The organism is Streptomyces gobiensis, assembly GCF_021216675.1.
In the GTDB taxonomy this organism is placed as follows: domain Bacteria; phylum Actinomycetota; class Actinomycetes; order Streptomycetales; family Streptomycetaceae; genus Streptomyces; species Streptomyces gobiensis.
Genome location: NZ_CP086120.1, coordinates 508,305 through 1,431,050 on the forward strand (window position 1 = coordinate 508,305; position 922,746 = coordinate 1,431,050).

At 69.1% G+C, this 922,746-nt stretch carries 821 protein-coding genes, 8 tRNA genes, 1 other RNA gene, 22 pseudogenes and 4 riboswitches (2 of these 856 running past the window's edge); of the genes and pseudogenes, 404 read left to right on the top strand and 448 right to left on the bottom strand.

Features of this window, described 5'->3' with window-relative positions:
• Both test1122_RS02450 and test1122_RS02455 read right to left on the bottom strand, forming a co-directional pair.
• Positions 1–69 carry the 5' end (the start) of a carboxymuconolactone decarboxylase family protein gene (locus tag test1122_RS02450; RefSeq protein ID WP_232267498.1) on the bottom strand. 492 nt of this gene lie to the left of the window's left edge, so the window shows 69 of its 561 coding nt (coding positions 1–69); the start codon lies at positions 67–69; its stop codon lies off the left edge, out of view.
• A 116-nt stretch (positions 70–185) separates the two neighbouring features.
• The gene (locus test1122_RS02455; RefSeq protein WP_232267499.1) at positions 186–1,607 is read right to left on the bottom strand and encodes an NCS2 family permease; all 1,422 of its coding nucleotides are present in this window, start codon (positions 1,605–1,607) and stop codon (positions 186–188) included.
• A 339-nt stretch (positions 1,608–1,946) separates the two neighbouring features.
• Between test1122_RS02455 and test1122_RS02460 the strand changes: the two genes are divergently transcribed.
• The 4 genes from test1122_RS02460 to test1122_RS02475 all read left to right on the top strand — a co-directional run bounded on the left by test1122_RS02460 (position 1,947) and on the right by test1122_RS02475 (position 4,992).
• Positions 1,947–2,486, top strand: coding sequence for a hypothetical protein (locus tag test1122_RS02460; protein WP_232267500.1), 540 nt, complete (start codon positions 1,947–1,949; stop codon positions 2,484–2,486).
• 95 nt (positions 2,487–2,581) lie between these two features.
• Positions 2,582–3,235 (top strand): class F sortase, encoded by a 654-nt coding sequence (locus test1122_RS02465; protein ID WP_232267501.1) that lies wholly within the window; start codon positions 2,582–2,584, stop codon positions 3,233–3,235.
• A 270-nt stretch (positions 3,236–3,505) separates the two neighbouring features.
• Positions 3,506–3,772, top strand: coding sequence for a GlsB/YeaQ/YmgE family stress response membrane protein (locus test1122_RS02470; RefSeq protein WP_232267502.1), 267 nt, complete (start codon positions 3,506–3,508; stop codon positions 3,770–3,772).
• An 89-nt stretch (positions 3,773–3,861) separates the two neighbouring features.
• Entirely contained in the window at positions 3,862–4,992 is a 1,131-nt protein-coding gene (locus tag test1122_RS02475) for a TerD family protein (RefSeq protein WP_232267503.1), read from the top strand.
• Positions 4,993–5,002: 10 nt separating this feature from the next.
• Here the strand turns inward: test1122_RS02475 and test1122_RS02480 are convergent, their stop codons facing one another.
• Complete coding sequence (locus tag test1122_RS02480) at positions 5,003–6,430, bottom strand: alkaline phosphatase PhoX (RefSeq protein WP_232267504.1); 1,428 nt, start codon at positions 6,428–6,430, stop codon at positions 5,003–5,005.
• A 364-nt stretch (positions 6,431–6,794) separates the two neighbouring features.
• Positions 6,795–8,303: a hypothetical protein gene (locus tag test1122_RS02485; protein WP_232267505.1), complete on the bottom strand. Its 1,509-nt coding sequence runs from the start codon at positions 8,301–8,303 to the stop codon at positions 6,795–6,797.
• 233 nt (positions 8,304–8,536) lie between these two features.
• Between test1122_RS02485 and test1122_RS02490 the strand changes: the two genes are divergently transcribed.
• Positions 8,537–10,357 carry an endonuclease/exonuclease/phosphatase family protein gene (locus test1122_RS02490; RefSeq protein WP_232271721.1) on the top strand — a complete coding sequence of 607 codons (1,821 nt, stop codon included), beginning with the start codon at positions 8,537–8,539 and terminating at the stop codon, positions 10,355–10,357.
• A 78-nt stretch (positions 10,358–10,435) separates the two neighbouring features.
• On the opposite strand, the gene dapD is transcribed toward test1122_RS02490, so the two are convergent.
• From dapD to test1122_RS02515, 5 genes are all read right to left on the bottom strand, one after another.
• A complete protein-coding gene (gene dapD, locus test1122_RS02495) occupies positions 10,436–11,425 on the bottom strand; it encodes a 2,3,4,5-tetrahydropyridine-2,6-dicarboxylate N-succinyltransferase (protein WP_232267506.1) in 990 nt (329 codons plus the stop codon).
• A gap of 33 nt (positions 11,426–11,458) precedes the next feature.
• Positions 11,459–12,022, bottom strand: coding sequence for a TetR/AcrR family transcriptional regulator (locus test1122_RS02500; RefSeq protein WP_232267507.1), 564 nt, complete (start codon positions 12,020–12,022; stop codon positions 11,459–11,461).
• Positions 12,022–12,345, bottom strand: coding sequence for a DMT family transporter (locus test1122_RS02505; RefSeq protein WP_232267508.1), 324 nt, complete (start codon positions 12,343–12,345; stop codon positions 12,022–12,024). The genes test1122_RS02500 and test1122_RS02505 overlap by 1 nt, the downstream gene beginning before the upstream one ends.
• A 172-nt stretch (positions 12,346–12,517) precedes the next feature.
• Positions 12,518–14,086 carry a sensor histidine kinase gene (locus tag test1122_RS02510; protein ID WP_232267509.1) on the bottom strand — a complete coding sequence of 523 codons (1,569 nt, stop codon included), beginning with the start codon at positions 14,084–14,086 and terminating at the stop codon, positions 12,518–12,520.
• Entirely contained in the window at positions 14,073–14,738 is a 666-nt protein-coding gene (locus test1122_RS02515) for a response regulator transcription factor (RefSeq protein WP_232267510.1), read from the bottom strand. Before test1122_RS02515 ends, test1122_RS02510 begins: the two co-directional genes overlap by 14 nt.
• Before the next feature lie 109 nt (positions 14,739–14,847).
• On the opposite strand from test1122_RS02515, the gene test1122_RS02520 reads away from it, so the two are divergent.
• Positions 14,848–15,321: a PepSY domain-containing protein gene (locus test1122_RS02520; RefSeq protein WP_232267511.1), complete on the top strand. Its 474-nt coding sequence runs from the start codon at positions 14,848–14,850 to the stop codon at positions 15,319–15,321.
• A gap of 129 nt (positions 15,322–15,450) precedes the next feature.
• Here test1122_RS02520 and test1122_RS02525 read toward each other — a convergent pair whose 3' ends face one another.
• From test1122_RS02525 to test1122_RS02560, 8 genes are all read right to left on the bottom strand, one after another.
• Entirely contained in the window at positions 15,451–15,780 is a 330-nt protein-coding gene (locus tag test1122_RS02525) for a metal-sulfur cluster assembly factor (RefSeq protein ID WP_232267512.1), read from the bottom strand.
• Positions 15,777–16,244, bottom strand: coding sequence for a Fe-S cluster assembly sulfur transfer protein SufU (gene sufU / locus test1122_RS02530; RefSeq protein ID WP_232267513.1), 468 nt, complete (start codon positions 16,242–16,244; stop codon positions 15,777–15,779). Before sufU ends, test1122_RS02525 begins: the two co-directional genes overlap by 4 nt.
• A gap of 26 nt (positions 16,245–16,270) precedes the next feature.
• Entirely contained in the window at positions 16,271–17,527 is a 1,257-nt protein-coding gene (locus tag test1122_RS02535) for a cysteine desulfurase (RefSeq protein WP_232267514.1), read from the bottom strand.
• Positions 17,524–18,288, bottom strand: coding sequence for a Fe-S cluster assembly ATPase SufC (gene sufC / locus test1122_RS02540; RefSeq protein ID WP_232267515.1), 765 nt, complete (start codon positions 18,286–18,288; stop codon positions 17,524–17,526). Before sufC ends, test1122_RS02535 begins: the two co-directional genes overlap by 4 nt.
• A 7-nt stretch (positions 18,289–18,295) precedes the next feature.
• Positions 18,296–18,625, bottom strand: a complete 330-nt coding sequence (locus test1122_RS02545) for a non-heme iron oxygenase ferredoxin subunit (RefSeq protein WP_232267516.1) — start codon at positions 18,623–18,625, stop codon at positions 18,296–18,298.
• Positions 18,622–19,803 carry a Fe-S cluster assembly protein SufD gene (gene sufD, locus test1122_RS02550; RefSeq protein WP_232267517.1) on the bottom strand — a complete coding sequence of 394 codons (1,182 nt, stop codon included), beginning with the start codon at positions 19,801–19,803 and terminating at the stop codon, positions 18,622–18,624. The genes test1122_RS02545 and sufD overlap by 4 nt, the downstream gene beginning before the upstream one ends.
• Before the next feature lie 67 nt (positions 19,804–19,870).
• Positions 19,871–21,292, bottom strand: coding sequence for a Fe-S cluster assembly protein SufB (gene sufB / locus test1122_RS02555; protein ID WP_232267518.1), 1,422 nt, complete (start codon positions 21,290–21,292; stop codon positions 19,871–19,873).
• Positions 21,289–22,083 carry a helix-turn-helix transcriptional regulator gene (locus test1122_RS02560; RefSeq protein WP_422396906.1) on the bottom strand — a complete coding sequence of 265 codons (795 nt, stop codon included), beginning with the start codon at positions 22,081–22,083 and terminating at the stop codon, positions 21,289–21,291. Before test1122_RS02560 ends, sufB begins: the two co-directional genes overlap by 4 nt.
• A 159-nt stretch (positions 22,084–22,242) precedes the next feature.
• On the opposite strand from test1122_RS02560, the gene test1122_RS02565 reads away from it, so the two are divergent.
• Positions 22,243–23,169 carry an ABC transporter ATP-binding protein gene (locus test1122_RS02565; protein ID WP_232267520.1) on the top strand — a complete coding sequence of 309 codons (927 nt, stop codon included), beginning with the start codon at positions 22,243–22,245 and terminating at the stop codon, positions 23,167–23,169.
• A 65-nt stretch (positions 23,170–23,234) separates the two neighbouring features.
• Positions 23,235–23,960: an ABC transporter permease gene (locus test1122_RS02570; protein WP_232271722.1), complete on the top strand. Its 726-nt coding sequence runs from the start codon at positions 23,235–23,237 to the stop codon at positions 23,958–23,960.
• 531 nt (positions 23,961–24,491) lie between these two features.
• Here the strand turns inward: test1122_RS02570 and pgl are convergent.
• Genes pgl through tkt form a run of 5 tightly spaced genes read right to left on the bottom strand, consistent with a single transcriptional unit; the run spans position 24,492 to position 30,998 of the window.
• Positions 24,492–25,247, bottom strand: a complete 756-nt coding sequence (gene pgl, locus test1122_RS02575) for a 6-phosphogluconolactonase (protein WP_232267521.1) — start codon at positions 25,245–25,247, stop codon at positions 24,492–24,494.
• A 7-nt stretch (positions 25,248–25,254) separates the two neighbouring features.
• Positions 25,255–26,217 (bottom strand): glucose-6-phosphate dehydrogenase assembly protein OpcA, encoded by a 963-nt coding sequence (gene opcA, locus test1122_RS02580; RefSeq protein ID WP_232267522.1) that lies wholly within the window; start codon positions 26,215–26,217, stop codon positions 25,255–25,257.
• On the bottom strand, positions 26,214–27,740 hold the full coding sequence (gene zwf / locus test1122_RS02585; protein ID WP_232267523.1) for a glucose-6-phosphate dehydrogenase: 1,527 nt from the start codon (positions 27,738–27,740) through the stop codon (positions 26,214–26,216). Before zwf ends, opcA begins: the two co-directional genes overlap by 4 nt.
• A gap of 5 nt (positions 27,741–27,745) precedes the next feature.
• On the bottom strand, positions 27,746–28,867 hold the full coding sequence (gene tal, locus test1122_RS02590) for a transaldolase (protein ID WP_232267524.1): 1,122 nt from the start codon (positions 28,865–28,867) through the stop codon (positions 27,746–27,748).
• Positions 28,868–28,904: 37 nt separating this feature from the next.
• Complete coding sequence (gene tkt / locus test1122_RS02595) at positions 28,905–30,998, bottom strand: transketolase (RefSeq protein ID WP_232267525.1); 2,094 nt, start codon at positions 30,996–30,998, stop codon at positions 28,905–28,907.
• A gap of 354 nt (positions 30,999–31,352) precedes the next feature.
• Here tkt and test1122_RS02600 point away from each other — a divergent pair, with 354 nt between their 5' ends.
• The 3 genes from test1122_RS02600 (at position 31,353) to test1122_RS02610 (ending at position 33,884) form a co-directional block, all read left to right on the top strand.
• A complete protein-coding gene (locus test1122_RS02600; RefSeq protein WP_422396907.1) occupies positions 31,353–32,327 on the top strand; it encodes a heme o synthase in 975 nt (324 codons plus the stop codon).
• 175 nt (positions 32,328–32,502) lie between these two features.
• A complete protein-coding gene (locus test1122_RS02605) occupies positions 32,503–32,826 on the top strand; it encodes a hypothetical protein (RefSeq protein WP_232267527.1) in 324 nt (107 codons plus the stop codon).
• A 26-nt stretch (positions 32,827–32,852) separates the two neighbouring features.
• Positions 32,853–33,884, top strand: a complete 1,032-nt coding sequence (locus test1122_RS02610; protein ID WP_232267528.1) for an amidohydrolase — start codon at positions 32,853–32,855, stop codon at positions 33,882–33,884.
• Positions 33,885–34,176: 292 nt separating this feature from the next.
• On the opposite strand, the gene test1122_RS02615 is transcribed toward test1122_RS02610, so the two are convergent.
• From test1122_RS02615 to test1122_RS02675, 13 genes are all read right to left on the bottom strand, one after another.
• The gene (locus test1122_RS02615; protein ID WP_232267529.1) at positions 34,177–35,142 is read right to left on the bottom strand and encodes a COX15/CtaA family protein; all 966 of its coding nucleotides are present in this window, start codon (positions 35,140–35,142) and stop codon (positions 34,177–34,179) included.
• A 54-nt stretch (positions 35,143–35,196) separates the two neighbouring features.
• Positions 35,197–36,876 (bottom strand): glucose-6-phosphate isomerase, encoded by a 1,680-nt coding sequence (pgi, locus tag test1122_RS02620; protein ID WP_232267530.1) that lies wholly within the window; start codon positions 36,874–36,876, stop codon positions 35,197–35,199.
• Positions 36,877–37,001: 125 nt separating this feature from the next.
• Entirely contained in the window at positions 37,002–37,337 is a 336-nt protein-coding gene (locus test1122_RS02625; RefSeq protein ID WP_277879789.1) for an RNA polymerase-binding protein RbpA, read from the bottom strand.
• A 173-nt stretch (positions 37,338–37,510) separates the two neighbouring features.
• The gene (gene secG, locus test1122_RS02630; RefSeq protein WP_232271724.1) at positions 37,511–37,738 is read right to left on the bottom strand and encodes a preprotein translocase subunit SecG; all 228 of its coding nucleotides are present in this window, start codon (positions 37,736–37,738) and stop codon (positions 37,511–37,513) included.
• Positions 37,739–37,859: 121 nt separating this feature from the next.
• Positions 37,860–38,651, bottom strand: coding sequence for a triose-phosphate isomerase (gene tpiA, locus test1122_RS02635; RefSeq protein ID WP_232267531.1), 792 nt, complete (start codon positions 38,649–38,651; stop codon positions 37,860–37,862).
• 6 nt (positions 38,652–38,657) lie between these two features.
• Positions 38,658–39,869: a phosphoglycerate kinase gene (locus tag test1122_RS02640; protein WP_232267532.1), complete on the bottom strand. Its 1,212-nt coding sequence runs from the start codon at positions 39,867–39,869 to the stop codon at positions 38,658–38,660.
• Between the two features lie 115 nt (positions 39,870–39,984).
• Positions 39,985–40,989, bottom strand: coding sequence for a type I glyceraldehyde-3-phosphate dehydrogenase (gene gap / locus test1122_RS02645; RefSeq protein WP_232267533.1), 1,005 nt, complete (start codon positions 40,987–40,989; stop codon positions 39,985–39,987).
• A 155-nt stretch (positions 40,990–41,144) separates the two neighbouring features.
• Complete coding sequence (whiA, locus tag test1122_RS02650; RefSeq protein ID WP_232267534.1) at positions 41,145–42,122, bottom strand: DNA-binding protein WhiA; 978 nt, start codon at positions 42,120–42,122, stop codon at positions 41,145–41,147.
• The gene (locus test1122_RS02655) at positions 42,113–43,129 is read right to left on the bottom strand and encodes a gluconeogenesis factor YvcK family protein (protein WP_422397056.1); all 1,017 of its coding nucleotides are present in this window, start codon (positions 43,127–43,129) and stop codon (positions 42,113–42,115) included. The genes whiA and test1122_RS02655 overlap by 10 nt, the downstream gene beginning before the upstream one ends.
• A 5-nt stretch (positions 43,130–43,134) precedes the next feature.
• The gene (gene rapZ / locus test1122_RS02660; protein ID WP_232267535.1) at positions 43,135–44,070 is read right to left on the bottom strand and encodes an RNase adapter RapZ; all 936 of its coding nucleotides are present in this window, start codon (positions 44,068–44,070) and stop codon (positions 43,135–43,137) included.
• A gap of 165 nt (positions 44,071–44,235) precedes the next feature.
• Positions 44,236–46,251 (bottom strand): excinuclease ABC subunit UvrC, encoded by a 2,016-nt coding sequence (gene uvrC / locus test1122_RS02665; protein ID WP_232267536.1) that lies wholly within the window; start codon positions 46,249–46,251, stop codon positions 44,236–44,238.
• Positions 46,252–46,582: 331 nt separating this feature from the next.
• Entirely contained in the window at positions 46,583–47,239 is a 657-nt protein-coding gene (locus tag test1122_RS02670) for an MBL fold metallo-hydrolase (RefSeq protein ID WP_232267537.1), read from the bottom strand.
• A gap of 47 nt (positions 47,240–47,286) precedes the next feature.
• Positions 47,287–47,991, bottom strand: a complete 705-nt coding sequence (locus test1122_RS02675; RefSeq protein ID WP_232271726.1) for a maleylpyruvate isomerase family mycothiol-dependent enzyme — start codon at positions 47,989–47,991, stop codon at positions 47,287–47,289.
• Between the two features lie 203 nt (positions 47,992–48,194).
• Between test1122_RS02675 and uvrA the strand changes: the two genes are divergently transcribed.
• The 3 genes from uvrA (at position 48,195) to test1122_RS02690 (ending at position 53,724) form a co-directional block, all read left to right on the top strand.
• Entirely contained in the window at positions 48,195–51,128 is a 2,934-nt protein-coding gene (uvrA, locus tag test1122_RS02680) for an excinuclease ABC subunit UvrA (protein WP_232267538.1), read from the top strand.
• A 65-nt stretch (positions 51,129–51,193) separates the two neighbouring features.
• On the top strand, positions 51,194–51,640 hold the full coding sequence (locus test1122_RS02685; RefSeq protein WP_232267539.1) for a Rieske (2Fe-2S) protein: 447 nt from the start codon (positions 51,194–51,196) through the stop codon (positions 51,638–51,640).
• A 377-nt stretch (positions 51,641–52,017) separates the two neighbouring features.
• Positions 52,018–53,724 carry a glycine/sarcosine N-methyltransferase gene (locus test1122_RS02690; protein ID WP_232267540.1) on the top strand — a complete coding sequence of 569 codons (1,707 nt, stop codon included), beginning with the start codon at positions 52,018–52,020 and terminating at the stop codon, positions 53,722–53,724.
• 18 nt (positions 53,725–53,742) lie between these two features.
• On the opposite strand, the gene test1122_RS02695 is transcribed toward test1122_RS02690, so the two are convergent.
• Positions 53,743–54,666, bottom strand: a complete 924-nt coding sequence (locus test1122_RS02695) for a hypothetical protein (RefSeq protein ID WP_232267541.1) — start codon at positions 54,664–54,666, stop codon at positions 53,743–53,745.
• A gap of 219 nt (positions 54,667–54,885) precedes the next feature.
• Here test1122_RS02695 and test1122_RS02700 point away from each other — a divergent pair, with 219 nt between their 5' ends.
• From test1122_RS02700 to test1122_RS02710, 3 genes are all read left to right on the top strand, one after another.
• A complete protein-coding gene (locus tag test1122_RS02700; RefSeq protein ID WP_232267542.1) occupies positions 54,886–55,482 on the top strand; it encodes a papain-like cysteine protease family protein in 597 nt (198 codons plus the stop codon).
• Between the two features lie 4 nt (positions 55,483–55,486).
• Positions 55,487–56,356: a hypothetical protein gene (locus tag test1122_RS02705; protein ID WP_232267543.1), complete on the top strand. Its 870-nt coding sequence runs from the start codon at positions 55,487–55,489 to the stop codon at positions 56,354–56,356.
• Between the two features lie 132 nt (positions 56,357–56,488).
• Complete coding sequence (locus test1122_RS02710) at positions 56,489–59,887, top strand: phosphodiester glycosidase family protein (RefSeq protein WP_422396908.1); 3,399 nt, start codon at positions 56,489–56,491, stop codon at positions 59,885–59,887.
• Here test1122_RS02710 and test1122_RS02715 read toward each other — a convergent pair.
• The 4 genes from test1122_RS02715 to uvrB form a co-directional block, all read right to left on the bottom strand.
• On the bottom strand, positions 59,871–60,896 hold the full coding sequence (locus tag test1122_RS02715; protein WP_232267544.1) for a TerC family protein: 1,026 nt from the start codon (positions 60,894–60,896) through the stop codon (positions 59,871–59,873). The genes test1122_RS02710 and test1122_RS02715 overlap by 17 nt on opposite strands.
• Before the next feature lie 195 nt (positions 60,897–61,091).
• The gene (locus test1122_RS02720) at positions 61,092–62,978 is read right to left on the bottom strand and encodes a TerD family protein (protein ID WP_232267545.1); all 1,887 of its coding nucleotides are present in this window, start codon (positions 62,976–62,978) and stop codon (positions 61,092–61,094) included.
• Positions 62,979–63,304: 326 nt separating this feature from the next.
• Positions 63,305–63,883 (bottom strand): TerD family protein, encoded by a 579-nt coding sequence (locus test1122_RS02725; RefSeq protein ID WP_232267546.1) that lies wholly within the window; start codon positions 63,881–63,883, stop codon positions 63,305–63,307.
• 137 nt (positions 63,884–64,020) lie between these two features.
• The gene (gene uvrB, locus test1122_RS02730) at positions 64,021–66,177 is read right to left on the bottom strand and encodes an excinuclease ABC subunit UvrB (RefSeq protein WP_232267547.1); all 2,157 of its coding nucleotides are present in this window, start codon (positions 66,175–66,177) and stop codon (positions 64,021–64,023) included.
• A gap of 133 nt (positions 66,178–66,310) precedes the next feature.
• Here uvrB and test1122_RS02735 point away from each other — a divergent pair, with 133 nt between their 5' ends.
• From test1122_RS02735 to test1122_RS02755, 5 genes are all read left to right on the top strand, one after another.
• Positions 66,311–67,186: a glycerophosphodiester phosphodiesterase gene (locus tag test1122_RS02735; protein ID WP_232267548.1), complete on the top strand. Its 876-nt coding sequence runs from the start codon at positions 66,311–66,313 to the stop codon at positions 67,184–67,186.
• Between the two features lie 41 nt (positions 67,187–67,227).
• Positions 67,228–67,785, top strand: coding sequence for a methylated-DNA--[protein]-cysteine S-methyltransferase (locus tag test1122_RS02740; RefSeq protein WP_232267549.1), 558 nt, complete (start codon positions 67,228–67,230; stop codon positions 67,783–67,785).
• An 89-nt stretch (positions 67,786–67,874) separates the two neighbouring features.
• Entirely contained in the window at positions 67,875–68,486 is a 612-nt protein-coding gene (locus test1122_RS02745) for a hypothetical protein (protein WP_232267550.1), read from the top strand.
• A gap of 167 nt (positions 68,487–68,653) precedes the next feature.
• Positions 68,654–69,895: an MFS transporter gene (locus test1122_RS02750; protein ID WP_422397057.1), complete on the top strand. Its 1,242-nt coding sequence runs from the start codon at positions 68,654–68,656 to the stop codon at positions 69,893–69,895.
• A gap of 128 nt (positions 69,896–70,023) precedes the next feature.
• Positions 70,024–70,995, top strand: coding sequence for an SMP-30/gluconolactonase/LRE family protein (locus test1122_RS02755; protein ID WP_232267551.1), 972 nt, complete (start codon positions 70,024–70,026; stop codon positions 70,993–70,995).
• Here the strand turns inward: test1122_RS02755 and test1122_RS02760 are convergent.
• Positions 70,992–71,717: a PIG-L deacetylase family protein gene (locus test1122_RS02760; RefSeq protein ID WP_232271729.1), complete on the bottom strand. Its 726-nt coding sequence runs from the start codon at positions 71,715–71,717 to the stop codon at positions 70,992–70,994. The genes test1122_RS02755 and test1122_RS02760 overlap by 4 nt on opposite strands.
• 154 nt (positions 71,718–71,871) lie before the next feature.
• Here test1122_RS02760 and test1122_RS02765 point away from each other — a divergent pair, with 154 nt between their 5' ends.
• Both test1122_RS02765 and test1122_RS02770 read left to right on the top strand, forming a co-directional pair.
• Complete coding sequence (locus test1122_RS02765) at positions 71,872–72,648, top strand: class I SAM-dependent DNA methyltransferase (protein WP_232267552.1); 777 nt, start codon at positions 71,872–71,874, stop codon at positions 72,646–72,648.
• Between the two features lie 605 nt (positions 72,649–73,253).
• On the top strand, positions 73,254–74,432 hold the full coding sequence (locus test1122_RS02770) for a CapA family protein (protein WP_232267553.1): 1,179 nt from the start codon (positions 73,254–73,256) through the stop codon (positions 74,430–74,432).
• 66 nt (positions 74,433–74,498) lie between these two features.
• On the opposite strand, the gene test1122_RS02775 is transcribed toward test1122_RS02770, so the two are convergent.
• The 4 genes from test1122_RS02775 to test1122_RS02790 all read right to left on the bottom strand — a co-directional run bounded on the left by test1122_RS02775 (position 74,499) and on the right by test1122_RS02790 (position 78,329).
• On the bottom strand, positions 74,499–74,999 hold the full coding sequence (locus test1122_RS02775) for a type II toxin-antitoxin system PemK/MazF family toxin (protein ID WP_422396909.1): 501 nt from the start codon (positions 74,997–74,999) through the stop codon (positions 74,499–74,501).
• A 93-nt stretch (positions 75,000–75,092) separates the two neighbouring features.
• On the bottom strand, positions 75,093–75,911 hold the full coding sequence (locus test1122_RS02780; RefSeq protein WP_232267555.1) for a hypothetical protein: 819 nt from the start codon (positions 75,909–75,911) through the stop codon (positions 75,093–75,095).
• Positions 75,911–77,188, bottom strand: coding sequence for a VWA domain-containing protein (locus test1122_RS02785; RefSeq protein ID WP_232267556.1), 1,278 nt, complete (start codon positions 77,186–77,188; stop codon positions 75,911–75,913). Before test1122_RS02785 ends, test1122_RS02780 begins: the two co-directional genes overlap by 1 nt.
• 127 nt (positions 77,189–77,315) lie before the next feature.
• A complete protein-coding gene (locus test1122_RS02790; RefSeq protein WP_232267557.1) occupies positions 77,316–78,329 on the bottom strand; it encodes a hypothetical protein in 1,014 nt (337 codons plus the stop codon).
• A gap of 187 nt (positions 78,330–78,516) precedes the next feature.
• Between test1122_RS02790 and test1122_RS02795 the strand changes: the two genes are divergently transcribed.
• Positions 78,517–78,723 (top strand): hypothetical protein, encoded by a 207-nt coding sequence (locus test1122_RS02795; protein ID WP_232267558.1) that lies wholly within the window; start codon positions 78,517–78,519, stop codon positions 78,721–78,723.
• 70 nt (positions 78,724–78,793) lie between these two features.
• Positions 78,794–79,264, top strand: a complete 471-nt coding sequence (locus tag test1122_RS02800) for a hypothetical protein (protein ID WP_232267559.1) — start codon at positions 78,794–78,796, stop codon at positions 79,262–79,264.
• 715 nt (positions 79,265–79,979) lie between these two features.
• Here test1122_RS02800 and test1122_RS02805 read toward each other — a convergent pair.
• Entirely contained in the window at positions 79,980–80,297 is a 318-nt protein-coding gene (locus test1122_RS02805) for a hypothetical protein (RefSeq protein WP_232267560.1), read from the bottom strand.
• A gap of 192 nt (positions 80,298–80,489) precedes the next feature.
• Here test1122_RS02805 and test1122_RS02810 point away from each other — a divergent pair, with 192 nt between their 5' ends.
• Positions 80,490–83,066, top strand: a complete 2,577-nt coding sequence (locus tag test1122_RS02810; RefSeq protein WP_232267561.1) for a GmrSD restriction endonuclease domain-containing protein — start codon at positions 80,490–80,492, stop codon at positions 83,064–83,066.
• A gap of 118 nt (positions 83,067–83,184) precedes the next feature.
• Here the strand turns inward: test1122_RS02810 and test1122_RS02815 are convergent, their stop codons facing one another.
• The 6 genes from test1122_RS02815 to test1122_RS02840 form a co-directional block, all read right to left on the bottom strand.
• Complete coding sequence (locus tag test1122_RS02815; protein WP_232267562.1) at positions 83,185–83,436, bottom strand: type II toxin-antitoxin system RelE family toxin; 252 nt, start codon at positions 83,434–83,436, stop codon at positions 83,185–83,187.
• Positions 83,433–83,714, bottom strand: a complete 282-nt coding sequence (locus test1122_RS02820) for a type II toxin-antitoxin system Phd/YefM family antitoxin (RefSeq protein ID WP_232267563.1) — start codon at positions 83,712–83,714, stop codon at positions 83,433–83,435. Before test1122_RS02820 ends, test1122_RS02815 begins: the two co-directional genes overlap by 4 nt.
• A gap of 94 nt (positions 83,715–83,808) precedes the next feature.
• Positions 83,809–86,076 carry a UvrD-helicase domain-containing protein gene (locus test1122_RS02825; RefSeq protein ID WP_232267564.1) on the bottom strand — a complete coding sequence of 756 codons (2,268 nt, stop codon included), beginning with the start codon at positions 86,074–86,076 and terminating at the stop codon, positions 83,809–83,811.
• A 5-nt stretch (positions 86,077–86,081) separates the two neighbouring features.
• Positions 86,082–92,801, bottom strand: coding sequence for a DEAD/DEAH box helicase (locus tag test1122_RS02830; RefSeq protein WP_232267565.1), 6,720 nt, complete (start codon positions 92,799–92,801; stop codon positions 86,082–86,084).
• Between the two features lie 121 nt (positions 92,802–92,922).
• On the bottom strand, positions 92,923–93,840 hold the full coding sequence (locus test1122_RS02835; protein ID WP_232267566.1) for a hypothetical protein: 918 nt from the start codon (positions 93,838–93,840) through the stop codon (positions 92,923–92,925).
• A gap of 231 nt (positions 93,841–94,071) precedes the next feature.
• Positions 94,072–94,530, bottom strand: coding sequence for an ATP-binding protein (locus test1122_RS02840; RefSeq protein WP_232267567.1), 459 nt, complete (start codon positions 94,528–94,530; stop codon positions 94,072–94,074).
• A gap of 154 nt (positions 94,531–94,684) precedes the next feature.
• Here test1122_RS02840 and test1122_RS02845 point away from each other — a divergent pair, with 154 nt between their 5' ends.
• Positions 94,685–95,560, top strand: a complete 876-nt coding sequence (locus test1122_RS02845; protein ID WP_232267568.1) for a helix-turn-helix domain-containing protein — start codon at positions 94,685–94,687, stop codon at positions 95,558–95,560.
• Positions 95,557–95,802 (top strand): DUF397 domain-containing protein, encoded by a 246-nt coding sequence (locus tag test1122_RS02850; protein ID WP_232267569.1) that lies wholly within the window; start codon positions 95,557–95,559, stop codon positions 95,800–95,802. The genes test1122_RS02845 and test1122_RS02850 overlap by 4 nt, the downstream gene beginning before the upstream one ends.
• A gap of 50 nt (positions 95,803–95,852) precedes the next feature.
• On the opposite strand, the gene test1122_RS02855 is transcribed toward test1122_RS02850, so the two are convergent.
• From test1122_RS02855 to test1122_RS02905, 11 genes and pseudogenes are all read right to left on the bottom strand, one after another.
• Positions 95,853–101,207 (bottom strand): class I SAM-dependent DNA methyltransferase, encoded by a 5,355-nt coding sequence (locus tag test1122_RS02855; protein WP_232267570.1) that lies wholly within the window; start codon positions 101,205–101,207, stop codon positions 95,853–95,855.
• 63 nt (positions 101,208–101,270) lie between these two features.
• Complete coding sequence (locus tag test1122_RS02860; RefSeq protein WP_232267571.1) at positions 101,271–104,237, bottom strand: SNF2-related protein; 2,967 nt, start codon at positions 104,235–104,237, stop codon at positions 101,271–101,273.
• Between the two features lie 182 nt (positions 104,238–104,419).
• A complete protein-coding gene (locus test1122_RS02865; RefSeq protein ID WP_232267572.1) occupies positions 104,420–105,577 on the bottom strand; it encodes a serine/threonine-protein kinase in 1,158 nt (385 codons plus the stop codon).
• A gap of 215 nt (positions 105,578–105,792) precedes the next feature.
• Positions 105,793–106,637, bottom strand: a protein-coding gene (locus tag test1122_RS02870) for an IS5 family transposase (RefSeq protein ID WP_422396910.1) whose coding sequence is annotated in 2 segments (ribosomal slippage) — positions 105,793–106,307 and positions 106,307–106,637 — 846 coding nt in all. Because the reading frame shifts where the segments join, the coding sequence is not laid out codon by codon here.
• Positions 106,638–106,674: 37 nt separating this feature from the next.
• On the bottom strand, positions 106,675–108,000 hold the full coding sequence (locus test1122_RS02875; RefSeq protein WP_232267573.1) for a DNA methyltransferase family protein: 1,326 nt from the start codon (positions 107,998–108,000) through the stop codon (positions 106,675–106,677).
• Entirely contained in the window at positions 107,997–109,076 is a 1,080-nt protein-coding gene (locus test1122_RS02880; RefSeq protein WP_232267574.1) for a ComEC/Rec2 family competence protein, read from the bottom strand. The genes test1122_RS02875 and test1122_RS02880 overlap by 4 nt, the downstream gene beginning before the upstream one ends.
• Positions 109,073–109,789, bottom strand: a complete 717-nt coding sequence (locus test1122_RS02885; protein ID WP_232267575.1) for a DNA-binding transcriptional response regulator — start codon at positions 109,787–109,789, stop codon at positions 109,073–109,075. Before test1122_RS02885 ends, test1122_RS02880 begins: the two co-directional genes overlap by 4 nt.
• On the bottom strand, positions 109,786–111,969 hold the full coding sequence (locus test1122_RS02890) for a sensor histidine kinase (protein WP_232267576.1): 2,184 nt from the start codon (positions 111,967–111,969) through the stop codon (positions 109,786–109,788). The genes test1122_RS02885 and test1122_RS02890 overlap by 4 nt, the downstream gene beginning before the upstream one ends.
• A gap of 151 nt (positions 111,970–112,120) precedes the next feature.
• Positions 112,121–112,720, bottom strand: coding sequence for a hypothetical protein (locus test1122_RS02895; protein ID WP_232267577.1), 600 nt, complete (start codon positions 112,718–112,720; stop codon positions 112,121–112,123).
• Positions 112,721–112,852: 132 nt separating this feature from the next.
• Positions 112,853–113,215, bottom strand: coding sequence for a hypothetical protein (locus tag test1122_RS02900; protein ID WP_232267578.1), 363 nt, complete (start codon positions 113,213–113,215; stop codon positions 112,853–112,855).
• Positions 113,216–113,220: 5 nt separating this feature from the next.
• Positions 113,221–114,051, bottom strand: a pseudogene (locus test1122_RS02905) (NF041680 family putative transposase); the annotation flags it as partial.
• Between the two features lie 207 nt (positions 114,052–114,258).
• Here test1122_RS02905 and test1122_RS02910 point away from each other — a divergent pair.
• The gene (locus tag test1122_RS02910; RefSeq protein ID WP_232267579.1) at positions 114,259–115,023 is read left to right on the top strand and encodes an SDR family oxidoreductase; all 765 of its coding nucleotides are present in this window, start codon (positions 114,259–114,261) and stop codon (positions 115,021–115,023) included.
• Between the two features lie 18 nt (positions 115,024–115,041).
• On the opposite strand, the gene test1122_RS02915 is transcribed toward test1122_RS02910, so the two are convergent.
• Positions 115,042–115,917, bottom strand: a complete 876-nt coding sequence (locus test1122_RS02915) for a LysR family transcriptional regulator (RefSeq protein WP_232267580.1) — start codon at positions 115,915–115,917, stop codon at positions 115,042–115,044.
• A 192-nt stretch (positions 115,918–116,109) separates the two neighbouring features.
• Between test1122_RS02915 and test1122_RS02920 the strand changes: the two genes are divergently transcribed.
• Positions 116,110–116,466 (top strand): hypothetical protein, encoded by a 357-nt coding sequence (locus tag test1122_RS02920; protein ID WP_232267581.1) that lies wholly within the window; start codon positions 116,110–116,112, stop codon positions 116,464–116,466.
• A 36-nt stretch (positions 116,467–116,502) separates the two neighbouring features.
• On the opposite strand, the pseudogene test1122_RS02925 reads toward test1122_RS02920, so the two are convergent.
• The 3 genes and pseudogenes from test1122_RS02925 to test1122_RS02935 all read right to left on the bottom strand — a co-directional run.
• Positions 116,503–117,302, bottom strand: a pseudogene (locus test1122_RS02925) (IS5 family transposase); the annotation flags it as partial.
• A 71-nt stretch (positions 117,303–117,373) separates the two neighbouring features.
• Positions 117,374–117,793, bottom strand: coding sequence for a RacP protein (locus test1122_RS02930; RefSeq protein WP_232267582.1), 420 nt, complete (start codon positions 117,791–117,793; stop codon positions 117,374–117,376).
• Positions 117,794–117,795: 2 nt separating this feature from the next.
• A pseudogene (locus tag test1122_RS02935) lies at positions 117,796–118,796 on the bottom strand (DUF6192 family protein).
• A gap of 665 nt (positions 118,797–119,461) precedes the next feature.
• Between test1122_RS02935 and test1122_RS02940 the strand changes: the two are divergent.
• A pseudogene (locus test1122_RS02940) lies at positions 119,462–120,941 on the top strand (NF041680 family putative transposase).
• Between the two features lie 35 nt (positions 120,942–120,976).
• Here test1122_RS02940 and test1122_RS02945 read toward each other — a convergent pair.
• The 3 genes from test1122_RS02945 to test1122_RS02955 all read right to left on the bottom strand — a co-directional run bounded on the left by test1122_RS02945 (position 120,977) and on the right by test1122_RS02955 (position 125,084).
• Positions 120,977–121,477 (bottom strand): hypothetical protein, encoded by a 501-nt coding sequence (locus test1122_RS02945; protein ID WP_232271730.1) that lies wholly within the window; start codon positions 121,475–121,477, stop codon positions 120,977–120,979.
• 147 nt (positions 121,478–121,624) lie between these two features.
• The gene (locus test1122_RS02950) at positions 121,625–124,030 is read right to left on the bottom strand and encodes a DEAD/DEAH box helicase (protein ID WP_232267583.1); all 2,406 of its coding nucleotides are present in this window, start codon (positions 124,028–124,030) and stop codon (positions 121,625–121,627) included.
• Positions 124,031–124,166: 136 nt separating this feature from the next.
• Positions 124,167–125,084 carry a hypothetical protein gene (locus test1122_RS02955; RefSeq protein ID WP_232267584.1) on the bottom strand — a complete coding sequence of 306 codons (918 nt, stop codon included), beginning with the start codon at positions 125,082–125,084 and terminating at the stop codon, positions 124,167–124,169.
• A 160-nt stretch (positions 125,085–125,244) separates the two neighbouring features.
• On the opposite strand from test1122_RS02955, the gene test1122_RS02960 reads away from it, so the two are divergent.
• Both test1122_RS02960 and test1122_RS02965 read left to right on the top strand, forming a co-directional pair.
• Positions 125,245–126,201 carry a hypothetical protein gene (locus tag test1122_RS02960; RefSeq protein ID WP_232267585.1) on the top strand — a complete coding sequence of 319 codons (957 nt, stop codon included), beginning with the start codon at positions 125,245–125,247 and terminating at the stop codon, positions 126,199–126,201.
• Positions 126,202–126,907: 706 nt separating this feature from the next.
• On the top strand, positions 126,908–128,521 hold the full coding sequence (locus tag test1122_RS02965) for a translation initiation factor 2 (RefSeq protein ID WP_232267586.1): 1,614 nt from the start codon (positions 126,908–126,910) through the stop codon (positions 128,519–128,521).
• Between the two features lie 8 nt (positions 128,522–128,529).
• Here test1122_RS02965 and test1122_RS02970 read toward each other — a convergent pair whose 3' ends face one another.
• Both test1122_RS02970 and test1122_RS02975 read right to left on the bottom strand, forming a co-directional pair.
• Positions 128,530–130,635 (bottom strand): NB-ARC domain-containing protein, encoded by a 2,106-nt coding sequence (locus test1122_RS02970; RefSeq protein WP_232267587.1) that lies wholly within the window; start codon positions 130,633–130,635, stop codon positions 128,530–128,532.
• Positions 130,636–130,774: 139 nt separating this feature from the next.
• Entirely contained in the window at positions 130,775–131,203 is a 429-nt protein-coding gene (locus test1122_RS02975; protein ID WP_232267588.1) for a peptidase inhibitor family I36 protein, read from the bottom strand.
• Between the two features lie 229 nt (positions 131,204–131,432).
• Between test1122_RS02975 and test1122_RS02980 the strand changes: the two genes are divergently transcribed.
• A complete protein-coding gene (locus tag test1122_RS02980; protein ID WP_232267589.1) occupies positions 131,433–131,975 on the top strand; it encodes an RNA polymerase sigma factor in 543 nt (180 codons plus the stop codon).
• Positions 131,972–132,586 (top strand): hypothetical protein, encoded by a 615-nt coding sequence (locus tag test1122_RS02985; RefSeq protein WP_232267590.1) that lies wholly within the window; start codon positions 131,972–131,974, stop codon positions 132,584–132,586. Before test1122_RS02980 ends, test1122_RS02985 begins: the two co-directional genes overlap by 4 nt.
• Before the next feature lie 29 nt (positions 132,587–132,615).
• Here the strand turns inward: test1122_RS02985 and test1122_RS02990 are convergent, their stop codons facing one another.
• Positions 132,616–133,344: an HNH endonuclease family protein gene (locus test1122_RS02990; protein WP_422397058.1), complete on the bottom strand. Its 729-nt coding sequence runs from the start codon at positions 133,342–133,344 to the stop codon at positions 132,616–132,618.
• A gap of 193 nt (positions 133,345–133,537) precedes the next feature.
• Here test1122_RS02990 and test1122_RS02995 point away from each other — a divergent pair, with 193 nt between their 5' ends.
• Positions 133,538–134,926, top strand: a complete 1,389-nt coding sequence (locus tag test1122_RS02995; protein WP_232267591.1) for an alanine/glycine:cation symporter family protein — start codon at positions 133,538–133,540, stop codon at positions 134,924–134,926.
• Positions 134,927–134,951: 25 nt separating this feature from the next.
• Here test1122_RS02995 and test1122_RS03000 read toward each other — a convergent pair whose 3' ends face one another.
• The 3 genes from test1122_RS03000 to test1122_RS03010 form a co-directional block, all read right to left on the bottom strand.
• Positions 134,952–135,311, bottom strand: coding sequence for a tetratricopeptide repeat protein (locus tag test1122_RS03000; RefSeq protein ID WP_232267592.1), 360 nt, complete (start codon positions 135,309–135,311; stop codon positions 134,952–134,954).
• 64 nt (positions 135,312–135,375) lie between these two features.
• On the bottom strand, positions 135,376–135,969 hold the full coding sequence (gene coaE / locus test1122_RS03005; RefSeq protein WP_232267593.1) for a dephospho-CoA kinase: 594 nt from the start codon (positions 135,967–135,969) through the stop codon (positions 135,376–135,378).
• A gap of 23 nt (positions 135,970–135,992) precedes the next feature.
• On the bottom strand, positions 135,993–136,952 hold the full coding sequence (locus test1122_RS03010; protein WP_232267594.1) for a PAC2 family protein: 960 nt from the start codon (positions 136,950–136,952) through the stop codon (positions 135,993–135,995).
• Positions 136,953–137,134: 182 nt separating this feature from the next.
• On the opposite strand from test1122_RS03010, the gene test1122_RS03015 reads away from it, so the two are divergent.
• A protein-coding gene (locus test1122_RS03015) for an IS5 family transposase (RefSeq protein WP_422396910.1) occupies positions 137,135–137,979 on the top strand; the annotation gives its coding sequence in 2 pieces (ribosomal slippage) (positions 137,135–137,465 and positions 137,465–137,979; 846 coding nt in all).
• A 447-nt stretch (positions 137,980–138,426) separates the two neighbouring features.
• Here test1122_RS03015 and rpsA read toward each other — a convergent pair.
• Positions 138,427–139,947: a 30S ribosomal protein S1 gene (rpsA, locus tag test1122_RS03020; RefSeq protein ID WP_232267595.1), complete on the bottom strand. Its 1,521-nt coding sequence runs from the start codon at positions 139,945–139,947 to the stop codon at positions 138,427–138,429.
• Positions 139,948–140,297: 350 nt separating this feature from the next.
• On the opposite strand from rpsA, the gene test1122_RS03025 reads away from it, so the two are divergent.
• Both test1122_RS03025 and hrpB read left to right on the top strand, forming a co-directional pair.
• Positions 140,298–141,104: a class I SAM-dependent methyltransferase gene (locus test1122_RS03025; RefSeq protein ID WP_232267596.1), complete on the top strand. Its 807-nt coding sequence runs from the start codon at positions 140,298–140,300 to the stop codon at positions 141,102–141,104.
• Positions 141,105–141,118: 14 nt separating this feature from the next.
• Positions 141,119–143,644, top strand: a complete 2,526-nt coding sequence (gene hrpB, locus test1122_RS03030; protein WP_232267597.1) for an ATP-dependent helicase HrpB — start codon at positions 141,119–141,121, stop codon at positions 143,642–143,644.
• Here the strand turns inward: hrpB and pgfA (test1122_RS03035) are convergent, their stop codons facing one another.
• The 4 genes from pgfA (test1122_RS03035) to polA form a co-directional block, all read right to left on the bottom strand.
• Complete coding sequence (gene pgfA, locus test1122_RS03035; RefSeq protein ID WP_232267598.1) at positions 143,645–144,604, bottom strand: cell envelope lipid trafficking protein PgfA; 960 nt, start codon at positions 144,602–144,604, stop codon at positions 143,645–143,647.
• 16 nt (positions 144,605–144,620) lie between these two features.
• Entirely contained in the window at positions 144,621–144,764 is a 144-nt protein-coding gene (locus test1122_RS03040; protein WP_232267599.1) for an SPW_0924 family protein, read from the bottom strand.
• A 420-nt stretch (positions 144,765–145,184) separates the two neighbouring features.
• The gene (locus test1122_RS03045) at positions 145,185–146,531 is read right to left on the bottom strand and encodes a lytic transglycosylase domain-containing protein (RefSeq protein WP_232271732.1); all 1,347 of its coding nucleotides are present in this window, start codon (positions 146,529–146,531) and stop codon (positions 145,185–145,187) included.
• Positions 146,532–146,666: 135 nt separating this feature from the next.
• A complete protein-coding gene (gene polA / locus test1122_RS03050; protein ID WP_232271733.1) occupies positions 146,667–149,321 on the bottom strand; it encodes a DNA polymerase I in 2,655 nt (884 codons plus the stop codon).
• 151 nt (positions 149,322–149,472) lie between these two features.
• Between polA and test1122_RS03055 the strand changes: the two genes are divergently transcribed.
• From test1122_RS03055 to test1122_RS03085, 7 genes are all read left to right on the top strand, one after another.
• Positions 149,473–151,749: an FdhF/YdeP family oxidoreductase gene (locus test1122_RS03055; RefSeq protein WP_232267600.1), complete on the top strand. Its 2,277-nt coding sequence runs from the start codon at positions 149,473–149,475 to the stop codon at positions 151,747–151,749.
• 77 nt (positions 151,750–151,826) lie between these two features.
• Positions 151,827–152,300 carry a PaaI family thioesterase gene (locus tag test1122_RS03060; protein WP_232267601.1) on the top strand — a complete coding sequence of 158 codons (474 nt, stop codon included), beginning with the start codon at positions 151,827–151,829 and terminating at the stop codon, positions 152,298–152,300.
• An 813-nt stretch (positions 152,301–153,113) separates the two neighbouring features.
• A complete protein-coding gene (locus tag test1122_RS03065) occupies positions 153,114–154,352 on the top strand; it encodes a branched-chain amino acid ABC transporter substrate-binding protein (RefSeq protein WP_232267602.1) in 1,239 nt (412 codons plus the stop codon).
• Between the two features lie 105 nt (positions 154,353–154,457).
• On the top strand, positions 154,458–155,387 hold the full coding sequence (locus test1122_RS03070) for a branched-chain amino acid ABC transporter permease (protein ID WP_232267603.1): 930 nt from the start codon (positions 154,458–154,460) through the stop codon (positions 155,385–155,387).
• Between the two features lie 5 nt (positions 155,388–155,392).
• On the top strand, positions 155,393–157,174 hold the full coding sequence (locus test1122_RS03075; RefSeq protein WP_232271734.1) for a branched-chain amino acid ABC transporter permease: 1,782 nt from the start codon (positions 155,393–155,395) through the stop codon (positions 157,172–157,174).
• Between the two features lie 4 nt (positions 157,175–157,178).
• Positions 157,179–158,066, top strand: coding sequence for an ABC transporter ATP-binding protein (locus test1122_RS03080; protein WP_232267604.1), 888 nt, complete (start codon positions 157,179–157,181; stop codon positions 158,064–158,066).
• Positions 158,063–158,779, top strand: coding sequence for an ABC transporter ATP-binding protein (locus test1122_RS03085; RefSeq protein WP_232267605.1), 717 nt, complete (start codon positions 158,063–158,065; stop codon positions 158,777–158,779). Before test1122_RS03080 ends, test1122_RS03085 begins: the two co-directional genes overlap by 4 nt.
• Positions 158,780–158,826: 47 nt before the next feature.
• Here test1122_RS03085 and test1122_RS03090 read toward each other — a convergent pair whose 3' ends face one another.
• Entirely contained in the window at positions 158,827–159,489 is a 663-nt protein-coding gene (locus test1122_RS03090; RefSeq protein WP_232267606.1) for an ANTAR domain-containing response regulator, read from the bottom strand.
• A 99-nt stretch (positions 159,490–159,588) separates the two neighbouring features.
• Between test1122_RS03090 and test1122_RS03095 the strand changes: the two genes are divergently transcribed.
• Together test1122_RS03095 and test1122_RS03100 are read left to right on the top strand one after the other, a co-directional pair.
• Positions 159,589–159,661: transfer RNA gene (locus tag test1122_RS03095), tRNA-Leu, on the top strand.
• 109 nt (positions 159,662–159,770) lie between these two features.
• Positions 159,771–160,538, top strand: coding sequence for a transcriptional regulator (locus tag test1122_RS03100; protein WP_232267607.1), 768 nt, complete (start codon positions 159,771–159,773; stop codon positions 160,536–160,538).
• 413 nt (positions 160,539–160,951) lie between these two features.
• Here test1122_RS03100 and pyk read toward each other — a convergent pair whose 3' ends face one another.
• From pyk to test1122_RS03120, 4 genes are all read right to left on the bottom strand, one after another.
• The gene (gene pyk / locus test1122_RS03105) at positions 160,952–162,406 is read right to left on the bottom strand and encodes a pyruvate kinase (RefSeq protein WP_232267608.1); all 1,455 of its coding nucleotides are present in this window, start codon (positions 162,404–162,406) and stop codon (positions 160,952–160,954) included.
• Between the two features lie 143 nt (positions 162,407–162,549).
• Positions 162,550–163,215, bottom strand: coding sequence for an SIMPL domain-containing protein (locus tag test1122_RS03110; RefSeq protein WP_232267609.1), 666 nt, complete (start codon positions 163,213–163,215; stop codon positions 162,550–162,552).
• Positions 163,216–163,230: 15 nt separating this feature from the next.
• Positions 163,231–164,688, bottom strand: coding sequence for a lysine N(6)-hydroxylase/L-ornithine N(5)-oxygenase family protein (locus test1122_RS03115; protein WP_232267610.1), 1,458 nt, complete (start codon positions 164,686–164,688; stop codon positions 163,231–163,233).
• Positions 164,685–166,091: a pyridoxal phosphate-dependent decarboxylase family protein gene (locus test1122_RS03120; RefSeq protein ID WP_232267611.1), complete on the bottom strand. Its 1,407-nt coding sequence runs from the start codon at positions 166,089–166,091 to the stop codon at positions 164,685–164,687. The genes test1122_RS03115 and test1122_RS03120 overlap by 4 nt, the downstream gene beginning before the upstream one ends.
• A gap of 208 nt (positions 166,092–166,299) precedes the next feature.
• Between test1122_RS03120 and test1122_RS03125 the strand changes: the two genes are divergently transcribed.
• A complete protein-coding gene (locus tag test1122_RS03125) occupies positions 166,300–166,908 on the top strand; it encodes a hypothetical protein (RefSeq protein WP_232267612.1) in 609 nt (202 codons plus the stop codon).
• Positions 166,909–166,982: 74 nt separating this feature from the next.
• Here test1122_RS03125 and pepN (test1122_RS03130) read toward each other — a convergent pair whose 3' ends face one another.
• The 3 genes from pepN (test1122_RS03130) to test1122_RS03140 form a co-directional block, all read right to left on the bottom strand.
• A complete protein-coding gene (gene pepN, locus test1122_RS03130) occupies positions 166,983–169,502 on the bottom strand; it encodes an aminopeptidase N (protein ID WP_232267613.1) in 2,520 nt (839 codons plus the stop codon).
• A 425-nt stretch (positions 169,503–169,927) separates the two neighbouring features.
• On the bottom strand, positions 169,928–170,233 hold the full coding sequence (locus tag test1122_RS03135) for a chorismate mutase (RefSeq protein ID WP_232267614.1): 306 nt from the start codon (positions 170,231–170,233) through the stop codon (positions 169,928–169,930).
• A gap of 106 nt (positions 170,234–170,339) precedes the next feature.
• Positions 170,340–170,903 carry a GNAT family N-acetyltransferase gene (locus test1122_RS03140; protein WP_232267615.1) on the bottom strand — a complete coding sequence of 188 codons (564 nt, stop codon included), beginning with the start codon at positions 170,901–170,903 and terminating at the stop codon, positions 170,340–170,342.
• 74 nt (positions 170,904–170,977) lie between these two features.
• Here test1122_RS03140 and test1122_RS03145 point away from each other — a divergent pair, with 74 nt between their 5' ends.
• Positions 170,978–171,358 carry a VOC family protein gene (locus test1122_RS03145; protein WP_232267616.1) on the top strand — a complete coding sequence of 127 codons (381 nt, stop codon included), beginning with the start codon at positions 170,978–170,980 and terminating at the stop codon, positions 171,356–171,358.
• 179 nt (positions 171,359–171,537) lie between these two features.
• Entirely contained in the window at positions 171,538–172,434 is an 897-nt protein-coding gene (locus tag test1122_RS03150) for a hypothetical protein (protein ID WP_232267617.1), read from the top strand.
• Positions 172,435–172,600: 166 nt separating this feature from the next.
• Here the strand turns inward: test1122_RS03150 and test1122_RS03155 are convergent, their stop codons facing one another.
• The 3 genes from test1122_RS03155 to test1122_RS03165 form a co-directional block, all read right to left on the bottom strand.
• On the bottom strand, positions 172,601–173,407 hold the full coding sequence (locus tag test1122_RS03155) for a PPOX class F420-dependent oxidoreductase (protein WP_232267618.1): 807 nt from the start codon (positions 173,405–173,407) through the stop codon (positions 172,601–172,603).
• 130 nt (positions 173,408–173,537) lie between these two features.
• Positions 173,538–174,638, bottom strand: coding sequence for a hypothetical protein (locus tag test1122_RS03160; protein WP_232267619.1), 1,101 nt, complete (start codon positions 174,636–174,638; stop codon positions 173,538–173,540).
• A 6-nt stretch (positions 174,639–174,644) separates the two neighbouring features.
• Positions 174,645–174,869: a hypothetical protein gene (locus test1122_RS03165; RefSeq protein ID WP_232267620.1), complete on the bottom strand. Its 225-nt coding sequence runs from the start codon at positions 174,867–174,869 to the stop codon at positions 174,645–174,647.
• 113 nt (positions 174,870–174,982) lie between these two features.
• Here test1122_RS03165 and test1122_RS03170 point away from each other — a divergent pair, with 113 nt between their 5' ends.
• Positions 174,983–176,104: a serpin family protein gene (locus tag test1122_RS03170; protein ID WP_232267621.1), complete on the top strand. Its 1,122-nt coding sequence runs from the start codon at positions 174,983–174,985 to the stop codon at positions 176,102–176,104.
• Here the strand turns inward: test1122_RS03170 and test1122_RS03175 are convergent.
• From test1122_RS03175 to test1122_RS03215, 9 genes are all read right to left on the bottom strand, one after another.
• On the bottom strand, positions 176,094–176,918 hold the full coding sequence (locus test1122_RS03175; protein ID WP_232267622.1) for a carbohydrate ABC transporter permease: 825 nt from the start codon (positions 176,916–176,918) through the stop codon (positions 176,094–176,096). The two genes, test1122_RS03170 and test1122_RS03175, sit on opposite strands and share 11 nt — an antisense overlap.
• The gene (locus test1122_RS03180) at positions 176,915–177,886 is read right to left on the bottom strand and encodes a carbohydrate ABC transporter permease (protein ID WP_232267623.1); all 972 of its coding nucleotides are present in this window, start codon (positions 177,884–177,886) and stop codon (positions 176,915–176,917) included. Before test1122_RS03180 ends, test1122_RS03175 begins: the two co-directional genes overlap by 4 nt.
• Positions 177,876–179,144 carry a sugar ABC transporter substrate-binding protein gene (locus test1122_RS03185; RefSeq protein ID WP_232267624.1) on the bottom strand — a complete coding sequence of 423 codons (1,269 nt, stop codon included), beginning with the start codon at positions 179,142–179,144 and terminating at the stop codon, positions 177,876–177,878. Before test1122_RS03185 ends, test1122_RS03180 begins: the two co-directional genes overlap by 11 nt.
• Positions 179,145–179,466: 322 nt before the next feature.
• Complete coding sequence (locus tag test1122_RS03190) at positions 179,467–179,922, bottom strand: hypothetical protein (RefSeq protein ID WP_232267625.1); 456 nt, start codon at positions 179,920–179,922, stop codon at positions 179,467–179,469.
• A gap of 165 nt (positions 179,923–180,087) precedes the next feature.
• Positions 180,088–181,566, bottom strand: coding sequence for a glutamate synthase subunit beta (locus test1122_RS03195; protein ID WP_232267626.1), 1,479 nt, complete (start codon positions 181,564–181,566; stop codon positions 180,088–180,090).
• Positions 181,559–186,151, bottom strand: a complete 4,593-nt coding sequence (gene gltB, locus test1122_RS03200; RefSeq protein WP_232267627.1) for a glutamate synthase large subunit — start codon at positions 186,149–186,151, stop codon at positions 181,559–181,561. The genes test1122_RS03195 and gltB overlap by 8 nt, the downstream gene beginning before the upstream one ends.
• A 276-nt stretch (positions 186,152–186,427) precedes the next feature.
• Positions 186,428–187,147, bottom strand: a complete 720-nt coding sequence (locus tag test1122_RS03205) for a VIT1/CCC1 transporter family protein (protein WP_232271735.1) — start codon at positions 187,145–187,147, stop codon at positions 186,428–186,430.
• A gap of 332 nt (positions 187,148–187,479) precedes the next feature.
• On the bottom strand, positions 187,480–188,367 hold the full coding sequence (gene lgt, locus test1122_RS03210) for a prolipoprotein diacylglyceryl transferase (RefSeq protein WP_232267628.1): 888 nt from the start codon (positions 188,365–188,367) through the stop codon (positions 187,480–187,482).
• Positions 188,368–188,413: 46 nt separating this feature from the next.
• Positions 188,414–189,160 carry a DsbA family protein gene (locus test1122_RS03215; protein ID WP_232267629.1) on the bottom strand — a complete coding sequence of 249 codons (747 nt, stop codon included), beginning with the start codon at positions 189,158–189,160 and terminating at the stop codon, positions 188,414–188,416.
• Between the two features lie 299 nt (positions 189,161–189,459).
• Between test1122_RS03215 and test1122_RS03220 the strand changes: the two genes are divergently transcribed.
• The 6 genes from test1122_RS03220 (at position 189,460) to test1122_RS03245 (ending at position 195,456) form a co-directional block, all read left to right on the top strand.
• Positions 189,460–189,858 carry a DUF485 domain-containing protein gene (locus test1122_RS03220; protein ID WP_232267630.1) on the top strand — a complete coding sequence of 133 codons (399 nt, stop codon included), beginning with the start codon at positions 189,460–189,462 and terminating at the stop codon, positions 189,856–189,858.
• Positions 189,855–191,534: a solute symporter family protein gene (locus test1122_RS03225; RefSeq protein WP_232267631.1), complete on the top strand. Its 1,680-nt coding sequence runs from the start codon at positions 189,855–189,857 to the stop codon at positions 191,532–191,534. The genes test1122_RS03220 and test1122_RS03225 overlap by 4 nt, the downstream gene beginning before the upstream one ends.
• A 271-nt stretch (positions 191,535–191,805) precedes the next feature.
• On the top strand, positions 191,806–192,879 hold the full coding sequence (locus test1122_RS03230) for a sensor histidine kinase (protein ID WP_232267632.1): 1,074 nt from the start codon (positions 191,806–191,808) through the stop codon (positions 192,877–192,879).
• A complete protein-coding gene (locus test1122_RS03235; RefSeq protein ID WP_232267633.1) occupies positions 192,876–193,655 on the top strand; it encodes a LytR/AlgR family response regulator transcription factor in 780 nt (259 codons plus the stop codon). The genes test1122_RS03230 and test1122_RS03235 overlap by 4 nt, the downstream gene beginning before the upstream one ends.
• Complete coding sequence (locus test1122_RS03240) at positions 193,652–193,999, top strand: hypothetical protein (RefSeq protein WP_232267634.1); 348 nt, start codon at positions 193,652–193,654, stop codon at positions 193,997–193,999. The genes test1122_RS03235 and test1122_RS03240 overlap by 4 nt, the downstream gene beginning before the upstream one ends.
• The gene (locus tag test1122_RS03245) at positions 193,996–195,456 is read left to right on the top strand and encodes a sodium/solute symporter (protein ID WP_232267635.1); all 1,461 of its coding nucleotides are present in this window, start codon (positions 193,996–193,998) and stop codon (positions 195,454–195,456) included. The genes test1122_RS03240 and test1122_RS03245 overlap by 4 nt, the downstream gene beginning before the upstream one ends.
• Positions 195,457–195,459: 3 nt before the next feature.
• Here the strand turns inward: test1122_RS03245 and trpA are convergent, their stop codons facing one another.
• The 9 genes from trpA to hisI form a co-directional block, all read right to left on the bottom strand.
• A complete protein-coding gene (gene trpA, locus test1122_RS03250) occupies positions 195,460–196,272 on the bottom strand; it encodes a tryptophan synthase subunit alpha (protein ID WP_232267636.1) in 813 nt (270 codons plus the stop codon).
• The gene (gene trpB, locus test1122_RS03255; protein ID WP_232267637.1) at positions 196,272–197,510 is read right to left on the bottom strand and encodes a tryptophan synthase subunit beta; all 1,239 of its coding nucleotides are present in this window, start codon (positions 197,508–197,510) and stop codon (positions 196,272–196,274) included. The genes trpA and trpB overlap by 1 nt, the downstream gene beginning before the upstream one ends.
• 515 nt (positions 197,511–198,025) lie before the next feature.
• Complete coding sequence (trpM, locus tag test1122_RS26755; protein ID WP_422396913.1) at positions 198,026–198,175, bottom strand: tryptophan biosynthesis modulator TrpM; 150 nt, start codon at positions 198,173–198,175, stop codon at positions 198,026–198,028.
• Positions 198,176–198,177: 2 nt separating this feature from the next.
• Positions 198,178–198,990, bottom strand: a complete 813-nt coding sequence (trpC, locus tag test1122_RS03260; RefSeq protein ID WP_232267638.1) for an indole-3-glycerol phosphate synthase TrpC — start codon at positions 198,988–198,990, stop codon at positions 198,178–198,180.
• Between the two features lie 116 nt (positions 198,991–199,106).
• Complete coding sequence (locus test1122_RS03265) at positions 199,107–199,511, bottom strand: DUF2752 domain-containing protein (protein WP_232267639.1); 405 nt, start codon at positions 199,509–199,511, stop codon at positions 199,107–199,109.
• Positions 199,512–199,586: 75 nt separating this feature from the next.
• Positions 199,587–199,877 (bottom strand): HGxxPAAW family protein, encoded by a 291-nt coding sequence (locus tag test1122_RS03270; protein WP_232267640.1) that lies wholly within the window; start codon positions 199,875–199,877, stop codon positions 199,587–199,589.
• 51 nt (positions 199,878–199,928) lie between these two features.
• Positions 199,929–200,582, bottom strand: a complete 654-nt coding sequence (locus tag test1122_RS03275; protein ID WP_232267641.1) for a TIGR02234 family membrane protein — start codon at positions 200,580–200,582, stop codon at positions 199,929–199,931.
• Positions 200,579–202,078 carry an anthranilate synthase component I gene (locus test1122_RS03280; RefSeq protein ID WP_232267642.1) on the bottom strand — a complete coding sequence of 500 codons (1,500 nt, stop codon included), beginning with the start codon at positions 202,076–202,078 and terminating at the stop codon, positions 200,579–200,581. The genes test1122_RS03275 and test1122_RS03280 overlap by 4 nt, the downstream gene beginning before the upstream one ends.
• A gap of 10 nt (positions 202,079–202,088) precedes the next feature.
• A complete protein-coding gene (hisI, locus tag test1122_RS03285) occupies positions 202,089–202,442 on the bottom strand; it encodes a phosphoribosyl-AMP cyclohydrolase (RefSeq protein ID WP_232267643.1) in 354 nt (117 codons plus the stop codon).
• Positions 202,443–202,577: 135 nt separating this feature from the next.
• On the opposite strand from hisI, the gene test1122_RS03290 reads away from it, so the two are divergent.
• Complete coding sequence (locus tag test1122_RS03290) at positions 202,578–203,459, top strand: hypothetical protein (RefSeq protein WP_232267644.1); 882 nt, start codon at positions 202,578–202,580, stop codon at positions 203,457–203,459.
• 47 nt (positions 203,460–203,506) lie between these two features.
• A complete protein-coding gene (locus test1122_RS03295; RefSeq protein WP_232267645.1) occupies positions 203,507–204,139 on the top strand; it encodes a TIGR03085 family metal-binding protein in 633 nt (210 codons plus the stop codon).
• Positions 204,140–204,201: 62 nt separating this feature from the next.
• Here test1122_RS03295 and hisF read toward each other — a convergent pair whose 3' ends face one another.
• The 8 genes from hisF to hisD are packed head-to-tail and all read right to left on the bottom strand — an operon-like array spanning position 204,202 to position 209,985.
• Positions 204,202–204,957 carry an imidazole glycerol phosphate synthase subunit HisF gene (gene hisF, locus test1122_RS03300; RefSeq protein WP_232267646.1) on the bottom strand — a complete coding sequence of 252 codons (756 nt, stop codon included), beginning with the start codon at positions 204,955–204,957 and terminating at the stop codon, positions 204,202–204,204.
• Positions 204,954–205,385 carry a RidA family protein gene (locus test1122_RS03305; protein ID WP_232267647.1) on the bottom strand — a complete coding sequence of 144 codons (432 nt, stop codon included), beginning with the start codon at positions 205,383–205,385 and terminating at the stop codon, positions 204,954–204,956. Before test1122_RS03305 ends, hisF begins: the two co-directional genes overlap by 4 nt.
• Positions 205,382–206,128, bottom strand: coding sequence for a bifunctional 1-(5-phosphoribosyl)-5-((5-phosphoribosylamino)methylideneamino)imidazole-4-carboxamide isomerase/phosphoribosylanthranilate isomerase PriA (gene priA / locus test1122_RS03310; protein WP_422396914.1), 747 nt, complete (start codon positions 206,126–206,128; stop codon positions 205,382–205,384). The genes test1122_RS03305 and priA overlap by 4 nt, the downstream gene beginning before the upstream one ends.
• Positions 206,128–206,775, bottom strand: a complete 648-nt coding sequence (gene hisH / locus test1122_RS03315) for an imidazole glycerol phosphate synthase subunit HisH (protein ID WP_232267648.1) — start codon at positions 206,773–206,775, stop codon at positions 206,128–206,130. The genes priA and hisH overlap by 1 nt, the downstream gene beginning before the upstream one ends.
• On the bottom strand, positions 206,772–206,936 hold the full coding sequence (locus test1122_RS03320) for a hypothetical protein (protein WP_232267649.1): 165 nt from the start codon (positions 206,934–206,936) through the stop codon (positions 206,772–206,774). Before test1122_RS03320 ends, hisH begins: the two co-directional genes overlap by 4 nt.
• Positions 206,933–207,526 (bottom strand): imidazoleglycerol-phosphate dehydratase HisB, encoded by a 594-nt coding sequence (hisB, locus tag test1122_RS03325; protein ID WP_232267650.1) that lies wholly within the window; start codon positions 207,524–207,526, stop codon positions 206,933–206,935. The genes test1122_RS03320 and hisB overlap by 4 nt, the downstream gene beginning before the upstream one ends.
• The gene (locus tag test1122_RS03330) at positions 207,523–208,638 is read right to left on the bottom strand and encodes a histidinol-phosphate transaminase (protein ID WP_232267651.1); all 1,116 of its coding nucleotides are present in this window, start codon (positions 208,636–208,638) and stop codon (positions 207,523–207,525) included. The genes hisB and test1122_RS03330 overlap by 4 nt, the downstream gene beginning before the upstream one ends.
• On the bottom strand, positions 208,639–209,985 hold the full coding sequence (hisD, locus tag test1122_RS03335) for a histidinol dehydrogenase (protein WP_232267652.1): 1,347 nt from the start codon (positions 209,983–209,985) through the stop codon (positions 208,639–208,641). It abuts the gene before it with no gap.
• A gap of 150 nt (positions 209,986–210,135) precedes the next feature.
• On the opposite strand from hisD, the gene test1122_RS03340 reads away from it, so the two are divergent.
• The 4 genes from test1122_RS03340 (at position 210,136) to test1122_RS26915 (ending at position 213,254) form a co-directional block, all read left to right on the top strand.
• Positions 210,136–211,761, top strand: coding sequence for an oxidoreductase (locus tag test1122_RS03340; protein WP_232267653.1), 1,626 nt, complete (start codon positions 210,136–210,138; stop codon positions 211,759–211,761).
• Between the two features lie 30 nt (positions 211,762–211,791).
• Positions 211,792–212,553, top strand: a complete 762-nt coding sequence (locus test1122_RS03345) for an LON peptidase substrate-binding domain-containing protein (RefSeq protein ID WP_232267654.1) — start codon at positions 211,792–211,794, stop codon at positions 212,551–212,553.
• A 9-nt stretch (positions 212,554–212,562) separates the two neighbouring features.
• Complete coding sequence (gene ybaK / locus test1122_RS03350; protein WP_232267655.1) at positions 212,563–213,075, top strand: Cys-tRNA(Pro) deacylase; 513 nt, start codon at positions 212,563–212,565, stop codon at positions 213,073–213,075.
• 104 nt (positions 213,076–213,179) lie between these two features.
• Complete coding sequence (locus test1122_RS26915) at positions 213,180–213,254, top strand: hypothetical protein (RefSeq protein ID WP_479685734.1); 75 nt, start codon at positions 213,180–213,182, stop codon at positions 213,252–213,254.
• Between the two features lie 7 nt (positions 213,255–213,261).
• Here the strand turns inward: test1122_RS26915 and test1122_RS03355 are convergent, their stop codons facing one another.
• The 4 genes from test1122_RS03355 to test1122_RS03370 all read right to left on the bottom strand — a co-directional run bounded on the left by test1122_RS03355 (position 213,262) and on the right by test1122_RS03370 (position 217,179).
• Positions 213,262–213,930 carry a DUF2567 domain-containing protein gene (locus test1122_RS03355; protein ID WP_232267656.1) on the bottom strand — a complete coding sequence of 223 codons (669 nt, stop codon included), beginning with the start codon at positions 213,928–213,930 and terminating at the stop codon, positions 213,262–213,264.
• 68 nt (positions 213,931–213,998) lie between these two features.
• On the bottom strand, positions 213,999–214,784 hold the full coding sequence (locus test1122_RS03360; protein WP_232271737.1) for an ABC transporter permease: 786 nt from the start codon (positions 214,782–214,784) through the stop codon (positions 213,999–214,001).
• Between the two features lie 127 nt (positions 214,785–214,911).
• The gene (locus test1122_RS03365; RefSeq protein WP_232267657.1) at positions 214,912–215,925 is read right to left on the bottom strand and encodes an ABC transporter ATP-binding protein; all 1,014 of its coding nucleotides are present in this window, start codon (positions 215,923–215,925) and stop codon (positions 214,912–214,914) included.
• A gap of 27 nt (positions 215,926–215,952) precedes the next feature.
• Complete coding sequence (locus tag test1122_RS03370) at positions 215,953–217,179, bottom strand: NYN domain-containing protein (RefSeq protein ID WP_232271738.1); 1,227 nt, start codon at positions 217,177–217,179, stop codon at positions 215,953–215,955.
• A 237-nt stretch (positions 217,180–217,416) separates the two neighbouring features.
• Here test1122_RS03370 and test1122_RS03375 point away from each other — a divergent pair, with 237 nt between their 5' ends.
• Positions 217,417–217,581, top strand: a complete 165-nt coding sequence (locus tag test1122_RS03375) for a hypothetical protein (protein WP_232267658.1) — start codon at positions 217,417–217,419, stop codon at positions 217,579–217,581.
• A gap of 85 nt (positions 217,582–217,666) precedes the next feature.
• Here the strand turns inward: test1122_RS03375 and dnaE are convergent, their stop codons facing one another.
• Positions 217,667–221,209, bottom strand: coding sequence for a DNA polymerase III subunit alpha (gene dnaE, locus test1122_RS03380; RefSeq protein ID WP_232267659.1), 3,543 nt, complete (start codon positions 221,207–221,209; stop codon positions 217,667–217,669).
• 134 nt (positions 221,210–221,343) lie between these two features.
• On the opposite strand from dnaE, the gene test1122_RS03385 reads away from it, so the two are divergent.
• The 4 genes from test1122_RS03385 (at position 221,344) to test1122_RS03400 (ending at position 226,163) form a co-directional block, all read left to right on the top strand.
• Positions 221,344–222,021, top strand: coding sequence for a hypothetical protein (locus tag test1122_RS03385; RefSeq protein ID WP_232267660.1), 678 nt, complete (start codon positions 221,344–221,346; stop codon positions 222,019–222,021).
• A 39-nt stretch (positions 222,022–222,060) separates the two neighbouring features.
• Positions 222,061–222,921: a thioredoxin domain-containing protein gene (locus test1122_RS03390; protein WP_232267661.1), complete on the top strand. Its 861-nt coding sequence runs from the start codon at positions 222,061–222,063 to the stop codon at positions 222,919–222,921.
• Between the two features lie 90 nt (positions 222,922–223,011).
• Positions 223,012–224,673: an alkaline phosphatase D family protein gene (locus tag test1122_RS03395; RefSeq protein WP_232267662.1), complete on the top strand. Its 1,662-nt coding sequence runs from the start codon at positions 223,012–223,014 to the stop codon at positions 224,671–224,673.
• 5 nt (positions 224,674–224,678) lie between these two features.
• On the top strand, positions 224,679–226,163 hold the full coding sequence (locus test1122_RS03400) for a serine/threonine-protein kinase (protein WP_232267663.1): 1,485 nt from the start codon (positions 224,679–224,681) through the stop codon (positions 226,161–226,163).
• An 11-nt stretch (positions 226,164–226,174) separates the two neighbouring features.
• On the opposite strand, the gene test1122_RS03405 is transcribed toward test1122_RS03400, so the two are convergent.
• On the bottom strand, positions 226,175–226,750 hold the full coding sequence (locus test1122_RS03405) for a dienelactone hydrolase family protein (RefSeq protein WP_422396916.1): 576 nt from the start codon (positions 226,748–226,750) through the stop codon (positions 226,175–226,177).
• A 113-nt stretch (positions 226,751–226,863) separates the two neighbouring features.
• On the opposite strand from test1122_RS03405, the gene test1122_RS03410 reads away from it, so the two are divergent.
• A complete protein-coding gene (locus test1122_RS03410; protein ID WP_232267664.1) occupies positions 226,864–227,931 on the top strand; it encodes a mechanosensitive ion channel family protein in 1,068 nt (355 codons plus the stop codon).
• 1 nt (position 227,932) lies between these two features.
• Here test1122_RS03410 and test1122_RS03415 read toward each other — a convergent pair whose 3' ends face one another.
• Entirely contained in the window at positions 227,933–228,883 is a 951-nt protein-coding gene (locus test1122_RS03415) for an RluA family pseudouridine synthase (RefSeq protein WP_232271740.1), read from the bottom strand.
• A 110-nt stretch (positions 228,884–228,993) separates the two neighbouring features.
• Between test1122_RS03415 and test1122_RS03420 the strand changes: the two genes are divergently transcribed.
• Positions 228,994–230,196 carry a metallopeptidase domain-containing protein gene (locus test1122_RS03420; protein ID WP_232267665.1) on the top strand — a complete coding sequence of 401 codons (1,203 nt, stop codon included), beginning with the start codon at positions 228,994–228,996 and terminating at the stop codon, positions 230,194–230,196.
• Between the two features lie 339 nt (positions 230,197–230,535).
• On the opposite strand, the gene lspA is transcribed toward test1122_RS03420, so the two are convergent.
• Positions 230,536–231,087, bottom strand: coding sequence for a signal peptidase II (gene lspA, locus test1122_RS03425; protein WP_232271741.1), 552 nt, complete (start codon positions 231,085–231,087; stop codon positions 230,536–230,538).
• Positions 231,088–231,145: 58 nt separating this feature from the next.
• Positions 231,146–231,973 carry a TraR/DksA family transcriptional regulator gene (locus tag test1122_RS03430; RefSeq protein WP_232267666.1) on the bottom strand — a complete coding sequence of 276 codons (828 nt, stop codon included), beginning with the start codon at positions 231,971–231,973 and terminating at the stop codon, positions 231,146–231,148.
• A 442-nt stretch (positions 231,974–232,415) separates the two neighbouring features.
• Here test1122_RS03430 and ileS point away from each other — a divergent pair, with 442 nt between their 5' ends.
• A complete protein-coding gene (ileS, locus tag test1122_RS03435) occupies positions 232,416–235,559 on the top strand; it encodes an isoleucine--tRNA ligase (RefSeq protein ID WP_232267667.1) in 3,144 nt (1,047 codons plus the stop codon).
• 261 nt (positions 235,560–235,820) lie between these two features.
• Here the strand turns inward: ileS and test1122_RS03440 are convergent, their stop codons facing one another.
• From test1122_RS03440 to rsmH, 16 genes are all read right to left on the bottom strand, one after another.
• Positions 235,821–236,912, bottom strand: a complete 1,092-nt coding sequence (locus test1122_RS03440) for a DivIVA domain-containing protein (RefSeq protein ID WP_232267668.1) — start codon at positions 236,910–236,912, stop codon at positions 235,821–235,823.
• A gap of 49 nt (positions 236,913–236,961) precedes the next feature.
• The gene (locus test1122_RS03445; protein ID WP_232267669.1) at positions 236,962–237,246 is read right to left on the bottom strand and encodes a YggT family protein; all 285 of its coding nucleotides are present in this window, start codon (positions 237,244–237,246) and stop codon (positions 236,962–236,964) included.
• Positions 237,247–237,312: 66 nt separating this feature from the next.
• A complete protein-coding gene (locus test1122_RS03450) occupies positions 237,313–237,936 on the bottom strand; it encodes a cell division protein SepF (protein WP_232267670.1) in 624 nt (207 codons plus the stop codon).
• Between the two features lie 123 nt (positions 237,937–238,059).
• Positions 238,060–238,779, bottom strand: coding sequence for a YggS family pyridoxal phosphate-dependent enzyme (locus test1122_RS03455; protein WP_232267671.1), 720 nt, complete (start codon positions 238,777–238,779; stop codon positions 238,060–238,062).
• On the bottom strand, positions 238,776–239,489 hold the full coding sequence (gene pgeF / locus test1122_RS03460) for a peptidoglycan editing factor PgeF (RefSeq protein ID WP_422396917.1): 714 nt from the start codon (positions 239,487–239,489) through the stop codon (positions 238,776–238,778). The genes test1122_RS03455 and pgeF overlap by 4 nt, the downstream gene beginning before the upstream one ends.
• Positions 239,490–239,532: 43 nt before the next feature.
• Positions 239,533–240,780: a cell division protein FtsZ gene (ftsZ, locus tag test1122_RS03465; RefSeq protein WP_232267673.1), complete on the bottom strand. Its 1,248-nt coding sequence runs from the start codon at positions 240,778–240,780 to the stop codon at positions 239,533–239,535.
• A gap of 499 nt (positions 240,781–241,279) precedes the next feature.
• Positions 241,280–242,050 (bottom strand): cell division protein FtsQ/DivIB, encoded by a 771-nt coding sequence (locus test1122_RS03470; protein ID WP_232271742.1) that lies wholly within the window; start codon positions 242,048–242,050, stop codon positions 241,280–241,282.
• Between the two features lie 64 nt (positions 242,051–242,114).
• Complete coding sequence (gene murG / locus test1122_RS03475) at positions 242,115–243,209, bottom strand: undecaprenyldiphospho-muramoylpentapeptide beta-N-acetylglucosaminyltransferase (protein WP_232267674.1); 1,095 nt, start codon at positions 243,207–243,209, stop codon at positions 242,115–242,117.
• Positions 243,210–243,215: 6 nt separating this feature from the next.
• Positions 243,216–244,514, bottom strand: coding sequence for a putative lipid II flippase FtsW (ftsW, locus tag test1122_RS03480; protein WP_232267675.1), 1,299 nt, complete (start codon positions 244,512–244,514; stop codon positions 243,216–243,218).
• Between the two features lie 220 nt (positions 244,515–244,734).
• Positions 244,735–246,171, bottom strand: coding sequence for a UDP-N-acetylmuramoyl-L-alanine--D-glutamate ligase (gene murD / locus test1122_RS03485; protein ID WP_232267676.1), 1,437 nt, complete (start codon positions 246,169–246,171; stop codon positions 244,735–244,737).
• On the bottom strand, positions 246,168–247,226 hold the full coding sequence (gene mraY / locus test1122_RS03490) for a phospho-N-acetylmuramoyl-pentapeptide-transferase (protein WP_232267677.1): 1,059 nt from the start codon (positions 247,224–247,226) through the stop codon (positions 246,168–246,170). Before mraY ends, murD begins: the two co-directional genes overlap by 4 nt.
• Positions 247,223–248,647, bottom strand: a complete 1,425-nt coding sequence (locus test1122_RS03495) for a UDP-N-acetylmuramoyl-tripeptide--D-alanyl-D-alanine ligase (protein WP_232267678.1) — start codon at positions 248,645–248,647, stop codon at positions 247,223–247,225. Before test1122_RS03495 ends, mraY begins: the two co-directional genes overlap by 4 nt.
• On the bottom strand, positions 248,644–250,332 hold the full coding sequence (locus test1122_RS03500; RefSeq protein ID WP_422396918.1) for a UDP-N-acetylmuramoyl-L-alanyl-D-glutamate--2,6-diaminopimelate ligase: 1,689 nt from the start codon (positions 250,330–250,332) through the stop codon (positions 248,644–248,646). The genes test1122_RS03495 and test1122_RS03500 overlap by 4 nt, the downstream gene beginning before the upstream one ends.
• Positions 250,333–250,345: 13 nt before the next feature.
• Positions 250,346–252,307, bottom strand: coding sequence for a peptidoglycan D,D-transpeptidase FtsI family protein (locus test1122_RS03505; RefSeq protein WP_232267679.1), 1,962 nt, complete (start codon positions 252,305–252,307; stop codon positions 250,346–250,348).
• A gap of 121 nt (positions 252,308–252,428) precedes the next feature.
• Positions 252,429–252,797, bottom strand: coding sequence for a cell division protein FtsL (gene ftsL, locus test1122_RS03510; protein ID WP_232267680.1), 369 nt, complete (start codon positions 252,795–252,797; stop codon positions 252,429–252,431).
• Positions 252,794–253,759: a 16S rRNA (cytosine(1402)-N(4))-methyltransferase RsmH gene (rsmH, locus tag test1122_RS03515; protein ID WP_232267681.1), complete on the bottom strand. Its 966-nt coding sequence runs from the start codon at positions 253,757–253,759 to the stop codon at positions 252,794–252,796. Before rsmH ends, ftsL begins: the two co-directional genes overlap by 4 nt.
• A 443-nt stretch (positions 253,760–254,202) precedes the next feature.
• On the opposite strand from rsmH, the gene test1122_RS03520 reads away from it, so the two are divergent.
• From test1122_RS03520 to test1122_RS03535, 4 genes are all read left to right on the top strand, one after another.
• Complete coding sequence (locus test1122_RS03520) at positions 254,203–254,733, top strand: beta-class carbonic anhydrase (RefSeq protein ID WP_232267682.1); 531 nt, start codon at positions 254,203–254,205, stop codon at positions 254,731–254,733.
• Positions 254,734–254,886: 153 nt separating this feature from the next.
• The gene (locus test1122_RS03525) at positions 254,887–255,900 is read left to right on the top strand and encodes an AAA family ATPase (protein ID WP_232267683.1); all 1,014 of its coding nucleotides are present in this window, start codon (positions 254,887–254,889) and stop codon (positions 255,898–255,900) included.
• A complete protein-coding gene (locus test1122_RS03530) occupies positions 255,900–257,201 on the top strand; it encodes a DUF58 domain-containing protein (protein WP_232267684.1) in 1,302 nt (433 codons plus the stop codon). Before test1122_RS03525 ends, test1122_RS03530 begins: the two co-directional genes overlap by 1 nt.
• A complete protein-coding gene (locus tag test1122_RS03535; RefSeq protein ID WP_232267685.1) occupies positions 257,198–259,591 on the top strand; it encodes a transglutaminase TgpA family protein in 2,394 nt (797 codons plus the stop codon). The genes test1122_RS03530 and test1122_RS03535 overlap by 4 nt, the downstream gene beginning before the upstream one ends.
• A gap of 338 nt (positions 259,592–259,929) precedes the next feature.
• Here test1122_RS03535 and test1122_RS03540 read toward each other — a convergent pair whose 3' ends face one another.
• From test1122_RS03540 to test1122_RS03550, 3 genes are all read right to left on the bottom strand, one after another.
• The gene (locus test1122_RS03540; RefSeq protein WP_232267686.1) at positions 259,930–260,340 is read right to left on the bottom strand and encodes a DUF3040 domain-containing protein; all 411 of its coding nucleotides are present in this window, start codon (positions 260,338–260,340) and stop codon (positions 259,930–259,932) included.
• Positions 260,341–260,563: 223 nt separating this feature from the next.
• Positions 260,564–261,313: a methyltransferase gene (locus test1122_RS03545; protein WP_232267687.1), complete on the bottom strand. Its 750-nt coding sequence runs from the start codon at positions 261,311–261,313 to the stop codon at positions 260,564–260,566.
• A 41-nt stretch (positions 261,314–261,354) separates the two neighbouring features.
• Complete coding sequence (locus test1122_RS03550; protein ID WP_232267688.1) at positions 261,355–261,840, bottom strand: SAV_6107 family HEPN domain-containing protein; 486 nt, start codon at positions 261,838–261,840, stop codon at positions 261,355–261,357.
• A 141-nt stretch (positions 261,841–261,981) separates the two neighbouring features.
• On the opposite strand from test1122_RS03550, the gene test1122_RS03555 reads away from it, so the two are divergent.
• The 5 genes from test1122_RS03555 (at position 261,982) to test1122_RS03575 (ending at position 268,343) form a co-directional block, all read left to right on the top strand.
• Positions 261,982–262,755 carry an ATP-binding cassette domain-containing protein gene (locus test1122_RS03555; protein WP_232267689.1) on the top strand — a complete coding sequence of 258 codons (774 nt, stop codon included), beginning with the start codon at positions 261,982–261,984 and terminating at the stop codon, positions 262,753–262,755.
• On the top strand, positions 262,727–264,832 hold the full coding sequence (locus test1122_RS03560) for a YhgE/Pip domain-containing protein (RefSeq protein ID WP_232267690.1): 2,106 nt from the start codon (positions 262,727–262,729) through the stop codon (positions 264,830–264,832). Before test1122_RS03555 ends, test1122_RS03560 begins: the two co-directional genes overlap by 29 nt.
• 16 nt (positions 264,833–264,848) lie before the next feature.
• Positions 264,849–265,472, top strand: coding sequence for a TetR/AcrR family transcriptional regulator (locus tag test1122_RS03565; protein ID WP_232267691.1), 624 nt, complete (start codon positions 264,849–264,851; stop codon positions 265,470–265,472).
• A gap of 233 nt (positions 265,473–265,705) precedes the next feature.
• The gene (locus tag test1122_RS03570; RefSeq protein WP_232267692.1) at positions 265,706–266,305 is read left to right on the top strand and encodes a DUF4126 domain-containing protein; all 600 of its coding nucleotides are present in this window, start codon (positions 265,706–265,708) and stop codon (positions 266,303–266,305) included.
• A 640-nt stretch (positions 266,306–266,945) separates the two neighbouring features.
• Positions 266,946–268,343, top strand: coding sequence for a phytoene desaturase family protein (locus test1122_RS03575; RefSeq protein WP_232267693.1), 1,398 nt, complete (start codon positions 266,946–266,948; stop codon positions 268,341–268,343).
• A 12-nt stretch (positions 268,344–268,355) separates the two neighbouring features.
• Here the strand turns inward: test1122_RS03575 and test1122_RS03580 are convergent, their stop codons facing one another.
• The 5 genes from test1122_RS03580 to test1122_RS03600 all read right to left on the bottom strand — a co-directional run bounded on the left by test1122_RS03580 (position 268,356) and on the right by test1122_RS03600 (position 272,822).
• Positions 268,356–269,333: a hypothetical protein gene (locus test1122_RS03580; protein WP_232267694.1), complete on the bottom strand. Its 978-nt coding sequence runs from the start codon at positions 269,331–269,333 to the stop codon at positions 268,356–268,358.
• Between the two features lie 20 nt (positions 269,334–269,353).
• On the bottom strand, positions 269,354–270,271 hold the full coding sequence (gene metF / locus test1122_RS03585) for a methylenetetrahydrofolate reductase [NAD(P)H] (RefSeq protein WP_232267695.1): 918 nt from the start codon (positions 270,269–270,271) through the stop codon (positions 269,354–269,356).
• An 81-nt stretch (positions 270,272–270,352) separates the two neighbouring features.
• A complete protein-coding gene (gene thiE, locus test1122_RS03590; RefSeq protein ID WP_232267696.1) occupies positions 270,353–271,042 on the bottom strand; it encodes a thiamine phosphate synthase in 690 nt (229 codons plus the stop codon).
• 116 nt (positions 271,043–271,158) lie between these two features.
• A complete protein-coding gene (locus test1122_RS03595; protein ID WP_232267697.1) occupies positions 271,159–271,524 on the bottom strand; it encodes an Rv2175c family DNA-binding protein in 366 nt (121 codons plus the stop codon).
• A gap of 56 nt (positions 271,525–271,580) precedes the next feature.
• Positions 271,581–272,822: an NAD(P)/FAD-dependent oxidoreductase gene (locus tag test1122_RS03600; protein WP_422396919.1), complete on the bottom strand. Its 1,242-nt coding sequence runs from the start codon at positions 272,820–272,822 to the stop codon at positions 271,581–271,583.
• A gap of 62 nt (positions 272,823–272,884) precedes the next feature.
• Positions 272,885–272,997: riboswitch (TPP riboswitch) on the top strand.
• On the opposite strand from test1122_RS03600, the gene thiO reads away from it, so the two are divergent.
• From thiO to test1122_RS03630, 6 genes are all read left to right on the top strand, one after another.
• Positions 272,994–274,139, top strand: a complete 1,146-nt coding sequence (gene thiO, locus test1122_RS03605; protein ID WP_232267698.1) for a glycine oxidase ThiO — start codon at positions 272,994–272,996, stop codon at positions 274,137–274,139. (Overlaps the previous riboswitch by 4 nt.)
• Positions 274,136–274,336, top strand: coding sequence for a sulfur carrier protein ThiS (gene thiS, locus test1122_RS03610; RefSeq protein WP_232267699.1), 201 nt, complete (start codon positions 274,136–274,138; stop codon positions 274,334–274,336). Before thiO ends, thiS begins: the two co-directional genes overlap by 4 nt.
• Before the next feature lie 5 nt (positions 274,337–274,341).
• Positions 274,342–275,148 carry a thiazole synthase gene (locus test1122_RS03615; RefSeq protein ID WP_277879790.1) on the top strand — a complete coding sequence of 269 codons (807 nt, stop codon included), beginning with the start codon at positions 274,342–274,344 and terminating at the stop codon, positions 275,146–275,148.
• A 187-nt stretch (positions 275,149–275,335) separates the two neighbouring features.
• The gene (pknB, locus tag test1122_RS03620) at positions 275,336–277,243 is read left to right on the top strand and encodes a Stk1 family PASTA domain-containing Ser/Thr kinase (RefSeq protein ID WP_232267700.1); all 1,908 of its coding nucleotides are present in this window, start codon (positions 275,336–275,338) and stop codon (positions 277,241–277,243) included.
• A gap of 320 nt (positions 277,244–277,563) precedes the next feature.
• A complete protein-coding gene (locus test1122_RS03625) occupies positions 277,564–278,301 on the top strand; it encodes a transglycosylase SLT domain-containing protein (RefSeq protein ID WP_232267701.1) in 738 nt (245 codons plus the stop codon).
• Between the two features lie 35 nt (positions 278,302–278,336).
• On the top strand, positions 278,337–279,227 hold the full coding sequence (locus test1122_RS03630; protein ID WP_422396921.1) for a deoxyribonuclease IV: 891 nt from the start codon (positions 278,337–278,339) through the stop codon (positions 279,225–279,227).
• A gap of 28 nt (positions 279,228–279,255) precedes the next feature.
• Here the strand turns inward: test1122_RS03630 and test1122_RS03635 are convergent, their stop codons facing one another.
• Positions 279,256–279,879, bottom strand: coding sequence for a sulfite oxidase-like oxidoreductase (locus test1122_RS03635; RefSeq protein ID WP_232267702.1), 624 nt, complete (start codon positions 279,877–279,879; stop codon positions 279,256–279,258).
• Between the two features lie 164 nt (positions 279,880–280,043).
• Here test1122_RS03635 and bfr point away from each other — a divergent pair, with 164 nt between their 5' ends.
• Entirely contained in the window at positions 280,044–280,520 is a 477-nt protein-coding gene (bfr, locus tag test1122_RS03640) for a bacterioferritin (RefSeq protein ID WP_232267703.1), read from the top strand.
• Here the strand turns inward: bfr and test1122_RS03645 are convergent, their stop codons facing one another.
• Both test1122_RS03645 and test1122_RS03650 read right to left on the bottom strand, forming a co-directional pair.
• Complete coding sequence (locus test1122_RS03645) at positions 280,521–280,769, bottom strand: (2Fe-2S)-binding protein (protein ID WP_232267704.1); 249 nt, start codon at positions 280,767–280,769, stop codon at positions 280,521–280,523.
• A 269-nt stretch (positions 280,770–281,038) separates the two neighbouring features.
• The gene (locus test1122_RS03650) at positions 281,039–282,382 is read right to left on the bottom strand and encodes a class II 3-deoxy-7-phosphoheptulonate synthase (protein WP_338423572.1); all 1,344 of its coding nucleotides are present in this window, start codon (positions 282,380–282,382) and stop codon (positions 281,039–281,041) included.
• 106 nt (positions 282,383–282,488) lie between these two features.
• Between test1122_RS03650 and test1122_RS26760 the strand changes: the two genes are divergently transcribed.
• Positions 282,489–282,548 carry a trp operon leader peptide gene (locus test1122_RS26760; RefSeq protein ID WP_422397059.1) on the top strand — a complete coding sequence of 20 codons (60 nt, stop codon included), beginning with the start codon at positions 282,489–282,491 and terminating at the stop codon, positions 282,546–282,548.
• Between the two features lie 104 nt (positions 282,549–282,652).
• Positions 282,653–284,518, top strand: a complete 1,866-nt coding sequence (locus test1122_RS03655; RefSeq protein WP_232267706.1) for an anthranilate synthase family protein — start codon at positions 282,653–282,655, stop codon at positions 284,516–284,518.
• On the opposite strand, the gene test1122_RS03660 is transcribed toward test1122_RS03655, so the two are convergent.
• From test1122_RS03660 to test1122_RS03680, 5 genes are all read right to left on the bottom strand, one after another.
• A complete protein-coding gene (locus test1122_RS03660; protein WP_232267707.1) occupies positions 284,484–285,503 on the bottom strand; it encodes a 2-hydroxyacid dehydrogenase in 1,020 nt (339 codons plus the stop codon). The genes test1122_RS03655 and test1122_RS03660 overlap by 35 nt on opposite strands.
• The gene (locus test1122_RS03665; RefSeq protein WP_232267708.1) at positions 285,500–286,498 is read right to left on the bottom strand and encodes an ATP-dependent 6-phosphofructokinase; all 999 of its coding nucleotides are present in this window, start codon (positions 286,496–286,498) and stop codon (positions 285,500–285,502) included. The genes test1122_RS03660 and test1122_RS03665 overlap by 4 nt, the downstream gene beginning before the upstream one ends.
• 82 nt (positions 286,499–286,580) lie before the next feature.
• Positions 286,581–287,252, bottom strand: a complete 672-nt coding sequence (locus test1122_RS03670; protein WP_232267709.1) for a response regulator — start codon at positions 287,250–287,252, stop codon at positions 286,581–286,583.
• On the bottom strand, positions 287,245–288,402 hold the full coding sequence (macS, locus tag test1122_RS03675) for a MacS family sensor histidine kinase (RefSeq protein ID WP_422396922.1): 1,158 nt from the start codon (positions 288,400–288,402) through the stop codon (positions 287,245–287,247). The genes test1122_RS03670 and macS overlap by 8 nt, the downstream gene beginning before the upstream one ends.
• A 60-nt stretch (positions 288,403–288,462) precedes the next feature.
• Positions 288,463–289,206, bottom strand: coding sequence for a lysophospholipid acyltransferase family protein (locus test1122_RS03680; RefSeq protein WP_232267710.1), 744 nt, complete (start codon positions 289,204–289,206; stop codon positions 288,463–288,465).
• A gap of 201 nt (positions 289,207–289,407) precedes the next feature.
• On the opposite strand from test1122_RS03680, the gene test1122_RS03685 reads away from it, so the two are divergent.
• Positions 289,408–290,178: an alpha/beta hydrolase gene (locus tag test1122_RS03685; RefSeq protein WP_232267711.1), complete on the top strand. Its 771-nt coding sequence runs from the start codon at positions 289,408–289,410 to the stop codon at positions 290,176–290,178.
• Positions 290,165–290,833: a hypothetical protein gene (locus tag test1122_RS03690; protein ID WP_232267712.1), complete on the top strand. Its 669-nt coding sequence runs from the start codon at positions 290,165–290,167 to the stop codon at positions 290,831–290,833. The genes test1122_RS03685 and test1122_RS03690 overlap by 14 nt, the downstream gene beginning before the upstream one ends.
• A 175-nt stretch (positions 290,834–291,008) precedes the next feature.
• On the opposite strand, the gene test1122_RS03695 is transcribed toward test1122_RS03690, so the two are convergent.
• The 6 genes from test1122_RS03695 to test1122_RS03720 form a co-directional block, all read right to left on the bottom strand.
• Positions 291,009–291,773, bottom strand: a complete 765-nt coding sequence (locus tag test1122_RS03695; protein WP_232267713.1) for an endonuclease/exonuclease/phosphatase family protein — start codon at positions 291,771–291,773, stop codon at positions 291,009–291,011.
• Between the two features lie 17 nt (positions 291,774–291,790).
• Complete coding sequence (locus test1122_RS03700) at positions 291,791–292,732, bottom strand: ROK family glucokinase (RefSeq protein WP_232267714.1); 942 nt, start codon at positions 292,730–292,732, stop codon at positions 291,791–291,793.
• 85 nt (positions 292,733–292,817) lie between these two features.
• Positions 292,818–293,300 (bottom strand): DUF5304 family protein, encoded by a 483-nt coding sequence (locus tag test1122_RS03705; RefSeq protein WP_232267715.1) that lies wholly within the window; start codon positions 293,298–293,300, stop codon positions 292,818–292,820.
• A gap of 46 nt (positions 293,301–293,346) precedes the next feature.
• Entirely contained in the window at positions 293,347–294,537 is a 1,191-nt protein-coding gene (locus test1122_RS03710) for an ArsA family ATPase (protein WP_232267716.1), read from the bottom strand.
• A 16-nt stretch (positions 294,538–294,553) separates the two neighbouring features.
• Positions 294,554–295,012, bottom strand: a complete 459-nt coding sequence (locus test1122_RS03715) for an SRPBCC family protein (RefSeq protein ID WP_232267717.1) — start codon at positions 295,010–295,012, stop codon at positions 294,554–294,556.
• Positions 295,013–295,087: 75 nt separating this feature from the next.
• The gene (locus tag test1122_RS03720) at positions 295,088–295,858 is read right to left on the bottom strand and encodes a metallophosphoesterase family protein (RefSeq protein WP_232267718.1); all 771 of its coding nucleotides are present in this window, start codon (positions 295,856–295,858) and stop codon (positions 295,088–295,090) included.
• A 268-nt stretch (positions 295,859–296,126) separates the two neighbouring features.
• Here test1122_RS03720 and test1122_RS03725 point away from each other — a divergent pair, with 268 nt between their 5' ends.
• Complete coding sequence (locus test1122_RS03725; protein ID WP_232267719.1) at positions 296,127–297,926, top strand: AMP-dependent synthetase/ligase; 1,800 nt, start codon at positions 296,127–296,129, stop codon at positions 297,924–297,926.
• Positions 297,927–298,121: 195 nt separating this feature from the next.
• Here test1122_RS03725 and test1122_RS03730 read toward each other — a convergent pair whose 3' ends face one another.
• A complete protein-coding gene (locus tag test1122_RS03730; protein ID WP_232271748.1) occupies positions 298,122–299,270 on the bottom strand; it encodes a glycosyltransferase family 4 protein in 1,149 nt (382 codons plus the stop codon).
• Positions 299,271–299,333: 63 nt separating this feature from the next.
• Here test1122_RS03730 and test1122_RS03735 point away from each other — a divergent pair, with 63 nt between their 5' ends.
• Positions 299,334–300,578: a glycosyltransferase 87 family protein gene (locus test1122_RS03735; RefSeq protein WP_232267720.1), complete on the top strand. Its 1,245-nt coding sequence runs from the start codon at positions 299,334–299,336 to the stop codon at positions 300,576–300,578.
• 18 nt (positions 300,579–300,596) lie between these two features.
• Here test1122_RS03735 and test1122_RS03740 read toward each other — a convergent pair whose 3' ends face one another.
• The 5 genes from test1122_RS03740 to test1122_RS03760 form a co-directional block, all read right to left on the bottom strand.
• Positions 300,597–301,820, bottom strand: a complete 1,224-nt coding sequence (locus test1122_RS03740) for a hypothetical protein (RefSeq protein WP_232267721.1) — start codon at positions 301,818–301,820, stop codon at positions 300,597–300,599.
• 22 nt (positions 301,821–301,842) lie between these two features.
• Complete coding sequence (locus test1122_RS03745) at positions 301,843–302,880, bottom strand: C40 family peptidase (RefSeq protein ID WP_232267722.1); 1,038 nt, start codon at positions 302,878–302,880, stop codon at positions 301,843–301,845.
• A 384-nt stretch (positions 302,881–303,264) separates the two neighbouring features.
• Entirely contained in the window at positions 303,265–304,305 is a 1,041-nt protein-coding gene (locus tag test1122_RS03750; protein WP_232267723.1) for a C40 family peptidase, read from the bottom strand.
• Positions 304,306–304,583: 278 nt separating this feature from the next.
• On the bottom strand, positions 304,584–305,948 hold the full coding sequence (locus tag test1122_RS03755; RefSeq protein WP_232267724.1) for an NYN domain-containing protein: 1,365 nt from the start codon (positions 305,946–305,948) through the stop codon (positions 304,584–304,586).
• A 20-nt stretch (positions 305,949–305,968) separates the two neighbouring features.
• Positions 305,969–306,208 carry a hypothetical protein gene (locus test1122_RS03760; RefSeq protein WP_232267725.1) on the bottom strand — a complete coding sequence of 80 codons (240 nt, stop codon included), beginning with the start codon at positions 306,206–306,208 and terminating at the stop codon, positions 305,969–305,971.
• Positions 306,209–306,312: 104 nt separating this feature from the next.
• Between test1122_RS03760 and test1122_RS03765 the strand changes: the two genes are divergently transcribed.
• Positions 306,313–307,041, top strand: coding sequence for a rhomboid family intramembrane serine protease (locus tag test1122_RS03765; protein ID WP_232267726.1), 729 nt, complete (start codon positions 306,313–306,315; stop codon positions 307,039–307,041).
• Positions 307,038–307,319: an Lrp/AsnC family transcriptional regulator gene (locus tag test1122_RS03770; RefSeq protein ID WP_232267727.1), complete on the top strand. Its 282-nt coding sequence runs from the start codon at positions 307,038–307,040 to the stop codon at positions 307,317–307,319. The genes test1122_RS03765 and test1122_RS03770 overlap by 4 nt, the downstream gene beginning before the upstream one ends.
• A 30-nt stretch (positions 307,320–307,349) precedes the next feature.
• Here test1122_RS03770 and test1122_RS03775 read toward each other — a convergent pair whose 3' ends face one another.
• The 6 genes from test1122_RS03775 to ctaE form a co-directional block, all read right to left on the bottom strand.
• Positions 307,350–308,657, bottom strand: a complete 1,308-nt coding sequence (locus test1122_RS03775; RefSeq protein WP_232267728.1) for an aminotransferase class V-fold PLP-dependent enzyme — start codon at positions 308,655–308,657, stop codon at positions 307,350–307,352.
• Between the two features lie 94 nt (positions 308,658–308,751).
• Positions 308,752–308,870, bottom strand: a riboswitch (SAM riboswitch).
• A 117-nt stretch (positions 308,871–308,987) separates the two neighbouring features.
• The gene (gene trpD / locus test1122_RS03780; RefSeq protein ID WP_232267729.1) at positions 308,988–310,052 is read right to left on the bottom strand and encodes an anthranilate phosphoribosyltransferase; all 1,065 of its coding nucleotides are present in this window, start codon (positions 310,050–310,052) and stop codon (positions 308,988–308,990) included.
• Positions 310,053–310,298: 246 nt separating this feature from the next.
• Complete coding sequence (gene qcrB / locus test1122_RS03785) at positions 310,299–311,933, bottom strand: cytochrome bc1 complex cytochrome b subunit (protein WP_232267730.1); 1,635 nt, start codon at positions 311,931–311,933, stop codon at positions 310,299–310,301.
• Positions 311,930–312,997, bottom strand: a complete 1,068-nt coding sequence (gene qcrA / locus test1122_RS03790; protein ID WP_232267731.1) for a cytochrome bc1 complex Rieske iron-sulfur subunit — start codon at positions 312,995–312,997, stop codon at positions 311,930–311,932. Before qcrA ends, qcrB begins: the two co-directional genes overlap by 4 nt.
• Complete coding sequence (gene qcrC, locus test1122_RS03795) at positions 312,994–313,821, bottom strand: cytochrome bc1 complex diheme cytochrome c subunit (protein WP_232267732.1); 828 nt, start codon at positions 313,819–313,821, stop codon at positions 312,994–312,996. The genes qcrA and qcrC overlap by 4 nt, the downstream gene beginning before the upstream one ends.
• Before the next feature lie 93 nt (positions 313,822–313,914).
• Positions 313,915–314,535 carry an aa3-type cytochrome oxidase subunit III gene (ctaE, locus tag test1122_RS03800; RefSeq protein WP_232267733.1) on the bottom strand — a complete coding sequence of 207 codons (621 nt, stop codon included), beginning with the start codon at positions 314,533–314,535 and terminating at the stop codon, positions 313,915–313,917.
• Between the two features lie 208 nt (positions 314,536–314,743).
• Here ctaE and test1122_RS03805 point away from each other — a divergent pair, with 208 nt between their 5' ends.
• Positions 314,744–315,145 (top strand): DNA-binding transcriptional response regulator, encoded by a 402-nt coding sequence (locus test1122_RS03805; protein WP_232267734.1) that lies wholly within the window; start codon positions 314,744–314,746, stop codon positions 315,143–315,145.
• Positions 315,146–315,377: 232 nt separating this feature from the next.
• Here the strand turns inward: test1122_RS03805 and test1122_RS03810 are convergent, their stop codons facing one another.
• The 4 genes from test1122_RS03810 to ctaC form a co-directional block, all read right to left on the bottom strand.
• Positions 315,378–316,628 (bottom strand): L,D-transpeptidase, encoded by a 1,251-nt coding sequence (locus test1122_RS03810; protein WP_232267735.1) that lies wholly within the window; start codon positions 316,626–316,628, stop codon positions 315,378–315,380.
• 107 nt (positions 316,629–316,735) lie between these two features.
• Positions 316,736–317,134: a cytochrome c oxidase subunit 4 gene (locus test1122_RS03815; RefSeq protein ID WP_232267736.1), complete on the bottom strand. Its 399-nt coding sequence runs from the start codon at positions 317,132–317,134 to the stop codon at positions 316,736–316,738.
• Positions 317,131–318,864: an aa3-type cytochrome oxidase subunit I gene (ctaD, locus tag test1122_RS03820; RefSeq protein ID WP_232267737.1), complete on the bottom strand. Its 1,734-nt coding sequence runs from the start codon at positions 318,862–318,864 to the stop codon at positions 317,131–317,133. Before ctaD ends, test1122_RS03815 begins: the two co-directional genes overlap by 4 nt.
• Entirely contained in the window at positions 318,861–319,853 is a 993-nt protein-coding gene (gene ctaC, locus test1122_RS03825) for an aa3-type cytochrome oxidase subunit II (protein WP_232267738.1), read from the bottom strand. Before ctaC ends, ctaD begins: the two co-directional genes overlap by 4 nt.
• Positions 319,854–320,085: 232 nt before the next feature.
• Between ctaC and test1122_RS03830 the strand changes: the two genes are divergently transcribed.
• Positions 320,086–321,462 carry a cysteine desulfurase/sulfurtransferase TusA family protein gene (locus tag test1122_RS03830; protein ID WP_232267739.1) on the top strand — a complete coding sequence of 459 codons (1,377 nt, stop codon included), beginning with the start codon at positions 320,086–320,088 and terminating at the stop codon, positions 321,460–321,462.
• A 354-nt stretch (positions 321,463–321,816) separates the two neighbouring features.
• Here the strand turns inward: test1122_RS03830 and test1122_RS03835 are convergent, their stop codons facing one another.
• Positions 321,817–322,791: a carbohydrate kinase family protein gene (locus test1122_RS03835; protein WP_232267740.1), complete on the bottom strand. Its 975-nt coding sequence runs from the start codon at positions 322,789–322,791 to the stop codon at positions 321,817–321,819.
• Between the two features lie 132 nt (positions 322,792–322,923).
• On the opposite strand from test1122_RS03835, the gene test1122_RS03840 reads away from it, so the two are divergent.
• Both test1122_RS03840 and test1122_RS03845 read left to right on the top strand, forming a co-directional pair.
• Positions 322,924–323,142: a hypothetical protein gene (locus test1122_RS03840; protein ID WP_232267741.1), complete on the top strand. Its 219-nt coding sequence runs from the start codon at positions 322,924–322,926 to the stop codon at positions 323,140–323,142.
• A gap of 69 nt (positions 323,143–323,211) precedes the next feature.
• Positions 323,212–324,582 (top strand): hypothetical protein, encoded by a 1,371-nt coding sequence (locus test1122_RS03845; RefSeq protein WP_232267742.1) that lies wholly within the window; start codon positions 323,212–323,214, stop codon positions 324,580–324,582.
• A 66-nt stretch (positions 324,583–324,648) separates the two neighbouring features.
• Here the strand turns inward: test1122_RS03845 and test1122_RS03850 are convergent, their stop codons facing one another.
• Positions 324,649–325,005, bottom strand: coding sequence for a HesB/IscA family protein (locus test1122_RS03850; RefSeq protein ID WP_232267743.1), 357 nt, complete (start codon positions 325,003–325,005; stop codon positions 324,649–324,651).
• 282 nt (positions 325,006–325,287) lie between these two features.
• Here test1122_RS03850 and nadA point away from each other — a divergent pair, with 282 nt between their 5' ends.
• Positions 325,288–326,478 carry a quinolinate synthase NadA gene (nadA, locus tag test1122_RS03855; RefSeq protein WP_232267744.1) on the top strand — a complete coding sequence of 397 codons (1,191 nt, stop codon included), beginning with the start codon at positions 325,288–325,290 and terminating at the stop codon, positions 326,476–326,478.
• 100 nt (positions 326,479–326,578) lie between these two features.
• On the opposite strand, the gene test1122_RS03860 is transcribed toward nadA, so the two are convergent.
• A complete protein-coding gene (locus test1122_RS03860; RefSeq protein WP_232267745.1) occupies positions 326,579–327,964 on the bottom strand; it encodes a dihydrolipoyl dehydrogenase family protein in 1,386 nt (461 codons plus the stop codon).
• 200 nt (positions 327,965–328,164) lie between these two features.
• Positions 328,165–328,629 carry a DoxX family protein gene (locus test1122_RS03865; protein WP_338423509.1) on the bottom strand — a complete coding sequence of 155 codons (465 nt, stop codon included), beginning with the start codon at positions 328,627–328,629 and terminating at the stop codon, positions 328,165–328,167.
• A gap of 179 nt (positions 328,630–328,808) precedes the next feature.
• Between test1122_RS03865 and test1122_RS03870 the strand changes: the two genes are divergently transcribed.
• Both test1122_RS03870 and test1122_RS03875 read left to right on the top strand, forming a co-directional pair.
• Positions 328,809–329,363: an RNA polymerase sigma factor gene (locus test1122_RS03870; RefSeq protein ID WP_232267746.1), complete on the top strand. Its 555-nt coding sequence runs from the start codon at positions 328,809–328,811 to the stop codon at positions 329,361–329,363.
• 53 nt (positions 329,364–329,416) lie between these two features.
• Complete coding sequence (locus tag test1122_RS03875) at positions 329,417–329,671, top strand: zf-HC2 domain-containing protein (RefSeq protein WP_232267747.1); 255 nt, start codon at positions 329,417–329,419, stop codon at positions 329,669–329,671.
• A gap of 121 nt (positions 329,672–329,792) precedes the next feature.
• Here test1122_RS03875 and test1122_RS03880 read toward each other — a convergent pair whose 3' ends face one another.
• The 4 genes from test1122_RS03880 to test1122_RS03895 all read right to left on the bottom strand — a co-directional run bounded on the left by test1122_RS03880 (position 329,793) and on the right by test1122_RS03895 (position 333,873).
• Positions 329,793–331,079 (bottom strand): glycoside hydrolase family 5 protein, encoded by a 1,287-nt coding sequence (locus test1122_RS03880; RefSeq protein WP_232267748.1) that lies wholly within the window; start codon positions 331,077–331,079, stop codon positions 329,793–329,795.
• Positions 331,076–331,429 (bottom strand): response regulator transcription factor, encoded by a 354-nt coding sequence (locus tag test1122_RS03885; protein WP_232267749.1) that lies wholly within the window; start codon positions 331,427–331,429, stop codon positions 331,076–331,078. The genes test1122_RS03880 and test1122_RS03885 overlap by 4 nt, the downstream gene beginning before the upstream one ends.
• 204 nt (positions 331,430–331,633) lie before the next feature.
• On the bottom strand, positions 331,634–332,677 hold the full coding sequence (locus test1122_RS03890) for a glycoside hydrolase family 6 protein (protein ID WP_232267750.1): 1,044 nt from the start codon (positions 332,675–332,677) through the stop codon (positions 331,634–331,636).
• A 17-nt stretch (positions 332,678–332,694) separates the two neighbouring features.
• Positions 332,695–333,873 (bottom strand): S8 family serine peptidase, encoded by a 1,179-nt coding sequence (locus test1122_RS03895; protein WP_232267751.1) that lies wholly within the window; start codon positions 333,871–333,873, stop codon positions 332,695–332,697.
• A gap of 378 nt (positions 333,874–334,251) precedes the next feature.
• On the opposite strand from test1122_RS03895, the gene test1122_RS03900 reads away from it, so the two are divergent.
• The 7 genes from test1122_RS03900 (at position 334,252) to test1122_RS03930 (ending at position 342,255) form a co-directional block, all read left to right on the top strand.
• Positions 334,252–334,665 carry a GtrA family protein gene (locus test1122_RS03900; protein WP_232267752.1) on the top strand — a complete coding sequence of 138 codons (414 nt, stop codon included), beginning with the start codon at positions 334,252–334,254 and terminating at the stop codon, positions 334,663–334,665.
• The gene (locus test1122_RS03905) at positions 334,662–335,951 is read left to right on the top strand and encodes a glycosyltransferase (RefSeq protein ID WP_232267753.1); all 1,290 of its coding nucleotides are present in this window, start codon (positions 334,662–334,664) and stop codon (positions 335,949–335,951) included. The genes test1122_RS03900 and test1122_RS03905 overlap by 4 nt, the downstream gene beginning before the upstream one ends.
• Positions 335,941–337,605: a glycosyltransferase family 39 protein gene (locus test1122_RS03910; RefSeq protein WP_232267754.1), complete on the top strand. Its 1,665-nt coding sequence runs from the start codon at positions 335,941–335,943 to the stop codon at positions 337,603–337,605. The genes test1122_RS03905 and test1122_RS03910 overlap by 11 nt, the downstream gene beginning before the upstream one ends.
• A gap of 24 nt (positions 337,606–337,629) precedes the next feature.
• Positions 337,630–339,102, top strand: a complete 1,473-nt coding sequence (locus test1122_RS03915; RefSeq protein ID WP_232267755.1) for a hypothetical protein — start codon at positions 337,630–337,632, stop codon at positions 339,100–339,102.
• Positions 339,103–339,212: 110 nt separating this feature from the next.
• Positions 339,213–339,647, top strand: a complete 435-nt coding sequence (locus test1122_RS03920) for a hypothetical protein (protein ID WP_232267756.1) — start codon at positions 339,213–339,215, stop codon at positions 339,645–339,647.
• A complete protein-coding gene (locus test1122_RS03925; protein ID WP_232267757.1) occupies positions 339,644–341,563 on the top strand; it encodes a PAS domain S-box protein in 1,920 nt (639 codons plus the stop codon). The genes test1122_RS03920 and test1122_RS03925 overlap by 4 nt, the downstream gene beginning before the upstream one ends.
• Positions 341,560–342,255 (top strand): response regulator, encoded by a 696-nt coding sequence (locus test1122_RS03930; RefSeq protein ID WP_232267758.1) that lies wholly within the window; start codon positions 341,560–341,562, stop codon positions 342,253–342,255. Before test1122_RS03925 ends, test1122_RS03930 begins: the two co-directional genes overlap by 4 nt.
• Before the next feature lie 73 nt (positions 342,256–342,328).
• Here test1122_RS03930 and test1122_RS03935 read toward each other — a convergent pair whose 3' ends face one another.
• The 5 genes and pseudogenes from test1122_RS03935 to test1122_RS03955 all read right to left on the bottom strand — a co-directional run bounded on the left by test1122_RS03935 (position 342,329) and on the right by test1122_RS03955 (position 346,885).
• Positions 342,329–344,335, bottom strand: a complete 2,007-nt coding sequence (locus tag test1122_RS03935; RefSeq protein ID WP_232267759.1) for a GAF domain-containing protein — start codon at positions 344,333–344,335, stop codon at positions 342,329–342,331.
• Positions 344,323–345,009 carry a response regulator gene (locus test1122_RS03940; RefSeq protein ID WP_232267760.1) on the bottom strand — a complete coding sequence of 229 codons (687 nt, stop codon included), beginning with the start codon at positions 345,007–345,009 and terminating at the stop codon, positions 344,323–344,325. Before test1122_RS03940 ends, test1122_RS03935 begins: the two co-directional genes overlap by 13 nt.
• Positions 345,006–345,323 (bottom strand): annotated as a pseudogene (locus test1122_RS03945) (phosphatase PAP2 family protein); the annotation flags it as partial. The gene test1122_RS03940 and the pseudogene test1122_RS03945, both read right to left, overlap by 4 nt.
• 153 nt (positions 345,324–345,476) lie before the next feature.
• Positions 345,477–346,283 carry a methyltransferase domain-containing protein gene (locus test1122_RS03950; protein ID WP_232267761.1) on the bottom strand — a complete coding sequence of 269 codons (807 nt, stop codon included), beginning with the start codon at positions 346,281–346,283 and terminating at the stop codon, positions 345,477–345,479.
• Positions 346,283–346,885, bottom strand: a complete 603-nt coding sequence (locus test1122_RS03955) for a DUF3043 domain-containing protein (RefSeq protein WP_232267762.1) — start codon at positions 346,883–346,885, stop codon at positions 346,283–346,285. Before test1122_RS03955 ends, test1122_RS03950 begins: the two co-directional genes overlap by 1 nt.
• Before the next feature lie 273 nt (positions 346,886–347,158).
• Here test1122_RS03955 and test1122_RS03960 point away from each other — a divergent pair, with 273 nt between their 5' ends.
• The 5 genes from test1122_RS03960 (at position 347,159) to test1122_RS03980 (ending at position 351,594) form a co-directional block, all read left to right on the top strand.
• On the top strand, positions 347,159–347,956 hold the full coding sequence (locus test1122_RS03960) for a PspA/IM30 family protein (protein WP_232267763.1): 798 nt from the start codon (positions 347,159–347,161) through the stop codon (positions 347,954–347,956).
• Between the two features lie 64 nt (positions 347,957–348,020).
• Positions 348,021–348,311, top strand: a complete 291-nt coding sequence (pspAA, locus tag test1122_RS03965; protein ID WP_232267764.1) for a PspA-associated protein PspAA — start codon at positions 348,021–348,023, stop codon at positions 348,309–348,311.
• 88 nt (positions 348,312–348,399) lie between these two features.
• Positions 348,400–349,707, top strand: coding sequence for a sensor histidine kinase (locus tag test1122_RS03970; protein WP_422396923.1), 1,308 nt, complete (start codon positions 348,400–348,402; stop codon positions 349,705–349,707).
• On the top strand, positions 349,704–350,387 hold the full coding sequence (locus test1122_RS03975; protein ID WP_232267766.1) for a response regulator: 684 nt from the start codon (positions 349,704–349,706) through the stop codon (positions 350,385–350,387). The genes test1122_RS03970 and test1122_RS03975 overlap by 4 nt, the downstream gene beginning before the upstream one ends.
• A gap of 157 nt (positions 350,388–350,544) precedes the next feature.
• A complete protein-coding gene (locus test1122_RS03980) occupies positions 350,545–351,594 on the top strand; it encodes a S1C family serine protease (RefSeq protein ID WP_232267767.1) in 1,050 nt (349 codons plus the stop codon).
• Between the two features lie 39 nt (positions 351,595–351,633).
• On the opposite strand, the gene test1122_RS03985 is transcribed toward test1122_RS03980, so the two are convergent.
• Positions 351,634–351,843: a hypothetical protein gene (locus tag test1122_RS03985; RefSeq protein ID WP_232267768.1), complete on the bottom strand. Its 210-nt coding sequence runs from the start codon at positions 351,841–351,843 to the stop codon at positions 351,634–351,636.
• Positions 351,844–352,494: 651 nt separating this feature from the next.
• Here test1122_RS03985 and test1122_RS03990 point away from each other — a divergent pair.
• Genes test1122_RS03990 through test1122_RS04000 form a run of 3 tightly spaced genes read left to right on the top strand, consistent with a single transcriptional unit; the run spans position 352,495 to position 355,575 of the window.
• Positions 352,495–353,697, top strand: coding sequence for a bifunctional adenosylcobinamide kinase/adenosylcobinamide-phosphate guanylyltransferase (locus test1122_RS03990; protein ID WP_232267769.1), 1,203 nt, complete (start codon positions 352,495–352,497; stop codon positions 353,695–353,697).
• Between the two features lie 22 nt (positions 353,698–353,719).
• A complete protein-coding gene (locus test1122_RS03995) occupies positions 353,720–354,802 on the top strand; it encodes a nicotinate-nucleotide--dimethylbenzimidazole phosphoribosyltransferase (protein ID WP_232267770.1) in 1,083 nt (360 codons plus the stop codon).
• Between the two features lie 26 nt (positions 354,803–354,828).
• Positions 354,829–355,575, top strand: coding sequence for a hypothetical protein (locus test1122_RS04000; RefSeq protein WP_232267771.1), 747 nt, complete (start codon positions 354,829–354,831; stop codon positions 355,573–355,575).
• On the opposite strand, the gene test1122_RS04005 is transcribed toward test1122_RS04000, so the two are convergent.
• Entirely contained in the window at positions 355,539–356,279 is a 741-nt protein-coding gene (locus test1122_RS04005) for a hypothetical protein (protein ID WP_232267772.1), read from the bottom strand. The genes test1122_RS04000 and test1122_RS04005 overlap by 37 nt on opposite strands.
• Positions 356,280–356,322: 43 nt before the next feature.
• On the opposite strand from test1122_RS04005, the gene test1122_RS04010 reads away from it, so the two are divergent.
• From test1122_RS04010 to aceE (test1122_RS04040), 7 genes are all read left to right on the top strand, one after another.
• Entirely contained in the window at positions 356,323–357,111 is a 789-nt protein-coding gene (locus test1122_RS04010) for an adenosylcobinamide-GDP ribazoletransferase (protein WP_232267773.1), read from the top strand.
• Between the two features lie 234 nt (positions 357,112–357,345).
• Positions 357,346–358,932 carry a leucyl aminopeptidase gene (locus test1122_RS04015; RefSeq protein ID WP_232267774.1) on the top strand — a complete coding sequence of 529 codons (1,587 nt, stop codon included), beginning with the start codon at positions 357,346–357,348 and terminating at the stop codon, positions 358,930–358,932.
• 89 nt (positions 358,933–359,021) lie between these two features.
• Positions 359,022–359,249 (top strand): hypothetical protein, encoded by a 228-nt coding sequence (locus test1122_RS04020; RefSeq protein WP_232267775.1) that lies wholly within the window; start codon positions 359,022–359,024, stop codon positions 359,247–359,249.
• A gap of 269 nt (positions 359,250–359,518) precedes the next feature.
• The gene (lpdA, locus tag test1122_RS04025) at positions 359,519–360,907 is read left to right on the top strand and encodes a dihydrolipoyl dehydrogenase (RefSeq protein WP_232267776.1); all 1,389 of its coding nucleotides are present in this window, start codon (positions 359,519–359,521) and stop codon (positions 360,905–360,907) included.
• A gap of 59 nt (positions 360,908–360,966) precedes the next feature.
• A complete protein-coding gene (sucB, locus tag test1122_RS04030; protein WP_232267777.1) occupies positions 360,967–362,721 on the top strand; it encodes a 2-oxoglutarate dehydrogenase, E2 component, dihydrolipoamide succinyltransferase in 1,755 nt (584 codons plus the stop codon).
• A gap of 116 nt (positions 362,722–362,837) precedes the next feature.
• Positions 362,838–363,461, top strand: a complete 624-nt coding sequence (locus test1122_RS04035; RefSeq protein ID WP_232267778.1) for a GntR family transcriptional regulator — start codon at positions 362,838–362,840, stop codon at positions 363,459–363,461.
• Between the two features lie 480 nt (positions 363,462–363,941).
• Entirely contained in the window at positions 363,942–366,635 is a 2,694-nt protein-coding gene (aceE, locus tag test1122_RS04040) for a pyruvate dehydrogenase (acetyl-transferring), homodimeric type (protein WP_232267779.1), read from the top strand.
• 69 nt (positions 366,636–366,704) lie between these two features.
• On the opposite strand, the gene test1122_RS04045 is transcribed toward aceE (test1122_RS04040), so the two are convergent.
• Positions 366,705–367,217 (bottom strand): GNAT family N-acetyltransferase, encoded by a 513-nt coding sequence (locus tag test1122_RS04045; RefSeq protein WP_232267780.1) that lies wholly within the window; start codon positions 367,215–367,217, stop codon positions 366,705–366,707.
• Positions 367,218–367,718: 501 nt separating this feature from the next.
• On the opposite strand from test1122_RS04045, the gene test1122_RS04050 reads away from it, so the two are divergent.
• A complete protein-coding gene (locus test1122_RS04050) occupies positions 367,719–368,354 on the top strand; it encodes a hypothetical protein (RefSeq protein ID WP_232267781.1) in 636 nt (211 codons plus the stop codon).
• Positions 368,355–368,427: 73 nt separating this feature from the next.
• Here test1122_RS04050 and test1122_RS04055 read toward each other — a convergent pair whose 3' ends face one another.
• Positions 368,428–368,556: a methionine/alanine import family NSS transporter small subunit gene (locus test1122_RS04055; protein WP_232267782.1), complete on the bottom strand. Its 129-nt coding sequence runs from the start codon at positions 368,554–368,556 to the stop codon at positions 368,428–368,430.
• Positions 368,556–370,082, bottom strand: a complete 1,527-nt coding sequence (locus test1122_RS04060; RefSeq protein WP_232267783.1) for a sodium-dependent transporter — start codon at positions 370,080–370,082, stop codon at positions 368,556–368,558. The genes test1122_RS04055 and test1122_RS04060 overlap by 1 nt, the downstream gene beginning before the upstream one ends.
• A 74-nt stretch (positions 370,083–370,156) precedes the next feature.
• Here test1122_RS04060 and test1122_RS04065 point away from each other — a divergent pair, with 74 nt between their 5' ends.
• A complete protein-coding gene (locus test1122_RS04065; RefSeq protein WP_232267784.1) occupies positions 370,157–371,161 on the top strand; it encodes a helix-turn-helix transcriptional regulator in 1,005 nt (334 codons plus the stop codon).
• Here the strand turns inward: test1122_RS04065 and test1122_RS04070 are convergent.
• The gene (locus tag test1122_RS04070) at positions 371,152–372,072 is read right to left on the bottom strand and encodes an SDR family oxidoreductase (RefSeq protein ID WP_232271750.1); all 921 of its coding nucleotides are present in this window, start codon (positions 372,070–372,072) and stop codon (positions 371,152–371,154) included. The two genes, test1122_RS04065 and test1122_RS04070, sit on opposite strands and share 10 nt — an antisense overlap.
• 222 nt (positions 372,073–372,294) lie before the next feature.
• Between test1122_RS04070 and test1122_RS04075 the strand changes: the two genes are divergently transcribed.
• Positions 372,295–372,816, top strand: a complete 522-nt coding sequence (locus tag test1122_RS04075; RefSeq protein WP_232271751.1) for a DUF4240 domain-containing protein — start codon at positions 372,295–372,297, stop codon at positions 372,814–372,816.
• Here test1122_RS04075 and test1122_RS04080 read toward each other — a convergent pair.
• A complete protein-coding gene (locus tag test1122_RS04080) occupies positions 372,806–373,312 on the bottom strand; it encodes a GNAT family N-acetyltransferase (RefSeq protein ID WP_232267785.1) in 507 nt (168 codons plus the stop codon). The two genes, test1122_RS04075 and test1122_RS04080, sit on opposite strands and share 11 nt — an antisense overlap.
• A 42-nt stretch (positions 373,313–373,354) precedes the next feature.
• Between test1122_RS04080 and test1122_RS04085 the strand changes: the two genes are divergently transcribed.
• From test1122_RS04085 to test1122_RS04095, 3 genes are all read left to right on the top strand, one after another.
• On the top strand, positions 373,355–374,254 hold the full coding sequence (locus test1122_RS04085) for a TIGR01777 family oxidoreductase (protein WP_232271752.1): 900 nt from the start codon (positions 373,355–373,357) through the stop codon (positions 374,252–374,254).
• A gap of 266 nt (positions 374,255–374,520) precedes the next feature.
• Positions 374,521–375,846, top strand: a complete 1,326-nt coding sequence (locus test1122_RS04090; RefSeq protein WP_232267786.1) for an FAD-dependent oxidoreductase — start codon at positions 374,521–374,523, stop codon at positions 375,844–375,846.
• 127 nt (positions 375,847–375,973) lie between these two features.
• Positions 375,974–376,804: a polysaccharide deacetylase family protein gene (locus tag test1122_RS04095; RefSeq protein WP_232267787.1), complete on the top strand. Its 831-nt coding sequence runs from the start codon at positions 375,974–375,976 to the stop codon at positions 376,802–376,804.
• Between the two features lie 466 nt (positions 376,805–377,270).
• Here test1122_RS04095 and test1122_RS04100 read toward each other — a convergent pair whose 3' ends face one another.
• The 3 genes from test1122_RS04100 to test1122_RS04110 are packed head-to-tail and all read right to left on the bottom strand — an operon-like array spanning position 377,271 to position 381,060.
• The gene (locus test1122_RS04100; protein WP_232267788.1) at positions 377,271–379,523 is read right to left on the bottom strand and encodes a xanthine dehydrogenase family protein molybdopterin-binding subunit; all 2,253 of its coding nucleotides are present in this window, start codon (positions 379,521–379,523) and stop codon (positions 377,271–377,273) included.
• Positions 379,520–380,515, bottom strand: a complete 996-nt coding sequence (locus tag test1122_RS04105) for an FAD binding domain-containing protein (RefSeq protein WP_232267789.1) — start codon at positions 380,513–380,515, stop codon at positions 379,520–379,522. The genes test1122_RS04100 and test1122_RS04105 overlap by 4 nt, the downstream gene beginning before the upstream one ends.
• A 14-nt stretch (positions 380,516–380,529) precedes the next feature.
• Positions 380,530–381,060, bottom strand: coding sequence for a (2Fe-2S)-binding protein (locus test1122_RS04110; RefSeq protein ID WP_422396924.1), 531 nt, complete (start codon positions 381,058–381,060; stop codon positions 380,530–380,532).
• 117 nt (positions 381,061–381,177) lie between these two features.
• Here test1122_RS04110 and test1122_RS04115 point away from each other — a divergent pair, with 117 nt between their 5' ends.
• From test1122_RS04115 to test1122_RS04140, 6 genes are all read left to right on the top strand, one after another.
• Positions 381,178–381,738 carry an antibiotic biosynthesis monooxygenase gene (locus tag test1122_RS04115; RefSeq protein WP_232267790.1) on the top strand — a complete coding sequence of 187 codons (561 nt, stop codon included), beginning with the start codon at positions 381,178–381,180 and terminating at the stop codon, positions 381,736–381,738.
• A gap of 237 nt (positions 381,739–381,975) precedes the next feature.
• On the top strand, positions 381,976–383,307 hold the full coding sequence (locus test1122_RS04120; protein ID WP_232271754.1) for a ferredoxin reductase family protein: 1,332 nt from the start codon (positions 381,976–381,978) through the stop codon (positions 383,305–383,307).
• A gap of 13 nt (positions 383,308–383,320) precedes the next feature.
• Complete coding sequence (locus test1122_RS04125) at positions 383,321–383,821, top strand: FMN-binding protein (RefSeq protein WP_232267791.1); 501 nt, start codon at positions 383,321–383,323, stop codon at positions 383,819–383,821.
• A 28-nt stretch (positions 383,822–383,849) separates the two neighbouring features.
• Positions 383,850–384,611 (top strand): FAD:protein FMN transferase, encoded by a 762-nt coding sequence (locus test1122_RS04130; RefSeq protein WP_232271755.1) that lies wholly within the window; start codon positions 383,850–383,852, stop codon positions 384,609–384,611.
• Between the two features lie 148 nt (positions 384,612–384,759).
• Complete coding sequence (locus test1122_RS04135; RefSeq protein ID WP_232267792.1) at positions 384,760–385,197, top strand: SPW repeat protein; 438 nt, start codon at positions 384,760–384,762, stop codon at positions 385,195–385,197.
• Positions 385,198–385,293: 96 nt separating this feature from the next.
• Positions 385,294–386,085 (top strand): CPBP family intramembrane glutamic endopeptidase, encoded by a 792-nt coding sequence (locus test1122_RS04140; protein WP_232267793.1) that lies wholly within the window; start codon positions 385,294–385,296, stop codon positions 386,083–386,085.
• Here the strand turns inward: test1122_RS04140 and test1122_RS04145 are convergent.
• Positions 385,982–387,058 (bottom strand): sigma-70 family RNA polymerase sigma factor, encoded by a 1,077-nt coding sequence (locus test1122_RS04145; RefSeq protein ID WP_232267794.1) that lies wholly within the window; start codon positions 387,056–387,058, stop codon positions 385,982–385,984. The two genes, test1122_RS04140 and test1122_RS04145, sit on opposite strands and share 104 nt — an antisense overlap.
• 149 nt (positions 387,059–387,207) lie before the next feature.
• Between test1122_RS04145 and test1122_RS04150 the strand changes: the two genes are divergently transcribed.
• Positions 387,208–387,636, top strand: a complete 429-nt coding sequence (locus tag test1122_RS04150) for a DoxX family protein (RefSeq protein ID WP_232267795.1) — start codon at positions 387,208–387,210, stop codon at positions 387,634–387,636.
• 419 nt (positions 387,637–388,055) lie between these two features.
• On the opposite strand, the gene test1122_RS04155 is transcribed toward test1122_RS04150, so the two are convergent.
• Positions 388,056–390,275, bottom strand: a complete 2,220-nt coding sequence (locus test1122_RS04155; RefSeq protein ID WP_232267796.1) for an NADP-dependent isocitrate dehydrogenase — start codon at positions 390,273–390,275, stop codon at positions 388,056–388,058.
• A gap of 166 nt (positions 390,276–390,441) precedes the next feature.
• Between test1122_RS04155 and test1122_RS04160 the strand changes: the two genes are divergently transcribed.
• The 4 genes from test1122_RS04160 (at position 390,442) to test1122_RS04175 (ending at position 393,175) form a co-directional block, all read left to right on the top strand.
• On the top strand, positions 390,442–390,870 hold the full coding sequence (locus test1122_RS04160) for a hypothetical protein (RefSeq protein WP_232267797.1): 429 nt from the start codon (positions 390,442–390,444) through the stop codon (positions 390,868–390,870).
• 138 nt (positions 390,871–391,008) lie between these two features.
• Positions 391,009–391,728: a tRNA-dependent cyclodipeptide synthase gene (locus tag test1122_RS04165; protein WP_232267798.1), complete on the top strand. Its 720-nt coding sequence runs from the start codon at positions 391,009–391,011 to the stop codon at positions 391,726–391,728.
• A gap of 95 nt (positions 391,729–391,823) precedes the next feature.
• Positions 391,824–392,198: a BlaI/MecI/CopY family transcriptional regulator gene (locus test1122_RS04170; RefSeq protein ID WP_232267799.1), complete on the top strand. Its 375-nt coding sequence runs from the start codon at positions 391,824–391,826 to the stop codon at positions 392,196–392,198.
• On the top strand, positions 392,195–393,175 hold the full coding sequence (locus test1122_RS04175) for a M56 family metallopeptidase (RefSeq protein ID WP_232267800.1): 981 nt from the start codon (positions 392,195–392,197) through the stop codon (positions 393,173–393,175). Before test1122_RS04170 ends, test1122_RS04175 begins: the two co-directional genes overlap by 4 nt.
• A gap of 52 nt (positions 393,176–393,227) precedes the next feature.
• Here the strand turns inward: test1122_RS04175 and test1122_RS04180 are convergent, their stop codons facing one another.
• The 5 genes from test1122_RS04180 to test1122_RS04200 all read right to left on the bottom strand — a co-directional run bounded on the left by test1122_RS04180 (position 393,228) and on the right by test1122_RS04200 (position 395,446).
• Positions 393,228–393,785: a DUF2752 domain-containing protein gene (locus tag test1122_RS04180; protein WP_232267801.1), complete on the bottom strand. Its 558-nt coding sequence runs from the start codon at positions 393,783–393,785 to the stop codon at positions 393,228–393,230.
• Positions 393,786–393,949: 164 nt separating this feature from the next.
• A complete protein-coding gene (locus test1122_RS04185) occupies positions 393,950–394,516 on the bottom strand; it encodes a TlpA family protein disulfide reductase (RefSeq protein ID WP_232267802.1) in 567 nt (188 codons plus the stop codon).
• Between the two features lie 65 nt (positions 394,517–394,581).
• Positions 394,582–394,854: a hypothetical protein gene (locus test1122_RS04190; RefSeq protein ID WP_232267803.1), complete on the bottom strand. Its 273-nt coding sequence runs from the start codon at positions 394,852–394,854 to the stop codon at positions 394,582–394,584.
• Positions 394,851–395,108 (bottom strand): hypothetical protein, encoded by a 258-nt coding sequence (locus tag test1122_RS04195; protein ID WP_232267804.1) that lies wholly within the window; start codon positions 395,106–395,108, stop codon positions 394,851–394,853. The genes test1122_RS04190 and test1122_RS04195 overlap by 4 nt, the downstream gene beginning before the upstream one ends.
• On the bottom strand, positions 395,108–395,446 hold the full coding sequence (locus tag test1122_RS04200) for a glutaredoxin family protein (RefSeq protein WP_232267805.1): 339 nt from the start codon (positions 395,444–395,446) through the stop codon (positions 395,108–395,110). The genes test1122_RS04195 and test1122_RS04200 overlap by 1 nt, the downstream gene beginning before the upstream one ends.
• Before the next feature lie 112 nt (positions 395,447–395,558).
• Between test1122_RS04200 and test1122_RS04205 the strand changes: the two genes are divergently transcribed.
• A complete protein-coding gene (locus tag test1122_RS04205) occupies positions 395,559–396,359 on the top strand; it encodes a cytochrome c biogenesis CcdA family protein (RefSeq protein ID WP_232267806.1) in 801 nt (266 codons plus the stop codon).
• A 114-nt stretch (positions 396,360–396,473) separates the two neighbouring features.
• Complete coding sequence (locus test1122_RS04210) at positions 396,474–396,710, top strand: SHOCT domain-containing protein (protein ID WP_232267807.1); 237 nt, start codon at positions 396,474–396,476, stop codon at positions 396,708–396,710.
• A gap of 673 nt (positions 396,711–397,383) precedes the next feature.
• Here test1122_RS04210 and test1122_RS04215 read toward each other — a convergent pair.
• A complete protein-coding gene (locus test1122_RS04215) occupies positions 397,384–397,605 on the bottom strand; it encodes a hypothetical protein (protein ID WP_232267808.1) in 222 nt (73 codons plus the stop codon).
• Positions 397,606–398,086: 481 nt separating this feature from the next.
• On the opposite strand from test1122_RS04215, the pseudogene test1122_RS04220 reads away from it, so the two are divergent.
• A pseudogene (locus tag test1122_RS04220) lies at positions 398,087–398,242 on the top strand (helix-turn-helix domain-containing protein); the annotation flags it as partial.
• A gap of 18 nt (positions 398,243–398,260) precedes the next feature.
• Here test1122_RS04220 and test1122_RS04225 read toward each other — a convergent pair.
• Positions 398,261–398,476 (bottom strand): hypothetical protein, encoded by a 216-nt coding sequence (locus test1122_RS04225; RefSeq protein WP_232272083.1) that lies wholly within the window; start codon positions 398,474–398,476, stop codon positions 398,261–398,263.
• Between test1122_RS04225 and test1122_RS04230 the strand changes: the two genes are divergently transcribed.
• Positions 398,471–399,328: an NsdA family TPR-like regulatory protein gene (locus test1122_RS04230; protein ID WP_232271756.1), complete on the top strand. Its 858-nt coding sequence runs from the start codon at positions 398,471–398,473 to the stop codon at positions 399,326–399,328. The two genes, test1122_RS04225 and test1122_RS04230, sit on opposite strands and share 6 nt — an antisense overlap.
• Positions 399,329–399,378: 50 nt before the next feature.
• Here the strand turns inward: test1122_RS04230 and test1122_RS04235 are convergent, their stop codons facing one another.
• From test1122_RS04235 to test1122_RS04250, 4 genes are all read right to left on the bottom strand, one after another.
• The gene (locus test1122_RS04235; protein ID WP_232267809.1) at positions 399,379–399,645 is read right to left on the bottom strand and encodes a hypothetical protein; all 267 of its coding nucleotides are present in this window, start codon (positions 399,643–399,645) and stop codon (positions 399,379–399,381) included.
• A gap of 318 nt (positions 399,646–399,963) precedes the next feature.
• The gene (locus tag test1122_RS04240) at positions 399,964–401,412 is read right to left on the bottom strand and encodes a hypothetical protein (protein ID WP_232267810.1); all 1,449 of its coding nucleotides are present in this window, start codon (positions 401,410–401,412) and stop codon (positions 399,964–399,966) included.
• A gap of 92 nt (positions 401,413–401,504) precedes the next feature.
• Entirely contained in the window at positions 401,505–402,137 is a 633-nt protein-coding gene (locus tag test1122_RS04245) for an ABC transporter ATP-binding protein (RefSeq protein WP_232267811.1), read from the bottom strand.
• Positions 402,134–402,781 carry a class I SAM-dependent methyltransferase gene (locus tag test1122_RS04250; protein ID WP_232267812.1) on the bottom strand — a complete coding sequence of 216 codons (648 nt, stop codon included), beginning with the start codon at positions 402,779–402,781 and terminating at the stop codon, positions 402,134–402,136. Before test1122_RS04250 ends, test1122_RS04245 begins: the two co-directional genes overlap by 4 nt.
• Before the next feature lie 988 nt (positions 402,782–403,769).
• Between test1122_RS04250 and test1122_RS04255 the strand changes: the two genes are divergently transcribed.
• On the top strand, positions 403,770–406,031 hold the full coding sequence (locus test1122_RS04255; RefSeq protein ID WP_232267813.1) for an aldehyde dehydrogenase family protein: 2,262 nt from the start codon (positions 403,770–403,772) through the stop codon (positions 406,029–406,031).
• Between the two features lie 331 nt (positions 406,032–406,362).
• On the opposite strand, the gene glnA (test1122_RS04260) is transcribed toward test1122_RS04255, so the two are convergent.
• On the bottom strand, positions 406,363–407,778 hold the full coding sequence (gene glnA / locus test1122_RS04260; protein WP_232267814.1) for a type I glutamate--ammonia ligase: 1,416 nt from the start codon (positions 407,776–407,778) through the stop codon (positions 406,363–406,365).
• 213 nt (positions 407,779–407,991) lie between these two features.
• Between glnA (test1122_RS04260) and test1122_RS04265 the strand changes: the two genes are divergently transcribed.
• Positions 407,992–408,459, top strand: a complete 468-nt coding sequence (locus tag test1122_RS04265; RefSeq protein WP_232267815.1) for an RDD family protein — start codon at positions 407,992–407,994, stop codon at positions 408,457–408,459.
• An 85-nt stretch (positions 408,460–408,544) separates the two neighbouring features.
• On the opposite strand, the gene test1122_RS04270 is transcribed toward test1122_RS04265, so the two are convergent.
• The 4 genes and pseudogenes from test1122_RS04270 to lipB all read right to left on the bottom strand — a co-directional run bounded on the left by test1122_RS04270 (position 408,545) and on the right by lipB (position 411,612).
• Entirely contained in the window at positions 408,545–409,237 is a 693-nt protein-coding gene (locus test1122_RS04270) for a DUF4191 domain-containing protein (RefSeq protein WP_232267816.1), read from the bottom strand.
• A gap of 128 nt (positions 409,238–409,365) precedes the next feature.
• Positions 409,366–409,551: pseudogene (locus test1122_RS04275) on the bottom strand (SCO2195 family GlnR-regulated protein); the annotation flags it as partial.
• Between the two features lie 110 nt (positions 409,552–409,661).
• Positions 409,662–410,594, bottom strand: coding sequence for a lipoyl synthase (lipA, locus tag test1122_RS04280; protein WP_232271757.1), 933 nt, complete (start codon positions 410,592–410,594; stop codon positions 409,662–409,664).
• Positions 410,595–410,706: 112 nt separating this feature from the next.
• Complete coding sequence (gene lipB / locus test1122_RS04285; protein ID WP_232267817.1) at positions 410,707–411,612, bottom strand: lipoyl(octanoyl) transferase LipB; 906 nt, start codon at positions 411,610–411,612, stop codon at positions 410,707–410,709.
• A 220-nt stretch (positions 411,613–411,832) separates the two neighbouring features.
• On the opposite strand from lipB, the gene test1122_RS04290 reads away from it, so the two are divergent.
• Positions 411,833–413,305: an NsdA family TPR-like regulatory protein gene (locus test1122_RS04290; protein WP_232267818.1), complete on the top strand. Its 1,473-nt coding sequence runs from the start codon at positions 411,833–411,835 to the stop codon at positions 413,303–413,305.
• Positions 413,306–413,314: 9 nt separating this feature from the next.
• Here the strand turns inward: test1122_RS04290 and test1122_RS04295 are convergent, their stop codons facing one another.
• Entirely contained in the window at positions 413,315–414,190 is an 876-nt protein-coding gene (locus tag test1122_RS04295; protein ID WP_232267819.1) for a Gfo/Idh/MocA family protein, read from the bottom strand.
• A complete protein-coding gene (locus test1122_RS04300) occupies positions 414,187–414,603 on the bottom strand; it encodes a 5-carboxymethyl-2-hydroxymuconate Delta-isomerase (protein WP_232267820.1) in 417 nt (138 codons plus the stop codon). Before test1122_RS04300 ends, test1122_RS04295 begins: the two co-directional genes overlap by 4 nt.
• Positions 414,604–414,796: 193 nt before the next feature.
• On the opposite strand from test1122_RS04300, the gene glnII reads away from it, so the two are divergent.
• On the top strand, positions 414,797–415,816 hold the full coding sequence (gene glnII / locus test1122_RS04305) for a glutamine synthetase (protein WP_232267821.1): 1,020 nt from the start codon (positions 414,797–414,799) through the stop codon (positions 415,814–415,816).
• A gap of 80 nt (positions 415,817–415,896) precedes the next feature.
• On the opposite strand, the gene test1122_RS04310 is transcribed toward glnII, so the two are convergent.
• Complete coding sequence (locus test1122_RS04310) at positions 415,897–417,219, bottom strand: phosphoribosyltransferase (RefSeq protein ID WP_232267822.1); 1,323 nt, start codon at positions 417,217–417,219, stop codon at positions 415,897–415,899.
• Positions 417,220–417,570: 351 nt separating this feature from the next.
• On the opposite strand from test1122_RS04310, the gene test1122_RS04315 reads away from it, so the two are divergent.
• Genes test1122_RS04315 through test1122_RS04325 form a run of 3 tightly spaced genes read left to right on the top strand, consistent with a single transcriptional unit; the run spans position 417,571 to position 421,148 of the window.
• Entirely contained in the window at positions 417,571–418,920 is a 1,350-nt protein-coding gene (locus tag test1122_RS04315) for a uracil-xanthine permease family protein (RefSeq protein ID WP_422397060.1), read from the top strand.
• Positions 418,921–418,965: 45 nt separating this feature from the next.
• Positions 418,966–420,444, top strand: a complete 1,479-nt coding sequence (locus test1122_RS04320; protein WP_232267824.1) for an amidohydrolase family protein — start codon at positions 418,966–418,968, stop codon at positions 420,442–420,444.
• Positions 420,441–421,148, top strand: coding sequence for a sulfite exporter TauE/SafE family protein (locus test1122_RS04325; RefSeq protein ID WP_232267825.1), 708 nt, complete (start codon positions 420,441–420,443; stop codon positions 421,146–421,148). The genes test1122_RS04320 and test1122_RS04325 overlap by 4 nt, the downstream gene beginning before the upstream one ends.
• Here the strand turns inward: test1122_RS04325 and test1122_RS04330 are convergent.
• The gene (locus test1122_RS04330) at positions 421,135–422,187 is read right to left on the bottom strand and encodes a LacI family DNA-binding transcriptional regulator (RefSeq protein ID WP_232267826.1); all 1,053 of its coding nucleotides are present in this window, start codon (positions 422,185–422,187) and stop codon (positions 421,135–421,137) included. The genes test1122_RS04325 and test1122_RS04330 overlap by 14 nt on opposite strands.
• 94 nt (positions 422,188–422,281) lie before the next feature.
• Between test1122_RS04330 and test1122_RS04335 the strand changes: the two genes are divergently transcribed.
• Positions 422,282–423,040, top strand: coding sequence for a DUF72 domain-containing protein (locus tag test1122_RS04335; RefSeq protein ID WP_232267827.1), 759 nt, complete (start codon positions 422,282–422,284; stop codon positions 423,038–423,040).
• Positions 423,041–423,541: 501 nt separating this feature from the next.
• Here test1122_RS04335 and test1122_RS04340 read toward each other — a convergent pair.
• Both test1122_RS04340 and test1122_RS04345 read right to left on the bottom strand, forming a co-directional pair.
• Positions 423,542–424,873: a PepSY-associated TM helix domain-containing protein gene (locus test1122_RS04340; RefSeq protein ID WP_232267828.1), complete on the bottom strand. Its 1,332-nt coding sequence runs from the start codon at positions 424,871–424,873 to the stop codon at positions 423,542–423,544.
• Between the two features lie 36 nt (positions 424,874–424,909).
• On the bottom strand, positions 424,910–425,491 hold the full coding sequence (locus tag test1122_RS04345; RefSeq protein WP_232267829.1) for a hypothetical protein: 582 nt from the start codon (positions 425,489–425,491) through the stop codon (positions 424,910–424,912).
• A 192-nt stretch (positions 425,492–425,683) separates the two neighbouring features.
• Between test1122_RS04345 and test1122_RS04350 the strand changes: the two are divergent.
• The 5 genes and pseudogenes from test1122_RS04350 to test1122_RS04370 all read left to right on the top strand — a co-directional run.
• Positions 425,684–428,227 (top strand): annotated as a pseudogene (locus tag test1122_RS04350) (alpha-N-acetylglucosaminidase); the annotation flags it as partial.
• Positions 428,228–428,313: 86 nt separating this feature from the next.
• A complete protein-coding gene (locus test1122_RS04355) occupies positions 428,314–430,290 on the top strand; it encodes a hypothetical protein (protein WP_232267830.1) in 1,977 nt (658 codons plus the stop codon).
• A 58-nt stretch (positions 430,291–430,348) separates the two neighbouring features.
• Positions 430,349–431,212 (top strand): metal-dependent hydrolase, encoded by an 864-nt coding sequence (locus test1122_RS04360; RefSeq protein WP_232267831.1) that lies wholly within the window; start codon positions 430,349–430,351, stop codon positions 431,210–431,212.
• Position 431,213: 1 nt separating this feature from the next.
• Positions 431,214–432,311 carry a PDR/VanB family oxidoreductase gene (locus test1122_RS04365; RefSeq protein ID WP_232267832.1) on the top strand — a complete coding sequence of 366 codons (1,098 nt, stop codon included), beginning with the start codon at positions 431,214–431,216 and terminating at the stop codon, positions 432,309–432,311.
• 34 nt (positions 432,312–432,345) lie between these two features.
• Positions 432,346–433,044 carry a TetR/AcrR family transcriptional regulator gene (locus tag test1122_RS04370; protein WP_232267833.1) on the top strand — a complete coding sequence of 233 codons (699 nt, stop codon included), beginning with the start codon at positions 432,346–432,348 and terminating at the stop codon, positions 433,042–433,044.
• A gap of 43 nt (positions 433,045–433,087) precedes the next feature.
• Here test1122_RS04370 and test1122_RS26545 read toward each other — a convergent pair whose 3' ends face one another.
• From test1122_RS26545 to test1122_RS04385, 3 genes and pseudogenes are all read right to left on the bottom strand, one after another.
• A complete protein-coding gene (locus test1122_RS26545) occupies positions 433,088–434,002 on the bottom strand; it encodes a hypothetical protein (RefSeq protein ID WP_277879791.1) in 915 nt (304 codons plus the stop codon).
• Between the two features lie 198 nt (positions 434,003–434,200).
• Positions 434,201–434,344, bottom strand: a pseudogene (locus test1122_RS04380) (fumarylacetoacetate hydrolase family protein); the annotation flags it as partial.
• 87 nt (positions 434,345–434,431) lie between these two features.
• A complete protein-coding gene (locus test1122_RS04385; RefSeq protein ID WP_232267834.1) occupies positions 434,432–434,968 on the bottom strand; it encodes a flavoprotein in 537 nt (178 codons plus the stop codon).
• A gap of 279 nt (positions 434,969–435,247) precedes the next feature.
• Here test1122_RS04385 and test1122_RS04390 point away from each other — a divergent pair, with 279 nt between their 5' ends.
• From test1122_RS04390 to test1122_RS04420, 7 genes are all read left to right on the top strand, one after another.
• Complete coding sequence (locus test1122_RS04390; protein WP_232267835.1) at positions 435,248–435,886, top strand: HAD family hydrolase; 639 nt, start codon at positions 435,248–435,250, stop codon at positions 435,884–435,886.
• Positions 435,887–435,987: 101 nt separating this feature from the next.
• Positions 435,988–437,160 carry a helix-turn-helix domain-containing protein gene (locus test1122_RS04395; RefSeq protein ID WP_232267836.1) on the top strand — a complete coding sequence of 391 codons (1,173 nt, stop codon included), beginning with the start codon at positions 435,988–435,990 and terminating at the stop codon, positions 437,158–437,160.
• Positions 437,161–437,456: 296 nt separating this feature from the next.
• Complete coding sequence (locus test1122_RS04400) at positions 437,457–438,026, top strand: hypothetical protein (RefSeq protein WP_232267837.1); 570 nt, start codon at positions 437,457–437,459, stop codon at positions 438,024–438,026.
• Positions 438,023–438,208 (top strand): hypothetical protein, encoded by a 186-nt coding sequence (locus test1122_RS04405; protein ID WP_232267838.1) that lies wholly within the window; start codon positions 438,023–438,025, stop codon positions 438,206–438,208. The genes test1122_RS04400 and test1122_RS04405 overlap by 4 nt, the downstream gene beginning before the upstream one ends.
• A gap of 674 nt (positions 438,209–438,882) precedes the next feature.
• Positions 438,883–439,128 (top strand): hypothetical protein, encoded by a 246-nt coding sequence (locus test1122_RS04410; protein ID WP_232267839.1) that lies wholly within the window; start codon positions 438,883–438,885, stop codon positions 439,126–439,128.
• The gene (tgmB, locus tag test1122_RS04415; RefSeq protein ID WP_232267840.1) at positions 439,128–440,096 is read left to right on the top strand and encodes an ATP-grasp ribosomal peptide maturase; all 969 of its coding nucleotides are present in this window, start codon (positions 439,128–439,130) and stop codon (positions 440,094–440,096) included. Before test1122_RS04410 ends, tgmB (test1122_RS04415) begins: the two co-directional genes overlap by 1 nt.
• Complete coding sequence (locus test1122_RS04420; protein ID WP_232267841.1) at positions 440,093–441,265, top strand: methyltransferase domain-containing protein; 1,173 nt, start codon at positions 440,093–440,095, stop codon at positions 441,263–441,265. The genes tgmB (test1122_RS04415) and test1122_RS04420 overlap by 4 nt, the downstream gene beginning before the upstream one ends.
• 181 nt (positions 441,266–441,446) lie before the next feature.
• Here test1122_RS04420 and test1122_RS04425 read toward each other — a convergent pair whose 3' ends face one another.
• Positions 441,447–441,938: a beta-class carbonic anhydrase gene (locus test1122_RS04425; RefSeq protein WP_232267842.1), complete on the bottom strand. Its 492-nt coding sequence runs from the start codon at positions 441,936–441,938 to the stop codon at positions 441,447–441,449.
• A 247-nt stretch (positions 441,939–442,185) separates the two neighbouring features.
• Here test1122_RS04425 and test1122_RS04430 point away from each other — a divergent pair, with 247 nt between their 5' ends.
• Together test1122_RS04430 and test1122_RS04440 are read left to right on the top strand one after the other, a co-directional pair.
• A complete protein-coding gene (locus tag test1122_RS04430) occupies positions 442,186–442,377 on the top strand; it encodes a hypothetical protein (protein WP_232267843.1) in 192 nt (63 codons plus the stop codon).
• 474 nt (positions 442,378–442,851) lie between these two features.
• A pseudogene (locus test1122_RS04440) lies at positions 442,852–443,012 on the top strand (ASCH domain-containing protein); the annotation flags it as partial.
• Positions 443,013–443,185: 173 nt separating this feature from the next.
• On the opposite strand, the gene test1122_RS04445 reads toward test1122_RS04440, so the two are convergent.
• The 3 genes from test1122_RS04445 to test1122_RS04455 form a co-directional block, all read right to left on the bottom strand.
• Positions 443,186–443,896, bottom strand: a complete 711-nt coding sequence (locus test1122_RS04445; protein ID WP_232271758.1) for a cation efflux transmembrane domain-containing protein — start codon at positions 443,894–443,896, stop codon at positions 443,186–443,188.
• 2 nt (positions 443,897–443,898) lie between these two features.
• Positions 443,899–444,234, bottom strand: coding sequence for an ArsR/SmtB family transcription factor (locus tag test1122_RS04450; RefSeq protein WP_232267844.1), 336 nt, complete (start codon positions 444,232–444,234; stop codon positions 443,899–443,901).
• Between the two features lie 123 nt (positions 444,235–444,357).
• Entirely contained in the window at positions 444,358–444,735 is a 378-nt protein-coding gene (locus tag test1122_RS04455) for an ArsR/SmtB family transcription factor (protein ID WP_232267845.1), read from the bottom strand.
• Positions 444,736–444,941: 206 nt separating this feature from the next.
• Here test1122_RS04455 and test1122_RS04460 point away from each other — a divergent pair, with 206 nt between their 5' ends.
• Positions 444,942–446,306 carry an FAD-dependent oxidoreductase gene (locus test1122_RS04460; protein WP_232267846.1) on the top strand — a complete coding sequence of 455 codons (1,365 nt, stop codon included), beginning with the start codon at positions 444,942–444,944 and terminating at the stop codon, positions 446,304–446,306.
• Between the two features lie 125 nt (positions 446,307–446,431).
• Positions 446,432–447,466, top strand: a complete 1,035-nt coding sequence (locus tag test1122_RS04465; protein ID WP_232267847.1) for a glycoside hydrolase family 5 protein — start codon at positions 446,432–446,434, stop codon at positions 447,464–447,466.
• A 130-nt stretch (positions 447,467–447,596) separates the two neighbouring features.
• Here test1122_RS04465 and test1122_RS04470 read toward each other — a convergent pair whose 3' ends face one another.
• Positions 447,597–448,841 carry a S8 family peptidase gene (locus test1122_RS04470; protein ID WP_232267848.1) on the bottom strand — a complete coding sequence of 415 codons (1,245 nt, stop codon included), beginning with the start codon at positions 448,839–448,841 and terminating at the stop codon, positions 447,597–447,599.
• A gap of 266 nt (positions 448,842–449,107) precedes the next feature.
• Here test1122_RS04470 and test1122_RS04475 point away from each other — a divergent pair, with 266 nt between their 5' ends.
• Positions 449,108–449,671: an LppU/SCO3897 family protein gene (locus tag test1122_RS04475; RefSeq protein WP_232267849.1), complete on the top strand. Its 564-nt coding sequence runs from the start codon at positions 449,108–449,110 to the stop codon at positions 449,669–449,671.
• A 53-nt stretch (positions 449,672–449,724) separates the two neighbouring features.
• Here the strand turns inward: test1122_RS04475 and pulA are convergent, their stop codons facing one another.
• The 7 genes from pulA to test1122_RS04510 all read right to left on the bottom strand — a co-directional run bounded on the left by pulA (position 449,725) and on the right by test1122_RS04510 (position 463,552).
• Positions 449,725–455,130, bottom strand: coding sequence for a pullulanase-type alpha-1,6-glucosidase (pulA, locus tag test1122_RS04480; RefSeq protein ID WP_232267850.1), 5,406 nt, complete (start codon positions 455,128–455,130; stop codon positions 449,725–449,727).
• 38 nt (positions 455,131–455,168) lie between these two features.
• Complete coding sequence (locus test1122_RS04485) at positions 455,169–456,872, bottom strand: carbohydrate-binding module family 20 domain-containing protein (protein ID WP_232267851.1); 1,704 nt, start codon at positions 456,870–456,872, stop codon at positions 455,169–455,171.
• Positions 456,873–457,591: 719 nt separating this feature from the next.
• Positions 457,592–458,632 (bottom strand): LacI family DNA-binding transcriptional regulator, encoded by a 1,041-nt coding sequence (locus test1122_RS04490; protein WP_232271759.1) that lies wholly within the window; start codon positions 458,630–458,632, stop codon positions 457,592–457,594.
• Positions 458,617–460,251, bottom strand: coding sequence for a glycoside hydrolase family 13 protein (locus tag test1122_RS04495; protein ID WP_232267852.1), 1,635 nt, complete (start codon positions 460,249–460,251; stop codon positions 458,617–458,619). The genes test1122_RS04490 and test1122_RS04495 overlap by 16 nt, the downstream gene beginning before the upstream one ends.
• A 44-nt stretch (positions 460,252–460,295) precedes the next feature.
• On the bottom strand, positions 460,296–461,204 hold the full coding sequence (locus tag test1122_RS04500) for a sugar ABC transporter permease (protein ID WP_422396926.1): 909 nt from the start codon (positions 461,202–461,204) through the stop codon (positions 460,296–460,298).
• Between the two features lie 2 nt (positions 461,205–461,206).
• Positions 461,207–462,238: a carbohydrate ABC transporter permease gene (locus test1122_RS04505; protein WP_232267853.1), complete on the bottom strand. Its 1,032-nt coding sequence runs from the start codon at positions 462,236–462,238 to the stop codon at positions 461,207–461,209.
• 45 nt (positions 462,239–462,283) lie between these two features.
• The gene (locus test1122_RS04510) at positions 462,284–463,552 is read right to left on the bottom strand and encodes an extracellular solute-binding protein (protein ID WP_232267854.1); all 1,269 of its coding nucleotides are present in this window, start codon (positions 463,550–463,552) and stop codon (positions 462,284–462,286) included.
• Between the two features lie 324 nt (positions 463,553–463,876).
• On the opposite strand from test1122_RS04510, the gene test1122_RS04515 reads away from it, so the two are divergent.
• Both test1122_RS04515 and test1122_RS04520 read left to right on the top strand, forming a co-directional pair.
• The gene (locus test1122_RS04515) at positions 463,877–464,902 is read left to right on the top strand and encodes a LacI family DNA-binding transcriptional regulator (protein WP_232267855.1); all 1,026 of its coding nucleotides are present in this window, start codon (positions 463,877–463,879) and stop codon (positions 464,900–464,902) included.
• A gap of 517 nt (positions 464,903–465,419) precedes the next feature.
• The gene (locus test1122_RS04520; protein ID WP_232267856.1) at positions 465,420–466,277 is read left to right on the top strand and encodes a phosphatase PAP2 family protein; all 858 of its coding nucleotides are present in this window, start codon (positions 465,420–465,422) and stop codon (positions 466,275–466,277) included.
• Here test1122_RS04520 and test1122_RS04525 read toward each other — a convergent pair.
• Both test1122_RS04525 and glnA (test1122_RS04530) read right to left on the bottom strand, forming a co-directional pair.
• Complete coding sequence (locus tag test1122_RS04525) at positions 466,265–469,255, bottom strand: bifunctional [glutamine synthetase] adenylyltransferase/[glutamine synthetase]-adenylyl-L-tyrosine phosphorylase (protein ID WP_232267857.1); 2,991 nt, start codon at positions 469,253–469,255, stop codon at positions 466,265–466,267. The two genes, test1122_RS04520 and test1122_RS04525, sit on opposite strands and share 13 nt — an antisense overlap.
• A gap of 325 nt (positions 469,256–469,580) precedes the next feature.
• Positions 469,581–470,942: a type I glutamate--ammonia ligase gene (gene glnA / locus test1122_RS04530; protein WP_232267858.1), complete on the bottom strand. Its 1,362-nt coding sequence runs from the start codon at positions 470,940–470,942 to the stop codon at positions 469,581–469,583.
• A gap of 555 nt (positions 470,943–471,497) precedes the next feature.
• Here glnA (test1122_RS04530) and test1122_RS04535 point away from each other — a divergent pair.
• The 3 genes from test1122_RS04535 (at position 471,498) to test1122_RS04545 (ending at position 474,960) form a co-directional block, all read left to right on the top strand.
• A complete protein-coding gene (locus tag test1122_RS04535) occupies positions 471,498–472,487 on the top strand; it encodes an AraC family transcriptional regulator (protein ID WP_232267859.1) in 990 nt (329 codons plus the stop codon).
• Between the two features lie 88 nt (positions 472,488–472,575).
• Entirely contained in the window at positions 472,576–472,995 is a 420-nt protein-coding gene (locus tag test1122_RS04540) for a DoxX family protein (protein ID WP_232267860.1), read from the top strand.
• Between the two features lie 213 nt (positions 472,996–473,208).
• Positions 473,209–474,960 carry an NAD+ synthase gene (locus test1122_RS04545; RefSeq protein WP_232267861.1) on the top strand — a complete coding sequence of 584 codons (1,752 nt, stop codon included), beginning with the start codon at positions 473,209–473,211 and terminating at the stop codon, positions 474,958–474,960.
• A 507-nt stretch (positions 474,961–475,467) separates the two neighbouring features.
• On the opposite strand, the gene test1122_RS04550 is transcribed toward test1122_RS04545, so the two are convergent.
• Both test1122_RS04550 and test1122_RS04555 read right to left on the bottom strand, forming a co-directional pair.
• Positions 475,468–476,694 (bottom strand): MFS transporter, encoded by a 1,227-nt coding sequence (locus tag test1122_RS04550; protein ID WP_232267862.1) that lies wholly within the window; start codon positions 476,692–476,694, stop codon positions 475,468–475,470.
• 110 nt (positions 476,695–476,804) lie between these two features.
• The gene (locus test1122_RS04555; protein WP_232267863.1) at positions 476,805–477,833 is read right to left on the bottom strand and encodes an endonuclease/exonuclease/phosphatase family protein; all 1,029 of its coding nucleotides are present in this window, start codon (positions 477,831–477,833) and stop codon (positions 476,805–476,807) included.
• Positions 477,834–478,138: 305 nt separating this feature from the next.
• Between test1122_RS04555 and panB the strand changes: the two genes are divergently transcribed.
• The 3 genes from panB to test1122_RS04570 all read left to right on the top strand — a co-directional run bounded on the left by panB (position 478,139) and on the right by test1122_RS04570 (position 481,239).
• Entirely contained in the window at positions 478,139–478,996 is an 858-nt protein-coding gene (panB, locus tag test1122_RS04560) for a 3-methyl-2-oxobutanoate hydroxymethyltransferase (RefSeq protein WP_232267864.1), read from the top strand.
• A gap of 402 nt (positions 478,997–479,398) precedes the next feature.
• A complete protein-coding gene (locus tag test1122_RS04565) occupies positions 479,399–480,400 on the top strand; it encodes an ATP-binding cassette domain-containing protein (protein WP_232267865.1) in 1,002 nt (333 codons plus the stop codon).
• A complete protein-coding gene (locus tag test1122_RS04570) occupies positions 480,397–481,239 on the top strand; it encodes an ABC transporter permease (RefSeq protein ID WP_232267866.1) in 843 nt (280 codons plus the stop codon). Before test1122_RS04565 ends, test1122_RS04570 begins: the two co-directional genes overlap by 4 nt.
• A gap of 8 nt (positions 481,240–481,247) precedes the next feature.
• On the opposite strand, the gene test1122_RS04575 is transcribed toward test1122_RS04570, so the two are convergent.
• The gene (locus tag test1122_RS04575; protein ID WP_232267867.1) at positions 481,248–484,562 is read right to left on the bottom strand and encodes an ATP-binding protein; all 3,315 of its coding nucleotides are present in this window, start codon (positions 484,560–484,562) and stop codon (positions 481,248–481,250) included.
• A gap of 56 nt (positions 484,563–484,618) precedes the next feature.
• Here test1122_RS04575 and test1122_RS04580 point away from each other — a divergent pair, with 56 nt between their 5' ends.
• Positions 484,619–485,404: a site-2 protease family protein gene (locus tag test1122_RS04580; protein WP_232267868.1), complete on the top strand. Its 786-nt coding sequence runs from the start codon at positions 484,619–484,621 to the stop codon at positions 485,402–485,404.
• On the opposite strand, the gene test1122_RS04585 is transcribed toward test1122_RS04580, so the two are convergent.
• Positions 485,391–485,639, bottom strand: a complete 249-nt coding sequence (locus test1122_RS04585) for a hypothetical protein (RefSeq protein ID WP_232267869.1) — start codon at positions 485,637–485,639, stop codon at positions 485,391–485,393. The two genes, test1122_RS04580 and test1122_RS04585, sit on opposite strands and share 14 nt — an antisense overlap.
• 11 nt (positions 485,640–485,650) lie before the next feature.
• The gene (gene npdG / locus test1122_RS04590; RefSeq protein WP_232267870.1) at positions 485,651–486,388 is read right to left on the bottom strand and encodes an NADPH-dependent F420 reductase; all 738 of its coding nucleotides are present in this window, start codon (positions 486,386–486,388) and stop codon (positions 485,651–485,653) included.
• A gap of 182 nt (positions 486,389–486,570) precedes the next feature.
• Here npdG and test1122_RS04595 point away from each other — a divergent pair, with 182 nt between their 5' ends.
• Positions 486,571–487,185, top strand: coding sequence for a hypothetical protein (locus test1122_RS04595; RefSeq protein WP_232267871.1), 615 nt, complete (start codon positions 486,571–486,573; stop codon positions 487,183–487,185).
• Positions 487,186–487,312: 127 nt separating this feature from the next.
• Positions 487,313–488,518 (top strand): MFS transporter, encoded by a 1,206-nt coding sequence (locus test1122_RS04600; RefSeq protein ID WP_232271761.1) that lies wholly within the window; start codon positions 487,313–487,315, stop codon positions 488,516–488,518.
• Here test1122_RS04600 and test1122_RS04605 read toward each other — a convergent pair.
• A complete protein-coding gene (locus test1122_RS04605; RefSeq protein WP_232267872.1) occupies positions 488,509–488,763 on the bottom strand; it encodes a hypothetical protein in 255 nt (84 codons plus the stop codon). The genes test1122_RS04600 and test1122_RS04605 overlap by 10 nt on opposite strands.
• Before the next feature lie 52 nt (positions 488,764–488,815).
• Between test1122_RS04605 and map the strand changes: the two genes are divergently transcribed.
• The 3 genes from map (at position 488,816) to test1122_RS04620 (ending at position 492,022) form a co-directional block, all read left to right on the top strand.
• Positions 488,816–489,673: a type I methionyl aminopeptidase gene (gene map, locus test1122_RS04610; protein WP_232267873.1), complete on the top strand. Its 858-nt coding sequence runs from the start codon at positions 488,816–488,818 to the stop codon at positions 489,671–489,673.
• A gap of 175 nt (positions 489,674–489,848) precedes the next feature.
• Entirely contained in the window at positions 489,849–490,514 is a 666-nt protein-coding gene (locus test1122_RS04615; RefSeq protein WP_232267874.1) for a biliverdin-producing heme oxygenase, read from the top strand.
• A gap of 536 nt (positions 490,515–491,050) precedes the next feature.
• On the top strand, positions 491,051–492,022 hold the full coding sequence (locus test1122_RS04620; RefSeq protein WP_232267875.1) for an SCO2278 family lipoprotein: 972 nt from the start codon (positions 491,051–491,053) through the stop codon (positions 492,020–492,022).
• 369 nt (positions 492,023–492,391) lie between these two features.
• Here test1122_RS04620 and test1122_RS04625 read toward each other — a convergent pair whose 3' ends face one another.
• Positions 492,392–493,114: a bifunctional DNA primase/polymerase gene (locus test1122_RS04625; RefSeq protein ID WP_232267876.1), complete on the bottom strand. Its 723-nt coding sequence runs from the start codon at positions 493,112–493,114 to the stop codon at positions 492,392–492,394.
• A gap of 230 nt (positions 493,115–493,344) precedes the next feature.
• On the opposite strand from test1122_RS04625, the gene test1122_RS04630 reads away from it, so the two are divergent.
• Complete coding sequence (locus tag test1122_RS04630; RefSeq protein WP_232267877.1) at positions 493,345–494,166, top strand: glycerophosphodiester phosphodiesterase; 822 nt, start codon at positions 493,345–493,347, stop codon at positions 494,164–494,166.
• Here test1122_RS04630 and test1122_RS04635 read toward each other — a convergent pair.
• Positions 494,141–494,782 (bottom strand): TetR/AcrR family transcriptional regulator, encoded by a 642-nt coding sequence (locus test1122_RS04635; protein ID WP_232267878.1) that lies wholly within the window; start codon positions 494,780–494,782, stop codon positions 494,141–494,143. The genes test1122_RS04630 and test1122_RS04635 overlap by 26 nt on opposite strands.
• A gap of 116 nt (positions 494,783–494,898) precedes the next feature.
• Between test1122_RS04635 and test1122_RS04640 the strand changes: the two genes are divergently transcribed.
• Complete coding sequence (locus test1122_RS04640) at positions 494,899–495,096, top strand: DUF6243 family protein (RefSeq protein WP_232267879.1); 198 nt, start codon at positions 494,899–494,901, stop codon at positions 495,094–495,096.
• A 97-nt stretch (positions 495,097–495,193) separates the two neighbouring features.
• Positions 495,194–496,006 (top strand): dimethylargininase, encoded by an 813-nt coding sequence (gene ddaH / locus test1122_RS04645; protein WP_338423510.1) that lies wholly within the window; start codon positions 495,194–495,196, stop codon positions 496,004–496,006.
• Positions 496,007–496,276: 270 nt separating this feature from the next.
• On the opposite strand, the gene test1122_RS04650 is transcribed toward ddaH, so the two are convergent.
• The 4 genes from test1122_RS04650 to test1122_RS04665 form a co-directional block, all read right to left on the bottom strand.
• Positions 496,277–497,251: a small ribosomal subunit Rsm22 family protein gene (locus tag test1122_RS04650; protein WP_232267880.1), complete on the bottom strand. Its 975-nt coding sequence runs from the start codon at positions 497,249–497,251 to the stop codon at positions 496,277–496,279.
• Between the two features lie 34 nt (positions 497,252–497,285).
• Positions 497,286–498,368 (bottom strand): serine hydrolase domain-containing protein, encoded by a 1,083-nt coding sequence (locus tag test1122_RS04655; RefSeq protein WP_232267881.1) that lies wholly within the window; start codon positions 498,366–498,368, stop codon positions 497,286–497,288.
• Complete coding sequence (locus test1122_RS04660; protein WP_232267882.1) at positions 498,350–499,624, bottom strand: multidrug effflux MFS transporter; 1,275 nt, start codon at positions 499,622–499,624, stop codon at positions 498,350–498,352. Before test1122_RS04660 ends, test1122_RS04655 begins: the two co-directional genes overlap by 19 nt.
• A 104-nt stretch (positions 499,625–499,728) precedes the next feature.
• Positions 499,729–501,360: an alkaline phosphatase D family protein gene (locus test1122_RS04665; protein ID WP_232267883.1), complete on the bottom strand. Its 1,632-nt coding sequence runs from the start codon at positions 501,358–501,360 to the stop codon at positions 499,729–499,731.
• A gap of 109 nt (positions 501,361–501,469) precedes the next feature.
• Between test1122_RS04665 and test1122_RS04670 the strand changes: the two genes are divergently transcribed.
• From test1122_RS04670 to test1122_RS04680, 3 genes are all read left to right on the top strand, one after another.
• Positions 501,470–502,249, top strand: a complete 780-nt coding sequence (locus test1122_RS04670; RefSeq protein ID WP_232267884.1) for an SDR family oxidoreductase — start codon at positions 501,470–501,472, stop codon at positions 502,247–502,249.
• Between the two features lie 336 nt (positions 502,250–502,585).
• A complete protein-coding gene (locus tag test1122_RS04675) occupies positions 502,586–503,305 on the top strand; it encodes a tRNA-dependent cyclodipeptide synthase (RefSeq protein ID WP_232267885.1) in 720 nt (239 codons plus the stop codon).
• Positions 503,302–504,531: a cytochrome P450 gene (locus test1122_RS04680; RefSeq protein WP_232267886.1), complete on the top strand. Its 1,230-nt coding sequence runs from the start codon at positions 503,302–503,304 to the stop codon at positions 504,529–504,531. Before test1122_RS04675 ends, test1122_RS04680 begins: the two co-directional genes overlap by 4 nt.
• A 61-nt stretch (positions 504,532–504,592) precedes the next feature.
• Here test1122_RS04680 and test1122_RS04685 read toward each other — a convergent pair whose 3' ends face one another.
• Both test1122_RS04685 and test1122_RS04690 read right to left on the bottom strand, forming a co-directional pair.
• The gene (locus test1122_RS04685; RefSeq protein WP_232267887.1) at positions 504,593–505,501 is read right to left on the bottom strand and encodes a bile acid:sodium symporter family protein; all 909 of its coding nucleotides are present in this window, start codon (positions 505,499–505,501) and stop codon (positions 504,593–504,595) included.
• Between the two features lie 54 nt (positions 505,502–505,555).
• Complete coding sequence (locus test1122_RS04690; protein ID WP_232267888.1) at positions 505,556–505,792, bottom strand: hypothetical protein; 237 nt, start codon at positions 505,790–505,792, stop codon at positions 505,556–505,558.
• Positions 505,793–505,974: 182 nt separating this feature from the next.
• Between test1122_RS04690 and test1122_RS04695 the strand changes: the two genes are divergently transcribed.
• Complete coding sequence (locus test1122_RS04695) at positions 505,975–506,217, top strand: hypothetical protein (RefSeq protein WP_232267889.1); 243 nt, start codon at positions 505,975–505,977, stop codon at positions 506,215–506,217.
• Between the two features lie 449 nt (positions 506,218–506,666).
• On the opposite strand, the gene test1122_RS04700 is transcribed toward test1122_RS04695, so the two are convergent.
• Complete coding sequence (locus test1122_RS04700; RefSeq protein ID WP_232267890.1) at positions 506,667–506,990, bottom strand: hypothetical protein; 324 nt, start codon at positions 506,988–506,990, stop codon at positions 506,667–506,669.
• Positions 506,991–506,996: 6 nt separating this feature from the next.
• Between test1122_RS04700 and test1122_RS04705 the strand changes: the two genes are divergently transcribed.
• Entirely contained in the window at positions 506,997–507,875 is an 879-nt protein-coding gene (locus test1122_RS04705) for a Tn3 family transposase (protein WP_232267891.1), read from the top strand.
• On the opposite strand, the gene test1122_RS26765 is transcribed toward test1122_RS04705, so the two are convergent.
• The 7 genes from test1122_RS26765 to test1122_RS04740 all read right to left on the bottom strand — a co-directional run bounded on the left by test1122_RS26765 (position 507,790) and on the right by test1122_RS04740 (position 513,482).
• On the bottom strand, positions 507,790–508,035 hold the full coding sequence (locus tag test1122_RS26765) for a transposase (protein ID WP_422396927.1): 246 nt from the start codon (positions 508,033–508,035) through the stop codon (positions 507,790–507,792). The two genes, test1122_RS04705 and test1122_RS26765, sit on opposite strands and share 86 nt — an antisense overlap.
• 3 nt (positions 508,036–508,038) lie before the next feature.
• The gene (locus tag test1122_RS04715; protein ID WP_232267892.1) at positions 508,039–509,901 is read right to left on the bottom strand and encodes a PatA/PatG family cyanobactin maturation protease; all 1,863 of its coding nucleotides are present in this window, start codon (positions 509,899–509,901) and stop codon (positions 508,039–508,041) included.
• Positions 509,902–509,978: 77 nt separating this feature from the next.
• Complete coding sequence (locus test1122_RS04720; RefSeq protein WP_232267893.1) at positions 509,979–510,203, bottom strand: cyanobactin biosynthesis PatC/TenC/TruC family protein; 225 nt, start codon at positions 510,201–510,203, stop codon at positions 509,979–509,981.
• Complete coding sequence (locus tag test1122_RS04725) at positions 510,196–510,399, bottom strand: cyanobactin biosynthesis system PatB/AcyB/McaB family protein (protein WP_232267894.1); 204 nt, start codon at positions 510,397–510,399, stop codon at positions 510,196–510,198. Before test1122_RS04725 ends, test1122_RS04720 begins: the two co-directional genes overlap by 8 nt.
• Before the next feature lie 14 nt (positions 510,400–510,413).
• On the bottom strand, positions 510,414–512,333 hold the full coding sequence (locus tag test1122_RS04730; RefSeq protein WP_338423511.1) for a PatA/PatG family cyanobactin maturation protease: 1,920 nt from the start codon (positions 512,331–512,333) through the stop codon (positions 510,414–510,416).
• A gap of 96 nt (positions 512,334–512,429) precedes the next feature.
• Positions 512,430–512,645 (bottom strand): hypothetical protein, encoded by a 216-nt coding sequence (locus test1122_RS04735; RefSeq protein WP_232267895.1) that lies wholly within the window; start codon positions 512,643–512,645, stop codon positions 512,430–512,432.
• Between the two features lie 636 nt (positions 512,646–513,281).
• Complete coding sequence (locus tag test1122_RS04740) at positions 513,282–513,482, bottom strand: hypothetical protein (protein WP_232267896.1); 201 nt, start codon at positions 513,480–513,482, stop codon at positions 513,282–513,284.
• Between the two features lie 717 nt (positions 513,483–514,199).
• Here test1122_RS04740 and test1122_RS04745 point away from each other — a divergent pair.
• Positions 514,200–514,784 carry a hemopexin repeat-containing protein gene (locus test1122_RS04745; RefSeq protein WP_232267897.1) on the top strand — a complete coding sequence of 195 codons (585 nt, stop codon included), beginning with the start codon at positions 514,200–514,202 and terminating at the stop codon, positions 514,782–514,784.
• Between the two features lie 223 nt (positions 514,785–515,007).
• Here the strand turns inward: test1122_RS04745 and test1122_RS04750 are convergent.
• Positions 515,008–515,115: pseudogene (locus test1122_RS04750) on the bottom strand (IS5/IS1182 family transposase); the annotation flags it as partial.
• Positions 515,116–515,682: 567 nt separating this feature from the next.
• On the opposite strand from test1122_RS04750, the gene test1122_RS04755 reads away from it, so the two are divergent.
• Positions 515,683–516,339, top strand: coding sequence for a hypothetical protein (locus test1122_RS04755; protein WP_232267898.1), 657 nt, complete (start codon positions 515,683–515,685; stop codon positions 516,337–516,339).
• A gap of 688 nt (positions 516,340–517,027) precedes the next feature.
• Here test1122_RS04755 and test1122_RS04760 read toward each other — a convergent pair.
• The 3 genes from test1122_RS04760 to test1122_RS04770 form a co-directional block, all read right to left on the bottom strand.
• Complete coding sequence (locus test1122_RS04760) at positions 517,028–518,800, bottom strand: glycosyl hydrolase family 18 protein (RefSeq protein WP_232267899.1); 1,773 nt, start codon at positions 518,798–518,800, stop codon at positions 517,028–517,030.
• 130 nt (positions 518,801–518,930) lie between these two features.
• Positions 518,931–519,342, bottom strand: an RNA gene (gene rnpB / locus test1122_RS04765) — RNase P RNA component class A.
• A gap of 18 nt (positions 519,343–519,360) precedes the next feature.
• A complete protein-coding gene (locus test1122_RS04770; RefSeq protein ID WP_232267900.1) occupies positions 519,361–520,782 on the bottom strand; it encodes an RNB domain-containing ribonuclease in 1,422 nt (473 codons plus the stop codon).
• A gap of 75 nt (positions 520,783–520,857) precedes the next feature.
• Here test1122_RS04770 and yaaA point away from each other — a divergent pair, with 75 nt between their 5' ends.
• Both yaaA and eda read left to right on the top strand, forming a co-directional pair.
• Positions 520,858–521,658, top strand: a complete 801-nt coding sequence (yaaA, locus tag test1122_RS04775; RefSeq protein WP_232267901.1) for a peroxide stress protein YaaA — start codon at positions 520,858–520,860, stop codon at positions 521,656–521,658.
• A 78-nt stretch (positions 521,659–521,736) separates the two neighbouring features.
• Positions 521,737–522,393 carry a bifunctional 4-hydroxy-2-oxoglutarate aldolase/2-dehydro-3-deoxy-phosphogluconate aldolase gene (eda, locus tag test1122_RS04780; RefSeq protein WP_232267902.1) on the top strand — a complete coding sequence of 219 codons (657 nt, stop codon included), beginning with the start codon at positions 521,737–521,739 and terminating at the stop codon, positions 522,391–522,393.
• Positions 522,394–522,408: 15 nt separating this feature from the next.
• Here eda and test1122_RS04785 read toward each other — a convergent pair whose 3' ends face one another.
• The 4 genes from test1122_RS04785 to test1122_RS04800 form a co-directional block, all read right to left on the bottom strand.
• On the bottom strand, positions 522,409–523,659 hold the full coding sequence (locus tag test1122_RS04785; protein WP_232271764.1) for an aminotransferase-like domain-containing protein: 1,251 nt from the start codon (positions 523,657–523,659) through the stop codon (positions 522,409–522,411).
• Positions 523,660–524,586: 927 nt separating this feature from the next.
• Complete coding sequence (locus tag test1122_RS04790; RefSeq protein WP_232267903.1) at positions 524,587–525,774, bottom strand: bifunctional RNase H/acid phosphatase; 1,188 nt, start codon at positions 525,772–525,774, stop codon at positions 524,587–524,589.
• Entirely contained in the window at positions 525,774–526,469 is a 696-nt protein-coding gene (locus tag test1122_RS04795; protein WP_232271765.1) for a zinc ribbon domain-containing protein, read from the bottom strand. Before test1122_RS04795 ends, test1122_RS04790 begins: the two co-directional genes overlap by 1 nt.
• 44 nt (positions 526,470–526,513) lie before the next feature.
• The gene (locus test1122_RS04800) at positions 526,514–527,371 is read right to left on the bottom strand and encodes a Nif3-like dinuclear metal center hexameric protein (RefSeq protein WP_232267904.1); all 858 of its coding nucleotides are present in this window, start codon (positions 527,369–527,371) and stop codon (positions 526,514–526,516) included.
• A 275-nt stretch (positions 527,372–527,646) separates the two neighbouring features.
• Between test1122_RS04800 and test1122_RS04805 the strand changes: the two genes are divergently transcribed.
• The gene (locus tag test1122_RS04805; RefSeq protein ID WP_232267905.1) at positions 527,647–528,783 is read left to right on the top strand and encodes a hypothetical protein; all 1,137 of its coding nucleotides are present in this window, start codon (positions 527,647–527,649) and stop codon (positions 528,781–528,783) included.
• 59 nt (positions 528,784–528,842) lie between these two features.
• Positions 528,843–529,001 carry a hypothetical protein gene (locus test1122_RS04810; protein ID WP_232267906.1) on the top strand — a complete coding sequence of 53 codons (159 nt, stop codon included), beginning with the start codon at positions 528,843–528,845 and terminating at the stop codon, positions 528,999–529,001.
• Here test1122_RS04810 and test1122_RS04815 read toward each other — a convergent pair.
• The 7 genes from test1122_RS04815 to test1122_RS04845 form a co-directional block, all read right to left on the bottom strand.
• A complete protein-coding gene (locus test1122_RS04815; protein WP_422396928.1) occupies positions 528,988–529,896 on the bottom strand; it encodes a 3-oxoacyl-ACP reductase in 909 nt (302 codons plus the stop codon). The genes test1122_RS04810 and test1122_RS04815 overlap by 14 nt on opposite strands.
• 509 nt (positions 529,897–530,405) lie before the next feature.
• Positions 530,406–531,482 carry a Zn-dependent alcohol dehydrogenase gene (locus test1122_RS04820; protein ID WP_232267908.1) on the bottom strand — a complete coding sequence of 359 codons (1,077 nt, stop codon included), beginning with the start codon at positions 531,480–531,482 and terminating at the stop codon, positions 530,406–530,408.
• 54 nt (positions 531,483–531,536) lie between these two features.
• Complete coding sequence (locus tag test1122_RS04825) at positions 531,537–532,394, bottom strand: MaoC/PaaZ C-terminal domain-containing protein (protein ID WP_232267909.1); 858 nt, start codon at positions 532,392–532,394, stop codon at positions 531,537–531,539.
• Positions 532,395–532,619: 225 nt separating this feature from the next.
• Positions 532,620–533,390, bottom strand: a complete 771-nt coding sequence (locus tag test1122_RS04830; RefSeq protein ID WP_232267910.1) for an SDR family NAD(P)-dependent oxidoreductase — start codon at positions 533,388–533,390, stop codon at positions 532,620–532,622.
• Complete coding sequence (locus test1122_RS04835; protein ID WP_232267911.1) at positions 533,383–534,819, bottom strand: MFS transporter; 1,437 nt, start codon at positions 534,817–534,819, stop codon at positions 533,383–533,385. The genes test1122_RS04830 and test1122_RS04835 overlap by 8 nt, the downstream gene beginning before the upstream one ends.
• Positions 534,820–534,942: 123 nt before the next feature.
• Complete coding sequence (locus tag test1122_RS04840) at positions 534,943–535,965, bottom strand: M23 family metallopeptidase (RefSeq protein WP_232267912.1); 1,023 nt, start codon at positions 535,963–535,965, stop codon at positions 534,943–534,945.
• Between the two features lie 5 nt (positions 535,966–535,970).
• Entirely contained in the window at positions 535,971–537,113 is a 1,143-nt protein-coding gene (locus test1122_RS04845) for an SPFH domain-containing protein (protein ID WP_232267913.1), read from the bottom strand.
• 307 nt (positions 537,114–537,420) lie between these two features.
• Between test1122_RS04845 and test1122_RS04850 the strand changes: the two genes are divergently transcribed.
• The 3 genes from test1122_RS04850 to test1122_RS04860 all read left to right on the top strand — a co-directional run bounded on the left by test1122_RS04850 (position 537,421) and on the right by test1122_RS04860 (position 539,532).
• Positions 537,421–537,690: a type II toxin-antitoxin system Phd/YefM family antitoxin gene (locus test1122_RS04850; RefSeq protein ID WP_232267914.1), complete on the top strand. Its 270-nt coding sequence runs from the start codon at positions 537,421–537,423 to the stop codon at positions 537,688–537,690.
• Positions 537,687–537,941 carry a Txe/YoeB family addiction module toxin gene (locus test1122_RS04855; protein ID WP_232267915.1) on the top strand — a complete coding sequence of 85 codons (255 nt, stop codon included), beginning with the start codon at positions 537,687–537,689 and terminating at the stop codon, positions 537,939–537,941. Before test1122_RS04850 ends, test1122_RS04855 begins: the two co-directional genes overlap by 4 nt.
• 127 nt (positions 537,942–538,068) lie before the next feature.
• A complete protein-coding gene (locus test1122_RS04860; protein ID WP_232267916.1) occupies positions 538,069–539,532 on the top strand; it encodes an NAD(P)/FAD-dependent oxidoreductase in 1,464 nt (487 codons plus the stop codon).
• On the opposite strand, the gene test1122_RS04865 is transcribed toward test1122_RS04860, so the two are convergent.
• From test1122_RS04865 to test1122_RS04890, 6 genes are all read right to left on the bottom strand, one after another.
• Complete coding sequence (locus test1122_RS04865) at positions 539,521–540,843, bottom strand: cytochrome P450 (protein WP_277879794.1); 1,323 nt, start codon at positions 540,841–540,843, stop codon at positions 539,521–539,523. The genes test1122_RS04860 and test1122_RS04865 overlap by 12 nt on opposite strands.
• Positions 540,844–540,877: 34 nt before the next feature.
• Positions 540,878–541,666 (bottom strand): ferritin-like domain-containing protein, encoded by a 789-nt coding sequence (locus tag test1122_RS04870; protein ID WP_232267918.1) that lies wholly within the window; start codon positions 541,664–541,666, stop codon positions 540,878–540,880.
• A 428-nt stretch (positions 541,667–542,094) separates the two neighbouring features.
• Positions 542,095–543,114, bottom strand: coding sequence for an LLM class F420-dependent oxidoreductase (locus test1122_RS04875; protein WP_232267919.1), 1,020 nt, complete (start codon positions 543,112–543,114; stop codon positions 542,095–542,097).
• A 73-nt stretch (positions 543,115–543,187) separates the two neighbouring features.
• Entirely contained in the window at positions 543,188–544,090 is a 903-nt protein-coding gene (locus tag test1122_RS04880; protein WP_232267920.1) for a DUF5336 domain-containing protein, read from the bottom strand.
• 96 nt (positions 544,091–544,186) lie between these two features.
• On the bottom strand, positions 544,187–545,068 hold the full coding sequence (locus tag test1122_RS04885) for an N-acetylmuramoyl-L-alanine amidase (RefSeq protein WP_232267921.1): 882 nt from the start codon (positions 545,066–545,068) through the stop codon (positions 544,187–544,189).
• A 2-nt stretch (positions 545,069–545,070) separates the two neighbouring features.
• Positions 545,071–545,712, bottom strand: coding sequence for a class I SAM-dependent methyltransferase (locus test1122_RS04890; protein WP_232267922.1), 642 nt, complete (start codon positions 545,710–545,712; stop codon positions 545,071–545,073).
• A 90-nt stretch (positions 545,713–545,802) separates the two neighbouring features.
• Here test1122_RS04890 and test1122_RS04895 point away from each other — a divergent pair, with 90 nt between their 5' ends.
• Both test1122_RS04895 and test1122_RS04900 read left to right on the top strand, forming a co-directional pair.
• Positions 545,803–548,028 (top strand): acyl-CoA dehydrogenase family protein, encoded by a 2,226-nt coding sequence (locus test1122_RS04895; protein ID WP_232267923.1) that lies wholly within the window; start codon positions 545,803–545,805, stop codon positions 548,026–548,028.
• Positions 548,029–548,086: 58 nt separating this feature from the next.
• Positions 548,087–548,905 (top strand): alpha/beta fold hydrolase, encoded by an 819-nt coding sequence (locus tag test1122_RS04900; protein ID WP_232267924.1) that lies wholly within the window; start codon positions 548,087–548,089, stop codon positions 548,903–548,905.
• A 214-nt stretch (positions 548,906–549,119) separates the two neighbouring features.
• Here test1122_RS04900 and test1122_RS04905 read toward each other — a convergent pair whose 3' ends face one another.
• From test1122_RS04905 to test1122_RS04915, 3 genes are read right to left on the bottom strand one after another with little or no spacing between them, the layout of a single operon-like run.
• A complete protein-coding gene (locus test1122_RS04905) occupies positions 549,120–550,187 on the bottom strand; it encodes a glucosidase family protein (protein WP_232267925.1) in 1,068 nt (355 codons plus the stop codon).
• On the bottom strand, positions 550,184–550,933 hold the full coding sequence (locus tag test1122_RS04910; RefSeq protein ID WP_232267926.1) for a class I SAM-dependent methyltransferase: 750 nt from the start codon (positions 550,931–550,933) through the stop codon (positions 550,184–550,186). Before test1122_RS04910 ends, test1122_RS04905 begins: the two co-directional genes overlap by 4 nt.
• A gap of 53 nt (positions 550,934–550,986) precedes the next feature.
• Positions 550,987–552,306: a glycosyltransferase family 4 protein gene (locus test1122_RS04915; protein WP_232267927.1), complete on the bottom strand. Its 1,320-nt coding sequence runs from the start codon at positions 552,304–552,306 to the stop codon at positions 550,987–550,989.
• Between the two features lie 206 nt (positions 552,307–552,512).
• On the opposite strand from test1122_RS04915, the gene test1122_RS04920 reads away from it, so the two are divergent.
• Both test1122_RS04920 and test1122_RS04925 read left to right on the top strand, forming a co-directional pair.
• Positions 552,513–553,115, top strand: a complete 603-nt coding sequence (locus test1122_RS04920; protein ID WP_232267928.1) for a TetR family transcriptional regulator — start codon at positions 552,513–552,515, stop codon at positions 553,113–553,115.
• Positions 553,116–553,454: 339 nt separating this feature from the next.
• A pseudogene (locus test1122_RS04925) lies at positions 553,455–553,823 on the top strand (LuxR C-terminal-related transcriptional regulator); the annotation flags it as partial.
• Here the strand turns inward: test1122_RS04925 and test1122_RS04930 are convergent.
• From test1122_RS04930 to test1122_RS04955, 6 genes are all read right to left on the bottom strand, one after another.
• Complete coding sequence (locus test1122_RS04930) at positions 553,734–555,623, bottom strand: ATP-binding cassette domain-containing protein (protein WP_232267929.1); 1,890 nt, start codon at positions 555,621–555,623, stop codon at positions 553,734–553,736. The pseudogene test1122_RS04925 and the gene test1122_RS04930 sit on opposite strands and share 90 nt — an antisense overlap.
• A complete protein-coding gene (locus test1122_RS04935) occupies positions 555,616–557,361 on the bottom strand; it encodes an ABC transporter ATP-binding protein (protein WP_232267930.1) in 1,746 nt (581 codons plus the stop codon). Before test1122_RS04935 ends, test1122_RS04930 begins: the two co-directional genes overlap by 8 nt.
• Before the next feature lie 99 nt (positions 557,362–557,460).
• Positions 557,461–557,577, bottom strand: a complete 117-nt coding sequence (locus test1122_RS04940; protein WP_232267931.1) for a SapB/AmfS family lanthipeptide — start codon at positions 557,575–557,577, stop codon at positions 557,461–557,463.
• A 66-nt stretch (positions 557,578–557,643) separates the two neighbouring features.
• Entirely contained in the window at positions 557,644–560,568 is a 2,925-nt protein-coding gene (gene lanKC / locus test1122_RS04945; protein WP_232267932.1) for a class III lanthionine synthetase LanKC, read from the bottom strand.
• Positions 560,569–560,673: 105 nt separating this feature from the next.
• A complete protein-coding gene (locus tag test1122_RS04950; protein ID WP_232267933.1) occupies positions 560,674–560,907 on the bottom strand; it encodes a ferredoxin in 234 nt (77 codons plus the stop codon).
• Complete coding sequence (locus test1122_RS04955) at positions 560,907–562,370, bottom strand: aldehyde dehydrogenase (protein ID WP_232267934.1); 1,464 nt, start codon at positions 562,368–562,370, stop codon at positions 560,907–560,909. Before test1122_RS04955 ends, test1122_RS04950 begins: the two co-directional genes overlap by 1 nt.
• A gap of 123 nt (positions 562,371–562,493) precedes the next feature.
• Between test1122_RS04955 and test1122_RS04960 the strand changes: the two genes are divergently transcribed.
• From test1122_RS04960 to test1122_RS04990, 7 genes are all read left to right on the top strand, one after another.
• Entirely contained in the window at positions 562,494–563,531 is a 1,038-nt protein-coding gene (locus test1122_RS04960; RefSeq protein ID WP_232267935.1) for a Strvi_7410 family MBL fold metallo-hydrolase, read from the top strand.
• Positions 563,532–563,574: 43 nt separating this feature from the next.
• Positions 563,575–563,650: riboswitch (cobalamin riboswitch) on the top strand.
• 166 nt (positions 563,651–563,816) lie between these two features.
• Positions 563,817–565,118, top strand: a complete 1,302-nt coding sequence (locus test1122_RS04965) for an SCO2321 family membrane protein (RefSeq protein ID WP_232267936.1) — start codon at positions 563,817–563,819, stop codon at positions 565,116–565,118.
• Positions 565,118–565,783: an SCO2322 family protein gene (locus test1122_RS04970; protein WP_232267937.1), complete on the top strand. Its 666-nt coding sequence runs from the start codon at positions 565,118–565,120 to the stop codon at positions 565,781–565,783. Before test1122_RS04965 ends, test1122_RS04970 begins: the two co-directional genes overlap by 1 nt.
• Positions 565,780–566,913, top strand: coding sequence for a CbiQ family ECF transporter T component (locus tag test1122_RS04975; RefSeq protein WP_422396929.1), 1,134 nt, complete (start codon positions 565,780–565,782; stop codon positions 566,911–566,913). Before test1122_RS04970 ends, test1122_RS04975 begins: the two co-directional genes overlap by 4 nt.
• Positions 566,910–568,523 (top strand): ABC transporter ATP-binding protein, encoded by a 1,614-nt coding sequence (locus test1122_RS04980; RefSeq protein ID WP_232267938.1) that lies wholly within the window; start codon positions 566,910–566,912, stop codon positions 568,521–568,523. The genes test1122_RS04975 and test1122_RS04980 overlap by 4 nt, the downstream gene beginning before the upstream one ends.
• A complete protein-coding gene (locus test1122_RS04985) occupies positions 568,520–569,488 on the top strand; it encodes an ECF transporter S component (protein WP_232267939.1) in 969 nt (322 codons plus the stop codon). The genes test1122_RS04980 and test1122_RS04985 overlap by 4 nt, the downstream gene beginning before the upstream one ends.
• Before the next feature lie 185 nt (positions 569,489–569,673).
• Positions 569,674–571,653, top strand: coding sequence for a phosphatase PAP2 family protein (locus test1122_RS04990; protein ID WP_422396930.1), 1,980 nt, complete (start codon positions 569,674–569,676; stop codon positions 571,651–571,653).
• Here test1122_RS04990 and test1122_RS04995 read toward each other — a convergent pair.
• Positions 571,625–572,857 (bottom strand): cytochrome P450, encoded by a 1,233-nt coding sequence (locus test1122_RS04995; RefSeq protein ID WP_232267940.1) that lies wholly within the window; start codon positions 572,855–572,857, stop codon positions 571,625–571,627. The two genes, test1122_RS04990 and test1122_RS04995, sit on opposite strands and share 29 nt — an antisense overlap.
• A gap of 216 nt (positions 572,858–573,073) precedes the next feature.
• Between test1122_RS04995 and test1122_RS05000 the strand changes: the two genes are divergently transcribed.
• The 10 genes from test1122_RS05000 (at position 573,074) to test1122_RS26550 (ending at position 580,308) form a co-directional block, all read left to right on the top strand.
• Entirely contained in the window at positions 573,074–574,243 is a 1,170-nt protein-coding gene (locus tag test1122_RS05000) for a steroid 3-ketoacyl-CoA thiolase (RefSeq protein WP_232267941.1), read from the top strand.
• Positions 574,244–574,485: 242 nt separating this feature from the next.
• A complete protein-coding gene (locus test1122_RS05005) occupies positions 574,486–575,913 on the top strand; it encodes a glycosyltransferase family 39 protein (protein WP_232267942.1) in 1,428 nt (475 codons plus the stop codon).
• A gap of 105 nt (positions 575,914–576,018) precedes the next feature.
• Positions 576,019–576,348 (top strand): antibiotic biosynthesis monooxygenase family protein, encoded by a 330-nt coding sequence (locus test1122_RS05010; RefSeq protein WP_232267943.1) that lies wholly within the window; start codon positions 576,019–576,021, stop codon positions 576,346–576,348.
• Between the two features lie 146 nt (positions 576,349–576,494).
• Entirely contained in the window at positions 576,495–577,352 is an 858-nt protein-coding gene (locus test1122_RS05015; RefSeq protein WP_232267944.1) for a hypothetical protein, read from the top strand.
• Positions 577,353–577,387: 35 nt separating this feature from the next.
• On the top strand, positions 577,388–577,561 hold the full coding sequence (locus test1122_RS26675) for a hypothetical protein (protein WP_338423512.1): 174 nt from the start codon (positions 577,388–577,390) through the stop codon (positions 577,559–577,561).
• A 309-nt stretch (positions 577,562–577,870) separates the two neighbouring features.
• Positions 577,871–578,062 carry a hypothetical protein gene (locus test1122_RS05025; RefSeq protein ID WP_232267945.1) on the top strand — a complete coding sequence of 64 codons (192 nt, stop codon included), beginning with the start codon at positions 577,871–577,873 and terminating at the stop codon, positions 578,060–578,062.
• 6 nt (positions 578,063–578,068) lie between these two features.
• Positions 578,069–578,602 (top strand): DUF6879 family protein, encoded by a 534-nt coding sequence (locus test1122_RS05030; RefSeq protein WP_232267946.1) that lies wholly within the window; start codon positions 578,069–578,071, stop codon positions 578,600–578,602.
• The gene (locus tag test1122_RS05035; protein ID WP_232267947.1) at positions 578,599–579,441 is read left to right on the top strand and encodes a helix-turn-helix domain-containing protein; all 843 of its coding nucleotides are present in this window, start codon (positions 578,599–578,601) and stop codon (positions 579,439–579,441) included. Before test1122_RS05030 ends, test1122_RS05035 begins: the two co-directional genes overlap by 4 nt.
• A gap of 87 nt (positions 579,442–579,528) precedes the next feature.
• Positions 579,529–579,996, top strand: coding sequence for a hypothetical protein (locus test1122_RS05040; RefSeq protein WP_232267948.1), 468 nt, complete (start codon positions 579,529–579,531; stop codon positions 579,994–579,996).
• Between the two features lie 186 nt (positions 579,997–580,182).
• A complete protein-coding gene (locus test1122_RS26550; protein WP_277879795.1) occupies positions 580,183–580,308 on the top strand; it encodes a hypothetical protein in 126 nt (41 codons plus the stop codon).
• A 609-nt stretch (positions 580,309–580,917) separates the two neighbouring features.
• Here test1122_RS26550 and test1122_RS05045 read toward each other — a convergent pair.
• The 3 genes from test1122_RS05045 to test1122_RS05055 are packed head-to-tail and all read right to left on the bottom strand — an operon-like array spanning position 580,918 to position 582,196.
• The gene (locus test1122_RS05045; protein ID WP_277879796.1) at positions 580,918–581,124 is read right to left on the bottom strand and encodes a DUF397 domain-containing protein; all 207 of its coding nucleotides are present in this window, start codon (positions 581,122–581,124) and stop codon (positions 580,918–580,920) included.
• Entirely contained in the window at positions 581,121–581,345 is a 225-nt protein-coding gene (locus tag test1122_RS05050) for a DUF397 domain-containing protein (protein WP_232267949.1), read from the bottom strand. Before test1122_RS05050 ends, test1122_RS05045 begins: the two co-directional genes overlap by 4 nt.
• Complete coding sequence (locus test1122_RS05055; RefSeq protein WP_232267950.1) at positions 581,342–582,196, bottom strand: helix-turn-helix domain-containing protein; 855 nt, start codon at positions 582,194–582,196, stop codon at positions 581,342–581,344. The genes test1122_RS05050 and test1122_RS05055 overlap by 4 nt, the downstream gene beginning before the upstream one ends.
• 205 nt (positions 582,197–582,401) lie before the next feature.
• On the opposite strand from test1122_RS05055, the gene test1122_RS05060 reads away from it, so the two are divergent.
• The 3 genes from test1122_RS05060 to test1122_RS05070 are packed head-to-tail and all read left to right on the top strand — an operon-like array spanning position 582,402 to position 583,353.
• Positions 582,402–582,842 carry an ATP-binding protein gene (locus tag test1122_RS05060; protein ID WP_232267951.1) on the top strand — a complete coding sequence of 147 codons (441 nt, stop codon included), beginning with the start codon at positions 582,402–582,404 and terminating at the stop codon, positions 582,840–582,842.
• Positions 582,842–583,027 (top strand): hypothetical protein, encoded by a 186-nt coding sequence (locus tag test1122_RS05065; protein WP_232267952.1) that lies wholly within the window; start codon positions 582,842–582,844, stop codon positions 583,025–583,027. Before test1122_RS05060 ends, test1122_RS05065 begins: the two co-directional genes overlap by 1 nt.
• Positions 583,024–583,353: a hypothetical protein gene (locus tag test1122_RS05070; protein ID WP_232267953.1), complete on the top strand. Its 330-nt coding sequence runs from the start codon at positions 583,024–583,026 to the stop codon at positions 583,351–583,353. Before test1122_RS05065 ends, test1122_RS05070 begins: the two co-directional genes overlap by 4 nt.
• A 166-nt stretch (positions 583,354–583,519) precedes the next feature.
• On the opposite strand, the gene test1122_RS05075 is transcribed toward test1122_RS05070, so the two are convergent.
• Together test1122_RS05075 and test1122_RS05080 are read right to left on the bottom strand one after the other, a co-directional pair.
• Positions 583,520–584,047, bottom strand: coding sequence for a GNAT family N-acetyltransferase (locus test1122_RS05075; RefSeq protein ID WP_232267954.1), 528 nt, complete (start codon positions 584,045–584,047; stop codon positions 583,520–583,522).
• A 20-nt stretch (positions 584,048–584,067) separates the two neighbouring features.
• On the bottom strand, positions 584,068–584,709 hold the full coding sequence (locus tag test1122_RS05080) for a DedA family protein (protein WP_232267955.1): 642 nt from the start codon (positions 584,707–584,709) through the stop codon (positions 584,068–584,070).
• 157 nt (positions 584,710–584,866) lie between these two features.
• Between test1122_RS05080 and test1122_RS05085 the strand changes: the two genes are divergently transcribed.
• Positions 584,867–585,463: a superoxide dismutase family protein gene (locus test1122_RS05085; protein WP_232267956.1), complete on the top strand. Its 597-nt coding sequence runs from the start codon at positions 584,867–584,869 to the stop codon at positions 585,461–585,463.
• Positions 585,464–585,500: 37 nt separating this feature from the next.
• A protein-coding gene (locus test1122_RS05090) for an IS5 family transposase (RefSeq protein ID WP_422396910.1) occupies positions 585,501–586,345 on the top strand; the annotation gives its coding sequence in 2 pieces (ribosomal slippage) (positions 585,501–585,831 and positions 585,831–586,345; 846 coding nt in all).
• A 33-nt stretch (positions 586,346–586,378) separates the two neighbouring features.
• On the opposite strand, the gene test1122_RS05095 is transcribed toward test1122_RS05090, so the two are convergent.
• Both test1122_RS05095 and test1122_RS05100 read right to left on the bottom strand, forming a co-directional pair.
• Complete coding sequence (locus tag test1122_RS05095) at positions 586,379–588,355, bottom strand: FAD/NAD(P)-binding protein (RefSeq protein ID WP_232267957.1); 1,977 nt, start codon at positions 588,353–588,355, stop codon at positions 586,379–586,381.
• 142 nt (positions 588,356–588,497) lie between these two features.
• Entirely contained in the window at positions 588,498–589,154 is a 657-nt protein-coding gene (locus test1122_RS05100) for an HNH endonuclease family protein (protein WP_232267958.1), read from the bottom strand.
• A 206-nt stretch (positions 589,155–589,360) separates the two neighbouring features.
• Between test1122_RS05100 and test1122_RS05105 the strand changes: the two genes are divergently transcribed.
• Positions 589,361–590,152, top strand: coding sequence for an ABC transporter permease (locus test1122_RS05105; protein ID WP_232267959.1), 792 nt, complete (start codon positions 589,361–589,363; stop codon positions 590,150–590,152).
• A 201-nt stretch (positions 590,153–590,353) separates the two neighbouring features.
• A complete protein-coding gene (locus test1122_RS05110) occupies positions 590,354–590,932 on the top strand; it encodes a TMEM165/GDT1 family protein (RefSeq protein ID WP_232267960.1) in 579 nt (192 codons plus the stop codon).
• A 540-nt stretch (positions 590,933–591,472) separates the two neighbouring features.
• Here test1122_RS05110 and test1122_RS05115 read toward each other — a convergent pair.
• Entirely contained in the window at positions 591,473–592,138 is a 666-nt protein-coding gene (locus test1122_RS05115; RefSeq protein WP_232267961.1) for an HAD-IA family hydrolase, read from the bottom strand.
• A 154-nt stretch (positions 592,139–592,292) separates the two neighbouring features.
• Positions 592,293–593,093: a peptidoglycan-binding domain-containing protein gene (locus tag test1122_RS05120; protein WP_232267962.1), complete on the bottom strand. Its 801-nt coding sequence runs from the start codon at positions 593,091–593,093 to the stop codon at positions 592,293–592,295.
• Between the two features lie 182 nt (positions 593,094–593,275).
• Between test1122_RS05120 and test1122_RS05125 the strand changes: the two genes are divergently transcribed.
• Positions 593,276–595,297 (top strand): MFS transporter, encoded by a 2,022-nt coding sequence (locus test1122_RS05125; protein ID WP_232267963.1) that lies wholly within the window; start codon positions 593,276–593,278, stop codon positions 595,295–595,297.
• A 62-nt stretch (positions 595,298–595,359) separates the two neighbouring features.
• Here the strand turns inward: test1122_RS05125 and test1122_RS05130 are convergent, their stop codons facing one another.
• A complete protein-coding gene (locus test1122_RS05130; protein ID WP_232267964.1) occupies positions 595,360–596,886 on the bottom strand; it encodes a DHA2 family efflux MFS transporter permease subunit in 1,527 nt (508 codons plus the stop codon).
• 62 nt (positions 596,887–596,948) lie between these two features.
• Positions 596,949–597,521 (bottom strand): gamma carbonic anhydrase family protein, encoded by a 573-nt coding sequence (locus test1122_RS05135; protein WP_232267965.1) that lies wholly within the window; start codon positions 597,519–597,521, stop codon positions 596,949–596,951.
• 358 nt (positions 597,522–597,879) lie between these two features.
• On the opposite strand from test1122_RS05135, the gene test1122_RS05140 reads away from it, so the two are divergent.
• Positions 597,880–605,454 (top strand): type I polyketide synthase, encoded by a 7,575-nt coding sequence (locus test1122_RS05140; RefSeq protein ID WP_232267966.1) that lies wholly within the window; start codon positions 597,880–597,882, stop codon positions 605,452–605,454.
• Positions 605,455–605,520: 66 nt separating this feature from the next.
• Here test1122_RS05140 and test1122_RS05145 read toward each other — a convergent pair whose 3' ends face one another.
• Positions 605,521–606,744 (bottom strand): cytochrome P450, encoded by a 1,224-nt coding sequence (locus test1122_RS05145; RefSeq protein ID WP_232267967.1) that lies wholly within the window; start codon positions 606,742–606,744, stop codon positions 605,521–605,523.
• A 415-nt stretch (positions 606,745–607,159) separates the two neighbouring features.
• On the opposite strand from test1122_RS05145, the gene test1122_RS05150 reads away from it, so the two are divergent.
• Positions 607,160–608,221 (top strand): choice-of-anchor A family protein, encoded by a 1,062-nt coding sequence (locus tag test1122_RS05150; RefSeq protein ID WP_232267968.1) that lies wholly within the window; start codon positions 607,160–607,162, stop codon positions 608,219–608,221.
• Positions 608,222–608,277: 56 nt separating this feature from the next.
• Here test1122_RS05150 and test1122_RS05155 read toward each other — a convergent pair.
• Positions 608,278–608,349, bottom strand: a tRNA-Val gene (locus tag test1122_RS05155).
• A gap of 150 nt (positions 608,350–608,499) precedes the next feature.
• On the opposite strand from test1122_RS05155, the gene test1122_RS05160 reads away from it, so the two are divergent.
• The 3 genes and pseudogenes from test1122_RS05160 to test1122_RS05170 form a co-directional block, all read left to right on the top strand.
• Positions 608,500–609,762 carry a hypothetical protein gene (locus test1122_RS05160; protein WP_232271769.1) on the top strand — a complete coding sequence of 421 codons (1,263 nt, stop codon included), beginning with the start codon at positions 608,500–608,502 and terminating at the stop codon, positions 609,760–609,762.
• Between the two features lie 20 nt (positions 609,763–609,782).
• Entirely contained in the window at positions 609,783–609,998 is a 216-nt protein-coding gene (locus test1122_RS05165) for an FmdB family zinc ribbon protein (RefSeq protein WP_232267969.1), read from the top strand.
• A 70-nt stretch (positions 609,999–610,068) separates the two neighbouring features.
• Positions 610,069–610,590 (top strand): annotated as a pseudogene (locus test1122_RS05170) (DUF4383 domain-containing protein); the annotation flags it as partial.
• Here the strand turns inward: test1122_RS05170 and test1122_RS05175 are convergent.
• From test1122_RS05175 to test1122_RS05185, 3 genes are read right to left on the bottom strand one after another with little or no spacing between them, the layout of a single operon-like run.
• Entirely contained in the window at positions 610,508–611,446 is a 939-nt protein-coding gene (locus test1122_RS05175) for an HAD family hydrolase (RefSeq protein WP_422396931.1), read from the bottom strand. The pseudogene test1122_RS05170 and the gene test1122_RS05175 overlap by 83 nt on opposite strands.
• Positions 611,443–613,860, bottom strand: coding sequence for a phosphoribosyltransferase (locus tag test1122_RS05180; protein ID WP_232267970.1), 2,418 nt, complete (start codon positions 613,858–613,860; stop codon positions 611,443–611,445). Before test1122_RS05180 ends, test1122_RS05175 begins: the two co-directional genes overlap by 4 nt.
• A 44-nt stretch (positions 613,861–613,904) precedes the next feature.
• Positions 613,905–615,080, bottom strand: a complete 1,176-nt coding sequence (locus test1122_RS05185; RefSeq protein ID WP_232267971.1) for an HpcH/HpaI aldolase/citrate lyase family protein — start codon at positions 615,078–615,080, stop codon at positions 613,905–613,907.
• A gap of 252 nt (positions 615,081–615,332) precedes the next feature.
• Between test1122_RS05185 and test1122_RS05190 the strand changes: the two genes are divergently transcribed.
• Positions 615,333–616,394 carry a TerD family protein gene (locus test1122_RS05190; protein ID WP_232271771.1) on the top strand — a complete coding sequence of 354 codons (1,062 nt, stop codon included), beginning with the start codon at positions 615,333–615,335 and terminating at the stop codon, positions 616,392–616,394.
• 1 nt (position 616,395) lies between these two features.
• Here the strand turns inward: test1122_RS05190 and test1122_RS05195 are convergent, their stop codons facing one another.
• The 6 genes and pseudogenes from test1122_RS05195 to test1122_RS05220 form a co-directional block, all read right to left on the bottom strand.
• Positions 616,396–617,148, bottom strand: coding sequence for a TerD family protein (locus test1122_RS05195; protein WP_232271772.1), 753 nt, complete (start codon positions 617,146–617,148; stop codon positions 616,396–616,398).
• A 130-nt stretch (positions 617,149–617,278) separates the two neighbouring features.
• On the bottom strand, positions 617,279–618,430 hold the full coding sequence (locus test1122_RS05200) for a DUF475 domain-containing protein (RefSeq protein ID WP_232267972.1): 1,152 nt from the start codon (positions 618,428–618,430) through the stop codon (positions 617,279–617,281).
• Between the two features lie 77 nt (positions 618,431–618,507).
• A pseudogene (locus tag test1122_RS05205) lies at positions 618,508–618,681 on the bottom strand (TerD family protein); the annotation flags it as partial.
• Between the two features lie 300 nt (positions 618,682–618,981).
• Positions 618,982–619,560: a TerD family protein gene (locus tag test1122_RS05210; protein ID WP_232267973.1), complete on the bottom strand. Its 579-nt coding sequence runs from the start codon at positions 619,558–619,560 to the stop codon at positions 618,982–618,984.
• A gap of 122 nt (positions 619,561–619,682) precedes the next feature.
• On the bottom strand, positions 619,683–620,141 hold the full coding sequence (locus test1122_RS05215) for a peroxiredoxin (protein WP_232267974.1): 459 nt from the start codon (positions 620,139–620,141) through the stop codon (positions 619,683–619,685).
• Between the two features lie 137 nt (positions 620,142–620,278).
• Positions 620,279–620,719: a DUF3052 domain-containing protein gene (locus test1122_RS05220; protein ID WP_232267975.1), complete on the bottom strand. Its 441-nt coding sequence runs from the start codon at positions 620,717–620,719 to the stop codon at positions 620,279–620,281.
• Between the two features lie 431 nt (positions 620,720–621,150).
• On the opposite strand from test1122_RS05220, the gene aceE (test1122_RS05225) reads away from it, so the two are divergent.
• The gene (gene aceE / locus test1122_RS05225) at positions 621,151–623,883 is read left to right on the top strand and encodes a pyruvate dehydrogenase (acetyl-transferring), homodimeric type (RefSeq protein ID WP_232267976.1); all 2,733 of its coding nucleotides are present in this window, start codon (positions 621,151–621,153) and stop codon (positions 623,881–623,883) included.
• Between the two features lie 289 nt (positions 623,884–624,172).
• On the opposite strand, the gene test1122_RS05230 is transcribed toward aceE (test1122_RS05225), so the two are convergent.
• The 5 genes from test1122_RS05230 to test1122_RS05250 all read right to left on the bottom strand — a co-directional run bounded on the left by test1122_RS05230 (position 624,173) and on the right by test1122_RS05250 (position 629,127).
• Positions 624,173–624,850, bottom strand: a complete 678-nt coding sequence (locus test1122_RS05230) for a response regulator (protein ID WP_232267977.1) — start codon at positions 624,848–624,850, stop codon at positions 624,173–624,175.
• Positions 624,847–626,094, bottom strand: coding sequence for a sensor histidine kinase (locus test1122_RS05235; protein ID WP_232267978.1), 1,248 nt, complete (start codon positions 626,092–626,094; stop codon positions 624,847–624,849). The genes test1122_RS05230 and test1122_RS05235 overlap by 4 nt, the downstream gene beginning before the upstream one ends.
• Before the next feature lie 26 nt (positions 626,095–626,120).
• A complete protein-coding gene (locus test1122_RS05240) occupies positions 626,121–627,035 on the bottom strand; it encodes a DUF4429 domain-containing protein (protein ID WP_232267979.1) in 915 nt (304 codons plus the stop codon).
• A 56-nt stretch (positions 627,036–627,091) separates the two neighbouring features.
• The gene (locus test1122_RS05245) at positions 627,092–628,309 is read right to left on the bottom strand and encodes an alpha/beta hydrolase (protein WP_422396932.1); all 1,218 of its coding nucleotides are present in this window, start codon (positions 628,307–628,309) and stop codon (positions 627,092–627,094) included.
• Between the two features lie 107 nt (positions 628,310–628,416).
• On the bottom strand, positions 628,417–629,127 hold the full coding sequence (locus tag test1122_RS05250; protein ID WP_479685731.1) for a TetR/AcrR family transcriptional regulator: 711 nt from the start codon (positions 629,125–629,127) through the stop codon (positions 628,417–628,419).
• Between the two features lie 76 nt (positions 629,128–629,203).
• On the opposite strand from test1122_RS05250, the gene test1122_RS05255 reads away from it, so the two are divergent.
• Together test1122_RS05255 and test1122_RS05260 are read left to right on the top strand one after the other, a co-directional pair.
• On the top strand, positions 629,204–630,805 hold the full coding sequence (locus test1122_RS05255) for an MFS transporter (RefSeq protein WP_232267981.1): 1,602 nt from the start codon (positions 629,204–629,206) through the stop codon (positions 630,803–630,805).
• 146 nt (positions 630,806–630,951) lie between these two features.
• Positions 630,952–631,332 carry a peptidase inhibitor family I36 protein gene (locus test1122_RS05260; protein ID WP_232267982.1) on the top strand — a complete coding sequence of 127 codons (381 nt, stop codon included), beginning with the start codon at positions 630,952–630,954 and terminating at the stop codon, positions 631,330–631,332.
• On the opposite strand, the gene test1122_RS05265 is transcribed toward test1122_RS05260, so the two are convergent.
• The 3 genes from test1122_RS05265 to test1122_RS05280 all read right to left on the bottom strand — a co-directional run bounded on the left by test1122_RS05265 (position 631,263) and on the right by test1122_RS05280 (position 634,706).
• Positions 631,263–632,075 carry a potassium channel family protein gene (locus test1122_RS05265; RefSeq protein ID WP_232267983.1) on the bottom strand — a complete coding sequence of 271 codons (813 nt, stop codon included), beginning with the start codon at positions 632,073–632,075 and terminating at the stop codon, positions 631,263–631,265. The two genes, test1122_RS05260 and test1122_RS05265, sit on opposite strands and share 70 nt — an antisense overlap.
• Before the next feature lie 141 nt (positions 632,076–632,216).
• Positions 632,217–633,002 carry a hypothetical protein gene (locus tag test1122_RS05270; RefSeq protein ID WP_232271774.1) on the bottom strand — a complete coding sequence of 262 codons (786 nt, stop codon included), beginning with the start codon at positions 633,000–633,002 and terminating at the stop codon, positions 632,217–632,219.
• Between the two features lie 543 nt (positions 633,003–633,545).
• The gene (locus test1122_RS05280; RefSeq protein WP_232267984.1) at positions 633,546–634,706 is read right to left on the bottom strand and encodes a helix-turn-helix domain-containing protein; all 1,161 of its coding nucleotides are present in this window, start codon (positions 634,704–634,706) and stop codon (positions 633,546–633,548) included.
• A 635-nt stretch (positions 634,707–635,341) separates the two neighbouring features.
• Here test1122_RS05280 and test1122_RS05285 point away from each other — a divergent pair.
• Positions 635,342–635,803, top strand: coding sequence for a glycine-rich domain-containing protein (locus test1122_RS05285; protein ID WP_232267985.1), 462 nt, complete (start codon positions 635,342–635,344; stop codon positions 635,801–635,803).
• A gap of 444 nt (positions 635,804–636,247) precedes the next feature.
• Here test1122_RS05285 and test1122_RS05290 read toward each other — a convergent pair whose 3' ends face one another.
• Both test1122_RS05290 and test1122_RS05295 read right to left on the bottom strand, forming a co-directional pair.
• Positions 636,248–637,483, bottom strand: coding sequence for a glycosyltransferase (locus test1122_RS05290; RefSeq protein ID WP_232267986.1), 1,236 nt, complete (start codon positions 637,481–637,483; stop codon positions 636,248–636,250).
• 302 nt (positions 637,484–637,785) lie between these two features.
• Positions 637,786–638,610 carry a putative protein N(5)-glutamine methyltransferase gene (locus tag test1122_RS05295; RefSeq protein WP_232267987.1) on the bottom strand — a complete coding sequence of 275 codons (825 nt, stop codon included), beginning with the start codon at positions 638,608–638,610 and terminating at the stop codon, positions 637,786–637,788.
• Between the two features lie 230 nt (positions 638,611–638,840).
• On the opposite strand from test1122_RS05295, the gene test1122_RS05300 reads away from it, so the two are divergent.
• The 3 genes from test1122_RS05300 (at position 638,841) to test1122_RS05310 (ending at position 641,399) form a co-directional block, all read left to right on the top strand.
• Positions 638,841–639,308, top strand: coding sequence for a hypothetical protein (locus test1122_RS05300; protein WP_232267988.1), 468 nt, complete (start codon positions 638,841–638,843; stop codon positions 639,306–639,308).
• Positions 639,309–639,452: 144 nt separating this feature from the next.
• The gene (locus tag test1122_RS05305) at positions 639,453–640,484 is read left to right on the top strand and encodes an alpha/beta hydrolase (protein ID WP_232267989.1); all 1,032 of its coding nucleotides are present in this window, start codon (positions 639,453–639,455) and stop codon (positions 640,482–640,484) included.
• 99 nt (positions 640,485–640,583) lie between these two features.
• Entirely contained in the window at positions 640,584–641,399 is an 816-nt protein-coding gene (locus test1122_RS05310) for a serine hydrolase domain-containing protein (RefSeq protein WP_232267990.1), read from the top strand.
• Positions 641,400–641,550: 151 nt separating this feature from the next.
• Here test1122_RS05310 and test1122_RS05315 read toward each other — a convergent pair whose 3' ends face one another.
• Positions 641,551–642,228 (bottom strand): pirin family protein, encoded by a 678-nt coding sequence (locus test1122_RS05315; protein ID WP_232267991.1) that lies wholly within the window; start codon positions 642,226–642,228, stop codon positions 641,551–641,553.
• Between the two features lie 81 nt (positions 642,229–642,309).
• Between test1122_RS05315 and test1122_RS05320 the strand changes: the two genes are divergently transcribed.
• From test1122_RS05320 to fabF, 5 genes are all read left to right on the top strand, one after another.
• The gene (locus test1122_RS05320; RefSeq protein WP_232267992.1) at positions 642,310–643,509 is read left to right on the top strand and encodes a PucR family transcriptional regulator; all 1,200 of its coding nucleotides are present in this window, start codon (positions 642,310–642,312) and stop codon (positions 643,507–643,509) included.
• A gap of 100 nt (positions 643,510–643,609) precedes the next feature.
• Positions 643,610–644,539 (top strand): ACP S-malonyltransferase, encoded by a 930-nt coding sequence (locus test1122_RS05325; RefSeq protein ID WP_232267993.1) that lies wholly within the window; start codon positions 643,610–643,612, stop codon positions 644,537–644,539.
• 13 nt (positions 644,540–644,552) lie between these two features.
• Positions 644,553–645,569: a ketoacyl-ACP synthase III gene (locus test1122_RS05330; RefSeq protein WP_232267994.1), complete on the top strand. Its 1,017-nt coding sequence runs from the start codon at positions 644,553–644,555 to the stop codon at positions 645,567–645,569.
• 42 nt (positions 645,570–645,611) lie between these two features.
• Entirely contained in the window at positions 645,612–645,860 is a 249-nt protein-coding gene (locus test1122_RS05335) for an acyl carrier protein (protein ID WP_232267995.1), read from the top strand.
• Positions 645,861–646,116: 256 nt separating this feature from the next.
• Complete coding sequence (fabF, locus tag test1122_RS05340) at positions 646,117–647,406, top strand: beta-ketoacyl-ACP synthase II (RefSeq protein ID WP_232267996.1); 1,290 nt, start codon at positions 646,117–646,119, stop codon at positions 647,404–647,406.
• A gap of 162 nt (positions 647,407–647,568) precedes the next feature.
• Here the strand turns inward: fabF and test1122_RS05345 are convergent, their stop codons facing one another.
• Positions 647,569–648,063: a DUF3145 domain-containing protein gene (locus test1122_RS05345; RefSeq protein WP_232267997.1), complete on the bottom strand. Its 495-nt coding sequence runs from the start codon at positions 648,061–648,063 to the stop codon at positions 647,569–647,571.
• 414 nt (positions 648,064–648,477) lie between these two features.
• On the opposite strand from test1122_RS05345, the gene test1122_RS05350 reads away from it, so the two are divergent.
• The 3 genes and pseudogenes from test1122_RS05350 to test1122_RS05355 all read left to right on the top strand — a co-directional run bounded on the left by test1122_RS05350 (position 648,478) and on the right by test1122_RS05355 (position 650,493).
• Positions 648,478–649,323: an SGNH/GDSL hydrolase family protein gene (locus tag test1122_RS05350; protein WP_338423513.1), complete on the top strand. Its 846-nt coding sequence runs from the start codon at positions 648,478–648,480 to the stop codon at positions 649,321–649,323.
• A gap of 32 nt (positions 649,324–649,355) precedes the next feature.
• Positions 649,356–649,477: pseudogene (locus test1122_RS26770) on the top strand (mandelate racemase/muconate lactonizing enzyme family protein); the annotation flags it as partial.
• Positions 649,474–650,493: a zinc-dependent alcohol dehydrogenase gene (locus test1122_RS05355; RefSeq protein WP_232267998.1), complete on the top strand. Its 1,020-nt coding sequence runs from the start codon at positions 649,474–649,476 to the stop codon at positions 650,491–650,493. The pseudogene test1122_RS26770 and the gene test1122_RS05355, both read left to right, overlap by 4 nt.
• 133 nt (positions 650,494–650,626) lie before the next feature.
• Here test1122_RS05355 and test1122_RS05360 read toward each other — a convergent pair whose 3' ends face one another.
• On the bottom strand, positions 650,627–651,055 hold the full coding sequence (locus tag test1122_RS05360; RefSeq protein WP_232267999.1) for an organic hydroperoxide resistance protein: 429 nt from the start codon (positions 651,053–651,055) through the stop codon (positions 650,627–650,629).
• A 67-nt stretch (positions 651,056–651,122) separates the two neighbouring features.
• Positions 651,123–652,139, bottom strand: a complete 1,017-nt coding sequence (locus test1122_RS05365; RefSeq protein WP_232268000.1) for an NADP-dependent oxidoreductase — start codon at positions 652,137–652,139, stop codon at positions 651,123–651,125.
• Positions 652,140–652,225: 86 nt separating this feature from the next.
• Between test1122_RS05365 and test1122_RS05370 the strand changes: the two genes are divergently transcribed.
• Positions 652,226–652,657: a MarR family winged helix-turn-helix transcriptional regulator gene (locus tag test1122_RS05370; RefSeq protein ID WP_232268001.1), complete on the top strand. Its 432-nt coding sequence runs from the start codon at positions 652,226–652,228 to the stop codon at positions 652,655–652,657.
• A gap of 325 nt (positions 652,658–652,982) precedes the next feature.
• Here the strand turns inward: test1122_RS05370 and test1122_RS05375 are convergent, their stop codons facing one another.
• Both test1122_RS05375 and test1122_RS05380 read right to left on the bottom strand, forming a co-directional pair.
• Positions 652,983–654,188, bottom strand: coding sequence for a PucR family transcriptional regulator (locus test1122_RS05375; RefSeq protein WP_232268002.1), 1,206 nt, complete (start codon positions 654,186–654,188; stop codon positions 652,983–652,985).
• Between the two features lie 2 nt (positions 654,189–654,190).
• On the bottom strand, positions 654,191–654,376 hold the full coding sequence (locus tag test1122_RS05380) for a hypothetical protein (protein ID WP_232268003.1): 186 nt from the start codon (positions 654,374–654,376) through the stop codon (positions 654,191–654,193).
• Between the two features lie 190 nt (positions 654,377–654,566).
• Here test1122_RS05380 and pgfA (test1122_RS05385) point away from each other — a divergent pair, with 190 nt between their 5' ends.
• The 13 genes from pgfA (test1122_RS05385) (at position 654,567) to test1122_RS05445 (ending at position 671,017) form a co-directional block, all read left to right on the top strand.
• Positions 654,567–655,532, top strand: coding sequence for a cell envelope lipid trafficking protein PgfA (pgfA, locus tag test1122_RS05385; RefSeq protein ID WP_232268004.1), 966 nt, complete (start codon positions 654,567–654,569; stop codon positions 655,530–655,532).
• Between the two features lie 172 nt (positions 655,533–655,704).
• The gene (locus tag test1122_RS05390) at positions 655,705–656,913 is read left to right on the top strand and encodes a glycosyltransferase family 4 protein (RefSeq protein ID WP_232268005.1); all 1,209 of its coding nucleotides are present in this window, start codon (positions 655,705–655,707) and stop codon (positions 656,911–656,913) included.
• Between the two features lie 5 nt (positions 656,914–656,918).
• On the top strand, positions 656,919–657,647 hold the full coding sequence (locus test1122_RS05395; RefSeq protein WP_232268006.1) for a class I SAM-dependent methyltransferase: 729 nt from the start codon (positions 656,919–656,921) through the stop codon (positions 657,645–657,647).
• A gap of 270 nt (positions 657,648–657,917) precedes the next feature.
• Positions 657,918–662,177 (top strand): alpha-(1->3)-arabinofuranosyltransferase domain-containing protein, encoded by a 4,260-nt coding sequence (locus tag test1122_RS05400; protein ID WP_232271776.1) that lies wholly within the window; start codon positions 657,918–657,920, stop codon positions 662,175–662,177.
• The gene (locus tag test1122_RS05405) at positions 662,174–663,460 is read left to right on the top strand and encodes a condensation protein (protein WP_232268007.1); all 1,287 of its coding nucleotides are present in this window, start codon (positions 662,174–662,176) and stop codon (positions 663,458–663,460) included. The genes test1122_RS05400 and test1122_RS05405 overlap by 4 nt, the downstream gene beginning before the upstream one ends.
• Positions 663,457–664,206, top strand: a complete 750-nt coding sequence (locus tag test1122_RS05410) for a class I SAM-dependent methyltransferase (protein WP_232268008.1) — start codon at positions 663,457–663,459, stop codon at positions 664,204–664,206. Before test1122_RS05405 ends, test1122_RS05410 begins: the two co-directional genes overlap by 4 nt.
• A 2-nt stretch (positions 664,207–664,208) precedes the next feature.
• The gene (locus test1122_RS05415; RefSeq protein ID WP_232268009.1) at positions 664,209–665,150 is read left to right on the top strand and encodes a DMT family transporter; all 942 of its coding nucleotides are present in this window, start codon (positions 664,209–664,211) and stop codon (positions 665,148–665,150) included.
• Positions 665,140–665,352: a Trm112 family protein gene (locus test1122_RS05420; protein WP_232271777.1), complete on the top strand. Its 213-nt coding sequence runs from the start codon at positions 665,140–665,142 to the stop codon at positions 665,350–665,352. Before test1122_RS05415 ends, test1122_RS05420 begins: the two co-directional genes overlap by 11 nt.
• Positions 665,349–666,095 (top strand): FkbM family methyltransferase, encoded by a 747-nt coding sequence (locus tag test1122_RS05425; protein WP_232268010.1) that lies wholly within the window; start codon positions 665,349–665,351, stop codon positions 666,093–666,095. Before test1122_RS05420 ends, test1122_RS05425 begins: the two co-directional genes overlap by 4 nt.
• 736 nt (positions 666,096–666,831) lie before the next feature.
• Entirely contained in the window at positions 666,832–667,269 is a 438-nt protein-coding gene (locus test1122_RS05430) for a GNAT family N-acetyltransferase (protein WP_232268011.1), read from the top strand.
• 53 nt (positions 667,270–667,322) lie between these two features.
• On the top strand, positions 667,323–667,610 hold the full coding sequence (locus test1122_RS05435; RefSeq protein WP_232268012.1) for a GNAT family N-acetyltransferase: 288 nt from the start codon (positions 667,323–667,325) through the stop codon (positions 667,608–667,610).
• Positions 667,611–667,648: 38 nt separating this feature from the next.
• The gene (gene dnaG / locus test1122_RS05440) at positions 667,649–669,550 is read left to right on the top strand and encodes a DNA primase (protein WP_232268013.1); all 1,902 of its coding nucleotides are present in this window, start codon (positions 667,649–667,651) and stop codon (positions 669,548–669,550) included.
• 384 nt (positions 669,551–669,934) lie between these two features.
• Positions 669,935–671,017 (top strand): RNA polymerase sigma factor, encoded by a 1,083-nt coding sequence (locus tag test1122_RS05445; RefSeq protein WP_232271778.1) that lies wholly within the window; start codon positions 669,935–669,937, stop codon positions 671,015–671,017.
• Between the two features lie 15 nt (positions 671,018–671,032).
• Here the strand turns inward: test1122_RS05445 and test1122_RS05450 are convergent, their stop codons facing one another.
• Positions 671,033–673,033, bottom strand: a complete 2,001-nt coding sequence (locus test1122_RS05450) for a transposase (protein WP_232268014.1) — start codon at positions 673,031–673,033, stop codon at positions 671,033–671,035.
• Between the two features lie 123 nt (positions 673,034–673,156).
• Between test1122_RS05450 and test1122_RS05455 the strand changes: the two genes are divergently transcribed.
• The 4 genes and pseudogenes from test1122_RS05455 to test1122_RS26780 form a co-directional block, all read left to right on the top strand.
• Complete coding sequence (locus tag test1122_RS05455; RefSeq protein WP_232268015.1) at positions 673,157–673,294, top strand: hypothetical protein; 138 nt, start codon at positions 673,157–673,159, stop codon at positions 673,292–673,294.
• Between the two features lie 54 nt (positions 673,295–673,348).
• Positions 673,349–673,543: a hypothetical protein gene (locus test1122_RS05460; RefSeq protein WP_232268016.1), complete on the top strand. Its 195-nt coding sequence runs from the start codon at positions 673,349–673,351 to the stop codon at positions 673,541–673,543.
• Positions 673,528–673,587, top strand: a pseudogene (locus test1122_RS26775) (hypothetical protein); the annotation flags it as partial. The gene test1122_RS05460 and the pseudogene test1122_RS26775, both read left to right, overlap by 16 nt.
• Before the next feature lie 83 nt (positions 673,588–673,670).
• Positions 673,671–673,850 (top strand): annotated as a pseudogene (locus tag test1122_RS26780) (transposase); the annotation flags it as partial.
• Between the two features lie 374 nt (positions 673,851–674,224).
• Here the strand turns inward: test1122_RS26780 and test1122_RS05465 are convergent.
• The gene (locus tag test1122_RS05465; protein WP_232268017.1) at positions 674,225–674,662 is read right to left on the bottom strand and encodes a hypothetical protein; all 438 of its coding nucleotides are present in this window, start codon (positions 674,660–674,662) and stop codon (positions 674,225–674,227) included.
• Positions 674,663–674,763: 101 nt separating this feature from the next.
• Here test1122_RS05465 and test1122_RS05470 point away from each other — a divergent pair, with 101 nt between their 5' ends.
• Positions 674,764–675,294, top strand: a complete 531-nt coding sequence (locus tag test1122_RS05470; protein ID WP_232268018.1) for a zinc ribbon domain-containing protein — start codon at positions 674,764–674,766, stop codon at positions 675,292–675,294.
• Between the two features lie 16 nt (positions 675,295–675,310).
• Here test1122_RS05470 and test1122_RS05475 read toward each other — a convergent pair whose 3' ends face one another.
• The 6 genes and pseudogenes from test1122_RS05475 to test1122_RS05500 all read right to left on the bottom strand — a co-directional run bounded on the left by test1122_RS05475 (position 675,311) and on the right by test1122_RS05500 (position 681,394).
• The gene (locus tag test1122_RS05475; RefSeq protein WP_232268019.1) at positions 675,311–676,756 is read right to left on the bottom strand and encodes an FGGY family carbohydrate kinase; all 1,446 of its coding nucleotides are present in this window, start codon (positions 676,754–676,756) and stop codon (positions 675,311–675,313) included.
• A gap of 153 nt (positions 676,757–676,909) precedes the next feature.
• Positions 676,910–677,323 (bottom strand): rodlin, encoded by a 414-nt coding sequence (locus tag test1122_RS05480; RefSeq protein ID WP_232268020.1) that lies wholly within the window; start codon positions 677,321–677,323, stop codon positions 676,910–676,912.
• Between the two features lie 338 nt (positions 677,324–677,661).
• Positions 677,662–678,063, bottom strand: a pseudogene (locus test1122_RS05485) (rodlin); the annotation flags it as partial.
• A 585-nt stretch (positions 678,064–678,648) separates the two neighbouring features.
• On the bottom strand, positions 678,649–679,707 hold the full coding sequence (locus tag test1122_RS05490) for a methyltransferase domain-containing protein (RefSeq protein ID WP_232268021.1): 1,059 nt from the start codon (positions 679,705–679,707) through the stop codon (positions 678,649–678,651).
• A gap of 137 nt (positions 679,708–679,844) precedes the next feature.
• Positions 679,845–680,618 (bottom strand): TVP38/TMEM64 family protein, encoded by a 774-nt coding sequence (locus test1122_RS05495; protein ID WP_232268022.1) that lies wholly within the window; start codon positions 680,616–680,618, stop codon positions 679,845–679,847.
• The gene (locus test1122_RS05500; protein WP_232268023.1) at positions 680,615–681,394 is read right to left on the bottom strand and encodes a class I SAM-dependent methyltransferase; all 780 of its coding nucleotides are present in this window, start codon (positions 681,392–681,394) and stop codon (positions 680,615–680,617) included. Before test1122_RS05500 ends, test1122_RS05495 begins: the two co-directional genes overlap by 4 nt.
• A gap of 200 nt (positions 681,395–681,594) precedes the next feature.
• On the opposite strand from test1122_RS05500, the gene test1122_RS05505 reads away from it, so the two are divergent.
• The 9 genes from test1122_RS05505 to test1122_RS05545 all read left to right on the top strand — a co-directional run bounded on the left by test1122_RS05505 (position 681,595) and on the right by test1122_RS05545 (position 692,395).
• Positions 681,595–683,004: a dihydrolipoyl dehydrogenase family protein gene (locus tag test1122_RS05505; protein ID WP_232268024.1), complete on the top strand. Its 1,410-nt coding sequence runs from the start codon at positions 681,595–681,597 to the stop codon at positions 683,002–683,004.
• A gap of 95 nt (positions 683,005–683,099) precedes the next feature.
• Positions 683,100–684,515 carry a radical SAM family protein gene (locus test1122_RS05510; RefSeq protein WP_232268025.1) on the top strand — a complete coding sequence of 472 codons (1,416 nt, stop codon included), beginning with the start codon at positions 683,100–683,102 and terminating at the stop codon, positions 684,513–684,515.
• A 3-nt stretch (positions 684,516–684,518) separates the two neighbouring features.
• Complete coding sequence (locus test1122_RS05515) at positions 684,519–685,307, top strand: MTAP family purine nucleoside phosphorylase (RefSeq protein WP_232268026.1); 789 nt, start codon at positions 684,519–684,521, stop codon at positions 685,305–685,307.
• Positions 685,304–685,975, top strand: coding sequence for a TIGR04282 family arsenosugar biosynthesis glycosyltransferase (locus tag test1122_RS05520; RefSeq protein ID WP_232268027.1), 672 nt, complete (start codon positions 685,304–685,306; stop codon positions 685,973–685,975). The genes test1122_RS05515 and test1122_RS05520 overlap by 4 nt, the downstream gene beginning before the upstream one ends.
• Positions 685,972–686,739 carry a TIGR04283 family arsenosugar biosynthesis glycosyltransferase gene (locus test1122_RS05525; protein WP_232268028.1) on the top strand — a complete coding sequence of 256 codons (768 nt, stop codon included), beginning with the start codon at positions 685,972–685,974 and terminating at the stop codon, positions 686,737–686,739. Before test1122_RS05520 ends, test1122_RS05525 begins: the two co-directional genes overlap by 4 nt.
• A gap of 97 nt (positions 686,740–686,836) precedes the next feature.
• The gene (locus test1122_RS05530; RefSeq protein ID WP_232268029.1) at positions 686,837–688,513 is read left to right on the top strand and encodes a radical SAM protein; all 1,677 of its coding nucleotides are present in this window, start codon (positions 686,837–686,839) and stop codon (positions 688,511–688,513) included.
• A gap of 22 nt (positions 688,514–688,535) precedes the next feature.
• Positions 688,536–689,747, top strand: coding sequence for a Rossmann-fold NAD(P)-binding domain-containing protein (locus test1122_RS05535; protein WP_232268030.1), 1,212 nt, complete (start codon positions 688,536–688,538; stop codon positions 689,745–689,747).
• A gap of 123 nt (positions 689,748–689,870) precedes the next feature.
• A complete protein-coding gene (locus test1122_RS05540; RefSeq protein WP_232268031.1) occupies positions 689,871–691,130 on the top strand; it encodes a cation:proton antiporter in 1,260 nt (419 codons plus the stop codon).
• Positions 691,131–691,153: 23 nt separating this feature from the next.
• On the top strand, positions 691,154–692,395 hold the full coding sequence (locus tag test1122_RS05545) for a bifunctional alpha/beta hydrolase/OsmC family protein (RefSeq protein ID WP_232268032.1): 1,242 nt from the start codon (positions 691,154–691,156) through the stop codon (positions 692,393–692,395).
• A gap of 58 nt (positions 692,396–692,453) precedes the next feature.
• Here test1122_RS05545 and test1122_RS05550 read toward each other — a convergent pair whose 3' ends face one another.
• The 6 genes from test1122_RS05550 to test1122_RS05575 all read right to left on the bottom strand — a co-directional run bounded on the left by test1122_RS05550 (position 692,454) and on the right by test1122_RS05575 (position 695,584).
• Entirely contained in the window at positions 692,454–693,200 is a 747-nt protein-coding gene (locus test1122_RS05550) for a class I SAM-dependent methyltransferase (RefSeq protein ID WP_232268033.1), read from the bottom strand.
• Between the two features lie 261 nt (positions 693,201–693,461).
• The gene (locus tag test1122_RS05555) at positions 693,462–693,842 is read right to left on the bottom strand and encodes a hypothetical protein (RefSeq protein ID WP_232268034.1); all 381 of its coding nucleotides are present in this window, start codon (positions 693,840–693,842) and stop codon (positions 693,462–693,464) included.
• 88 nt (positions 693,843–693,930) lie between these two features.
• Positions 693,931–694,080 carry a hypothetical protein gene (locus tag test1122_RS05560; RefSeq protein ID WP_232268035.1) on the bottom strand — a complete coding sequence of 50 codons (150 nt, stop codon included), beginning with the start codon at positions 694,078–694,080 and terminating at the stop codon, positions 693,931–693,933.
• Between the two features lie 152 nt (positions 694,081–694,232).
• Entirely contained in the window at positions 694,233–694,460 is a 228-nt protein-coding gene (locus test1122_RS05565; RefSeq protein ID WP_232268036.1) for a DUF397 domain-containing protein, read from the bottom strand.
• Between the two features lie 18 nt (positions 694,461–694,478).
• Positions 694,479–694,718, bottom strand: coding sequence for a DUF397 domain-containing protein (locus test1122_RS05570; protein WP_232268037.1), 240 nt, complete (start codon positions 694,716–694,718; stop codon positions 694,479–694,481).
• A complete protein-coding gene (locus tag test1122_RS05575) occupies positions 694,715–695,584 on the bottom strand; it encodes a helix-turn-helix domain-containing protein (RefSeq protein WP_232268038.1) in 870 nt (289 codons plus the stop codon). Before test1122_RS05575 ends, test1122_RS05570 begins: the two co-directional genes overlap by 4 nt.
• Before the next feature lie 312 nt (positions 695,585–695,896).
• Between test1122_RS05575 and test1122_RS05580 the strand changes: the two genes are divergently transcribed.
• The 14 genes from test1122_RS05580 to test1122_RS05640 all read left to right on the top strand — a co-directional run bounded on the left by test1122_RS05580 (position 695,897) and on the right by test1122_RS05640 (position 707,050).
• Positions 695,897–696,358 (top strand): ATP-binding protein, encoded by a 462-nt coding sequence (locus test1122_RS05580; protein ID WP_232268039.1) that lies wholly within the window; start codon positions 695,897–695,899, stop codon positions 696,356–696,358.
• Entirely contained in the window at positions 696,355–696,573 is a 219-nt protein-coding gene (locus tag test1122_RS05585; protein WP_232268040.1) for a hypothetical protein, read from the top strand. Before test1122_RS05580 ends, test1122_RS05585 begins: the two co-directional genes overlap by 4 nt.
• A 465-nt stretch (positions 696,574–697,038) precedes the next feature.
• Positions 697,039–697,545: a hypothetical protein gene (locus test1122_RS05590; protein WP_232268041.1), complete on the top strand. Its 507-nt coding sequence runs from the start codon at positions 697,039–697,041 to the stop codon at positions 697,543–697,545.
• Between the two features lie 114 nt (positions 697,546–697,659).
• Positions 697,660–698,787, top strand: a complete 1,128-nt coding sequence (fxlM, locus tag test1122_RS05595) for a methyltransferase, FxLD system (RefSeq protein WP_232268042.1) — start codon at positions 697,660–697,662, stop codon at positions 698,785–698,787.
• A gap of 50 nt (positions 698,788–698,837) precedes the next feature.
• Positions 698,838–699,500: a lantibiotic dehydratase gene (locus tag test1122_RS26785; RefSeq protein WP_422397061.1), complete on the top strand. Its 663-nt coding sequence runs from the start codon at positions 698,838–698,840 to the stop codon at positions 699,498–699,500.
• Between the two features lie 20 nt (positions 699,501–699,520).
• Positions 699,521–700,732, top strand: a complete 1,212-nt coding sequence (locus test1122_RS05600; RefSeq protein WP_232271779.1) for a helix-turn-helix domain-containing protein — start codon at positions 699,521–699,523, stop codon at positions 700,730–700,732.
• A gap of 94 nt (positions 700,733–700,826) precedes the next feature.
• Complete coding sequence (locus test1122_RS05605; RefSeq protein WP_232268043.1) at positions 700,827–701,351, top strand: recombinase family protein; 525 nt, start codon at positions 700,827–700,829, stop codon at positions 701,349–701,351.
• On the top strand, positions 701,348–701,623 hold the full coding sequence (locus test1122_RS05610; protein ID WP_232268044.1) for a DUF7848 domain-containing protein: 276 nt from the start codon (positions 701,348–701,350) through the stop codon (positions 701,621–701,623). Before test1122_RS05605 ends, test1122_RS05610 begins: the two co-directional genes overlap by 4 nt.
• The gene (locus test1122_RS05615) at positions 701,623–702,021 is read left to right on the top strand and encodes a hypothetical protein (protein WP_232268045.1); all 399 of its coding nucleotides are present in this window, start codon (positions 701,623–701,625) and stop codon (positions 702,019–702,021) included. Before test1122_RS05610 ends, test1122_RS05615 begins: the two co-directional genes overlap by 1 nt.
• A 303-nt stretch (positions 702,022–702,324) precedes the next feature.
• Complete coding sequence (gene tgmA, locus test1122_RS05620; RefSeq protein WP_232268046.1) at positions 702,325–702,570, top strand: putative ATP-grasp-modified RiPP; 246 nt, start codon at positions 702,325–702,327, stop codon at positions 702,568–702,570.
• 12 nt (positions 702,571–702,582) lie between these two features.
• Positions 702,583–703,542, top strand: coding sequence for an ATP-grasp ribosomal peptide maturase (tgmB, locus tag test1122_RS05625; protein WP_232268047.1), 960 nt, complete (start codon positions 702,583–702,585; stop codon positions 703,540–703,542).
• Positions 703,535–704,656: an ATP-grasp peptide maturase system methyltransferase gene (tgmC, locus tag test1122_RS05630; RefSeq protein ID WP_232268048.1), complete on the top strand. Its 1,122-nt coding sequence runs from the start codon at positions 703,535–703,537 to the stop codon at positions 704,654–704,656. The genes tgmB (test1122_RS05625) and tgmC overlap by 8 nt, the downstream gene beginning before the upstream one ends.
• Positions 704,657–705,459: 803 nt before the next feature.
• Positions 705,460–706,437, top strand: coding sequence for a hypothetical protein (locus tag test1122_RS05635; protein ID WP_232268049.1), 978 nt, complete (start codon positions 705,460–705,462; stop codon positions 706,435–706,437).
• A gap of 271 nt (positions 706,438–706,708) precedes the next feature.
• Positions 706,709–707,050 carry a hypothetical protein gene (locus tag test1122_RS05640; protein WP_232268050.1) on the top strand — a complete coding sequence of 114 codons (342 nt, stop codon included), beginning with the start codon at positions 706,709–706,711 and terminating at the stop codon, positions 707,048–707,050.
• A 169-nt stretch (positions 707,051–707,219) separates the two neighbouring features.
• On the opposite strand, the gene test1122_RS05645 is transcribed toward test1122_RS05640, so the two are convergent.
• The 4 genes from test1122_RS05645 to test1122_RS05660 all read right to left on the bottom strand — a co-directional run bounded on the left by test1122_RS05645 (position 707,220) and on the right by test1122_RS05660 (position 711,640).
• Positions 707,220–707,921: a CBS domain-containing protein gene (locus tag test1122_RS05645; protein WP_232268051.1), complete on the bottom strand. Its 702-nt coding sequence runs from the start codon at positions 707,919–707,921 to the stop codon at positions 707,220–707,222.
• A 28-nt stretch (positions 707,922–707,949) separates the two neighbouring features.
• On the bottom strand, positions 707,950–708,414 hold the full coding sequence (locus tag test1122_RS05650) for a hypothetical protein (protein ID WP_232268052.1): 465 nt from the start codon (positions 708,412–708,414) through the stop codon (positions 707,950–707,952).
• Positions 708,415–708,476: 62 nt separating this feature from the next.
• Positions 708,477–709,091, bottom strand: a complete 615-nt coding sequence (locus tag test1122_RS05655; protein ID WP_232268053.1) for a DUF7482 domain-containing protein — start codon at positions 709,089–709,091, stop codon at positions 708,477–708,479.
• The gene (locus tag test1122_RS05660) at positions 709,091–711,640 is read right to left on the bottom strand and encodes a heavy metal translocating P-type ATPase (protein ID WP_232268054.1); all 2,550 of its coding nucleotides are present in this window, start codon (positions 711,638–711,640) and stop codon (positions 709,091–709,093) included. Before test1122_RS05660 ends, test1122_RS05655 begins: the two co-directional genes overlap by 1 nt.
• A 346-nt stretch (positions 711,641–711,986) precedes the next feature.
• Between test1122_RS05660 and test1122_RS05665 the strand changes: the two genes are divergently transcribed.
• Both test1122_RS05665 and test1122_RS05670 read left to right on the top strand, forming a co-directional pair.
• On the top strand, positions 711,987–712,325 hold the full coding sequence (locus tag test1122_RS05665; RefSeq protein WP_232268055.1) for a four-helix bundle copper-binding protein: 339 nt from the start codon (positions 711,987–711,989) through the stop codon (positions 712,323–712,325).
• Between the two features lie 471 nt (positions 712,326–712,796).
• On the top strand, positions 712,797–713,057 hold the full coding sequence (locus test1122_RS05670; protein WP_232268056.1) for a thioredoxin family protein: 261 nt from the start codon (positions 712,797–712,799) through the stop codon (positions 713,055–713,057).
• 328 nt (positions 713,058–713,385) lie between these two features.
• Here the strand turns inward: test1122_RS05670 and test1122_RS05675 are convergent, their stop codons facing one another.
• Positions 713,386–713,883, bottom strand: coding sequence for a heavy metal-responsive transcriptional regulator (locus test1122_RS05675; protein ID WP_232268057.1), 498 nt, complete (start codon positions 713,881–713,883; stop codon positions 713,386–713,388).
• A gap of 647 nt (positions 713,884–714,530) precedes the next feature.
• Between test1122_RS05675 and test1122_RS05680 the strand changes: the two genes are divergently transcribed.
• Positions 714,531–715,268 (top strand): TVP38/TMEM64 family protein, encoded by a 738-nt coding sequence (locus test1122_RS05680; RefSeq protein WP_232268058.1) that lies wholly within the window; start codon positions 714,531–714,533, stop codon positions 715,266–715,268.
• 12 nt (positions 715,269–715,280) lie between these two features.
• On the opposite strand, the pseudogene test1122_RS05685 reads toward test1122_RS05680, so the two are convergent.
• Positions 715,281–715,459: pseudogene (locus test1122_RS05685) on the bottom strand (trehalase-like domain-containing protein); the annotation flags it as partial.
• Between the two features lie 260 nt (positions 715,460–715,719).
• Here test1122_RS05685 and test1122_RS05690 point away from each other — a divergent pair.
• Together test1122_RS05690 and test1122_RS05695 are read left to right on the top strand one after the other, a co-directional pair.
• The gene (locus tag test1122_RS05690) at positions 715,720–716,115 is read left to right on the top strand and encodes a hypothetical protein (protein WP_232268059.1); all 396 of its coding nucleotides are present in this window, start codon (positions 715,720–715,722) and stop codon (positions 716,113–716,115) included.
• A complete protein-coding gene (locus tag test1122_RS05695) occupies positions 716,112–716,648 on the top strand; it encodes a hypothetical protein (RefSeq protein ID WP_232268060.1) in 537 nt (178 codons plus the stop codon). The genes test1122_RS05690 and test1122_RS05695 overlap by 4 nt, the downstream gene beginning before the upstream one ends.
• 44 nt (positions 716,649–716,692) lie before the next feature.
• Here the strand turns inward: test1122_RS05695 and test1122_RS05700 are convergent, their stop codons facing one another.
• The gene (locus tag test1122_RS05700) at positions 716,693–717,112 is read right to left on the bottom strand and encodes a MerR family DNA-binding protein (RefSeq protein ID WP_232268061.1); all 420 of its coding nucleotides are present in this window, start codon (positions 717,110–717,112) and stop codon (positions 716,693–716,695) included.
• Between the two features lie 124 nt (positions 717,113–717,236).
• Here test1122_RS05700 and test1122_RS05705 point away from each other — a divergent pair, with 124 nt between their 5' ends.
• Positions 717,237–717,479 (top strand): heavy-metal-associated domain-containing protein, encoded by a 243-nt coding sequence (locus tag test1122_RS05705; RefSeq protein WP_232268062.1) that lies wholly within the window; start codon positions 717,237–717,239, stop codon positions 717,477–717,479.
• A gap of 236 nt (positions 717,480–717,715) precedes the next feature.
• Here test1122_RS05705 and test1122_RS05710 read toward each other — a convergent pair whose 3' ends face one another.
• The 5 genes from test1122_RS05710 to test1122_RS05730 form a co-directional block, all read right to left on the bottom strand.
• Positions 717,716–719,068 (bottom strand): dihydrolipoyl dehydrogenase family protein, encoded by a 1,353-nt coding sequence (locus tag test1122_RS05710; protein ID WP_232268063.1) that lies wholly within the window; start codon positions 719,066–719,068, stop codon positions 717,716–717,718.
• A 250-nt stretch (positions 719,069–719,318) separates the two neighbouring features.
• Entirely contained in the window at positions 719,319–719,963 is a 645-nt protein-coding gene (gene merB, locus test1122_RS05715; RefSeq protein WP_232268064.1) for an organomercurial lyase MerB, read from the bottom strand.
• Positions 719,964–720,042: 79 nt separating this feature from the next.
• Positions 720,043–720,477, bottom strand: a complete 435-nt coding sequence (locus tag test1122_RS05720; protein ID WP_232271780.1) for a MerR family transcriptional regulator — start codon at positions 720,475–720,477, stop codon at positions 720,043–720,045.
• 26 nt (positions 720,478–720,503) lie between these two features.
• Positions 720,504–721,928 carry a mercury(II) reductase gene (merA, locus tag test1122_RS05725; RefSeq protein WP_232268065.1) on the bottom strand — a complete coding sequence of 475 codons (1,425 nt, stop codon included), beginning with the start codon at positions 721,926–721,928 and terminating at the stop codon, positions 720,504–720,506.
• 190 nt (positions 721,929–722,118) lie between these two features.
• Entirely contained in the window at positions 722,119–724,896 is a 2,778-nt protein-coding gene (locus test1122_RS05730) for a SpoIIE family protein phosphatase (protein WP_232268066.1), read from the bottom strand.
• Between the two features lie 384 nt (positions 724,897–725,280).
• Between test1122_RS05730 and test1122_RS05735 the strand changes: the two genes are divergently transcribed.
• The 9 genes from test1122_RS05735 (at position 725,281) to efeB (ending at position 733,530) form a co-directional block, all read left to right on the top strand.
• Positions 725,281–726,108: a sulfurtransferase gene (locus test1122_RS05735; RefSeq protein WP_232268067.1), complete on the top strand. Its 828-nt coding sequence runs from the start codon at positions 725,281–725,283 to the stop codon at positions 726,106–726,108.
• Between the two features lie 11 nt (positions 726,109–726,119).
• Positions 726,120–727,247, top strand: coding sequence for a DUF1416 domain-containing protein (locus test1122_RS05740; RefSeq protein WP_232268068.1), 1,128 nt, complete (start codon positions 726,120–726,122; stop codon positions 727,245–727,247).
• Between the two features lie 600 nt (positions 727,248–727,847).
• On the top strand, positions 727,848–728,567 hold the full coding sequence (locus test1122_RS05745; RefSeq protein WP_232268069.1) for a tRNA-dependent cyclodipeptide synthase: 720 nt from the start codon (positions 727,848–727,850) through the stop codon (positions 728,565–728,567).
• Positions 728,564–729,037 carry a BlaI/MecI/CopY family transcriptional regulator gene (locus test1122_RS05750; RefSeq protein ID WP_232268070.1) on the top strand — a complete coding sequence of 158 codons (474 nt, stop codon included), beginning with the start codon at positions 728,564–728,566 and terminating at the stop codon, positions 729,035–729,037. Before test1122_RS05745 ends, test1122_RS05750 begins: the two co-directional genes overlap by 4 nt.
• The gene (locus tag test1122_RS05755; RefSeq protein WP_232268071.1) at positions 729,034–730,014 is read left to right on the top strand and encodes a M56 family metallopeptidase; all 981 of its coding nucleotides are present in this window, start codon (positions 729,034–729,036) and stop codon (positions 730,012–730,014) included. The genes test1122_RS05750 and test1122_RS05755 overlap by 4 nt, the downstream gene beginning before the upstream one ends.
• A gap of 79 nt (positions 730,015–730,093) precedes the next feature.
• Entirely contained in the window at positions 730,094–730,309 is a 216-nt protein-coding gene (locus tag test1122_RS05760; protein ID WP_232268072.1) for a hypothetical protein, read from the top strand.
• 839 nt (positions 730,310–731,148) lie between these two features.
• The gene (locus tag test1122_RS05765) at positions 731,149–731,817 is read left to right on the top strand and encodes an SCO family protein (protein WP_232268073.1); all 669 of its coding nucleotides are present in this window, start codon (positions 731,149–731,151) and stop codon (positions 731,815–731,817) included.
• Entirely contained in the window at positions 731,814–732,314 is a 501-nt protein-coding gene (locus test1122_RS05770) for a copper chaperone PCu(A)C (RefSeq protein WP_232268074.1), read from the top strand. Before test1122_RS05765 ends, test1122_RS05770 begins: the two co-directional genes overlap by 4 nt.
• Positions 732,304–733,530, top strand: coding sequence for an iron uptake transporter deferrochelatase/peroxidase subunit (gene efeB, locus test1122_RS05775; RefSeq protein WP_232268075.1), 1,227 nt, complete (start codon positions 732,304–732,306; stop codon positions 733,528–733,530). The genes test1122_RS05770 and efeB overlap by 11 nt, the downstream gene beginning before the upstream one ends.
• A 309-nt stretch (positions 733,531–733,839) precedes the next feature.
• Here the strand turns inward: efeB and lgt (test1122_RS05780) are convergent, their stop codons facing one another.
• Complete coding sequence (gene lgt, locus test1122_RS05780) at positions 733,840–734,808, bottom strand: prolipoprotein diacylglyceryl transferase (RefSeq protein ID WP_232268076.1); 969 nt, start codon at positions 734,806–734,808, stop codon at positions 733,840–733,842.
• Positions 734,809–734,922: 114 nt separating this feature from the next.
• Complete coding sequence (locus test1122_RS05785; RefSeq protein ID WP_232268077.1) at positions 734,923–735,267, bottom strand: hypothetical protein; 345 nt, start codon at positions 735,265–735,267, stop codon at positions 734,923–734,925.
• A gap of 301 nt (positions 735,268–735,568) precedes the next feature.
• Here test1122_RS05785 and test1122_RS05790 point away from each other — a divergent pair, with 301 nt between their 5' ends.
• From test1122_RS05790 to test1122_RS05810, 5 genes are read left to right on the top strand one after another with little or no spacing between them, the layout of a single operon-like run.
• Positions 735,569–735,865 carry a metal-sensitive transcriptional regulator gene (locus tag test1122_RS05790; RefSeq protein WP_232268078.1) on the top strand — a complete coding sequence of 99 codons (297 nt, stop codon included), beginning with the start codon at positions 735,569–735,571 and terminating at the stop codon, positions 735,863–735,865.
• Between the two features lie 29 nt (positions 735,866–735,894).
• Positions 735,895–736,110 carry a hypothetical protein gene (locus test1122_RS05795; RefSeq protein WP_232268079.1) on the top strand — a complete coding sequence of 72 codons (216 nt, stop codon included), beginning with the start codon at positions 735,895–735,897 and terminating at the stop codon, positions 736,108–736,110.
• Positions 736,107–738,674 (top strand): heavy metal translocating P-type ATPase, encoded by a 2,568-nt coding sequence (locus test1122_RS05800; protein ID WP_232268080.1) that lies wholly within the window; start codon positions 736,107–736,109, stop codon positions 738,672–738,674. Before test1122_RS05795 ends, test1122_RS05800 begins: the two co-directional genes overlap by 4 nt.
• 28 nt (positions 738,675–738,702) lie before the next feature.
• Positions 738,703–739,413 carry a response regulator transcription factor gene (locus test1122_RS05805; protein WP_232268081.1) on the top strand — a complete coding sequence of 237 codons (711 nt, stop codon included), beginning with the start codon at positions 738,703–738,705 and terminating at the stop codon, positions 739,411–739,413.
• The gene (locus tag test1122_RS05810; RefSeq protein WP_232271781.1) at positions 739,394–740,779 is read left to right on the top strand and encodes a sensor histidine kinase; all 1,386 of its coding nucleotides are present in this window, start codon (positions 739,394–739,396) and stop codon (positions 740,777–740,779) included. The genes test1122_RS05805 and test1122_RS05810 overlap by 20 nt, the downstream gene beginning before the upstream one ends.
• A gap of 110 nt (positions 740,780–740,889) precedes the next feature.
• Here the strand turns inward: test1122_RS05810 and test1122_RS05815 are convergent, their stop codons facing one another.
• On the bottom strand, positions 740,890–741,423 hold the full coding sequence (locus tag test1122_RS05815; RefSeq protein ID WP_232268082.1) for a hypothetical protein: 534 nt from the start codon (positions 741,421–741,423) through the stop codon (positions 740,890–740,892).
• A complete protein-coding gene (locus tag test1122_RS05820; protein ID WP_232268083.1) occupies positions 741,423–741,608 on the bottom strand; it encodes a hypothetical protein in 186 nt (61 codons plus the stop codon). The genes test1122_RS05815 and test1122_RS05820 overlap by 1 nt, the downstream gene beginning before the upstream one ends.
• Positions 741,609–741,701: 93 nt before the next feature.
• Here test1122_RS05820 and test1122_RS05825 point away from each other — a divergent pair, with 93 nt between their 5' ends.
• The 3 genes from test1122_RS05825 to test1122_RS05835 all read left to right on the top strand — a co-directional run bounded on the left by test1122_RS05825 (position 741,702) and on the right by test1122_RS05835 (position 743,705).
• Entirely contained in the window at positions 741,702–742,052 is a 351-nt protein-coding gene (locus tag test1122_RS05825; RefSeq protein WP_232268084.1) for a BlaI/MecI/CopY family transcriptional regulator, read from the top strand.
• 235 nt (positions 742,053–742,287) lie between these two features.
• Entirely contained in the window at positions 742,288–742,944 is a 657-nt protein-coding gene (locus test1122_RS05830) for a M56 family metallopeptidase (protein ID WP_232268085.1), read from the top strand.
• 89 nt (positions 742,945–743,033) lie between these two features.
• The gene (locus test1122_RS05835; RefSeq protein WP_232268086.1) at positions 743,034–743,705 is read left to right on the top strand and encodes a class I SAM-dependent methyltransferase; all 672 of its coding nucleotides are present in this window, start codon (positions 743,034–743,036) and stop codon (positions 743,703–743,705) included.
• Positions 743,706–743,770: 65 nt separating this feature from the next.
• On the opposite strand, the gene test1122_RS05840 is transcribed toward test1122_RS05835, so the two are convergent.
• From test1122_RS05840 to test1122_RS05865, 6 genes are all read right to left on the bottom strand, one after another.
• Positions 743,771–744,334, bottom strand: coding sequence for a TlpA family protein disulfide reductase (locus test1122_RS05840; protein ID WP_232268087.1), 564 nt, complete (start codon positions 744,332–744,334; stop codon positions 743,771–743,773).
• Positions 744,335–744,399: 65 nt separating this feature from the next.
• Positions 744,400–744,696 (bottom strand): hypothetical protein, encoded by a 297-nt coding sequence (locus tag test1122_RS05845; RefSeq protein WP_232268088.1) that lies wholly within the window; start codon positions 744,694–744,696, stop codon positions 744,400–744,402.
• Positions 744,693–744,944: a hypothetical protein gene (locus test1122_RS05850; RefSeq protein ID WP_232268089.1), complete on the bottom strand. Its 252-nt coding sequence runs from the start codon at positions 744,942–744,944 to the stop codon at positions 744,693–744,695. The genes test1122_RS05845 and test1122_RS05850 overlap by 4 nt, the downstream gene beginning before the upstream one ends.
• Positions 744,945–744,958: 14 nt before the next feature.
• Positions 744,959–745,258, bottom strand: coding sequence for a glutaredoxin family protein (locus test1122_RS05855; protein ID WP_232268090.1), 300 nt, complete (start codon positions 745,256–745,258; stop codon positions 744,959–744,961).
• A complete protein-coding gene (locus tag test1122_RS05860) occupies positions 745,255–745,977 on the bottom strand; it encodes a peroxiredoxin family protein (protein WP_232268091.1) in 723 nt (240 codons plus the stop codon). The genes test1122_RS05855 and test1122_RS05860 overlap by 4 nt, the downstream gene beginning before the upstream one ends.
• The gene (locus test1122_RS05865) at positions 745,967–746,983 is read right to left on the bottom strand and encodes a cytochrome c biogenesis CcdA family protein (RefSeq protein WP_232268092.1); all 1,017 of its coding nucleotides are present in this window, start codon (positions 746,981–746,983) and stop codon (positions 745,967–745,969) included. The genes test1122_RS05860 and test1122_RS05865 overlap by 11 nt, the downstream gene beginning before the upstream one ends.
• A gap of 180 nt (positions 746,984–747,163) precedes the next feature.
• Between test1122_RS05865 and test1122_RS05870 the strand changes: the two genes are divergently transcribed.
• Positions 747,164–747,940, top strand: a complete 777-nt coding sequence (locus test1122_RS05870; protein WP_232268093.1) for a cytochrome c biogenesis CcdA family protein — start codon at positions 747,164–747,166, stop codon at positions 747,938–747,940.
• A gap of 311 nt (positions 747,941–748,251) precedes the next feature.
• On the opposite strand, the gene test1122_RS05875 is transcribed toward test1122_RS05870, so the two are convergent.
• Positions 748,252–748,707 carry a hypothetical protein gene (locus test1122_RS05875; RefSeq protein WP_232268094.1) on the bottom strand — a complete coding sequence of 152 codons (456 nt, stop codon included), beginning with the start codon at positions 748,705–748,707 and terminating at the stop codon, positions 748,252–748,254.
• A gap of 440 nt (positions 748,708–749,147) precedes the next feature.
• On the opposite strand from test1122_RS05875, the gene test1122_RS05880 reads away from it, so the two are divergent.
• Both test1122_RS05880 and test1122_RS05885 read left to right on the top strand, forming a co-directional pair.
• Positions 749,148–750,020, top strand: a complete 873-nt coding sequence (locus test1122_RS05880; protein WP_232268095.1) for a F510_1955 family glycosylhydrolase — start codon at positions 749,148–749,150, stop codon at positions 750,018–750,020.
• 189 nt (positions 750,021–750,209) lie between these two features.
• Positions 750,210–750,773, top strand: a complete 564-nt coding sequence (locus tag test1122_RS05885) for a class I SAM-dependent methyltransferase (RefSeq protein ID WP_232268096.1) — start codon at positions 750,210–750,212, stop codon at positions 750,771–750,773.
• Positions 750,774–750,880: 107 nt separating this feature from the next.
• Here test1122_RS05885 and test1122_RS05890 read toward each other — a convergent pair whose 3' ends face one another.
• Positions 750,881–752,122 carry a L,D-transpeptidase gene (locus tag test1122_RS05890; RefSeq protein WP_232268097.1) on the bottom strand — a complete coding sequence of 414 codons (1,242 nt, stop codon included), beginning with the start codon at positions 752,120–752,122 and terminating at the stop codon, positions 750,881–750,883.
• A 221-nt stretch (positions 752,123–752,343) separates the two neighbouring features.
• Here test1122_RS05890 and test1122_RS05895 point away from each other — a divergent pair, with 221 nt between their 5' ends.
• From test1122_RS05895 to test1122_RS05915, 5 genes and pseudogenes are all read left to right on the top strand, one after another.
• A complete protein-coding gene (locus tag test1122_RS05895) occupies positions 752,344–752,931 on the top strand; it encodes a TlpA disulfide reductase family protein (protein WP_232268098.1) in 588 nt (195 codons plus the stop codon).
• A 107-nt stretch (positions 752,932–753,038) separates the two neighbouring features.
• Entirely contained in the window at positions 753,039–754,676 is a 1,638-nt protein-coding gene (gene resB, locus test1122_RS05900; protein ID WP_232268099.1) for a cytochrome c biogenesis protein ResB, read from the top strand.
• Complete coding sequence (gene ccsB / locus test1122_RS05905; protein WP_232268100.1) at positions 754,673–755,776, top strand: c-type cytochrome biogenesis protein CcsB; 1,104 nt, start codon at positions 754,673–754,675, stop codon at positions 755,774–755,776. Before resB ends, ccsB begins: the two co-directional genes overlap by 4 nt.
• 174 nt (positions 755,777–755,950) lie before the next feature.
• Positions 755,951–756,856: pseudogene (locus test1122_RS05910) on the top strand (class E sortase); the annotation flags it as partial.
• Between the two features lie 455 nt (positions 756,857–757,311).
• The gene (locus test1122_RS05915) at positions 757,312–758,169 is read left to right on the top strand and encodes a tyrosine-type recombinase/integrase (RefSeq protein WP_232268101.1); all 858 of its coding nucleotides are present in this window, start codon (positions 757,312–757,314) and stop codon (positions 758,167–758,169) included.
• 151 nt (positions 758,170–758,320) lie between these two features.
• Here test1122_RS05915 and test1122_RS05920 read toward each other — a convergent pair.
• Together test1122_RS05920 and test1122_RS05925 are read right to left on the bottom strand one after the other, a co-directional pair.
• Positions 758,321–758,394, bottom strand: a tRNA-Ile gene (locus test1122_RS05920).
• A gap of 179 nt (positions 758,395–758,573) precedes the next feature.
• Positions 758,574–758,646, bottom strand: a tRNA-Asn gene (locus tag test1122_RS05925).
• Between the two features lie 167 nt (positions 758,647–758,813).
• On the opposite strand from test1122_RS05925, the gene test1122_RS05930 reads away from it, so the two are divergent.
• The gene (locus test1122_RS05930) at positions 758,814–759,125 is read left to right on the top strand and encodes a YtxH domain-containing protein (protein WP_232268102.1); all 312 of its coding nucleotides are present in this window, start codon (positions 758,814–758,816) and stop codon (positions 759,123–759,125) included.
• Positions 759,126–759,580: 455 nt separating this feature from the next.
• On the opposite strand, the gene test1122_RS05935 is transcribed toward test1122_RS05930, so the two are convergent.
• Entirely contained in the window at positions 759,581–760,840 is a 1,260-nt protein-coding gene (locus test1122_RS05935; protein WP_232268103.1) for an NAD(P)/FAD-dependent oxidoreductase, read from the bottom strand.
• Positions 760,841–761,127: 287 nt separating this feature from the next.
• Here test1122_RS05935 and test1122_RS05940 point away from each other — a divergent pair, with 287 nt between their 5' ends.
• Positions 761,128–762,168, top strand: coding sequence for an ArsR/SmtB family transcription factor (locus tag test1122_RS05940; protein WP_232268104.1), 1,041 nt, complete (start codon positions 761,128–761,130; stop codon positions 762,166–762,168).
• On the opposite strand, the gene test1122_RS05945 is transcribed toward test1122_RS05940, so the two are convergent.
• Positions 762,143–763,414, bottom strand: coding sequence for a deoxyguanosinetriphosphate triphosphohydrolase (locus tag test1122_RS05945; protein ID WP_232268105.1), 1,272 nt, complete (start codon positions 763,412–763,414; stop codon positions 762,143–762,145). The two genes, test1122_RS05940 and test1122_RS05945, sit on opposite strands and share 26 nt — an antisense overlap.
• An 86-nt stretch (positions 763,415–763,500) precedes the next feature.
• A complete protein-coding gene (locus tag test1122_RS05950) occupies positions 763,501–764,964 on the bottom strand; it encodes an MFS transporter (RefSeq protein ID WP_232268106.1) in 1,464 nt (487 codons plus the stop codon).
• A 261-nt stretch (positions 764,965–765,225) separates the two neighbouring features.
• Between test1122_RS05950 and test1122_RS05955 the strand changes: the two genes are divergently transcribed.
• Positions 765,226–765,975 carry a GntR family transcriptional regulator gene (locus tag test1122_RS05955; RefSeq protein WP_232268107.1) on the top strand — a complete coding sequence of 250 codons (750 nt, stop codon included), beginning with the start codon at positions 765,226–765,228 and terminating at the stop codon, positions 765,973–765,975.
• 19 nt (positions 765,976–765,994) lie between these two features.
• Positions 765,995–767,113: an adenosine deaminase gene (locus test1122_RS05960; protein ID WP_338423515.1), complete on the top strand. Its 1,119-nt coding sequence runs from the start codon at positions 765,995–765,997 to the stop codon at positions 767,111–767,113.
• On the opposite strand, the pseudogene test1122_RS05965 reads toward test1122_RS05960, so the two are convergent.
• Positions 767,059–767,922: pseudogene (locus test1122_RS05965) on the bottom strand (sirohydrochlorin chelatase); the annotation flags it as partial. The gene test1122_RS05960 and the pseudogene test1122_RS05965 sit on opposite strands and share 55 nt — an antisense overlap.
• A gap of 160 nt (positions 767,923–768,082) precedes the next feature.
• Here test1122_RS05965 and test1122_RS05970 point away from each other — a divergent pair.
• Positions 768,083–770,242 carry a molybdopterin oxidoreductase family protein gene (locus test1122_RS05970; RefSeq protein WP_277879797.1) on the top strand — a complete coding sequence of 720 codons (2,160 nt, stop codon included), beginning with the start codon at positions 768,083–768,085 and terminating at the stop codon, positions 770,240–770,242.
• A gap of 20 nt (positions 770,243–770,262) precedes the next feature.
• Here the strand turns inward: test1122_RS05970 and test1122_RS05975 are convergent, their stop codons facing one another.
• Positions 770,263–772,209 carry an AMP-dependent synthetase/ligase gene (locus test1122_RS05975; RefSeq protein WP_232268108.1) on the bottom strand — a complete coding sequence of 649 codons (1,947 nt, stop codon included), beginning with the start codon at positions 772,207–772,209 and terminating at the stop codon, positions 770,263–770,265.
• A 242-nt stretch (positions 772,210–772,451) separates the two neighbouring features.
• On the opposite strand from test1122_RS05975, the gene test1122_RS05980 reads away from it, so the two are divergent.
• On the top strand, positions 772,452–773,879 hold the full coding sequence (locus tag test1122_RS05980; protein WP_277879798.1) for an RtcB family protein: 1,428 nt from the start codon (positions 772,452–772,454) through the stop codon (positions 773,877–773,879).
• Positions 773,880–773,894: 15 nt separating this feature from the next.
• On the opposite strand, the gene test1122_RS05985 is transcribed toward test1122_RS05980, so the two are convergent.
• Positions 773,895–774,371: an archease gene (locus tag test1122_RS05985; RefSeq protein ID WP_232268109.1), complete on the bottom strand. Its 477-nt coding sequence runs from the start codon at positions 774,369–774,371 to the stop codon at positions 773,895–773,897.
• Between the two features lie 85 nt (positions 774,372–774,456).
• Between test1122_RS05985 and test1122_RS05990 the strand changes: the two genes are divergently transcribed.
• Positions 774,457–774,723 (top strand): Scr1 family TA system antitoxin-like transcriptional regulator, encoded by a 267-nt coding sequence (locus tag test1122_RS05990; RefSeq protein WP_232268110.1) that lies wholly within the window; start codon positions 774,457–774,459, stop codon positions 774,721–774,723.
• Positions 774,724–774,726: 3 nt separating this feature from the next.
• On the top strand, positions 774,727–774,921 hold the full coding sequence (locus tag test1122_RS05995; protein WP_232268111.1) for a DUF397 domain-containing protein: 195 nt from the start codon (positions 774,727–774,729) through the stop codon (positions 774,919–774,921).
• Between the two features lie 276 nt (positions 774,922–775,197).
• On the opposite strand, the gene test1122_RS06000 is transcribed toward test1122_RS05995, so the two are convergent.
• Entirely contained in the window at positions 775,198–776,001 is an 804-nt protein-coding gene (locus test1122_RS06000; protein ID WP_232268112.1) for a DUF2182 domain-containing protein, read from the bottom strand.
• Positions 776,002–776,122: 121 nt separating this feature from the next.
• On the opposite strand from test1122_RS06000, the gene test1122_RS06005 reads away from it, so the two are divergent.
• Positions 776,123–776,776, top strand: coding sequence for a DUF1326 domain-containing protein (locus tag test1122_RS06005; protein WP_232268113.1), 654 nt, complete (start codon positions 776,123–776,125; stop codon positions 776,774–776,776).
• A gap of 10 nt (positions 776,777–776,786) precedes the next feature.
• On the opposite strand, the gene test1122_RS06010 is transcribed toward test1122_RS06005, so the two are convergent.
• A complete protein-coding gene (locus test1122_RS06010; RefSeq protein WP_232268114.1) occupies positions 776,787–777,206 on the bottom strand; it encodes a gamma-glutamylcyclotransferase family protein in 420 nt (139 codons plus the stop codon).
• Complete coding sequence (gene cutA / locus test1122_RS06015) at positions 777,203–777,526, bottom strand: divalent-cation tolerance protein CutA (protein WP_232268115.1); 324 nt, start codon at positions 777,524–777,526, stop codon at positions 777,203–777,205. Before cutA ends, test1122_RS06010 begins: the two co-directional genes overlap by 4 nt.
• A gap of 148 nt (positions 777,527–777,674) precedes the next feature.
• Here cutA and test1122_RS06020 point away from each other — a divergent pair, with 148 nt between their 5' ends.
• On the top strand, positions 777,675–778,079 hold the full coding sequence (locus test1122_RS06020; protein ID WP_232268116.1) for a nitroreductase/quinone reductase family protein: 405 nt from the start codon (positions 777,675–777,677) through the stop codon (positions 778,077–778,079).
• Positions 778,080–778,096: 17 nt separating this feature from the next.
• On the opposite strand, the gene test1122_RS06025 is transcribed toward test1122_RS06020, so the two are convergent.
• Positions 778,097–779,107: a CPBP family intramembrane glutamic endopeptidase gene (locus test1122_RS06025; RefSeq protein ID WP_232268117.1), complete on the bottom strand. Its 1,011-nt coding sequence runs from the start codon at positions 779,105–779,107 to the stop codon at positions 778,097–778,099.
• 183 nt (positions 779,108–779,290) lie between these two features.
• Between test1122_RS06025 and test1122_RS06030 the strand changes: the two genes are divergently transcribed.
• The 7 genes from test1122_RS06030 to ppdK all read left to right on the top strand — a co-directional run bounded on the left by test1122_RS06030 (position 779,291) and on the right by ppdK (position 791,294).
• Positions 779,291–780,568 (top strand): NAD(P)/FAD-dependent oxidoreductase, encoded by a 1,278-nt coding sequence (locus test1122_RS06030; RefSeq protein WP_232268118.1) that lies wholly within the window; start codon positions 779,291–779,293, stop codon positions 780,566–780,568.
• Positions 780,568–783,174 (top strand): nitrite reductase large subunit NirB, encoded by a 2,607-nt coding sequence (nirB, locus tag test1122_RS06035; RefSeq protein WP_232268119.1) that lies wholly within the window; start codon positions 780,568–780,570, stop codon positions 783,172–783,174. Before test1122_RS06030 ends, nirB begins: the two co-directional genes overlap by 1 nt.
• Positions 783,171–783,578 carry a nitrite reductase small subunit NirD gene (gene nirD, locus test1122_RS06040; protein WP_232268120.1) on the top strand — a complete coding sequence of 136 codons (408 nt, stop codon included), beginning with the start codon at positions 783,171–783,173 and terminating at the stop codon, positions 783,576–783,578. Before nirB ends, nirD begins: the two co-directional genes overlap by 4 nt.
• A gap of 159 nt (positions 783,579–783,737) precedes the next feature.
• The gene (locus tag test1122_RS06045; protein WP_232268121.1) at positions 783,738–784,646 is read left to right on the top strand and encodes an oxidoreductase; all 909 of its coding nucleotides are present in this window, start codon (positions 783,738–783,740) and stop codon (positions 784,644–784,646) included.
• Between the two features lie 70 nt (positions 784,647–784,716).
• Entirely contained in the window at positions 784,717–785,382 is a 666-nt protein-coding gene (locus test1122_RS06050) for a universal stress protein (protein WP_232268122.1), read from the top strand.
• 9 nt (positions 785,383–785,391) lie between these two features.
• Positions 785,392–788,112, top strand: coding sequence for an HAD-IC family P-type ATPase (locus test1122_RS06055; RefSeq protein ID WP_232268123.1), 2,721 nt, complete (start codon positions 785,392–785,394; stop codon positions 788,110–788,112).
• Between the two features lie 425 nt (positions 788,113–788,537).
• Positions 788,538–791,294 (top strand): pyruvate, phosphate dikinase, encoded by a 2,757-nt coding sequence (gene ppdK, locus test1122_RS06060; RefSeq protein WP_422396933.1) that lies wholly within the window; start codon positions 788,538–788,540, stop codon positions 791,292–791,294.
• Between the two features lie 121 nt (positions 791,295–791,415).
• Here ppdK and test1122_RS06065 read toward each other — a convergent pair whose 3' ends face one another.
• The 3 genes from test1122_RS06065 to test1122_RS06075 form a co-directional block, all read right to left on the bottom strand.
• On the bottom strand, positions 791,416–792,564 hold the full coding sequence (locus test1122_RS06065) for an alkaline phosphatase PhoX (RefSeq protein ID WP_232268125.1): 1,149 nt from the start codon (positions 792,562–792,564) through the stop codon (positions 791,416–791,418).
• Positions 792,565–792,731: 167 nt separating this feature from the next.
• The gene (locus test1122_RS06070; protein ID WP_232268126.1) at positions 792,732–793,985 is read right to left on the bottom strand and encodes a peptidoglycan DD-metalloendopeptidase family protein; all 1,254 of its coding nucleotides are present in this window, start codon (positions 793,983–793,985) and stop codon (positions 792,732–792,734) included.
• 2 nt (positions 793,986–793,987) lie between these two features.
• Positions 793,988–794,168, bottom strand: a riboswitch (cyclic di-AMP (ydaO/yuaA leader).
• 920 nt (positions 794,169–795,088) lie between these two features.
• Positions 795,089–796,285, bottom strand: coding sequence for an ROK family transcriptional regulator (locus test1122_RS06075; RefSeq protein WP_232268127.1), 1,197 nt, complete (start codon positions 796,283–796,285; stop codon positions 795,089–795,091).
• A 127-nt stretch (positions 796,286–796,412) separates the two neighbouring features.
• On the opposite strand from test1122_RS06075, the gene test1122_RS06080 reads away from it, so the two are divergent.
• Complete coding sequence (locus tag test1122_RS06080) at positions 796,413–797,792, top strand: MGH1-like glycoside hydrolase domain-containing protein (protein ID WP_232268128.1); 1,380 nt, start codon at positions 796,413–796,415, stop codon at positions 797,790–797,792.
• On the top strand, positions 797,789–799,720 hold the full coding sequence (locus tag test1122_RS06085) for an amylo-alpha-1,6-glucosidase (RefSeq protein ID WP_232268129.1): 1,932 nt from the start codon (positions 797,789–797,791) through the stop codon (positions 799,718–799,720). The genes test1122_RS06080 and test1122_RS06085 overlap by 4 nt, the downstream gene beginning before the upstream one ends.
• A 28-nt stretch (positions 799,721–799,748) precedes the next feature.
• Here test1122_RS06085 and dusB read toward each other — a convergent pair whose 3' ends face one another.
• Entirely contained in the window at positions 799,749–800,933 is a 1,185-nt protein-coding gene (gene dusB, locus test1122_RS06090; RefSeq protein ID WP_232268130.1) for a tRNA dihydrouridine synthase DusB, read from the bottom strand.
• Between the two features lie 178 nt (positions 800,934–801,111).
• Here dusB and test1122_RS06095 point away from each other — a divergent pair, with 178 nt between their 5' ends.
• Positions 801,112–801,381 (top strand): hypothetical protein, encoded by a 270-nt coding sequence (locus test1122_RS06095; protein ID WP_232268131.1) that lies wholly within the window; start codon positions 801,112–801,114, stop codon positions 801,379–801,381.
• Positions 801,382–801,417: 36 nt separating this feature from the next.
• Here test1122_RS06095 and test1122_RS06100 read toward each other — a convergent pair whose 3' ends face one another.
• Both test1122_RS06100 and test1122_RS06105 read right to left on the bottom strand, forming a co-directional pair.
• The gene (locus test1122_RS06100; protein ID WP_232268132.1) at positions 801,418–802,887 is read right to left on the bottom strand and encodes a hypothetical protein; all 1,470 of its coding nucleotides are present in this window, start codon (positions 802,885–802,887) and stop codon (positions 801,418–801,420) included.
• A gap of 112 nt (positions 802,888–802,999) precedes the next feature.
• Positions 803,000–803,245 (bottom strand): hypothetical protein, encoded by a 246-nt coding sequence (locus tag test1122_RS06105; RefSeq protein ID WP_232268133.1) that lies wholly within the window; start codon positions 803,243–803,245, stop codon positions 803,000–803,002.
• A gap of 386 nt (positions 803,246–803,631) precedes the next feature.
• Between test1122_RS06105 and test1122_RS06110 the strand changes: the two genes are divergently transcribed.
• The 4 genes from test1122_RS06110 to test1122_RS06125 are packed head-to-tail and all read left to right on the top strand — an operon-like array spanning position 803,632 to position 805,711.
• On the top strand, positions 803,632–804,060 hold the full coding sequence (locus tag test1122_RS06110; RefSeq protein ID WP_232271785.1) for a DUF2243 domain-containing protein: 429 nt from the start codon (positions 803,632–803,634) through the stop codon (positions 804,058–804,060).
• Positions 804,057–804,866 (top strand): cytochrome c oxidase assembly protein, encoded by an 810-nt coding sequence (locus tag test1122_RS06115; protein ID WP_232268134.1) that lies wholly within the window; start codon positions 804,057–804,059, stop codon positions 804,864–804,866. The genes test1122_RS06110 and test1122_RS06115 overlap by 4 nt, the downstream gene beginning before the upstream one ends.
• 10 nt (positions 804,867–804,876) lie before the next feature.
• Complete coding sequence (locus tag test1122_RS06120; protein ID WP_232268135.1) at positions 804,877–805,251, top strand: hypothetical protein; 375 nt, start codon at positions 804,877–804,879, stop codon at positions 805,249–805,251.
• A complete protein-coding gene (locus tag test1122_RS06125) occupies positions 805,244–805,711 on the top strand; it encodes an NUDIX domain-containing protein (protein WP_232268136.1) in 468 nt (155 codons plus the stop codon). Before test1122_RS06120 ends, test1122_RS06125 begins: the two co-directional genes overlap by 8 nt.
• Before the next feature lie 66 nt (positions 805,712–805,777).
• On the opposite strand, the gene test1122_RS06130 is transcribed toward test1122_RS06125, so the two are convergent.
• The 3 genes from test1122_RS06130 to test1122_RS06140 form a co-directional block, all read right to left on the bottom strand.
• A complete protein-coding gene (locus test1122_RS06130; protein ID WP_232268137.1) occupies positions 805,778–806,038 on the bottom strand; it encodes a hypothetical protein in 261 nt (86 codons plus the stop codon).
• Between the two features lie 65 nt (positions 806,039–806,103).
• Positions 806,104–806,592 carry a GNAT family N-acetyltransferase gene (locus test1122_RS06135; RefSeq protein ID WP_232268138.1) on the bottom strand — a complete coding sequence of 163 codons (489 nt, stop codon included), beginning with the start codon at positions 806,590–806,592 and terminating at the stop codon, positions 806,104–806,106.
• On the bottom strand, positions 806,583–807,557 hold the full coding sequence (locus tag test1122_RS06140) for an NsdA family TPR-like regulatory protein (protein WP_232268139.1): 975 nt from the start codon (positions 807,555–807,557) through the stop codon (positions 806,583–806,585). Before test1122_RS06140 ends, test1122_RS06135 begins: the two co-directional genes overlap by 10 nt.
• A 505-nt stretch (positions 807,558–808,062) precedes the next feature.
• Between test1122_RS06140 and test1122_RS06145 the strand changes: the two genes are divergently transcribed.
• The 6 genes from test1122_RS06145 to test1122_RS06170 all read left to right on the top strand — a co-directional run bounded on the left by test1122_RS06145 (position 808,063) and on the right by test1122_RS06170 (position 811,829).
• Positions 808,063–808,476, top strand: coding sequence for a hypothetical protein (locus tag test1122_RS06145; protein WP_232268140.1), 414 nt, complete (start codon positions 808,063–808,065; stop codon positions 808,474–808,476).
• A gap of 151 nt (positions 808,477–808,627) precedes the next feature.
• Entirely contained in the window at positions 808,628–808,876 is a 249-nt protein-coding gene (locus tag test1122_RS06150) for a hypothetical protein (RefSeq protein ID WP_232268141.1), read from the top strand.
• A complete protein-coding gene (locus tag test1122_RS06155) occupies positions 808,873–809,211 on the top strand; it encodes a hypothetical protein (RefSeq protein ID WP_232268142.1) in 339 nt (112 codons plus the stop codon). Before test1122_RS06150 ends, test1122_RS06155 begins: the two co-directional genes overlap by 4 nt.
• Before the next feature lie 193 nt (positions 809,212–809,404).
• Positions 809,405–809,707 carry a hypothetical protein gene (locus test1122_RS06160; protein ID WP_232268143.1) on the top strand — a complete coding sequence of 101 codons (303 nt, stop codon included), beginning with the start codon at positions 809,405–809,407 and terminating at the stop codon, positions 809,705–809,707.
• The gene (gene tgmB / locus test1122_RS06165; protein WP_232268144.1) at positions 809,707–810,669 is read left to right on the top strand and encodes an ATP-grasp ribosomal peptide maturase; all 963 of its coding nucleotides are present in this window, start codon (positions 809,707–809,709) and stop codon (positions 810,667–810,669) included. The genes test1122_RS06160 and tgmB (test1122_RS06165) overlap by 1 nt, the downstream gene beginning before the upstream one ends.
• Positions 810,666–811,829 (top strand): methyltransferase domain-containing protein, encoded by a 1,164-nt coding sequence (locus test1122_RS06170; protein ID WP_232268145.1) that lies wholly within the window; start codon positions 810,666–810,668, stop codon positions 811,827–811,829. Before tgmB (test1122_RS06165) ends, test1122_RS06170 begins: the two co-directional genes overlap by 4 nt.
• Positions 811,830–811,920: 91 nt before the next feature.
• On the opposite strand, the gene test1122_RS06175 is transcribed toward test1122_RS06170, so the two are convergent.
• From test1122_RS06175 to test1122_RS06190, 4 genes are all read right to left on the bottom strand, one after another.
• Entirely contained in the window at positions 811,921–812,334 is a 414-nt protein-coding gene (locus tag test1122_RS06175) for a Fur family transcriptional regulator (RefSeq protein ID WP_277879895.1), read from the bottom strand.
• An 89-nt stretch (positions 812,335–812,423) separates the two neighbouring features.
• A complete protein-coding gene (locus test1122_RS06180) occupies positions 812,424–813,302 on the bottom strand; it encodes a metal ABC transporter permease (protein ID WP_232268147.1) in 879 nt (292 codons plus the stop codon).
• Positions 813,299–814,072: a metal ABC transporter ATP-binding protein gene (locus test1122_RS06185; RefSeq protein WP_232268148.1), complete on the bottom strand. Its 774-nt coding sequence runs from the start codon at positions 814,070–814,072 to the stop codon at positions 813,299–813,301. Before test1122_RS06185 ends, test1122_RS06180 begins: the two co-directional genes overlap by 4 nt.
• A 23-nt stretch (positions 814,073–814,095) precedes the next feature.
• Positions 814,096–815,091, bottom strand: coding sequence for a metal ABC transporter substrate-binding protein (locus test1122_RS06190; protein WP_232268149.1), 996 nt, complete (start codon positions 815,089–815,091; stop codon positions 814,096–814,098).
• Between the two features lie 135 nt (positions 815,092–815,226).
• Between test1122_RS06190 and test1122_RS06195 the strand changes: the two genes are divergently transcribed.
• Entirely contained in the window at positions 815,227–816,609 is a 1,383-nt protein-coding gene (locus tag test1122_RS06195) for a glycine--tRNA ligase (RefSeq protein WP_232268150.1), read from the top strand.
• A gap of 63 nt (positions 816,610–816,672) precedes the next feature.
• On the opposite strand, the gene test1122_RS06200 is transcribed toward test1122_RS06195, so the two are convergent.
• From test1122_RS06200 to test1122_RS06215, 4 genes are all read right to left on the bottom strand, one after another.
• Complete coding sequence (locus test1122_RS06200; RefSeq protein WP_232268151.1) at positions 816,673–817,317, bottom strand: Uma2 family endonuclease; 645 nt, start codon at positions 817,315–817,317, stop codon at positions 816,673–816,675.
• Between the two features lie 95 nt (positions 817,318–817,412).
• A complete protein-coding gene (locus test1122_RS06205; RefSeq protein WP_232268152.1) occupies positions 817,413–818,246 on the bottom strand; it encodes an isoprenyl transferase in 834 nt (277 codons plus the stop codon).
• Between the two features lie 48 nt (positions 818,247–818,294).
• Complete coding sequence (recO, locus tag test1122_RS06210) at positions 818,295–819,044, bottom strand: DNA repair protein RecO (protein ID WP_232268153.1); 750 nt, start codon at positions 819,042–819,044, stop codon at positions 818,295–818,297.
• A 14-nt stretch (positions 819,045–819,058) separates the two neighbouring features.
• Positions 819,059–819,313, bottom strand: coding sequence for a protealysin inhibitor emfourin (locus test1122_RS06215; protein WP_232268154.1), 255 nt, complete (start codon positions 819,311–819,313; stop codon positions 819,059–819,061).
• 279 nt (positions 819,314–819,592) lie between these two features.
• Between test1122_RS06215 and leuA the strand changes: the two genes are divergently transcribed.
• Both leuA and test1122_RS06225 read left to right on the top strand, forming a co-directional pair.
• A complete protein-coding gene (gene leuA, locus test1122_RS06220) occupies positions 819,593–821,365 on the top strand; it encodes a 2-isopropylmalate synthase (RefSeq protein WP_232268155.1) in 1,773 nt (590 codons plus the stop codon).
• A gap of 230 nt (positions 821,366–821,595) precedes the next feature.
• Positions 821,596–822,243, top strand: coding sequence for a TerB family tellurite resistance protein (locus tag test1122_RS06225; RefSeq protein ID WP_232268156.1), 648 nt, complete (start codon positions 821,596–821,598; stop codon positions 822,241–822,243).
• Positions 822,244–822,256: 13 nt separating this feature from the next.
• On the opposite strand, the gene test1122_RS06230 is transcribed toward test1122_RS06225, so the two are convergent.
• On the bottom strand, positions 822,257–823,570 hold the full coding sequence (locus tag test1122_RS06230; protein WP_232268157.1) for an LCP family protein: 1,314 nt from the start codon (positions 823,568–823,570) through the stop codon (positions 822,257–822,259).
• 243 nt (positions 823,571–823,813) lie between these two features.
• Here test1122_RS06230 and test1122_RS06235 point away from each other — a divergent pair, with 243 nt between their 5' ends.
• Entirely contained in the window at positions 823,814–824,233 is a 420-nt protein-coding gene (locus tag test1122_RS06235; protein ID WP_232268158.1) for a CBS domain-containing protein, read from the top strand.
• A 29-nt stretch (positions 824,234–824,262) separates the two neighbouring features.
• Here the strand turns inward: test1122_RS06235 and era are convergent, their stop codons facing one another.
• From era to test1122_RS06275, 8 genes are all read right to left on the bottom strand, one after another.
• On the bottom strand, positions 824,263–825,198 hold the full coding sequence (gene era / locus test1122_RS06240; RefSeq protein WP_232268159.1) for a GTPase Era: 936 nt from the start codon (positions 825,196–825,198) through the stop codon (positions 824,263–824,265).
• Positions 825,195–825,602, bottom strand: coding sequence for a hypothetical protein (locus test1122_RS06245; protein ID WP_232268160.1), 408 nt, complete (start codon positions 825,600–825,602; stop codon positions 825,195–825,197). Before test1122_RS06245 ends, era begins: the two co-directional genes overlap by 4 nt.
• 5 nt (positions 825,603–825,607) lie before the next feature.
• Positions 825,608–825,973, bottom strand: coding sequence for a cytidine deaminase (locus test1122_RS06250; protein WP_422396934.1), 366 nt, complete (start codon positions 825,971–825,973; stop codon positions 825,608–825,610).
• Complete coding sequence (locus test1122_RS06255) at positions 825,954–826,805, bottom strand: hypothetical protein (RefSeq protein ID WP_232268162.1); 852 nt, start codon at positions 826,803–826,805, stop codon at positions 825,954–825,956. Before test1122_RS06255 ends, test1122_RS06250 begins: the two co-directional genes overlap by 20 nt.
• A gap of 96 nt (positions 826,806–826,901) precedes the next feature.
• A complete protein-coding gene (locus test1122_RS06260; RefSeq protein WP_232268163.1) occupies positions 826,902–828,209 on the bottom strand; it encodes a hemolysin family protein in 1,308 nt (435 codons plus the stop codon).
• Positions 828,206–828,703, bottom strand: a complete 498-nt coding sequence (gene ybeY, locus test1122_RS06265) for an rRNA maturation RNase YbeY (RefSeq protein ID WP_232268164.1) — start codon at positions 828,701–828,703, stop codon at positions 828,206–828,208. Before ybeY ends, test1122_RS06260 begins: the two co-directional genes overlap by 4 nt.
• A 12-nt stretch (positions 828,704–828,715) precedes the next feature.
• On the bottom strand, positions 828,716–829,717 hold the full coding sequence (locus test1122_RS06270) for a PhoH family protein (protein WP_232268165.1): 1,002 nt from the start codon (positions 829,715–829,717) through the stop codon (positions 828,716–828,718).
• 114 nt (positions 829,718–829,831) lie between these two features.
• On the bottom strand, positions 829,832–830,956 hold the full coding sequence (locus tag test1122_RS06275) for a carbohydrate kinase family protein (protein WP_232268166.1): 1,125 nt from the start codon (positions 830,954–830,956) through the stop codon (positions 829,832–829,834).
• Between test1122_RS06275 and test1122_RS06280 the strand changes: the two are divergent.
• Positions 830,955–832,262 (top strand): annotated as a pseudogene (locus test1122_RS06280) (6-phospho-beta-glucosidase); the annotation flags it as partial. The gene test1122_RS06275 and the pseudogene test1122_RS06280 sit on opposite strands and share 2 nt — an antisense overlap.
• Positions 832,263–832,340: 78 nt before the next feature.
• Complete coding sequence (locus test1122_RS06285) at positions 832,341–832,967, top strand: class I SAM-dependent methyltransferase (RefSeq protein ID WP_232271786.1); 627 nt, start codon at positions 832,341–832,343, stop codon at positions 832,965–832,967.
• Here test1122_RS06285 and test1122_RS06290 read toward each other — a convergent pair.
• The 6 genes from test1122_RS06290 to hrcA form a co-directional block, all read right to left on the bottom strand.
• Positions 832,909–833,832 (bottom strand): ribonuclease Z, encoded by a 924-nt coding sequence (locus test1122_RS06290; RefSeq protein ID WP_232268167.1) that lies wholly within the window; start codon positions 833,830–833,832, stop codon positions 832,909–832,911. The genes test1122_RS06285 and test1122_RS06290 overlap by 59 nt on opposite strands.
• A gap of 4 nt (positions 833,833–833,836) precedes the next feature.
• Positions 833,837–834,190 (bottom strand): histidine triad nucleotide-binding protein, encoded by a 354-nt coding sequence (locus tag test1122_RS06295; RefSeq protein WP_232271787.1) that lies wholly within the window; start codon positions 834,188–834,190, stop codon positions 833,837–833,839.
• Between the two features lie 649 nt (positions 834,191–834,839).
• On the bottom strand, positions 834,840–835,577 hold the full coding sequence (locus test1122_RS06300; protein ID WP_232268168.1) for a 16S rRNA (uracil(1498)-N(3))-methyltransferase: 738 nt from the start codon (positions 835,575–835,577) through the stop codon (positions 834,840–834,842).
• Complete coding sequence (locus test1122_RS06305) at positions 835,574–836,674, bottom strand: nitronate monooxygenase (RefSeq protein ID WP_232268169.1); 1,101 nt, start codon at positions 836,672–836,674, stop codon at positions 835,574–835,576. Before test1122_RS06305 ends, test1122_RS06300 begins: the two co-directional genes overlap by 4 nt.
• 399 nt (positions 836,675–837,073) lie before the next feature.
• Complete coding sequence (gene dnaJ / locus test1122_RS06310) at positions 837,074–838,201, bottom strand: molecular chaperone DnaJ (protein WP_232268170.1); 1,128 nt, start codon at positions 838,199–838,201, stop codon at positions 837,074–837,076.
• A complete protein-coding gene (gene hrcA / locus test1122_RS06315; protein WP_232268171.1) occupies positions 838,202–839,218 on the bottom strand; it encodes a heat-inducible transcriptional repressor HrcA in 1,017 nt (338 codons plus the stop codon).
• A gap of 189 nt (positions 839,219–839,407) precedes the next feature.
• Here hrcA and test1122_RS06320 point away from each other — a divergent pair, with 189 nt between their 5' ends.
• Both test1122_RS06320 and test1122_RS06325 read left to right on the top strand, forming a co-directional pair.
• Positions 839,408–840,118: an MBL fold metallo-hydrolase gene (locus tag test1122_RS06320; protein WP_232268172.1), complete on the top strand. Its 711-nt coding sequence runs from the start codon at positions 839,408–839,410 to the stop codon at positions 840,116–840,118.
• Positions 840,119–840,131: 13 nt separating this feature from the next.
• The gene (locus test1122_RS06325) at positions 840,132–840,989 is read left to right on the top strand and encodes a DUF3097 domain-containing protein (RefSeq protein ID WP_232268173.1); all 858 of its coding nucleotides are present in this window, start codon (positions 840,132–840,134) and stop codon (positions 840,987–840,989) included.
• Here test1122_RS06325 and hemW read toward each other — a convergent pair.
• The 4 genes from hemW to lepA form a co-directional block, all read right to left on the bottom strand.
• Positions 840,986–842,218, bottom strand: coding sequence for a radical SAM family heme chaperone HemW (gene hemW / locus test1122_RS06330; RefSeq protein ID WP_232268174.1), 1,233 nt, complete (start codon positions 842,216–842,218; stop codon positions 840,986–840,988). The two genes, test1122_RS06325 and hemW, sit on opposite strands and share 4 nt — an antisense overlap.
• A gap of 464 nt (positions 842,219–842,682) precedes the next feature.
• Complete coding sequence (locus test1122_RS06335) at positions 842,683–844,575, bottom strand: AMP-dependent synthetase/ligase (protein WP_232268175.1); 1,893 nt, start codon at positions 844,573–844,575, stop codon at positions 842,683–842,685.
• Positions 844,576–844,739: 164 nt separating this feature from the next.
• Positions 844,740–845,060, bottom strand: coding sequence for a hypothetical protein (locus test1122_RS06340; RefSeq protein ID WP_232268176.1), 321 nt, complete (start codon positions 845,058–845,060; stop codon positions 844,740–844,742).
• 110 nt (positions 845,061–845,170) lie between these two features.
• Positions 845,171–847,045: a translation elongation factor 4 gene (gene lepA, locus test1122_RS06345; RefSeq protein WP_232268177.1), complete on the bottom strand. Its 1,875-nt coding sequence runs from the start codon at positions 847,043–847,045 to the stop codon at positions 845,171–845,173.
• Positions 847,046–847,233: 188 nt separating this feature from the next.
• On the opposite strand from lepA, the gene rpsT reads away from it, so the two are divergent.
• Both rpsT and test1122_RS06355 read left to right on the top strand, forming a co-directional pair.
• Complete coding sequence (gene rpsT, locus test1122_RS06350) at positions 847,234–847,500, top strand: 30S ribosomal protein S20 (protein ID WP_232268178.1); 267 nt, start codon at positions 847,234–847,236, stop codon at positions 847,498–847,500.
• A gap of 223 nt (positions 847,501–847,723) precedes the next feature.
• Positions 847,724–848,623 carry a hypothetical protein gene (locus test1122_RS06355; protein ID WP_232268179.1) on the top strand — a complete coding sequence of 300 codons (900 nt, stop codon included), beginning with the start codon at positions 847,724–847,726 and terminating at the stop codon, positions 848,621–848,623.
• 11 nt (positions 848,624–848,634) lie between these two features.
• Here the strand turns inward: test1122_RS06355 and holA are convergent, their stop codons facing one another.
• Positions 848,635–849,639, bottom strand: a complete 1,005-nt coding sequence (gene holA, locus test1122_RS06360; protein ID WP_232268180.1) for a DNA polymerase III subunit delta — start codon at positions 849,637–849,639, stop codon at positions 848,635–848,637.
• Positions 849,640–849,710: 71 nt separating this feature from the next.
• Between holA and test1122_RS06365 the strand changes: the two genes are divergently transcribed.
• From test1122_RS06365 to test1122_RS06380, 4 genes are all read left to right on the top strand, one after another.
• The gene (locus tag test1122_RS06365) at positions 849,711–849,956 is read left to right on the top strand and encodes a hypothetical protein (protein WP_232268181.1); all 246 of its coding nucleotides are present in this window, start codon (positions 849,711–849,713) and stop codon (positions 849,954–849,956) included.
• Positions 849,957–850,027: 71 nt separating this feature from the next.
• Positions 850,028–851,293 carry a glutamate-5-semialdehyde dehydrogenase gene (locus tag test1122_RS06370; protein WP_232268182.1) on the top strand — a complete coding sequence of 422 codons (1,266 nt, stop codon included), beginning with the start codon at positions 850,028–850,030 and terminating at the stop codon, positions 851,291–851,293.
• Positions 851,294–851,350: 57 nt separating this feature from the next.
• The gene (locus tag test1122_RS06375) at positions 851,351–851,974 is read left to right on the top strand and encodes an SCO2584 family spore wall biosynthesis protein (RefSeq protein ID WP_232268183.1); all 624 of its coding nucleotides are present in this window, start codon (positions 851,351–851,353) and stop codon (positions 851,972–851,974) included.
• A 70-nt stretch (positions 851,975–852,044) separates the two neighbouring features.
• Positions 852,045–853,139: an SCO2583 family membrane protein gene (locus test1122_RS06380; protein WP_232268184.1), complete on the top strand. Its 1,095-nt coding sequence runs from the start codon at positions 852,045–852,047 to the stop codon at positions 853,137–853,139.
• Here test1122_RS06380 and test1122_RS06385 read toward each other — a convergent pair whose 3' ends face one another.
• Entirely contained in the window at positions 853,140–854,279 is a 1,140-nt protein-coding gene (locus test1122_RS06385; protein WP_232268185.1) for a M48 family metallopeptidase, read from the bottom strand. It lies immediately after the preceding gene.
• Positions 854,280–854,436: 157 nt separating this feature from the next.
• Between test1122_RS06385 and test1122_RS06390 the strand changes: the two genes are divergently transcribed.
• The 13 genes from test1122_RS06390 to test1122_RS06450 all read left to right on the top strand — a co-directional run bounded on the left by test1122_RS06390 (position 854,437) and on the right by test1122_RS06450 (position 867,785).
• Positions 854,437–854,598, top strand: coding sequence for a hypothetical protein (locus test1122_RS06390; protein WP_232268186.1), 162 nt, complete (start codon positions 854,437–854,439; stop codon positions 854,596–854,598).
• An 11-nt stretch (positions 854,599–854,609) separates the two neighbouring features.
• Positions 854,610–855,239: a nicotinate-nucleotide adenylyltransferase gene (gene nadD, locus test1122_RS06395; RefSeq protein WP_232268187.1), complete on the top strand. Its 630-nt coding sequence runs from the start codon at positions 854,610–854,612 to the stop codon at positions 855,237–855,239.
• A gap of 13 nt (positions 855,240–855,252) precedes the next feature.
• A complete protein-coding gene (locus test1122_RS06400; RefSeq protein ID WP_232268188.1) occupies positions 855,253–856,866 on the top strand; it encodes an LCP family protein in 1,614 nt (537 codons plus the stop codon).
• Between the two features lie 64 nt (positions 856,867–856,930).
• Positions 856,931–857,395, top strand: a complete 465-nt coding sequence (rsfS, locus tag test1122_RS06405; RefSeq protein WP_232268189.1) for a ribosome silencing factor — start codon at positions 856,931–856,933, stop codon at positions 857,393–857,395.
• A gap of 2 nt (positions 857,396–857,397) precedes the next feature.
• Positions 857,398–858,033, top strand: a complete 636-nt coding sequence (locus test1122_RS06410) for a histidine phosphatase family protein (protein ID WP_232271788.1) — start codon at positions 857,398–857,400, stop codon at positions 858,031–858,033.
• 86 nt (positions 858,034–858,119) lie between these two features.
• A tRNA-Ala gene (locus test1122_RS06415) sits at positions 858,120–858,192 on the top strand.
• A 333-nt stretch (positions 858,193–858,525) separates the two neighbouring features.
• Positions 858,526–858,759, top strand: coding sequence for a hypothetical protein (locus tag test1122_RS06420; protein WP_232268190.1), 234 nt, complete (start codon positions 858,526–858,528; stop codon positions 858,757–858,759).
• A gap of 81 nt (positions 858,760–858,840) precedes the next feature.
• Positions 858,841–858,913: transfer RNA gene (locus test1122_RS06425), tRNA-Ala, on the top strand.
• A gap of 290 nt (positions 858,914–859,203) precedes the next feature.
• On the top strand, positions 859,204–862,071 hold the full coding sequence (leuS, locus tag test1122_RS06430) for a leucine--tRNA ligase (RefSeq protein WP_232268191.1): 2,868 nt from the start codon (positions 859,204–859,206) through the stop codon (positions 862,069–862,071).
• Between the two features lie 111 nt (positions 862,072–862,182).
• Complete coding sequence (locus test1122_RS06435; RefSeq protein WP_232268192.1) at positions 862,183–862,779, top strand: hypothetical protein; 597 nt, start codon at positions 862,183–862,185, stop codon at positions 862,777–862,779.
• 485 nt (positions 862,780–863,264) lie between these two features.
• Positions 863,265–864,110, top strand: a complete 846-nt coding sequence (locus tag test1122_RS06440) for a DegV family protein (RefSeq protein ID WP_232268193.1) — start codon at positions 863,265–863,267, stop codon at positions 864,108–864,110.
• A gap of 100 nt (positions 864,111–864,210) precedes the next feature.
• Positions 864,211–865,314, top strand: coding sequence for a ComEA family DNA-binding protein (locus test1122_RS06445; protein ID WP_232268194.1), 1,104 nt, complete (start codon positions 864,211–864,213; stop codon positions 865,312–865,314).
• Positions 865,311–867,785 carry a ComEC/Rec2 family competence protein gene (locus test1122_RS06450; RefSeq protein WP_232268195.1) on the top strand — a complete coding sequence of 825 codons (2,475 nt, stop codon included), beginning with the start codon at positions 865,311–865,313 and terminating at the stop codon, positions 867,783–867,785. The genes test1122_RS06445 and test1122_RS06450 overlap by 4 nt, the downstream gene beginning before the upstream one ends.
• A gap of 190 nt (positions 867,786–867,975) precedes the next feature.
• Here the strand turns inward: test1122_RS06450 and test1122_RS06455 are convergent, their stop codons facing one another.
• Together test1122_RS06455 and proB are read right to left on the bottom strand one after the other, a co-directional pair.
• Complete coding sequence (locus tag test1122_RS06455) at positions 867,976–868,383, bottom strand: hypothetical protein (RefSeq protein WP_232271789.1); 408 nt, start codon at positions 868,381–868,383, stop codon at positions 867,976–867,978.
• Between the two features lie 172 nt (positions 868,384–868,555).
• Positions 868,556–869,698, bottom strand: a complete 1,143-nt coding sequence (proB, locus tag test1122_RS06460; RefSeq protein WP_232268196.1) for a glutamate 5-kinase — start codon at positions 869,696–869,698, stop codon at positions 868,556–868,558.
• A 259-nt stretch (positions 869,699–869,957) separates the two neighbouring features.
• On the opposite strand from proB, the gene test1122_RS06465 reads away from it, so the two are divergent.
• Entirely contained in the window at positions 869,958–872,060 is a 2,103-nt protein-coding gene (locus test1122_RS06465) for a hypothetical protein (protein ID WP_232268197.1), read from the top strand.
• Positions 872,061–872,212: 152 nt separating this feature from the next.
• On the opposite strand, the gene obgE is transcribed toward test1122_RS06465, so the two are convergent.
• The 15 genes from obgE to folC form a co-directional block, all read right to left on the bottom strand.
• The gene (obgE, locus tag test1122_RS06470; RefSeq protein WP_232268198.1) at positions 872,213–873,658 is read right to left on the bottom strand and encodes a GTPase ObgE; all 1,446 of its coding nucleotides are present in this window, start codon (positions 873,656–873,658) and stop codon (positions 872,213–872,215) included.
• Between the two features lie 168 nt (positions 873,659–873,826).
• The gene (rpmA, locus tag test1122_RS06475) at positions 873,827–874,084 is read right to left on the bottom strand and encodes a 50S ribosomal protein L27 (RefSeq protein WP_232268199.1); all 258 of its coding nucleotides are present in this window, start codon (positions 874,082–874,084) and stop codon (positions 873,827–873,829) included.
• Positions 874,085–874,098: 14 nt separating this feature from the next.
• Positions 874,099–874,422: a 50S ribosomal protein L21 gene (rplU, locus tag test1122_RS06480; RefSeq protein WP_232268200.1), complete on the bottom strand. Its 324-nt coding sequence runs from the start codon at positions 874,420–874,422 to the stop codon at positions 874,099–874,101.
• A gap of 241 nt (positions 874,423–874,663) precedes the next feature.
• Complete coding sequence (locus test1122_RS06485) at positions 874,664–878,467, bottom strand: ribonuclease E/G (RefSeq protein WP_232268201.1); 3,804 nt, start codon at positions 878,465–878,467, stop codon at positions 874,664–874,666.
• Between the two features lie 247 nt (positions 878,468–878,714).
• Entirely contained in the window at positions 878,715–879,461 is a 747-nt protein-coding gene (locus test1122_RS06490) for a TIGR03936 family radical SAM-associated protein (protein ID WP_232268202.1), read from the bottom strand.
• Between the two features lie 194 nt (positions 879,462–879,655).
• On the bottom strand, positions 879,656–881,581 hold the full coding sequence (locus test1122_RS06495) for a TIGR03960 family B12-binding radical SAM protein (RefSeq protein WP_232268203.1): 1,926 nt from the start codon (positions 881,579–881,581) through the stop codon (positions 879,656–879,658).
• 83 nt (positions 881,582–881,664) lie between these two features.
• On the bottom strand, positions 881,665–883,311 hold the full coding sequence (locus test1122_RS06500) for a CYTH and CHAD domain-containing protein (RefSeq protein WP_232268204.1): 1,647 nt from the start codon (positions 883,309–883,311) through the stop codon (positions 881,665–881,667).
• A 78-nt stretch (positions 883,312–883,389) separates the two neighbouring features.
• Positions 883,390–884,577, bottom strand: coding sequence for an FtsW/RodA/SpoVE family cell cycle protein (locus tag test1122_RS06505; RefSeq protein ID WP_232268205.1), 1,188 nt, complete (start codon positions 884,575–884,577; stop codon positions 883,390–883,392).
• Positions 884,577–886,721, bottom strand: a complete 2,145-nt coding sequence (gene mrdA, locus test1122_RS06510) for a penicillin-binding protein 2 (RefSeq protein ID WP_232268206.1) — start codon at positions 886,719–886,721, stop codon at positions 884,577–884,579. The genes test1122_RS06505 and mrdA overlap by 1 nt, the downstream gene beginning before the upstream one ends.
• A gap of 19 nt (positions 886,722–886,740) precedes the next feature.
• A complete protein-coding gene (mreD, locus tag test1122_RS06515) occupies positions 886,741–887,490 on the bottom strand; it encodes a rod shape-determining protein MreD (RefSeq protein WP_232268207.1) in 750 nt (249 codons plus the stop codon).
• A gap of 3 nt (positions 887,491–887,493) precedes the next feature.
• On the bottom strand, positions 887,494–888,495 hold the full coding sequence (gene mreC / locus test1122_RS06520) for a rod shape-determining protein MreC (protein ID WP_232268208.1): 1,002 nt from the start codon (positions 888,493–888,495) through the stop codon (positions 887,494–887,496).
• A gap of 126 nt (positions 888,496–888,621) precedes the next feature.
• Positions 888,622–889,641, bottom strand: coding sequence for a rod shape-determining protein (locus tag test1122_RS06525; protein ID WP_232271790.1), 1,020 nt, complete (start codon positions 889,639–889,641; stop codon positions 888,622–888,624).
• A gap of 437 nt (positions 889,642–890,078) precedes the next feature.
• Complete coding sequence (gene ndk, locus test1122_RS06530; protein ID WP_232268209.1) at positions 890,079–890,492, bottom strand: nucleoside-diphosphate kinase; 414 nt, start codon at positions 890,490–890,492, stop codon at positions 890,079–890,081.
• Positions 890,493–890,904: 412 nt separating this feature from the next.
• Positions 890,905–891,234, bottom strand: a complete 330-nt coding sequence (locus test1122_RS06535; protein WP_232268210.1) for a DUF4233 domain-containing protein — start codon at positions 891,232–891,234, stop codon at positions 890,905–890,907.
• Positions 891,234–892,754, bottom strand: coding sequence for a bifunctional tetrahydrofolate synthase/dihydrofolate synthase (gene folC / locus test1122_RS06540; RefSeq protein ID WP_232268211.1), 1,521 nt, complete (start codon positions 892,752–892,754; stop codon positions 891,234–891,236). Before folC ends, test1122_RS06535 begins: the two co-directional genes overlap by 1 nt.
• Before the next feature lie 159 nt (positions 892,755–892,913).
• Between folC and test1122_RS06545 the strand changes: the two genes are divergently transcribed.
• Positions 892,914–893,870 carry an IS481 family transposase gene (locus test1122_RS06545; RefSeq protein ID WP_232268212.1) on the top strand — a complete coding sequence of 319 codons (957 nt, stop codon included), beginning with the start codon at positions 892,914–892,916 and terminating at the stop codon, positions 893,868–893,870.
• Here test1122_RS06545 and test1122_RS06550 read toward each other — a convergent pair.
• Positions 893,867–894,514, bottom strand: coding sequence for a hypothetical protein (locus test1122_RS06550; protein ID WP_232268213.1), 648 nt, complete (start codon positions 894,512–894,514; stop codon positions 893,867–893,869). The genes test1122_RS06545 and test1122_RS06550 overlap by 4 nt on opposite strands.
• Before the next feature lie 361 nt (positions 894,515–894,875).
• Here test1122_RS06550 and test1122_RS06555 point away from each other — a divergent pair, with 361 nt between their 5' ends.
• The 4 genes from test1122_RS06555 to test1122_RS06570 all read left to right on the top strand — a co-directional run bounded on the left by test1122_RS06555 (position 894,876) and on the right by test1122_RS06570 (position 899,141).
• Positions 894,876–896,429: a serine/threonine-protein kinase gene (locus tag test1122_RS06555; RefSeq protein WP_232268214.1), complete on the top strand. Its 1,554-nt coding sequence runs from the start codon at positions 894,876–894,878 to the stop codon at positions 896,427–896,429.
• 44 nt (positions 896,430–896,473) lie between these two features.
• Complete coding sequence (locus test1122_RS06560; RefSeq protein ID WP_232268215.1) at positions 896,474–896,962, top strand: ribose-5-phosphate isomerase; 489 nt, start codon at positions 896,474–896,476, stop codon at positions 896,960–896,962.
• Positions 896,963–896,998: 36 nt separating this feature from the next.
• The gene (locus test1122_RS06565) at positions 896,999–897,820 is read left to right on the top strand and encodes an Fpg/Nei family DNA glycosylase (protein ID WP_232268216.1); all 822 of its coding nucleotides are present in this window, start codon (positions 896,999–897,001) and stop codon (positions 897,818–897,820) included.
• A 166-nt stretch (positions 897,821–897,986) separates the two neighbouring features.
• Entirely contained in the window at positions 897,987–899,141 is a 1,155-nt protein-coding gene (locus test1122_RS06570; RefSeq protein WP_232268217.1) for a PP2C family protein-serine/threonine phosphatase, read from the top strand.
• Here test1122_RS06570 and test1122_RS06575 read toward each other — a convergent pair.
• Positions 899,138–900,286, bottom strand: a complete 1,149-nt coding sequence (locus tag test1122_RS06575; protein WP_232268218.1) for an acyltransferase family protein — start codon at positions 900,284–900,286, stop codon at positions 899,138–899,140. The two genes, test1122_RS06570 and test1122_RS06575, sit on opposite strands and share 4 nt — an antisense overlap.
• A 419-nt stretch (positions 900,287–900,705) precedes the next feature.
• Here test1122_RS06575 and test1122_RS06580 point away from each other — a divergent pair, with 419 nt between their 5' ends.
• Positions 900,706–900,900, top strand: coding sequence for a hypothetical protein (locus test1122_RS06580; RefSeq protein WP_232268219.1), 195 nt, complete (start codon positions 900,706–900,708; stop codon positions 900,898–900,900).
• Between the two features lie 44 nt (positions 900,901–900,944).
• Here test1122_RS06580 and test1122_RS06585 read toward each other — a convergent pair.
• Positions 900,945–901,018: transfer RNA gene (locus tag test1122_RS06585), tRNA-Gly, on the bottom strand.
• Between the two features lie 166 nt (positions 901,019–901,184).
• On the opposite strand from test1122_RS06585, the gene test1122_RS06590 reads away from it, so the two are divergent.
• The 5 genes from test1122_RS06590 (at position 901,185) to clpX (ending at position 905,834) form a co-directional block, all read left to right on the top strand.
• Positions 901,185–901,261 (top strand) — tRNA-Pro (locus test1122_RS06590).
• A gap of 102 nt (positions 901,262–901,363) precedes the next feature.
• The gene (tig, locus tag test1122_RS06595) at positions 901,364–902,812 is read left to right on the top strand and encodes a trigger factor (RefSeq protein WP_232268220.1); all 1,449 of its coding nucleotides are present in this window, start codon (positions 901,364–901,366) and stop codon (positions 902,810–902,812) included.
• A 248-nt stretch (positions 902,813–903,060) separates the two neighbouring features.
• The gene (locus tag test1122_RS06600) at positions 903,061–903,669 is read left to right on the top strand and encodes an ATP-dependent Clp protease proteolytic subunit (RefSeq protein ID WP_232271791.1); all 609 of its coding nucleotides are present in this window, start codon (positions 903,061–903,063) and stop codon (positions 903,667–903,669) included.
• A gap of 62 nt (positions 903,670–903,731) precedes the next feature.
• A complete protein-coding gene (locus test1122_RS06605) occupies positions 903,732–904,409 on the top strand; it encodes an ATP-dependent Clp protease proteolytic subunit (protein ID WP_232271792.1) in 678 nt (225 codons plus the stop codon).
• Between the two features lie 138 nt (positions 904,410–904,547).
• Positions 904,548–905,834 carry an ATP-dependent Clp protease ATP-binding subunit ClpX gene (gene clpX / locus test1122_RS06610; RefSeq protein ID WP_232268221.1) on the top strand — a complete coding sequence of 429 codons (1,287 nt, stop codon included), beginning with the start codon at positions 904,548–904,550 and terminating at the stop codon, positions 905,832–905,834.
• Between the two features lie 86 nt (positions 905,835–905,920).
• Here clpX and test1122_RS06615 read toward each other — a convergent pair whose 3' ends face one another.
• On the bottom strand, positions 905,921–906,880 hold the full coding sequence (locus tag test1122_RS06615; RefSeq protein ID WP_232268222.1) for a hypothetical protein: 960 nt from the start codon (positions 906,878–906,880) through the stop codon (positions 905,921–905,923).
• 137 nt (positions 906,881–907,017) lie between these two features.
• Between test1122_RS06615 and test1122_RS06620 the strand changes: the two genes are divergently transcribed.
• On the top strand, positions 907,018–909,687 hold the full coding sequence (locus tag test1122_RS06620; RefSeq protein WP_422396935.1) for a valine--tRNA ligase: 2,670 nt from the start codon (positions 907,018–907,020) through the stop codon (positions 909,685–909,687).
• Positions 909,688–909,727: 40 nt separating this feature from the next.
• Here test1122_RS06620 and test1122_RS06625 read toward each other — a convergent pair whose 3' ends face one another.
• Entirely contained in the window at positions 909,728–910,327 is a 600-nt protein-coding gene (locus test1122_RS06625) for a biotin transporter BioY (RefSeq protein WP_232268223.1), read from the bottom strand.
• Positions 910,328–910,602: 275 nt separating this feature from the next.
• Here test1122_RS06625 and test1122_RS06630 point away from each other — a divergent pair, with 275 nt between their 5' ends.
• Both test1122_RS06630 and test1122_RS06635 read left to right on the top strand, forming a co-directional pair.
• Positions 910,603–912,027, top strand: coding sequence for an amino acid permease (locus test1122_RS06630; protein WP_232268224.1), 1,425 nt, complete (start codon positions 910,603–910,605; stop codon positions 912,025–912,027).
• A gap of 787 nt (positions 912,028–912,814) precedes the next feature.
• Positions 912,815–913,456, top strand: coding sequence for a superoxide dismutase (locus tag test1122_RS06635; RefSeq protein ID WP_232268225.1), 642 nt, complete (start codon positions 912,815–912,817; stop codon positions 913,454–913,456).
• 224 nt (positions 913,457–913,680) lie between these two features.
• On the opposite strand, the gene test1122_RS06640 is transcribed toward test1122_RS06635, so the two are convergent.
• On the bottom strand, positions 913,681–914,310 hold the full coding sequence (locus tag test1122_RS06640) for a DsbA family oxidoreductase (protein WP_232268226.1): 630 nt from the start codon (positions 914,308–914,310) through the stop codon (positions 913,681–913,683).
• 165 nt (positions 914,311–914,475) lie between these two features.
• Here test1122_RS06640 and pepN (test1122_RS06645) point away from each other — a divergent pair, with 165 nt between their 5' ends.
• The 3 genes from pepN (test1122_RS06645) to test1122_RS06655 all read left to right on the top strand — a co-directional run bounded on the left by pepN (test1122_RS06645) (position 914,476) and on the right by test1122_RS06655 (position 919,122).
• Positions 914,476–917,094, top strand: coding sequence for an aminopeptidase N (gene pepN / locus test1122_RS06645; RefSeq protein WP_232268227.1), 2,619 nt, complete (start codon positions 914,476–914,478; stop codon positions 917,092–917,094).
• 103 nt (positions 917,095–917,197) lie between these two features.
• Entirely contained in the window at positions 917,198–918,208 is a 1,011-nt protein-coding gene (locus tag test1122_RS06650; RefSeq protein WP_232268228.1) for a hypothetical protein, read from the top strand.
• A 14-nt stretch (positions 918,209–918,222) separates the two neighbouring features.
• A complete protein-coding gene (locus test1122_RS06655; protein ID WP_232268229.1) occupies positions 918,223–919,122 on the top strand; it encodes a LysR family transcriptional regulator in 900 nt (299 codons plus the stop codon).
• 105 nt (positions 919,123–919,227) lie between these two features.
• On the opposite strand, the gene test1122_RS06660 is transcribed toward test1122_RS06655, so the two are convergent.
• Positions 919,228–919,767 (bottom strand): HNH endonuclease, encoded by a 540-nt coding sequence (locus test1122_RS06660; protein ID WP_232268230.1) that lies wholly within the window; start codon positions 919,765–919,767, stop codon positions 919,228–919,230.
• 337 nt (positions 919,768–920,104) lie between these two features.
• Between test1122_RS06660 and test1122_RS06665 the strand changes: the two genes are divergently transcribed.
• The 3 genes in view from test1122_RS06665 to test1122_RS06675 are tightly spaced (at most 33 nt apart) and all read left to right on the top strand, a layout consistent with a single transcriptional unit that may run on beyond the window.
• Positions 920,105–921,313: an ROK family transcriptional regulator gene (locus tag test1122_RS06665; RefSeq protein ID WP_232268231.1), complete on the top strand. Its 1,209-nt coding sequence runs from the start codon at positions 920,105–920,107 to the stop codon at positions 921,311–921,313.
• 33 nt (positions 921,314–921,346) lie between these two features.
• Positions 921,347–922,642: a 6-phospho-beta-glucosidase gene (locus test1122_RS06670; RefSeq protein WP_232268232.1), complete on the top strand. Its 1,296-nt coding sequence runs from the start codon at positions 921,347–921,349 to the stop codon at positions 922,640–922,642.
• A protein-coding gene (locus tag test1122_RS06675) for an N-acetylglucosamine kinase (protein WP_232268233.1) crosses the window boundary here: on the top strand, positions 922,633–922,746 show its beginning. The gene runs 930 nt beyond the window's last position; the window shows 114 of its 1,044 coding nt (coding positions 1–114); it begins with the start codon at positions 922,633–922,635; its stop codon lies off the right edge, out of view. The genes test1122_RS06670 and test1122_RS06675 overlap by 10 nt, the downstream gene beginning before the upstream one ends.

The window sequence follows — 922,746 nt, forward strand, 5'->3', positions numbered from 1 at the left end:
GCGCCGCGAGTACCACTGGGTGAGCCGTACGACAAGAGAACGCGGTGGGTCGAGTGAGATACGGGCCATGATCTGTCTCCTTCGCAAAGGTCCTGACATCCCTACGACGGAGCGCACCCCCATGGATGTGACATCAGGGAACGGACAGCGCGGATCCGCGTTGGCTGTGGGTCAGGCCCAGCAGGTCAGGCCAGCAGCTCCTCCAGGGGGTTGATCGCGAAGTAGATGACGAAGACTGCCGCCGCACCCCACAGCAGCCAGTGCACCTCGCGGGCCCTGCCCAGCGCTGTCCTGACGACCACGTAGGCGATGAACCCCGCGCCGATGCCATTGGTGATGGAGAACGTGAAGGGCATCAGGGCAAGCGTCAGGAAGGCCGGGATGGCGATCCCTGGGTCCGTCCAGTCGATGTGCCGGACCTGGGTCATCAGCAGATAGCCCACCGCGACCAGGGCGGGAGCGGCGGCCTGGCCCGGGACGACCGCCGCGAGAGGGGCGAAGAAGAGAGCCAGGATGAAGAGGGCGCCGGTGATCAGGTTGGCGAAGCCGGTGCGGGCGCCCTCGCCGACGCCCGCCGCGGACTCGATGTAGGAGGTGTTGGAGGAGCCGGACGCGGCCCCGCCCGCGACCGTGGCGAGGCCGTCGACGAACAGCAGCCGGCCGAGGTTCGGGACGCGGCCTTGCTCATCGAGCAGCCCGGCCTCGTTGGTGACGGCGACCGCCGTGCCCATGGTGTCGAAGAAGTCGGTCAGAAAGAGGGTGAAGACGAGCAGCAGCGCGGTGATGAGGCTGACCTTGCCGAAGGCACCGAAGACGCTGAAGGCGCCGATCAGCCCGAAGTCCGGAGCGGCGACCACCTCACTGGGCAGCGCCGGGACGGTCAGGCCCCAGTCCAGATCATCGATGTCGGCGATCTGATTGATGGCGATGGCCAGCACGGTCATCGCCACGATGCTCAGCAGAATCGCGCCCTTCACTCTGCGGGCGAGCAGTGAGAGCGCCAGCAGCACCCCGAGGCAGAAGACCAGCACCGGCCAGCCGGCCAGCTCCCCGGCGGCGCCGAGCCGCACCGGGACTGTCGTTCCCGCCACGTCGGGGATACGGGTGACGAAGCCCGCGTTGACCATGCCGATGAAGGCGATGAACATCCCGATGCCGACGCTGATGGCCTGCTTCAGCTGCATCGGGATCGCGTTCATCACGGCTTCCCGTAGCCCGGTCACGGCCAGCAGGCAGATGATGATGCCCTCCAGGACAACGAGCCCCATGGCGTCGGGCCAGCTCATCAGCGGAGCGACCTGGTAGGCCACCATCGTGTTGAGCCCGAGCCCGGCGGCGAGCGCCAGCGGCAGATTGGCCGTCAAGCCCATCAGCGCGGTCATCACGGCGGCCACCAGCGCCGTGACGGTGACCACCTGCGGGTAGGACAGCTGGGCGCCGTTCACATCCCTGGCACCGCTGAGGATGATCGGGTTCAGCACCAGGATGTAGGCCATGGTGAAGAAGGTGGCGATCCCGCCCCGTGTCTCCCGGCCGAAGGTGGAGCCGCGCTCGGAAACCCGGAAGTACCGGTCGACGCGCTGGTAGACGGCAGCGGATGACGGCATGGTGCTCCTTGGCTGCTGGCAGGCATGTCGCTGACAGATCAGGGGATTCTGTCGGTTCGGAGGGCCATTCAGGTTTCGGCCATGTGTCGCATGGACCGCGGCACACCAGCCACCCGATCCCCCGTTTGCCATATTTCACCCAAAAGGGAAATATACCGCTCTGAGCTGGTGTGATGCCGTGAATACGTCGTGACACGCCGCACGTTCGGGGCATTACTGATGGCTTATCAAATGGCGCGGACACCGGCGTGCCGGTTGGCTCAGCTTGGAAGCGTGGATTCTCTCCCAGCTCAGCGGCGTTCCCAGCGTCGTGTCCACGTTCCGGGAGGAGTGAAGTGCATGCGCCCCGTCAGCGTTCTCACCGGCGCCGCCCTGTCCATAGCCGCCCTCGGCCTGTCCACGCCCGCTTCCTTCGCTCAGTCCGATATCAGCGGCGCGAGCGTCTCTCTCTCACCACCGACCGCCAGACCGGGCATGATGGTGGAGGTCCGGGTGGACTGCTCCGCCTTTGCCAGCCCCAGTCCCACGGGCGTGAGCTCCCCCGGTTTCAAGGAAGGCCAGATCCGGCTGAAGCCAACTGGCCAGGAGGGGCGCTTCTGGGGTGAGGCCACCGCCGTGAACCGACCCGGCACCTACCAGGTCAGCGGCGCCTGCACCAAGGACACCGACGGCTCCTCCCGGTTCTCCGGCACGCTCACCGTCAGCGCCGGTGGCCCGTCCCCGGCCCCCAGCACTCCCACCGGCCCGATGCGGACCGGAATCGGCGGCTCAAGCTCCAACGGCACCCCCGTCCCGTATGTGGCGGGCGCCGTCGCACTCGCTGTGGCAACCGCGGGCGGCACCTGGTTCCTGCGCCGCCGCAACGAGAACCGGTCCTGATCCGGCCACCCTGCCAGGAACCCGTCCAGCCGGAGTCCTGAGCGGCCCGGCCAGACGGAGTGTCTCCCACCGAGGTCCCCAGCCGGAGGGGTTCGATGGACCGAGATCACCGCCGTCGCGAGACCATAGCCGCGACCGTCACCGCGATAGGGCTGTGCGCGGGAGTGTGGCTGATAGACCACACCCCCGAGGGACAGGCACCGCCCCAGCCGTCCCCGGCCGAGGCCGCGCCCTCCGATTTGGAGGAGCCGACCGCCGACCCGAGCATCTCCCCGCTGGCGCCGTCCCACCCCCTCCGGGTGCGTATCCCGGCCATCAGCGTCGATGCCCCGGTGATGGAACTCGAACTGGAGCAGGACGGCAGCCTCCAGACTCCGCCGGAGGACAACGCCAACCTCACCGGCTGGTACCGGCACGGGACCGCGCCCGGCGCCATCGGCACAGCGATAGTCGCCGGACATGTCGACCACGCCACCGGACCCAGCGTCTTCTACAATCTCGGGGCGCTCAGGAAGGGCCATACCGTCCAGGTGGACCGCCAGGATGGCAGTACGGCCGTCTTCACCATTCACGCCATTGAGGTCTACAGCCGCAAGGACTTCCCCAACAAGCGGGTCTACGGCCGCTCGGACCGCGCCGAGCTCCGTCTGATCACCTGCGGTGGCGGATACTCCGAGTCCGATGGCTATCTGGGCAATGTCGTGGTCTACGCGCATCTGACCAAGGTCACGTCAACTTCTCGACTGTGACCGACCGAGCTTGTTGACTCGACCGGCCACACCGATTCGCGCTCCCCGTTCACGGCTGGCTGCCTCCGCGGCCGAAGGATGCGGTCCTTCCCGGCGTAAACGCCCGCGGTTGCCCGGAAGAACAGGCTGAAGCGGTACGTCCAGCGGTGCGTTGTTCCGCCAGCGGAATGGGACGGGCCGAACAGCCAGGCCCGCTGACCCGCTTGAGTCAGCGAGTCCGCGGCAGGGCATGATGGTCCGGAAAGCCGATCATCACGGGGAGGATCCGCCATGGGCATCATCAGCTGGCTCGTACTCGGGCTGCTGGCCGGAATCATCGCCAAAGTCCTGCTGCCGGGCCGGGACCCGGGCGGACTCGTCGGCACCACGGTGATCGGCATCGCGGGGGCCTTCCTCGGTGGCTGGCTATCGGCCACGTTCCTGGACAAGCCGGTCAACCAGGACTTCTACGAGCCGACGATGTGGATCTCCGCAATCGCCGGCGCACTTGTCCTGCTGGTGGGGTACCGGGTGCTGTTCGGCAGTTCCCGCCGGTAGTTCCCGCTGGTACGAGCAGAGACCGACCGGGAGAGGACGTTCCGAGGAACCGCGTGGCCAGACCAGTCGTTAGCCGGGGCATGACCGCAATGACTCCTGGATCGAACATCCCCCTTCCCGCCGCCCGCGTGGCGGTGGACGTCTCCGCTCCGGTGCGGCTGGATGTGTCGGGGCTGCTGATCGGTGCCGATGGCAAGGTGCGCTCCGACCATGACTTCGTGTTCTACAACCAGCCGACCGCCCCGGGAGTAACCCACAGCAACGGCGCCGCCGCTGACACCATCACCGTGGACACCGCGGCCATCCCCGGTGACATCGACAAGGTGGTCGTCACGGCGAGTCTGGACGCTCCGGGAGCGACCTTCGCGGGAACCGAGCCGACCGGGACGGTGCGGGACGCCGACGGAGGCGCGGTGATCGCCACCTTCACCCCGCCTCAGCTGGGCCCGGAGACCGCACTTGTGGTGGTCGAGGTGTACCGGCGCGGCGGCGCCTGGAAGGTACGGGCGGTCGGCCAGGGATACGCCAATGGACTGGCCGGGATCGCCACGGACTTCGGGGTCACGGTGGAGGATCCCGCACCGGCCCCCGCCACTCCCGCCGCTCCCCCGATGCCCGCCGCCGCCCCCACGCTGGGCGCGGGGAAGGTCAACCTGGACAAGGGCCGGGTCAGCCTCCAGAAGCAGCAGACCGTATCCCTGGTCAAGAACAACCAGCCGTTCCAGGCATCACTCAGGATGGGCCTGGGCTGGGAGCCCGCCTATCAGGGCAAGAACATCGATCTGGACGCCTCCGTCATCGCGTACGACGCCAACCGCAAGAAAATCGACGCCTGTTACTTCGGCAAGCTGGCCATCCTGAACGGCGCGATCCAGCACTCCGGCGACAATCTCACCGGTGAGGGCTCGGGCGACGACGAGACCATCACGGTCCATCTGGCGGGCCTGCCCCCGGAGGTGACCGGGCTGGTCTTCGCGGTCAACTCGTTCTCCGGGCAGAAGTTCAGCGAGGTCGCCAAGGCGTACTGCAGGCTGCTGGACGGCACGACCGGCGAGGAGCTGGTCCGCTATGACCTCACCGGGGCGGAGCCCCGTACCGCGGTGCTGATGTGCAAGTTCGTGCGCCAGTTCTCCGGTGAGTGGGAGATGACCGCACTGGGTGACTTTCTCGACGCACGGACGGTCCGCGGCATGGTCAAGCCGGGCGGCCGGGCTCTGTAGCAGCCCCTGGTCAGGGACAGCGGCGTGGCTGCCGCTGCCACGGCCCGGTGATCGCAACCATGATTCCCGGCTCCTGGATATTGGCGTACAGCGTCGCCCCGTCGGGCGAGAAGCAGACGCCGGTGAACTCCTGGTAGGCCGGTTTCTCATCGGTGCCGACGTTCACCTCGTTCCGGGCGAGTTCATAGGTGCGCCCATCGTCGGTGGCACCGAAGAGGTGCTGCACGCCCTCGCCGTCCTCGGCGATGATGAGACCACCGTACGGAGAGACGGTGATGTTGTCCGGCCCGTCGAAGGCACCTGGCTCCGAGGGATCCGGATTGACGCCGAGCAGCACCTTGAGCGTTACGGTACGGCGCTTGGGATCGTAGAACCACACCTGACCGTCGTGCGGGGCGCCCGGGGACTCGTCACGGGCGTAGGAGGAGACAAAGTACGCGCCGCCGTCGCTCCACCACATGCCCTCAAGCTTGCGGCCACGGGTGACCTCTCGCTGACCGAACTGCCGGCGGACCGGCACCTCACGGGCGTCCCGGTCGGGGACGTCCACCCAGTCGACGCCGTAGACGACACCGGTCTTCGACGCGTGCGACAGGTCCTCGACAAACCGGCCGCCGGAGTCAAAGCACCTCATCGTCTGGAGCCTGCCGGCGTCATCGGCGAGCCCGCTCAGCTGACCCCGGCCGTGCCGGAAGCCGTGCGGCGGTACCCAGCGGAAGAACAGCCCGTTGGGATTCTTGTCGTCCTCGGTGAGATACATATGGCCGCGCCTGGGGTCGACGACGACGGCCTCATGGTCGTAACGGCCCAGCGCCTTGATGGGCTTGGGGTCGCGGTTGGCCCGGCGGTCGTAGGGATCCACCTCGAAGACATAGCCGTGATCCCTGGTCATACCGTTCTCACCTGCGAGGTCGGAATTCTCCTCGCAGGTCAGCCAGGTGCCCCAGGGCGTGGTGCCACCGGCGCAGTTGGTGGAGGTACCGGCGATGCCGACCCACTCGGTCACCGGGTCACCGTGCTTGGGGACATCGACGACCGTGCACCCGCCGGAGGCGGCCGGGTCGTAGACCAGCCCTTCGGTGAGCGGCACCGGGTGGTCCCACTGCTCCCGAGGGCCCTTCAGCTCATGGTTGACGACCAGCAGGTCCGCCCCGCGCGGCCCCGCGAAGCAGCCGGTGCCGTCGTGCTTGAAGGGGGTGAACTCCCCCGTCTCCAGCTTGGTCCTGCCCGCCCAGGTGAGCACCCGGTACGAGAATCCCTCAGGCAGCGAGAGTATCCTCGCCGGATCGGGGATGAGGGGTCCATACCCCAGTCCGCCCCACCCGCCGGCCGCTATGGCCCCTGGGGCGCTGGCGAGCGCGCCCACGCTTCCGGCCACTGCGATTCCCGCACTGGTGGCAGCGGTTCCTCTGGCGAAATCCCTGCGGCTGATCGGCATCGCGTCTCCCGTCGGATTCTGGCTGCGGCGGGCTCAGGCTGCCGCCCCGTGGCGAACGGAAGCTGAACGTGACGCGACGCCAAGGGCCCTTTCACCGAGTCAGTCGGTGGCGACGCGCAAGTACCACATAAAGAATCATGACAAAGAAGGACATCAGCGGCATCTCACCGCTAGGGGGTGTCTGGTGGATCTCCGTGGAGGGAGGAGCGGCGTCTGGTGCGTGCGATCGCAAGGCGGAGGAGGAAGCCAACCTGGTTGGTTGGCGACCGACGACAACGCAGCGAGCGTGCGTGCCAGGCGTCGCGACGCCGCGGAGATCCACCAGACACCCCCAGCCCTCGCGCGCCTCATGCGCGCAGCCGCGTCAGACGCGTGAGCGGGCCTTGTACGCCGCCTTACGGGCCTCCTTCGCCGCCTTACGGTCCGGGTGAACGCGCCCCATCGCCTCCAGCACCTCAGCGGTGGCCGGGTGGTCGACGCGCCACGCCCTGTCGAAGAAGCCGGTGTGCTGGTCGACCAGCCCCCGCATCAGATCCCGCAGCTCGGAGGACTCACCGTCGTCGCCCTCGGTGTCCAGCTGCGCGGCCAGAGTGTCCACCGTCAGCCAGAAGACCATTTCCTCATCGGGTGGCGGCACTTCGCCCGCTCCGCGCTCGGCCAGCCACACCCGGGCCAGACCGCCCAGCTCCCGGTCGTCCAGCACCTCGCGCAGGGCGGGCTCGGCCGCTACGTCGACCAGCGAGAGCGCCTGCTGACACAGGAGGCGGCGACGCGGCGCCCCGGGGTCCGTGCCCCGGGCGGCGTCCAGCAGGGCGCGCGCGGCGTCCAGCGGCGTACGCCCGTCGAGCCACTGTTCCAGCTCGGACTGAGCGGCGTCCTCGGGGTGTCCGGGCAGGGCGGCGAGCAGCGTCTCGGCGTCCGCGTCGGCGAGGTCGCCGACCGCGGGGGCCTCGATTCCGGCGTCCAGCATGCGCGACCGTACACCGTACAGGCCCAGCGGGGTGAGCCGGACCATGCCGTAGCGGGTGACATCCTCATCGTCCGGCGCGGCGCCCTGCGCGCTCTCGCCCGCGGCCTCCTCGATCAGCGCCTCATCGACTGGCCGGTACTCGACGAGACCAATCGGCTCCAGCAGCCGGAACTGCTCATCGAGCCTCATCATCGCCGCCGACACCTCTTCCAGCACCTCATTGGTCGGCTCGTCCATGTCCTCGGGGACGATCATGGAAGCGGCGAGCACCGGCAGCGGAACCATAGCGCCCGCGCTGACGGCGTCATCGGTGATGGTCAGCAGATAGAGATTGCCGAGCGCCCCGTCGAGGAAGTCGGCCTCTTCCTCCGGGTTCCAGTCGAGGGCGTCGAGGTCGATGGAGTCCGGGTCGAGCTGGCCGTCCTCGCCGATGGCGCCTCCCAGGCCGCCGAGCAGATCCTCGAAGCTGGGGGTCGCGGCATCGGCGAGCAGCGCCTCCAGACCGCCCTGCCAGATCTCCAGGACATCGGTGGGACCACCGCTGGTCAGCAGCTCCAGCTCCGGGCCGGGGGTGGCGGTGCCGACGGTCTCGTCGGACTCCAGCGTCGGCTCAGCGTCCGCGTCCTCTTCGATCTCCAACAGGCCGGTGTCCACGGCGAGATTCCAGGCGTCGGCGGCCGCGGCCGGGCCGTCCTCGGCGCCGTCCAGACCCAGGTGGACGGTGGCAGCCTTCAGCTGCTCGCCGAGGAGTTCACCGCCGGCGCCGACCCGGATCTCGGCCCCGGCCCAGCGGGCGAGCCTGACGGCCCTGACGAGGAGGGGTGCGGCTAGGGCCTCCCGTGCCAGCTCAGCCTCGGAGGGCAGCCGCACGGGCGGCATGATGGGACGGTCGTCACCGGACATGAACTTCGGGCTCCTCAGTGGGGCGCTGGTGGGCAGTGTCCCAGCCTAGACCGGTTCGACCGCTTCCCGCCGGGTTCACCCACCCGTACGCCTGCGTATCCGTGCGGTGCCTTGACAACTCCCTTGGCCTCGACGATTTTTACGCGCGTAGAAGCAGCGTAGAAGCAGCACCCCCCATCGCACTCCGGCTCTGTTCCGGTGCCTCATCCCTGTTCCGGAGGGACCCCTTGACCATGCGCAGAAACGCCACGCTCGGCGCGCTCACCGTTGCCGCCCTGACCTCCACGCTTCTGGTGATCCCTGCCGCCGCCTCCCCCTCCCCTGCCAAGGTCCGCGTCCACGACATCCAGGGAACCTCCCGGATCTCCCCGTACGCCGGACAGCCGGTGGCCGATGTCCCGGGTATCGTCACCGGCGTCCGCGACTACGGCTCCCGGGGCTTTTGGCTGCAAGACGCCGCGCCCGATGACAACCCGGCCACCAGCGAGGGCATCTTCGTCTTCACCGGCTCCACGCCCACGGTGCGGGCCGGCGACCGGGTCCAGGTGTCCGGGACGGTCGGTGAGTACTACTACGGCGGTGTGAAGTCCGGGAACCAGTCGGTCACCCAGATTTCCCGCCCGTCCGTGACCGTGCTCTCCGCCGGCGATGAACTGCCCGCCCCGGTGGTGCTCCATGCCGACGCCATACCCGAGGCCTACGCTCCGGAGGGCGACCCGGCGGACAGCGGCAGCATCGAAGGGCTGGAGCTCCAGCCCAGCCGCTACGCCCTGGACCGCTATGAGTCCCTGGAAGGCATGCGGACGCAGATCCAGGACGCCCGGGTGGTCGGCCCGAGCACCCGGTACGCCGAGCTGTGGGTCACCCTCAAGCCGGAGCAGAACCCGACCCCGCGCGGCGGCACCGTGTACGGCTCGTACACCTCGCAGAATTCCGGACGGCTCAAGGTCAAGACGCTGGCACCGCTCAGCGAGCAGCCCTTCCCCACCGCCAACACCGGAGACCTGCTCGCCGGTGCCACCACCGGACCGCTGGACTACGACCGGTTCGGCGGCTACCTCATCGCCGCCGAAGAGCTGGGCACCGTCCTGGACCGCGGACTGCGGCCGGTCAGCGCCCGCAAGCAGCGGGCCAGGGAGCTGGCCATCGCCACCTACAACGTGGAGAACCTGCACCCGGGCAACGACCAGGAGAAGTTCGACCGGCTGGCCGCGGGCGTGGTGGACGGCCTCGCCTCCCCGGACATCCTCACCCTGGAGGAGATCCAGGACAACAACGGCCCGGTCAGCGATGGGACGGTCGCCGCAGGCCAGACCCTGAAGCTGTTCACCGACGCGATTGTCGCGGCCGGTGGCCCACGCTACGACTGGCGCGGCATCGACCCGGTGGACGGCCAGGACGGCGGCCAGCCGGGCGGCAACATCCGCAATGTCTTCCTCTTCAACCCCGAGCGGGTCTCCTTCACCGACCGCCCCGGCGGCGACGCCACCACCGCCACCGGGGTGGTCAAGCGGCGGGGCAAGGCCGCGCTCACCCTCTCCCCCGGCCGGGTCGACCCGGCGAACACCGCCTGGGAGAACAGCCGCAAGCCACTCGCGGGCGAGTTCACCTTCCGCGGCAAGCCGGTCATCGTCGTCGCCAACCACTTCGGCTCCAAGGGCGGCGACCAGTCCCTGCACGCCCGCTTCCAGCCGCCGAACCGTTCCTCCGAGGCCAAGCGGCTGCGGCAGGCCCAGGCCGTGAACAGCTTCGTCAAGGACATCCAGTCGGTCCAGCGGAAAGCCCGGGTCGTGGTCCTCGGCGACATCAACGACTTTGAGTTCTCCGGGACGACGAAGGCCCTCACCGCCGGTGGCGCGCTGCGCAGCGCGGTGTTCTCACTGCCGGCCGGGGAGCGCTACACATATGTCTACCAGGGCAATTCACAGGTGCTTGACCAGACTCTGGTCTCTCCGTCCATCAAGAGGTTCGACTACGAAATCGTCCACCTCAACGCGGAGTTCGCCGACCAGGCCAGCGACCACGACCCGCAGGTACTGCGGTTCCGTCCATGAGGCAGCTCCAGGAGCTGGCCTCCGCGGCGCGTACGGGCCCGGCCGTCCGGCCGGGCCCGCTCACGACCGATGACGCGATCAGTTGTGGCTGTGCAGGGCCTCGTTGAGGCCGCCCCAGGAGCCGGAGCGGGGCAGGGCCTCGACGGCGCCGGTGGTGGAGTTGCGGCGGAAGAGCAGGTTGGTGGCGCCGGACAGCTCCAGCGCCTTGACGACATCGCCGTCAGGGAGCGTGACGCGAGTGCCCGCGGTGACATACAGGCCCGCCTCGACGATGCACTCGTTGCCGAGTGAGATTCCGATGCCCGCCTGGGCACCGAGCAGGCATCCTTCGCCGATGGAAATGATCTGCTTGCCGCCGCCGGACAGGGTGCCCATGATCGAGGCGCCACCGCCGATGTCGGAGCCATCGCCGACGACGACGCCCGCGCTGATCCGGCCCTCGACCATGGAGGTGCCGAGCGTACCGGCGTTGAAGTTGACGAAGCCCTCGTGCATGACCGTGGTGCCCTCGGCCAGGTGCGCACCGAGCCGTACCCGGTCGGCGTCACCGATACGGACGCCCTTGGGCGCGACGTAGTCGGTCATGCGCGGGAACTTGTCGATGCTGGTGACCGTGAGGTTCGCCCCAGTGGCACGGGCCGCCAGCCGGGCCTGCTCGACCTGGTCCACGGCGACGGGGCCAAGGTTCGTCCAGGCGACATTGGCGAGCAGGCCGAAGACGCCGTCCAGGTTCTGCCCGTGCGGGCGGACCAGCCGGTGGCTGAGCAGGTGCAGCCGCAGATAGGCGTCGTGCGCGTCAGTGGGCTTGTCGTCGAGCGAAGCGATCACCGTACGTACGGCGATGACCTCGACCCCACGGCGGTCATCGGGGCCGAGCGCCTTCGGGGCGGCGTCGCCCAGCAGCTCGGCGGCGCGCTCGGCGCTGAGCCGCTCGGTGCCGGTCGGGCCGGGCCCCTCGGCCAGCTCGGGGCTGGGGAACCAGGTGTCCAGGACGGTCCCGTCGGCGGTGACAGTGGCGAGCCCGGCGGCGACGGCGCCGGTCGTACGGGGAGTAGCTGCGTCGGTCATACCGAAAACCTAACCGGAACGGCCGTACGCTGGCTAACCGGTCCCGGGGGTCGGACAACCGCCGATGGCACGGGCGAGAATGGCCTCGGCCTCGGTCTTGTCGTAGTCGCGGCCGGTCAGCAGGTGCTGGAGCGTCAGCCCGTCGGTCAGTCCGGCCAGCGCCCGCGCCGTTGTCTCGTCGTCGGTGCGGCGGCGCAGGACCTCGGCCAGGCCATCTACACACACGGCGGCGATCGGCCGCACGCGCTCGTAGCGCAGCGCCGCGAGATAGAGCTCGTACTCCATCAGCAGCCAGCTGCGGTCGGCCGCCATCGACTCCCCGATCAGCTCGGCCAGGGCCGCGGCGAGCGAGGCGTCGGGGGCGAGACCGCGCTCCCAGTGCCCGACCATGGCCAGCCAGTCGTCGGTCTGCTGCTGCAGGGCTGCCACCAGCAGGTCGTCAAGAGTGGCGAAGTGGTACGTGGTCGAGCCGAGCGGCACGTCCGCCTCGGCGGCCACCGCCCGGTGGCTGAGCGCTGCAATGCCCCGCTCGCTGACCACCCGGATCGCGGCGTCGATGATCCGCTGCCGACGGTCCGGATCGTATCGCCGCCCCATCAGTGCGTCGCCCCGCCGAGGTTGAGCACGACGACCCCGGCGATCACCAGCAGCACTCCGATGATCTTGGCTGCGGTCACCGCCTCTCCGATGAAGACCATCCCTATCGCGGCGATGGCCGCTGTCCCGGCCCCGGACCAGATGGCGTACGCGGTACCGACGGACATCGTCTTGAGTGTCTGCGCTAGCAGCACAAAGGCGATCAAGTAGCCCAGGGCTGTCCCGAGCGACGGCCACAGCTTGCTGAAGCCGTCGCTGTACTTCATCGCGGTGGTCCCGAGGATCTCCGCCAAGATCGCTCCGGAGAGCGTCAGATACATCATGTGTACGAGTGTACGCATCGATGCGTACGACTGTACACACCAGCGGGCCGCCCCATTCAGCCGAACAGGATCCGCTTCGGGCACAGCGCGGAACTCGTTACCCTCCGGGTCGGCCAGTACGGCCCACGTCACGTCCTCGCTCTGGCCGACGTCCACCCGGCGGGGCGCCGTGTCACCGGTCTGCGGCGACCGGCAACCGGAGTGCGAAGCGGGCGCCGCCCTCTTCCGCCGTGCCGACGGTGAGGGTGCCGCCATGGCGCAGCGCCACGTCACGGGCGATGGCCAGGCCGAGCCCGGCGCCGCCGTCGTCCCGGGTGCGGGCGTCATCGAGGCGTACGAAGCGCTCGAAGATCCGCTCCCGCTCGATCTCCGGCACGCCGTCACCGTCGTCGGCGACTTCCAGTACGGCCCAGTCGCCGTCCGGGCGGACCGATACCCGTACCTGCGTCGCGGCATGCCGCTGGGCGTTGTCCAGCAGGTTGCCGAGCACCCGCGCCAGCTGCCCGCGCGACCCGGCCACCTCCAGGTCGGCCAGTTCCCCCACCCGCACCGGATGCCGGTCCCCCACACGCTGGGCGAGCTCCTCCTGTACGAAGGCGGGCAGCGCCACCGGGGTGTGGCCCGGCCGCTCCCCCGCGTCCAGCCGGGCGAGCAGCAGCAGATCGGCGGCGAGCCGCTGCAGCCGTACGGTGTCCTGCACCGCGCCGTCCACGTCCAGCAGCTCCTGGTGGGCCGCGCCCACCTCCAGCTGGGTGCGCAGTGAGGCGATGGGGCTGCGCAGCTCGTGCGAGGCGTCGGCGACGAAGCGGCGCTGCCGCTCCACCGCGGTCTCCAGCGCCGAGAGGGTCTCATTGGTCGTACGGGCGAGCCGGGCCACCTCGTCGCGGGCCGCCGGTTCCGGCACCCGGCGGGAGAGATCGGTGCTCGCGGTGATCTCCGCCATTCCCTGCCGGATTCCCTCCACCGGTCGCAGCGCGCGGCGTGTCACCAGCCAGGTGACCCCGGCGACCACGACGAGCACGGCGGGCAGTCCGGTGAGCATGGCGCGGCTGACCGAGGAGACCGCCTGCTCCTGGTCGGCCAGGGAGGCGGCCGCGTAGACGGTGACCGGGGTGCCGTCCGAGGTCGCGCTCTGCACCGCGACCAGGCTGAAGTCCTGCTGGCCGGTGGCGTCTTCGCCGTACGTCACCTGGCCGTCCTCGTCCACAGGCAGCGAGACCGTACCCTCCTCGCTGGCCCGGTCCACCTCGACCGGCTCGGGGGACGGGGTGACGGTCGCTGTGTCGTCGTCCCCGTCGGGGCCGTCGTCGCCGGCGTCGTCATCACCGGAATCGTCATCGGAATCGTCGTCGTCGGAGTCGTCATCCGGGTCGTCCGGGTCAGCGGGGACGGTGGTCGGATCCGGGTCCGGGCGCTTCTCCTCCGCCCGGTGGAAGTCGGCGACCGCCGGCCGGCCGCGCAGCTCCTCCGATGCCCCAAGCACCTCGCCCTTCCCGTCCACGACCTGTACGGGGCCTTCGTCGTCCAGCCCGTCGATGCCGCCGACCTTCCCGGCGCGTACGTCCGTGACCTGCGCCGCCACCTCGCGGGCCGCCGCCTCGGCCTTCAGCCGGGCGTTGTCGGCGAGCCCGCCGCGCAGCACGGCGACCACCGCGAGGCCTGCGGCCACCAGGGCCACCGCCACCACGGCAGTGGCGCCGAGGGCGGCTCGCGTCCGTACCGAGCCCCTACGCACCGGCATCCACCAGCCGGTATCCGGCGCCCCGTACGGTGCTGATCCATCCCGCGCCCAACTTGCGGCGCAGCGCGCTCACATAGACCTCGACGATGTTCACGTCGCCCGCATAGGCGAAGTCCCAGGCGTGTTCCAGGATCTCGGTTTTGGACACGACCTCCCCCGCCCGTACCGCAAGCTGCTCCAGGACTGCGAACTCCTTGGTGGTCAGCGTCACTTCCCGCTCCCCCACGGTCACCCGCCGGCTTCCCGGCTCCACCGCCAGCTCCCCGACCCGCAGCACGGTGGCCACTCCCCGCGTCCGCCGCCGCAGCAGCGCACGTACCCGCGCGAGGAGCACCACGTAGGAGAACGGCTTGGTCAGATAGTCGTCAGCCCCGGTGTCGAGCCCTTCGGCCTCGTCGTACTCACCGTCCTTGGCGGTGAGCATCAGCACCGGCGTCTCGTTCCCGGCCGAACGCAGCGTCGAGCACACCCGGTAGCCGTTCATCCCGGGCAGCATGATGTCGAGGATGATCAGGTCGTACGTCCCCTCGCTCGCCCGGTGCAGCCCTTCCAGGCCGTCATGCACCACATCGACGGCGAATCCCTCAGCCGTCAGTCCCTTGGCCAGCGACAGGGCGAGACGACGCTCGTCCTCCACTATCAGTACGCGCATGGCCCAAGGGTGCCAAACTCCACCTGAAGCGATCTTCAGGTGGCTTCAGCCTGGCTTCAGCATCCCCTTGCGACGGTGGTCCACGTCAACAACCACTCGGGAGGGAACGATGAACCGCAAGCTGATCGTCGCCGCAATCGCCGCCACCACGCTGGCCGCGGGCGGTACCGCCGCCGCCGTCACTTCGCCGGGCGACATCAAGGACTCCGTCGGCGAGTCCACCACGCCCGCCGCCATGCCTTTGTCCGACACCGACGATGGCGTCGACGGCGATAACGACGATGCGAGGGAACTGGCCAAGGCGAAGATCAACGCTCAGGAGGCGCTGGAGAAGGCACTTTCGGCAGTCCCGGGCACGGCAGAGTCGATCGAACTGGACGATGACAACGGCAGTCTCGTCTGGGACGCCGACATCTTCGGCAAGGACCAGAAGTGGCACGACGTCACCATCGACCCGGACACCGGCAAGGTCCTGACCGATCACGCCGGCCAGGGCGACGCGGATGACGACGGCGATGACCGGGACGACGACCACGACGACAAGGACGACAAGGACGACAAGGACGACGGCAACGACGACTGACGCCGCCGACCATGTCCCCTGGATGGGCTGAGCGTCAGCCCATCCAGGGGCGCCCGTCGGAGCGGAACATAGCCGTGCCCACCAGCATCGCTGGTGGGCACGGCTATGTTCCGGGGCTCTTGTCCGCCGTCAGACGTTGAAGCCGAGCGCCCGCAGCTGCTCACGGCCATCGTCGGTGATCTTGTCCGGACCCCACGGGGGCATCCAGACCCAGTTGATCTTCAGCTCGTTGACGATGCCCTCGGTCGCCGACCTGGCCTGGTCCTCGATGACGTCGGTCAGCGGACAGGCCGCCGAGGTGAGCGTCATATCCAGGGTGGCGACATTGGAGTCGTCGATATGGATTCCGTAGATCAGACCAAGGTTGACGACGTCGATGCCCAGCTCAGGGTCGACGACATCGTAGAGGGCCTCGCGGACCTCTTCCTCGCTCGCCGGCTTGGTAGTCGTCTCACTCATGCCGTCTTCTCCTTAAGCGCGCCGTCGCCCAGCGCCTGGGCTGTCGCGTCCTTCCATGCCATCCAGCTCAGCAGAGCACACTTCACGCGCGCCGGGTACTTGGAGACACCGGCGAACGCGACCGCGTCCTCCAGCACGTCCTCCATGGCGTCATCCGGGGTGATCTTCCCCTTGGACTGCATCAGCTCCAGGAAGGTCTCCTGGATCCGCTGCGCATCGGACAGCTCCTTGCCGACCAGCAACTCATTGAGTACGGAGGCGCTGGCCTGGCTGATCGAGCAGCCCTGGCCCTCATATGAGACATCGGCGATGGTCTCGCCGTCGTACCGCACACGCAGAGTGATCTCGTCACCGCACGTGGGATTGACGTGGTGCACCTCGGCGTCGCCGTCGCGCAGTCCACGTCCGTGCGGGTGCTTGTAGTGGTCCAGGATCACTTCCTGGTACATCGAGTCAAGCTTCACGAGTCACCTTCAGCCGCTGTGCTTATCTATCCGAAAAAGTTCCGTACGTGCTCCAGGCCGTCGACCAAGGCGTCCACCTCGGCCGGCGTGGAGTACAGATAGAAAGACGCTCGCGTGGTCGCAGGAATTCCGTACCGCAGGCAGACGGGCCGGGCGCAGTGGTGGCCGACCCGGACCGCGATGCCCTGCTCGTCGAGCACCTGGCCCACGTCGTGCGGGTGAATGTCGCCGAGTACGAAGGAAATCGTCGCGCCCCGGTCCTCGGCCGTGGTGGGACCGATGAGCCGCAGGTCGGGGACCTCGGTGAGCTTACGGACCGCGTACTCCGTGATCGCGTGCTCATGGGCGGCGATCCTGTCCATGCCGATGGCGGTGAGGTAGTCCACGGCCGCACCGAGGCCGACGGCCTGGGCGATCGGCGGTGTACCGGCCTCGAACTTGTGCGGAGCGGGAGCGTAGGTCGATGAGTGCATCGAGACGGTCTCGATCATCTCGCCGCCGCCCAGGAAGGGCGGCAGGTCTTCCAGCAGCTCCTGGCGGCCCCACAGCACGCCAATACCGGTCGGGCCGCACATCTTGTGGCCGGTGAAGGCCACAAAGTCGGCCTGCAGCGCCTGGACGTCCAGCACCATGTGCGGGGCGGCCTGCGAGGCGTCGCAGACGACCAGCGCGCCGACCTCCTGGGCCCGGCGAACGATCTCCTCGACCGGGTTGATCGTGCCCATGATGTTGGAGACCAGGGTGAAGGAGACGACCTTGGTCTTCTCCGTGATGATCTCGTCGATGTTGGACAGATCGAGGCGGCCGTCGTCGGTGAGGCCGAACCACTTCAGCTTCGCGCCGGTACGCTGCGCGAGCAGCTGCCACGGCACGATGTTGGAGTGGTGCTCCATCTCCGTGATGACGATCTCGGTCTCATGGTCGACCCGGTAGGGCTCATCGGCCCAGCCCAGCATGTTCGCCACGAGGTTGAGCGACTCGGAGGCGTTCTTGGTGAAGATCACCTCGTCGCGGCTCGGCGCGTTGACAAAGGCGGCGACCTTGTCACGCGCGCCCTCGTACAGTGCCGTGGCCTCCTCGGCGAGGACATGAACACCGCGGTGGACGTTGGCGTTGGACCGCTCGTAGTAGGCGTTCAGCGCGTCGAGCACTTGGCGCGGTTTCTGCGAGGTCGCCGCGTTGTCCAGGTACACGATCTTCTTCCCGTCGTGGACCTGACGGTCCAGGATCGGGAAGTCCTTGCGGATTGCCTCTGTGTCGAGGAGGCCAGGCATCTGTGTCACGCGGTAGCGCCACCCTTCGCGTACTTCTCGTAGCCCTCGGCCTCAAGCTCATCGGCGAGCTCCGCGCCGCCGGACTCGACGATCCGGCCCTTGGTGAAGACGTGGACGTGGTCCGGCTTGATGTACTTCAGGATGCGCGTGTAGTGGGTGATCAGCAGGGTGCCGACCTCGCCGCTCTCATGGATGCGGTTGACGCCCTCGGAGACCACGCGCAGCGCGTCGACATCCAGACCGGAGTCGGTTTCGTCGAGGATCGCGATCTTCGGCTTGAGCAGCTCAAGCTGGAGGATCTCGTGGCGCTTCTTCTCACCGCCGGAGAAGCCCTCATTGACATTGCGCTCGGCGAAGGCAGGGTCGATCTGGAGACGCTCCATGGCCCCCTTGACCTCCTTCACCCAGGTACGCAGCTTCGGCGCCTCGCCACGGATGGCGGTGGCGGCGGTGCGCAGGAAGTTGGAGACGGAGACACCGGGGACCTCAACCGGGTACTGCATGGCGAGGAAGACACCGGCCCGGGCGCGCTCGTCGACGGACATCTCCAGGACGTTCTCGCCGTCCAGGGTGACGGTGCCGCCGGTGACGGTGTACTTGGGGTGGCCCGCCAGGGAGTAGGCGAGGGTGGACTTGCCGGAGCCGTTGGGGCCCATGAGGGCGTGTGTCTCGCCCTGCTTCACGGTCAGGTCGACGCCACGCAGAATCTCTTCGGGGCCGCTCTCGGTTTCAACGGAGACGTGCAGGTCGTGGATCTCAAGGGTTGCCATGGGGACTTCAGGACTCCTGGGTGACGGAGACGAGCACATCGTCCCCTTCGATCTTTACGGGGTATACGGGGACGGGCTGGGTGGCGGGCAGACCCGAGGGCTTGCCGGTGCGCAGGTCGAAGCTGGAGCCGTGCAGCCAGCACTCGATGGCGCAGTCCTCGACCTCGCCCTCGGAGAGGGAGACGTTCGCATGCGAGCAGATGTCGTTGATCGCGAACACCTCGCCCTCGGTAAGGATGACCGAGACCGGCGTGCCGTCGATCTCCACCCGCTTCGGGGTGTCCTCCACCAGCTCCGAGAGGCTCGCTACGCGGACGAAATGGGCGGACGCACTCATGCTACGGACGCTTCCAGTTCGGCCTCGAGCTTGGCGATGAGGCGTTCCTCAACATCGGGCAGACCGATCTGCTGGACGAGCTCGGCGAAGAAGCCGCGTACGACCAGGCGGCGGGCCTCATCGGCCGGGATACCACGGGCCATCAGGTAGAAGAGCTGCTCGTCGTCGAAGCGGCCGGTCGCCGAGGCGTGTCCGGCACCGATGATCTCGCCGGTCTCGATCTCCAGGTTGGGGACCGAGTCGACCCGCGCGCCGTCGGTGAGGACGAGGTTGCGGTTGAGCTCGTAGGTGTCGGTGCCCTCGGCCGCCTTACGGATCAGCACATCGCCGATCCATACGGCGTGCGCGTCCTCGCCTTGCAGCGCACCCTTGTAGGCGACGTTGCTGCGGCAGTTGGGGCTGTTGTGGTCGACGAAGAGCCGGTGCTCCTGGTGCTGGCCCGCGTCGGTGAAGTACAGGCCGTAGAGCTCGGCCTCACCGCCGGGGCCCGCGTAGTTGACCACCGGGTGCAGCCGGACGACGTCACCGCCGAAGGTGACGACGACGGACTTGAAGGTGGCGTCCCGGCCGACCAGGGCGTTGTGCTGGGAGCAGTGGACGGCGGTCCCGTCCCAGTCCTGTACGGAGACGACGGTCAGCTTGGCGCCGTCGCCAAGGACGAACTCGACGTTGGCGGCGCGGACCGCGTCACCGGTGTGGTCGATGACGATGACGGCCTCGGCGAAGGCACCGAGCTCGAAGATGGTGTGCCCGTAAGTGACACCGCCCTCACCGTGCAGAGTCACCCGGATCGGCTCGTCGAGCACGGCCTCCTTGGCGACCGAGACGACCGTGGCCTTCTCGAAGGCGCTGAACGCCTGCGCGGCGACCCGGTCGACCGGCTTGCCCGCGCGGCCGATCCGGTCATCATCGCGGCCGACGGTCTCCACCGTCACGCCCTCGGGCGCGGCGATCTCGGCCTTGATGGTGCCGGATGCCTCAGCCGTGCCGTCGTGCAGGCCCTTCAGCCGCTCCAGCGGAGTGAAGCGCCACTCCTCCTCGCGGCCGTGCGGCACCGGGAAGTCCGCCACATCGAAGGACGGCGGCGCGCTCATCCGGGTGGCGACGGTGGACTCGGCGGCCACCGCGATAGAGCCGGTGGTGGTGGCACCAGCCGGAAGATTCTGAGCCTCTGCCATGGCTGTCGTCGTGCTCTCTTTCATAGGTCAGGGAAGGGACGCGGAGTTACGGGGGTGACGGAAGGCGTCAGCCGACCGCGCCCTCCATCTGCAGCTCGATCAGCCGGTTCAGCTCCAGCGCGTACTCCATGGGCAGCTCCTTGGCGATCGGCTCGACAAAACCGCGCACGATCATCGCCATCGCCTCGTCCTCGGCCAGGCCGCGGCTCATCAGGTAGAAGAGCTGGTCGTCGCTGACCTTGGAGACGGTCGCCTCATGGCCCATCGTCACATCGTCCTCGCGGACATCGACGTACGGGTAGGTGTCCGAGCGCGAGATGGTGTCGACCAGCAGCGCGTCACACAGGACATTGGACTTGGAGCCTGCAGCGCCCTCGCCGATCTCGATCAGACCACGGTAGGAGGTGCGGCCACCGCCCCGGGCCACCGACTTGGAGACGATGTTCGAGGAGGTGTTGGGCGCCATGTGCACCATCTTGGCGCCGGCGTCCTGGTGCTGGCCCTCGCCCGCGAAGGCGACCGAAAGAGTCTCGCCCTTGGCGTGCTCACCCATCAGGTAAACAGCCGGGTACTTCATGGTGACCTTGGAGCCGAGGTTGCCGTCGACCCACTCCATGGTCGCGCCCTCGTAGGCCACGGCGCGCTTGGTGACCAGGTTGTAGACGTTGTTCGACCAGTTCTGGATCGTCGTGTAGCGGCAGCGGCCGCCCTTCTTCACGATGATCTCGACGACCGCGGAGTGCAGCGAGTCCGAGTTGTAGATCGGTGCGGTGCAGCCCTCGACGTAGTGAACGTAGGCGTCCTCGTCGACGATGATCAGCGTCCGCTCGAACTGGCCCATGTTCTCGGTGTTGATCCGGAAGTAGGCCTGCAGCGGAATGTCGACGTGCACACCCGGCGGAACATAGATGAAGGAGCCGCCGGACCACACGGCGGTGTTCAGCGCGGCGAACTTGTTGTCACCGGCCGGGATCACGGTGCCGAAGTGCTCCTGGAAGAGCTCCGGGTGCTCCCTGAGCGCCGTGTCGGTGTCCAGGAAGAGGACGCCCTGCTGCTCCAGGTCCTCACGGATCTGGTGGTAGACCACCTCGGACTCGTACTGGGCGGCGACACCGGCGACCAGGCGCTGCTTCTCGGCCTCCGGGATGCCCAGCTTGTCGTAGGTGTTCTTGATGTCCTCGGGCAGGTCCTCCCAGGACTGTGCCTGCTTCTCGGTGGACCGTACGAAGTACTTGATGTTGTCGAAGTCGATGCCGGAGAGGTCCGCGCCCCAGTTCGGCATGGGCTTCTTCCCGAAGAGCTTGTGGCCCTTCAGGCGGAGCTTCAGCATCCACTCCGGCTCGGACTTCTTGGCCGAGATGTCGCGGACGACCTCCTCGGAGAGGCCGCGCTTGGCCGCGGCGCCGGCCGCGTCGGAGTCGGCCCAGCCGTACTCGTAGTTGCCCAGGCCCTCGAGCTCAGGGTGGGCAGTCTCCGTGGGGAGAGTCATGCGGGGTTCCTCCCGGCTGTGCTTGCGGATGCTGTGGTGGTTCCGGTGGTCTTTTTCGGGGCGGTGGTCTTGGGGATGAACGTCGTGCACACCCCATCGCCGTGGGCGATGGTGGCCAGACGCTGCACATGGGTGCCCAGCAGACGGGAGAAGACCTCAGTCTCCGCCTCGCACAGCTGCGGGAACTGCTCAGCGGCGTGCGCCACCGGGCAGTGGTGCTGGCAGAGCTGCTCACCGATGGAAGCGGGCGCACTCCGCGCAGCGGCAGCGTACCCGTCCTCGGTCAGTGCCTCGGCCAGCGCCTGGGTACGGTCCTCGGGGGCCGCCTGGTCCATACGCGCCTGATAGCGCTCGGCCTGAGCCTTCGCCCGGGCCCGGGCGAAGGCCGTGACGGCGGCCTCGCCCTGCTCGCCGCCGCCTGCCGTCTGCGCGATCCAGCGCATGGCATCGGCCGCGAGCTCATCGTATGCCTGCTCAAAGACATCGCGGCCACAATCGGTGAGCGCGAAGACCTTGGCGGGGCGGCCACGGCCTCGGGAACCGTAGACCCGCTTGGCACGGGGCTCGACGACACCCTCGCTGACCAGAGTGTCCAGATGGCGGCGGACCGCCGCCTGGGTCAGCTCCAGGCGCTGCGCCAGTTCGGCCGCCGTGGACGGACCATGGTCGAGGATGGAGCGCGCGACCTTGTTGCGGGTGCCGTGCTGCTCATCCAGCGCGGCGGGCACAGCAGAAGCGCCGGTGACCGAAGTGGCCACCCGCGTCTCCTGAGCTTCACCCATGTTTTTCACAACACCATTGTTGCGTAATTCCGCGAAGCCGGGCAAGTGCTGCCCTGACCCGCACGAATGGGGTGCATCACGTAAGGCAAGCCTTACTTCCAGCGGGTACGGAACCCCGGAGATACCCCGCGAAACCAGCACCACCCCGGGCTCCCTAGACTCGCCCATATGCGGAATACGGCGGCTCTCGAGGTCGCAGGGCTGGTGAAGCGGTACGGGTCGAAAACCGCGGTGAACGGGCTGGATCTGACCGTCGGGTACGGCACCGTGACCGCCGTGCTGGGCCCCAACGGCGCCGGAAAGACCACCACGGTCGAGACCTGTGAGGGCTACCGCCGTCCGGACGCGGGCACCGTGCGGGTACTGGGCCTCGACCCGGTCACCGAGGCGGCCGCGCTGCGCCCCCGGATCGGGGTCATGCTGCAGAGCGGCGGTGTCTACCCCGGGGCCCGGGCGGAGGAGATGCTCCGCCATATGGCGAAGCTGCACGCCCACCCGCTGGATGTCGACGCGCTGATCGAGCGGCTGGGTCTTGGCGGCTGCGGCCGCACCTCCTACCGGCGGCTGTCCGGCGGCCAGCAGCAGCGGCTCTCCCTGGCGATGGCCATCGTGGGGCGCCCCGAGCTGGTCTTCCTCGATGAGCCGACCGCCGGTCTGGACCCACAGGCACGCCGTGCCACCTGGGACCTGGTGCGAGAGCTGCGCACCGATGGCGTCACCACCGTGCTGACCACGCACTTTATGGACGAGGCCGAAGAGCTGGCCGACGATGTCGCGATCATCGACGCGGGCAGGGTCATCGCCCAGGGCGGCCCCGAGGAGCTGTGCCGTGGCGGCGCCGAGAACACGCTGCGCTTCACCGGCCGCCCCGGGCTCGACCTCGGCTCACTGCTCAAGGCGCTGCCGCTGGACACCGCGGCCGCCGAGCTGACCCCGGGCGCCTACCGGCTGACCGGCACGGTCGACCCGCAGCTGCTCGCCACCGTGACGTCCTGGTGTGCGCAGAACGGGGTGATGCCGGACCGTATCTCGGTGGAGCGGCACACCCTGGAGGACGTGTTCCTGGAGCTGACCGGTAAGGAGCTGCGCGCGTGAGCGCCGATACGACGGGGACGACGGGCCGCTACGCCCCCAAGCCGGGCGCCGCGCCGCGCGGCCGGATGATCGCCGCGCAGGCCGCGCTGGAGACCCGGATGCTGCTGCGCCACGGCGAGCAGCTGCTGCTCACCGTGGTCATCCCGACGCTGCTGCTGGTGCTTTTCAGCGCGGTGGACATCGTCGATACCGGGGAAGGCAGGCGTGTCGATTTCCTGGCGCCCGGCATTCTGGCGCTGGCGGTGCTCTCCACCGCTTTCACCGGGCAGGCCATCTCGACCGGTTTTGAGCGCCGCTACGGCGTGCTCAAGCGGCTGGCCGCTTCGCCGCTGCCGCGCTGGGGGCTGATGGCGGCCAAGACCTGCTCGGTGCTGGTCATCGAGGTGCTGCAGGTGGTGCTGCTGGCTTCGGTCGCCCTCGCGCTGGGCTGGTCGCCGCGGGGCGGCCTGGCCGGAGCCGCTGCCGTCCTCCTGCTGCTCCTGGCGGGCACCGCCGCCTTCTCCGGGCTGGGGCTGCTGATGGCCGGGACGCTGAAGGCCGAGGCCACGCTGGCCGCGGCGAACCTCGTCTTCATCCTGCTGCTGATCGGGGGCGGGGTGATCGTGCCGCTGCAGAAGTTCCCTGAGCCGCTGCGGGCGGTGCTTGAGCTGCTGCCGGTCTCCGCGCTGTCGGACGGTTTGCGCACGGTGCTCCAGGACGGTGCCGGCCTGCCCTGGTCCAGCCTCGCCATTCTTGCGGCGTGGGCGGCCGCGGCGCTTACCGCTGCGGCCCGCTACTTCCGCTGGGAGTGAACCGATATGCGGCTCCGCCGCATGGCGGGGCTCCGCCCCGGCGAGAGGCTGCCGTGGGCGGGTGCCCCCGTACCCCGTCCCTTCCCGGCTGCGGGGGTGCCGTAGGTGGGCGCCGCCGTATCCCGCCCCTTCCCGGCGGCACCAACACGCGGCTCCGCCGCGTGGCGGGGCTTCGCCCGGCTGCGGGGTGCCGTGGGTGGGTTTCCCCGTATCCCGCCCCTTCCCGTAAACCGGGGCTTCGCCCCGGGCCCCGGGGGGTGGCTCGGTGCGGGCCGGTGGCCGGGTGTTGTGCCCACCCGTGCCGCCCCTCGGGCGGCCCGAGTGCCCACAACAGGGTGAGGTCCGGGGGCTGTGGGTGGGCACAACACGGGGTGGGGGGCTGGGGGCGGCAGCCCCCAGTTTCGGGAAGGGGCCGGGTTAGGGGACTCCCACCTCCGGCAACGGCGCCCAACCACCACCCGACGGACGGAGTCCGGCGCAGGCGTCCGAAGCTTGTGAGGCCCCCTGGGGCCGAACAATGCGAGGACGCCGTTAAGAAAGGGAGGCTGCCGCCTCGTCCAGCAGCCACAGCGTGCGGGCCTGCCCATACGCCCCCGCCGCCGGCGCCTGAATCTCGCCCGCCCCCGACAGCGCGATGGCCACCGCGTTCGCCTTGTCCTCCCCGGCCGCCAGCAGCCAGACCTCGCGAGCCGCACGGATCGCGGGCAGCGTCAGCGAGACCCGGGTCGGCGGCGGCTTGGGCGCGCCATGCACACCGACGACGGTGCGCTCGGTCTCCCGTACCCCCGGCAGCTCCGGAAAGAGCGAGGCCACATGCGTATCGGGGCCAACGCCCAGCAGCAGGACATCGAAGGACGGCACGGGACCGTGGCCGTGGCCTTGGGAGGCCGCTGCGAGCTCGGCCGCATAGGCCTCCGCCGCCGCCTCGGCGTTGTCACCGTACGGGCCGTCCGAGGGCGGCATGGCATGCACCCGGGACGGGTCGAGCGGCACAGCGTCCAGCAGGACCTCCCGGGCCTGGGTGCAGTTGCGCTCCGGGTCACCGTCCGGCAGGAACCGCTCATCGCCCCACCACAGGTCGAGCCGGGACCAGTCCACCGCGCTACGGGCCGGGGAGGCGGCCACCGCCGCGAGCACCCCATTGCCGTTACGGCCACCGGTCAGCACCACCGAGGCGGTGCCACGGGAGGTCTGGGCCTCCACGACCGTAGTGATCAGCCGGGCCGCCGTGGCCCGGGCCATCTCCTCTTTCCCGTGGTGGACCACGACCTGGGGCGTGGTGGTCATGGGGCGGTCACCTTCCGGCTTCGGGTTGAGGTTGAGGCTGAGGTGTCAGGACGAGCTTGCTCACCCCGTAGCAGAGGGCGTGCTGATACGCCTCGTCCGGGTCGAGCCGGCGCAGCTCCTCCGCGATCAGCTCGGCGGTCGACCGCCGGTGCAGCGCCACATGCCGGTCCGGCTGCCCCGGCACGGCCAGCTCGGCCAGCTGGCCATGGGGCCGGTCCAGGCAGATCTCCCCCTCGTCGGTGACCAGCCGGACCGCCGTGATGCCGGGGCCCCTGGAGACCACCCGCTCCACCGGGACCCGCAGCCGGTCGGCCAGCCACAGCGCCAGCAGTTCGGTGCTGGGGTTGTACTCCTCGCCCTCGACCACCGCGGAGTTGATCCGGCTGTGCCGCTGGTCCAGCGCCGAGGCGAGCACACTGCGCCAGGGCGTCACCCGGGTCCAGGCCAGGTCCGTATCGCCCGGTGCGTAGTTCTCCGCGCGCAGCCCAAGGGCCGCGACCGGGTCCTCGGTGGCCGCGGCATCGGTGATACGGCGCTGGGCGAGGGTGCCGAGCAGATCCCTGGAGGGGTTCCGCGGTGCGTCCTCCGGCCACCAGACGACCACCGGGGCGTCCGGCAGCAGCAGCGGCAGCACCACGCTGTAGGCGTGCGCGGCCAGCTCACCGTGCAGCCGCAGCAGGACGGTTTCCCCGGTGCCGGTCTCCCCGCCCAGCCGTACTTCGGCGTCGAGCCGTGCCTGAGCGCGGTCACGCGGTGAGCGGCCGGGACGCCGGATGACGACGAGGGTCCGGGAGGGGTGCTCCTTGGACGCGTCGCTGGCGGCCCGCAGCGCGTCGTAGTGGTTGCCCTCGTCCGTGACGATGACGAGGGTCAGCACCATGCCGACGGCCGGGAACCCGGCTGCCCGCCGCGCCTTCACCAGAGCCGCGTTGATCTGGCCGGAGGTGGTGTCCGTGAGGTCGATGTTCATGGCCGCCGCCAGCTCCTACCGTCGCGTGCGAGCATCTCGTCGGCCGCCGCGGGTCCCCAGGTCCCGGCGGTGTACGGCTCGGGCTTGCCGTTCTTTTCCCAGTACTCCTCGATCGGATCAAGGATCTCCCAGGACCGCTCAACCTCCTGATGGCGCGGGAAGAGGTTGGCGTCGCCCAGCAGCACATCGAGGATCAGGCGCTCATACGCTTCCGGGCTGGTCTCCGTGAAGGACTCACCATAGGCGAAGTCCATCGTCACATCACGGATCTCCATCGAGGTGCCGGGCACCTTGGAGCCGAACCGGATGGTGACGCCCTCGTCCGGCTGCACCCGGATGACCAGGGCGTTCTGGCCCAGCTCCTGAGTATCGGTGGTGTCGAACGGGGAGTAGGGCGCGCGCTGGAAGACCACGGCGATCTCGGTGACCCGGCGGCCGAGCCGCTTGCCGGTGCGCAGATAGAAGGGGACGCCCGCCCAGCGGCGGTTGTCGATCTCCAGCTTGATCGCGGCGTAGGTGTCGGTCTTCGAGGCGGGGTCGATGCCCTCTTCCTCCAGATAGCCGGGCACCATCTCGCCGCCCTGCCAGCCCTCCGCGTACTGCCCGCGCACGGTGTGCCTGCCCAGGTCCTCGGGCAGCCGTACGGCGTTCAGCACCTTCAGCTTCTCGGTGACCAGTGCCTTGGCGTCGAAGGAGGCGGGCTCCTCCATGGCGGTCAGCGCGAGAAGCTGCAGGAGGTGGTTCTGGATGACGTCACGGGCGGAGCCGATGCCGTCGTAGTAGCCCGCGCGGCCGCCGATACCGATGTCCTCGGCCATGGTGATCTGCACATGGTCCACATACGAGCGGTTCCACAGCGGCTCGAACATCGTATTGGCGAAGCGCAGCGCCAGGATGTTCTGGACGGTCTCCTTGCCGAGGTAGTGGTCGATCCGGAAGACCTCGCTGGCCCGGAAGACCCCGTGTACGACCTGGTTGAGCTCCTGGGCGCTGGCCAGATCGTGGCCGAAGGGCTTCTCGACGACCGCGCGTCGCCAGGAGCTCTCGGGGGCGTCGGAGAGCTGGTGCTTCTTGAGCTGCTGTACGACGGTGGGGAAGAACCTGGGCGGCACCGAGAGATAGAAGGCGAAGTTGCCGCCGGTGCCCCGGACCTTGTCCAGCTCTTCGATGGTGCCCTTGAGCTTCTGGAACGCCTCATCGTCATCGAAGACGCCGGGTACGAAGCGCATGCCCTCGGCCAGCTGCTGCCAGACCTCTTCCCGGAAGGGGGTGCGGGCGTGCTGTTTGACCGCGTCATGGACGACCTGTGCGAAGTCCTCGTGCTCCCAGTCGCGGCGGGCGAAACCGATAAGGGAGAAGCCCGGTGGGAGGAGTCCGCGGTTGGCGAGATCGTAAACGGCGGGCATCAGCTTTTTACGTGACAAATCGCCCGTGACACCAAAAATCACCAGTCCCGACGGCCCCGCGATACGCGGGAGCCGTCGGTCCTGAGCGTCACGCAGCGGATTGGCTGCGCTGGTCACCGCCGTTACGCCTCCTTCGGGGTGAGGCGCCCCAGCTCGGCCTTGGTGGATTCCAGCAGGTCGTTCCAGGAAACCTCGAACTTGTCGACGCCCTCCTCCTCCAGCAGCTGGACGACCTCGTCGTAGGAGATGCCCAGCTCCGCGAGGGCGTCCAGGTCGGCTCGCGCCTGGTCATAACGGCCACGGACGGTGTCCCCGGTGATCTCACCGTGGTCGCCGGTGGCCTCCAGCGTGGCTTCCGGCATGGTGTTGACCGTGCCCGGGGCGACCAGCTCGGTGACGTAGAGGGTGTCCGGGTAGGCCGGGTCCTTTACGCCGGTCGAGGCCCACAGCGGCCGCTGCGGGTTGGCGCCCTTGGCGGCCAGCGCCTCCCAGCGGTCGGAGGCGATGAACTCCTCGTACGCCTGGTAGGCGAGCCGGGCATTGGCGAGGGCCGCCTTGCCCTTGAGTGCCTTGGCCTCCGTGGTGCCCAGCGCGTCCAGGCGCTTGTCGATCTCGGTGTCGACCCGGGAGACAAAGAAGGACGCCACCGAATGGATCGTGGAGACGTCCAGGCCCCTGGCATCGGCCTTCTCCAGACCGGCCAGATAGGCGTCCATGACCTCGCGGTAGCGCTCCAGCGAGAAGATCAGCGTGACATTGACGCTGATGCCCTTGGAGATCACCTCGGTGATCGCCGGAAGGCCCGCCTTGGTGGCAGGGATCTTGATCAGGGTGTTGGGCCGGTCGACCAGCCAGGACAGCTGCTTGGCCTCCGCGACGGTGGGCCCGGTCTTGTGGGCCAACCGCGGGTCGACCTCGATGGAGACCCGGCCGTCCCGGCCGCCGGTGGCGTCGAAGACCGGCCGCAGGATGTCGGCGGCGTCCCGGACATCGGCGGTGGTGATCATGCGGATCGCCTCGTCGACGGTGACACCGCGCGAGGCGAGATCCGCCAGCTGCTGCTCATATCCATCACCGCCACCCGAGATCGCCTTCTGGAAGATCGACGGGTTGGTGGTGACTCCGACAACATACTGCTGGTCAAGGAGCTCAGCGAGATTGCCGGACGTGATGCGCTCGCGCGACAGGTCGTCCAGCCAGATCGCGACGCCCTCTTCCGAGAGGCGCTGCAAAGCGTCTGTCATGGGGTTTGCATCTCCTACGGTGGTTCGAATACGGGCGTCAGCGCGCGGCGGCCGCTGGCCCTGCGACAGATTCAAGCGAGTCCCGGGCGGCGTCGGCCACCGCGTCACCGGTCAGGCCGAACTCCTGGAACAGCACCTTGTAGTCAGCCGACGCACCGAAGTGCTCAAGGGACACGATCCGGCCGGCCTCACCTACATATCGGTACCAGCTCTGCGCGATCCCGGCCTCAACCGCGACACGGGCCTTGACCGACGGCGGCAGCACCGAGTCCCGGTACGCCTGGTCCTGCTCCTCGAACCACTCCACACAGGGCATGGAGACCACCCGGGTGGGGATTCCGGCGGCCTGCAGCTGCTCCCGGGCCTCGACGGCGAGCTGCACCTCGGAGCCCGTGCCCATCAGTATGACCTGGGCGTCGCCGCCCTCGGCCTCGAACAGCACATAGCCGCCCTTGGCCGCGTCGTCATTGGCGCTGTAGGTCGGCACGTTCTGCCGGGTGAGCGCGATGCCGTGCGGGGCGGGCCTGTCGCTGTGCCGCTTGAGGACCTCTCGCCAGGCGATGACGGTCTCATTGGCGTCGGCCGGGCGGACAATGTTCAGGCCCGGGATGGCACGCAGCGCGGACAGGTGCTCGACCGGCTGATGGGTTGGGCCGTCCTCGCCCAGGCCGATGGAGTCATGGGTCCACACATAGGTGACCGGCGTCTTCATCAGCGCGGCCAGCCGCACGGCCGGGCGCATGTAGTCCGAGAAGACGAGGAAGGTGCCGCCGTAGATCCGGGTGTTGCCGTGCAGCGCGATGCCGTTCATGGTCGCGCCCATGGCGTGCTCGCGGATGCCGTAGTGCACGGTGCGGCCGTAGGGGTCGGCGCCGGGCAGCGGGTTGTCCGCGGGGAGGAACGAGGTGTTCTCGATCGTGGTGTTGTTCGAGCCCGCGAGGTCGGCGGAGCCGCCCCACAGCTCGGGTACGACCGGGCCCAGCGCCTTGAGCACCGCACCGGAGGCCTTGCGGGTGGCGACGTCCTTGCCCGGTTCGAAGGTGGGCAGGACCTCCTCCCAGCCCTCCGGCAGCTCGCCTGCCTGGATACGGTCGAACTCCGCGGCCCGCTCCAGATTGGCGCTGCGCCAGGCGGCCAGCTCCTTGTCCCACTCGGCGTGCGCCTCACGGCCCCGGTCGATGGCCTGCCGGGTGTGCGTCAGCACGCGCTCCTCGACCTGGAAGTCCAGAGCGGGGTCGAAGCCGAGCACCTTCTTGGTCTCGGCGACCTCCTCGGCGCCCAGCGCGGAGCCGTGCGCGGCCTCGGTGTTCTGCGCCCCGGGGGCGGGCCAGGCGATGATCGAGCGGGCCGCGATGATCGACGGACGCTCGGTCTCGTCCCGTGCCGCCTTCAGCGCCGTGAACAGGCCCTGGGGGTCCAGGTCGCCGTTGGGTGCCTGGTCGACCCGCTGCACATGCCAGCCGTACGCCTCGTACCGCTTCAGCACGTCCTCGGAGACGGCGGTCTCGGTGTCTCCCTCGATGGAGATGTGATTGTCATCCCACAGCAGGACCAGATTGCCCAGCTTCTGGTGCCCGGCGAGCGAGGAAGCCTCGCCGGAGACGCCCTCCTGCAGACAGCCGTCACCGGCGATGACCCAGATGGTGTGGTCGAAGGGGGCCTCGCCCCTGGGGGTCTGCGGGTCGAACAGACCGCGCTCGTAGCGGGTGGCCATCGCCATGCCCACCGCGTTGGCGATGCCCTGACCCAGCGGCCCGGTGGTGGTCTCGACGCCGACCGTGTGCCCGAACTCCGGGTGGCCCGGGGTCTTGCTGCCCCAGGTACGGAAGGACTTCAGATCATCCAGCTCCAGACCGTATCCAGCCAGGTAGAGCTGGATGTACAAGGTCAGGCTGGAGTGTCCCGCCGAGAGCACGAAGCGGTCCCGCCCCGTCCACTGGGGGTCGGCCGGGTCGTGCCGCATCAGCTTCTGGAACAGCACATACGCGGCCGGGGCCAGACTCATCGCCGTGCCCGGGTGGCCGTTACCGACCTTCTGCACGGAATCCATTGCAAGGACCCGGACGGTATCGACGGCACGCTGGTCCAGATCGGTCCACTCGAACTCTGTGGTGGTCGGCTTGGTGCTCACCCTGACTCAGGGCTCCTCTCCACAAAACGAAAGCCGGTGACCTGTCCCTCACCGGGCCTTGTCGAGCCTACCCCTGATAAGAGGTGCACTCTTTCGAGTGTTCGCCCTGTGGGCACCCGACGCCCAGGGCAACCAAAAGCCAACGGGCGTTTATTCCCTTATCGCCCCGCCGGAACGCCCGGGACCTGCCCGGCTTCCCCCACCGCCCAACACGACCCACCCCCGAAGCGGGTGGCGTAAGGCCAACGTCTAAAGTGGCGTGGTACGTGCGAGTCTTTACCGGGCCTTCACGCCGGTGCTCGTTTGTTCCCACATGGCGCCAGCCGCGCATGTCATTTGTGATCAGGGGTGTTCGTGACGGCCGTCGAATCCCGTCCCTCGGGTGGGGATACCTCCCCTACCCGGAGGGCTGTGGGGGAGCTCGATTCGAGCCCGGTACGCCGGCCGTTCAGTGCCCGGGTCAAGGCGTTCATCGCTCTGACCAAGCCCCGCATCATCGAGCTGCTGCTGATCACCACTATCCCGGTGATGTTCCTGGCGGCCGAGGGTGTGCCCAATCTCTGGCTGGTGCTCGCGACCTGCCTGGGCGGCTATATGTCGGCGGGCGGCGCCAACGCGCTCAATATGTACATCGACCGTGACATCGACGCGCTGATGTCCCGCACCTCGCAGCGGCCACTGGTCACCGGCATGGTCTCGCCGCGCGAGGGCCTGGTCTTCGGCCTCACCCTCGCCGCCGTCTCCACGCTCTGGTTCGGCCTGCTGGTCAACTGGCTCTCCGCCGCGCTCTCGCTGGGCGCCCTGCTCTTCTACGTCATCGTCTACACGATGTGGCTCAAGCGCCGCACCTCACAGAACATCGTCTGGGGCGGCATCGCGGGCTGTATGCCCGTCTTCATCGGCTGGTCGGCCGTGACCAACACGATTTCCTGGGCCGCCCTCGTCCTCTTCCTGGTCATCTTCTTCTGGACGCCGCCACACTACTGGCCGCTGTCGATGAAGGTGAAGGACGACTACGCCCGGGTCGGCGTCCCGATGCTTCCGGTCATCGCCTCCAACCGGGATGTGGCCAAGCAGATCGTTATCTACAGCTGGGTCATGGTCGCGGTCTCGCTAGCCCTGTGGCCCCTGGGCTACGTCGGCTGGTTCTACCCCCTGGTGGCACTGGCCGCGGGCGGCTGGTGGCTCTGGGAGGCCCATGCGCTGCAGGCCCGCGCCAAGGCGGGGGCGACGGGTGCGAAACTCAAGGAGATGCGGCTCTTCCACTGGTCGATCACCTACGTGTCCCTGCTCTTCGTAGCGGTAGCCGTCGACCCCTTCCTCCGCTAGTCACGGGGGCGGTTGCAGGAAACTGGGGGGAGGGGATCGGGGGCAGCTACCCACCCGCGCCCGGTACCGGCGCCCAGCCACCGCCGACGGAGCGAGGACGCCGTCAGGAAGGGGTGGCGGAAGCCACCCGCGGCTCCCGTCGCCAGTTGATCTACCTGCGGGTAGCATCCTGTTTATGGCAGACACGAAGCAGGCCCAGCACGAGGCGGCACGGCTCGCCAAGCAGATCACCGCGTTCGCCGAGAGCCACGGCGGCAGCGCGGAGGGCCAGATCTCGTACACCGGTCAGACCGGCGCCCGTATCGCTCTCGTCGGCGAGAACGGGGAGTGGGGCGATCTGATGGCCACCAGCCGGGAGATCGCCGAACAGGCGGTGCGGCAGGCCGGAATCTCTCTCCGTGAGACCTTCGACGGAGAGATGGCCGCGAAGGTGAAGACGGGCCCCTATGAGTGGTCGAGGATGGCGGGAAGCCAGCTCGGGGGCCCGAGCAATACCTGACGGTGCCCCCGGGCGTTAGTCCGGTCATGGAGCCCCTCGTCGATCAGTACAGCCGTGGTGCCCTGCACGGGGAACTGGGGCTGGGGACGTTCGAGGCCCAGCTGGCCGCTGCCACGGGTGGCGGGGCGGCGCCCCCGCCCGCTGGAAGCACCTTCTTCGACAGCCGCCTCGGCCTCGCCGTACGGCGCTGGTGCCCGCCGCTGCTCGGGCTGGAGCAGCACTGCACGCCCGTCCGTTATCTGGCCCGCCGCCGGGAGCTGGGCGCCTACAGCGCCGCGCGAGCGCTGCTGCGCGGCAGCGGCATCGGCACCTATCTCGTCGGCCCCGACCCGGACGCCTCCGGCGAGCTCACCACCCCGGACGAGTTGGCTTCCGCCGCCGAGGCGCGGGCCCACGAGGCGGTCTGTCTGCGTCAGCTCGCCGCCCAGATCGCTGATACCTCCGGAACGGTCGGCTCCTTCCTCACCAACACTGCCGAGGCGCTGTACGCCGCCGCTCGCGAGGCGATCGCCTTTGTCTCCGGAGACGGTTTTCTTGAGGAGAGCGCGCCCGAGCTCCCCGAAGTACACCGGGCCGTTGGGCGCTGGCTGCGCGACCGGCAGCGGCGGCTGGAGCCGGTCCTGGTCCGCCATCTGCTGTGGAGCGCCCTGACCACCGGCCGGCCGGTCCAGCTGCACTGCGCCGACCCCTCACCGCTGACCGGTTTTCTCCACGCCACCAGCGGCCTGGGCGCCACCGTGATCCTGCTGCCCCGCGCCCCTCACCACCGCCGCGCGGCCCAGCTGGCCGCCGCCTTCCCGCATGTCTACGCCGATATCGGGCCACGCCCCGCGGAGACCCTGGCAGAGGCGCCCTTCGGCAAGCTGCTCTTCTCCACCGGCGCCCGCGCGCTGCCCGAGCTGTACGTGGTGGGTGCCCGGCTCTTCACCGGCGCGATGAAGCGGCTGCTTGATGACTGGGTCACGGATGGCTGCTGCGGTAGAGGGGACGCGGAACGGATCGCCGCGAGGGTGGCTGGCGGCACGGCACGGCGCGTCTACGCGCTGGATGCCGCCTGACGGCCCCCCGGCCGGTGGGTGTGTCCCCGTATATCCCTCCCCTTCCCGCTGTGCCGATATGCGGCTCCGCCGCGTGGCGGGACTCCGCCCGGCTCCGGGTGCCGTGGGTGGGGTTCCCCGTATCCCGCCCCTTCCCGGAAACCGGGGCTCCGCCCCGGGGCCCCGGGGTTGGCCCGATGCGGGCGGGTGGCCCGGTGTTGTGCCCACCCATGCCGCCCCTCGGGCGGCACGGGTGCCCACAACACCTCGGGGGTCTGGGGGCGGTAGACACCAGTTTCGGGAAGGGGCCGGGTTAGGGGAGAGCCACCGGGACAGCGGAGGGGGCAGCGGGGGCGGCGGTAGCCGGGAGCGTGCTGCGCTCGCGCAGCGAGAGCAGCACGCGGAGGACCGCGATCCAGACCAGACAGGAGCCGAGCAGGTGCAGGCCCACCAGCAGCTCGGGGACATCCGAGAAGTACTGGGCGTAACCAATCACCATCTGGGAGGCCAGCACCAGCATCAGCTCCCGGGTCCGGGCCCGGGGCCCGGGCGGAGCATCCAGGACACGCAGCAAGAGCCACAGCGCCAGGGTCAGCACGACCACAACCCAGGCCAGAGAGGCATGCACCCGGGTGATGGTCTCCCACCCCACCCGGATCCGCTCCACCTCGCCACCATCGCCCGCGTGCGGCCCCGCACCGGTGACCACGGTGCCCACCACGACAAGAGCCGCGGCCGCGACCGTCAGCGCCACCGCCAGCTGCTTGAGGCGACGCCCCACCAGCGGACGCGGCGGGGCGTCACCCTCCCGGGCGCGCTGCCAGGTGATCAGCGCGACGGTGATCAGTGAGGTGGCGAGCAGAAAGTGCCCGGCGACGATATACGGGTTGAGGCCGGTCAGCACGGTGACGCCGCCGAGGACCGCGTTGCCCATGACGACCCAGAACTGGGCCCAGGCCAGCCGGGACAGCGTCGGCCGCCGTGGCTTCGCGGCGCGTGCCGCGACGATCGCCCAGCCGACCGCCGCGCACAGCACATACGTCAGCATCCGGTTGCCGAACTCAATGGCACCGTGCAGGCCCATCTCCGGGGTGGCGAACAGGCTGTCGTCGGTGCACTTCGGCCAGGTGTCGCAGCCGAGCCCGGAGCCCGTCAGCCGCACCGCCCCACCGGTGATCACAATGATCACGCTCATCAGAAGCGCGGACAGGGCAGCGCGCCGCACAGTGCGCTGGGACGGAGTCCAGCGCTGGGCGATACAGGCGAGGGGGGTCAGCACGGATCCATGGTAGGCGGGAGCTTGTGCCTGTTTTCACGAGGGGTGCCCCACGCTTCAGCGGCGCCCGCGCAGCTCCCGGTAGCGGGCGACCAGCGCACGCGTGGAGCCGTCAAGGCCCTCGACCGCCGCCCCTTCCGTCAGCGCGGGCTCGATCCGCTTGGCGAGGACCTTGCCCAGCTCAACGCCCCACTGGTCGAAGGAGTCGATGTCCCAGATCGCGCCCTGTACAAAGACTTTGTGCTCGTAGAGCGCGATCAGCTGGCCCAGTACGGACGGCGTGAGCCCGGTCGCCAGGATCGTCGTCGTCGGGTGGTTGCCCCGGAAGGTGCGGTGTGGCACCTGCTCCTCGGCGACCCCCTCGGCCCGTACCTCCTCTGCCGTCTTACCGAAGGCCAGCGCCTGACCCTGGGCGAAGAGATTGGCCATCAGCAGATCGTGCTGTTCCCGCAGCGGGCCCAGCTGCGCCACCGGCGCGGCGAAGCCGATGAGGTCGGCCGGGATCATCTTGGTGCCCTGGTGCAGCAGCTGGAAGTAGGCGTGCTGGCCATTGGTGCCGGGTGTACCCCAGACGACCGGCCCGGTCTGCCAGTTCACCGGCTTGCCCTGCCGGTCCACGGACTTGCCGTTGGACTCCATATCCAACTGCTGCAAGTATGCGGTGAATTTGGAGAGATAGTGGCTGTATGGCAGTACCGCATGCGATTGTGCCGCATGGAAGCCGCCGTACCAGACACCCAACAGGCCGAGCAGCAGGGGCGCGTTGGCCTCCGCCGGTGCGGTACGGAAATGCTCGTCCATCAGCCGGAAGCCGTCCAGCATCTCCCGGAAGCGCTCCGGGCCGATAGCGATCATCAGCGAGAGCCCAATGGCCGAGTCAAACGAGTAGCGCCCGCCGACCCAGTCCCAGAACTCAAACATATGCGCGGTATCGATACCGAATTCGGCGACTTTCTCCGCGTTTGTCGACAGCGCGATGAAGTGGAAGCCCACCGCCGAGGTGTCGCCGTCCAGCCCGTCCAGCAGCCACCGGCGGGCCGACTTCGCGTTGGTGATCGTCTCAATGGTGGTGAAGGTCTTCGAGGCGACGATGAACAGTGTCTCGGCCGGGTCCAGATCCCGTACCGCCTCATGCAGATCCGCACCGTCCACATTCGACACAAACCGGAAGGTCAGCTCGCGCGTGGTGAAGGGCCGCAGCGCCTCATAGGCCATGGCCGGGCCCAGATCCGAGCCGCCGATGCCGATATTGACAACGTTCCTGATCCGTCGGCCGGTGGAGCCCACCCAGTCGCCGGAGCGGACCGCGTCAGCGAAGGAGCTCATCTTGTCCAGCACCGCGTGCACGCCCGGCACCACATTCTCGCCGTCGACCTCGATCACCGCGTCGCGCGGGGCCCGCAGCGCGGTGTGCAGCACGGCCCGCCGCTCGGTGACGTTGATCTTCTCGCCGCGGAACATCGCGTCCCGCAGCTCCGCGACTCCCGCGGCCCCGGCCAGCTCCCGCAGCAGCCGCAGCGTCTCATCGGTGACCAGATGCTTGGCGTAGTCGAGATGCAGATCACCGACCTGGAGCTGGTACCGCTCGCCCCTGCGCGCGTCGTCCGCGAACAGGTCGCGCAGCCGCACCTCCCCGAGCTGCTCGCGGTGCTTGGCCAGTGCGATCCACTCCGGCATCCGGTCGAGCCGTTCGTGATCAGCCGAGCCAGTACGGCCTGCCGCGCCTACTGCGTTCATCTGCGAATTCAGCCCATTCTTCTCGTCCGTGCCCCGCCAGCTCCCCAACTTAATAGAGAAACGGCCTGGCCGCGCACTCCCTAGGGGTACGCGGCCAGGCCGTTCGTCTCTCGCTCAGGCACCGGTCAGATCTCGCCCCGGAGCTTGGCCAGCGCCTCGGCGAGAATGGCCTCGCCGTCGGCGTCACTGCGCCTCTCCCGCACATAGGCGAGATGCGTTTTGTACGGTTCCGTACGCGGTGGGTCCGGCGGGCTGTCCCGGTCCTTGCCTGCCGGGAAGCCGCACCGCGGGCAGTCCCAAGTCTCCGGAATTTGCGCATCACTGGCGAAGCTGGGCTGGGTCTCGTGCCCATTCGAGCACCAGAAGGAGATCCGGAGACGCGGCGCGGACTCGCCCCGCTCGGCCTCCCCCATCGGCCCCGCTCCGACCCGGCTTCCCCGGATCGCGTTGCCACTTGCCACGGTTGTAACTCCCTGCCTCATGGTGCTGCGAAGCGTCGAAAGCAGCTCCGCTGCGGGCGCCCTAGTGTATGTAAGGCCCAACGCGCGTCCGCTGATGGGAGTTACCCCCCACCGAGGGACGCGAGCCTCATGATAGGCAGGGAGTACGACGCTGTGTCAGCCGTCCAACGCCTTCATGACGTCTTCATCATGATGCCAAGCGCCACGATGATACCGAACCAGATGAGGCCGACCACGATGGTGATGCGGTCGAGGTTGCGCTCAGCGACCGAGGAGCCGCCGACAGACGACTGCATGCCGCCACCGAACATGTCGGAGAGGCCGCCGCCCTTCCCCTTGTGCATCAGCACCAGCAGCATCAGCAGCAGGCTGAAGACGATGAGGGCGATGGTAAACCCCATTTCCACGGCTGGACCAACTCTCTCGGACTCTTGATGGTGACGGTTTGGAGGAACTGTCGGGGCCGTACACCGGTGCCCGACCCCGACAGGGTACGACGGGATGGCCCCGTCGGCCTAGCTGTTACTGATCACGGAAGCGGACGATCTTGACAAACTCGTCCGCGTCCAGTGCCGCACCGCCGACCAGGGCGCCATCGATATCGGGCTGGGCCATGATCGCCGCGACGTTGCCGGACTTCACCGAGCCGCCGTACTGGATACGGACCTTTTCGGCCAGATCCTTGCTGTACAGCTCAGCCAGCCGGCCGCGGATCGCCCCGCAGACCTCCTGGGCGTCCCCGGGGGTGGCGACCTCACCGGTACCGATGGCCCATACCGGCTCATAGGCGATCACGATGGTCTCGGCCTGGTCGGCCGGAATGTCCTTCAGTGCCCCGTCGACCTGGGCGAGGGTGTGGGAGACCTGATTTCCCGCCTTACGGACGTCCAGGCCCTCACCGACGCACAGGATCGGGGTCAGATCGTGCTTGAAGGCGGCCTTCACCTTGCCGTTGCAGATCTCCTCGTTCTCGCCGTGGTACTGGCGGCGCTCGGAGTGGCCGATGGCGACATAGCCGCACTTCAGCTTGGCCAGCATCGCGCCGGAGATCTCACCGGTGTACGCGCCGGAGTCATGTTCCGAGATGTCCTGGGCACCGTACTTGATCTTCAGCTTGTCACCGTCGACCAGGGTCTGCACGGAGCGCAGATCGGTGAAGGGCACCAGGGCGGCGACCTCAACGGCGTCGTAGTCCTTGTCCGACAGGGCGAAGGCGAGCTTCTGTACATGGGCGATGGCCTCAAGGTGGTTGAGGTTCATCTTCCAGTTGCCTGCCATCAGGGGCTTGCGGCCCTGGGAAATGTCAGCTGCCATGTGGGGTCAGTCCTCCAGTGCGGCGAGGCCGGGGAGCGTCTTGCCCTCGAGGTATTCGAGGCTGGCGCCACCGCCGGTCGAGATATGGCCGAAAGCATTTTCGTCGAAGCCCAGAATCCGGACCGCGGCGGCGCTGTCGCCACCGCCCACGACCGTAAAGGCAGGGCTGTCGAGCAGAGCCTGGGCAACGGCCTTGGTGCCCTCGGCGTAGTCGGGGTGCTCAAAGACACCCATCGGGCCGTTCCAGAAGACGGTGGCCGCGTCGGCGAGCTTCGCGGCGTAGAGCTTATGGGTCTCCGGGCCGATGTCCAGTCCCTGCAGATCGGCCGGAATGGCGTCCGCGGGGATGGCCGTGGGGTGGGCGGGGGCCTTGGTCTTGAGGTCCGGGAACTCCGTCGCGGCCAGCACATCGACGGGGAGCACGAACTCCACACCGCGTTCCCTGGCCCGCTTGAGGTAGCCCTGGACCGCCGGGATCTGGTCCTCCTGAAGCAGCGACCCGCCGACCTCATGGCCCTGGGCCTTGAGGAAGGTGTACGCCATGCCGCCGCCGATGAGGATGCGGTCAGCCTTCTCCAGCAAGTGTTCGATCACCGCGAGCTTGTCGGAGACCTTGGCACCGCCGAGCACCACCGCGTAGGGACGCTGGACGTCCTCGGTGAGCTTCTTGAGTACCTCGACCTCGGTGGCGATCAGGCCGCCCGCGGCGTGCGGCAGCCGGGCCGGGAGGTCATAGACGGAGGCGTGCTTGCGGTGCACCGCGCCGAAGCCGTCGCCCACATAGGCGTCTGCCAGGGCGGCCAGCTCATCAGCGAAGGCGCCGCGCTCGGCGTCGTCCTTGGCCGTCTCACCGGCGTTGAAGCGAAGGTTCTCCAGCAGCGTGACCCCGCCGTCGCCGAGGGAGGCGACGGTGGCCTTCGCGCTGTCCCCTACGGTGTCGGTCGCGAAGGCGACGTCCTTACCGAGGAGCTCACCGAGCCGCTTCGCCACCGGGGCGAGCGAGAACTGCGGGTCCGGGGCGCCCTTGGGGCGGCCCAGATGAGAGGCGACGATCACCTTGGCGCCCGCTTCGGCGAGCTTGGTGATGGTCGGGACGGCGGCGCGAATGCGGCCGTCGTCGGTGATGGAATCCCCGTCGAGCGGAACATTGAGGTCGGCCCGGACGAAGACTCGTTGTCCGGCGACGCCCTCTTCGACGAGCTCGTCAATCGTCTTCATGGTTACTGACTCCTTGAGTGAAGGCCCTGCACGGAACGGGGCTCGTACGACGCGTCAGTGCGCCGTACGAGCCCCGGTTCCGGTCACATCTCGGTGTCTGCGATCGGCTGAGCGATCAGAGCTGGCCGCCGACGAAGACGGTCAGGTCCACGAGGCGGTTGGAGTAGCCCCACTCATTGTCATACCAGCCGACGATCTTGACCTGCTTGCCCTGAACCATGGTCAGAGCCGAGTCAAGGGTGCAGGAGGCCGGCCAGTTGACGATGTCCGAGGAGACGATCGGGTCCTCGGTGTACTCGAGGATGCCCTTGAGCAGGCCCTCGGCGGCCTTCTGGAAGGCACTGTTGATCTCGTCCCTGGTGGCCTCGCGCTCCAGCTCGAAGACCAGGTCGGTGACCGAGCCGGTCGGGACCGGCACCCGCATGGCGATGCCGTCCAGCTTGCCCTTGAGCTGCGGGAGGACCAGGGCGGTGGCCTTGGCGGCACCGGTGGAGGTCGGAATGATGTTCTCGGCTGCGGCGCGGGCGCGGCGCAGGTCCTTGTGCGGGAAGTCCAGGATGCGCTGGTCGTTGGTGTACGCGTGAACCGTCGTCATCATGCCCTTGACGATGCCGAAGTTCTCGTCCATGACCTTGGCCATCGGCGCCACACAGTTGGTGGTGCAGGAGGCGTTGGAGATGACGTGGTGGTTGGCCGCGTCGTACTTGTCCTGGTTGACGCCCATCACGATGGTGATGTCCTCGTTGCTGGCGGGCGCGGAGATCAGGACCTTCTTGGCGCCGGCGGCCAGGTGCTTGGCGGCGTCGTCACGCTTGGTGAAGATGCCGGTGGACTCGATGACGACATCGGCGCCGAGCTCGCCCCACGGAAGGGCGGCCGGGTCGCGCTCGGCCATCGTCTTGAAGGTCTGGTTGCCGACGGTGATGGTGTCGTCGGTGTGGCTGACCTCCTGCTTGAGGCGGCCCAGAATGCTGTCGTACTTCAGCAGGTGAACCAGGGTCGCGTTATCGGTCAGGTCGTTGACACCGACGATCTCGATGTCCGCCCCCTGCTCCAGCAGCGCGCGGAAGTAGTTGCGACCGATGCGGCCAAAGCCATTGATGCCTACGCGGATCGTCACGAACCGATCTCCTCGTTGGTACGCCGGTGCGGACACCGACGAGTTTTGTTTGGGATGTCCCCGACCACCCCCGACCCTACCGCGCCCGGGCGGCCCAGGTGACATCGGCCGGGGCGTGGCACCGGCCCGCCATCACGGGTATGGCGGGGGTCAGATCACCCCACCATTTCCTCGGTGAGGTTGGATTCGGTGCCCGGAATGCCCAGATCCTGGGCCCGCTTGTCGGCCATGGCCAGCAGTCGGCGGATACGGCCCGCGACGGCGTCCTTGGTCAGCGGCGGATCGGCCAGCGCGCCCAGCTCCTCCAAGGAGGCCTGCTTGTGCTCCATCCGCAGCCGCCCGGCGGCGGCCAGATGCTCGGGAACCTCATCGCCCAGGATCTCCAGCGCCCGCTGCACCCGGGCCCCGGCGGCCACCGCGGCCCGCGCGGAGCGGCGCAGATTGGCGTCGTCGAAGTTGGCCAGCCGGTTGGCGGTGGCCCGTACTTCGCGGCGCATCCGGCGCTCTTCCCAGGCGAGCACCGACTCATGGGCACCCAGTCGGGTGAGCAGCGCGCCGATGGCGTCACCGTCCCGGACCACGACCCGGTCCACCCCGCGTACCTCACGGGCCTTCGCGGCGATCTGCAGCCGCCGGGCGGCGCCGACCAGCGCCAGGGCTGCCTCGGGGCCGGGGCAGGTGACCTCCAGGGAGGAGGAACGGCCGGGCTCGGTGAGCGAGCCATGGGCGAGGAAGGCCCCGCGCCAGGCGGCCTCCGCGTCGCAGGTGGCCCCCGAGACCACCTGCGGCGGCAACCCGCGGATCGGACGGCCGCGGCCGTCCACCAGACCGGTCTGCCGGGCCAGCTGGTCGCCGCCCGCCACCACCCGTACGACATAGCGACTGCCCCGGCGCAGCCCGCCAGGGGCCATCACCACCAGGTCAGAGGCGTGCCCGAAGATCTCCAGAATGTCTTTGCGGAGTCTGCGGGCCGCGATGCCGGTGTCGAGCTCCGCCTCAATCACAATGCGCCCGCTCACCAGGTGCAGGCCGCCCGCGAACCGCAGGATCGACGAGACCTCCGACTTCCGGCAGCAGGTCCGGGTGACGGGGAGCCGGGAAATTTCATCCTTCACCGCTGCCGTCATCGCCATGGGCCGATCCTTCCATGCATCCGAAAAATACGGTCGTACGCGGCAGCCAGCAGTTCCGGATCGTGCTTCGGGGAACCATCCGGCGCGGCAACCGGTGCCAGCTCGACAGTGCCGCCGAGCCGCACAGCGGCCTCGCGCAGACTCTCCTGGTCGGGCACAGCATCCTGGTCTGCCAACACCACGTCGAAGGCGAGTTTAGGGGCGTGTCGTGCCAAAACCTCCAAATGACGCTGCGGGGAGAAACCATCGGTTTCCCCCGGCTGCGGTGCGAGGTTGAGTGAGAGGACCCGTCGGGCCTTGGTCTCGGTGAGCGCCTGGAGCAGGTCGGGCACCAGCAGATGCGGGATCACGGAGGAGAACCAGGAGCCGGGCCCGACCACGACCCAGTCGGCGTCGAGGACGGCCTCGACGGCCTCGGGGACGGCGGGCGGGTCATGCGGCACCAGATGCACCTGCTGCACCTCGCCGGGGGTGAGGGCCACGGTGGCCTGGCCACGCACGGTGGTCAGCTCATCGGGCCGCTCGGGCTCGTGACCGCGTACCAGCGCCTGCAGCTCCAGCGGCACCGCCGACATGGGCAGTACCCGGCCGTGCGCGCCCAGCAGCTTGCCGACCAGGTCCAGGGCGGCCACATGGTCGCCGAGCTGCTCCCAGAGGGCGACGATCAGCAGATTGCCCACCGCGTGGTTGTGCAGATCACCCTCGCTGGCGAAGCGGTGCTGGACGACCTGCGCCCAGGTCCGGCCCCATTCGTCGTCGCCGCACAGGGCCGCCAGCGCTTTGCGCAGATCACCGGGCGGCAGCACATCGAGCTCATCGCGGAGCCGGCCGCTGGATCCACCGTCGTCGGCGACGGTGACCACGGCGGTGAGGTCACCGGTGATCCGGCGCAGCGCGGTGAGCGAGGCGGACAGCCCCATGCCCCCGCCGAGCGCAACCACCTTGGGCTGTCCCTTGCGGCCGGGCAGCATCTTGCGGCGCCGCAGCCGAAGCGTACGGCCGGTCACTCGGCTCACTCGCGTCCCATGTCCCGGTGGACCACGACAGTCTCCACTCCTTCGGCGGCCAGCCGGCGGCCCAGCCGCTCGGACATCGCGACACTACGGTGCTTGCCACCGGTGCAGCCGACAGCGATGGTCACATACCGCTTGCCCTCCCGGCGGTAACCCGCGGCGATGAGCTGAAGCAGCTCGGCGTAACGGTCAAGGAACTCCTTGGCGCCGGGCTGGTTGAAGACATATGTGGCCACCTCATCGCTGGTCCCGGTGAAGGGACGCAGCTCCGGCACCCAGTGGGGGTTGGGCAGGAAGCGGCAGTCCACGACCAGATCGGCGTCAACGGGCAGACCGTACTTGTAGCCGAACGACATCACGGTCGCCCGCAGCTCAGGCTCCTCATCACCCGCGAACTGGGCGTCCATCTTGGCCCGCAGCTCATGGACATTGAGGCTGGAGGTGTCGATCACCAGATCGGCGTCACCGCGCAGCTCACGGAGCAGATCACGCTCGGCCTCGATGCCGTCGACGATCCGGCCGTCGCCCTGCAGCGGGTGCGGACGGCGTACCGACTCGAAGCGCTGTACCAGGGCGTTGTCGGAGGCCTCCAGGAAAACGATCCGCCGGGTGACGTGCTTGGCGGCGAGATCGGCCAGGGACTCCTTGAGGTTGTCGAAGAAGCGGCGGCCACGTACGTCGACGACGACGGCGATACGGGCCACATTGCCCTGCGAGCGGGCGCCCAGGTCGACCATGGTGGGGATCAGGGCGGGTGGCAGATTGTCCACCACGAACCAGCCCAGATCCTCCAGGCACTTGGCCGCGGTGCTGCGGCCCGCTCCGGACATACCGGAGATGATCACCAGCTCGGGGATGGTCACGCTCTCCGCGTTCCCGTTGTCCGCCGCTGTGCCCGTACTCACCTGTGCTCCCGCCTCATCATGCGTATCCATCTGCGATCCCCCGGTTCCCGACTGTGTCTTCTCGTGTCCGTCGCTGCGGCTGTCGCTGCGTTTGTCACTGCGTCTGTTACTGCGTCTGTTACTGCGTCTGTTACTGCGTCTGTTACTGCTCATCATCATCGTCGATCGCGTGATCTTCTGGGCGGGCCGAGCCTGTCATTCCTCTTCGATGATCTCGCCCGTCGCGGTATTCACCGCCGGCGTGGCCACGGTCTTGCCGGCCAGAGCGGCGGCGACCGTCTCGGCGGTCTTGCGTCCTACGCCGGGCACCTCGCAGATCTGCTCGACGGTGGCGGCCCGGAGCCGCTTGACCGAGCCGAAGTGCTTGATCAGGGCCTGCTTGCGGGTCTCTCCCAGCCCGGGTACGGCATCCAGGGGGCCCGTCTTCATCGAGCGTGACCGCTTGCCGCGCTGGTAGCGGATAGCGAACCGGTGGGCCTCATCACGGACCCGCTGGAGCAGATAGAGCCCTTCGCTGCTGCGGGGCAGCACCACGGGATCGTCCTCGCCCGGCAGCCAGACCTCCTCCAGCCGCTTGGCCAGTCCGCAGACGGCCACATCGTCGACTCCGAGCTCATCGAGTGCCGCCTTGGCGGCGGCGACCTGTGGCTGCCCGCCGTCCACCACAACGAGCTGCGGCGGATACGCGAACCGCTTGGGCCTGCCGTCCTCACCGCGCGCCCCGGCCTCACCGGGTGCGACGGGGCCCTCCTCACCCAGCGTCCCGTTCACCTCGGCGGTGTCATCAGGGCCGCCCCACTCCCCCGTCTTCTGCTTCTCCCGCAGATATCGGCGGAACCGGCGCCCGATCACCTCACGCATGGCGCGGACATCATCCTGTCCGGTGAAGCTCTTGATCTGGAAGCGGCGGTACTCGCTCTTACGGGCCAGACCGTCCTCGAACACCACCATGGAGGCGACGACATCCTCGCCCTGGAGATGGGAGATGTCGAAACACTCGATCCGCAGCGGCGCGGAGTCCAGCTCCAGCGCTTCGGCGATCTCCTCCAGAGCGCGGGAGCGGGTGGTGAGGTCGGAGGCACGCTTGGTCTTGTGCAGGGCGAGGGTCTGCTGGGCGTTGCGCTGGACGGTCTCCATCAGGGCCCGCTTGTCGCCACGCTGCGGTATCCGCAGGCTGACCCGTGCGCCGCGCCGCTCGGCCAGCCACTCGCTGACCGGCCCGAGCGCTTCCGGCAGGGCTGGGACCAGCACCTCCTTGGGAATGGCGTCGCCCTTCTCCTCGCCGTAGAGCTGCTGCAGCGCGTGCTCGACCAGACCGGCGGTGGTGACCGCCTCGACCTTGTCGGTGACCCAGCCGCGCTGGCCGCGCACCCGGCCGCCGCGGACATGGAAGATCTGCACGGCCGCCTCCAGCTCGTCCTCCGCCACGGCGATCAGATCAGCGTCGGTGGCGTCGGTGAGGACGACGGCGTTCTTCTCCATCGCCCGCCCCAGCGCCTCGATGTCATCACGCAGCCGGGCCGCCTTCTCATACTCCAGCTCCTCGGCGGCCTCCCGCATCCGGCGTTCCAGCCTGCGCAGATACGTGCCGGTGCGCCCGGCCATGAAGTCACAGAACTCCTCGGCGAGTTCGCGGTGGTCCTCGGGGCTGATCCGGCCGACGCAGGGGGCCGCGCACTTGCCGATATAGCCGAGCAGACAGGGCCGCCCGATCTGCGCGGAACGCTTGAAGACCCCGGCCGAGCAGGTACGTACGGGGAAGACCCGCAGCAGCAGATCGACGGTCTCGCGGATCGCCCAGGCGTGCCCGTACGGACCGAAGTACCGCACGCCCTTCTTTTTGGCGCCGCGCATCACCTGAACCCGGGGGAACTCCTCGTTCATGGTCACCGCGAGGAACGGATAGCTCTTGTCATCGCGGTACTTGACGTTGAAGCGGGGGTCGAACTCCTTGATCCAGGAGTACTCGAGCTGCAGCGCCTCCACCTCCGTGGCGACCACGGTCCACTCCACGGAGGCCGCGGTGGTCACCATGGTGCGGGTGCGTGGGTGCAGGTTGGCCAGATCCTGGAAGTACGAGGCGAGCCGCTGGCGCAGGCTCTTTGCCTTGCCGACGTAGATCACCCGGCGGTGCTCATCGCGGAACCGGTAGACCCCCGGTGAGTCGGGGATCTGTCCCGGCTTGGGTCGGTAGCTGGAGGGATCGGCCATGCGGCCACCCTACGACGGTGCGAGCGCGGTGCGAGCCCTGCTACGGGGGGACCGGAGCGCTGGGGCTGGTGTGGGTGGTGGGTTGCGTAGAGGGGCGGCCCCTCACCCCCGCCTGGCAGGGCGGTCCCCGGGTGCCGTGGGTGGGTTTCCCCGTGTCCCGGCCCTTCCCGTAACCGGGGCTTCGCCCCGGGCCCCGGGGGTAAGGCGGTGCGGCTGCGGTGGCCGGGTGTTGTGCCCACCCGTGCCGCCCCTCGGGCGGCCCGAGTGCCCACAACACTGTGGGGGTCTGGCGGCGTCAGCCCCAGTTTCGGGAAGGGGTGGGGTTGGGGACCTACCAGCCGCGGGCGCGCCATTCGTGCAGGTGGGGGCGCTCGGCGCCGAGGCTGGTGTCGTTGCCGTGGCCGGGGTAGACCCAGGTCTCGTCGGGCAGTTCGCCGAAGAGCTTGGTTTCCACATCCCGCAGCAGCGTGGCGAAGTTCTCGGCGTTACCGAAGGTGTTGCCAACACCGCCCGGGAAGAGGCAGTCCCCGGTGAACAGATGCGGGTGACCGTGCGGGTCGTCGTAGATGAGGGCGATGGACCCCGGGGTGTGCCCGACAAGGTGGCGGGCGGTGAGGCTGCAGGCGCCGAACTCAATGGTGTCGCCGTCGTCCAGCGGGACATCCGTCGGGACGGGGATGCCCTCGGCGTCATAGCGGCCCGCGTAGGTACGGGCTCCGGTGGCCTTGACGACGTCGGCGAGGGCCTGCCAGTGGTCGCCGTGCCGGTGCGTGGTGACGACGGCGCCGATACCGTCGTCACCGATCAGCTGAAGCAGGGTCTCCGGGTCGTTCGCGGCGTCGATCAGCAGCTGTTCGCCGGTTGTGCGGCAGCGGAGCAGATAGGCGTTGTTGTCCATCGGGCCGACGGCGACCTTGGAGATCATCAGATCGGCGAGCTCATGGACCTCGGCCGGGCCGCCGACGGTGACCTTCCCGGTGTAGGGCATGGGGTGAAGCTCCTTCCAGAGGACGGCCGCGGGCCGCGGCCAGTGTCTCAGAGCGGGGGCAGCGCGGGCAGGGATTCTCCGCTTACGGAGAGTCCGCCGCCGGTGGTACGGCCGGTGAGCCAGCCGGCCAGGGCGGTGGGCGAGCCCACGATGACCAGAGGGGCGCCTTCCTCCTGACGTCCGGTGTGCCAGCTGCGGCCGTCCTCGGCGCGCAGCTCGACCGCCGGGACGTCCGGATGGCCGGAGAAGCGCCTGGCCATGTTCGCCAGCTCACGGTCGACGAAGCCCCCCGGGAGGTCATCGACGGTGTAGCCGATACCCAGGTCGACATGGTGCAGCTCGACCTCGATCTGACGGCGGAAGGGAATGCTGGCGGCGAGGTCGGTGACCCCGTTGCGCAGCTCGACGGTGCGCTGCCACTGATCACCGGTGAGTGCGGCCATCGCCCGGTCCAGCCGGGCGGCGCTGGTGCGGATGTCGTCGAGCTGGACGGCGAGGGGACGGTCGGCGCCGCTTTCGATATCGGCGTCCCGGGCCTCGGCGCTGGCGTACATCGGGCGCCCCTGGAGGACGTTGACCAGGGCGTCGGCGTTACGCGCGAGATGGGTCAGCACATGACCGCGGGTCCAGCCGGGGAGCAGCGAGGGTTCGGTGACAGCGGCGGTTTCGGCGGCTCCTTCAGCGGCGTCCAGCTTTCCGGCAGCGGCCAGCAGGCGGTCGGTGGATTCCCGTACGGGCGGCGTCGTGCGCAGGCGAGGTCATGATCCAACGCTATCGCCGCCATACGTCCGGGTGAAGCTGGCCGACTTCCGCCCTGAATCGAATGCGCGTGCTATACGCTCGCGGGAGCGGTATCCCAGCGACATTCCGGCGGCTTCCCCCATACCCTTGGGCAGGGGCAGTGCCGTCTGGGCTATCTGGACCCCTCGACTTCACACGAAAGGTGCCAACCGGCGTGGCCGACCGTCTCATCGTCCGTGGCGCTCGCGAGCACAATCTCAAGAATGTCTCGCTCGACCTCCCGCGTGATTCCCTCATCGTCTTCACCGGGCTGTCGGGATCGGGCAAGTCCTCGCTCGCATTCGACACGATCTTCGCCGAGGGGCAGCGCCGCTACGTGGAGTCGCTGTCCTCCTACGCACGGCAGTTCCTCGGGCAGATGGACAAGCCCGATGTGGACTTCATCGAGGGCCTGTCCCCCGCAGTCTCCATCGACCAGAAGTCGACCTCGCGCAATCCGCGCTCCACGGTCGGCACCATCACCGAGGTCTATGACTACCTCCGGCTGCTCTTCGCCCGGATCGGCAAGCCGCACTGCCCTGAGTGCGGGCGGCCGATCGCCCGGCAGTCGCCGCAGGCGATCGTGGACAAGGTGCTCGCTCTGGAGGAGGGCAGCCGCTTCCAGGTGCTCTCGCCGCTGGTGCGGGAGCGCAAGGGCGAGTTTGCCGATCTCTTCTCCGATCTGCAGTCCAAGGGGTACAGCCGGGCGCGGGTGGACGGCGTGACCGTCCAGCTCTCCGATCCGCCCAAGCTGAAGAAGCAGGAGAAGCACACCATCGAGGTGGTCATCGACCGCCTGACGGTCAAGGACAGCGCCAAGCGGCGGCTCACCGACTCGGTGGAGACCGCCCTCGGGCTCTCCGGCGGCATGGTGATTCTCGACTTCGTCGATCTGGACGAGGACGATCCGCAGCGCGAGCGCATGTTCTCGGAGCATCTCTACTGCCCGTATGACGACCTCTCCTTCGAGGAGCTGGAGCCGCGCTCCTTCTCCTTCAACTCCCCCTTCGGCGCCTGCCCGCAGTGCACCGGCATCGGCACCCGGATGGAGGTGGACCCGGAGCTGATCGTCCCGGACGGGGAGAAGTCCCTGGACGAGGGCGCGATCCATCCGTGGTCACACGGTCACAACCGGGAGTACTTCGGGCGGCTGATCGGCGCGCTCGCCGACGCGCTGGGATTCCGCACCGACATCCCCTGGGCGGGGCTGCCGCAGCGCGCCAAGAAGGCGCTGCTGAACGGCCACCGGACCCAGATCGCGGTGCGCTACCGCAACCGGTACGGCCGTGAGCGTTCCTACACCACCGCCTTCGAAGGCGCGGTGCCCTTTGTCCGGCGGCGGCACTCGGAGGCGGAGACCGACTCCAGCCGGGAGCGCTTCGAGGGCTATATGCGCGAGGTGCACTGCCCGGCCTGTGAGGGAACGCGGCTCAAGCCGATCGTGCTCGCGGTGACCGTGCAGGGGCGCTCGATCGCCGAGGTCTCCGCCATGTCGATCAGCGACTGCGCCGACTTTCTGCGTGAGATGAAGCTGACCGCCCGTGAGAAGACCATCGCCGAGCGGGTGCTGAAGGAAGTCAATGAGCGGCTGCGGTTCCTGGTCGATGTCGGTCTGGACTATCTCTCCCTCAACCGCGCCGCGGGCACCCTGTCCGGCGGTGAGGCGCAGCGGATCCGGCTCGCCACCCAGATCGGCTCCGGCCTGGTGGGTGTGCTCTACGTCCTGGACGAGCCCTCCATCGGTCTCCACCAGCGCGACAACCACCGGCTCATCGAGACGCTGGTGCGGCTGCGCGATCTGGGCAACACGCTGATCGTCGTTGAGCATGACGAGGACACCATCAAGAGCTCCGACTGGGTCGTCGACATCGGGCCAGGCGCGGGTGAGCACGGCGGCAAGGTGGTGCACAGTGGTCCGCTGAAGGAGCTGCTGGCCACCCAGGATTCGATGACCGGGCAGTATCTGTCCGGTAAGAAGCAGATCCCGACCCCGGACATCCGCCGTCCCGTCGACCCGGAGCGGATACTGACCGTGCACGGCGCACGGGAGAACAACCTCCAGGACATCGACGTCGACTTCCCGCTCGGTGTGCTCACTGCTGTCACCGGCGTCTCCGGCTCGGGCAAGTCAACGCTGGTCAATGACATCCTCTATACGCACCTGGCGCGCGAGCTGAACGCCGCCAAGTCGGTGCCGGGACGGCACACCCGGGTGACGGGCGACGATCTGGTCGACAAGGTCGTCCATGTCGACCAGTCCCCCATCGGCCGCACCCCACGCTCCAACCCGGCGACCTACACCGGTGTCTTCGACCATGTGCGCAAGCTCTTCGCGGAGACAATGGAAGCGAAGGTCCGCGGCTATCTGCCGGGCCGGTTCTCGTTCAACGTCAAGGGCGGCCGCTGTGAGAACTGCTCCGGCGACGGCACCATCAAGATCGAGATGAACTTCCTCCCGGATGTCTATGTCCCGTGCGAGGTCTGCCATGGCGCCCGGTACAACCGGGAGACCCTGGAGGTTCACTACAAGGGCAAGAACATCGCCGAAGTGCTCGACATGCCCATCGAGCAGGCGCTGGACTTCTTTGAGGCGGTGCCCGCCATCGCCCGCCATCTGCGGACCCTCAACGATGTCGGCCTGGGCTATGTCCGGCTCGGCCAGTCCGCGCCCACCCTGTCGGGTGGTGAAGCGCAGCGGGTGAAGCTCGCCTCCGAGCTCCAGAAGCGCTCCACGGGCCGTACGGTCTACGTCCTGGACGAGCCGACGACCGGTCTGCACTTCGAGGACATCCGCAAGCTGCTCACGGTGCTCGACGGGCTGGTCGACAAGGGCAACACGGTGATCGTCATCGAGCACAACCTCGATGTGATCAAGACAGCGGACTGGGTGCTGGACCTGGGCCCCGAGGGCGGTGTCGGCGGCGGACTTGTGGTCGCCGAGGGCACCCCGGAGCAGGTCGCGGCGGTTACCACCAGCCACACGGGCAAGTTCCTGCGGGATCTTCTCGGCAGCCGGGTCAGTGACGCGCCGCCGCTCCGGAAGGCCGTGAAGAAGGCCAACCCCGCCAAGGCGGCGCCCCGCAAGCGGGCGGCTACCCGTAAGTCCTGACCACGGTGGCGTGGGACGTAGGCTGGCGGATCATCTCCTTCGTCCCACGCCACAGGAACAGCCCGATGACGCACGATGACCAGGCCTGCCCCGGACAGTCCCCCCGCCGCCGGACCCTGCTGCGCGGAGCGGCGCTAGCCGGGGCCGCAGGCCTTGGCGTGGCGGCCTGCTCCCCCGCGACCGGCCGGGACGCGGGCCCGGCCACCCCCACCGCCCCCGTCGAGCTGGGCGCGGCCGGAGATGTACCGGTCGGGGGCGCCAGGATCTACCGCGAGAGCAAGGTCGTCGTCGCACAGCCAGAGCAAGGCGAGTACCGGGCGTTCAGCGCGGTGTGCACCCATGGGGGCTGTGTGCTCTCCGCCGTAACGGGCCTGGAAGCCGACTGCGGCTGTCACGGCAGCCGCTTCGACGCCACCACCGGCGAGGTCCTGCGCGCCCCGGCCACCGCCCGGCTGCCCGAGGTACCGGTGCGCGTAGAGGGCGGCAAGCTCATCGCCGGCCCAGACGCCTGACGCGTGCGGTGCTCAGCCGGTCGCCTCGATGGCGGCGAACGCGGGGCAACGGCGAGCTGATCGGTGGTGAGCTCACCCCCTCGAACGCCAGCTCGCCGCCTGAGCAACAAGGACCGGCCAACAAGGACTGGCCAACAAGGGATAAAGACGGATAAGAGCGTCAACTCCCCCAGTTGCCGGGGCGGCTGGCCGCGGACGCGGAGTCCGCGCCTCCAGAAATCTGAATCCGGAAAAGGTACTGGTCACGGCCGCTTGTCCGCGGCGGCCAAGCCGCTGCGCAGGGATGTTGCAGGCATAGATCTCGCAGGCGTGGAAAGCGATGCGCTGGGGACCGTGCGCGGTTCCCGAGACCTGAACCCTGTTCCGTCTGGGCGGCCGTGCCATTGGCCAACCACCCCCGCAACTGGAGGTTTCTCATTACCGCGCAACCGGCTCAGAAATTCGGAGACAACCCCGTCGAGGTCCGAGAAACCGGGCACTACACCGAAGAATACATACCCAGCTTCGTCGAGAAGTGGGACTCTCTCATAGACTGGGAGAAGAGAGCAGAAAGCGAGGGCAACTTCTTCATCGACCTCCTGCGCAAGCGGGGACTGAAGAGCGTGCTCGATGTCGCGACAGGAACCGGTTTTCACTCGGTGCGGCTGCTGGCGGCTGGATTCGAAACCGTAAGCGCGGACGGCAGCGCCGAGATGCTGGCGATGGCCTTCAAGAACGGCATGCAGCACGGGGACCACATTCTCCGCGTCGTCCAGGCGGACTGGCGCTGGCTCAACCGTGATGTACACGGGGAGTACGACGCCATCGTCTGCCTCGGAAACTCATTCACGCATCTTTTCTCGGAGCGCGACCGGCGCAAGGCACTGGCCGAGTTCTACGCGATGCTGAAGCACGACGGAGTCCTTGTCCTGGACCAACGCAATTACGACGCGATTCTGGATGAGGGATACACGAGCAAGCACACCTACTACTACTGCGGCGAGGATGTCGCCGTAGCGCCGGAGTACGTCGACGATGGGCTGTGCCGTATGCGGTACAAATTCCCGGACGGCTCCGTGTACCACCTCAACATGTTCCCGCTGCGGAAGGACTACACCCGTCGGCTCATGTCCGAGGTGGGCTTCCAGCGCATCGAGACCTACGGCGACTTCCAGCACACGTACCGAGGCGAACAGCCCGACTTCTTCATCCATATAGCGGAGAAGGAGTACCGGATGGAAGACAACCAGGAAAGCTCGTACGCGGGCGCGGTCGGTACCGCCCGCAGCTACTACAACTCACCTGACGCTGACACCTTCTACGCCACGGTGTGGGGCGGTGAGGACATCCATATCGGCCTCTACGAGCGCCCTGAGGAACCCATCGCGGACGCCAGCCGCCGCACCGTCGAGCGGATGGCCTCGAAGCTGGAGCTGACCGAGGATTCCGTGGTGCTCGACCTCGGCTCAGGCTTCGGCGGCTCCGCTCGGTATCTGGCCGGGACATACGGCTGCCGGGTTCTCGCGCTCAACCTCAGCGAGGTGGAGAACGAACGCCATAAGGAGCTGAACACGGCCCGTGGCCTCAACGACAAGATCGAGGTCGTGGACGGATCCTTCGAGAACATCCCGTACCCGGATGATGAGGTTGATGTCATCTGGTCCCAGGACGCCTTTCTGCACAGCGGGAACCGGGTCCGGGTGCTGGAGGAGATCACGCGGGTACTGCGACCGGGTGGCCATCTCATCTTTACCGACCCGATGGCGGCCGACAACTGCCCCACCGGCGTACTGCAGCCGATCCTCGACCGCATCCACCTGGACGACATGGGCTCGCCCGGTTTCTACACCAGTGAGCTGGCCCGGCTGGGCTTCACCACGGTCGACAGCGGCTTTGAAGAGCTTCGCGAGCATCTGGTCACCCACTACGAGCGGGTGCTTGAGGAGACCGAGCGCCAGGAGGACCACGGGCTGGCGGGGAAGGTCAGCCATGAGTATCTGGCCCAGATGAAGAAGGGCCTCGGGCACTGGATCAACGGCGGCCGGGAGCAGCACCTCACCTGGGGCATCTTCCACCTCACGCTGGGCGCCGGCCGCTCGTACTGAGCCCGTCGCTCACGCAGGTCACGCCCACCGCCAGCCAATGCCCAGGATCCGGCGGTGCACCTCCTGTTCCACCAGGTGCACCGTCGGGTGGCGCCCGGTGAGCGTCAGCTCCTCCCGGGCGCTGGGCCGCGCCCCCGCGGACGTACGGGCGAAGCGGTGGCAGTGCACCGGGAGCACCGCCGGGTCAAAGCGGACCTGCAGCACATACTGTCCGCCCATGAACCGGAAGCCGCGTACATACTCACTGCTGGGCCCGGCGGTGCCGTCCTGGAAGGTGTAGCTGAAGAGCTGGGTGTCACCCGCCCGCAGCCGGGCGTCGAAGAGCAGCTCGGCGACGACGACCCCCGCCGTGCCGTGCCAGCGCACGCTGCCCACCCGGCAGTTCTCGCCCGCCCGTACCCGCACTCGGGCGGGGTCGCAGCCGGGGTCACCGCGGTGAATGGCGACACAGCGGTCGACCCCGTCCCGGTGTGCGCGTACGACCTGCTGGGATTCGCGCTCCACCAGCTCCCGGCCGGCTCCTATCCGCACCCGCTCCAGATGGCACACCGTATGCAGCCCACCGTCGGACGGCGCACCCAGCTCGGTGAGGAGTTCGCTGAGCGCGGCATGGGGGTCCAGCAGCGAGCGGTACGAGCGGGAGACGGGCCGCTCGGTCCTCAGCTCCGGCTCCAGCAACCGTACGAGCGCGTCCCGGGGCACTTCAAGGATCTCCTCCAGGGCGGGGACGGCCCGTAACGACTCGGCTCGCGCCGGCCGGCGGGCGCCCTGCTGCCAGTAGCTGAGGCTGGTCACTCCGACGGTGACGCCGCGCTGGGCAAGCCGGTGCCGTATCCGGTGCAGTGCCAGGCCACGGGCGGCGATGGCGGCACGCAGCGCCTCATGGAACGGCCCCGTGCGCAGCGCCTGTACCAGTTCCTCCGGAAGGTTCTCGTACCGCACACCTCTGGTGTGAATATTCACGTCTGCCGCCCCGTCTTCGCACTGTTCACCCGTGCCGCCAGCAGATCCAGTGGCGTCGTTCACATCCGCGCCAGACCGTTCACACCGGCGTTTCTCCTCGTATTGAAGCCTGTTGACCGGAAGTCAACAACTGTTGATGCTGAACCCCAGCATCCGGATGCGCTCCTCCACACCCCCCTCGCACTTGGGAGGAACGCCATGTCCCTGACCCGACGCAGATGGCTCGGGCTGACCGCGGCTACCGCTGCCGCGCTGATAGCCGTGCCCGCCGCCAGTTCCACCGCTGCCGCCGCCTCCGACGATCCTCAGGCCCTCGCCTGGAAACGGCTCGGTATCTCCATGCAGGCCCAGGAGAAGAGCAACTGGTGCTGGGGAGCGGCGGGCAACACCATCGCGGACTACTACGGCAAGAAGTACAGCCAAAACCAGTTCTGCAACGCCGCTTTCAACCGGCGGCAAGGCACCACCTGTCCCAACAACCAGGCCACGCTGGGGCATGTACAGACCGGGCTGCGCTGGACCGGGGTCAATCCCGGCTCCTATGTGAGCGGCTGGCTGCGCTACGGCACGGTGCAGAGCGAGATCAACGCCGACCGGCCCATTGAGACCCGGATCGGCTGGAAGTCCGGCGGCGGCCATATGCATGTGATCTACGGCTATGACACCGCCAACAGCTGGGTCTACTGGGGCGATCCATGGCCCTCCAGCAACCGCTACAACTGGGCGTCACACAGCTGGTACGTGAACAACAACTCGTTCGCGTGGACCCACTCGCTCTACCGGATCGGAGCGTGAGGTCATGACCACACGACGTATCATTCTGCGCGTGGTCGCCGCTGGCACACTGGCCACCGCCGCGATCGGTCTCGCCCCGTACGCCCACGCCGACGGGTCCGGCCCGCGGATACCGAAGGCACCGTCGGCGGCGAGTGTCCAGGCCGCACACCAGGCCGCCACCGACAACGGGACGCTGGATACGCTCTCCCGCTTCTTCGCCCGCGACGGCCAGGTCAGCCGGTCCGGTCAGACCCCAGGCAATCCGGCGATCAAGGGCAAGGCCGTGCCGGTCTTCACGCTCACGGCCGAGTTTGTCTCCGGTGAGCCGAACGCGCCCCTCGCCAAGCTGGAGTACCTCGCCAGCAAGGCCGTCTCCACCGATGGCCGGAAGGCCTCCGTGTGGACGGCGAAGGTGGACGGCGCCTGGCGGGTCGTCAACATCGCCACCGGTGATGATGAGATCCGCTATGCGGCGATGGGTGAGCAGGCGGCGCCGGGCGGCACCGTTTTCCATGAGCCGCAGATCAACGCCTGGTATGTGTACTCCAGCGGCAGGGTGCTGCCGCTGGACGGTGACGCCCGGGCGGCGATCGGTGACCGCGGCGCCAGCCTGAAGGCCTATCAGGAACGGGTACGCGAGGCCTACGGCGGCAAACTGCCCGGCTCGGCCTATGACCGCGACGGCATGGCCGGTGGCTATGCCCCGCGGTCACAGCCTCACTCGGCACCCCACTCAGCGCCCCACTCAGCACCGCGGGCCGCTCCCGCCCCGGTGGCCGAGGAGGGCCCGGCCTTCCCGCTGACCGCGCTGGGCATCAGCGCGGGCGCGCTGGCGGCAGCGGCCACCGGAGCGCTCGGCATACGGCGGCTGCGGGGGCTGCGGGGGATCTGACGCCGGATCTGACACACACCGGCACCCTGATGCCCGTTCGCCCAAATGGCGGACGGGCACCGGGTGTTATTCGCTCCGGGTTCACGCCTGGACTCTGGTGTAGACCGGTCCCTTTTGCCACGCTGTAGCACTGTGTCCCCCCTCACACCGCACACCGGAAGACTCCTCCGCTCGCTGGTCGCCCTCAGCGCCGCTACCGCACTCGGACTGGGCCTCCCTCCCCCGCAGACACACGCCGCACCGCCGCCGCACCGCGCAGCCGCCGCCCCCCGGCCGCCCGCCAGCGACGGCGGAATGGAGCTGGCCCGTACGACCCGGCCTGTCGCACCCGGCGCACGGCTCACCTCCTTCCACCGCCTCCAACCCGGCAAGTGGCTGCGCGCCCACGCCCTCAGCGTGGACCTCGACGGTGGCACCCGGGTCGACTATCTGTCGTCCGGCAGGGTCTCCGAACGCAAGACGGTCACCGAGCTCGCCAGGGACCACGATCCCGGCCCGCAGCGACGTACGGTCGCCGCCCTCAACGCCGACTTCTTCGACATCAACGGGACCGGCGCCCCGCTGGGCCCCGGTGTCCGGCACGGCGAAGTCAGCCACTCCCCGGCGGAAGGCCGGAGCCGGGCTGCCGGCATCGGGCCGGACCGTGCGGGCCGTATCCTCGACCTCTACTTCGAGGGGACCCTGACCCTCCCCGCCGGTGCCGAGCCACTGGGCGCGTACAACGCCGCCGCGGTGCCCGAGAACGGCATCGGTATCTACAACGCCCGGTGGGGCGTGGCCGACCGGGCCCAGACCGTGGTCGGCGCGGATCACGTCACCGAGGTCACCGTCCACAACGGCACGGTGACCGCCCTCGCGGAAGAGCCCGGCCAGGGCGAGATCCCGGCGGGCACCACCGTCTTACTGGGCCGCGATACCGGCGCCAAGACGCTGGCCCAGCTGACAGTGGGCGACACGGTGACGTGGGAGTACGCGCCGCGCACCGGTGACGGCGGACAGGTGCCCCGCACCGCGGTCGGCGGTAACCGGCTGCTGGTCGTGGACGGCGAGCCGCTGGACGCCGGGCCGGACGATACGGCACATCCGCGCACCGCGGTCGGCTTCTCCAGGGACGGCGCCACCCTGCATACGCTGACCGTCGATGGCCGTCAGGCCGCTTCGGGGGGCGCCACCCTCACCGAACTCGGACGGATGATGGCGGACTTGGGCGCCCACAACGCCCTCAACCTGGATGGCGGCGGCTCCGCCACACTGCTCGCCCGGGAGCCCGGTTCGACCACCCCGAGGCTGGAGAACAGCCCGTCCGAGGGCGAGGAGCGCGCCGTACCCAACGGTCTCGCGCTCACCGCCGAGAACGGCAGCGGCGCCCTGACCGGCTTCTGGGTCACCACCGCCGCCGACCCGCGTCACTCCCCCACCGTGGACCCGATGCCCGGTGGCCACCCCGAGAGGGTCTTCCCCGGACTCACCCGCGAACTGACCGCGGCCGGATACGACGAGACGTACGGCCCCGCCGACGGCACCCCGCGGTGGCGGGCCCAGCGGCCCCGGGTGGGCCGCGTCGACGCGGGCGGCACCTTCCACGCCCGTAACCCCGGAACCACCGAGGTCACCGCCGCCCGTGGCCCCGCCGAGGGCAGCACCGAACTCACCGTGCTGGGCGCCCTCGACCGGATCGCGCCCAGCCAGGAACGGGTGGGGCTGGCGGACCGCGAGGCGGTGGCGGGCTTCGGCTTCACCGGCTTCGACACCGAGGGGCACAGCGCACCCATCGAGCCGGCGGATGTCCGGCTCGACTACGACCGCTCGCTCTTCACCATCAGCCCCGATGAGGCGGCGGGCGGCTTCACCGTGACGGCCCGTACGGGCCAGGAGTTCATCGCCGGGAAGATCACGGCCACCGTCGCCGGGAAGACCACCACGCTGGTGGTGACCGTGGGGCTGGTGGAGCGGCGCATGGCCGACTTCGAGGACGCCGGGAGGTGGACCTTCTCCGCGGCCCGCGCCGACGGCTCGCTGGCGCCCGAGCCGGACGGCCGCCACGGCACCGCGCTGAAGATGACATACGACTTCTCGCGGTCCACGGCCACCCGCGCCGCCTATGCCAGCCCACCAGGGCGGCTGGCGGTACCGGACCAGCCGCAGAGCTTTGGGCTGTGGCTCAAGGGGGACGGCAAGGGAGCCTGGCCGTCGCTCCATCTCAAGGACGCGACCGGCGCCAGTCAGGTGCTGCGCGCCCCGTATATCGACGGGGAGGGCTGGGAAGAAGTGACCTTCGAGGTGCCGCCGGGCCTGGCGTATCCGCTGACGGTGCACCGCTTCTATATCGCCGAGACCCGGCCGGACCAGCAGTACCGCGGCGAGATCGTCATCGATGAGCTGACCGCCCGTATTCCGCCGGATGCCGAACTGCCCACCGCCCCGCAGGTGCGGGACCCGCTGATCAGCACGGCTGCCGACACCGCCGGCCGGGACTGGCGGTTCGCGGTGGTCTCCGATGCCCAGTTCGTCGCCCGGGAGCCGGACAGTGAGCTGGTGCGGCAGGCCCGCCGTACGCTGCGTGCCGCCAAGGCGGCGCGGCCCGACTTCGTACTGATCAACGGCGACTGGGTGGACGAGGGCTCCGACGGGGATCTGGCGTTCGCCCACGCCATGCTCAAGGCGGAGCTGGGGCAGCTGCCCTGGTATTACGTACCGGGCAATCATGAGGTGATGGGCGGATCCATCGACAGGTTCCGTAAGGAGTTCGGGGACACCCAGCTCACCTTCGACCACAAGGGCACCCGCTTCATCACCCTGGACACCTCCTCGCTGACCATCCGCGGTGGTGGCTTCGCGCAGTTCACCGAGGTACGCCGGCAGCTGGACCGGGCCGCGAAGGACCGCCGGATCGGCTCGGTGGTGCTGGTCGCCCATGTGCCGCCACGCGATCCGACCGCCCGGCCCGCCAGCCAGCTGACCGACCGGATGGAAGCGGCGCTGCTGGAGCGGTGGCTGGCCGGGTTCCGCCGGGACAGCGGCAAGGGCGCCGCCTTCATCGGGGCCCACGTCGGAGTCTTCGACGCCTCCCGGGTGGACGGAGTGCCGTATCTGGTCAACGGCGACGCGGGAAAGGCGCCCGCGGCGGCTCCCGGCGAGGGCGGCTTCACCGGCTGGTCGCTGGTGGGAGTCGACCGGGATGGTGAGCGGGACTGGATCTCCGTACAGACGCATCCGCATGTGGATGCGCTGACCATGGACGTCCCGGACCGCGTCGAGGCCGGCGGATCGGCCCCGGCTGGCGCGACGGTGACGCAGGGCTCGGGCGCGAACGCCCGTCAGGTGCCGGTGGCCTGGCCGGCGAGCGCGGACTGGTCCGGTTCACCGGGCATGTGCGTCGGCGCTCCACACCGGGCACCACGCCACTGCGCCGCCGTCTTCACCCCGGCTACGGGCACGGTCACCGGCCTGCGCACGGGGAGGGTCACCCTCGCGGTAACGGTGAGCGGTGAGCGTGTGCAGCGGGACATCACGATCACGGGCGGTCGCTGACCCGGGCGCTCTCCGTCTGGTCGGGCCCCTGGTCGGCTCCCTGGGCGTCTTGCCTCTCCTCCGCCTGTCGGCGGCTGCTCGCCCGGAGGCTGGTGGCGGTGGTGATGATGAGAACCGCGCAGATCACCCCGAGCGAGACCGGAATGCTGATCACCGGGACATGCACCCCGGCTTCGTGCAGGGCGTGCAGCACCAGCTTCACCCCGATGAAGCCGAGGATGACCGACAGACCGTAGGAGAGATGGACCAGCCGCTTCAGCAGTCCGCCGATGAGGAAGTACAGCTGCCGCAGGCCCATCAGGGCGAACGCGTTGGCGGTGAAGACGATGTACGGCTCCTGGGTCAGCCCGAAGATCGCGGGAATGGAGTCCAGGGCGAACAGCACATCGGTGCTGCCGATCGCCAGCATCACGATCAGCATGGGGGTCATCAGCCGCTGACCGTTCCGCACGATGAACAGCTTGGTACCGTGGTACTGGTCGGTGGACGGGAAGCGCCGCTCGACCAGCTTCAGGAGGCGGTTCTCCTCGTACGCCTCTTCTTTGTCATCGGCCCGCGCCTCCTGGATGAGCTTCCAGGCGGTCCAGATGAGGAAGCCGCCGAAGATGAGGAAGACCCAGGAGAAGGTCGAGACGATGGCCGCACCGGCCGCGATGAAGACCGCGCGCAGCACCAGCGCGATCAGTACGCCGACCATGAGCACACGCTGCTGATAGGCCGGGGGCACCGCGAACTTCGCCATGATGAGGACGAAGACAAAGAGGTTGTCGACACTGAGCGACTTCTCGGTGATGAACCCCGCGAAGAACTCGCCGGAGGGCCGGGCCCCGGCCAGGAGGAAGAGGCCAAGCCCGAAGAGCACAGCGAGAACGATCCAGACGGCGGTCCAGATCCCGGCCTCCTTGAGGGAGACCTCATGGGGCTTGCGGCCGCCGATCAGGAAGTCGACGGCGATCAGGGCGCACAGACCGACAATGGTCAGCACCCAGGTGGTCAGGGCGATATCCACGCAGCACTCCTCCGGCTGTCGTCACCGGAGGTCTCTTCCACCCGTTATGCGCTACGGGCCAACGCCCCCGGGGCCGGTCAGGTCGGCCCGTACTGACGGGAACGTCGCAGCAGGGAATACTCCCCTCCATTGCGTGCAGGATACAGGAGACCCGCGCGGCGGAAAACTCACCCGGGAACAGAGGCAAGGCCCGGGTCAGCGCCCGTACCGCTGGCGGGCCTCCGCGACCTGGCGCAGCACCTGCGGCAGCACCTGGCTGCCGGGCGGCACCATCGGCGGCTCATAGGTCCAGGCGTGGCCGACCCAGGGGTCGGCCAGATGGTCATCGGGCACCGGGGTGATCCGCAGCAGCGAGCGCCACAGCGGGTCAAGCACCGGGCCATAGGCGCTGGCGTCCTCCCGGTCGGCGACCATGAGCAGATGGACCCCGACGGATGGCCCCTCGTCGGCGAGATAGCGCAGCTGGGTGACGGCGCGGTCGTCGAAGCCATGCGGGAAGTCATGGACGATCAGAAGCTGCTCGGCGGTGTCGATGTCGGGCGGGAGCGAGTCGGCCACCCGGTTACGGATGGCCATCTGCACCAGATCGACGCGCCGGGTGAGCTTGGCCAGCACGGTGGCGACGCCGCCGGCGCCCTGGGCGGGCGGCTCGCGCAGCACGCCGGACCGCACCAGCGGGGCGAGCGTGGGAGCCGCGGTGCCCGCCGGGTCAATGATGTGGACGGTGACATCACCGACCGGGTAGACGGCCAGCAGCCGTCCCGCGATGGCGGTGGCCAGCTCACCGGAGAGCCTGCGCAGCTCCTCCGGCGCGACCAGGGAGGTGGCCTGGGAGCTGTGGCCCGCGTCGATCCACAGCCCGCGCTCCAGCGGTAGCCGCACCAGCAGCGGAATCCGCAGGTCGGTGCGCTCGGGCAGGCTGAGGTCGCCCATACGCAGCGCCATGGGGACCTCCATCGGCACCTGGTAGCCATGCCAGACCGGGTTGTCCCAGCGGGCGTAGGCGAGCGGCAGGGCGGGCTCGACCACCTCGGACTCCGCCGTCAGCTGGTCGAGGTCACGGTCGAGTGCGGCGCGGGCCCGGTCGATGAGCTCGGTGTGCTTGGCGCGGGCGGCGCCACGGGCGGCGTCGGCGGCCGGACCGGAGCGGGCGCTGGGGTCGGCGAGGACCTTGTCGAGCTCCTGCTCCATCCGGGAGTCGGCGAAGTCGACCGCGCTGCGGTAGGCGGCGGTCGTACGGGCAAGGTCCTCGAACATGCCCCAGATCTGGTTGTAGAGCCGCTCGTCCATGGACCAGCCGGTGGCGTCCCCGGCGACGGGCTGGGCGGGCTGCCCCGGCTCGGGCTCCGGGGCCGTGGGAGCCGGGGGCGGTGGTGCGCTGGTCTGCCGTCGCGGGTGCTGGTAGTTGATGGGGCCGCCGGTGCCGGCGGGCGGCGCGGTGGTGGGACCGGGCGACGGTGCCGGGGGGCCCTCCGGGCTGCCGCTGACAGCCGCCGTACGCCGGGGAGGGGGTGCGGCGACGGAGCGGGCCATGCCGCTGGCGACGGCCTCATTGATCGTCGTCGCCAGCTCTCGCGCCTGAGTCAGGCCTTGGTCAGCGAGCATCGCGGCGAGACCGCCCGCGTAGCCCTGTCCCACGGCACGCACCTTCCAGGCGCCCTGCCTGCGGTAGAGCTCCACGGCGACGACGGCCGACTCGGGGTCGAGGCCGATGATGGTGTAGCTGGCGACCTCGGTGCCGTCCAGCCCGGTCACGGCGACAAACGGGGAGGCGAGCGCGCCGAACGAGACCGGGCCGCCGACGCCGAGAGGCAGCGCCAGCAGCACATGGACCTTGTGCACCTCTTCGGGGAGCGCGTCGAGGTCCACGGCGAGCCGGTGGTCGGCGGCGGCCTGCCGGGAGACCTCCAGACCGGGGAGGTTCGGTGAGCCGGGGTGGGCGATCCATCCGTCGTCGCGCATCCGCCCCTGCTCATCGCCGAGCGTCGCCCCGGCTATGACCGGCTTCCCGGTCGATACCCGGATCTCCAAACGGGTCTCGGGCAGTGGGTGGTTCTGCCCGCGGACCAGCTCGGCCGTCATCGCTGTGCCCTCTCGATAGGTTGACTCGATTCTGAAACGGCTGGCCCGGGCGAACAGTCCCCGCGAACAGTCGCCGGGCCAACCGGTGGTGCGTCGAACCCCGCCGCGCGGCAGCCCGGCGGTCCGGAGGACCGCAGCCGCTCCCGGAAAGCCTCGTACGCTCATCGCATCCGAAGGCGACAGCCAAGCCATCGGACCGGCCGCCGGACAGGCGGTCGCAGGACGTGGAGCCTTAGCCGCTGGGCCCGGGCTGTGAAGCGTCGACCAGCCACCGGGCCGCACCGTGACCTGGGCGGGATTCCGCCCCATAAACGGGGCGGAGGATGTCAGAGATGGGGCAGGACCGCGGGCATCAGGTCCTGGAAGGTGCGGCCGTTGGCCGGGGCGCCGATGGCGGTCATCGACCAGCCATTGCCCTGCCGCTGCACCTTGGCCATGATCTGCGCGGTGTAGTCACCGCCTCCGGCCAGGGTGTAGCGCGCCAGCTCCTGGCCATTGGCCTCGTCGACCAGTCGGCAGAAGGCGTTCTCCACCTCGGCGAAGGTCTGTCCGGTGAAGGAGTTGACGGTAAAAATGATCTGGTCGATGTGCACCGGGACCCGCTGCAGATCCACCAGGATGGCCTCGTCGTCACCGCCCTGCCCGACGCCGCCGACCAGGTTGTCACCGGTGTGCGTCACCGAACCGTCGTCGCTGGTCAGATGACGGAAGAAGACCACATCCACCGGCTGTTTGTCGGCGAAGAGCACCGCCGAGGCGTCGAGATCGACTTCCCTTGTGCGCTTGCCGAACAGCCCGCGGCGGGGTGCCGCCTGCCAGCCGAGTCCCATGCGCACCGCGGTCAGGGTGCCTCCATCGGACTTCTGCAGGCTGATCGCCTGTCCCTTGGACAAGTTGACCGTCACGTGCGTTCCCCTCTCGACACATCCACACCGCCGTCCTCGTGACGGCTTTACGCACCCTACGCACTGCCCTTGACCGGCCGGACGGGCCACCCCTGCTTTGTGGCGTTCTTGCAACACACACCCGTCTTGACGGGCTGTTACCTGAGTCCCGCCTCGCGCATCTGGCGCAGCTCCTTCTTGAGCTCACGCACCTCATCGCGCAGCCGGGCGGCGACCTCGAACTGCAGCTCCGCCGCCGCGGCCCGCATACGCTCGGTCAGCTCCTCGATCACCCCGGCGAGTTCGGCGGCGGGCCGGTCGGTCAAGGTGGCGGCTTCCTCCTTGCCCGCCTTGCCCCCCGTGCCGGCCTTGCCCGCCACCGCCGCCTTGCCACGGAGAGCGGGCACGGGGGCCTTGCCCTTGCGCTCCTCGGCGGCTGGCTGACGGTACCCACTGCCGAGCAGCTGCTCGGTGTCGACCTCCTCGCGCGCGAGGGTGGCGACGATATCGCCGATCTTCTTGCGCAGCGGCTGTGGGTCGATCCCCCGCTCCTCGTTGTACGCGATCTGCTTGGCCCGGCGCCGGTTGGTCTCCTCGATGGCCTTCTCCATCGCCGGGGTGATCTTGTCGGCGTACATATGGACCTGTCCGGAGACATTGCGGGCCGCCCGGCCGATGGTCTGGATGAGTGAGGTGCCCGAGCGCAGGAAGCCCTCCTTGTCCGCGTCGAGGATGGCCACCAGCGACACCTCAGGCAGGTCCAGGCCCTCACGCAGCAGGTTGATGCCGACGAGCACATCGAACTCACCGGCACGCAGCTCCCGCAGCAGCTCGACCCGGCGCAGCGTGTCCACATCGCTGTGCAGATAGCGGACCTGGATGCCCAGCTCGAGGAAGTAGTCCGTCAGATCCTCGGCCATCTTCTTGGTCAGCGTGGTGACCAGGACCCGCTCGTTCTTGTCCGTGCGGGTGCGGATCTCATGGACCAGATCGTCGATCTGCCCATCGGTGGGCTTGACCACGACCTCCGGGTCGACAAGCCCGGTCGGCCGGATGATCTGCTCCACCTCACCGTTCTTCGAACGGGACAGCTCATACTTCCCCGGGGTCGCCGACAGATAGACCGTCTGCCCGATGCGCTCCAGAAACTCCTCCCACTTCAGCGGGCGGTTGTCCATCGCCGACGGCAGCCGGAAGCCATGCTCCACCAGGGTGCGCTTACGTGAGGCGTCGCCCTCGTACATGGCGCCGATCTGCGGGACGGTGACATGTGACTCGTCGATGACGAGCAGGAAGTCCTCCGGGAAGTAGTCCAGGAGGGTGTGCGGCGGGGAGCCTGGGTCACGGCCATCGATATGCAGCGAGTAGTTCTCAATGCCGGAGCAGGTGCCGATCTGCTGCATCATCTCCAGGTCATAGGTGGTCCGCATCCGCAGCCGCTGGGCCTCCAGATGCTTGCCCTGCTTCTCCATCGTCTCCAGAGTCTCCTGGAGCTCGGTCTCGATCGCGGCGATGGCCTTGTGCATCCGCTCGGCGCCCGCGACATAGTGCGAGGCCGGAAAGACATAGAGCTCCTGGTCATCGGAGATGACCTCACCGGTGAGCGGATGGAGCGTGGACAGCGCCTCGATCTCATCACCGAACATCTCGATCCGGACCGCCAGCTCCTCGTAGACGGGGAAGAGCTCAATGGTGTCGCCGCGCACCCGGAAGGTGCCCCGGGTGAAGGACATGTCGTTGCGGGTGTACTGGATCTCGACGAAGCGGCGCAGCAGCTCGTCACGGTCGATCTCCTGGCCGATCTTGAGCGGGACCATCCGGTCGACGTACTCCTGCGGAGTACCCAGGCCGTAGATGCACGAGACCGAGGCCACTACGACCACATCGCGCCTGGTGAGCAGCGAATTAGTAGCGCTGTGCCGCAGCCGCTCGACCTCCTCGTTGATGGAGGAGTCCTTTTCGATGTACGTGTCGGACTGCGGAACATACGCCTCAGGCTGGTAGTAGTCGTAGTACGAGACGAAGTATTCAACGGCGTTATTCGGCAAGAGCTCACGGAACTCATTGGCGAGTTGGGCTGCGAGGGTTTTATTGGGTGCCATCACTAGCGTCGGACGCTGCAGCTTCTCGATCATCCAAGCGGTGGTCGCCGACTTACCGGTGCCCGTCGCACCGAGCAGCACGACGTCCTTCTCACCGGCTTTGACGCGCTTCTCAAGCTCGGCGATGGCCGTCGGCTGGTCGCCGCTGGGCTGGTAGGGGCTGACGACCTCGAAGGGCGCCACCTTGCGTTCGATCTTGGATACGGGCCGCATAAACCCCACCGTACGACCCACCACTGACAATGTTCAGCTCATGGCCATCCCAAGCCCGCCCTATGCCCATTTCTCCGTGTGTCACGACGGGAAGCCTCCTCATGACCGTGTACCGCCAACGTGAGGAGTTCTTGTGTACCTTCGCCCCACAGCAGTCGTAACCGGCTCGCTCCTCGGTGTCTCCGCGCTCGTCCTCACCACCGCTCCGACACAGGCCGCACCGGCCGCGAAAGCGCCCCTGCCCGTAGCCCACCGGGGCGCGTCGGCGTATGCGCCAGAGAACACCCTGGCCGCCGCCGACAAGGCCCGTGAGCTGGGCATCGACTGGGTTGAGAACGATGTGCAGCGCACCAGGGACGGTGAGCTGATCGTCATGCACGACGACACGCTCAAGCGCACCACGGACGTGGCGGAGGTCTTCCCCGACCGCGCCCCATGGAAGGTGGGTGACTTCACCGCCAAGGAAATCGCCCAGCTGGACGCCGGCAGCTGGTTCAGCACCAAGTACGCGGGCGAGCGGGTGCCCACACTCAAACAGTTCCTGAACCGGATGACAGCGAACCGGCAGAAGCTGCTGCTGGAGATCAAGAAGCCGGAGCTGTACCCCGGCATCGAGGCGGACATCGTCAAGGAACTGAGCAACGAGGGCTGGCTGGGCCCGTTCAACGTCCGCAGGAAGCTGATCATCCAGAGCTTCGGCGCTGACTCGGTCAAGAAGGTGCACGACCTGGCCCCGACCGTGAAGACCGGTTTCCTGGGCACCCCGTCGGTCGACAAGCTCCCCGACTACGCGAAGTTCTCCGACCAGGTCAACCCCCGCTACACGGACCTCACGCCCGACTACGTCAAGGCGATCCAGTCGGTGAAGGGCCCCCACGGGAAGCCGCTGGAGGTCTTCACCTGGACGGTCGACGACGGTCCTACCGCGGTGCGGCTCGCGGATATGGGAGTCGACGGGATCATATCCAACAAGCCCGACGCGATCCGCGACGCCATTGGCGGCCGCTGACCGGGCGGCCGCCTGTCAGTGGCGGCCCGTAGGGTCGTCGTATGACGGCGATCTCAGCGACCTCAGCGGCCTCAGCGGCCTGGACCGTACGGGATACCCCGGTCGGCCCACTGCTGCTGGCCGCGACGGGTGCGGGCCTGGTGACCATCGTCTTCCACGCCGATGAGCGGACGACGGGCCAGGCCCTCACCCGGCTCGCCGGGCGGCTGGGCACCGAGCCGATACGTTCCGATGGCGATCCGGTGCTGAGCGAAACCGCCGGCCAGCTCGACGCGTACTTCCGGGGTGCGCCGGGTCCCTTCACGGTGCCGCTGGACTGGTCGCTGACCTCGGGCTTTGCCGCACGGGTGCTGCACCTGCTGGCCGACACCGTGCCCTACGGCAGCGTGGTGGGCTATCAGGAGCTGGCCGACCGGGCCGGGGAGCCCGGCGCGGCGCGTGCGGTGGGAGCGGCCATGGGGTCCAATCCGCTGCCGGTCGTGGTGCCGTGTCACCGGGTGGTGGAGAGCAGTGGTGGCATCGGGGGCTTCGGCGGGGGCTTGGAGACAAAGCGCGCGCTCCTCGCACTGGAGGGAGTGCTCCCGGAGCCGCTGTTCTGACACCCGGACCAGGTCTGATGTCAACTCGTGTGGGGGATGCTCTGGTTATCGACTTTTTTCTGCCGTCACCCTGCCCGAGGAGTGTGACGATGGCGGTCCCCCATGAGCGCAAGACGGTGACCTATCTCTCGCTGGACACACTGCTGGCGCGCGGCTGGTCCCCGGGACTCATACGTGAGCTTCTGGGCGAGCCGGACCGGAGCCAGCCGGTGGTGCTCTATCTGACGCCGCGGGTGGAGGAAGCCGAGCGGGACGGTGCCTTCCAGCGGGCCCGCGAGCTGAGCGTCAGGCGATCCGCCGCGCTGCGCCGGGCGGCCACCCGCCGTCGGCAGAGCGCGCTGGAGGCCATACGTACCGTACCGCTGGAGCTGCCCCGGCTGAGTCCGGACGAGCTGGCCCGGCGGGCGGTCGAGCACCGCAATCTTCTCGACGCCCAACGCGCCTGCAACCACTGGGGACATACACCGGCCCCGGCGTCGGTCGAGTCGACCCTCCCCGCGGTGCTGGTCCGCTGGAAAGTCGACTATCTGCGGCATCTGCTCGCCCGGCACCGGGTGCTGCTGGAGGCGCTGCCGCCGGGGGCCAGCCGCCCCGAGGGGACGCGGCTGCTGCGGGAGCGCACCTATGCCGCCATAGCGGCGGCCTATCCGGAGCTGGCGCTGGAGTGCCGACGGCAGCTGGCGATGGCGAGGAGGGTCTGACGGCGCCGGCGGAGCAGCCCCGTGCCGAGCGTCGCCGGCCCTGGCGGTGTCCGCTCACCCGCGCGTAAATCGCTCCGCCGTGCTACGAGCCGGATGGCAGACTGCGGTCCGTGACCGACACCGCCGATGCCAATGCCGATGCCGCCATATCCACCGCGCCGCCCAATGTGCCGCCCAATGTGCCGGCCATCCGCCGCCGGGCCAACGCCATACTCATCGCCAGTCAGATCCTCGGCGGCCTCGGCGTAGCGACCGCCCTCGCGCTGGCCGCCGTGCTGGCCGAGGAAGTCAGCGGCTCCAGGGCACTCTCCGGTCTCGCCACCACCTCCTCGGTCATCGGCACCGCGCTGCTCTCCTTGCCGCTCGCCTCGCTGATGGGCGCGCGCGGGCGGCGCGCGGGACTCACCCTCGCCTACCTGATCGCCGCGGCGGGCGGCACCCTCGTGGTGGTCGCCGCCACGCTCGGAAACTTCCCGCTGCTCCTCATCGGCATGGCCGCCTTCGGCGCGGGCAACTCCGCCAATCTCCAGGCCCGCTTCGCCGCGGCCGACCTGGCCGAGCCACAGCGGCGCGGCCGGGCCATCGCCCTGGTCGTGTGGGCCACCACCATCGGGGCCGTCGTCGGGCCGAACATCTCCGCTCCGGCCGGCCACGGCGCCAGCGGCCTGGGCATGCCCCAGGCCGCCGGTCCCTTCCTGCTCGCCACGGTCGTCTTTCTGGTCTCGGCCGTCCTGGTCTGGGCGCTACTGCGGCCCGATCCGCTGCTGACCGCCCGTGCGATCGCCAGTGCCGGGCCGGATGGTCAGCAGTCGCCGGAGGACCGTTCGCTGCGCGCGGGTCTGGCCGCCGTCGCCGCCTCTCCCCGCGCCCGGCTCGCTCTGGTGACCATCGCCGGCTCGCACACCGCGATGGTTTCGGTCATGGTGATGACCCCGGTCGACCTACGGCACCACGGCGCCGGTATCGAGCTGATCGGTCTGGTCATCAGCGGCCATATCGCGGGCATGTACGCCTTCTCCCCGCTGATGGGCTGGCTCGCGGACCGTATCGGCCGACTCTCCGTCATCTGCTTCGCCCTCGCCCTGCTGGCCTGCGCGACCCTGCTCGCGGGCACCGCCGGTCCCAGCCATACGCAGAGCGCCGCGGGTCTCTTTCTGCTGGGCCTGGGCTGGTCGGCCGGGCTGGTCTCCGGCTCCGCGCTGCTCACCGACTCGGTCCCGCAGGCCGCCCGGGCGGCCGTACAGGGGCTGTCGGATCTCTCCATGAACGCCGCGGCCGGTGCGGGCGGTGCGCTGGCCGGACTGGTGGTCGCCCAGGCGGGCTACGGCTGGCTCAACGCCATGAGCGCCGCCCTGCTCCTCCCGGTCGCCGCCCTCGCGCTCTTCGGCCGCGTCCGTACCCGGTCCTAGCACCGCCGTCGAGGGTTGCCCGGCCGAGGCACGGTCTGAGCCCCGCTTCCCCTTCATGCCTCGGCCGTGATGGCATATCCCAGAGGTATCCCAGCCGACTACAGCAACTACCGTGAAGGACAACGGACATGACCACTGAGCTCACCCGCCGCCGGGCCCTGGGATTAGCGGCGGGGGCCACCGCCGCCCTGGCTGCCGCGACGGCGACCGGGGGCGGGACCGCGGCAGCGGCGCCCGCCAGCGACTGGCCCGATACGATCCGCCTCCCGGACGGCTTCCGCCCGGAAGGCATCACCATTGGCCGCGCCCCGTATGCCTACTTCGGCTCGCTGGCCGACGGCTCCCTCTACCGGGCCGAGTTGCGCACCGGCCTCGGCCGGATCATCTCCGAGGGCCCCGGCACCGAGTCGGTCGGCCTCAAGATCGACGCCTACGGGCGGCTCTTCGTGTGCGGCGGCCCGGCGGGCGACGCCCGGATCGTGGATGCCCGCAGCGGCACCGTCCTGGCTTCGTACGCCTTCGCGGAACCGGGAGGGGGCTTCGTCAACGATGTCGTACTCACCCCCGACATGGCCTGGTTCACCGATTCCTTCAACGCCGTGCTCTACGGCCTCCCCCTCGGCCGCCCTTCGCTCCCCGGCCCTGCGGACGTGGTCCGTCTCCCGCTGACCGGCGACTGGCCGCAGGACCCCGGCCCGGAGGTCTTCAACGCCAACGGCATCTGCACCACCCCCGACGGCGATGCCCTGCTGGTGGTGCAGATGAACAGCGGCGAGCTGCACCGCGTCGACCCGCGCACCGGCCGCACCACCCGGGCCGACCTCGGGGACGCGGCGCCGCTGAGCAATGGCGATGGTCTGCTGATCCTTGGCCGCACCCTCTATGTGGTGCAGCAACGGCAGCACGCCATGGATGTCTTCCACCTCGACCGCACCGGCCATACGGGCACCTTTGTGACCCGGGTGACCGACGACCGCTTCGATGTGCCGACCACCGTGGCTGTCTACCGTGACCGGCTCTATCTTCCCAATGCCCGCTTCACCACCGAGCCGACGCCCCAGACGTCCTACTCGGCGGTGTCCGTTCCCCTCCCCGTCTAGCGGGGATAGAGCCGGAAGGCGACCGCCGGACGCCCGCCGGTGCGTTCGGCGATGCTGTCCATGATCTGGGTGTGGACAGAGCGGGCGTACTCGGCGGGCTCCTGGTCGCTGAGCGCGGTCAGATACGCGCGGTGCTCAGCCAGGGAGGCAACCGCCCGCTCCATGTCCGCCTCGCCGACCTCCTGCATATGGGTCGGCTCCGAGGCCCCGGCTGACGCCACCCAGCGCACCCCGCCCCAGGGTTCGAGGCCGCCTTCCCCTTCCTTCGCCAGCTGCTCGGTGAAGATCCACCGATTCCCGGCATCCCCGGTCGCGTCCAGCACCGCCCGCCCGACCGCCCGGTGATCCGGGGTGTTCCAGTAGCCCGGGCCCCAGGTCTCCTCGTGGTTGAGGGTGACGATCAGCTCCGGGCGGTACCGGCGGATCGCCGCCGCAAGATCCCGGCGCAGCGCGATGCCCTCCTCGATCACCCCGTCCCGGTGGTCCAGGAACTCCACTGCCTCCACCCCGACCACCGCCGCGCTGGCCAGCTGCTCAGCTTCCCGCACCCGGGCGGCCTCGGCCGGTTCCATGGTGTCGATCCCGGCCTCGCCGCGGGTCACCAGCAGATAGGCGATCTCCTTCCCGGCCTCCCCCCACCGTGCGATGGCCGCCGCCGCGCCATACTCCAGATCGTCCGGGTGCGCCACGATGGCCAGAGCCCGCTGCCAGTCCAGCGGCATGGCTGCCAGTTCTTCCGCCACTAGGGCCTCTCCTTCTTCGGGTCTTGGTCGCGCCGGACACCAGAACCGATCCTCACACAGCACTCTGACAGCAGCGCTCCAAGGAAGACACCAAGGAAGACACCGACACAGAGCACCAACGAAAGGCACTCCGATGTCCCGACTCGCGCTGTCCAACCGGGCCTCACTCGCCTACCAGCTCCGCTACGCCGTACGCCATCCGGGTCGTATCGGACCGTACTTCCGCCGGCTCTACCGCGACTGGCGGCTGCGGCGCCAGACCGGGGACAACCATGTGTCGTACTACCGCGCGGTGATGAAGCACGACACCGCCAAGAGTCCGGAGTCCGCCGTCGGCAGCGCCACCCATGACCGCTGGCTGGCGCTGGGGCAGATGCAGTTCGACTATCTCGTCAAGCACGGTCTCACCCCCGATGACCGGATGCTGGAGATCGGGTGCGGCAATCTCCGTGCGGGCCGGCTCTTCATCGATTACCTCAACACGGACCACTACTACGGCATCGACATCTCCCCCGAGATCCTGCTCGCCGCCCAGGAGACCCTGGTCAGCCATGACCTTCAGGGCAAGCTTCCGCATCTGACCCTGGTCGACGATCTGCGCCTGGCCCATCTCCCGGAACATCACTTCACGGTGGTGCACGCGCACAGTGTTTTCTCGCACTCTCCGATCACGGTCATCGAGGAGTGCCTGAAGCATGTGGGCCGGGTCCTCGCGCCCGGTGGTTTCTTCGACTTCACGTACAACCGCACCGATGGCGACGAGCACCATGTGCTGCGTGAGGACTTCTACTACCGCACCGACACACTGCTCGCCCTGGCCAAGGCGAATGGTCTGGCGGCCCGGGCGATGACCGACTGGGACGAGCTACCCCACAAACAGTCCAAGATCCGGGTCGCCCACCCCGACTAGACCCCTTTCTCGCACGACGTCCTCGCGCCGCTCGGTGCCGGGGCACCTCCCCCGCTTCGGCCTCCCCCTAGCCCTGGCGGGCTGGGAGGTGCCGCCAGCGCCGGACTCCGTCCGTCGGTGCTGGCTGAGCGGCGCTGTCGGGTGGCGGTGGGGTTCCCCAAATCCCGCCCCTCCCCGTAACCGGGGCTCCACCCCGGGCCCCGTTGTTCCGGCGTGGGGGGCTGCCTGTGGGCAGCCCCGGACGTGCCCCACCCGTTCCCGGCTGTACCACCATGCGGCTCCGCCGGGGTAGGGGCTCATGCCCCGGGCCCCGGCCCCGGCCCCCGGTGAGGGCCTCCCCTGTCCCGCCCCTTCCCGTAACCGGGGCTCCGTCCCGGCCCCGTTGTTCCGGCGTGGGTCGGCACGAGCGCTCACCACACCGTGGGGCCCGGGGCGCAGCCCCCGGTTTCGGGAAGGGGCGGGGTCGGGGAACAACCCGCCCTCACCCTGACGGCCGTATGGCCTGCTCCGTTCTCGTGATACGCCCGGCATTGCGCCAAGGATCCGCACCATGCCGCACGCATTAGTGGGCTTATCTACTAATCCCACGTACGGAGCGCGGACCCTTGGCACAGCACACACGCTATGGAGCAGCGCTGCTTGCCGCCGCGCTGCTGACCACGGTCACCGGCTGCGGCGGCAGCTCGCCGGAAGACCCGGCCACCGAGCAGGGCGCCCCCAAGCGCGGCACCCCGGTGGCCAGGGCCGCGCCCGCCAAGGGATTCACCCTGGTGGCCACCGGCGACATCCTCCCGCATGACTCGATCATCCAGCAGGCGCGAGCCGACGCGGGCGGCGGCGACAGCTATGACTTCCGGCGGATGCTCGCTGGGGCGAAACCAGTCGTCTCCAAGGCCGATCTGGCGATCTGCCATATGGAGACGGTGTACGGCCCCGACGGCGGCCCCTTCACCGGCTACCCGGCCTTCAAAACCCCGCCGCATATCGCCCAGGCGATCAAGGACACCGGCTACCACTCCTGCTCCACCGCCTCCAACCACACCCTGGACGCCGGGGCCGCCGGAGTGAGCCGCACTCTGAGCGCCATGGACAAGGCGGGCCTGAAGCATGCGGGCTCGGCCCGCTCCGCGGCCGAGCGGACCAGACCGGCCATGCTGGAGGCGGGCGACGCCCAGGTCGCCCAGCTCGCCTACACCTACGGCACCAACGGCATCCCCGTCGCGGCGGACAAGCCCTGGATCGTCAATCTCATCGACCCGGACCAGATCATCAAGGACGCCCGCGCCGCCCGCCGCGCCGGGGCCGATGTGGTTGTGGTCAGCATGCACTGGGGCACCGAGTGGCAGGAGGCACCGAACCGTCAGCAGCTGAAGGTGGCCCGGGAGCTCACCGCCGCGCGGACCGACGGCCGCCGCGATATCGATCTGATCCTGGGCACCCATGCCCATGTGCCGCAGGCCTACGAGAAGGTCAACGGCACCTGGGTCGTCTACGGCATGGGCGACCAGATCGCCGGGGTGATGAATGACCCACGGGGCAGCATGGGCTCAGCCGTCCGCTTCACCTTCGCCCCGCCCGCCCGGGACGACGAGGCATGGACAGTACGGAAGGCGGAGTTCATCCCACATCTGATGGCCAGCAGCCCCCGCTTCGACCTGGTCAACCTCCCCCGGGCGCTTGCCGACAACCCCGACCGCGCCGAGTACGTCCGTGCGCGCGACACCATCCGCAATGCCGTCCTGAGCCGGGGCGCGGCGAAGGACGGCCTGACGATGGGCCGATGACGACCGCCGCGATGAGCGCCAACGCGAAGAACAGCGGCCCGGAAGTGCCGCCCCTTCAAGCGACGCTCACCGCCAGCCGTAGCGCTGCTGCAAGCGGTGTACGACCTGCCCGAAGCGCGCCCGGTCCAGCGCGCACGCCTCACGCCGCATGCCCGCGGGGTGGACCCGCAGCACCCGGTCGAGGTCGACCCAGGACTCCCGGCCCTGCCGGTCCCATGGCCCGCTGCCGATCGCGACCCACTCATGGTCGTTGTCCCGGCGCTGGCTCGTCAGCTGGACGGCCAGCAGGGTGTCTCCGGCCTCCCGGGCGACTACCAGCACCGGCCGGTCCTTGCCCCGCCCGTCGTTCTCCTCATAGGGCACCCAGGTCCAGACGATCTCCCCAGGGTCCGGTTCGCCGTCCGGATCGGGCTGATATGTGGTGTGTACGCCGCTTATCTGATGGGGCAGCGCCTCTGCTGTCGCACCCGGCCCACCGCGGCCAGGAGTGTCAACTGCCGTATCGCTCTCTTCGTTTCGCAAGGTCACAGGCCATACCGTACTGGCTCTCTGCGATCTGGCCGCCATGCCGTCCCGCCGATGCGTATCGCCCGGAGCTCACGGCTGACCACAGCCAACGAACACCAGGCGATACACACAACTCACACCGGCCTACGGCCCCTACCGACGACGCCCCACAAGGTGGTATCCGCCCACACCCGCCAGGGCGGCGAGCACTCCGCCGCCGGCGGTCCACAGGATGCGGTCGGACCACCAGCCGCCCATCCAGCCGCTGTCCGGTTCGGTGAGGGCCACCGTACGGACCTTGTCGCTCTCCTCGCTGTCCTCCTCGCTGCCCTTCGGGCTGCTCTGCTCGCCGGTCGAGCCAGGCTGGGCGGCCGGAAGCAGCGGAGCCGCGAGCTCCCCGCCTCCCCTGCGCGCCCCACTGCCGTTCGCGGCGTTGACCTCCACCTCGGCCCGTACCGGCAGCCCCAGATCCTTGTCCGGCAGCTTGACGGCGGTCAGCCGCAGGTAATACGCCCCGGGCAGCGGGTCATTGGACCAGGTGTCCGCCCAGGGCTGCACCGCAGGAAGCGTGCAGCTGAGCGTCAGGGTCTCGGCGTCCTGGGACGCCGTCTTCGTCTGTCTCCCGGACGCACAGGCCTGCCGCCGCAGCAGCCCGTCGTAGACGTCCACCTGCCAGGTGACGGAGCCACTGCGGGTCGCGGTCTCCGGCAGCGTCACGGTCGCCTTCACCTTCGGCGCCTGCCCGGCCCCGGCGGGAAAGACCCAGTACAAGTAGTCTCCCGTGGAGGCGACCGCCTGAGCCTTCTGCCCCTGCTCCATGGCGGTCGCGGTACGGAAGCTCGTACCAGCCTCGGCAGGCTGGTACGGCTTGGCAGCCTGGGCGTCGCCCTCATCCGCCGCAGCGGTGCCGGCTCCGCCCAGCAGCGCCGTACACGCCACCAGCCCAGCCATCACAAAGCGTCTCGCGCGCATCAGCTCGCCCTCCGTACCGGGTTGCGCAGTCGGCCCAACCAGCCCCACAGCACACCGGCGACCAGGCCGGTTACGGCCAGCAGCACCAGCGGCACCCAGCCCCGGGCCAGCCCGAAGGCGGCGACATCGGGCACCGAATCAGGGGCGGCCACCACATCGACGTTCAGCTCCACGGGCAGCCCGGGGGTGCGCTTGACGGAAGCGGGCGCCGAGAAGGAATGGCTCACCTCCACGCAGACGGTCCGCTCCTCCTCACCGGTCCACGGGTAGCGCAGTCCGGCCGACATCACATCGGTACGGCCATGCCCAGCCCCCGAACCCCGGGCGAGCTCCTGCCCCTTCTCCGTTACCGCCCGCACCAGCACGCCGTAATCCCGGTCAACGGCCCGGTCCGCGAGCACACTCGCCGAGGCCCGCAGCTCCTGCCCCGGCTCCAGCTCCACCCGGAACCAACCGTGTTCGCCGAACTTCTGCCGGTCGCCGTAGAGACCCGGCTGAAGCAACGGAGCATCCGCGCACCGGTCCTGGGACCCCTCCACCACGGTCGGGACCACCACCGGCGTATCAACGGAGCGCCGTACCAACTGCTGCAGCCGGTCGGACAGCTGCCCGGTGTCCTGCACGGCCGTATAGGTGCCCCCGGTCGCCTCTGCGATACAGCTCAGCTGCTCCCGTACCTTGGCGTCCGAGGCGAGTCCAAGCGTGTCGACGGTCAGATGCGTCCCGTCAGCGGCGAGCTCACGCGCCACATCACACGGGTCCGGCAGCCCACACGAGTCCTCCCCGTCGGTGATGAGCACGATCCGGCGCGTCCCGTCACGGTCACCATCACCATGACCATCACCATTACGGAGGTCCTTCACCGCCTGGCGCAGCGCATATCCAATGGGTGTCCACCCGGTGGGCCGCAACGTCGCCACCGCGGCCTTGGCCTCGGTCTTGTCCACCTTCCCGACGGGATAGAGCTGCTCACTGTCGACACAGCCCCGCCTCTTGTCCTCACCCCGGTAGTTGGCCCCGAGGGTCCGGATCCCCAGACGCACCTCATCGGGCACCGCGTCGATGACTTCCTTGAACGCCTGCTGCGCGGCAGCCATCCGGGACTGCCCGCCCACATCCCGGGCCCGCATCGAGCCGCTGACGTCCAAGACCAACTCCACCTTGGGCGGGGTCTCTTGTTTCACCGGCTCAGCGGCGGCACTCGTTGGCAGTGCGCCGACCGTGAGGGCGGCGAGCAGCCCGCACAGGACCGCCGCCGACCGTCTTCCTATGATCATTGGCGGATCCTATTGATCACGGCCCACTACGCCAAATGAACCGTGCTGCCGAGGGCGGCAGCAGCGACCTCATCGACTTCTGCATCCCGTCCTCTGGACCTCATGACCACCGGCCCACCCGCCCCCCTCACCCCCGTACGCTGACCCGGCCCAGCGGCCCATGCGGCCCCGCCTCCAGCGCCGCCCGCACCTCGGCGACAACGCGCCCAGGCTCCCGGGCCAGCTGCCCCGGCGTAACGCGCACCACCCACAACCCGGTCTCCTCCAGCCGCCGGTGCCGCTCCCGCGCACGCTCCCAGTCAGCCACCGAGAAGTACTGCGCCCGGGAGTCGACGTCGAGCAGTACCCCATGCCGAGCCCAGTACGCATCAGCAACGCACAGAAACTCCCCGCCCACATACAGCCGCGGCTTCCACAAGGGGCGAGGCAGCCCCGCCCCCTCCACCACCCTCCGCGCCAGCCCCTCCCCCGGCGAACGCGTCCCGGCAACCAGCTCACCCAGCACCTGCGCCACCCCAGGGCGCGTCCCCAGACACTCGCTCCGCAACTCAGCGCCCAGCTCCTCCAGGCTCACACCCCGCGCCTGGACCACCTCATGCAGCAGCCCCCGCACCCACCCCGGATCCGGCGCATGCCGCACGGCGTCCACAGTGGCCCGCAGCAACGGAGCCACCGGCAGCCCCCGCCCGCCCGCGGCCACCCCGGGGAAGCGCCGGGTACGGTAGACCCGCACCCATTCCCGGCTCCGTACATTGCGCCGATACGGCACCAGCACATCAATCATCTGCGGCCCGCACATCCGGGCGGCCCGTACCTGGTGCAGCATGAGTGCGGCAGCCCCGGTAATGACCGCTTCAGCCGGCGCCCGCCCCGGCGCCGGAAGCGGGCTGGCCGTCCGCCGTGTCGCATAGCACAGCGCGGCCCGGTAGCGCTCCTCACCGGTCAACGGCCCGGAGTGCAGCACCACCACACCGGGCAACGGCCGCTGCCACCGGCCACCAGGACGACACCGGTCACGGATCGTCGCGGCGGGCACCCCGGCAGCCAGTAGCTGAGCGTGAGCGGCCACATCCCCTTGCCTCCGGGCCAGTTGGGCCAGGGAGCCGCTGTAGGGACGGTAATCCTGCGACGTGATACTCATACAAAGCGCACTGCCCCCAGAGGCCTCCCCAAATCACGCCGCGTAACTACTCTGCACACAATCACCCGAATGAGTAACTGTGTGTGAACCCACCGAGCATCGTGGCCACAGCGTGCGGGCGTGCGCTCTCCCCGCGCCCCAGCCCCTCTCCCCCAGACTGGATACCCCGAAGCGAAGGGGGCCTGCCATGGCCAGGCAGCGGCACGAAGCCCGCCAAAACGGCGGGCAGCAAACATGGAAAAACCCGCTCCGAGACAGCCAAGCACAGAACAACCACATACAGACCGGTCACACCCTCGACCGAGGCGCACTGGCACGCCTGGCCCTGCTGGCCGGACTGCTCCTGCTGTTCGTGTCACTCATCGCGCTGCTGCTCTACCGGTTGCTCAGCTGACAGCAGGGGGCCGGAGCGCGTTGTGCTCTGCACCCTTCCCTCCCCCAATCCAAGCCCCCACGATGGAACCATGGACAACGAGACCGGACGGGCGCGACTCGAACTCTATGTGGAGTCCTTGCGCGCCCGGATGGACACGGACCAGTTCACTCTCCTGATGCGGACGTTCCATGCCTGGCTGAAACAGGGCGGCGGCACGCTCCGCCTCCACCTCGAACCCCACGAGAAGGAGCTGTTCACCGCCGGCGTCCAGGACGAGATGCTCACCCTCATGGGTCTGGTCGGGGCCCTTGACCCCGGCCACGAGGACCGCGCCGACCACATAGTGGTCGACCTGGGCGACGGCGACCACGCCAAGGGCGTCCGCTCCCTGGTCCCCCGCGATATCGCCGAAGACCCCCAACGCCTCGCCGAGATGCGCCGCCGTCTCGACGCCGAGGTGCAGCAGCAGAGGCAGCAGCGGGAGCAGGACGCCCACGAGGTCGAATCCATCGCCCGCGCCAGCGGCCTTCTCCCGGAGAACGATGACACGGCGAACTGACCGGCCGCCAAAGCGCACCTGCTGGAGCAGGCGGCGCCCGATCGCTATGAGTTCCATGGTCTGCTGTGCGCCCATGCCACTGATCAAGCCCAGCACGAGGAGACGCCCGAGCGCCGCGAAGCCGCTCTGCGGCGCGTGTGCCCTGGTACCTGCACTCAGCAGACACCGCTCAGGCCTGAATCAATCCCCAGGAAACCCATATCCCACTCGATCCACCTGCTGACAGCATCGATCCGCTGACCTTCTCAGACCACGGCAAGGCCATGCTGGTACGAGCTGGAGCGCGGCAATCTTCAGGCCGCCGCTCGTGCCGCCGGGGCAGCCGGACTTGACCGGATCGCATGGACGCTGCCCGCCGCCCTGCGCAGCGTCCATATGCTCCTCAACCCCTTCGAGGAATGGCTGGCCATGGGCCATACCGGCCTGTGCACCGCCCGTCGGCTCGCCGACCGAGCAGCAGAGGCCGAGCTCCTGGAAAGCTTCGGCATGGCCTATACACAGTTCCCACCGCCTGACGGAAGCCGCCGACCACCACCAAAGCGCCCTGGCCATACGACGCGAACGGACGATCGGCTGGGCTAAGCGCTCTCACTCAACGACATCGGGCTGATCTGCCTCCGGAGACGACAGCTGAAAGAAGCCAGGACGTATTTCGAACGCTGCCTTCTCCTCTTTCGAGAGACCGACGCCACCCACTGGGAGGCCATCGCGATGGTCAAACCTCGCGGAAGTGAGATACGAGCTGGGGCAGTTGCCCGCAGCTTCCGAACAACGGCGGATCCATGACCGGCGTACAGAACCAGGTCGGCAACATCAATTCCCAGCAGAGCCGGGTACTTCGGCGGTCGGCGCCGAGAAGGCGGCGCAGTTCACGGAGAAGCTCAAAGACAGTCGCGGGAGCTTGGCGCAAGAGCGCGACCTCGTCCAGGACTACGAGCAGTGCCTCGGCTTCCTCGATGTCGCTGCGGAGCAGGACATCACCGCTCCGGACAGCCGTGGCCTGGCCCGCAACATGCTGGAGCGGATTCTGCAAAGTGCGGCGGTGCCCCCGGCTTGTCCACCCTCGTCGCATCAGCGATGTCGCTCATCGCCACAATGTCCTGACACCGCTGTGCAGGCGTCGGCCACAGGTTGCGGGCGAAAGTAGGCCCGAACCCGCCTGTCGGCCAACCCGCCGCTCGTAGGCTGATCGCCAGTACGGACCGGACCAGGGAAAGGCCGTGAGTTGAAAGCCTCGGAGACGACCGTCGCCCGGCTCATGCAGGGGCAGACGCAGCAGTTTCAGATCCCGCTCTACCAGCGCACCTACTCCTGGGCAGAGAAGCATCTGGAGCAGCTGTGGCAGGACATCCTGGAGCAGGCTCGGCTCCTTGAAGAGGGCAATACGGCCACCGCCCACTTCCTCGGCTCCGTGGTACTGGCCCCTTCACCGCAGACCGAAGCGACCTTCCCCCGTCATCTGGTCGTGGACGGTCAGCAGCGGCTCACCACCATTTCCATCGCGCTCACGGCGCTTCGCGACCATCTGGCCGACACCGATCCGCAAGCGCGAGAACGGCTGAACGAGCAGTACCTGATCAACAAGTGGTCCAGCGGCGACAGTGCATTCCGGCTGCTGCCCACACAGGCCGACCGTGCCCTCTACGCCGGGTATGTGCGCGGGGCACACGACGGGTTCCGAGGCGGTGGCCGTATCGGTGCCGCGTACCAGTTCTTCCGCCGCAAGCTCGTCGCGGCCCAGGACCCGGCGGATCCCTATGACCTCACCTCCATCGAGCATGCCATCACCACCCGGCTCGCTCTGATCAGCGTCAGTGCTGACCGGGACGACAACGTCCACCGGATCTTCGAGTCGCTGAACAACACCGGCAAGAAGCTGAGCCAGGCCGACCTGTTGCGCAACTATCTCTTTATGCGGCTGCGAGTGCGCGGCGAAGAGGTGTACGAGACGCACTGGCTGCCAGTGCAGCAGTCCCTCTCCAATGAAGATCTCGAGCATCTGATGTGGCTCCAGCTCGTGCTGGACGGTGATGAGCGCGTGCGCCGACAGGACCTCTACGGGGCCCAGCAGGCGCGTTTCGAGAAGCAGGACACCACGGAGGAGGACATCGCCTCCTATGTGCGGGAGCTGCACCGCAGCTCCTTCCATCTGCGGCGCATCCTGCATCCCGAGACCGAGGAGCACGCTGGTATCCGTGAGCGGCTGCGTCGGCTGCAGGAGTGGCAGGCGACCGTGACACACCCAGCAGTCATGCTCCTGCTTGGCCTGCGGGACCAGGGCCAGGCGGACAGCGACGAGGTGATACGTGCCCTGTCCTACATCGAAAGCTTCCTGGTCCGGCGCATGCTCTGCTGGATCCCCACCAACAATCTCAACCGCATCTTCCAGGCCATGCCCGGCCAGCTGCCGGTGGGTGTAGCCCCCGCCGACGGCATCCGACAGCTGCTGTCGGTCTCCCGGCGCTTCTGGCCGACCGATGCCGAGCTGCGGGAGGAGATCCGGAAGGCCCCCTTCTACGAGCGTGGACGCCCAAACCAGCGGCTCTTCGTCCTGCGGCGCCTGGAGGAGAGCTTCGAGCATCCCGAGCCGGTGGACTTCTCCCGCGCCGAGCTCACGATCGAGCACGTGATGCCGCAGTCTCCCGGCGAAGAGTGGCTGGACGCGCTGGCGGTCAGCGGTGAACCGGACGAGACGCCCCAGCAGCTGCACGCCCGCCTCGTACACACCCTGGGCAACCTCACCCTTACTGGCGTGAACTCCCGGCTGTCCAACCACATCTTCGAACGTAAGAAGGACCTGTTCACCTCCAGCCATCTGGAGCTGAACCGGGGCATTGCCGAAGCGGAGAGCTGGAGTGCGGAGGAGATTCTCGCCCGCGCCGACATGCTGACCGAGCGTGCCGTGAAGTTGTGGCCAGGACCCATCGATGGTGTCTCCCATGTGGAGCGGGGACGGGACTGGGGGCAACTGCACGAGGCGCTGGCCGCGATGCCGGACGGCACTTGGACAACATACGGGGACCTGGCCGCCCTCATCGGCTCCGCCCCGCAGGCTGTGGGCAGCCATCTACTGAAGACGCCGGGCGTGCTCAACGCACACCGTGTCCTCACCCACCAGGGCCTTCCGGCCGAGGGGTTCCGCTGGCCCGGTGAGGACCGGGGGGACGTGCGCGACCTTCTCGCGTCCGAGTGCGTCGAGTTCACCGAGAGCGGCTCCGCGCACCCCGAGCAACGGCTGTCCACCGAGGAGCTGGCCGCGCTATTGGGGCTGCAGGGGGACGACAGGCAAGGGCAGGCGGCACCTCGCGGGGAGGCGGACAGCGCCGTGGCATCCGTGCAGGAGCGGTGGGAACGCTTCTTCCACCAGCTCGCGGCCGACGATACCGAGGCTGTGGTCGCCGCTGTCCGGGAGCTCCTCGACTTCTGGGAGAATGAAGCGGGTGGCGGTTTCTCGATCGGCAGCGGCAAGACCTACGCCGGTGCTTCTTTGCTGCTCGACCGGCGCGATGCCCCCGACATCTGGCCGGTGACCGTCTATCCCGGAACCGGGCGTGGTGGCGTGGTCGAGGTCGCCTTCCAGTATCTGACCTCCCGTGAGCCGTTCACCGATGATGCTCTGCGCGATGAACTGCGGCGACGGTTCAACGGGATGACCGGTGTGGAGATCCCCCAGGGCAAGCTCACCCTCCGGCCGAGCTTCCGGCTGTCGATCCTGACGGACGAGGGCAACCAGCAGGCCCTACGCGAAGCCCTGCTGTGGTTCCGCGACCGCGTACTGGCGGCAGAAGAAGAAGCGGGCTGAGCGAATCCAGACTGCTTGGGAGCGACAAGCAGCGCCGCCCCAGGGCCCCAGCCCTGGGGCGGCGTTCTGGGGCGGCGTTGCGCGGGGCGTAAGGCCTGCTTTCCTCACACACGTTCTGTCATGGGACCTTGCCTACGGTTTCGATGGAGATCACGACGGGGGATCCGTCCCGGACCTGATACAGCACCCGGTACCTTCCGACGTGCATGCGGAAATAGCCGCTGCCGTACGGGTGCGATCCGAGCGGCCGTGGATTGCCACGGAGCAGGTTGATCGCGTCGAGAACTTGATCAATCTCTTCACGATCGGACTTGCGCAGCTGGGTCAGTGCCCGGCGGGCGGCGGGCTGAAAGACGACCTCGGCGCTCACGCGGCTCCCCGCCGGTGCCTGGCAGCGTCCTGCGCGGCGAGCTCTGCGAGAAACTCCTCCTGCGTGAGCACCGGGTCCGGGCACCCATGGGCCTCGTTGAGGCGGTTCTGTGCGATGGCCAGGTCATCTTCGAGATCGGCGAGTTCCTGGGGACTGATGAGTATGGCCACGACGGTGCCGTGGTCAGTGATGGCGGTGCGTTCGCGGCTGGTGGCTGCTTTACGGCACAGGTCACCAAGGTTGGCCCGGGCTTGTGCGATGCCGATCGTGTCACTCATGCATGAAGTGTATCTAGTGAATCTCGTGGATGGTGCCTGGCCGGCATCGGCCGCGGCTCCGGCCCCGCTGCCCGGGCTTCACCTCTGCCGCTGTCTACTTCAGCAGGCCGGTCAGGAAGCGGCTGGGGTCGCCGTGCCAGAAGATCGCCAGGGCGTCGCGGGCGCGGGTGGCGGCGACGAACAGCAGGGAGCGGGCGCGCTGGAGTTCCCGCTCGTGCCGGGAACGGTCCGTGTGCTGCCATCGGTCGACCGCGCTGCGGGGGACCAGCCCCTCGCTCACCCCTGCGATGATCACGCGGCGGTATTCGAGGCCCTTGAAGCGGTACATCGTTCCGATGTGGACGCCCTCTCCGCCCTTTGGTCCCTCCGCCGTGATCTCCACGGGTTCGATGCCGGCCCGCTTCAGCCGTACGGCGGTCTCCGTCACCATGTCGTTGGTCGGTACGCAGATGGCGACAACGCCGCGGGGAACGTCGTGCCATGCCTTGATCTGCTCGACGATGGCGTCCAGCTCGCGGTCCCAGGTGGGCTCGCCGTGCAGCAGAGGCCGGTTGCCGTGCAGCACTGACCGGTAGCCGGTCAGTGGGTCTTCGCCGCCGTCCAGGTCGTCGTATGCGGCACCGTCCAGGACGCGCTGGGCATCGCGCAGGATCTCGCTCGTTGTGCGGTAGCTGAGCGTCAGCCGGGAGGAGCGGCCTCGGATGTTGACGCCGAGGCTGCCGAGAGTGACCTGGTGGTCGTAGATGCGCTGGTGGGTGTCGCCGACGAGGAAGAGGTCATCTGGGCCCGTCGGCACCATCGCGCGCAGCAGCTTCCAGTGCGACGGGGAGAGGTCCTGGGCCTCGTCCACCACCGCGTGCCGGTAGCGGTATCGCAGCCAGGCGCCGGATCCGGCTTCCACGTGGATGTTGTGCATGCCGCCGCGTTCGTCCCGCTCGGCCTGCCGGGCGTCGATCTTCGCCTTACGGGCCATCTCCAGCCGGGCGGCCCGCTCGGCGACCTGCCGGTAGGTCTCCAGTCCCTTGAGGTCCAGACGTTGGGTGAAGCGCTCCGACAGCTGCCAGATACCGGCGCGCTCGGCGCGGCCGATGCTACGTCCGCGTCCGGCCCGCCGCGCCCGGAAGTATGCGGATCGCGTGTGGACGGCCTGGCCCAGGATCACCTGATTCCATTCGTCGCTGAGGAACTCCGCCGCCCATCGGCTCTCGCCCGTCTCGTCGAGCATGGCCCGCCATTCCCGCAGCGCCTGGTTGTCGTCGATGCGCCGCTTCCCGCCCGCTGGATCAGCCTCGCGCACGACCTGAGCGGCGAGCTGGTCGATGTGGAGGATGTCGACTCTCGCCAAGGTTTCGGGGCCGCCCAGGGAGAGCAACCGCGCGCGCAGGTCGGCGGCGAGGTTCTTGTTGAAGGTCGTCAGCAGGATGGGCTTGGTGTGCCCGGGAGGGAGCTGGTCGGCCAGATGCTTGACGCGGTGCAGGGCGACGATGGTCTTGCCCGTTCCGGGGCCACCGCTGACCCGGGTGGGGCCTGAGTAGCGGCGGTGGACGAGCTTGGCCTGCGTGGGGTGCAGAAAGGTCTTCCAGCGGCCGAAGTCGCCCTCCTCGATGATGCTCTGCAGCTCCTCGTCGTCGGTGATGACGACGGCTTGGGAGCGGTGTATCGCCGCCTGCCAGTCGTCGGTGTCCACCGGGCCTTCCGCGGCGACCGGCTTGGTGACCTGGTCCAGGACTTGGTCATACGGCGTCCCGTCACGCAGTCGCAGCAGGACTTCGCCGGTGTGCCGAGGGGCGTATTCGGCCAGCCCCAGCAGCTCGTCGTCCGTGGTCAGCTTCCGGATGATCGGGATGAGTGGCTCGGCGACACCCAGTTCCGCGAACTGTTCACTGCTGTACGCGCCGAACAGCGGCTGGGGGGTGGCGGTCTCCCCCGGGGCAGCGGTCTCCTGCGGGCCGGATGGTCGCGGAGTGGGCTGCTGGGGCAGCGCGCGGCGCAGCACACTGTCCTCGACGACTTCGAGGTCGACGTATTCGATGCCGCCGGTGACCTGGTTGATGCCGTAGGCATACCGTTCGAGGTTCCGGTAGACGTCCTTGTGGTGCTTGACCGCGACGAGCAGCCAGTCGTTCCCGCCCAGGTCCAGCAGCAGGGCCCGGTATTCGCGGTTGATCCGCGCCGACCACAGATTGCTGTCACCGGTCAGCTTCTCCAGGTGGAATCCGCGGGATGTGGGGTTGCGGCGGAACTCGCGCTGGAACTGGTAGACCGCACCGATCACGGGCCGGTCGAGCTTGGCGATCTCCTTGTCCGCCTTGTCGAGCAGGCGCAGCGTGGCGCCCTGCGCGGGTGCGGTAGTGCTGGTCAAGTGGGCTACTCCTCGTTCTTCTGCTGCGGGGTGCCGCGCTGCGTGCCGGTGTCCAGCAGTACGGCGAGTACGTCGACGTCCCACCCGGCGGCGGTACGGGCCTGCCACCCTGCCTTGGCGTAGGCGCGGTCCCGGTCTTCGGCGTCGGTGTCGGGGGAGCCGTCGGCTCCGGGGCGGTGGGAGAGTACGACCGCGACGCGCTGGGCGGGCCAGGCGAGTTCGGCGAGCCAGCCCTCCCCGCCGAGCTCGTAACCCTGCTCGGGGGCGGGCACGCCTCGGTCGGCGAGAGCGTGAGCCAGTTCGTGAAGGCCGGGGTCGTCTTCGAGGTACTCAAGGACTTCGTCCCAGCCCGGATCGCTTCCGGCTGTGCCGGGCATGTGCTGGCCGGGCTGTTCCTGGCGGTCGGCGGTCACGGCGGGTTGGCTGCGCTGGGAAGCCAGCCAGCCTCCGCCTCCTGTCACAGCCAGCTGGCTGAGGTCGAATCCGGGCAGCAGCGAGGCGGTGAGCTGTACCCCGTCCCCCTCGCCTTCGTTCAGGAACTGCAGCAGGTTCGTCCAGTACAGCCAAGCGCGCCAGCGCCGCCGATGAGCTTTCTGGTCTGCTTCGATGGTCTCCTCGGCATCGTCCAGGACAGTGAGTGCCGTCCAGGAAGCCGCCTCCGGGCCCTGTCGCAGATCGATGGCGAAGACCAGCGAGCAGCCGCTGTTGTCCTGGATCCGCGCGATACGCACCTTGCCCTTGCCTCCGGGGAAGGGCTTACCGGCCAGCGCGTCAGCGATGCGTTCCGCGACGGCCTCCCCGTCGCCGAGCGTCGCGCTGGCGCCCGGCGCCCTGACCGTGCCCGCCAGGGCGCTCTGCACCCGCAGCAGCCAGCGCTCCGCGTCCGGTTGAGCGAGGTAACCCAGCAGGGTCTCCACGGGGTTGGCCCATATATAGCGCTGCATCTCCCGGGGGTCCGCCCCGCCCTTGCGGTACCAGTCGCACGCCTCCCGCTGGGCGTTGCCTCCGTACGGCTTCCAGACGGGGTCGGCCTCCGCTGCTGTGTTTCCGGCGTGTCCGGCGTGTCCGGTCCAGGACTCCACATCGTCCCAGGTGAGCTGGAAGACGTGCCATCCTTCCGCGCGGAGCCGGGTGCGCTTGGCCGCGTCGTCAGCGACCCGGTTGCACTCCGGGCTGGCGTGGTAGCGGTAGCCGTCGAGGTACACCGCCACCCGCAGGGGTTCGGCGTCCAGGCGGTGGAAGACCACATCAGGCCGGGTCCAGCCCAGGTCCTGCTGGGTGTCAACCTGCCACCGGGTGACGGCTCCGTCGGGTGCCGTCAGCCGCAGCTCGCTGGAGCGGCGGCCGTCGGCTGTCCGTTCGCTGCGGGCACTGGCTTCGACGTCCGCGCGGGCGGCCCAGGTGAGCAGCCCGTTGAAGAACCGCTGTTCCAGCTCGCTCTCCAGCTGCCTCACCAGGGTGATGTCCGCAGCTGAGGCGACCGGCTCCGTGTTCCATCCTGAGCCGTCGGGGCCGAGCAGCTCACTGAGGATGTCCAGGGCCTGGTCACGCGAGGCGTAGGCGTACTCGTTGTCGTCGATGTGGCGCAGCAGGCAGCGGTGGCACGCCTGACGGCCCTCCTGACGGCACACACAGCCCTCGATCACCTCGCGGGCCGCCGACAGCACCTGCAACAATCCGTCGCGTCCGGCCATCCGGTGCAGATAGCCGGTGCCTCCGGGCAGTGTGTCGTAGAGCGTGAGGTAGTGGCGGCGCAGATCCGAGTCGCCGCTGCCCGGCTCCGGCATGGAGTCCGGAGTCACGGCCAGATGGTCCGGGTCGCCGCCGTAGCTGCGGGAGACACCGGCCAGCAGGGCGGCCTTGAGGGAGACACGCCGCTCCTCGGTGTGTGCGGTGACGGCCGGGATGAGGATGCGCAGGGCCTCGGTACGCAGCTCCTGGGCGAGGAGGATGTCAACGCCGTCAGCACGGGGTCCCGTATGGGGAGGTTCCTCGCGCAGCCTCGGGCACCACGGCCGGTGGTGGGCGGCCCGCTTAGCGGGATCGTCGGGGCCGCCGTCCGGATCCGCGTGTCCGCAGGTGGCGCAGATCCAGAAGGGGTTGAGCCGAACCTGCTGCCCGGCGAAGGCGTCACCGCTGCCGTCGGCGCGGGCGGTTCCGACATTGATTCGGCGGATCGCGGCACTGCGGGTGAACTCCCAGCCGAAGGTGGCGCTCTTGTGGCGCCACGCCTGGTCGATCGCCTCCGGGGGAATGTCCACGGCGGTGACCACGGTGTAGTGCCGCTGCTCCCGCTCGTCCCTGTCGTCACGCACCCGGGCGTCATCGCGCTTGTCCCGGGACTGGACCCGGCGCGGGCTGATCACTCGGTGCAGGCAGCCGTTGTCGGCGATGGCGGCCGAGTGGCAGCGGGGACAGGGCGACGGGTCGTGCTCGGCCCGGTGCGTGCGAACGTAGCCACATGAGGGGCATACCCGCCACCACAGCCACGCCGGGCGTTTGACGCTGCCGATGTCAACGCCGGTGACGCGGTGCTTGTAGCCCTGGACGTAGAAGGTGTTGCCCGGGGCGAAGTCGGTCAGGGCCAGGCGCGCGGAGCGCTCGTAGACGAGGGTCTTCGTCCGGTACTCGGGCTTGCTGTCCTTGCCCGCTGTGCCCTCCTCGCGCCAGGTCAGCAGGGCTTCCAGCTCTGTGCGGGACTCCATGAGCCCGTAGTTGGGCAGCAGGCCCAGGTCGACCAGGGCCTGCTGGGCCGTAGCACTGCCGTGGGCCCGCTGCAGGCTGGTGACCGAGCGGCGTTCCGCGCGCAGTTCACGCGCCTGCTGCTGGGCTTCGGGGCCGCCTTCGTCCAGGGCGCGGGCCGCGGTGTCGATGGCGGCGAGCCGCTGCTGGAGTTCCCTCTTGCGCCGCTCCCAGAACGCCTGTGCCTCATGCAGGGCGCCGCGCAGGCCGCCGATCGCGTACGCGTGCAGCTCCTCGGCGGCCCGCGGGCTTACTCCCTGTTCACGGTCTTCGTCGTACGCCGGGAACAACGCGAGGAACTTGCTGACGCGCGCCTGCCCGTCAGCGAGCGCCGCCTCGGCGAACTCCTGCAGCCAGCCCGACGCGCCGAACAGCGCGGACGCACGGTGGGGCAGGGGCGGCAGCGGCGCCTCGGTGTCCCGGCTGCCGGGGGCACGCAGGCGCCCAGCGCCCGCAAGGTCCAGCAGATGGGCGGTGTACTGGCGGCGCAGGATCTCAACGGCGGAGAGGAAGCAGCCGGGAGGACGGATATCCCCGGCGATCATCTGGCGGGGCTCTTCGAGGTAGTAACGATCCCGGGGCCTGTTGCCGACCAGGGTGAGCAGATAGGCGTTGCCGGTGCGGCGGCCCGCGCGGCCGGTGCGCTGTACGTAGTTGGCGGGTCCGGTCGGAAGGGAGGCGAGGACCACGGCCGACAGGTCGCCGATGTCGATGCCGAGTTCGAGGGTCGGGGTGCAGGACAGGATCTGGGGGTTGGCGTAGTGGGCGTCGGTCCCGGCACGGAACGCCTGTTCCACGGCCTCCCGCTGGCCTCGGGTGAGGGTGCCGGTGTGTTCGGCGGTGTTGATGGTGTACGCCCCGGCTTCCCGGTACATACGCCGGTAGTAGTCCTGCGTGTAGTCCCGCTCGCGCAGGCTGGACGGGTCGGCGGGGTCTACCACGTGGCCGGTTCTGAGCTCGCCGCCGCAGCGGTAGCGCAGACACGGCTGCCCGTGCCAGTGGTCGGCGGAATCGGGGTGCACGGTCTGCTGCCAGCCACAGGACGCGCAGCGGGCGACGGCTTCGCTCACCACATCGTCGGAGAGCTTGCGCACCTGGATGTGCCCCGGCTGCAGGCCGTAGAGGCCGCTCCCGTCCCGGGCGGAGCGGACCGAGAGGACCCGCGCGTCGGCGAGCGCACGCAGCAGCCGGGGCAGGAAAAGCCCCGTGGTTTGTGGCTGCAGGCCGAGGCAGCGCACCGTCCAGTCCTGGTACCACCCGCCCCGGCCGGTCACGCTGTCGAACTCGCTGCGCTGCTTCGCGCCGCTCAACAGAAAGCTGGGGGCCGCCCGGCCAGGGGGAAAGGCGGGCATGCCGGTGGGACGGCCGCCCCAGATCCCGAAGCGGCTGGTGCCCCCTTCCCGCAGCCATGGGTCCAGCCAGCGGTGCCGGATGGCACCGCGCAGGCGCAGCCGCTCCAGGACGCCGCGCACATACGCCACATACCGCTCGGCGTCGGGGACGGACCCGCCAGGGAGGGCGATCTCACCGGGTGTGGTGCGTAACAGCTCCTCCACGATGCCGCTGACCCCGTCCGGGTCGGCCAGCAGCACCTCGGCCGCGGCCGTACGGGTCAGCTCCAGGGTGCGGCCCAGCCGCGAGCTGAGCCCGAACTCCATGACGGCGGAGAAGGCCAGCCGCTCCGCGATCAGCTCCCAGGTCCGCCGCGACCCCTTGCTGCGCCCGCTCAGCAGGGTGTCCACCCCTGGCACGGTGTGCAGATCCGGCGGGATGACGGCAGCCCGCACCTCCTGGCTGTCGGCGACATCGCCCATGATGTCGGCCGCCAGGTCGTTGAGCGCGATGGGCTCCTCCTCGTCCATGCCCCTGGCGAGGAGTGAGCGGAAGGAGAAGGTGTAGGAGCGGTTGGCGACGTATCCGGCGCGGTGTGCGGCGTCCTGTACCGAGTCATTGAAGAGGAGGGTCTTGTTCTCCTTGAGGCTCTTGTTGAGCTCTCCCCCGGTGAACAGCTGGGTGACCGAGGCGGCGGCGAGCGCCGCGATGCCGGTACCGAGGTAGAAGATCGCCCCCGAAGTGCCGCAGGCCGGGCACTCATCGCGCTGCGCCGCCGCCTCGGCTGCCTTGTCGGCTGCGGCTTCCGCGAGCACGAACGCCACGTCGCGCAGCCGTGGCGCCGGATTCCCCTCCCCGTCGAGATCCCGCGCGGGGTCCAGGGGCCGTATCCGCCCGGCTGCGGCGTCCAGGACGAGTACGGCGGCTCCGCCGCGCGGTATGTCCCCGCCCTGTGCTGCCCGGCGGGCCTCGGCGGGCGTCGCCGCGATCATGTTGCGGACGCGTCGTTTGTCCGCGCTGACGGAGGCACGCCGGGTCTTCTTGGGCTTGAGCTCGAGCATCACCGCGTCGGTGTCCGTGGCGAGCGCGGCCCAGCCGGACCGCCCGCACTCGCGGCAGTAGACCGCTGGAAGGTACACCTGGGCGGGAGGCGGGGCGCTGTCCTCGCCGGGGGCCGGGGCTTCGTCCGGCCCGGGCCCGGCAACCGGCGCCGTGGCGACGCCGTCCCGGGCCAGCTGTCCGTCCTCACCCATCCGCTCGTCGTCCCAGCGGAACTCCGCACGGCTCAACGCGACACCGCGCAGCAACTGCGCGACCGGCCGCACCCAGTGGTGCACCTCGATGGAGAGCAGGGGACGCCCGGGATGCTCCGGGTCGCGCGCGGTGGACAGCAGCGCCACATAACGGGCGAGCGCCTGGGCGGCCTCGCGGGGCCGCTGCTGGAGCGCGGCACCCCAGTGGTAGGCGTAGCGGGGCAGAACGCTGAGGATCTCGGCCATCGTGCGAGGCCGGCCGCCCAGGATCTCCAGCACGGCACCCGTCATACGGTGCTGTCTCAGCCGGTCGCCCAACTGCTCAGCTAAGAGCCCTGATTCCCCGGTGAACGCGGCGGCCAGCCGGTCCACGGCCCCGGGATCACGCAGCGGATCGCCGCAGGCATTGACCTCCTGCGGATTCGGGAAGGGTAAGGAAAAGTCGGGGTCTCCGGTGACATCGCCCGCGCTCTGCCGGTTCTCCCCCACCACGGCGGCGGCGGGGAAGGGTATACCGAAGATCTGCTCGGCCACGGAGGTCATCGGCCCGGCATCGCCGTCCGTACCGCCCTCGCCCAGGGTGGCGGAGGTCGCCACGGGACAGGCGCCGCCCAGCGGCCTGCCGGGGCGGGCAAGCCCGGTGACGGCACCGAGCCGCCGCAGCAGCATGGCCACATCGGTGCCCTGCGCGCCGTCGTAGGTGTGGAACTCGTCCAGCACCACATAGGCGAGCGGGCAATCCCGCCACAGCCGCTGGTCCTCAGGGCGCTGCACCAGCAGATCGAGCATCTTGTAGTTGGTGATGAGGATGTCGGGCCGGGCCCGCCTGATCTCCTCCCGGCGCATCATCACTTTCGGCGCGGCCTGCCGCACTTCGGCGGAGGGGGTGTCTCCGACGTACAGACCGGCAGTGACGTCCTTCAGCCGCGGATCCTGCTCCAGCAGCTCGCTCAGCCGGTGCGCCTGGTCGGTGGCGAGCGCGTTCATGGGGTAGAGAAGGAGCGCCTTCACTCCCTCCTGACCGGCGACCCGGGCCCGGCGGCAGTGATCGAGTACGGGGACGAGGAAGGACTCGGTCTTGCCGGAGCCGGTGCCCGTGGTCACCAGGGTGGGCTCCGCGACGCCGTGCAGCGTACTGAGCCGCTCCCACGCCCGCGCCTGGTGCGCATACGGTAAGAAGTCGCGCGGCCACCATCCCAGATACCGCTGCCAGCCCTCGCCCGCGACCTGGAACGGGGTGCGGATGCGCAGGTAGGGCCCCCGGAAGATGCCCTCCTCCGGATCAGTGAGAAAGTCCTCCAGCGCCCGGCGCGTGCCCTCATCCGCCAGCGCGTATGTCGTCGACAGATACTGGCTGAGGCTTCCCTGCACTTGCTCTGCGGCGAGGGTGGGGCGCACGAAGGGCACTCCTTCACTGAAACGGTGCACGCGAGGGCCGTGGGGTGATCAAAGATACGCTCAGATCAGCGGAAGATCAGGCATTCGACGACAGAGCGGCACCCTTGGCGGCGTCTTGCGGTCACGCGACGGTCGGGTGTGCGGCGGGTGTCCCCAACTGGCGGGCTCTGCGGGCGGCTCGGAACGCCGAATAGCCGGGGCTGTCGGCGATGGGGGGCATGGGCTCGGGGTCTGCTTCGAGGCAGGCCGAGCAGCGGTCTTCGTCCGCCTCGGGCAGGAACAGGCGCGGCTGGGTGTGCGTGCCCGCGCACTCTCGCATCCGGGCGGTGCGGGGAGGTGGCTGTGGGGCCGGGATGTCCTGGCGGGGGAGGTCCGGGAGGGCGTGTTCCAGGCGCCAGCGCAGTACGGCCAGGGGTGAACGGGCGCCGTCCAGGCCCTCGGTGAGGGTTCGGCGCAGCTGGTCGTGTGCGATGCCGCGCTCCAGCCAGGGTGCGGCGAGGGGTGCCCACTGCCGCGCGGTGCGGGCGGACATCGCGAGGCGGGGGTCCGTGTGCGCCAGCGACCGCAGCAGCGCTTCCGCCGCTGCGGGGGCGGCGGGTTGGTGGGAGGTGTTCTCCTCAGGAGTGTTCGGGGGTTGACCGCCGACGGACCGGTGAGTCGGCTCACCGACGGCCGGTGGGGCGGCACTCGGCGGCGGCCCGGTGGGAGCGGGCTCACCCCGGAGGGCCTCCTCGGCCTCCTCCCGTGTGAGGGGAACGTTCGACACCAGCTGCGTCGTCACCCAGCGGCCCCGGTCGCCCTGGTACCGCCGCTCGTGGAGATAGCCCTCTTCGAGTAGTTCCCGCTTGGCTTTCTGGAAGGCGGCCTTGCCCATGCCCGCGCGTTCGGCCGTCTTCGACAGGGGTTCGTCCACATCGTCCGGCAGGGACAGCTGCCAGGTCAGCAGACGCACGGCGTCCGAGGACAGCCGGGGGTGGCGGATGATCTCGTTCGGAACCTGCGAGAAGAAGCGCGCAGGCGCGATAACATGCCGATGCATTCCGGGGACTCCTACATGGTCCGATCCTCGCGGATGTAGACCCCTGGCAGGTGTTCCTAGGCACCGGCCGGGGGTCGCCTCGTATCGGCACGAGGCAACCCGCTCAGCGGCACCGTACACCGCGCGTGATGGCGCGGTGACGCTCTTGTCACCACCCGTAACTTCCCGGTCAGTGCTGTGCGTTAGTACGCATCTACGTATCGCCTGCGGCCATTTCCGGACAGCAGACAGTCACCTTCGGACCCGGATCGTGGCCCATACGGTCTTGCCCGGGGCGGATGGCTCACGCATACGGACGCCCCAGTCGACGGCGAGGGCCGCGACGAGAAGAAGGCCGCGACCGGACTCATCGCCGGGAGCGGGCGTCGTCAGGTCCTGCGTCGGCGGGTGCGCATCGCTGCGGGTGTCGGTGATCTCGACGAGGAGGACTGAACCCAGGAGGGTGAGGGCCAGCTCGAAGTCGCGGCCGGGGACCCGGCCGTGGAGGACGGCGTTCGCGGTGAGCTCGGCGACAACGGCCGCTGCGATCTCGGAGGGCTCGCTCCCGTAGGCGATCCCCCACTCGTCCAGCTGGTGAAGGACGAGCAGCCGGGCGAGGCGGGCCGCCCGACGGGTGGCGGAGAACCGCTGAACGAACATACGCTCGGTAGTAGGCAGTTCGGGCACGTGGGAGGTGTACTGGATCTGCATGGCGGACACGTTCGCGGTCAGGCGGTGCCAGGACCAGGGCGCCAGCCCCTACGCTTGGTCAGCGTAGGGGCACGCGGGGTGGACAGTCGGCCTAATGGCCCGTAACTCTGGGTGAGTTGAGCGCGGGGCGCTGACCGCACGGAGGTGGCCGGACATGACCGACGACTACGACGTCCACGCGGACGGCCCTGGCGCGCCAGGGGGCCGGGAACCGAACGGCAACGAGCCCGAACGCTCCGACAGCCTGCGGACTTTCGGCGCCGTGGCCCAGGCCTTCCGCGAACGCGCGGGGCTCACACAGGAACAGCTCGCACCCAAGACCGGCTACGCCGTCAGTACGATCGCAGCGATCGAACAGGGTCGGCGCTTCCCGCCCCGCCGCTTCATCGAGCGGGCCGAGGAGGAGTTGGACGCCTTCAACGCACTGCGGAAGGCTGCGCGCTACCTGTCCCGGCAGCCGGGCCTCGCTGCCTGGTTCCGGCAGTGGGCAAAGCTGGAGGCGCAGGCAGTCAGCCTCTGCACGTACGAGTCCAGGCTCGTGCCGGGACTGTTGCAGACGGAGACGTACACCCGGACCTTGTTCGAAAACCGCATTCCACCGCTGTCTGACGAAGAGATCGAGGCCCAGCTCACGGCCCGCCTCGAGCGTCAACGGCTGCTCAGCGAACGGCCAAACACCGCATTCAGCTTCATCCTTGAAGAGCAGCTATTTCTGCGGCGCACGGGTGGTGCGGAGGTCATGCGGGAGCTCATCGACCATGTGCTGAGGCTCGCAACTCTGCGGAACGTTGAGACCCAGGTTGTACCGCTGGCGCGGGAAATCCATGCCGGGATGGACGGTCCCATGCAGTTGCTAGAGACCCCCGAAAACCAGTGGTTCGGCTACTGCGAAGGGCAGGAGAGTGGCCAATTCGTCTCTGGCCTGAAGACGATCAGTGTGCTCCAGATGCGGTATGCCAAACTGCGCTCGCAGGCCCTCACCCCCGAGGACTCCGCAGGCCTGCTGGAGCGACTGCGAGGAGCGCTATGAGCACTACCGAACTTGCCTGGTCCAAGAGCAGCTACAGCGGCAGCTCGGGCGACAGCTGCGTGGAGGTGGCCATGGCCTGGCACAAGTCCACCCGCAGCGGCAGCGAGGGCGACAGCTGTGTCGAGGTCGCCGCCTGCCCCTGCACTGTCCACGTACGGGACTCCAAAGACACCGCCATGCCTGGGCTGTCCCTCTCCCCGGCCGCGTGGACCGCGTTCATCAACCACACGGCAGGTAGCTGACTCCGAGGTGCATGCCCTTACCGGCCAGGCCGGTAGGGGCAACCCCCTGATCACCCGCGCTCGCGCTGCGACGGCACCCGCTCACCCCGGTCGACGGCCCGCTTGAGCCGCGCCGAAAACACGGCGTGCGCCTCACGCATCTCCCGCTCCCGGTCGGCCTTGTAGAAGTCGGCGGTGTATCCGGAAGGCGGAGTGTCCCGCTCGCCCTTCTGAAAGGCGAGGAAGTCGGCAAAGTCCTGCTTGGTCTGGCCGTAACCGTAGGCGCGCGGGTCCTCGGCGAGCTTACGGCCCTTGGTATCGAACCACATCCGTGACTCGCGGTCGGAGAGGATTGGGTAGCGCGATTTGTAGATCGCAGCAAGCTGGTCAGCGCTCAGCCCGAGCCAGACGGCGACCAGCGCGTCCAGCTCCACGAGCGCCGCCCGGCGCTCGTACTCAGTGCGGAGCGGAGTGCCGTACTCCCAAGTTGGCTTGAGGTACCCGGCTAGCGGAGCGAGCTCGGGCCAGTCCACAGCCCACTCCTCATATCCGGGCCAGTGGGACTCATACAGCTCAGCCCAGAGGGAGGCGTAAGCGTCGCTGAGACAGTTCAGCCGGAGGCTGCGTAGAAGCAGCGGCCCGGAGAGAGGGTGTTGCGGATCGGCAGCTGGCATCTTTTTCGCCTCGGCGACTAGAAGATTAGAGCGACCGGCGATCCGGACGAGATAGTCCATGGGCAGGGAAGCCCAGAAGCCAGCGTTGAGTGATGTCTCCCTGTTGTCCCGCAGCGCCATGGAGTATACGCCGTCTACATGCGCGGGCCCCGGAGGAACGAGTGCCGCGAAGAGGCTACGTTCGGTGTTGAAGGCGACCATCCGCCGCCACGCCAACCGGTAGAACTCAGTGTACGGGCGCGTGAGCCACATTCTCCGATGTAGCAGCTCCTGCTGCGCCTCCTCTGCCAGCCGAAGTTCCTCTTCCGATAGGAACTCGGCTCGCCTTTCCCAGTCTTCGTCGGACGGCTCCCAATCACTCTCCGAGCGGGCGTAATCTAGCCACCGGTCCTGAGCCAGGCGAAACCGGTCCGGTGAGCATGATTCCGGCCTTACGTAGTTGCCGCGCGGTACTATGTCAGGTGGGAGATCCGTAAGATCAAAGCTAGTCCAATCGTGGTTCCCTTGACAGGGAACGTTGGGCTGCTTGCTGATTGGTGTCCCGAGGCCGAAGTGTGGCCCTTGCAGTACAAGCCCACCGAGCGTCCTCGGCTGGGAACTACGCCAGCCGATATAACCGTTCTCTTTACCCATCTTCTCGTGATAACCCGAGGTGATCTGCGGTTTCCTCTCCCCCAGCCGGGTCTCCACAGTCGACAGCGCCGTAATGGCTCCCTGCTCTGCTGTCGTCACCGGCTGTAGCAAGGCAGCCTCTGAAGGAGCTACACCGGTATCTCCTGTGAGTGCCTGCCACTCAGCCAGCTGCACCACGTCAACCTCGATCACTCGCGCACGATGCGGACGAAGATCCCAGCGGCCCTCATGCCTCATACCAGGAACTTCGCCGTGTCCATCATGGTCCAGGGATGCGATAACAGGGTCCACACCATGCAAGCGGCTCAAGTTAGCGAACCGAATATCCGGCCGAGGAACTCCATAGATGTGCACTCCAAACTCGATGGTGTGCGCTGCTTCAAAAGCCCAATTTCGCTCGTTGACGAATCCGACATGGAGACGCAATCGCGGATACACGGCCGCTCGAATTCTGCCGGTCTTGATTCCTCCCAAGTGGGTGTCTGGGTGAACAAGCCCCGCTACAGCTTCAGGTCCCAGGTTTCCCCACACCCGGCACATGAACGCCCGGTACAGGTCGGGCTGGGTCCCCCTCAACACGGGGTAGGCCACGGGCGAGCTGAGCAGTTCCACCAAGCCAGCGTTGACCACAAGCTCACCCAGGAAGTAATACAGCGCCCCTGCGTCCGCCAGAACTTCCCCCTTCCTCTCCCGGAACTCCGCCACGCTCGGCTTCTCCGCGAGCTTGAACCATGGGTCGCGTTCCGCGAGGACCGTGTCCTCCTCCCATCTCGGGCGCACCCACGGCGGATTCCCGACCTGGAGGTCGAACCCGCCGCCCTCCCCCGCGAAGACATGTGCGAACTGGAGCTCCCAGTGGAAGAAGCCCAGGCCGCCTTCCGTCTGCTTGCCGCCCTCGTTCGCCCCGGCGATGTCCTCGACCACGGCCAGCCAGGGAAAGCGCTCGTGCAACTTCAGGGCGGAGTCCATGCCCATCAGCCCCGGCAGCTGGTCCTCGTAATCGGACAGCGCCTCCAGCGTCGTAAAGCGCTCGATGAGCGAGTCCTCCGGGACGTCCGAGCCGCCCAGCACCGCCTCGGCGAAGTCAATCCAGTCGTCCAGGTCCTTCAGCGGGATGACCGAGCGGCGTATATCCACGATCTGCGCCTTGCGCGTGCCCGTCTTGCGCTGGGGCTTCACCTTCGGCGTGGGGAGGCCAAGCTGTTCGCCCGCACCGTCGTCGAACAGGGCGGACTGTTCCGCGAGCTGGTCGGCGGGGCCCGGGCGGTTCACCGGCTCCGGCGCGGCGTCTTCGTCCTCCTCGTACTCCGGCGCGGAGCCGTCGACGAGCCCCACCGCGTCCAGGGGCCAGAACCACAGCGCGCACCACGCATCCATCAGCGTCTTCAGCCGCCAGTACGGCGCCCCCACGGCCAGCAGGTCGTCCAGTACCTTGTTCTTGTCGACGGCCGTCCCCGGGTGGTCGAGCCAGTCCGCTCCCCATACGTCCACGCGGCGCGAGATGTCCCGCTCGGAGAGCTGGAGGCGCTGCGCCACCAGTCCCCACAGGAACTCCGCCCGCCGGGCAACCCCTTGGAGCCGGTCCAGCTGGCTGCCGCGCCTCTCACCCCGCTTCCGTTTCGCGCTCGGCGCCTTCTGAATGCCCCTGCGCCATGCCTTGAGCGCGGCGGTCTCCTCCGGGGCGAGGTCCCGTGCTTCCCGCTCTCCCGCGACCGCGCCCCAGCCGCTCGCCGGGAGCAGGAAGTGGTGCACGGCCCCGTCCGGAAAGGCGCCCTGCCGGAACGGAAGCTCCGTCGGCGCCAGGGCGTCCTTCTTCCGTAGCCATGCCCCGCCCGCGAGCGCGTCCGCCTCGTACACCCGGCGTCCGGCGCCGATCAGGGAGTTGCCGCGCCGCAGGTGCAGGCCGTACCAGGGGGCCTTCATGCCCGGGTGCATGGTGTTGAGCCACAGCGAGACTTCAGCCAACTCCACCGCCGTGGCGTTGAGGTCGACGCCGTACGCGTTGTGCAGGGCGATATACGCCTTCGCCTTCTGGAGCTCGTGCTGCCGCTCCTCCGGGTCGATGCGGGCGCCCAGTTCCCGCTCCCGCCGCCGTAGGTACTCGGCGGCGACCTGGTTGATGGCCTCGTTGAGGAACGCGCCCGAGCCCAGCGCGGGCTCGCAGATCGTCCACTCCAGCAGCTCCCGCGCGGGCGTATCCGGCGTCAGCCGCTCCCGCAGGGCCAGCTCCACGGTCACCTGGGTCAGGGACTCCGGGGTGTAGTACGAGGCGGAGGTCTGCCGGTCCCGGCCCAGGCGGTAGACGAACGAACCGCGCTCGTAGCGTATGGGCTCCTCCGCGCCGGTCTCCTCGTTCCGTCGACGTACGAAGACCTCATCGGGATACTGACCGGCCCGCTTGACGGGCACCATCCAGCTGCCGCCGGACGGGTCGCCGTCCTTGGCGACCTCGTAGAGGTCCTGGTCGGCGATGAAGCCGGTGTAGGACATCAGGCCCTCGTACACCGCGCCCAGCTGGTTGATGCCAAGCTGGGCGTAGGAGATGAAGCCGCCGCGCTGGCCCCGCTTGCCCTTCGTCAGCATGAGGCGGCGCAGCACTTGGTGCAGCACCTCGTTGCGCAGCCGGGTGTCGTAGAACTCCGCGCATCTCGGGCCGATGAGCTCGATGGACTTCGCCGCGAACAGCTCCGAACGCAGCGGTTCGAAGCGCAGCCCCGTATCGGCACTGCGGGCCGCGCGCCGGGTGCGCTCGGCCTCCCGCAGCCGCGCCGCGTGCTCCGCCTCGGTGATCTGCCCTTCCGCGAGCAGCCGGGCCGCCTCAGCCTCGGACTCCCGCGTCGCCCGGTCGGCGGCCTCGGCCTCCCGGTCTTCCTCCTCGGTGCCGTACGGGCGGTGGCCCCGCTCCACCATCCGGCACAGCAGGTCGAGGGATTCGTAGAAGTGGAAGCCGCTGCGGGACTGGTCGCCGACCAGGTCGCGCAGGGCGAGCTCGCCGAGGCGCTGGAGGCCGTAGCCGTCCCCGTATTCGGGGTAGTCGGAGGGGAGGATGCCCAGCTCCGGGCGGGCTTCGGCGTAGAGGAGGAAGAGGATGCGGTAGACGTACCGCAGGGACTCGCGGGTCAGCTGCTTGGCCAGCAGCTTTGGTTCGTCGATCTCCTCCAAGCGCGCGCCCTGTTCCCGCAGACGTGCCAGCACCTCGCCCGCGATGAGCTCGACGGAGGTGCGTACGCCCTCCCGTAGCTCTGTCGACACACCCACCGCGTGCTTGGCGGACTTCTCGGCGAGGTCCGCCAGCGGCGCGGTGCCGCCCTCCTCGGGTACGCGTAACGCGTCGGCGCTGAACAGGGCGGCGATCGTGTCGAGTTCACCGGCCCGTGAATCGTCCATACGGTCCAGGGCCACGTCCAGGCTGACGGCGAGGTAGCGGCCCTCACCCCAGGTGAGGCGGTCGGCGAGGACGATGACGCCGCCGCAGAGCAGCAGCACATAGCGGGGCGGCTCCTCGGCGGCGAAGAGGAACGCGGCCATCGCCTTGGCGTCGGCGATCTCCGCGCCGCCTTCCAGCGGCACGGGGTGGAGCAGCGCGCCCGCACTGTCCGGGTCGAGGGCGGCGTCGGGCTGGGCGGTCCAGCCGCAGCTCACGGCGGTGATGCCGGGCTCGGCGTGGGCGACGCGGACCTCGTGGGCACGGTCGGCGTGGTGGACGGTGAGGGTGTGTTCCTGGGGCTGGCCGAGTTCACTCCCGTAACCCAGGGCGCCCAAGATGGCGGCGTCCAGGCGGGCGCGCCGTTCCACCCAGTCCGAGGGCAGGGGTGCGGCCGGGTCCTCCGCCCGTTCCTCAGCCACCTGCGCGAAGGCGGCGCGGTCGGCGAAGTAAGGGGTGCGCAAGGAGCGCAGGCCCTGGCGCGGGGTGCGGTCGGGCTCGGGGACCGTCTTGGGGTCCTCGCCCGCGCGCTCGACCTCGGCGACGGCCTTCTCGTAGGCCCGTTTCCGCTCGGTCTCGGTCGCTGTCCACCGGCTGAGCAGCCCGCCGGTGGCCTTGAGGTCCTTGGGCAGGACCTCGGCCAGGTAATGCGCCGAGAGATAGTCCCCGTGGTTGACGAGGGAGTCGTAACTCAATGCTGGAGCCTTCTTACGCGGTCATACGCCCTCGGAGGGGGCGGAGGGGACGGGGCAGGCAGATCAGGGCCGGTCGAGGACGGCGAGGACGCGGATCAGCGGATCGCCGGTCGTCTCCAGCTGGTCGACGAGGCGGGCCTGCCCCCGGCGGGTGCTCTCCACTTGCCGTTCCTTACGGGCCGGGGAGCCGGTCGGGAGGGCGTACTGGTGCCACTCCTTGAGCCGGTCACGGTAGGCGTCCAGGGGCTCGCGGATGCGTTCGGCCCATGCGTCGCGGCGTACGACGAGGTGTTCCCGGGCTACGGCCACAGCGGCGGGGACCAGCTCCTGCAGGGACGGCAGATCGCGGGGGCGCCCGGTGGCGGTCATGCCGGGGCCGACCCCGGCCGCCGCCAGCGCCTCCTCCATGGGCTCCACCCTGCCGTCCGCCGGGAGGCCGCTCACCGCGATCCACTCAACCACCGTGGGGCGGCCGAGGCCGTTGGCGTAGAGGCCCTGCAGCAGAAACACCGGGCCGTCGACGTGCGGTGAGGTCAGCACCGGGGCCTCCTGGCGGCCGAAGCGCACCAGCACCTTGTCGGTGAGCCACTCCACCACCGGGTGGATGTCGGTGACGTAGGAGACCCGGGGCCAGTTGGTCGTGCTGCTGTCGCGGGCCTCGGTGAGCTTCCGGCTGGCAAGCGCGCGGTCGAAGGTGAGCGTCAGCCGCTCGGCTACGCCCTGTTCCTTGAGATAGTCGTCGGGGAGGGCCTTGAGCCGCTGTCTCAGATCCGGCGCCTTTGCTGGGGCGAGGGAGAGGTAGTCGCCGCCGAGTGGGTCGGTGTCGCGGGTCAGGCCGACGGATTCCCCGGGCCGGTCGTCGTACACCTCGGCGAGGGCGGCGTCGACGAAGGCGGCGGTGTCGCCGCCGAAGAGGCTGGGGACGCGGGCACGCCGGGGCGGCTCATGGCCGCCGCCCGGCACGACGCGCGTGTCGAACTGGCCGAAGAGATCGGCGAAGGGGTCCTCGGCGGCCGGTGCCTGGGCGTAGTGCTCCTCCACGGTCTTACCGGCGATCAGGTCGCGGGTCAGCCGCTCTTCCTCCCTCTCGGCGCGGTAGAAACCGGTCTCCCCCTCGACCGAGCCGTGCACCAGATACGCCTCCTCCTCACGGCGCAGTACCTTCTCGGCGACGGCGCGGTCGTCGCGGGCGCCGGGCACTTGGGAGGTGATCAGCAGGGCGCAGAACCGGGGCTGGTGCCTCTGGCCGTAGCGGTCGATACGCCCGTTGCGCTGCTCGATTCGGACCAATGACCAGGGAATATCGAAGTGTATGAGGTCGTGGCACTGGTGGTGGAAGTTGACGCCCTCGGAGGCGATGTCTCCGGTGAACAGCAGCCGGACCGGGTCCTCGGCGAGCTCGAACGCGCGGACGGTCTTCTGCTGCTCCTGGTCGCTGAGGCCGCCGTGCAGAATCCGCACCGGGCGCCGCCGCTCGTCCTGGTCGACGTAGGGTCTGCCGGGCTCATGCTTGGTGAAACCCAGCCGGGCGGGGACCACTTCGGCCAGCCACTTGAGGGTGGGTATCCGCTCGGAGAAGATCACAGCACGGGTGCTGGAGCGGGGGCCGACGCCTATCTCTTTGAGCTTGTCGACGAGCGCGTCGAGCTTCGCCGCGTCACCGGGCGCGCTGCCGTCGCCCATCGACGCGACCAGAGCGCCGAGCCGGTCCAGCGCCTGCCGCTCGGGGGCGAGGGCCTCGGCGTCGCCGTCGCGCCCCCTCTCCCGGAGCTGAGCGGCCTTCTTCCGCAGGCTGGTCTGCCGGGCCCGTACCGTCTCGCCCAATGCCATGTGCGAGGAGAGGAAGGACTTGAGCAGCTGGTAGGCGAAGAGGCGGTCTCGGGTGACGGACTGGCGGTCCTCGTCGGCCGTGCCGAACTCGATGCTGTCGGCCGCCGCCGCTTCTGGAATCCAGTGCCCCGTCAGCTCCTTGAAGATCCGCTCCTCCGCTGCCGTGGCGGGGCAGTAGCGCGAGTCGGTTGGGCCACGGTCCGCCCATTCGGTGCCCACCTGATCCCGTACCTCAGGGCTGATCTTGGTGCGGCGGATAAACAGGTGCCGCAGGTCCTTCTCCGGGTCGTACGTGTTCGGGTCGGCGATGGTCGTCGGGTCGAGGAGCGAGATCAGGTCGGCGAAGGAAGCGCGGTCGCCGTTGTGCGGGGTGGCGCTGGCGAGCAGCAGGGCATCGGTGTTCGGGGCGAGGGTCTCGGCCAGGGCCCGGCGCTGGCTACCGGGGTTGATGAGGTTATGGGACTCGTCGATGACGACCGCGTCCCAGTGGATGCGCTCCAGGTGGTGCCGGTACTGGCCGATGTTCTTGAGCGTGTCGACGGAGATGATGACGCGCTTGTAGTAGGTGAACGGATTGCGCCCCGCCGGGATATCGCGCTGGATGCGCTGGATACCGAGCGAGTCGAGCCGTACCAGCGGGATGGAGAAGCGGGTCCACAGCTCGCGCTGGAACTGCTCCAGGATGTGTTCGGGAGTCACCACGAGGAGGCGCTCGCCCCGGCCCCTGCGGATCAACTCAGCCAGGGTGAGCCCGATTTCTAGCGTTTTGCCCAGTCCTACGACGTCCGCGATGAGGATGCGCGGGCGGAGGTTCTCCATGGAGAGCGCCAGCTCCGCCGGGCGCTGCTGGTAGGTGAGAGGGTCGACCAGGAAGCGGTCCGGGAGCGCCAGACCCCGCTCGGACTGCGGGAGGGGCGTCTTGCGCAGTACGGCCTCCAGATAGAGGCGGCTGCGGCGGAAGTGTGGTGAAGAGTCGGCGACGAGCCGGGTGTCCTCCGGTTCGAGTGTCTGGACCGTGTCAATTCCGCTGAAGAAGACAGCCGGTTCGTCTCGTACGAGCTCCGAGATACCGACGGCATCGATCTTGTAGCCGTCGTGGTCAGTACGGACGGCGTTTTTGACCAGCCATGCCTCGTCCCGTACCCAGATCTGGGCCCCCGGCGGAAACCTGTTGTCGCCGGACTCCGGCTGCTCAGCCACCCGTTGCTCCTCCCCGTCCCGCACGCGGATACCCGTACGGCACAACCGTGTGAAGTCTTTCACGCACAGCCGGTGATGCACCGGCTCAAGCACAAACTCGTATGACAAATACCTTAAGAATGCTGGCAGTTGGGCCGTTGGGCCGGGCCTAGTACCCGGCAGCCGCGCCGCGCCTCGCCCGCCTACGCGACGAACGGGGCCTCGCGGGCATACGCGGAGCGAAGCCGTTCGGCGATCTCCAGCGGCGCCGCCGAGCGCCGCATGCCGACGTCAGTGGAGCCCAGGTCCGCGACGGCGGGCGATCCGGTGGGGGGACTTCCGTTCTGGGGCCCGCCCCCGGGCTCGGCCTCAGGGTCTGCCCAGGCGCTCGCCGTCTCCACGTCCGCGATGCCCGCCGCGTCGACGAGCGTCGGGGTGTACGCGGGCCGCGGCACAACGGGGGAATCAGGCACCACCGGCTCGGAACCGGGCGAAGCCGTACGGGAAGCGAGGCGCCGCTTGGCCTGCCCCGGCGTTGTCCCCTCCGCCCGCAGGACCTCCACCAGTCCCTCCGCGACGCCGCGAAGCTCCGGGCGCTGCTCCGGGTCTGCGGCGAGCATGGAATCCATGAGCGGCCGCAGCTCCCGGGGCAGGCCGGTCAGGTCCGGCGGCGTAGCCGGATCCTCGATCTTGAGGGCGATGGCCTGCCAGGTGCCGCCGTCATAGGGGTAGTGGCCGGTGACGGCGTAGAGCAGCACGGCACCGAGCGCGTACACGTCGGCAGCGGGTGTCAGCTTCCGCTCCCCGCGGGCCTGCTCGGGCGGCATGCACTGGACCGTGCCGACGACATAGCCGGTGGCGGTCAGGGTGCTGCGGCGTTCAGCGAGTACGGCGAGACCGAAGTCGATCACTTTGGGGCCGTAGGCGTCGAGGAGGACGTTCTGCGGTTTGAGGTCACGGTGCAGCAGCCCGGCCTGGTGGACCGTGACCAGCCCTTCGGCGAGCAGCGCGCCGAGACTGGCCGTCTCCACGAGGGGAAGCGGCCCGTGCTCGGTAACGTAGCCACGCAGATCAGGACCGGGTACGTACTCCACTGCCAGCCAGGGCGGATCGGCCTGTGCGTCGCCGCCGACGAAGTCGGCCACGCACGGACCGTAGACGATTTTGAGGCTTGCCATTTCCTGGATGAAACGGGCGCGCGATTCCTCGTCCAGCACGCTCGGCTTGATCACCTTGACCGCGACCTGCTGCCCGGCCAGCGACTCCCCCAGGTACACCCGCCCCATGCCGCCGGCACCGACCCTGCCCAACAGCCGGTAGCCGCCCACCTCTACGGGGTCGTCCTCCGTCAGCGCCTCCATACGGGCTCAACTCCCCCGCCTGCTAAGGCACCCCAGCACTCATATCCCCGCGCGATCACGCGCGCCAGTCTAGGCCGCGTCCGGCCGGTCTTTCCCCCACATGTTCCAGACAGGCAAAGGGTTTTGCCCCCGGACCCCAGACTCCGGACCTGGGGAAAGCCCCCAGCTTTTTTCGCGAAGGGCGCCCGGGCACGGGCTAGGCCGTTTCTTTTGGATCATCTCGCTGACCAGATGAAGATGGCGGCGAGGTGGAGTCCGGCGAGGTAGATGGTGGCGGTCTTGTCGTAGCGGGTGGCCAGGCCGCGCCATTGCTTGAGTCTGTTGATGCAGCGCTCGACCGTGTTGCGCCGCTTGTAGGCGTCGCGGTCGAAGGCTGGTGGTCTGCCGCCGCGGCTGCCGCGGCGTTTGCGGTTGGCGGCCTGGTCGGCGGGCTGCGGGATCACGGCCCGGATCCCGCGCCGACGGAGATGGGTCCGGATCGCGCGGGATGAGTAGGCCTTGTCGGCCAGGATCACGTCCGGCGTGATCCTGGGCCGGCCGATTGGCCGGGGCACCCGTAAGCGGGCCATGACCTCGGGGAATGCGGGTGCGTCACCTGCCTGGCCAGGCGTGATGACGAAGGCCAGGGGCCGGCAGTGGCTGTCCGCGGCGAGGTGGATCTTGGTGGTCAGTCCGCCGCGGGAGCGTCCGAGGGCATGGTCGTCCGGCTCGCCGGCCGGGGCCCCTTTTGACGGGCCCCGGCGGCGTGCTGGTGGGCTCGGACGATGGTGGAGTCGACCGCGACGACCCAGTCGAGGTCGCCTTCGGCGTCGGCCTGGGCGAGCAGGGCGGTGAAGACCTTCTCCCAGGTGCCGTCGGCGGCCCACTTCCGCAGGCGGTTGTGGGCGCCCTTCCACGACCCGAAGTGCTCGGGCAGGTCCATCCACGGTGTCCCGGTGCGGTACTTGAACGCGATCGCGTCGATCACCTGCCGGTGATCACGCCACCGTCCGCCCCGCTTCGGAGTCCGGTCCGGCAACAACGGCTCGATCCGTGCCCACTGGGCATCAGTCAACGACACACATCAACCAACGATCAGATGATCCGAAGGAAACGGCCTAGTGCCACGGCAAGGAGCGGACCGCGGTCACCGTCAGATGCCGACAGCGAATTCTCTCGTCCAGCCACCGGCCCGTTTCCGGATGTTCCAGCACAGCCAGCAGCTCGTGGCACTTGCTGAGGCCCCCCACCCTGGGAACAGCCACGATCAGGTGATTGTCGACCGCTACAGGGCTGGGCCCGTGGATGAGAACGCCTGCGCCTCTACCGCCTCCCTTGGCACCCTGCCCAGGACGAGATGTGCGGCGCAGGACGACAAACGGCGGCTGCACCAGCTTCCCGGGGAACTGCCGCGACCGTTCGGGCAGCCCAGACTCCCCTCTTCCCGGCAAGTCGCGGGCAGTGAGGTAGGGGACACGTGGGCCGGTGTGTGGATCACGGTTGTCCACCACGGGACCGACGCTCACGGAGAAGTAGTTGTCAATGCACTGCTGATCGTCCCGATGTCTCCCGTCCCACCAGGTCACCGCGCCTCGATGACCGCGCGCGCCTCTCCTGCCAGCCAACATGAAGACATCGATGTCGGTGTGTGCGTCGAACTGGCCGTGGCGCTGGACGGCAAGGAGATCCAGCGAGGAGGCGAGCTCATCCCGCCAGGCGGCGTACCGGCTGCCGCTGCGAAGCACATCGGGGAGCACGGCCGTCAGCCTGCCGCCGGGCCGCATCGCGGCCAGTGCTGACGCCGTGAAGGTCGCCGCCAGCGAGGTACTGCCCGATGACCACGTGCAGTCGGGCAGCGCTGGAGCCATGCCGTAGGGCGGGTTCAGTATCAGATGGCCGCCGAACCGGCGGGCTGCCCCTGCCAGGGCCAGCGCCTGCAGGCCGTCGCCCACACGCACGCGGGGGAAGGCGGAAACGAGGCGCCGCTGGGAAAGCTCCCCCTCCGAACCCACGTCCCGGTGCCGTGCCAGGAGCGCCAACACAAGTCTCATCCGTGCGGCTTCGACGAATGGCGCGTGCAACTCGTGGCCATGCAGGCGTCGGTTCCATAGCGTCAGGGTCTCGCCCGGAGTGGCGCCCAGAGGCATGCGCTCGACGGCAGCGAGCAGGAGATCCCCAGCGCCGCAGGCGGGATCCCAGTAGGAATCCGTCCCCGGGAACTTGTCCAGCAGCCCTTCGAATTCCTCCCGGGCGACCCCGGCCGTGAAGAATGAGCCCGAAGACCTGCGGTCCCTGCGTGCCACCAGGGCGCGCAGCCGGGCCGCAGCCTGGCCGTTGAGGGCATGGTGGACGTCATCGGCCACCCTTCCCCACTGTCCGGCAGCCGTCTCGGAGACGAGCATCGTGAGGTCACGTGCATAGGCGTTGAACGCCTCGACACTCACGGTCTCTCCCTCCTGGCAGCATCGCCCGACTGCTGTCGGGGAATCACCGCCGTCACCCTGCATAGCGGCTGCTCGACTCTAGCCCCGATGAAGTCCGTGTGGCGGCTCAGCGGAGGGTCGATATGCAGCTCGTCACCGACGCGGCTGACGGTGACGCTCCCCGCGCAACACCGGCTGTTCTTCCGGCCGGCGGCCGGCCGGAGAGCCAGATGCTCCTCCGGTACCGGCTCTCCGGGACGGTGGCAGTGCACGGACAGCTGTGTGCAGGCGATGTGCGCTTCAGGCGCCCCATGACGCACTCCGGACATGATGTCCGGCTGGGGATTCGCCGGGCGCAGCCCGCCTACGATGGAAAAAATCACGAGCTCCGGCGCCACCATGGCCGCAAGGCTCTGGGCGAACTCCCGTGCGTCGACGCTCTTGCCGGGTAAGCCGCCATGGTGCGGGAAGACAAGCACGGGGGCACGCAGATCGCGCCCGGTCTCCTGGATATGCCGGAAAGCCACCGCGTCCATGTCCGCTGCAAGCAGCGCCGTGGGCTGCTCCGCCAAGTGCACCCTGACCACTACCGACAGAGTGTTGGATGTGAGTGTCCCGAACTCCGGAGCATGGCCGGTGGGGCCGGAGGCCGCCATGAGAATGCTCGGGTGGCACACCTCCAGTCGTGCGCGTCCGCAGATCAGCGTCTCGCCCGTCTCGGTGTGAATCGAACGGATCCCATCGCATCCGCCTCGGCGGTGCCTAGTCCAGACAGCACGCCTGAATCGCTCCCATGTCCGGCTGTTCTTCTGCCCGTCGGCGTTGAACCAGATGACACCCAACGTGCGGGTATCGTCGAGTAACAGGCCCAAACTGCCGCCGGCGTGGTCGTTGTCCGCGTGCGAGATCACCAGGTGCTCGATGCGTTCGATTCCCACGCGTTCGAGCTCAGTGAGGACCACATCGCCCGGTGTGGCATCGACAACAGCACACCGGGTGCCGTCACGCACGACAGCCGCGTTGCCGTGGCCCACGTCAAGGATGGTGATGTCGAGAGGGGCCGAGTCATCCCCGCCCGTGCTGTGCCGCTCCGTCACGCGCTCATCCAGTCATCCGGTGGGTCGGGGGCGATCACAATGTTCTGGAAGTAGAGGTCTGAGGCATTTCTGGCGTGACAGTTCACATCGGCTTCTAGCCAGCGGCCGGGAAGTTCCCCCGGCCGTAATCCCGTAGCCTCTGTAATCGGCTGTACCGGCATCCACACCGAGCTGGCAATGCGCCACCCTACGACCACGACCTTCGCCACCGGCTCCTCGACGTCCGGCAACACCTCCAGAACCTCGATCGGGGTGGGGAAGCTTCGGCGCTCACGAGCAATCTGCCCGCCGAGTTCCGCCAGGGTGTAGTCGAGGGCACTCATCAACTGCTCGGACGCCTCGCTCTTATCCACGACCCTGGGAATCCCCTCGCGCCAGCGGAGGATCGCAGCCTTCTGGTCGGTATTCACATGGCTGCTGACGAGAACCGCCGGCAGCGCACGCCCTGGTCGGCGGTTTGCCTTGCAAACAAGCTCAGCACCGGTGAATCGAACTGCGGTTCTTCCTCTGAGTACGTGATCACAGATAAGCGCGTCATAGCTTCCGGCGAGCTCGGTCAGGAACTCATCCACTCCCTGCGCCGGATCGAGATCGCTGATGGCATCCGCTTCGAAGCCGTAATCAGCGAGCGGACGGACGAGGCTCTCGGCGTCACCCGGATCGTCGTCCACTACGGCAACCGAGAGAACCTGTTCCGGCTGGGTCGCGGTCATCGGGCTCCATCCGCATGCCCGTGGGAGTCGTCAGCCTGCTGGACCGGCAGCCAGACCATGATCCTGGCTCCCCCCAACTCGCCCTTGTGCCAGGCTTGCTGGCGTCCCTTCAGGTCGGCGACAATATCACGAACGATCGTCAGTCCAAGCCCTGTTCCGTTGTCACGTGTCGTCTTACCAGGCAGCCAGATGCTGCTCAGCGACAGCCCTGCGATACCCGGCCCGGAGTCATCAACACAGATGACGACATGCGTTCTTCCCTCCTCTTCCGCGAGGCGTGTTCCGACTCGAACGATCCGTTCCCTTGGCGGGGCGTCATCACGTGTGAACGCGTGGGCCGCGTTCGCGATGAGATTCGACAGGACCGACTCGATATCAGCAACCGTGGTATGGACGACTCCGCCCGGAGCACCGAGGTCAAACTCCACGGAGATCCGGCGTTCGTCAAGGTACCGCTTGAAGAGGGGAACGACAGCCTGGCAGGCCGTGTCTACTTCAATGTTCGCGATATCGCGCTTGTTCTTTTCCAGGAGGCTGAGCGGAAGCTTGGCGAAGGACTCCAGAGTTTTCGCCCCATCCACGGAAGCATCTATCGAAGGCTGAAAGTCCCGTTCATAGTCATCCGCAGAGATGCGCTTCTCTATCCGCCGACCGACTGTCTTGACCTCATTGATAATCCGGGCAGCGGGCCGGACGGCCTCGTGTGCGAATACAGCTGTGCTGGTTCCTACCGTCGCCAGCGTGCGGTAGAGCAGCAGGTCCTCGCGGAGTGCTTCGATCTCCCTGCGCTGTGAGTCGAAGAGCTCACTCGCGCCGTCGCTGAAGGACTCCAGCACGGCACGGTCTGCGACATCACCCAGGGTGGGAGTCTCCGCATCCCCTGGGGAAATCGCCTCCATCAGGCTCTTGAACCGCGTCTCGGCGTCTTCCGTCCGTTCACGCGCCTTGGTGGCGGCGCCCACCCGCCGCTGCTCACGTTTGTGCAGCCGGACGTCCGCCGACCAGTCCACCGCGCGTTTTGCGAAGTCCCGGAGATCGAGGAACGGGAGGGCGTCGACGAAGCCGCTGCGGTCGGTCTTGGGTGTCAGCTGGCTGTCTGGGTCCTCCACCAGGATCCGGCCCACCGAGGTGTTCGTCGACGGGCGGAGCTCGGGATTGGCCGAACGCCGCAGGTTGATGCCCAGCCAGTCGTTTCCCTCATCGCCGTATGGCTGCACGCGCAGACCGCGGTGATAGAGATGGACTCCTCCCACCTTCCCCAGCCAACGCCTTATCCCATTGGTGTCCTGGTGAACAAAGCGCGGCTCTTTGGAACGCGGATTCAGGTTGAACATCCACATCTCAAGCCGCGCGGCAGGAGCAAAGAACCTCATCGGAGCTTCCTTTTCCCGCCTGCTGCCGCGTCCCTCGCGCTTCCGGCCTACATCCGCGTGATTTCCGGTGTATTCAGCTTCTCCGCGCCAGTTGTACAGGGTCGCCGACGCCTGTCCGTCTTCATCCAGGATTGCCACCAGCCGGTACTCGAAGCCCTCAAGGTAGTCGTCGTTGATCAGCCGGGTGAGTCCATCGAACTCCGGTGTGTCACAGGTGACGCGGAAGGCCGTGCCATCGGCGAAAGGCCCAGTGAGCATCAGCAGCGAACGGGCCAATCGCTCCGCTTCCTTGTCTGCAAGTGGCTGCCGCAGCCCGCTGATCTCCACTTCGGTGCCCTGTGATGCCGTGCTGGGCCGACTCTCAATAGCCAGCGGCACGTCCTCAACCGCCTCTGACGCATCGACGCGTTCCCAGTCGATAATCAGGGAATGCTCCTGCTGAGGCTCCTTGCCGGAACGGGTACGCACAGTCACGCTCGTGCCCAGCCGGAGGGCCGCTAGCCGCCCCAGCCCTTTCTCCCCAACCTTCCGTCGTCCGGAGGCCGTGTGGGTCTCCTCTGCCTTGCCCGATCGTCCGATGAGCAGGAATCCGGAGGCCAGCTGCGCTGCCGTCATTCCCTCACCGTCGTCCGAAACGACGAGGGTTCCGCCTGCCTCTCCCGCGCCGCTGAGCTGGATGCGACACGTTCGGGCATCAGCGTCGTAGGCGTTGCGCACCAGCTCCATGATGCCGAGGTCAGGGTGCGGCACTAGTTCTTCCCCGAGCCGGGCAAGGATCTCGGGGGCGAAGCGGAGCCGATGTTCCATGGAATCTTCCTCCCACACCACTTGACCGGTATAGCCACCCTGAATAGTCCCAACTCGGGAGCATGGTAACGATCTCGCAGGGCTACCGGTAGTGGGCGCCTCACCGCGTGTAATGGCGTCGAGTAACGGACCCCACCCAGTGGTGAGTCGATCAGCTCATGGGAGGGCCGCTGGGCTCCGCTTCCAGGTCCCGGGCCATGCGGTCGAGGCTGTCGGGTGGCCAGCCCAGGCGGCCGCGAACCGCGGAGCGGGACAGCAGTGCGTCGCGGGCCAGGGTGGTGGGGCCGGTGAAGTCCTCCAGGGCGATGTTGTTCTGGTTTGGTACGGCGGTCATGAGGGCCGCGGTGAAGTAGGCGTGCGCCTGCTCGTCGCGGCCGAGCTCTGCCATGACCTCGCCCAGGACCTGGTACTGGAAGCCGTCGGTATCCCAGTGAGCCGCCGCCTCGGCACGGGCGAGCGCCGCCTGCGCCTCGTCCTCCCGGTCGAGCAGAAAGAGCACCTCGGCCAGCCAGGCCCAGCAGCTGCCCCACTCGCCCTCGCCCTCTGCCTCGTCGATCTCGGCAGCGGCGCGGTAGCGCTCGGCGGCCGTCTCCAGCTCCCCGGCCTGCTTCCACCAGTCGCCCGCCTCGGCCAGCATCTCGGCGCGGGCTGCCGTATCGCCGTCCCAGCCTTCCAGCTCCCGGTCGGACTCCTGCGCCCTGGCTCGCGCCTGTGCTCGTTCCCGCTCCGCTTCTCGCTGCTCGCCGCGCATACGGTCATTCTCCGGCGCCTGAGCCCGCCCGTGACCGATTCCGCGGCTGCCTGTCGCCGATGCGCAGCGCGCGGTCACGATGAAGCGCTGCGATTGGCCTGGCACGGCACCTCCAGCCGCTTAGCTTGTCTTTTAACTGCTCCCCGTTGGTTTGCTCGAGACTCGCATGCGGTGTAGCCACCGCTGGCAGGTTTCGGTGGTGACGGGTTCAAAGAGCTCAGGAGTGGAGACCTCGAGGAGGAACTGGGTCAGCAGATCCACGTCTTCCTCAGCGATGTCCACGTCTTCTTCAAGGTGGATGGCCTGGGCCCAGGCGGTGAGCTGGTTCGGGGTGGCCTGTCCCGTGATGGTTTTCTCGAGCGCGTCGGCGGCGTGGCCACGGCCGAAGGCGAGGCAGGCCGGGGCCGTGTGCTGCCGGAGGGCATGGAGGAGTTCTGGCAGCTGACCGCGCCAGTGCACGAGGTCTTCGAGAGGGTCGCGTCGGTTGGTGTCCACGGGCTTCATCCTGTCGTGGAACCGGGCTGCAAAGTGATCGGTGGCCCTGGCACGTTTCCTGAAGGCTGTCCGCGCCGGGGTTTGGTGCCGGTCTTGTGATGAGTGGGCGGACTGAACGCCTGGCCCGTTGCGAGCACTCGGCCCACGTCGTGGCGGATGGCCGGGCGGCGGTTCTTTGAGCCCGGTGGCCGTCCGGGGCCGGGTCGGCGAGGTTGTGGAGCACGCGCCGGGGAGGAGACCTTCGGCCGGAGGTTCCGGAACCTGCGGCGGACGCGGGCTGGGGGTGAGCTTGTTCCGCTCGGTCTTTTTCTCCCAGGGCCGCCGCAGGTCGACGGCGAGCGGTCGGGCAAGCCGGAGCTGGGTGTGGGCGGCGATCACCAGCCAGGTCCAGCGGTCCGCCGCGGCCGAGCTCCGCAGCCTCGGCTTCGTCCAGCCCAAGGTCTGTTTGAGCATGCGAAAGGTGTGCTCGATGTCGAAGCGCCGGAGGAAGGACTGCCAGCACCGGTCGACGTCCTCGGCGGTGGCGTTGGTGCCCGACCACCACAGCCAGACCGGCTGGTTGACCCCGCCGGAGGGCAGGCGTTCGACGGCCAGGCAGATGACGGTGCCCTCGATGACCGGCAGCGGTCCTTCGTGGCTCAGCCAGGCCGCTCGGCGGGTCAGCCGCGGGTGGAGCCGGTCCCACGCCTGCGCGGTTGCCGTCCCGTAGAGGTGGGTGTCAGTCGGGTGATGGCCTGTTCCTCGCCCCAGGTGACAGGGTCGCCGAAGATGAACTCGCTGCCGTGCTTGGGCGGTCGGCCGCCCTTCGGATCGTAGATACGGGGCGGAGTGGGGCGGCCGCCCGCGCCTGTACCGCACCGCGAGAGGTTTCCCCGAAGTTTTTTCCGCCCCTCCCCGGCCGCCGGGGACGCCATGATCAGCGGTCATCGAACGGAGTTGTGGGAGTACCCGCATCTTCTGTTGGCCAGCGATGTGCCCGGCCTCCTACGGTCCTTGAGTGTCGGCGCGCAAAGCGCCGATATCCCATGGACAGGAGATATTTCATGACTGACCGCACGGAGCACACGCTGCGCGGGAAGACCGCCGTCATCGCCGGTGGGGCCAAGAACCTCGGTGGCCTGATCAGCACCACCTTCGCCGCCGAGGGCGCCAACGTGGTCGTCCACTACCACTCGGATGCCGCCAAGGCGGACGCCGAGCGGACGGTGGCCGCCGTGCAGGCGGCCGGCGGGGAGGCCATCGCGGTCCAGGGCGACCTGACCCGGGTCGCGGAGGCGGTCCGACTCTTCGACGCGGCCGTCGACCGCTTCGGCGGGGTGGACATCGCGGTGAACACCGTGGGCAAGGTGCTGCGCAAGCCGATCGTGGAAACCTCCGAGGCCGAGTACGACGAGATGTTCGCGATCAACGCCAAGTCCGCCTACTTCTTCCTCCAGGAGGCGGGCAAGCGGCTGAACGACCGCGGGAAGATCATCAACCTCGGCACCTCCCTGCTGGCGGCCTTCACCGACGGCTACTCCACGTACGCCGGCGGCAAGGCGCCGCTGGAGCACTTCACCCGGGCCGCCGCCAAGGAGTTCGCGCCGCGCGGCATCTCCGTCACCACGGTGGCCCCCGGCCCGATGGACACGCCGTTCTTCTACCCGCAGGAGACGCCCGAGCGGGTGGCGTTCCACAAGTCCCAGGCGCTGGGCAACCAGCTCACGCAGATCGAGGACATCGTCCCGCTGGTGAAGTTCCTGGCCACCGAGGGCTGGTGGATCACCGGCCAGACCATCTTTGCCAACGGCGGCTACACCACCCGGTGAGCCACGCCCCCGGCACCGTCACTCCGAGGCCGCGGCGACGAACGCGTCGCGCGCCTCGGAGCTGGCGTGTTCCAGCCACATCGCCTGCAACGGCACCCCGACCGGGGGATCGAGGGCGATCACCACGACGTCGCCGCCGCCCGCGGCCCCCAGCGGTGCGGTCACCAGCGCCACGCAGTCGTTGTCCAGCACCGCCGTGACCGGCGGGGTGCCCTGCACCGGGTTGATCTCCAACTCCGGCTCCCACCCGGCCCGTCGGCACTCGGCCAGCAGCAGATCGGTGTACCCGGAGCGGCCCGGCCTGCCCCACACCATCAGCCGCTCGCCCGCCAGATCGCCAAGGGCCACGGCCGCCCGGCCGCTCAGCCGGTGCCCGGCGCGCACCGCCACGCCGAGCGGCTGCCGCGCCAGCGTCCGCACGGTCAGCCCGCGGACCGGGGCCAGCGCGCGGCCCAGCGCCAGATCCAGCTCCCCGGCGAGCAGCAGCCCGGCCAGCTCGGAGGGATAGCGCTGGTCCACCCGTACGCGGACCTCCGGGTGGCTGCTCCGCAGCCGCCCGGCGAGCGCGGTGACCTCCTCGCCAGTCACCGCGGGCGTCCGGCCGATCCGCAGCGCTTCGGCCTCACCCCGCCCGGTGCGCCGCGCCCGCTTCAGCGCGGCATCCGCCAGTGCCCGCACCACGCGGGCGTCCTCGTAGAGCGCCCGCCCGGCGGGCAGGACCGAGACCTGACCGCCGCTGCGGTCCAGCAGATCCACCCCCACTTCGCGCTCCAGGGCCCGGATGGAGGTGCTGAGCGCCTGCTGGCTCAGATGCAGCCGGGCAGCGGCCGGGGTGAAGCCCAGCTCCTCCACGACGGCCATGAAGTGCTCAATCTTGCGCAGATCCAGGCTCACGCCGATCAGCGTACGCCGGGCGGCAGTGTCAGTGCGTTGTGGCTGATCAACGCCCTGACACGGCTGCGGCGGGCGTGGCAGGGTCGGGGAGATCGCAGACGGCACGTGAGGGGGATCCGTGGATGCGCGGATGTGGGGCGCACTGGTCAACACGATGAGGGAGGCGTACACCGCCGGTCTCCAGGGGGCGCCGTGCCCCCGCCGGTCATCATGCCGCTGGTGCGCGGCGAGTTGGTCGGCCTGGTGTGGGTGCGCCCGCTCAGGGTCGGCGAGGACGCGCTCACCGGGATCGCGGAGCTCGCGAACATCGCCGCGGCGGCAGGCGCGGACGAGGTCGTCCTTGCCTGGGAGACGCACGACGTCGCCACCGCCTGCCAGCTGCCGGTCGTCGGCCTGGCCCCGTGCCTGAACATGGTCCGTGCCACCCGGGACGGCCACGTGCTGCACCAGTTGATCGAGCTCGGGGTGATGTGGCAGAACCTGGAGTTCACCCGCTGGCACGAGCGATTCGGCAAGACGGACGACGACGGCCCGGAGACAGACGGGTAGTCAGGCGGCTTGCGCGAGCCTGGCGGGAGACGTCTTGCTCCGGGTCAGACGGCGGGTCATGAGCGTGATGGCGGCCCAGGTGATCAGGGTCTCGGAGTGCTGGACGAGCCGTTCGTAGTCCCGCGCGTGCCGGCGGGCGTGCATCATCCAAGCGAGCGACCTCTCGACGACCCAGCGGCGGGGCAGCACGACGAAGCCGGAGGTGTCCTTCGGGCGGCTGACCGTCTTGATCGTGAGGTTGAGGTAGCGCTTTGCCCAGGTCACGAGCTTTCCGGCATAGGCGGAGTCGGCCCAGACGATGGTGATCTCGGGGTGCATCAGGCGGAGCCGGAAGAGAACTTCCTTGGCCGCGTCGCGGTCGCTGAGCGAGGCCGGGGTGACCATGACCAGCAGGGACAGGTCGCGCGTGTCGACCACGAGGTGCCGTTTGCGGCCGTTGATCTTTTTGCCCGCGTCGTAGACCCGGGAGTCTTTGCCGACGGTCTCGGCGGCCTTCACCGACTGGGAGTCGATCACGGTGGCCACAGCCCTGGGTCCTTTGCCCATCTCGCGACGGATCCGGCTGGCCAGGTGGTCGCGGATCTGTCCGATCACTCCGGCCGCGGCCCAGCGGGCCATGAAGCCCCAGATGTGCGCCAGGGCGGAAAGTCCGCAGGCAGAGCCCGCCATTTGCAGCCGGTGTCGACGACGTAGCGGATCGCGTCGACGATCTCCCGCCGGGGGTGCTTCTCCGGCCGGCCGCCGACAGGGGTGTCACAGGCCGGGGTCGGCAACAGCGGTTCGATCAGGGCCCATTCGGCGTTGGTGGTGTCGGAGGGATAGCGGCGGCAACGCATGGCGGCTGCACTCCTCTCCGGGCGGTCGGGGAGAGGGTGCCCAGCCCTTGGCCGGCACCCCCTCGTGGTGGTCAGGAAGAGACGACGAGATCGAGGGTGGATTCGATGGAGTTGAGCTGGGCGACGATGTGGCGGACCCACTTGTCGCCCGGGTGGGCGGCGGCGTGCGGGGCGACCGTGCCGGTGATGAACCGGCGGAACTCGGTCAGTTTCTCGGTGAGCACGGCCCGCTCGTATGCCTGAAGCGCGGCGCGTTCGGCGCCGAGCTGGTAGCCGTCGGCCCTGGTCCAGATCAGCGGCGGCCAGCCGTTCTCCGCGATGATGTCGCGCAGGCAGGCCAGACCGGCCCTGACCTGGCTGGGAGACAGTCCGCTGGCGCGTACCAACTGGCGGAACAGCAGCCCTGCGGGCCTGGCTTCGAACAGCACGAACCGGAGGGTGTCGGCATGCCGCCGTGCGGCTTCGCCCCGGCGCCGCGAGGCGCGGGGCATGACTACTCGCCCCGCAGCATGCGGGCCAGTTCGCCGTCCATGTCGACCTTGCCGGTGTCCACGGCCTGCTCGATCCAGTCGAGCGTCGCCCGCACCTTCGCCACGTTCTCGTGCACGATCGTGCGCTCGTCCTCGCCGAGCGTGCGGTCGCGCAGGCCGGGGACCGCGCGGCCTGCCGCGGCCACGAACGAGTGACAGGCGGTGACCAGGCCCAGGAACTCTACGGTCCGGTCGATGTGACGGACCGCCGGGGTGACCGGGCTGGTGTTCTCGAAGTCCTCGCGGGCCTGCCGGCCCCGCTCGACCTGCGCGTGATTGACCTGGTGGCGGGCGGTGTCGTCGCTCATCGCCTTGAACGCGACCTCCGGCCGACGCAGCAGACCGGTGACCGCCGTCGCCGCGACACCCTCGTCCCGAGTGAACTCGTCCACCACCCTGACCTTGTCCTGAGCGGGGACTCTCGCCGCCACCGTCGGACGCTTGAGGAAGTAGGTGGTCACCGCGGCGGCGACTTCCTCGTCCCGGGCCAGGGTGTGGATCGCGGTAATCTTCTCCCGCGGCGACGCCGGACGCTCGACCTGGCGCCGCCGGTTGGCCTCGTCGACCGTCCACCGCATCCCGCCCGCGGGAGTTTGACGATAGTCGCGAACCGCTCGGCCTCGGTCTCGATCTGCCCCAGGATCCTGTGGACCCGGAACGACACACCGGCCTGCCGCTTGTCCTTCGGCCACCGCGAGGCCGTCCACCTGGCGCTTTCCACCGTCTTGTAGGCCAGCCCGATGTCTTCGGCGAGACGGAACAGCGTCTCTCGGACCGTGAACAACTCCTGGCCCGGCGCCGCATGCTGGCCGCCCCGCTCACGCATCGGCTCGATCTCCAGCGCGCGGTCCCCGATCGTGAACGAACCCCGCGTCTGCTGCTCGACCACTTCACGCAGCTCGGCCACGATCTGCTCGTCGCGCTGCTGGCTGACATTTCCGACCTTGTCGATCTCCTCCGGCATGGTGTTCCACCACCCATTGCGGGCCAGGGCACGGAGCTGGAGCCCGTGACGTGGACACGACCCGCTCACTACCGAAAGTCAGACCGTAAAACGGAAGATCGCGACGAATGACCGCAAATGACCAGGTCCTGAACGAAGTTGGACTCAGGATGCGTTCGCGATGCGGTCACTGTGCCCGTTCGCCGAACGTTTCCTCCCGGCGCCTCCAGGCCCTCACCACGCACCGCCGCGAGCAGTAGACGGCGTTCGAGCGCCGGTCGACGCCCGCTATCCATCGGGCCCCGCATTCGGGACACTCAACCTCACCCATACCGCCCTGTACGACCGCCAGGCACTTGCGCAACCGGCGTTCCGTACGCCACCGCCTGGCACGACACGCCGACGAGCAGAACACCGCCTGCGGCCGTGCCCCCGGCCTCAGCCGTTCGCCACAAGCCCGACAGTTCCTCTCCCCGGCCCGCCCGGTGCCCTTGGACACCACACCAGCGTAGGACCCAAGGCTACTCAGAACCGGGGCTTAGAAACAGGCACTTACCTTGTCATTTATGGTCCGGCGTCGAACGCGGCTCGAACTTGGTCGGCGTTTTCGCAGTTCAGCGGACGTGGGGGGCCTTCGTCTGATTCTGTGCTCCGTCACAGAGTGGATCAACGCGAAGGCCGTGGCCGTGAGTCTGGTACATCAAGGTGTCCTGCGGGATGCGTTTGCGGAAGTGTCACACTTCCGGTCGGAGCTGTACGCGTGTCTGACCGCGCGGCGCGACGCGCTGTTCGAGTTATGCGACGCGCTGCTGTGCACGGACGGGCCGGTCCGGACCCTGGTCGACCTCGCGTTCGCGCCCGAACACCGCCGCGGCCACGGAGCTCTGTACGGCGGCCTCAACCACGGGCGGATCGAGGTCGCCCGGTTGCGTCGGGCCCTGGTCAAGGTGCCGTTGCCGAAGGCGGCGGACGGTCGTCTCGTGCTGGCGGTGGATGTCTCGCCGTGGCTGAGGCCAGATGCCAACACGTGTACTGACCGGGCCTTTTGCCACACGTTCGGCAGAGGTGAAGGCAAGCATCAGATGGTGCCCGGCTGGCCATACTCGGTGGTGGCCGCGCTGGAGACGGGCCGCACGTCCTGGACGGCGGTGCTGGACGCGTTTCGCCTAGAGCCCGGCGCCGATGTCGCCGCGGTGACCACGGTGCAGATCCGCGAGGTCATCGAGCGGCTCGTCACCGCGGGCCAGTGGCGGCCGGGTGACCCGAAGGTCCTGGTCGTCCTGGACGCCGGATACGATGCCCCGCGCATCGCCCACCTGCTGGGTGAGCTGCCCGTCGAAATCCTCGGTCGGCTCCGTTCAGATCGGTTGATGCGACGTACTGCGCCCTCCCGCAAAGAGTTCAGTCTGGCCAACCCCACGGGCGGCCGGCCACCCAAGCACGGCGGCGAGTTCGTCTTCGGCGACCCCGCCACTTGGGGTGTCGAGCAGGCCGTGACGGCTGCGGGCACCCGGCTTTACGGAAAGGCGACCGCGCAGGCGTGGGACCGGCTGCATCCGCGGCTGACTCGCCGGGCCGCATGGCTCGACCATGACGGGCCGCTGCCTCTTATCGAGGGCACCGTCATCCGCCTGGTCGTGGAGAAGCTGCCCAGCGGCGGGGTCAACAAGCCGGTATGGCTGTGGTGGTCGGGCACCGGCGCCACCGATGCGGACGTCGACCGCTGCTGGCAGTCCTTCCTCCGCCGCTTCGACATCGAGCACACATTTCGCCTGTTCAAGCAGACCCTCGGGTGGACCAAACCCCGGCTCCGCAGCGCGGAAGCAGCAGACCGGTGGACCTGGCTGGTGATCGCTGCCTATGCCCAGCTACGGCTCGCCCGCCCCCTGGCAACCGACCTCCGTAGGCCCTGGGAGAAGCCGACCGAACCGAACAAACTGACACCTGCCCGCGTCCGCAGGGGGTTCAGAAACCTGTGCACGAAGGCAGGCTCACCCGCTGGTGCACCGAAACCTTCTCGTCCCGGCCCTGGCCGGCCACCGGGTTCGAAAAACCGCAGACGGGCCGACCGTCACGACGTGGGAAGAGTCCTCGCCACCGGCGAAGCGTTCAGCCGGCCTGCCCCACCACAAGAAGGGCACCAAGCCCAGACGCGGCACAGGATGACAATGAGCAACAGGCTCCGTGTTCCTGGGTCAGGTTCAGAGCAGAGAGACGTGGATGCGGGTGATGACTCGCAGCACCTCGTCGCGGTTCTTGGCTTGCTGCATCCACGCGGGCAGGCGGGCTACCACGGTCATCTTCCGGCCGTGGTCGTGCCAGGGAATCCCCTCACGCAGCGACGCCTGCACAAATCGTCTGATCAGGTCCAGATGCTCCAGGTTGTAGGCCCATACCCATCCGTGCCGAGTCTCGGTCTGCAGCCACAGACGGACGCTGAAGTACGGGTCTGCAGGCGGCTCGTGCGGGTCCCGGTGCAAGGCCACACATCCGCGGCTCCACTCCCTCGCCGTCCCGCAGTACCGGCAGACAAGACGTCTTGGTGCAAAGAGACCCGGTTCGTGCACTCCGGCCGACTCCGGTCCTCCCACAACGTGCGCAGCCTTGTCGCATCTGGGGCAGCGCACGAGGACGGACGCGAGGAAGTCGTACTTTGTGCTCCGCGGGTCCCGGAACCGATGGTGTGTGGAGATCGGGCTCATCGGATCAGTATGCGAGCTGAGCGGCGGAGGCCCCTACGGGTTAAATGCCAAGCTTACTCACCGAAGCCGGTGGGTGGCTGAGCATTTCAGCGCCTCTGGGAATGCAGACTGCCTTGACCGCCAATCGCAGAGTGGACCGCGTCCGTGTCATCGAGGACCGCAACGGCAGTTTCCTGAGAGCGAGTCCGGTGCGAGCCGACGTAGGTGGACGCATTCCTCTTCGGTCATCGTCGGCACCTCGCGGGCCAGGGTCTCGAAGTACGGCAGGGTGTGCCACGCATGGTGGTCTCCGACAACGAACAGCCGGCGTTTGGCGCGGCTCACCGCGACGTTCAGCAGGTTCGGGGTTCCAGCGGCCCATGCGCGTGGCCCCGACAGTCCATCGCCCGGCGCACCTAGCACGAGCAGCACGACATCGGCTTCCTTGCCCTGCGTGGTGTGGACAGTGCCGATCTTCTTGCGTGGGATGCGACGGCACAGGGCTTGCTTCAGCCCGGTCAGCACATCGACGAAGGGACTGACGATGAACAGGTCTTCCTCCGGGTTCAGCCCCTGATCCACCAAGCGGTGCACGATGGTGTTGGCCACCACTCCCTCTTGGGGATTCCACTTTCCCTGAGCTTGTGCGGCCCCAACGTTCCACCAGACGCTTCGGCGTGCGATGTCGTAGGGATCGGCGCGCTTCGTTCCGTGCACCATGAGGCCGTCGTAGGCGATCTCATTGCTGATGGTGAACATGGGGTTGTCGCAACGCCGGTGCACCCGCAGCGGTGAGCCGACCCAGACCCGGCTTTCCCCGTCCGGGAGCTGGGCGGGCAGTTCCGTGCCGTAGCGGTTCAGCCGGTCCGCCACCCGCTGCGCCGATGTCCAGGAGGGCGCCCATTCCTGGGCGACGCCGTAAGTGCGGCGCAGTGCCTGCTGGCCGGTCCAGGGAAGAACCACGATCGGTTCCAGCTGCAGCGGGTCGCCGACGATCACCGCACGGCGTGAGCGCCAGAGGGCACCAACCGGCATCTGGGCAGTCGCCTGCCCCGCCTCGTCCACCAGCAGCCACCCCAGCGACTCGGCTGGGAGCCCCGCGAACATCCGGTCCAGCGAGGCGAAGGTGGTGGACACCACCGGTACCGCGAGGAAGAGATTCTGCCAGGCGGCGCGGAGCACTTCGGGTTCCAGGTCCTTCGGCGCACCGCCGCAGACCACGTCCATGGCGGCGTCCAGGTTCTTGCGCATCCGGTCGGCCGCCCCTTCGAGGAAGGCCCGGTGCAGCCGCATCGCCTCGATGAACAGCCGGGTGCGCGCGGCGGTGAACTCCTTGTCGGACCACGGAGAGGAGAGTTCACGTATCTCCTCTCCGCTGCGTCCCTCGTGCTCAACGGTCCGTTCTTGGCCCGGTATATGCGCACCCCACCGGCGGCGGTCCCGTGCCGCCGCCTGCTCGAGCCCGTGCTGATGCTCCTCGGCCATCCGAAGACTGGCCTCGGCGGAGACCAGCGCTGTCCGGGCGCCGCGCTCCTCAGCCGCGTATCGGTCCACGGCTTGGGTCTGAGCGTCGAAGGCCGCCTCCGCGTCGCGGTGCGACTGGGCCAGTTCCTGATCCTCACGGCGCCAGTCGCGCTGGGCCCCGCCGAAGGTGGACACCCAGACCAGGAAACCCGGCCGACGCCGCTGGTGCTGTGCGCGCCGCTCCGCATGACGGGCGGCGTCCCGTTCCAGGCCGCGCATCCGCTCCCGGGCCTCTGCCAGGGGGCCACCAGTCGCACTGTGCTGGGCACGTGCCGCCTGGGCGGCGCGCTGCGCCTGTTCCACCCGCCGCTGAGCGCTGGGCAGTTCCCGCAGCACCTCCCCGGCTCGCTGCCGCTCGGTTTGCAGAGTACGTACGGCCCGCTCGGCTGCTCGGAAACCTGCCACGGCCTTCCGCCAAGTGCCCGGGCCGGGGCGCGATTCGGCTTTCTCCTGCAGCAGCGAGCGCATCCCCTTCCCGGTCTTCTCCCCGGCGCCGTTCTGTTTGAGCGCACCGAACCAGTAGGCGTCACGGAAGTCCCGGCGATTCGCCCGGTTACCGAGCCGGGCCGCGACGGCTCCCCAGGCGTCCTCGCCCCGCAGGATGAGCTTGCCCTGCTCGGGGAAGTACTCGGCGTCCTCCTGCCACGCGCTGTCGATCGATCCCCGAGCGGGGATCTCTGTGGTGACGTTCTCCACAGCACCGTTGTTCGCGGAGGCCACCAGCATTTCGTGTCCGGTGAGTTCGGGGATGAGTGGAGCGAGTGATCGCTGATAGTCGCCATTGGCCCAGCGGTACGGCTTGCCCTTGGCGAAGGCGTCCTCCGGCCGGGCCAGCTCGGCCAGTCGCTGGGCACGCAACACCAGCACCGCGGCGATTAGATCCCGTAGCTGGGTGGTCTTGCCAGTGCCCGGCGGCCCGTTCACCGCGAACAGCCCAGCTTCGTCGGCCAGTTCCCCGACGATCCGGTTCACGGCGAACTGCTGGCTGAGGGCCAGGGGGTACTCGGTCTTCTCCGGCCAGCGTCCGAGTGGGAAACGCGCCGGTTCCACTCCGCTGAGCACCTGATCGGGGTGGTGCCGCAGATCGACGCGGTCCCGCGTCGGGATGTCCGTAGACGCGGTGAGGTAGTCCCGCAGGGCCTTCCCGATCTTGCCCGTCCCCGCTTGCTCCGCGACACGGCCCAGGTCAGCGGCTGTTCAGGAAGTCTGAACCGTCAGCCTCATCAGCCCGGTCGGCACGCACGGCGTAGCTCTTGACCCGCACGGTGAACGGCCGCAGATCGGCGGTCACCCCGTACCGCTCGGACAGCCAGCGCGTCACGGCCGCCAGGTCCCGTACGGTGATCGGCTTGCTCCCCAACTTGGGTGGCTCATCCGCCGACGGGTCGCCCTCTTGGGCGCCCTCCTCCTCAGCCTCCTCGTCTGTTTCCTCAGCCGGGGCCAGCCGATCCAGCACCGGCTCGGCGGCCGCGGACGCGATGTCCGCCGCGACCTCGCCGATCAACGGTGCCAGGCCAGGTGCGATGCCGGCTCCGGCGGCCGAGATGACGACCTCACCGAGCAGCCCGGCGAACCCTCCGGGGCCATCGCCGAGCCGGTTGACCAGCTTCAGCTTGCCGTCACCCAGATCGAGAACCAACCGCTCGCATGTTTCGGCCTCTTCTTCAAAGCCGTCCAGCCACCCTTTGGCGTCCGGTCCGGGCTTGCGTGCCCGCCCGACCGCCCATCCGCAGGAAGAGAAGACGATGGAATCCTGCAACAGCAGACCGTCATCATTGACGGTGAAGGAGAGCAGTGCGCTGTCTCCGTCGATCCGGCGATCGTGGTCCTCGCTGCTGCCTCCGAACACATCGAGCAGCACATCGCGGACCGCTGCGATGGAGTGGATGCCGCAGTAGACCGTGTGCTGCCAGACCTTGCCCTGTCCCGGCTCCTCCCGGCGCAGCCGGTGTCTCGACTCCCACGGCAACGGCCGGTCCCCGTCCACCGCGTAGACCCGCCTTTCCGGCGCGACATTCTCGACCTTCTGCGGGCTGAACATCTCTACGGCCTGCCAGTACCGCACAATGTCCGCCCGACGCCGCCGCTCCGACCGCGTTGTCATCGACCGCCCCCGCCCCGTTCCCACCCGATCTGATCTGGACAGATCATCGTAAGGGAGACGTCACTCCGCGCGACATGGCGCGGCCACGGCCGTCCTCGTTCGGATGATGTTGATAGATATGCCAACCACATCAGGCAATCCAATGCCTAGCGTCCAGCGCATGGTTGGTTCCTCACATGAGGCGATGCACCGCATCTTCCAGGAAGACCTCACGCTCATCACGCGGGCCCTCCGGAAGCTGCTGGACATCCCCTTCCCCGAGCCTGAGACGATCTCGCCGGTCAGCCCGGATCTCACGGAGATCAAGCCGCTTGAGCGGCGGGTGGACACCCTGCTGCGCCTCGACATGAACGACGGCAGCGGCTACCTGCTGGCCATCGAGGCACAGGGCAAGAAGGACCCGAACAAGCCCAGCAGCTGGGCGTCCTACCTCGCCCACCTGTACGCGAAATACCGCCTCCCACCGGTCCTCGTCGTCGTCTGCCAGGACAAGGCCACCGCCACCTGGGCAGCCGAACCCATCCGCATCGGCATTCCCGGCCAGCCCAGCCTCACGGTCCGCCCGCTGGTCCGTGGCCCGCACAACGTCCCCGCCATCTTCAACGTGGAGGCCGCCGCCCGCGACATCCCGCTGGCCGCCTTCTCCGCCCTGACACATGGCAAGGACCCGGACACGGCAGCCATACTGGAGACGCTGGCCGCAGCCCTGAAGACCGTCGACGACGACACCGCCACTCTTTTCTCAGAATTCACCGGCATCGGCCTGGGAAACACCCCGGCAGGACAAATCTGGAGGGACCTGATGACCAGCTACGCATCCTTCTTCCGCTCCCCCTTTGCCGAGGAGGTCCGGGAAGAAGCCCGAGAGGAAGGCCGCGCGGAAGGGCGCGCAGAGGCCCGTGCGGAAGGCCGCGCAGAAGCCGAGGCCAAAGCCAGGGCGGCCAGGGCCGAGGAGCGCGCACAGCTGGTCCTGAAGATTCTCGACCGGCGCGGCATCGAGGTCCCCGCATACATGCGACAGGCCATCTCCGGCTGCCAGGATCTCGATGTTCTGGGAGGCTGGCTGGATCGCGCCCTTACGGTCACAACCGCTGGTGAGCTCTTCGCCGACGCCTGAGGCAATGCGCCCGGCCTTGCAGCTTCCGGTCGGATTTCTGGCCCCTGGTGCGCGCCTGCGCCGCCCGCCGCGGGGTGGACGCGGCGGCCTCCGTATCGCCAATCCCTTGCTGCGCCGCGTTCCCTGGCGGCCCTGGCGTTACACCGAACCCGCCTACCGGGAGGGCGGCCAACGTCCGCACTGCCACGCCTCTGACGGGCACACCGGCCACCGCCGACTGGGACCCCGGTCTCGCTCCCGCTCTGATGGAACTCGGCCTGCGCTTCGAGGAGGTACTCCTGCTGGGCCACCTCCTGGAAGACCTGGCAGCCGCCGCATAGGCCCCGGCTGCTGCCACTATCGCGGCGAGTACGATCACCGCCATGCCGTCGAGTGAGCCGCACAGTCTTCCACCGCCTCCCGAAAACGGCATACGCGGAGATATAGGGGCAGATAGGGTAGACCGTTCCAACGCGGGAACGCGGGAACGCGGGAACGCGGGAACGCGGGAACGCGGGAACGCGGGAACGCGGGAACGCGGGAACGCGGGAACGCGGGAACGCGGGAACGCGGGAACGCGGGAACGCGGGAACGCGGGAACGCGGGAACGCGGGAACGCGGGAACGCGGGAACGCGGGAACGCGGGAACGCGGGAACGCGGGAACGCGGGAACGCGGGAACGCGGGAACGCGGGAACGCGGGAACGCGGGAACGCGGGAACGTACCCGTGCTGTTTGCCGTGCGGACGGCGACCGCGCTGCACCGGCTCCTCGATATCCGGCCCGCGCTCGCCGGGGACCGGCGGATTGAGCCCTTCTTCACCCTCGTCCCCGGTTCCGACTTCAGCGCCGACGCGCTCGCCGCCCTCGACGGTCTGGGAGCCCGGTGCGTGCCCTGGGACGAAGCGGTCGAGAGCGCGTACGGCCTCATTCTGGCCGCCAGCCCCAATGGGGACCTGCAGCGTCTCAACGGGCCGCTGGCTCTCCTGCCCCACGGCGCGGGCTTCAGCAAGCGCCTCCCGTATACGCGCGGCGACGACTCCGCCAACGGCCTGAATCCCGCCCAGCTCCTGCGCGACGGCCGTCCGCTCGCCGACCTCCACACGCTGGCCCACCCCCACCAGCTCACCCGGCTCGCCGCCGACTGCCCTGCCGCGACGGCCCCTGCCACGGTGGTGGGCGACCCGACGCTCGACCGCCTCCTTGAGTCACAGCCGCGCCGGGACCGGTACCGCGAAGCGCTCGGCACCGGCGGGCGACGGCTCATCGCGCTCGTCTCCACCTGGGGAGAGCAGTCGCTCTTCTGGCGGCGTCCCGAGCTTCCCCGGCGGCTGGTGACCGAGCTCCCGTACGACGCGTATCAGGTGGCGCTCGCCCTCCATCCCAACGAACACAGCCACGCCGGACGGTTCACGCTCAACCAGCAGCTGGCGCCCGCGCTCAACGCCGGTCTGGTGCTGGCGAATCCGTACGAGGAGTGGGGCGCCGTGCTGGTCGCCGCCGACTGTGTGATCACCGATCACGGCTCGACCGCCCTGTACGCCGCCGCTCTCGACCGGCCGCTGGTGAACGCGTACGACGACGGTGACGAGCTGCTGCCCGGCACCCCGATGGCTGAGCTGCTGGAGCGCACCCCGTACTTGGATGACCGTGCCCCGTACGAAGCTCAGCTCGACGCCGCCCTCGCCGACCAGCGCCCGGGTGCGGGGCGTACGCTCGCCGCTTCCGCCTTCGCCGAGCAGAACCGTTCCCTGGAACGGCTACGGGAACATCTCTACCGGTTGCTCGGTCTCGCCCCGCCGCCCTGGCCGGTGGAGCCAAGTCCGCTCCCTGTACCCGCCGCCCGGGCCCACCACCCGGTGACGGCCTTCACCGTGGACACGGAGGTCCACGGTGACGAGATACGGGTCGTACGCCGCCCCGCCTCCGGTCCGGCGGGCCGCCATCTGGCGGCCGAGGAGGATCTGGCCGGGCTGCGGCATGTGCAGAGCGCCGGGCTGCTCTTCCGTCGCGCGGACGGCGCCCTGTCCCCGGGCACCGCCGACGGCTGGACCGCGCGCACCCTCGATGCCTACCCGGGCTGCCGTACGGCCGCCGCAGCGCTCACCGCCCACCACTACGCGCTGCGGGCCAGGTACGTACGGGACGGGGCGCTGCTGTCAGCGCGGATCGAGGAGCCGACAGCGCGGGACTCCGCCGCTGTGCTGAGCGGGCTGCACGCGTGGCTGGCCGCAGACCCGCATCCGGTGCTTCCGGCCCGCGTCCGCTGTGTGGTCGCGGGTCAGGCCGTCGCTGTCAGGCTGGCACTGGCCTCGGATGACCAGGTACCGGCGGCCAGCTGACTCGTCGGCTATGGCTGGCGCGGCTTGCCCACGCGCTCCTCGATGGCCCGCACCGCCGCACGGTGTGCACCGGCCGTCTCCTCGTCTCCCGCCTCCTCGGCCAGCTCGGCGAGCACCAGGCGTACGCGGGTCTCCTCGAAGTCGGAGCCGCGCCGCTGGGCGCTGGCCAGGGCTTCCTCGGCCAGCTCGATGGCCCGTCCCCGGTCGGTCCGGTTGCCGATCCGGCGCAGCACCTTGCTCAGCTCGAAGGCGGTACGGCCGGTCATCCGTTCGCGCCGCTGTTCCCGTGCCATCTGATGGGCCCGCGACAGCAGCTCGGCGGCGCGCTCCAGTTCGCCCAGCTGGGCGGTGGCCTTGCCGAGCAGATGAGTCTGCAGCAGCACCCCGTAGGCGTTCCCGATCTCCTCATGGATCCGCCGGGACGCCGTGAAGTCCTCGACGGCGCCCGCCCAGTCGCCGCCCGCGGAGCGCAGCTTGCCGCGGAACTCCAGCGTCGAGGCACACAGCTTGCGTTCCCCCGCCAGCATTCCGGCCTCCACCGCCCGCACCGCGGGTGCCAGCTCCCGCCGGGCCTCCTCCCACCGTCCGACCTCCCACAGCGGGCGTGCCAGTTGACAACGCATCCGCACCTGTGCGGGGAGGTGTTCCGCCCGCTGGGCCGCCGCCAGGCCGGTGCGGAAGGCGTCGATGGCGTCGGCGTAGCGGCGGTGGTCCATGAAGTGAGTCCACAGCGGCTCGCACAGCGACCAGGCGTCGGTGTCGTCCTCGGCGTCGTAGGCGAGCCGTACGCAGCCGTACAGCACCAGCCGCTCCGCGTCCAGCCAGCGAGCCGCGTCCGCTGTGCTCCCCAAGGGCACATCCGGTGCGTACGGGAGCTCGGGCACGGGCTTCGCCAAGCGCATCCGCTGCCTGGACATGAGCACATCGGCCCGTTCGGCCTGCCGCCGGTACCAGCGCACGATGCGGCGGCGTGCCTGTCCGGCCTCCGCCGCGTCGCCATGCTGCCGGGCGCGGCGGTGCGCGTGTGCCCTCAGCAGCGCGTGCATACGGAGGCGCTCACCGCTTTCCAGCAAGCTGGCCGTCTCCAGCTCGTCGAGCGCGTCGGCGGCGGCGTCCGCCCCTTCACCGAGTACGGCGGCTGCCGCCTGCTCGGTGAAGTCCGGGCCGGGGTGTTCAGCCAGCAGCCGGTACAGCCGGGCGGCGGATGGGCTGAGGTCCTGGTACGCCGCGTCCCACACCGCTTCCACCACGGGCAGCCCTTTCTCGTCCAGCTCGGCGGCGAGTTCGGCCACCAGCCGCGCAGGGCGGCGTCGGCGGTGCCGGCGAATCCACTCCCCCGCCACATGGAGGGCGGCGGGCAGACCGCCGCAGAGCCGGGCGAGCTGGATCGCGGTCTCCGGCTCCGTGGTGAGCCGGGAATCGTCGGCGATACGCTGGAGCAGCACGACCGCGTCCTCGTCGCTGAACGGGCCAAGGGGAACGGTCAGGGCGCTGTACAGATCGTGCAGCTGGTGGTGGCTGATGGCGACCACGACGCTCTCGGCGGAGACGGGCAGCAACTGCTCAACCTCGTCGACGTGGCGGACGTTGTCGAGGATGACGACCAGCCGCCTGCCCGCGGTGAGCTCACGGTACTGCCTGGTACGGGCGGCGAAGCTCCGCTCCAGCCAGGGTTCTCGCACATGGAGTGAGCGCAGCAGCTCCGCCAGGACGTCCGAGATCTCCACCGACCCGTCGCGTCGCAGGTCGTCCAGGTCGATATAAAGGGCGCCTTCGGTGTGGCAGTTCTCAAGCCTGTGGCCTGTGCGCACCCCGAGTGCGCTCTTTCCTACGCCGCCCATTCCGGTGACCGAGATGATCAAGGGGCGTACGGTCCGGCCTGGCTGGCTCGTGAGCGCCTGGACGGCCTGGAAGATCCTGGCCTGCTCGGCGTCGCGGTCGTGGAAGTGCGCTCTCTCGGCCGGCAACTGATATGACGGCGGATTGACATCGCGGGACGAAGGATCTGGCGCGGCTGCGTGCACATGCTGGTGGAGCGCGTCGATCCGCCCGGCCTGAATGACCGTCTCAGCCCTGGCCTGACCGCCCATGCTGTTCCGCGTCTCATCTGTCACGGCTCAACTGTAGGTCCGGCAAGGCTTCTTAGACACGTACAGGTTGGTGGCGCGGTGCTCCCCGCCCGGGGAGGTGGGCGGGGAGCACCGCGTTCTCAGGTGACGGGCCGGGGGAGGTGGCCCGGCACCCGGGAATCGGTCAGCACCTGCGGTCCACCGCGTCGATGCGGCTGCCGAACTTGCCGCCCCACTTGTAGGACCTGGAGAAGTCCCCGGAGTTCACCGTGCGGCGCTCCTTGGGCTTCCAGTCGATGAAGCAGCCGGGAGCGTTGGCGTAGAAGGAGCCCACGTTGTCGTGCAGGTACTTCGGCATGTTGCGGTAGCCGTTCGAGGGCATCCAGCGCCAGGGGGTGCCGCGGAAGTCCCGGTCCCGCCAGAAGCAGATCTCCCCGCGGCCGCACTGGGCGGCCGCGCGCTGGAGGGCCTGTGTGCTGGGGGCCGCTTCGGCGTCCGGTGCGGCGGTGGCCGCCGTTGCCGTGGCCGCCGTTGCCGTGGTCGCGCCGAGCAGTGGGCTGCTCAGTGCGAGAACCATGAGCGCGCCGATGAGGCGGGGTCGCGTCCTGGACATGTTCTTCCTCCCGTTCCCCCGAGGGGGGTTGGTGTCGGTCGTGTTGTCCGTCGTGTTGTTGGTCTCTTCGTGGCCGGCCACCCCACACACGAATGGCGACCGTGGTTCGTATGACACCTCCAGGCCGATTCGCTGGAACGGGTGAAGTGGTGGAAAGTGGGGTTAGTTGCTCTGGTCTTGAGCCACCCGGGGGTTGATGATGGGACGTTGGCAACGTGGGGAGACGCCATTGCGAACGGGCGGGGTCTGCGATGGGGATGCTGAAGCCGACTCGAATCAGTCCTTCGATACGGTCTTCTGCTCGCTGCTGCCCCGGCTCTACCGCAGAGCCACCCTGCTGTCCGGGGGGACGCACTCGGCGGAGGACCTGGTGCATGACACTTATCTGAAGCTCGCCGCCCGGCCGGGGCGGCTGCCCGCGCACCCGGAGCCGTACGCCTACGCTTTCGCGACGCTGATGAGCGTCGTACGGGATGCCTGGCGGCGGGACCGCAAGCATGTGCTGGTGGCCGATGTGGATGTGGCGCAGGGCGGCTGGGACGGCGGGCTGGAGCAGCGGACCGCCGAACTGGAGACGATACGGCTGCTGGGGCAGTTGTCGGTCCGGCAGGCGGGAGTGGTCATTCTGGTCGACCTCGACGGGTACACCATCGACCAGGCCGCGAGCATTCTGCGGGTTCACCGGGGGACGGCCGCCCGTCAGCGGACCCGGGCGCTGGACAAGCTCCGGCGCGTTCTCAATGTGCCGGAAGGGCAGGGTCGGTCGGCATGAAACGTGAGATCTCGCGTGATGAGGCGGCGGCGCTGCTGCGGGAGCGTCTGCGGGAGGCGGACGAGTGCATTGAGGTGCCGCCTGGGTTGTGGGATCGGGTCCGTACCGCGCCGGATGCCGTGGCGGGTCCGGTCACAGCGCGCCGTTCCTGGTTCCGGCCGCGGCTTGTCGTGGCGGGGGTGGGGCTGCTCGTCATGGTGGCGGTGGGTGCCGTGAGCGCCGGTGCCTGGTGGCTGGTGGGCCCTGGTTCGGCGCCGGACCCGGCTTCCGGGCCGAGGGCGGTCGTATTGACCGTTCACAATGCGGAGGTCCCGTGCCGCCCGTTGCGTACCCAGGAGTGTGCGCTGCGGCTGGCCCGTGACCCGTACGCCGTTTATGCGGGCAGCGGCAATGCGGCGGGCAAGGTCTGGCACCGGGACCGGCTGAGCGCGGAGTGCGTGGTCACCGATGGCACTCTGGTCAGGGACGAGAGCGGGATGACCTCCACCCGGTGGTACCGGGTGACCACCGGGGATGGTGTGCGCGGCTGGCTGCCGGGGGTCCGTACGCGTAATACGGCCGAGGTCCGTGAATGTGCGGAGGACGAAGTGCCGGGGGCGCTCACGCCGTAGTCCCACGCCACGGCTTGTGGCTGCCACCGCTACTTCGGGGCGCTGAAGCGGGGTGGGGCTTCGGTGGGGGCGGCGTCGCCGGTGGGGAGCTGCTGGGCCGGGCAGGTGGTCAGGACGCGGGACATGGCCCTCTTCTCGGCGGCGGTGACCCACAGTTCGTACTTCTGCTTCACCGCGATCTGCAGGGCGATGTACTCGCAGCGGAAGGATGTGTTGGAGGGGAGCCAGGTGGCCGCGTCGGCGTCGCCCTTCTGGCGGTTGGCGGAGGCCTCGACGGCGAGGAGGTTGAGGGGGTCGTTGGCCAGGGCTATGCGCTTGGCGGGGTCCCACCTGTGGGCGCCCTTCTGCCAGGCGTCGCCGAGGGCGACGATATGTTCGATGTCGATCTTGCTGCGGCCCTTCTCGTAGGGGATCGAGGTGCCGGTGTAGGGGTCGTCGGTGAGGGTGCCGGAGTCGGCCGTGCAGTCGTCGTCGCGGAGCTTCACATCGTCGAGGTCGCGCTGGAGGATGTCGTCACGGGTGTTGCAGCTGTTGCCGTCGGTGTCGGCCCAGGGGGAACCGAACTTCTTCCGGTCGTAACCGGTCTTGGGAGCACGGCCCTTGACGGTGAGTTCATCGAGGGCCGCCATGGCCTGACCGGAGCCGGCCGGGGCAGCCGCGTCATCGTCGGATCCGGCCACCTCCTCCACGGCACAGCTGGTGAGGAGCAGGGCAGCGAGTACGGCGGCAGCGGCAGCACGGGTACGGCTACGCGATATCAAGAGGCACGTCCAACGAGGCTCAAGGGCGGATGATAGGGCGGCGCGCGCCCCCGCGTGATCATAAGCGACCGCCAACAGCCTGATGGAGACCACGACTCTCACCATCATGTGATCTGCCATCAGCCACGCAAGCGCTAACTTTCCCGGGGCCCATTCTGTCCGTCGTAACACGACGTCGGAAGGTAAGCACATGGACTGGCTCAACGAAATTCTCGAAGAAGCCTCAGGTTATATCTGGGGCCCCTTTATCCTCGTCCCGCTCCTGCTGCTGACAGGGCTCTACCTGACCGTGATGCTGCGCGGGCTCCAGTTCCGGAAATTCGGGCCAGCCTTCTATCTGGCGCTGATCAAGCGTCATGAACCCAGTGAGGACGTCCAGGGCGACATCACACACTTTCAGGCGCTGACCACCGCCCTCGCCGCCACCATCGGCATCGGCAATATCGCCGGTGTCGCCACCGCCTTCTTCTGGGGCGGCCCCGGTGCGCTGTTCTGGATGTGGCTCACGGGTCTGGTTGGTATGGCTACCAAATACTCCGAAGCCTTCCTGGGGGTCCGTTTCCGCATCAAGGACGCCGGTGGGCGGATGAGCGGCGGACCCATGCGGTATCTGCGCCACATTCCGGGACATGTGGGGGTGTTCCTCGGTATCTTCTTCGCCGTCGCCGCCGCGATCGCCGCCTTCGGTATCGGCAACGGCACCCAGTCCAATACGGTGGCCGGTTCGGCCAACTCCGAATGGGGCGTACCGACCTGGCTGACGGGTGTGGTGCTGACCGTCGCCGTGGGGGCGGTCGTCCTCGGCGGCATCAAGGCGATCGGACGCGTTACCGCCGCCTTTGTGCCCTTTATGGCGGTGTTCTACATTCTCAGCGCCACCGTGCTGATCGCCGCGAATATCTCCGAACTCCCGGCGGCCTTCGCCCTGATCTTCTCGGACGCCTTTACCGGCACCTCAGCGGTGGGGGGCTTCGCGGGCGTCGGGGTGATGACGGCCATCCGCTACGGCGTGGCGCGCGGCATCTTCTCCAATGAGTCGGGCCTGGGCACCGGCGCCATCGCGGCGGCCGCCGCCAAAACCACCCATCCCACCCGCCAGGGCCTGGTCTCCATGACTCAGACCTTTATCGACACCCTGGTCGTGGTCAGCTTCACCGGTCTGGCCATCGTTGTCACCGGGGTCTGGCGGGCCGAGGACATCCAGCCGGGCGCCCCGATGACGCTGGCCGCCTTCAGTCAGGGCCTGGGCGTCTGGGCGACCCATCTCATCGTCGTCGCCATCATCTTCTTCGCCGTCTCCACCATCATCGGCTGGAGCTACTACGGCGACCGGTGCATGGAGAGTCTGTGGGGCATCCGAGCGGTGATGCCCTACCGGATCGCGTTTGTAGCGATGGTGTTCGTCGGTTCGGTGGCGGATCTGGAGACGGTATGGGTGTTCTCCGATGTCGCCAACGGTCTGATGGCCCTGCCGAACCTCGTCGGACTGATCATTCTGGCGCCGCTGGTGGTCCGGGAGACCAAGGAGTACTTCGATGATCCGGAGAAGGCGATCGAACGGGCTCAGCAAGAACTCTGAGGGTACTGGTCAGTGAGGGTACTGGTCAGTCGTTGAAGGCCGCCGCGTCCCGGTACTCCGGGCAGGGGTCGAGGGCCGCAGCCAGCCGGAAGTGGCGCTTGGCCTCAGCGGGGCGGCCCGCCCGCTCCAGAGTGCGGGCGAGGGCGAAGTGCGCGAAGGCGTTGTCCGGCTCCCGCTCCAGGACCAGCTGGAACTCCAGCTCGGCGGCGCGGAGCTGGGCACCGTGGAAGAACGCCCGGGCGCGCAGCAGCCGGGCCGCGGTGTTCTCGGGGTGGGCGGTGATGACCGAGTCCAGCAGCTTGACGGCACCGCGCGGATCCTTGGCCGCGAGCAGCTGCTCAGCGGCGCGGAAGTCGATGACGTGCGTTTCGGGCGTGCGGGACATGGGTCGCCTCCTCTGAGTGGGACAACAGCCGTGTCTGACGATGCATTCCCCCCGGGCCCTGCCTTCAGGCGCGCTCGCAAAGCTGTTCCCAGACCTTGCGGACCTGAGGTTCGAGCGCGTCAAGCGGGCCGTTGTTGTCGATGACCAAGTCAGCGATGGCCAGCCGCTGCTCGCGGCTTGCCTGGGCGGCCATCCGGGAGCGGGCCTCCTCCGGCGTCATACCGCGCAGCCGCACCAGCCGGTCCAACTGGGTCTCCGGGGCGGCGTCGACGACCACGACCACGTCGTAGAGCGCCGCCAGGTCGTTCTCCGCGAGGAGAGGGACATCGTGGACCACCACGGCGTCATCCCCCGCCGCGCTCTCCAGCTCCGCGGAGCGGGCGCCGACCCGTGGGTGGACGATGGCGTTGAGCACGCGGAGCTTCTCCGGGTCGCTGAAGACGATACGGCCCAGCTGTGGGCGGTCGATCCAGCCGTCATCCTGCAGGATGTCCGTACCGAACTCGGCCACCACCGCGGCATGCCCTGAGGTACCCGGCTCCACGACCTCCCGGGCGATGCGGTCCGCGTCGATGATCACGGCGCCGTACGACGCCAGCAACCGCGACACCTCACTCTTGCCCGAGCCGATGCCCCCGGTCAGTCCCACTTTCACCATGGGCTCACCCTACGATGTGCGCCTCACCGCTCGGCATCGCCGCCGCCCTCGCGTTCGCGGTCGGCGAGGAACCGCTCGAAGACATCGCCGAGTTCATCGGCGGAGGGCAGCTCCGCGGGCTCGGCGACGAGATTGCCGCGGGCGGCTGCCCCGGCGATGGCGTCGTACTGCTGCTCAAGGCCGCGGACGACCGAGACCAGCTCCTCATCGCCCTCGGCGAGCTGGCGCTCAATCTCATTCTGCGTCCTGTGTGCCTCGGTGCGCAGTGTGTGGGCGACGCCCGGGAGAACCAGGCCGGTCGCTGACGTAATCGCCTCGACGGCGACCAGGGCGGCGTCAGGGTAGGTGGAGCGGGCGATGTAGTGCGGCACGTGGGCGGCGACGCCCAGCACATCGTGTCCGGACTCGGTGAGCCGCAGCTCCAGCAGCGCGGCGGCGCTGCCGGGCACCTGGGCCTCATCGAACAGGCCCTGATGGCCGGGCACCAGCTCGGCACGGTTGCCATGCGGGGTGAGGCCGACGGGGCGGGTGTGCGGGACGCCCATGGGGATGCCGTGGAAGGTGACCGCGAGCCGCACCCCGAGCCGCTCGACCATTTCCCGCACGGCGGAGGTGAACAGCTCCCACTGCACATCGGGCTCCGGGCCGGAGAGCAGCAGGAACGGCGCGCCCGTCGCATCGTGGACGAGGCGCAGCTCCAGCCGGGGTGTCTCATACGCGACCCACCGGTCCCGCCGGAAGGTCATCACGGGCCGTCGCGCCCGGTAGTCGATGAGGCGGTCGATGTCGAAGCGGGCGACGGTCAGATGGGGCTGGCCGTCCAGCAGCCGGTGGACGATCTGCTCGCCGGTGTCGCCGGCGTCGATGAAGCCCTCGAAGTGGTAAAGCATCACCAGCCCGGCGCCGACGCCGTGGTCGATGATCTCGTCGACCGCCCGGAGCCCGCTGGGCTCCCATTCGTACAACTCGCGCGCTTCCAGCACTGGTGTCGCCCCTCCTGGTCGTTCCCATCATGCCCAACGTCCGTTGGGCAGGGGGCATTCCCGGTTTCCCGGCGGTGTCGCTGTCGCGGCTCCGCAGCGTGGGGGGTTCTCCCCTATCCCACCCCTTCCCGAAACTGGGGGCTAGGCCGTTTCCTTCGGATCATCTGATCGTTGGTTGATGTGTGTCGTTGACTGATGCCCAGTGGGCACGGATCGAGCCGTTGTTGCCGGACCGGACTCCGAAGCGGGGCGGACGGTGGCGTGATCACCGCCAGGTGATCGACGCGATCGCGTTCAAGTACCGCACCGGGACACCGTGGATGGACCTGCCCGAGCACTTCGGGTCGTGGAAGGGCGCCCACAACCGCCTGCGGAAGTGGGCCGCCGACGGCACCTGGGAGAAGGTCTTCACCGCCCTGCTCGCCCAGGCCGACGCCGAAGGCGACCTCGACTGGGTCGTCGCGGTCGACTCCACCATCGTCCGAGCCCACCAGCACGCCGCCGGGGCCCGTCAAAAGGGGCCCCGGCCGGCGAGCCGGACGACCATGCCCTCGGACGCTCCCGCGGCGGACTGACCACCAAGATCCACCTCGCCGCGGACAGCCACTGCCGGCCCCTGGCCTTCGTCATCACGCCTGGCCAGGCAGGTGACGCACCCGCATTCCCCGAGGTCATGGCCCGCTTACGGGTGCCCCGGCCAATCGGCCGGCCCAGGATCACGCCGGACGTGATCCTGGCCGACAAGGCCTACTCATCCCGCGCGATCCGGACCCATCTCCGTCGGCGCGGGATCCGGGCCGTGATCCCGCAGCCCGCCGACCAGGCCGCCAACCGCAAACGCCGCGGCAGCCGCGGCGGCAGACCACCAGCCTTCGACCGCGACGCCTACAAGCGGCGCAACACGGTCGAGCGCTGCATCAACAGACTCAAGCAATGGCGCGGCCTGGCCACCCGCTACGACAAGACCGCCACCATCTACCTCGCCGGACTCCACCTCGCCGCCATCTTCATCTGGTCAGCGAGATGATCCAAAAGAAACGGCCTAGCGCCCCCAGACCCCCACAGTGTTGTGGGCACTCGGGTCCCCCCAGACTTCGTCTGGGGGGGACCCCCAGAGGGGCGATGGGGGTCCCCCATGCCCTTAAGGCTATGGGGGAGGGTGGGCACAACACCCGGCCACCGGACCGCACCCGGCGAACCCCGGGGCCCCGGGGCGAAGCCCCGGTTTCCGGGAAGGGGCGGGGTCTGGGGAAACCCACCCACGGCACCCCCGCAACCGGGCAAAACCCCCGCCACGCGGCGGAGCCGCATATCGGCACAGCCGGGAAGGGGCGGGAATTGGGGAAACCCACCACGGCACCCCGCGGGCCGGGCGTACTCCCGCCACGCGGCGGCCCCCGGCAGGGGTACGCACAAGGCCCGCCCCCCGGTGGGGGCGGGCCTTGTGTTGGGGCTGTCGGCTAGCGGCTAGCTATCAGCTCTGGCCGCCGGCCAGCTTCTCACGGAGCGCGGCAAGGGCCTCGTCGGAGGCCAGCGCACCGGCGTCGTCGGTCGACTCCGAGGAGTACGAACCGCCGCCGCCACCGCCGCCGCCCTGGCTGGCGCCCTGCGGGGCCGGGGTGCCAGCGGTGGCACCCTCCGCCTCGGCCTGGGCGTCCGCCTCGCGGGACTTGACGACCTGCGCCTGGTGCTGCTCGAAGCGGGTCTGCGCCTCGGCGTACTGGCGCTCCCACTCCTCGCGCTGCTTCTCGTAGCCCTCGAGCCAGTCGTTGGCCTCGGGGTCGAAGCCCTCGGGGTAGATGTAGTTGCCCTGGTCGTCGTAGGACGCGGCCATGCCGTACAGGGTCGGGTCGAACTCGACGGCCATCGGGTCGGCACCGAAGGACTCGTTGGCCTGCTTCAGCGAGAGGCTGATGCGGCGGCGCTCGAGGTCGATGTCGATGACCTTGACGAAGATCTCGTCGTTGACCTGGACGACCTGCTCCGGGATCTCCACGTGGCGCTCGGCCAGCTCGGAGATGTGGACCAGACCCTCGATGCCCTCGTCCACGCGGACGAACGCACCGAACGGCACCAGCTTGGTGACCTTGCCCGGGACGACCTGACCGATCTGGTGGGTCCGGGCGAACTGCTGCCACGGGTCTTCCTGGGTCGCCTTGAGCGACAGGGAGACGCGCTCGCGGTCCATGTCGACGTCCAGGACCTCGACCGTGACCTCCTGGCCGACCTCGACGACCTCGGACGGGTGGTCGATGTGCTTCCAGGACAGCTCGGAGACGTGCACCAGACCGTCGACGCCACCCAGGTCCACGAAGGCACCGAAGTTGACGATGGAGGAGACGACGCCGGAGCGCACCTGGCCCTTCTGAAGGGTGGTGAGGAAGGTCTGGCGGACCTCGCTCTGGGTCTGCTCCAGCCAGGCACGGCGGGACAGGACCACGTTGTTGCGGTTCTTGTCCAGCTCGATGATCTTGGCCTCGAGCTCCTTGCCCACGTAGGGCTGAAGGTCGCGGACGCGGCGCATCTCGACCAGAGAGGCCGGGAGGAAGCCACGGAGGCCGATGTCGAGGATGAGGCCACCCTTGACGACCTCGATGACGGTACCGGTGACGATGCCGTCCTCTTCCTTGATCTTCTCGATCGTGCCCCAGGCGCGCTCGTACTGGGCGCGCTTCTTCGAGAGGATCAGGCGGCCTTCCTTGTCCTCCTTCTGGAGCACAAGGGCCTCGATCTCGTCACCGACAGCGACGACCTCATTGGGGTCGACGTCGTGCTTGATCGAAAGCTCACGGGAAGGGATGACACCCTCGGTCTTGTAACCGATGTCGAGCAGGACCTCGTCCCGGTCGACCTTCACGATGACGCCGTCGACGATGTCGCCGTCGTTGAAGTACTTGATCGTCTCGTCGATCGCGGCGAGGAATTCTTCCTCGGAACCGATGTCGTTTACCGCAACCTGCGGGGTGGTCACGGTGGTCTCGGTGCTGCTCGTCATGTGTGAAAGGGCTCCGGTACGGACATGAAGTCGTAGGTACTGCTACGCCGTGAGCCCGTATAGCACCGCCGAAGCCGGACAGCCTTGGAGGCGGAACTTTTCGGTTCAACGAAAAGCGCCTCGACAACCGAGGGGACATACAACCGTGCCAGCGCGACCTGCTCCGTCTGAGGTGCGCAGACCCGCAACGCAACTTGTAGCATACGGGCGCAGCCGGGCACGGTCAATGCGCGATTGAGCACACGTGGGACGTAATGTCACATACCCGGCACATCCCACCGACTCGCCCCGCTGCACACAGCAGCTACAAGATTTCAGCGAAGATTACGCGATCCCTGCAGACGGGCCAAATGATCCAGGAGTACGAGCCGCAGGCCACCCGGCGTAACGCCGGAGAGGCGGAGAGCAGCCGGGCGAGCCGGGGCTGGTGGGACCGGAACGCGGACGAGTATCAGCGCGAGCACGGGGGCTTCCTCGGCGACGACCGGTTCATCTGGGGCCCGGAGGGGCTGGATGAGGAGCAGGCCCGGCTGCTCGGAGATCCCGGGGATCTCGCCGGGCGGCAGGTGCTGGAGATCGGGGCGGGAGCGGCCCAGTGCTCGCGCTGGCTGGCGGCACAGGGCGCCCGGCCGGTGGCGCTCGACCTCTCCCACCGGCAGCTGCAGCACGCGCTGCGGATCGGGGCCGAGGGCATCGGGCTGGTTCAGGCGGACGCGGGGGCCCTGCCCTTCCGCGACGGCGTGTTCGACCTGGCGTGCTCCGCGTACGGCGCGGTGCCCTTCATCGCCGACCCGGTGCGGGTCTTCCGTGAGGTGCGGCGGGTCCTGCGGCCGGGAGGCCGCTGGGTCTTCTCGGTCACCCATCCGATCCGGTGGGCACTGCCGGACGAGCCGGGGCCGGAGGGGCTCACCGTGTCGGCCTCCTACTTCGACCGGACGCCGTATATCGAGCAGGACGCGACGGGCCGGGCTGTCTATGTGGAGCACCACCGGACGCTGGGCGACCGGGTACGTGATGTGGTCGCCGGCGGCTTCCGGCTGCTCGACCTGGTGGAGCCGGAGTGGCCCGCCTGGAACCAGCAGGAGTGGGGCGGCTGGTCACCGCTGCGGGGACAGCTGATCCCGGGCACAGCGATTTTCGTCTGTGCGCGGGACTAGCGAGACTGGGGCGCGTGCTCCGTACCGACGCGCTGGATCAGCTCCCCGTACGTACCGCCCTGCCCGCACTGCGTGACGCGCTCGCGGCGCGTGGGGCCGCCGTGCTGTGCGCGCCGCCCGGGACGGGGAAGACCACGCTGGTGCCGCTGGTGCTCGCCGGGCTGGTGGGGGACGGGCCGCCGCAGCGGGTGCTGGTCGCCGAGCCGCGGCGGATCGCGGCGCGGGCCGCGGCCCGGCGGATGGCGTGGCTGCTGCGTGAGCAGGTGGGCGGGAAGGTCGGCTTCACCGTGCGCGGGGAGCGGCGGGCCGGCCGCGACACCGTGGTGGAGGTGGTGACGACCGGTGTGCTGTTGCAGCGGCTGCAACGGGACCAGGAGCTGCCCGGCGTCGATGTGGTCATCCTCGATGAATGCCATGAGCGGCATCTGGACGCCGATACGGCCGCTGCCTTCCTGCTCGATATACGGGCCGCCCTCCGGCCGGAGCTGCGCCTGGTCGCGGCGTCGGCGACCACGGACGCGGCGGGCTGGGCCCGGCTGCTGGACGCGCCGGTCGTCGCGGCGCAAGGGGTCAGCCACCCGGTGGAGGTGGTGTGGGCGCCTCCCCTATGGCCCGTCAAGCCGCCGCATGGGATGCACGTGGATCCGGCGCTGCTGGGCCATGTCGCGGCCGTGGTGAGGCGGGCGCTGGGTGAGCGGGAGGGGGATGTGCTGTGTTTTCTGCCCGGGGTCGGGGAGATCGCCAAGGTGGCCGGGCGGCTGGGGGCGGTGGACGCCGAGGTGCTTCAGGTGCATGGGCGGGCTCCAGCCGCCGTGCAGGACGCAGTGCTGGCCGGTGGCGGTCAGCAGCGGCGGGTCGTGCTGGCCACGGCGGTGGCGGAGTCAAGCCTGACGGTGCCGGGCGTACGGGTCGTGGTGGACGCGGGGCTGGCGCGGGAGCCGCGGATGGATCACGCCCGGGGGCTGAGCGCGCTGACGACCGTACGGGCCTCCCGGGCGGCGGCCCGGCAGCGCGCCGGCCGGGCGGGGCGGGAGGCGCCGGGGGCGGTGTACCGGTGCTGGGCTGAAGGGGAGGACGCGCGGCGGCCGCGCTTTCCGTCGCCGGAGATCGCAGTGGCGGATCTGACCACGTTTGCCCTGCAGGCGGCGTGCTGGGGCGATGCGGAGGCGAGCGGGCTGGCGTTGCTCGATCGGCCGCCGGGCGGGGCGATGGCGGCGGCGCGGGAGGTACTGACGGCCATCGGGGCCGTTGACGCCGGTGGGCGGCCGACGGACCGGGGCGAGCGGATGGCGCGGCTCGGGCTGCATCCCCGGCTGGCGCGGGCGCTGCTGGACGGTGCGCAGGCGGTGGGGGTGCGGGCGGCGGCGGAGGTGGTCGCGTTGCTGAGCGAGGCCGCGCCTCGCGAATACGGTGATGATGTCGCGGCCGCCTTGGGTGCGGTGCGGCGAAGTGGCCGGCACGACGCCTACGCGGGGCGGTGGCGTGCCGAAGCCGGGCGGCTGCGGGCCGCGCTGGGGGATCTCCCCTCCCGCCCGCCCCTTCCTGGCGGTACTGGTCCTGGCGGCGCTGGTCCTGGTGGCGCTGGGGACGGGGACGGTGCCGGGCTGGTTGTCGCGTTGGCGTATCCGGAGCGGGTGGCGCGGATGCGGGGCAAGGACGCTTACCTCATGGCGTCCGGAACCCGGGCCGAGTACGGGGGCGGCGCCTCCTGGGTGGCGGTGGCCGTGGCGGACCGGCCCGCGGGGGCCGCGTCGGCCAGGGTGCGGCTCGCGGCGGAGATCGACGAGGAAACGGCTCGGCTCGCGGCGTCGGCGCTCTACGCGGAACGCGAGGAGGTCCGATGGGACGCGGAGCGGCGTGAGGTCATCGCGCGGAGTGTTGAGCGGCTGGGCGCCATTGAGCTGACGGAGCGCACACTGCGCGCGCCGGACCCCGGGCGGGTACGGGCCGCGCTCCTCGACGGGCTCCGCAGGGAAGGGCTGGGACTGCTGCGCTGGCCGCCTCAGGCCGTATCGCTGCGGCAGCGGATGGCCTTCCTGCACCGGGAGTTGGGGGCTCCCTGGCCGGATGTGTCGGACGCGGCGCTGCTGGAGCGCGCCGAGGAGTGGCTGACCGGTGACGCTCTCGCCGGTGACGCTCTGGGCAAGGTCGACACCACAGCGCTGCTGAACGGGCTGCTGCCCTGGGCGGGCGGTGCGGCCGCGCGGCTGGACGAACTGGCGCCGGAGCGGATCGAGGTGCCGTCCGGTTCCCGGGTCCGTATTGACTACGCGGGCGGACAGCCGGTGCTCGCCGTCAAGCTGCAGGAGCTCTTCGGCTGGACCGCGACCCCGCGGCTCGCGGCTGGGCGGGTGCCGATGCTGGTGCACCTGCTCTCCCCCGCCGGGCGGCCCGCTGCCGTCACGGCGGATCTCGCGTCGTTCTGGCGGGACGGCTATCGCGCCGTACGGGCTGAACTGCGCGGGCGGTATCCCAAGCACCCCTGGCCGGAGGACCCGGCCCCCGCGGAGCCGACCCGGCGGACCAAGCCCCGGCGCTGATCAGGCGGGTTTGGCGGGTTTGGCGGGGCGGCGGGAGCGGGCCTCCAGCAGCAGGGCAAGGGCCAGGAGACCGCTGCCAAGGGTGAGCAGGGCCAGCGGGGCATAGCTGCGGAAGATCAGCAGGAGCTGGCGGTTGGACCTGACGAGGTCGATATTGGCTTCGAAGAAGTCCGGGCGCATCTTCACATGCCCGTCGAAGGCGGTCAGCGGCTCTTTGTCCGGGTCGTTGGTCCACCGCATCTCCTCGGTGTGGATCTCCTCTCCGTTGAGCGGGGCGCCGGTCAGGGGCTCGATCCAGAACATCCGCTTGGTGGTGTACCAGCGCTCCAGGCCGACCTGTTCGACGGTATCGGGGGTAGCGCCCAGCGGAAGTTTCTTCGGCACCGGCACCTTGGTCCAGGGAATGGTCTGCTCAAAGTAGTAGACCTCCATACCGCGGATATTCCGGGTGCCCTTGTAGTGGATGGGTGCGGAGGCACGGGTCTGCATATCGAAGTAGGCGTAGTCCCGTTTCTCGGTGAGGAACGGCCACTTGTACGCGATGCCGTCGCGTTTGACCTTGTCGCCGTCGACATGTTCACCATCGGCGTTGACCGGCTGCTGCGAATGGGCGTCGAAGATATAGCGTTCGGGGATCTGCGAGACCATCTTGCCCTTGTCGTCGGCGACATAGCTCATGGTGTCCCAGACGACGACATCACGGCCGTGCTCGGCCTTGACCTTCTTCGCCTCGGCCACATTGCCCTTGAGGGTCTGCACGATGCTGATCCTGTCGACCTTCTTGGGCTTCATGGAGGCGTAGTCAAGGAGAGTGGCGTTACGCGCCTCCAGGACCATCGTCTGGTACTCGCTGGGCGGCACCTTCACCAGCCGGGGGAAGGCGTACCAGCGCAGCAGCGGGGCGAGGGCGGCCAGGAAGACGGCGAGGGCGAGCAGGATCAGGCTGGCTTTACGGCGCATGGCTCTGGCCCTCCCGCTACGGGCGCTCGGGGGCGGCTGGGACGGTGGTCAGCAGCGGTTCGGGGGATGTCTCACCCGGGGGTGCGCCGATGGCGGTGACCGTGAAGACGAGGGCCAGGGCTGCGGCCAGCCCGATGGCGGCGGCGATGAGGGCGCGCATGGGCAGCAGGCCTCCCGGGGTGTGGACGCCGGGCTGATGGGGCGTCAGGGGGTGGGCACCGTAGCAATGAGGGCGGGAGATGAGAACCGGTGGTGCGGGGTGGGGAGCGGCGGCTGGGGGGTTGCCCCCTGTCCCGTCCCCAGCTGTCGCTGGGGGCGCCCTCGGGAGGGCCTCTGTCTTCCCCGGCTGTGCCGGCCCGGCTCAGTGTCCGGAACGGCCGGTGGCGGGGCCGTTGCGCGGTGCTTCCGTCTGGGGTGAGCTTCCCCAATCCCGCCCCTTCCCGTAACCGGGGCTCCGCCCCGGCCCCCGGGGTTGGCCGGTGCGGGACGGTGGCCGGGTGTTGTGCCCACCCGTTCCGCCCTGGGGGCACCTCCCAGCGTTAGCTGGGGGAGGAACGACTGCCCACAACACTGTGGGGTGTTAGTCGCGGCGGGTTGTGGCGGGGGTGGGGGTCTTGTCGGGGTCCTCGTTCTCCGGATCGTCCGGGGTCTCGTCCTGCTTGTCGTCCTCGTCGGGGGTGGCGCAGGGGTCGTCCGGCTCCTCGGAGTCCTCAGGGTCTTCGGGGTCCTCGTCTTTGGGGTCCTCGGGGGCCGACTCGCTGGGGGTCGGAGTCGGGGTGGGGGTTGGGGTTGGGGAGGGGGTTGGGGTTGGGGAGGGGGTGGCGGTCTGCGACTCGGAGGGGGAGGGGGATGGGCTCTCGGGGCACTCGGGGGAGGTGGGGGTGGGGTCGTCTGGTTCGGGGGTGGTGGGGGTGGGAGTTGGGGACTTGGTCGGGGTCGGTGGCACCTTGGTGGACCAGGGTGGGGGGCTGCTCGACTTGGCCGGGGCGGCGGGCTTGGGGGTGGTGGGCTTGGGGGTCGGGGTCGGGGTCGGCTTCGGGGAGGGGGGTGGGGCGGCTTCGCTTGGGGTGTCCTTCGCGGGGCGTGGGGACTTGGTGGCGTTGCCCGCGCCCGGGGAGTCCGGCAGGACGCCGGTGCCGTCCGGGACCTCGTGGGTGCCCTTGCGGTAGAACTCCAGCCAGGACAGGACCGTACGCATATAGTCCCGTGACTGGTTATAGCTGAGGATGGCCCGCTCCAGCTGCGCCCGGTTCGACAGGTCGCGGCCACCCGCGCAGAGATAACGGCCGGCGGCGAGTGCGGCGTCGAAGACGTTGTTGGGATCGCTGACCCCGTCGCCGTTGCCGTCCGCGCCCCATTTTGCCCAGGTCGACGGGATGAACTGCATGGGGCCGACCGCACGGTCGTAGCGGGGGTCGCGGTCGAAGTCGCCGCCGTCCGTATCCCGGATCAGAGCGAAGCCGTTGCCGTCCAGGACCGGGCCGCGGATCGCCTTGAGGGTGTTGCCCTCACCGTCCAGGGCGCCGCCGCGTGCGTGGCTGGACTCCACCTTGCCGATGGCGGCGAGCAGCTCCCAGGGAAGGTTGCAGCGGGGCTTCTCCGCACCGAGGGTCTTCTCCGCCCGCTTGTACGCGGCCAGCACGGTGGCGGGGATGCCTGCCTCGGGCGGGCCGGTATCCACCGGGTCGTCACCGGGCTTGCCGGAATGACCCGGTTTCTCGGGGGTGTTCAGCGGGGGCAGTTCGGTGTGGTACGGCGAGTTGCCATCCGCTGGGTGGTCGGCTTCCGGGGCGGGGTCCGAAGCGTCGGAGCCGGGCAGCACCAAGTCGATTCCGGGCGCCTGCGAGGCGCCGAGGGCGACCATCGCAGCCGCCGCCACGGCGGAACTCGACACCCCCCTGCGGAGCCTGCGGCCTATCCCACCCATCCGAGCAGCCATACGGCCGTCCCCTCCCTGCTGCGCTGTCGGTGCGCCGCTCGCCCACACTCCCCTGCGGACGGCAACGACGTGACACTACGACAACTTCAGGCCCCTGGTCACTTCTCCCGGCGATGGCCGGTGTCAGTGGGCCGCCGACTCCCAGTCGGTGCCCGCGCCGACCGAGACATCCAGCGGAGCACGCAGCTCGACCGCACCGGCCATCTCCCGGCGGACCAGCTCCTCGACCCGCTCACGCTCCCCCGGGGCGATCTCCAGCACGATCTCATCGTGCACCTGCAGCAGCATCCGCGATGTCAGCTGCTCCTTGGTCAGCCCCTCATCCACCCGCAGCATGGCGATCTTGACGATATCGGCCGCGGTGCCCTGGATCGGGGCGTTGAGTGCCATCCGTTCGGCCATCTCACGGCGCTGCCGGTTGTCGCTGTTGAGATCGGGCAGATAGCGGCGGCGACCCAGCATCGTCTGGGTGTATCCGACAGCCCGTGCCTCCTCGACGGCCCGCTGAAGATAGTCACGGACCCCGCCGAAGCGCTCGAAGAAGGTGTCCATCAGCTTCCGCGCCTCATCGGGCGCGATGCTGAGCTGCTGGGACAGCCCGAACGCGGAGAGCCCATAGGCCAGTCCATACGACATCGCCTTGATCTTGCGGCGCATCTCCGCGTCGACCTGGTCCTTGGCGACCCCGAAGACCTGCGAGGCGACCGTGGTGTGCAGATCCTCACCGGAGGTGAACGCCTCGATCAGGCCCTCGTCCTCGGACAGATGCGCCATCACCCGCAGCTCAATCTGGCTGTAGTCAGCGGTCATCAGCGACTCAAAGCCCTCACCGACCACAAAACCCCGGCGGATCGCCCGGCCCTCGTCCGTCCGCACCGGCACGTTCTGCAAGTTCGGCTCGGTCGACGACAGCCGCCCGGTCGCCGCCACCGTCTGACTGAACGAGGTGTGGATACGGCCGTCAGCGGCGATGGTCTTGATCAGCCCCTCGACGGTGGTGCGCAGCTTGGACTGCTCCCGGTACCGCAGCATCAGCACCGGCAGCTCATGGTCGGTCTGCGCGGCCAGCCACGCCAACGCGTCGGCATCGGTCGTATAGCCGGTCTTGGTCTTCTTCGTCTTGGGCAGGCCCAGCTCACCGAAGAGGACCTCCTGGAGCTGCTTGGGCGAGCCCAGATTGAACTCATGACCGACGGCGGCGTGCGCCTCACTCACCGCCTGCTGTACGGCGTCGGCGAACTGCTGCTCCAGCCGGGTCAGCCAGGGCCGGTCCGCAGCGATACCCGCCCGCTCCATACGGGCCAGCAGCGCGGACGTCGGCAGCTCCATATCGTGCAGCAGCTCGCTCGCGCCGACCTCCTCCAGCCGCCCGGTGAAGGCCTCACCCAGATCCAGAATGGTGCGGGCCTGCCCCATCAGGGCGTCGGCCTCGGCCGCATCGTCGGCGCCCAGCGCCAACTGGCCGCTGTCCTGGACCGGCTGGGGCAGCTCACGGCCCAGGAACTCCACGCTCAGCGCCTCCAGCGCGAAGCTGCGGCGGCCCGGCTGCACCAGATAGGCGGCCAGGGCGGTGTCCATGATGATGCCCTGGACGCTCCAGCCGTGCTCGGCGAAGACCCGCAGCACCCCCTTGGCGTTATGCAGAACCTTGGGCTGGCCCGCGTCCGCACACCAGGCGGCGAAGGCCTGCTCATCGGCCTCATCCAGCTGTGTGGGGTCAAACCAGGCCGCCGGCCCCCCGGCGGTGGCCAGCGCGATCTCCCGGACGCTGCCGGAGCCCAGTCGCCAGTCGTCCACCGTGGCCAGACCCAGCGGCGCCTGGGCGTGCTCGGCCAGCCAGGGCGCCAGCTCACCGGTGCCCAGCACCGCGCCGTCGACCTCGACCCCGTCGATCAGGGCCGTCTCCTCCTCCTGAGCACCCGGATCCGCGGCGAACAGCCGCTCGCGGAAGTTCACATGCCGGAACTCCAGGGCGTCCAGCACCACCTTCAGCGCATCCCGGTCATACGGGACACGCACCAGGTCCTCGGGGCGGTCCGCCAGCTCCACATCCCGCACCATCTCGGTCAGCCGCCGGTTGAGCTTCACGGCCTCCAAATGATCGCGGAGATTCTGCCCGGCCTTCCCCTTGACCTCCTCGACATGCTCCACCAGCCCCGCGAACGACCCGAACTGGTTGATCCACTTTGTGGCGGTCTTCTCCCCCACCCCCGGGATGCCCTGCAGATTGTCGGAAGGATCACCCCGCAGCGCGGCGAAGTCCGGATACTGGCTCGGCGACAGACCGTACTTCTCCCGGACCTTCTCCGGAGTGAAGCGGGTCAGCTCGGAGACGCCCTTGGTCGGGTAGAGCACCGTCACCTTGTCCGAGACCAACTGGAGACAGTCCCGGTCACCGGTGACGATCGACACCTCAAAGCCCTCGGCCTCCGCCTGAGTGGCGAGCGTGGCGATCACATCATCGGCCTCGAAGCCCTCCACCGCGAAACGCTTGACCCGCATCGCGTCCAGCAGCTCCCCGATCAGCTCCACCTGGCCCTTGAACTCATCGGGAGCCTTGGAACGATTCGCCTTGTACTCCGCGAACTCCTCCGAACGCCAGGTCTTGCGCGACACATCAAAGGCGACAGCGAAATGCGTAGGCGCCTCGTCGCGCAGCGTGTTCGCCAGCATCGAAGCGAAGCCGTAGATCGCGTTCGTCGGCTGGCCCGTCACGGTGGAGAAGTTCTCCGCGGGCAGTGCGTAGAACGCCCGGTACGCGAGTGAGTGCCCGTCCATCAGGAGCAGACGTCGCGAGCTCGCGGATGCTGTCTCATTCGATGCTGTCTTTGCCACGTCCCCGATACTCCCACGCCCCGCTGACATTCCACTCCGGGCAGCGGGGACAGCACCGGGGACAGCACCGGCCGGGCGTGGCAGGATCGAGAAGATGAAGCGCACTCCGCCGTCCGGCGACCCGGTCCAGGACGCCCCCGAGGTCAGCGCCCCGCAGCAGTCCGCCGCCGGGCTGCCCGCCATCGGTCACTCACTGCGCATGGCCCAGCAGCAGATGGGCGTCAAACGCACCGCGCTCACCCTCCTCAAGGTCAACCAGAAGGACGGCTTCGACTGCCCCGGCTGCGCCTGGCCAGAACCGGACAAACGGCATGCCGCGGAGTTCTGCGAGAACGGTGCCAAGGCCGTCGCCGAAGAGGCGACACTGCGCCGCGTCACCCCCGCCTTCTTCGCCGGGCACACCGTCGCCGACCTCGCCACCCGCTCCGGCTACTGGCTCGGGCAGCAGGGCCGCCTCACCCAGCCGATGTATCTCGCCGACGGCGCCGACCACTACGCGCCCATCTCCTGGGAGCGCGCCTTCGACATCGTCGCCGAGGAGCTGCGCGCCCTCGGCTCGCCCGACGAGGCCGTCTTCTACACCTCCGGCCGCACCAGCAATGAGGCCGCCTTCCTCTACCAGCTCTTCGCCCGCGAGTACGGCACGAACAATCTGCCCGACTGCTCCAATATGTGCCACGAGTCCTCCGGCTCGGCGCTCACCGAGACCCTGGGCGTCGGCAAGGGCAGCGTCCTCCTCGACGACCTCTACCACGCCGACCTGATCATCGTCGCCGGACAGAACCCGGGCACCAACCACCCCCGGATGCTCTCCGCCCTGGAGAAGGCCAAGCGCAACGGCGCCAAGATCATCACGGTTAATCCGCTCCCCGAAGCCGGGATGGAACGGTTCAAGAACCCACAGACCCCGCGCGGACTCGCCGGGAGCGGCACCCCGCTCACCGACCTCTTCCTGCAGATCCGGCTCGGCGGCGACCAGGCCCTCTTCCGGCTCCTCAACAAGCTCATCCTGGAGACAGAGGGTGCGGTCGACGAGGAGTTCATCCGCGAACACACCCACGGCTTCGAAGAGTTCGCCCATACGGCTCGTACGATCACCGACTGGGACGAAACCCTCCAGGCCACCGGACTGACGCGGACCGCCATCGAGCAGGCGCTACGGATGATCCTCGCCGCCAACCGCACCGTGGTGTGCTGGGCCATGGGACTGACCCAGCACAAGCACGCGGTGCCCACCATCAAGGAAGTCGTCAACTTCCTGCTGCTGCGCGGCAACATCGGCCGCCCCGGCACCGGAGTGTGCCCCGTACGCGGCCACAGCAATGTGCAGGGCGACCGCACCATGGGCATCTTCGAACGCCCCGCCCCCGCCTTCCTCGACGCCCTGGAGAAAGAGTTCGGCTTCGCCCCGCCCCGGGCACACGGCCTGGACACCGTCCGCTCCATCCACGCCCTGCGCGACGGCCAGGCAAAGGTCTTCTTCGCCATGGGCGGCAACTTCGTCGCAGCCTCTCCCGACACCGCCGTCACCGAGGACGCCATGCGCCGCGCACGGCTCACCGTCCACGTCTCCACCAAGCTCAACCGCTCCCACACGGTGACCGGCGCCCGCGCGCTGATCCTGCCCACCCTCGGCCGCACCGAACGCGACCGGCAGGCCAGCGGCGAGCAGTTCGTCACCGTCGAGGACTCCATGGGCATGGTGCACGCCTCCCGCGGCCGCCTGGAGCCCGCAAGCGAACACCTGCTGTCCGAGCCCGCCATCGTCTGCCGACTGGCCCGCCGCGTGCTGGGCGAGCACAGCCGCACCCCCTGGGAGGAGTTCGAGAAGGACTACGCCGCCATCCGCGACCGGATCAGCCGCGTCGTCCCCGGCTTCGAGGACTTCAACACGCGGATCGCCCGGCCCGGCGGCTTCACCCTCCCGCACGCCCCACGCGATGACCGCCGCTTCCCCACCGCCACCGGCAAGGCCAACTTCACGGCCGCACCCGTCGAATACCCGCGCGTACCCAAAGGCCGGCTGCTGCTGCAGACGCTGCGCTCTCACGACCAGTACAACACCACGGTCTACGGCCTCGACGACCGCTACCGCGGCATCAAAGGCGGGCGCCGCGTCGTCCTCATCCACCCCGATGACGCGGCCGGCCTCGGCCTGGCCGACGGCTCCTACGCCGACCTCACCAGCGAATGGACCGACGGCAGCGAACGCACCGCCCCCGGCTTCCGCGTCGTCCACTACCCCACCGCGCGGGGCTGCGCCGCCGCCTACTACCCCGAGACCAATGTCCTCGTCCCGCTGGACGCCACCGCTGACACCAGCAACACCCCCGCGAGCAAGTCCCTGGTGATCCGCCTCACTCCGGTCTAAGCGTTGGCTTAGCTTCTGATAGGAACGGTGCAGACGACAACGACTCACCGCAGAGCGACCGATCGGAGCCGCACCCCATGGGCGAGAAGACCACCACCCAGTTCCCCCAGGACGTCCTCGACCAGTGGTCTGGGCTCGGCGTCGACCTGCCCTCGCTCTTCTCCGCAGGACATCTCGGCGACCGCATGGGGCTCCAGATTCTGGAGGCCGCGCCGGAGAAAGTCGTCGGCACGCTGCCGGTCGAGGGCAACACCCAGCCCTACGGCCTGCTGCACGGCGGTGCGTCGGCCGTGCTCGCCGAGACTCTCGGGTCTGTCGGCGCGATGCTGCATGGCGGCCCCAGGAAGATCGCCGTTGGTGTGGACCTGAACTGCACGCATCACCGTGGTCCGCGGTCTGGGGTGGTCACCGGGACGGCCACGCCTGTGCATCGGGGGCGTACGACCGCTACGTATGAGGTGGTCATCGCCGATGAGCAGGGTCGGCGGGTGTGTACGGCGCGGCTCACCTGCTTGTTGCGGGACGCGGACCCGCAGGCCTACCAGGGCTGAGCCCTGGGCGCCCCTCCCCGGCTGTACCGATATGCGGCTCCGCCGCGTGGCGGGGCTTCGCCCGGCTGCGGGGGCGCCGTGGGTGGGTTTCCCCGATTCCCGCCCCTTCCCGGCTGTATCGATATGCGGCTCCGCCGCGCGGCGGGACTTCACCCCAGCTGGGGGTGCCGTCGGTGGAGTTCCCCGTATCCCGCCCCTTCCCGGAAACCGGGGCTTCGCCCCGGGCCCCCCGCCCCCCGGGGTGGCCGGTTGCCGCTCCGGTGGCCTGGTGTTGTGCCCACCCGTGCCGCCCCTCGGGCGGCCCGAGTGCCCACAACATTCGTGGGCCCGGGCCCACAACGGTTGGGCCCGGGTGCCCGCAACGTGGGGGTGGTCTGGTGGAATCTCCCGGTTGGGGTGAGATGCGCTTTTCTTGGGTTACTCTGCGTAGTCTGTGCGGGGCGGGAAACCTCAGCGTGATCCTGGGTGGCTGCTGCGTGCAAGAACTGGGCCGCGTCTTCCGTACGGTATGCGAACCCCCAGTCAAGGGCCTGTCATCGGCGCCATGGGCGAGCTGGGGGTTCGGCATGCGGAACGTGTCCGCCATCTCGCCGCCAGCACAGCGCACCGTCCCCACTGGATCTTCCTGGCATGCCCCCGGCCGCCCTGGTCATAACAAGAGCGTCACATCATTGCGTCCACCTCTGCCCCACCTGAGCCCACGGCCATAGAGTCACGGCCAGTCACCGCGCCGCCGGGCGCCTCACCCCAAACGGCCCGGCGCGCAAGACGGCCCCTTACGAGAAGAGGCCGCGCCAGCGGAAAGGACTGATCGTGCGTCACCGTTCCTTGCTCATTCTCACCACCGGAATCACCGCGGGAGCAATGGCGCTCTCCGCCTGCGGCTCCCGGGACGACAGCGGCGGCGGAGGAGACAGCGACAAAACCACTGTCGTCATCGGCCTCGATGCCCCGCTCACCGGTGACCTGTCCGCGCTGGGCCAGGGCATCAAGAACTCCGCGGACCTCGCCGTCAAGACCGCGAACAAGAACGAGGAAGTCAAGGGCGTCACCTTCAAGCTCGTCGCGCTCGACGACGCCGGCCAAGCCGGCACCGGCCAGCAGAACGCCACTAAGTTCGTCGGAAACGACGACGTCTACGGCGTTGTGGGGCCGCTCAACTCACACGTCGGCGAGTCCATGCAGAAGGTCCTGGGCAACGCCAACCTCGTACAGGTCTCCCCCGCCAACACCGCGCCCCAGCTCTCCCAGGGCCCCAACTGGCAAAAAGGCGACAAGAAGCGACCCTTCGACACCTACTTCCGCACCTCCACCACCGACGCCGTACAGGGCCCCTACGCCGCGCAGTACGTCTATAACGAAATGAAGCTCAAGAAGGCCTTCGTTATCGACGACAAGAAGACCTACGGCGCCGGACTCGCCTCCACCTTCAAGAAGGAATTCACCAAACTCGGCGGCAAAGTCGTTGCCACCGACAATGTGAACCCCGAAGACCGCGACTTCTCCGCCATCGCCACCAAGGTCAAGAACTCCGACGCCGACTTCGTCTACTTCGGCGGCGAATACCCGGCCGGCGCCCCGCTCACCGACCAGATCAGCCGGGCCGGAGCCAAGATCCCCGTCGTCGGCGGCGACGCCCTCTTCAGCGGCGAATACATCTCGCTGGCCAAGAAGAAAGCCGAAGGCGACCTGGCCACCTCCGTCGGCGCCCCGCTGGAGACCCTGGACACCGCCAAAGAGTTCATGAAGAACTACAAGGCCGCCGGCTACAAGCTGCCCTACGAGGCCTACGGCGGCTACTCCTACGACAGCACCTGGGCCATCATCCAGGCCGTCAAGGCCGTCGTCGAGGAGAACGACGGCAAGCTCCCCGGCGACGTGGACGACGCCCGCAAGCAGATCACCGAGGCCATGAACGACGTCTCCTTCAAGGGCGTCACCGGTGATGTCGGCTTCGATGAATTCGGCGACACCACCAACAAGCAGCTGTCCGTCTACAAGGTCGAAAAGGGCGAGCACAAGCCCGTCAAGACCGGCACATTCGAAGAGTAAAACCCCGGGGTCACCCGCCCCATCCCGCAGGAATACTGCTGCTGCGCGGGGGCGCAAACAGCGCCCCCGCGCAGCCGTTTCTCATCACCCCTCGGAGGCCCCCCGGTGCAAGGTCTGCCGGAGCAATTGGCCAACGGCCTGATCCTCGGCGCGATGTACGGACTCATCGCGATCGGGTACACCATGGTCTACGGCATTGTTCAGCTCATCAACTTCGCCCATGGCGAGATTTTCATGATCGGCGGCTTCGGCGCGCTGACCGCATGGCTCTGGCTGCCTGACGGCACATCCCTGATGGTCGCCCTGCCCCTCATGATTCTCATGGCCATGATGTGCTCGGTACTCGTCGGTATCGGAGCCGAACGGCTCGCCTACCGGCCATTGCGCGGCGGCCCCCGGCTCGCCCCACTCATCACCGCGATCGGCCTGTCCATCGCACTCCAGCAAGCCATCTGGGCCTTCTACCCCGGAGCCAAGAAGGACCGCTCCTTCCCACGGTTCAGCGGCGGACCCGTCGAAATCGGCGGAATCACCCTCCAACGCGGCGAAATATTTCTCCTGATAGCTGCCCCCCTCTGCATGATCGCCCTCGCCGTCTTCGTCTCCAAGACCCGCACCGGCCGGGCCATGCAAGCCACCAGCCAAGACCCCGACACGGCCAAGCTGATGGGCATCAACACCGACCGCATCATCGTCACCGCCTTCGCCATCGGCGCCGCCTTCGCCGCCATCGCGGCCGTCGCCCACGGCCTGAAATTCGGCCAGGTCAGCTTCCGCATGGGCTTCATCGCCGGACTCAAGGCCTTCACCGCCGCCGTACTCGGCGGCATCGGCAACATCTACGGAGCCATGATCGGCGGCCTCGTCCTCGGCCTCACCGAAGCCATGGCCACCGCCTATATGTCCAACGTCCCCGGCATGCAGCAGTTCGGCGGCGGAGCCTGGAAAGACGTCTGGGCCTTCGTCCTCCTCATCCTCGTACTTCTTTTCCGCCCCCAGGGCATCCTCGGCGAGCGCGTAGCGGATCGGGCGTGATCACCATGACCAACAACACCCCGGCCACCCAGAACACCCCCGGCGTCATCCCACTGCCCGCAGCGGGAGCCCGGCTCACCACCGTCATCGGCGCCGCCGCCACCTTCGCCACCACCTTCCTCGCCTGGACCTGGACCAGGGAATTCCCCGGCAACCTCACCGTCAACGGCTACCCCGGAGGACTCCAGGTCCTCACCCTCACCGGCGCGCTCCTCACCCTGCTCTTCCTGCTCGCCGGATACGGCATCCGCGGCCTGCGCTGGCTCACCCCCGGCGGCCGCAACAGCCCCGCACTCCTCCTCGCCCTCGGCACCTTCGCCACCACATGGTTCACCGTCGCCGCCATCGCCACCGAGCTCGGCGGCCTCGCCAACCTCGAACCCGGCGGCTGGCTCGCCGCCGCCGCGTCCCTCACCCTCGCCATCGCGGCCCTCGGCCTCCCCGCCGACCTGCCCACCGATCAGGACCACCCCGCCACCACCCCCTGGCGACGGCTCCTGCACTCCCTCAAAGCACCCGACCCCGGCCTCGCCAGGACACTGCCCTCCTGGGCCGAAGTCCTCGTCATCGCCGCCGCCTGCGGCGTCGGCCTGTACGTCTTCACCTACGGCATCGACACCGAATACGGCGAGCTGTTCATCGGCTTCCTCATCCTCACCGGATTCGGCGCCACCGCCCTCTACCGGTCCGGACTCACCCGGCGCCTGTCCGCACTCACCACAAAACACCGCAACGTCGCCATGACCTCGGCCTTCATCGCCGCGGCACTCTTCCCCTTCACCCAGAGCAGCGACACCTACACCTCCGTCGCCGTCAGCATCCTGATCTTCGCCACCGTCGCCGTCGGCCTCAACGTCGTCGTCGGCCTCGCCGGACTCCTCGACCTCGGCTACGTAGCCTTCCTCGGCGTCGGCGCCTACACCGCCGCCCTGGTCTCCGGAGCCCCCACCGCCGCACTCGGCATCCAGTTCCCCTTCTGGGCCGCCGTACTCGCCGGAGCCGTCGTCTCCATGATCTTCGGCATCATCATCGGCGCCCCCACCCTCCGGGTACGCGGCGACTACCTCGCCATCGTCACCCTCGGCTTCGGTGAAATCTTCCGCATCGCCATGCAAAACCTCGACGGCGACTCCGGACCCGACATCACCAACGGCCCCAACGGCATCCCCAACATCCCCGACCTCAACTTCCTCGGCTTCGACCTCGGCCAGAAACACACCCTCCTGGGCTTCGAACTCGGCAGATTCGCCAACTACTACCTGCTGATGCTGCTGTTCACCGCCCTCATCGTGATCATCTTCCGGCGGTCCGACCACTCCCGCATCGGCCGCGCCTGGGTCGCCATCCGCGAAGACGAAACCGCCGCCCGCGCCATGGGCATCAACGCCTTCCGGCTCAAGCTCCTCGCCTTCGCCCTCGGCGCCACCCTCGCCGGAATCGCCGGCACCGTACTCGCCCACGTCGAATACGGCGTCCACCCCGACGGCTACAAATTCGTCCACACCGTCCCACCCAACTCCGCCTTCCTCCTCGCCGCCGTCATCCTCGGCGGCATGGGCACCGTCAGCGGCCCCCTCATCGGCGCCGCACTGCTCTACCTCATCCCGGCCAAACTCCAGTTCATGGCCGACTACCAGCTGCTCCTGTTCGGCCTCGCACTCGTCCTCCTCATGCGCTTCCGCCCCGAAGGACTCATCGCCGACCGCCGCAAGCAGCTCGAATTCCACGACACCGGCCAACCAGACGTCCCCAAGGGCAGTCCCGGCCTCAGCAAGACGGAGGCATGACGACATGACCACAAAAACCCAGACACCACCGGGCACCGGAGACAGCGGCACCGACCAGACCGTCCTCTCCGCCACCGGCGTCACCAAGCGCTTCGGCGGACTCACCGCTGTCCGGGACGTCAACCTCACCGTCAACCACGGCGAAATCGTCGGCCTCATCGGCCCCAACGGCGCCGGCAAAACCACCTTCTTCAACTGCCTCACCGGGCTCTACATCCCCACCGAAGGCACCGTCACCTACAAAGGCACCGTCCTCCCCCACCGATCCCACCTCGTCACCCAGGCAGGCATCGCCCGCACCTTCCAGAACATCCGGCTCTTCGCCAATATGACCGTCCTGGAAAACGTCCTCGTCGGACGGCACACCCGCACCAGAGAAGGCCTCTGGTCCGCCCTCCTGCGCGGCCCCCGCTTCCGCACAGCAGAAAACGAATCCGAGGAACGCGCCATGCAACTCCTCGAATTCACCGGCCTGGCCGCCAAACGCGACCACCTCGCCCGCAACCTCCCCTACGGCGAACAACGCAAGCTCGAAATCGCCCGCGCACTGGCGAGCGACCCCGGCCTGCTGCTCCTCGACGAACCCACCGCGGGCATGAACCCCCAGGAGACCCGAGCCACCCAGGAGCTGGTCTTCGCCGTTCGCGACCAAGGCACGTCCGTGCTCGTCATCGAGCACGACATGCGCTTCATCTTCAACCTCTGCGACCGGGTCGCCGTCCTGGTCCAGGGCGAAAAACTGGTCGAAGGGACCCCCGAACAGGTACAGGGCGACGACCGTGTCGTCGCCGCCTACCTCGGCACCCCCTTCGAGGGAGCGCCCGGAGAGGAAGAAGTCGCCGAGGTCGAGGCGGCCGAGCGGCACCAGCAGGAAGAAGGGGACGACCAGTGACCGCACTTCTCGAGGTCGAGGACCTGCGGGTCGCCTACGGCAAGATCGAAGCCGTCAAAGGCATCTCGTTCAGCGTCGAAGCCGGCCAGATCGTCACCCTCATCGGCACCAACGGCGCGGGCAAGACCACGACGCTACGGACCCTGTCCGGACTACTCAAGCCCGTCGCGGGAAAGATCACCTTCGACGGCCAGCCGCTCGCCGGAATCGGCGCCCACAAGATCGTCGCCATGGGCCTGGCCCACTCCCCCGAAGGCCGCCGGATCTTCCCCCGGCTCACCATCGAGGAAAACCTCCGCCTCGGCGCGTTCCTCCGCAAGGACGCCGACGGCATCGCCAAGGACGTCCAGCGCGCCTACGAGCTCTTCCCGATCCTCGGCGAACGCAGCAGACAGGCCGCGGGAACCCTGTCCGGCGGCGAACAGCAGATGCTGGCCATGGGCCGCGCCCTGATGTCCCGGCCAAAACTGCTGATGCTCGACGAGCCGTCGATGGGGCTCTCCCCGATCATGATGCAGAAGATCATGGAGACCATCACCGAGCTCCAGGCTCAGGGCACGACCATTCTGCTCGTCGAGCAGAACGCGCAAGCCGCGCTGTCGCTGGCCGACCGGGGCCATGTGATGGAGATCGGCAAGATCGTACTCTCCGGCACGGGTGAAGAGCTCATGCACGACGAGTCCGTCCGCAAGGCGTACCTCGGCGAGGACTGACGGAGCCGAGCGAGCCGGACCCAGGCCGGAGGCCTGGGTCCGGCTGCTTACTTCTGCTGCTTCTTCTCCTCAGCGTCCTCGATGACGGCCTCGGCGACCTGCTGCATGGACAGACGGCGGTCCATCGAGGTCTTCTGAATCCACCGGAACGCGGCGGGCTCGGTCAGCCCGTACTGGGTCTGCAGGACCGACTTCGCCCGGTCGACGAGCTTGCGGGTCTCCAACCGCTGGGAGAGGTCGGCGACCTCCTTCTCCAGCGCCTTCAGCTCGGTGAAGCGGGATACGGCCATCTCGATGGCCGGGACGACATCACTCTTGCTGAACGGCTTCACGAGATACGCCATGGCCCCGGCGTCCCGGGCCCGCTCCACGAGGTCGCGCTGCGAGAACGCGGTGAGCATCAGGACCGGGGCGATGTTCTCCTCGGCGATCTTCTCCGCGGCGGAGATCCCGTCCAGGACGGGCATCTTCACATCGAGGATGACCAGATCCGGCTTGTGCTCCCGCGCGAGCTCAATCGCGGTCTGCCCGTCTCCGGCCTCCCCGACGACGGAGTAGCCCTCTTCCTCCAGCATCTCCTTGAGGTCGAGCCGGATGAGGGCCTCGTCCTCCGCGATGACGACTCGCGTCGTCAATGGCGGGACATGGGCATCGGCCCCCTCAGAGGTGTCGGCTGGCGTATTGGGCTCGGGGACGTCAGCGGCGCTCACGGGGCTCCTCGCTTTCGGGCAGGTGGGGCACCCCGAGCCTACCTAGGTCCTGTATGGTGGTGTCACAGCGGGTGACCGCTAACCTTCGTTTTCAAGGAAGCCCCGGTAGTCCAGCGGAAGAGACACGGTGCTCAAACCACCGACAGCGTGGGTTCGAATCCCACCCGGGGCACTTTTCCTGTGTTTCGTAGGTCTGCCTACCGTTGGCGATCTTCACCCCTTGAGGTGAACGGCTCTTCGAATTGCCGCGCGATCGCACGGCTACAGGCAACGTCGCGGACATGTACGACCTAGACACACGCAAACGCGCCCTCGCGCTCATCGGACAAGGCCGCAGCCTCAACTCCGTGAGCAGGCAGATCGGGATATCGAGGGCTGCCATCCGCGAGTGGCAGACCCGACTTGAGCCCCTGCGGGATTCGGAGTGCCTAAGATGCGGGCCTGAGCCAGCGCTCCCGCAGGACACCACTGCGTATACGTACCTTCTCGGGCTGTACCTAGGCGACGGGTGTATCAGTACGGGGCCACGACATGTCCACCGGCTGCGCATCTTCTGCGCCGATGCGTGGCCGGGCCTTATCGAGAGCTGCGCCACAGCAATGCGGCAGGTCCTTCCCCAGAACACCGTCGGCCGGGTCAAGAAACAGGGGTGCGTAGAGGTCGGCAGCTTCAGCAAACACTGGCCTTGCCTCTTTCCCCAGCACGGCTCCGGTAGGAAGCACGAACGCCGCATCGCCCTCGAGCCCTGGCAGCAGCAGCTGGTCGAAGAGCACCCATGGGAACTGGTCCGAGGGCTCATCCACTCTGATGGATGCCGCATGACCAACTGGACGACCCGCGTAGTTGGCGGTGAACGAAAACGCTACGAATACCCGCGGTACTTCTTCACCAATACCTCGGCCGACATCATCCGGCTCTTCACCGATACCCTCGACGGGCTCGGGGTCGAGTGGAAACACGCACGCCAGCGCCGCAAGGCGCAGATGATCTCCATCGCCCGGCGGGCGTCTGTCGCGCTTATGGATGAGCACGTTGGGCCCAAGCACTGACGGGTCTGGGGTGCGGGAGGTGTGCCCCAATCCCACCCCTTCCCGAAACTGGGGGCTGCGCCCCCAGACCCCCACCCCCTGTTGTGGGCACTCGCAGCCCCGCGAGGGGCTGTGGGTGGGCACAACCCGGCCACGGCCCGCACAGGGCCAACCCCGGGGCCCCGGGGCAAAGCCCCGGTTACGGGAAGGGGCGGGATACGGGGAACACCCACCCACGGCAACCCCGCCACCGGGCGAAGCCCCGCCACGCGGCGCAGCCGCACACCGGCACAGCCGGGAAGGGGCGGCGTCGGAGAAACCCCCACCCACGGCGCCCCGGAGCCGAGCGAAGCCCCGTTACGCGGCGGAGCCACCCCGGCGGCGGGGCGAGGTCCGGCTGCGCGGCAGGGCCGCGGGATCGGGGACCCCGTTCGCTAGACGGCCCGGCCGTGGTGGGACTTGGGGGTGTCTTCCTCGCCGATGTGGTGGACGCGGACCAGGTTCGTGGTGCCGGGGACGCCGGGCGGGGAGCCCGCGGTGATGACGACCATGTCGCCCCGGTCACAGCGGCCGATCTTGAGGAGCTGTTCGTCGACCTGGTCGACCATCTCGTCCGTGGTCTGGACGGTCGGGCCCAGGAATGTCTCCACCCCCCAGGTGAGGTTGAGCTGGGCGCGGGTGGCCGGGTCCGGGGTGAAGGCGAGGACGGGGATGGGTGAGCGGTAGCGGGAGAGGCGGCGGACGGTGTCGCCGCTTTGCGTGAAGGCGACGAGGAACTTGGCGCCGAGGAAGTCGCCCATCTCCGCGGCGGCGCGGGCGACGGCGCCGCCCTGGGTGCGCGGCTTGCTGCTGGGGGTGAGGGGTGGGAGCCCCTTGGCGAGCAGGTCCTCTTCGGCGGCGGTGACGATCCGGCCCATGGTTTTGACCGTGTCGATGGGGTGTTTGCCGACGCTGGTCTCGCCGGAGAGCATCACCGCGTCGGTGCCGTCCATGACCGCGTTGGCGACGTCGGAGGCTTCGGCGCGGGTGGGTCGGGAGTTTTCGATCATCGAGTCGAGCATCTGGGTGGCGACGATGACCGGTTTGGCGTTCCGCCTGGCGAGCTTGATGGCGCGTTTCTGGACGATGGGGACGGTTTCGAGGGGCATTTCGACGCCGAGGTCGCCGCGGGCGACCATGAGGCCGTCGAACGCGGCGACGATGTCGAGGAGGTTGTCGACCGCTTGGGGCTTTTCGATCTTGGCGATGACGGGTCGGGTGATGCCTTCGTCCCGCATGACGCGGTGGACGTCGCGGATGTCGTCGCCGCTGCGGACGAAGGAGAGGGCGATGATGTCGGCGCCCATGCGCAGGGCCCAGCGGAGGTCTTCGACGTCTTTGGGGGACAGGGCGGGGACGGAGACGGCGACGCCGGGCAGGTTGAGGCCCTTGTGGTCGGAGATCATGCCGCCTTCGAGGACCAGGGTCCGTACGCGGGGGCCGTCGACGGCGATGACTTCGAGGGTGACTCGGCCGTCGTCGACGAGGATGCGCTCTCCGGGGGTGACGTCGATGGCGAGCCCGGAGTGGGTGGTGCCGCAGTGTTCCTGGTCGCCTTCGGTCTCTTCGGTGGTGATGGTGAATTCATCGCCGCGTTCAAGGAGTACGGGGCCTTCACGGAAGCGGCCGAGGCGAATCTTCGGGCCTTGAAGGTCTGCGAGGATGCCGACGCTGCGGCCGGTCTCCTCGGAGGCTTCGCGTACCCGGTGGTAGCGCTCCTCGTGCTCGGCGTGGCTGCCGTGGCTGAGGTTGAAGCGGGCCACGTCCATTCCGGCCTCGATGAGCGTTTTGATCTGCTCATACGAGTCGGTGGCGGGCCCAAGTGTGCAGACGATTTTTGCTCGGCGCATACGTCGAGCCTATGACTTACCGGCCAGTAGAGAAGTATAGGAGGGTGGCCGTTCAACGTCTTGGGTGTGAAAGGGGTTTGACAACTCTTGTATATGGGCGGGGCCCTGCTCCGATGAGCGCTCATTGGCCATGCCAGACAGTTTTACAGGGTGGGCCGGGTCGTGGTGAAGCGCGCGTTCACCTGGGCGTAGACGCTCTGTCGGCGGGGTTCCAGGTCGAGTGCGGGGGTGTCGGACTCGGTAGCGGCGGCGGTCCCCGCGAAGCCGCGCAGCACTCCTCCGCTTTCCATGTCGGTATCGGCGAGTTCGATGAGGTCGGCCAGTTCGGCGCCGAGTGCTCCGGCGTATTCGCGGGCGCGGGTGACCGCTTCCCGTACGGCCTGCTGGCGGGCTTCCCGGTGTACGGGGGACTCCGGGCGTAGCGCCCACCAGGGGCCGTCGACGCGGGTGAGGTCGAGGTCGGCGAGGCGGGTGGTGAGTTCGCCGAGGGCGGTGAAGTCGGTGAGGACGGCTTCGATGTGGACGGTGCCGTGGTAGGCGCGGACGCGTTCGCCGCGGCCGTGTTTGGTGAGTTCGGGGGCGATGGTGAAGGAGCTGGTCTCGGTCGTCTCGACGGCTTCGCCGTAGGACTCGATCAGTTCCAGTACGTGGCTGTTGCGGCGGGTGAGGTCGTCGAGGGTGGCGCGGCGGTCGGTGCCGCGGGCGGTGACGGTGATGCCGATGCGGGCGATTTCGGGGTCGACGTCGAGTCGGGCTTCGCCGTGGACGGCGACGCGGGGTGCGTCGGGGGTGCCGGGTGTTGTGGTCATGGGCTCACCTTGGCATCAGCTGGTGCGCAGTGGGGTGGTTTCGGGTTGTGGGGTCTGGTTCTGGGGAGTGGGCGGGTCGGGCTGGGGGTGTTTGACGCCGAAGGTGGTGAAGGCGGTGCGGTCGGGCAGGGGGTAGGGGTTTTTGCCGGTGAGGGTGTTGAGGATGGTGGCGCTGCGGTGGGCGGCGAGGCCGAGGTCGGGGGTGCCGACTCCGTGGGTGTGGCTTCCGGCGCCCAGGAGGTAGATGTCGCCGGTGACGGAGGGGTCGAGGATGAGGCGGTGCTGGGCGTCGATGCGGGGGCGTTCGGAGGAGTCGCGGCGGAGGTAGGGGTCGAGGGCGGCGAGGATGCGCTCGAGTGGGCGTTCGCGGTAGCCGGTGGCGAGGATGACGGCGCTGGTGGTGAGGCGGGAGCGTTCGTCTTGTTCGTCGTGTTGGAGGTGAAGCTCGATGTGGGTGGTTCCGACGCGGCCTGCGGTGCGGACGGTGACGCCGGGGGTGAGGACGGTCTGGGGCCAGCCGCTGGTGAGGGTGCGCTGGTAGAGCTCCTGGTGGATGGTGTCGATGGTGTCGTGGTCGATGGCTTTGTGCAGCTGCCATTGGCGGGGCAGGAGTTGGTCGCGGGTTTGTTCGGGGAGCGCGTGGAAGTAGCGCTCGTAGTCGGGTGTGAAGTGTTCGAGGCCGAGTTTGCTGTACTCCATGGGGGCGAAGGCGGGGCTGCGGGTGAGCCAGTGGAGGTGTTCTTGTCCGGCGGGGCGGTGTTTGAGGAGGTCGAGGAAGATTTCTGCGCCGGACTGGCCGGAGCCGATGACGGTGACGTGGTCGGCGGCGAGGAGGCGTTCGCGGTGGTCGAGGTAGTCGGCGGAGTGGATGACGGGGACGGTGGGGGCTTCGGCGAGGGGGCGCAGGGGGTCGGGGATGTGGGGGGTGGTGCCGATGCCGATGGCGAGGTTGCGGGCGTAGGAGCGGCCCAGGGCTTCCGCTTCGCCGTCGGTGTCGAGGCGGGTGAAGTCGATTTCGAAAAGGGCTTGTTCGGGGTTCCAGCGGATGGCGTCGACTTGGTGGCTGAAGTGGAGTCCTGTGCCGGATGCGCCGTTGGCCGCGGCGAGCTCCTGGCTGACCCAGCGGCAGTAGGCGTCGTATTCGGCGCGGGGGGCGTGGAAGCGTTCGGCGAAGTAGAAGGGGAAGAGCCGGTCGTGGGTGCGGAGGTAGTTGAGGTAGCTCCAGGGGTTGGTGGGGTCGGCGAGGGTGACGAGGTCGGCGAGGAAGGGGACTTGGAGGGTGGTGCCTTCGATGAGGAGGCCGGGGTGCCAGTGGAAGGCGGGGTTCTGGTCGTAGCTGGCGGTGCGTAGGCCGGGGATGGGGTGGGCGAGGGCGGCGAGGGAGAGGTTGAAGGGGCCGATGCCGATTCCGGCGAGGTCGAGTGGGTGATCGCGGTCGGGTGCGGGGGTGGGGGTGGGGTCGGGTGTGGTCATGGCTGGGGGTGCCTTTCTGGGATGGCGTCGTTGACGAGTTTCAGCAGGGCGGCGAGGTCGCTGGGTTGGGTGTGGGGGTTGAGGAGGGTGGCTTTGAGCCAGCGGCGGCCGTCGAGGTCGGTGCGGCCGAGGACGGCGCGGCCGGTGGTGAGGAGGTGGCGGCGGATGTGGGCGATGGTGGTGTCGCTGGCGCCGGTGGGGCGGAAGAGGACGGTGGAGATGGTGGGGGGTTGGTGGAGTTCGAGGCGGGGGTGTGCGGTGATGAGGTCGGCGAGGTGGTGGGCGGCGGTGCAGGTGCGTTCTATGAGGTCGGCGAATCCGGCGCGGCCGAGGGCTTGGAGGGTGACGGCGATTTTGAGGATGTCGGGGCGTCGGGTGGTGCGGAGGGAGCGGCCGAGGAGGTCGGGGAGTCCGGCTTCGGTGTCGTCGTGGGCGTTGAGGTAGTCGGCGCGGTGGTCCAGGGGCTGTAGGGCGGTGGTGTCGGGGACGGTGAGGAGTCCGGCGGCGACCGGCTGCCAGCCGAGTTTGTGCAGGTCGAGGGTGACGGTGTGGGCTTGGTGGAGTCCGGCGAGGCGGGGGCGGAGGGTGTGGCTGAAGAGGAGGGGTCCGCCGTAGGCGGCGTCGATGTGGAGTTGGGCGCGGTGGTGGTGGGCGAGGTCGGCGATGTGGGGCAGGGGGTCGATGGCTCCGCTGCTGGTGGTGCCTGCGGTGGCGATGATGAGCGTGGGGCCGTTGATGGCGGAGAGGGTGGCGTCGAGGGTGGTGGGGTCGAGGACATCGTGTGGGGTGGGGAGGGTGATGGGGGTGGCGAGGCCGAGGAGCCAGGCGGCGCGGTGGATGCTGTGGTGGGCGTTTGCGCCGCAGATGACGCGTAGTTGGTTGCCGTGGCGTTCGCGGGCGAGGAGGACGCCGAGGTAGTTGGCTTCGGTGCCGCCGGTGGTGACGAGGGCGTCGGGGGCGGGGCCGGTGGGGTGGACGAGGGCGGCGAGCTCGCGGGTGGTGTGGGCTTCGAGTGCGGTGGCGGCGGGTGCCTGGTCCCAGGAGTCCATGGAGGGGTTGAGGACGCTGGCGGCGAGGTCGGCTGCGGCGGCGATGGCCAGTGGTGGGCAGTGGAGGTGGGCGGCGCAGTGTGGGTCGGCGGGGTCGGCGGCGCCTTCGGTGAGGGTGTGGATGAGGGTGCGCAGGGCGGTGTGGGCGCCGGTGCCGTGTTCGGGGAGGGTGGGGGTGGCGGCGGTGTGGACGCGCTGGGTGACGGTGGCGGGGCCGCCTGCGGGCAGGGGGCCGTGGCGGTTGGCGGCGCCACTGGTGAGGGCGTCGAGGACGGTGGCCAGGAGGGGGCGCAGGGCGCGGGGGCCGCTGGTGCCGCCCGCGAGCAGCGTGGGGTCGTCGGTGGGCGCGGGCATGGGGGGCGCTCTTTCTGGTCGCGGCCTGGTGGGGGGCGGGACGCCCTGAAGCTAGGCGGGGTGGTGGGGTGGGCTTGGCGATGTGTGGGGTGGTTCGCTCGAAGGGGGTACTGCCGTGCGGGGTGGGGGTGTTGGATCTGGTAGGGGGCGTTCCGCATTGTCGGTGGAAAACTCCCCGTAGCCATGGGATCACTCCTAGGCTGGGGGTATGAGCGAGTCAGACAGCGGTGAGGCGATGCGGGTACGGGCCGACAGGGTGGCCGCCGCGTTGGTCACGCTTGGGTATGCGCCGCAGCGTGCGGAGGATCCGGCGGCGGACTTTATGGTTCAGCACGCGACGTTGTTGGCGGCGGCGGTGGAGCCGTACCGGGAGTCCGCGGCCGATCCGGCGTCGGGGTACGGGGGGCCGCCGGTGCTGGCGCAGGCTGTGCAGAATGTGCATGGCTGGCCGGCTGAGCGTCATCTGCCGGTGCATGAGCACTTGATTACTCATATTGGGCTGGCGATTCAGTATCTGCACGCGTTGTTCGGTCCGTCGCCGCAGGGCCAGGAGAAGTCGGAGCTGCTGGCTCGTACCCGGAAGTTCATCTATGAGCTGTTGGCTACGGCGGGGCAGACGGAGCATCACATGATGACGGCGCATCTGGGCGGGTCGGGTGAGCCGGGTGTGCCGGGTTCGCCGGGCCGGGGGGTGGTGACGTACGCGGTGGATCCGGATGTGCTGGACCGGATGGTGGTTCAGGCGGCGCGGACGGCGGCGGCGATGCGTGATCATCTGGATGAGGTCGCGCCGAGGGGCGGCGTTTCCCGGGAGTGAGGAAGTGAGCTTTTTACGTCGCTGCCCGGTCCGTGTGGGGTGCGGACCGGGCGGTGTTGTGTGTGGGGGCGGGCTCAGGTGCCGCGTACGTTGAGTGCGCGGCGCAGGTCGTCGAGTTGGTCGGCGAGTGGGCGGCCCAGTGAGGGGGTCCGCTGGGCGGTGTCCAGGTATTTTTCGCCGTGGTGCAGTACGTCGGTTTCCACGATGGACCGTGGGAACGCGTAGTGGCCTGCGAGGTAGGCGATGGATGCGCCGCGTCGGTCGGCGAGGGCGATGGCGTCGTTGAAGTAGCGCTGGGCGTAGGGCCGTACGAGCGGTGTGTGTTCGGGGTGCCAGAAGCCTTGGGCGGTGGCGGTGAACAGGTAGTTGGACAGGATGTCGCTGGTGCCGAACATCGCTTCCCAGGCGGCTGCTTTGGCCCCGGCGCGGGGCAGTGCGGCCCGGCAGCGGGCGGCGCCTTCCTGCCCGGAGGCGCTGGGGTCGCGCTCGGCTTCGGCGCGGATGTCGTTGTCGTCGGCGGCGCCGAGGACGGCGAGCCGGTGCAGGATCTGCCAGCGCAGTTCGGGGTCGAGGCGTGGGCCGCCGGGTACGGTGCCGTGGGTCCACCAGCCGCTGAGGTCGGCGGGGTCGGTGGTGGAGTTGATGTAGCCGCGTACGGCGGTCAGCCGTAGCCCGGGGTCGGTTTCGCCGAGGGTGTCCAGCAGCTGGCGGCAGATGGTGTGCAGGATGTGGAGTGCCTGTTCGCGCTGGTCGGTGGGGAGGTAGCGGTCGGTGAGGTCGTTCCGGGCGAAGGTGAGGACGCCTTGCACGATGGCGTTGTCGGTCTCGTGGGGCAGGTGGGCGCGGGCGGTGTCCAGGTAGTCAGCGGGTGGCAGTTGTGCGTCGCGGACCATGTCGCGGGCGGCGTTCCACAGGACGGCGCGGGAGACCGGGTCGGGCAGACCGGACAGTGACCGGCGGGCGGTGGCCCAGGAGTCCGGGTCGAGGCGGATTTTGGCGTAGCTGAGGTCGCCGTCGTTGAGGAGGAGCAGGTCGGGGCGGGGGCCGGGGAAGGTGTGGGTGGTGTGGCCGTGGTGTTGGGGTACGTCGGCTTCGGTGCGTTCGCGCAGGACGAGCTGTCCGGGGTCGGTGGGGGCCTGGTCGTACATGCCGAGGGTGATGCGGTGGGGGCGGCTGCCGTGGTGGTGGAGGCGGAGTTGCCAGTGCCGGGTGGTGTCGTCGGTGGCTGCGTCGGTGATGTGGGGGGTGAGGGTGTCGACGCCGGTGGTACGGAGCCAGTGCTGGGCCCAGGTGTGGATGTCGCGGCCGGAGGCGCGGGCGAGTGAGTCGAGGAAGTCGGCGAGCGTGGCGTTGCCGAAGCGGTGCTGGGCGAAGTGGTCATTGATGCCGGTGAGGAAGTCCCGGGGGCCCAGCCAGGTGACGAGCTGGCGGAGCGCGGAGGCGCCTTTGGCGTAGGAGATGCCGTCGAAGTTGAGGCGTGCGGAGGCCGTGTCGGGGACCTTGTCCGGGTCGGGGGCGACGGGGTGCGTGGAGGGGCGCTGGTCGGCGTCGTAGCCCCAGCTTTTGCGGGCGATGGCGAAGTCGGTCCAGGTGTGGGTCCAGCGGGTGGCTTCGGCGAGGACCTGGAAGCCCATGTACTCGGCGAAGGACTCGTTCAGCCAGATGTCGTCCCACCAGCGCAGGGTGACGAGGTCGCCGAACCACATATGGGCCATCTCGTGGGCGATGACCATGCCCCGGCTCTGCCGTTGGGTGTCGGTGACGGCGGAGCGGTAGATGAACTCGTCGCGGAAGGTGACCAGGCCGGGGTTTTCCATGGCGCCGGAGTTGAATTCGGGGACGAATGCCTGGTCGTAGGAGTCGAAGGGGTAGGGCTCGTTGAAGAGTTGGTGGTAGCGGTCGAAGCAGCGGCGGGTGATGTCGAGGAGTTCGGCGGCGTCCCGGTCGAGGTGTTCGGCGAGGGATTGCCGTACGTGCAGGGCGAAGGGCAGTCCGGCGTGTTCGGTGCGCCCCGAGTGGTAGGGGCCTGCGGCCACCGCCATGAGGTAGGTGCTGATGGGCGGGGTGGTGGCGCACTGCCAGCGTCCTGGCTGCCCGGGGACACGGGTGGTGATGCCGTTGCCCAGGACGGTCCACTGGGGTGGTGCGGTGACCGTCACGGTGAAGGTGGCCTTGAGGTCGGGCTGGTCGAAGCAGGCGAAGACGAGGGGGGCGTCGGACTGGCAGCACTGGGTGTAGAGGTAGCTGCGGCCGTCGGCGGGGTCGGTGAAGCGGTGCATGCCTTCGCCGGTGTGGGAGTAGCGCATGTCCGCTTCGACATGGAGTTCGTGGTCGCCTTCGGTGAGGCCGGTGAGCTGGATACGGCCGTCGGCGAAGGTGGTGGTGTCGAGTTGCTGTCCGTCGAGGGCGGCCCGGCGCAGGGCGGCGGGCCGCAGTTCGATGAAGGTGTCGCCGGGATGGCGGGCGGTGAAGCGGACGCTTGTGGCGGAGCGGAAGATTTCCTCGCCGCAGGTGAGGTCGAGGTCGATCGCATAGCTGTGGACGTCGAGGAGGTCTGCTCGGGTCTGCGCTTCATCGCGCCTCAGTACGGACATGGTGCCATGCTGCCGCACGCGGTTGCCCGCCCGCAGCGTCCGGGAACCCTGGTGCGGGGTGGGCGTAGGCGTCGTGGTTAAGGCGGGTGGGGGTTGCCTTGCGGGGTTGAGCTACGAAACCTGCCGCTGGGGCGGACGCAGGCGTCGTGGCTACGAACCCTGCTGCGGGGTGGGCGTAAGCGCCGTGGCTACGAACCCTGGTGCGGGGTGGGCGTAGGCGCCGTGGCTGAGGTGGGTGGGGGGTTGCCTTGCGGGGTTGAGCCACGAACCCTGGTGCGGGGTGGGCGTAAGCGCCGTGGCTACGAACTCTGCTGCGGGGTGGGCGTAGGCGCCGTGGCTGAGGTGGGTGGGGGGTTGCCTTGCGGGGTTGAGCCGCGAACTCTGCTGCGGGGTGGGCGCAGGTGCCGTGGCTGAGGCCGGGTGGGTCAGGAGCGGGCGATCGTCTCGTGGTGGCGGATCACTTCGGCGATGATGAAGTTGAGGAGTTTCTCAGCGAAGGCGGGATCGAGTTTGGCGTTCTCGGCGAGCTGCCGCAGTCGGGCGATCTGCCGGGCCTCGCGGGCCGGGTCGGCGGGCGGCAGGGCGTGGTCGGCTTTGAGGCGGCCGACTTGCTGGGTGGCTTTGAAGCGTTCGGCGAGCATGTACACCACCGCCGCGTCGATGTTGTCGATGCTTTCCCGTAGCCGGGTGAGTTCGGCTTGGACGGACGGGTCGATCTCGCGGTTGGTCATGGTGTCTGACCTTAGACGGGACGTGAGGGGTGCGGCCCGCGTGTCCACTTTTCGGATGATGTGGGCACGTGGGCTGACGGGGCATCCCCTCCCGGGCCGCTTCGGGTCAGAGTTCGCCCAGTGGGTGCCGTTCGGCGAACTCTGGCGCCGTTATTCCCATGACCACGAGATCGTGGTGGCGGCCCGCGAAGAACTCGTGGTCCCGCAGTCGGCCCTCCTCAACGAAGCCGAGCCTGCGGTGGAGGGCGAGCGACGCCGCGTTGTACGCGTATATGGCTGCCTCGCACTTGTGGTATCGCCGTTCACCGAACATGAAGCGCAGCAGCAGCACGACTGCCTCCGTGGCATACCCCCGACGCTGGTGGTCCCCGCTGATGCCGATGCCGTAGCTGAATCGGCCGGCGCGTAAGTCGGCGTCGTGGGTCGAGACAGCGCCGACCAGCACTCCGGCATCCAGCGCGTCGATCGCCAGGCGGAAGCAGTCACCGGTGGGCTTGGCGGCGGCCTGCTCGGCCGCCCACGCGCGGTAGCCTCCGGCCGAGCGCGGTGGGTGGAGCAGGTCCATTGACCGCTGGTGCTCCGAGTATGCGTCAATCCGCATGAACGCTTGCCAGTCCTCGGGCTCGATGCCACGCAGCCGTACCCGCCTGCCCGTCCAGAAGGAGCTCATCCTGTTATCTCAGCAAGCTTCCACGGTCGCGTCCAAGGATTTCAGGCACCGGGGAGGGTTCTAGGCTCGGCGGCATGATCGCGACGTTGCAGTGCACCGTTATCGACTGTCCGGACCCGGCGGCGCTTGCGCGCTTTTACGCCGAGATCCTTGGCTGGCGGGTGGATGAGAGTGACCCCGACTGGGTGACGCTCACCGCCGCTGGTGGACAGCGATTCGCCTTTCAGCGGGCCGTTGACCACCGCCCGCCGCGCTGGCCCGATCCTGAGTTTCCGCAGCAGTTTCATCTGGACTTCGATGTGCCCACCCGTGACGATGTCGAGCGGGCTCGGGAACATGTCCTGGCGTTGGGCGCGTCCTTTCTCCATGACAGCGGCGGACGGCGCTCAGGGTTTCTGGTCTTCGCTGATCCTGCGGGCCATCCCTTCTGCCTCTGCTACGGCCAGCTGGCGTAGGTCCCACAGCCGCAGTGGCTTTGTCCATGGAGCGCTGAGCGATGGCGCGGCGGGTCGGTTCACCCGCCGTGTCGGGCTGGCTCCGATGCGTTTCCGGGGTCAGCGGCCCTGGGGGCGTGGGCGGCAGAGCGCCCGTACAGTGGGCAGGGGAGCGGGGAGCACAGAGACGGGGTGGTGGTATGGGGACCGGGCGGGAGGTCGAGCGGGGTTTTCCGCATCTGGACACCGTGCGGGCGTCGGTCACCGCGCTCTACAAGCGGCTGTCGTATGACACCGTGCGGACGTTCGATGTCAGTGTGGCACCCGGTGAGGTGGCCTTCTCCGATGATGATGAGCTCTATCTGGGGGTGCAGCGGATCGCCCGGGTGATGGTGCGGCATCTGCGGCTGCCGGACGCCCATATGATCGTCAGCTTCCGGGAGATGGAGCATGCCGCGCATGTGGAGCTGGCCGCGGGGCCGGAATACTTCATCGAGCTGAACTCCCGCTTCAAGAAGCACCGCCGGGATATCGGCGCGGCGCTTGCCCATGAGGTGATGCATGTCTATCTGCACCGCCTTGATCTCGGTTTTCCCGGCCATCGGGACAATGAGATTCTCACCGACACCGCCGCGGCGTATCTGGGTGCGGGCTGGCTGCTGCTGGATGCCTTCCGGCAGGACTCGCTGACCTCGCAGAAGCTGGGCTATCTCACCCCGGAGGAGTTCGGCTACGTACTGGCCAAGCGGGCGGCGCTGTTCGATGAGGACCCGGCGATCTGGTTCACCAGCCCGCAGGCGTACGAGGCGTATACGGCGGGCCGGGATCTGGCCCGCCGTGACACACACCGTCCGCCACTGACCACCGCCGGGTGGGTGGGCCGCCGCCGCTACGCCAGGGAGCGCCGCTGGGCACAGAGCCACTCCTTGCCGGAACCGGTGCCGGGGGGCGACGGTCTCTACACCTTCGAGAACAACTCCCCGCTGCGGGTCTCCTTCGACTGCCCCACCTGCCATCAGCGCATCCGGGTGCCCGTCCGTGGCCGGGTGCGGGCGCGCTGCGGGCTGTGCCGCACGGTGCTGGAATGCGATACGTAGGCCGATACGCAGGCCGATACGCAGCACTGGCGCGATACGTGGGCGCTGTGCGCCGGTGCTGGTGCTGGTGCTGGTGCTGGTGCTGGTGCTGGTGCTGGTGCTGGTGCTGGTGCTGGTGCTGGTGCTGGTGCTGGTGCTGGTGCTGGTGCTGGTGCTACGGGAATGCTCATTCCGGCAGCGTGGGCCATACCTCGAAGTGCACGGTGCCGCCGGTCTTCTTGCGCAGCAGTACCTTGTGGGCGAGCGGCACCACGATGCCGTGCAGCAGTGGGTGTTTGGTGCGCAGCAGCCGGGCCGCGTAGCGGGCCTCGGCGCCCGTCAGCCGCCGTGCCCGGGCGGCCATCGTTGGGCCCGGGTGCTTGCCGCGTGCTGTGCAGGGGGCGATCAGCACATCGGGGTTGTGCGCGATCCGGCGGGTCTTGAGGGCGTTCTCGAAGGTGCGGATGTACGCCCGCTCTCCGTCGACGGCGAGGCTGACCGGGGTGCGGCCGGGGTGGCCGTGCTGGTTGTAGGTGGCGAGCAGCACGGTCTTCTGCCGGACGTATGGGGCCAGTTCGGGGTGGGCCGCGGTGCGTACGCCGCCGACGACCCAGCCGAGCTGGCGCAGCCGCAGCGCCAGGGCGAGGGCGACCGCCGCTGAGGCCAGGGCGAGCGCCGCGATGTGCCAGTTCTGGCCGCCGTGGTCGAGGTCGACGGCGTGGTTGATGGTGTGGATGGTGTTGCCGAGCAGGAAGCCGGTGAGTGCGGTGGCCAGGGCGTCGTACCAGATGCAGGCGAGCAGCAGCGTGGTGGCGAGGCCGAGCTGGAAGGCGCCGATGTCGTGGAGAAAGTGCTCGTGGTAAGGGAACTGGACGGCGGTGGCGAAGGAGCGGGGCCACAGCAGGGACCAGAGCCCGGCTGTGCCGGTGCCGAGCCCGGCCAGCAGGGCCACTGTCACCACGAGTCCCCGTCCCCGGGCGCCGTCGTCTGTCATCGTGCCACCTCCGCCGTCGGGCCGGTCGCTGTCCCGGCCCGTATCCACTGGTATCTGCCGGTACCTATCGGTGTCTATCTGACGGATCGGCGGTGGCGCGGTGTGACATGAGGCGGCCCGGGCCCCTGGCTCAGCCCGCCTGGTTCTGGAAGGCGGGCAGGGCGAAGATCCGTTCCTTGGTGGGGTCGTCCATCAGCTCGACGAGGGGGATGACCGCGTCCCACAGGTCCTGTTTCGCCACCTCCAGGGCCATGGCGGCCAGGTCGGTGTCGGGGAGTCGGCCGGCGGCGGCCGCGACGCTGTGCCGGGAGGGTTCGGGCAGCAGTTGGGCCAGGGGCAGGAACTCTGCCCAGAGCCCGGTGGTGGCGACGGCCCGTACGATCTCGCCGAGTACGGACTCGTCGCGAAGCGCGGGCAGGACGGCCACCGTGCGTCGGTCATCGTCGTTGAGGAGTGCGACCAGGGGCAGCAGTGACTCCCAGAGGTCCTGTTCGTGTGCGGCTCGTACGAGGGAGTCAAGCCGGGGTTCGGGCTGGTGGGCGGCGAGTGCGGCGATCTCGGCGCGGCGTTCACCGCTGGCCATCGCGGCGACGGCCAGCGCCTCGGGCCACAGTCCGTCGGCTGCGGAGCCGATCAGGGATTCCAGCCGTTCGCTGCCCAGCAGTGCGAGGACCGGGTCGAGGCGTTCGGGTGTGTCGATGAAGTAGCCGATGCGCAGGATGGCCGGGTCGTCGATCAGTGTGATGATGCGCTCAAGCGCGGCGTCGCGCAGGTGGCCGACGAAGCGTCCCATGGTGAGGTGGTCCGCGCGCTCGGCGAGGGTGACGGCGATCCGTACCACCAGGTCTTCGTCGAGCCGGTCGACGATGTCCTGGATGCGGCGTGGGTCGAGGTGGGCGCAGGCCTGGGCGGTGAAGGAGACCGGCAGCTTGTCGATGATGTCGGCGGCCCGGGCTGGTTCCAGCCGCCCGGCGACGGCGGCTGCCAGTTGGGGTCCGAGAGCCTTCTGTGAGATGGCGGCGGCTACCGCGGTGGGTACGAGCTTGGTGGCCCGGGCGATCCGGTCGAGCAGGTCGGGGGCGCGGTCGTGGAGCGCGGCGGCGGTCTGTTCCCGGAAGCGGCGCAGCTCACCGGCGGGCAGGGTGCGCAGGAAGGCGAGCTCTTCGGGGTCGTCGATGGAGAGCAGCCGGGCGATCTTCTGGCTCTCGGCGCGGTTGCGGAGGGTGTCCACTGATGGTCACCGTCCCTTGAAGAGGATGCGGCGGACGGGCCCGCGGGCGAGTGCGGGGACCAGTTTCAGGGCCTCTTCGGCGGCTTCTTCGAGCCCGTCGGCGCGCCGGGCGTGCTCCTCGCGCAGGGCGCTGGTGAGGCGGGCGAGCTGGGCGGGGTCGAGTCCGGCGAAGCTGTCGGGCGGCGCCGCGCTCAGTTCGTCTCCCAGTGGTGCCAGTGCTTCGGTGGTCATTCGGGGTCCTCCCGGGACAGGGAGCGTGGCTGGCGGGTGCTGTTGAGCCTGCTGGTTTTTTGACTATTAGTCAATAAGCTGGCGGACAGGGACGATGACGTACGGTCGACGCCATGACGCAGGCTGCTTTTGTCGACCATGGAACGGTGATCCGCTCGCTCGCCGAGCGCTGGCTGCGGATGGTTGCCGAGGACAGCGAGGTCCGTGCTGGGGGCGGTGACTTCGTGTGTTCGCCAGCGGGGCTGTGGCTGGCGCTGACGGCGGTGGCGGCGGGGGCACGCGGTGAGACCGCTCAGGAGCTGCGGGAGCTGCTGGGCGCCGCCGGTGCGGAGGCGGCCGGTTCCGCCACGGCCGTGGCCCGGGGGCTCGCGGCAACGGAAGCGCTGACGGTTGCGACGGGCGCCTGGGCGCGTACGCCGGTGTACCGGGCCTTTCGTGAGTCGCTGCCCGATATCGGCGTCGGGCAGTTCGATCCGGCCGACACCGCGCCGGTCGAGACCTGGATCCGCGAGGAGACCGGTGGGCTGATCGGCGAGCTGCCCGGCACGCCGGATGAGGACACCCTGCTGATGCTGGTGAACGCCTTGGTGCTGACCGGCCGTTGGGAGTCGCCCTTCCCCGGCGCGGACACCGGCCCGGCGCGGTTCACCGACGCCAGCGGTGGGCGGCACGAGGTGGAGACGATGCACCAGACGCTGCCGCCCGCCGATGCCTGGGCCGTCGGGTCCACCGCGGTGGCTGAGCTGCGCTGCCGGGCGGGCAGCGGCAGGCTCCCCGCCCGGGCCCGTTTTGTGCTGGGCCCGCACGGTGCTTCCGCCGCGGAGGTGCTGCCCGCCGCTTGGGCGGCTGAGCCGGCGCGTACGGCGTTCGACGCCGATGAGGTGCGTATCGCGCTTCCCCGCTGCTCGCTCCGTACGAGCCTGGACGCGACCGGTCATCTCGCCGGGCTCGGTGTGCACTGGGCCACCAGTGACGAGGCCGACTTCGCCGGGATGTCGCCGGAGCCGCTGAAGGTAGGGCAGGTGGCGCAGGAGTCGGTGATCAAGGTCGCGGAGAAGGGGGTGGAGGCGGCGGCCGCGACGGCCGTGATGATGGCCATTCCCGCGGGCGTGGCGCGGCCCCGGCGGATCGAACGCATCGCCTTCGACCGGCCCTTCGGCGTTGTCGTCCTGGACGGCAGCGGTTCGGTGCCGCTCTTCGCCGGCTGGCAGGCGACGGCCCCGGTCAGCCCTTGACCGCTCCCGCCGCCAGGCCGGAGGAGAGCCGGCGCTGGACGAGGACGAAGAAGACCAGCACCGGGAGGGTGATGAGGGTGGAGCCCGCCATGACCGGACCCCAGTCGTTGGTGTGCTGGCCGAAGAAGCGGTGCAGTCCGACGGCGGCGGTGTACTTGCTCTCGTCCTGGAGGAAGGTGAAGGCGAAAATGAACTCGTTCCAGGCGACGATGAAGGAGAAGATGCTGGTGGCGACCAGGCCGGGAGCCACCAGGGGAAGCAGGACCGAGCGGAACATCCTCGGCCAGGAGCAGCCGTCCAGATAGGCCGCCTCCTCGACTTCCTTCGGTACGGCGGCGACGAAGCCGCGCAGCATCCAGATGGCGAACGGCAGTGAGAAGGCCAGATAGACCACGGTCAGGCCGAGCAGGCTGTTCAGCATCTCCAGATGGCGCATCTGTACAAAGAGCGGAATGACCAGGGCTTCCAGCGGCACCATCTGCACGATGAGCACCATCACCAGCACCGCCGTACGGAAGCGGAAGGTGAAACGGGCGACGGCCACGGCCGCCAGCAGGGAGAGCAGTCCGGCGAGCAGGATGGTGCCGAGGCCGACCAGCGCGGAGTTGGCGAGGAAGCGCCCAAAGCCGCCCTCGTCGAAGACGAAGCGGAAGTGGTCGAGGGTGAAGCCGCTGGGGAGGAACGAGCCGCCGCGGGCGCCTGCCTGGGGGTCGAGGGCGGAGGTGACCATCCAGTACACCGGCAGGATCGTGAAGGCGAGCAGTGCGGTGACGGCCAGGGCGGTGCCGGAGCGGTGCGCGAGGGTGGGTCTCACAGCTCCTCGCTCTCCCGGAACAGGGTACGGATGTAGACGACCGTGATGCCGAGGAGCAGCAGGGTCAGCAGGACGGCGATGGCTGAGCCCATGCCGTACTGGCGCTGGGCGAAGGACTCGACGTAGGACCAGACGCCGAGGTTGAGTACGTCGCGGTTGACGCCGCTGCCGCCGGGCATCAGGTAGAGCTGTACGAAGACCTTGAAGTCCCAGATGGTGGACAAGATGATCACCACCATGAAGACCGGTTTGATGGACGGCACCGTGATGGTCCAGAACCGCTGCCAGGCGTTCGCCCCGTCCACGATGCCCGCCTCGTGGAGCTCGCGGGGGATGGTCAGCAGCCCGGCGAAGACGGTCACCGCGACAAACGGGAAGCTGTGGTGGACGACGTTGAGGGTGGCGATGGCGTAGAAGGAGAGCCGGTCGGTGAACCAGTTGGTGTCATTCGGGTCGACGATCCCGAGGCCGCCGAGTGTGTGGACGACGGCGCCGTTCAGCGGATCGAAGAGCCAGATCCAGACGTAGGTGCCGGTGACGGCGGGCATCGCCCAGGCCATCATGATCACGCTGGCGCAGATCATCCGCGAGGTGTTGCCCAGCCGCTGGAGCAGCAGGGCGACCAGGGTGCCGAGGATGACGGTGAGCGAGACACAGGCGAAGGCGAACAGGACCGTATTGGGCAGGACGGTGGTCCACAGATACGACTGGCCCAGGATCTCCCGGTAGTTGGCCAGGCCGTTGTAGTTGGTCTCACCGCTGACGATCTGGCGCAGACCGTAGTCCTGGAGGGACATCCAGACCACTCGGGCCAGCGGCCACATCAGCAGCCCTGCCACGGCGAGCAGGGCCGGGGTGAGCAGCAGCCAGGGTCTGATCGTCCGGCGGCGCCGGGCCTGGCGGGCGGCCGGGCTCAGCGCCGGGGCGGGGCGTTCGGATGCGGCTCGTACCCGGGTCTCAGTTGCCAAAGGTCTTGTCCATGTCCTTGGCGGCTGCCTCGGTGGCCTGCTTGACGCTCTGCTTTCCGGAGAGGATGGCCTGGAGCATCTGGGCCAGGGTCTTCTTGCCCTGGATTTCGCCGTACTTGGGGGTGACGGGCACGGTCTTCCCGGCCTCGGCCATCTGCTGGGCGAAGGGGGCCACCAGTGGGTCGCCTGCCCCGCGTGCCTTCTCCACGAGGGAGCTGCGCCCGGCGAAGTAGCCGGACTGCTCGGCCCACTGTTCGGCGTATCCGCTGGTGGCCATGAGCCTGATGAATTCCCAGGCCAGCTCCTGGTTCTTGCTCTCGTTGAAGACGCTCAGATGGGAGCCGCCGAGGAAGGAGGGGCTGATTCCGCCGTTCGGGCCGGGGATCGGCGCGGCGGCCAGTTTGCCCTGCAGATCCGGCTTGTCCTCGACGATCGCGGCCGGGGTCCAGCTGCCGGAGACCGCCATGGCGACTTTGCCGCGCTTGATGTTGTCGACGAGGTCGGCCTCGTTCCAGGTGGTGGCCGCCTTGGTGGAGGTGCCGTCCTTGGTGGCGAGCCCGGTGTAGAACCGCACTCCCGTGACGGCGCGCGGTGTGTGGACGGCGCCCTTCCAGGCGCCGCCGGTCTCGGTGGCGAGCTCGCCGCCCGCGCCCCAGATGAAGGCGTCAAGGATGTACTCGCTGTCCCCGATGACCGGGAAGGGGATCATCCCGGGTTCTTTCCTCTTGAGCTCCAGGGCGACATCCCGCAGCCGGTCCCAGGTGGTGGGTGCCTTGAGCTGGTACTTGTCGAAGATGTCCTTGCGGTACAGCAGGGCGCGCACTCCCCCGTACCACGGCATGCCGTAGAGCTTGCCGTCCAGGGTGCCCGCTGCCCGCAGGGCCCCGACCAGGTCGTCGTCGAGACCGGCCGCCCTCACCTTGTCGGTGAGCTCGGCCAGCGCTCCGGCCTCGGCGAACTCAGCCGTCCAGGTGGAGCCCACCTCCGCCACATCCGGTGTGGTGCCCCCGGCGATGGCCTTGGTGAACTTGTCATGGGCGTCCGGCCAGGGCACGTACTGCACCTTGAGCTCGGCGCCCGTCCTGTCCTGGAAGACCTTGCTGACATCGGCGAAGAAGGGCTTGGAATCGGGGTTGGTCCCCTCCATGATCCATACGGTGAGCGACTCGCCCTTGCCGCCGCCTCCGCTGCCGCAGGCCGCCAGTACGAGAGACGAGGCCGACAGGATCACGGCTACGGTGATCACAGGCTTCTTCATGGCCGGACTCCTCAAGGTGAGGAACTCAGCGTAAGGCCATGAGCACCGATGGTGACGGCGCGGGTTGCTCCATCCAGCGGTCCTGGCCCGACGACCACGGAAGCGGGCACCTCGGGCGGTTATCCCCAGACCCTCCCCCAGCTACCTCCCCCAGACTCCGTCTGGGAGGTGCCCCCAGGAGGTGCCCCCACCTTCCCGGAACTGGGGCTCGCGCCCCCGGCCCACGGCTGGGCCCGCGTCCCGGGCGGAGACCGGGTGGCGGGGTGTGCCCCGGGCCCCGGCCGAGGTCGCAGTCTGAGCGGAGGCCCGGGCCACCGGGCAGCTAGCCCTTGAGCAGTTTCTCGCCGATGGCGGCGTCGACGACTGTGCGGTCGTCGAGGCTCTCCTTCAGCTCTACCTTGACGTCATCGGTGACCAGCTGCTCAACGCAGAAGTCGACGTCCTTCGACTGGGCCCAGCCCGCGACGATCACAAGCTTGTCCGACTCCCGGAGATGGACGCCGTGGTCCTTGTCGCAGGCCCCATGGCCCACGGTCACGGTGAAGCTCATGCCATCAGCGGCGAGCTGCTTCGCGCCCTCGAGCGGCAGCATGTCGTCAGGCCGTCCCTTGACCGGGTCCACCTCGGGCCAGTCCCGCTCGATCGTGTCCGCCCGCTTCTCAAAGCGGGTCTGTTCCCTGTCATCCGTGTCGTCCGTGCTTACGGTTTCGCCGCTGGCGCAGCCCGCTGTGAGCGCGGCCGCCGCTATCAGTCCGAGTGCCGCCATCCGCCGTCGCATCGTGGTGCCTCCTTGTGGGGGGGTGCCGGTGTGACGCGGTGGCCATGATTCCGGTTCCGGCAGCAGAAAACCGCGGTGTCCGCCCTCGGTCGGGGGTGAGGGCGGACACCGCGGCGGTGTCCGTACGTCGTTGTACGGGACAGTCAGGGCCGGATCAGAGCCGGGTCACACCGCGAGCGCGCGGTCCGTCGGCTTGACCGGCGCGTGCAGCGTGCTGGCACCGGTGAGGTAGCGGTCGACACCGCGGGCGGCGGAGCGGCCCTCGGCGATCGCCCAGACGATCAGGGACTGGCCGCGGCCCGCGTCACCGGCGACAAAGACGCCGTCGACGTTGGTGGCGTACTCCGCGTCCCGTGCGACGTTGCCGCGGGCGTCGAGCTCCAGGCCGAACTGTTCGACCAGCCCGTTGTCCTGGTCGATGCCGGTGAAGCCCATGGCCAGCGTGACGAGCTGGGCCGGGATCTTCCGCTCGGTGCCCGGCTTCTGCTCCAGCTTGCCGTCGACGAACTCGACCTCGACCATGTGCAGCCACTGGACGTTGCCGACTGCCTCTCCCTCTTCAGGGGCGGAGCCCTCGAAGTGGGTGGTGGAGACGGAGTAGACCCGCTCACCACCCTCCTCGTGCGCGGAGGTGACCTTGTAGAGCATCGGGAACGTCGGCCACGGCTGGTGCGGGGCGCGCTCCTCCCCCGGCTTGGGCATGATCTCCAGCTGGGTGACGGAGGCCGCACCCTGCCGGTGGGCGGTTCCGACGCAGTCGGCGCCGGTGTCACCGCCGCCGATGACGACGACATGCTTGCCCTCGGCCGAGACCGGGGAGGTGATGTAGTCGCCCTCCTGGACCTTGTTGGCCAGCGGCAGATACTCCATCGCCTGGTAGACGCCCTTGAGCTCACGCCCGGGTACGGGCAGGTCGCGTGCGGTGGTGGAGCCAGCGGCGATCACGACGGCGTCGTAGCGCTTACGCAGATCCGCCGCGTTCACATCCCGGCCGATCTCGATGCCGGTACGGAACTTGGTGCCTTCCGCACGCATCTGCTCGATACGGCGGTTGATGTGCCGCTTCTCCATCTTGAACTCGGGGATGCCGTAGCGGAGAAGGCCTCCGATGCGGTCCGCGCGCTCGTAGACCGCCACGGTGTGGCCCGCGCGGGTGAGCTGCTGGGCGGCGGCCAGCCCGGCCGGTCCGGAGCCGATGACGGCCACGGTCTTGCCGGACAGCCGCTCCGGGGGCTGCGGGGTGACATCCCCGCTGTCCCACGCCTTGTCGATGATGGTGACCTCGACGTTCTTGATGGTCACCGCGGGCTGGTTGATGCCCAGCACACACGCGGATTCACAGGGAGCCGGGCACAGCCGCCCGGTGAACTCCGGGAAGTTGTTGGTCGCGTGCAGCCGCTCGCTGGCGGCCTCCCAGTCCTCCCGGTAGGCGTAGTCGTTCCACTCGGGGATGAGGTTCCCCAGCGGGCAGCCGTTGTGGCAGAACGGGATACCGCAGTCCATGCAGCGCCCGGCCTGCTTGCTGATGATCGGCAGCAGCGAGCCGGGGACGTAGACCTCGTTCCAGTCCTTGACCCGCTCTTCGACCGGCCGGGTCTTGGCGACCTCACGGTCGGTGGTCAGGAAGCCCTTGGGGTCAGCCATTGATCGCCGCCTCCATCATCTTCTCGTGGGTCTCGGACTCGGTGAGTCCCGCTCGCTCGGCGGCGTCCTTGGCGGCGAGCACGGCCTTGAAGGTGGGCGGCAGGACCTTCTTGAAGCGGGTCACTACCGTGTCCCAGTCGGCGAGGAGCGCACCGGCGACGGTGGAGCCGGTCTCCTCCTGGTGGCGGCGCACGACATCGTGCAGCCACCGCTGGTCGTCGGCGTCCAGCGGCTCGACGGCGGACACCAGATCGCGGTTGACGTTGTCGGCGTCCAGATCGATGACGTAGGCGACGCCGCCGGACATGCCGGCCGCGAAATTACGGCCGGTCTCGCCCAGGACGACGGCCTTGCCGCCGGTCATGTACTCACAGCCGTGGTCTCCCACGCCCTCGGAGACCACGGTCGCGCCGGAGTTACGGACACAGAACCGCTCGCCGACCCGGCCGCGCAGGAACATCTCGCCGCCGGTCGCGCCGTAGGCGAGGGTGTTGCCCGCGATGGTCGAGTACTCGGCGAGGTGGTCGGCGCCCCGGTCCGGGCGGACGATGACCCGGCCGCCGGACAGGCCCTTGCCGACGTAGTCGTTCGCGTCGCCCTCCAGCCGCAGCGTGACACCGCGGGGAATGAAGGCGCCGAAGGACTGTCCGGCCGAGCCGGTGAAGGTGATGTCGATGGTGTCGTCGGGCAGGCCCGCACCACCGAACTTCTTGGTCACCTCATGGCCGAGCATGGTGCCGACGGTCCGGTTGATGTTGCGGATCGCGATCTGGGCCCGTACCGGCTGGGCGTCCTCCACCCGGTCGGCGGCGAGCGCGTCGGCGGCGAGCTTGATGAGCTGGTTGTCCAGCGCCTTCTCCAGACCGTGGTCCTGCTCGGTGATCTGGTACCGGACGGCACCCTCGGGCAGCTCGGGCACATGCAGCAGCGGCGCCAGGTCCAGGCCCTGGGCCTTCCAGTGGTCCACGGCGCGGCTGGTGTCCAGCAGCTCGGCGTGGCCGATGGCCTCGTCCAGGGTGCGGAAGCCCAGCTCGGCGAGGAGCTCACGGACCTCCTCGGCGATGAACTCGAAGAAGTTCACCACGAACTCGGCCTTGCCGTTGTAGCGCTCACGCAGCACCGGGTTCTGGGTGGCGATGCCAACCGGGCAGGTGTCCAGGTGGCACACCCGCATCATGACGCAGCCGGAGACCACCAGGGGCGCGGTGGCGAAGCCGAACTCCTCGGCGCCCAGCAGCGCGGCGATGAGCACATCGCGGCCGGTCTTCAGCTGGCCGTCGGTCTGTACGACGATCCGGTCCCGCAGCCCGTTGAGCAGCAGCGTCTGCTGGGTCTCGGCCAGGCCGAGCTCCCAGGGTCCGCCCGCGTGCTTGAGCGAGGTCAGCGGTGAGGCACCGGTACCGCCGTCGTGGCCGGAGATCAGCACCACGTCGGCGTGTGCCTTGGAGACACCGGCGGCGACGGTGCCGACGCCGACCTCGGAGACCAGCTTGACGTGAATACGCGCCTGGGGGTTGGCGTTCTTCAGGTCGTGGATCAGCTGGGCCAGGTCCTCGATCGAGTAGATGTCGTGGTGCGGCGGCGGCGAGATCAGCCCCACTCCGGGTGTGGAGTGCCGGGTCTTGGCCACCCAGGGGTAGACCTTGTGACCGGGCAGCTGGCCGCCCTCGCCGGGCTTGGCGCCCTGCGCCATCTTGATCTGGATGTCGTCGGAGTTGACCAGGTACTCGCTGGTCACACCGAAGCGCCCGGAGGCGACCTGCTTGATGGACGAGCGGCGGGCCGGGTCGTAGAGCCGCTCGGGGTCCTCGCCGCCCTCACCGGTGTTGGACTTCCCGCCCAGCTGGTTCATGGCGATGGCGAGGGTCTCGTGCGCCTCCTTGGAGATGGAGCCGTAGGACATGGCACCGGTGGAGAAGCGCTTGACGATCTCGGAGACCGGCTCGACCTCATCGATGGAGATCGGCTCGCGCTCGCCCTCCTTGAACTGGAACAGGCCACGCAGCGTCATCAGCCGCTCGGACTGCTCGTCCACCCGCTGGGTGTACTGCTTGAAGATGTCGTAGCGGCGGGAGCGGGTGGAGTGCTGCAGCCGGAAGACCGTGTCCGGGTCGAACAGGTGAGGCTCGCCCTCGCGGCGCCACTGGTACTCGCCGCCGATGTCCAGGTCACGGTGGGCCGAGGCGATACCGGAGACCGGGTAGGCCTTGGCGTGCCGGGCGGCGACCTCCTTGGCGATGACATCCAGACCGGCGCCGCCGATCTTGGTGGTGGTGCCGTGGAAGTAGGTGTCGACGAAGGACTCCTCCAGGCCAACGGCCTCGAAGACCTGCGCGCCACGGTAGGAGGCGACCGTGGAGATGCCCATCTTGGACATCACCTTGAGCACGCCCTTGCCGAGCGCCTTGATCAGGTTCTTGATCGCGGTCTCGGGCTCCATGTCGCCCGGTAGGAAGGTTCCGTCGCGGACCAGGTCCTCGACGGACTCCATCGCCAGATACGGGTTGACGGCGGCGGCGCCGTAGCCGATGAGCAGTGCGACATGGTGCACCTCGCGCACATCCCCGGCCTCCACCAGCAGACCCACCTGGGTGCGCTGCTTGGTGCGGATGAGGTGGTGGTGCACGGCGGAGGTGAGCAGCAGCGACGGGATCGGCGCGTGCTCGGCGTCCGAGTGCCGGTCGGAGAGCACGATGATGCGGGCGCCGCCCGCGATAGCGGCGTCGGTCTCGGCGCAGATCTCGGCGATACGGTCCGCCAGAGCCTGGCCGCCGCCGCTGACGCGGTAGAGGCCGGAGAGGGTGCTCGCCTTCATGCCGGGGCGGTCGCCGTCGGCGTTGATGTGGATGAGCTTGGCCAGCTCATCGTTGTCGATCACCGGGAAGGGCAGGGTGACGCTGCGGCAGGACGCCGCGGTGGGCTCCAGCAGGTTGCCCTGCGGGCCCAGCGAGGAGTGCAGCGAGGTGACGAGCTCCTCGCGGATCGCGTCCAGCGGCGGGTTGGTGACCTGCGCGAAGAGCTGGGTGAAGTAGTCGAAGAGCAGCCGGGGCCGGTCCGAGAGCGCGGCGATCGGCGAGTCGGTGCCCATCGAGCCGATGGGCTCGGCGCCGGCCTTGGCCATCGGCGCGAGCAGGACACGCAGCTCTTCCTCGGTGTATCCGAAGGTCTGCTGGCGGCGGGTGACCGAGGCGTGGGTGTGCACGATGTGCTCACGCTCGGGCAGGTCGGCGAGCTTGGTGAGCCCGGCAGCCAGCCAGTCCTGGTAGGGCTGCTCGGTGGCGAGGGCGGCCTTGATCTCGTCGTCCTCGATGATGCGGTGCTCGGCGGTGTCGACGAGGAACATCTTGCCGGGCTGCAGGCGGCCCTTGCGGACGACCTTGGCCGGGTCGATGTCGAGGACGCCGACCTCGGAGCCCAGGACGACCAGGCCGTCATCGGTGACCCAGTAGCGGCCGGGGCGCAGACCGTTGCGGTCGAGGACCGCGCCGACCTGGACGCCGTCGGTGAAGGTGACACAGGCGGGGCCGTCCCAGGGCTCCATCATCGTGGAGTGGTACTGGTAGAAGGCGCGGCGGGCCGGGTCCATCGAGTCGTGGTTCTCCCACGCCTCGGGGACCATCATCAGCACGGAGTGCGGCAGTGAACGGCCGCCGAGGTGCAGCAGCTCCAGCACCTCGTCGAAGGAGGCCGAGTCGGAGGCGCCGGGGGTGCAGACGGGGAAGGTCCGCTCCAGGTCCTTGCCGCCGAACAGGTCCGTCGCCAGCTGGGACTCACGGGCCCGCATCCAGTTGCGGTTGCCCTGGACGGTGTTGATCTCACCGTTGTGCGCGACAAAGCGGTACGGGTGGGCGAGCGGCCAGCTCGGGAAGGTGTTGGTGGAGAACCGCGAGTGCACCAGCGCCACAGCGGTGGCGAAGCGGCGGTCCGACAGATCCGGGAAGAAGGGCTCCAGCTGACCGGTGGTGAGCATGCCCTTGTAGACGATGGTGCGGGCCGACAGGGACGGGAAGTACACCCCGGCCTCGCGCTCCGCGCGCTTACGCAGCACAAAAGCGGTGCGGTCCAGCTCAATGCCGGTGCGGGCGCCCGCGCTGTGCTTGTCGGAAACGCTGTGCTTGTCGGAAACGAAAAGCTGACGGAAGGCGGGCATGGTGGCGCGGGCACCGTTGCCCAGCAGCTCGGGGGCGACGGGCACGTCGCGCCAGCCAAGGACCTTGAGCTGCTCCTCGGCGGCGATTGTCTCAATCTGCGAGACGGCCTTGGCGGCCTCTGTCTCATCAGCGGGGAGGAAAGCGATACCAACGGCGTAAGCACCGGCGTTCGGCAGCTCAAAGGAGACGGTTTCGCGCAGGAACGCGTCCGGAACCTGGAGCAGAATGCCCGCGCCGTCACCCGAGTCCGGCTCGGATCCGGTGGCGCCACGGTGTTCGAGATTCCGCAGAACGGTCAGCGCCTGCTCAACGAGCTCATGGCTCGCCTCGCCGGTGAGGGTGGCCACGAAGCCGACACCACAGGCGTCGTGCTCGTTTCGGGGGTCATACAACCCCTGCTGGGCAGGGTAGGCCGCCATTGACGCTGCACGCATCGGCTCTCCCGTCGTCGTCGTGGCAAGTGCTGTACCAAGGGACGACGTTGGCCCTGGCGTAAATTTTCGTGCAGGTTACATGATGGGCAGCTTCCCGAGAAGTGGATAGCTGAGTCCATCATGCGGACACATTGAGCAGTGCTCATAGGTGGTGTGAGGGGACTGAAAGCCCTCAAGCACACGGTGAGCGCGGGCGTCATTGCCCGCGGCGCTTCCGGCTTCTGCCCCGTGGCAACCCCGCTGAAACCGCCAAGTAACAGCCATCACCCTGTGCGCTCAGCCGATCGCGATACCAAGGAGGGTCCCCAGCCCATAGGTCACCGCGGCGGCCGTACTCCCCAGCATGAACTGTCGCAGCCCGCTGTACCACCAGGGACGGGCGGTGACCTTCGACACTACGGCGCCACAGAGGAAAAGCCCCAGCAGCGCCACCACCACGGCGGGCCACAGCGCCGTCGCGCCCAGCAGATACGGCAGTACGGGCAGCAGCGCGCCCAGCGCGAAGGCGGTGAACGAGGAGACGGCGGCGACCAGCGGCGAGGGCAGCTCCTCCGGGTCCACACCCAGCTCCTCACGTGCGTGGATCTCCAGCGCCTGTTCGGGATCCCGGGAGAGCTGCTCGGCCACGCTGGCCGCCAGCCTTGGCTCCACACCCCGCGCCTCGTAGAGGGCGGCCAGCTCCTGCCGCTCACACTCGGGGTGGGTGCTCAGCTCCACACGCTCAATCTCCAGCTCGGCCTGGATGAGCTCACGCTGTGAGGCGACGGAGGTGTACTCACCGGCGGCCATGGAGAAGGCCCCGGCCGCGAGCCCGGCCAGACCGGCGATCACGATGGTCTGCGCGGAGGCACTGGTGCCCGCGACGCCGCTGATCAGTCCGAGATTGGAGACCAGCCCGTCCATCGCACCGAAGACGGCGGGGCGCAGCCAGCCACCGCTCACATCACGGTGGGTGTGGTTGTCGCGGTGCGCGCTGTCCAGTACGCCGGGCCGCAGCGTGGCCCTGGCGGGGGGCGTGGAAGTCACAAGCGCTCTCCCTTCCCAATGCTTCGAAGGTAGGCACGATGTGCCTGCTCGCGCTAGCAAGGAAGGCCGAACTTATAACCGCTGACCTGCGGTCTCTCCGGAACGTAACCGGCCGAAGACGGTCTTTCCCCAGCCCCACCCCTTCCCGAAACCGGGGGCTCCGCCCCCGGACCCCCTGTTGTGGGCAGCGCCAGGGCGTGGGGCCCCTCCCAGACGGCCACCGGTCTGCACAGAGGCCCCGGGGACGGGGCCCTTGGGGCAGCAGCACCTCCCCAGACGGAGTCTGGGGAGGTGGCTGGGGGCTAGGGGCGTTCGGAGGGTTCCGTGTCCTTGGTCTTGTCAGTCTCCTCCGCGGATTCCGCGGAATCCGCGGCTGGCTCGGCGACCGGCTCGACTACCTCTTCGCGGCCCGGGGCCCGCTTGGCGGAGATGACCAGATAGGCCACGGCCCCCAGGAAGACCACCATCGACGTCCAGTTGTTCAGCCGCAGCCCCAGGAACTCATGGGCCTCGTCGATCCGCAGATACTCAACCCAGAAGCGCCCCACCGTGTAGGCGGCGACATAAAGCGCGAACGCCCGGCCGTGCCCCAGCCTGAAGCGCCGGTCGGCCCAGATCACCAGCGCGGCAACGCCCAGGGCCCACAGCGACTCATAGAGGAAGGTCGGGTGGAAGGTCCCGAGGTCGATCCCGTTGTCGATCTCCACGGCCCATGGCACATCCGTGGGGCGGCCGTACAGCTCCTGGTTGAACCAGTTGCCCCAGCGCCCCAGGGCCTGGGCGATCGCGATACCGGGTGCCACCGCGTCGGCGTAGGCGGGCAGCGGGATGCCCCGGCGACGGCAGCCGATCCACGCGCCCACCGCGCCCAGGGCGATCGCGCCCCAGATGCCGAGGCCGCCCTCCCAGACCTTGAAGGCGTTGACCCAGTTACGGCCCTCGCCGAAGTACAGCTGGTAGTCCGTGATGACGTGGTAGAGCCGACCGCCAACCAGTCCGAACGGCACGGCCCAGACGGCGATGTCGGCGACCGTGCCGGGCTGGCCCCCGCGGGCCACCCAGCGCCTCCCGCCGAGCCAGACAGCGACGAAAACGCCGAGGATGATGCAGAGGGCATAGCCGCGCAGCGGGATCGGGCCAAGCATGATCTCGCCGGACGACGGGCTGGGGATATAAGCAAGGGTGTCCATGACGCTTCAGACGCTACCCTGCCTGACCCCCGGAGCGGCAACCACGTCAGGATTCCTCGGCGCGCTCCTCGACCATGTTCCTGAGCTTTTCCGGGGTGAGCGGGTCGCGCTGGTCCCCGTAGATGCTGTCGCCGTCCAGCAGCACGGTGGGGGTGGAGTTGTACTCAGAGCGTGTGAAGGCCTCATTGGAGCGCTTGACCCAGTCGTCGTGTGTGCCGTCGTTGACACACTCACGGAAGCCCGCCGTGTTCAGCCCCTCGACCTTGTCCGCCAGCCGGATCAGGTACTTCTTGTCGGCGAAGCGGTCCTTGGTCTCCGGCGGCTGATTCGCGAAGAGCACATCGTGATACTCCCTGAACTTGCCCTCGTCCCGGGCGCAGGCGGCCGCGTTGGCGGCGTACTTCGAGCCATTGCCGCCCATATTCCCGTCGATGATCGAGACGAGGTGGTACTCGCTCTTGATCTTTCCATCGTCCCGCAGCTCATCGATGGTTTCCTTGAAGCCCTGTTCGAACTGCCCACATGCCGGGCAGCGGAAGTCCTCGTAGATCGTGAGGGTGACCGGGGCCTGCTTCTCTCCCAGGATGATCGGCTCGGCTGCGGGGGCCACCGCCTCGTCCTTCGTCCCCTGGGTGGCCAGCACGCCGATCACCCCTGCCACGGCGAGCACAGCCACGACGACGACACCCACCTTGAGCGTTCGCATCCGCTTCTCGGCTGCCTTCTCACGTGCGCGCTCGTCCTGCAGCCGCTCACGGGCCGAGCGTTTCCCCTCGCCGTTCCCTTGACTCATCACGTCCTGAGCCAACGAATCCACTGCTCCATTCGCCCGCAAGAACCGCCACTTCCCCTCAAAAGGACCAGCAGGTCGGTGGCGGTTGACGACGCTCGCGGTACGGATCCCCTCCCCAGGCGACCGCTGGTCGTGAAATGGGACCGGCCACCGCACGATGGCGCGCCGCTCGACGCGCACACGGCGCGTTCGCCGCACGCCGTGGCGGGGTGCTTTCCGCAGGGTGTGACGCTGCTTACTTTTCCCGCAACCCATATGCCATGACGAGGGACTTCGCTCCCTCAGACGAGGAGGCGTCCGTGTCGACAGAACTCCCACCGCCGGCCCGCTCACCCGAGGACGCGGTGGACCGCTCCGTGGAGATGCACAGCGACCCACGCTTCCAGGAGCTCAAACGCCGGCTCGTGGTCTTCGCGTTCCCGATGAGCGCCGCCTTCCTCATCTGGTATCTGCTCTATGTCCTGATGTCCGCCTACGCTCGCGACGCGATGTCCACCGTGCTGTTCGGGCGGGTCAATGTGGCCCTGGTCTTCGGGGTGCTGCAGTTCGCCACGACCTTTGGCATCGCGGTCCTCTATGCCCGTTATGCGAACCGCAGGCTGGATCCGCTCGCCGAGGAGCTGTGCGGGGAGTTGAACGGGGACGGGCCGGACGAGGGCGCCCGGCAGAACGCTGATTCGAACGGAGCCGCGGCATGATCCTCGCGCAAGAGGCCGGAACCAGCGGCCGTACCTTTACCGTCCTGCTCTTCCTGACGATGATCGCCGTCACCCTCGGTGTCACGGTGTGGGCAAGCAAGCAGACCAAGTCGGCCACCGACTTCCACTCCGGCGGACGGCAGTTCTCCGGGATGCAGAACGGCTTCGCCATCGGCAGCGACTACATGTCCGCCGCGTCCTTCCTGGGCATCGCGGGCATGATCGCCCTCTTTGGCTACGACGGTTTCCTCTACTCCATTGGGTTTCTGGTCGCCTGGCTGGTAGCGCTGCTGCTCGTCGCGGAGCTGCTGCGTAACTCCGGCCGCTTCACGATGGCCGATGTGCTGTCGTACCGGATGAAGCAGCGGCCGGTCCGTACCGCCGCTGCCGTCTCCACCATCACGGTCTCGGTCTTCTATCTGCTCGCCCAGATGGTCGGCGCTGGAGCGCTGATCGCGCTGCTGCTCGGCATCAAGCCCGGTGAGACCTATCTGGGCATGGACGCGAGCACCGCGAAGATCGCGGGCATCGTCATTGTCGGCATCCTGATGATCGTCTACGTCACCTTCGGCGGTATGAAGGGCACCACCTGGGTGCAGATCATCAAGGCAGGGATGCTGATGGGCGGGGCCTTCCTGCTCACCGTCCTGGTGCTGGCCGTCTACAACTTCGACTTCGGCTCACTGATGGGTGATGCCGCCAGCGCCAGCGGGGCCGGTCAGTCCTTCCTGGAACCCGGGCTGAACTTCGGCAAGGACGTGCCGGGCGACGCCTGGCAGACCCTGTGGAACAAGCTCGATCTGATCAGTCTTGGCCTCGCCCTGGTGCTGGGCACCGCCGGGCTGCCGCATATCCTCATCCGCTTCTACACGGTCCCGGACTCCAAGGCGGCCCGTAAGTCCGTCAACTGGGGCATCGGCCTCATCGGCTCCTTCTACCTGATGACCCTGGTACTGGGCTTCGGCGCGGCGGCGCTGGTCGGCAAGGAGGCGATCACCGCACAGAACGCGGCGGGCAACACAGCGGCTCCGCAGCTGGCCGAGGCGGTAGGCGCCCACTTCGGCGGGAGCGCGCTCGCCGCGATTCTGCTCGCTATCATCGCGGCCGTCGCCTTCGCGGCGATCCTCTCCACGGTGGCGGGGCTGACCATCGCCTCCTCATCCTCCCTGTCGCATGACTTCTACAACAGCGTTCTCCGCAAGGGGAAGGCCTCCGAGAAGGAAGAGGTCAAGGTGGCCCGGTTCGCCGCCTTCGGGGTCGGTGCGGCGGCAATCGTGCTGGCGATCTTCGCCCAGAGCCTCAATGTGGCCTTCCTGGTCGCGCTGGCCTTCGCCATCGCCGCCTCGGCCAATCTGCCCACTCTGCTACTCAGCCTGTTCTGGAAGCGGTTCAATACGCAGGGCGCAGTGGCCGGTATCTACGGTGGTCTGATCAGCGCGGTGGGGCTGGTCATCTTCTCGCCGGTGGTCTCCGGGTCCGACACGGCTCTGATGACCGGCGCGGACATCAACTGGTTCCCGCTGGCGAACCCGGGGCTGGTTTCCATTCCGCTTGGTCTGCTGTGCGCCGTCGTGGGCACGTTGATGTCCGCCGAGAACGATCCTCGGCGCTTTGCGGAGCTGCAGGTTCGTGCGCTGACTGGGGCGGGTGCGGAGAGGGCGGGCTCCCCTCACTGAGGGCCCCGCGCCGGGGCGGGGCTCCCACGGGACGGCTGTCCCGGTATGCGGCTCCGCCGCGTGGGGGCTTGCGCCCCGGCCGGGGGTGGGTGTCCCCGTATCCCACCCCTTCCCGGAAACCAGGGCTCCGCCCCGGGCCCCGGTTTGCCTGTGCGGTCGGTGGTCGGTGTTGTGCCCACCCTCCCCCAGCTAACGCTGGGAGGTGCCCCCACCGCCCCTGCGGAACGACTGCCCACAACATTCTTGGGGGTGGCTGGGTTACGGTCTGGCCGTGGACTGGACACCGTGGTACGCCCGGCGGCGGGTGAGGGCTCGGTACGAGTTGTCCGCTACCGTCGCGGCGCTCCGCGAGGTACGGCTGCTCGGCGCCGATCTACGGGACGGCCTGCGCAGCGGCCGCAGCTCCGCGGCAGCCCGCCGTATCCGCCGACTGCTCGACGCGGACGCCGTCGTCCTCGCCGACCTCGATGGGCCGGTGGCCCGCCATGGCTCGCTCCCGCCGGGCAGTGATGTCGCCGCCCTGCTCTCCCAGGTGTACGAGCATGGGGCAGCGCTACGGCAGCCTCCGCTCTGCGCCGCCCCGCTCATGGTCGCGGAGGATCTGGCGGGCTGTCTGATCGCCGCCGGTGAGGTCGCCGAAGAGGGTCTGACCGAGGTCGCCCGCCTCGTCGCCGAGTCCCTGGACCACGCCGAGCTCCGCACGGCGCGTACCCGGATCGCGGCCGCCGACCTGCGTACGCTGCGCGCCCAGATATCCCCGCACTTCCTGCATAACGCCCTGGCCGTCATCGCCGCGCATATCCGCAGCGACCCGGCCCGCGCCCGACGGCTGCTGACCGACTTCGCCGACTATCTGCGCTACAGCTTCTCCACCCAGGGCGACTACGCCACCGTCGCCGCCGAACTCCAGGCTACCCAGACCTATCTGGAGCTCCAGCGCGCCCGCTTCGACGACCGTCTCGACATCACGGTCCGGATGGCTCCCGAAATCCTCCCGGTCGCCATCCCCTTCCTGGTTGTACAGCCGATCGTGGAGAATGCCGTCCGACATGGACTCGAGCGGAAGACGGGGCGCGGCCACATCAGTGTCTCCGGCTTCGGTGAGGGACCGCTGTGCGTCATTGAGATCGAGGACGACGGCGTCGGCATGGAACCCGACCTCGCCCGCGCCATCCTCGCCGGAGCCGGGCCTCCCGCGAAGGGGGTCGGCCTCGCCAATGTGGACCAGCGGTTGCGTGCGGTGTACGGACCGGAGCACGGTCTCCTGATCGAGACCGCGCCCGACGGCGGTACGAAGGTCGTGATCCGGGTGCCGCGATTTATGCGAGGGGTGGTGGCGGAGTGACCAATGTGGGCTACTCAGCACAGACGCTGCGGGTCCTCGTCGTCGAGGACGAGCCATACACCCGCGAGGAACTCACCGAGTTCCTCGCGGACACCGCCGAGGTCTCCGAGATTCTGGCCGCCGAGAGCGGCGAGGCGGCGGTAAGGCTCCTGGGCGGCGGCGCCTTCGACGCCGTCTTCCTGGACATCTCCATGCCCGGTCTCGACGGCATGGATGTCGCCCGCGTCATCAGCATGCTCTCCACGCCACCCGCCATCGTCTTCGTCACCGCCTCTGATTCCCACGCCATCGAGGCCTTTGGGATCGGGGCGGTCGACTATCTCCTCAAGCCCATCCGCCCCGAGCGGCTCGCGGAGTCCGTGGCCCGTATCGCCCGGCTGCGCCGCGCCACCACCGAGGCGCCTCCCGCCGACGAACTGGCCGTCGTACAGATTGAGCACAGCCGTCGCACGATTTTCGTCCGCCGCGACGACATCCAGTTCGCCGAGGCCCACGGCGACTACGTCCGGCTGCACACCGCGGACGGTACCCACCTCATCCGGCTCTCCCTGTCCTACCTGGAAGACGTCTGGGCACCGGCGGGCTTCGTCCGCGTCCACCGTGGCTATCTCGTCGCCGTGGGCTGGGTGCACGATCTGCGTGTCACCAGCTCCGCCGGTCTGGTCGCCTGTACCCCGGCCGGAGATGTTCCGGTGAGCCGCCGCCACGCCCGCGGTCTCAAGGAACGGCTCATCGAAGCGGCCCGCAACGGCCAGCTCGGCAGGGCCGCCAAGTGACCGCACGCCGGGTGAAGGTCACCAGTCCCCAGACGCGGATCGCCCTGGCCCGCCGCCACCGGTCACAGCGGCGACCGCTGCCGCTGCCCGGCCCCACCGACACCGAGCGGGCCCGCCAGGTCTTCGCTGCTCAGCGCCGCACCGCGCTGCGCACTGTCGCGCTGCTCGGCGCCGTTCTCTTCGGCGCCAGCGGCATCATCGCCCTCTTCCCCGTCCTGGACCGGCTCACCGCCTTCGGCATCCCCGTCTCCTGGCTGCTGCTCGCCACCGCCACCTATCCCCTGCTGCTGATCATCGCCATCGTCCACGTCCGTACCGCTGAGCGCACGGATGACCATCCATGACCGGGCTGCTGGCGATCGGCTTCCTCCTCGCCGCCAGCCTGGCCATTGGGGTGTACGGGGTACGTGCGGCCCGTACCACTCCCGATTTCCTGGTCGCCTCCCGCCGGGTGGCCCCGGGGTGGAACGCCATGGCCATCGCGGGCGAGTACGTTTCGGCCGCCTCGGTCCTCGGTCTGGCCGGGCTGCTGCTCAAGAACGGCATTGGCACCATGTGGTTCGCGGTCGGCTTCACCGCGGGCTATGTCGCCGTGGCCGCCCTGGTCGCCGGGCCGATGCGCCGCTCGGGGGCGTTCACGGTGCCCGACTTCGCCGAGTACCGACTGGGCTCACCCGCCATCCGCAAACTCTGCGGAGTCATCGTCCTGGTCATCATGTGGCTCTATCTGGTGCCCCAGTTCAAGGGCGCCGGGGTCGTGCTCCAGCTGGTCAGCGGCACCCCCTACTGGGTCGGCGTGGTGCTCGCGGGACTCGTGGTCAGCGGCTCCATCGCCGTTGGCGGGATGCGTTCAGCCACGTACGTCCAGGCCTTCCACTACCTCGTCAAACTCGCCTTTATCGCCGTACCCGCCATCTATCTGATGATCCATGTGGGGCCTGAGATCCGCGCCGAGGCGCTGACGCCCGTCACCTTCCCCGAGGGCTGGAGCCGCCCCCTCCTCGACATCGACAACGCGGGCCACCCGCTGCTCGCCACCTGGTCTGTCCTGCTGGCCACCACCCTGGGTGCCATTGGACTGCCGCATGTCATCATGCGCTTCCATACGAGCCCCAGCGCCCGCACCGCCCGCCGGGTCGCCGTCATGGTGATCGCTCTGCTGGGCGTCTTTTATCTCTTCCCCACCGTCTACGGGCTGCTCGGCCGGGTCCTCACCCCCCACCTGGTGCACAACAACGCCACCGACACGGTGACCGTGGTCCTCCCCGGTCATGTGGTACCCGGCGCCCTCGGCAGCGTTCTCACCGCCCTCGTCGCCGCGGGAGCCTTCGCCGCCTTCCTCTCCACCTCCTCCGGACTCCTCCTCGCACTCGCCGGAGGACTCTCCCACGACCTCTTCGGCAGCGGCCTCTCCCGCCTCCGCGCCGCCGTCGCCGCGGGCGCCTGCGTCGCGGTCCTGCTCTCCCTCCCCGCCGCCCATCTGGACATCAATGTCCTCGTCGGCTGGGCCTTCGCGGTGGCCGCCTCGACCTTCTGCCCACTGCTGGTGCTGGGCATCTGGTGGCCCCGCCTCACCGTCGCGGGCGCGGCCAGCGGTCTGACCGCCGGTGTCATCTCAGCCACCGGTGCGGCCTTCCTCTCGGCCACCACCACCTGGCATTCCGGTGTGGTCACGGTGCTGCTGGCCCAGCCCGCTTCCTGGACCGTGCCGCTCGCCTTCCTCACCATGGTGGGCGTTTCCCGCTGCGGCACACCCCCCGCGGGGGCGGAGCGTGCAGTCCTGCGACTGCACGCTCCGTAGGGACTACCTCCGTACGCCCTTCGCCAGCTCCCCTGCCAGCTCCCGGACCCCGGCCAGGCCGGCCGGCAGATCCTCGGGGTGCTCCAGCAGCTTCTTCACAAACGCCGACCCCACGATCACGCCGTCCGCGAAGCCAGCCACCTCCGCCGCCTGCTCAGCGTTGGAAACCCCCAACCCCACGCATACGGGCAGCTCGGTCGTGGCCCGGGTACGCCGCACCAGCTCCTGCGCCTCCCGCCCCACCGACTCACGCGTCCCGGTGACACCCATCAGCGAGGCCGCGTACACAAACCCGCTGCCCGCCGCGGTGATCTTCGCCAGCCGCTCATCCCGGCTGCTGAGCGCCACCACGAAGACCGTCGCCAGCCCATGCTCCTCGGCGGCCTTCCGCCAGGCGTCCGACTCCTCAACGGGCAGATCGGGCAGGATGCATCCCGCGCCCCCGGCGTCCGCCAGCTCAGCGGCGAAGCGCTCAATCCCATACCGGTCAACCGGGTTCCAGTACGTCATGCACAGCACCGGCGCACCGGTCGCCGTATGTGTCTCACGCACGGTCCGCAGCACATCGGCGATCCGCACCCCACCGCGCAACGCGATGTCATCGGCGGTCTGAATCACCGGGCCGTCCAGCACCGGGTCACTGTGCGGCAGCCCGACCTCAACGACATCGCACCCGCCCTCCAGCAGCGCGGTACAGGCCTGGATCCCGCCGTCCACACTGGGGAACCCGGCGGGCAGATAACCCACCAGCGCGGACCGCCCTTCCCCACTGGCCTTCGCCAGCACCGACCGCAGCAGCTCAGCGTTCCCTGCCATTACTTCGCCTCTCCTTCGTCATAGAGCCCGAAGTAACGAGCCGCCGTATCCATGTCCTTGTCGCCCCGCCCGGAAAGATTCACCAGGACCAGCCCGTCCGGCCCCAGCTCCTTGCCGAGCTCCAGCGCTCCGGCCAGCGCGTGCGCGCTCTCGATCGCCGGGATGATGCCCTCAGCCTGCGACAGCAGCCGCAGCGCCCGCATCGCCTGATCGTCCGTCACCGGCCGGTACTCAGCGCGCCCCACGTCCTTGAGGTACGAGTGCTCCGGCCCGATCCCCGGATAGTCCAGCCCAGCCGAAATGGAGTACGGCTCCGTGATCTGCCCCTCGTTGTCCTGGAGCACATACGAACGCGACCCATGCAGAATCCCGGGCTCCCCCACGGTCAGTGTGGCCGCGTGCTCCCCGGATTCCACCCCGTGCCCGGCGGCCTCCAGCCCGACCAGCCGTACGCTCTCGTCCGGAATGAACGCGTGGAACAGCCCAACCGCGTTGGATCCGCCGCCCACACACGCCGCGACCACATCCGGCAGCCGCCCGGCCCGCTCCAGGATCTGCCGCCGCGCCTCGACTCCGATCACCCGGTGGAAGTCGCGCACCATCGCCGGGAACGGGTGCGGCCCCGCCACCGTGCCGAACAGGTAATGCGTCCGGTCCACATTGGCGACCCAGTCACGGAACGCCTCGTTGATGGCGTCCTTCAGCGTCCGGCTGCCCGAACTCACCGGCACGACCTCGGCACCCAGCATGCGCATCCGCGCCACATTGAGGGCCTGCCGCTGGGTGTCGATTTCCCCCATGTAGATGGTGCACTCCAACCCGAACAGCGCACACGCGGTCGCCGTGGCCACCCCATGCTGCCCCGCGCCGGTCTCGGCGATCACCCGGGTCTTGCCCATCCGCTTGGTCAGCAACGCCTGACCCAGCACGTTGTTGATCTTGTGCGACCCGGTGTGGTTCAGGTCCTCCCGCTTGAGGAAGACCCGCGCACCGCCCGCGTGCTCCGCGAATCGCGGTACCTCGGTGAGGGCGCTCGGCCGGCCGGTGTAGTTGACCAGCAGGTCATCCAGCTCGGTCCCGAAGGCGGGGTCCGCCTTCGCCTTCTCGTACTCCGCGGCGACCTCGTCCACGGCTGCGACCAGCGCCTCCGGGATGAATTTGCCGCCGAATGCGCCGAAGTAGCCTTCGGCGGTGGGGATCTGACCCTGCGGGTCAGGGATGAAGAAGTCAGAGGACATCTGACGTACTCCTCAATAGGTGTGCGGTGATCAATGTGGCTTTCCCGGCTGTACCGATACGCGGCTCCGCCGCGCGGCGGGGCTTCGTCCCGGGGCGGCCGGGATGGTGGGGTTTCCCCGATCCCGCCCCTTCCCGGCTGTACCGATATGCGGCTCCGCCGCGTGGCGGGGCTTCGCCCCGGGCCCCGGGGGTGGCCGGTGCGGCTTGGTGGGCCGGTGTTGTGCCCACCCGTGCCGCCCCTCGGGCGGCCCGAGTGCCCACAACACTGGTGTGGGCCGAGTGCCCACAACTGCGTGAGGGGGTGGGGAGGGGTGGGTTGTTCCGGACGCTTGCCCGTGATTTGTGGGCCGACAGGGGCCTTACCGGCCAACAGAACGTCACCGGGTGTCGGGCCGTAAATCATGGGTCCGGAACGGCCCACCCCGGACCACCCCCGACCCACCACGGCGCCGCACCCAGCCACGTACGGCCGGGCAGCAGCCTGCCCGCCCGCAGCCTGCCCACCCGCAGCCTGCTAGGCCGCGCCGCGCCATCGGCAGCCGTTGATCTGCCCCGGCTCCGCCCCGATGTGATACCGCACGCGCCGCCCCCGCACCCGCCGTGCAGGCGCACGGCAGCCCCGCGGCCGACAGCCGCGGGCAAGACGGGCGAAGGCGGCGGCCATGACTACTGCCCGCGCCCGTGCCGCAGCGCCGGATGCGCCCCCGCCGCGACCAGGTCGGCGACCGCGCCCTTGGGGTCCTTCCCCGTCACCAGGGACTCCCCCACCAGCACCGCGTCGGCGCCCTCATTGGCGTAGGCGATCAGGTCGTGCGGACCCCGCACACCTGACTCAGCGATCTTCACTACGTCTTCCGGGATCTCCGGCGCGACCCGTGCGAAGTTCCCACGGTCGACCTCAAGCGTCTTCAGATTCCGGGCGTTCACTCCGATGATCTTCGCCCCGGCATCGAGAGCCCGCTCGACCTCGTCCTCGTCATGCACCTCGACCAGCGGTGTCAGCCCGATAGACTCCGCACGCTCAACCAGCGATACCAGCGCGTCCTGCTCCAGCGCCGCCACGATCAGCAGCACCAGATCCGCGCCATAGGCCCGCGCCTCCCACAGCTGGTAGGCGGTGACGATGAAGTCCTTGCGCAGTACCGGGATGTCGACCGTCCCGCGCACCGCCTCCAGGTCCGCCAGCGACCCGCCGAAGCGCCGCTCCTCGGTCAGCACGGAGATCACCGCCGCACCGCCCGCTTCATAGTCGGCCGCGAGTCCTGCGGGGTCAGCGATCGCGGCGAGCGCGCCCTTCGAGGGGCTTGACCGCTTCACCTCGCAGATGACCTTGACGCTGTCACCCTTCAGGGCGGCGACCCCGTCCTTGGCCTGCGGCGCCTTCGCCACGCGCTCCTTGAGTTCCTCGAGGCTGACGCGCGCTTGACGCTCGGCGAGGTCAGAGCGGACTCCGTCGATGATCTCGTCGAGCACACTCACGCGAGCGGCCCCTTTCTACCGGGAGCGGATGGTCTGGTCATGCACTGCGATGGTATCCGGCCCAGGACGGAGGGCTCGCATCCGGATAGTCCTGGTCTCACATACCGGGCATTTGGCTACGGTGTCAGTCCCGCCCCGAAGGGCAAGTTACGTACCACCGTAAACACCAGCACCGCCGCCCCCGCGGCCCACACATACCCCATGCGTACGGAGAACCCCCGTACGGCCCCGGCCCCAGCGCCGACCCCGGCCCCCACGAACCACACCGCCCACGCCACAACGAGAACAACCACCCCAGCCACGACGACCGCGTTAGCCCCCACCGCGCCCGCCACATCGCCATGCACCAGAGCGTGGACGCTCCGCAGACCACCGCACCCCGGGCAGTAGATCCCGCCGTACCGAAGCACTGGGCAGACCGGATAGTGCCCCGGCTTCTGAGGATCAACCGCGCCGATATACGCGGCGGCCGCCCCCGCCGCCCCCAAGGCGGCCAGTGCCGGGATACGGGAAGCGATCACCCCTCCACCCTGACCACCCCCGCCCCGGCACGCAAAAGCGCGGCGCCGAACAGGTCAGCACCGCGCTCCAACGCGTCACGACGCCGCAACCGGCTCCGACTCCGGCTGCGACTGCTGCGGCCCCTGCGACTGCGGCTGCGGCTGCGGCTGCGCCTGCAATGACGTCGCCTTCTCCCTGGGCATGCCCAGGCCCATCGACCGCATCACCATGCCCACCACGCCACCGAGGACGACCACGGCCAAACCGGCCACTACGCCGAGCGGCTCGGCCATCACCATGAACACCGCGCCCACGCAGAAGCCGATGAACGCGATGGTGACGCCGGTCCAAGCGGCGGGGGTGTGTCCGTGGCTGTTATCCGCCATGAGTGCTCCTCGTAAATCCGTTCTGGGTCGGGTCGCTCGCCGACCATTGTGTCAGGAGCGCTTGTCCTGGTTTCCGCTGGTGGGGTCCTCACCGCGGTCGAGGGCCCGCCACAGCTCCTCGGGGCGCTCAGGGTCCGCCGCAGGCACCGCTCGCCGCCGGGCGTTACGGGGTCCGTTACGGGGTCCGCCCGCCCGCTCATAGCGGCCGCCCATCGCAGGCCACTCCCGCCCGTACCGCAGCGCCAGCGCTCCGGCGACCAGCAGCAGGGCGCCACCCAGCGCCGCGGCATACGGCCAGCCGCTGTGCGTCACCTGCTCCGCCGCGCTCCGCGCGAGCCCGGTGCCGTCGGCGGCCTGCTCATCCAGCGCGCTGGTGTCCCCGGCGCCGATCAGTGCCGCGACCGCGACGCCCACCCCGCACAGGGCGAGCAGCGCGGCGACGATCACCCGCCCGGTGCGCCGTACCGCGAAGACCGCGACCAGCGCCGCGAGGCCCACCAGGGCGAGCGCGCTGGGTACCCCGGTGACATCGCTGCCGGTCACCTCGACCGGCAGACGGCTGCCGCCGAACTCGGTGCTCCCCTCGCCCCAGGTCTGCCCGGCGGCGACCAGAACGAGGGCGGCGCCGAGGGCACCGCCCAGCAGCGCGATGCCGAGCGCGCGCCGGGGCGCGCGCTGAGGGTGGGCGGGGGGCACGGAAGTCACCGCTCCACGCTACCGCCGAGCCGTTCGGCGGTATGCACCGCCCTGAGTACGGCGGCCGCCTTGTTGCGGCACTCGGTGTCCTCGGCGGCCGGGTCGGAGTCGGCCACGACGCCCGCCCCTGCCTGCACATAGGCGACGCCTTCGCGCAACAGCGCGGTGCGGATCGCGATGGCCGTATCGGAGTCCCCCGCGAAGTCGAGATAGCCGACGCAGCCGCCGTACAGCCCGCGCTTGGTCGGCTCCAGCTCCTCGATGATCTGGAGCGCACGCGGTTTGGGCGCGCCCGACAGCGTTCCGGCCGGGAAGCAGGCCATCAGCGCGTCGAACGCCGTACGGTCCCGCCCCAGCCGCCCCGTCACCGTTGAGACGATGTGCATCACATGGCTGTAGCGCTCGATCGTCATAAAGTCGACGACCTCGACGCTGCCCGGTTCACAGACCCGCCCCAGGTCATTGCGGCCCAGGTCGACCAGCATCAGATGCTCGGCCCGTTCCTTGGGATCGGCCAGCAGTTCCTCGCCCAGCGCGGCGTCCTCCTGCGGAGTGGCGCCCCGTGGCCGGGTCCCGGCGATGGGGTGCATCATGGCGCGCCCGTCCTCGACCTTGACCAGCGCCTCGGGGCTGGACCCCACCACATCGAAGTCCTCGAACCGGAACAGGTACATGTACGGGCTGGGGTTGGTGGCCCGCAGCACCCGGTAGACATCCAGCGCGCTCGCCGTGCACGGCATCTCAAAGCGCTGCGAGGGAACGACCTGGAAGGCCTCCCCCGCACGGATGCGTTCCTTGATGTCCTCGACCACATCCCGGTACGCCGCGCCGCCCCAGCGTTCGGTGTACGCGGGCACCTCGGAGGGCGGCAGCGCGGCGGCACCGGCCGTCACCGGCCGGGCAAGGTCGGCGGTCATGGTGTCCAGCCGGGCCACGGCGTCCGCGTAGGCTTCCTCCACCCCGGTCTCAAGATCGTTGTGGTTGATCGCATTGGCGATCAGCAGCACGGTTCCGTCGCGGTGGTCGAGGACCGCGAGGTCGGAAGCGAGGAGCATGGTCAGCTCGGGCAGCCGCAGATCGTCCTCGGTGCTGTCACCGATCCGCTCCAGCCGCCGCACGATGTCATAGCCGAGATAGCCGACCATGCCGCCGGTGAACGGCGGCAGCTCGGGATCCCGTGGGGTGTGCAGGGTCTCCACGGTGGCGCGCAGCGCGGCGAGTGGATCGCCGTCGGTGGGGACACCGACGGGCGGGGTGCCGAGCCAGTGCGCCTGACCGTCCTGGACGGTCAGCGCGGCGGCGCTGCGTACGCCCACGAAGGAGTAACGGGACCAGGTGTGCCCGTTCTCGGCGGACTCCAGCAGAAAGGTGCCCGTGCGTTCAGCGGCAAGCTTGCGGTAGAGGGCGATGGGGGTATCGCCGTCGGCGAGCAGGCGTCGGGTGACCGGGATGACCCGGCGGTCCTTGGCGAGCGTACGGAAGGTCTCCAGATCCGGCGTCGTCATGATCGGGACCCTACTCGCTCAGCGGGAGCTGGTCCGCGTCAAAGCAGGTACGGGCGCCGGTGTGGCAGGCGGCACCGACCTGATCGACCTTCACCAGGACCGTATCGCCGTCGCAGTCGAGTGCGACGGACTTGACGTGCTGGACGTGCCCGGAGGTGTCGCCCTTGACCCAGTATTCGCGGCGGCTGCGGCTCCAGTAGGTGCAGCGCCCGGTGGTGAGGGTGCGGTGCAGCGCCTCATCGTCCATCCAGCCGAGCATGAGCACCTCACCGGTGTCGTACTGCTGGGCGATGGCGGGGACCAGGCCGTCGGCGGTGCGCTTGAGGCGGGCGGCGATGGCGGGGTCGAGCGGGGATGCGGGCATGGGACCATTCTGCCGTCGTGAGGGCGCATCGCGAAAACCGGCATAACGCCCGTATCTCAACGGCACGTTGCTGTTCCGAGCTTGTGACGCATCCCCGGGCATCGAATGTCAGTGGCATGGGGCATTCTTTCGGACATGAGCTTCCCTCCGCCGCCGCAGGACCCCAGTCAGCCCGGTGCCGGTGGCGGCGGATTCGGTCCGCCGCAGGGCTTCGGCCCGCCCGCACCCGCCGGCCCGCCCGCACCCGTCGGCCCGCCCGCCGGTGGCTACGGCTATCCGGGCCCGCCCGGCCCGCCCCCGGGCCATGGCCCCGGTGGCTTCGGCCCGGGCGTTCCGGGTGGCCCCGGGCCGTATCCGCCCCCGCCTCCGCCTCCGCCGGGTGCCGGCGGTGGCAACGGCCCCAAGGTCGCCGCGATCGTGATCGCCGCCGTGCTGGCAGCGGCGCTGATCGTGGGGGGTGTGCTCCTGCTGGGCGGCGGCGGAGGCAAGGACAACAAGGCCGATGACGCTCCGTCGACCACCCCCAGCGCGACAGAGAAAGCTGAGGAGTCTCAGGAGACCGAGGAGCCCACGTGGGATTCCTCGGATCCGGCGACCGCGATACCGGACCCGAGGGAGTCCAGCGGTCCCTCCGGCACCCCCCGTGATCCCGTCCCCTTCGTTGTGCTCAAGCCGGGCACCTGCTTCGACCACCCCGCGCTGAGCAGCGCCGTCTCCAAGGTCGAGGAGCGTCCCTGCACCTCTCCGCACAACGGCGAGGTGATCAGCAATCCGAAGCTGACGGGCGACTTCGCAACGGAGCAGGAGATTCAGGAGCAGGTTCTGAAGCTCTGTAAGCAGGACGCGGCGGTCCGGCTGAAGAAGATGCCGCAGGACGGCACCCTGTACTACTTCTACGCGATCTATCCCTCGCTGCCGACGTACAAGTACCGGAGCAAGGACACGATCTCCTGCTCACTGACGCTCAGCAATTCCCGCGACGGGAAGAAGCTCACCGGGCCACTGCCCGGGAACTGATGGCGCGGCGCATCGCATGGGCCGCCATACGGTCGTAGGCTGACCGTATGTCGACCCATGCCAAGCGCGAACGTCTTCTCCTCGCCGATCTGTTGGAGAGCGCCGGTCCAGAGGCGCCCACGCTGTGCGAGGGCTGGAAAACCCGTGATCTCGCAGCCCATCTCGTGGTGCGTGAGCGCCGCGCCGACGCGGCGGGCGGCATCATCATCAAGCCTCTTGAGGCCCGCCTCGAACGTGTCCAGGCGGAGTTCGCCGCGAAGCCGTATGAGGAGCTGATCCAGCTCATCCGCACCGGCCCGCCCCGGATGTCACCCTTCTCCCTCAAGCAGATCGACGAGGCGTCGAACACCGTCGAGTTCTTCACCCACACCGAGGATGTCCGGCGGGCACAGCCCGACTGGACCCCGCGGGAGCTGGACCCCGTCTTCGCCGACGCCCTGTGGAAGCGGCTGGAGATGGCCGCCCGTATCTACGGCCGCAGGTGCCCGGTCGGTCTTGTGCTGCGCCGCCCCAACGGCCAGACGGCGGTGGCCCGCAAGGGCACCCCGGTCGTCACGGTCACCGGGGACCCCGCTGAGCTGCTGCTCTTCGCCACCGGACGCCAGGAAGCGGCCCGGGTTGAGCTGGACGGCGACAAGGAGGCCATCGCCAAGGTGTCCGAGGCCAAGCTCGGGCTGTAGCGGGTCAGCACCGCAGCGGTCAGCACGGCAGCGGAGGGGCGCGGCCGGGCCAGGGGTGAAAGTCAGCGGACCGGGTGACCGGCGGCGCGGAGGGCGTCCTTGACCTGGCCGATGCGCAGATCCCCGAAGTGGAAGACCGAAGCGGCCAGCACCGCGTCGGCGCCCGCCTCGATGGCTGGGGGGAAGTCGGTGAGCTTGCCCGCGCCGCCGGAGGCGATCACGGGGATGGTGACGTGTTGACGCACGGCCTCGATCATCTCCGTGTCGTAGCCGTCCTTGGTGCCGTCGGCGTCCATGGAGTTGAGCAGGATCTCCCCCGCGCCCAGCTCGGCGGCGCGGTGGGCCCACTCGACGGCGTCGATGCCGGTGCCACGGCGGCCGCCATGGGTGGTGACCTCGAAGGTTCCGGCATCGGTGCGGCGGGCGTCGACGGACAGGACGAGGACCTGGCGGCCGAAGCGCTCCGCGATCTCCCTGATCAGCTCCGGGCGGGCGATGGCGGCCGTATTGACGCCGACCTTGTCCGCGCCCGCGCGCAGCAGCTTGTCGACGTCCTCCGGGGTGCGCACCCCGCCGCCGACGGTGAGCGGGATGAAGACCTGCTCGGCGGTGCGGCGGACCACGTCGTAGGTGGTCTCACGGTTGCCGGAGGAGGCGGTGATGTCGAGGAAGGTCAGCTCGTCGGCGCCCTCCGCATCATACACCTTGGCCATCTCGACGGGGTCGCCCGCGTCTCGCAGATTCTGGAACTTGACGCCCTTGACGACCCGGCCGCCGTCCACGTCCAGGCAGGGGATGACTCGTACGGCCAGGGTCACGAACGTGCTCCTTCAGGGTTCCGGGGGCCGTCCCCCGGAGGATTGCTGCCTCGGAATGCTTCTACTTCGACTTCGACCAGGACCCGGGAATCGACGAATCCTGAGACGACGACCAGCGTGGCGGCGGGCCGGACCGCGTCGAAGATCTCTTTGTGTGCCCGGACCACCTCGTCCACATCACGGGAGTGGGTGATGTACATCCGGGTGCGGATGACGGAGGTGATGCCGAGCTCGAACTTCTGCAGCGCGGACAGGGAGTTGGCGAAGGCCGCCTTCGTCTGTTCATAGGGATCGCCTTCGCCGTGCAGCACACCGTCCACGAAGGGCATGGTGCCCGCCACGATGACCCGGTCACCCGCTGCGACCGCGCGTGCAAAGCCGATGGTCTCTTCCCAGGGGTTGTCGGTCTGCACACGCTCAATGGTCATCGGGACACAGCCTCCAACGCCTCTTCCAAGGTGAACGCCTTGGCGTAGAGGGCCTTGCCCACAATCGCGCCCTCGACACCCTCTGGTACCAGCGTGGCGATCGCCCGGAGATCGTCAAGGGAGGAAACACCGCCGGAGGCGACAACCGGCCGGTCGGTGGCGGCGCAGACGTTCCTCAGGAGCTGCAAGTTGGGTCCCTGCAGCGTGCCGTCCTTGTTGATGTCGGTGACGACATAGCGGGCGCAGCCCTCGGAGTTGAGCCGCTCCAGGGTCTCGTAGAGGTCACCGCCGTCACGTGTCCAGCCGCGGCCGCGCAGGGTGGTGCCGCGGACGTCCAGACCGACGGCGATCTTGTCGCCGTGCTCGGCGATGACCTTGGCGACCCACTCCGGGGACTCCAGGGCGGCGGTGCCGAGGTTGACACGGGTGCAGCCGGTGGCGAGTGCGGCGGCCAGCGAGTCGTCGTCGCGGATGCCGCCGGACAGCTCGACCTTGATGTCCATGGTGCGGGCGACCTCGGCGATCCGCTCCCGGTTGTCGCCGGTGCCGAACGCGGCGTCCAGATCCACGAGGTGCAGCCATTCGGCGCCCGCCCGCTGCCAGGTGAGGGCGGCTTGCAGGGGATCGCCGTAGGAGGTCTCGGAGCCGGACTCGCCATGGACGAGCCGGACGGCCTGGCCATCGCGGACGTCGACGGCGGGCAGAAGTTCGAGCTTCGGCAGGTCGGAGGGCACGTTGGGCATCAAAGCGTCTCAATCCAGTTGGTCAGCAGCTGGGCACCGGCATCGCCGGACTTCTCGGGGTGGAACTGAGTGGCCCACAGCGGGCCGTTCTCCACCGCGGCGACAAAGCGCTCACCGTGCGTGGACCAGGTGACCTTCGGCGCGCGGATCCTGGGGTTGGTGATCTCCAGCTCCCAGCCGTGTACGGCATAGGAGTGGACGAAGTAGTAGCGGGCGTCCCTGTCCAGGCCCGCGAAGAGCTGGGAGTCGGCGGGGGCCTCAACGGTGTTCCAGCCCATATGCGGGACGACATCGGCCTTCAGCGGTCCGACCGTGCCGGGCCACTCGTCCAGGCCTTCGGTCTCGACGCCGTGCTCGATGCCACGGCTGAAGAGGACCTGCATGCCGACGCAGACGCCCAGGACCGGGCGGCCACCGGCCAGCCGGCGCTCCACCACCCAGTCACCGCGGGCTTCCGTCAGCCCGGCCATACAGGCGGCGAAGGCGCCGACCCCGGGGACCATGAGCCCATCGGCGGCCATGGCCTTGTCATAGTCACGGGTGATCTCGACGTCCGCGCCGACCCGGGCGAGAGCCCGCTCGGCGGAGCGGACATTGCCGAAGCCGTAGTCGAAGACGACGACGTTCTTGCTCACGGCCTTGCTCATGACCACACATCCAGTCGCAGAATTCCGGCCAGCAGTGCCAGGGCGGAGCCGATGCCGAGCAGCACGATGACGCCCTTGGGCAACTGCTGCTTCCAGAAGGAGATGGCTCCGCCGAGGAGGAAGAGGCCCACGAAGATCAGCAGGGTGGAGACCGGGTTCACAGCGCGCCCTTGGTGGACGGGATGCCGGTCTGCCGGGGATCGATCTCGCTGGCGTAGCGCAGGGCCCGGGCGAGCGCCTTGAACTGGCACTCCACGATGTGGTGGGCGTTGCGTCCGTAGGGGACGTGGACATGCAGGGCGATCTGCGCCTGCGCGACGAAGGACTCCAGGATGTGCCGCGTCATGGTGGTGTCGTACTCCGGGCCGATCATCGGGGCCATGCCCTCGGGCTCGTTGTGCACCAGGTACGGACGGCCCGACAGGTCGACGGTCACCTGGGCGAGGGACTCGTCCAGCGGTACCGAGGCGTTGGCGAAGCGCACGATGCCGCGCTTGTCGCCGAGCGCCTGCCGGAAGGCGGCGCCGAGAGCGAGCGAGGTGTCCTCGATGGTGTGGTGGCTGTCGATGTGCAGGTCGCCCTCGGTCTTGACGCCGAGGTCGAAGAGGCCGTGGCGACCGAGCTGGTCGAGCATGTGGTCAAAGAAGCCGACGCCTGTCGACACATCGACCTTCCCGGTGCCGTCGAGGTTGAGCTCGACGACCACGGAGGTCTCTTTGGTGGTGCGCTCCACGCGGCCGGTGCGGCTCATTGCTTGTTCTCCTTTGTTACTGCGCGCACCGCGTCAAGGAACGCGTCGTTCTCGGCCGGGGTGCCCGCGGTGACCCGCAGCCAGCCCGGTACACCGTTGTCCCGTACCAGCACACCGTGGTCCAGCAGGGCCTGCCATGTCGCGTGCGCGTCGTCGAAGCGGCCGAACTGTACGAAGTTGGCGTCGGACTCGGTGACCGCGCAGCCGATCGCGCGCAGCTCGCTGACGAGCCGGTCCCGTTCGGCCTTGAGCTGTTCCACATAGCCGAGCAGCGTATCGGTGTGCTCCAGCGCGGCGAGCGCGGTGGCCTGGGTGACAGCGGACAGATGGTACGGCAGGCGCACCAGCTGTACGGCGTCCACGACGGCCGGGTCGGCGGCGAGGTAGCCCAGCCGCAGTCCCGCGGCGCCGAAGGCCTTGGACATGGTGCGGGAGAGCACCAGGTTGGGGCGGCCCTCGATGAGCGGCAGCAGGGACGGCCGATGGCTGAACTCGCCGTACGCCTCATCGATGATCACCAATGCCCCGGGCCCGCCCTTGGCGGCCTGCGCGGCCTCGTAGAGGGCGAGCACCGTCCCGGCGTCGACCGCCGTGCCGGTGGGGTTGTTCGGCGAGCAGATGAAGACCACATCGGGTTTGCGCTCGGCGATGGTCCGCCGGGCCGCCTCGAGGTCGATGGTGAAGTCGTCGTTGCGCGGGCCCGAGAGCCAGCCGGTGCCGGTACCGCGTGCGATGAGGGCGTGCATGGAGTACGAGGGCTCGAAGCCCAGCGCGGTGCGGCCGGGCCCGCCGAACGCCTGGAGCAGCTGCTGCAGGATCTCGTTGGAGCCGTTGGCAGCCCAGACGCCCGCCATACCGACGCTGTGCCCGGCGGTACGGGTGAGGTAGGCGGCCAGCTCGGTGCGGAGCTGGACCGCGTCCCGGTCCGGGTAGCGGTTGAGGTCACGGGCAGCCTCGGTGACCCGTTCGGCGATGCGGGCCACCAGCGCGGGGGGCAGCGGATACGGGTTCTCGTTGGTGTTCAGCCGTACGGGGACGTCGATCTGCGGCGCTCCGTACGGGGACTTGCCGCGCAGCTCGTCCCTGATGGGGAGATCGTCAATGCCGGTCACTTACCGGGGCACCTTCCAGTCGAACCTGGCCTTCAGCGCGGCGCCGTGTGCGGGCAGATCCTCCGCCTCGGCGAGGGTCACCACATGGTGGGCGACCTCGGCGAGAGCGTCTCGGGTGTAGTCCACGACATGGATGCCGCGCAGGAAGGACTGCACGGAGAGGCCGGAGGAGTGGCAGGCACAGCCGCCGGTGGGCAGCACATGGTTGGATCCGGCGCAGTAGTCGCCGAGTGAGACCGGCGCGTAGGTGCCGACGAAGATGGCACCGGCGTTCCGTACCCGGGCGGCGACCGCGGCGGCGTCCGCCGTGTGGATCTCCAGGTGCTCGGCGCCGTAGGCGTCGACGACCGCCAGGCCCTGTGCCAGATCATCGACGAGGACGATGCCGGACTGCCGCCCGGCCAGCGCCTCGCTGATCCGCTCCTGGTGCTTGGTGGCGGCGACCTGGGTCGTCAGCTCGGCCTCGACGGCCTGCACCAGTGCCTCGGAATCGGTGACGAGGACCGCGGCGGCGAGGGTGTCGTGCTCGGCCTGGCTGATCAGGTCGGCGGCGACATGGGCCGCGTCGGCGGTGTCGTCGGCGAGGATGGCGATCTCGGTCGGGCCTGCCTCGGCGTCGATGCCGATACGTCCCTTGAGGAGCCGCTTGGCGGCGGCGACCCAGATATTGCCGGGCCCGGTGACGAGCTGTACGGGGCGGCACTCCTCGGTGCCGTAGGCGAACATGGCGATGGCCTGGGCGCCACCGGCCGCGTAGACCTCGTCGACGCCCAGCAGGGCGCAGGCGGCGAGGATGGCCGGGTGCGGCAGCCCCCTGCCCCAGTCGTTCGGCGGGGCGGCCTGCGGGGGCGAGGTGACGGCGAGCGAGCCGACGCCCGCCTCCTGTGCGGGCACGACGTTCATCACGACCGACGACGGGTAGACGGCGTTGCCGCCCGGTACGTAGAGCCCGACGCGCTCGACCGGCACCCAGCGCTCCGTGACCGTGCCGCCCGGCACGACCTTGACGGTGGAGTCGGTGCGGCGCTGCTCGCGGTGGACGATACGGGCCCGCCGGATGGACTCCTCCAGGGCGGCCCGTACAGCCGGGTCCAGCTCTTCCAGGGCCTTGGCCAGCGCTGCGGCCGGTACCCGGGTCCGGTCGATCCGTACGCCGTCGAACCGCTCCGCGTATTCGATCAGTGCCGCGGTGCCACGATGATGGACGTCCTCGCAGATGGGCCGCACCTTCTCCAGGGCGGCCTCGACATCGAGCTCGGCACGGGGCAGCAGGTCGCGGTCGATCCCGCCGCCGGCGGAGACGGCACCGCGTAGATCGATTCGGGCCAGGGAAATAGATCGCAGCACGCATCCAGTCTCTCAGACCGATTCCGCTGGCCGTGCGCTGTATCAATGCGTGATACAGGATCAATGCGTGATACAGGTGTCGGATGCCAGCGCTGACCGATAGCGTTCCCCTTGTCACTCGGTGAGACCAAGGGGGTTGGGGGGTCCGGTGTGAACGAACCGCTCGATCATGGCGAACCGCCTGCCGAGCTGCGGCTGACCACCGCGGAGTGGGGCATGTGGCAGGCCTTCCGGAACGGCAGCAGACACGACTTACGGACCGGGGATCCGGCGCGCGACGACCCGGGCAGCGACCAGGTGTGGGGGCCGCAGCGCACCGTGCGGGCCCGGGTCATCGCGCTGCTGCTGCTGCACGGGCCGTCACCCCGGCTGGGGCGGGTGGCCTCACTGCATCTGTCCGGGGCGCTGATCACCGGCAGGCTGGATCTGTCCGGGGGAATTGTTCATCCCTACTTCGAGCTGAAGCACTGCCGCTTCGAGGAAGAGGTGCTGCTGCCCGAGTGCCGGATGACCACCGGCCGGATGATCGACTGCCATATCCCCCGGCTGGAGGCGGCCCGGATCACCACGGACGGCGATCTGTATCTGGCCCGCTGCACCATCCCGGACGGTATACGGCTCACCGACGCCACCATCGGCACCGATCTGATGCTCAATGAGGTGACGGTCGGCAGTGGGCGGCGGGTCCGGGCGATCTCGGCCGATGGGCTGACCGTGGCCCAGGATGTGCAGGCCAGTCTGCTGATGTGCGGCGGGGAACTCAGCATGCGCGGAGCGCGGATCGGCGGCTCGCTGTTCATGTACGGCAGCGTGCTGCGCAATCACCAGGGAGGGTACGCGCTGCACGCCCCACAGCTGCAGGTGGCCCGCTTCGCGCACTTCGCCTCCGTCGGCCCCGCCACCTTGCAGTACACCCTGGGCACCACCCCGCCCACCGGGGCCCACTATCGCCCGGCCACCCCCTGCGCCAGCGGCTCATCGGAGCAGCGGGCCAGGCGGTTCTCCTGCACCGGCGGGGTGAAGCTGGACGACGGACGCTTCGGGGACTCGCTCGTCCTGGACGGCGCCCGCTTTGAACTGGAGCGGGATCAGGAGCTCTCGCTGCGCCGCGTGCAGACCCCGGAGCTGTGCTTCACCCCGGAGCGGCCGCAGCGTGGCCGGGTGGTGCTGTCGGGGGCCTCGGTCGGCAATCTGGTGGACAAGATGACCAGTTGGCCGATGCATGAGGGGCTGTGGATGGCCGGCTTCAGCTACGAGCATCTGATACCGATCGGTCCCTTCCCGCTGGCACGGCGGCTGCAGTGGGTGGCGACCGCGACTCCCGAGTACTCCCCGGAACCGTATGAGCAGCTGGCCCATGTCCTGCGCAACAGCGGGGAGGACGCGGACGCACGCACCGTGCTGCTGGCCAAGCACCGCAGACGCCGCGAGACGCTGTCCCCGGTGGGCAAGATGTGGGGCTATCTGCAGGACTGGACCGTGGCCTACGGCTACCGTCCCGGCCAGGCGGCGCTGTGGATGGCCGTGCTGTGGGCCTCGGGCACGCTGTACTTCGGCTCACACCCGCCGGAGCCGCGTATCGAGGATGAGGCCCCGCACTGGAACGCCGCGATCTACGCTCTCGATCTGCTACTGCCCGTCATCCATCTCGGATACGACACGGCATGGAAACCCGGGGGGCACTATCAGTGGGTGGCGGTGACGCTGATCCTGACGGGGTGGATCCTGGCGACGACGGTCGCCGCGGGGGCGACCCGGCTGCTGCGGCGGCAGTAGCCGGATCGTGAGGCTTTAGGCTGGCCGATTGTGACCACCACGCGCCTTCCGCTCTTTCCGCTCAACTCCGTGCTGTTCCCGGGGCTCGTGCTGCCACTGAACATCTTCGAGCACCGCTATCGCGCCCTGATGCGCGATCTGCTGGAGATCCCCGAGGATGAGCCGCGCCGTTTTGGTGTCGTCGCGATCCGGGACGGCCGCGAGGTCGCTTCCACGGCCATCGGGCTGCCGGAGGGCACGCCGATGCCCGATCCCGGACCGGCCGCCGGATTCGGCCCGGACCCGATCACGTCCTTCTACACCGTGGGTTGTATCGCCGATGCCTCCACGATCCGGGAGCAGGAGACCGCACCCGGTGAGGAGGAGAGCGGCGGCTATGAGGTGCTGGCCACCGGCACCACCCGGTTCCGGCTGCTGTCGGTCGACTCCAGCGGTCCGTATCTCGTGGGTGAGATCGAGGAGCTGCCGGAGGACAGCGGTGAGGGCGCGGGTGCGCTGGCCTCGGGAGTGCTGCGCGCCTTCCGTGCCTACCAGAAGCAGCTGGCCGGAGCCCGTGAGCGGACCCTGGCGGCCGGGCAGGAGCTGCCGGAAGAGCCGTCCGTGGTGTCCTATCTGGTCGCCGCCGCGACGGTCCTGGACACCCCGGCGAAACAGCGGCTGCTGCAGGCCCCGGACACCGCGACGCGGCTGGCGGAGGAGCTGAAGATGCTGCGCCGCGAGACCGCGTTGATCGGTAAGCTGCCCTCGCTTCCGGCGGTGGACTTCACCCGCCAGCCGACGAGCCCCAACTGATGGCGAGCGATGGCGAACACCAAGAAGAATCAGCAGCAGAAGAAGCAGCCCGGCGGCACTCCGGCGACGGTCGCCGCGACCCGGGCCGGGGTGGCGTTCACGGTCTACTCCTATGAGCACGATCCGGCCGCCGCGTCCTATGGCGAGGAGGCCGCGCGGGCGCTGGGGATCGATCCCGCTCAGGTCTTCAAGACCCTGGTCGCCGAGGTCGACGGCGCGCTGACCGTCGCGGTTGTCCCGGTTTCCGGCTCGCTTGACCTCAAGGCGCTCGCGGCGGCCGTTGGCGGCAAGCGGGCGACGCTGGCCGACCCGGCGCTGGCGGAGCGTACGACGGGATATGTACGGGGCGGGATCTCGCCGATCGGTCAGCGCAAGCGGCTGGCCACGGTGATCGATGCCTCGGCGGGTGAGCACGCCACGGTCTGCGTCTCGGCTGGCCGCCGGGGGCTGGAGATCGAGCTGGCCCCCGCGGATCTGGTCACCCTCACGGAAGCGGTCCTGGCCCGGGTGAGCCGGGGGTAAGTCCCCTGTGCCGGACGGGCATGAGCCCGTCCGGCGCTTGAGGACTGGGGGAGGGTTAGGGGAAAACCCTTTACGGGGTCAGCCCGTTCGGCTACGACCTAGGTATGTCGAAGCGAACGCGCAAGCGTAAGTGGCGTATCCGCAAGGGCCGTGCGAACCACGGCAGGCGGCCCGCGTAGGGCCAGGCTACGGGGCGGGCGGCGGGCCCCACTGGGGATACGGCTGGGGCTGCGGCGCGGGATCGCGGGGACCGAAGAAGGCCGTGGCGACCAGGTGGGTCGCCAGCGCCGCCAGGGGCCAGCACAGCAGCGCCACCGTGGCGGCCAGCTCCAGCGGGCCGTCAAAGACACCGCCCCGGCCCGCTGCCTCGGCCCGCGCCGACAGATCCTGGCCGGGCCCGAGCCATACGCCCAGCCGCCAGGCGAGCACGGATCCCAGCAACCCGCCCAGCGCCAGACCGATGACCATGCCCATGCCGCCGCTCCTGCGGGCCAGAAACACCAGCAGCCCGGTCACGGCGCCCACCCCCAGCGCGAGCAGCGCGAAGGTGCCGTCAACGCCGATGGCCTCCTGACTCTCACCGTTCCTGAGATAGGCCTTCTCGCCATCCGAGATATACGGAACCCTGGGGGCCAGCCAGAGCCACAGCAGTCCGAGCGCCACTCCGGCCAGGGACACCAGGAACGCGACCAGCAGCACATCGCGCAGCTCGCCCCGCCCGGGTGTCTCCGGCGGAGCGGAGTCCACGGGCCCTCCGGGCCCCTCCCCCTCGGGCGGGTGGTGGGCCCAGGGGTCGTACGGCTGCGACGGCTGCGAGCGGCCGTGCTGTGGCGAGGAGGGCGTCGGTACGGTCACACCGCCATCGTGCCAGGCCCGGTCTGATGTTCGTAAATGCCGGGGTGTCCCTTCCCCCGTACGGCTGATCAGCGGACGGCGGCCCGGCGGTACGCCCAGGTCGCCAGGGCCAGCGCGGCCACCCCGACCACCGCGCAGATTCCCAGGTTGACCGCGACCCGGCCCCAGTCCGGGCTGGTCCGGAGGGCCGCCGCGAGCGCTTCGACCCCGTAGGTGGAGGGCAGCAGATCCCGCACCCACTGAACCGGCTGCGGCAGCCGGGCGGCGGGCAGCACGCCCAGCAGCAGCGCGGCGGACATGCCCAGCTGCCCGCAGAGCGTGGCGAGCTCCTGACGTGGTGCGAGCAGCCCCAGCGCCGCGCCCAGACCGGCCAGCGCGGCCCCGGCCAGTGGGATCACCACCAGCAGCACCCACAGCCCGCCCAGCGGCAGCTGGAAGAGCAGACCGCCGACGACAGCGGTGACGATCACTCCCGGCACGGTGAAGGAGGCATACGCGGCGGCCGCCCCCAGCACCACGGCGGCGGGCGGCACCGGCAGGGTGGCGTAGTGGTCGAGCCCACCGGAGGCCCGTAGCTGCCCGAAGTACTGGGCGAGCAGATTCAGCGCGACAAACGCCACGACCAGCACGCTCGACCCGGCGACGACCGCCCGCGCCTCCTCGCCCGGCCCGCCGGCCACCACGCCGCGCATCAGGACCATGATGCCGATGGACTGGAAGGTCGCCACGAACAGGAGCGGGATCCGGGCCACCCGGGCCCGGGAGAGCTGCGCCCGGTAGATGGCGCCGAGCGCGGGCCACAGCCGCGCCCGCGGTGCGAGCTCGGCCACGATCGCCCGCTCGGCGCCCTCGATGGGAGCCGGTGCCACCACCTGGGCGGAGAGTGCGCTCACGCCGTCACCAGACCCTCCGTACAGTCACCGAGCACCAGACAGACATCCTCCAGGCTCGGCGACAGACCCAGCCCAGCGCCGTAAACCCTCACACCCTCACCAAACCGTCCGTAGAACCACCGAGCGCCAGATAGACATCCTCCAGGCTCGGCGTCGTCAGCGTGAAATCGTCGAGTGCCGTGAAGGCCGGACCGCCGGTGACCGTGGCAACGGCGGCGCGGGCGGCGTCCGGGGGCATCCGCAGCGTCCAGCGGCGGCCCGTCCTGGTGGCGGAGTCACGGAGGGCGGCGACTTCCGGGATGTGCAGTGGCGGCTGGTCGCGCCAGACGAGGTCGACTCGGACGTCCTCGCCGACCAGGGCCTTGAGCCCGGCCGGGGTGTCGCAGGCGATGACCCGGCCGTGGTCGAGTACGGCGACCCGGTCGAGGACGGTCTCGGCCTCGATGACGTTGTGGGTGACCAGGACAACGGTGGCTCCGCGCTCGGTACGGCGGCGGTCGATGGCCGCCCAGACATCGCGGCGGGCGACCGGGTCCATCCCCGTGGTCGGCTCGTCCAGCACCAGCAGGGGCCGCTCCCCCACCAGTGCGGCGGCCGCGCAGGCGAGGCGGCGCTGGCCGCCGGAGAGCTTCCTGAGGGGGCGGCCCGCTATCTTCGTCAGGCCCAGCTCGTCGAGGACCGCGTCGCGCTCCCGGCGTGCGGTGGCCGTGTCCAGACCGCGCAGCCGGGCCGTGGTCTCGGTGGCCAGGGAGACGGTCAGCTCATCGAGGGCGGTGGATTCCTGGCCCAGGTAGGCGAGCAGCCGCGCGGCCCGCTCGGGGTGCCGTACGAGATCGTGGCCAAGGACGTCGACCTGGCCGGAGTCGGGGCGCAGCAGCCCGGTCAGCTGCCGTACGAGGGTGGATTTCCCGGCGCCGTTCGGGCCGAGCAGACCGAAGATCTCGCCGCGTCGCACGGTCAGGCTGACCTTGTCGTTGGCCCGCACGGCGGGCGCGGCGGGCGCTCCGCGCCTGGCCCGCTGGGCCGGATATGTCTTCACCAGGTTACGTACGGCGCATACGGCCCCGTCGTTCACCTCTGCCTGCTGTGCGCCCGTCTCCACGAGCTACGAGGGTACGCGCCCGCCGCATTACTCCCCCGCCGGGGCGGGCTCCGTGGTCGTACGGGCGTCCACCTCGCGCCAGAAGCCGGCCCGGATCGCATAGCGGTCGTGCTCGTCGATCTGGTCGTCCTTGTGCGCCAGCAGGCCAAAGCGGGCCGCGTAGCGCAGGAGCTCGCCATCGATCCGGTGCGGGATGCGGGGGTACTGGGTGGAGAGCTGCTGGAGCTGGCCCGGGGAGGCGAGCCGTTCGATCCAGCGGCGGGCGAAGACCTGGCCGACCTCGAAGGGATCGCCGCTGACCGTGGTGATGTCCTCTTCCCGGTCGGCCCAGCGCTGCTCGGCCGTGGTGAGCTGGGCCAGCATCGGCAGGGTGGCGACCTCCGGGGGTTCGCCGGGGGCGCCGCTGCCGCGCTCGACCCAGCCCTTGTCGGAGGACCAGCGCAGGGTGGCGTTGGTGGGTGGTGGGGCGTGGGCGGCGGCTGGGCGGCCGAGTCCGGCGAGGTCCTTCGGGGTGGGCACGCCTCCCTTGCCGCCGGAAGCGGGCTCCGTGCCCGTACCGCTCGGTGCGGAGGCCGGGCCCTCGACGGGGGCGGCTCCCCCGCCGTTCTTGGCCGGCGCGGCCGGTGGCTCGGGCAGCGGTGCGGAGAGGATGGCGGCAATCTCGGGGCGGGGCGCGGGCTGGGGGGCGCCGCAGATACCGGTGAGCTCCTTGGCCCGTACGGCCCGGGTGATCCAGGTACGGTCCAGCACCCGCCGCTCATCCGCCTCGGCCACCAGGTCCTCGGACTGGTTGTAGTCGCCATCGGCGGCCTGTACGGCCCACAGATGTACGGCGACGCCGTGCTCCTTGGCGGACATCAGCCCGGGCAGCAGATCTCCGTCGCCGGTGACCAGCACAATGTCCGAGCAGGCGCGGTTGCGGGCCAGCTCCGTCAGCTCGGCGTGCATGGCGGCGTCCACGCCCTTCTGCGCCCAGCGGCCATCGCTGCGGGTGAGCGCGCCCAGCCGCACGGTCACCCGGGGCATGACCCGCAGCCGCCGGTGCTCAGGCTGTGGCACCCGATCGGGCGCACCGTCGAACCAGTAGATACGGAGCAGATCGCGACCGGTGTCCGACTCGGCCCGCTCGCGCAGCCCCTGGATCAGGACGGAGTGGTCAACGGTGATCCGGGATCGCGCGGGTTCCCCGGCCAAGAGACTCGCGGCGGCGCCCAGTAGATACCCGGCGTCCACCAGGACGACGCAGCGCTCCACGGTCCACCCACTCTCGTCGAACAAGGACAGTTACAGCGTGTTTCCCACGAGTCTGCCCGACCGTACAAGGGTTATCAGCCCGAACTCGATCTTCGGCGTGGCGAATCCACCTTTCCGTGCTGCGCACCACCGCTCTGCCCCGCGACTACAAAGGGTAATTGCCCGAAATGCGAAGAGTATGAATGCGTGCGAATCTGATCGCGGTCAAAGTCCCCAGGACCCCCAGGAGGTCACCCCATGGCCAAGAACAAGAACCGCAACAGCAATCGTCCGCCGCAGGAACCCGCGGAGCGGACCCAGGATCAGCTGAGAGACACCGAGCAGCCGGGCCAGCCACCGCAACAGGGGCCCAGCCCCAAGATGGAGCGCAAGCATCAGTCGAAAAGATTCGGTCATAATTGACCCTTCCACCAGAACAGATGAGACATGATGAGCTCATAAATGAGGGCGCCCCGCTTGGGGCGCCCTCATCTCGCAATCTGGCTCACTACCCCGTCAGGCAGGCGGGGCCGAGCAGTTCCTTCAGATCACCGAAGAGCGCTGGGTCGGCGTTGACCCGGTGCCGGTCGAGCCGCAGGACGGTTGTTCTACGGCTTCCCTGAAGCCTGACCCGCACTTCGGTCGCCCCACGGTGGTGGGTGAGCACCTCACCCAGCTTCTCCACCAGCGGCGGTGTGATCTTTACCGACGGGATGGTAATCGTCACCGGTGCGTTGGCCGAGGCCTCGCTGAGATCAGGGATCATCAGCTCCATCGCCACCAGCCGGGGCACATCCTCGCGCTTGTCGAGCCGCCCCTTGACGAAGACGACCGCGTCCTCGACCAGCTGAGTCGAGACGAGTTGATAGGTCGCCGGGAAGAACATGCAGTCGATGGAACCCGCCAGGTCCTCGACCGTGGCGATCGCCCATGCGTTGCCCTGTTTGGTCATCTTCCGCTGGAGCCCGGAGATGATCCCCCCAATGGTGACGATCGAGCCATCGGAGTAGTCCCCGCCCGTCAGCTGGGAGATCGCCGCGTCCGCCTTTTCATTCAGCACATGCTCAATGCCGAAGAGCGGATGGTCGGAGACATAGAGGCCGAGCATCTCCCGCTCCTGGGCCAGCAGATAGGTCTTCTCCCACTCGATGTCGGAGAATTCCACATCGAGGCCGAAGCCGGGCCCATCGTTCCCGTCGTCGCCGCCCAGGTCACCGAAGAGGTCGAACTGCCCCTCGGCCTCTTTCCGCTTGACCTGCACCACATTGTCAATCATCGGCTCAAACTGCGCGGTCAGGCCCTTGCGGGTGTGGCCCAACGCGTCGAAGGCCCCGGCCTTGATCAGCGATTCGATGGTGCGCTTATTGCAGACAACGGCCTCGACCTTGTCGAGGAAGTCAGGGAAGGAACTGTACTTGCCCTTCGCCTTACGGCTCTTGACAATCGAGTCCACCACATTCTGGCCGACATTACGCACGGCGGTCAGACCGAAGACGATGGTGTCGTCACCACGCGGGGTGAAGTTGGCGTCGGACTCATTGACATCCGGCGGGAGCACCTTGATGCCCATCTTGCGGCACTCATTGAGGTAGACCGCCGACTTGTCCTTGTCATCACGGACGGAGGTGAGCAGCGCCGACATGTACTCAGCCGGGTAGTTGGCCTTGAGATAGGCGGTCCAGTAGGTGACCAGTCCATACGCCGAGGAGTGCGCCTTGTTGAAGGCGTATCCGGCGAAGGGGACCAGCACATCCCATACCGCCTGGATGGCTTCGTCGGAGTAGTTCCGCTCCCGCATGCCCTGCTGGAAGTTGACGAACTCCTTGTCAAGGACCTCCTGCTTCTTCTTGCCCATGGCCCGGCGCAGCAGGTCGGCCTGACCCAGTGTGTACCCGGCGAGCACCTGGGCGGCCTTCTGTACCTGCTCCTGGTACACGATGAGGCCATGGGTGATGTCGAGGACTTCCTTGAGCGGCTCCTCGAGCTCCGGGTGGATCGGGGTGATCTCCTGCTGGCCGTTCTTGCGCAGCGCGTAGTTGATGTGCGAGTTCATGCCCATCGGGCCGGGCCGGTAGAGGGCCGAAACCGCGGAAATGTCCTCGAAGTTGTCGGGCTTCATCATGCGCAGCAGGGAGCGCATCGGCCCGCCGTCGAACTGGAAGACGCCCAGGGTGTCTCCACGCTGCAGCAGCTCGAAGGTCTTGGGGTCGTCGAGCGGCAGATCGAGCAGCGAGATCTCGGTGCCCTTGTTCTTCTGGATGGCCTTGACCGCGTCATCCATGATGGTGAGGTTGCGCAGGCCCAGGAAGTCCATCTTCAGCAGGCCGAGCGCCTCACAGCTCGGATAGTCCCACTGGGTGACCACGACGCCGTCGTTCTTCGGTGAGAAAACCGGCACATGGTCGATCAGCGGCTCGCTGGACATGATCACGCCTGCGGCGTGCACGCCCATCTGCCGGACCAGGCCCTCGATGCCCCGGGCGGCGTCGATGACCTTGGTGACATCGGGCTCGTTCTCATACATCGACCGGATCTCGCCCGCCTCGCTGTAGCGCGGGTGATCCTTGTCGGTAATACCGGAGAGCGGAATGCCCTTGCCGAGGACATCGGCGGGCATCGCCTTGGTGATCCGGTCGCCGACCGCATAGGGATAGCCCAGCACCCGGGCCGAGTCCTTGATCGCGTTCTTTGCCTTGATGGTGCCGTATGTACCGATCATGGCGACCTTGTCGGCGCCGTATTTATCGGTGACATACCGGATCACCTCACCGCGCCTGCGCTCGTCGAAGTCGATGTCGACATCGGGCATGGTGACGCGCTCGGGGTTCAGGAACCGCTCAAAGATCAGCCCGTGGTCGATCGGGTCGAGGTCGGTGATACCCATGGCGTACGCGACGATCGAGCCCGCCGCGGAGCCACGGCCCGGCCCCACCGCGATGCCGTTGTTCTTGGCCCACATGATGAAGTCGGCGACCACCAGGAAGTAGCCGGGGAACCCCATCTCGATGATGATGCCCATCTCATAGGCGGCCTGCCGCTGCCGGTCCTCCGGGACACCGTTCGGATAGCGGCGCGCCATGCCCCGCCGGACCTCCTCCTGGAACCAGGTCACCTCGTCATACCCGTCGGGCACATCGAAGCGCGGCATCAGGTTGCGGGTCTCGAACATTCCGGCCGCATCGACCCGGTCGGCGATCAGCCGCTGGGTGTTGAGGCAGCCCTCCTGCCAGGCGTCGGAGTTGTCGATGGCGTACATCTCGGCGGCAGACTTCAGGTAGTAACCCGAGCCATCGAACTTGAACCGGTCGGGGTCGGAGAGATTGCTGCCGGTCTGGATGCACAGCAGGGTGTCGTGGGCCTGCGACTCATGCTCATAGGTGTAGTGCGAGTCATTGGTGACCACGAAGGGGGCGCCGATCTTTCTGGCGATCTCCTCCAGACCGGCGCGGGCCCGCCGGTCGATATCAATGCCGTGGTCCATCAGCTCAACAAAGAAGTTCTCCTTGCCGAAGATGTCCTGGTACTCACCCGCGGCCTGCACCGCCTCGTCCATCAGCCCCAGACGGATCTTGGTGGAGACCTCACCGGACGGGCAGCCGGTGGTGGCCATCATCCCCTCCGCGTACTCCGCCAGCAGCTCCCGGTCCATGCGCGGCTTACGGAAGAAACCCTCCAGGCTGGCCCGGGACTGCGCACGGAAGAGGTTGTGCAGCCCCTCCCGGTTCCGGGCCCACATCGTCATATGGGTATAGGCGCCATTACCGGAGACATCGTCCCGCTTCTGGTGCGGCGCTCCCCACTTCACCGGCCGGTTGTAGCGGCGCGACTCGGGGGCGAGATACGCCTCGATACCCATCACCGGGGTGACACCGGCGTCCTTCGCCTGATGGAAGAAGTCGTACGCCCCGTGCAGATTGCCATGATCGGTCATGGCGATATGCGACATATCCATCTCCTGGCATGCCTTGAACATGTCCTTGAGACGGGCCGCACCGTCCAGCAGCGAGTACTGAGTGTGCACATGCAGATGCGTGAACGGCTTGTCGGTCACGGCGTGAGCCACCTCCGGCGCGAGTCTTCTGGGGCAGCTGGGAGTCTACGGCGGAGCACCGACAGCGCGGGCGAGGACGGCTCCGGCCATCCCTTCACCTGACGCTTATCTCCGGCCATGGCACACTCGGCCCGATGGGCATCACAGGGACAGGCATCCGGGCGACACGCGCCGCGGTCTTCACCGCGGTGTGCGTCACGCTGTCCGCGGGCGCCCATGTACTGCTCTCCGCTGCACCGGTGCCGCTGGTGCCGCTGCTCGCGGTGAGCGGCGCGATCTTTGTGCTGGCCTTCGCGCTGGCCGGACGGGAGCGCCGCTTCTGGCATATCGCCGCCCTGCTGGTGCCACTGGAGCTGGCCGCCGACACAATTTTCACCACCGGCCAGCAGGCCTGCTACGGCACCGCCGGCGGCCCAGTGACCGGACCACTGCGCTCGATGGGCTTCAACCTCATCTGCGCGGGCGGCGACTTCGGCACCCCCCTGGCCCGGATGGCCAGTGGCACTCCCGCCCCACCACTCACCCACCCCGGCGCCCCCTGGCTGCTGCTGGCAGCCCATATCGCCGTCGGACTGGCCGCCGCCGCGTGGCTGCGGGACGGTGAAGCCTCGCTCGCCCGGCTGCTGCGCGCGGCCGCCGCCGCGGGCTTCCGGCCCCTGCTGCTGGCGATCACGGCCCTGTGCCCCACCCCGCTGCCCCGGCCCGTAGCCGAACGCGCCGGCCACCGCCCGTATACCCCGCGGGCGCTTCCGCAGCTCACCCACTCCGTCGTACGACGCGGACCCCCGTGCCCGGCCATACCGGCCATCTGAGCACACGCGTCCCTACGTACACACGGAGAATTCACGACCATGAGCAAGCGCAACAGCCAGGAAGCGAAGAGGGCGGCCCGCGAGCGGCTGCGGATCGAGCGGGAGAAGCAGGCGAAGAAGGACAAGCTGCGCCGTCAGCTGGGTGTCGGCGCCGCGGTCGTCGCCGTCCTCGCGATCGCAGCGGGCATCGGCGTCGCGGTCACCAAGATCGGCAGCGGCGATGACGGGGACTGGTCCGACGCGAAGAAGGTCGCCGAGGGCGCGAACAGCGCCGGGCGTTACGCCTCCTACAAGACCCCGGACGACACGGCGGGCAAGCACGGCACCAACGTCGTCATCGGCGACAAGGACGCCAAGAACACCCTTACGGTCTATGAGGACATGCGCTGTCCGGTCTGTTCCGCTTTCGAGCAGGCCAATGGTGAAACCATGACCAAGGATCTCGAGGACGGCAAGTACAACGTCGAGTTCGTCTTCGGTACCTTCCTCGACAACGCCAGGGGGATCGAGGGCACCGGCTCCAGGAACGCGCTCAGCGCGCTGGGCGCCGCACTGAACGTCAGCCCCGAGGCCTTCATGGAGTACAAGAAGGTGCTGTTCTCCGCGGACGTCCACCCGGAAGAGAACAAAGACGAGTTCGCCAAGGATGACCGTCTCATTGAGCTCGCTCAGGACGTCAAAGCGCTGAAGGGCAACAAGAAGTTCAAGGCCGCTGTCACCAACGGCACCTTTGACCCGTGGGCGGTGAAGATGTCCGCGAAGTTCCAGGACACGAAGGACGTCACCGGCACCCCGACCCTCAAGCTCAACGGCGAACGGATCGGGATCGGCGCCAAGCTCAACGCTCCCATGGACCCCGGCCAGTACAGCCAGCTGCTCAAGGAGAAGCTCAAGAAGTAGAGACGGCGCGGCATACGTACGCGCGACGGACAGGTGAACTCATCGCACAAGCCTGTCCGTCGCGCGTACCGGCACGTAACATCAGCGCCCGTGACGCATACCAACCCCACTCCTCAGGCCCGCCACGCCCGTAAACCCAAGCGCCGTACGGTGATTACGGCCGCTGCCACCACCGCCGTACTGACACCCGTGGCCGTCGCCTACAGTGCGAACGCCTCCGAGGACGGCCCCGCCTTCCTGCACGGTGTCGCCTCCGGCGATCCGCTGCCCGACGGAATCCTGCTGTGGACCAGGGTCACTCCGGAACCGGACGCGGTGCCCGGTTCCGGCAAGGGGCGATCGGTGAAGGTCCGTTGGGAAGTGTCCGAAGACAGGGACTTCCGCAAGGTCGCCTCCCGTGGCACCGTCACCGCCGAGGCCGCCGGCGACCACACCGTCAAGGCCGATGTCCGCGGGCTGCGCCCGGCCACCGGCTACTTCTACCGGTTCACCGCCGACGGCACCCACTCCCCCGTGGGCCGCACCCGCACCGCACCCGCGGAGGGCGCCGCCGCCGACAACCTCCGCTTCGGCGTGGTGTCCTGCTCCAACTGGGAAGCCGGACACTTCTCCGCCTACCGCCATCTCGCCGGGCGCACCGACCTGCACGCCGTGCTGCACCTGGGCGACTACATCTACGAGTACCCGGTCGGCGGGTACGGCTCCCGGGGCAAGGTCATACGCCCGCACACACCCGAGCATGAGACCTTGACCCTCGCCGACTACCGCGCCCGCAACGCCCAGTACAAGAGCGACCCTGACTCCCAGCGGATGCACGCCGCCCACCCGCTGATCGCCATCTGGGACGACCACGAGATAGCCAACGACTGGTGGAAGGAGGGCGCCGAGAACCACACCCCAGGCGAGGAGGGCGCGTGGGCGGACCGGATGCGGGTCGCCAAGCAGGCGTACTTCGAGTGGATGCCGGTGCGCCCCTCCATCGAGGGCACCACCTACCGCAGACTGCGCTTCGGCACCCTTGCCGATCTGCATCTGCTCGATCTGCGTTCCTTCCGCGATCAGCAGGTGATGCCCGGCAAGGGGGACATCGACTCTCCCAACCGTACGCTCACCGGTCATGCCCAGCTCGACTGGCTGAAGGCCGGGCTGTCCGCGTCACAGGCGAAGTGGCGGCTCGTCGGCACCTCGGTGATGATCTCCCCCATGGCCTTTGGGTCGCTGCCCGCCTATCTGCTGCGGCCCATAGCGAAGCTTCTCGGCCTGCCCGAGCAGGGCCTGGCCATCAACACCGACCAGTGGGACGGCTACACCCACGACCGCCGTGAGCTGCTCTCCCATCTACGGTCACGGGGTATCGACAACACCGTGTTCCTCACCGGTGACATCCATATGTCCTGGGCCAACGATGTGCCCATCGAGGCGGCGACCTACCCCGCGTCGCCGACCGCCGCGACCGAGTTCGTCATCACCTCGGTGACGTCCGACAATGTCGACGACATCCTGAACGCCCCGCCGGGCTCCATCACCCCGGTCGCCGCCCCTGCGATCCGGGCCGCCAACCGCCATGCCAAATGGGTCGATACAGATGCCCATGGCTATGGTGTGCTCGATATCACCACCGAGCGGGCGCAGATGGACTTCTACGCCATCTCCGACAAGACCAAGGCCGAGGCGACGTCAAAGCATTCCCGGTCCTACCGCACACTTTCGGGAACACAGCGCGTGGAGCGTGCGGAGCAGCCCGTACTCTGATCTCCATGACCGGGGGTACCAGCGGGCAGATCATTGACGGACGCTTCGAACTGCTGGAGCGCCTCGCCAGCGGGGGCATGGGCACCGTATGGCGAGCGCGCGACATCGCACTCCAGCGCGAGGTGGCCCTGAAGGAAGTCCGCCCGCCCGACCCGGTGATGGTCCCGGAAGGCTCCGAGGCCTCGCGCATGCTGCGCGAACGTGTGATGCGCGAGGCTCAGGCGCTGGCCCGGCTCAGCCACCCCAATGTGGTGACGATCTACCACATCATTGACCAGGATCCGCATCCCTGGCTGGTGATGGAGCTGCTGCCGGGCCACACCCTGCAGGATCAGATCGCCCAGGGTCCGCTGTCCCCGCAGGAGGCCGCCCGGGTCGGACGTGATGTGCTGGCCGCACTGCGCGCCGCGCATGGCGCGGGCATCCACCACCGCGATGTGAAGCCCGCCAATGTGCTGCTGCGCGCGGATGGATCGGCCGTACTCACCGACTTCGGTATCGCCGCGCTGCAAGGCTCCACCTCGCTGACCGCGACCGGCGATCTGATCGGCTCGCCGGAGTACATCGCGCCCGAACGGATCCGGGACGCCGGGGACCATCCCGCTGCGGATCTGTGGTCCTTGGGGATGATGCTCTACGCAGCGGTGGAAGGGCACAGTCCCATGCGCCGGGGTACGACCCTGGCCACGCTCGCGGCCGTCCTCGATGAGCCGATCCCGCCGCCCGTACGCTCCGGCCCGCTTACGCCCGTTCTGAACGCCTTGCTGGTGCGGGACCCGGCCGCCCGGCCGGACGCGGGGCGGCTCGACCGGATGCTGGCCGAGGCGGCGAACGCCCCGTCGGCGCCGGTGCCGTACTCCCCCACGCAACTGGACGCCGCGCGCTCGGCCGCCGCGCCCACCCAGCCGGCGCGGACGGCACCCTCGGAGCGCGGCGGCCATCGCACCGTGCTGTTCATCGGTGTGATCACCGGGGCGGTGGCCCTGCTCGGTGGGCTGATCGGCGGCGGGCTGCTGCTGGCCGGCAAGACTGGCGGGTCCAGCACACCCGCAAAGCCCACGGAACCTACGAAGCCCACGAACCCCACAGAGCCCACGCCGACGGAGAAGGGGACCGGGAGGGAGAGGGAGACCGAGACGGAGAGCCCGCCCGGGGAGCAGCATGCCCGCACCTGGATCGCACAGCTCTTCTCCGAACCGGTCTCCTCCGGCACCGCCGCGCGGGACCGGCGGCTGGCGGCGGTCCGCAAGTCGGTGCCGGAGGCGCAGCTGCTGCGCAGCGACGACTTCGCCTCGTTGAACCCCGGCTACTGGGTGATCTACGCCCCCGGGCCGTTCGCCGACGGCAAGGCGGCCGTGAGTTTCTGCGGGCAGCGGGGGCGTACCACCGCGAACACATGCGTCGGCCGTTACCTCAGCCATGACGCAGCGGACAAGGTGTACATCTGCCACCCCAAAGCAGGCGGCACCGGCCGCTGCACCCGCTCCTAGTCCCCGGTGAACTAGCCCAGCTCCGCGAGGAAGCCGAGCGCCGTCTGCCAGGTCGCCTCTGCCGCCTCCGCGTCATGGTCGGGCAGATCCGGGTCCGTATAGAGGTGACCCGCTCCGGCGTAGCGGTAGATCTCAACGTCCGCACCCGCACGCCGCATCCGCAGATACCACGCGTTCAGCCAGTCGTGCGGTTCGAATGGGTCAGGGTCGGCGACGTGCAGCTGCACGGGCAGCTCATCGACGGTCGTGTCCTCGGCGATATCGGAAGTGCCGTGAAGCAGCAGCAGACCGCGCGCGTTGTCGTCGGCGAGCGCGAGGTTCTGCGCGATGGAGCCGCCCAGCGAGAAGCCCGCGTAGACCACGCCCTTGGCGGACAGCGTTGCCGTCCCGGTGATGGCGCGTTTCAGGAGCTCATCACGGCCGATCTCGTCCTTGATCTTCATTCCGTCCTCGACGGTCCCGGCGGTCCGGCCGTCGTAGAGATCGGGTGTATACACCTCATGCCCGGCGGCCCGTAGCCGCTCGGCGGCGGCCTGGACGGCGGGTCGCGGCCCATAGGCGGAATGGAACAGCACAACGGTGGCCACAGTTTCACTTCCTTCGCAGGTCCTGCCCATGATCCGCACCCGGGTCAGGCTTCTCCCCATGGTGCCAGGTACGGTCATGGATGCCCCTCTTCGCTCAAGGAGTCGAGACCACCATGGAAGACGTGCTGCGACCGGTCATTGTGTTCGGTGGCGCGCTCGTGCTGGCCTATGTCCTCGCCTGGGGCGTCGACCAGCTGCTGAGCCGGATCGACGCCCGGCACCCGGAGACCCCCATGTGGGGGCTGCTGCGGCGGGGCCGGACACCGCTCCAGGCGGTGCTGTTCGTGGCGCTCGTACGTGGCTTCTTCGGCACTACCCATCTGGCGAAGGGCCGCCCGGAGACCGTAGAGGCCGTACAGCTCTGGCTGATGCTGATCATGATCGCCGCCTCGGCGTGGCTGGTGGTGCGGGTGGTCGCCGCCATAGCGGAAACGGGCGCGTCCCGCTATGCGGGCGTCGCGCAGGACCCGGCGCGGGCGCGGCGGGTACGGACCCAGCTGACGCTGATTCAGCGGCTGGTGACCGCCGTGGTCACGGTGGTCGCGATCGCGGCGATGCTGTTGCAGTTCGACGCGATGAAAACCTTCGGCACCTCGATGCTGGCCTCGGCGGGTGTGCTGGGCATCGTCGCCGGTATCGCGGCCCAGTCCACGCTGGGCAATCTCTTCGCCGGGTTGTCGATCGCCTTCGGCGACATGGTGCGGATCGGCGACACGGTGGTGGTGGACGGCGAGTGGGGCACGGTCGATGAGATCACCGTGTCGTATCTGGTCGTACTGACCTGGGACGAGCGCCGGATCACCATGCCGGTGTCGTACTTCACCAGCAAGCCCTTCGAGAACTGGTCGCGCGGTGGCCCCCAGATGACCGGCACGGTCTTTCTGCACCTGGACCACACCACTCCGATCGCCGAGCTGCGGGCCAAGACCGAGGAGGTCGTCCGGGCCAGCGACGCCTGGGACGGGCGCAACTGGAGCCTGGTGGTCACCGACACCACGCCCTCGACCATCGAGGTACGGGCTGCGATGACGGCCCGTACCGCCGATGACATCTGGACGCTGCGGTGTGAGGTGCGCGAGGCGCTGATCACCTGGCTGCGGGAGAAGCACCCCTACGCACTTCCGAGGGTGCGTACGACGCGGGAACCGGAACTCCCTCCCGCCGAACCGAAGGCGTTCTGACCTACGCGCTTTCGGCGCGCACCGTGTCCAGCGCGGACTGGAGATCGTCCGGGTAGGTGCTCACAAACTCCACCCAGCGCCCATCGGCCGGGTGCTCAAAGCCCAGCCGTACGGCGTGCAGCCACTGCCGGGTGAGCTTCAGCCGCTTGGCCAGCGTCGGGTCGGCGCCATAGGTCATATCGCCCACACAGGGGTGGCGGTGCGCGGCCATATGGACCCGGATCTGGTGGGTGCGGCCGGTCTCCAGCTTGATATCGAGCAGGCTGGCTGCCCGGCAGGCCTCGACGAGGTCGTAGTGGGTCACCGACGGCTTGCCGTCAGCGGTGACGGCCCACTTGTAGTCGTGGGCGGGGTGCCGTCCGATGGGGGCGTCAATGGTCCCGCTCAGCGGATCGGGGTGGCCCTGCACCAGCGCGTGGTAGCGCTTGTCGACCGTACGCTCCCGGAACTGCTGCTTGAGCAGGGTGTAGGCGCGCTCGGACTTGGCGACGACCATCAGCCCGGAGGTGCCGACGTCGAGCCGGTGGACAATACCCTGCCGCTCGGCGGCGCCGGAGGTGGAGACACGGAAGCCCGCTGCGGCGAGCCCGCCGATCACGGTGGTACCGGTCCAGCCGGGACTGGGGTGGGCGGCGACGCCAACCGGCTTGTCGATGACCACGATGTCGTCGTCATCGTGCACGACCTCCATGCCCTCAACCGGCTCGGCGACGATCCGCACCGGCGTCGGCGGCGGGGGCATCTCCACCTCCAGCCAGGCCCCGCCGTGTACGCGGTCGGACTTCCCGGCCTCGGATCCGTCCACCCGGACCTTGCCATCCGCGGCCAGCTCGGCCGCCTTCGTACGGGAGAAGCCGAACATCCTGGCCAGGGCAGCGTCAACGCGCTCGCCCTCCAGTCCATCGGGCACGGGCAGGGTTCTGACCTCAAGAGGCGCTGCAGGCGGTGGGATACTCACCTGTTCGAGTATGCCGGACCGGCTCCCCCCTTTCGGACCAGCCCGGGATGCAGGCTGGGTGACCCAGCGCGACGGTGTGACTACGCCCCCCGAGGAGTCACACCATGGTCTGCCGCATGCCCGCCCGCCAGGCACTGGTCGTCGCCGTGGCCGCGGTGCTCGCCGGCATGGGACTCCACCTGCTCCCAGCGGCCCCCGCCCGCGCACAGAGCCCCGCCAGAGACATCACGGGACGCTGCGCCATCGCGCCTGAACCACGAGGCTGGGTGGGGGTCGGGCCGTACGAGGGCCGGTACATCAAACCGGAGGGCCAGAAGAAGGCGACCATGATCATGGTTGACTTCCCGGACATCCCCGCTCGTACCCCCGTGGCCCAGCGTGCTTCCTTCTTCGCTGACTACAGCGACGACTATCTGCGGCAGGCCTCCTACGGGAAGTACCAGCTCCGGACCGAGCCCACTCAGGAGTGGATCCGGCTGCCGCTGAGATGGCGTGCGTACGGTATCGACCGCGGTGTCTCCGCCGCCGTGATGCGGCGATATGTCCAGGACGCGATCACCGCGGCCATGGCGCGGGGAACCGACTTCGGCTCCACGGACCTCGTCTATGTCGTCGCGGACGACAATGTGCCCGCGAGCCCGATGGTCTCGCAGGCCCATACCTTCACCGGCCTGATGGCGGGAGACCGGGAGATCAGCGCTGCCGCCCTGGCCTTCGGCCGGGCGTCCGACAACCCGGACTGGCAGCGGGGCAACTTCGTCCATGAGGCCAACCACCTCTACGGCCTGCCTGATCTCTACAACGCCCACAACGGTGCCTCGGTGGAGTTCGCGGGTGCCTGGGACACCATGAGCATGGCGGGTAAGAGCGATCTGTTCGGCTGGCACAAATGGAAGTTGGGCTGGCTCACCGACGATCAGGTCGCCTGTGTGAAGAAGGGCACCAGCGAGCATGAGCTCAAAGCCATCGGCTCCCCGGACGGCGCGAACATCGCTGTCGTCAAGACAGGCGAGTTCACCGCCATCGTCGCCGAGGTCCGGACGAAGAGCGGCCTGGACACCGGGATTTGCTCCGAGGGCGTGCTGCTGTACAGCGTCGATTCCCGCGTCCGGACGGGCCAGGGTCCGATCAGGGTTGTGGACGCCACACCGAACAGTGGTGGCGGCACGGAATGCAGCCGCTGGAGGCCGAGTGAGCTCGCCGAGCTGTGGGACGCGCCCTTCCAGCCGGGCGCCAGGCACCGCTTCGGCTCCGGGCTAACCATCGAAGTCAGCACCGACCACCGAGTGAAGATCACCAAGCCCTGAGGACTTTCCCCGATCCCACCCCAGCGGGGCGCCCCGCTGCGGGGTAGGCCGGAGCGTCGCGGCTGGTGTGGGTGGTGGGTTGCGTAGCGGCGTGAACCATCCCCAGACCCCCGAGGCGTTGTGGGCAGTCGTTCCGGCCACAACACCCGGCCACCGCCCCCACCCCGCCAACCCCCGGGGGCCGGGGCGGGAGCCCCGGTTTCCGGGAAGGGGCGGGATACGGGGACACCCACCCACAGCACCCCGCAGCCGCCGCCGCAGGGCAACTGGCCCAACCCCGCAAGGCAACCCACCACCCACACCAACCCAGACGACTACGCCCACCCCGCCGCTGGGCAACTAGTCCTTGTGTAGGGTCCCGTCCGGGTCCAGGCCCCGGAAGGACAGCACCACGATCAAGATGCCACCGCAGACAATCGCCGAGTCCGCGAGGTTGAAGACCGCGAAATGCGCGGGCGCGATGAAGTCCACGACCGCGCCCTGGAAAACGCCCGGTGAGCGGAAGATCCGGTCGGTGAGATTGCCGAAGGCGCCGCCCAGCAGCAGCCCCAGTGCGATGGCCCACGGCGTGCTGTAGAGCTTGCGCGCGATCCTGAAGATCACCACGATCACCGCCGCCGCGATGGCGGTGAAAACGATCGTGAGCGCCTCCCCCATGCCAAAGGCGGCACCCGGATTGCGCACGGCCTGGAACTGCAGCAGAGTGCCGATCACCTCAATCGGCGGGCGGTGCTCCAGCTTCTCGACCACGATCAGCTTACTGATCAGGTCAAGCGCGTACGCGAAAGTCGCCACGCCCAAGAGCACGGCGATCCGGCGCTTGCCCCTGGGACGCTCACTGCTGAACTGCCCTGCCACGTTATCCGCAGCCTGCTCCGGCGCTTCGTCGATGGCCTGCTCCGCCTCTGCTGTCACGGGATGAGAGTACGACACAAGCGTACGATCGCCGTTAGCGGCGCTCCTGCTTCTGCTTGCACTCGACACAGAGCGTAGCGCGCGGGAATGCCTGCATGCGGGCCTTGCCGATCGGGTTCCCGCAACTTTCGCAGAGGCCGTACGTCCCGGCCTCGATCCGGTCCAGGGCACGCTCGGTCTGATACAGCATCTCCCGGGCGTTCTCAGCGAGCGCCATCTCATGCTCTCGGGTGATGTTCTTGGTGCCGGTATCGGCCTGGTCGTCGCCGGCGCCATCGCCGGAATCCCGCATCAGACCGGTCAGTGCCTCCTCGGAAGCACTGATCTCCGCGCGCAGCCGTTCCGCCTCGCTCTGCAGCATGGCACGGGCTTCCTGCACTTCTTCCGGGGTCCAGGGCTCCTCCCCCGCGCGCACAGCCAGCTCGGTGTTCCCGGCCCCCGAGGCGCTACGGGCCTGGGGTACCGCCGAGGGCTTCTCGGTCGCGGTCTTCTTCGCAGCCACCGTCTTGGCTCCCGTCTGCTGTTCGTCCGCCTTCTTGGCAGCCGTCTTCTTCGCGGCGGTCTTCTTGGCCGCCGCCTTCCTGGGGGCCGCTGCCGGCTTCTCGGCGGGGGCCCGCTTCGCTGGAGCGGCTGGCTTCTTCGCCGGCTTCTTCGCCGTCTTCTTCGTGGCCTTGGTGGCGGCCTTCTTGGCTGGTGCCGCCTTCCCTGCCGCCTTTTTGGTCGTTGACTTCGCTGGCTTAGCTGACTTCGCTGGCTTCTCCTCCGAGGCCTTCCTGGCCGCGGCGGTGGTCTTCTTGGCGGCAGCCTTCTTCGCCGGCTTCTTCGCTGCCGTCTTCTTCGCGGCGGTCTTGCTCGCCACCATGGCCGCGACCCCTTCACATATTGTGATCTTGCGCGCGAATCGTGACCGAAACGATAAATCTACTCCAGTCACCCAGCAACGGGGCACGCCGACCTGGAACCGTTGTGCCCCGCCCGGCGGCGGGAAAACCGCTCAGCAGCCACTCACGGCGGCCCGTACACTGAGCACAGCGAAAGGCGCAGAAGGGGACGAGTAGCGTCCGTACGCAGCCAAGAGCGACCCGGGGACGGTGTGAGCCCGGGGGCGAGCGCGATGTGAAGATCACCCCAGAGCCGCCGGAAGAAAGCTCAGCCGAGCGAGTAGAACCGGCACGCTGCCCCAATGAGGGGGCGGTGAGTACAGGTCTCACCGCCAAGGAGGGTGGTACCGCGGGAGCTCCGCCGAACAGGTGGTGATCTCGTCCCTCCGACGGGAAATGCCATGTCCGCCGGAGGAACCATCGATGAGTCCGACTCCGCAGTACCGCCAGGTACCCGCCCAGGTCGACCTGCCCGCGCTGGAGCACGACGTGCTCGACTTCTGGCGCGAGAGCAAAATCTTCGCCCGCAGCCTTGAGCAGTCCGAGGGACGCCCCGAGTGGGTGTTCTATGAGGGTCCGCCAACAGGCAACGGTATGCCCGGCGCGCACCACATCGAGGCCCGCGTCTTCAAGGACGTCTTCCCGCGCTTCCGCACCATGCGGGGCTACCACGTGAGCCGTAAGGCGGGCTGGGACTGCCACGGGCTGCCGGTCGAGCTGGCGGTCGAGAAGGAGCTCGGCTTCAACGGCAAGAAGGACATCGAGGCTTACGGCATCGCGGAGTTCAACGCGAAGTGCCGGGAGTCGGTGACCCGCTACACCGACGCCTTCGCCGAACTCACCCAGCGGATGGGTTACTGGGTCGATCTCGATGACGCTTACCGGACGATGGATCCGCAGTACATCGAATCCGTCTGGTGGTCGCTGAAGGAGATCTTCAACAAGGGTCTGCTCGCTCAGGACCACCGGGTCGCACCCTGGTGCCCGCGCTGTGGCACCGGGCTGTCCGACCATGAGCTGGCGCAGGGCTACGAGACCGTGGTGGACCCCTCGGTCTATGTCCGCTTCCCGGTCACCTCCGGCCCGCTCGCGGGCGACGCGTCGCTGCTGGTCTGGACGACGACCCCTTGGACGCTGGTCTCCAACACCGCCGTCGCCACGCACCCCGAGGTCACCTATGTGGTGGCGACGGACGGCACCGAGAAGCTGGTCGTCGCCGAGCCGCTGCTGGCCAGGGCGCTGGGCGAGGGCTGGACCGCCACGGGACAGACCTTCACCGGCGCCGAGATGGAGCGCTGGACCTACCAGCGGCCCTTCGACCTGGTCGAGCTGGACGGCGCCCACTTCATCGTCAACGCGGAGTACGTCACCACCGAGGACGGCACCGGCCTGGTCCACCAGGCCCCCGCCTTCGGTGAGGACGACCTCAAGGTCTGCCGCGCCTACGGTCTGCCCGTGGTGAACCCGGTGCTGCCGGACGGCACCTTCAAGCCGGAGCTGGCACTGGTCGGCGGGCAGTTCTTCAAGAAGGCCGATGAGGCGCTCGTCGCCGATCTGGAGGCGCGCGGCAAGCTGTTCCGCCACCTCGCGTACGAGCACAGCTACCCGCACTGCTGGCGCTGCCACACCGCGCTTCTCTACTACGCACAGCCGTCCTGGTACATCCGCACCACGCAGATCAAGGACGCGCTGCTGCGGGAGAACGAGAACACCAACTGGTTCCCGGAGTCGGTCAAGCACGGCCGCTTCGGTGACTGGCTCAGCAACAACGTCGACTGGGCGCTGTCCCGCAATCGCTACTGGGGCACCCCGCTGCCCATCTGGCGCTGCGCCGAGAACCACCTCACCTGCGTCGGCTCGCTCGCCGAACTGTCCGAGCTGACCGGCACCGACCAGAGCGGCCTCGACCCGCACCGGCCGTTCATCGACGAGGTCACCTTCGGCTGCCCCGCCGAGGGCTGCTCGCTCACCGCCGAGCGGGTGCCGGAGGTCATCGACGCCTGGTACGACTCGGGTTCGATGCCCTTCGCACAGTGGGGCTACCCGTACCACAACAAGGACGTCTTCGAGAAGCGCTACCCGGCGCAGTTCATCTCGGAGGCCATCGACCAGACGCGTGGCTGGTTCTACACGCTGATGGCCGTCGGCACCCTCGTCTTCGACAAGTCGAGCTACGAGAACGTGGTCTGTCTCGGGCACATCCTGGCCGAGGACGGCCGGAAGATGTCCAAGCATCTGGGCAACATCCTGGAACCGATCCCGCTCATGGAACAGCACGGCGCGGACGCGGTGCGCTGGTTCATGGCGGCGGGCGGCTCACCCTGGGCGGCCCGCCGGGTCGGGCACGGCACCATCCAGGAAGTGGTCCGTAAGACGCTGCTGACCTACTGGAACACGGTCGCCTTCCAGGCCCTGTACGCCCGTACGTCCGGCTGGGCCCCCCGTGCGAGCGACCCGGCGCCGGACGAGCGGCCGCTGCTGGACCGCTGGCTGCTCAGCGAGCTGCATGCGCTGATCGATCAGGTCACCACGGCCATGGACACCTTTGACACCCAGCGCGCCGGAAAGCTGATGTCGACCTTCGTCGACGATCTGTCGAACTGGTACGTACGCCGCTCGCGGCGCCGCTTCTGGCAGGGCGACGCGGCCGCGCTGCGCACGCTGCACGAGGTGATCGAGACAGTCACCCGGCTGATGGCGCCGCTGGTGCCGTTCATCACCGAGCGGGTGTGGCAGGACCTGGTCGTGCCGGTCACTCCGGACGCGGCGGAGTCGGTGCATCTGACCAACTGGCCGGTGGCCGATCTGGAGGCGATTGATCCGCAATTGTCGGCGGACATGCTGCTGGTGCGGCGGCTGGTGGAGCTCGGCCGGGCTACGCGCGCCGAGTCCGGCGTCAAGACCCGGCAGCCGCTGTCCCGGGCGCTGGTCGCGGCGCAGGGCTTTGAGCTGCTGAGCGATGATCTGCGGGAGCAGATCGCCGAGGAGCTGAACGTCACCAGGCTCGCCTCCCTCGCGGAGGTCGGCGGCTCGCTGGTCGACACCTCGGCGAAGGCCAACTTCCGGGCGCTGGGCCGCCGGTTCGGCAAGGGCACCCAGCCGGTGGCGAAGGCCATCGCGGCGGCGGACGCCGCCGAGCTGTCGGCGGCGCTGCGCGCCGGGACGGCCGCGGTGGAGATCGAAGGTGAGCGGGTAGCGCTTTCCCCGGAGGAGGTCATCATCACCGAGACCCCGCGTGAGGGCTGGTCGGTGGCCTCCGACACGGGAGCGACGGTCGCCCTCGACCTGGAGATCACCCCGGAGCTGCGGCGGGCGGGGCTGGCGCGGGATGCGATCCGGCTCATCCAGGAGGCTCGTAAGAACTCCGGTCTGGATGTCGCCGACCGGATCGCGCTGCGGTGGCGGTCGGATGATCCGGAGGTCGCGATGGCGCTCACGGAGCATTCGGCGCTGATCGCGAATGAGGTGCTGGCGGCGGAGCTCTCGTCCGACGAGCCGGATGGCTCTTTCGGCGAGGCCTTCGAGGACGAGGCCCTCTCCCTCACCTTCCACCTACGCAAGGCGTAACGGGGCCTCCCCAGACCTCACACAGTGTTGTGGGCACTCGCAAGCCCCGCGAGGGGCTGTGGGTGGGCACAACATCCGGCCACCGGCCCGCACCGGACCATCCCCCGGGCCCCGGGGCGAAGCCCCGCCACGCGGCGGAGCCGCATATCGGTACAGCTGGGAACGGGGTTGGGGAAGTGCACCGTCAAAGGGCCGGGCCCCCGTTCGGGGGCCCGGCCCTTTGCGATATGCCGGTTGTGCCGTCCTAGCGGACGGCGGCGCTCAGTTGTCGTCCTCGTCGATGAGGAAGCCACGCATAGGCGACGGCGCCGCCTGCTGCATCGGCTGCGGACCCTGCGGCCGGACCGGAGCCATGGGCTGGGTCATGGCCGGGGACATCTGCTGCTGACCGCCGTACGTCTGCTGACCGCCACCCTGACTGTGGCCACCGTGGCTGTTCGGACCGCCGCCCATCGACTGGTTGCCGCCCATGGACTGGTGGCCGCCCATGGTGCCACCACCGCCGGGGGCACCGGCCGACGCCATCGAGGGGGACGGCGGCAGTGAGGCGGTCGCCGGGGTCCGCGGCGGGGCGAGGGAGTCGTCGGACTGGTTCTCCAGCTGGCGCAGCTGGCTCTCCAGGTACGACTTCAGCCGCGTACGGTACTCGCGCTCAAAGCCGCGCAGGTCCTCGACCTTGCGCTCCAGCGTGGCGCGGGCGGACTCCAGGGAGCCCATCGCGACACGGTGCTTTTCCTGCGCGTCCCGCTCCAGCGCGTCCGCCTTGGCACGGGCGTCCCGCTCCAGACCCTCGGCGCGGCTGCGCGCCTCACCGACGATCTTGTTGGCCTCGGAACGGGCCTCAGCGATCGCCTGGTCGGCGGTCTGCTGGGCGAGCGACAGCACACGTGCGGCGCTGTCGTTGTTCTGGCCGCCACCCGGCTGCTGCATCTGCGGGCCGGGACCGCCCATCGGGCCACCGTGGCCCATCGGGCCGGGACCGTGCGGACCGCCCTGCGGGCCGCCGGGACCGGCGGGCAGCTGCGGTGCACCACCGGGCAGCTGGGGCGGACCGCCCATCTGCTGCTGCCCCGGCGGGACCGGCTGCGGTCCGGATATGGCGGCGGGGACGGGCGCCCCCTGAGGACGGTCCTGGGGCTGCTCCTGCTTGCGCATGCCCTGCTGCTGGTTCTGCGCGGCGGCACGGGTGGCCGCCGCCAGCTTGGCGCGCAGGTCTTCGTTCTCCCGGAGCAGACGAGTCAGTTCGGCTTCGACCTCGTCTAGGAAGGCATCGACCTCGTCCTCGTCATAGCCTTCTCGGAGGCGGACGGTCGTGAACTGCTTGTTCCGCACGTCCTCGGGGGTCAGCGGCATCTCTTCACCTCAACGTAGGTCATCGGCATATCGGCAAGACCGTACTCGCTCACAACCTGGCCACGATGCTAATCAGGATGTAAACGATGATCATCAATACGAAGAAGGACAGGTCGAGCGCCACACCCCCGAAGCGCAGCGGCGGGATAAACCGCCGCAGGAGCTTGAGTGGCGGATCAGTGACAGTGTAGGTGGCCTCCAGAACGACCACCATCGCCTTGCCGGGCTGCCATGAGCGGGCGAACATGAAGACGTAGTCCATCACCAGCCGGAAGATCAGCACGCCCAGGAAAACTTGCAGCGCAATGAGGATCACCTGTTGTGCGATGTCCATCCTGCGCTTCCCTCTCCCCTGGGGTCGTGTCCGGCCTGGTGACCGGGGTCCATCCGGTGTTGTGTCTCAGCTCTGGTTGAAGAACCCGCCCTCTGCGATGCGGGCCTTGTCCTCCGCCGTGACATCGACGTTAGCAGGAGACAGCAGAAACACCTTCTGCGTCACCCGCTCAATACTTCCATGCAGCCCGAAGACCAGACCGGCGGCAAAGTCGACAAGTCGCTTTGCGTCGGTATCGTCCATCTCCGTCAGATTCATGATCACCGGAGTGCCCTCACGGAAGTGTTCCCCGATGGTACGGGCTTCGTTGTAGGTCCGGGGGTGGAGTGTGGTGATCCGGTAGGGCTCCCGCTCAGACACGACCTTGGGCATGATCACCGGCGCACTCTTCTCCAGGCTCGGACGGTCAGGTGTGATGGATGACACTGGAGCAATTCTGCCGACTCGCCCGCTTTCGCCAACGAGTGCGGGCGATTGCTCACGCTCTCGCTGAGCCGGTGGATGAACCACCCGGACCGGCTCCTCGCCTTGCACCTCGTGCGAGGGCTGATGTGTCTGATGCCGCCGGCGATCCCGCTCGGGCTCCGGCTCGGGCTCGAATTCGTCATCGGGGTCGTATCCCCTGCCGTCATACCCATCGTCCTCCACGAGGCCGAGGTAGACCGCCATCTTGCGCATCGCGCCGGCCATGCTCCGCATCCTCCGCTCTGTGGTGGATCGGCTCCGTCACCGGTTGCCTAGGATCCACGTGGTCTGTCCGATTTCACCGGAAATGACCATATTTTCTGCTGTGGTCCGACTTGCTTGGCGACGTTACCCGAGCCTAGGACGGACTCCGAGTACCGCAGTGCCGACGCGCACATGTGTCGCACCTGCCGCCACCGCTTCCTCAAGATCCGAACTCATCCCTGCCGAGACCATGTTCGCAGCAGGATCCATTGCCCGCAGGCCGGTTGAGATTTCCATCAAACGCTCGAAGGCCGCCTTCGGCCGCCCGGCGTACGGACCGGACAACGGTGCGACCGTCATCACACCGGACAGCCGGAGCCCCGGTGCGGCGAGGACGGCTTCGGCCAACTCCCCGACGCCGTCCGGGGCTACCCCGCCCCGGCCGCCAGTGCCGCCCGACTCCCGGTCGAGCGCGATCTGAAGCAGACAGCCCAGCTCGCGGCCATGGCGTTCCGCCGCGGCCGACAGCGCGGTCACCAGCCGGATCCGGTCGACCGAGTGCACAAAGTCGGAGTAGCCCGCCACCGAGCGGACCTTGTTGGTCTGCAGCTGGCCAACGAAGTGCCAGGTGAGCGGGGCATCCGCACAGGCTGCCGCCTTGGGCGCGGCATCCTGGTCGCGGTTCTCCGCGACATGCCGCACACCGAGCTCGGCGAGCAGCCGGACATCCTGTGCGGGGTAGGTCTTGGTGACCACGATCAGAGTCACTTCTTCGCGCTTACGCCCCGCGGCGCTACATGCGCGGGCAATGCGCTCCTCCACTTGGGCGAGATTGGCGGCGAGTTCCGCCTTGCGCTCGGTCACGACTCCTCCAGCCACACATAGCTCGCCAGCCGCCCGGTGCTCTTCTCCCGGCGGTACGAGAAATGATCGGCCGACTCCAGCGTGCACACCGTGGACTGTCCGAGGTTGGTGACGCCCAGCCGCTCGAGCTGCGTGCGCACCCCGGCCGCGACATCAACCGCCGGGGTGCCCCAGCTTGTGGTGGCGTACGCCGCCGGTTCCGCGGCGGCCACTTCGGCGCGCATCGATTCCGGAACCTCGTAACAGCGCCCGCAGATGGAGGGGCCGCTCCGCGCGATGATCCGTGCCGGGTCGGCGCCCAGCGCGGTCATGGCCCGGACGGCCGCCGGGACCACCCCGGCCAGGAGCCCCGGGCGTCCGGCGTGCGCGGCGCCCGCTACCCCGACGACCGGATCGGCGAGAAGCACCGGTGTGCAGTCGGCGGTGAGCACGGCGAGCGCGAGCCCCCGGCGCGCGGTCACCACACCGTCGACCGGCGGAGTGTCCCCGGCCTCCCACGGCCCGTCGGCCACGGCCACATCCCGGCCATGCACCTGGTTCATCCAGATCACCCGTCCGGGGTGCAGACCGAGCGCCTTCGCGGCCAGTTCGCGGTTGGTCCGTACGGCCCTGGGGTCGTCGCCCACGGCGCCGCCGAGGTTGAGCTCCTCATACGGAGCGGCGCTCACCCCGCCCCACCGGTCGGTGAAGGCGAAGTGCGCGCCGCTCATGGAGTCGTGCTGCCGTATCACTTCGGCTGTGGCCTGTCCGCGTCTACTTCAGGAAGTCCGGCACATCGAGCTCTTCGGCCTGGCTGTCCTGGTAGGGACGGGCCGGCGGGACCTGCGGAGAGCTCATCGGTGCCGAGGGGACCTCGCTGACCGGGGACGTCTCAACCGGCGGCACCGGGTCGGGCTCCTCCTCCCGCGCCGGAACGGCACCGAGCCCGCCGAAGGCGGGTCGGGTGGCGTCGGCGGTGTCGGCCGGGGCCGCCGGCCGGGAGGATGCCGTACCGGCGGTCTCGTCCTTGCTGCCGTACGAACCGAGCACCTTGTCCCGGTTCTTGGACGGTGGCTGGCCGCCGTCGAACCCGGCCGCGATCACGGTGACCCGGACCTCGTCGCCGAGCGCGTCGTCGATCACCGCGCCAAAGATGATGTTCGCCTCCGGGTGGGCGGCCTCACTCACCAGCTGAGCGGCCTCATTGATCTCGAAGAGACCGAGATCGGAGCCGCCGGAGATGGAGAGCAGCACGCCTCTGGCACCGTCAATGGAGGCTTCCAGCAACGGCGAGGAGATCGCCATCTCGGCCGCGGCCACCGCACGGTCGTCGCCACGCGCCGAGCCGATGCCCATGAGTGCCGAGCCCGCCTCGGACATCACGGACTTGACGTCCGCGAAGTCGAGGTTGATCAGACCGGGGGTGGTGATGAGGTCGGTGATCCCCTGTACGCCGGACAGCAGCACCTGGTCCGCGGACTTGAACGCGTCCAGCACGCTCACCTGGCGGTCCGAGATGGACAGCAGCCGGTCGTTGGGGATGACGATGAGGGTGTCGACCTCATCGCGCAGACCCGCGATGCCGTCCTCCGCCTGGTTGGCACGGCGACGGCCTTCGAAGGTGAACGGGCGGGTGACGACGCCGATGGTCAGGGCGCCGAGCGAGCGAGCGATGTTCGCGACGACGGGCGCGCCGCCGGTGCCGGTGCCGCCGCCCTCGCCCGCGGTCACGAAGACCATGTCGGCCCCCTTGAGGACCTCCTCGATCTCCTCACGGTGGTCTTCGGCGGCCTTGCGGCCGACATCGGGGTTGGCGCCGGCGCCCAAGCCGCGGGTGAGCTCACGGCCGACGTCAAGCTTGACGTCGGCGTCGCTCATCAGCAGGGCCTGCGCATCGGTATTGATCGCGATGAACTCGACGCCCTTGAGACCGACCTCGATCATCCGGTTGATGGCGTTCACGCCACCGCCGCCGATTCCGACGACCTTGATGACTGCGAGGTAGTTCTGCGGTGCTGCCACGTCGAAGGCCTCTCGCCTCGAGTTACGTGTCGCCGCTCCACGGTAGTTGCGGTGCGCCGACCTATGCCGATGGGACGGTCCGAACGCCGACCCGAACCCTAACGGTGAAGTTTAGGGTTACCAGTGTCTGTAGTTCCTTGGAGTCTTCGGAACGGACACTAAGTCGACAAGTGCTGCGCGTTCAACGAACACGCCGAACCTCCCGTTTTTCTTTTCACCCTATGTGATCACGCCCTGTGATAGCCATCCAGGGTGCTGGCCTGTACTGACGTCCGTCAACTGACTTGAGCCACCACACAGAAAACGCCCCGTGGTCGGCCTCCCGGCTGGTGACACGGGTGTTGTCCCCGGAAGACCGCAGCACCCTATGTGATCACGCGCCGTGATAGCGAACCACCTCCCGGATGAAGGTACGGGAGTTATCCCCCACGCGCCGCGGCACTCTGTGCGATCAGCCGTTGCAGTAGCCATCCAGAGTGCTGGCCTGCACATACGTACGTCAACTAGCCGAAGCGGCAGGGGCACTGGGCACGCTGACATCAAAGTGGCCGGCTTCCTTCTCGGCTTTCATCAGCGCGGTCAGTGTCCTGGCCTTCGCCGCACCGTGCTCGCTGCTTCCCCACATCACCGTACGGTTGCCGGAGAGCTCCATGGTGATGGAGTCATAGGAACCGATCCGGACGGTGCGGGTGTCGCGGCGGACAGCTTCGGGAAGGGCGACGGTCGCCTTCACGGCCTCCAGCCGGAGCCGGTCGGCACCAAAGCGCCGGCTGCCCGCCGACTTGTCCACGTCCAAAACGAGCAGGGGTACGCCCTTCGGCCGCTTCGCAACAGTGGCATAGGGCACGCCTTCGACATCCACCTCGATGTACTTTCCGGTGTCGCCGGGCTTTTCCATCAGCGCTTCAGGCGTACGCTCGGTCACCTTCAGCCCCATGCTGTTCGGCCAGTCCCGTACCGCCTCAACCGAGGCGATCCGGCGTAGCGAGGTCTTCAGCCGGTGCTCCACCGCGCCGGTGTCCACAGAGGCGAGCGGAACGCCCATCGGCACCTCGGCGGCGCCGCGCACCTGTTCCTCCGTCAGCACCCGGGTACCGCTGACCGTGACCCGCTCGACGCGCAGCAAGTTGGAGCTGTAGAGCGCCCAGACCGCGAAAGAGCCGAGCACCATGGCCACGATGATCAGGATGAGGAGCGTACGGAGCCGGGGCAGCCGCAGCCGCCGCCCGGCCCGCTGGGCGGGCGGCGGGCCGAAATCTGACCCCGGCATACCGGCGCCGTGGTCCTCGGCGGTGGTCGTCCCTCCGGCTGCGCCGCCCACACTTCCCTGCCTTCTACGCCCGCTGGCGTGCCGCGATCGCTTCGTGGACCATACCGACCAGCAGCTCGTCGGCATCCGGGCGGCCGAATTCGGCCGCCGCGCGCGCCATGTCGTACAGCCGGTGCGGGTCGGTGAGGACCGGCAGGACATTGCCCTGGATCCACTCCGGCGTCAGTTCGGCGTCATCGACGAGCACTCCGCCGCCGGCCTTCACCACTGGCTGGGCGTTGAGCCGCTGTTCGCCGTTGCCGATCGGCAGCGGGACATAGGCGGCCGGCAGCCCGACAGCGGAGAGTTCGGCGACGGTCATCGCACCCGCACGGCAGAGCATCATGTCGGCCGCGGCGTATGCGAGGTCCATCCGGTCCACATACGGTACCGGGAGATAAGGTGGCATTCCAGGCATGTTGTCCGTTTGCGGCAGTTCATTCTTGGGGCCGACCACATGCAGGATCTGGATCCCCGAACGCTGGAGGGTCGGCGCGACGGCCTGGATGACCTCGTTCAGCCGCCGGGCGCCCTGTGAACCGCCCGAGACCAGCAGGGTGGGAAGGTTCTGGTCGAGACCGAAGGCGGCGCGGGCCTCGGACCGTACCGCGTTGCGGTCCAGCGTCGCGATGGAGCGGCGCAGCGGGATGCCGACGTACCGGGCGTGGCGCAGCTTGCTGTCCGGGGTGGAGACGGCCACATGGCGGGTGTACCGGGAGCCGATCTTGTTCGCGAGCCCGGGACGTGCGTTGGCCTCGTGTACCACGATCGGCACTCCGAGCCGCTTGGCGGCGAGGTAGGCGGGCAGCGCCACATAGCCGCCGAAGCCGACCACGCAGTCCGCCTTCGTACGCTCCAGAATCTGCTCGGTGGCCTTGATGGTGCCGCGCAGCCGCCCCGGGACGGTGATCAGTTCGGGGGTGGGCTTACGTGGCAGCGGCACGGCGGGAATCAGCTCCAGCTGATAGCCCCGCTCCGGGACGAGCCGGGTCTCGAGTCCGCGCTCCGTGCCGAGGGCCGTGATCCCCACGGTCGGGTCCTGCCTGCGCAGGGCGTCCGCGAGGGCGAGCGCGGGCTCGATGTGGCCGGCGGTCCCCCCACCGGCGAGTACGACATGCACCGAATTTCACCGCTCTCCGGACGGCCGCCTCTTGACGCGCCGTCTCATCGTCTTCCGTCTCACCCCAGCCAGCTTCTTTCGGACAGCAGGCTGCCGCATGGCCAGTGCCGCTCGTGCGGCGGGGTCGCTGCGCGCGAAAGCGATCAGCAACCCGATGGCGAACATCGTCGGCAGCAGGGCGGACCCTCCGTAGGAGAACAGCGGCAGGGGCACACCGGCGATGGGCAGCAGTCCGAGGACCGCACCGATGTTGATGACCACCTGGGTCATGATCCAGGTCGTCACCCCTCCCGCGGCATACCTCACGAAGGGGTCCTCCGTGCGTCCGGCCACGCGGATACCCGCATAGCCTAGAGCCGCGAAGAGACCAAGGACCGACAGTGTCCCCGCCAGACCGAGTTCCTCACCGGTGATGGCGAAGATGAAGTCCGTATGCGGCTCCGGGAGTTCCCCCCATTTTTCCATACTGGCGCCCAGACCGGATCCGAACCATCCGCCGGAGGCCAGCGCGTAGATCCCGTGCAGCGCCTGCCAGCACTGATCACTGGGGCCCGGGTCGGTGGCACCGAGACAGGCGAGACGGCTCATCCGGTGCGGGCTGGTGGCGATGAGCAGGGCGCCCGCCGCCGCGGCGGCGGCGAGTACGGAGGCGAACAGCCGGGTGGGGGCTCCGGCGAGCCACAGCAGACCGAAGAGGATCGCGGTGAGGATCACCACGGTGCCCATATCGCCACCGAGCATGATCAGCGCAAGCATCACCAGGGCGCCGGGTACGAGCGGCACCAGGAGATGTTTCCACTGCTCCAGCAGCCGTTTGTCGCCCTTCCGGGCCAGCAGGTCGGCACCCCACAGGACGAGGGCCAGCTTGCCGAACTCGCTGGGCTGGAGCAGAAAGGGTCCGCCGACCCGGATCCAGTTGGTGCTGCCGTTGACCTCCACCCCGATGCCGGGCACCTGCACCAGAACGAGCAGGAAGACGGAGACGGCCAGAACCGGGTAGGAGAACGCCCGCAGCAGCTTCACCGGCATCCGGGAGGCGATCAGCAACAGTACGGTGCCGAGCGCCGCGGCGACGAGCTGTTTGCGGAAGTAGTAGGTGGCGGGGAGGTCATAGCGCAGCGCCTGGATCTGGGAGGCGGAGAACACCATCACCAGGCCCAGCAGGGTGATGAGGAGGCTGCCCCCCAGGATGAGGTAGTACGCGGTCAGGGGGCGGTCCCAGGCCCGCCTTGCCTGCGCGTGCAGCCGGCGCACCTGTTCGGCCGGGCCGCGGCGGTGCGGGGTGCGGGTGCGCGGCGCGGTCATCGCGGGGCTCCGGTGGTATGCCCCAATCCCTCCCCCACAGCCCTTCGGGCATGGGCGCGGGCTCGCGGGACGGCCCCGTCGCTGGGCCGGGCCCGCACAACGACCCCGTTCCGGGGAAGCCCCGGGTGGGCACAACGCCGTTCTCGCGGCCTCATGGTGGTCACTCCGTCCCCTCCTGCAACCGCTGCCGCGGTCCCGGTGGGGGCTGCGGGTTACTGGGTTACTGTTCGCTCACGGCCCGGCCGGAGGCCAGACCGTGGACCGCCGTGGCGAAAGCGTCACCGCGCTCGTTGTAGTTGGTGAACATGTCCATCGAAGCGCAGGCCGGTGCCATCAGCACCGTGTCGCCGGGCTGGGCCAGCCGGGCCGCTTCGTGGACTGCCGCTGTCATCGCCCCAGTGTCCGTCCGGTCAAGGTCGACGACCGGGACATCCGGGGCGTGTCGGGCGAGCGCTTCATGGATCAGGTGACGATCGGCGCCGATGAGGACGGCACCACGGAGGCGTTCGGCTGATCGCAGGACCAGCTCATCGAAGGTGGCCCCTTTCGCCAGGCCGCCCGCGATCCATACGATCGAGTCGTATGCCGCCAGGGATGCCTCGGTGGCGTGTGTGTTGGTGGCCTTGGAGTCGTCCACATAGGAGACTCCAGCCACATCCGCCACATGGGCAATGCGGTGAGCGTCCGGCCGGAAGGCCCGCAGCCCCTCCCGGACCGCCTGCGGAGGCACGCCGAAGGCGCGGGCCAGGGCCGCTGCCGCGAGGGCGTTGGCGATGTTGTGCGGGGCGGGCGGGCTGATGTCCGTGACCTCGGCCAGCTCCCGGGCCTGCTGCCGCCGGTTGTCGACGAAGGCCCGGTCCACCAGGATGCCGTCGACGACACCGAACTCGGAGGGGCCCGGGCTGCCCAGGGTGAAGCCGATCGCCCGGCAGCCCTCGGCCACATCGGCCTCCCGGACCAGCACCTCGGTGGCCGGGTCCGCTGTGTTGTAGACGCAGGCGACCTCGTTGCCCTCGTAAATACGGCCCTTGTCGGCGACGTACGCGGCCATCGAGCCATGCCAGTCGAGGTGGTCGGGGGCGAGGTTCAGCACCACCGCGGAGTGGGCCCGCAGGGAGGGCGCCCAGTGCAGCTGGTAGCTGGAGAGTTCGACCGCGAGAACGTCATAGGGCTCGTCCGACAGCACGATGTCGACGATCGGGGTGCCGACGTTGCCCACGGCCGCGGTACGCAGGCCCGCCGCGTCGAGGATCGAGGCGAGCATCCGGACCGTGGTCGTCTTGCCATTGGTGCCGGTGATCGCCAGCCAGGGGGCCGCCCGCGGACCGCGCAGCCGCCAGGCGAGCTCCACATCGCCCCACACCGGGATGTCCGCCTTGGCCGCCGCTGTGAACAGCGGGCTCTGCGGCTGCCAGCCCGGGGAAGTCACGATCAGCTCGGTGCCCTCCGGGAGAGTGTCGCCGTCGGCCAGCCGGACGGCGATGCCTTCCGCGGCCAGCTCGGCGGCGCGTGCCCGGTGCGCATCGCTGTCGCCGCCGTCGACGACGGTGACCCGCGCGCCCAGCCGGGCCAGGGCGCGGGCGGCGCTGATGCCGCTGACGCCCAGCCCGGCGACGGCGATCCGGCGTCCGGAGATCTCCAGGGGCTTCTCGGTCATTTCCGGGCCGCCCATGCGGCGTAGAAGATTCCCACACCAACGATCGCGCACATGCCCTGGATGATCCAGAAGCGGACCACGACCAGCACCTCGCTCCAGCCCTTGAGCTCGAAATGGTGCTGGAGCGGGGCCATCTTGAAGACCCGTTTACCGGTGAGCCGGAACGACCCGACCTGGATCACCACGGACATGGTGATCAGGACGAAGAGGCCGCCGAGGATGGCGAGCAGCAGTTCGGTGCGGGAGAGGATCGCCAGAGCGGCCAGCGCACCGCCCAGCGCGAGCGAGCCGGTGTCCCCCATAAAGATCTTGGCGGGTGAGGTGTTCCACCACAGGAAGCCGAAGCAGGCGCCCATCAGCGCGGCGGCGACCACCGCGAGATCGAGCGGGTCACGCACCTCGAAGCAGCTCCGGACCCCGGTGATGGCGCAGGATTCCTGGTACTGCCAGATACCGATGAACGTGTAGGCGCCGAAGACCATCACGGAGGCGCCGGTGGCCAGACCGTCCAGGCCGTCGGTGAGGTTCACCCCGTTCGACATGGCCAGGATCATGAACAGCGCCCAGATGACGAAGAGCACCGGGCCGATCTGCCAGCCGAAATCCTGGGTGAAGGAGAGCCGGTCGGAGGCCGGGGCGTTGCCGCGCAGATCCTTGAAGTTGAGCGCGAGGACCGCGAAAGCGATACCGACGACCAGCTGGCCGAGCATCTTCGCCTTGGCCCGCAGGCCCAGGCTCCGCTGCTTGACGATCTTGATGTAGTCGTCCAGGAAACCGACCAGGCCCATGCCCGCCATCAGGAAGAGCACCAGCACACCGGAGATGGTCGGATCCTCGCCGGTGAGGAGCTTGGTCAGCGCATAGGCGATGAGGGTCGCCAGGATGAAGGCGATACCGCCCATGGTGGGGGTGCCGCGCTTGCTGTGGTGGTCCCGGGGGCCGTCGTCGCGGATGTACTGCCCGTAGCCCTTGCGGGCCAGAAGTTTGATCAGCAGCGGAGTGCCGACCAAGGTCAGGAAGAGCCCGATAACTCCGGAGAAGAGGATTTGCCTCATCGACCGGCGACCTCGCCATCCGCGTCGGAGAGCAGCGCCTGCGCGAGCTGCTCCAGGCCTACTGAACGGGAAGCCTTCACCAGTACGACATCCCCCGGGCGCAGCTCACTGCGCAACAGGTCGATCGCCGCCCGAGCGTCGGACACGTGCACCGACTCCTCACCCCACGAACCCTCGTTCTTGGCACCCATGTCGAGCCAGGCGGCCTCTCGGCCACCGACCGCCACGAGCTTGCTGACGTTGAGCCGGACGGCGAGCCGCCCGACCGCGTCGTGCTCCGCGAGCGCCGCCTCACCGAGTTCGGCCATCTCACCGAGCACCGCCCACGTGCGACGCCCCTTGCCCATAGCGACGAGTGCGCGCAGCGCAGCCCGCATGGAGTCGGGGTTCGCGTTGTACGCGTCGTTGACGACCGTTACACCGTCGGCGCGCTCGGTGACCTCCATCCGCCACCGGGAGAGCGTGCCCGCGCTGGTGAGCGCCTGTGCGATGTGCTCGGCGGGCATGCCCAGTTCATGGGCGACGGCCGCCGCGGCGAGCGCGTTCGACACGTGGTGCTCACCGTACAGGCGCAAGGTCACATCGCTGCACCCGGAGGGTGTGTGAAGCGTGAAAGATGGCCGACCATCGTCGGTGAGCTGCACGTTTTCGGCTCGTACGGCGGCGTCCCCGGCTTCGCCGAACAGCACGACGCGAGCGCGGGTCCGGGACGCCATGGCGCGGACCAGCGGGTCGTCGGCGTTGAGCACCGCCACCCCGCCCTCGTCCGCGCCCTCTCCTGCCGGGGGGAGGGTCTCCACCAGCTCGCCCTTGGCGTCGGCGATCTGCTCACGGCCACCGAACTCGCCGATGTGCGCGGTGCCGACATTGAGCACGACGCCGATGCGGGGTGGGGTCAGCTCGGTGAGGTAGCGGATATGGCCCTTGCCGCGGGCGCCCATCTCCAGCACCAGATGCCGGGTCCCGGCGTCGGCGCGGAGCGCGGTGAGCGGCAGCCCGATCTCGTTGTTGAACGAGCCGGGCGGCCACACGGTGGGGCCCAGCCGCTCCAGCAGCTGAGCGATGAGGTCCTTGGTGCTGGTCTTGCCCGAGGAGCCGGTGAGCGCGACCACGGCGGTGCCGAGCCTGCCGACGGTATGGCGGGCCAGCGCCCCCAGGGCGGCGACCACATCGTCGACCACGATGGCGGGCACGCCGACCGGACGGGTGGCCAGCACCACGGCGGCGCCCGCGTCGATGGCGCGGCGGGCGAAGTCATGGCCGTCGACGCGCTCTCCGGCGAAGGCGGCGAAGAGGCTGCCCGGTACGGCTTCCCGGGAGTCGATCACAACGGGGCCGGTGACCTGGACCCGTGGATCCGGTATGTCGTGCGGCTGTCCGGAGACAATGGCGGCGATCTCGGCGAGGGAGAGAGGGATCATTGGCTCTGCCGCTCCTCGATGGCCTCACGCAGCACCTGGCGGTCATCGAAGGGGCGGACCACACCAGCGATGTCCTGGCCCTGTTCATGGCCCTTGCCCGCGACGATGACGGTGTCACCGGGTTCGGCACGGGCCACGGCGGCGGCGATGGCCGCGGCCCGGTCCTCTTCGAGGAGTACGGTGCCGCGCTCATGGGAGGGCACCTCGGCGGCGCCCGCGAGCATGGCCGCGAGGATCGCCAGGGGGTCCTCGGTGCGGGGATTGTCGGAGGTCAGCACGGCGGTGTCGGCGAGCCGGGCCAGCGCCGCACCCATCGAGCCGCGCTTGTGCGGGTCGCGGTCGCCACCGCAGCCGAGTACGGCGTGCACCTTGCCGTCGGTGACCTTGCGGACGGCGCGCAGGACCGATTCGACGGCGTCCGGTTTATGGGCGTAGTCCACCACGGCGAGATACGGCTGACCCGCGTCAACCCGCTCCAGCCGGCCCGGTACACCGGGGACGGCGGCCACTCCGTCGGCGGCGGTCTGGGCGTCGATCCCGGCCACGACCAGGGCGGTGACGGCCGCGAGCGCGTTGGAGACATTGAACGGGCCGGGCAGCGGGGCCGCTGCCCGTACGGACACCCCTTCGGGTCCGACAGCGGTGAAGACCGAGCCGAGCTGGCCCACCTCCACATCCTCGGCCCGCCAGTCGGCGTCCGGGTGGCCTTCGGCGGAGAAGGTGGTGACCGGGTAGCCCTCGACCGTGGCCTCCTGAGCCAGCCGCTGGCCGAATTCATCATCGAGGTTGACGACTCCGGCGCGGGAGCGGCCCTTGGTGAACAGCTGCGCCTTCGCCCGGAAGTAGTCATCCATATCCGGGTGGAAGTCCAGGTGCTCGGGGCTGAGGTTGTTGAAGACGGCGACGTCGAAGACACAGCCGTCGACGCGGCCCAGCACCAGCGCGTGGCTGGAGACCTCCATGGCGACGGAGGTGACGCCCCGCTCGCGCATCACGGCGAACAGCGCCTGGAGCTCGGTGGCCTCGGGTGTGGTCCGCTCGGACTTGATCCGCTCATCGCCGATCCGGGTCTCCACGGTGCCGATGAGACCGGTGAGCTGGCCCTCCTTGGCGGCAGCACGCAGCCCGCCCTCGACCAGATAGGCCGTGGTGGTCTTGCCGGAGGTGCCGGTGATGCCGATCTGCAGCAGGTCCCGGCCCGGCTCGCCGTAGATCGTGGCGGCGAGTGCTCCCATCCGGGCGCGCGGGTCGGGCACCGTGAGAACGGGCAGCCCGGTGGCGGCGGCGCGCTCGGTGCCCGCGGGGTCGGTGAGCACCGCGGCGGCGCCCAGCGACTCGGCCTGGGTGGCGAAGTCGGCCCCGTGGAAGCGGGCTCCGGGCAGGGCCGCGTAGATATCGCCGGGGCGCACCGCCCGGGAGTCATGGGTGATGCCGGTGATGGCGGCGGCGCCGGCGTCTGAGGGTGCTGACGCGGGGGGCGCCCAGTCGTCGAGGCCCAGCGCCTGGGCCAGCTCCGCCAGCGGCACGGGGCGTACCTCAGCGGGGCGGGGCGGCGAGGATGGGGTCTGATCAGCTTGTGGCACGGCGGTGAGATTACCGGGCGGGCCCGGCGCACCGCGAAGCGAGGGGCGCGCTGGGCGCGGGGAGCCGGGGCGGTTCCGCATATCGTCAGTGATCGTTCTCACGTGTGGTTCCCGGTCAGTCGCCCGGGGTGAAGGTGGTCGGCATTTTTGGCGGCTTGACTCCCGTGGGGGCCGCCTGAAGGGTTTTAAGGGAGAATTTCATGACCTGCTGGTACACCGGCCCGCAGACGGAACCACCGAAATAGCTGCCCCTCTTGGGATTCTGCACGACGCAGTAGACGGTGACCCGGGGCTGGTCGGCGGGGGCGAATCCGGCGAAGGAGGCGGTGTAGCCCTTGTAGCGGCCGGTCTGTGGGTCCACCCGGTTGGAGGTGCCGGTCTTGCCCGCGACCCGGTAGCCGGGGATCCGGGCGGTTTTGCCGGTGCCCTCCTTGTCCGCGACGGCGGATTCGAGCATACGCGCGAGCGTCTTCGCCGTCTTCTCGCTGAGGACCCGCTTCTCCTTCGGCTTCGGCGCGGCCGAGTAGCGCCCGTCCGGGCCGATGGTGCCCCGTACGAGCGTCGGGGTGATCCGCTTACCGCCGCTCGCGATCGTCGAGTAGACCGAGGCCAGCTGGACGGCGTTGACCGAGAACCCCTGTCCGAAGGGGACGGTGTGCTGCTGTGATTTGTTCCAGTCCGCCGGCTTGGCGAGGATGCCCGGGGTCTCGCCGGGGAAGCCAAGGCCGGTCGGCCGGCCGATGCCGAACTTGGTGAGATACGAGTGCAGCACCTTGTTCGCCTGCTGCTGGGTCTTACCGAGCCGTTCGGCGGCGAGGATGGTGCCGATGTTGCTGGACTTGGCGAGCACGCCGTTGAGCGTCAGGTGATACGTGGCGTGGTCGTGGTCGTCGGCGAAGGCCCGGCCTGCCCGGTTCAGCCGGTTGGGCACGGTGACCTGGGTCTGCGGAGTGGCGACGCCCTCCTCCAGTACGGCAGCCATGGTCATCAGCTTGGCCGTGGAACCTGGTTCATAGGCGTCCTGGAGGGCGGGGTTGCCCAGGTCGGTGGAGCTCGTCTGGGAGAGGTTACCCGGGTCGTAGTTCGGTGCGTTGGCCATGGCGAGGATCTCGCCGGTGCGGGGGTCCTGGACGATCACATAGCCCCGGTCCGCCTTGGAGGCGTCGACCTGCTCGGTGATGGCCTTCTGGGCAGCCCACTGGATGTCACGGTCGATGGTGAGCTCTATCCCGGAGCCGGGTGTCGCGGGCTGCTCCTGAGTCCTGGCGGTGGGCACCCTGCGGCCGGCCGACTGAGCGTAGGTGACCTTGCCGTCCTTGCCCGCGAGCTGCTTGTGGAGCTGGGCCTCCAGACCGCCGCCGCCCTTGCCGTCGGAGGTGACAAAGCCGAGCAGTCCGGCCGCGAGCTCCTTGTTGGGGTAGACCCGCTTGGCGCGCGGCTCGGCGTAGACCCCGGCGAGCACATTGGTGCCCTGCTCCTTGCGCTCCTTGTCGGCGAGCGCCCTCTTGAGGTCCTGGATCTGCCGCCAGGCCTGCGGGGTCTGCTGCCGGGCGAGCAGGACATAGCGCGGGGACGATGGCCGGATGAGCTTGCGCTCCAGTTCCTCCTGGTCGACGCCCAGTATCGGGGCGAGCAGTGCGGCGGCCCGGGCCGGTGCGTCGTCGACCTCGGCCTGCTCCGGTTTGAAGAGGAAGGGGTCGGCGGTGATGTCGTAGGCGTCGATGGTGGTGGCCAGATCCCGGCCCCTGCGGTCGGTCACAGAGCCGCGTTCGGCGGCGATCGGCACGGTGACATAGCGGTTGACGTTGGCCTTCTGGGCGTACGCGCTGGCGTCCACGGCCTGCACCTGGAGCAGCCGGACGGTGAAGGCCAGCAGCACCAGGGTGAGGCCGACGCTGATCAGCCGCAGCCGGGGACGGGGCTCGCCCAGTCGCAGCGGCGCGCTGCGGGGGGGCGGGTGCGGCTGGCGGGTTCTGCGCTGTGGCGTTCCGCGCTGTGCGGTTCTGCGCTGTGCGGTTCTGCCTTGTGGTGGGCGGGCCGGGCGTGGCACCCGTCGGCGCGGTTCCCGCGGGCTCATGGCGTCACCTTGTTCGCCCTGCCGCACCAGCGGCCTGTGTCGCTGCCGCCCGCACGGCGCAGAGGTGCGGCTTTCGTCGTCGGCCGCGGCCCAGTGGCCGCGCGTACGTCGCTCACGGACATCACCTCCCGGAGTCGGGGACGGCTGGTTTCGGAACGCCCCGGACGGTGCCGTCCGGGAGCAGGAAGGCGGGGACGCCGCCCGGTACCAGGCCCAGCTCCCGGGCTCGCCGGTCGAGCGCGTCGGGGGCGGAGAAGGCGTCCACATCCTGCTGGAGCGCCTGCTGTTCGTCCGTCAGCTCCTTGGTCTGCTTCTTGAGCTTGCCGAGCTCGAACGAACCCTGATTGACCGAGGCGTTGAGCAGCAGCAGGGTGAGCAGCCCGGAGCCCAGCAGCACCACGATGAGCAGGACGAAGGGGGTACGGGCCGCGGTCGAGTTACCGCTCGGGACCAGTCGGGCGAGCCGGGCGAGCCGCCGCTGTGCCGTCATACGTCCTGGACCTCCCGGATACGCTCGGCGCCGCGCAGCCGGGCGGGAGCGGCGCGGCGGTTCTCGGCGACCTCTTCCTCAGTGGGCAGCTCGGCACCGCGGGTCAGCAGTCTGAGCCGGGGCTGGTAGCGCTCGGGGACGACGGGCAGTCCGGGCGGTGCGGTATTGGCCGCGCCCGCCGCGAAGACCTGCTTCACGAGCCGGTCCTCCAGGGAGTGGTAGGAGAGCACGGCGATCCGGCCGCCGACCGCGAGGGCGTCAACGGCGGCGGGCACCGCTCTCTCCAGTACGGCCAGTTCGCCGTTGACCTCGATACGCAGCGCCTGGAAGGTGCGCTTGGCCGGGTTGCCGCCGGTGCGCTTGGCGGCCTGCGGCAGCGCCTCGCGGATCACCTCGACCAGCCGCGCGCTGTTGCTGAAGGGCTCCTTGGCCCGCTCCCGTACAACGGCTTCGACGATCCGCTTGGCCTGCTTCTCCTCGCCGTAGGCGCGCAGGATACGGACGAGCTCGCCGGGCGGATAGGTGTTGAGGACATCGGCCGCGGAGATACCCGTCGTCTGGTCCATCCGCATATCCAGGGGAGCGTCCTGGGCGTAGGCGAAGCCGCGGTCGGCCTCGTCCAGCTGCATGGAGGAGACGCCCAGGTCGAAGAGGATGCCCTGGACCCTGGGTGTGCCAAGACGGTCCAGTACGCCGGGGAGTTCGTCGTAGACGGCGTGCACCAGAGTCGCCCGATCGCCGTAGGGCGCCAGCCGTTCGCCCGCGAGCTTCAGCGCGACCGGGTCCCGGTCCAGGGCGATCAGCCGGGCCTCGGGGAACGCGGCCAGCAGCGCCTCGCTGTGACCCCCCAGGCCCAGGGTGCAGTCGACGACAACCGCCCCGGGCTGCTTCAGGGCAGGGGCCAGCAGATCCAGACACCGCTGGCGCATGACGGGAATGTGCCGCTCGTCGCTGCTGGTCATGCGCCCTCTCAGGTCCGGCGCGGGCTGCTGCACATACAGCTCGGTCCCCGCCCGCTCTGAAGGGGAATGGTCCCCTGGCGCCGGGGAAGTGGCGTCAGATGACCTGGAGCGGGAGGAGGCCGAGCCGTATGTACGCGCCCGCGGGGGATACCGGGATCCGGCCGCCCCAGCCAGTGCAGCCGGCACAGCCAGCATGCGCATCTGGCCAGAATGCGCTCTCACGCCTCCCACTTCGCGCCACTTTAGTCCACTCGCCCCCTTGGTCAACCAACCGGTCCGGTGCGTCACCGGACGGGTCCTCCGGGTAGCCCTCCGTTGGCTCTTCCACCCATATGGAGCACTCCCAGGGGTCCGTGTGGGTTACCTCACAGGATGCTGCGTTAGCCCCCTATGCCCGATCTCACAGCGGGCCGCACGGGCCGTCCACGGATACCGTCGTAGCCATGTCGATTTCCCATCGCCAGAGGACGGTCACCGACCGTCTCGTAGAAGCCAACGCAATGTACGCCGCCGAGTTCGTCGATCCAGGCATGGACGCCCGGCCCGTCCTCGAGGTCGCCATCGTCGCGTGTATGGACGCACGGCTTGACCTGTACGCCGCGCTCGGCCTTGAACTGGGGGACTGCCACACCATCCGCAACGCGGGCGGTGTGGTCACCGATGACGTCATCCGGTCCCTGACCATCAGCCAGCGCGGGCTGGGTACCCGCTCCGTCGTGCTCATCCACCACACGGGATGCGGACTGCTCAATCTGACCGAGGACTTCCGGCATGAGCTGGAGCTGGAGGTCGGCCAGCGGCCCACCTGGGCGGTGGAGTCCTTCCGGGATCTGGACCAGGACGTGCGCCAGTCGATGCAGAAGGTACGCACCTCGCCGTTCCTCTTGCACACTGACGATGTGCGCGGCTTTGTCTTCGATGTGAAGACGGGTCTCCTGCGCGAGATCGACCCGGCCATCCGTCCGGAACGGTGACGCGAGGCGGGGCGTGCGTGAAGAATGAACCGTCAGCGGCCTCCCTCCGTTTAGGGGTAAGGAGTAAGTGCCGTTGAGTATCGGGGAGGGCCGGCCTTGGTCCCAGGAGGACCGGCCTGTGGAACGGGCTGCGGCTCAGGGAGGACAGGCCGGGTGACGACCTATGACGAGCGAACCAAGCTCAGCGATCTGACCACCACAGCGGATCAGGTGCGCCGCTCTGTGGAGAGCGTGATCGAGGGCAAGCCGGAGGTCGTAAGGCTCTCGCTGACCGTGCTGCTCGCCGAGGGGCATCTGCTGATCGAGGATGTGCCGGGCGTGGGGAAGACCATGCTGGCCAAGGCACTCGCGAGATCCATCGACTGCTCGGTGCGGCGCATTCAGTTCACCCCCGATCTGCTGCCCTCGGACATCACGGGGGTGAGCGTGTACGACCAGCAGCGGCGCGACTTCGAGTTCAAGCCCGGGGCCATCTTCGCGCAGATTGTGATCGGTGACGAGATCAACCGGGCCTCGCCCAAGACCCAGTCGGCGCTGCTGGAGTCGATGGAAGAGCGGCAGGTCACCGTCGACGGGCACACCTATGAACTGCCCGACCCGTTCATGGTGGTGGCCACCCAGAACCCGGTCGAGATGGAGGGCACCTATCCGCTGCCCGAGGCGCAGCGCGACCGCTTTATGGCCCGGGTGTCCATCGGTTACCCCAGCCCGGCCGCCGAGCTGGAAATGCTCGATGTGCACGGCGGATTCTCCCCGTTGGCCGATCTGCAGCCGGTGGCGCACGCCCACGAGATCGGCAAGCTGATCGAGGCGGTGCGGGAGATCCATGTGGCCCAGGCCGTGCGGCGGTACGCCGTCGAACTGGTGGGCGCCACCCGTAACCATCCCGAGCTCCGGCTGGGCGCCTCACCACGGGCCACGCTGCAGCTGCTGCGGGCCGCCAAAGCGTCGGCGGCGCTGAGCGGACGGGAGTTCACCCTGCCCGACGATGTGCAGGCACTCGCCGTACCGGTGCTCGCGCACCGACTGCTGCCCACCGCGCAGGCCCAGTTGAACCGGCGTACCGCCGAGCAGGTCGTCACCGAGATCGTGCGGAGCACCCCGGTGCCGGACCCGTCCCCGCAGCAGCCGGAGCCTTACGGTCAGCAGTCGCCGCGGAGGTACTGATGGCCGCCGGGAGCGGCGCCCAGGAGTCACGGGGCTCGTTGCGCACCTCGCTCGGCGGGCTCACCACCCGGGGCCGCTCCTTTCTGGCCGCCGGGGTCGCCGCGGTGCTCTGTGCGTATGTGCTGGGGCAGGCGGATCTGCTGCGGGTGGGCATGCTGCTGGCCGCGCTGCCGCTGGTGTGCGTGCTGGTGCTGCACCGGACCCGCTACCGGGTCGTGGCCTCCCGGCGGCTGGCGCCCGGGCGGGTACCGGCACGCTCCGAGGCGCAGGTGCAGCTGCGGGTGGACAACGTCTCACGGCTGCCCACCGGACTGCTGATGCTCCAGGACCAGGTGCCCTATGTGCTCGGTCCCCGGCCGCGCTTCGTGCTGGACCGGGTGGAGCCGGGCGGGCGGCGCGAGGTCTCCTACCGGGTGCGCTCCGACATGCGCGGCTGCTATCCGCTGGGGCCCTTGCAGCTGCGGCTGACGGATCCTTTCGGCATGGTCGAGCTGATCCGCTCGTTCCACGCGTACGACACGCTCACGGTCATCCCACGGGTCGAGCCGCTGCCGCCGGTGCGGCTGGCGGGGGAGGCTCCCGGGTACGGCGAGGGACGGCAGCGTTCCGCGGCGCTGGCCGGTGATGACGATGTGATCCCGCGCGAGTACCGGCACGGGGACGATCTGCGCCGGGTGCACTGGCGCTCCACGGCCCGCTATGGCGAGCTGATGGTGCGTCGCGAGGAGCAGCCGCAGAAGGCCCGCTGCACGGTGCTGCTCGACACCCGTCGGCACGCCTGGGCCGGCTCGGGGCCCGACTCCCCCTTCGAATGGGCGGTCTCGGGAGCGGCGTCAGCGGTGATGCATCTGCTGGAGCGCGGCTACGGGGTGCGGCTGCTGACGGATACGGGGGCGCAGGCCCCCGGCCCCGACGGCGGCGCGCTGGAAGGTGACTCCTCGGATACGGCCGGGCTGCTGCTGGACACGCTCGCCGTGGTTGAGCACTCCGATGAGCCGGGGCTCGCCACGGCGTATGACGCGGTGCGCGGTGGCCATGAGGGGCTACTGGTGGCCTTTCTGGGCTCCCTCGATGAGGAGCAGACGGCGACCGCTGCCCGGATGCCGCAGCGCACCAGTGGCGCGGTCGCCTTCATGGTGCGCGGGCAGCTGCCGCAGGAGACGGAGCGGCAGCGCACACGGATGCTGCGTGAGTCGGGGTGGACGGTGGTGCCTTACGCACCGGGCGATCCGCTGCCGCGGCTGTGGCGGCAGGCGGACCCGGCGGGCACCGGAACAGAGACGGGAGGCGGTCAGTGGTGAGCGGACAGGCACGGCTGGCGATATGCGCGTGGCTGGCCACCCTGGCGGCCGCGAGTGCGCTGCTGCCCCTGGTCACTCCGGCGAGCTGGCTGCTGCAAGCGGCCTTCGTACTGGGCGTGCAGAGCGGGGTGGGCGCCGTGGCGCGGCGGATTCCGCTGGCCGGGGTGCTGACGGTGGCGCTGCAGGCACTGGTGACGCTGCTGCTGCTCACCTTCGTCTTCGCCCGGGAGTCCGCGTTCGCCGGGCTGTTCCCGGGCCCGGAGGCCTTTACGCACTTCGGGACGCTGCTCACCGAGGGCGCCGACGATGTCAGCCGGTTCGCCATCCCGGCGCCGGTCACCGAGGGCATCCGGCTGCTGCTGATCGGCGGGGTGCTGGTGATCGGGCTGCTGGTGGACGCGCTGGCCGTCACGTATCGCAGCGCCGCCCCGGCCGGGCTGCCGCTGCTGGCGCTGTACTCGGTGGCGGCGGGGCTGGCCCAGGGCGGCGCCCGCTGGCTGTGGTTCCTGTGTGCGGCGGTCGGCTATCTGCTGCTGCTCCTCGCCGAGGGCCGGGACCGGCTCTCCCAGTGGGGGCGGGTGTTCGGCGGCGCGGGCACGGGACGGCGTACGGGCGCGTACGGTCCCGCGCTGGGCGGCCCGGCGGTGGCCCCGGTACGTACGGGGCGGCGGATCGGTGCGGCGGCGCTGGGTCTGGCGCTGCTGGTGCCGGCGCTGCTGCCGTCACTCGGGGGCGGGCTGCTGGACCCGGCCGGCCGGGGCGGCCCCGGGAGTGGCGGCGGGGGCACGGTCTCGGCGATAAATCCGCTGGTGGCGCTGCAGGACAGCCTCAACCAGCCGGAGAACCGCACCGTACTCACCTATGAGACGGACGCGGCGAGCAGCCAGGATCTGTATATGCGGATCATCGCGCTGGACCAGTTCGACGGCACCGCGTGGAAACCCTCGGAGCGGCGCATCCAGGATGTGCCACCGCTGCTGCCCCCGGTGCCGGGGCTGTCACCGGGCGTATCGACCCGGAAGGTCACCACCCGGATCGCCGCGGCGGGCTGGTACGAGCAGGACTGGCTGCCCATGCCGTATCCGGCGCAGCAGGTGAAGATCGATGGGCGGTGGCGCTTCGAGCCGGAGAGCCGGGGGCTGGTCGGGGTCCGGGGACAGAACACCAGGGGCGCGCAGTACGTGGTCGAGAGCCTCCAGGTACGGCCGACGGCTGAGCAGCTGGCGGGCGCCCCGAGGCCGCCTCAGCAGCTGCTGGATGAGTACACCGAGGTGCCGGAGTCGCTGCCGGAGACGGTGGAGGAGAGGGCACGGTCGGTCACCGATGGTATGGCCAACGGTTACGAGCAAGCCCTCGCGCTTCAGGAGTGGTTCGCACGGGAGGGCGGCTTCCGCTACGACACCGAGGTGAAGGCGGGCAGCGGCAGTGCGGCCATCACCCGCTTCCTGGAGCAGAAGGAGGGCTTCTGCGTCCACTTTGCGTTCTCGATGGCCGCGATGTCGCGCACCCTGGGCATCCCGGCACGGGTCGCGGTCGGCTTTCAGCCGGGCGCCCCGGCGGGCGACGGCACGGTGCAGGTCGGGCTGCAGGACGCGCACGCCTGGCCGGAGTTGTACTTCGAGGGGGTCGGCTGGACCCGCTTTGAGCCCACCCCCTCCCGGGGCAGCACACCGGGGTACGCACAGCCGGATCTGCCGGAGCCGGATGAGGACGCGGGCGCGCTGCCGGAGCCGACGGAGACGGTACGGCCCAGCGCGCGGCCGACCGCACCGGACGAGTGTCCGGCGGAGCTGCGGAGGACCGGCGAGTGCGGCGAGGACGACCCGGCGGTGGGTGCCGCCCCGCCCGAGGACGGCTTCCCCTGGCAGAAGGCCCTGATCACGGCGCTGGTGGCACTGGTGGTGCTGGTGGTGCCCCTGCTGCCGCTGATGTGGCGCATCCGGGCGCGGGCCCGGCGCCTGGGCCCCGCTGCGGAGCGGCTGGGGCCCGGGGGGCAGATGCTTGCCGCGTGGCGTGAACTCCTTGACTCGGGCTGGGACTACGGCATCGCACCGGCGGAGTCGGCGACCCCGCGGAGGGCGGTGGAGCGGATCGTATCGGCCGGTGAGCTGGGTCCGGCACCGGCCGAGGCGGCGGGGCGGGTGGCTGACGCGGTGGAGCGGGTGCTGTACGCGCCGCGGCCGCTTCCGGCGTCGTCCGGGCTGGCGGAGGATGTGCGGCGGGTGCGGGCGGGGTTGCGGGCCTCTGCGGGGCGTGGGGGGCGGGCGCGGGCGCTGCTGCTGCCGCGTTCAGCCATTCGGGTGATGTGGGCGGTCGCGGGGTGCTGGGGGGTGGCCGGGCAGCGGCTGCGGGGGGCGGCGCTACGGGTCGCCTCCCGGCAGCGGGCCTGACCCATATGCGGCTCCGCCGCGTGGCGGGGCTTCGCCCGGCTGCGGGGTGCCGTGGGTGGGTGTTCCCCGTATCCCGCCCCTTCCCGTAACCGGGGCTTGCGCCCCGGGGCCCCGGGGTGGGCGGGTGCGGCCCGGTGGCCGGTGTTGTGCCCACCCACAGCCCCTCGCGGGGCTGCGAGTGCCCACAACACCTCGGGGGTCTGGGGGCGGCAGCCCCCGGTTTCGGGGAAGGGGCCGGGCTAGGGGAAACCCCCACCGGGAGGGTCTGGACGTGCGGAAGGGGCTTCCCGGGTGGGCCGGGGAGCCCCTTCTGACTGTGTCTGTGGTTGAGCTGGTTGCTATTGCTGTTCATCCCGGCGGCGCTGCCAGCGCTGCTCAATACGGTGCAGCAGCGACCGGCGCTGCTTTGGCTGACGGCGGCCGGACGGCGCGTCACCGCCCGTGGCCTGACCTTCGCCCTCAGTCTGCGCACCTGCCTTGGGGCCCTTGCGCCAACCGGTCACGGCTAGGACAGCGCACCCGAGCATCACCAGGAAACCGACCACGCTGACCCAGATAATCTGCGCGACCATTCCGGCCATCAGGAGCGCAATACCCACCAGAAAGCCCGCGACCGCTTGGTAGACCCGCTTGCGGGTGTACGTGCGCAGCTCGCTTCCCTCGAGCGCTGTCGCGAACTTGGGATCTTCGGCGTACAGCGCTCGCTCCATCTGCTCGAGCATCCGCTGCTCGTGCTCAGAGAGCGGCACGGAGTCCTCCTACTCATCGGTCGCGGGGGCGACCGGTTGCGACCCTTTAAGGATAGGCAGGGAATCGCCCCCGTGAAACCCGCCCCTGTACGCCAATTCCTCCCACCGGTTCAGGTAAGGCGGATCACTGCAGTGGCCAGTTCATTCCCCTGCCACCGTCCCGTCATGCCCGACGGTGCCCTTCGATCATACGGCGCGTAGCCGCTGATCGGGGCCCTGTGGTCTAGCGCACCTCGGCCAGGACGTGCAACTGGGTCGCGACGGCGTGGAAAGCCGGCAGTTCTGCGGCGGCCGTCTCCAGCTGCGCCAAGGCCTCCAGTGCGCCAGGCTCGGTATCTACGAGTGCTCCGGGCACCAGGTCCGTAAACACCCGGACGCCGTGCACCGCGCCCACCTCAAGACCGGTATCCGCCACCAGGGCGGTGAGCTGGTCGGGCGTAAAGCGCCGGGGCACCGGGTCCCCGCTCCCCCAGCGGCCCTCGGGGTTGGTCAGCGCCTGGTGTGCCTCCGTGAAGTGCCCGGCCAACGCGCGGGCCAGCACGGCGCCGCCCAGACCCGCGGCGAGCACACTGAGCGTGCCACCCTCGGGGCGCAGCGCGGCCGTGGCGTTCCGCAGCCCCTCGGCCGGGTCGTCGACATATTCCAGCACCCCATGGAACAGCACCACGTCATAGCCGCCCCGCTCGGCGACATCGAACAGTCCGTGTGCGTCCCCCTGCACTCCGCGCACCCGGTCGGCGACCCCTTCTTCCGCGGTGCGGCGCTCCAGGGCGAACAGCGCGTTGGGACTGGGGTCGACCACGGTCACCCGATGACCGAGGCTGGCCACGGGGACCGCGAAGTGTCCGGAGCCGCCGCCGGTGTCCAGGACATCAAGCGACTCCCGGCCCGCGGCCTTGGCCCGGCGGTGCAGAGCTTCCCGCAGCACCTCCCAGACCACGGCGGTACGAAGGGATGCACGGGGGCGGGACATGATGGTGCTCCTCGGCGGCTCAGGTGCTGGCAGGGCCCACCTTATTGCCTCACCGCCGCCGGTGGTTCCGCCTCCACGCGCGCACGGGGAAAAGCGGGCTGTGGGACGAGCATCCGCTCCACGATGCGCAGGAAGTATCCCGCGTCCCGTATGAGGTCATCCGCGTCGCGCGCGGTCGCGGCGCCCTGGATACCCGCCTCGGCGCGGGCCCGTCGGGTGGCGCCGGCGGCGAAGAGGGCACTCCACTCGGCCAGTTCCGGTGCGACCTCGGGAAGGACCTCCCAGACACTGCGGATACGGCGGCGGGCGCGCTCGCTGGTCTCCGGGCGGCCGCGCACGGCGAGCACGGCGGCCGCGGTGCGCAGCGCGGCCAAGTGGGCGGTGGCATAGCGCTCATTGGGCTGCTCCAGGGCCGCCGCCTCGTCAAGGCCGTGCTGCGCCTGGGAGAGCAGATCGAGAGCGGCCGACGGCGCGGTGGCGCGGCGCAGCACCGGGTGGACATCGCTCGGGGGCCCGTTCAGCTTCATCGGCTGGTGCCTCCTTCGCTTTCTTCACTCATTCGCTCCTGTGTGCGCTTCAGGGACATCGTCACCCACGCCACTGACAATCGGCGCTGACCTGCTGGTACTCTTCTGTACTGACCAGTCAGTTCAAAAAGGGAGGGGCCTATGTCAGGGGCGGGGATCACCGCCGAGGGTCTGGGCGTAAAGGGCCCGCGCGGCCCGGTGTTCGAGGGCATCGACCTCGACGCGCCGCCCGGTTCGCTGATCGCCATTGAGGGACCGTCCGGCTCCGGCCGGACCTGTCTGCTCCTCGGGCTGACCGGCCGGATGCGCATCACCGCCGGACACGCCCAGGTCGGCGGCCACCGGCTGCCGAAGAAGATGGCCGCTGTACGGCGCATCGCCGCACTGGGCCCGGTGCCCGGCATCACCGATCCGGAGCCGTCCCTGACCGTCGCCGAACAGCTACGGGAAAGGGCACTGCTGCGGCGCTACTTCGACGGCTGGCGACGCGAGCGCGCCGAGCAGCGGCGGGCCCGGATCGAGACGGCGCTGCGGACCGCCGGGCTGGAACTGGAGTCGCTGCCCAAGGGCCCGCGCACGGCCATCCGGGATCTGGAACGGCTGGAGACGCTACGGCTCGGCGTGGCCATGGCGCTGCTGGACCAGCCACGGCTGCTGGCCGTGGACGACACCGATCTCAAGCTGTCGGACACCGAACGCACTCAGGCCTGGGAACTGCTGCGCGCCATCGCCGAGCGCGGCACGACCGTCCTCGCGGTGTGCAGCCAGGCCCCCGAGGACGCGCTGACGGTCCGTACGGACGGTACCGACGCAGACGCAGACGCAGGCGCAGGCGCAGGCGCAGAGGCCGGGCAGAAGAACGACGACGCGAAGGGGGAGGCGGAAGATGCGCTCGCCGAGGCTGGCCGCGCTTGAGCTGAAGCGCTTTGGCAGGGGAAAGCTGCCGCGTGCGGCGATGGCCGCGATGCTGCTGCTCCCGCTGCTCTACGGAGCGCTGTACCTGTGGTCCTTCTGGGATCCGTACAACCGGCTCGACCGGATACCCGTCGCACTCGTCAACGAGGACCAAGGCGCCACCATCGAAGGCGATGACGGCAAGAAGGAGAAGATCACCGCGGGCGACGACATCATCAAGGGCCTGCGCGACAGCAACACCTTCGAGTGGCACGAGACCAGCGCCGCCGACGCCAAGAAGGGTCTGGAGGACGGCAGCTACTACCTCACGATGACCGTGCCGGAGGACTTCAGCCAGAAGGTCACCTCCAGCTCCGGTGACCATCCGGAGACCGGCGCCCTCAGGGTCCAGACGAACGACGCCAACAACTACATCGTCGGGCAGATCTCCCGCACCGTCTTCTCCGAGGTCCGCGCCTCCGCCACCAGCAAGACCTCCAGCGGCTTCTACGACAAGATCTTCGTCTCCTTCTCCTCCATCCATGAGTCGACCAAGAAGGCGGCCAAGGGCGCCGATGACCTCAAGGACGGCATCGGCAAGGCGAAGAAGGGCGCGGGTGAGCTGGCCGACGGCACCTCCGACGCCAAGCAGGGCAGCCAGGACCTCAAGGACGGGTTGACCAGGCTCAACCAAGGCGCCCGGGATCTGGAGCGGGGCGCCGGGCAGGTCGCCGCCGGCACCCAGAAGCTGGCCGACAAGGTAAACAGCGTCGCCAAGGCGACGGCCCCTCTCGCCAAGGGTGACGGCGAGGACATCGCCACCGTGGCCAGGAATGTGGCCGATTCCGCCAAGACCGCCCAGGATCACGTCAAGACACTGCCGCAGGACGCCGGCAAGGCCGCCAAGCTCTCCCGGGGAACCGCCGACGGGGTGGCCAGGCTCTACACCCTGCTGTGCGAGAACGACGCCCCCGAGTCACCTGTTGACTGCCAGGATCTGCGGAAGCACGCCGACTACAGCCGTACGGCAGCGGACACGGCCGAGGCGGTCAACGACAAGATCCAGGACTATGACGGCCTCGGCACCCTGGACAAGGATCTCGGCAAGCTGCGCGCCATGGCGCTCGACCTGCAGAAGAAGGCGCCCAACCTGGGCCAGGACCTCGACAACGCGGTCAAGCAGGTCAACGCGCTCAACAAGGGCGCCAGGCAGGTGCACTCCGGTGCCGGCAAGCTGCACACCGGGCTCAGCTCCGCCCAGGGCGGCGCGGGCGATCTCAACAGCGGGCTCGCCGAGCTCAGCTCCGGAGCGCGGTCACTGAACGGCGGGCTGTTCAAGCTCGCGGACGGCTCCGGCGCCCTTTCCAGGGGGCTGCACGATGGCGCCGAGCAGATCCCCGACTACGACAAGAAGGAGCGCGAGGACCGCAGTTCGGTGATGGCCGACCCGGTGCAGCTCGCCTCCGGCAAGGTCCACACGGCGCCCAACTACGGCACCGGCTTCGCACCGTACTTCATCCCGCTCTCCCTGTGGGTGGGCGCGATGGTCGCGTACATGCTGCTTCAGCCGCTCAACCGGCGTGCCCTGGCCGCCGGGGCCCCGGTCTGGCGGACCGCGCTCGCGGGCTGGCTGCCGGTCGCCGCGATCGGTGCGCTCCAGGTGGGTGCGCTGCTGGCCGTGCTGCGCTGGGCCCCGGGGCTGGGTCTGGAGCTGCACCGGGCCGCCGGGACGATCGGTTTTCTGCTGCTGGTCACCGCCTGCTTTGCCGCGATCATCCAGTGGCTGAACGCCCAGTTCGGTCCGGCCGGACGGATTTTGGTACTGGCGGTGCTGATGCTTCAGCTCACCTCCGCCGGAGGCACCTACCCGGTGCAGACCAGCCCGGACTTCTTCAACGCCATCCACCCGTTCCTGCCGATGAGCTACGTCGTTGAGGGGCTGCGCCATCTGATCACCGGCGGTGAGCTGTGGCCGGTGTGGCGAGCGTGCGTGGTACTGCTGGCCTTCACCGCGGGCGCCCTCGCGCTGACGGCGTGGACCGCACGCCGGAGCGCGGTGTGGACGATGAAGCGACTGCACCCGGAGCTGACCCTGTGAGGAGAGAATCAGCCTCATGAAAAGCAGCACAAGCACCCGCCGGAGCGCGACTCGGCAGAAGCTCTACGAGGCGGCGGTCACGCTCATCGCCGAACAGGGCTTCTCCGCCACCACGGTGGATGAGATCGCCGAGCGCGCCGGAGTCGCGAAGGGCACGGTCTACTACAACTTCGCGAGCAAGACCGAGCTCTTCGAGGAGCTGCTGCGGCACGGTGTGGAGCTGCTCACCGCCGAGCTACGGCGGGCCGCCGAGGAGACCGCGGAGCGGGGCGGTAACCGGGTCGACGCGCTGGACGCGATGATCCGGGCCGGGCTGGTCTTCATCGACCGCTATCCGGCCTTCACCCAGCTCTATGTCGCCGAGCTGTGGCGTACCAACCGGGCCTGGCAGTCCACGCTGATGATGGTGCGCGGTCAGGCGGTCGCGGTGGTGGAGGACGCGCTGCGGCTGGGTGTCGAAGAAGGGGAGCTGAGCGCCGAAATCGATATCAAGCTGACCGCGGCCGCGCTCGTCGGCATGGTCCTGGTGGCGGCGCTGGACTGGCAGGCGTTCCAGCCGGAGCGCTCGCTGGACGAAGTGCACGCGGCGCTGTCGCTGCTGCTGCAGGGCCGGGTGGGTGGCTGCGTGCGGCCTCAGTGATCACTGAGGCCGCACGCCCCCCGTGCCCCCGTACCCCCGTACGGTCTCCCCCTCCGGTACGGCCGCCGCGCCGTTCCGCCGCCCCGTGCCGGCGGTGCGGCGCCGCGTCCTCCCGGCACCCATTACTCTGCCGTCTACGCAGGTCGCGGCCCATCCGCGCGGATACTCAACCCCCGCTCTAGGTACGGGTACTCAGCCCTGCGCACCCGGGCCTACCCGTTACGATCACCGGCGTGTCCATACTTCCCCTGGTCTTCACCAGCGGCTGGGCGAGCGGGATCAACGCCTATGCCGTGGTCCTGCTGCTCGGGATCTTCGGCGCCACCGGCGTCTCCGACGAGGTGCCCGAAGCGCTGCAACGTGTGGATGTGCTGATCGCCGCCGCGGTGCTCTTCCTCATCGAAGCGGTCGCCGACAAGGTGCCGTTCGTGGACTCCGTATGGGACTCGGTCCACACCGTGATCCGCCCGGTCTCCGGCGGCGTTGTCGCGGCTCTGCTCGCCGGGCAGGACGGCTCGCTGTCCCAGCTTGTGGCGGGCGCGGTCGGCGGCTCCACGGCGCTGGTCAGCCATCTGGTCAAGGCGGGGACACGGATGGCCGTCAATACCTCGCCGGAACCCGCGAGCAATATCGTGCTGAGCCTCGCTGAGGATCTGACCGTCGCCGGGATCATCACCTTCGCCGTCTTCCAGCCGGTGGCCGCGGCGGTTGTCGCGGGCACGCTGCTGTTGCTCGGCGGCGTCCTGACGGGCTTCCTGATCGGCCGGATTCGGCGCTTTCTCCGGCGCCGCCGGGAACGCCGAGCGCCGAAGCACCCGGCCCCCCACCCCTGACTGGCGGCTCCACGGCTCGGCGCGCCTCGCGCCCGGCTGCGGGGTGCCGGGGTGGGTTTCCCCGTATCCCGCCCCCTCCCGGCTGCACCGCGGCTCCGCCCGCGCGGCGGGGCTTCGCCCCGGGGCGGGGGCGCCGGGGTGGGGTGTCCCCGTATCCCGCCCCTTCCCGGCTGCACCGATATGCGGCTCCGCCGCGTGGGGCGGGGCTCCGCCCGGCTGCGGGGGTGCCGTGGGTGGGGTTCCCCAATTCCCGCCCCTTCCCGGCTGTGCCGATATGCGGCTCCGCCGCGTGGCGGGGCTCCGCCCGGCTCTGGGGGTGCCGTGGGTGGGGTTCCCCAATTCCCGCCCCTTCCCGGCTGTGCCGATATGCGGCTCCGCCGCGTGGCGGGGCTTCGCCCCGGGGCCCGGGGTTGGTCCGGTGCGGGACGGTGGCCGGGTGTTGTGCCCACCCACAGCCCCTCGCGGGGCTGCGAGTGCCCACAACACGGGTGGGGGTCTGGGGGCGGCAGCCCACAGTTTCGGGAAGGGGTGGGTCAGGGGACTTCCCCGCCGACGACGGACGGACCGTCGCGGCGGGCGCGTCTAAGCTTGTGAGGCCCCCGGGGCCGGGCAATGCCAGGTCGCCGTCGAGAATGGTGGCATGGGACGGATTGTGGTGATCGGCGCGGGCATGGGCGCCATGGCAGCCGCCGCGCGGCTGGCCACCGTGGGACACCGGGTGACGGTGTACGAACGCGGTGAGACATATGGCGGCGGTGTACGGCGCTATGAACGGGACGGCTTCTGCTTCGACACCGGGCCGGGGCTGCTGCAACTGCCCGCCGTATGGCGGGACCTGTTCATCAAGACCGGCCGTGAGCCGCTTGAGGACGTCGTGGAGCTCCGCCAGACCGATCCGGCGGCCCGGCATCTCTTCGCCGACGGCACGGAGGTCACCCTGCCCGCCGCCTCCCGGGCGGGGGTGATCGACGCGCTCGATACGGCCCTGGGCGCCGGTTCCGGCGAGCGCTGGGCCGCCCTGGTGGGACGGGCCCGTACCGCCTGGGACGCGACCCGGCGACCGCTCCTGGAGGAACCGCTGACCGATGCCACGGACCGTACGGGTCGTCAGTGGGCCAGCCGCGATCCCTATCCCGCGCTGCGCAAGCGCGGGATGCTGCGCCGCCGTACGCCCACCCTCAGCGAGGTCGGCCGCGACGAACTGCGTGATCCGCGGTTGGTCGCACTGCTGGAGAGCTACGCCACGGCCTATGGCCTCGACCCACAGCGGGTTCCCGCGAGCGCGACCGTGCTGGCGTATCTGGAGCAGACCTTCGGCAGCTGGTACGTGACCGGTGGCATGCGGGCGTTGGCCGACGCGGTGCGTCAACGGTGCGTGGCACGCGGCGTGGAGTTCGTCTTCGGCGCCGAGGTGGTCCGCTCCCTCGCCAAGGATGGCCGCACGGCCGGGGTCGAGCTGGCCGACGGTACCGTCGTCGACGCGGACGTGGTGATCGACGGTGGCTGCCCGTACCCGGAGTCCGCCCCGGGCCAGGCCCGGCTCACCGTGCTGCTGGCCCTGCGCGGCGCCCGCCCGGAGGGCACCGCGCACCGCACCGTGGTGCACGGCAGCGAGCGCACGCTGACCGTACTGCGGCCGGAGGACGCGGTGCTGGTGCCGGATGCCGGGCACGAGGCGGTCACCCTGACGGTCCCGGTGGAGCCGTTCAGCCCGGTGGGCGAGGAGGATGTGCGGCGGCTGATCACCGACGCGGAGGCCGCGGTCCCGGGGCTGCGGGACCGGCTGCGATGGCATGCGGTGCGTACCCCCGCCGACAACGCCCGGGAGACCGGGGCACCCGGTGGCGCGGTGCCCGCCCCGGCGCTGGCGGGGGCGGACGGCGCGTATCTGCGGGCGGCCAACCAGGGCGGCCTCAAGGGGCTTTACGCGGTCGGCGGCTGGGCCCATCCCGGCGGCGGGCTCGCGCACGCCGGGATGTCGGGGGCGATGGCCGCCGGGCTGATCGTCGAGGGAGCCGGCTGGCGCGGCTCCCGGTAGGGGCGTAGCGGATCAGTAGCGCTGCTGTTGCGGGTCGTAGTAATAGGTGGCGTCGTACCCGTACCCGTACCCGTTCCCGTCCTGGTGCGGGTACGGCTGCTCCGCGGGCACTTCGGCCTCGCGCTGCTGTGGGACCCAGACACCGCCGGGCGGGGTCTCGGGGTAGTAGGACTGCTGGGGCTGCTGGGACTGCTGAGTTGGATACTGCCCGTTGTCGTAGCCAGGGGCATAAGCCTGGCCGTCGTACGCCCCGGTGGCGTAGGGATCCTGCTGGAAGGGCTGCTCGGCGTAGTTGCCGTGGGCGTCGTAGCCGATGTACGGGTCGGAGTACGCGGCGTAGGCGGCGGTCTGTTCGGCGCCGTAGCCGTAGGTTCCGGCTTCGGCGTACTGATCGCCAGCGTTCGTGTAGAACTGGCCGGTGTCTATGCCCTGCTGGTCGTAGCCGACCGTGGCGTACTGGTCCTGCTGGCCGTACTGGTCGTACTGGTCGTACTGGCCGGGCTGGTCGTACTGGCCGGGCTGGTCCTGCTGGCCGGGCTGGTCGTACCCCTGGTCGTACCCTTGCGGTTCCTCGCCCCGCTCATACACCCCGTACTGGCCGGTGTCGTCGGGCATCGGCTCCATCTGGTAGGCCGCCGTCTGCTCCATTTCGGAGACTTCCAGGGCCGGTTCGGCGTCGGCCGGCTCCATCGGTGCCGCCTCCGGCCCGCCACGACGACGGCGGCTGGAGCCCGGTTTACCGCCGAGCGCCCAGCCGGTGGAGAAGCCCTGGCGGAAGGAGAGGGTGACAAAGGTCTGGCCGACCGCGAAGGCCGCGGTACCGACGCCGATCACCAGGATGGAGGGCATCAGCACACCCAGCACGACGCCGAGGAAACCGAAGAAGGCCAGCAGCCTCCAGCGCAGCCGGGCCTTGTACTGCAGCAGCACCTCACCGAGCAACCACAGTGCGACGACTCCGAACGCGATGTAGAGGACCGTCCAGCCCATGTACGCCCCTCTCACAGAAGCTAGGACCGTTGGTGCAGCCCCAGATTCTCGTAGATTTCCAGCGTCGCCGTGGAGTGGTTGAGGGTAATGAAGTGAAGACCGGGAATGTCTTCAGCCATCAGCCTCGAACAGAGCTCCGTGGCGTACTCGATCCCGATCGAGCGTACCGCCGCCGGATCATCCTTGACCGAGAGGATCCTCTCAGCCAACTCCGGTGGGAATGTAGCATTACTCAACTGTGCAAAACGCTCGATCTGCCGCACGTTCGTCACCGGCATGATCTCGGGAATGATCGGAGTATCGCAACTTGCCGCGGCGACCCGGTCCCTGAGCCGCAGATAGTCATCGGCGTAAAAGAACATCTGTGTGATGGCGTAATCCGCCCCAGCCCGGCATTTATTGACAAAGTGCCGCACGTCGGTGTCCCAGTCGGTTGACCGGGGATGCATCTCCGGATAGGCCGCGACGCCGACGCAGAAGTCACCCGACTCCTTGATCAGCTCGACCAGTTCAGCGGCATAGGTGACACCCTGCGGATGCGGCACCCACTCACCCAGCGGGTCGCCCGGCGGGTCACCGCGCAGCGCGAGCATATTGCGGATCCCGGCGCCCGCGTACTGCCCGATGATGTTGCGCAGCTCGGCCACCGAGTGGTTGACGGCGGTCAGATGGCCGACCGGGGTCAGCGTCGTATCGGTGGCGATCCGCTCCGTGGCCCGCACCGTGCCCTCCCGGGAGGAGCCGCCCGCGCCGTAGGTCACCGAGACGAAGGTCGGGCCGACGGCCTCGATCCGGCGGATCGCGTTCCACAGCGTCCGCTCGCCCTTCGCCGTCTTCGGCGCCATGAACTCGAAAGAGTACGAGCGCTCGCCTGAGGCAAGCAGCTCACGGATGGTGAGTGCGCTGTCTGTCCTGGTGGAAGAGATACCGAGGGCCATACCAGGCAGGCTAACCGGCAGCAGCTGTCACGCCAGAGCGCCGTCCACGTCCTGGACAGCCCCCAGCCGCAAAATGGCTGCTCAGCGCTTGTGCAGCCGCCTACTGAGATCCGCCGCCGCCGCTCCTGGATCAGCGGCCTCGGTGATCGCCCGGACAACGACGACCCGCCGTGCGCCCGCGTCCAGCACCTCATCGAGATTCCCGGCGTCGATCCCGCCGATCGCGAACCACGGCCGCTCACTGCGCCGTGCGGCGCTCAGCTTCGCGGCGTACCGCACCAGCGGCAGCCCGGGGGCGTACCGCCCCGGCTTGGTCGGGGTGGGCCAGCAGGGACCCGTACAGAAGTAGTCCACGCCGGGCTCGGTGAGCGCCGCGTCCACCTCGGTTTCAGCATGAGTGGAACGGCCGATCATCACCTCGTCCGGGGAACCGCCGAGGACCGCGCGGGCGGCCGGGACCGGCAGATCGCCCTGCCCCAGATGCAGCACATCGGAGCCGATGGCGTGCGCGATGTCCGCCCGGTCATTGACGGCCAGGAGCTTGCCGTGCCGTCGGCAGGCCTCGGCGAAGACGGCGAGGTGCTCCAGCTCCTCGCCCGCCTCCATGCCCTTGTCACGCAGCTGCACGATGTCCACGCCACCCGCCAGCACCGCGTCCAGGAACTCAGGCAGATCTCCCTGCTCCTTGCGGGCACCGGTGCACAGATAGAGCCGGGCGTCAGCGAGCTGGTGGAGCTGGTCGGCCCGGTCGAGCTGGTCTCGTGCGGCCATGAGGCGGCTTCCCCCCTGGGTGGGGCATACGGGCCGCGCCTGGCGGCCCGTATGCCGTTCATTGCTACGTATCGTTTCTACGGATCGTTATGTGTCGCTATGAACCGCTGTGGATGTCAGACGGCGAGGGCCTGGGCGCGGCGCTTCACCTCGGTCCCGCGATTCTCGCGCAGTGCCTGCGCGGGGGTGCCGGGCAGGGTGTCATCAGGCGTGAACAGCCACTCCAGCATCTCCTCATCGGTGAAGTCGTCATCCTTCAGCAGCGTGATGGTCCCGATGAGACCCTTCACGATCCGGTTCTCGCCGATGAAGTCGGCGGGCACCATCAGCACACGGTTCTCGCCACGGCGCACCGCGATCAGCTGGCCCTCCTTGACCAGCTGCCGCACACGCGTCACCTCGACGCCGAGCTTCTCGGCGACATCGGGGAGGGTGAGCCAGGCGGGGACGAGAGCATCGGTTTTTGCGTCAATCTCGGTCACACCCCCAGCCTGCCATCAGCCGCCGACAAACGTCACCGCCACCTGCGTCGGCTGGGCTATACGACTGCCTTCTTCAGCGGTACGGACGCGTCCGCCGCCAGCGCGCGGTCGAGGGACGCCCCCTGCTCGATGAGCTTCCGGGCCTGCGCCAGGTCACGCGGCCTGCCGACCGCCAGCAGCGCGTTCAGCATCCCGTCCCGCAGCCAGCACACCGACCACGACGCACTCTCCGGGTCACCGCGCCACAGCAGCTCATCGCGGTCCGTATGGTGCCCGGCGTACTGGACGAAGCGCCCGAACTGCTCGGACCAGAAGTACGGCACCGGGTCATAGACCCCTCCCCCGCCGTCCACCGCATGGCCGGAGTCCCCGCCGACCAGGCCGGCGGCGACCGCGCGCGGGCCCTGGAGGGCGTTGTCCCAGTGGTGGACCAGCAGCCGCTCGCCATAGCGGGCGGAGGGGAAGGAGGCGCAGTCCCCGACCGCGTACACATCGGGCACCGAGGTGCGCAGCCGCTCATCAGCCAGGACCGAGCCGTCCGGGGCGAGCTCCACGCCGGAGCCCGCGAGCCAGGCGGTGGCGGGACGGGCGCCGATACCGACGACTACCGCCCCAGCGGGCAGCACCGTGCCGTCGGCGAGCTGGACCTCGCCCTGCCGGACCGCCGCGACGGCCACCCCGGTGCGCAGGGTGACGCCCCACTCCTCGTACCAGCGGCGCATATGGCCGGAGATCTCGGCGGGCAGCACCCCGGCGAGCGGCCGGTCGGCGGCCTCCACCACGGTCACCGCACAGCCCGCCTCACGGGCGGCGGTGGCGAACTCCGCGCCGATCCAGCCCGCCCCGACCACCACGATGGAGCGCTGCGCCTGCAACACCGGCCGCAGCCGCTCCGCGTCATCGAGGGTGCGCAGCAGATGCACACCCGGCACGCCCTCGCTGCCGGGCAGCGCTACCGGCGCGGCGCCGGTAGCGATCACCAGGCGGTCATACGGCACCGGACCGGCCTCGGTGTTCAGCACATGCTCGTCCGGGCGCAGTCCGGTGACATCCCGGCCCAGCACCAGTTCGATGTCGAGCGCCTGGAAGTCGATGTCGAAGGCGGACCCTTCGGCCTTTCCGATCAGTACCGCCTTGGAGAGCGGCGGGCGGTCGTACGGCTGATGTGGCTCGGCGCCGATCAGGGTGACGGCGCCGGACCAGCCCTGTTCCCGTAGCTGTACGGCGGTTTGGACTCCGGCCATTCCGGCGCCGACGATGACGACGCGCTGTTCGCTGTGCTCGCTGCGTGGGGTCACACGATCACTTTAGAACTCCCCCTTCAGCGGGTGCAGGGCCGCACAGTAGGGTGGGCGTCACAAAACGCACTCGCGGGAGCCCGGACGTACCGGGCTGAGAGGGAGGCTGGCGGCCTCCGACCGTAGGAACCTGATCCGGGTCATGCCGGCGAAGGGAGGGGTACAGCGCCCATGCATGTGGTGATTATCGGCGGTGGCGTCATAGGGCTGGTGACAGCCTGGCGGGCCGCACAGCGCGGACTGCGTACCACGGTCGTCGACCCGGCGCCGGGTGGCGGAGCCGCACAGGTCGCGGCCGGGATGCTGGCCGCCGTCAGCGAACTGCACTACGGGGAGGAGACGCTCCTCTCCCTCAACCTCGCCTCCGCACAGCGCTATCCGGCCTTCGCGGCGGAGCTCACGGAGGCCAGCGGCCAGGAGGTCGGCTACCGCGCCTGCGGCACGCTCGCCGTGGCCCTGGACGCCGATGACCGCGCGCATCTGCGGGAGCTGCACGCTCTCCAGCGGCGCTGCGGGCTGGACTCACAGTGGCTGAGCGGCCGTGAATGCCGCCGCTTGGAGCCCATGCTCGCCCCGGGCGTGCGCGGCGGACTGCGGGTGGACGGCGATCACCAGGCCGACCCGCGGCGGCTGGCGACGGCGCTGCTCACCGCATGCGAGCGGGCCGGGGTGGTGTTCCGCCACGGCTGGGCGCAGCGCCTTTCGGTCGTACGGGACCGGGCCACCGGGGTCGTCCTGGCGGACGGGAGTGAGCTGGCCGCCGACCAGGTAGTGCTCGCCGCCGGCAGCGACAGCGGGCGCCTCGACGGGGTCCCCGCGGAGGTGCTGCCCCCGGTCCGCCCGGTCAAGGGCCAGGTGCTGCGGCTGCGTATCCCACGGGCCTCCGCCCCCTTTCTCTCCCGGACCGTACGGGCCGTGGTACGCGGCGGGCATGTCTATCTGGTGCCGCGCGCCAGCGGCGAACTGGTCGTGGGTGCCACCAGTGAGGAGCTGGGCTGGGACACCACGGTGACAGCGGGCGGCGTCTACGAACTCCTCCGGGACGCGCATGAGCTGGTCCCCGGCATCACGGAGCTGCCCTTGGTGGAGACCCGCGCGGGGCTGCGCCCCGGCTCCCCCGACAACGCGCCGCTGCTCGGCCCCACCGCGCTGCCCGGCCTCCAGGTGGCCACCGGGCACTACCGCAACGGCATCCTGCTGGCCCCGGTCACGGGCGACGCGCTGGCCCAGTCGCTGACCACCGGCGAACTCCCCGAAGAGGCCCGCCCCTTCACCGCCCGACGCTTCTCGGACGCGCTTCAGGAGCAGCCCGCATGAGGATCCGTATCAACGGCGAAGACCGCGTCACCCCCGACGGGACCACCCTCGACGCCCTGATCTCAACCCTGACCACCGCCCCCAGCGGCGTCGCCGCGGCCGTCAACGAGGCTGTCGTGCCACGTGGCCAGTGGGCGGACACCACCCTCGGTGACGGCGACCGCGTTGAGGTCCTCACCGCGGTCCAAGGAGGCTGACGCCCGTGACACCCGCGACCCCCGATCCGCTGACCATCGGTGACACCAGCTTTGCCTCCCGGCTGATCATGGGAACGGGCGGCGCGCCCAGTCTCGATGTGCTGGAGCGCTCACTGGCGGCGTCCGGTACGGAGCTGACCACGGTGGCGATGCGGCGGCTCGACCCCACCGTGCAGGGCTCGGTGCTCTCCGTCCTGGACAGACTGGGCATCCGTGTACTGCCCAACACGGCGGGCTGCTTCACCGCGGGCGAGGCGGTGCTCACCGCCCGGCTGGCCCGGGAAGCGCTGGGCACCGACCTGATCAAACTGGAGGTCATCGCTGACGAGCGCACGCTGCTGCCCGACCCGATCGAGCTGCTGGACGCCGCCGAGATCCTGGTCGACGACGGCTTCACCGTCCTCCCCTACACGAACGACGACCCGGTGCTCGCCCGGAAGCTGGAGGACGTGGGCTGCGCCGCGGTCATGCCGCTGGGCTCGCCCATCGGCTCCGGGCTCGGCATCCGCAATCCGCACAACTTTCAGCTGATCACCGAGCGGGCCCGGGTCCCGGTCATTCTGGACGCGGGTGCGGGCACGGCGTCGGATGTGGCGCTGGCCATGGAGCTGGGCTGTGCGGCGGTCATGCTGGCCTCGGCCGTCACCCGTGCCCAGGAGCCGGTTCTCATGGCGGAGGCCATGCGCCACGCGACGGAGGCGGGCCGGCTGGCGTTCCGCGCCGGCCGTATTCCCCGCCGCCACTTCGCGGAGGCGTCCTCGCCGACGGAGGGGCTGGCGGCCCTTGACCCGGAGCGGCCGGCTTTCGCGTAGGGGGTCTTCTCCCCAGCCCCGCCCCTTCCCGAAACTGGGGGCTCCGCCCCCAGACCCCCGGCGGGGCTGGGAAAACCCATCGCGGGGCTCCGCCCGCGCACCGGTCCTGTTACCGTTTCGCTGCGATTTTGGCTGGTGGACGCACCGGGCGCCAGCAACGGCCGCTTCAACTCGTAGACTCTCGGCCGTGGATACGACCCTTCAGGACCCGTTGATCGGCCAGGTGCTAGACGACCGGTACCGCGTCGAAGCGCGGATCGCCGTCGGCGGCATGGCCACGGTGTACCGGGCCGTGGACACCCGGCTGGACCGTGTGCTCGCTCTGAAGGTGATGCACCCCTCCCTCGTTGACGACGCTCTCTTCGTTGAGCGCTTCATCCGGGAGGCGAAGTCCGCCGCGCGCCTCGCGCACTCCAATATCGTCGGCGTCTTCGACCAGGGCACCGACGGCACCTATGTCTATCTGGCGATGGAGTACGTCGCCGGGTGCACGCTCCGCGATGTGCTCCGGGAGCGTGGCGCCCTCCAGCCCCGCGCCGCGCTCGACATCCTGGAGCCGATACTCGCCGCGCTTGGCGCCGCGCACCGCGCCCAGCTGGTGCACCGCGATATGAAGCCGGAGAACGTGCTGGTCGGCGAGGACGGCCGGGTCAAGGTCGCCGACTTCGGGCTGGTACGTGCCGTGGACACCCAGACCTCGGCGTCCACTACGTCCATCATGGGCACGGTCTCCTATCTCGCCCCGGAGCAGATCGAGCACGGCATCGCGGGCACCGCCGCCGATATCTACGCCTGCGGCGTGATGCTCTACGAGATGCTGACCGGTGCCAAACCGCACTCGGGGACCACCCCCGCCCAGGTGCTCTACCAGCATCTGAACCATGACGTCGCGCCGCCGTCCGGGGCCGTGCCCGGGCTGGCCACCGCGCTGGACGGGCTGGTGGCACGGGCCACGGCCCGTGACCCCGAGGAGCGTCCGGCCGACGCGGTCGTGATGCTTCAGGAGATGCGGGCCGTACGCGCCACACTCACCGAGGAGCAGCTGGACGCGGTCCCCCCGCAGGCGCACGCCCCGGCAAACCCGGCAAACCCCGATGAGTCGGCCACCTCCGTGATCCCGCGTTCGGCGGCCGCCAGGGAGCCGGTGAACCACACCAGTGTCCTCCCGCCGCCACCCGCCGGGCCGCCGGGCACCCCACCGCCCCGCTCCCGGTCCGGGCGGCCCCGGCGCTCGCTGGTGGCGCTGATCGGGGCCGTACTACTGGTCCTGGGGCTGGGCGCGGGCGTCTGGTACATCAACTCCGGACAGTTCACCCGGACCCCGAGTGTGCTCCGGATGACGCAGCCCGAGGCGGAGAAGACCCTCGCCGACGCCGGGCTGCGGGCGAAGGTCACCAGGGCGCACAGCGCCACCATCCCGCGTGGCCGGGTCATCCGGACCGAGCCAGGCCCCGGCGCCCGTATCCGGGGCAATGGCACGGTCACCATCACCGTCTCCCGGGGCCCGGAGGTCGTAACGGTCCCGGACCTCAAGGGCGTACCGCTGGCCACGGCGAGGAAGCAGCTCAAGAAGGCCGGGCTGGAGCCCGCCACGGTCTCCCGGGAGTTCAACGACGAGGTCGAGCAGGGCTCGGTGATCCGTACGGACCCCAGGGCGGGGATCGAGAAGCGCCCCGGCAGCGCGGTGGCGCTCACCGTCTCCAAGGGTGAAGAGCTGGAGTTCCCGGACGTCATCGGCCTGGACGAGGACACGGCGCGCACCACGCTGCGTGACACCGGCTTCACGGTGCGGGTCGCCCCGGCCCCGGTCCACTCCGCACAGGAGCCGGGTCTGGTCGCCGAGCAGTCACCGGGCGCGGGAGCGACCGGCGCCAAGGGCGACAGCGTCACGCTCACCCTCTCCAAGGGCCCTGAGATGGTCACCGTCCCGGATGTCGTCGGCCAGGACGAGGAGACGGCCGTCAGGGCGCTGAAGGACGCGGGCCTGGCGGTGAAGGTCCGCAGGATCTTCTTCACCGGCGAGGTCTTCAACCAGTCCGTGGACGGTGGCGAGCAGGCAGAGAAGGGCTCAACGATCACCATCTGGGTCCGCTGACAGACCCCTGACGGCCCTTCTGACGGTCTGTGCGAACGCGACTGCATGCTGTGTTCGCCCGAGCGACGATCTGTGATCCCCGGCATAGGACCTATGTCACTTACGACCGGGACTAGTGGACGTATTCGGCCCTCAGCGGCCCGGACGCATTTTGGTACCCCCAGGTTCCACGATGCTAGGTAGTACATCGCGGCTTTGCTCTGCGAATTTCCGGACGCTAACAATGCTTCCCGTCGCACGGCGCCGTAGAGCAGGAAACGGCGTGCAACGCCGCTCCGGCCTCTGCGACACCCAGTCGATGGAAAGAGACCCACACCGCCATGCCCGAATACAACATCCCGCGCCAGCTCAGTCGCATCACCAAGACCCAGAAGCTCTCCGCGCTTGGCATCACCGCCGTCGCCGGCGCCGCGACCCTCGCGATGAGCCTCACCCCGGTCAGCGCCGACACGACCGTCGCGCAGCCCGCCCTCACACCGGCCGCCTTCACCACCCTCACCAGCGAGATACCGGCCCAGCGCGCCAGCATCAGCCAGCAGCACGGTGCCGCCGAGGAGGCCGCCCGCCAGGCCGCCGCCGCCGAGGCGAAGAAGAAGGCTGAGGCGAAGAAGAAGGCGGAAGCCAAGAAGAAGGCCGAGGCCGCCAAGAAGAAGGCCGAGGCCGAGCGTCAGGCGAAGGCCGAGCGCGCGAAGAAGGCGGCGGCCAGCCGTGCCGCCGAGCGCGCGAAGCCCGCCTACGCCAACAACCTGGACGGCTGGATCCGTGAGTCCCTCGACATCATGAAGGCCAAGGGCATCCCCGGCACCTACCACGGCATCCACCGCAACATCATCCGGGAGTCCAGCGGCAACCCGAACGCCATCAACAACTGGGACATCAACGCCCGCAACGGAGTGCCCTCCATCGGCCTGCTCCAGGTCATCAAGCCGACCTTCGACGCCTACCACGTCGAGGGCACCAAGCACAGCCAGTGGGACCCGGTCGCCAACATCGTCGCCGCCTGCAACTACGCGGCCGACCGCTACGGCTCGATCGACAACGTCTTCGGGGCCTACTGAGCAGTGCGCCGAGCAGGCCTGGCACCCTGGATACGGTGAGCACTCCCCAGCACTCCAGCACCCCGGCCCGCAGCCGTAACCCGATTGGCGGCCATGTCCCCGTAGCCGGTGGACTGGCCGCCACGGGCATTTCCTACGCCCGTGAGATCGGCGCCGAGGCTCTACAGGTCTTTGTCGCCAATCCGCGCGGCTGGGCCACGCCCGTCGGCAGCTCCGCACAGGACGAGGCGTTCCGCGCGGCCTGTGCCGCCGAGTACCTTCCGGCCTACATCCACGCCCCGTATCTGATCAACTTCGGCTCACACACCGAGGTGACGGTCGACAGGTCCGTGATCTCCCTGCGGCACTCGCTGCGCCGGGGCCGGGAGATCGGCGCCCTGGGCGTGGTCGTCCACACCGGCTCCGCGACCGGCGGCCGCGAGCGCTCCGTAGCCCTCGCCCAGGTACGGGACCGGATGCTGCCGCTGCTGGATGAGCTGACGCACGACGACGATCCATGGCTGCTGCTGGAGCCGACCGCCGGGCAGGGTGCCTCGCTCTGTGCGCTGGCTGAGGATCTGGGCCCGTACTTCGACGCCCTGGACCGCCATCCGAAGCTCGGCGTCTGTCTCGACACCTGCCACGCCTTCGCCGCCGGGCACGATCTGGCGGCGCCGGGCGGGACCAAGGCACTGCTGGACGAGCTGGTGACGGTCACCGGCGAGGGGCGGCTGAAGCTCATCCACGCCAATGACTCCAAGGATGTCGTCGGCGCCCACAAGGACCGTCACGAGAACATCGGCAGCGGCCATATCGGGGCCGAGCCCTTCCGTGAGCTCTTCCTCCACCCGGCTACCGAGGGGGTGCCCCTGGTGATCGAGACTCCGGGCGGCAAGGAGGGTCACACAGCGGACGTAGCCGGCCTGAAGTCGCTGCGCGACGTCTGACCGCGCGAGGTCTCACTGCGCGGCGGCGCTACAGCTCCGGGCCGTCGCCCGGCTCCTCCTGGTAGGAGTAGCGCTGCTCCCGCCAGGGATCCCCGATGTTGTGGTAGCCGCGCTCCTCCCAGAACCCCCGCCGGTCGGCCGTCATGTACTCCACGCCCCGGACCCACTTCGGCCCCTTCCAGGCGTACAGATGCGGCACCACCAGCCGCAGCGGAAAGCCATGCTCGGCCGTCAGCAGCTCACCGGCCCGGTGCGTGGCGAAGAGTGTCTGCTCGGCGGTGAAGTCCGACAACCGCAGGTTCGAGCTGAAGCCGTACTCGGCCCACACCATTACATGGGTGACCTCAGGCGCGGGAGGCGCCAACTCCAGGATCGTACGGGCCCGTACACCGCCCCATTCCACGCCCAGCATGCTGAACTTCGTCACACAGTGCAGATCGCCGGTCACGGTGTCATACGGAAGCGCGGAGAATTCCTCGTGCGTCCAGCAGTGCTTATCGCCGTCGGCGGTCGCCCCGAAGACCCGGAACTCCCAGCGCTCCGGCTTGAACCTGGGCACCGGCCCATAGTGCGTAACCGGCCACCCCCGCTGGAGCCGCTGCCCTGGTGGGAGCAGTGACTGCTCCGCTTCGCGGCTGTCCGGCTGACCCATGTCTCCATGGTGGCAGACCCAGGGGGGTGCTCCTGACCACACCCCCCGCGCTATTGAATATCCGGGCAAATTCGGTAAGCCTGCACTTACTGGACGCAGTTGCCGCGCAATGCGAAGATGCGGCGCACTACCTGTCGATCTTCGCTTGGAAGGAGCCCGCTCCCATGCAGGGCGACCCCGAGGTCATCGAATTCCTCAATGAGCAGCTGACCGCCGAGCTGACCGCGATCAACCAGTACTTCCTGCACGCGAAGATGCAGGAGAACTTCGGCTGGCCGAAGCTCGCGAAGTACACCCGGTCGGAGTCGTTCGATGAGATGAAGCACGCCGAAGTACTGACCGACCGGATCCTCTTCCTGGAGGGCCTGCCCAACTATCAGCGGCTCTTCCACGTCCGGGTGGGTCAGACGGTCACCGAGATGTTCCAGGCCGACCGCCAGATCGAGGTCGAGGCCATCGACCGGCTCAGGCGCGGTATCGAGGTCATGCGGGCCAAGGGTGACATCACCTCGGCCAATATCTTCGAGGACATCCTCGCTGACGAGGAGCACCATATCGACTACCTCGACACCCAGCTGGATCTGATCGAGAAGCTAGGGGAGCCGCTGTACATCGCGCAGCTCGTCGAGCAGCCAAGCTGATCAGGCCGCTTCTGCTACCTCGTCCCGGGTCTCCGCGAGAAGCGCGGGCACGCCCTTGTCCAGCAGCTCGCGCTTGGGGCAGCCGCCCCGGCCGAGCAGTCCCTGGATACGGCGGACACACGAACCGCAGTCCGTGCCCGCCTTGGAGGCAGAGGCTATCTGGCGCGGGGTACAGGCCCCGGCTTCCGCGTGCTCACGGACCTGCTGCTCCGTGATGCCGAAGCACGAGCAGACGTACACGCGGTTCACCTCCGTCGATGGGCTTGATCAGTGAGGTTACCCTAACCTTACCCTCCGCCTGAAGTCCACAAAAGCGCCGTGGGGCGCGGATCACTACGATCCGCGCCCCACGGCGCTTGGCCCGTCGCGGGCTGGGTCCACCCCATAACCGGCTCACGGGATCACCAGCCACGACGACTTCCCCCACGCCGCAGCTGGGTCACGGGGCCAACCCCGCAAGGCAACCCACCACCCACACCAGCCACGACGACTTCGGCCACCCCGCAGCTGGGTAACCGTTACTGGTGGCGGTACATCTCCGCTACCAGGAAGGCCAGGTCCAGCGACTGGCTGCGGTTCAGCCGGGGGTCGCAGGCGGTCTCGTAGCGGTGGTGCAGATCGTCGACGAAGATCTCGTCACCGCCGCCCACACACTCGGTGACATCGTCACCGGTCAGCTCCACATGGATGCCGCCCGGATGGGTGCCAAGGCCCTTGTGAACCTCGAAGAAGCCCTTGACCTCGTCCAGCACATCGTCGAAGCGCCGCGTCTTATGGCCGGAGGCCGCCTCGAAGGTGTTGCCGTGCATGGGGTCGCAGACCCATGCCACCTGGGCACCGGAAGCGGTCACCTTCTCCACCAGGGTGGGGAGCTTGTCGCGGATCTTGTCCGCGCCCATCCTGGTGATAAAGGTGAGCCGGCCGGGCTGCCGCTCCGGGTCCAGCCGGTCGATCAGTGTGAGCGCGTCCTCCGGTGCGGTGGTCGGACCGAGCTTCACCCCGATCGGATTCTGGATCTTCGACGCGAACTCGATGTGTGCCCCGTCGAGCTGCCGGGTGCGCTCACCGATCCAGACCATGTGCCCGGAGACGTCGTACAGCTCGCCGCTGCGCGAGTCGACCCGGGTCAGCGCGGCCTCGTAGTCGAGCAGCAGGGCCTCATGCGAGGCGTAGAACTCAACCGTCTTGAACTCCTCCGGGTCCACGCCGCAGGCGTTCATGAAGTTCAGCGCCCGGTCGATCTCGCGGGCCAGCGCCTCGTAGCGCTGCCCGGAGGGCGAGTTCTTCACAAAGTCCTGGTTCCAGGCGTGTACCTGGCGCAGATCGGCGTAGCCGCCGGTGGTGAAGGCCCGTACGAGGTTCAGCGTGGAGGCCGAGGCCTGGTACATCCGCTTGAGCCGCTGTGGGTCCGGTTCACGGGCCTCGGCGGTGAACTCGAACCCGTTGACCGAGTCACCCCGGTACGTGGGCAGGGTCACCCCGTCCCGGGTCTCGGTCGGCTTCGAGCGGGGCTTGCTGTACTGCCCGGCGATCCGGCCGACCTTCACCACGGGAACCGAACCCGCATAGGTCAGCACGGCGCCCATCTGGAGCAGGGTCTTCAGCTTCGCGCGGATCTGCTCGGCGGACACCCCGTCGAACGCCTCGGCGCAGTCGCCGCCCTGCAGCAGGAAGGCTTCGCCGCGGGCGACGGCGGCCATCCGTTGCTTCAGCTGGTCACACTCACCGGCAAAGACCAGCGGCGGATACCCCTCAAGCTCAGCGATCACATCGCGCAGAGCCTTCGGGTCCGGGTACTCAGGCTGCTGCGCCGCGGGCAGGTCTCGCCAGGTCTGGACACTGGCGTCGGTTTTAGCGTTCACGGTCACGCACCCAAGATTACGGGGTCATGTCGACCGATTTTCGGCGTGACCGGTGGATGAGACGACCGGCACACCGCGGCAACCGCGCTCATGTAGGGTGCCGGACATGTTCGTGCATTCAGTGATCAGCAACTGGTGGTGGCCCGCTCATCCGGCGGCCCACTGACTGCGCGTACTCCAAGAACACACGCGAAGGCCGCCCGAGGGGCGGCCTTCGGCGTTCGCGCGGGTCGTTCCCTCCGTAAGAGGTTCCGGAAGGAAGACGACCTGATGTTCCAGCGACTGCTCAGTGACGACTGCCCGCCCTTCGCCCTGCTGCGACGGCGCACTCCCGGCCGGGACGACACCCTGGTCGAGGTCCTGATCGGCGAGGTCCGGGAGGTGGACCTGCTCTCCGGTATCCCCGAAGGTGAGCTGGGGGCGCTCGCTCTGGTGCCGTTCCGGCAGATCCGGGAGCGGGGCTTCGATGTGCGCGATGACGGGACACCGCTCAGTGTGCTGGTGCCCCACGAGCACTGTGAGTTGCCGCTCGATGAGGTGATGGCGGCGCTGCCCGCGCATGACGTCACGGTGCGGGACGACGGCTTTGACGTCAGTGACGGGGCATATGAGGAGATCGTGCGCCGGGTCGTCGAGGACGAGATCGGGACGGGGGAAGGTGCCAACTTCGTCATCCGGCGGAACTTCGAGGGAATGATCGAGGGCTACCGGCCGCACGACGCGCTCGCGCTCTTCCGGCGGCTGCTCGCCGGGGAACGGGGCGCGTACTGGACGTATGTCGTGTACACGGGTCAGCGCACGCTGATCGGGGCGAGCCCCGAGGTGCATATAAGGATGAGCGGCGGCACCGTCGTGATGAACCCGATCAGTGGGACGTACCGCTATCCGGCGGCGGGCCCGAGCGTGGCGGGGCTTCTGGAGTTCCTCGGGGACCGCAAGGAGACCGAGGAGCTGTCGATGGTCGTCGACGAGGAGCTCAAGATGATGTGCCGGGTGGGAAACGAAGGCGGGGTCGTGGTCGGGCCACGGCTGAAGGAGATGGCGCATCTCGCACACACCGAATACGAGCTGCGGGGGCGCACCACGCTCGACGCCCGCGAGGTGCTGCGCGAGACGATGTTCGCGGCGACCGTGACCGGCAGCCCGGTGGAGAACGCCTGCCGGGTGATCCAGCGGCACGAGCGGGGCGGACGGCGCTACTACGCGGGGGCGCTGGCGCTGTTCGGGCGGGACGCTGGGGGCGGGCAGACGCTGGACTCGCCGATTCTGATCCGTACCGCGGATATCGACAGCACGGGAAGGCTGCGGGTGCCGGTGGGGGCGACGCTCGTACGGGACTCGGACCCGGCGAGCGAGGTCGCCGAGACGCACGCGAAGGCGGCCGGGGTGCTGACCGCGCTGGGGGTACGGCCGGGACGGGGGCGGGCGGAGCGCGTACGGCCCCAGCTCGCCGAGGATCGCCGGGTGCAGGCCGCGCTGGAGGCCCGGCGGGCGGATCTGGCACCGTTCTGGCTGCGGATGCAGACCGGGGAACAACGCGGGGACACCAGGGGGGAAGTGCTGGTCGTGGACGGGGAGGACACCTTCACCTCGATGCTGGCGCATCTGCTGAGCTCCACCGGTCTGGCGGTCACGGTCCGGCGCTACGACGAGCCAGGGGTACGTGCGGTGGCGCTCGCCCACCAGGGACCGGTCGTGCTCGGCCCGGGGCCCGGCGATCCGCGTGACGCCGCCGACCCCAAGATGCGCTTCCTGCGCGGGCTCACCGCTGAGCTGTTGCGCGAGCACCGGCACGGGGTGCTCGGGGTGTGTCTGGGGCATGAACTCATCGCCGCCGAGCTCGGTCTGGAGCTGGTGCGCAAGGAGTCGCCGCACCAGGGCGCCCAGGAGCGGATCGACTTCTTCGGGCGTCCGGAGACCGTCGGCTTCTACAACTCGTACACCGCGCGCTGCGATGAGGAAGCCGCGCGTGAGCTGGCGCTGCACCGGATCGAGCTGAGCCGGGACCCGGTCAGCGGCGATGTGCACGCGCTGCGCGGGCCGGGCTTCGCGGGAGTTCAGTTCCACCCGGAGTCGGTGCTGTCCCTGGACGGGGCGGCGGTCACCGCGGAACTGCTGGCGGCTGTCCTGGTGTGACCAGGACGTCATCGCTGGTGCGGTCGGCCAGATAGTTCTCGATATTGCGGACCGTGGTGTCGATGATCTGGCCGACCACCTCTTGTGTGTAGTACGCCTGATGCGAGGTGACCAGCACATTACTGAAGGACATCAGCCGCACCAGGGTGTCGTCGTCGATGACCTCGAGCGACTTGTCGAAGGAGAAGAGCCCGGCCTCGGCCTCGTAGACATCCAGGCCCACTCCGGTGAAGCGGCCCGCCTTCAGCTCCTCGACGAGCGCTTGAGCGTCGACCAGGCCGCCTCGGCTGGAGTTGACCAGAATGGCGTCGTCCTTCATCGAGGCGAGAGCGTTCCGGTCGATGAGGTGGTGGGTCTGTGGAAGCAGCGGCACATGCAGGCTGACCAGGTCGGACTCGGCGAGCAGCCGGGGCAGCTCGGTGTACTCCATGCCCAGCTCCACACACACCGGGTTCTCGGCGATGTCCCAGCCGAGCAGCCGCATGCCGAAGCCATGGGCGATCCGGGTGAACGCCGTGCCGATCCTGCCGGTACCGATGACCCCGACGGTACGGCCGCGCATCTCCCGGCCCAGCAGGCCATCCAGCCGGAGATCGAAGTCCCGGGTGCGGCGGGCCGACCGGATGATCCGGCGGTTGACGGCCATGGCCAGGGTCCAGGCGAACTCGGCCACGGAGTATGGGGAGTAGTGGGTGACCCGGGCGACGGTGAAGCCGAGCTCGGCGGCGGTTTCGACGTCGATGTTGTGGAAGCCGGCGGCGCGCTGAGCGATCATCCGGGTGCCGCCCGCCGCGAGGATGTGCAGCACCTCGGAGTCAAGCTGGGCATTGACGCTGACGGTGATGACCTCATGTCCGGCGGCGAGGGGCGCGGTGTCACGGTTCATCAGTACATCGAGGCAGCGGATCTCATACGGGGGAGCGAAGGCCTGCTCGATCAGTGGCCTCTCATCAGCCTGCACACCGAAGGCCAGAATCTCTTTCACCCGAAGAACACCTCATTCTCGGCATAGCGGGCCGCGTCGACGGTCTTGAGTCCGGCCACGGCCTCCGCGAGGGGTACACGGACGATGTCCGTGCCGCGCAGCGCGACCATGGCGCCCCAGTCGCCGTCATGCACCGCGTCGATGGCGTGCAGCCCGAAGCGGGTGGCGAGCCAGCGGTCGAAGGGGGAGGGGGTGCCGCCGCGCTGGATATGGCCGAGAACGGTGGTACGGGCCTCATATCCGGTGCGCCGCTCGATCTCCCGGCCCAGCCACTCGCCGATGCCCGAGAGCCCCGCGAGGTCAACCTCGCCCTCCTGGGGCAGGGCGCTGTCGGTGACGACGACGATCGGCGCGTAGGTGGCCTTGAAGCGGGATTCGATGTAGTCGCATACCCGGTTGACATCAAAGGGCTGTTCGGGGATGAGGACACAGTTGGCGCCGCCCGCCAGACCCGCGTGCACGGCGATCCAGCCGGAGTTACGGCCCATCACCTCGACCACCAGGACCCGCTGATGGGACTCGGCGGTGGTGTGCAGCCGGTCGATGGCCTCGGTGGCGACACGTACGGCGGTGTCGAAGCCAACGGTGTAGTCGGTGGCGGAGACGTCATTGTCGATGGTCTTCGGTACGCCCACACAGGGCACGCCGTGCTGATTGGCGAGGACCGCCGCCGCACCCAGGGTGTTGACGCCCCCTATGACGATGAGCGCGTCCACCTCATGCCGGGACAGGGTCTTACGGACCCGGTCGGGGCCGTCCGTATCGGCGAGCGGGTCGGTGCGGGAGGAGCCGAGGATGGTGCCGCCCCGGGGCAGGGTGCCGCGCACCGCCGGGATATCGAGCACCACGGTGTCGTCCTGGAGGACACCGCGCCAGCCGTCGCGGAAGCCGATGAAGCCGTCGCCGTAGTCCTGTACCCCCTTGCGGACGACGGCGCGGATGACCGCGTTGAGCCCAGGGCAGTCGCTGCCGCCGGTCAGCACTCCGACCCGCATGGGGTCTCCCTTCTGTACGGGCTGTACGGGGCTGTACGAGTCTGCACAGGACCCAACCCGACCACGGTACGTCAGGGGTGCCTCACGCGTCGTCCAATCCACGCTCTATGGCGTAGCGCACCAGCTCCACCCGGTTGTGCAGCTGGAGCTTGCCCAGGGTGTTCTGGACATGGTTCTGCACGGTGCGGTGGGAGATGACCAGCCGTTCGGCGATCTCCTTGTACGAGAGCCCCTTCGCCACCAGCCGCAGCACCTCGGTCTCCCGCTCGGTGAGCTGTGGGGCGGCGGGCTCATCGGCGGTCCGCGAGGCCGGTTGCCCGGCGAGCCGCCGGTACTCCCCCAGCACCAGTCCGGCCAGCCCCGGAGTGAATACCGGGTCCCCGGCGGCGGTGCTGCGGACCGCTTCGATCAGCTCCTCCGTGCTGGCCGACTTGACCAGATAGCCGGTGGCCCCGGACTTCACCGCCTCCAGCACATCGGCGTGCTCGCCGCTGGCCGAGAGCACCAGCACCCGTAGCGTGGAACCCTCTCCCACCAGCCGTTTGCAGACCTCAACGCCGGGCAGTCCGGGCAGATTGAGGTCGAGCACCAGGACATCGGGCGTGGTGGCCTCCGCGCGGCGCACCGCCTGCGGGCCGTCTCCGGCGGTCGCCACCACATCAAAACCGGCCCCCGCCAGATCGCGGGCGACCGCGTCACGCCACATCGGATGGTCATCGACGACCATCACCCGCACGGCCCGCGCATCAGTCATCTTTCGGCACCTTCAACTCGACTTCCGTACCCTGCCCCGGAATCGACACCAGCTCCGCACTGCCGCCCAGCTCCCGCAGGCGGCCCCGGATGGACAGCGATACGCCCATCCGGCCTTCGGCCTCGGCGGCCGCGAGCCGTCCAGCGGGAATGCCGGGGCCGTCGTCCCGCACGGTCACCAGCACCGCGTCCGGCTCGTCCTCCAGCAGGACCCACGCCTGCGCGCCCTCGCCCGCGTGCTTGCGGACATTGTCCAGTGCCGCGCCGACCGCGGCCGCCAGTTCCTGGGCCTTGCCCGTCGCCAGCAGCACCGGAGCGCCCGGCTCCACAAAGGTCACGCCGCGCCCGGACTGGGCGGCGAGCAGTGACCGCAGATCACTCCGCGCGTCGGTGGCCGGCTCAGCGGTGGACGAGAGTGTACTGATCACCTCGGCGGCGGATGTGGCACGGGGTTCGGGCACCACGCCGCTGGAGACCAGCGCCCGCAGCGCCACTTCCTGTTCCCCCGCGAGCCGTCCCAGCTCGGCCGCCTCACCACCGATCGCGGTGCCCCGGCGCTGCACCATGGCCAGCACCTGGAGGACGCTGTCGTGGATATCGCGGGCCAGCCGCTCCCGCTCCCGGGTGGCCGCGTCGATCCGCAGCGCTTCGGCGAGGGTGCGCTCACTGGCCCGCGCCACCTCGACGACATAGCCGATGCCGATGCTGGCCACGGTCACCAGCAGTATGTTGTGGATGGTGTCGCGGGAGAACGCGCCGCGCTCCACAATGTTGGCGATCCCGATGATCAGTGAGGCCCCGGCCGCCCAGCGCCAGCCGCCCTTGATCGCGAAGGCCAGCACGGCGCCGGCGACCCAGATGGACGGCAGGGTCGGGCCGACCCTGGCATGGACGTCGACGAGCGGGCTGATCAGGATGCCGGTGACGGCGATGGTGATGTCACCGGCGAGGAAGCGCGGGGTGCAGCGGTCGGCCGCGGAGACCTTGCCGAGGGTCGCGAAGGTCCAGACGGCGAGAAAGGCCAGAAAGACACCGCCGGGGACGGGGCGCTCGTACGCGCCGTAGTTGTAGCCGAACACGGTCACCGCATAGCAGAGGGTCAGCACCCGGTACCCGGCAAGCGCCCGCCACAGCGGCTGCTCAACGGACATTCTCTGCGGCCCCTGCGGCGCTCTGAGCGCCATCATCTCCCCCTGATCCCCGGTGGCGGGCTACGCCGCCTTCTTGTCCTGCTTCTCCTGCTTCTGGTGCTTCTCCTGCTTCTCGTCCTCGGCCTTCTGCTTCGCCGCCTCCGCGATCTGCCGCTTGGCGGCGGTCGCGTACATATCGACGTACTCCTGGCCGGAGAGCTTCATGATTTCGTACATGACCTCATCGGTCAGCGAACGCTGGATGAAACGGTCACCGTCCATGCCGTGATAGCGGCTGAAGTCCAGCGGCTTACCGATCCGGATGCCGGGGCGCATCAGCTTGGGAACGACCTTCCCCGGTGGCTGGATCTTCTCGGTGTCGATCATCGCGACCGGGATGACCGGCACTCCGGTGGCCAGCGCGATCCGCGCCAGACCACCCGGCTTGCCACGGTAGAGACGCCCATCCGGGGAACGGGTGCCCTCCGGGTAGATACCGAAGAGCTCGCCGCGCTCCAGCACATCGACAGCGCTCTTGATCGCCGCCTCCGCCGCGCCGCGCGCGCCCGAGCGGTCCACCGGGAGCTGGCCGACGCCCTTGAAGAAGGCGGCCGTCAGCTTGCCCTTCACCCCCGGTGAGGTGAAGTACTCCGCCTTCGCCACGAAGGTGACCTTCCGCTCAAGGACAGCGGGCAGGAAGAAGGAGTCGGAGAAGGACAGATGATTACTGGCCAGGATGGCCGGTCCCTCGGCCGGAATGTTCTCCAGCCCTTCCACCCAGGGCCGGAAGGCAAGCTTCAGCGACCCTCCGATGGAAAGCTTCATAGCGCCGTACAACAACCGAGGAACCTCCTGTGTCTGACGTGCAGAACCTTATCTCCCCCAGCCGCGCCAGTCCCCCGCAGCCGGGGGCGCCGCCCGGCTGCGGCGGTTCCCCGGTCCTGCTGTCCGGGCTACCCGGTGACAGAGCGCACGCGTAGGGTTGGCGGCACCCCGTTACGCGTCCGTCCCGAATGGAGACTCACGGTGCCGCTGCTACCCGGGTGCGAGCCTATGCACCATGAAGGCTCAGAGATCGGCGTCCTGCTCTGTCACGGCTTCACCGGCTCGCCCCAGTCGCTGCGCCCCTGGGCGCGGTATCTCGCCGACCAGGGCCTGACCGTCTCGCTGCCACTGCTGCCCGGCCATGGCACCTGCTGGCAGGACCTGCAGCTCACCGGCTGGCAGGACTGGTACGCGACGGTGGACCGCGAGCTGCGCACGCTGAGCGAGCGCTGTGCGCAGGTCTTCGTCTGCGGGCTGTCCATGGGGGGCGCCCTCGCGCTGCGGCTGGCCGCCAGGCACGGCGACGCGGTGACCGGGGTCACAGTGGTCAACCCGGGGATCACCTTCCCCCGGCTGGAGGGTCTCGCGCTGCCCGTGGCACGCCATCTGCTGCGGTCGTCGAAGGGCATCGCGAGCGATATCGCCAAGGGCGGCAGCAACGAGGTCGGCTACGAGCGGGTGCCGCTGCACGCCGCGTACTCCCTGCGGAACTTCTTCCGGCTGGTTCGCACCGAGCTGCCGCAGGTCACCCAGCCCCTGCTGGTGCTGCGCAGCAGGGTTGACCATGTGGTGCCGCCGACCGACTCAGCGGTGGTGCTCAGCTCGGTGTCGTCCACCGATGTGACGGAAACGGTTTTGGAGCACAGCTACCACGTAGCCACACTGGATCACGACGCGGAGCAGATCTTCGCGGACTCGTATGGATTCATCACCCGCCTGGCAGCGAGGAAGACGGCACGTGACGGAGCGTGAGCACGACCGCGGCGACGGCCGGGAGCCCCTTGACGAGGAGGCCGCCTGGGCCCAGATCGTCGCCGCGTATGGCGAGGAACCGCCGGAACCGCCAGGGGTGTGGCCGAAGGGCGGACCCGAGGAGCCCAGGGAGCCCAAGAAGTCCAGGGAATCCAGGGGATCCGAGGAGGAGCGCACAGAGCCGGCCGAGACCGGGGCGGATGAGGCGGACGCAAAGCCGGAGCCGGAGCCGGACGGGGACATTCTGACCAAGCCCGGTGCCGAGCGGGAGCGGGAACCGGACGGAGACGAAGAGAGCGCGCCAGAGGCCGACAAGGGCGACAAGCCGCCGCACAGTCTTACGGTCTACGCCGCCGGCACGGGCCCGCGTGACTGGGAGCCCCCGGAGCCGCCTGAGGATGAGGATCGCTTCATCCCCCCGGAGCCCCCGCCGCTTCCGCAGACCGACGCCGTCACCAAGTTCGCCTGGCTCGCCGTCCTCGGCGGTCCAGCCCTGCTCTTCGGCACGGTCCTCTTCCAGCAGGAGATGACCTGGTGGATCACCACCCTGGGCATCGGCGGTTTCCTGGGCGGCTTCGGCACACTGATCGCCCGTATGCGGGACGACCGGGATGACGACGATTTCGGGGATCCGGGCAGAGGCGCGGTCGTATAGGGCAGCTCGCGGCCGCCGTTCACTGCCGGGATCGGGCAATGCGCCCGGCCCCGGCGACGCGCGACCATTCCCTCAGTCGGCACCACTGACCAACGACTGACTCATGGGGGAAAGAGCATGCTGGAACTATTGCTGATCTTCAGCGCCGTGGCACTGCTGACCGGTGGTCTGATCGCTACGGACTCCCGGCGGGGATCCGCAGCGCGGCCAGGACCGGAAGGTGGTCGGTCGCCGCGCGGAGGTCGGGCCAGGTGATGCCCGGCAGTCCGATGGGCACACCACAGCCCAGGACCTCAAGCGGGGGTTTGGCGAGGACCGCGTCAATACGCTGATGGGGTCTGACCGGCTCCGAGGTGTGTTCAGCGCCCCAGGGCTTGACCGCCCAGCCGTCCTGGAGCCCGGCCGTGAGGCGTGTGAAGGAACGGCCGCCCGGGGGTTCGTTGAGGTCCCCGGCGGCCACCGCACACAGCGGGTCGGTCGCCGCCAGCCGGTCCAGCAGCATGCCCGCCTGGGCGTAGCGCTCATCCTCCGACAGGCTCAGATGGCAACTGATGACCGAGAGCCGAGCAGTGTCGCCGAAGCGCAGGACGGCGGTGGCGAAACCGCGGCGGTGCAGTCCGGGGGTCTGGGGCAGCAGCACATCCTGGGTGCGCTCGATCGTGGCGCGCAGTGAGGACAGGATCATCGTCCCATTGGCGGTGGCGCCGCCGGTGACATAGACGAGTTCGGAGAGCCGGGCGAGCCGGGCCGCATGCTTGCGCCAGCGGAAAAACCGCGGCGCCTCCTGAACACAGACGACATCGGGGGCGCACGCCCGGATGATCCGGACGAGCGCCCCCACATCGTCCCGCATGGAGCGGATGTTGTAGCTGAGCAGGCGGACCACGGCGGAACCATCGGCATCGGTGCGAGATGCGGGCAGGTCCGCGAGCGTCGTCATGCTCTTACGTTAGGGGCTCAGCCCTGTCGTGCGAGGTCGGCCGCACCAACTAGTCCGGCCTTACCGCCGAGTTGGGCACCGAGCACCTGGGCGTGCGGGCGCCACTGGCTGCCGACGAGCCAGCGGCGGAAGGACTTACGGATCGGGTCGAGGACCAGATCACCCTCGTCCGAGACGCCGCCGCCGACGATAAAGGCGGACGGGTCGAACAGCGTGGCCAGGTCGGCCAGGCCCGCGCCCGCCCAGCGGGCCAGCTCGCGGAAGGAGTCGACGGCGACCGGGTCGCCCTGGCGGGCGGCCTGGCTGACGTGCTTGCCCTGGATGCCCCCGGGGGTGCCGTCACCGAAGGACAGCAGAATCCCGGCGGCTTCGGGGGTGGCGGCGGCGCGCTGCCGGGCGTAGCGAACCAGCGCGCGCCCGGAGGCGTACTGCTCCCAGCAGCCCTGGCTGCCGCAGCCGCACAGCAGGCCGTCCGGGACGACCCGGATATGGCCGAACTCAGCGGCGACACCGAAGCGGCCGCGGTGCAGCTTGCCGCCGATGATGATGCCGCCGCCCAGACCGGTGCCGAGCGTGATGCATACGACGTCGTCGTGGCCCGACCCCGCGCCGAAGCGGTACTCGCCCCAGGCCGCGGCGTTGGCGTCGTTCTCGACGATGACGGGCAGCCCGACGCGCTGCTCGACCTTGTCCTTGAGTGCTTCGTTCCGCCAGTCGATATTGGGCGCGAAGAGCACCGTGGCGCGCTTGTCGTCCACATATCCGGCGGCGCCGATGCCGACCGCCTCGACCTCGTGCTCAGCGCTGACCGTACGGACCGCGTCCGCGATGGCGTCCACGACGCCCTCAGCGGTGTGCGGAGTCGGCACCTTGCAGGTCTCGAGGATCGATCCCTCCTCGTCGACCACGCCAGCCGCGATCTTTGTGCCGCCGATGTCGACGCCGATGGTGAGTCCCATGTGTCCCTCAGTTATTCGGTCGAGCCCCGCTGTGCTTAACCGTACCGGAGGGGTATGGGCCTGGGCGGCCGGTGGCGTCCGACGCTCAGTCCAGATCGATCCGTTCCGACCCGGAAGGGCCATCACCGTCGTCGCCCTGGTCCCGCGGTTCCCGGGGCTCCGGCGCCCGGCGTGCTTCGTCCTTGGTCCAGCGCTGCTCATGTCCCTCGACGGCGGCGCGGTAGGCGGCGAGCAGCTCGGAGCCGGCGGCGGCGAGGTGCCCGAAGACCTCGGGGTTGCGCTCGACGAACGGCTGCGCGACCGACTTGGCGTCCTCGGCCAGCTGCCGGGCCAGCTTCTCGGCGTTTTCCGCGGCGGCCTGCCCGGCCGCCTTCCCGGCGGCTCCAGTCAGCGGTCCGGCGATGTCGGCGAGCTTCTCGGCGACGGTGTCCACGAGCTTGCGCAACTCCTCGCCCGCGCTGCCGGGCGGGGCACCGTACTGCTCGCGGCGGCGTGCCTGCTCGGCAGCGAGGTCCTCGGCACAGGCGGCGGCCCAGGCGTCGGCTTCCGGCTCAGTGGCATCGCTCATAGCTGACTCCTGCGGAGGCGAGAGAGCTTTCCTCTGACCCTACCGGTCACCGGGGCACCGGCCACAGACCGGGGTCCGGGACGAAGCGGACCGCCAGCTCCCCCTCGGCCAGCCGCGCCCCGGCGACGGTACACCGCCGCAGCGCCCCGTCCAGCGGCAGCGCCCGCCGGAACGGCCCAGCGGTGACGATCACTTCGTCCCCGCGCCGTACCAGGGAGAGCTGTTCCTTGACCGCCCCGGGCAGCGGCAGCCGCCAGACCAGCTCCGCGTCCTGGGCGAGCCGGTCCTCGACCCATGGCACGGGACGGGCCGCCGGGGCGCCGGGTACGGGTGCGCCCAGCCCCGCCAGCTCGGCGGCGTCACGCGGCGCCCGGCCCAGATTCGGCAGCTCCCGGAGCGGTACGGGGCCCAGGGCGTCCCGTATCTCCTTGCAGGCGGTCTGCTGCTCGCCGGAGAACCCGGCCAGCCAGGGATCGCAGGAGCCGGTCGGCAGCGTCCGGTTGGCGATGACCACATCGAGCGGCAAGCCGTGCAGGGCGAGCCCGGCGCGGGCGCTGTCCACCGTCCGGGCGGTGGCCGGTCCCGGGTCGACGACCAGCCGTACCGAGGTGCCGGGGGCTTCGATGACGCGCTGTACGGCGGCCAGCTCCCGCTGCCACCGCTCGGCGGTCTCGTACAGCCACCGCGCGGGCATCGGTACCCCGGCCAGCTGCGCCAGCACCGGGCGCAGGGCCCGGGCCGCCTGCCGCTCGGCGGGCACGAGCCGCTGGAGGTACCGGCGCAGCTGCTCGGGCAGCCCGAGCAGCCGGATGGCGTCCTGGACGGGCGGCAGGTCGACTACGACCGTCTCCCACGCCCCGTTCTCGTAAGCGCTGCGCAGCGCGTGCAGCGTGGCGAAGGCCTCCGCGCCCGGCAGCTCGGTCAGCTCATCGGTGTCGAGGGGCCGTGCCCCGAGCATGTCCAGCGCACCCTGGCTGCGTTCCTGCAGTGCGGCGGCCTGGCTACGGAAGTGCTCGCCGGAGTCGATATGGATGACCGGGAGCTCCGGGGCGGCCAACTCCGCCGCACCCTTCCGGTCCGCGCTGAGCAGCACGGTGCGCCGACCGTGCTCGGCTGCCGCCTGGGCTGTCGCGGCGGCCACGGTCGTCCGGCCGGCACCGGCCGCTCCGGTGACCAGGACCGTGCGCGGCGGTTGGGCTCTGGCGGGGTCTTCGTCCGGCACGTCAGCGGCTGGCACGTCAGCGCCTGGCACGTCAGCCTTTGCCGGCCGCGTCGCCGGATTCGACGCGCTTCTTCAGGCCGTCCAGGGCCCGGTCGATGATGACCTTCTCCGCCTTGCGCTTGATCATGCCAAGCATGGGGATCTTGACATCGACGGTGAGCTGGTAGGTGACCTCGGTGCGCTCGCCGCCGCTCAGCGGGGCGAGGTGATAGGAGCCGTCGAGGGCGCGGAGCATCTGGGACTTCACCAGGGACCAGCGGACCTCATGGGCACCGACCCACTCGTAGCTGAGGGTGTGCTCATCCTTGATGGCCCCGGCGTCCAGCAGCAGCCGGACCTTCTCAGCGCGGCCCTGGTCGTCGGTGGAGACCACCTCGGCCTCCTTGACCTCGCCGGTCCACTCCGGATAGCGGGCGAAGTCGGCAATCACCCCCATGACTTCGGCCGGTGCCGCGTCAATGGTGATGCTCGACCTGGTGTGTTCCGCCATCGCTGTGGCTCCTCCGATGACCCGTATGCCGCCTGGCTTGCGCTGGAAGGCTACCGCGCCGTCGCGGGGCAGCCGTCACCACTCCAGGGCATAAGGGGTGCCGGTGGCGTTGAAGTGGCCAACGTTGACGCATTCCGTCACACCGATGCGCATCCGCTGGGCAAGTGGCTGATGGACATGGCCAAAGAGGGCATAGCGCGGGCGCACCGCGTGGATGGCCTCCAGCAGCGCCGCGCTGCCGCGTTCGAAGCGGCGGGCGACGGTGTCGTAGCAGAGCTCGGGCACCTCGGGCGGGATGTGTGAGCACAGCACATCGACCTCGCCCAGGGCGGCGACTTTCGCTGCGTAGGTCTCGTCGTCGATCTCGTACGGGGTGTTCATCTGAGTGCGCAGTCCGCCGCCGACGAACCCGACGACCAGCCCGCCGATGTCCACCGTCTGCCCGTCCAGGACAGTGGTGCCAGGACCGGCGTATTCAGGCCACAGTTGCGGGATATCGACATTGCCGTAGGTGGCGTACGTCGGGGTCGGGAACGCGGCGAAGAGCTCGGCGTACTGCCGGCGCACCGCGGTGTCGATCGCGGCGGCCTGGTCCACGCCCGCCCACAGTTGCCGGGAGAACTCGCGGGCCTCCGCAAAACGGCGGGCGGTGCGCAGCGCGACGACGCGGTCGGCGGCCTCGACTCCGAAGAGCTCCGGGAAGATGCCGCGTGAGTGGTCCGCGTAGTCGAGGAAGAGGACCAGGTCTCCCAGGCAGATCAGCGCGTCCGCGCCCGCACCAGCCTTGGCGAGGTCCTGACTGTTGCCGTGCACATCACTTACTACGTGAATCCGCGTACCTCGCATGCGCCTACCCTAGATCGTCGGCGGTCCGCCGGGGAGGGGGCGTCGACCTGCGGTTACTTCTCGGTTACGGAGCGCTTGGGTTAAGGTTCGGGGTGCGCGACGCCAGGCGTGTGACACAGCGAACATCTCTGCTTCACCCCCTATCCGGACAGCCATACCGGTGGGTAACGTCCGGGCCGTCCAAGTCAAGATCTGATGATCTTGGAGCGAGCCAACGGAGGCCGACCCACAGCGGCCCCTGTTCCGGCGCCAATGAGGAGCAGCAGTCTTGCGCGAGTTCAGCCTTCCGGCTCTGTACGAGGTCCCCGCGGACGGAAACCTGACCGATCTGATCCGCCGGAACGCCGCTCAGCATCCCGATGTCGCGGTCATCGCCCGCAAGGATCCACGGGACGGCACCCACTGGCAGGATCTGACCGCGGCCGAGTTCCTGTCCGAGGTGCAGGCGGTGGCCAAAGGACTGATCGCCGCCGGTATCCAGCCAGGTGACCGGATCGGCCTGATGTCCCGCACCCGCTATGAGTGGACGCTGCTGGACTTCGCGGTCTGGAGCGCGGGCGGGGTCACCGTGCCGGTGTACGAGACCAGCTCACCGGAGCAGATCGCCTGGATCCTGGGTGACTCGGGCGTGGTCGGCGCCTTCGTGGAGACCGAGGAGCACGCCGACGCCCTACGGTCCGTACGGGACCGACTGCCGGACCTCAAGGACATCTGGACCATCGAGGACGACGCGGTCGCCGGACTGTCAGCCGCCGGTGCGGAGATCACCGACGCGGCCCTGGACGAACGCGGTTCCCTCGCCAACGCCGACTCCCCGGCCACCATCGTCTACACCTCGGGTACCACGGGCCGCCCCAAGGGCTGTGTGCTGAGCCACCGCTCGTTCTTCGCCGTCTGCGGCAATGTGGTCGAACGGCTCAAGCCCGTGTTCCGCACAGGCGAGAGCTCGGTGCTGCTCTTCCTGCCCATCGCGCATGTCTTCGGGCGGTTTGTGCAGAACGCGGCGGTCATGGCGCCGATCCGGCTGGGCCTGGTCGGTGATATCCAGAATCTCACCGACGACCTCGCCAGCTTCCGGCCGTCCCTGATCCTGGGCGTGCCCCGGGTCTTTGAGAAGGTCTTCAACTCAGCGCGGGCGAAGGCACAAGCCGACGGCAAGGGCAAGATCTTCGACAAGGCCGCGGATACCGCGATCGCGTACAGCAGGTCGCTGGACACCGGCTCAGGCCCGTCGCTCGGGCTGAGGCTCAAGCACAAGCTCTTCGACAAGCTCGTCTACGGCAAGCTGCGCGCGGTACTCGGCGGCCGAACCACCCACGCCATCTCCGGCGGCGCTCCGCTGGGCGAGCGCCTTGGCCACTTCTACCGGGGCATCGGCTTCACCGTGCTGGAGGGCTACGGTCTGACGGAGACCTGCGCGCCGACCGCGTTCAACCCCTGGGACCGGCAGAAGATCGGCACAGTCGGCCAGCCGCTGCCGGGATCGGTCCTCCGTATCGCCGACGACGGTGAGGTGCTGGTGCACGGCGATCACCTCTTCACCGGCTACTGGAACAACGAGGCGGCGACCAAGGAAGCCATCGTCGACGGCTGGTTCCACACCGGTGACATCGGCACCCTGGACGAGGACGGCTATCTCGCCATCACCGGCCGTAAGAAGGAGATCCTGGTGACAGCGGGCGGCAAGAACGTCGCTCCGGCGGTCATCGAGGACCGTATCCGTGGGCACGCGCTGATCGCCGAGTGCATGGTGGTCGGCGATGGGCGCCCTTTTGTGGGGGCGCTGATCACCCTGGATGAGGAGTTTCTGCCCCGCTGGGCGGAGGAGCACGGCAAGTCCGGGCTCTCGCGCGCGGATCTGCTGGCCGACGCGGATCTGCTGGCCGCCGTACAGCGGGCGGTGGATGACGGTAACGCGGCGGTGTCGCGGGCCGAGTCGGTGCGGAAGTTCCAGGTGCTGCCTACGCAGTTCACCGAGGAGTCGGGGCACATTACGCCTTCGCTGAAGCTGAAGCGGAACGTTGTGGCGAAGGACTTCGCCCCCGAAATAGAGTCCCTGTACGCCTGACCGCCAACTGCGGTGGCTTTCCCCTAACCACCCCTTCCCGAAACTGTGGGCTACCGCCCCCAGACCCCCACGGTCACTCGGGCCGCCCGAGGGGCGGCACGGGTGGGCACAACACCGCCCACCGGCCCGCACCCGCCCACCCCCGGGCCCGGGGCAAAGCCCCGGTTCCGGGAAGGGGCGGGAATTGGGGAACCCCTAGAGGAGAGCCCGGAGGCGTTCGGCTAGGAGGTCCCAGCGCCACCGCTCCTCGACCCAGTCCCGACCCCGCTCCCCCATCCGCCGCCGCAGCGCCGGATCCCGGAGCAGCGCGGCAACGCGCTCAGCGATATCCTCCGCACCACCACTGCCACCCCGCACCACCCACCCGGTCTCCCCCTCCAGTACCGCGTCCGGCGCACCGCCCGAATCGCCGGCGATGACCGGCAACCCGGTGGCGGACGCCTCCAGATAGACGATGCCGAGCCCCTCCACATCGAGCCCGCCCCGACGGGTCCGGCAGGGCATCGCGAAAACATCGCCCGCGCCATAGTGCGCGGGCAGCTCCTCCCACGGCACCGCCCCGGTAAAGCGCACCGCGTCAGCCACCCCGGTCCGCGCCGCGAGCCTCCGCAGCTCCTTCTCATACGGTCCGCCGCCAACGATCAGCAGCACCGCGTCCGGCACCTCGGCCAGTATCCGCGGCATGGCCAGGATCAGCGTGTCCTGCCCCTTGCGCGGCACCAGCCGGGAGACACAGACGACCACAGGGCGCTCGGTCAGCCCGAGCCGCTCCCGCACCACATCGCCGCCGGAGCCCGGGTGGAAGGTCTTCTCATCGACGCCCGGAGGCAGTTGGACCATCCGGGCCGCCGCCTCGGCGGTAAGGGCCTCGGCGATACGGGAGCGGGTGTACTCACCGAGATAGGTCATGGTGTCCACGGCCTCGCCGATCCGCCGCAGCAGCCCCCTGGCAGCCGGAAGCCGCGCCCAGCCCGCCTCATGCCCGTGCGTGGTCGCCACCAGCCGCCGCGCTCCCGCCCCACGCAGCGCGGGGGCCATCAGGCCAAGCGGCGCGGCCGCCCCGAACCACACCGCGGAGCAGTCGTGTTCCCGCAGCAGGGACACCGCCCGGCGGGTCACCCGCGGCGTCGGCAGCAGCATGGTGGCGCGGTCACGTACCACGGTGAACGGCTGCTCCGCGTCGAAGCAGGCGGTGGCCGCGCGGCCTTCCTCGGTTCGATTCCAGGTGGAGGCGTAGACGACGACCCGCTCGGGGTCCAACCGCAGCGCCATGCTGTGCAGGAACGCCTGGATACCGCCGGGTCGGGGCGGGAAGTCATTGGTGACAATCAACGTCTTGCGCATCGGCTTGTGCATCGGCCATGACACTACCGGGCCGGAAATCGGCCAGCGGGTACGGTCAAGGGTATGCGCCTGACCGTCACCGCCTGGGCCGCCACCCGGACCGTGCTGCTGCTGTGCGTCTTCAAGCTGATCACGCTGCCGGGGCCGGACATCACCTCCGATGTCTCGGTGATCTACCAGGGCTGGTACGAGGTGCTGAGGACCGGCACCTTCCCGCTGGACGACGTCAGCTGGCAGTATCCGCCGGCCGCCGCGCTCGCCATCCTCTCCCCCGCGCTGCTGCCGTTCCTGGAGTATCCGGCGGCCTTCTTCGCGCTGGTGTGTCTGACGGACGCGGTAGTGCTGGCGCTCCTGCTCGGCGCGGGCCGCCGGGACGGCCGTAGCCTCGCCGGGGCCTGGGTATGGGTCGCCGGGGTGCCGCTGCTGGGACCGACGGCGTACGCGCGATATGACCTGATGGTGACGGCCGTCGCCGTGGGCGCGCTGCTGGCCGCCGTACGCCATCCGCGTACCGCCGGGGCGCTGGCGGCCTTCGGCGCGCTGCTGAAGGTGTGGCCCGCGCTGCTCCTGCTGGGTATCGCGCGTGGCCGACGGGCCCGGGCGGCCTGGGGCGCGGCAGTGGTCACAGCGGCGCTGCTGACCGCGCTGCTGACCGTGACGATGCCGGGTGCGCTGAACTTTCTCACCTTCCAGCGTGATCGGGGCATCGAGGTCGAGTCGCTGGGTGCGTTGATCTTCCATGTGGCGCGGCACTACGGCTGGGAGGGCGAAGTGCTGCTCAACTATGGGTCGATGGAGTTTCTGGGCCCGTATGTCGCCGGCGTCTCGACCGCCTCCATGGCGCTGACGGCGGTGGCCTTCGGCTGGCTGCTGTGGTGGCGGCTGCGGGCCGTGGAGTGGACGCCCACCAGCTACGCGGACGCGGCCTTCGCCGCGGTGCTGCTGTTCACCACCACCAGCCGGGTGATCAGCCCCCAGTACATGCTGTGGCTGGTCGGGCTTGCCGCGGTCTGTATGACGCTGCGCTCCAGCCGTCAGGTGCGGCCCACGCTGCTGGTGCTGGCGGCGACCGGGGTGACGCTGCTGGAGTTCCCGCTCGGGTTTGTCCATGTGGTGACCAGCGATGCCCTGGGCATCACGCTGATGGTGGTGCGCAACGGTCTGCTGGTGGCCGCCTCGGTGCTGTCCGCTCTGGGGCTGTGGCACTCGACGGTGACCGAGCCCGGGCGGCGCCGGGCGGCGGCCGCTGCCGACGCCGAGGCCCCGGAACCGCCCGGGGAGCGGACTTCTCGCCTGCTGACCTGGTGACTCAGCCGACCTGGTGACTCAGCCGAGCTGCCGCTGGACGTAGGAGCGCCAGCGAGCGGTGAACTCCCGCTCACCCATGCCCAGTACGTCCCGCAGGACCGCGTCCTGGCCGCCGGAGTCGCCACGGGCCGCCGCCAGATACAGCTCGGTGAGCTTGGTCTCGCCCCAGTGCCGGGCGATCATCCGGCAGGCGAGCCAAGCGCCCTCGTAGGCGCGTGCCAGCCGTTCAGGCGAGCCGTCGAAGGCGAAATCGGCGTCACTGGGCAGCCGCCCGGGGAGGCCGCCGCCGTCCAGGGCGCGCAGCAGCGCGGGGGCGGACCGGCGGACCGGGCGGTCGGTGCCCTGGTAACCGGCCCAGTCGGCGAAGCCCTCGGAGAGCCATAGCGGAGTGGCGTCCGTGGTGTGGGCACGGGTGGCGACATGGGTGGCCTCATGGGTCATCACGATCCGCCGCCCGGCATCGCTCAGCGTTCCGTACGCCCCGGGGTTGATGACGATCCGCTCCGCCGTCGGCTCCTCAGCCGCCCCTGCCTCTCCGGTGGTGACGGCCGCGATGCCCTGGTAGTTGGCGGGCGGTGCGGACAGCAGCTCGGCCATGCGCTCCACCGTGGCGGGCGCCATCACCACCACGCGCCCTGGCCAGTCCCGCGGCCACACCCCGTCAACGGCGGGCACCGCCAGGTCGGCGTCCTCAGCCAGTCCCCGCAGTGTGTCCCGAGCGCGGCCCACGCCGAGCACCAGGCTGTGCTCGCCCCGCACGGCGGTGAGCTTCCCCTGCTCCCACAGCTGCCGGGCGCCGCCCGCGCGTTCGGCCGAGACATACCAGCGTCCGCCCCGCTCGGTGAGGACCAGCCGCTCCTCGTCGGTCAGCGAGCCACGGTCATAGCCCCGCAGCCGGTAGCTCAGCTCGGCACGGACCGTGACCCGCTGAGCGTCTCTCTCCCGCCGCTCAATGCCGGTGATGCGATAAGACCACTTGGCGATGGGCAGTTTGCGAAGATTGCCGAACACCTTCCGCTGGGCTGCCCGATAGCCGGGCGCCCGTGGATCGACGGTGTCCAGGTAGGCGTCCTCGTCCGAACCGAGGACCGCCTCCGCCTGCCGGTCCAGCAGCTGCTGGAGCTGTGGGCGGACCGGGCTTCCGTATCCGGCCGACGAGGAGCAGGCGACAGGCAGCACAAGGGCGGCCACCAGGCAGAGCGCCGCCGGCGGCCGCGCCCATCGGCTCCGCAGTCGCGCCACATACGTGATCGTACGGCCAGGTTCAGGGCCGGGTAACCGTGTTGACCGGCATCATATTGACGGGGTCGTAGCGCACCCGGGCACCGGGGTAAGGCGAGTGGATGACCCGGCCGTTGCCCACGTACATCGCGATATGGCTGGCATCACCCCGGTAGACCACCAGATCGCCCGGGCGGGCCTGGGACATCGGCACCCGCTGTCCGGCGTACGCCTGCGCCTGTGAGGTACGGGGAAGCGAGACACCCGCCCGCTGGTACGCCCACTGGGTCAGCCCGGAGCAGTCGAAGCCGTGCGGCCCCGCCTGGCCCCACGCGTAGGGCGAACCGAGCGCCCGCTGGGCGGCGCCCACGGCGACAGCGGCCCGCGCGGAGGGGGCACCGGTACCGGCGAGCTCCGGTGCCGAGCGGTCGCCCTGGCGGGAGGCTCGTTGCCGCTCCTCCCGCTCTTCGGGCGCCAGCTGGTTGAGCAGCCGCTGGGCGGCGCGCAGTTTGCGCTGTACGGACTTCTTATGCTTTTTGAGCTCCTTGCGCTGTTCCTCCAGTTGAACAAGCTTCTGCGCGGCCTCGGTGCGCTCCTGGCCCAGGAAGCGCTGGGCACGCTGGAGTTCCCGCAGCTTGCCGGACTGGCGGCTGCTGATCCGGTCAAGGGCGGCGGCCTTGTTCAGATAGTTGTCCGGGTCCTCGGAGAGCATCAGCGCGAGGGTGGGGTCCACTCCCCCGGAGCGATACTGTGCCCCCGCCATGGAGGCCAGCGCCTCGCGCATCCGGTTGACCTCGGACTGGCCCCGTGCGGTGCGGTCCTGGGCACGCTCGGCCTGACCGCGGAGCCTGGCCACCCGCTCGGCGGCCGCGTTGTACTTCTCGGTGGCCCGCTCCGCCTGCTCGTAGAGCCGGTCCACCCGGGCGTTCAAGGTGGCGGTGGAGGGCTCCCCAGGTTCGGCGCCCACCGGGGCGGCGGTCATCGCGGCGGCGGCGCCCGCGGCGGCCGACAGTACGGTGACCCGCGCTCCTCGGCCGAGGCCGGGCTGTGGACTTCCTCGATGAGAACGGTGCGACACCACGAATGGCCACGCTCCTTCCGCTGACGCTCCCCTACCGGGAACTGCGCCCGCAGACAGTAGCCCTGCGATCACAGCCGGTCCAAGAACCATCAGGGGTACGGTCCGTGACGCCCCACCTCAGACGCAGGTCACCGGCAGGACAGCAGCCAGTCGCAGCCGCCCCGAATCACCCAAACAGACGAGCGCAACCCCCCACATCAACCCCGAGCGGCGCCCCTCAACCCCACAGCTCCACCAGGGAAAGCCCAACCCCGCAAAAGCAACCCATCACCCACCCCAACCACACAAAACGCCCACCCCGCAACAGGGCACCTGGATCAACCCCGCAAGGCAACCCACCACCGACCCCAGCCACAGCCGAAACGCCCACCCCGTTACGGGGGTTCACCCGATGCGGACGCCCCACATGAAAGGCATGCCGCTGCCGCTGATCGACTCATAGCGGACGCTGGCGCCGGGCTTCGGGGCGTGCAGCATCTGCCCATTGCCCGCGTAGAAGCCGACATGGCTGAGGTCGCTGCGGAGCAGGACGAGGTCACCGGGGCGCAAAGCGCTCATGGAGTTGATCCGGGTACCGGCGTTGGCCTGGGCCTGCGAGGTACGCGGGATGGAGACCCCCGCCTGGTTGTAGGCCCAGGAGGTCAGTCCGGAGCAGTCGAAGGAGTTGGGGCCGGTGGCGCCCCAGACATAGGGCATACCGACCCTGGTCTTGGCCGCGTTGAGGGCGGCCGCGGCGCGCTGCGAGGCGCTGGCCTCATTGCCGAGGTTGGTGCGCTCGCTGGCCCGGTTGGCGCGCTCCTCCTCGGCGGCCAGCGCCGCCCGCTCCTTGGCGTTCAGGGTGTTGAGGAGCTTCTGGGCCTTGGCGAGCTTGCCCTGGATCTCCTTCTTCTTACTGGCCAGCTCCTCGCGGGTGTCCGCGAGCTCCTTGAGCTTCCCGGCGGCGTCCCCGCGCTGCTGTTCCAGCGTGCGGTGCTTCGCCTGGATCTTCTTGAGCTCACCGAGCTGCTTGTTGCTGAGCTGGTCGAGTGTGGCCGCCTTGGCCAGGTACTCATCCGGGTCGGAGGAGAGGAAGAGCTGCATCGACGGATCGAGGCCACCGCTGCGGTACTGCGCGGTCGCCATCGAGCCCAGACCGTTGCGCAGTTCGTTCAGTTCACCCTGGCCACGGGCCACGGTGTCCTGCAGCCGGTCGACCTGTTTCTGCAGCTTCTTCTGCTTCTCGTTGGCGCCGTTGTACTTCTCAGTCGCCTGAGTCGCTTCTTCATGCAGCCGGTCGATCTCCGCCTTGACGCCCTTTTTGTTGGGGTCTGGCGTGGGATCGGCCTGTGCCGCGTGGGTGGACATGGCGACAGCGGCCGCCGCGGTCGCGGTGAGCACGGTCGTGCGGGTGCGGCTCGGCTGCTTGGGACGACGGTGGGACGCCACTGGGGCGAGCTCCTTCTTCCTCAGCCGCCTGCCGGGTGGTGGGGGTCTGTGCCCCGGCTCCGCGTGAGCGCCGCGGATACGGCGGTACCTCCGCTGCCACCCCGGATGAGTGAACAACCGCGCGAAGGTTCGGGGCCTGACCTTAGTCAGTCGCCACCAGTCGCTTCAAATCCTCATAGGAAAAATCTCATTGCGCAAGCGGATCCTTTACCAACGTCACACACGCAGCAACAGCAACTTGACGCTCTGTGTGCCGCCGGCTGCGCCACCGAGGAGATTCAGGTCCGCGCAAGTCGTTTGAGCAGAAGGGCGGATGCCACTGGGCGCGCTCCCGCTTCGGCCACCCCGTCGGCGACTTCCCGATCGGTTGAAACCACCACAATCGGGCGCCCCTGGGGCTCCGCGCGCACCAGCTGACGGATCAACTCATCGGCAGTCTGCCCCGGTTTGCTGAAAAGGACCCTTACGCCCCGAGGTGGCGCCAGCAGTACCGGCGAGTCCAGTTCGGCACCGTCGAAAACACAGGTCATCTCCGCGCCCGACTGCGCCGCCAGCACCGCGAGGCCACCGAGCAGCCGCAGCCGCTGCTTCTCCAGCGGCAGCGAAGGATAACCCGTTTTAGTGACGTTGTAACCGTCCACCACCAGGTGCGCCTGAGGCAGCGCCAGCAACTGATCGAGCAGCGCCGGGTCTTCTTCCGAAAGCGCGCGGTGCGCGATATCCTTCGGCGTCAAATGTCCTGGTTCAACAGCGTCGACGGTGTCGGCCGGATGCTGCATCGCGGGTGGCAGAGCCAGCTCCCGGCGGAGCCCCTGGGCCGCGTCCAGCACGGTGTCCAGCAGCAGCCGGACCCGCATGTCCTCGACACTGCGCCCCTCGCGCACCGCCCGGCGGCTCGCCTCCAGCGCGGACTCCGCCTCCGCCAGCCGCGCCTTCAGCCGCCGCGCCTCGCTGTCGGCGGCCGTCTTGCGCGCCGCCGCCTGTGACCGGAACTCCGCCAGCTCGGCGCGTACCTTGCGTACCGCCGCCTCGCCGCGCTTCACATCGCTCAGCGCGCTGCGCAGCTTCCGGTGCAGCGCCTCCGCTTCCTTGCGGGCCGCCTCAAGATCCGTACGAGCCCGCTCGGCCTCGCTGCGGGCCGTGGCCCGCGCCTGCGCCAGCTCCTCGCGCAGCCGTGCCAGTTCACGCTCGGCCTCCTCACCCGCCCGCTGGGCCTGCGCCCGCTGCGCCTCCTCGCCCGCAGCGGCCACCAGCTTGACCCAGCCCTCGGGCCGCAGCACATAGGCGGCCGCGGCCACCTCCACCGGGTCCGCGGCCGCCGGGGGTGTGCCACCCTCGATCGCCTCGGCCAGCTCGGGCTCCAGCTCACGCAGCCGCCCGGCGATACGCTGCCGGAACACCGTGTCGCTCTCCAGCGCCGCCGCCATCGCGTTGCCGCCGTACTTGGCTCGGCGGGTCGGGGTAAAACGGGCGTACTGCCGCAGCGGAGCGGGAAGTTCCGCGATGGTCAGCCCACCGATCGCATCCCCGGTGAACGCCACCACTCGGCGCCGTACCCGCTCCGGCAGCGGACGGTCGAGCGCCTCGTCGGCGCCGCCACCCGGCCGCTCGGCCTCCGGCTCACCGCCCGTCCGTTCCTCCACGGCTCACACCCGCCCGTCCGTCAGACCTGTGCGCCGGGCCGGTCCACCAGCTCGACTTGGTCCATCGCATTGCACCAACGACAGCGCACCGACTCGATGGCCTCGCTGATAACCTCGCGCTCCTCCACCTTCGGCTCGCCCGCCAGGTCCAGATGGACGTACTCCACGACCTTGCTGGTCCGGGTCACATCGAACCGGGTGAGATTGCCGCACAGCGTGCAGCGCCAGCGCGTGTCGGCCGTGGGCTGAGGAACCGGCATGGTGTCGTCCTGTTCTTTCCGCGGAGCGTGGGTACTCTCCCCGCAACCCTACGGCCTGGCACCTGCCGCGTGTGTCGAGGCATCCACGCCGTGGCCAAGCCGTCATGATCCACACCATGCAGCGGATCGTGCCACGCTCTCTGTCCGGACAGCCCGTCATGACATACGCCCTGATCGGGACCTGCTGTGCGGTCTTCCTGCTCAGCCCGGCCGCCGGTTTCATCAGCGGGTACGGCAGCGATGACGCGGTGCGACACGCCCAGGTCGCGTACTTCCGCCACTGGGGCGTGCGCCCGGAGACGCTGTGGAGCGGTGCGCTGCGTCCGCTGTTCACCCCCTTCACCGCGGTCTTCCTGCACGGCAACTGGATGCACCTGCTGGGGAATCTGCTCTTCCTCTTTGTCTTCGGCGGCATGGTGGAGGGACGGATGGGGGCACTGCGCTTCACCGGCTGCTATCTGGTGATCGGCTATGCGGCGATGCTCAGCTACGCGGCTGTCCATCCGCACTCCAGCCAGACCCTGGTGGGTGCGTCGGGGGCGATCTCCGGAGTGCTCGGCGCCTTCCTCTATCTCTTCCCCCGGGCCCGGGTCACGGGCGTCTACCCCTTCCTCTTCTTCCTGCCGCTGCGCTTCCCGGCCTGGGCGGTGCTGGTCTTCTGGATCTCACTGCAGTGGCTGGCGGCCCGCGCCGACACCGACGGGCCGGGCACCGCCCATCTCACCCATGTCATCGGCTTCGCTCTCGGCTTCCTCTACACATGGGCCCGCTTCCGCGGTGAGGTTAGAGTGAGCAGGCCAGCTCAGGCGACCGAAAGAGGGCCAAAGCCGTGATCACTTCGATCGTGCTCATCAAGAGCAGCACCGACCGGATTCCCGAGATCGCCGAGCAGATCGCCGCGCTGGAAGGGGTCAGCGAGGTGTACTCGGTGACCGGCGCGCACGATCTGATCGCCATGGTGCGGGTGGCTCAGCACGATGATCTCGCCGATGTCATTCCGGGGCGAATCAGCAAGGTTCCCGGTGTGCTGTCCACCGAGACGCATATCGCGTTCCGCACCTATTCCCAGCACGACCTGGAAGCAGCCTTCGCCATCGGCCTCGACGCGTAACGATCCGGGAAGGGGTGGGAGACTGGGGGGCTAACCCCGGACAAGCTGCCTGACCGCGCCCAAGAAGCGGTCAATATGCTCATCCGGCGTGCCCACCCCAAAGCTGACCCGAATCGCGTCCAGGGATGAGGAACCGCACTCCCCCGGCCCGTCCTCCTCCGCACCGAGCAGGACACGCAGCAGCGGATGAGCGCAGAAGAGCCCGTCACGCACCCCGATGCCGTGCTCAGCGGAGAGCGCCGCCGCGAACTGCGAGCTGTTCCAGCCCGCCACCACGAAAGACAGCACCCCGACGCGCGGCGCGTCATCACCGAAGAGCGAGAGGACCCTGATCCCGGGCACCTCAGCCAGCCCCGCCCGGAGCCGGGCGATCAGCCGCTGCTCGCGCTCGACCAGCCGCTCGAACCCGGCCTCGGTCAGCGCCCGGCAGGCAGCGGCGATGGCGTAGGCGCCGATGACATTGGGCGACCCGGCCTCGTGCCGGGCTGCGGACGTCTGCCACTCAACCTCCACGCCACCGTCCGGGCGCCGCGACACCTTACGGCTGGCACCGCCACCCGCGAGATACGGCTCCGCCGCCCGCAGCCAGTCCGCGCGGCCCGCGAGGACCCCGGCGCCAAAGGGCGCGTACAGCTTGTGCCCGGAGAAGGCGACCCAGTCGACGTCCAGCTCCGCGATATCCACCGGACGGTGCGGTGCCAACTGCGCGGCGTCCAGCACAATACGCGCGCCGTGCCGGTGCGCGGCGGCCGCCAGCTCTTCGACCGGCCAGAGCTCCCCCGTCACATTGGACGCTCCCGTCACACACACCAGCTTCGGCCCCTTGGGCGCGGCGTGCAGCGCCTCATCGAGCACGGCGACCGCGTGCCGTGGGGTGGGCGGCGCGTCCAGATAAGTGGTGTCGTGGCCGCGCCACGGGAGAAGGGCGGCATGATGCTCGGTCTCGAAGACATAGACCCGGGTGTCCGCCGGGAGGACGGCGGCGAGGAGATTGAGCGAATCGGTGGTGGAGCGGGTGAAGACGACCTGGTCATCGGGGCGGCAGCCAAGGAACTCGGCGACCGTGGCCCGGCTCTCCTCGAAGAGGTCGGTGGAGAGCTGTGAGAGGTATCCGGCCCCGCGGTGGACGCTGCCGTAGTACGGCGCGTAGGCGGCGATGTCCTCCCATACCCGCCGCAGGGCGGGAGCGCTGGCGGCGTAGTCGAGCGCGGCGTACTCGATCTCGCCCCCGGTGGCGAGCGGCACCCGCACATCCGCGCCCAGCACGGGCAGGACGGCGGTGGTGTCGGCGGCTGCGGTGTCGGCGTTACGGCAGGCGGCATCGGCGGAAACAGACATGGCGGAGTCTCCTGAGAGAGGGTGGAGGGAAGTTCAGGCGAGGATGGGGGCCGCCAGGCCCTAACGCATTCGCTTACGCATAAAGGAACTCCCTCGACCGCGCTTGCCGCAGACCTTGCTGTCATGCGGCCCGGTCATCACCCGGGGCACCCCACCACGGACGGAGGGTTGCCGGACAGCGGGCCGGGGCCGTAGTCGCTGTCACTCGTGACCTTGAGCGGGAGTATGCCACATGATCCCTGCGCGCTACACGTGGCCTGCATCACGGACGGGCCCCGGCGCCCGGCGCCGGGGCCCGTCCCAGAGTCGCTTCCCGTTGCCCGTTGCCCGCTAGGCGTGGCTCGCGGCCACCCAGCGGTCGAGCGTGATCTTCGCGGCGCCGGAGTCAATGGACTCCGCGGCCTTCGCCATGCCCGCCGCGAGCTGCTCCGCGAGGGTGCCCTCGCCCGGTTCAAGGGCCACCAGGGCCGCTGCCGAGTTCAGCAGGACCGCGTCGCGGACCGGACCGGCCTCGCCGTCCAGCAGACGCCGGGCGACATCGGCGTTGTAGGCGGCGTCCGCTCCCCGCAGTGCCTCGATCGGTACCAGCTCGATGCCGACATCCCGGGGGTCAAAGGACTCCTGCCGGACCGTGCCCTCCCGTACGACCCACACCGTCGATGTCGAGGTCGTCGTCAGCTCATCGAGCCCGTCGTCACCGCGGAAGACCAACGCCGAGGTACCGCGCTCGGCGAGCACTCCCGCCATGATCGGCGCCATCCGGGCATCCGCGACGCCCGTGGCCTGGGCATCCACCCGGGCCGGATTTGTCAGCGGGCCAAGGAAGTTGAAGGTGGTGGGGACACCCAGCTCCTTGCGCGCACCGGCCACATGCCGCAGCGCCGGGTGGAACTTCACCGCGAAGCAGAAGCTGATTCCGGCCTCCACCGCGACCTCGGCGACCCGTTCCGGGGTCAGGTCCAGATTGACGCCCAGCTTCTCCAGGACGTCCGAGGAGCCGCTGGCTGAGGACGCCGCACGGTTGCCGTGCTTGATGACCTTCGCCCCGGTGCCGGCGATCACGATGGCCGACATGGTGGAGATATTGACCGTCTTGGCACGGTCACCACCCGTACCGACGATATCCACGGAAGGGCCGGGGACATCGATCGTGTTGGCGTGCTCGTACATCGCTCGTACAAGTCCGGAGACCTCCCCCACCGTCTCGCCCTTGGCGCGCAGCGCCACCGCGAAGCCCGCGATCTGGGCGTCGGTCGCCTCACCACGCATGATGCGGTCCATCGCCCAGGCGGTGTCCGCCTCCGTCAGGTCCTGCCCAGCGAGCAGCGCGCTCAGTACGTCCGGCCAGGTGCGGGCCACCACGTGTTCGCCTCCTGCGGGGGTCACAGCACTCATGGGGATCACTCCTGGTGTCTTTGGCTACCGAGGGCGCTCCGGGGAGGCCCGTCGCCAGCCTATCGGCGCAGCCGCACCACAGGGCCGGGTGGCCGCAGTGCGGACACACGAGCGGGCCCCTGGGTCTGTCCCCGTGCGGGGACAGACCCAGGGCCCAGACCGGCCTGCTAAACAGCAACCATCAATTGAGCAACCCCAACGGCGAGCAACCAGGTCCGCGAGAGCGGCGCCGGTTTAGGCGCAAGGTCAGTGCCCGTGGCCGCTCATGATCTGCTTGTACTCCTCCTGCGTGGGCTTGGGAATCTGACCGTGCTCACCGAAGTAGCCACGGCTGATCCTGACGCGCAGCTTCTCCATCAGACCGACCTTGCGCCGGACACCGTGCTCGTCGACCGCGGCGGGCAGCGCGGCCGGCTTGTGCTGGTCGTGCTGGGTGAGGGTGTGCAGCTGGTCCTGTGAGAGCGGCTCATGCACCTCGATGAACTCACCGTGCGGCAGGCGCTTGATGATGCCGGTCTCCCGGCCGTGCAGCACCTTCTCCCGGTCGCGCCGCTGCAGCCCCAGACAGATCCGCCGGGTCGCCCAGAACACGATCACCGGCACGAGGAAGAAGCCGATACGGACGAACCAGGTGATGGCGTTGATCGACAGGTCGAAGTGAATGGCCCACAGGTCATTGCCACCGCCGACCAGCAGCACGAAGTACCAGCTGATCCAGGCCGCACCGAAGGCGGTACGGGTCGGAGCGTTGCGCGGGCGGTCCAGCAGGTGGTGCTCGCGCTTGTCCTTGGTGACCCAGTTCTCGAAGAACGGGTAGACCGCGATCGCGGCCAGCACCAGCGGGAAGATCATCAGCGGGATGAACACACCGAAGTTGATGGTGTGGCCGGTCGGGATGACCCACTCCCAGCCGGGCATGACCCGGATCAGGCCCTCGGAGAAGCCCATGTACCAGTCCGGCTGGGCGTTCGTGGAGACCTGGTCGGGCCGGTACGGACCGAGCACCCAGACCGGGTTGATGCTGAACGTCGCGGAGATCACCGCGATGATGCCGAAGACCAGGAAGAAGAAGCCACCGGCCTTGGCCGTGTAGACCGGCATCAGCGGGAAGCCGACGACGTTCTTGTTGGTCCGTCCGGGCCCGGGGAACTGGGTGTGCTTGTGGTAGAAGACCAGGATCAGGTGGGCCACCACCAAGCCCAGCATGATGCCGGGCAACAGCAGTACATGGATGGTGAAGAACCGCGGGATGATCTCCGTGCCGGGGAACTCACCGCCGTACAGGAACATCGCGAGGTACGTACCGACCAGCGGGACGGCGAGGATCGCGCCTTCCATGAACCGGGTGCCGGTGCCGGAGAGCAGGTCGTCCGGGAGCGAGTAACCGGTGAAGCCGGTGAACATACCGAGCACCAGCAGCAGGAAGCCGAAGAGCCAGTTGATCTCACGCGGCTTGCGGAACGCACCGGTGAAGAACACCCGCATCATGTGCACGATCATGGCCATCAGGAAGATGAGCGCTGCCCAGTGGTGGATCTGCCGCATCAGCAGACCGCCGCGCACATCGAAGCTGATGTCCAGCGTGGAGGCGTACGCCTCCGACATCAGCACACCCTGCATCGGCACATACGGACCGTCGTAGTGCACCTCGGCCATGCTCGGCTTGAAGAACAGGGTGAGGTAGACACCGGTCAGGATGATGATGATGAAGGAGTAGAGGGCGATCTCGCCCAGCATGAAGGACCAGTGGTCCGGGAAGACCTTGCGCAGGTTCTTCTTGGCCCCGCCGTAGATCCCCAGACGGCCATCGGCCCAGTCAGCGACCCGCTCGCCCGCGGGCGCCTTGCCCCGGGGCCTTGGGCTCTCAGTTGTCGTACTCATCCGCGCTCCCAGAAGCTCGGGCCGACGGGCTCCGCGAAGTCGCCCTGCGCCTCGAGGAAACCGTCCTTACTGACGCTGATCTGCAGCTGTGGCAGGGGGTGGCCGGCCGGGCCGAAGATCACGCGTGCGCCGTCAGTCAGATCGAAGGTCGACTGGTGGCACGGGCAGAGCACATGGTGCGTCTGCTGCTCATAGAGGGTGACCGGGCAGCCAACGTGGGTGCAGATCCTGGAGTAGGCCACGATGCCCTCGTGGGCCCAGTCCAGCTGCTGCCTGTCCTTGATGTCGTTCGGCTCCAGCCGGATGAGCATCAGGGCCGCCTTGGCGATCTCCTTGGGGAAATCATGGTCCTCGGGGTCCAGGCCCTCCGGCATGGCGAAGGTCAGCGAGCCCACCGTGATGTCCTCGGGCCGCAGCGGCTCCAGGGTGTTCTCGTTGACGAGACGAAGCCCCTTCTTCCACATCGTGCTGCGGAGCTTGTCCTCCGGCAGCGGGCCCAGGTCGCGCAGCAGCACCAGACCGGAGAGCGGCACCAGGGCCAGCGCGCCGAACATGGTGTTGCGGATCAGCTTCCGGCGGCCGAGCCCGGAGTCCTCCGCGCCCTTCGCGAACGCCGCCAGCGCCGCGGACTTGGTCGCGTCACTCGCCTCGATCGGGTGGCGCTCCTGGACGACCTCGTGACTGTCCATCAGGGTCCGGGACCAGTGGACCGCGCCCGCGCCAATGCAGAACAGGGCGATACCGAGGGTGAGCCCCAGCGAGAAGTTCAGAATGCTGATGTGCCCGAACGGGAAGATATAAACGATCTTGTCGATCGGGAAGGTCACATAGGAGGCGATAAAGCCGATCGTGGCCAGCATGGACACGGTGAAGAGCAGGGCGACCACGCGCTCGGAGCGCTTGGCGGCCCGCTCATCGATGTCCTGGATGCGGTCCTCGTGAGGCGGCAGCCCCGGGTCGGCGAACGGATCGTCCGCGACCTTTACCTCGCCCTGTGCGGAACCCTGCTCAGCCGGCAGGTGGTCGTCTGACACGTCGTTGTGGGATCCAGTCTGGCTACTCATGACTTCCTGGCCTTGGCGTTCCGGGCCGCGATCCAGACGGTGACGCCGATCAGAACCGCGAGGGCGATGGTCCAGGTGAACAGACCCTCACTGACGGGTCCGAAGCCACCGAGTGCCCAGCCGCCCGGGTCCTCCGTCTCCGAGGTGTTGACCTCGCCCAGATACGCGATGATCTGCTTCTTCTGCTGCTCCGGCAGCACGGTATTGGGGAAGGCAGGCATGTCCTGCGGGCCGGTCAGCATGGCCTCGTAGATGTACTTGGGAGGGACATCCCGCAGGTTGGGGGCGTACTTGCCCTTGGTGAGCGCGCCGCCCTGGCCGGTGAAGTTGTGGCACTGCGCACAGTTCGTCCGGAAGAGCTTGCCCCCCTCGCCGATCTCCTTGGCGCTGAGCCCCTCGGGGCTGTACTGCTCCTTGGTGGGCACGGACGGACCGGCACCAAGCGAGGCGACATACGCCGCGAGCTGGTCGATCTCGGCCTGTGTGTAGACCTTGGGCTTCTCTGGCGCCTGGACGCCAGGCGACTGCATGGGCATCCGGCCGGTGCCGACCTGGAAGTCGACAGCGGCGGCGCCGACGCCAACGAGGCTCGGTCCGTCGCTGGAGCCCTGGCCGCCGGTTCCATGGCAGCTGGAGCAGCCAACGGCGTAGAGCTTCTTGCCCTCCTCGATGGCGAGTGACTGCGAAGAGGCCACCGAGTTGTCGGCCTTCGCCTCGCCCACAGGAGCGAACGCGGCGTACAGCCCCCCGGTGGCCGCCAGCGCGAAGAGTAGAACGACGATCGCCGCCAGCGGATGGCGCCGTCGTGCGGAGAGCTTTTTCACGGATTACCCCGGTGTCAGGATCTTCTGCGTCGATGCTTCTGGTTATGTCTGTCTGTGTGCGGTCCGGCTGTATGTGTCCGGCGCGCGCCCGGACTACCTGATCAAGTAGATCGTGGCGAAGAGGCCGATCCAGACGACATCGACGAAGTGCCAGTAGTAGGACACGACGATGGCAGCGGTGGCCTGGTGATGGGTGAACCGCCTGGCCGCGTACGTCCTGCCGAGAACGAACAGGAACGCGATCAGGCCGCCCGTCACATGGAGGCCGTGGAAGCCGGTGGTCAGGTAGAACACCGAACCATACGGGTCCGAGGAGAGCGAAAGACCCTCGTGCTTGATCAGCTCCACGTACTCGAACATCTGGCCGCCGATGAAGATCGCGCCCATGACGAAGGTGACCACGAACCACGAGCGGAGCTTCTTCACGTCCCCGCGCTCGGCGGCGAAGACGCCGAGCTGGCAGGTGAGTGAGGAGAGCACCAGGATCGTGGTGTTCGTCGCCGCGAACGGAAGGTTCAGGCCGTCCGCCTGTTCCGACCAGTACTCGGCTCCCATCACCGATCGCAGGGTGAAGTACATCGCGAAGAGGGCCGCGAAGAACATCAGCTCGGAACTCAGCCAGATGATGGTTCCGACGCTGGTGAGGTTCGGCCGATTGACCGACGGGTGCGCGTGCCCGGTTTCTACTGCTGTTGCTGTCGCCACGACCGACATTATGTCGGTCGCTTATTCCGTACTGACTTCGGGGGGTGCCGTTCGGTGTGTCCGACGTATGTGCGCTGCGCAAACGGCCCCTTCACACGGCCATCAGAGCGGCGTTCCCGGTGCTGTTGAGGGGGCGGTTGAGGGAGTAGCATCCGGGCAGCGCTTCGCAGTGCTTCTTGACGTTTCGATCCAACCGATCCCATGACGCGGAGGAACGATGCAGCCGACGGCCACGGTGCTGGTCTACAGCGATGACGCCAACACCCGCGAGCAGGTGCGGCTGGCCGCCGGACGCCGGCCCGCCGCCGATGTGCCCTCGGTGGAGTACCTGGAGTGCGCGACGCTCCCCGCGGTGCTGAGCGCCCTGGAGAAGGGCGGCATCGATGTCTGTGTGCTGGACGGTGAGGCGGTCCCCGCGGGCGGTATGGGGGTGTGCCGACAGATCAAGGACGAGATCTTCAACTGCCCGCCCGTGCTTCTGCTGATCGGCCGCCCCACGGACTCCTGGCTGGCCACCTGGAGCCGGGCGGAGGCCGTGGTCTCCCACCCGCTGGACCCGGTGGCCCTGACCGACTCGCTGGCCGGGCTGCTGCGCCAGCGCCGTCAGAACGCCGCCTGAGCGTGGCCAGACGCAGGCCGGGGGCCCGGAGCTCTGTCCAGGCCCCCGGCTGCGGGGGAAACAGGGGGACCTAGGGGGTGTCTGGTGGGTCTCCGTGGAAGAAGGAGCGGCGTCTGGTGCGTGTGATCGCAAGGCGGAGGAGGAAGCCAACCTGGTTGGTTGGCGACCGACGACAACGCAGCGAGCGTGCGTGCCAGGCGTCGCGACGCCGCGCGGATCCACCAGACACCCCCTAGATCCGGGGGCGGAGGCGGGCCTTGTCTGCGGGGGTCGAGCCCTCGCGGGTGCCTTCGAGCAGCGCGCTGCCCTTCCGCCACTTGTCCCAGGTCATGTTCCAGTCGCCGAATCCATTGCCGAAGGCCGGCATCCGCGAGCCATCGGTGTTGACGTGTGTCACCAGGTCACCGGGCCGGATGGAGTTGAAGAACCAGCGGGCGTTGCTGGAGCTGGCCCCCGTGCAGCCGTGACTGACGTTGGCGACGCCGTGTGAACCCGCCGACCAGGGCGCGCCGTGCACATACTCGCCACTCCAGGTCAGCCGTGTGGCCCAGTAGACCGGCAGGTCGTAGAAATCGGATATGCCGACGCTGGCGCTGCGCATCCGGACGTAGGACGACTTCTCCAGCACCACCTTGGTGCCGTTGCGGGTGCGGTACCCGGCCATGCCGGTGGTGATCGGCATGGTGTTGACGACCTCACCGTTCTTCTTGACGGTCATCACCAGTGCGGAGGCGTCCGCGATGGCTTCGATCCGGTCGCCGGTCTTCAGCTTCAGCGGCTTGGTCCTGCCGCCGTACAGCCCGTCACGGATCTTGACGCCCGCCAGCCGGCTCTTGGCGGTGATGGTGGCGTGGGCGGGCCAGTACTCCTTGGGGCGGTAGTGCAGCTTCTTGCCGTCCACCCAGTGCCAGGCGCCCTTGACGCTCGGCGTTGAGCGGACCTGGAGCGCTCGCTCAACTATTCGACGCTGCGCCTTGCCCTTGATCTTCTTACTGAGCTCGGCGGTGATGGGCTGTCCCACGCCGTAGGTGCCGCTGTCCGGCCCGAACTTCACCTTCAGCAGCTGTTTGGCATCGGGTTTGCGGGTGTCAAAGTTCACGGTACGGCGGCCGGGCTTGCCGCTCCTGTTCTCGGTGCTGATCTGCACCGTGTACGTCTGCCCGGCGGCCAGCGGGCTGGTACTGCGCCAGCTGCTGCCGTCCTCCGACAACTCCCCGCGCACATAGCGGCCGGCCGCGTCTATCGCGAGCACGTCCGTGATCTGCCCGTTGCCGCTCTTGGAGGTGACCTCAAGCGGCTTGTCGGGGTCAACGGCACGGCTGCTGTTTCCGCCCATGCTGACGGCCACCTGGCTCGCGGCGTCGTACGGCTTCGCGGCCAGTGGGTGCGAGGAGTCACCGCACGCGGTCAGCACCATGGTGGGTGCCAGCAGCAGCGCGCAGCTCAGCGTGATTCGTTTCGGTCCATGCGTCCCATAACTCATGGCTTAAAAGTATGAAAACTGCTCATCATGGGCGCGCTGGATACGCCCACATGGGTCGACCCCGGGCGGTTGCCCGGGGTCGATCCTTGACTTCTCGGCGAAACGTCCTACTGAGTCTGGTTCTCGCCGTGGTAGTACTCGAAGACCCAGCCGAAGATCGCGACCAGGATGACCGGCACCGAGAAGTAGAGCAGCCACCAGCCGAAGACGACGCCCATGAAGGCGAGGGCGCTGCCGACGCCCACGGCGAGCGGCTGCCAGCTGTGCGGGCTGAAGAAGCCCAGCTCCCCGGCGTCGTCCGCGACGTCCGCTTCCTTGTTGTCCTGCGCCCCGGTGTCCACCCGGCGTGCGGTGAACGCCAGGTAGTAACCGATCATGATGGCCAGTCCGAACGCCAGGAACAGCGCGGTGGTACCGACCGGTTCATTCGACCACACGCCGTACACAATGGCGACGATCAGAATGAAGGCCGACAGCCAGATGAACATCGTGCCCTGGATCTTCACTTTTCGCCCTCCTTCCTGCCGGTGAGCGCCTGGTCGGAGCCATGCGGATCGAGCTGCTCCAGCGCCGCGATGTCCGGGTGGTGCAGATCGAAGGCCGGAGATTCGGACCGGATCCGCGGCAGCGTGAGGAAGTTATGCCGCGGCGGCGGGCAGGACGTCGCCCATTCAAGTGAACGTCCATAGCCCCAAGGGTCGTCGACCTCGATCTTCTTGCCGTACTTCTGCGTCTTCCAGACGTTGTAGAGGAACGGCAGGAGCGACATGCCCAGCAGGAACGAGCTGATCGTCGAGATGGTGTTCAGCGCGGTGAACCCGTCGGCGTTCAGATAGTCCGGGTAGCGCCGCGGCATGCCTTCGGCGCCCAGCCAGTGCTGGACCAGGAAGGTGCCGTGGAAGCCCACGAACAGCGTCCAGAAGGTGATCTTGCCAAGCCGCTCGTCGAGCATCTTGCCGGTGAACTTCGGCCACCAGAAGTGGAAGCCCGCGAACATCGCGAAGACCACGGTGCCGAACACCACGTAGTGGAAGTGCGCCACCACGAAGTACGAGTCGGAGATGTGGAAGTCCAGCGGCGGCGAAGCCAGGATGACTCCGGTCAGACCACCGAACAGGAAGGTGATCAGGAAGCCGACCGTCCAGAGCATCGGGGTTTCGAAGGAGAGCGAGCCCTTCCACATGGTGCCGATCCAGTTGAAGAACTTCACTCCGGTCGGGACGGCGATCAGGAAGGTCATAAAGGCGAAGAACGGCAGCAGCACACCGCCGGTGACATACATGTGGTGCGCCCACACGGTCACGGACAGACCGGCGATCGCGATGGTCGCCGCGATCAGGCCGATGTAGCCGAACATCGGCTTCCGGGAGAAGACCGGAATGACCTCGGAGACGATGCCGAAGAACGGCAGCGCGATGATGTACACCTCGGGATGGCCGAAGAACCAGAAGAGGTGCTGCCACAGCAGGGCACCGCCATTGGCCCCATCGAAGATATGCGCCCCGAATTGCCGGTCTGCCTCAAGGGCGAACAGCGCGGCGGCCAGGACCGGGAAGGCCAGCAGCACCAGCACACCGGTGAGCAGCACATTCCAGGTGAAGATCGGCATCCGGAACATCGTCATGCCCGGAGCGCGCATGCAGATGATGGTGGTGATGAAGTTGACCGCACCGAGGATCGTGCCGAAGCCGGAGAGGGCCAGACCCATGATCCACATATCGGCGCCCACGCCGGGCGAGCGGATCGCGTCATTGAGTGGTGCGTAGGCGAACCAGCCGAAGTTGGCCGCACCGTTCGGGGTGATGAAGCCGGCCACGGCGATCGTCGAGCCGAACAGATAGAACCAGTAGGCCAGCATGTTCAGCCGCGGGAACGCCACATCGGGCGCACCGATCTGCAGCGGCATGATCCAGTTCGCGAAACCGGCGAACAGCGGGGTCGCGAACATCAGCAGCATCACCGTGCCGTGCATGGTGAACAGCTGGTTGAACTGCTCGTTCGAGATGATCTGCGTACCCGGCCGGGCGAGTTCGGCGCGCATGAAGAGCGCCATCACACCGCCGATAACGAAGAAGATGAACGAGGTGATCAGATAGAGCGTGCCGATCGTCTTGTGATCGGTGGTCGTCAGCCACTTCACCACGATGTTGCCGGGCTCTTTGCGCCGCACCGGCAGCTCGTTCTCATATGAGTCGTCTGCTGCGGCGGCACCCTGGGGTTCGTTGAGGATGCTCACGGGTTGTTGGTCTCCGCATTCTTGGCCGCGTCCGTCTGCGCAATGCCCGCCGGAAGGTAGCCGGTCTGGCCCTTCTCAGCCAGTTCCTCCAGGTGCTTCTGGTAGCGCTCCGGGGAAACCACCTTGACGTTGAAGAGCATCCGGGAGTGGTCCACACCGCACAGCTCGGCGCACTTGCCCCGGAAGGTCCCCTCCTTGTTCGGAGTCACCTCGAAGCGGTTGGTGTGTCCGGGGATGACGTCCTGCTTCATCAGGAACGGCAGCACCCAGAAGGAGTGGATGACGTCCCGCGAGGTCAGCACGAACTGGACCGTCTCGCCCTTGGGCAGCCAGAGGGTGGGCCCCGGGTTGCCGGTCTGCGGATTCCGGTCAGCCGGTGTACCGATGTCGTGGACGCCCTCGGCGCCCTCCGGTACGGCTGCCATCATGCGGTCCGGAATCGCGGCCAGTTCCCCGGCGTCCCGGTTGTCGCTGGACTTGTCGCCGTCCACGTCCGCCATGTAGTTGAAGGCCCAGCTCCACTGGAAGCCCACCACATTGATGACATGGTCGGGCTTCTTGGAGGTCTCCAGGAGCGCCGCCTGATCACGTGCGGTGAAGTAGAAGAGCACCGAGACGATGATGAGCGGAACGACCGTGTACAGGGCCTCGATGGGCATGTTGTACCGGGTCTGCGGAGGAATCTCCACCTTGGTCCGGGAGCGCCGGTGGAAGATGACGCTCCACAGGATCAGGCCCCACACCAGTACACCCGTGGCGAGCGCAGCCGCCCACGAGCCCTGCCACAGGGAGAGGATCCGCGGCGCCTCCTCCGTGACGGGGGTGGGCATACCGAGGCGGGGGAAGTCCTTGTATGTGCAACCGGTCGCGGTCGCCAGGACCAGGCCCGCAGCAAGCGCCTGCGGCAGCATCCGCCGCATCGGGCGCCGCCTGGGGGGACCGCCCGCGCCCGCCAGGGCGTGGGGGAGGTCGGAGCCGTTGGGACTCACGTAGCGCCTTCCCGAGAGTCTCGCCCGCTCGGCCGGGCGCGGCCGTATGGTTCGGGCGCCGGCCCTGGCGCGGGCAGGGGTTTGGATGTTTATGCGGAGCAAACCCTACTGGACGCTTTTTAGGGTCACGCGGGGAGGGTGGGTAACGCGCCGCTGCTCCCACTGATGGAGTGGGATCGCCGGGACCGGGAGCTGTTCTGACACCATTTCGCCTGCGCGTTAGCGTTTACTTGTGCCTTACTTTGACGCTGCTTCCGCCGTTCCGCTCCATCCCGTCGCCCGGCAGGCCCTGCTCGCCGCGCTGGATGAGGGCTGGGCTGATCCAGCCCGGCTGCACCGCGAGGGGCGGCGGGCCCGGATGCTGCTGGACGCGGCGCGCGAGACGGCCGCGGAGGGGGTGGGATGCCGCCCGGATGAGCTGGTCTTCGCACCATCGGGCACCCAGGCACTGCACTCCGGGATCGCCGGTGCGCTCGCCGGGCGGCGGCGGGCCGGGCGGCGGCTGATTGTCTCCGCCGTCGAGCACTCGGCGGTCCTGCACTCGGCGGCGGCCCATGAGGCGGACGGCGGCACGGTGACCGAGGTCGGTGTGGACCGGGGCGGCCGGGTCACAGCGGATGCCTTCGCGCAAGCGCTGCGGGATGGGCGGGAAGGCCGGGACGCCGCCGCGCTGGCCTGTCTGCAGTCCGCCAACCACGAGGTGGGCACGGTGCAGCCGGTCGCTGATGTCTCCGGGGTGTGCCAGGAGGCGGGTGTGCCGCTGCTGGTGGACGCCGCGCAGTCGCTTGGCTGGGGATCCGTGGGCGGTGACTGGTCGCTGCTGACCGCCAGCGCGCACAAGTGGGGCGGGCCGAGCGGCGTGGGGTTGCTGGTGGTGCGCAAGGGCGTACGTTTCGCGGCCCGGCCGCCGACTGATGAACGGGAGTCGGGCCGTATGCCCGGCTTTGAGAACCTTCCGGCAATTATTTCCGCTGCGGCTTCCCTCCGGGCGGTGCAGGCCGAGGCGGGCGCGGAGGCGGAGCGGCTGCGGCCACTGGTGGACCGTATCCGCAACCGGGTGCCGGAGCTGGTACCGGATGTGCAGGTGGCCGGTGATCCGGTGCGGCGGCTGCCCCATGTGGTGACCTTCTCCTGCCTCTACGCGGACGGCGAGTCCCTGCTGCACGCGCTGGACCGCGCGGGCTTCTCGGTCTCCTCCGGCTCCTCCTGTACGTCCAGCACCCTGACCCCGAGCCATGTGCTGCGGGCGATGGGGGTGCTGTCGGGGGGCAACATCCGGGTCTCGCTGCCGCCGGGCACGACGGCGGAGGAGGTCGACGAGTTCCTCGCCGCGCTGCCGGAGGCGGTGGCCTCGGTACGGTCCCAGCTGGGCGCGCCAGCCACGGAGTCCGGCGGCTCCTCGGTCACCGTTGACTCGCTGGGCAAGCGGTGCCCGATCCCGGTGATCGAGCTGGCGAAGGTGATCGGCGACGTACCGGTGGGCGGCGTCGTCACGGTACTCGCCGACGACGAGGCGGCACGGCTGGACATCCCGGCATGGTGCGAAATGCGGGGCCACGAATACCTGGGCGCCAAAGGCACCACCCACCAAGTACGCCGCACAAAGTAACCCCGCCGCAGGACGGCCCCGGAATGTTGTGGGCAGTCGTTCCGCAGGGCGTGGGGGCACCGCCTGGGGGCACCTCCCAGACGGAGTCTGGGGGAGGTAGCTGGGGGAGGGTGGGCACAACACCCGGCCACCGGCCCGCACCGGTGATGGCCGGGGCCCGGGGCGAAGCCCCGGTTTCCGGGAAGGGGCGGGAATTGGGGAAACCCCCACGGCACCCCGGCGCGGGGGCGAAGCCCCGCCAGGCGGCGGAGCCGCATATCGGCACAGCCGGGAAGGGGCGGGATACGGGGACACCCACCCGGGCGGGGCGAGCCCCCACGCGGTGGAGCCGCATGGGGGCAGCCGGACAGCGGGCTAGGCCAGGTGAGCCTGGACCTCGGTGGCGGCGTCCGCCCCATACGCCTTGGTGAAGCGCTCCATAAAGTGCACCCGGTGCAGCTCGTACTCCTGCGTACCGACCGTCTCAATGACAAGCGTCGCCAGCATGCAGCCAACCTGCGCCGCCCGCTCCAGGCTCACCCCCCAGGCCAGCCCGGAGAGAAAGCCCGCACGGAACGCGTCGCCGACGCCGGTCGGGTCGGCCTTGGTCTCCTCCTCGGGGCAGCCGACCTCGATGACGGGCTCACCGGCCCGCACGATACGGACACCACGCGCACCCAGCGTGGTGACCCGGGTGCCGACCCTGTCCAGGACCTCGTCGGCGGACCATCCGGTCTTGGTCTCGATGAGGGCCGTCTCGTACTCATTGGCGAAGAGGTAGGCCGCACCATCGGTCAGCGCCCGGATCTCCTCGCCGCCCATGCGCGCGAGCTGCTGCGAGTAGTCGGCGGCGAAGGGAATGCCCCGGGTGCGGCACTCCTCCGTGTGGCGCATCATCGCCTCGGGGTCGTCGGCGCCGATGTGGATCAGGTCCAGCACGCCGACGCGGTCGGCGACCGACTGCAGTTCGATCTGCCGGGCCTCACTCATCGCTCCGGTGTAGAAGGAGCCGATCTGGTTGTGGTCGGTGTCGGTCGTGCAGACGAAGCGCGCGGTGTGCAGTACCTCGGAGATACGGACCGAGGCCGTGTCGACCCCGTGCCGTTCCAGCCAGGCACGGTATTCCGCGAAGTCGGCACCGGCGGCACCGACCAGGACGGGCTGGGCGCCGAGCTGGCCCATGCCGAAACAGATATTGGCCCCCACTCCGCCACGGCGGATGTCGAGGGTGTCGACCAGGAAGGACAGCGAAACGGTGTGCAGCTGATCGGCGACGAGCTGGTCCGCGAAGCGGCCAGGGAACGTCATCAGATGGTCAGTGGCGATGGAGCCGGAGACGGCGATACGCACGACGGGCTGCTCCTGTTGAGGCGACGAAAGGGACACTCAACGCTATCGGTTCAGCGCAAGATTCCCGACCGCGAAATACTACCCAAAAGTAGGGGATACCTGGCGGCAGGTGTTGTGCGTAGCGTCTGCCGTATGACGAAGCGCACTCCCTCCCCCTCCCCTCCCGCTCCGGAACCCGAGTCGCTCGCTCAACTGCGCGGTGACTGCGCACGGATGGCTCCGCACTGGACGGCTGATCATCCCGGCGGCGGCGAGACCGCCAACCCCGTATCGCCGTCGCTGCTGCACGGCGTGACCGTGCCGCCGCGGTCCGCGCAGCTGCTGGACGGTATGTCCGACTACGGCGACTGACGGAACCGCGCGCTCCTCCGTCCCGTCCCATCGGCACCATGGACTGGCGGAGTCATAAGGAGCGATGCGGTGAGCACCGACCCCCACATCCACGACGAACCGGTGGAGCCGCGTCGGCGCCGGTTCGCAGCCGTAGCCGTCGCGGCCGCGGTGCTGCTGGCCGGTGGCGGTGGCGCGTACTGGGCTTCGACCGCCATGAGCGGCGGAGAACCGGGCGACGCCGCCGCCCCGGTCGGCCCCGGAGGCAGCGGAGAGGCCACACCGCCGAAGATCGCGCTGGACGGCTATGGCGGGGAGCGCGCCGCCCACTCCGGCCAGGCGTACCGCGCCCAGGGCCCGCTTCCGGACGGCCCGGACCGGGCTCCGGTCTACCGGGGCACGGGATCCCCCGACAAGAAGGCGGTCGCCGAACTCGCCACCGCGCTCGGAGTCAAGAGCGCACCGGAGCTGAAACAGAGCTCCTGGATGGTCAGTGATGGCAAGGACGGGATGGGTCCCGCGCTGCGGGTCACCGCCGAAGAGCCGGGAGACTGGTCGTACAGCCGCTACGCACAGGACGGTGACACCCCGGCGTCCAGCGGTGAGCCCCAGCAGAAGCCGGTGTCCGAGCAGCGGGCCAGGCGGGCGGCCGCGCCGGTGCTGAAGGCCCTGGGCCTGGGCGATGCCACGGTGGATACGGGCTCGACGGTCGGCGCGCTGCGCATGGTGCAGGCGGAGCCGCGGGTGGGCGAGCTGCCCACGCACGGCTGGCAGACCGGGATCACGGTCGGCTCGGATGGCCAGCTGGTGCGCGCCAACGGGAAGCTGGGCCGGCTCACCAGGGGCGCGGACTATCCGGTGCTGAGCGCCGGGGAGGCGCTGAAGGCACTGAACAAGAGCTCCAGCGGCGCCAGCGGGATCCAGTGTGTACGGGCACCCTGTGAGCCCGGACCGGCCGACCAGCAGGGCCCGCTGAAGGTGACCGCCGCGGAGTTCGGTCTTGCGGCGCACTCCTCGAAGGGGCGGCAGCTGCTGCTGCCCTCATGGCTGTTCCAGGTCGAACAGGGACAGAGTGAGCATACGGTGGCGTATCCCGCGGTGGAACCGCGCTATCTGGCTCCGCGGCCCGTACCCGGCAGTGAGCCGGGCAAGCCCCCGGCCGCTCCCGCTGAACCTGGTGAGCCCGGCCGGCCCGGCGGTGCGGGGCAGTCGGTGGAGTCGTACAGCAGCAAGGACCGCGAGCTGACCCTGCACTTCTGGGGCGGGGTGTGCAGCGACTACTCGGCCAGCGCCGACGAGACGAAGAACACAGTCAAGGTCACGGTCACCGCGAGGGACAAGGAGCCCGGTCAGATCTGCATCAAGATCGCCAAGGCGATGACCGTGAAGGTCACCCTTGACCAGCCGGTCGGCGACCGCACCGTCGTCGACGCGGACGGCAACAAGATCCCGAAGAAGTAGCAGATACCCCGGCCCTGTATACGTCGAAGGCGGCGACCCCGGTGGGGTCGCCGCCTTACTGAGTCATCAGTTGAACGAGTCGCCGCAGGCGCAGGAGCCCGAGGCGTTGGGGTTGTCGATGGTGAAGCCCTGCTTCTCGATGGTGTCGACGAAGTCGATGGAGGCGCCGCCCAGGTACGGGGCGCTCATCCGGTCGGTGACGACCTTGACACCATCAAAATCCTTGACGACATCGCCGTCGAGCGAACGCTCATCAAAGAAGAGCTGGTAGCGCAGACCGGAGCAGCCACCGGGCTGGACGGCCACACGCAGCGCCAGATCGTCGCGGCCCTCCTGCTCAAGCAGGCTCTTGACCTTCGCCGCGGCGGCGTCCGACAGGATGATGCCGTCAGTCGTCACAGCGGTCTCGTCCGATACGGACATCTGCTTCTCTCCCGGGTTGTACGGACTGCTCTGCCACCTGCTGGAACAGGAGGCGTCCCGGATTCATTCCAAGCCGGGCATGTCTTTTCGTCTTCATGCTCGCACACCCCGCCCGGACGGGTCACCGCCCGCCTCGGGCGAATCGGACCATGACCCGGCGGTAACCGGGGATGCGTCACATTGACGCTATCGGGCATCGTCAAGCTGACACGAACCGGTTATGATAGATAGCGTCAAATCGACGAAAAGCGTTGAGCCGTGCAATCAGAAAGGGTGCGTGCCGTGAACACCGCCCAGCCCCTGGACGTCCAGCCCACCCCGCTTGCCCTGCTGCTGCTCGGCCGGGAGACCGACCCGAAGAGCGAGCGCGGCGTGGAGTGCCCCGGCGATCTGCCAGCGCCGTCCGACCCGGACCTGGTGGAGCGCGCCCGGGCGGCCAAGGCAAAGCTCGGCGACAAGGTCTTCGTGCTCGGCCATCACTACCAGCGCGATGAGGTCATCGAGTTCGCGGATGTCACCGGCGACTCCTTCAAGCTGGCCCGGGACGCCGTCGCTCGTCCAGAGGCCGAGTACATCGTCTTCTGCGGTGTGCACTTCATGGCCGAATCGGCCGACATCCTCACCTCCGACAAGCAGCAGGTCGTGCTCCCCGATCTCGCAGCCGGCTGCTCCATGGCCGATATGGCCACCGCCGAGCAGGTCGCCGAGTGCTGGGACGTACTGACCGAGGCAGGCATATCCGAGGTCACCGTCCCGGTCTCGTATATGAACTCCTCCGCCGACATCAAGGCCTTCACCGGCAAGCACGGCGGCACGATCTGCACATCCAGCAATGCCAAGCGTGCGCTGGACTGGGCCTTCGAACAGCGCGACCCCTCGACAGGCAAGGTCCTTTTCCTGCCCGATCAGCACCTGGGCCGCAATACTGCGGTACGCGACATGGGCATGTCCCTGGACGACTGCGTCGTCTACAACCCGCACAAGCCGAACGGCGGGCTGACAGCCGAGCAGCTGAAGGCCGCCAAGATGATCCTGTGGCGGGGCCACTGCTCGGTGCACGGCCGCTTCTCGCTGGATTCGGTCAACGACGTCCGCGAGCGCGTCCCCGGCGTCAATGTGCTGGTGCACCCCGAGTGCAAGCACGAGGTTGTCGCCGCCGCCGACTACGTCGGGTCGACCGAGCACATCATCAAGACCCTGGAGGCCGCGCCCGCGGGCTCCAAGTGGGCGATCGGCACCGAGCTCAACCTGGTACGGCGGCTGGCGAACCGTTACGCCGCCGAGGGCAAGGAGATCGTCTTCCTCGATAAGACGGTGTGCTTCTGCTCGACCATGAACCGCATCGATCTGCCGCATCTGGTCTGGGCGCTGGAATCGCTGGCGAACGGCACGGTCGTCAACCGGATCGAGGTCGACCCGGAGACCGAGAAGTTCGCCAAGCTGGCGCTTGAGCGGATGCTGGCCCTTCCGTAAGTAAGGGCTTTGCCCTGCCGTCCTGCCGCCCCGCCGAGCTGCCGACCTGCCCCCCGCTGCCGCCATGGCAGCGGGGCGGTGTCGGGCGGGGGTCATCGGTTCAGCACAGTGCCGCCAAGGCGTCCCGCACGGCCCGGTGGAAGGTCGGATAGGCGTAGATCATGTGCCGCAGCCGCTCGACCGGCACCTCGGCCTGCACCGCCATCGCCAGCCCGTAGAGCACCTCGCTACCGGCGGGGCCCATGGCTGTCGCGCCGACCAGCACACCCCTGTCCGCGTCCTCGACCAGCTTGACCAGGCCTTCGCCGGCCTGTCCGTGGATCCGGCCGCGTGCCGAGGACGACAGCTCGGCGCCGCCAGTGCGCACCCGTAGCCCCTTCTCGCGGGCCTGCGCCTCGGTCAGGCCCACCGCACCGACCTCCGGGTCGGTGAAGGTGACCCGGGGCAGCGCCCGGTAGTCGGCGTCCGGGCCCGGTGCGCCGAGGACCGCCCGTACGACAATGTCAGCCTGGTACATCGCCATATGGGTGGACGCGCCCCGCCCGGTCACATCCCCGACGGCCCACAGCGCATGGGCGGCGAGCAGCTGTTCGTCGACCTCCAGCGCCCGGGCCCGCGGATCGAGTCCGACCGTCTCCAGGCCGAGACCCTCCAGGTTGGCGCGCCGACCGGCGGCGACCAGCAGTTGCTCGGCGGTAATTTCCTCACCGGTGTCGAGACGGACGAAAAAGCCGTCAGGGCGGTGCCGCACCGCCGCGGCCCGGGTATCCGTACGCACGGTAAGCCCCTCGGCGCGCAGTACCCGGGCGATCAGCTCACCGGCCTCCGGCTCCTCGGCCGACAGCAGCCGCCGCTGCGTCTCCACGATGGTGACCGCGGTGCCAAAGGGTGCGAAGGCCTGGGCGAGCTCAAGGCCGACGACACCACCGCCGAGCACGATCAAGGAACCGGGCGGTTCCTTGATGGACACCGCGTCGCGGTGCGTCCAGTACGGCACCCGGTCCAGACCCGTCACCGGAGGGATCCACGGGCGGCTCCCGGTAGCGACCACCACCCCGCGCCGGGCGGCGAACACCTCACCGTCGACATCGACCCGGCCCGGCCCGGCCAGCCGTCCATGCCCGCGCGCCAGACGGCCGCCCCTGGCGGTGAACCGGTCCGCGGCCACCTGGTCGTTCCAGTCGTCGGCCGCCTCGGCGCGGACCCGGGTGGCTACCGGGCCGTAGTCCGCCGAAGTCCGCACCTGCCCGGCCATGCCGGGGACCCGCCGGGCCTCGGCGAGCAGCCGGGCGGCCCGGAGCATCATCTTGCTCGGTACGCACGCCCAGTACGGGCGTTCCCCGCAGACCAGCTCCCCTTCAACTCCGACCACATCCAGGCCGGACTCGGCCAGCCGCCCGGCCACCCGTTCGCCGCCCGCCCCCATCCCGACGACCACCACATCGGTTTCCTGCGTCATCCGCTCATCCTCTTTGTCCTGATACATGCTCACAGGGAAACCCGCTGGGGAGCCCGGGCCTTCCGTCAAGGCAGCGTTGGACAAATCAGCCAGCCACAGAGTGCGGCCGGGGCGGTCTGGGGGTGGCCCTCGCTCGTGTACTCGACCGTAGGCAGGCATACGGGAACCCGCCCGCGGCGGCGTCCAACCGGGTGAATCACCGCCGCTGCGGGCCAGACGGGTGGGGATCAGCCGAGTGAGACGGCCGGGCGACTGATCATCAGGCCGAGGTCGCTGCCGGCGTACGCGAAGAGCGCGAACAGCATGAGCGAGGCTCCGGCAAGCGCGAGGTCCTTCTGGAAGTTGATCATCTCCAGCTCACGCCCCCCGGTGGTCTTCTCCTTCCAGAACGGGTGCATCAGCACCGCGGTCGCGACCAGGAAGAAGAACAGCAGCAGCGCCCCGAGGTCCGCCCACACCCCGAACAGGATGCTCAATCCCGCGATGAGCAGCAGAAAGCCGCTGCCGAGCGTCATGGGGCGGGGAGCCGGAACACCCTTGGACTTGGTGTACTCCACCATCTTCTCGGTCTGACCCAGATGGCCGAACGCGGAGGTGAAGAAAAGGATCACGAAGAGGATCCGGCCGATGAATACCAGGATGTCCACGACGACCTCCAGGTGAGAGTTGATCGGAAACGACGAACTTCTCATTACCTAAGTTTACTGACGAATCAGTCAGCTGTAGCGGCGGACGGTCACCCGCAGGCGCCATTCATGGTCAGCCCTCTACCGATGTCACTACATATAGTGCGATATCCAACACAGAGTGCTAGATAGAGAGTGGTGTACCCGACCCGGTTGTGGACGGCCCTGGATGCGAGGACGAACGAGTGACTGACCCGGACGCGCATCGGCAGCAGGCGTTTGCCGACCATGTGCTGCCGGAGATCGAGGTGCTGCTGCGGGTGGCGTTCTCCCTGACCTCGCAGCCGGCCGACGCGGAGGACCTGGTGCAGGAGACCCTGCTGCGCGCCTACAGGGCCGTCGACCGTTTCGACGGACAGCATCCACGGGCGTGGCTACTGACGATCATGCGGCGCACAGCGTTCAACAGGCACCGCCGACGCCGCCCGCGACTGCTGGACGACCCGGACACGGACCTTGAGCGACTCACACCTCACCCGGATTCTCCGAGCGCGACACCGGAGGATCTGGTGGTCGGCAGGACGTTCGAAGAAGTCGTGGACACGGCGTTCTGGGCGCTGTCGCTCCGAGACCGGCAAGTGGTGCGGCTCGTACATATCGATGGGCTGAGCTACGCGGAGACCGCCGAGCTGCTGGGCGTACCGGCGGGAACCGTGATGAGCAGGCTGCACCGGGCGCGTAAGCGGATACGGGACGAGCTGTCGGCGGCGGGGATGGGTCCACAGCGAGGTGACAGATGAGTACAGGACCACGGGGGCGCGACCCCGAATGGCGTTCAACGAATGAGTGCACGTTGAGCACAACGCTGCTCCAGTCGTATCTGGACCGCGAGACAGATGCCGCGACCGCCCGCCATGTGGGCGCTCACCTGGATGAATGCCACCACTGTGACCGGGATGCGCGGACCTTTCAGCAGCTGAGGAGTTCTCTGACGCGCCATGGCGGGCCGGACGAGGCCGCGGTGGGCCGACTGCACGACTTCGCCCACTCCCTGCTACGGGGCGGAGGGGATGAGAGCGCGGAGAAGGCTCCTGAGCCGGGAGCCTGACGGTTTCGGCACTGGGCGATTGCCCAGGCAGAGGCCGCCAGCCATGACTGAGGGCCCGCAGGCTAGCTGCCTGCGGGCCCTCAGTGCCCACTTCCGGTTGATCACCGGGACGCGAGCGGTGTTACTTCGATGCCTTCTCCGACTTCTTCGCCTCCGCCTGCGGCAGCGGGTTCATGTAGTTGGAGAGCATCTTCACCTTGTTCTTGTCCAGGGTCTTCCAGTCGTTCTTCAGAACGCCACCGGTGTCGCCCGAGTTCGGGTTCCAGGACCAGTAGGTGTAGTTGATCTCGTTCTTCTTCAGGTAGTCCATGAGCTTGTTCTGCCACACGGCCTCGGTGCTCTTGCCCGCGGTCTTCCGGCCACCGAACTCACCGAGCATCAGCGGAGCGGTGTCCTCGTGCTTGAGGTACGCCCAGTGCTTCTTCCAGATGCCCGGCATGTTGTCGGGGAAGTTCTTGTCCATGAACCAGTTCTGGTTGTACACGCCCGGTCCGTAGTCGTGCGGCGAGTACACCACCTTGTTGGGCTGCTTGAGCTTCACCGGGTGCTGCTTGGCGCCCCGCAGCTCACCGCCCCACCAGAACGACTCGTCCTTGAACTTGTCAACGCCCTCGACGAAGATCAGCCAGTCCGGGTTGACCTTGTGGATCGCGTTTCCGGCCTTCTCGGCGGCCATCTTCCAGTCGGTCTTCGGGTTGCCGTCGCCCCAGGTGGCCTGGCCGCGCGGCTCATTGTGCAGGTCGGCGCCAATGACCAGGTTGTTGCCCTTGTAGCGCTTGGCCAGCTTGGTCCAGTCGGCGATCCACTGCTTCTCGCTGACCTTCTCGTTGTACCAGAGCTCGCTCTGACCGTACTGGTCAGGACGGTGCCGGTCGAGGATGACCATCATCCCGCGGTCAGTGGCTCCCTCGACGATCTTGTCCATGATCTGCTCGCCGTTGAGGCCCTTGAGGTCGGCGTTCTTCTTGTAGTCGATGCCGTTGGGCTTGCTGGCCTTGTCGAAGATCTCGTTGGAGTACGGGAGGCGCATGGTGTTGAACCCGGTGTCGACCATCTGGTCGAGCATGGACTCCCAGTTGCGCTCCCACAGTCCGTGCGGGGCGAACGTCCCGGTCTCGGCACCGAACCAGTTCACACCGGTGAGGAGCACCTTGTTCCCGTCGGCGTCCACGATGTCCCCCTTGTTGGTGCTCAGGGGGCCCTGCGGCTGTCCGGTGGAACCAAGCACTCCGGAGTCGGAGGAAGAGGAGGAGCTGGCGTTAAGAGCGACCGCGGTACCGCCCACAGCGGCGACCGCAACAACCGCTGCCGCAATACCCACCTTGACCCGGCGGGTCAGCGGGCTGCGCTTCTTCTCTTCGTTCATCGGCGCGGTCGGGAAGTTGTCGTTGTCCGTGTGGGAATTCATTCGGCGAAACTCCTGAGGAGATCGGGGATGGCCGTTTTCGGGACGCTTCGGAGCGTGCTCGCTGGAGACTTCAGACAGTCTTTTTCGGCGTTATCAGCGAGAGCGGACAGCCGGATGAACACGGCCTCCGGGAGCAGTTCAGCAAGCGAGTGGTCCAGCCGGTCTGTTTTCCATTCCGGCTTGTCCACGTCGATCAGCACCACGTCCGGGTTGAGGTGACGGGCCAGTGAAATTGCTTCACGAGCTGTTCCGGCAACTCCGGCGAGTTCAAATCCGGGCTCTTCCGCCACGAGGTCGGCAAGTGCATCCAATACCTGAGGGTGGTGCTCCACAACGAGAACTCTGTGCATCGGCGGAGCGCTCCTTCAGGCGGCTGTTTCACTCCCGAAACAGTAGGAAGAAAGCGGCTCCCAAATCTTCGTACGGCTGGCCGGATTCCAGACACACCAATCGGCCGAATTCGGGCTACCACAGTTGTGGTAGCCCGAATTCGGCCGATTTAGGGAATGTTTATATAGGTTTCCGGTAGCTTGTCAGGGGTCTACCGCAGGCGGTCAGTCGGCCAGGCGATAGGCGTAACCGGGCACGAAGGTGCCCGCCTCGGCGATACAGCCGTCCGCCTGTCCCGGATGCTTCACCCACAGATATGCGTCGATCCGGTCGATGCCGGTGTCGGCGGTGGGTGGCGTGCCCAGCTCACGGCCCGGCGGGTCGCAGAACCGGCGGTCCCGGGTCGGCCCGGCGCCGTTACGGCTGGTGTCGATCACCACGCCCAGCCGGGAGCCGCGCTCCTCCCCCGAGCCCGCCTTCTGGAGGACGGACAGGCCGTAGCGGACCTCGTCGCGGGTGGCGTTGAAGTTCGAGACATTCAGGGCGATGCCGTCCCCGTACTCGGTGAAACCGGCCCGGCTCAGGCGCTCAGCCATGGTGCGGGCGGGGTGCCAGCCGGAGTTCCCGGCGTCGTAGTACACCCGGGCACCGGGAGCGTGCCGGTCCAGGGTGCGGGCTGCGAAGCGCAGGGCCTTGTACCGGTCCGACCGCTGCCGCGGGTCCAGACAGCCCATCAGCGCGAGCGCGTCCGGTTCCAGGATGACCACGGCGGTGCCCCTGCCGAGGCCCCGCGCGAAACTGTCGATCCAGCTTCGGTAGGCGGCCAGATCTCCGGTGCCGCCGGTGCTCTTCTCCTCACAGTCCCGCTGCGGGATCGCGTAGGCGACAAGGACCGGGACCATGGCACGGGCCCGGGCCGCGTGGACCACGGTCCGCATCTGGCGCCGGACCATCCCCGGGTCCGGATGGGTGAACCAGGCGGCCTGTGGCTGTGCGGCGATGCGGTTGCGGATGACTGCGGCGCGACGGTCGTGGGGGTGCTCCCGCGCCCAGCGCGCGGCCGGGTTCTCGGGGTCGACGTAGAACCGCGTACTGGCGGGGAAGGCAGGCCGCGTCTGGGATGGCCAGCCGGTCATACCGCCCAGCCCGCCCGGCCCCACCTGCACCGCGGCCACCGCCGTGACCACCATCGCCAGGAGAGCCACGGTCAGCAGGTACACCTGGTCCCGGACGTGCCACAGCCGCCAACGGGACTGTTGTCCGCTCACTGCTGGGATATCCGCAGTCAGTCGGCGGGCGGCGGGGTCCTGCGGCGGCTGACCAGGATGACGCTGAGGACGGCCAGCACGATGAGGGCCAGTGTCACCACCCCTATGACCAGCAGGCCGGGGGCATCCGAGGACGCGGCCGCGGCCGCGGCGGGGTCCTCGGTGCTCTCCGGCCGGTCCACCGCCGCGTCGGTGAGCGGACTGGCGGCTGCGGACGGCTTGGCGCGGTCCGCCAGCGCCTTGGCGGGATCGACGATCCCGAAGCCATAGCGCGCGTCTCGTCCTGCCTCGCCCTTGCGAGCGGCCGTGTCGATCAGCTTCTGGATCACCTGGCCGGATGTCCAGCGCGGATGCTCCGCACGCAGCAGCGCGGCGCTGGCGGCGACCCATGGTGCCGCGTACGCGGTGCCGTCACCCGTCCAGTAGTCGCCCTCCCGTTCGGTGGTGAGGATGCCCACACCCGGGGCGGCCAGGACAACCGTCTTGCCACGGTGGGAGCCGGGCCAGACGGTGCCCTTCTGGTCCGTGGCCGAGACCGAGACCACTCCCGGGAAGGCGGCCGGATACGTCGCCCCGTTACCGTCCCTGCCGTTGTCACCGGCACCGGCGACGACCACGGCGTCCTTGCTGATCGCGTAGTCGACGGCCTTCCGCAGGGCGGCATGGGGTTTGGTGAAGGACACGGACACATTGATGACCTCCGCCCCCTTGCTCGCCGCGTGGCGGAGGGCCTTCGCGCTGGCGGCGACGTCGGGCTTGCCGTCGCGGTATACGCCGATCGGCAGCACCCGGGCCTCGGGCGCCAGCCCGCGCAGCCCGTCACCGCGGAAGTTGCGTGCCGTCCCCGCGATGATGCCGGCCGCATGTGTGCCCTGCTCCCCTTTGGTCCCGTGGTCGCGCGTGCCGCCGTCGGTGGCGCCGTCACCGAAGTCCGCGCCACCGGTGATCCGTCCCCTGAGGTCGGGGTGGGATGCCTCGACCCCGGTGCCGATGACCGCGACGGTCACGCCCTTGCCCCGGCTGATCTTCCAAGCCCGGTCGGCATTGAGTTCGGTGAGTGCCCACTCGGAATTGCGGAGCGATCCGTCCCCGGACGGAGCGGCCGTGGCACCTGTGGTGAGGACGAGTGCCGTCAACGCGGCGGCGACTCCCACACGGTGAGCGAGCGGACGGTGCGACATCTGGTGGCCTGACATTGCGTCACCTACCGAGGATTACGCGGGGACACGACACCTGATGGCTCCATCTTCAGTTGCACGCCAAGGGGCCGCACCCGCCAAACAGGGGGGCCTTCCCCCTTCCTTTTGGGGGAGGGGAAAACGGGGCTGACGCTCGGGTGACACACCTGTTGATGCGGCTTCTCCCCCAAAGGGGGGAGAAGCCGCATCAACCGAAAGGAAGGAAGCCCTCCCCCCGAAGGCGGGATGTACGCCGGTTTCGGGGAGCGCACCCTGGTATTGACCACACACCGGCAAAGGCGAGGACACCACATCCTGATGCGTCGCCTGACTGGCTCTGCAAGGGCGGAAGAGATCCCGGAGAACGGGGCATCAACCGTCCGGAGACGAGACAGAATGCTGTTGCGAACACCCCTGGCGAAGACCTCTGTCACCGGCCGCATCCTCAGATTCGCGGTCGTTGGCGGAATGGGGGCGATCGTCAACACCACCGCCCTGTACCTGCTGTACCGATGGGTGCGCCTGCCGCTCCTGACGGCTTCAGCGCTCGCCGTCGAACTCGCCGTGGTTCACAACTACTTGCTGAACGACTGGTGGACCTTTTCCGTACGCGCCCCGTCCATCAGGCGGTTTGTGAAGTTCAATGTGTCCGTACTGGGCGGCCTCGCCGTCAATGTTTTCCTCGTCTGGCTGCTGGCCCTCCACCTGGATGTGTACTTCTTGCTGGCGAACGGCGTCGGAATCGGTGCCGCCTTCGCGGTCAACTTTCTGTCCAGCGCGGGCTGGGTGTGGGGGAGGCGAAGCCGATGATCCTGGTCTACGCGGCACTGGTAACCATCTCGGTACTGCTCACGGTGCAGTCGGCCCATGTGCTGTACATGATGCTCTATACATGGGACCAGCCCAAGGCTGAGAAGAGGGCCAGAGCACCGGAACGTTTCCTGCCGCCGCAATACTCCTTCAGCGTCCTGCTGCCTGCCCGGCACGAGGAAGATGTCATCCAGACCACGATCGACCGGGTGGTGCACGCCGACTACCCAACCGAGCTGCTGCAGGTCTTCGTGATCTGCTCGGTGGACGACACCGGCACCATAGCGGAGGCACGCGAGAAGATCGACGAGCTGCGCCGGGCGGGCCTGCGGAACGTCGATGTGGTCGTTTTCGATGACAAGCCGGTCAATAAACCGCATGGGCTCAACGCGGCCCTGCCACACACCAGCCATGATGTGGTGACGATCTTCGACGCGGAGGACGACATCCACCCCGCGATCTTCAATCTGGTGAACACCATCATGGTCGACGATGGCGTCAATGTGGTTCAGGCCGGCGTCCAGCTGATGAACTTCCAGTCCCGCTGGTACTCAGCGCTCAATGTTCTCGAGTATTTCTTCTGGTTCAAAAGCCGGCTGCACTACCACGCCCACTATGGCTCCGTCCCGCTGGGCGGCAACACCGTCTTCTTCAAGCGCGATCTGCTGGTGCGTCTCGGCGGCTGGGACGACCGCAATCTCACCGAGGACGCCGATATCGGGCTGCGCCTGTCCGGCATGGGCGAACGAGTGCGGGTGGTCTACGACGACCGCTATGTGACCAAAGAGGAGACGCCTCCGACACTGGGGCAGTTCATCAAGCAGCGCACCCGATGGAGCCAGGGGTTTATGCAGACCCTGAGCAAGGGCACCTGGAAGCAGATGCCCACCCGGCAGCAGCGCTGGCTCGCCTTCTATGTGCTGGCGTTCCCGCACGGGCAGGCACTGCTCGGCTTCTACCTGCTGTTCTCCGTGGGCATGATCCTCGTACTCAAGGTGCCGGTGGTGATCGCCCTGGTCTCCTATCTGCCCGTGCTGCTGCTCACGGCACACTTTCTGACCGCCGTGGCAGGCCTGTACGAGTTCACCGAGGCCCACGGACTCGAGGCGTCGCCCAAGGCGGTCCTCCGGATGGCGATCGCCTGGTACCCGTATCAGATTCTCCTCGCCTACGCGGCGGTGCGCGCCATGCGACGGCAGCTGCTCGGCCGGCACGACTGGGAGAAGACCCAGCATGTGGGCGCCCACCGAATCCAGCCCGGAAAGTCGGATTCACATGCCGTATGACCAGGAGCCCCCGCAGCTCGCCACGGTCCACGGCCGGGCCCCGGCGGCCACCGCGCGGCGCCCGGTCAGGACGATGTCCGTCAGCCGGGGCCGTTTCCCCCCGCTGCGGCGCTCCGGGCGGATCGCGCTGGTCTTCGCGCTGGCCACCGGCTTCCTCACCCATGGCTACCACCTGTTCAAGTATCCGCTGTACCTCACTGACGAGGGCATCTATATGCAGCGGGCGTGGGCAGTGGTCAGGGAGACCAGCCTGTCCCCGTACACCTACGACTACGACCACGCCCCCGGCGGCTGGCTCACCCTCGCCGGCTGGGCGTTCCCCTTGCCCCGCCAGTTCGAGACCTTCGGCAACGCGATCAACACCGGCCGGTTCCTGATGCTGCTGGTGCATATCGCCACTGTCTACTTGTTGTTCGAGATCACCCGCAGACTCTCCGGCAGAGTACTGGCCGCCTCGGTGGCCGCGTTCCTGTACAACGTCTCCCCACTGGCCATCTACTTCCAGCGTCAGGTCCTGCTGGACAACCTCATGATGTTCTGGGCGCTGCTGAGCGTATTCGTCCTGCTGCGGCGCGAGTGCCGGATCAAACACGCGCTGGCGGCCGGGCTGGCCTTCGGGATCGCTTTGATCACCAAGGAGAACGCGGTCTTCTTCGTCCCGACCTGTGCGTATCTCCTGCACCGCAGAATCAGGGACTCCGCTCCCAAACGGTTCGCGCAGACGCTCTGGCCGTTCGCCCTGATGGCCCCGGTCGGCGCCTATGTCACCTACGCGATGCTCAAGAGCGAGCTGATTCCGAGCGGGCTCAACTTCAACCTCGAAAACCCGCCCGCTGACCATGTCTCGCTCCTCTACACCCTGTGGTGGCAGATCAACCGCAGCCAGGGCACCCTGCTCACCTCGGACGGACTTCTGTTCGCCAGCTGGCTGCCCAAGGACGGCATCCTGCTGCTCGCCGGGGTGATCGCCATGGTCATCGCGCTGTACTGGGGAGCGCGAGACCGTGACCGCAACCTGGGATTCCTGGTCGCCGGAACGCTCGCTCTCGCCTACGCCTTCTATCTGATACGCGGCAGCGTGGTGCTGGACTTCTATGTGGCTCCGCTGATCCCGCTGCTCGCTATGAACGTGGGCATGGTCACGGGCAGGCTGCTGCGGCGTACCCCTTCGATGGTGCGGATGGGGCTGCCCGGTCTGGCCGGTGCCGTACTGCTGCTGGCACCGGCCACCGGATACCTCCTGACCATCAACACCGAGGGCCGGGTGGAAATCGCGGACCAGTACAACCCGAGACTGAACCTCACAGGCATGCAGGAGAAACAGATTGCCTGGATACGCAAGAATGTTCCACCCGACGCAAAAATCATCATGGACGACGATCTGTGGAGCGAACTCCATGATGTCAAACCATTCTATCCCCTGGCGCATTCCCACTGGAACGCCGCATCCGACCCCGACGTACGGGACAAGCTGTTCGGCAAGAAATGGAAGAACATCGACTACATCATTATGTCCAACAAGATGCGAGAATCCATAGCCGAGAACAACGCGGGCGGCCAGGAGGACTGGATTCTGGCTGCCCTCAAGAATTCAGAAAAGGTCTGGGAGACCAGCCAGGGAGATATCAAGCTAGAAATCTATCGTGTGAAGTAGCCACGGCAAGAGGAGGTGAAGGTCGTGCCCGAGAACGAAGAGAGGGGTATCCCCGAGGAGGAAGAGCAGATCGTACCCGAGGACGAGGAGCAGATCGTACCCGAGGACGAAGAAGAGGTCGCGTCCGGGAAAAAGAACAGGCGGTTCGGCTGGAAATCGGTCCTGCTGGCTGTCGTGACCTTCGTAGTTGTCGGGTCAATCGTCCAGGTGCTGCTGCGCGGCGGCGATTTCGGTGGCGCGCTCAGCAACACCGGCGAAGAAAGGGGCCCGGAGAAAGGTGACTCCCAGAAGATCAAGAAGCCCAAGAAACCGAAGTCGGTCAAACTGCGCGGCAAGACCATCCCCCGGGAAGCCGGGGCGGTCATTGTGGTCAATCCTGGCCTGGTGGCACCTGGCGGCACAGCCACCATCGAAGGCGCGGGCTTCGACGCGAAATCCAGGGTCGACCTGCTGCTGAAGGGCAAGAAGGCCGCCACGAAGGGAAAGAACATCACCACGGTCACAGCGGACAGGAAGGGATCGTTCAGCGCACAGTTCCGTATGCCCGACGCCGGAAACAAGTCCTCCACCTTGGTCGCGCAGCAGCGCGGAGGCAACAAGGTAGCCGAGGCCGAGCTGGTCGCCGGGCGGGGGATCGGAAGCGTGCGGATCAACAAGGCCTCCGGGAAGCCGGGTGACGCGATATCGCTGAGCGCACGTGGATTCACCCCCGGGGAAGCGATCGAGGTGCACTGGGGGCGCACCAGCGGCGAGCCCGTCGCCACGCTGCAGGCCGACGGCTCCGGCGGCGTGGACCGGGCGTCCATCCAGGTGGGAGTGGCCCCGACGGGCTCCAGCACCCTGGTGCTGGTAGGCGAGAAGAGCAAGACCACGGCCACGGCTCCCTTTGAGATGCAGGGCCTGTACCCCACGCTCAAATCCAAGCCGTACGCCCTCAAGTCCGGGGAGCAGCTGACTCTCACCGCGAGCGGGTTCGCACCCGAGGAGGCGGTCCTCGTCTACATCAACTCCTCCGCGGGCACCCCGGCCTTCAAGGCACGCGCCGACGCGAAAGGCAACATGAGCAGCGTCATGTTCAAGGTGCCGTTCGGTCTGAAGGGCGAGCAGAACCTCACCGCTATCGGCGAGAAAACCCGCGCCGTGGTGCGCTCGGGCTTCAACGTGCTGCCCTACACACCCACCGCCGAGCCCAGCACCTTCGGCGGCAAGCCAGGCACGACGCTGAGCTTCTATGTCTCTGGTTTCGCTCCGAAGGAGAAAGTGACCATCTACGCGGGCGCCCCTGGCCGGGGCGAGAAGAAGGTCTCAACCTTCCGGGTCGACGACAAGGGAGAGGCAGAGGCCGCAGGCGAATACACCCTCGGCAAGCAGGACGAGAACGGCGTGTCCTTCCGGCTCGTCGGCCAGAAGAGCGAGAGCACCGCCAAGGCAGGCGTCAACTCCTCCGAGCAAGAGGGTGGCGGCAACCTCCCCGAGCCCGGAGGCCCAGGGAAGTAAGGCCGAACCTGTGGGCCGTCCGCACGGGACGCCGGGCACACCAGCCCGGCGGCGCCCCACTGGGCCGCCCTGTATTCCATAGTTGTGGTATATACATCATGGAGTATCCGATGAGTACCATTTTCGGCCCCAACTCTCGCCGGGTCCTGCAGTTCCTGACCCACATCGAGGACCTTTCCGGGGAGGAGATCGACCGAGTGGCCGATCTGTGGAAGCAGACCTCCAGCCAGACCCGCGCCGAGGCATGGGCAGAGGTCCGCCGCACCACAACGGATGAGGAGCAGTACCGCATCCTCGTCGCCGCGTCCGTGGCGCGCAGAGCTGCCCTGGACACGGCCCAGAGCCACCATCGGCGGGACTGGGCGTTCTGGGCCGCGGTGTGGGACGCCGCGGCGGCGGTTGCCACCTGCGACCGGATCGGCAGTCACTACTTCGTTCTGGTGGACCCGCTGGCCGCGGTCATGCCCTCCCTGGCGCACTGCCGCAGCGACATGCTCGGCAGCCACCGGCTGCGCAGAGACATCCTCAAGGGTGCACAGCCATGAGCGGCGACCGGATCGGCGTTGCGGTGGCCGATGACGATCCCGCGGTCCGGGAGGCACTCGCGGATCTGATCGACTCACACCCGGATCTTGAGCTGGTGGGGCTGGCCAGTAACCACCAGGAGACCGTCCGGGTGGCGGTCGAGCAGCGGCCAGAGGTCCTGGTCATGGATGTGCACATGCCCAAGGGCGACGCGCCCGGGAGCGTCCGCGCCATCCGGGACCGGGCGCCCGGCACCAGGGTCGTGGCGCTGTCCGCCTACGGAGACCGCGAATCGGTGCTGAGCATGCTCGTGGCAGGAGCAACGGGCTACCTGGTCAAGGGTGTGTCGGCGGGGGAAGTGCTGGAGGCGATCACCCGCGCGGCACGCGACCAGTTCAGCATGTCGGCGAATGTCGCCGCCGACTGCGCGGAGCCGCTCAGGCGCGCCGACCGCGCGTCCCGGCGCTCCGAGGATGTGTCCAGCAGCCGCCTGGAGCAGTCCTACCTGGAGCTGCTGAGCCAGGCACCGTGCGGGGTACTGGTCATGGGAGTCGGCGGGCGGATCGAGCTCGCCAACGCATACGTCCGACACGCCTTCGGCTACAGCTGGGCAGAACTGCGCGAGAAGCGGCTCCCGGACCTGGTGCCCGACCGGTTCCGTGCCACCGCCGAGCAGCTGACCGGGCAACTGCTCAGCACACCCGCAACGATGGTCGGCCGCCGCAGGGACGGCACCGAGTTTCCCGCGGAGTTCAGCGGCGGCCATCTGCAGGGCACTCGTCCGAGATGGGTGGTCTACGTCGCGGACCTCAGCGAGGTGCAGGCGGCGGAGGGCCGCTTCCGGCAGCTGGTCGAGTCCTCCCCGGACGCGATGGTGATAGTCGACGCCACCGGCCGGATACAGCAGGCCAATGCCCAGACCGAGTCCCTGTTCGGCTACGACCGCGGACGTCTCATCGGCTCCCCGGTCGACAAGCTGCTGCCCGATCAGCCGACGACCTTCTCACTGCGGGACTGGAACGTCCCGCAGGATGAGCCCCTGGGCCACAGCCTGGAACTGGTCGGGCACCGCAGCGACTCCAAGCAGTTTCCAGCCGAGGTCAGCGTCAGCCCGCTGCGCACCGAAGAGGGACCGCTCACCGTCCTGACCATCAGGGACATCACCGAGGTGCAGCGCGCCCAGTTCGTCCTCGAACGCAGCCTGGAGCTGCTGGAGGGTACTGACCGGGACCGTCAGGCTCTGCTCAGCCATCTCGTCCGCGCCCAGGAGGAGGAGCGCGGACGGATCGCCGCCGACATCCATGACGACACCATCCAGGTTCTGACCGCGGCGAGCCTGCGTCTTCAGCAGCTTCGGCGGCGGCTGCGGGACCCCGACGAGCTGCGGATGCTGGACAAGCTGGAGGAAACCCTCAAACTGTCGCTCCGCCGCCTGCGACAACTGATCTTTGATCTGCGTCCCTCCAGCCTGGAGCACGGCAGCCTGTCCACCGCGCTCCGCAGCTTCCTCGAAGACATGCGCAACGAGACCGGAACCGACTACCGGCTCGAAGACCGGCTCGAGGCCAAGCCTCCGGTGGAGACGGTGACGCTCATCTACCGGACCGCCCAAGAGGCTCTGATGAATGTGCGCAAGCACGCCCGGGCGAACCTGGTCCGGGTGCAGCTGCTGGGCCTGGACGACGGATGTCTGATCCGGATCGTCGACGACGGCGTCGGCTACGACCCGCTCGAAGTCGAGTCCCGCCCGGGCCATCTCGGTCTGGCGCTCATCCAGGAGCGGGCCCAGATGGCCGGCGGCTGGTGCCGTATCGAGAGCGAGCCGGGCGTCGGCACCACGGTGGAGTTCTGGGTGCCGCTGGGCGATCCGCCCACCCGGCCCGCCGCCGTCCCGCCCCCGGAACATGGTTCCCCGGCAGGGGAGACCGGGCCATGACGGGACCTACTGAGCCCGCCGAGCCCCCGGAGCTCATCAAGGTGCTGATTGTCGAGGACCACCGAGCGGTCGCCGAGGGGCTCTGGGCACTGCTGGCGGAGTACTCGGGACTGACCGTGGTGGGCTGGGCCGACTCGGTCGCCGGCGTCCCCCCGGCCGCGGCAGAACTCGCGCCTGATGTGGCGCTGATCGATTTCCGCTTGTCCGATGGCACGGGCGCCGATGCGGCAGCCCACATCCGGGCCAACGATCCCTCCACCGCCATTGTGTTCCTCAGCGCGGACACCAGCGACGATGCCCTGCTCGCCGCGGTGGAGGCCGGCGCCTGCGGTTATCTGCTCAAGTCGGCGAGTGGCGATGAGATCGCCGGAGCCATCCGTTCGGCAGCCGAGGGCGAGACCCTCATTCCCGCCCGTACTCTCGTCGATGTGCTGTCCAGGCACCGCGAGAGCGCCCGCGTATCCGCTCAGCAGGCGAAGCGGCTGGAGAGCCTGACACGCAGGGAGCAGGAGATTCTCGCGCTGATGAGCCAGGGGCTGGACAACAGGGCCCTCGCGGACCGGCTGAGCATCAGCTACGCCACCGTGCGCACCCATGTGCGCGCGATTCTGGAGAAGCTGGAGTCACGGTCCCAGCTTGAGGCGGTCGCCAAGGCCAGCGACTGGGGGTTCCGCCCCGAAGAGCACAGCTGACGGCTCGGCTAGTCACGTTCAGCTCAGTCACGTTCAGCTCAGTGACGTTCAGCCAGCGCTCAGTCAGCGGCCGTCAGCGCGGTCGGCCGCGGTTATCCGCGATGGCACGTGATTCGCCCGAGGCGCCCGGGCCCGCCGCGGTGGTCGGGACGGTGGCGCGGATCCGGCTTCCCTCGCCCGGGTGGCTGTCCACCTGGAGCGTCCCGCCCACTTCGCGCGCCCGCTCCCGCATGGACCGCAGACCCAGATGGCCGGGGAAGGAAGCCCGGGGGTCGAACCCCACCCCGTCGTCATCGATCACCAGGGTGACGCTGCCGGGACCAATGAGCAGCTGGAGGAGCACATGCCGTGCCCGCGCGTGCTTGGCGACATTGTGCAGGGCCTCCTGCGCTATCCGGCACAGTGCGTGTTTGGCCTCCAGCGTCGTTTCCGGCTCGGCCTCGAGCACCGCCTCCGCCGCGATGCCGTACTGGGCCCGCAAGGCATCCACATGACGGGCCAGCGTGGCGCCCAGACCGTCGGTTTCCAGCGACTCAGGCCGGAGCCGGTTGAGCACCGCCCGCATCTCGGCGAGCCCGGTATCGGCGAGCCTGCGCACATAGTCGATTGGTTCGGCGGCCTGGGCGACATCGCGGTCGAGCAGCTCGCGGGCGGTGCGGGCACCCAGCGCGATGCCGTACAGCGCCTGAGAGACGGAGTCATGCAGCTCTCGGGACAGCCGCTGGCGCTCTTCCAGCGCGGCCGTCTCCCGCGCGGCCGCCCACAGCCGGTCGTTCTCCACCGTGGACGCGGTCTGTTCGGCGATCGCCTGGAGAAACGCGATATCGGCGTCGCCAGGCCGCCGGTCCGCCGGATAGGAGCAGCACAGTGCCCCGATCGCCTCCCCCCGGCACAGCAGCGGCAGACCGGCGACCGCGCCGCCCTCGCTCTCAGTCCGGATCACGGGCGCGGCGGCGGCGATCGCTTCCCTGACCAGGGTTCCGGGCACCGCCTGGAACAGACCGGACGGCCCCCCGGCCGACGCCGCGTCGCGGTCATGGCCACCAGCCAGCCACAGCGTCGGCCCCGGCTCCAGCAGATAGACCGCACAGCTGCGGCCGTCGGTGCGCACCACCGCGCTGGTGGCCAGCGCGTCCAGGGTCCCGCGCAGGGAAGCCCGGCCCACGTCGGCGGTGCAGGCCAGCCTGCGAAGGTCCTCCTCGGAGCGGGCCTGCTGGACCGCCAGGCCGGCTGACTCCGTGAACAGCCCCACGGCCTGGAGGTCATCGGGGCTGAAGCTCCGCCCGCCCCGGCGGTTCGCCACCTCAAGGACGCCTACGGTCCGTCCGCGCACCGTCAGCGGTGTGCTCAGCACCGCCGCCAGGCCGACATCACGCAGCCACGAGCGGTACTCGGGCGACGTGGGATCGGTGCCGGAGAACACCTTCGCGCGCCCGGCCCGTATGACGTCGTAGTCCAGCACGGATTCCGGATAGGGCGGCAGGCTCCGGGGGGCGGGCACCGCGATACCGTCCGCGGCACGCACGGTCAGAACATCACCCCAGTCCAGCGACATCACCCGGGCCACTCCGGCATCGACGGCTTCCCGAACGCGTTGAACGATCAGCGTCAGTACCTCTTCGCTGCTGACTCCCGCCAGGATGGCCTGGTTGATCTCGCCGACCGCGCGCAGCCGTTCGAGGTGCTGCCAGTGTCCGGTCAGATCACGGACGACCACGCAGAACCCGGCCAGTCGGCCGTCCGCGTCCCGGGTCGCTGTGGCGACCGTGTCGGCCCAGAATCTCGATCCGTCCGCGCGGACACGCCAGCCGCTGTGCGCGTATGTGCCGTCCGCGGCGGCCGCTGCCAGCGCATGGGCCGGCTCTCCTGAGGCCGCCTCGTTGGCGGGGTAGAGACGGGATATGTGCTGATGGACGATGTCCTCGCCGTGGCCGTACCCCATCCGGGAGGCGCCGCTCGCGCTCAGCACATATCCCTCGGGGTCCAGCGCGAGGACCGTCACCGTCGACATGTCTTCCCGGAGGAGCCGAGCGCCTTGGGTACTCACCTCGACCCACTGGATGCCGATCACGACGACCACCAGCGTTCCCCTGAGGGTCCGGGGCCATGGGCCTGCGTGAGCTCACCGGCCTGCACCAGACCCGACTGCACCGCGTACATCGCGGCCTGGGTCCGGCTGTGCACCCCGAGCTTGTTGAGTATGTGGCTCACATAGGTTTTCACGGTCTGCTGACCGATGCGCAGGTCGTGGGCGATTTCCTTGTTCGCCTTGCCGAGGGCGAGCATCGTCAGCACCTCGGTCTCTCTCTCCGTGAGCCGTTCCGGCCCGCTGGGATCCCTGACCTGACCCATCAGCCGGGAGACCACGGCGGGAGTGACCTGTATCTGACCGGCCGCAGCGGCCTTCACCGCCTGCCGCAGCTCGTCGGCCTCGACATTCTTGAGCAGGAAACCGATCGCCCCCGCCCGGACCGCCCCCATCATCACGGCGTCGTCCATGGCGCTGGTCAGTGCCACTACCTCGACCTCGGGCAGGTCCCGTCGGATCGCGGCGGTGGCGGAGACCCCGTCCATCACCGGCATGAGCAGGTCCATCAACACCACATCCGGGGAGAGCTCCCGCGCGAGGCGCACGGCTTCCCGTCCGTTGGTCGTCTCTCCCACCACGGTGATCTCATGGTCGAGGCCCAGGAACATCCGCAGGCCCTGCCGGACTACCGCGTGGTCGTCCGCGATCAGAACTCGGACCGTCACTGTTGCTCACCCCGCTGCAGTGGCCGCGCATCCGAATGAATCGTGCATATATGGACGAATGGTTCCTTAAGGGAACTCGGTGAGAGCTCAGCAGATTCCATAATCCGCCCGGAAATCTGTCTGGAAAGATTCACGGAAAGACCGACGGAGTCGTGAGACCCGTACGATGCCGCGCGCCAGAGCCGACTGTCGGCTCTGGCGATGAACGGTTCGCACAGCGGCAGCGCGAGCAGGACCAGAATGCCGGCAGCCCAGCCCGCCAGCACATCGCTGAGCCAGTGAGTGCCCAGACAGACGGTGGTCAGGCCCATGGTGACGGAGAGGACACCCACGGTCACCGCCGCGTAGCACACCGCGGAAGCTTAGGAAGAGAACCCTGCAGCTACGGCTGGATGGTGACCACCGGCGCGGAATGTCCCCGGGCGGCGCGCCCGCACGGAACGCGGCTCCGGTCGGGCTTGTCGCGTTCAGCCGCGTACGCCGCACAGATGGAGGAGCGCAGCGACACCGCGGTACGGGTCGGTCTTCCCGGCCCGCTCCTCGGCGGCGAGCAACCGGTCCCAGTCAGCGCCCTCCGGGACCGCCGCCCCGTCCGGTGCCTGGTCGGTGAAGACCCGTACGCCGTACCACTGGCGCAGGGGTGCGCCGATCCCGGCGAGGCTGGCGGTGAGCGCGTCCAGGCGGTCCGCGCGGGCCCGCACCCCGAGGCGGTTGGTGTAGGCCGGATCGTCGAAGGCGGCCAGGGCGGTGTCCCACTGCCCGACCAGCCCGGGACGCATGGCGAGCGCGTCGGCGTTCCGCACGAGCAGGGACAGCAGTCCGCCGGGGGCCAGCATCCGGCCGAGTCCGGCGAGCATCGGGCCCGGCTCATCGGTGTACATCAGAACGCCGTGGCAGAGCACCACATCGAAGCTGCCCGGCAGGAAGTGCGCGCCCGTGTCCCGGCCGTCGCCGGAGCGCAGCCGTACCCGCTCACGTATGCCGGCGGGCTCCTCCGCCAGTGCCTCACGGGCGGCCTTCAGCATCTCCGGGTCGGAGTCCAGACCGGTCACCTCATGGCCCAGCCGTGCCAGCCGCAGCGCCTGAGTGCCCTGGCCCAGGCCCACATCCAGGACCCGCAGCCGCTGTCCTACCGGGAACCGGGCGGATATCTGCTCATCGAGCTGCCGGGCGACCAGCGTCTGGCGGACAGCTTCGCGCAGCGTGCCAATACCGCTCAGCCATCGCCCGCGGCAAGGCACAGCGCCGCCGCCGAAGCCCTGTGCCGCCTTCATCAGCGGCGTGGCGCCTCGCCTCGGGCGACCTGCGGCTTGGGCAGGCGCATCCGGCGCATCTGGAGGGTACGCATCAGGGCGTAGGCCGTGACGCCCTTGAAGTTCTCGCCGGGGAAGCGCTCACGCAGCGCCTTCTTCAGTCGGCGGGCGGTGATGAACGAGTCGAAGACGATCATGATGATGACGCCCAGCCACAGCAGCAGCGAGAGGTTCTTCGCCTGCAGCGACGGCAGCATGCTCATCACCAGGATGACCACGGCGATCGGCAGGAAGAACTCCGCTACATGCCACTTCGCGTCCACAAAGTCACGCGCGAAGCGGCGCACCGGCCCACGGTCGCGCAGCGGCAGATACCGCTCGTCGCCGGTGGCCAGGGCCTCGCGCTGCTTGGCCATGTCCGCGCGACGGGCCTCGCGGGCACGCTTCGCGGCCTCCTTGCGGTTGGCCGGTGGCTTGGACAGGCTGCGCCGCTGGGCCTGGGCCTGACTGCGCTTGGGCGTGGGGCGACCCTTGGGGGCCTGTGGGTCGCGCTGCTGATCGGTCAGGTCCTCGCTCGCCTGGGCGGGCGTGGCCTGCTCATCCTTGGAACGGCTTCGGAACACGCTTCAAGACTACGGTGTGGACGGGTGTGGGCCGTACCCCCTCGGGGAACGATCCCGCAACGGTGGCTGGGTGATCTGCTGGGTGATCTGCCGGTGATCTACTGAGTGATCTGAGAGCCGCCTACTCCCTGAGCGGGAGATGACGGGATCACATCGTCCTGCAGAATGAGCGCATCCGACTCCGAACAGTGCGGTAATAGAAGCAGGGCCCGTACTGTGGGGTCTAGAAGATGCTGAGGCTCGAGTCCGTTATGAAGGGGGCGCGCGAGGCCCATGAGCGGTGTCATGAAGCGGATGGGGATGCTTTTCCGCGCGAAGGCCAACAAGGCCCTCGACCGGGCTGAGGACCCGCGCGAGACGCTGGACTACTCGTACCAGAAGCAGCTCGAACTGCTGCAGAAGGTACGTCGCGGGGTCGCCGATGTGGCGACGTCCCGCAAGCGGCTGGAGTTGCAGCTGAACCAGCTCAACGGCCAGTCGGGCAAGCTGGAGGAGCAGGGCAAGAAGGCCCTGGCGCTCGGTCGTGAGGACCTGGCACGGGAGGCGCTGTCCCGCCGTGCCGCCCTCCAGCAGCAGGTCTCCGACCTTGAGACGCAGCACCAGACGCTGCAGGGCGAGGAGGAGAAGCTGACGCTGGCGGCCCAGCGGCTGCAGGCCAAGGTGGATGCCTTCCGTACCCGGAAGGAGACCATCAAGGCCACCTACACGGCGGCTCAGGCCCAGACCCGGATCGGCGAGGCGTTCTCCGGTATCTCCGAGGAGATGGGCGACGTCGGCAATGCGATCCAGCGGGCCGAGGACCGGACACAGGAGCTGCAGGCGCGCTCCGGTGCGATCGACGAGCTCCTCGCCTCCGGCGCCCTGGACGACCCGTCGGGCACCGCGAAGGACGACATCACCGCCGAGCTCGACCGGCTTTCCGGCGGAGCCGATGTGGAGCTGGAGCTCCAGCGGATGAAGGCCGAGCTGGCGGGCGGCCCGAGCGGCGGTCAGCAGGCCATTGAAGGGGGTAACGACGGCGAGGCTCAGGGCCAGCAGCCGCAGGACACCCCTAAGTTCGACAAACAGTGACGCAAGCAGTGACGACGCAGGCAGTGATGACCGTGGCTCTCAGCCCCGCGAGAAGGAGCGCAGCGTGATCGTACGGATCATGGGGGAAGGCCAGGTGAAGCTGGACGACAGCCACTTCACCGAGCTGAACAAGCTGGACGATGAGCTGCTCAAGGAGATGGAGACCGGGGACCAGGAGGGCTTCCGGCGCACCCTGCAGGCGCTGCTCGACGCCGTGCACCGGTTGGGCACCCCGATGCCCGAGGACTATCTGGGACCGTCCGAGCTCATCCTCCCGGAGCGGGACGCCACCATCGAGCAGGTGCGCGCGATGCTCAGTGACGAGGGCCTGATTCCGCTCGAGCCGAACAGCTGACCCTTCACCCCCCTCAGCGCGCCCCGCGCCCCGGTCCGTCGAACGTCGAACGGACCGGGGCGCGGGGTGTCTCCCGGGTCTCGTACCGTTGCCTGTCGTGGCCGATCTCCCCGACTCCTTCGCCGCCCGCGCCCGCCGGTGGCTGCGTCAGCATCCGCTGGCGCTGGACGCGCTGATCGCCGCGGTGGTCTACGCACTGATCCTCGTCAACGCGGCCGCGGAGCCGTACAGCCCGGACGGCGGCCCGCGCTTCGGCGCGCGGGACGTGTCCACACTGACCGTGGTGCTGGCCGCGCTGGCCGCCGCCGCGCTGGTGGCGCGCAGGCGTTTCGCACTGCCGGTGCTCGTCCTCACCAGCACGCTGACGCTCATCGATCTGATCGTCGTCAGCAACACCCGCGAGGCGGGCGACCGCCGGGCCGCGCTGGTACTGGCCGTGGTGATCGCGCTCTATACGGTGGCCACCCGTACCGACCGGCACACCACCCTGCGGGTTGGCGTGGTCACCGTGCTCGGAGTCACCGGCGCGGGCATGATCTTCGGGGCGCAGCCCTGGTATGCCCAGGAGAACCTGGGCATCTTCGCCTGGACCGGGATGGCCGCGGGCATCGGCGACGCGGTGCGCAGCCGCCGCGCCGTCATGGACACCATCCGGGAGCGGGCCGAGCGCGCCGAGCGCACCCGGGAGGAGGAGGCCCGCCGCCGGGTCGCCGAGGAGCGGGTGAGGATCGCCCGGGAGCTGCACGATGTGGTCGCCCACCACATCGCGCTGGTCAATGTGCAGGCCGGGGTCGCCGCGCATGTCATGGACAGCCGCCCCGACCAGGCCAAGGAGGCGCTGGGCCATATCCGTGAGGCGAGCCGGCACGCGCTGGACGAGCTGCAGACCACCGTCGGCCTGCTCCGCCAGTCCGGCGACCCGGCCGCGCCCACCGAGCCCGCCCCCGGTCTTGGGGTGCTGGACGAGCTGGTGGAGGGGTTCGTACGGTCCGGGCTCACCGTCACCCTTGACGCACCGGTGGCGGGGCCGCTGCCGTCGGCCGTGGACCTCACCGCCTACCGGGTGGTGCAGGAAGCGCTGACCAACGTCCATAAGCACGCCGGTCCCGGCACCCATGTCCGGGTACGGATCGTGCGCGGCGGCGGCGCCGCGAACGCGGCGCTGGAGATCACCGTGCATGACGATGGCCCGTCCGGCCGGGCCTCTGAGTACCGGGCGGATTCGGCTGACCACCTGGGTGGTGGGCACGGGTTGCTGGGGATGCGGGAGCGGGCCGCCGCGCTGAGCGGGAGCTGCGAGGCCGGGCCGGATGGCAAGGGGGGCTTCCGGGTGCACGTACGACTGCCGTTGCAGACCGCACGGCCGGGCGGGAATCACGAGGAGACGGCCCTATGACGATCCGGGTGGTACTCGCTGACGATCAGGCGCTGCTGCGCAGCGCGTTCCGGGTGCTGGTCGACTCCGAGCCGGACATGAACGTCGTCGGGGAGGCCTCCGACGGCGCCGAGGCGCTGGCTGTGCTGCGCGGGCAGGAGGCCGATGTGGTGCTGATGGACATCCGGATGCCCGGTATGGACGGGCTCGCCGCAACCCGGGCGATCAGTGCGGACCCGGCCTTGTCCCATGTACGGGTGGTCATCCTCACGACCTTTGAGGCGGATGAGTACGTGGTGCGGTCACTGCGCGCGGGCGCCTCCGGGTTCCTCGGCAAGGGCGCTGAGCCGGGCGAGCTGCTGTCCGCGATCCGGGTGGCAGCCGCGGGGGAAGCACTGCTGTCCCCGGCGGCCACCAAGGGGCTGATCGCCACCTTCCTCGCCCAGGAGGGCCCGGACGACCCCGGCGGACCACGCCACCGGGCCACCGAGCTGGCCGTGCTGACCGACCGTGAGCGCGAGGTCCTGGTGCTGGTCGCGGGCGGACTGTCCAACACCGAGATCGCCGGACAGCTCTCGGTCAGCCCGCTCACCGTCAAGACGCATATCAACCGCACCATGTCCAAGCTGGGTGCCCGGGACCGGGCACAGCTGGTGATGACCGCCTATGAGACCGGGCTGGTGCGGCCACGCTCAGAGTGAGCCCGTACGGGCCGTGGGGCCCATGAGGAGCTGGTCGCCGGTGACCCCCTCTATGGCGAGCTGGCGGCGACGCGGTCCCTGACGAACGGGGATGAGGCGAACGCACGGCGTAGCGCGGCTCCTGCCCGCCGGAAGCAGCAAAAGGGACACTTCGCCTATGACTGTCTCTCATACGTGCCGTAGGGGCGCCGCCCTTCTGTGCGCGGCGGCGCTGCTCGCGGGGTGCACCGGCGGCTCGCCGGACGAGTCCCCCTCCCCCGGTGCCACCTCGCCCGCCACGCCCTCCCCCACCGTCGTCGGTGAGCTGGAGAAGAGCTACCGGAAGGTGGTCAGGAACGTACTTCCCTCCGTCGTTCAGATCACCACGGACAACGAGCTGGGCTCCGGCGTGGTCTATGACGACGAGGGCCATATCGTCACCAACGCTCATGTGGTCGGCAAATCCCGGGCCTTCGAGGTCACCTTCGCCACCGGCGGCGACCCGCTGAACGCCAGGCTGGTCGCCACCCATCCGGACCAGGACCTGGCCGTCATCAGGATCAGCGATCCGCCGAAGAAGCTCCACCCGGCGGTCTTCGGCGACTCCACGAAGGTCGAGGTGGGCCAGATCGTGCTCGCCATGGGCAATCCGCTGGGCCTGTCCTCCAGCGTCACCCAGGGCATCGTCTCGGCGGTCGGCCGCTCGGTCAGCGAAGGCCGGGGCCGCGCCACCATCGGCAATATGGTGCAGACCTCCGCCGCGATCAATCCGGGCAACAGCGGGGGCGCGCTGGTCAATCTCTCCAGCCAGGTCATCGGCGTGCCGACGCTGGCCGCCCGGGACCCGCAGTTCGGCACCGGCCCGGCGCCGGGCATCGGCTTCGCGATTCCGGCCGCGACGGTCCGTAACCTCGCCGACCAGATGATCGAGCACGGCCGGGTCGTCGACCCGCAGAAGGCGGCGCTCGGTGTCTCGGTACGGACCGTTCTCGGCGAGGACTTCCGGCCTGCCGGGGCCTCAGTGGTGGAGGTGGTCCGGGGCGGGCCCGCCGACCGGGCCGGAATCCGGCCCGGAGATCTGCTGGTGAAGGTCGACTCGACGCAGATCACCGATGTCGTCACGCTGGCGGAGGCGTTGGCGGGCCATAAGCCGGGTGACAGAGTCACGGTCACCTATGTGCGCGCCGGGGACGAGCGGTCGGCGAGGGTCACCCTCGGCGAGGGATGACACCGAAGGGGGCGCCCCGGGCGGGGCGCCCCCTTCGGCTCACTCCTGCGCCTCGTGCAGGCTCATGGGCCCATAGATTTTGGTGGTGTCCTCGAAGAGCGTCACCTGATCGACGCCGCCGTCCAGCAGTTCCTTCCAGGTCTCCCCGATCCAGGACTCCGCGTCGCCCTGCGTGGAGAACTCCTCGGCCTGCACGGGTGGCTCGGTCTCCGTACCGTCGGCCTTCTCGAACCGCCACGTCCACGTCATGTCCGCCTCCTGGAGATCACCGGCATCACTGCCCGCAGCGTACTCGTCACTCCCGCCTTACGGGGCCTCCCGCCCCCAGCCCCGCGGCGCCCAGCCCGACAGCACGGGCCCGCGGCTCCGCCGCCGGGGGTGGGTCCTTATCTCGCCCCTGCCCGGCAGCACCGATATGCGGCCCACCGCACGGCGGGCTTCGCCCGGTCGCGGGGAGGCCATAGGCGGGGTACCTCCCGTATCCGGCCGGTGGGTGCCCCCATATCCCGCCCCTTCCCGGTTGTGCCGGTGTGCGGCTGCGCCGCGTGGCGGGCTTCGCCCGGCTGCGGGGGTGCCGGGCGGTGGGTTTTCCCCAATTCCCGCCCCTTCCCGGAAACCGGGGCTTCGCCCCGGGGCCCCGGGTTGGCGGTGCGGGCCGGTGGGCGGGTGTTGTGCCCACCCACAGCCCCTCGCGGGGCTGCGAGTGCCCACAAACGGGGTGGGGGTCTGGGGGCGCAAGCCCCCAGTTTCGGGAAGGGGCCGGGTTAGGGGAATCCCTCCGCCGACAGCGGCGCTCAGCCACAACCACCGACAGACGGAGTCCGGCGCAGGCGTCCGAAGCTTGTGAGGCCCCCGGGGCCGAACAATGCGAGGGCGCCATCAAAAGAGGACGATCGTCGTGTGGAAATCACTCTGCTCGGCACCGGCGCCCCCGCCGGACTCCCCCGCCCCAGCTGCCCCTGCGCGACCTGCGCGACCGCCATCGGCGAGCACGCGCGGGCCGCGACCGCGCTGCTCGTGGACGGCACGCTGCTCATCGACCTGACCCCCGGTCCGGCCTTCGCGGCTGCCCGCGCCGGGCAGTCCCTGCACGGCGTACGGCAGGTGCTGCTGTCCCATCCGCAGAACGGCCCCAGCCTGGAGTACCCGGCCGGGCTGCCCACGCCGGTGCGGGTGCCGGACGGGCAGGAGCTGGCGCTGATCAGCGGGCACCGGGTACGGGCGGTGCCGCTGGACGCGCCCGGCACGGGGTACGAGATCGGTGGCCCCGACGGTCAGCGGCTGCTGTATCTGCCGCCGGGCGCCGCGGCGGCCGGGCTCGCCGAGACGGCCGTTCCGTACGACCTGGTGCTGCTGGATGTGGTGGGCCGCCCGGACGCCCTCGGGCGGCTGCGCGGCATCGGGGCGGTGGGCCCGACGACGGATGTGGTGGCCGTCCACCTCGACCACGATGTCCCGCCCGGCGCCGAGCTGCGGCGGCAGCTCGCGGCCCTGGGCGCCCGGGCGGAGCGGGACGGTACGACCCTGGTGGTCGGCGACTTCCAGCAGGTCCCGGATGTGCCTCGGCGCACCCTGGTGCTGGGCGGCGCCCGCTCCGGGAAGTCCGCTGAGGCGGAACGCCGGTTGGCGGCCTTCCCGGATGTCCTCTATGTCGCCACCAGCGGCACCCGGGGCGATGACCTCGAGTGGGCGGCCCGGGTCACGGCGCACCGTGAGCGGCGGCCCGCCAGCTGGCGTACGGTCGAGACCTGCGATCTGGTGCCCCTGCTGGCCGACCCGGACGGGCCGCCGATGCTCATCGACTGTCTGGCACTGTGGCTGACGGACGCGATGGACGCCGTCGACGCGTGGGACGACGAGAGCTGGACGCACGGCGGTTCCCGGGCGCTGGCCAAGAGGGTCGCCGAGCTGGTCTCCGCGGTGCGTCATACGACGCGTACGGTCGTGGCGGTGAGCAATGAGGTCGGCTCCGGTGTGGTCCCCGCCACCTCGGCGGGGCGCCGCTTCCGCGATGAACTGGGGCGGCTGAACGCGGCGTTCGCGGCCGAGTGCGAGCATGTCCTGCTGGTCATCGCTGGCACAGCCTGGCCCCTGCGGGGCTAGTCCCAGCCGGTAACCTCCCCGTATGAGTGATGACCGGCTGGACCTCGACGCATTCGGCGATCTCATCGAGCGCCCCGACGGCGGCATCCGCCGGGACGCCGAGGAACGCCGGACCCGTACTGGACTCGCTCCCGGCGCGCTGGGCCGCCTTGACGAGCTGGGCGAGTGGCTGGCCGCCGCCCGGGCCCAGGTACCGGTCAAGCCGATCGCGCAACCTCGCATGGTGCTGTTCGCCGGAGATCACGGCATCGCCGAACTCGGCGTCTCGGCCCGCCCCGCAGGCTCCGCCCACACCCTCGTACGTGCCGCGCTGGACGGCGGGAGCCCGTCCGCCGTACTCGCCCGTCAGGCCGGAGTGCCGCTCCGTGTCGTCGATATGGCGCTCGACTGCGACGCCACGGAGTTGCCCGGGGAGGTGACCCGGTACCGGGTGCGCCGCTCCAGCGGACGTATCGACATCGAGGACGCCCTCACCATCGAGGAGGCCGAGCGGGCCTTCCGGGCCGGGATGGCCATCGCTGACGAGGAAGCCGACGCCGGCACCGATCTCGTCCTCCTCGGCGACCTCTCGGTGGGCGGCACAACCGCCGCCGGTGTCCTGATCGCTGTGCTCTGCGGCACCGACGCCTCCGTGGTGACCGGGCGCGGCGGGGCGTATATCGATGACCTCGCCTGGATGCGTAAGTGTGCCGCCATCCGCGACGGGCTGCGACGGGCCCGCCCGGTCCTGGGCGACCAGCTCCAGCTGCTCGCCACCGTCGGCGGTGCCGATCTGACCGCCGCCACCGGCTTTCTGCTCCAGTCCGCGGTCCGCCGCACCCCGGTGATCCTCGACGGCGTGGTCTCCGCGGCCTGTGCCCTGGTCGCCCAGCGGGTCGCCTTCCGGGCTCCGGACTGGTGGCTGGCCGGGCAGGACAGCGGGGAGCCTGCGCAGGCCAAGGCGCTGGACCGGATGGGGCTCGAGCCGCTGCTGGACCACGGTGTCACGGTCGGCGAGGGCACCGGCGCGCTGCTGGCGCTGCCGCTGGTCCAGGCGGCGGCGGCGCTCGCCGCCGAACTGCCCGAGCTGCCCGAGCAGCCCGAACGACCCCAGCCGGAGAGCTGACGGCTCTGTCCATAAGATCCCCTTTTATGAGAGACGTCGATACGGGCCCGGGTTCACCCCTGCGGCGGACCGCCCGCAGGGAGTGGGGGCCGCTCCTGGTGCCCGTATGGGATGAGCTGAAGCGCGGAAAATGGCGGGCCATCCCGATGACGCTCAGCTGTGTCTGTCTGACCCTGGGGTTCCAGATCTGGCAGAACGCGGGTGGCCTGGCACAGGTCGAGCGGATCGGCGCGGTGTACGCCGGCCTCTCCTGGCAGGAAGCCCTGCTGCGCACACCGCTCTCGCTCTTTGTCCCGGCACCGGACCTGCCCGTGTGGGGCGCGCTCGCCCAGGTACTGATCGTCTTCGGGATCTGCGAGATCCGGCTGGGCAGGCTCAAGACGCTGCTGATCGCCTATGCCTGCACACTGGCCGGGACGATGTACGCACGGTACGGCGCCGCGGTCGGCCCGGACGGCTTTCTGGGGCTGCCCGCTGAGACACTGACCGTGCGCGACACCGGGCCATCAGCGGCCGTTGTCTCACTGGCCGTCTTCGTCTGCTGGCGCTACCGGGCCTGGCTCACCGGAGCGCTGGTGATCCTCGCAATGATCATCGAGGTCATCGTCAAGCCCAATCTCGCGGGCAAGGAGCATCTGGCGGCGCTCGTCCTGGCGGTGATCCTGTGGGCGGTCTCCGAGCTGTGGCGGAAACGGCGGGAGGGGCGGGGTCGGCGGGAGCGGCGGGATCTCGCTGATCAGTCGCGGTCGGGCGCTCCGGCCAGCACATCGTGAATTCGGTGCCGCAGCACGCCCCAGCGGGCGTCATGCCGGATCGCCCGGCGCAGCGCCCGCGCCCGGGTGCGCGGACGGCGAGCGTAGAACTTCCGCGCCCACGGCGATTCGGGCCGGGCCAGCCGGATCGCCGCGATCAGCGCCATGAACGGCACCAGGATGCCCAGCACCCCGAGCCGGAACTTGCCCTTGAACAGCGCGACCAGTGAGCAGCACAGATGGAAACCCACCACCGCGGACAGCGCCCCGCGGTTGTTCCGCTCCTCGTCGCTGAGCGCGTCCACGCCGAACGGCATAAAGCCGAGCAGCAGCAGGATCACCAGGGAGGCGGTGAGCACCACCGCCTCCACGCTCTTACGGCCGCTCTCCGTCCAGTAGACATCGTCCAGATGCAGGATCAGCGCGAACTCATCCAGCACCAGGCCGGCTCCCGTCCCAAAAGTCACCGCCAGCACATATGAGCCAATGTTCTGCTTGCCTGCGGCGAATGCGCCGAAGCCGCCGACGAGCATGAGCAGGACCCCCGGCACCACATGGTGGATATGCAGGCCGCCCGCCCGCACATTGCGGAACGGACCGTAGCCAGCCCGGATCAGCCGGGCCACCGTCCGGGTCAGCACAAATGTGCCGATAAAGGCGATCAGTGCCAGCGTCAGCGGAAGCTTGCCCGCCTCAACGATGTCCCGGTACCACCACTGCCCCATGGCCATAGGGTCGACAGATCGCTACGGCTAGCCTGACCTTTTGATGAATGACACACCGGCGCGTCCCACGGACGGCCTGCGCTTCGCCTTCGGCACCCTCACCGTGCTGCCCGTGACCGTCACCCGCTGGGACCGCCGTGCGGCGCGCGGCGGAATGCTCTGCGCGCCGCTGGCCGGGCTGGTCGTCGCGCTGGCCGCCGCCGCGCTCGGGGCGGTACTGCTGGCACTGGGCGCCAGCGCGCTGGTGGCCGCCGTCGCCACGGTGGCCGTACCGGCCGCGCTGACCCGGGGGCTGCATCTGGACGGGCTGGCCGATGTCGCCGACGGGCTGGGCAGCGGCAAGGACGCGGACGGCGCGCTGCGGGTGATGAAGCAGTCCGACATCGGCCCGTTCGGGGTACTCACCCTGGTGCTGGTGCTGCTGGCGCAGATCGCGGTGGTCGCCCAGCTCTATGCGGACAGCTGGGCCCGGGGCGCCGTTGGCTTCGCCGTCACCCACGCCGCCGCCCGTACGGCGCTGACGCTGGCGGCCCGCCGGGGTGTTCCGGCGGCTCGCCCGGACGGGCTCGGCGCGGCGGTCGCCGGAGTGGTGCCGGTGCGGTACGCCGCCGGGACCGGCGCCCTGACGGTGCTTCTGGCTACGGTGGCCGGGGCGCTGTTCGGCCCGTACGGCGCCCTCCAGCACGGCAGCGCGGTGCTGCTGGGGCTGGGCGCGTCCGAGCTGCTGCTACGGCGTTGCCGCCGCCGGTTCGGCGGGGTGACCGGTGATGTCTTCGGCGCGCTGGCCGAAGTCAGCCTCACCGTTGGCCTGTTCGTGCTCACGCTGGGCTAAGGGGTGTGCGGTGGGTCTCCGCGGCGTCGCGACGCCTGGCACGCACGCTCGCCGCGTTGTCGTCGGTCGCCAACCAACCAGGTTGGCTTCCTCCTCCGCCTTGCGATCGCACGCACCAGACGCCGCTCCTCCCCCCACGGAGACCCACCGCACACCCCTTGGCCCCAGCTCTCATTCGTACCTAGGCGTAGGCTCGGAGCATTCAGGAATCGACGGAACAGGATCTCCAAAACCGTGACTGCACTGACCCTCAGCACTTCGTCCGCCGCGACGCTGCGCGCGGACGCCGTCGTCATCGGTGTCGCCAAGGGCGAGCACAAGAAGAACGGGGACACAACTCCGGTCATCGCCCTGGGGGCGGAGGCCGTGGACGAGGCCTTCGGCGGCAAGCTCGCCACCATCCTGGAGACGCTCGGCGCGAGCGGTGGTGAGGGCGAGGTCACCAAGCTCCCGGCGCCGGACGGTGTGAAGGCGCCACTGGTGCTGGCCGTTGGGCTCGGCGAGGCCCCGGCCAAGGGCGAGCCCTATGGTCCGGAGGTACTGCGCCGGGCCGCCGGTGCGGCGGCCCGGGCGCTGGCCGGGACGAAGAAGGGGGGCTTCGCACTGCCCGTGGACGGCGATGTGGAGGCCGTGGCGGCCGTCGCCGAGGGCGCGCTGCTGGGTGCCTACGCCTTCACCGAGTTCCGCAGCGGCGATGGCGGGAAGGGGAACGGCGACAAGGGAAAGGACAAGGGAAAGAAGGCCAGGAGGAACGACAACGGCGAACCGCTCGCCGAGGTCGCAGTTCTGGGCGCCAAGCCGCGGGACAAGGCGCACAAGGCGGCCGCCGAGCGCGCCAGTGTGCTGGCCGAGGAGGTGGCCCGTGCCCGCGACCTGGTCAACACCCCGCCCAACGCCCTCAACCCGAAATCCTTCGCCGAACAGGCCCAGGCCGCGGGCAAGGAGCACGGCCTCAAGGTCGAGGTGCTGGACGAGAAGATGCTCGCCAAGGGCGGCTACGGCGGCCTCGTCGGCGTCGGACAGGGCTCGCAGAATCCGCCGCGGCTGGTCCGGCTCTCGTACACGCACCCCAAGGCGAAGAAGTCCCTCGCCCTCATCGGCAAGGGCATCACCTATGACTCGGGCGGTATCTCACTCAAGCCCGCCGGTCACAACGAGACCATGAAGTGCGACATGAGCGGCGCCGCGGCGGTCTTCGCGGCCGTCGTGGCCGCCGCCCGGCTCGGTCTGAAGGTCAACATCACCGGCTGGCTGGCGCTCGCGGAGAACATGCCGTCCGGTTCGGCCATCCGTCCGGGTGATGTCCTGACCATGTACAGCGGTAAGACGGTCGAGGTGCTCAACACCGACGCCGAGGGCCGCCTGGTGCTGGCCGACGCACTGACCCGCGCGAGTGAGGACTCCCCGGACGCCCTGGTGAACGTGGCGACGCTGACCGGGGCGATGGTCGTGGCTCTCGGCCACCGCACCTTCGGCATCATGTCCAACGACGACGCCTTCCGCACCCAGGTCCACGAGACCGCCGAGGAGGCCGGTGAGCAGTCCTGGCCGCTGCCGATGCCCACCGAGCTGCGCAAGGCCATGGACTCGCCGGTCGCCGACATCGCCAATATCGGCGAGCGGATGGGCGGCGGCCTGTCCGCCGGGCTGTTCCTGAAGGAGTTCGTCCCCGAGGACACCCCGTGGGCGCACCTGGACATCGCGGGCCCGGCCTTCAACGAGTCCGCACCGTTCGGCTACACCCCCAAGGGCGGCACCGGCTCCGCCGTGCGTACCCTCGTCCGGCTGGCCGAGCGGACGGCCGACGGCGAGCTGGGCTAGCTCGCGGGCGCTACGGAGGAAGGGTGCCCTTCCTCCGTAGCGCCCGGGGCCCCACGGCGGGACACTGGTGGTGACGGCAGGAGGACGCCATGCCCACCACCTACGACGGTCACCGGCGCAGCCACTCCATTGGCCTGGATCTCTTCACGCTGATCCTCGTCGCTCTTGTCGTCGGACTGGTGACGAGCATCATCGGCAGCGGCTGGCCCGGCTATATTCCGGTACTGATCACCGCGGCGGCGGTTCTGATCGCCTGGGCCGTGCTCTCCTACCGGGGCACACACCCGCCCTACCGGGGCGATCCGCACCATCGGTAGCCGCGCGACCAGTACCGTTGTTCGCCCAGAGCGATCCTGCGGAGTACCCGCCGGTAGAGGCCCTGTGTGCCCCTACTTCTGGTACTAAGACCGCTTACATCCGTCTCAGAGCCCGGCCCGGCGTCCCGTCGTCCGCCGACAAGTGCGAAGATGTTGTCTCGGCAGGACAGGGGCCCGCTTAACCCACAGGGCCGAAGCAAGCGGCCGAACATACAGCCGCCCGGTCATAGCCGACCGGCTCCGGCGCACCCATGCATGGAGGACGTGACGTGGCGAACGACGCCAGCACCGTTTTCGACCTAGTGATCCTCGGAGGCGGTAGCGGTGGTTATGCCGCTGCCCTGCGCGCTTCGCAGCTGGGTCTGGACGTCGCCCTGATTGAGAAGAACAAGGTGGGCGGCACCTGTCTGCACTATGGCTGTATCCCCACAAAGGCGCTGCTGCACGCCGGCGAGATCGCCGACCAGGCGCGGGAGAGCGCCGAGTTCGGTGTCAAGGCCAGCTTTGACGGCATCGACATGGCGGGCGTGCACAAGTACAAGGACGGCGTGGTCTCCGGCCTGTACAAGGGCCTGCAGGGTCTGATCGCCTCCCGCAAGATCACCTACGTGGAGGGTGAGGGCCGCCTCTCCTCCCCGACCTCGGTGGATGTGAACGGCCAGCGCTACCAGGGCCGCCACATCCTGCTCGCGACCGGTTCCGTGCCGAAGTCGCTCCCGGGCCTGGAGATCGACGGCAACCGCATCATCTCCTCCGACCATGCCCTGGTCATGGACCGCGTCCCGCAGTCCGCGGTCATTCTGGGCGGCGGCGTCATCGGCGTCGAGTTCGCCTCCGCCTGGAAGTCCTTCGGCGCCGACGTCACCATCGTCGAGGGCCTTCCGCATCTCGTCCCGTCCGAGGACGAGAACAGCTCCAAGCTGCTGGAGCGGGCCTTCCGCAAGCGCGGCATCAAGTTCTCGGTGGGCACCTTCTTCGAGAAGGCCGAGTACACCGAGAACGGCGTCAAGGTCACCCTGGCCAACGGCAAGGAGTACGAGGCCGAGGTGCTCCTCGTCGCCGTCGGCCGTGGCCCGGTCTCGCAGGGCCTGGGCTATGAGGAGGCCGGGGTCAGCATGGACCGCGGCTTCGTCCTGGCCGACGAGTACTGCCAGACGAACGTGCCGACCATCTCGGCCGTCGGTGACCTCATCCCCACCCTCCAGCTCGCGCACGCCGGCTTCGCCGAGGGCATCCTGGTGGCGGAGCGGCTCGCCGGGCACAAGGTCGTACCGATCGACTACGACGGCGTCCCGCGCGTCACGTACTGCCACCCGGAGGTCGCCTCCGTGGGCATCAGCGAGGCCAAGGCCAAGGAGGTGTACGGCGCCGACAAGGTGGTGACCCTGAAGTACAACCTCGGCGGCAACGGCCGGAGCAAGATCCTGAAGACCGCAGGCGAGATCAAGCTCGTCCAGGTCCGCGATGGTGCCGTGGTCGGCGTCCATATGGTCGGTGACCGGCTCGGCGAGCAGGTCGGCGAGGCCCAGCTGATCTACAACTGGGAAGCGCTGCCGGCTGAGGTCGCGCAGCTCATCCACGCCCACCCGACACAGAACGAGGCGCTTGGCGAGGCCCACCTGGCGCTGGCCGGGAAGCCGCTGCACTCCCACGACTGATCACGTCGGGCGCGACCGCACGACCACATTCGTAAAACTCGTAAGGAGCAACCGAAACCATGGCGGTTTCCGTAACCCTTCCGGCGCTCGGTGAGAGCGTCACCGAGGGCACCGTCACCCGCTGGCTCAAGGCCGAGGGTGAGCGCGTTGAGGCCGATGAGCCGCTGCTCGAGGTCTCCACCGACAAGGTCGACACCGAGATCCCGGCTCCGGCCGCTGGCGTGCTGGCGAACATCAAGGTCGCCGAGGACGAGACGGTGGAGGTCGGCGCTGAGCTGGCCGTCATCGATGACGGCACCGGCGCTCCCGCCGAGGCCAAGCCCGAAGCCGGGGCGGAGGCGAAGGCGGAGGCCCCAGCCGCTGAGCCCGCTCCGGCAGCACAGCCCGAGCCCACCCCCGCCCCGGCGCAGGCCGAGGCGCCCGCACCGGCTCCGGCCGCCGAGGGCACCGATGTCGTGCTGCCCGCCCTGGGCGAGTCCGTCACCGAGGGCACCATCACCCGCTGGCTCAAGCAGGTCGGCGAGGAGGTCGCGGAGGACGAGCCGCTGCTCGAGGTCTCCACCGACAAGGTTGACACCGAGATCCCGGCTCCCACCTCCGGCACGCTGCAGGAGATCCTGGTCGGCGAGGACGAGACCGCCGAGGTCGGCTCCAGGCTGGCCGTCATCGGTAAGGGCGCTCCGGCCCAGGCCCCGGCCCCCGCCGAGCCCGCCCCGAAGCCCGCGGAGCCTGCCCCGGCCCCGGCGCCCGAGCCCGCCCCGAAGCCCGCTGCCGAGGCCCCCGCCGCCCCGGGTCCGGTGACCCCGGCTGAGGCCCCCGCGCCGGCTCCGGCCGCCCCTGGGCCGACTCCCGCCGCGGCGCCCGCCGCTCCGGCACCAGGCGGTGAGGGCGCCTACGTCACCCCGCTGGTGCGCAAGCTCGCCAGTGAGAGCGGCGTGGACCTGGCCGAGGTCAAGGGCACCGGCGTCGGTGGCCGTATCCGCAAGCAGGACGTCATCGCCGCCGCCGAAGCCGCCGAAGCCGCCAAAACACAGCCGCCGGCCGCCGCGGCTCCGGCCGCCCCGAAGGCTCCGGCCCTTGAGGTGTCGCCGCTGCGCGGCCAGACGGTGAAGATGCCGCGGATCCGCAAGCTCATCGGCGACAACATGATGAAGGCCCTGCATGAGCAGGCGCAGCTCACCAGCGTGGTCGAGGTGGACACCACCAAGATCATGAAGATGCGCGCCCGCGCGAAGGACGCCTTCGCCCAGCGCGAGGGCGTCAAGCTCTCGCCGATGCCGTTCTTCGTCAAGGCGGCCGTCCAGGCGCTGAAGGCCCACCCGGTCGTCAACGCCCGGATCAACGACGCTGAGGGCACCATCACCTACTTCGACACCGAGAACATCGGTATCGCGGTGGACTCGGAGAAGGGCCTGATGACCCCGGTCATCAAGGGTGCCGGCGATCTCAACCTCGCCGGTATCGCCCGGAAGACCGCGGAGCTGGCCGGCAATGTCCGCGCCAACAAGATCTCCCCGGACGACCTCTCCGGCGCGACCTTCACGATCAGCAACACCGGCTCCCGCGGTGCGCTGTTCGACACGGTCATCGTGCCGCCTTCCCAGGTTGGCATCCTCGGCATCGGTGCGACCGTCAAGCGCCCGGTGGTCATCGACCACCCGGAGCTGGGCGAGACCATCGCGGTGCGCCACATGACGTACCTGGTGCTCTCCTACGACCACCGTCTGGTGGACGGCGCCGACGCCGCCCGCTACCTGACGACGGTCAAGGAGATCCTGGAGGCCGCGGAGTTCGAGTCCGAGCTCGGTCTCTGAGACCAGCCGCTGAGACCGGCCGCTGAGCCGGCCTGGCCAAACGGTGTGCCCCCGCCCGGAGTGATCCGGGCGGGGGCCGCCGTATTCTTGCTCATCGAGCCCGCGAAGGAGCACCCATGACCCCGCCCGTCGTCCACTCGCTGCGCGAGCAGATCCGCGAGCACATCGTGGAGGGGATCGTCAGCGGCCGCTGGAAGCCGGGCGAGCGGATTGTGGAGCGGCGGATCGCGGTGGAGCTGGAGGTCAGCCAGACGCCCGTGCGGGAGGCGCTGCGCGAGCTGGAGACCCTGCGGCTGATCGAGTCGGCACCGAACAAGGGCGTACGGGTACGGGCGCTGTCAGCCGCCGACCTGGAGGAGATCTACCCGGTGCGGGCCGGTCTGGAGCAGATCGCCGCCGAGCTGGCCGCGCCCCGGCTGGCGGAGGATGTCTCGGCGCTGGAACCGCATGTGGCGGCGCTCTATGAGGCGGACCGCGCCGGGGACGCGGAAGCGCAGGTCAGGCATACGGTGGCCTTCCACCGTGAGCTGGTGCGGGCCGCGGGGAACAGTGTGCTGCTGCACACCTGGGAGTCGCTGGGTATTGAGGTGTGGACCGCGCTTTCCATTCGCTGGCTGGGGACGGTGCAGGAGTCCTATGCGGAGGAGCATGAGGCGGTCGTCAAGGCGTTTCGGGGGCGGGATCCGCGGGTGGCTGAGCTGGTGAAGGACCACGTCCTGGGCTGCGCGCCCCGCGCCTAGCGCGGCTCCGCCGCGTGGCGGGGCTTCGCCCGGACCCGGGGTGCCGTGGGTGGGGTGCCCCCGTATCCCGCCCCTTCCCGTAACCGGGGCTTCGCCCCGGGCCCCGGGGTTGGCCCGGTGCGGGCCGGTGGCCGGTGTTGTGCCCACCCGTGCCGCCCCTCGGGCGGCCCGAGTGCCCACAACACTGTGGGGCTCGGTGCCCACAACAGTTGGGAACCTGGGCCTGGGTCCGCGCCAATACGCAACGCACCGCCCACGCCAGTACCAAAGCTCCGGCCCGCCCCGTAGCAGGGCAAGCTTGCGGCACTGGGTGTAGGGATTTGTGGCACGGGATGCCAATTTGGTCCTGTGGCGGGGTTTTTTCCTTCCCGAGCTTTGATCGATCATCGATCGCACCGTACAGTCGACCGGCGGACTCACCCCCTGTCCTGCCCTGCCTTGCCTCAACACCTCACCGTCCCCATCCGGAAGGCGGCCGCCATGACCGACCCCACCCGCACTCAGCCGAGCGAGCTCGACCAGCTCCCGGACCGCGACCCCCAGGAGACCGCCGAGTGGCGCGAGTCCCTGGACGCCGTCGCCAAGGCCGCGGGCCCGCAGCGCGCCAGCTACCTGGTGCGCCGGACCGTCGAGCACGCCCAGCACAGCGGGCTCCAGGTGCCCTCGCTGCTGGAGACGGAGTACGTCAACACCATCCCCACCGCCGCCGAGCCGGACTTCCCCGGCGATGAGGCGATGGAGGCGCGTATCACCGCCTGGAACCGGTGGAACGCCGCCGCGATGGTCACCCGTGGCAGCCGCTACGGCGTCGGCGGCCATATCGCCACCTTCGCCTCCGCCGCCTGGCTCTATGAGACCGGCTTCCAGCACTTCTTCCGCGGCAAGGAGGCGGAGGACGGGTCCGGCGATCAGCTCTACATCCAGGGCCACGCCTCCCCCGGTATCTACGCCCGTGCCTTCCTCGACGGCCGCCTCACCGAGCAGCAGCTGGACCACTTCCGCCAGGAGGCGGGCGGCAAGGGGCTGCCCTCCTATCCGCACCCGCGGCGGCTGCCCTGGATGTGGGAGTTCCCCACCGTTTCCATGGGCCTTGGCCCGCTCTCCGCGATCTACCAGGCGCGCTTCAACCGCTATCTGGCCAACCGCGGCATCAAGGACACCTCCGCCTCGCACGTATGGGCCTTCCTCGGCGACGGCGAGATGGACGAGCCCGAGTCGACCGCCGCCCTTGCGCTCGCCGCCCGGGAACAGCTCGACAACGTCACCTTCGTCATCAACTGCAACCTTCAGCGCCTCGACGGCCCGGTCCGCGCCAACTTCAAGATCGTGCAGGAGCTGGAGGCCCAGTTCCGCGCGGCGGGCTGGAATGTCATCAAGTCGCTCTGGGGCACCGCCTGGGATGAGCTGATCCAGCTCGACACCACCGGCTCGCTGCTCCGCCGTCTGCGTGAGGTCCCGGACGCCCAGTTCCAGACGTACGCCACCCGCGATGTGGCCTACATCCGCGAACACTTCTTCGGCGCCGACCCGGCGCTGGCGGAGATGGCGAAGCTGCTGTCCGACGCCAAGATCGCCGAGTGCTTCCACACCTCCCGCGCGGGCCACGAGCCGCGCAAGGTGTACGCCGCGTACCGGGCCGCCGTAGCGCATCAGGGCGCGCCCAGCGTGATCCTCGCCCAGACGGTGAAGGGCTATACGCTCGGCCCCGGCTTTGAGTCGCGCAACGCCAACCACCAGATGAAGAAGCTGACGGGCAAGGAGTTCCGCGCCATGCGGGACCTGCTCGAACTTCCCATCCCGGACAGCAGGCTCGACGATGAGCTCGTCCCGTACGCGCATCCCGGCGCCGACTCCCCCGAGGTCCGCTACCTCCAGGAGCGCCGCGCCGCACTCGGCGGCCCGGCCCCGGCCCGCAAGGTGCACCCGGTCGCGCTGCCCGAGCCCGCGGACCGGCCCTTCAAGGCGATGGAGAAGGGCTCCGGCTCCCAGGAGATCGCCACCACCATGGCCTTTGTGCGGCTGGCCAAGGATCTGATGCGGGACAAGGAGACCGGTAAGCGCTGGGTTCCGATCGTCCCCGACGAGGCCCGTACGTTCGGTATGGAGGCGCTCTTCCCGTCCGCCGGGATCTACTCCCCCCTCGGCCAGACGTACGATCCGGTCGACCGCGACCAGCTGATGTACTACAAGGAAGCCAAGGACGGCCAGATCCTCAACGAGGGCATCACCGAAGCGGGGGCCATGGCGGACTTCACCGCCGCGGCGACCTCGTACGCCACCCACGGCGAACCGATGATCCCCTTCTACATCTTCTACTCGATGTTCGGCTGGCAGCGCACCGCCGACCAGTTCTGGGCGCTCGGCGACCAGCTCGGCCGTGGCTTCGTCATCGGTGCCACCGCGGGCCGTACGACGCTCACCGGTGAGGGCCTTCAGCACGCGGACGGCCACTCTCCGCTGATCGCCGCCACCAACCCGGCGGCGCTGAGCTATGACCCGGCCTTCGCCTATGAGATCGGCGTCATCGTCAAGGACGGCCTGCGCCGGATGTACGGCCCGGACCCCGAGAAGAACGAGAACGTCTTCTACTACCTGACGGTCTACAACGAGCCCAAGGTCCAGCCCGCGATGCCGGAAGGCGTCGAGGAAGGCATCATCAAGGGCCTCTACCGCTTCAAGGAGGCGGAGCTCGAGGGGACCGCTGCCGCCGAGGCCCCCCGCCTCCAGCTGCTGGCCTCCGGCACGGCCATCCACTGGGCCCTGGAGGCCCAGCGACTTCTCGCCGACGACTGGGGTGTGGCCGCCGACATCTGGTCCGCCACCTCCTGGGGCGAGCTGCGCCGCGACGCGCTGGAATGCGACGCCGCCGCCCTCCACGGCGAGGACCGCACCCCCTATGTGACCCGGGTGCTGGAAGGCGCTCCCGGCCCGGTCCTCGCGGTCAGCGACTGGATGCGCCAGGTGCCGGACCAGATCAGCCAGTGGGTCCCGCAGGACTACTCCTCTCTGGGCACTGACGGCTTCGGTCTCTCCGACACTCGCGAGAACGCCCGCCGTCACTTTGGTGTCGACGCCCAGTCCATCACCGTGGCGGCGCTGGCCCAGCTCGCCCGCCGTGGCGAGGTCAAGCACGAAACAGTGCGGCGGGCCGCCGAGGCCTACGGCCTGGCCTGACCGCCCCTACGGCCCCGCGGCCGCATCCCGGCAGTGCCGGGATGCGGCCGCGGTGGTTTCCGGCCCGGATCACGCCTCTTGACACAGCGCGATCCTCCGGTAGAAGCACACCCGGTCCTGCCCGGGCCCGTCATAGTCGCTGTGTACGAACAGGCCGTCGATCTCGCGGTCACCCTTTTCGAGGTCGAACCCCATGGCCTGGTGAAACGCGACAGACCCGGTGTTCGCTGGCGAGGTGATCGCACGCACCTCCTGGCGGCCCGCCCGGGCGGCGCGTTGGAGGAACACCGTGTAGAGCCTGCGACCCAGGCCCTGCCCACGCAGCGCCGGATCCACTCCTACGAAGTGGACATAGGCCTCGTTCGCGTTGTCGGCGGAGTAGAAGCCAACCAGAAACGCCTTGATCCCTGCCTCATCCTCCAGCACCAGGCTGGTGCTGGAGAAGAACTGCAAGAACAGCTTCGGCAGCAACAGGGACAACTCACGGGCCTGATCAGGGGTGCGTGAGTCACCCCACCACTCGCGCACGCACTCGACAAGCGTTCGGTGGTCGGAGACACGGGCCTGGCGCACCGCTGGCATTCCGTTCTCCCTTCATATCGGGGCCTTATCAGCCACCGTCGTGGACATTCCGTGCGGTGACGTTCCGGCTCTACAGGTGACCCAACCTTGCCACCGTCCGCCAGATTCAGTCTGATCAGCCCCTCTGCCGCCTGGACGCTCGGCCAAGCCGACCGCACACCCGCGACCGGTGCAGCAGCCGGTCAATCTTCTGCCGGGAGGCGCCGAGGGCTGGCCGCAGCTGTCGCCATGGCCAGGAGGTGGCCAGCAACACGATGCATAATCTGGACACTTGGCTCGCCTCCGCGAAGGCCGCCGGGCCCGCGACAAGACCGTCGCCCGCTACGCGGGCAAGAGCGAGTAGTCAGACGGTTAGTCAGACGGCAATACCGCACTGCCAAAAGCGACCGCCCGACCCGCTAAGCGGAATTATGCATGCCGATGCATATCGATAGCGCTTGCGGTCGTCATCGGTTACTGTACGGGCGCCAACTCCCCCTGCAGGAAGGAAAAATGACCCTGATGAGGAAACTCTTCATAGCCGTCCTCACCGGCGCGCTATTGCTGGGTGCCGCACCGGCTGCCACAGCGGCCAAGGCCGAGACCGCCACGACGGCGGCGCCCGCGGCGACGGCGGCACCCGCGGCGCCCGCGGCGAAGAAGGCCAAGCTGCGAAAGCTGTATGACTACCGCTTCTTTGTGAAGAAGGACTGCTCAAGCAGCATCACAGGCTGTTCCCGAGCGACGGTCAAGGCTCACCCGAAGAAGGCATGGTCCCAGCTCAAGAAGTGCTTCAACTGCACGTTTCCGGTCAAGGGAGCCCCCAAGGCCTTCCCCAAGCAAGGCCAGCACATCAAGCTGAAGGCCTGCGCCGCCGGCCTGTTCTGCAAGAACGCCCCGGTTAAGTATTACAACCGCAAGGGCTATAGCTGGATGTTCACCGCGCAGAAGGGACACTTCGACGGCGCCGGGTCGAAGGTCTACTTCCACTGGTACCAGGACAAGAACAAGAACCTGAAGCTGCGCGTCTGGGCCTACGTCGCCAAGCCTTCCGTACCGGACTCGGCCAACAAGTCCTTCGCGAAGCAGACCTGGAAGAAGTTCTCCCGGAATATGGGCAAGAAGCTCTGCCCCAACTCCCTGATGTGCAAGTACTGAGCCGTGCCCGGCAGGAAAGAAACTGAGCGGGGCCCGGCGTGCCGGGCCCCGCTCACTCTGCGGTTCAACCCGCCTATTCCGCCGAGGAGTCGGACTCCTGCTGCACATCGGGGAGAGTGCGCAGCTTGAGGATGGCCGCGAGCAGCCCGCCCCATACAATGGCGATGGAGCCGATCATCATCACAATGGCACCAGCCGACATCAGCGGCTCCTCTCATCCAGGGAGTCCTCATCCAACTCGGCCGCGCCGCCCCGCCGCCAGGGGATCAGGGCGAGGAGGACAGCGATGAGGAGCGCACCGATGGCGACCCCCCATCCGGCCCAGAGCAGGAACGTGGTCGGGAGCTCCGCGTAGTTTTCCGCGAGCTCCTGGCGGAACGCATCCACGAGCATCCAGCCCAGCACCAGCGGGGTGATCACCCCGAGGCAGATGCGCCACCAGTGGCCGAGCCGCACCGCGGAGGTCGCGTCGGCGTTCTTCTGCAGCTGTGGCAGCCGACGCAGCAGCCATGCCACCGTCACCACGCTGACCAGCGCGGCGAGAGCGATGCCGTACTGGTTGATGAAGTGGTCGGAGGCGTCGAGTAGATAGAGCCCGGTATCGGTCGGGAACAGCACAAGGGAGGCGAGCGCCACAGCGCCGCCGCACAGGAACACCGAGGGCACCCGGCCCAGTCCGGTCCGGTCCTGCACCGCGGATACGACCACCTGCACGATGCTGATCAGCGAGGACAATCCGGCGATCACCAGTGAACCGAAGAACAGCACCCCGAAGAAGGTGCCCAACGGCATATTGGAGATGATCGTCGGGAAGGCGATAAAGGCCAGCCCGAGACCACCCTCGACGACGTCGCCGACCTCCTTGCCGGAGTTGACGGCCAGGAAGCCCAGCGTCGAGAAGACGCCGATGCCCGCCAGCAGTTCAAAGGAGCTGTTGGCCAGACCGGCCACCAGGGCGGAGCCGGTGAGGTCGGCGCGGCGCCGCAGATACGAGGCGTAGGTGATCATGATGCCGAAGCCGATGGACAGCGAGAAGAAGATCTGTCCGTAGGCCGCGACCCAGACCTTGCCGTCTCTGAGTGCTCCCCAGTCGGGCGAGAAGAAGGCGTCGAGACCGACGACCGCACCCTCCAGCGTCAACGCCCGGATCACCAGGATCACAAAGAAGATGACCAGCAGCGGAATAAAGATCTTGTTGGCGCGTTCAATGCCGCGCCGGACGCCGAAGACGAGGATGATCAGCACAGCCACCCAGACGGCGAGCAGCGGCCAGAACACTCCGCTGACATACGCGGACATGGCCCCGGGCTGCTCGGCGCGCTGCAGGAAGTTCACGATCAGGAACTCATCAGGGCTGTTGCCCCACTGCTGCCCGACGGAGAAGCCGACGTAGCGCACGGCATAGGCGAGGATGACCGCGTAGTAGGTGGCGATCACAAAGCAGATCGTGACCTGCCACCAGCCGATGAACTGGGCGGGACCGGCCAGTTGGCGGTAGGCCGCGGGCGGTGACTTACGGTGCTTGCGGCCGATCGTATATTCCATGATCAGCAGCGGGAGACCTGCGGTGAGCAGGGCGATGAGGTAGGGGAGCAGGAATGCTCCACCACCGTTCCTGAATGCCTCGGCTGGGAATCTCCAGATATTGCCGAGCCCGATCGCTGAACCGATCGCGGCCAGCAGGAAGCCCGCACGAGTGCCCCACTGTTCGCGGGGTTGATTGGCCATAGTTGGATTCCTTGGTGACTGTATAGGTGACTGAACGTTAGCAGCGACGCCAGCCGAAGCCGCACAATGCCTCTATGCGCGCTGCCCGGCTGATCAAGATGGTGTTGTTGCTTCAGGCACGGCGGGCGATGACCGCCGCCGAACTCGCCGAGGAGCTGGAGGTATCCGAACGCACCGTAGTACGGGATGTGGCCGCGCTGTCAGAGGCTGGGGTGCCGGTATACGCAGACCGGGGACGGGCTGGCGGGTACCGGCTGGTTGGCGGCTACCGGACGCGGCTGACCGGGATGGGGCGCAGTGAGGCCGAAGCGCTGTTTCTGTCCGGGGTGCCGTCCGCGCTGCGGGACATGGGGCTCGCGGATGCGGCGTCGGCGGCGCGGCTGAAGGTGTCGGCGGCGCTCAGTCCCGAGCTGGGCGATGCGCAGAGCAGCGTGGCGCAGCGGTTTCATCTGGACGCGCCTGGCTGGTGGCAGGAGCCGGAGACCCCGGAGCTGCTGGCCGTTATCGCGGACGCGGTCTGGGACGACCGCCGGATCAGCGTGCGCTACCGCCGTCAGGACGAAGAGGCCGAGCGGGAGTTGGAGCCGTACGGGCTCGTGCTCAAGGCGGGCGTGTGGTATCTCGTGGCGGGCGTGGACGAGGACTTCCGGGTCTACCGGGTGGACCGGTTTACGGCGGTGGCCGTGGGTGAGGAGCGGTTCGTACGGGATGAGGTGTTCGATCTGCCCGGCTTCTGGGCGGAGCGTGCGGCCGCTTTCGCCCGGTCGATTCTCCGGGCGGAGGTCGTCCTGCGGCTGTCGGAGGCCGGGGCGCGGCGGCTGCGGTACACCACCGACCGGACCGCCGCGGATGAGGCCGTGGCGGAGGGCGAGCGCGACGGGCAGGGGTGGATCACCGTCACCCTGCCCGTCGAGTCACTGGAGGTGGCCTACAGTCAGCTCCTCGCCCTGGGCCCGGAGGCCGAGGTGCTGGCGCCCGCCGCGCTGCGCGAGCGCTTCGCTCAGGCGGCGGACGGGATGGCGGCGCTCTACGGACACCGGCACCTTAACCGTCACTGTCACGGCCACGGTCAGCGGTAGTCAGCGGCGTTCGCGTCCTTGCCGCCGATGGCGACCTCGGCGATATACCGCCAGGCGTCCGGCTGCGAGCCGTCGGCGTCCGTAACGCCGTATTCGCGGGCGAGCTGCCCGCTGGAAAGGGCCTGACCGTTCCAGCGCGCCACCTCGGGATCGCTCGCCAGGGCGGCCACACACCGGCCGATCAGCAGCGGCGACTCAGCGATCGCGAAGTGCGGATCCTGCTTGACCGCGTCGCGCCAGTTCTCCTCGGTCACGCCGAAGTGGTCCAGCATCTGCTCGGAGCGCAGAAAGCCGGGGGTGACGCAGACCCCCACGCCGCCGTACTCCTTCAGTTCGGCGGCGAGCCCCTGCGCCATCCGGATCGGGGCGTACTTGGCCAGGTCGTAGAAGAAGCTCTCGCGGTAGCCCTTGTTGGACTCGGCCGTGCCGTCGGTCACCTCGATCGCCAGACCGCCGGGCCGCCGGATCAGCAGTGGCAGCGCGGCGTGGCTGGTGACCAGGTGGGTTTCCACGCCGAGCCGCAGCATCCGCAGCCCCTCGTCCAGGTCGAGCTCCCACAGCTTCTTCCCGAAGGTGAGCAGATGGTCACCGCCCCAGATGTCATTGACCAGGATGTCCAGCCGTCCTTGCTCCCGGTCGATCCGCTCGACCAGGTCCGCTACCTCCTCCGGTACGAGGTGGTCGGTACGCACCGCGATCCCGATGCCGCCCGCGGCCGTCACCTGCTCCGCTGTCTCCTCGATCGTCTCGGTGGACCGGCCGACCTCGCTCACCCGCTCGCGGGTGGTGCGGCCGGTCGCGTAGACGACCGCCCCGGCCCGCCCCAGCTCCACGGCCATCGCCCGGCCCGCGCCCCGGGTGGCGCCCGCCACCAGCGCCACCTTGCCGGTCAGCGGCTTGTGCGTGCTCACGCTCACGTATCTGCTTCCTCCCACTGCGGTTCTCTGCCGCGTTATGCGTTCGAAGAGACCCTGTCAGCGATATCAGACACCTTCTGTCTGACTTTCCCCGAGAACATCCGGCATCATCCGGCATCACCCGGGCCCCAGGGAGCACCCCGGTAACGACACAGCCGCATCTGGGTGACTCCACGTGCGTGGCGGGGCGGCAGGGCTGATGCTGGTCCCGTGACGATGCACGAGGACGAGTTCTGGGAACTCATCGACAGCAGCCGGGCGGCCGCCGAGGGCGACCCGGTGGACCAGGCTGAGCTGCTTGTCGAGCGGCTTGTCCAGCTCGACCCGGAGACCGTCACCGACTTCGCCCGTCACTTCGAGGCCCGCTACAACCGCGCCTACCGCTGGGATCTGTGGGGCGCGGCCTGGGTACTGCTGGACGGGGCCAGCGACGATGTCTTCGACGCCTTCCGCTGCTGGCTGATCGGGCAGGGCCGGGAGGTGTTCGAGGGCGCGCTGCACAATGACCCGGACGCGCTCGCCGAGCTCCTTGAGGACTTCGACGCAGAGGTCGACGGTGATGGCGAGGAACTCGGTTATGCGGCCGACGAAGCGTACGAACAGCTGATCGGGTCCGAGCTGCCGGAGCTGGGGCTGCCCGAGCCACCGGAGGAGCCGGAGGGCACGCCGATCGACTTTGAGAACGACCAGGTCATGGCGGACCGTTTCCCCAGGCTCTGGGCACGTTTCAAGGCGTGAGTCCGGCCAGCGAGCGCCCCATCAGCACATCGTCGATGTACTCACCCTCCAGCAGGAACTCCCCCGGCAGCACACCCTCCACGGCGAATCCCTCGGAAGCGTAGAGCGCCCGCGCCGGAACGTTGTGGCTCAGCACCCGCAGGGTGATACGTACCGCTCCCTGCCGCCGGGAGGCATCCATCGCCGACCGCAGCAGTGCCCGCGCCACACCCCTGCCCCGCGCCCAGTTGTCCACCGCGAGGCCCTGGATCTGCCGTACATGGGCATTGCTGGCGAGCGGGGTGGGCGGGACGACCCGGATATAGCCCGCGATACGGCCGTCGAGCTCAGCGATGAGATGCTGCCGGGGCGGGTGCGTCGCGTCGAAGAGCGGGCGGTACGGGGGCCGGGGCCGTGGTGACACGGCGTGCAACGGGGACCAGATGCGCCGGTCCAGCTCGGCCAGCGGCACACCGTCGGCGGGTACGGCCGCACGGATGGTCACAGCGTGGAGCATGCGCGCCACTGTGCCTCGCGTTCCGCTCCCCCGTCCACCAGGATTGGTCGCATGCGTATCGCGATCACCGGATCAACCGGACTTATCGGCTCCGCCCTTGTCCGCTCGCTGCACGCCGACGGTCACGAGGTGGTGCGGCTGGTGCGGCGTCCCGCCAAGACGGGAGACGAAGTCCAGTGGGACCCCAAGGGGGGTTATGTCGATACGGCCGGGCTGGCCGGCTGCGAAGCCGTTGTCCACTTGGCGGGCGCGGGCGTCGGCGACAAGCGGTGGACGGCCGCGTACAAGCGGGAGATCCGGGACAGCCGGGTGCTGGGCACCACCACCATCGCCGAGGCGATCGCCTCTCTTGACACCCCGCCGCACACCCTGGTGAGCGCCAGCGGCATCAACTATTACGGCGACACCGGTAACCGCGCGGTCGATGAGAGCGATCCGCCGGGCAGTGGCTTCCTCGCCGAGGTCTGCCAGGAGTGGGAGGCGGCCACGGCCCCGGCCGAGCGGGCCGGGGTACGGACCGTCCACGCCCGCAGTGGGCTGGCCGTAGCGCAGCAGGGAGGCGCCTGGGGCAGGCTCTTCCCCGTCTTCAAGGCGGGACTTGGCGGCCGGATGGGCAACGGGCGGCAGTACTGGAGCTTTATCGCGCTGCACGACCATGTCGCCGCTCTGCGCTTTGTGCTGGACAACGCCACGGTCTCCGGGCCGGTCAATCTGACCGCCCCCGATCCGGTCACCAACCGGGAAGTGACCGCCGCCATGGGCCGGGTGCTGCGCCGGCCGACCTTCGCCGCCGTCCCGGCGCCCGTGCTGCGGCTGGCCGTCGGTGAGTTCGCCGATGATGTCCTGGGCAGCTTCCGGGTGATCCCCGTGAAGCTGCTGGAGTCCGGCTTCACTTTTGCCTTCCCCCGCATCGACGACGCGATCCGGGCGGCACTGCGGTAGGGAGGACCCGCATCAGGGTTCCTCCCGCCCACCCCGTCGCGGTTCGACCGGCCACGCCTCTACGCAACCCACCACCCACACCAACCCCAACGCTCCGGCCCGCCCCGTATCGGGGTTCGCCTCGCGTGCGACCGGCTTGCGACCGTGCTCTGTCGCTGCGCGACTGCCCCGGACGGCCTGCCTCCGTATCGTCGTGCCGACCGAGCATTGGTCGCGCCGGTTGAGGGCATCAGCTCGGCATCGGGTTACGACCTCGGGGAGGGCACGTGCTCAGCACTGCACCCATACGTCGCACGGACGCCGTGGATGTCGTCATCGTCGGAGCCGGACTCGCCGGGCTCGCCGCGGCACATCATCTGACCAGTGCCGGGCTGGCCGTCACCGTGCTGGAGGCCACCGGGCGGGTGGGCGGCCGGATGGCCACCGAGCGGTTCGACGGCTACCGGCTCGACCAGGGCGGGCAACTCCTCTGCCCGGACTGGGCGGAGCTGACCCGCTGTCCCGGCTTGGCCGCCCTCGCCCTGCGGCCCTTCTCCCCCGGAGCGCTGATCCGGGGCGCTGACCGTACCGTGCGGATCTGTGGCAGCCGGTCGCTGCGGCCCTGCGGGAGCACAGGGGGCGCACGCCATACGCCGCGCGCCCTCACCTATGCGCTGGACGCCGCTCGGCTACGCGGCCAGCTCGCCCGGCTCGCCACTACCCCGGTGCCCCGGCTGCGTGCCCGGGCCGAACTCCCCGCCGCCCGGGCGCTGTCCGCCCGGGGCATCCGGGGGCGTACGGCCGACGCGCTGGTGCGGCCGCTGGTCGGGGCGCTGCTCTGCGACCCCGGGCTCACCACCTCCAGCCAGGTGGTTGATCTGGCGCTGCGCGACTTCGCCCGGCGCGGGCTGTGTCTGCCCGCGGGAGGCGCGGCCACGGTGCCCGAGCTGCTGGCCGGTGGGCTGCCGCCCGGTACGGTCCGTACCGGCGTACGGGCCGTCCGCATCGCGACCAACGCGGTGGAGACGGCCGCCCATGGCACGCTCGGCTGCCGCGCGGTCCTGATCGCCACCGGCGCCCAGAACGCGGCGGAGCTGCTGCCGGGGCTGCGGGTGCCGGGCTTCCACCCGGTGACCGTGCTGCACCACGCGGCGGACGCGGCGCCGCCGCCCGCCGACACCTCTCTCCTGCTGGAGGCGGACCGGCGCGGACCGGTCTCCCACACGATGGTCGCCTCAGCGGTCGATCCTTCCCGTGCCCTGCCGGGCCGTACGCTCGTGACCTCGGTGGTGCTGGGGCGAAACGCGCGTGACTCGGTCACGGCGCTCGACAAGGCGGCCCGGCCCCAACTCGGCGCGCTGCACGGCGCGCCCGCCGAGCAGTGGGAGCTGATCGCCGCGCACCACGAGCCGTACGCCGTGCCCGCCATGCCCGCCCCGCACGACGCGCACCGGCCGGTGCGGATGCTGTCCGGCCTCTATGTCTGCGGCGACCACCGCGATACGGGCACCCCGCAGGGTGCGCTGCACTCGGCCCGGCGGGCGGCCAGTGCGATCTGCCGGGACTTCGGAGTCCGTACCGCCGCGCTCGCGGCGGCGCGAACAGCCGCGTAGGGGTGCCTCCATGACACGTTAGGCGCCCTTCGGGCATCGCGCGCGCTGGGGAATGCGTACGGGTGCAGTCCGCCCGGACACGGTGTCGAAGAGCGGCATCGGGCACAGCGCGTGAGACCAGTAAGTCATGCAATACGACAAATCCAGCTCTTCTCGCCGCATGCTGCTGCGTGGCGTCGCCTGCCTCGGGCTGCTCGGCGTCTACCGCACGGTGACCGCCCCACCAGCCCACGCACCCGGCTCGGGCATCTTCGCCGCACATCCCGACGACGCTCGTACGACCGCCGAGTCCGCCTACCGGCTGCGTCCCCTCCTGGGCACCGCCCGAATGCCACCGGCCGGGCCACAGCGGCGCCCGGTCGCCCCCCGTGAGACCGCCCAGCGCACGCTCCGCGAGCCGGGCAAGAAGATCGCCCTGACCTTCGACGATGGCCCGCACCCCCGGCAGACCCCAGCCATCCTGCGGATCCTGCGCCAGCACGACACCCGGGCCACCTTCTTCATCATCGGCGAGAACGCCGTCTGGAACCCGGATCTGGTGAAGGCCATCGCCGAGCACGGCCATGTCATCGCCAACCACTCCTGGAGCCATCCGCAGCTCAACCGGATCCCCACCAGCCGGGTACGCAAGGAGCTGGGCCGCACCTGCGATCTGATCGAACGCGCCCTGGGGGCCGGGCCCCGCTTGGCCCGCGCGCCGTACGGCGCCTGGCACAAGCCCTCACTGAAGATCTGTGCCGAACTGGGGATGGAGCCTGTGGGCTGGTCCATCGACACGATGGACTGGAAAACCCCGGGGGCCAGGACCATCCGGTCGCGGGTGCTGACCGGGGCGCATCCCGGTGCGATCGTTCTGGCCCACGATGGGGGCGGCGACCGCTCGCAGACGGTCGCCGCGCTCGCCTACTATCTGCCCCGCCTGATCGATCAGGGCTACACGATGGTCCAACTCACCTGACGCCGGCTCCGCCGCACGGCGGGGATCCACCCAGCTGCAGGGGTACCGGTGGGTGGGTTTTCCCCAATTCCCGCCCCTTCCCGGCTGTGCCGGTATGCGGCTCCGCCGCGCGGCGGGGCTCCACCCGGCTGCGGGCGGTGCCGTGGGTGGGTTCCCCGTATCTCGCCCCTCCCCGGCTGTGCCAGTGTGCGGCTGCACCGCGCGGCGGGGCTTCGCCCGGCTGCGGGGGTGCCGTGGGTGGGTTCCCCGTATCCCGCCCTTTCCCGGAAACCGGGGCTTGCGCCCCGGGGCCCCGGGGTTGGTCCGGTGCGGGCCGGTGGCCGGGTTGTGCCCACCCACAGCGCCTCGCGGGGCTGCGAGTGCCCACAACACGGTGGCGCTCGGGTGGCCACAACACCTCGGGGTCTGGGGGCGGAGCCCCCAGTTTCGGGAAGGGGCGGGTCAGGGGAAACAAACCCCCGCCCCGTTACAGCAGGGACTCGATGGTGATGGGGAGTTGGCGGATGCGACGCCCCGTAGCGTGATGCACCGCGTTGGCGATGGCCGCGGCCGCCCCGGCCTGGCCGATCTCGCCGACGCCCTTGACACCCAGCGGGTTGACCACCGAGTCCGTCACCTCGACCAGCTCCACCTCCACCTCGGGGGCGTCGGCGTTGACCGGGACGAGGTATTCACCCAGGCTGGCATTGGCCCAGCGGCCGGTCCTGGCCTCCATCACGCTGGCTTCCAGCAGGGCCTGGCTGAGCCCCCAGAGCATCCCGCCCATCAGCTGGCTACGGGCGGTCTTGGCGTTGAGCACCCGGCCGGGCGCGAAGGCGCCGGTCATCCGGCGCACCCGGACAAGTCCGAGGCCGGGGTCGACGGCGACCTCGGCGAACTGGGCGCCGAAGGTGAGCATCCCGTACGGGGCGTCCCGGCCCGGCGGGCTCCAGGCGCCGGAGGCCTCCGCGTCGGGCTGGAAGTTGCGCCGCAACATCTCCGCGTAGCTCTCACCGCTGTCCGGACGGTCCCGCAGCACCATACGGCCGCCCCGCAGGATCACCGCATCCGGGGCGGCGCCGTGCAGCGGCGAGCCGGGGTCGGCGAGGGCCTGGGCGATCAGCTGGTCGCGCAGGGCGATCGCGGCGGAGTGCACAGCGGCGCTGATCATGCCGGCACCGGAGGAGCCAACGGCCGCCGCGACATTGGGCAGATCGGTGTCGCCGCCCTCAAAGCGCACCTGCTCCACGGGCAGTCCCAGTGCCTCGGCGGCGACCTGGGTCATGGCGGTGGTCACACCGGTGCCGAAGTCGGAGACGGCAGCCTGGACAACGGCCGTACCGTCGGCGTAGACCCGGGCGCGGGCCCGCTGTGGATTGCTGGGCGGGTAGACGGGATAGGCGCTGGCGGCCATGCCGAGCCCGATCATCCAATTGCCGTCCCGTACGGGCGGATGGGCGCGCCGCTCCCAGCCGAAGCGTTCGGCCCCGCGCTGGTAGCACTCCTTGAGGCCATGGCTGGACCAGGGGTTGCCGGTGCTGGGATCGACCTCGGCGAAGTTGCGTAGCCGCAGATCCAGCGGGTCACGGCTGAGCCGTTCGGCGAGTTCGTCCATGGCGCACTCCAGGGCGAACAGACCGGTGGCCTCGCCCGGGCAGCGCATAAAGGTCGGCGTCATCGTGTTGGCGCGGATCAGCCGGTAGACGCCCTCGTAGTTGTCGCAGGCGTACATCCGTTCGGCAACGCCGAGGGAGGGCTCGGCCCAGTGGTCGAAGTGCGAGGTGGGCGAGAGCTTGTGGTGACGCAGCGCGGTGAGCCGTCCATCGTGGTCCGCGCCCAGCGTGATCTGCTGCTCCTGCTCCTCCCGGTGACCGCAGGAGGTGAACATCTGCTCCCGGGTGAGGGCGAGCCGCACCGGCCGTCCGACGTGCCGGGCGGCGAGCGCGGCCAGCGCCGAGTGGTGCCAGACCATGGCCTTGCCGCCGAAGCTGCCGCCGACGTAGTGGCCGATGACCCGGATCTTGGAGTGCGGGATGCCGAGCAGCGCGGCGACGGTGTGCTGGGTGGCGGTCACGCCCTGGGTCGCGTCATGCAGGGTGAGCTGGTCGCCGTCCCACTGCGCGGTGGTGGCCGAGGTCTCGATGGCGTTGTGGTGATTGGCGGCGAAGGTGTACGTGGCCTCCAGCTGGATCTCGGCCTTCTCCAGACCGGCCCGTACATCGCCGCGCTCGACACGCCCCGGAACAAAGCCCCCGAAGATGGCTTCGGGCTCGTACGCCTGGTCGCGTGCCTGGTCCAGCACGGTGACCGACTCCGACTCCGCGTAGCTGATCTTGACCAGGTGTGCCGCGTACAGGGCGCGTTCATAGGTGTCGGCGATGACGACGGCGACATGCTGCCCCGCGTAGTGCACGGTGTCGTCCTGCATCGGGAAGAACGTCTCGCCGGGCGCGGCGGCTCCCGCGAGGGACGGTACGAGCGGGGGCTGGGCCGCGATCTTGGGCAGGTTCGCATGGGTGAGTACGGCCAGGACACCGTCGGCCGCCTCGGCCTCCCCGGTGTCGATGGTGGTGATCCGGCCGCTGGGCACCCGGGCGCCGACCAGCACGGCATGGGTGAGGCCCGGCAGGGCGGTCTCGGCGGTGTAGCGGGCGCCGCCGGTGACCTTGGGGCGGCCGTCGACCCGGTCCAGCGGCTGGCCGATCGCCGTGTCCGCGGTGTAGTCCGTGACGGTGCTCATGCCGGGCTCCCGGGCTGGGTGAGGGTCTCCAGGGCGCGGACGATCGCCCGCTGGGCGAGTTCGACCTTGAAGGCGTTCATCGCGGTGGTACGGGCCGGCGCCAGCTCCTCGCGGGCGGCCCGGGCGTAGTTCTCCCGCTGGGCGGCGGCGCCCAGCAGGAGCCGTTCGGCACGGCGGGCCCGCCACGGCTTGGTGGCGACGCCGCCGAGCGCAAGCCGTACACCGCTGACAGCGCCCCGGTCCACGCTCAGCGCGGCGGCGACGGACACCAGGGCGAACTCGTAGGACGCCCGGTCGCGGATCTTCAGATAGAGCGAGGTACGCGCCAGCGGGGTGCCCGGCACCTCGATGGAGGTGACCAGCTCACCGTGGCCCAGTGGATGTTCCCGGTGCGGGGAGTCGTCGGGCAGCCGGAAGAAGCTGTCGAAGTCATACACCCGCTCGCCATCCGTGGACTGGGTGTGGACGCGGGCGTCCAGGGCCATCAGGGGGACAGCGACATCCGAGGGGTGGGTGGCGATGCAGTGGTCACTGGTGCCCAGCACCGCATGGGTGCGGTTGACGCCCTCCAGCGCGCTGCAACCGCTTCCCGGGTCGCGCTTGTTGCAGGGTGATTCGGCGTCCCGGTAGTAGCCGCAGCGCACCCGCTGCATGAGGTTGCCCCCCATAGAGGCCATCTGGCGCAGTTGCGCCGAACCCCCCAGCTCCAGGGCCTGGGCGACCATCGGAAACCGTTCCCGCACCATGCCCGACTTGGCGACGTCACTCATCCGGGCCAGCGCCCCGATGCGTACTCCGTCGTGCGGCAGCTCCTCAATCGCGGTGAGCGGCAGATCGTTGATGTCGACAAGCCGTCGTGGGGAGAGCACGTTCTGCCGCAGCAGATCCACCTCGGTGGTGCCACCGGCCAGAAAGTCGCTCAGCGGGTCGGCGGTGACGGTCTGGACCGCGCCGGACACATCGGCGGCACGGGAGTAGCTGACTGGTCGCATGCGAAAAGTGCTCCTCAGGCCCGGTCGCGGGCCGCGCGAATGGCCGCCCTGATATTCGGATACGCGGCGCAGCGGCAGATGTTGCCGCTCATCCCCTCCTTGATCTGGGCATCGTCGACGGCGTGCCCCTCCTTCACCAGCGCGACCGCCGACATGATCTGGCCCGGGGTGCAGTAGCCGCACTGGAAGGCGTCATGAGTGATGAACTCCTGCTGCATGGGATGCAGTTCGTCGCCGTCGGCCAGCCCCTCGACCGTGGTGATCTCCCGGCCTTCACAGCTGATGGCGAGGGTGAGACACCCCAGGACCCGTCGGTCATCGACCCATACCGTGCAGGCGCCGCAGGTGCCCTGGTCACACCCCCGCTTGGCGCCGGTGAGGTAGAGGTGCTCCCGTAGCGCCTGCAGCAGGCTCACCCGTGGCTCGATCTCCACGACCTGCTCGACGCCGTTCACCGACAGGGCGACCTTGACCGGCCCGGGGCCGCGTTCCGGCAGCCCGCCGGTGCTCACCACCCTGTCTGTTTCCGTCGTATGGGCAGCCACCAGTCCCGCACCTCCAGAGGTTCCGTAGCCACTCCAGCCATTCCCTGTATGGCAGAAATGAGCGCAAAGGGCACACTAGCCGCATACGCCCCTATTCGCACTTAGGCTGGAGACAGCGTGAGCGCCCCCCGAACAGCCGACGATGACCAGGTCAGTGCCGTCTTCACCTGGAACGTCGAGCCCGGCAAGGACGCCGAGTTCGAGCGGTGGGCCCATGGCATCCATCGGGCGGCAGCGGCCTTCCCCGGCCAGCAGGGCGTCACGTGGCTACGGCCGGACAACGGCTCCCGTCGCTACCACGCCGTCGTACGCTTCCGGGATACCGAGAGCCTGGAGCGCTGGATGGAGTCCCCGGAGCGGGCGGACTGGCTCCACAGGCTCCAGGGGATCGCCACAGCGGCTCACCCCCACCTCACCACCACCGGCATGGAGTCCTGGTTCACCGTGCCCGGCGGGGTCGCGCACCCACCGGCCCGCTGGAAGATGGTGCTGGTCACGGTCCTCGGCGTCTACCCGTTCGTGCTCGCCTACACCGGGCTGGTCACTCCCCTGCTGCCCGGCTGGCCGCTGGCGCTCAAGGCGGCGCTGCTGCCGCTGTTCCTCTCGCCGATGCTCACCTATGTCGTGATGCCCTGGCTCAGCCGGGCGTTCCGGCGCTGGCTGTACCCGAACGACTGAACGACTGAACGGGCGCCCGGCGGTCCGTCGCCCGACCGTGCCGGTGGCCCATGCGTGCGCGTGCGCGTGCGCGTTTGCGTGCCCGTGCCCGTGCCCGTGCCCGTGGCTGAAACGTCCGCGGCTCAGCCGCGTATCAGTGGAGGAGGTCCGCGAAGAAGGGCGAAGCCGTTGACCAGCTCCACCGCCTTCACCATCCAGAACAGCGGCCGCGCCGCCCGCCGTTACGCGGAGCAGCGGATGCGTCCGCGCCGCTCCCCCACGGCTCCTCTGCTCCTGCTCATCTGGGCCGGAGCCGCCGCCGTGCTCTGGCTGTGGTGGTACAACACCCCCGCGGTCGTACGGACCGCCGACTGGTACATCGGCGCGGGGCGGATCACCGGCCTGCTGGCGGGCTACGGAGCCGCGGTGGTGATCGCGCTGATGGCCCGGGTGCCCGCCCTGGAACGGCGGGTGGGCTCCGACCGGGTGGCCCGCTGGCACGCCATGGCGGGCCGCTACACGGTGTTCCTCATCCTGGCCCACATCGGCCTGATCGTATGGGGGTACGCGGCACTGTCCGGCACGGACGTCCTGACACAGTCCGTCACCATCGTCTCCGACTACCCCCACCTGATCGAGGCGACGATCGGCACGGCGCTGCTGCTGCTCATCGCGGCCTTCTCCGCGGGCGCCATCCGCCGCCGGATGCGCTACGAGATCTGGTACTACCTGCATCTGCTGACCTACGCGGCCGTCTTTCTCGCCTTCTGGCACCAGCTCTCCACCGGCGCCGAGTTCACCGCCGTCCCGGCTGCCCGTACCGCCTGGTACGGGCTGTACGGCACGGTGACCGCCCTGGTGCTGTGGTACCGGATCCTTGCCCCCATCCGGCTCAACCTGCGGCACCGGCTGCGGGTGGAGTCGACCACCGAGGAGGCCCCCGGCGTCGTATCGGTGATCATGCGCGGGCGGCGGCTGGACAAGCTGGGTGCGGAGGCCGGTCAGTTCTTCCGCTGGCGGTTCCTCACCGAGAAGCTCCGCTGGACCGCGAGCCCTTACTCCCTGTCAGCCACACCGCGGGGCAATCTGCTCCGTATCACCGTCAAGGCGGCCGGTGACCACAGCGCGGCGGTGGCGGATCTCCAGCCGGGCACCCGGGTCTGGGCCGAGGGTCCGTACGGGGCACTCACCGCGGCCCGCCGCCGCCCCGGCCGCCGTACCGGCAAGGTCCTGCTGCTGGCGGGCGGAGCCGGGATCACCCCGATGCGTGCGCTCTTCGAGACGATCCCGGCCCGGCCCGGCGATCTGACGCTGCTCTACCGGGCGCGCCGGTGGGAAGACCTGGCGCTGTGGAGCGAGTTGCGGGCCATCGCCCAGTCACGGCAGGCACGTCTGGTGTACGCGGTCAACGGGCCCGATGGCGCCCGACCCGAGATCAGCGCCGAGAGCCTGAGCCGCGTCCTCCCGGACATCGCCGAGCACGATGTGTACATCTGCGGCCCGCCCGGCCTGACCGAGGAGTCATACGACGCGCTGCGCGAGGCCGGGGTCCCGGCCTCCCGTATCCACCACGAATCCTTCGAGCTGTGAGGACCTGGGGCCCATGAAGAAGCATCCGATCCGCCATATCCTGCTGAGCACCGCGGCCACCGTCTCCGGCGTCCTCCTGCTGCTCGCGCTCAAGTCGAACGCACCACTGGCACCGTCCGCACCACTGGCACCGTCGGCGGAAGCGGCCGGACCCGCCAGCCCCGCCGCACCGGCGGCGACAGCGGCTCCCGGCCAGCCGCCCGTACCAGCCACTCCGCCAGCCCAGCCACCGGACACTGGCCGGACCCTCACCGGGAACACCGTGCGGACCCAGTTCGGACCGGTACAGGTGCAGATCACCGTCTCCGGAGGGCGCGTCACCGCCGCTTCCGCACGGCAGTCCCCATCCTCCTCCCCGCGGTCCCAGCAGCTGTCATCGAGCGCGGTACCGCAGTTGAGCCAATGGGCGGTTGAGGCGCAGAGCGCCGACATCGACACCGTCTCCGGGGCCACCTTCACCAGCGAGGGCTACCGCGACTCGCTGCAGAGCGCCCTGGACCAGGCCGGTGTCTGAACCACGGATCCGCCATGCCGAGCAGGCGATGGGCACGGTGTTCTCGTTCGATGTACAGGGCACGGAACCCCTGGTGGCGCGGGCAGCGGTCAGGGAAGCGGTGCACTGGCTGCACCGGGTCGACCGGTTGTTCTCCACGTACCGGCCGCAGAGCCAGCTGAGCAGGCTGGCGCGCGGTGAAGTGGCCAGCACGGAGTGCGACCCCCTCATCCCCGAGGTGCTGCGACTCTGTGCGGACGCCGAGGCACGCAGCGGCGGCTGGTTCAGCGCCCGGTACGCGGGCCGCCTCGACCCCACCGGGCTGGTCAAGGGATGGGCGGTGGAACGGGCCGCCCAGCTGCTCGCCACGGCCGGCGCCACCGGCGTCTGCGTCAACGGCGGCGGGGACATCCAGCTGCGTGGACACCCTCAGGGGCGTCCCTGGCGGGCCGGGATCAGCGACCCGCTGTGTCCAGGTCGGCTCGTGACCGTGGTGGAGGCGGCGGGCCAGCTCGCCGTGGCGACCTCCGGCTCGGCGGAGCGCGGCTGCCATGTGGTGGATCCGCACACCGGGGCGCCGGCCAAGGGCGAACTCGCCTCGGTCACCGTGCTGGCGCCCGGCCTGGCCACGGCGGACGCATGGGCCACGGCGGCCTTCGCCATGGGCTCGGCGGCCCGCGACTGGCTCACGGAGCTGCCGGAGGTGGAGGCGTTCGCCGTAAGCCCGGACGGTGACACCTGGTGGACGGCGGGCTTCGAAGAGTTCAGCGCCCCGTACCCAACGCCGGGCAACCCGCGTAGACAGCGCTGACCAGCCCGATCAACTACTGACGGACTTAACCGTTACCGGGCGGTAAGAGCTGATATCTCCTGAGAACTACCGTTACTTCGCGGGTGGGCGCACAATGGTGGTGCGGTCAGGCTTGCGTGTCCGACGTCTCCAAAGGAGGGCGAGTCGCATGGCCGACATCTCACAGAGGGGCGACCTGGCAGGTCACCCCGACGCAATGGAAATGCGGGCCCGGTACACCCGCATGCTCAAGGGCCGGGATGTGGCGTTCGTAGACGGTCCGGTGTTCCTCATCGGTCTGTACGCCGCCGTGTCCCCCTGGGTCGTGAACTACGCGGCCGCACAGCCCGCACTCATGACACACAACCTCGTCATCGGTATCGCCATAGCCGTGATGGCCCTCGGCTTCACCATGGCTCCGGAAAGGATGAGCGGTCTGAGCTGGGCTATGTGCGCGATCGGCGTCTGGTTGGTGATTTCGACGTGGGCCGTCGGCGCCACCCCGAGCGCCGGAGTCATCTGGAACAACGTCGTCGTCGGTGCCCTTGTCTTCGTCTTGGGACTGGCGTGCGCGGCGACGGCGATGCGAGTCAACCGCGAGACGTAACGGCGTAAGGAGGCCATCCCGAGTCGCGTCGCTCCTCCCTCTCCAGCCCACGAGGAGCGACGCGACGGTCTGTCATACACCCAGTAGGGTCCGGCTATGCGCCTGAGAAAGCCGACCGCACTGGGAGCGGTGTGCGGAGTGCTCACCGCGGTGAACCTGCTCAACAACCGGTTCGCGCCACGGGCGGCCGTACCGACGTCGGTCGTGGCGTCCGCGCTGCTGATCGCGGTCGCGCGGCGGGCCGGGACCTCCTGGGACGACCTCGGGCTGAGCCGTACACGGGCCATCGGGGGCCTGCGCCACGGCGCCGTGGCGGCCGGCGGCGTCGGTCTGGCCTACGCGGCGGGAGCGGCGCTCCCGGCAACGCGTCCGCTGTTCGCCGATGAGCGGGCCGCGGACTCGCTCCCCGGCATTCTGCGCCAGGCCCTGGTGGATGTCCCGCTCGGCACAGTGCTGCTGGAGGAAACCGCGTTCCGCGGCGTACTCCCCGCCCTGCTGCGGGACACGAACGGCCACCGGGGCGCCGAGCTGATCTCAGCCGGGCTCTTCGGGCTCTGGCACATCCTCCCCTCCGGCGACCTGCCGGAGGCCAACCCGGCGCTGGCCGGACTCACCACCGCTGGCGCCCCGCCCTCCCGGGCGAAGGCCGCGATCGGCGCCATTGTCACAACGACGATCGGCGGCGGCCTCTTCACCCTGCTACGGCGCCGCAGCGGCAGCCTCGTCGCGCCGATGGCGCTGCACACCGCGTTCAACTCATTGGGCTATCTGATGGCTTGGCAGGTCAACTCCGTGCGTACAGACCAACGCCGGTCACGTCACCGTTGGCGGGCAGGACCTCCGGCAAGCCGCACGCCTCGAACAGCCGCAGATCAAAGAAGGCGGTGACATGCGAGACCGAAGGCTGGCCACATACGAGACCCGCGGCGGACAGGGTGAGCACCTGCAGCTGGAACGGCCGGAAGTCGCCGCCCTCCTGCTCGCGCATATACACAGCGAACGTGGGCTGGCCGTTCATCTCGGTCGGTATAAGCCGCATATCGCCGGGGCCGGCCGGGCACTGCGTATCGACGAGCTGCCCGATGTCCTGTGGCCCCTGGTACCAGCCCGGGAACGGCGGCATCTCCCAGACAGCGTCCTGGGCGAACAGCTTCACAATGACGCTGATGTCCTTTTCCTCAAAGGCCGCGACATAGCGCTCAAGCAGCTCCCGCTGCTCCGGACCGGTCGGTTCAACGACCTCGTCCTCGGATGGTGACACCTCCTTGACCTGAGCCCGGGCCCGCTGCAAGGCACTGTTGACGGAGACCGTCGTGGTGTCGAGCAGCTCGGCGACCTCGGCGGCCCGCCACTTGAGCACATCACGCAACAGCAGCACCGCACGCTGACGCGGCGGCAGGTGCTGCAGGGCGGCGACAAAGGCCAGCCGGATACTTTCCCGCGAGGTGACGATCGCGGCGGGATCGGCACCGTCCGCACCCACCATGGCGTCCGGCACCGGTTCGAGCCAGGGCACCTCCCGCTGCTCGACCAGGGTATCCGTGGGGTCGGAGCTGGGCCCCCCGAGCCCGGTGGGCAGCGGCCGCTTACTGCGGCTCTCCAGCGCGTCCAGACAGGTGTTGGTGGCGATCCGGTGCAGCCAGGTGCGCATCGAGGAGCGGCCCTCGAACTTGTCGTACGCCCGCCAGGCGCGCAGATAGGTCTCCTGCACCAGATCCTCGGCATCGTGCACCGAGCCGAGCATGCGATAACAGTGCGCCAGCAGCTCACGCCGGAACGGATCGGCCAGCCGCGGAAAGTCCTCGTTGACCTGATCGACCCGATCGACGTGATCGACGTGATCGACTTGGTTGTCTGCCATGGCCATGCCCTCTCATCACCTGAGCTGTCGCCGATGCCGCCATCGTGGCACGCAGGACTGACAAAAGGATCTCCTCGGCCACCGATGAGTTCTCGCGGCGGCCCCCGTCTACACCACCAAACCAGGATCCCCGCTGAGAGGACAGCACGATGACTGCTCAGACAGCCCCCTCCACCACTCCCATACCGACCCCGCAGAGCCGCAAGGCGAACATCGCCCTGTGGACGCTCCAGATCATCACCGCGGGAATGTTCCTCATGGGCGCGGTCATCAAGCTCACCGCCAGCGCGGGCTCCGTGGAGTCTTTCGACCAGATTGGATTCGGCGGCTGGTTCCTCTACTTCATCGGTGCCGCGGAGCTCGCCGGTGGCATCGGCCTGCTGGTCCCACGCCTCACCGGCCTGGCGGCGCTGTCACTTACCGCCCTGATGATCGGCGCGGTGATCACTGAGGTGGTCGTATTCGGCGGCGGCATGGTGATCGCCCCCATCGTGGCGCTGGCCTGCGTCGCCACCATCGCCTGGGGCCGCCGCCAGAGCACCGCCGCGCTGGTCCAGCTGCTACGCGAACGAGGCTGAGCGCCACACCGCGACGACAGCCGTCCGGGTCGGCGTCGAGACTGCGCTCCGGGGCGGTCGCGGCCCTGGCCCGCAGGGGCGGGAGCCGGTCAGGACGGCGCGGCCGTCCCTGGCGCGGGCGGCCTGTTAGTGCTTTCCTGGAAGTGGAGTCAAGGACCGTACGAACAGACGCGGAGAAGCGGAGAAAGACCGCGCACCGCGCAATCGGGATCTGCGAGAAGCAGGTGGTCCTTGGCTCTGTCCATGAGGTCGCGCTTCCACGGCCGAGGACCCGGTCAGCTGGTGGCTGACCGGCCGGGCAACCGGACGGTATAGGCCGCGGAAACGCACCGGGCCCCCGCCACTCTTCCGCTCACGCGGAAGCAGCAGGGGCCCGGCCCGTGTGCAGTTCTCTAACGCCGTATCGGCGCAGGATCTCGTCAGCCGAGGGTCGCAAGGACCTCGTTGAAGATCTTCGACGGTCGCATCACGGCCGCCGCCTTGGAGACAACGGGCTGGTAGTAGCCGCCGATGTCGGCCGGCGAGCCCTGGACGGCGGTCAGCTCGTCGACGATCGCCTGCTCCTGCTCGGTCAGCGTCTTGGCGAGGGCCGCGAACGCCCCGGCGAGCTGCGTGTCGTCGGTCTGCTTCGCCAGCTCCTGGGCCCAGTAGAGCGCCAGGTAGAAGTGGCTGCCGCGGTTGTCGATGCCGCCCAGCTTGCGGCTCGGCGACTTGTTCTCGTTGAGGAGCCTGCCGGTCGCGCGGTCGAGGGTGTCGGCGAGGACCTGGGCGCGCGCGTTGCCCGTGGTCTGCGCGAGGTGCTCGAAGCTGACCGCGAGCGCGAGGAACTCGCCCAGGCTGTCCCAGCGCAGGTAGTTCTCCTTGACGAGCTGCTGGACATGCTTGGGCGCGGAGCCGCCGGCCCCGGTCTCGAACAGTCCGCCGCCGTTGATCAGCGGGACGACCGAGAGCATCTTGGCGCTGGTGCCGAGCTCCAGGATCGGGAACAGGTCGGTCAGGTAGTCGCGCAGCACATTGCCGGTGACCGAGATGGTGTTCTCGCCCCGGCGGATGCGCTCCAGGGAGAACGCGGTCGCGTCGGTCGGGGACATGATCTCGATCTGCAGTCCCTCGGTGTCGTGCTCGGGGAGGTACTGCTTGACCTTGGCGATGAGGTTCGCGTCGTGCGCGCGCCCCTCGTCGAGCCAGAACACCGCCGGGTCGCCGGTCGCGCGGGCGCGGGTGACGGCGAGCTTGACCCAGTCCTGGATCGGTACGTCCTTGGTCTGGCACATACGGAAGACGTCGCCCGCGCTGACGGCCTGCTCCAGGACGGCGTTGCCGTTACCGTCGAGGACCCGCACGGTGCCCGTGGTGGGGATCTCGAAGGTCTTGTCGTGGCTGCCGTACTCCTCGGCCTTCTGCGCCATCAGACCGACGTTGGGCACCGAACCCATCGTGGCCGGGTCGTAGGCGCCGTTCGCGCGGCAGTCGTCGATCACGACCTGGTAGACGCCGGCGTAGCTGCTGTCGGGGATGACCGCGAGGGTGTCGGCCTCGTCGCCGTCCGGGCCCCACATATGGCCGGAGGTGCGGATCATCGCCGGCATGGAGGCGTCGACGATGACGTCGCTCGGGACGTGCAGATTGCTGATGCCCCGGTCGGAGTCGACCATCGCCAGCTCAGGGCCCTCGGCGAGCTCGGCCTCGAAAGACGCCTTGATGGCCGCGCCCTCGGGCAGCGACTCCAGGCCCTTGAAGATACCGCCGAGCCCGTCATTGGGGCTCAGACCGGCCGCCGCGAGCGCCTCGCCGTGCTCGGCGAACGTCTTCGGGAAGAAGGCCCGGACCACGTGGCCGAAGATAATCGGGTCGGAGACCTTCATCATCGTGGCCTTCAGGTGCACCGAGAACAGCACGCCCTCGGCCTTGGCACGGGCGACCTGCGCCGCGAGGAACTCGCGCAGCGCCGCCACCCGCATCACGGCCGCGTCCACAACCTCGCCCGCCAGCACGGGCACTGACTCACGCAGGACGGTGGTGGTCCCGTCGTCCCCCGCCAGTTCGATGCGCAGCGCGCCGTCCTCGGGGATGACCACGGACTTCTCGGTGGAGCGGAAGTCGTCGCCGTCCATGTGCGCGACGTTCGTCTTCGAGTCGGCCGTCCAGGCACCCATCCGGTGCGGGTTCGCCTTGACGTAGTTCTTCACCGAGGCGGGCGCACGGCGGTCTGAGTTGCCCTCGCGCAGCACCGGGTTGACGGCGCTGCCCTTGACCTTGTCGTAACGGGCGCGGACGTCCCGTTCCTCGTCCGTCTTCGGGTCGTCCGGGTAGTCCGGCAGCGCGTAGCCCTGCTGCTGAAGCTCGGCGATGGCCGCCTTCAGCTGCGGAATCGACGCCGAGATGTTCGGCAGCTTGATGATGTTCGCTGCGGGCGTCTTGACCAGCTCACCGAGCTGGGCGAGGGCGTCGTCAATACGCTGCCCCTCCGCCAGCCGCTCGGGGAAGCTGGCTATGATCCGGCCTGCCAGGGAGATGTCGCGGCTCTCCACGGTAACCCCGGCCGTCGAGGCATACGCCTTGACCACAGGCAGAAACGAATACGTCGCCAGGGCCGGGGCCTCGTCAGTGTGCGTATAGATGATGGTCGAGTCAGTCACCGGTACTCCGCTCCACGCCTACTTCGTCTCGACATCAAGATATCTCGTACTCGCCCCTTCCCCACAACCAGCCCCCACTCAAGCTGCCGGGGGCCGGGCGGTGAGACCCGTCACACGCATGCCAGCCGGGGCGCGTGGTGCCTCGTGCGTCATCCAGGTGATGGCCATGGCGTTGCGCGAGCGTCTCCCAGGGTCGCTGCGTACGGTCATGAGCATGGATGTGCCCTGCGGCAAGGTTGCGCGCCACCGCGTCGTTGGTGGGCTGCTGCTGGCTCTGTTGCTGCTGGGCTGTGCCGGGGGCGCGTGGTCGACGGCTGCGGCGGCACAGCGTTCGGGGCACGTAGTGGACGGCGCCCCGGTCGCCTGGGCGCATGGCGGTGCGTCGCACAGCGCCCAGCATATGTGTGCCTCCGCGGAGGGGCGGTGTACGGCTGCCCGCGCCGAGCCGGTTCCGTACGCTCACGCCCCCGTCACTGAGGAGGCGGTGGTGTTCCGGCCGCCGCTGGCTCCCGCGCGTCTGGCAGCGGGATCGCCATGGGCCCCGGGGCCGCCCTGTGGTGGGGGACGTTTCGCACTGTGCGTGATCCGCACTTAGGACGAGGACTCTTCCAGCGCCTCGCCGGGCGTGCCCGGGTCATCCGGCTGACCTGCGCGAGAGGCGCGTGCCGAGGATGCCCACTCCGCTCAGCTCACCCTTCTCTGCTTTCTGCTCTTCCTCTGCGAGAGATCCGCCATGCCCCATTTCCCCCTGCCTGCCGAGCCCGCTGAGTCCACCAGACCGATGCAGGGCGTGCCGCTCACCGACCGGTGCCGTGCCGTCTTCGCCAGCCGCGCCCACGCCTGCGTGGGCATCAGCCCGTTCAACAGCCACTTCACCGCCGAGCGGATCGCCGTGCTCGCCCGCTGGGCCCTCGGCGCTTTCACCCGCGTCCACTTCTTTGTCCCGGACACGGCGGCCGCCTTCACCCTGGAGGCGCTGGGATATGCGCCAGAGAAGGCGGTGTGGAAGGCACGCCGCCAGGGCCAGTACGTACGGAACAAGATCACGCGGGCGTTGTCCGAGGCCGGAATCAGCGCACCGGATGCCGTCATCCTCGATGGACAGACGCTGTCGGTAAACGACGCCTACCAGGAGCTTCTGAAGCAGGTCGAGGACCGCTACCGGGCCGATCCCGCTTTCGCCCGGGCCTGTCTGGGGGCGTCGGCCTGGACGCTGGAGCGCCGTGTTCCCGCCGGGCAGCGGCCGACGCCGGAGCAGCTGCGGGGCGCGGTGCGGTATTTCCTGGCCGAGTTGCCGCTGTTCCTGGACACACCGGGGATCGCGGGCGTGACCACCTCGGTGTTCTGCTACCACCAGGTGCCTGCCTTTCTCGATGACCTGTTCCACCACCGGCTGGCGCTGCGGCCGGTGGCCGGGCAGGGCTATCTGCACCTGGTGGAGGCGGCGCGGTGACACGGCAGGCGATGCGGGGGCTGGCGGACCTGGACGGCTGACCCTGAGCGGCACGTACGATGGCGTTTAGGTTTTCGTGGAGGGAGGCGGCCGGGATGCGGGGCTTCGGTGAGCTGGAGCAGGCGATCATGGACGTGGTGTGGGCCGCGGAGTCGCCGCTGACGGTGCGCGAGGTGCTGGAGCAGCTCAACCGCGACCGCCCGCAGCCGCTGGCGTACAACACGGTGCAGACGGTGATGGAGATCCTGCACCGCAAGGGCTGGCTGTCCCGGACCAAGGACGGCCGCGCCTTCCGCTACCAGGCGACGAAGAACCGTGAGGAGTACGCGGCCTCACTCATCGACCAGGTCTGGGCCACCGGCGCGGACCGTACCGCGACGCTGGTGCGGCTGGTGGATGAGATGGACGAGGCTGAGGTAGCCGAGCTACGGGCGGCACTGGCCGCGCGCCGCGAAGGGAACCGGTCGTGAGGGTGGCCCTCCTGCTGCTCGGCTACGCGGCTCTGGTGGGGGTGCTCGCTCCGATGCTGCTGGTCCGGTGGGGCTGGGCGGCGCGGGCCCCGCGGCTGGGTATCTGGGTCTGGCAGGCGCTCACCGCCACCGTCATCGTCTCCGTCGCGCTGGCCGGACTGGTGCTGGCCGTGCCCACGGTGCGGGTGAGCGGCAACCTGGCCGAGATGCTGGAGGCCTGCGCGATGGCGCTGCGGCAGCATTACGCCACACCGGGCGGGGCAGCCGCCGCCGCGACCGGCACCGTGCTGGCCCTGGCGCTGGCTGGCCGGATCGGCTGGTGTCTGAGCACCGGGCTGCTGCGGGCGCGCCGCGAGCGCGGCCACCATGCCCGGGTGCTCGCCATGGTCGGCAGCCACCGGCCCGACCTGGGCGTAACGGTGCTGGATGATGACCGCCCGGCCGCGTACTGCCTGCCCGGGCACGGGCACCGCATCGTGCTGACCTCGGCCGCACTGGCCGCCCTGGAGCCCCACGCCCTGACCGCGGTGATCGCCCACGAACAGGCCCACATCCGGCAGCGTCACCACCTGGCCCTGGCCTACGCCGACGCCCTGGAACGCGCCTTCCCCCGGGTGGGGCTGTTCCGGACGGCGGCGGACGAGACCCGACGGCTGGTGGAGATGGCCGCCGACGACGAAGCGACGGCCCGCACCAGTTCGCTCACCCTGGCAGGAGCCCTGGTCGAGCTGGCCGGGGCGGGTGCGCCCGCGGCCTCGCTGGCGGCGTCCGGCGGCCAGGTGGCCGGCCGGGTGCGGCGGCTGCTCGCCCCACAGCGTCCACTGCGCCACGCGGTCGCCTGGGGCGGGGCCGTAGCGGCGGGCGTGATGCTGGCGGTGCCGCTGGTGCTGGCCGCCCAGCCCGCGGTGGCCGCCACGAGCATGAGCACCTGTCCCCTGCCTGGAACCCCGGTCGCCAGCGAGCAGCTTCTCACTTGATCTCCTCGGGGCCAGGCCCAGGCGGGCTGTTGGGCCGTGCGGGACGAGGCAGTCAGCCGCGGCCCGGATGCCGCCGTGAACGCAGCCGTACGACCGCCATGGCCGCGACGGCGATCGCCGCCAGCGGCACCGTAGCGACGTACAGCAGCAACTCGGTGGGCATCCCGCCCTCCGGGCCGGTGCGCAGCCGATCGGCGTGCGCCTGCTGGTTGACGGTCAGCGCCACCACCAGGAGCAGGCCGATCACGATCGCGATCCGGCGCCGGGTCACCCGCAGGTTCAGCCACCGGCCGCTCACCCGCCCGACGACCTCGCGCACTACCGCCCCGGCAGCCCCGGCGACAAGCACCGGGCTGAGCGGGTTGTAGCGCCACGCCTCGTCGAGGTGTCCGAGCATCACCGCGTGCACCCCACGGGTGCCGCCGCACAGCGGCCCCATTACGCCCACATAGTGCAGCGGCCCGTGCAGATCGACCGGCGGCAGCCCGAAGACAGCCATCACCGCGCCTGCCGCGATCCCCGCAGCCGCCAGCGGGCCGGCCCACGGATGCCGGTCGCGGGCTTCCCAGACCAGCCGAAACGGCATCCACCGTCGCCCGCGCACGCTCATCACACCCTGCCTCCCGCCGTCTCGGTCACCAGCGCCGCACCATCACGGTGTGTCGCCGCTCATTCTCCGTGCTGCTCCCCGACCGGACGGGGGCAGGAGCCCGACGCCTGGGCAGCCCCGTAGATACCAGTGTCCGAGGACCGGTCATGGGGGGCCTCCTGCGGTCAGTGCTTCTCGGCGGCGATGTCTTTGATGATGGGGGCGAAGCCCCGGTAGGTGAGGGCACCGATGGACAGGGCTGCCACCCTGCCGGTCCTGTCCAGGACGTAGGTGGTGGGGACGGCCCGGGGGGCCAGCTGCTTGAAGCCGGTCGTGGTGCGGCCCTCGGGGTCGTAGATGCTGGGGTAGGTGATGCCGTAGTTGCGTTCGAAGGCTTTAGCCGCCGCCTTGTTGTCCCGGATGTCGATGCCGAGGAACTCCACTCCCAGCGGCGTGGTTTCCTCGTGCAGCTTGACCAGTTCGGGGGCTTCCTTGCGGCAGGGTGCGCACCAGGATCCCCAGACGTTGATGACGACGACGTCGCCGCGCATGTCGGAGATGTCCTCGTGGCCACCGTCCAGGGTGGTGCCCTTCAGGGTAGGCGTGAGGGTGCGTTCGCCCGGCTTGAAGTACTGCGAGGAGTTGCCTTGGGCCGCGCCCAGCGTTCCGGTGTCATCCTGGCCGCTCTGGGTGCTGCTGCCGCAGGCGGTGAGGGTGCCAGCGGTCAGGGCCAGCAGGCCAGCGATGGCCAAGCGCCGCGACGGTCCCATGTCGCGGGGGCTGGCGCGGGACGGTCGCAGGCGTATGGCGGGGGTGCTCAGCGTGGATCATCCTTCTGGAGCCGAACAGGGTCCGCGGTGTGGAGGTCAAGTTCGTGGTGGAACAACTGGACCTCCTCGCGGAGCTGTCTGATCTCCCGGTCGGTGCTGTCCCCTGCGGACGAAGAAGCGCAGCAGGACGACTTCTGCGAGTCCGCCTGCCGCGGCATCATGTGGCAGCCGCGGCCCTGGCGCATGGGCCGGATGCAGAAGAAATATGTGAAGGTGATCGCCGCCGCGGCGACCAGCGGGGGCAGGATGGTGTCGATCACCGGGTGCGCTCCTCGGCCGGAGCCTGCGACTGCTCAGGCTGCTTGTCGAGCTTGGCGCGCAGGTCGGCGAGCTCCCCACGCAGGGCGGTGACCTCCTGCTGGCGCGGGTCGGTGTCGAATCCCGCGCGGTCAGTGGTCTTGCCCTGCGAGTCCGGGGCGCTGGCGGGCTGGCGGCCGGCCTTCATCATGAACCACATCATGGCGCCCATGCCGAGGGGGCAGGCGAGCACGGCCAGTGCGTAGAAAGCGTCCATCACGGTGCTCCTTGTTCAGGGGGCTGGGTCTGTGGGGGTGGTGGGGGGTGACGATGGGGTGATGATGGGGCCGCCTTCAGCAGGCGGCGCAGGCGGCGCTCGGAGAGCCGTCCATAGGAGAACGGCTTGCCGTCCAGGAGCACGCCGGGGGCGAACAGGACTCCCGCCTCGGCGCCGAGTCGTCGGCCTTCCTCGCTGGTCAGGTCGGTCTCGTTGATCACCAGAGGATGGTCGGCCGCGACCTTGGCCAGGACGGTCTTGGCGTGCTCGCACAGCGCGCAGTCGGCCTGCGTGAGCAGGGTGATCCGGTGCGGGACCCCGAACAGCAGCTCTCCCATTCAGAGGCCCTTTCCGGCAGGTCACAGGCCACACCGCCCACGAACACCTATGCAGCTTCGGACCTAAGTTACATAGGAGATAGGCTCCCTGTCGACCCGCACCCTCGCCCGAGTGAAAGGCGCCGCCGTGCTCCTCGCCTCCGTCGACGTCGGCCAGGTGGTCGGCTCCGGATCCCTGCTGCTGGCCGCCCCCATCGCCCTGGCCGCCGGAACGATCACCGTCGCCTCCCCCTGCTGCCTGCCCCTGGTCCCCGGCTACCTCTCCTACGCCACCGGAATGACCGCCGCCGACGCCCACGCCGAACAGGACAGCCCAGACCGACGACCCCGACGCCGGGCCCTGCTGGGCACCGCCCTGTTCATCCTCGGCTTCGCCGCCGTCTTCACCGCCTACGGCGCCCTCTTCGGCGCTGTCAGCACCCTGCTCCTGGCCCACCAGGACGTCATCATCCGCGTCCTGGGTGTGCTCACCATCCTGCTCGGGCTGATGTTCATGGGCGCCCTGGGCCGCATTCCACTGCTCTCACGCACGATGCGACCGCAGTACACCCCGAAGGCCGGAGTGGCGAGCGCCCCGGTCCTGGGAGTGATGTTCGGCATCGGCTGGACCCCCTGCATCGGCCCCGCCCTCGCCGCCGTCCTCTCCCTGTCCATCACCACCGGCTCCGCCGCGCGCGGCGCCTTCCTCGCCTTCCTCTACGCCGTCGGCGTCGGCATCCCCTTCCTGCTCTTCACCCTCGCCCTCGGCAAATCCCTGCGCGCCTTCTCCTTCGCCCGCCGCCACACCCGCACCGTGCTGCTGATCGGCGGCGGACTGCTGGTGGCCGTCGGCATCGCCCAGGTCTCCGGCCTGTGGACCCTGATGATCTACGAAATGCAGGTCTGGATCGGCGGCTACGAACTCCCCCTGTAGGCCATGACGGGGCACCCCGTCACACCACTCCGAAACCCCTTAGGTGTTACGGTCAGGACAAGGGAACCGGCGGGAAATCACCCTCCGCGAGGAAACGGAGACGAGGTGTGCGACATGATGGGAATGATGGGACCGGGGATGATGATCCTGTGGCTGATCATTACCATGGTGGTCCTGGGTCTCGGAGTCGGCGGGGCAGTGTGGCTCGCCCGCTCACTGACGGACCGTTCCAGGCCCCCCGAGCTGCCCGCTCAGCCGGATAGCGCCCAGCAGGAACTGCGCCAGCAGTACGCCGCGGGCAACATCGACCGCGAAGAGTACCTGCAGCGCAAGATCGACCTGGAACCGTAAGCCACCCCAGTCGCCCAGCCCATGACGCCCGGCCCGGTGCCGGACGCAGCCCTCACTTCAGCGCGCGCTTCAAGGCGCACTGCTGCCGCAGGCGATCCCCTCCACGGTGGTGATGGACCGACAGGGCCGCATTGCGGCACGCGCTCTCAAGGCGCTCACCGAGGAGGAGGTTCTCGGCATGCTGGGTCCCATCATCACGGAAACCCGGTAACCGGCATGCCCTCCCGGCCCTCCTAAGCACCGTCCCTCCCGAATCCGTGCCCCATGAGGGCCGGGAGGCTTCCTCCCCCCGGGGCCAACCAGCCTTCTCCGGCCCCTGTCCTCTCGGCTGTGGCCACCTCACCGCACCCTGGTGTCAATTGGGTTGCGGCAAGCGCCCCACTGGCAAGACATGAGGAAACCCCCCGCCCTGGATGGACAGGGGCCTCATGTGGACACGTGCACGTCTCCACAGGGGACGCAGATCCAGCTGCCGCCACCAGCTGTCCCCGCTTCACCTCACGGCCACTTCGGGCGGGGCATGGCTACTCCCTCTTCCTCGCCTTCCCACACTTCGGGCACGAGCACGGAGGGAAGGCGGAACTGATGGGCGGCGGGCCGCCCTTGGTCGATTCGCTCTCTTTGACGGTGACCCGCTTCCCGTCCGGACGTACCCGGTACACCCTGATCGTCATCACTGGTCATCACCCCATCCGCACAGGGCCCGCAACTGGTCAGCGGCAATGACCAGAGCCAGGTCCTGGGCCAGCTCGGAGTCCGGGTCGATCCAGCCCTCACCTAGGAAATCGCGGTGCAGCCCATCGTGTCCCCGCTGACCGACACAGGAGAACCGGGAGGCGGCCGGGGGCGGCATGTCATGCCAGGCCGGGCGCTGGGCGCCACACAGGCAGCTCACCGGGCACCCCCGTGGAGGGCGCGCCGGTCCAAGTCGAGACCGAGATACACGGCTGTGTAGAGCACGCGGCGCCGCTCCTGCTGCTCATACGCCAGCAAGTACGGCCTCACAAGCGGCTCACTATCCACGTACCAGGGACCTTCCGGAAGGCCATACGGACTGCGATGCCGGGGCAGCGCCGCGGAACGGGGCTCTGGGTACGGCGCTGCCCCGGGCTGCTGAGGGATGTTCTGGTCGCCTGCCGGGCGCCACTCCTCCAGCCCGTACAAGGCTGCGATCGCGGCTCTCGCCAAAGCAATCAAGGCATGGATAATGCCCATTGTCGTCAACTCCAGTCAGTTGGTGGCCGCACCCCCGGACAGTTCGTCGCTGTCGCGGGGGCCTTGCGTTGGTGACTTCATCGAAACGCAGCCGTTGAACACGCGGAGGGGCCAGACAGGGGGCCAGGGAGGGGCCAGACTTGACTGAGAGAGGGGGCCAGATGAGTAGTGAGCGGCGGAAGCAGTGCGGGGCATACCTCGCGCGGCTCAGGCGCGAGGCAGGGAAGAGCCAACGGCAGTTAGCCGAGCGACTGTGTTCTCTGTCTGGTCTGAACACACTGACGCGGAACGAAGTATCGCGGTGGGAACGTGGTGAGCGGATCCCCGATGACTGGCTACCGCTCATTGCCCGCACTCTGGATGTGCCATTCGTCGACCTCGAACGGGCAGCGGCGTACGCACGTGGCGAAGCCTCCCCCACGGATGCCCTGAGCCCCGTCGAAACCCTGCGGCAGCTCCTGCCACCCGATGATTTGCTTCTGTCCCTTGAGCCAGTCGGCGGTCGTCGCATCGGAGCCGACGCCGTAGCGAGCCTCGCGGGGAGGGTGCATGGCCTGAGACTGGCCGACGACGTACTGGCCGGGGGCGACTTGCTGGCCCCCGCGCTGCGGGAGCTGAGTGCTGCGGTACGGCTCTACCGGGAGAGCAGTCACACCGAAGAGGTAGGGCGTCAGCTCCTCGTCCAGATTGGGGAGCTGTCACAGATCGCGGGATGGATCGCGAGCGATGCCGGAGAGCACGAACGGGCGGAACGGGCCTACCGTCTCGGTATCTCCGCCGCCCGTGAAGCCAGGGACCGTACGTTGGTCGGCAACCTCGCGGGATCTCTCGCCTACCAGTGGTCCAACACCGGCCGAGAACGTGAAGGCGTTTCCCTTGCGCGGGCGGCTCTGGACGAAGCAGGGCCGGATGCACACCCGAAAGCACGGGCGATGTTCCTCGACCGCGTCGCATGGGCGCACACACGGGCAAAGGAAGCGCAACCCGCTTTGCGGGCGCTTGAAGAGGCTCACGACACGCTCGCGTCCGAATCCGTCGAAGAAGCCCCGCAATGGGCGTACTGGGTCTGTGACGATGAACTGCGGGTGATGGACGCCCGGGTCTTCACCGAGCTACGGCGACCACTGAGAGCCGTACCGATGCTGGCCGATGTCCTGGGCGGATACGACTCCACGCATGCACGGGAAGTCACGCTGTACCGGTCCTGGCTGGCAGTTGCCCTCGCTGATGCCAACGAGCCAGAGCAGGCAGCGGAAGAAGCGCAACGTGTCCTCTCCGGCGTCGTGGCCAGCGAACGGACCGCCGAACGCTCACGCGTCGTACTGCGGCACCTGCAACCGTTCGAGGAAGTGCCCGAAGTCGGCACCCTCCTGGACGACCATGGGCACCTGCTGTCCGCATGACGACAACCTCGCCAACATGAAGTTTCCCCGTGATGTTGGACACTCGATGCTTACGCCGCGAGGGCCTGTCCTTGCTCGTGTCGCTGTCGGATCTCCAGCGGGGTGAGGTAGCCCCAGGCCGGATGCTTCCACAGGCGCTTTCGGTTGTAGAAGGTCTCGATGAAGGTGAAGATCTCGGTGCGGGCGGTGGCCGGGCTGGGCCAGCGCGGGTGCCGGTCTCCTCTTTGAGTAGCGCGAAGAAGCTCTCGGCGGCGGCGTTGTCGTAGCAGGAGCCGGTTCTGCCATGCTCTGGCGAAGGCCCAGCCGACGTATTTCACGACGCAGTTCGTCGGAGGTGTATTCGCTGCCGCGGTCCGAATGCACGATGCAGCCGGACTGGAGTCGGCCACGGCCGGCAGCCATCATCAGCGCGTCGACAACCAAGGACGCGCGGTGATGGTCGGCCATCGATTAGCCGACGATCTCGCGGGTCGCCAGGTACAGCCAGCCCTCGTCGCCCGCGCTGGGGTGCCACCGCCCGGCAGGACCGCCCCCTCGCCAGTCGCCGGGAGCAGGGACTCACACGACCCATTTGCCTGCGCCGTGCAACCTGGATCGGCTCATGCCGTGTCCGCCGGATGGCCGCGTTCTCGGTGCTACACCCGACGCAGGCGGGAGAGCAGTCCCCGGTGCGCCCATCCTGTCCGGCGCAGACCCGTCCAGACGCAGCAGGCAGCCATGCCGATCGCAAGCGCAGTCGCACCGAGCGCAGACGGGACGGCGTTTATCACGGCAATGCCGATCACCACGGCGACGACTCCGTCGAACTGCCACGCCACGATTCGTAGCCCGGAGAGGTCGCCGAGTGGCGTGATGATCGGGAGAAGCAGTTCGAGCGGCAGATGCAGCTTCATCTCACGCAGGAACCTGGCACCAAGCACCAGCACCACCGACCCTGCGACGAGTAGGACCGTGTTCACCAGGGGTCCGCTGTGAAGCGGCCACTGGGTCATGATCGCAAGGCCACCACCCAGGCAGGCTCCGACCGCTACGGCGACGACAGGCCATGCCAGCGTGCGGGCGAGCGCCCCACCCCACCACTCACCGAACAGCGGAGCCAGGGTCAACTCGTCGCGCAGGCCGCGCCACGTCTCGCTCACCCACCCGGATCCCAGGTACACACAGACCGACCCAGCCACCCACAAGAACAACGCCAGGCTGTCTTCCGGCCCGGCCACCCCGAGCGTCAGCACGGCACCGCCGATCAGCAGGAGCATCACGGCTGCAATCGCGCGACCGGGCGTTCGAAGCGCTCGAATCGCACCCTGAGCGAGATACCCGCGAAGGCGTCCGTCCGGGCGGATCAGAGCCGAGGTGAGCCCGCGCGGCTCCGGTCGGTATAGGTCGAGCGCGTGGTGGAGCGTACCCGTCCACGCATACGCTTGGGCCTGGGATGCGCGTGCCGACTCGCGTGCGAGTCTGGCGAGGTCGACCGTCCGGATCGACCGGAAGGCTGCCCGTCCGAGGGCCGTAGCCGTAGTCGCCAGCACGCCGGCAACGAGCCACAGGCCGCCCCCGCCCTCCGGAGCCATTCGGCTCATCACTGTCACGACGAGTGCCACAGCGCCCACGGCGGAAGCGAGCACGAGATTGTCGGGCACCGATCGGACCTGGCCCCACAACCAGGCCACCGCGGCGACGGCACTGAGCCCCACCGCGACCGCAAGACCCTGCAGCGCAGTGTCGAAGTGATCGAACAGGTCGGTCGTGAGGTACGCCGCCGTGCACGCCGACAGCAGCGTGGCCGTGCCCGCGTACGTCAGCCGGCGCCGGGCGATCGTGCCGAGGTAGCACGTCGGGGAAATGTCCGTGGACATGAACACGTGCAGCAGGAAGGGCCGGATCACCAGCGGTCCCCAGAACCGGCCCGCGAGTTGGGCACCCCAGCACGCTGCAACGGCGAGCGTGCAGGCCACGGGCGTCGCCCCGGCGAGAGACCCCACGGAGATGAGCGCCGGCGAAGTGCTCGCGGTGTAGACGACCGGCACCAGATAGATGAGGGCGAACAGAGCGATGAGATAGGCGGTGTACGCGCGGCCACGCACCGTGGCACGGTCGCCGCGGCGAGCGTACCGGTGCCATACGGCGTGGACGCGAGCCCTGGCATCGGAGTCGGGTACCGCGGTGCTGTGCGTTGTCATCCCAACTCCACGCGACCGTCGCACGCTTCCACCAGAGCGGCCTCGTGGGTGGCGACCAGGAACGCCGTGCCCTTCTTCGCCCGCTCGGTGAGCAGTGTGGCCACCAGATCGACGCGGTGACTGTCGAGGTGCCGCTCCGGCTCGTCGAGCAGTACGACGTCAGCAGGACGAACCAAAGTCAGCGCAAGGCTGAAGAGTTGCAACTGTCCGGACGAGACCTGATGGGGAAACCGTTCACCCAGTGAAGAAAGTCCCAACCGCTCGATGACACGTTCAGCGCGTTCGGCGGTTCTCGGGGCATTGCCGTACCAGGAGGCAGCGACCAGTGTCACCTGCTCGCGCAGCGTCATGTCACGGGCGACGGGAATCGGTTCGACAAGCGAAGCCACGAGACGTCGGTGCAGAGGCTTTGCCATGTTGGCGGGTTCGCCCATCACCGAACACGAACCGGCCGTCAGACTCCGACTGCCCAGGAAGGAACGCAGGAGAGTGGTCTTCCCCGAGCCGTTGCTGCCGGTGACACACCAGAACTCGCCTGGCATCACCGTGAACGTCGTAGGCGCAAGCAGCGTGGTATCGCCCAGCGTGACCGTCGCGCCGTCTGCCTCGAGTACAGGAACTCCGGTCACTTTCGCTCCAGAACCACAAGCATCTCTCGTGAGCGTGCGCTGTAGTCCTCGCCCGCGTACGTCCCGTTGACGCTCGCCACCTCCAATCCGGCCATCGCACCATCAGTCGTATCTCCGGTAGCGTCGCCCAGGTGGCTGTCTCGTGAAATGCAGTGAGTTTTGATGCACTCTGGACCAAGAAGATACTCATGATCGCCTGGGAGGCGCGATCTACAGTCTGAGTTATCGACACCATCTGCTCTCGGCCCAAATGGATATGTCACCGAAGTCGCATCCCCGCCCGCACCAAGGTACTCGGCGAGGTCGCTGCAATCGAGGAAGGCCGCACCCTCCGGCTTCAAGTGCCGTTCAATGACACGGAAAAGATCAATTTTCTCATCGTGACTCTGGGCAAGGAAAAACGTATTCCTCGAAAGGGTGATGACGTTGAACTTGGAATCGAGCTGAGCATCGCGAAAGTCGGCTTCAACCACTTCAATTTTGTGATCACGTCGCCTGCTCTTGAGCAAGTCCAACGACGGCCGTGATGCGTCGACCGCCACCACCCGCGCGCCGGCGTCGGCGAGCGCGAACGACGACACACCCGTTCCGGCTCCCAGGTCCAGAACGGCCTGTCCGGCCAGTGGCCGGTGCGAGGACACCATGCCACAAGCCCAGCCCCTGCGGAAAGCATCGATGACACCAGGTCGTAGGCGTCAATTGCCGCCGCGTCATACACACTCGGGTCACTCACGGGGACGACCTTTCCTCACCATCTCATTGGCCACGGTGATGGCACCCGGCAGGTTGAATCCCACCTCAGCCGTCGAACGACCGCTGGCGCGTACGCCAGTCACCCGAGGCACAAATCCGACATTCGAACGGAGTCGGGGCGCGTGAACGAGGTAGTAGGCGATCTCGTCGGGCCTGGCCAGGCTACGGCGGGCCATCACCCACCTGGCGCCACCCCACATCGGTGTTCGGCGCCGGGCAATCACTCGTAAGTGGGAAACGAGCCTGCCGGAACAGGCCATGTGCGGCGGCCGTGCTTGGGCGGACGAGACCGTGCCTGTTGGGTCAGATTTCACTGGATGCCCGGACCAGGGCCTTTGACCAGCAAGAACCGTATCCAGCCTCACCGCCCACCACGCCCCGTCACGATCGCTCCGGCCCTCCAATACGCAGGACCAGGGGTTCGAGCCCTTCGCCATGAAGCAGATCAATCTGTTTGACGGGCGTCCAGGGCGACACCGACGCAGAGTACCAGCGGCTCGTCGAACAGAACGTGATCCCCTGGTTTGTCAACGGCCTCCTGCCAGGCCCAGCAGGTCAGACGGGGCAAAGCCGGTCCGGGCGGCTGCCGGATACAGGGGACTGCGGCGCTCTGCGGGCTCCCCGTGCGGCAGCCCGCCGTACGGGGTCGATGGACAACGAAGGGTCCTTGATACCCACCGGATACAAGACCCCGCTGTCTGCCGCCCGACGTGTCGTCGCCGACTCGTGTTGCCGCACGTCCCTCGACCGTCAGGGCAGTCGGAACGCAAGGTCACTTCCGTCCATTCGGCAACCCACAACTCGGCCATTTGCCAAGTCCATTCGTTCGAGGGAGAGTTGGGGGCGCGGCTCATGAAGGGGAGTGCGGCGGAGCAAGTTGTGGCCGTGCTTGATTCCTATGCGGTCCTCGTCGGGGGAGAGCGGCAGTCCGGGCAGGGCTGGGTGCACTGGCCCCGGGCGGGGGCATTGCTCAGTACCCCGTACGACACGATGGCGCTCAAGGCCCGCCTCGACTGCGGGAGCGCCGACGCGGCCGATCTCGACGACGCGCGGCTCGCTGGCAGAGTGGCCCTGTCCACGTACGCACAGGGGGCCGAGACCCTGCGGCTTGCCCGGCGGGCCGGCAAGGAGTGGCGGCGGGTTCCCCTGGACAGGCGTCTGGGCTTCGTCGCGGCGATGTACGACGCGCTGTGTGAGCGGGCCGAGGACATGGTGGCCGTCTTGGTGGCCGAGGGGCATCCGGTGCGGGTCGCGCGCTGGGAGCTGACCGTTGCGCTCTCCATGATCCATCGGGAGTCCCTCGCCCACGCCCGGCAGCTCCTGGAGTGGCGCACCGAGCAGTCCGGGCGCCGGATCCGCCTGGTCCGCAGGCCCGACGGGGTGGTGGGGCTCAACGCGGCCCGTAACGCCGGGTTTCTCTCGTCCGCGCTCGGCCTCCTCGTGCTCGCCGCAGGCAACGCCCTGGTCGTGAACGCACCTCCCGCCGCCCCTCTCGCGGTCGCCTTCCTATACCACGAGCTGGTCGCCCCGCTGCTGGAGCGGCACGGTGCCCCGCCGGGCACGCTCAGCGTCCTGTGCTCCCCGTCCCGGCCGGCCGTACGGCAGTGGCTCGGCTCCCCGGACTGCGACGACATTTTCTACTACGGGCCCGCCCGGCACGGCGCGCGCCTGGAGGCCGAGTGCCTGGAGCACGGCAAGAAGCCGGTCCTGGAGCTGTCCGGCAACGACGCCATGGTGGTGTGGCGCGACGCCGACCTGGAGCGGGCGGCGACCGCGGCCGCCGAACGCTATTACGGATCGGGGCAGTTGTGCATCGCGCCCAAGTTCGTCGTCGTCCACCCCGATGTGGCCGACGCGTTCACCGCCCTGCTGCACCGCCGGGTGGCCGAGCTGCGCGTGGGGCCGCCGGAGGACCCGGACGTCGTCCTCAGCGCCGTCGTCAAACGCGGCGACTGCCTGGACGTCCTGCGGGAAGCGGTGGAGCAGGGGGCCGAGCACCTGTGCGGGGGCGAACTCGTCGACGTGGAGGACAAGCCCACCGCGCGCGGCCCCTTCGTGCGCCCCGTCCTGCTGCGCGCGCACGGGCTCGCCGCGGCCCGGCGGATGCGCGCGGTGCGGGAGGAGACCTTCTTCCCGCTGATGTGCGTCATTGTGCCCGACCGGGCCGATCACGCCGGGCCGGATCAACTCCACGACGACATCGTGGAGTTCGTCGAATCCAATCCCTATGGGCTGCGCAACTCCCTGTGGGCGAGCGATCCGTACGTCGTCGAGCGGTTCTGCGACATCGGCAACGGCGGCGTACTGAAGGTCAACGACAGCCATGTCGGCTGTCTGCCGGTGCTGCCCACGGTCGGCGGCACCGGGCTCAGCGGCGGCACCCTCGGCGAGGCCAACCTCCCCTATCTGCGCACCACACGGCTGCAGGGCATCAGCGTGACCACTGATCCGCCCAGTACCCCGGTCTTCGACCACCTGGCGGCGGTATCCGCCCCCACCGGACTTCCGGGCGCACTCCGGCGCCCGGGAAGCGAAAAGCACGGCACACACAACCGCGAACGACGAGGAGACCCACACATGACAACCCAGACCCAAGACGCCCTGCTCAACGAGAAGATCGATGTGTGCTTCGGGCACATCGACGCCGACGCCAACGGATCCCTGGACCGCGAGGACCTGTTCACCCTGGGCGCACGGCTGCTCGCCGAATTCGGCGAGTCCGCCACATCGCCCAAGGGCACCCAACTGATGGACGGCATGGTCCGCTTCTGGAACGCCATCGCGGCCGCCGCCGACGCGGACGGCGACGGGCGGCTCACACCCGAGGAATACCGCACCGGCATGAAGGGGGCGTTCATCACCTCCGCTGAGGGCTTCGCGCAGGCCTTCAGGCCCATGCTGGAGGCGGTCTGCGGACTCCTGGACACCGACGGTGACGGAGAGGTCGACGAGAAGGAGTTCCAGGCCTGGCAGCGGGTCTTCCGCACCGCGCCGGAAGACCGAGCGGCGGCCTTCCGGGCCCTGGACGCCGACGGCAGCGGCAAGCTGAGCGTCGACGAACTCCTCGACGCCATGCACCAGTACTACACGAGCACCGACCCCGGCGCCCCCGGCAATGCGCTGTACGGGCCGCTGAACTGACCAGACCCGGGAGCGCTCACGGCGCTTGAGGTTCTGACCGCATCGGGTCAGTGGCAGTTCGCCCTCGACTGCCAACCGGTCGCGAGCGCCGAGACGCCCGGGGCCACGCCCACCACTCGGCAGACGCCTGTTGCTCCCCTCCGCAGGGACGAGCAACAGGGACCCGGAGGTCGAGCCTCCATCGTTGTCTCGTCAGCACAGCCGTCCCTCGGTGCACATCCAGTGCACACGAAGGCGGAAAAAGGCTATGACCCGCGGAAGACACTGAGCAGTGTTTCCGCAGGTCACAGCCCTTATGCGCCGCGAGGCACCAGGTCAGGGAACCCGGTTTTTAGATGTCGAAGTACAGCTCGAACTCGTGCGGGTGCGGGCGGAGCTGCATCGGGGCGATCTCGTTGGTGCGCTTGTAGTCGATCCAGGTCTCGATCAGGTCGGAGGTGAAGACACCGCCGGCCTGCAGGTACTCGTTGTCCTCTTCCAGGGCGTCCAGGACGGCCGGGAGGGAGGTCGGGACCTGGGCGACGCCCGCGTGCTCCTCGGGGGCGAGCTCGTAGAGGTCCTTGTCGATCGGCTCGGCCGGCTCGATCTTGTTCTTGACGCCGTCGAGGCCTGCCAGGAGGAGGGCGGAGAAGGCGAGGTACGGGTTGGAGGACGGGTCCGGGGCGCGGAACTCGACGCGCTTGGCCTTCGGGTTGGAGCCGGTGATCGGGATACGCATCGCGGCGGAGCGGTTGCGCTGGGAGTAGACCAGGTTGACCGGGGCCTCGAAGCCGGGGACCAGGCGGTGGTAGGAGTTCACCGTCGGGTTGGTGAAGGCCAGCAGCGACGGGGCGTGCTTGAGGATGCCGCCGATGTAGTAGCGGGCGGTGTCGGAGAGACCCGCGTAACCCTGCTCGTCGTAGAAGAGGGGGTCGCCGCCGTTCCACAGAGACTGGTGGACGTGCATGCCCGAGCCGTTGTCGCCGAAGATCGGCTTCGGCATGAAGGTGGCGGTCTTGCCGTTGCGCCAGGCGACGTTCTTCACGATGTACTTGAAGAGCATCAGGTCGTCGGCGGCGGCGAGCAGCGTGTTGAACTTGTAGTTGATCTCGGCCTGGCCCGCGGTGCCCACCTCGTGGTGCTGGCGCTCAACCTGGAGACCGGCCTTGCCCAGCTCAAGGGTGATCTCGGCGCGCAGGTCGGCGAAGTGGTCGACCGGCGGGGCCGGGAAGTAGCCGCCCTTGTAGCGGACCTTGTAGCCGCGGTTGCCGCCGTCCTCGATGGCGCCGGTGTTCCAGGCGCCCGCCTCGGAGTCGATGTAGTAGTAGCCGGCGTTCGACTTGGTCTCGAAGCGCACATCGTCGAAGACGTAGAACTCGGCCTCGGGACCGAAGTAGGCGGTGTCCGCGATGCCGGAGGAGGCGAGGTAGGCCTCGGCCTTCTTCGCCACGTTCCGCGGGTCACGGCTGTACTGCTCGCCGGTGATCGGGTCGTGGATGAAGAAGTTGATGTTGAGGTGCTTCTCCTTGCGGAACGAGTCCAGACGTGCCGTGGACAGGTCCGGGACGAGCGCCATGTCGGACTCGTGGATCGCCTGGAAGCCGCGGATCGAAGAGCCGTCGAACATCAGGTTCTCGGTCGGGTCGAACGTATCGGCCGGGACCGTGAAGTGCTGCATGATGCCCGGCAGGTCACAGAAGCGGACATCGATGAATTTGACGTCGTTGTCCGAAATGAACTTCTTTGCCTCGTCGGCGTTCTGGAACATCCAAGTCCTCCTAGTCCCGCCGCGAGGGGACGGGGTTTGCAGCTCTGGTCGCAGTCCAGTGCGGTGGCCTGCTGGCTCGACCCTAGGCATGCGGGATTTCTCGAGCATGACCCATTTGTTTCGCCGATGTTAACCGGGCCTCTTGCCGTCCCCGTGCTTCCAGGCTACTGGAGGCGCGTCCGCATACGTTTCGGGGCGCGCTACCGTTGACGGGTGGACAACAGGCAGGCAATGGGATCGTGGCTCTCCGGCCCCCGCGCGGCGGCCGAGGAGATGGGTGCGGACTTCGGCTACCGGGGGGAGCGGCTGGGGCTCCCGGAGGACGGGCCGGGCTCGGTGGCTCCGCTGGGGCGGCGGTTCGGTGCGATCTTCATCGACTGGCTGCTGTGTGTCCTGATCGCTTATGGGCTGCTGTCCGGTGATGGCATGCGGGGCGCGGGTAACTGGGCGCTGCTCGTCTTCGGGGTCATGGCCTTTCTGACCGTGGGCACGATCGGCTCTACGCCCGGCAAGCGCGTTCTCGGGCTGCGGGTGATCTCGGTGACGGGTGACCGGCTCACCCTTCCCCGGGTTCTCGTGCGCACCGCGCTGCTGGTGCTGGCCATCCCCGCGCTGATCTGGGACCGGGACGGCCGGGGGCTGCACGACCGGCTGTCGGGGGCGGTGCAGGTCCGTATCTGAGACATCTGAGACGGGGCAGTAAAAACGGCTGGGCCCGGAACCCTGAGGGGTTCCGGGCCCAGCCGTTTACGTATACGACTCGCGCTCAGCGGCCGCCGCCCTGTCCCTTCGGCAGGCGCATGCCCTTGGGCAGCGGGCCCTTTGGGAGCGGCATATTGCTCATCAAATCGCCCATCGCGCGCAGCCGGTCATTGACCTCGGTGACCTGGGAGCCGGGCAGTGCCCGGGGCTTCTTGACGATGGTGGTGCGCAGCTTCTTCAGGGGCACCTGGCCCTCACCGTTGCCCACGATCACATCATGCACCGGCACATCGCCCAGCACACGGGCCATCTTCCGCTTCTCGGAGGCCAGCAGACCGCGCAGCCGGTTCGGGTTGCCCTCGGCCACCAGCACGACACCGGGCTTGCCCACGGCCCGGTGCACGACGTCCTGGTTGCGGTTCATCGCGACCGCCGGGGTGACCGACCAGCCTTTGCCGATGTTGTCCAGCACCGCCGCGGCGGCGCCCGGCTGGCCTTCCATCTGCCCGAAGGCCGCCCGTTCGGCACGGCGGCCGAAGACGATCGCCATCGCGAGGAAGGCCAGCAGGAAGCCCAGGATGCCCAGATAGACCGGGTGTCCGACCAGGAAACCGATCCCGAGGACAACGCCGAAGGTGACAAGCCCCACGCCGAGCAGGATGAATCCGATCCACCGATCGGCCCGCCGGGTCATCTTGTACGTCAGGGCGATCTGCTTGAGCCGCCCTGGGTTCTCGGATTTTTCCTTCCTCGCCATACGGCAAGTTTACGTGGCCAAATGACGGGCCTCCGCCACGGGGCGGGGACGGGTCAGGAACACGTGACCCGAACCCTGCTGGGGGTCCGGGGGTTATCCCCCGGGGTATCGCAGCACGTGGCCAAATGACGGGCCTCCGCCGCGGCCTCCAGAACGTGCGCCGCCTCGCCCCGGGCCTTCGCTCTGCGCCGGTCCTCCAGCACCGCCGTCCAGGCGTTCCGCCGCGCCGTGCTCTGGCCGCCGCGCAACAGCAGGCCCTCCAGTGTGCGCAGGGCGTCAGCGAAGGACGGGCGTACGGGCGCGGCAGCCTGCATGGTGGTGGTCCCTCCGGTGATGCGAGCTCTGTGTGAAGTCATCGTCACCGATTGGTGTTACCACTACATGACCAGCCGGTCAAAAGAGCTGAAAGGTTCTGGGCCCCACGCTAGGCTGCGCGGTCCTTGCGGGCCTCGATGGCCTGCTGGTAGAGGCGTCCGGCGCGGTACGAGGAGCGGACCAGCGGGCCGGACATCACACCGGCGTAGCCGATCTCTTCGGCCTCCTCCTGGAGCTCCACGAACTCCTGCGGCTTCACCCAGCGCTCCACGGGGTGGTGCCGTGGTGTGGGCCGCAGATACTGGGTGATGGTGATCAGCTCGCAGCCCGCGTTGTGCAGGTCCTGCAGCGCCTCGCTGACCTCCTCGCGGGTCTCGCCCATGCCCAGGATCAGGTTGGACTTGGTGACGAGGCCGTCCTCGCGGGCGCGGGTGATGACCTCGAGGGAGCGCTCGTAGCGGAAGGCGGGGCGGATGCGCTTGAAGATCCGCGGGACCGTCTCGACATTGTGCGCGAGCACCTCAGGCCGGGAGGAGAAGACCTCGGCGAGCTGTTCCGGCACGGCGTTGAAGTCGGGGATCAGCAGCTCGACGCCGGTGTCGGGCATCAGCCCGTGGATCTGGCGGACCGTCTCGGCGTACAGCCAGGCGCCGCCGTCATCCAGGTCGTCGCGGGCGACGCCGGTGATGGTCGCGTAGCGCAGCTCCATCTGCTGCACGGACTCGGCGACCCGGCGCGGCTCATCACGGTCCAGCTCGGCGGGCTTGCCGGTGTCGATCTGGCAGAAGTCACAGCGCCGGGTGCACTGCTCACCGCCGATGAGGAAGGTGGCCTCGCGGTCCTCCCAGCATTCGAAGATGTTGGGACAGCCGGCCTCCTGGCAGACCGTGTGCAGACCCTCGCGCTTCACCAGGCTCTGGAGTGCGTTGTACTCCGGGCCCATCTTCGCCCGAGTCTTGATCCACTCCGGCTTGCGCTCAATGGGGGTCTGGCTGTTACGGACTTCCAAGCGGAGCAATCGCCGGCCGTCAGGCCTTGGCATTGACTGCCCGTCGGGTGCGACAGCGGACACGTCCGGCTCCTAAAACTTTTGATTCCTCGGCGTTCCCTAGGGTACGCCTGTGCTTTGTGGGGTCAGACCCCGGTTGCAGGGCTCATACGGCTTCTACCGCGCGGGGCCGGAGCTCCGCCGTTTCAAGCACGCCGCGCAGGTGCTTCTCCACTACCGGAAGTACCTCGGCGACCGGCACATTCCTGCCCAGCTCGCCTGAGAGCGAGGTCACACCGGCGTCCCGGATACCGCACGGCACGATCCGGTCGAACCAGGTGTTGTCCGGATCGCAGTTCAGCGCGAAGCCGTGCATCGTGACGCCCTTGGCGACCCGGATACCGATGGCGGCGAGCTTGCGGTCCTCCCGGCGCTGGCCCGCGTTGGACGGGGCGTACTCAGGGCCCATCATCCGGGCGTCGTACTCCTCGTCCGCGGCCCCAGGATCGAAGTCCAGTGCGAGACCACCCAGTGCGGGCCGTTCCTCGCCTGCGGCTGCGCTCTTGGTCGCGCTCCGCCTCGACTCCGCTCCGGCCGAGTGCCCCTCCCTCGTCCCTCGGTCGGGACCCTCAACCTGCGCTGCGTCTCGGCTGCGCCGCTCGAGGGGATCGCCCAGCACCCACACCCCGCTGCGGCCCTCGATCCTGGTGGTCTCCAGGCCGAACTCCGCGCAGGTGAGGATGAGCGCTTCCTCCAGGCGGCGGACATGGGCGACCACATCCACCGGGCGGGGCAGCTTCAGGATCGGGTAGCCCACCAGCTGGCCGGGGCCATGCCAGGTGATCTTCCCGCCCCGGTCCACATCGACCACCGGGGTGCCGTCCAGGGGGCGCTCGCTGTCCGCCGTGCGCCGCCCGGCCGTGTACACCGGCTGGTGCTCCAGCAGCAGACAGGTGTCCGGGATCTCGTCCGCGAACCGGGCCGCATGGACCTCACGCTGCTTCTGCCACGCCTCTCGGTACTCCACCGCCTCCGCACCAAAGCCCAGGTGGATATAGCGCAGCTCGCTCACGGCGGCTCCCTCTCTCGGTCGGCTCCAGACCCTCCCCGCCACTGTACGGCCGGACGCCCCGGCGCACGCAGGCGGATATCGCGACCTGCGCACTCACACGTACGGATGAATACCAGCCGCAGGCCGCGAGGACCGGCCACGGGGCCGTTACATTCACGCCGTTCCAACAGGGCGCCCCCGGCGTCTGTCACAAGCCGTCAGGCAGGAGACCGCAAAGCCGATGTCGACGGAACGACCTGGGAGTTCGTCCCAGCAGCGCACTCCCAACCGCCAGCTCGCCGCGCTGATCGCGGAGGCAGGTTTCTCCAACGCCGGGCTCGCCCGGAGAGTCGATCAGCTCGGCCTGGAACACGGGCTCGATCTCCGGTATGACAAGACCTCGGTGACCCGCTGGCTGCGTGGCCAGCAGCCGCGCGGGACGACGCCCGCGTTGATCGCCGAGGTCTTCACCCGACGGCTCGGGCGGCGCCTGACCGCGCAGGACCTCGGTCTGGACGCGTGTGCGCCGGTATATGCCGGGCTGGAGTTCGCGGCGACCCCGGCCGAGGCCACGGACATCGTCAGCGGGCTGTGGCGCAAGGACTCCGGCAGCCATACGGAGCTGCGGAAGATCGCGTTCACCCCGGCGGGCCTGGTGGTGCCCAGCCGGGACTGGCTGATCGGCCGCCCGGACGAGCGGGTCGCCCGGGGTGAGGTGTCCGAGCCCCGGGTGCCCGCGCAGGGGCGGGGACCGACGGTCACCCGGCTGCGGGCGGACCGGCTGGAGCAGGTCGAGCGGGGGCCCGGACAGCGGGTGACCCATGGGGATGTCGCCGCGCTGCGTTCGGTCGCGGAGCTCTTCCGGGCGCTCGACCACACCTACGGCGGCGGCCATGCCCGGCAGGCGCTGGTGCGCTATCTGGAGCATGAGGCCGAGCCGATGCTGCGCGGGAGCTATGGCGAGCAGATCGGGCGCAGGCTGTTCGCGGCGGCCGCCGATCTGACCCGGCTGGCCGGGTGGACGGCCTACGACATCGCGGCTCACGGGCTGGCCCAGCGGTATTTCGTACAGGCGCTGCGGCTGGCGCAGGCGGCCGGGGACCGGGCGTACGGCAGCTATGTCCTGGTGACGATGAGCCGTCAGGCGGTCTATCTGGGGCATGGCCGGGAGGCGGTGCAGCTGGCCCGGGTCGCCCAGCAGGGTGTGGGCGCCTCGGCGGCGCCGGTGGTGCAGGCGCTGCTGCACTCCGCGGAGGCCCGGGGCCATGGGGTGCTGGGCGAGGTGCGGGCGTGCACCGCCTCGCTGGCCCGGGCGGAGCGGGCCCTGGAGGCGGCCCGGCCGGGTGAGGAGGTGCCGTACTGGGCACGGTTCTTCGACGAGGCACAGCTGGCGGATGAGTTCGGCCACTGTCACCGGGATCTCCAGCAGTACCGGGCGGCGGCGGCGCAGCACGCTGAGCGGTCCTTGCAGCTGCGCGGCTCGGGGTACGCGCGCAGCAGGCTGTTCTGCCGGGTGGTGCTGGCGACGGCGCGGCTGGGTCTCGGTGAGATCGAGCAGGCCTGCTCACTGGGCGCGGAGGCGGCCCACGCGGCGGCGGAGATGCGCTCGGTACGGGCCCATGAGTATGTACGCGACTTTGAGCGGCGCCTTGAGCCCTACCGCGACGCGGCCCCGGTACGCGGCTATCGGGACCGCGTGGCGGCGCTGGGCTAGGCGCACCGGTCACCGAGGGAGCTGGGACTCCGCTGCGGCCAGGATCTCCGTGACGCGCAGGGCGAAACCGGCGTCGCAGGGGTGAGGTGTATCGCTGAGCAGGGCGTCAATGGCCCGGCCGTGGGCCTCGGCCGGTGGGGCGTCGCGCTCGGGAAGGGTGACGATGCCCGAGTTGCCGCGCAGTTCGGCGGTTACGCCGCAGGCGGCTGTCGGTGCGGAGTGGCTGACGGTGAGGGTGCTGGAGGCGCCGCTGGTGTGCCGCAGGGCCAGGTGGACCGTATCGCCCGGGCCGCGGGCGGCGGTGATGTCCGCCAGGCTGACGACATCGCCGAGCACCGGCAGCAGTACGGAGAGGGCGTGCGGGCCGACATCCCACAGGGCCCCCTTCTCCCGCCGCCAGGGCGAGGCCGTATACGGGCTGTCGGCGCCGCCGAATACCGGTGAGTACCAGTCCGCGCGGCCGGTGAACCAGCCGCCGGTCATGGTCTGCTCGGCGATCCACCGCGCTGATGTCGCGGCGAACCGGAGGGTGAAGAAGACGACCGAGCGGACGCCGCTCCGGTCGGCCGCCGCCACCACCTGCTGGGCGCCCGCGACCGTGGTGGCCAGCGGCTTGTCCAGCAGCAGCGGGCGGCCCGCCTCGGCGGCGCGCACCGCCAGGGGTGCCTGGACATCCGGCGGCACGGCGATCGCGACCGCGTCACAGTCGGCCAGCAGCGCGTCGACGTCCTCGTACGGCCGGGCGCCGAAGCGCTCCGCCACCGCCGCGGCGGCTTCCGGGCGGCGGCCCCAGACGCCCATGAGCTCCGCCCGGGGGTGTGCGTCGAGCGCGACCGCGTGGACGTGCTCCGCCCAGTGCCCGGTGCCCAGCAGTCCGAACCTCACGCGGACGTTTCCCCCTTGTCCCCCTTATCCCCTTTACTCGCCTTGTGCTCGACCTTGCCCGTCTTGTGCGCGACGTAGGCCCGCGGGTCCAGATCGGTGATGTGCACGGAGGTGTGCAGCTGGCGGCCCGCCGCCGGTAGCTGGGCCCTGGCCAGCTCCATGACGGCCTCGGCCAGCCCCGCCTTGGCCTCGGGGCTGCGTCCGGCATGGATCGCCACCTCGATATGGACCATGTCGATGTCCTCGGCGCCGTCCGCGATCACGCACTCCTCGATCCGCCGGAACCGCGTCCTGCAGGCGGCCGCCGAGGCGTCGATGGTCTTCTCGATCACCGAGTGCAGCTCCCGGCCGAACGCATGGCGGTCAAAGGTATAGGCGAGCGGCGCGGCGTAATCGACGGTGATGTGCGGCACGGGACCTCCTGGTACGCACGGATACGCAGATGAGACGGCCCCAGCCTATGCCGGGCCTCCCCGTCGGCGGCGGACCAGTCCGAGGAGTAGTTCACAACGGCTTAACAGTCGGGCAACTGCCGGGAAATCGCAGGTCGTGATGGTACGGACAAGCGCGACACCGTTGCTGAGACCTGCTGAAGGATGAAAGCCCGTGAGCTACAAGGCCGAGTACATCTGGATCGACGGCACCGAGCCGACCGCCAAGCTCCGCTCGAAGACGAAGATTCTGGCCGATGGCGCCGAGCCGCCGGTCTGGGGCTTCGACGGGTCCAGCACCAACCAGGCCGAGGGTCATGCCTCCGACCGGGTGCTCAAGCCGGTCGCCTCTTACCCGGACCCGATCCGGGGCGGGGACGACATCCTCGTGCTGTGCGAGGTGTTCCACATCGACGACACTCCGCATGAGTCCAACACCCGTGCCCTGCTGCGCCCGCTCGCGGAGAAGTACGCCGGGCAGGAGCCGATCTTCGGCATCGAGCAGGAGTACACCTTCTTCAAGGGCTCCCGCCCGCTCGGTTTCCCGGAGAACGGCTACCCGGCCCCGCAGGGCGGCTACTACTGCGGTGTGGGCGCCGACGAGATCCACGGCCGGGAGATCGTCGAGAAGCACCTGGACAACTGTCTCGCCGCCGGGCTCGGCATCTCCGGTATCAACGCCGAGGTCATGCCCGGCCAGTGGGAGTTCCAGGTCGGCCCGCTCTCCCCGCTGGAGGTCGCCGACCAGCTGTGGATCGCCCGCTGGCTGCTCTACCGCACCGCCGAGGACTTCGGGGTCTCCGCGACGCTGGACCCCAAGCCCGCCAAGGGCGACTGGAACGGCGCGGGCGCGCACACCAACTTCTCCACCAAGGCGATGCGGGAGGGCTACGACGCGATCATCGCCGCCTGTGAGGCGCTGGGTAAGGGCGACAAGCCCCTGGAGCACGTCAAGAACTACGGCGTGGGGGTCGAGGCCCGGCTGACCGGCGCCCATGAGACCGCTCCGTGGAATGAGTACAGCTACGGCGTCTCCAACCGCGGCGCCTCGGTCCGTATCCCCTGGCAGGTCGAGGTCGACAAGAAGGGCTACATCGAGGACCGTCGCCCCAACGCCAATGTCGACCCGTATGTGGTCACCCGGCTGATGGTCGACACCGTCTGCACCGAGCTGGACGCGCTCGACCTGGTCTGACGCCCGGCGTCTGACGTTCGCCTGGTCTTCCGGGCCGCTGTGCGGTGGGTTCCTCCGGCCGGAGGGACCCACCGCTGTCGTTATGCGGCGCTCGGTGTGCCGCGGCGGGCGGGGGCGGTGTGGTCCAGGAACCAGTCGCGGGCGAGCTCGGCCACCTCTTCCAGGGCGCCCGGTTCCTCGAAGAGGTGCGTGGCCTCCGGTACGACGGCGAGCTGGCTCTCACAGCGCAGCTCGGCCTGCGCCCGCCGGTTGAGGTCGAGCACCATCTCATCGTTTCCGCCCACGATGAGCAGCGTGGGAGCCCGTACCGCCGCGAGCGCCGGCCCCGCGAGGTCGGGTCGGCCGCCCCGTGAGACGACGGCGGCGATCTCCATGTCTGCACCCGCGGCGGCCCGCAGCGCGGCGGCGGCACCGGTGCTGGCACCGAAGTAGCTGATCGGGGCGGACTCACGGCGCCGCAGCCAGCGGGTGACCTCCATAAGCCGTCCGGCCAGCACCTCGATATCGAAGACGTTCGCCCGGTCCAGCTCCTCCTCCCGCGTGAGCAGGTCGAAGAGCAGGGTGCCCAGACCGGCCCCGTTCAGGGCCTGGGCTACGGACCGGTTGCGCGGGCTGCGGCGGCTGCTGCCGCTGCCGTGTGCGAAGACAACGATGGCGGGGGCGCCTTCGGGCACCTTGAGATCCCCGATCAGCTCTACGCCACCGGCGTCGATCCGTACCTCGGCCTCTTCGGCCGCCTGGGCGGCGTGAGCGCCCTGCGCCTTCACGGCCTCCCGGGTGGCTTGCAGCAGGGACACCACTTCGTCGTCGGTGGTCTGGGAAAAGTCCCGATACCACTCGCCGACCGCGTAAAAGACCTCCGGGGCGGAGAGGCACACCAGCTCATCGGCCTCGCGGCGAAGCGTATCGACGGTATCCGCGGGGGCGACCGGAACGGCGAGGATCACTCGGGCCGCCCCTTGCGCCCGGGCGACCTGGCAGGCGGCCTTCGCGGTGCCGCCGGTAGCGATCCCATCGTCCACGATGATCACTGTGCGGCCGTGGAGCGCGATCCGTGGCTCGTCGCCACGGAACTGGCGTGCCTGACGCTGGAGTTTCTCCTCCTCGGCCCGCTCCACCACCGCCATATCCGTACGGCTCACGCCGCTGCGCTGGACGATGTCGTCCCTGATCACCCGGACGCCGCCTTCGCCAATGGCGCCAAAGCCCAGCTCCGGGTGGTACGGCACACCGAGCTTGCGGACGACGATCACGTCCATCGGGGCGCTGAGCTCGCGGGCCACTTCAAAGGCCACGGGCACGCCGCCACGTGGCAGGCCCAGGACGACCGGGTGGTCGTCGCGTAGATGTCGCAGTCGTTCGGCGAGGAGCTTCCCTGCTTCCTCGCGGTCTGTGAACCTCATGATTCACCCCACGTCGGGCGATTCGCTGGCGTTTCGCTGACGTCCCTTAGTCTTCTGGTCCCTCCCCTGGGCCTCCTTAGTCCTATTCAGTCCTATTTTCCGGGAAAAGTTCTGAGAGGTTCCAGCGCTGCCGGACCCCTTGACGCCCCTGCAGCCCGTTCACATACTGGCTGCCAAATCGATTTGGCCAAATCGATTTGGCGCATGGCGTACCCCGCCGGAGCCAGATCGCAGACCGAAGTCGGAGCGAGCCGAACGGAGCTCGAAAACGTGTCCACGCCCAGCGCACCACACCCCGCACCAGATCCCGCACCCCACCCCGTAGACGAATCCCGCCCGCTCAGCAGGGTGATGCTCTTCGGCATCCAGCATGTTCTGGTGATGGCCGCTACGCCCATCTCGGCCGTCTTCCTGATGAGTGCCGTCCTCGGCTTCGACGCCCGTCTCACCGTCAATCTGCTCTCGGCGGTGTTCATCCTGTCCGGCGTGGGGTCACTGCTCCAGTCCCTGGGCCCCTGGAAGCTCGGCGCCAAGCTGCCGTTCGTGATGCTGCCCGGGGGCGCCCCGCTCATCCTCTTCATCGCCATCGCCGAACAGCACGGCCCCCGTACCGCCACCGGGGCGGTGATCACCACCGGTCTCTTCTACTTCCTCGTACTCCCGCTCTTCGCCCGGCTGCTCCGGTTCTTTCCCGGCCTCGTCATCGGCACGATGATGGTCATCGTCGGGGTCAACCTCGTCAAAGTCGGCGCCCTGCTCGTCACCGGCCGTCCCGGGGAGCCCGGCTTCGCCGACACCCACAATCTGCTGCTGGGCTTCGCGACCATCGCCTTCACCATCGGCCTCTACTGGCTGTTCAGCGGCATACTTCGGCAACTCGCCGTGATGCTCGGCCTCATCGCCGGTACGGTCCTGGCGGTCCTGCTCGGCAGCGCCGACTTCGGCGTGGTCGCCGATGGCTCCCTCGTCCAGGCGCCGCAGCCGCTGCCGTTCGGCACCCCCGAGTTCAATCTGCTCGCCGCACTGCCCCTGATGCTGTACAGCATCGCCTCGATGGCGGAGGCCACCGGGCAGACCGTCATCAACGCCGAAGCCGTCGGCAAGAAGATCGAGCCGGACAAGGATGTGCCCAAGACCATCCGCGGTGACGCGGTCACCTCGACCCTCGGCGGATTCTTCGGCCTGCCGCTGATGGTCACCAGCGGGGAGAACATCGGCATCGTACGGGTCACCGGGGTCCGCAGCCGGTTTGTCACGGTGGCCGCCGGGCTGGTGCTGATCCTCATTGGCTTCGCCGCGCCCATCACCCGTGCCATCAGCGCCGTTCCCTCCGCCGTGGTGGGCGGCACCGCGATGGTGGTCTTCGCGGTGATCACTGTGCTCGGTGTGCAGATGCTGGCCCGCTGCGATCTGCACGACCAGGCCAATACGTTCATCATCGCCACCGCACTGGCGCTGGGCCTGCTGCCGATCCTCGTGCCGGGCGTCTACGAGGCATTCCCGCCCAACGCCCGCATTCTGCTGGAGAGCGGAGTCGCGGTCGGCGCGACCGTCGCGGCCGTGCTCAACATCCTCTTCCACCATGTACGGCCCTGGCTCCGGCGCCGCCGCCCCGGCGGCACGGATACGGACACGGATACGGATACGGATACGGGCCGGTCGGCCGACGCGGACTCCGGCGCCGGCGTCCCGAAGTCCTGAGCGAGCAGAAACCCCCAACCCCCCACCCCGACCGAGAAGAGAGTCATGACCGACCTCCACCCCGACAGCCCCGACAGCCCCGACAGCCTTGACAGCCCCGACAGTCTCGGTGCCGAGTCGCTGCTGCTGGTTCCCGATGTGGTGCTGACGCCCGACGGGCCCGTGCGCGAGCACGCCGTCGTCGTCTCCGGCGGGATGTTCCTCGCCGTCGCCCCCGCCGAGCAGGTGCTGCGCGAGTACCGGCACCTCACCCCGGTGCGGCTGGCCGGACACGTCCTGATGCCCGGGTTCGTCGATGCCCATCACCACCTCACCCAGAGCTTCGGTTCGGCCCTGGCGTTCGGAGAGCCGTCGGAGATATTCCGCCGGGTGTGGGTGCCGCTGGAGGGCGCGCTGGATGAGGAATCCGCGCATCTCTCGGCGAAGCTGGCGGCATTGGAGGCGCTGCGCGGCGGCTTCACCACCGTCGCCGAGGCGGGCACCCGGGCACCGGTCGATGTGGAGGCGGTGGCCTCGGCCACCCGCGACGCGGGCCTCCGCTGTGTGCTCGGGATGGTCTGCGGCGATGTCGGCGTTGCTGGCGGGGATGGCGAACTGCCCGCCGACCGCGCGCAGGCACTGGCGGCGGCCGAGCGGCATCTCGGCCGCTATGCCGAGGACTCTCTGGTACACCCCTCGCTGGCCGTTCCGGTGCCCGAGGCGGCGACCGCGCGGACGCTGCGGGACACCGCCCAACTGGCCCGGGAGGCCGGTGCCGTCGTCCAGATCCATGTCAATGAGCATCTCGCCGGCGTCGAACGGTCGCTGCTCCAGCACGGGCTGCGGCCCCTGGAGTACCTCCATGACGTCGGCGCGCTCGGGCCCCAACTGCTGGGTGCGCACGCCACGTTGCTCACCCCCGGGGAGGTGACGCTGCTGGTCGACAGCGGGGCGGCGGTCAGCTACAACCCGGTGGCCAGCGCCTGGAAGGGCAACGCCGTGGCCCCGGCCATGGCGCTGGCCGAGCGCGGGGTGCGCTTCGGGCTGGGCACCGACGGCACCCGGGGCGATGCGTTCCGGCTGGTGGAGGCCGCGGAGTTCGCCCAGCGGATCACCCATGGGCTGACCGTGGGCGACAACTCCTGCGGGGCGGGCTGGACCTGGCTGGAGCGGGCCACCCGGTGGGGTGCCGACGCCGTCGGGCTCGGGCACCGCACGGGGCGGATCGCCGAGGGGATGGCGGCGGACTTTCTGCTGGTCGATGTGACCGGGCCGGAGATGCGCCCGTCCTGGGACCTGCCCTGGGAGCTGGTGCGGCTGGCGGGCCGGGACCAGATCACCGCCGTCTTCGTCGCCGGACGGCTGCGGCTGTGGCACGGCTGGCCCACCGACTGGGACGGTCCCGCCCTGGTCGAACAGGCCGCCGACACTGGCCGGAAGGTGGTGGAACAGGCCGCCATCACCCGCGCCCACCCCACGTCCGTACAGCACCAGGCCGCCCACTGCCGGGCCGGACGGCGGCGGACGGAGAACGGGGCGGCGTGAGTACGGAAATGACCGCGCTGCTCGCACTCGTCGTGGCGGTGGCGGCGTTCGTCCAGGGCACCAGCGGCCTCGGCTTCGCCCTGATCGTCGCGCCGGTGGCCGGACTTCTGGACCCCACCCTGGTCCCGGTGTTCGTGCTGGCCACGATGGTCCCGCTGAATCTCTATGTGGTCGTGCGGGAGCGGGGCGCCCTGGATCTGCGGGGCGCGGGCTGGATCAGCGCTGCACGGCTGGCCGCGACCCCGGCCGGGCTGATGCTGCTGTGGGCGATCCCGCAGCAGCAGCTCGGCCCGGTCGTCGGGGTGGCGACGGTGCTGGCCGCGGCGGTGAGCCTGGCGGCGCCCACGTTCACCCCGGGGCGTGCCGCCTATCTGGGGGCCGGGGTCGTCACGGGGCTGACCGAGACCGCGACCGGGGTCGGTGGGCCACCGCTGGCCCTGGTCTACCAGCACCGCCCGCCGCCCGAGCTGCGCTCCACGGTCGCGATGTGCTTCCTTGTCGGTGAAGTCGCCTCGCTGGCACTGCTGTTCGGCACGGGTCAGGGGCAGACCGGGGAGCTGTGGCCGGTGCTGCTGGTACTGCCCGCCCTGGCGCTCGGCGCCGGGCTCAGCCGACTGGTCCATCATCGGATCGACGCGGCGCGGATGCGCTTTCTCGTACTGGCCTTCGCCCTGATCTCCGGGACCGTGCTCATCCTGGGTTGAGCCCTGGAGAGGTGAGCCGCAGCGAGGAGGCGCGAGGCACGATACGGGGCTCGGGGGCCCGCACCACGGTGGCGGTGTCCTCCCCGCGCAGCCTGCCCAGCAGCAGCTCGACCGCTTCGGTGGCGGCCCGGTCCAGCCACAGATCGGCCGCCGTCAGCGGCGGCTCGCAGGTCTTGGCGCGAATCCCGTCGTAGCGGGTGACGACCATGACATCGCCGGGGATGGTGCGGCCGCTGTCCTTGACCGCGCGGACGGCGCCGACTGCGAGCGCGTCCACCATGGCGCAGACCGCGTCGATCTGCGGATGCCGCTCCAGCAGCGCCGCGCAGGCGTCGTAACCGGCCTGCTCACCGCCCTCCTCCGGCGCGGTCACGGAGATCGGCTCCCAGCCCCGCTCGGCGGCCACCCGCGCGAAGGCGGCGCGGGCGTCAACGGCGGAGTGGCGGGAGCTGGCACCGGTGATGAGCGCCGGGCGGCGGGCGCCCTGCTCCCGCAGATGGTCCAGCAGCCGTTCGATGACCAGACCACCGTGCAGATCCACATACGGCGCGTCCTCCGGCGCCGCCACCTGACGGCCCAGCGACACATGGGGCAGCCCGCGCTCCCTCAGCTGGGCCACCACAACATCGCCCTCGTCCGGCTCGACGACGATGGCGCCATCGATGTCGACCGACTGCAGCCCGGCGGCGGACTGCGCGGGCGGGACCAGCACCAGGGCGAAGTCATGGGCCAGGGCCCGCTCGGCGGCGGCCGCCGCCACCTCCATGTAGAAGCCCAGCCGGGAGGGCCCGCCGGCCACCGCGACCGGCATCGAGGAGGCCAGGGCTATCGCGTTGGCCCGGCCCCGGCGCAGCCGCTGGGCACGCGGATTGGGGTGGTAGCCGATCTCGGCCGCGACCTTCCTGATCCGTTCGCGGGTACGGGGGTCGACCCGTCCCCGCTCATTGAGGGCGTGCGAGACCGTGGTCCGCGACACCCCCGCGGCTCGGGCGACATCACTGATCGTCGGCTGCCCGGCTGCCGAACGGGAGGCGGTCATCTGCGTACAGGCTCCTCACACGCCACTGGATCGGCGGAGCGCCCCGGCTGCCCGCCTCCCCGCCATTCTCCCTCAGCCGTGCTTCGATGGAGGTGTGCCCTTGCTCATCGGCACCTCTGGGTGGCAGTACCGGGATTGGCGGGGTGTGCTCTATCCGCCGAGCACCCCGCAACGGCTGTGGCTGGAGGAGTACGCGCGGCAGTTCGCCACCGTTGAGAACAACAACGCCTTCTACCGGCTGCCGCAGCGCGACACCTTCGCCGAGTGGCGGGAACGCACGCCCGACGGCTTTGTGATGGCGCTCAAGGCGAGCCGCTTTCTCACTCATATGAAGCGGCTGAAGGATCCCGAGGAGCCGGTGCGGCGGCTGCTGGACCATGCCGAGGGACTGGGTGACCGGCTGGGGCCGGTGCTGCTGCAGCTCCCCCCGAATCTCCAGGCGGACGCCGGGCGGCTGGACGCGTGCCTCGGCTGCTTTCCGCCCGGCATGCGGGTGGCGGTTGAGCCGCGGCACGACTCGTGGTGGACCGATGAGGTGCGGGGCGTCCTGGAGCGGCACGGGGCCGCGCTGTGCTGGGCGGACCGGCGGGCCCGGCCCGCGACACCGCTGTGGCGGACCGCGGACTGGGGGTATCTGCGGTGCCACGAGGGGATCGCACGGCTGCGGCCGCGGTACGGGGAGCGGTCGCTGGAGACCTGGGTGCGGCGGATCGGCGATGAGTGGCCGGACCGGGCGGATGTGTATGTGTACTTCAACAATGATGTGGGTGGGGCGGCGGTTCTTGACGCGGTCGCGTTCGCGCGGGCGGCGAGGAAGCTGGGCCGCGCGGTAACCCGCACCCCGCGCCTCTAGCCGGGCACCCCGGCTGTTCAGCGCGGGCCCACCGGCCCGCCCCGGTACCGGCCCAGGCCCGCGCAACCACTTCTTCCCGGCTGTACCGAGATGCGGCTCCGCCACGTGGCCGGGCTCCCGGGACCCGGCCACCAGCGCGGGCTCACCGACCTGCCCCGGTTCGGGCCCAGGCCCGCGCAACGACCCCGCACGGGGGCTTCCCCAATTCCCTCCCCTTCCCGGCTGTACCAGCATGCGGCTCCGCCGCGCGGCGGGGCTTCGCCCGGGCGCCGGGCGTGCCGTGGGTGGGGTTCCCCAATTCCCGCCCCTTCCCGGAAACCGGGGCTTCGCCCCGGGCCCCGGAGTTTGCCGGTGCGGGACGGTGGCCGGGTGTTGTGCCCACCCGTGCCGCCCCTCGGGCGGCCCGAGTGCCCACAACATGGGTGGGGGTCCGGGGGCGGCAGCCCCCCACGCGGCGGAGCCGCAAATCAGTACAGCCGGGGAGGGGTGGGATTGGGGGAGTTACCGGCGGCGGGCGTACGCGCTCAGGGCCGCGTCGACGGTGAGGAACGTGGCCAGGCCCAGGCCGAGCAGGGGGATGAACCAGCCGGCCAGCAGCGTCACCGCCGCCAGGGGCAGCCACCAGGCCGGCGGCAGCCGCCGCAGCGCACCGCGCGGATACGGGTGGGCCGTGGGGCGGCGCAGCCACCACATGCGGTACCCCCAGACGATCAGCAGGGCCAGCCCCACCGCGAGCGCGAACAGCACCAGCTGGTTGGCCAGGCCGAACAGCCGCCCATCATGGGCGTTGATGCCCCACGAGGTCAGCTTGGCCAGCACCGGATAGTCGGCGAAGTCGAGCCGGTCGGTGACCAGACCGCTGGCGGGGTCCACCGCGATCTGGTCCATCCGCTGCGGCACCTGACGGTCAGTCTGCTTGACCACGTAATCGCCACCCGGCTCGGGGACGTTGATCTCAACCGGCCCGGTCAGCCCCTGCTCCGTACGGGCGATCTCCAGCACCTGATCGAGGCCAATGTCCGGGTGGTCCCCGGACGCGGGCGCGGACCCGGCGGCGGCGGAGATCCTGGGCGTCGAGCCACCGACCCGCTCCCTCAGCTCACCGATGTTCTCGCCCGCCCACGTGGACCAGGTCAGCCCGGTCGCGGAGAGCACCAGCAGACCGAGCGCGGCCCACAGGCCGACCGTGCCGTGCAGCGAGAGGACGCGGCGCCGCCCGGTGGTGCCACGGAGCTTGCGCTGTTTACGTCGGCGGCCCAGCCACAGCAGCACCCCGCCGAGCACCACCACCCACAGCCAGCTCGCCGCCAGCTCGCTGTAGAAGCGCCCGGGCTCACCCAGCAGCAGGTCACGGTGGAGGCTGGCCGCCCAGGCCCGGAAGGGCAGTGCGCCGGAGCTGCCGTAGCTCTCCAGCGCACCCTTCACCTCGGCGGTGTGCGGGTCGACGAAGATGGCCAGTGACTTGTCCTCGGGCACGCTCGGGTCGTTCAGCAGTACCCGGGTGGTCGCACCGGCGCCGTCGGACGGCCAGACCGCCTTGAGCTCACCGTCGGGGTGGGCCTTGAGCGCGGCGTCGACCTGCTCGGCGAGCGGGACGCTGGTGTCCTGGGCCGGGACGGAGAGCTGGTCGGAGTAGATCACCTTCTCTATCTGGTACGAGGCGGCGTACAGCCCGCCGGTCACCGCGGCGACCAGCAGGAAGGGGGCTATGAGCAGTCCGGCGTAGAAGTGCAGCCGCAGTACGAGCGGCCGCAGCGCGGTCCAGCCGGTGGGCCGCCGGGGTGGCGGCTCCGCTTTCTCGGGGGCTTTCCGGGCAGGGGTGTCTACGGACATGGGGACGCGGATCCTTCGTGGCGGATGGTGATGGGGTTACGCGCTGAGTGCTGCGTTCCCGGGCGGACCACGGCGGGAGAGGGTGTGCGCGAGGCGCACGGTGTGCGGACGCGCGGCGGTGCGCCCGGTCCGTACGAGCGGGGCCGCCGTCTCGGGCAGTGCCGCCGGTACGGGGCGCAGCGCGAGCGGCGGCAGGGCGAGGGCGTGCAGCGCCCGCAGCAGCCGGAAGAAGACGACCTCACCACGCCAGAGCCACAGCGCGCAGCAGAGCGCGGTCAGCAGATGGGCGGCGAGCATGCCCAGCGAAACGTGGTGGGTGGGGTGGGTGAGGTGGGTCCCGTGCGCCGGGGGCGCCATGGGCATCCGCGTGGCGGCGAAGAGCAGATGCAGCGCTGTCTGTACGGCGAGCAGTCCGCCGCCGATCGTCATCGGACCACGGCGGCGGTGCCCGCCGAGCCACGCCACCGAGCCGGTCACCGCCAGGGCGGCAAGCAGGGTGCGCAGGGGTGTGTCATGACCGGACATGGCCGTGTGCCCCGCCGCCGCCAGCACCACACACACCGCCGCGAAAAGCGCGGCGCGTATGGCGCGGGACAGCGATCGGGGTGCGGAGGTCATGGTGGCGGCATCATGGCACGGCCGTGGACACGCCTCTCTTAACAGGGCCTTTTTTATCAAGCACGGACAGGGGCAGCGAACGGTCACCCGCTTGCCACCCCGAGTTGTCTAGTCCGCGGCGGAGTCCGTCGTTACGCTTCCCCAACCGGTGCGCTGGGAGGGGTGAGAACGATAAAACTGACCAGACGTCATATGCTCGGAGCCGGAGCCGTCGCGGCCGGGGCGCTCGCGGCCGGAGCGACCGTGGCCGCGGGCACGGGGGCAGCGCTGCCCGGAAGCGCCGCACGCCGCCCCCCCACCGCACCCGATCGGCTGCGGCCCGTACGGGCCGCGCTGCAGCGGCTGCTGCCGGATCACGCCAGCCAGTTCCAGCTCGCCGAGCTGACCGGCAAGGAGCGCTTCCGGGTGACCGGGAGCTACGGGCGGATCACGGTCGCCGGGACCAGCCCGGCCGTGCTGCTCACCGCCGTGCACTGGTATCTCAAGGAGGTCTGCCACGCCCATATCTCCTGGGCGGGCAGCCAGCTGAGCCTGCCCTGGCTGCTGCCGGCGCCCGGTCAGCCCATTGAGCGGGCCGCGACCGTGCCGCACCGCTTCGCGCTCAATGACACCCATGACGGGTACACCGGGCCGTACGCGGACTGGCCGCGCTGGGAGCGGCTGATTGATGTCATGGCGCTGCACGGCTGCAATGAGGTGCTGGTGACACCGGGCACGGAGGCGGTCTACCACCGGCTGCTGCGGGGCTTCGGCTACCGCGACTCCGAGGTGCGGGCCTGGCTGCCGGCCCCGTCGCACCAGCCGTGGTGGCTGCTGCAGAACATGTCCGGTTACGGCGGCCCGGTCAGTCCCGAGCTGCTGGACAGACGCGTGGAGCTGGCGCAGCGGATCGTACGGCGGCTGCGCGAGCTGGGCATGTCACCGGTGCTGCCGGGCTACTTCGGGACCGTACCGGATGACTTCACCAAGCGTAATCCCCGCGGGCGGACCATCCCGCAGGGCCAGTGGGCCGGGCTCAAGCGGCCTCACTGGCTGGATCCCCGGACACCGGTCTTCCGGGAGGCCGCCGCCGCCTTCTACCACCATCAGCGCGAACTCTTCGGCGATATCGAACACTTCAAGATGGATCTGCTCCATGAGGGCGGCAACCCGGGCGATGTCCCGGCGCCCGACGCCGCCCGCGCGGTGGAGAAGGCGCTGCAGGACGCCCACCCCGGGGCGACCTGGGTCATCCTCGGCTGGCGGAACAATCCCCACCGCGAGCTGCTGGACGCCGTGGCCGACAAGGAGCGGATGCTGATCGTCGATGGGCTCTCGGACCTTGAGCGGGTGACGGACCGCGAGCGGGACTGGGGCGGGGTGCCCTACGCCTTCGGCACCATCCCGAACTTCGGCGGCCGCACCACAATCGGCGCCAAGACCCATATGTGGACCAGGCGCTTCACCGCCTGGCGCGACAAACCGGGCAGCAAGCTGGTCGGCACCGCCTATATGGCGGAGGCGGCGGAGCGCGACCCGGCCGCGTTCGAGCTCTTCAGCGAACTGGCCTGGCGCCAGGAGGCGGTGGACCGGGAGAGGTGGTTCGCGGACTACGCCAAGACGCGTTACGGCGACGAAGACCGGTACGCGCATGCCGCCTTCGCGGTGCTGCGCAGGACGGCCTATGAGATCAGCAGCGCCGACGGCCGCCCGCATGACTCCATCTTCGCCGCCCGGCCCAGCCTGGACGCACGCTCGGGAACGTTCTACGCCACCCGCTCCCCCGCCTTCGATCCGGCGGGCTTCGACTCCGCCTTCGCCATGCTGCTGGGCGTACGGGCGTCACTGCGCACCAGCGACGCCTACCGCTACGACCTGACGGACATGGCCCGGCAGGCGCTGGCGAACCGCTCCTGGCAGCTGATCGGGCAGCTGAAGGCGGCCTACGTGAGAAAGGACCGGGAAACCTTCCGCGCCCTTTCCACGCTGTGGCTGAAGCTGATGCGGCTGAGCGAGGAGATGGCCGGCACCCACGAGGCCTTCCTGCTCGGCCCCTGGCTGGCGGACGCCCAGCGGATGGCCACCGGCGACACCGAACGGGCGCAGCTGGAACACAGCGCGCGGAAGCTGATCACCACCTGGGCGGACCGGCCCACGGCCAACGGCGGGCGGCTGCACGACTACGCCAATCGCGACTGGCATGGCCTGATCGGTGACTTCTATCTGCCGCGCTGGCAACGCTGGCTGGATGAGCTGGCGGACGCGCTGGCCGAGGGGCGGGAGCCGCGCGAGGTCGACTGGTACGCGGTCGAGGAGCCATGGAGCCGGGAGCGTAAGGAGTATCCGCTGCGCCCGGTCGGTGATCCGTACCGCACGGCGGTCCGGGTGTACCACGCGCTCGCCCGCGCGCCCTACCAGGGGACGCTGACGGCCACACTGGATCCGGTGGAGCTGGAGCCGGGCGGGCGTGGGCTGCTGACCGCGTCCTTCCGGAACGTCAATGGGCTGCGGGCGACCGGCCCGGTCGACTTCACCCTCAGCGGCCTGGACGCCGTGCCGCTGGACCCGACCGCGGTAGCCGCCGTACCGGCCGGTGGTACGGCGACGGTCCGCTGGCGGGTGACCGCGCCCGGCGAACCCCTGGAACGGCCGCTGCGGCGGGTGCCGTACACCCTGGGCGCGCGGTACGCGCCGCGTGGTGAGGGCGACCGGGTCCGGGCCGTGTACGACGGCGAGCTGCTCGTGGCCGGTTCGCTGGCCAACTGAAGGGGATCGCTGTCGCACACAGGTACAGGTGACCAACGATCCATTCACTCGTTCTGCTCAACGTGGCCCCTTCAGACGTGACTTCGCAGACCCTTTCCTCTTCTGCTTCCTCTCCCGTACCGCCCGAGCCCATCGATATCGAACAGGCCGAGGCCGCGCTCATCGAGCACTATCCCCGGCTGGTGCGGCTCGGCTATCTCGTACTGCCGCCCGCCCTCGGCCGGCACCGCCGGGTGCTGACCGCGCACGCCCTGGCGCAGCGGTCGCTGCCGCGTGGCCGGGCCGCCACCGAGACGCCCCCGCTGCCCACCCAGCGGGGCTACGGCGGCCGGACGGCGGACCCCGGCTACGCGTATGTGCGGCTGCGCGTGCTGCGGGCCGCGCTCACCGCCGAGCGGCCACGGCGGATCGGACGGTGGGAGCTGAGCTGGCTGCCCAGGGTGCCGCCACCGCTGCCCCAGGTGCTGGGGCTACGGCTGTTCCCGCGTTCCGGGGGCGCCGATGAGCTCGCTCTGGACCAGGCGCTGTGCACGGTTTCCGGGGCGGCCCGGGCCGCGTATGTGCTGCGCGATCTGGAGGGGATGGCCGACGCCGATGTACGTAAGCTGCTGGCCGCCGCCGGGGTGGACGATCCGCATGCGGCGCTGACCGAGGCGAACGGCGTACGGAGTCCGGCGGGCAGCCGGGACCGTTCGCTGCTGGAGTCGGTGGAGTTCGACCCCTGCTCCCTGCAAGCCCGGCCGACCGATCTGATGCGTCGCCGCCAGCACGGCCGGGCCGCGATCGCGGCGGTGGCGGCGCTGGCCGTCTGCGGGCTGCTGCTGGGGCTGCCCGGGGACACCTGGGGGCGGGACGGTGCGGCCGCGCCCGCCTATGCCAGGAATCCGGCGGCGCAGCGCGCCCTGGACCCGGCGAAGCTGCACCAGGTGCGGCCGGCCGCCTGGCAGAGCTCCGCACGGACCGACTTCTCGGCCTGGCCCGCCCGGGGCGAACTCACCGGGGACAAGGAGCTGTTGCGGCGCGCCCTCGCCGTATGGGCACGCCCCGGCGGGCAGGTCAATGTGACGGCGACACCGGGCACCCAGGCGGGCCCGGCGGCGGGTCCGGCGCAGCTGCTGTACGCGGGTGAGGTGGACGGCGCCTCGGTGGTGCTGCTGCACGACGGGCTGCGGGTGGTGCGTTACGCGGAGCCGAGGGGCGGCGAGAAGGGTCCGGTGGGCCTGGACTTCGCCCGTACGGACACGGCCGACACGGCATCGTCGACCGCGGTGCTCCTCACCCGCAGCGACGGTAACGCCCGCTATCTGACGGCGCCCTGGGTGACGGACGTAACCGTCCTGAACCTGCTGAAGCCGGGCGACGACGGGCGGGTGGTCAAGCGCCGGGAGGACGGGGTGACCGATCCGGTGACCAGCCCGCCGCTGGGCCAGCAGCGGTGTGGGGTCTGGCCCGCGCTGCGGATCACGGCGCAGGGCGGTGCGAAGCCGTATCTGCTGACGGATCTGGGTGAGCTGACCCCGGCCCGGCTGACCCATGGCGCCCCGGACGCGGAGCCGCGTGACGCGCTGGGTTCGGCGGCGCGCGCCTCCCTGGCCCGTACGGCCTGCCATCTTTCGACGGTGAGCGGCGGCGGGGTGCGGACGGTCAACTCCTGGGTCTTCGCCGAGCAGCGGCTCCCCGAGGGGGACGGCAAGGCCAGCTGGGTGTGCACCCGGGCGGAGACCTGGCGGGGCCCCGGCAGCCGGGTGCTGGCGCAGTTCCAGGCGCCGGGCAAGAAGCCGGGGACGCCCGGCGCGGTCACGGCGCAGGCGGCGGACAGCCCGGTGTGCGGGCCGCGCGATCAGCGGGTGCTGAGCGGGGTGCTGTGGAAGTCCAGCGAAGGGGACTGGCATCTGCTGGCGGCCGGGAGTGAGCCGGTCGCCTCGATCACGGCGACCGGCGGTGTGACGGGCAGCTCCGATGAGCGGCTGCTGGCGGTACCGGCCAAGAAGGGCGCCCAGGCGGAGCTGTCCGCCACGCTGAAGGACGGCGGCGAGCTCGGCCCGCTGAAGTAAGCACGGTCTTCTGTCGCACACCTATTGCCAGGAGGGTACCCGCCAGTACATTGACGCCATGTCTAATACGGCCACGAAGCTGAAGGCCCGCAATGTCGCCTTCGACTGGTCCCGGACTCCACTGCACTGGGTGCCGGGTGATCCGTCCACCACGCACACCATCAATGTGCTCCACCTGCTGCTGCCGGCCGGTGAACGATGGTTTGTGCACGTCTACAAGCAGGTGCTGCCCTATATCCACGATGAGCGGCTGCGCGAAGATGTGATCGGGTTCATCGGCCAGGAGGCCGTGCACTCCCAGGCACATGACGATGTGCTGCCGCAGCTGAAACGGCTGGGCCTGGACCCGACGCCGTACACCGCACAGGTGGACTGGCTGTTCGAGAAACTGCTCGGCGACCGCACGCTGCCGCCGGGCAGGGCCCAGCGGTGGTGGCTGATGGAACGCGTCGCGCTGATAGCGGCGATCGAGCACTACACGGCGTTCCTCGGCAACTGGGTGCTCAACGCCAAGGCGCTGGACGACCGGGACGCCGACCCGGTGATGCTGGATCTGCTGCGCTGGCACGGCGCGGAGGAGGTCGAGCACCGCTCGGTGGCCTTCGATCTCTTTATGCATGTCGACGGCGGCTACCGGCGCCGGGTGCGCACCTGGGCGACGGCGTTCTCGGCGCTGGTCTTCCTCTGGCAGCGCGGCACACGGTTCTTCATGGAGAACGACCCGACGCTGCTGGACGGCAAGGCCAGCTTCCGGGAGTTCCACCGGGCCGGGCGCGAGGGCGTGCTGCCCACCACCGGGGACATGGTCCGCTCCATACCCCGCTATCTGAGCCGTGCGTACCACCCCTCGCAGGAGGGCAGCACCGCCCAGGCGCAGGCCTACCTCGCCGGCTCCCCCGGCGTACACGGAAAGGGAGCCTGATATGCCCCGACTGCGCACAGTCGCCCTGCTCACCGGTGGCGCCCTGCTGGCCCGCCGGGCGCTGCGAAGCCGGATCAAGCGGTCACCGCTCTGGCCCATGCCACCGCTGGCGGAGCCCATATCCGGCGTACGCCGCCATCAGCGGCCGACGACCGGGCTGCGGCTGACCGTGGCCGAACGTACGGAACCAGCCGAGGGCGTCGTCCAGCTCCGCCTGACCGCCGACTACGGCTCCGAGCTGCCCGCCTGGGAGCCGGGCGCCCATATCGACCTGGTTCTCCCCTCCGGCCTGGTCCGCCAGTACTCACTGTGCGGCGACCCAGCCGACACCGGCTCCTACACCATCGCCACCCGGCTGGTGGAGAACAGCCGGGGCGGCTCCCGCGAGGTGCACGAGCAGCTCTTCGAGGCCACCGAGGTCGACGTACGCGGCCCGCGCAACCGCTTCCCGCTGGTGGACGCCCCGGCGTATCTCTTTGTCGCGGGCGGCATCGGCATCACCCCGATCCTGCCGATGGTGTACGCCGCCGAGTCGGCCGGTGTGCCATGGCGGCTGCTCTACGGCGGACGCAGCCGGGCGACCATGCCGTTCCTGGCGGAGCTCGCCAAGCTGGACGACGGCAATGGCCGGGTGACGATCGTCCCGCAGGACGAAGACGGCCTGCCCGACCTCACCGGCTCGCTGCGCGAGACGCCAGCGGACGCCGCCGTCTACTGCTGCGGCCCGGACGCCCTGATGGACGCCGTAGCCGACCTGTGCGCCGCGGAGCCGCCCGGCGGCGCACTCCACATGGAACGCTTCTCCCTCACCACAGTCCACCCATCGGCCGAGGACCAGCCCTTCGAGGCCGAGCTACGCCACAGCGGCCACACGGTGCACGTACCGGCGGACTCCACTCTCCTTGCCGCGATCCGCAGCCAAGCGCTGCCGGGCCTGCCGTACTCCTGTGAGCAGGGCTTCTGCGGCACCTGTCAGCAGCGGGTCCTCGCCGGGGAGATCGACCACCGCGATGAGCTGCTGACCGACGCGGAGCGGGATGATTCCATGCTGATCTGTGTATCCCGGGCCCGCGGCGGCCGTCTGGTACTCGATCTGTAACTGCGACCTGGACACAGGTCGTTAGGGTGTTCCTATGACGACCGGTGTTCGGCGCAGAATGGGTGTGAAGGAGCGGCGACAGCAGCTGCTCACGGTGGCGCTGGAGCTGTTCAGCCAGCGATCTCCCGATGAGGTGTCGATAGACGACATCGCCACAGCCGCCGGGATATCCCGCCCGCTCGTCTACCACTACTTCCCCGGCAAGCACAGCCTCTACGAGGCAGCGGTACGGGTGGCCGCCGACGAGCTGTCCGCCCGCTTCATCGAGCCCCATGAGGGCCCGCTGGGCCCCCGGCTGCTGCGCGTGATGGGCCGGTACTTCGACTTCGTCGAAGAGCATGGGCCCGGCTTCTCCGCACTGCTGCGCGGTGGCTCGACGGTTGGCTCGGCACGGGCCAACGCCATGATCGACGAAGTCCGGCAGAAGGCGTACGACCAGGTCCTGAACCACCTGGACGTGACCGAGCCGGGCCCCCGCCTGGCCCTGGTCATCCGCTCCTGGGTGGGCCTGGCGGAGACCACGGCGCTGACCTGGCTGGACGACCGGAAGATCCCCCGCGAGGAGCTGGAACTCCAGCTGGTCCACAACTTCATGGCCCTCAGCGCGGTCACGGCCACCACGGACGAGGAGACCGCGGCACTGGTCAAGCACATCATCGCCCAGGAACCCCCCGAGGGCCCCTTCACCAACCTGCTGACCAGCCTGCTGTCCTTGGCCCCACAGGACGACTAGTTGCCCGTTCCCGGCACCCGTACTGAAGGCCCCGCGACGCACGTCAGCCACTGGCGGCTTGCATGGCGGCCCTCCAGCCGCGTCCTTGGCGAATGAGGTCAGCCGGTCCACCTGCGCGGGTGACTGGCACATCCGGCGCGGTGGGTACAGGGCCGGGCCTCTCCGCCTTCCGCAGGTCCGGCTTCGCCCAGGCGGGCAGCGGCGGCATATACCGCAGCAGCCGCTGCCGTACAAACCCTCTGGGCGAGCGGACCCCTTCCGGTGGCAGCCCCTGCGCGACCACGGCCCGGATGGTCTCCGGCCCCTCACCCCGCAGCAGATAGTGCCCGGCGATCTGCGCCAACTCCCGCGCGTCAGCCGCCGACAGCACCAGCTCAGGCGTGGTCCGCCGCAACCGCATCAACACCCCCTCAGCCCGCTCGGCATACGAGGCCAACGGCCCCGTCAACGCCGACAGCCCCGCCTCCCTGTCCGGCTTGCCCTGCGGTGCTGGCTTTGGCGTGGGGACAGGGAGGGGGGTCTGGACTACATCTGTCTCGTGCCCCTCCGGGGGCCGCCGCCAGGCGGGCCGTGAACCGGCCGAACCGGCGGCCGGTTTCGCCTGCCACTGAGCCGAGTTGAGAATCCGCACCCCCAGCCTCCGCGACTGGTCCGTGTCCTTGCCCAGCCGTGCGGCCTCCTCAGCCGCCGCCCACCCGGCCTCCACCTCCGCCTCCGTCCGCAACGGCACCAGCGACGCCATCCGCTGATCGCGGATCTGCCCCTCCCGGTTCTGCCGCTTCCGCGCATGCCAATGCCCATGCTCCCGCAGCGACTTACGCGCGGCGTTGGTCTTCTCCTTCCCCATCCCCAGCCCCTTGGCGACCGCGTCACTGTTCCGCCCGTTCCGGGGCGCCAGCTTCACCATCGCCTGCAACAACCGCAACCCGGCATCAGACAGCCCGACCTCATCGATCAACGCTTCAGGGGTTTGAAGGAAGGGAGCACGCGCAGGCGCGCTAACATCGCAGTGCATCGTCAGTGGGCCCAATCCACTCGTCGGTGTAGGCCCTCGGGAGCGGTGGTCGCACACCACCCGAGGGCCGCTTCGTCACACAGACGAAGCAGGTCATCACCCAAAGTACACCGCCGCTGCGTCGCGTGCGGTCAAGTCCCCTTATTCCGCCACAGCTTGAGGCGTGCCACGGCAGGTGTTGGCCAGCGCACCGATCTTGGAGATCCGCACAATGACGGTGTCTCCTGGGGTAATCGGGCCGACTCCGGCGGGCGTACCGGTGAGCACCACATCGCCTGGGAGGAGTGCCGAACCCATCGATGGCGACGCCGTGGCATGGTCCGACGGTACCTGGTGGCCTCCGCCTGGCCTCCAGTGCAAGTGTGCTTGCGTTCAGCTCAACGCTTTCTCGGCGGCATTCATGACCAGGTGCCATGGATACGTCTCCGGCCGTCCCTGTCCCGGCTGGTTCGGCACGAATCCGCCTTCGCCGTACAGCATGGTCACTCCCGCGTTCCGTAGTGTCTCGACAGAGCGCTCGAACTGCGGGTGGTGGGCATAGGCGGAGTTCACGCATGGCATAGCCACCGTCGGACTTTTCTTACCGATTGCTTCTGCGGCCAGTCCGACGACGAACGACGATGTCAGGCCCAGGGCCCAGGCGTTGATGCTGTTCATGGTGGCCGGAGCGAACGCGATCACGCTTGCCTTAGGCCAGGTGTCCGGCTCACCTGGCAGCTTGTACTGCGAACGGACCGCGTGTCCGGTCAGCTCCTCCAGTTCGGGCAGGCGCTCCTCCAGCCAGCAGGCGGCAGGCGGCGTCAGCCCCACACACACCTGCCACCCATCGGCCTGAGCGCGCTTCACGACGTCAGCGAAGTAGAACACCGGTGGAGCAGCAGCGCCGAACAAATACATCACACGGGACATAGCGCAATCCCACCACACCCGGGCGCTCCACGACCCAGAGCGGCGGGCGACGGGAGACACCCTTCCCGCACCTATCTATACAGGTACCGCTTATGACCGAATACGCATGCAGGGATGCAGGGACTGAACGCCACTTGGCCCGGGCCGCGACGAGCCAGCCACCTACGCTGCGGTACAGGCGAGTGGCCGCTCCGTCCCAGGGCAGCGCCTTGGATATCGTCGCTCGGCTCCTGGGCTTGTTCCATCCGGTGGCGGTGCTGGGGCGTAGTGTGGCGGCCGATGATTACCACTGTCGCGCTGGATATCGGGGAGACCATCGTCCGCGATGACCGCTACTGGGCGTCATGGGCCGACTGGCTCGGTGTTCCCGTCCACACTTTGTCCGCTCTGGTCGGGGCGGTTGTCGCTCAGGGTCGGGACAACGCTGATGCGGTGCGGTTGCTGAAGCCAGGCATCGACCTCGACGCGGAATACGCCGCTCGCGAGGCAGCCGGACGAGGTGAGTACCTGGCTGAGAGTGATCTCTATCCAGACGTACGCCCCGCGCTGACCGCGCTTCAAGAGGGCCGGGTCCGTGTGGTGGTCGCTGGGAACCAGTCCGTACGCGCGGCTGAGCTGCTGCGGGCGCTGGACCTGCCTGCGGACGCGATCGCTACCTCCGGCGAGTGGGGCGTCGCTAAACCGGACCCGGAGTTCTTCAGCCGGGTAGTGGAGTTGGCCGAAGCCGAGCCGGACCACGTCCTGTACGTCGGGGACCACCCGGCAAACGATGTTGGCCCCGCAGCCGCAGCTGGCTTGCGGGTGGCGCACATCCGACGCGGCCCTTGGGGACACCTGTGGGCCGACAACGCCGAGGCATCCGCAGCCGACTGGCACATCACCTCACTGTACGACCTGGTGCGGATCACCAAGGGGTGAGCGTCGTTCTGCCCCGACTGTGCGACGGGAGGGGCAGATCTCCTGTCGGTGCGTGAGTACGCCGCTACCGTACGACGTGGACGCCTCGAACGGAGACAAGCATGTCCCGGAGACCGCACGTTGGGCGGCGTATCGCCGCAGCCCGCCGTATCGCACGCATGACGCAGCAGGATCTTGCTTGCGTAAGCGGGGTTTCCTACTCCACCGTGCGCGCCGTCGAGCGCGGCGTGCGGAACCCCAGTGACGCGGTGCTGGGTGCCCTGGCCGACGCAGTGGATACCGACCCATCCAGGCTGCTCGGCGATACGGGCCCGCACAGTCGCGTACGGGACGCCCTTCCGGCACTGTCGGCCGCTATCGCCACGTATGACCAACCCGAGGACGGGCCAGTTCGGCCGCTGGAGGAGTTGCGTTCCGATGTCGGCAAGCTCGCTGAGCAACGGCTAGCAGCCCGATACCTGCGTATCGCTGAGGATGCGCCCGCACTCTTGCAGGAGCTGGCCCGAGCCTTGGCCGATGGAAACGAGGCTCAGCGGCCTGCGGCGGCACGGCTATTGGCCAGCGCCTACCGCTCCGCTGACTCTGTGGCTTACAAAGCAGGGGCGATGGATCTATCCGCCCGGTTCGTCGAGCTGATGCGCTGGGCGACCGTGCAGGCGGACGACCCGCTGCTGGCAGCTACCACCGCCTACGTGCGCACGGAGACCTTCCTTGCTGCTCGCTCGCATGGCGCGGGTCTGCGAGCGCTGGAGGTAGCGGTAGACGCCACACCTACCGCAGCACAGACGCTGGGAATCGCGGCCCGCGGTGCCCTGCACATGCGGGCTGCCGTGATCGCCGCACGCGGGGGCGACGCGGATGCGGCCACCCATCACCTTGACGAGGCACGTCTGCTCGGTGACGGCGTGCCGGAAGGCGTCTACGGTGGCACGGCCTTCGGGCCGTCCTCGGTGCGCATCCACGAGGTATCGGTGGCTGTCTCGCTCGGCGACGCTCATCTTAAGCGTGCGCTGGACATCGCGAGCCGGTGGGCACCGCCCAGGGACCTACCGGCCGAGCGCCGGAGCGGGTTCTTCATCGAGCTGGCCCGAGCTCAGCTCTGGGCGGGCCTGCGGGACAACGCGTACGAATCGCTGAAGGTCGCGCGCAAGATCGCGCCGCAGCACACACGCGAGCACCCCTGGGTCCAGGAAGACATCGCAACACTGCGCCGAATTAAACGCGCCGACCGCGAGGACCTGTCCAACTTCGCCCAATGGTGCGGTGCGGTCTGACGGCATACGGCTGCTACATCAAGTAGCAGTTGTAGCCATTACGGGCCGCCACCATCTGTGTGTCCACGAAACACGCAGATGGGATGAGCGATGAGCCATACAGCGTCTCCGGCGAATGCGCCGGAGGATCCGATGAGCATCGTCAGGCTCCGTGGCGAAGCCTGCTGCCCCTGCGGTGCTGTGAACCGCCCGCTGCGCCCAGCGGGCACCGTGACGCCCCGGCTCGGTGGGGGAAGCGAGCAGCGATGGGCCGTTGCCGCGTGTCATCAGCACCGGCCTCGGGGCGGTGCGTGGCGATGAATCCGGCTATCGCATGGCGGCCGCCGTCCGGCCCGGATGTGCAGATGCTGCCCGCCGGAAGATGGTGGGACGCCGTCCAAGTTCCCTCGTACCTCGGGGCCCTCGCCCTGGACGAGCTTGGCAGCGATACCGGGGCCGTGATCGAGGACGGCTACGGCGCGCTGTACTGGCTCGTCCCACCCAACGCAGCCGATGACTGGGGACTCCAGGGCATCGCGGTACGCGGCGAGACCACCTATCTAGCGGTGCCGCCACAGCACCGGACGAAGGGGCCTGGTTTGCGCTGGCGAGTGCTGCTCACACCGACCAGGTACCTGGCAGACCCGGACCGGCTGCACGACGCGCTAGCCGCAGCAGTGGCCAAAGCCCTTGGCCCACGTACGCCCCGGCAGTGCTGCCGCTGCCACAGGACCACTCCGGCCCCAGTGCCAGTGCGGATCATTCACGCCGCTACCGGCCCTGGCCGCACCGTATACGCCTGCCAGGTCTGTGCGCCCCACATCCCGCCCGGCCCTGACGACCTTGGATTCCTGGAGGCTGCGCAGCGGCGGAGGGAGACCCGGTGACAGCCCCGGCCCATGGTCAGCTGGCTCCGCACTGCCGCCTGGCCACCGACCGGCCGGAATACGCCGACGAACACCAGCGCTGCCGTGGCGACGAGGCCGTACGCATCCCCGGTGAGCTCCCGCTCGTGACGCAGCGCTGCGCCTGCGACTGCCACCAGCACGAATGGAGGACCAGCCAGTGATCACCACGTTCTACACGGCACCCCACGCCCGCCTGCCCCAAGCCCGGTTCCGGCGCCCGAAAGACACCGAACCGATCGACGGCGACGCCGTGCGCCTGGTCCGGCCCTACGTGTTAGCCGAGGAACAGCAGGAGGCATGTCACCCCGGCACTCGGTGCTGGTTCGCCGAGGCCGGAGTGGGTGCGTGGCCCGCTGGCGGAGATGCCACGGTGATGCCCACAGAAGAACGTGCAGAGTTGCGGCGCCGAGCTGATTCCCGGTGGGCGCGGTGGCTCGAGCACGCCGAGAGCTGCGCGCGATGCCGAGGCGTGGACGGTGAGCTCTGCGCGCAAGAGCGAGCTCTGCATACGTCATGGCGAATGGCACGGGCCGCGACCGGCGCCCCTCGTTTCTAAATTGTGCCGCTGCCGACAGCCGCCCGCCCCGAACTCGCGCAGTCGGCGGGTTCTCAAACTTACTGTCCCCCACCGCCGAGCGTGGCGGGCCTGCGGAGTCGGGTAGTTCTGGAGGGTCAGGCCACGAATCCCTGCCCAGTGCAGGGGTGCAAGAGCACTTCCCATGACCGAAAAGAAGGGGAAGCAATGCCTACCGCAACACTCGAAGGGCACAGCACCACGGGCCTGCCGTTGGACAGGCCGGAAGCACGGTTCCCTCTCGATCAGGAGGGGCCTCCGGTGCTGCCTGAACTGAGCAGCGTTCACGGGCCGACACCGTTCGCCTTCCGGTTCCTCACTCCGGTAACTCGGTCGGGCGGCATCCTGCCGAGCGACATCGAGTACGACGAAGAGAGCCAGACCAGCATCATCGAGGGGCTTCCACCCGGCATCTTCATGACGAAGAACCCTCCCATGACCTACGAAACGACCGAGCCCAGCGGGCAACTGGACGCGAAGGACGACCCAGGACCGAGTGACGACTAATGCCCGAAGCCGGAACAGTGCTCGTCCTGGCCGGCCGCTTCGACCCAACGGCGGATCTAGCGATCGAGGAGCTGAACCGGCGTGCCGTGCCCGTATTCCGGGCCGATGTGGCGGAGTTCCCGTTGAGGCTGGTCCTGGACGCCAGCCTCAACGGGAGCGGCTGGCACGGTACGCTCAGCACCGACCAACGGACTCTCCACCTGCAAGCGGTCCGCTCCATCTACTACCGTCGTCCTTCTCGCCCCCAGTTCCCGAAGGACATGTCACCGGAGGCCCGGAAGGTGGCCGAGAGAGAAGCCCGCCTGGGCTTCGGCGGATTGTTGGCAGCTTTGCCGTGCCGGTGGCTGTCTCCGCCGGGGAAGGCCGCAGATGCCGAGTACAAGCCCCTACAGCTCCGCGTTGCGGCCGAAGCGGGGCTGAGCGTCCCGCGGACTCTGATCACCAACGATCCGCATGCGGCAAAGGACTTTGCCGAATCAGTAGGCGGCCAACTGGTCTACAAGCCCTTCTACCCTGTGCGCGGGACCGTCCAGGGCGAGATGTCCGCCGTATACACCACCCTCGTTGATCCACGTGACCTGTCTCACCCGAACATCGCGACAACCGCGCACCTTTTCCAAGAGTGGGTGCCGAAAGTGCACGAAGTCAGGTTGACCGCAGTCGGGAGTCGGATGTTCGCTACGGAGATCCACACCGATTCCGAGTCAGGGCGAGTGGATTGGCGCAGCGACTACGAAAGCCACACGTACAAAATCTGCGACCCTCCACCTGAGGTTGCGGCTGGGGTCCGCCAGACTCTGGATCGGCTCGGGATTTTTTACGGCGCCTTCGACTTCGCAGTCACACCGGAAGGTGATTGGCGATTTCTGGAGGTGAATCCGAGTGGTCAGTACGGGTTCGTGGAGCAAGCGACCGGCTTGCCGATCACGGCCGCAATCGCGGATTACTTGGAAGGGGTAGGAACGTGACGAGCGTCTTGGTTGACGAACAACAATTGATTGAAGCGCGCGTGAAGCTCGCACGACAGATGGAAAGCGGCAGCGTCGTCCTTTCAGCCCGCCTGGCTGAGGCATTCCTGAACACTCCTCGCCACCCCTTCGTTCCGGTCTTCTACCGCAGAGACGGAGAGAGGTTCACGCCCTGGCGTGGCACAGACGGGGACGGGGAGTCCTGGCTGGCTCACGTGTACTCCGACGACTCCCTCATTACGGAAGTGGACGGGGTGCACGCCCAAGACGCTGGGGCCGAAGGCGTGATTGGAGCCCCTACGTCCTCTTCGACCGCGCCAAGCCTCATGGCGGACATGCTCGACGCATTGGACGTACGCCACGGGGCCGAGGTGCTGGAGATCGGCACGGGAACCGGTTACAACACGGCCTTGCTGTGTCGACTGGCCGGAGAAAAGAACGTCACGACGGTGGACAACTCGGCAGCACTCACGGTCGCGGCCCGGACCCGTCTTAAGGCCCTGGGCTTTACACCCACTGTGATGCAGGTTGATGGCATTGAAGGGTTCCCCAACCGAGCTCCCTTCGACCGGATCATTGCTACGTGCTCCGTACGACGGATTCCGCCCGCATGGTTGGATCAGTGCAAGCCAGGGGGTCTCATGATCGTCCCGATCAAAGGGGCCCTGGCCGGGGGCATGCTGGCCCGGCTCAAGAAGCTGCCGGACGGTACAGCCGCCGGGCGCATCCTGCACACCCCGGCCGCCTTTATGCCACTGCTGTCTGAGCCCCAGGAGTTCGTCAAGGTCCCAGCTTCCCTGGATGGAGCGCGTCGGGAATCGGAACTGTCCGGCAGCGTGCTGGATGACTGGACGTTCTCCTTCTTCGCCCAGCTCCACATGTCCGCCAACATGATTCGCGCTTACCAGCGTAAAGATGGCATGCATGTCACGGAACTGTTCGATCCAACGGACAGCTCTTACACCCGTGTCGCGGACAGCCCGGAGGGCTGGCCAAGTGTCACCACGGCTGGGCCGCGTGACCTTTGGGCTCCGATTGAGAGCGCATACGACCAGTGGGAAACGCTCAACCGCCCCCGGCGGGAATGGTTCACCATCGAGGCCACCACTGCCCAACAAGTCCTCACGTACACCGAACCCGACGGGCGTGTGCACCGATGGCAACTTTGAACTCGTCTCATTTGGTTCCGAGGTCAGTAGCCTGCGGCGGTGGGGATCGTGGAGCGCATGGTGCCGGACGAGTTGTGGGAGCTGTTCCAGCGAGTGGTGCGACCTGCGCCGTTCGGTCTCCCGACGCACGGTCTTCGCGTGCGGCCGTCACCCCTGACGCCAGTCCCGAGCGTCGAAGCCGTCACCGGACCTCGCGCAATCTGCCGGTGCGGACTTCGTAGACAAAGCCGCGGATGGCGTCCTTGTGGACGAGGAACAGGCTTTCCCGGATGCGGGCCACGGAGCGACGCACCTGCTCCTCCAGGTCGCTAAAAGCATGGAACTCGAAGGGCACCTCAGCCCCTGTCTCGCTCTCTACTTGCCGTTTCAGCTCCTCATCCTTAAACGTGAGCATCCCGCACTCGGTGTTGTGCATAAGCATGATCTCTCGTGTCCCCCCGACACGCTGGGAGATGACGAGCGACCGGATCGTGTCCTCCGTGACCACCCCTCCGGCGTTCCGGATGACGTGCGCGTCCCCCTCTTCGAGGCCGAGCATCTTGTAGATGTCAAGCCGAGAATCCATGCAGGCGATGACGGCCAGGCGCTTTCTCGGCGGCCGCGGAGGATCGAGGTCCTCATACGCCGCCGCGAACGCAGCGTTGTTCTCAAGCACGTCGTCGATGGCACTCATCGCTCTTCCTCCAGGCGTACGTCTCGTCACGGGCTCGGCCGGACGCGGCCTTGGAGCCATCGTCGCCAACACCCCAGCCTGCGTCACGAGAGACGGTAAGGTACTTCTAGGCTATATGGGGTTTTTTTCTCTGCCTGCTCCTTCTTGCGGGCTGTCACCACTGGGCTAACCAGCACAATGCCCGGCCACTCTGCCCCGGAGCCGGGCCGTCAGATCGAGTGGTCAAGACCGTGTCGAGGTCTGTGACATGGAGGCCGACAGCAATGCTGTCAAGGCTGAGTACCGGAGGGACGGTTCCGACACCATCAAGAGCTGGTGGAACAAGACCGGTGACGGGACCTGCTATCTGGGCCCGTACGCCCGTCCGATCAACAAGATGCGCGTCGTTGAGCAGCGGACCGCCGCTCCGGACATCTACGGTAAGTGGTACTACCGCTAGACCGGGCTGAGTGTGACAGTACGGCGGCCACGCCCCCTTTGGGGTGCGCGTGGCCGCCGTTCCCTTGTGAGGAGTTGCGAACGTTGAATGACGTTGTTGTAACACTTCGTCCTCGCCAGCGGCAGTTTTGACTTCGCCATCGGAGTCGATAACCGGCTTCATTTTCTGGAACTGAACCCCAACGGACAGTGGGGTTGGCTCGAAGACAAAACCGGCCTGCCCTGACCGCCGCCTTCGCAGACCTCCTCGAACAAGGATCCCAATGACCCTGTCTGAGACCGCCGACCACCGCCGCGCTCTCGCTGACCACCTCCACGAGCAAGGACACTTGTCCAGCCCCGCCTGGAGGGCAGCAGTCAAGGGGCTTCGTTATCCCGCCCAAGGGCGACTGACCATGCATTCCAACCCCAGCCCCTGCGCCGGTGAGCTCGGCCGCCTGATGACCACAACAGCACCAAGGAGCGCTCCCGCCCCATGACGGAAGCGGTCGCTCGCGTCCACGAGCTCAACCTCTACCGCCGGTACTTGGCCTGGTCGCCGCAGGCCAGAAGTCGATCGAGGTACGGGTCAAGCATCCCCACCTCGCCGACCTCGCCGCAGGTGATGTGATCCGCTTCCGGATCAAGGGCGCCGACGCCGACGCCGGGCGGGGGCTGTCACCTGCGGCCCCATGAGCCGACGGGCTCTAGAGGAGCGGTACGGCTGCAGCCAGGTCCCGATCGGCACCGCTCCCGGCCTCCCCACTGCCCAGGTACGGGGCATGAGATCGCGCCCGGCGCGTAGGCGATAGCGACGTTCGCCGCCCTGGTCAGCCGCAGCAGTCGCCTCCGGGTCGGCAGCCGCACGCATCCGTATCGGCGCTGGCGGACGGTACCGCCACGGCGGCGGGCGCCGCGCAGCAGCCCTTGCCTTGCCAGGCGTCCCGGCCTTCCTTGACCGCGAAGGCGGCAATGACCAGGGCGGCGATCGGGTCGGCCCAGGACCAGCCGAGGGTGGCGTTGAGGACCAGGCCGACCAGCAGGACCGCAGAGAGGTAGGCGCACAGCAGGGTCTGCTGGGAGTCGGCGACCGCCGAGGCCGAGCCGATGTCGCGCCCCGCCTTGCGCTGGGCGGCGGACAGGAACGGCATCACCGCCAGTGACAGGGCGGCCAGCACGATGCCGGGGATCGACCGCTCCGCCTCCCCGGTGCCGGACAGCGATCGGACGGCGTCGGCGGTGACGTACGCGGCGAGCGTGAAGAACGACACCGCGATGATCCCCAGGGTGACCTTCTCCCGCGCCTCGCGCAGCGCGTGGTCGGCTGCGGAGAACTGCCAGGCGACCGCGGCGGCGGAGGAGACTTCGATGACCGAGTCCAGGCCGAAGCCGATCAGTGCGGTGGAGGAAGCGAGTGTCCCGGCGGTGATGGCAACAATGGCCTCGATGACGTTGTAGGTGATGGTGGCCGCGACCAGCAGCCGTATGCGGCGGGCGACCGCGTCCCGGCGGGCCGGGCCTATGGATATCTCCGCGGTCATGGTCAGCAGCAGCCCTTCTCCTCGGCGTCCACGCACGCGCGATCCGTCTCGACCGCCACCACGGCAGTGCGCAGGTCGTCCAGGGCGTGCCCGAGACGTTCGTCGGCGAGCTCGTAGCGGGTACGGCGGCCGACCGGCAGCGCGACGACCAGGCCACAGTCGCGCAGGCACGCCAGATGGTTCGACAGCCGGGTCCGGGAGATCTCCAGAGTTTCAGCGAGGTCAGCGGGATGGGCCGGAGCCTCGCGCAGGGCGAGGAGAATCCGGCAGCGGATCGGGTCGGCGAGTGCGCGGCCGAACCGCGCCAGCACCTCGATGTCGGAAGCGAGAGTCAGCACACTCGGAGAGTACAGGTAATCCTGAATTCAGGAAACCGTGGATGACCACTGCCATGCACTTCCGAACCAGCCGCCGCAGTCAAGCGCGGTCGAAGAGACGCCTCCGGAGCTCCCGATCGCTGATCAAGCCGCGGCTGGCGCCATCGTCAGCAGCTTGCCCATCGTGGCCAGCACGGACGGCTCGACCCGGTAGTAGACCCAGGTGCCGCGCCGTTCGGAGGTGAGCAGGCCGGCCTCCTTGAGCTTCTTCAAGTGGTGGGAGACGGTCGGCTGGGACACGCCCACGTCGGAGATGTCGCACACGCACGCCTCGCCGCCCTCGTGCGAGGCCACCGCCGAGAACAGCCGCAGCCGTACCGGATCGCCCAGGGCCTTGAACATCCGCGCGGCCGTCTCGGCCTCCTCCGCGGTGAACGGGCGCTCGGTGAGCGGCGGGCAGCACGGTGCCACAGCCTGGCCGTCGGCGGGCTCCAGCAGCGGCAGCACCTTCGTGTTCGACATGCATCTATGTTGACATATATCGAAGCAGTGGGCGAGGGATGCCGGGCTGCGAGCGTCACCTGCGCCCGCTCGGCGAGCTCCGCAGCGATCTGCACCGTGGACCTTCCTCCCCCGATTCGATAAACGTCTATGTTGACGTTCATCGAAGCAGGTGCCATGCTGACCGCGCAAGCCATCGACGCATGTCGAAGCAAGGGGAGATCCTCGTGAACGTGCCCACCACCGTCCAGCTGCCCGTCGTGGTCGTCGGAGCCGGCCCGATCGGCCTGGCCGCAGCCGCCCACCTCATCGAGCGCGGCCTCGATCCGCTGGTCCTGGAAGCAGGACCGTCGGCCGGCACCGCCCTACGCGACTGGGCGCACGTGCGGCTGTTCTCCCCCTGGGCAGAAGTCACCGACCCGGCCGCGGAGAAGCTCCTGGCCCCGACCGGATGGGCTCGCCCTGACGGCGCGACGTACCCCACCGGCGGCGAATGGGCCGAGCAGTACCTTCAGCCGCTCGCCGAGGTACTCGGCGACAAGGTCCGCTACGGCGCCATGGTCACCGGTGTCGCCCGCGCCGGACGCGACCGCATGGTCGACGCAGGGCGCGACGAGCAGCCCTTCACCCTGCACATCCAGCAGGCCGACGGCCGCGAGGAGCGGATCACCGCCCGCGCCGTCATCGACGCCTCCGGTACCTGGTCCGCCCCCAGCCCACTGGGCGCCAACGGCCTGCACGCCCTCGGCGAAAAGGCCGCCGCCGACCGCATCTCCTACCGCGTCCCCGACCTCAATGACCCAGCCGTACGCGCCCGGTACGCGGGCAAGCGCACCGCCGTCGTCGGTTCCGGCGCCTCCGCCTTCACCGCCCTCGCGTACCTCGCTGACCTGGCCAAGGACGAGCCGGGCACGCATGCGGTGTGGCTCCTGCGCCGCGGGATCACCGGCTCCACCTTCGGCGGCGGCGAGGCCGACCAGCTGCCCGCCCGCGGCGCCCTTGGCCTGCGCGCCAAGGCAGCCGTCGAGGCCGGCCATGCGAGCGCGGTCACGGGATTCCGTGCGCAGGCCGTCGAACGGGACGGTGACCGGCTTGTCCTGGTGGCTGAGGACGGGCACCGGCTCGACCCGGTCGACGAGGTCATCGTCTTGACCGGCTTCCGCCCGGACCTGTCTTTCCTCTCCGAGATCCGCCTCGGCCTCGACGAACGCCTCCAGGCGCCGACCGCACTCGCCCCGCTCATCGACCCGAACGTCCACTCCTGCGGCACGGTCTACCCGCACGGCGTCAACGAGCTTTCCCACCCGGAGCAGGGCATCTACCTCGTCGGCATGAAGTCCTACGGCCGCGCCCCCACCTTCCTCGCGATGACCGGCTACGAGCAGGTCCGCTCCATCGCCGCCGCCCTCGCCGGTGACCACGAGGCCGCCGAGCGCGTCGAGCTGACCCTCCCGGAGACAGGCGTGTGCGGTGGTGCCGGCCTGTTCGACGAGCCTGACGCCGCCCAGAACAGCGAGGACGGCGGCTGCTGCGCAGCCCCCGCCACCCTGCAGATCGGCATCGGCGCCCAGGCCTCCACCGGCAGCTGCTGACGCCGCGCCCCCGCCTCCGCCTCCGCCTCCGACTCCGCGCGGCGCGTTGACTCTGCGTAACTTTTCATGCATAACGCAGTGTGCTTCGCTTTCTTCTACCCAAGGCTGTCGGAACGACCCTTGTCATGGCGGTCGAGCTCTGTCTCCTTGCCGTGAACGCAACCGGGGACCGGGGGCCCGGAATCTTTACCGAAGAAAAGAAGCCGGTCGTGGAAAAGGGAACGACAGGGGTCGAGGCAAAGCCGGAGACTCCGGTCGAGAGGCATGGCAAGCTCCACGTCTGCGGCACCCAGCTGTGCAACGCGGCCGGTAACCCCGTCCAACTGCGGGGCATGAGCACGAGCGGCACTCAGTGGTTTGCGGACTGCCTGGTCGACGACGCGTTGGATGTGCTCGCCGAGGACTGGGGCTCCAGCGTCCTGCGCATTGCGACGTATGCGGACAAGGATGGGTACGCGGGAAATCCGAAGAAGTTCACAGCTCTGGCGAACCGATTGATCGACATGGCGAGTGCTCGCGGGATGTACGTGATTGTCGACTGGCACTGGGTCGACCCGGGCGACCCGAACGAGGGTCTCGACAATGCGATGACCTTCTTCAAGGAGATCACCAAACGGCACCAGCACAAGCCCAATGTGATCTACGAGATCATGAACGAGGCATTTGAAGCCAGCTGGTGGATGATCAAGAGCTATGCCGAGAAGATCATCCCCGTGATCCGCGCCCGGGATCCCGACAGCGTGATCCTCGTCGGCACTCGCGGCTGGTCCACACTCGGCCTGTCGGAGTACGCCAACGAACGGGAGGTTGTCGCGAACCCGGTACGCGCCTCCAACATCATGTACACATACCACTTCTACGCGGCGGCGCACCGGGAGGAGTTTCTCAGGACCCTCGACCGCGCCTCCTCCAAACTCCCTGTTTTTGTCTCGGAGTGGGGCACCCAGTCGTGGACCGGCTTTGACAACGACTTCGCCATGTCGCAGAGATACATCGACCTGATGGCCAGGAAGAAGATCAGCTGGACCTACTGGAGCATCAGTGACGGTGACGGGGATGGCGACATCTTCAAGAAAGGCACCTGCAAGGGCGGCCGGTTCGCCGGCACCAGTGCGCTGAAGCCCGCCGGCGTCTGGATCCGGGAGCGGATCAGAGGCTGAGCGGTGCATATGCGGGAGGATGGGACACCATCTCCCATTGGTGGGCCTACCGGAGTTTAACGATGGAAACAGCGAACCGGCCCCGTGCCGAGGCGGCGGGGCCGGTTTGGTGTGGGTGGTCCGGTGTTGGTCACTTTTTGACTTGCAGCAGGCGGTTGGGGGAGCCGATACCCGCGAGGCCCACCTTGCCGGACGAGGACTGGTTGACCAGTGCCTGCGACACCTGGGCGGGGCTCGCCGAGGGGTTGCTGGCGAGGTGGAGGGCGGCGGCTCCGGCGACGTGCGGGGCGGCCATTGAGGTGCCCGAGAGGCTCTTCGTCGCCGTGTCGGACTTGTTCCATGCCGAGGTGATGCTCACCCCGGGGGCGAACAGATCCAGCTTGCTGCCCCAGTTCGAGAAGTATGCCCGGCTGTCGTTTGCTTCGGTAGCGCCGACCGTTACGGCCTCGTCGACCCGGGCGGGGGACGTCAGATCCGCGAGAAGGCCATCGTTGCCCGCCGCGAGTGTGAACGTCACCCCGGTCGCGATCGCGTTGCGCACCGCCTCGTCCAGCTGCGTGTTGAGTACGCCGCCCAGGCTCATATTGGCCACCGCGGGCTTCCTCGCGTTCTTGGCCACCCAGTCAATACCGGCGATGACCTGCGCGGTCGTGCCGGAGCCACCGTCGTCCAGTACGCGCACCCCGACAACGTTGGCTCCCTTCGCCACGCCGTACGAGCTGCCCGCGACGGTCGCCGCGACATGCGTACCGTGGCCGTGGCCGTCCTGGGCGATGCGGTCATTGTCAACGAAGTCGTACCCGCTGGTCGCCCGGCCTCCGAAGTCCTGGTGAGAGGTGCGTACGCCGGTGTCGATGACGTACGCCGTCACGCCCGAGCCCGCGCTGTCCGGGTAGGTGTAGGACTTGTCCAGTGGCAGGTCAGGCTGGTCGATGCGGTCCAGACCCCAGGAGGGCGGGGTGGACTGGGTACCCGATATGGACACTTTTGTATCCTGGGCGACGGAGACCACCTTCGGGTCGGCGGCGAGCTGACGGGCCTGGTCCACGTCGAGCCGCAGCGCGTATCCGTTGAGCACCGTGCCATACGTCTGATGTATCTTCCCGCCGTATTTCCGGGCAAGATCCTTGCCTGCTTCGGAGCGAGCGGGGACCCCCTCGGAGCCGGACTTGAGCGTGACGATGTAACTGCCTGCGATCGCGTCGGGCGAGTCGGCGCCCAGTATTCGCCCCACATCCGGGGACGTGCCCAGTATTCGCCCCACGTCGGGAACGGACGCCTGTGCGGACGGCACGGTGACATAGACCGCTGTGGCCGCGGCGGCCACCGTCAGGCCTGCGACCGTGCGGGGCCAGGGGAAACGGGTACGTGGCATAGGTGGCGCCCCTCTTCGATCATGGCGTGATGTGCGGGCCAGCGTCTCGTTATCTACTCGTGAGTACAAGACCTCGGACACACGGAATTTCGAATTCCGCAAAGTGGTGCGTGGGAGACCAGGTGACAGGGTGTGACCATTCGGGCGTATGGGGGCACGGCGGCGGCCGTGCCCCCGCACGCCGCTCTGTCGATGCAACCGGCTAACTTACGGTGGTCAACACCGCGTTGACGTTTCATACGCCACCGCTACAGGGGGATCCCAGCATGTCCGCGCCTCCGCCGCCGCAGGGCGGCCATAACCCGTACGGTCAGCCGGGCGGGCCGCAGCCCGGCCAGCCGCAGTACGGCTATCCGCAGCAGGGGCAGCCCCCATACGGTCAGCAGCCGTATCCGGGCCAGCCGCAGTATGGCCAGCCCGGTATGCCGCCGCCCGGCGGCATACCGCAGCAGGGTGGCTATCCCGCGCCCGGGGCTCCGGTCCCGCCGCCTCCGCAGCCACAGCGGAACAAGCCGGGCTTCAGGAGCATCATGCGGGGCATCGCCATCGTGGGGGGCGTCATCGCGCTCGGTCTTGGCTGGTGGATAAGCCGCGACACCGTGAGCGCCAGTGAGGCCAAAGCCGGTGACTGCATTGCCCAGCAAGGTGAATCGACGAGATCCAAGGCCGAGGTCGTCGACTGCGATGACACCAAGGCGGCATACAAGGTCGCTGAGCGGCACGATGGCGCTCACGACTGCGACCGCGAACGGTACGCCCAGTACCAGGAGTCACGTAGGCCCACGGGGGTTAAGTTCACGCTGTGCATGACGCCGCTCAGCCAGGAATAGCTGGGTGACGCTGGTACGGGTGCCCGCGCCCCCGGTGGGGCGCGGGCCGCGTGTTACCTGGCCTGGAACACCGCCACCGTGCGGGGTGGCACGGTGAAGGTGCCCTTGGTCTTGTCGTATGAGGATGACTTGACCGTCTTGTCGGCGCCCTTCGCCTGGACGGGGTGGAGGGCGTAGTCCTTGCCGGACAGGGAAGTGACCGTCTGGCGCTGGGACGTGGGGGTGGCGTTGAAGACCACCGTCAGATCGTCCAGTCGCATGGTGACCACGCCTGGGGTCTCGTTCTCGCCGGAGAGGGGGAAGGCCAGCCGTTTCTGCACCTTCGCCGCGCTGTCCAGGGAGAACGCCTTCTCCGTGGAGCGGATCTTCAGCAGGTCCCGGTAGGCGGCCGAGGTGCCGTTGATTTCAGCGCAGGACGGGGTGAGGGCGGCCGGGTCGGTGAGGAGTGGCTTGGCGTAGGGCCACTTGTCCTTGTTGTCCCAGGCCGGGGGCAGGCCGCGGCCAAAGCCGTTGCCCTGGCGGCAGTCCCAGTTGATGGTGTTGAACCAGTCGCCGGAGTTGTAGGAGTTACGGTCCAGGGACTTGGAGCGGAGCAGGTCGCTGCCTGACTGGCTCATGGCCGGGCCCTGGGAGAGGGCCGCAGTGGCCATGGCGAGTACCTGCATACGGGACCGGTCGGAGGCCGAGGTCTTCTTGGGGAGCTTGAAGGCCAGGGCGTCGTAAAGGGTTTCGTTGTCGTGTGCGTCGGCGTAGGCGACGGCCTCGCCGGGCGCGGCGGCGTATCCGGCTGGGGCGCCGTTGTAGTCGATCTCGGAGCCCTTCACCTGCTGTCCGGAGGAGTCCGTGAAGGTGTAGTCGGCCAGGTTGCCGGTCAGGCCGACCTTGAGCAGGTCCTGGTAGTGGAGCAAGCGGGCCTTCTGCTCGGCCGGAGTGCCGTTCTTCTTGGAGTCGTTGGGGTCGGTGTAGAGGCCGGAGGCGAAGCCCTGGATGCCGGGGTCCTCGTCGAAGGGGCCGCCGCCGCGTACCGCGTCGCGGGCCCGGTCGGCGAAGGTGGCGATGCCCGTACCGGCCATGTTCTGCTGCGTGGCCTGGACGAAGCGGGCGTCGTCGGCGACTTCGCCGAAGTTCCAGCCCTCGCCGTAGAGGATGATCTTCTTGCCGTCCACGCCGTCCTTGGCGAGGGTCAGGGAGTCCAGGGCCTTGCGTACGGCGAGGATGTTCTCTCTGGGGTGATGGCCCATGAGGTCGAAGCGGAAGCCGTCGACCTTGTACTCCTTGGCCCAGGTGACGATGGAGTCCACCGTCAGCTTGCCCATCATGGTGTGTTCGGGCGCGGTGTTGGGGCAGCACGTGGACGTAGCCACCGAGCCGTCCGCCAGCAGCCGCTGGTAGTAGCCGGGCACGACGCGGTCGAGGACGGACTTCTCGTCCTGGCCGGAGGCGTAGGTGTGGTTGTAGACCACATCCAGGACTACGCGGAGTCCGCTCTTGTTGAGGGACTGGATCATCTCGCGGTATTCGGTGGTGCGTTGGGGACCGTTGGGGCTGGTGGCGTAGGAGCCTTCCGGCACGGTGTAGTGCAGGGGGTCATAGCCCCAGTTGTAGGCGTCCTGGTCGCGGATTTTGCCGATGCACTCCTGCTGTTGAGGGGAGGAGGGGGCGAGTGACGTCAGGTCGCAGGGTGGGGTTTTCTGGTCGGCCGGATTCTCCGGGGTGGTGGCTATGTCGTAGGACGGAAGCAGATGGACGTAGGACGTTCCGGCGTCCGCCAGCTTCTTCAGGTGTTTCATGCCGTCGGAGGACTGTTCGGTGAAGGCCAGGTACTTACCGGTGTGTTTGGCCGTCTTGTCCGCGATGGAGAAGTCGCGGATGTGGAGCTCCTGGATCTGGGCGTCGCGGAGATCCGTTGGCTCGGGTTTGGTCAGGCGGTGCCAGCCCTTGGGGGCGAGCTTCGGGTCGGCGAGGTTGACTATCAGGCTCCGCTTGGAGTCGGTGGTGAGGGCGGTGGAGTAGGGGTCGGTGACATGGTTGGTGACCAGCTTCTGGACGGACGGTGCCCACACCTTCACCTGGTAGCGGTAGGGCTTGCCCGTCCAGCTCCGATTGCCCTTGACACGCCAGACACCGGTTGCGGCGTCCCGTCGCATACGGACCGTCCTGCCGTCCAGGTCCAGGGTGACGTGCTGGGCGGTGGGGGCCCAGACGGAGAGGGTGGGGCGACCCTTGGGGTCGAAGACCGGGCCGAGGTCGGCCTTGGCGGCCTTCGCCCCGTAGAGGTCGTCCAGGATGCCGGGGATCTGGACGCCGGTCGCCGTGAGGAGGGCGCCGGTCGATGCCCGTTGCGTGGCGATCAGCTGGCTCTTGGTGGCGTCGCGGATCCGGTCACGGTCGCGGGGGGCGACGGTGAAGGCCGCGTACTCCTTCAGATGCGGGTACTTCTTACGCTGGGCGTCGGTGAGGCCGTCCTTGACCGGGGTCAGGCGGATCCAGTGGCCCTCGTGGGAGAGAGCACCGTCTTTGGTGAGGGTGATCTGGCCCTTGGGGTCGTAGACGAGCTGCTGGCTGGTGGCCTCTGTTGCCTTGATCTGCCAGGCGAGGGTGTCGCGGTCGATCCACTGGGCCTTGGCCTGGGCCAGGTCGAGGTCGACGGCGCCGCCGGTGGCTGGGAGGAGGTAGCCGGGGGTGGCGCTGAGCTTCCAGGCTTCCTTGCTGTGGGTGGCGAAGTCCAGTGACTGGTCGGTGGCCTCGTCCTTCTCATCGCCCTTGTGGATGATGTAGCTGAGTGAGGTGGCGCCCTCGGCAAGGGGTACCTCGAAGGTGGCGCCGAAGGCGTCCTGCTTCACCGGTGTGAGGGGCTTGGTCCAGTCGGTGGGCTCGGCGGCGCCGGTCCAGGTGTGCAGGCCCCAGCCGTCGTAGTCGCCGTCCGGGCGGTGGTAGTGGATGACCGCCTTGGACTCGTCCTGTGGTGGGTACGCGCCCTCGGGGGCCTCGTGGGTGATCTCGTCCTTGCCTTGCTCGGCCCATACCTGGCCCGTCTTCGTCAGGTCGATGGTGCGCTCGGGGCCGTCGGGGGTTCCGTCCTTCTCAATGGTGAAGGGGAGTTCGGCGGCTGCCTCGCCCTCGGCGAGCTTGAGCCAGGCGAAGGCACCGTAGGCGTCACGGCCGATGAACTGGGCTGTGCGGTCGCCGGACTTCAGCCGCCAGCCGTCATAGTCCTGGTCGCCGCGCTGGTAGTGGACGACGGCATAGTCGCGGTCCACGGCTGAGGGGACCTCGGGGGCAGGTGGCTGACCGGCTGTGCTGCTGGCCAGGGCCGATGCCGTACGGCCCGTACTGTCCACGGCGACGGCCTTGTAGCGCAGCGGGGTGCCGGCGGTCACATCCTTGCCGAGGTGCTGGGTGACCTTGTACGGGGCGTGGTCGGCGGTACCCAGGGTCTGCCACCTGCCGTTGCCTGTCTGGGCGGCGAAGATGACCCGGTTGAGCTGGCCGCCCTTGACATCGGCGGACAACTCGACGGTGCCGGTCGCGCCCGGCTCCGGGGCGGTGAGCTTGATGCTGGGCTTGGTGGCCGGGGCGCCCAGCGGTTTGGTGGCCTGGAAGACGGCCGTGGACAGGGCGGGGACCGTTACCTTGATCTTCTCAGCGGTGCCACTCCATGCGGTGCTCTTGCCGCCCTTGCCACCCTTGCCGCCGTAGATCTGACGGAAACGGGTCTTGGCGGAGCCGGTTGGGATCTCCGCGGTCCGGGCCTTCTCCGCGCTGTTCACGGCGACGACGTACTCGGTCCGCTGCGTGGCGGCGGCGTCGGTGCGGGAGAAGGCGTAGATGCCGGGGCCCTGGTCGGCGTAGCGCTCGGTCTGGACGCCGTCGCGCAGGGCGGGGTGCTTCTTGGTGAGCTGGGACAGCCCGGCGATGGAGCGGTAGAGCGGGTGCCTGGTGTCGTAGGCGTCCTTGGCGTGCGTACGGTCCGTGCCGAGCTGGTTGTTCGCCTCGTCATCGAGGTAGTCGGCGGTCTTGGAGGCGAAGAGACTCTGCCGGGCGTCCTTGTCGCCGCCCGCGCCGGTGAAGCCCTGCTCATCGCCGTAGTAGATAACGGGGTTGCCCCGGGTCAGGAACATCAGCTCATGGGCGAGCGTGGCGCGGCGCACCAGCTCGGCGTCGTCAGCCTTGGGATTGTCCTGGGTGAGGAAGGTGCCGATCCGGCCCATATCGTGGTTACCGAGGAAGGTCACCTGCTCATAGGCGTTGGACGTGCCGGTGGTGTAGCGGTAGTCCTGTGCGAAAAGTTCGGAGAGCCGGGTCGCGGAGCCGCCCTGGGAGACGTAGGAGCGGGCGGCCGACTGGAAGGGGAAGTCGAGCGTGGCGTCGAGCTTGCCCTGGGTGACGTAGGGGGCGGTCTCGGCGGGATCGGCGGAATAGATCTCGCCGAACATAAAGAAGTCTTTCTTGCCCCGCTTGGCCGCGTAGGCGTTCAGCGCCGTGGCCCACTGGTTCCAGAACTCCATATTGACGTGCTTGACCGTGTCGATACGGAAGCCGTCGATGCCGAAGTCCTTGACCCACCGCTGGTAGATCTTCTTCATGCCCTCGACGACCTCGGGACGTTCGGTCCATAGATCGTCGAGACCGACGAAGTCGCCGTGCAGGCTGCTCTCTCCGGCGAAGGTGGAGTCGCCGCGGTTGTGGTACATCGTCGGGTCGTTGAGCCAGGCCGGGACTTTGGCGTTCTGCTCGTCCTTGGGAACTACCGGGGTTCGGGGGAAGGAGTTCTTGTCCACCTTCGGAAAGGTCCTGCTGGCCGCATGGTCGGCGTAGTCGGCGTCATCGAAGGGTTTGCCGTCCTTGGTGAGATAGGGGAAGGCGCCCTTGGAGAGATAGCTGTAGGACTTCTCCTTGTAGTCGACCACATCGGCGGTGTGGTTGGTGAGGACATCAAAGAAGACCTTCATGTTCTTGGCTTTGGCGGCCTTGATGAGTCTCTTGAGGTCGGCGTTGGTGCCGAAGTGGGGGTCGACCTGAGTGAAGTCGGTGATCCAGTAGCCGTGATAGCCCGCTGAGGCGTCCTTGCCCTCGCCCTGCACCGGCTTGTTCTTGAAGATGGGCGCCATCCAGATGGCGGTGGTGCCCAGCCCTTTGATGTAGTCGAGCCTCTCGGTGAGGCCCTTGAGGTCACCGCCCTGGTAGAAGCCCTTGTCCTGGGGATCGAAACCGGTGGCGAGTCGGCCGCCGGTCAGGCCGCCCTTGTCGTTGGCCTTGTCACCATTGGCGAACCGGTCCGGCAGGACAAAGTAGAGCTGCTCCCGGGTCAGGTCATGCCGGGTGGGCTCGGCGGCCAGCCGGGCGTCGGACGGTGGCGGCGGTGCGGCCTTGGCGGGTGCCGCCGCGGTGATGAGCGTCGCGAGTAGGGCGGCCGCTATGCCGGCGGCCGCTCCTCTGCGCGCGGAAGAACCGATCACGGATCGCTCTCCTAGTAGGGCAGGTGGGGGTGGGGAAGTCAGCTGCGCCAGGTGTCGTTCAGCGTGGCGAAACCGGTGAGAGGGACGGTGAAGGAGCGGTTGTCGCCGCGCTCCCAGGTGACGCCGTCGCGCTCGTCCTTGCGGAGATATTTGTATTCGCACGATGTCCCGGCAGGCAGTGCCAGCTGGGCCTTCCAGACGGGGTAGTCCGCCGGGTCGAGCCGGGGCGCGCGGTCGGTGTGCCAGCCGCCGAGGGCTGGGCAGCTGCCCGCCACATGGATGTTCTCGCCCCACTGGGTGGTGGCGTCGACCGCGAAGGAGACCCCGGTACCGCCGTCGCCGTCCCCTCCCCCGCAGCTGCGGGCGCCGGTGTGCAGCGCGACGGCGGTATTCGCACCCAGGGTCGCGGTGAACTGGCCGGAGCCGTTCACGGTGACGCTCCGGCCGCTCTGCACATCGCAGTAGTCGCCCGCGGGCAGCGAGGTCTGGAACGTACGGGCCAGTGAACCGCTTTCATGGTTGATGGCGACATAAGCCTTACTGCCACGGCCGAAGGCGATGGCGTTGTTGCCGTTGTCCCACCAGTTGGTGACCGGCTGACCGCGTGCCTCATTGCGGAAGGCGACCATCGAGGAGATCTCCGGCCAGGCGTGCTGGCACTTCCAGCCGTCGCTGTAGCAGGCGTTTACGGTTCCGCTGCCGGGCGGACCGGCGTCCTTGTCGTTGAACTCATAGCCGGAGTGGACATCCGGGGAGCCGTAGGGCCAGGCCAGCATGAAGACATTGGCCAGGGTGTAGTTGGCGCCGTCCTTGTAGTTGAGGGTGTCGCCGACGCGCTCGGTGTCATGGTTGTCCACGAAGACGGCGGACTTGCCGCTCTCCATAAAGCCCCAGCCCTCGCCGTAGTTCTTGAGGTGGGCGAGCTTCTCGCCATTGAAGACTTGTTTGAGGCCACGCGCGTAGCGGAACTCCTGGACATCACCGTTGCCGAGGTATTCGCCGGGGTCGACGGCCTCACCGTCCCCGTGAATCGCCTCCTGCTTCCAGTAGACGCCGGGGCTGCTGAGCTTGGACTTGATCGCGGCGAGATCGCTGGCGGGTATGTGCTTGGCCGCGTCGATGCGGAAGCCCTCGACGCCCATCGAGAGCAGGTCGCTCATATAGTCCGCGATCCGCTGACGGACGTACTCCTTGCCGGTCTTGAGATCGGCAAGGCCGACGAGCTCGCAATTCTGCACCTGATGACGATCGCGGTAGTCGATCGCGTCGCTGCGGCAGTCACTGAAGTCGCCGTCGCTGTAGGGGGCGGATGGGTAGTCGTACTTGGTGTACGACGATCCGCCGGTGCCGGTGCCGTTGCCAGCGGTCATGTGGTTGATGACCGTGTCGACGACGACCTTGACGCCCGCGCCGTTGCAGGTGCTGACCATGGACTGGAACTGGCTGCGGTTGCCGAGCCGACTGGCGATGTTGTAGCTGACCGGCTGGTACTGGGTCCACCACTGGGCGCCCTGAACGTGTTCCTGAGGCGGGGAGACCTGCACGTATCCGTAACCGGCGGGGCCAAGGGTGTCCGTGCACGCCTTGGCGATGGAGTCGAACTTCCAGGAGAAGAGGACGGCGGTGACGTCCTTCTCAGAGGGGGGTACCGCTTGTGCTGTCTGCGCCTGGGGGGTCGCTATGAGCGAGCCCGCCACGCCCGCGATGAGCGCGAGCGCGGCGGCCGTGGGTCTGAAGGCCACGATGCCTCCTGCCTGATGCCTGATGCTGATGCCTGATGGAGAAGCCGTTGCGGGTGTGCCTGCCTTGAGGGCGAGGACGTGGGGGTTTGCAAGAAGACTGAAAGAAGCTGGAACATCTTCCGCGCGGTTGACCGTAGAAGGCGGTTACTACTGCGTCAAGAGTTTGGACACACCCCAGAAACACGGGCGTTGCTTCAACGCGCAGGCGTCTGAAAGAGCTTGCATGCTGCTACGTCCGGGGCCGGGGTAGTTCTTCCCCTAACCCGGCCCCTTCCCGAAACTGGGGGCTAACGCCCCCAGACCCCCGAGTGTTGTGGGCACTCGCAGCCCCGCGAGGGGCTGTGGGTGGGCACAACACCCGCCCACCGGCCCGCACCGCCAACCCGGGGCCCCGGGGCGAAGCCCCGGTTTCCGGGAAGGGGCGGGATACGGGGACACCCACCCACGGCACCCCGCACCCGGGGCGGAGCCCCGCCACGCGGCGAAGCCGCACATCGGCACAGCGGGAAGGGGCGGGATACGGGGACACCCACCCACGGCACCCCGCACCCGGGGCGGAGCCCCGCCGCGCGGCGGAGCCGCATATCGGTACAGCCGGGAAGGGGCGGGATCGGGGGAACCCCACCCTGACGCCCCGGACAGGGGAATCGCGCGGGCATAGCCCAGCAACGGGGCGAGCCCGCTCCCAGCGGTGCGCGCCCGGGAGCCGGGCCGCGCAGTCAGCCGCCCGGGGCCTGCGCCGTGGAGCCGCGCACCACCAGTTCCGGCTGGAAGACGAACTCCGTGTGCTGCACGGGGCTTCCGGCGATGTCCTCCAGCAGCGCGTGCACCGCGGCGTTCGCCATGGCCCGTACGGGCTGCCGGACGGTCGTCAGCGGCGGGTCGGTAAAGGCGTTCAGCTCCGAGTCGTCGTAGCCGACGACCGAAACATCGCGCGGCACATCGAGGCCACGCTGCCGGGCGGCCCGTACGACGCCCAGCGCCATCAGGTCGCTGCCACAGACGATGCCGGTGCAGCCCTCGTCAAGCAGCGCCCCGGCGGCCGCGTGGCCGCCCTCCACGGTGAACAGGGTGTGCTGAATGACCCCCTGGCCGTTGACCGCCTCGGTGAAGCCCTCGGCCTTGCGGCGGGCCGGTACGAAGCGGTTCGGGCCGACGGCCAGGCCGATCCGCTGATGCCCCAGATCCATCAGATGCTTGACCGCCATCCGGGCGGCGACCCGGTCGTCGGGTGAGACAAAGGGCGCGCTGATCCGCTCGTTGAAGCCATTGATGAGGACAAACGGCACACCCCGGCCCGCGAGTCTGACGTAGCGGCCCGGGTCGGCGGAGACATCGGCGTGCAGCCCGGAGAGGAAAATGATGCCCGTGACCCCGCGCTCCACGAGCTGGTCGACCAGCTCGTCCTCGGTCGCCCCGCCCGGCATCTGGGTGCCGAGTACGGGCGTATAGCCGTACCCGGACAGCGCCTGCTCTATGACCTGGGCGAAGGCCGGGAAGATGGGGTTGGTCAGCTCGGGGATGACGAGCCCGACCAGCCCCGCGCTGCGCTGCCTGAGCCGCACGGGCCGCTCGTAGCCCAGCACATCCAGGGCGGCCAGCACCTTCTGCCGGGTGGCGGCGGCCACCCCGGTCTTCCCGTTGAGTACCCGGCTGACCGTGGCCTCGCTGACCGTGGCCTGCTGAGCAATGTCGGCGAGCCGGGCGGTACCGACAGCGGTAACCGGGCCCGGCTCGGCCACACTCACGCGGTCCACCAGACGGTGGTGTCCGCCGGAAGGGCACCACTGCCGTCGTAGTCGCCGCTGGACAGCAGCGCCTGGCCGGGCACGGTGGCCAGTTCGACGGGCTCAGCGTTGGTGTTGACCGTGCAGGTGAAGGCGCCACGCCGGAAGGCGAGTACGCCCTCGGGGGCGTCCAGCCACTCCACCGCGTCCCCGGCGCCCAGGTCGGGGTGGTCACGGCGCACGGCGAGCGTACGGCGGTACAGCTCCAGGGTGGAGCCGGGGTCGCCGGTCTGCGACTCGATGCTCAGCCCTGCCCACTGCTCGGGCTGCGGCAGCCAGCTGCCACCCGTGCCGAAGCCGTACGAGGGGCCCTCGGCGGTCCACGGGATCGGCACCCGGCAGCCGTCGCGCATCCCGTCCTGGCCGTTGTTCTTGAAGAACGACGGGTCCTGGCGCACCTCATCGGGAAGGTCCAGCACCTCGGGCAGGCCCAGCTCCTCGCCCTGGTAGACATAGGCCGAGCCGGGCAGCGCCAGCATCAGCAGGGTGGCGGCGCGAGCCCGGTCGGCGCTGCCGCCGAGCCGGGTGAGATGCCGTACGACATCGTGGTTGGACAGCACCCAGGTGGTGGCGGCGCCGACCGGTCGCATGGAGTCCAGCGACTCATCGATGACCTGACGCAGCCCGGCCGCGTCCCACTCGGCGTTGAGGTAGTGGAAGTTGAACGCCTGGTGCAGCTCATCGGGGCGCAGATAGAGCGCGGTGCGCTCCGCGCTGGGCGTCCAGGCCTCGGCGACACCGATACGGTCGCCGCCGTACTCCTCCAGGATCTTCCGCCAGGAGCGGTAGATCTCATGCACCCCGTCCTGGTCGAAGAAGGGCAGCACCTGGTTGCCGAGCAGCTTGAGCTGTTCGCCGTGGCCCATGTCGGGCAGTCCGTCGGCCTTGACGAGCCCATGGGCGACATCGATACGGAAACCGTCGACGCCCATATCCAGCCAGAAGCGCAGCACCGAGCGGAACTCGTCCCGTACGGCCTGGTTGTTCCAGTTGAAGTCGGGCTGCTCGGGGGCGAAGAGGTGGAGGTACCACTCCCCGTGGCTGCCGTCGGGGTTCTTCGTACGGGTCCAGGCGGGGCCGCCGAAGATGGACTCCCAGTCGTTCGGGGGCTCTTCGCCGTGCTCGCCCTTGCCGGGCCGGAAGTGGTAGCGGTCGCGCAGTGGCGAACCGGGGCCCTCGCGCAGGGCGCGCTGGAACCACTCATGCTGGTCGGAGGAGTGGTTCGGGACGAGATCCACGATGATCCGCAGGCCCAGATCGTGGGCGTCCCGGATCAGCGCGTCGGCGTCGTGCAGATCGCCGAACATCGGGTCGATGGCCCGGTAGTCGGCAACGTCGTAGCCCGCGTCCGCCTGTGGGGAGGCGTAGAACGGGCTGAGCCATACGGCGTCCACGCCGAGTCCGGCAAGGTACGGCAGACGGCTGCGGATGCCCGCGAGGTCCCCCATGCCGTCCCCGTTGCCGTCGGCGAAGGAGCGTGGATAGACCTGGTAGATGACTGCGTCGCGCCACCAGCCGGGGCGGTCGCCGGTGGCAGGTGTGCCCGTGGCAGTCGCTGTGCCGGTAGCAGGTGCGGCGAGGTACTGGGTCATGTCATCCCTGAAGGTGTCGAATACGAGGGGGGAGCTGTGGTCGGTCAGGATTTGACGGCGCCCGCGGTCATGCCGGAGACGAGGTAGCGCTGGGCGAACCCGAATACCAACGCGGCGGGTACCGCGATGATCACGGCTGCCGCCGTCATCGATCCCCAGTCCGCTGAGTACTGGTTGACGAAGGTCTGCAGCCCGCCCGCGAGCGTGAGGTTTTCCTCGCCGGTCATAAAGGCGGTCGCGTAGGCGACTTCGGCCCAGGCTGTGACGAAGGTGTAGAAGCCGGTGACCGCCAGCCCCGGCTTGGCCAGCGGCATGATCAGCCGCCAGAAGGTGCCGAAGGGGCTGAGACCGTCGACCCGGCCGGACTCATCGATGGACACCGGGATGGTGTCGAAGAAGCCCTTCATCATCCAGGCGCAGAACGGCACGGCGATGGTGAGATACGTGATGATCAGGCCGACCGGCTGATTGAGCAGCCCGAACTTCGCCATCAGGTTGTACAGCGGCACGATCAGCACCGCCATGGGGAACATCTGGGTGATCAGCAGGGTCCACATCAGCGGGCGCATGCCCGGGAAGCGGAAGCGGCTGAGGGCATATCCGGTGGTGGAGGCGATGAAAACGCCCAGCACGGTGGTGCCCATGACCACGATCACCGAGTTGCCGAACCAGTCCAGGAAGTGGCTGTCGCGCAGGACATGGTCGTAATTGGCGAAGGTGAAGTTCTTCACCAGATCGAGGGAGAACGCGTCACTCTTGGGTTTGAAGGAGGTCACCAGCAGCCACAGCGGCGGGAAGACCGCGACGATGACGGCGGTCAGCAGGCCGAGGTGCAGGCCGAAGGAGGCCAGCGGACCGCGCCGGTTACGGCGGCCCTCGGTGACTTCGGGTGCCTTGGCTGGCTTGGTTTTCCCAGTGGGGTTCTCAGTGGGGTTCTCAGTGAGTGCTGGCATGGTCACCACACCTCTCCCTGCTTGCGGAGGACACGGCGATAGGCCACGGCGAAGAGCGACAGCAGCACGAGGATGATCACGCCCCAGGCCGCGGAGGTCGCGAAGTCGCGCGGGCTGTTGAGGAAGGCGACCCGGAAGGCGTAGGTCACCAGGATCTCCGAGGAGTCACCGGGTCCGCCCCGGGTGAGCAGATAGATCACCGGGAACATATTGAAGGTCCAGATGGTGCTCAGCAGGATCACCGTGGAGCTGACCGAACGGATGCCCGGCAGGGTGATGTTGCGGAAGCGCTGCCAGGCATTGGCACCGTCCATCTCGGCCGCTTCGTAGAGCTCGCCGGGTATGGACTGGAGCGCGCCCAGCGTGGCGACAAGCATAAAGGGCACGCCGAGCCACACATTGACGGCGATGACGGAGACCTTGGCCCAGAACGGGTCGCCAAGCCAGACGATGCCCTCGATACCGCCGCCGCTCAGCACGCTGTTGAACAGACCGTTGCGCTCATTGAAGAGCAGCCGCCAGGCGAAGACGGAGACAAAGGCCGGGATGCCCCAGGGCAGGATCAGCGCGATCCGGTAGAGGGCGCGTCCCCTGACCTTCCGGTTGAGCATATTGGCCAGGGTGAGACCGAGCAGGAAGGTGACGCTGACACAGCCGACGGTCCACAGCACGGTCCAGCCGAGCCGGTCCCAGAAGACGCTGTCGGTGAGGATCGCCGTGTAGTTGTCGAGGCCGATGAACTCATAGGTGGCCTCGATGGTGTTGATGCCGATGGTGCGCTCGACATTGGCCTCGTTGGCGTTGGTCAGCGACAGATAGACGCCGCGCGTAAGCGGATAGCCGACGATCACAGCGATCACGATCGCCACGGGGGCGATCATGGCCCAGGCGTACCAGTAGGTGGCCAGCGCTCTGCGGAACGGCCCGGGAGTCTTGTTCTCGCCAGTCGTGACACGGCCCGGACCGCGGGCGGCGGCACCCGTGGGGTGCTCGCCGTCCGCGGCCTTCGCCGCCGACTGTATGGTCTCGGCCATATCTGCCGGTCTTCCTTCCCTGCTTCTCCGTACCCGGCGCTCGGCTTACTTCCAGTCCTTCAAGATCTTTCGGTACTCGTCGCCGACCTTCTTCGCCGCCTGCTTCGGGGAGGTCTTGCCGGACAGGACCTCCTGCTGGGAGACCTTGATGGGCTCGAAGAGGGAGTTGCCCTCGGCGATCCACGGCCGCTGAACGGCCTTGTCCACCGCGGGCTTGAAGAACTCGACCATGTCGTTGGTCTTGACGGAGTCCACCTCGTAGACGGACGTACGGGTCGGCAGGAGGCTCAGCTCCTCGGTGGTGCGCTGCTGGACCTCGGCCGAGCTCATGTACTTGGCGAACTCATAGGAGGCCCTGAGGTTTTTGGAGCCCGCGTAGACGGAGAGGTTCCAGCCGCCCTGCGGCGCGCCCTGCGCCTTGCTGCCGGCCGGGACCGGTGCGACGCCGAGGTTCTCCTTGTCCTTGAACTGCTTGCCCGCGAGGGAGTCCTCAATGGCCCAGGGGCCATTGATCATCATGGCGGCGTCGCCGTTCTTGAAGGCGGACTGGCCGTTGTCCCAGCCATCGTTGAGGTCGGTGATCGCGGCCTTGGAGTCGACCAGGTCCTTCATGGTCTCAAAGGCCTTGACGCCCGGGGCCTCGTCTATGGTGATCTTCTTGGCGTCGGCGTCGAGCATGTCGCCGCCCTCACCGTAGAGGTAGGGCAGGAACCAGTAAGGGTCATCTCCGCGCAGATAGAGCGCGGTGGCGCCGGTCTTGTCCTTGATCTTCTTGGCGTTCTTCTTGATATCGGCGAGGGATGTGGGGACCTCGACACCGGCGTCCTTCAGCAAGCGCTTGTTGTAAAAGAGCGCCAGGGTGTCGGTGACCTGCGGCACGGCATAGGTCTTGCCGTCGTACTGGGTGCTGCCCCAAGCAGTCTTGAGGTAGTCGTCCTTGTTGTCGATGGCCGGGGTGTCATCAAGCGGTGCGAGGTAGCCCAGGCTGGCGAAGTCGGCGACCCAGGCGACCTCGGTACGCATCACATCGGGGGCGCCGGAGTTGCCGCCCGCGGCGTTCTTGAACTTGTTGTTCGCCTCACCGAAGTCAACGCTGACGTGCTTGACCTTGACCTTGGGGTGCTTCTTGGTGAAGTCCTCGGCGATCTTCTTGTAAACGCCCTTCTCGGCATCGTTCGAGGTGTCCCAGAAGGTGACGGTTCCGGAGAGCTCTCCGGAACCGTCGTCCTGGGTGTCCCCGCTCCCGCCGCCGCAAGCCGTTGCCGCAAGTGCGAGCGCCGCAACCAGTGCGGTGGTCCCTATGCCACGCCGCATGATGAAGTCCTCCAGGGGTAAATTGCCCGATTTAAAGGGGTAACTGACGTTCCCTGCATGGGCCGCGCCATCGCAGCACCGGGCTGTCGAGGAACGTAACAGGACGGCAATCGTTCCGAAAGACCTTGCGGCAACTTTCTGCAAGCAAGACCTTCGGGCCGGTGAGCGGCACCGGCGACTCCGACGTGGAGACCACTGCCGCGAGCGCCTACGAGCCGCGGAGGGGTGGGAGGAGTGGAAGAAGAGCCTTCTGCCCGACTACCGCATCGAGCGCTGAGGATCACCCGGTAGGCAGTCCGGCAGTAGGCCGGTACAGTCCAGAGCGTGACCGCACGGCTAGCTGACATCGCAGCCCAGGCGGGGGTCAGCGAAGCGACGGTCAGCCGTGTCCTCAACGGCAAGCCCGGAGTCGCCGCGGCCACCCGCGAATCCGTCCTGGCCGCACTCGATCTGCTCGGTTACGAACGGCCGCCACGGCTGCGGCAGCGCAGCGCGGGGCTGGTGGGCCTGATCACCCCGGAGCTGGAGAATCCGATATTCCCCGCTTTCGCCCAGGTGATCGCCCAGGGTCTGACCCGGCAGGGCTACACCCCGGTGCTCGCGACGCAGACTCCTGGCGGCTCCACCGAGGACGAGCTGACCGAGATGCTGGTGGAGCGCGGTGTCGCCGGGATCATCTATGTCTCCGGACTGCACGCGGACACCACAGCGGATATGCAGCGCTACGAGAAGCTACGGGGGCAGGGTGTCCCCTTCGTCCTGATCAACGGCTTCTCCCCGAAGGTGCGGGCGCCCTTCGTCTCGCCCGACGACCGGGCCGCGATGCGGCTCGCGGTCACGCATCTCATATCGCTGGGCCACCAGCGGATGGGGCTGGCGCTGGGGCCGGCGCGCTTTGTGCCTGTACAGCGGAAGATCGAGGGGTTCCTGCGCACGCTGAACGAGCAGTTGGGGCTGTCCGCGGGGGACGCCGAGCCGCTGATCCAGCACTCGCTGTACACCCTGGAGGGCGGCCAGGCGGCCGCCACCGCGCTGCTGGAGCGTGGCTGCACGGCGGTCATCTGCGCGAGCGACATGATGGCGCTCGGTGCGATCCGGGCCGCCCGGCAGCGGGGGCTGACCGTGCCCGGTGATGTCTCGGTGATCGGCTTCGATGACTCGCCGCTGATCGCCTTCACGGATCCGCCGTTGACCACGATCCGGCAGCCGGTCACTGCCATGGGGCAGGCGGCGGTGCGGGCGCTGCTGGAGGAGATCGGGGGGACTCCGGCGCCGCACAGTGAGTTTGTGTTCCTGCCGGAGCTGGTGGTTCGTGGTTCGACGGCGTCGGTGCGGCAGGGGCAAGCTTAGCCGCGGGTGCAGGGATGCCGGGATGCCGTCCCCGGCACCCGGACTTCGGTACGGGCTCGACTATCCGGGGTTTCCCCCGGTCCTCCCCCAGACTTCTCCCCCAGCTACCTCCCCCAGGAGGTGACCCCACTTTCCCGGCTATGCGGATATGCGGCCCCGCCGTTTGGTGGGGCTTCGCTCCGGGTTTGGGGCGCCGTGGGCGGTGTTCCCCAATTCCCGCCCCTTCCCGGAAACCGGGGCTTCGCCCCGGGGCCCCGGGGGTGGCCCGGCGCGGGACGGTGGCCGGGTGTTGTGCCCACCCGTGCCGCCCCTCGGGCGGCCCGAGTGCCCACAACATGGTGGGGGTCTGGGGGCGGCAGCCCCCCACGCGGCGGAGCCGCAAATCGGTACAGCCGGGAAGGGGCGGGTTGGGGAATTGCTCCCCTGGTTCCCTAGATCGCGGGGAGGACGTTGGCGGGGTCAAGACCCGACTGGAGGATGATCGGCGGTCACTTTGCTTCTGGCAGACTGACCCGTCATGGGGGCACCGACTACACGACTTGAGGATGACGACCGGGTGGCCACTGCGACGGCGTTGGACAAGAGCGCGGCAGTGGACCTGGACGGCCGCCACCCTCTGACACAGCGGCTACGGGCGCCTCGGCGTCCCCGGATCTGGTTTGAGATCGCCTTGATCGCGGTCAGTTACTGGATCTACTCGCTGGTTCGCAACGCGGTGCCCGAGCATGAAGCCGCGGCCATGCGGCACGCACACTGGATCTGGGACCTGGAGCGATCGCTCGGTCTCGCCTTCGAACAATCGGTCAATCATGCCGCAAACAGCGTGACCTGGCTGATTGTGACGATGAACTACTATTACGCGACGCTGCACTTCATCGTGACCATCGCGGTGCTCGTCTGGCTCTACCGGCGCCACGCGGGGCGCTACGCGGCCGCCCGTACGGCGCTGTTCTCGACCACGGGTTTCGCACTCATCGGCTTTTACTTCTACCCGCTCGCTCCGCCCCGGCTGATGACCGGCGGCGACTTCATCGACACGGTGGTCGTGCACGGCACTTGGGGCTCGATGGCTTCCGGGAACATGGCCAATGTGTCGAACCAGTACGCCGCGATGCCGTCGATGCACATCGGCTGGTCGGTCTGGTGCGGCGTCATCATGCTTCTGGTGGCCAAGCCGGTGTGGGCCAAGGTGGCGGGTGTCCTCTACCCGGTGCTCACCCTGGTGGTGATCGTCGCCACGGCGAACCACTTCTGGCTGGACGCCGTGGGCGGGGTGCTCTGTCTGGCCTGCGGTTTCGCGCTGGCCTACTGGTTGTACGGCGACCATCCGCACCGGCTGCCACGCGGGGCGGAGCCGGTGACTCAGCCTTCGTAAAACAGCCGCTCGACCACGCCACGGGCGCGCCGGGTCGTCCGGCGGTAGTCCTCCAGCAGTTCCCCGACATGGCCGGGCTCATAACCGAGATAGCGGCCGACGGCGGCCAGCTCCCGGGGCTCGGAGGGGAAGGTGTCGCCGGGGCGGCCCCGGACCAGCATCACCGCGTTACGTACCCGGGTGGCCAGCAGCCAGGCCTCATCCAGCACCTCGGCGTCCTCCGTCTCCAGCAGCCCGGCGGCGTGTGCGGCGGCCAGCGCCGGACGGGTGCGGGTGGTGCGCAGGCCCGGCTCGGCCCAGCCGTGCCGCAGCTGAATGAGCTGCACCGTCCATTCGACGTCCGAGAGCCCGCCCCGGCCCAGCTTGGCGTGCGTGGTGGGGTCGGCGCCGCGCGGCAGCCGTTCGGTCTCCATCCGCGCCTTCAGCCGCCGGATCTCCCGGACCGCTTCCTCGTCCAGGCCCTCGGGCGGGTAGCGCAGGGGGGCGATCAGCTCGATAAACCGCTCCCCCAGCTTCTCGTCGCCCGCGACCGGCTCGGCGCGCAGCAGTGCCTGGCTCTCCCAGGTCAGGGACCAGCGGCGGTAGTACGCGGCGTAGGAGGCGAGGCTGCGCACCAGCGGGCCTGACTTGCCCTCCGGGCGCAGATCGGCGTCGATCAACAGCGGTGGGTCGGCGGTGGGGAGCTGGAGCAGCCGGCGCACCTCATTGGCGACGGCGTGGGCGGCCGCGGCGGCTTCGTGTCCGTCGGCGCCCTCCTGCGGCTCATGGACAAACAGGACATCGGCGTCGGAGCCGTACCCCAGTTCGTGGCCGCCGAAGCGGCCCATGCCGATCACGGCGAAGCGGGTGGGCAGGGTATCGCCCCAGCGGTCCCGGACGGCGGCGCGCAGGGCACCGGCGATGGTGGCGGCGTTGAGGTCGGAAACGGCGTCGCCGACCATATCGACGGCTACCGAGGGGTCATCGTGGGCGGGGCTGCCCTCGGTACCGTAGGCGCCGATGATGTCGGCCGCCGCGGTGCGGAAGAGTTCGCGGCGGCGCACCCCGCGGGCGGCGGCGACGGCCTGCTCGGCGGTGTCGGCGCGCCCTACGGCCGCCATGATCTCCTGGGTGAGCGCTTCCCGGCCGCGTGGCCGCAACCCTTCCGGGTCGCCGAGCAGGGCGACCGCCTCGGGGGCACGCAGGAGGAGATCGGGAGCGAGGCGTCCGGCGGAGAGCACCCGGGCCAGGTTCTCGGCTGCGGCGCCCTCGTCGCGCAGCAGCCGCAGATACCAGGGGGTCTTGCCCAGGGCGTCGGAGACCTTGCGGAAGCCGAGCAGCCCGGCGTCCGGGTCGGCGGAGTCGGCGAACCAGCCGAGCAGCACCGGCAGCAGGGTGCGCTGGATGGCGGCCTTACGGCTGACTCCGGAGGCCAGCGCCTCCAGGTGGCGCAGGGCGGCGGCCGGATCGGCGTAGCCAAGCGCCTCCAGCCGCTGACGGGCGGCGCTCGGGGAGAGCCGGGTCTCGCCGGGGGCGAGCTGGGCGACGGCGTCCAGCAGCGGCCGGTAGAAAATCTTCTCGTGCAACCGCCGTACTACCGAGGCGTGCCGCTTCCAGGCCTTGGTCAGTTCGGCGACGGGCTCTGCCCGGAAGCCTGCGGACCGGCCGAGCCGCCGCAGGCCGGCCTCGTCCTCGGGCATGAGATGGGTACGGCGCATCTTGTAGAGCTGGATGCGGTGCTCCATGGTGCGCAGGAAGCGGTACGAGGCGTCCAGCGCGGCGGCGTCCTGACGACCGACATAGCCCCCGGCGGCCAGCGCGTCCAGGGCGTCCAGGGTGGTGGAGCTGCGCAGTGAAGAGTCGCTGCGGCCGTGTACCAGCTGAAGGAGCTGCACGGCGAACTCGACATCGCGCAGCCCGCCGGGGCCGAGTTTCAGCTCGCGTTCGACCTGGGCGGTGGGGATGCCCGCGACGACGCGGCGGCGCATCTGCTGGACGTCGGGGACGAAGTTTTCCCGCTCGGCGGCCTGCCAGACCATGGGTCCGACCGCCTCGCAGTACTGCCGGCCGAGCGCGAGGTCACCGGCGACCGGGCGGGCCTTCAGCAGTGCCTGGAACTCCCAGGTCTTGGCCCAGCGCTGGTAGTAGGCGAGGTGGCTGCTGAGGGTCCGTACGAGGGGCCCGTTGCGGCCCTCCGGACGGAGGTTGGCGTCCACGGGCCAGATGGTGCCCTCGGCGGTGGTGTCGGAGCAGATCCGCATCATGTGCGAGGCGATCCGGGTGGCGGCCTGCAGGGCCTTGCCCTCATCGGTGCCGTCGGCCGGCTCCGCTACGAAGATCACGTCCACATCGGAGACGTAGTTGAGCTCCCGGCCGCCGCACTTGCCCATGCCGATCACGGCCAGGCGGCAGGCCGCCGCGTCGTCGGGGTCGGCGGCCTCGGCGATGGTGAGGGCGGTGCGCAGGGTGGCGATGGCCAGATCGGCCAGCTCGGCTGCGGCCTCGGCAAGGTCGGTGGTGCCGCACACATCGCGGGCGGCGATGGTGAGCAGGGCCCGGCGGTAGGCGATCCGCAGCGCGTCGGGAGTGTCGGCGTCCGCCAGGGCGGCGGTGAACTCCTCGACGCCGGGGTGCAGATCGGCGGACTCGTAGGTGAGGAGTGTCTGCCAGTCGGCGGGGTGCCGGGCGAGGTGGTCGCCCAGCGCCTCGGAGGAGCCGAGCACTCCCAGCAGCCGGTCGCGCAGCGGCTTCGAGGAGAGCAGGGTGTCCAGGAAGGGCTGGGCCTGGCCGTCTGCGGCCAGGGCTTCTACGAGGCGTACCAGGGAGAGCAGCGCAAGGTCGGGGTCGGCGGTGGCGCCCAGGGCGTCGATCAGCCCGGGGTCGTTCCGGGCGGCGGACAGCTCAGGGATGTCCAGCAGCCTTCCCGCTGCGATGGGGTCGGTGAACCCATGGCGTAGCAGGCGCCCGAACTGGCTGTCGCGTCGTCCGCCCTGCCGCACGGCCTGCCTCCCTTTTGCGCCTGCGCCGACGCCGCTCCCGCGGCGTGGTCGATTTTCCCCATCCTCCCCTGTTCCCGGGGTCCCCGGCTGTACCGATCTGCGGCTCCGCCGCGCGGCGGGGCTCCGCCCGGTTGCGGGGGTGCTTCCCCAATTCCCGCCCCTTCCCGGATACCGGGGCCACCCCCGGGGCCCCGGGGGTGGCCGGTGCGGGCCGGTGGCCGGGTGTTGTGCCCACCCACAGCCCCTCGCGGGGCTGGGGGCACCTCCTGGGGGCACCCCAGCGTTAGCTGGGGGAGGTAGCTGGGGGAGACTGCCCACAACGGGGTTACAGGACCGGGAGGGACTTTCGGAGTTCGAAGGCGGTTACTTCGGAGCGGTACTCCTCCCACTCCTGTTTCTTGTTGCGCAGGAAGAAGTCGAAGACGTGCTCGCCGAGGGTCTCGGCGACCAGCTCGCTGCGCTCCATCAGATCGATGGCCTCACCGAGGTTCTGCGGCAGGGGCGAGATGCCCATCGCCCGGCGCTCGGCGTCGGAGAGCGCCCAGACGTCGTCCTCGGCGCCCGGGGGCAGCTCATAGCCCTCTTCGATGCCCTTGAGCCCGGCGGCGAGCAGCACCGCGTAGGCGAGGTAGGGGTTGCAGCCCGAGTCCAGTGACCGCACCTCGATGCGGGTCGACCCGGTCTTGCCCGGCTTGTACATGGGCACCCGGATCAGCGCGGAACGGTTGTTGTGGCCCCAGCAGATGTAGGAGGGTGCCTCGCCGCCCGCTCCGGCGGTGCGCTGGGCGCCGCCCCAGATCCGCTTGTACGAGTTCACCCACTGGTTGGTGACGGCGGAGATCTCCCCGGCGTGCCGGAGCAGCCCGGCGATAAAGGACCGGCCGACCTTGGAGAGCTGGTACTCGGCGCCGGACTCATGGAAGGCGTTGCGGTCGCCCTCGAAGAGGGAGAGATGTGTGTGCATGCCGGAGCCGGGGTGCTCCGAGAACGGCTTGGGCATAAAGGTCGCCTGCACGCCCTGCTCCAGCGCGACCTGCTTCATGACCAGCCGGAACGTCATGATGTTGTCGGCCGTGGACAGCGCGTCGGCGTAGCGCAGATCGATCTCCTGCTGACCGGGGGCGCCCTCGTGGTGGGAGAACTCCACCGAGATGCCCATGGACTCCAGCATGGTGATGGCCTGTCGGCGGAAGTCCATGCCGACGTTCTGCGGGGTGTGGTCGAAGTATCCGGAGGAGTCGGCGGCGGTCGGCCGGGTGCCGTCCACCGGCTTGTCCTTGAGCAGGAAGAACTCGATCTCGGGGTGGGTGTAGAAGGTGAAGCCGAGGTCGGAGGTCCTGGCCAGGATGCGCTTGAGGACATAGCGCGGATCGGCGTAGGACGGCGACCCGTCCGGCATCAGGATGTCGCAGAACATCCGCGCGGTGCCGGGCGCCTCGGCCCGCCAGGGGAGAATCTGGAAGGTGCTGGGCGCGGGCTTGGCGATCATGTCGGATTCATAGACCCGTGCGAAGCCCTCGATGGCGGAGCCATCGAAGCCGATGCCCTCATCAAAGGCCTGCTCAAGCTCGGCGGGGGCGACGGCGACGGACTTCAGGAAGCCCAGCACATCGGTGAACCACAGCCGGACGAAGCGGATGTCACGCTCCTCGAGCGTCCGGAGCACGAATTCCTGCTGCTTATCCATATCCACCCATCCTCGCTGGTCAAGCCGCCCGCTCCCACGCCGCGGGGCGTATCGGGGGCACATGAGCATCCCACCACACGATTTCGGGCGCGTTGCGCACCCGCGCCTGAACACCACGCGTCACTTGGGTGTGCGTGCGATATGTATGGCTCCCAGGGGGAGGCCCGGAGCACCCGGCTTGTCCTCATTGTGAAACACGGCCTTGACGTTGGTCGACTCGCCCTCCTCGGTCGCTCCGGGGCAAGCTAATCGCGGCCGGTGGGCTGACGTCCAGGTACGCAGGGCAGGCCGTCCAGGCAGGGCCCTCAATGGGGCCGTCTGAGGCGTGCGGGGTGACAGCGCGATGCTGGCGGTGACGGCCCTGGATACCCCCGTAGTCCAGGGCCGTTCTGGCGCGCACGTCACACGGTCATCGGGCTCTTGACGGCGGGCATCAGGGACGGTAGCAACGGCACCATCGGTCAGCTACTCGCCAAACGCGGTCCTCGGCCGGAAAACGCGTCTCCTCGCTGAGGAATCAGGGAGGAACCAGGCCCAGGAGGCAAAGAAGTCCCGATGAGCGAGCCCACCGTCGACAGCAGCCGGATGCGGACGCTTGTGCACAGCGACGATCTGGATGAGACACGCGAGATCATCAGCTCCGCTTACAGCCCGTATGAGCTGCGGGTACTGGACAACGCCCAGGGTTTCTCCGCGTGGTACGCGGAAGGCGGCTTCCCCGGGGTCACCCTGTCCGCGCTGTCCTACGGCGCCGAGACCCTGGTGGCGCCCGAGCCGCTCACCTCATATCTGCTGGTCTGCCAGGTGGTCCATGGCTCGGTGCGGGTGCTCTCGCCGGGCCGGGAGGAACGCGTCGTCGACGCCGGGGACACCTATGTCCTCGACCCGTACCGCACCTTCCGGGTGCACTGGGCGCCCGGTGCCCGGATGACCACTATCCGGCTCTCCCGGGACACCGTCGAGCGTGCGGCGGCCGACGCGCTCGGGTTCGAAGAGCCGGTCCGGGCCCGTTTCACGCTGGGCGGCGCCGTCTCGTCCGCCGCCGCCGGGACCTGGGCCGGTATCTCCGCGGCGGTGCAGCGGGAGGTGCTGGACGGTGGTATCGCCCGTACCAGCCCCTTGCTGGCGTCCCAGCTGACCCGGACGGCCGCCGCCGCGCTGATGGAAGCTCACCCACTGATCACACCCGATCCGGAGATACGGCACACCGGGGCCGTCGCACACCCGGCGGTACGCCGCGCCATGCAGCTCATCGAGGAACAGGCCGACCAGCCGCTGACCCTGTCCGACCTCGCGTGCGCGGCCCGGCTCAGCCCCCGCGCGCTGCAGGAGGCCTTCCGCCAGCACCTGAACACCACCCCGCTCACCCACCTCCGGGAGATCCGTCTGGAGCGGGCGCACCGGGAGCTGCTCGCCGCCGACGGTGACGGGCGCGTCACGGTCACCCAGATCGCCTATCGCTGGGGCTTCTCCAATCTGGGCCGGTTCGCGGCCAGCTACCAGCACCGGTTCGGAAACCCACCCTCACAGACGCTGCGCACCTGAGCTCCAGCACAGGTGACCTGGTGCCCGGATGGGTAGCCTGAAATCAGTGGATGACGGTTCAACCACCCTCCGCGCCTGAGAGGTGATCATGGACATCCTGGTACTCGTCGGCCGGATTCTCTTCGCGGCCCTCTTCCTGGGCTCGGCGTTCAACCACCTCGTCCACACATCGGGGATGACCGCCTACACCGCGTCCAGGGGCGTGCCCGCAGCCAAACTCGCGACGCTCGTCAGCGGCGTCGTGCTGCTCCTCGGTGGACTGAGCGTGCTGCTGGGGATCTGGGCTGACCTCGGCGCGCTGCTGCTGTTCATCTTCCTGATCCCGACGGCGGTGCTGATGCACGCGTTCTGGAAGGAGGGCGGCTCGGAGTCCCGGCAGGTCGAGATGATCATGTTCCAGAAGGATCTGGCGCTGGCCGGAGCGGCGCTGATGCTGTTCGCCTTCTTCTCCTTCGCCGGCAGCGACCTCGGACTGACCATCACCGGGCCACTCTTCAATATCTCCTGATTCCCCTGAATTCCCTGAATCCCCTGCACTTCGTCCGGCCGTCGCGACCCGGCGCTTGCGGGGCCGCGGCTGCCGGGCCGCATGGTCACTTGGACTGCCGGCGACCACCGCCCAACGCCGAGTCCGGGATGATGACGGGGCTGGCTATCGCACGTAGCGGGGATCACCAGGCGCCCCCGGGCATCGCGTCAGACTGACGGTTACTCTGGGGGTGTGCCTCAACTACGACTCGCCCTGAACCAGATCGACTCGACCGTCGGCGATCTCGCCGGGAACGCCGAGGCGGTCGTCCGCTGGACCCGGCACTCGGCCGAGCAGGGGGCGCATCTCGTGGCGTTCCCCGAGATGATGCTGACCGGCTATCCGGTGGAGGATCTGGCGCTGCGGCCTTCCTTCGTGGCGGCCAGCCGGGCCGCGCTGGAGGAGCTGGCGCAGCGGCTCGACGCGGAGGGGTTCGGGGAGATTCCGGTCATCGTCGGCTATCTCGACCGGGTCGAGCAGGCACAGCCACGCTACGGCCAGCCCGCGGGCGCTCCGCAGAACGCCGCCGCCGTCTTGCACGGGGGCGGGGTTGCGCTCACCTTCGCCAAGCACCACCTGCCCAATTACGGGGTCTTCGATGAGTTCCGTTACTTCGTGCCGGGCGAGACCCTGCCGATGGTCCGGGTGCACGGTGTGGATGTGGCGATGGCCATCTGCGAGGACCTGTGGCAGGACGGCGGCCGGGTGCCCGCCGCCCGGACGGCGGGCGCTGGGCTGCTGGTGTCTCTCAACGCCTCCCCCTATGAGCGGGAGAAGGAGGACACCCGGCTGGAACTGGTCCGCAAGCGGGCCCAGGAGGCGGGCTGCACGACTGCTTATCTGGCGATGATCGGCGGGCAGGACGAGCTGGTCTTCGACGGCGACTCGATCGTCGTCGACCGGGACGGTGCGGTGATCGCACGGGCTCCGCAGTTCGCGGAGGGGTGTGTGGTGCTGGATCTGGACCTGCCGGAGGCGGCGGCCGAGCCGCCGGGCGGGATCGCCAATGACGGACTGCGGATCGAGCACCGGGTGCTGTCGGCCGAGCCGCTGCCCGCGTATGAGCCGGAGGTCACCGGAGAGCAGGCGGAGCGGCTGGGGGGCGAGGAGGAGGTCTACACCGCGCTGGTGGTGGGCCTGCGGGCGTATGTCGCGAAGAACGGTTTCCGGTCGGTTCTGGTGGGGCTCTCGGGTGGGATCGACTCGGCGCTGGTGGCCACGATCGCGTGCGACGCGTTGGGGGCGGGGAATGTGTACGGCGTTTCCATGCCGTCCCGGTATTCGTCGGACCACTCCCGGGACGACGCGGCTGAGCTGGCCCGGCGGACGGGGCTTAACTTCCGGACGGTGCCGATCGGGCCGATGTTCGACGTATACATGGAATCGCTTGGGCTGACGGGGCTGGCGGAGGAGAACCTTCAGTCGCGGCTGCGCGGCACGTTGCTGATGGCTCTGTCCAACCAGGAGGGGCATATCGTCCTGGCGCCCGGGAACAAGTCGGAGCTGGCGTGTGGCTATTCGACGCTCTACGGCGACTCGGTGGGGGCGTACGGGCCGATCAAGGATGTTTACAAGACGACCGTCTTCCGGCTCGCGAAGTGGCGCAACCAGGCGGCGGTGGAGCGGGGTGACATACCGCCGATACCGGAGAACTCGATTGTGAAGCCGCCGAGTGCGGAGTTGCGGCCGGGGCAGGTGGATACGGATTCGCTGCCGGACTATGAGGTGCTGGACCAGATCCTGGAGCTTTACGTCGACCGCGATCAGGGTGCGTCGGAGATCGTTGCCCGGGGCTTCGCCCCGGACCTGGTCACGCGCATTCTGCGGATGACGGATACCGCGGAGTACAAGCGGCGGCAGTACCCGCCCGGGACGAAGATCTCCCCGAAGGTGTTCGGGAAGGACCGACGGCTGCCGATTACGAACCGCTGGCGCGAAAGTTAGCGGGCGAGCAGGCTACTGCCCGGCCTTACGTTGCTGGCTTTCCACCGTGGGTGGTTTTTGCCCGCCCCTGGTTCTGGTCCGTGGTGGGTCGGGGGTGGTCCGGGGTGGGCCGTTCCGGACCCATGATTTACGGCCCGACGGCCGGTTACGTTGTGTTGGCCGGTGAGGCCTGTGTCGGACCACAAATCACGGGCAAGCGTCCGGAACAACCCACCCCTCCCCACCCCCTCACGTCGAGTGTTGTGCGCACTCGCACCGCCGTGTGTTGTGGGCACTCGCGCCACCCGTGTGTTGTGGGCAGTCGTTCCGCTGGGGCGGAACGGGTGGGCACAACACCGGGCCACCGTCCCGCACCGGCAAACCCCGGGGCCCAGGGGCAAAGCCCCGGTTTCCGGGAAGGGGCGGGAATTGGGGAAACCCACCCACGGCACCCCCGCAGCCGGGGCGGAGCCCCGCCGCGCGGCGGAGCCGCATAGCGGTACAGGCGGGAAGGGGCGCCCGACCCCGTTATTCGCGACCCGGCGCAGCCGGAGACGTGCTGCCGGGCAGCCGCCTGCTCACCCCGTGGGCGACCACCCGGGAGGCCCGGGACCCGTCGCGGTCCAGGAAGCCCGCCAGCAGGGCAATGGCCAGGCCGGTCACGGCCAGGACCGCGCCGACCAGAGTCGGCGACATCCACCCCCAGCCCGCCGCGATCGCGGCGCCGCCCAGCCACGCGCCACCCGCGTTCGCGAGATTGAACGCGGAGTGGTTCGAGGCCGACGCCAGGGTCGGCGCGTCCTGGGCCTTGTTCATGACCAGCATCTGCAACGGCGTGGTCGTCATAAAGCCGACCGCGCCGATGACGACGACCGTGGCGAGGGCCGCCCAGCGGACATGGACGGTGAAGTTGAAGAGGACCAGGACCACGGCGAGCGTCGCGAGCGAACCGTACAGGGTCGGGCGCAGAGCGCGGTCGGTCAGCGGACCGGCGATCAGCGCGCCCAGCGTCATACCGATGCCGAAGAGGGCGAGAACGATCGTCACCGAGGATTCAGCGAAGCCGGTGACATCGGTCATCATCTTGGCGAGATAGCTGTAGACGGCGAAGACCCCGGCGAAGCCGAAGACCGCAGTGAGCAGCCCGAGCAGCACCTGGCGGTTGCCCAGGGCGCGCAGCTCATGACCGAGGCCGCCCTGGTGGCCCAGCGGAAGCCGCGGGATCAGCGCGGACAGCGCGGCCATCGCGAACAGGCCGATGACCGTGACGACGAGGAACGTGGCTCGCCAGCCCAGTTGCTGGCCGAGCGCGGTCCCCGCCGGGACGCCGACGATGTTGGCGACGGTCAGCCCGAGGAACATCGTGGCGACGGCCCGCGCCCGCCGCTCGGGTGCGACCAGCCGGGCGGCGACCACCGCGCCGACCCCGAAGAACGCGCCGTGCGGCAGCCCGGCGAGCACCCGTCCGGCCAGCAGCGTGCCAAAGCCGGGGGCAAGGGCGGAGGCGAGGTTGCCGATGGTGAAGAGGGCCATCAGCAGTATCAGCATCCGCTTGCGCGGGACGCGGGCACCGACGGCGGTGAGCATGGGGGCGCCGATGACGACGCCGATGGCGTAGGCGGAGACGAGGTAACCGGCGGTGGGCACGGAGGTGCCCAGATCGTCGGCGACATTGGGCAGCAGGCCCATCATCACGAACTCCGTGGTGCCGATGCCGAAGGCACTGATCGCCAGGGCCAGCACGGCCAGGGGCATGGGAGGACCTTTCAGGGCGGCAGAGGTCAAGGCAGGGCTGTATGTTTTCACGCGGAACAAATTCTCGCAGCTGATTTGTTCCGGGAGACAACAAACAGGTTGCGAGACGGCTACAGCCCGACGGACGCCGCGATCGGCAGATGGTCGCTGCCCGTCGCCGGGAGCGTCCACGAGGACAGCGGCTCAATCCCCCTGACCATGATCTGGTCGATCCGTGCCACCGGGAACTCAGCGGGCCAGCTGAAGCCGAAGCCCGCGCCCGCCGCGCCCTGTGTGGAGCGCATCTGGGAGGTGACCGGGGCCAGCGCCCGGTCGTTCATGGTCCCGTTGAGGTCACCGAGCAGCACCACCCGCTCGAGTGGTTCCCGGGCGATCGCCTCGCCCAGTTGCTCCGCGGCGTCATCGCGCTGGTTCGCGGTGAACCCGGCCTTGAACTTCACCCGCACCGACGGCAGATGCGCCACATAGAAGGCGACATCGCCCTGCTCGGTGGTCACCGTGGTACGCATCGCGCGGGTCCAGCCCATCTTGATGTCCACGGGCTCGGTCGCGCTCAGCGGATACTTGCTCCACAGGCCGACGGTGCCCTCCACGGCGTGATGACGGTACGTGCCTTTGAGGACGGCGTCGTAAGTGGCGACCGAGCGGTTCGGCAGCTCCTCCACGGCGATGACATCCGCGCCTGAATCGGCCAGATCGCGGGCCGTGGCGGTCGGGTCGGGGTTGTCGGCGTCCACATTGTGGGTGAGGACGGTGAGGTCACCGTCGGCGCCGGTCTTGTCGGTGACCAGTGGGCCGAAGAGATTGGCCCAGACAAGCAGCGGCAGCAGCAGGGCGATCAGCGCGGTTGCCGAGCGCCGCAGCAGGGCGAGCAGAAGAAGCAGCGGGATGCCCAGCCCGATCCAGGGCAGAAGGGTTTCCAGCAGGCTGCCGAGGTTTCCAATGGTATTGGGAATCTTGGAATGCAAGGCCATGGCCGAACCGAGGAGCACGGCGAGTGCGGCGAGCACCCAGCCGCGTCGCCACTTGCCCCTGCCGCCCCAGCGGCCGAGCGCCCGGCGGCCCCGGGCAGAGGAACCAGGGCGCCCGGACCGCTCCGCGGTGACCTCTCCCGCCTCCGTCATATACGCCCGTGCCATGCGTCTTTCCTCACTGCCCAAGTACCGCTGGCCATCGATGCAAGAACGATAGGCGATGGTCAGCAATTGTCCCGAAAAGGTCCTTGGCCCGCTCTCGGCGGGCCCCTCGGTGTGCAGGACGATCACGGGTGCGGGACGGGTTCCGTGCTGGGCTGCCTGCGTCGCTGATGTGACACAACGCGCACATTCAGCGAAGGGCGACGCGGGCTCCCCCCTTTCCGCGCCCACGTTCCTGGTGTCACCATGGAGTGCGATCCGGGGACGCCGTAAGGGCGCCTCGAGACGAGACCACAGGAGCCAATGCAATGACGCATGCCCAGGGAGCGGCGGCCGACAGCAGCAAGGCGCTGTACGGCGGAGCCCAGAACCGACGCATCACCGTCCGCGATCTCGCCACCGCCAAGGAGCGCGGCGAGAAGTGGCCCATGCTGACCGCTTATGACGCGATGACCGCGTCTGTCTTCGATGAGGCCGGTATTCCGGTCATGCTGGTCGGCGATTCGATGGGTAACTGCCATCTCGGCTATGACACCACCGTGCCCGTCACGATGGACCAGATGACCCTTCTGTCCGCCGCCGTCGTACGGGGCACCCGGCGCGCCCTCATCGTCGGCGATATGCCCTTCGGTTCCTATCAGGAGGGCCCCACGCAGGCGTTGCGCAACGCCACCCGGCTGGTGAAGGACGCCGGGGTCGGCGCCGTGAAGCTGGAGGGCGGCGAGCGTTCGCTGCACCAGACCGAGCTGCTGGTCTCCGCCGGCATCCCGGTGATGTCGCATCTCGGCCTCACCCCGCAGTCCGTCAACACCATGGGGTACCGGGTGCAGGGCCGTAGCGACGAGGCCGCGCATCAGCTGCTGCGCGATGCCAAGGCGGCTCAGGACGCGGGTGCCTTCGCCGTTGTCCTGGAGCTGGTACCGGCCGAGCTGGCTGCCGAGGTCACCCGCTCGCTGCACATTCCGACCGTCGGCATCGGCGCTGGTCCGGGCTGTGACGCGCAGGTGCTGGTGTGGACCGACATGGCGGGGCTGACCGCGGGGAAGATGCCGCGCTTCGTCAAGCAGTACGCGCAGCTTCGGGAGGCGCTGGGTGGGGCGGCGAAGGCCTTCGCCGAGGATGTCGTCGGGGGCGGTTTTCCGCTGGAGGAGCACACCTTCCACTGACGTCGGCGCGCGCGTCTTTCGTCGCGGGGTAGCCCCTATCCCGTCGCCTTCCCGGCGCCGGGGCGGGGGCTTCCCCCGTCTCACCCCTTCCCGGCTGCACCGATCTGCGGCTCCGCCGCGTGGCGGGGCTTGCGCCCGGCTGCGGGGTGCCGGGGGTGGGTTTCCCCGTATCCCGCCCCTTCCCGGAAACCGGGGCTCGCGCCCCGGGCCCCGGGGTTGGCCCGGTGCGGGACGGTGGCCGGTGTTGTGCCCACCCGTGCCGCCCCTCGGGCGGCCCGAGTGCCCACAACACTCGGGGCCACCATCCAGACCTGCCCCAACGTGTCGGCCGACCCCGTAGCGGGGTTCCGCTGTCGGCGGGGTGTCGGTTGGTTGTCGGTGGTGGGTGAGACAGTTGGTGACATGACGCGACAGAATGCCGTAGAAGTACGCGGACTGGTCAAGCACTTCGGTGCTACCAGGGCCGTCGACGGGGTGGACCTCACGGTAAAGGAAGGCACTGTCCTTGGTGTGCTCGGGCCGAATGGCGCGGGCAAGACCACTCTCGTCCGTTGTCTGTCCACGCTGCTGGTGCCCGACGCGGGTACCGCCACCGTGGCGGGATATGACGTAGTGCGCCAGCCACGCGCGCTGCGCCGCACCATAGGTCTGACCGGGCAGTACGCCTCGGTCGATGAGAAGCTGTCCGGCTGGGAGAACCTGTACATGATCGGGCGGCTGCTCGATCTGCCCCGGGCCGCCGCGCGCCGTCGCGCGGATGATCTGCTGGAGCGGTTCTCGCTGAACGAGGCCGCGAAGAAGCCCGCCGCCCAGTACTCCGGCGGGATGCGCCGCCGCCTCGACCTGGCCGCCTCCATGATCGGCGACCCGCAGGTGCTCTACCTGGATGAGCCGACCACCGGCCTGGACCCGCGTACCCGTAACGAGGTGTGGGACGAGGTCAAGCGGATGGCCTCAGAGGGCACCACGGTCCTGCTCACCACGCAGTACATGGAGGAGGCCGAGCAGCTCGCCAACGAGCTGACGGTCATCGACCGCGGCAAGGTCATCGCCGAGGGCCAGATCCATGAGCTGAAGGCGAAGGTCGGCGGTCGCACCCTGCAGATCCGTCCCACCGACGCCGGTGAGCTGCACCGGATGGTCGGCGCCATCGCGCAGGCCGGTCTGGACGGGATCGCCGGGGCGACCGCGGATGAGGCGGACGGGGTGGTGAACGTGCCGATCGTCAGCGATGAACAGCTCACCGCGGTGGTCAGCCTGCTCGGTGAGCGCGGCTTCGCGCTGGCCGGGATCAACACCCATATGCCCAGTCTGGACGAGGTCTTCCTGGCCATCACCGGCCAGAAGGCCACCCACCAGGAAGTGGCCGGAAACGACAAGGAACTTGAGGAGGTCGCGGCATGAGCGCGGCAACGGCCACTGCTCCGGCGCCGGTCAAGCCGGGGGCCGATGAGGGGCGGATAGGGCTGCGGGGGAATCTGCGGCACATCGGCGCGCTGGTCCGACGGCACGCCCTGCAGATCAAGCAGGACCCAGAGTCGATGATGGACGCGCTGCTGATGCCGGTCATCTTCACCCTGCTGTTTGTGTTCGTCTTCGGCGGCGCGATCGGCGGCGGGGGCATGGAGGGCGGCCGGGAGAATTACGTGCAGTATCTGATGCCCGGGATGATGGCCATGATGGGCATGAACATCGCCATGGCGGTGGGCACCGGCATCAACGAGGACTTCCGCAAGGGGGTGATGGACCGCTTCCGGTCCATGCCCATCGCCCGCTCCTCGGTGCTGGTCGCCAAGGTTGTGGTGGAGATCGGCCGGATGCTGATCGCCATCACCGTGCTGCTGACCGTCGGTTTCCTGGTCGGCCTGGACATCCATGGCCGCTGGCTGGAGATGTTCGCGGCGATCGGTCTGACGGCGCTCTTCGGTGCCTCACTGGTGTGGATCTTCATGCTGCTGGGGCTCACCATGCGCACCGCGCAGGCCGTCCAGGGTGTGTCCTTTCTGGTGCTGATGCCACTGCAGTTCGGCTCCTCGGTCTTCGTGCCGGTCAAGACCATGCCGGGATGGCTGGAGACCTTTACCAGCGTCAATCCGCTGACTCATGTGGCGGACGCCTCCCGGGGGTTGATGACCGGGTATGGGGCGGTCGCCCAGCCCGCGATGTGGACCGTGATCTGGGCCGTCGGGCTGACCGCGGTCATGGCCCCGGTGGCGATCGCGAAGTTCCGTAAGAAGGCCTGAGACCGGGCTCAGATGAGGGCGGCGGCCTCTGTCATGGAGAGCTCGCCGCCCTCGGCGTATGCCCGCTCGTACGCCGCGTCGCCCAGCGCCGCCCGTGTCGCCCGCTCCGCCCGCTCCCGGGACTCCCGCAGCATGGCGGGCTGATACCAGTGAGGCGGGTACAGCCTGCCGAACGCGCCGAGCAGGCGCGCGGCGTCCGGCGCCCGGTCGAGGGCGCACACCGCCTCGGCGGTCATGGCCAGATAGCTGATCGCCAGCTCCGGCACGATCATCTCGCCGAGCTGGTCCCGGGTCTCCTCGATCGCTGTCCGAAACCTGGTGCGCGCCGTCTCCGGCCTGCCCTCCAGCGTCTCCAGCCAGCCGAACAGCCCCTCGACCATGCCGAGGAAGAGCCGTGCCGCCCCCTTGCCGAAGTCTGTCACCAGCGCGTCGAGTTGCTCCCGGCACTCGGCCAGCCGTCCGGTGCGTCCCAGCCACGTCGTGAGGTGGAGCCGGGCGAGGGGGACGGCGTCGGTGGTGAGCCGCTCGCTCTCGGCCAGCGTCTCGCGCAGCAGCCGCTCGCCCGCCTCGCCCTGCCCGGACTCCACCAGCGCACCGCCCAGCCGGGCACGCAGCATCGACACCTGGGACTGTGCGCCCAGCCCCTCGGCGATGCGGATGCCCCGCCGGGTGTCCTCGATGGCGCCGGCCAGATCGCCGCGGCGTTCGCGCATTTCACCCCGGCTGGACAGTGCCTCGGCCATACCCCAGCCATTGTCGAGCCGGGTGAAGATCTCCAGGCTTTCGTCGGCGTCCCGGATCGCCTGCGTCTGCCGGTGCGGGATATCGCCCCGCAGCCGGGAACGCATCTGAAGCGCGTAGCCCAGCTCCCAGTCGTATCCGAGTTCCCGGCACGTCGTCACCGTGGCGTCCATGAGCTCTGGCAGCCGGGTGAACTCACCGAGCAGTACGCAGGCGTAGAACCAGACCAGTCCGGGGTTGCGGCATGTCTGCGGCTGGCCTGGCCGGTAGCTGTCGACGATGCCGCGCAGCAGCTCCCTGGTCTCCGGCTCGGTCGCCGCGTCCAGGGAGAACGGCTCGGCTACCGCGAGCTCGACCATGCGCACCCCGCGCCGGGCCTCCCACAGCTGTTCCGGGTCCATGGGCGGCGGCGCGTCCGTGCAGCCCTCGGCGAGCGGGGGCGCGGGGATGACGGGCGGTTCAAAGGGGTTCGGGCCCAGCGCGGCGGCGGCCCGGCACCAGGTACGGGCGTCGGTACGGTGGTCGCGCAGCTGCCAGAACCAGCTCATGGACAGGGCCAGACACAGCGCCTCGTGCTCATCCCGGGCGTCGAGGGCATGACGCAGCGCGGTGCGGATGTTGTCGTGCTCGCTCTCCAGCCGGTCCAGATGGCGACGCTGCTCGGGGCCGCGCAGCAACGCGTCGGTGGTGCGGGCGAGTTCCCGGTAGGTGACCAGGTGCCGCTGCTCGACGGTGGACCGCTCCCCCGCCTCCGCGAGGCGCTCGGCCGCGTATTCGCCGACGGTCTCCAGCAGCCGGTAACGCATCCCGTTGCCGGGGGTGGGGGCTGCGACCACCAGCGACTTGTCGACAAGCGAGCCGAGCAGCGCGGTCACATCGCGCGGGTCAACGCCGTCGCCGGAGCAGACCGCCTCCGCCTGCGCCAGCTCGCAGCCGCCCGAGAAGACCGACAGCCTGCGCAGCACTGCCCGTTCCGGGGCGTCGAGCAGTTCCCAGGACCAGTCGACGACCGCGCGCAGGGTCTGCTGCCGGGGCAGCGCGGTCCGGCTGCCGCTGGTCAGCAGCCGGAAGCGGTTGTCCAGGCGGTCGGCGAGCTGGCGTGGGGTGAGGGCACGCAGCCGGGCGGCGGCCAGTTCGATGGCGAGTGGGAGGCCGTCCAGCCTACGGCAGATCTCCGCGCAGGCCGCTGGGTCCTGGTCGGTGCGGAAGCCGGGGCGGGTGACCGCGCCCCGTTCTTCCAGCAGCCGCAGCGCAACCGGGTCCGGCAGCGGATCCACCACCAGGGCGGACTCACCCGGCACACCCAGCGGTTCTCGGCTGGTGGCGAGCACGGTGACCTGCGGGCATTCGGTGAGCAGCTTCTCCACGAGCCGCGCCGCCGCGTCGATGACATGCTCGCAGTTGTCCAGCAGGAGCAGCATGCGCTGGTGGGCACAGCGCTCGGCGAGCTGGGCGAGCGGATCCAGCGCGTGCGGGTCGGTGGCCGCGCGCAGCCCCTCGGCGGTGGTGCCGCGGATGACGGTCTCCCGGCCGCCGAGCGCGGTGAGAACGGTCTCGGCGACGGTGTCCGGGTCCCGGGTGGGCGCGAGTTCGGCCAGCCATACGCCATCGGGCCACTGGCCGGCGACCGCGTCGGCGGCCTCCTGGGAGAGCCGGGTCTTGCCGGCCCCGCCCGGCCCGAGCAGGGTGACCAGCCGGTATCGGCCGAGTTCGGTGCGGATCTCGGCCAGCTCCTCCTCGCGGCCGACAAAGGACGTCAGCCGCGCCCGGAGGTTCCCGGCCGCCCGTGCGGGTGCCGCTGCGGGCGCTGGTGCGGGTGCCGGTGCGGGCGCCTGCTGTGGCGGTGGCTCCGGCGGGAGCAGCAACTCCGCGTGCAGGGCGCGTAGTTCGACCCCGGGGTCGGCGCCGAGCAGCTCAACGATTTCGGCCCGTACGGTCTCGTACGCGGCCAGCGCCTCGGCGGTCCGTCCGGCGTCACGCAGCGCCCGCATCCGCAGCGCCTGCAGCGGCTCGTCCAGTGGATGCTCAGCGCACAGCTCCGCCAGTTCGGCCAGCACCGACTCGGGCCGCCCCAGCGCCAGTTGGGCCTCGGCGCGCCCCCGCCGTACCTCCAGTTGCCGTGCCTCGGCCCGTACGGCCGCCGGTCCGCCACCGTCCGGCAGATCGGCGAAGGCGGGCCCGCGCCACAGCGCCAGCGCCCCCTCCAGCAGTCGCGCGGCCTGCCCGGCGTCCCCGTCCGCCAGGGCGCGTGCGCCGTCGTCCGCCAGCCGTGCGAAGCGGGCGGCGTCCACCTCGTCCGGCCCGGCGCACAGCCGGTAGCCGTCGTGCTCGGAGGCGATGGCTTCCCGGCCCAGCAACCGGCGCAGCCGCCCGATCAGCGCCTGCAGGGCGCCCGTGGCATCGGCGGGCGGGTCGCCCTGCGCCCACACCTCACCGACCAGCGTGTCCGCCCGGACCGTACGCCCCTGGGCCATCGCGAGCGCGGTCAGCAGGGCACGCAGCCGCGCCCCGCCGAGCGGCACGGTGGTGCCGTCGTCGCGGAGCACCTGCGTCGTTCCGAGGATCCGATAGCGGTAGCCCACCCGCCCATTGTCTCCTCGGGACACCCGGCTCACCTGGCCAGGTACGGTCAGGGCCCATGACCACCGCTTTGGCGCAGCACCGGATAAGTCCCGTCTTCCTCGGACTGGTGGCGATCATGGGGGCATCGGGCTGGGCGGTCTGGCGGGACGCCCCGCCACTGGCCGGCCTGTGGGTGTTCTTGTTCATCGTCTCGGCCTGGATCGTCTCGCTCTGTCTGCATGAGTACGCACACGCCCGTGCCGCGCTGCACAGCGGGGATCTCTCCGTGGGCGCGAAGGGCTACCTGACGTTCAACCCGCTGAAGTACACCCATGCTCTGCTGAGCATCGTGCTGCCCGTCCTCTTTGTCATCATGGGCGGGATCGGGCTGCCGGGCGGCGCGGTGTTCATCGAGCGTCACCGGATCCAGGGCCGGGTGAAGCACAGCCTGATCTCGGCCGCCGGGCCGCTGACAAACGCGGCGCTGGCGGTGGCGCTGACCGCGCCCTTCTGGCTGGACGCGCTGGACGGCGTACCGACGGCTTTCCGCTTCTCCCTGGCCTTCCTGGCGATGCTGCAGGTGACGGCGGCGATCCTGAACTTTCTGCCGGTGCCGGGGCTGGATGGCTACGGGGTGCTGGAACCGTGGCTTTCCCAGGGTGCGCGACGGCAGCTGGAGCCCTTCGCGCCGTTCGGTCTGATCGCGGTCTTCGGCTGTCTGTGGATCCCGGAGATCAGCCAGTTCTTCTGGAACGGCATCCACACGCTGATGGCGTCGCTGGGCGTCCCGCAGTGGGATGTCTCCTACGGGCTGGAGTTCTTCCGCTTCTGGGAGGGCGAGCCGGTCGTCACTTCTCAGTGACGCACTGGGACGCGGCGGCCTTGTCCGCCTTCGCCTTGCTCCAGTAGAACCAGGCCATATTCGAGGCGACGCCCAGCATCAGGATCCAGACGATCCCCAGCCAGCTCCCCTTGGAGAAGGAGACCACGGCGGCGGCGAGAGAGAGCGCACAGACGAGCAGGGCGTAGAGGGCGATACGGGGCATGAGGGCGGGCTCCAGATCGGGGCTTGCGGATACGGGGCCATTGTCCCCCATGCCCCTGGCGGTCAGATGTCGGTGAGGCGGACTCCGGCGTGTGCCCGGTAGCGGCGGTTGACCGAGATCAGATTGGCCACCAGCGACTCGACCTGGTGGGCATTGCGCAGCCGTCCGGAGAACACCCCGCGCATCCCCGGGATACGGCCCGCGAGCGCCTGGACGATCTCACAGTCGGCCCGCGCCTCACCGAGCACCATGACATCGGTGTCGATCTTCTCAATCGCCGGGTCCTGCAGCAGCACGGCCGACAGATGGTGGAAGGCGGCCGTCACCCGGGACTCCGGCAGCAGCGCGGCTGCCTGCTCGGCGGCGCTGCCCTCCGCGGGCTTCAGCGCGTAGGCGCCCTTCTTGTCGAAGCCCAGCGGGTTGACGCAGTCGACCACCAGCTTCCCGGCGAGCTCCGCCCGCAGCCCCTCCAGGGTCTTGGCGTGCCCGTCCCACGGCACCGCCACGATCACCACATCGCTGCGCCGGGCACACTCACTGTTGCCGGCGCCCTCGACACCGTGGCCCAGCTCGTCAGCGGCGGTCTGTGCCCGCTCAGCGGCCCGCGATCCGATGATCACCTTCTGCCCCGCCTTGGCGAGCCGGTAGGCGAGACCGCGCCCCTGATCACCGGTGCCACCGAGCACACCGACAACGAGCTCGGAGACATCCGGAAGGTCCCAGGGATCCTTCCTGGGTGCGGGCTGTGCGGGCTGTGCGGGGTGTCCGGGCTGTGCGGGCTTGGGTGCAGGAGAAGTCATACGGCAGATCCTGCCAGTACCTGGGAGCAGCCGCGTTACTGGGGAGTAGTGTCACGCCTCACGCCGCGCCGCACGGCTGGTATGAGCTGATGAACCGCAAGCCCGCCCGACCTGCGCACCGGCGCAAGCTACCCGCAGGTTTACGCCACCCGCACCACCCCGGTGCGGCAGGATGGTGGGGCATGGATGCTGTACGGGTGGCACTGTTGCGAGAAGTGCTCGCCGGGACCGAGTGGTTGCAGGCCACTCGGCGGTTTGCTGGGGCTTTGCGGGCCTCCCTGACGCCGCATGGTGGCGGGCTGCTGCTGGTGGGCAGCGAGAGCTATGAGCCGTGGCATCTGGCGGCGCACCTGGATGACGAGGCCGCCTGGTCCGGGCTGCCGGAGCTGTCGCCGACGCTGGTACGGCACCATGTCCCGGCCGCCGCACCGGCGCAGCTCTCCGTCGGGCTCGGGCGGATCGAGGCGGCCCGGCGTGGTGAGACGCTGCTCGTCGTCGCCCCGGACCGGCCGGGCGCGGCGCTGCTGGAACGGGTGCACGGTGCCCGTCGGGTGGGGGCCACCGTCTTCGCCATGGACGGCGGGCAGCCGGACGCCGGCGAGCTGCATGACATCGCGCACGACGCGCTCACCGCGGACAGCACCGGGCTGGATCTCGATATGGTCCAGCATCTCGTCAGCGCCGCCGCCGGAGAGAACAGCTCCCCTGTCCCACGCCCGCGATCCCGGCGCCGCTTCCGGGACCGGCTCTCCCGGCTCGCCGATCAGCTCACCGCGCCACCGCCGACTCGCTGGTAGGCCAGTCGCTCTTAATCCAGTTGCCCGGGCACGGTGTGGCGACTGATCATGGTTTTTCGTGTCCTCTCCGCTGCGCAACGTGCTGCCCGATCTGTCCCCATGGCGCTCCTCGCGCGACTTCCGGCTGATGTGGTGGGCCGGGGCAATCACCGTCTTCGGCAGCTTCCTCACCTTTGTGGCGCTGCCGCTCCAGCTCAAGGAGCTGACCGGCTCACCGTTAGCGGTCGGGGTGATCGGCGCGGTGGAGCTGGTCCCGCTGATCGTCTTCGGGCTGTACGGCGGTGCGCTCGCGGACGCCGTCGACCGGCGGAAGCTGATCATCTGGACCGAGGTGGCGCTGGGCGGCACGGCTCTGCTCCTGTTGACCAACACCCTCCTGGCCAGCCCGCTGATCTGGCCGCTGTACGCGGCTGCCGCGCTGACCAGCGCGCTCACCGGGCTGCAGCGTCCGGCGCTGACCGCGATCGTGCCGCGGATTGTCCCGCACGAGCAGCTGGCGGCGGCAGCCGCGCTGAACTCGGCGCGCTGGCAGATCGGCGCCATCGCGGGTCCCTCGGCCGCCGGGCTGGTGATCGTCTACGCCGGGCTGGAGGTGGCGTACGCGCTCGATGTCCTGACCTTCGCCGTCTCCGTGCTGCTGGCCTGGCAGCTGCGCCCCTGCCCCGCCGCCCATGACGCCGGGAAGCCCTCGCTGCGCGGTATCGCGGAGGGCGCCGTCTACGCCTGGCGGCGCAAAGAGCTGCTGGGCACCTATGTCGTCGATGTGGCGGCGATGTTCTTCGCCCTGCCCATCGCCGTCTTCCCGTTCCTCGCCGATCAGCTGGACGCTCCCTGGGCGCTGGGCCTGATGTACGCCGCCCTCCCGCTCGGCAGCGCCCTCGTCAGCGTGACCAGTGGCTGGACCAGCCGGGTCCAGCGGCACGGCCGGGCGGTCGTCGTCGGTGCGGCCGGTACGGGTGTGGCCATCGCCGCCGCGGGGCTGGCCGGCAATATCTGGCTGGTGCTGCTCTCGCTGACCGTCGCAGGCGGCTTCGACATGGTCAGCGGCATCTTCCGGTCCGCCATGTGGAATCAGACCATCCCCGATGAGCTACGGGGACGGCTGGCCGGGATCGAGCTGCTTTCGTACACCGGCGGCCCCCAGCTCGGCCATGTCCGGGCGGGCGGTATGGCGGCGCTCACCTCCGTCCGTACCTCGATGTGGATCGGAGGCCTGACATGTGTGGCGGCGGTCGGCCTGCTGGCCGTATGCCTGCCGAGGCTGATGGCTTATGACGCCCGCACCAATGAGCACGCCCGGCGGATGCGGGAGCAGAAGGCCGCTCAGTCGTGACGGGTGTCCCCCTCCCCGCCCCCGTTCCCCTCCGCCTGTTCCTGATCACGCCAGCGTGGATCGTTCTGCCACTCCCGGTTGCGCTCCCGCGCGATCTCCATCGCGTGCGCGGCCTCCTCCCGGCTGGCATACGGTCCGAAACGGTCCAGCGCCCGGCACTCAGGCCCTTCCTCGACGGTCTTGTGCTTGAGGCAGTAGTACCACTCGCCCGGCTTACCGACGGTCTTGCGCTTGAAGAGACCCATGCCGTCATGCTGCCCCAGTGGCCGGTTCCCTACCACGGTTAGACTCGCGCACATGTCTGGCCAGTCTCTTCTCGTCCCCGGCACGCTGTCCCCGATGCGTACCGTGCCCGCCTCGATCCCGCGTCCCGAGTATGTCGGCAAAGAGTCCCCGACCCCCTACACCGGGCCGGAGGTGCAGGACGCCGAGACCATCGAGAAGATGCGGATCGCGGGCCGTATCGCCGCCCGGGCGCTGGCGGAAGCCGCCAAGCACATCGCGCCGGGCATCACCACCGACAAGCTGGATGAGGTCGCGCACGCGTATATGTGTGACCACGGCGCCTACCCGTCGACGCTCGGCTACCGGAAGTACCCCAAGTCACTGTGCAGCTCGGTCAACGAGGTCATCTGCCACGGCATCCCCGACTCCACGGTGCTGCGCGACGGCGACATCGTGAACCTGGATGTCACCGCGTATATCCACGGGGTGCACGGCGACAACAACGCCACGTATCTGTGCGGCGAGGTGAAGGAGGAGTCCCAGCTGCTGGTCGAGCGGACCCGGGAGGCGTTGAACCGTGCCATCAAGGCGGTACGGCCAGGGCGCCAGATCAACATCATCGGCCGGGTCATCGAGTCCTACGCCAGGCGCTTCGGCTACGGCGTCGTCCGTGACTTCACCGGGCACGGCATCAATACGTCCTTCCACTCCGGTCTGATCGTCCCGCACTACGACGATGAGCGGGCCACCACCGTGATGCAGCCGGGGATGACCTTCACGATCGAGCCCATGCTGACCCTGGGCACCTATGAGTGGGACATGTGGGAGGACGGCTGGACGGTCGTGACGAGGGACCGCAAGCGCACCGCGCAGTTTGAGCACACGCTCGTGGTGACGGAGTCAGGAGCGGAAATTCTCACGCTGCCCTGACACCTCTGTGATTGCTTTCGCGTTTTTACGGCTTCACGACGGGCGTCGGGATAGGCTGATTTTGCCGACAGGGTGTCGGCAAGGGATTGACTTAGGTAAGCCTAAGTAGGAAGATCGGTGGTACGCAAGCACCTCGCTGCTGCCCTCCCTTCACACTGGTCTCCGGAGGCCCGCCTTGGCCGCGTCCGACACAACCCCGTTCTCCACGCTGATCCGCACCGCCTCACATGAGCAGCACACGGAGGCGGAGAACTCGTCGTTCATGGGCGATCTGCTCGGCGGCAAGCTGGGCGTGGCGGCGTACAAGCGCTATACCGAGCAACTGTGGTTCATCTACCGCGCATTGGAGGAGTCAGCAGGCCGCCTCGTGGACGACCCGGTCGCCGGACCCTTCATCCGCTCCGACCTGTTCCGTGTCGCCTCCCTGGAGCGTGATCTGACCCACCTGCACGGCGGCACGGACTGGGCCGTAGGCCTCAAGCCCCTAGCGGCCACAGCCGACTACGCCACCCGGATCACCGAGGTCGCCCTCGACTGGCCGGGCGGCTATGTGGCCCACCACTACACCCGCTATCTCGGTGACCTCTCCGGCGGCCAGATCATCCGCGGTACGGCGGAGAAGACCTGGGGTTTCGAGCGCAAGGGCGACGGCGTCCGGTTCTATGTCTTCGAGGACATCGCCAACCCGGCCGCCTTCAAGCGCGAATACCGTGCGCTGCTGGACGCCATCCCGGCCGACGACCTGGAGAAGCAGCGCATCGTCGATGAGTGCAAGCGCGCTTTCGCGCTGAACACCGCGGTCTTCGAGGACTTGGGCGGGCAGTTCTCCATCAGCGCCTGACCCGGGCCACCCGACCGCCGATCTCGAGCGGGGGCTTACGCCCCCAGACCCCCGAGGTGTTGTGGGCACTCTCCCCCAGCTAACTCCCCCAGCTAACGCTGGGGGTGCCCCCAGGAGGTGTCCCCAGCCCCGCGAGGGGCGTGGGCCCGCCCTGCTACGCACCCACCCACCCACACCAGCCACGACGCTCCGGCCAACCCCAAGGCGGAGCTCGCGACGCTTGGTGGGCACAACACCCGGCCACCGGCCCGCACCAGGCCACCCCGGGGCCCGGGGCAAAGCCCCGATTGCCGGGAAGGGGAGGGCATAGGGGAAACCCGCCCCCGACACCCCCGCGGCCGGGGGCGGAGCCCCGCCACGCGGCGGAGCCGCATATGGGTACGGCCGGGAGGGGAGGGACCGGCAAACCCCGGGGTTTGGGGAGCGATCCTCCCCGTAACGGTGGTCGGCTGGTGCTCCCCGTTCGTCAGTCACCCGGGCCCGGTAAGGTGCGGACCTGCGAATGTGGATTCGGGGGCCTCGGGGAGGGCACGGGCATGAAAGCGCGAGTGCTGGCAGCGGCGGGAGTCGCCATGGCGCTGGCCGCGACGCTGTCGGGCTGTATGACGGTGCACGGCGAGACGGCGATCGTGCCGGCGACAAGCAAGGCCGAGGCCAAGAAGGTCCTCAAGGACTTCGTCACGGTCACCAACAAGGCCAACCAGGCCTACGACGCCAAACTCAACGCCACCATCGAACGGGACGCCCTGGGCGATATCGACCAGGCCGGGCTGAAGGCACGGCATGCGATCACCCCTGAGGGTGACGAGGAATACCAGCCGCTGAAGCTGACCAGCACTCAGTTCCATATCCCCCAGCAGGCGGGCTGGCCGAAGTTCTTCGTGGTCGACGCGGCCAGCAACAAGGCGAGCGAGAAACGCTGGATGCTGGTCTTCGCCCGGGACAGCATCGACGACAAGTGGAAAGCGGCCTATCTGGGGCTGCTGAACCCGGACGATGTACCGGACCTGGCCAAGGACGAGGACGGCTACGCCAAGGCCGTACCGAACGGCGGCGGGGCTGACCTGCTCATCGCGCCGGACAAGCTGAGCAAGGCGTACACCACCTACCTCCAGGACGGCAAGGGCAGCACCTTCGCCGATGGCCCGCAGACCACGGAGTGGCGCGAGAGGCGGGAGAAGTGGGCCAACCGGCCCGCGGCTCGTAATGAGTGGGCGGACCTGCCAGCCGACTCCGAGCAGTACCCGCCGATGGGGCTGTACACCGAGGACGGCGACGCGCTGGTCTTCTTCGCCTCGCACCACCACACCAAGCAGACCGTGGCCGAGGGGTATACACCGAAGGTCGACCCGCTGGTCGAGCCGCTGATGAAGGGCGAGGCGAAGCGGTCGCTGACCCAGATGCTCATGGGTCAGCAGGTGGTCAGTGTTCCGGCTGCGGACGCCGACGAGGATCAGGTCGGCTTTCTGGACCGGCAGAGTGGGGTCGTCTCCGCGGAGGGTGAGTAGGGCCCGGCGGTGGGTTGCCCCGCGCGGCTGCGGGGGCGCCGGGGGTGGGTGTCCCCGTATCCCTCCCCCAGCTACCTCCCCCAGACTCCGTCTGGGGGAGGTGCCCCCAGGAGGTGCCCCCACCCTCCCGGAAACCGGGGCTTCGCCCCGCGGCCCCAGGGGTGGCCGGGTGCGGGCCGGTGGCCCCGGTGTTGTGCCCACCAAGCGTCGCGAGCTCTGTTGCGGGGTGGGCCGGAGCGTCGTGGCTGGTGTGGGTGGGTGGTTGCGTAGCAGGGTGGGCCCACGCCCCTCGCGGGGCTGGGGGCACCTCCCAGCGGTAGCTGGGGGAGAGTGCCCACAACACTCGGCGGGGCGGTGCCCACAACGTTTCTAGCGGGCTGGCCAGGGGGCTGGGTCGTGGTCTGGTTTCTCGTCGGCGTAGGCGGCGCACGCGTCGGTCAGCGCCTCCAGCAGGGTCAGTGGGTCGGGCAGTGGCCGTTCCGGGGCCCGCACCCAGCTGACGTCAAGGGGCACCTCGCCCAGCAGCTGGGCCGGGGGCACCAGGACATAGCTGCCCCGGCAGTGCCAGCGCAGGCCAGGGTGCTCGTCCATGGTCTCCGGATGGCAGTCCAGTTCACAGGGCCACCACTCGTCCTCGTCCGCCGGGGTGCCGCGGGTGGCGGTGAAGAAGAGCATCCGGTCATGACCGGAGAGGGCGACCGGGCCCACCTCGATGGCTGCGGTCTCCAGCCGTTCCAGTGCGGCACGCCCCGCTTCGGCGGGGACGTCCAGCACATCGTGGGCGAGACCGGTGGCGGTGATGAAGTTCGCCTGCGGGCGGTTACGGGCCCAGCGCTCGATCTGCTCGGGGTCGGTGCTGGCCTGGGTCTGCCAGGCGAAGGAGAGGGGATGGCGCCCGGGAGTGGGACAGCCGATCCGCTCACAGGAGCAGCCGTACCCCTCCGGATGGGCCGCCGGGGCCAGCGGGAAGCCCGCGGCGGCCGAGGCCAGCAGCAGATTCTCGCGCACGCGGGCGGCATCCTCCGCCGCACCGCCGCCGGCGCTCCTGGAGCGTCGGCGCAACCACTGGGAGAACCTGCTTTCGCGTTCCATCAATCGCCTCACTCCAGACCGGGACCATGGACTGACTCGAGGGTACGAAACCCCGGGGCCGTACCCGGCCGGAATCCACGGATCACGGATGACTGTCCCCTATCCTGCTCCTCCTCCGACCGGAATGGGTAAGCGGGGGGTGGTTCGGGAGCCAACTGCCAATCCGGCGAAGGTAACCCGGACGGCGGTATCAACGCGTATATCGGATAAGTCCCGCCTAGCGTGTACCCATGCTCCCCCAGGCCGTATCGGTCCCCCTGATCGCCCTGTCACTGACGACCTCGGTGCTGACGGCGCCCACCACCATGACTCCGGTGACGGTGGACACACTGCCCGGGCTTGTCTACACCGCACACCGCGGCGGCGCGCTGGAGGTCCCCGAGAACAGCATGGCCGGGCTGACCGAAGCTCATAACCGTGGCTCGGTCTCAGTGATCGACTTCGACACCCGGATGCTGAGCGACGGCACGGTGGTCGTGATGCACGACGCCACCCTGGAACGTACGACCGATGCCACCGGTGCGGTCCGGGAGCTGAACCGGGCGGACTGGGAGAACGTCCGGCTGATCCCGCCCCCCGAGCTGGGCGGCGGCTGGGAGCCGGAGCGCCCGCCGACAGCCGCTGAGGTACTGGACCGTCTGGGCGGCAAGACGGTGCTGATGCTGGAGGTCAAGGACCCGGACAGCCTGCCCCAGGTGGCGGAGCTCATCCGCGAGCGGGATCTGACGAGCTCCGTCTACGTCCAGACGAAGGATCCGGAGGTCGCCGCGCGGGCCCACCGGATGGGGCTGTTGACGGGGCTGTGGCGGTCCGCGCGCCAGCTTCGCGGGGACCGCCCGGCGCGCTGGGCGAAGACCGTGGACATGCTGCATGTCCAGCACACCGCCCGGGCCAAGGACATCCGGCGTGCGGTGCGCTCCGGTATCCCCCAGGTGTGGGGCTTCACCGTGGACACCGCACAGGACCGGGACCGGCTGCTGGCACTCGGCTGCAACGGCATCATCACGGACGCACCGGGGCTACTGGTCAGCTCCTTGGGCGCAGTCCGTTGAGCACCAGGTCGACCAGGGTGTCGGTGAACTCATAGCTGAGCTCTCCCGAACGCATCAGCCAGCGCTGGGCGAACGGGCTGAGGATCATGTCGACAGCGACCCGCAGATCGATGTCCGGGGAGATCTCCCCGGCCTTCTGCGCGGCCTGGAGCCGCTTCTTGTACAGCGCGATCCCGGGCTCCGTCAGCCGTTCGACAAACTGCCGGGAGAGCTCGGCATCGGCCGCACCGGCCACGGCCAGCGCCCGGTAAGGCGCCTCGAAGGCGGCATCGTTGAACTCGTCGACGGTGGCCCGCAGCACGTTCTTGAGGTCGGTCGCCACATCCCCGGTGTCCGGGATGCCGTCCTGGTACTCGGGATCCTCGACCACCGAGGTGAAGGCGTCCAGCAGTACGGCGGCCTTCGAGGGCCACCAGCGGTAGATCGTCTGCTTGCCCACGCCCGCACGGGCGGCGATCGCTTCAATGGTCAGCTTGTTGTAGCCGACCTCACCGACCAGCTCCATGCTGGCGTCGAGGATCGCACGGCGGGAGCGCTCGCTGCGGCGGGAGGCGTCGGGGGCCTGTGTCCGTGTCTGTGTCCGTGTCTGTGTCCGGGGTGTCCGTGTCGTGGCCATGGTCTGAATCTAGCAAGCTTTGAGACGAGACGAACCGTCTTGACAAGACGAACCGTCTCGCCTCATGCTGGGTGCCGTCAGCGAACGAGACGGAACTCTTCGAGGAGGCGGACCACATGAGCAAGGGACGTGCCGGAAACATGCTGGGCGTCGGGGGAACGCGGTCCCATCTCTCCCGCAAGGCGATACACGGCGGGAGCAGCGGGAGCGGTGGGCGCGGCGGCGGTCGCGGTGGCCGCGGGCCCGGGGGCGGCACCGACCCGATGGCCCAGAAACGGGAACTCCTGCGGAAGCTCCAGGAGTCACGGGAGTGATGCGCACGGCGCATCACCCGTACGGACCACTGCGATTTGGCTCCTCGCGGAGGACTATGTGCACACCAGTGCACGGCGACCCCGTGAGGAGCTTTCGTTGTACGCAGCCCGTCGCTATCTGATGTGCCCCCCGGAGCACTTCCGCGTCACGTACTCCATCAACCCCTGGATGGACCCCGACAAGCCGGTGGATCTCCCGCTCGCCATCGCGCAGTGGGAGGATCTGCGCGACCGCTACCGCTCGCTCGGCCATACGGTCGAGGAGCTGGAGCCGCGGCCGGAGCTGCCCGACATGGTCTATGCCGCCAATGGCGCCACCGTCGTCGACGGCCGGGTCCTGGGCGCGCGTTTCGCGCACGCAGAGCGGGCGAGCGAGGCGGCGGCGCATCGCGACTGGTACCGCGCACACGGCTATACGGAGATCCGCAAGCCGGATCACATCAACGAAGGAGAGGGTGACTTCGCCGCCACCGCGTCCTGGCTGCTGGCCGGACGCGGGTTCCGCAGCAGCCCGCTGTCGCACCCGGAAGCGCAGGAGTTCTTCGGCCGTCCGGTGATCGGTCTCGATCTGGTCGATCCGCGCTATTACCACCTGGACACGGCGCTGTGTGTGCTCGACGGGGACGACATCATGTACTACCCGCCCGCGTTCTCGGCGGGCAGCCGGGCTGTCCTTGCCCGGCTCTTCCCGGACGCGCTGATCGCTGAGGAGGCGGATGCGCTGGCGCTGGGCCTCAACTCGGTGAGCGACGGCCACCATGTGCTGTTGCCGCAGGCTGCGGCGGGGTTGTTCGGGCCGTTGCGGGGGCGGGGGTATGAGCCGGTTCCGGTTGATCTGACGGAGCTGTTGAAGGGGGGCGGCAGTGTGAAGTGCTGCACCGCCGAGCTACGGCCCTCGCCCCAGCCCTGACGGGCTGGGTACCCCTTCCGGCTGTACCGGGGTTTGCGCCTGTGCTGTGGGTGGGTTTCCCCAATTCCCGCCCCTTCCCGGAAACCGGGGCTTCGCCCCGGGCCCCGGGGGTGGCCGGGTGCGGGCCGGTGGCCCCGGTGTTGTGCCCACCAAGCGTCGCGAGCTCCGCCCCGGGGTGGGCCGGAGCGTCGTGGCTGGGGTGGGTGGGTGGTTGCGTAGCAGGGCGGGCCTACGCCCCTCGCGGGGCTGCGAGTGCCCACAACACTCGGGTTAGGGCCAGGGGGCGCCCCAGGGGGTGGTTCGGGCGGGGCGGTACTGGGGGCGGTTTCGCTTGGTGATGGTGGAGCGCCGCAGGCCGTCGTCGGCCGTGCAGAGGTCAAGGAGCACCTGGCCCTTGCGGATCTGGGGTTTGCGGACGACGCGTGACTCGGCGGGGGTGGCAGCCGTACGCACATCACCGCGGACGGCCGCCACGTAGCTGAACTTCTCGTCCTCGTAGGCCAGCGAGCCCCCCTTCACCTGCCGGTGAAGGGAGGAGCGGCTGACCCGGGCCGCGAAGTGGCACCAGTCCTCGCCGGGGACGATCGGGCACGCCCCGCTGTGCGGGCACGGCGCCAGCACCCGGAAACCGGCGTCCATGAGCTGATCGCGTGCCGCGCGGATCCGCAGGTAGCCGTCCGGGGTGCCCGGCTCGATCAGCGTCACCGCCTGTCCGGCACGGGCGGCGGCGGTCACGGCGGCGCGGCGGTCGGCCTCGGTGAGCTCGCCGAGGACGTAGGAGACGGTGATCAGCTCCGTGGCTGGCAGATCCAGGGCTGAGCTGATCCGCTCGCGCCGCCACTCCGTATCCGGCAGCACCCCGCGGGCCAGCTCACGGCCGAGCGACAGCGCGGGCTCGGCCCAGTCCAGTACGGTGCTCCGCCGCCCGCCCGGCGCCTGCCCCCAGGTCGCCGCCACCGCCCAGGCCGCCGCGCCGGTGCCGCCGCCGACATCCAGGTGGCTGGCCGGGGTCCAGCCCGGCATACGGTCCGCGAGGGCACCCAGCGCGGCGGTGACCGCCTCGAAGGTGGCGGGCATCCGATAGGCCGCGTACGCCACCACATCCGCACGGTCCCGCAGCACGGGAGCATCGGTCGGGGTTGTGCCCCGGTAGCTGGCGATCAGCCGGTCCACCGCGGCGGTGGCCTGCCGGGGCGGCAATCCGTCGAGGAGGGCGGCGAGGGCCCTGCGGAGTTCTTCGTCCATCACCCGGACAGTTTAGTTTCGGATTAGTTTCGGATCAGTTTCGGATTGCCCGGGCCAGACGCGTCGCCGCCGCCGCACGCGGACCGTTGTCCGGGTACAGCGGGCGGACCGGGTGGACCATGTTGGCCAGCAGGATCAGGAACGTATCCGTGGCGCGGTCAAGGACCAGGCTGGTGCCGGTGAAGCCGGTGTGGCCCGCGGCGCCGCGCCCGGCCAGTTCGCCCATGAACCAGGGCTGGTCGACGCCGAATCCGAGCCCCGGTGGATCCAGCAGCAGGGCGACGGACTCCGGGGTGAGGACGCGGGCGTCGCCATAGGCGCCGCCGCTGAGCAGGGTGCTGCACAGGATGGCGAGGTCCTGGGCGGTGGAGAACAGCCCGGCGTGACCCGCGACACCGCCCAGGGCGTGGGCGTTCTCGTCGTGTACGACGCCGCGCAGTCTGCCCCGGTTGGCCTTGGCCCACGGCCGCCGCTGGTCCTCGGTCGCGGCGGCGTCGGGGACCGGTCCATAGCGGGTGGCCGTCATGCCGAGCGGCCCGGTGACACCGTCCGCCACCAGTGCGTCCAGGCCGTCTCCGGTGATCCGCTCCAGCACCTGCTGAAGGGCGAGGAGGTTGAGGTCGGAGTAGCGGTAGGTGGTGTCCGTGAGCGGCGGCTCCGCCCACAGCAGCTCAAGGCCATGGCCCTCGTAGAAGGGCAGGCCCGGGCGCAGCCCGGAGGTGTGGGTGAGCAGCTGCCGTACGGTGATGGCGTCCTTCCCCGCGGCGCCGAACTCCGGTACGTACGCGGCGGCTTCCCGGTCCAGCTCCAGCGTTCCGCGCTCAAGGTGCTGGACGGCCACGATCGCCGTGAAGAGTTTCGTCAGCGAGGCCAGGTCGAAGGGGGTGTCCACCCGCATCGGCACCGGGTCGGCCGACTCCCACCGCACCGCCCATCCAGTGGCGTGCTCGACGACGATGTACGGGCCGCGTCCGGCCAGCACGACCGCGCCGCCGCACCAGCCGCGCTCGGGCAGTGCGTCGATGTCCCGGACGAGCGCGGCCAGCTCCTCCGGGTCCAGGCCCGCCTGCCCCGGCGTGCCCCTGCTCAGCCGCCGTCTCAGCCGCGCGGGCGCCATGGCCGGCACATCCCCGTAAAGCAGACGGCGGCGAGCAGCACCGTAGTGAGCTGGACGACCGCCATCGGCACGGCCGTCCGCTCGCCCGCGATACCGACCAGCGGTGAGGCCAGCGCGCCGACGAGGAACTGTGCGGTGCCCAGCAGCGCGGAGGCCGAACCCGCCGCGTGCGGGGCACGCATCAGCCCGAGCGAGTTGGCGTTGGGCATCACCAGCGCCATCCCGGACATCAGCACAAAGAGCCCGGTGGCGACCGGGAGGAGACCGACCGGGCCGAAAACGCCCGAGGTCATCAGCAGCAGGGCGAGGGCCGCCGCCCCGATGACGCACAGCCCAAGGCCCAGCACCCGGTCGAGCTTCACCCGGCCGACGAGCACCTTGCCGTTGAGCTGACCGACGGCCACCAGGCCCATGGAGTTGGCCATGAAGACCAGGCTGAAGGTCTGCGGGGAGGCTCCGTAGATCTCCTGTACGACAAAGGGCGAGGCGGCGACGTAGGCGAAGAGCGCGGCGAAGGTCAGGGCGCCCGTGAGGAGATAGCCGGTGAAGATCCGGTCGGCGAAGAGGCCGCGCATGGTGCGCAGTGCCTCCGGGATGCCGCCGCTGTGCCGGTCGGCGGGGGCCAGGGTCTCGGGGAGCCAGCGGAAAGTGATCAGCGTCAGCAGCAGGCCGGTCCCGGCGAGGACGAGGAAGATGCCGCGCCAGTCGGTGAAGCGCAGCACCTGGCCCCCCAGTACGGGCGCGAGGACCGGGGCGGCGCCGGAGATCAGCATCAGGGTGGAGAAGAAGCGGGCCATCGCGAGACCGTCGAACAGATCGCGGACCACGGCGCGGGCGATCACTATCCCGGCGGCTCCGGCGAGTCCCTGGAGCAGCCGGAAGGCGGTAAGCGTCTCGATGGTGGGTGCGAACGCGCAGGCGGTACTGGCCGCCACATACCCGGTCATGCCGATGAGCAGCGGTCGGCGGCGGCCGAACTGGTCGCTCATCGGGCCGACGATGAGCTGCCCGATGGCCAGTCCGAGCAGGCATGTGGTGAGGGTGAGCTGGACCTGGGCGGCGGGGCTGCTCAGCGCGCCGCTGACCTCCGGGAGCGAGGGGAGGTACATGTCCATGGACAGCGGGGGAAGTGCGGTGAGGCTGCCAAGGATGAGGGTGAGCAGCAGACCGGCCTGCTGCCGGCGGGTCAGCAGCGGCGTCGGCGCGGGCGCGGGAACGGGCGGAGCGGCCGGGGATGGCGGGCCGGGTTCGGTCATGCACCTCTCCAGGAGATTGTTGACGGCTGACGCATTCTCCCAGGGACCGCGGTCCCGGCCCAGTACTTATCCGACGACCCCGTCGTACCTCGTCACACTCCTCGTCACGCTGGTTTCAGTCCTGGATCACCCGCCTCTGAGACAAAAGAGGCGGCGGTGGTGAGGGGGGCACCGGGAGTGGTCACTTGGCGGACGGTGCGGTAGTCGGCGCGCAGCCGCTCCTCGTTGAGGGTGAGCAGAACGTAGCCGCGCTGGCCGTTGTAGAACTTCAGATGCGGGTTGGCCTTCATCAGGGTGTCCCAGTTGGCGGGCCGTTCGGCCCCGTCTCCACCGCTGGAGACCGAGGTGGTGACCAGTTCCACGCCGAGGGTGCGGGAGTCGGTGTCGTCGAAGTCCGCCTTGATGTCCAGCCCGTAATGGACATGGACATCGCCGCTCAGCACGACGAGGTTGGCGATGCGCGCCGTTTCGGCGGCCGCCAGAAGCCGTCCGCGGGCGGCCGGGTAGCCGTCCCAGGCATCCATGGAGACCGGGAATGGCCCTTCGAGCCGGCTGTGCCGCCGGGAGAGGACGGTCTGCTGCGGCACGATGTTCCATACGGCTCGTGACCGTAGCCAGCCGGTGGCCAGCCAGCGCTCCTGGGTGGCGCCGAGCATCGTACGGGAGGGGTCCTGGGACTCCTCACCGGGCACCTTCCAGCCATCGCCGTTCGCCTGGTCGTCGCGGTACTGGCGGCCGTCGAGGATGTCGAGCTGGGCGAGGCGTCCGTAGTGCAGCCGCCGGTAGAGCTGGAGGTCGGGGCCGTCGGGCCGCTGGGGCCGGCGCAGCGGCATGTTCTCGTAGTACGCGCGGTAGGCGGCGGCCCGCCGGATCAGGAACTCCTCCGGCGGGTCGGCGTCCTGGGAGGTGTCCGTCGCGTAGTTGTTGTCCACCTCGTGGTCGTCCCAGGTGGTGATCCATGGGTGGGCGGCGTGTGCGGCCTGGAGGTCAGGGTCGCTGCGGTAGAGCGAGTAGCGCAGCCGGTAGTCGTCGAGGGTGACCGTCTCCCGGTTGAAGTGGCCGGGCAGGACACGGTCGGTGTACTGACGGGCGCCACCGGCCGAGTCGATGGGGGACTCGTAGATGTAATCGCCCAGATGGATGACGAGGTCGATGTCCGGTTCCGCGGCGAGGTGCCGGTAGGCGGTGAAGTAGCCGTGGTCATAGCGCTGGCAGGACGCGAAGGCCAGCCGCATCGACTCGGGGACGGCGTCCTGGGCGGGCGCGGTACGGGTGCGTCCGGTGGGGCTGGTCCAGCCACCGGCCCGGAAGCGGTACCAGTAGCTGGTGGCCGCCTCAAGCCCCTCGGCCTCGATATGCACGGCATGGTGGAACTCGGGGTGGGCGATGGCCTCACCGCTGGCGGCTGTCCTTGTGAATCCCCTGTCGTGGGCGAGCTCCCATGTGACGGTGATGGGCCGGCCCGGCAGTCCGCTGTCGGCCCGGTACGGCTTGGGGGCCAGCCGGGTCCACAGGACAACCGAGTCGGGCAGCGGGTCGCCGGACGCGACGCCCAGGGTGAACGGATCCTCATCGAGGCGCGGGGGCTTGTGGGTTGGTCCAGCGTGGGCGGTGTCGGGCAGGTTCGTGCCGAAGGCCAGCGCGGCCGCGGCACCGGTGACGGTCAGAAATCTGCGTCGGACCACATGACGGGCGGCGGCGCGGTGTTCGATGTCTGCGCTCCTGGTGTACGTCATGCGTCTGAGTGCAGTGGGCCGGAGCGGCGGAGAGTTGGCACGTCCGCGTCACCCGAGTGGCGGTCTGATGGCGGTCCGTCGCCGTACAGGCGTCGCGTAGCCTTCGCCCATGACGCCAGAAATCAACAAACCATTGAACGGCACGCCGAAGACCGCCGTCGTGACCGGTGCGGGCTCGGGCATCGGCCGCTCCGTGGCACTGGCGCTGGCCGAGGCGGGCTGGGCGGTGGCGCTGGCGGGGCGGCGTGAGTCAGCGCTGGCGGAGACGGCCGGTCTGGCGGCGCCCGAAGGACCGGTCGCGGTCATCCCCACCGATGTCACCGACCCCACCTCCGTCACCACGCTCTTCAACACGACACAAGAACACTTCGGCCGGATCGACCTGCTCTTTAACAACGCGGGCGTATTCGGGCCAGCCGTACCACTGGAAGAGCTGGCCTATGACGACTGGCGCTCCGTCGTCGACACCAATCTGACCGGGGCCTTTCTCTGTGCTCAGGCCGCCTTCCAGGCCATGAAGACACAGTCCCCGCAGGGTGGCCGGATCATCAACAATGGCTCGATCTCCGCTCACACCCCACGCCCGCATTCCATCGCCTACACCGCCACCAAGCACGCCGTGACCGGTCTGACCAAATCGCTCTCCCTGGACGGCCGCGCCTACGGCATCGCCTGCGGACAGATCGACATCGGCAACGCGGCGACCGAGCTCACCGCCCGTATGCAGGCGGGAATTCTTCAGGCGAACGGCACCACGGCGGTCGAGCCGGTGATGGACGCGATGGATGTCGCGCGGACAGTGGTGCATATGGCTTCGCTGCCGCTGGAAGCGAACATCCAGTTCGCCACGGTAATGGCAACCGCGATGCCGTATATCGGACGCGGCTGACAATTTAGCTGCGCACCGCCCGTAACTGTCGACTACTCCAGCGTAACGAGATAGCTTGCTGTAGTCGCCGCCACACCAAGAGCACACGGCTCTTACGGGACTAGCGGCGCCAGGGGGTTTTACCGTGCGTACATGTCGTTAGCCGACATTCCACTGCTCTGGGAAGGGCAGTAGGCACTACGCGCCGCTCTCCGCTCCTCCGTCCGAGCGGACCCACACAGCATCGACCCTGCTGTATCGACCCTGCTGTGGTTCCGGCGCGCCCGCACACACCACGACCACCGGGCATTCGTATGCCGCATGCCCGGAATCAGGACCGTACAGGGAGGCCACCGTATGTCTGAGTGTCCGACGTTTGACGTCCTGCCACTCACGGACAGGTGCCGGCTTATCTGCAAGCAAGGCGACCACGCCCTGATCGGCGTGAGCCCAGGCAACAGTTACTTCACGCCGCAGCGCATCGCGGAGCTGGTCAGCTGGGCTGACCGCACCTTCGAGGCCGTCGACATCGTCTACGCCGATCTCTATGTGGACGCGATGTTCGAAGCTCTTGGCTACTCGCCCGAACACGCCAGGAAGCGCTCCACCAAGGATCTCAAGGCCGTACGGCGACGGATTCAGCGCGGGGTGGAGAGCGCGGGACCGCTCACCGGATTCGTCCGGGTGCACGCGCTCTCCGAGTTCGCTGACAACGGCGTCTACCGCGAACTGCAGCACAGCGTCGGCCGCGCCATGGAATCCGACACCGAGTTCCTCGCCGCCTGCACCGCGATGGTGCGGCAGTTCGTCGGCTACCGGCTGGCCGAGGACGAGGAGCCCACACCGGCCCAGCTGCACGCAGGAATGAGCTATATAGCCGCCGAGCTGCCGTTCTTCGTCGACACCCCGGGCATTCTCGGCATGCCGTCCTCGGTGTCCTGCTACCACGCCCGGGTGCCGCTCACCGGGCCGCTCTTTGAACGCGAGACCGGGCTGCGCGCCGTGGACAACCAGGCGTACGCCGTCGTCACCCCGAAAGCCCGGCCGCAGCACCTCCGAGAGGACATCGCCGCATGACCGTCACCCCGCAGAACCCGCAGCACAGCCCGCAGGGCAGCCCGCGCGTTGAGCTGGACTTCCCCCTCTCCCGGCGCGGCGATGAACTCCCCGCCGAGTGCGGACCGCTGCGCGCAGAACGCCCGGTGGCCAGGGTTCGTACGATCACCGGCGATGAGGCCTGGCTGGTGAGCAACTACGCACTGGCCAAACAGGTCCTGGAAGACGAGCGGTTCAGCCTTCCGGAGACCGCCCGGGAAGGCGCGCCCCGCCAGTACGCGCTGACGATCCCGCCCGAGGTCGTCAACAACATGGGCAATATCAACAGCGCCGGACTGCGCACCGCCGTCATGAAGTCGCTCTCCCCCAAGGCCGGGGACGGCGAACTGCCCGACTGGCTGCGCAAGGAGGCACACCGGCTGCTCGACACGGTCATGGCCGAGGGCGCCCCGGCGGATCTGCGGGCGGGCTTCACCGAGCCGTATTCCGCCGCGCTGCACTGCAAGGTCATCGGGGTGCCCTTCGGCGACTGGCGGCGGCTGATGTCCGGCATCGATGTGGCCTTTATGACGGCCGCCAAACCCTTCGAGGGCGCCGCGCGGAACTGGTGGAAGGACCACGGCTACATGGTCGAGCACATACGCTCGGCCGTCCCGGGAGAGGCGGACCTGCTGTCCCGGTTCGCCGCGCTCAGGGCCGAGGGCGGTGACGTATCGGACGATGACCTCGCCACCGTCGCGGTCTCCCTGTTCGGTGCGGGCGCGGTGAGCACGGCGGCCTTCCTCCAGCACGCCATCCTGGCGCTGGTACGGCAGCCGGAGCTGATGCGGCGGCTGCGCGAAGAGCCGCAGATCATCAGCCGCGCGGTCGATGAACTCCTCCGCTACAACCTCTCCATCGGAGATGGCCTGCCCCGCCTCGCCACCGAGGACGTAAGCCTGGGCGAGGTGGGGGTGAAGGCCGGTGAGCTGGTGCTCGTCCTCGTCGAGGGCGCCAACTACGACCCGGAGGTCTTCACCGATCCCGAACGGATCGACTTCGACCGGGACCCCAACCCGCATCTGTCCTTCGGCGCGGGCCGCCACTTCTGTCCGGCGTCCGCACTGGGCCGCGTCCACGCCGAAGCAGCGCTGGAGGTCCTGCTGGAGCGGCTGCCGGCCCTGCGCCTCGCGGTGCCGCTGGAACAGCTGGTATGGCGCACCGGCTTCATCAAGCGGCTGCCGGAACGGCTGCCGGTGACCTGGTAAAGCCCGTACGACCCCGGCCGGGGGCTGCCCCGGCCGGGGTCGTGCTGGCCGGACTTGGACCTCACACCGGGTCCTTCCGGCCATCGGTCCCCGCCGGAGCTGGCCAGGGAGGTCCTGCGGCGCGGGTGAGCAGGAAGCCCGCCGCCGCCGCGGTGAAGTACACCAGCACGCCGTAGAGGGCGGCGGGCACGGCCATCTCCGAGCTGTTCAGCAGTGCGGGGCTGAGCGCGATGGTGATGGACAGGCTGGAGTTATGCATGCCGATCTCCATACAGGCCGCGACCGCCTGGCGATGCCCGGCCCTCGCCAGGCGGACGGCGCTGTAGCCAGTGGCCATGGATATCGCGCTGAACACCACAAGGATCAGCCCGAGTTCCGCGAGATAACCGCCGATCTGCTCCCGTTCGGCGGTGATCGCCACGCTGACGATCCCGATCAGCATCAGCACGGAAAGCACCCTCACCGGGCGGTGCGCCCGCAGGGCGAAGGCGGGCCTGCGGGCCCGTATCAGCATCCCCACCGCGACGGGTACCAGGACGACGGCGAAGACCTGCAGCGTCTTGCCGAAGCGCAGCCCGATCGCCCCGGCGTCCTCGGTGAAGTACGCCAGCGAGAGATTGACGATCACCGGCAGGGTGAAGACGGCGAGCACCGAGTTCACCGCGGTGAGCGTGATGTTGAGGGCCACATCGCCACCGAAGAGATGGCTGTAGAGGTTGGCCGTGGTACCGCCGGGCGAGGCGGCGAGCAGCATCATCCCCACCGCGAGCCCGGGTGTGAGACCGAAGGCGAGCACCAGCCCGAAACAGACGGCGGGCAGCAGCAGGAGCTGGCAGCCCAGCGCCACGGCGACGGCGCGTGGATACTCGGCGACTCGGCGGAAGTCGGTGACGGAGAGCGAGAGTCCGAGGCCGAGCATGATGACGCCCAGCACCATGGGCAGGAGAACGGTGACGAGGGGTGAGTCCACCCGGCACAGGGTGGTGCGTGGCGCCCCAAGAGACCACAGCGGCGTCGGTAAAGTTCACGCCTCACCGGGGTGCCAGGCGGGCCACTCCTCCGGCTTGTCGACCCAGTGGACCTGCTCCGGGTCGTCGAAGTCGATGTCCGGGAAGACCTCTCGCACCCGCAGCTCGAACTCTTCCTTCTCCAGCGGTTCCCAGCCATGCCCGCGCAGCCACACCAGGCGGTACCGGTGGTTCTCGCCAAATGACCCCACCACGACCGGATACTCCGGTTCGGGGGGCCGCTTCTTCTCCATGCCCCCAGGGTGCGCCCAGAAGGGCCGCGTCCGCACCCCAGCCGCCGCCAACCGTGGCACCAGCATGCGGCGGTCAGGCACCCGGCGTTCGACACCCAGTCGAACACGAGAAGTGCGGACCGCAGCCACCTGTAGCAGCCTGTGAACGACACCACGACACCGAATACCGACAGGGAGACACCGTGGTCATCAAGAAGCTGCACGACGCCGGGCTGCGCAGCGAACACGCCTACATGGCAGCCATCGGATCCATCGGCCTCACCGTCCTGTGCTGGGCGACTTCCCGCAAAGCGGAGTCCAACGCGGACCTCGCCCGGGCGGACCGGTGGGGCATCTTCGTCGGCGAATGGGCGCCGACCTTCTTCGGCCTGGGGCTCGCGCTGGCCCACTACGAGCAGCGCGGCATCACCGTCGGCAAGTCCTGACGCGGCGCGCCCAAGCCCGAAGCAGCGGCGGCAGACGAGCCGTGCTGTACGCCGGGTTCATCCGACGCACCCTTCTGACCTGCGCTTATGTGAGTCGAAGCGGCTGTGACCTGCAAGGACGGGTTGCAGAGGCGATCGGAGGCAGTCAGAGGTAATCACTCTGATTCGACCCCGATTCGACCCTGAGCCGCTCGGAGGCAGTCAGAGGCCGTCCCTCTGATATGGCTCCGAGTCGGTCGGTGCCGGTCAGGGGGTGGCCCCTCTGCTGGCGCTCCGATTGGACCCCGGTCGAGCCGCGATGGGGACGTCTGCCTCCACTTGGAGCCAGGCATACGAAAGCCTCCAGGATTGCCGTCCTGGAGGCTTCGCTAGCACCGATTGGAGGTCGGTTCCGCACCACCGCTGGTTTTAGCGGGCCGAGGTGATGTCCACGTCCTTGCGAGACACCATCAGAATGCCATACGGCGACCCTTCTCCGCACTCCTGCGCCAAGGCTTCATCCTCCAGCAAAAACCCAACCAGAGGCAATCACAGGCGCTCGCTTCGCACTCCTGGGACTTCATCAGCTCCCTCGGGCTGCGGCCGACCTCATCCTGCTCGGGGACCTCATCGGCCGCTACGCGACGGGCAGCTACAGCAAGCTCGACGCCGACGGCCGAGCCCTCATCCTGCGTGAGGATCGCCAGGGCGCGGCTGACCACGGCCACCGCATCACCGCGGCCATCGCCTGCCACATCGCCCGTGTCGGCGGCAACGTCGACCAGCTGACACATTTGCTCATGCACCCCGACCACGAGGGCGGTCGGCACGCTCAGAACACGCTGCGCTCCGGACAGGCACGTGCCCTCGACTACGTCCACCGGGTGTGGGCGAGCGCCACGGGGAACAAGACCGACCTGCCGATCACCGAGCACGCCACCGACACGCACGGGGTGACGCTGGTCAACTTCGCGCTGTTCGATCTGGTGGGAATGCAGCTCTCGCCGCGGATCAGGGATCTGGGGAAGATCACCCTCTATCGGATGGACCCGCAGCGCGACGTCAGCAGGCTCTGGCCGGTCGCCGGTCCGCTGCTGACCCAGAAGATCAACATGGGGTTGATCGAAGAGAACTGGGACGACTTGCTACGGCTGGCGGCCTCGATCAAGTTCGGGCACGCCACCGCCTCCCTGATCGTCGGCAAGCTCTCCGCCTCCTCCCGGCAGAACACCCTGGCCGCCGCCCTCAAGGAGTACGGGGCCCTTCGGCGCACGATCTACGCTGCCCGCTACCTGGCGGACGAGACCTACCGCCGCAAGATCGCCCGGCAGCTCAACAAGGGCGAGTCGCTGCACTCCCTGCGCCGCGACCTGCACTACGCCCACCAGGGCAAGATCCGCGAGCGGTTCCTGGCCGGGCAGACCGAGCAGGCGTGGTGCCTGACGGTGCTGACCAACTCCGTGGTGACCTGGACAAGCGAGTATTACGGCCTGGCCATCGCCCAGATGCGCGCCGAGGGCCGGGCGGTGGACGACGAACTGCTCGCGCACATTTCCCCGGCGCACAGTGAGAACGTCAACTACCACGGCACCATCAACGTGGAGGTCGACACCGAGCTCGCCAAGCTCGACCCGGCCGGGTACCGGCCGCTGCGGGCCCGGCGCCCGGATCGGGTGTGAGACGCCAGAAGCATCTTCGCGGCGCGGGCCCCGAGAAGAACAGCTCGACCTGGTTGACCCAGGATGCGTGCGGCGGTGTCCAGTGCACGTGCCAGCGCGGATGAGCGGCGAGCCATGTCTTGGTGTGCTTGGCCGTGTGCGAGGAGCCGTTGTCAAGCACGCCCTATCGTTCGGACCAGGTGCGTACGGTGCCAAGGGTGACCGGGATGAGGTCGCTGACGTCGATGGTGAAGCGGTGAACCTTGCGGGCGCGGCGGTTGTTCTCCGGGTCGAAGAAGCGGAGTTTGACGTCCCAGCAGTCGCTGTGGAGGCGGCAGAAGGGGCTCTTTTCGACGTCGATGGTGTCCAGGGTCATGCCGTCGGCGACGGCGGAGGCGAAGGTGTCGGCGGCCTGGAAGGCGTTGGTGGCGGCGAAGTTCAGGGCCCGGTCGGCGGAGGTGGTTCCCAGGTTGCGCAGGTCGTAGTAGATACGGGCCAGGAACTCCCGGAACCGGCCGGTGAGGGCCTCATTCTCACCGGTGGGGTGACGGCGGGCGGCTTGAAGGGCTGCAGCCGCGAGTGTGTTGGTGTTCCAGCCGTACATGCCTCGGCGGGCGGCGACTTCGATGACGGGGACGACCTGGCCGGAGAAGAGCTTGACGGTGCGGCCGGTCAGCCGCCCGGGGATGCTGACCCGCTCGATGTATTCCTCGTCGTCCTCAGCAGCAACCTGTCCGGCCAGGAGACGGGTGAGCAACTCGTAGACGCCGGCCGCGTACGGGCTGGTGCTTTCGATGGCGTAGACCGGGGTGAGTTCCAGGTTCAGTGTCCAGATCAGCGAGGTGGCCTCGGAGGGATGCAGCCTGAGATGGTCCACCATCTGCCGGGAGTCATACGGATTGGCCGGCACCGCCGTGCCCTCGGCGGACACGGCGGCCATCAGCTGTTTGAAGCTGTCCCGCCGGGCCTCGGTGCCGAAGTCGTAGCCCAAGGTGCCCAGCACGTACGCCAGCGGACTCCACGCTGGGCCGCCGACACCTGAGGTCACCACGCCCGCGGCATGAGCCGCCGCCCTGGCGGGGGCCGCTACCTCCGTGGGGGCCGCTGCCTCGGAGACGGATGCGGGTGCACGGCTTGCCGGAACCGCAGGTGGGGGCTGGGGGAACAGGATTGCGGCCGTGCCGCCGATGTCCAGCTTGCCGGCCATGCAGCGGGCCGGTTCGCCGTGGGCATCTTCGGGACGACAGGGCCAGGCGCTTTCCAGCAGCGCGGCGCGCACTGCTGCCGGGTCGGGTGGCATGCCGTGTTGGCGTCGCAAACTGAGCAGCAGCGCGGCGACGCCGGTGACGATGGGTGCGGCGCAGCTGGTGCCTTTGTGGATCGCGGTTTTGCCGCCGGGGGCCGCGCCGTGGATGTTGCCGCCGGGGGCGACAATGCCGTGGTCGCGGTACTGCGGGCCGAAGTTGCTGAACTTGAACATCGTGCCGTCGTCGTCGCAGGCGCCGACGGCCAGGACCTGCGGCAGCGCGGCGGGGATGCACCGGCACTCTCCACAGTCGTTTCCCGAGGGCGCCACGATCAGTACCCCGGCATCGGTGGCGCGGGCGATCGCCCGCTTCAGCATGCCGTCGGCGTCGTCGGAGGAGGTCGGCATGCAGACCGCGATGTGAATGATGTCGACGGCGGCGTCCACTGCCGCCTCAATGCCCCGGGTCAGACTGACCGGATCCAACACACTGGCCTTGTCCCGCAGACACGGCACGATCACCCCGGAACACCGGGGCGCGATCCCGGTCACCGGGCTGCCGTGCTGGCCGAAGAGCACACTGGCGATGTGCGTCCCATGCTCAGCAAATCCGTCCTCGCCCTCGCCCTTGTCTTCTTCGCCGGGTAGCCAGCCCGGTTCGAGCACGGTGAGGTCTGCCCCGTCAAAACACGGATGGGTGACTTCGACGGGGCCGTCGAGCACGGCGATGCGGACTCCGGGATCACCCAAGGTCCGCTCCCACAGCGGGGCAAGGCCGGGGATGGACGCAAGGTCAGGCACAGCGATATTCCTTCGCGTCGGTCTCGAACGTGATCGGTGAGGGCTGCGGGGGCAGCCCTCACCGTGGAAAGGGGATGTCAGGCCCAGATGCGGCCTCGCCGAAATCCGGTCGACGGCTCTTCGCGCCGGTCCTGGAACATCTGCACCCACATGCCGTAGTCGACCAACCCGGTGAACAGACCACACTCCGGGATGACCGGATGCTCTTCGGGAGCAGGCTTCTTTCTCGCTTTTTTCGCTGTGCTCGTCTTCACAGCAGTCTTCTTCGCCGCGGTCTTCGCCGTCGCGGGTTTCTCAGCCATGGCTGGACACCTGCATCCGGTCATATCCAGGCCACGCGAAATGCTGCGGATCGTTGACATTCGCGCCGTGCATCAAATCCATGCGGATCTTGACGAGATGCGCGGGTGACCCGTGCACGACGTCGACCAGCTCGTGCGGGCGGACCAGTTCAGGCCGGCGCACCGGCGGAGCCTGCCTGGGCTGATGACCTGCCATGGCCCTCACCTTCCTTATCGTTCGGACCAGGTGCGTACGGTGCCAAGGGTGACCGGGATGAGGTCGCTGACGTCGATGGTGAAGCGGTAGACCTTGCGGGCGCGGCGGCTGTTCTCCGGGTCGAAGAAACGGAGTTTGACGTCCCAGCAGTCGCTGTCGATCCGGCAGAAGGGGCTCTTTTCGACCTCGATGGTGTCCAGGGTCATGCCGTCGGCGACGGCGGAGGCGAAGGTGTCGGCGGCCTGGAAGGCGTTGGTGGCGGCGAAGTTCAGGGCCCGGTCGGCGGAGGTGGTTCCCAGGTTGCGCAGGTCGTAGTAGACCCGGGCCAGGAATTCCCGGAACCGGCCGGTGAGGGCCTCATCAGTCTCACCGGTGGGGTGACTTCGGCGGGCGGCGGCGAGTGCCGCGGTCATCAAGGCGTTGATGTTCCAGCCGTACAGGCCTCGGGGGGCGGCGACTTCGATGACCGGGACGACCTGGCCGGAGAAGAGCTTGACGGTGCGACCGGTCAGACGTCCCGGGACGCTGACCCGTTCGATGTAATCCTCGTCGTCCTCGGCAGCACACTCACCCGACAGCAGATCGGTAAGCAACTCGTAGACGCCTGCCGCGTACGGGCTGGTGCTTTCGATGGCGTAGACCGGGGTGAGTTCCAGGTTCAGTGTCCAGATCAGCGAGGTGGCCTCGGAGGGATGCAGCCTGAGATGGTCCACCATCTGCCGGGAGTCATACGGATTGGCCGGCACCGCCGTGCCCTCGGCGGACACCGCGGTCATCAGCTGCTTGAAACTGTCCCGCCGCGCCTCGGTGCCGAAGTCATAGCCCAAGGTACCCAGCGTGTACGCCAGCGGACTCCACACCGGGCCGTCGGCCCCCGAGGCCACCACCCCGGCAGCACCCATCATCCCGGCGGCTGACACCACCTCGGCAGCAGCTGCTACCTCGGACACGGATACCGGTGCACGGCTTACCGGAACCTCAGGTGGGGCGTCGCTGACCTCACCTCCACAACTGCACCCGCCGGCAGAAAGCTCGACCGGCTCGCTCGTGGTCACGTCGCCCGCTTCGGGCATGGCATACACCGCTTTCTTGATGTTGAGTTTTCCCGCCAAAAAACGCATACATGCACTGGGATCGGCCCACTGGCAGGCATCCGCGCTGTCCAGCAGCACCTGCCGCACCCGCCGCGGGTCCGGTTCCTGTCCCGCGCCCACCTGCAGGCTCAGCAACAGTGCGGCCACTCCCGAGACGATGGGTGCCGCGAAGCTGCTTCCGCTGGCCTTGGCCGTGCCCGAACCCGGCACCGCGCCAAGGACGTTCGCCCCCGGGGCCAGAATTGCCTGCTGCTGATACGCCTGGCCCCAGTTGTTGGACTCCAGCGGGTCGCCCACATCATCAAGAGCTCCGGCCGCCAGCACGGAGGGCAGACAGGCCGGAACGTGATGGCAGAAACACCCGTCATTGCCCACCGCCGCCACCAGCAGCACGTTGCGCTCCTCACACAACCGCGCCGCCCTGTCCAGCAGGTCATCGGCCTCACCCGACGGGCTCAGCTGCCCACCGCTCAGATTGATCACATGGACGCCGGCCTCCACCGCCGCCTCGATCCCCCGGGCCAAATCCAGCTGCGAGGTCCGCCCTCGGCTATCGGAAAACGCCGGAATACTGACACCCCAGCATTTCGGGGCCACCCCGGGCGCCGGGCCCTCATGCTGCCCAAACAACACACTGGCCACCTGCGTCCCATGAGACGCCTTTGGCCCGTCGAACTCTTCCTCCGGCCAGATCCCGTCCAGACGAGAGAGTTGCGCGCCATCAAACACCGGATGCGACAGATCGACCGGACCATCGATGACAGCCACGCCGATCCGCTCATCACCCAACGTCTGGCCCCACAACTCAGCCAGACCCGCAATCGCGGGCACCTCACACACCCGTCAACTCATCCCCTCAACAGCATCCGCCCACCGACGCGGCATGCCGGACCGGCATATGAACGCACCGGCCCGGCACTCCTGCCAAACAGTCCGCTACTCGGCGTCATCCCCAGCAAACGGAATGAATTTACCGACCTGTTCGACGTACCCAATCCCCGAGAGTTCGGCTCCGTCGTTGTTCTCGTTGGTTGCACCGACCGTTGTCCTGGTCACGGGCGGCGCCAGGTTCGGAATCATCTGCTCCTGCTCAGGCATGATAAAACCCTTCTTCGTTGATTTCCCTGCCAGAACTCCGGTGAGCTCAACCATTCGGCTCGTTCCCTGCAAACGGATGGGGCCGATAACGGCAACGGAGAACTCGACTCCCGCGCCGCACCCGCGTCTTCCGTCACACCGATGAGATGAGTGGTCAGCCGTCCCGTGCCGAATCGAGGGAATCCGTATCGTCAGCGTTGCATACCTCCCTCGCCCCCGCACACCGGCCACTGGCGCCGGGCTCAAGACAACCCGAATGGAGCAGACAATCATCCCGTCCGCAAACCCGAGGCCGACGGCAACCACCACACCCCCACAGACACGGAGGGTGACATGTAGACGAGTTATCCACTGCGTTGGGGCGTGCTCAGCCCCGTGCTGCTGAACGTGGCCCTGCACGGAATGGAGAAGGCGGCAGGGGTCCGCCAACAAATCAACCGCCTTGCCGAACCGGGAGAAGTGTCCTATAGCTGGATATAGGGAGTCAGTTAGCCACTCCCTCGTCTCAGGGATGCTCACCCACCGCAAGGGGCCCCACGCAGCGGACCGGAAACACACAACGTCTGGCTCTGCTCCGCTGTCTGGAGCGCCGGGACGGCCAGTAAACGGAATGCAGTCTCCCGCCCACCGACACAGCATGCCGGACCGGCACATAAACGCACCGGCCCAGCACTCCTGCCGACCAACCTGCTACTCGGCGTCATCTCCAGCAAACGGGGCCCACGCAAAGCCTTGCCATGAGAGTTCGGCTCCGTCGTTGTTTTCGTTGGTTGCGCCGACCGTTGTCCTGGTCACGGGCGGCGCCAGGTTCGGAATCATCTGCTCCTGCTCAGGCATGATAAAACCCTTCTTCGTTGATTTCCCTGCCAGAACTCCGGTGAGCTCAACCATTCGGCTCGTTCCCTGCAAACGGATGGGGCCGATAACGGCAACGGAGAACTCGACTCCCGCGCCGCACCCGCGTCTTCCGTCACACCGATGAGATGAGTGGTCAGCCGTCCCGTGCCGAATCGAGGGAATCCGTATCGTCAGCGTTGCATACCTCCCTCGCCCCCGCACACCGGCCACTGGCGCCGGGCTCAAGACAACCCGAATGGAGCAGACAATCATCCCGTCCGCAAACCCGAGGCCGACGGCAACCACCACACCCCCACAGACACGGAGGGTGACATGTAGACGAGTTATCCACTGCGTTGGGGCGTGCTCAGCCCCGTGCTGCTGAACGTGGCCCTGCACGGAATGGAGAAGGCGGCAGGGGTCCGCCAACAAATCAACCGCCTTGCCGAACCGGGAGAAGTGTCCTATAGCTGGATATAGGGAGTCAGTTAGCCACTCCCTCGTCTCAGGGATGCTCACCCACCGCAAGGGGCCCCACGCAGCGGACCGGAAACACACAACGTCTGGCTCTGCTCCGCTGTCTGGAGCGCCGGGACGGCCAGTAAACGGAATGCAGTCTCGGCACCCTGGTGCACGAGTTCAGCCACGCCGTTCCAGCACGACCTCGTCCATGGCCAGGCGGGGCGGGCAACCTGGCAAAGAACCGGCCAGCGGACGCGATCCGCAACGCAGACAACCACGAGTGCATTCACCGAGGAGGTGTCCGAGCAGATGGTTACAGCACCAGTACTCTGGAACAACGGCAAGGCGTACCTGTTCGACGGCAGTACGTACTACCGCTACGACATCGCCACCGACAAGGTCGACCCGGGCTACCCGAAGCCGATCGCCGGCAACTGGACCGGGCTGTTCACCTCCCGGGTCGACGCCGGCGTGGTGTGGAACAACGGCAAGGCGTACTTCTTCCGCGGCTCCGAGTACGTGCGCTACGACATCGCCACCTCCAAGGTCGACGACGGCTACCCGAAGCCGATCGCCGGCAACTGGCCGGAGCTGTTCACCTCCCACATCGACGCCTCCGTCGTGTGGAACAACGGCAAGGCGTACTTCTTCCGCGGCTCCGAGTACATCCGCTACGACATCGCCACCGGCAAGGCCGACGACGGCTACCCGAAGCCGATCGCCGGCAACTGGCCGGGACTGTGGGCGACGGACCTCGACGGCGGCGTGGTGTGGAACAACGGCAAGGCGTACTTCTTCCGCGGCTCCGAGTACATCCGCTACGACATCGCCACCGGCAAGGCCGACGACGGCTACCCGAAGCCGATCGCCGGCAACTGGCCGGGACTCCCGTAGACCCCCGGCCCCTGACTACCGCCCCACACGAGGGGAGCCTCCACCGAGGCTCCCCTCCCCGGGGTGTCAAAGCATCAAAGCACGGAGCGTCAAAGCGCGCGGCCCCGGAGAACCAGCTCTGCGGCGGCGGTACGGCGCCGACCCCAGCGGCGACCCAGCCATTCCGCCGCGTGTCGTCGCCCATCCGGCGAGAGAAGCCGCCGGTCCATTTGCGCTTAGAACTCGCCCGGATGTGGGAGCCGTCGACCGCCGCCCGGGAGAAGTCCAGGGCGTTCGCGCCGCGGAGCTTGGCGAGGAGGACCGCGTGCAGCCGGGGCCACACTCCGGCCCAACAGCATCCGCCCACCGACACAGCATGCCGGACCGGCACATAAACGCACCGGCCCAGCACTCCTGCCGACCAACCTGCTACTCGGCGTCATCTCCAGCAAACGGGGCCCACGCAAAGCCTTGCCATGAGAGTTCGGCTCCGTCGTTGTTCTCGTTGGTTGCACCGACCGTTGTCCTGGTCACCGGCGGCGCCAGGTTCGGAATCATCTGCTCCTGCTCAGGCATGAAACGGCGTCTGACCTGCGACCCAGCCAGGCGGCACTACGGTGACGGTCATGGCGACGAACGACCGGTTGCGCGCCGAGGTAGCTGCGATCGAGCGGTCCCTGGTCACCGAAGAGTAGATCCCCGGGCGGTACGAGCTGAAGCTGGGCAGTGCGTTCCTCTCCTGCTCCAAGCAGCTCGATGAGGACTGCCTGCCCGCCCAGCTCCCGCCCCCCGGCACATGTTCGAGCGTTGGCGGACGCACTACCTCTCGTATCACGCCCTGCTGACGGTGAATCGTGCGTGGCTGGGGCTGATTCGACGAAGCGCAGACTGCAGCGTGGTTTTAGCGAAGGTGACGTCGATGAGCTGCACGCTGATGTCTGGTCGCCCGGCCCTGGCGAGCCACAGTCTGATTGCTGTCCTCTTGGCCGCCTTGCAGGACGCAGGGCGCCTTGATGACATCCCCGAGCGGCTGCTGCGTCGCAGGCTTGAGAGTGCGCTCACTGTTGGCAATCCGGACGGCAGTTATGTGCTTCCCATACTGGAGAGGGCGGACGCCTTTTTGCGACACGTTCAGGATCGAACGCACAAGGCATACGTGGGTGCGGGTGCCGAGCCCATTCGCATTGACTATCCTTCGTTGCGCGATGCGGTGGCGACGCCACCCGCCTATCTCAACGACTATCTCGACCTAGTGGAGAGACTGCGAGCGAATCCGCAAGTCGCCCGAGAACTTCTGCAAGTGGCGGAATTGACATGCTTTGATGCCCTTCTGGGTGATTCGGCTTGGAAAGCGAAGTCGTTCGCGCATCTCTTCACGATGGAGCACAAGGGCCTATTGCTGGTAGGCTTGAGGTGTTTGTCGCGTATTGCTGGCGCCCAGGTGGCCTCGGCTTTGAGAGGACTGCACGACCTACCATTTGAAGCATCTTCTGGATTGGTCCCCGATCGCGGCGAGCCAGCTGGGCAAGACACACTTTTCGATCCCGACGGATCCTCTGGCAGGGCAGAGGTGTGAAGGGTCGGCTTATTCGCGGAAAGCTCGCAGCGGCGGGACCACCCCGACCGAATTCCACCTCGCCTTCGGGGACGTCCTGATCCTCCACGACGCCCACGTGGCCGACCCGCAGTACATGACGGAACTCATCGACGGCGCCGAAACCAGCGGTGCCCTCGTACGGCTAACAGGCGACCCAGCGCAACTCGTCAGCTCCGACAACCAAGGAGGAAGGGCGTGATCGCGAACCCCCTACCCGCCTCATGGACCAAGTCACCGGACTGCTGGAGCGGCTCGACGACGCCATCGAGCTCAGGAGTCCGTCCGTGAAGACGCTGCGTACTCAGGGAAGGCGTCGCCTCTTTCGGGGGGACGATCCGCAGAAACGTAGCGCGGCAGACGAGTCGAGCTGTATGCCGGATTTATCCACCTGCACCATGGTGACCGGGCAGACAGCGTCCACGAACGTCTGGTTCCCGGTGCCGTTCCACAGCGCCGCGTCACCTGGGCCCGGCAGCACTCTGGGGTGCTGCCGGGCCTCAGCGCGCGTCACCCGTGGGCGCGGGCGGGTGAAATCACGCAATACACAGGTCAAAATTTCGATTATCTTAGGCGGCTCCGGTGAAAGCCCAGGTCAGATAGGTTCCGGCCTGGGCTTTCTGGTGGCATCGGACGGATCTGCTGGTCTGTCGGGATGCGCTTGGCCTCGTCAGATGCCTGCCTTTTCGTAGCGGCCGTGGGGCTGCCAGGTGTTGGGGTCTGTGCCGGGTGCGATGTTCTGGGTGGCCTTGACATCGTAGGCCGCGGTGAACAGCTCTCCGTTGTGGGTCACCATGGTGCCGCACGCGTATGCGACACCCGATTTCCAGGGCTGCGCCCCGTTGGCCTCAAGATGGATCGGCAGCTGGCAGGTTCGCAGTTCCCGCCACGGCGTGCCGCCGCCACTGTCCTTGCTGCCTGGTGGGGTTTTCTGGGTCCAGTACTGGCCCTGCCACATCTTGCCGGCGTAGGTGACGATGCTGGGCTTGCTGTAGATGTACTCGGCCTTCCACTCAGGAGCGGTGCAGGCGTTCTTGGCGGGAGGCTGTTTGGTCGGGGGCTTCTCGCCGTTGAGGGCGGCGCGGATGTGCTGGGAGAGGATGCCGGTGCTCTTGTCGTCTCCGTCGAGCGAGTAGGCCATCGCGCCGGCGAGGCCGAGTTCCTTGGCGTATTTCGCCTTCTGGTAGGCGGCCATGGGGTCGTCGAAGGTCCAAAAGATCTTCTTCTCCGGGTTGAACAGCCAGGCGACGCCGTTCGCGTCGTCCCGGTGGACCGTGTAGCCCTGCTGCGCCAACGGGGCGAGGGAGCGGTAGTCGTTAACGCCTGCCTCATACTTGGCACCGTTCGCCTTGGAGACCGGGCCGGTGGCCTTCTGGAAGAGGCCGTTCTTGGCGCTGCTCTGCACACCCTCCCAGCCACGACTGTAGAAGGGCACGCCGAGGACGATTTTCTGCCTGGGGGCCCTGGCGTCGAGCCATGCCTTGACGGCCGTTTCCACGGAGAGCTTTTTAGTGCTCGGGTCGTCGGCGATGAGGTGCAGGGCCGACTGGTGGTTGGTGACGCAGTTGCTGGGGCAGTCGAAGGGGCCGTGCAGGTCGTAACCCTGGAGGTTGCCGTGGTCGAGGAACTTCATGATCTCGGGCACGTCCCAGCCGACCTTGAGGACCTCTGGATCGGCCGGGAGGAATGCGGTCAACAGGTACTTGCCGCCGCGCGGCTTCTGCGGGAGGTCCAGGACGTCCAGTTGCTTGCGGAACTCCTTGAGGAGGAGCGGCAGGTTCTTCCGGTCCTCCGGGCTGAAACCATTACCTGGCAGACCCGCGTTGCTGGCGGGCCATTCCCAGTCGATGTCGAAGCCGTCGAAGATGCCCGCAGCCAGTCCGGCGCCACCGTACACCTTGCGGAATTGAGCCGGGTAGTTCTTCGTGTCGGTCCAGATCTCCGTCGGCAGATTGCCTCTGATGTAGAAGTCGATGAAGGACTTGACGAACTCCTCGCGCCGTTTCTGTGTCTTGGCAGCCTCGGAGAAGTTCCTGGAGTACGTCCAGCCGCCGATCGACACCAGCACCTTCAGGTGCGGGTGTTTGGCTCTGAGCTTCTTCAGCTGGTTGAAGTTGCCCTTGAGGTGCTTATCGTCACCCCACCCGGGGTCGGCCACGCCGTCCACGGAATCCTCGGCCTTGAACGGCCAGAGCCAGTCGGCGTCGGCGTCCCCGACGTCGATGGAGCCGTCGGCCTCGGGGTCCCTTTTTGCGTACGGCGCTGTCGCCGCGAAGCATTTGTATCCGGGATGTCTTTTGTTGTTCGACGAGATATTCGCGAACGCGTAGTTGAGGATTGTCAGCTTCTTCGCGGTGCCGTTGGTATCGAGATCTTTGAGGAAGAACTTCCGGTCGTACATCGACCACTGCGGGAAGTAACCGACGTATTCGAGTCCGGCCACTGAGGACCTCCAGCTCCTGGGCTACAGATTACGTAGTCACTCGATCACAGAGCGTACATGTCAGCAACTTGGGGCGGCGGCAACCAGAATCGGCACGCTGCGTCGGGAACGACTCTCAGCGCAGAGGCGGCAGACGAGCCGTGCTGTACGCCGGGTTCTGTCTCCGGTGGACCTCGCGGTCCGCCGGGAGGCGGTCATCCATCTGGGACCGGTGTCACCACCGGCCTCATGCGGTCTACCCGCGGACTCGGGCGAGCAGCCCTCAGCGTCCGCGCAGGGCTGTCGTCCCGGCCGGGATGACAGCCCCTCTTGACCTTGCTCCGGGTGGGGTTTACCGAGCCGCCCAAGTCACCCTGGGCGCTGGTGGTCTCTTACACCACCGTTTCACCCTTACCGGGTGCCTTGCGGCCCCGGCGGTTTGCTTTCTGTGGCACTGTCCCGTGGGTCACCCCAGGTAGGCGTTACCTACCACCCTGCTCTGTGGAGCCCGGACGTTCCTCAGCGAGATCCTGGGATCCCGCCGCGACCGCCCGCACGACTCGTCTGCCGTCTACGTCATATTACGCCTGTACGAAGCGCACTGATTCCCGCCCCGGGGCGGCCCCGGTGAGCCGGGCCCGTACCCATTCACCCAGCGGAACAGCCGACCCGGTCATACGGCCGAGGACCGCCGGCTCATGGACCTGAACGGTGCCCTCCTCGACCACATACGCGTCGAAGACCTCCCCCACCCGGCCCGACATCACCGCCGCCGCGACCAGTTCGACACACTCCCCTTCCACCTCGTCGGCCCTCCGGGTGCCCTCCGCCATCTCCTCGGGAAGGTCAGCCAGGACGGCCAGCACCCACTCCGGCGGTTCCGCGCCCGCGACGGCGGCCAGGCAGAGCTCGCCCGTATAGCGGTCGATGAGGCGCCGCAGCGGGGCCATGCAGTGCGTGTACTCGGCGGCGACGGCCGCGTGCACGGTGTGGTCGGGAAGCGGTCGCTGTCCGGTGAAAACGGTGTAGCCGCCGCCACGCAGCAGGGTGCCGCACTCCTGCAGAAAAGCGGCGTGGTTGGTGCGCCGGGGGTCCAGGGAGCGGATGACATCGGCGTACGAGGTGTGCTTCTTCGGCCAGTCGATCGCCAGGGCCCGGGCGACCCGGTGCAGCCGGGTGACGGCGCCGCCGGTGGCGGTGGGGAGGGTACGCAGAACGCCGGTGTGGGACCGCAGCAGCAGCCGGGCGGCGGCCATCCCGGCCAGCAGGGAGATCTGTGCGGTCCAGCCGTCGGCAGGCAGGACCGCACGGTAGTCCAGGGCGTAGCTCTCGCCGTCCGGGATGATCTGCTGCTCCGGGACGACGAGGGAGATGCCGCCACGGGCGCGCTCCCGCTCCTCACGGAACCGGCCGATGTCCCGTAGCAGGGCGACCGGCTCCTCGGCGGTGGCGCCGTCGATGCTCCGCTGGACGGTCTCGTGGTCGAGCGTGGCCCGGGAGCGGACCAGCGCCCGCCGTACGTGCGTATCGATGACACCGCCGCTTGAGTCAAGCTCGAACCGCCACAGCAGGGCGGGCTGGTCCTGCCCCGGCGACAAGCTGGCAGCCCCCTCGCTGAGCACGGCGGGGTAGAGCGGGACGCGGCCGTCGGGGAAATCCAGGGTGGTCACCCGGCGGTGCGCTTCGGCGTCCAGGGCACCGCCGGGGGTGATGTAGGCGGTGATGTCGGGGACCGCATAGTGAACCCGGTAACCGCCACCCGGGCGACGGGCGAGGTGCATCGCCCGGCCCGGGTTGCGGGAGGCGGGCGGATCGACGCTGTACAGCGGGATGTCGGTGGCGTCCTGCGCCGGCAGCCGGGGCGCGCGGGCCGCCTGCTCCGCCTCGGCCAGTACCCCGGCCGGGAAGCCGGGCGGGATCCCGAGCCGTCTTCGCAGCTCACGCAGGGCGGTACGCAGCGCGGCGCCGTCGGTGCCGGTCATACGCAGATGGCGGCTGGGCATACGGCGAGCGTATGGCCGTACCCTTCAGATCGCCGCTTTTACGCGGCGTAGGACGTCATACGAAGGAGAAACACCGTGCTCGTGCTGCTGCCGCCGTCCGAAGGAAAGGCCGCCGGTGACTCAGGGCCCACGCTGTCGCTGGACGCGCTGTCGCTGCCGGGGCTGACGGACGCCCGGGCGACGGTGCTGGCGGAGCTGGTGGAGCTCTGCTCGGGGGACGAGGAGAAGGCACGTGAGGTGCTGGGCCTGAGCGAGGGGCTGCGCGGCGAGGTCGCGAAGAACGCGGGCCTGCGAACGGCCCCGACCCGCCCCGCGGGGGAGATCTACACCGGGGTGCTCTACGACGCGCTGGACCTGGCGACCCTGAGTACGGCGGCACACAAGCGCGCGGAACAGGCGCTGCTGGTCTTCTCCGGCCTGTGGGGAGCGGTGGGGATCACTGACCCGATCCCCGCCTACCGCTGCTCGGGCGGGGTGAAGCTGCCCGGTCTCGGTGGGCTCGGTGCGTACTGGCGGGGGCCCATGGACACGGTCTTGCCGAACGCGGCGGGCGACGGGCTCGTACTGGATCTGCGGTCGTCGGCGTACGCGGCCATGTGGAAGCCGAAGGGCGAGCTGGCCGAGCGTACGGCGACCGTCCGGGTGCTCCAGTCGAAAATCGTCAACGGCGTCGAGAAGCGGTCGGTGGTCAGCCACTTCAACAAGGCGACGAAGGGACGGATCGTCCGCTCGCTGCTGGCGGAGGGGACCCAGCCCCGCACCCCCGCCCAGCTGGCCCAGACGCTGGACGGGCTGGGCCACCGGGTGGAGTACAAGACCCCCGCGAAGGCGGGGAAGCCGTGGCAGCTCGACGTGATCGTCACTGAGCTGCACTGAATTGCACTGAGCTGTACCGAGTTGCAATGGGCGCAACGGCCGTTTCACCCATCGCTCTCCGCCGGGCAGGATGCCGCCATGGCTTCCCTGCTCGACCTCGCCCCCGTCATTCCGGTGGCCGTCCTCGATGACGTCTCCGCCGCCGTACCGCTCGCCCGCGCCCTGGTCGCGGGCGGGCTGCCCGCGATCGAGGTCACCCTGCGGACGGATACGGCGCTGGACGCGATACGCGCTATCGCGGACGGGGTACCGGAAGCCGTGGTCGGCGCGGGCACGGTGCTCACCCCGGCGCAGGTCTCCGCCGCCGTCGCCGCCGGCGCGGGCTTCCTGGTCAGCCCCGGGTGGACGGCCCGCCTCCTGGACGCCATGCGGGGCTCCGGCCTGCGGTTCCTGCCGGGGGTCTCGACGGCTTCGGAGGTCGTCGCGCTGCTGGAGCACGGCGTAACGGAGATGAAGTTCTTCCCCGCGGAAGCAGCAGGCGGGCGGGAATACCTCAACTCACTGTCCTCGCCCCTCCCCCGGGCCCGATTCTGCCCGACAGGTGGTATCAGGGCGGAGACGGCGCCCGGGTATCTGGCCCTGCCCAACGTCCGGTGCGTCGGCGGGACATGGATGCTTCCCGCCGAGGCCCTCGCCGCCCGGGACTGGGACCGCATCGAGCGCCTCGCCGGTGAGGCAGCGAGGCTGCCGCGCGCCCCGGCGCTTCGGCACGGCGGCTGCGCAGCTCAGCGGTGACCCTTGATCGCCCCGTCACCGCGTAGCGGACGGGTCCAGCAGGGACACCAGTCTGCGGGCTCCCTCCGCCACCTGATCTGGCGTGAGACAGCTGAGGGACAGCCGCATTTGATACCGGCCGCCACCGTCCGGATAGAAGTAGCTCATGGGTGTCCAGATCACCCCGTAATCGCGAGCGGACTCCTCCAGCAGTGCGTTGTCCGCCGGGAAGGGGACACTCAGGGTGAGGAAGAACCCGCCCTCGGGCGAGTTCCATTGGACTCCGGCCGCTTCCCGCCGACTCGGCGGCAGCAGGCGTTCCAGACAGTCCAGCAGGACCGTCAGGTTCTCCCGGTAGAAGTCCGTGGCCGCCTTGCTGGCCTCCCGCAAGCGGTAGCCGTGCGTCATGAGCATCCCGCCGATGACCGCCTGGCTGAGCGCGGGAGTGTTCACCGTGACCATGCTCTTGACCTTGGACAGCTCCTCAGCCAGGAGCGTGCAGCGGCCATCCCGCGTCTGGACCTGCTGGTCGGCGACCACATAACCCACCCGGGCGCCGGGAAAGCAGGTCTTGGCGAAGGAGCCGAGGTAGATCACGCGGCGCTGGCTGTCGAGCGCCTTCAGCGTGGGCCGACAAGTGCCGGTGCGCGTGAAGAAACCGTACGGGTTGTCCTCCAGGAGCAGCAGATCCTCGTCCTCGGCCAGTTCCAGGAGACGACGGCGTGCGGCAAGCGTCAGGCATGTGCCGGTGGGGTTGGAGAAGTCGGGCACCACATACAGCGCGCGGGGCCGCTTCCCGACCGCCCGCAGCGTGGTGACGGTGCGCCTCAGCGCCCCGGGGTCGATCCCGTCCTCGCCTTCGGGCACCGGCACTGTCTCAATGTCCAGCAGACGGGCCGCCCCTGTGATGCCGACGTAGCACGGCGAGGAGACCAGCAGGACATCCGAGGGACCGGCGAACAGCGCACGGAGTGCGATGAACATCCCCTCCTGGCAGCCCACGGTCACCACGATGGACTCGGGACCGGCCTGGATCCCCTCGTCGTTGCGCAGCGTGCGGGCCACCAGTTCCTGGAGGTGGCCGCTGGTGCGCCCGTACTGGAAGAGCAGGGTGCGGACCTCCTCGCGGGTGCGGCCCAGGTTGTCGCAGAGATGGCGTATGTACGCGTCGAGGTACTCGCCGATCCGCTCGACCTCGAAGAGGCCCTCGTACGGCCGACCGGGGCCGAAGGAGATCGCCTCCGGGTGGCGGGAGGTGATCTCGTTGAGGAAGTTCATCACCTCCATGAGGGGGTCGGAAAGGGAGTCGTGCAGCTCGTCGGCGGCCAGGACGGTGTCGGGGAAACCGATGTTCACCGGCGGTCCTCCCACAGGACCGGGCGACTTCGTGGCCGCTGTGGAGTCCGGACGGTGGTGCGGTGGTAGTGGGCGGCCTGGACGACAGCTTGCACGGTCACGTTGATCCCATCTGTCGTTCTGTCATTGGGGAGACTGAAGGACGCACGCTTACCCAACCGGGGGACGGCCATATAGATCGATGTTCGTCATTGCCGAACGATGTCATCACACTCGACCATGGCTTTGTTCGTCAACCCCCTTGCGCGCAGGGGGATTTCACCCTGCCCCGTGGCGGGGCTCCGCCCCGTTGCGGGGGCGCCGGGGGGTTCCCTGTACCCGCCGCCCCTTCCCGGCTGTGCCGACATGCGGCTCCACCGCGCGGCGGGACTTCGCCCGGTTGCGGGGGTGCCGTGGGTGGGTGTCCCCGTATCCCGCCCCTTCCCGGAAACCGGGGCTTCGCCCCGGGCCCCGGGGTTGGCCGGGTGCGGGCCGGTGGCCGGGTGTTGTGCCCACCCACAGCCCCTCGCGGGGCTGCGAGTGCCCACAACACATGGGCGGCCCGAGTGCCCACAACACTGGTGTGGGTCGAGTGCCCACACCACACGGCGGCGCGAGTGCCCACAACGCGTGAGGGGGTGGGGAGGGGTGGGTTGTTCCGGACGCTTGCCCGTGATTTGTGGGCCGACACAGGCCTCACCGGCCAACTCAACGCTGCCGCGCGTCGGCCCGTAAATCATGGGTCCGGAACGGCCCACCCCGGACCACCCCCGACCCACAACGGACCAGAACCCGGGTGAGGCAACGTCACGCCTCAACGGGTGGGCGGGCGGGCAAAAAACCACCCACGGCGGGAAAGCCAGCAACGTAAGGCTCAGCTCACCGCAGGTGCCCCGTGTCGTTCAGCAGCCGCACAGACGCGTTGCCGTCCGCGTAGTACGCCACCGCCGAAAGCGACGCGGCGGCCAGTTCCATCCGGAACAGGGACTCCGGCGGGGCCCCCAGGGCCAGCCGGACCAGGGTCTTGACCGGCGTCACATGGGTCACCAGCAGCACCGTCTTGCCCGCATAGCGGGCGAGGGCCTTGTCGCGGGCCAGCGCGACCCGCCGCGCCACCGTGGCGAAGGACTCACCGCCACCCGTAGGGGCCGCCTTCGCGGAGGCGAGCCACGCGTCCAGGTCATCCGGGTAGCGCTCCTTGACCTCCGCGAAGGTCAGCCCCTCCCAGGCGCCGAAGTCGGTCTCCCGCAGCCCCTCATCCGTGCGGACCTCCAGACCAAGTCGCGCGGCAACGACCGACGCCGTCTCCTGACACCGCCGCAGCGGCGAGCTGAGCACAACCTGAACGGTGCCCCGCGCCGCCAGCGCCGCCGCGACGGCCTCCGCCTGGCGGCGGCCGACCGCCGACAGCTCGGGGTCGCTGCCGCCACTGCCCGAGAAGCGTTTCTCCGGCGTCAGCACCGTCTCCCCGTGCCGCAGCAGCACCAGCGTGGTGGGCGCGCCCAGATCAGCCGCCCAACCCACCGGCGGAGCCGTGGGCGTACGTTCCACGGGCGCGGCCGCCCGAAGCGCGTCAGCCGCGCCGACCGCGCCGACCGCCGCGTCAGCCGCCGCGTCAAGCTCCGCCGTCGAACGGCTCGCCTCCCACGTCTCGCCGCGCTTGCCCGCGTCCATCGCCTCATTCGCGAGCCGGTCCGCGTGCTTGTTCCGCTCCCGGGGGATCCACTCATACGCGACCGCGTCCACCGGGAAGATACCCTTCGCCTCCATGGCGAGGGGCCGCATATCGGGGTGCTTGATCTTCCAGCGCCCGGACATCTGCTCGACGACAAGCTTGGAGTCCATCCGGACCCGCACCGTCGCCTCAGGGTCCAGCTCCCGCGCCGCGCGCAGCCCGGCGATCAGCCCCTTGTACTCCGCGACGTTGTTCGTCGCGTACCCCACATACTCCGCGGCCTCCACCAGGGTCTCCCCCGTCGCCGCGTCCTTCACCACCGCTCCGTAGCCGGCCGGGCCCGGGTTGCCCCGGGAACCACCGTCCGCCTCGACCAGGAAGCGACGCCCCATCACAGACCTGACTCGGGCGTACGGACCAGGATCCGGCGGCAGTTCTCGCACCGCAGCACCGTGTCGGGCGCGGCCTCGCGGACCTCGTTCAGCTCGGTGATGTTGAGCTCAAGACGGCAGCCCTCACAGCGCCGCTGGTACAGCCGCGCCGCGCCCACACCGCCCTGCTGCTGGCGCAGCTTCTCGTACAGCTTCAGCAGATCAGCGGGCACCGACCCGGCCACGACCTCGCGCTCCTTGCGCACCGTCGCTTCCTCGGCGTCGATCTCCTCGGTGGCCCGCGCCCGCCGAGCCGCCGCGTCATCGACCTTGGCCTGCACCGACGATACTCGCTCGGTCAGCTCCGCCACCCGTGCCTGCGCGGCCTCGTTGCGCTCCATCACCTCCAGGACGATGTCCTCCAGATCGCCCTGCCGCTTGGCCAGCGAGGCGATTTCGCTCTGCAGGCTCTCCAGGTCCTTGGGGCTGGTGACCGCGCCGGAGTCGAGCCGCTGCTGGTCGCGGGCGGCGCGCTGCCGGACCTGGTCGACGTCCTGCTCGGCCTTGGTCTGCTCACGGGCGGTGTCGCTCTCCTCCGTCTGCGCGGCGATCAGCAAGTCACGCATCTGGGTGAGGTCACCCTCCAGCGCCTGGATCTCGGCGTGCTCAGGGAGGTTCCTGCGCTTGTGCGCGAGCTGGGTGAGCCGGACATCCAGTGCCTGGACATCGAGGAGACGGATCTGGTCGGCGGGCTCGGCGTTCAGTTGGGGGCTCCTGAGTAATCGTGGTGTGGCCCGGAGGCCGCGTGGGCGGTCCAGGGGTCGGTGACGGCGCGGGAGACATGCGTACGCAGGCCCCAGCCGTGCCGTTCGGAGATCGCGTCGAGCTGGGCGGCGGCCTGCTCGCACCAGGGCCACTCGGTGGCCCAGTGCGCGGCGTCGACCAGCCCCAGCGGTGAGTGTTCGAGGGCCTCGGAGGCCGGGTGGTGACGCAGATCGGCGGTCACATACGCGTCGACGCCCGCGGCCCGCACCTCGTCGAACAGGCTGTCGCCGGAGCCGCCGCACACCGCGACGGTACGGACCATCTGGTCCGGGTCCCCGGCGGCGCGTACGCCCTGTGCGGTGGCGGGCAGCCGGGCGGCGGCGTACTGCGCGAAGGCCGCCAGCGACAGCGGCTCGGCCAGCTCGCAGATACGGCCGAGCCCGCGCCGCCCCTCCGGGTCCTCCCGATCGGGTACCAAGGGGCCGAGGACCCGCAAATCGAGCGCACCGGCGAGGGCGTCGGAGACCCCGGGGTCGGCCCGGTCGGCGTTCGTATGTGCGACATACAGAGCGATGTCGTTCTTGATCAGCTCGTGCACGACCCGGCCCTTGAAGGTGCTGGCCGCGACCGTCGTCGTGCCGCGCAGATAGAGCGGGTGGTGGGTCAGCAGCAGATCGGCGCCGAGGGCGATCGCCTCATCGGCGACCTCCCGTACCGGGTCAACAGCCAGCAGGACCCGGGTCACCTTGGTGTCGGGGTCGCCGCAGACCGTTCCGACCGCGTCCCACTGCTCGGCCCGCTCAGGGGGCCAGAGGGCGTCGAGCGCGGCGATGACATCGGAGAGTGCGGGCACGTGGAAAGGCTACCTTTCCCACCCGCCCGCCTGACCAGCCACCGCCCAGCCACGCCCCAGCCACCGCTCAGCCATCGCCCGGACACCGCGGCAGCCACCGCGCCAGCCACCACCCGGACAGCACCGGACACCACAAAGCCCAGTCCCCCATGCACACTCGCTCCCACCCGCACAGGAAAATCGGAACAGCAACACCCTTACGGGTGAAGCGACCCAACTCGCATGGTTCGGCAGCAAGTGCGAAAACTAGCGTCGTTGCTGGAGGTGATCTTTCGATGACAGCCTGTGCCATCGAGGGCGCCACGGGAGACGGAGGGACAGCCGAGCACGCCGGTTGCGTGATCGCGGCGGATGGTTCGTACGCGGCCCGGCTTGTCGCGCCCGACGGTGGTGACGCCTGGTATCCGGAGCGCTGGACGCTGGACGGTCCGGAGCCGTATGCCGTACCGCTCCCCGGAAATCAGCCGGAGGAGCCGGACAGCCAGCTCTTGCCGCTGACCGATGGGCGAGTGCTCATCGTCCGCCGGGTCGACGGACGGCATCGGCTCGTGCTGCTCTACCCGACCGGGCCGGCCACCGGAGAACTCTCGCTGGGCGCTCTGGAGTGTGATCGGCTCACCCTGCTACCGCCCGCACCGGACGGGCGGTCCGCCTATGCCCTCGCCCCGGGCGCTCAGTCCACGACCGTATGGCAGGTGGCAGGCGGCAGCTCGGGGCCGGAACGGGTCGCCGAGGTGCCGGGCCACTGCTGGGACGGCGGCTGGCTGGACCGCGACGGGCGGCTGCTGGCGCTCAACCGTAAGGGCCCGGCGGCGGGCGCCGCCGGGCGCACCAAGGCGGTGGCGGTGGATCTGGGGCGGGGCGGGGAGACCAGCCCGCTGTTGCAGATCGCCGAGGACAGCGACGACCTGCTGCTGCTCGCCGATCCGGACAGCGGACTGCTCCTCGTACGCTCCAACGCCCCCGGTGATGACCGGATCGGCTGGGGTGTGCTGGGCAGCCACCGCCCGGTCCGTTTCCCTGAGGCGCTGCATCCCCATGGGGTCTCGGTACTGCCCTTCGCCATACAGCCCGGGCAGATGCTGATGCCGGAAAGCTGCGCGGTGGCCCTGCGGGTTGATGGGCCGAACGGCACCGGGGTGGCCGTATGGCGCCCTGCGGAACGGGAGTTGCGGCAGCTGACCGCCCCGGAGGGCTGGTTGCGCGGCACGGGTCTGTTCACCCGGAACGGTGAACTGCGGCTGCCGTACGCGCCCTGCGGGCTGGCCCGGATCCAGCCGCCCACCGAGCCGGTGACCCCGCAGCCGGACCCCATGACGCCCGCCTCCGAACCGCTCACCGAACCACGGGCCGAACCACCGGCCGACACCACGCACAAGCCGGTGCCCTTGCAGGAGGCCCCGCTGCCATAGGCATGCCAACGGTTAGGATTGGGTCGGGTAGCGCAAGCAATCCACGGAGTTACTTCACGATGTCCCAGTCCCAGACCGAGACCACGAGCGAGCACACCAGCGGCGGGGGTAAGCACCGCGGCCCGGCCGCCGTCGCCGAGGAGAACAGGATTCCCGCGCAGGGCCGCCACCGCCGCCCGGCGCAGGAATCCAACCAGGAAGAGATCAACCCTTCTTGAGCCCCAGCACCTCGACCGCCGCGAAGGTCTCATTCGCGGGGCGCTCCGCGAAGTACGGGGAAAGCTGCTCGTCCAGCTCTTCATGGCTGAAGACATCCTTGGCCGTGTCGAACTTCACGGCCACCTTCGGGCGGTCGAGCACGGCGACCATTCCGCCGTGCACCACCAGGAGTTGACCGTTGACCTTCGCCGCGGCCGGTGAGGCGAGATAGCCGACCAGTGGCGAGACATGTTCGGGTGCCAGCGGGTCGAGGCCCTCCCCTTCGGGGACCTCAACCCCGGCGAACACATCCTCGGTCATCCCAGTACGGGCCCGCGGGCAGATGGCGTTGGCCGTTACGCCGTATTTGGCCAGCGCCATCGCCGTCGAGGTGGTCAGCCCGACGATGCCGCCCTTCGCGGCGGCGTAGTTGGGCTGTCCGGGGGAGCCCGCGACAAAGGCCTCGGACGACGTGTTGATAACCCGGCCGTAGACCGCGCCACCCGCCGCCTTGGACCGTTCGCGCCAGTGTGCGGCGGCGAAGTGGGTCGTATTGAAGTGCCCCTTGAGGTGGACGCGGATCACGGAGTCCCACTCGTCCTCGCTCATGGAGAAGACCATCCGGTCGCGCAGAATGCCCGCGTTATTGACCAGGATGTCGAGCTGCCCATAGGTATCGACCGCCAGCTGGACCAGCTCGCGGGCCTGCTCGAAGTCCGCGACATCGCCCAGGTGCGCGATGGCCTGGCCACCGGCCGCCCGGATCTGCGCGGCGACGTCCTCGGCCGGTTCGGGCTGACCGTAGTCGTTGACCACGACGCTGGCCCCGAGCCTGGCCAGCTCCACCGCCTCGGCCCGCCCGATCCCCCGGCCCGCCCCCGTAACGACAGCGGTCTTCCCCTGCAGCGCCAACATCCACATCCCCTTCCATCTCAGCGTTCCCCAACCCACCCCTGTTGTGGGCAATCTCCCCCAGACTTCTCCCCCAGCTACCTCCCCCAGCTACCGCTGGGAGGTGCCCCCAGGGAGGTGCCCCCAGGAGGTGCCCCCAGCCCCGCGAGGGGTTGGGCCCGCCCTGCTACGCAACCACCCACCCACACCTGCCACGACGCTCCGGCCCGCCCCGGGGCGGAGCTCGCCACGCCTGGTGGGCACAACACCACCCACCGTCCCGCACCTGAAGAACCGGGCCCGGGGCGCGAGCCCGGGGCGCGAGCCCCGGTTACGGGAAGGGGCGGGAATAGGGGAACCCCACCCCACAGCACCCCCGCAGCCGCGGGCCAAAGCCCCGGCTCCCGGGAACCCGCCCCACAGCCCCCCGCGGGGGGAAGCCCCGCCGCGCGGCGAAACCGCACCGGCGAACCCGGGCCCCGGGGGGGGCGAAGCCCGCCATGCGCCGGGGGCGCACACCACCCCGGCGCCCCCTAAACCGTGATGCACGTCCGCAGCGCCTCCCCGCTCCGCATCTGATCCAGCGCCTCATTGATCTCCCCCAGCCGCACCCGGTGCGTAATCAGCCCCTCCAGGTCGATACGGCCCGCCCGCCACAGCGCGATGGCGCGGTCGTAGCTGCGGTGCACATCCCCGCCCCCGTACATGGACGGCAGAATCCGCTTCTCGTCGAAGAACAGCTCGAACATATTGAGCTGGAGGAAGTCATCCATCGCCCCAGCACCGACAATGATCAGCGTCCCGCCCCGCCGCGTCGCCTCGTACGCCGTCCGGGCGGTGGCCGACTTGCCGACGACCTCAAAGACGTAGTCGAAGCCCTCACCCGCCGTGAGCTGCTGCTTGGCGTCCGCCAGCCCATCGGGGGCCACCGCCTCGGTGGCCCCGAAGCGCAGCGCCGCCGCGCGGCGGGACTCGACCGGGTCGACGGCGACGATCCGCGCGGCGCCAGCGACCCGCGCGCCCTGGATGGCGCTGATACCGACCCCGCCGCAGCCGATGACGGCGACCGAGGAACCGGCCGCGACCTGCGCGGTGTTGAGCGCCGAGCCCAGCCCCGTGGTGACCCCGCAGCCGATCAGCGCGGCGATCTCATAAGGGACATCATCCGGGATCCGCACCGCGCTGCCCGCGTCCACGACGGCTTCCTCGGTGAAGGTGCCGGTCCCGGCGAACCCGAAGACATCCCCGCCTGGGCGCTTGAAGTTCGGCGTGCCCGCGTTCATAAAGCCGGTCAGACACAGATGCCCCTGACCGCGCTTGCAGGCCGCACAGGCGTCGCAGGCGGGCAGCCAGCTCACCAGCACCCGGTCGCCGGGCTGGACGCTGGTGACGCCGTCACCGACGTCCAGCACCTCGCCCGCGCCCTCATGCCCGGGGATGAACGGCGCGGGCTGCGGCAGCACACCGCTCATCGCCGAGAGATCCGAGTGGCACAGCCCGGTCGCCTTGATACGGATCCGGACCTTCCCAGGTCCGAACCCCACCGCCTCGACATCATCGAGGACTTCGAGTTTGTCCTGGCCGATCTCCTGCAGTACGGCTGCGCGCACGGTACGGCTCTCCTCACTGCGCCTGAACCGGCGCCTCCCGTGATGGTTGCGGTGCTACGTGTGCTCGATGAGGGTGTCGGCCAGCACTGGCGCGTCGTCCCGCTCGACGGCGGTGACCGACACCTGGATACGCCCGGGGTCCAGCTGCCAGGCGCGGATACGGAGGGTTTCGCCCGGGAAGACGATTCCCGCGAAGCGGGTGCGGTAGCCCCTGACCCGGGTGACATCCCCGTCCAGCGCCGTGTCGACGACGGCCTTGAGGGTCATGCCGTAGGAGCACAGCCCGTGCAGGATCGGCTTGTCAAAGCCCGCGAGCTTGGCGAACTCGGGGTCCGCGTGCAGCGGGTTCCAGTCCCCGGAGAGCCGGTAGAGGAGGGCCTGATCCTCCCGGATGGGCCGCTCAAGGACGCGGTCCGGCTCCCGCTCGGGGAGGTCGAGGCGGCTGGCGGGGCCACGCTCGCCGCCGAAGCCGCCCTCGCCGCGGACGAAGATCTGGGTGTCGCAGGTCCACAGCGGCCCGTCGGCGTCGGCGGCCGCGGAGCGCAGCACGATGACCGCGGCCTTGCCCTTGTCGTAGACAGCGGCGATCTTGGACGTCTGAGTGGCGGCGCCGCTCACCGGGATGGGCCGGTGCAGCTCGATGGCCTGCGCGCCATGCAGCACGGCGGCGAGATCGACGTCGATGCCGGATGTCGAGATCCCGCCCGCGATGGCCATGCCACCGCCCGCGACGGTGGCGAAGCTGGGCAGCACCTGGAGCTTGCTCTCCAGCGTGTAGCGCAGCTCGCCGGGGTCGGTGGCGGGCGCACCCGCCCCCAGACCCAGGTGGTACAGCTGAACGTCCTTGTGGCCCCAGCAGAGTTCCACGGTAGCGGGCTCGGCGGCGAGGGCTTTGGCGACATCGATGGGCATGGGGCAGGTGCTCCTTGGCCACGGTGGGGTGCGGTGGAAGACCCCGGCCCAGCCGTCCGCACCGTCAGCCGCGCCGGGGTCGTACGGGACCGGCCGGAACGCATCCCCGAACAAGAACACGTTCTAGCCAGTGGCCCCATATATAACGCACCCCGGCAGACTTGGGAATACCCCTGGCTGACGTCCCGTCAGCTAGCGCCGCTCCTTACCTCCGCTTACATCTGCTTACGTCCGCAGATACGAAGCACCGTTGAGATCAAGAACGGTGCCCGAGGCCCACTGGGCCTGCGGCGAGGCGAGCCAGAGCACCGCCGCCGCGATCTCCTCCGGCTCCGCCACCCGTCCGAACGGGCTCTGTGTACGGATCGCCGAACCCTCCGCACCGCCGAGCCGGTGGGCGACCCGCTCGGTCTCGATGAAGCCGGGAGCGACGGACGCCACCGCGATCCCATGCGGGGCCAGCGCCACCGCGAGGGACTGGCCCAGCGCGTGCACGGCGGCCTTGGTAGCGCCGTACGCGGGATGGTCGGGCTCGCCCCGGAACGCGCCGCGGGAGCCGATGTTGACAATACGGCCGCCGGCGCCCTGCTCGATCATGTGCTGGGCGGCCTGATGGCTGAGGTGAGCCGTACCCAGGAGGTTGACCCCGGTGTGCCGTCGCCAGGCGGCCGTCCACTCCTCGTACGGCGTGGTGGCGGGCGGGTGCGGGGAACTGACGGCGGCGTTGTTCACCAGCACATCGATGCCGCCCAGCTCCCAGGCCGCCTCCGCCACCAGTCCGGCCGCCTGGCCGGGGTCGGAGATATCCGCGCTGAGCAGCGTATGCCCCTCGCCCGCCAGACTTTTGAAGGTCTCCTCCGCCTCCGCGCGCCGTGCGGCGTAGTGCACCGCCACCTGGTCGCCGTTGGCGGCGAACTCCTGGGCCAGCGCGCGGCCGAGTCCTCGGGAGGCTCCGCTGACGAGTACACGGCGGCCCGTACTGGGAAGGTCATGCATGTGAGGCTTCCTCCTCGCTGCCCGGCAGTGCCAAGATCATCAGTACCACAGCGGTCAGCAGAATCCCGGCCCCGGCCTGGAAGGCCAGCGAGTATCCCGCGGCCTGGCCGGCCGGTTCCGTGCCCCCGTCGATACGGGACGCGGCCAGGGTCGACAGCGCCGCGAGACCCAGCGCACCGCCCATGAACCGTGAGGTGTTGACCAGCCCCGAGACCAGCCCGGCGTCGCCGGGCGCGGCGCCCGCCGTGGCCACCGTGGCGAGCGGGGTCGCGGCGAGCCCAGCGCCCAGCGCCATCAGCAGACCGGGGCCCAGGACCGTATCGAAGTAGCCGCCGTTCACCTGCAGACCGCTCTGCCAGACATAGCCGGTGGCGGCGATGAGGGAGCCGAGGACGGCCAGCCGCTTGGCGCCGGTCCAGAGCATCAGCCGGGGCGCCAGCTTGGAGCCGAGAACAATGGTCAGGGACTGCGGGACAAAGCCGAGGCCGGTCTGAATGGGGGTGTAGTCGAGCACGTTCTGCATATAGAGCGACATGAAGTACCACATGCAGAACATCGCCATGCCGTTGACGAACATGGCGATGTTCGCCGCTGACACCGACCGCCTACGGAAGAGCCCCAGCGGCACCAGGGGCACGCTCGTCCGGGCCTCCACGGCCACAAACGCCCCGAGCAGCGCGAGCCCGCCGACCAGCGGCCCCAGCGCACCGATCGCCGTCCATCCCACGGACTCGGTCCGCACGATCCCGTAGGCCAGCGCCCCCAGTCCCCCGGTCACCAGCAGCGCCCCCGGCATATCGAGCCGCCGCCCACTCCCGTTCCGGCTCTCGGCCAGCCACAGCACCGCCGCGATGAGCACCAGCGCACCGATCGGCACATTGATCAGCAGTACCCAGCGCCAGGACAGCGTGTCCGTGAGGACCCCGCCGACAAGCGCGCCCGCCGCGCCGCCCCCGGCGCCCACGGCCGTCCAGGTCCCTATCGCCCTGCTCCGGGCCGGTCCTTCCGGAAACGAGGAGGTGAGGATCGTCAGGGTCGACGGCGACAGCACCGCCGCCCCCATCCCCTGCACAGCCCGTGCCGCGACCAGCTGCCACGGCTCCTGCGCGAGGCCGCCCGCCAGGCTGGCCCCGGTGAACATCCCGAGCCCGACCAGGAACATCCGCCTACGCCCGAAGATGTCCCCCGCACGCCCGCCGAGCAGCATAAATCCCGCGAACGTGAGCGTGTAGCCGTTCAGCACCCACTGCAGGCCGAGTTCGCTCAGCCCCAGATCAGCCCGCATGGACGGCAGTGCCACATTGACGACGGAGACATCGAGTACGACGAGGAACTGCCCGGCGCACGCGACGAGCACCACCACCCACAGCCGAGGGGTGGTGGTGCGCTTACCGCTGACTGTTCCGGGTTCAGGAGTGCACTGGGCCATCCGGTCATGGTCGCAGCCACACCGCGCCCCGTACATGCGGATATAGGTCTAGGACCGGGGGCTGACCTGCCATCAGTCACGAGTCACATACGCCTCAGACGCGACGCCTCAGACGCCGACGCCTCACACGCTGACGCCCCGCGCGCGGAGATAGGCCAGTGGATTGACGTCCGAGCCGAAGTGGGGCGTGGTGCGGGCTTCGAAGTGCAGGTGCGGGCCGGTGACATTACCCGTGGCGCCGGACCTCGCGATCGGCTGGCCCCCGGACACGCTCTGTCCGACGGCCACCTGGATACGGGCGAGATGTGCGTACTGGGTGTAGCTGCCATCGGCATGCCGGACGACGATCTCGTACCCGTAATAGCTGTTGTAGCCCGCCGCGACCACTCGGCCGGGACCGACCGCGGATACGGCGGTGCCGGTGGGGACCGCGAAGTCCTGACCGGTGTGGTAGCCCCTCGACCAACCGCCGCGCTGGCCGTAGGAGCCGGTGAAGACGTAGCTGGAGACCGGGGCGGTCCAGCGGCCGGAACGGGCCGGGGACCGACCGCGCGAGGTGGTGGAGCGGGTGGAGCGCTTCTTGACGGCGGCCTTGGAAGCGGCCTTGGAAGCGGCCTTGGAAGCGGCCTTGGGAGCGGCCTTGGCAGAGCTGCCGGACCCTGCTGCCCGCGTACGGGCCTTGTACTTGCTCTTGTGGCTGGTCCAGTACCAGTGGCCACCGGACTTGAACCAGTACACCCGGTCCACCGGGTCCCAGCCCTGCTTGCCGCGGAAGACGGGCTCGCGCCGCCGTACGGCGGTCTGCCGGTAGGAACGGGAGGAAACAGCCTTGGCCGGGCGGGCCGTTCCGCCCATGTGGCGCCGGTACTTGTCATAGTGCGCGGTCCAGCGCCACCAGCCGGTGGAGTCCTTGTACCAGTACACGCTCCCGTCCCAGCCGGGGCGCGCGGGGGCGGGCTCCGCCGCCGCGGTGCCGGCGCCCGCCCCCAGCAGCGCGGCCGCGCCCACGGCGGCCGCGATCGCCTGGCGTGCGGTGCAGCGCCGCGGTACGCCGCCGTGCCGCTGGGCCGTCTCCACGGCGGCCCCCGTACAGAAGACACAGCGGCAGTCGGCGGGGATCTCTTCGGTGAATTCCGGTGCGGGCATGGTTCTCACTGCTCCCAACTCTGTTCCCCGGCGCTGCTCCGCGCCGTGTAGAAGGCGACGGTCAGGTCCTTGACCAGGACCTTGCGCTCGTAGTCGTCGAGCTCCAGGAGCCCGCTGGCGGTGAGACGGCGCACGGTGTCGCCCACGGCGTCGACAACATCGGTCAGCACACTGTCGCGGTGCTGGGCGTCGATGGCGGCTACCCGGCGGCGCCGCATGGCGGCGGCCACCTCGGGCGCGTACTCGATACGGGTGGGCTGCACGGAGAAGACGTCGATCCCCACGGACCCGCACTCGGCAGACAGCTCACTCGTCAGAGCCTCGCCCACCGCCTCCACATCGCGCAGCGTGGGCATGTCACCCTGGAAGGCGTCGGCCGGCAGCCGCGAGAGCACCCGGACCAACGCCGCTTCCACCCGTTCGCGCAGATACGCGGTGTGGTCCTCGACGGTCAGCAGGGCACGGGCGGTGTCCCGGACCCGCCACACCACCAGGACCACGACACGCAGCGCCACCCCCTGGGCGTCCACCGCGGGCATTGGCTCACTACGCCAGTGCCGCAGCCGTACATCGACCCGCCGACGCCGCATCACCGGGTTGATCCACACCAGCCCGGTGCGCCGTACGCTTCCCCGATAGCGGCCGAACAGGGTCAGCGTCCAGACGCTGCCGACCCGGCCCCGCTTCAGACCCCCGAAGGCGATCGCGGCGAGAACTCCCCACCCGCCGACCACCGCCCACTGCCACGGCGGCGTCGCGTGCTGCCGCGTGCCGCCGCCGAGCCACAACTGCCAGCCCGCACCCGCGAGCGCCATCAGCCCCACCAGAGCCGCGACCCAGCCCGGCCGGGTCGGACCAGGGTGTTCCACCAGCTCAGGATCACCCGCCTCGGACAGCCGCCGCGACGCCTCCGAGGGCCGCGTATCGGCCCCGGCCTCGTCAGCCGCCGCCCCGCAATCGACCGGAGAGGCGCTGGCCACCGGCAGAACGGCAGCCTCCCGAGCCTCCATCCGGTCATCCACCCGGTCATCGAAGAGCGCCCCCATGGGGATGCCCTCGTCCTGCCAGACGACCCGGACCGGCGTGGCCGCCCGACTGCCACCGGCCCTTAGCTCGCCATGGCCCTCCCCCGCCTGATGCCCCCTCATATCCGACCCCGCCAACGGACGCGAGGACCTTCGCCCCGCCACTGTCTGAAGCCACGGCGGCAGCCCGCCAAGGCAGTAGTTACGCCATAGTCCGTACGACGCATGAGGCCCCCTTCAAAGACCAGCTCTGCGGCCGACCCGATGGCTGCCCAGCGTCACACCCCGCGCCCCCTCGGTGAAGGGGCGCGCTGAGGTAGCAGGGCGTGTACGGGGGGCGACCGCGATGGTTCCGGGCGTGGCCGCCGCACTATCGCTCCCGGCGACTCAGTCTGGTACCGTTACCTGGTACCACTCAAAAGGAGTGCACATGTCCATAACCGCCAGCGAGGCCCGCAAGCGTCTTTTCCCCCTGATCGAGGAAGTGAACGACGACGCCACCGCCGTGGAGATCGTCTCCCGCGCCGGAACTGCCTACCTCGTCCCCGCCGAGGAGTACGAGTCCCTGAAGGAGACGGCGTATCTGCTCCGCTCCCCCGCCAACGCGGAGCGCCTGCTGCGCGCCGTGCGGGACGTTGCCACCGGCAACTACGAGTACCGCGACCTCATCCCGGTCGAGGGCGAAGAGAGCGGCGAGTGAAGCTCGCGTTCCACCCCGCCGGCTGGGCCGATTACCTGTACTGGCAGAACACCGACCGGCAGGTGGCCAAGCGCATCAACCGGCTGATCAATGACGTACTGCGCGACCCCTTCACCGGGATCGGCAAGCCGGAGCACCTCAAACACATGGCACCCGGAGCCTGGTCCCGCCGTATCACCGACGAGCACCGCCTTGTCTACCAGGTGAAGGACAGCGAGGTCATCATCCTCCAGGCCCGCTACCACTACTGATCCATACCTCCGTACGAGCCCACAGGCGGAGCCCACGGGCGGGTCGTCGGACTCCCCAGTCCTGCCCGCCTACAGTGTCCGGTTGTGACCTCAGATCCGGTTGAAGCACTGGCGAGGAGTCTCACGCGTGGCGGAGCGGACGACAGCTGACGTGGTGATCGTTGGGAACGGCGTTCTGGGACTGTCGATCGCCTTCGAAACCGCGGTTCGCTCGCCGGGCCTGCGTATCGCGGTCATCGGCCCCACGGCACGCCCAGGTTCGGCCACGGTGGCGGCCGGAGCCATGCTGAACTGTTTCGCGGAAGTCACCCGGTTCACCGGCGCGCATCCCGCGTCCCGCGCCAAGTTCGAACTCGCCCGCGATGCTCTGGACGCCTGGCCGCAATGGCTCGACCGGCTGGTGGAAAGCACCGGATCTCCAGCGCCGCTCGACGCCTGGACGCCGGGCACTCTCCTGCTGCTCGGAGCTCAGGCCACACCTGGGACCGTCCAGAACTTCGAGGCCGTCCGCGCCGCCACGGAAGCACACGGCGAACCGCACGAGGAGGTGGACATCCAGGACATCGAGGGCCTGGACGCGCTCCCTCCGGAGCACCCGGTGCGCGCCCTCTGTCTCGAACGTGAAGGCGCGGTCGACGCCCGCGCGGTGCTCGCGGCACTGGAGGCAGCGGCAGGCCGACAGGGGGTCGTGGAGATTCCCGGCGAGGTGACGGGACTGGTGACCGTGGGCGAGCGCGCCACCGGAGTGCGGCTGTCCACGGGGGAAACGGTCACGTCCGACACCGTCGTTCTCGCTGCGGGCTCCCCGACACAGCGTCTCATCGAGGAGCTGCCCGTCGGCATGGTCCAGCCCATGCTGCATGGCACCGGGTTCGCGGTGGAAACCCGGCGTCACCGTGGCCCCGGATTCGGGCATGTCGTCCGCACCCCCACCCGGTCCGGAGGCTGCGGCCTCCACCTCGTTCCGCTGGGTGGGGGCACCGAGTACATCGGGGCGACCAATATCGCGCTGTTCGACCCGCCGGACGGCCCCCGCGTCGGCATCGCCCAATCCCTGCTGCGGTTCGCCATGGAGCAGTTCGACCGGCGGATCGGCTTCTCCTCGGTACGGCGCTGGCACTACGGCAACCGGCCCATCACCCTCGACACCTTTCCGCTCATCGGCCGCTCCCCCATGCCGGGTCTGCTGTTCGCCACCGGCACCTACCGGGACGGATTCCACAGCTCGCCGGTGATCGCCCGGTACCTGGCCGGCCTCATCGTGGAGTCCGCCGCCGAGCAAGGGCCCTGCGCGATGTTCACGCCCGGTCGTGCGCCGCTGGAGACGATGACCACGGAAACGGCGACAGAGCTGTATGCGACCGAGACAGCCGATACGTCGATCGAGTTCGGGCTCCGGCTGCCCTACTTCCTGGGCACCGAAGCGCTCACCAGCATGCGCAGGCGGCAGGCCCAGGAATCCTTCGACCGGCTCGGCCGCTCCATCGCGCTGCGTCCGGAGATCCTCAGTGCCGTCTACGAAGCCGACGACAGCCGCGTAAAGCAGCTGGCCGCCTATCTGCATGCCGCTCCAACACCCTCACCGTCGTGAGAGCCGGACGGGGAGAGCCTGCGGAACCAGGACGGCTCTGGGCGCTGAGGGCACCGCCGCCCAGTCATGATGGGGCTGCCATCGCCAGCACGCAGCAATGGAAGCCAGCGCCAGTGTGCTCTCGGCAAGGGCGAATGACTCGCCGAGGCACCTGGTCGGTCCTGCCGAGAAGGAAAGGAAACGGCCGCTGGCCGCCGCCGTGCGGCCGACCGCCGGATCACGCCAGCGTTCGGGATCGAACCGGTACGGATCGGAGTACGCGTCGGGACGGCGGTGCAGGGCGTACGGACTGACCACCACCATGCTTCCGCTGGGTACCCGCACACCGGCCAGGCAGGTCTCATGTGAGGCGAACCGGGCCAGAAACCACGCCGGGGGATACAGGCGCAATGCCTCCTTGACGATCCGGCCGGTCAGCTCCAGCCTGGGCAGGTCGTTCCAGTCGGCGATACGACCACCCAGCACATCGTCGACCTCGGCGTGCAGCTCCTCAAGAACCAGCGGGTGGCGGCCCAGCAGCTGAAGGGTCCATACCAGGGCGGCGGACGTGGTCTCCATTCCGGCCAGGAGCAGGACCGCGACCTGGTCGGACACCTCAGCGTCCGTCAGTCGCACGCCCTGGTCGTCCCGCGCGGCCAGCAGCCAGGCGAGCACATCCTGATGCTCATTCCCCGCACCCCTTGCGTCGCCGATGATCCCCCCGACCTGGGCCCGCCAGCGGTCCAATGCCTTGGTGTACCGACGGTTTCCCGGCGTGGGCACATGCCGGATGCCGGGAAACCCGATCTGCGTGATGGTGCTCCGCAAGAAGACCCCGAAGCAGTCCCGCAGCTCGGCGGTGGCCTGGCGGCCGATCCGGGAGGAGAACAACGTACGCAACGCCACGCTGGCGGTGAGGGAGAACATTTCCTGCACCAGATCGACGACCTGGTGCTGTTGCCACCGCTCCACAGTCCCCTGAATCTCTCGGTGCATCACCGCCGCGTACTCAGGCATCCGTTGCGGTGTGAACGCCGGTCGCAAGAGCAGACGCTGACGGCGGTGGTCCGCGTGCGCCGCTGTGGCGAGACCGTCCCCTATAGCCTTCCGTACCCGCTCATACGCCGGGCCTGACCGGTCGAACGTACGGAGGTCCGCCAGCACCTGCCGTGCCACCCCGGACTGGCACGCGACAAAGCCAGGCTGCCGTCCGAGCCGGATCTGCACCAGATCACCGTGGGCGGACAACGATCCCAAGAAGTCCCACGGTCGCCTGCTGAACTGGGGCAGATGGCCAAGGAGCGGCCAGCACCAGGGTGCCTGCCCCCTCATATGCGCCTGCTCATCCACGCACCCGCGAGCGCTGCTACGCGCGCTCGACGCGAGCCGGACGTCCGAGCGCGTTGCGCAGCTCAGGCGCGGGCATCTTCAACCTGGTCATGCGCCGCCACCCGCCCCAACGCTCGTACACATACGTCGCCCGGATGGCCCACGACAGCAGTCGGCCCCTGACCTTCGACCACCCCAGGATGCCGCCCATGCGGCTCATCACGGCGAGGCTGACATCCCGGTGGACCCGGATCTCCACGAGCGCCGTCCGGCGCAACTGACGCCGGATCAACACAGCGCGCTCTCGGTCACCGCGCGCGAGACGCAACAGCTCCTCATGAGCGTAGGCGAGGTGCGTGTCCTCATCGCGGCCGATCACTGTCAGCACGCGGAGCATATCGGGACGCTCGGCAAGAGCCGTCCTCATCAACCGCAACTCATCGACGGCCCGCTGCTCGGTGACCCGGCTGTGCACCAGATAGTCGACGACATCGTCCGCACCCAGGGGTTCGCCGCGCCGCAAGGCACTGTGCGCGACGCCAATACCCTGGCGCTCAAGCTGCCTCATATAGTCGAGCTCTTCGGGGAATGACACTTCCTCAAGCCCGCGCTTATTCAAGAGGCCACGGAAGATACGGCCGTGCTTGTCCTCGTCAGCACCATGTCGACTGATCTTGTAGGCCAGCTCCGGGTCGTCGACAAGGGAGGCGATACGTTCGTTTTCCCAGCCGCCGTGTTCCTCACCAGCAGCCGAAATGCTGCACAGCAGCCGGAACGCTTCATCATGATCATGAATCTGGAGGAACAGGCTCCGTGCGAACAGCATCGTGATACAGCCTCTCAAGTGCTCGGTCGGCTAAGCGACAGAGAAAGAAAAACAGGTCACGATCACTGAGAACGGACGCCATCCCGCGGTGTCCCCCGGTCGAGGGACAGCGGGTGCCAGCCCCTGTGCAGGTCAACTTTGAGACCGGTCGGGCCGGGGTACTCATCGTAGATACGGCATGGCACAGCACAGGGGGAACGCCATGGGGGAATTCATTGCAGTCACTGTCATCGCCACTGCCATCGCCCTCTTCGCGATAGCCCTTGTGGTGGCCCTGGTGAGGGGGTGCGCTCGCCCAGGGGCTTCGTACGGCAGCGGCTGCTGCGGTATCTGCCACCGCCGCCCGCCTGGGCAAAGCCCAATCTACAGAAGCCGGAGAAGCCCACGCCCGTTCCCACCGCGCCGGATGTGCCGGTCACGAGCAGCTGTCAGGGAGATGTAGGCACGAGCTCGGCCAGGGTGCGAAGGGTGTTCGGGTCGGGGGCGGTCACCAGTAGGTCCGTGACCGGGCCCGTGCGCCATAGGTCCAGCCGTTCGGCGATCCGCTCGCGGGGGCCGACCAGGGAGATCTCGTCGGCGAAGGCGTCCGGTACGGCTGCGATGGCCTCATCGCGGCGGCCCTGGAGGAAGAGTTCCTGGATGCGGCGTGCCTCGGCCTCGAAGCCCATACGGGCCATCAGGTCGGCGTGGAAGTTACGGGCGGCGTGCCCCATGCCGCCGATGTAGAAGCCGAGCATCGCCTTGACCGGCAGCAGCCCTTCGGCGATGTCGTCGCAGACGCGGGCCTGGGCCATGGGGGCGATCAGGAACGTATCCGGGACGGCGGCCAGTGACGCTTCGTAGACGTTCGTGCGCATCGGTGACCAGTACAGCGGCAGCCAGCCATCGGCGATACGGGTGGTCTGGGCGATGTTCTTCGGGCCCTCGGCACCCAGCAGGATGGGGAGTTCGGCGCGGAGTGGGTGGGTGATGGGCTTGAGCGGCTTGCCCAGACCCGTGCCGTCCGGGCCCCGGTAGGGGTGGGGGTGGAAACGGCCGTCCAGCTCCACCGGGGCCTTTCGCCGCAGGACTTGGCGGACCACGTCGACGTATTCGCGGGTGGCGGTCAGGGGGGAGGCGGGGAAGGGGCGTCCGTACCAGCCCTCAACGACCTGTGGGCCGGAGAGCCCGAGGCCGAGCATCATCCGGCCGCCGGAGAGATGGTCGAGGGTGAGCGCGTGCATCGCGGTGGCGGTTGGGGTGCGGGCGGCCATCTGCGCTACGGCGGTGCCCAGCCTGATACGGGAGGTGTGGGCGGCGATCCAGGTCAGCGCGGTGAAGGCGTCCGAGCCCCAGGACTCCGCCGTCCATACCGAGTCATATCCCAACTTCTCTGCCAGCTGGGCGAGTTCGAGGTGGTGGGGGTTGGGACCACGCCCCCAGTAGCCGAGCGCCAGGCCGAGTCGCATGGCGCGGGAGTGTATGGCAATGGTCCCCCACCCGGAAGGGCGAGGGACCACGGCTTTGGGCGCGAAGGGCAGTTCAGCCGCGCTGGATGCCCGAGGTGTCCTGGAGGAGGCCGCGACGGCCGTCCTGCGTCTGGGCGATCAGCGCCTGGCCGCGCTGCTCAACCGCCAGGTACCAGGTGCCGGGCGCCAGCTCGGCGACCGGGGCCGGGGAGCCGTCCTCGCCGAAGAGCGGGCGTGGGACCGGAACGGCGAACCAGAACGGCTGGAAGTTCGGGTCCGGGGCTGCGGCTTGCTGGGGCTGGGGCTGGGGCTGGGGCTGGCCCTGCTGGGGCTGCTGCGGCTGGCCGCCGTAGGACTGCTGCGGGTCCTGCGGAGTGGGCTGCGGCTGGTGGGGCTGCGGCTGGCCGGGCTGCTGGGCGCCGCCCGGGTAGCCGTACCCATAGCCGGGCTGCGGCTGGCCCTGCTGCGGGGCGCCGGGGTAGCCGTACCCGGGCTGCTGGCCCGCACCGTACGGCTGGTAACCCATCTGCGGCGGGGCGCTCGCCGGGATCAGCGGGGCCTGGAGGGCCGGGACAAGGGTCGTGGCGATCGCGCCACCGGCCAGGATCAGCGTGCCGAGGAAGCCCAGGATCCCCCCGACGCCGGGGTTGACGCTCTCGCCGCCCCCGAAGAGGCCCCAGAACGAGGACCATACGGCGAACACCGCGAGCGCCGTACCCCACTGGGGGAGGGTCAGGCCGACCAGCTTCCGTTCCGCGGGCAGAAAACGCCCGGCCACGATGAGCGCGGCGGCGATGACCCCGGCGAGGAACACCGACGGCAGCACTGGGAACAGGGCGGGCTCCCAGGCGTTCACGGAGCAGTCGTCTCCGTCGCAGCCTTTGGCTGAATAGAAGCCGAGGAAGGAGGCGATGAACAGCAGAACCGCTGCTCCGATCACCACTGCGTCGCCTCGAGTGAGCGAGCGGTTGTTCACGTCAGATCCTTAGTCGATCTCGTCGTCGTGGTCTGGTCATCACGGGGGCGGCCCCCATCGTACGGATGAATCGGGTGCGAGAAGACACGGGTCCCGCTACTGCTTCCCTGTGAGATAGGCCGCGATGCCGTCCGTGATTCCTCGCGCCGCCTTACGCTGCCAGTCCGGGTCGGTGAGCAGGGCGGCATCCTGCGGATCGCGCATATTGCCGCACTCGATGAAGACCTTCGGGACCCGGGAAAGGTTGAGTCCCCCGAGGTCGCCGCGGGTCACCAGGGCGGAGGAACGAGTGCTTTCCCCCAGGTAGTTCGCGGGTTCGGTGCCGGTCGCGGCCGCGAAGCGGTCCACCAGCCGTTCGCCGAGGCGGCGGGACGGGGCGGTGATCCCGGTGGTGTCGGCGGCGCCCCGCCGCACGGACGCGGGCACGATCACATGGAATCCGCGATTCCGCTGGGCGGATCCATCGGCGTGGATGGAGACCGCGGCGTCCGCCTCGGCCCGGTTGCCGATCTTCGCCCGCTCGTCGACGCACGGTCCATAGGGGCGATCGGCATCGTGGGTGAACCGTACGGTGGCGCCACGCTCCTGGAGCAGATCACGGGTTTTACGGGCGACCTCCAGCGTGAATTCCGCCTCCGGATAGCCGGAATTGGTGGCGGCGCCGACGGCATCGCACGCCTTTCGCCCGGTTCCTATATCAACGGAACGCGAGATTTTCCGGGCATGGTCGCGATTGCCGGGGTTATGGCCTGGGTCGAGCACAATCACCTTGCCGTGAAGCGGCTTGCCGGGATCGCCGACCGTAGGAGTGGCCGCGGAAGTGGCCGTGGGCTCCGGGCCTGGGGCCTTGGCCTCAGCCTCGGTACGGGCCTCGTCCCCGGCCCGCCGCGTGGATATGGACAGCCACACCAGGCCGCCCGCCAGGGCGAGCGGCAGCAGGAGGGCCAGGGTGACAAAGAGCCGTCTGCCGAGCGACATCGTCAGAGCCCGGCTCCCGTACGGCGCAGCACTCGCAGGGATCCGGTGGCCGACACCTCACTGAATCCCCCGGAGTCCAGCGCGCGGCGGTAGATCCGGTAGGGCGCCTGGCCGCCGTCGGCCGGGTCCGGGAACACATCGTGAATCACAAGCAGGCCGCCGTCGGCGAGATGCGGCACCCAGCCCTCGTAGTCGGCGGTGGCGTGCTCATCCGTATGCCCGCCGTCGATGAAGACGAGGCCGAGCTCGCCGCCCCATACGGCCGCGACCTGCGGTGAGCGGCCGACGACGGCGATGACGTGCTCCTCAAGCCCGGCGGCGTGCAGGGTGCGGCGGAAGGTGGGGAGGGTGTCCATCCGGCCGACCGCCGGGTCGACCACGCTCGGGTCGTGGTACTCCCAGCCGGGCTGTTGCTCCTCGCTGCCCCGGTGGTGGTCGACGGTGATCGCCATCACCCCCGCCTGGCGGGCGGCGTCGGCGAGCAGGATGGTGGACCGGCCGCAGTAGGTGCCGACCTCCAGCAGCGGCAGGCCCAGCCGTGCGGAGTCGGCCGCCGCCGCGTAGAGGGCAAGGCCCTCATGGCGGGGCATAAAACCCTTCGCCTCCTCGAAGGCGGCGACGATATCGGGCTTGGGTGTCGTCATGCCGCCCATGCTGCCCTACCGGCCCCGCAGGTGTACGGGGAGGCCCCTTCTCCCCTTCCACCGGAATGAAACGTGTTCTACTGTGCCCGCATGGGGATCGGGATCTCGCAGGAGCACCGAGAGTTGGCCGAGTCCGTACGCGGCTGGGCGGCGCGGGCCGTGCCGCCCGAGGAGACGCGCAAGCTCCTGGACTCGCCGGGCAGGGGCGGGCGGCCCGGATACTGGGACGGGCTCGCCGAGCAGGGGCTGCTGGGGCCGCAGCTGCCGGAGGCGTACGGCGGTGGCGGCGGCACGCTGCTCGATCTGGCGGTAGTGCTGGAGGAGACCGGCCGGGCCGCGCTGCCCGGCCCGTATCTGCCCAGCGCCCTCGCCGCCGAGCTGCTGCACCGGGCCGGCCAGGGGGAGCTCGTACGGGCCCTGGCCGAGGGCAGGCGGATCGGCGCCGTCGCACTGGGCGCCGGCTCGCTGACCGCGGCCGCCGTCGAGGGCGGCGGCTATGTGCTGGACGGCACCGCCCCGCCGGTGCTGGGGGCGGGGGACGCCGATCTGCTGCTGCTCTCGGCGGAGACGGCGGCGGCGGCAGGGTCGGCCGGGTCGGTGGGCGGGACCGTATGGCTGGCGGTGGACGCCGGGGCGCTACGGGTCCGTACGCAGGAGAGTGCCGACCCCACCCGGGCCACGGCGGAGGTGAGCGCCGAGAGCGTCACCGTGCCCGCCGGGCGGGAACTGCCGGTGGACGGGGATCTGGTACGGGACCTGGCGGCGGCCCTGTTCGCCGCCGAGGCCTGCGGCACCGCGGCCTGGGCGCTGGAAACAGCGGCCGAATACGCCAAGGTGCGCGAGCAGTTCGGGCGGCCCATCGGCCAGTTCCAGGCGATCAAGCATCTCTGCGCCGATATGCTGGTCCGCGTCGAACAGGCCCGCGCCCTGGCCTGGGACGCGGCCCGGGCCGCCGATGACACCGCCCAATCCCGGGGGCTGGCCACCACCCTGGCCGCCGCCACCGCCCTGGACGCCGCGTACAGCTGTACCAAGGACTGCGTCCAGATCCTGGGCGGCATCGGCTTCACCTGGGAACACGACGCACATCTGTACCTGCGCCGCGCGGTCGTGGCGCGCCAGCTGCTCGGCACCGGCGATACCCAGCGGCTGCGTGCCGCACGGCTGGCCGCACGGGGCGCCCGGCGGGAACTGCGCCTGGAGCTGCCGCCCGAGGCGGAGCCGTACCGGGAGCAGGCGCGTACGGCGATCGAGCCGGTCAAGGGCCTTGACCCGGCCGCCGCCCGCCGCGCCCTCGCGCCCACCGGCTACGCGGCACCCCATCTGCCGCAGCCCTACGGCCTTGGCGCCGGGCCAGTCCAACAGCTCGCCGTACAGCAGGAGCTGGCGGCGGCGGGCGTCAAAGTGAGCGACCTGGGAATCGCCACCTGGGTGGTGCCCTCGCTGATCAGCTACGGCACCCAGGCCCAGCGGGAACGCCATCTGGGCCCCGCCTTGCGCGGTGATGTCCTGTGGTGCCAGCTCTTCTCCGAGCCGGGCGCCGGGTCCGACCTCGCCTCGCTGCGTACGAAGGCCGAGCGCACCGCCCGGGGCGGTTGGCGGGTCAACGGCCAGAAGGTGTGGACGTCCGCCGCGCAGTGGGCGGACTGGGGCATCCTCCTGGCCCGTACGGACCCGGACGCCCCCAAGCACAAGGGGCTGACGTATTTCGTCGTCGATATGAAGAACACCCCCGGCATCGATATCCGCCCGCTCAAGGAGATCACCGGAGACTCTCTTTTCAACGAGGTCTACTTCGACGACGCGCTGCTCCCCGCGGACGCGGTCATCGGCGAGGTGAACGACGGCTGGCGGGTCGCCCGCCACACCCTGGGCAACGAACGCGTCCACATGGCCGACCAGCTGACCTTCGACACCGGCCTGGAAACGCTCATCGAGCACTCGACGGCCGCCGACGACACCGTCCGGGAACGTGTCGGCGCGCTGGCAGCCGAGGCCCACGCGCTGTCCTGCATCACCATGCGCACCACCCTCCAACAGCTCTCCGGCCTGGAGCCCGGCGCGGGCGCCAGCGTCCGCAAGCTCATCCAGACCCAGCACCAGCAGAAGACCGCCGAACTGGCGCTGGAGCTGCTGGGTCCGGCGGGCGCGCTGCGCGAAGGTCCGGGCGAGCGGGCGGTGCACGGTTTCCTGATGTCCCGCTGCCTGACCATCGCGGGCGGCACCACCCAGGTCCAGCTCAATGTCGTCGCCGAACGGCTGCTCGGCCTGGACCGGGACCCCGAGCCCCGCCCGTCATCTGATGGGAGCAAGTGACACCCCTACGAGGCGCGGGAAGGGCGCCGGTGGTGCGGGTGATGGCACCCTGCATGCCATGACCACCATCGCCCTCAAGAAGGCCCAGCTCGCTAACGGGCTCACGCTCCCCTATGCCGAGGCGGGTTACCCAGCCGGGGCACCCGTCGTGTTCGTGCACGCCGTCACCGAGTCGTGGGCGTCCTTCGAGACGGTGCTCAGCCGACTCCCGGTCTCCCTCCACGGCTACGCACCCACCCAGCGCGGTCACGGTGAAGCCGACCGGCCCCCGGGCGGTTACCGGCCCGAGGATTTCGCCTCCGACCTGGTGGAGTTCATGGACGCCGCCGGGATCGACCGCGCGGTGCTCGTCGGTACGGCCAGTGGCGGCGTGACCGCACGCATCGTCGCGGGCAGCCACCCGGACCGGGTCGCGGGGCTGGTCCTCATCGGTGCCCCTGCCACCCTGACGGACAACCCACGACTGTCCGGGATGGCGGAGGCCGCCGAGGCGCTGCGGGATCCTCTCGACCGGGCGGCCGTCGAGCCGTTCAGGACCGGCCTGGTGAGCCGTCCGGTGCCCGAAGAGCATCTGGACAGGATGGTCGAGGAAAGCCTCAAGGCTCCCGCACGCGTCTGGCAGGAGACCCTGCGCGGGCTGCTGGAAACAGACCTGCGCGCCACCCTGGGCGGGATCCTGGTGCCAACGCTGGTCATCTGGGGCGACCAGGACGAACTCATCCCGCACAGCGACCAGGAGACGATCGTGGAGACCATTCACGGTGCCCAGCTCGTGGTGTACGAGGATCACGGGCACATGGTGCACTGGGAGGATCCCGACCGCGTCATCACGGACCTCTCCCGCTTCGTCGCGGGCCTGGGGCAGGCGGGCCCGTAACTCGTTCCTGTAACTCGTTTCCCGTACGCGTGCTCAGGGCGCGTAGAGCGCCGCGTGGGAGCGGGGCGACGGGGCTTCGCCCGGCTGCGGGGTGCCGTGGGTGGGGTTGGCCAGGTGCGGGCCGGTGGGCGGTGTTGTGCCCACCCACAGCCCCTCGCGGGGCTGCGAGTGCCCACAACAGGTGGGCGGGGCGGGGAGCCCGCAAGGCGTTGCGTTAGCAGCAGTCTGGGGGGAGGCCGGTGGGGAGGCGTTCGCCGCTGAAGACCTGCATGGTCGCTTCGTCGCCGCCCAGGGCGGCGACGGCCAGCAGGATGGAGCCCGCCGTCCAGGAGGTCTGCTCCTCGGGCCAGACCGCGTCATCGGCGAAGACATAGCCGGTCCAGTACATGCCGTTCGCGGCCCGTAGGTGCTGAATCCAGCTCAGGATGTCCAGGGCACGGTCCGACTCCCCCATCACCCAGAGCGCCAGCGCGAGTTCGGCGCTCTCGCCGCCGGTGACCCAGGGGTTGGGCAGGATACAGCGCACGCCGAGACCCGGTACCACGAAACGGTCCCAGTGTTCCTCGATGCGTTCCTTGGCGGCCGGCCCGGTGAGGGCGCCGCCGAGGATGGGGTAGTACCAGTCCATGGAGTAGCGGGACTTGTCCAGGAAGCGCTCGGGGTGGTGCTGGATCGCGTGGCCCAGCCAGCCGACGCCCAGTTCCCAGTCGGGCTGTGGCTCCTCGCGGTACTCGGCGAGGGCCAGCGCGCAACGCAGCGCCTGGTAGATGGAGGAGGAGCCGGTCAGCAGGGCGTCGGCGACCGGGGTGCCGTCGGGCTCCCGCTTCCAGCCGATCTGGCCGCCCGGCTGCTGGAGCCCGAGTACGAACTCCATCGCCGCGGCCACCACCGGCCACATACGTTCCAGAAAGGCCTCATCGCCGGTCGACAGATAGTGGTGCCAGACGCCGACGGCGATATACGCACAGAAGTTGCTCTCCCGGCCCCGGTCGGTGGGGGTGTCGGCGTCGCCGTCCGCGTAGGCGGCGTACCAGGAGCCATCGGGGAGCTGGTGCCTGGCGAGCCAGTTGTAGGCGGCCTCGGCACGGTCGTGTTCCCCGGCGGTGTCCAGTGCCATGGCGGCCTCGATATGGTCCCAGGGGTCGAGATGGTGGCCCCGGAACCAGGGGATGGCGCCGTCCGCGCGCTGGGTGGCGGCGATGCCCGCCACGGTCTGGGTGGCCTGCTCGGCGGTGAGTACGCCGGGAAGAATGAGCCGTTCAGTGCGCTCCGGGCTCGTCACGCGCCGTCCTCGTCCGTGCTGTGGACGGCGGGCGTGTGCGGCAGCGTCGCGTAGGCGACAAAGCTCTTGCCGATCAGGGGATTCAGGGCGCGTTCGGCGACACGGGTCGCCAGCGGCTTCTTCATGATGTCCCAGACCAGCAGCTGGTGGTACGCGCGAACGGGGAGCGCCTTGTCGTTATTCACACCGAATGCACATTTGAGCCACCAGTACGGCGAGTGCAGGCCGTGCGCATGGTGGGTGCCATAGGGCCGCAGACCGGCCTCGCGCATTTTGCGCAGCAGCTCCTCGGCGCGGTAGATACGGATATGGCCGCCCTCGACCTCGTGGTATTCGTCGGAGAGGGCCCAGCAGATCTTCTCCGGGCCGTAGCGCGGCACGGTGACGGCGATCCGGCCGCCGGGGCGCAGCACCCGGACCATCTCGGCGAGCACGCCCTTGTCGTCCGGGATGTGCTCCATCACCTCGGAGATGATGACGACATCGAAGCTGTCGTCGGGGAAGGGCAGGTTGAGCGCGTCACCCTCCATCGCGGTGGCGGTAGCGCCCGCCGGGGCCTCACCGGCCTCCTCCATGGCGGCGAACCACTTGGCGACCTCGCGGATCTCCTCGGTGTTCTGGTCGAGTGCGACGACACGCGCTCCGCGTCGGTAGCACTCGAAGGCGTGGCGTCCGGCGCCGCACCCCAGATCGAGGACATGATCGCCCGCGGCGAGCGGGAACCGGGAAAAATCGACGGTCAGCACAGGGACTCTGCTTTCGTCCGGGGGTGGGGCGATGGGCGGGCGGGATGAGGGGGCTAGACGCGCTGGCGGGTGAGGGTGATGGCCTCCCGGTACCGCTCCACGGTGCCGATCGCCGCCTGTTCCCAGGTGAAGCGGCGCAGCACCCGGTCCCGTCCGGCGGTGCCCAGTCGCTTGCGCAGTCCGGCGTCACCGAGCAGCCGTCCCAGGGCGGCGGCGAGTGCGCCCGCGTCACCGGGCGGAACGGCCAGACAGGTCTCACCGTCCGGACCGGCTACCTCGGGGATGGCGCCGCCGGTGGTGGCGACCAGCGGCGTACCGGTGGCCATGGCTTCGGCGGCGGGCAGGGAGAAGCCTTCGTAGAGCGAGGGCACACAGGCGATCTGCGCGCCGCGCACCAGGTCGGCCAGCGCGTGGTCGCTGACGCCCTTGATGAACTCGACAGCGTCGGACAGTCCGTAGCGTTCGATGGCGGCGGCGACCGGGCCGTCGTCGGCGCGCTTGCCGACAACGACCAGATGGGCGTCCGGGTTCTCGGTGCGCAGCTTGGCCAGCGCCTCCACCAGGTGGATCAGGCCCTTGAGCGGGACATCGGCGCTGGAGGTGGTGACGATCCGGCCGGGGATCTCGGGGATGGCCGGGTCGGGGGAGAAGAGCCGGGCGTCGGCCCCGATGTGCACGATATGGATACGGTCCTGACGCACTCCGAGGTCATCGATGATCTCCTGCCGGGATGAGCCGGAGACGGTGAGCACCGACGGCAGCCGCCGGGCGACCCGCTTCTGCATCCGGGTGAAGCCATACCAGCGGCGTACGGAGATGCGTTGTTTCCAGCCCTCGGCGGCCTCCAGCTCAAGCTGCCGGTCGACGGTGATGGGGTGGTGGATCGTGGTGACCAGCGGGGCGCCCAGCGTCTGAGGCCCGCCGAGCAGTCCGTAGCCCAGCGTCTGGTTGTCGTGGATGATGTCGAAGTCACCGCGTCGGGCGGCCAGATGGCGGCGGGCGCGCAGGGAGAAGGTCAGCGGCTCGGGGAAGCCGCCGGTCCACATCGTGCCGACCTCAAGTGCGTCGATCCAGTCGCGGTACTCGCCGAGCCCCGGGGTGCGGAAGGGGTCGGGCTGCCGGTAGAGGTCCAGGCTGGGCAGCTCGGTGAGGGTGACTCCGGCGTCGACGACGGGGTAGGGCTGGGCTCCGATCACCTCGACGTGGTGGCCGAGCCGGACAAGCTCTCGCGACAGATGGCGGACGTACACCCCCTGCCCGCCGCAGAAGGGGTTGCCCTTGTAGGTGAGCAGGGCGATGCGCAGCGGTCGTTCCGCACCGCCCACGCTCTGCGAGGGGCCGGACGCTGCGTCCTGTATGGCCTCTGCGGTCACTCGCGGCCCCCTTCTCGCTGGACTTTCGCCGGAGCGTAACCGCTCACGCTAAGGTAGAACAAGTTTCAGGAGTGGCCACCCCGCCCTCGCTCGACCCATGAATCTACCGGCCGGTCACCAACCTGGACCGGCCGGACCAGGTGATTCGCGCCACGGCTGGCCACCCTGTCAAGATGCACGGATCGCACGCCATGGAATCGGGAAGCATGACGACACAGTCCAAGCCGCCGTCCTCCCCGCCGCTGACCGAGCGCCAGGAGGCACGTCGCCGCCGGATCCTGCACGCCAGCGCGCAGCTGGCCCGTCGCGGCGGCTTTGACGCGGTACAGATGCGCGAGGTTGCCGAGTCATCCCAGGTCGCCCTCGGTACGCTCTACCGCTACTTCCCCTCCAAGGTGCATCTGCTGGTCGCGACCATGCAGGACCAGCTGCAGCAGATGCACGAGACGCTGCACAAGCGCCCGCCCACGGACGAGGAACCGGCAGCGCGGGTGGCTGAGACGCTGATGCGCGCCTTCCGGGCGATGCAGCGCGAACCGCAGCTGGCCGACGCCATGGTGCGGGCCCTGACCTTCGCGGACCGCTCGGTCAGCCCTGAGGTGGATACGGTCTCCCGGCTCACCACGGCGATCATCCTGGACGCCATGGGCCTGGAGACGCCACCCACACCCGAGCAGTTGTCGGCGGTCCGGGTCATCGAGCACACCTGGCACTCAGCGCTGATCACCTGGCTGTCCGGGCGAGCCTCTATCGCCCAGGTCAAAATCGATATCGAGACGGTCTGCCGCTTGATCGATGTGACGGCTTGATCAACGTGATGACTTGGTCAACGGCGGCACCTGAGGGCGCACACTAGGGGCGCTCTCACGCTGGGATGCGCCCCTGTACCTCCCCTGTGGCTTGTTTCGCGTAGTCATGATATCGCTACTGCCGGTTGAATATGGACGCCTGCGTGACATGCAGCCGGTGAACGGGGCTGGAGGAAGAGGATTGTGATCCGGGTACTACTGGTGCACGATATCCGCCTGCTGCGATCAGGGCTGGAAGCACTGCTCAATAAGGCACACGACCTGGAAGTAACCGCCGTTTCCTGGCACAACGCACCATGGAGAGCGCGCTCTTCGCAGATCGATGTCTGTGTCGCGGACATGGAGCGGCCAGGCGAGAAGGAGCCCGGCGACATAGTTGAATTATCACGGACTTTGCTCCCGGCTCACTGCCGCCTACTGGTTTTAGCCACTCCGGGACGGCCGGGACTGCTGCGTCAGGCACATGACGCCAACGCGCTGGGCTTTGTGAACAAAGACGCCAGCCCCGACCGATTAGTGCACGGAATCCGCCAGGTGGCCAAGGGCGAGCATTTCGTTGACGATTCACTCGCATTTGGATTTCTGCAGGCCGCGAAGCTGCCACTGACGCCACGGGAGCTAAGCGTTCTGTCCCTCGCCGCCGAAGGAGCCTCGATCTCCGAGATCGCCGCTTCCCTTCATCTGAGCAACGGGACCATACGGAACTATATGTCCGCGATCACCCGCAAGACCGGGGCCCGTAACCGCGTTGACGCCATCTGCATCGCTCAGCGCGCGGGCTGGCTCTGAGCCCGCCGGGCGCCAGCCTCCCCAGCTGCCCGCCAGATCACGGTAGAGCGCGGAGCACGCCAGCAGCTCCGCGTGGCGGCCACAGACCGGGTGCGCGCCGTCGAGCACCAGCACCCGGTCCGCGCGCCGGGCCGAGCTGATCCGGTGCGCGATAACGATCAGCGCACCGGGACGGCGCAGAAAAGCCCGTTCCGCGCGGGCCTCCGCCGCCGGGTCGAGATGGCAGGTCGCCTCGTCCAGCACCACCACCCGGGCGGGCGACAGATACGCCCGGGCGAGGGCGATCAGCTGCCGCTCCCCCGCGGACAGCGCCGCCGGGTCGATCATGCCGTCCAAGCCGCCCAGCCGGGCGGTCAGTTCACCGGCTCCGGTCTGCTCGACCGCTGCCCCGGCCGTCTCGTCCGGCACCGGGCCGGGACAGAGATAGCTCAGGTTGTCACGGACGGTACCGCTGAAGACGTACGCCTCCTGCGGGATCAGCGCCACCTCCCCACGGCGCCGGACGACACCGCCGGTCGGTCGCAGCAGCCCCGCGATCAGCCCGGCGAGCGTCGACTTGCCGATGCCGCTCGGCCCCACGACGGCCAGCGAGGCATCCATGGGGAGCGACAGACGCAGCCCCGCGAGCACCGGCTCGGCCCGCTCCCCATAGGCGAAGGTGACCCCGTCCAACTCCAGGGCGGCGCCGGGATCCTGGGGCGCCGGGAGCTGGTGGGCGGCGGGAGGTGGCCCGTCCTGGCCGCCACCGTCCCGCAGTCGGCCGATGACCACCGCCAGCCGGGCCCCGGCGCCGCCCAGCCCCTGGATCAGGCTCTGCAGCGCGGGCAGCAGGGCCTGGACGAGGTAGGTGAACGCTCCGGCGAGCGCGCCCGCGCTCACCCCACGCGCCAGCAGCCAGGGCCCCATCACCAGCAGCAGCAGAATCGGCAACTGCCCGCCCACGCTGAGGGCGACCGCCCGGGCGACGCTCCACCGCGCCAGGGCGCCCGCGGCGCGGCGCTCCGTCTCGACACGGGCCAGCGCGTCCCGCCGTATCCGCTCCTCGGCACCGCAGGCCACCGTGTCCCGCAGCCCGGCAACGGTCGCACCCAGGGTCTCGGCCAGCTGCTCATCGGCCTCCAGAAAGACCCGTTGCCGCCGGGCCAGCGGGCGCAGCGTAAGGCCGAAGATCAGCAGGCCGCCCGCGAGCGGTGGCAGGACGATCACCAGCAGCAGCGGATGGAGGGAGAACAGCCCGACGAGCGCCCCGACCGCGGTGAAGACAAACGACCGGGTGGACATCACCAGTCCCGCGAAGCTGTCCCGGCCGATCTCCACCTGATGCGTCAACCGGGAGATCTCCCCCGACTCCCCCGCCCGCCCCCGGAGCACGGCGTCCCGCAGCCCCCGCCCCACAACACGCTGGACCAGCAGATCCCGTAGCGGCTCCGCCAGCGCGGCCACCGCCCGGTACACCCGGCCGCTGCCCAGCGCCCCGGCCAGGATGCCCAGCGCGGCGGCGCCCAGCCAGGCCAGGCCAACGGCCGGGCGATGCTGCAGGAAACCGTCATCGAGGGCCCGGGCGATCGCGTAACCGAGCAGAAAGGTCTGCGCCGCTTCCAGCATGGACCAGCCGCCCAGCGACGCCAGCGCCCGGGGGTGCCGCCGCATAAAGCGCAGACCGGCCGCGCATAGCCCGCCGTTGCGCCGGTGTTCAGCCGAGTTCGCCTGTTCAGCCATCTTCGTCCTCGCCGAACACGGCTCGGTAGCCGGGGAGTTCCCACAGCCTGTTGTGCGGAGCCACCGCGCGGATACGGCCCTCATCGAGCCAGGCCACCAGATCGGCGCGGGCGGCGGTGGAGGCCCGATGGGCGACCACCAGTTTTGTACGGGACCGTTCGCCGCCCAGCAGCGCCTCGCTGACCTGCAGTTCGGTGGCCGTGTCCAGGCTGGAGGTGGCGTCGTCCAGAATCAGCAGCCGCCCGTCATGGGCGAACACCCGGGCCAAGCCGAGGCGTTGCGCCTCGCCACCGGAGAGCGGGGCGTCCGCGCAGCGGGTGTCGTAACCGGCGGGCAGCGTTCGTATGAAACCCTCCGCGCAGGCGGCGCGGGCGGCGGCCGCGATCCGCCGGGGGCCGGGGTCGGCCGGGCCGAAGCCAATGGTGCCGCCGATCGTGCCACCCAGCAGTGCGGGCCGCTCAAAGGCGTAGCCGATGGCCCGGCGCAACTCCGCCCGGTCGATACGGTCCACGGGGACACCGTCCATCAGCACTTCGCCGCCATCCGGCTGGGTGAGCTTCCCCGCCAGCCGCGCCAGCTCCGACTTGCCCGATCCGGAGCGCCCCACCACGGCCACCGTCGATCCGCCCGGCACGGTCAGATCCACCCCGCGCAGCACGGTCCGGCCACCGCGTACCGCCGTTACCCCGCGCAGCTCCAGCCGCCCGGGCCCGGCGGGGAGCGCCCGCGTGCCGTACGGGACGGCCGGTACGGAGTGCACGTCGGCGAGCCGCCGGGCCGCTCCCCGGCTGCATATCAGGCCATTGAGGTGGCCCACCAGCACGCCCACCCCGGTGGCGAGCACGGCGTAGCGGGCCGCCGCCACCAGCTCGCCGACGGTGAGCTGCCCGGCCACCAGCAGCAGACCGCCGACCGCGATCACGGCGGTCTGCAGCAGCGGCACCAGGGCGGCCGCCTGTGCGGTGGCCCGGCCCAGCACCCGCCACACCCGGTGCCCTTGCTCGCTGAGCTCGGTCAGGGGGCCCAGGATCCTGGTGCGTTCCCGCTCGTAGGTGCCCGCCGCCGCGACCGTACGGGCCCCCGCCAGGGCCTCGCTGAGCCGTCCCGCGATGGTGCCCTGTGCCTCCTGGTAGCGGGCGACGGAGTCGGCGGAGGAGCGGGCGAAGGTACGCAGCAGCAGGATCAGAACAGGTGCCCCGACAAGAAAGGCGGCGGCGAGCCGCAGGTCGATCAGGGCGAGGGCGGCCACCCCGCCGATGGGGGTCACCAGCGCGGCAAGCAGGGCGGCGGCCGCGGTGGGTGCGGTGCCCGCGTGGGCGGCGTTCCCGGTGCAGCGGGTGACCAGATCGCCCTGGGTGAACCGGGCGGCACCGGCGGGGCCGATGGCCAGCACGCGGTCCAGCAACCTGCCCCGCAGCCAGGCGGTGTTGCGGGCGTTGGTGGTGCCGGTGAGGACCGTTTCCACGGCGTCCAGCAGGAAGAGCGCGCCAAGGAGCAGTGCGCAGAGCGTGATCCAGTAGGTGGTGCTGGTGTCGGGGTTGGGGCTGGGGGTGGGGTTGGTCTGCGCTTCCTGCGGTGCGCCCTGTGCCAGCAGCAGATCGAGGGCATGGCCCAGGGTGGCGGGCAGCAGCAGGGTGGCCACGGCGGCGGCGGTGGTCGTCAGACAGAGTGCGATGGTCCGTACCGCACTGTGCCGGGTGGCGTCGAGGAGAATCCGGTCGGCGGCGGGTGCTGCCATGGTGCGGGTCTCCTCCTCCTGTGGTGACGTGCGGTCCCGGGCGGACGGGATGAGGCCGCCGCCCGGGACCGCATGCATGTCAGCTGCGCCCGGGAGGGGTCAGCAGGTGGTCAGGCTCACGCTGCTGTCACCACAGAGCAGCAGGCTGGCAGCGCTCGGGTTGCCGCCGCCGGACATCTCCGGGGTCTCCAGGGTCTGCAGGTCGAGAAGAGCCATGGTGTTTCCTCCTGTGTGTTTGGGGACGGAGTTTTCTTTGTGACGACCCCCTCTTCGGGGCCGGTCTCAGGGCCGCTTGAGCGGCGGCAGGAAGGGCAGCTGTACGGGCTCGTGGTGCAGGGCGGAGCCGACAGCGAGCAGGCATCCTGCGGTGCCGGTGGAAAGGTCCATGGACAGACGCATCATCTGGTCGCCGGGGAAGGCCAGATGGCCTTGGTAGGACATGGCGGACCAGCTGAGGCAGTCGAGCTGGTGCTCAAGGTCATCGGCGGTGGCGCCGGGGGTGGCGGTGCGGCCAAGGTGCAGGATCATCCCGGCGCGGCCCCGGAAGAGGCCGGGCTGCGCGTAGTAACGGAGCTTCGCGGCGGGCAGGATGCCGTCGCGGGCCTGCTGGAATTCGGCTGCGTCGGGGCGGTAGGCCAGGTAGTCGTCGAGGACCATCGCGATGCCCGCGCTGCCCGCGCCGAGGTACGGCATCATGCGCGGTCCTTCGTCGACCTGCAGGGAGCCCTGGCTGTCCCGTACACAGCGCGCCAGGTCCTGGCGGAGGGCGTCCCCTGCCAGGTCCAGGAGCGCGGGATCGCCGGTGCGCTCGTGGAGCCGCAGGAAGAGCAGGGCCGGGCCGGTGGCGCCGTACAGCAGTCCGGCGCGCGCGGATCCGGTACGCGAGCCGTCTCGCTTTTCCGCCAGTCGCTTTTCCGCCAGGGCGGCCGCGGCGAGTTCGGCGGCTTCCATGGCACGGGTGTGCAGGCTGCCTTGGCCGGTGGTGGTGCCCAGGCGGTCCAGGGCGAGGCCGAGTCCGGCGAGACCGCTGTGCAGATCGGGGCCGAGCTGCTGCCACTTCTCGGCTAGCACGCGGTCGGTCAGCTCCAGGGCGCGTGTCCGGTGGCCGAGGCCGTCCAGGACATGGGCGACGCCGAGCAGTCCGTCGTAGAGGCCGAACGGGGTGCGGCGCGGGGCGGGGTCGGTGTGGTCGAGCAGCCACTGCTCGCCCTGCTCATAGCGGGGGGCGCCGGTCTCGGCGAGTGCGTACAGCACTCCGGCGGCGCCATGGGCGAGGCCGAGGCCGCCGCCCTCGGCGAACTGGGCTATGTCGCCGGGGAAGAGGCGGTCGTCGCGGGTGGGGGTGGCGGAGGCGAGGATGGCTTGGGCCATCGAGTCCCGGCTCTGCGGCCACGGGGTTATGGGGTGCGGGCCGTGTTCGGGGTGCGGGCCGTTGTGGGGCTCGCCCGGTCTCGCCCCTTCTCGGCTGGGCCGACCTGCGGCTCCACCGCGCGGCGGGGCTTCGCCCCCGACGGGGACCCGGGGTTGGGTTTCCCCTATGCCCGCCCCTTCCCGGCTGTGCCGATCAGCGGCTCCGCCGCGTGGCGGGGCTCCGCCCGGCTGCGGGGTGCCCCGGCGGTTGGTTTCCCCTATGCCCGCCCCTTCCCGGAAACTGGGGCTTCGCCCCGGGGCCCCGGGGTGGCCGGTGCGGGACGGTGGCCGGGTGTTGTGCCCACCCACAGCCCCTCGCGGGGCTGCGAGTGCCCACAACGCTTGGGCGGGCCGACTGCCCACAACGCTCGGGGAGTGTTCTATCTCGGTGACTGCTTCGGTCAGGAAATCCTCGGGGATGTCCGGGAATTGGGCTGCTGCTATGTGGGCCAGGTGGGAGGCCTTGCTGCGGTCGATGGCGAGCAGCGTCGTCATGGGGATGAAGAGCGCCAGGCGCAGGCACGCGAGGGCGTAGTGGTCGATCTCGAAGCGGCGGCGGTCGGCGGGGGCGATAAAGCCCGGGTGGGCGACGATCTGCCGGGGGTTGTCCTCGGCGAGAGCCGCGGCCTCGAAGTCGAGCAGCGCCACGGACTTCTCGTCCGGGGCCACCATGATGTTGAACATATGCAGGTCGTTGAAGACCAGACCGCGTTCGTGCACGGCCGCGACGGCCTCTGCCACGGCCCGGTGGATGGCAAGGGCCCACTGGGTGTACTCGGCGACGGCATCCGGGTCGGGGTCGGCGACCAGCAGCGGGTGGCGCTGGGCGAAGAAGGAGTTGAGGGTCTGCCCCGGCAGAAAGTCCATCACCAGGAAGTGGTGACCGTCGAGGCTGAACCAGTCACGTACGGCCGGGGCAACGGACAGTCCGGCGAGCCGTTCCAGGGCGGCCTTCTCCCGTTCCAGCCGGGTGACGGCGTCGGCGCTGTCGGCGGCGAGCCCGGCATAGGGGCGGCCCTCCTTGAGCACCACGTCCTCGCCGGTGCGCAGATCCTTGCCGGCGTAGACGCCACCGCCGTTGGAGAAGTGCAGGGCCCGTTCGATGCGGTACGGCAGATCGGCGACCGTGGCGGCGTTGCGGGCGTTGAGGTGCGGCTGCAGAAATCCGGGGAGGGTCACCCACTCCGGTACGGAGAACGCGGGGTCCCTGCGGTCGGGGACCGTACGGCCCTCGCCGTCTTCCATCGCGGGGACGAGCTGGCCTTGCTCGTCAAGGCAGTAGCGGGCGGCGAAGCCGCCGTAGCGCACATAGAGCGGGCCTTCCCGCCAGCGCAGATCGGTGAGGATGTACGGACCGGGCTCACCGTCGAGCAGGTCGCCCAGCTCGGTCAGGATGGTGTGCAGCTGGTCGTCGTCCGTGGGGTAGATGGTGCAGAACTTGCCGCTGGTGCCACGGCTGGCGTACTTGGCGTTGCGCAGCCGCAGCAGGTTGAGGTCCGGCACGAACTTGAACGGGATCGTCCGGGCAACGCAGTAGTCCCACACCCGGGCGGCGACCCGGTCGGCGTTGTGCAGACCGGCCGACACATGGATCTTCCAGCCCTGCGCGGGGAACTGGCCTCCGGTCGGCCGCAGTTCGAGCCAGTCGGCGGAGCGGGTGTGCCGCCAGCCGTCCGGAACCGGCCGCTGTGCGGTGCTGAGAACCGTGTCGGCCCCGCCCGGCCTGGCGGACATACGGCCAGGTGTCTCGTAGAAGTTTCTGTCCGCAAGGCAGAAAACCTCGTAACGGCTGTCCATTGTCCCCTCCGGTCGGCGTGGCTCAAACGCTTCCATGCCGGGCCGGAGGGGGAGTAGTCACGGCTGTCATGAGGTCACCGTGAGAAATGCATGGGTAACCATCGGTTACCCCTCGGGTGGGAAAACCGCCTCCCCGGAGCCGCTACGGGTGATGATGATCGCTTCGACCGGGCAGCTCTCCGCCGCGGTGAGGATGGCTTCGGAAGGGTCGCGCTCCCCGGCCACGGGGTGGGACTGCCGTGCCGAGCCCAGCCGGAAGTCCTCGGGTGCGCTGTTCACACACATACCGGAGCCGATGCAGACGCCGTGGTCCACCTCGATATGCCAGCGCTCCCCCATCAGTTGCCCTCCGGCGGCAGATGGATCATCTTGTGCTCCAGATATTCGCCGTATCCCTCGGGTCCGAACTCCCGGCCCAGGCCGGAGCTCTTGTAGCCGCCGAAGGGACCGAGCATGTCCAGGCTGAAGGTGTTCACCGAGTACGTTCCGGTCCGCACCTGGCGGGCGATGTCAACGCCATGTTCGACGTCCGCGGTCCAGACGCTGCCGGACAGCCCGTAGTCGGAGTCATTGGCGATACGGACGGCCTCCCCGGGGCCGGCTCCGTCGTCGTAGGGGAGCAGACAGATCACCGGGCCGAAGATCTCCTCCCGGGCGATGCGCATGGAGTTGCTGACGTCACCGAAGAGGGTCGGTTCGACATACCAGCCCGTCGGCTGCGCGGCGGGCCTGCCGCCACCGGTCAGCACCTTGGCGCCCTCGTCCTGGCCGATGGCGATGTAGTCGAGCGAGCGCCGCCGCTGGCGCTCGGCGACCAGCGGGCCGACCTGGGTGGCCGGGTCCAGCGGGTCCCCGACGACCAGTTCGCCGGCCGCCACCGCGAAGCGTTCGGCGATCTCGCCGTAGCGGCTGCGGGGCACCAGGATGCGGGTCTGGGCGACGCAGGCCTGGCCGTTGTTCATCCAGGCGTTGGGCACGATTCCGGCGACCGCCGTCTCCAGATCGGCGTCCGGCAGAATCACCGCCGCCGACTTGCCGCCCAGCTCCAGGGTGACCCGGGTGAGGTTGCGGGAGGCGACCTCCATGACGCGTTTGCCCGCGCCCACCGAGCCGGTGAAGGAGACCTTGTCGATACCGGGGTGCCCGACCAGATACTCGCTGACCTCACGGTCGGCCGGGAGGATGGAGAGCACCCCCTCCGGCAGCCCGGCCTCATCGGCGAGTTCGGCCAGGATGTAGGAGTCCAGCGGGGTCTCGGGTGAGGGCTTGAGGATCACCGAGCAGCCGGTGAGCAGTGCGGGCGCGAGCTTGGCGGCGGCCACGAACTGCGGGACGTTCCAGGGAACTACGGCCGCCACCACCCCGACCGGCTCACGCCGCACCAGGATCGGACCGAGAACGCCGTCGCGGCGCTCTTCGTACGGGTAGTTCCTGGCCACCGTGATCGCCGCATCCCAGACCATCATGGCGCCCAGCGCCTGGGCGAGGACGCTCCAGGAGTAAGGGGAGCCGTTCTGCCGGGAGATAAGCCCGGCGATCTCCTCATGGCGGGCCGCGAAGGCGTCCTTGAGCCGGGTGACGACCTCGATCCGCTCTTCGAGTGTCCGGTCCGCCCAGCTCCCGGAGTCAAAGGACGTACGGGCGGCGCGTACGGCCCGGTCGACATCCTCACGGGAGGCGTGCGGCACCCGGCCGATGACCTCCTCGGTGTGCGGCGAGACCACCTCGATGGTGCCGGTGCCGACCGGGTCGGCCAGCTTCCCGCCGATATAGAGCTGTCCATGCTCGATGAGGTCGGTCATAGCTCTGCCTCCCGAAGGCTGGAACAAAATATCTGACGCAACATCAGAACTAGTACCAGTTCTAGTTATAGTGAGCAATGAACGTGCCCGGACCTGTGCGTTACGGAACGAGAGGGGAACCGTATGACCAGCACGCCGCAGGTGACCGCGCACGGGGGCGGGGTGTGGAGCATCCCCGTCCCGATCCCGGACAATCCCCTTGGCCACACCCTCGTCTACCTCCTCGATACCGGCCGGGGCCCGGTCCTCATCGACACCGGCTGGGACGACCCCACCGCTTGGGACACCCTTACCGAGGGGCTGGCCGCCTGCGGCACCGACGTCTCGGATATTCACGGCGTCCTGGTCACCCACCACCACCCCGACCATCACGGGCTCTCCGGGCAGGTGCGGGCTGCCTCCGGCGGGTGGATCGCCATGCACCCCGCCGACAGCCAGGTGGTGCGCCGCACCCGGGAGGCCCACCCCTCCCTGTGGCTGGACTACCTGACCGCCAAACTCACCGCCGCCGGTGCCCCGGACGACCACCTCGCCCCGCTGCGCGCCGCGCAGCCGGGAGACCTGCCCGGCTCCCGGGCCGCCCTTCCCGACCGAGAGATCGTCCCCGGTGAGCTGCTCGATCTCAGCGGGCGACGGCTGCGCGCGATCTGGACCCCGGGCCACACCCCCGGACATGTCTGTCTGCACCTCGAAGAGGACCACCCGCTGAACAGGCCCGGACATGGCCGCCTCTTCTCCGGAGACCACCTCCTTCCGGAGATCACCCCGCATATCGGCCTCTATGAGGACCCCGACGACGCGACCGTCACCGATCCCCTGGGCGACTATCTCGACTCCCTGGAACGCGTCTCCCGCCTCGACCCGGCCGAAGTGCTCCCCGCCCATCAGCACCCCTTCACCGGTGCCACCGGACGGGTCCGGGAACTGCTCGCCCACCACGCCCAGCGGCTGGCGGGCCTGCGCACGCTGATCACCGGGCGGCCGCTCACCCCCTGGCAGCTGGCCGAGGAGATGGAGTGGAACCGGCCCTGGGGGCGCATTCCCTACGGCTCCCGGAACATCGCCGTATCGGAGGCCGAGGCGCATCTGCGCCGCCTGGTGAAACTGGGCGAGGCGGAGCCGGTGCCGGGCTCGGACCCGGTGGCGTACCAGGCGGTCTGAACGCCCCGGTTAGAGTGTGCGGTGCAGTATCCGCCTTCAACCGGGGGAAGCCGGTGCGATTCCGGCGCTGACCCGCAACCGTGAGCGTGCCTGGCACAGGTCCGCGAGCCGGAGCACCCGGTGGGAGGCAAGGCTCCTGGCAGCCGGAGCGCACCGCCACCCGGCGGGGCCCGGCTACCGGCACCGTCGAGGTATACGGAAGCTGAGCCCGGTGTGCCCCCGCGCGGTGAGCGCGGTCGGCCAGCGGTGCCCGGCCGACGTAGCCGCTCACCGAAAGGCACCGTCATGTTCCTGCGCCGCAGCGCCGTGGCCCTGGCCGCAACCGCCCTACTCTGCGCGGCCGCAGCCCCCGTGGCCCTCGCCGACGGATCGCCGTCCCCGCAGAAGCGGCTACCGACCGGGCTGTACGGGGAGGGTGACCCGCAGTACGACGGGGTCTGGCGGCAGTCGGTCGCCCTGCTGGCCCAGCACGCGACCGGGGTCACCCCGGCGAAGAAGGCCGTGACCTGGCTGGCCGGTCAGCAGTGCGAGGACGGCTCGTTCGTCTCCTACCGCGCGGACAGCGGCAAGCCCTGTGACGCCAAGACCCCTGGCGATACCAACGCCACGGCGGTCGCCGTCCAGGCACTGGCCACCGCAGACGGGCACCAGGACGCCGTGAAGACCTCGGTGAACTGGCTGAAGACCGTCCAGAACGAGGACGGCGGCTGGAGCTACAACCCCGGCGGGCCGTCCGACGCCAACTCCACCGCGGTCGTCATCGGCGCGCTCGCCGCGGCGGGGCAGCAGCTGGAGAAGGCCCGCTCCGCCAAGGGCGACAACTCCCCGCTCCATGCGCTGACCGGTCTTCAGCTCGGCTGCGACGCCAAGGCCGGTGAGCGCGGCGCCTTCGCCTACCAGCCGGGCGAGAAGGGCGAGCTGGCGCCCAATGACGCGGCCACCGTCGCCGCGGCGCTCGCCGCGCTCGGCAGGGGTCTGGATGTCGCTCCGGCCGAAGAGAAAGACCGCAAGGACACCTCCGTCATCCCGGCCCCCTCCTGCCGCGATGACGGTACGTACGTACTGAAGGACTCCGCGCGGGCCGCCGCCCGGTATCTCTCCAGCGCGCTGGAGAAGAACGGCCAGTATCTGAAGGCCCCCGCCATGCCGGGCGCCGAAGACGAAGGGAGCGAAGGGGACCAGGGGAACCAGGGGGACCAGCCGGACTACGGCAACACCGCGCTGGCCGTGCTCGCCCTGGCCGCGGGTGAGCACCCCGGCGCCGCCCAGAAACCCTTGAACTGGCTGGAGAAGAACTTCACCAAGTGGGACAAGTCAAAGAACGACCCGGCCGCCCTCGGTCAGCTGGTCCTTGCCGTCAACGCCGCAGGCGCCGACCCGGCCTCCTTCGGCGGCGTCAACCTCGTGGACCGGCTGAACGCCACCGGCCCCACCCCGGCAGCCACCCCGGACTCCGCCCAGGCGGACGAGCATGAGAACGACGACCCGGCCCCGGCGGTGTGGTGGATCATCGGCGTCGGTGTGGTCGCCGGTGTCGGCATCGGACTTCTGCTGAGCATGCGCAACAAGAAGAAGCAGGGCAGCTGATGCGGTTGCGTTCCGTTGCCGCCGCCGTGCTGAGCGCCGTAGTGCTGGCGCTCAGCACGGCTCACGCCCCCGCCCCCGCGCACGCGGACTCGGCAACGGGCTACCGCTACTGGTCGTTCTGGACCCAGGACGACCAGGGCGGTTGGGCCTACGCCACCCAGGGCCCCGCCACCGCGCGCCCCGCCGACGGCGGCGTACTCGGTTTCCGCTTCGCCGTCAGCGAGAACTCCGGCAACGCCGCGAAGCCACGTGGCACGGCGGAGTTCAAGGCCATCTGCGCCCATACGCCCGCCAAGGGCAGCCAGAAGCGGATCGCGCTTGTCATCGACCCCGGCACCGCCGCTGACGCGCCCGAAGGTGAGTCACCGCCGAAGGCCCGTACCGCCTGTGCCCAGCTCCCCGAGAACGGCACCGCCGCCGAAGCCCTGGCGGCCACCGCGCAGCCGCTGCGCTACAACTCCGCCTCCCTGCTCTGCGCCATCGCGGGCTACCCCGCGTCCGGCTGCGGCGAGCAGATCTCCACCGGCGACGGCGCGAAGGACAACCAGAACAGCCCGGAGAGCCAGGACAGCCAGAACAGCACCATCCCGCTGATCGCGGGCATCGTCACCGTGGCCCTGCTGGCCGGTGGAGCCATCTGGCAGGCGCGGCGCCGCAGATCATGACCGCTATGCCGGGCAGCTCACGCGCGGCCGCCCTGCGGACGCCGCAGGCGAGCCGCGTCACCGCGCTGCACGCGGGGGCGTGGTGGCTGTGGGCGCTGGGGCTGGCCACGGCAGCGTCCCGCACGACCAATCCGCTGCTGCTCGCTCTGCTGGTGGCGGTCGCGGGCTATGTCGTCGCCGCGCGCCGCACGGACGCACCGTGGGCACGCTCGTACGGTGCCTTCCTCAAGCTCGGACTGCTGGTGCTCGCCATCCGGCTGGTCTTCGCGATCGTCCTCGGCTCCCCCATCCCCGGCACCCATATCCTGTTCACCCTCCCCGAAGTCCCGCTGCCCGACTGGGCGCAGGGGGTGCGGCTCGGCGGACGGGTCACCGCCGAGGGGCTGCTCTTCGCGCTGTACGACGGAATGAAGCTGGCGACCCTGCTGATCTGTGTAGGCGCGGCGAACGCCCTGGCCAGCCCGGCCCGGCTGCTCAAGTCACTGCCCGGCGCGCTCTATGAGGCGGGGGTCGCCGTCGTCGTGGCGATGACCTTCGCTCCGAACCTGGTCGCCGATGTGCGGCGGCTGCGCACCGCCCGGCGGCTGCGTGGCCGTAACGACAAAGGAGCGCGGGCCCTCGCGCAGGTCGCGCTGCCGGTGCTGGAGGGCGCGCTGGAGCGCTCGGTCGCACTCGCCGCCGCGATGGACGCCCGCGGCTACGGGCGTTCCGCCCAGGTGCCGCGTGCCATCCGGCACACCACGAACGCGCTCACTCTCGGTGGGTTGCTGGGCGTATGTGCCGGTACCTACGGTCTGCTCGCCGCCCAAGGCGCTGGATACGGGCTGCCGGTGCTGCTGCTCGGGCTCGCCGCCGCGCTCGGCGGGCTGTGGCTGGGCGGCCGCCGTACCGTACGTACCCGCTACCGGCCGGACCGCTGGGGAGCACGCGCCTGGCTGGTCTCCGGCTCCGGGATCGCGGTCGCCGCCGTGATGATCTGGGCCGCCGCCCAGGCCCCCGCCGCGCTCAGCCCGCCCACGGTCCCGCTGGCCGTACCCCCGCTGCCGCTGTGGCCCGCGGCCGCCGCACTGCTCGGCCTGGCTCCGGCCGTGCTCGCGCCCGTACCGCCCGTACCGAGGAAACCCAAGTGATCCGCTTCGAGCATGTCAGCGTCCATTACGAGGACGCCACCGAGCCCGCCGTCCAGGGCATCGACCTCACCATCCCGGAGGGGGAACTGGCCCTGCTCGTCGGCCCCTCGGGCGTCGGCAAGTCCACCCTCCTGGGCACCGTCTCCGGGCTTGTACCGCACTTCACCGGCGGGACCCTGCGCGGGCGCGTGACGGTGAACGGCCGCGACACCCGTACCCACAAACCACGTGAACTCGCCGATATCGTAGGCACCGTGGGACAGGACCCGCTCGCGCACTTTGTCACCGACACCGTGGAAGACGAACTCGCCTACGGCATGGAATCCCTGGGCCTGCCGCCCGACACCATGCGCCGCCGGGTGGAGGAGACCCTGGACCTGCTCGGTCTGGCCGAGCTGCGTGACCGCCCCATCGCCACCCTCTCCGGCGGCCAGCAACAGCGCGTGGCCATCGGCTCGGTGCTCACCCCGCACCCCCGGGTCCTCGTCCTCGACGAGCCGACCTCCGCGCTCGACCCGGCCGCCGCCGAAGAAGTCCTCGCCGTCCTCCAGCGCCTCGTCCATGACCTCGGCACGACGGTCCTGATGGCCGAGCACCGGCTGGAGCGGGTCGTCCAGTACGCCGACCAGGTGCTGCTGCTGTCCGCACCGGGCGCCCCGGCAAGGCTCGGTGACCCGGCCGAGCTGATGGCCGTATCGCCCGTTCACCCCCCGGTGGTGGCCCTGGGACGGCTCGCGGGCTGGTCACCGCTCCCCCTCTCGGTACGCGACGCACGCCGCAAGGCGGCACCCCTGCGCGAACGGCTGGCCCCGCACACCCCACCCACCCCGGCCGAACCCCACTCCCCCACCCCCATCGCCACGGTCGACCGCCTCACCGTGCGCCGTGCCCGCACCCCCGTCCTGCACGACGTCTCACTCACCGTCCGTCCCGGCGAGACCATCGCCCTGATGGGCCGCAACGGCGCGGGCAAGACCACCCTCCTGGGCTCCCTCATCGGCGCCCACCAGCCCGCCCACGGCACCATCGACGTGGGCGGCCACACGCCCCACCGCACCAAGCCCGGCACCCTCCTGCACCACATAGGTCTGGTCCCCCAGGACCCGCGCGATCTGCTCTACGCGGATACCGTCGCCGCCGAGTGCGAGGCCGCCGACCAGGACGCCCAGGCGGCACCCGGCACCTGCCGCGCCCTGGTCAGCGCCCTCCTCCCGGACATCGCGGACACCACCCACCCCCGGGACCTCTCCGAGGGCCAACGCCTGGCCCTCGCGCTGGCCATCATCCTGGCCGCCGCCCCGCCGCTGATCCTCCTCGACGAACCGACCCGTGGTCTGGACTACGCCGCCAAGGCCCGCCTGACCGGCATCCTCCGCGACCTGGCCGCCCAGGGCCACGCGATCGTGCTGGCCACCCACGATGTCGAACTCGCCGCCGAACTCGCCCATCGCGTGGTGATCCTGGCCCAGGGCGAGATCGTCGCCGACGGCCCCACCCCCGACGTCGTCGTCTCCTCCCCCGCCTTCGCCCCCCAAACCGCCAAGATCCTCACCCCCCAACGCTGGCTAACAGTCCCCCAGGTCCACCAAGCCCTGGAGACAACCCCATGAGCGAGAGCCACAAACCCCCCACCGTTGTGGGCAGTCTCCGCCATGGGCGGAGGGTGGGCACAACACCGGCCACCGACCCGCACCGTGCCAACCCCGGGGCCCCGGGGCGAAGCCCCGGTTACGGGAAGGGGCGGGACCGGGGAAGAGACCCCGACGCACAAGCGCAAGCCATCCGGATCGGCCCCCGCTCAGCCACCGCCCTGACCCTCGTCTCAGCCACCGGCGCAGCCGCCTTCGGCTGGCCCCTGCTCGCCCACTCCGCCTCCGGCCTGGCACACTCCAAAGACGCCCCCTGGCTCTTCGCCGCGCTCCTGCCGCTCCTCCTCGCCGTGGTCATAGCGACCATCGCCGACACCGGCCTGAACGCCAAAGCCATCGCCATGCTGGGCGTACTCGCCGCCGCTGGCGCCGCGCTACGGCCCCTGGGCGCCGGGACGGCGGGCCTGGAACCGATGTTCTTCCTGATGGTCCTCTCCGGCCGCGTCCTGGGACCCGGCTTCGGCTTCGTCCTGGGCGCCGTATCGATGTTCGCGTCCGCCCTGCTGACCGGCGGGGTGGGTCCGTGGATGCCGTTCCAGATGCTGGCCATGGGGTGGGTGGCCATGGGGGCGGGCCTGCTGCCCGGCCCCCACTCGCTGCGCGGCCACCGCGAGCGGCTGATGATCGCCGCGTACGGGGCGGTCGCCGCCGTGCTCTACGGCGTCGTGATGAACCTCCAGGGCTGGACGTATATCGCGGGGCTCAGCTCGGGCATCTCCTTCGTCCCGGGCGACCCGCTCGCCGAGAACCTGGCCCGGTTCACCGCGTACTGGCTGGCCACTTCGCTCGGCTGGGATCTGCCGCGTGCGCTGCTGACCGCCGTACTGACCCTCACCCTGGGCGGAACGATCCTGCGCGCCCTGCGCCGGGCTACGCGCCGCGCCGCCTTTGACGCCCCGGTCGCCTTCGAAAGGCCCGATGGGTGACCGGACAACATGCCATATGATCCACCCCACATCAGGAACTGTCAGGTGAACGGTGGAGTTTCTGCGTCTGACGTCCGGAGTCGACCGCTCCCCGGCTTGAAGCCAGGACGTGTACCCGCGAGTGGCAGACCCACCGCGCAGGCATGTGATCGGTAAGTGAGACGGGACTGAACGGGACGCAGAACGTGACAACAGAAACGACCAGCCGCGAGACACCGGTGCAGTGGGGGTCACGCACCGGCACGGCGCTGGTGGCCCTATGGCTGTTGGCGGGGGCCCTGGCGGTGCGCCAGGCGGTCGCGGTGCTGCGGCTCCCTCCGGAGAAACGGCTCACGGATCTGGTGGCCTGGCTCGGTGACCGGGGGGTGCTGCGGGACGGGCACTCCCTGTACGACAGCGAGACCTTCACCGGTACACCGCTGGCCGGGCTGGTGCTCAGGCCACTGACCAACGCCGCACAGCAAGGGCTCGGGGTGGCCTGGACCTTCGGCACGCTGCTGCTCGTCGGTGCGCTGGGCGTACTGGCCGTACGGGCGCTGCCGGGGGTGCTCTCCAGTCGCGCCCAGCTGATCGCGACACCCATAGCGATCAGCCTGCTGGTCGTCTCCGTCCCCGTCCGCAACACCTTCTCGCTGGGGCAGACCAGCATCATCCCGGTGCTGCTCGTACTCGGTGGCTTCATCTACGGGACCAGGGCGCCGCGTCTGGGCGGGGCGCTGGTCGCCGTGGCGGCCGCGCTGCAGCCCCCGCTATTGCTGTTCGTACCGCTGCTGTGGCTGGTCGGCCGGCGTCGTGAGGCCGCGATCGCGGGCGGTGGCTTCGCGGCCCTTACCGCGCTGGCCTGGGCGGCGTTGCCCAGTGACTCCTGGGCCTACTGGGTGCACCATGTCGCGGGCGTCGGTCTGGGCGGTGCGTCCGACCAGCTCTCCAACCAGTCACTGCACGGTCTGCTGCTGCGGCTCGGGCTGGCCGGGCCGCTGGAGATCGGGCTCTTTGCCGTACTCGCCGCTGCCATAGCGGTACTGGGGCTGCGCCGCGCGGCCCACTACGCACGGGACGGTCAGCTGCTGCTCGCAGCCGCGCTCACCGGCTGTGTCGCGGTCGCCGTGTCGCCCGTCGCCTGGCAGCACCAGCAGCTGTGGATTCTGCTCGCCGCCGTCGGCCGGGTCGGCCGCCGCACCGGGGACCGCTATGTCTGGCCGGTGTTCCTGGTGCTGGTGATGACGCTGGACGCCCAGGCGCTGGTGCCCAAGATCGCCTGGCTGGCGCCGCTGGGCGAGAACGCCCCGCTGCTCGCGGCCCTGTTGGCCGCCTGTGTGCTGCCCTTTGTCTCCCGCACCTCCACGCTGTGGGACCGGCCGGAGTCCTCGGGCCCGTTCAGCCGCCCCAATCTGATGCTGGAGCTGCTGCTGATCCGGGTCGGCTACTTCGTCTACTCCTATGTGCGCTCCATGGCGCCCAGCGGCCGTGACCTGGCCGAGGGCCACGGCCAGCAGATCCTGAACATCGAGAAGTTCCTGTCCATCGATATCGAGCACTGGCTCAACCAGGCCGTGGCGCACACGGGCTGGCTCAACGACAGCATGAACTTCTACTACGGGGCCTTTCACTTCCTGATCCCCATATCCCTGCTCGCCCTGCTCTATCTGCGCCGCCCCGCCACCTACCGCTGGGCGCGTACCTCGCTCTCCTTCGCCACCCTGCTCGGCCTGGTCGGCTTCTGGCTCTATCCGCTGGCGCCGCCACGGCTGATGCCGGGGCTGGACTATATCGACACCGCCCATGGCCCGCAGAACTTCGATGACCCTGACTTCGGCGTGCTCACCGGCATCTCCAACCAGTACGCGGCGATGCCCTCGCTCCATGTGGGCTGGTCCCTCTGGGCGGGCATCGTGATCATCCGGCTCACGCCGAATCTCTGGCTACGGCTCCTCGGTGTCCTCTATCCGCTGCTCACCACGGTGGTGGTGATGGGCACCGCCAACCACTATCTGCTGGACGCGGTGGGCGGCGCCGCCGTGGTCGCGGCGGGCTTCGGTATCGCGGCGGTGTGGCGGCGCTACGGTCCTGGTCAGCCGTCGGAAACGGCCGACCAGGACACCGACCGGCCCCCCGTCGAGCCCGCCTTGCGTGAGCCTATGCGTACCGCACCCGCAGCTCCTTGACGCCGTTCAGCCAGGGGGAGCGCAGACGGCGGGGTTCACCGGCGAGCCGGATGCCGGGCAGCACATCGGCGATGGCGTTGAACATCAAGTCGATCTGCAGGATGGCCAGGCTCTTGCCGAGGCAGTAGTGCGGTCCGCCACCGCCGAACCCCAGGTGCGGATTGGGGTCCCGCATGATGTCGAAGGCCTCCGGGTTCTCGAACACTTCAGGATCGTTGTTGGCGGAGGAGTAGAAGAGCCCGACCCGCTGACCCCGCTTAATCATCTGACCGCCCAGCTCCGTATCCCTCGTAGCGGTGCGCTGGAAGGACATCACCGGGGTCGCCCAGCGGACGATCTCCTCGGCCGCGGTCGCGGGCCGCTCTGCCTTGTAGCGTTCCCATTGCCCGGGGTGGGTGAGCAGTGCGTGCATACCGTGGGTGATGGAGTTACGGGTGGTCTCATTGCCCGCGACGGCGAGAATGATGACGAAGAAGCCGAACTCATCGGAGCTGAGGTTGCCCTCGTGCTCGGCGGCGACGAGCTGGGTGACGATGTCCTTGGCCGGGCACTCCTGGCGCTGTGCGGCCAGGTTCATCGCATAGGCGATCAGTTCACCGGCGGACTGTTTGCCGATCTCCTCGGTGATGGCCAGCTCCGGGTCGTCGTAGCCGATCATCTTGTTCGACCAGTCAAAGATCTTGGCCCGGTCCTCCTGAGGGACGCCGATCAGCTCCGCGATGGCCTGAAGCGGCAGTTCACAGGCAACATCTCTGACGAAGTCACCGGTGCCGTCCGCCTTGGCGTGCTCGGCGATCCGCTGGGCGCGGTGACGGAGGGCGTCCTCCAGCGCACGTATGGCGCGGGGTGTGAAGCCGCGCTGGACGATCTGGCGGACCCGGGTGTGCTCGGGCGGGTCCATATTGATCATGATCAGCTTCTGGAGCTCAATGTCCTCACGGCTGATGCGCTCATTGAAGCGGATGATCGCGGAGTTGAGGTTGGAGGAGAAGATCTCCGGGTGGGTAGAGACGGTCTTGACGTCCTCATGGCGGGTGACGACCCAGTAGCCGTCGTCGTCAAAGCCCGCGATGCCATGTGGCTGGGCGTTCCACCACACCGGAGAGGTCGCACGCAGCTCGGCGAACTCCGGGAGGGGGACACGGTGCTGGTACAGATCGGGGTCGGTGAAGTCGAATCCATCGGGCAGCGCGGGACAGTGCATCAGCGACTCCAGGGGTGCTCACAGTACTTCTGACAGCCCATCAGAATGGACCGGCAAGCTAGTAACGGGTTCTACAAGTAGCAAGAGCCATGGCGTCATCTGTTGCCAACAAGCGCTGTGCACGACCCTTGCGCGGGTCCAGCACTGGTCATAAGACTGTGAGGGGAGCTAGAACGCGTACTAGTTTTCAGCGCCGCCGCCCGGAGAGGACGAGCCATGGCCGCCGAACCCGTCATCGTCGAAGCCGTACGCACCCCCATCGGCAAGCGCGGAGGATCCCTGGCGAATCTGCACCCGGCCTATCTGCTGGGCGAGACCTACCGCGAGGTGCTCGGCCGCACCGGCATCCACGCCGACTGCGTGGAACAGATCGTCGGCGGTACGGTCACCCACGCCGGCGAGCAGTCGATGAACCCGGCACGCAACGCCTGGCTCGCCATGGGGCTCCCCTATGAGACTGCGGCGACGACCGTGGACTGCCAGTGCGGCTCCTCACAGCAGGCCAACCATATGGTGGCGAACATGATCGCGGCCGGGGTGATCGACATCGGCATCGGCTGCGGTGTGGAGGCCATGTCCCGGGTGCCGCTGGGCAGCGCCTCCAAGCATGGGCCGGGCAAGCCATGGCCGGACGAGTGGAATGTGGATCTGCCCAACCAGTTCGAGGCCGCCGAGCGGATCGCCCGTAGCCGGGGACTGACCCGGGAGCGGGTGGACTCCCTCGGCCTGATCTCCCAGGAACGGGCGGCCGAGGCCTGGGCGGAGGAGCGCTTCAAACGTGAGACCTTCGCCGTACAGGTGCCGACGACGGAGGAGGAACAGGCCGCGGGACAGGGCATGTGGCGCCTCGTCGACCGCGACGAAGGCCTCCGCGACACCTCCATGGAAGCCCTCGCCCGGCTGAAGCCCATCATGCCGACCGCGGTACACACCGCCGGGAACTCCTCCCAGATCTCCGACGGCGCCGCCGCCGTGCTGTGGGCGTCCAGGAAGATGGCACGAGCCCTGAAGCTCAAGCCCAGGGCCCGTATCGTGGCCCAGGCCCTCGTCGGCGCCAATCCGCATTACCACCTGGACGGACCGATCGACGCCACCCGGGCCGTACTGGGCAAGGCCGGAATGTCCCTGGCGGATATCGACCTGGTCGAGATCAACGAGGCCTTCGCCTCGGTCGTGCTCTCCTGGGCCCAGGTCTTCGAACAGGACCTGTCCAAGGTGAACGTCAATGGCGGCGCCATCGCCCTGGGCCACCCGGTGGGCGCCACCGGAGCCCGCCTGATCACCACCGCCCTCCATGAACTGGAACGGCGGGACAAGGAGTTCGCCCTGATCACCATGTGCGCGGGCGGCGCCCTGGCAACCGGCACGATCATCCAGCGGCTGTGAGCGATAACCGCCGGATGCCTCAATTCCGCTTCAACACGCCCTCTTAACCACCACGGAAACCAAACTCCCCTCGCTCAGCCGACCATAGAATCAACGTCGCGATCCATCCACCCCCCGTTTCCACACCGGAGCGCGACATCGTACTCATACAACGGACACCTGCGGCAGATTCCCTGCCCCAGCACAGCGAAGTCCGTAAACGACCCCGCCCATCCCAGACCGCCACCGCTCTTATCCCCTCGATGGTGGCCCTCCTCCTGGGATTATGGGGAATACGACGCCAGGGCACCATGTGGCGAGACGAATCCGTCACCTACCAAGTCGCACACCGCAGCCTCCCCGAAATCCGGAACCTGCTGGAAAACATCGACATAGTGCATGGCCTGTACTACCTGTTGATGAAAGCTCTCTTCAGCATCTGGGACGGCGGGCTGATTACCCTGAGACTGCCCTCAGTACTGGCAATGGCCATAGCAGCCGCCTGCGTCGCCCTGCTTGGACACCAACTAGCCGGGCCAAGAGCCGGATTAATCGCCGGATCAATCTTCCCGCTGATCCCCTCAATACAGCAGTACGCCCAGGAAGGCCGCTCCTACGCGTTAGTGTGCGCGCTCGTCGCCCTCTCCACGTATCTACTGGTTCGCACCATATCCCGGCCCAGCAAACAGCTGTGGCTGGCCTACACCGCCACCCTCCTGATCGCCTGCCTGCTCCACGAGTTCGCGGTACTGGCATTACTCGCACACGGCAGCACCCTGTTCCTCGCCCGGCTTCCCCTTGCCCTCAGACGCTCATGGGCCATGTCAGCGGGTGCCGTTGTCGCAGGACTGTCACCTCTCGCTGTGCTCAGCATGCGCCAGTCGGACCAGATCTCATGGCTTGGACACCCCAGCTGGGCCCAGTGGTCAGCCTTCGCCGCCCAGGCCATCCTGGGCATCATCTGCGCCCTGGTACCAACCCGCGCCACGGGCAGCCCAGTCCGTCTCCGGACACTCGCCCTCCCGCTGCTGACCCTGCCCACGGCCGCGCTCCTGCTGGCATCGCTTCATAAGCCGGTGTATATCGATCGTTATGTGCTCTACTCCACCATCGCTCTCGCACTGCTGGCGGGTTCCGCACTGGACTGGCTATGGCGATCGGACCCCCTCCAGCGCCTGCTTCCCGCCCATGGCCTACGCGTAACGGTGGCAGCGATCTCCCTCACCGCCATCCTGGCCGCACTGCTCCCCATACACCTCCACCTGCGGACCCCACAGAGCCGCAAAGACAATGTCACCGCTGTCGCGGAAACAGTGCAGCGTGCGGCGGCCCCCGGTGACGGCGTACTTTTCATGCCCGCCAGACGCAGGGAGTGGGCGATGTCCTATCCGCATGAGTTCCGCAACGTAAGAGATCTGGCCCTGCACCAGGACCCGGCCGCCTCCCACTCGCTTCAGGGCACGGAACTCCCCGCCCAGCAAATCCGCTCACGCATACTCGATACGCCGAGAATAGTCACGCTCAACGACCCTGCGGGACAACCTCTCGACATGACCGCACAGGAAATCGCCAAGCGGACGACACTGCGCGCATTCTTCCAGAAATGCTCCACCACGCGAGTAACAGGAGCACAGATCACGGTCTACGCCCGTCCCGGCCACTGCGGGGCCACCTCAGACGCAGGAAGGTGACGTCACCGCACTCCCGCACCTACTACCGGGGTGTCACGGCATGCCCGAACGGGTCCACATCCAGCGCTGCGTGGTGTTGCGTGGTGCGTACGGCAAGATGGACTCATGAGCGTAGTCAAGATCAACGTCCTGACCGTCCCCGAAGAGCAGCGGGAAACCCTGGAAAAGCGCTTCGGCGCGCGCGCCGGGCTTGTGGAGGGCGCCGACGGCTTCGAGTGGTTCGAACTACTCCGCCCGCTGGAAGGGACGGACCAGTACCTCGTCTATACGCGGTGGAGGGACGAAGAGTCCTTCCAGGCCTGGATGGAGGGCCCGATGAAGGCCGCCCACCAGGGCGGCGGCCAGGGCGAGGGCGACCGCCCCAAGCCCGCCTCCACCAGCGCCGCCGTCTGGACCTTCGAGGTGGCACAGCAGGCCGCCCCGAAGCAGGACTGAATCCCGGTCTGCCCAGCAGCTGGTTCGCCGCATGCTGGGCCTGGCGCGCGGCGGTGGTGTCGCCGTAGAGCTGGATGGTGTGGTTCAGGTTCACCAGGATGCCGTTGCCTCTCGGCGAGCACCTCCGTGCAGCTATGGTCGTCCGTATGACGCTCTCGGTACCTTCGGCGCGTGCCGTCGACTTGCGAGTTGAACCGGTTGACAACGTTCTCGATCGCGTGGAGCTGTCCCTTCAGGCCCGCTTGGGCCGGGACGCGGTTGTCCGTAAACGCCGCTCGGTCGGGGCGCGGACGGACCGTGATACGTGGGTACGTATCGAGAGGCGAGGGCTCGACAAGATCGGCGTTCAGGGCTGGAACGGCACCGAGTGCGCCGCGCGTCTGGAGGGTATCGCCCTGCCTGCATGGCAGGGGTGTGTGGTTTGGCGGGACGAGGACGAGGCGGTGATGTGGCGGGCCGACGAGACCGAGCTCTTGCCAGGACCACCCATCGGCACCGCCGTGCTGAGCGAGGGGCCGGAGCTGCCGGATGAGTGGTGGCAGGCGTTCAGCTCCTCGTTGGACGCGCTGGCGGCTCAGGACACGAGACGCGTCGCTACGCCGGACACTGTCACCATCACGCAGGCCCTCGTCACCGAGGCCATTCATGGCGCGTTCGCTGGTGACTTCGACACGACCGTTGAGTGGTGGGTGCCCGCGCACGCGGATCTGAACTGGGCCAACATGACCGCGCCGACGTTCTGCCTCTTCGACTGGGAGGACTGGGGGAACGCGCCGCGGGGGCTGGACTCCGCTTCGCTGTGGGGAAGCTCCCTTCCCGTTCCGGCTCTGGCCGATCGTGTACAGCAAGAGCGACGCCGTGACTTCGAGAGCCGGGACGGCAAGCTGATGACGCTGTTCGTGTGCTCGAAGATCCTGGGGCCGGATGCGCACCCGGAGGACCCTCGGCTGGAGCCCGCACGCCGCATGGCGGAGCAGATCGTCGCGGAGCTTCAGACGGGCTGACCGCGCGACCGCTCTCGGAGGAGGCGACGGTACTGGTGGATCGCCTGCTCGTCGACCTCGCCAGCCAGGGCGCCGATCAGTCCGCCCAGATGGGCGGGTTCGTCGGTGCCTACGGCAACGGTGTCGACCTGTGGGAGGTGGTAGGCGGCCCGGAAGGCCGCCTGGACCTTCGAGGTGGCACAGCAGGCTGCCCCCCGAAGAACGGCTGAAGCGGGAACGAACAGCCGAGACCCTCGACCGGTCAGCCCAGGGCGGAGGCTCCCGCGAGGGACCAAGGGCGCTGGACGCCTCGCCGGAGCGTGGCAAGTCCGAAGATGACAGCCTCGAAGACCAGCATCGTGGTACCAAGCCATGTCGGGCAGACTGATACGGCGGGGTGTCCCGGCAGCAGGAAGCCTCTACCGGGTCCGCAGGCGGTCTTCGTGTTTCTCGATCTCATCGCTACTGTGCGCTGCAGTCCGGTCACTTGACCGGCACAACCGGCGCGAGAGGGGATCGATATGGCCCGGAGGCTGCGGATGATCGGAACGACGTCCGAGGAGGGGAAGTGTCCCGCTCTGTACGACGACCTGGACAGCGGCGAAGTCCTCGTTCAGGGCAAGGCAGTGACCGATCCCGAGGACATTGCCCAGCTCAAGGACGTCGCTGATGACGAGACATTCGTCATCGTTCCTCGCGAGCTGCTGACCCGCTTCGCTCCAAAGGAGTAAATCACCGTGCCGGAGTTCATCGACGACGCTACGTTCGGCGGCTACTTTCGCCAGTTCGAGCACACTGCCTGGCGGTTGGAGACCCGTCGCGGCTATGCCTCTGACCGGGCCAGCGAGAAGTATGCACGGTTCTTGCGCGGTGAGGTACTTGGGATTGAGGGCAGCGACTGGTGCACCAACGTCCGAACACAGACAGAGAAGGGCAAGCGATTTGAGCGGGTTCGGCTGGTTGACGACCCGCCCACTGAAGGGCAGCGGTTCCTACTCGCCAGCGCAGCCAGCAACAACGCGGCAGGTGAGGACATCCGGAACATGCGGCGAGCAGAGGCCGACAAGCTCGGTCTGCCCGCTGAGGACTTCTGGCTGTTCGACTCGCGCCTAGCACTACTGCTGCACTTCGATGAGAATGACGGGTACCTCGGCGCGGAACTGATCGAGGACCCGACCCGGATCGTCCGGTACTGCCAGGTCCGGGATGCGGCCTGGCACTACGCAGCTCGACGTGAGGAGTTCCTCAAGCAGGTACGTTCCCATGTGTGAGCACTGACTTCCAGCAAGCCCGGATATCCCTCGGTGCGCGGCTGCGCGAGCTGCGCACCGAGGCCAGGCTCACCGTCCGGGAGCTGGCCAGACGCTGCGGCTGGGTGCCATCGAAGATCTCCAAGCTTGAGAACGGCAAGCAGACCGCAACCCTGGAAGACCTCGAGGTGTGGGCCAGGGAAACCGGTCAGCCCAAGGTCACGTCCGAGTTGAAAGGACGTCTGCGCGGCCTGGAGACCAGTTCTCGCAGCTGGCGTCGACAGCTTGCCGCCGGACACCGCGCGCTCCAAGAACTCAATGTTACCCAGGAGAAGCAGGCGCAGAATATCCGCCTGTTCGAACCGGCAATCATTCCTGGTGTCTTCCAGACACCGGAATACGCTCGCAGTGTGCTCACCGACGTCTCCGAACGCCTCAGCGCGCCTCGGGACATCGAAGCCGGTGTACGGGCCCGTATGAAACGCCAAGAGGCGCTGTACGAGCCCGGACACCTCTTCCAAGCGGTCATCTGGGAGGCCGCGTTGCATACGTTGCGGTGTTCTCCTGCGGTGATGGCGGCGCAACTCGACCGACTGGCTGGGCTTATCGGACTGGATACCGTCACGCTCGGAATCATTCCGTTTGGTGTACGGATGAAGTTCTCTCCCAAGCATGGGTTTTGGATCATCGATGACAGCCTCGTAATCGCGGATACGTGGAACGCCGAGCTATGGCTGGACTCGACTGAAGACGTGGCGTTCTATGCCAAGACGTGGTCGCTTCTCCATGAAACCGCCGCATACGGGCCCGCCGCCCACCGCCTCATCGTCCGCGCGAGGACTTCCCTCGGCCACAGATGAGCAACATCCAGAAAACCGACAGCCGAGGCGAGAAACACTGAGAAACACGGCGGGATTGAAGAAACAACGGCTTCTACGGTCCTGGCTATGGACTCAGGAACCCGGAACTGCCCTCAACGGATCCGTCCCGCATGGCTGCCCGATGTGGACACCATCGACACGGCGGACGTCGGCAAATGGTGGGATGCCATCGGCGTCGAAGGCCAACTAGGGATTCAACTCGCCGATCTCCTCATTACGGCCACCACGGGACGCTGCGGCCCGGTGGTATGCGATCCGCTCGGGCCGGTGCCCAAGACTCACTTCCTCGTACCCGTGGGTACCGCTGACCGCTGGGATGAGCCGGGCACTGAAGCCCTCGGCGAATGCTGCTCCCTGGCTCTTCCGGGGAACCTGAACGCGGACCACGTCAGCCTGCACTGGCTGTCCCCGCCTCAAGGACGTCTGGTCAGCGCCGCCCTGTTGCGGGAGTTGCTGCCCCGGGCGCGGGAGCAGCAGGCCGCCTTCTGCATGGATGCCGACGTACCCGGCCCACGTGGGAGAGCCGCGCAGTGATGCCTGCACGAACGCGCTGAGTCGCGGCGAACCCGAGCCACCCGCCAAAAGCTGTCAGGAGTGCGGCATTGAGCCGTACCCAGCGAGACGAGTTAAGACTCCCATCCTCTGCCGGTGACCGTTGCAAGCCCTGGCAGAGGACGGGACGGCAACAACACAACCGGACCCTCCACGAAAGGGAGCCTCATGCGCGTTGCACCCGAATGGTTCTACCAGGACCCGGACGACGGCGACACCCTGCCCGACTCCGACTCCCCCTCCGAACCCGCCGACGAGCCCGACTGCGGCGGCGGAAGCGGCTGCCAGCGGTAACCACAGCGCCCCCGGCCAGCGACTCGGGGGCGCCATCCCGTCCGGAGAGACACCATGCACCATCACGGCTACCTATGGATCGGCCCCGCAGCTTCCTTGCAAAAAGACGGTCCCAGGCGGCCAGCCGAGCCGCCCTTCCCCCATGCCCATGCGGCGGTGTTCAGCTCAGCCGAAGTCCCGCCACTCGAACTGTCCCACTGGCTGCTGCGCCCAGCCAGCCAAATCAAGATCACCTGCCGCGATCCGGCGGACGGCGCCGACTGGATGCGATCCCGGCTACTGACCTACATTGCGTCCCTGCAACCCGCATGCGACTTGCCAGACGAACGCCTGGACCACATGTACCGCCTCGCTCTGGTCAGCCTCAACGCCGGGCAGTCAGAAGCCTGGGGGCACTACCTAACAGGCCAACGCTTCCTCTCAATCAACATGATCGCCTGCTCCCCCAACAACTACCGACCGAATCTTCCGTGTCCAAGAACTGATGGACACTGACCTGCTCCCCCAATGCCTCATACTTGTGCTTACGCGGGGTACCTATACCACCGTGATGGCGACGCAACCACTCAGTCCGTCGCCCAGCGGACGAGAGGCTGAGCACTGAGCGTCTCAGCCCACAAGGTGCTCGAAGGTTCCCCACTTGATGGCGTTGATGAGAGTTTCAACGTGTACACGGTCAGCTGTGAGCATGGCAGCCGGATCATCGCTCTCACGTACTGCGATGCCGCTTGGAGCGGAGGCCACCTCGATGCATTCGGCGCCTGTGCTGGAATAGGAAGACTTCTGCCAAATGGGGTCTATAGATACCAAGTTCACATGGCTCCGGAGCGAACCGCGTCCACGAATGACTGCCAGGCGTCCGGCTCGAAGACAATCATGCCAAGGCCCCGGTCCTTGGTGTCGCGGATCGCTTGACGGCCAGTCTGCAGCCTGCCGCGCTCAACGCAACCGTTATCGGAGCCGCTGTAGGTGCTCTTGTGCCAGAGCGCGCCATCAAGTTCGCTGACCAGCACAGATGGGGCATGCTTCGATATCATGATCCGCTTTCCTTGATGAGATCACGAATGTATTGCTGTGACTCGGATGGTGATAGCGCCGCGGCCGTGAACTCATCCCACGTCTGTGTGTAAACCTGGACGTCAGGCCGCTGCTCCAACAACGTACCACCGGTCATGTGTTCCAACCACGCCACGTCGATCGGGGGTTCCCCTCGGAGCGAGAAGATGGTGAACGGCGCGTACTGCTCGGTCGGGAGCGAGGCATCCAACGGCAGTACCTGAACATTGACGTTCGTCCGCTTACCGGTCTCCAAGAGATAGCTGAGCTGCTCGCGGACGACTTCGGCCGGTCCGTTGATGCGATGGAGAGCCGGGACGTCGATGATCGTGCGCAGGCGGAAGTCAAGATGATCCGCAAGTAGCTCCTTGCGTTTCATCCGGGTCTCAACGAGTGTGTCAACGCGCTTGGGGCGCTGCCCGGCCATGAAGATCTCCCGCATGTACGCCTCAGTCTGAAGGAGTCCAGGGAGCACCATCGGCTCGTAGGCTCGGACAAGCTCCGAGTCGGCCTCCAGGGTCAGGTAGTCACGAAGTGAGTCGTGCAACAGCGGCCCCTGGCTACTCCACCAGTCAACCTTGTGGATCTCCTTGGCCAACCGCCTGAGGTTGGCTCGTTGAGTCTCGTCATCAACGCCGTAGAGCTCCAAGAGGATCGTGAGGTCGAGCGGCCGGATGCCGCGCTTGCCGTTCTCGATCTGGGAGATCTTCGGCTGGCCGCACTCCAGCCTGTCGGCGGCGTCCTGGACCTTGAGCCCCTTGGCGAGGCGAAGCCGCCTCAACTCGTTACCGAGTCGCTTGCTGCGCATCGTGGGCATGTCGCTCTGAGCCATGGCTGCATGATGTACCGCCGACATTCCTATGTACAGCTGTCATATGCCAACTCCACTCGATGCGATGGAAGTTTCTAGGAATACTTGCCTAGGCGATGTTTCGCACTCCACCATCATCGTGTGACTCAGCGCACCCAGCGGGTGACGGGTTGCTGACCTTGCACGCCTTGAGCTAGACGTGCGCCCTTGCGGCGCTGGAGGAGTCATGGCAGTTGCAGACCGTGTCGACGGAGGCGAACAGCTCGCCTATGCCTGGCAGTTAATGGTGAAGCTGGGCGACCTCGCCCACTACCGTCGGCTCGCCAAGGCCGCCATGCGGGAATGGGGCCAGCCCTCCGAAGTGACAGAAACCGTGCTCCATGGCGTGACCGAGTTGTTGAGCAACGTGGCGCGCCATACGGACGATCCGCTGTGCATCTTGGAGATCACCAAGTCGGGGCCATCCATCTATGTGACGGTCTACGACCGCTCTCCGGATATGCCGATCGTCACCCTGCCGGAGTGGTCCGCCGAGTCAGGGCGTGGCCTGTGGCTGCTGCGGGAGATCGCTGCCGACTTCGGGTACGCGCCAGATCCTGGCGGCAAGCGGGTGTGGGTTCGAGTCGATACAGGGGCGGTGAGGGCACCGTGTGGACCGCAGCTCTGATGGCACCCGTGAACGTGGACTCGTCGGGACGGTACTACGGCGTTGTTGACATGCGCGCCGACTGGAACGGTGACCGGCGCTCTCTGATCCTGGCCGGGCGTCCGCCTGTGCTGATCGAGCGAGGCGAGTACCGCGCCGTACGTCGTCCAGTTCCGGCTGATGCGGTGAAGGCGCAGCAGTTGTGACGGCGAATGCGGAACCGCTGGAGGCGAGGCGGAGCCTCGCGGCTTCGGCCTCAGTTGACAGTCATGTCCTGAGCCAGAACTGCTGCTTCCGCTGCGGCGAGGAGTTCCACGGCGATCAGCCGGTTATGGCAGGGCTCGTATTGCTGGGGCGGGAGCACAACACGGACGGCATTCCGATCCTGGTCTGTGCGGCTTGCTTCGACGACCGGGAGGAGGAAGTACGGCAACCGAGCGTGGGTGAGATGGCCTCTTCACCACGGCGAAGAGGAGAGCTGGATGCCGTTGAGCTCGGAGGCGGCGGGCTGGGGTCGGTGGGGGAAGCGTAACGCCGTAAGATCCGCCGAGATAGCGCTACGGGCCGCCGTGTGCCGACGCTCAGACCTGGCCGCGAGGGCTTTCCCCAACCCCGCCCCCTCCGGCGGCTGTGGGACGGGGGCGAAGCACCAGTTTCGGGAACGGGCGGGATTGGGGAAGGTCGCCCGGGCACGCTGCTCAGACGCCGAAAGCCTTGGCGTAATGAACCTCGCCGCGAGGCAATGGGCCGCCGTCCAGGGAGAGGGCTAGGAAGGCCAGGTCGGGCCAGTCCTGTCCGGCGGGTGGTGTGATGCCGAAGCGGGAGCACGGGGTGAAGCCGAAGCGGGGGTAGTAGGTGGGATGGCCGAGGACGATCACCGTGCGCTCCCCCGCCGCGCGGGCCGCCGGCAGGACGGCGCGGATGACCGCGGAGCCCGCGCCCTGGCCCTGGTACTCGGGGAGGGCGGCGCAGGGGGCGAGCGCCAGAGCGGGGGTCTCGGGTTCGCCGATAAGGCAGCGAGTGAGCAGGGCGTACGCGATGGGCTCGCCGTCCGGGGTCTCGGCTACGTAGGAGAACTCCGGCAGCCAGGCCGGGTCCTGGCGGACCGCGTCGACGAGGTCCGCCTCGGCAGGGGTCTCGAAGGCGGCGAGGTTGATACGGCGGACGGCGGCGGTGTCCGCGGGGCGTTCGGGGCGGGTGATCCAGTACGGAGTACGGGCGGTCATGGCCCGTATCGTCGCAGCCGTCAGGCCCTGGCGGCCGATGGTCTGCGGTGCAGCAGATACGCGGCCAGTGACCCGACCGTGAAGAGGGCGGCCACTGAGATCGCCGTACTGCCCCAGTTGACCCCGAAGAGCTGGCCGCCGAAGTACCCGAGGCACACGCTGTATCCGGCCCAGGTGAGTCCCGCGATGGCGGACCACGGCACAAAGTGCTTGGCACGGCGCTGGGTGGCACCCGCGGCCAGGCTGATGACCGAGCGCCCGGCGGGGGCGAAGCGGGCGAGGACCATCAGTGGCCCGCCACCACGGATGAGCGCCTGGCCCAGCCGCTGCTGGGCGGTGGTCAGCCGCCGGGAGCGGGCGATGACGTTCTCGAACCGGGCGCCGCCATGCCGGGCGAGCTGGTATGCGGCCAGATCGCCCAGCAGGGAGGCGGTCGCGGCGCAGAGCACCAGGAAGAACATTTCGGGGAGATGGGCGCTGGGGTGTGGCGGTGCGGCCAGCCCGGTCATATCCGCGGCCGTGGTACCCGCGGCGGCGGTGGCGGCGGCGATCACCAGGACGCCGCTGGGGAGGAGCGGCAGAAAGACATCGAGCAGTACGGACAGCGCGATGAGGACATAGATCCACGGGGCGTAGATCAACGTCCCCAGCGTTTCCAGCACCTTCACTCCCCATCTTGGCCCCCGTAGGGAGCTGCTTACCGCCGTACAGCGTACGCCCGTGTCCCCCGCAGGGATCGGCCGGGTGAGTGTGGCGCCGATCTCACCCGGATACACGGAAGAGTTGCACCGGAACGGACCACGAACGAAGGAGTTGGGCATGGTGACAGGGCTGGCGACAGGGCTGGCAACGGCGGCGATGGCGACGGTACTGGCGGCGGTTCCCGCGACGGCCACAGCGGCGGGCGGAGCGGGCGACAGCTACTGGATGAGGGCGACGGGGGTCTTCGCCCACCCCGGTCAGCACATGGCCCCGGACGCGGTGACCTATGACGGGGCCGTGATCCCGCCCGGCTCCTCGGTCGCGGTGGCGCAGCGGATCAAGGGGAACCGGACGTCGGTGGAGATGCATGTCGAGGGGATTGAGCCGGAACGTTCCTACGGGGCCCATGTGCACACCGAGCCGTGCGGTGTCGATCCGGAGGACTCCGGCCACCACTATCAGCACAGGGTGGACCCGGTGCAGCCGTCCCGCGACCCCCGGTTCGCCAACCCCAGGAACGAGGTCTGGCTGGACTTCGAAACCGACGCGCACGGCTCCGGCGGCGCCGTAGCCCACCAGAAGTGGACGTTCCGCAAGGGCGAGGCGCGCTCCGTGGTGATCCATGAGCACCCGACGCGCACCGGCCCGGGTGAGGCAGGGGAGGCCGGTGCGCGGCTGGCGTGCTTCTCGGTGCCCTTCGATATGGGGCGCTAGGCCGTTTCCTTCGGATCATCTGATCGTTGGTTGATGTGTGTCGTTGACTGATGCCCAGTGGGCACGGATCGAGCCGTTGTTGCCGGACCGGACTCCGAAGCGGGGCGGACGGTGGCGTGATCACCGCCAGGTGATCGACGCGATCGCGTTCAAGTACCGCACCGGGACACCGTGGATGGACCTGCCCGAGCACTTCGGGTCGTGGAAGGGCGCCCACAACCGCCTGCGGAAGTGGGCCGCCGACGGCACCTGGGAGAAGGTCTTCACCGCCCTGCTCGCCCAGGCCGACGCCGAAGGCGACCTCGACTGGGTCGTCGCGGTCGACTCCACCATCGTCCGAGCCCACCAGCACGCCGCCGGGGCCCGTCAAAAGGGGCCCCGGCCGGCGAGCCGGACGACCATGCCCTCGGACGCTCCCGCGGCGGACTGACCACCAAGATCCACCTCGCCGCGGACAGCCACTGCCGGCCCCTGGCCTTCGTCATCACGCCTGGCCAGGCAGGTGACGCACCCGCATTCCCCGAGGTCATGGCCCGCTTACGGGTGCCCCGGCCAATCGGCCGGCCCAGGATCACGCCGGACGTGATCCTGGCCGACAAGGCCTACTCATCCCGCGCGATCCGGACCCATCTCCGTCGGCGCGGGATCCGGGCCGTGATCCCGCAGCCCGCCGACCAGGCCGCCAACCGCAAACGCCGCGGCAGCCGCGGCGGCAGACCACCAGCCTTCGACCGCGACGCCTACAAGCGGCGCAACACGGTCGAGCGCTGCATCAACAGACTCAAGCAATGGCGCGGCCTGGCCACCCGCTACGACAAGACCGCCACCATCTACCTCGCCGGACTCCACCTCGCCGCCATCTTCATCTGGTCAGCGAGATGATCCAAAAGAAACGGCCTAGGCCGATTAAGCCGGCTAAGGAGTTGCGACGGGGGTGGAGTTGGAGTTGTCCTGGTGTGCGGGCGCGTCATAGGTATCCGGGCTGCGCGGCTTAGGTACCGACCGCAGCGCTGCCAGGGCGATCGCGTCGGTGTCCATCAGCGTTACCGAATTGACGCCGGGCCGGGCACCCGCCGCCGTCACCCAGTGCACGCCCTCTGTGGGTACCCCCACCGCGAAGCGGTGCGGATGCGGGCGGCCCTGAGCGTCGATCAGGCGGTACGGAGACTGGGTGACATCGACTCCACCGGTCTCGTAGCCGCCTGCGCCGCCGACGGTATGCGGGCGGCACACACCGGAGGCGAGGAGCGCGGCCAGCAGCGGATCAGCGGTGCGCCGCAGATCCGGCTCGGGCAGCCGCGCCTCGATCAGCGCGGTCGCCCGCACCATGGACCCGGGCACCCTGGGTGAACGCGCGAGGAATCCGCCCGTTGTGTCCAGGCTCACCTCCAGCCCCGGTCCGACCACCGTGAGCACCCCGGCCTCGATCAGTGCGGCCATCTCCGCGATCCGTTGGCGGGGCGGGCCGATGGAGAGGAAGGCGTTGAGCGGGGTGTACCAGCGGTCCAGGTGATCGCGTCGGGACGCCCCGGTCAGGCCGCCGTGGTCAACGATCTGGCGCAGCTCATTGCGCAGATCGCGCAGTACGTCGAGGGCGGCCTTGACCGGGCCGTCGACATTCCCCAACCGGGCGTGTTCGATGTCCTCGCGGAGCCGTGCCAGCAGCCAGCCGTGGTACGCCGCCGGACCGGTGAAGGTGCGGCCCGTATCCGGGTGGGACACGCTGTCCCAGTCCCAGCGTTCGCTGGCCGCGACGCCGAACTCATCCAGTACGGCCGTCTCTTCGGCGCTGCGGTGTGGTGCGGCGAGGAAGGCTCCCCGGAAGCCCCGCAATTCCCGCATTCCCCGCGGTCCCCGGGCGTCGCCGCGGCCCGGTCCGGCGCCGTGTGCGAGCAGCGCCTCATAGTAGACGGTTTCGACCTCCTTCGCCACCAGGGGCCAGACATCGGTCAGAAAGTCCGGTGCGTCGTCCGCCATGACCCGTTTGCGGAACTGAGCGATGGTGTCCGGGGTGAGAAGCAGCGGGGTGTGACGGCCGTGCGGACCCTTCGCGTTGTCGCCGCGAGCGTGGTACGGGACGCCGCGCCGGGAACCCGCGTAGAGACGGGGCTCCTTGCCGGAGGGCAGGTAGCGCAAGCCGCCCGCGCCATCGTCGGTGAAGCGGCCGCCCCGGGCGGTGGTCAGCAGGGCCATATGGTCGAAGAAGGTGAGGCCGAGCCCGCGCAGCAGGACCGGTTGGCCGGGGGCGAGGGCGGCGAGCTCGGTGGTGAGATCGGCCGGGTTGCCGGGCCGGAGGTAGCGCAGGCCGTGGGTGGCGGCATACGAGGCGAGGCGTTCCTGCTCCGGGTCCGGGAAGGCCGGGAGGTGGCCCTGGGCCAGCACCACGGCAGCCAGCCCGGTCAGCCGGGTGCCGTCCGCCAGCTCCAGGACCTGAGAGCCGTCGGGGGCGTCGTCGAGCCCTACCGCGCGGTCCGTGTGTATCCGTATGGAGATGTTCTCCGGGGCATCGCGCAGGATCCGGGCGAAGACCCACTCCAGATAACGGCCGTACAGCGCACGGGTCGGGTAGTCATCCGGGCCCAGAGCGCCGGGGCTTCGGCGCTCGTGCCACTCGTACAGGCTCGGGCCGGGGCGTATCGGGCCTGCGCAGTCGACGCTGTGGTCAGTGAAGAGTGTGACCTGCGAGGCGACGGTGTTCATCAGCAGCTCGGCCGGCTGCGCCGTACGCCACACCTGCCCCGCCCCGGCCGGGGACGAGTCCACCACATGAACCGTCAGCCGGGTCCCCGGCGCGAGCAGTTCCGGGGCTGAGGCGCACAGCCGTTCCAGCACACTTGTGCCGCGCGGCCCGGCACCCACGATGGCGATGTGACGGTCGTGGTGGTCGGCCACGTTGTTGACTCCTGAGGGTGATGGGCATGCGGGGTAGCGCCCATCATGCTGCCCGGCCGCCCGGAGTCGAACCCCCGTCCGGAGCGTGGGCCTCCGCTGTGGGATGGATCACCTTCCGGACGGGGGCAGCCTGTCCCTGTCGTCAGCAGTTGTTCAAAGTGCTGGTGAGTGCGGCCTTTTCGGCGGAATCAACGGTCATGCCGTAGTTGTTCTTGACCCAGACCCAGGAGCGGGCATAGACACAGTGGTACGCGTCGCGCGGCAGCCAGTTGGCTGGGTCCTTGTCGCCCTTCTGGCGGTTGGAGGTGGCGGATACGGCGATCAGCTGCGCGGCACTGAGATTGTTGGCGAAGGACCGCCGCTTGGCCGCGGACCAGTCCCGGGCGCCGGAGCGCCAGGCCTCCGCGAGCGGGACCAGGTGGTCGATGTCCACATCCGCGGCGTCGTTCAGGGTGGCGCCGTCGAACTCCGAGAGCCAGCTGCCACCGATGGCCCGGCACTGATCGTCCCTCTGGACGTCCTCGCCGTCCCGCTCGAGGACGACCTCCCGGGTGTTGCAGCGGTCGCCCTGGTCGATCCAGTGCGGGAAGAGGTCCCGGCTGTAGCCGTCCATGGACCCTTCGACGGCTTCGGTCAGCCCGGCCAGCACGGTGCGGGCCTCGCCCGCACTGGGCGGAGTGGGGGGCGCCGCCTGGGCGGCGGGTGTCATCAGGGTCAGACCGATGAGCAGACCGCACAGGGCCGCGCCGACGGCCAGCGGGGCACGGGCTTGACGCGCGTAGAGACTGGTGCTGTGCATACGAACTCCCGGAGAGTGGGGGGAATTGAGAGGGTGGGGGGGGAATTGAGTGGGGGATCGTGCTGGGCTTCGCTCCGGCATGGTGACGCCGCAGGGTTTCCTCCCGGCGGGCCACAGGTAACAGGCTGAAGACATGGACACGTCATAACAAGGCCTATGTGCCGTCCGATGCGTTCCATCCGCGGTGGCCGCCGTAAGGTGATCAGGTGTCAGCGCCCGCACATCTGGCGGCCGAAGCCCTGCTGCCCGTCAACCCGGTCCTCGGCATACTCCTCGCGGCCTTGCTGCTCACCGCCGCCGGTGTGGCCGCGTTCGCCCGCCTCACCCAGGACAGCGGTGCTGGATACGCCCGCGCCGTGATCACCGCCGGGCTACGCGCCACCGTCCAGCTCGCCGCTGTCTCCCTGATCATCGGCTGGGCCGTGGGCGCGGTCCCCACGCTGCTCGGCTTTGTCGCCCTGATGTTCACCGTGGCGGTATGGACCGCGGGCCGCCGTATCACCGGCAACCGGACCTGGTGGTGGGCCACGGCACCCATCGCCGCCGGGGTCCTCCCGGTCATCGCCACGCTGGTGCTCACCGGGCTGGTGCCGGTTGAGGGGATCGCGCTCATCCCCATCGCGGGCATCCTCATCGGTGGCGCGCTCACCGCGACCGTGCTCGCCGGGCGGCGGGCCCTGGCCGAGCTGCACGGTCGGCGCGGTGAGGTGGAGGCGGGGATGGCCCTGGGACTGCTGGAGCGGGAGGCCCGGCTGGAGATCGCCCGGCCCGTGGCCTCGGAAGCCCTGCTGCCGGGTCTTGACCAGACCCGGACGGTGGGTCTGGTCACACTGCCCGGGGCGTTCGTCGGCATGCTGCTGGGTGGCGCCTCGCCCCTGATGGCCGGGGCGGTACAGCTGTTTGTGCTGGTCGCGCTGGTGCTGGTGCAGGTGGTCGCGGTGGCGGTGACGCTGGAGCTGATCGCCCGGGGACGGCTGCACCGCAAGGGGATGCCGTAGGGTGTTCGTATCTGAAGGGGAGTAGCTCTTCGCCGGATCGTCGACATACTGGGCGGTTTATCCCGCCCCGGCGCCCGGAGCGCACCAGTGCGGGTGCGCCAGCGAGACCTTCGGCAGCAGTGTCCTGGACGCTGCCGTGCCGAAGTGTGCGCGCTCCCCGCGGATCCTGTCGGCACGGCCGACCCCAAGAGGAATCCGCTCGTGTTCAGCTTTACCGTCGCCGCCGTCGTGTTCTGCGTCGTCTTCCTTGCCGAGCTGCCCGACAAGACGGCTCTGGCCGGTCTGGTGCTCGGCACCCGCTACCGCGCTTCGTATGTCTTCATCGGCGTCGCGACCGCTTTTACCCTGCATGTCGCGCTGGCGATCGCCGCCGGCAGCGTGCTCGCCCTGCTGCCGCAGCGGCTGCTCGCGGCGGTCGTCGGTCTGCTCTTCCTCGGCGGGGCGGCAATGCTGCTCTGGCAGAAGGACGACGGCGGGGAGGATGTGCGGCAGCCCGCCGACCAGTCCTTCTGGAAGGTCGCGAGCAGCGGCTTCATGCTCATCATCGTCGCGGAGTTCGGCGATCTGACGCAGATCATGACGGCGAACCTCGCGGCGCGGTACGACGATCCGGTGTCGGTCGGCATCGGCGCGGTGCTGGCGCTCTGGGCGGTGGCCGGACTGGGCATCCTCGGCGGCCGCGCGCTGATGAGGCGGGTGCCGCTGCGCGTGATCACTCGCGTGGCGGCGGGGGTGATGGCCACACTCGGCGCATGGAGCCTCTACGAGGCTTTCCCCTGACCCGGCCCCTTCCCGAAACCGGGGGCTCCGCCCCCAGACCCCCACCCCAGGTTGTGGGCACTCGCAGCCCCGCGAGGGGCGTGGGCCCGCCCTGCTACGCAACCACCCACCGACACCAGCCACGACGCTCCGGCCCGCCCCGTAACGGGGCTCGCGACGCTTGGTGGGCACAACCGGGCCACCGGCCCGCACCGGCAAACCCCGGGGCCCCGGGGCAAAGCCCCGGTTACGGGAAGGTGGGGGCACCTCCCAGCGGTAGCTGGGGGAGGGATACGGGGACACCCACCACAGCACCCCCAGCCAGTAGTTGCGCGGGCATGGCCCGGCAACGGGGCCACCCGGCGAGCCCGCGCCAGGACTCCCGCGCCCAGGGGCGCAAGCCCCGCCACGCGGCGGCCGCACATCGGTGCAGCCGGGAAGGGGCGGGGTACGGGGACACCCACTACGGCACCCCGCAGCCGGGCGAAGCCCGGCCACGCGGCGGGGCCGCACACCGGCACAGCCGGGAAGGGGCCGGGACACGGGGAAACCCCACCCGGGCTAGGGCAGCCGCAGCTGGATCGTCCCGTCGGGAAGCACCGAAACGCGCAGACCCTCCAACGTGTCGACAACCCCCGTCGGCGCGAAAGCCCCCGCCCGCGCCCCGACCCCCAGCACCCGCATACCCGCCGCCTTCCCCGCGGCGACCCCCGCCTCGGAGTCCTCGAGGACAACGCAGTCCGCAGGATCGACCCCCAGCTCCGCCGCCCCCTTGAGAAAACCCTCCGGGTCCGGCTTGCTCGCGCTCACCGACTCAGCGGTGATACAGATCTGGGGGATCCGCAGCCCCGCTGCGGTCATCCGGGCCGTGGCGAGCGCGGCATCCGCCGAGGTCACCAGCGCGTGCGGCGCCCCCTCAAGCGCGGCCAGAAAAGCGGCCGCGCCCGGTATCGGCACAATGCCCGCGGTGTCGGCGGTCTCCTGGGCCAGCAGCCGCCGGTTGTCGGCGTAGTTCTCCGCCATCGGACGGTCCGGGAGGAGGATCGCCATCGTGGCGTACCCCTGTCGGCCGTGCACGACCTTGAGGACCTCGCCCGGATCCATGCCCTGCTCGGCGGCCCACCCCCGCCAGACCCGCTCCACCGCGGCGTCGGAGTTCACCAGGGTGCCGTCCATGTCGAGCAGCAGCGCGCGGGCGGTGAGTATCACGGGAGCAGCGTCGTCCATGGTGAGCGCCTCCAGGGGAAGAAGGAGTGGCCCCGTCCGCCGGTCAGGGAACCCGCCGTCAGGTGCGGGAAGCGAACGGAGCCACTTTGTTTCCCCACCATACAAACCACCCCGCCACAACGCCAGCCCGCCCCCGCCTCCGCCCCGGGGGCGATCAGTCCGTTCTTTCCTCCAGTGAGCGGCGGGTGTTCGGGCCGTACACGCCCTCGGCGTCGCCCCGCACGCCATATCCGCTCTGATAGCGCTGGACCGCGTAACGGACCCCGTCGTCGTATTCGCCGTCGACCGGGTCGCTGTAGAGATTGACCTGCGCGAGCCGCCGCTGCAGCTCGGCGACCTCGGGACCGGAGTCGCCCTGCCGCAGAGTCCCGCCGCCCTGCGCCGGTCGGCCGCCGCTCGTTGTCGCCTCCGCACCCGACGCGTCTGACACGCCTGACCCGCCTGACCCGTCTGACCCGCCTGACCCGCCCGATACGGTTGACGCGCTCGACGGCGCACCGGCGGACGGGGCCGTATCCGTAGTGCCCGACGCCGCCGGGCTGCGGGAGGCCGACGCCTCCTCGTCCGCCACCGCGCGCCGGGAGCGGGACGCACTCGCGCTGGGCGATGGGCTCGATATGGAGGGGCTGCCGCTCGGGCGCACCGGACCGCCGGTCGCGGACGCCGGGTCCGTGGGCGTCACTGCCGACGGTCTGCCGCCATCGGGCCGCGCCTCGTCCTCCACATCCCGGTCCCCCTCCTTCAGCGCAGCGACGAACACCGCACAGCCGACCACAGCCAGCGCCGCGCCACCGATGGCGATCGCGCGTCCCGGCCCCCTGCGGCGGCGGTGCGATACGGGACGTATGGCGACCCTCTCATCGGCGCTACGAGCCGGACCGGCGGGGAACAGCGCCACATCCGCTGGGTCGGGCCCCTCCTCGGGCAGGTCGGCTGGCCGGAACACCGCCTTCACGGCCGCGCAGTGGCAGGACGGCCGGCCCGCCTTGTCTCCTGGTCTACGGCAAACCGGACATTGCTGAACTCCGGTCACGGTGGCGCCCCTCCCTCGGAATCGCAAAAAGAGTACTGGACCCCTGTGACGCCAATGGCCTCACTCCGCTGTACGGTCGGCCGCACAGCGCTGACCATGGGTTTATGACGCATGCGCGGCCCGCGGCGCGGGAAACCGGCCAGCCCAAGCGCACCCTCTATCTGGCCATGGGCGCCCTGCTCATGGGGATGCTGCTGGCCGCGCTCGACCAGACCATCGTGTCCACCGCGCTGCCCACCATCGTCAGCGACCTCGGCGGTATGAACCACCTCTCCTGGGTGGTCACCGCGTATCTGCTCGCCGCGACCGCCGCCACCCCGCTGTGGGGCAAGCTCGGCGACCAGTACGGACGCAAGCGGCTGTTCCAGAGCGCGATCGTCATCTTCCTGATCGGCTCCGCACTGTGCGGGCTGTCGCAGAACATGGCGGAGCTGATCGCCTTCCGCGCGGTACAGGGCCTGGGCGGCGGCGGGCTGATGGTGCTGTCGATGGCGATCGTCGGCGACCTGATGCCGCCCCGGGACCGCGGCCGCTACCAGGGCCTGTTCGGTGCGGTCTTCGGTGTCACCAGCGTGCTCGGCCCGCTGCTCGGCGGACTGTTCGTGGACCATCTGACCTGGCGCTGGGTCTTCTACATCAATCTGCCGCTCGGTGCCCTCGCACTCTTTGTCATCGCCACGGTGCTGCACATTCCGGTGCGTGCCGAGAAGCACCGGATCGACTATCTCGGCACCTTCCTCATCGCCTCCGTCGCCGCCTGCGTGGTGCTGGCGACCTCGCTCGGCGGCACCACCTGGGCCTGGGACTCCCCGCAGATCACCGGGCTCGGGGTGCTGGGCGTGGTGCTGCTCGCGGCGTTCATCCGCGTTGAGCGACGGGCCGCCGAACCGGTGCTGCCGCTGAAGCTCTTCGGCATCCGTACCTTCACCATCTGCTCGGTCATCGGCTTTGTCATCGGCTTCGCGATGTTCGGCTCAATGACCTATCTGCCGACCTTCCTCCAGGTCGTGCACGGCGTCTCACCGACCCTGTCCGGTGTGCATCTGCTGCCGATGGTCCTCGGCATCCTGACCACCTCAACCCTCTCCGGCCAGATCGTCAGCCGCACCGGCCGCTGGAAGGTCTTCCCCATCCTGGGCACCGCCGTCACCACGATCGGCCTGCTGCTGCTCCATAATCTCGACCAGCACAGCGCCACCTGGGAGATCAGCGTCTACTTCCTGGTCTTCGGACTGGGACTCGGCCTGGTGATGCAGGTGCTGGTGCTCATCGTGCAGAACGCGGTGGATTACCGGGACCTTGGCGTCGCCACCTCAGGCGCCAGCTTCTCCCGCTCGATCGGCGCCTCGGTCGGGGTCGCCGTCTTCGGCACGATCTTCACCAACAAGCTTGGCCCCCGGCTGGAAACCGCGCTGGAGGGCGAGCCACTGCCACCCGGGGTCACCCCCCAGACGCTGCAGGAAGACCCGCGTGCCGTCGCCGAGCTCACCGCCGAGGAGCAAGCCGGGGCGCTGCACGCCTACGCCGAGTCGATCACCGATATCTTCCTCTGGGCGGTTCCCGTGACCCTGGCCGCCTTTGTCCTCGCGTGGTTCCTCAAGGAGACCCCGCTACGCGCCAGTGTGCAGGTACCGGATGAGAGCGAAACCCTGGCTGTCAACCCGGTGGAGCGTTCCTCCCGCGATGAACTCATCCGCGCGCTGACCCTGTTGAGCAGCCGCGAGGGCCAGAAGGGTCTGTACGTCCGGCTCACCGAGGACGCCGGTCTTGACCTACGGCCTGCGGCGAGCTGGCTGTTGCTGCGGATTCACCGTTATGGCTCGGTCGTACCGGCCCTGCTCGCCGAACGCACCGGGATCGACCGGGGCATCGTCGCCGCCGGGGCCCGGCAGATCGAGGAGCGCGGTCTGGCGGTACGTGAGGGGCTGCCCCTGATCCTCACCGCCTCCGGCCAGGATGCCGCCGACCGGCTCTCGGTCGCCCGGGAGAAGGCCCTGGCCGAGCTGCTCGGCGACTGGTGGACCCCGGACCGGCCACGCGATCTGACCGCACTGGTCCACGAGCTGTCCGAAGAACTAGGCGGCTGCGACAACGAAACCCCGGACGAGGACCGGGACAGGGCCTAGCCTCCGCGTTTCAGCCCGGGGGCGGTTGCCTTCTGCACTACAGCGCTTCCAAGCCTGTCGGCCTATTGGTGTCGAGATTTCACGTCGTGGTGACGCCCCATGGTCAATGCGGCTTCACCACGACCGGATGCACCCCACAGGAGCAGCACAACTGCGGCAAGCGCGCAGGCAAGGGCGGCGGCACCGCAACGCAATGCCAGCTGGAGCCCGTCGACGAAGGACTGTTGTACCCAGATAGCCAGGCGTGCCGGGTCGGCTGCGGGCATCGGAGCATCGAAGCCGGCTGTCGGCCCCTGGGAGATGACCGAATCGACCAGGTCATGCGTTTGGCCGGAGGGGAGGCCGGATGCCGCCGCCTGTTGGTGAAGTGAAGCGCGCATCCGGGCCGTAAGGACCGCGCCCAGGGCCGCGACGCCGACGGCTCCACCGAGTTCCCGCAGGGCGTCCATGAGAGCCGACGCCATCCCGGTCCTGCTGACCGGTGAGCGTTGAACGACCGCGACCAATGCGGGGATGAACGTGAGGCCCGCTCCGGTGCCGAGCATGGGCAGTAGCCACCAGTAATCGGCGTATGCGGCGTCGCGGCCGTACCGGCTGAGCCCCAGCAGGGCGAGGGCGCTCAGTGCCATACCCAGGGTCAGGGGGGCGCGGGCTCCGTAACGGCCGGTCAGGGCGCCGGCGGCGGGGGCAGCGAGCACGATGAACGCCGAGGCCGACAGGAACACGGCGCCGGCGCCCGACGCCGACCAGCCGAGGATGTCCTGGAGGTAGATGCTCAGGAAGAAAACGCCGCCGAACAGTCCCATGCTGGCCGTGAAGTAGGCGACAGCCGCAGCACCGCAGACTCTGTCTCGCAGCAGCCTGAGGTCCAGCATGGGCCGTGCACCCCGCCATTCGACCAGGACGAAGGCGAGCAACGACAGGACCGCCACCACGAGGGTGACCCGGACGGTGGGTGCCCGCCAGCCGTCGACCGGTCCCTGGACCAGGGCGTACACCAGACTGCCCAGTCCGGTGACGGCGAGGGCTTGGCCGATGGGGTCCCACCGGGCCGCAACGGCGGGTGGTCGCGGCAGCACCCGTAAGGCGAGGACGAATGCGACCGCGCCAATCGGAATGTTGATCCACATGACGCTGCGCCACCCGAGCGAGTCGACCAAGGGGCCACCGATGGATGGGCCGAGTGCGAGCCCCAGGCCGGCAGCCGCGCCCCGCACCCCCATCGCCCTGGCTCGTCTTCGGTCTTCGGTGAAGGTGTGGCGCAGTAGGGCGGTACTGGCCGGCATGACAACAGCGGCTCCGGCCCCTTGGACCAGGCGCCCGGCCACAAGCAGGGACCAGGTGGGCGCGATGGCGCCAAGCGCGGATCCCGCGATGAAGATGAGCAACCCGACGAGAAAGGCGGGCCGCTGGCCGAGCCAGTCACCGAGGACGCTGGCGGACAGCAATGTGGCGGCGAAGATGAGGGTGTAGCTCGCCACCACCCATTGCAGTCCGCTGACGCCCACGTCCAGCTCTTCTCCGATACTGGGCAGCGCGTTGTTGACGGCGAGATTGTCGAGCATGGCCATGAAGACAGTGCTGGACACGACTGCCAGCACCACCCGCGGCCGTCGCACCGCGGGTCCACCGCGGGCGGTACCGGAGCCGGTCACGGGGACCCCTCCCGCTGGTGGGGTGGTTCCGCCCGAGACCGGTGAAGGCGTGACATGGCGAGGTTGGCGCGTGCAACGACCTGGATCGCGGCCAGATCCTCCTGCTGCACAGGGCGTACCAGAGCGGCCCTGGGGCCGGCCACGACGGAGCTAGGCGCGATGCGACGGTTTTCGGGGACCACGGTGCCCGCCGCAACGATGCAACCCCGCCCGATGCGGCTGCCGTTGAGCAGGACGGTGCCCATGCCGATCAGTACGTCGTCCTCCACATGGCAGCCGTGCACTGTGGAGTTGTGGCCGATGGAGACGCGGGCGCCGATTCTCACGGGATAGCCGGGGTCGGCATGCAGGACCACACCGTCCTGCACATTGGACTCCTCTCCCACCTCGATCATGTCGTAATCCGCACGCAGCACGGCGTGATACCAGACGCTGGACCGGGCCCCCAGACGCGCCGCTCCGAGGATGACCGCGGTGGGGGCAACGAAGGCCGTGGAGTGGATGTCCGGCGTGTTACCCGAAACACTGTCAATGAGCGGGTAAATGCCGTCTGTTGTCGGCCTTTCCACTGAACCCCCTTTTCTGCTTGGTCAGTTGAGCGCCACACCCCCGCGCCACCCCGTAGTGGCTGCCCAGAAAAACCTGGGAAGATGCCTCACACGTTTACTTGGCAAATAGAGACAGTAAGCGCAAATATGTAATAGGATTTTCTGCATATAACACCGCCCAGTATTGATTGATATTTAGAAGACTTCTGACATATTTCCATCTTTTAGAGATTGAAATACCTCCACCCATTGATGCATCTGGCATCTCTGCTTATGTTTATGTTGATCAGAACCTATGGCCGCTGTCAGCGCCTTCCACCTGTCCGCATGTCCCCTTCCGTTCTCCTGCTGTCAGGAATAGATCTTGAAGGAGTGCTCTGTGGCGTTTTCACCTTCGGCTTCTCTCCCGGGCGCCCCGGCCCACGATGCCATTGCCATCGTGGGCGTTTCCTGCCGACTGCCTGCCGACATCGCCAGCCCCGACGAGTTCTGGACCGCGCTCCTCGAAGGGCGCGACCTGATCAGCGAAGCCCCTCCCGAGCGTTTCGACGCGAGCCGCTGGTTCGACCCCGACCCACGGCGTCCCGGAAAGGCCTACTCCACGGCCGGTGGGTTCCTGACGGGCATTCAAGGTTTTGACGCCGGGTACTTCAACATGTCCCCCCGAGAAGCCGGACGCCTGGATCCGCTGCAGCGCATGCTGCTCGAGATGGCGGTCGAAGCCGTCGACGACGCCGGTATCGCCACCACCGCACTCACCGGCTCCAGCACCGCGGTCTATGTCGGCTCTTCCAGCCAGTCCTTCGCGGCTCTGCAGGGACTCGACTCCCGGTCCGCCAACGCCTACACCATGTCAGGCGGAGCGGCTGCCAACATAGCCAACCGGGTATCACACTTCCTGGACCTGCGCGGCCCCAGCGTCACGGTGGACACGGCTTGCTCCTCCTCCCTGGTGGCCGTTCACCATGCCTGCGAAGCACTGCGCGGCGACCGCTGCACCATGGCGTTGGCGGCAGGCGCCCACGTTCTGCTCAGCCCTTTCGAGTACGTGGGTTTCTCCAAGGCCTCGATGCTGTCCCCCACCCACCGCTGCCGCACCTTCTCCGCCGATGCGGACGGCTATGTACGGGCCGAGGGAGGCGGTCTGGTCGTGCTCAAGCCGCTGTCGCGCGCGCTGGAAGACGGCGACCGAGTGCGGGCCGTCATCCTGGGCAGCGGTGTCAACACCGATGGGCGTACTCCTGGGCTGGCACAGCCCAGCGCCGACGCTCAGGCGGCCCTGCTGCGCGAGGTGTACGCGGCCGCGGGCGTGTCCCCCGACGAGGTCGCGTATGTGGAGATGCACGGCACCGGTACGCCCGTAGGGGACCCGGTGGAGTGCCAGGCGGTGGGCGAGGCGCTGGCCCAGAAGCGCGCGCCGGGCCGTGCGCTTCCGGTCGGGTCGGCCAAGAGTCACCTTGGCCACATGGAGCCCGCGTCCGGCATGGCCGGCCTGCTCAAGGCCATGCTCGTCCTCCGGCACGGACAGGTGCCCGCGAACCTGCATGCGCGCCCGCTCAACCCGGAGATCGACTTTGAGGGGTGGCGGCTGGCACCGGCCGTCGAGACACGGCCGCTGGACATCCCGTCGGGAAGCCGGGCCGTGGCCGGGGTGAACTCTTTCGGATTCGGCGGCGCCAACGCCCACGTCATCCTCGCGCGCGGCCCGGAACCCGTGCCTGCCCGCACCCCCGGAGCCAACGAGAACCGGCTACCCGTGCTGGTATCAGCCCGCACTCGCACCGCCGCCCTGGCCGCGGCCCGTCGTATGGCCGACCGCCTCCGGCAATGCGCCCCCGAAGAGTTCTACGACCTGGCCTGCACCGCTTTTCTGCGGCGCGGCCGGCATGAACAGCGGGCCGTGGTGCTGGCCGCCGATCCGACAGAGGCGGCAACCCATCTGTACCGGCTGGCCGAAGGGGAGCAGGAGGTGGCGGGCGCCCTGGCACCCGCGGCGAGGCAATCCGGTGTCGCGCTGGCCTTCTCCGGCAACGGCTCGCAGTGGGCGGGCATGGGCGCGGACCTGCTCAACACCGAGCCCTCGTTCCTCGCGGGCGTGGCGGACGCGGACGAAGCCCTGCGCCCGTTGCTGGATTGGTCGGTGCTGGCGGAGCTGACCGCCCCCGCCGACCGTCGGCGAGCAGACACCACCGATGTCGCCCAGCCCCTGCTCTTCGCCGTGCAGGTGGGCCTCGTATCCGTACTGCGTACCCATGGCATCCGGCCCACCTGGGTGGTCGGGCACAGCGCGGGCGAGATGGCCGCAGCCTGGACGGCCGGCGTACTCAGCCTGGACGCTGCGGCCCGGGTGGTCGTCGAGCGCTCGCGGGCGCAGGCTTCGACCGCGGGGAACTGGGGCATGGCGGCCGTCGGCGCGGACCCCGAGCGCATCCGGCACTATCTGTCCCCCTATACCGGCCGCTTGGAGATCGCCGGGATCAACAGCGGGCAGGACATAACCGTCAGCGGTGACAAGACCGCCCTGGCCGAGCTGGGGCGGACACTTCAGGGCCAGGGTGTCTTCTTCCGCGACCTCGGGCTGGACTACGCCTTCCACAGCCACGCCATGGATCCGTTGCGGGACGGGTTGCTGACCGCGCTCGACGGCCTCAAGGCCCGGCGTGGCGACGTCCATTACGCCTCCGCCACGACGGGCGCCCTGCTGGACTACGGCGCCATGGACCCCTCGTACTGGTGGCGCAACCTTCGCCAGCCCGTACTGTTCGCCTCCGCGATCGAGCGATTGCTGGAGCTCGGCTGCGAGACGTTCGTCGAGGTCGGCCCGCACCCGGTGCTGGGCGGCTACCTGCGCCGCCTGGCAGGCTCCCGTCAGTCGCCCTCGTCGGCCACAGTGCTGCCCACGCTGCGCCGTGACACCGACGGTCCGGCGGCTGTGCGCTCAGCCGTCGCTCACCTGCTGGCCGCAGGGCACGGCGGCGGCGAGAGCGTGTTCTTCCCGCGCCCGGGGCGGGTGGTGGACCTGCCCGCCTATCCCTGGGAACGTGAGCGCCACTGGAACGGCGACCCCTCTCTCTGGGTAGGGGGCTGCGGAGACGGGACCATCGACCACCCTCTGCTCGGGGAACGCGCCGCGGCCGCCGAACCGACCTGGCACGGTCCCTTCGACCCGGCACGACTGCCCTGGCTGGCCGACCACAAGATCGGCGAGGCAGTCGTCATGCCGGCGACAGGGCTGGTGGAAATGGCCCTGGCCGCCGGCCGGCGCGTGCACAAGGAATCCGTGGAGATCACGGACCTGACCATCCCGCGAGCCCTGGTGCTGCCCTTCGGGGATGAACCAGAACTCCAGCTCCAGACGACCCTGTCGACCGACGACGGCATCGTGCAGATCGCCGCCCGCGCCCAGGGTTCGGAAACGTGGCAGCAGCACGCCCGCGCCCGTGTCCGGCGGCTCTATGCGCCCCCTCCCGGACTCATGGACCTCGATGAGATCGCCGCCGACCTGCCCGGGCGCAAGGCCGTGGAGGAGCACTACACCGCTGCCGCACGCGGGGGCCTGCACTACGGCCCCGCCTTCCAGGTGCTCAGCGAGCACCTGCTGTCCGGGGTTGATCAGGTCCTGGCGCGCTACAGCGGTGTGACGGACCTGTCCGGCTACGAGGCGCATCCCACGCTCCTCGACGGCGCCCTGCAGGCCGGCTTGCCACTCATCGAGAAGGGCATCGCCGACCAGGCAGGTTTCCTGCCGGTGGCCATCGACCGGGTCCGCGCCTGGCGCCGCATGCCCTCCACCGGGCACATCCATGTCCGCTCCCGGGCGATATCCGAGCGCGAGGCACTGTGGGATGTGACGGTGCTCGCTGCCAACGGTCTGATCTGCCTCACCCTCGAAGGGTGCCGGCTGCGCCGGTTCGACGAGGCGGCCCGCACGCCAGGACCGCACTACTCCACCGTTATGCGGGCGGCGCCGCGTGAGGGACAGGACTTCGCAGCGGCTGACACGGTTGTCGACCCACGTGAAATCGCCCGGCTCTGCCGCGACGAGGTACGCGGCACGCAGGCCACCTGGCAGCGCTGTGGCGGCGCGGCCGCCTTCGTGATCGCACGGGAGCTGGCAGCGCACTTCGGCACGGCGGCGGTGGGCACCCTGCTGGCGGATGCCGACGCCGAGGGCGGCCCGTTCACCATCGCGGACCTCATCGCTGCCGGGGCACTCCCCCAGTATGCGAAGCTGCTCGGCCTGCTGCTGGAGACGGCACACGCCCATGGTCTGGTCGAGCCGGTGATGACCGCAGGGGACGACAATCCCGCAGGCGGCGACCGCCGTTGGCGTATGCTGCGGCCGGCACAGCCCCAGGAGCGGTTCCGCGCGCTCACAGACGAGCACCCGGAGCAGGCGGTGGGACTGTCGCTCCTCGGCCGCTTCGGCACACAGCTCGTGGCCGTGCTGCGGGGCGATCGCGATCCCATGGAAGAAATCTTCTCGGAAGCCAACCGCTACCTCCTGGAAGAGTTCTACACCGACACGGGCATGACGTACTGCGCCAACCGGGGCGCACGCGCGGTCGTGGAGACCATGGTCAGGCAGTGGCCCGCCGACCGGCCCCTGCGCGTCCTCGAGGTCGGCGCGGGCACCGGGGGAACCACCGCCTTCCTGCTGCCGGTACTGCCACCGGAACGGACCCGCTATACATACACCGATGTCTCCGCCACCTTCTTCCCCCGCGCCCAGAACCGCTTCGCGGTGTACGACTTCGTCGACTACCGGGTCCTCGACCTGGACCAGGACCCGGTAGGCCAGGGGTTCGCCGAAGGCAGCTTCGATCTCGTGGTGGCCAGCGACGCACTGCACGCCAGCCGTCACCTGCGCCCGGCGCTCGACCACGTCAGTACGCTGCTGGCCGACAATGGCACCCTCCTCGTCGTGGAGGCGCACGACCCGGCCAGCCTGGCCCTGCTGTTCGGGCTCCTGCCCAGTTTCTGGGATCAGCAGGACACGGACCTGCGCCCCTCGGGGCCGCTGCTGTCTCTCGCGGCATGGCGGGAACTGCTCAGTGAAGCCGGCTACCGACAGATCACCGCCCTGGAGTGCAACGATGCCCCGCAGGACAGCGAACAGCCCCGCATCGAGGACTTTTCGGTCCTCGTGGCCCGGCGGTCGTGCCGACCAGTGCCCGCAGCCGCACTCACGCCTTCCGAACACGCCCCTGCCCCCGGCCGGAGCAGGGCCTGGATCGTGGTGTCCGAGCCCGCACACGACCGGCTGGCGGCCGCCCTGGCCGAACGCCTCAGCACATCCAGCGGCCTCACCGTTCGGCGCAGTCCGCTCCTCCGCGACACCGACCGCTGGTCCGCGCTCCTGACAGAGCGGCCCGAACCCGCCGGTGTGGTGGTGCTGCTGGGCGAGGACACCGCACACGAAACGGAGGAATCCGACGCGGGCGGATATCTGGACCTGGACCGTGCCGTGGAGCACGCAGCGGTCTTGAGGTCCCTGGCTGTCGCCGCCGACCGCCTCGCCGAGAACACCGAGACGGGCCTCTGGCTCGTCACGCCTCCCTCGGGCGCGCTGCCCGAGCCCGAACAGCCCCTGAACCCCACAGCATCGTCCGCCTGGGGCGTGGCGCGTTGCCTCGGCAACGAGTACCCCGGCCTCCTCGTCCACCGTGTCTCTCTGGAGAACTGTGGTCGGCCCGAGGCCGCCGCCGCCAGGCTGGCAGCGGAACTCACCGAGCCCACAGCCGAGGACGAGATTCTGCTCACCCGGTCGGGGCGCTTCGTACCCCGGGTCCGCCAAAGGGCGGACCTCTGCCGGAGCGTGGTGGCCACGGCCTCGTCCTCCTTCGCCCTGCGACTGCGCGAGCCCGGCCGCTCCTACCGGCTGGTCTGGTCGCCCGCCGCGACTGCGCAACCGGGGCCCGACGAGATCGTCGTCTCGGTCCGGGCCGCCGCGCTGAACTACCGTGACGTGCTGCAAGCTCTCGGCGCCGTCCCACTCGACGACCGGCAAGGCGATTCCGCGGGCGCCGACTACAGCACTGGAATGGAATGCGCGGGCACGGTCGTCTCGGTCGGCTCCAGCGTTACGGCCTTCTCCCCCGGCGACAGAGTTTTCGCCTTCGGTTCCGGCACTCTGGGCTCCCATGTCACCGTGCCCGCCACCATGGCGGGCAGCATCCCCGACCACATGAGCTTCGCCCAGGCCTCAACCCTCCCGGTGGTCTTCCTCACCGTCCACCACAGCCTGCACCATCTGGCGAGGCTGTCCCCAGGCGAGACCGTGCTGGTGCACGGCGCCGCCGGCGGGGTAGGGCTAGCCGCGCTGCAGTACGCACAGCGAGCGGGTGCCCACGTCATCGCCACGGCCGGCACCCCCACCAAGCGCGACCTGTTGCGTCTGCTCGGCATCCACCATGTGCTGGACTCCCGGACTCTGGGCTTCGCGGAACGCGTCAAAGCCCTCACCGGCGGTCAGGGGGTGGACGTCATCCTCAACTCACTGGCCGGAGAGGCCATCACGCGTGGCCTGGAAGCGCTTCGCACCGGCGGACGCTTCATCGAGCTGGGCAAGCGCGACCTGTACGGGAACAGCAGGCTGCTGCTGCGGCCCTTCCTCCACAACATCACCTTCAGCGCCGCCGACCTCGCCGGGCTCGCCCAGGCCCGGCCCGGTGTGATGGCGGCCCAGTTCGAGGAGGTCGTCCAAGGCGTGCACGAGGGCATCTACCGCCCGATCCTCCATCACGTCTATCCCGCCGACCGGGTCACTGAGGCATTCGAGGCACTCCAGCACTCGCGGCATATCGGCAAGGTGGTCATCTCCATGGAGAGGCCGCCCATGCTGCAAGTGGCGCCCCGGCAGTTTGAGGTGGGCCGCCAGGGCACATACCTGGTCACCGGCGGGCTCAGCGGGCTCGGCGCCGCCACCGCCCGCTGGCTTGCCGAACGTGGCGCACGCCGTCTGGCCCTCGTGGGCCGTCGCGGCGCCGACACCCCGGAAGCCCCGGCTCTTCTTGAGCAGCTGCGCACCCTGGGGGTCGCCGTCACCACCCACGCAGCCGACACCGCTGATATGGAGGCAATGAGAAGCGTGCTGGCCGAGGCGGATACCCCCGAAAACCCGCTGCGCGGAGTGGTTCACGCGGCCATGGTCCTCGACGACGCCCCGCTGGCCGAGCTGACCGATGACCGCGTACGGCGGGTGCTGGCCGCCAAGGCTCAGGGCGCGGACGTCCTCCACCGCCTGACCCGAAACCGTGAACTTGACCTTTTCGTCCTGTACTCCTCCGCCGCCGCGATGCTGGGCAGTAAGCAGCAGAGCAACTACGTCGGCGCCAACCTGTTCCTTGAATCCCTTGCACGCGCTCGCCAACGCTCCGTCAGGCCCGCTCTCGCGGTCGCCTGGGGGGCCATGGACGAGGTGGGCTATGTCGCGCGTCATGAACTCAGCAACTTCTTGCGCAAGATGGGCCTCGATGTTGTATCTCCTCGTGAGGCCCTCGATGCCCTGGGAAGCCTCGTAACCCGCGGTGAAGAGGTCGCCATGGTGGCGCGGATCGACTGGGGCCAAGCACAGCACAGCGTGAGCGGGATCAACGCTCCTCGCTTTACGGCCTTCCGTTCGAGTGCGGGTCATGGTGGCGGGAAGGACGACCAACTGATCCAGAAGTTGGCGACGGTATCGGCGGACCAGGCTCTCGCCTTGGTCACCGAGGCCCTCACCGATATTCTCAGCCGGATCCTGCAGACCACGGCTGACCACATCCCATCCGACAAACCCCTGGACCAGCTCGGCCTCGACTCCCTCATGGGCGCCGAGTTGGTGGCCGCGATCCGCCAGCGGCTGGGCTGCGACCTCCCCACTGTGGAGCTCCTCAACAGCGCCACCGTCAGCGATCTCGCCCAGCGCTGTATGCGACGGATCGGCCGGGTGGAGGCCGACCCGTCCACCTGAGCAAACCCGCCCGGGGGACCTGTGGCCCGTGCCGTACGGATAACCGCGCGGCCCAGGCCACAGGCATCAGGACCAACTGCCCTCCTGATCCGGCTGAACCGTCAGGGCTACTGGCAACCTCTCGACACCACGCCTCATGAGCGTCGGCCGGTAGGACACCGGCTCACCAGTGAGAACCGGGTGACACTGCGCCAAAGCGGTCAGCATGGCTTGTCCCTGTACTCGCACGAGCCGGGCGCCAAGACAGAAGTGCTCGCCCCAGCCGAGGGAGACATGGCGAGGAGAGCGAGTGACGTCGAGCCGGTGAGGGTCGGCAAAGACTTCCGGGTCCCGATTGGCGGCTCCGGTCAGGATCCACACCACCCTGCCCGCGGCGACGTCCAGACCGTTGATGTCCCCATCACTCAACGCCAGCCGGGAGATCACTTGGAATGGCGGGTCATAGCGCATCACTTCCTCCACCGCCGCCGACGCCTCCTTGGGATGCTCACGGAGATAGGCGAGCTGCTGCGGGTGGCGCAGGAGGGCGTACATGCCGTTCGCCATCAGGTCGACCGTGGGCTCATAGCCGGCTACGACCAACTGGCCGATCGCCGTGATGATCTGGCTGTCGGTGAGCGTTGACCGTTCCGGCCCGGGGGCCGCCAGCACACTGACGAGATCGTCACCGGGTGCTTGTCGGCGCTCTTGGATCAAACCTTTGAGGTAACGAGCAAACTCCAGGCGGGCCCAAGCGACGTGTTCGCTCGTCTTCCGGTCCCGCAACGCCTCCGGGTCGAAACCGGCCGTCAGCCACGACAAGGCCCCGTGCCACTGCGGCCGGGCGTCGAGCGGTACCCCCACCAGAGCGCAGATAAGATCGAGAGATAGGGGAACGCCGAGATCGGCGACCACATCCACCTCTCCCTTGCCGGCCGCCTGCTGAATGAGCGCGTGGGTCTTGTGCCCGATCGTCGGCCGCAGCCGTTCCACCGCGCGCACCGTGAAGGGTGCGGAGACCCAAGCCCGCAGCCTGCGGTGCTCGGGGGGATCGACCAGGAGGAACGACTGCGATTCCATCGAGCCTGACCCGAACCCGAAGCGCGGATCGCTGAGCACCGCCATGCTCTCCCTGTAGCCGGTGACCACCAGCAGGCCTTCGGAGAGCCGGGCCACCGGGCCGTCGGCGCGCAGTCGCTCGTAGAAGGGGTAGGGGTCGGCGCGGAACGTCTCGCTGCGGACATCGAATGGGAGGTGATCCCAGAAATCCGATGCCACCGAGATGTCCATGGCTTTCGGCTCACTGCTCATGCTACGTCCTTCCCAACGTCAGGGCAGCACACGTCATGTCAGGGCGAAGACCGACGCCCACCGGGGTACGAGCGGTGTACCGGTGCCGTCGTACAACATTCCCCGCCGAAGTCAGGAAAAGTCAGGCGCGTTAAGGCTTTCCGCGCGCCCGGCGTTCCAGCTCCTTGGACGACCGGCTTGGTGCAGTCAAAACAATGCCGAAGACTCCTGAGCTGTCTCTCTATGGTGATGCGTGCCGATCACGTTCTTCGACCCCATCGGCGGGTGCCGGACCTGTGATCCCTGCGACTCAATTCCGGCCACCGAGTCCTCGGCGGGGGTGCGGGCGGGCCGTGGGATGGCCATGCGAATCATGGTGCACGTTGGCGACAACCAGCCTTGACCCGTCGGTCACCGGCTAGCGATCATGCGTCATATGCGCCTATCCGCTTCCGTCGCCGCCGTGCTGGTGGGCGGATCCCTGGCACTGGCCCTGCCAGGCACGGCTAGCGCCAGCGCTAGCAGCTCCTGCCGCGATCACCTGGGCATCGCCAGGTCATACAACGAGTTCATCGAGGGCGACGCGGTCCATACGTCCGACAGCGAGGGTGCCATCGCCATTGGCGGGGACGCCGACTTCACCGAGGGCTTCAGTCTCGGCCGCCAGCTCTCCACCACCGAGAAGCTGCCGGGCGGGGCCACGCTGGTCGTGGGCGGCACCCTGCGCAATGGCGCCGTGGGCAGCGACGCCTTCACCGTGCTGGAGCGGGGTACAGCCGTTTACGGCGCGTTGGAGGGCAGACCCGCCGTACTCAAGTCCGGCAGCAGGGCGATGGAGAGCTCCACGCTGTTCGACTTCGCGGCCGAGTTCGGTAAGCTGCGCAAGCTCTCCGCCACGCTGGGCGCCCGTCCCGCCCAAGGCAGCGTCACCCGTACCATCTCCGGCGGTGACTCCGAACTGACCCTGACGGGCGAGGACTCCACGCTGAATGTCTTCCCGGTCAGCGCCATCCAGCTCGCCAGCGCACAGCGCATCGTCTTTGAGTTTCCTAAGGGCGCCACCGCGCTGGTCAATGTCTCCGGCAGCACCTACGACATGAGCGACGGTGGCACCCATGACATCAGCGGCCCGCCGGGCCTCCCGTCGAAGCTCCTGTGGAACTTCCTGGACGCCACCGCGATCGTGAAGCAGCCCGGCACCTCCTGGCCCGGTACGGTGTTGGCCCCCCACGCCACCGTCGACCTCGGCACGAGCGGACCGCTGAAGGGCACCGTCATCGCCAAGTCCCTGACAGCGGCGGGCGCTGAGACCCACCATGTGCCCTTCACCGGCTGCCTCAGCGCCCAGCGGTCAGCCGCCGCCGAGTCCTCCCCCACGGGCGACCTCGCCGACACCGGCGTCAACCACCTCCGGGCGCTGCTGTCCGGTGCTCTTGGGGCCCTCACGGCAGGTGCGGGCCTCAGCTACGCCGCGTACAGCCGCAGAAAACGGAGCTAAGCAGAAAACGGAGCTAAGCGGCGCGGTCCCGCACGGGACCGCGCCGCTTGGATATGTGGGCGCAGTAGGGTTCGAACCTACGACATCCGCCTTGTAAGGGCGGCGCTCTACCGCTGAGCTATGCGCCCGTGCACAACGAGGGTAAAGGATACCCGGCACCGGGAGTGCCCTGGCCCCGGGCCCGGGGCATGACTGGCTCGTGTGTTCCCTCCGCCAGGATGGGAGAATGAGATCCGATCCACTGGCGGCGGCACACTGGAGAGGATTGCGTGGCAGCGATGAGCGGGGGCGGCACTCGGCGGTGGGGCTGGGGCAGTGGGCGCGCGGAGAATCTGCGGGCCGATGCGCAAGCCGCCAAGGACGCCGCCGCGGCAGCCTTCTATGAGCTGGACACCGCCCAGCGGGATCTGCGGATCTCGATTGAGACGATCACCGCCGTCGATGATTCGCCGCCCGCCCGGAAGACCGCCGACGACTTCGCGGAGTTCGGGCGCCGTATCGACGAGGTGAGCCATGCGTACATCAGCGCCGTCGACTCCCATGATCTCGACCGGGACGGGCTCGACGCCACCGCCGCGTCCCGGGCCCTGCACGATCTGAGCCGGGTCAAGGGGCAGCTTGAGCAGACCAGGGTTGATCTGGAGCGGTTCGCGCACAGCATCGGCGGGCTGCTGGAGCACGCCGAGACCCAGCTCGCCCAGGTGGCCCCCGCCGTGGAGCGGGGTCGGCAGTCGCTGCTCGCCGCGACACAGGCGCTCGACGCGGTACGGGCCGCCGGTCTCGCGGCTGACGGTCTCGCGGCCCGGCTGGCCGCGCTCGGGCCGGAGCTGACCAAGCTCAACCAGGGTGCCGGGCAGCACGGGGTGCGGGAGACGATCCGGCGGGCTGAGGATGTGCAGCGGCAGGCCGAGGCGATCCGGGAGGAGGCGCGGCGGCTGCCGGAGAAGGCAGCCGAGCTGGATCGCCGGCTGGCCTCACTGCGGACCCGGGCGCAGGCGCTGGCCAACCGGGCGGGCTCGGTCGAGCCGGTGCTGAGCGAGCTGCGGCGGCGGTTCAGCGCCGCGTGCTGGCAGGATCTGCAGCAGGTGCCCCAGGAGGCGCAGCGGGCCGCTGGTGAGGCCGAGCAGAAGGTGCGGGAGGCCCAGCGGGCCCGTCATGAGCAGCGCTGGGAGGACGCCACCGCGCTGCTGGCCTCGGTGCGGGCGCTGCTGAACACCGGGGATGGCGCGGTCGCGGCGGCCGGTGAGCGGTTGCAGCGGCTCAATGAGGTCTCGTTCAACCATGAGAAGGAGACCGAGCGGGCGCGGTTCGCGATCCGCGACGCACAGCGGCTGGCGATGGCTGGGCGGAGCACGCCCGATCCCCGGCATGCCGGGCCGCTGGACGACTCCGTGGCGCGGCTGGACCGGGCGCTGGCCCAGCTGGAGTCAGGAGGGCGGCACCCGGACTACTGGCGGTTTCTGACCGAGCTGGACGCGATCAAGGAAACCGTGGCCGGTGTGGTGCAGGACATCCGCGGCAACCGGGCCTCACAACGCTGACCTGCGGCTATTCTGCTGCCATGCCAAGATATGAGTATCGCTGCCGGGAGTGCGGGAGATCCTTCGAGGTAAACCGGCCGATGGCCCAGTCCGGTGCGCCCGCGGACTGCCCGGCCGGGCACCAGGACACCGTGAAGCTGCTGTCGGCGGTGGCGGTCGGCGGCAGTTCCCCGTCTCCGCAACAGCCACCGCCGCAGGGCGGCGGTGGCTGTTGCGGAGGCGGCTGCTGCGCTTGAGCCAAGCCCTGGTTGGGCGGATCCTGGATGATGACACGCTTCCAGCTCCGTCCAGCTAAGGAGGATGGTCATGGCTTTCGGCTTCGGCCACGCCTTTGGCCATATCGACCTCGATGAGCATCTGCCCCTCGACCACAAGCTGAGCCAGGTGTACCGGTTCGGCGCTGGACTCACCGGCCTGGTGCTGATTGCCTTCGGCATCCTGGGTCTGATCGACCGGGTTGGCTTCTTTGACACCCAGGGCGAGGTCATCGCCGGACTGAGCACCAACGGTGCGCTGAGCGTACTGTCGATCGCCATCGGTCTGCTGCTGTTCTTCGGAGCGGTGAAGGGCGGAAACTTCGCCTCCACGCTCAATATCGTCCTCGGTGTGGCCTTCCTGCTCAGTGGCTTCGTCAATCTGGCGCTGCTGGAGACGGAGTACAACTTCCTCGCCTTCCGCATCCAGAACGTGCTGTTCAGCTTTGTTGTCGGGCTGATGCTGATGGTGTTCGGGATGTACGGGCGGGTCAGCGGCAAGCTTCCGCATGACAACCCGTACTGGCGCAAGCGGCATCCGGAGATGGTGGAACGTGAGGAGCGGCTGCGGGGCCTCGCCCAGCGACGTGTCGCAGAGCTGCGCGAAGGCCGCACTCCCCCGCCATGACCCCGCGCTCGGCCAGTGCGGTGACATGCGGGGCCGCCCAGCCGGAGTCGGCGAGTTCGCCGTGGCCGGGGCGCCAGCCGTGGTCGGCGGCGAGCAGCAGATCGGCGTCCAGGAGTGAGTCTCCGGCGGCGATGATGCCGGCTGCCCCGGTGCGGCGGGCGATCTCGGCGACGGCGGCGCTCTTGGTGAGCGGTCGCGGCACAGCGTAGATCTTGCGGCCTTGCAGGGAGACGGTCCAGCCGCGGGTCTCGGCCCAGTCGCCGAGCTCCTTGATCCAGGCGTCGGAGAGCCGGTCCCGGTCGACGACGAGGTAGGCGAAGAGGTCTTCGGCTGTCCGCTCCTTGAGCAGCCACTCTGGGCGCGCGGTGCGCCGCAGATGGTCACGGACCTCGGCGAGTGGGGCGCAGTCGGCGGCCAGCCGCCGCTGGACCGCCCGGTGCCAGTCCTGGTCGGTCCGGCCGTCGATGAGCAGATGACCGCCATTGGCGCAGATCGCGTAGCGGGGGGCGGGACCCGGCAGGTGGACGCGCTGGTACTGCTCGCGGGTGCGGGTGGTGGCGGGGACAAAGACGGTCCGGGCGGCGAGCTCGGCCAGCAGTCCGGCGGCGGTCTCGGTCATATACGACAGCGGCTTGGCGTCGTAGACCTCGACACACAGCAGGCGGGGGGCCTGGGCGTCCGGCATCCGCAGGTCCAGGGCCGCGGCGGAGTAGATGAGAGTGCGGTCGAGGTCGCTGGCGAACAGGGTGGTGGGCACGGTGGCAGGCACAGTGGCGGGGGCGGTGGCGGGGGCGGTGTTCACTTGACGGCCTTTCCGTCGGTGCCGGTGGCGCCCCTCGTATAGCGGGGATGGATCAGACCGACGGCGCTGTAGGGCAGCTCGTCGGTCTCCTCTACGGGGACGCCGCGCTGCTCGGCCAGCAGCCGGACGTGGTCGAGGTCGGCGCCGGCGCCACGGCGGACGAGAATGCGCCACGGAACGCGGCGGAGCAGCACCCGGGTGGTCTCGCCGACGCCGGGCTTGACGAGGTTGGCGTCGCCGATGCCGTACTCCTCGCTGATCCGCTCGACGGCTCGCCAGCCCACCCAGGTGGGCGTGCGGTCGGCGGCGAGCAGCTGCCGGGCGTCGGCGGCGGCCTCGGCGGCGACATCGGCGAACCGCGCGGTGACGGTGTCGAGGAAGTGCCCGGAGAGATCGGCGTCGGCGAGTTCGCGGTAGTACTTCGCGCCGTGGAAGTCACAGGGACCGACCAGGTCGGCGCGGAGGACCGTACGGGATATCAGCCCGGAGACGGTGGAGTTGAGACACGCGGAAGGGATGAGGAAGTCCTCCCGGGTGCCATACGTCGGTACACAGCCGCCCGGGTCGGCGAGGACGGCGAGGGTGGGGTCGAAGCCGGGGAAGGGGCGCAGGGCGTCGGCGAGTTCGCGGGTGATGGCGCCCTTGCCGGTCCAGCCGTCGACGAAGACGATCCCGGCCGGGTCGTGGTGGGCGGCGAGCCAGCGCAGGGCGGTGGTGTCGATGCCCCGGCCGCGGACTATGGAGATCGCGTAGTGCGGCAGTTCGAGGCCATGGGCGTGCTGCGCCCATCGGCGCATCAGTACCCCGACGGGGGTGCCCGCGCGGGCGAGTGATACGAGGACCGGGCGGCCGGAGCGGGGAGCGCGCTCGGCGAGGACCGTCTCGGTGACGGCACCGACGGCGCGGGCGATCCGGTGAGCGGAGGCGTCCAGGGCGGAGTGGAAGAGCCGCTGGTACTCGGCGCTGGGCTGGTACTCGACGGGGAGCGATTCGGCGTAGTGGGCGCCGCCGCTCTGGATGGCTTCCTCACGCTCCTCGGTGGGGGCCTCCAGGGAGACCTTGGAGAGGTCCTGGAGGAGCCAGCCGCACTCCTCGGCGGCGTAGGAGGAGAAGGCGGGGCCGCGCAGTGGGCTCGGGAGCGGAGTGCAGGAGGGGATGACCGCGAGGAGCACCCGGCTGGTGTGGGTGGCCAGATGGGCCAGCAGGCCGTCGGGAGCGTGGAGTTCGGGGGTGTCGGCGGTCGAGTCGGTGACGGCGACGATGGCGTCGAAGCCCTGCCCGGAGGTGCTGTAGACGTTGTAGGCGTAGCGTTCGCGTGAGCCGTCGTCGGTGGGTGCGTCGTGGGCCCGGAAGCGGAGCCGGGTGCGGATCGCGTAGCCCGGTTCGTCGACGGCCACCACGGGTGAGCGCGTGGTCGTGGAGAAGCGGACCTCGGCGCTCGTGGAGCCGCTGAGTGCGTCGGCGAGGCGCAGCGGTGCGTACATCAGCTCTTCGGTGCCGAGTACCAGCACCCGCTGGGCGCCTTCCGGGAGCGCGGCGGCGATACGGTCGGCCATGCCCGGCAGGGCCGCTTCCAGACGGGCGCGGTCCGCGGGGGCGAAGCCGTGGCGGCCACCGTCCGGGAGGCCGTGCGGCCAGCGCAGATCGACCCGTATCGGCCGATGGGCCGAGGCCGGTGCGGGCGGCTCGCTCTGGTGGGCCGCGGCGAGCCGCTGTCCGCGCTCCAGCACTCCTTCGGGCAGGGTTACGGCGCCTTCCGCAAGCGAGACCACATCCACCCGGGCGCCGAGCTCGGCGGCGAACTTCTCCATCCGGGCGCGGTCTTCGGGGCCGCGCATATCGACGAGCGCGACGATGACGTAGCGGTCGCGGGGGAAGCCGCGGTGCAGGCCGGTGATGGTGTTGCGGATGGTGCTTCCGGTGGAGAACTCATCGTCGACCAGTACGAGGGGGCCGGAGCCGCCGAGCAGTGCCGGGTCCTTGGGCAGCAGCAGATGTGAGGTGGCGTGTGAGTGCTCCTCCTCGAAGCCGCCCACGGGCTCGGTGCCCGGTACCGGACGCCGGGTGGAGTGCAGGTATGACGCGACCTCTATCCCATCGGCGACGGCGTGCCCGAGGCCGGTCGCGGTCTCCGCGTATCCGAGGACGACGGCCCGGGCGGCGGCCTCCTCCCCCAGCAGCTCGCGCACCCGCTGGCCGAGGCCGAGGCCGGTGCCGTAGACGATCTCGGGGCGCTGCGGGACATGCTTGCCCAGCACGTTTGACACCAGCAGATGGGCCCGCTTCGCGTTGTCGCGCACCGCGAGCCCCAGCAGTTCTTCACAGCCCTCGCCGGTCAGTTTTATGCCGAGCCGTCTGGCGGCCCACTCGCCGGTCCACACCACGCTGTTGTTCCCGTCGCTCACTGTGCTCATCGCTGTGTTGGCTGTGTTCGCTGTGTCTGCTGTACTCGCTGTGCTCACCGGGTGACCGCCGCCAGCAGATCGACGAAGTCCACGTTCTCCCGGGCGACTCCGAAGACCTCGGCCCGGAGCAGGGTGCGTTCAGCCCAGGCCCGGTGCGGCTTCACCTCGTTCATCTTGTTGGTGTAGGAGGAGCGGAGCACTCCCCCGCCGTGCCGTTCGGGCCGCACAATGTCCGTGGCGTCGCTGAACTCCTCATGGCTGACCACGGAGAGCGCGTGCACGGGTGCGACATGCGAGGGGTGGATACAGGTCTTGCCCTGCAGGCCGTTGACGCGGTCGAGTTCGATCTCGCGGAGCAGTCCGTCCATATCGTGCTCGATCAGATCGGTGCGCAGTTCCTCGGCTCCTCGCCCGGTGAAGGGGCTGCGGCGCAGCTGAGGCTTGAACATGCGTTCGTGGAGCCGGAAGTACTCCCAGACGGGCCCGGTGATGGTGAAGCCGGTGCCGTCGGAGCGGCCGAGCGTGTTGACCACATCGGCGATGACGGTGGCGATCAGTTTGACGTCGTAGGCGGTCATGTCCGGGGTCCTGCGCAGTCCGTAGGCGGCGCAGAAGTCGGTCACCCCGAGGCGCAGGGCCAGCACGCGGTCGCGGTACTTGTCGACGGTGCGAACGATTCCGGCCAGGGTTTCGGCGCGGGACTCCAGATACAGCAGCTCGGGCGATTCCAGGACCGGCATGGCGAACAGCCGCTGCCCGTACTGGGACTCGGCGCTGGTGAGCGCTTCGAGGAAGGCGATGCCCCGTTCCTCGGTGAACTTCGGCAGGACGAAACCGCACAGCAGCCGGGCGGCCGGGCCGAGACGGCGGACGAGGCCGGTGATCTGCTCGGGCTCACGGACCCGGATGAAGAGCAGCGGCAGCTCATCGACGGCGGTGGCGCCGGTGAGCTGCTCGAGTTCTGTGAACTGCCGGATGAGATTGTCCTCGGCGGTGGCCACATCGGCATCGGCGATGGAGTCCTCCAGGCAGAGCACCATGGAGACAACACCACGGCTGGCCTGCTTGATCACATCGGCGGCGAGCTGGGAGCGGGTGGCGGGGCTGTAGAGAGTGGCGCCGAGCGCTACCGAGAGGGTACGGGCCGGGGATGCGGTGGTGAACTCGGCGGGTTCCTGATGGAACAGCGTATGCCGGACGTCAGGCGTGAGATGCCTGAAATGGCGCATGGAACCCCCGTCTCGCTGATGGTGCACCGGGCCGCTGGTGCGTCACCCGACCGGTCATCGTACGTGCGAGGACCGGGCAAGAGTTCCCATGCCGCATGAAAATCACCTTACCGGCGCCCTTCCCGCCGGTAACCCCGCCGGTAACCCCCACCGGTATCGCCGCCGATAACCCGTCGGCATGCGGACACCGTTTCGGGACGCAGCGAGGTCTCGCGTTGTCGCGAGTGCCCGAGGGAGTGCAGGATGACAGGTATGACGCAGGCGATGGTGAAGGGCTCGAACATCCAGCTGCGGGCAGCGGCGGTGCGCGCCGTGCTGCGCTGGTCACCTGGGCCGGGCGTACCGGACGTCGATGCCTCGGCGCTGCTGCTGGGCGCCGATGGACGGGTGCGCTCGGATGAGGACTTCATCTTCTTCAATCAGCCCCGGCACCCATCCGGGCTGGTCCGGCATCTGCCCAAGACCCGGGAGCCGGAGGGGCTGGCCGAGACGGTTGAGACGGAGCTGGCGGCGCTGGAGCCGTCCGTGGACCGGGTGCTGCTCGCCGCCTCGGCGGACGGCGGCACATTCGCGCAGGTGGAGGGTGGACTGCGGCTGCTGCTGCGGGACGCCGGGAGCGGGGAGACCATCGCACGCTTCGACATTGAGCCGGAGACCGGTGACGAAACGGCGCTGATCTGCGGGGAGCTGTACCGGCGCGGGGACGGCTGGAAGTTCCGGGCGCTCGGGCAGGGCTATACGAGCGGGCTGGTCGGCCTGGCGACTGAGTTCGGGGTCTCGGTGGAGGAGGGCGGGACCGAGCACGCCCCGGAGCCGCAGGAGCCGTCGGAGCCGTCGCTGGGCACCATCCCGAAGCCGCCCCCCGAGCCGGATTTCCCGCTGCCGGACCCGGTGCCGCAGCCGCGCCCGGAGCCGCCCCCCGAGCCGGAGCCCACGCCGCACCCCGAGCCGGAGCCGAGGCCGCAGCCCGAGCCGGAGAAGCCCAGGCCCGAGCCGGAGCCGAAGCCCTCACCAGAGCCAGAACCGGGACCGGAGCCGCAGCCGGAGCCCATGCCGCACCCCGAGCCCGGCCCCGCCCCGGAGCCGCAGCCCTCGCCCTCGTCGGCGTATCCCACGGTGCCCGCGCTGCAGCCGGGCTACGGCTATCCGCAGCCACCGGCCAGCCCCCCGCCCCCGGTGCCCCCGCAGCCGCAGCCCGCGTACGGCTATCCCCAGCCGGTGCCGCAGCCGGTGCCGCAGCCCGCCTATGGCTATCCCCTGCCGGACCCGGCCTTCACGCTGCCGCCGCAGGGGCCGCAGTTCGTGGGCCGGTGAGTCATCGGGCGCTGGGCTTGTAGCCCCGCCCCCAGGTCATGCCCCAGCCGTAGAGCCGGTCGAGGTCGGACTGGAAGCCGTAGACGTACCGCACCTCGCGGCGGACGATCAGCTCGCCCTTGTCATGCTCGATCAGCATCACCGCGCAGGAACGCGCGTCCGGGGTTCGCTCGCTCAAGCCGACCTCCACATGGGGGCCGTTGCTGGGGACGAGCGTGACCACGGCATGCGTACGGTCGAAAGCCGGGGTGCCGTCGTAGATATAGACGAAGATCAGCAGTCGCTTGATCTTTTCGCTGTGGTCAAGATTGATGTAGATCGTCTCGCCGGATGCCGAGCCAAACCGGTCGTCGCCGCTGAGCTTGACGTACGGCGGCTCGTTCATGGCGCCGTAGAGGCCGCCAAGCGGCTGGACAACACCCTTGCTGCCGTCCTCCAACTCATACATGCACGCCAAGTCGAGGTCGACATCGACCATGCCCTGGGTGTGCCCGTGCACGGGCTCGGGCTTCAGCATCTGCAAGGGATGGCGGAGCGACGCCTTGCGGCGCGGCCGCTCGTCAAAGTCAGAGGTACGCATCCGCCAGGAGAGATTGACCCTCATGGTGCCGTTCTCGGCGCCCTGCTCGGTGAGCGAGAGCGACGGATGCCGCTTCGTCAGCTCGATGGCGTAGCTCGACGCACCCCCCACCGTGTCGAAGCGCGGCCCTCTGTTCCTGCCGCCGCTCCTCCAGTGCTCCCACAGGGAGACCATGTGCACCCCCACATCCCAGCGCCCTGACAACACAACTGCCGTGAGGCGGCCATCAATTGGGAGACTGACAGCCGCCCCGCACAGAGCGTTCCGCAAATGAGGCGCCGTAACACCCGGTTTAACCGGGCGTTCACACTCCGGAGGTCACCTGCGACTTCGCCGGGGAGTTCCCCTCGCCACCGCCCCCGTGGGACACGACGGCCCGGTTGTGGCGGACGGAAGACCAGAAGGAGAGTGCGATGAGGGAGACACCGATGAGGCCGGTGATCACCTCGTGGATCTCCCACTTGATGGTGATCAGCAGGATGGCGGCGAGCGCACCGATCGCGTAGTGCGCGCCATGCTCCAGGAAGACGTAGTCGTCCAGCGTGCCCTGGCGGACCAGGTAGACGGTGAGCGAACGTACGTACATCGCGCCGATACCGAGGCCGAGCGCCATCCAGAAGATCTGGTTGGTGATGGCGAAGGCGCCGATGACCCCGTCGAAGGAGAAGGAGGCGTCCAGCACCTCCAGATAGAGGAAGAGGAAGAAGGCGGCCTTGCCCGCCACACCCAGCGCGGTCGGCTGTTTCCCGGAGCGCTTGGCGGCCTCCTCGGCCTCGTGCTCGCGTTCCTCCTCCTCTTCGAGCTTGTCCTCGAAGTGGCCGGACAGCCCGCCGACAATGAGGTACGTGATCAGACCGGCGATACCGGAGAGCAGCACCGTCGAGGTCTTGTCCACATGCACACCGCCGTACTGGTGGGCGGTGGTGGCGAGGGTGGTGGCCGTGGTCAGCAGGATGATCAGTGCCACGCAGACAGAGAGCCCGTTGATGCTCCCCAGCTTGGACAGCGGACGCTCGATCCAGCCCAGCCACTTGTGCTCGCGCTCATCGAAGATGAAGTTGAGGAAGATCATCAGCAGGAACATCCCGCCGAAGGCCGCGATCGACGGATGAGCATTGGTGACCAGCTGCTCGTACCGGGTCGGGTCCTTCATCGCCAGCCGGACGGCCTCGATGGGACCCATCTCGGCGCTGACCGCCACGATCACGACAGGGAAGACCAGCCGCATACCGAAGACGGCGATCATGATGCCGATGGTGAGGAAGATCTTCTGCCAGAAGGCATTCATCTTCCGCAGGATGCCCGCGTTGACCACCGCGTTGTCGAAGGACAACGAGATCTCCAGGATGGAGAGGATCGCGACCACTGCGAAGCCAGTCCAGCCCCAGAAGTACGCGGCGAAGACCAGCCCGGCGGCGGTGACGCCGAAGGACCAGCCGAAGGTTCTCAGGACCACTGACTACCCAATCTCTCGCATGGAGACCCCCCGCGCGCCATGCGCGGCCGGCCCGGCGGAACGCGGACCGTTTCTCGCGTAACGTCGACGCCGAAGTCTAGAGCGATGCCGCGAAGCCCTGACGCGTAGCCCTGCCCTACCGCGCGGAACTTCCATTCGCCGTTGTAACGGTACAGCTCGCCGAAGATCATGGCGGTTTCGGTGGAGGCGTCCTCGGTCAGGTCATAGCGCGCCAGCTCCAGCCCGTCTGCGTACCGAAGGGGAGAGCCCCCAACCCCACCCCTCCCCGAAACTGGGGGCTGCCGCCCCCAGACCCCCACAGTGTTGCGGGCACTCGCAGCCCCGCGAGGGGCTGTGGGTGGGCACAACACCGGCCACCGGTCCGCACCGGCCAACCCCGGGGCCCGGGGCGAAGCCCCGGTTTCCGGGAAGGGGCGGGTCAGGGGAAAACCCCCGGCACCGCAGCCAGGCGAAGCCCCGCCACGCGGCGGAGCCGCACACCGGCACAGCGGTAAAGGGCGGGATACGGGAACACCCACCCCGTGGCGATCTCAGACGTTGACGCCGAAATCCTGCGCAATACCCCGCAGACCCGACGCATAGCCCTGCCCCACCGCACGGAACTTCCACTCCGCACCGTGCCGGTACAGCTCGCCGAACACCATCGCGGTCTCCGTGGACGCATCCTCAGTCAGGTCATAGCGCGCCAGCTCCGAACCATCGGCCTGGTTGACCACCCGGATGTAAGCGTTACGGACCTGGCCAAAGCTCTGCTGCCGGGTCTCGGCGTCGTAGATCGACACCGGGAAGACGACCTTCTGGATCTGCGGTGGCACGGTGGCGAGGTTCACCTTGATGACCTCATCGTCGGTGGTGCCGGTACCGCCGACCAGCTCGTCACCCTGGTGCTCAACAGAGCCGTCGGGGCTCTTGAGGTTGTTGAAGAAGACGAAGTCCTGGTCGCTGGCGACCTTGCCCTGCGCGTTGGTGAGCAGCGCGCTGGCGTCCAGGTCGAAGTCCGCACCGGTGGTGGAGCGGGCCTCCCAGCCCAGGCCCACCATGACGGCGGTCAGGTTCGGGGCTTCCTTCGTCAGTGAGACGTTGCCGCCCTTGCTGAGGCTGACTCCCACGAGTCCTCCCAATTCGGTTCGATCTTCGATCATTCGATAAGGAGCACTACGTGCCCCCGTACATTACGGATGCCTGTGAAAGCAACGAGCCGATCCTGTGATCGGTTCCCCCGGTCACCGACCTACAGGCCCTTCAGGGCCTGCGCGTAGTCGTTCAGGTCGCGGGCGTCGGGCAGCCCGTTGACAACGGTCCAGCGCACCACGCCCTCCTTGTCGATGACGAAGGTGCCGCGCACCGCACACCCCTTCTCCTCATCGAAGACCCCATAGGCGCGGGAGACCTCGCCGTGCGGCCAGAAGTCCGACAGCAGCGGGTACTGAAGGTTCTCCTGCTCGGCGAATACGCGCAGCGAGAACGGGGCGTCGTTGGAGACCGCGAGCAGCTGTACATCGTCGTTGACGAACGTGGGGAGCTCATCGCGCAGGGCGCAGAGCTCCCCGGTGCACACGCCGGTGAAGGCGAAGGGGTAGAAGAGCAGGACGACGTTCTTCGCACCGCGGTAGTCGGAGAGCTTGACGGCTTCGCCGTGCTGGTTCTTCAGCTCAAAGTCCGGAGCCTTGGTGCCGACCTCGATCGCCATGGACTGGAATCCCTCCACTAGGGGGCACAGGGTGATGGGCCCACCCTATGCCCCGGCGGACAGCCGGAAGATAGCGAGCCCCCGGCGGCATGGGACCGCACGGGGGCTCGTCGTTTAACTGGTGTGGTGGCCCGGGCTCAGCCCTTGCCGGTGCGGCTGGCCTTCGGCGTGACCAAGCGGCTGCCAGTCCAGTCCTTGCCCGCGTTGAGGGGCTTGGTCTGCTGCAGTCCCGCGGTCTGCGCCGCCTCGCCGATCTCGCTGGCCTCGACATAGCCTTCACGGCCTGTCTTGGGGGTCATCAGCCAGATCGGGGATCCATCCTCGACCAACGAGATGGCGTCCACCAGCGCGTCCGTCAGATCGCCGTCTTCCTCGCGGAACCACAGCACCACGGCGTCGGCCAGATCGTCGTACTCCTCGTCGACGAGCTCCGTGCCCGTGATGGCCTCGATTCCCTCGCGAAGTGCCTGCTCGGTGTCGTCGTCGTAGCCGAGCTCCTGGACCACCTGTCCGGGCTGGAAACCCAGCCTTGCGGCGGGGTTGGTCCGCTCCTCCGCGTGGTCCGCGGTCGCGCTCACGGATTGCCTCCTGTCATGTTTCGAAAGTTATGGGGTGTCCTCACGTACGTGAGGTACTTGGCCGTAGTCCACACGGGCCGGGCGGATCGCGCAAGTACCCAGCCGTCTGGACCGCCCAAACGTTGACGTCTCGCCCCACAAGGCACATGTCATGGTGATACACGACACAGGCATCCGCTGGTCCCGCCTTTCCTGGGATTCCGGTGGGGCCACGGACGGTGGAGGGGGCCGAACGGCCGTACGCGGAGCATGGCCGACGTAAGCGTAAGGTTGCGATTTGGCCGACTCAAGCGTCCGGCCGCGCTCGCTCCGACCCCGGATATCGGACGCCGCTGCGGTTACCCCTCAGTAGAGATGACGTAAGCGCGCCAGCGGTACACGATGGGAGTCGGCGCGACACCAAAAGCAATACCGAGCAGCGAAGGAACAGCGTGGCTTCCGGATCCGATCGCAACCCGATCATCATTGGCGGCCTTCCCAGCCAGGTCCCGGACTTCGATCCCGAAGAGACCCAGGAATGGCTCGACTCGCTCGACGCAGCAGTCGACGAGCGGGGCCGGGAACGTGCCCGCTATCTGATGCTTCGCCTCATCGAGCGCGCCCGCGAGAAGCGGGTTGCCGTTCCGGAGATGCGCAGCACGGACTACGTCAACACCATCGCGACCAAGGACGAGCCGTTCTTCCCGGGCAACGAGGAGATCGAGCGCAAGATCCTTAACGCGACCCGCTGGAACGCGGCCGTGATGGTCTCCCGCGCACAGCGCCCGGGTATCGGGGTCGGCGGCCATATCGCCACCTTCGCCTCCTCCGCCTCGCTGTATGACGTGGGCTTCAATCACTTCTTCCGGGGCAAGGACGAGGGCGACGGCGGCGACCAGGTCTTCTTCCAGGGGCACGCCTCCCCCGGCATCTACGCCCGTGCCTTCCTGCTGGACCGTCTGGGCGAGGCCCATCTCGATGGCTTCCGCCAGGAGAAGTCAAAGGCTCCCAACGGTCTGTCCAGCTACCCGCACCCGCGGCTGATGCCGGACTTCTGGGAGTTCCCGACCGTCTCCATGGGCCTCGGCCCGATCGGCGCCATCTACCAGGCCCGGATGAACCGGTATATGGAGGCCCGTGACATCGCCGACACCTCCAAGTCGCATGTGTGGGCGTTCCTCGGCGACGGCGAAATGGACGAGCCGGAGTCGCTTGGCCAGCTCTCCCTCGCCGCCCGTGAGGGGCTGGACAACCTCACCTTCGTCGTCAACTGCAACCTCCAGCGGCTCGACGGCCCGGTGCGCGGCAACGGCAAGATCATGCAGGAGCTGGAGTCGTACTTCCGCGGCGCCGGCTGGAATGTGATCAAGCTGGTCTGGGACCGCTCCTGGGACCCGCTGCTGGCGCAGGACCGCGACGGCGTGCTGGTCAACAAGCTCAACACCACCCCCGACGGTCAGTTCCAGACGTACGCCACCGAGACCGGTGCGTACATCCGTGACCACTTCTTCGGCGGCGACCACCGGCTGCGCGCCATGGTCGAGAACATGACCGACGAGCAAATCCTCCACCTGGGCCGTGGCGGTCACGACCACCGCAAGGTGTACGCGGCGTACAAGGCGGCCAAGGAGCACAAGGGCCAGCCCACCGTGATCCTGGCGCAGACCGTCAAGGGCTGGACGCTCGGCCCGAACTTCGAGGGCCGCAACGCCACTCACCAGATGAAGAAGCTGACGGTCGAGGACCTCAAGCGCTTCCGTGACCGGCTGCACCTGCCGATCCCGGACAAGGATCTCGAGGAGGGCCCGCCCCCGTACTACCACCCGGGCCGGGACACCGAAGAGATCCAGTACATGCACGACCGCCGCAAGGAGCTGGGCGGCTATGTGCCCACCCGCGTGGACCGGTCGAAGCCGCTGAACCTCCCTGAGGACAAGACCTACGCGGCGGTCAAGAAGGGCTCCGGACAGCAGCAGATCGCCACCACCATGGCCTTCGTGCGGCTGCTGAAGGACCTCATGCGGGACAAGGAGATCGGCAAGCGCTTTGTGCTGATCGCCCCCGATGAGTACCGCACCTTCGGAATGGACTCCTTCTTCCCGTCGGCGAAGATCTACAACCCGCTGGGTCAGCTGTATGAGTCGGTGGACCGTGAGCTGCTGCTGGCTTACAAGGAGTCGCCGAACGGGCAGATGCTGCACGACGGCATCTCCGAGGCGGGCTGCACCGCCTCGCTGATCGCGGCCGGATCGGCGTACGCCACGCATGGCGAGCCGCTGATCCCGATCTACGTCTTCTACTCGATGTTCGGCTTCCAGCGCACCGGCGACCAGTTCTGGCAGATGGGCGACCAGCTCGCCCGCGGCTTCGTACTGGGCGCCACCGCGGGGCGTACCACCCTGACGGGTGAGGGCCTGCAGCACGCGGACGGCCACTCGCAGCTGCTCGCCTCGACCAACCCGGCCTGTGTCGCCTATGACCCGGCCTTCGGCTTCGAGATCGCGCACATCGTGAGGGACGGCCTGCGGAGGATGTACGGCGAGAACGCCGAGGACATCTTCTACTACCTGACCGTCTACAACGAGCCGATCCAGCAGCCCGCCGAGCCCGAGAACGTCGACGTCGAGGGCATCCTCCAGGGTCTGCACCGCTATCAGCCGGGCGAGAACGGGGCCATCCCCGCGCAGATCCTCGCCTCCGGTGTGGCGGTGCCGTGGGCCGTGGAGGCCCAGCGGATCCTCGCGGAGGAGTGGAACGTCAAGGCGGACATCTGGTCTGCGACCTCCTGGAACGAGCTGCGGCGCGAGGCGGTCGAGGTGGAGAAGCACAACCTTCTGCACCCGGAGGAGGAGCAGCGCGTGCCGTACGTCACGCGGAAGCTCCAGGGCGCCGAGGGTCCGGTCCTCGCCGTCTCGGACTGGATGCGCTCTGTTCCGGACCAGATCGCCCGGTGGGTGCCCGGCACCTACCAGTCGCTGGGTGCGGACGGCTTCGGCTTCGCGGATACGCGTGGGGCGGCCCGCCGCTTCTTCCACATCGACGCGCAGTCGATCGTCCTCGGTGTGCTCACGGAGCTCGCCAAGGAGGGCAAGATCGACCGCTCGGCGCTGAAGCAGGCCGTCGACCGCTATCAGCTCCTCGACGTCACCGCCGCGGACCCCGGCGCCGCCGGGGGCGACGCGTAGGGCTTCCCCCCTCTCCCGGCCCCTTCCCTTTCCCAGCTGTGGGGGGCGCCGGGAGAGGGGGCCCCGATCCGGGCCCTTCCGGCTGTACCGATGTGCGGCTCCGGTGACCTGGTGGTGCCCACAACAGGCGTGAGGGGGTGGGGAGGGGTGGGTTGTTCCGGACGCTTGCCCGTGATTTGTGGGCCGACACAGGCTCAACCAGGCTACTGCACTTCGCCGCGTGTCGGCCCGTAAATCATGGGTCCGGAACGTTCCACCCCGGACCACCCCCGACCCACCCACGACCGGACTAGTGGTCACCGGGGGTGACCAGCCCGGACTCGTAGGCGAAGACCACCGCTTGGGCGCGGTCGCGTAGGTCGAGTTTGGTGAGCATCCGGCTGACATGCGTCTTGACCGTCTGTTCGGCCAGGACAAGGGTCTGGGCGATCTCGCTGTTGGACTGGCCGCGGGCGACCAGGCTCAGTACCTCGGTCTCCCGTTCGGTGAGCCCGTTCAGCCGGAGCGCGGGCTTTTTGCGGGTGGCGGGCCGCTGCTGGGCGAAGTCGGCGATGAGGCGGCGGGTGACGGAGGGAGCGAGCAGCGCCTCACCGGCGGCCACGACCCGTACGGCCGCGATCAGATCGCTGGGCGGTGCGTCCTTGAGCAGGAAACCGCTGGCGCCCGCGCGCAGGGCCTCGTAGACGTAGTCATCGACGTCGAAGGTGGTGAGCATCAGCACCTTTGGGCGGTGTGTGACACCGGGTGGCGGGTCCAGGAGGCGGCGGGCGGCCTCCAGGCCGTCCATCTGCGGCATCCGGACGTCCATCAGGACGACATCGGGGTGGGTACGGCGGCTGAGCTCCACGCCCTGTGCTCCGTCGGGGGCCTCGCCGACCACATCGATGTCGCTCTGCGCCGCGAGGAGCGCGGCGAATCCGGCGCGCACCATGGCCTGATCGTCGACGATGATCACGCGGGTGGTCATAGGGCGGTGGAGTCCTTCCCGTCCGGGGGAGTGAGGGGCAGCTGAGCGGCGACCTTGAAGCCACCGTCCGGCAGCGGGCCGGTATCGAGGGTGCCGTCGACGAGGCGGACACGTTCGCGCATACCGACCAGACCATGGCCGGTGCCGGTGCTCTCCAGCGGAGCGGAGGGAGTGGCGGAGGCGGCGTTGACAACGAGGACGGTCAGGTTCGTCTCGTTCGCGGAGACCGAGACCCGGGTGTCCGCGCCGGGGGCGTGCCGCACCACATTGGCCAGCGCCTCCTGCACGATGCGGTACGCGGACAGGCCCACGGCCGGGGAGAGTCGTCGCGGCAGTTCGTCGGCTGCGTCAAGGGTGAGTTCGACGGGGACCCCGGCCCGTACGGTCGCGTCGACCAGCTGGCCAATCTGTGCCAGGCCGGGCTGCGGCACGCGCTCACCCTGGGTCTCCTCGCTGCGCAGCACCCCCAGCAGGCGGCGCATCTCGCTGAGGGACTCCCGGGCGGTGGCGGCGATGGTGCCGAATTCCTCCTCGGCCGCCTTGGGGAGACCGCCGATCCGGTACGGGGCGCTGTCGGCCTGCACCGTGATCACGGACATATGGTGGGCGACGACATCGTGCAGCTCACGGGCGATACGGGTGCGCTCCTCCAGCAGGGTGCGGCGGGCCCGCTCGGCTTCGCTGATGGTTTCCTGCTCGGCGAGCCTGCGCTGGGCCTCGGCCCGTTCCCGTATCACCGCACCGAGAAACAGCACCACACCGCTGAGCACAATCAGCAGCACATTGGTGCCCTCGCTGCGCTCGGGGGCGATCACCCCCAGGCCCAGCCCGGAAACCACCGTGGCCAGCCAGGTTCCCAGCAGCACCGTACGCCGTTCGCGCAGTGCCACGGCCAGGCACAGCGGCAGATACCCGACGATGACCATGGGGGTCCACGGCCAGGGCCGGTCCGGGTGGAACTCGACGCTGAGCAGCGCCAGCGCGCCGATCACATCGGCGGTGAAGATGACGGACCAGGCCAGCAGCGGGCGGGTGACGGCGAGCAGCAGCGGCGCGGTCTGGGCCACGGCCAGCGCGCCCGCGATACCACCGCTCAGCCCGTAGTCCTGGGAAAGGACGTGGAGGGTGACGGGCAGCAGGACGGCGATGAGGATGAGCGCCACGCCGTACGGCAGCACCCGCACCCAGCGGCGCGGGGAGGCGGAGAGCAGGGGCGAAGGGGATGAAGGGAATGAAGGGGGCATCGGATGATCAGCCTAGAGGCCGCGGCTCAGAGTTCCGCGAGGAGTTCCGCCTTCTTCGCGGAGAACTCCTCCTCCGTGAGCAGCCCGGCCTCATGCAGCTCGCCCAGATGCCGGATGCGCTCGGCGATATCGGCTGGGTCAGCGCGTCCCGGCCGCACCGACGACCCCGTACGGCCCCGGCCCGGATGCGCGCCGGACGCCGACGACGGCTCCAGGGCCGGGACCGGCTCGGCGGCCCGTACCGCCTCCAGCAGCGCGGCGGCCAGCGGCAGCGACTCATGGACCAGGCCGTAGCCCAGCCCGAAGACGACCGAGGCAGGATCCTGGTCAGCCTCGCCCGGCACGTCCGGGGGCTCGACGCCGCGCCGCAGCAGCCGCAGATGGCCGTTGAACACCTCTGGCGAGCGCCACTCGACGCCCTCCAGCTCGCTCACCCGGAAGGTCTGGTCCCCCGCCTTCCACTTCGCCGAGGAGGCGCCCGTCCAGAACCACCGGAAGCTGACCGATGTGCCGTCGAAGGCGACCTTCCCGTCGTACGCCTTGAACTGCAGGGGCGGCGCCGGGGCGGCCACCAGATGGCGCTCGGCGGGTTTCTCCGCGCCCGGGCCGAGCGCGCCGCGCAGCTCGGTGGCGTAGTAGTCGGCCAGGGTCCCGCGCTCGGCGGGCAGCACCAGCCGATAGGGGTCGCTGTGGTCCTTGAGCTGCCCGTCAGCCGCTTCCAGCAGCGGATCGGCGCCCGGCCGTGGCAGCGCACGCAGCACCACGGTGCCGCGCCTGCTCCCCGGCGTCAGCTCGACTCCGCTCAGCGCCTCGTACGGAATACGCCGCTCGCGGAGCACATGGAACAGCTTCGGTGTGCGGATCCCCCGTTCGAAGCGGATGAGCACGGAGTCGGTGTCGAACTCCCAGGTGGAGTGAATTCCGGCCAGTACGTCACCCATGCGGCCCATCGTATGCGGCGGCTGCCCGCCCGTCCCCCTCTGCTGCGCTACGCGCGTTACTGCCGCTCCGCGGAGCCGTAAGCGCCGGTTCCGATCGCCGCCAGATTCGCCAGGCTGCGCGTGTGCGGTTCGAAGTAGCCGGTGTGTCCGGAGGCGCCATGGGTGGTCAGCCGCTCGGCGCCGAAGCCCGCGGACACCGGGTCGGCGCCGTGGCCGAGCCCGCCGAGCTGCATATGGGGAACATCCGCGATCCAGTCGCCCTTGGCCCGCATGGCCCACACCTGGGCGTCGGTGCCCAGATCCGCTGCCCTGTCGGCCCCCATGCCAGGGCTGCCCGTCACCGCTATGTCGGTCACCCGCTCGGGCGTGTCGGAGCCGGCCATGCCACAGACCACTGAGCCGTAGCTGTGGCACATCAGCGCCACCGAGGAGTCCCCGGGCAGCGCGCCGAGCAGGGAGTTGAGCCGCTGTGCGCCGTCCCTGGCGAGGTCGCCGGTGGCGGCGTCCATGCCGACACCACGCGGCGCGGTGTAGTCGGCCCAGGCGATGGTGGCGGTACGGACCGTGGGGTCGGTGGCCCGCTCCTGACGGTGGAGCGACCGGGCCATACCGACCGGGGCGCTGTACTTCTTCGTGGTCCGCTCGAAGTTCAGCACCTCGGTGTCGACGCCGGGAACCACGACCGATACCCGCTCTGCCCGCACCAGATCCCCGAAGACCTCGGCGACCCGGCCGCGCCCGGAGGGGTCGAAGGCGAGGATCTGCCGTCCGTCCCCCAGCAGCGACTTGTAGCGGTTCATCCGGCGGCCCGCGTCCTGCTGCCCGGCCTCGGTCAGCCGGTCGTCGTCCTTGCGTTCCCGCTCAATGCCGATGGCCTCGGTCAGCGCGAAGCGGTTGGCGCGGTAGCGCAGCCGTACCGGGGCGCCGTTGAGGTTGCCGACGATCAGGGGATGGCGTTTGGCGAGCCGGTCTCGCTGGGCCTGGGTCAGCGAGCCGAAGAACCGGCTGATTTCCTGTGGCCCGGCGTTGGCGGCGGGCAGCTCACGCCCGGCGATGGAGCCGGCCCGCCAGGCCGTCAGTGCGGCGGCGCGGGCGCCGGGCTCGCCCTGACTGTGGACAGCGGTCCATCCCGTGGTCGCCAACAGCACGAGCACCACCACGAGGGTGAGCAGTATGCGCCAGGCGGTGGAGCCGGTCAGCTCGGTCTCGGACAGAGCAGTCTCGGACAGAGCGGTGCCGGGCAGGGGCGTACCGAAGTTTGGGAATGAATTCACTAGAGCCACACCATAGGAGACGCTGTCGGGCATGTGCTGGAGCCGTGAGCCGTCTCACTCTTCACGGCGGGCAAAACTCGCTATACGGCCATAAGCGTGAGGACGGGTCACCTTGTGGAGTCGTCGGCGGAGCGCGCGCAGGAGCCCGCGTGGGAGCCCGCGTACCAGTCGGCGACAAGGGCCGGACCGAGCTGGTCCAGATACTCGTGGGTGCGCCGCCGGGCTCCCTCGATGCTCAGGTCCTCGCTCAGCCCCCAGCGGTGCATGGCCACCCGCATCACCGCGGAGAACGCCGCGACCAGCACCCGGGGCCGTGGATCGGCGTTCACGTCCACGCCCGCCCGTTCGGCGATCGCGACGGACAGCCGCTCCTCCAGCTCCATGGAACGCCGCAGATGTACGGCCACCAGGGCGGGGGTGGTCTCGATGACCTGCCACATCCGCAGATGCAGCTCCAGTGGAACGACCTCCTGGATGGCCTCGCCGATGGTGTCCCAGCCATCGTCGAGCGCGCCGCGCAGCGCCGTCATCGGGGCCTCATGCTCGGGACGTTCCAGAACGGCGGTGAAGTAGCGCTCCTGGACCATCTCCTGGATGGCGAAGGCGGCCTCTTCCTTGTTGGCGAAGTAGCGGAAGAAGGTGCGCTGGGAGACGTCCACTTCGGCGGCGATCTCATCGACGGGGGTCTGTTCGTATCCCTGGGACACGAAGAGCTCATGCGCCGCGCGGATCAGCGCGTCCCGGGTGCGCTGCTTCTTGCGTTCGCGCAGTCCGGCCAACCGGGGCCACCTCCTGGCTGTGTTCGTGCTGCTCACCATACCTGTGAGTTATCTGACAGCCGCTGACAGAGAATTGAATAGCAAACTGTCAGAGGCTGACATTACGCTCACCGCTATGAGTTCTCAGACCGCCCCGGTCGCCGACAGCGCGCCGGAGCCACAGACGCCGGACTCGCGGAACGGACTGCGGGGCCACCCCTGGCTCACCCTCGTCGCCGTCGCCATCGGCGTGATGATGGTCGCCCTCGACGGCACCATCGTGGCCGTCGCCAACCCCGCCATCCAGCGGGACCTTGGCGCTTCGCTCGCCGACGTCCAGTGGATCACCAATGGCTATCTGCTCGCCCTCGCCGTCGCCCTGATCACGGCGGGCAAGCTCGGAGACCGCTTCGGCCACCGGCAGACCTTCCTCATCGGTGTCGTCGGCTTCGCCGCCGCCTCCGCCGCCATCGGCCTCTCCGGCAGCGTGACGCTGGTCATCGCCTTCCGGGTGCTGCAGGGCCTCTTCGGCGCGCTGCTGATGCCGGCCGCGCTCGGCCTGCTGCGGGCCACCTTCCCGGCCGCGAAGCTGAATATGGCGATTGGCATCTGGGGCGCGGTCATCGGCGCTTCCACCGCCGCCGGGCCCATCGTCGGCGGACTGCTCGTCGAGCATGTCAGCTGGCAGTCCGTCTTCTTCGTCAATGTCCCCGTCGGTCTGCTGGCGCTGGTGCTGGGACTGGTGATCCTGGTCGATCACCGGGCCGAGAACGCCGCCAAGTCCTTCGACCTCCTCGGTATCGCCCTGCTGTCCGGTGCGATGTTCTGTCTGATCTGGGCACTCATCAAGGCACCCGAGTGGGGCTGGGGTGACACCAGGACCCTCGCCTTCCTCGGCTGCGCGCTCATTGGCTTCCTGCTCTTCGTGGCCTGGGAGGGCAAGGCGCGCGAACCGCTGCTCCCGCTTGCCATGTTCCGCTCGGTGCCCTTGTCGGCAGGCACCGTTCTGATGGTGCTGATGGCCTTCGGCTTTATGGGCGGGCTCTTCTTCGTCACGTTCTATCTGCAGAACGTGCATGGCATGAGCCCGGTGGACAGCGGGCTGCATCTGCTGCCGCTCACCGCCATGATGATCGTTTCCTCGCCGCTGGCCGGTGCGGTGATCACCAGGGTAGGCCCGCGGATACCGCTGGTCACCGCGATGGTTCTCACCGCGATCGCGATGTTCGGCATGTCCTCGCTGGAGCCGGGGACCGGCACCGCCGAGATGTCGCTGTGGTTCGCGCTGCTCGGCCTCGGCCTCGCCCCGGTGATGGTCGGTGCCACCGAGGTGATCGTCGGCAATGCCCCGCTGGAGCACGCCGGGGTCGCGGGCGGCCTGCAGCAGGCCGCTATGCAGGTCGGCGGCAGCCTCGGCACGGCCGTCCTGGGCGCCGTGATGGCCTCCCGGGTGGGCAGCACGCTGCCGGAGAAGTGGAGCGCGGCACAGCTGCCGCCGCTACGGGGCGAGGACGGTGAGCGGCTGCGTGGCGCCGCCGAGGTCGGTATCGCCCCGCCCGCTCCCCAGGGCACCCCGGAGCCGGTGGCCGAGGCCATGACCAGGGCGGTGCATGACTCGTTCATCTCCGGCATGGGGCTCGCCTTCACCATCGCCGGGATCGTCGCGCTGATCGCGGCGGGCGTCGCACTGTTCACCAAGCCGGGGCAGAACGCTTCGGGGCCTTCGGTGCACGTGTGAGCTGTGGACGGCCCAGCCGTTGTGGACAACTCGGCCACCTATCCCGGTGAAACGGCCGGTCTGCCCTTGGCAGGCCGGCCGTCTGGCGTCGAGCCTGGTCCTGCGCGTATCGCGTCGCGTCGCACCGACACGGGGGAGTGATCCAGATGCGAAAGTTCTCTGCTGCCTTTTCTACTGCCTTCTCTGCTGCCCTGGCAGTTGCCATCCTGCTGGCGGTTTCCGCCACACGGGCCCATGCCGCGCCCCGACTGGGGGAGTGCGCGGTCGGGGAGCTGTGTCTGTGGCAGCACCGCGGCTTTCACGGAGAGCGGTATACGTACGAGCTGCTGGACACCGGCATGGAGAGTTGTGTGACGCTGCCGGAGAGCGCCGGAGCCGTGGCTCTCGCCAACCGCACCGGGCGGCCCGTCACGGTCTACCAGAGCGCGGTGTGTGAGGAGACGGGCGAATTTCACACCTACCCATCGGGAGCGTGGGCTCCCGAATCCTCATACGCGGTGCGCGGCTTCAAGGTGTGGGAGCGGTGACCGTCCGGCTGCCCGGCCGACAGCAGGGCCACCTGTGCGCGCAGCTCCCGGACCTCCGAGGTCAGCTCGGCGAGGGCAGCCCTGTGCTGCTCGGCCCCGGCGTCGTCGTGCTCGAAGCGGGCGATGAACCAGGTGGCGATGTTCGCGGTGACCGTGCCGAGCAGCGCGATGCCCGAGAGCATCAGCCCGACGGCCAGCACCCGGCCCGGGCCGGTGGTCGGCGCGGTATCGCCGTAGCCGACCGTGGTCATGGTGGTGAAGGACCACCACACCGCGTCGCCGAGGGTTTGGATGGTGGCGTCCGGGGAGTCACGCTCGACCTCCAGCACGGCCAACGAGCCGAACATCAGCAGACCGGCGCAGGAGCCCGCGACATAGGTGGTGAGCCGTACCTGAGAGGCCATCCGGGCGCGCTGTCCGGCCAGCAGCAGGGCGGAGACCAGCCGCAGCAGCCGCAACGGCTGGAGTATGGGAAGCAGCACGGCGAGCAGCGACAGCGGGTTGCTGCGGATGAACGCCCAGCGCCGCTCGGCCAGCGTCAGCCGCACCGCGTAATCCACACCGAAGGCCAGCCAGACCGCCCACTCGACGCCCAAACAGAGCTGACGAAGTACTGGTCCGGCGTCGCTGGCCACGACGGGGATGGCGTAGGCCACCCCGAAGAGCACCGCCAGCACCATCAGTGGCGTCTGCGTGCGCCGCTCCCACCGCCGCCGGACCTGCTCATTTCCCATGCCCCGCATCGTAGGGGCGGAGTTCCTTCCCCTAACCCTCCCCTTCCCGAAAACCGGGGGCTTCGCCCCCAGACCCCCACAGTGTTGTGGGCACTCTCCCCCAGCTACCTCCCCCAGACTCCGTCTGGGAGGTGCCCCGAAAACGAACCGTTAGCACGAGCGGGCCGTCCGCGCCCTGTCCCGTGCGACCTCAAAGGCGGCCCGTACGAGGGCCGGACCGGGATGCGCCACCGGAACCGGGTCCGGTTCCGGTGGCGCTACTCCGGCGCAGCGGCCGCAGATCCCCGACTCCTGGCCCCGTGGCAGCGGGTCCCGGCATTCCCCGCACTCGGCAGGCGGCGGCACCGGAGGCACAGGCTTCGCGGGTAGCTTGGCCCGCAACCGGTACGCGGCAATCGCCCCGGGGGCGTGTACGCGCCGGGGCAGCCCGGCCGTCAGCGCATCCCGGATCTCGGCCTCCCCAGCACCGCGTGCGAACCACTCCTCAGCCAGCGGCGCCAGCCGCACGGCCTCGGCCGCCCCAAGCCGCAACCGGGGCTCAACCGCCCCGATGGCGGCCAACACACGGGCGGCGCGCCCGAGTTCGAGCCCGGGCTCGGGAGGGTGGGGAGTGTTCTCCGGGGTGTTTACACCCTTGGGTGAGTCGCCGACAGCCCGGCCCGCTGGCTTACCGGCTGGCAGGATCCTGCCACCCGGCTGCCCTGCGAAAGCGGCGGCGATCTCCTCGTCACTCGTCAGCGCCACATTGGAGACCAGCACCCGGGTCTCCCACCGCCCGGTCTCCGGACACTGCCACTGCCGCGTATGAACGAAGCCCTCATCCACCAGCTGCTGACGGGCCTTACGGATCGCGATCCGCCCCTCCGGCATCTGCTCCCCGATACTCGTGAACGTCTCCCGCGACCCCTCCGGCAACGACAACGCCCACTGCAACATCCGCACAGCCGTACCGTTCAGCCTCGGATGACGGATGATCTCATTCGGAACTTGAGTAAAGAAGCGCGCAGGCGCGATAACATGCCGAAGCATCCCAGGGTCCCTTCTACGACCTTGGCGGTGAAGGCCCTCTTCGATGTTCTCAGCATCGTTGAGGGCCGCTTCACTTCTGTGAGCGAAGCGTGATGACCCGCTCACTCTAGTCACATCACCGGCACCCCGGGCGAATCGGTCAAGATCGGTCAACTTCCGTGCCTCGATGTACAGTTCCGGATTACCAAAGACCAACCCCAGCCCTCATTCGGGTACCAAGGGTCACAAGTGGCCGTTACCAGCGCCTCCGTAACGGAACCTAAGGGGTGTCCTGTAACTGCTGGTCACGGGTGAGATGAAGATCTCCGCGACTTCCGTCTGAAAGACGACGGCTTACATCACACCATGCCCGGCATCGCCCGCCCCCACCACCTTGCCCTCGCCGGATGGGCCCCGGCCACGACAACAGCGACCCACCCGCAACGACTCAAAGATCAGTTACGGGACACCCTAGATTGCGTAAGGATCTTCGTTCATCGAAACGCTGATTCGGCGAAGGGCATCGCGAAGGCTGAAGGGTGCCCCGGTCAGTTCCTCACCCCTGCGGCAAATCTCTGCCAGAAGATTCAGGGTCACGACTGAGGACATCTCACTAACAGCAGGGATTATTTTTCCTGCCTCCTCCTCCGCATCCTTCCAAGCGTGCATTTCGAGGAGACAGGCCAGTAGTCGCACGGAGGCGATGGTTCGGTACCCGACGTGTGCGCCGCTTTCGGGCTCCATGGCCCGTTGAAGAACCGGGATCGCCGCCCGCCACTGCCCGGTTTCGTGGAGTACCCGCCCTTGCTGCCTGTCGATCTCTTTCCCGCTGATCCACCATGCCCAGTTCGGCGAGTCGCCCGGTGCGCTTTCCTGCAGCAAGGAACGTGCACGGTCGAAGGATCGGGTAACTTCCCCGTCACTTGCTGACCCTGCTAGCCCCTGTGCCTCTCTGGCTCGGAAAATGGCCTCAACCCTCGGGGCCAACGGTCCCTGCTCAAGTACGGAACGAGCAATAGCTAGTTCCTCACGGTGGCGCCCAACCCATCCGGCGAGCATCCCCATATTTTGAAGCGTCAGCCGTTCTGTTGAACGATCGCCCGACAGTTTCGCCAGGAATAGGGCTTCCTGGTTGAACCTTCGGGATGCGTCGAACTTCCCCGCGTTGAAGAGTGCCCATCCGGTGATTTCGGCCAACTCTGCCGCTGCGGCTCGAATGTCGCGTTCATGACTAGAATTGTAATCGCATTCGCCGAGCCGCCTGTGAACGGTCTTGAACGCCCTAGCGGCTGCATCAGCGATGGGTAAACCGTTTAGGTCGTTGTCGAGTTCGATCAGTTTTCGGGACGTCTCACGGATGGTGTGTGCGTAGTCGTCCCCACACGCGCCGTTCAGCAACGTCGGATTCGTAGCGACATGTTCGCGGTTTGCCCGCTTGACCAGCGCCCCGCCAGCGTCGAGCAAGGCATCCAGAGAATCCACGAGTTCAGGCGAGGGGTCCTGTTTCCCTGCCAAGACGCGCGACAGAAAAGCGTGGTTGTAGTTCATGGCCTTTGACGCCGCGCGAATACTTAGCCCGCGCTTTTGCAGCTCCGCGCGGACTGTACGACCGAACTCGCCGTGACTGCTCATGCATCCATCGTACGCAGTCACCATCTAGTCACCATGGCTGTCACCACTTGTCACCACACAGCGCAGCGTGGAGCGGCAAGGCTCAAACAGAAAGCAAGGTGCCCCGGCAGCGTGGCGACGCCCTGGGGCTGGCCAACGCTACTGGGGAGCGCCGACAGTGGAGAAACCTAGCAACGATCACCCGAACGTGGGCGCAAGAGTGCTCGATATCAGCCGCGATCGCGTAGGCGTCGTCATGGCGCTGGGAACGCTCTATGTGCAGCTCCGCCCGGTAGGCGGCGGTGAGGAATGGGACGCACGCCCGGAAGATCTTCGATCGACGACGGCGAGTGACGCGCTCTGGCCAAAGGTCCGCGAGGCAAACCAGCGAAGCACAGGCAGCAGGCTGAAGCCGCGCGAGGATGAGCAGCGCCCCCGCCCCGTGCTCCACGTGCCCCGTGGACAGCCCGTGAAGCCGTGCCCGTTCCCCTGCTCGATCTGCCGCGTCAAGGGGCGACAGTGAAGCGCTTGGCGGGCCCCTTACTCGCTCTGGCTATACAGAGCGCGTGTGCCCGGGATCATCCCGTAGCGGCTGCCGGAAAGCTCCACTGAAACTTCCCGCCGATCGGAGCGGGATGACAAGAGAAAGGAACACCATGACCGATCTACTCTCAGAGGCGGAGATGCACCGCGTACTCGTCACGATCAAGGACAGTAATCCGGGCATGGCCGAACCCATGGCGCGGCGCATCGTTGGAGACGCCGCGAAGTTCGTCGTAGCGGGTGCACAGTTCCCGGAGATCCCTCTTGCCCCCTCCCGCGTGGTGGATGAGGGCTGGCATGCGCTGATCCTGCACACAGCGCTGTACGCGTCACTGTGCGGGCGCCACGGGGGCTTCGTCCACCACCACCCCGGATATGACCCGACGCACTACGATCCGGCGATCCTCGACCGCACAACGGAGGCCATTCGCCGTGCGGGGTTCGAGGTAGACAGCGAGCTATGGCGTGCCCCGACAGACGGCGGCATTGCTGTTGCGGCCAACTGCCAGCATGCCCCCGAGTGCGCAATCCGTCCCATGCCCACCCCGCAACCGCCGGTACAGTCTCGGGCATGACTGCGGACCGAGCGCGCAAGGTGGAGAAGCTGCTGCGAAATGCCGGACGGCCAGGGCACGCAGCACCTATAAGCCCGGATTTCCCGTCTGGGCGCTGGGCGATCTTTGACGGGCACCGGGACATCACAGCCGATGCGCTGGAATACCTGGCAGCGCAGGGACAGACTCCAGCCGTCCGGGGGTTCGTCGTCCCAGCCCGCTAGCACAACGAACAGCCCCGCTCATGCGCTGCCCCGTGGTGCATGGGCGGGGGTGTGCATGCCTTGATCTGGTGCCTCGTAGCCACGCGAACCGGACGGGCTCAGCGTCATCCGTGACACCGGACCGCACGCCGGACGCGAGGGCTTCGCGGGGGCCTGGGCCACGGCTAAGAACTCCTAACACAATGATCCCGGAAGCCGGGGTGCTGTCCCGTCGGTGCCTGGCTCGACGATTCCGTGTGGTTCACGCGGACACGGGCGGCTTTCCCTGGCTGACTGCGTCGAGTAGCAGTTTCGCGGTCACCGTCGCCCCGTCGGTGCGGATGGTGCCGGCCACGGTCCTCGCTCGTGCGCGGGTCTCGGGCGTGAGGGCCGTTGTGAGCGCGGCGGAAAGGGAGTCGAAGGTCGGGGTCGGGCCGTCGTGAGCCGCGCCGATGCCCAGCTCGGCCACTCGGGCGGCCCAGTAGGGCTGGTCCGCGATCTGGGGGACCACCAGCTGAGGCGCGCCGGCCCGGGCCGCCGTCGTTGTGGTGCCTGCGCCGCCGTGGTGCACGACGGCGGCCACCCGGCGGAACAGTGCCTGCTGGTTGACCTCGCCGACGACGAAGCAGTCGTCGGCGTCGTCGATCGGGGCCAAGTCCGCCCAGCCGCGGGCGAGGACAACACGGCGGCCCTGCGCCCGGACCGCTTCAATAGCCACCCGGGCGATGTCCTTGGGGACGTACGAGGCCATGCTGCCGAAGCCCACGTACACCGGTGGTGCGCTCGCGTCCAGGAACGCCTCCAGCCCCTCCGGGAGCGGGCGTTCGTCGGGCAGGATCCATCCCCCGGTCTGCACGATGTCGAGGTCCGTCATGCCCTGCGACGGACACAGCGTCGCGTCTGCCGCCAGCCACGGCTGGTCGGTGAAGACGTAGTCGCGGACGTTGTCCACCGGCGGCAGGCCGATCGCCGCCCGATGGCTGTTGAGCGCCTCACCGTACAACGCGTTCACCCTCTGGGCGTCCTCTTCCCACAGCACCTTGAGGTCGGTCTCCTCCGGCGAGGACTGCTTGCCCGGCCGCGCCCCCGGAGGGAAATGCCGTGACGGCAGTCCGAAGATGTGGAAGCACGCGTACACGTAGCGGATGCCCAGTTTCTCGGCCACGTCCCGTGCGCCGGCCGGCATCAGGCCGGTCGCCAGCAGCGCGTCACATCCCTCGGCCGCCGCGGTGAGCGTGTCGAACCGCGCGGCGACCAGCTCGGGAGCGAGCCGGAACGCGTCTTGCGCCGTCGGTGGCTTCGTGCCGGCGACCACCGAGCGCACCGTCGGGCCGAGCGGCACCAGCGGCACGCCGACACGCGCCAGCAGCGCCGCGAACTCCTCGTCCGGCGGCGCGCTCACCCGCACCTGCGCGCCGAGTTCCCGCAACCTCACCGCCAGTCCCACCAGTGGTTCGACATCTCCGCGCGATCCCACCGTCGTCAACAACACGCGCATTTCACGACCCCCATTTCCGCAGGTGCTGGCTTTTGGCCGCCGATTCTGCGCTATAACCCGGGTCTTGCCGCAAGCCCCCCGGTGCGCTATAAGTTAAGAGTGGCAAGGAGTGGAATCTCCTTGCCTTTGCCATGTGGTCGTCCGTTGTGGACGGACAGCCTTCTCGCGAAGCGGCGCCCGCCGCGTACGGCGGTACGTCGGGCAGGAGGATCTCCCCCCGGGGCCGCGCGCCGTCCTAGAACTCCTGACGCAGTGACGCGAGCCGCCTCCAGCAGAGAAGTGACCCTGTGCGTCAAGGGAGATCATTTCCGATGCCGTGGACGGTGTCCGGACTGGAGGGCGGGCCTGGTGCCGATGACGATGGTGGCGTCCAGCTCGTCGGAGCTGGACAGCTGCGGGATCAGCCCGTTGCGGGTGAAGAGTGCGACGGTCTGCGGTGCCTGGCGCTCGCTCGTCTCGATCAGCAGGTGGCCGCCCGGGGCCAGCCACCGCGATGCCGCGGCGGTCACCCGCCGTTGGACATCCAGTCCGTCCGCGCCACCGTCGAGCGCCGCCCGCGGTTCGTGGACGCGGGCTTCTGGGGGAAGCAGGCCGATCGCCTCGGTGGGTACGTAGGGTGCGTTGGCGACCAAGACGTCCACGCGGCCCCGCAGCGCGGAGGGCAGTGGCTGGTAGAGGTCACCTTCGTAGGCCTGACCGTGGGCGGCGGCGATGTTTCGACGGGCACAACGCACCGCGGCGGGGTCGATGTCGGCGGCGTGCAACTCGATCCGGTCCAGGGCCGCTGCCAGCGCGGCGCCCACCGCGCCCGAGCCACAGCACAGGTCGACGACGACAGCGCGTGGCCGGGCGAGGGCGGCGGCCTGACGGACGAGGAACTCGGTGCGGCGGCGGGGTACGAAGACCCCCGGGTCCACAGCTATGCGCAGGCCGCAGAACTCCGCCCAGCCGAGGACGTGTTCAAGGGGCAGGCCGGCGACTCGCCGGTCCACCATGGCAGCGAGCTCGTCAGGCGTCCGTGCCGTGGAGAGGAGCAACCGTGCCTCGTCCTCTGCGAAGACACAGCCGACGGCCCGAAGCCTGGTGACGATGAGGGAGAGAGGAAGAAGCGACGGTGAAACCGACATATGAGCCTTTCGGGGCGCCAATGGGCGCTCCCGCGGTCATCTACGCCGGATGGACCGCACGGCCGTGAGATGAGAGCACCCGACCTGATACAGCGGTAATGGGGCTCACCTCCTCGATGCGTTCACTACTGGGGCGATAACACTACCTGATCTTGGGCAGCCGGTGGACTTCTGGGCAGCAGTTCGGTGACTTCGGTGTATGTCTGCGCGTTGTCGTCTATGACGAACAGATGGACAAGCAGAGCCAGGACGCGGGAGATCCGATGACCGCCTATGAACGTGAGGTCCAGGAGCAGCGTGAGCACGAAGGGCCGGAGGGCCGGGGGCCGACGGAGTTCCGCGTGGCTGAGGGGATCCTGGTCTCCAAGCGGGCTGCCGACTATCTCGCCCGGCCTCCCGAGGCCGTCCTCACCAGGAAGCAGGTCCGCAAGGCTCTTCAGCTGGCCAACGACACCGAGAACCGCGTCCCGGGGGACCTGACCGTCGCCCAGCTGCGGGTGCTCATGTCCCAGCCGCCGCAGTGGCTCGTACGGCATCATCGGGCGCTGGTTGAGAAGGGTGTTCCGCAGGTACGGCACGCGGTCGCCCTTCCTGGGCAACGCGCCGTCGCAGCCCGGCAGGCGGAACAGGCAGACCGTCCCGACCTTATGCCGCTCTTCACCGCACCGGACTTCGAGCGGGGAGTGGAAGAGGAGTAGGAGGGGGAAGGGGTGGGTGATTTGAGGCTCACCTGCCCCCTACCCCGGTATCACCTCCGGGTTGGCTCCCTGGGGTGACGTCCTGCCGTAAGCCATCACCGCAGTCTCCCTCCCGTCCAGACGGATGGGATCAGGGAGAGGGATATGCGGCGCTTCAAACGGGGGCTTGTCACCGGCACACTCGCGGTTGCCGTGATCGCGGGTACGGGCGGGTGGGGGGCCGGGACGCAGCAGGAGGCGGTGACCGGGCCGCCGCCGGGAAGTGCCGCGTGGCGGGCGGATGTGTCGCTGGGGCGGGGGCTTCCCGACCCGGCGAGGGCGAGCCCGAAGCAGGTCGCGGCGTTCTTCGCGGGGCTCAGCGGGGCACAGCGGCAGTCGCTTGCTGAGCGGCATCCGATGGTGGTCGGGAATCTGGACGGGGCACCGGTCCGGCTGCGGTATCGGGCCAACGCGCGGTCGTACGCCGAGCATTACGGCCGCGCCCTTGAGCCCGGTCGCCAGCTGCTCGCCTTTGACCCGCGTGGGCGCGGGCAACTCGTTGAGGTGTATGGGGATGTGGAGCATGCTGAGCGCACCGCGGTCTTTGTGCCCGGTTCGGACAATGACCTCGCCGGTCACCGGACGGCGACCGAGGCGGCGGGCAATCTGCGTCGGCGAATGGTGCGGGACGCCCCTGGGGTACGTACCGCCACCGTCGCCTGGGTCGGCTACACGACCCCGGTAGGGGTGGGGATCGACGCTGCCACCAGTCGGCTGGCCGAGGCGGGCGCGCCTCGGCTGGAGCGGTTTCTCCAGGGGCTGGCCGCTACGACCGGTGCCGCGGCGCCCAGCGTCTTCTGCCACAGCTATGGCTCGGTGGTGTGTGGGGCCCTGGGTGGTGGCGCTGACCTCAGCGGCATGGTGTTCCTCGGCAGCCCGGGCGCCGGAGTCAAGGACGTCAAGGGCCTCAAGACCAAGGCCCGGGTGTGGGCGGCGGCCGTGAATGACTCCGACTGGATCGACAGCGTTCCCCATGTCCAGGTGCTGGGGCTGGGCCATGGCACCAGCCCCGCCGACCCGGAGTTCGGCGCCCGCGTCGTCACCGCTGATCGCGCCGAGGGACACGCGGGCTACTTCAAGCCCGGCACCGACTCGCTGGCCAACTTCTCAGCCATCGCCCTCGGCCGTGACCGCTGAGTCCGGCAGGGCGCGAAGGCCGTGGCCGGTGTGCTGGCCACGGCCTGAGCCTTGCACTCCAGGCAAGGGCGACAAACCGTCCGCGTTACGCTCGGTGTCATGGAGAGCTTGCGGATCATCGAGAACTGGCCGGTCGACACCGCCGCGGCGGCCGTTGTACGCGCCGGTGGCACGGTTGCCGGGTCGCATGGCCCGGTGGACCGGCGTTTTGAGCTGGCCTCGGTGACCAAGCCGCTTGCCGCGTACGCCGCGCTGGTCGCCATCGAGGAGGGCGCCATCGAGCTGGACGAGCCTGCGGGGCCGGAGGGCTCCACGGTCCGCCATCTCCTCGCACACGCTTCCGGGCTGGCCTTCGACGAGCACCGCGTCATGGCCCCGCCGGGTGACCGGCGGCTCTACTCCAACGTGGGGTTCGAGGTGCTCGGCGATCACATCGCCAAGGCGACGGATATTCCGTTTGCTGAGTATCTGCGGCAGGCGGTGCTGGAGCCGCTGGGGATGGCCGCCACCGAACTGCCGGGCTCCCCGGCGAAGGACGGGGTCTCCACGGTTGCGGATCTGGTCCGTTTCGCGGCGGAGCTGCAGGCGCCGCGGCTGGTGGCCCCGCAGACCCTCGCTGAGGCTACGGCGGTTGTCTTCCCCGGTCTCCGGGGCGTGCTGCCGGGGTACGGTCACCAGTCGCCCAACGACTGGGGGCTGGGCTTTGAGATCCGTGACGCCAAGTCCCCGCACTGGACGGGGGCTTTGTCGTCACCGCGTACGTTTGGGCACTTCGGCCAGGCTGGCACGTTCCTGTGGGTTGACCCGGAGGCTGGGGCGGGGTGTGTCGCTGTGGCGGACCGGGCGTTCGGGCCGTGGGCGATTGAGGCTTGGCCGGTCTTTACGGACGCGGTCCTGGCGGAGCTTGGGGGCTAGTCCGTCGCCGGTGGGTTTTCCCCTATCCCGCCCCTTCCCGGAAACCGGGGCTTCGCCCCGGGGCCCCGGGGTTTGCCGGGTGCGGGCCGGTGGGTGGTGTTGTGCCCACCCACAGCCCCTCGCGGGGCTGCGAGTGCCCACAACACTGGGGCTAGCCGTAGTGGGGTTCGGAGTGCATTTCCCAGAGCAGGAGCTCTGCTGGAGTCTGTGCTGTTGTGGCCAGGCCCTCCGCGCCGGTGATACGTGCCGTATCACCGGCGCCCAGCGGCTCGCCGTCCAAGCGCACCGTCCCCCGTACGACCTGGAGGTGTACCCAGGGCGCGTCCGGGACCGCGGTGCGCTCCCCGGCTCCCAGGCGGCGGATATGGAGGACGGCCTCCGTACGTGGCAGCGCGTACGGCGTACCGTCCGCGATGCCGCGCACCACCTCGTACTCCGGTTCACCGCCGAAGGCCTCCGTACCCGGCGCCAGCCACATCTGCAGAAAGCACAGCGGCTCGTCACCCGCGTTGCGCTCCGTGTGCCGTACGCCGGTGCCCGCGCTCAGGCGCTGGACGTCGCCGGGGCGGATGACTGTCCGCTGCCCCGTGGAGTCCTCGTGGGTGAGTTCACCCTCCACCACCCAGGTCACGATCTCCAGGTCCCGGTGCGGATGCTCCGCGAAGCCCGCGCCGGGCGCCAGCCGCTCCTCGTTGCAGGCCACCAGCAGCCCGAAGCCGGTGTTGCCGGGGTCGTAGAAGCCCGAGAAGGAGAAGGCGTGCCAGGTCTCGATCCCGGCCCCGGGATCACCGCCCCGGTACCGTTCATCCGCCCTTCGCAGCTGAAGCATGCGCACACCGTACTGCGCGTGCCGCTGGGCCCCGGTGGACCCCGTACACGCGGCACGCTTCCGATAAGGCAGGCTTGTCCTGTGCCCGAACCCGCTGAGTCCACGCCGAACCCGTCTCCGAAGCATCCGAACGCCGCCACCCTGCGTCGGCTGGAACAGTCCTCCGGCAAGCTCGCCGCCGCGGCCATCGCACGCATGGACGAGCAGTTGCCGTGGTATCGCGCCATGCCACCGGAGAACCGTTCCTGGATCGGGCTGGTCGCCCAGGCGGGCATCGCGGCCTTCACCGAGTGGTTCCGGCATCCGGAAGCCCCGCAGGCGATCAGCACTGATGTGTTCGGTACCGCGCCCCGGGAGCTGACCCGGGCGATCACTCTGCGGCAGACGGTGGAGATGGTCCGTACGACCATCGAGGTCGTCGAGGCGGCCATCGACGAGGTCGCCGCACCCGGCGATGAGTCCGTGCTCCGTGAGGCGCTGCTGGTCTACGCCAGGGAGATCGCCTTCGCTACCGCACAGGTGTACGCGCAGGCCGCCGAGGCACGGGGCGCCTGGGACGCCCGGCTGGAGTCGCTGGTCGTCAACGCCGTGCTGTCCGGCGAGGCGGACGAGGGCGCCGTCTCCCGGGCCGCCGCGCTGGGCTGGAACTCGCCCGAGCATGTCGCGGTGGTGCTGGGTACCGCGCCGGAGGGGGACAGCGAGCTGACGGTCGAGGCCATACGGCGCGCCGCCCGGGCCGCGAAGCTTCAGGTCCTCACCGGTGTCCTGGGCAGCCGTCTGGTCGTGATCGCGGGTGGCTCCGACGATCCGCTGAAGGCAGCGAAGTCCCTGATTGGGCCGTTCGCGGCGGGTCCGGTGGTGGCCGGGCCGGTGGTCGGCGATCTGCTGTCGGCCACCCGCTCCGCGCAGGCCGCCGCGGCCGGGCTGCGGGCCTGTGCCGCGTGGCCGGACGCGCCCCGTCCGGTACTGGCGGACGATCTGCTCCCGGAGCGCGCGATGGCCGGAGATCCGACCGCGCGCCAGCTGCTGGTGGAGGAGATCTACAGACCACTGGAGGAAGCCGGATCGGCCCTGCTGGAAACGCTGAGCGTTTATCTGGAGCAGGCCAGCAGCCTCGAAGGCGCCGCCCGGATGCTGTTCGTTCACCCCAATACCGTCCGCTACCGGCTGCGACGTGTGACGGACGTCACCGGATGGTCGCCTTCCGATGTCCGTTCCGCATTCACCCTGCGTATCGCACTGATCTTGGGGCGCCTCGCCGACAGCATCAGCCGACCGTAGTCTTGACTGGCGGGTTTGTCGGGGGTCCACAATTCCCCCGACCGTTCTTCGTCTCGGTCCCCACCGGCGGGGACCTCCGCATACAAGAGAGAGTGGGAGAGTGCTCGTACTCGTCGCTCCCGGCCAAGGCGCTCAGGCGCCCGGCTTTCTGACCCCCTGGCTCGAACTTCCCGGCGTGGCCGACCGCCTCAAGGCGTGGTCCGACGTCGTGGGTCTCGACCTCGTCCACTACGGCACCGAGGCCGGCGCGGAGGAGATCCGCGACACCGCCGTGGCCCAGCCGCTGCTGGTCGCGGCAGGCCTGCTCTCGGCTCAGGCCCTGCTCGACGGTGTCAGCGACGGCGCCATCGGCGCGGTCGCCGGTCACAGCGTCGGTGAGCTCACCGCGGCCGCCACCGCCGGTGTGCTGTCGGATAAGGACGCGCTCGCGATCGTACGCAAGCGCGGTCTGGCCATGGCTGAGGCCGCCGCCGTCACCGAGACCGGCATGTCCGCGGTCCTCGGCGGCGACCCGGACGCCGTCGTGGCGCACCTGGAGAAGCTGGGTCTGACCCCGGCCAATATCAACGGCTCCGGTCAGATCGTCGCCGCGGGCACCGCCGAGCAGCTGGCGGCGCTGGCGGCGGACAAGCCGGAGAAGGCCCGGGTCATCGCCCTGAAGGTGGCCGGAGCCTTCCATACGCACCACATGGCACCGGCCGTCAGCGCGCTGGAAGCCGCCGTCAAGGACGTCACCGTGGGTGAGCCGCGGGTCCGCGTCGTCTCCAACAAGGACGGGCAGGTTGTCACCGACGGCCGGCAGTTCGTGGAGCGGCTTGTGGGCCAGGTGGGCAACCCGGTCCGCTGGGACCAGTGCATGGAGACCTTCAAGGAGCTCGGTGCCACCGCGCTCATCGAGGTCTGTCCGGGTGGCACCCTCACCGGCCTGGCCAAGCGCGGAATGCCGGGTGTACGGACGCTGGCGCTGAAGACCCCAGCCGACCTCGATGCGGCGCGTGAGCTGATCGCCGAGCACGGCACTGCCGAATAGGAGCCCCGAGTCCATGACCGCGAAGATCAACCCCGCGAAGGGCTCCCCGTATGCGCGCGTCCTCGGCGTCGGCGGCTACCGCCCGACCCGGATCGTGCCCAACGAGGAGATCCTCAAGCACATCGACTCCTCCGATGAATGGATCCGTTCCCGTTCCGGTATCGCCACCCGGCACTGGGCGGGCCCGGAAGAGACCGTCGCCGAGATGACCCTGGCCGCGGCGGGCAAGGCGATCGCGGACGCCGGGATCACCCCGGAGCAGGTCGACGCGGTGATCATCTCGACCGTCTCGCACTTCAAGCAGACTCCGTCGATCGCGACCGAGATCGCCCACCGGCTGGGCACCGGCAAGGCAGCCGCCTTCGATATCTCCGCCGCCTGTGCGGGCTTCGGCTACGGCCTGACGATCGCCAAGGGCCTGATCGTTGAGGGCAGCGCGCAGTACACGCTGGTGGTCGGCGTGGAGCGGCTGTCCGACCTCACCGATCTGGAGGACCGCTCCACCGCCTTCCTCTTCGGTGACGGCGCGGGCGCGGTCATCGTCGGCCCCGCCCAGGAGCCCGGGATCGGCCCGACCATCTGGGGTTCGGAGGGCGACAAGGCCGACACCATCACCCAGACCATCCCGTGGAACCACTACCGCATCGGCGACGTGGAGAAGCTCCCGGAGAAGTTCCCGGCGATCCGCCAGGAAGGCCAGACCGTCTTCCGGTGGGCCGTCTTCGAGATGGCCAAGGTCGCCGAGCAGGCGCTCGAAGCCGCCGGGATCACCGCGGATGACCTGGATGTCTTCATCCCGCACCAGGCCAATATGCGGATCATCGACTCGATGGTGAAGACCCTCAAACTGCCGGAGCACGTCGCGGTCGCCCGTGATGTGGAGAACACCGGCAACACCTCGGCCGCCTCCATCCCGCTCGCGATGGAGCGGATGCTGGCGACCGGGCAGGCCAAGAGCGGCGACACGGCGCTCGTCATCGGCTTCGGGGCGGGTCTCGTCTACGCGGCAACGGTCGTTACTCTCCCTTAGTCCGTTTATCCACCCAAGCAACAGATCAGAAGGAGCGCCAACATGGCCGCCACCAAGGAAGAGATCGTCAAGGGTCTCGCCGACATCGTCAACGAGATCGCCGGTATCCCGGCCGAGGACGTTCAGCTCGACAAGTCCTTCACCGATGACCTGGATGTCGACTCGCTGTCCATGGTCGAGGTCGTTGTGGCCGCTGAGGAGCGCTTCGACGTCAAGATCCCCGACGACGACGTCAAGAACCTGAAGACCGTCGGTGACGCCACGGACTACATCCTGAAGCACCAGAGCTGAGGTTGCCGCGGCACCAAGGTCACGGCCATGTGGTCACTGCCATGTCGTCACGCCTTGGTGCCGCCCGCCTCCCCTAGGATGAATCCGGAATCCCGCCAATTGCCAGCCCATCGGGGTTGACTCGCTCTCCGGTGGCCCGACTGGCTGTCTCCCATCGTTTCCGGCATCCACCGGTGTCTTCAGCCCCGTCGCAGCGTGAGCTGCACAACAGTGAATGGTCAGGGATGGCGAAGCGCTTTCCCAGCAAGGAGTTCAGGTGACCGCGAACGACCGTACTGTGGTCGTCACCGGTATCGGCGCTACGACGCCGCTGGGTGGCGACAGTGCATCGACCTGGGAGGGTCTGACCGCCGGACGTTCCGGCGTCAAGGCGCTTGAGCAGGAATGGGCCGCTGACCTCCCGGTCCGTATCGCCGCCCCGGTGGCGGTCGAACCGGGTGAGGTGCTGCCCCGCCCGCTGGCCCGCAAGCTGGACCGCTCGGCGCAGTTCGCCCTGATCGCCGCCCGGGAGGCCTGGGCGGACGCGGGCTACGAAGGCAAGGCGGGAACCGCGGCATCAGGCGCTGACGCGCCCGGGGGCACCAGCGTCGATCCGGACCGGCTCGGCGCGGTCATCGCCTCCGGCATCGGTGGTGTCACCACCCTGCTCGACCAGTACGACGTGCTGAAGGAGAAGGGCTCCCGCCGGGTCTCCCCGCACACCGTGCCCATGCTCATGCCGAACAGCCCCTCGGCCAATGTCGGCCTGGAGGTGGGCGCCCAGGCGGGTGTGCACACCCCGGTGAGCGCCTGTGCGTCGGGCGCCGAGGCCATCGGCTACGCGGTCGAGATGATCCGCTCCGGGCGCGCCGATGTGGTCGTCGCGGGCGGTACCGAGGCAGCCATCCACCCGCTGCCGATCGCGGCCTTCGCCAACATGATGGCGATGTCCAAGAACAACGATGAGCCGGAGAAGGCCTCCCGCCCCTATGACACCGGCCGGGACGGTTTCGTCCTGGGTGAGGGCGCGGGTGTCGTCGTACTGGAGTCCGCTGAGCACGCCAAGCGGCGCGGCGCCCGGGTCTACTGCGAGGTACTGGGCCAGGGCCTGTCCGCGGACAGCCACCACATCGCCCAGCCCGAGCCGAGCGGGCGCGGTATCGCCGCGGCCCTGCAGAATCTGCTGGACGCCACCGACCTCAAGCCGTCGGAGGTCGCGCACCTCAACGCGCACGCCACCTCCACCCCGCAGGGTGATGTGGCCGAGATCAAGGCGCTGCGCAAGGTGCTGGGTGACGATCTGGACCATGTCGCGATCTCCGGCACCAAGTCGATGACCGGTCATCTGCTGGGCGGCGCGGGCGGCATCGAGACGGTGGCCACCATCCTGGCGCTGCACCACCGCGTGGCCCCGCCGACGATCAACTGCGATGAGCTGGATCCGGAGGTCGACGCGGACGTCGTCCGCGACGAGGCCCGCGTCCTCCCGGAGGGCACCATCGCGGCGATCAACAACTCCTTCGGCTTCGGCGGCCACAATGTCGTCCTGGCCTTCCGTACGGTCTGATCGGTACGCGCTGAAGGGCCGCCCCACCACGGGGCGGCCCTTCGTGCTGTGCGGCGACGCTGTGCGGGGACGCTCTCCGTCAGTTGTTGCGGGCGAGCAGGAGAGGGCTCGCGGTACCGGCCCGCGCGCCCGGGTGGGCCGTACGGGCGGCCGTACGGGCGGTCACACCACCTGGTGCAGCCAGCGCACCGGGGCGCCCTCGCCCGCGTAACGGAAGGGTTCCAGCTCATCGTCCCAGGGCTTGCCGAGGAGCTGAGCGACCTCGGTGGCCAGCTCTGTCTCGCCGAGCGAGGCCCGGCTGAGCGCGGCACGCAGCCGGTCCTCGGGGATGAGAATGTCGCCGTGCATACCGGTGACCGCGTGGAAGATGCCCAGCTCAGGGGTGGAGCTATAGCGCTCACCCTCGGCGGTGGGACATGGCTCAGCGGTCACTTCGAAGCGCAGCAGATGCCAGCCGCGCAGCGCGGAGGCCAGCTGGGAAGCGGTGCCGGGATCGCCCTGCCAGGAGAGCTCGGCACGCCAAGTGCCAGGGGAGGCAGGCTGCTTGATCCAGTCAAGCTTGACGCGGGCGCCCAGGACACCCGCCACAGCCCATTCAACGTGCGGGCACAGCGCGCGTGGCGCGGAGTGCACGTACAGAACTCCACGTGTCGTCACCGGGGACCTCCAGTGCGGTTCGAGGTTCGCCTTCCCCAGCGGCCTCGAGTCCCTACCGGTCATGCGCCGGTCAGCGCCTGACATTCTGCCCCATCAGCTACGTCACCACCAGCTTCTGAGGTTACGAACAGTAAACACCATCCGCTCGAATTCTCCCTAAAAGGGACACCATGTGACGCGATGTAATGTGTCATTCCCGTCCGGGGCTGTCCGGCGGCCGCTGACGCCCGTCATGGGCAAAGCTACCGTGCCCGAACCGCGGCGGTGTCGCGTACGGTCGTTACGGAGTGGAATGGGCGGCACTTGGCGGAATGGCGGAATGGCGGAATAGAGGGCTGCATGGCGATGAGCGGACGCGGGCGGGGGCGGGGACGGCTCCGGGGGCGTGCCGGGCGTGCGGCGGCCGGGGCGGTCATGGCCATGACCGTGTCGCTGGCGGGCGTGGCGTGCGGCTCCGACAGCGGCGTCGGCCCCCGGGATGCCACGGGCTCCGCCGGACCGCCGTCCTCGCCCTCGCCCACCCTTGAGTGGAACCGCAGCCCGGACTCGATCGCCGCTCTCGGTGACTCCATCACCACCGCCTTTGACGCCTGCTCGCTGCTGTCCGACTGCCCCGAGGCCTCCTGGGCGACCGGTACGAGCACCGAAATCGACAGCCTCGCCCAGCGGCTGCTGCCGGACCCGGCGGGCAAGACCTGGAACTATGCCTCCTCCGGTGCCGTGATGGCCGACCTGCCGGGACAGGCCCAGCAGGCCGTGGCGCGCCAGCCGGAGCTGGTGACCGTGCTGATCGGCGCGAATGACGCGTGCAGTGCGGATGTCAGCGGGATGACCTCCACACAGCGCTTCCGAGAGGACTTCACCGAGGCGATGGGCATCCTGCGCGATGAGCTGCCGAAGACACAGGTGTATGTGGCCAGCGTGCCGGATCTGATGCGGCTGTGGTCCGAGGGCCGCAAGAGCAGCCAGGCTGAGCAGGCCTGGGAATTCGGTATCTGCAAGTCGATGCTGCGCGACCCCCATTCCATGACCAAGGACGCGACTGAGCGGCGCGAGCAGGTCGCCAAGCGGGTGTCGGAGTACAACACCGTGCTGAAGGAGGTCTGTTCGACGGATGAGCGCTGCCGCTATGACGATGGCGCGGTCCATAAGTACCGCTTCACGGCGGCTGAACTCAGCCCGTTGGACTGGTTCCACCCGAGCAAGCGCGGCCAGCGGACGCTGGCGCGCCTCGCCTACGAGGGCATCACGGCCAAGTAGGCAAGCCACGGTCCGTACTCACCGCGGCCTGTCCCAAGTGGCGGGTCGAACTGGATACCGTGGCGGCGGCAGAATTCCCCCAGCAGCAGGCCCGGTTGGATGTATGGGCTGAGGCTGGGAGAAACGGGACCCGAAGGCGGGGCGGCAGCCGTGACCAAGACCGTTCGAGCGATCGTCATCGACAAACCCGGTGAACACCGGCTGGTGACCGGCCCGGCGGCCGAGCCCGGCCCCGGGGAAGCCCGGATCGCCGTCTACGCCGCCGGAATCTGCGCCAGCGACCGCGAGCTGTACGACGGCACCCGCGCCGAGGGCTATGTGCGCTACCCCGTGATTCCCGGCCATGAGTGGTCCGGCACGGTGGAGGCGGTCGGCGAAGGTGTGAATCCGGCGCTGATCGGCCGCAAGGTGGTCGGCGAGGGCTTCCGGGCCTGCCTGACCTGTGAGCGATGCCGGGAGGGCGCGACCACTCTGTGCACCAGCGGATACGACGAGACGGGCTTCACCCAGCCCGGGGCGTTCGCCGATGTACTGACGGTCCCGGCCCGGCTGCTGCACGTCCTCGACGATGACACCGACCCCCGCGCCGCCGCGCTGCTGGAGCCCGCCGCCGTCGTGGCCGCCGCGGTACTCGCGGGCGAGCCCCGGCCCGGTGAGCGGATCGCCGTGGTCGGCGCCGGCACTCTCGGGCTGCTGGCCGTACAGCTGCTGGCCGCGTCCTCACCCGCCGAACTGCTGGTGATCGACCCCCGCGTCGGCCGCGCCGAGCAGTCCCTGCGGATGGGCGCCACCCGGGTACTCGGCCCCGCCGACGCCGAAGCGCGGTACGGCCGCTATGACATGGTGGTGGAAACCGCGGGCGCGGCCAGCACGGCCGGGAACGCCTGTCTGCTCGCCCGGCGCGGCGGGCGGGTGCTCCTCACCGGCATGTTCGAACCGGGCGCCCAGGGCATTGACCCGGTCCACCTCTCCGTCAGCCAGCTCACCATCCGCTCCATCTTCGGCGCCCCGCCCGCCGCCTGGACCCACGCGGTACGGGCCTTCAACACCGGCCTGCTCGACCCGGCTCCGCTGATCACCCATGAGCTGGCGCTGCATGACTTCGCCAAGGCGATGGCCCTGGCGGGCAGTGGAGCGCCGGACGTCGGCAAGGTCCTGCTAAGGCCGTAGGTCCCGGCCGGTGGGGTTTCCCCCACACCCCTCCCCCATAGCGTTCGGGGGAGGACCGAGTGCCCACAACACCGCGAAGGCCGCCCCGGGGTGGGGCGGCCTTCTTCGGTGTGCGGTACGCGATATGCGCGCCTCAGACGAGGGCGAGGGTCACCTCGATGTTGCCGCGGGTCGCGTTGGAGTACGGGCAGACCTGGTGGGCCTTCTCCAGGAGGTCCTTGGCGGTGGCCGCGTCGACGTTCGGGATGTTCGCCGAGATGGCGACCTTCAGGCCGAAGCCGCCCTCCGGGGTCTTGCCGATGCCCACCTCGGCGGTGACATTGGAGCCCGAAATGTCGGCCTTCTCCTGGCGGGCGACGACGCCGAGCGCACCCTGGAAGCAGGCGCTGTAACCGGCGGCGAAAAGCTGTTCGGGGTTGGTGCCCGCGCCGCTGCCGCCCATCTCCTTGGGCGGATTGACGACGACGTCCAGCTTGCCGTCATCGCTGGCGACCCGGCCGTCACGGCCGTTCTCGGCGGTGGCCGTCGCGGTGTACAGGACGTCGATGTTCGGGATGGACATACAAATCCTCCAGTTGAATGGATGACCGAGGGGCTCGCGCCCACGACCCCGCCGGCCGGGAGTGAGTCTAGTCGCCGAGAGCGACGACCATCTTTCCGGTGTTCTGGCCGCGGAGCATGCCGAGGAACGCCTCCACGGCGTTCTCGATGTCTGAGACGACTGTTTCGTGGTACTTCAACTCGCCCGAGCGGATCCATGCCGCCGTCTCCTCGACGAACCGCGGCCGGAGACCGTTGTGATCGTTGACGAGCATGCCCTGAAGCCGTAGCCGCTTGCCGATGACCATGGCGAGATTGCGCGGCGCGGCGGGCGGCTCGGTGTCGTTGTACTGCGCGATCATGCCGCAGAGGGTGGCGCGGCCATGGACCTTGAGCGAACTGATGGCGGCTTCGAGGTGATCGCCGCCGACGTTGTCGAAGTAGACATCGATGCCCTCCGGGGCAGCCGCCTTGAGCTGCTGTGCCACCGGGCCGCTCTTGTAGTTGAAGGCGGCGTCGAAGCCGTACTCCTCGGTCAGGAGCTTGACCTTCTCGTCCGAACCCGCGCTGCCGATGACCCGGGACGCGCCCTTGAGCCTGGCGATCTGGCCGACCTGGCTGCCGACCGCGCCGGCCGCGCCGGAGACGAAGACGGCGTCGCCCTCCTGGAAGGAGGCGACCTCCAGCAGCCCGGCGTAGGCGGTCAGCCCCGGCATACCGAGCACACCCAGATAGGCGCTGAGTGGCGCCAGCTCGGCGGAGACCTTCTCCGCGTGGGCGGCGTCCAGCGTGGCGTACTCCCGCCAGCCGAGCCAGTGCAGCACATGGTCACCGGGCGCGAAGCCCGCCGCCTCGGACGCCACGACGACACCGACCGCGGAGCCGTCCATGGGCTGGTCGAGCTGGAACGGCGGGACGTAGGACTTGACGTCGTTCATCCGACCACGCATATAGGGGTCAACCGACATAAAGAGGTTACGCACCAGGATCTGCCCGGACCCGGGTGCGTGGATCGGTGCCTCGCGCAGCGCGAAGCCGTCCGGGGTGGGCCAGCCCTCCGGGCGGGCGGTCAGATGCCATGCGCGGCCGGTAGCGGGCAAGCTCATGGGAGCACCTCCAAATACTTCAGAATATGAAACAACTGTGCACCTTGATATTTCAGGTTGTCAACTAAACGCGTATCCTGGTGTCCATGACTCCCCGCAAGACGCCCCCCGACCCGCTGGCTCGTGAAGTGGTCGAGCTGATCGGCACCGTCGTGGGCCGGTACCACGAGGAGTACGACGAGGCCGCGACCGGATACGCGCTGACCGGTGCCCAGGCCCGGGTCCTCGCGCTACTGATGCACGGTCCCCTTCCGATGCGGCGGATCGCCGAGCAGCTGAAGTGCGAGCCCTCCAATGTGACGGGCATCGTCGACCGGCTGGAGTCCCGTGGCCTGGTGGAGCGCCGGCCGGACCCGTCCGACCGGCGGGTCAAGCTCGCCGCGACGACGGCTGCGGGCCTGGAGACGGGCACTCGGCTCCGTGACTCGCTCGGTGACTTCGCGCGGGAGCCGCTGGCGAGGCTCTCCGAGGCGGAGCGGACGGCGCTGCGTGATCTGCTCCGCCGCATGCTGGGCTAGCTCCCCGCGCAGGTGGGCTCCCCTATCCCGCCCCTTCCCGGAAACCGGGGCTTCGCCCCGGGCCCCGGGGGTGGCCGGTGCGGGCCGGTGGCCGGGTGTTGTGCCCACCCACAGCCCCTCGCGGGGCTGCGAGTGCCCACAACACTGCGAGGTCTGGGCCCACCCACAGCCCCCTCGCGGGGCTGCGAGTGCCCACAACATTGCGGGGTCTGGGCCCACGCCCCTGCCGGGTACTCACTCGGTACCGGGACCTCGGGGAGCCCCGCCCCTCTACGCAACCCACCACCCACACCAGCCACAGCGCTCCGGCCCACCCCGTAGCGGTCTACTGTCCGCGCAGGCGTTTGGCGCGTAGTACCAGTTCCAGTTCGAAGCGGCGGTCCGGGTCGTCGATGCCGTCGCCCCACAGCTCGCGTATCTGCCGCAGCCGGTAGCGGACGGTCTGCGGGTGGACGCTGAGCCGGGCGGCGATCTCGGGGGCGCCGCCCCGGGTCTCCAGCCAGGCGAGCAGGGTCTCGGCCAAGCGGCGGCCATGGGAGGCGCCGCAGTCGTCGAGGGGGGCGAGGAGGCGACGGCCCAGATCGTCGATCAGCTCCTCAGGCGGCAACAGGACCAGCGCCTCGGTGTGCTCCTGGCAGTGCAGCAGCTCGCCGCTGGGCAGCAGTCCGCGCTGCATCAGGGTGATCGCGGACTGGGCCCAGCGCAGTGACTTGGCGGCGTCGGCGAGGGGCACCGGCGGGCCTATCGCGCCGGTCCAGCCCGCGGTGGCGCGGCGCAGCAGCTCGGCTCGCCCGGCGGCATCCGGGTCCGGGACCACCATCAGCGGCTGTTCCCGCTCCATATCGAGCAGCACATCGGGGCCGACCGCGGGCGGTACGGCCTCCCGGGCGGGCCGTACGAGCACTGCGACCGCGACGGCCTGCGGCACCGGCCAGCCGATCCGGGCCGCTCGCTCGGCCAGCAGCTCATCCATCGAGACGTCGCCGCCATGGTCGGTGAGCAGCAGATCGAGCAGCCGGCGCTGGAGCCGCAGCCGCTCTCCGGCCTGCCGGGCGGCAGCCTCGGCGTAGCCGCGTACGGATTCGGCGACCAGTCCGTCGAGGTACTGAAAGCCGGACTCGGCCAGCTCGTACATGGCGGGGGCCGGGATCTCGGCCTGCTGGCCGATCTCGGCGAGGCGGCGCCAGGCGAGCCGGACGCCGAGCCGGTAGATAGCCTGCAGCGAGTCCAGGCTTCGCCCTTGCAACAGCTCGCCCCGGCCGAATTCCTGGAAGACCCGGGGGTGCACATGCGGGCTGCCCAGACCGGTGGCCAGATGCTCCACAAAGTGCTCGAGGGCCCGGCGGATGCCGATGAGGGACATGGGCTCGCCGGACTCGTCCAGGATGACCGGGAGTCCGGGGTACTCACGGCGGATCTCGCGCAGGATGTCCTGGGCGAGCACGGGGATCTCGTTCCGGGCCCGTTCGGCGAACTGCCGCAGCTGGGTCGCCGGGACATCACCCCAGGCGGAACGCACCGTGGCGGTCACGGTCAGTCCTCGTCCGGCGCGGACGTCGGTGTGGGGGATCGGGTCTCCTCATGGTGCGGGAAGTGCACGAGCGGCACATTGGGCTGCTCGGGGCTGGCATTGAGCAGGGCTACGGCGCCCAGGGCAGCGCCCACAGCGAGTAGCGCCGCAACGACGCAGGTCAGGGCGGCTGCGAGGAGTCTGTGCATGGCGCGGCGGACCTCTCTTCACGGTTGCACTGCACCAGTGATCGCCCCCGACCCCAGTTTCGTCTGCTGAGTCTGGAAGGGCATTGACGAGCTGTCAAGAGTTCGCCTACGGTCACCGGCCCAGACAAGTGTTACTCACTGTCTTCACATCTCGTACGAACGGGCACTACACCCTCCGGGAGCACCCGCCATGCGCCGTTCCGCCTCACCTCTCTCGCTGATTCTCCTCGGGCTGGGCGTGTTTCTGCTGGTCCTGGGCCCGCTGCTGGCCTGGTACGTGGAACCGCGGGCCAAACGCACGCCGATCGACGTGGAGCAGACCACGGTCTTTTCCGGGCGTGGCAGCTACTTCGACCAGCAGGCGCTCAAGACCCAGGACGACCAGCGGCTCACCATCACCCGGCGGGTGATGGGCAATGTCTCGGAAAGCGAGAAAAACGGGGTCGCCGTCTGGGACGTATCGACCACCATCGACAATCCGCAGACCCTGAAACGGGAGGATCCACGCAAATCATTTCAGTGGTCCACCGAGCGCTGGGTCACCGACCGGAAGACCAACGCCCCGGTGCACTGCTGCGAGGAGGCTCCCCAACCCTTCGCCGGTGAGGCGTACCTGAAGTTCCCCTTTGATGTGCAGGAGCGGAGTTACCGCTGGTGGGACGGCACGCTGAAGGACACCGTGGCGCTCCGCTACCAGGGCCGGACGAAGGTACGGGGCTATGAGGGCCTGCGCTTCACGGGCACCGTGAAACCCACCAAATCGGGCACCAGGCAGGTGCCCGGGCGGCTGGTCGGAGTAGACCGGCCGCAGGTGATGGCCGAGGAGTGGTACTCCAACTCCGGCATCGAGCTCATCGTCGACCAGCGCACCGGCCGGATCCTCAGGGCCACCATCGGGCCGAAGGTGACCCTGCGCGCACCGGGCAGCGACAAGGACGCCCAGGTGCTGCTGGCGAGCGACAAGATCGCGTTCACCCCGGAGACCCAGCGCAAGCAGGTCGACCAGGCCAAGGCCGACAGCCGCAAGCTCCAACTGGTCGGCGAGACGGTGCCGATCGGCGGCGGCGCGGCCGGGGCGGCACTGGCCATCGTGGGCGGGGCGCTGGTCGTACGCGGGAAGCGGGTGAGCCTGCGTGGACGGCCCCGCACCGGGTGATCTTGGCGTGAAGTGATGAGGCGCCGGGTTCGATCGGGGGCCAAATTGTCACTTCGGTGAGTAGCCCGATCGAACACTGCCACGAAAACTGAACGTTCCGTTCACCAGCCGCGCCCCCCGGCTCACAATCCCCACACATCCACTCCCCACCTTGAGACGAGTTGGAGCACCGATGCCCCAGCACGTGCCACCCCCGTCGGTCGCCGCTCGCGCCACCGCGCACCCCGCGCTCCCCGCGCAGCGGCGTACCACCCAGGCCACCAACGTCGAGCCGCCGTCCCCACGCCGGATCGTCTTTCTCGCCCGACGCGACCTCGGCAACCCGGCCGCCGGCGGTTCCGAGCTGCTGATCGACCGGATCGCCGCCGGGCTCACCGCCCATGGCCATCAAGTCACCCTGCTGTGCGGCGGACCAGCGGCCTACCGGGACTACCGAGTGGTCTCGGCCGGTAGTGACGCAGGTCACTTCCTGCGCGCCCGCCGGGCGTTCGCCCGTCAGGTCGGCGACTGCGATCTGCTGGTCGAGGTCTGCAACGGCATGCCGTATCTCGCCCCGCTGTGGCACCGCGGCCCCACCCTGTGCCTGGTCAACCATGTCCACACGGATCTGTGGGACATGCGCTACCCGGGCCCGGCCGCCCGGCTCGGCCGCAAGCTGGAGCACTGGGCGCTGGCCGACACCCACCGCCGCAATCTGATGGTCGCCGTCTCCGGTTCCACCGCCGACGCGCTGCGCGGTCTCGGGGTGCCGGGTGAGCGCATACGTATCGTCCACAACGGCGTCGCGGACCCTGACCCGCTGATGCCGAAATCTCCCGAGCCGCTCTTTCTCGCCATGGGGCGGCTCGTTGAGTACAAGCGGATCGATCTGCTGCTGCGGCTGTGGGAACGGGTCCGCCCGGTGACCGGCGGGCGGCTGGTCATCGTCGGCGATGGCCCCGAGCGTGCGCGCCTGGAAGCGATGGCCGGGCCGGATGTCACCTTCGCCGGGCATGTCTCCGAGTCCGAGAAGCACCGGCTGCTGTGCCAGTCATGGCTGCTGCTGCACCCCTCCATGGTGGAGGGGTGGGGTCTGGTCGTCATGGAAGCCGCCATCCGCGGCACACCCGCGATCGGCTTCGACATACCGGGTCTTCGGGACTCCATCGAGGATGGCGCGACGGGGATGCTGGCCCGTGGCGAGAGCTCCTTCGCCGCCGCTTGGTGCACCCTCGCGCTGTCCACGGAGCGCCGCACGGCGCTGGGCCGGGCAGCTGAGCTGCGGGCGGGCCATTTCCGCTGGGCGAATACGGTCCGCAGCTTCCGCGCCGTGGCCGCCGAGGCGTTCGCCGCCGGCGCTGTCTCCTCCCGCTCCTCCCGGGACCGGCAGGCGGCGAGGTGACACACGTGAAGGATCCGTCCATCCGGAGATCGGTCGCGTTGTTCCGCGCCTTCAGGAAGGAACAGAGCGACCCCGAGGAGTGCTACGGCCTGCTGGCGAAGGACGCCGCCGCGCAGGTCGAGCGTTACTCGCCGCTGTCCGGTGCGACCGTGGTCGATGTCGGCGGCGGCAGCGGACACTTCACCGAGGAGTTCCGCCGCCGTGGCGCGCACAGCTTCCTGTTCGAACCCGACCTGCGCGAGCTGCGCGCGGGCGGCCGCAAACCGGCGGGCTCCGTCATCGCCGACGGCTATATGCTGCCGGTCGCCGACGGGGTGGCCGACATCTGCTTCTCCTCCAATGTGCTGGAGCATGTCGCCGACCCGCAGACCTTCCTCAGCGAGATGGTGCGTGTCACCCGTCCCGGCGGGCTGATCTACGTGTCCTTCACCAACTGGTACTCCCCCTGGGGTGGCCATGAGACGGCCCCCTGGCACTACCTCGGCCACGACCGGGCCCGTGCACGCTACCGGCGGCGCACCGGCCGCGAGGCCAAGCACACCCTCGGCGAGAACCTCTTCGCCGTACACATCGGCCCTACTTTGCGTCATGTCCGGGCCCGCGACGATGTCGAGATCGTCACGGCCCGCTCCCGGTACTGGCCCTTCCTGGCCGGTGCCATCACCCGAGTCCCGGGCTTGCGCGAGATCGCCACCTGGAACCTTCTTCTCATTCTCCGGCGGAGCCCCCAATGACGATGAGCAGTCTGCTGCCCGGCCGACGTCCCCGGCCCAGGTTCACGCGACAACCCCGGAACCCGGGCTCCCGCCCGGAAGCCCGGTTCTTCGGGTGCGGCCCGGTGGCCGGTGTTGTGCCCACCAAGCGTCGCGAGCTCCGTTGCGGGGTTGACCGGAGCGTCGCGGCCGGTGTGGGTGGGTGGTTGCGTAGCAGGGTGGACCTACGCCCCTCGCGGGGCTGCGAGTGCCCACAACTAGGGGGCGACTGTGGCTGACAGCACGCTGACTATGACCCCGGAGCAACCCCGTGGCAGGCGGTGGCTGGTGGGGTTCTGGGCCGTCGTCCTGGTCGCCTTCGTTATCGCCGCGCCGGGGAACATGACGTTCGAGACCAAGCTGGGGGTCGCCACCGACCCCTGGAAGTTCCTCAGTGATCTGGGGCAACTCTGGTCCGACCGCTCCGGGTTCGGCGGGATAGCCGACCAGTACATCGGCTACGTCTTCCCGATGCTGCCCTTCTACGCACTGGCCGACCTGCTTCAGGTGCCGGTCTGGCTGGCCGAGCGGCTGTGGCTGTCGCTCGTGGTCACCGCCGCCTTCTGGGGTGCGCTGCGGCTGGCCGAGCGGCTGCGGATCGGCTCCCCGGGCACCCGGCTGCTGGGCGCGGCGGTGTACGCGCTGTGGCCGACGTTCACCATCATCGTCGGCTCCACCTCCGCCGGCGCGCTGCCCGGCGCCGTACTGCCGTGGGTGCTGCTGCCGCTGACCTCCACGGTCCTCTCCCCCCGGGTGGCCGCGGCCCGTTCCGCGCTGCTGATCCCCTTGATGGGCGGGGTCAACGCGGCCTCCACGCTCGCCGCGCTGCTGCCGGTGGGGCTGTACATCCTCAGCCGTACCGGCCGGCGCCGCCGCACCCTGGCGTTGTGGTGGACGCCCGGGGTGATCCTGGCGACGCTGTGGTGGGTCGTCCCGCTGCTGCTGCTCGGCGGTTACGGCGAGGACTTCATGCCGTATGTCGAACAGGCCTGGAACACCACCAGCACCATGTCGGCCGTGGAGATGCTGCGCGGCGCGGGAAACTGGGTCGCGTATCTGAACTTCGGTGAGGCCTGGCTGCCCGCGGGCTGGCTGATGGCCACCGGGCTGCTCACCATTCTCGGTAGCGCGCTGGCCGCCGCGCTCGGGCTGGCCGGTCTGGCCCGGCGCGATATGCCCGAGCGGCGCTGGCTGATGCTGACCGTCATCACCGTTACCGCCATCATGCTCGCCGGGTACGCCGGTGCGCTGGGCGCCCCCTTCGCCGAGGGGGTGCAGGGCTGGCTGGACGGCTGGCTGAAGCCGTTCCGCAATATCTACAAGTTCCAGCCGGGGCTGGCCCTCGCGCTCACCCTGGGACTGGCGCATCTGGTCAGCGTGCTGGCCCGGCGCCAGGGCACCCGACCGCTGCCGGGCCGCCGCTTTGTGCCCGCGCTGGCCGCCGTGCTGATCCTCCCGGCGCTGGTGCTGCCGTACGCCAACGGGGACATTCTGCAGCCCGGTGCCTTCAAGGAGCTGCCGAAGCACTGGCAGCAGACCGCCGGCTGGCTGGAGAAGAACTCCCCGGACACCCGGGCCCTGGTGGTGCCCGCCACCGCGCACGGCGTCTACACCTGGGGCTCCCCCATCGATCAGCCGCTGCATGTGCTGGCCGACTCGCCCTGGGCGCAGCGCGACTATGTGCCCTTCGGCACTCCCGGCGAACGGCGTGCGCTGGACGCGGTCGAGCAGGCGCTGCTGAGCGGCGGCGAAGTCCCGGGCCTGGCCGACTTCCTGGGCCGGGCCGGGCTGTACAACGTCGTGGTCCGCAATGATCTCGACCCCGACCAGATCGGCTATGTACCGCCGCAGACCGTCAAGCGCACCCTGGAGGCCTCCGGCTATCGGAAGGTGAAGGGCTTCGGTCCCCTCACCACCGGCGGCCGGATCCCGCCGAACACACCCGTGGAGATCCAGGGTTTCTATCCGCGGCTCCAGTCCGTGGAGATCTACGAACCCAAGGACACTCCCCGGCCGGGCCAGGTCGAGCTCCAGCGGGTCGCTGACACCGCCCAGATCAGCGGTGGCCCGGAGGCGCTGCTCCAGCTCTCCGCCGATCCCCTCTTCCGGGACCGCCCCGCCGTGCTCACCGGCGACAACCACCCGGGACTTGACACCCCGAAGCTACGGGCGGTGGCCGACGGGCTGCGCCGCGCCGACACCCGTTTCGGGCTGGTCAACAACAACACCTCGTACACCTACACCCGCGAGGAGCGGAACCACTCCGGCAGCCTGCAGAACCCGGGCGAGCAGCCGAAGCAGATCCTGCCCTCCCAGGGATCCAGCCATCAGACGGTCGCCACCCTGCGCGGTGCGAAGTCCGTCACCGCTTCCAGCAGTGGCAGCTGGCTCTTCCATCTGCCGCAGTTCGACCCGGTCAACGCCTTCGACGGCAACGGAGACACCGCCTGGGCGGAAGGCAGCGCGGGCGACAGCAAGGGCCAGTGGATCCGGATCGAGTTCGAGAAGGCGACCGATCTGCGCGGCGCCATCGATCTGACCCCGCTGAAGAGTGACGGGCTGCGTCCGGCGCCCACGGCCGTACGGATCGAGACCGACAAGGGCCGCGCCGACAGCACCCTGCAGCCCAGTGGGGAGACCCAGCGGGTCAGGGCGCCCAAGGGCCCGGCGAAGTGGCTGAAGCTGACCATTCTGGACGCCCAGGAGGCGCGCCCCGGGCTGACCGGTGCGGGCTTCGCCGAGATCTCCATTCCCAAGGTGCAGGTGACCCGGCTGCTGTCGCTGCCCAACGACATGGGCGGCAGCGCTGCGGACGCTGCCGACGCTGCGGACACAGCGGACACTACGGTGGTCTCGCTCCACCGCGCCGCCGACCCGGGCGGCCTCTCCCCGGCCGCCGCCGAGAACGGGCTGCACCGGCAGTTCCGTACCAGCGGCGCCGGTGAGTACGCGCTGACGGCCAAGGCCCTGGCGGTGCCCGGCAATGAGCTGGACGAGCTGCTCGACAAGGCCGCACCCGGCTCCCGGGACCGGATCACCGCCGCCACCGAGTCCACCAGCCCCACCGGAACGTCGCTGAGCGCCCGGAATCTGGTGGACGGCGATCTGACCACCGCCTGGATCGCCGGGGACAAGCCGGTGATCCACCTCAAGTGGCCGGAGAAGAAGGAGATCGACTCCCTCGTGCTCTCCCGGGCAGGCGGTATCTCTGCCCAGCCCGCCGAGGTGGAGATCACCTCGCCGGATGGCGCCGTCACCACCACGGTCGATGAGAACGGCTGGGCCCGCTTCGAGCCGATGAACACCGACCAGCTCCGCATCACCATCACCAGGACCGCTCCGCTGACCCTGCACAACCCGGTCGCCGGAGAGGAACTGCAACTCCCGGTCGGGCTCAACGAGGTGTACATCCCCGGGCTGGACGAGTTCCGGGTGCTGGCACCGAAGCCGACCGAGAAGTTCACTCTCGCCTGCGGCGAGGGTCCGCCGATCGCGATCGACGGAACGCTGCACGCCACCAAGGCGTCCGGCATGGTAGGTGATCTGACCGGGCGTCGGCCCATCGACGTCGAGCTCTGCGCGGGCGACGAGAAGGGCGGCACCGTCCAGCTCGGCTCCGGCTCCCATGTGGTGGAGACGGGTGTTACCGGCCCGCTGGCCATCACCGATCTCACCCTCACCCGGGGCGGCGCAGCGCTGCGGGACGCGGGCGCCGGTCACCGTACGGTCACTCCCGTCGACTGGTCCGGTGACTCCCGCTCGGTGGAGGTCGGCGACGGCGCGGCCTCGTATCTGCGCACCCATATGAGCGTCAACAAGGGCTGGGAAGCCACCCTGGACGGTCAGAAGCTGACGCCGCTGCGGCTGGACGGCTGGCAGCAGGGCTTCCTGGTGCCCGAGGGCGCCAGCGGCGTGGTCAAGCTCGAGTACCGGCCCGCCAGTTGGTACAAGGGCGGGCTGATCGGGGCCGCCGTCGGTATCGCGGTGCTGCTCGCGCTCGCCTTCGTACGGCGCCGGGCGGGCACCCCGCTCGGCGAGGAAGAGCCCCCACCCGCGCCGGGCTGGGTGCTGGGCGCGGTCGTGCTCACCCTGGTGCTGGCGCTGGTCTCCGGTCCGTACGCGCTCATCGTGCCGGTGCTGGCACTGCTGGCCTGGTGGCGGCCCGGGCTTCTGGTGCCCATCGCGCTGGTGGGCATGGCGGGAGCCGGTATCGCGGCGGCGACCGCGGCGGGTTCGGGCTTCGCCGAGGGCGAGGGCGCGTTCGGTCACCCGGCGCAGGCGCTGGCGCTGCTCGCGCTGGCGGCGGCGCTGGTGACGGTGCCGGTACGGCGCGAGGAGGAGCCGGAGGAGGAGCCCGCGTCCGGGGGTCCGGCCCGGCCGCTGGTGACCGTACCGCCGGAGCCGGCGGGCCCCGGGCCCTCGGCGCCACTGCCGCAGGGCATCCCGGCACAGCCACAGCCACAGCAGCCACAGCCCATGCAGCCGCCCCCTTATGAGGAACCCACTCGATGACCGCACAGCGGATCCCGTTCCCGACCGTGGATGAGGTCACCCGGCACTGTCTGACCGACGATGAGCCGGAGACCGTCCATGTCGAGATCCATCTGCCGGGTCGGCTCGACCCCGGACGGCTGCGGAAAGCCGTCCGGGAAGCGCTGAGCCGCCATCCGCGGATTCTCATCCGGCAGGCAGCGGGCCGCTGGTGGCACCGGCGGTATGAGTGGGAACTGACCGAGGAGCCGGACACCGAACCGGTCTCCTGGCCCGGCGGCACCCTGGAGGACGCCCGTCGCCGGGCCGTGACCGACAATCCGCCGCTGTCCGCTTCCCCGCCCATCCGGATCGAGGTGATCGAGCAGGGTGGTGGCTGTGTGCTGGTGGTCACCATGAACCACACCGCGCTGGACGGCCCGGCCTGTCTGCGCGTCCTGGCCACCGCCGCCGAGCTCTACGGCGGCGCGGACAACTCCCCCGCCCCCGCCCCGGTCCGCACGGGCGGGGGCGGCACCGCGCCGGAGCCACCGCCGGCCAACTCCAACTGGGCCCGCCCGGCCCGTATCGCCACCAGCGGCCGGACCCGCGCGAGTGGCAACGGGATGCATATCGCCGATCTGCCGCTGCCCACCCGGCCCAAGGGCTCGCCCTACACCGTCAACGATCAACTCCTGGTCGCCACCTGCCTGATGGTCGGACGCTGGAACCGGGAGCACGGCCAGCGGGCCCACCCGGTCCGTATCACCATGCCCGTCGACGACCGACCCCGTACCGCCGAGATGCCCATCGGCAACGGCACCCGGCTCGTCGAAGTCACCTTCGGCACCGAGGAACGGGCCGCCGCCCGGGAACCAGCCGATCCCGCCGCCATCGAACGGATGCTGCGCGCCACCGCCGCCCGCACCCGGGCGCTGAAGGCGGCGCCCCGCCCCCAGCTCGGCTTCAGCGCCGCCCTGCTGACCGCACCAGTGCTGCCGGTGGGGATACGGGCCGCCTTCACCCGCGCCCTGCGCAACGCCGCGGGCCCCTGGGCGTCCACCACCCTGCTGTCCAACATCGGCCGTGTCCCCTACCCGCTGGACTTCGGCGAAGCGGGCCGGGCCAGCGCCGTCTGGTTCTCCGCACCGGCCCGGATGCCGCGCGGGCTGTCCGTCACCACGGTCTCCACCGACGGCCGCCTCCAGCTCGCCCTGCGCTGGTCACACGCCCGCCTCGACGACACCGCGGGGAACCGCCTCGGCGAACTCTTCGCCGAATCCCTGGCCGCGACCGCCCTTACGGATACGGAGGCCGCCCCATGACCGCGCAGTCCAGCACAACGCCGTCCAGCACAACGCCAGGCAGCCTTCAGCGGCTGTACGAGGACCCCGGCACCCCCGTCGCCTCCGGCCCCGACCGGTCCCGGCGCCAGGCCGCCATCCTGGCCGGGGCGCTGGGCAGCACACCGGGCACCATCCTCGACATCGGCTGTGGCGACGGCACCGCGGCCGCCACCGCCGCCCGGACACTCCGGGCACACCGCATCATCGGCGTCGACTGGTCCCAGGACGCCCTGCGCCGGGCCAGCGAACACCTCACCGCCGTACGGGGTGAACTCACCGACCCGGGGCTGCCGTTCGCCACCGGATCGGCGGACGCCGTGCTGTTCAGCGAGGTCATCGAGCATCTGGTCGACCCCGACGCGGCCCTGGACGAGCTGCACCGGGTGCTGCGCCCCGGGGGCCATCTGCTCCTTTCCACCCCCAACCTCGCCGCCTGGTACAACCGCGGCCTGCTGCTGGCGGGCGTCCAGCCGGTCTTCTCCGAGGTCTCCCTGCGCGGCATCCACGGCCGCCCCGGTAAGCAGGTGGTCGGCCATCTCCGCCTCTACACCGCCCGGGCGCTGCGCTCCCTGCTCCCCGCCGCGGGCTTCGACATCGTGCGGATCACCGGAGCCCCGTATCACGATGTGCCCCGCCCGCTGCGCCCACTGGACCGGCTCGCCTGCCATACGCCGTCGCTCGCCTCGATTCTGCTGGTGCACGCGCGGCGACGGGAGGGCAGTTAGCCGTGTGGTGGGGTGTCGCCGCGGCGCTACTGGCCAACCTTCTCTTCAGCGCCGGCTTCGTCATCGAGAAGCGGGCGCTGTCCCGGCTGCCGCCGCTGTCCGCCGCCCGCCCCACCCAAGTCCTCGTTCATCTGCTGCGCAGCCCCCTGTGGATCGTCGGCGCCGCCTCGCTCGGCCTGGGCTTCCTGGCCCAGCTCGCCGTCTACCGCACCCTGCCGCTGGTCGCCGCCCAGGGCCTGTTCGTCACCGGCCTGGTGATGCTGCTCCTCCTCTCCTCGCTCTTCCTCGGTGAACAGCCCACCGGCCGCGAACGCCAGAGCATGATCGCGATCCTGATCGCGCTGGTGATGATTGTCTTCTCGCTGCGCGGCAGCCCCGAAACCATCAGCCGGCTCGCCCCGACCCCCACCCTGCTGACCATCTGTCTCCCCGCCCTCGTCACCGGGCTCGGGCTGTTCGTCTCCGCCGAGCGCCGTGCCCGCCGCCGCCACCGGATGCCCACCGCCGGGGTCCCTTACGGCGTCGCCGTCGGCTTCCTCTACGGCGTCAGCTCGCTCGCCATCAAGGGCGTCGCGGGCCTGCTCGACACCGCCGAGCCCGGCGGCTCGGCGACCGCCATACTCAGCTCGCCCTACCCCTACATCCTGATGTTCACCGGCTCCACCGGGCTGGTGCTCTCGCAGACCGCGCTGCAACGCTGCCGCGCCTCGCTGATCGTGCCGGTCTGTACGACCATCACCTTTCTCTTCACCGTCGCGGCCGGCACCGTCGCCTTCGCCGAGCCACTGCCGGAGGAGCCGCTGCGGCTCGCCCTGCGCCTTGGCGGCTCACTGCTCGCCGTATCGGTACTGCTCGCCCTGCCCCGCCATGACGAGCTGCCCGCCACACCCGACCCATCCCCCAGCACGGAAGGCACCCGCCATGTCACCCGCCATATCACCTGACGACGAACTCCTGCGCATCCTGGTCTGCCCCATAGACAAGGGACCGCTCACCCTCCTCACCCCCGAGGACGCCCTCTACAACCCCCGGCTGCGCCGCCGCTACCCGATCGTGGACGGCATCCCCCAGCTTCTGCCCTCTTCCGGTGAACCAGTCAGCGAGGAGGAGCACCAGAGGTTCAGCGAGCGAGTCGGTACGCCATGACCCTGGCCGCCCGGCTCGGCCCCCGGCTGCCGCCCCGGCTGGTGACGGGGGCCGCCTCGCTCATCTATCCGCGCTTCGAGCCGGAGTTACGGCGCCTGGCCGACTTCTGCCCGCCCGGCGGTACGGCCGTCGACATCGGCGGCTGGTACGGGCCCTGGACCCGGCGGCTCGCCCGCCGCGCGGACCGGGTGGTCACCGTAGAGCCGGTACCGCATCTGGCCCAGTTACTGCGGGCGACCACACCGCCGAACGTCGAGGTACACCACGCCGCCGCGGGCGACCACGCCGGCACCGCCACGCTGTGGCTTCCGCCGGACGGGCGGGGTGACCGTGGCGTGTCGTCACTGGTCCGCCGGGACGGGGTACACGGGACCCCGCTCGAGGTCCCGTCCCTCACCCTCGACAGCCTCGGCCTCACCGATGTCACCCTGCTCAAGATCGACGTGGACGGCAGCGAGCTCGCCGTTCTGCACGGCGCCGAGGCCACGATCCGGCGGTGCCGGCCCGCCCTCTTCATCGAGCTGGAAACCCGCATCCAGCCGCTGGCCCCGGTCCTGGACCTGCTGTCCGCCCACGGCTACACGGGCTGGGTCCTCCCAGCCCGCGACTGGGTCCCGCTGGCGGCCTTCGACCTGGCCGCCCACCAGCGCCGCACCGCCCACGTAGCCGACCACGGCCTCCTCCGCCGCTCCCTGGCCCCCCACCGCCGCTACATAAACTCCGCCCTCTTCCTCTCCTCTTAACGGCGCCCTCGCATTGTTCGGCCCCAGGGGGCCTCACAAGCTTCGACCCCCTGCGCCGGACTCCGTCCGTCGGGTGGTGGCTGAGCGCCGTTGCTGTCGGTGGGGATTCCCCTAACCCGGCCCCTTCCCGAAACTGTGGGCTGCCGCCCCCAGACCCCACCCCCGTTGTGGGCACTCGCAGCCCCGCGAGGGGCTGTGGGTGGGCACAACACCCGGCCACCGGCCCGCACCGAGCCAACCCCGGGGGCCCCGGGGCGAAGCCCCGGTTTCCGGGAAGGGGCGGGATACGGGGACACCCACCCACGGCACCCCCGCCGCCGGGGGCGAAGCCCCGCCACGCGGCGCAGCCGCATATCGGTACAGCCGGGAAGGGGCGGGAATTGGGGAAACCTACCCAGGCACCCCCGCAGCCGGGCGGAGCCCCGCCACGCGGCGGAGCCGCATAGTCGGTACAGCCGGGAAGGCGGGGGCGCCTCCACGGCGCCCGGGCACCAAGCCCGGCCGCACGGCGGAGCCGCAATCGGTACAGCGGAAGGGCCGGGATCGGGGAAACCCACCCCGGCACCCGGGGCGCAAGCCCCGCACGGGGCGCAGCCGCAAACCGGCACAGCCGGGAAGGGGGGCCCAGCCACGGCACCCCGCAGCCGAGAAGGGCGCCCGCAGGCAGAGCCGCAGGCCGGTGCAGGCTGGGCGGCAAGCCACCAACCGCGGCAGGCCAGCTGGCTAGGGTAGGCGCATGGCGATCCGTACCGCACTGGTGCCCCTGTCGGAGATCTTCCCGCTCCGCTGGACCATGCTGCGCCCAGACCGGCCCCCCGAGTCGGCCAAGTTCCCCGAGGACACCGCCCCCGCCGCCTTCCACATCGCGGCATACGACGACACCAACGCCGACACCAACACCGTGCTGAGCTGCGGCAGCTTCTACCTGGAAGGCACCACATGCCGCATCCGCGGCATGGCCACCGCCGCCGGCGCTCGCGGCCAGGGCTACGGCGCCGCCGTACTGGACGCCGGAACCGCCGAGGCGATCGCCCGGGGCGCCAAGGTGATGTGGTGCAACGGCCGCACCGAAGCCCGTGGCTTCTATGAGCGCCACGGCTACACCGCCCACGGCGAGGAGTTCATGATCGAGGACGTCGGCCCGCACTATGTCCTCGTCCGCGAGCTCAGCTGACGCCGCTGACGTCCCGGCGTGCGAAGCGCCGCCCCGCGCCGGACGATGGATGTGTGGACGTCACCATCGAGGACAACGCGCCAGCAGCCCGCTTCGAAGCGTACGAGGGCGATGATCTCGTGGGCTTCGCGACATACACCCGCAAAGCGGGCGTGGTGGTCTACCAGCACACCGAAGTGGAACCGGAGTACCGACGCCAGGGCATCGGGGGCGCCCTCGTCCGCGCCGCTCTCGACGACGCCCGACAGCGGGGGCTGCGCGTACGGGCGCTGTGCCCGTTTGTCTCCAGCTGGATGGACCGGCACCCGGAGTATCGGGACCTCGGCGCCCAGGAGGAGTGACCGTCGGCGGTGTCACCGCCTCCCCGTACACTTCTGGCGTGGCGGGCAGGATCAATGACGAGGACGTGAAGGCGGTACGGGACGCGGTCCCGATCGACGCCGTCGTCTCGGAGTACCTCCAGCTGCGCAACGCGGGGGGCGGCAATCTCAAGGGGCTGTGCCCCTTTCACGATGAGAAGTCCCCCTCCTTCCACGTCAGCCCGAGCAAGGGCTTCTACCACTGCTTCGGCTGCCAGGAGGGCGGAGACACCCTCGACTTCGTGATGAAGGTCGACCACCTCTCCTTCTCCGAGGCAGTCGAGCGGCTGGCCGCCCAGGCCGGGATCACCCTGCGCTACGAGGAGGGCGGCTACGGCCGCGCCAGCCAGCAGGGCGAGCGGACCCGGCTGGTCGAGGCCCACAAGACCGCCGCCGAGTTCTACACCGAGCAGCTGGACAGCCCCGAGGCCGAGATCGGCCGGAGGTTCCTCGGCGAGCGAGGCTTCGACCAAGCCGCCGCCCAGCACTTCGGGGTCGGCTACGCCCCGGCGGGCTGGGACCATCTCACCCGGTTTCTGCGCGGCCGTGGCTTCACCGACAAGGAGCTGATCCTCTCCGGTCTCTCCCAGGACGGCCGCCGCGGTCCGATCGACCGCTTCCGCGGTCGGCTGATGTGGCCGATCCGGGACATCACCGGGGAGGTCGTCGGCTTCGGCGCCCGCAAGCTGCGCGAGGACGACAACGGTCCGAAGTACCTGAACACTCCCGAGACGCCGATCTACAAGAAGTCCCACGTCCTGTACGGCATCGATCTCGCCAAGAAGTCCATCGCCAAGGAAGGGCGCGCGGTGGTCGTCGAGGGCTATACGGATGTGATGGCCTGCCATCTCTCCGGGGTCACCACGGCCATCGCCACCTCCGGTACGGCCTTCGGCGAGGGGCACATCAAGATCCTCCGTCGCCTGCTGATGGACAACTCCCGCTCGGAGGTCGTCTTCACCTTCGACGGTGACGCCGCCGGGCAGAAGGCCGCGCTGCGCGCCTTCGAAGACGACCAGAAGTTCGCGGCACGTACCTCAATCGCTGTCAGCCCGGGCGGCATGGACCCCTGTGAGCTGCGGCTCGCCAAGGGGGACGAGGCGGTGCGGGAGCTCATCGAAGGCCGCTCGCGGCTCTTCGAGTTCGCCCTGCGCTCGGTTGTCGACCAGCACGATCTGGATACCGCCGAGGGCCGGTCGGCCGCGCTGGAGGCGGCCGCGCCGATTGTGGCGCAGATCAAGGACGGCTCCCTCCAGCATGAGTACGCGGTGCGGCTGGCTGGACTGCTCGGCATTCTCGACACCCAGTTCGTGGTGCGCCGCGTCGGCCAGCTCGCCCGCTGGAAGCGGGAGGGCGGGCGCCGTGGCAACGCACCGCAGCCGCCCGCGCGGCCCAGCACCACCCCACCCACCGCGGCCGTCGGCGCCAGCGGCCCGGCGCTGCATCTGCGCAGCCCGGCGCAGCTGGTCGAGCGGGAGCTGCTGAAGCTCGCGCTGCAGTGCCCGCAGCTCGTTTCTCCGGCCTTCGACGCCTACGGTGCCGATGAGTTCACCGCGCCGCCCTATGCGATGGTGCGCCGCGTCATCGAGGCGGCGGGCGGCACGGCCGCCGCCGACGGCGACTACCTCCCCCGGGTACGGGAGGCGGCGCCCGACGACGCCGTACGGAAGCTCATCACCGAGCTGACCGTCGAATCGCTGCGCAATCCGGGCGGTGGCGAGCCCGATGAGGCCTATGCGGGTGAGCAGTTGGTGGCCGTGCGGCTCGCCGCGGCCAGGGCACGGGTGGCAGAGCTTGAGTCCGCCGCCCGGCGGTTGGACGCGCAGGGCGCGCATGAGCAGTCGGCGGCGGTCTGGCAGGAGTTGTGGGTCCTGCAGCAGTACGCCACGGCTCTGCGGGAGCGCGGGGCAGCCGCGCTTTAGCGGGCTCCCCCACAGCGGGGTTCCCCGAATCCCGCTCCGCCGCGTGGCGGGGCTCCGCCCGGCTGCGGGGTGCCCCGGCGGTAGGTTTCCCCAATACCCGCCCCTTCCCGGAAACCGGGGCTTCGCCCCGGGGGCCCCGGGGGGTGTGGCCGGGTGCGGGCCGGTGGGCGGTGTGTGCCCACCCACAGCCCCTCGCGGGGCTGCGAGTGCCCATAACAGGGGTGGGTTAGGGGAAGAGCCCCCGGCCGTCGTAGCGGCGCATATGCGGGGCGTGGTCATTCGGTCCAGAAACTGAGCGCAGACCCCTACTGACCCCAGTGTGTCGTACCCCACACTGGGGTTCGGTGCCTGAGTCCTCGGAGCGCGATTCTCCGTTAGTTCCGGATCCGCTCACCCATCGCACGCCGCCCCGAACTGGCAGCGATCACCCTGGAGGTCGCCCCCGTGCAGACCCAGACCCTGACCAGTGCGGCCCCTGCCGCCCCAACCGCGCCCACACCCGGCCCATCCCCATCACCCGCCACGCTCTCCGAGAAGGTCCCCGCGCAGAGCGGTGGCCCCTCGGCCGATCTCTTCCGGCAGTATCTGCGCGAGATCGGCCGTATCCCCCTGCTCAGTGCCGCCGAGGAGGTCGATCTCGCCCGGCGGGTCGAGGCCGGGCTCTTCGCCGAGGAGAAGTTGTCCACCGCTACCAACCTCGACACCCAACTCGCCCTGGATCTGGACAAGCTGGTGGTGCTCGGCCGGATGGCCAAGCGCCGCCTTATCGAGGCGAACCTCCGTCTGGTCGTTTCCGTCGCCAAGCGCTATGTGGGGCGCGGTCTGACCATGCTGGACCTCGTTCAGGAGGGCAATCTCGGCCTCATCAGGGCCGTGGAGAAGTTCGACTACGCCCGTGGCTACAAGTTCTCCACGTACGCCACCTGGTGGATCCGCCAGGCCATGTCCCGGGCGCTGGCCGACCAGGCCCGTACGATCCGGGTCCCGGTGCATGTCGTCGAGCTGATCAACCGGGTGGTCCGGGTCCAGCGCCGGATGCTTCAGGAACGCGGCTATGAGCCAACTCCCGAGGAGGTCGCCGACCATCTCGACATTCCCGAGGAACGGGTCAATGAGGTGCTGCGCCTCGCCCAGGAGCCGGTCTCGCTGCAGGCCCCGGTCGGCGAGGAGGACGATGTCAACTTCGGCGACCTCATCGAGGACGGCGACGCTCCCTCCCCCGTGGAGTCCGCCGCCTTCCTTCTGCTGCGTGAACACCTGGAGGCCGTCCTGTCGACCCTCGGCGAGCGCGAACGCAAGGTCGTACAGCTCCGTTACGGCCTCGCCGACGGCCGCCCCCGCACGCTGGAGGAGATCGGCCGCATCTTCGGCGTCACCCGGGAACGTATCCGCCAGATCGAGTCCAAGACCCTGAGCAAACTCCGCGACCACGCCTTCGCCGACCAACTCAGGGGGTACCTGGACTAAGACTTGATCCGCAATTCACCAAAGGGTGAGCTGGGGACTGCACGCGGTGCGGGGACCGGGCGCTCCGGCGTGGCCACGAGGTCGTGGCTCATCCGGGGTTGCTCGGTTCCGCTGTCCGGCGGTTCGGGGAACAGAGGTCTCACGGCGTTGCCGTGGGACTGCCACGCGACCCGACCGCCGGGGCGGTTTCGGGCTCGGTGTGGTTGACTCCCGCAGCGCTTCTTCCAGCGCTTCTGCATAAACGATCTGTGCGTGCCTCGACCTGGTGGTGTCCAGGTACGCGGTCTTCGGGTCGTCCACGTCGCCGAAGTCGACGAAGGCGGCGAGGGCGGCGGATACGAGGTCGCGCTTGCCGACGAGGCCGCAGACGATGCACTTGTGCTCGCGGTCCCGCAGTGTCTTGCGTACGCGCTCGCCGCACAAGCAGTGTTGCGACAGGGCCGTTGACCATGTGGAGGCCCGCACCAGCCGACCACCGGCCGCCTTGCACTCGATATCGAGGGCGGAGATCAGCATGCCCGGCGTGGTCTGCGACAGGCGCTTGCCCCACAGCTGGTACCAGGTGCGGATGTCGCAGTCCTCGATCACGAGCACGGGGCCGTGTGCGGCGATGATCTCCCGTGCCACGAGGCGGGCACGGTGCCTGCGGTGCTCGGCGACCGAGGCTGCGTGCTCGGCCTGGCGGGTGCGCTGGGTGCGGTAGTTGGCGGACAGCCGGTCACGGCGGAACGCCTGCTTCGGCACCCCATCCGATCGGGCAGCACGGGCACCACCGGGCACCGCGACGGATTTGGGCTCAAGGCCCTTCTCGGCACGCCGGGCGGCGCGCTTGGCCTGCTTCTTCGACAGCCCGTACTGCGCAGCGTTCGTCGCCCGTCGTGAGCGCTCCATCGCCCTGGCGCGGCCCCGCTTCTTCTTGGCTCCCTTCTCCAGCCGGGCGCGCTCGGCGGCGGTCAGCGTGATCTCGGTCGAGACCGGATTGCCGCCGTCGAGCTGGGCAGGGAAGGACACGATCGACAGGTTGGACACGTTGCCGTCCACCCCGCCGATCCGGTCGAGCTGGGCGGCACGGTCGCGCAGCTCCCGTACGGCCGTGGAGGAGTATCCGGGGCCGAGCGCCATCAGGTGCGCCTCGTACACCCAGCCGCCCGGCGCGGACGCCTTCCTGCGCCGTACGAGGTCGACCTTGTGCCAGGTCAGCGGGTTCGACAGGAAGTGTTGTGCGCGCTCCCACTGGCCGTCACCCTGCGGGATGCGGACGGGAAGAACGAGGTCACCACGGCGACCGTCGGGGCCTCCGGCGAACACCACGGCCAGCGGCCCGGAGTGGTCCCACCAGTTCGCTTTGCGCATGCCCGGTTTCCCGGCGACGGTCAGCTTGCCCGTGGGCACCCGGCCCTCGGGGATGCTCGGCTTCGGCATCTGGCGGGGCTGCATCAGCGTGTGCTGCCCGCCGTCGGTGTAGGCCATGGTGTGGCCGTGGAGGGTGCCGACGAGGCGGAAGGTCTCCCACTTGTTCTCGGTGGTGTGGGAGCGGGCACGTCCGGGGATGCGGGTGAAGTCGTGCCAGCGGCCGGTCTTCGGACGTCCGAAGCGGTGGCCAGTGGAGTCGGGGAACAGGTGGCGGGAGACTCCGTTCCACACCTCATCGGCGATGTGCATCGCCAGGGCTTTCGAGGCGTGGTGCTTCAAGTGCCCGGAGTCTTCGAGGTGCTTGTACGCGCACCGCTCCAACGCTTCGCGTGAGAGGCCGAGGCGCTGCCGTACGGCTTTCGCGCCCTGCTCGTTTCGCTGGTGGTACGCGGCCCAGTAGGCGTCGACCTTGGCGCGGGCATCCCGCTGTACGGCCCACTTGAGCGACCACATCGCCCCGTACAGCTTCTCCAGCCGGTCAATGTCGGCGGGGTCGGTGACGGCGATCGGCAGCACGATCACGGAGACCTGCCCGTCGTTGGGTTTCTTCCACTTGGGGGCCTTGTTCTTGCCCCGGAACTTCCGTGTCTGGGCAGCCTGCATCGCTCGTCACCTCCCGTCACCGAATTAGCTGACCTACGACACAGTACGTGAGTAGTTCAGCTATGATTGGCGATTAAGATTCCTGGTTTCGAAGATGCTCGGCAAGCGGCAGCGCGGCTCAAGGTGACCGTCCAGCACGTCTACAACCTCAACAGCAGCCGCGACGACTTCCCCAAGCCCGTATACCTCGGCCGCACCCCGCTGTGGCCCGTTGACCGGCTCGATGCCTGGCGCGCAAACCACCCGTTGCGCGGAAAGTAGGTCACCTATCCCGGTTCGGGAAGTAATTGACCTAAGAGGTTGTTGTGTCCGTTCGTGTCGGTGATCAACGTCACCAGCCTGCGGCCCCGCTCGCTGCTCAACTGGACCGGACTTCCCGTCAAAGCGTTCCTCGCCCTGGTCGCCCGCGTCGCCGCCCTACTACCCACCGAGACGGGGCGCGGGCGGCCGTGGGCGCCCCTGCTGGACAACCGCGTCCTGTTGGCCGCCATCGCGTGGCGCACAACCTGACCCACCGCCAACTCGCCGACATCTTCGGCGTCGGCGTCGCCACCGTCCACCGCATCCTCGACCGGCTCACGCCGCTGGTCGCCGGACTCCTCGAACACCCGGCGGCAGCCGATCGGACCTGTGGGTCGTGGACGGCACCCTCATCCCCGTTGAGGACCAGAAGCAGACCAAGTACTCCAAGAACTACCGCCGCAGCGTCAACGTGCAGTTCACCTTCCGCGCCCGCGACCGGCGCGGGGTCGCCGTCGGCGACGCCTGGACCGGCAACCGCAACGACATCGTGGTCTTCCGAGAAACCATGGCCGAACAGGTCAACGACCACCGGCTGATCATCGGAGACGGCGCGTACCGCAGCTACCCCGACGTCATCACCAGCAAGACCAAGAGCAAGCCGTTCGCCAAACGCCGGGCACGAGCCGAACACGGCATCGCCCGCCTCAAGGACTTCAAAGTCCTCCGCCGACACCGCCGGCGAGGCGAGGCGAGGCGAGGCGAGGCGAGGCGAGGCGAGGCGAGGCGATCAACGACACCACACGCGCCGTCGCCGTACTCCACAACCTCAAGATTGACTATGCATAATTACGGAACATATCTTAGCTTGACCGGGCAACCGTCCCCACGTTTCGATACGCCCGCCCCGGGACACCCAAGCCCCCGGGGGGCGCCGTTGCGGGAGGCATCTCAGGTTTCCGACATCCACGGGAAGCTACACCGGTCGTGGTCGATGAAGTGGCCGCTTGAGGTGTGGGTCCCGGGGCACAGCCGGAACACCACTTCCCTGCCCTCATCGAAGGACTTGTTCTTGTAGGCGTACCGGTATGCGCCCTTCGTGTGCCAGATGCGCCCCTCGCGCAACACGGTGCCGCTCTTGGTGCGGCTTCGCCATTTGATCACCGGGGACCACCCGTCGACCCTCTTGTCATAGGCGAAGAACCATTCGCCTTGCGGGGCGAAACAGGCGTGGCCGGTGCTGGTGGACTCGGTGCACACCCACGAGCGGCTAGAGGGTTCCGGGTCATTGGCGTGGTCGTGCTCGATGTGCCCGGAGGCCGATGCTGGCGACGACGTCAGGGTTAGCAGGATTGCGGCGCTCAGGGTCAGTGCGGTGCGTATGCGCATGGGGCTTCTCCCTTGTGGGACTTGGTCCAGGGAAGCAGGGATCCCGGCGTGCCGGTAGGGGGCCGCGGGGCCTCTGTTCCGGGTCTTCGGCTTGGGGGCGGGTGCGGGCCAGCGGCGGAGGTGACGGACTGATCGAGGACTGCGACATCCGCACCTGGTACCGGCTGTGGGGCAAGCGCCTGTCGCAGACCACGCCGGGCATGCTGATCTCCGCCCTCGATATCGAGTGCAAGGCGGCCGGGGGTCGGCTGGTGCGAGCCTCCACATGGTCAACGGCCCTGTCGCAGCACTGCTTGTGCGGCGAGCGCGTACGCAAGACACTGCGGGACCGCGAGCACAAGTGCATCGCCTGCGGCCTCGTCGGCAAGCGCGACCCCGTATCCGCCGCCCTCGCCACCTTCGGCCGCTTCACCGACGTGGACGACCCGAAGACCGCGTACCTGGACACCACCAGGTCGAGGCACGCACAGATCCTTTATGCAGAAGCGCTGGAAGAAGCGCTGCGGGAGTCAACCACACCGAGCCCGAAACCGCCCCGGCGGTCGGGTCGCGTGGCCACGCCGGAGCGCCCGGTCCCGGCACCGCGTGCAGTCCCCAGCTCACCCTTTGGTGAATTGCGGATCAAGTCTTAGGAGGGGCCAGCAGGGGCTAGAAGGCGTCCGGGTGGGTCTGGTCGCGTACGGCCGTGTACTGCTGGCGGACCGCCTGGCCGACCGGAAGGTCCTCGCCGGGGTCGAACAGCTGGCAGGCAGCCGCAGGCCACCGCGGAGGCTCCTGGGCGGGAAGCGTGCCCTGCGCGGCGCCCAGCGCCCAGGCGGCCTGGCGGGCGGCGCCCAGGGTGGTGTAGTCGGCGGGCTCGGGGACCACGACTTGGGCGCCGAAGAGCGCGGGAGCGATCGTCTGGACGGCGGGGAGCTCGGCGGCGGGGCCCAGCAGGAAGACCCGGCGTACCTGAACGCCACGGTCGCGCAGCACATCGAGGGCGTCGGTGAGCCCGCAGAGCATGCCCTCGAAGGCGGCCCGCGCCAGATGCTCCGGCTTCATGGACTCCCGGCGCAGCCCGGCCAGGGTGCCCGCGGTGTGCGGCAGCTCGGGGGTCCGCTCGCCCTCCAGATACGGCAGCAGTACGAGCCCGTAGGAGCCCGGCGTGGATTTGAGGGCCAGCGCGGAGAGGCCTTCGAGGTCGCAGCTCAGCAGCTCGGCCGTGCCGCGCAGCACCCGGACGGCGTTCAGCGTCCGCACCACGGGCAGATGCATCCCGGTGGCGTCGGCATAGGAGGTGATGGTGCCGGTCGGGTCGGCAAGGGCCTCATGGTGGACCGCCGAGACCGATCCGGAGGCGCCCAGTGAGACCACCGCGTCGCCGGGGCCGACGCCAAGTCCGAAGGCGGCGGCCATGGTCTCGCCGGTACCGGCCGAGATCAGCAGCCCTTCGGGGGTCTGTCCGGCGGCTTCCGAGGGGCCGATGACCTCGGGCAGCGACACCTGGTGGCCGAGGGCCAGCTCAACCAGGTCGGGGCGCCAGGAGCCGGTCGCGGCCGACCAGTAGCCGGTTCCGGAGGCGTCGCCACGGTCGGTGGTATGGCGGCCGGGCCGCCCCAGGAGCTGCCAGGACAGCCAGTCATGCGGCTGCAGCACCGCGGCGATCTGCTGTGCGGCCTCCGGCTCATGGCGGGCGAGCCAGCGCAGCTTCGCCACCGGCTGACTGGCCTGGGGGACCGAGCCCACGGCCTGGGCCCAGGCCTCCTTACCGCCGAGCGCGTCCACCAGATCGGCGGCTGCGGTCTGCGCCCGCTTGTCGTTGCCGACCAGCGCGGGCCGTACCGCGTTCCCGCCATGGTCGAGCGCGACGACGCCTTGGAGCTGTGCGGAAACCCCAATGGCCTCCACACCCTCCAGCAGCCCGCCGGCCGCGGCTTGGCCGAGTGACATCAGCCACGCCTGCGGGTCGATCTCGGTGCGTTTGCCCTCGCCCTCGCCCTCGGGCGTGGGATGCGGGGCGTACCCCTGCTTGATGACGGCACCCGTGTCCGTATCGCAGACGACGATGCGGGTGAACTCGGACGAGCTGTCCAGACCTGCGACTTTCCCCATGCAGGAGATGATGCCGCATTCCCGGCAGGAACCGGCCGCGGAGTACGGACCGGGTCTTCCCTTGGCCCTTCCCGCAGCCCGCGAAACGCACCGGGCCCCGGGCCGCCGAAGAGGACTCGGCGGGCCGGGGCCCAGCAGTGCCAGCGGTGCGGATCAGCGGCCGCGGGCGCTGACGGCGCCGTTCTCGGACAGCAGGTCGAGGTCCGACAGAAGATGCGCCAGCGGGTCATCGCCGTCGATCTGCGTGGAGCCCTCCGTACAGGCCTGGGCGTTGTTGCTGGTGAGGATGTCCTGCACGGTGATCGGAATGAGGCCGATGATGCTGCCCACATTCACCTTGCCCGGCAGCGCTGCGATACACAGCTTGTTCAGCGAGCCATTGACCAGGCTCATGTTCGGGCTCATGTAGCCGCCCGTGGTCGTGTTCCCGTACACCTGCTTCGCCTTGTTGCCGCTCTCCGAGGTGTGGGCCTGGTCACCGACCGCCATGGCAGGGGTGGCGGCAACACTGGTCGCACCAACGACAGAGGCCGCTACCGTAGCCGCAGCGAGCACCTTCTTGATCACGAGTCTTCCTTCCGAATCTGGAATGCCCCGCTGCCGGAGGTTTTGACGAATCACTCATCCAGCGGAGTCACGCACTTGGTCGAGCTGTGCTGCCCTCTGCTTGGCCCCCTGCCCCTGATCGCGTAACGCCTCAGTAGTCGCACTCGGAAGCGAATGGAGCAGCGGGACTGACAGCACTAGGGGGGAGGTTGCCTGAGGGCTGGGCCCGGGGCGGCGAAAAGGCTTCGGCGCGCCCCGGGCCAGTGCGGCGGTGATCAGCGACCGTGACCGCCGTGGTGGCCGTGCTTGCCGTGGTGGCCGTGCTTGCCGCCGTGGCCGTGGCCGCCCCTGTCGCTTCGGACGCTCGCCGCGCCGTTCTCGGACAGCAGGTCGAGGTCGGACAGGATGTGCGACAGCGGGTCGTCGCCGTCGACCTGCGTGGAGTTCTCCGTGCAGGCCTGGGCGTTGTTGCTGGTGAGAATGTCCTGCACAGTGATCGGAATGAGTCCGATCAGGCTGCCCACATTCAGCTTGCCCGGCAGCACCGCGATACACGGCTTGTTCAGCGTGCCGTTGATCAGGCTCATGTTCGGGCTCATGTAACCGCCCGTGGTCGTGTTCCCGTACTTCTGCGCCGAGCCATTGCCACTCTGTGAGGTGTGGCCCTGGTCACCGACCGCCATGGCAGGGGTGGCGGCAATGCCAGTCGCGCCAACAACAGAAGCCGCTACAGCAGCCGTAGCGAGCACCTTCTTGATCACGAGTCTTCCTTCCGAGTCTGGAATGCCCCGCTGCCGGAGCAAACTGCACAACTCAGATCAGGAGGAGAGGTTCTTACTGTTCACCCTCGCAGCCCATTTTGCGTATCTTGCGGTTAGTGTCATGAACTGCATGGAAACAGCCGATGGTTTTCTTCGCACGGAATCTGTGCCACACGAATGAGCCGAGCGAGTTATCTGGCACGGCCGTCCCGCGCCCAGGTTCGTACCGCTGTATACCCACGCACGGAGGTTTTCCACGAAGACTCTGGAAAGAATTGAACTCCTCGCGTTCCGGCCGGACGGGGAATCCATCGGAATTCAGGTGAAGCAGTCCTCGGACTGACAGGGGTCGCATCGCGCGCAACGCCGTGCGGCGCGGTCCCGGCAGGGGGCGGGAGAGGCAGCCCGCAGTGGCAGAAGCAGTGGCAGGAGCGGCCCGTCGGCTCACTCCGCTCACCGGTCAGCCGTCACCGACGGGGTCAGGTCTCCGGAGACGAGGGCAGGGGGTGAGCACACAAACGTGCACCGCCCGTCCCCGTCCCCGTGTCCAGTGACCAGTGGGACCGGTGACCACGCCGTCAGGTTTCAGCAGCAGCCGGATCCTGTCCCCGTCTCGTCCGCGGCGCGCTGGTCGGAGGGCGCGCACGGGAACAGGCCGAAGTGCGTCGCCTTGTCGCCGGTCACGGTGAAGTGTGCCGCGTAGCGGGTCGCGGAGAGCATGTCGGCGGTATTACCGCACACCAGCATCGGCTTGCCGGTGTGGAAGCGATGGTGGTCATCGAGGTCGAAGGCGTGCGGATGCTCCGGCAGAGTGCCGCGGTAGACGGCAACCTGCCCGTAGTCCTCACAGCGGTCCTCCAGGGGCAGTTTGAAGGCCCGGATGGTGCGTGAGGTGAACGCGGCGAAGCCGATCTTCCGCTCAATGTCCGGATCGCTGATCGTCACGGGGGAGGCGGTGACGGTGCGGGCGTCCAGGCAGCCGGTGCGCTCCAGGGAGCGGCGGAAGTCCTCCGTGTAGAGGGCGCCGGCGAGGCATTCACCGACCAGGACCGGGTCGTCGAGGAGTGCTGCGGGCAGGCGGCGGTCGGCGAAGATATCGGCGAAGTACAGCTCACCACCGGGCTTCAGCACCCGGAAGATTTCAGAGAAGACGCGCGGTTTGTCCGGAGACAGGTTGAGGACACAGTTGGAGACGACCACGTCGACTGAGCCGTCCACGAGGCCGGCGCCCGCCAGGTCTTCGATATAGCCCTGGTGAAACTCCACATTGTCGTAGCCGAATTGCTGAGCGTGCCAGTGCTGGTGGCGCCGGGCGACGGCCAGTTGCTCACCGGTCATGTCGACGCCGATGACCCGGCCGCTGGGGCCGACCAGCTGGGACAGCACATAGACATCGCGTCCGCTGCCGCAGCCCAGGTCCAGCACGGTCGCCCCGTCCAGGGCCGGCGGTATCGGTGAACCGCAGCCGTAGAAACGGTCCATGACCTCCTCGTGCACCCGGCCGAGGGCCGCGGCGATATGCGGCGGTGGCGCCGCATCCGTACAGCACGCCGAGGTCTTCAGATCCGCAGAGGACGCCAGCACCTTGCCGTAGTAGTCCTTGACCGCGTCCGCAACAGCGGCATCGGATATGTCGACCGTCATGTCTCTCCTGGTGGTGAGCTTGGATGTAAACGTCACGCACCGGTGAGAGAGGGCCACCGGTGCGCGCCATGCGACGGAAACCCGATGGGCCGGTGGGAGCATTCCCCTCCCTGCCGCCGGGACGGCCCACCGGATCGTCACCGGCTGCCGGCTGCCGCGCTGACCTCTGCTGTGCCCACCTCTGCTGTGCCGGCCTCTGCTGTACGGGACCGGAAGAGGCGTGCCCCCCACCAGCCGCCCACGCTCAGGGCCAGCAGTCCGGCCAGCGCGATCCACAGCACCGGGGAGTCCGGCTCACGCAGTGCCCCGCCGAGGCCGGTGTAGGCGAGCGTGCCGGGAATGATGCCCAGGGCGGTGGCCGTCACATAGGGCGCGAACCTGATACCGGCCGCACCGGCCCCGTAGTTGATCACGGAGAAGGGGAACAGCGGCAGCAGGCGCAGCAGCAGAACTGCTACGAAGCCGCGGCGGGACAGATGCGCGTCCAGCCGTGCGAGCCGTCCTGACCCCGCGTACCGGGCGATCGCCGGGCGCCCCAGCCACCGCGCCAGGCCGAACGAGAGCGCGGCCCCCGCGGTGGCCCCGGCCAGCACCACCGCCGTGCCCAGCGTGAGGCCGAAGAGTGCCCCGGCGGATGCGGTCAGCACGGATCCGGGCAGCAGCGCGGTCACCGCGAAGGCGTAACAGATCGCGAAGATCAGCGGTCCCCACAGGCCGAACGATTCAACCCACAGGCGGATGTCGCCCAGGAGTGCGCCGCCGCCCAGCGCCACCCAGCAGCCCAGACCCATCAACAGCACCGCGAGCACGATCAACTTGGCCATCGCTCCGCGGGCCTTGCCTTCCTGCGGGGGCAGCGGTGCGACGGACGCCTCGGCGGGGGGCTCGGACGGGACAGCCCGACGGGTCATGCGTACTCCTGTGTGATGTGATCAATCGAACGCTCCGCCACGACACGGCGCAGCGGCAGCTCCAGCCGTCGGCCCGGACGCGCCCAGTGGGCGAGGGCACGCTTGGCCGCGGCTGCACGCTGCGGCGTGAGCCCGGGCAGATAAAGGCCATCGACCAGCAGGGCCACGGCCTCGGGGGTCTCAAGACAGAGGGTGAACACCTGGCGTTCATCGGAGTGGACGAGGAAGCCCGACTCCCGCAGCAGCGTGGCGAGCGAGTCCCGGGCGCCCGGATTGGGCCAGGGTTGGTGCAGGGCCCGCAGGGTGTACATCACCCGGGCCCAGCCGAACATGCCGGACGCCGAGAGCCCGGACTGGGCGGGCACCAGGGCCGCGAGCACACCGCCCGGGCGCAGCACGCGCCGGATCTCGGCGAGCACACGTGGCAGCGGGGTGAGGACGGGCAGGCACATGGAGGCGCAGACGGCACCCACGGCGCCGGTCATCAGAGGCAGGGCATCGGCGTCCGCGCGGACAAGCGGCACCCGGCCGAGCCGGGCCGCCGTGCGGAGTTCTCCCTCGGAGGAGTCGACGCCGATCCAGTTGGCGTCCGGCAGCGACGCGCGGGTGGGCGCTGAACCGCAGGCGAGGTCCAGCACAGCTCCCGGTGGGGAGTTGAGGGAATCGGCGAGCCACGCGTGAGGGGAGGCGTCGGCATGCTGGAAGAGCCGCTCGGTGATGCCGGGGCGGGAGTCATGGTAATCCCCGATGTAACGGCGCCAGTCCCGTTCGTCCAACGGGGCGCTCCTTCCCTGCGTGCCGTGCGGTGTCCGCGGGGAAACCCTGTTCGGGCTCGCGGCATTCCGTCCGCGACACGCCGCCGAAAATATGTGCGCGGAGGGAAGGCTGGAGCCGTCACGGTGGGTTTCCCTGCAACGCCGCCGACTACGGCCAAGCCCGTCGGTGCCTGTCCCCGAGAGCCGGAGAAAATCGCACTATGAACGCATACGACCTGGTGGTCATCGGCGGCGGAAGCGCCGGTCTGACGGCGGCCCGCACCGCCGGGCGGTTCGGCGATCGCACCCTGCTGGTCGAGCGGGACCGGCTGGGCGGGGACTGCTTGTGGACCGGCTGCGTGCCCAGCAAGGCGCTGCTCCATGTGGCGGCCGAGGTGCGGACCGCCCGCAGCGTCGGGGTCTACGGGCTGGCCGCCGCATCCGGCCCCGCCGATCTGCCAGCGGCGATGGGGCACGTCAAGCAGGCGATCGCGGCGATCGAACCGCACGACTCCGCCGAGGCGCTCAGCCCGTTCGGGGTGGAGGTGGCCCACGGTCCGGCCGTCTTCACCGGGCCGCGCACCCTCACGGTGGGCAGTAGGGAGATCTCCTTCCGGTATGCGGTGATCGCGACCGGTTCCTCCCCGGCGCTGGTGCCGGTGCCCGGACTGGCCGAGGCGAATCCGCTGACCAGCGACACGGTTTGGGAGGTGGCTGAACTGCCTGAGCGGCTGGTAGTGCTGGGCGGGGGACCCATCGGCTGTGAGCTGGCCCAGGCCTTTGCCCGCCTCGGCTCAAAGGTGACGCTCATGGAGAAGTTGGACCGGCTGCTGCCAGGTGAGGAACCGCGCGCCTCACAGGTCACGCGGGAGCGGCTGGAGGCGGAAGGCATCACCGTCCTGACCGGCTACCGCGCCGAAAAGGTCGCCGACGGCGCGGTGTACGGCCCGGACGGCTCCATCGCGTACGACGCCCTGCTGGCCGTCACCGGCCGCCGCGCCAACACCGCGGAACTCGGCCTGGAGGCGGCCGGGGTGGAACTGACCGAGCAGGGCGCCGTCCAGGTGGATGACCGGCTGCGCACCTCCAACGCGCGGATCTACGCCGCCGGGGATGTCACCGGCCTTTCGGCCTTCACCCACCTGGGCGGCGTGCAGGGCGGGGCCGCCGCCACGGACGCGCTGCTCGGCGTGCGTCGCCGGATTGACTACACCTCGGTGCCCTGGGTGACGTACACCGATCCCGAGGTCGCCCGTGTCGGTCTCACCGCCGAGGAAGCGCGCCGGCAGCACGGCGACCGGGTACGGGTGCACTCCCTGGACAACGACCGGGTCGACCGGGCCGTCTCCGACGGCCGCACCGAGGGCTTCACCTCCCTGGTGCTCGGCCCGCGTGGCCGCATCGTCGGCGCCACGGTCGTCTCGCCGCGGGCCGGGGAGACGATCGCACATCTGGCGACCGCGGTCCGCCTGGGCTGGACGGCCTCGAACTACGCCAAGACCGTGCACCCTTACCCCACCTACGCTGACGGGCCCTGGCACACGGCCCTCACCGATGTCTACGCCCGCCTGGCCCGTGGCAGCCGGGCCATCGGGGCTCTGCTCGCCCTGCGCAGGCTGGTACGGCGGTGATCCGCGGTTCGTCTCCTCCCCCGGCGTCACCGACGCACACCGACGCACACTGACGCACACTGACGCACACAGCAAGGAAAGCAGGAAGAAAGCTGATGGGACTCGTGGCGACGCTGCGCGCCCTCGCGCGCACCACCCGCCCCTACGACCCGGAGTTCGCCGAGGCCATGGAGCGGCGCTGGGCTGAACTGCCGGATGTGGTCAGGACACCAGGGCAGATCATCGGCCGGCACGGCGTGGGCTGTGAGGGCACCCACGGCGTCTTCCCCAAGTGCAATCTGAAGTGCACCCCTTGCTACCACTCCCGCGATGCCAACCAGGTACGCGTCGACGGCCCCCACACCCGTGAACAGGTCGCCGCCCAGCTGGGGCTGCTGCGCAAGCTGCGCGGGCCACGGGCACACACCCAGCTGATCGGCGGCGAGGTGAGCCTGCTGCCGCCCGACGACCACGCCGCCACCCTTGCGATCATGCGCGAGCACGGCCGCGAACCCATGAGCTTCACCCACGGCGACTTCGACTATGACTACCTGAAGCAGCTGGCCCTCGGCCCGGATGGCACCAAGCGCTTCGCCCGGCTGTCGTTCGCCGCGCACTTCGACAAGTTCATGTACGGGCGGCGGGGTATCGAACGCCCCGAGAGCGAGCGGGCGCTGAACCCGTACCGCCGGCGCTTCACCGCGATGTTCGCCAGGCTGCGCCGCGAGAACGGCGTGCGGTACTTCCTCGCCCACAATATGACCGTCACCCCGGGCAATCTCGACGAAGTCGCGAACGTGATCCGCGACAGCCGTGATCTGGGGTTCGGCATGTTCTCCTTCCAGCCGGCCGCGTTCCTGGGCGATGAACGGCGCTGGAAGGAGGAGTACCGTCAGGCGACCCCGGACGCGGTGTGGGCGGAGGTCGAGCGTGGCGCAGGCACCCGGCTCGACTACAACGTGTTCCACAACGGCGATGTGCGCTGCAATCGCTCCGCCTACGGCTTCTACGTCGGCGACCGCTGGTTTCCCTTCCTCGACGGAGACGACCCGCGCGATCTCGCCGTGCGCGACGCGTTCTTCCGCCGCTTCGGGAAGGTGAGCTTCACCGGGACCCCGCCCGCCCTGCTCGCGGCCAGGCTGAGCCGCGTCATCGCCCGGCACCCGGGCACGATCGCCATCGCGCTGGGCTGGCTCACCCGCACGGTACGCCGGGTGGGCGTCGGCAGGCTGCTGCGGAACCGTTTCCGGATACGGCCGGTGACCTTCATCATGCATATGTTCATGGACGCCAAGGACGTCGCCCCGGCCTGGGAGCTGATGCAGCGCGGTGAGACCAGCGACGACCCGAGGCTGCGTGAGACACAGGAACGGCTGGCCGCCTGCCAGTACTCCATGGCACACCCGGCAGACGGCGCCCTGGTCCCAGCGTGCGTACAGCACTCCGTCCTCGACCCCGCCGAGAATGCGCAGTTGCGCACCCTGCTTCCGCTGGTCGAGGTCCGTACCCATCCCGCCGTCAAGGAGAAGTAACCCATGCGTATCGGTGTCATCACCGGCTCGGGGAATTACGAGTGGCCCCATCTCGAAGGAGCGGCGCAGCAGGCCGTCGTCACGGACCATGGCGTGGTCACCGTCACCGAGGGCCGTCTGAAGGACGCGGAGGTCGTGCAGCTGTCCCGGCACGGCGCGGGCCATCACCGTCTGTCGCACCAGGTCGACCACAGGGCCAACCTGGCCGCGCTGCGTGCCCGTAACGTCGAGGCGGTGATCTCCCTGACGGTCTGCGGGGCCGTCGACCCGGCCGTTCCGCCCGGCTCGCTGGTCGTCTTCGACGATCTGTACTTCCCGTCCAACCAGCTGCCCGACGGCTCACCGTGCACCTGGTACGACACACCGGGCGCGGCGGGCCGCGGACACTGGATCTTCGACCGTCCGTTCAGCGAGCCGCTGCGCCACGCCCTGATCACCGCCGCCGAACAGACCGGAGCGGCTGTCATCACAAGGGGGGTGTACGGGCATGTGAACGGCCCGCGTTTCAACAGCCGCCCCGAGATCGCCGCCCTGGCCGCCGCGGGCGTCACCGCGGTCAGCCAGACCGCGGGCCCGGAGGTGGTGCTGGCCGGGGAGGCGGAGGTGCCGATGGCGCTGGTCGGCTATGTCACCGACTATGCCAACGGCGTGGCTGCCGAACCGGAGCCGGTCGACGCGCTGCTGGCGCGGATGGCGGCGAGCAAGGAGACCTTCGCCGAACTGGTCGCACACGCCGTGCCGGAGCTGGGCACAGCGCCACCCGCCGGCTTTGTCTACCGGTTCGGCTCATGACGACGGCTGGCGTCCCGGCCGTACTCGTGATGGCGAAGGCACCCCGGCCGGGCACGGTCAAGACCCGGCTGCACCCGCTTCTGGGCCCCGAACGCTGCGCCGCTCTGCAGGCCGAACTGATCCGGCACACGCTGGCGGTGACGTCGTCATACGGGCTGCGTACCTATGTGGCGTACGCACCAGGCGAGGCCGAGGGCGAGGACAGCACCTGCGATCTGGCGCCGTCCGGTGTCCGGCCGTTGCTGCAGCGTGGTGGTGACCTCGGGCAGCGGCTGACGGCCGCCGTCACCGATGCCTACGCCGACGGCGCGGGCCCGCTGCTGGTCATCGGAACCGACGCGCCGACCCTGACCGGCGAGCTGCTGGCCGCCGCCCGTACGGCCCTGGAGGACCGGGATGTGGTGCTGGGTCCGGCGCTGGACGGTGGCTACTACCTGATCGGAATGCGCGGCCCGCACACCGGTCTGTTCGGCATCGACCCGGCCCTGTGGAGCACCGACCGGGTGCTGGCCGCCACCCGCGCCCGAGCCGATGAGCACGGGCTGAGCGTGCGTCTCCTGCCGCCGCTGCGGGACCTGGACACCCCCGAGGACGCGGCGGCGCTGCTCGCCGATCCGGGGCTGCCCGACCGTATCGCTGCCTTGCTGCACCCCGCGGAGCCCGTATGAACCGCGTGACCCGTATGAACCGTATGAACCGCATGAAAGTGTCGATCGTTGTGCCCGTCCTCAATGAGGCGGCTACGATCCAGACTGCGCTGAGCCGTCTGTGCCGCGACTTCCCCGACTGCGAACTCATCGTTGTCGACGGCGGCTCCACCGACGCCACCGCCGAACTCGCCGCCCGGCACGCCACCGTGGTGCACAGCGAGCGGGGACGGGCGAAGCAGATGAACGAGGGCGCCCGCCACTGCACCGGCGACGTGCTGTGGTTCGTCCACGCCGACACCCGGATCGACCCCGCCGCCCTCGCCCAGATCCGCACGGCCCTCACCGCCCCGCAGGTGGTCGGTGGCGGCCTGACGCTGCGCTTCGACCGCCGCAGCGCCGGGCTGAACTACCTCGCGTATACCTCCAACGCGCGCGCCCGCCATCTGCGCCACATCTTCGGTGACCAGGCCATGTTCATCCGCCGCAGTGTCTTTGACGAACTGGGCGGCTTTCCGGATCTGGCCATCATGGAGGACCTGGAGATGTCCCGCCGTCTCGGCCGGCGCGGACGCCTCGCCGTGCTGCCCGCCACATCAACGGCTTCGTCCCGCCGCCTGGTCGCGCACGGCACCTGGCGAATGATCGTCTTCATGCAGTACCTGAAACTGCTCTACTTCGCCGGTGTCGACCCCGAGCGCATCCGCCGCCGCTACAGCGCAGGGCCCCGCCTCTGGCGAAGGGACAGGAAGGATCCCGGACCCCGGCGGGTTCCCTGCCGGTGATGGCCCAGCACGCAGCCATCGCGGACGCGTCGCCCATGCCCGGCGTCCATAACCATCTGAACCACCCTGTTACCGCACCATCTTGGAGACGTCCCTCATGCGGATCGCAGTATGCGGAGGCCCCTACGGCAACCCGTACGCCCTGCAGGCCTTTGTCGATGACGCCCGCGCCCGCGGCGCCGAGCGGCTGTTCTGCCTGGGCGACCTCGGCGGCTTCGGCGCCGAGGTGGACGCCCTGTGGCCGATCCTGACCAGCAATGACATCACCTGTGTCGCGGGCAACTACGACGTGGCGATCGCCCGCGGTGACACGGACTGCGGCTGCGGCTACCGCGACCCGAAGGACAATGAGTTCGCCCAGCTCATCTACGACCACACCCTGGCCACCACCAGCCGTGACTTCGCCGCCTGGATGGGTGAGCTGCACACCGAGCGCCGGGAGACCATCGCCGGTGTGGACGTACACATGGTGCATGGCTCGACGCTGGCGCTCAATGACTTCTGGTGGGAGTCACTGCCCGACGAACAGCACAGGCAGCGGGCCGAGGCCAGTGGCGCCGGCGTCATCCTGTGCACCCACAGCGGCCTGCCCTGGCAGCGGCGGATCGGCTCCGCCCTCGCCGTGAACGTTGGTGTCCTGGGCAAGCCAGCCAACGACGGCCGCCACGACGTCTGGTACGCCCTCCTCGATCTGGACGCCGGGCAGGCGACGGCCGAGCTGGTCCCGCTCGCGTACGACTGGCAGGCCCAGGCCCGGTCCATGCGCGCGGCGGGCCTCCCGGAGGTCTTCGTGGAGACCATCGAGACCGGCTGGTGGACCACCTGCCTGGAGATCCTGCCCCCGGCCGAGCGCTCCCGGGGCCGCTACCACCTCTACCGCTCCACCCTGCCCACCGGATTCCAGCCCGCCGACGACGGCTGGGGACCCAGTTCCGCACCGGCCCCGCACGGTGACCGTCCCGTGGTGCCGCTGTTCGGCAGCCCGTACTTCCCGTCCCGGCTGTGGCTCTACACCAACTTCCACTGCAACCTGGCCTGCGACTACTGCGCGGTCGCCTCCTCGCCGAGGGCCACCCCGCGTACCCTGCCCGCCGAGACCTTCCGCGGCCTCGTCGACGAAGGCGTCGCCGCCGGCTTCACCGAGCTGTACATCACCGGCGGGGAACCCTTCCTGCACCCCGACATCGTTCAGCTCCTCGACTACGCCAGCTCCCAGCTGCCCACCGTCGTGATGACCAACGCGCTGCTGCTGCGCGGCCGCCGCGCCGACGGACTCGGTGAGCTCGCCGATCGCAAGCTCACCATCCAGACCTCCCTCGACGGTGCCACCGCCGCCACGCATGACCTGCACCGCGGCAACGGCTCCTGGACCCGCACCATCGAGGGGATTCGCCACCTGATCGACCTGGGCCTGCCCCCACGGGTCGCGCTCACCGAAACCCCCGAGAACACCGCCGAGGTGCCGGACGTAGCCGCCCTGCTCACCGAACTCGGCCTGCCGGACGACCACTTCGCCGTACGTCCCCTCCTGCGCCGCGGCTTCGCCGAAACCGGCGTCGAGATCGGCGAGGACTCCAGCATCCCCGAGCTCACCGTCACCGCTGACGGCCTGCACTGGCACCCCGCGGGCGCGGACACGGCCAGCAGCCCGGACATGCACCTCGCGCCCGCCGGAACCCCGCTGGAGATGGGCAAACAACGGGTGACCGAGCGGTTCTTCACCGCCCGCCTGTCCGACGGAAGCCTGCCCAGCCCCATCCGCTGCGCCATCTGACCACCCCTGGGAGGGACCGCCCATGCCCGCCACACCACACGTCGCGATCCTCGGCGCCGGACCCGTCGGCCTGGATGCCGCACTCGCCTGCGCCGACGCCGGATGGCCGTTCACCGTCTACGAGGCATCGGACACCGTCGCCGCCCATGTACGCGACTGGGGCCACGTCCGCCTGTTCACCCCCTGGGACCTGAACATCTCCCGCCGGATGCGCACCCATCTCATCGCCGCGGGCCATCCCGTCCCGTCCGGCGACGACTGCCCCACCGGGGCGGAACTCGTCGCCCGGCTGCTCGAACCGCTCGCGGGGCTCCCCGCCCTCGGCGGCCGGATCCGGCTGGGCACCCGTGCCGTCGCCGTCGCACGCACCGGCCTGCTCAAACACGAGCAGATCGCCTCCGACGCCCGGGCCGCCGCGCCCTTCACCCTGCTGCTCGACACCCCGGACGGCGAGGACACCGCCGAAGCCGGCCTGGTCCTGGACTGCACCGGCACCTACTCCCACCCCAACCCCCTCGGCGACGGCGGCATCCCCGCCCCCGGCGAACGCGCCCTCGCCCACCGCATCACCCGCACCCTCCCGCCCACCGACGACCCGGGCCGCTGGGCGGGCACCGTGCTGCTCATCGGCGCCGGCAAGTCCGCCCAGACCGCCGCCCGCGACCTCGCAGCGCTCCCCGGCACCCGCCTCGTCTGGGCCGTCCGCGCCCCGGATCCCCACTGGGGTGCTGTCCCGGACGACACCCTCCCCGGCCGCCAGGAACTCGTCGAGACCTCCCAGGCCCTCACCGACGGCACCAACGAGCGCGTCACGGTCCACACCGGCACCCACATCCAGTCCCTGCGACCGGACGGCGACCGGGTCCGCGTCACCCTCGCCACTGCCCAGGGCCGCCAGGAGATCGCCTGCGACCATGTGATCTCGCTGACGGGTTACACGGGCGACACCGGCCTCTACCGGCAGTTGCAGGTCCATGAGTGCTACGCCACCGGCGCCCCCATGAACCTATCCGCCGCCCTCCTCGCCGCAGCGGGCGGCGACTGCCTGGCCCAGCCCGCACCCGGCATCGGCCAACTCCGCAGCCCCGAAAAGCACTTCTTCGTCCTCGGCGCCAAGTCCTACGGCCGCCTGAACACATTTCTGCTGCGCACCGGTTACGAACAGATCGACGCCGTTGTGGCGGCCTACGCTCCAGCAGAGCAGCCACCCGCGGAGGTGTCCGCGGTTTCATGAGGGCCGCACACGGTGTGCGGAGAGGTAGCCCCAGCTCGCCACGAAGACGATGCCGCCACGTCCCCTCGCCGACCTGGATGCCGGGGGCATACTTCGGCCCTTCCAGTGGAACCACTGGGGACCGTGACCGATCTGTTGGTGCTCGCCGGGCTGCTGCTCGGCTTCGGGCTGGTTTCCGGGCGGGTGCGGGGCACCTCGCTGACCGCCCCGATGGTCTTCGTGGCCGCCGGTCTGGTGCTGGGTCCCCAAGGGGCCGGCTGGCTGACCGGGAGCCTGGACGAGGGGGCCATTCGGGTACTGGCCGAGGCAACCTTGGTTCTGGTGCTGTTCACCGACGCGGTACGCATCGAGCTGCGCGTGCTGCGGCGTGAGTACAGGTTTCCGCTGCGGCTTCTGGCAATCGGTATGTCCGTCGGTATCGCGCTCGGTACCGCGGCGGCGCTGCTTGTCCTCGATGACTTCGGGGTGTGGGAGGCCGCGCTGCTGGCTGCGGTGCTGATTCCCACCGACGCCGCGCTGGGAGCCGCAGTGGTCAGCGACCAGCGGCTTCCGGTCCGTATCCGGCAGTCCCTCAATGTCGAGAGCGGGCTCAATGACGGCATCGCACTGCCAGTGGTGATGCTGCTGGTCGCACTGGCCGCCGCGCATCAGGGGGACATCGGCTCGGCGTCTTGGTGGGCGGGGTTTGTGGCGCGGCAGATCGGGATCGGGGCCTTGGCCGGGGCGGTGGTGGGAGTCCTAGGCGGGCGGGCACTGAACCGTATGGACACCGCGGGATGGGTGACGGCGACCTATCGGCGGCTGGCGGTGCTGGCCTTGGCCGTGATCGCCTACAGCGGCGCCGAGCTGGCCACCGGAAACGGGTTCATCGCTGCCTTCACCGCCGGGCTCTGCTTTGGCTCGGTGGCTCGCGAGCAGTGCCCGCATGTGCATGAGTTCGCCGAGCGGGAGGGCGAGTTGTTCGCCATGGCGACGTTCACGATGTTCGGCGCGGTCATCATGGGCCCCCGGCTGGGTGAGATCGGCTGGCAGGCGGTTGTATACGCGGTGCTGAGCCTGGCCGTGGTGCGCATAGCGGCGGTCGCTGTGGCGATGGTGGGCTCTGGCGTCCGGGGTGAGACCGTGCTGTTCTTCGGGTGGTTCGGCCCGCGCGGCCTCGCCTCGGTCCTGTTCGCTCTGCTGGTGGTCGAGCAGGCGGGCATCGCCCGCGCCGACACCATCATGCTGGTCGCGGGGACGACCGTGATACTGAGCGTCTACGCCCACGGCATCACGGCCGCTCCCTGGGCACGCGGCTTCAGCCGACGCGCCCAGCGCCTCACTCCCACCTCTCCGGAACAGCTCCCAGCCAGCGAACACTATGTGCGGCACAGGATCTCCTGAAGTTCTGAACGGAAAGGACAGCCATGCCTGCCGAGAGCCACCGCGGCACAGTCCACAGCGAAAAGCTGACATTCCCCGGGAGCGGGGGCCATCCGCTCGCTGCCCGGCTCGAGCTTCCGCACGGTCCGCCGAGGGCATACGCACTGTTCGCCCACTGCTTCACCTGCGGAAAGGACGCCGTCGCCGCCACCCGGATCTCCCGAGGACTGGCCCAGCACGGAATCGCCGTACTGCGCTTCGACTTCACCGGGCTGGGGCAGTCCGGAGGCGACTTCGGCAACACCGATTTCAGCTCCAACGTCGAGGACCTGGTCCGCGCGGCCGACCATCTGCGCGACCAGTTCGCCGCCCCGGCGCTCCTGGTCGGGCATTCCCTGGGCGGAGCCGCGGTGCTCGCCGCCGCACACCGGATCCCCGAAGTACGCGCGGTCGCCACCCTGGGCGCCCCGGCCGACCCCGCCCATGTGACCCATCTGCTGACAGCCGACCGGGAACAGATCGAGTCCGAAGGCGAAGCAGTAGTACGGCTTGCCGGGCGCGGCTTCCGCATCCGCCGGGAGTTCCTGTCCGATATCGCCGCCCAGCCGCAGCAACAGCGGATCGCCGCTCTGGGCGCCCCGCTGCTGGTGCTGCACTCCCCGCAGGACGAGTTCGTGGGCGTCGACAACGCCCGGCAGATCTTCGACGCCGGGCGCCACCCGAAGTCCTTCATCGCGCTCGACGGTGCCGACCATCTGCTCACCAGCCGGGCGGACGCCAACTACGCGGCCACCGTGCTCGCCGCCTGGGCCGACCGCTACGTACCGGACCAACCCGGCGCGGACGGCGCACCCCAGGCCACGGAAGGGTCCGTGGTGGTCGCCGAGGTCGGCACCGGGAGCTTTGCCCAGGAGATCACTGCCGGACCGCACCTGCTACAGGCCGACGAGCCGTCCCCGGTGGGCACCGACACCGGTCCCTCCCCCTATGACCTGCTGCTCGCCGCGCTGGGAGCGTGTACGTCAATGACGGTCCGTATGTATGCCGAGCGCAAGCAGTGGCCCCTGGACCATGTCACGGTGACCCTGCGTCATGACAAGATCCACGCCGAGGACTGCGCGAACTGCGACACCCAGGCCGGGCAACTGGACCGTATCGAGCGGCACATCCGCTTGGAAGGCAACCTCGACACCACCCAGCGGGAACGTCTGGTCGAGATCGCCGAAAAGTGCCCGGTGCACCGCACCCTGCACTCGGAGGTCCACATCCGCACCACAGGCGACTGAAACGGCACCGACTCCGCCTGGACGGGCGCCCCGCCAGCATCCAGCCAGGCGCACGTAGTCAGCCCGGCACACCCTGGGCATCGCGGCGGAAGAGGGCCGTCCACAAGAAGGGTTCGCCGAAACAGGCGGACTCGGGCGGTTCGTCACGCATCCGGCGCAGCTCCACCTCCACCAGATCGGAGAAGACCCAGCGCAAGGACTCCGGCCGGTAGGCGAGTCCACCGTGGAGCCGGGACTCGCGATAGAAGGCAGCGTCGGGAAGCTCGGAGCCCGTCTCGCCGGCCGCGAAGCACGTGAGGGCGAAATGACCTGCAGGAGCAAGGACCCGGTCCAGCAGGGAGAGATAGCTGATGCGGCGGTGGGGTGGCAGGTGGTGGAAGCAGCCCGAGTCGTAGACCAGGTCATACGGACCGCTCAGCTCGGTCGCAGCAAGGCCGAAGGCGTCTCCGCAGATGAAACGGACGTCGCCCCCGGCCTCGCGGGCGCGCTCTTCGGCCCAGGCGATGGCGGTCGGGGAGAGGTCGACGGCGTCCACTTGGAAACCCATGGAGGCCAAGTGGAGGGCGTTACGGCCGGGACCACAGCCCAGATCGAGCGCCCGTCCCGGAATGATCAGGTCGCGGTCGAGATAAGAGACCAAGTTCTCATCCGGCTTCGCCACGAAGAACGGCACCGGCTTGGAGCGGTCGGCGTAGAAGCCGTCCCACCAGGTGGCCGCGTCGGTGGTCCAGCGGTCAGCCTCCGGCGCGAACAGCTCGTCCGAGAGCTTCAGCACGTCGTCGATGGTGCGTATGTTCCGGTCCATCCGGCCCCCTTTCACCGTGGGAGACGGTACGGCCGAACCTCGCAAGTGCCCAGCTGAGGCCACATGACGCAATGGCCCAGACAGGCGTTGACACGGCTTGGACGACGGCGGAGGGCATCCACCCACGGCCGTGCACACTCGATCACCCATGCCCCCACCGAAGGCCGCTGCGGCGGCCTTCCCGGCGATGCTCAAGCAGGTTCTTTTAAGCGATTCACCGGACACTCCCGACGCGCCGTGCCCATCCGCGCGATCTCTAACTTACTGGCCTTGGGAATACGGGTGGTTTGCGCGGCGCATCAGCACAAGGCACAGCAGGGCCGGTGCCATTGCGGCCAGTAGGTAGAGGTGCAGGTTTTTACTAGTCGCGATCTCTAGGTAGTCCGGCAGCTGTCCAGCTCTGGCTACGCTGATGAGCCACGCCAGTGCAGGAAGCAGGACGGTGGCCAAGGCGATATGGGCGCCCCGTCGCGCGGTAATTCTGCCCTTGGCCGGGCTGCTGGCCATCCGGACTGCGCCGATGATTAGCACGATGCCGGAGATGAGGAACAGCGCGACCAGAAAGCCGCTCTTTCCGGAGGCCGCAATGGCGCCGAAGGCGAGGTACCACAGGCCAGTGAGAGCGGCTGCGATGCGGGGCATGTAGCCCTCCTTCTGTCCGTTTTCGACATGTACAACACGGCAGGGCCGGATACCCGCGATCCCGTCCCACACTTGTCCTGCAGTCTGGTCAGCGCTTGAGTTCGTCCAGTTCGACTTCCTGGATCTCGGTCGTCCGGCCGGCCTCGTCGGTGATGACCCCCCGCTTGCCCTCACCCGGCCCGCCCTGAGGGTCGGCCTCGTCCGGCTTCCCGGGCGCCCCAGGCCGCTTATTGATCACGACGGGCTTTCAACGGCGCGGTGAGCGCCCGAAGAGCACCAAGATGCGAGGCAAGAGAACGAGGCCCGACGATCCAGTCGATCAGGCGTGGGCCTCCTCACCGTGACTGAGGAGGCCCACGCCACATCGCAGGGCAGATGATCAACCGTTCCTCAGCCCAACGGATCAAGCCCACCCATACGAAGGCCATGGACAAACGATATCCAGGCAGCTGTGGGGACCAGAAGCGCGGGGCCGGTCTGGTCTTTCGAGTCTCGGATGCCAACTTGGCTGGACAGATCCACAATCTCAATGCAGATGTTGCCTGTGTCTCCGCTGTAAGAGGACTTAAACCAGGCGTCTTCGGGAGCCAGTTCATCGGCTCGGATGCCGGTGGTCATTTGGCCTCTCCCTACCCGTCAGTCGACCAGCCCGGGGTCGAAACGGCCTGTACGGACATCGTTCACAAAGGAGTCCCATCCGGACGCACTGAACAGGAGGGCGGGGCCCTGCTTGTCTTTCGAGTCACGAACGCCGATCCCGTTGTGCCCGGTGCGGATCAGGTTCGCCACCTCGACGCAGGCTTCAGTCCCTTCTTGCGAGTACGAAGACTTGAACCAGCTCTTCTCGTCCGCAAGCTTTGGGGCCGTCAGTTTCATGTCCACAACTCTCGCTCTAGTTCCTGCAGGAATCTGGGCGTTTCCGTGGGAGCAAGCGCCCCTTTGCACAGGGACTCGAATCGGCGCTGGTAGCGCCATACGTCCGTGTCCCTGGACATCACAGTCATCGACGATCCACCATCAATCTGAACCAGCGGATCCAGGCTGTTGTCGAACTCCAGCATGGTGAAGTTCTCTTCGGCCAGGTACGTCGACAGGTTCTGAGGGATGATCTGGACCTCGACGTGGTCCATGGAGCAAAGTCTCTTGATCTCCGCGTACTGATCGTGCATCACTTCGGCGTCGCCGCGCACACGCCGCAGAACAGCTTCGTCCAGGACGACCTGAAGCTCCACAGGACTATCTTCTCGGAGGATCAGGTCTTTACGCTCCATACGGATTCGGACATTGCGCTCCACGAACTCCGTCGTCCGCTCTTCAGCAGTCCTCGCGCTGTTGAACAGCGCCCGAGCGTACCGCTCGGTCTGCAGCAGGCCGAGCACGTTGTTGCGTTGCCATGCTCTGAGACGCACCGCCTCACGTTCCAGGCCAAGGTAGTAGGGCATCCCGGACGGCATCACATGCCGGTACGAGGTCCAGGGCTCACGACTCAGCGAGTCACGCTGGAGATCCAGGAGCTCTTTACGGTCGTCAGGGTCGGTGATGCCGTACCGGTCCAGAAGGTTCTCCAGGTCAGCGAGCCGAGGCAGCGGGATGTCACCCTTCTCCACTCGCGTGAGCTTTGACCTGGAGAACCCCAATTCCTCGGAGACTCCTTCGGCTGTCAGGCCACGGCCCTCCCGCAGCGTCCGAAGCTCTTTACCTAGCAGGATGCGCTGGAACGTCGCACCGCGACGTGCTGCCACGTGTCCCCCAACTTCACTGTTCCATCTATCACTTCGATGCCCCCGTCGGCCGACGCAAGGCTTGTGTGGGGAGTCTGGCACGTTCTGCTTTCCGTGCACTACCCCCTGTCCGGTAACTGGCATGTGCCAATTCCCCTTCTTTGGTGCGTTCTATTGAACGTTAACTGTGACGTGCGGCACGGTGGCTCTACTCGCCCAAGCGCAGGTGGCGGTGGCAGCGGCACGGGCTGACATCCCGTTGGCCGCTTCCAGCGTCTCCGCCGTCGACCGCTCGGCAACCAGCCAACCTCCCACTACTAGGAGGGCGTTGTGATGTCCGTTACGCCAACTCCGCTGCGCACCCACGTATCAGTCACAGCAGCACTAAGACGCGTACGGGAACTACGCCATGTCGGAGCAGCGTGCGTCCAGCAGTGGCATCTGAGTGAGGTCGTGGACGTCGACACGGTGAAGCTGCTGATCAGCGAACTTGTATCCAATGCGATCGTGCACGGCCACGGTGACGACGCGGTCAGCCTGGTGCTCAGCTACTCCGCGATCAACAGGGAACTGCGTATCGAGGTCCACGAGGGCGGCATCCCAGATGGCGAGCATAGGCCAGTGCTGCTGGAGCCTGCGGATGACGACGAATCAGGCCGTGGGCTGCTCCTGGTGTCACAGCTCGCGCAGAAGTGGGGCCGCACTGGCACGTGTACTTGGTGCACCCTCCCCGTGCCATGCCCTGCTGCCCTCGCACACCAGCCGGGGGAAGGGGAGCGATGCACCGCAGCGTGACTTCCCCGTCTTCCGCTGACACCCGGACCGGCTGGTGGTGCCAGGTCATCACCTACGCGTCTGACATCGACGGCGCCTCCGCGCGAGTACAGTCCCGCGTCGCCCTCACCCCCGAGCGCGCCTTGGTCTGCCTGCGCATCGCGGTCCGCGTCCTGCTCCACGGGTTCGACCCGAAGGATTTCCAGCGCGCGTTCTGGTGGCTTGAACACGGGTAGTGGGAAGCGGTCGCCCAGCTCCGTGCGCACGGTGAGCACGCCTTCGAAGCGGGGGCAGGGACAACCCGTATCCAGTGGTCGGCCCGGCCCGTCCTACTCCTCCCGTTCGCACTCAGCTCCGGGCCGCCCGGTCCGTGCTCTGAGCCTGCCCTGTGCCGGTGCACTGCCCCTGACCACGATTGTGAACGCAGCCATGGTTGACCGAATTCGCATGCTGGCCCGGTGCGAGCTCTGCGGCTGCCTGGTCGACTCAGCCACGCTGCGCGTACGGGGCATCTCGCATCCTGTCGACCAGGGCGGGCAGCACCGGTTCACCCTCCTGGCGTGCGAGGACTCAGCAGCTTGCTACCTGCGCACCCAGTCCCCCGACCACTGGCGCAGCGTCGGAGTCACCACACTCGGGGGCCGACCTGCAGTGGGCGCGGGCACAACCACCCCTCCCAACGCCGCTCAAGGAGAGATGCAATGACAACGACCAGCGACGGGACACTGAACGCCCACCAAGACGCGCAGCTCGCCGTACTGATCCGGAAATGGCTCGAAGGCGAGGACCAGAGCGTCCCGGTCGGACGCTGGTGGGACATCGTCGTAAGCCGGTCCGGCGTCCCCGGCAACCTGGTCCTCCAGCACATGGACACCATGCAGCCTGGTGGCTGCGGCCCTTTCATCGCTGATCCCGAAGGGGACACGCTGTTCTGGCTGGTCCCTCCCGGCACCATCAAGAGCTGGATGAACGAGCACGGCCTGTGCTTCGCGGGAGGAACCAAGGCCACTCTCCCGCCCGTAGACAAGCGCCGCCCGCCCGGCCCGTACTGGCTGCGGCCCCTGGACGGCAGCCGCTTGGTCGACCCTGACCTGCTCCACAGAGCTCTGATCGCCATGACCCCCACTGCACCGCCCTCGAGGGAGGGGACACAACTTAAGGGCCCTGAACTCCCGCCTCATAACACCCACCATGGAGTAGTCGCATGACTACACTCCGAGAAATGAACGCCACCGATACCGTCCACAAGACCACTCAAGCTGACGCTTTGCGTGGGGAGTTGGTTGACCAGGTCATTTCATGGCGCATCGAACTGGGCAGGTGTGTCGAGCGAGGTGGAGGCCGCGCTCCGCACGGTACCCAGGCACCTCTTCCTCCCGGGGGTGCCGCTTGAGGAGGCATACGCCAACAAGGCTGTTATCACGAAACGGGATGAGCATGGCATCGACATCAGCTCGGTCTCGGGGCCGGGGATCATCGCCTTCATGCTGGACCAGCTCCGGATCGAGCCTGGCCACCGGGTGCTGGAGATCGGCAGCGGTGGCTACAACGCCGCACTGCTGAAGGAACTGGTCGGCCCAGACGGCGACGTCACCACGATCGACATCGAGCAGGAGGTCATCGACCGCACGAACAAGGGTCTCGCGGCAGCGGGCTACCAGGATGTACGTGCACTCCGAGCGGATGGCGAGTTCGGCGCCAAGGAGTTCGCGCCGTTCGACCGAATCATCGTAACGGTCGGCTCGTGGGACATCCCCCCGTCCTGGGTGAACCAGCTCACCGAAGGCGGTCGGCTCGTGGTCCCCCTCCGCCTGCGCGGTCAGACCCGCTCCATCGCATTCGAGCGCAAGGGCAAGCATCTGACCAGCCGGGATTACGAGCTGTGCGGCTTCGTGCCGATGCAGGGAGCCGGGGAGAACAGGGAGCCACTGGTCCTTCTCCACGGAGAAGAGGTCGGCCTCCGGGTGGACGACGGGCAATCAGTCAACCCCGAGCTTCTGAGCCAGGCTCTGCTTCAGCCGAGGGCCGAGGCATGGTCGGGCGTGACCGTCTCCCGCAAGGAACCGTTCAGTGACCTCTACCTGTGGCTCGCCACCGCCGTCCCGAGGTTCTGCCGCCTGGTGGCACAGAAGTCGGCCCTTGAGAAGGGTCTGCTCCCTCGGTCGTACCGTCCTCCGGTGATCTTCGACGATGACAGCTTCGGCTACCTCGCCTTGCGGCCATGTGACGTGGAGAAGTCAACGTTCGAGTTCGGTGTGTACGCCCATGGTCCAAGCGCCGAGAAGATCGCCAAAGAGTACGCCGGACAGATCCAAGTGTGGGACCGCGACCACCGGTCCGGCCCCGGGCCGCGCTTCGCGGTGCATCCGGCGGGGACGCCGGACGACCAGCTGCCTGACGGCCGTGTCATCGACAAACGGCACACGCGGGTCACGATCTCCTGGCCCTGACTGGCAGCACAAGCAGGCATGTGGATCAATGGCGGCGCTTGCTGGAGCAGGTGTGGGGTGATGCTTCCATCGCGGAAGCAATCGAGGTCGCCAGCCCCTTCCTCGCGCGCCGCGTCCAGAAGTTATGCGACGGTTCCCCCCAGACACCCCGCCAGGTGCGCCGCATGGCGATGTCGGTGGCGCGGTACCTGCTGCGGACGACGAGCCGAGCGACGCCGTTCGGCCTGTTCTCCGGAGTGATCCCGGTCGGCTTCGGCCGAAGGCTCACGGTGGGGTGGGGCGGTGATCACCGCGCGGTGGCGCGGGCCGATGCATCGTGGCTGGCGGAGGTAGTCAGCGATCTGGAAGCGTGCATCGAGCTACTGCAACGGCTGCCGGTCGTGATGAACAATCTGTGCTTCGTGCGAGGCGGGAGGCTGGTGGTGCCCTGCCAGCAGCAGCCTCCCGGCGCATCCGGACGGGCTGCCCCGGCTGAGGTGTCCGTGCGTCACACCAGAGTTGTCGGGGAGAGGTCGACGGCGTCCACCTTGGAAAAGGGACGACCTGTAGGGCGCCGACAACACCCACTGCTCGGCGCGCTGCTCGTATGGTGTGGCTTGGGCCGGGAACGTTCCTTGCGAGGGCTGGGCCAAGTGCGCTCGGGCCTTGGGGCTGTTCCGTTCGCCCTGGGGTGTCTGGACGCCGGGACCTACCATTGGAGTACAGCGGCCTGAGCGAACGCACTGGGGTGATCGTGAGCAACTGGGCAGACCTTACGAACGGCAAGCGCATCAAGCACCTACGGGGCTCCGATCTGACACAGCAGGGGCTTGCCGATGCCGCAGGGTTGTCCCTCGCCCTGGTGCAGAAAGCCGAGCAGGACCGCGGCGATTTGTCCGTCGGTTCGCTGCTCAAGCTCGCCCATGCGCTGAACACAGACGTATCCGTGATCCTGGGCCAGCAGGCACCGCGCCGGGGAATGGACCAGGGCGACCGCGCCGCGCTGCGCCGACTCTCCGACGCTGTGCACGAGAGCGCCCTCGGCGAGTGGGAAGGCATCGACGACCCGAGCACCGTCGGGGAACTGGGCGAGGCCCGCGACCGTGCGTGGGATGCCTACTGGGCGAGCGACACGGCGACGGTGAGTAGCTACGCCTCGAAGGTCCTCATGGAAGGGCAGGTCAGGTACGCCAGTGCCACCGGCAGCGAGCGTGAGCAGTTGGGATCGATCCTGGCGAGCACGTACCGCGTGGCCGCGTCGTGCTCGAACGGATTCGGGCAACGTGACCTTGCGTTGAGCGCGCTCACGTCGGCGAAGTACCTTGCGAAGGACGTTGACGACCCTGTGATGACGGCACTACTTGAGTCCACGCTGTCATGGGTCTACCTGCGCGGCGCCAAATTGCCCCGCGCCGTGGCCGTGGCCGAGCGAGCGGCACTGGCGATCGAGCCGTCGTTCAGCAACGGGTCTCGCCCACAACTGCTCGCGTACGGGCGCCTGATGATCTCCGCGGCCGTGGCGGCGTCGAGGCGCGAGGACGAGAGCGCGGCCGACGACTACATCTCTCAGGCGCACGCCGCGGCGGCGAGGCTCGGCCGGGATGAGAAGCTGTTCGGGACCAGCTTTGGCCCAACGGCAGCGAAGACCGAGGCAGTCGGAATCCACGTTGCGCTGAAGAATTACGGGCGCGCGCTCAAGCTCGCCAGTCAGCCCGACATGAAGAAGCTCCCCAAGTCCATGTCCAAGGTGGCCCGCAACCGCTACAAGCTCGACGTTGCCCTGGCGCAGTGCGCGGCCGGCCTTTATGACCAGGCGGGGGACACACTGATTGAGGTAGGGCTCGACGCACCGGAGTGGGTCAAGCATCAGGCGTTGCCCGGTGTTATTGGGAAGCGTCTTGCGAAGGTGTCCACGGCGCGCGTGCGGAATATCAGCGAACTCATCGGCGTGCCCTTGATCGCGTGAGTCCTACGGAGCGTACGAGTTGAGGCCGGGCGACCTCGCCCGGTCCTACGCCTCATCACTTCACCGTGCGTGATCACCCGGGCACGCTTGATGCATGGTCAGCGTCGAGAGCGGGCAGAGGCAGGGACAGAGTAGGGTCCGTCGAACCGAGGGCGAACTGATACGGCGTCAGGCACTCGCAGACTTGGCGGCGGGTATCTCGCCGGGCGAGGCCGACGTACTCGCCGAGGCAGCGAAGATCGAGCGGTTTCGCTGCGTGATCTACCTGTGCGGCACCCCCCACACGAACATCGCGGCCCCTCGCAGGGAGTGCACGGAGTACGCCGAGGCGTTCGGGTGGGAGATCACGGACGTGATCGAGGAACGCGTGGGGTTGCTGCCGCCGCAAGGGCGAGTCGGGCTGGGGCAGGCCGTCGAGCGCGTCAAGAGCGGCGAGGCTGGGGCAATGCTCACGGCGTGGCGCTCAATGATCTCGTCTGTTCCACAGGAGTACGACGAGATCGCGCGCGAGATCGAGAAGGCAGGGGGATTCCTGCACGTCAAGGACTCGGCGCACAGCGAGCAAGGCATCGCACGGGAGTCGGCGGCGGCCGTCAACGAGAAGGGGGCGGCGCAGTGACCCGGAGCGTATTCCGCTACGTCCCGTTCACCATCGACCAGGACCAGACGGCAGAACCGGAGTACGAGGCCCGTTGCGTGTTCGGCGACGAAGCCGAGTGCGGCGCGCAGTCCGGCACGTACAGCGACCCCGGACCGGTCGAGGAGTGGCAGCGCAAGCACACACAGGAGACCGGGCATCGGCGCTACCGCCGGAACTTCGGCGACTACGCGATCATGCAGCCCTCGGCGGAACTGAGCGAGTTGGTGCACGCGAACGGAGGCATGGCGTGATGTTCGCCCCCGCTGTCGAGCGCCCGTGGTGCGATGCGTGGCCGCTCGTCGCGCAGACCGACGACGGTAACCCATGGGTGACGGGGCCCTGTTGGCTGTACTGCCGACGCGAGGGCGTACGCGTGCTGTGGGTCGGCTCCGTGCACACCCCTGGCGCGACGGGCGACGTGTACGCCTGCGGGCCGTGCATCGCGGAGCTTGACCACATGGCACGCGCCCAGTCGCACGACCGGGACGGGGTCGCCGACCGCGCCGCGCAATCCGCCACGCTCACCGTGCCCGCGCACACTCCCCCGCCGCGCGCGCTGACTGCGAGCGAGTCGGGCCGTCACCGGCTGCCTCGTCGCAAGCGCGACCGCGCCCCGCACCACTACCGGCCGGGAGCACGCAATGACTAAGGCCGAGGCCAAGACGTGTGAGCACCCGCGAACCGAGAAGCGCGACGGCAAGACCTACTGCCGTACCTGTAAGCGGCAGCTCTACCTGTGAAGACTCCGCCCCCTGCCGGGACGACCTGTTGGTGGTTCTCCCACACCCAACCCGGCAGGGGAGCGATCACCACCCCCAGACCCCCGCCCCGGCCGGATCATCCGCCCGCAACCCTTGGACAGGTCGAGCGCCAGTCGGGGCGGGGTCACGCACCACAGACACATACGTAGGACCAAGGAGGAGACTTGCAGACACAGAGCGCAGGTAGAGAGATGATCACGCAGGCCCCGTGGGGGCTGCGCCGTATGGCTCCGCTGCGTAACGGTTCCCCCTCGCCGTGGCGGTACGCGGGCGTTGACCCGGCCACGCAGACTGGTCGGTGGATTGGCGAGGGCGGAGCGATGATGCCCGCCGAACTCGGCAAGCACGGTTCGAGCGTGAACACTTACCCGCCCACGCAGGTTGGCAAGGACGGCAAGGTGGACCCGGACACCGGCCACGACGCCGAGCAGGACTGAGGAGGCGCCGCCATGGACGGATGCCCGGTGCTGGTCTCCACACAGTACGAGGACGCGACCGCTGATCTGGTCATCGCAGAGTTGAACCGGCGCCGGGTGCCCGTCCTCCGGTTCGACCCCGGGCGGGACTACCCGACGGCCGCAGTGCTCGCCGCCCGTACCGGGGCGGACGGTTGGAGCGGACGGCTCACGGTCGGGGAGCGTACAGCCGACCTGTCCACTGTACGTGCGCTGTACCATCGTCGCCCGAGCCCCTACCCGACAGACGGCGGCGAGCAGGCGGCGCGGTTCGCCGCTCAGGAGAACCGGCGCGGCCTGGGCGGCGTGCTGGGCGCGCTGCCGGGGTGCCTGTACCTGAGCCACCCGCAGGCCATCGCGCGGGCGGAATACAAACCCGCGCAGTTGGACGCGGCCACCCACGTAGGGCTCACAGTCCCGGCCACCCTCATCACGAACGACCCGATGGAGGCCAAGCAGTTCTGCGCCGAACAGCCCACGATCTACAAGCCGTTGCACGCGGGGGCGTACGACGTCGAGGGCGAGCCCGCCGGAATCTGGGCCGCCCCGGTCGAGTCGGGCGAGATCGACGGCGCGGTGAGCCACAGCGCGCACCTGTTCCAAGCCCAGGTGCCCAAGGTGGCGGACGTGCGGGCGGTCGTCGTCGGCGAGCGGGTGTTCAGCGCCCGGATTACCGCGCCGCCCGGGGTCGTGGACTGGAGAGCCGAGTACCGGATTCTCTCATATGAGCCGGTTACCTGCCCGGACGAGATACGCGGGCCGCTGGTGCGGTTCCTCACCGACTTCGGGCTGAACTTCGGCGCCTTCGACTTCGCCGTGACGCCGGACGGCGCATGGTGGTTTCTGGAGTGCAACCCCAACGGCCAGTGGGCGTGGCTCGAAGGCGCGGCCGGACTGCCGATCACACACGCCATCGCAGACATGTTGGAGAACGGAGCGAGCCATCATGACTGACCCCCTGCCATCGGAACATCTACGCGCTGACCTCGCGCGGCGCCTGTCCAAGAGCGGCACCCTGCGCAGTCAGGAATGGGAGGCGGCCGTGATGTCCGTGCCCCGCGAGGCGTTCCTCTCGCGCGGCTGGTTCGAGTACGACGAGGGTGGCTGGTACCGGCCTGCGGCTGGGAACTCCGCGGAAGGACTCGCGCGGATCTACGAAGACGACACCCTCGTGACACAGGTGGCCGGGGGCGTCTTCCCCGACCAGGTCGAGGGACGCATCGCCGCCGCGCCCTCGTCGTCGTCCACCCTGCCAAGCCTGGTCGTGCGGATGCTCGAAGACCTGCACGCGAACGAAGGGACACGCGTCCTTGAGATCGGCACGGGCACGGGCTACTCAACCGCGCTGCTCTGCCACGTCGTCGGCGAGGACAACGTGACCACGGTCGAGGTCGACGCCGAGGTATCCGCCCGTGCCGGAATGGCACTCGCGGGCGCCGGTTACTGGCCCACCCGCGTGGTCGGTGACGGCCTGGCGGGCTACAAGGAGGGCAGCCCGTACGACCGCGTGATCGCCACATGCGGCGTACACACCGTGCCGGCCGACTGGCTCGCGCAGACCCGGCCCGGCGGCGAGGTCCTGCTCACGGTCGGCGGCTGGATGCACGCATCCGAACTCGTCCGGCTCACAGTCACCGACGACGGCACGGCCAGCGGCCCCGTGCTCGGCGGACAGGTTTCGTTCATGCTGGCCCGCCCCCACCTCCCGCCCCCGCTCGGAATGCTGCCGAACCTCAGCCAGGGCAACGCGACGCCCACGGAACTGGGCGCCGACGTACTCGACGACTGGACGGCCCGGTTCGTCGCACAGTTCGCCGCGCCACGCGCGCAGCGGCTCACCTTGGAACGGGACGGCCGGACGGAGGATGTCCTGATCGACGTGGACGCCGAGGCGTGGGCCGTCGTCTTCCAGGACGACGCGCGGTGGATGGTCCGGCAGGGCGGAACGGCGCGCCTTTGGGACCAGATCACCGAACGTGTCACGCAGTGGAAGTCAGACGGGCGGCCGTCAGCCGACCGCATGCGGCTGCACGTCGGTCCCGACGGGCAACGCCTCACCTGGGCGTGACCCGAGCTGACACCCCATGCTGCCGCGCCCGTCCGTCGTTCCCCCGTGGCAGACGGGCGGGGCGCCTCGCTATGCGCCGTCGCCCGCAGCGCCGGAATGGTCTGGGGGCGGAGACGAAAGCGCCGCGCTGGGGGACGTGCGCGGCCGCAGGCCCGGCCGGTCGGGGACGGCGAAGCCGCGCGCCGCCAGCAACGGGCGGACCTTGCGGATCGCACCGGAGAGGTGGAGCGGTACAGCTCGGCCAGCGCCGCGTGCGGCAGCCCCAGCCGCAGGTGCACCAGGGTGGCCAGGAGCCGGTCGGTGAACACATCCGCTGCTTGGGGCCCGCTCCGGCGGCCCGGCGTCGGCCCCCACCGCGCTGCTCGTAAAGCGCCGACTCGCGAGCGGCCTGCCACTTTGGGACGAGTTCTTCGAGCAACTCGCCGAAGTGTGCGCGGGAGACACTGGGACAGGACAGGATGGGAACAGGCCGCACGGGCCAGGTAAGCCTCACAACTCACCCAACCCGTACGGCCCTTCTCACGTCGCGGGCTTGACCGTGACCGCCGCTATCGCCCCCAAGGCCGTAAGGTCCGTGAAAGGGACCACTATGGCGAGTGATACTCGGGCTTGGTTCGGCTGGGCGAGTGGCAACAGAGAGGGGTCCAACGCCCATGGAGACTGCGGAACTTGGATGATCCTGCGCGTTCTGGATGTACGCTAGGTCACATCTCGCTTCGTTTCCGTGACGAAGCGGCCCTTAGCGAGTGTTACCAGCACCGCGCTAAGGGCCTACACCGACGAGTGGATAGGGCCCACTGCCAATGCACTGCGATGTTAGCGCGCCTGCGCGCGCCCCCTTCCTCCAAACCCCCGAAGCGCTGATCGATGAGGTCGGGCTGTCCGATGCCGGGTTCCGGCTGCTGCAGGCGATGGTGAAGCTGCCGCCCCGGAACGGGCGGAACAGCGACGCGGTCGCCAGGGGGTTGGGGATGGGTAAGGAGAAGACCAACGCGGCGCGTAAGTCGTTGCGGGAGCATGGGCATTGGCATGCGCGGAAGCGGCAGAACGGGGAGGGGCGGATTCGGGATCAGCGGATGGTGTCGCTGGTGCCGTTGCGGACCAAGGCGGAGGTGGAGGCCGGGTGGGCGGCGGCCGAGGAGGCCGTACGGCTGGGCAAGGACACGGAGCAGTCGCGGAGGCTGGGGGTGCGGATCCTCAACTCGGCTCAGTGGCAGCCGAAACCGGCCGCCGGTTGCTCCGCTCCACGGCCCGCCCGGCGGCGACCCCTGGAGGGGCGACAGACAGACGTAGACCAGACCCCCCTCCCCGTCCCCACGCCAAAGCCAGCGCCGCAGGGCAAGCCGGACAGGCAGGCCGGGCCGTCCGCGCTGACCGGGCCGTTGGCTTCGTATGCCGAGCGGGCTGAGGCCGTGTTGATCCGGTTGCGGCGGACCACGCCGGAGCTGGCCCTGTCGGTGGACGACGCACGGGAGCTCGCGCAGATCGCCGGGCACTATCTGCTGCGCGGGGAAGGGCCGGAGACCATCCGGGCCGTGGTGGTGCAGGGGCTGCCGCCCGAAGGGGTGCGCTCGCCCAGAGGGTTTGTACGGCAACGGCTGCTGCGGTACCTGCCGCCCCTGCCCGCCTGGGCAAAGCCGGACCTGCGGAAACCGGAGAAACCCGGCCCCGTCCCCACCGCGCCGGATGTGCCGGTCACCCGCTCCGGCGGACCAGCTGACCTCATCCGCCAAGGACGCGGCTGGCGCGCCGCCATGCAAGCCGCCGCCAGGGAGACATAGGCAGGCAGGCACTCCCAGGTGTGGGCCAGCTGGGCAAGAGAGCTACGCACTGAGCCGTGCGGCGCGAGCCCAGGTCACCGGTGGCTCGGACACCGCGCACCAGCTCGGGATCGCCAAGCCGAGTCTGACCGCCAGCCTGGCCGACAGGCAGGCGCTGCTGGCCCGGTACAAAGGGACCGGCGACGCTGCCCAGCAGTACGGCCGTGAGCTGATCGGCCTGTACACCTGCTGGAGAACTACAACCGGCTGTGCGCAACAATTGACTCCGATCATGGGCGTGAATACTGGGCGCATGCGGAAGTGGTTGCTGGCAGCCGTGGGCGTGAACCTGCTGCTGGGAATTCCCGGTGTGGTTCCGGTGTGGCTGTTGTGGTACTTCGCGGTGAACTGGCCACTCGCCGCCGTCGGCTGGACGCAGCGGGAGCCGACGGAGAACGACGGCATGCTGCCTTGGCTGCTGATCGGTGTACCGGTGCTGACGCTGTTCGCTCTGGTCTGGTGGCTTGCCAACCGCCCCGTGCGTCGCAGAACGGAGCTCGACCCGCGCCTGTACTGGCCGGTCGGTGTGCTCATGACCCTTGCGCCGTCGATCGCGCTCATGATCGTTCTATGAGAGAAGAAATGAAGACCATCGTCGGAAGCCAGTCGAGGCCTATGACCCGGTAGGCACTCCGGCAGGGCTGTCCCACGAGATCCTCACCTTCGGAGGGCAGAGCCAGCGGGCCGCAACGGCCGGTAGCGGCCCGGTCAATCGGGAGGTCGTGACCTCGCCGGGGCGGATCTCATGCTGCTGGTGTCTGTGTGAGGGCGGCGGCTGCCTTGTGGCGGTCGAGCAGGCCGAGGAGCCGGCCTTCCGGGTCGGTGACGAGGATGGCGTCCACCTGGGCCTTCTCCATGCGGCCGAGCAGGGGCTGAAGGGGTTCGCTGGCGCGGACGGTGGTGGGGCCGGGGCGCATGATCTGCTCGACGCTCTTCCCGTCGGCGTCGCCCTGTTCGCCGAGGTAGACCATGCCCGTGACGACGGTGTCATCGTCCACGGCGACGCAGAAGTTGTGGTCCTCGGCCCGCATCCGTTCGTAGGCCTCGGCGGCGGGGCTGGTGAAGTGGCAGGTCGGCGGGGTCGGTTGGGCGATGTCGCCGGGGTTCGGGGTCTGTGCGGAGTGGCCTTCGCGGGGCAGCCCGGCGGCCATCCAGTCGGTCTTGCCGGGCACGTAGTCATAGACGTGTGCGAACCCGAGGTGGTCAAGCCGCCGGGCGGCTCGGGGGCTCATGTCGCACAGGAAGTCGTTGCAGTAGACGATGACGGGTTTGGAGGGGTCGAGCTCTGCCTTCGCGCGACGGTCGAGTTCGCGCAGCGGGATGTGGACGGCGCCGGCGATGTGCTCGTGCTCGTACTCACCGCGGGGCAGCACCTCCACGAGTTGGGCGGCTTCGTGCTTGACCAGTCTGCGGACCTCGTTGCGGTCCGTGATGCGGTGCGTCATTTCCTCGGGCTCCTTCTCGCGGGGGTGGTCAGCGGTTGTGGTCGAGCAGTTGGTAGGCGGCGCTGGTGGCGGCCGCGTAGACGCTGTGGTGCCAGGCGTCGATGGCGACCTCGCTGCGGCCCCACTGGGTTGCTGGTGGTGCGACGCCCAGTGCGGGCAGCATGATGAGTTCGGTGCTCCAGACCAGGCCGAGGTGGGCTGCCGTGGCCGCCGGTGGGGGTAGGCGGAGCCAGGCCAGCACACCGCGTACGGCGCCCCACGCGGTGCCGTAGCCCCAGTGCGCCATGGTGGCGAACCGGACCCGCTCGGTCTCGCCGCGCGGTTCGACGCCGAGGACTTTCCCGACGGCCTGGGCCGGGGCGGAACTGCCCGAGCGGCGGCGGAACTTCATCTCCAGGCTGCTGCTCAGGGTCATGGCCGCGGTCCCGGCGGCTCCGGCCGCGAGCCCGACGCCGATATCGGCGGCCAGAGCGCCTACTCGCATGGTTTTCATGGCGTTTGTCTCCTTGTCTCCTTGTCTGTGGTTCGGGGTGTCTTGGTCTCGAGTCCAGCTCGTCAGCGTTTGCCGTCGGGCCACTGCAGGAAGGGCATGTTGACCACGGCCCCGGTCTGCTTGACCTGGAGGGCGCGTTGGGAGCGGGCCTGCTCGACCTTCCCGGCCGAGTCGAGCAACCGGGCCTGTGCCGGGTCTTTCCAGGTGACCAGGTGCACCTCGCGCAGGGGCGTGTAGCCCTTGTCGCCGGGGGCGGTGTCGAATACGTCGGGCTGGTAGCCCATCGGTCCGCGCGGCCCGTCCGGCTTGATCCCGTTGGTGAATACGTAGACGGTGCCGAGCGTGGCGTCGGGGGCGTCCGCGAGCTCGGGCACGACCAGGACGGGGGAATCCATCATGTCGGTGAGCATCTCGGCCACCTGGGGATCGGAGGCCTCGGTGTGGGCGAAGGCGATCTGTTCGCCGTCGTAGAGTCCGGCCACCGGAGGGAACCGGGGTGCGTCGGCGACCGCGCCGCCCCCGTCCATGCCCTCTCGCATGTCCGGGCCGCCGTTCAGCCCGTAGGTCCACCAGGCGCCGAAGCCGAGCACTACGACGGCGATGGCGACCGCTATGGCGATCCAGGCCTTGACCGGGCGCCCGTCCATGCGGGTGTTGAGCCAGCTCCCGTGTGACATCAGTCCTCACCCCGCTGGTCATGTTTGATCAGCCCGTGTTCGCGGTGGCCGGTGACCGCGTAGCCGAGCTCTCGCAGGTGCTCGCAGATCTCGTCCTCGGAGACTTTGCCCGGCAGGTGGACAATCTCGACGGTGCCGCGTTCGTGATCCGCCACGGCTGATCTGACGCCCTCGATCTGCGGCAGCGACCGGCCGATGTTCTCCGCGCACCCGGCGCAGTGCATGCCCACGCTCAGACGCAGCACGCGTTCGGTTTCCTCAGCGGCCCGGGCGGGCTTCTCGGCTGCGGCCGGGGCCTTGCCGACTTCGGCGGCGCGGCGCAGTAGCCGGCCGGCGAAGGAGTTGGCCAGCACCGAGGTGACGCTGGCGACCATGGCCACCATCGCCCACACCGGGTGCACCAGTCCGGTGGTGGCGGCCGGTACGCCGATGCCGTTGAAGGCGAAGGCCAGCGCGAGGTTCTGCTTGGTCTTGGTGTAGGAGCGGGTGCCGATCTGGTAGGCGTCCACCACCGCGCCGAGACGCTCGCCCATGATCACGATATCGGCGGATTCAATGGCGATATCGGTGCCGGCGCCGATCGCGATGCCGACGTCGGCCTGTGTGAGGGCGGGGGCGTCGTTGATACCGTCGCCGACCATGGCCACCCGGCGGCCCTCCTCCCGCTGCAGCCGACGGATCTGTGCCGCCTTGTCCTCGGGCATGACCTGGGCGAGGACCTGTGTGATGCCGACCTCGGTGGCGACGGCGCGGGCGGTACGCTCGTTGTCCCCGGTGATCATGACCGGGTCCAGGTTGGCGTCCCGCATGCGCCGCACCGCCTGGGCCGCGTCGTCCTTGACGGTGTCGGCGATCCCGATCAGGCCCAGCAGCGTCTGGTCGCGGGCGACCGCCACCACGGTCTGCCCGCCCTCCTCCAGCCGGGCCAGGTCCTGCTCCGCGGTGGCGGTGTCCACGCCATGCTCGGTCAGGAAGGCCGGCTTGCCGACCAGCACCCGGGCGCCGTCCACCGAGGCCTGGACCCCGCGGCCGGTGTGCGAGGTGAACTGCTCAGCCCGCGGAACGTCAAGGCCGCGCTCCTCGGCGGCGTCCTCGACCGCGCGGGCCAGCGGATGCTCGCTGGGGGCCTCCACCGCGGCCGCCAGGCGGAGCAGTTCCGCCTCGTCCCCGCCCCCGACCGGGACCAACTCGCGCACCCGCGGCTCGCCCCGGGTGATGGTGCCGGTCTTGTCCAGTACCACCGCACTCAGCTCCCGCATCACCTGGAACGCCTCACCCGAGCGCATCAGGATCCCCCGCCGGGCGGCCTCACCACCGCCCCGGATCATCGCCAGCGGGGTGGCCATCCCCAGTGCGCAGGGGTAGCCCAGGACCAGCACGGCCAGCGCGGCGAACGTGGCACGGAAGAGGTCCGGCCCCTGACCCCACAGCAGCGGAGCGAGCGTCCAGAACACGAACGCGGCGGCGGCGAAGACCAGCACTGCGGGGACGAAGTACTTCAGCACCACATCGACCAGCTGCAAGATCCCCGGCCGCAGCGCGCGGGCCTCCTCGATCGACCGTGCCACCTGCTTGAGGAACGACTCCTCCCCGACCCGGCTGACCCGCACCACCAGGGTGCCGGTCTGGTTGACCGACCCGCCGATCAACTCGTCCCCGGCGACCTTCTCTTCCGGGATCGACTCCCCGGTGACCAGGGACTGGTCGACCGCGGACGCGCCTTCGACCACCTCCCCGTCCACCGGCACGCTCTCGCCCGGGCGGATCCGTACCAGCTCACCGGCCTCCACCTGGTCGGTGGGCACCTCCAGTTCCTGACCGTCGCGGATCACGCGGGCGGTGTCGGGTTGCAGTTCCAGCAGCTTGCGGATCGCGTGCGAAGACCGGGTACGCACCGCCTTGGACGCGTAGTCGGAAAGGATGTGATAGGTCGTCACAAAGGTGGCGACCGCGAAGAACTCCCCGGCCGGGAAGTCCGCGTTCACGAACAAGCCGAGGAACCCGCCGGCCAGACCGGCGAAGGCGGCGAACTCCAGCAGGTTGTGCTGGTTGAGGATGCCGCGGCGCAGCGAGGCGAACGCCATCTTCTTGATGAACCAGCCGGTGACGAACATCGTCTCCAGGGCCAGCGTGAGCATGATCCACGGCAGCAGCGGGACCGACACCCAGCCCAGCCACATGTCGAACAGCATCAGTGCCAAGCTGACCAGCGTGAACGTCGCAGCCACCAGCAGCCGGTTACGGACCTGGCGCAGCTCCGTCTCCTCCTCCTCGAAGCTGCGCACCTTGTCCGGGTCCCGCACCGTGTAGCCGACATCGACCAGCACCTTCTTGAGCTGGTCCTCCGACACCCTCCCGGGGTCGTACTTGACCAGCCCCTCCTCATGCGCCAGCGACACCCCGACCTCGTGTACACCGTCGATCCGCCCATAGGCACGGCGGATCGTGTTGGTGCAGAACGAGCAGGACATCCCGCCGATCTTCATCCGCAACGCCGCCTCGCCGCCCTGACCACGGCTGTCGTGCTGCCTGTCCTGGTCAACGGTCATCGCTTCACTCCTGTCGTCCATGACCGCACCCGCGGACGGGAACATCCTCCGGTCACGGGGCCTTCGGCCCAGGCAGCCGCGCACCGGGTACCCGGCTGACCAGGGGGCAACCGCGGGATACCGCGCCTGGCCTCTTCCTGTACATGCCTTACCTGCTGCGAAAGCTAGCGCCTTGCCCCGAGGGCAAGGTCAAGCCCGGCATGAGGGTCCCGCCCCCAGCCAGGTGAAGAACCGGGCAACCGGGGTAACCGGATGTGAATGGTCCGGCGGAGAACGGAGCCGCGGGCCGACAGTGAACGGAAGTCCTCGCTTCACCGAATGCTTCACCGAATAAGGAGAATCCACCATGGCCACAGCCCTGGCCCCACAGCGGACCCGCGAGTGCATCGACGCCTGCGACGAGTGCGCGGTCGCCTGCCACGCCTGCGCCGACCAGTGCGCTCAGCAGGCCGACCCGCAGTTGCTCGCCTGTATCCGGCTGTGCCTGTCCTGCGCGGACGCCTGCCTGGCCTGCCTGCCGTCCCTGGCACGGGACGCGAACTATGAAGCCCTGTGCCGGGCCTGCGCCGAGCTGTGCGACGCCTGCGCGGCCGAGTGCGAAGGGTACGAGGACCAGACCATGCGCCAGTGCGCAGAGGCCTGCCGCCGCGCCGCGCAGGCCTGCCGCCAGATGGCGGGCGTCTGAGCCACTCCCCCAAACAGCCCGACCGGCGACGCCCGGGCGCGCCATGTCCGGGCGTCGCCGGTCGGCCGTACGCCGGAGGCATCCGCCATGACGCCCGTCATACCGAACGGGGAACCGACCGCGACCGCGGCCCGGTGAAGAGACGGCACCTCACTCCTGCGCCGCACCGAGGTGGACCTTGCCCCCGGTCCAGGTTCTAGCGTCGCTCGTGACAGATCAGGACCCAGTGTCACGCGGAAGGTCACGGGTGTGTGCGGTAAGGCGATGGGGCCGGACGGGCGCCGGTGGACCGGACTCCTCCTGACGGCTCTTGCGGCCGACGCGGGAGTGTGGGGCGTTGTGCGGTCCGACGCGCATCAGCTCCACGATCCCGCTCGTGCCCTGCAGCACCTCGACCAGCCCGCCCCGGAGGGGCGATTTGACTTTCCAGTCGACTGGAAGCCCTAGGGTCTGGGCCTGGAGGTGATGATCATGGCAAAGCGCCATGTTGAGGTTTTCGTTGCCGGCTGCCCGGTGTGCGAGCCCACGGTTCATCTGGTCAAGGAGCTGGCCTGCGACAACTGCGAGGTGACGGTCCACAACCTGCAGCAGGACGGGGCCGAGAAGGCGGAAAAGTACGGCATTACGACGGTTCCGGCCGTCGTGGTCGACGGCACCCTGGCCTCCTGCTGCACCGGCGGGGCCCCGAACCGGGAAGCCCTGGTCGCCGCAGGCATCGGCCAGCGCGCGTAGCCGGAGGCCCGCGGCGGGCGGGCTGCCCGCCCGCCGCGGACCCGCACCAGGAGCGTGGCTCAAGGCCCGGGAGGGTGGAGGTTCATGGAGCCGACAATGCCGGGTGCTGCGGCCGGGCGGGTGTGCTCGGCGCCTTCTACCGGATGTGCCGTCCGCTGCACGTGGTCCAGCAGGCCGGGTTCCCCGTGATGCGCCAGGAGCGGTATCGCCTGGGCGCGATCGAGGCCTTACGGCCGTCAGGGAACCTGCGTCGGTCTGGAGGCTGAGGTGCGGGGTTTTCCGACTCCTTGAGGATCGCTGCGGCTGGGACCGCCCGCGGGCGTAACGCTCACTTCTCGCGTTCGTCCGCACGTTGGTCGCCGTGACGGCAGCATGACCTCCCATCAGGTCTTTGATGTCCGTCACGGTCGAGATCGTGGCCCTGGTCACGGGCAGCGGGGGTGTGAGTGATGATGCCGCAATAGGCGGCATCGTTGTCGGCGAGGTGCTGGGCACGGGCTTCGAGGTCGAGGAGCTGGTCGCGCAGCTGCTCCAGTTCGGTGATACGGCGCTGGATGTCGGCGGCATGCCGGCCGAGGAGATGACGGACGTGGCCGCAGGGGCGCTCACCGTTGTCGCGGAAGGTGAGGATCTGGCGGATGTCGTCCAGGGACAGCCCCAGGCGCTGGGCGGTCTTGATGAAGGTGAGCCGTTCGGTGTCGGCGGGGGCGTAGATGCGGTAGCCGGCCGGGGTACGCTCGGGCTCGGGCAGCAGACCGGCGGCTTCGTAGAAGCGGATGGTCTTGGGGTTGATTCCGAGCTGGGCGGCCAGTTCACCGATTCGCATACACATATCAACCCTCCGGGTGGCCGGAATGCTTCCCTGGTGGGATCGCTTTAGTGAGCAGGTCCTTCCCAGGTCGGCATCGCGAATGAGCCCGTCGCGTCAGCCGAACTCGGTGCCGTCGCGGGGGAGCGCCAAGGTGGAATGCTCATTGCCCCTCTCCGCGTCGATGAAGCGGCAGAGAATGGTCATCGGCTTGACCACGCTGTCCAACGGGTTCGCGGCCTGCGATGATCCCGAGCGCCTGCAGACCTGCTGCGAGCGCCTCGGCCCCAACCGGATCCTTGGTTCCGGTTGACCTTCCAGCAGCTGGAAGCCATAGCGTGGGCCCGGTAGAGCCGGAGGGTCCGATGGCCGCCGTTGCGACGAAGGCATACACAGTGAACGGGTTTCACTGCGGCGGTTGCACGGACAACCTCGGCAAGCTCCTGCGACGCCTCGAGAGCGTGATCCTGTCCTACGCCGGCTACCACACGGTGCAGGTGCGGTTCGGTCCCGCGCGGGTTCCGGAGGACGACATCGCAGACGGCGCGCAGGGACGCGGCCAAGCGGGACCTCACCGACGGGGCGCGTCTCGGCCGACGGCTGGAGCTGTCGCTGCGCTGTGTCGTGGACACGTGCCCGTCCGGAACCACCACATGGGAGAACACATGAGCGGCCATGAAGTCGCATCCCCGCCCTCCGCATCTCCGTCGCCGGAGGGGGAGGACAGCCGCGCGCCCGCCCGGGGGGTGGTGGTCAAGCTGCTGGTTCTCATAGCGGTGCTGGCCGCCCTGGGCAGCTGGGTGGCGCTGGGCGACGGACCGTCCCTCGTCGAGGTCCGCGACTGGGTCGACTCGCTCGGCGTCTGGGGCCCGCTGGTCTTCACCCTGATCTACGCGCTGGCGGTCACCGCGCTGCTGCCCGGATCGGTGCTGGGCGCGTCCGCCGGGGTTCTGTTCGGTCTTCCGATGGGTGCGACGGCCGTGCTGGTGGGGGCGACCGCGGGCGCGGCTCTCTCGTTCAGCCTGGCGCGGTGGCTGGGCCGCCCGGCGGTGGCCCGGTTCGCGGGATCGGGTCGACTGGCCCGACTGGACGCCCATCTGGCTCGCCAGGGCTTCGTGGCCGTACTGGTGCTGCGCCTGGCGTTTGTCCCCTTCAACACGGTCAACTACGGGGCGGGGGCGGCCGGTGTCCGCTTTGGGTCCTTTGTGGCGGCCACCGCGCTGGGGATCGTGCCGGGCACGCTCTTCTACACAGGTCTCGGCGGCGCCCTGCGCGATCCGGGATCCATGCCGCTGTGGATCGCGGTGGCGGGGCTGCTGGTCCTGAGCACCGGCGGCTGGTGGGCAGTCCGGCTGATCCGGTCCCGTAACAGAGAGGTCAGCGCAGCAGCCGGCAACCAGTGACGACCCGGTGGGCGGCAGTAACGGCCACCGAAAGGCGCAGTGGCCGTTCTCCTCGCAGCCCAGCAGCACGGCGAAGCAGGCCCCGGAGTAGAAGCGGGCAGGCACAGCCAGGCGATCGAGCCGTCCTTGCCAATGAGCGCCGCCGTCTTCGGATCGCCGATGAGCGCGTAGTCCTCGATGTGTCCTGGCACGGTGCCCTCTTTCCAACGGTTCCGTGATGGCCTCTGCCCGTAGGGTGCCGCGAGCACTCCCGGGACGCGACCCGGCAGGCGCCGGTCGGCGTGGTCCGGACCTCATCAGGCCCCGGTGCCGTACGAGCCGGTGGCGTGCGCCAAGTGTCGGAGCGCGGCACCTCGTGTCCCGCGATACCCCGGCGTCAAATGGTGGGAAGATGATTGGCGTGTGGCGTGGGACGTTTGGGCCGGACGGGCGCCGGTGGACCGGGCTCCTGTTGACGGCTCTCGCGGCCGGCGGCGGCGTATGGGGCTATGTGCGGTCCGACGCGCATCAACTCCATGACCCGGACCATGCCCTGCAGCAACTCGACCTGCTCTTCCTTGACCAGCCCGCTCCCGGCCTGAAGGAACTCGGCCTCGCGCCCGGCCGGGCTGCCGTGGTGGTCTTCTGTCAGACCCACTGCCCGCTGCCCGAACTTCCACAGGCGCAGGTCGTACGCTCCACCGACGCACGCCTGGCCCGGCGCTATGCGCTGATGACCGACACCGGGCGGATCGGGCCCGGCTACGCGCTCATCGACGCGCAGGGCCAACTGCGCTACCGCACCTTCGACCCCGGACTGGCCCACCACGAGCAGGAGATCAGCATCCTGACCGAAGGGCTGCCATGAGCCGCCGGGCGTGGATCAGCGCAACACTGGTCCTGACCACCGAGGGTGTGCTGTATGTGGGTTACGCACGCTACGGCGCCCAGTTCCATTTCTGGCTGCACGGACTGTTCGGCGGCGCCCTGGGCCTGGCCGCCCTCACTATCGTCCGCATCGCCACCTCCCGCAGCGGACCCGGCCGGGCCTCACCGTGGGAATCCGGATTCCTCGGCCATATCTACAGCGCGCTGCCGGATCTGCTCTTTCTCGGTTTCGGGGTGCTGCATGTTCTCTGGATGGACCTCTTCGCCTTCCACATCACCCTGCACTTCATCCCCGCGCCCCTGTACACGATGCTTGCCGTCTTCGTACTTACCCTGGCCGCCTACGGCCTGGCCATGATCTGCCGTCCATGGTCTGCCGCTGCCGTCCTGGCCGCCGCAGCCGCCGTCGTCGTTATCGCGCTGGCCTTCGCTGCCCCGATCCCACACAGCGTGCAGCAGATCCGCGACCACCCCGGACTGTCCCTGCTGTGCCCGGTGCCCACACACCGCTGACCCCTGCAGGCCACACCGAAGACACCCGGGGGAGACCGAAAGCGTCACTGCCCAGAGGCGGGGCCGGTTTCGATGATCTGGCACACCACGGCGTCGCCGCCCGAGCGGCGGGCCGTCTCGGCGGTGCGGCGGGCGGCGATCAGAGAGCGGCGTAGTTGGCGCAGCTCGCTCAGGGTGCGGTTGATCTGGTCGAGGTGGGCGTCAAGCATCTGGGTGACCCGGCCGCAGGGCTGGGCGCCGCCGCGCTGCAGGTCCAGGATGTCGTTGATCTCATCCAGGGTCAGGCCGAGGGCCCTGGCCCGGCGGACGAAGCGCAGCACTTCCAGGTCAGCTTGGTCGAAGAGCCGGTAGCCGGCCTCGGTGCGATCGGCCTGCGGGAGCAGGCCCTTGGCTTCCCAGAGCCGGATGGCCTTGCGGCTCACCCCGGCCAGCTCGGCTGCCTTTCCCACGGTCACGCCTGCCACAGGCCGCCTCCCTCCGCTGTGCGTCCTTCGCACTTGACCTTACCCCTCGGGCAAGGTTTTAGCGTCGTGGCACCACGAGGAACGAGCAGCCTTTAAGGGGCTGTTCCCGGCCATTGGAGGAGCGATGGGCGCGATAGGCACGCAGGACCTGCTGCTGCACGTGCAGGGGATGACCTGCACCGGGTGCGAGGAGCGGATCGGCAAGGTGCTGTCCCGGCTGGAGGGAGTGCGCGAGACCAGCGCGGATCACCGCAGCGGTAACGTGCGGGTGGCCTTCGACCCTGGTCAGGTCACGCCCGACATGCTGGCCGAGCGCATCGAGCAGGCCGGCTACCAGGTCACCGGCCGTGAGCAGAGCGCCTCATGACCACCCAGACCCGCATCGGGGCCGAGGGAGGGTTGTGGGCCGCCTGAACAACCACCAGCCCCTGCGGCGGCGCGTCTCCGCGAAGAGTCGCACCGACAATCGATATTGGCGGACGGCTAATTGAGGCCAGAATGCTCGACTCCTGCACAGGCCTTATTGCTTCCCTGCCACCCGCGCCGCTCGCCCCGTCATCCCATACAGATAACGCCGGAGATGAGAGCCCGTCTCCATGCCGTTCACAGATCGCGGAGCAGGCGCCCGGCTGCTGTCGCGTATGCCTCGGTGAAGGTGGGGAACTGAGCGATGGTGTCGGCGAGCGCCTCTACAGGGAGCTGGTGGCGGATGGCGAGGGCGGCGGTGTGGATCCACTCCCCCGCCTGCGGGGCGATGGCCCAGGCACCGACCACGGTGCGCTGGCTGCGGTCGGCCGTCAGAGCGAGGGTGCCGCGGGGGTCGGTTTCGTAGGTCCAGGGGCGGGCGATCGACTCGGCAACGTCGAGTTCGGTGCTCACGGTGTCGATGCCGCGTTCCCGGGCCTGGGCGGTGGTCAGGCCGACCGCGGCAATCTCGGGTTCGGCGAAGACCACGCGGGGGACGGCGGTGTAATCTGCCGCACGGGGCCGACCCAGGATGGCGTCGCTGACGATACGGCCTTGGTACTTGGCAACATGGGTGAACAGGGCCTTGCCGGTGACGTCACCGAGCGCCCACAGTCCGTCGGTGAGCTTGCAGTGCTCGTCAACGGCCAACTCGCCGCGCCCACCGGGCTGCACGCCGACGGTGTCCAGGGCGAGGTCGGTGGTGCGGGGGCGGCGTCCGGCGCCGAGGATGACCACGTCGGTCCGTACGCTGCTGCCGTCGTCGAGCTGGACCACGGTATCGCCGCTCTCGCGGCGGGCCGCGCGGGCCTGGGTGTTCAACCGCACGTCGATGCCGTCGGCGGCCAGGCGGTCGGCGACGATCTCACCAAGTCGGGGATCTTCCCGGTCGAGCAGCCGGTCCGCACGCTGGACCAGTGTGACGCGGGTGCCCATCCTGGCAAGGAACTGGCCGAGTTCCACGCCAACCGCACTGCCGCCGATCAGCAACGCCCGCCCGGGAATGTCGGTGAGGGTGGTGGCCTCCCGGTTGGTCCACACCGGCACCTGATCAAGCCCGTCGATCGGGGGACGGACGGACGTTGAGCCGGTGGCGAGGATGACGTGGTCGGCGGACAGGTGCTGGCCGTCCACCTCGATCCGGCCGGTCCCGGCCAGCCGGGCGGCTCCCTTTATCACGGTGGCACCCTGCTTGCGGTATCCCTCGGCCTGAGCGGCGTCATCGAGGTGGCGGATCATGGAGTCGCGGTAGTCCCGCAGCATCGGCCAGTCCAGTACCGGCCGGGCGAGTCCGGCGGCGCGGTCGGCCTCGGCGCGGGCCTCGGTGGGCCGCAGCAGGGTCTTGGACGGGATACAGGCCCAGTAGGCGCACTCTCCACCGATCAGCTCACGCTCGACGATGGCGACGCGCAGCCCTGCGTCAAGGAGGCGGGAGGCAGCGACCTCACCGCCGGGGCCCATGCCGATCACAATAGCGTCGTAATGCTCCATCGCACGTCTCCTCAACTGGTAGGAGGTCCAGCGGCTGCTGAGGTGTGCTGCCGAGCTGGTCGCCGGTTACGGGGTTGATCCGCTCGGCGAGGGAACCCAAGCGTTCGGCGGGCGAGATCGCACCGGCCAACCGGCTACCGGAAGCGGCCCTCGGGTACCCGAAAATGGGCGTACAGAACACCCGCGCAGGCGCCGCGGGACGTGGCCGGGCGGTGTCGGTCACCGTCCCGGCCGGTTCCCGCAGACGTGCTCAGCAGCACCCGGAAGGGGGGTCGTCGGCAAGGATCTGCTCGATGACGGGCCGACCGACGACGTCGAAGGCTTCCGCGACCGGCAGGACCTGGGCACCGGGGTGGTCTGCGAGCCAGTCCTTGGCCGCGTCGGCGCTGCTGAAGAAGTGGACGAGGTCGCAGAACGAGATACGGACCGAGGTCGGCGCGTCGGGGGCGACGAGGGAGACGACGGCGGTGGCCGGGTCGACGTCGGCGGGTCCGTCGGGGGTCACGGTCAGGCGCACCGGCTCCCCGGTGGCGCGGCAAGGGGAGGTCACCTGCGCGGTGTGCCCGAGGACGGCCGGGAAACCCAGCGTGTCCAGGGCGCACCAGGTGTAGAAGGTGTGGCCGCTCGTCTCGTAGCGATGCGGGGTGGGGTTGAACGTCAGGCCGAAGCCGGTGATGCGGCCCTCTTCGTCGTACTCGGTGTCGGGCATGGTGGCCAGCGTCCGGCGAATCTGCTGCTCGGTGCGACCGGCCTGGGCAGCGAGCCGTCCGACCGTGACCGGCTCACCGGCGGCGAGGAGCGTCAGCAGCGGGCGCACCAGCCACATCTGCAGGCCGGGGGCGCTGGTGAGCGAGTCGGTGAGGCGGGCGGCGAACCTCTGCGTGTCGGCGTCCACAGCGGGTCCTTTCCTTCCTTGGGTCCTTGCGGGATGAGTCCGATGGCCAGGACCGTAGGGTCTGACCCCGGGGTGAGGGTCAAGCCCCTGCCGCGCAGCGGGGATCGCCAGCCCAGCACACGTCGCTCGCTGCCAGGTCTGCCTGGTGCTCGGCCTCAAATTCATCGATCCGCCGCAGCATCTGCTGCTGCGCGGCGATCCGCTGGGTAAGCCGCTCCCGGGAGCGGCCCAGGAGTTCTTCCAGACTGCGGCCGAACGACTCCCCTGCGCCGTCGAGGTAGGCGGTGGTCAGCTCGCGGACCTCGGCGACGGTCAGGCCAAGACCCCGCAACGTGCCGATCCACCGCACGCACCACAATGCGTCGGAGTCGAACAGGCGGTAGTTAGCCGCGCTGCGACCGGCCGTGTAGATCAGGCCCCAGTCTGTGTACTGACGCAGCACCTTGATCGAAACCCCGGTTCGCCGGGACAGCTCCCCAACTGTCATCAGCGGCAACCGCTGCTCGCCTCTCATCAACACCACTGATCCGCTCTCTCCTCTCAAGAGGCGCAGCAGGACAGCTTGGCCACATCGCGGGTGTAGGTCTGGGCGGCCAGCTTCAGCCCTTCGGCCATGGTCAGATACGGGCACCACAGGTCGGCCATCTGTTGCACGGTCATCCTGTTGGCGAGGGCGTAGACGGCGGTGGCGATCACATCGCCCGCTCCCTCGGCGATGACGTGCGCGCCGAGCAGGCGTCCGGTGTCTTCCTCGGCGACGAGCTTGATCAGACCGCGGGTGTCCCGGTTGACCAGCGCCCGCGGCACATACTCCAGCGGCAGGACCCGGCAGTCGCAGTTGATGCCCCGCTCGACCGCCTCCGCGTCGGTGAGCCCGGCGGCGGCGATGGCCGGTGCGGTGAAGGTGACGCGGGGCAGGTGGTGGTAGTCCAGCGTGCGCTCCGCACCGTCCAGCGCGTTGTCGGCGACCACGGCTCCGTGCGCCCCGGCTACGTACACAAACTGCGGATGCCCGGTGACGTCCCCGGCAGCCCAGATCCGGGGGTGGTGGGTGCGCAGGTGCTCATCCACCGTGATCTCGCCGCGCTCCCCGGTCTTGACCCCGACAGCCGCCAGGCCCAGGCCGTCGGTGACCGGGCGGCGGCCGGTGGCCACCAGCAGCTGCTCGGCCCGCAACTCGAAGACCTCGCCGCCGCGAGTCTCGCTGACGTTGTAGCCGCCGGCCTCGCGGCGCACCGAGGTGACGGTGGCGGCGGTGTGCACGCCGATTCCCTCGTCGCGGAAAACCTGTTCGAGGGCGGCGGACACCTCGGGCTCCTCAAAGGGGGCGAGCCGGTCCAGCGCCTCGACGACGGTGACCTTCGCCCCGAGCCGGGCAAAGAGCTGGCCCTGCTCAAGACCGATGTAGTTTCCGCCCACCACGATGATGGACTCCGGCAGACGGTCCAGTTCCATGGCCGTGGTCGAGGTGAGGTAGCCAGCATCCTGGAGGCCGTCAACCGGCGGCGCCCACGGGGCCGTTCCTGTTGCGATCAGGTAGTGCGCGGCCTCGATCGTCGTCCTGCCGCCGCCCTCCAGGGCAACCTCAAGAACCGGCCCAGCGGCGAAGCGGGCGGTGCCGGTCAGGATCGGCCAGTCGTACTCGGCAGCCAGGTCCACGTACTTATCCGCCCGCATCTCCTCCACCATGGCGGTCTTGGCGCCGATGAGGGCGGGGAAGTCCACCGGCCCGGCATCGGTGCGGATACCGGGGAACGTCTGGTCCAGTGCGACGTGCCGGGCCTCGGCCGCGGCCAGCAGCGCCTTGGACGGCACGCACCCGGTGTTCACACACGTCCCCCCGACCGTGCCGCGCTCCACCATCACCACCGTCGCGCCCTTGGCGCGAGCCGCGATCGCGGCGGCGAACGCCGCCCCGCCCGAACCCATGACCGCCAGGTCGTACTCCGTCTTCGCAGTGCTCACGATGGTGTCTCCTCCGCAGGAGGGCCGACGCGGACCGGACGCCCGGACCGGACGCCGGATCAGAGTGTTCTATTCGCCTTACCGAATACCCAGGCGCCACCATACTATGCGGACAGGCGAATAGCTGCACCTGAAGGGTGCCGAGAGCCCGGCCGACACCGGGGAAAGCGGGCTGCGCTGCGTCACCTGGTCACAGCGCCAGATCTTCCAGGTCTTCCAGGCCGTCCAGCAGCGGCCCCACTGCCTGCTGCTCCCCGCCGTCCAGCGGCTGCTCGGTCCACATCACCTTCCCCGTGGGTGTGTATCTGGTTCCCCAGCGCTCGGCGAACTGGGAGACGAGGAACAGCCCGCGCCCGCCCTCGTCCGTGGCGGCCGCACGCCGCACATGCGGGGAGGTGCTGCTGCCATCGGACACCTCGCAGATCAGACTGCGCTCGTGCAGCAGCCGCACATGGACGGGCTCGGAGCCGTAGCGGATCGCATTGGTGATCAGCTCGCTCAGCATCAGCTCGGTGGTGAAGACGAGCTCCTCAAGACCCCACATCTCCAGCTGACGCACGCACGCGGCGCGGGTCGGAGCGACGGCGGCGGGATTGAACGGAACGTCCCAGTCTGCGACCCGGGAGGGGTCGAGCACGCGGGTACGGGCCACCAGCAGGGCGATGTCGTCACTGCGGTGCGGGGGCAGCATCGCATCGAAGACGGCTTGGCAGGTCTCCTCCGGCGTCCGGTCCGGACGGCCGGCCAGGGTGCTGTGCAGCAGGCGCAGGCCGGTCTCGATGTCGCGGTCGCGGTGTTCGATGAGGCCGTCGGTGTAGAGGACGAGCTGGCTGCCCTCGGACAGCCGCAGTTCAGCGGTCTCGTAAGGCGCGCCGCCCAGGCCCAGGGGCGGGAAGACTGGCACCTCGGGGAACTCCACGGTGCCGTCAGGGCGGACCACCGCGGGGGCGAAGTGCCCGGCCCTTGCCACGCTGCAGAGACCGGAAACCGAGTCGTAGATGGCGTAGAGGCAGGTGGCTCCCGTGACCCCGTCGCCCTCGGCGACGCCCTCCTCCCGGTCGATGCGGGAGACCAGTTCGTCCAGGTACCCCAGGAGCTCGTCCGGCGGCAGGTCGAGGGTGGAGAAGTTGTGGACCGCGGTGCGCAGTCGGCCCATGGTGGCGGCGGCATGCAGGCCGTGGCCGACGACATCCCCGACGACCAGGGCGACCCGGGCGCCGGGCAGGGGGATGACGTCGAACCAGTCGCCGCCGACCCCGGCCTGCGCGGGCAGATAGCGGTAGGCGGCATCCAGGGCGTCCTGCTCGGGCAGGCCGCGGGGCAGCAGGCTGCGCTGCAGGGTTACGGCCATGGCGTGTTCACGGGTGAAGCGGCGGGCGTTGTCGATGGCGACAGCGGCCCGTGCGGTCAGCTCCTCGGCGAAGGACAGATCCTCCTCCTCGAAGGGCTCGGGCCGCTCCGAACGCCAGAAGTTGGCCATGCCCAGGACGACTCCGCGAGCCTGCAATGGTGCCGTGATCAGCGAGTGGATGCCGTAGATGAGGGCTTGGTCCGCCCCTTCGGGATCCTGTGCCCGCCATCCGTGAGCGATGGTCAGATCAGGCTCAAGCACCGCATGGCCGCTCCGCAGAGCCGCCGCCATCGGTGTGGTGGGGACGACGAATCTGATGAGATGACCCACCGGTTCCAGCGGGCAGTCTTCGCGGATGCCGCTCACAGCCGCGCGACGCATCTCGCTATGCACACCCGTCGGCTCCTCCCCGCCCACTACGGGGTCCAGCAGCTCCACGGTGACGAAGTCCGCGAACCGGGGGACCGCCACCTCCGACAGTTCCTCGGCGGTCCGCACCACGTCCAGCGTGGTACCGATCCGCACTCCCGCCTCGTACAGCATCTTCAGCCGTTCCCGGGCCACCTCAGCCGTGCCGGCCACCGCGCGCAGCTCGGTGGTGTCCCGGAGCGTGACGACCTGGCCAGGCGGCCCACCGTACGGAGCCGTGGGCCGCGTATTGACGGCCAGCAGGAGGTCCCCGGCCAGATGCACCTCGTCGGTCACGGCACGGCCCGAGGCCAGCAGCTCGGCGATGTCCGTATCGAGGCCGAGGTCGGCGACGTGGCGGCCCTCCGTATCCGGCGGCAGCTCAAGGAGCCTGCGCGCCTCATCGTTGGCCAGCATCAGCCGGCCGTCGCCCCCGGTGATGAGCACGCCTTCCCGCACGGCGTGCAGGACCGCGTCATGGTGCTCGTACATCCGGGTCATCTCGGTGGGGCCGAGACCGCGTGTCTGCCGCCGCAGCCGCCTGCTCACCAGCGCGGAGCTGCCGACGGCCAGGGCGAGCGCGGCGGCGGCGGAGCCGAAGAGCACCGGCAGCTGACGGTTTACCGCATCCCCGATGTGCTCGACCCCGACACCGGCGCCCACCAGGCCGACGACGGCACCGTCGGCATCGGTGACGGGGACGACGGCCCGAGCCGCGTCACTCGGGGCTCCCTCGAAGATCTCCGTGATGGATTCTCCGGCCGCGGCCCGTCCGATGTCATGGGCGCGCCTGCCGATCAGTTCCGGATCGGAGTCCGCGTAGCGGGTCCCGTCCGTCGCCATCACGGCGACGAAGTCCAGTCCCGATCCCCGCCGGGCCTCTTCGGCATGGGGCTGCAGCGCGGCGGTCGGATCGGGGGACTTCAGCGCCGCCACGGTTCCCGGAGCGTCCGCGAAGGACTCCGCGGCGGCGAGCGACCGGTTCTGGGCGTCCTGCTCGCTGTCGTACCGCGCCTGGAGCGCGAGCGCCGCCACCGCGGCGGCGATCAGCAGCACCGCGACCACGATCTGAAGGAAGAGAACCTGCCCGGCGACGCTGCGCACCCCCAGCAGGGAACGCGCCCCTCGCCGCGGCGAGCGCCGCGATGCCTCGGAGCTGGGACGACCATGCCGATCGCGCCGAAGCAGGCCAGCGAATGGTCCCTTCATGTCCTATTTCTAACACTGGACACGCGGCAGTACAGAGTGATGGCCGTAAGAGATCAGGAGCATGCGCCTCCGCTACCGCCAACACGCCCAGACGAGTGCACACCACGGGCGGCGTAGCCCCGCGTCCCCCACTTGGCCCCCGTACTCACTATCGGGCCACTTGATCTTGGCTTGAGGGTGAAGCAAGGGCCGCTGCGGCGTCCGTGGCGGCCCTCACTCTTGGATAGTCGCAGGTCAGGAGCCCTTCGCGGTTCTGGCTCTGCGCCGGCCTTCCCGAGTTGACGTGCCAGCGTGCCGGAGGTGTGCTGGAAGAGGAGCACGCCTGAATGCCGACCGATCCGAAACCGCGGCGGGTCCTTCCCGCCGGGCGGGAAGGGGGCGACGATGAGCCGCGAGCAATCCCTGGTCGACGCCGACTGGGTCCAGCAGCACCTGGACGACCCACAGGTGGTGATCGCCGAGGTCGACGAGGACGTGACCACCTACGACAAGGGCCACATCCCCGGCGCGGTGAAGCTCGACTGGAAGCAGGACCTGCAGGACCCGGTGCGCCGCGATTTCATCGACCGCGAGCGTTTCGGACAGCTGATGTCGGAGCGCGGCATCGCACCCGACCACACCGTGGTGCTCTACGGCGGCAACAACAACTGGTTCGCCACCTACGCCTACTGGTACTTCAAGGTCTACGGCCACGAGCGGGTGCAGCTGCTCGATGGTGGCCGCAAGCTGTGGGAGCTGCAGGAGCGTCCACTGGCCCACGACGTGCCGCACCGTCCGAGGACCAACTACACCGCCCGCGAGCCCGACACCTCGATCCGGGCCTTCCGGGACGAGGTGCTCGCCGCGATCGGGAACAAGAACCTCATCGACGTGCGCTCGCCGCAGGAGTTCTCCGGCGAGCTCCTCGCACCCGCCCATATGCCCCAGGAGCAGGCGCAGCGGGGCGGTCACATCCCGACCGCCAAGAACATCCCCTGGTCGAAGGCGGCCAACGACGACGGCACCTTCAAGTCGGACGAGGAACTGCGCGCGCTGTACCGCGACGCGGGCGTCGACTTCGACCGCGAGACCATCGCCTACTGCCGGATCGGGGAGCGCAGCGCCCACACCTGGTTCGTCTTCCACGAGCTGCTCGACCACCCGAAGGTGAAGAACTACGACGGGTCGTGGACCGAGTACGGTTCGATGGTCGGCGTGCCCATCGAGAAGTGACGGGACGACAGGTGAACGCAGCTGTGCCGGGAGCGGAGCGTTACGCCACCCCGGTACCCGAAGTCGACACTTCGTCCCGGACCGTCGTCGCCGGCACGGTGGAGGCCGTCGGCGGTCCGGTGGCGGGTGCCTGGGTGCGTCTGCTCGACCCGGCCGGCGAGTTCGTCGGCGAGGCGGTCACCTCCGCCGACGGCGCCTTCCGCTTCTACGTCACGCCCGGCCGCTGGGTGCTGCGGGTGCTGTCCCCGCGCGGCGTCACCGAGACGCCGGTCGAGGCGCACCTCGGCGAGGTCACCGAGGTCGGTTTCCGGCTCTCCGCCGAGCTGCCGGAACGGCTGGGGGTCATTCAGATCGCCACCCTCAGCCTCGGCAACCGCAGCTATCTGATCACGGACGGGTCGGTCGCGGTCGCGGTGGACCCGCAGCGGGACCTGGAGCGGATCACCACCGTGCTGGGCAGCCGCGGGCTGCGGCTCGGCGCCGTGCTGGAGACGCACCTCCACAACGACTACGTGACCGAAGGGCTGGAGCTCGCCCGGAACTACGCGGCCGACTACGTTGTGCCCGCCGGGCCGCGACTGGGCTTCGACGCCCTCCGGGTGGCCGACGGCGACCAGCTGCCGGTCGGGCCGCTGCGGGTCCGTGTCATCGCCACCCCCGGTCATACCGACCACCATGTGGCCTATGCGTTCGCGCCGGCCGACGGGGAGCCCCGGCTGGTGTGCACCGGCGGTTCGCTGCTCTACGGCAGCACGGGCCGGACCGACCTCATGGGTGCGGATCTGGCCGAGCCTCTGGCGCACCGCCAGTACCGGTCGGTGCACCGGCTGGCCGAGGTGCTGCCCGACGACACCGTGGTGCTGCCGACCCACGGCTTCGGCAGCTTCTGCGCGGCGGGTCCGGCCAGCCCGGCCGACCGGTCGACGATCGGCCGGGAGCGCGCGGTCAACCCGGCCTTCGGCCAAGAGGAGGACGCCTTCGTGGCCGGGGCCCTGACGAGCCTGGAGCCTTACCCGGCGTACTACCGCCACATGGCTGCGATCAACGCCGCCGGACCCGCGCCGACAGCGACCCTGACCGAGCCGCAGCGGGCCGGACTCCCGGAACTGGCCGAGCGGCTGGCGGCGTCATCCGGGTGATAGTGGCGGCGTTGCGGAATCGTCTCCCGGGGCCGCTGCGTACGGTCGTGAGCATGGATGTGCCCTGCAGCAACGTTGCGCACCGCCACGTCGTAGGTGTGCTACTGCTGGCGTTGCTGCTGCTGGGCTGCGCTGGGGGCGCATGGCCGGGCACTGCGGCGGCACACCACTCAGGGCACGTGATCGACAGTTCCGCCGCTGCCTGGGTGCATGGCGATGCCTCCCACGCTGCGGGGCATATGTGCGCTTCTGCGGAGGGCCGGTGTGCGGCTGCCCGTGCCGAGCCGGTTCCGTACGCTCACGCCGCCCCTGGCGAGGACGCTGTGGTGTCGCGGCCGCGGCTTGATCCCGCACCTCCGGCCGCGGGATCACCACGGGGGCAGGGACCGCCCTGCGCCGCGGGCCGTTTCGCGCTCTGCGTGATCCGCACCTAGAACGAGAACGCATCCAGGGCCTCACCGATCCTGCCCCGGCTCTCCCGTCCATCCTGCGCGAGACCGCGCACCGGGAGCCACACCGGTCGGTGAGGCATGCGGTCCGCCTGGTGCCCAGGCCGACCGCCGCCCAGCCGTTCCGCTCTTCCTCTGCGAGAGATCCGCCATGCCCCATGCATCCTTGCCCGCCGAGTCCGCCGAGTCCGCCAAACCGTGGCATCCCCTGCCGCTCACCGACCGGTGCCAGGCCGCCTTCGCCAGCCGCGCCCACGCCTGCGTGGGCATCAGCCCCTTCAACAGCCACTTCACCGCCGAGCGGATCGCCGTGCTCGCCCGCTGGGCCCTCAGCGCATTCACCCGCGTCCACTTCTTCGTCCCGGACACGGCGGCCGCCTTCACCCTGGAGGCGCTGGGATACGCCCCGGAGAAGGCGGCGTGGAAGGCACGTCGCCAGGGCCAGTACGTACGGAACAAGATCACGCGGGCGCTGGCCGAGGTCGGCATCAACGCACCGGACGCGCTCATCCTCGACGGACAGACACTGTCAGCGAACCCCGCCTACCTGGCGCTGCTGAAACAGGTCGAGCAGCGTTACCGGGAGGATCCCTTCTTTGCCCGGGCCTGTCTGGGTGCGTCGGCCTGGACGCTGGAGCGCCGTCTGCCACCCGGGCAAGCGCCGACGGACGAGCAGGTGCGGGTTGCGGTGCGGTATTTCCTGGCCGAGTTGCCGCTGTTCCTGGACACGCCGCGGATCGCGGGCGTGGCCACCTCGGTGTTCTGCTATCACCAGGTGCCTGCCTTTCTCGATGATCTGTTCCATCACAGGCTGGCGCTGCGGCCGGAGGCCGGACAGGGCTACCTGCACTTGGTGGAGGGGGTGCGGTGACCGGGGCAGCGCATGCCGGAGTGCTGGTGGATCTGGACGGCGCCCGGGCGCCACGTACGATGGCGCTTAGGTTTTCGTGGAGGGAGGCGGCCGGGATGCGGGGCTTTGGCGAGCTGGAACAGGCGATCATGGACGTGGTGTGGGCCTCGGTGGCCCCGCTGACGGTGCGCGAGGTGCTGGAGAAGCTCAACCGTGACCGGCCGCAGCAGCTGGCGTACAACACGGTGCAGACGGTTATGGAGATTCTGCACCGCAAGGGCTGGCTGTCCCGGGCGAAGGAGGGCCGGGCCTTCCGCTACCAGGCCACGAAGGACCGTGAGGAGTACGCAGCGTCGTTGATCGACCAGGTGTGGGCGACCGGGGCAGACCGTACGGCGACGCTGGTGCGGCTGTTCGACGAGCTGGACGAGGCCGAGGTCGACGAGCTGCGGACGGCACTCGCCGCGCGCCGTGACGGGAGCCGCTCATGAGGGTTGCGATCCTGCTGCTGGGCTACGCGGCTCTGGTCGGCGCCCTTGCGCCGGTGCTGCTGACCCGTACGGGCTGGGCGGCGCGGGCGCCGCGGCTGGCCATCTGGGCCTGGCAGGCGATCACGGCCACGGTCGTCGTCTCGGTCGCGCTGGCCGGGCTCGTCCTGGCCGTGCCCACGGTGCCGGTCAGCGGCAATCTGGCCGAGATGCTGCACGCGTGCGTGATGGCGCTGCGCGCGCAGTACGCCGCACCGGGCGGCGCGGTGGTGGCCGCGACCGGCACGGTGCTGGCCCTGGCGGTAGCAGGCCGCGTCGGCTGGTGTCTGGGGGCAGCTCTGTGGCGGGCGTGGCGGGAGCGACGTCGGCACGCCGAGGTGCTGGCGGTGGTCGGTCGCGAGCGTGCCGATCTGGGTGTGACGGTGCTGGAGGACGACCGCCCGGCGGTGTACTGCCTGCCCGGCACCGGGCACCGGATCGTGCTGACCTCGGCGGCGCTGGCCGCGCTGGAGCCGGACGCGCTGGATGCGGTGATCGCCCATGAGCGGGCGCACATCCGGCAGCGCCACCATCTGGTCCTGGCCTTTGCGGAGGCGCTGGAGCGGGCCTTCCCACGAGTGCCACTGTTCCGGGCCGCAGCACACGAGACGCGGCGGCTGGTTGAGATGGCCGCCGACGACGAGGCCACGGCCCGTACCGATTCGCTCACCCTGGCCGGGGCCCTGGTCGAGCTGGCAGGGGCAGGGGTGCCGGCGGCTTCGCTGGCGGCCTCCGGCGGCCAGGTGGCCGACCGGGTGCGGCGGCTGCTCGGCCCACGGCGACCGCTTCGCCGCGCGGTGGTCTGGGTCGGGGCGCTGGTGGCGGGCGCGGCACTGGCGCTGCCACTGGTCCTGGCCGCCCAGCCCGCGGTAGCCGCGACCGGCATGACCACCTGCCCGTTGCCCGCTGCCCCTGTCGCCAGTGCGCAACTTCCCGTGTGATGGCCCCAGGGACCGGGCCGGGGCATCTGATACCTTCACTCCCATCACCTATGGAACTTAGGTAATGGGAGTGACCCGCATGTCCAAGTCCGCCACGGCCAGGAACCCGCAGGCGGCCCACCGCCGGGACCGGATCGTCATGTGGACGGCGCTGTGCCTGGGGATCGGGCTGTTTGCCTCAAGCCTGCTCGGTAACATGCTGGGCTTTGTCGTGCTGCCCTTCGACCCCCACCACGTCTACGGGCAGGTCGGCGGCGTCGCGCTGACGCTCTTCGGACTCACCCGGTGGCGCTGACGACCTCGCCACATCGCCACCTCGCCCACCACGCGTTGTCAGCCGCAGTCTGCGGGGGCTCATCGCCCGTCTGTCGACCGTCGTGCTGATGACGGTTCTGACCTTCGCCGCCCTGCCGTGCGGTACCGCCATGGCCGTCCAGATGCCCGCGGGCGGGCATGGCTGACCAGGCCGGCTCCGGCTGTGAGGAGTGCTTACGCGACGACGGCCGCGGACACTGCGACAGCAGCTTGCCGGAGGGCGTCCGCGACGTTCCCACTCATTCCGACCCGTGCGCCGCGTCTACCCATAAGCAGACGCCCGTGGCAGCTGCCCCGGTACAGGCGGCCGCTTCCGCCGTCCTCGGCGGCCCGGCATCCCGGCCGCCGGATCTCCATCAGCTGCCGGTGCTGCGGGTGTAGCGCGTACGCATGCGCCCTCTCCGGCCTCCGTACAGCTGACCATCCCCAGCACCAGCAGCGCCGTGGCGTCCAGGACGGACGCGGCGGGGAGAAGACACACCCATATGAAGCTCATGGCCGACATGCTCGCCGAGCGCGGCGCGAGCACCTCGAAGTGAGTCCGTACCGGGGGTGGTGGCCCAGGTCGGCCGCAACCCCGGTGGGCGTCAGCGGCGTTCTGTGGCGTTGTCGGGACCAGCGGGCCGGCCGGAGCGCCGGACAGGGTGTGAGCGGCCTCAGCAGGGCAACAACCACGGGCCGACTCCTGGCGGGGTGGGGGCCGTGGCGCTCGGATCAGCCTGCCGTAGACTCCTCCAGCAAACACCTAAACAGCTTAGTTTTAGCGGATGTGCAGCATCCCGCACCGCCATCATCACCACCCCCTGGGGGTCGTTCGTCATGCGTCATCGCACCCTGCTCGCTGCCGCGGTCACCGCGGCTGCTGCGCTCACCCTGTCCGCCTGCGGCAGCGGCGCCGGAGCCGAGGCCGAGGACAAGCCCGTCATCTCCACCGACGCCACCGCGAGCCCCAACAAGGCCGCGACCGTCCTGGACCAGCCGTTCACCAAGCCGGAGCTGGTCCTCACCGACACAGACGGCAAGAAGTTCGACCTGCGCGAGGAGACCAAGGGCAAGCTCACCCTGCTCTACTTCGGCTACACCCACTGCCCGGACGCCTGCCCGCTGACCGTGAGCAACCTCGCGATCGCCTACAAGGACCTGCCCAAGGCCGCTCGGGACAAGCTCCGGTTCGTCTTCGTCACCACCGACCCCGAGCGCGACACGCCCGAGGAGCTCGGCACGTGGCTGCGCAGCGCCGGGAACGCGGACTTCATCGGGCTCAGCGGCGACTACAAGACCGTCGAGGCCGCCGCCCGCACCGTGGGCGTGGGCATGGCACCGCCGGTCAAGGGCAAGGACGGCAAGGTCACCGCCACGCACGGCAAGACGGTCCTGGCCTTCTCCCCGAAGGACGACAAGGCGCACGTGATCTACAACGGCAAGGAGGCCACGGTCGAGGACTACGCCAAAGACCTGCCCAAGCTCCTCAGGGGACAGACCCCGTGACCGGTCGCCGCACCCCTCTGACGGCCGTCGGCCTGATTGTCACCGGCGTGCTGGCCACCGTCCTCGCGCTCGCCGTGACCGCCGGGCTCGCCAGCCCCTTCGGGCCGAGCGGCCCCGACCTCGCCGTCTCCGGTACGTTCATGCCGCAGCCGGTGACAGCGGAGATCGCGGGCGGCTACCTGACCGTGACCAACCGTGGGGATACGGCCGACGAGCTCACCTCGGTCATCAGCGACCTATCCGACGACATCACGATGCACCAGTCCGTCGGCGACGGGATGCGGCAGGTGACGTCCTTCCAGATACCGGCCCACGCCACGCTCGAACTCGAGCGTGGCGGCAGCCACCTGATGTTCATGGGCCTGGATCACAAACCGCTCGAAGGCGACCACGTGTCTGTGAAGCTGCACTTCGCCAAGGCCGCCCCGATCACGTTGGACATCCCGGTGGAGGCACCCGCCTTCAACCCGAAGCAGGACCACGATCATGAGCAGTGACATCACCCGGCGCAGGCTGCTGGGCACCGTCGGCGCGGCGGGCGCCGGAGGCATGGTGGTCGGCGCGAGCGGCGGTGTGATCGGTGCCCGCGTCACCAAGGACGATCCCCCGACGGCCCTGACCACGGTCGGCTCCACCACCGTGCCCTTCCACGGCAGGCACCAGGCGGGCATCACCACCCCGCTACAGGCCCGCGGCCACCTGATCGCCTTCGACCTCGCGCCGGGTGCGGACCGCAAGGCAGCCGTCGCGCTGCTGCGCCGCTGGTCCACGGCGGCGGAGAAGCTGACGGCAGGTGAGCCGGTGGACGACGACACCGGCGTCGCGCTGGACGCCGGCCCGTCCTCGCTGACTGTCACTTTCGGCTTCGGCCGCAGCTTCTTCGACCGGACCGGCCTGGTCGAACAGCGTCCCGCGGCGCTCGACCCGCTGCCGGACTTCACCTCCGACGCGCTCGACCCCAGGCGCAGCAACGGTGATCTGTGGGTGCAGATCGGTGCTGACGACGGCCTGGTGGCCTTCCACGCGCTGCGCGCCATGCAGAAGGCGGCCGGGGACGCGGTCCGGGTGCGGTGGCAGATGAACGGCTTCAACCGCACCCCTGGCGCCACGAAGCAGCCGATGACGGCGCGCAACCTGATGGGCCAGGTCGACGGCACCAACAACCCCAAACCGACGGACGAGGACTTCGACCAGCGGATCTTCGTCTCCGCCGACGAAGACCCGGCGTGGATGGCGCACGGCTCGTACGCCGTCGTACGCCGCATCCGGATGCTCCTGGACAGCTGGGATCGGCTTTCTCTGGATGAGCAGGAGAAGGTCATCGGGCGGCGCAAGTCCGACGGTGCCCCGCTCTCCGGAGGCACCGAGACCACCCCCGTGGACCTGAACAAGACCGACGCTGCGGGCAAGCCCCTATTTGCGGCCGACGCGCACGTGCGGACCTCGGCGCCGGAGGCCAACGGCGGGGCGGCGATGCTGCGCCGCCCGCTCTCCTTCCACGACGGCATCGACGCGGACGGCATGCCGGACGCCGGGCTGCTGTTCATCGCCTGGCAGGCTGACCCGCTCAAGGGCTTCGTGCCTGTCCAGCGCAAGCTGGACCGCGGGGACGCGCTGTCGGCGTTCATCCGCCATGAGGCCAGCGCGCTGTTCGCCGTCCCGGGCGGGGCAGCGAAAGGCGAGTACGTCGGCCAGCGGCTGCTGGAAGCCTGACCGTTTCCAGGGCCCACCAGCAGCCCTGGGCTCTCCGAGCACGCCGGTCAACGGCCGGGGCTGACAGAGGAGCTGACGATGGATCAGATGGCCACGGCATGATGGTGGATCTGCCGCCGTTCACGCTCGGGCGCGGGCTGTGAAGGAGGATGAAGTACCCCATGGGCGGGCCATGCACCTAACTAGCCGGGCCTCCTTCCTCAGGCCGTGCCTTCCAGAAGTTCGGTCCGCCCGCTGCCCCAAGCGGCGGGGCGGCCACCCTGTTCCGCGTCGCCATGGGCCAGCGTCCCCGCCTGCGGCGGCGCGGCGTTATTGTCCGCGCGCTGCGTCGGCCTCCGACTCGCGCGCACGGGCTGTCTGCGGGCCCTGCGCCGTCACGAGGGCGGTCTGCTCCGCCTCAAGGATCGCGGTCGGTTCGTCCTGGGTCTCCGCCGCGGGCCTGCCGGCTGTGGCCGACGACGGGGCGGTCTCCTTGGCCGTCGCCCGGGGGGCGGGGCGGCGCAGGATGAGGAAGGTGACGGCGGCGAGGAACAGCAGCAGGCTGGTCCATACGTTCAGACGCATGCCCAGGATGTGGTTGGCGGGGTCGACGCGCAGCATCTCGATCCAGAAGCGGCCCGCGGTGTAGGCGGCGACGTAGAGGGCGAAGACCCGGCCCCGGTCGAGGTGGAAGCGCCGCTGGGCCCACACCACCAGCGCGGCCGCGCTCAGGTTCCAGGCGGCCTCGTAGGCGAAGGTGGGGTGGTAGGTGGCGGTGTCGGGGGTGGCCGCGGGGCGGTTGGCGGGGTCGATCTCCAGGCCCCAGGGCAGCGTGGTGGGCCGCCCGTACAGCGCCTGGTTGAACCAGCAGCCGAATCGTCCGATGGCCTGCCCTACCAGGATGCCCGGGGCGAGGGCGTCGGCGAAGGCGGCGAAGTCGATGCCGCGGCGGCGGGCGGCGATCCAGGCGCCCAGTGCGCCACCCGCGACGGCGCCCCAGATGCCGAGGCCGCCCTGCCACACGTACAGCGCCTCGACAGGGTTGCGGCCCTCCCCGAAGTACAGCTGCCAGCTGGTGATCACGTGGTAGAGGCGGCCGCCGAGGATGCCGAACGGCACGGCGATCATCGCGACGTCCAGGACCGTGCCCGCGGCGCCGCCACGGGCGCTCCAGCGGCGCTGGCCGATCGCGATGGCGGCGATGACACCGAGGATCACCATGATCGCGTACCAGTGCAGCATGAGGGAGCCGACCGTCAGGTACGGGCTGGGCGGGCTCGGCAGGAAGGCAAGGGTCATCGGATCACTTCGCGTCGCGTCAGAGTGGGTGCGGAAAGCGGTGGGCGCGCGGGCGCTGGGGCGCCCGCGGTGCCAATCCGGAGCGCCGTGCGGCCCGGTCGGAGCGGGTTGGGATCAGCCCATGCCGTGGTGGCCGTCGCCGGACATGCCGCCCGTCATCGAGCCGGACATCATCCCGTTCATGCCACCGGACATCATCTTGTCCATGCCGCCGGACATCATCTTCTCCATCTGCTGCCGGGCCTTCGCGCGTTCGTCGGCGGGCAGGTGGTCGGTGCAGTGGCGGATCATCTCGTCCCTGTCCATGCCGTCGGCGCCGCCCGGAGAATCGGTGCTCGTGGCTGTCGGCTGCGGGGCCAGGCTCGGTGATGCCGCGAAGGCGGCGGTGGCACCGTAGGCGCCGAGGCCGCCGAGCAGGGCGGTGGCCACGGTCACGCCGATGGTCCTGCGCTTGATCATGTCGGGGTCCTTCCTGTCGCCAATTGCGCTCTGATGCCACCGACGCTAGGAGCGCGGCGTGAAGAACCGATGAAGCAGCCGTGTGCGGGAGCTGTGCGCTGCCGCCGCTCAGAGGCGTCGGCCGGGGCGCAGCAGCACCTCCGCGCAGGGGACCCTGGTCGCCGCACTCGGACAGTGACCAGCGCGTTCACCTGTGGACAGGGGCACAGCCACACCACTGTGAACACCTCCGGGCATCCCTGATCAGCTTGTTGCTACCCCTAGGGGGTAGGAGTAGCTTGGCGGATGAAGGAGGTGCGCGATGGCGAAATCCGCGACCGGGCAGCAGGGGCAGTTCCTCGCGCCGGAGGCCGCCGACGAGGCGCTGGTGCGCCTGGCCAAGATCGGCGGACAGGTCCAGGGGGTGAGCCGGATGATCCGCGAGGACCGGCACTGCGTGGAGGTCCTCGACCAGATCGCATCAGTGCAGAAGGCTCTGGACGGCGTGTCCCGCACGGTGATGCGCAACTACCTGGAGCAGTGCGTCACCAAGGCCATCAAGAGCGACGACCCGCTCATCTACGACGAGTTGATGAAGGTGCTGTTCCGGCACCGCTGATGGACGCGAGAGACCACGGAGGTCGCGCTGTGTTTCAGGCCAATGTGCGGGCCGTTCCCGCCGTCACGTGCCGACAGGCCACTGAGGGTGCCCCCGGCGCCCTGCTGGGAGCGGCGGACGCCGACACCCGTGACAGGGGCGTTGCCGTCCCCTTCACCGCTCCGCCGGTCCGCGCCGGAATCGAGGCGGCGGTGCGGAATGCCGGTTCCCGGATCAAGCAGTACGCAGAAAGGAAGACCTCATGAATGCCGCCGACATCGGCGTCGCGGCCGGAGCGGTCGCGCTGATCGCGTTCCTGGCCTGGTACTTCTTCGGACCCAAAGCATCACGGCAGGCCGAACTCAAAGGCGGCGTCCAGGAGATCGGGATCACGGTGAAGGGCGGCTACACACCAGATCTGATCCGGGTCCGCCAAGGGGTTCCGGTCCGGCTCGTGTTCGACCGGCAGGAGGGCGGAGACTGCACATCCCAGGTGGTCTTCCCCGACTTCACGCTCGCCGCGTCTCTTCCGGCGTTCGAGACGACCGAGGTGGAGTTCACCCCTGACAAGGCGGGCCGGTTCGGTTTCGCGTGCGGGATGAACATGGTGCGCGGCACCCTCATGGTCGAGTCCGGCGACGGGGACGGGGAGGCGCCGGTGGCGACTGTTCCGGCCCCGGTGGCGGAGCAGGCTCCCGGCGCCGTCGAGCCGGGTGACGCTGAGCGGGAGGATGCCGAGGCTGCCGCCCGGCGGGAGGAGATCACCGATCTGTCGCGGCGGGTGGCCGTCGGCGCGGTGCTCTCGCTGCCGGTCGTCGTGGCCGTCATGCTCCACGAGGTGTTCGGCGTGGACGTCCCCAGCCTGCTGCTCAACCGATGGGTGCAGTTCGCGCTGATCACGCCGGTGATGTTCTACACCGGCTGGCCGATCCACCGCACCGGCTGGCTCACCCTGCGCCACCGCGGCGCCGAGATGAACACGCTGATCACGCTGGGTACGTCGGCGGCGTACTGCTACAGCTTGCTGGTGACCGTGGCGCCGGGGCTGCTGCCCGTGGGTGTGCGCGAGGTGTACTACGAGGCGGTCGGCGTCATCATCACCCTCATCCTGCTGGGCCGCCTGTTCGAGGCGAAGGCCAAGGCGGGGACCGGGCAGGCGATCCGCGAACTGCTCGGTCTGCAGGCCAAGACGGCCCGGGTGGTGCGGGACGGTACGGATACGGAGGTGCCCGTCGAGCAGGTCGTCGCCGGGGACATCGTGGCGGTGCGGCCCGGCGAGAGGGTTCCGGTGGACGGTGTGATCGTCGCTGGCCGCTCCACGCTGGACGAGTCCATGGTGACCGGGGAGTCGATCCCGGTGTCCAAGACCGTGGGCGACGAGGTGGTGGGCGCGACCATCAACCAGACCGGCGCCTTTCGGTTCAAGGCGACCAAGGTCGGCGCGGACACCGCGCTCGCCCAGATCATCAAACTGGTACAGCAGGCGCAGGCATCGCGGGCGCCCATCCAGCGTGTCGCCGATCTGGTCGCCGGGTACTTCGTGCCTGCGGTGGTGTTCATCGCGATCGCCGCGTTCGCTGTCTGGTTCACCGTCGGTCCCGCCCCGGCCCTGACCCTGGGGCTGGTGGCCGCCGTGGCCGTGCTGATCATCGCGTGCCCCTGCGCGCTGGGGCTGGCCACTCCGCTGTCCGTGATGGTGGGCACCGGCAAGGGTGCCCAGGCGGGCGTCCTGATCCGCTCCGCCGAGGCCCTGGAGACCGCGCAGCGCCTTGAGGTGATCGTGCTGGACAAGACCGGCACCGTCACGCAGGGGCGGCCCGAGCTGACCGACGTCGTCCCCGCGCCTGGCTTCACCGAGGACGATGTGCTGCGCCTGGTGGCCACGGCCGAGCACTCCTCCGAGCACCCCTTGGGCGAGGCGATCGTACGGGGCGCGGCCGAGCGCGGCATCGCTCTGGCCGAGGCCGGCGAGTTCGACTCGCTCACCGGCCACGGGGTCGAGGCAGTGGTCGAGGGCCGCCGCGTGCTGGTGGGCAAGGCGGCGCTGCTCACCGAGCAGGGGATCGAAGCCGACTCACTCGAGGCCGAGGCGGACCGGCTGGCCGGCGAAGGCAAGACGGCGATGTTCGCGGCAGTCGACGGGCAGCTGCTGGGCCTGATCGCGGTCGCCGACACTGTCAAGGAGGACTCGGCCGCCGCCATCACCGAACTGAAGCGTCTCGGCCTTCAGATCGTGATGATCACCGGTGACAACGCGCGTACCGCTCAGGCCATCGCCCACCAGGTCGGCATCGACCGGGTCCTGGCGGAGGTGCTGCCCGAGCACAAGGCAGACGAGATCCGCCGCCTGCAGGACACGGGCGTGGGGGTCCCCCCTGTTCGAGCAAAGTCGAGAACTTGGGGGAGCATCGCCATGGTCGGCGACGGCATCAACGACGCGCCCGCGCTCGCCCAGGCCGATGTCGGCTTCGCCATCGGCACCGGCACCGATGTGGCCATCGAGGCGGCCGACATTACCCTGATCTCCGGATCCCTGGGCGGCGTCGTCACCGCGGTGACGCTGAGCCGGGCCACGATGCGTAACATCCGCCAGAACCTGTTCCTGGCCTTCGTCTACAACAGCGCCGGCATCCCCATCGCGGCCGGCGTGCTCTACCCGGTCACCGGCTGGCTGCTCAGCCCGATGATCGCCGCTGCGGCGATGGCGGCCTCTTCCCTGTCGGTGGTGGGCAACGCCAACCGGCTGCGCCGGTTCGCCGCCCGGCCCCTGCCGGGCTCTACGCCGTCCTCGGTGGAGGCAGCGGCCACGGCGACGGCGGCCGCACGATGATGGAACCTGTACGAAGGAAGGTGCACCCGTGACCGCGACGGTCCTGGTCGTCGACGACGAAGCGAAGCTGCGCGCGCTGCTGCGCGACTATCTGGAGCGCGACGGCTACACGGTGCTGGAGGCGAGCGACGGCCGGATCGCCCTCGACCTCGCCACCGCCTCCCACCCCGACCTGGTCGTCCTCGACCTTGCCCTGCCCGGCCTGCCCGGTGAGGAGGTGGCCCGGCTGCTGCGCAAGGACAGTGACGTACCGATCGTGATGCTCACCGCCAAGGCCAGCGAGAACGACCGGGTGATGGGACTGCGGCTGGGCGCCGACGACTACGTGGTCAAACCGTTCAGCCCGCGCGAACTGGTCGCCCGCGTCGAGGCCGTGCTGCGCCGCGCCCGCGGCCCCCGCACCGAAGCGGCACAGCCGGCCTCCTACGGCGCCGGGCGACTGCGCATCGACGCCGAACGCCGGGAAGTGCGCACCGACGGTCAGCTCGTCGAGCTGACCCGCACCGAGTTCGAACTGCTGGCAGCCCTCGCTTCCCGCCCCGGGCGGGCCTGGACCCGCATGGAGCTGGTCGGCCGCCTCCAGGGCCACACCTTCGAGGCGTACGAACGCACCATCGACGTGCACGTGAAGAACCTGCGCCGCAAACTCGGCGACGCCCCGCCCTTCACGGTGATCGTCACCGTGCCCGGGGTCGGATACAAGCTTGGAGTCGATCGTGATGTTCACCGCAGTGCGTGAACTGCTGCGCGGCAGGTTCGCCCGCCGCCTGGCGCTGGCGTTCGCCGCGCTGGGCATCGGCACGGCCGCGCTGACCGCCGTGCTGGTCAACACCGCCTTCACCGCCCGTTTCGAGGACTACCTGAGTGAGCAGCAGCACACGCGCCAGCAGCAGCTGGTCTCCCTGTTCGCCTCCGACTACCGCCGCGACGGCACCTGGGACACCCGCTCCCTGGACCAGCTCGCGCCGACCGTGACGATGACCGGATCGGAAGCCGAACTGCTCGATGCGTCGGGCAGGAAGGTGTGGTCACTGGCCGACGCCAACGTGGACGCCGCCATGTCGGCCATGCACCGGGACATGATGGGCACCGGCGACCTCGGCCCCCCGAGCAGCCTGCCGGTCACCGTCGATGGGCAGCAGGTCGGCACCCTCCAGGTCCGCGTGCCCCAGGGCACCGTCCCCGCCGTCGACAAGGACTTCCAGTCCTCCGTCAACCGCCAGCTCACCGCCGGAGCCATCGCAGCCGCCCTCGTCGCCCTCGTCGTCGGCGCCTACACCGCGCGCCGGGCCACCGCCCCCATCGCCGAACTCACCCACGCCGCCAACGATCTGGCCGCAGGCAGGCGCGACCGGCGCGCCACCGCCATCCCCGACAACGAAATCGGCCAACTGGCCACCGCCTTCAACACCATGGCCGACCGCGTCGAGAAAGAGGACCAACTCCGCCGCGCCTTCGCCGCCGACGTCGCCCACGAACTGCGCACCCCCCTCGCGATCCAGCGCAGCCAGCTCGAAGCCATTCAGGACGGCATCAGCAAACCCACCCAGGAAGTCATCACCTCCCTGCACGAGGAGACGCTGCGCCTCGCCCGCCTCGTCGCCGACCTGGAAACCCTCGCCTCCGCCGATGCCGCCGCCTTCACCCTCGAACGCCGACCACTGTCCCTGACCGTGCTCGTGACCGACGCCGTGACCGGCCTGGGCGATTCCTTCGCCGAGGCCGGTATCGCCGTGCGCACCGACCTGGACGAGGTACGCGTCGACGGAGATGCGGTGCGGCTGCGGCAGATCGTCACCAACCAGCTCACCAACGCCCTGAAGTTCGTCCCCCGAGGCGGCACCGTCACCCTCACCCTGCGCCGGGAAGGCCACTGGGCCATACTCCGCGTGGCCGACACCGGCCCCGGCATCCCCGCCGACGACCTCCGCCACATCTTCGACCGCTTTTTCCGCGGCAGCACCGCCCGCGCCAACGGCTCCGGCATCGGACTGGCCGTCGCCGCCGAACTGACCACCGCCCACGGCGGAACCCTCACCGCCGACAGCATCCCCGGCCACGGCACCACCTTCACCACCCGCCTCCCCGCCCTCGACGGCACATGACCGGCAGCGTTCAGCCCCGGTGATGCCCCACGGGGGAAGGGCAGTGCCGGGGCCGACGTCTTGCGGGATCAGTCGGTTGGCTCGGTCGAAGGCGGCCGGAGCCGCCGCATCTACCCGACGGGCACCGTATGCGGGGTGCGCTTGTTCCGTCGTTGCTCGTTCTGCTTGCGCCACCTGTACCGGGTCACACCCCGAGGCTTGAACACCGACAGGATCACAATGATCAGTAGCACCACGAGGCCGCCCACGGAGTGGAGCAGCGTGCCGGGCAGCTCGCGGGGATCGGCACTGGACGCTGCTGCCTCTGCCAAATGGCTCACGGTCTGGGTCTCTATCAACAGGACCGTGGCGGCGAAGACGGTGAGCAGGAGTTTCACCAGCACCCAGTAGCGCCGGAACAAACCCCACGGGGTGCCCAGCGCGTTGACGATCCCGATGAGCACCGACGCGACGGCCAGCGGGACGATCACGTACAGGACCGTCACCTCCATCGCGGCGTACGCGCCACGCACCGTCTGGATGTCCTGGCTGGTCACAGCGGTGACCTCGAGAGCGAGGTAGGCCAGGACCGCGCCGAGCCAGCCGACCGAGGTGATGACGTGTGCGGTGAGCACGGTCTTGCGGAGGCGGGGAGGCATGATCATCAGTAGCTGCCCCGCGGTGCTGCGGCGTCGTCCAGATTGCCGCCGAGGGGAGCCTGGATTGCCGTGACGCTGGTCGGCTGGGCGTCGGCACCTGTGTGCCGGCCGGGGCCGTGATCGCCACCCAGGCCGGTGAGCTTGACGATCACGACCAGCAGGATCAGGACTCCGACGATGATTCCGGACACCTTGACCCAGCGCGGCGCCCTGGGAACACTGCTGCCGAACGCCAGACGTACTACGCTGCAATAGTAGAAACGGCGCTGGGAAGGCGGGTTGCGGTGTCCTTGGGGTCGCTGGAGAGCGAGGTCATGCGGGTGTGCTGGGAAGCCGAGGGCCCGGTGACCGTCCGCACGGTACTCGGCACACTCAATGAGGACCGGCCCCAGGCGCTGGCGTACACCACCGTGATGACGGTGATGAGCCGTCTCGCCCAGAAGGGCCTCCTCGCCCGGGCACCGCAGGGACGCGGCTACACGTACACCCCGGCCGTGGAGGACGAGGCCGCGCTCGCGGTGCGGGAGGTGTTGCGCACCCACGGGGACGCCGTCGTCGTACGCTTCGCCACTGAGGCATCGCTGGATCCGGCGCTGCGCGACCGGCTGCGGCGTCTCCTGGAGGACTCCCAGTGATCGGCGCCGGGCGGCACGGCACGGGGAACCGGGCGTTCTGGACACTGGTCGCCGTCTCGGCAGCGATCCGGGCCGCCGTGGCCTTCCTCGCCTGCTGCCTCGCGATGGCGCTCCTCTGGCAGTCCGTCCGCCGCGGTACCTGGGCGCTGTCGTCCGGCCCGGTGTGGGCGGGAGTGACGCTGCTCGGGCTGTCGATTGTGGGGCCGCGTGGTCGGTGGGGCGGCTGTGGCGCGGGGTGCGCGCGACTCGTGCCGTCGCCCGCGAGGTCCGTAGCCGTGCCGTCGCCCCGGCCGCCGTGGAACCAGCCGTGGGCGACGCCGCAACGCGGGCCGGGCTGGACCGCTCCCGCGTGGATGTGGTCGATGCCGCCGTGCCCTTCGCGTTCACCTACGGACTGCTGTGTCCTCGGGTCGCGGTCAGCACACGGATCGCGGCGATCACGACACCGCGGGAACTCCAGGCGCTCTTCGCCCACGAGCGCGAGCACATGCGTGGTCGCGACCCGCTCAGGACCCTGGTCACCGACATCTTGACGGTTCGTCATGCCGTCCTCCCGCTCCTGGGCCATCTGCGCACCGCCTTCGTTGCCGACCGGGAGCTGACCGCGGACCGCCGCGCGGTGACGCGGTGCGGGACCGGGGCCGTCGCCGGGGCACTGCTCAAGGTCACCGATACCCCGCCGTGGGCGTCCGGGGCACCGGCCGCCGCCATGGGGGTGCGGGAACTGCTCGACGTGCGGATCACTCAGCTGGAGGCCGGCGAGCCCCCGGTGCGCACGCCGCCTGCCCGGTGGCGCGTAGCGGCCTCTGCGGCTGGGGTGGCGACGTACGCATGGGCGCTGGCCGGTTCCGCGATACTCATCGCCGCGACCCCGCTGGCCTGTACGGGGTAGACCCAGCGAACACGGCTACTACGAGAAAGTAGTAACTACTACGCTTGCGTAGTAGGCTGGAGTCTGACCCAAGGAAGGGAGTCGCCGCCATGACCACCGCCCCTTCAAGGCAGCCGCAGGTGAGGCATCCGCTGTTCGCCCGCATCTATCCGAGGATCAATGCTTTCGCGGAGGCCCATGGCGCGCTGGAACACCGTCGGGAACTGCTCGCCGATGCGGCTGGCCGGATCGTGGAGATCGGCGCCGGCACCGGGGCGAACTTCCGCCGCTACCCGCCGCAGGTGGAGCAGGTCATCGCCGTCGAGCCTGAGCCGCGACTGCGTGAACTCGCCGAGCGGGCGGCGGCCGTCGCGTCCGTCCCTGTGGAGGTCCGTGCGGGCCGGGCAGAGGAACTGCCCGTGCCGGACGGCTCCGTCGACGCCGCAGTGGCCTCGCTCGTGCTGTGCAGCATCGCCGACGTGCCGCGGGCCCTTGCGGAGGCGGCACGCGTTCTGCGGCCCGGCGGGCGCCTGTACTTCTACGAGCATGTCCGCTCCACGAACCCCCGGTTCGCCCGGAAACAGCGGATCCTGAACGTGGTGTGGCCCCTGCTGGCCGGAGGGTGCAGCCTCACCCGGCAGACCGAACAGGCCATCACCGACGTCGGCTTCACCATCGAGCAGGCACGGCACTTCGACTTCCTCATCAATGGCCGCACCACGCCCAGCTCTCCGTGCGTCATCGGCGTCGCCCGCAAGGCCGGGCGGCCCGACTCCGAGTGAGTGCGGGAGGTCGGTCGCCGAAGGGCTCTTATGGGGGTTGGGGGCGATGCGGTGGCGCCAGGTGGTCACGCCTTCTCGGCGGCGATGTCCTTGATGATGGGGTGGAAGTCCCGGTAGGTGAGGGGGCCGATGGACAGGGCGGCCACCCGGCCTTGCTTGTCCAGGACGTACGTGGTGGGCACGGCCCGGGGCGCCAGCTGCCTGAAGCCGGTCGCGGTGCGGCCGTCCGGGTCGTAGATGCTGGGGTAGGTGATGCCGTAGTTGCGCTCGAAGGCCTTCGCTGCGGATTTGTTGTCGCGGATGTCGATGCCGAGGAATCTCACCCCCAGCGGCTCGGTCTTCTGGGAGAGTTTCCTGAGCTCGGGGGCCTCCTTACGGCATGGCGCGCACCACGAGCCCCAGATGTTGATCACTACCACCTGGCCGCGCATGCGGGCGATATCGGCCTGTTCGCCGTCCAGGGTGGTGCCCTTCAGGGTGGGGATCACGGTGCGTTCGCCGGGTTGGACATACTGCGAAGAGCTGCCTTTCGCCGCCCCCAGGGACCCGGTGCTGTTGTCTTCCTTCTGGGTGCTGCCGCAGGCGGTGAGGGTCCCGGCGGCCAGGGCCAGCAGCCCGGCGACAGCCATGCGCCGCGACGGTCCCGCCGGGCGGGGGCCGGTGGGGGACGGTCGCCGGCGTATGTCCGAGAGGCTCAGCGCGACTCATCCTTCTGGAGCCGGACAGCGTCGGTGGAGCGGAGGTCGAGCTCGTGGTGGAGCAGCTGGACCTCTTCGCGCAGCCGCTTGATCTCCGCGTCCGTGCTGTCGGGCACAGAGGGCTGCGCGCTTTTCCCGGGGTCCGTGGTGGAGTGGCAGGCCGCCTGCCCGGCCTGGGACTGCTGCGGCATCATGTGGCAGCCGCGGCCCTGCCGCATGGGCCGGACGCAGAAGAAGTAGGTGAAGGTGATGGCGGCTGCGGCGGCCAGCGGAGGCAGGATCGTATCGATCACCGCGTGCGCTCCTGGGCCGGTGCCTCGGGCTGGCTGTCGACCTTGGCGCGCAGGCCGGCGATCTCCTCGCGCAGGGCGTCCATTTCCTGCTGGCGCGGGTCCTTGTCGAATCCCGCGAAGCCTGCGTTCTTGTCCTGCGGGGCCGGGGTGGCACCCTGCTGGCGGTTGCCCCCCTTCATCATGAACCACATCATCGCGCCCATGCCGAGGGGGCAGGCGAGCAGGGCCAGAGCGTAGAACGCGTCCATTACGGTCTCCTTTGTTACTGCTTCGGGGTGGGGTCTATCGGGGTGGTGGCGGGGGCTGCCGCAGCCTTCAGGGCGCGGCGCAGCTTGCGTTCGGAGAGGCGGCCGTAGGAGAAGGGCTTGCCGTCCAGCAGGATGCCGGGGGCGAAGAGCACTCCGGCCTCGGCGCCGAGGCGTCGGCCTTCCTCACTGGTCAGATCGATCTCGGTAATCACCAGGGGGTGGTCGGCGCCGACCTTGGCAAGGACGGTTTTGGCGTGCTCGCAGAAGGCGCAGTCGGCCTGGGTGAGCAGCGCGATCCGGTGCGGGGCGGTCATGCGGCGCGCCCCGCCTTCAGGTCATCCAGGAGCTTGTCGACCTTGACGTACATGGTGTAGTCGGGGGCGCCGCCGTAGTCCGCGCGCCACTGGATCTTGCCGTCGGGGCCGACCAGAATGAAGCTGTGGCCGTTCCTGGTGGTGCCCATCATGCCGTACTGGTTGGTGGTGTACTCCTTGGAGACCTTCAGGTCGGGATCGGAGAGCACCGGGGACTTGATGCCCTCGTCGGCGACCTTGCGCTTGGTCAGGTCGGCCGGGTCGGTGGTGATGGAGAGCATGGTGTCGACGCCGAGGCCCTCGACCTTCTTCCATGCCTTGTCCAGATCGACGATCTGGTCCCAGCACGGCTGGCAGCCGCCGCCTTCGTGGAAGTACAGCAGCACGGTCTCACCGCGGTGATCGGCCAGGTTCTCCTTGCCGCCCGCGCTGGAGGCCAGGGTGAAGTCGGGGGTGGTCTTGCCGATGCCGGGCTTGCCGACGTCGTAGCTGACGTTCTGTGCTGCCTGCTCGGACTGGTTGAACACCAGGTACAGCCCCCCGGTGACGGCGACCACCACCGCGGTGACCAGGGCGGTACGGCGCAGCCGCCGGTTGCGCTGCTCCCGCTGCTCGCGCTGCTTCTCGGCCTCGCGCAGCTGTTTGGCCTTCTCGCGCCGGGCGGCCTTGTTTGCGGTTTTGGTGCCGGGCTTGGGTGTGGAGCTGGTGTCAGCGGCCATCGGTGGGGGCCTCCATGGGGGTCGTGCGGTCGGTGTCGGCGGCGGAAGCCGGGGTGAGGAGCGAGCCGGGAGCGGCTTCGGGTCCGCTGCAGCAGGCGGCGCCGGACGGCGCCGGGTCGGGCTCTTCGGCGCCGTCGGGCTCGGCCCCGGGCGGGGTGGCGGGCCGCAGCGCGCGGCGGATCAGCAGCGCCAGCACCACGGCGGCGGCCAGCGCCACCGCCCAGCCGGGCAGCCAGGACAAGGCGTCGGTGATCCGCGAGGCGTAGTGGTCCAGATCGGCGGAGAGCCGGACCCGCCAGCCCGAGGCGGACATGTCCGATCCGCTGAAGCCGAGTGCCACCGTCAGCACGCCCATGGCCACCAGCAGGCCGCCCGCGAGGAGATCGCCCAGCGGCAGAGTGCGCTGCCACCTCCCGGCGCGCAGCCGCACCTGGCGGCTCTGCAGCAGCCGTGCCGGGCCGCGGTGCCCGCGTTCCCAGGCCAGGGCGATGGCCACCAGCGGGGCGACCATGCCCAGCACGTAGACGAACCCGACGCTCAGCGCCGCCAGGAAGGAGCCGCTGGCCCCGGACAGCACCACGACGCCGGCCAGCACCGGCGCGCAGCACGCGCTGGCGATGCCGGAGAACGCCCCGAGCCCGTAGGCGGCCTTGAAGCCGCCGCCCTGCTGCGGGGTGCCCCCGGACGGCATCGGCAGCTTCGGCTTCCACCCGGCCAGCACCGCCAGACCGCCGGCCAGCATGAGCACGCCACCGGTCAGATAGATCCACAGGTGGTACCTCTGGAACACGGAGGAGAGGGCGGTGGCGCCCAGTCCGATGGGGACGATGATGGTGGCCACTCCGGCGCCGAAGGCCAGCGTGCCCGCCACGACCCGGCCCCGGGAGCGGAAGCCGGTGGCGAAGTACGCCGGCAGCATCACCGAGATACAGCACGGCGCCAGCAGCGCCACCATCCCGCCGAGGAACGACGCCAGCAGCGTCGTCCCGAACAGCAGCTCGCTCATCCAGTCCCTTTCCAGCAGATCGCGGGCCCTGGCAGCCCGCGATCACCTATGCAGCTTCGGACCTAAGATACCTAGGAGATAGAGTCGTGTCGACCGCCCGCCCGGAACGGGCCCGGCGGCGGCACCTGATCAGCGCCCCGTAGCCAGGGCCTGCACCCGCCCTGTGGAAAGGCACCGAATTTGTCCGTCGACATCAGCCAGGTGGTCGGCTCCGGCTCCCTGTTCCTGGCCGCGCCCATCGCCCTGGCCGCGGGGGCGATCACCGTCGCCTCCCCGTGCTGCCTGCCCCTGGTCCCGGGCTATCTCTCGTACACCACCGGCATGACCGCCGCCGACGCCCACGAGGCCCAGAGCGCCCCGGGTGGCCGCGTCCGGTCCCGGGCCCTGCTGGGCACCGGTCTGTTCATCCTCGGCTTCGCTGCCGTGTTCACCGCCTACGGCGCACTGTTCGGGTCCCTCAGCACACTGCTGCTCGCCCACCAGGACACCGTCATCCGGGTACTCGGCGTGCTCACCATCGTGCTCGGCCTGATGTTCATGGGCGCCCTGCAGCGCATCCCGCTGCTGTCGCGCACCTTCAAGCCGCAGTTCGCCCCTCGGGCCGGGCTCACCGGCGCACCGGTAATGGGTGTGATGTTCGGCATCGGCTGGACCCCCTGCATCGGCCCCACCCTCGCCGCAGTGCTCTCCCTGTCCATCACCACCGGTTCGGCAGGACGCGGCGCCTTCCTGGCCTTCCTCTACGCGGTCGGGGTCGGCATACCGTTCCTGCTGTTCACCCTCGCCCTCGGCAAGTCGTTGCGCGGCTTCGACTTCCTCCGCCGCCACACCCGCACCATGCTGCTCATCGGCGGCGGACTATTGGTGGCCGTCGGTGTGGCCCAGGTCTCGGGCCTGTGGAGCCTGATGATCTACGAGATGCAGACCTGGATCAGCGGTTACGAACTCCCCCTGTGACGGCGGCCCCGGACGCATGGTGCGGTTTTCGCCAGCCGCCGAGGGTTCCGGGCGCGGGCGGCCGCATCCTTGCCCGCCCTTGTGGCGGGTGTGCGGTCGCATGATGGCGCTGGACGGCAGGGCGAGGCAAGACCCCTCGCTCTTCGCGGACACCGCGACCACGGGTCCTGCGGCCCTGCCCTCGGCTCCCGGCGGCTCCAGCGCCGAGGAGAGGGACGGCCACCTCACTCTCCGCCGACTGGCGGCCCCCGTCCGGATGCGAGCCCTGGGCCCGGCGGGAGCGGGGTGCTCCCGCCGGGCCAGGGCCTCGATCAGGCGTGCTTGTCGCAGCATCCCGTGCTGCCGTCATCCCGCGCTGGCATGCGATGCGAGGCGGGCGATCCGGCACAGCAGCTGCCCTGCTTGGCGGTCCGGGCCGATTTGCCGTGCGATGCGGCGCAGCACTTCTTGTGCTTGGCGGACTGGGCTGATGCGCCGTGCCCGCAGCACGCGCAGCTCTGACCAAGCGCCGAGTGCGTCGTGCAGGCGGCCTTGCATCGGTGCTTCGCGGCGGCCGAACGGACCGCCGCCGAGCCCATGGGCATCTCCATGCGCATCGCCTCCGCGCGCGTGTCCGCCGCCATGGCGCGCATCTGTGAGGCCATGCCCATGCCGCTCGCAGCGGGCGATGCGGGGGTGTGTGCCTGCGCCAGGCCGGAGAACCCGGCCGTGACGGCCAGAATGGCCCCGGCGAGGACACCGGCGCGGGCGAGAGGTCGTGTGATCATACGGCTACCTTCTGTTGACGCTGGTCTGCAACGGCCTGTCGCAGAGTGCTGACGCTCCGGCACACTAGCCGATCTCCTAAGAGTCTTGGGTCTTGGTGGGGTGCTGATCCCCTGTACGGGTGGAGTCCTGCTCCATCCGGGGAGAACCGCCGTGCGGGTTGCCCTGGCAGGCCAGAGGCCGGCGCGGCGGGTCGGGCGGCAAGGTGCAGGCTGTGAGTGGGCGGCCCTGGGGCGGTGATCCGGGAGGCGTGGCCGGTCAGGGGTCGGGAACAAGTCTGTCTTGTGGCAGTGACCGGTTGGGGTGGGGCTGCGGTCGTCCGGGACGGACTCAACTCCGGAAACGCGTAGGTTGTAGGCGGTGACGGGTCCGGTTCTCTCGTGGGCCGACCGCGCCGCGCCCGCAGCAGCATGCGTTCCGCCCCGTACGAGGACACATCCCGATGCCGTTCCGTCTCCGCCCCCTGGCCACCGCCGCGGTCCTGCTCGCGGCCACTCTGACCGCCTGCACCGGCGGCGCCGACACCTCGCCCACTGAGGAATCACCCGCCTCCGGAGCGGCTGTCAGCCATATCCACGGGCTCGGCATTGACCCGGCCGACGGACGGCTGTACGTCGCCACCCACGAGGGCGTCATCGCCGTCGCCAAGGACGGCTCCTTCAAGCGGGTCAGCGACACCGCCGACTACATGGGCTTTACCGTGGCCGGGCCCAAGAACTTCCTCGGCAGCGGGCACCCGGCCCCCGGCACCGACGCTCCGTCCAACCGCGGCCTGATCGAGTCCACCGATGCCGGAAAGACCTGGAAGACCCGCTCCCTGGAGGGGAAGGCCGACTTCCACGCCCTGGAGTACGCCCACGACACCATCTACGGCTACGACAGCACCAGCGGCATGCTGCGCGTCAGCAAGGACGGCAAGAAGTGGGACGACCGCGCCAAGCTCGCCGCCCTGGACATCGCCGTCAGCCCCAAGGACCCCGACCTGCTGCTGGCCACCACCCAGGACGGCATCGCCAGGAGCACCGACGGCGGCGAGACCTTCGGTGACAGCGCCGAGCCGGTGCTGGCCTTCCTCTCCTGGGCAGAGCCCGAGGCCCTGTACGGGATCAACCCGGCCGGCGCGCTGAACCGCAGCACCGACGGCGGTGCCACCTGGAAGAAGGCGGGCACCGTGCCCGGCGGACGGCCCCAGGCGCTCACTGCCGTCGACGCCGACCGCGTGCTGGCCGCCACCCAGGACGGCGTCTACGAAACCCGCAACGGCGGCAAGACCTTCACCAAGCGCCTGCAGGTCACCCCGGCGGCCGGCCACTGAACCACGCCGAGGCCGGGTGGGCCCCGGGTGCGGGTACTGCGCTCCGGCAGCGCCTGCTGCCGCGGCCCGGCACGCGCTGCCATCCTGAATGCACCCGGCCGGAGGGGCACATCCATGGGCGTGAAGAGGAGCCGAGACGCGCGGGTCCGGCGATACTGGGATCGCGATGCGCCCTGGTACGACGGCTGCATGCGCCCGTACGACCGGCTGCTGGTCGGCAACGGCCGGTCGTGGGCGTGCTCGCAGGCGAGCGGCAGGGTCCTGGAGGTGGCCGTGGGCACCGGACGGAACCTGCCCCACTACCCGGTCGGGACCGAGGTGATCGGCATCGACCTGTCCCCGCGGATGCTGGAGCGCGCCCGGCCGCGCGCAGCCACCTCCGCAACGGCGGTGACGTTGGTGGAGGGAGCGGCCGCGGCTCTGCCGTTCCCGGATGCCTGCTTCGACACGGTGGTGTGCGTGCTGGCGCTGTGCTGTATGTCCGACGACCGGGCGGCGGTGAGGGAGATGCACCGGGTGCTGCGGCCGGGCGGGCATCTGCTGCTGCTCGATCACATTCCCAGCACCAGCTTCCCGGTGCGTGTCCTCCAGCGTCTGGCCGTACCTGTGCTGAGGCGCCTTTCCAGCTACTACCACCTGTGCAGGCCACTGCTCCTGGTCGAGCGGACGGGGTTCACCGTGATCCGCCGGGAGCGGTACTGCCTGGGCATGGTCGAGCGCCTCGTAGTGGTCAAGGAACCCGCACGCGCTTGACCGGCGCACCGCGCCCGGATGAACCGTAACCCGTCGGCGTACCGCAGCACACCCGGCCCGGCGTCCGGAGCCGGATTCCTCAGTCATCCCGGCATTCGCCTCGTCGCTCAGTTCAGCGCGCTGCCTGCCTTCCAGGTCGCCCAGTCGACGTTCCAGTCCCCGTAGCCGTTGTTGACCGCGACGGTGTCCTCGGCGGAGTTGACGACGGTGACGGGGTCGCCGAGCCGGACGCGGTCGTAGAACCACTTGGCGTCCTTGGTGCTCATGCCGATGCAGCCGTGGCTGGCGTTGACCTTGCCGAACAGGCCCTCGTTCCACGGCGCGGCGTGGGCGTAGGTGCCGGAGGGGGTGAGCTGGACGTCCCACTTGACCTCGCCGATGTCGTACGCCTCGGGACCGAATATGCCGACCGTGCGGGAGTCCATCCGGAGGGTGGGCACCTTGCTGAGCACCACCATGGTGCCGCTCCAGGTGTCGAAGCCCTTTTTTCCGTTGGAGACTGGCAGGGTCCTGACCACGGTGCCGTTCTCGGCGACGGTCATGGCCTTCTTCTCCACATCGACGGTGCTGACGACCGACTTGCCTATCGTGAAGTTGACTACCCGCTGCTGGGTTCCCAGCATCCCCTTGCCCGCGTCCACGCCGGACAGCGACATCCGCAAGGTGACCTTGGTGCCGGGCTTCCAGAACTCCTTGGGCCGGTAGTCGATCCGGTCCTTGCCGTTGCGATCCTTCATCCAGCTCCATGCCCCTTCGACAGCAGGGGTAGCGGTGACGGTGAGCCCGCGCTCGACGGCCGCCTTGTTCTCGATGGGCCTGTTGAAGGTGACGGACACCGGCATGGCGACGCCGACCGTGGTGCCCTTGTTCGGGCTGTACTCGCCGACGAAGGTGTCCTGTGCCGCAGCGGTGGTGATGGTGCTGCGCTTGGATATCTGCTTGCCGTCCGGACCTTCGGCCCGTGCGAGCACCGTGTACTGCGTGCCGGGGGCGAGCAGGGCGGAGGAGGTCCACGTGCTCTTGTCCTTCGACAGCGAGCCGGCGAAGGCGTCGGTGTCAGGGGCGCTCACTGTCACCTTGGAGAGCTTTCCGCCGCTGGTGCGGACGTTGATTTTACTGCCCGGGGCAGCGGGGGCGCCGCCCGAGTCCGGTTTCACGCTGATCACGACGGGTTCGGCCTTAACTGCCGCCGCGTTGTTCGATGTATCGCGTCCCGCCTTCGCGGCTCCTGTGCCACCGCAGGCCACGAGGGTTACGGCGGCGATCGCGGCCAGCGCGGCGGCTTGGACTGGGGTCCGGCGAGCGCCCCATCTCGCGGCGCCGAGACGCCCCACCAGCTCCAGTCGCATGAGCGGACCCTCCGTAGATAGAACTTCTAAGCTCTTTAGGTGGTGACGACAGTAGCGGGCCGGTGGTTCCCCCGTCTCCGCCTGGCGGAGGGCGCACCCCGCGTCCGGGGGTGGTAGGGCCGGGGCCCGACGCTCATGGCACACTCTCCTCCATGTCTCCTAAGGAGTTTCGGAGGAGTGTGGTGTGGCCGACAGGCACAGGCCTGCGCAGTCGCCGATACGTGCTTGTGGCCGCCGCGGCGCTGCTGCTCGCCGGGTGTACATCGGCGACAGGCTCTGGCCCGGACGGTTCCTCCGGCACGGGCAGCGCCTCCGGCGCCTCGTCGGGGTTCCCCGCGGGTACCGGGGAGATCACCGCGATTCCGGCCGGGCGGCGCGCCGCGGCCCCGGACATCTCCGGCAAGGACCTGGACGGCCAGCCGCTGCGGCTGTCTAACTACCGCGGGTCGGTGATCCTGCTGAACGTGTGGGGCTCCTGGTGCGAGCCGTGCAAGAGGGAAGCCCCGCACCTCAAGCGGGCCTTCGACAAGACCAAAGGCGACGACGTGCAGTTCCTCGGCATCAACACCCGCGATATGTCGGCCGCCCCAGCCAAAGAGTTCGAACGAACCTACGGCATCACCTACCCCAGCTTCTACGACCCCCGAGGAAAGCTGGTGCTGCGCTTTAAGGGGCATCTGCTGCCGCAGGCGATCCCCTCCACAGTGGTGATCGACCGCCAAGGGCGCATCGCGGTCCGGGCGCTCAAGGCACTCACCGAGCGGGAGATCCTCGGCATGCTGACCCCCGTCATCGCAGAAGGCCGGTGAACCGCGTGCCCACGCACAGCTCGACCCGCACGGGCACCGACCACCCCGAGGGTGGCCCACGCTCCCCGGAGAGTCCCGTCGAGACACCGCAAGATACGCCCAGAGACATGTCCACTGCCCCCCGGGACGATGCCGAACGCCCGCTCGGCACCCGGCTCGGCCCACTCGGGTGGCTGCGCTGGACCTGGCGCACCCTCACCTCGATGCGCACCGCGCTGATCCTGCTCCTGCTGCTGAGCCTCGCCGCGATCCCCGGCTCTCTGGTCCCGCAGGACTCCGGCCAGCCGTCCGAAGCCGCCGCGTTCCGCGCCGACCACCCCACCCTCACACCCGTCTACGAGAAGCTGGGGCTGTTCGACGTCTACGCATCCCCCTGGTTCGCCGCGGTCTACCTGCTGCTGTTCCTCTCACTGGGAGGCTGCATCCTGCCGCGCTGCCTGCAGTTCGCCAGAACATTGCGGGCCAGGCCGCCGACCCCTCCCCGCCGACTGGACCGCATGCCGGAACACACCCGGTGGACCAGTCCCACCTCCCCCGACGAGGCCCTGGAGGCAGCCCGCCGCGCCCTACGCCGACGACGCTTCCGGCTGCGTATGGAGAAGGCCGGCGCCGGTGGGTCCGGGGGCGCGGTGTCGGGCGAGAAGGGCTACCTCCGCGAGGCGGGCAACCTGCTGTTCCACCTCGCCCTGTTCGGGCTCCTGGTGGCCCTGGCCGTCGGCGGGCTGTTCGGTTCGACCGGCCAGGTGCTCGTCGTGGAGGGCGACAGCTTCACCAACGCACGCACCCAGTACGACGACTTCCAGCCGGCCAAGCTGGACTCCTCGGACGAGCTCCCTGCCTTCAGCTTCCGCCTGGAGGAGTTCACCGGCAAGTACCAGCTCAGCGGACCGCAACGCGGCACTCCGACCTTCTTCCAGGCCCGTGTGCGGGCCAGCAAGACCGTGGGCGGCCCCGAGCGCGAGGTCACCATCCGGGTGAACGACCCTATGGAGGTCGGCGGGTCCAAGGTCTACCTGGTCGGTCACGGCTACGCGCCCGTGGTGACGGTACGTGACGGAAAGGGTGACGTCGCCTGGTCCGGGCCGGTGCCCTTCCTCCCACAGGACGCCTTCGTCCGATCCACCGGAGTGGTCAAGGTCCCCGACGCGCGGGACCACGACGGCAAGCCCACCCAGCTCGGCTTCACCGGACTGTTCCTGCCCACCGTCAATCTCTCCGCAGACGGCTGGTCCTCCGTCTATCCCGGAGCCGCCAACCCGGCCCTCGTGCTCACCGCCTACCACGGCGACCTCGGCATGGAATCGGACTTCGGGCAGAGCGTCTACCAACTCGACACCAGCCGGATGACCCAGTTCACCAAGAAGGACGGATCTCCCTTCGCCAAGGGTCTCCGCCCCGGCGACAAGATGACCCTGCCTGACGGTGCCGGCTCACTCACCTTCGACGGGCTCAAGGAGTGGGCCAGCTTCCAGGTGGCCACCAACCCCAGCAACGGCACCGCCCTGTGGAGCTCGATCGCCGCCGGCCTGGGCCTGACCGCCTCGCTGTTCATCCGCCGACGCCGCCTGTGGATCCGCATCCGTCCCGCCTCCGGTTCGGGCAGCCAGATCGAGGTCGCCGGCCTGGAGCGGACCGCATCCGCTCAGCTCGCCAAGGAAGTCGCGCACCTCACCGCCGAACTGCGCCGCGCGCTCCCACCAACCGACTCCGCTACGCCGCAACCGCAGTATCAGGAGCATCCGTGAACCCGACGACCACCGCGGACCAGACGCTGGCCCAGCTCAGCAACTGGCTGATCTACTCGGCGATCGCCGTCTACCTGCTGGCCTTCCTCGCCCACTGCGCCGAATGGGCCTTCGGCAGCCGCAGCCGCATCGTCCGGCTTTCCGCAGCAACCGACACCGGCCCCGCCGCCCGCACGGCAGCCGAGAACCGTACGAGCCCCTTTGCCCGCGCGGCGGCAAGCACCGCGGTGCTGACCCGGCCCGCCGACACGGAGAAGACTGCGGGCACGTCCGGCCCACCGGGTCCGGCGCCAGCTGCAGACGACCCCGACGCTGCGGACAGCGACCCGCGGTCTGATCTCCTCGGCCGGATCGGGGTCTCCCTGGCCACCCTCGCCTTCCTGCTCCACCTGGCCTCCGTGGTTACCCGCGCCTGGTCGGTGAGCCGGCCTCCGTGGGGCAACATGTACGAGTTCTCCACCGCCTTCGCCCTGGCCGCCACCGGCACCTACCTCGGCCTGCTCGCCGCCCGCAAACAGGTGCGCTGGCTCGGCCTGCCCGTCACCTTCTCCGTCCTGCTCACTCTCGGCCTCGCGGTCACCGTGCTGTACGTGGAATCCGCCCAGCTCGTCCCCGCCCTGGACTCCTACTGGCTGTGGATCCACGTCTCCGCCGCCATCATCTCCGGCGGAGCCTTCCACACCGCGGCCGTGGCCACGCTCCTCTACCTGGCCCGGGCCCGCTGGGAGGCGGCCGTGGCGGACGGCCGGGGTCAGGGACGATTCGCCGCGCTGTGGCGACGGCTGCCGGCTGCCGAACGCCTGGACACCCTGTCCTACCGGCTCAACGCGCTGGTCTTCCCGCTGTGGACCTTCTCCGTCATCGCCGGAGCGGTGTGGGCCGAGGCCGCCTGGGGCCGCTACTGGGGCTGGGACCCCAAGGAGACCTGGGCCTTCATCACCTGGGTCGCCTACGCCGCCTACCTCCACGCCCGCGTCACCGCCGGCTGGAAGGGCCGCCGCGCCGCATACCTCGGCCTGATCGCCTTCGCCACCTTCGTCTTCAACTACTACGGCGTCAACATCTTCATCACCGGGCTGCACTCCTATGCCGGCATCTGACCCCACGCCGACCGAGCCCGCGCCCGCGCCGTCGATTCACAGTCCGCCGTACCCCAGCCGGGTGCCGACGCGGCGCGGCACCCGTCACACGTCGGTCGGTTGGTCGATCGAAGGGGAAGTCCTGTGAGAGCAGGCGGGTTTCTACCGTGAGCGAACCTGACGGAAGGGAAGTCCGCGGTGCGCGAAGTGCCCGGGATTGAAGAGGAACAGGCCGCGGGCGGGGGACGGGGGACATCCGTTCGGACCCCGTCCCCCGAGTCGCTGCCGGTCTCGGGCGACGAGACCGTCGTGCTGCGCCAGATCACCCCGACAGCGCCCAGGCCGCCCGGCGAAGGCCGGGCGGCGCGGCGCAGGGCGGCAGCGGCGCGGGCGGCGAGGGCCCGCAGGAAGAGCGCCTCGTCAGTCGTCAGCACACTCATCGGTGAGCTCTTCATCACCGTCGGCGTCGTGCTTCTGCTCTTCGTCACCCACCAACTGTGGTGGACGAACGTGCAGGGCAGCCAGCAGGCCAAGGGCGCGACGAGCCGCCTGGAGGAGGAGTGGGCGTCGGGCGGCGAAAAGCAGGAGCAGGAGCCCCGGACCGATGCCGTCTCCCCAGGCCAGGACTTTGCGATCATGTATATGCCCAAGCTGGATGTCACGGTCCCCATTGCCGAGGGCGTCGAGAGGCCCAGCGTGCTGGACCGCGGCGTGGTCGGCCATTACGACGAGACCTCCGGGCTGAAGACGGCCATGCCCTGGGACAAAGAGGGCAACTTCGCGCTGGCCGGGCACCGCAACGGCCATGGTGAGCCGTTCCGTTACATCAACAAGCTGACGCCGGGCGACCCTATAGTCGTCGAGACTCAGAGCACCTACTACACCTACGAGGTGACCAGGCAACTGCCCTCGACGTCCCCGTCGAACGTCGATACGGTCAGCCCGGTGCCCCGGGAGTCGGGCTTCACCAAGCCGGGCCGCTACATCACGCTGACCACCTGCACCCCGGAGTTCACCTCCAAGTACCGTCTGATCGTCTGGGGCGAGCTGGTCGAGGAACGCCCGCGGAGCGAGGGCAAGCCGGACGCGATCGGCGGCTAGCGGGGGTTCGCCCGCGCCCGGGCCGGCTCCCGTAGATCATGCGCGATGCACGTCGGCTCCGCCATCACCTCCGGGTAGGCGGTGGCAGGATGAAGGACAGGCGGCCTCCACAACGGCCGCAGCTCGGCGCCCCGTGCCGTGGGCGGTGTCTTATTTCCGGGGCGTTTCCGTTGTGATGGTGCCCAGTGCCGGGCACCGGCTACCAGCCGGACAGCTTCGCCCGCTCCCATGGCGCAGGCGACGGTGATCTCGATGACGACGCACGTCGGGTTGGGGCGCGGGGGTTTGTACCGTTCAGCGTCGGTCACGGAAGCCTGATCGTCAGCCTGCTCACCGCCGACCACTCAGCCGCTGGTCGTCCTTAGCGCGCGGAGGCGGCATCGTCGGGTCGAGGAACAAGTCCCACAGCGCCTCTCTCCGCTCTCTGGCTCCGGATATCCGCCCAGATCGTCGAAGTGGCATACCGGCTGTACGGCGAGGCCCCCAAGGCCAACAGTGTCCGGACCCTCAACCTGAGCCAGGAGTCAGCAGAGGTCCTGACGCAGTGGCGCGCGAAGCAGAACAAGGCGCGCGAGGAGTGGTCCGGAGTAGAAGCCTGGGTCGACTCCGACCGGTTCTTCACGCACGAGAATGGCGAGGAGCTCCACCCCGACTGGGTGAGCCGACGCTTCAAGCGCCTGATTGAGCTATCCGGGCTACCTCCTGTCCGGCTGCATGATCTCCGGCACATCTCGGCCAGTCTGTCGCTGCTCCAGGGGAACGACATCAAGGTGGTCCAGGAGCGGCTGGGGCACAGCTCGCGCCAGATCACCTCGGACACCTACACCAGCGTCCTGCCACAGCTCGCACGCCGCGAAGCCGAGTCCATCACGTCCGCGATTCCCCGCGATGTCTCCTACGACGTCCGCCAGCGGCTTGAGATCCCCTCCGACGCATTCCGCGACGACGTCGCCGTCATCTACGCCCACGGCGCCCGCTACAGCGGCAGCCGCTGGTCCATCGGTGTTAAGACCCGGCACGACGGGGACCTCCTCGGCGAGATCAGGACGACCGGCCGCGGCCCGGAGCACGCGACCAACGCCGCGATCAAGTGGATACGGGACCACTGCGCGAGCGCAGGATTCGAGGTCTTTCGGGTGGATAACCTGCATGACCAGTACCCGGAGGAGGAGCGGCCGTGCTTCACGCTGGTCCGTTTTTTCATCGACCGCGCGACGGGCACGGGTCTCGAAGGGTGGAGCCCCCGGCCGCCCGCACCCGATGACACCGAGGCGCACGAACAAGATCAAAAGTCGCGGGGGAAGGCCGCGTAAGAGCCTCCGCGACCCGACCGGCGCCCTCCGGGCCCCTGTGTGTCCCCTGGATCTTGCTCCAGGCGGGTGAACGTGGGCCGCCACGCGTCCGTGGCGGCCCTCACCCTTGGATAGTCGCAGGTCAGAACGTTTTTTCGACTGACCCGGAGGGTGGGGCGGGTGGGACTCGAACCCACGGCCGACGGATTATGAGTCCGCTGCTCTAACCGGCTGAGCTACCGCCCCGCAACGGCGCGTCGCGTACATCTGTGCGCGCCGTCTGCCGCAGCATAGCCGCTCATACGATCTGCCGCCCGCACGGGGCGGTGACGTGCGCAGGTGAGGACATCGATCATGTCTGGATCGGTTCCCGTACGTGGGATACTCACCGAAAAAGGGCCCCCTCGGGGGCCCTTCACGTAACGCTCCCCCGACTGGACTCGAACCAGTAACCTGCCGGTTAACAGCCGGCTGCTCTGCCAATTGAGCTACAGGGGACTGCTCTGCTCGGACCCGCCGTGCCGGTTCCCCGGGGGCGTTCCCTCGCTGCGAGCAATACATTAGCGCATGCCAGGGCGTGCGCCGAAATCGGTATTCGTGCCGGTGACCGAGCACCCCTGGAGCAGACTGAGGAACACCGACGGACACGAGGGAAGGGCTGTCTCATGCGGCACCGATGGGCGTTCATCACCGGCCTGGCGGTCGGGTATGTGGTCGGTACGCGGGCCGGGCGCGAGCGGTACGAGCAGCTGCGGAGGAACGCGGAAGAGTTCGTCCAGAACCCCGCCGTCCGCAACACGGTCGAGTCCGCCGCCCAGACCGGCCGCCAGGCCGCGGCCAGGGCGGCGCACGTGGTCACCGACAAGGTGGGCGACCGGCTCCCGGACCCGGTGGCCGAGAAGGTCCGCGCACTGTGTGAACCCGGCCGCCGCCCCTCGCCGGATGAGAACGCGGACTGGGGCGTGAGCAACACGTAGGTCGCTCGCCGGGGGTACCTTCCCCAACCCCACCCCTTCCCGAAACTGGGGGCTGCCGCCCCCAGACCCCCACCCCCATGTTGTGGGCACTCGCAGCCCCACGAGGGGCATGGGCCCACCCTGCTACGCAACCACCCACCCACACCAGCCACGAAGCTCCGGCCAACCCCGGGGCGGAGCTCGCGACGCTTGGTGGGCACAACCCGGCCACCGGCCCGCACCGGGCCACCCCGGGGCGCCGGGGCGAAGCCCCGGGTTTCGGGAAGGGGCGGGAATTGGGGAACCCCACTCACGGCACCCCCGCAGCCGGGCGGAGCCCCGCCGCGCGGCGGAGCCGCACATCGGCACAGCCGGGAAGGGGCGGGATACGGGGACACCCACCCACGGCACCCCCGCCCACGGGCGAAGCCCCGCCACGCGGCGGAGCCGGGAAGGGGGACAGGGAAACCCCGCCGTTACTCGGTGAGCAGCGTGGCGAGCGGCACACCCGGGTCGGCCAGGGTGTGCGGGTCGACCACCCGGCCGGAGCGGATCAGCTCCTGGATCGTCTCGGTCACATCCCAGATATTCACATTGAGCCCGGCCAGCACCTGGTTGTCGCGCAGCCAGAAGGCGATGAACTCCCGCTTGCCGACATCGCCCCGGCACACCACCTGGTCATACGAGCCCGGCGGTGCCCAGCCGCTGTACTCCAGACCGACGTCGTACTGGTCGGAGAAGAAGTAGGGCACCCGCTCATAGGAGACCTCCTGGCCGAGCATGGCGCGGGCGGCCGCCGGGCCGCTGTGCAGCGCGTTGGCCCAGTGCTCGACGCGCAGCCGGGCGTCGAGCATCGGATGCCAGACGGCCGCCGCGTCCCCGGCGGCGTAGATCGCGGGGTCCGCGGTGCGCAGCGAGGCGTCCACGGTGATGCCGCCGATGCCCGGGGCGAGGTCAAGACCGGCGGCCTCGGCCAGCGCGGTGCGCGGGGCCGCGCCGATGGCGGCCAGCACTCCATGGGCCGGATGTTCCTCGCCGTCGTCGGTGCGTACGGCCAGGACGACGCCATCGCGGCCGGTGATCTCGGTCAGCCTGGCGCCGAAGTGGAAGCGGACGCCGTGCTCCCGGTGCAGATCGGCGAAGAGAGCGCCGAGTTCGGGCCCGACCACCGTGTGCAGCGGCGTCGGCTCCTGCTCGATGACGGTGACCTCGGCGCCGTAGGAGCGTGCGGCGGCTGCCACTTCGAGGCCGATCCAGCCGGCGCCCGCGATGATGAGCCGCCCGTTCTCCCGGCCGAGCCGGGTGAGCACTCCGCGCAGCTGGTCGGCGTGGGCGAGGCGGCGCAGATGGTGCACGCCGGCCAGCTCGGTGCCGGGGATGTCCAGCCGCCGCGGCTCGGCGCCGGTGGCCAGCAGCAGGGCGTCGTACTGGATGAGGGTGCCGTCGCCGAGATGTACGCAGCGGGTGGCCCGGTCGATACGTACGGCGGGCTGGCCCAGGTGAAGCTCGATATCGGCGCCCGCGTACCAGGCGGGCTCATGGACGAAGACACTGTCACGTTCCTCGGCGCCGGTGAGATACCCCTTGGATAGCGGGGGGCGTTCATAGGGGTGGTCGCGTTCATCTCCGATGAGAATGACGCGGCCGGTGAATCCCTCCGCTCGCAGGGTCTCGGCGGCCTTCGCTCCGGCCAGTCCTCCGCCGACGATGACGAACGTTCGGTGTGCGTCCACCACGTGGTGCCTCCTCGCTGCCGTTCCGGTCGCGCCCCCGGAATGGTTCATGAGGAGCCTCCCGCATCGGCGGGATCACGGGAAGAGCGCAGACACATGAGCGCACGCATGATGGCGAGCTGCCGTCTCCCCCGAGGACGACCGCCCGCCATCTCAGGAACCAGGATCGGGCGACCGGCGAATGTTTCGCGCCGAATTCGGGGACAACGCAAACGGACGGATACGTTCCGTGTCCGGCTGCCTAGGGTCAGTGTGAGCAACCGCTCGGGGGATGGCATCGGGGAGGGCAGATGCTGCGTATCCACTTCGCCTCCGAGGACCTCAACCGGCTACGGCTGGCCGCCGGACCCGACCCGCTCTGGGAGACGGTGCTGAGCCTGCATCTGCTCCAGAACCGCGACGCGTCCCTGGTCTTCGACCCGTGGCGGCGCGAGGTACGCGCCCGGATCGCCCGTGCGGGCCTGACCCGCAGCGTCGAATCGCTGATCCGGCTGGCGCCCTGCGCCTCCTACTTCCCCGACTTTCTCACCCCGGGACAGGGTATCCAGGATCTTGAGACCGGCCTCGACCAGCTGATGTCCACCTCCAGGTCACGGCTGACCGCCGAGCTTTCGATGATCTTCCCAAAGGGGCCGCTGCCGCCGGGAGCGCGGCGGATCGCCGAGGGCGACCCGGTGGCGCTGGCCCGGCTGGCGGAGGCGCTGCGGCGCTATTACGCGATCGCCGTGGAGCCGTATCTGGACGCGGTACGCGAGCGGTTCGCGGCGGACCGGGCGAAGCGGGCGGCGGCCGTGCTCAGTGGCGGCCCGGAAGCGCTGCTCAGCAGCTATGCGCCGCTGCTCGACTGGCAGGGCGGCGCGCTGGGGCTCGGGCAGCTGGAGGCGGCGTATCCGGTAGCGCGGGACATGCGGCTGAAAGACCGGCCCTTGACGCTCATCCCGTCTTTCTTCTGTGTCCACACCCCGATCGCGCTCGTCGATGAGTCCCTGGATCCGGTGCTGGTGCATCCGCTGGATCCCCCGCCGGGCTGGCTCGCCCGGACCACGCGGCGGCAGGAGGAGGAGCTGGCGAGCGCCCCGGTCGGGCAGCTGATCGGCAACACCCGGGCGCATCTGCTGGAGCTGCTGGACCGGCCCCTCACCACCTCGCAGCTGGCCGGCTCGCTGCGGATGGCGGCCTCAACGGCCAGCCGCCATACGACGGTGCTGCGGGAGGCGGGACTGATCGCCTCCCGGCGGCGCGGCAACTCCGTACAGCACACCCTGACGCCCCTGGGCAAGGCGCTGCTGGCGGGGCGGATTCCGGCTAATGAATGGCCACGGTCCGGGTGAGCCGGGCGTGCAGGGACCGGGCGGAGGCATCGGTGAGGCTGGCGATCTGGTCGATGACGGCACGTACCCGGGCGACATCGTCGGGAGCCTGTGCGTAGAGCGCCCGGAACTGCGGATCGAGGCCGTCCGGCGCACGGGTGATCAGATCCTGGGCCAACTCGGCGAGCACGACGCGCTGTTCGGCACGGAGCCGCTCCTGGTCCGGGCGCTGTATCACATAGCGGTCAGCGACGGCCTTGAGCACCGCACACTCCAGCCGGGTCTCCAGGGGCACCACAAGACCGGCGGCATAGCGGGTGAGCGGCCCGCCGCCATGCACCGCCCGGGTCGCGCCCTCGGCGGCGAGACAGAAACGGCCGATGAGCTGGCTGGTGGCGTCCTTGAGCCTGGCCTGTGCGCGGGCCGTGCCGTCGTAGCCATGCGGCCACCACTCCTGCTCCAAAAGCCGGTCAAGGGCGGCGGCCAGCGCGGCTTCCTCGGTGCCCTCGGGGGCATAGCGGGCGGCGGCTACGGCGAAGACCTCGCCCCGCTCGGGGTCGGCGAGCAGCATATTGGGGTCGAGATACCCGGCGTGCAGCCCGTCCTCGACATCGTGCACCGAGTAGGCCACATCGTCCGCCCAGTCCATGACCTGTGCCTCGAAGCACTGCTGATAGACGGGTGCGCCCTCCCGGTACCAGTCGAAGACCGGGATGTCGTCCGTGTATACGCCGAACTTCGGCGAGGCTGGGTCGGTGGGGTGTTCGCCCTGCGGCCATGGGTATTTGGTGGCGGCGTCCAGCGTGGCCCGGGTGAGGTTGAGACCGACCGGGCGCCCGTCGGCGGTGAAGCGCTTGGGTTCCAGCCGGGCCAGCAGCCGCAGCGACTGGGCGTTGCCCTCGAAACCGCCGCAGGACTCGGCGATCTGGGCGAGGGCCTGTTCGCCGTTGTGCCCGAAGGGCGGGTGACCCAGATCGTGGGCGAGGCAGGCGACCTCGACCAGATCCGCGTCACAGCCCAGTGCGGCGCCCAGCTCCCGGCCGACCTGGGCGCATTCCAGGGAGTGGGTGAGCCGGGTGCGCGGGCTGGCGTCCCAGGCGTGTGCGCTCGACCCGGGGGTGACGACCTGGGTCTTGCCGGCGAGCCGACGCAGCGCGGCGGAGTGCAGCACCCGCGCCCGGTCCCGCTGGAAGGCGGTGCGTCCGGGCCGCTTGTCGGGCTCGGGCTCCCAGCGTTCGATATCGGTGCGGTCATACGTGCCGTACATACCCTGACCGTAACCGGCGCACCGCCCTGAGGCTCAGCGGCCCGATGTGGCTCCCGGTGTGGCTCCCGGTGTGGTTCGGCGGGGGCTCAGTGGTGGGTGAGCACCAGCTGGGGCTCATCGTCCCCGGCGTCCCCGGTGTCATCCGCCCGCTCTGCCGGCTTCTCGATCAGCAGGGCGGCCGCCAGGCCGATGACGAGCAGCGCGAGGGCCGCGTACATCGCGTTGGTGTATCCGGCCTCGGTGACCCCCTGGCTGTCGCTGCCCGCGGCGATCAGCGCGGAGGCGATGGCGATACCGAGGGAGGCTCCGATGCCGAAGCAGGCGCCATTGAGACCGGAGAGCGAGCCGGGCTTGTCCTTCGGCGAGGAGGTGACGGCCAGGCCGTTGAGGCCGGTGAGCATAAAGCCGCCATAGGTGACGCCGAGCGCGGCCAGCGCGGTGAACAGCACCCAGGTGGAGTGCAGGAAGACAGTGGCGAAAGCGAAGATCACCACATTGCAGACCGCGCCGGTCACCACGATCCGGCGCCAGCCGATCCGTGGGCCGATCCGGCCGGTGTACGGGGCGGAGATTACTCCGATGAGCTGAATCGGGGTGAGAAAGAGGACGGCGGCCGCGAGCGCGGTCAGCCCGAGGCCGACCCGGGCGTCCTGGCTGAACAGCGGGATGGTCAGCGCGATCGCGCCGAAGGCGCCGCCGAGCGTGCACACGGTGGTGAGCAGCAGCGGCCACGCACGGCGGGAGGCCAGTACCTCGATATCGATGATCGGGTTCGCACCGCTGCGCTGGAGCAGCACGAACGCGACCATCGCGGCGAGGCCGCCGATCAGGAAGAGGAGGGTGAGGCCGGAGGTCCAGCCCCAGGTCGAGCCCTGGGCGAGGCCGACGAGGACACCGGTGAGGCCGAGGGAGAGCGCGATGACCCCACGGCTGTCCAGCTTGGAGTCCCTGGCCGCGGGCGGCATGTCGGGGACCGCGCGGTGGACACCGATGAGACCGGCGATGGCGATCAGGGTGCTGACGACGAAGATGCCGCGGAACCCGATGGTGTCGGCGATATGACCACCGGCGATGGCGTCGATGCCGGCCAGGCCGCCGTTGATGGCGGTGATGATGCCCGCGGCCTTGCCGAAGCCCGCCGGGGTCAGCAGCTGGTTGAGCGCCAGAAAGGACAGCGTGAACATCGCGGCGGAGACGCCCTGGAGAACGCGTCCGACGATGAAGATCTCGATGCTGGGCGCGAAGACGCACAGCACATTGCCGATGATGAGGATGACCGCGCAGACGATCATCATCGGCTTACGACCGAGTCCGTCGCTGAGCCGGGCAAGGGTCACCTGGCCGATGGCGGCCATCAGGAAGAAGAGCGTCTGGGAGAGACCGGCCGCGGCGGTTGTGGTGCCCAGTCGGTCAATGACATCGGGGAGCGCGGGGCTCAGCATGGTCGCGTTGATCTGGTAGCCGAGGACCGCCAGCACCATGGCGGTCAGCATGCCGTAGCGGCCTGCCAGGTCCGATCCGGGCCGGGTCCGGCCGTCCATTACGGACATCTGAGCTCCTTGCCCCTGAATATCTTCGCCGCTTGTCAGACAAGCGAGTGTCGAGACAGCCTGAGCTACGGATTGCGGTGCCGTCAATAGGGTGGGATTTTCCCCACTCCCGCCCCTTTCCCGTAACCGGGGCTCCGCCCCTGGACCCCCGGTCCTGGGGGCGGGATAGGGGAACATCTCCCGGGCCGTTGACCGGGGCGGGGTGGGGCCTTAGCGTGCGGGGGGCTTATTCCGCGCTGACAAGTGGGCAGGGAGATCCTTATGGCAGTCAATCCGCGACGGCGGCCGATGGTCGTGCTGTATGAGCGGATCACCGATGCCATACACGACGGCGCCTATCCGCCCGGCTCGACACTTCCCTCCGAGCCCAAGCTCGCCGCCGAACTCGGCGTCAGCCGCCCCGCGCTGCGCGAAGCCCTGCTGCTGCTCCAGGAGGACGGCCTGATCACGGTGCGGCGCGGCGTCGGCCGCACGGTCAGCGACCAGCCGCCCCGGCGCGGCTTCGAGCAGCTGCAGCCCATGGAGCGGCTGCTGGCGGCCGGTGGCCCGCCGCTGCGGGTGCGGTCCCTGGTACACGTCATCGAGGAGCCGACCGACTTCACCACCCAGTATCTGCTCGCCCCCGCCCGCTCCGAGCTTCGCTTCTGGGAGTCACTGCTGCTGAACGAGGGGGTACCGTGCGCGCTCGGCCAGGAGTGGGCGGCCCCGCAGGACGTGGTGGACCAGCTGCATCCGGCGTTCGGCGAGGCGCTGCGCGCCGAACCGGAGACCCCGGCCCGGACCATGCTGGACGTACTGACCGGGCTGTCGCGGACCGTGGCGCTCACCGGTACGAGCATGGTGAGCGCCACCCTGCTCGGACAGCACCGGGGAGAGCAGCTGGGCCGTCCCGCCGACACCCCGGTGGTGCTGATCACCCAGACCGTACGGCTGGAGAGCACCCCGCTGCTGGCCGCCAAATACCTGCTCCCCACCGGCGCGCCCGGGCTGCCGGTCCTGCAGGCACGCTGACGCCGTACACTCCACGGGCATGAACTTGTCTGACAACCCTGCTGAGGCGGCTGCCACGGCCGCCGAGTGGATACGCCGGGCGCCCAAGGCCCTGCTCCATGACCACCTCGACGGCGGGCTGCGCCCGGCCACCGTCATCGAACTCGCCCAGGACTGCGGCTACGTGGGCCTGCCCACCGAGGAGCCGGAAAAGCTCGGCGTCTGGTTCCGGGAAGCCGCCGACTCCGGCTCGCTCGACCGCTATCTGGAGACCTTCGCGCACACCTGCGCCGTGATGCAGACCCGGGAGGCGCTGCACCGGGTCGCCACCGAGTGCGCCGAGGATCTGGCCGCCGACGGCATCGTCTACGCCGAGGTGCGGTACGCCCCCGAGCAGCACCAGGGGCGCGGGCTCACCCTGGAGCAGGTCATCGAGGCCGTACAGGACGGCTTCCGGGAGGGCGAGCGGCGCGCGCTGTCGGCGGGCTCCCCCATCCGGATCGGCACCCTGCTGACCGGCATGCGGCACACCGACCGCTCCCGGGAGATCGCCGGGCTGACCGTCGCCTACCGGGACCGCGGGGTCGTCGGCTTTGACATCGCCGGTGGTGAGATCGGCAACCCGCCCGGCCGCCACCTGGACGCCTTCCAGCACCTCAGGCGGGAGAGCTGCCACTACACCATTCACGCGGGTGAGGCCGTCGGCGCGGAGTCCATCCACGAGGCGCTCCAGGTGTGCGGCACCGAGCGGCTGGGCCACGGGGTGCGGATCACCGACGACATCACGGTCCGTGCGGACGGCACCGCCGAGCTGGGCCGGCTGGCCTCGTACGTACGCGACAACCGGATCCCGCTGGAGGTCTGCCCGACCTCCAACCTCCAGACCGGTATCGCCGCCACCCACCGCGAGCACCCGATCGATCTGCTGCGCGGTCTGGGCTTCCGGATCACCCTCAACACCGACAACCGGCTGATGAGCGGCACCAGCATGAGTGTGGAGTTCCAGCGTCTGGTGGACGCCTTCGGCTATGGCCCTCAGGTGCTGGAGGAGTTCACGCTCAACGCCATCGAGTCGGCCTTCCTGCCGCTGCCGGACCGCGAGCGGCTGATCGCCGAGGTCGTACGGCCCGGATACGCAGCGCTCCGCGTCTCGTCGTAGCGGCGCAGCACCAGTCGGGCCAGCGCCGGGTGGGCACCCAGCGGCTCCGCGGCGGGCACCCCCGGCACGGCTCCGGCGCACCGCGCCGAGAAGTACCCCGGCGCGGTGAAGTAGCTGGCCAGCGCGATCCGCTCACGCCCGCGTGCCCGGAGCGCGGCCACCGCCTCGGGAACGGTGGGGGCCGCCGCCGAAGCGTAGCCGGGCAGCACTGGCACCCCGCCCAGTCGCCGGGAGAGCAGTGCGGCCGTACGTTCGGCGTCGGCGGCCGAGCGGGGGTCGCGGGAGCCCGCGGCGGCCAGTACGACACCGTCGGGGCCGCCCATACCGGTCTCGGTGAGCCGGTCGTACAGCGCGTCGGCGAGCAGCGGATGAGGCCCGAGCGGTGCGGCGATCCGGCAGCTGAGATGCGGGGCTGAGGCCGCCGCCTCGGGGATGTCGTGCCGCACGTGATAGCCACGGCCGAAGAGCAGCGGCACGAGCACCACCTCACCGGGCTGGTGGGCGGCGAGGGTGTCGCTGAGCAGCGGCTCATTCAACTCGATATGGCCCAGCTCCACCCGTAGACCGGGGCGCAGGGAGCGGACGTGCGCCAGCAGCTCATTGACCGTACGCAGGGCTCGCGGCTCGCGGGAGCCATGGGCGACCGCGATCAGGGTGGGCGCCGGTCGGGCCGGTGGCCGGACCGTGCTGAGCTGGCGGCTGAGCTGAGCGGTGAATCGGTTCATGAGCTGCGCCGTAGTGTCGGGGCCGGTGGGGTCGGGGCCGGTGTCCGGGGAGGCCGATGAGCTTGAGGGGATCGGCGCCGTCATGAACCGAGTCTGCACAGCCGGGGTTGCCGCCCCATTGCACAGACGTCACATCTGATTGCCACCGGCTCACCACCTGGTGGCTTCCGCGCTGAGGGCCGATTGTCCACCTCGTAACACCAGACGGCGCCAGCCGTAACACGGGTGACTCACCCTGGCCCTTATGAGCGCGCAGCCTGCCACCACCAACCCGGAAACGCCGGACACCGCTGACACCCCTGACACCGCGGAGGCGGTGGACACCCACTGCCCGTACTGCGCGCTGCAGTGCGGCATGGGCCTGCGGCGGGTGCCGGACGGCGTAGCGGTGACGGAGCGCACCGCGTTCCCGGTGAACCGGGGCGCGCTGTGCGGCAAGGGCCGTACCGCGCCCGCCGTACTCTCCTCCCGGGTCCGGCTGACCGAGCCCCTGGTCCGGCGCCACGCCACCGGGCCGCTTGAGCCGGCCACCTGGGAGGAGGCGCTGGACCGGATCGCCACGGGGCTGGCCCGTACCCGCGAGGTATACGGGCCGGACGGTGTCGGGGTCTTCGGCGGCGGCGGCCTCACCAATGAGAAGGCGTACCTCCTGGGCAAATTCGCCCGCCTGGTGCTGGGCACCTCCCAGATCGACTACAACGGCCGCTTCTGTATGTCCTCGGCCGCGGCGGCGGGCAACAAGGCCTTCGGCCTGGACCGGGGGCTGCCCTTCCCACTTGAGGACATCGCCAGGACCGGCTGTGTGATCCTCGTCGGCTCCAATCTCGCCGAGACCATGCCGCCCGCGCTGCGCTACTTCACCGAGCTGAAGGAGAACGGCGGCAAGCTGATCGTTATCGACCCGCGCCGCACCCGCACCGCCGAGCAGGCCGACCTGCACCTCGCTCCCCGGCCGGGTACGGATCTGGCCCTGGCGCTGGGCCTGCTCCACCTCGTCGTCGCCGAGGGCCGCACCGACGAGGCGTATATCGCCGAGCGCACCACCGGCTGGCCCGAGGCCCGGGCCGCCGCGATGGCGCACTGGCCGGAGTTGGTCGAGCGGATCACCGGCGTGCCGCTGCCCCAGCTACGGGAAACCGTGGCGCACTTCTGCGACGCCGAGTCCGCCATGGTGCTCACCGCACGCGGCCCCGAGCAGCAGGCCAAGGGCACGGACACGGTGGGCGCCTGGATCAACCTCACGCTGGCCACGGGACGCGCGGGCCGCCCGCTGTCCGGCTACGGCTGCCTCACCGGACAGGGCAATGGCCAAGGCGGCCGGGAGCACGGCCAGAAGGCCGACCAGCTCCCCGGCTACCGGATGCTCAACGACCCGGCGGCGCGCGCCCATGTCGCCGAGGTGTGGGGCGTAGACCCCGATACGCTGCCGGGCCCGGGCCGCAGCGCCTATGAACTCCTCGACGCCCTGGGCCAGGACGTCAAGTCCCTGCTCCTGCTGGGCTCCAACCCCGTGGTGTCCGCTCCCCGCGCCGCCCATGTCGAGGACCGCATCCGTTCCCTGGACTTCCTGGCGGTGTGCGACGTAGTCCTCTCCGAGACCGCCGCCCTGGCCGATGTCGTCCTCCCCGTCACCCAGTGGGCGGAGGAGACCGGCACCATGACCAACCTGGAGGGCAGGGTCCTGCTGCGCCGTAAGGCGCTCGACCCACCGGCGGGCACGCTCACCGACCTCCAGGTCATGAACGCGCTCGCTTCCCGCCTGGGCTGGGAGAAGGGCTTCCCCACCGACCCGGAAGAGGTCTTCGCCGAGCTGCGCCGCGCCTCAGCGGGCGGGAAGGCCGACTACTCGGGCATCACCTACCGCCGTATCGCCGAAGAGGACGGCGTCTTCTGGCCCTGCCCCGAAACCCCCGAGTCCCCTGAGCCCTCCGAGCCGCACCCCGGCACCCCCCGGCTCTTCCTGGACCGCTTCGCCACCCCCGACGGCCGGGCCCGCTTCGTCCCGGTCACCCACCGCCCGGCGGCCGAGGAACCCGACGAGGACTACCCCGTCTTCCTGACCACCGGCCGGGTCCTGGCCCAGTACCAGTCCGGCGCCCAGACCCGCCGCGTGGACGAACTCAACTCCGCCGCCCCCGGCTCCTTCGTCCAGCTCCATCCCCAGCTCGCGGAACGGCACGGCGTATCCGAGGGCGACCCGGTGGCGGTGACCTCCCGCCGTGGCCGTGCCGTGGCACCGGCCCGTATCTCCCGCGACATCCGCCCGGACACGGTGTTCATGCCCTTCCACTGGTATGGCGAAGGCCGCGCCAACACCCTCACCAACCCGGCCCTGGACCCGACGTCGCGGATGCCGGAGTTCAAGATCTGTGCCGTAAGGGTGGAGTTGGCGGCTGGCTCCTGACCGAGCGGCTGATCCCTGACTCACCTGTACAGCGCGTCGATCTCCGCCGCGAAGTCCTGCGTGATCGCCTCCCGCTTCAGCTTCATCGACGGCGTCAGATGCCCGGAAGCCTCCGTAAAGTCCACCGGCAGTATCACGAACCGACGGATGGACTCCGCCCGCGATACCAGCGTGTTCGCCCCGCTCACCGCCTGCTGCAGGTTGTGCCGGAGATCCCCATCGTGCACCAGCTCCTCGACCGGGACACCCTCCTTTTTGTGCATCCGGCACCAATGCGCGAGACCGTCCGGCTCCAGCGTGATCAGGGCCGTGATGTACGGGCGGTTGTCGCCGATCACCAGGGCCTGGCTGACCAGCGGGTGGGCGCGCAGCCAGTCCTCCAGCGGGGCCGGGGCGAGGTTCTTGCCCTGGGACGTGACGATCAGATCCTTCTTCCGCCCGCTGATCGTCAGGTACCCCTCGGCGTCCAGGGAGCCGATGTCGCCGGTGGGCAGCCACCCGTCGGCATCCGTATGGGGGACGGTGACCTGCCGCTGCCCGTCCCAGTAGCCGCCGAAGATATGACGGCCCTTCAGCAGGATCTCCCCGTCCTCGGCGATCCGTACCGCCGTCCCGGGCATCGGCCAGCCGACCGTGCCCAGCTTCGGCCGGAGCGGCGAGGTGACGGTGGCGGCCGCCGTGGACTCCGTCAGCCCGTACCCCTCGAAGACCTCGATCCCCGCCCCGGCGTAGAAGGCACCGAGCCGCTTGCCCAGCTGGGAACCGCCACAGATCATGTACCGCACCCTGCCGCCGAGCGCGGAGCGGATACGGCGGTACACCAGCGGGTCGTACAGCCCGCGCGCCGCCCGGACCGCGATCCCCGGCCCCTTGCCATTGCCACCCCGGGCGTCGGTCCAGTTCTCGCCCCACCGGGTGGCGATCCAGGCAGCGCGGTCGAAGGACGCGCCGCGCCGCATGGACTCGGCCGTGGCCCGCGCGGTGTTGTAGACCTTCTCCAGCACATACGGGATGGCCAGCAGGAACGTCGGCCGGAAGCTCGCAAGGTCGGAGAGCAGCTCCTGCGTCTCGATGCTCGGGGCGTGCCCGACCTTGACCCGCGCCCGCTGACAGCCGACCGCCACCATCCGGCCGAAGACATGGGACATCGGCAGGAACAGCAAGGTGGAGGCGGGCTCCGAACTGACCGCCTTGAAGATCGGGTACAACAGCTCGATGGCGTTGTCGACCTCGGCGAAGAAGTTGCCATGGGTGATGAGACAGCCCTTGGGAGAACCCGTTGTGCCCGAGGTGTAGATGACCGTGGCCACAGCGTGCGGGGTGAGGGCGGACCGGCGCTCGGTCACCCAGCTGTCGGGTATCTCCCGGCCCGCGTCGATGAGCTGGGCGATGGCCCCGTTGTCCAGCTGCCAGATGTGGGCCAGACCCGGGAGTCCGCCCCGGAGGCCGCTGACCAGCCGGGCGCCCTCGACGTTCTCCACCACGACTGCGGAGACACCGGCGTCCTGGAGTATCCAGCGGGCCTGGTGGGCGGAGCTGGTCGGATAGATGGGTACGGTGATCAGTCCGGCAGCCCAGCCCGCGAAGTCGAGCAGCGTCCACTCATAGGTCGTACGCGCCATGATGCCGAGCCGCTCACCCGGGCGCAGACCACTGGCGATCAGCCCCCGCGCGGTGGCCAGGACCTCCTCGGCGAACTCGGCACAGCTCACCTCACGCCAGCTGCCGTCGGGCTGCTTACGTGCGAACACGGCGTCCCCCGGCGCCGCGGCGGCGTTGTCGAACGGGATGTCGGCAAGCGACCCGTGGTCGACGGGCGGCGCGAGCGGTGGTGAGAAGACTTCCCGCACCGAGCCCCCGATGACCCGCAGGGCGGGCTCGACGAGGTCGGGAACCGGGGCGTCGGGGAGCGGAACGCCGGGCGGGGTGCGGACGGCGGGGACGGACGGGGCTCGCCTTTCGGCCATGCGTTCTACCAGCAGACTTTCATAGAGAGCGGTTCGTTCCAGCAACGCGTGGGCGGTACAGCACTGCCGGGGTTCCGTAGGCTGGCTTGAATACGACGCCTTGGCCAGAGGTCGAACACTTCCTTCACCGGACTCCCACCATGCCATCTTGACGGCGGTACGGCGCCGCATCCAGTCGACAGCACTCGCGCGGGCGGCCCATGCTGGATGTGTGGACGCCCTTGCGAAGGGGTCGGTGCCGTATGGACACCATCGACATCATCCAGGAAGAGCTCTACCGCTTCCGTATCGACCGCCATGGCCCCATGCGGGTACCCGGCGTCGTGTTCGCCTCCCGCGACCTGCTCCCGGAGAAGGGCGGCGGCGAGGCACTGCAGCAGGTCGTCAATGTCGCCGCGCTTCCCGGCATCGTCACCGCCTCGTACGCGATGCCGGATGTGCACTGGGGCTACGGCTTCCCGATCGGCGGAGTGGCCGCAACCGATATCGAGAAGGGCGGGGTGGTCTCGCCCGGCGGTGTCGGCTTCGACATCTCCTGCGGGGTGCGGCTGCTGGCCGCCGGCCTTGACGCGCCCAGCCTGGCGCGCGTGCTCGACCGGCTGATGGACGACCTGGCCCGGACGACCCCGCGGGGCATGCGCCGTGGCGCGGTATGGCATCTCAGCGGGTCGGCCCAGCTGAAGAAGGTGCTGGCCGGCGGCTCGCAGTACGCGGTGGACCAGGGACACGGCGAGCCCCGCGATCTGTCCCGGTGCGAGGACTACGGCGCCGTCGCCGACGCGGACGCGCAGCAGGTCAGCGAGCGGGCGCTGGAGCGCGGACTGGGCCAGGTGGGCAGCCTGGGCGGCGGCAACCACTTCCTGGAGGTCCAGCAGGTCGCCGAGGTGTACGACGAGACGGCCGCCGAGGCGTTCGGTCTGCGGAAGGGCCAGGTCTGCGTAATGATCCACTGTGGCTCGCGCGGGCTCGGCCACCAGATCTGCACCGATCACGTGCGGGCCATGGAGGCGGCCATGCCCCGCTACGGCATCCAGGTGCCCGACCGGCAACTGGCCTGCGCCCCCGTCGACTCGCCGGGGGGCCGGGCCTACCTGGGCGCGATGGCCGCGGCGGCCAATTACGGCCGTGCCAACCGGCAGCTCCTCGCCGACGCCGCGCGGCACGTCTTCGAGCGGGTGACCGGTGCGGGCCTCGGTCTGGTCTACGACGTGTCCCACAACCTCGCCAAGGTGGAGTCCCACACCGTCGACGGCGCCACACGGCGGCTCTGCGTACACCGCAAGGGGGCCACCCGGGCGCTGCCCCCGGGGCACCCGGACCTGCCGCCGGACCTGCGCCCGGTCGGCCAGCCCGTGCTCATCCCGGGGACCATGGGCACGGCGTCGTACGTGCTCACGGGGGTGCCCGGCGGGCAGGCCTTCTACTCCACCTGCCATGGCGCCGGGCGGGTGCTCAGTCGGCACGCGGCCGTCAAGACCACCCCGGGGAAGGGTCTGCGCGCGCGGCTCGAGCGAGAAGGCATCGCCGTGCGCGCGGACACCTGGAAGGGGCTGGCGGAGGAGACCCCGGAGGCGTACAAGGACGTCGACGCCGTGGTGGAGATCAGCGAGGCCGCGGGCCTGTGCCGGAAGGTCGCCCGGCTGACGCCACTCGGTGTGATCAAGGGATAGGAATCCCCTGGCGGGTCAGACGTCCACCGTCACCGAGCACGACCACCGCACGGTGTCGGTGCCGAAGTGGAGCCCATGCAGTGACACCGCCTTGGGCGCCGCGCCGACGGCCTCGACGGCCTCCGTCCCCGCGACGGCGAGCCGCAGATCGAGGCCGCCGCCATCAGCCGCGTCCTCGTCCTCGTCCTCGCCGCCCGCTCCATTGACGTCGACGGCCTCGACGTCAATGGGCACATCACCGTGCACATCCAGCCGGTAGATCACCTCATCGAGGACCGCCAGCAGCATGTCCTCCGCCGGTCCTTCCGGCACGGAAACCGTCACGACCCGTTCGGGGCGCGTCCGGGAGACGTCAGCGAACGATTCCACCAGGCCGAGCACCGCCTCCGCGACGCACTCATCCCGCGTCGGCGCCCATGCCTCCAGCCGGACATCCGCGGTGTGCGGCACCGCGCGGTGTCCGCGCATCGACCTCATCGCCGGGCCCGCCATATCTGCGAGTCTAAACACGCCCCACCGGTCCCGCCGCCCGCGCGTCCCTCAGATCCAGCTCGCACCACACCGTCTTACCGCGGCCATGGCACGGAAGCAACATGTCACGATCCGGGTACTCCCCTTCGCAGCAGGCGCGCTCAGTGGCCTGGACTGCACCTTCAACATCCTCTCCTTTGCCGAACCCGGCGCCATGGACGTCGTGTACATGGACCTCCCCTTCTCCGGCTTGTGGACGGAAGGCGGAAAAGAGGCTACCCAGCACGCCGAACTGTTCGAGATGATCGGCTCGCACGCGCTCACCGAGAGCGAATCTCTGGCCTTCATTACCAGCATCGGCAACGAACTGTGAGACATGTCCGAGTTTGAATTCCGCAAGTCGAGCTACAGCAACCCGGAACGCGAGTGCGTCGAGGTAGCGACCAACCACCCCGACACCATCGCCATACGCGACTCCAAGCGGCCCGATGGGCCAACCCTCCACTTCCGACCACGCACCTGGCTGGCCCTCCAGGCAGCGCTCAGGGGTGACGCGCCGGACGCACCCTGAACCGCCGACCTACAACGGACGGCCGGGCCGCACCCCAGGGACAGCCCCCTCCCCCACGGGGTCCGCGTCGACGCTCACTCCGCGTCTACGGGTTGGCCGGAATCCCGCTCCGCGCCGGATCTACGCCCTGAGGTGTGACCTCAGCGGTCTCTCGGCCGCACAGCGCAACGACCGAAGCTCGGAGGAATCACGCAGCCGGGCCCGCAAAGATGGGTCCCCTTTCCGCCGTAGTAAAGCGCAACGGCTGGTTCCCGACAGGGTGGAACCAGCCGTACCTTACGAGCCGGCGTGCGCCAGGCCGGGCAGCAGCCAGCTCTGGGAGAACGTCAGCACCGCAAGGGTCAGGAAGGCCAGGCCGACCACCGTGGAGAAGACCGCGCCCAGCCGCCACAGCTTCTCCGCGAAGATGGCCGCCGCCACCGCTGCCATCGCCGCGATGTTCATGACCCCCAGGGGGATGAGGACGATCATCAGGCCCCAGCAGCAGCCGACGCAGTAGAGCCCGTGGTGGGCGCCGACCCGGAAGTCGCGGGCCCATCGGCGGAAGCGCGCGTAGTACAGCAACTGGCCCATGGGGCTGCGGCAATGACGCAGACAGACGGTCTTGAACGGGCTGAGCTGATAGAGCCCGGCGAGCGCGAAGGCACCAGACCCGATCCAGCGGCCGGCGCCAGGGTGGCCACGCACCAACTCGCCGGTCGCGGCCAGAAGTCCGTATACACCCAGGCCGAAGGCCGTCCAGGCGAGCAGATATCCGGCCGTGAACTCGGCGGTCCGGGCAGCGCGTTCGAGGCCGCCCGACTGGCGGCGGATTCCCCGCGCCCAGGTGATCGCCACGGGTGCCACGGACGGCAACATCATCGCGGCCATCATGACGACCCACAGCAGTACGAACAGCGGCAGGCTCATGACCACGGCGCCGTGCCCGGCCATCCGGCCATGGGCCTGCCAGATGGTGAGCAGCCAGGCGAGGGCGGCGATCACGGCCAGCAGCGACCAGGCGACACCCAGCTCCCGCGCCGGCAGGAGACTCCCCCGGTGCGGGGGCTCCGAAGCGGCGGCGGACCGGCTCTCGCCCACGTGTCCAGGTCAGCACAGACAGGGACATAGCGCATGTTACTGGTGCGAATAACCTGGACCTGGCCACGGCGGCGGGGGGAGCATGGGAAATGGGGAAACGCTGACGAGGGGAGACCTGATCATGGCAGAAACAGCAGCGAACATCCCCAAGTGGCATATCACCGGGGACTGGTTCGATACCTGCAGGTGCAATGTTCCCTGCCCGTGCTCCTTCGCTCAGCCACCCACCTTCGGCGAGTGCGACGGAGTGCTGGCCTGGCACATCCGGAGCGGGAACTACGGCGACACCCGGCTGGACGGCCTCAATGTCCTGATGGTCAGCTCCTTCGTGGGCAACGTGTGGGCGGAGCACTCGGACGCGTACGGGGCGGCGTTCCTCGATGAGCGCGCGGACGACAAGCAGCGCGAAGCCCTGCACAAGATCTTCGGCGGCGAGGCGGGCGGCTGGCCGGCCGAGCTGGTCACGATGCTCAACCCCGAGATGCGGGGCATGGCTGTCGCTCCCATCGATGTGCAGATCGATGAGGAGCTGGGCTCCTGGAAGGCAACCGTTCCCGGCCGGGTGACGGCCGCGGCGGAGGCGCTGACCGGGCCGACCACCCCAGAGGGCGCCCGGGTGCAGACCACCAATCTGCCGGGGTCCGAGACCGGGCCGGGCCAGATCGCCACCTGGGGCCGCTCCACAGCCGACCGGGTGGACGCCTTCGAGTTCCTGTGGGACCGCCAGGGGCAGTCCAGCAAGCACATCCCCTTCGACTGGACGGGGCCGGACTGACCCTCACCCCTCATCTCACCCGGTCGGCCCAGTCACCGCCCGCGATCATGGTGCCGGCGGCGCGGAGCTTATCGGCCAGCGGGGCGGCGGCGAGGTAGACCCAGGCCCGGACGGTGCTGCCGTCGGGCCGTACCGCCTCCGCCGTCACCCGCTCATAGAGATTGTCGGGGGCGCCGGGCGCGTACCCCTCCAGCCGGTCCAGTACGCGCAGCACCTCCGCGTAGCGGGCCGGAGCCGGGAGGACCAGCTCGCCATGCACCTCACCCTCCGCCGGGGCGACCGCGTACGGGTATCCCGGCCCCTCGTAGAGCGCCAGCCCCCGCATCCGGGCGGGCTCCTCGCACGCCGTGCGGCCGCGCAGCGCCCAGGCGTAGTTGGACCCACCGGGTCGCAGCGTCCCGTAGACGAAGACCGGCAGCTGTTCGGTCATCCGGCCGTCTCCTCCGCCACCCAGGCCAGATAGTCCGCACCGCCCTCGGTGACCGGTGTCGCGATGATCTCCGGGACGTCATAGTCGTGCGCCTGCCGGATATACGCCGCCAGCGCCGTGTACCGCCCGGCGGCCGTCTTGAAGAGCACCTGCCACTCCGGGTCTGTCTGCACGGCGCCCTCCCAGCGGTATACGGAGGTCACCGGACCATTGATCTGCGCACAGGCCGCCAGCCTCGCCGCCACCGCCCCACGGGCCAGCGACTCCGCCTTGGCGGCGCTGTCGGTCGTCGTCAGTACGGTCAGGATCTCAGCGGTCATGGAGCAACCGTAGCCAGCCAGCCACGAGGAAGGCGTTACGGGACGGCGCGGGAAGCCGTGTGGGCTTCCAACTGGCGAGCGAACACCGGGTGTTGCGTTCTAGTCTCAGCGTATGAACCGGGATGAAGCTATCGCATTCAACCGTCAAGTGACCGAACGGTTCCGGGCCCAGCAGGGCCGGGGATCCCTCGGCGATGACCTTCCCTTCAACGCGGACGGTCTGCTCTTACTCACCCACACAGGAGCGAAGACCGGAAAACGCCGGACAAACCCGCTGGGCTATCTGGAGCTGGGCGGTGCGGGCAGGCTGTTTGTCGTCGCCTCCTTCATGGGCGCACCCCGGCACCCCGACTGGTACCGCAATGTGGTCGCCAGCCCCGAGGTGACGGTCGAGCTGGGCGGCCAGACCTTCGAGGCCACGGCCTCCGTGCCGCAGGGGGCGGAGTATGCGGCGCTCTTCCTGGAGGCCGTGGCGAAGTGGCCGTTCCTCGCCGAGCACCAGGCACGGACTAACCGGGTGATCCCGCTGGTGGAGCTGCGGCGCCACAGCTGAACGGGGCATGCCGCTGTTCAGCTGCTGACTCCGCTGCTGCCGCTGCTACTGCCGCCGCCGCTGCCGCCGCTGCCGCCGCTGACCGTCTCGATATTCCGGCGCTTGGCGAGGTGGCTGAGGAGCAGGCAGTAGAGGGGTACGAACAGCAGCTCCATGACGAGGGCCTGCCAGCTGGCGTGGGCGGCGGTGGTGGGGTCCTCGCCGAGCGCGTCCGTGGTCACGATGAGCGCGAAGGCCAGCATGTTGTTGACCGAGTGCAGCGCGATCACGGCCTCCAGACCGCCGGTGCGCATGGTCAGCCAGGCCCACCAGACGGCGGAGTAGACCAGCAGCAGAAAACCGGGGAGCCCGCCGTAGCCGTGGGCGAGGGCGAAGAGCACGGAGCTGATCGCGACGCCCAGCCACGGTGCGCGCAGCATGGCGCCGAAGGCCTGAAGCAGCCAGCCACGGAAGACGTACTCCTCGGCGGCGGCCTGGAAGGGCACCAGAGCCCACAGCACCGCCAGGCTGAGCAGTACCGTCTGCCAGCCGGGGAATCGGGTGTCCGAGAAGTCGGCCTCGCCCGCCAGGACCGCCCACAGAAGCAGGAGTCCCAGCTGAAGGGCGAGCAGGGGCGTGATCACCGCGAAGCAGTACCCCAGCCAGCGCAGCCGCAGTCGCCCGGTGACCGAGGACAGTGTGCCGGGCGGGCGGCGCTGGACCCAGCGGGCCGCCAGCAGCGTGGCGGGGATGGCGGTGGCCAGCAGGAGCAGCGCCAGCGCCTGCTCCGGGAGGGGGGCGTCAAAGATCTCGTCGCCCTGCAGACGGAACGGCTCCGCGTTCAGGAGCACCGCGGTGATCACGGCGGTGAGGTAGACGGCTGCGCCGAAGGAGGCGGTCAGAAGCAGGAGGACAAGGGTGCCAAGGATTTCCCGGAGGCAGCCACGGCGTTCATTGCGGGCCTGTTCGGTATAGCCGCTGCCCGGTGGGGCTGTGGTCACGCCCCGGGAGCGGCGGGGCGGCGGGTACGGGGTCGGCCACTGGCTCATACGTTTAGTGCATCACCCGTGCGGTACGGCCGCCCAGCCCCCAGCGCGAGTCCCACCCGGGGCGTGCGGATGGTTACGCGGGCGGAAGCTCACACCCCGGTGCGGCATGAGCTGAGGGCAGCGTTGCGCGGGGGAAACAACGGGGATGCGGGCGGGTAACAGCCAGGACGCACGCTTTCCGGCATGACCTCGAAAACGCGTGTGGTGGTGATCGGCGGCGGTATGGCCGGGGCCCGGCTGGCGCAGCAGCTCGGCGCCCGCCCGGAGCTGGCGGTCACCGTCATCGGCGAGGAGCCGCACGCCCCGTACAACCGGGTGCTGCTCGCCGAGGTGCTGGCCGGCAGCTACGCACCCGAGGTGATCGCGCTCCCGGCCCCCGGCCCGGCGGTGAGCTGGCTGAGCGGGGTCCGTGCGGTCCGTATCGACCGGGGAGACCACCCGGCCGAGCGCCGGATCGTCTGCGATGACGGCGCTCTGGTCCCCTATGACGCGCTGGTCCTGGCCACCGGCTCCAACCCGGTGCTGCCGCCGCTGCGCGGCCTCTTCGAGCCCGGCGGGTACGACCTCCCGGAGGGTGTGCACCCCTTCCGCACCCTGGACGACAGCCAGGCGCTGAGCGCCGCCGCCGGGCCCGGCGTACGGGCCGTGGTCATCGGCGGTGGTCTGCTCGGTGTCTCCGCGGCCCGTGCGCTGGCCGCCCGCGGCGCCCAGACCGTCCTCGCCCACCAGGGCGAATACCTGATGGAGCGGCAGCTGGACGCCAGCGCGGCCAAGCTGCTGCGGCGGCATCTGGCCGGGCTCGGCGTCGAGATCCATACGGAGTGCCGGGTCCGGCGGCTGCGGACGCAGCCGTACGGTCCGGCAGCCACGGACCGCCGGGCCGTACGGTCGGTCACCATGGCCGACGGCTATGAGCTCGGCACCGATATCGTCGTGCTGGCCTGCGGGGTGCGGCCACGCGTCGGGCTCGCCCAGGCCGCCGGTCTGGAGGTCGCACGCGGCATCGTCATCGACGACGAACTGCGCACCAGCGACCCGCGGATCTTCGCCATCGGCGACTGCGCCGAGCACGCGGGCACCGTATACGGCCTGGCGGGCGCCGCCCAGGAGCAGGCCGACGCGCTGGCCCGGCTCCTCAGCGGCCTGGGCGACAGCACGCCCCGCTACACCGGCACCCGTTCCCTCACCCGGCTCACCCTGGGCGGGCCGGGCCCACTTGACCTCGCCGCGTTCGGGGAGACCGAACCACGGCCGGACGACGATGTCGTCCACCTCGCCAATGCCGCCCGGGGCGCGTACCGCAAGGTCGTCGTCCGTGGGGACCGGCTCGTCGGCGGCATTCTTCTCGGCGATCTCGGCACTGTCGGCGCGCTCGCCCGTACCTGGGAAGGCGATGAGCCGCTGCCGGACTCATCGACGAACCCCCTGCTCCACCTGCTCACCAACGATGGAGGCTCCTGATGTCCAAGGCTGAGAAGCCCGAGCGCACGATTGCGCTGATCGGCCATGGAATGGTCGGACAGCGCTTCCTGGAGGCCCTGGCCGCACGCGGAGTCACCGACCGCTGCCGCGTTGTCGTCCTCTGCGAGGAGCCGCGTCCCGCCTATGACCGCGTGCAGCTGACCTCGTACTTCTCCGGTACGGCCCCCGAAGAGCTCTCCATGGTGGACGAGGGCTTCATGGCGGAGCACGGCATCGAACTGCATCTGGGCGACCCGGCCGAGTCGATCGACCGCACGGCGCGGACGGTCACCTCGCGTAAGGGCCTCACCATCGCCTACGACACCCTGGTGCTCGCCACCGGCTCCTACCCCTTCGTACCGCCTGTCCCCGGCAAGGACAGCGAGGGCTGCTTCGTCTACCGCACCATCGAGGACCTGCTCGCCATCGAGGCGTACGCGAAGAAGGCGAAGACCGGCGTCGTGGTCGGCGGCGGGCTGCTCGGCCTGGAGGCAGCCGGCGCGCTCAAGGGGCTCGGGGTCGAGGCCCATATCGTTGAGTTCAATGACCGGCTGATGGCCATCCAGGTCGACGAGGGCGGCGGCGCCGCGCTGCGCCGCACCATCGAGGACATGGGCCTGAACGTCCATACGGGCGTCGCGGGCAAGGAGATCATCACGGGCGCGGACGGTGCCGTGACCGGCATGGCGCTCTCGGACGAGTCCACGATCGACACCGACATGGTGATCTTCTCCGCCGGAGTGCGCCCGCGTGACCAGCTCGGCCGGGAGTCCGGACTGGAGATCGGCGAGCGCGGCGGCATCGTGATCGATGAGCGCTGCCGCACCAGCGACCCCGCCGTCTACGCCATCGGCGAGTGCGCCAAGGCCGTGGACGGCATGGTGTACGGGCTCGTCGCGCCCGGCTACGAGATGGCCGAGGTGGCCGTGACCGCCATCGCGGACGAGGCAGCGGACGCCTCGTTCACCGGCGCCGACACCTCCACCAAGCTCAAGCTCCTCGGCGTCGATGTCGCCTCCTTCGGCGATGCGCACGGCACCGCCGACGGCTGTCTGGACGTCGTCTACTCCGATTCCCGCGCGGGCGTCTACAAGAAGCTGGTCGTCGCGGAGGACGGCACCCTCCTGGGCGGCGTGCTGGTCGGTGACGCGGAGTCGTACGGCATGCTGCGCCCGCTCACCGGCACGGTGCCGCCCGCCGACCCCGAGTCGCTGGTTCTGCCGGCCGGGGCGGGCGCCCCGGCGGCGCTCGGCCCCTCCGCGCTGCCCGACGAGGCGGTCATCTGCAGCTGCCACAACGTCACCAAGGGCACCATCCGGGGCGCGGTCAGCGACCACCAGTGCACCACCGTCCCGGAGGTGAAGAAGTGCACCAAGGCGGGCACCGGCTGCGGCAGTTGCGTCAAGGTGCTCGGTCAGCTGGTCAACAGCGAACTGGAGGCCCAGGGCGTCACCGTCGACAAGGGCCTGTGCGGTTGCTTCTCGCAGACCCGCCAGGAGCTGTACGAGATCGTACTCACCCTGCGGATCGCCTCCTACCAGCAGCTCCTGGACAACCACGGCCGGGAGGAGGCCAGGGGAGGCAACGGCTGCGAGATCTGCAAGCCCGCCGTGGCCTCGATCATCGCCTCCCTCGCCCCGACGATCGGCGCGGACGGCTATGTGCTGGCGGGCGAGCAGGCGACGCTCCAGGACACCAACGACCACTTTCTCGCCAATATCCAGAAGAACGGCTCCTACTCGATCGTGCCCAGGGTGCCGGGCGGCGAGATCACCCCGGAAAAGCTCATCGTCATCGGCGAAGTCGCCCGTGACTTCGGCCTCTATACGAAGATCACCGGTGGCCAGCGCATCGATATGTTCGGCGCCCGGGTCGAGCAGCTCCCGATGATCTGGGCCCGGCTGGTCGACGCGGGCTTTGAGTCCGGCCACGCCTACGGCAAGGCGCTGCGTACGGTGAAGTCCTGTGTGGGCCAGACCTGGTGCCGCTACGGTGTACAGGACTCGGTCCGGATGGCCATCGATCTGGAGCTGCGCTACCGGGGGCTGCGCTCCCCGCACAAGCTCAAGTCGGCCGTCTCCGGCTGCCAGCGCGAGTGTGCGGAGGCACAGAGCAAGGACTTCGGCGTCATCGCCACCGCGAACGGCTGGAACCTTTACGTCGGCGGCAATGGCGGCGCGACCCCGCGCCACGCGGACCTGCTCGCGCAGGACCTCAGCGACGCGGAGCTGATCCGGCTGATCGACCGGTTCCTGATGTTCTACATCCGCACCGCGGACCGGCTGGAGCGCACCTCGGTCTGGCTGGAGCGCATCGAAGGCGGCCTGGACCATGTACGCGATGTGGTCGTCCATGACTCACTGGGCATCTGCGATGAGCTGGAGGCGCTGATGGCCGCGCATGTGGCCAACTACCGCGACGAGTGGGCGGAGACCATCAACGACCCGGAGAAGCTGAGCCGCTTTGTCTCCTTCGTCAACGCGCCCGACGCGCCCGACCCCTCGGTGAGCTTCGTTTCCGAACGCGATCAGGTCAAGCCCGACCTGACGATTCTGTCCGGCCCGGACATCCCTGTCCGCACTCTCGAAGGGGCGCAGACCCGATGACTGACCCGATGACCCTCGCCCCCGAACGCCCCGAACGTACGACCGGCCAGACCGGCCAGATCGCCCGGACCGGCCAGATTGAAATCCAGGCCGACGGGGGATGGACCGTGGTCTGTGGTCTCCGCGACCTCATCCCGGGCCGCGGCGTCGCCGCCGTCCTCCCGGACGGCACCCAGGTCGCGGTCTTCCTCGACCGCACCGGCCATACGTATGTGATCGGCAACCGCGATCCGTTCACCGGCGCGTATGTTCTCTCCCGCGGCCTGCTGGGGTCCGCGGGCGGCGGCCCGTTCGTGGCCTCGCCGCTGCTGAAGCAGCGCTTCGACCTGGCCACCGGCCGCTGCCTGGACGACGATTCGGTGTCCGTCCCGGTCTACACGGCCCGTGAGACCCGTAAGAGCTGAAACCCGGCCACCGCCCCATCAGGCTCGCGCCCGGTGCGTCCCCTGTCCCTGCCCTGACCGAGGAGACGGCGCACCGGGCGCGTCTCAGCGCTGGGGGCGGCCATCACCCGGCGCCGGACGGTACTTCCCGATCAGTGGCGTCCCGCATACCCTGAGCGCATGGGCTGGACGTCGCGACAAATCCCCGGGCAGAGCGGCCGCACCGCGGTGGTCACCGGAGCCAACAGCGGGCTCGGCTATGTCACCGCGCGGGAGCTGGCCCGGCATGGCGCGAGCGTGGTGCTCGCCTGCCGCAGTGAGCAGCGCGGCCGGGAGGCCCACACCCGGCTCCTGGATGAAGTGCCGGAGGCTCACGTGGAGTTGCGTTCACTGGACCTCGCGGACCTGAAGTCGGTACGGGCCTTCGCCGAGGCCCTGCCAGGTGACCGCCTCGACCTGCTGATCAACAATGCCGGGCTGATGGCGGTGCCGTACGGCAGGACGGCGGACGGTTTCGAAACACAGTTCGGTGTGAATCATCTGGGCCACTTCGCACTGACCGGCCTGCTGCTGGAGCGGCTGCTGGCCACCCCCGGGGCACGTGTGGTGACCGTATCGAGCCTGATGCACGCCATGGCCAATATCGACATCGGCGATCTCAACAGCGAGCGCCGATACCGCCGCTGGCAGGCCTATGCGCGTTCCAAGACCGCGAACCTGCTCTTCGTCCATGAGCTGGCCCGCCGAGTGGCGGGAAAGGACCTCATCGTGGCCGCCGCGCACCCGGGCTATGCGGCGACCGAATTGCAGACCAAGGGCCCCCGGGTTGCGGGGCGCCGGACCACCGAGCGGTTCATGCGGCTCGCCAACAGCCTGGTCGCCGCCACCCCCGAGCTGGGCGCCGCCCCCGTTCTCTACGCCGCCACCGCTCCCGGTGTCCGTTCCGACTCCTTCACCGGGCCTCGGGTGCTGGGCGTCCGGGGCACTCCGGGACCCTCCTGGCGTGCTCCCTGGACCACCGACGATGCGGCGGGTGAGCAGCTCTGGGAGGCCTCCGAGCGGCTGACCGGGGTCAGCCCGGGCGTCTGACTCCGCCACCGCTCCGACATACCTCCCTTGGCCTCTTGGCATACCGGTAAAGTCAGGACAAAATTGATAAATGAACGGCTGGCAGCTGACTCTGCTGATGGTGGGGGTCTGGGTGCTGTCCGGCCTGATCAGCATCACGGTCCTGCTGCTGCGCCAGGGCTACCGGCATCCACTGTGGTTCGTGTGGGGCATCTTCCTGGGGCCGCTGACCCCAGCCGTCCTGGTCGAACGCATTGAGCACCACCTCCGGGTCATCGAGATCCCACGCGCGGGAAAGGCGCGCAAGGGGCTGACCGTACTGATCGGGGTCGACGCCTCACCCGGCTCGGTGCACACGGTGGAGACGGCCAGGGAGCTGCTGGGCCCGCAGACCGGGCGAGCGATTCTGACCTGCGTGGTCGACTACGACACGGCCGACACCCCGACGCGGGGCAAGGCGGGCCGCCGGGTAGCCAGAGCCCACGACAGTCTGCTGGAGTTCGCTGACCGTCTGGCAGACCTCGATCCGTCCATCGAAGTGGTCGCCGGCCATCCCGCCACCGCCCTCCTCGACCTTGCCGAACAGGAGCACGCCGATGTCATCGTGGTGGGCCACCATCCCCACCGGATGGGCCACCTGATCTCCGGCCATGTGTGCAAGGAGCTGGTCGCCCACTCCCCGACGCCCGTGCTGATCGCGGGACTGCCCAAGTCCGGCACGGCAGATGACCAGCGACGGGCAGAACCCGGGGGATGAGGGGTCGCGATGGCTCTCGCCCGCGCCGAGTGCGCCCACGGCCTCAGCGCCCACGAGGTCATGCTGTTCCTGGAGACGGACCCGGAACAGGGACTGACCTCCGCTGAAGCCGAGCGCCGGCTGCACACCTACGGCCGCAATGTGCTGCCGCAGGCCCGGCTCGGGGGCCCGGTCCAGCGGATGCTGCGGCAGTTCCACCATCCCCTGATCTACATCCTGCTGATCGCCGCCGCGGTGGCCCTCGCCATTGGCGCGCCCGTCGACGCCAGTGTGATCCTCGGCGTGGTGGTCGCCAACGCGCTCATCGGCTTTGTCCAGGAGTCCAAGGCCGAGGCGGCGCTGGACGCGCTGCGTTCGATGGTCCGCACCCATGCGGAGGTGGTACGTGACGGGGTCGCCCACCGGGTGGATTCCGAGGCCCTGGTGCCCGGCGATCTCGTCCTGATCAAGGCCGGGGACAAGGTACCGGCGGATATCCGGCTGTCCCGGGTGGCCGAGCTTCAGGTCGATGAGTCGGCACTCACCGGTGAGTCGGTGCCGGTCACCAAGGATGAGGTGGTGCTGCCCGAAGACACCGGGGTCGCCGACCGGCACAACATGATCCATTCGGGCACCCTGGTGACCAGCGGCAATGGCGCGGGCATCACCGTGGCCACCGGCGCGGAGACCGAACTCGGCGAGATCCACCGGCTGATCGGCAGCACCCAGATCCTGGCCACCCCGCTCACCCGCAAGCTCTCCGCGTTCAGCAAGCTGCTGTCGGTGGTCATCCTGGCGCTGGCCGCGTTCACCTTCGTGGTGGGGCTGATCCGGGGTGAGGACGCGGTGCTGATGTTCACCGCCGCCGTCGCGCTGGCCGTCGCGGCCATCCCCGAGGGGCTGCCCGCGGTGGTCACCATCACGCTGGCCATCGGCGTGGCCCGGATGGCCAGGCGGCACGCGGTCATTCGCCGGCTCCCCTGCGTCGAAACCCTCGGCGGCACCACGGTCATCTGCGCGGACAAGACCGGCACGCTCACCCAGAACCAGATGACCGTGCACACGGTCTGGACCCCCGACGCGAGCTTCAAGGTCACCGGTACGGGCTACGCACCGGACGGCGAAATACAGGACATAGCGGGCCGCGTCATCAAGGGCGCCCCGCAGTCACCGTGGCCGGGCGCCGAGGCACTGCGCTGGACCCTGCTCATCGGTGCCGCCTGCAACGACGCCCGGCTGGCCCGGCATGACGGGAGCTGGAAGCTGGTCGGCGACCCCACCGAGGGCGCCCTCCAGACCGTGGCCCGTAAGGCGGGCATCACCCCGGAGCAGATCGCCGAGTCGTTTCCCCGGACCGATACGGTCCCCTTCAGCTCCAAGCGCCGCCGGATGGCCACCTGCCACCATCAACAGCGCGAAGGCGGCTCGATCACGTTCGTCAAGGGAGCCTTTGAGGGGGTCCTCGACAGCTGCGAGGCCGAGATGGCCGCCGATGGCACGCTCCGCCCCGTCGCCCGTCCGGCCGTGGAACGCGCGGCGGAGTCCCTCGCCTCAGAAGGGCAACGGGTGCTGGCCACCGCGCTGCGCTGGGAGCCCGCCGCAGCCGAGCCGATGTCCGAGGACGGGCTGAACGAAGGATTTGTGCTCACCGGACTCCAGGCCCTGCTGGACCCGCCCCGAGAGGCCGCGGCCGCCTCCATAAGCTCCTGCCACACAGCCGGTATCGAGGTGAAGATGATCACCGGCGACCATGTCGCGACGGCCACGGCGATCGCCAACCGGCTCAGACTTCCCACCGACCGCCAGGGCGCGGTGATCTCCGGCAATGAACTCGCCGCCCTGCCGGCCGGGGAGTACCACACCGCACTCCGTGCCGCCTCCGTACTCGCGCGGGTGTCGCCCGAACAGAAACTGCGGATGGTCGAGACGCTTCAGGCCGATCACGAAGTCGTCGCGATGACCGGCGACGGGGTCAATGACGCGCCCGCGCTCCGGCAGGCCGATATCGGTGTGGCCATGGGACTCAGTGGCACCGAGGTCGCCAAGGAGGCCTCCGACGCCATTCTCCTCGACGATGACTTCTCCACCATTGAGGCGGCGGTTGAGGAAGGGCGCGGAGTCTTCGACAACCTCTCGAAGTTCATCGTGTGGATCCTGCCGACCAATATGGGACAGGGACTGGTGATCCTGGTCGCCATCATGTTCGGCAGCGCGCTGCCGATCCTGCCGACACAGATCCTCTGGATCAATATGACCACCGCCGTGCTTCTCGGGCTCATGCTGGCCTTCGAGCCCAGAGAGCCGGGCATCATGGAGCGGCCACCACGCAATCCCGGCCAGTCCCTGCTCACCTGGGGGCTGACTCTCCGGATCTTCCTGGTGGGCATCCTCATCGTCACGGCGGCCACATGGCTTTTCGAGTGGGAGCGGACCGTCGGCGGAGCGAGCGAGAACGCGGCACGGACCTCCGCGATGAATGTGGTGATCGCGATCCAGGTCTTCTATCTGTTCAGCTGCCGCTCCCTGCAACGGCCGGTGTGGCAGATAAGGGCGCTCGGCAATCCCTGGATATTCGTGGGCGTGCTGGCCCAGATCGCCGCCCAGCTGCTCATCACCTATGTGCCGATTATGAATGATCTGTTCCATACGGCGGGTATCTCCGCCGAGTCCTGGCTCCGGATCCTCGCCCTCGCGGCGGGCTCCTCCGCGATTATCGCCGTCGACAAACGCCTGCGCCGCGTCGCCGTCTGACGCCGACCCACGGGGCCGTCCTCCCCAACACCGCCGACAGCGCCGCCGGGCGTCCGGATGATGGGACGCGGGGCGGGGTCGGGGCGTGATTCTCGCCACGCCTGATAAGGGGTATGCTCAGATGAGCGCTCTATTGAGTCATGCATCTCTCCAAGGAGCGGCACTCAGTGCCACCCCTTACGGGTAAAGGTAATCAAGCGGAATAACACGTACCGTGATGGTCGGCTGTTGATTGATGGCACTGCGTAGTTCTCCATTCGACTCATAAAAGCTCGACAGTGAGGCACTTGAATGAGCCTTTACTTTCGAGCTGCTGGCGGACGGGTGGTTACGGCCGTGTGACGTGCTGCTACACGTGCCCCTACGCCTTCGATCTGGGTACGCTCCCCGCCGTCAGGGCAGCCGTCTACGAGGAGTCGAGTCCCGTGTCGGAAAACAAAGATCCACACGTAGCAGCGCCTACTTCGAATGCTCAGAAGTTCGTGTACGCCTTCACTGAGGGCAATAAGGAGCTGAAGGACCTCCTCGGTGGGAAGGGGGCCAACCTCGCCGAGATGACCAACCTCGGTCTTCCCGTCCCTCCCGGGTTCACCATCACCACCGAGGCCTGCAAGGTCTACCTGGACTCCGGTACGGAGCCGCCCGCGCTGCGCGACGAGGTGAGCGCTCATCTGGACGCCCTTGAGCAGCAGATGGGCAAGAAGCTGGGCCAGGCCGACAACCCTCTCCTGGTCTCCGTCCGCTCCGGCGCCAAGTTCTCCATGCCCGGCATGATGGACACCGTCCTCAATATCGGGCTCTCCGATGAGTCCGTGCAGGGCCTGGCCGCCCAGGCCGGGGATGAGCGATTCGCCTGGGACTCCTACCGCCGCCTTATCCAGATGTTCGGCAAGACCGTGCTCGGTGTTGACGGCGACCTCTTCGAGGAGGCTCTGGAGGAGGCCAAGCACAGCAATGGCGCGGCCACCGATGTCGATCTGTCGGCCGCTCAGCTCAAGTCGCTCGTCGAGCAGTTCAAGGACATCGTCCTCAAGGAGACCGGGCGTGACTTCCCCCAGGAGCCGCGTGAGCAGATGGATCTGGCCGTCCGCGCGGTCTTTGACTCGTGGAACGGCGAGCGGGCCAAGCTCTACCGCCGCCAGGAGCGCATCCCCGGCGACCTCGGCACAGCCGTCAACATCTGCTCGATGGTCTTCGGAAACCTCGGCCCCGACTCCGGCACCGGAGTCGCCTTCACCCGCGACCCGGCCAGCGGACAGCAGGGTGTCTACGGCGACTACCTGCAGAACGCCCAGGGCGAGGATGTGGTCGCGGGCATCCGCAACACCGTGCCGCTCGCCGATCTGGAACAGCTGGACAAGGCGTCCTACGACCAGCTGATGCAGATCATGGAGACGCTCGAGACGCACTACAAGGACCTGTGCGACATCGAGTTCACCATTGAGCGCGGCAAGCTGTGGATGCTGCAGACCCGAGTCGGCAAGCGGACCGCCGCCGCGGCCTTCCGTATCGCCACCCAGCTGGTCGACCAGGGGCTGATCGACGAGGCCGAGGCACTTCAGCGGGTCAATGGGGCCCAGCTCGCGCAGCTGATGTTCCCGCGTTTTGACGACGGCGCGAAGGCCGACAAGATCGGCCGGGGTATCGCCGCCTCGCCGGGTGCCGCGGTCGGCAAGGCGGTCTTTGACTCCTACACCGCCATCAAGTGGTCCCGCTCAGGTGAGAAGGTCATCCTCATCCGCCGCGAGACCAACCCCGATGACCTCGACGGCATGATCGCGGCGGAGGGCATTCTCACCTCCCGTGGCGGCAAGACCTCACACGCGGCCGTGGTCGCCCGTGGCATGGGCAAGACCTGTGTCTGCGGCGCCGAGGAGCTTGAGGTCGACACCAAGCGGCGGCAGCTGACGGCTCCCGACCCGGAGGGGAAGGGCAGCATCGTCATCGACGAGGGCGATGTCGTCTCCATCGACGGCTCCACGGGCAAGGTCTACCGGGGTGAGGTCCCGGTGGTGCCCTCGCCGGTCGTCGAGTACTTCGAGGGCCGGATGCACGCGGGCGCCGATGACGCCGATGAGCTGGTCCAGGCGGTGCACCGGATCATGGCCTACGCCGACCGGGTGCGCCGGCTGCGGGTGCGGGCCAACGCCGACAACGCCGAGGACGCCTCCCGCGCCCGACGCTTCGGGGCGCAGGGCATCGGGCTGTGCCGTACCGAGCACATGTTCCTCGGCGAACGCCGTGAGCTGGTCGAGCGGCTGATCCTGGCCGATACGGACACCGAGCGGGACTCCGCGCTCGCCGCGCTGCTGCCGTTGCAGAAGGGCGACTTCAAGGAGCTCTTCGAGGCGATGGACGGGCTGCCGGTCACCGTACGGCTGCTGGACCCGCCGCTGCACGAGTTCCTGCCGGACATCACCGAGCTGTCGGTACGGGTGGCGCTCGCCGAGTCCCGCAAGGACGCCAACGAGAACGATCTGCGGCTCCTCCAGGCCGTACACCGGCTCCATGAGCAGAACCCGATGCTCGGCCTGCGCGGGGTGCGGCTCGGTCTGGTCATCCCGGGGCTGTTCACCATGCAGGTCCGGGCCATCGCCGAGGCCGCGGCCGAGCGCATGGTCGCCAAGGGCGACCCGCGCGCGGAGATCATGATCCCGCTGGTGGGCACCGTCCAGGAGCTGGAGATCGTCCGGGAGGATGCCGAAAAGGTCATCGCCGAGATCGAGGACTTCTACGGCGTCGATCTCAAGCTGACCCTGGGCACCATGATCGAGCTGCCCCGGGCGGCGCTGACCGCCGGTCAGATCGCCGAGTCCGCGGACTTCTTCTCCTTCGGCACGAACGACCTCACCCAGACCGTGTGGGGCTTCAGCCGGGACGATGTGGAGGCCAGCTTCTTCACCGCGTACCTGGAGAAGGGCATCTTCGGGGTCTCGCCCTTCGAGACCATCGACAAGGACGGCGTCGGCAAGCTCGTCCGGGACGCCGCCGAAGCGGGCCGGGCCACCCGCCCCGACCTCAAGCTCGGCGTCTGCGGTGAGCACGGCGGCGACCCGGAGTCGGTGCACTTCTTCCATGAGGCGGGCCTCGACTACGTCTCCTGCTCGCCGTTCCGCATTCCGGTCGCCCGGCTGGAGGCGGGCCGCGCGGCGGCGGCGTCGGACGGCAGCGACAGCCGCTGAGCCTCCGGGGCCGCCGCCGCGCCCCGACCCTCACCGACGGCGGCGACCCCGGGACCCGGAAGGGGGCGGTCCGGCACCTGTGCGGAGGTGCCGGACCGCCCCCTTCACTGTCCGGGAGCTGTTATGAACGGAAGGGGCCGGTCACCTCATAGGTGATACCGCCCGAGGATCTGCCGGTGGTGCCGCGCTGGCTGGAGAAGTACAGCCGGGTCCCATCGGGGGAGAAGGCCGGGCCGCAAATCTCCGAGCGGGACTGGCCCTCGATCCGCAGGAACGGAGCGACGATCTCGTCCGGGGTGATGAGGACGATCTCCATATTGCCGCCGTCCTCCGCGACGAAGAGATCACCCGAGCTGCTGCCGGTGATGTTGTCAACGCCGGTCAGCGGTGCGCCGCTGCCGATCGCACCGGCGTCGTAGGCCAACTCAAGGGTGGTGCTCTCCGCGTTGTACTGCCATACCCGGTTGTCGCCCTTGGTGGTGAACCAGCAGGTGTTGCCCGCGTAGTGGCAGCCCTCGCCGCCGTCGAACCGCTTGGCGGCGGCGACCTGGTCGCGGGTCGCCCCGGACGCGCCGCCGGGATCGGGGACGGTCGCCCAGCCGATCGTGCCGCCCGCCTCGGTCAGCACCTCCAGGGTGCCGCTGGACAGATCGCCCCAGATGTCGGGGACGAAGCGATAGAAGCAGCCGTCCCGCTCGTCCTCGGTGAGGTAGATGACCTTGCGGACCGGGTCGGCGGCCGCTGCCTCATGCGTGAACCGGCCCATCGCGTCCCGCCTGACGGCGTCCTGGACGCCCCAGGGGTCGGTCTCGAAGACATAGCCCCGGGTGACCTCCTCGCAGGAGAGCCAGCTGTTCCACGGGGTGGCGCCGCCCGCACAGTTGCGGTTCGTGCCGCTGAGCGTGCGGTAGGCGTCGGTGATGTTCCCGGCGGGGTCGAAGCGGACCGCGCCGACGCCGCCGGTCGAGCCGATCTCGGAGTTGGACACATAGATCCACCCTCCTCCATCGGCGAAGCAGGCGCCGCCGTCCGGGGCGGGGTGCCAGGTGTAGGAGGTGCCGGGCACCGGCCGGCTGGAGCGTGCGATCACCCGGCTGCTGAAGCGCTCGGGCAGCCGGATGCCGTTGCCGTCGGCCGGGTTGAGGGGCCCATAGGGGCTGGGGCCGGGCTGGGCGGGGTCGGCCACGGCGGCGCCGCGCCATAACGAGCCGCCGAAGGCGGCCGCCGATCCGGCTATGACTGCTCCGCGCAGGAAATTTCGACGTTCCACGGTTACCTCACCGGAAGTCGTCTGGCTCCATGGCCGGCCGGCCATGAAGTTGAGCGCTCCGGAAGATAGAACCGCGACCTTTACGGGGCGGCAACAGCCCGTGAACCGGCCGTGCCTGTCAATCGGCACGACCGGTTCACGATGGGGGAACTCGGTGGCGGGACCTGTCAGATGGACACGCCGTGCGAGCGGAGGTAGGCCAGCGGGTCGATGTCCGAGCCGTAGTTGGGGCTGGTGCGGACCTCGAAGTGCAGATGCGGGCCGGTGCTGTTGCCGGTCGAGCCGGACCGGCCGATCTGCTGACCGTTGCTGACGGACTGGCCCGGCCGCACGGACAGCGACGAGAGGTGGGCGTACTGGCTGTAGCGGCCGTCGGCGTGCTTGATGACGACCTCGTTGCCGTACGAGCCGCCCCAGCCCGCGGAGACCACGGTGCCCGAGGTGACCGCCTTGACCGGGGTGCCCGTGGGCACGGCGAAGTCAACGCCGGTGTGATAGCCGCTGGACCAGCTGGAGCCGGTGGCACGGTAGGGCGTGGTCGGCCTGGAGTCGACCGGGGCGGAGTAGCCGGTGGCGTTGCTGGCACCGGTGTCGCTGTCCGACTTCTGGGCCGGAGCCTCGGGCTTCTCCTGCTTCGGCTCGGGCTTCGGCTGCTCGGGCTTCTTCTCCGGCTTCGCCTGCTCCGGCTTGGGCTCCGGTGCCTTGGGCTGCGGTGCCTTCGGCTGCTGCGGCTTGGCCTCGCCCTCGGCGAGGGTGAGCTCCTGGCCGGGGAAGATCAGGTCCGGGTCGCTGCCGACGGTCTCCCGGTTGGCCTCGTAGACGGTCGGCCAGCCGCCCTCGATGCTCCTCGCCGTGGCGATCCCGTACAGGGTGTCACCGCTGACGACGGTGTAGGACTCCTCGGACTTCTGCTCCGGCTCCTGCTTCTGCTGCGGCTTGGGCTGCGGCTGCGGCTTGGCTTCCGGCTGGGCCTTGGCCTTGGCCTGCGGGGCGGACTGCTCCTTGCCCTCCGGGCTGATGTCCGGGGCGCCGCTGTTCTTGCTGAGCCCGGCACGCGGACCGCAGACCGGCCAGGCGTTCGGGCCCTGCATGGCGAGCAGCTTCTCGGCGGTGGCGATCTGCTGGTCCTTGGTGGCCTGGTCAGCGCGCGGGGCGTACTGGGTGCCGGCCGCGGCTGCCCAGCTCGACTGCTGGAACTGCAGGCCGCCATAGAAGCCATTGCCGGTGTTGATGGACCAGTTGCCGTTGCTCTCGCACTCGGCGACCTTGTCCCAGACGGAGACGGGGGCGGCACTCGCGCTGCCCGCCGTGGCCAGCGGAAGGGCTATACCCGCACCACCGGCGGTCAGGGCGAGAGAAACGCGGGAGACATGACGGGATATCAGGGGTTTGCGCTGACGGCGATGACGACCGCGAGACATAGGTGTGTCCTCTCCTACGCCTACGAGGTGAGCTGTCGGATTCGGACAGGAGATGCCCGGCCATTTCTCAGCGCGCCGGAGCACGATGAGGCGTGGCTTCACCCCAAGCCGGGCCGCTATAGGTACGCGGCACGGCACTTACCTGGTTCCCCCGCTCCTGCCGCCCTTGAGTGATGTGTTTTCCCCCGGCCGGGCGGCAGGATTCGGCGTTCCCGGCGGTAGGACCTCCGCATGAGATGCGGTGGCGGAGGAACCGTAGACACAACGATTTCGCCAAGACAAGAAGGGTGGAGATCGGAAGCCTCCGCACAGTTGCCGCACAGCGGATTTTAGCCACCGTATGCGGTGGATCCTGTTCCGAGAGTGAGAAAGCGGATCCTGGGTCTTTACTTAAATCCTGTGCTGAGCAGGGGAATTGACGAAGGAATGGCAAATGATTCGACCGGTGCAATTGCACCGGTCGGCAATTCTGTGAATCCCGTCACCCGCGCTCTGCGTGTGCCGCTGATTTCCTGTCAGAACACGACTGTTCCCCGGGATTGACATCCGTAACGATTGTCCGGTTCATCCTTCGGTGAGCGTTCAGTCGCTGCTCAACCCTGCTTCCCGGAACAGCCGGGGCCATGCGTGACTTCTGTCGGCGCCCAGCGAGCCGGGTGACATCCACCCCCATATCACATCAAGTCGGCCCCCGACTTCGCTCTTTCCCGTAACTGGAACTATGTCCAGAGATGCCCGTATTACACCATCTTCGCAGGCCTGCGATGCACCCGTCCGCTGTTCCCCCAGTTTGGGCACACCATCGCTAAGGGGCGCAGTTGTTCGGGCACACCGTGGTTACAGTGATGGGCCCGGGCTTTCCATCCGGCGCGGGTTCCTCGGTGACGACGACTTGACGCCGTGTCCCGCATGGGCACGTTCGGGCAGCGTCATCGAGCTCGCGTTCGGCGATGGCTTGGACGCGCGCCAGAAGATCTCTCATGTATCGGTCCCGCTTCCATCGGTAACTCTCCTTACATCCGTGCCTGCAGGACTTGATCCTTTCGGTGATGTACTTGGTAACGAACGCAAGACGGCCCGGTAACCCGACTGAGGGGCGTGGGCTAGCCGTGAAGGGCTGCCAGCCGTGCGTCGGCTCGGCCGGGCGCGTAAAGGTGCTCCACCACCATCGCGCCGGCCCCCAGTACCCCAGCCCGGTCGCCGAGAGCGGAGGTGCCCACCTGTAGGTGGGCGGTCGTGCGAGGCATGGCCCGCTGGTAGAGCACCTCCCGCACCCCCGTGAGGAACGGCGTCCCCGCCAGATCACCCGCGATCAGCAGAACCCCCGGGTTGAGCAGCGTGACCACGGTGCCCAGCACCTCCCCCACCCGACGGCCGGCCTGCTGGGCCAGCCGGACCGCCTCGGGCTGACCGACGGCGAGCCGGTCGCGTACATCCGAGCCGGAGGCGGCCGGGACCCCGGCGGCGGTGAGTTCCCGGGCCAGTGCCCGGCCACTGGCGACCGCCGCGAGGCAGCCATGTGAGCCGCACATGCACAGGGCGTCCAGCCGGTCGTGCAGCCGGATATGGCCAATGTCCCCGGCACCGCCGTCAATGCCGCGGTAGATCTCGCCGCCCACCACGACCCCGGCGCCGATTCCGGTGGAGGCCTTCACCAGAAGCAGGGCGGCACAGTCGGGATGCCCGGTGCGCTGCTCGGCGAAGGCCATCAGATTCGCGTCATTGTCGACCAGAACGGGCAGCGGTCCCAGACCGAGCGACCGCCGCATCCCCTCGGGGATCGGATGCCGGTCCCAGCCCGGCATGATCGGCGGCTGGACCACCCGCCCGGAGGCCCAGTCCACCGGGCCGGGTACGGACAGTCCGACACCGCAGACCGTGTCGGGGGCCGTCCCGGAGTCCTTGAGCAGCGTGATGAACCACTGCCCGAGCTGGTCGAGCACCGGGTCGGGGCCGTCCTCGATGAGCAGCTGACCGGTATGCTCGGCCAGCACCGTGCCGCTGAGGTCCAGCACCGCCGCCCGGCCGTGCCGGGTGTCCAGATCGGCGGCGAGCACGACGGCGTGCGAGCCGTCGAACTCCAGCCGCACCGAGGGCCGTCCGCCATTCGGGGTGCCCGCTGGTGCGCTCACGCCCTCCCGGATCCAGCCGGCCCTGAAGAGCTGATCGAGCCGCTGCCCCACGGTGGACCTGGACAGCCCGGTGGCGCGCAGCAGTTCCCCGCGTGTGGTCGCCTGACCGCTGCGGACCAGCCGCAGCAGATGGCCCGCGCTTGCCTGGCTCGCTGTTGTCGGCGACATGCCCCGTACTCCTACCGCTCACGCATCTCACACAACTATCGGCCATCACTCAGAAGTTTCGCTTGTCCATGAGACAACACGGCGCTAGTTTTGCTTGTTAATCAGACGTAACTCTTCGGAGTCCTCCATGGAACATGTGGTTCAGCAGGACGGCTGTCCGCGGGTCCGGTTCACCGAGCGCGGCGCGGTCACCGCCCAGCACGCGCGGCGTGTGCTGAGCCGCAACTGGACGGGCAGCTCAACCGTGCCCTCGCACAGCCTCTACCCGCACCAGTGGAGTTGGGACTCCGCGTTCATCGCCATCGGGCTGCGTCATCTGTCAGCGCTACGTGCTCAGCGGGAGTTGGAGACACTGCTCGCCGCCCAGTGGGGCGACGGACGTATCCCGCATATCGTCTTCAATCCGGCGATACCCCATGAAGCGTACTTTCCCAGCCCGGACTTCTGGCGCTCCACCACCGCGGGCGCCGCCGCCGGTGCCCCCACCCGGACCGAAACCTCCGGAATTGTGCAGCCACCCGTGCACGCGCTCGCCGCATGGCTGGTGCACCGCGCCGATCCCGGTGCCTCCTGGCGGCGCGGTTTTCTCCCCCGGCTCTACCCCCGGCTGGCGGCCTGGCACCGCTATCTCACCGAGCGCCGGGACCTGGGCGGCCATGGCCTGGTGTCGGTCATCCACCCATGGGAGCCCGGGATGGACAACAGTCCCTGCTGGGACGGCCCGTTGGCACGCATCACCCCCGCTGCCGCCCACTCGTTCCGGCGCGCGGACCTCGGCCATGGGGCCGCCATCGACCGGCCCACCGATCTCGACTACGGCCGGTATGTCCGGCTTGCGGCCGACTACCGCGACCGCGGCTACCACGACCATGGCCAGGCGGAAACGGCACACCCCTTCGCCGTTGAGGACCCAGGCGTCAACTCCCTGCTCATCGCCTCGGAGCACGCCCTCGCCGGGATCGCGCTGGCACTCGGCCGCGACCCGGCCGGTCATCTGGACCGGGCGCGGCGGCTCACCGAGGCACTGATACGGCGGATGTGGCACCCCGACATGGGGCAGTTCCTCTGCCATGACGTACGAGCCGGCGCGCCCATCCGGGAACGCGGTGTGGCCGGGCTGCTGCCGCTCATCGTGCCCGGGCTGCCGGGCGACATCGCCGCCGCGCTGCTGCGCACGGCCACCGGCGAGCACTTCGGCCTGGGCGGCTCGGCCCGGCTGGTGCCCAGCTACGATCTGCGCGGCCCCGCCTTCGATCCGCACCGCTACTGGCGCGGGCCCGCCTGGTTCAACGTCAACTGGCTGCTGGAGCGCGGTCTTCGGCAGCACGGACACCTGGAGCGGGCCGACGAACTGCGGTCCGCCGCGCTGACCGCGGCGGCCGCCTCCGGTTTCGCCGAGTACGTCGATCCGTACACCGGGGAGGCGCGCGGCACCCGCGACTTCAGCTGGACGGCCGCGCTCACCCTCGATCTGCTGGCCGAGCCCGAGGGAGGCACCCACCGATGACCACAGCGGAGCACCGGCTTCTCGTCCACAGCGGCACCTTCGCCGCAGTGGGGCCGTCCGGCGATATCACCGGCGCGCGCGGCCTCTCCCCCGACGGGCTCTTTCTGCGCGACGCCCGCCATCTGAGCCGCTGGCAGCTGACGGTCGACGGCACCACCCCCACCGTGCTGGTGCCCGCCTCCGACGGACCGACGGCCTCCGCCGTGCTGACCCCGGCCGGCAGCCGCGCCGAACCACCCGCGCACACCGTCTTCCGCGAACAGTCGGTGACGGCGGGCGCGCTCATCGAGCGGATCCGGCTCACCAGCAATCGCGCCCAGGCCGATATGGCCCGGCTGGCGCTCACCGTGGACGCTGACTTCGCCGACCAGTTCGAGCTGCGCTCCGACCATCGCTGGTATGAGAAACCGGGTGCGGTGCGCACCCGTGAAACCCTCCCCGACGGCGTGGAGTTCGGCTACCGGCGCCGGGAGTGGTACTCCCGCACCGTGGTGACCGCCGACCCGCCGCCGGAGGCGGTGGAGGAGACCGGCAGCGGCGCCCGGCGGCTGGTGTGGGACCTGGAGCTGGCCCCGCACGGCTCCGTGGAGCTGGCCCTGCGGGTCACCGCGTATCCGTATGGCGCCCCGGATCCGGCCACCGCTCCCGAGGACGACCCGGAGGATCTGGCGGACGAACACACCGCGGGCCCGCTCTCGTACGGGCCCGGCGTATGGCCGGAGCTGACCCGCGCCTGTGAACAGGGGCTGGCCGACCTCGCCGGGCTACGGGTCCCGGCCACCGGCCCCGACGGTGAACCGCTGCGGGTGCCCGCCGCCGGGGTGCCGTGGTTTCTGGCGCTGTTCGGCCGTGATGCCCTGATGACCTCGCTCTTCGCCCTGCCCTACCGGCCCTCACTGGCCACCGCCACGCTGCCCGCGCTGGCGGCGACCCAGGCGACCGCCGAAGACGCCAAGGACCCAGCGCGGATCGCCCAGCCCGGCAAGATCGTGCATGAGGTGCGCCATGGTGAGCTGGCACACTTCGGGCAGGTGCCCTTCGGGAGTTACTACGGCTCGGTCGACGGCACCCCGCTCTTTCTGGTGCTGCTGGGCGCGTGCACCGAGCGGACCGGGGACGACAAGCTGGCCCGGCGCCTTGAGCCGCACGCCCGCGCCGCGGTGGAGTGGATGTTCCGGTACGGCGGGCTGGAGGAGCGCGGCTACCTCCACTACCGCGCCCATGAGGGCGGGCTGGCCAACCAGAGCTGGAAGGACTCCCCCGACGCGATCTGCTTCGCCGACGGCGAGCAGGCCAAGGGCGTCATCACCGCCGCGGCGGCGCAGGGCTACGCGTATGACGCGCTACGGCACACCGCGCGGCTGGCCCAAACCGTCTGGGACGACACCAAGTTCGCCACCCGCCTGGAGCAGGCCGCCGAAGAGCTGCGGTCCCGTTTCCTGCGGGACTTCTGGCTCCCGGAGCAGCACTTTCCCGCGCTGGCGCTGGACGGGGATGGCCGCCAGGTCGACGCGCTCGCCTCCGATGCCGGGCATCTGCTGTGGTCCGGCATCCTCGACCATGAACGGGGCCAGGCCACTGGACGACGGCTGCTGGAGCCGGACTTCTTCTCCGGCTGGGGCATCCGCACGCTCGCGGCGGGCCAGCGCGCGTACCACCCGCTCTCCTATCACCGGGGCAGCGTCTGGCCGCATGACAACGCGGTGATCGCTCTCGGGCTGGCCCGCTACGGGCTGCACGGTGAGGCCCGTACGGTCGCGCACGCGCTGACCACCATCGCGGAACGTGAGGGTTACCGGCTGCCCGAGGTGATCGCCGGGTACGACCGCGATGAGCACCCGGAACCGGTGCCCTACCCACACGCCTGCTCCCCCCAGGCCTGGGCGGCGGCGGCCCCACTGGCGCTGCTCACAGCCGTGGGCGGCTAGCCAAGTCCGTCCGGCATGTGAGGACCGGCTAGCCGCCGGACGTATCCAGCTCCGCCTCCGCGCTGACCGCCGAGCACTCATACGGATCGTTCAGCCACCCCTCCGGCAGGACGACCCGGCTGCGCCCAGACGTCCGCCCGCGCGGACCATCCGCGCCGGGCGGCCACGGCTGGTCCAGATCCAGCTCATCCAGCAGCGTGCGCAGCTGCGCCAGCGAGGAGCTGACGGCAAGCCGCTGACGCATTTCGGAGCCGACCGAGAAGCCTTTCGTATACCACGCCACATGCTTGCGGAAGTCGATGACGCCGCGCGCCTCATCGTTCAGCCACTCCCCCAGCAACTGGGCGTGCCGCACCATCACATCACCGACCTCACGGAGCGTGGGCCGGGCGTAGGCAGCGGGGCCGCGTCCGTCGAAGGCCGCGACCAGATCGCCGAAGAGCCACGGCCGCCCGAGGCAGCCGCGTCCGACCACGACTCCGTCGCAGCCGGTTTCCCGCATCATGCGTACCGCGTCGTCGGCCGACCAGATGTCGCCGTTGCCCAGGACCGGGATCTCCGGGACGGTCTCCTTGAGCCGGGCGATCGCGTCCCAGTCGGCGGTGCCGCCGTAGTGCTGCGCGGCGGTCCGGCCGTGCAGCGCGATCGCGGTCACGCCCTCGTCGACGGCGATCCGCCCGGCGTCGAGGTAGGTGAGGTGGTCGTCGTCGATGCCCTTGCGCATCTTCATGGTCACCGGCAGCCCGTCCGCGTTGCGCACCGCCTCGCGGAGGATGTCACGCAGCAGCTGCCGCTTGTACGGCAGCGCGGAGCCGCCGCCCTTGCGGGTCACCTTGGGCACCGGGCAGCCGAAGTTCAGGTCGATGTGGTCGGCCAGATCCTCGTCCGCGATCATGCGGGCGGCCTTGCCGACGGTGGCCGGATCGACACCGTAGAGCTGGATGGAGCGGGGCTTCTCGGTCTCGTCGAAGTGGACGAGCTGCATGGTCTTCTCATTGCGCTCGACCAGCGCCCGGGTGGTGATCATCTCGCTGACGAAGAGCCCTTTGCCGCCACTGCTGTGATCCCCCGGGGGACGACCCCCGTACCCCCGCGCGCCTTCGGCGAATTCCCGGCACAGCGTCCGGAACGGAGCATTGGTGATCCCCGCCATCGGGGCCAGCACCACCGGGGGCTGGATGACGTGGGGGCCGATGCGGAGCGGCTGGGTCATGGGCGCGGGCGTCCTCGGAAATCTACGGAAACGGGGGCAGCTCCCTATTGTCCCTCACCTGCCTGATAACACTCCATCCCCGGGGCCACAAACCCACCGTGACCAGCGGATTTGTCAGTGCCCAACGGTATCGTGGAGGTAGATTCCAGACGGTATCCGCCTGCCGAGGAGGCCGCCAGTGGCAGCGACTGGTTCCCCGACCGCCCCAGTTCTCCCGACCGCCCCGCCGAAGAAGCCACTGCCCGCCGGAAGGCCGCGGGAGTGGTACGAGACCCACAACCGCCAGCTCAAGGCGATGCGCATCGCCATCGCCCTGCTCAACACCGGCATCTACACCCCGCAGCAGGCCCGCAACCGTACGATCAGCGCGATCGCGGCACGGATAGGCGTACACCCGCCGTCCAAGGCCACCTGCGCCCTGGTACGTAACCTGCTGCCCAGGCACTGACGGCACACCGCCCGCACCGGAGTGGCTGACGCGCAGTCATCCGCTCCGGTGCCCAGCATCCGGGTTGACGGCGACGCTCCAGCCCGAGTTGTACGTGCCGGGCACCGGGAAGCGCTGCCAGGTACGGGCCCACTGCGGAGGTTCCCGGTCCCGGAGGACTACCGCGGTCGGACGCACGGAAGCGTCCATGTCCACCACAGCACATTCCATGGTCAGCGCGACGGGGACCGCACCGTTCCCGCTGAGGGCGCAGGGAGCCCGGACGCCGTGCTCACGCAGGACCGCCGCGACACGGTCCCAGTCGCCGCGGGCCTGCTCCTGAATCCCGGCGTGCGCACGCGCCAGTGTGAGCTGCACGGACAGATGTCCCAGCAGCACAACGGCCAGCACGGCGGCCACCGGCCACGACCGGCGAGCCCGGTCTGCCACGGTCAGCAGCCCGATCGCGGCGGGCAGCGCGAGCAGCGCATAGGCGGGCAGGAGGAAGCGGGCCGCCGCGTAGTCGACCAGAAAGAAGTACTGCGCCGCCGCCGACCCAGCGACCGCTGTCGCCAGCCACAGCGCCGCCGTGGAACGGCCCGCTTTCCGTACGGTCCAGATCCCCAGCGCGACCAGCAGCGGCAGCAGCACCCACCATTCCAGCGCGGGCAGCCGCACCCCGTCGCCCGTACAAGGCCTGCACAGCAGCGGGCCGTCCAGCGTGGTGGCGTACTCCACGACGGAAAGGACCGGCCGCATCCCGCCCTGGATCCGGCTCGCTTCGGCGAGCCTGTGCAGCACCCCGTCGAACCGTACGTACGCCTCGACGATCCAGGGCAGAGCCCCCGCCACGGTCCCGGCCAGCACCGCCCAGACCGCCGCCCGCCTGCGCCAGGCGGGCACCACGGCGGCGGCCACCAGCAGCGGCCCGGCGATCCAGACGGCGTCGTTGGGCCGCATCAGGGTCGCCACCGCGAGACCAAGCGCGATGCCCAGCGCGATGCCCGGCCCGACGCCGCCGGGGCGTGGCCGCTGCTGCACGAAACAGCCCACCGCCGCTGCGGCGCCCATCGCGGTGTAGTGGTTCGGCATCGCCGAACCCGTGTAGAAGAGCGCGAACCACAGTGTCCCGTACAACGCTGCCGCCACCGGCACGGCGGCAGGCCGGTGCAGCACGCGCAGCCAGGGACGAAAACCGAGATAGAGCGCGCCGACCGCGAGGGCCGTCAGCCACATCCTCAGCAGCACCACCGAACCGCTCCACGAAGCCACCGGTGCCAGCAGCAACGGCACTCCACGGGTACGGGGCGCGCTGAAGGGGGCCTCCGGTCCGTAGGGGGAGAAACGACTGGCGTACACGAGCTCGTCCCAGCCCAGCGGCAGCGTGAACGGCACGAGCACCGCCGAGAGCAGTGCCACCGCCAGACAGACACCGAGCAGCGCACGGTGCGCCCGGCCGATGTGGCCACCGTCCGGCTCGGTGCGCGCGACAACGGGTCCGTCGTCCGCCTGAGTGCGTGAGCCCACGCGAACACCCTGCATCGAGCCTCCTGCCACCGGTCCACCGGAAGGTCGGGACCCAGCTCTACCCGGTGCCGGGGCCGCTCGGCCAGCGAGGCTGACCCGACTGGGCGTTCCCTCACACGGATGGCTCAGTGCGGCGGCCGCTGCGCCACCAGGCAACAAGCCAGCCGGCTTCGATGGCCGCGTCGATGATGTGACTGCGGCGCGCCTGGCCCCGGGGGACGTAGACCAGGTCGATCGCGAGAAGCGTCAGCGCCGTACCCACCCCGGTACGGCGAGCCTGGGCCAGGCATTCGGGCGCGCAACAGGACCGCAGCTGGCTCAAGCCACCGGAGACCAGCAGCCCTGCCACGGTTCTCACCAGCCAGTCCTGTTCCTCCTTCGCCCTCACAGGACCAAAAAGGCGTTCGAAACCGTGCAGACGCAGCAGGGGCCACGCTCCGCCACACACATAGAAGAGGCCTTGGGCCCGGGCAACAAGGAGCGGATTCATCACGGTCTCCCGGAATCTCGGGGACGAACGGCGCCCACGGCCACGCGGGTACCCGGCATCACTCCGCCCACCCGGAAGGCACTCTCTTGCCGGGCGGCTCACCCGAATGCGGCGGCCAGCAGCCCGGCAGCAGCGGAAACGGGCAGACATACGGGCGCGAAGTCACCATCACCACCAGGAAAGCAGAGAAGATCGTGAGCCAACCGGCCCGGCCCAGTGCCACAGCAGTGCCCCATCTTCAGCCCGGACGCTCGATGGCGGTCTCCGCGCTGATCGGCGTGGCGGTGATGGCCGCGGTCGATGAGATCGTCTTCCACCAGATTCTGGCCTGGCACCACTTCTACGACCGCTCCACTCCCACGGTGGGACTGCTCTCGGACGGTCTGCTGCACACCGGAGAGCTGCTGGCCCTGGTCGCCGGGTTCGTGCTGTACGCCGATCTGCGGCGCCGCCAGGCTCTGGCCCCTGACCACGCCCTCGCGGGGCTGTTCCTGGGACTGGGAGGCTTCCAGCTTTTCGACGGCATCGTGGACCACAAGCTGCTGCGTGTGCACCAAGTCCGCTACGGCGTCGATGTCACCCCTTATGACCTGGCGTGGAATGCCACGGGCCTGGTGCTGTTGGCCATCGGAGGAGTCCTGGCCGTACGGGCGGTACGCCGGTACCGGCCGGCATCCTCATGACGACGGCCCACGTACACCCGGTCCCCGGTCTGGCAGAGCTGCTCACCGTCACAGCCGCGCTGCTGGCCGTCACCGCCTACCTGCTGGCCGCCCTGCGCCTGCGCCGCCGCGGCGACGCCTGGCCGCTGGCCCGGGACGCCTCGTTCACCGCTGGCGGCACCGCCCTGGCCTACGCGGTACTGGCCACGCTGCCGGGCGGGCCGTTCACCGCGCACATGGTCCAGCACCTGATCGTCGGCATGGCCGCTCCGCTGCTGCTGGTCCTCGCCCGCCCGCTCACCCTCGCCCTGCGCGCCCTGCCTCCCGGCCGGGTACGGCGGCGGCTGCTGAGCGTGGCGCACTCCCGGCCCGCCGCCTGGCTGGTGTTCCCGCCGATCGCGGCGCTGCTGAACATCGGCGGCCTGTGGGTCCTCTACCGCACCCCGTTGCTGGCCACCGCCCAGCACCAGCCTCTCGCGCACGCCGCGGTCCACGCCCATGTCCTGACCGCCGGTTTGCTGTTCACCTTCGCCGTGTGCCAGCTCGACCCGCTGCGCCGCCGCTGGAACCTCACATGGCGCGGCGCCACCCTGCTGGCCACCGGCTCCGCCCACGCGGTCCTCGCCAAGAGCCTCTACGCCACACCCCCGCCCGGCACCGCCTACACCGCCGCCGACCTGCACACTGGGGCCCAGCTGATGTACTACGGCGGCGACCTGGCCGAACTCGCTCTCGCCGCCGCACTCGCCGCCCAGTGGTACGGCAGAGGCCACCAGGCTGGACAGCCCGCACGGACTCGCCAACGGGCGACCAAGCGGTTCGCGTAACCCGCTCTGCGTGCAGCCGCTGGGGTCCACGCCCGGGGTTGGTCGCCACCATCGCCCGGGTCCTTCTGAGTTCGGACGCCTCACCGAAGGCGTACCGCTCACGCTCTCCGCACGTATTCGCGACACCCTCTCCGAACTGGAGAAGATCAAGAGTCAGCCGGGAATTGAAGCGCGGTACAGCGGCGGACACGCTTACTTATCGGTCTTTCGATTTGATCACGGCATGATCATTACCCCTCTCCTGACCCACCGCGTCGGCCATGATGCTCCTACGCTTCATCTGCACCGCTACCAAGACGACGGAATGTTTGATCGCTTCGCTTCACGCGTTGAGGAACTGTGGAGCAACGGCACGCCTGTATGGGGAGGCAACAGCAGTGGCTAGGCGCGATTATGAGGACGACCCGAACGCCCCAGAAGCAAACAGCTTGGTCCCCGCTGCCTCAACTATCGTCGTAAACGACTCTGGGCGCGTCCTGCTACAGCGACGGACCGACAACAACATGTGGGCTCTTCCAGGTGGCGCCATGAACCTTGGGGAATCCCTCCCTGACTGCGCAAGGCGAGAAACACGTGAGGAAACCGGGCTTGAAGTTGAACTGACGGGGATCGTCGGAACCTACACCAATCCGGGGCACGTCTTCGCCTACGATGATGGTGAGGTGCGTCAAGAGTTCTCAATCTGCTTTCTTGCCCGGGCAATTGGCGGGCATCTGGCTGTCTCGGATGAATCAACAGACGTCCGCTGGTTCACTCCCGAAGAGGTTGAGTCACTGCCCATGGTTGCCAGCATTCGGAAGCGCGTAAATGACTGGCTGGAAGGAAAAATCCCTGCCTTGCGCTGATGACCAACAAAAACCCCGTTCCCGCCATTGATCTCGGGCAGGGGGGCGCCTTCGTCGTGTCTGGGCTCAGGCGGTGTCACCGTCCCAGTACAGCTGTCCGTCGTCGCGGAGGCTGTAGATGCAGCGCCCACCGAAGAAGGAGCACTTCGGGGAGATCAGGGCGAGTCCTCCGGCGAGCTCTTCCTCGGTCAGTGCTCCTACATCCACGGTTTCGCCGTCCGTAGGGCCGCCGTGGAGGGCCATTGTGGTGCCACGCTCCACGCTCGGCAGGGCGCCACACCGGCGACGGCCCTGGCAGCAGACTGTCTGATCCCGTCTGGTCCGCATCCGTAAGCTCCGTGCCACACTGGCTTCGGCCCCGTTGTTCCCCCGTCGGCGGGGCCGCCTCCATTTCAGCGCAGGTCGAGTACCATCACGTCGTACATCGGCGAGTCCGGGAAGGGAAGCTTCTCGCCAGCCAGCTCATACCCCCAGCTCTCGTACAGAGCCCGGAGACCCGGACGCTCCCGGCGCACCAGCAGCTCGGCACGTTCCTCCTGCCGGTGGCTCATCAATTCGTCATGCATCACGTGGGAGATGCCCCGCCCGCGCCACTTCTCGCGGAGCATGTTCTCGCACAGCTTGAACCTGCTGGCGTCATCGCGCGCGGTGAATCCGTAAGTGAAGCCTGTTACTTCGGTGTCGACCTCGGCAATCACGCAGCCCCAGCCACCGGCGGACACATGGCTTTCCAGACGTTCCTCGAAGCGCTCCATGGAGAAGAACGGGTTGGTTGCGATTTCGTCCGCGTACACGTCGGCGTACACGTCCAGGATGGTGCCGCGGATCTCTGCCAGCCGCTCGCCGGTGTAGTAGCTGGTCGTCAGAAGATCTACGGACATGTAGCCACCGCCTCATATCGTTCCGAGAATTCCGCAGCACCCGGCGCGCCGTGGTCGAGCAGGTCGTCGCGCAGCTGCTTCAGGCGTCTGTTGACCCGGGGGCTGTTCACCTCGGGCAGAAGAGTGAGGGCGTCGTTTCCGGCCGCCATAGCCTCCTCCAATTCCCCGGCCGATACCAAGGCCCGGCCAAGTCTGACGCGGGCGGCAAACTCGTTACGCCTCAATGGCGTCGACTGCACGACCCGTAGGGATTCCCGGGCAGCGTCCACCGCCTTAGCGTGTTGCCCCAGATCGAGGAAGGACAGGGCCGCAGCGCTGGTCACCTCGCCTGCGTTGAAGAACCCAAGCCACCGTTGCGGCTCGCTGGACCCCCGGTCGAATTCCTGCTCGGCTCGGTGCAGGGACCGGGCACACCAGCCCGCTTCATCCTGGACAGCGTGTCCCTGGGCGACCCTGGTATGCAGCAGTGCGGACAGCTGTCCGTCCCGGCGGCCCCGCGTTTCCTCCAGCGCCGCGCGAGCGATCGACACTGCCTCTCCGCCGTGCCCCAGCACGTACGCCTGGTGAGACATAGACGACCAGATCCGCGCCTGGAGCCGCTTGTCCCGAGCCAGAAGGGCATAGCGAAGCCCGGCGTCCCACCATCGGCGCGCAATCTCCTGCCGCCCCGCGTCGAACGCGAACCAGCCCGCGCTTGTGGCCACCTCGCCCAAGGCGCGGTACAGGTGGGTCTGTACGTTGCTCCCGTAGGTGCAGCGGCGCGCGGCATCCTCGACGTGATCGATGTAGCGGGCTGCGGCATCCACCAGCTGCGCGCCGCCATGGCGGTCGTCGATCTTGTGGAGCTTGCCGACAGCGGCTTGGATGCGGCCGACATCGGACATCCCGAGCCGTCCCGCCTCGGGGAGGGGAGGCAGGGTGAGCAGGCTTCCAGTGAGGCCAAGGACGAACTTGCGGCGGAGCACGGGCGGGTCCTCGGGGCGGGCGGGTGCTGATGGTGTCCGCTGCGCGGGCACTGATGTCCGCACCGTAACCCCGGAAGCGCCTGTCGCGGGAGGCCGGAACCCCAGTTCGCTGGCAGATCGGCCGAATACTGCTTCTAATGGCAGGCGGCTACGGGTCCACGGCCAGGCCACCTCGCCGGACAGCCAGCGGCGGACCTGGCGTGCTGTGCAGTCCCCAGGCGCTCCGGTGAGTCGTTCCGTAGCGTCGTTCACTGCCCCGGCTAAGTCCTCTTGGGTGAAGCCGTATTCGGCCATAAGGCGGTGCAGCGTCAGATTCGGCCGGAGTTGATCAGGCATCGGGTCTCCCCCCTGGCGTGATCTGTCCCACAGTAGTGGACTCCTGACGGGGCGTGAGAACTAAGCGTCCTCCTGCTGTGAAGTAACTGCCCTTGAACCGTCCTTTCACTGGCTTTGCCTGTGCGTGACGGTAGAACTCCTGCTTCCCCCATCGACTCAGGGAGCTACCGTGACCGCCCCTTCCGCACGGCCTGAACCGTGGAAACCGCCGACCGGACAGGACGTCGAGATGCGGCCCGCCGGGCGCTCGTGGGACGCGGTGAAAGTCCCGGCTTATTTGGGCGTCGTCGCCCTCGAGCAGCTTGGCGAGGACAACGGGGCTGTGATCGAGGACGGCTTCGGCGCTGTGTACTACTGGCTCGTTGCACCCGGCGCAGCCGACGACTGGGCCCTTCAGAGGGTTGAGGTCTGCGGCCAGTCCACCTATGTGGCCGTGCCGCCCCAGCGCTTCGTCGACGGTCCTGGCCTGCGCTGGCGCGTGCCGCTTGCCCCGGGCCGCTATCTGACGGATCCCGAGCTGCTGCACAAGGCACTGGCGGCGGCGGTGGCTGATGCCTTCGGGCCGCGGAACCTAACCAGTTGATGACCAGGCCACAAAAGACCCCGGCAAGGTGGCTAGACCTCCCGGGGCGTGGCCGATCCACAAGGGAGATCGACATGAGCATTATCCACGCACTGACCGCTCTGCCAGAGCAGCCGTTGCGGCCCTGTACGGACTGGAGGAGCGGCATCCGGTGCACCCTGCCCGGACTGCCCCGATCCCGCCCCAGCCGTCCGCCCCGGCGCCCCCGCCGTCCCGTACACCGCTGCCCCGGCACCGGTCGCCGTACGGGATCGACGAGCCGCTGTGGGCAGACGCGTTGCCGCTGGTGCGGCCCTACGTCGCGACAGAGGAGCAGCGTCAGCGCCGCCAGGATTTGATCACGGCCGCGCAGTTCAACACCGACACGGACCCCTACGTGTACAGGCGTGGTGCGCTGTGACCACCGGCAAGGAGCTATGCGGCGCCACACACCCCGAACACCCGCTGCCCTGCCGCCGCGCCACCGACCACGGCGACCTGCACCGCGACGGCAACGGCACCGCATGGATCGACCCCAGCGGCACGCTGGCCTGGTCCATCGCGGTCCTGATGGCAGCCGACCAACTGGTCGCTGAAGTGGCGGCCGATCCGCGCGACGCCGATACTGAGCAGCTGTGGCGCGCCTTTCTCGATCACGCCGTCCAGTGCGGCCCATGCACCGCTGGCGATGACTGCGACCTCTCGCGCCGACTACTCACCGAATACCGCAACGCACTACGGCACCAAGAGGTATGACCTGTGCCCTGTACGACATGTCACCGTGCCGGAAAAGAGCGAGCCCGCTTAGAACGGGACGTAAGCCTGCTCGGTACAGCAGCGGCATGTATCCGGTGCGTCAACCGGCCTGCTTCAAATAAACCTCACCCCATGGCGACCGTTCGGGTCAGGGTCGCACCGCAACAGCACCACCGACACCGAGGAGAGGCTGATGGCCACAGCAGCACATCCGAGAGAGGCATTCCCTCTCGCGCTCACGTCCGAGGGCGGAAGGTTCCCCCACAGCGATGAGACGCCGACCGGGCCGGGCACTCGCCCGTGGATTCTGCGCTTCGCCCGTACCCCCGACGCGGCACAGGCGATCGCGAAGCCACCCGCCGTCTACGACGACGAGTTGCAGATGTCGGTCAGCCTGTATGGCGGGCCCCTGCCGTTCATGCAGACCGAGAACCCCACGGTCCCCGACGGTGAGATGGAGAACCCGCCGCCGCTGGATGAGGGGCCGAAGGACTGATGCCCATCCTCATGATCGCGGCCAAGGACGATTGGCCCACCGACCGTGTCGTCAAGGTGCTCACGGACCGAGGAGCGGAGGTCTTCCGTATGGACACCGCCGACTTCCCGCAAGAGCTCACCCTTGCCGGGCGGATCGAGACCCGGCGAGGGTGGACGGGCGGTCTCACCACCTCGCACCGCGCCATCGACCTCGCTGAGGTCGAGTCGGTCTACTACCGAGCCCCGAACGCTTTCGATCTGCCCGCGACGATGTCTGGGCCGGAGCGCCGGTTCGCCGCAGCTCAGGCCCGCGCCGGTCTTGGCGGGATCATCTCGGCTCTCGACTGCCGGTGGGTCTCCCATCCCGCCGCGATGTCGCGCGCTGAGTACAAGCCGCTTCAGCTCGCCACCGCCCAGGCCTGCGGCCTGGCCATCCCCCCGACGCTGATCACCAACAGCTCGGACGCGGCCCGAGCGTTCGTCGGCGATGTCGGGGGCCGGGTCGTCTGCAAGCCGGTCGCCTCTCCCGTGTTCGCCGAAGGCGGTCAGGTCAAGACGGTCTACACCCGGCGCCTCACTGAGGACGACCTGGACGACTTGCGCGGCATCGACACGACCGCGCATCTGTTCCAGGCGTGGGTCGATAAGGCGTACGAGGTGCGGCTAACCGTCGTCGGCGACCGGCTGTTCGCCGCGGAGGTCCACGCGGGCAGCGAAGCCGCTTACACGGACTGGCGCAGCGACTACTCCTCCCTTACCTACCGCGTCGCTGCGACCCCGGACGATGTCGCCGAGGGCGTGCGGCGCTACATGGACCGTCTCGGTCTGCGCTTTGCCGCCCTCGACTTCATCGTTGGCCCCGACGGAATCTGGTGGTATTTGGAGGCCAATCCGTGTGGGCAGTGGGATTGGATTCAGCACGCCACCGGTCTACCCATCGCGGAAGGCATCGCCGATGAGCTTCAAGGAGTCCCCGCATGACCCATGCCGTGCCCCTCGCTCCCGACGAGCAGCGCGGGCTCGCCTCCCTTGTCGATACCTTGCGGACATCTGGCGCCATCCAGTCTCCGGCCTGGGCTGATGCGTTCGCAGCTGTGCCCCGGCACATTTTTGTGCCCTCGCCCTTCGAGCAGGTCACGGACGACTCCGGGGTCACGTCCTGGTTGCCGCTGGACGCCGTCGGCCGCGAGCCGTGGCTGGAGGCCGTCTACGCCGCCGACCGCACGCTGGTCACCTCCGTCGACCCCAAGCACGGGATGCCCACATCTTCGAGCACCCTGCCGAGCCTGATGGCGCGGATGCTTGAAGAACTCGAGGTCGAGGACGGACACCGCGTTCTCGAAATCGGCACGGGGACCGGGTACAACGCGGCCCTGCTAAGCGCCCGACTCGGCGACCGGAACGTGTACTCCGTGGACATCGACCCCGAGCTGGTGGAGGCCGCAGCCGCGCACCTCGCGGTCTGCGGCTACCGCCCCCATGGGGCCGCCGCCGATGGCCGCGAGGGCTTCGCCGCTGGCGCACCCTTCGACCGGATCATTGCGACCTGCTCGGTCACGTCCGTTCCAGCCGCCTGGCTGGAGCAGATGCGGCCGGGCGGGCTGATCCTGGCCGATCTGGAGACCGGCATCGAGCATGGACTTCTACGCCTCACCATCGAGGGCCGCGGACAAGCCAGCGGCCGATTCACCCGGACAACGGGACGGTTCATGGCCGCCCGCGCCGGTGAGAAGTCCTACGCGGAGCGGGACGCCATCGCCTTCGCTCCCACCGAGGGCACGCGGACCAGCACGGTGACGTCGGCCGACTACTTCGGCAATTACCCGTTCCGGCTACTGCTTGGCACCGCTCTGCCTCACGTTCGCTTCGTCTACCACCGGGAAGACGGCGTGGTGTCGATCCAGCTCCAGCACCCCGACGGTTCCTGGGCGCGCACCCCGATGCCGGGCCAGGGGGAGGCCGGGCACGTCACCTTCGGCGGGCCACAGCATCTGTGGGACCACGTCGAGGCCCTGTGGCGGGTCTGGCGCGACGACCACGGCAGCCCCGACCAGACGCAGGTCGGCCTCACGATCGACGGTAACGGGCAGTGCGTGTGGCTCGGTAGCCCTGACGGGCCGACCTGGCGCCTGCCTGCCTGAACCCGCAGCGCATGGAACGGCCCCGGCCAGCCCCACTCCTGCGCGGGCTGCCGGGGCCGTTCCATGCGCCCTGGGGCGCTTCGGCGCGGGCTTACTTCTTCGCGGAGCACTCACCGCAGGTTCCGAAGATCTCTACGGTGTGCGCCACATCGACAAAGCCGTGCTCGTCGGCGATCGCATCGGCCCACTTCTCCACCGCCGGGCCCTCGACCTCGACGGCCTTGCCGCAGCGGCGGCAGACAAGATGGTGATGATGATCATCAGTGCTGCACCGGCGGTAGACGGACTCGCCCTCGTCGGTACGCAGCACATCGACCTCGCCCGCGTCGGCGAGGGACTGAAGTGTGCGGTACACGGTGGTCAGACCCACGGAGTCGCCGCGGTGCTTGAGCATGTCGTGCAGCTCCTGCGCACTGCGGAACTCCTCGACCTCACTGAGTGCAGCCGCCACCGCGGCGCGCTGCCGGGTTGACCGGCCGCGTACGGGGGGACCTGCGGTCGCCACCATTGCCTCCTTCGGCATACAACCTCTATGCGCTCTGCTTGGGTCGGCCCATTGTGCCAGGTGTGGTGGGCGCGACCCGAGCGCACCTCTTACACCCCGGCAGCCGCCTTCTCCTCCAGGGTGCCCTGTGCTTCCCGCCGCGCGATGGTCTTCGCCCGTTTTCGGGCGAACGGGGCGGCGAGAGCGGTGACCAGCGCGAAGATCGTTATAGCCAGCAGAACGATGCTGGCGCCGGGCGGGACATCGGCGTAGTACGAGAAGACCGTGCCGGAGAGGGAGACCAGCACCCCGATGGCGATGGCGAACGCCAGAGTGAGCGCGAAGCCGCGGGTGGCCTGCTGCGCCGCGGCGACCGGGATCACCATGAGCGCGCTGACCAGCAGCAGGCCGACGACCCGCATGGCGACGGTGACGGTGACCGCCGCGGTGACCGCCAGCAGCAGATTGAGCAACCGCACCGGCAGCCCGGTGACCCGGGCGAACTCCTCGTCCTGGCAGACCGCGAAGAGCTGTCTGCGCAGGCCCAGCGAGACGGCGAGGACGAAGGCCGACAGGATCACGATCGCCGTGATGTCGGCGGTGGAGACCGTGGTGATCGCGCCGAAGAGGAAGGTGGTGAGGTTGGCGGTGGAGCCATTGGGCGCCAGGTTGATGATCATTACGCCGCCCGCCATGCCGCCGTAGAAGAGCATCGCGAGCGCGATATCGCCGCGTGCCTTGCCGTACCAGCGGACGAGCTCCATCACGACCGCACCGGCCGAGGCGACGGTCACCGCCATCCACACCGGGTTGGTGTTCAGCAGCACGCCCAGCGCCACACCGGTCAGCGCGACATGGCCGATGCCGTCCCCCATGATCGCCTGGCGGCGCTGCACCAGATAGATGCCGACGGCCGGGGCGGCGATGCCGACCAGCAGCGCGGCGAGCAGCGCCCGCTGCATAAAGGCGTAGTCGAGCAGCTCGATCATGTCAGCAGTCCGGTCTCGATCTGCGGGGCCCCGGGGGCGCCGACGGCTTCGGTGGGAGTGTCCTGCGGGTGGCAGGCCAGGTCATGCAGTTGCTCCGGGCGCTCGACGCGTTCGACGCGGCCGTCCCGCAGTACGACCGAGTGGTCGATCAGCGGGGCGAGCGGGCCCAGCTCATGGAGCACCAGCAGCACCGTGACGCCACCGGCGACCTGCTCACGCAGCGCGTCAGCGAGGACCCGCTGGCTGACCAGGTCCACCCCGGCCAGCGGCTCATCCATGATCAGCAGTTCGGGTTCACCGGCCAGCGCGCGGGCTATCAGCACCCGCTGGTGCTGGCCGCCGGAGAGCGCGTTGACCGAGTCCCTGGCCCGGTCGGCCATCCCGACCAGTTCCAGAGCCCTGTCCACGGCGGCCCGGTCGGCCCGGCCGAGTGGCCTGAGGCGGGTACGGGCCAGCCGCCCGGCGGAGACCACCTCACGGACGGTCGCCGGGACACCGCTGGCGGCGGTGGAGCGCTGGGGGACGTACCCCACGCGCCGCCAATCGCGGAAGCGGCGCAGCGGGGTACCGAAGAGCTCAAGCTCCCCGCCGGTGAGCGGCACCTGTCCGATGGCCGCGCGTACGGCCGTGGACTTGCCGGAGCCATTGGCGCCGAGCAGCGCGACGACCTCGCCGTGCCGCACGGTCAGATCGACTCCGCGCAGCACGGGCCTGGAGCCGAGCGAGGCGGTGGCACCACGCAGGGCTATGACGGACTCCGGTGCACCCATAGGGGCCTCCTCGCTGGGCTTCCTCACTTGGCGCCGAGCGCCTTCTCCAAGGCCTTGAGATTGGAGCGCATGACCTTGAAGTAGTCATCACCCCTGGACTTGCCCGTGATTCCCTCGATGGGGTCCAGCACGTCGGTCTTGAGTTTCAGGTCCTTGGCGAGGGTCTTGGCCGTCGTGTCGCTGGTGAGCGTTTCGAAGAAGACGGTGTCGACCTTCTCCTTCTCCGCGACGGTGTGCAGCTGCTTCATCCGGGCCGCGCTGGGCCCGGACTCGGGGTCGAGGCCGGAGACGGCCTCCTCATCGAGTCCGTAGCGCTCGGCGAGGTATCCGAAGGCGGCGTGCGTGGTGATGAAGGTCTTGGTCCTGGTGTTCTTCAGCCCGTCCTTGAACTCCTTGTCCAGGCTGGTGAGCTTGGAGACCAGCTCATCGGTGTTCTTCTTGTAGTCGGCGGCGTTGTCCGGGTCCGCCTTCTCCATCGCCTTGCCAACGCCCTTGGCGACCTCGGCGTACTTCACCGGGTCGAGCCAGATGTGCGGGTCCTCGACTCCGTCGTCGTGGCCGTGGCCGTCATGCTCGTCGCCGCCGTGATCGTCACCGTGATCGTCACCGTGGTCGTCGGTGCCATGGACCTCGGTGCTGTGCTCCTCCAGCTCGGTGTAGGAGGTGGCCTCGGCGATGTTCCGGACGCCGGACTGACCGATCGCCGTATCGATGGCGGGCTGCAGTCCCTTGAGATAGACGATCAGGTCCGCCTCGCCGAGCCGGGCAGTCTGCTTGGGGCTCAGCTCCAGATCGTGCGGTTCGACACCCGGCTTGGTGAGGGTGCTCACCGAGATATGGTCGCCGCCTATCTGCGTGGCCAGGAACTCCATAGGGTAGAAGGACGCGACCACATCCAGCTTGCCGTCGCTCTTCGTGCTCGCGCCGTCACCGCCGCATGCGGAGAGAGTCAGCATCCCGAGAGTGGTGAGCCCGGCGAGGGCGGTGGTGGCTATGAGAGGACGGCGTCGAGCGTTCATGGAACTGATTTTCGTCTCAGATGGAAACGATTGTCAACTTTCCCCCTGAAGTGAGCGACTGCCGAACCGATTTGATCCCAGCCCCTCACTCGCCGGTAATCTGAGGTATTCCGTCGTCGTAATGAAGAGAGCACCGTGGCCGCCGACAAGATCGACACCATCGTCAGCCTCAGCAAGCGCCGTGGCTTCGTCTACCCCTGCAGCGAGATCTACGGCGGCCAGCGAGCCGCCTGGGACTACGGACCGCTGGGCGTGGAGCTCAAGGAGAACATCAAGCGTCAGTGGTGGCGCTCGATGGTCACCTCACGGGAAGACGTGGTCGGTATCGACTCGTCGGTGATCCTGGCTTCCGAGGTCTGGCAGGCGTCCGGCCACGTCGCCACGTTCACCGACCCGCTCACCGAGTGCACCTCCTGCCACAAGCGGTTCCGCGCGGACCACCTGGAGGAGGCCTACGAGGCAAAGCACGGGCGCCTCCCCCAGAACGGTCTCGCCGACATCAACTGCCCGCACTGCGGCAACAAGGGCGGCTTCACCGAGCCCAAGCAGTTCTCGGGTCTCCTCGCCACGCACCTCGGCCCGACCCAGGACTCCGGCTCGGTGGCCTACCTCCGCCCGGAGACCGCCCAGGGCATCTTCACCAACTTTGCCGCCGTGCAGCAGACTTCGCGCAAGAAGCCGCCGTTCGGCATCGCCCAGATGGGCAAGTCCTTCCGGAACGAGATCACTCCGGGCAACTTCATCTTCCGCACCCGCGAGTTCGAGCAGATGGAGATGGAGTTCTTCGTCAAGCCGGGCGAGGACGAGAAGTGGCACGAGTACTGGATGGAGCAGCGCTGGAACTGGTACCGGGACCTCGGCCTCCAGGAGGCCAACATCCGCTGGTACGACCACCCCAAGGAGAAGCTCTCCCACTACTCCAAGCGCACGGCGGACATCGAGTACCGCTTCAGCTTCGGCGGCTCCGAGTGGGGTGAGCTGGAGGGTGTGGCCAACCGCACCGACTTCGACCTCTCCGCACACGCCGCGGCCTCCGGCCAGGACCTCTCCTACTTCGACCAGGAGGCGGGCGAGCGCTGGACGCCGTATGTCATCGAGCCCGCAGCCGGTGTGGGCCGGGCGATGCTCGCCTTCATGCTCGACGCGTACATCGAGGACGAGGCGCCGAACGCCAAGGGCAAGATGGAGAAGCGCACGGTGATGCGTCTCGACCCGCGGCTGGCGCCGGTCAAGGTCGCGGTGCTGCCGCTGTCCCGTAACGAGAAGCTGTCGCCGAAGGCCCGCGGTCTCGCGGAGGCGCTGCGCAAGCACTGGAACATCGAGTTCGACGACGCGGGCGCCATCGGCCGCCGCTACCGGCGCCAGGACGAGATCGGCACGCCGTTCTGTGTCACCGTCGACTTCGACACCCTCGACGACAACGCGGTGACCGTGCGTGAGCGCGACACCATGAAGCAGGAGCGGGTCTCGCTCGACCAGATCGAGTCCTACCTGGGCGGCCGCCTCATCGGCTGCTGATCCGCCGGAAACGCGGAGCGGGCGCCCACGGCTTTGGTGGGCGCCCGCTCTGGTCTGTGCTGGTCAGCCCGCTTGGGAGTGATCGTCCTGCTCGGGAGCGGCTTCGAACTCCGAGGTGTCCAGTTCACAGTCGAACGGCGCCGGGATGTGGACCTTCTCGCCGAACGGAACCGTCAGCCGTGAGGTGTAGCCCCGCGACGAAGGGCTCCAGAACACCGTCATCGCGTTCTCCTGCATGTCGAGCAGCAGATACACCGGCACGCCGCTCTTCCCGTATACGGGGGCCTTGTCATCCCAGTCCGTGTCGCGAGTCGATGCCGAGGTCAGCTCGGCCACGAGGGACAGCGCCTCACCGTCGATGTAGCGCTTGTCAGTCCGGAAGGCGCTCCGTGAGGCGACGTGGATATCGGGGCCGTAGCCCCTTTCCTGCTTCGGAAAGGCGAACAAGAAGGGGGCGTAGGAGACCCGGTGCCCCATGGGTGCGTGCGGCTTCAGCTGATCGACGATCGAATCCATGATGTCGTGGTAGTAGCCCTTCGACCATGGCGACATGACGATGTTTCCCCCGATGATTTCCGCCCGGAAGCCGTCGGGCACGTCCATGGTCAGCAGAGCCCGGCACAGCGCCTGGAAGCGGGCTGAGCCGTCGGGGACGTCTATCGTCGTCGGTCGTTCAAGCATCGCCGGTCGTTCAAGCATCACTGTCATGATGCGCCCTCCCCGCTCAGTGAACCAGTCGGGACACAGGGAAATGCCTGTCACTGACAGTGCCGTGGCCGTTCACCTCAGCCGCTCCCGGCCCGTCAGCGGGCCGGGGGCGTGGCTGCCTCGTTCGGCTTGGCGCCGCCGAAGCGGCGGTCGCGGGAGGCGTACTCAAGGCAGGCCCGCCACAGGTCACGGCGGTCGAAGTCCGGCCACAGCACATCCTGGAAGACCATCTCGGCGTAGGCGCTCTGCCATATCAGATAGTTCGAGGTGCGCTGCTCACCGGAGGGCCGTACGAACAGATCCACATCCGGCATGTCCGGGTAGTAGAGGTACTTGGCGAAGGTCTTCTCGTTGACCTTCGACGGGTCGAGCTTTCCGGCCCGGATGTCCTCGGCGATGGCCGCCGCCGCGTCCGCGATCTCCGCCCGGCCGCCGTAGTTGACGCAGAAGTACAGCGTCATGGCGTCGTTGTCCTTCGTCTGCTCCTGAGCTATCTGGAGCTCCTGGACGACCGACTTCCACAGCTTCGGCATCCGCCCCACCCAGCGGATCCGGACACCCATCGCGTCCATCTGGTCACGGCGGCGGCGGATGACATCGCGGTTGAAGTTCATCAGGAAGCGCACCTCCTCCGGCGAGCGCTTCCAGTTCTCGGTGGAGAAGGCGTACAGGGACAGGTTCTTGACGCCCAGCTCCAGGCAGCCCTTGAGGACGTCCATCACGACGGCCTCGCCCATCTTGTGGCCCTCGGTGCGCGGCAGCCCGCGCTCCTTGGCCCAGCGGCCGTTGCCGTCCATCACGACCGCCACATGCCTGGGCACCAGCTCGGCGGGGATCTCCGGCGGCCGCGCACCGGAGGAGTGCGGCTCGGGGGCCGCGTAGTCGTCGGACACGCGACGCTGCCGGGACAGCATTCCGCGACGTGCCATGTGGTTCTCAACTCCAGGGTCGGAAAGTCTCAGGGCGAGCGTAGCCGGTCACATTTTCTCTACGTAGCGCAGGGAACGCAGGCCGCGTTCCAGATGCCAGTGCAGATAGGCCGATACGAGGCCGCTGCCCTCCCGGGTGTGCCGGGGCTCGGCCGCGTCCGCCGTTTCCCAGTCGCCCGTCAGCAGCGCGGCCAGCAGCCGAAGCGCCTCGGGGGAGGGCACGACGCTGCCCGGCACCCGGCAGTCCACGCATATGACGCCGCCCCCGGCGACGGAGAAGAAGCGGTTCGGACCGGGCAGCCCGCACTGAGCGCAGTCGTCAAAGCTGGGCGCGTAGCCGCCGACGGCCAGTGAGCGGAGCAGATACGCGTCCAGGATGAGCCCCGGGGCGTGCTCCCCGGCGGCCAGCGTCCGCAAGCCCCCGACGAGCAGCAGATACTGCTGGACGTTCGGCTCGCCCTCATGGTCGGTGAACCGCTCCGCCGTCTCCAGCATCGCCGTACCGGCCGTATAGCGGGCGTAGTCAGCGACGATGCCACGGCCGTACGGGGCGATGGTCTCGGTCTGGGTACACAGCGGGAGGCCCCGGCCGACCAGCTCACCGCCGCGTGCGAAGAACTGCACATCGACATGTGAGAACGGCTCCAGCCGGCCCCCGAACTTGGACTTCGTCCGCCGCACCCCCCGTGCGACGGCCCGCACCCGGCCATGGCCACGGGTCAGCAGGGTGATGATCCGGTCCGCTTCACCCAGCTTCTGGGTGCGCAGCACTATGCCATCGTCGCGGAACAGACTCATACCCGTATTCTCGCCTACTCGCCTTCCTTCAGTACCCGGGTGATCAGGGCGCTCTCGGCCTCGGTGAGGTGGGGGTCGGCGCAGTAGACGGGGCGGTCGTCCACGATGATCTCGTAGCTGAAGCCGTCGGGGACGCCGATCGGACGGACATCGCGGCCCTCGGCGAGCGCCTTGTGGGCCAGGTCAACCAGCTCGGGGTCGGTGGTCTCAAGGGTGGCCCGGCGGGCGAGCCCGCCGAAGCCGCCGGTACGGATGACTGTGATGCGCATGGGGAATGCCTTCCCGGTTCGGCGGGATTTACCGGGTGGTGACACCCACCTGGCCCCATGAATCAACCACCGCGGGGATGGTTACCAGGTCTCGCATACTGATACACACCACCGGAGTACGGACGGCTCGGCTAAGCTGCACCACATCATGCGTTTCGGGCTGCTTCTCCTTAGCTGCCGCGGCGAGGGCCTGTAGTCGAGGCCGACCCCCTCCCCGCGGAGTTCGGTGCTGCCACCGTCGGCCCTTGAAGCCACCCCGCGACAGGAGCCCAGCCCCTTATGAACGTCTCTGACTCCATCGGCCGTCCCACGCCCATCACCGCCGCGAGCGTACGTCAGCGGCCGTCCGGGATGCCGGTTCACAAGTACGGCGGCTACGAGGCCGTCGACATCCCCGACCGCACCTGGCCGGACAACCGGATCACCGTCGCACCGCGCTGGCTGTCCACCGATCTGCGGGACGGCAACCAGGCGCTGATCGACCCGATGTCACCCGCCCGTAAGCGGGAGATGTTCGACCTGCTGGTGAAGATGGGCTACAAGGAGATCGAGGTCGGCTTCCCCTCGTCGGGCCAGACCGACTTTGACTTTGTGCGCTCCATCATCGAAGAGGACGCGATCCCCGAGGACGTCACCATCTCGGTGCTGACCCAGGCCCGCGAGGAACTGATCCAGCGCACCGTGGAGTCGCTGGTCGGCGCGCACCGGGCCACGGTGCATCTGTACAACGCCACCGCCCCGGTCTTCCGCCGGGTCGTTTTCCGTGGCACCCGGGACCAGGTCAAGCAGATCGCCGTGGACGGCACCCAGCTGGTCGTGGAGTACGCCGAGAAGCTGCTGGACGACCGGACGGCGTTCGGCTACCAGTACAGCCCGGAAATCTTCACCGACACCGAGCTGGACTTCGCGCTGGAGGTCTGTGAGGGCGTCATGGATGTCTGGCAGCCCGCGGAGGGCCGCGAGATCATCCTGAATCTGCCCGCCACGGTGGAGCGCTCCACGCCCTCTACGCACGCCGACCGCTTTGAGTGGATGTCGCGGAACCTGTCGCGCCGCGAGCACATCTGTCTGTCCGTGCACCCGCACAACGACCGGGGCACCGCCGTCGCCGCCGCCGAGCTGGCGATCATGGCCGGGGCGGACCGTATCGAAGGCTGTCTGTTCGGCCAGGGCGAGCGCACCGGCAATGTGGACCTGGTGACTCTGGGGATGAACCTGTTCTCCCAGGGCGTGGACCCGCAGATCGACTTCTCGCAGATCGACGACATCCGCCGCACCGCCGAGTACTGCAACCAGATGGAGATCCACCCCCGCCACCCCTATGCGGGCGATCTGGTCTACACGGCCTTCTCGGGCTCCCACCAGGACGCCATCAAGAAGGGCTTCGAGGCGATGGAGGCCACCGCCGCCGAGGCCGGGAAGACCGTGGACGAGATCGAGTGGGCGGTGCCGTATCTGCCCATCGACCCCAAGGATGTCGGCCGCTCCTACGAAGCGGTGATCCGGGTCAACTCCCAGTCCGGCAAGGGCGGTATCGCCTACGTCCTGAAGAACGAGCACAAGCTGGATCTGCCGCGGCGGATGCAGATCGAGTTCTCGAAGATCATTCAGGAGAAGACCGACACCGAGGGCGGCGAGGTCACCCCGGGCGCGATCTGGGACATCTTCCAGGACGAGTATCTGCCCACCCCCGACAAGAGCTGGGGCCGGATCGCCCTGCGCAACGCCCAGACCGAGACCACCAGCGACGGCCATGACGCGCTGACCGTCGAAGCCATGGTCGACGGCGAGCCCACGGTGCTGACCGGCACCGGCAATGGTCCGATCTCCGCGTTCTTCAACGCGCTGGCGGCCAACGGTATCGACGTCCGGCTGCTGGACTATGTCGAGCACACGATGAGCGAGGGCGCCAGCGCCCAGGCCGCCTCGTATATCGAATGCGCCATCGACGGAAAGGTGCTGTGGGGCGTGGGCATCGACCCCAACACCACGCGCGCCTCCATCAAGGCCGTGGTCTCCGCCGTCAACCGCGCGGCCCCCCTTTGCGGCTAAACCTCCCCCAGACTTCGTCTGGGAGGTGCCCCCAGTCGCTCTCGCGGAGCTGGTTGCTCGCCGTAGGGGTTGCTCAATTGATGGCTGGGGTTTTTGTGCCCTGTCCCGGAACCCGGGCCTGCTCTGACGGGTCCGGGTTTTGTCCGGTAGTCGATGCTGACGGCGCCTCATACCTGTGGTTAGCATCACGTCGATACGGCAGTGTGGCCGGGGTGTTATGGAGGTGCGGCGTGGGCAAGTTGCGCATTGCGGGCATTCGTACGGCGTGGAACACCGTCGATGACGGAGAGTTCTTCTGCCCGGCCTGCGGTGGGGACCGCAACTACGAGCGCCGTACCGGTCGCCGCTGGGTGGCCGTCCTCGGCCTCCCCGTACTGCCCCGCGGTGCCGCGGACCCCGTGCTCGAATGCGCCTCCTGCCATGGCCGCTTCGGTATGGACGCCCTCGACCACCCCACCACCACCCTGCTGGCCGCCATGCTCCGCGACGCGGTCCACAGCGTCGCCCTCTCCGTCCTCGCCGCCGGCGGCTCCGCCTCTCCTGCGACGCGGGCGGCCGCCGTCGACACCATCCGCGCGGCGGGCTTTCCGGAGTGTTCCGAGGAGCAGCTGCTCACCCTCCTCGCCGCCCTCAGCGTGGACAGCACCGTCCTTGAGGTCACCCTCGAAATCGAACTCCATGAGGCGCTGGCCCCGCTCGCCCCGCACCTCGCCCCGTCGGGCCGCGAGAGCCTGCTCCTGCAGGGGGCCCGTATCGCCCTGGCCGACGGTCCATATCAGCCAGCCGAACAAGCGGTGCTGGCCGCGCTGGGCAGCGCGCTCCAGCTGTGCGCCTCCGACACCGAACGGCTGCTGGCGGCAGCCAGCACCCCTTCGTGAGGCCTGAAGGCTCCTACAGGCATTTCAGCTCTTCCCCCGTGACCGCGCCGCCCTCGGCCTCGCTGCGGTCGTAACGGATCTCCCGTACCCCCTGGTAGTCCGTGCCCAGCACGGCGTGCAGCATCGGGGCTGACTCTCCGGTCTGCTGGAGCCGGGCGCCTGGCAGGGCCGCGGCGAGGGTCTGGGCGGCCCGCTCCTGGCCGGGAGCGTGCTTGATCACCGTACGACGGGCCGCCGGTAGCCCCGCCAGCGGGCGGCCGGTGGTGGCGAAGCCCAGCTCACGCAGGTCACGGTCGGCCTGGCCGCCGGTGCCGGTCCGCTGTGTCGCGTTGTGCACCTGCACCTGGATGGTGCTCGGGTCCAGTGCGACCGGCACCGGACGATCCCGGCGGTCGCCGGGGTCGGTGATGGGCTGGTCCTCGCGAAGCCTGGCGAACAGCGCGTCCGCTCCGGCGCGGTCCCAGAGCAGCGTGGACCCCCACCCCGGGACCCGGTAGTCGAAGTCGACGATGGGCACCATGGAGAACTCCATGTCCTGCGGCCGGACCCCGCTCAGCGACTGGCCGAGGCTCACCAGCTTGAGGGGGGTCAGCTCCTTGTCCACCTGGGCGGAGTCGCGTACGACGCGGGCCAGTTGACGCAGCCGCTGGTGATCCGACAGGGCACCGCTGTCCGCGAGCCCGGTCAGCAGCCGGGCGACGAAGTGCTGCTGGCGGCGCATCCGCCCCATATCCCCCGGGACGCCCGACCCCACTTTCCGGGACCGTACGTATTGCAGCCCCTGGAGCCCGTCCAGGGTGTGTGATCCAGCGGGGAGGTCCAGCCCGGAGTAGTGGTCCCGCAGGGGCCGCTCGGTGCAGACGGGCGCCCCACCGAAGCCGTCGACGGCCCGGATGAGGCCGGTGAAGTCAAGCTCCACGTAGTGGTGGATACGGACCCCGGTCGCCCGCTCCACGGTGTCCATGGCCAGAGCGGGCCCGCCGTGCGCGATCGCGGCGTTCACCTTGCCGGAGTGCTGGACCTCCGCCCCGTCCGGCCGCGACGGCTCACGGTGCGGGGCGAACGGCAGATAGGAGTCACGGGGGATGCTCACCACGCTGACCCGGTCGCGCCGGGCGGAGAGGTGCACCAGCATCATCACGTCCGCGCAGTCACAGCCCTCCGGGCCGACGTGCAGCCGCTGCTGCTCGGCCTTTGACAGGCCCTGACGGGTGTCGTTGCCGACCAGCAGGATGTTCAGGCCCTTGTCGTGCGTGGGCGGGCCGGGGCCGACGGCGGTCAGCAGGATCGCGCACAGCCCAGCGGTGAGGAGGGCTCGTAGGGACAAGAGGCACCTCCGACGCCGAACCTGCCCGTACGCTAAGCCGCCCCGGCGCACACACCGGGCAACCCCCTACCGCCCATCCGGGCGATTCCCTGGGCGCCCGCTCGTACGGCGGTTGAGCACGGAAAGACGGTCCGGAACGGAAAATGCCGCCTGCCCGGTGTGCGGCAGCGCCAGGCTCGGGTACTCGCAGGGCCGTCGCCGGCACCGTTCTGGCCGGGGCACGTTCAGCGGAAGGAGCATCCGATGGCGCAGCAGGTTCGCGAGATCATGACGAGTCCTCCGGTCACGGTGGAGTCGCAGGAGCGGGTCCACGAGGTCGCCAGGCGCATGCGCGAGGAGGACATCGGCGCGGTGCTGGTCACCGAAGGAAATGAGCTCCGTGGCCTGGTCACCGACCGTGACCTGGTGGTGCGGCTACTCGCCGAGGAAGGCGATCTCAGCGATAAGAGCGTGCAGGAGGCCTGCAGTGACGAGCTGGTCGCCGTCTCGCCCGATGACGGGATCGACCGAGCGGTGCAGCTGATGCGCGAGCGTGCCGTACGCCGCCTGCCCGTGGTGGAGGGTAGCCGTGCGGTGGGGATCGTTTCCCTCGGGGACCTGGCAGTCGAGCGGGACCCGGGGTCGGCACTCAGCGACATCAGCGCCGCCGAACCCAACGAGTAACGGGCAGACCCGGTCAGAAGCCCAGCCCGTCAGAAGCCCAGTTTGCGGAGTTGCTTGGGGTCGCGTTGCCAGTCCTTGGCGACCTTCACATGGAGGTCGAGGTAGACCGGGGTGCCCAGCAGTGCCTCGATGTGCTTGCGGGACTTGGTGCCGACCTCCTTCAGCCGCTGGCCCTTGGGACCGATGACGATGCCCTTCTGGCTGGGACGCTCGATGTAGACGTTCGCGTGCACATCGAGCAGCGGCTTGTCCGCCGGGCGGCCCTCGCGCGGGATCATCTCCTCGACCACCACCGCGATGGAGTGCGGGAGTTCATCCCGTACGCCCTCCAGCGCGGCCTCCCGGATCAGCTCGCCGACCATGACCTGCTCCGGCTCGTCCGTGAGATCGCCGTCCGGGTAAAGGGCCGGGCCCTCGGGGAGGAGCGGCACCAGCAGCTCAGCCAGCAGCTCGATCTGCTTCTCGCCGACGGCCGAGACCGGTACGATCTCGGCCCACTCGATGCCCAGCTCCTTGCCGAGCTGGTCGACGGCGATGAGCTGTTCGGCCAGGGTCTTGGAGTCGACCAGGTCGGTCTTGGTGATGATCGCGACCTTCGGGGTCTTCTTCAGGCCCGCCAGCTCGCCCGCGATAAAACGGTCGCCGGGGCCGAGCTTCTGGTCGGCCGGGATACAGAAGCCGATGACGTCGACCTCGGCCCAGGTGGTCCGTACGACGTCGTTGAGCCGCTCGCCGAGCAGCGTGCGCGGCTTGTGCAGACCGGGGGTGTCAACGAGCACCAGCTGGGCCTCGGGCCGGTGCACGATGCCGCGCACGGTGTGCCGGGTGGTCTGCGGCCGGGTGGAGGTGATCGCGACCTTCGTGCCCACGAGTGCGTTGGTCAGGGTCGACTTGCCCGCATTCGGGCGGCCGACGAAGCATGCGAAGCCAGCGCGGTGCGCGGGCTGGGGGGAAGGATCGCTCATGCGGCCATTCTCCCTGATGTCCCGGCCCTGGCTGACCGCCGCTTGGCGACGAGCCCGGCGAGCGCCAGCGCGCCCGCCGCCAGGAGCGCCAGGGCAGGGATGAGGATCCACCAGTTGGTGCCGTCGCCGCTGGCCCAGCCCTTGATCAGTACGGACCACAGGACCACCCCGGCAAGGGTGACCGAGTATCCGGTGAGCGTACGGAGGCGCTGGGCCAGCGGGCGGTTGTCGTAGGAGCGGGCGAGCTGGTGGAGGCCCTCGGGCAGCAGGAAGAGACCGATGGCCAGGGAGGGGGCGTTGAGGCCGTCTCCGATGGCCCAGTCGACAGCCATGGTGGCCAGCTGGAAGGCGCCGACGACAGCCAGGATCCAGCCGAGCCGCCGCTCATTGAGAAAATCGGCCACCGGGGTCAGCCCGCGCTGACCGTGGCGCGGAGCGAGCCGTCGGCGGCGGCGAGGAGAACGGGGGTGGCTGGGCCGCCGAGGTCATGAACGGCGGCGAGATCGGCGGCGGCGAGATCGTCCGCGTCCGAGACGACCGCCGCGGCCTCCAGGGACTTGGCTCCGGAGGCCACCGCCATGGCGACGGCGGTCTGCAGCGCGCTCAGCTTGAGCGAGGCCAGCGCCACGGTGCCCGCGACATAGGTGCGGCCGGTCTCGTCGCGTACGGCCGCGCCCTCGGGCACGGCGTTACGGGCACGGGCGCTGCGCGCGAGCGTGATGATCTTGCGGTCTTCGGGGTCCATGGGCTGAGCGTCACTCATACGAGCGAGCATACGGGTCGCTCTTCAGCTTGGTGACGCCCGGGAAGCTCGCGGTGGGCCGGGGGGTGCGGCGGGCGGTGACATCGCGGAGCTTGTGCACCGCCCGCCGCGCCATCGGCGTCACGCTGTCCGCACCATCCGCGCTGTCGTCGCCGGAGTCTTCGCGGCCCGCGTGGGCGAGATGTACGGCGCTCGCCCCGACCCTGGCGTACACCACATCGGCGATCACGGTGAGCTGTTCGTCGCCGGAGCCCTCGCGGGCGAAGCGCACCGCCACGCTCTCATCGCCGAGCCGGGGCATGGCGAGCTTCCTGGCTTCGTAGGTAACGGGCTCAGCGTCCTCGCCCGGGCCTTCGGTGATCTGGAACTTCGCGCACTCCCCCGCCGCCTTCCGAAAGGCCGCCAGAGCGCTGCGGGCCGTTCGGTCGTTGGTGTAGGCACCCGCCCCGGTGGTGATGAACGGCCCGGTACGGCTGCGGGCGAAACGGGCTTCCGCGCTGGTGCCGGCGCTGTCCGTGGCGCTCTGGAACAGTGCGCGGCAAGAGCCTTCGGCGGGCTGTGGGACGCCGATTCCGCGTTTCCTGGCCGCCCGCTCGCTGTCCGTGGCCCAGCCGCTCGGAAGGTCGTTGAGGTCGAGCAGCCCCAGCCGCAGCCGTTCCTCATCGAGCCCGGTGGGCTTGCCCCGTGGCTCGCGGGGTTCGGTCACCGAGCCCGTCCTGGTCGCTTCCGGAGAACCCTGGACGCCTGCACAGCCCGTGGCCAGCAGGCCGAGCGCGAAACTGGCCGCGAGGCCGGTCGCAGTGAGGCCGGCCGCAGCGAAGGCGGAGCGTATGTACGGGCCCATGGTCTCTATGGGGCCATCGCAACCGGGCGACGGCCACCGCCGTACGGCCAGCCGGGTGACGGGCCGGGCAGCCAGGGCTGCCTAGACCGCCTCGGACTAGACCGCCTCGAATTCTGCTCGCACCGGTTCGACGAGGATCCTGTCGATGTGGTTACGGCGGCCCGCCGTGGACTCGGCGGTGAGCCGCAGCCCCGTCAGGGTGGGGTCGGCGCGGTCCGTGGAGACGTCGACCACGGCAGTGGCGCCCGCGATGGGGACCTTGCCCAACAGCTTGGCCAGCAGCCCGCCGACGGTCTCGACATCCGCGTCGTCGAAGTCGTCGAGGCCGTAGAGATCGCCGAGGTCGCCGATATCGAGCCGGGCGGTGACCCGGTAGCTGCCCTTGCCCAGCTCCTCGACGGGCGGCAGCTCACGGTCGTACTCATCGGTGATCTCGCCGACGATCTCTTCCAGAATGTCCTCGATGGTGACGATTCCGGCGGTGCCGCCGTACTCGTCGACAACGACCGCGACATGGTTGCGGTCGCGCTGCATCTCGCGCAGCAGATCACCCGCGTTCTTGGTGTCGGGGACGAAGACCGCGGGCCGTATCGCCGTGGAGACCAGCTCGGACTCGGCATCCCGGCTGATGTGCACCTTCCGGGCCAGATCCTTCAGGTACACAATGCCGACGACATCGTCCTCGTTGTCCCCGGTCACCGGGATCCGGGAGTAGCCGGAGCGCAGGGCGAGGGTGAGCGCCTGGCGGATGGTCTTGTACCGCTCGATGGCGACCAGGTCGGTGCGCGGCACCATCACCTCACGCACCAGCGTGTCACCCAGCTCGAAGACGGAGTGCACCATACGGCGCTCCTCGTCCTCGATCAGCTGCTCCGACTGGGCCAGGTCGACCATCGCGCGCAGCTCGGCCTCGGAGGCGAAGGGGCCCTTGCGGAAGCCCTTACCGGGCGTCATCGCGTTACCGAGGAGGATCAGCAGCTGGGGGACGGGGCCCATCACGCGGGCCAGCGGGACGAGCACATAGGCGCTCGCGGTGGCGGTGTTGAGCGGGTGCTGCCGGCCGATGGTGCGCGGTGAGACTCCGACGGCGACAAAGGACACCAGCACCATCACGGTGATGGCGACGGTCAGTGCCTGCCAGGTCTCCTCGAAGTACCGGATGGAGGCGAAGGTGACGAGCACCCCGGCCGCCATCTCGCTGGCGACGCGCAGCAGCAGCGCCAGGTTGAGGTAGCGGGTGGGGTCGGCGGCGACCACGGCGAGCTTGGCGCTGCCGCGCCGCCCGTTGCGTACCGCTTCCTCGGCGCTGAAGCTGGTCGTACGGGCCAGCCCGGTCTCCGCGCAGGCGGCCAGCCAGGCGATCACCGTCAGCAGGACGGCGGCGGCGAGAAGCTGGGCGGTCATGTCGTGGTGGGAGCCGGGGAGGGGCCCGTCAGGCCGCGCTCCGCCCGCCAGCCGTCGACGATGGCCTTCTGCAGACCGAACATCTCGGCCTTCTCGGAGGGCTCCTCATGGTCGTAGCCGAGCAGATGCAGCACGCCATGGACGGTCAGGAGGTGGAGCTCCTCGTCCATGGAGTGCTGCGTCGGTGCCTGCTCGCCCTGCCGCTTGGCGACCTCCGGACAGAGCACGATGTCGCCGAGAAGTCCCTGGGGGGCCTCCTCTTCCTCCTTGGCGGGCGGGCGCAGCTCGTCCATCGGGAAGGACATCACATCGGTCGGTCCCGGCAGGTCCATCCACTGCAGATGAAGCTGCTCCATGGCGCCGGCGTCGACGACGATGACCGAGAGCTCGGAGAGCGGGTGGATACGCATCCGGCCCAGGGCGTAGCGGGCGATGTCGAGGATCGCCTGCTCATCGATTTCCTCGCCGGATTCGTTGTTGACGTCGATCGACATGGTGCTGGCGGGTTACTTTCCGTTGCGGTCGTCGTAGCGGTCGTACGCGTCGACGATACGGCCGACCAGCTTGTGCCGGACGACATCCTGGCTGCTGAGCCGCGAGAAGTGGACGTCGTTCAGGCCCTCAAGGATCTCCTGGACCTGGCGCAGTCCGCTCTTGGTCCCGCCCGGCAGGTCAACCTGGGTGATATCACCGGTGACCACGATCTTGGAGTCGAAACCAAGCCGGGTGAGGAACATCTTCATCTGCTCGGGGTTGGTGTTCTGTGCCTCGTCGAGAATGATGAAGGCGTCATTGAGCGTCCGGCCGCGCATATACGCCAGCGGCGCGACCTCGATCGTCCCGGCGGCCATCAGCCGGGGGATGGAGTCGGGGTCGAGCATGTCGTGCAGCGCGTCGTAGAGCGGCCGCAGATAGGGGTCGATCTTCTCGTAGAGCGTGCCCGGCAGAAAGCCGAGCCGCTCGCCCGCCTCCACCGCCGGCCGGGTCAGAATGATCCGGTTGACCTGCTTGGACTGCAGGGCCTGCACCGCCTTGGCCATGGCGAGGTAGGTCTTGCCGGTGCCCGCCGGGCCGATCGCGAAGACGACCGTGTGCTGGTCGATGGCGTCGACATACCGCTTCTGGTTGAGCGTCTTGGGGCGGATGGTGCGGCCGCGGTTGGAGAGGATGTTCTGGGTGAGCACCTCGGCGGGTGTCTCATCGACGCGGCCCGTACCGTCTTCCGCGCTGCGGAGCATCGCGATGGACCGCTCCACCGCGTCCTCCGTCATCGGCTGGCCGGTCCGGAGCACCAGCATCATCTCGTCGAACAACCGCTGGATAAGGGCGACTTCCCCGGCATCACCGGTCGCGCTGATCTCATTTCCCCGGACATGGATGTCCGTAGCGGGGAACGCTTTCTCGATCACACGCAGCAGGGAGTCACCGGACCCGAGCACCGTCACCATGGGGTGCTTGCTGGGGACGGCGAAGTGGGCACTTGCCTGTTCTGTGGATGTCTGCGTCATGGGCTGGCTCTGTGGCCTGCACATCCCTCTCTGTCGCTGCTATGTGCCTGCGCTATCAGGGTACGACGCGACTATGACAAGCCCGAGCCCTTTCGCACCGACCCCTACGGAGGGTTACGGGAGTTGACGGAAACCGATGGTCGGTACGGCCCGCCGCAGCGGCCAGGGCCGCTCGCTGTCGGAGAGCAGCACCCGCAGGAAGCCGTAGCGGCACAGCTCCGCGGGGTCCTGGGCGGGGCAGGCGTGCACCCGGTGGCACCAGGCGGCGATCTCCGACCAGCCGGGAGCCGACAGCGAACCGCCGAACTCCTGCACCGACAGCGCCGCGGCCAGCCCGGCGAAGGCCAGCCGGTCCGCCAGCGGCCACTGGGCGAGGGAACCCATCAGAAAGCCCGCCGTGAAGACATCCCCGGCGCCGGTGGTGTCCAGGGCCTCAACGGGGATGGCCGGCACCTCGGCGGTCTGCCCGGTACGGCCGTCGGCGGCGTACGCGCCGTCCGGGCCCATGGTGACCACGGCGAGCGGCACATGCTCGGTCAGCGCCCGGGCGGCGGCGCGCGGGCAGTCGGTGCCGGTGTACCGCATGGCCTCCCCGGCGTTGGGGAGGAACGCCTCGCAGTGCCGCAGATCGGTGAGCTCGGCCAGCTCCCAGCGCCCGGTGTCGTCCCAGCCCACATCCGCGAAGATCCGGCTGCCCTGGGCGGCGGCGGTGGCGATCCACTCCTGCGGCTCCCCGGGAACCAGCGAGGCGACAGCGGCCCGGGCCGGGGGCACCCCCCAGTGCGGCAGCCCGGGCATGGGCTGCTCCGGCGGCGGGGCCTCATGGCCGTGCGAAATCATCGTCCGCTCGCCCTCGTACGCCATGGAGACGGTCACCGGCGAGTGCCAGCCGGGCACCGTACGCGACAGCCGCAGATCAACGCCCTCGCCATGGGCGAGCGAGTCCCAGCAGTACGAGCCATACACATCGTCACCGAAGGCGGCCGCGAGGCAGGTCCGCAGGCCCAGCCGGGCCAGGGCGGTGGCCATATTGGCGACCCCGCCGGGGCTGGACCCCATGCCCCGGGCCCAGGACTCGGTGCCGCGCACCGGTGCGGAATCCAGGCCCGTGAAGATGATGTCCAGGAAGACGGTCCCGGTCAGATACACATCACAGGCCGGATCCTGGGGGGTGCGCACAGCGGCGAGCGGGTCGAGCATGCCTTCAGTCTGCCGGAAGCCCAGTACGGTCCGTATCATGCGACTCTCAATTCTCGGCGGGGGCGGCTTCCGGGTGCCGCTGGTGTACGGAGCGTTGACGCGGAATCCCGGTCCGGTGACCGAGGTGACGCTGTACGACACCGACGCGGTACGGCTCGGGGTCATCGGCTCCGTACTGGAACGGATGGGCGGGCCCGGCGGCTCTCCAGCGGTCCCCCGGGTGCGTATCGCCGACAGCCTCGATGACGCGCTGCGCGGTGCGGATTTCGTCTTCTCCGCGATCCGGGTGGGCGGCACGGCCGGGCGGACCCGGGATGAGCGGATCCCGCTGGCCGAGGGGGTGCTGGGCCAGGAGACGGTGGGCGCGGGCGGCGTGCTCTACGGGCTGCGGACGATCCCGGTGGCGCTGGAGATCGCCGAGCGGGTGCGGGCGGTGGCCCCGCGGGCCTGGGTCATCAACTTCACCAATCCGGCGGGCATGGTGACCGAGGCGATGTCGGCGGTGCTGGGTGAGCGGGTGATCGGCATCTGCGACTCCCCGGTGGGCCTGGTGCGCCGTGCGGCCCGCGCGGCGGGCGCCGACCCGGATGCCGTCGGCTACGACTACACCGGGCTCAACCATCTGGGCTGGCTGCGCTCCCTGACGCTCGACGGCCGCGATCTGCTGCCCGGGCTGCTGGCCGACCCGGGGGCGCTGGCCTCCTTTGAGGAGGGCAGGCTCTTCGGTGCTCAGTGGCTGCAGGCGCTGGGGTCACTGCCCAACGAGTATCTGCACTACTACTACTTCCGCCGGGAAACGCTGCATACGGTCCGGGCGGCCGCCGAGACCCGGGGTGAGTTCCTGATGCGGCAGCAGGACGCGTTCTTCCAGGAGGCCGCTAAGGATCCATCGGCGGCGTATGAGCTGTGGGAGCGCACCCGGCTGGAGCGCGAGGAAACGTATATGGCCGACAGCCGGGCGGCCACCGGCGGCTGGTCCCGGGACAGCTGTGATCTGGACGGCGGTGGCTATGAGCAGGTGGCGCTCGCCCTCATGCGGGCGATCTCCCGCGACGAGCGGACGAGGCTGATCCTCAATGTGCCGAACGAGGGCACGGTCCCGCAGCTGCCGGATGACGCCATCATCGAAACGGTCTGCGAGGTCGGCGCCGAGGGCGCCCGGCCGCTGCCCTGCGCCCCGCTGGGGGAGGCGGAGCTGGGTCTGATGCTCCAGCTCAAAGCCGTGGAGCGGGCGACGGTCGAGGCCGCTGCCACCGGCTCATGGCAGGCGGCGCTGCGCGCCCTGGCGCTGCATCCGCTGGTCGACTCCCCGGCGGTGGCGGACCGGATTCTGGAGCGGGCGGCCTGGGCGGGGACGCCCGCTGACGAGCTGGCGGCGGCACAGCGGCGGCACTGGCAGGAGACCTACCGCGCCCACCCGGAGATGTACGGCACCGAGCCCTCCGGGCCCGCCACCTACGCTGCGGACGTCTTTCAGGCGGCGGGTGCGCGCGAGGTGCTGGAGCTGGGCGCCGGGCACGGCCGCGACGCGCTGTATCTCGCCCGGCGCGGATTCTCCGTACAGGCCGCGGACTTCAGCGCGGACGGCCTGGCACAGCTGCGGGAGCGTGCCGAGCGGTCGGGCGTCGGGGAGCGGGTGACCACCCTGGTCCACGATGTACGGACCCCGCTGCCGCTGGACGACCACAGCGTGGACGCCGTCTTCGCGCACATGCTGCTCTGCATGGCGCTGTCCACGGCGGAGATCCACGCCGCGGTGGCCGAGATCGGCCGTGTGCTGCGCCCCGGCGGCACCTTCGTCTATACGGTCCGCCACACCGGCGATGCCCACTACGGCTCGGGCACCGCGCATGGCGATGACATCTATGAGCACGGTGGTTTCGCCGTGCACTTCTTCGACCGCGCCCTCGTCGACTCCCTGGCACGGGGCTGGCGGCTCGATGAGGTGCACGCCTTCGAGGAGGGTGAACTGCCCCGGCGGCTGTGGCGCGTTACCCAGACGCTGCCCGCTTGGGCACCGGGACCCGCAGCAGGTCCCGGGCGACGGTGAGCTCACCCTCGAAGCCCGCCGCGCGGGCCTGCGCCGCGAAGACCTCAGCGGCCTCGGGTGCGCTGTACCGCTGGGAGAAGTGGGTGAGGACGAGGTGGCGGACCCCGGATACGGCGGCGATCCGGCCCGCTTGTCCCGCGGTCAGGTGGCCGTACTCCTTGGCGAGGCCGGCATCCTCGTCCAGGAAGGTGGCCTCGATGACGAGCATGTCGCAGCCGTCCGCCAGTTCATAGGCTCCATCGCACAGACGGGTGTCCATGACGAAGGCGAAGCGCTGGCCGGGGCGGTGCTCACTCACCTCGGTGAGCGGAACGCCGCGCAGCTCGCCCGCCCGCTGGAGGCGGCCGATGTCCGGCCCCGTGATGCCATGGGCGGCGAGCCGGTCGGGCAACATCCGGCGGCCGTCGGGCTCAACGAGCCGGTAGCCATAGGACTCCACCGGATGGGAGAGCTTACGGGCGGTCAGGGTGAAGGCGGGTGTGGTGGCCAGGGCTCCGGAGGAACGGACCGGCTCCTCGTGGAGCTGCACCGTCTCGCGGTACGCGGTGGCGTAGCGCAGCCGGTCGAAGAAGCGCTGGCCGCTGGCCGGGAAGTGGGCGGTGACCAGGTGTGGCACCCGGTCGAGGTTTATGCGCTGGATGACCCCGGCCAGGCCCAGTGAGTGGTCGCCGTGGAAGTGGGTGACGCACAGCCGGGTGAGATCGTGCGCGGCCACCCCGGCGCGCACCATCTGACGCTGCGTACCCTCGCCGGGGTCGAAGAGGATGCCCTCGCTGTCCCAGCGCAGGAAATAGCCGTTGTGGTTGCGGTGCCGGGTCGGGACCTGACTGGCGGTGCCGAGAACGACCAGTTCGCGAACTGACAAGGAATTATCCGGGAGGCCATTCCAGGCCACGTCCGGCGAGGACGTGGGCGTGTGCGTGGAAGACGGTCTGGCCCGCGCCAGAACCGGTGTTGAACACGACGCGGTACGACTCCGCCTTGTCCTGCGCGGCGACCTCGCCCGCCTCCCGGAGCACATCCGCGGTGATCCCCGGCTCGGCGATGGCCAGGGTGGCGGCGTTGGCGTAGTGCACCCTGGGGATCACCAGAACATGGGTGGGTGCCTGTGGGTTGATGTCCCGGAAGGCGACGGTCGTCTCCGTCTCCCGGATGATGGTCGCCGGGACCTCGCCCGCGACGATCTTGCAGAACAGGCAGTCGGCCTGCGGTTCTCCAGCCATGGAGCGGATGCTACCGGTCATGCTCCTACTTCTGCTGCGGTGACGGCTCGCAGGGGCACTCGGTGCGGGATCGGCGGTGACGGTCACCGTCTCGGTCACCGTTTCCCTGCCCGTGGGGGCGGGTGGTTCGGGCGGCGTCGGCGGTGCGGGTGGCGTGCTGGTGGGGCGCGCGCCGCAGTTACCCAGGGCGTTCGCCTGGAAAACGGTCTCACCGGCGACCTTGGCGGTCAGATCGCCACGTACGCAGCGGCCGCCGGTCTCCTCCGTCACCTGCCCGTTGATGGTGATCTTCTTACGGTCCTCGGTCTCACCCAGGCAGTCCACCGTGGCGACGCCGCGCACGCTGGGAGAGGCATCCCCGGTGGCCCGCTCGCCCACGGTCGAGGTGCAGTTCAGCCACTTGACCTTGACGCCCTCACGCTCCAGCGCCCGGGTCCCGGCCTGGTCGGTGGCGACGGCCACCGCGAAGGCGCTCAGGCCACTGTCGGCCGCCGGTTCGCACGCCGCGACCCCGACGACCAGCACTCCGGCCGCGCCCATGGCGCCGATGAGGCGTAACGCCCTCATACCGCCAGCGTCCCACCGCCCCCCACCTGGCGGAACACCGATATTCAGCCACCCTCGCCCACCGACCGGGCCGTGACGCGGCTCAACTCCAGCGGCCGGTACGGCCCAGCAGCAAGGCCACCGCGGCCGTGCCCGCGGTGGAGGTGCGCAGCACGCTCGGGCCCAGCCGGTACGGCTTCGCGCCCGCCTCCGCGAAGGCGGCCAGCTCCTCCGGGGAGACACCGCCCTCCGGCCCGATGACCAGAACGATCTCACCGTCCGTGGGAAGCTCGGCGGTGGCCAGCGGCTCGCTCCCCTCCTCATGCAGCACGGCCGCGAAGTCGGCGCCGGAGAGCAGCGGCGTCAACTGCCGGGTGGTGGCGGGCTCTTCGACGATCGGGAAGCGCAGCCGACGGGACTGCTTGCCCGCCTCCCGTGCGGTGGCACGCCACTTGGCCAGCGACTTCTGCCCACGCTCACCCTTCCACTGGGTGACGCAACGGGAGGCCGTCCACGGCACGACGGCATCCACACCGGTCTCGGTCATGGTCTCCACGGCCAGCTCGCCCCGGTCCCCCTTGGGCAGCGCCTGGACCACGGTGATGCGCGGCTGCGGCTCGGCCTCGGTACGGACCTCGGTGACCGCGACCTCCAGCCGGTCCTTGCCCTCGGCCGCCAGCACGGTGCCGTACGCCCCGGTGCCCGCACCGTCCGTGAGCACGATCTCCTCACCGGCCCGCAGCCGCCGTACCGAGACAGCGTGCCGCCCCTCTGGTCCATCGAGCAGCACCGTGCCGACGGCCAGCCGGTCCGTCTCGGCAAGGAAGACCGGCGCCGTCATCCCGCTCCCCGGTTGGTCAGCCCGCCACGGGCCATCTCCAGCTCGGCGGCCAGCAGCTCGACCAGCTGCCCGGCCGGCAGCGAGCGGGCCATCCGGTGGCCCTGCCCCGCCCACAGCGCCATGCCCTGCGGATCCCCGGCCCTGGCGGCCGCCTTGCGCAGCCCCGCCGTGAGGTGGTGCACCTGCGGATAGGCGGCGGGCGCGTACGGCCCGTGCTCCCGCATGAAACGGTTCACCAGCCCGCGCGCGGGCCGCCCGGAGAACGCCCGGGTCAGCTCGGTGCGGGTGAACAGCGGATTGGTCATGGCCTCCTTGTGCAGGGTGTGCGCCCCGGACTCCGGGCAGACCAGAAAGGCGGTGCCGAGCTGGGCGGCGGTGGCGCCCGCAGCGAGCGTGGCGGCGATCTGGCCGCCACGCATCAGCCCGCCCGCAGCGATGATCGGGAGCTGGACGGCCTCGCTGATCTGCGTAATCAGCGAGAGCAGCCCGACCCCGGCGCCGAACCCGTCGGACTGCGCAGTGTCCCGGTGCGTGCCCTGGTGGCCACCTGCCTCAATGCCCTGCACACAGATGGCGTCGGCGCCGGACCACTGGGCGGTCTGTGCCTCGGCGACCGAGGTGACGGTGACCACCGTCACCGTGCCGACCTTGGTGAAGTTCTCCAGGACCCGGCGGGACGGGCAGCCGAAGGTGAAGGAGACCACCGGCACCGGGTCGTCGTAGAGAATCGCGAGCTTGCCCTCGTAGGCGTCGTCCGTGCCCTGGTCGGGGTCGCCGAGCTCGGTCTCGTACCAGGCGGCCTCGCCCGAGAGCTGTTCCCGGTAGACCTCGACCGCGGCCGAGGTGTCGCTGCCGGGGCCGGTGGACGGCTGCGGCATAAAGACGTTCACCCCGAAGGGGCGATCGGTCAGCCGTCGCAGCTGTTTCATCTCCTCGTACATCGCCTCCGGGGTTTTGTACCCAGCGGCGAGAAAGCCGAGGCCTCCGGCCCCGTTCACGGCGGCGACCAGCTCCGGGCAGGAAGCGCCACCGGCCATGGGGGCCTGCACGATGGGGTGCTCGGACAGAGCGGAGAGCGTCGTCAGGGCGGAGGACATGGCTACATCCTGGCACGGTGCGGTATGACCGCTACGGGTGGGCCGGAGCCGTCCGCTCCGCGCGGGGATTCTCCCCGTCCCGCCCCTTCCCGGCTCTACCGATATGCGGCTCCGCCGCGTGGCGGGGCGCCGCCCGGCTGCGGGGGTGCCGTGGGTGGGTTTCCCCAATTCCCGCCCCTTCCCGGAACCGGGGCTTCGCCCCGGACCCCGGGGTTGGCCCGGTGCGGGCCGGTGGCCGGTGTTGTGCCCACCCTCCCCCATAGCCTTAAGGGCATGGGGGGACCCCCATCGCCCCTCGGGCGGCCCGAGTGCCCACAACACCTGGGGGTCTGGGGGCGGCAGCCCCCGGTTTCGGGAAGGGGCGGGGTTGGGGAAAACCCCCTCCGCCCGCATCCTCCGTCAGCGGCCGTTGAAGGCGTCCTTCAGGCGGGAGAACAAGCCCTGCTGGCCCGGCTGAAACTGGCCCAATGGCCGCTCCTCGCCCCGCAGCTTCGCAAGCCTCCGCAGCAGTTCCTCCTGCTCCGGCTCCAGCTTGCTGGGCGTCTGCACCTCGACATGAACGATCAAGTCACCCCGGCCGCCACCACGCAGATGAGTGACGCCGCGCCCGTGCAAGGGGATTGACTGGCCGGACTGAGTACCGGGCCGGATGTCGACCTCCTCCACACCGTCCAGCGTCTCCAGCGGGCACTTCGTGCCCAGCGCAGCCGCCGTCATGGGGATGGTGACCGTACAGTGCAGATCGTCGCCACGGCGCTGGAAGACCGAGTGCGGGTTCTCATGGATCTCGACATAGAGGTCACCAGCCGGGCCACCGCCGGGCCCGACCTCACCCTCACCGGCCAGCTGGATCCGCGTTCCGTTGTCCACACCGGCCGGGATCTTCACCGTCAAGGTGCGCCGCGAGCGGATCCGCCCGTCACCCGCGCACTCGGGGCACGGGGTCGGCACGACCGTGCCGAAGCCCTGGCACTGCGGACACGGCCGCGAGGTCATGACCTGGCCCAGGAAGGACCGGGTGACCTGCGAGACCTCACCGCGCCCACGGCACATGTCGCACGTCTGTGCCGAGGTGCCGGGCGCCGCGCCCTCACCGCTGCAGGAGGTGCACACCGTCGCGGTGTCGACCTGGATCTCCTTGGTCGTACCGAAGGCCGCCTCGTCCAGATCGATATCGAGCCGGATCATGGCGTCCTGGCCCCGCCGGGTGCGCGAACGCGGCCCGCGCTGTGCGGCGGTGCCGAAGAAAGCGTCCATGATGTCGGAGAAGTTGCCGAAGCCGCCCGCTCCGAAGCCAGCGCCGGCCGCGCCGCCCGCCGGGTCCCCGCCCAGGTCGTAGACCTGCTTCTTCTGCGGGTCGGAAAGCACCTCGTAAGCGGTGTTGATCTCCTTGAACCGCTCCTGGGTCTTCGGATCCGGGTTCACATCCGGGTGCAGCTCACGGGCCAGCCGACGGAATGCCTTCTTGATCTCGTCCTGCGAGGCATCGCGCTGTACGCCGAGGACCGCGTAGTAGTCCGTCGCCACTTACGACTCCGCGAGAATCTGTCCGACGTAACGTGCCACTGCGCGTACCGCTCCCATCGTTCCGGGGTAGTCCATGCGGGTCGGTCCGACCACGCCGAGTTTGGCGACTGCCTCGTCGCCGGAACCGTAACCGACCGAGACCACCGAGGTGGAATTCAGACCCTCGTGAGCATTCTCATGCCCGATACGTACGGTCATGCCCGAGTCCTTGGCCTCCCCGAGCAGTTTGAGCAGGACGACCTGCTCCTCCAGCGCCTCCAGCACAGGCCGGATGGTCAGCGGGAAGTCATGACCGAAACGAGTGAGATTGGCGGTGCCGCCGATCATCAGCCGCTCCTCGGTCTCCTCAACCAGGGTCTCCAGCAGGGTCGCCAGCACCGCCGAGACCGTCCCCCGGTCCTCCAGGTCGAAGGAGTCCGGAAGGTCCTGCACCAGCTGCGGCACCTCGGTGAAGCGCTGGCCCACGGTGCAGCTGTTGAGCCTGGCCCGCAGATCCGCCACGGTGGTCTCACCGATGGGCGCCGGGCAGTCGACCATACGCTGCTCGACCCGTCCGGTATCCGTGATCAGCACCAGCATCAGCCGCGCGGGCGCCAGTGACAGCAGCTCCACATGCCGCACCGTCGAGCGGGTCAGCGAGGGGTACTGCACCACGGCGACCTGCCGGGTGAGCTGCGCCAGCAGCCGCACCGTGCGTCCCACGACATCGTCGAGGTCGACGGCTCCGTCGAGGAAGTTCTGAATGGCCCGGCGCTCCGGAGAGGACAGTGGCTTGACACCCGCCAGCTTGTCCACGAAGAGCCGGTAGCCCTTGTCGGTGGGGATACGGCCGGCACTCGTATGCGGCTGAGCGATGAACCCCTCGTCCTCCAGGGCGGCCATGTCATTGCGCACGGTCGCCGGGGAGACCTGGAGATTGTGCCGCTCGGTCAGGGCCTTGGAGCCGACCGGCTCCTCGGTGCCCACATAGTCCTGGACGATGGCGCGCAACACCTCGAGTCTGCGTTCACTGAGCATTCCGCGCACCTCCGTCCGGCCGTGGTCTGACGATCATCCACTTTGGCACTCCTCTGATCCGAGTGCCAGCTCCCTGAGCCAGTGTACGGCCGGGTGCCGCAGCCAGGGCAAGGGCGGCCGGACCGACGGTACCGCGCACGGTCCGGCTCTCAGTGAGCGCGCCCTTGGTGGTGGCGCTAGCGTCGCCGTATGAAGCCCACTTGGGAAGAGCTCGCGCCGGGAGTCGTACGACGCCGGATGCCGGGCTGGGACGAGACGATCGGGGCGGTCGCCGGTTCTGCGGGGGTGCTCGTCGTCGACACCGGCGCCACTCTGCGTGACGGCGCGGAGACCCGGCGGCAGCTCGTTGAACTCTTCGGGCTGCCGGTCACACATGTGGCGCTGACCCATCCGCACTTCGACCATGTCCTGGGCACGGCCGCCTTCGCCGGGGTGGAGGTCTACGGCGCGGTCGGCACGGCACTCCTGCTCTCCGGTCACCGCGCCGTGGAGGAGCTCCGTGAGGACGCCATCCGGCATGGTGTCGACCCCGACGCGGCGGCTGAGGCCGTGGATGTCCTGGTCGCCCCGCACCACCAGGTGTCCGGGGAGCTGACGCTGGCGCTGGGTGAGCGCCAGATACTGCTCGCCAATGTCGGCCCCGGGCATACCTGCCATGACCTGGCCGTTCTCGTACCGGGCGAGCCGGAGGTCGTCTTCTGCGGCGACCTCGTCGAGGAGTCCGGCGACCCCCAGGCCGGTCCGGACGCCCAGCCCGGCCAGTGGCCCGCCGCGCTGGACCGGCTGCTGGCGCTGGGCGGCGAGGACGCGACGTATGTGCCGGGGCACGGAGCTGTGGTCGACGCGGCCTTCGTACGCGCCCAACGGGACCTGCTGGCAGGGCGCTTCGCTCATCCGTAGGACAATGGCGTCCATGCGAAGCAGGCGGTACAGCTCGGATCTCACGCCCCCATGGCAGCGGAGCAAGCCGGTGCCGGAGGTCCCGGCGGAGCCGGATCTGGTGGTGGAGGAGGTCACCACCGGCTTCTGCGGGGCGGTGATCCGCTGCGAGAAGACAGCCCAGGGCCCGACCGTGACGCTGGAGGACCGCTTCGGCAAGCACCGGGTCTTCCCCATGGAGCCACGGGGCTTTCTGCTAGAGGGCAAGGTCGTCACGCTGATCCGGCCCCGGCCCGCCACTGCCACCACACCCACCGGACCTGCCCCACCACGGCGCACCGCCTCCGGCTCCCTCGCCGTGCCCGGCGCCCGGGCCCGGGTGGCCCGGGCGGGGCGTATCTATGTCGAGGGCCGCCATGACGCGGAGCTGGTGGAGAAGGTGTGGGGCGACGATCTGCGGATCGAGGGCGTGGTCGTGGAGTATCTGGCGGGCATCGACGACCTCCCGGCCATCGTCAAGGACTTCTCGCCCACCCCCGAGGCCCGCCTCGGCGTCCTGGTGGACCATCTGGTGCCGGGCTCAAAGGAGTCCCGTATCGCCGCAGCGGTGACCGATGAGAACGTCCTCATCGTCGGCCACCCCTACATCGATATCTGGGAGGCGGTGAAGCCGGCGTCCGTCGGCATCGGCGCCTGGCCCCGGGTGCCACACGGCCAGGACTGGAAGACCGGGGTCTGCCGCGCGCTGGGCTGGCCCGGGAACACGGGAGCCGCCTGGCAGCGCATCCTGAGCGCCGTCACCTCATACCGCGACCTTCAGCCCGATCTCCTCGGTCCGGTGGAGCGGCTGATCGACCATGTGACGGTGGGCGGCCCCACCGGGGGCAGCTAGTCCACCAGATCCCGGACGACCGCGTCGGCCAGGAGCCGCCCTCTCAGGGTCAGCGCGGCCCGGCCGCTGTCGTACGCGTCGGGCCGCAGGAGACCGTCCCCCAGCGCCCGCCGCGCGGCCGCCGCCCCAGCGGGGGCGAGGAGATCCAGCGGGCATCCCTCCACCAGCCGCAGCTCAAGGAGGACCCGCTCAATGCGACGGTCCTGTGCCGTGAGGACTTCCCGCCCCGCCCCCGGCGACCGCCCTTCCGCGAGGGCCTGCGCGTACGCACCCGGATGCTTGACGTTCCACCACCGCACCCCACCGACATGGCTGTGCGCTCCGGGGCCCGCGCCCCACCAGTCCGCACCGGTCCAGTACAGCTCATTGTGCCGACAGCGGCCTCGGTCGGTCGTCGCCCAGTTGGACACCTCGTACCAGCCGAAGCCCGCGGCCGACAGCGCCTCCTCGGCGATGAGATAGCGATCGGCGTGCACATCATCATCGGTCATCGGCACCTCACCACGGCGGATGCGCCGGGCGAGCTGCGTACCCTCCTCGACGATCAGCGCATACGCGGAGACATGATCCGGCCCGGCGCCGATCGCGGCGGCCAGCGATGCCCGCCAGTCATCGTCGCTCTCCCCCGGCGTGCCATAGATCAGGTCCAGATTGACGTGCTCAAACCCGGCCGCCCGTGCCTCGGCGACACAGGCCTCCGGGCGGCCCGGCGTGTGTGTACGGTCCAGCACCTTCAGCACATGCTGCCGGGCGCTCTGCATCCCGAACGAGACCCGGTTGAAGCCCGCCTCCCGCAGCCGGGCCAGATACGCCGGGTCCACGGACTCGGGATTCGCCTCCGTCGTGATCTCCGCGCCTTCCGCAAGGCCGAACTCATCCCGGATCGCGGCGAGCATCCGCCCCAGGTCCGCGGCGGGCAGCAGCGTCGGGGTGCCGCCCCCGACGAACACGGTCTCGACCGGCCGGGGATCATCTCCCAGCACCTTGCGGGCGAGCCGGATCTCCTCGGCGAGCGTCTCGGCGTAGTTGTCCCGTGAGGCGAGTGCGCCGCCGGAGCCGCGCAGCTCACTGGCCGTGTAGGTGTTGAAGTCGCAGTAGCCGCAGCGCGTCGCGCAGTACGGCACATGCAGATAGAAGCCGAGCGGGCGCTCGGCGCTGCCCTCCAGGGCATGTGCGGGCAGCGTCCCGTCGTCGGGCATGGGGTGCCCATCGGGCAGTGCGGATGGCATACGCCCATTGTCCGGCATCCGTACCCGCCCCAGGCCCGGCGGCGGGTTTCCCCTATGCCGCCCCTTCCCGGCTGTACCGATATGCCGCTCCGCCGCACGGCGGGGCTTCGCCCGGCTGCGGGGGTGCCGGTGGTGGGTTTCCCCGTACCCCGCCCCTTCCCGTAACCGGGGCTTTGCCCCGGGGCCCCGGGGTTGGCCCTGTGCGGGCCGTGGCCGGGTTGTGCCCACCCACAGCCCCTCGCGGGGCTGCGAGTGCCCACAACACGGGGCGGGGGTCTGGGGGCGTCAGCCCCCAGTTTCGGGAAGGGGCTGGGTTAGGGGAACTCCCTCCGCCGACAGCGGCGCTCAGCCACTACCGACGGACGGAGTCCAGAGCTGGGAAGCCCTCGAGGCGCCCCCGGCGCCGAGAGGCGCGAGGGCGCCGTTAAGGAGGGGCGGGCGCCGTTAAGAAGGGTGCCTCCCTCTTACGCCTCGCGGGAGCCCTCGTACATCTCCTCCAGCAGATGGCCGAACTCCCGCTCCACCACCGGCCGCTTAAGCTTCAGGCTCGGCGTGAGCTCACCATGCTCGACATCGAGATCACGCGGCAGGATCCGGAACTGCTTGATCGTCTGCCAGCGCTGCAGCCCCTCATTGAGCCGATCCACATAGCCGCTGATCAGCTCGCGCACCTGTTCCGAGCCGACGACCTCCGCATAGCTCTTGCCGTCCAGACCGTGCTCCTCCGCCCAGCCCATGATGGCCACCTCGTCGAGGGCGATCAGCGCGGTGCAGAAGTTACGGTCGGCGCCGTGCACCATGATGCTGGAGACGTACGGACACACCGCCTTGAACTGCCCCTCGACCTCGGCCGGGGCGACGTACTTACCGCCGGAGGTCTTGAACATGTCCTTCTTGCGATCAGTGATCCGCAGATAGCCGTCGTCGGACAGCTCACCGATATCGCCGGTGTGGAGCCAGCCGTCGGGCTCCAGGACCTCGGCGGTCTTCTCCGGCAGCCCGTGGTAGCCCTGCATGATGCCCGGGCCACGCAGCAGGATCTCGCCGTCGTCGGCGATCCGGACCTCGCAGCCGGGCAGCGGCTTGCCCACGGTGCCGGTGCGGTAGGCCTCGCCGGGGTTGACGAAGCTGGCGGCGCTGGACTCGGTGAGGCCGTAGCCCTCCAGGATGTGGATGCCGGCGCCGGAGAAGAAGTAGCCGATGTCCGGAGCGAGCGCGGCCGAGCCGGAGACGGCGGCACGCAGTCTGCCGCCGAAGGCGTCCCGCAGCTTGGTGTAGACGAGCTTGTCAGCGATGGCGTGCTTGAACTTGAGTCCACTCGGCGCGGAAGCGGTACCCGTGCGGCGAAGGTTCTCCTGGGTGACCCTGCCGTACTCCCGGGCAACTTCCGCCGCCCACTTGAAGATCTTGTACTTGGCGCCCCCGGCCGCCCGCGCCTTGGTGGCGACTCCGTTGTAGACCTTCTCGAAGATGCGTGGCACCGCGGCCATATAGGTCGGCTGGACAACGGGCAGATTCTCAATGATCTTGTCGATACGGCCGTCGACGGCCGTGACATGACCGGCTTCGATCTGAGCGGCGGTCAGTACCTTGCCGAAGACATGCGCCAGCGGAAGCCACAGGTACTGCACATCTTCGCTGGCCACAAGCCCTGCCTGGACGATCGCCTTGGCCATGTACGACCAGCAGTCATGCGGCAGCCGCACGCCCTTGGGTTTACCGGTGGTGCCCGAGGTGTAGATGAGAGTCGCCAGCTGGTCGGGCTGGAGTGAGGCGACGCTGTCCTTGACACAGTTGGGGTGCTTCTCCAGATACGCCGAGCCGCGCTGCATCAGCTCGTCCAAGCTGAGCACCCAGCCCTCCGGGTCAGCGAGGTCCGTACGGCCCTCCCCCTCAGCGTCGATCAGCACGACATGCTTGAGATTGGGCAGCTCGGCACGGCGTTCCCGCACCTTGGCGAGCTGAGTGGTGTCCTCGGCGATCACCACTTGGCTCTCGGAGTCAGCGAGGATGTACGCCGTCTCCTCGGCGTTGGTGCTGGGGTAGACGGTGGTGGTGGCCGCTCCCGCGCAGAGGATGCCCAGGTCGGAGAGGATCCAGTCGACCCGGGTGTTGGAGGCGATCGCGACCCGCTGCTCGGGCTGCACGCCCAGATCCATCAGTCCGGCGGCAATGGCGAAAACCCGCTCTGCCGCCTCAGCCCAGCTGTACGATTTCCACTCGTCCGGTCCCTCACCGGTGGCGGGGGGCACGGGGTAACGGTACGCCTCTCCGGCCGGGGTGGCTTCGATCCGCTCCAGGAAGAGCGTCGCCACGGAGGGCGGCCGGTTTTCGATCATTGATTGCGTGTCGGTCACGACATCCTCCGGGGCCCGCTGCTTTGCTGGTGACTCACGAGTAACTCTCGAGCGGTGATCAGACTAGAGGCCCCGGCCCCCGTACGTAAGGGGCTGTGACCTGCCCAATTTGAGTCACCGAAGGTAGCCGCACGCGCACCGCGAGCAAACGGCCCGCCCCGGCGTCAGCCGACGGGCAGGCCACCCAGCAACGAGTTCCCGCCATCGCCCGCGAGGAGCGGGTTCAGGGTGGTAGTGGTGTCGCACACCTGCTCCACCACGCCACCCGGCTGAAGGTCGTACTTCGGGTAGCGCTCCCCGAGGTCCACCGTGACGTTGTCCGCGGACGTGTTCAGGCCCTTGAGCGTGCCGCAGACCAGGCCGTCTTCGGCCAGTGCGGATTTCAGAGCGAGCCCGCCCTGGTCGGCTGCCGACACCGGCGAAGCCGCGACGCCCACGGCCATCATGGAGCCGACGACGACAGCGGCGGCCTTCGAGTTCCTCACTTCAGTATCCCTTCCGTAGCGACATCCGCCCTACGTAACGAGACGCATCCGCATCTGGGATCACTGAAACCAAACGGTTTCCGCCAACTCACCCGAACAGCCGCAGCGGCTTATTTCTTGGACTTGGCCTCGCCGCCGCTGTCATCGGTGGAGAGAGCAGCGATGAAGGCTTCCTGGGGGACCTCCACCCGGCCCACGACCTTCATCCGCTTCTTGCCTTCCTTCTGCTTCTCCAGCAGCTTCCGCTTACGGGAGATGTCACCGCCGTAGCACTTGGCGAGAACGTCCTTGCGGATCGCGCGGACGGTCTCCCGGGCGATGACCCGGGCGCCGATGGCGGCCTGGATCGGCACCTCGAAGTGCTGCCGCGGAATGAGCTCACGCAGCTTCGTGGCCATGCGGACCCCGTACGCGTACGCCTTGTCCTTGTGGACGATCGCGGAGAACGCGTCCACCTTGTCGCCGTGCAGCAGGATGTCGACCTTGACCAGGTCTGCGGACTGCTCGCCGGTGGGCTCGTAGTCGAGCGAGGCGTAGCCACGGGTCTTGGACTTGAGGGCGTCGAAGAAGTCGAAGACGATCTCGGCGAGCGGCAGGGTGTAGCGCAGCTCCACCCGGTCCTCGGAGAGGTAGTCCATGCCCTGGAGGTTGCCACGGCGGGACTGGCACAGCTCCATGATCGCGCCGACGAACTCGCTGGGGGCCAGCAGCGTCGCGCGGACCATCGGCTCATGGACCTTGTCAATCTTGCCGGTGGGGAACTCGCTGGGGTTGGTGACGACATGCTCGGTGCCGTCCTCCATGTCCACCCGGTAGATCACATTGGGCGCGGTAGCGATCAGATCAAGCCCGAACTCGCGCTCCAGCCGCTCCCGGATCACCTCAAGGTGGAGCAGCCCGAGGAAGCCGACGCGGAAGCCGAAGCCAAGGGCGGCCGAGGTCTCCGGCTCGTAGACCAGCGCGGCGTCATTGAGCTGGAGCTTGTCCAGGGCGTCGCGCAGCTCCGGGTAGTCGGAGCCGTCCAGCGGATAGAGGCCGGAGAAGACCATCGGCTTGGGGTCCTTGTAACCGGCCAGCGCCTGGGTGGCGCCCTTGTGCTGCTGGGTGATGGTGTCGCCGACCTTGGACTGGCGGACATCCTTCACACCAGTGATCAGATAGCCCACCTCGCCGACGCTGAGCCCGTCCGCAGGGGTCATCTCGGGCGAGTTCGTGCCGATCTCCAGCAGCTCATGGGTGGCGTTGGTGGACATCATCCTGATGCGCTCGCGCCGGTTGAGCTGACCGTCGACGACCTTCACATAGGTCACCACGCCCCGGTAGGAGTCATAGACCGAGTCGAAGATCATCGCACGGGCGGGGGCGTCCTTGACACCGACCGGGGCCGGGACGAGCTTGACGACCTCGTCCAGCAGCTCTTCGACACCCTCGCCCGTCTTGGCGGAGACCTTCAGCACATCCTCCGGCGCACAGCCGATGAGGTGCGCCAGCTCAGCGGCGAACTTCTCGGGCTGGGCGGCCGGGAGGTCGATCTTGTTGAGGACCGGGATGATCGTGAGGTCGTTCTCCATCGCCAGATAGAGGTTGGCGAGGGTCTGTGCCTCAATGCCCTGGGCCGCGTCCACCAGCAGAATGCAGCCCTCGCACGCGGCGAGGGAGCGGGAGACCTCATAGGTGAAGTCAACGTGGCCCGGGGTGTCGATCATATTGAGGATGTGCGGGCTGCCCTCGTCCTCGCCCTGCGTGGGCGACCAGGGCATCCGCACCGCCTGGGACTTGATCGTGATGCCGCGCTCACGCTCGATGTCCATACGGTCGAGATACTGGGCGCGCATCTGTCGCTGCTCGACGACGCCGGTGAGCTGGAGCATCCGGTCGGCAAGCGTCGACTTGCCGTGGTCGATGTGCGCGATGATGCAGAAGTTGCGAATCAGCGCCGGGTCGGTACGGCTCGGCTCCGGCACGTTCGAAGGGGTCGCGGGCACGCAGGGGTCCTGTCAGGGTCATGGCTCGGATCGATACGTCGGTTCCTATGGTCCCATGAGAGGCGTGCAAGGTCCGGATTGGGAGGCCGAAGGGCCTGCTGGTAGGCTGGGCGACTGTGCCTGGTGCCCTCTTTCATAGGTCCACACCGGCACCGAAACAAATTCTCCGAACCTGAAAAGGCTCATTCGTGGCGAACATCAAGTCCCAGATCAAGCGGATCAAGACCAACGAGAAGGCCCGCCAGCGCAACAAGGCGGTCAAGTCCGAGCTCAAGACCGCGATCCGCCGGGTGCGCGAGGCCGTTGCTTCCGGTGAGGCCGAGAAGGCCACCGAGGCCGCTCGTACCGCGTCCCGCAAGCTCGACAAGGCCGTCAGCAAGGGCGTGCTGCACAAGAACAACGCCGCCAACAAGAAGTCGGCGCTGGCCCAGCAGGTCGCCTCGCTTCAGAAGTGATCCGCGGGGGCTCCGGCCCCCTTCCGCCGGTACGGGCTCAGCGGCCCCCTCTCTCTAGCCGCTCCGACCGGTACACAACCCAAAGCGCCGCACGCGGCCTGCGTTCGCCACGCGGGTGCGGTGCACTCAGCAGGATCTGTCAGGACCTTGTCCGGAGGCCCCGCGTCCCCTTTCCCCAGGGGGTGTTGGGGCCTTCGGTGTGCCGACGGGTATGTTTCTTCGCATGTCCATACCGGGGGAACAGCCAAACCCTTACGCGCAGTCCGGCTCACATCCGTATACGCAGCCGCAGCCCACCATGGCCTACGGAGCGGCGATGCCGCCGCCCGCGCCACCAGGGCCACCCGCCGCACCACCCTCCCCACCGCGCAAGGGTCTGCCCGGCTGGCTGTGGGGCGTAAGCGGGGCCTTTCTCGCCTCGGCCGTCTGGACCGCAGCGATGATCGCCACCGGTGGCTTCGGGGAGAAGGAGCCCGAGTCCGATCTGGCGGGCTACCACTTCCACAGCGATATGTGCCGGGCCTTCGACCGCTCCGCCCTGCGGGGGCACTACTCGGAGGACACGGACCGCGAACCCACCCAGTACTCATCCGAGCAGGACGCCCTGGACTCCAGCTACTGCAGCGTCCGGCTGAAAGCGCCCGGCGCCCGCAGCTACGACACAACGTATGTGAGCTTCCAGGTGGCCTGGCACAAGAGGGCCAATCCGGAGGGCGAGTTCGAGGCTCGGATGCGGGAGTACGAGCACCGCGAGAGCAAGACCGCGGACTATGAGGTCGAGGCGGTCGACGGGCTCGGTGAGGAAGCCTTTCTGATCACCGACCGGAGCAAGCGCAGCGACAAGGTGCGCTGGGCCAAGCTGGCGGTGCGGGACGGCTGGGTGGAAACCACGCTGGACTGGAACGACCTGTCCAGCGCCACCAGGACCGAGCAGCCGACCAAGGACCGGCTCCGGGACATGCTGACGTCCGATACGAAGGCCACGCTTGAGGCGCTGAAGAAGGAGCCGGAAGGCTCGGCGGGCTCAGCGGACGCGGACGACGCCGATGACGCGGACAGCCCTGACGACTCCAGCACCCCGGAAAACACCGCGCCGCCCAAGCGCGGCGAGGGCGATATCTGAAGCAGTCTGAGTCAGCGGGAGCGAGCGGCCCGGGAGATGGTGACCACCGCCTTCTCCAGGGCATACGCCGGGTCGTATCCGCCGCCCTTGATCGCCGCGTCGGCCTCCGCCACGGCACGCAATGCCACGGCCACGCCATCCGCGGACCAGCCCCGCATCTGCTGCCGGACCCGGTCGATCTTCCACGGGGGCATACCCAGCTCCCGGGCGAGATCGCCCGGACGCATTCCGCCGGGCGCGGAGGCCAGCTTGCCGATGGCCCGCACGCCCTGGGCCAGGGCGCTGGTGACCAGAACCGGGGCCACCCCGGTGGCCAGCGCCCAGCGCAGGGTCTCCAGCGCCTCAGCGGCCCGGCCCTCAACGGCCCGGTCCGCGACGGCGAAGCTGGATGCCTCGGCGCGGCCCGTGTAGTAACGGGCGACGACCACCTCGTCGATGGTGCCCTCGATATCCGCGGTGAGCTGCGCACAGGCCGAGGCCAGCTCGCGCAGATCGCTGCCTATGGCGTCGACCAGGGCCTGGCAGGCCTCCGGGGTGGCCGAGCGGCCCACCGAACGGAACTCACCCCGTACAAACGCCAGCCGGTCGGCGGGCTTGGTCATCTTGGCGCAGGCGACCTCCCGGGCGCCCGCCTTGCGGGCGGCGTCCAGCAGCCCCTTGCCCTTGGCGCCCCCGGCGTGCACCAGCACCAGGGTGATCTCCTCGGCGGGGGCGGCGATATACGCCTTGACGTCCTTGACCGTATCCGCGGGCAGATCCTGCGCCTGCCGTATGACGACGACCTTGCGCTCGGCGAAGAGCGAAGGACTGGTCAGCTCGGCGAGCGTGCCGGGCTGAAGCTCGCCGGGCGCGAGGTCCCGTACATCGGTGTCCGCGTCGGCGGCGCGGGCGGCATCGATCACTTGCCGCACGGCACGGTCAAGGAGCAGATCCTCCTGGCCGACGGCGAGCGTCAGGGGCGCGAGCAGGTCCTCGGACGGGGACTTCTTGGTCTTCGGGGGCATCGCGTCCAGCATCCCACGCCCCTCGGACAGCCTTGGAAAGCCTCGGACGGCCTCGGAAAGTCTCGTACAGGCAGAATGACCCGGTGAACGATGTACATCATGTGCTGGTGCTACCCGACCGTGACGCCGCCGAGGAGGTAGCCGAGGAACTGACCGAGAGCTTTGCGCTCCCGCAGGAGCCGCAGTTGGTCCGCGACGCCCTGGCCGGGGAGGACGACGCGGAGGACGCCCAGTGGCTGGTCGTGATCGAGGATCCCGGGGCCTGCTGTGACCCGGCGAGACTGGATGCCTTGGCCGCCGGACACGATGGCTGGCTGGAGCGGGAGTAAGGGGGCTCCCCGGCGTCTCGTACTGCGGACCCCTCGCTGGACCGGTCACGCGACGTGGCTACGCTGCATATATGAGCCGCGCACTCCAGCCCACCCCCGTCCTCGACACCGCCCGCCGCGCCAAGCAGGCCGCCACCATACTCGCCCCGCTGCCCCGCACCGCCCGGGACGAGGCGCTGCTCGCGATCGCCGACGCGCTGGTGACCCGTACGGGCGAGATCGTCGCCGCCAACAGCGAGGACATCGCCAAGGCCCGCGCCGCCGGCACCCCCGAGGCGATCATCGACCGGCTCACCCTGAACCCCGAGCGGATCGCGGCCATCGCCGCCGATGTCCGCGATGTGGTGGCCCTGCCCGACCCGGTCGGGGAGGTGGTACGCGGCTCGACCCTCCCCAACGGTCTGGAGCTCCGCCAGGTCCGGGTCCCGCTCGGTGTCGTCGGCATCATCTATGAGGCCCGCCCCAACGTCACCGTGGACGCCGCCGCGCTCTGCCTGAAGTCCGGCAACGCCGTACTGCTGCGCGGCTCGTCGTCCGCGTATGCCTCGAACACGGCCCTGGTCACCGTCCTCCGGGACGCGGTAGCCGCCGTGGGGCTGCCCGCCGACGCTGTACAGCTCGTCCCCGGGGAGAGCCGGGACAGCGTCACCGAGCTGATGACCGCCCGCGGTCTGGTGGATGTGCTGATCCCGCGCGGCGGCGCCTCGCTCATCAAGACGGTCGTCGAGGGCTCCACCGTCCCGGTCATCGAGACCGGCACCGGCAACTGCCATGTCTACGTCGATGAGCATGCCGATCTCGATATGGCGGTGGACATCCTGGTCAACGCCAAGGCCCAGCGCCCCAGCGTCTGCAACGCCGCCGAGACCGTCCTGGTGCACGCCGGGATCGCGGACGCCTTCCTGCCCCGCGCGCTGGCGGCGCTGACCGAGGCCGGGGTGACCGTGCACGGCGATGAGACATGGCAGAAAGCCAGCGACGCGGTGGTGCCCGCGACCGATGAGGACTGGGCCACCGAGTACCTCTCGTATGACATCGCCGCCGCCGTGGTGCCCGATCTGGACACCGCTGTCGCCCATATCCGGCGCTGGACCTCCGGACACACCGAGGCGATCATCACCCGGGACACGGCGGCCGCCCGCCAGTTCGTCTCCCTGGTGGACTCGACCGCGGTCATGGTCAATGCCTCCACCCGTTTCACCGACGGCAGTCAGTTCGGCTTCGGCGCGGAGATCGGCATCTCGACACAGAAGCTGCACGCGCGCGGACCGATGGGGCTGCCGGAGCTGACCTCGACCAAATATGTGGTCACCGGTGATGGGCACGTGCGCGACTGAGGAAGGAATTCTTTTTCTCCCTGCCCCGATTGACCGAACCGGTCTAGGCTGGTTCATGTGCCGGACGACGTGGGGGGCCAGCCGTTCCCGGACGGCGAGGAGCCCGAGAGCCGCGACCACGGGGCAGCGGACGATGAGTTCGCCTCCGTGGTGCTCGACGAGGAATTCGTACGGGCCGCCGAGGTCCATGAGCCCACGGCCGCAGAGCGCATACTGGCCGCCGCGCAGTTCCGTGCCGAGTCCGAGGCAATACCGCCGTATGAGGAGGGCTACGGCTACCGCCCGCGGCCGGACAGCGAATTCGAACGTGACGGCTTCGATGACGACGTCTACGACCGGGACCCGGACGAGGACGACGAGGGCCGCTTCGACCGCAGCGACTACGGCGAGTACACCGAATACGCGGAGTACGTGGCCGGGCGGCCGGACCCGCGTGGCGGCCGGGGCCGTATCCGCTGGCAGCGCCCGGTCGCCTGGGTGCTCGCCGTCGTCATGGGTGTCGGCATGGTCGCGATCGCCTTCGCCGCGGTCTACCGCGGCACGTCCACCCAGCGCGAGGAACCCACGCCGCCGCCCGTCAGCGAGATGGACTCCTCGGTGAACGGGCCACCTGGAGCGCTGCCCTCCATCTCCGCCGACACGCAGGCCCCGACCTCCGCAGCGGAGCCGGACTCCAGCTGACCGGCGACCGCCGTGAACTTGTCACGTAACAGCGCGTTTACGAGGCGCCCCTACTGCCTACCCTGTCTTTATGGCCGGGCGTGGAGACCCTCCAGAAGGGACACCCGAGGGCGTTCCGGGGGGCGAAGATGAGTACCGTTCAACCGTTTTCGACGAATCCTTCGTGCGGGCTGCCCATCTTCAGGAGTTCTCCGCCCATGAGCGCATGGCGGACCATGAGCACCCCGTGCGCAGCCGGCCCGGGCGGACGGAGAAGAACTCCCCAGGAATACCGTCCATATCGTTCAAGCAGAGCTTGGTGCTGTTTGTACTGATCGTGCTCGCCTTCGGCACCGCGATCTTCATCGGTATGCGCAATCCGTACCAGGAACCGGCGCCACCGCGCGCACAGCCGCTGCGCTCCACCGTCATCCCGCTCGTGCCACGCGGCACGGTGCCCGGGGCGGAGCCCGATGATCTCTTCCAGCACAGCCCCGCGGCTGAATTCCGCAGCGGAGCGGAGGGAGTGACGCTGCCCTCCCCCCAGCGCACCGAGCACTTCTCGGACGGCCAGGTGATGGCCGCGCTCACCACCGCCAAGACCTATGTCGTCGAGTCCTCCCTCGACCCGGAGGTGCTCACCGGCGGTGCGATACGCCCGGTGCGTGAGCTCCTTGACCCCGACCAGTATGAGCAGTTCGACCGCAGTATGCGGAAACCGGTGGCGGACGGCCGGCACGCGGCGACCGGTTGGCTGGTGCGGTTCGACCCGGAGAAGGTGGCCCTCGCCGACCCCAGGATGCGGGTGCGCGGCACCCTCACGGCCACGGAGGTGAGCAAGGACGCCCTGGAGGTCACCGCCGACCATGTCATCGTCTACGCCCTGCGGTCCGCTGAGGGCGGCGACCGGGCGAAGGCGTCGCTGTTCACCGTCCGTCGCGAGGTGCGGATGCGGTTCACACGGGATGATCTGCGCGACCGGCGGCTCGCGCTGGAGCAGGCCGCGACGCAGGCCGGACCGCTGCCCTGCGCGGCCGGTACATATGAACGGCTGTACCCGCTGCTGGCCGGTGAGAACGCCAGCACGGACCGCTCGGCCGGTACGGACCCGTACGCCCAGGGACGGACCACCACCTCGCTGTGCGGGGTGCTGGCGGGGACCGCCCAGCCGAGCCTGCCGGGCTAGCTACTTCTCCTCGGTGCCACCGGTGCCGCCGGTGCCGCCGCTGCCACCGCTGTCACCGGTCCCGCCGCTGCCTTCCGTGCCACCGGTGCCACCGGTGCCGTTGGCCTTACGGCCGCCGCCGGTCGCGAAGTCGCGCAGCTTGCCGCCCAAGTCCCCGGCGCCGCCCGCGAGATCGCGGACCAGACCCATCAGCGGATCCTTGCTGGACCTCATGGAGTCGGCGTAGTGGTTCGCGGACTCCCGGAAGGAGTCGCTGACCGAGGTCCCCCCGTCCTCATCGCGTTTGGCATAGTGGCCGTCCATCAGCCGCTGGAAGTCACGGCTGGCCGCCCACCTCTTCAGCTCGGCGGCGCGGACCGCGGTGAACGGGTGGCTGCGCGGCAGCACATTGAGGATCTTCAGCACGGAGTCGCGCAGATCCCCGCCCGCCTCGTACTCCTCGGCCTGCGCCAGGAACGCGTCGACGTTCATCTCATGCAGATGGTTACCGCCAGCGATCTTCATCAGCCCGCGCATCGACGCTTCAAGGTTCTGTCCGACCAGCAGCCCGGCGCGGTCCGCCGACAGCTCGGACTTACGGAACCACTCGCGCAGCGCGGTCACCAGGGCCATGATCGCTACATTGCCCAGCGGGATCCAGGCCACCTTGACCGCGATGCTGGTGAGGAAGAGGAGGATCGTGCGGTAGACCGCGTGCCCGGACAGCGCGTGCCCGGCCTCATGGCCGACGATCGCCCGCATTTCCTCGTCATCGAGCAGCTCAACGAGCCCGGTCGTCACCACGATGATCGGCTCGTCCAGACCGATACACATGGCGTTCGGCTGCGGGTCCTGGGTGACGTACATTGGCGGCGTCTTCTCCAGATCCAGGATCTGGCAGGCGTCCCGCAGCATGTCGTTCAGATGCGCGAACTGCTGGTCGCTCACCCGCACCGAATCGGAGAGGAAGAGCAGCCGCAGACTGCGCTCCGGCAGCATGCCGCTGAGGGTCTTGAAGACCGTGTCGAAGCCGGTCAGCTTGCGCAGCGCGATCAGTGCGGACCGGTCGGCCGGATGCTCGTACGCACGGGATGAAATCCCCGGGAAACGCCGCCGGTCACGTCCGGGCAGATGCTGGGTGTTGCCATTGCTGTCGCTCATTTGGTCCCCTTACGGGTCTTAGCGGCCCGTCCCCCATGGCTGCCTTCGTGGCTGTGCGTCCAGCCTACGGGGTGGGCACGCCGAGCCACAGGAACCCGGTCCGCTTACGATGTGCTCAACTTCCTGCCCGATCGCATCCTGGATAGGTCCGTAAACGATGACTATCGCCAGCTCCGTGCACTCTCTCGCTCTGCTTGCCCAAGGCGGTGAGCACGGTGGCCAGCACGACAGCCTCAACCCGTACGTCATTGGCGGCGGCGGTCTGCTGGGTCTGCTCCTGCTGCTGTGGATCACTACTCGCTTCAACCGGGACCGTTAGGGTCGGCACGCATGGGAGAGCGCACAGTGGCCGGATCCAGCAAGCGGCGGCTCGGTGTCATGGGCGGGACCTTCGACCCGATCCACCATGGCCACCTGGTCGCCGCGAGCGAGGTCGCGGCGCGGTTCCACCTCGATGAGGTGATCTTCGTGCCGACCGGGCAGCCGTGGCAGAAGAGCCACAAGACGGTGTCCCCGGCCGAGGACCGTTATCTGATGACGGTCATCGCGACCGCGTCCAACCCGCAGTTCTCGGTGAGCCGTATCGATATCGACCGCGGCGGCAAGACCTACACCATCGACACCCTGCGGGAGCTGCACGCGGAGCACCCGGACGCGGATCTCTTCTTCATCACCGGCGCTGACGCGCTCGCGCAGATCCTGACCTGGCGGGACGCGGCGGAGCTGTTCTCGCTCGCTCACTTCATCGGTGTGACCCGCCCGGGCCACCACCTTGCCGACCCGGGACTCCCGGACGGCGGGGTGTCCCTGGTCGAGGTGCCCGCGCTGGCGATCTCCTCCTCGGACTGCCGGACGCGTGTGGCCAACGGGGATCCGGTCTGGTATCTGGTGCCGGACGGTGTGGTGCGCTACATCAACAAGCGCAAGCTGTACCGGGACGTTCAGGCGCAGAGGGGCTAGAGGGGCGGCAGTCGTGAACGACCGACAGGATCCGTACGGGGAGCAGCAGTTCTACGGCTACGACGAGTACGGCCGGCCGATCTACCACGACCTACAGGCGACCCAGCAGACATACGACCCATACGCGGGTCAGCCGGTGTATGACCCTTATGCGACGCAAACCGGTCAACAGCAGCCGATACGGCAGGATTACGGCCACGACCAGTATGGGTACGAGCCCTACGCCCAGCAGCCACAGCAGGCTCAGCAGAACTGGGTTCCGCAGCAGCCGCAGTACGAGGACTACGGGCCCCAACAGTCGCAACAGCCGCAGCAAACCCAGCAAACCCAGCAGCCCTCCGTCCCGGAGCCGCGCCAGGCCACGCAGGAGCCCGAGGACTACCGGACCGAGCAGTTCTCGTTCATCGAGGAGAAGGACGAAGAATCCGAAGACGTCATCGACTGGCTCAAGTTCAGCGAAAGCCGCACCGAACGGCGCGAAGAAGCCAAGCGGCGCGGCCGGAACCGGATCATCGCCCTCATCGTGGCTCTGACCCTCGCGCTGGTGGGCGGTGTCGGCTACCTCTGGTACGCGGGCAAGCTCCCCGGAATGCCGAGTGACGACGGTCCGGCGGTGGCCGCTGACAGCGCCGAGAAGCGCGATGTGATCGTCGTCCATCTGCGCCAGCTCGGCAGTGGCGACACCTCCACCGCGCTGCTCGTCAACAACGAAACCGCAGGACGCGCCACCACCGTCCTGCTGCCGAACTCACTGGCCCTCTCCAGCGATGAGGGCACCACCACGCTGGGCAAGTCCTTCAAGTCCCAGGGCGCGGGCGCCACCCGGGACGCCCTGGACACCCTGCTCGGTTCCGACATCAAGGGCACCTGGCGGCTGGACACCCCTTATCTGGAGAATCTGGTCCAGCTGGTCAGCGGCATCACGGTCGACGCGGACACCACCGTGCCGGGCGCCAAGGAGGGCGACAAGCCGCTGGTGCACAAGGGCTCCGCCCGCGAAATGAACGGCCAGACCGCCGTCGCCTACGCCACCTACCGGGCTGCCGGTGAGCCGCAGACCAAGCAGCTCGCCCGCTTCGGGCAGGTCCTGCAGGCCACCTTGAAGAAACTGCCCAAGGACGCGGAAGCGGCGACCAGCACGGTGCAGAATCTCGGTCAGATCCCCGATCCCTCCCTCTCCGACTCACAGCTGGGCTCGGCTCTCGCGCTGCTCGCGGAGTACGCCGGAAAGGGCGCCTACGAGACCGAGCTGCTGCCCGTCGAGGCGAACGGCACGCTGAGCGACAAGACCGCCGAGGGCCTGGTCAAGAAGGTGCTGGGCGGCACCGTCAAGAACTCCGACCCGGACGCGGCCCTGCGGGTCCGTGTGAAGAACGCCACTGGCACCCGGAGCGCCGCCGACACGGCCCGCGCGGCGCTGGCCAACGGCGGCTACACCGTGGTCTCCACCGGCGCGGCCGATGCCGCGGTAGCCACCAGCACCGTGACATATAAGGATGAGGCGGACGCGAAGAAGGCGCAGGAGGTCGCCAAGACCCTGGGCCTGTCCCCACGGGCGGCCAGGAAGGGCGAAGGCGCGGCCAACGCCGATGTGACGGTGGTGCTGGGCAAGGACTACAAGGGTTGACCGGGCCGTCGGCCGGTCGTGAGACCCTGGGTGCGTATTCGACCGCTAACCGAAAGCTCTGCCTGTGACCGCCACGGACCGCTCCACTGAGCTGATCAACGCCGCCGCCCAGGCGGCTGCCGACAAGCTCGCGCACGACATCGTCGCGTATGACGTAAGCGATGTGCTCGCCATCACCGACGCCTTTTTGCTGGCCTCCGCACCCAATGACCGTCAGGTCAAGTCGATCGTCGACGGGATCGAGGAGCGGCTGCTGAAGGAGCTGGGCGCCAAGCCGGTCCGCCGCGAAGGCGAGCGCGACGGCCGCTGGGTCCTGCTGGACTACGTCGATATCGTCGTGCACGTCCAGCACAGCGAGGAGCGGGTCTTCTACGCGCTGGAGCGGCTGTGGAAGGACTGCCCGCAGTTCGAGCTGCCGGCGGACGCGAAGGCGACCCAGGGCAAGGCCGCCGGGGCTGGGGCGGGGACTGCTGAGGCCGCTGAGTCCGCTGAGACCACCGAGACCACGCAGGACGGTGAGCCCCGGTGAAGATCCGTGGGCGCAAGATCGTCCTATGGCGCCACGGCCAGACCTCCTGGAACCTTGAGCGCCGTTTTCAGGGCTCCACGGATATTGCGCTGACCCCGGAAGGTCTCAATCAGGCACGCCGGTCGGCCCGGCTGCTGGCCGGGCTCAAGCCGCACGTGATCATCTCCTCCGACCTGGCCCGGGCCCGGGCCACTGCCGCCGAGCTCTCGGCCATCACCGGTCTGACCGTCACCCACGATGAGGCGCTGCGTGAGACGTACGCGGGCAAGTGGCAGGGCCTGACGCATGACGAGATCATCGAGCGCTTCGGGGAGCAGTACGCCGCATGGAAGCGCGGTGAGCCCGTACGCCGGGGTGGGGGTGAGCTGGAGACGGAGGTCGCCGACCGCGCGGCCCCGGTCGTGGAGGGCACCCTGGAGAAGCTGCCCGACGGCGGCACCCTCGTCGTCGTGAGCCACGGCGGCACCATCCGCACCACCATTGGCCGCCTTCTGGGCCTGCACCCAGGCACCTGGGAGGCGCTGGGCGGCCTCTCCAACTGCTGCTGGTCCGTGCTGGGCGAGAGCGTCCGTGGCTGGCGGTTGCTGGAGCACAACGCGGGCACCCTGCCCGAGCCCGTCCTCGGCGACGACGACTGAGCGGATTTCTCATCCGGGCAGGTCACCGGGTAGAGTTCTCATCGTTCGCGGCACGGCGGAGGAGATCTCGGCAGGGCTGAGAACGCGGGGCTATAGCTCAGTTGGTAGAGCGCTTGCATGGCATGCAAGAGGTCAGGAGTTCAATTCTCCTTAGCTCCACACCGCTCCGCACTCTGATCCCGTCCCTCTCGTGGGGGCGGGATTTTTGTATGGCACCTGAGCACCGGCGCTCCGGCCTCCCGGTCTCTGGGGGGAACATGGCAGAATCGGACCACCGGAGAGGGGGTCGGGGCGAACGGGAGGAACGCTGCGGTGCGGACGCGCATCCACGGGCAGATCGAGAACCGGCTCGGTACCGAGCGGCACCCCCTCCCAACCGGCCTGCGGTGTCCCGCCTGTGGATCGGCGCATGTCGCTCAGGTGCTGGGGGACAACGGAGGGGTTTCCTACGTGTGCACGGCCTGTGGCCATAGCTGGAGCTGATACGGACTGATGGGTGCACACAGCAGGAAGTGCGACTGGTGCGGCAGCGGCACCCCGATCGTCCGCGATATGGAGCCGGTCAACGCCAGCTATCAGTACTGGTGCGTGGAGTGCGCACGGGCGCTGATCATAAAAGGCGACCCCATCGAGACGTACCGCGAGCTGGAGGGTGAGCCGATCTACGGCCGGCTGCTCGATGAGCACTGCACCCTCAAGCGGTTCTACTCTTTCGTCACCGCCTGAGCAGCCGTTTGGCAAAGCCGGGTGGGGTCCGTGTACAGTAGGCGACGCCGCCGCAGGGACGCCCTGCGGAGGACCAGACCCGGGGCTATAGCTCAGTTGGTAGAGCGCTTGCATGGCATGCAAGAGGTCAGGAGTTCGATTCTCCTTAGCTCCACAAAGGCCAGAGGCGATGTGTGTCCGCGCAGAGCGCGGAGCATGTCGCCTTCGCTGTTTCCGCGAGGCTTCGCCTCGCGCCCTCCCGGCTCCGTGCGGGTGCCACGGGCCCTTGCGGTACTCTGACCGCATGCGTGCTGTACGCCTTCTGCTTAGCGAGCCGCGCTGATCGACCCCGGCCCCGGCCCGCCGGGGCCGGAATCGGCGCGGCGTCCCCTCCTGTGTGAGGGGCCCTTTTGTTTTACAGGGCTTGTTGCCGCAGGCAGAGACGACCGATGGAGCTTTGAGGACATGAGCGAGACCATGACCGCCGTGGAGAACGCGGCCCCGCATCGCTATACGGCGGCCCTGGCCGCCGACATCGAGGCACGCTGGCAGGACTTCTGGGACAAGCACGGCACCTACGAGGCGCCCAATCCCAGCGGTGAGCTGAGCGGCGACGCGGAGCTGGCCGCCAAGCCCAAGCAGTTCATCATGGACATGTTCCCCTACCCCTCGGGTGCGGGGCTGCATGTGGGCCACCCACTGGGCTATATCGCCACCGATGTCTTCGCCCGCTTCCAGCGGATGACCGGCCACAACGTGCTGCACGCCCTGGGTTTCGACGCCTTCGGGCTGCCCGCCGAGCAGTACGCGGTACAGACCGGCACCCATCCGCGGGTCTCCACCGAGGCCAACATCGTCAATATGAAGGTCCAGCTGCGGCGGCTGGGCCTGGGCCACGACAAGCGCCGGTCGTTCGCGACGATCGACCCGGACTACTACAAGTGGACCCAGTGGATCTTCCTGCAGATCTTCAACTCCTGGTACGACGAGGAGGCGAAGAAGGCCCGGCCGATCGACGAGCTGGTCAAGCAGTTCGAGTCAGGCGAGCGGGACACCCCGGACGGCCACGCGGCGTGGAGCGAGCTGAACGCCGCCGAGCGCGCGGATCTGCTGGGCGACTACCGGCTGGCGTACGCCTCCGACGCCCCGGTCAACTGGTGCCCGGGGCTGGGTACCGTGCTGGCCAATGAGGAGGTCACCGCCGAGGGCCGTTCCGAGCGCGGCAACTTCCCGGTCTTCAAGGCCAAGCTGCGCCAGTGGAACATGCGCATCACCGCTTACGCCGAGCGGCTGCTGAAGGACCTGGACGAGCTGGACTGGCCCGAGGCGATCAAGCTGCAACAGCGCAACTGGATCGGTCGCTCCGAGGGCGCCCGGGTGGACTTCCCCGTCGACGGGGACAGCGGCGAGAAGATCACCGTCTTCACCACCCGCCCGGACACCCTGTTCGGCGCGACCTATATGGTGCTGGCCCCCGAGCATCCGCTGGTGGACGCCATCGTTCCGGAGGCCTGGCCCGCCGACACCCGTGAGGTGTGGACCGGTGGCCACCGTGGCCCGGCCAAGGCGGTCGAGGAGTACCGCGCACAGGCGGCGGCCAAGTCGGATGTCGAGCGGCAGGCCGAGGCCAAGGACAAGACCGGTGTCTTCACCGGCGCGTATGCCACCAACCCGGTCAGCGGCGAGCAGATTCCGGTCTTTATCGCCGACTATGTGCTGATGGGCTACGGCACCGGCGCGATCATGGCCGTACCCGGCCAGGACGAGCGCGACTGGGAGTTCGCTACGGTCTTCGAGCTGCCCATCATCCGTACGGTCCAGCCGCCCGAAGGCTGGCAGGGCGAGGCGTACACCGGCGAGGGACCGGCGATCAACTCCGCCAACGACGAGGTCGACCTGAATGGGCTGGACGTCCCGGAGGCCAAGCGGCGCATCATCGCCTATCTGGAAGAGCGCGGCATCGGCGAGGGCACCGTCAACTACCGGCTGCGCGACTGGCTGTTCAGCCGCCAGCGCTACTGGGGCGAGCCCTTCCCGATCGTCTACGACGAGGACGGCATCGCCCACCCACTGCCCGAGTCCATGCTGCCGCTGGAGCTGCCCGAGGTCGAGGACTACTCGCCGCGCACCTTCGACCCGGACGACGCCGACACCGAGCCGGAGACCCCGCTGTCCCGGAACGAGGACTGGGTCAACGTCACCCTGGACCTGGGCGACGGCGCCGGCCCGCGACCGTACCGCCGCGAGACCAACACCATGCCCAACTGGGCCGGTTCCTGCTGGTACGAGCTGCGCTATCTGGACCCGCACAACAGCGAGCGGCTGGTCGACCCGGACATCGAGCGGTACTGGATGGGCCCGCGCGAGGGCATGCCGCACGGCGGCGTCGATCTGTACGTCGGCGGCGCCGAGCACGCGGTGCTGCATCTGCTGTACGCCCGCTTCTGGTCCAAGGTGCTGTACGACCTGGGCCATGTCTCCTCGGCCGAGCCGTTCCACAAGCTGTTCAACCAGGGCATGATCCAGGCCTATGTCTACCGGGACAGCCGTGGGTTCCCGGTCCCCGCCGCCGAGGTCGAGGAGCGGGACGGCGCGTACTTCTACGCGGGCGAGAAGGTCAAGCGCGAGCTGGGCAAGATGGGCAAGTCCCTGAAGAACGCCGTCACACCCGATGAGATCTGCGTGGACTACGGCGCGGACACCCTGCGGCTGTACGAGATGGCGATGGGCCCGCTGGACGTATCGCGCCCCTGGGACACCCGGGCGGTCGTCGGCCAGTACCGGCTGCTGCAGCGGCTGTGGCGCAATGTCGTCGACGAGGCGACCGGCGAGGTCACCGCCGTGGACACCGAGCCGGACGAGGCTTCCCTGCGGGCGCTGCACAAGGCGATCGACGGGGTCCGCCAGGACATGGCCGGGCTGCGCTTCAACACCGCCATCGCCAAGATCACTGAGCTGAACAACCACGCCACGAAGCTGTCCGTGGTGCCGCGTACGGTCGCCGAAGGCCTCGTCCTGCTGATCGCGCCGCTGGCCCCGCATATCGCCGAGGAGCTGTGGCGCAGGCTGGGCCACCAGGACTCCGTGGTGCACCGGGACTTCCCGGCGGCCGACCCGGCGTATCTGGTCGATGAGACGGTGACCTGTGTCGTCCAGATCAAGGGCAAGGTCAGGGCCCGGCTGGAGGTGCCCCCGTCGATCTCGGAGGCCGATCTGGAGGCCCAGGCGCTGGCCGACCCCGCGATCGTGGCCGCGCTGGACGGCGCGGGCATCCGTAAGGTGATCGTCCGGGCGCCGAAGCTGGTGAACGTCGTCCCGGCAGCACCGGCGTGAGGCGACCCCTACGGGATCGCTGAGGGGGTGGTCCGGGTCCCGTCAGGGCCCGGACCGCCCCTTTCCGACTAGGCTGAGAGAGTCGGTTCCGGACGGACGGAGGCGCTCGGAATGGAGATCGCTGCGGTGCTGGTGGGCCTGCTCTTCCTGCTCTTCGTCACCTTGGGCGTGGTCGCCGCGGTGAAGGCCGTACGGGCCGTGGGGCGCGGTGTGGAGCGGGCGGGCCTGGAGGTGCGCCGGAGCATCGACGGGACCGCGCTCAAGGCGAAGTCCGCCCAGCCGGGGCCGGTCGGCCAGGTGGCCCGTGCCCGGCTGGAGCTGCGGTCGTCCATCGACAGCACCCGGCGCGAGCTGGCGGCCGCCGCCGTCCACGATCCCTCGCTGAGCGAGGCCATGGGGCTGCTTGACCGGCTGCACGACCACGCCCGGGTGGTCGACCGTGAGCTGGGCGCGCTGATGGACCGGGAGCCCGACAAGGCCCGGATCGCCGCCCGGCTGCCCGAGGTTCAGGAGCGCGTCGCGGGCATCAAGCAGTCCGCGGACTCCCTGCGGCACGCCGCGCAGGACCGCGCCCAGCGGTATGACGCGGAGGAGCTGGCCGCGCTGCGTGAGCAGATCGAGATCGAGTCCGGTGCGCTACGGCACTGGACACCGCCCCAGCCCGAGCTCCCCGACTCCCCCAAGAACCACCCCCGCAAGGCGCCCTGACCCCCCGGCTGTACCGATACGCGGCTCCGGGGCGCGGCGGGGCCTTGCCACCGGCTGCGGGGGTGCCGTGGGTGGGTGTCCCGTGTCCCGCCCCTTCCCGGCTGTACCGATACGCGGCTCCGCCGCACGGCGGGCTCCACCCCCGGCTGCGGGGATGCCGAGGTGGCTTCCCCATATCCCGCCCCTTCCCGTAACCGGGGCTCCGCCCCGGGGCCCCGGGGGTGGCCGGGTGCGGGCCAGTGGCCGGTGTTGTGGCCCACCAAGCGTCGCGAGCTCCGCCCCGGGGTTAGCCGGAGCGTTGTGGCTGGTGTGCGTGGGCGGTTGCGTAGCAGGGTGGACCCACGCCCCTCGCGGGCTGCGCGTGCCCACAACACGCGGCGGGGGTCTGGGGGCGGCAGCCCCCGGTTTCGGGAAGGGGTGGGTCAGGGGAGGACAACCCACCCGCAGGCGATCGCCCCGCCCCGTAATCCAGTAACCTCCGCTGCATGCACCGTCACGTCGCGATCGTCACCGACTCCACGGCCTACCTGCCACCGACGGCGCTGCGTGAGCACCGCATCACCTCCGTGCCGCTGACCGTGGTGCTCGGCAACGAGGCCCTGGAGGAGGGCACCGAGATCTCCGCCCGCTCACTGGCCGAGGCGCTGCGGAAACACCGCGCGGTCACCACCTCCCGGCCCAGCCCGGAAACCTTCGCGGCGGCGTATCGCGAGGTCGCCGCGGCGGGCGCGGACGGAATCGTCTCACTGCACCTCTCCGCGGAGTTCTCCGGCACCTATGACGCGGCGGTGCTCGCCGCCCAGGACGCCCCCGTGCCGGTACGCGTCGTGGACACCGGCATGGTCGCCATGGCGCTCGGCTTCTGCGCCCTGGCCGCGGCGCAGACGGCCGCGGCGGGCGGCTCGCTGGACGAAGCGGTGGCGGCGGCGGAGAAGCGAGCCGAGGGCACCTCGGCCTTCTTCTACGTCGACACCCTCGACTACCTCCGCCGGGGCGGCCGGATCGGCGCGGCCCAGGCGCTGCTCGGCTCGGCACTGGCCGTAAAGCCCCTGCTGGAACTGGCCGACGGCCGCATCGGCATGCTGGAGAAGGTCCGCACCGCCACCAAGGCCATCGCCCGGCTCGAAGAGCTCGCGGTCGCCCGCGCGGGTGAGTCCGCGGTCGATATCGCCGTCCACCACCTCGCCGCCCCCGACCGCGCGGACCACCTCGCGGACCGTCTCCGCGAGCGCGTTCCCGGCCTGGCCGACCTCCATGTCAGCGAGGTCGGTGCGGTCATCGGTGCCCATACGGGCCCAGGGCTGCTGGGCGCGGTGGTATCACCGCGCTGAGGCCCCGTACGGCTTCCCGAGTTGTCCACAACTCCCGAGTTCTCCACCGGAATTCACCAAGATCACCACAGGGGACGGAATCTCCCTATCGTCGGTGGGCATGAACTCCCGCTCACGCACCGATACCACCGGCCCCGGCCGTGCGCGGCGTACCCGCCGCGCCGCCGCCACGGACCGGGCTCAGTTGCGCGTCGCCCGGGCCACAGCGTTGTTCACGGAGCCGCCACCCGTGCGGATTCCCCGCCGCCCGTCGCTCAATGGCCCCGGTGCGGGCCGCCGCCGAGTGCTGCGGCGGCGGCCTGACGGGGGCGATGCGCTGTTGTCCCGGGAAGCGGCCATCGCCGCAGCCCGCGCGGCGATCCGGCACAGCCGTACCGGCCCGTCACCAGCCGTCGGCCGAACACCGCCTGCGGCCCCGCAGAAGACCCAGAAGGCGCAGCCCCACCGTCCACCGGACCTACCAGCCCCAACAACCCCAACAGCCAGAGAAGCCTCCCCGCCGCCCAGCGAAGACGCCGCTACCGAGCCGACCAGTCGCCAGCCCGGACGGATCTGGCTCGCCGTGCGGGAGCGGCTGCCGCTGTGGCTGCAGCTGCGCTGCGGGGTGGCGCCCAGGACACTGGCAGCCCTCGTCGTGGTGCTGGTGGTGGCCGCCGGATTCGCCGCGCACCAGCTGTGGAGCGGACGGCCCCAGACCGTATCGGCACCGGCACCTACGTCGGCACCAGCACCGACTCCGCAGCCGTCGCCCGGACCGCCACCACAGAGCCAGCAGCAGCTGATGGTGGATGTCGCGGGGAAGGTGCGTAAGCCCGGTGTGCACCGGCTGCCGCGCGGCGCCCGGGTCGCGGACGCGCTGAAGGCCGCGGGCGGGCTTCAGCCCGGCACCGGCACCGACGGCCTCAACCGGGCCCGGGTGCTCGCCGACGGGGAGCAGATCGTGGTGGGGCAGGAGCCCCAAACCAGCGCCGACGGCACGTCCCCCGGCGGCAGTAGCGGTGGCAACGGCAACGGCATGGTCAGTCTGAACTCCGCCACCGCCGAACAGCTGGAGACCCTGCCTGGCATCGGCCCCGTACTGGCCCAGAGCATCGTCGACTTCCGCACCCAGCACGGCGGCTTCTCCTCGGTCGACCAGCTCCGGGAGGTCAGGGGCATTGGCGATCGCCGGTTCGCCGATCTCCAGCCCCGCGTCAGCCCATGACACCACCGCGCCCGGCCGTACACGCGGCGGCCGGAAACCGGCTGGGAGCATCGCACCCGCGTCAGGAAGGCCCTCCCGATCTGCGGCTGGTCCCACCCGCGGTGGCGGCCTGGAGCGCGGCGGCGCTCGCGCTCGGTACGAGCGGGCACGCCGTAGCGGTCGGCGTAGCCGTCTGCTGCCTGGCGGCAGCAGGGCTGTTCGTCGCTGCCCGCCGGAAGCGGACCGACAGCGTGCGGGTAGCTACCGCCATGGCGCTGCTGTGCGCCGCCGCCGGAGGCGCCGTCGCGGGCCTGCACACCGCGGCGGTGCGCGACGGACCGCTGCCCAAGCTGGCTGAGCGGCAGACGCACGCCACAGTGGAGGTGACGCTCACCAAGGACCCACGGCTGGCCCGGCCCCGGGCCGGTGCGGCCGGTGCGCCCCGGCCCGTCGTCCTGGCGGCCGAGGCCACCCGCGTCACCACCGCCGACGGCCGGGAAACGGCCATCCGCAGCCCCGTTCTGGTCATCTCCCCGGTCCAAGAGCCCCACGCCTGGCTGTCGTTACTGCCCTCCACCCAGCTCCGGCTGTCGGCCCGTCTCACCCCACCCCTCGACGACCAGGGCGGGGACCTCACGGCGGTGCTGCGTGTCACCGGCTCCGGACCACCGGAGGTGATCGCCCCGCCGACCGGGCCGCATCGCCTCGCGGGCCACCTGCGGGCCGCCCTGCGGGAGGCCACCGACGGGCTGCCGGGCGACGCCCGCGCCATGCTCCCCGCCCTGGTCGTCGGCGATACCTCCCGCATCCCGCCGGAGCTCCGGGAGGCCGTGCAGGCCACCGATATGACGCACATGATCGTCGTCAGCGGTGCCCATCTCGGCATCGTGCTCGCCGTGCTCATCGGCACTCCCGGGACCGCCTCCCGCGCCGAGCGCGGCGGTCTCGCCGCCCGGCTCGGGGTGCCGCTGCGCACCACCGCCGTGCTGGGCGGCGGGCTCGTTCTCGGCTTCATCGTGCTGTGCCGCCCGGGGCCCAGCGTGCTGCGCGCCTCGGTCTGCGGCGGCATCGCCCTGCTCGCCATCGCCACCGGCCGCCGCCGCTCCCTGCTGCCCGCCCTCGCGGCCGCCGCGCTGCTGCTCATCCTCTACGACCCCACCCTTGCCCGGTCGTATGGATTCCTGCTCTCCGTGCTGGCCACCGGGGCACTGCTCCTCCTCGCCCCGCGCTGGAGCCTGGCCCTGCGGCGTCGCGGGGTGCCGCTCCGGCTCGCCGAGGCGCTGGCGGCCGCGGCCGCCGCCCAGGTGGTGTGTGCCCCCGTGGTCGCCGTCTTCGCGGCCCGGGTCAGCCTGGTGGCCATCCCCTGCAATCTCCTGGCCCAACTGGCCTTCGCCCCAGCCACCTTGCTGGGCTGGGGTGCTCTGGCCACCGCACCGGTCGCCATGCCTCTGGCCACCGCGCTGGCCTGGCTGGCAAGCTGGCCCGCCCGCTGGATCGCCACCATCGCCCGCACCGGCGCGGCCCTGCCCGGCGCCCAACTCGACTGGCCCGGCGGCTGGTTGGGTGCGGCACTGCTGGCCGCCCTCACTCTGCTCCTGCTACTGCTCGCCCGCCGAGCACTACGCAACCCCTGGCTCGCAGCGGCCTGTGCCCTGCTGCTCCTGCTCGCCGTACTCCGCCCGGCCCCGCTCCACCGGGCCATCACCGGCTGGCCACCGCCCAACTGGCGGATCGTGGCCTGCGATGTGGGCCAGGGCGACGGCCTGGTGCTCGCCGCAGACCCCGGTACGGCCCTGGTCATCGACACCGGCCCCGACCCGGCCGCCATGGATGCCTGTCTACGGGAGCTGGACGTCCGCCGCATCCCACTCCTGATCCTCACCCACTTCCACGCCGACCATGTCGCGGGCCTGCCCGGGGCGTTGAAGGGACGCGCGGTCGGTGCCATCCAGACGTCCACCGTCCGGGACACCCCGGGACAGGCGGAGTTCGTGGACCGTACCGCCGAGGAAGCCGGAATCCCGGTTGCCCCCGCCATACCCGGCGAGCGCCGCCGTATCGGCCCAGAGCTCAGCTGGGAGGTGTTATGGCCTCCGGAGCGGCCAGCCGGATACGGCTCCAACGACTCCAGCGTCACCCTGCTCCTGCGGACCGCCGGCCTCACCGTCTTCCTGCCGGGCGACCTCGAACCCCCAGCCCAGCAACGCCTCCTGGCCGAGCACCCACAACTCCCCCAGGTGGATGTCCTCAAAGTCCCCCACCACGGCTCCGCCTACCAGCACCCACCCCTGCTGGCCCAACTGAACCCCCGCCTAGCCCTCATCTCCGCAGGCGCAGACAACTCCTACGGCCACCCGGCACCAGCCACAGTCACCGCCCTACGCGCCACCGGCACCACCGTGCTGCGCACCGACACCGACGGCGCACTGGCCATCACCAGTAAGAACGGCGAGCTACGCCACACCAGCCGCCTCGCGGAAGAACGTTCCTGACTACCCCTGAGAAAGCAGCCATCGGCGCCGTCGGCTGCCCTGTGTGCTCCCCGTCGGCAGCACGCAGAACCGGACACCTTCTCAGTGCCCCCACCCTGTTGTGGGGGGTGGGGGTCTGGGGGCGTAGTCCCCAGTTTCGGGAAGGGGAGGGATCGGGGAACACCTACCGACGGACCGAGCCCGGCCCCGTTCAAAAAGGGTGGACGCCTACGGGAGCGGCAGGCGGTGGGCCGTAGCCTTCGGCGATGCGCTGGTGGTAGGTCTCCCGGCCGATGACCTCAAGGCCGACGATCTCCCAGGGCGGGAGCTTCGCCGAGGCCCGGTGCTCGCCCCACAGCCGCAGCGCGACCGCGGCCGCGTCATGCAGGTCGCGGGCCTCTTCCCAGTAGCGGATCTCGGCGTGGTCATTGGCGTAGCGGCTGGTCAGCAGGAAAGGGTGATCGTGGGCGAGCTGTTCAAGCGCGCGGCGGACCTCGCCCAGCGGCGCCTCAGTGCCGGAGACGCTGAGAGTGATGTGCCAGAGCCGGGACGCCTCGCGCTCCTGGCTCGGCGACCCGGTCCGCTGGACATTCCCCTCGCTTCGCTGGGGAGACCCCACCTCGACGCTGGCCAGTCGTCTCACCGGCGGCCTCCTGTGTGGTGCTGACGTCGTGTGCCAAAACAAAGTTGACCAGCCCGAGGGCGGCCGCGTGGCCGTTTTACGGAACGTGTCCGTTGAAAGGCTGCACTTTTACCGATCTCGCACACCTTTGACGATCGTCAGGAAGGCTTTATGAGTGCAGCAGCACGAGATCGTCCCGGTGCACGATCTCGCGTTCATACGCGGGACCGAGCTCCCGGGCCAGCTCCCGGGTGGAGCGGCCGAGGAGCTGGGGGATCTCCTTGGCGTCAAAGTTGACCAGCCCACGGGCGACGGCCCGGCCAGTCGTATCACGCAGCTCGACCGGGTCGCCTGCGGAGAAGTCGCCCTCCACCCGCTCGATCCCGGCGGGCAGCAGTGAGGTGCGCCGCTCGATCACGGCCTCGACGGCGCCGTCATCAAGGATGAGCGCGCCCCGCGGGGTCGAGGCATGGGCGAGCCAGAGCAGCCGGTCGGCGGAGCGGCGCCCGGTTCGGTGGAAGTAGGTGCCGGTGGGGCGTCCGGCGAGGGCGTCAGCGGCGTGTACGGCCGAGGTGAGCACCACCGGTACCCCGGCTCCGGTGGCGATCCGGGCCGCGTCCACCTTGGTGACCATGCCACCGGTGCCCAGCCCGGCGTGGCCCACGCTGCCGATGGACACACCCGCCAGATCCTTGGGGCCCCGGATCTCGGGGATCAGCCGGGTGCCCGGGGTGCTGGGGTCGCCGTCATACAGGCCGTCCACATCGGAGAGCAGGATGAGCAGATCGGCCCGTACGAGATGGGCGACGAGAGCGGCCAGCCGGTCGTTGTCGCCGAAGCGAATCTCATCGGTGGCGACGGTGTCGTTCTCGTTGACGATCGGCACGGCGCCCATGGCCAGCAGCTGGTCCAGGGTGCGGTAGGCGTTGCGGTAGTGGCCCCGGCGGCTGGTGTCATCGGAGGTGAGCAGCACCTGCCCGACCCGACGGCCGTGCCGGGCGAAGGACGCCGTGTAACGGGCGACCAGCAGCCCCTGGCCCACGCTGGCGGCGGCCTGCTGCCGCGCCAGGTCACGGGGCCGCCTGGCCAGACCGAGCGGCGCGAGCCCGGCGGCGATGGCGCCGGAGGAGACCAGAACGAGCTCCTTCTCCCCGTACTTGGCCAGCACATCGACGAGGGCGTCCACCCGATCCGCGTCGAGCCCCCCTGCGGCAGTGGTCAGCGAGGACGACCCCACCTTGACCACAACCCTGCGAGCGCCCTCGACCTCACGCCGAAGCCCGCCCCCACGCCCCTGCCCTGCCGCTGTCACCTGTACCCCTGCCTGCTGTGTGCTCCGGATGCCAGTCCGAAATCTACGTGAGCCATCGCTGTGTGCGCGCGGCCGGTCCGTCCGCTGGGCTGCGCGGCCCGCCCGACTCACCACCCTCGTCAGTACCTTTAGCTCTATTTTGTCGCGTGAAAGATCACTGGGAATTGTCACCTCCACGTCCTTCGTCATACGGTCAGGGGTTACCTGGCCATCCCCCCTGGCCATCCCCCCATCCGTTCTCCTGCCAGGAGTACAGCCCGTGCCATTCGCCGGACTCGTATCCCGACGCGTAGGACAGCTGTCCGCGCTGCTCGCGATGCTGGTGTTCTTCTCAGCCCAGCTCGCGGGTGCGCTGCTGCCCTATGCCCCGTTGTTCATCACCGCCTCAGCGGCGGGACTCGCACTCGATCTTTATCTGCACCACAAGCAGCCGGGGCTTCTCGCCCTGCTGAGCAGAGTGCGCTTCGATGTGCCGACTCGCCAGCTGCTGCGTGACATGCTCCTGGTAATCGGCCTGGTCCAGATGCCGGGCATCGACCCGCTGGAGGAGACGCCGCTCGTCCTCGCACTGCTCGGTGCCTACGCAGCGCACTTCGCCTGCCAGGCCATCGCGGTCCTGGTACGCCGCAACCGCACGCTCCCGATCCTCACCCGCAATATCGACGCCTCGGTGCTGCGGCTCTCCGCCGCTCCCCCACGCATCCTGGCCCGGCAGCCCAGCCGACGGCTGCTGCACTTCATGATCCCGGCGACCACCGGTCTGCTGGCCACCGCCGGTACGACCGACATGGTCTGGGGCGCCATCGGCGTATCGCTCTCCCTGCTGCTGTTCTTCGGCGGTGCCCTCCATGTCGCCACCTGGCTGCTGCCCGGGAAACGCATCGCCAGTGAGCGGCAGGTACTGGCCTGGCTGGACTCCTGGCTGGCGGAGTACAAGCCGACGGTCGCGATGTACTTCTCCGGCGGCACGACCTCCGCGTACCAGGCGAACATGTGGCTCTCCACCCTCGCCGAGCTGGACGGCAAGCCGCTGATCGTGCTGCGTGAGCGCTTTATGATGCAGAAGATCGACGCGACCGATGTCCCGATCGTGTGCATCCCCAAGGTCGCGAACCTGATGGCCCTGGAGCACTCCTCGCTGAAGATGATGCTGCACCCGGCGAACTCCGGTAAGACCTCTCAGGTGCTGCGCATCCCCTCCATCAAGCACACCTTCATCAACCATGGCGAGAGCGACAAGCTCTCCTCCTGCAACCCCTACGCCAAGGCCTACGACCAGGTGTGGGTCGCGGGCCCGGCGGCCCGTGAGCGCTACCAGCTCGCCGATATCGGCGTGGACGACCGCGATGTGGTCGAGGTGGGCCGCCCGCAGCTGGCGCCCATCAAGCCGTACGCGGGGCCGCCCTCGGGTCCGTATACGACCGTGCTCTACGCCCCCACCTGGGAGGGCTGGACCGACGACCCGGGCAATACCTCGGTCATCCTGGCCGGAGAGAACATCGTGCGTGAGCTGCTCGCCGACCCGGAGGTCCGGCTGCTGTACAAGCCGCACCCGATGACCGGCTCCGTCGATCCGCGGGCCGGCCGCGCCAATGCGCGCATCCGGGCGATGATCACCGAGGCCAACGCCGAACGCGCCGCCGATCCCGGCCGCACCCGGCCCGGCGCGGCGGCGGAGGCCGAGCTGGCCCACCGCACCAGGATCCTGGATGAACTGGCCACCTCCGCCTTCCGGAGGAGCGCCGACGACGTGGAGCGGATGATGCTCCAGTCAACACCGGACAGCGAGCGGGCGGCGGCCGTGGCGGCCGCGCAGACGGCCTGGGAGGAGGCCTACTGGGCGTCTCTCCCGGAGTGGGAGCACCAGATCATCACCCATGTCCGGCCGGGCATCTACCCCTGCTTCAATGCGGCCGATCTGCTGATCAGCGATGTCTCCAGCGTTGTCTCGGACTACCTGAAGAGCGAGAAGCCGTACGCCGTGGTGAATACCAGCGGGCTGTCCGAGGAGGACTTCAGGGCCGGTTTCCCGACGGTGCGCGCGGCGACGATCCTGACCCCGAAGGCCGATGGCGTTCCGGCGCTGCTGGAGTCGGTCCGGGACCCGGGGAAGGACGCCCTCGCAACCGCCCGGGGCGAGCTCCGGGTGCATCTGCTGGGCCCCTCCGACCCCCCGTCGATCGTCCGTTTCAACGAGGCCGCCAGGGACCTGTGCGCCCAGGCCGATGAGCGCCGCACGCGGATGGCGCACCGGGTCACCGGGATCCCCAGCCAGCGGGAGCAGGACGAGGCCGCGGCCGAGGCGGCGGCGGGCGCCGAGGACAGTGGCGCCGAGGACGCCGAGGATTCGGTCACCGCGTAGCGGTCGTCCACCGTGTAACGGCTGTCCACCGCGTAACGGCTGTCGACGCGAACGGCCCTGGGAGGCATTGCCTCCCAGGGCCGTTTGTCCGCGCGCTCGCTCAGATTGTCCGCGCGCTCGCTCAGATCCGCTGGCTCACCTGAATCCGCGGCTCACTTGAATGGGTCGAAGTCGTCGTAGGCCTCCTGGGCCTCGTCCGCACGCTCCGCCTCGCGGTCCCGGCGGCGCTGGGCGGCCGGGCGGGGGGCCTCCATACGGTGGTCCTCGCCACGGCGGCCGAGCATCTCGGCGCCCGCCGCCATCGTGGGCTCCCAGTCGAAGACAACGGCGTCTTCGTCGCTGCCGATGGCCACGCCATCGCCCTCCCGGGCCCCGGCCTTCACCAGCTCCTCTTCGACACCGAGGCGGCTGAGCCGGTCGGCGAGATAACCCACGGCCTCGTCGTTGTTGAAGTCGGTCTGCCGCACCCAGCGCTCCGGCTTCTCGCCACGGACCCGGAACAGCCCCTCGGCCTCCTTGGTGACCGTGAAGCCCGCCTCATCGACGGCCTTGGGCCGGATGATGATCCGGGTAGCCTCGTCCTTGGGCTTGGCCGCCCGCGCCTCTTCCACGATCTTGGCGAGAGCGAAGGAGAGCTCCTTGAGGCCCTGCCGGGAGACGGCGGAGACCTCGAAGACCTGGTATCCGCGGGCCGCCAGATCGGGCCGGACCATATCGGCCAGCTCCTGGCCATCGGGGATGTCGACCTTGTTGAGGACGACCAGTCGCGGCCGGTTCTCAAGACCGCCGCCGTACTGGGCCAGCTCCTGCTCGATCATGTCGAGGTCAGAGGCCGGATCGCGGTCGGACTCCAGGGTCGCGCAGTCCAGGACATGGACGAGCACCGAGCAGCGCTCCACATGCCGCAGGAACTCCAGGCCCAGGCCCTTGCCCTCGCTGGCGCCCGGGATCAGCCCCGGGACATCCGCGACGGTGTAGACGGTGGAACCGGCCGTCACCACGCCGAGGTTGGGGACGAGGGTGGTGAAGGGGTAGTCGGCGATCTTCGGCTTGGCGGCCGACAGCACCGAGATCAGCGAGGACTTGCCCGCCGAGGGGTAGCCGACCAGCGCCACATCGGCGACGGTCTTCAGCTCCAGGACGATATCCCGGTCCTCGCCGGGCTCGCCCAGCAGCGCGAAGCCGGGTGCCTTGCGGCGGGCGGAGGCGAGTGCGGCGTTACCGAGGCCGCCACGGCCGCCCTGACCGGCGACAAAGGTGGTGCCCTGACCAACGAGGTCGGCGAGGACATCGCCCTTCTTGTCCAGGACGACGGTCCCGTCCGGGACGGGCAGGATCAGATCCTGGCCGTTGGCGCCCATCCGGTTGCCGCCCTCACCGGGCTTGCCGTTGGTGGCCTTGCGGTGCGGGCTGTGGTGGTAGTCGAGCAGGGTCGTCACATCCTGGTCGACCACCAGGATGACGTCGCCGCCACGGCCGCCGTTGCCGCCGTCGGGGCCGCCGAGCGGCTTGAACTTCTCCCGGTGTACGGAGGCGCAGCCGTGGCCACCGCTACCCGCGGCGATATGCAGCTCGACGCGGTCCACGAAGGTGGTCATGACGGGTGCCTCCCGGCTGGATCAAGGGGTACGGAGTTTTCGTTGTCACGGGTTGTCGTTGTGACGGGATAACGCGCCGAGGGCGGAGCCGCTTCCCCGTACGGCGCGTACGGGAGAGGCGGTCCGCCCTCGGAGATGGTGCTTGGTTCGTTCCTGCTGGGTGGCTGATTACTCAGCGACCGGAACGATGTTCACGACCTTACGGCCACGGCGGGTGCCGAACTGCACCGCACCGGCGTCCAGCGCGAACAGTGTGTCGTCGCCGCCACGGCCGACGCCCGCGCCCGGGTGGAAGTGGGTGCCACGCTGGCGGACCAGGATCTCACCGGCGTTGACGACCTGACCGCCGAAGCGCTTCACGCCGAGCCGCTGCGCGTTGGAGTCACGACCGTTCCGAGTGGACGATGCGCCCTTCTTGTGTGCCATCTCTCCTCAGTCCCTTACTTCTTCGCCGGGGCGGGGATGCCGGTGATCTTCAGCGCGGTGTGCAGCTGACGGTGGCCGATCCGCTTCTTGTAGCCGGTCTTGTTCTTGTACTTCTGGATGTCAATCTTGGCACCCTTGTGGTGGTCCACGACCTCAGCCTGGACCTTCACGCCGGCCAGCACCCACGGGTCGCTGGTGACGGCCTCGCCGTCGACGATGAGCAGGGTCGAGAGCTCGACGCTGTCGCCGACCTTGCTGGTGGAAATACGGTCAACCTCGATGACGTCGCCGACAGAAACCTTCTGCTGGCGTCCGCCGGTGCGCACGATCGCGTACACGCGGAACTCTCTCTCGCTCGTAGCTGGACTCCTGATGCCAGCCGCTCAGCGTGGACCGGAGTCCACGGCGATCCAATTGGATTGAGCGGCCTCTCCCCGCCACGGGGGCCGGGAGGGATTTGCTCAGGAGTACGGCGTCTCCATCGACACGCCGACGGTCAAGGTTACGGGGCCTTGACCAGGGGGTCAAACCAGGTACCGGGGCTCCGGATGGCCATTCGCCGCCGGAGCCCCGGTCCGGTCACTCCTCGGCCGAAGCTGAGACGGAGGGCTGCGTCTGCTGCTCCGCCGCCGCGGTCTTCTTGGCCGCCTTCTTCTCGGCGGCCTTCTTGGCCGTGGTCTTCTTCGCGGCCGTCTTCTTGGCCGTGGTCTTCTTCGCAGCGGTCTTCTCGCCCGTGGCCTTCTCGGCCGCGGCCTTCTCGCCAGCGGCCTTCTTGGCTGCCGTCTTCTTGGCTGCCGTCTGCTTCGCCGGGGCCTTCTTGGCCGTCTTACGGGCCGCCTTCTTCGCCGGGGCGGCCTCCTCGACGGCCTCCTCGGCGGCCGGTACGACGATCGCCGCTGCTTCGGATCCCGCAGGTGCGGAGACCCTGCGGGCCGCCCGGCGGCGGGGCCGTACCGGGGCGGCGGCCGCGGCGGGAGCCTCGGCGACCGGCTCCGGCACGGCGACCGGCTCCACATCGCGCTCCGCCGGGGTGACCACAGTGACAGCGGCCTCCTCCAACGACTCCGCCGCCTTCGGCGGCCCGGCAGGAGCGGACGCCTTACGGCTGGCCCGGCGCGGGGCACGCGGCTGCGGCTCAGCAACCGGCTCCGGCTCCGGCACCACGACCGGCTCCTCCTCAGCCCGCTCCGCCGGGGAAACCACGGTGACCGTGGCCTCCTCCGACGCCGCCGGCGGCCCAGCGGGGACGGACACCTTACGGCTGACCCGGCGCCGGGCACGCGGCTGCGGCTCAGCAACCGGCTCCGGCTCCGGCACCACGACCGGCTCCTCCTCAGCCCGCTCCGCCGGGGAAACCACAGTGACCGCAGCCTCCTCCGACGCCGCCGGCGGCCCGGCCGGTGCCGACGCCTTACGGCTCACCCGACGGCGACGTGACCGTACGGGCTCCGCTGGTTCCACGGGCTGTACGGGCTCGGTGACCGGCTCCGCGACCGGCTCGGTGACGGCCGCGACCGGCTCCTCCTCGGCCGCCTTCGGCGCACCCGCGGGGGCGGTCGCCTTGCGGCTCACGCGGCGGCGGCCACGGCGGCCGTCCGGGCGGGCCGCCGCCTCCGCCTCGGCGATGCTGCTGTACAGCTCCTCGTCCGGGACGAACTCCGGCTCCGGAAGCGCCTTCGGCTCCGCCACCTCGGCCGCGACCTCAGCCGGCGTCTCCACCGCTACGGCCTCCGGCTCCGGCTGCGCGGCGCCCTTGCCCTTCTTCTTGGCCCGCTTGCCGCCGCCGGCGACAGCAGCCTGTGCCTGCTCCATATGGACGATGACGCCCCGGCCGTTGCACTGCACACAGGACTCGGAGAAGGACTCCAGCAGTCCCTGGCCGACCCGCTTACGGGTCATCTGCACCAGGCCCAGCGAGGTGACCTCGGCGACCTGATGCTTCGTACGGTCCCGGCCCAGGCACTCCAGCAGGCGGCGCAGCACCAGATCCCGGTTGGACTCCAGCACCATGTCGATGAAGTCGATCACGATGATGCCGCCGAGGTCACGCAGCCGCAGCTGGCGCACGATCTCCTCGGCCGCCTCCAGGTTGTTCCTGGTGACCGTCTCCTCCAGATTGCCGCCCTGGCCGGTGAACTTTCCGGTGTTGACGTCGACGACGATCATCGCTTCGGTCCGGTCGATCACCAGCGAGCCTCCGCTGGGCAGCCAGACCTTGCGGTCCAGTGCCTTCATCAGCTGCTCGTCGATCCGGTAGGTGGCGAAGACATCGACCTCCGATGTCCACTTCTGCAGCCGGTCGGTGAGGTCCGGCGCGACATGCGCAACATAGCCGTGGATGGTGTCCCAGGCCTCGCCACCGCTGACGACGACCTTGGAGAAGTCCTCGTTGAAGATGTCGCGGACGACCCGGACGGTCATGTCCGGCTCGCCGTACAGCAGCGTCGGGGCGTTGCCCTTCTGCGCCTTCTTCTGGATGTCCTCCCACTGCGCCTGCAGCCGCTGGACATCCCGGGCGAGCTCTTCCTCGCTGGCGCCCTCCGCGGCGGTGCGCACGATCACGCCCGCGTCCTCGGGGACGACCTTCTTGAGGATCTGCTTCAGGCGGGCCCGCTCGGTGTCCGGAAGCTTACGGCTGATGCCGGTCATCGAGCCCTCGGGCACATAGACCAGGTAGCGGCCGGGGAGGGAGACCTGGCTGGTCAGCCGGGCGCCCTTGTGGCCCATCGGGTCCTTGGTGACCTGGACCAGCACGGACTGGCCGGACTTCAGCGCGGTTTCGATCCGGCGTGGGCCATTGGCCATGCCGAGCGCCTCGAAGTTGACCTCACCGGCGTAGAGCACGGCGTTGCGGCCCTTGCCGATATCGACGAAGGCGGCCTCCATCGACGGCAGGACGTTCTGGACCTTGCCCAGGTAGACATTGCCGACGTATGAGGTCGACTCCTCCTTGTTGACGAAGTGCTCGACGAGGACGTCGTCCTCCAGCACACCGATCTGGGTACGGTCGCCGTTCTGCCGGACGATCATCTCCCGCTTGACCGCCTCGCGGCGAGCCAGGAACTCCGCCTCGGTGATGATCGGCACCCGGCGGCGGCCCTGCTCCCGGCCCTCCCGGCGGCGCTGCTTCTTGGCCTCAAGGCGGGTGGAGCCCCTGATGGACTGCACCTCGTCCGAGGGCTCTTCCTTCTTCTTCCGCGGCTCGCGGACCTTGACGACCGTACGCTCCGGATCGTCGCCGTTCTCAGCCACGGTGGTCTCACCGTCGCCGTTGCGGCGGCGGCGACGGCGGCGCCGACGGGAGCTGCTGGTCGAGGCGGCGGCTGCCTCCTCCTCGGACTCCTCCTCGGCGGACGGCTCCTCGGCGCGTTCATCGGCACGCTCTTCGGTACCGGTGGACTCGGCGGAACCCTGCTGGTCACCGCCGTCCTCAGCGGACTCACCGCGGCGACGGCGACGGCCGCCCCGGCGACGGCGGCGCGCGGGGCGCTCATCGCTGTCCTCGGCGTCCTCGCCCTCGCCGGTGACCTCCGCGGCGGCCGCCATCTCGGGGGTCTCAACGACCGGCTCCACATCGGGGCGACGGCGGCGGCGACGCGCGGGCTGCTCCGTGAGCTCCTCGGGCGCCTCCTCCTCCGCCTCCCCCGCCTCGGCCGCGGCGGCCGCTGCGGCTGCCGCGCTCTGCGGGGTCTGGAACGTCGGCTCGGTGAAGACCGGCGGCTGGAACAGCGCGGTCGGCGCACCGGCCCGCTTGCGTCCGGGCTGCGGCTCGGGAGCGGCCTCGGACGGCTCCGGGGTGGGCTGCTCCGCGGTCTTACGGGTGGTGCGGCGGCGCGCGCGAGCGGGCTTCGCGGGCTCGGCGGGCTCCGCTTCCGCCGGGGTCCCGGCGGGCTCAGCGGCCTCAGAGGCCTGCACGGCCTCGGGGGCCTGCACCGCCTCGGGGGTCTGCGGGGTGTCCTCGGGTGCGGCGGCCTTACGGGTGGCCCGACGGCGGGCGCGAGCGGGCTTCACGGGCTCCTCGGTGGGGGCGGCCACCTCGCTGGGGGCGGCCACCTCGGTGGGGGCGGCAGCCTCGGTGGGGGCGGCAGCCTCGGTGGTGGGCTCCGCCGACGCCTCGGCCGGAGCCGGGGCAGCCGTCTTACGGGTCGCCCGACGGCGGGCGCGGGCGGGCTTCACCGGCTCCTCGGCAGCCGTCGTCGGCTCCGGGCCCGGGTTGGCAGCGGAGACAGGGGCGGGGTCCTCGGACGCCGCCGGGGTGGGCGACTCGGCCGGGGGGCCGGCCGGCCGGGACGCGGCACGGCGCCGACGACGGGTCGGCAGGGTGTCGCTGGGACTGTTGTTCTCGGCGCTCTCCGCGGCTGCGGATTCGATCGGCTCGAGCATGCGGGCGGTTCTCCCGTCACGCTCCCGGGAGCGGCGCTTATGGGCCTCATCCGACTGTGGCCCGCGTGATGAGTGCGGTACCGCAGTCCGGGGGCTGGGGCGCCGCTCGGGAGCTGTTGTCTCACTCGCCGGTTCCGTGCCATCCGGCCCGGCTACGGCGAAAGTCTTCTGGTCAATGCGCCTGCCATCCGGCGGTACCCGGGTGGCTCCCTGGTGCCTGGCACGTCGGCGGCGCTGCGGCGGCGGCCTACGCGGCGCCTCCGGGCGCCGTCGCGACGGGGGTTGCGTCGCGGTCGGGCGCCAGCGGGTCGGTCACCGTGCCGGTCTCCTCATCGAGCGGCCCCTGCGCCAGCCTGGTCACCCCTGGGGGGACCGGCGGCGCCAGGTCGGCCGTAGCTCGGAGACCGGACAGGACGTCGTCGGGTCGTACGGCAGGTGTCAGGTGCCGTACTACCAGGCGCAGTATCGCACAGGGAGCGGCCCCGGGCCTATCGGCCCCTGCGGGTACCACCTCCAGTGAGGCCACTGCGGCCCGGGTGTCAAAGGTGCGCATTCCTTTCTTCGTCTGCCGTCTGACCTCGACATTCTCGGCTTTCAGGAACGTTTGCACGGCCTGCTCCGCGATCTCTGGCCGCACGCCGTCGAGCCGGAGCTCCCACTGGGATGCCTCCAGCTGATCGGCGAACCCGGAGGTGCGGGCCTCGACCGCGTCGATCACATCAAGCCCGGTCGGCAGCGACTCATCGAGCAGCTCCCGCAGCATGGCGGGGTCCCGCTGCTCGGTGAGCGCGATCTCCAGATACTCGGCCTCGCTGCCGGTGCCGGTGGGTGCGGCATTGGCGTAGGAGACCTTGGGGTGCGGCGTAAATCCGGCGGAGTACGCCATGGGCACCTCGGCCCGGCGCAACGCTCGCTCGAAGGCGCGCTGGAAATCGCGGTGACTGGTGAACCGAAGGCGGCCGCGCTTGGTGTAGCGCAACCGAATGCGCTGCACCGCGGGTGCGGGCGGCGGGCCTACGGGCTGTCGCTTGCCCAGGGGTCCTTCTCCTTGTCGCAGGGCGGCGTGGGGGGCCACCCTGATCGAACACTGGCGGCCGGTACCTGCCCGGCCTCCTTCCAGCGTACTTGCTGGCAGCCCGCCCGCTTCCCGGGTGCCGGGGGCTTCCCCTGTCCCGCAGCGCGGCTGGGTTACTTGACTACCGTCAGGGGGAGCAGTTTCTTGCCGGTCGGGCCGATCTGGATCTCCGTGTCCATCTGCGGGCAGACCCCGCAGTCGAAGCACGGCGTCCAGCGGCAGTCCTCGACCTCGGTCTCGTCCAGCGCGTCCTGCCAGTCCTCCCAGAGCCAGTCCTTGTCGAGCCCGGAGTCCAGGTGGTCCCAGGGCAGGACCTCCTCATAGGTCCGCTCACGTGTCGTGTACCAGCCGACATCGACCCCGTACGCGGGCAGTGTCCTCTCGGCGCACCGCATCCACAGGTCGTAGGAGAAGTGCTCACGCCAGCCGTCGAAGCGGCCGCCCGACTCATAGACGGCGCGGATCACATCGCCGATCCGGCGGTCGCCGCGGGAGAGCAGGCCCTCGACGATGCCGGGCTTGCCGTCGTGATAGCGGAAGCCGATGGAACGGCCGTACTTCTTGTCAGCGCGGATCTTGTCGCGGAGCTTCCCCAGCCGGGCGTCGGTCTCCTCGGCGGACAGCTGCGGCGCCCACTGGAAGGGGGTGTGCGGCTTGGGCACAAACCCGCCGATGGAGACCGTGCAGCGGATGTCGTTGGAGCCCGACACCTCACGGCCCTTGGCGATCACGTTGACCGCCATATCGCCGATCTGCAGCACGTCGTCATCGGTCTCGGTCGGCAGACCGCACATGAAGTAGAGCTTCACCTGCCGCCAGCCGTTGCCATAGGCGGTGGCGACGGTCCGGATGAGATCTTCCTCCGAGACCATCTTGTTGATGACCTTGCGGATGCGTTCCGACCCGCCCTCGGGGGCGAATGTCAGACCTGAGCGACGGCCGTTGCGGGTGAGCTCATTGGCCAGGTCGATATTGAAGGCGTCGACCCGGGTGGAGGGGAGGGACAGGCCGACCTTGTCCTCCTCGTAGCGGTCCGCGAGGCCCTTGGCGATATCGCCGATCTCGCTGTGGTCCGCGGAGGAGAGGGAGAGCAGCCCGACCTCCTCGAAGCCGGTGTTCTTCAGGCCCTTGTCGACCATCTCGCCGATGCCGGTGATGGAGCGCTCCCGCACCGGGCGGGTGATCATGCCCGCCTGGCAGAAGCGACAGCCACGGGTGCAGCCACGGAAGATCTCCACGGACATCCGCTCGTGCACGGTCTCGGCCAGCGGGACCAGCGGCTGCTTGGGGTAGGGCCACTCGTCGAGGTCCATCACGGTGTGCTTGGAGACCCGCCACGGCACGCCCGACCGGTTCGGCACCACCCGGGAGATCCGGCCGTCGGGCAGATACTCCACGTCGTAGAACCTGGGAACGTACACGCCACCGGTCTTGGCGAGGCGCAGCAGCAGCTCATCGCGGCCGCCGGGGCGGTCCTCCTGCTTCCAGGCACGGATGATCTCAGTGATCTCCAGAACGGCCTGTTCACCGTCGCCGATCACGGCGCAGTCGATGAAGTCGGCGATCGGCTCCGGGTTGAAGGCGGCGTGGCCGCCGGCCAGGATGATCGGGTGCTCCACGGTGCGGTCCTTGGCCTCCAGCGGGATGCCGGACAGGTCCAGGGCCGTGAGCAGGTTCGTATAGCCCAGCTCGGTGGAGAAGGAGACACCGAGCACATCGAAGGCGCCGACCGGGCGGTGTGAGTCGACCGTGAACTGGGGAACCTGGTGCTTGCGCATCAGCTCCTCAAGGTCCGGCCAGACGCTGTAGGTGCGCTCGGCGAGGACGCCCTCCTGTTCGTTGAGCACCTCGTAGAGGATCATGACGCCCTGGTTGGGCAGGCCGACCTCATAGGCGTCCGGATACATCAGCGCCCAGCGGACATCGCAGGCATCCCACGGTTTCGCGGTGGAGTTGAGCTCTCCGCCGACATACTGGATCGGCTTCTGGACATGCGGGAGGAGGGCCTCCAGGCGCGGGAAGACCGACTCGACAGACATGGATAGTCCTTGGATGCGGGGGCTTGCGGGTCTGCTGTACGAAGGTGACCATCCAGCCTAACCGGTCCAGCGCTACCGGGCCGTCACCGCAGTTCAGGGCGATCGCCCGAGGAGACTTCACGCCACAGGTCCGGCAGCTTCGCCTCGCACTCCGCGGCCACCTGGGCCTCCCGCTGGTGGAGCACCCCATAGCTGAAGGACGGCTCCCCGGCGTCCTGGGCCTGGACGGCGATCTCACGCAGCGCCGAGCGGGCCACGACGCTGTCCTGGTGCTCGCCGAGCAGATCCTGTAGCCGGATCATCCGGTTCACGAACTTCCTGGCGGGCTTGCCGAAGACCTCCTGGGCGGTCTCGGCGGCGTAGCGGGTGCGCTTGGCGGCCTTGCGGGCGTTGTGCGTCGCCTCGTCCCGTGCGGTGCCGGGGTCGGCGGCCAGGGCCGCCTCGATACGGGCCGCGAGCCGGTCGACGTCACGGCGCACCGCCTTGTCGAGTACCTCCTCGGGAGGCCGCTCGGCGTCCTGGCTGCGCAGTGGCGGTTCGGTGAGGAGCGTATCGAGGGCGTCGAGGAGGCTGAGATAGCGGCGGCTGTCCAGGACGGCGATCAGCTGGCGGCGCGATCCCCCGCGCCGGGAGCGGTCGAAGGTGCGCAGTCGGCCGCGGACGGGACCGATGCGCAGCTCGCGGGGCAGCTCGTCGGCGTGTGCGTAGAGCCGGTACATCAGCACCTCGTGGTCCCGGCCGACGCCCAGTTCGGCGGCGAGCCACTGGAGTTCGGTGCCCAGGGGCGCGGTGGCGGAGGGGTCGAGGACGTCGTCGTAGGAGCGGAAGCAGCTGCGCAGCCGCCGGGTGGCCACCCGCATCTGGTGGACGGAGTCGGGCAGGTCACGACGGACGGCGGGGTCGAGCTCGACGAGGGCACGCACCTGGCGGCGTAGATAGCGCAGGACGGCCTCGCCCGCGGTCTTGGGGGGCCTTGGCTTCTTCGGCTTCCCAGCCGGGCGAGGCGCCTTCCGCTTGCCGTCCGCGGTCTCCGCGGTCTCCGCGGTCTCCGCGGTCTCCGCGGTCTCCGCGGTCTCCGCGGTCTCCGCGGTCTCCGCGGTCTCGGCGAGCGCGCGCTCCAGCTTGGCGGCGGCCGAGGCGCGGCGTGCCCCTGCGGCCGTCAGCCGCTGCTCGATGGCGTCGAGCAGCGTGGGGTCCTGCCCCTCCCCCAGCTCGACTTCGATCTCCGTCCAGGCGGTGGTCGCCCCGGCGGGCTGCCGCTCGGCGTGAACCTGGTCGACGGCGACCTCGGCGAGCAAGGCGCCCTCGGTGTCCAGCAGGTGTCGTATGTCCCGTCTGGAGCGCAGCCGCATCAGCGGTCGCAGCTCCTGACCGCGCACCCGGGAGCGGATGAGTCCAGCGAGCGCACGGGGCAGCTCGTCGCGCGGCGGGGCCTGGATCTCGTCCCGTACGCCCGGGGCGACGGGAAGCTTGAGATGCCAGCCGGGGTCCTTGCCGCCGGTGCGGCGGCGCAGCGTGATGCCGTCGGTGGCGAGCCGCTGGTCCTCGGTGTCGTAGTAGAGCGCGTCGAGTCGGTGGACGCCCTGATCCGCCACGGTCGCGACGCCGGGCACATCGGTCAGGTCGGGAAGCTCGTGGTCCTCGGCGACCTCGGCGACCTTGGCTTCCTTGGTCGCCTTGGCGTCGTAGATCTCGTACTTGCGTTCAGTCTCACGTACGACTGCCACCATGACTGGAACGTAGTATCGACCTCTGTCGCCCGCAATACCGCTCCTGCCGTTCCTCCCGTTCCTGCCGTCGCGCCCGCCTCAGGCGGAAAGCGGACGCTGTATGCGGATGGACTGGAGCAGACCGATGGCGATCCAGACGGCGAACATCGAGGTGCCGCCGTAGGACACAAAGGGCAGCGGCAGTCCGGCGACGGGCATGATGCCCAGGGCCATGCCGATGTTCTCGAAGGACTGGAAGGCGAACCAGGCGATGATCCCGGCGGCCACGATCGTGCTGTAGAGGTCGGTCGCTTCCATGGCGATCCGGCAGGCGCGGTACAGCACCACACCGAGCAGCAGAATGATCAGGCCGCCGCCGAGAAAGCCCAGCTCCTCGCCCGCCACGGTGAAGATGAAGTCCGTCTGCTGTTCGGGGACGAACTGTCCGGTGGTCTGAGTGCCTTCAAAGAGCCCCTTGCCGGTGAGCCCGCCGGAACCGATGGCGATCCGTGCCTGGTTGGTGTTGTAGCCGACGCCGGCTGGGTCGAGCGCGGGGTTGGCGAAGGCGGCGAAGCGGTTGAGCTGGTACTCGTCCAGCAGATCGAGCATCCAGACGGTGATCGCGCCGCCGATGCCCAAGCTGACCAGTCCGATGATCCAGCGGTTGGAGGCGCCCGAGGCGAGCAGCACCCCGAGCACGATGACGGCCATCACCATCACCTGGCCGAGGTCGGCCACGATGCCGATGGGGAGGGCGGCGAGGCAGAGGGCCTGTAGCACCGTGCGGTGGTCGGGGTGCACCCGGTCGCTCGCGTCCACCTTGGCGGAGAGCACCACGGCCATGGCGATGATGATGGTGACCTTGGCGAACTCGGAGGGCTGGAGGAAGAAACCGCCGCCGAGGTTGAGCCAGGCGCGCTCGCCGTTGATGGTGGCGCCCACTGGGGTGTAGACGAGCGCCACCAGCACGAGGGAGCTCCCGTAGAGCACCGGCATCGCCGAGCGCAGCCGTCGGTGGCCGAGCCAGAGGACACCTATGGCCAGGGCGATGCCAATGCCCGTATTGGCCAGATGCTTGATCAGGAACTGATGCGTCTCACCGCCGGTGAGCTGGGTGCGGTTGCGGGTGGCCGACCAGACCAGCAGTGAGCCGAGGGCGCACAGGGCGAAGGCCGCGAGCACCAGCGTCCAGTCCAGCCGACGCGCCAGCGAGTCACGGGCGGTCAGCCTGGTCCAGATGCTCTTCTGGATTCCGTAGCGACTCGTGTCGAAGGAGTGGATACTCATCAGTTGAACTTCTGTTCCCGCCAGGCCTTGACCAAGGAGGCCTTGGAGCGCTGGGATTCGATGTTGCCATCCGCAGTGATCTTCGGAAGGTCCTTCTCCGGCTTGGGCAGCAGTGCCTTCTTCTTGTCGATGGAGCCGTCCTCCTGGACGCCGTACATCGCGTCATAGATGTTGCGCACCGCGGGACCTGAGGCGCCTGAGCCGGTGCCCGCCTGGGAGATCGTCATCACGATCGTGAACTCGTCGGTGTAGGTCGCCAGCCAGGAGGTGGTCTGCTTCCCATGGATCTGGGCGGTACCGGTCTTGGCGTGCATCGGGATCTCGTCCTGCGGCCATCCGGCGTCGGCGAACCGCCAGGAGGCGGTGCCCCGCTCGGCGACACCGCGCAGCGCACCGTCTATCTGGCTGATCGTCTTGGCGCTGGCGGGCAGCTTGCCGCGCGTCTTCGGCGTGATCTCTTCGACCTTCTTGCCATCGGGGCTGATGATGGCCTTGCCGACGGTGGGGGCGAAGAGGGACCCGCCGTTGCCGACGGCGGAGTAGGCGGTGGCGATCTGAATCGGGGTGACCAGGGTGTCGCCCTGGCCGATGGCGTAGATGATGCTGTCACCGGCCCGCAGGATCATGCCCTCGACGCAGTTCTCCTTGGCCAGCCGGGTGACATAGTCCTTGGACTTGGACTTGGACTGCTTGCACCAGCCGTCCTTGTTGGCCGCCCAGTAGTCCCTTTTCCACTCGCGGTCGGGGATCCGGCCGCTGACCTCGTTGGGCAGGTCAATCCCGGTCTCCTTGCCGAGGCCGAAGCCATGTGCCGCCTTGTACAGATACTCGTTGGGCGTCTTCTTGGGGTGGCGCCCGCCGTCCTTCTGCCACTCCTTGTGCCCCAGGGCGTAGAAGACGGTGTTGCAGGAGACCTCCAGTGCCCGGCCCAGCGAGATCGGTCCGTGGCCCTGGGACTCAAAGTTCTTGAAGGTCTGTGCGCCAAGGCTGTAGGAGCTGCTGCAGTTGTAGTCGCCGTTGAACGGGTAGCCCGCGTTGACGGCTCCGGCCGTAGAGACAATCTTGAAGATGGAGCCGGGCGGTGCCTGGCCCTGGATGGCCCGGTTGAGCAGCGGGTAGTTGGAGTCCTTCCCGGTGAGCTTGGTGTACTGCTTACCGGAGATGCCGCCGACCCAGGCGTTGGGGTCGTAGTCCGGTTTGGAGGCCATGGCCACGATCCGGCCGGTCTTGGTCTCCATCACCACGGCAGCGCCCGCGTCGGCCTTGTACTTACGGCCGGTGATCTTGTCTGTCTCCTTGCGGGCCGTCTTCATCGCCTGGTCCAGCTGCTTCTCCACTACCGCCTGCACCCGGGAGTCGAGGCTGGTGACGAGGGTGGAGCCGGCCTCGGCCTTGTCGCTGTCGGCCTCGCCGATGACCCGGCCGAGGTTGTCGACCTCATAGCGGGTGACGCCCGCGTCGCCGCGCAGTTGGGCGTCGTAGGAGCGCTCCAGACCCGAGCGGCCGATCTGGTCGGACCGCAGCAGCGGCGAGTTGGTGTCCTTGGCCTTCTCCACCTCCTCGTCGGTGACCGGCGAGAGATAGCCGAGCGTCTGCGAGCTGGTGGCCTTGTAGGGGGCGGCATAGCGGCGCACGGCGGTGGGTTCGGCGAAGATGCCGGGGAAGTCCTCCGCGCGCTCGCGGATCTGCAGAGCCTGCTGGGTGGTGGCCTCGTCGGTGATCGGGATCGGCTGGTAGGGCGAGCCGTTCCAGCAGGGCTGAGGGGTCTCCGCGTCGCAGAGCCGGACCTTGGCGGCGACGTCCTTGTAGGTCATGTCCAGGACGCCGGCGAGCCGGGTCAGCACCGCCTTGCCCCTGTCCTTCATTTTCATCAGCTCGGTGCGGCTGGCGGAGACGACGAGCCGGGTCTCGTTGTCGGCGATGGGCACGCCCCGGGCGTCCAGGATCGAGCCCCGGGTGGCAGGCTGGACAACCTGCTGTACGTGGTTGCCCGCTGCTTCCTTCTCGTATTCGTCGCCATTGCGGATCTGCAGGTACCACAGCCGCCCGCCCAGGGTGAGCAGCAGCGAGAAGACCAGGATCTGGATGGCGATCAGCCGGATGGTGACCCGAGTCGTGCGCCCGGTCTCCGGAATATTGCTCACAGCGTCCCCTCCTTCTCCATCACAGCCGCTTGACCCCCTTGATACGTCCCGTCTTCTTCCCCGCCGACCGGCCCAGCAGAGTGCGCCGACCGCCGAAGCCGCTGATCCGGCCGCCGCGTCTGGTCCACCGCATGGAGCCGTTCCGCATGAGACTGCCGCCCAGCCCGCTGCCGCCGTTGATGCGCCAGCCACCGCGGTAGCCGCTCTCGCTGCCCGCCGCGGCACTGGCCGTTCCGGGACTGCCCGCCGCCTGATCGGCGAGTGGGTCGTTGTCGGCGCGCCGGGCCAGCGCCATAATCCACGGCACGGTGAAGGGGGCGAGCAGCAGATCGTAGAGAGTGGCCGTGAACAGCAGTCCACCCAGGCCGACATGGCGGGCGGCGGTGTCGCCGACGAGCGCGCCCACGCCCGCGTAGAGGAGCGTTGAGGAGAGCGCTGCCGCCGCGACGACGAGCATCGGAGCGGTGGCACTGCGGTGCCGGCCGCCCTCCGGCTTGGCGAGCCCGGCCGCGTAACCAACGACGCACAGCACCAGGGCGTAGCGGCCCACGGCGTGGTCGGCGGGCGGTGCCAGGTCGGCGAGCAGGCCCGCGCCGAAGCCGATGATGGCTCCGCTGGTGTGTCCATAGACCAGTGCGAGAGCGAGGACGGTCAGCAGCAGCAGGTCCGGGGTGGCACCGGGCAGTTGCAACCGGGCGAGCACACTCACCTGGACGATCAGGGCCACGACCACGAGCGAGGTCGAGAGCAGCATCCGGTTGAGGCGCATCGGTCAGTCCCCTTGCTCGTCTTGCGCGTTTTGCTCATCTGGCTCGTCTGGCTGATCGGCTACGGGAGTCTGTTCCCCGTCCCCGTCCTCGTCTTCCGCGCCGGGAGTGACCGTCACCGTGACGGTCGGGGTGGGCTTGGGTTTGGGGGGCTCGGGCAGCACCATGTCGCGCGGATCCTTGCGCGGGGGCTGGACGACCACACCGACGATGTCGAGCTTGGTGAAGCCGACATACGGACGGACGCGGACCGTGCGGGTCAGATCACCGCTGTTGGGGTTGACCTGGATGATCTCGCCGACCGGGACTCCGGGGACAAAGGGCTTGTTGTTGCTGGAGCCGAAGGTGACCAGGCGGTCGCCTCTCTTGACATCCGCCTTGCTGTTGAGGAGCTGGACGGTGAGGGCGCTGTCGCCACGGCCGTTGGCGAAGCCCAGCTCATTGCTGGTCTCCATCCGGGTGCCGACGGTGAAGTCCGGATCCGTGGCGAGCAGCACCGTGGAGGTACTGGGTCCGACCGTGGTGACACGGCCGACGAGACCGTCGCCATTGATGACGGTCATATCGGGGGCGATACCGTCCCGCTCGCCCGCGTCGATGGTGATGGTCCAGGAGAAGCCCTGAGCCGCGCCGATGGCGATGACCTGGGCTCCCTTGACGCCGTACTGGCCGGCGGCCGCGGTCTTGAGCAGCTTGTCGAGCTCCTTGATCCGGGAGCGGTGCCGGTCATCGGAGCCAAGCCGCTGCTTGAGCTCGGCGTTCTCCCGCTCCAGGACGCTCAGCCGGTCGTATCGCTTACCGGAGTCGCGGATGGCGGAAATGGCGTTGCCCACCGGGCCAATCGCGGTGGCCACGCCGTTCTGTACCGGTCCCAGGGCGGAGGCGGCCCCTCGCCGGGCACCATCGAGTGGTGACTGCTCACTGCTTCGGAGGTCCACCGTGATCAGTGCGAACGCGATGGCGACCAGCAGTACGAGCAGCAGCCGGCTCTCTCGTGTGTCCCTCACGTGCGACGGCCGTGCCTTCCCCTTGTCGAACCGTGTGTCTCAGTGTTGAGCTGTTCAAGCTGTTTGAGCTGTGTAACGATCCACCGCGGGATGGGCAGTCACCCACGCGGCGGATCGTTGTGGCCGTTATCGGCGCGGCTGGGCGTCCAGCACCTGCTGGAGCGCCTCGAACTCCTCTACACACTTGCCGGATCCCAGCGCCACCGAATCCAGTGGGTCCTCGGCGATATGGATCGGCATCCCGGTCTCACGCCGCAGCCGCTCATCGAGGCCGCGCAGCAGGGCGCCGCCTCCGGTGAGCACAATGCCGCGGTCCATGACATCGCCGGAGAGCTCGGGCGGGCACTTGTCGAGGGTCGTCTTGACCGCGTCGACGATGGAGTTGACCGGCTCCTCGATGGCCTTGCGTACCTCGGCGGCCGAGATGACAACGGTCTTGGGGAGACCGCTGACCAGATCACGGCCGCGGATCTCGGTGTGCTCGTCCTTGTCCAGGTTGTACGCCGACCCAATCGTGATCTTGATGCTCTCGGCGGTGCGTTCGCCAAGCAGCAGACTGTACTCCTTCTTGATGTGCTGAATGATCGCGTTGTCCAGCTCATCGCCCGCCACCCGGATGGACTGTGCGGTGACGATGCCGCCGAGTGAGATGACGGCGACCTCGGTGGTGCCACCGCCGATGTCCACGACCATATTGCCGGTGGCCTCATGCACCGGAAGACCGGAGCCGATCGCGGCGGCCATCGGTTCCTCGATGATGTGCACCTGGCGGGCGCCCGCCTGGGTGGACGCCTCGATGACAGCGCGCCGTTCAACGCCGGTGATACCGGACGGAACACAGATGACGACCCGGGGCCGGGCGAGATAGCGTCGCTTATGGATCTTGAGGATGAAGTAGCGGAGCATCCGCTCGGTGATCTCGAAGTCGGCGATAACGCCGTCCTTCAGCGGACGGACCGCCACGATGTTGCCGGGGGTGCGGCCGATCATCTTCTTCGCCTCGGCGCCAACCGCCAGGATTCCCCCGGTATTGGTATTGATGGCGACGACCGATGGCTCATTGAGGACGATCCCGCGACCCCTGACGTACACCAGCGTGTTGGCGGTCCCGAGGTCGACAGCCATGTCACGGCCGATGAACGACATGTTGTTCGCCATGAGGATACGTCTGGCCTTCCAGCAGAAGCGATGTGATGAGGAGGAGGGCAGGATGCGCTGAGGGTCGCGGAGAGACTTCCGGAGAAGCTCCCATCATCGTAGTCGCGTTCATTCGAACGCGGAGAGAGGGTTCCTCCGCCATTGTCAGCAGAACACCGGCCGTCCCTGTCTCTGGTGACGTCGTGTCCGGGTGATTCGTTCCCTCGAACAGCCGTGCATATGCCAAGTGGCGACTGATTTTCTTCGATCGCCCCAGGTCACAACCGCTCTCAACATGAGGAGCCATCAGGAAAGACGGGTGAAGAAAATCTGCAGTTCTGACTCTTCGGACCTCTCGGGCTCCTCGGACCCACAGTGCGGATCCGCCGCGACAGCCACCCCCGTTCGCGGTCGCGTCGCAGGTCGGAGCCCCTGCGGGGAACAGATCAGACGAGCCCGGGGAAGAACAGCTTCAGCTCACGTTCGGCGGATTCCGCTGAGTCGGACGCGTGAATCAGGTTCTCCCGGACGATGGTGCCGAAATCCCCCCGAATCGACCCAGGTGCGGCGGCAATCGGGTCAGTCGGCCCCGCCAGCGCCCGTACCCCCTCGATCACGCGTTCGCCTTCCACGACCAGAGCCACGGACGGGCCGGAGGCCATGAACTCCACCAGCGGCTCATAGAACGGACGGCCCTCATGCTCGGCGTAGTGCTGCTCCAGGATGGCGCGGTCGAGTGTGCGCAGCTCCAGCGCGGAGATGGTCCATCCCGCCTTCTTCTCAATGCGGCCGATGATCTCGCCCACCAAGCCACGCTTGACGGCATCGGGCTTGAGAAGGACGAGGGTGCGCTGGCTCATGTCGCGGCTCCTTGCAGCAAACGGGTGTAGACGGCCTGAGGCTAGCCCCTGCCCCACCCCTCCCCGAAACCGGGGCTCCGCCCCGGAGCCCCGGAACTCAGGAGGGTGTGTGACCGATGGAGGTTGCCCCAGACCCCCACAGTGTTGTGGGCACTCGGGCCGCCCGAGGGGCGGCACGGGTGGGCACAACACCCGGCCATCGGCCCGGACCCGCCCAGCCCCGGGGCCCGGGGCAAAGCCCCGGTTACGGGAAGGGGCGGGACACGGGGACACCCACCCACGGCACCCCCGCAACCGGGCAAAGCCCCGCCACGCGGCGGAGCCGCATATCGGTACAACCGGGAAGGGGCGGGGTACGGGAAACACTCCCACGGAACCCCGCAGTCGGCAGGCGCGGCTCCCGGCCGCCGCCCTAGGCCGCCTGGGAGAGGGCCTTGGCCTCGTCGATTTTCCGGCCGAAGTGGATGGACGCCCACCACAGCGCGGCGAAGACCACCCCCAGGAAGAACATCGCCGGAACGACAAAGCCCGCCGCGATCAAACCGACCTGCAGGGCCCATCCCAGCTGGAGTCCGCCCGGCCGGGTGAGCATCCCGCACAGCAGCAGGCACAGCGCCATGACGATGCCGCTGACGAGCCATACCGTGCTGGCCGGGTGACCGGAGAGATGCATGGCCACCAGCCCGGCGAAACCCACCACGAGGAACTCGCCGATCAAGGTGGAAGCACACAGGGTGCGCATCAGCGGTCCCTCCCCAGGAGCAGCCGGGCCTCGCCCACGGTGATCACCGAGCCGGTGACCAGGACGCCCGCACCGGCGTACTCGTCCTCTTCCTCGGCGAGCGTGATCGCCGCCTCGAGCGCGTCGTCCAGCCGTGGCTCGACCTGGACCCGGTCCTCTCCGAAGACCTCCACCGCGAGACCGGCCAGGGCGTCCACGTCCATCGCCCGGTACGTCGAGTTACGGGTCACCACGACCTCGGCCAGGATGGGCTCCAGGGCTTCCAGAAGGCCCCGTACGTCCTTGCCGCCGCTCGGGCCGACCACACCGATCAGCCGGCTGAAGCCGAACGCCTCGGTGATCGCCGCAGCCGCCGCCTGCGCGCCCGCCGGGTTGTGCGCGGCGTCCAGCAGCACGGACGGGCTGCTGCGCACCAGCTCCAGTCGCCCGGGGGAGCTGACCGAGGCGAAGGCCTCACGGACCGTATCCACATCGAGCGTACGGTCGTGCTCGGAGCCGATCCCGAAGAACGCCTCAACGGCGGCGAGCGCCACCGCCGCGTTGTGCGCCATATGCGCGCCGTGCAGCGGCAGGAAGATGTCCGGGTACTCACCGCCGAGTCCGCGCAGTGTCATCAGCTGGCCGCCGACCGCGACCTCCCGGCGGACCACGCCGAACTCCATGCCCTCACGGGCAACCGTGGCATCCACCTCGACGGCCTTCTTGAGCACCACCGAAGCGGCCTCAACCGGCTGCTGTGCCATCACCACGGTGGCGCCCGGCTTGACGATGCCCGACTTCTCGGTCGCGATCTCCTCGGGCGTGCCGCCCAGCCGGTCCATGTGATCGAGGGAGATGGGGGTGATCACGGCGACGCCCGCGTCGATCACATTGGTGGCGTCCCAGCTGCCGCCCATGCCGACCTCGACGATCGCCACCTCGACGGGGGCGTCCGCGAAGGCCGCGTAGGCCATACCGGTGAGCACCTCGAAGAAGGACAGCCGGTATTGCTGCTGGCTGTCCACCATGTCGACGAACGGCTTGATATCCGCGTAGGTCTCGATGAACTTCTCGGCCGGGACCGGTGCCCCGTCCACGCTGATCCGCTCGGTGATCGACTGAACGTGCGGACTGCTGTAACGGCCGGTCCGCAGATCAAAGGCGCCCAGCAGCATCTCGATCATCCGGGCCGTGCTGGTCTTGCCGTTGGTGCCGGTGATGTGAATGCTCTGGTACGTCCGCTGGGGCTCCCCCAGCACATCCATCAGCGCCTGGATCCGGACCCGGGAAGGCTCCAGCTTGGTCTCTCCCCAGCGCGAGGCCAGCTCCTGCTCAACCTCCCGCAGCGCCTGGTCCACCGCCGGGTCGGTGGGGCGCGCCGGGATTCCGTCCCCCTTCGGCGGCCCGGCCTGGGTGCGCAGGGTACGGCTGCCGGCCTCGATCACCGCAAGATCGGGGTCGCGGTCGGTCTCGCTCTCGATGATCTCCTCGAACGCGTCGGGGCCGACGTCGGGCTCGGGCTCAGGGGACTGGTCACTCACGCCGCCAGTCTACGGCTGTGACCCCGCACCGCCGCAGCGCCACCGTCTCCGGCCCTAGCTGTATTGATCATGAGCGTTGTTGACACTCGTGGGTCTTGATCATGGCGAAGACCTCCGGTGTGGTGGAGCTGTCTAGGACTGCACCGCACGGAGGTCTTCGTGTCCCACCGTAATGCCCGACTGACTGTTCATGGCAGGCGGCTGCTGGTCGAACGTGTGTGTTCGGGCCGTCCGGTCGCGCATGTCGCGGCGGAGATGGGCGTCTCCCGCATGACAGCCCACAAGTGGGTGCGCCGCTGGCGGAACGAGGGGGAGCCAGGCCTGCATGACCGTTCCAGCCGCCCGCACACCACCCCGCACCGCACAGCACCAGCCATGGAAGCGCGGGTGCGTGAGCTGCGCACGACCCGCAAGCTCGGCCCGGCCCGCATCGGCCCGATCCTTGGCCTGCCCGCCTCCACCGTGCATCGCGTCCTCGCCCGCCACGGCCTGCACCGGCTGTCCTTCCTGGACCGGCCCACCGGGCAGGTCATCCGCCGCTACGAACGCGACCGGCCCGGCGAACTGATCCACGTGGACGTCAAGAAACTCGGCCGGATCCCCGACGGCGGCGGCTGGCGGATCCACGGCCGTAAAGACAGCCGACTGACCAAGACCGGCGCCGGCTACGACTACATCCACTCCGCCGTCGACGACCACACCCGCCTGGCCTACAGCGAGGTCCACACCGACGAGAAAGCCGCTACCTGCGCAGAGTTCCTCCGGCGAGCCGCCGCCCATTTCGCCGGGATGGGCATCCGCCGCATCGAACGGGTCCTTACCGACAACGCCTGGTCCTACCGCAAGAGCAGCCTGTGGAAGCAGGCCCTGACCGACCTCGGCGCAGTCGGCAAGCTCACCCGCGCCTACCGGCCACAGACCAACGGCAAGGTCGAACGCTTCAACCGCACCCTGCTCGACGAGTGGGCCTACCTACGGCCCTACACCAGCAACGCCGATCGAACAGCGAGCCTCGAAGGCTTCCTGCACACCTACAACTACCATCGCTGCCACACCGCACTGGCAGGCCAGCCACCCATCAGCCGCGTCAACAACCCTGCGGGTCAATACACCTAGCGGGTGGCGGGGTGGGGCTCGCGGCGGGCGGACAGTACGGCCGCGCCACCCAGCAGCACCAGCGCACCGCTGAAGAGTGCGAACGGCTTCGCATAACCGTTCAGCCCGGTCTCCGCGAGCCCCGGCTTACCCGGCTTCGCGTCCGGCTTGTTCACCGTGCCGAGCAGCAACGGGGTCTTGGGCGCGTTCGGCGGCGGCTCTTCCGTGCCGAACGGCACCGGCCCCTGCTGCCAGACCAGTTTCTCGCTCTTGCCCTGGGTCACCACCAGGCAGATCCGGCCGGTCTTGGCCAGGTCATAGCTCGCCGAAACCGCGAAGTTCTGGGATGCCTTCGGATCCAGCTTGCCGATGTCACAGATGTATCCGCTGTTGGAGCCCTCGGCCAGCTTGTCCTTCGGCAGCGGCCGGCACCCCTCCACGCCACGCAGCTTCAGACCCTCGAAGCCGAAGACGCTCAGCGTGTCCCCGGTCGTCTTCTTGTCCCCAGCGTTGACCACCGTGGCGTCAATGGCGGCGCGCCCGGTCTTGTTGTCCACCGAGATCTCGGTCGGCAGCAGCGTGCTGAGCTTCACCCCGGCCGGAGCGTCAGGTCCTCGCTTGCCACCCTCGTCGCTGCTGGGCGGCGCGGCGGCAACGCTCCCCACCTGAAGAGTCAAGACAGCAGCCGCAGCGACAAGTGCCACGCCAGGAGTGAAAAGCAGCGCGTGACGGCGCACAGAATAGTGGTGTTCTTTCCGCATGACCCCGACCCCCTGAACGAGCGATTCAACCCTCACCGTAGAAATAGCACAGGCGATGTTTTCCAAGCGTCCGCCAAGTGTCACGACTTGGTAATTAAACCCCTGGTCAGGGTGGGTCTCGCGGGCCCAATGGGCCTGCTGGTGTTTGGTGTTGCTGCTGTCTCGGGGCGTGATTTCTTCTCTGCGATTCCTGGGGGGCGGAAAGGCGCCCGTTCTCCGTACTCTGGTGTAAGCCGCCGCTGGCAGGGGACGGGGAGGCAGGGGAATGGTGAGCAATACGAGCGGTGAGGTGCAAGGCAGGGCAGTGGCTGGCCGCTACCGGCTTGGCGAGACCCTGGGGCGCGGCGGTATGGGGCGGGTGTGGCGGGCGTACGACGAGATGCTCGACCGCCATGTGGCCGTCAAGGAGATCCGGATCGACGGTCTCGGCGCCGAGGAGGTCAGCGTCCAGCGGGAGCGCAGCCTGCGGGAGGCCCGCGCCACCGCCCGTATCGACCACCCCAATGTCGTGCGGGTCTATGACGTCATCGAGGAAGGCGAGCGGCTGTGGATCGTTATGCAGCTCGTCGAGGCCCGGTCCCTTCAGCGGGCCATCGACCAGGACGGACCGTTTGAGCACCGAGCCGCAGCCCGGATCGGCCTCGCCCTGCTCCGGGCGCTGCGCGCGGTGCACGCACGAGGTGTACTGCACCGGGACATCAAACCGAGCAATGTGCTCATCGACGCGCACGGCAAGGTCGTGCTCACCGACTTCGGTATCGCCGCGATCCAGGACACGGCCGCGCTGACCATGACCGGGGCGCTCATCGGCTCGCCCGACTACATGGCGCCCGAGCGCATCTCGGGCGGGATACCGGAAGCGCCCTCCGACCTGTGGTCGCTCGGTGCGACGCTGTACGCCGCGGTCGAGGGCCGCTCGCCGTTCAGCCGTACGGGCACTCTGGCCACGCTGCACGCGGTGCTCTACGAGGAGCCGGAACTCCCTGTGTCCACGGGCCCGCTACTACCCGTACTCGCCGGGCTGTTGCGCAAGGACCCGCAGCAGCGGCTCACCCTGGACGAGGTGGATGAGCAGCTGCGCCCGCTCACCGAACCACCGGCCCGCCCCCACCCGGTGCCCGCGCCCGCGCCACCGCCCACACGGCCGGTTCCCGTGCCGCCGCCCGGCCCCCGGCTGCCGGCACCCCCCAGGGATCCCGAGGAGCCGGTGGACCGGCGGAGCAGGCCCCGGCACCGCCGCCGGAAGGTGCTGCTGTCCGCGATGTCCGTGGTGGCGGCCGTGGCGGTCGCGGCTACCACGGTCCTGGTACTGCGGGGCGCGGCCGACGGCACGGAGGCGGGCGGCGGGGCCTCCTCACCGCCCAGCGCCTCACCCGAAGCCAGCCCGGAGGGCGCGCGCGACGAGGAGGGCTTCCGCTGGTCTCCGCCGGCGGACTGGACCCGCACTCCGGCCGGTCCGGCGGCCGAGGTGCACTATCTCTCCCCGGACGGCACCATCGACCTTTCGGCCGTGGCGGAGCCACGGAGCGGCGACGCCCTGCTCGACCAGTGGACCAGCCATGAGGCGGACCTCCGGAGCGGGGTGGCCGGGTACCGCAAGATCCGCCTGGAGACCACCCGGTTCCAGGAGCGGGACGCCGTCATCTGGGAGTACACCTTCACCGATAAGGGTGTGCCCTACCGGGGACGGCAGCTCGGCTTCTACGCCGGAGAGACCTCCTACCAGATCAACATCTGGTACCCGAGCGCGTCCGAGACCTCCGGTCTGCGCGTCCATGACCGGATCAAGAAGTCCTTTGAGCCGCGGTCACCGGGCTGACCCGGCACGACCCTGTCGGCCCGGTCATGCCACACTCATGCCTTATGCGCGTCTACCTCGGCTCCGATCACGCCGGATACGAACTCAAGAACCACCTCATCGAGTGGCTCAAGGGCCATGGCCATGAGCCCATCGACTGCGGCCCGCTCATCTACGACGCCCTGGATGACTACCCGCCCTTCTGTCTGCGCGCCGCGGAGCGCACCGCCGCGGACCCGGAGAGCATGGGAATCGTGGTCGGCGGTTCCGGCAATGGCGAACAGATCGCCGCCAACAAGGTCAAGGGCGTACGCGCCATCCTGGCCTGGAGCGAGCAGATCGCCGAGCTCGGCCGGGAGCACAACAACGCCAATGTGATCAGCATCGGCAGCCGGATGCACTCGGACGAGGAAGCCAAACGGATGGTGGAGGTCTTCCTCACCACCCCGTTCCCCGGCGACGAGCGGCACCAGCGCCGCGTCGAGCTGCTGGCCGACTACGAGAACAGCGGGAAGCTCCCGGAGATCCCGGCCCACCACCCGCAGCAGGACTGAGCAGGCGGGCCGTACCCGCGTCAACAGGGAGTCTCCATGCCCGAAGGGCATACGATTCACCGGCTCGCCGCGGACCACCGGGACCTGTTCGCCGGGCGTCCGGTGCGCGCGTCCAGCCCGCAGGGGAAGTTCACCGACAGCGCCGCGCTGATCGACGGTCAGACCCTGGAGAGCGCCGACGCCATCGGCAAGCATCTCCTCCTCGGCTTCGGTGCGGGCATCGGCTGGGTCCATATTCACCTCGGCCTCTTCGGCAAGCTCGGCTTCGGTGAGGTCTCCGGCAGGAGACCGCCGCCGCCCACGGACACCGTGCGGCTGCGCCTGGCCAACCCGGACTCGTACGCGGATCTGCGCGGCCCCACCACCTGCGCGCTGATCACCGACGCCGAGAAAGAGGCGATACGGGACCGCCTCGGCCCCGACCCGCTGCGCCCGGACGCCGACCCGGACCGTGCCTGGGCCCGGATCTCCCGCAGCCGCACCACCATCGCGGCACTGCTGCTGGACCAGAAGGTGGTCGCGGGCGTCGGCAATGTCTACCGCGCTGAAGTCCTCTTCCGGCATGGCATTGACCCATACCGGGCGGGAAAGGACCTCGCCCGCGCCGAATGGGACGCCATGTGGGCCGATCTGGTCATCCTGATGAGGGAGGGCGTGCGGCACAACCGCATCGATACGGTCCGGCCCGAGCACACCCCGGAGGCCATGGGCCGCCCGCCACGGGTGGACGACCACGGCGGCGAGGTCTACGTCTACCGGCGGGCGGCACAGACCTGCCACATCTGCGGCCATGAGATCCACACCGCGGACCTGGGCGGCCGCAATCTCTTCTGGTGCCCCGCCTGTCAGAAACGGTGAGGCACCCAACTCCCGTACGCGTGGCAGCGGGTCACCGCTGTCGACACACACCAGCGCCTGTCAGGGGAAAAGCGGACACGGCGGCTGCGTTTCGAACTGGTGCGCCCATGGGGGGCACGGGAGTGGAATCGACGCATGCCTCAAGGCACGGATAAGGTCCCGGGACATGGCAGGTCGCATGGGCACAGCCCCTCAGGCGGCCCGGTTGCACCGAGCCCACAAGGCATTGCACCGGGTCCGCACGGTCCTGCGCCGCTCCGCCGTGGACTACTTCCGCGGCCACGGCTCGGACTGGATCGTCTTCACCGCACTCCTGCTCACCGTGCCCGCGCTCACCTGGGCCACCGTCGCCCAGCCGCTGTGGTGTGCCCCCGAAGCACTCGTCTTGCCGATCATCGTTGGCGGGCTCCTGCTGCGTCCCGCCAGTCTGCTGACCCTGTACGCCACCTCAGCCGGCGCGCTCATGGTGGAATCCGCGGTTCTTGGCCCCTATAACGATGGTGCCGGGCGGGTGACCCCCGGCACCATTCTGGTGGTCTCCGCGGTCGGGCTCGCCGGGTTGCTTATCGCCCAGTTCCGGATGCGGGTGGGAGTGCCCTGGACCCGGGGCGGCACCATGCTCTTCGACCTGCGGGAACGACTGCGCGTGCAGAGCCAGCTGCCGCCCCTGCCGCGTGGCTGGCACCGCGAGATGTCGCTGCGGCCAGCCGGCGGCCAGTCCTTCTCCGGGGACTTCGTGGTCGCCGCCCGCACCGGGCCGGAGCGGCGCACCCTGGAGGTCGTCCTCACCGATGTCTCCGGCAAGGGCATGGACGCGGGCTCCCGCGCCCTCCTGCTGTCCGGCGCCTTCGGCGGACTGCTGGGCTCGCTGCCCCCGCACGCCTTCCTCGCGGCCGCCAACGCGTATCTGCTGCGGCAGGACTGGGATGAGGGCTTCGCCACCTCGGTCCATCTCGTGCTGGACCTGGACACCGGTGACTACGAACTGCTGTCCGCCGGGCATGTGCCGGGGCTGCAATACAGCGCCGGTACCGGGAAGTGGGAGGAGAAGGCCGCCGAGGGACCGTTGCTGGGTGTCTTCGACGCCCCCGAATTCCATCCCGTCAAGGGGCGGTTGCGGCGGGGGGATGTTCTGATGCTCTTCACCGACGGGCTCGTGGAGACGGCCGAGCGTGATCTGACGGAGGGTATTGACCGGTTGACCGGGGCGGCTGAGGCGCTTATCGCTCCCGGCTTCCGGGGGGCGGCCTGGCACCTCATCGAGCAGGTCGCCCGGGATGTCCATGACGACCGGGCGCTGCTGCTGATCAGCCGCGACTAGCCGCGCGTTACTCGTTTGCGGGCTTCGGCTACCGAGTCGGTTTTGAAGGCCCACTCCATCTTCGGTTCCATGACGATACGGAACACCCGCTGGACCAGCGCCGTACACAGCACGGTCATCATCACCATGGCCAGCAGGGTGATGATGACCCGGCTGAGCGGGGAGTCCACCCAGCCCATGTCGTACCAGCCGAGCTCCCGGGCGAGCCGGAGCGGATAGAAGTGCAGCAGATAGCCGTAGAGCGTGCCCGCGCCCAGGGACGTGAACCACATGGTGCGACGCGGGGTCCAGACGAAGAAGCAGGCCGTGAGGACCAGGGCGCAGCCGAACAGGGCGAAGGTCATCACGACGCCCACCCACCAGGGAACGCCGAGGTCCTGGGCGGAGTACTTGTGGAAGAACCAGCTGTGGTTCATCCGGGGCGCGGCCCAGTACGCGAAGATCAGGGCACAGACCATGACCGGCAGGGCGGCGATACGCAGCGCGCGGTGCCGCAGCATGTCGAAGTGCGCGGGGCGGAGCTGGAGTCCGAGGACGAAGAACGGCAGGAACTGCAGTACCCGCTGGAGGTTGAGGTCACCGCCGATCTTCGGGGTAATACTGGCCAGTACGGCGATACCCAGCGCCACCGGCAGCGGCCAGCGCAGGGTGTTCCACAGCGGGGTGGTCAGCCGCCAGATGAACAGCGCGACCAGGAACCACAGTCCCCAGCTTGGCGAGAGCAGGGCGAAGGACCGGTCCGGCTCGGCGAGCCAGCGCATAAACAGGGTGTAGATGACCTCAAAGACGAGATAGGGGACAGCGACCCCGGTGATCAGCCGCTTGAGCTGGCTCGGACGACCCTCGAAGCTTCGGGAGAGATAGCCGGAGATGATGATGAAGGCCGGCATATGGAAGGCGTATACGGCGATGTAGAGCGCCACGGCCGCGCGGCTGTCGCTGCGCAGTGGTTCCCAGGCGTGCCCGATGCCGACCAGGAGGATCGTCAGGTACTTGGCGTTGTCGAAGAAGGGGTCACGCCGCTTGTCTCTGGATGCTCCGCCGCTGGCAGCCGGGGGCTCCGGCGACCTGGTGGGAGTCGTCGCCTCGGGCGTCTCTGGGCGAGCCGGGGGGAGTGGCGCGCGCTCATAACCAGCGTGGAACATCTGCCGCACCATAGTGCCGAAACCTCTAAGACGTAAATTCCAGCTGGGGAGTTGCCTGTCACACTCACACAATTCCCGTCGCTGGTACCCGTAATGCCATATCGACAAAGCGATTCGACTGCCCTGTTGGTCACACTTCGTATGCGTATGCCTGACCTAAACGGGGTGTATGTACGGGTTCGACTAACGATTAAATGTCCGGTTTTTCGATGCCTCGCCAGGCGTGTAGTACATGCCGTGGAAAGGGGGAGAATTCCTGTTCAGCGAGCAAGGAACTCATCGAATTCCGCATCGGTTCGGGCGAAGCCCGGCCACGCACGGGTCAACGACGCGTCACCTGGCTCCATCCCTCACCCAGTTGGTGGCACGATGGTCCCCGGGCCGGTGGTGAGGCGTTCCGACCGAAGGTGTGATCAGTTGTGGCCATTTCGCTGTCCGTGGTGCTGATGCTGGCTGTCATCCTGGTGGTGATGATCCGGAGCGGATCCATCAAGCCAGGCCCGGCCATCGTCGCTGCCCTCTTCGGCTTCTTTCTCGCCTCGACCGGCATGGCGCCGTCGATACGGAAGTTCCTCGACTCGGTCGCGCAGTCGATTGACAAGATCAACTTCTGAACACGCGAACGGCCCGACCCTGGGGGCCGGGCCGTTCAGCCGGTTGGAGCGGGCGACGGGAATCGAACCCGCGTAGCCAGTTTGGAAGACTGGGGCTCTACCATTGAGCTACGCCCGCATGTGTATGCCACACGTGCATGCCACATGTATGTGCTGGCACCACCACGAGTTGATCAGTATCCAATCGACGCTGCGGCACTGAGCTGCGGCATCGTGTGGACCCTGTGAGAGCCCCGTGCGGCACGCAGAGCATCCTACGGCATGTACTCTACGTGTCGCACCGACGGGGTGTGGCGCAGCTTGGTAGCGCGTCCGCTTTGGGAGCGGAAGGTCGTCGGTTCGAATCCGGCCACCCCGACCACGTACGATGAAAGACGCGCGTGCCTGTGTCGTGTCCGCATACTCGAGTCGCATACGGGGCGCCCCGTCAAACCCCCAGAAGTCAGCCCCAAGGAGACCGACCGTGAAGAGCGCCGTGGAGACCCTGAACCCGACCCGGGTTCGGCTCACTGTCGAGGTGCCCTTCGAGGAGCTCAAAGACAGCCTCGACGCGGCGTACAAAAAGATCAACCAGCAGGTCACGGTGCCTGGCTTCCGTAAGGGCAAGATCCCTGCGCGAGTGATCGACCAGCGCTTCGGCCGTGGCGCCGTGCTGGAGGAGGCCGTCAATGACGCGCTTCCGAAGCTCTACCAGAGCGCCGTCGAGGAGGGCGAGCTGAGCCCGCTCGGCCAGCCCGAGGTGGACATCACCGAGCTCAAGGACAACGAGCTCCTGGCCTTCACCGCTGAGGTCGACGTACGGCCCGAGATCACGATCCCGGACTACTCCGGTATCGAGGTCGAGGTCGACGCCACCGAGGTCACCGACGAGGACATCGACAAGTCCGTCGAGCAGCTCCGTGAGCGCTTCGCCTCCACCACCGCCGTCGAGCGCCCCGCCGCCGAGGGCGATGTCGTCAAGATCGACCTGGAGGCCAAGGTCGACGGCGAGGTCCTGGAGGACGGCGTCGCCAAGGGCGTGGACTACACCATCGGCTCCGGCGAGCTCCTGGAGGGCATCGACGAGGCCGTCACCGGCCTGTCGGCCGGCGGTTCCGCCACGTTCACCACCGAGCTCAAGGGTGGCTCCGCGGCGGGCCAGCAGGCCGAGGTCAAGGTGGACGTCACCAGCGTCTCGGCCCGTGAACTTCCCGAGCTGGACGATGACTTCGCCCAGCTGGCGAGCGAGTTCGACACCCTGGACGAGCTGCGTGAGGACAGCCGCAAGCGGCTCGGCCAGATGAAGAAGTACGACCAGGCCACCCAGGCTCAGGAGAAGGTGCTCGACCAGCTCATCGAGCTCGTCGAGGTCCCGATCCCCGAGAAGCTGCTCGAGGACGAGGTCAACACTCGCAAGAGCAACCTGGTCAACCACCAGCTCGGTCAGATGGGCATGGACCTCAAGACGTACCTGGAGATGCAGGACAAGTCTGAGGAAGATTTCGACGCGGAGCTCAAGGAGCAGGCGGAGAAGGGCATCCGTACCCAGTTCATCCTCGATGAGCTGGTCGCCAAGGAGAAGCTGAACGTCAGCCAGGAGGAGCTCACCGAGCACCTCATGCGCCGCGCGCAGTCCTCCGGCATGAGCCCCGACCAGTTCGCCCAGGCCGTCGTCGAGGGCGGCCAGGTGCCGATGCTCGTCGGCGAGGTCGCCCGCGGCAAGGCCCTCGCAGTGGTCGTCGAGGCCGCCACGGTCAAGGACACCAACGGTGAGGTCGTCGACCTCGAGGACGAGGACGAGACCGCCGAGACCGCCGAGACGGTCGAGGCGGCTGCCGGGACCGCGGCCGAGAGCGCCCCTGAGACCCTGGCTGAGGACAAGGTCGAAGAGAAGGCCGAGGAGAAGAAGGCGGACGGCGAGTCCGACGCCTGATCCCCTTGATTCGAACGAACGGGCCCGGACGCCACGACGCGTACGGGCCCGTTCGCGTACGGCAGAACTCCCCGTCCCGACCTGCTGGAACGCCCCCTGCGCTCACAGCGAACAGTTCTCGGAGCGGGATGGCCAGGCCGGGCCCGCGCGTTAGGGTCCATGTACACGAAGACGCTAGAGACGGCCCTCTGAGATCCCTACGGGATCTCGCCGTCCGGATACGAGCAGGTGGAAACGTGACGCTTCCGATGCCTTCCGCCGCCGGTGAGCCCAACAACTACGGTGGCGGCCTCGGCGACCAGGTCTACAACCGGCTGCTCAACGAGCGGATTATCTTCCTCGGCCAGCCGGTGGACGATGAGATCGCCAACAGGATCACCGCGCAGCTGCTGCTCCTTGCCGCTGAGCCGGACAAGGACATCAACCTCTACATCAACAGCCCCGGTGGCTCCATCACCGCGGGCATGGCGATCTACGACACCATGCAGTTCATCAAGAACGACGTGGTCACCATCGCCATGGGCCTCGCTGCCTCGATGGGCCAGTTCCTGCTGACCGCAGGCACTCCCGGCAAGCGCTTCGCGCTCCCGAACGCCGAGATCCTGATCCACCAGCCCTCCGCGGGCCTGGCGGGTTCGGCCACGGACATCAAGATCCACGCTGAGCAGCTGCTGCGGACCAAGAAGAAGATGACCGAGCTTTCCGCGCAGCACTCCGGCCAGACCGTCGAGAAGTGGACGCGGGACGCCGACCGCGACCGCTGGTTCTCCGCCGAGGAGGCCAAGGAGTACGGCCTGCTGGACGCGGTCATCGCCAACGCCGCCGACATCCCGGGCGGCGGTGGCACGGGCGCCTGAGCGCTCGCCCTCCCGCTCACACAGCCCGTAGCCAGCTCATCACCAGGACGGTGAACATCTCGATGAACAACCTCCCCGGCTCCGGCCGCTCCATGGGCCCCCAGGCCCGCTTCTCCGGGATCTCGCCCGAGGCCCGCTATGTCATCCCGCGCTTCGTCGAGCGCACCTCGCAGGGCGTACGCGAGTACGACCCGTACGCGAAGCTGTTCGAGGAGCGCGTGATCTTCCTCGGTGTGCAGATCGACGATGCCTCCGCCAACGACGTCATGGCTCAGCTGCTGTGTCTGGAGTCCATGGACCCGGACCGTGACATCTCGGTCTACATCAACTCGCCTGGCGGCTCCTTCACGGCCCTGACCGCCATCTACGACACGATGCAGTTCGTGAAGCCGGACATCCAGACGGTCTGCATGGGCCAGGCGGCCTCCGCCGCCGCCGTGCTGCTGGCCGCTGGTACACCCGGCAAGCGAATGGCGCTGCCCAACGCCCGGATCCTGATCCACCAGCCGTACAGCGAGACGGGACGTGGTCAGGTCTCCGACCTGGAGATCGCCGCCAACGAGGTGCAGCGGATGCGTCTCCAGCTGGAGGAGATGCTGGCCAAGCACTCCACCCGGCCCGTCGAGGAGATCCGCGACGACATCGAGCGCGACAAGATCCTCACCGCTGAGGGTGCGCTGGAGTACGGGCTGATCGACCAGATCGTCTCCACCCGCAAGACGTCCGTCGGACTGGGCTGATCCCCGACCGACTGCCGCCCCCTTGGACCGAGTAGGCCCAAGGGGGGCCCATTCCGGGGGCCCAGCAAGGTACCTTCGGAGAGCAAGGACCAGGCACCGCCGCCAGTCGGCGGTGCGCAGGCGAAGGGGAAGCACCTCGTGGCACGCATCGGTGATGGCGGCGATCTGCTCAAGTGCTCATTCTGTGGCAAGAGCCAAAAGCAGGTGAAGAAGCTCATCGCGGGTCCGGGCGTCTATATCTGCGATGAGTGCATCGATCTCTGCAACGAGATCATCGAGGAGGAGCTCGCCGAGACCTCCGAGGTGCGGTGGGACGAACTCCCCAAGCCGCGCGAGATCTACGAGTTCCTGGAAGGCTACGTCGTCGGCCAGGAGGCCGCGAAGAAGGCCCTCTCCGTCGCCGTCTACAACCACTACAAGCGAGTGCAGGCGGGCGAGAACGGCGGCTCGCAGGGCCGCGACGACGGCATCGAGCTGGCGAAGTCCAACATCCTGCTGCTGGGCCCCACCGGCTCCGGCAAGACGCTGCTGGCGCAGACCCTGGCCCGGATGCTCAACGTTCCCTTCGCCATCGCCGACGCCACCGCGCTGACGGAGGCGGGCTATGTCGGTGAGGACGTCGAGAACATCCTGCTGAAGCTGATCCAGGCCGCTGACTACGACGTCAAGAAGGCCGAGACCGGCATCATCTATATCGACGAGATCGACAAGGTCGCCCGTAAGAGCGAGAACCCGTCGATCACCCGTGATGTCTCCGGCGAGGGCGTACAGCAGGCGCTCCTCAAGATCCTGGAAGGCACCACCGCCTCAGTACCGCCGCAGGGCGGCCGTAAGCACCCGCACCAGGAGTTCATCCAGATCGACACCACGAATGTGCTCTTCATCGTGGGTGGCGCCTTCGCCGGTCTGGAGAAAATCATTGAATCCCGGGCGGGCGCGAAGGGCATTGGCTTCGGCGCCACCATCCGTTCCAAACGGGAGATCGAGGCGTCCAACCAGTTCGAGGAGGTCATGCCGGAAGACCTGGTGAAATTCGGCATGATCCCGGAGTTCATCGGCCGTCTCCCGGTCATCACCTCCGTCCACAACCTCGACCGTGAGGCGCTGCTCCAGATCCTGACCGAGCCGCGGAACGCGCTGATCAAGCAGTACCAGCGGCTCTTTGAACTCGACGGTGTAGAGCTGGAGTTCGACCGCCCGGCCCTGGAGGCCATCGCCGACCAGGCCATCCTGCGCGGCACCGGCGCACGTGGGCTGCGCGCCATCATGGAGGAAGTCCTGATGTCGGTGATGTACGAGGTGCCGTCCCGCAAGGACGTGGAACGCGTCGTCATCACGGAAGACGTTGTTCACTCGAACGTGAACCCAACTCTGGTGCCGCGTACGCGCGGTAACGAACAGGGTCCGCAGGAGAAGAGCGCGTAGCGGGCGTCCTCTTCAACGCTGTGGCTCGTCTCCCTGCGCAGGGAGACGAGCCACAGCGTTGCTGCCCTTTTACGGGAACTGGCTCCTTACTTGGGGACCCGGGTGTCGTTACGCGTCTTAGCCGTGACCGTGGCAGCCTCGCTCATCGGTGTGTTCTTACCGGTGATGATGGCGGCTGCATCCGAGAACACAACCCAGCCGATCGTGCTGTGGTCAGCCCACATACACACCGGCACCGTGAAGTTGTCCACCGGCATCTGCTCGGCGTTGCCTGGCGTGAACTTCACGTTCTGGCACTTCATGATCGCATTGTCGAGTTCGGCGGGAGTCTGTTCTTCCGGCTGGCCCTCCAGCTCGGCCTTGCCACCGTCATCCGTGCCGGGGCTCTCGGCGGCATGTTCGGCGATCTTGGCGAAGGCGGCGTCGATGACCGTCTCCGGGTCCGAGATCTCCCCGTAGACGCCGCTGAACTTCAGCTGCTTCGCTCGGGCGCCCGAGCCGGCCTCATAGCTGGCGGAGACGCTCTCGGCATCCTTGACACCGTAGTCCTCGAACTCCTTGACGTCCGTGGAGCTGAGGCCGTCGCTGCCGGTCTCCTTCTTGTTGAACTCCTCAGCGACCTGCTGGGGCGTGGTCAGCTTGTGCGGGCCGTCGTCGGCGAGGTCACTCCCGCCGCCGCCCCCGCCCAGGAGGAAGTACCCGCCGATGATCGCGCCCACCAGGGCCACGGCGCCGATCGTGACGCCGACCGCCTTGCCCTTGCCGCCGCCGCCCGGCGGAGGCGGCGGCATATAGCCGCCCGGGGGCGGGGGCTGCTGGCCGTACGGGCCGGGCTGCTGCGGGAAGCCCTGGGGCGGCGGTGGGGGCTGCTGGCCATAGGGGCCCGGCTGGGGTGGCTGCTGGGGGTAGCCGTAGCCGGGCTGACCCGGCGCTCCGCCGGGGGCGGGCTGGCCGTACGGGCCCGGCTGCTGGGGAGCGCCGTAAGGCCCCGGCTGCGGGGGCTGCTGTCCATACGGGCCCTGCGGCGGCGGCTGGTTGTAGCTCAAGGCGCTTCCCTCCGTGGAGCATGCACCGGGCATGCGTATCTGCGTCCCGTACATCCTGGCGGACAGCCCACCGTTTCGCTGCACCGGGCCCCGAACCGATTCGAGACCGGGACACGGCCGCCCGTACACTGACCGTCGTGACCGAGAACACTCAGCAGAGCCCGACCCCGAACGGGGCGGAGCCGTCGACCAGTGCCCCCGCAGATCTGCCGACCCAGTACGCACCGGCCGAGGTAGAGGGGAAGCTGTACGAGCGCTGGGTAGAGCGCGGTTACTTCGAGGCGGACGCGAAGAGCGAGAAGGAGCCCTACGCCGTCGTCATCCCGCCGCCGAACGTCACCGGCTCGCTCCACCTGGGCCATGCCTTCGAGCACACGCTGATCGACGCCCTCACCCGCCGTAAGCGGATGCAGGGCTGCGAGACGCTGTGGCAGCCGGGCATGGACCACGCCGGTATCGCCACCCAGAACGTCGTCGAGCGCGAGCTCGGCAAGGAGGGCAAGTCCCGCCACGACCTGGGCCGGGAGGCCTTCGTCGAGCGCGTCTGGCAGTGGAAGGCGGAGTCCGGCGGCCAGATCTCCGGCCAGATGAAGCGGCTCGGCGATGGCGTCGCCTGGTCCCGCGAGCGCTTCACCATGGACGAGGGGCTGTCCAGGGCCGTCCAGACCATCTTCAAGCGGCTCTACGACGATGAGCTGATCTACCGCGCCGAGCGGATCATCAACTGGTGTCCGCGCTGTCTGACCGCGATCTCCGATATCGAGGTCGAGTACGCGGACCAGGACGGCGAGCTGGTCTCGCTCAGATACGGCGGAGGCGATGGCGAGGAGGACACGGTCGTCGTCGCGACGACCCGCGCCGAGACGATGCTCGGCGACACCGCCGTCGCCGTCCACCCGGACGACGCACGCTACGCCCACCTCATCGGCAAGCAGATCAAGCTGCCGCTGACCGACCGCACCATCCCGGTCGTCGCGGACTCCCATGTCGACCCGGAGTTCGGCACCGGCGCGGTCAAGGTCACCCCCGCCCACGACCCGAATGACTTCGAGATCGGCCAGCGGCACGACCTGCCCAACATCACGATCATGGACGAGCACGCGGTGATCACCGCCCATGGCCCGTTCCAGGGTCTGGACCGGCTGGAGGCCCGCTCGGCGATCGTCGCCGCGCTGCGCGCCGAGGGCCGCATCGTCGCCGAGAAGCGCCCCTACACCCACTCCGTCGGCCACTGCTCACGCTGCAAGACCACCATCGAGCCCCGGCTGTCCATGCAGTGGTGGGTCAGGGTCGGCCCGCTCGCCCAGGCCGCCGGTGACGCCGCCCGCGACGGGAAGGTCCAGATCCACCCCAAGGAGATGGAGTCCCGCTACTTCGGCTGGGTCGACAATCTCCACGACTGGTGCATTTCACGGCAGTTGTGGTGGGGCCACCGCATCCCGGTCTGGTACGGCCCGAACGGCGAGGTCGTCTGCGTCGGCCCGGACGAGACCCCGCCTTCCGAGGGGCCGGGCGGCGAGGGCTGGCACCAGGACACCGATGTCCTGGACACCTGGTTCTCCTCCGCCCTGTGGCCGTTCTCCACTCTCGGCTGGCCCGAACGGACCGAGAGCCTTGAGAAGTTCTACCCGAACTCCGTCCTGGTCACCGGCTACGACATCCTCTTCTTCTGGGTCGCCCGGATGATGATGTTCGGCCTGTACGCGATGGACGGCACCCCGCCGTTCCACACCATCGCCCTGCACGGCATGGTCCGCGACCAGTTCGGCAAGAAGATGTCGAAGTCCTTTGGCAACGCGGTCAATCCGCTGGACTGGATGGACAAGTACGGCTCCGACGCGCTCCGTTTCACGCTCGCGCGCGGCGCCAACCCCGGTGTCGATGTCCCGATCGGTGAGGACTGGGTCCAGGCATCCCGTAACTTCGCCAACAAGATCTGGAACGCCACGCGCTTCGCGCTGATGAACGGCGCGACGGTTGAGGGCCCGCTGCCCGCCCCCGAGGAGATGTCAGCGGCCGACCGCTGGATCCTCTCCCGGCTGAACACGGTTGTCGCCGAGACCGACGCGTTCTATGACGACTACCAGTTCGCGAAGCTCTCCGAGGGGCTGTACCACTTCGCCTGGGACGAGGTCTTCGACTGGTATGTCGAGCTGTCCAAGACCACCTTCTACGCGGACGGCCGGGCGGCCGAGGTCTCCCGACGGGTCCTCGGCGAGGTCCTGGACGTCATGCTCCGCCTCCTCCACCCCATCGTTCCCTTTGTCACCGAGACGCTGTGGACGACCCTCACCGGTGGCGAGTCCGTGGTCATCGCCGACTGGCCCACCGACTCCGGCTTCCGCGACGCCACTGCCGAGCAGGAGATCGCCACCCTCCAGCAGGTGATCACCGAGGTCCGCCGCTTCCGCGCCGACCAGGGCCTCCAGCCCGGCCAGCGCGTCCCGGCCCGGCTCACCCTGGAAGGCACCCCACTCGTCGCCCACGAGGAGGCGATGCGCTCGCTGCTGCGCCTCCAGCCCGCCGGTGACGACTTCACCCCCACCGCGTCGCTGCCCGTCGCCGGTGCGACGGTCGCCCTGGACCTCTCCGGGGCGATCGACTTCGAGGCGGAGCGCAAGCGGCTCACCAAGGATCTGGCGTCCGCCGAGAAGGAGCTGAAGCAGACCACGGCCAAGCTCGGCAACGAGGGCTTCCTCGCGAAGGCCCCCGACCACGTCGTGGAGAAGATCCGCACCCGCCAGGCGGCCGCCGAGGCGGACATCGCCCGGATCAAAACCCAGCTGGAGAACCTCCCGGAGGGCTAGCCCCACACGGGCCCGGGGCGTTCGCCCCGGGCCCGTCGCGTCAGCCGCGCTTGCCGACCAGCTTCCAGGCCGCTGGGAGGGCGCCCATCGCCAGGGCTGCCTTCAGGGCGTCGCCGATGAGGAAGGGGACCAGGCCTGCGGCGAGGGCCTGGGTGAGGCTCATGCCGGTGGCGAGGGCCAGATAGGGAACGCCGACGGCGTAGATGATCGCGGTGCCGACCGCCATCGTGCCGATGGTGCGCAGCATCCCGCGGTCGCCGCCTCGGCGGGCGAGTGCGCCGACGACGGTGGCGGCGATGAGCATGCCGATGATGTAGCCGAAGGACGGCATCGCGGTGCCATGGGACATATCCGCGAACCACGGCATCCCGGCGACGCCCGCCACGGTGTAGAGGCCGAGGGAGAGGAAGGCGCGGCGGGCGCCGAAGCCCGCGCCCAGGAGCAGCGCGGCGAATGTCTGCCCGGTGACGGGGACCGGGGAGCCGGGCACCGGCACGGCGAGCTGGGCGGCGGCTCCGGTGAGCGCGGCGCCGCCCAGCACCAGCGCCGCGTCCCGCAGCCGCGCCCGGGTGGCGGTAGAGGCGGGCAGCACATCGGCGAGGACCGCGCCCGGTCGGATGCTTACGGCGGCACTGCTCATCGGAACTCCGTCTGGTCGGTGTAGGACGTCTGGTTGGTGCAGGAAAGGGCCGTTCGACGCTATCCGAACGCGGGTGGCTTCCCTCCGTGACGTTGGCGACAAAGCTTGGCCGTTGCACTTATCGGGTTTCTCTCATACGCGGAGGGTGACTACGGTGTCCGGATACCGGGACAGTGACGTGCGCCATTGATACGCCGCTTATGTCCGCTCACACTGGCCGATGGCCCGGAGTGATCGGCTCCGGTTCCTCCCTCCCCTCCCACCCTTGGACAGCCATGTCTTCCACCCAGACGGCCAACGGGACAGCCGGCGCGCCGGTCTCCCCGGAGACGGACTCCCCCGCCCCGGCTTCCCCGCCGTCGCTGTCGCACGGCCTCAAGCAGCGCCATCTGTCGATGATCGCGCTCGGCGGTGTGATCGGCGCGGGTCTCTTCGTCGGCTCCGGCGCGGGCATCGCCGCCGCCGGTCCGTCGATCGTGCTCGCGTTCGCGGCCTCGGGCCTGCTGGTCATGCTGGTCATGCGGATGCTCGGCGAGATGTCGGCGGCCCACCCGGCCTCCGGTTCCTTCTCCGTACACGCGGAGCGGGCGCTCGGCCCCTGGGCGGGATTCACCGCCGGGTGGATCTTCTGGGTGCTGCTGTGCGTCGCGGTCGCGGCCGAGGCCATCGGTGCCGCCACGATCATGCAGACCTGGTTCCCGGACTCCGCGTCCTGGATGTGGGTGGCCCTGTTCATGGCGGTCTTCTGCGGCACGAACCTCGCCTCGGTGAAGAACTTCGGTGAGTACGAGTTCTGGTTCGCGGCGCTGAAGGTCCTCGCGATCGTCGCCTTCCTGGTACTCGGTACTCTCGCCATCATCGGTGCCCTGCCGGGCACCAGCGCCCCGGGCACCAGCAACCTCACCGGTGAGGGCGGCTTCTTCCCGAACGGCACCGACGGGCTTGTCGTCGGTCTGCTCGCGTCGATCTTCGCGTATGGCGGTCTGGAGACGGTGACCATCGCGGCCGCCGAGTCCGAGAACCCGGTCAAGGGCGTCGCCAAGGCGGTACGTACCGCAATGTGGCGTATCGCGGTCTTCTATGTCGGCTCCATGCTGGTGATCGTCACGCTGATCCCGTGGGATGACGCGTCGGTCCTGGACGGCCCGTACGCCGCCGTCCTGGGCCACATCGGCGTCCCGGCTGCCAGTGAGGTCATGAAGGTCGTAGTGCTCATCGCCCTGCTGTCGGCGATGAACGCCAACATCTACGGCGCCTCCAGGATGTCGTACTCACTGATCGCACGTGGTGAGGGACCCCGCTTCCTGGGGAAGGTCAGCGGTGGGGTGCCCCGGCGCACCGTGCTGGCCTCCTCGGCCTTCGGCTTCTTCGCGGTGCTGCTGAGCTTCTGGTGGCCGGACACCGTCTTCGCCTGGCTGCTGAACATGGTGGGTGCCGCGGTGCTGGTCGTCTGGGGCTTTATCGCGGTCTCGCAGCTGCGGACGCGTCGGCGGCTGGAGCGCGAAGCACCCGAGAGGCTCGTCGTCCGGATGTGGGCCTTCCCGGTGCTGACGTGGGTGGCGATCGCCGGGATGGTGGGCATTCTGCTGCTGATGGCGCGCAATGGCGACACCCGGCTGCAGCTGTACTTCACCGGTGGGCTGGCGCTGGCGCTGGCCGCGGTGGGCTGTCTGCGGCAGCGGCGGCTCGCGCGGCGCTGAGGCGCCCCCCTTCGGGCCTTCGGGGCTGTACCGCCGCGCGGCGGGGCTCCGCCCCGGCCAGGCGCCGTGGGTGGGGCTCCCCGTATCCCGCCCCTTCCCGGCCGTACCGATATGCGGCTCCTCCGCGTGGCGGGCTTCGCCCGGCTGCGGGGGTGCCGTGAGTGGGTTTCCCCAATTCCCGCCCCTTCCCGTAACCAGGGCTTTGCCCCGGACCCCGGGGCCCGGTGCGGGCCGGTGGCCGTGTTGGCCCACCAAGCGTCGCGAGCTCCGTTGCGGAGTTGGCCGGAGCGTCGTGGCTGGTGTGAGTGGGTGGTTGCGTAGCAGGGCGGGCCCACGCCCCTCGCGGGGCTGGGGGCACCTCCCAGACGAAGTCTGGGGGAGAGTGCCCACAACACGGGGTGGGGTCTTGGGGACCGGGGGCGCCCGTCGGGGGTGTCCCCGTATCCCCGCCCCTTCCGGGCTGTGTCGCTGTGCGGCTCCGCCCGTGGCAGGGCTCCGCCCCGGCCGGGCGCCGTGGGTGGGGGCTCCCCGTGTCCCGCCCCTTCCCGGAAACCGGGGCTTTCGCCCCGGGCCCCGGGGGTGGCCGGTGCGGGACGGTGGCCGGGCGTTGTGCCCACCCTCCCCCAGCTAACGCTGGGAGGTGCCCCCACGCCCTGCGGAACGACTGCCCACAACGCTGGGGGGCGGTTTCTCTTTGGAGGGGGCGCCCCATCGGTGTGTTCGGGGTTGTTGCTGTAATCTTCTTCTTGCAATAGGTGTGCAATAAGGCTTGAAGGGGAGCAACCGCATGGCCATCTACACGCTGCCGGAACTTCCGTATGACTACGGCTCGCTGGAGCCGGTCATCAGCGGCGAGATCATCGAGCTGCACCACGACAAGCACCACGCGGCGTATGTGAAGGGCGCGAACGACACCCTCGAACAGCTTGAGGAGGCTCGCGACAAGGACACGTGGGGTGCCATCAACGGCCTGGAGAAGAATCTGGCCTTTCACCTCTCCGGCCATATCCTGCACTCCATCTACTGGCAGAACATGACCGGCGACGGTGGCGGTGAGCCGCTGGAGAAGGACGGCACGGGCGAGCTGGCCGATGCCATCGCCGAGTCCTTCGGCTCTTTCGCGAAGTTCAAGGCCCAGCTCTCCAAGGCCGCGGCGACCACCCAGGGTTCCGGCTGGGGCGTGCTGGCCTATGAGCCGGTCAGTGGCCGCCTCGTGGTTGAGCAGGTCTATGACCACCAGGGCAATGTCGGCCAGGGCTCGGTACCGATCCTGGTCTTCGATGCCTGGGAGCACGCCTTCTATCTGCAGTACCGCAACCAGAAGGTCGACTTCGTCGAGGCCATGTGGCGCGTCGTCAACTGGCAGGACGTGGCCGCCCGCTACACCGCCGCCAAGGAGCGCGCGAACAATCTGCTGCTGGCGCCGTAGCCCCTGTAGGCCTCCTGCCTCGTGATCGTCTTCTCACCCTTCACCGGGCAGGCGGAGAAAAGAGGAAGGGCCCTCCCGAGTGGACGTGACACCCAGGGAGGGCCCTTCCGCACTCGGGCCCACCCGCGCCCCAGCCTGTCCGGCGTTTGAGGACTGGGGGCCCGGGGGCAGCGCACCCGGTTACGGGAAGGGGAGGGGCTGGGGAAAGGTCGCCCGGTCACCGCCTAGTCGAAGCTCGGCCCCTCATCACGGGTGCGCTTGATCTCGTAGAAGCCCGGTGTCGACGCCACCAGCAGCGTGCCGTCCCACAGTCGCGCCGCCGCCTCGCCCCTGGGGGCCGGGGTGACGACCGGACCGAAGAATGCCATCGGCTCGCCGTGCGCGCCCGGCACCGAGATCACCGGGGTACCGACATCCTGGCCGACCAGGTCGATGCCCTTCTTGTGCGAGGCGCGCAGCGCGGTGTCGTACTCGGTGGAGTCCATCGCGTCCACCAGTGCCGGGTCGAGCCCGGCCTCCGTCAGCGCCTCGGCGATGGTCTCCCGGTCCGGTTCCCGCCGCTCATGGTGGAGGCGTATACCAAGCGCGGTGTAGAGCCTGCCCAGCACCTCGTTGCCGTACTTCTGCTCGGCCGCGATACAGACCCGCACGGGCCCCCAGGCGGTCTTCATCGCTTCCTGATATTTCTCCGGCAGCTCGTCGAGCTTGTTCTCATTGAGCACCGCCAGGCTCATCACATGCCAGCGGACCTCCACCGGACGGACCTTCTCCACCTCCAGCATCCAGCGGGACGTCAGCCAGGCCCATGGGCACTTGGGGTCAAACCAGAAGTCGGCCGGGGTTTTCTCGGGCATGGTCTCTCCTCGCGCGAAGGTATGAAGATACAGGTGGTGCAGAAGAGAACACCGAGTGACGGTGCCGTCATTCCCTGCTGCGGCTGCTCCGCCCACCATGAAATGCTGACCTCTGATGTTCGATATGCGAGACGAGTGAGACGAGTGAGACAAGGGAGTCGCGCTGTGCCCGGAGAGAACCTGACCCGTGACGAGGCCCAAGAGCGGGCTCGGCTGCTCAGCGTCGACGGGTACGAGGTCGCCCTCGATCTGCGTTCCGCTGTGGCACCACCCTCGGCCGACGGGTCCCGCACCTTCCGGTCCACCACCACGATCCGGTTCCGCTGCGCCGAGCCGGGCGCCGCGACCTTCGCCGATCTGGTGGCGCCGCATGTGCACTCGGTCACCCTCAACGGCGACTCCCTCAACGTCGACCGTGTCTTCGACGGCGCCCGGATCCAGCTCGACGGCCTCGTCGCGGATAACGAGCTGGTCGTCGACGCCCGCTGCGCCTACAGCCGCACCGGCGAGGGGCTGCATCACTTCATCGACCCCGAGGACGGCGAGACCTACCTCTATACGCAGTACGAACCGGCCGACGCCCGCCGGGTCTTCGCCAACTTCGAGCAGCCCGACCTCAAGGCGCCCTTCGACTTCACCGTGATCGCCCCCGAGGGCTGGACGGTGCTCAGCAACGCCGCGCAGAAGGGCGAGCCGGAGCCCGCCGCTGACAGCGCGCAGCTGTGGCACTTCGACCGCACCCAGCCGATCTCCACCTACATCACGGCGGTCGTGGCCGGTCCGTACCACTACGTCACCGACACCTACCGGCGCACGCTGCGGGACGGCACCGAGCTGGAGATCCCGCTGGGGGCGCTGTGCCGCAAGGGGCTGGCCAAGCACTTCGACCCGGAGGACATCTTCCTCGTCACCAAGCAGGGTCTGGACTTCTTCCACGAGCACTTCGACTATCCGTATCCCTTTGGGAAGTACGACCAGGCCTTTGTGCCGGAGTACAACATCGGGGCGATGGAGAATCCGGGATGTGTGACCTTCCGGGAGGAGTTCGTCTTCCGTGGCAAGGTGACACAGGCGTCCTACGAGAGCCGCGCCAATGTCCTGCTCCATGAGATGGCGCATATGTGGTTCGGCGATCTGGTCACCATGGAGTGGTGGGACGACCTCTGGCTCAAGGAGTCCTTCGCCGACTTCATGGGTGCCCTGTCGCTGGTCGAGGCCACCCGCTTCAGCAACGGCTGGATCACCTTCGCCAATCGCCGTAAGTCCTGGGCCTACCGGGCCGACCAGCTCCCCTCCACCCACCCGGTCACGGCCGATATCCGTGATCTGGAGGACGCCAAGCTCAACTTCGACGGCATCACCTACGCCAAGGGCGCGAGCGTGCTCAAGCAGCTCGTCGCCTACGCCGGCCGCGACGCCTTCATGGAGGGCGCCCGGCGCTACTTCAAGCGGTACGCCTACGGCAATACCCAGCTGAAGGACCTGCTCTCCGTGCTGGCGGAGACCTCCGGGCGGGATATGCGCGAGTGGGCACAGGCCTGGCTGCGCACGGCGGGGGTCAACTCGCTGACCCCGCAGGCCACCTATGACGCCGAGGGCCGGATCACCGAGCTGGCGATCCTGCAGGAGGCGGCGGAGGCCCACCCGACGCTGCGCCCGCACCGGGTCGCCGTGGGCCTCTACCGGCGCACGGGCACGGCAGGCCCGCTGGCACGGTACGCCGGCGCCGAGGTGGACATCGCCGCCGGCGTACCCGGCGCCCGTACGGTCGTGGAAGAGCTCGTCGGGTACGAGCGCCCCGAACTGATCCTGGTCAACGATGATGACCTCACCTACGCCAAGACCCGTCTGGACGAGGGCTCACTGGCGACCCTGCGCGAGCACCTGGGCGCGATTGACGACCCGCTCGCCCGGGCGCTGTGCTGGTCCGCGCTGTGGAACCTCACCCGGGACGGGCTGATGCCGACGCGGGACTTCCTCGGCCTGATGCTGCGCTTCGCGGGCGATGAGACCGATATCGGGGTGGTGCAGATGCTGCACACCTGGTCCAGGACCGCGATCATCCACTACGCCGCCCCCGAGTGGCGCGAGCAGGGCTGCCGGGAGCTGGCCGAGGGCGCGCTGAGCCACCTGCGGCAGGCCGCGCCGGGCAGCGGACACCAGCTGGCCTGGGCCCGCTTCTTCGCCTCGGTCGCCGAGAGCGAGCAGCATCTCCAGCTGCTCCAGGGGATGTTGGCGGGCAGGGCCCGGATCGACGGGCTGGAGGTCGATCAGGAGCTGCGCTGGACCTTCCTCAGCCCGCTGGCGGCCAAGGGTCTTGCCGATGAGACGGTGCTGGCGGCCGAGCTGGACCGCGATGACACCGCCTCCGGCAAGCGGCACCAGGTGCGCTGTCTGGCCGCGCGCCCCTCGGCGGCGGTCAAGGCACAGGCCTGGGCGTCGGTCGTCGAGTCCGACCGGCTCTCCAACGCCCTGGTCGAGGCGACCATCACCGGCTTCGACCAGCCGGGACAGCGGGAGCTGCTGGCGCCCTATGTCCCCAAGTACTTCGCCGCGCTTGAACGGGTCTGGGCCGAGCGCTCCATCGAGATCGGCATGTCCATCGTCCGCGGGCTGTTCCCGGCGCTGCAGAGCACCCAGGAGACACTGGACGCCACCGACACCTGGCTGCGGGCCACCGAGGACCGCGCCGCTCCGGCGCTGCGCCGCCTGGTCCTGGAGGCGCGGGACGATCTGGCGCGTGCCCTGCGGGCCCAGCGGTGCGACATTGCGGCGGCCCACTGATCGGCAGTCGAACGCCCGTACTTTAGGACAGGGTTGTCCAGATTTGTCGACGACCGTGTAACAGGGGGTTAGGGGGCGGGGTGAGGGCGGGAATCGCGGGGTCATGACCCACAACACCCCGCTCTCGCCCCGCCCCCTCAGCCACCTCTCCGATGTACGGCGCCGTGTGGTGACCGCCCGTACGCTGCGCGAACAGGGGTTCCCCAGCGCCACCGTGCAGGAGCGCTGCCGTCCCGGCGGCCCCTGGCAGATGCCGCTGCCCGGGGTCTACGTACTCCACCCGGGCCCCCCGACCAGCGAGGAGCGGCTGCACGCGGTGCTGCTCTACGCGGGCCGCTCCAGCGCGGTACCCGCACAGGGCGGCCAGGCAATGATCACCGGGCTGGCCGCGCTCGCCCTGCACCACTTCGCCACCGCTCCCCCGCTGCTCTCCCTGGACCGGCTCGACATCCTGGTCCCGCGCACCCGTCGGCTGAGCTCCACCGGCTGGGCCCGTGTGATCCGCGCCCAGAGTCTTCCCCGCCCCGAGGAGGTCACCGGGCTGCCGGTCGCCCCGGTGGCGCGGGCGCTGGCCGACGCGGTCAGCAAGCTCACCGACGCGGTGACCGTCCGGCGGCTGCTCACCGAGGCGGTACGCGGGGGCCACTGCGAAGCCCACGCCGTCGTACGGGAGCTGACCCAGGCCCGGCTGCTGACCCGACCGCATGTGGTCGACGCCGTGGACACCCTGCTCGCCGAGGGCCGGGCCATCGCCGAGGGCCGGCTCTACGAGATGGTGCACGCCTACGGTCTCCCCGATCCCGTCTGGAACATTGATCTGCGGATCCCCGGTGGCCCCCACCTCGGCGGTGTCGATGCCTACTGGCCCGACCAGGCCGTCGCCGTGGAGATCGACGCCCGCGCACCGCGTCCCGCCGGGGAGGAAGCGGACACGCTCTGGTCGGAGTACGCCCGCAAGCGCGAGACGCTGGAACAGCTGGGCATCACGGTCGTCCATGTCACCCCGAAGAAGCTCCGGGACGCGATGGAACAGCAGGCCGCGGTGGTCCGTACGGCGCTGATGACAGCGGATGACCGCGACCCGGCGGCTTATGTGGTGGTCCTGCCCAGGTGAGCTACGTTCGCTAGATGGCCGACTGGGACATCAAAAAGCTGCGGATCCTGCGGACCCTGGGCGAGCTGGGCACCGTCACCGCCACCGCCGAAGCGCTCTTCATGACACCCTCGGCGGTATCCCAGCAGCTGACCGGGCTGAGCAAACAGCTCGGTGTGCGGCTGCTGGAGGCCCAGGGGCGGCGCGTACGCCTCACGGCCGCCGCCGAGCTGGTGCTGCGGCACGCCGAGGCGGTGTTCGCGGAGCTGGAGCGGGCCGACGCCGAACTGACGGGCTACCTCCACGGCGAGGTGGGCACGGTCCGGCTGGGCGCCTTCAGCACCGCGATCCCCGCACTGGTCGTCCCCGCCATCGCCGCCCTGCGGCGGGACCATCCCGGGCTGCGGGTGACCGTCCGGGAAGCCGAAGCCGCCGAGGCGTACGGTCTGCTGACCGACGGCACAGTCGATCTGGCCCTCTCCCTGGCCGCGCACGCGCCCACCGCACGGGACCCGAAGTTCACCCGCGTCGAACTCCGCACCGACCCCCTCGACGTAGCCCTGCCCGCCACCCACCCCCTCGCCACCGCACCGGCAGTACGGCTGGCCGATCTCGCCGGTGAACCCTGGATCTACGGCCACAGCGGCCCCTGGTCCGAAATCACCACAACTGTCTGCGAGGCGGCGGGGTTCGTACCCGGGCAGGCACACGCCGCCGCCGACTGGTCCGCGATCCTCGCCATGGTCGGCGCCGGAATGGGCGTCGCCCTGGTGCCCCGGATGGCGGCCGTGGAGCGGGGCGCGGATGTCGCCGTACGCGTACTGACCGAGGACCGGCCCAGGCGGCACGTGGTAGCCGCCGTACGGCGCGGCGCGGAGGAGTGGCCGGGTCTGAGCCGCGTACTCGACGCCCTGCGGGCCGTTCAGCTCAGCTGAACCGCTGACCACGACGTCACCGGCTACGGGACTCCCGAACGCCCTTCAGCGCGGCGAAGCTCTGCGGCGCTCGCTGTGGGTCCGAGCGCACACGAAGGCCCGGTCTCAGGCAGTTGATCTGCCGTCGATCCGGGCCAGGTCGTCGTCCGCGCCGTATGGCTGCAAATAGGGCAGCCAGCGCGGATCCCTATGCCCCGTGCCGATGATCCGCCAGGCGAGTCCCGAGGGCGGGGCGGGTTTGTGGCGCAGGCGCCAGCCGAGCTCGGCGACGTGGCGGTCCGCCTTGACGTGGTTGCAGCGGCGGCAGGCGGCGACGACGTTTTCCCAGGCGTGCTGGCCGCCACGGCTGCGCGGGATGACGTGGTCGACGCTGGTGGCCGCCCCGCCGCAGTAGGCGCATCGGCCGCCGTCGCGGGCGAACAGGGCGCGCCGGGTCAGTGGAACAGGGCCCCGAAAGGGCACGCGGACGAAGCGTTTGAGTCTGACCACGCTGGGTGCGGGTATGACGCGGGTCGCGCTGTGCATGAGGGCGCCGGAATCCTCGAGGCTGATCGCCTTGTCGTTGAGGACAAGAATGAGCGCGCGGCGAAGCGGTACGACGCCGAGCGGCTCGTACGACGCATTGAGGACCAGGACGTGCGGCACGGTGCCTCCTTGTACGTCTGCGGCGCGTGGCTCGCGCCGGGACGATCTCCCCTCAGTGTGTCCTCCACCTGGGTCGTAGCGCCACCACGACCGGGTAACGCAACAACCGTGTTTTGGACCACACTCCCTCCTTCCCCGCCGGAAACCGGTCATCTCTCGAACATGGTCGCCGGATCAGGCGGATTTCGCCCATTGGTGTGTGCGCGTGGACACGATGGATGACGCACAGCATCGGGCGGATGACGCAGCGGGATGGGTGCGCCATTGACGCCGCGTTGGCCGGGGTTTACTGTCTGCCGCAGCAATAGGAAACCTTCCTAACAGTGGAGGACGGGCGATGGCCGGCACCATCCCAGGGACCCCGCGCGTTCTGCGGGCCATGAACGACCGGGCCGCGCTCGATCTCCTGCTGGCCCATGGGTCCCTCTCCCGTGGCCGGATAGGCAAGCTCACCGGGCTCTCCAAGCCGACCGCCTCTCAGCTGCTCGCCCGGCTGGAGGCGGCGGGCCTGGTCATCATCACCGGTACGAGCGGGGGCCACCCCGGGCCCAGCGCCCAGCTGTACGCGGTCAACCCGGCCGCCGCCCATGTCGCCGGGCTGGATGTCACCGCGGCCCGGATCCGCGCCGCGGTCGCCGACATCACCGGCCGGACGGTGGGTGAGCATGAGCTGCCTGCCCGGGGGCGGCGCGGTGGCTCCGTGGTCCAGCAGGTCATCGAGGCCGTGGACGGCGCCGCCAAGGCCGCCGGGCTCGCCCGCTCCGAGCTGCACCGGGTGGTGATCGGCACTCCCGGCGCCTTTGACCCCGGCACCGGGCGGCTGCGGTACGCCGCGCATCTGCCCGGCTGGCACTCGCCCACCCTCCTGGAGGAGCTGGCCGCCGCACTGCCCATGCCGCTCGACTACGACAACGACGTCAACCTCGCCGCCATCGCCGAACAGCGGACCGGCGCCGCCCGCGACCACGATGACTTCGTTCTGCTCTGGAACGAGGAGGGCATCGGCGCCGCCCTGGTCCTGGGCGGCAGACTGCACCGTGGCTGGACCGGTGGCGCGGGCGAGGTCGGCTTTATGCCGGTGCCCGGTGTCCCGCTGGTACGGCAGGTCGCCAGGACCGGGGGCGGCGGCTTCCAGGAGCTGGCCGGCTCCCACGCCCTCGTACGGCTCGCCCGGGAGCTGGGCCTGAAGCCCGAACCGGGACCGGACGCCGACGCGGTGGCCCAGCTGCTGCGGCGGGCGGTGAGCGGCGAGGAGCCGGAGGACGGCCCGTACGGCGAGCTGCTGCGGCGGCTGGCCACCGGGGTGGCCACCGGACTCGCCGCGATGGTCGCCGTCCTCGACCCCGAACTCATCGTCCTCTCCGGTGGTCTGCACACCGCCGGGGGCGAGCGGCTGCGCGCCCTGGTCCAGGAGGAGCTGGCCGAACTGGCCGTCCCCCGGCCACGGCTGCTCGTCGGTGAGATCACCGAACACCCCGTCCTCAGCGGGGCGCTGGAAAGCGCCCTGGCCACCACCCGCGACGAGGTGTTCGACACCTCCCGCTGAACCGCGACCCGCACCGAGTAAGGGCTGATCGGCATGAAACTCGCAGTAGTGGGTGGCGGGTCCACCTACACCCCTGAACTCATCGACGGCTTCGCCCGGTTGCGGGCCCCCGTGGACCAAGGGGGCCTCCCCATCACCGAGCTGGTCCTTATCGACCCCGCCACCGAGCGGCTGGAGCTGGTCGGCGGGCTGGCCCGCCGGATCTTCGCCAAGCAGGGCCATCCGGGCCGTATCGTCACCACCGCCGATCTGGACGCGGGCGTATCCGGGGCCGACGCCGTGCTGCTCCAGCTGCGGGTGGGCGGTCAGGCCGCCCGTCACCAGGACGAGACCTGGCCGCTGGAGTGCGGCTGCGTCGGGCAGGAGACCACCGGCGCGGGCGGCCTGGCCAAGGCGCTGCGCACCGTGCCGGTGGTGCTTGAGATCGCCGAACGGGTGCGCCGCGGCAACCCGGATGCCTGGATCATCGACTTCACCAACCCCGTCGGCATCGTCACCCGGGCCCTGCTGCGCGCCGGGCACAAGGCGGTGGGGCTGTGCAATGTGGCCATTGGGCTGCAGCGCAGGTTCGCCGCGCTGCTGGAGGTACGCCCCGAGGAACTGCACCTTGACCACTACGGCCTCAACCACCTCACCTGGGAGCTGGGCGTCCGGCTCGGCGGGCCGGACGGCGAGGACATACTGCACCGGCTGATCGCCGAGCACGGTGAGCGGATCGCCATGGAGCTGCGCCTGCCCCGCCCTCTGCTGGACCGCCTCGGCGTGGTCCCCTCCTACTATCTGCGCTACTTCTACGCACACAACGAGGTCGTGGACGAGCTGCGTACCAAGCCGTCACGGGCTGCCGAGGTCGCCGCCATGGAGAAGGAACTCCTGGAGATGTACGGCGATCCGGCGCTGGATGAGAAGCCCGCGCTGCTCGCCGGGCGAGGCGGCGCCTTCTACTCGGAGGCGGCGGTGGCGCTGGCCGCCGCGCTGCTCGGCGACGGCCCCGGCGACATCGGCCCCGGCGACATCCAGGTGGTCAACACCCGTAACTCCGGCGCGCTGCCCTTCCTCCCCGACGACGCGGTGGTCGAGGTCCCCGCCCGGGTGACGCCCGGCGGTGTCGAGCCGCTGCCCGCCCCGGATATCGACCCGCTCTACGCCGGACTGATGGCGCACACCACCGCCTATGAACACCTCGCCTTGGACGCGGCCCTGTACGGGGGGCGGGACCGTGTCTTCACGGCCCTGCTCGCCCACCCGCTGATCGGCCAGTACGCCTCCGCCGAGGCCCTGACCGACCGCCTCCTCGCCCACAACCGGGAGCATCTCGCGTGGCTGTGACCCCTGCCCTCCTCGCCATCGACGCGGGGAACACCAAGACCGACGCGGCGGTCATCGCCCTGGACGGGACGGTGCTGGCCACCGCCCGCGGCGGTGGCTTCGGA

Excerpts from the sequence above, each read along its gene's own strand:
- test1122_RS02455 (WP_232267499.1), bottom strand. The coding sequence starts at position 1,607 with ATGCCGTCATCCGCTGCCGTCTACCAGCGCGTCGACCGGTACTTCCGG.
- test1122_RS02460 (WP_232267500.1), top strand. The coding sequence starts at position 1,947 with ATGCGCCCCGTCAGCGTTCTCACCGGCGCCGCCCTGTCCATAGCCGCC.
- test1122_RS02465 (WP_232267501.1), top strand. The coding sequence starts at position 2,582 with ATGGACCGAGATCACCGCCGTCGCGAGACCATAGCCGCGACCGTCACC.
- test1122_RS02470 (WP_232267502.1), top strand. The coding sequence starts at position 3,506 with ATGGGCATCATCAGCTGGCTCGTACTCGGGCTGCTGGCCGGAATCATC.
- test1122_RS02475 (WP_232267503.1), top strand. The coding sequence starts at position 3,862 with ATGACTCCTGGATCGAACATCCCCCTTCCCGCCGCCCGCGTGGCGGTG.
- test1122_RS02480 (WP_232267504.1), bottom strand. The coding sequence starts at position 6,430 with ATGCCGATCAGCCGCAGGGATTTCGCCAGAGGAACCGCTGCCACCAGT.
- test1122_RS02485 (WP_232267505.1), bottom strand. The coding sequence starts at position 8,303 with ATGTCCGGTGACGACCGTCCCATCATGCCGCCCGTGCGGCTGCCCTCC.
- test1122_RS02490 (WP_232271721.1), top strand. The coding sequence starts at position 8,537 with ATGCGCAGAAACGCCACGCTCGGCGCGCTCACCGTTGCCGCCCTGACC.
- dapD (WP_232267506.1), bottom strand. The coding sequence starts at position 11,425 with ATGACCGACGCAGCTACTCCCCGTACGACCGGCGCCGTCGCCGCCGGG.
- test1122_RS02500 (WP_232267507.1), bottom strand. The coding sequence starts at position 12,022 with ATGGGGCGGCGATACGATCCGGACCGTCGGCAGCGGATCATCGACGCC.
- test1122_RS02505 (WP_232267508.1), bottom strand. The coding sequence starts at position 12,345 with ATGATGTATCTGACGCTCTCCGGAGCGATCTTGGCGGAGATCCTCGGG.
- test1122_RS02510 (WP_232267509.1), bottom strand. The coding sequence starts at position 14,086 with ATGCCGGTGCGTAGGGGCTCGGTACGGACGCGAGCCGCCCTCGGCGCC.
- test1122_RS02515 (WP_232267510.1), bottom strand. The coding sequence starts at position 14,738 with ATGCGCGTACTGATAGTGGAGGACGAGCGTCGTCTCGCCCTGTCGCTG.
- test1122_RS02520 (WP_232267511.1), top strand. The coding sequence starts at position 14,848 with ATGAACCGCAAGCTGATCGTCGCCGCAATCGCCGCCACCACGCTGGCC.
- test1122_RS02525 (WP_232267512.1), bottom strand. The coding sequence starts at position 15,780 with ATGAGTGAGACGACTACCAAGCCGGCGAGCGAGGAAGAGGTCCGCGAG.
- sufC (WP_232267515.1), bottom strand. The coding sequence starts at position 18,288 with ATGGCAACCCTTGAGATCCACGACCTGCACGTCTCCGTTGAAACCGAG.
- test1122_RS02545 (WP_232267516.1), bottom strand. The coding sequence starts at position 18,625 with ATGAGTGCGTCCGCCCATTTCGTCCGCGTAGCGAGCCTCTCGGAGCTG.
- sufD (WP_232267517.1), bottom strand. The coding sequence starts at position 19,803 with ATGGCAGAGGCTCAGAATCTTCCGGCTGGTGCCACCACCACCGGCTCT.
- sufB (WP_232267518.1), bottom strand. The coding sequence starts at position 21,292 with ATGACTCTCCCCACGGAGACTGCCCACCCTGAGCTCGAGGGCCTGGGC.
- test1122_RS02565 (WP_232267520.1), top strand. The coding sequence starts at position 22,243 with ATGCGGAATACGGCGGCTCTCGAGGTCGCAGGGCTGGTGAAGCGGTAC.
- test1122_RS02570 (WP_232271722.1), top strand. The coding sequence starts at position 23,235 with ATGATCGCCGCGCAGGCCGCGCTGGAGACCCGGATGCTGCTGCGCCAC.
- pgl (WP_232267521.1), bottom strand. The coding sequence starts at position 25,247 with ATGACCACCACGCCCCAGGTCGTGGTCCACCACGGGAAAGAGGAGATG.
- opcA (WP_232267522.1), bottom strand. The coding sequence starts at position 26,217 with ATGAACATCGACCTCACGGACACCACCTCCGGCCAGATCAACGCGGCT.
- tal (WP_232267524.1), bottom strand. The coding sequence starts at position 28,867 with ATGACAGACGCTTTGCAGCGCCTCTCGGAAGAGGGCGTCGCGATCTGG.
- test1122_RS02605 (WP_232267527.1), top strand. The coding sequence starts at position 32,503 with ATGGCAGACACGAAGCAGGCCCAGCACGAGGCGGCACGGCTCGCCAAG.
- test1122_RS02610 (WP_232267528.1), top strand. The coding sequence starts at position 32,853 with ATGGAGCCCCTCGTCGATCAGTACAGCCGTGGTGCCCTGCACGGGGAA.
- pgi (WP_232267530.1), bottom strand. The coding sequence starts at position 36,876 with ATGAACGCAGTAGGCGCGGCAGGCCGTACTGGCTCGGCTGATCACGAA.
- secG (WP_232271724.1), bottom strand. The coding sequence starts at position 37,738 with ATGGGGTTTACCATCGCCCTCATCGTCTTCAGCCTGCTGCTGATGCTG.
- tpiA (WP_232267531.1), bottom strand. The coding sequence starts at position 38,651 with ATGGCAGCTGACATTTCCCAGGGCCGCAAGCCCCTGATGGCAGGCAAC.
- test1122_RS02640 (WP_232267532.1), bottom strand. The coding sequence starts at position 39,869 with ATGAAGACGATTGACGAGCTCGTCGAAGAGGGCGTCGCCGGACAACGA.
- whiA (WP_232267534.1), bottom strand. The coding sequence starts at position 42,122 with ATGGCGATGACGGCAGCGGTGAAGGATGAAATTTCCCGGCTCCCCGTC.
- rapZ (WP_232267535.1), bottom strand. The coding sequence starts at position 44,070 with ATGGATACGCATGATGAGGCGGGAGCACAGGTGAGTACGGGCACAGCG.
- uvrC (WP_232267536.1), bottom strand. The coding sequence starts at position 46,251 with ATGGCCGATCCCTCCAGCTACCGACCCAAGCCGGGACAGATCCCCGAC.
- test1122_RS02670 (WP_232267537.1), bottom strand. The coding sequence starts at position 47,239 with ATGCCCTACACCGGGAAGGTCACCGTCGGCGGCCCGGCCGAGGTCCAT.
- test1122_RS02685 (WP_232267539.1), top strand. The coding sequence starts at position 51,194 with ATGACGCACGATGACCAGGCCTGCCCCGGACAGTCCCCCCGCCGCCGG.
- test1122_RS02700 (WP_232267542.1), top strand. The coding sequence starts at position 54,886 with ATGTCCCTGACCCGACGCAGATGGCTCGGGCTGACCGCGGCTACCGCT.
- test1122_RS02705 (WP_232267543.1), top strand. The coding sequence starts at position 55,487 with ATGACCACACGACGTATCATTCTGCGCGTGGTCGCCGCTGGCACACTG.
- test1122_RS02720 (WP_232267545.1), bottom strand. The coding sequence starts at position 62,978 with ATGACGGCCGAGCTGGTCCGCGGGCAGAACCACCCACTGCCCGAGACC.
- uvrB (WP_232267547.1), bottom strand. The coding sequence starts at position 66,177 with ATGCGGCCCGTATCCAAGATCGAACGCAAGGTGGCGCCCTTCGAGGTC.
- test1122_RS02740 (WP_232267549.1), top strand. The coding sequence starts at position 67,228 with ATGACGGCGATCTCAGCGACCTCAGCGGCCTCAGCGGCCTGGACCGTA.
- test1122_RS02745 (WP_232267550.1), top strand. The coding sequence starts at position 67,875 with ATGGCGGTCCCCCATGAGCGCAAGACGGTGACCTATCTCTCGCTGGAC.
- test1122_RS02755 (WP_232267551.1), top strand. The coding sequence starts at position 70,024 with ATGACCACTGAGCTCACCCGCCGCCGGGCCCTGGGATTAGCGGCGGGG.
- test1122_RS02760 (WP_232271729.1), bottom strand. The coding sequence starts at position 71,717 with ATGCCGCTGGACTGGCAGCGGGCTCTGGCCATCGTGGCGCACCCGGAC.
- test1122_RS02765 (WP_232267552.1), top strand. The coding sequence starts at position 71,872 with ATGTCCCGACTCGCGCTGTCCAACCGGGCCTCACTCGCCTACCAGCTC.
- test1122_RS02775 (WP_422396909.1), bottom strand. The coding sequence starts at position 74,999 with ATGGCGGCCAGATCGCAGAGAGCCAGTACGGTATGGCCTGTGACCTTG.
- test1122_RS02780 (WP_232267555.1), bottom strand. The coding sequence starts at position 75,911 with ATGCGCGCGAGACGCTTTGTGATGGCTGGGCTGGTGGCGTGTACGGCG.
- test1122_RS02785 (WP_232267556.1), bottom strand. The coding sequence starts at position 77,188 with ATGATCATAGGAAGACGGTCGGCGGCGGTCCTGTGCGGGCTGCTCGCC.
- test1122_RS02790 (WP_232267557.1), bottom strand. The coding sequence starts at position 78,329 with ATGAGTATCACGTCGCAGGATTACCGTCCCTACAGCGGCTCCCTGGCC.
- test1122_RS02795 (WP_232267558.1), top strand. The coding sequence starts at position 78,517 with ATGGCCAGGCAGCGGCACGAAGCCCGCCAAAACGGCGGGCAGCAAACA.
- test1122_RS02800 (WP_232267559.1), top strand. The coding sequence starts at position 78,794 with ATGGACAACGAGACCGGACGGGCGCGACTCGAACTCTATGTGGAGTCC.
- test1122_RS02820 (WP_232267563.1), bottom strand. The coding sequence starts at position 83,714 with ATGAGTGACACGATCGGCATCGCACAAGCCCGGGCCAACCTTGGTGAC.
- test1122_RS02835 (WP_232267566.1), bottom strand. The coding sequence starts at position 93,840 with ATGCATCGGCATGTTATCGCGCCTGCGCGCTTCTTCTCGCAGGTTCCG.
- test1122_RS02840 (WP_232267567.1), bottom strand. The coding sequence starts at position 94,530 with ATGCAGATCCAGTACACCTCCCACGTGCCCGAACTGCCTACTACCGAG.
- test1122_RS02845 (WP_232267568.1), top strand. The coding sequence starts at position 94,685 with ATGACCGACGACTACGACGTCCACGCGGACGGCCCTGGCGCGCCAGGG.
- test1122_RS02850 (WP_232267569.1), top strand. The coding sequence starts at position 95,557 with ATGAGCACTACCGAACTTGCCTGGTCCAAGAGCAGCTACAGCGGCAGC.
- test1122_RS02865 (WP_232267572.1), bottom strand. The coding sequence starts at position 105,577 with ATGGAGGCGCTGACGGAGGACGACCCCGTAGAGGTGGGCGGCTACCGG.
- test1122_RS02885 (WP_232267575.1), bottom strand. The coding sequence starts at position 109,789 with ATGACCGCGACCCAGCCGGAACAGGTTCTCTCGGTTGCCGTAGTGGAC.
- test1122_RS02890 (WP_232267576.1), bottom strand. The coding sequence starts at position 111,969 with ATGGAACATCGGCTCCGCTTCGCCCCCGAGATCCTTGCCCGGCTCGGG.
- test1122_RS02895 (WP_232267577.1), bottom strand. The coding sequence starts at position 112,720 with ATGCGCGGCGAGCAGCGAGAAGCGGAGCGGGAACGAGCACAGGCGCGA.
- test1122_RS02910 (WP_232267579.1), top strand. The coding sequence starts at position 114,259 with ATGACTGACCGCACGGAGCACACGCTGCGCGGGAAGACCGCCGTCATC.
- test1122_RS02930 (WP_232267582.1), bottom strand. The coding sequence starts at position 117,793 with ATGCCCCGCGCCTCGCGGCGCCGGGGCGAAGCCGCACGGCGGCATGCC.
- test1122_RS02945 (WP_232271730.1), bottom strand. The coding sequence starts at position 121,477 with ATGAGCCCGATCTCCACACACCATCGGTTCCGGGACCCGCGGAGCACA.
- test1122_RS02955 (WP_232267584.1), bottom strand. The coding sequence starts at position 125,084 with ATGACAACGCGGTCGGAGCGGCGGCGTCGGGCGGACATTGTGCGGTAC.
- test1122_RS02960 (WP_232267585.1), top strand. The coding sequence starts at position 125,245 with ATGGTTGGTTCCTCACATGAGGCGATGCACCGCATCTTCCAGGAAGAC.
- test1122_RS02975 (WP_232267588.1), bottom strand. The coding sequence starts at position 131,203 with ATGTCCAGGACGCGACCCCGCCTCATCGGCGCGCTCATGGTTCTCGCA.
- test1122_RS02985 (WP_232267590.1), top strand. The coding sequence starts at position 131,972 with ATGAAACGTGAGATCTCGCGTGATGAGGCGGCGGCGCTGCTGCGGGAG.
- test1122_RS02995 (WP_232267591.1), top strand. The coding sequence starts at position 133,538 with ATGGACTGGCTCAACGAAATTCTCGAAGAAGCCTCAGGTTATATCTGG.
- test1122_RS03000 (WP_232267592.1), bottom strand. The coding sequence starts at position 135,311 with ATGTCCCGCACGCCCGAAACGCACGTCATCGACTTCCGCGCCGCTGAG.
- coaE (WP_232267593.1), bottom strand. The coding sequence starts at position 135,969 with ATGGTGAAAGTGGGACTGACCGGGGGCATCGGCTCGGGCAAGAGTGAG.
- rpsA (WP_232267595.1), bottom strand. The coding sequence starts at position 139,947 with ATGACGAGCAGCACCGAGACCACCGTGACCACCCCGCAGGTTGCGGTA.
- test1122_RS03025 (WP_232267596.1), top strand. The coding sequence starts at position 140,298 with ATGATCCAGGAGTACGAGCCGCAGGCCACCCGGCGTAACGCCGGAGAG.
- pgfA (WP_232267598.1), bottom strand. The coding sequence starts at position 144,604 with ATGCGCCGTAAAGCCAGCCTGATCCTGCTCGCCCTCGCCGTCTTCCTG.
- test1122_RS03040 (WP_232267599.1), bottom strand. The coding sequence starts at position 144,764 with ATGCGCGCCCTCATCGCCGCCGCCATCGGGCTGGCCGCAGCCCTGGCC.
- test1122_RS03045 (WP_232271732.1), bottom strand. The coding sequence starts at position 146,531 with ATGGGTGGGATAGGCCGCAGGCTCCGCAGGGGGGTGTCGAGTTCCGCC.
- polA (WP_232271733.1), bottom strand. The coding sequence starts at position 149,321 with ATGGACGGGCACTCACTCGCGTACCGGGCGTTCTACGCACTGCCCGCG.
- test1122_RS03055 (WP_232267600.1), top strand. The coding sequence starts at position 149,473 with ATGAAGCGCACTCCGCCGTCCGGCGACCCGGTCCAGGACGCCCCCGAG.
- test1122_RS03060 (WP_232267601.1), top strand. The coding sequence starts at position 151,827 with ATGGGCGAGAAGACCACCACCCAGTTCCCCCAGGACGTCCTCGACCAG.
- test1122_RS03075 (WP_232271734.1), top strand. The coding sequence starts at position 155,393 with ATGACCAACAACACCCCGGCCACCCAGAACACCCCCGGCGTCATCCCA.
- test1122_RS03080 (WP_232267604.1), top strand. The coding sequence starts at position 157,179 with ATGACCACAAAAACCCAGACACCACCGGGCACCGGAGACAGCGGCACC.
- test1122_RS03100 (WP_232267607.1), top strand. The coding sequence starts at position 159,771 with ATGTACGACCTAGACACACGCAAACGCGCCCTCGCGCTCATCGGACAA.
- pyk (WP_232267608.1), bottom strand. The coding sequence starts at position 162,406 with ATGCGCCGAGCAAAAATCGTCTGCACACTTGGGCCCGCCACCGACTCG.
- test1122_RS03110 (WP_232267609.1), bottom strand. The coding sequence starts at position 163,215 with ATGACCACAACACCCGGCACCCCCGACGCACCCCGCGTCGCCGTCCAC.
- test1122_RS03115 (WP_232267610.1), bottom strand. The coding sequence starts at position 164,688 with ATGACCACACCCGACCCCACCCCCACCCCCGCACCCGACCGCGATCAC.
- test1122_RS03120 (WP_232267611.1), bottom strand. The coding sequence starts at position 166,091 with ATGCCCGCGCCCACCGACGACCCCACGCTGCTCGCGGGCGGCACCAGC.
- test1122_RS03125 (WP_232267612.1), top strand. The coding sequence starts at position 166,300 with ATGAGCGAGTCAGACAGCGGTGAGGCGATGCGGGTACGGGCCGACAGG.
- pepN (WP_232267613.1), bottom strand. The coding sequence starts at position 169,502 with ATGTCCGTACTGAGGCGCGATGAAGCGCAGACCCGAGCAGACCTCCTC.
- test1122_RS03135 (WP_232267614.1), bottom strand. The coding sequence starts at position 170,233 with ATGACCAACCGCGAGATCGACCCGTCCGTCCAAGCCGAACTCACCCGG.
- test1122_RS03140 (WP_232267615.1), bottom strand. The coding sequence starts at position 170,903 with ATGAGCTCCTTCTGGACGGGCAGGCGGGTACGGCTGCGTGGCATCGAG.
- test1122_RS03145 (WP_232267616.1), top strand. The coding sequence starts at position 170,978 with ATGATCGCGACGTTGCAGTGCACCGTTATCGACTGTCCGGACCCGGCG.
- test1122_RS03150 (WP_232267617.1), top strand. The coding sequence starts at position 171,538 with ATGGGGACCGGGCGGGAGGTCGAGCGGGGTTTTCCGCATCTGGACACC.
- test1122_RS03155 (WP_232267618.1), bottom strand. The coding sequence starts at position 173,407 with ATGACAGACGACGGCGCCCGGGGACGGGGACTCGTGGTGACAGTGGCC.
- test1122_RS03165 (WP_232267620.1), bottom strand. The coding sequence starts at position 174,869 with ATGACCACCGAAGCACTGGCACCACTGGGAGACGAACTGAGCGCGGCG.
- test1122_RS03170 (WP_232267621.1), top strand. The coding sequence starts at position 174,983 with ATGACGCAGGCTGCTTTTGTCGACCATGGAACGGTGATCCGCTCGCTC.
- test1122_RS03185 (WP_232267624.1), bottom strand. The coding sequence starts at position 179,144 with ATGAAGAAGCCTGTGATCACCGTAGCCGTGATCCTGTCGGCCTCGTCT.
- test1122_RS03190 (WP_232267625.1), bottom strand. The coding sequence starts at position 179,922 with ATGCGACGGCGGATGGCGGCACTCGGACTGATAGCGGCGGCCGCGCTC.
- test1122_RS03195 (WP_232267626.1), bottom strand. The coding sequence starts at position 181,566 with ATGGCTGACCCCAAGGGCTTCCTGACCACCGACCGTGAGGTCGCCAAG.
- gltB (WP_232267627.1), bottom strand. The coding sequence starts at position 186,151 with ATGCGTGCAGCGTCAATGGCGGCCTACCCTGCCCAGCAGGGGTTGTAT.
- lgt (WP_232267628.1), bottom strand. The coding sequence starts at position 188,367 with ATGGACACCCTTGCTTATATCCCCAGCCCGTCGTCCGGCGAGATCATG.
- test1122_RS03215 (WP_232267629.1), bottom strand. The coding sequence starts at position 189,160 with ATGAGTCAAGGGAACGGCGAGGGGAAACGCTCGGCCCGTGAGCGGCTG.
- test1122_RS03225 (WP_232267631.1), top strand. The coding sequence starts at position 189,855 with ATGATCCTCGCGCAAGAGGCCGGAACCAGCGGCCGTACCTTTACCGTC.
- test1122_RS03245 (WP_232267635.1), top strand. The coding sequence starts at position 193,996 with ATGACCGGGCTGCTGGCGATCGGCTTCCTCCTCGCCGCCAGCCTGGCC.
- trpA (WP_232267636.1), bottom strand. The coding sequence starts at position 196,272 with ATGGCAGGGAACGCTGAGCTGCTGCGGTCGGTGCTGGCGAAGGCCAGT.
- trpB (WP_232267637.1), bottom strand. The coding sequence starts at position 197,510 with ATGTCCTCTGACTTCTTCATCCCTGACCCGCAGGGTCAGATCCCCACC.
- trpM (WP_422396913.1), bottom strand. The coding sequence starts at position 198,175 with ATGGCCGCCGCCTTCGCCCGTCTTGCCCGCGGCTGTCGGCCGCGGGGC.
- test1122_RS03270 (WP_232267640.1), bottom strand. The coding sequence starts at position 199,877 with ATGGCGGATAACAGCCACGGACACACCCCCGCCGCTTGGACCGGCGTC.
- test1122_RS03280 (WP_232267642.1), bottom strand. The coding sequence starts at position 202,078 with ATGACGACGCCGGATCTGGAGACCTTCCGTACGCTCGCCAAGGACCGC.
- hisI (WP_232267643.1), bottom strand. The coding sequence starts at position 202,442 with ATGCCCGCATCCCCGCTCGACCCCGCCATCGCCGCCCGCCTCAAGCGC.
- test1122_RS03290 (WP_232267644.1), top strand. The coding sequence starts at position 202,578 with ATGAGCTTCCCTCCGCCGCCGCAGGACCCCAGTCAGCCCGGTGCCGGT.
- test1122_RS03295 (WP_232267645.1), top strand. The coding sequence starts at position 203,507 with ATGTCGACCCATGCCAAGCGCGAACGTCTTCTCCTCGCCGATCTGTTG.
- test1122_RS03305 (WP_232267647.1), bottom strand. The coding sequence starts at position 205,385 with ATGACCATTGAGCGTGTGCAGACCGACAACCCCTGGGAAGAGACCATC.
- priA (WP_422396914.1), bottom strand. The coding sequence starts at position 206,128 with ATGCCCAACGTGCCCTCCGACCTGCCGAAGCTCGAACTTCTGCCCGCC.
- hisH (WP_232267648.1), bottom strand. The coding sequence starts at position 206,775 with ATGAGCAAGGCCGTGAGCAAGAACGTCGTCGTCTTCGACTACGGCTTC.
- hisB (WP_232267650.1), bottom strand. The coding sequence starts at position 207,526 with ATGAGCCGCACCGGCCGCGTGGAGCGCACCACCAAAGAGACCTCCGTG.
- ybaK (WP_232267655.1), top strand. The coding sequence starts at position 212,563 with ATGGCGAACACCAAGAAGAATCAGCAGCAGAAGAAGCAGCCCGGCGGC.
- test1122_RS03375 (WP_232267658.1), top strand. The coding sequence starts at position 217,417 with ATGGCCAAGAACAAGAACCGCAACAGCAATCGTCCGCCGCAGGAACCC.
- test1122_RS03385 (WP_232267660.1), top strand. The coding sequence starts at position 221,344 with ATGGGCATCACAGGGACAGGCATCCGGGCGACACGCGCCGCGGTCTTC.
- test1122_RS03390 (WP_232267661.1), top strand. The coding sequence starts at position 222,061 with ATGAGCAAGCGCAACAGCCAGGAAGCGAAGAGGGCGGCCCGCGAGCGG.
- test1122_RS03400 (WP_232267663.1), top strand. The coding sequence starts at position 224,679 with ATGACCGGGGGTACCAGCGGGCAGATCATTGACGGACGCTTCGAACTG.
- test1122_RS03410 (WP_232267664.1), top strand. The coding sequence starts at position 226,864 with ATGGAAGACGTGCTGCGACCGGTCATTGTGTTCGGTGGCGCGCTCGTG.
- test1122_RS03420 (WP_232267665.1), top strand. The coding sequence starts at position 228,994 with ATGGTCTGCCGCATGCCCGCCCGCCAGGCACTGGTCGTCGCCGTGGCC.
- test1122_RS03430 (WP_232267666.1), bottom strand. The coding sequence starts at position 231,973 with ATGGTGGCGAGCAAGACCGCCGCGAAGAAGACGGCAGCGAAGAAGCCG.
- ileS (WP_232267667.1), top strand. The coding sequence starts at position 232,416 with ATGAGTCCGACTCCGCAGTACCGCCAGGTACCCGCCCAGGTCGACCTG.
- test1122_RS03440 (WP_232267668.1), bottom strand. The coding sequence starts at position 236,912 with ATGCCGCTGACCCCCGAGGACGTGCGGAACAAGCAGTTCACGACCGTC.
- test1122_RS03445 (WP_232267669.1), bottom strand. The coding sequence starts at position 237,246 with ATGGACATCGCACAACAGGTGATCCTCATTGCGCTGCAAGTTTTCCTG.
- test1122_RS03450 (WP_232267670.1), bottom strand. The coding sequence starts at position 237,936 with ATGGCCGGCGCGATGCGCAAGATGGCGGTCTACCTCGGCCTCGTGGAG.
- pgeF (WP_422396917.1), bottom strand. The coding sequence starts at position 239,489 with ATGAGCGGCGCGCACTTCGCCTTCACCGACCGGTGGGGCGGGGTGAGC.
- test1122_RS03470 (WP_232271742.1), bottom strand. The coding sequence starts at position 242,050 with ATGCCGGGGTCAGATTTCGGCCCGCCGCCCGCCCAGCGGGCCGGGCGG.
- ftsW (WP_232267675.1), bottom strand. The coding sequence starts at position 244,514 with ATGACCGCGCCGCGCACCCGCACCCCGCACCGCCGCGGCCCGGCCGAA.
- murD (WP_232267676.1), bottom strand. The coding sequence starts at position 246,171 with ATGACCGAGAAGCCCCTGGAGATCTCCGGACGCCGGATCGCCGTCGCC.
- mraY (WP_232267677.1), bottom strand. The coding sequence starts at position 247,226 with ATGAGGCAAATCCTCTTCTCCGGAGTTATCGGGCTCTTCCTGACCTTG.
- test1122_RS03495 (WP_232267678.1), bottom strand. The coding sequence starts at position 248,647 with ATGATCCCTCTCTCCCTCGCCGAGATCGCCGCCATTGTCTCCGGACAG.
- test1122_RS03505 (WP_232267679.1), bottom strand. The coding sequence starts at position 252,307 with ATGAGCCCGCGGGAACCGCGCCGACGGGTGCCACGCCCGGCCCGCCCA.
- ftsL (WP_232267680.1), bottom strand. The coding sequence starts at position 252,797 with ATGACGGCACAGCGGCGGCTCGCCCGGCTCGCCCGACTGGTCCCGAGC.
- rsmH (WP_232267681.1), bottom strand. The coding sequence starts at position 253,759 with ATGACCAGCAGCGACGAGCGGCACATTCCCGTCATGCGCCAGCGGTGT.
- test1122_RS03520 (WP_232267682.1), top strand. The coding sequence starts at position 254,203 with ATGTCGATTTCCCATCGCCAGAGGACGGTCACCGACCGTCTCGTAGAA.
- test1122_RS03530 (WP_232267684.1), top strand. The coding sequence starts at position 255,900 with ATGGCCGCCGGGAGCGGCGCCCAGGAGTCACGGGGCTCGTTGCGCACC.
- test1122_RS03545 (WP_232267687.1), bottom strand. The coding sequence starts at position 261,313 with ATGTCCCGCCCCCGTGCATCCCTTCGTACCGCCGTGGTCTGGGAGGTG.
- test1122_RS03550 (WP_232267688.1), bottom strand. The coding sequence starts at position 261,840 with ATGAAGCTGAACGGGCCCCCGAGCGATGTCCACCCGGTGCTGCGCCGC.
- test1122_RS03555 (WP_232267689.1), top strand. The coding sequence starts at position 261,982 with ATGTCAGGGGCGGGGATCACCGCCGAGGGTCTGGGCGTAAAGGGCCCG.
- test1122_RS03560 (WP_232267690.1), top strand. The coding sequence starts at position 262,727 with ATGCGCTCGCCGAGGCTGGCCGCGCTTGAGCTGAAGCGCTTTGGCAGG.
- test1122_RS03565 (WP_232267691.1), top strand. The coding sequence starts at position 264,849 with ATGAAAAGCAGCACAAGCACCCGCCGGAGCGCGACTCGGCAGAAGCTC.
- test1122_RS03575 (WP_232267693.1), top strand. The coding sequence starts at position 266,946 with ATGGGACGGATTGTGGTGATCGGCGCGGGCATGGGCGCCATGGCAGCC.
- test1122_RS03580 (WP_232267694.1), bottom strand. The coding sequence starts at position 269,333 with ATGGGCTGGACGGTCCTCTACATCGCGTTCGGAGTCGTCGCACTGTGG.
- metF (WP_232267695.1), bottom strand. The coding sequence starts at position 270,271 with ATGGCCCTCGGTATCTCTTCCACCAGGACAGACAGCGCACTCACCATC.
- thiE (WP_232267696.1), bottom strand. The coding sequence starts at position 271,042 with ATGGCCGCACGAGACCAGCTCGACCGGGCCGACCAGCTCCACCAGCTC.
- thiO (WP_232267698.1), top strand. The coding sequence starts at position 272,994 with ATGCATGTGGTGATTATCGGCGGTGGCGTCATAGGGCTGGTGACAGCC.
- thiS (WP_232267699.1), top strand. The coding sequence starts at position 274,136 with ATGAGGATCCGTATCAACGGCGAAGACCGCGTCACCCCCGACGGGACC.
- test1122_RS03625 (WP_232267701.1), top strand. The coding sequence starts at position 277,564 with ATGCCCGAATACAACATCCCGCGCCAGCTCAGTCGCATCACCAAGACC.
- test1122_RS03635 (WP_232267702.1), bottom strand. The coding sequence starts at position 279,879 with ATGGGTCAGCCGGACAGCCGCGAAGCGGAGCAGTCACTGCTCCCACCA.
- bfr (WP_232267703.1), top strand. The coding sequence starts at position 280,044 with ATGCAGGGCGACCCCGAGGTCATCGAATTCCTCAATGAGCAGCTGACC.
- test1122_RS03655 (WP_232267706.1), top strand. The coding sequence starts at position 282,653 with ATGTTCCAGCGACTGCTCAGTGACGACTGCCCGCCCTTCGCCCTGCTG.
- test1122_RS03665 (WP_232267708.1), bottom strand. The coding sequence starts at position 286,498 with ATGCGGGTCGGAGTGCTGACCGGCGGCAGCGACTGCCCTGGGCTCAAC.
- test1122_RS03670 (WP_232267709.1), bottom strand. The coding sequence starts at position 287,252 with ATGACTGATGCGCGGGCCGTGCGGGTGATGGTCGTCGATGACCATCCG.
- macS (WP_422396922.1), bottom strand. The coding sequence starts at position 288,402 with ATGTCCGTTGAGCAGCCGCTGTGGCGGGCGCTTGCCGGGTACCGGGTG.
- test1122_RS03680 (WP_232267710.1), bottom strand. The coding sequence starts at position 289,206 with ATGAAGCTTTCCATCGGAGGGTCGCTGAAGCTTGCCTTCCGGCCCTGG.
- test1122_RS03695 (WP_232267713.1), bottom strand. The coding sequence starts at position 291,773 with ATGACGACGCTCGCGGACCTGCCCGCATCTCGCACCGATGCCGATGGT.
- test1122_RS03700 (WP_232267714.1), bottom strand. The coding sequence starts at position 292,732 with ATGGGACTCACCATCGGCGTCGACATCGGCGGCACAAAGATCGCGGCT.
- test1122_RS03705 (WP_232267715.1), bottom strand. The coding sequence starts at position 293,300 with ATGAGCGATGCCACTGAGCCGGAAGCCGACGCCTGGGCCGCCGCCTGT.
- test1122_RS03715 (WP_232267717.1), bottom strand. The coding sequence starts at position 295,012 with ATGGCGGAACACACCAGGTCGAGCATCACCATTGACGCGGCACCGGCC.
- test1122_RS03720 (WP_232267718.1), bottom strand. The coding sequence starts at position 295,858 with ATGCGAGGTACGCGGATTCACGTAGTAAGTGATGTGCACGGCAACAGT.
- test1122_RS03730 (WP_232271748.1), bottom strand. The coding sequence starts at position 299,270 with ATGCGCAAGACGTTGATTGTCACCAATGACTTCCCGCCCCGACCCGGC.
- test1122_RS03735 (WP_232267720.1), top strand. The coding sequence starts at position 299,334 with ATGCGCCTGACCGTCACCGCCTGGGCCGCCACCCGGACCGTGCTGCTG.
- test1122_RS03760 (WP_232267725.1), bottom strand. The coding sequence starts at position 306,208 with ATGCCGGTTCCTCAGCCCACGGCCGACACGCGCTGGCGCTGCACGCTG.
- test1122_RS03765 (WP_232267726.1), top strand. The coding sequence starts at position 306,313 with ATGATCCACACCATGCAGCGGATCGTGCCACGCTCTCTGTCCGGACAG.
- test1122_RS03775 (WP_232267728.1), bottom strand. The coding sequence starts at position 308,657 with ATGTCTGTTTCCGCCGATGCCGCCTGCCGTAACGCCGACACCGCAGCC.
- trpD (WP_232267729.1), bottom strand. The coding sequence starts at position 310,052 with ATGAGTGCTGTGACCCCCGCAGGAGGCGAACACGTGGTGGCCCGCACC.
- qcrB (WP_232267730.1), bottom strand. The coding sequence starts at position 311,933 with ATGAGTACGACAACTGAGAGCCCAAGGCCCCGGGGCAAGGCGCCCGCG.
- qcrA (WP_232267731.1), bottom strand. The coding sequence starts at position 312,997 with ATGAGTAGCCAGACTGGATCCCACAACGACGTGTCAGACGACCACCTG.
- ctaE (WP_232267733.1), bottom strand. The coding sequence starts at position 314,535 with ATGTCGGTCGTGGCGACAGCAACAGCAGTAGAAACCGGGCACGCGCAC.
- test1122_RS03805 (WP_232267734.1), top strand. The coding sequence starts at position 314,744 with ATGCAGCCGACGGCCACGGTGCTGGTCTACAGCGATGACGCCAACACC.
- test1122_RS03810 (WP_232267735.1), bottom strand. The coding sequence starts at position 316,628 with ATGAGTTATGGGACGCATGGACCGAAACGAATCACGCTGAGCTGCGCG.
- test1122_RS03840 (WP_232267741.1), top strand. The coding sequence starts at position 322,924 with ATGACGAAGCGCACTCCCTCCCCCTCCCCTCCCGCTCCGGAACCCGAG.
- test1122_RS03850 (WP_232267743.1), bottom strand. The coding sequence starts at position 325,005 with ATGTCCGTATCGGACGAGACCGCTGTGACGACTGACGGCATCATCCTG.
- test1122_RS03860 (WP_232267745.1), bottom strand. The coding sequence starts at position 327,964 with ATGTATCAGGACAAAGAGGATGAGCGGATGACGCAGGAAACCGATGTG.
- test1122_RS03865 (WP_338423509.1), bottom strand. The coding sequence starts at position 328,629 with ATGAGAAGTTCGTCGTTTCCGATCAACTCTCACCTGGAGGTCGTCGTG.
- test1122_RS03880 (WP_232267748.1), bottom strand. The coding sequence starts at position 331,079 with ATGAATTCCCACACGGACAACGACAACTTCCCGACCGCGCCGATGAAC.
- test1122_RS03885 (WP_232267749.1), bottom strand. The coding sequence starts at position 331,429 with ATGCACAGAGTTCTCGTTGTGGAGCACCACCCTCAGGTATTGGATGCA.
- test1122_RS03895 (WP_232267751.1), bottom strand. The coding sequence starts at position 333,873 with ATGTCAGGCCACCAGATGTCGCACCGTCCGCTCGCTCACCGTGTGGGA.
- test1122_RS03900 (WP_232267752.1), top strand. The coding sequence starts at position 334,252 with ATGCTGTTGCGAACACCCCTGGCGAAGACCTCTGTCACCGGCCGCATC.
- test1122_RS03905 (WP_232267753.1), top strand. The coding sequence starts at position 334,662 with ATGATCCTGGTCTACGCGGCACTGGTAACCATCTCGGTACTGCTCACG.
- test1122_RS03910 (WP_232267754.1), top strand. The coding sequence starts at position 335,941 with ATGCCGTATGACCAGGAGCCCCCGCAGCTCGCCACGGTCCACGGCCGG.
- test1122_RS03920 (WP_232267756.1), top strand. The coding sequence starts at position 339,213 with ATGAGTACCATTTTCGGCCCCAACTCTCGCCGGGTCCTGCAGTTCCTG.
- test1122_RS03925 (WP_232267757.1), top strand. The coding sequence starts at position 339,644 with ATGAGCGGCGACCGGATCGGCGTTGCGGTGGCCGATGACGATCCCGCG.
- test1122_RS03930 (WP_232267758.1), top strand. The coding sequence starts at position 341,560 with ATGACGGGACCTACTGAGCCCGCCGAGCCCCCGGAGCTCATCAAGGTG.
- test1122_RS03950 (WP_232267761.1), bottom strand. The coding sequence starts at position 346,283 with ATGAAGGCGGCACAGGGCTTCGGCGGCGGCGCTGTGCCTTGCCGCGGG.
- test1122_RS03960 (WP_232267763.1), top strand. The coding sequence starts at position 347,159 with ATGAGCGGTGTCATGAAGCGGATGGGGATGCTTTTCCGCGCGAAGGCC.
- test1122_RS03975 (WP_232267766.1), top strand. The coding sequence starts at position 349,704 with ATGACGATCCGGGTGGTACTCGCTGACGATCAGGCGCTGCTGCGCAGC.
- test1122_RS03980 (WP_232267767.1), top strand. The coding sequence starts at position 350,545 with ATGACTGTCTCTCATACGTGCCGTAGGGGCGCCGCCCTTCTGTGCGCG.
- test1122_RS03985 (WP_232267768.1), bottom strand. The coding sequence starts at position 351,843 with ATGACGTGGACGTGGCGGTTCGAGAAGGCCGACGGTACGGAGACCGAG.
- test1122_RS03995 (WP_232267770.1), top strand. The coding sequence starts at position 353,720 with ATGAGTGATGACCGGCTGGACCTCGACGCATTCGGCGATCTCATCGAG.
- test1122_RS04000 (WP_232267771.1), top strand. The coding sequence starts at position 354,829 with ATGAGAGACGTCGATACGGGCCCGGGTTCACCCCTGCGGCGGACCGCC.
- test1122_RS04005 (WP_232267772.1), bottom strand. The coding sequence starts at position 356,279 with ATGGGGCAGTGGTGGTACCGGGACATCGTTGAGGCGGGCAAGCTTCCG.
- test1122_RS04010 (WP_232267773.1), top strand. The coding sequence starts at position 356,323 with ATGAATGACACACCGGCGCGTCCCACGGACGGCCTGCGCTTCGCCTTC.
- test1122_RS04020 (WP_232267775.1), top strand. The coding sequence starts at position 359,022 with ATGCCCACCACCTACGACGGTCACCGGCGCAGCCACTCCATTGGCCTG.
- sucB (WP_232267777.1), top strand. The coding sequence starts at position 360,967 with ATGGCGGTTTCCGTAACCCTTCCGGCGCTCGGTGAGAGCGTCACCGAG.
- test1122_RS04035 (WP_232267778.1), top strand. The coding sequence starts at position 362,838 with ATGACCCCGCCCGTCGTCCACTCGCTGCGCGAGCAGATCCGCGAGCAC.
- aceE (WP_232267779.1), top strand. The coding sequence starts at position 363,942 with ATGACCGACCCCACCCGCACTCAGCCGAGCGAGCTCGACCAGCTCCCG.
- test1122_RS04045 (WP_232267780.1), bottom strand. The coding sequence starts at position 367,217 with ATGCCAGCGGTGCGCCAGGCCCGTGTCTCCGACCACCGAACGCTTGTC.
- test1122_RS04050 (WP_232267781.1), top strand. The coding sequence starts at position 367,719 with ATGAGGAAACTCTTCATAGCCGTCCTCACCGGCGCGCTATTGCTGGGT.
- test1122_RS04055 (WP_232267782.1), bottom strand. The coding sequence starts at position 368,556 with ATGTCGGCTGGTGCCATTGTGATGATGATCGGCTCCATCGCCATTGTA.
- test1122_RS04060 (WP_232267783.1), bottom strand. The coding sequence starts at position 370,082 with ATGGCCAATCAACCCCGCGAACAGTGGGGCACTCGTGCGGGCTTCCTG.
- test1122_RS04065 (WP_232267784.1), top strand. The coding sequence starts at position 370,157 with ATGCGCGCTGCCCGGCTGATCAAGATGGTGTTGTTGCTTCAGGCACGG.
- test1122_RS04075 (WP_232271751.1), top strand. The coding sequence starts at position 372,295 with ATGCACGAGGACGAGTTCTGGGAACTCATCGACAGCAGCCGGGCGGCC.
- test1122_RS04080 (WP_232267785.1), bottom strand. The coding sequence starts at position 373,312 with ATGCTCCACGCTGTGACCATCCGTGCGGCCGTACCCGCCGACGGTGTG.
- test1122_RS04095 (WP_232267787.1), top strand. The coding sequence starts at position 375,974 with ATGCAATACGACAAATCCAGCTCTTCTCGCCGCATGCTGCTGCGTGGC.
- test1122_RS04100 (WP_232267788.1), bottom strand. The coding sequence starts at position 379,523 with ATGAGCACCGTCACGGACTACACCGCGGACACGGCGATCGGCCAGCCG.
- test1122_RS04105 (WP_232267789.1), bottom strand. The coding sequence starts at position 380,515 with ATGCGACCAGTCAGCTACTCCCGTGCCGCCGATGTGTCCGGCGCGGTC.
- test1122_RS04120 (WP_232271754.1), top strand. The coding sequence starts at position 381,976 with ATGCGTCCGCGCCGCTCCCCCACGGCTCCTCTGCTCCTGCTCATCTGG.
- test1122_RS04125 (WP_232267791.1), top strand. The coding sequence starts at position 383,321 with ATGAAGAAGCATCCGATCCGCCATATCCTGCTGAGCACCGCGGCCACC.
- test1122_RS04130 (WP_232271755.1), top strand. The coding sequence starts at position 383,850 with ATGGGCACGGTGTTCTCGTTCGATGTACAGGGCACGGAACCCCTGGTG.
- test1122_RS04135 (WP_232267792.1), top strand. The coding sequence starts at position 384,760 with ATGGCCGACATCTCACAGAGGGGCGACCTGGCAGGTCACCCCGACGCA.
- test1122_RS04140 (WP_232267793.1), top strand. The coding sequence starts at position 385,294 with ATGCGCCTGAGAAAGCCGACCGCACTGGGAGCGGTGTGCGGAGTGCTC.
- test1122_RS04145 (WP_232267794.1), bottom strand. The coding sequence starts at position 387,058 with ATGGCAGACAACCAAGTCGATCACGTCGATCACGTCGATCGGGTCGAT.
- test1122_RS04150 (WP_232267795.1), top strand. The coding sequence starts at position 387,208 with ATGACTGCTCAGACAGCCCCCTCCACCACTCCCATACCGACCCCGCAG.
- test1122_RS04160 (WP_232267797.1), top strand. The coding sequence starts at position 390,442 with ATGGCGTTGCGCGAGCGTCTCCCAGGGTCGCTGCGTACGGTCATGAGC.
- test1122_RS04165 (WP_232267798.1), top strand. The coding sequence starts at position 391,009 with ATGCCCCATTTCCCCCTGCCTGCCGAGCCCGCTGAGTCCACCAGACCG.
- test1122_RS04170 (WP_232267799.1), top strand. The coding sequence starts at position 391,824 with ATGCGGGGCTTCGGTGAGCTGGAGCAGGCGATCATGGACGTGGTGTGG.
- test1122_RS04180 (WP_232267801.1), bottom strand. The coding sequence starts at position 393,785 with ATGAGCGTGCGCGGGCGACGGTGGATGCCGTTTCGGCTGGTCTGGGAA.
- test1122_RS04195 (WP_232267804.1), bottom strand. The coding sequence starts at position 395,108 with ATGGACGCTTTCTACGCACTGGCCGTGCTCGCCTGCCCCCTCGGCATG.
- test1122_RS04200 (WP_232267805.1), bottom strand. The coding sequence starts at position 395,446 with ATGGGAGAGCTGCTGTTCGGGGTCCCGCACCGGATCACCCTGCTCACG.
- test1122_RS04210 (WP_232267807.1), top strand. The coding sequence starts at position 396,474 with ATGATGGGAATGATGGGACCGGGGATGATGATCCTGTGGCTGATCATT.
- test1122_RS04225 (WP_232272083.1), bottom strand. The coding sequence starts at position 398,476 with ATGCACCCTCCCCGCGAGGCTCGCTACGGCGTCGGCTCCGATGCGACG.
- test1122_RS04250 (WP_232267812.1), bottom strand. The coding sequence starts at position 402,781 with ATGGTGTCCTCGCACCGGCCACTGGCCGGACAGGCCGTTCTGGACCTG.
- glnA (WP_232267814.1), bottom strand. The coding sequence starts at position 407,778 with ATGTTCCAGAACGCCGACGAGGCAAAGAAGTTCATTTCGGACAACGAC.
- test1122_RS04270 (WP_232267816.1), bottom strand. The coding sequence starts at position 409,237 with ATGGCGAGGAAGGAAAAATCCGAGAACCCAGGGCGGCTCAAGCAGATC.
- lipA (WP_232271757.1), bottom strand. The coding sequence starts at position 410,594 with ATGCCAAGGCCTGACGGCCGGCGATTGCTCCGCTTGGAAGTCCGTAAC.
- test1122_RS04290 (WP_232267818.1), top strand. The coding sequence starts at position 411,833 with ATGTCGACGGAACGACCTGGGAGTTCGTCCCAGCAGCGCACTCCCAAC.
- test1122_RS04310 (WP_232267822.1), bottom strand. The coding sequence starts at position 417,219 with ATGAGGTTCACAGACCGCGAGGAAGCAGGGAAGCTCCTCGCCGAACGA.
- test1122_RS04315 (WP_422397060.1), top strand. The coding sequence starts at position 417,571 with ATGCTCTTCGGCATCCAGCATGTTCTGGTGATGGCCGCTACGCCCATC.
- test1122_RS04320 (WP_232267824.1), top strand. The coding sequence starts at position 418,966 with ATGACCGACCTCCACCCCGACAGCCCCGACAGCCCCGACAGCCTTGAC.
- test1122_RS04330 (WP_232267826.1), bottom strand. The coding sequence starts at position 422,187 with ATGACCGCCTCCCGTTCGGCAGCCGGGCAGCCGACGATCAGTGATGTC.
- test1122_RS04340 (WP_232267828.1), bottom strand. The coding sequence starts at position 424,873 with ATGTCCGTAGACACCCCTGCCCGGAAAGCCCCCGAGAAAGCGGAGCCG.
- test1122_RS04345 (WP_232267829.1), bottom strand. The coding sequence starts at position 425,491 with ATGACCTCCGCACCCCGATCGCTGTCCCGCGCCATACGCGCCGCGCTT.
- test1122_RS04360 (WP_232267831.1), top strand. The coding sequence starts at position 430,349 with ATGTCTAATACGGCCACGAAGCTGAAGGCCCGCAATGTCGCCTTCGAC.
- test1122_RS04365 (WP_232267832.1), top strand. The coding sequence starts at position 431,214 with ATGCCCCGACTGCGCACAGTCGCCCTGCTCACCGGTGGCGCCCTGCTG.
- test1122_RS04370 (WP_232267833.1), top strand. The coding sequence starts at position 432,346 with ATGACGACCGGTGTTCGGCGCAGAATGGGTGTGAAGGAGCGGCGACAG.
- test1122_RS04385 (WP_232267834.1), bottom strand. The coding sequence starts at position 434,968 with ATGTCCCGTGTGATGTATTTGTTCGGCGCTGCTGCTCCACCGGTGTTC.
- test1122_RS04390 (WP_232267835.1), top strand. The coding sequence starts at position 435,248 with ATGATTACCACTGTCGCGCTGGATATCGGGGAGACCATCGTCCGCGAT.
- test1122_RS04395 (WP_232267836.1), top strand. The coding sequence starts at position 435,988 with ATGTCCCGGAGACCGCACGTTGGGCGGCGTATCGCCGCAGCCCGCCGT.
- test1122_RS04400 (WP_232267837.1), top strand. The coding sequence starts at position 437,457 with ATGAATCCGGCTATCGCATGGCGGCCGCCGTCCGGCCCGGATGTGCAG.
- tgmB (WP_232267840.1), top strand. The coding sequence starts at position 439,128 with ATGCCCGAAGCCGGAACAGTGCTCGTCCTGGCCGGCCGCTTCGACCCA.
- test1122_RS04425 (WP_232267842.1), bottom strand. The coding sequence starts at position 441,938 with ATGAGTGCCATCGACGACGTGCTTGAGAACAACGCTGCGTTCGCGGCG.
- test1122_RS04430 (WP_232267843.1), top strand. The coding sequence starts at position 442,186 with ATGGAGGCCGACAGCAATGCTGTCAAGGCTGAGTACCGGAGGGACGGT.
- test1122_RS04445 (WP_232271758.1), bottom strand. The coding sequence starts at position 443,896 with ATGACCGCGGAGATATCCATAGGCCCGGCCCGCCGGGACGCGGTCGCC.
- test1122_RS04455 (WP_232267845.1), bottom strand. The coding sequence starts at position 444,735 with ATGTCGAACACGAAGGTGCTGCCGCTGCTGGAGCCCGCCGACGGCCAG.
- test1122_RS04465 (WP_232267847.1), top strand. The coding sequence starts at position 446,432 with ATGGCGGTCGAGCTCTGTCTCCTTGCCGTGAACGCAACCGGGGACCGG.
- test1122_RS04470 (WP_232267848.1), bottom strand. The coding sequence starts at position 448,841 with ATGCCACGTACCCGTTTCCCCTGGCCCCGCACGGTCGCAGGCCTGACG.
- test1122_RS04475 (WP_232267849.1), top strand. The coding sequence starts at position 449,108 with ATGTCCGCGCCTCCGCCGCCGCAGGGCGGCCATAACCCGTACGGTCAG.
- test1122_RS04495 (WP_232267852.1), bottom strand. The coding sequence starts at position 460,251 with ATGACCCAGTACCTCGCCGCACCTGCTACCGGCACAGCGACTGCCACG.
- test1122_RS04500 (WP_422396926.1), bottom strand. The coding sequence starts at position 461,204 with ATGCCAGCACTCACTGAGAACCCCACTGAGAACCCCACTGGGAAAACC.
- test1122_RS04505 (WP_232267853.1), bottom strand. The coding sequence starts at position 462,238 with ATGGCCGAGACCATACAGTCGGCGGCGAAGGCCGCGGACGGCGAGCAC.
- test1122_RS04510 (WP_232267854.1), bottom strand. The coding sequence starts at position 463,552 with ATGCGGCGTGGCATAGGGACCACCGCACTGGTTGCGGCGCTCGCACTT.
- test1122_RS04520 (WP_232267856.1), top strand. The coding sequence starts at position 465,420 with ATGGGGGCACCGACTACACGACTTGAGGATGACGACCGGGTGGCCACT.
- glnA (WP_232267858.1), bottom strand. The coding sequence starts at position 470,942 with ATGGATAAGCAGCAGGAATTCGTGCTCCGGACGCTCGAGGAGCGTGAC.
- test1122_RS04535 (WP_232267859.1), top strand. The coding sequence starts at position 471,498 with ATGAGCGAGCCCACCGTCGACAGCAGCCGGATGCGGACGCTTGTGCAC.
- test1122_RS04540 (WP_232267860.1), top strand. The coding sequence starts at position 472,576 with ATGGACATCCTGGTACTCGTCGGCCGGATTCTCTTCGCGGCCCTCTTC.
- test1122_RS04550 (WP_232267862.1), bottom strand. The coding sequence starts at position 476,694 with ATGCCCCTGGCCGTGCTGGCCCTGGCGATCAGTGCCTTCGGCATCGGC.
- test1122_RS04555 (WP_232267863.1), bottom strand. The coding sequence starts at position 477,833 with ATGGCACGGGCGTATATGACGGAGGCGGGAGAGGTCACCGCGGAGCGG.
- panB (WP_232267864.1), top strand. The coding sequence starts at position 478,139 with ATGACGCATGCCCAGGGAGCGGCGGCCGACAGCAGCAAGGCGCTGTAC.
- test1122_RS04565 (WP_232267865.1), top strand. The coding sequence starts at position 479,399 with ATGACGCGACAGAATGCCGTAGAAGTACGCGGACTGGTCAAGCACTTC.
- test1122_RS04570 (WP_232267866.1), top strand. The coding sequence starts at position 480,397 with ATGAGCGCGGCAACGGCCACTGCTCCGGCGCCGGTCAAGCCGGGGGCC.
- test1122_RS04580 (WP_232267868.1), top strand. The coding sequence starts at position 484,619 with ATGACCACCGCTTTGGCGCAGCACCGGATAAGTCCCGTCTTCCTCGGA.
- test1122_RS04585 (WP_232267869.1), bottom strand. The coding sequence starts at position 485,639 with ATGGGGGACAATGGCCCCGTATCCGCAAGCCCCGATCTGGAGCCCGCC.
- npdG (WP_232267870.1), bottom strand. The coding sequence starts at position 486,388 with ATGACTTCTCCTGCACCCAAGCCCGCACAGCCCGGACACCCCGCACAG.
- test1122_RS04595 (WP_232267871.1), top strand. The coding sequence starts at position 486,571 with ATGGATGCTGTACGGGTGGCACTGTTGCGAGAAGTGCTCGCCGGGACC.
- test1122_RS04600 (WP_232271761.1), top strand. The coding sequence starts at position 487,313 with ATGTGGTGGGCCGGGGCAATCACCGTCTTCGGCAGCTTCCTCACCTTT.
- test1122_RS04605 (WP_232267872.1), bottom strand. The coding sequence starts at position 488,763 with ATGGGTCTCTTCAAGCGCAAGACCGTCGGTAAGCCGGGCGAGTGGTAC.
- map (WP_232267873.1), top strand. The coding sequence starts at position 488,816 with ATGTCTGGCCAGTCTCTTCTCGTCCCCGGCACGCTGTCCCCGATGCGT.
- test1122_RS04620 (WP_232267875.1), top strand. The coding sequence starts at position 491,051 with ATGAAAGCGCGAGTGCTGGCAGCGGCGGGAGTCGCCATGGCGCTGGCC.
- test1122_RS04625 (WP_232267876.1), bottom strand. The coding sequence starts at position 493,114 with ATGGAACGCGAAAGCAGGTTCTCCCAGTGGTTGCGCCGACGCTCCAGG.
- test1122_RS04630 (WP_232267877.1), top strand. The coding sequence starts at position 493,345 with ATGCTCCCCCAGGCCGTATCGGTCCCCCTGATCGCCCTGTCACTGACG.
- test1122_RS04635 (WP_232267878.1), bottom strand. The coding sequence starts at position 494,782 with ATGGCCACGACACGGACACCCCGGACACAGACACGGACACAGACACGG.
- test1122_RS04640 (WP_232267879.1), top strand. The coding sequence starts at position 494,899 with ATGAGCAAGGGACGTGCCGGAAACATGCTGGGCGTCGGGGGAACGCGG.
- test1122_RS04650 (WP_232267880.1), bottom strand. The coding sequence starts at position 497,251 with ATGGACGAAGAACTCCGCAGGGCCCTCGCCGCCCTCCTCGACGGATTG.
- test1122_RS04655 (WP_232267881.1), bottom strand. The coding sequence starts at position 498,368 with ATGGCGCCCGCGCGGCTGAGACGGCGGCTGAGCAGGGGCACGCCGGGG.
- test1122_RS04660 (WP_232267882.1), bottom strand. The coding sequence starts at position 499,624 with ATGACCGAACCCGGCCCGCCATCCCCGGCCGCTCCGCCCGTTCCCGCG.
- test1122_RS04665 (WP_232267883.1), bottom strand. The coding sequence starts at position 501,360 with ATGACGTACACCAGGAGCGCAGACATCGAACACCGCGCCGCCGCCCGT.
- test1122_RS04670 (WP_232267884.1), top strand. The coding sequence starts at position 501,470 with ATGACGCCAGAAATCAACAAACCATTGAACGGCACGCCGAAGACCGCC.
- test1122_RS04675 (WP_232267885.1), top strand. The coding sequence starts at position 502,586 with ATGTCTGAGTGTCCGACGTTTGACGTCCTGCCACTCACGGACAGGTGC.
- test1122_RS04680 (WP_232267886.1), top strand. The coding sequence starts at position 503,302 with ATGACCGTCACCCCGCAGAACCCGCAGCACAGCCCGCAGGGCAGCCCG.
- test1122_RS04690 (WP_232267888.1), bottom strand. The coding sequence starts at position 505,792 with ATGGAGAAGAAGCGGCCCCCCGAACCGGAGTATCCGGTCGTGGTGGGG.
- test1122_RS04700 (WP_232267890.1), bottom strand. The coding sequence starts at position 506,990 with ATGTGTCAGCTGGTCGACGTTGCCGCCGACACGGGCGATGTGGCAGGC.
- test1122_RS04705 (WP_232267891.1), top strand. The coding sequence starts at position 506,997 with ATGCACCCCGACCACGAGGGCGGTCGGCACGCTCAGAACACGCTGCGC.
- test1122_RS04720 (WP_232267893.1), bottom strand. The coding sequence starts at position 510,203 with ATGGCTGAGAAACCCGCGACGGCGAAGACCGCGGCGAAGAAGACTGCT.
- test1122_RS04725 (WP_232267894.1), bottom strand. The coding sequence starts at position 510,399 with ATGGCAGGTCATCAGCCCAGGCAGGCTCCGCCGGTGCGCCGGCCTGAA.
- test1122_RS04735 (WP_232267895.1), bottom strand. The coding sequence starts at position 512,645 with ATGGTTGAGCTCACCGGAGTTCTGGCAGGGAAATCAACGAAGAAGGGT.
- test1122_RS04740 (WP_232267896.1), bottom strand. The coding sequence starts at position 513,482 with ATGGTTGAGCTCACCGGAGTTCTGGCAGGGAAATCAACGAAGAAGGGT.
- test1122_RS04745 (WP_232267897.1), top strand. The coding sequence starts at position 514,200 with ATGGTTACAGCACCAGTACTCTGGAACAACGGCAAGGCGTACCTGTTC.
- test1122_RS04755 (WP_232267898.1), top strand. The coding sequence starts at position 515,683 with ATGAGCTGCACGCTGATGTCTGGTCGCCCGGCCCTGGCGAGCCACAGT.
- test1122_RS04770 (WP_232267900.1), bottom strand. The coding sequence starts at position 520,782 with ATGCCCAGCCGCCATCTGCGTATGACCGGCACCGACGGCGCCGCGCTG.
- eda (WP_232267902.1), top strand. The coding sequence starts at position 521,737 with ATGGCTTCCCTGCTCGACCTCGCCCCCGTCATTCCGGTGGCCGTCCTC.
- test1122_RS04785 (WP_232271764.1), bottom strand. The coding sequence starts at position 523,659 with ATGGAGGTGATGAACTTCCTCAACGAGATCACCTCCCGCCACCCGGAG.
- test1122_RS04790 (WP_232267903.1), bottom strand. The coding sequence starts at position 525,774 with ATGGGGCGTCGCTTCCTGGTCGAGGCGGACGGTGGTTCCCGGGGCAAC.
- test1122_RS04805 (WP_232267905.1), top strand. The coding sequence starts at position 527,647 with ATGACAGCCTGTGCCATCGAGGGCGCCACGGGAGACGGAGGGACAGCC.
- test1122_RS04810 (WP_232267906.1), top strand. The coding sequence starts at position 528,843 with ATGTCCCAGTCCCAGACCGAGACCACGAGCGAGCACACCAGCGGCGGG.
- test1122_RS04815 (WP_422396928.1), bottom strand. The coding sequence starts at position 529,896 with ATGTTGGCGCTGCAGGGGAAGACCGCTGTCGTTACGGGGGCGGGCCGG.
- test1122_RS04825 (WP_232267909.1), bottom strand. The coding sequence starts at position 532,394 with ATGCCCATCGATGTCGCCAAAGCCCTCGCCGCCGAGCCCGCTACCGTG.
- test1122_RS04830 (WP_232267910.1), bottom strand. The coding sequence starts at position 533,390 with ATGCATGACCTTCCCAGTACGGGCCGCCGTGTACTCGTCAGCGGAGCC.
- test1122_RS04835 (WP_232267911.1), bottom strand. The coding sequence starts at position 534,819 with ATGGCCCAGTGCACTCCTGAACCCGGAACAGTCAGCGGTAAGCGCACC.
- test1122_RS04840 (WP_232267912.1), bottom strand. The coding sequence starts at position 535,965 with ATGCCCGCACCGGAATTCACCGAAGAGATCCCCGCCGACTGCCGCTGT.
- test1122_RS04845 (WP_232267913.1), bottom strand. The coding sequence starts at position 537,113 with ATGAGGGGGCATCAGGCGGGGGAGGGCCATGGCGAGCTAAGGGCCGGT.
- test1122_RS04850 (WP_232267914.1), top strand. The coding sequence starts at position 537,421 with ATGTCCATAACCGCCAGCGAGGCCCGCAAGCGTCTTTTCCCCCTGATC.
- test1122_RS04865 (WP_277879794.1), bottom strand. The coding sequence starts at position 540,843 with ATGAGGGGGCAGGCACCCTGGTGCTGGCCGCTCCTTGGCCATCTGCCC.
- test1122_RS04870 (WP_232267918.1), bottom strand. The coding sequence starts at position 541,666 with ATGCTGTTCGCACGGAGCCTGTTCCTCCAGATTCATGATCATGATGAA.
- test1122_RS04875 (WP_232267919.1), bottom strand. The coding sequence starts at position 543,114 with ATGCGACTCGGCCTGGCGCTCGGCTACTGGGGGCGTGGTCCCAACCCC.
- test1122_RS04885 (WP_232267921.1), bottom strand. The coding sequence starts at position 545,068 with ATGTCGCTCGGCAGACGGCTCTTTGTCACCCTGGCCCTCCTGCTGCCG.
- test1122_RS04890 (WP_232267922.1), bottom strand. The coding sequence starts at position 545,712 with ATGACGACACCCAAGCCCGATATCGTCGCCGCCTTCGAGGAGGCGAAG.
- test1122_RS04895 (WP_232267923.1), top strand. The coding sequence starts at position 545,803 with ATGGGGATCGGGATCTCGCAGGAGCACCGAGAGTTGGCCGAGTCCGTA.
- test1122_RS04900 (WP_232267924.1), top strand. The coding sequence starts at position 548,087 with ATGACCACCATCGCCCTCAAGAAGGCCCAGCTCGCTAACGGGCTCACG.
- test1122_RS04920 (WP_232267928.1), top strand. The coding sequence starts at position 552,513 with ATGACGACACAGTCCAAGCCGCCGTCCTCCCCGCCGCTGACCGAGCGC.
- test1122_RS04930 (WP_232267929.1), bottom strand. The coding sequence starts at position 555,623 with ATGGCTGAACAGGCGAACTCGGCTGAACACCGGCGCAACGGCGGGCTA.
- test1122_RS04935 (WP_232267930.1), bottom strand. The coding sequence starts at position 557,361 with ATGGCAGCACCCGCCGCCGACCGGATTCTCCTCGACGCCACCCGGCAC.
- test1122_RS04940 (WP_232267931.1), bottom strand. The coding sequence starts at position 557,577 with ATGGCTCTTCTCGACCTGCAGACCCTGGAGACCCCGGAGATGTCCGGC.
- lanKC (WP_232267932.1), bottom strand. The coding sequence starts at position 560,568 with ATGGACAGCCGTTACGAGGTTTTCTGCCTTGCGGACAGAAACTTCTAC.
- test1122_RS04950 (WP_232267933.1), bottom strand. The coding sequence starts at position 560,907 with ATGGGGGAGCGCTGGCATATCGAGGTGGACCACGGCGTCTGCATCGGC.
- test1122_RS04955 (WP_232267934.1), bottom strand. The coding sequence starts at position 562,370 with ATGACCGACCTCATCGAGCATGGACAGCTCTATATCGGCGGGAAGCTG.
- test1122_RS04960 (WP_232267935.1), top strand. The coding sequence starts at position 562,494 with ATGACCAGCACGCCGCAGGTGACCGCGCACGGGGGCGGGGTGTGGAGC.
- test1122_RS04965 (WP_232267936.1), top strand. The coding sequence starts at position 563,817 with ATGTTCCTGCGCCGCAGCGCCGTGGCCCTGGCCGCAACCGCCCTACTC.
- test1122_RS04970 (WP_232267937.1), top strand. The coding sequence starts at position 565,118 with ATGCGGTTGCGTTCCGTTGCCGCCGCCGTGCTGAGCGCCGTAGTGCTG.
- test1122_RS04975 (WP_422396929.1), top strand. The coding sequence starts at position 565,780 with ATGACCGCTATGCCGGGCAGCTCACGCGCGGCCGCCCTGCGGACGCCG.
- test1122_RS04985 (WP_232267939.1), top strand. The coding sequence starts at position 568,520 with ATGAGCGAGAGCCACAAACCCCCCACCGTTGTGGGCAGTCTCCGCCAT.
- test1122_RS04995 (WP_232267940.1), bottom strand. The coding sequence starts at position 572,857 with ATGCACTGTCCCGCGCTGCCCGATGGATTCGACTTCACCGACCCCGAT.
- test1122_RS05000 (WP_232267941.1), top strand. The coding sequence starts at position 573,074 with ATGGCCGCCGAACCCGTCATCGTCGAAGCCGTACGCACCCCCATCGGC.
- test1122_RS05005 (WP_232267942.1), top strand. The coding sequence starts at position 574,486 with ATGGTGGCCCTCCTCCTGGGATTATGGGGAATACGACGCCAGGGCACC.
- test1122_RS05010 (WP_232267943.1), top strand. The coding sequence starts at position 576,019 with ATGAGCGTAGTCAAGATCAACGTCCTGACCGTCCCCGAAGAGCAGCGG.
- test1122_RS05015 (WP_232267944.1), top strand. The coding sequence starts at position 576,495 with ATGACGCTCTCGGTACCTTCGGCGCGTGCCGTCGACTTGCGAGTTGAA.
- test1122_RS05025 (WP_232267945.1), top strand. The coding sequence starts at position 577,871 with ATGATCGGAACGACGTCCGAGGAGGGGAAGTGTCCCGCTCTGTACGAC.
- test1122_RS05040 (WP_232267948.1), top strand. The coding sequence starts at position 579,529 with ATGGACTCAGGAACCCGGAACTGCCCTCAACGGATCCGTCCCGCATGG.
- test1122_RS26550 (WP_277879795.1), top strand. The coding sequence starts at position 580,183 with ATGCGCGTTGCACCCGAATGGTTCTACCAGGACCCGGACGACGGCGAC.
- test1122_RS05050 (WP_232267949.1), bottom strand. The coding sequence starts at position 581,345 with ATGATATCGAAGCATGCCCCATCTGTGCTGGTCAGCGAACTTGATGGC.
- test1122_RS05055 (WP_232267950.1), bottom strand. The coding sequence starts at position 582,196 with ATGGCTCAGAGCGACATGCCCACGATGCGCAGCAAGCGACTCGGTAAC.
- test1122_RS05060 (WP_232267951.1), top strand. The coding sequence starts at position 582,402 with ATGGCAGTTGCAGACCGTGTCGACGGAGGCGAACAGCTCGCCTATGCC.
- test1122_RS05065 (WP_232267952.1), top strand. The coding sequence starts at position 582,842 with ATGGCACCCGTGAACGTGGACTCGTCGGGACGGTACTACGGCGTTGTT.
- test1122_RS05075 (WP_232267954.1), bottom strand. The coding sequence starts at position 584,047 with ATGACCGCCCGTACTCCGTACTGGATCACCCGCCCCGAACGCCCCGCG.
- test1122_RS05085 (WP_232267956.1), top strand. The coding sequence starts at position 584,867 with ATGGTGACAGGGCTGGCGACAGGGCTGGCAACGGCGGCGATGGCGACG.
- test1122_RS05100 (WP_232267958.1), bottom strand. The coding sequence starts at position 589,154 with ATGCACAGCACCAGTCTCTACGCGCGTCAAGCCCGTGCCCCGCTGGCC.
- test1122_RS05115 (WP_232267961.1), bottom strand. The coding sequence starts at position 592,138 with ATGGACGACGCTGCTCCCGTGATACTCACCGCCCGCGCGCTGCTGCTC.
- test1122_RS05125 (WP_232267963.1), top strand. The coding sequence starts at position 593,276 with ATGACGCATGCGCGGCCCGCGGCGCGGGAAACCGGCCAGCCCAAGCGC.
- test1122_RS05145 (WP_232267967.1), bottom strand. The coding sequence starts at position 606,744 with ATGAGCAGTGAGCCGAAAGCCATGGACATCTCGGTGGCATCGGATTTC.
- test1122_RS05150 (WP_232267968.1), top strand. The coding sequence starts at position 607,160 with ATGCGCCTATCCGCTTCCGTCGCCGCCGTGCTGGTGGGCGGATCCCTG.
- test1122_RS05160 (WP_232271769.1), top strand. The coding sequence starts at position 608,500 with ATGAGCGGGGGCGGCACTCGGCGGTGGGGCTGGGGCAGTGGGCGCGCG.
- test1122_RS05165 (WP_232267969.1), top strand. The coding sequence starts at position 609,783 with ATGCCAAGATATGAGTATCGCTGCCGGGAGTGCGGGAGATCCTTCGAG.
- test1122_RS05180 (WP_232267970.1), bottom strand. The coding sequence starts at position 613,860 with ATGAGCACAGTGAGCGACGGGAACAACAGCGTGGTGTGGACCGGCGAG.
- test1122_RS05185 (WP_232267971.1), bottom strand. The coding sequence starts at position 615,080 with ATGCGCCATTTCAGGCATCTCACGCCTGACGTCCGGCATACGCTGTTC.
- test1122_RS05190 (WP_232271771.1), top strand. The coding sequence starts at position 615,333 with ATGACGCAGGCGATGGTGAAGGGCTCGAACATCCAGCTGCGGGCAGCG.
- test1122_RS05195 (WP_232271772.1), bottom strand. The coding sequence starts at position 617,148 with ATGGTCTCCCTGTGGGAGCACTGGAGGAGCGGCGGCAGGAACAGAGGG.
- test1122_RS05215 (WP_232267974.1), bottom strand. The coding sequence starts at position 620,141 with ATGGCGATCGAGGTCGGCACCAAGGCTCCGGACTTTGAGCTGAAGAAC.
- test1122_RS05230 (WP_232267977.1), bottom strand. The coding sequence starts at position 624,850 with ATGACCACCCGCGTGATCATCGTCGACGATCAGGCCATGGTGCGCGCC.
- test1122_RS05235 (WP_232267978.1), bottom strand. The coding sequence starts at position 626,094 with ATGCCCCCTTCATTCCCTTCATCCCCTTCGCCCCTGCTCTCCGCCTCC.
- test1122_RS05240 (WP_232267979.1), bottom strand. The coding sequence starts at position 627,035 with ATGGGTGACGTACTGGCCGGAATTCACTCCACCTGGGAGTTCGACACC.
- test1122_RS05250 (WP_479685731.1), bottom strand. The coding sequence starts at position 629,127 with ATGGTGAGCAGCACGAACACAGCCAGGAGGTGGCCCCGGTTGGCCGGA.
- test1122_RS05255 (WP_232267981.1), top strand. The coding sequence starts at position 629,204 with ATGAGTTCTCAGACCGCCCCGGTCGCCGACAGCGCGCCGGAGCCACAG.
- test1122_RS05260 (WP_232267982.1), top strand. The coding sequence starts at position 630,952 with ATGCGAAAGTTCTCTGCTGCCTTTTCTACTGCCTTCTCTGCTGCCCTG.
- test1122_RS05265 (WP_232267983.1), bottom strand. The coding sequence starts at position 632,075 with ATGCGGGGCATGGGAAATGAGCAGGTCCGGCGGCGGTGGGAGCGGCGC.
- test1122_RS05270 (WP_232271774.1), bottom strand. The coding sequence starts at position 633,002 with ATGTTGCAGTGGGCGTTGTCGTTGCCGGAGGGGTCGCGGGAGACGTTC.
- test1122_RS05280 (WP_232267984.1), bottom strand. The coding sequence starts at position 634,706 with ATGAGCAGTCACGGCGAGTTCGGTCGTACAGTCCGCGCGGAGCTGCAA.
- test1122_RS05285 (WP_232267985.1), top strand. The coding sequence starts at position 635,342 with ATGACCGATCTACTCTCAGAGGCGGAGATGCACCGCGTACTCGTCACG.
- test1122_RS05290 (WP_232267986.1), bottom strand. The coding sequence starts at position 637,483 with ATGCGCGTGTTGTTGACGACGGTGGGATCGCGCGGAGATGTCGAACCA.
- test1122_RS05295 (WP_232267987.1), bottom strand. The coding sequence starts at position 638,610 with ATGTCGGTTTCACCGTCGCTTCTTCCTCTCTCCCTCATCGTCACCAGG.
- test1122_RS05300 (WP_232267988.1), top strand. The coding sequence starts at position 638,841 with ATGGACAAGCAGAGCCAGGACGCGGGAGATCCGATGACCGCCTATGAA.
- test1122_RS05305 (WP_232267989.1), top strand. The coding sequence starts at position 639,453 with ATGCGGCGCTTCAAACGGGGGCTTGTCACCGGCACACTCGCGGTTGCC.
- test1122_RS05310 (WP_232267990.1), top strand. The coding sequence starts at position 640,584 with ATGGAGAGCTTGCGGATCATCGAGAACTGGCCGGTCGACACCGCCGCG.
- test1122_RS05315 (WP_232267991.1), bottom strand. The coding sequence starts at position 642,228 with ATGCTTCAGCTGCGAAGGGCGGATGAACGGTACCGGGGCGGTGATCCC.
- test1122_RS05330 (WP_232267994.1), top strand. The coding sequence starts at position 644,553 with ATGACCGCGAAGATCAACCCCGCGAAGGGCTCCCCGTATGCGCGCGTC.
- test1122_RS05335 (WP_232267995.1), top strand. The coding sequence starts at position 645,612 with ATGGCCGCCACCAAGGAAGAGATCGTCAAGGGTCTCGCCGACATCGTC.
- test1122_RS05350 (WP_338423513.1), top strand. The coding sequence starts at position 648,478 with ATGGCCATGACCGTGTCGCTGGCGGGCGTGGCGTGCGGCTCCGACAGC.
- test1122_RS05360 (WP_232267999.1), bottom strand. The coding sequence starts at position 651,055 with ATGTCCATCCCGAACATCGACGTCCTGTACACCGCGACGGCCACCGCC.
- test1122_RS05365 (WP_232268000.1), bottom strand. The coding sequence starts at position 652,139 with ATGAGCTTGCCCGCTACCGGCCGCGCATGGCATCTGACCGCCCGCCCG.
- test1122_RS05370 (WP_232268001.1), top strand. The coding sequence starts at position 652,226 with ATGACTCCCCGCAAGACGCCCCCCGACCCGCTGGCTCGTGAAGTGGTC.
- test1122_RS05380 (WP_232268003.1), bottom strand. The coding sequence starts at position 654,376 with ATGCACAGACTCCTCGCAGCCGCCCTGACCTGCGTCGTTGCGGCGCTA.
- pgfA (WP_232268004.1), top strand. The coding sequence starts at position 654,567 with ATGCGCCGTTCCGCCTCACCTCTCTCGCTGATTCTCCTCGGGCTGGGC.
- test1122_RS05390 (WP_232268005.1), top strand. The coding sequence starts at position 655,705 with ATGCCCCAGCACGTGCCACCCCCGTCGGTCGCCGCTCGCGCCACCGCG.
- test1122_RS05400 (WP_232271776.1), top strand. The coding sequence starts at position 657,918 with ATGACCCCGGAGCAACCCCGTGGCAGGCGGTGGCTGGTGGGGTTCTGG.
- test1122_RS05405 (WP_232268007.1), top strand. The coding sequence starts at position 662,174 with ATGACCGCACAGCGGATCCCGTTCCCGACCGTGGATGAGGTCACCCGG.
- test1122_RS05410 (WP_232268008.1), top strand. The coding sequence starts at position 663,457 with ATGACCGCGCAGTCCAGCACAACGCCGTCCAGCACAACGCCAGGCAGC.
- test1122_RS05425 (WP_232268010.1), top strand. The coding sequence starts at position 665,349 with ATGACCCTGGCCGCCCGGCTCGGCCCCCGGCTGCCGCCCCGGCTGGTG.
- test1122_RS05430 (WP_232268011.1), top strand. The coding sequence starts at position 666,832 with ATGGCGATCCGTACCGCACTGGTGCCCCTGTCGGAGATCTTCCCGCTC.
- test1122_RS05450 (WP_232268014.1), bottom strand. The coding sequence starts at position 673,033 with ATGCAGGCTGCCCAGACACGGAAGTTCCGGGGCAAGAACAAGGCCCCC.
- test1122_RS05465 (WP_232268017.1), bottom strand. The coding sequence starts at position 674,662 with ATGCGCATACGCACCGCACTGACCCTGAGCGCCGCAATCCTGCTAACC.
- test1122_RS05475 (WP_232268019.1), bottom strand. The coding sequence starts at position 676,756 with ATGGGGAAAGTCGCAGGTCTGGACAGCTCGTCCGAGTTCACCCGCATC.
- test1122_RS05490 (WP_232268021.1), bottom strand. The coding sequence starts at position 679,707 with ATGACGGTCGACATATCCGATGCCGCTGTTGCGGACGCGGTCAAGGAC.
- test1122_RS05495 (WP_232268022.1), bottom strand. The coding sequence starts at position 680,618 with ATGACCCGTCGGGCTGTCCCGTCCGAGCCCCCCGCCGAGGCGTCCGTC.
- test1122_RS05505 (WP_232268024.1), top strand. The coding sequence starts at position 681,595 with ATGAACGCATACGACCTGGTGGTCATCGGCGGCGGAAGCGCCGGTCTG.
- test1122_RS05510 (WP_232268025.1), top strand. The coding sequence starts at position 683,100 with ATGGGACTCGTGGCGACGCTGCGCGCCCTCGCGCGCACCACCCGCCCC.
- test1122_RS05515 (WP_232268026.1), top strand. The coding sequence starts at position 684,519 with ATGCGTATCGGTGTCATCACCGGCTCGGGGAATTACGAGTGGCCCCAT.
- test1122_RS05520 (WP_232268027.1), top strand. The coding sequence starts at position 685,304 with ATGACGACGGCTGGCGTCCCGGCCGTACTCGTGATGGCGAAGGCACCC.
- test1122_RS05525 (WP_232268028.1), top strand. The coding sequence starts at position 685,972 with ATGAACCGCGTGACCCGTATGAACCGTATGAACCGCATGAAAGTGTCG.
- test1122_RS05530 (WP_232268029.1), top strand. The coding sequence starts at position 686,837 with ATGCGGATCGCAGTATGCGGAGGCCCCTACGGCAACCCGTACGCCCTG.
- test1122_RS05535 (WP_232268030.1), top strand. The coding sequence starts at position 688,536 with ATGCCCGCCACACCACACGTCGCGATCCTCGGCGCCGGACCCGTCGGC.
- test1122_RS05545 (WP_232268032.1), top strand. The coding sequence starts at position 691,154 with ATGCCTGCCGAGAGCCACCGCGGCACAGTCCACAGCGAAAAGCTGACA.
- test1122_RS05550 (WP_232268033.1), bottom strand. The coding sequence starts at position 693,200 with ATGGACCGGAACATACGCACCATCGACGACGTGCTGAAGCTCTCGGAC.
- test1122_RS05555 (WP_232268034.1), bottom strand. The coding sequence starts at position 693,842 with ATGCCCCGCATCGCAGCCGCTCTCACTGGCCTGTGGTACCTCGCCTTC.
- test1122_RS05565 (WP_232268036.1), bottom strand. The coding sequence starts at position 694,460 with ATGACCACCGGCATCCGAGCCGATGAACTGGCTCCCGAAGACGCCTGG.
- test1122_RS05570 (WP_232268037.1), bottom strand. The coding sequence starts at position 694,718 with ATGAAACTGACGGCCCCAAAGCTTGCGGACGAGAAGAGCTGGTTCAAG.
- test1122_RS05580 (WP_232268039.1), top strand. The coding sequence starts at position 695,897 with ATGTCCGTTACGCCAACTCCGCTGCGCACCCACGTATCAGTCACAGCA.
- test1122_RS05590 (WP_232268041.1), top strand. The coding sequence starts at position 697,039 with ATGACAACGACCAGCGACGGGACACTGAACGCCCACCAAGACGCGCAG.
- test1122_RS05605 (WP_232268043.1), top strand. The coding sequence starts at position 700,827 with ATGGTCAGCGTCGAGAGCGGGCAGAGGCAGGGACAGAGTAGGGTCCGT.
- test1122_RS05615 (WP_232268045.1), top strand. The coding sequence starts at position 701,623 with ATGTTCGCCCCCGCTGTCGAGCGCCCGTGGTGCGATGCGTGGCCGCTC.
- tgmA (WP_232268046.1), top strand. The coding sequence starts at position 702,325 with ATGATCACGCAGGCCCCGTGGGGGCTGCGCCGTATGGCTCCGCTGCGT.
- tgmB (WP_232268047.1), top strand. The coding sequence starts at position 702,583 with ATGGACGGATGCCCGGTGCTGGTCTCCACACAGTACGAGGACGCGACC.
- tgmC (WP_232268048.1), top strand. The coding sequence starts at position 703,535 with ATGACTGACCCCCTGCCATCGGAACATCTACGCGCTGACCTCGCGCGG.
- test1122_RS05635 (WP_232268049.1), top strand. The coding sequence starts at position 705,460 with ATGCACTGCGATGTTAGCGCGCCTGCGCGCGCCCCCTTCCTCCAAACC.
- test1122_RS05640 (WP_232268050.1), top strand. The coding sequence starts at position 706,709 with ATGGGCGTGAATACTGGGCGCATGCGGAAGTGGTTGCTGGCAGCCGTG.
- test1122_RS05645 (WP_232268051.1), bottom strand. The coding sequence starts at position 707,921 with ATGACGCACCGCATCACGGACCGCAACGAGGTCCGCAGACTGGTCAAG.
- test1122_RS05650 (WP_232268052.1), bottom strand. The coding sequence starts at position 708,414 with ATGAAAACCATGCGAGTAGGCGCTCTGGCCGCCGATATCGGCGTCGGG.
- test1122_RS05655 (WP_232268053.1), bottom strand. The coding sequence starts at position 709,091 with ATGTCACACGGGAGCTGGCTCAACACCCGCATGGACGGGCGCCCGGTC.
- test1122_RS05660 (WP_232268054.1), bottom strand. The coding sequence starts at position 711,640 with ATGACCGTTGACCAGGACAGGCAGCACGACAGCCGTGGTCAGGGCGGC.
- test1122_RS05665 (WP_232268055.1), top strand. The coding sequence starts at position 711,987 with ATGGCCACAGCCCTGGCCCCACAGCGGACCCGCGAGTGCATCGACGCC.
- test1122_RS05670 (WP_232268056.1), top strand. The coding sequence starts at position 712,797 with ATGGCAAAGCGCCATGTTGAGGTTTTCGTTGCCGGCTGCCCGGTGTGC.
- test1122_RS05675 (WP_232268057.1), bottom strand. The coding sequence starts at position 713,883 with ATGCGAATCGGTGAACTGGCCGCCCAGCTCGGAATCAACCCCAAGACC.
- test1122_RS05680 (WP_232268058.1), top strand. The coding sequence starts at position 714,531 with ATGAGCGGCCATGAAGTCGCATCCCCGCCCTCCGCATCTCCGTCGCCG.
- test1122_RS05695 (WP_232268060.1), top strand. The coding sequence starts at position 716,112 with ATGAGCCGCCGGGCGTGGATCAGCGCAACACTGGTCCTGACCACCGAG.
- test1122_RS05705 (WP_232268062.1), top strand. The coding sequence starts at position 717,237 with ATGGGCGCGATAGGCACGCAGGACCTGCTGCTGCACGTGCAGGGGATG.
- test1122_RS05710 (WP_232268063.1), bottom strand. The coding sequence starts at position 719,068 with ATGGAGCATTACGACGCTATTGTGATCGGCATGGGCCCCGGCGGTGAG.
- test1122_RS05720 (WP_232271780.1), bottom strand. The coding sequence starts at position 720,477 with ATGAGAGGCGAGCAGCGGTTGCCGCTGATGACAGTTGGGGAGCTGTCC.
- test1122_RS05730 (WP_232268066.1), bottom strand. The coding sequence starts at position 724,896 with ATGAAGGGACCATTCGCTGGCCTGCTTCGGCGCGATCGGCATGGTCGT.
- test1122_RS05735 (WP_232268067.1), top strand. The coding sequence starts at position 725,281 with ATGAGCCGCGAGCAATCCCTGGTCGACGCCGACTGGGTCCAGCAGCAC.
- test1122_RS05745 (WP_232268069.1), top strand. The coding sequence starts at position 727,848 with ATGCCCCATGCATCCTTGCCCGCCGAGTCCGCCGAGTCCGCCAAACCG.
- test1122_RS05755 (WP_232268071.1), top strand. The coding sequence starts at position 729,034 with ATGAGGGTTGCGATCCTGCTGCTGGGCTACGCGGCTCTGGTCGGCGCC.
- test1122_RS05760 (WP_232268072.1), top strand. The coding sequence starts at position 730,094 with ATGTCCAAGTCCGCCACGGCCAGGAACCCGCAGGCGGCCCACCGCCGG.
- test1122_RS05765 (WP_232268073.1), top strand. The coding sequence starts at position 731,149 with ATGCGTCATCGCACCCTGCTCGCTGCCGCGGTCACCGCGGCTGCTGCG.
- efeB (WP_232268075.1), top strand. The coding sequence starts at position 732,304 with ATGAGCAGTGACATCACCCGGCGCAGGCTGCTGGGCACCGTCGGCGCG.
- lgt (WP_232268076.1), bottom strand. The coding sequence starts at position 734,808 with ATGACCCTTGCCTTCCTGCCGAGCCCGCCCAGCCCGTACCTGACGGTC.
- test1122_RS05785 (WP_232268077.1), bottom strand. The coding sequence starts at position 735,267 with ATGATCAAGCGCAGGACCATCGGCGTGACCGTGGCCACCGCCCTGCTC.
- test1122_RS05790 (WP_232268078.1), top strand. The coding sequence starts at position 735,569 with ATGGCGAAATCCGCGACCGGGCAGCAGGGGCAGTTCCTCGCGCCGGAG.
- test1122_RS05800 (WP_232268080.1), top strand. The coding sequence starts at position 736,107 with ATGAATGCCGCCGACATCGGCGTCGCGGCCGGAGCGGTCGCGCTGATC.
- test1122_RS05810 (WP_232271781.1), top strand. The coding sequence starts at position 739,394 with ATGTTCACCGCAGTGCGTGAACTGCTGCGCGGCAGGTTCGCCCGCCGC.
- test1122_RS05815 (WP_232268082.1), bottom strand. The coding sequence starts at position 741,423 with ATGATCATGCCTCCCCGCCTCCGCAAGACCGTGCTCACCGCACACGTC.
- test1122_RS05835 (WP_232268086.1), top strand. The coding sequence starts at position 743,034 with ATGACCACCGCCCCTTCAAGGCAGCCGCAGGTGAGGCATCCGCTGTTC.
- test1122_RS05840 (WP_232268087.1), bottom strand. The coding sequence starts at position 744,334 with ATGGCTGTCGCCGGGCTGCTGGCCCTGGCCGCCGGGACCCTCACCGCC.
- test1122_RS05850 (WP_232268089.1), bottom strand. The coding sequence starts at position 744,944 with ATGGACGCGTTCTACGCTCTGGCCCTGCTCGCCTGCCCCCTCGGCATG.
- test1122_RS05855 (WP_232268090.1), bottom strand. The coding sequence starts at position 745,258 with ATGACCGCCCCGCACCGGATCGCGCTGCTCACCCAGGCCGACTGCGCC.
- test1122_RS05860 (WP_232268091.1), bottom strand. The coding sequence starts at position 745,977 with ATGGCCGCTGACACCAGCTCCACACCCAAGCCCGGCACCAAAACCGCA.
- test1122_RS05865 (WP_232268092.1), bottom strand. The coding sequence starts at position 746,983 with ATGAGCGAGCTGCTGTTCGGGACGACGCTGCTGGCGTCGTTCCTCGGC.
- test1122_RS05875 (WP_232268094.1), bottom strand. The coding sequence starts at position 748,707 with ATGATCACACGACCTCTCGCCCGCGCCGGTGTCCTCGCCGGGGCCATT.
- test1122_RS05880 (WP_232268095.1), top strand. The coding sequence starts at position 749,148 with ATGCCGTTCCGTCTCCGCCCCCTGGCCACCGCCGCGGTCCTGCTCGCG.
- test1122_RS05885 (WP_232268096.1), top strand. The coding sequence starts at position 750,210 with ATGCGCCCGTACGACCGGCTGCTGGTCGGCAACGGCCGGTCGTGGGCG.
- test1122_RS05890 (WP_232268097.1), bottom strand. The coding sequence starts at position 752,122 with ATGCGACTGGAGCTGGTGGGGCGTCTCGGCGCCGCGAGATGGGGCGCT.
- resB (WP_232268099.1), top strand. The coding sequence starts at position 753,039 with ATGTCCACTGCCCCCCGGGACGATGCCGAACGCCCGCTCGGCACCCGG.
- test1122_RS05930 (WP_232268102.1), top strand. The coding sequence starts at position 758,814 with ATGCGGCACCGATGGGCGTTCATCACCGGCCTGGCGGTCGGGTATGTG.
- test1122_RS05940 (WP_232268104.1), top strand. The coding sequence starts at position 761,128 with ATGCTGCGTATCCACTTCGCCTCCGAGGACCTCAACCGGCTACGGCTG.
- test1122_RS05945 (WP_232268105.1), bottom strand. The coding sequence starts at position 763,414 with ATGTACGGCACGTATGACCGCACCGATATCGAACGCTGGGAGCCCGAG.
- test1122_RS05950 (WP_232268106.1), bottom strand. The coding sequence starts at position 764,964 with ATGTCCGTAATGGACGGCCGGACCCGGCCCGGATCGGACCTGGCAGGC.
- test1122_RS05955 (WP_232268107.1), top strand. The coding sequence starts at position 765,226 with ATGGCAGTCAATCCGCGACGGCGGCCGATGGTCGTGCTGTATGAGCGG.
- test1122_RS05960 (WP_338423515.1), top strand. The coding sequence starts at position 765,995 with ATGAACTTGTCTGACAACCCTGCTGAGGCGGCTGCCACGGCCGCCGAG.
- test1122_RS05970 (WP_277879797.1), top strand. The coding sequence starts at position 768,083 with ATGAGCGCGCAGCCTGCCACCACCAACCCGGAAACGCCGGACACCGCT.
- test1122_RS05975 (WP_232268108.1), bottom strand. The coding sequence starts at position 772,209 with ATGGCCGAAAGGCGAGCCCCGTCCGTCCCCGCCGTCCGCACCCCGCCC.
- test1122_RS05980 (WP_277879798.1), top strand. The coding sequence starts at position 772,452 with ATGGACACCATCGACATCATCCAGGAAGAGCTCTACCGCTTCCGTATC.
- test1122_RS05985 (WP_232268109.1), bottom strand. The coding sequence starts at position 774,371 with ATGGCGGGCCCGGCGATGAGGTCGATGCGCGGACACCGCGCGGTGCCG.
- test1122_RS05990 (WP_232268110.1), top strand. The coding sequence starts at position 774,457 with ATGGCACGGAAGCAACATGTCACGATCCGGGTACTCCCCTTCGCAGCA.
- test1122_RS05995 (WP_232268111.1), top strand. The coding sequence starts at position 774,727 with ATGTCCGAGTTTGAATTCCGCAAGTCGAGCTACAGCAACCCGGAACGC.
- test1122_RS06005 (WP_232268113.1), top strand. The coding sequence starts at position 776,123 with ATGGCAGAAACAGCAGCGAACATCCCCAAGTGGCATATCACCGGGGAC.
- test1122_RS06010 (WP_232268114.1), bottom strand. The coding sequence starts at position 777,206 with ATGACCGAACAGCTGCCGGTCTTCGTCTACGGGACGCTGCGACCCGGT.
- cutA (WP_232268115.1), bottom strand. The coding sequence starts at position 777,526 with ATGACCGCTGAGATCCTGACCGTACTGACGACGACCGACAGCGCCGCC.
- test1122_RS06025 (WP_232268117.1), bottom strand. The coding sequence starts at position 779,107 with ATGAGCCAGTGGCCGACCCCGTACCCGCCGCCCCGCCGCTCCCGGGGC.
- test1122_RS06030 (WP_232268118.1), top strand. The coding sequence starts at position 779,291 with ATGACCTCGAAAACGCGTGTGGTGGTGATCGGCGGCGGTATGGCCGGG.
- nirB (WP_232268119.1), top strand. The coding sequence starts at position 780,568 with ATGTCCAAGGCTGAGAAGCCCGAGCGCACGATTGCGCTGATCGGCCAT.
- nirD (WP_232268120.1), top strand. The coding sequence starts at position 783,171 with ATGACTGACCCGATGACCCTCGCCCCCGAACGCCCCGAACGTACGACC.
- test1122_RS06045 (WP_232268121.1), top strand. The coding sequence starts at position 783,738 with ATGGGCTGGACGTCGCGACAAATCCCCGGGCAGAGCGGCCGCACCGCG.
- test1122_RS06050 (WP_232268122.1), top strand. The coding sequence starts at position 784,717 with ATGAACGGCTGGCAGCTGACTCTGCTGATGGTGGGGGTCTGGGTGCTG.
- test1122_RS06055 (WP_232268123.1), top strand. The coding sequence starts at position 785,392 with ATGGCTCTCGCCCGCGCCGAGTGCGCCCACGGCCTCAGCGCCCACGAG.
- test1122_RS06070 (WP_232268126.1), bottom strand. The coding sequence starts at position 793,985 with ATGTCTCGCGGTCGTCATCGCCGTCAGCGCAAACCCCTGATATCCCGT.
- test1122_RS06075 (WP_232268127.1), bottom strand. The coding sequence starts at position 796,285 with ATGTCGCCGACAACAGCGAGCCAGGCAAGCGCGGGCCATCTGCTGCGG.
- test1122_RS06080 (WP_232268128.1), top strand. The coding sequence starts at position 796,413 with ATGGAACATGTGGTTCAGCAGGACGGCTGTCCGCGGGTCCGGTTCACC.
- test1122_RS06085 (WP_232268129.1), top strand. The coding sequence starts at position 797,789 with ATGACCACAGCGGAGCACCGGCTTCTCGTCCACAGCGGCACCTTCGCC.
- dusB (WP_232268130.1), bottom strand. The coding sequence starts at position 800,933 with ATGACCCAGCCGCTCCGCATCGGCCCCCACGTCATCCAGCCCCCGGTG.
- test1122_RS06110 (WP_232271785.1), top strand. The coding sequence starts at position 803,632 with ATGGCGGTCTCCGCGCTGATCGGCGTGGCGGTGATGGCCGCGGTCGAT.
- test1122_RS06115 (WP_232268134.1), top strand. The coding sequence starts at position 804,057 with ATGACGACGGCCCACGTACACCCGGTCCCCGGTCTGGCAGAGCTGCTC.
- test1122_RS06130 (WP_232268137.1), bottom strand. The coding sequence starts at position 806,038 with ATGCGGACCAGACGGGATCAGACAGTCTGCTGCCAGGGCCGTCGCCGG.
- test1122_RS06135 (WP_232268138.1), bottom strand. The coding sequence starts at position 806,592 with ATGTCCGTAGATCTTCTGACGACCAGCTACTACACCGGCGAGCGGCTG.
- test1122_RS06160 (WP_232268143.1), top strand. The coding sequence starts at position 809,405 with ATGGCCACAGCAGCACATCCGAGAGAGGCATTCCCTCTCGCGCTCACG.
- tgmB (WP_232268144.1), top strand. The coding sequence starts at position 809,707 with ATGCCCATCCTCATGATCGCGGCCAAGGACGATTGGCCCACCGACCGT.
- test1122_RS06170 (WP_232268145.1), top strand. The coding sequence starts at position 810,666 with ATGACCCATGCCGTGCCCCTCGCTCCCGACGAGCAGCGCGGGCTCGCC.
- test1122_RS06180 (WP_232268147.1), bottom strand. The coding sequence starts at position 813,302 with ATGATCGAGCTGCTCGACTACGCCTTTATGCAGCGGGCGCTGCTCGCC.
- test1122_RS06185 (WP_232268148.1), bottom strand. The coding sequence starts at position 814,072 with ATGGGTGCACCGGAGTCCGTCATAGCCCTGCGTGGTGCCACCGCCTCG.
- test1122_RS06190 (WP_232268149.1), bottom strand. The coding sequence starts at position 815,091 with ATGAACGCTCGACGCCGTCCTCTCATAGCCACCACCGCCCTCGCCGGG.
- test1122_RS06200 (WP_232268151.1), bottom strand. The coding sequence starts at position 817,317 with ATGACAGTGATGCTTGAACGACCGGCGATGCTTGAACGACCGACGACG.
- test1122_RS06205 (WP_232268152.1), bottom strand. The coding sequence starts at position 818,246 with ATGGCACGTCGCGGAATGCTGTCCCGGCAGCGTCGCGTGTCCGACGAC.
- recO (WP_232268153.1), bottom strand. The coding sequence starts at position 819,044 with ATGAGTCTGTTCCGCGACGATGGCATAGTGCTGCGCACCCAGAAGCTG.
- test1122_RS06215 (WP_232268154.1), bottom strand. The coding sequence starts at position 819,313 with ATGCGCATCACAGTCATCCGTACCGGCGGCTTCGGCGGGCTCGCCCGC.
- leuA (WP_232268155.1), top strand. The coding sequence starts at position 819,593 with ATGAACGTCTCTGACTCCATCGGCCGTCCCACGCCCATCACCGCCGCG.
- test1122_RS06235 (WP_232268158.1), top strand. The coding sequence starts at position 823,814 with ATGGCGCAGCAGGTTCGCGAGATCATGACGAGTCCTCCGGTCACGGTG.
- era (WP_232268159.1), bottom strand. The coding sequence starts at position 825,198 with ATGAGCGATCCTTCCCCCCAGCCCGCGCACCGCGCTGGCTTCGCATGC.
- test1122_RS06250 (WP_422396934.1), bottom strand. The coding sequence starts at position 825,973 with ATGCTCGCTCGTATGAGTGACGCTCAGCCCATGGACCCCGAAGACCGC.
- test1122_RS06255 (WP_232268162.1), bottom strand. The coding sequence starts at position 826,805 with ATGGGCCCGTACATACGCTCCGCCTTCGCTGCGGCCGGCCTCACTGCG.
- test1122_RS06260 (WP_232268163.1), bottom strand. The coding sequence starts at position 828,209 with ATGACCGCCCAGCTTCTCGCCGCCGCCGTCCTGCTGACGGTGATCGCC.
- ybeY (WP_232268164.1), bottom strand. The coding sequence starts at position 828,703 with ATGTCGATCGACGTCAACAACGAATCCGGCGAGGAAATCGATGAGCAG.
- test1122_RS06270 (WP_232268165.1), bottom strand. The coding sequence starts at position 829,717 with ATGACGCAGACATCCACAGAACAGGCAAGTGCCCACTTCGCCGTCCCC.
- test1122_RS06275 (WP_232268166.1), bottom strand. The coding sequence starts at position 830,956 with ATGATACGGACCGTACTGGGCTTCCGGCAGACTGAAGGCATGCTCGAC.
- test1122_RS06285 (WP_232271786.1), top strand. The coding sequence starts at position 832,341 with ATGTACGGCACCGAGCCCTCCGGGCCCGCCACCTACGCTGCGGACGTC.
- test1122_RS06295 (WP_232271787.1), bottom strand. The coding sequence starts at position 834,190 with ATGGCTGGAGAACCGCAGGCCGACTGCCTGTTCTGCAAGATCGTCGCG.
- test1122_RS06300 (WP_232268168.1), bottom strand. The coding sequence starts at position 835,577 with ATGACGGCGCCGGTCTTCCTTGCCGAGACGGACCGGCTGGCCGTCGGC.
- test1122_RS06305 (WP_232268169.1), bottom strand. The coding sequence starts at position 836,674 with ATGTCCTCCGCCCTGACGACGCTCTCCGCTCTGTCCGAGCACCCCATC.
- hrcA (WP_232268171.1), bottom strand. The coding sequence starts at position 839,218 with ATGCTCAGTGAACGCAGACTCGAGGTGTTGCGCGCCATCGTCCAGGAC.
- test1122_RS06320 (WP_232268172.1), top strand. The coding sequence starts at position 839,408 with ATGAAGCCCACTTGGGAAGAGCTCGCGCCGGGAGTCGTACGACGCCGG.
- test1122_RS06325 (WP_232268173.1), top strand. The coding sequence starts at position 840,132 with ATGCGAAGCAGGCGGTACAGCTCGGATCTCACGCCCCCATGGCAGCGG.
- hemW (WP_232268174.1), bottom strand. The coding sequence starts at position 842,218 with ATGCCATCCGCACTGCCCGATGGGCACCCCATGCCCGACGACGGGACG.
- test1122_RS06355 (WP_232268179.1), top strand. The coding sequence starts at position 847,724 with ATGTCCATACCGGGGGAACAGCCAAACCCTTACGCGCAGTCCGGCTCA.
- holA (WP_232268180.1), bottom strand. The coding sequence starts at position 849,639 with ATGCTGGACGCGATGCCCCCGAAGACCAAGAAGTCCCCGTCCGAGGAC.
- test1122_RS06370 (WP_232268182.1), top strand. The coding sequence starts at position 850,028 with ATGAGCCGCGCACTCCAGCCCACCCCCGTCCTCGACACCGCCCGCCGC.
- test1122_RS06380 (WP_232268184.1), top strand. The coding sequence starts at position 852,045 with ATGGCCGGGCGTGGAGACCCTCCAGAAGGGACACCCGAGGGCGTTCCG.
- test1122_RS06385 (WP_232268185.1), bottom strand. The coding sequence starts at position 854,279 with ATGAGCGACAGCAATGGCAACACCCAGCATCTGCCCGGACGTGACCGG.
- test1122_RS06390 (WP_232268186.1), top strand. The coding sequence starts at position 854,437 with ATGACTATCGCCAGCTCCGTGCACTCTCTCGCTCTGCTTGCCCAAGGC.
- nadD (WP_232268187.1), top strand. The coding sequence starts at position 854,610 with ATGGGAGAGCGCACAGTGGCCGGATCCAGCAAGCGGCGGCTCGGTGTC.
- test1122_RS06420 (WP_232268190.1), top strand. The coding sequence starts at position 858,526 with ATGGGTGCACACAGCAGGAAGTGCGACTGGTGCGGCAGCGGCACCCCG.
- leuS (WP_232268191.1), top strand. The coding sequence starts at position 859,204 with ATGAGCGAGACCATGACCGCCGTGGAGAACGCGGCCCCGCATCGCTAT.
- test1122_RS06435 (WP_232268192.1), top strand. The coding sequence starts at position 862,183 with ATGGAGATCGCTGCGGTGCTGGTGGGCCTGCTCTTCCTGCTCTTCGTC.
- test1122_RS06440 (WP_232268193.1), top strand. The coding sequence starts at position 863,265 with ATGCACCGTCACGTCGCGATCGTCACCGACTCCACGGCCTACCTGCCA.
- test1122_RS06445 (WP_232268194.1), top strand. The coding sequence starts at position 864,211 with ATGAACTCCCGCTCACGCACCGATACCACCGGCCCCGGCCGTGCGCGG.
- test1122_RS06450 (WP_232268195.1), top strand. The coding sequence starts at position 865,311 with ATGACACCACCGCGCCCGGCCGTACACGCGGCGGCCGGAAACCGGCTG.
- obgE (WP_232268198.1), bottom strand. The coding sequence starts at position 873,658 with ATGACCACCTTCGTGGACCGCGTCGAGCTGCATATCGCCGCGGGTAGC.
- rpmA (WP_232268199.1), bottom strand. The coding sequence starts at position 874,084 with ATGGCACACAAGAAGGGCGCATCGTCCACTCGGAACGGTCGTGACTCC.
- test1122_RS06485 (WP_232268201.1), bottom strand. The coding sequence starts at position 878,467 with ATGCTCGAGCCGATCGAATCCGCAGCCGCGGAGAGCGCCGAGAACAAC.
- test1122_RS06495 (WP_232268203.1), bottom strand. The coding sequence starts at position 881,581 with ATGTCTGTCGAGTCGGTCTTCCCGCGCCTGGAGGCCCTCCTCCCGCAT.
- test1122_RS06500 (WP_232268204.1), bottom strand. The coding sequence starts at position 883,311 with ATGGTGGCAGTCGTACGTGAGACTGAACGCAAGTACGAGATCTACGAC.
- test1122_RS06505 (WP_232268205.1), bottom strand. The coding sequence starts at position 884,577 with ATGAGTATCCACTCCTTCGACACGAGTCGCTACGGAATCCAGAAGAGC.
- mreD (WP_232268207.1), bottom strand. The coding sequence starts at position 887,490 with ATGCGCCTCAACCGGATGCTGCTCTCGACCTCGCTCGTGGTCGTGGCC.
- test1122_RS06525 (WP_232271790.1), bottom strand. The coding sequence starts at position 889,641 with ATGTCGTTCATCGGCCGTGACATGGCTGTCGACCTCGGGACCGCCAAC.
- ndk (WP_232268209.1), bottom strand. The coding sequence starts at position 890,492 with ATGAGCCAGCGCACCCTCGTCCTTCTCAAGCCCGATGCCGTCAAGCGT.
- test1122_RS06535 (WP_232268210.1), bottom strand. The coding sequence starts at position 891,234 with ATGCGCACCCTGTGTGCTTCCACCTTGATCGGCGAGTTCCTCGTGGTG.
- test1122_RS06555 (WP_232268214.1), top strand. The coding sequence starts at position 894,876 with ATGGTGAGCAATACGAGCGGTGAGGTGCAAGGCAGGGCAGTGGCTGGC.
- test1122_RS06560 (WP_232268215.1), top strand. The coding sequence starts at position 896,474 with ATGCGCGTCTACCTCGGCTCCGATCACGCCGGATACGAACTCAAGAAC.
- test1122_RS06565 (WP_232268216.1), top strand. The coding sequence starts at position 896,999 with ATGCCCGAAGGGCATACGATTCACCGGCTCGCCGCGGACCACCGGGAC.
- test1122_RS06570 (WP_232268217.1), top strand. The coding sequence starts at position 897,987 with ATGGCAGGTCGCATGGGCACAGCCCCTCAGGCGGCCCGGTTGCACCGA.
- test1122_RS06575 (WP_232268218.1), bottom strand. The coding sequence starts at position 900,286 with ATGTTCCACGCTGGTTATGAGCGCGCGCCACTCCCCCCGGCTCGCCCA.
- test1122_RS06600 (WP_232271791.1), top strand. The coding sequence starts at position 903,061 with ATGCCTTCCGCCGCCGGTGAGCCCAACAACTACGGTGGCGGCCTCGGC.
- test1122_RS06605 (WP_232271792.1), top strand. The coding sequence starts at position 903,732 with ATGAACAACCTCCCCGGCTCCGGCCGCTCCATGGGCCCCCAGGCCCGC.
- test1122_RS06625 (WP_232268223.1), bottom strand. The coding sequence starts at position 910,327 with ATGAGCAGTGCCGCCGTAAGCATCCGACCGGGCGCGGTCCTCGCCGAT.
- test1122_RS06630 (WP_232268224.1), top strand. The coding sequence starts at position 910,603 with ATGTCTTCCACCCAGACGGCCAACGGGACAGCCGGCGCGCCGGTCTCC.
- test1122_RS06635 (WP_232268225.1), top strand. The coding sequence starts at position 912,815 with ATGGCCATCTACACGCTGCCGGAACTTCCGTATGACTACGGCTCGCTG.
- test1122_RS06640 (WP_232268226.1), bottom strand. The coding sequence starts at position 914,310 with ATGCCCGAGAAAACCCCGGCCGACTTCTGGTTTGACCCCAAGTGCCCA.
- test1122_RS06650 (WP_232268228.1), top strand. The coding sequence starts at position 917,198 with ATGACCCACAACACCCCGCTCTCGCCCCGCCCCCTCAGCCACCTCTCC.
- test1122_RS06655 (WP_232268229.1), top strand. The coding sequence starts at position 918,223 with ATGGCCGACTGGGACATCAAAAAGCTGCGGATCCTGCGGACCCTGGGC.
- test1122_RS06665 (WP_232268231.1), top strand. The coding sequence starts at position 920,105 with ATGGCCGGCACCATCCCAGGGACCCCGCGCGTTCTGCGGGCCATGAAC.
- test1122_RS06670 (WP_232268232.1), top strand. The coding sequence starts at position 921,347 with ATGAAACTCGCAGTAGTGGGTGGCGGGTCCACCTACACCCCTGAACTC.